The organism is Flavobacterium sp. AC267 (assembly GCF_979258715.1).
This window is the reverse complement of the sequence record NZ_OZ409875.1, coordinates 3,283,550-4,206,295: the sequence shown is the minus strand read 5'-3', so window position 1 is coordinate 4,206,295 and position 922,746 is coordinate 3,283,550. Positions and strand designations below refer to the sequence as shown.

Below are 922,746 nucleotides of genomic sequence, written 5' to 3'. Positions count from 1 at the left end.
ATATGATCATTTTTGGCTGGTCTGGAATGCGGGGCGTGGTTTCGATGGTACGCGGCTTTGGCTTTGCCGTTAATGTTGAATAAGACAGAAGGATTTCCGCTTCGTAATTTGATCATTTATTTGGTTTTTTGTGTAATACTTTCCACTTTAGTTATTCAAGGGCTTACGCTTCCGTGGCTGATTAAAAAGCTAAAAATCGAACGATATTCTATTTTAGCAGAAGAATATGATGTTCGGAATATAATAGTTTCTGAAACGATTGCTCATATCGAGGATAATTTTTCATTATTAGATGATGAATTACTTCACAATATTAAAAGTAAATACGAAGTAAAATTTAACCGACTGCAAAAGACAGAGCTTCCCGCTAACTTTTTTGGAAATGGAAAAGTACTAGACGGACAAATTTTTAATGAGTTTACGCGAGTTCAAATTGATCTTTTGAATGTAGAACGAAACAAACTCGAAAGTATGCATAAAAAGGGTGCTGTAAACGAAGAAATTTTTCGCAAAATAGAAAAGGAACTTGATTTGGAGGAAACGCGTTTATGGATGGAAATGTATGAAGAATAAAGTTTTTAATTATCAAATTCCAAATTCCAAATTCCAAATATTGCTTTGTCAAAGTTCTGAACTTTGACAAAGCTTTTTTCTTTTTACGATTCTTTAACTCGGAATTTTTACATCGCTAACCGCTAAATTGGCACTGGCCTGCGCCATAATCTTAGAAGTATTTTTATTGATAACTTCTGCTTTTATATTGATAATAGTTTTGCCTAATTTTTCCACTTTAGTTTTTACTATAACCATGTGTGATTCGAATGCGGGATTAAAATAATCAATGTATAAATTTATCGTCGGATAGAATTTTTCTAATCCCAAAACCATAAAATTTACGCCGATACAATCGTCAATCATTCCAGCAGTTACACCTCCATGAAGCATTCCCACAGGATTTGTCATTTCTTTTCTAACGTCGAATTCAAATTCAACTCCTTTTTCTTCAACCGCAATTACCTTTCCATTGAGCCAATGTGCAAAAGGAGAGGGACTTTCTGTAAAATGTTTTCCAATAAAACTTTGAAGAAATTGTAATCTTTTGTTTTCCATTTTATACTATTTAAGCGGATAATTTTGTATTGTTTTTAGCCGGGTTAATTAATTTATAAGCTGTTTTTGGGAAAAATCGACTTAGGAAATAAACAATTTTTGTGTCGCCTACGCGAATGGTAAAGTTGTTTTTGTGAATACCATCAATTAATGCTTTTACTAATTTTTCTGGCGTAATTGTTTTAGCGTCAATTCCTTTCGCCATATCTGTTGCTACTAACGGAGGTAATAATTCAAAAACTTTGATATTGCTTTTAGCTATTTCTAAATGATTTCTAAGTGATGCTGTATAAAAACGTAACGCGGCTTTTGTTGCTGAATAGGTTGGAGCTCCATTAGAAGGAACATAACTCAAGATAGAAGTCGTATTGATGATGGCACTTTCTGGTCGGCTTTCAAGCATTTTAAGAAATAAATTATTCAATCTTATGACACCCAAATAGTTTATATTCATTTCGTAAGTCACCAGATCTGTAATTTGATCGTTTGTTTTAGCTAAATTATTTGGCGGATTTATAACGCCTGCATTGTTGTACAGAATATCGATTCCGCCCAGACTTTCTATTTGATGATATAATTTTAAAGCATCATCTGGATTCGCAACGTCATTCTGAATAGCTGTTACCTGCGGATAAAGTTTTTTGGCTAAATCTAATTTCTCCTGATTTCTTCCTGTAATAATTACTTTGGCTCCATTTGCCAAAAATTGTTTAGCAGATTCTAGGCCAATACCTGAAGCACCGCCTGTAATTAATATTGTTTTTCCTTTTAAGTTCATTTTTTCTGATTTTAGAAGTGTATAATTTGTTTCGTTTAAGAATATTAAATAAATTTGCTTGCATTTTGCAAGTACAAATATATTAATTACTTGCAAAACGCAAGTGAATTTTTAATTTATTTTTATGGCGACTTCAAAAAAAAGGTCAAAATGTCCAATAAGTACTTCTCTGGAAATATGGGGAGATAAATGGTCTTTGTTGATTATTAGGGATTTGATGTTTAAAAAACAATGTACTTATGGAGATTTTTTAAAGTCAGAAGAAAAAATTGCTACCAATATTTTGGCAAGCAGACTTCTCGTTTTAGAAGAAAATGATTTAATTGTAAAATTGGAACATCCCGAAAGTAAAGCCAAAGTACTGTATCAACTAACCGAAAAAGGAATAGAGTTATTCCCGGTTGTATTAGAAATCAGTTTATGGGCCGAGAAATACTATGAAATCCCAGAAGAAAGAAAAGTTATACTAGAAAAAGCAAAACAAAACAAAACAGATTTTATAGAAAAATCTGTAAAGAAGATGAGAGAGAAGTGTTGATGGTTAATTGTTAATGGTTGATAGTTGATAGTTGATAGTTTATAGATGATGGTTTATAGTTGATGGTTAATACTTAATTGTTGATTAATGATGGTCAGAGATTTTATTTTCATGTTGTCTTTCTGAGCGAAGTCTAAGAATAAGCACCAAGTACGACTCAACTATCCATAATCAATTATCAATTTAGCGATCAACAATTAACAATTAACAATTAACAATTAACAATTAACCATTAAATAACCCCCATTTTCTGCATTAAAAAAGTTGCACTTTTATTTTTACAGATTCCGTTTCTGAGTTTATAATCGAAGTGTAATTCGTTATTTTGAATCTCAACTTCGAAACATTGATTGGTTAAAACTTCTGGATATTCGTTTGTTGTTAAGCAGACTTCTATATCGTGTGTAGCGATTGCACCGACGGCTTTTTTAGAAATTATTTTCTTAACAACCTCAATAGTTCCATTTCTTTTGTCATCAGAATTTGTACCTCTTAAAATCTCATCCAATAAAACAAAAGCAGGCTGATTTTCAAGCGCATCCATGATCTGTTTTAAACGTTTAATTTCAGCAAAAAAGTAAGATTCACTATCCGATAAAGAATCTGATAAACGCATTGAAACCAATACTGGAAGTGGATGTATTTTAGCTTCTGCGACACAAACAACTGAACCAATTCCGCCCAATACCATATTGATTCCTAAACTCCTTAAAAAAGTACTTTTTCCCGACATATTAGAACCTGTCAAAATCACAAAAGAAAGCGGGTAAAAATTAGTGTCATTTCCTATTCGAGTTGCAGGATTCAATAACGGATGACTAAGGTTTTTAAATTCAATTTTATATTCTGAATTGATTTCAGGAAAAACAAAATCAGAATTGTTGTAGGCTAAATTGGCAAGACTATTTAAAGTTTCAATTTCGCCAATAGTAGAAATCCAGTGATCAAGTTCAGAAGCGTAATTGTCTTTCCATTTCAAAAGCGCTTTTAAAACGTGCAGATTAAATAAAAATGTGCCGTTGAACAAAGTTGCAGTTACAAAATTACTTATGGTATCCATTCTCGAAAACAATTCTGAAAGCTGTTTTAAATGCTGGCTGGCTTTTGCATTTTTAAAATGAAGCTGTTCCTGTAATCGTATTAATTTTTTGGACTGGAAAGATTCGTTTTCGATTTTCTCCATCAATAAACTATACTGTTTTATGATTTTATCAACGTTATCTGCTTTCGCTATTTCTGACTGGATTCTTTTTACAGATCTTCCTAAAACAATTAAATTCGCAATAAAAACATACGTCAAATACGATAGTAAAATAGTTTTTGAAGTAAATAAATATGCGACTAAAAGTCCAAAAAATAATGTTGGAAGAAGTATTGAAAGTGCAATTAAAACTTTAGGTAAGGAATTATTTTTAAAAGAAATCCAATGTTTTATTGCTTCGTAAGATGCTTTAGAATCTTCGCTTATTATGGCTAAAGCTTGAAATTCCTGTCTCCAGTCAACTTTAGTTTTCAATTCGTTTACAGCTTCTTGATTTTCTAAAATGGCGACTTCAGGAAGTGTATGCAATAAAAGGTCTGCGAGTGTTTTTTTTCCGATAAAAGAGGCTGTTCGGTTTATATTTTGAAATAAAGAATGTTCTCCAAAAATATCTAAATCGTAAGCATACGGATGATGAAAATCGATAAATTCAGCTCCGTTTTCAAATGATGTTTTTTCTCTTTTTAAGAAAGAAATTTCATTTTGATTGATTTTGAGAAGTGTTTCGGCCAATAATTTCTCAAAAGACAATCGCGAATGGATTCTCATTAAAATGATAAAACCAGCAAAAGACAGAACAGCTAAAATGACATAAAGTATTTCGCTTGTTTTGATGTAATAAAACATGAAAAACAGTAAAAGAAAAATACTCAATAACCTCAAAAGGCTTATGCTGTTATATTTTTTGTTGGTTTTATTATAAAGTTCTGAATACGTGCTGACTTTGTCTTGATATGCTTTCATTAGAATAATTTACTGAAATACAAATATAACTTTTAAGTGACAAAATCATCAGATATTAGAATTAATCTTCATGCATAACTAATACAGGAATTGGAACTTCTTTTGAAATCTTTTTAGTAAAACTGGAGTCAAATAGACTTTCAAAGAAAGATCTTTTGTGTGTAATAGTTGTTAATATATCAATGTCTTTGTACAAAATAAAGTCTAGAATTGTTTCTTTAACTTCGTCGCTCGGCAAAACTAAAAACTCCACATTTTCTTCAGCAAATTCTCTTTCCCATTCTTTTACTGTTACATCAGAAACATCAGAATCGGATGTTTTCACATATAGACTTTTAACTTTTGCATCTGTTTTCTTTGCTATTTTCAGGATTTTCTTAAGCTCTTTTTTATCTTTTTCACGATAACGTGTTGTAAAACCAATCGTTTTGATTTTTTTGAATTTAGCTTCAAGAGGAACACATAAAACCGGAACTTCAACTCCCGAGATAACAGAGTTTGTATTAGACCCCGTAAAGAATTTTGTCCAGTCCGATTCGCTGTTTGTTCCCATTATTACAAAATCGATTTGATCTTCTTCAACCGCGTTTTTGAGATTGTATAAAAGATCGCCGTCCATTAAACGGTGTTTGATTACAATATCGTCTAATTTACGTTCGGCGACAATAGTTCTTAATTTTGGAATTTCATCTTTGAACATTTCAAATTTGGCTAATTCGATTGAACTGTATATAGAAGCATAATTCTCTGGGAAGAACTGGCTGTCGTAAACTGGAATTTCAAATGTATGAAGCAAGATTAATTCGGCTTTCACAATTTTAGCAAATTCTAAAGCATGTACAAATGCATTTGTCGATGCATCAGAGAAATCGGTAGGGAATAATATCTTTTTCATTTTATTAGGATTATGGTTTGTCTCTCAAATTTACTCATTCTAAGAGGAAAACAACCTGATAATTATCAGTATTTTAACACTTAATGATTTGTTAATACCTATTAATTTTAAGATTTAAGATAGGATTTCAATTCAAAAGAAATTATTCCTTTTTTTATACCTTTGCGACATGATAAATCAAGATTCTATAGTCGCTTTGGCCACACCATCTGGAGCTGGAGCTATCGCCATAATTCGAATTTCAGGATCCGAGGCCATTACGATTGGTAATTCGGTTTTTAAATCTATCAAAAACAAAGATTTAACCAAACAGAAAACACATACACTTCATTTAGGACATATTGTAGACGGAAGCAAAACGCTTGATGAAGTTTTGGTTTCGGTATTTAAAGGTCCGAATTCATATACAGGAGAAGATACGATTGAAATTTCGTGCCACGGATCAACTTATATTCAACAGCAGATTATTCAGTTATTACTTCGAAATGGCTGTAGAATGGCCGATGCAGGTGAATTTACTCTTCGTTCTTTCTTAAACGGAAAACTAGATTTATCACAGGCAGAAGCCGTTGCCGATTTGATTTCGTCTGATAACGAAGCTTCGCACCAAATTGCCATGCGACAAATGCGAGGCGGATTTAGTAATGAAATTGCTAAACTTCGTGAAGAACTTTTAAATTTTGCTTCTTTAATCGAATTAGAATTAGACTTTGCAGAAGAAGATGTAGAATTTGCAGATAGAACTCAGTTTCATGAATTATTAAACCGAATTGAATTTGTTTTAAAGCGTTTGATCGATTCGTTTGCGGTTGGAAACGTCATTAAAAACGGAATTCCAGTTGCTATTGTCGGCGAGCCCAATGTTGGAAAATCGACTTTGCTGAATGCTTTATTGAATGAAGAAAGAGCAATTGTTTCGGATATTGCAGGAACAACCCGCGACACAATCGAAGATGAACTAGTAATTGGAGGTATCGGATTCAGATTTATTGATACTGCCGGAATTCGTGATACCAAAGATGTTGTAGAAAGTATTGGAATAAAGAAAACTTTCGAAAAAATAGAACAGGCACAAGTGGTAATTTATTTATTTGACGGATTGAAATTTCAAACGTCAAGTTCTGATTTTGTTTCTGAAATTGAACAAATCAAAAATAAATATCCCTTAAAGCCATTGCTTATTGTAGTGAATAAAAAAGATGTTTTATCTGCAGATGAAGTTCAAAACATCACCACTAAACTTGAAAATTTAAACGCCAAACTTTTATTAATTTCTGCGAAAGAAAAAGTAGGTGTAGAGGATTTGAAGAATGAATTATTATCTTTTGTAAATACTGGGGCACTTCGTAATAACGAAACGATTGTAACTAATACAAGACATTATGATTCCTTATTAAAAGCTTTGGATGAAATACAGAAAGTAAAATTTGGTTTAGAAACAGGTCTTTCAAGTGATCTTATGGCGCTGGATATCCGAGAAGCTTTGTACCAATTTGGACTGATTACAGGTCAGGTCTCAAATGACGAATTGCTTGGGAATATCTTCGCAAATTTCTGCATCGGCAAATAAAAGGCGCAAAGAAACGCAAAATAAAAACAAGCAAAAGAGCTAAAATGGTGGTAATTAACATTTTAGCTCTTTTTTTATTCAATTGTTTTTTGGAATATTTGATGGTTGTTTTGCTCAGATTTGTACCCCAGTTGTACCTCGAATTTCGAGGTACAAATATTTGTACCTCAAAGGACAAATTATGACACTCAATGGCACACAGTGGCGCATAAACGCACCTTGCGGCACGTTAAGGCACAAAAGAACGGACAAAGTAGGACACATAACTTAAAAATGTAAGAAAATTATGAGTTCAAACATTCGGATTAACAAAATCTGCGAATTTTGCGGTAATGAATTTATCGCGCAGACAATTAAAACACGCTTCTGCTCCCATAAATGCGGGAGTAAGAGCTACAAGGTTAGAAAAAGACAAATAACTAATGATGTTCCGGAAGAGACATCTGAAGGCATGAGAAGCTATGATTTGGAGGTGCTGAAAAAGCAGGATTTTTTTACCATCGTACAGTGCGGCCAGATTTTTGGAATCAGCAGAAGGACAATATTCAGAATGATTGCCAGAAATGATTTAGATATTGTAAAACTTGGAAGAAGAACCCTGATATGTAAACACAGCATAAGCAATTTATTTACTGTTCAGAAACCTGAGGCTGAAGGTAGTGACAACAATACAATTGATTTTGATATGGATGACTGCTATACCATTACCCAGGCACAGGCGGCTTATAACATTAGCCAGAGCGGCTTGTATTTTATTATTAAAAAGTATGATATAAAAAAAATTACTTCAGGTAAATATACATACGTGCAGAAAAAGGATTTAGATGTTTATTTAAAAGGTATTGATCATGAGTAAAAGTATTATTACACTAAGAAAGAAAGTTATTTCTGGAGGAAGGTTATCTCTTTATCTAGATTATTACCCTCCATTTTGGGATTCAAAAACCAACAGTTTCTCAAGACGCGAATTTTTGAAACTCTATCTTTACCAGAAGCCTGCCGATCAGTATGAGAAAATGAGTAATACCGAAAACCTTCATACTGCTGAACTCATTCGGGCAAGAAAACAGAATGAAATTAATAAAAGTGAAATTTATTCCTCATTTGAAAAAGAACAGCTTCAGATACAAGCAGTAGGAAAAGAATCTTTTCTTCAATATTATAAAAATTTAGGAAATAAGAAGGTAGGTAACAATTTATCAATCTGGGCCAGTGCTATTATTCATTTTGAAGCTTTTTTAAAAGGGAGGGACCTGCTATTTAAGGACGTGACTGTTACTTTAATTGAAGATTACAGGGATTATCTTTTAAAAGCTAAAAGTTTAAGAAAGAATAAAAAACAGTTGTCTCGAAATACGGCTCTTTCTTACTATAATAAAATAAAAACAACCCTGAAAGCGACCTACAAAGAAGATAAACTGAAAACGGATGTAAATGCAAAGATAGGATCGATAAAGGAAATGGAATCCCAAAGAAATTTCATGACCCTTGAAGAAACCCGCAGGCTCTTTGCAACGCCCTGTCCTAATTTGATTGTCCGTAAGATTTCTATGTTTTCTGTTCTTACGGGGGTTAGGTATTCGGATATTTCCAAGCTGATCTGGTCCGAACTGCATCACATTGAAAATGATGGGCATTACATTATTTTCAGGCAGAAAAAAACCGAAGGTACAGCTTCAATACCAATTTCTGATGAAGCTTTTGAACTGCTGGGAAAGAGAAAAGGGGAAAATGAAAAGGTATTTAAAGATTTAAATAAATGGGATGTTGACCGTACGCTTCCTGTGTGGGTAGCATTATCGGGTATTAAGAAACATATTACCTTTCACTGTTTCAGACATACTTATGCAACTTTACAGCTGACAGCAGGAACTGATATTTTTACTATTTCCAAAATGCTCGGACACAAGAGTGTAAAAACTACTCAGATCTATGCAAAAGTGATTGACCAGAAGAAAAGGGATGCTTGCTAACAGAATTTCTTTGGAGTAAGGCTCAGTATTTTTTATGTGTTAGAAATTTAAATGCACCTCATTATTTAATGGGGTGTTTTAATTTAATGCGGTGTCTTATTTGGTCTGTTAATATGATGAAATTAAATACTATAAGTATATCTCAATGGATTTATTCGTCCACAAATAGTAGAACATTTAGTAAATACGCTATACCCTGATTTTTTAATCGTGCAAGCGCCACTTGCATAAATTACCAGATATAAAATTAAATCAGCAGTTGAGCGGTAATTAGGATTACAGGTATTGTGCATCTACATAACAATATTAAGTATAAAAATGCAAGCATCTAAGCTATAGTCGCGAGTGGCATACTATTAAAGTATTAGCGTAAAAAGAATCTGGAAAATTATTTGAAGCGCTGAGAAGCAGTACGATTTAGCTTCGGACTGTTACTACTTTTTCAAACCTTCCGTGATGGCTTATAGAAACATCCTGCGACCTGTTTTGTGAAGAAACTGCGAGATAAGGAATTCCTTGTTTATCTTTTAGAATTGCTTTTTTTTCAATTTCTATTACTTGGTTTAGATCCTCTAAAACAGTGACCGCTATTGTATGGATACTGTCTTTTGAAAGAATGGTTTGGGTGTGGTACGTATTTTCCAGGCAGGTAACTTTCCCACTTATAGAATTTTGTTTTTGTGATATTATAGTGCGACTTAATTTCTTAGGGATGTATTGCCTTATTTTCGTTTTACGATTGTAAACTTTGTACGTCTGCCTCCTTCATACTCCAAAGTATCCAAACCATGATTTCTGGATCTGAAGATTTTTTGATGAGCAATTGTTCCTCATCGGTAAATAGTTTTGCTGTAAAACCCCTGCAGCGCCAATTACTTTCCCTGCGGCTCTGCAGTATATCGATGACATCATTGCCGATCACTTTTCGGACAGTTTGGTTTCTATGATTTCTACAGCCGTTCTAACGTCCAGCATTCGCTCCATATCGGAGTTGTCAATCACCACATCAAAAGTTTCTTCCATGTCAAGGATTATGTCTACCAGATTAGCTGAATTGATGTTTAGATCATTTATAAAATCAGTATTTTCGGTAAGGTTGTCATACGCTTGGGTATTTGTTGCGTAAGGTTTAATGATTACTTTTAGTCTTGCGATAACTTCTTCTTTGTTCATATACTTATTTTTGAAATTTTTTAAATATTACACAGGCATTTACATCACCAAAACCAAAACTTGCTTTGGCAATTATCCTAGAGTCGCTATAAACTGTTTGTAGAGGTATTTTTGTAGCGCTTATAAGCGAACTAATTTCAGGATGAAGATCTTCACAATTCGTATTTCCAAAAACAAAACCTTCATCAAGCTGTAATACCGTCGCGATACTTTCTATACTGCCCGTCGCGCTTAAGCAGTGTCCGGTCATGCCTTTTAAGGAATTGATGTACGGGAAATCAGTTCCTTTTCGACCTAGCGCTTTTGTCCAGTTTTCAATTTCCAGACTGTCCTTTGCAGTTGCGGTAAGATGCCCGTTTATGGCATCAATATCCTCGGCGCAATACCTGCATGTTGAATTGCATTTTTGATGCATCGCTGTACGGCAGTGCTGTTAGGTGCTGTCATGCTTCCATTGTCGCGCTGTCCGCCAGAGTTTACATGGCCCCCCAATATTTCGGCGTATATAACTGCACCGCGTTGTAAGGCACTTTCCAGATCTTCGATCACCAACGCTCCAGCGCTACTTCCGGGGACAAATCCTGCGAGCAGTAACACTCATGGGCCGTGAACCCTTTTCGGGTTTATCATTGTATTTTGAACTGCAGACACGTAAAGCATCAAATCCAGCCCAAATGTAAGGTCCGCTGTCGCTTGTACTTCCTGCCAATATGCGTTTAGCCTGTCCGGAATGTATGCGGTCAAAAGCCATCAGTATAGCTTCTGTTCCTGTTGCGCAGGCAGATGAATTGGTGGTAATCTGGTTTCCGAGTCCCAATTTCCCGCCGAGATAAGCGCTGATACCGCTGTTCATAGTTTGTGCCACAACAGTACTTCCCAGTCTTCGAGTTTGTAATTCATCTATTTTATAAATGCTTTCGCGGAATTTATCGATACCGGAAGTTCCAGATCCAAAAACAGTACCGCTCTCCCAATCCGGCTCTTCATTATTTTCTACTGGCAGTCCGGCATTTTCCCAAGCTTCCATTCCTGCAATAACACCGTATAAAATACCCGTACTGTTAAAACCTCGAAGTTCAAGTTCTGTAAAATATTTTGATTTGAGTCCTTCGGATATTTCGGGTTTACCCGCTATCTGACAGGAAAACTGAAGTTCCTGCAGTGCTTGTCATGGCGGATTCCGGATAGTCCATTTTTTACAGCGTGGCTGAACGCGACAATTCCAACCCCGTTGGGAAGCGCTACACCCAGACCTGTTATGACCACTCTTCTACTCATAATTTATTGGTAATCATGCCAGACAAAATGCCTTTGCAGACTTCCTGTCCAGCTTGGTTTTTCATAATGACATCACACTTTAATTTTCCAAACCTGAAAAATAATTTTTGAGAAGTTACTGTTACTTTTTCATTTGGGTAGACGGGTTTTAAAAACTGCGTTTCAGCAGAGGTGAATGCAATTACAGTATCTTTATTAAAAGCATCGCCCAATAGATAAATACCCAGGCAGACCATTCCAATCTGTGCCATAGTTTCGGTCAGGATTACACCTGGAGTTACAGGATTGTCTTTAAAATGCCCTTTATAAAAATCAAGATCTTTGGTAAAAGTATAAGTTCCGGTCACACCATTTTCATCCACATCAAGCGGCTCATCCACAAACAAAAAAGGCTTACTGTAGAGGCGTTGCGCTAAAATATCAGTTGGTTTCATCATATTTTTATTCTATTAATTTTCATCATTCATCATTCACCATTAAATTATTACCACTGTAATAAAACCCTTTGTGCCGAAAATCCAGGACCAAAACTAAGCATGAGTCCTTTTTCTCCTGCTTTGGGCTTCCCGTCCATAATGCGTTCTAAAACATATAATACAGTGGCGCTTGACATATTGCCATAGTACTTGAGTACTTCTTTTGTATCATCTATATTCTTTCCCAAACCTGCAAAAAGCGATTCAACGGTCGTGACAATCTTTTTCCGCCGGGATGGAATATCATGTGGTCTATATCTTTGATTTCTAAATTGTTCTTTTGAAGGAACGGATGAATAATGCCGCCAAAATGTGATGCAATGGTATCAGGAACTTCAATGTCTAAAACCATCTGTAAACCAGTATTGGTTAGTCGGAATCCCATCATATGTTCGGCTTCATAAAAATGATACATTTCTTCGTCTAGAATTTCAGGACCATAGTCGTCTTCATAAGAAGAAAGTAAACAGCAGGTCGCTCCATCTCCAAAAATTGCGGCACTGACAATATTAGGCATCGAAAAATCATCAAGCTGAAATGTTGCCGTTGGTGATTCCACAGCGATGACCGTCGCACGTTTTCCGGGATTGGCTTTTAGAAAATTTTTGGCATATATAATACCCGATATCCCAGCGAGCACAACCCATTTCTGTAACAGGAAGACGTACAATATCCTGTCTCAATTTCATTTTATTGATCAGGTAAGCATCTAAGGAGGGAATCATAATACCGGTACAGCTTACGGTAATGATATAATCCAGCGTTTTTGGCTCCCAATCTGCTTTTTGAAGAGCTTTTTGCAGTACCTGTTCGCCTAAAATAATTGCTTCCCGCGTATAAATGTCATTTTTTTGCTCAAACGAACTGGCAGTAAAAACTTCCTGCGGATCCATTATAGAATAACGTTTATCAACAGCGGCACCTTCAAATATTTTTTTTACTTTTTTTATAAAACGTTCATCCTGCCCATCAAGCCAGCCTTCCAGCATTGGAAGTATATCTTTGGTTTCGCGTGAATATTGCGTGGCTGTTTGGCGGCGGTAACTATTTTTACACTCATTTGTTTGTAATTATCCACTGGTAGCGAAAAGCCCATTTCCAGTTTATCGTATAGTTTTTTAAATTAGTTTTTTTAGAGAATTCTTCGAGTTCTTTTTTCTTAAATCCTCTTAAAATGGATACCAGTCCATCTTCACGCGACATGCTTTTTAGATTAAAAATAGAACAGATCAGTTCAAAAAGCCGGTAGGCTGTTTTACTGCGATGCAGGTCATTAATAATGATTCCAGCCCGGGCATTCTTCTTAAAGATAGTAATTATATTTAATATTTCATTATCTCTAAAATGGTGCAGGGTAAGAGTGCATAAAACGATATCATACTTAAGAAGTTTAAAGTCCGCACTAAAAATATCCATGCACTCATATTCAATATTGGGATATTCTTTAGACAATACCTTCGCATAATTTACAGTGAATTCGTTGGCATCTATACCAATAAGCTTGAATGTGTACTTATTTTTTTGACCGAATGCGGCCAGCATGCGAAGCATATCTCCATTACCGCATCCAATATCTGCTATTGTGATTGTTTTGGTGTGTTCGAGTTTTTTTATTAATCTTTTTACGCCGTGAAGCGTAACTTTATTGCCTCCGAGTAATTGGTTAATACGGGCAATCTGGTCAAGTGCTTCTTTTAAATCTTCTCCCTGAAGAGAAAAATCATCCATTATTTCAGATTCCTGTGTTCTATATTGGGTGTTTATTGACATTTAATGAATTGCTATAGGTTTTCCGTGCGTTTGTTTAATGATTGCTTGCTAAAAGTCTGGGAAATGACGTCGCTATGGTAATCAATAGGTTGGTAATTGTTCTATGGGTTAGGATACGCGAGAGAATTCGTCCGATCACTATTCTCTTACCAAAGTGTTTTTTCCATTCTTTGGTATATTTTTTTTCTAATAGTTCGCGGGACATTGTATGATTTGAAAAAAATTCCAAAATTAATTCCGATGCAATTTTTGCGCTGTGAATCGCCATCGCCATTCCGTTTCCGCAAAGCGGATGAATAAGCCCTGCGGTATCTCCAATCATTATAATATGGTTTTCTACGGCTTTTTTCTTCTCAAAAGAAATCTGGCTTATCGTAAGTGGTTTTTCAAAAAGAAGCGTGCTGTTTTCAAAAACAGCTTTAAGATGTTTGTTTTTATATAGTACCTCGTCGCTGGTATTGCTCAATGTTTTTATATTGTTTGAAAGTGGCATAATCAGCCAGGTAACAAATATTTATGATATCGTTTTCTACCTTGGAAACCCCGCAGTAGCCGCCTTTAAAGTTGTGCAGTGCTACAAGATCATTATCCAGGTTACCAGAATAATGCGCTTTTACAGCCAGCCAGGGTGATTTTTTATGGAAGAAGCAGCGATCTAAAACCTGATCTATAGTAGAACGTTTGCCAAATGCGCCCAAAACAATTTTGGCCTTTAAAATTTGATTTGAAGTTGTAACAGTCAATACTTCATTATCGAAAGAAACAGCAGTCACATTTTCCTTAATTACGCAACATTGGCTCGTTAATACTTTTTGATATAAGAAATCGTCGAGTGCATATCTGCTGATGCCAAATCCTCCCAAAGGAAGTTTTGCTTTTGCCTTTTTTCCATTATTTGCAGTAAATTCAAATTTAGTAATGTTTGTGGGATGAAGTTCTGTCACATCCGCGCCTAGCCATTTTAAATAAGGTAAAATTTCATTGGAAATATATTCACCGCAGACCTTATGTCTGGGGAAATTAGATTTTTCAATAAGTATTACTTTTAGATTTTTTTGAGACAGGTGTAGAGCCGCTGTTAAACCAGCCAGCCCGTCGCCAATAATTAGTACATCTGAAGTTGTCTGCATATCACCAATTTAGCAAAAAAAAATCATATAATATAATTTTCCGCTTCAATAATTGATACGGTACTGTCGTAATAAGCTATGTCTATCAATATGCTGAAAATAGCATACTTGCAGTATATGTAAATTTAAACGCGACGTATAGTAAAATAAAAGTAATTTAAAAATCTGGCTATAAATCTTCATTACAAAATGCTTGCACTGGACTAAAAAATAGGTGTTATTTTTATAAGTACGGTTTTGAATTATATAAAAATATTTTTACTACGACCGCTAGATTTAAAATGTATAAATATCTCTTAAAGAATCTGCATGAATCAGTGTATCGAGGTATTTTTTTTAAAACTATTTATACATCATAAAGGCGCAAATGATGACGGTAAAATTTAAAATTGTAAAAAAGATTCTAAACACACTTGCTCAAAATACGGATAAGAGTTACAGTCTCGAAGAAGTAAGCGGCATTGCTATTCCGTTGACCGAACTGCGTAACCCGACAATGAATGTGACAGCTTTGCGATGCCGGCAGGCAGAAGTACTTGAGGCACTACTGCTTGCTGGAAGATGTTGGATTAATTATTTTAATTCCAGATCAATGCACCGTCTGCTGGAATGATGATGCAAAATATGCAGATTATAAGTTGCTTTTCTGACAGCATTGCTGTAAGTCAGCGGCGCTGTAAAAACTTCAAGTAAAGATTTATTTGCTAAATTTTGTGTGTTTCTTTCTATCTAGGCTTGCCGAGTAATATTATTAATATTATTATTTGACGGCTTCCATCGGAAGCCGTCAATGCAACTATAAAGGTAAATACAGATAAAATGTAGTTCCTTTATCAACCTTACTTTTTACAGTCATAAAACCTTCATGATTGGACACAATCTTTCTGCATAATGTCAGGCCCATTCCAGTCGCCGGAATACTGCTCAGAGTTGTGCAGTCGGTAAAAAGGTTCAAATATTTTGGAGGCAAATACCTGGTCAAATCCAATTCCATTATCGCTGACACAGATTTTTACATACTGCAGTTCTTCATTAAGGCCTATTTGCTGTACATCTGCGACAGAAGGCTGTCTGCTCTCAATTTTAATTTGTGGTGTAACCCCATCTTTTGCATACTTAATAGCATTCAAAATTAAATTTGAAAAGAGCTGCGCATCTGATGTGGAATGACTTGCAGTAAGGGCAGAGGCATTACGGTGATAACAGCATTTGTCTGCTGTATCAGGTCTCTTAAATCCGAGGTAGTTTTCTTTAAAATTAAATTCAGATCTGTTTTTTTAAATTCTTTCTCTGTAAAATTGATTCGGGAATAGTCAATAAGATCCGTAACGAGCTGGATCATGTGATGTGCCGAAAAAAGCATTCGCTCTACATTGTGACGGCTGGATTCGGAAATCTCAGGGTCTTTGTCTAATATTCTTCTGCCGAACATTTGTATTCTGCGCTGGCGGCTCCTGCAGATCATGGCTTGCTGAAGAGGTAAAGGTCTCCAGTCTGCTCATTATAGGTATGAAGCTTTTCATTTTTAAGGGTCAGTCTGCTCGTTGGCGGCAGTTATATCCGTTATATCTTCAAGTGCCAGCAGGATCATGCCCGCTGGTTTGGCATTGAGAATGCGGCGGGCATTGACCATCATGATTTTTTTGCCGATTCCTTTGCACACAGTATCCACTTTAAAATCTTCAATAGCCGTTTTATCGTCCAGCATTTTAAAAATCAGCTCTTTAAATTCCGGAATATCCCATTGGCAGTCGCCGATTGCAAATAAAGACTGTCCTTCTGTTTCTTTCTCAGTGGTTTGAAAATATTTATAAAAAGAAGGATTGGCACTTTTGACAAAAAAATCCTTATCAATAATCAAAAGCGGCTCGCGGATCGTTTTAAAAATGGATTCGGAATAATTACGCAGGGAGATGAGCTGTTCCTGGCGGTCCATGAGTTCGTCATTCACGCACATCAGCTCTTCATTATTGGATTGAAGTTCCTCTGTTGAGGTTTCTAATTCTTCATTCATCGCTTGAAGTTCTTCAGCTGCCGCTGAGCGGCTCTTCATTGGTGGTCTGCAGTTCTTCAAAGGCAGTCTGCTTGCTCTTCCGTGACGCGTTTAATATCTTCTCTAAGCTGGCTTAATTCATTTTCAAGCTCATTGAAACGGATCTGATCCGATACTTTTCTTTCCGAATGACCTCCCGAGTCAATTTCGAGCGTGACTTTTTGTGAAAAAGCACCATGAGGTGTTCTGGATCGTTTGGGATTAGAACTATTTCAAAGGATACCAGGTAAGGCTGGTCCTTAACTCGTATATTTTCTTTGATAATGTTTTGACGTTCGGTCTTTGCTTTTAAAATAGCATTGCGCAGTTCAAAGCTCGTCGCCTTCACGGGCCATTTTTAGAATATTGAAATTAGGTTTTCCTGGAGATGGCAGTAAATAATAGCTGGTATCTCCATGAAAATGTACAATTTCCTGGTGCTCATTTATAATGACACTGGCCGGAGTGTATTTTTGAAATAAAATATCGGAGGCAATTTTTCTAAAATCAGTCTGTGGAAAAGCTTTTTTTCCTGGGTATCCGCCTTGTCGCGTATATGAAGTGTGGACGGTTTAAAAGCTTCGGGAACATACCGGCCCGCGCATACTTGCGGACATATACTTTTTCGTTTTTTCCTAATGGTTCAAATAAATTTTGCGCAGAGACTGTTGTCTCGGATTTCCCCAGAAATAAAAGTCCTTTTTCTTTTAAGGAATAGTGAAAAGAGCTTAGTACTTTATGCTGTAGGAATGGATCGAAATAAATCAGTACATTGCGGCAAGAGACCAGATCTATACGGGCAAATGGGGGGTCTTTAATAAAATTGTGTACGGCAAAAATACACATATCGCGTATGACTTTATTGATATGGTAATGCCCGTCGCGTTTGGTAAAATACTTTTGGAGACGCGACGCAGAAACATGTCGCACGTCCTGCGCGGTATACATAGCGACCCTGGCTTTTGTGATGCATTTCTCTGAAAGATCCGAAGCAAAAATCTGGACCTTTAGGTCTTTGTTATTTTTTAGAACCAGGTATTCGTGGATGATGACAGCCAGTGAATAGGCTTCCTCGCCACTGGAACATCCCGCGACCCAGATCCGCAGAGTATTATTTACCGTGTTTTGAATTAAGTGCGGCAGGGCAGTTTCTCGCAAGGATTCAAAAAATGCAGTATCCCGGAAAAAATAGGTAACCGAAATTAGTAAATCAGTAAACAAAAGATCCTGTTCAGATTTATTATTTTTAAGCAGATTAAAATAATCTTCCAGGGATTCCCTGCGTACACTGACCATTCTTCGGGCAATACGTCTTCTGATAGTCGGCTGTTTATAGTGGCTGAAATCGTTACCCGTTTTTAAAAGAATGACATTAAGAATCTGCTTGCAGGATTTCCTCTTCATCTTTTGGTATATGCTCCTCTTCGCTGTAGGCGTGGTTGACGGCATAACTTTTTTGTATTTCTACCAATTGGCCGGCAATGTGTTCAGGAGCGGCAATATGATCAATTACCTCAGCCTCAATGGCGCTCTGCGGCATGCCTTTAAAAGTCGCCGTATCGGGATCCTGTGCAATGGTGACACCTCCGGATTCCTTGATTTTTTTTAAGCCGTAAGTTCCGTCAAAAGCAGTGCCGGAAAGAATTACCCCAATGGCGAAACTTTGATAAACAGCGGCAAGGGATTCAAAGAAAATGTCAATGCAGTTGTTTTTTCTATCACCTCTTGTTCTATGGTGTAATTTTAAAACGTCGCCTTCAGCGATGAGATTATTATTCTCAGGAATAATATAAATATGATTCGGAGCCAGATGGATGTCGTTAATAATTTCATGAACCGGAATTTCGGTGCATTGAGACAATATATCGGTTAAACTGCTTGGGTGATCGGGTGATAAATGCTTGCACGATCACGTAAGCCATTCCAGAATCTTTTGGTATGGTTTTGAGTATTTTTTTAAATGCGTCTAACCCTCCTGCAGAGGCGCCGATGCCCACGACAGGGAAATTTTGTGTTGTTTTTTCTGGTTTATTTATATTGGGAAAGTTCATGCGTCGCTATTTATAGTCAAATATAAGAAGTCTTTTATTATTATATATAAGAAGTCTTTTATTATTATAATGATGTTTTTTATTTTGGGAAATAATCCAAAATGGATCCATACAATCCAGCAATTGTTCCTGCGAAACAATTACTGTATTTTTTACGGAATGTTCTGCCGGTCAGTATTTTTTATAAACTCTTGGAAGCCTGACGGCGTTAGGAGTTTTGTTATACAATATGGCTTAAAAGTTTTTTAAGGACACAGAAATCACTTGGTTTGATTAAAGAGTCAAGCACTCCCAGGCTTGCTGCTTTATTTTTCACTTCCGTTGTAATTGAAGTGGAGAAAAGGATTATAGGGATGTCCAGCAGTACTTTCGCTTTTTTGATTTCGCCCAGCAGTTCAATACCATTCATGGCAGGCATGTTAAAATCAAGAAAAATGATATCAGGACAGATTTCCCTGCTGATGAGTTTCTCCAGGGCGAGCAGGGGATTATGGATTGCGGTGTATTGGGCATCTGAGATCTCCTCCAAAGCTTCTGAAAAGAAACTGCAGTCATCGATATCATCGTCAATTTGTAGTATGTTTTTATATTTCATCTTTTTAGTGTTTAGGATCACGATACAGAGCATGAATTATAAATAACAAATGTTTTTGGGTGTAAATGGCGTACAGAGTAAGTGAATTTAGCGGGCTGTTATTTAATGTTATAGATTTTAATTTTGGTATACCGGCATTAAAAGCCGGAAGACCAATCAAGGTGCGGCAGAGAAATCTGAAGAATCCCGCTTTACGGTCGCCGGTTTTTTTGGTCACGCGTGTAGTCTTCATCATCGCAGTGCGGCGCACAATTAATATGTAAGAGTATGATACAGAAAGTAATCAAAAAAGTTTTGTAATTTAATATTCTCATAGTACTTATCTTATAGATTGTTAGAATCATTTTGGTAAAAATAAAAGCGGGGATAATTTTGAATTTTCATAATTTTAGGATTTTGTTACATAATTCCCATGTATTAAAAAATAAGAGATCAGTTAAAAACTTAAAAAAGCCTTTTAAACTGATCTCATTTTATATCCTATACGATATTAATTACTGCGCAGTGCTTGCATTAATTCCTGTTTACTCATTTTGGATCTGCCTGCAATACCTGCCTTTTTGGCTTCCTGATACAGATCATCCTTCGTTCTTTTTTCATAGTCAGCTCGTTGGCCTCCTCTTTTTTCAGCTCCTTTGCTGTTTGCAATACGTGCTGATTTCTCCTTGCTGTATCCTTTATCTCGCGGCGCTTCGTATTGGTCCTTATCTTTTATCTGCGAACCTAGACTTTTTCCCGGCATAATCAATTAATTTAAATTATACATAATTTATAAAGATGTACTCGTATGTCTCTTATAATTTTTCATTTTCATCATAGTCATCATCATCATCTTCATCATCATCATCGTCATCGTCAAAGTCATCATCGTCACTTTGATCCATATCATTTGAATCATCATCTTCATTATAGTGACTATCTGGTTGATCCAAATCATTTAGATCTTCATCATTTTCTAAATCGTCATCATCTGTATATCGGGGATTGTCCGAGGTGACGGCATTATATTCATCTAGGGTTCTTCTGTCAGGATCATTTTTGTCTTTCAACTCTTCGTCTAGATCCTGCGCAATACTGCTGTTCTTTTGAAAGTTGGGATCAATATCATCATTGTCATCCACCATTTCTCTGTTGGATTTAGTGTCATCCTTAATCTGATTGTACTGATCTCGATCACTGGGCTGGTTGCTTTGATGCTGATTAATTGCCGCATCTTTGGTTTCCATGGTTTCAGATTTAATTGATTCATTATCTGATCGGCTCTTTCGTTGATTTGAAGTACTCATAATACTTAATTTTTATAGTTAATATTCGCAAATCTAAAAATGCTTGTAATGAATTATTTATATTTTTTTGTTTTGTAATTGTATTATTATCAGTTGTTTGTCAAGTTATAAGGAAGCTTTAAACCTTTGCTTGAAATGGGTATTTTGTAATACCTGAGGTAAAAGAAGAAAAAATTCAGCTTTATTTTTTTGTTTCTTCCTCACTCAGAATTTATTGATAACTTAAAAATTGAAAAATTATGAAAATACCTAAAGAATTCAGCAACGGATTTTATATTTTTCTCGGAGTAGCGGCTTTTTTTGTCTTGCTGGAGGTTTTAAATCTTTCGCATTTATTTTACCTGCGCCTTTTAAACGTACTTTTTATTTTTTATGGTGTTAATCGAACCCTTAAGATGAATCTTGCCGAAGGAAATAACAGCTTTGTGCCTAATGCCGTGGCGACCATGGTGACTTCATTCACAGGCGTTGTACTGAGTATTGTTGCCCTTATAGTATATAGTTATGCCAAGGGAGGGGATAAGTATGTAACATCATTGTCCCAGGCATTTATGTTTGGAGGTGAACCCTCAGTGCCTGCCTATTGTCTCTCACTGTTTTTTGAAGGGTCTGCGTCCTGTATCATTGTTACACTGCTCGCTGATGCTGTATTGGAATAACAAGTATAAGGCCGATTAGGGTGCTTGCCGCATAATTTAAAGAGATTAAAAAACCGCTTTGATTGGGAAAGCGGTTTTTTTGTGACTAGAAGTGATGAGCGCAAAGATCTTTAAATTTTGTTGTGTTAGCAGTGCTGACCTGTAGCATTTGAATCGTCTCCTTTTGCCCACGCCATTGCCTCATCAAGTCGCTCTTTTTTAAAACCCCTGCATTCTCCCGGAGCAACAAAGCTGTATCTGTTGGTAAAAGAAACGGCATTTTCGCAGTCCGTTACAATCGCTGTCCTAGTGCATTTTCCTAATATTTTTAAACCCAGTACGGCATCTTCGATCAAGGTCGCTTGCATCCAAATTTTGAATCGCTTGATCTATTATAAGTAAAAAATTAATTTCATTGATTTGCTTTACGAGCTTTTTTACCGCTGGGACAACTACAGTGTAGTAATCTTCCTTGGTTAGTTCTGCTGATACTCGAAAAGCAGCAACATTTGCAGGTGCATCCAATATAGTAATCATAAAAAAATAAATAAAATTAAAATTATAAACGGTTCATAAATACTTGCCCTTTATTAAAACCCTTGGAAATTACCATTTTTGCGACAGTATGCAATTATACTATTGCGGGATGCCTTTATAAAATATTAAGATGAGAACCGATATGCTGATTTTGTAAAATGGGAATTGTTTTTCTGTAAGTATTTGATAATGAGTGCTACTATTTTTACGCTGTATATGTACTATTTTTTCAAAAAGAAATAATATGAAAGCAGATAAAACAAAAACAGCATCTAGCCTGGGCGACTATACTGATGAAAATGGGAGCCCTGCTCCAAAATCCAGATTGGAAAATATGGTTCCAGAAGCTAGAGATGCGGCAAAGGATCTCAGAGATCTCTTTATTGATGCGCTGCAGGAGATTTATGGGGCGGCAAAAGCAGACAGCAGTGCACTGCCTCGAACTATTGCAAATGCTTCTTCACAAAATCTAATCAATATATTAAATGATCAACAGAGAATTAGTAAGCTTCAGATCAGCAGGCTCCAAGAAGTATTTGTGCTTCTAGGGGAAGAGGCGACCGAAAAAAAAATGCGAAGCTGTTCAAGTACTGCTCGACGAAACACAAAGCATTATAAAACATACCCAGCAGGGAGCTGTTCGGGATGCCGCGATAATCAGCACAGCACAGAAAAAGGTGCATTATCAGATTGCCTGTTATGGTACGCTGGTCGCTTTTGCGCGCACACTCCAAGAGCACCAGGCATTAGACCTGATTACGCAGAATCTGGCAGAAGAAAAACGAGCAGATAAACTTTTAACTAAGGTCGCCGGTCATAATATTAATTTTGAAGCTTCTGACCAGCAGTTAGACCAGCAGTGATTTTTAATCCCACAAGATTGTGCAAATGAATTGTGGACAGCAAATATTCTTGAGTGCAACAACCAAGTGTTTAAGTGTAACGATTTAAGATAATTGTGTAAAATCTTTGTAAAGGATTAATTTATATTTAAAAATATGAACTTTTAAATCATTGAGTATGAAATTACTATTCAAAACCAAAGTCGCCTTGCTTATCTTGGTCACGGGACTTGCTTTTGCATGTAAAAAAAATGACACTATTCCTGCTGGTACTTATGCAGACAGTACAGAAACTGCTGTAGATACGATTGCGGCTCCTATGGATACTACAACTGTCCGCACAGATAGTGCCGGGCCTGTAAGAACGGATTCGGTATCTGTTCCACAACCGTAAAATGCTTTAAATACAAACACCTGTGATAGCTTTTATTACAGGTGTTTTTTGTTTGAGTCCGGCTTACTTTTTGGTCATAACTTTACCTGCTATTTGATACGGATTTTTTTAAGATCCTGCTGTGCAGGCCCGTTCATGACCGTCCCGTCAGAAGAAAAGCGCGAACCATGGCAGGGGCAGTCGAAGGATTTTTCATCGGCATTCCAGTTCACTATGCAGTTTAAATGTGGACACACGGCGGAAAACGCCTTTAGGCTGTTGTCGTAATCGCGGTAAACGGCTATTTTTTTTAGTCCTGCCGTCAGGATACCACCGTCTCCCGGCGCCAAGTCTGCTGTATTTTTTACATCAGATTCCAGGATCCAGTCCAGGTACTGCGAAGCCATATTGGAAGTTTCCTTTGCAAAATCAACAGCAATTTTAAGGGTAATGCGCGACGGGCTGTATAAGTCTTTCCAAGGATTGGCAATACCCATAATGCTGTCGGTGATAATCATAGCGCCGATCGTTGCGTGGGTCATCCCATTTCCGGAGTCACCCGTTATGATATACAGATTGTCATCACCAGGATTTTTGCCCATAAAGCCTAAAGAATCGACCGGTTCCATGACTTGTCCGGACCATCTGTATGAAAGGTCGTCTTCAAGCATTGGGAAATATTCCCTAGTCCACACTTCCAGTCTTTCGTACCTTTCGGCTTCTGGGATTCCTTCTTCGTCTGCCTGTCCAGTTTTGTGATCTTCCCCGCCTGAGATAAGCAGATCGTATTGCTCATCGTAGCTTTCGAGTCTTACATAATGATAGGGCTGTGAGGTCCATTTCGACTTTTGGTCTCCTGTGTCCCACCAAAGGGAATAGGGGAGCTGTCCCTTGGGAATTTTACCTGCAATAACATAGGTTCTGTAAGCATGCTGTTTGGTATGGATCGTTAAAATATCATTTACCGGTGTATTGGTTGCAATAACGATTTGCTCAGCACGGATAGTGCGACCGTTGACCTGTGCGCCTTTCTTGGTAATATTTTCGGCATGGGCTTCGGTATAAATAATCCCTCCCATAGCCACAACAGCCTTGGTAAGTCCTTTTAGATACTGCAGGATATGAAACTGCGCCTGACCGCTGAATTTTAAGCACTTTTTTTGCTCGTCGCCTGCCAGCCCGGGAATGCCTTCCTGCGGCGTAATAGGAAGCCTTGCTTTTTGGCAGGCCTCATATTCTTTTGCTAAATTTTCGTCCTTATCAGAAGGATGTGAAAATAAATAGCCGTCTACTCTTTTAAAAGAGCAGTCGATTTGCTGTTGGTGAATTATTCTTTCAATTTCATCAATAGCCGCACTGTGGCTTTCACCAGCCAGTCTGGCGGCTTCTTCACCGAATATTTTCTCTAGGAAATAATAGCGGTCGTCAAGCGCGCAGGTCAAGTGTGCTGTGGTACGACCGGTTTCACCACTCCCTATAAAACCGTCTTCTGCCAGTATGATTTTTTTTCCCGCCTCCAGCAGTTTGTAAGCTGTAGTAAGCCCGGCGATACCGCCTCCGATGATAAGCACATCGGTGCTGGTGTCTTCACTAATTTTACTGCCGGCAATAATCTCTGTGGAATCAATCCAGTAGGATACATTTTCCCCAGAGCTTATACTGGAACTTTTTAAATTGTTTTCCGATTTATTCATCACTGTAACTATTTAATTAATGGTAAGTACTTGTTTAAAAGTTGGTTATGGAGCTGATTATTCAAAGCTAATAAGGTAAGGAATCACAAGCTTATAATTTAAGTAGGAAATTTTATAAGATTGCCAGTTCGTAAAGGTTTCATAATGGCAGTCCATTTTACCTCCCTTTATGCCACTCCAGATAAAAAAAACAAAGCCGATGCTATGGAGTTAATCGATTCAAAAAAGTTTTCGCTAGCCTAATAATCATCAGAGTGGCTCCAAAGACGCGACTGTTCAACAATTGTTAAAGTTGTTTAATGTTTTTAAGAATTTTTTAAACAATTCGTATATTTAACGTTCTAGTCCCAATAAAGTCGTAAAATGGAAAAATATATCATACTAATTGATTCTCAGCACCACTGTGTCGATTTATGCTGTGCGTTTTCTATGGCCAATAATGTATGGACAGTTGAGATTACGGATCCCTATGGTAATGCTTTTTTCATTGTGCAAAAAGAGCGGCTGTCAAAGCTATGCCCAAGCGGCGAAATACATACTTGATCAAGGGGTTGTTATTACAATTGCACCAATTAATGCAAAAAATTCAATTAATTATTTTCGCTGACTATATTAGAATGGAACAGGTGAGCAGGCATTTAGCGGTGATGCGTGGAAATCTTTGAATTCGTATTTTTACCCAGGTTTTTAATTTCAGCTGGAATGCGTCATTGGCATGTAAATGTTTATGCTGGTACCCGCATTGATAGTGCTGGTCGCTTTTACAAAGCCGTGATGGTCTTCCACTATTTTTTTTACCAAAGTTAGTCCCAGTCCGTCGCCACTGTAATGGCCGCTAGGATGGAGCCTGAAAAAGGGATCAAAAAATCCGAGATTCGTACTGATTCTCAAAACCAATTCCATTATCGGTGATGCTGATTTTAACGAAATTCTTTTCTGAACTGCTCTAGCGACCAATTTTATGGCATCCAGCACATATAGTATGGTACAGGGCTGTAAAAAGAGTCGCATTTTATATTTGGTATTGTGTTAGTGAATGATTTAGAACATCACTTTATTCAAATACATTATTAGTATGTTTTAAATTTATAAACCTCTTCAAATTCATTTATAGGTATTAAATTCAAATGTAATGAACCTCAATATTTCGTTTTTATAGAATTTTACTTAGTTGTATAATTATCAGTTCTGTTTTTTCAATATATGTTTTAAATGTAACACTCCAAGTAAATAATATAAGTGTAAATAGCTTTATTTTAGTTGATTACGGTATAGTTACTTAATAGTGATACTCTGAACGTAACTGAACACGCTGCAGTTTTAGGCATTAATTACTGCACTAAAATAGATATACATACTAATAGGAAATTTATGAGTCAAGTTAGAAATCTTATCGTAATAGGAGCGTCTGCCGGAGGAATCAAGGCAATTGTAAAAGTAATCGAAGGTCTACCTGTGCCTATGAATGCGGCCATTTTAATTGTCCTGCATGTCTCAAGGAATTCCAGTGCCGAAAATATTATATCGATATTCCAAAGGCATACCGCTTTAAAATGTAATGTTGCATCCAATGAAAGGACAATTGAAGCGGGCAATATTTATCTGGCACCGCCGGAGAATCATCTACTGGTGAGCGGACGGGTTAATGCTTTTAAATCAAGGCCCCGAAGAAAATAAACATCGTCCGTCAATTGATGCCCTTTTCCGTTCTGCGACCGTTCATTTCAGAAATAAAGTAATTGGAATTGTACTTACCGGTATGCTCAATGACGGTACATCGGGTATGTATGCTATTAAAAGCCGCGGAGGGCGCTGTCTGGTACAGAATCCTTCACAAGCTGAATTTGCAGATATCTCGCTGAATGTCCTGCGCAAAATAGAAGTAGACCATATGGCAGATCTGGAAGAAATGCCTGGTCTTATTAATGATTTGTCGCATCAGCCGCTTCCTCCAGTACTTGCTGTGCCTGAGGAAGTAAAAGTGGAGGCAGACCTAACCGAAAAACTTATGAGTGACATTAACCAGCTTAAGAAAATTGCTGATCGCAGTGATTTTGTTTGCCCGGACTGCGGAGGCGGTTTGTGGGCGATAAAAAATGATCCTGTTCATCGCTATCGCCGCCACACCGGACATGTGTACACCGAGAAATTACTGCAGGATCTCCAAGATTTAAAAATTGAAGAATCGATTTGGGTTTCGATTCGAATATTAGAAGAGAAACGCAGTATGCTTGCACCTCTTAATTTCAAGAAAAAGTCAAGCTAAGGTAAGTGAAAACAATGCTGTTACCGCTCTTGAAAATAGGGCTCAGGAATTGGACCAGCACATAAGGCGCCTCAAATCAGTGGTTGTAAAACTGGCCGATAGTGCTTGCTGATGAAAGTCAGAGCGCCTGATCATTTTTTTAAGGCTCCGTGCGGTCCAGATACGTCAGATTTGATTTTGCCCTTCACACCAGCGACCAGCCTGCTCGCGACTAAAAGGATTCCGAAAAAAAGAAATCCGTAATTCCATATTTCTTGTTGGGACGTGATTTCTTTCACATTATGGAGTTGCACTATATGATGGTTAGTGACTCCTTCAATTACATTAAAAATTCCCGAAATTTTAAACTTTACGAGGATGAGGAAAATATTAATTTTTATAGCAGTTTCCATAACAGGTATTATTGCCCTTATTGTTTTCATTGCCCTTAAATTTGGTTTTTCCAAAGATAATACCATAGCATTGCTGGGATATTTTTCCATTTTTTCCTCTGCATTCCTGCTGTATTTCTCTCTCGATGTAAACTTGAAATATAACAAACGAAAGGCCGCAATGGAGTTCCTGCTCGATAGAGCCCAAAAAGAAATGATGCTCAGCTCTACAATGAGCTGAAAGGGATTATTAATAAAGACTTTTTTTTTGGAATCATCTGGTAAATCTTTTAACGAGTATCTGGAGCAGGAAATCTATAGTGATAAAAAAAACAAAGCCATGGAACTGGCCGATCAGATGCTGGCTTTTTACGAGCGTATGGCTCTTGGTATATTTAAAGAAGTATATGACCAGGACATTTGTTTTGATGATAGTGCCTTTGCCATGATTCATTTTTACGACTGGACCAAAACCTATCTGCAGACGCCGCAGGAGAACTATAATAGGAGGTCTTTTGTCAATTTCAGCCATCTGGCTGAAAAATGGCGTAAACGTTTTGAAGAACAGCAGAAAATCCTCGAGAAAAAGAATAATATTAATGATCAGACCGTAGCCAATAAAAAGATTTAGATTCTTAAAAGTGTAAAGGTGCAGCAAAAGGTAATCCTTATAAAACCTGCGATTCACTATAAAACAAACTGTCTGCAGATTGTCTGCAGACGGTTTGTCCTTGAGGATGATTATAGGGCTCTAGTATTAGGAATTTCCTTCCCCATGCCGCTGGAGCCGTAAATCTGCCCCGTTGCATAGCTGGTATCAGGAGATGCGAGCTGAACATAAATCGAAGCAAGTTCAACGGGCTGGCCTGGTCTTTCCATTGGCGTTTGGGAGCCGAACTGTTTTAATTTTTCCATGGTCGCGCCTCCGCTTACCTGAAGCGGGGTCCATACAGGTCCTGGTGCTACACCGTTCACCCTTATGCCTTTTGGAGCAAGCTGTTTGGCCAGGGATTTAATATAATTGGTGGTAGCGGCTTTAGTCTGCGCATAATCATATAAATCTTCTGTCGGGACATAGACCTGCACGGAACTGGTTCCGATGATGGATGATCCAGGTTTTAGATGGGGCGGCTGCGGCTTTTCTGCCTTCGGCTTTGATGAGCTGGATCACTTACTTAGCATCTTCTTCCTCCGTAGGGTAGTAATTGATGGCAACATCTGCACCTTCCCTGGCATAAGCAATTACGGTCGCTCTTCCCATGCCCGAATCACCTCCCGTGATCAGTGCTTTCATTCCTTTTAACCGCCCGGAGCCTTTATAACTTTTCTCCGCGTGATCCGGGCGGGGATCCATTTTGCTTACCAGTCCCGTATGATCTAGGGAATCAGTAAAACACTGCACGAAGAAACTATTTTGGACAATCAGTTTGGGAAATACATGAACACCAATTTTGCCGAGTATCATATACCAGTTCATGCCGATATTCACGATCTAGATGTTATTTTTGTTAAGGAAGAAGATAATTTTGTCAATGACCTCGGTGTGAAAGGTGTGGGAGAAATCGGGGTGGTCGGAATGCCTCCGGCTATTGCAAATGCAATATTTCATGCGACAGGAAAGCGTATAAATGAGCTCCCGATTCATTTTGATAAACTTTTGTAAATAAATAATTTAATTAACTGATGAACTTCTTGATTGATTGATTGATTGATTGATTGATTGATTGATTGATTGATTGATTGATTGATTGATTGATTGATTGATTGTTGGACTGCCTAAAGAGCCGCATTATAAAAATGCGGATTTTTTATTGCGATTATTTTGCTATTTGTGTCCTAGAAGCAATCATACGAAACAGCGGTTCATATTTTTGGATATGTAGATCGAGATTTTGACTGCTTTCAACAGGTCCGATGCTTCCCTGGATACAATATAATTTGTGCTTCTCAGTGAACATAAACTGCGAGCATTCGCACTTTGGCTTTTTTATCCAAGGTTTCCTCCACGTCAATCATTATCGCTGGTCTGCCGTCAATTGTCACGGATTCGGTTCGAATGAGCTTCGCCTGAGGGGGCAGGAGTTCAGCGACTGAGTTTTTGTTAAGTACAAACGGTTCATCGGCAGGAAGATCATATATGACCAGCAGTATTTTTTCATTGCCTCTGCCATGAAAGCTAGTGAACTGCTGTACCGTTTCGGGCATTGTCGCTTCCTGGGCCAGCCAGCTTTTTGGAACAGGGATCCGAAGATTTGAATCAGTCTGCTTTTGGATGACTTTTTGTGTTAAAATTCCTGATATGTCCATCAACAACTTCCTGATGGGGTTTGTCCTGATAGGCGAATGAAATAATGCCTTTTGTCAACACTGTATCCTTTAGAGAATGCGGCCGGTCTTTTACAATTTCCAGAAAATCCCTTGCATCTCGCTCTTTTTCGATTGGAACGCTGAACTGTCTGCGAAGCATTGAATCGATACGGTTTTGCAGTGCAGTGAAATCCTGCTGACGTAGTTCCTGTTTTAAAAACTGTGTAATATTCTGCTCTGCACGAGAAAGTAAAAAGGAAGATTTTTTTTCTACTGCTTTTATATTACTCTTAAGCGCTGGGAACTGCTGGGCAATATGCTCCAGTGCCGCATTCTGGCCCTTGAGAAAGGCATAGGTTTCCACGGCGAGAGTGACTTTCGGGGAATACTGTTGCTGTGAAAAGCAGATTACAGGATATAGACAATACAAAAACAGCAGTATTCTGCCTGGGTATAAGTTTACTTTAAAAGACATTTTAAGTTTCTTAAATGAGTTAACTGTAAACTTTTCAATGCACTTTTAGTGCTGAGTGCCATTTTTTTAGTAGAGAAGCAAATAAATCTGCGGCTCAAATTAAAGCAATGCGTTATAGAAAAGCTAAAACAAAGGCCAAAAATCTGTATACAGTAGAATACCTGCTTATATAATTTTAGCGGAATATTATATAATTTCCATCTTTTGTGGTATAAAACAGCGGGACTATATTATCTCGCAATGAAGCTTTACAACATCGCCCGAGGTTTGGAGATCGATTAGGAGTGCAGAAAGGTGATAACTGCTGTATGCAGTTGCTCACGGATGGCACCAATGAGGTAAGGTTTGGTAATAAAGGCGATATTGCTCCATGTGAGGCTGCAAAGGTTTTATCTGCGTCACTGGAAGAAGTGGAGTAAATGATAACGGGAATATTCTGAAGAGCCTCATCCTGTTTAATGGCTTTTAAAAATGCTCTGCCGTCCATAACCGGCATGTTAAGATCCAGAAAAATGATATCCGGCTTTTGAAATCCGTCCGATTTTAATTTTTCAAAGGCTTCTTTTCCATTTTCGGCTTCTTGGTATTTCACAGCCCTTTGGAGTGATCCTAAACATTCCTGAAAGATCTCGCGGTCATCGCAGTCGTCATCAATTAAAAAAACTACCTTCATTTGATATAAACTATTTAAGAGCAAATATAGTGTTTTTGCATTAGAATTCTCAAACCCGCAACAGTCTCAGCTGGTGTTGGGACTGTCATATTGATCTTAAGATTTGAATGTTTTTTTATGTATTTCGAGGAATTATTATAATGTGGTATATGGAAAATAGTAAAACTATAAGCAGGCAAAAAAATCAGCGCCGGCCCCAGCTGGCGGTAATTAAATTATAGACAGTATGGTTCAAGTTTCTAGTGGGCAGGTCGCCATAAGTTTTATAAAAATAATTCGTAAACCACATAGGCCGTTACCGCAAAAATCACATGTACCACAAACAGCTGAATATAATATCCTTTGTAGTCAATATTGGGTTTTTGAGCACTGATTCTAAATAAAACCACCCAGCCGCTTATTCCAATAATACCACTTACAATACCCAATATCAGGCTTGACGTAAAAGTAAAGTCCAGTATGTTTGATGACCATATAATATGGTATCCAATGACGAAAAACAATCCAATAAGGTAATGCAGTACCCAGCCCAGGACCAGTTTCAGCTTTGGGCTTATCTGCTGATGAAGCTTTGAAAGAACGTACGTGAGCGGCAGGGGCTCTTTGTAAATTTCCCTAGCGGCGGCAGAAACAGCATAGCCGCATAATGTCATTACAGAAGTGGCGACCACTGCAGCTGGTTAAGATTTGAAGAGTAGTTTGAAAATCCATATTCTTTTTTTTTACTATTTTACTTGTTAGTAGTTTTACGTCTTTTTATGAGCCGTGGTTTAACAGTATCCGTATATATTTACTTGTTACTATTAATTAAGTAAGGGTGCTCGACAAAAAACTGGAGTCAAATTAAAAAAGTGCAGTCGCAATATTTTACATTTTTAATAGAAATATTTACAAAATTGCCAGAATAGCTGTAAAAAAACAAGCTCTCAAACGGCAGGAAATCTAAATAAAGTTTTTTTCTTATCATATGATCCCTTTATGCACGGCAGAACTTGTTCCTTTTTGGCACAATGTAGAGTGCGTTTTTTCTGCTTGATAGGGTGTCGTAAAATATAATTACACCAGTAAATTATGTAATACTATTTATTTTCAGTCCTTTAAATTTGAAATTACTTTATTAACGGTGTTTATACACTGGGCTGATTATTTAATGTTAGTAAACCTGCGGCAGTACTTGTGGCAGGTTTATTTATCTTATCAAATTATTTTTTATGAAAGCGATTATACTTTTAGGCACACTCAAAAAAAGGGAATATCAAATACCGAAACTCTTGTTGAATTTTTAGGAACTTATCTTGAAAAACAAGAAATTACGTATGAAGTAATAAAACTCGCAGACTATCATATTCTCTCCGGAACGTATACGAAAATGGACCAGCCTGATGACTGGCCGGCGGTATATCAGAAGATTTTAAAGGCTGATATACTGCTTTTTGCCACCCCAATATGGTGGAACAGTCATTCTTCTGAACTCCAGAGGTGTATAGAAAGACTCGATGAAGTATATGATAAAATCCTTGCAGGAGAAGACTCGCCTCTGGAAGGTAAAATAGGAGGAGTAATTATTACCGGGGATTCTGACGGTGTAGAGCATGTTACAGGAAGCATTGCAAATTTTTTCTGCAGTTTAGGCGTGACAATGCCTGCTTATTCATCTCTGGGTGTAATCTGGGAAGGGCATGGCAAGGAAGTTAAGAAAACCAAAAAACAGTCAGCCGCAGTACTACCAGCGTAATTATGCAAAGGATGCGGCGGCAATGGCCTTATCGCTGGCTAAAGCATCCAGCTAATTTAGTATGTTTTTCTGTCGCTTTTTTTCTTACTGTTAAAACTGTTGGATAGGAATAATCACAACAGTCCTGATCGCATTTTGAAGCTGTCACATTTCGAGTCTGGCGCCTTTTCTGCTGGGGTATTTAACTTTCACCTGCACTTTGGTTGTCCCTCCCGACTCAATTAGGAAAACTTAATTCCAAGCAGAATTAATTCCTCAGTGAGCGTGGATATTGCTGTTGTGCCATTCTGTGCTTTTTAAAAAGAGGCGCTGTATAATCAGATAGATTACTACAGTCTGCATTTTACACGTACAGGCTTATTTCCTGTCATTATATATTAAAATAACAAACCAATAATTTATTTCTTGGATTTTATTTTTTCTATGATTAATGATCTTTGCCCGATCGGCGACCTGCTGTATGATCTGCTCCGGACTGCCGAAGAAAATCTCCCGGTGGTCTATAGTGCCTACAGGAGTGATTATTGACAAAAAGATTGTGCCTACAGGCTTCTCCGCTGTTTCGCTTCCACCAGCAGTGGTAAGACCTGTAAGGGCTACAGTAATCTGGGAATCAAAGATAAAGGCTGTGCGTTCTGCAAGAGCGCGGGTTACCTCAGCGGATTCCGGAGTGTACTGCTCTATAAGATCGTGTGATACCTGGAGTATATTTTCTTTTACAAACACTTCATAACATACTATACCGCCCCTTAGAATTTTTCCTGATAAGGGTGTTAGGGAAAACGAAGTGCTTAATTTTCCAGCTGATGCGCTTTCTGCAAAAGCAATTTTCCAGCCTTTCTCTGCAATGGCTTCACTACATTGTATTATGATATCTGATGTCATTGTTTATTTTATTTATATTCTACTATTTATATTCTATTCTATTCTATTGTATTCTATTGTATTCTATTCTATTTCTTTCTATTTAAGTACATTATCCTCCCGTTTGATTTCTAATGGTATTAACAGGTAATAGAGCGTAGGCGAAGATCTGACACAACGGCAAAAAGAGAAAGAAATTGCTGTGTTAATTTGTACTGGTTCAAACCAGAATAGTGATTTAAGACCGACATATACTCGCTCATTTTCTATCTTTGGCTGTTGAAGCAAGTAGTACTGAATAAATGAAAAGGCATCAAAAACAGAGAGGTAAATTTCACCAAACTGCAGGACCGTTTGTTATATCTTTTGGTACAGAATTTATAAAAATTCAATCCTACATTAACAGTTTGGCATATAAAATAAAGGATAAAAGAGTCTTACAGAACCATCGCTTTATTGAATGCCAGCCGTCAAATACTTCTTTTATAAATTCTTTATCATAAATTTTAAAGACAATGAGCTGTAAATTTTATAATGTTGAGTATAAGATACTGTAAATTGTTTGTTGCGTAGTTTAATAGATTTGAACTGATTTTCAATTTATTAAACAGCTATTGAGCATTCAATTAAACAGCTTATGAAAACAAAATATACCTCTGCAGTTCTGCTTGTCTGGATCACTTTTCTCTCGTACAGCCAGAAGGGAATTCCTCCCGTCGAAGATACCAAGAAAGTGACCATTACCAATTTTCCAGCCCATCTTGAATATAGCACTGCGCTGGCTTCAGGCCTTAAAACAGTCGCGGGATGGCAGGTTACCCCTGTGGCATCAGGACTTGGAAAACCGCGCATGCTGTACCTTGGCCGAAAGGGCCAGCTCTATGTGACACGTCGTGATGCTGGGGATGTATTGATGCTGACCGATACCGATAAGGACGGCAGATTTGATGACATGACACGAGTAGCTGATTTCCCCGGAGTACACGGTATTACAGCCAAAGGCGATTACATGTACCTCTGTAATAACAACAAAGTTCTGCGGTATGCGCTGAACGCTGACGGTACACTGGGCAAAGCGGCCGATACCCTTATTAATGATCTTCCAAGCGGCGGACAGCATGCCAACCGTACAATGGATTTTGGACCTGATGGTAAATTATATATCTCTGTAGGAAGTGTGTGCAACGACTGCAAGGAAAGCGATAAGGAAACTGCCGCGATGCCGCAGGTTGACCCTAAGACTTGGAAAAGAACACTGTATGCTTCAGGACTGCGCAATACCATAGGTTTTGACTGGCGACCACAGACCAAAGAAATGTGGGGTGTCGATAATGGAGGAGATACGAAAGGGGACGACTGGTCGCCTGAAGAATTAAATAAAATAATTATGGGAGGTAATTACGGATTTCCTTTTGCCTACGGCAAGAAGATAGTGGATGAGAGCAGGGAAGATCCTGTTGGCAATACAAAGGAAGGATGGGTGAAACCCACCCAAGGTTCGGTATTGGAATTCCCTGCCCATAGTGCGCCTATTGCTTTTGCATTTTTTGACAGCGGAAAAAATAAGGGAGATGCGCTTGTTTGCTGGCACGGCTCGTGGAACAGGCAGGATCCGAGCGGATACAAGGTCGAGCGTATTAACTTTGACAGCAAGGGTAATCCAAGTGGTTCTGAAGATTTCTTAACAGGATTTCTTATTGGTAATGAAAGATTTGGAAGACCTGCAGGAATCGCCATTGGTGCTGATGTGGTTTATGTATCCGATGATGCAAATGGTATTATTTACGCTCTTAAACAAAAATAAAGATGAAAAAGTATATTATAGTGTTGTTGCTGGCTCAATTATGCTGGGCTCAGGGACCAACTAAGCGTATTGAATTTGAAGCGCCTGAAAGCTATCCAGAAGGAGTAGCTTTTGACAAGGCTTCTAAAGTGTTTTATGTTTCATCGGCACGACTAGGAACCATTGGGAAAGTGACCAAAGATGGAAAGTATTCGGAATTATATGCTGATAAAACCCTCAAATCGACCTATGGACTTAAGGTACATCCCGACGGGAAAAGGCTTTTTGTGTGCGCAGGCGATGCCAATTACAGCAAATTCAGCACACCTGATACGAAAAAAACAATGGCCAGACTTCTTATCATTGACGTGAAAACCGGTAAAAAATTAAATGACATTAATTTAGCGGGGCTGGTTCCCGGCGAGCACTTTCCCAATGACCTGGCTTTTGATAAAGACGGTAATGCTTATATTACAGACAGTTATGCGTATGCTTTATATAAAGTAGATGCAAGAGGAACTGCTTCGGTTTTTAGTAAAAACGAACTGCTTAAAACAGCTGGAGTTGGGCCTAACGGAATTGTATTTCATCCGGAAGGTTTTCTGCTGGTCGCAAACAATGGCACCGGAGCCCTTATAAAACTGCCGATGTCCAGTCCTAATACTGCTGAAAAGGTAAAAATAGAGCAGTTTTTTCCCGGTGCAGATGGTTTGTTTTTAAATGATGATGGAACTTTGACTCTCGTGCAGAATGGAGGGGTAAACAAGATCTTTAAAATCAAAAGCACTGATAACTGGACTTCCGCGCGGGTAACAGAATCCACATTGATGGAAGACCGTTTTGCCTATCCCTCAACAGCAAACTGTTTCAGGTAATGAGACTTGGATCATGAATGCCAATTTCAGTGAACTGTCCGAAGGAAACAACGTCCCATCGAAAAAGTTCTCCCTGCGAACAGGCGGTATTCCGTCCTGTAAAATAATGCAGGTTCCAATGCTTTATGATACATGAAGTTTTATTTTGCTGGGCAGAGGAAAATATCCTAAGACCTAATATTACCTCTTGAAAATCCTTCTATAAAGCTTTAGTAGTTATAAAAATCATATATTGTTAAGGCTGAAATTAAATCAAAAAGCACTGGCTTGACTTTCAGTAAGTTACCATTTTGTGTTGTATTGTGTTATTAAATCCAATTAGAATCACAGCTAAAGATAAAAGTTATGAAAGCATTGCTGATAGGAGCTACGGGCTCTACTGGAAAATTTCTCCTCGATGAACTGATACAGGATGATGATTATACTTCAGTAACTATTTTTGTAAGACGTCCCACAGGAAGGTCTCATCCTAAGCTGTCGGAGCATGTTATTGATTTTTCCAACCTAGAGCAGTATAAAGAGCACATTACGGGAGATGTGCTGTTTTCCTGTTTGGGAACCACTTTGAAAGATGCGGGTTCGCAGAAAAAACAGTTTGAAATCGATTTTGAAATTCCCGTTGCATTTGCCAGTTATGCCAGACAGAATAGGGTAAATTCAATCGTTTTGGTTTCGTCCTCTAATGCCTCGCCAAACAGCGACATCTTCTATTTCAGAATGAAAGGAGAACTGGAAACGGCAGTTACAGAACTTGATTTTGGGCAGTATATAATATTCAGACCAGGCCCTCTTCTGCGCAAAGAAACCGATAGGGCTGGAGAAAAAGTACTAGTGCAGGCGCTCGGCTTTTTGAACTGCATTGGAATCATGCGAAAGTACAAGCCTCTTCCGACTGAAATTTTGGCAATGAAACTCGCCAAGGCACCTTGGAAACTGCTGCAGGGAACTTCTATGTTAAAACTTCAGGAAATTGAAGCTTTCTAAAAACATCATAAGAAAAGAATTACTGGAAGATATATGAAGTGTTAAAATATGGATGAATTAATTGCATACTTTGAAAAAGATCTAAAAGCGCATTTGGAAAAAACATTTGCATCTTCCATCGAGCAGGATCTCATTAAAAAATTAAACGAAACCGAAAAAGCGGTTTTTGCGTATACTGATAATTATCTTTTAGATTCACCGCTTATTGCAAAAGATGTGGAGCCTTCTGTCCAGCGGATTTTAGATGCATTTTTAAAATCGAAAATCTAATAAAATAGTACTTTAGTTACATCAGTGACATCAATTGCTGATCATCACTACTTTTATAATGGAAATAAAAAAGGGAAACAAAGCTGACAGGTATCTCGATAGAAACTATAGGAAATCTTAAATTTATATAAGCTCAACGTCATCCAAAGAACTTAATCCTTCTTTTTCTGATTTCAGCACCACTGTAATCTCGCCATTGAGTTCCATCACAACAGCTTTCACATCTTCAATCTGGTCTATGCCCGATTTTCTGATGGTAGAATATATCTCGTCTTTGGTGACCGCTTCCCTTGCCATGGCCCTTTCAATAAACTCCCCATTGTAAAATATAAGAATGGGCACTGAATTTAGGAGTTTCTCCACTTTCTTTGAAGAGCGCGCTGTCAGCGCAAATAAGTACTGTAATGCAATAATTAGAAAAAGCACAACACCGCCCTCTGCGAGAGGAACCATAGCCAGCATCATGTACGATAAAGTGGATCCCAGTGCTACTGTAACCACAAAATCAAAGGCATTGAGTTTGGACAAGGTGCGCTTACCTGAGATCCTCAAGAAAAAAAACAGCGTGACAAATGCTATGATGGTAGCCAGGACAATATGTCCGATTCTTGTCCAATCCTTAAAAAATACTTCTTCCATATCATACTGTTTTAAAAACTATTATGCATTTTGCAAGTACCGCCGCTGGTCAGCATGTCTTTGCTCAATCAGGTGCTGTATAATTTTTCTCCCCGTTCGGGTGCTTAGCGGGGCCCCGTGTCGCAGTGCATCTTTAAAAATACAATAACGGTCGCGGCTTATTTTATATAATTCACTGCAGGGCTTGTTGAATTTTCATTAGGATGGTTTGGTGATAAGGGAATCGCTGACTTGAAGCGCAGTCAAATGAAGGCGCAGTAAGCAGAACAGCTGTTGTTTGAGATTCTGTGCTATAATTAGTACCTTAGCGCTCCAAGCAAAACCAGCACGGCAAATTAATCCTTTTTTATAACCTTATGGGATCCGACCAGTATATCAGGCTTTCACAGCTTAATGACAAAATCCAGGACACGATCAACGACCGCTTTAGGGGGCAGACGTACTGGGTGGCGGCGGATATTACCAATCATTCTTTTAAGGCCGATAAGAAAATCCATTACTTTGAACTGGTGGAAAAAGCAGTTTCCGGAAATGCCATAACAGCTAAGATACTGGGCAAGTCATGGGGAGCAGGTGCACTGCGGATCCTTGATTTTGAAATAACCACAGGACAGCGCTTCACCAACAATCTGCATGTGCTGGTGCTTGCTCAGCGTGGATTACCATCCGCTGTATGGGCTTTCGGTTAATCTTCTGGATATCGACAGTAATTTTATGCTCGGGATTCTCGAACAGCAGCGTAATGCTACACTGGAGAGACTGGTAAGGGAAAATGATTTTATCCAAAAACTGGCAGATGGATATTCCACCTTCAACAGCAGACTCCCCCTTCCAGCGGTCATCCAAAGGGTGGCGGTAATCTCCTCGAGCAGTTCGGCAGGAAATGAGGATTTCCGCCATACCATGCGGCACAATGATTTTGGATATGTTTTCCAAATTGATGATTATCATACCGTGGTTCAGGGAGATAACAATGCCAGGCTCTTTTTAAATAAACTCATTGAGGTGTACACGAGCGGTATACCCTATGATGCGGTTGTCATCACAAGGGGAGGCGGGGCACAGTCCGATTTTCTGATTTTTGACAATTACAATATAGCCAGGGCAGCGACCAAGTTTCCCATTCCGGTGATCACAGGTATCGGGCATCAGAAAAATATCAGTCTTACCGATATGATGGCCCATACCCATACCAAGACCCCGACTAAGGCGGCTGAATTTATCATAGCGCATAACCGCAGTTTTGAGCAGGGAATCCTCTCACTGCAGGGGACTATTGCACTAAAGTCACAGCAGCTTTTCCTTAAGCATTACAAGGAGCTCAATGAACTCAAAAGCAGTATTTCCCATAATGCAGCAGAGCTTCTTTCAGGTCATAAACAGCGGCTGATGGAGATCCGGCAGGATGTGGCGCATAACAGCAGAAAGGTGCTTTCCAATGCGCAGGGCAGACTGCTTTATACCGCCCAGCAGACCCTGCGGCATACCGCAGTATATCATGCGGCAGAAAAGAAATGAGTCGCAGTATATCGCGGCAAATCTGAAGACTGTCGCCAATCAGTATCTCCGCGCCCAAAACCAAAATCTGCGACATTACCAGCAGAGCATAAAACTAATGTCTCCTGAGAATATACTTCGTAAAGGATATGCCATTATACGATCACGTAATAAAATTGTCAATGGGGCCTCGGAAATACACGAAGGGGAAGATATAGAAATACTATTAAAAGATGCAGTGCTGAAAAGCACGGTCAAAGAAAAAATACAATACGATGGAAACCACACTGACTTATGAGACCGCGGCAGACGGAACTAACGGCTATTGCCAAAGAAATAGAAAATGAAACGATCTCGGTGGATGAGCTTGCCGCTAAGGTAAAAAAGAGCTTCGCTGACTTATTGCTTTCTGCCAGGCCAAACTCAAATCTACCGAAGAAGAGGTGGGCAAAATCATCAGCAGTATGGAAAATCCTGCAGGCTGATTGGTCATTTTTATACTAAAACGGGGTTTTACTGCGTTATACTGATATATAAGCCTGTAAAGAGAATACCTGAATGAAGTGCAGGTATTTGTACAGTCCAAGCCGAAATTGTAAAACCCCATTTTTCCTTTGAATAATGGGGTTTTACATATAAAGAATTATTGTACTGGGAGTACCTGCCAAAAGCCGCACTGCTAGTTCCAGGGCTTCCACCATTTTTTTTCCTCAGTGCCGCTCTCAGCAGTGCTTTGATCCGTTTTTTGGGTATCTGGAAAAACATTTGGATCAGGGTCTGGTGTTCTGTCGCTCAAAGGGATTTGGTGCGGCGGTCAAGTGCTCCTGCAGGTCCTGTGCGGTAAAAGCGACTGTCTGACCCAGATCATCTGCAGGTCTCAGGCCCCTAAAGCCGAAATCGATCGGTTTTTGTTTTCCTATTTCAAAAAAATCCACGATATACTGTTTTTTTTCTGTCTCCACCGCTGTTACTTTTCCCTTGTTCCAAACTGGATGCGACGACCAGATCGCCTTCTTTGAAGGCAGTGTCATTATCAGGCTGGTTATTGTTTGGTTGTACTTTACTGTTTTGAATGATTTCAGGGGAGAGTTTTCCTTTTCGAATATAAAATTCTTCACTGATCTCAAAAAGAAAGCGCGAAGGGTATTTGTTAAGCCCTGTCGTAAAATTAAAGCCTTCCGAATCGGTCATGTAAAACCTTTTCTCAGCGCGGGTAACCGCTACATACATCAGTCTCCTTTCTTCCTCGATGGCGCGTTTTCTTCTTTCCTTAATGGAAAGTGCGCTGGAGCGACACCCCTTCGGAAAAACCACAGAGAAAAACATAAGGAAATTCCAGTCCTTTGGAAATATGGATGGTCATTAGTTTTACCTTATCCTGCTTGCTGGTTCTCGGCATCCAAATCGGTATACAAGGCAATTTCCTGCAGGTATTCTGAAATATTGACCGGCGCGTTATTTTCCTTTTCAAGCAGTAGCATGGAATTGACCAGCTCCTTAATATTCTCCAAACGGTCCTGGTCACCATCTTTTCGGTAGAGTTCCGAAAGACCGCTTTTATCAAGAATGATTTTGACCAGATCCGATATGGATTTGGTTTTAGCATCTTCTTTGAGCTCGGTAATCAGTTTTACGAAATCCAGCGCCCCTTTTTTGGCAAGTTCCTTATCGCCCGTATTACGCTCCAGTGCCTGAAGAAGGGAAAGGTTCTGCTCCCCGGCCAGAAGACTGAGCCTTTCGAGAAATTTTTTGCCAAGACCCCGCGAGGGCTGGTTATGCATGCGCAGAAAGGAGAAGTTATCGCCCTGCACTATCAGGCGCGGCATCGAGAGTACATCCTTTATTTCTTTTCTTTCAAAAAAGCGGATACCTCCGAAAATAGTATACGGAATGTTTTGTTTAATAAGTGCCTGTTCAATATTTCTCGAGAGATGATTCGAACGGTACAGGATGGTGACATCTGAATAGGAAGCGTTTTCTGTCTGTAGGATGTCCTTGATTTCAGAGGCTATCCAGAGGCTTTCCTCAAAATCATTTTTTCCATGGAAATGCACCACTTCAAATCCTTCGGGTTTGTCGGTGATCATATCCTTGTCCACCCTTACCGTATTGTTTTTAATGATATGATTGCCTACTTTGAGTATGTTAGGGGTGGAGCGGTAATTGCGGTTCATGATAATGGTCTGGGTATCGGGGAACATCGTGTCAAATTCAACCAGATACTCCGGTTTGGCACCGCGCCATTCGTATATAGTCTGGTCAGGATCCCCGACCAGAAAAAGGTTTTGATTGACACGCGAAAGCATTTCTACCAGATGGAACTGGCTTTCTGAGCTGTCCTGCGCCTCATCGACCTGAATATAATGCAGGTTCTGCTTGCCATTTTAAAAGCACGTCGGCATTGTGGTCTAATATAAAGGCAGTAAAATGGATCAGGTCATCAAAATCAAGAGCGTAGTTGCGTTTTTGTTTGTCGAGGTAAATCTGGAACACACTGCTCGATAAAGAGTCGCTTTCATCGGGCTCAAAGCTTTTATTTTCTAGTATATACGAGAGGTAATTTGAAGTGCTTTTCTGCTTGGAAATAAAACGGAGCACCTGTTTGAAGGTCAGATGCTTGGAATTGATCTGAAGTTCGGTGAAAACATCCCTGAGGATGCTTTTTTGATCCTCGGCATCCAGTATGATGAAATTTCTGGGGTAGTGTATTTTATTGATTTCCTCGCGCAGGAACCTTACGCAGAAGCCGTGATAAGTGGTGATCAAACTTACATCATACGTATCTCCGATTAGTGCCTTAACACGCTTTTTCATTTCCTGTGCGACCTTATTGGTAAAGGTTACACAGAGAATATTGGAGGAATTAATACCAAGCCTGTCCACGATGTAGGCAAACCTGGAGGTCAATGCCTTGGTTTTTCCTGATCCTGCTCCCGCAATAACACGCACGTAGCCTTCTGTGGTTTTTACGGCCTGCGACTGGCTGGAATTAAGGTTTTCTAAAATCGGATCGTTCATTGTAAAGCAGTAATTGTTGTGGGTCTTACGTATTAGTTTGGCTGTGATTATGCTCCACGGGCAGACCAGGGAACCCTTATACAAATTTACTAATTTATTGCAAGCCGCAGTACACCGAGCAAAGAATCACATTTGAATTCAAAATAAAATCTTGAAGAGAATTCTTTAGTATAGTAAAAAATTCTCTTCAAGATCTCTGCTTGGCCGAATGCTTTTTTTTAAAGTAGACTGTTTAATCTTCCTCATCATCGTCTTCAACAGCTTTTTCCTCATCAAGTGTTCTTCTATCGGCGTCCGGGTCACGGTCATCAGGATCAGTATGATCATGATTTTCGTAAGTATCCTTGTGAATACCAGTGGTGTCATTTTCATGCTGGTTGACTGCTGGATCTTTTTTCTCCAGTAGTTCAGAATTTATGGAATCATCCGCCGCGTGATAAGTACGTTCATCCTGATCGTAGTTATCGTAATTTTCATTTGACATCATTTTTTTATTTATTTAGTGTTACCTCTTTAATTTTATCTGTAATAAAGCCTTTATAATTGTGAGAGTTTAGAAGGGTCGGTTGCCTCTTCAATGCTCTTTCCTTCGGGCTTGTACTGTTTTTCTGTTTCTTGTTTATCGTGCCAGGGACCTTCTTTCAGGCGTACTTTTTCAGAGGCGCTTTCTCTTGAAGAGCTATCGTGCGTAGTATCTGATTCCCTTTCAATGCGATGCTCTTCGTGCTGGCTGTCCTTGTTTTTATAGCTCGCTGTTTTCCATGATTTTCCGTTTTATGGTTTTTCTCTTTGTGATTTGTCAATAGTTCGCGTGCCTGTTTAAGACCCGTTGCTATTGCTCGTCTGCTTCATCTGCGCCGTCCTGCAAGGCAGTGCGCTGGCTATTTCCACTGCTTTCTCTCTAAGGGCCGCCGGCTGGTTCTTGTAAGATGGGGGATAGTCCCCTTTATACCAAGGCATGCGATCAGCTTTTCTGCTCCAGGTTTTCGGTGAAATCTTCCACACAGGTCCCGGTCGCCCTTACGGCATTTTTTAATACTTCCTCAGGCACATTGAGTTTTTCAGACCAGTACTGCACCTCTAGTGGTTCGCCTATATGGATAGAAGAATCCTCTTTTGCTATGTTCGATTTGTCGTCCATGATTTTTAAATTTTAGAATTTATCCAAAGTTAGCATCAGGGCTAACAAATCTGTTATATTATAAAAGGTGATTTTTACAGGATTGTAATGATTTACAGTGTGTTAAGTTTTGGTGGTGACGTGCAGGAACTTAAGTTTCTCTAACTTGGCGGAAGGTGAGATTGATTCGGGGCAGTACCTGTCGGGCTGTTTTGGGCACCTGGTGCTCCCAGTAGGTGTTAGTGCTTCCGGCCATAAGCAGAAAACTGCCGTGGTGCAGGGGAATCTCTATCGGAGGGAGGTGTTTGAGAAATTTATGACGCAGGCGGAACAATCGGGTTTCTCCGAAAGTCACCGAGGCGATGTTCATGTTTTTGTTGCTACTGGTGGTTTTATCACTATGCCATCCTACACCGTCACTACCATCCCTGTAAAGATTAAGCAGTACGGCATTAAAAGCAATCTGGGTTTCTTGCTCCACACGCTCCCTGATTTGCGGCAGTTCGCGGGGCCACAGGGGATTTGATTGTCGCTCCACACGGCTGGTCTGTCCATACCAAGAGATCATTCTCGGTGCTGTTACCACCTTGTCATACATCGGCATTTCATATTCCCGCCACTGGGTGCCGTGGTATAACACCTTATAATAATGGTCCGACTGTCGCTTATTAAAGAAATTATCAATTAAAAGAAGGTCTGCATCAGGAACGTCAAACAGGCGTCTGCCGCCGTTTCCACAGCAAAAAATTTCGGTTTCATCAAATAGCATCATAATCTTGATTTTAAGAATCCATACTAGTAAACTTCAAAGCTGAAAAAAGGTTAAGGGCTTATTTATCTCTAGGCAGGTTAATTTAATGCTCTTGCGTCGAAAAACTTGTCCATTTGAATAGCTGGATTTTTACCCTGCCCATGATCTTCTATATGGTACAAATCAAAATTAATACACATTGGAACAATTTTTAAAGTTTTTTCCGTTATAAATAATAACAAAATACAAACTCCAAATACGCTGTGCTATTCGCTAAGCTGGTAAAAGATCATATGATAGCTTATTTGAGAATTGGGTGCGTGAAAACTTACAGGTATCGTTTTTATCTTTATCAAGGAATGCGACTCTGAGTTAGTGAAACTCTTTTGTGTTTTTTTTATGATTTTATTAGTATATTTCTGGTTGTTATTAAGAATACTTTACAGATAAAATGCTTATATTTATAGCTATTGTATTTCAAATTTAATTCTATCCTGAGACATTGACCGCATCTTTTGATTAGGTCCAGTGCAAGTTTAAATTTGAAACGGCGTTAAAATCATAAAAATTATGTTAGAACAACAGAATCCACAAAGAGTTATTTATTTAGCAGACGATGACGAAGATGACAGAATGTTATTTTTTGAAGCTGTGCTGGATTTGAAACTGCCGGCTGTAGTTAAAGCGTCTGAAGATGGAAAACAGCTTCTTGAAAGACTTTACACGAGTTTAAACTGCCTGCCTGAGATTATCTTTTTGGATATTAATATGCCGGGCATAAATGGTCTGGATTGTCTCAAAGAAATCCGTAGTGCAAAAAATAAGCTGAACAAAATCAAAATTGTAATGCTTTCCACAAGCAGGAGTGCCGAGAATATTGATCTGTCGTATGAACTCGGAGCAGATTTGTATGCGGTCAAACCAGACAGTTTTCAGGGATTGAAGGAGCTTGTGAAAAGGGTACTGGATTATGACTGGAGCACTGGAAAGAAAGATATAAAAAAATTTCTGCTGGCTTGATGCTTTCCAGAATTAAGCCAATGCGCTATATCATTTACTACTACTTTAGTGCTGACGGCTTTTGGGAAGTGCTGTATATGGACAAGACTGGTTGAATTGATAAAATTAAAATGCCGTCCCATACTTTAAATAATTGTTCTTGTAGATCTTTAATTAATAGATCAATCGGTCTGGTTTTGAACGTTCTTGCTCAAAAATGCATTTTCTAATGGCATACCTTATCGTTTATTTAGTAACAGCAATTCTAAAAATTGTGCTTTGCGATAAACTTTATAATTTCTACTCGTTTTTTCCGTTAATTGGCAGTTAGCGAGCAACAAGACGCAGACACGTTAGCGATATACTTTTTGCGCGCAGCAGAAGGAAATAAAAAGGATTTCTCTATATAATATGTTAGCAATTATAAACCCTTCTGTATTCACTTGATTTGCAATACACTTTTCATTAAGAGCATATACTAACAGTTTTAGTTTCGTCATGAATAATAAAAATTTACTGCTGGTGTGAAAATCTTCGCCAAAATTTTAAAATATGAAATTTAAGATAAAAAGTTTTTAATTTTCTTCTGAGCTTTACGTGCTAAAAATTGAATTTATAAACTGCAGGGTACTTTATCGAATTTCAAATCGTATAAATAACACTTTTTTTAAACTAAATGACACTTTTGTATTTTAGGTTGAAAAACGCAGTACCTTTAATTTTTATAAAGAGTGAATTTTTCATACCCGATAAGGGCATTTGCAATGTTTAATCTAGCGGCGCTTAAAAATTCTGGTGCCTTTTTTATTTCAGTTAATAAGGGATGCAGAGTGCACTGTACGATTTGCTGTGCTTTTCAAAGTTTTTTTTGAACAGACATTCCTCGGTAATACCTGTACAATCACCTGTAGTTTTAAAAAATAACAAAAACAGATAGAAGCATACATTTGGAAGATTATGTTTTTATGGACAGCCGTCTTGTATTTGATACAGGGCGGTTTTTTGATTTCTGCGTTTAATAGCATTGTTTATTGTGTACGCTTTTCTTTGGTGTCTGGCTCAGAAGCTGTTTTTTTAATATGGAGGTAAAAATCCCTAAGATGCCACCATGCGGGGCATCTTTCCAAAGGACCATTAAAATTTTTAATTCCTATGTAGCGACTTTTTAAAAAAACCTGCGTATTGGTAATTTTAGCCCAGGGCTTCCAATCCACTTCTACTGGCGGTGGATGCTTTCAAAATAGCGTTGTATTTCTTCGTGATTCATACTGCAAAAATAGCTCATAGGAGCATAAAAGGCAACACCCGCGAGGGATTAGGTCTTGTTTTTGCTATGGATTTTTTTTTAATTTTTTTTCACTGTTCTGACTTCCAGAGCTATGCAGTTTGGATTTTTTTTTATGGCCTGTCAAAGCTTTTTTACACAGGTTTTCAAGGGTATGTCCACAGTACTTTCAGCCTGCGGTTAAGGCGCATCGCCTGGGGATCTAAATACCGTTAATTCCATCACAAAGGTCGGGCAGAGCGGTGCGGTTCGCCGCAAAAAATTCCCCCATAAATGCAGGACATCCGTCCTGCTTTATTGCGTTGCTTTCTGCGCTCGCTTCGCGTCGCCCGGCAGAGGTGCTAAAATTAATCTTAAATATTTAGCATCATGAAAACTACAGCAGACAACAACTGGAAAATCGTTTCAGAAATCGAATTGATTTATAAATCAAAAGTAAAAAGTTCAGACAGACCTCATATCAGCTCCTCCAGATGTGCCTACACGATTCTGAAAGACTGCTGGGATCCCTGCAAAATTGAATTTCTAGAGCAGTTCAAAGTACTTCTTTTGAGCCAGTCCAATACCGTTCTGGGCCTTTATGAAGCTTCCTCAGGAGGAATGTCAGGAACAGTGGTGGATATAAGAGTTTTATTTACCGCGACGACTTAAAGCCCGCGCGACGAGGAATCATTATTGCCCACAATCATCCTTCAGGAGGAACAGTTCCTTCACAGCCCGATATAATGATCACCAGAAAGATTGCTCAGGCAGGAACGATTTTGGATATTAAACTGCTCGACCACCTGATCCTAACAGCTGAAAGCTACTATTCCTTTGCAGATGAAGGCGCTTTATAGCGCCTTTTCTTTAATTGTATTAAAAGAAAAATAGAATGAAAAAATAGAAGTTACAGCCTTATTATTTTCTGGTTTTTTGGTTTACGAAAGCCAGCTCAATCTAATTTCCCATTCGAGTACAGCGAAAAGACAAAGCAGTTCACCTCAAATTGTTACAGGGCTTTTAACCTGACAGCTTTTATTAAGGTTTAGTATAGGATATATTTTTGCTGTTTCCATACTTTTTATATATGTGATAAGCGGCAAATCCAAATGGCAGACTAATTAATAAGATGAAATTATTTTCGATCCCAAACAATAGCAAGGTACTGGTAATTATTAGAAAAATAAACAAGGCCGGCAGTAATTTTTGAAGGTCGCTTAATTCTTTTTCTGTTTGTTCTAAAGTCAAAAAAGGTAAAGTCCTGGAAACAAATCCAAGCATCATTTTGTTGCTAAAAAATAGGAGCTCAAATGACTTTAATTTAGTTTCAATAGTAAGGTGTTCACTCCGGTCATTGAAATTTATTTTCAAGATCTCTTCTGTATTTATTACAATGAGATTCTTATCGCTAGCGACTGTCATTTTTAAAATGCTCCATAGAAAAATATTTCCTTTTGGATAAATAAATATGATTTTCTATTATCAAAAGGGTTTCGTAATTTTCTAAAAAATAGATATCATCCAATTCAAAACTCATTCTTTTTGATTTTAGTTAGGCCGGCGACGAGTTTAGTTCCTGACGCCATATTTGGTTTACTATAACTTTTTAAAAGCGTTTTCCCCAGCGAATATCAGATATTCTCTGTCATTATAAAACAGTACAGTTATTGTATTTGCAGGACAGGTAAACAGCTTTGAAAAAGATGCTCGCTAGCATTTCCCTTGATTTTGTTTTGACACGGTTTGATCATCTTATAAAAAAAAAAAGAACACAGCCTTTTTTTAAGGTCGCGTCCGATTCATTTTTACTGCTTTTTGTCTGCTCCAAGACCCGAGAGTTTTTCATTGAGTTGCGTCAGTCCGGCCCGTCGCAGGCATTCTTCTGCAAGCCGCTGGAGCTCGGCTGTGTTTTCCTTTGGAATGCTTTGCAGCAGCACCGAGGAGCCTGCTTCATTTTGGTTCAGGCCGAGCCGCATTACATGATGGAGCAGCGAAGACATTTTTTCGTGAAATCTTCAAATCCATTCTTACCATTTCATTCATTGCGGGGATACTCAAAATGGTATCAAAAACCCGCACCACATCATTTTCTGTCAGCATAATTTCCACGTTTTAAATTCATAATATTCTCTCTTCAAAGATAGTCAGAAGCTTTAAAAACAGCCCGTTCAAAATATGGCCGGGATGGGCAGGATCCTCTGCTGTTTTCTAATTTCGCTAATGATGTTTTGAAAAAGAGCTTTGGAGATGCGGCTGTTTTTATGTGCTGGAAAGACTGCCTCGTTCCTGCAGTCGGCCAGATGTCCGTTTGTTTAACAAACGATCTGGTCGCCTTTTGCTCGGAACTCGCAGGCAGAGATTTATAAAGGTAAACTGCCCCAAAGAGCAGGGCTGGTGAACCCAGAAGCATATTGTAATGCACCCCAAGGAACGAGCACCAGGTTAGGAAATAACGGAGAAAACGAATTATAAAGGAGAAATGATGATGGAGAAAAAAAATGTAAAAAGAACCCGTATAGCGGCTGTTAGGTTTACCGCCGCAGAGTTTACGGCGATCGAGAAAAAATTTAAAGGCACTACCTGCCGTCAGATGAGCGAGTATATGCGCGACTGTCTTTTGAATAAACCCATAACAACCAGGTACCGAAATGAATCCCTGGATGAATTTATGCTTGAAATGATCCGCTTGAGAAAGGAGTTCAGTGCCGTGGCAAACAACTTTAACCAGTCGGTTAAAAAACTCCATACCCTGAGACAGATTCCAGAATTCAGGTACTGGATCAGCAAGCACCGAGGCCCAGCGCAGTGAACTGCTTGAAAGACTTGAAGTGATTCAAAAATGGATGGATAAAACAGCCGTCAGATGGTTGCAGTAATAAAGACCAGTCGCTCGGTTCGCGCCGTTTTATCATACAATGAAAATAAGGTCAAAACAGCACAGGCAGAGTGCATCGGGGAGGGGAATTATCCAATGGCTGTGGAGCGCATGAATTTTTCCATGAAACTCCAAAGACTGCTCGGGCAGACTGCCCTGAATGAGAATGTGAAGCGCGCCGGGGTGCACATCTCTTTGAACTTTCATCCCTCGGAGAATTACACCAGGGAAAAGCTTCTGGAAATCGCGGACAGTTACATGGAAAAAATAGGTTTTGGAAGCCAGCCTTATCTGGTTTATGAGCATCAGGATGCCGGGCATCCGCACATTCATCTGGTCTCGATTAAAATAAGGGCCGACGGATCGAGAATCGACATGCAGAACATTGGAAAAAATCAGTCGGAGAAAGCCCGAAAGGAAATTGAAAAAGCGTTTGGTCTGGTCAAGGCGCAGGGCAGAAATTCCAAGCAGGTTTCACTTATCAAAAAACCTGCCGCAGTGAAGGTTTGTTATGGTAAAATGGAATCTAAAAAAGCGCTGTCCAATGTGCTGGGCGCTGTGCTGTACAGCTACAGTTATACCTCGTTGGCGACCCTTAATGCCGTTTTGCAATTGTACGGGGTAAAGGCCGACAGGGGCAGTGAAGACTCGCGGATTTTTACCTCCGGGGGACTGGTATACCGCATATTGGACCCAGACGGAAAGCCGGCTGGTGTACCTATAAAAGCCAGTGATTTTTCCATTCGCCCAACCCTTGCTTTTCTGGAGCGCCGTTTCGAGCTAAACAGCACCGAGAAAAGCTTTGAAAAAAAGAGAATCCGTACTGCTGTGGACACCGCCTTACTGGGCGGGGAAACGCATTTTCAGAAGCTTATTTTAATGTCGCGCGCCCAAGGAATTGATACGGTTTTAAGGAAGAGCGACGACTGGCAGTTTATACGGTATCACCTATGTGGATCATGCAACCAAAAGCGTTTTTAACGGCAGTGAGCTGGGCAGGAATTACAGCGCCAAAGCCGTGCTGGAACGCTGTGAAAAAACAGTTGAATACAGGGCTGTTATCATACAGAAGGATGTGCTCGAAATGGACGGTCAGGATAAGCAGCAGACAGTATGCCGGTGCTGGTGTAAGCGAGGTATTTGCCAGCGGGATCCAGGAGCCGCTAAAAGCCGAGTGGCAGGCCGATTATGTTTCTGGAAAGTTTAAGGTTAGGAGCAGGAAAAAAAGAAGAAAAGGGCCTTCGAATAGGAATTAGTTAAAGAAAGAAATCATCTAAATTGGAAGGTTATGCAGACAGGGGAAAACGAACAGGCACTGAGAAAAATACTCGATATGACAAGGCTGATGAGCATTATGCTTTTGTCTGCTGCATTTTTATTATTACTGTTACAGCGCTTTTGCTCTGTGGGATTTTACAAGTCCTGTCGGAGATAAAATCCTAAGGTCGGTTTACAACACAGGTCTCTTTGGAAATTTTTATATTTCCAAGCTCGCGACGCTGGGACTGCTTTTGATTTCACTGCTGGGGGCAAAGGGGCGTAAAGACGAAAAACTGCAGTTTAAAACCGCACTATATTATATCGTTTCAGGGTCGCTTATTTATTTGGCAGGCGGTGTTATTTTAAGGCTGTCGTTTTCGGTTATCACTGTCTTGCTTGTCTTTATATTTTACTTACTATTCTGGGATTTCTGCTGGTGCTTTCCGGCGGGACACTGCTCTCGCGTACGCTTCAAAACAGGCTGTCTGCCGTAGATATTTTTAACAGTGAAAATGAAACCTTTCCGCAGGAAGAACGCCTTTTGGAAAATGAATATTCCATCAACCTGCCGGCCCAGTATTATTTAAAAAACAAACGAAGAAAAAGCTGGATTAATATCATTAATCCATTTCGCGGGATGCTGGTATTGGGCACCCCGGGCTCGGGCAAATCCTATTTTGTGATCCGTCATGTCATCACCCAGCACATTGCCAAAGGTTTCAGCATGTTTGTATATGATTTTAAATACGATGATCTTTCCAAAATTGTCTACAATACCTTTGAAAAATACAAGCATGTGTACGCAGTCATGCCTAAATGCTACTTTATTAATTTTGATAACATCATGCACCGGTGCAATCCTTTAGACCCTCAGAGCATGGAAGATATTACCGATGCCTCGGAGTCAGCCAGGACTATTCTGATGGGACTCAACCGCGAATGGATCAAACGTCAGGGAGACTTTTTTGTGGAGTCGCCGATCAACTTCTTATCAGCGGTGATCTGGTATCTCAGACGCTATAAGGACGGGGAATTCTGCACCCTGCCGCATGTCATCGAACTCATGCAGGCAGAATATGACAGTCTCTTTACCTGCTGCGCACCGATAAGGAAATCGAGGTGCTCATTAACCCTTTTATTAATGCCTATCTCAATGATGCCATGGACCAGCTCGAAGGGCAGATCGCATCGGCTAAAATAGCCATGGCCAGGCTTTCTTCTCCCCAGTTGTATTACGTGCTTTCTGGAAATGATTTTACATTGGATATTAATAATCCACTGGAGCCCAAGATTGTCTGCATGGGAAACAATCCGCAGAAAATACAGATTTACGGTGCCGTATTATCGCTGTATGTAAACCGTCTGGTCAAACTGGTCAATAAAAAAGGAAAGCTCAAATCGAGCCTTATTTTTGATGAGTTCCCAACCATTTATCTCAATAATATGGACAGCCTTATTGCCACGGCCAGGAGCAATAAGGTAAGTACCTGCCTGGGGGTGCAGGACTTCAGCCAGTCGCGAAAAGATTACGGCAGGGAGCAGGCCGATGTGATTTTAAACATCACGGGAAATATTATCTCGGGACAGGTAACCGGCGATACGGCAAAGCAGTTATCAGAGCGTTTTGGCAAGATCATGCAGGACAGGGAAAGCATATCGATCAACAGCTCCGATACTTCGGTCAGCCGTTCCAGACAGCTCGAAGCGGCCGTGCCGCCTTCCAAGATTTCTTCTTTGAGTTCAGGGGAATTTGTTGGGATGACCGCTGATAATCCAGACTGTAAAATGGAACTGAAGACCTTTCACTCCCAGATTGTAAACGATCATGAAGCTTTACGAAAAGAGGAGTTGGGCTACAAGGAAATACCGCCGGTGAGAAAACTGGACAGCGGGATGATCCAGCAGAATTACAGCCAGATCAAGCGCGATGTGCAGGAGATTATTTATACCGAGATGGACAGGCTTTTGAATGATCCCGCACTTTCTTATTTGATCATTAAGAAATAACTCTTGGGTTTGCAGTTTGTGGCCTGCCAGTTTCACAAATGACGCAGTACCTGCAGTTTGTATGCCTAACTAAACTAAGAGGTACTTAGAATAGTTTACCAAAAGTATGTTGCAGATAAAGGTCGGTTTTGGTCGCGAAATCCCAACCATCTTTTCATGTAGGTCGCAAATTGCAGGTAATAAGGTTTCGAAAGAAGCATTTAATATTTAAAAAAGGGTGCTCATACATATAAATTTTGAAAAATTCAGTAGGGAAAACTATAAGGATTTGTTGATTGAGCAAAGTAATTTTAGCCAGATTCGATAATTTAAAAGTGATTAAAATGAAAACAAATGAAACAAAAAGTAAGATACGAGGACTAAAGTATGCACAGAAATCCTTAAAGAGAAAAAGCAGGATCATCAATATTATAGTTTTTTCAATAGTGTTTTTTATTGTAATACTGCTGTTTTCTAAAATAAGCTAAGTTCCTTTTGCAGCAACTACTTACAGCGACTCAAGCTTTTGATTTTATTTCTTAAAAATTCCGTACAAAAAAGCTGTTTGACTTGTGATACAAATACATTTGTTTCAAATGCCGCCTCTGATGCTTCTTGAATCGTACAGCTATTGAGCTTACCAATACTTGTCTGGCTTTTTTATTTTCAACCCTGCTATTTAAAGATTCATTTCATACTACTTAGTGTTTTTACGTTAGTGAAAAAATGACCTCTTTTTTATTTGTATCTTCCTTTAGAGCTTTGTATTTAGATGTAGCTGTCTTATTGAAGTACCAATCGTGGTGCTTCGCACTATAAAAAAAGAAGCTTAAAATGACATTTTTTCGTCGCAAAACTGAAATAATGTCATTTTTTTGATCTGGCATAATTTTGGTTTTTTTTAAGTTTGACATTTCACAGTGTCATGTTCAAAAAATATTGTATAACAATTAAAAGTAAAATGTTATGAATCTTATCAAGAGAAATGTAAACCAGCACACTGGTTTATCGCGTACGTTTTTTGATGATGTTTTTGGCCGAGAGCTTTTCAATTGGGAAAACAAAAATTTTTCTACAACAAGCACCACAGTCGCCATCAGTAAACATCAAGGAAACTGCAGACCATTATGAAGTCGAAGTTGTCGCTCCGGGACTCGAGAAGAATGATTTTAAAGTAACTCTTGACGGTAATCTGCTGACAATTTCTTCAGAAAAGCAAAATCAGCACACAAGCCAGCAGGAGAATTTTACCCGCAGGGAATTCAGTTATCAATCTTTCCAGAGAAGTTTTGAACTTCCTAAAAATGTGGTAGACGAAGAGAAGATCAGTGCCCGTTATGTAAATGGTCTTCTGCGGCTGTCGATACCAAAAAAAGAGCAGGCAAAGCAAAAGCCTCCAAGGATGATTGAAATTGCTTAATTTTTGATCCCTTATTTTCCCATTTTAAGCTGTCCGTGAGGACAGCTTTTTATCATTATTAAATATTGATTTATGTCTTCACAATTATTCTCTGCGATAGCTGTGCTGTCCTGTGTAGTCTTATTTTTCATATTGTTGCTCGCGCCGTTTTAAACAGCCTTATTTTATAGCATATATTATAGCAGGTGTGCTGATGGGCCCGGAGCTTTTGAATGTAATCCCTGCTCCTGAAGTGGCATCGGAATTAGGTGAAATAGGCATTGTGCTTGCTTATGTTTTCAATTGGCACTGATATAGACCTGGACCATTTCAGGCAGAATTTTTATCAACCCTTTGTAATTGCTTTGGTTCAGATTCTATTGAGTTTTGTCGCAGTTTATTTTATAGGCCTGAATTTGGGCTGGACGTTCAACAGCATTATACTATTGTCTTTTATAATAAGTCTCAGCGACTCTGCAATCGTATTTCAGTATCTGGAACGCACAGGACAAATTAAAAGCCGACTTGGTATAATAACTTGTGGCGTACTTTTGATGCAGGACATACTTGTTGTACCAATGATCTTATCTTTAAACTTTATCTACGGAAGTGCGATATCTTTTTTTGAACTCGTAAAAGTTTGTATAGGAGGCATCCTCATACTTCTATTTTTACGGGCGACCATCACTAAAAGGATTTTTCATATTCCCATGCGAAAGGAAATTACTGCTGACCACGATCTCCAGGTGTTTATTGGCTTCTGCATATGTTTCGGAATGGCAGGGATAAGTTCCTGGTTTGGCCTATCACCCGCATTTGGTGCCTTTGCGGCCGGAATAATAATAGGCCGGGACAAAGCAACGCGCTGGCTGGGGAAATCACTGATCCCCTTTAAAGTCTTCTTTATGGCTTTCTTTTTTCTTGCCGTAGGTCTACGTCTTGATGCTTGCATTTTTTGTGGCAAACGCTGGTACTATTTTCATGGTAGCGGTCAGTGTTCTCATAATTAACAGTCTTATCAATTCCATACTCTTTAAGATTACTGGAAATAACTGGAGGGAAAGTATATATGCTGGAGGTCTGTTATCTCAAATCGGAGAATTCAGTTTTGTACTCCTTACGCTCAGCCGCGTCGATGGGACTGGTTGGAAATTATATACATCAAATCACGCTTGCCGTTATAACACTAACAATGCTTGTATCTAGCATATGGCTGACCGTAATCCAGCGTACTGCTCTATAAGTCGCCACTGCAAAAGCAATAATCTGACAAACTCATTTCCTATTTTTAAATATGGATTTGATTGATAAATCAGTCATTGTAAGTTTTGCAATGTGAGACTGCTGATTTAGTTAAAATGGAAAAAATCACCTTGATTGTTTAAACAGGCTAGTTTACTTACTGCATCACTTAAATCTCATTGGTGTTATTTTGTTTACTGACTATAGAAACGCAGGTGCTGTTTGATCTAGTAAAGGAGAAGGTTATAAAATGTAGAATATTTTTTCCTTGATCACAGTTTATCAATTCTTATCTTATAAACATTGTCAGCCAGTCTATTTGGACGTAATACAGTAACGAACAACACAAAATAATATTTTGAAACTGCGCAGAAAAATCGTAACTTGATTTTCAATTCGTTACAATACAGCTGTTCTAGGAACAGCTGTATTTGCTGAAAAAATAAGGATATGAAAAAATACAAAATAGGCATAATTGGCTATGGTGGATTCGGAAAATTTCTTTACCACTGGTGGAATAAAATGGAGCAGGCTCAGGTAGCCGCTGTGGCAGATTCCAGAGGTCATTTCCAGCAGACCCAAGACTGTATTTGGTATGAGAACTGGGAAGATCTTCTATCAGATCCAGAAATTGAAATTGTAAGTATCGTAACTCCGCCGGGTATTCATGCCGAAATGGCCTGCGCGACCATGCGGGCAGGAAAGCATGTGCTTTTGGAAAAACCCGCGGCAGTTACTGTGCAGGATGCCCAGAGAATACTTCAGGTACAGAAACAAACCGGAAAAATCATTACAGTAAATCATATGATCCGTTACAATCCCATCATACAGGCTTTGATGACCTTAGGGGAAAGCGGTGTTTTGGGTACGATCCGCCATGCAGTGGTCAATAATTATGCACAGGACCAGACCCTGCCTGCAGACCACTGGTTCTGGGACGAGAAACTTTCAGGCGGGATTATGGTGGAGCATGGCGTACATTTTTTTGATATTATCAATGCCCTTGGCAGACAGCATTATACTAAGATATATGGTCGCTGGGACAATCGAAATGAGTACCAGCGCGACCGCGTGTCGGCAATGGTGCTCTACGATCAAGGACTTATTGCCAGTTATTATCATGCCTTTTCAGGTCCCGGTTTTTTTGAGCAGACGACCATTAATCTGGCTTATGATCTGGCACAGGTTCAAATTGAAGGCTGGATTCCGATGAAAGGAACAATGAAGATTATGGTAAATGCCCAGAACAGGGAAAGACTTAAGGAACTTCCAGGCTGGTCAGAGACCTCTCTTGCGATTTTTGGAGATGTCACAGACCATTCAAGACCAGAGGGCTGGGGAGTCGTCGCTGAAGATTCTTCTGGAAGTCGAGACTTGGTTTATACAGCAGGCAGGGCTTACAAAGCAGATACCATGGTGTCGGGTACATTTGAAATTCCCAGTACAAAAGGAGATGTGTATGGGAAAAGCGTACAGTCTGCTCGTATTGGATCTCATTCAAAAGATAGAAAACCCTGAGCATCAGCTTGCCGTGACCCTTGAAGATGCTGTTGAAGCATTACAAACTGCGGTGCTGGCTTCCAGCTCAGGTATTGATGCTTGCAGAAGTGTGAAGCGATACGAAATCTGGCTAATGAGAGGGAAAAGTGCAGGCGAATCTTTCACTGTTTTAAAAGTACACTCGACAAGAGACTGTATGATACACACAGTAATGTGAAAATATTTTCTATATTAATAATGCCAGTGGACAGTGTTTAAAAAAAAGAGCTTTTTAGTACAGGCGCCAATGCGTTTCCTAGCCAGCTTAGATATATTTAAAACTCGAGTGTATTTAAAATAAAGCCTTCAAGCTCCTTATCAATGGCATTATTACGGGTTGACGATGTTAGAATTTTGCTGTAGAAGGTAATGTTGTTTACACTGCTGAATTCATCCAGATCTGCCAGGCACAGCACAAAGGAGCTTTGTACGGTCTGCCATAGCAGTTTGTTGTGCGATGTACTGTCACTAAGCATAACAGTGTATAGTTTTGATTGGTTCTTTTGATCAGTTGGAGCTCGCTGCAGTGATAAGCAGTTCAAAATCGTTGTCCACATCATTGTAGGAACCGGTGAGAAAGTAAGTGGTAGTCATAATGTTTAATTTAATATGGTCAAAGATTTATGATATAAGATTTAAGTTCGTTGCAGATAAATCGTCTGATAGTAACTTGTGTGATGATTGGTCTGGAGCTATATGATCTTAAAGCTTGTCCATCTCTTCGGCGACTTTCGGCAGTTCCTTCACCTCCTGACTTTTCATTGGTTCCCTTTTCAAATTTATCCGGCTCATAGCGTTTGGGATCAGTTCCCGTTTCATCGAGTTTCCCTGAATTGATATGGCTGGTTTTTTGATCACGCCTGTTTTTGGAAGTACGGCTTTGCAAAGGATTTTTCTCGCCGTCTTGGTCGCTGGTAGTAGATAGGTTTTTCATCACTTTATTGTTATGTTCGTAAGTAGTGGAAAGAGATTTTAACGTTAATTATACAATGACACGTAAGTAGTGTTATACTTTGTGCTCTATGTTTATGCAGAAGCTCCAAGTTGGATCCAAAAAGTCTGTCTGCGGTAGGCAGGCAATCAAAGAACAGTGCACCTATGTTTTTATTTCTCTAGTGGGTTTGGAAATTGTAAGCAGTGCTGCACCGATTTCGATAATGCCCAGAACCAGATGAGGTTTGTGAGATGTGCCAGCAAATCCTAACAGCCACGGTGAGGAAGCTAGTAGAATTCCCGACAGCATATCCAGAGCCAATGAACTTTCATAGGAATTATTTTAACGAGTCCTAATTCATAATTTGTCAGCAGGGAGTAGATAAATGCGGCCACTCCTGCAATATAAAATACGAGGCTTTCCACAGCGCTTAAATTTAAGCTGAATAAGGAAGGCGAGGCTAAAAGAAATATTCCCATGATATAATCCATATATCCATGAGTTTTAGTATCAATAATTTTCATTTTTTTTATTTTGATCATTAAAATAAGCAGTGGTTACCACTGGTATTACTTTGACTATAAAAGCATAGTATGAGTATAAATAAAATTGGTGTATACAATTAGATTTTTAGTATAGTGATCAAATTTCAAATATCTTTTGGAGTCATGCTTATATAATATGCTTTAAAAATTACAAAATTTACTGAGCAAGCAAGTGATTTAGATTTTGAATAAATTCTTTCAAGATGTTTTTTACTATTTATAAAATGAAGTAAGAAGGTTATTTTTTATTCAGTAAATCTTCCGGGTTGAATTACTTAATTCTGATGTAGACCACTAAAAAAAACTGGATCTAGGTAGATTGAGATTTCAGTTAGGAAGCTTGATCAACCAGCTGTACTTTTATTTTATAAGTAAAAAAATTATCTTTGAGAAGGTGTTCGCTAACAGTAGTGATATTTGATTTAAATTTTAAGTATTTTTAAGACATGAATGATCGTGATAAAAATTCAATTCCTGTAGATAAATACTACTTTCTGGCCAATGAAAGTGAAATGAGCAGAGCAGTTCGTAACGTGGACTGGTCCGCGCACATTTTAGGTTCTCCTGAAAACTGGTCTATAAGCTTGCGAAATACGCTGGGAATGGTATTGGAATCCAAATTTCCAATGCTTTTCTGGTGGGGTGGTGAAATGATTCAATTCTGTAATGATGCCTGTCTGCCCATTCTGTCTGGGATCGGAAAAATTCCTGGCATCGGAAAGCGGGCTGAAGAAGTCTGGTCGCATACCTGGCATTTAACCGGTCCAATAATACAAAAAGTGATGCAGAGCCGAAAAGCACTTTATTTTGAGGACGAGCAGTTAGGAGTGGATATGTCAGGAAAAGAAAATCGTTTTTACAGCTTCTCTTACAGCCCGGTATTTGGAGATTCGGGAGAAGTGGCAGGAGTGCTGGGTGTTTGCACAGATACAAGTGAAAGAGTGATTTCAAAAAAGAGAATTGAGCAGTCTGACAAGCGTTTTGAGATTCTTATCGAGCAGGTCGCAATAGGAATAATAGTGCTGGATGGAAAGGACGCTGTAGTTTCTATTGTCAACAAGGCATGCCTGAATCTAGTGGGATGCTCTTATGATACATTGATTCACAAACCTCTCTTTGAGGTACTTCCCGAAAGTGAACCCTTCTTCAAGTCCATCATTGAAAAGGTACGTACCAGCGGTGAGCCTTATTATCTTAATGAATATCCTTACTATAAAGTTGATGACGCTGGCGGCAGTGAGCCTGCGTTTTTAAATCTCGTGTACCAGGCCCATCAAGCTCCGGGCAGTACTAATGCAGGAGTAATGGTGTTGTGCAGTGAGGTAAGCGAGCTGGTGGTATCGCGACGGAAATTAAAACATAGTGAACAGCAGGTACGTGCCTTAGTGGCGGTATGCTCCGTTTCCCATTGGGGTTTATCAAGGAGATGAAATGCGTATTACGATGGCCAATCAGGCCATTATCGACTTATGGGACAAAGGAAATGATATTGTTGGCAAAACATACTTTGAAGTGCTCCCCGAATTGGAAAATCAGGATATTTATCCTAAACTCCTTGCTGTATTTCAAGAAGGCAGGCCTTATGATGCGTGCAATCAGCGTGTGGACCTGAAGGTGCACGGACAACTGCGTACTTTTTATTTCAATTATAGTTTCACTCCCTTGTTTGACCACTCAGGTCGTGTATATGGTGTGCTGAATACGGCGGCAGATGTTACAGATCTTAATGTGGCGAAAATTTATGAAGAGCAGACCCAGCAGAACTTTCGCAATTTAATCCTGCAGGCTCCTGTGTGCATGTGTCTGCTGTTGGGGCCGTCGCATGTAGTGGAGGTCGCCAATGAGTTTATGATTAACCTCTGGGGAAAAAACGAAAGCGAAGTAATGAATAAACCTATTTTTGATGCCCTGCCCGACGCTCGTCAGCAAGGGCTTGAGGAACTTTTGGATCATGTATTTAAGACCGGCGAAACCTATACAGCCAATGAGATGCCTGTGCATTTAATACGTTTTGGCATTCCAGATGTGGTGTACCAGAATTTTATTTACGAACCTTACAGAGATGGAAGCGGTCAAATCCTTGGCGTGATAGCAATCTCAAATAATGTGACCCAGCAGGTTTTGGCGCTCCGACGCATCGAAGAGATTGTCAATCTTAGAACCGAGGAGCTTGAGTCTGCCAATGAAAACTTGCGACGCTCGAATTCCGAACTGGCACAATTCGCTTATATTGCTTCTCATGATCTTCAGGAACCACTGCGGAAAATTAGTGTGTTTTCGCAGATGCTCGATGAGAGAGCAGGCCCTTCATTAGATGAAAAATCACTTGGCCAGCTCAGGAAAATTACTGATTCTTCTCGCAGGATGCAGGCACTAGTGAGGGATGTGCTCGCTTATTCACAGCTGAGCAATGATGAAGGGGAGTTTGTTTCTGTGGACCTTAACGAAATAGTTCCGGCTATTTTATCTGATATGGAACTGCTTATTGAACAGAAAGCTCGCTCATGTTTCTATTGGTGAGCTTCCCATCGTGCCAGGGCATCCGCTTCAGTTAACGCATGCTGCTGAGTAACCTTATTGGTAATTCTCTTAAGTTTCACAGGCCTGACGCACCGCCTGTTTTAAACATAGAAGCATTTCAGGTTTCAGATAAGGACAATGAAGTTTTAGGGCTTAATCCAGATATAAATTATGTTAACATTATGGTGAGCGACCAAGGTGTCGGATTTAATGAAGAACAGGCTGAAAAGATTTTTGGTCTCTTTCAAAGGTCGCATACGAAATCTGAATATGAAGGCACGGGAATAGGCTTGTCAATCTGTGCAAAAATTGTGGAAAACCATAAGGGACTCATCAATGCCAGAGGCGACTCGCACAAAGGAGCAAAATTCAATATTTATCTGCCCCTGAGATGACCGCAATGAAGCAATATGAGAGTCTTTAGCGCGATGCTCATAAAGAAATTACTCTGCTTAAGCCGCAGTTTAACGATACAGCTAATTTCCGATACCGCTCTTTTGTTTATATTTGGAAAAGGAATGGAACAGAAAGGCGCAGTTTCAAAAAACACTCAGCCTGGCTTATGAAAAAAAACCTAGTTAACATTTGTATCGGTGTACTGCTAATCATTTTAGGTCACGGGCTGTACCATATGGGTAGTAAATTTTGGAGCTATACCGGGGTATTTTGTATTACATACGGTTTTTTTGTTGTTCTTTTTAAGCTTCTAAAACTGATTTGTTCAGCTGATCTTGAGAATGAACAGCTCAACACTTATGAACAGGTAAAAAGATTAATTATACCGGATTATATTCGCAGTATATTGGAATTTCAATTAAACACTAATAAGAAGGTTGAATTTGAAATCCCCAGCTTCGGTACCTTTCATGTTCTGGATTATAACCAAAAAGGAAATGATTTAAAGGATCCTTACTTCATTGCTGAAGAAATAGAGGCGCATATTATACGTTACCTTTTTCCAGTACTGCAATATGCTGAGATAATCCCTTTTGCCGGTACTGATGATTATAAGTTTTTATTTGTCGAGGAGCAAAACAATGACATTATTTTAATTGATCTGGATGCTTCGGACTATAGGCCTTTAATTCTAAAAGGTGCAGTAGACCGCTATATAAATATTAAGGAACTGCAGTTAAGTAATGGAAAATACTCTTACAACGGCCTTAAAAAAATAGAGGAGCTGATAGATGAAAATGATTATTTTTTCGATGTGCCGGACTGTATTTCAAAAGTCGCTGATTATCTAGAATTGTATACTAAAAGTTTTAATTTACTGTGTCATAAACCAGATTTTTCTTTTTCAGCTGTCGAGAATGCAGCACAGAGATACGTTATTGCCTTACAAGTAAAGGGGCGGTTTAAGGAGATAATACTGCGTAAATACAGTGATTATGTCGATACGGAATATTTCATAGAAAGTTTAAACGAAGTCCTGTCGCTAGTGGGATACAGCCAAAAAAAGTACTATTTGATCTCCACAACCGTATGCGATTTTGGAGTGGTGCTGGCAGATCAGAAAATGCGACAAATTTTATCAGATAATGGTTGTTTGGAACATGGCGGGAAATTAATCAAATTGACTTCCTTGGAGCTGAAAAAGATCAGGACATATAACAACCTGATTGAAGAGATCGATAATATTGAGTTTCATCTGAAAATTATAAAGAAACATAATGAGTTCCCCTCAGCAGAGGTCTGCAGTTTCTTATATCAAACAAAATATAAATTTGATGCCTGTGGCATTGACGAGCTCCAAAGACGGTTGAAAGTGCATATAAAAAAAACCGACGATGGATATGCTGTGTATTTTGTAAACTAAAAGTCTCAATACTGCCCAAGTGGAATGCTTTTGAAGTATGCCACAAAAATTTCGTTAAGTTATGGAATGAGTCGCAAGTAGCGACTTATATTCCAGCACCAGGAGACTTGAGACATTTTTCATGTGATGATCTGGATATTTAAATGCCTGAGGAACAAAAAGCCAGTCTGAAAAAAATTAAGGGCGTAAAGATGTGCTGGTTGTCAAAAGCGTTCCAGCAGATCAAAAAGCAATTAAGAGAGTTTTTTGTATTTTATTTTATTTTATTGTTTTTGAAATAATGTTTTAAAAGTCACGGGTAAACAGCATACTTCCCATGCCCTAGTTTATGTCCTTTAACACCTCTTGATCGAAAAATTAATGATATTGTCGCTGAAGATCTTTTATTATTTCACTGATACTGCAATTGATTATTTCTAGACTGTCTGCTGTTTCGGCTGTGAATTTCTTTTGGATTGCTTCACGCTCAATGTTTGCTAAATGCGTGCTGAGGTTTTCAAGAACAAAAAGGTGCATCCAGATTTGGAGCTGTTCTGCGGTTTGCAGTACCGTTTGGAAATCAGCATGCTTAACGGCATTTTCAAATTCTTTCAACTCCAGGGGTGCCTTTTCTATAAACTGAGAGGTCACTTCTTTTTTCCAGCCTGGTTTCATACGGTCACTAAAATTTTAACGGTACAGCTCAAAAAATGTAAAAGCCATATGTGATACAGATTTTTAGTAAAGAGAAGATTGTGTACTATTTTTAACAGCAAAAGTAAATAGGTAGTGGTGCCGCCCAAAAGATGGCGTGCACCTCTTTGCGACTCTATTCTTTTGATTTAGGATTTGAAAACCTTGGTGTTTATCAACAGTTTCTTCACTGAGTAAAGGCTAAGGTTCATCTCTGTTTAGGCTGAGAATTGCTAAGTGTGTAATTGGTGTAGTAATGTAAATTCGCACACGTACACAATTATTGTACTGCGAATTATACGCATTTTTTTTAAAACCAATGTACCAATTTCCATAATAAAACTAAATACTGAATAATTTCCCAAAAAAGACCTCAAGGTTTAAAAATAGTAGTTGCAGTTTAAACTGTAAACTGTAAACTCATACACATAATCCTCATGGCTTTAAAAGATTTAAATCTGATACGATGAATCCCTTTATAGTGATACAGCATTCGTTATTTGAAGCATTTAAAACTATTAGACCTCTTTTTTCTAAAAATAATAATGCATCCAAAACTTTTGACTGGTTATTTTTATTATGAAATGCTTTGTCACAGGAATCAATTTTATTGTCAACAGCAGGAATCGCGATTTCTGTTAACTCTTCCAATGTGTAATCCTTTCTATAATCTGCAAGCAAGAATTTGAAGTATGTACTTGCTAAATCAAAATTTATATTTTGCATAATCGTAATTTTTCAGCTATATGATAAATAAAGGGATTGCTTTTCTTCTAACTCTAAAGGAGTGACATTCGTCTTTAAAATCAAATTTGAGCATTTGGCAAATTCAAATTTTATATAATGTTATGAAAAAATTACAGAATATAAATGAGCGAAATAATTTTTGCACTAGTTGGGTGTCGGTGCACTTGTTATATGTACAAATGATAATGATTATTATTTCTAGATGAATTTGCCGTAAAAAAAAGCAGTTTAAAAGAAATATCCTTACTAATAGACACAATAGAAAATTGAAAGAAGATAACTTTTGATAAAAATTTTTTCAATTCGTTAACTTGCAAGCATAAATTAGGTGTGGTCAACAGTCGTTTACTAGTATAGTGGACGTTACACTAGTATTCAAATGAAATGATTTTTTTGTGTTTTAGTTCTTATGATTTAATGAAATGATAGGAAAACTATTAAAAGAAGCTTGTTCTATTACTATGGATTGAGGGAGAATTAAAATACCCAGATAGGAAGCATTTATAAGGCTGTAACGGACTAACATAAATTTGCAACAAAAGAATTGCTATGCCGTAAAAGAAAGTTTACGCAATGGCAGTTTCAAAGCATTTAAATCTGCCTGGAGGCAGTCAAATTTTTAAAATGATCAAAAAATACAAATCCAATAAGATATATTATCAAAGTACAATAGCACTTGCAGGGCCTGTTGTGATTTCTCAGCTTGGCCATACACTGGTACAGACTCTTGATACAGTTATTATAGGGCATTATGCAGGAACTATCTCATTGGCGACAGTCTCTTTAGTTCATTCTGTTTTTATGGTAGTTTTAGTCATTGGATTAGGGATTGTCTATGGACTAACACCCTTAATTGCACAAGAGAATGGAAAATCAAATTTTAAGCATGTACATCACTTCTATCAAATAGTTTATGGCTCAATGCCACAACTGCAATTTCACTTTTTTTATTATTGTACTACGGGTCCATGTTTGCCATACAGCATACAGATCAGAATCCATTGGTGGTCAAAATAGCAAAACCTTATTTACTTATATTAAGTTTGTCAATCCTGCCTTTAAGGATTTTTCAAACTTTTAAGCAGTTTGCAGAAGGACTCTGGTTTTACCAAGCAAGCGATGTCGATAACGATATGGGGAAATGTACTTAACGTAATTATCGCAGTAATTCTGGTAAAGGGAATGTTTGGGATTGAGCCAATGGGCGTTAAGGGGGTGGGAATTGCAACATTGATAGATCGTGTTTTAATGATGGTCGTTATGATGTTATATGTGCTTCGATCAAAGAACTTTAGAGTTTATATAAAGCATTTCTCCGTTAAGTTTGTTGATTTTAAAAAAATTGCAAAATTGATAAAAATTGGCAATTTAGTATGTCTTTGAAATTGGAGTATTTGCAGTGGCGGCTTTGATGGCCGGTCACATAGGAGCGATGGAACAGGCGACGCATCAGACGGCAATAACTTTGGTCGCGATGACTTATATGATGGCAGGAGGAATTGCATCTGCGGCAACTATTAAAGTCGAAAATAACTTTGGAAATCAGAACTACAAAAGACTCCAGCGGTTTGCTTATGCATCCTATCACTTAGTAATCATTTTCATGATGTTTTTTGCTGTGATTTTTACACTTTTTAGTCCATATTTACCCTACCTAATAACAAATGATAAAGGGGTAGTAGCGCTCGCTTCGCAATTATTAATAATCGCGGCAGTATTCCAGCTCTTTGATGGTACCCAAGTGGTTGGACTAGGAAGATTAAGAGGAATGGGAGATGCAAATATTCCTACTTTTATAACCTTTTTTGCTTACTGGCTTATTGGTCTGCCGTCTGCTTATATTTTAGGAATTTGTTTTGCTGGCGGTGTAAAGGGAATCTGGTATGGACTCACACTAGGATTGTTAACATCGTCTGTTTTACTGTATTTAAGATTTGGATATGTAATGAATAAAAGATTGCAAAATATTCTGTAGTGAACAAAAGTATCTCGGCTCTTTTTATTGCCGAATTACTGAAAGCGCCGCAGGAAATTCAATTGGAGTAGTACAGGCAGTTACAATATCCGAAATTTTATATGACTGTTTCCAGCAGTATGCCAGTCTGCTTTTAATACATCAAGAAGAAATGATTTGAGCAGGTTATAGCTGTTGGGCTTTACTGCATAAAAGTCTGCGCCAAGCAACAAAGCTCGTTCAATATTGTCAGGATCAGAGCTTGTAGAAAACATAATAATTTTTATATCTTTTAATGCTCCTTCCGCTTTACGGATTTGTTCCAAACATTGGAATCCGTCCATTTTGGGCATATTGATATCTAGGAAAATTATATCAGGCGGCGGTGCTGAAAGATCTGTAAGAATATCCAGTAAATGACAGCCGTCTAAGGCTTCTTTTAGCCGCACTGTCGGATCGATTTCTAGAATAGCGTCACTAAGAAAACATCTATCGTCCTCGTCATCATCTGCTATGTATACGTACTTCAATGAGGTACTACCATTAAATGTCATAATTAACATATTTTATATTTCACAATACAAGACAAAAAGGTACCTCTGCAATTATGGTATAAAATATATAAGTGCTTCGTAAATCGAAAGATTTGAAAAAAGATTTTTTTTGGAAGACAAAATTACGTAAAAAATTCTAACAGTTCATATTATTTATATTTTTTCTAAATCAGTTCGTTACGTCGTAAGTTTTTAATGAAGACCTGAAGGATGCTGGGAGAAAATCTAAAAAAATACTCCTTTTGCTCTCAGGGCTTTGGTCAAATATTTTCTAGCCAACCAAGTCGTCGCATTAGTTACTATATTGCAAATCAATGTAAAATGATCAAAAAAAAACATTGATATTTTATTGATTTTTATTCTAAAAGGTTGAATTAGTAAGATTTTGCATTACTTGTAAAAAATAAGAACTTGCAGACAGTTCTTTGTACGCAACACTAATCCAATGTTCAAAGAATGCTTCCGGTATCATTACACACATTATATTGTAGTAAAACCTTGGCTCATTTATTCGGGATTCAAGAAAATCAAACTTTCGCTGTTTACGCACCATTACAAGTATGCAGTGCAGGAAATGGGTAGCATAAAAAAAACAGATTAATTATTATGAGCACATTTTCGCAAGCAAATGCCAAAAGGAAACATTTTTGAGCGCGTTGGTTTTGAAACAAAATTCTTTGACTATCGCATGGATGGCCATTAGCCAGAGGCCGAATTAGAGTGAGGTTTGGTGTCAATTATTTTCTGGCTCAAAGTAAGAAACCTCTTTATTTGTCCAAATAGCGTATGCTATGTAGAGCTGATGACAAATCTCCATCTTCAAGGTATATCATAAAAGATCTTTGCTTTGATTTCGAATTGAAGTTCTTTCCCATTTTACAATCTGTTTTCTTGGAATACAATTAAATAAGTAAAAGGAGACAGCGCCCAAAAAATAAAGTAACACATCAATTAAATCGGTAGTATAACGGTCGTTGTGCTCAGGCAGGTAGTATTCAAAGTAAAAGGAATAATATGCGACCATAGCTAGCGAAAAAAACAATGAAAATTTATAGTCGCTTTTTCCTGTAAACCATCGGAAAAACAGCTGTTCAAGTCCCAGAACAATTGGAAGACATAAGAAATCATTCATGTAATTGTTTATCCACAATGGAAGCAGGACTCCCAAAAATTGAAGTATGTATACCAAACCGGCAAGTCCACATAATACTAAAAATAGTATGTTAGGTAAATTATACATTATTAGTACTTTTATTTTATTTACTCAGCCTGCTGCTTCGCAATTACTGCTCGCAATAAGGGCCCCCAGAACCAGCGCAAGAAAAGTCCATAATGAATAAATGGCATTGCTCGCCCACCTGATAAAACTATTAGGATGCTCAAGTCCTCTTTCAATAATTTTAGTTAGCTTATCCGGAGTTTTGTACGCTTCGATCTGTTTTCTTTTCTCGATTTTCTGTTCGCTTTCCATTCTGCGCTTGAGTACAACATTGATTAGTGCACCGCACTGAATGCAGTAGTCACTATCTTGATTTTTTGTACCACATTCAGTGCAGGTGATGTAAGATTTTACTATCATGACCTGTTTTTATTATAAATAAAAATCTATTTATATGCAAGTTACAAATACTAGCTCAGACGTCCAATTTATAAATATGCGTGCTGATAATTTTTTACACCGTATATTCTCTTTTTTAGTCTTTCATAAAAGTTATCACTACAGACTATAAAATACTCTTTGAATTAATTCCTTGAAATATTTATATGAAGGCATCAAGAACAGGAGGTAAAATATCTGCCATTAAGAATTACTGCAACTTATGTATGTATAAGGCTTCTGGAAAGCTGATGATGTGCTTTGTCTATTCGGTATCAATGGGTAGTAAATCATAGGGCAAGGCTTACTTTGATCCCAAGCCCAGCCGCAGATCATAACGGTTTGGGCACATTTGAATTAAAAAAAAAAAGACATACGGATCCCTTTCCAATTTCCTTGACGACTGGCATTTTTGTGTTTTCTTAGTTACTTTTTTTCCACATAGTATGATAGTTGAAGTAACACTTTTAGCTTTTCTATGCAATTTTAATCAGTTCTATTCAATGGACTTATTTGTTTTGGTCAGGTCAAAATTTAAGTTGGTATTCAATATTATTCCATTATTGTTTTGAAAAACACTTTTTTCATCTATTTGTCTTCCCAGCTGTACGGCTTGATTGAGATAACCTCCTTCAATACGTATATTTTTATTAAACCTGTAGCCTAATAAAAGTCCAATCCTGTTTTGATCAAAAACGTTCATATTCACATTTTTTTCCAAAGCCAATAAAAATTTCGTCATAAAAAGCCAAATAGGGTGTTTTGTCCTTAATCTCATTTCCTTTTAAAGGCACCTGAACTCTTATCATATATCGAATCCTGTTTAATAACGGAAATTCGTCTTCTTTTGTCTCATTTAGTGAACTGTAACGTCCTACAAATCTTTGTTCTAACATAAATCTGTGCGAAAAATCAACACTTCCTTCTTTATGATTCAGCTGTACCATTTCAAAAATTCTATGTTCTGTAAAATCTCTTCCCATACCATTTAGGGGAATTTCTCCATACGGATAGGTTTCAATCCAGCCATAACCAACCCGGAATTGAACTCTTGCATTTAAGTTATAATTTAAGCCAGCTCTTAGTAAACTTTGTCGCCATTGGGTAATTATTTCATTTCTTCTCCATTGGTATTCAGTATGTATTCCAAATTTTTCTGAGATCTTAAATGTTCCAAAAAAATTATACCATCCAATGTTGTTGTTTGTAGTAATACGATTATGCTGTCCGACTACCGCTTGTAAACCGCTAATAAAAAAAAGGTATGCCAATAAATAATTTTTCATGCTTATTATTTTAAAAATTCAAGTGTTCCGTCTGTCAAATTATAAAATACACCTACAATTTTTATTTCTACTTTATCTTCCATTTCTTTAGGAATTGGGCTCTTTTTGAGAATTTGATCCCAAATATAAAGCATATTGTTTTCCAACACGTATTTTACAAATTTATCATTTTTTGAGGATTATAATCGAATATATATATAATTAAATCGGTTAAAGGTTTGCGAGTTAAACTATTTTGCAAAATAAATATAATCTAATGATTTAGACTATAAGTTATTCATTAGCATTTTGTCGCAAAAAAGTTGTTCAATGCACATGTTATTCTATTGGGATAACTATATAAAGATTTTAGGATACCTTAAGTATTATTAATCAGATGACTATTGTTTACGAGTATTTAAATGGCAAAATAAGGTAAGATAAATCTAAGAAGGCACACAAGTATCTACAGATTGAACCTGATTGTCTGGATTATTGTATATTGCAAACTTGAAATATACGTCTTATAGTTTCAATTCCTTGGATATGTGTATTTTAGAATCAAAAAAAACTGTTTTACATCACTACTTTGCTATATTTGTTTCTGTTCAATGTAGTCTTTTTAAAGACTGATGTTTTGCGTCAGTTTCTAGAAACATAATGAGTTCAACAATCTATTTATGAAAAAAATAATTTATTTAGTAGTTTTAATCTCTTTATTTAAATCTTATTCAAAACAGATTACACCAATTTCAAATCAAGAATTTGATCAAGCTTCTTTTAATAAATTACATTTCTTAAAAGAAGAGTTGAAGGATGTTAAAATTGTGGGTTTAGGAGAAGCTTCCCATTTAATGGGGCAAACATATACAGCAAAAGTAAAATTAATAAAGTATCTGCACGAAAATTGTGGCTTTGACATCATTGCTTTTGAATCGCCAATGTACAGTTTATACAAAATAAGCGACACGATTACAATTGGAAAATATCCAAAAGAGGAAATTTTCAATAATTTATCTAGTATTTGGTATACTAAAGAATTAGACGAGCTTTTTGATTATGTAATTACGACAAGAAAAACAACCCGGCCGTTGATTTGCACGGGATTTGATATGCGTACTTTTCCAAATCAAACAGATTTTTTAGTTACTGATTATTGTAATTTTATTAAAAAATTAAATATTCAATCGAATTCTAATGTAGAGATCGATAGTTCTTTTATAAAAATAATCACTACAAATGTGAGAAACTCTTTTTCGGAAGAAAAAATACCTCCTCAAGACACTTTGGTTTTGTTCCATAAATTTAGTGAGATAAAAAATATTTTAAAAAAGTAGAAAATAAAAATGACGCCGCTTACTATTCCTTTTGGAATCTAATGACCGAGAATTTGGAAGCTTTATACAGGACAAGCTATGTAAACTATAATGTTAGGGATAAGCAAATGGCAAAAAATGTAAGTTTTTTTACCAATAATTTGTATAAAGATAAAAAGGTAATTTTATGGGTCGCAACGCTTCACTTGCACGACAAACCAGAATTAATTGAGCATAAAAGTAAAAATTTATATAATGACCAATTTATGGGGCAGTACTTAAGGAGTGAATTTCAAGAAAGCTATTACACAATTGCCTTTACACCCTTTAGTGGAACAATTGGAATAAAAGGATATTTAGGATTGGGCAAACATAAGATAAGAAGTAAAGAAGGAAGTTTAGAAAAGTTTGTAAATGACACTTACCATTGTCATTACGCATATATCCCGTTGAGAAACTTAGAAGTTCCAAAAATCATCACTGAAAACAAGCTGGATAAATCAAATATAATTGGTTCAAAATCTTTTATAATGGATTTAACAAAGGTAGTTGATGCTTATTTTTATATCAAAGAGGAGCATTTAATTACAGAAAGAAATAGTGAAAATTGATACTTAACCTTTTTACAAAAAAAAGATACATATAACGATTAAAACTGGGCGCAAAGCAAGCGCTTATGAGATTTTAGGATTGTTATAAAAAAACTTCCTATTTGGAAACAAATATTGCCTGATACTTAGTACACCTAGTGACCACAATTTAGGTTACTTGGTGGTTTTGCCACAAACACTTATGTTTATCGCTGTTATTTCAAAAAAATAGATATGATGAAAATTAAAGTTACAATAGCATTTATTTTAATTACAATTACTTTTCACGCTCAAAAAATTTCAGGAAAAATCTTAGATGAAAATAGTAATCCAATCTCTGCAGTTAGAGTCGGAATTGAAAACGAAGAGATTGGTAATATAACAGATACAAATGGAAATTATACTATAGACTTAACTAACATTGACCAAAACAAAAACATAAAAGTCATAGGTGTCGCATATGATCCCTTTAAAATTATGATTTCTGATTTTATCAAATCTCAAAATTATACTATTATATTAAAGAAAAAGATTATAAATCTAGAGCCGGTAGTAATCAACCCAAAAAAATATGTCCTTAAGAATATCGGTACTTCCAATTCAAAAAGGTCATATTGGGGTTTTGATTCAAATGACCCAAATGATGTAAATAGTGAACATGCAATAAAAATTAAAAACAAAAAAAGACTCCAGGTAAAAAACATAAATATTAATATTGTTGATTACAAATTTAAAAAAGCTGTTACTTTTATTTTTGACATACAAGGAGAAAAAAATGGTTTTCCAGATGATGCACAGTCTTTAATAAATGAACCTTTAACGTTGACAGTAACCGAAAGTGATTTAAAAGACAAGAAAATATCTTTAAATTTATCTGATAAAAATATTTGGAGTGATAAAGATTTTTTTATTTTAGTGCGTATAGCAGAAGATTTTAAAGGAAGACTCTCCTTTGGCGGTAATATTTTTGCCTTTTCAAAAGATACTTATTACAGAAAATATTTAGGGGAATGGAAAAAATTTTCAGGAGGAGAGCCTTCAATTAATGTTGATGTAATGATAGAAAAATAAAAAATGACAGTTATAAGTAAGAATGATGCGTACCAATAGGATAAGGGGTAAATGGTTTTTGTCTTGTTAAATATGACAGGGTCTTGCGAGCAAAAAGGCTAACGCAAGTTTGAAATTTTCTTCTGGCTAGTGAAGAGCCGCAGATTCAAAGCTAACTGCTGGATCCGCTACTATAATTCGTTTTCTATTTTTACAATATTGGTACACCGCGATTCTGACACGAAACTTCAACTGGTAAATTATCCTAGAAAACCGCCCTAACTATTTGTGGCACTAAAGGTATTCATTCCACTACAGCTGTACCATGATTTTTCCCCAAAAATAACCTATCGTTTTATTCCATTTTTACTTAAGTCAAAAGCGGTGTATGGGGTGTGATGACAAAATGCAGAGGAATACAGTTATTTGTTTAGTATCACTTTTCATTCCAAACGGCTAAAAAGGGAAGCCAAGATAGCGCCATTGCTTCTGCCGCGTGCGCATAACGGACTTCATTTCCTTTGTCCGCCCTTCGGAACTTATAGCACTGCGCGTACCGCTTTTAACGCTTGATCTGGGCTTTCTTTTTTTCGTTTTTTCTTTGGAAAGCATTTTTTTTTAAATGGATCGAAGCATAAGTGAAGTGAAGGATAAGTGATGTGGTTGAAGTAATGAGTCTTTCTTTCTTTCTTTCTTTCTTTCTTTCTTTCTTTCTTTTCTTAGTTAGTTTTGGATTGTGTTCTTTCTGGATTGAGTTCTCTTCAGTTTCCCTTAGATTTTTTTTTAATTATGGCCGATGATGGTGACGCCTATTGAGTTGGAGGTTATTAAATGAAAAGTTGAGGAAGAACAAACCTAATTTCTATTTCTAAAATTTTTGCCTTAAATTGTATCTTCATAATTATTCCAATAACAAATAAAATTTTCACTACAATCCATGAATGAAGAAACAAAATTATACCGTGACGCTAAAAAAACGAGAAATTTACTTTTTTATGCCAGTTCTGTCAGCCTTATATTAATTATAGTATTATTATATGGCATAGGGATTTTTGATGGTATATTAAAAATAAAGGCGACCATTTTTTCAGGTGTCGCTTTTTTAATTATGGTTTTCCTTATGTTTAAAAGTATTGCAGGAGTAAGGGATAAAACCCCATTGATTCAATTTGATCCAACTGGTTTTTATGGAAAAACAACTCCTTTATCCAAAGCATTTGGCAGAGTAGAATGGTCAGATGTAACTGATATCCAATTACAGAAAACAGGAGGTGATACTTTAGTGATTACTACCGTTGGGAATACTGATAAATATGTGGGGCGTATTTCAAAATTTATGTGGAAAATGGCTTACGACGAACAAAATTCACAATTGAATTTAATGTACTCTGCTTCAGAAATAGATATTGACGCAAAACAACTATATGATCTGTTTTTTAAATACTGGAAAAAATAATATTATATTTTTTTATTAAAGTATATAAATTGAAAAGCCTTAAAATCTCATGATTTTGAGGCTTTTTTGGTTGATAAGAAATATTTAGTTGAACATAATTTAAGTCTGTCTGGTTATACACAAGTATTAATATTATGTCTAGAAGAAGAATAAGAAGCACTTTTGCATTTTCTATAGCCGCATTTATCTTTAGTTTGTCATATATAATTGCTGAGTCTGCTAAAAGGAGCTAACTATCGATTCCTGCAGAATAATTCGTTGTCATCATGCGATGGAAAATGGTACTAATTATCGTGATAATTGTTATGCAGTGTTTTTTCTTCTTCAGCTTGCAAATGTTCTACAGCTGTGCAATAACTTATACTTTAAAATTTTATTGAAGAGAGTTTCTAAATAATTAGTCACTCTCTTTTAACTGTTACTCCGTTACTTTTAACTGCTGAATTTTTCCATTATCAATATTAAAATGAAATTTCAGCGTGATAGGGTCGCTGGGAAACGTGCCGGAAACATTTGCTGTCAGGACGCCTTTTGTCGCAGATTGCTCATAATTTATTGGTTCCAGCACAGATTTATACTCCTCCATTGCATGCGTGATCCACTGTTGAATTTCTTCTTTGCCATTATGGGTTTTTCCCTCGTCATGAACGATGGCAGATTCGGTGAAACATGCCGCGAAGGCCTTGCTGTCGAAAATGTGTCGCGTTTCAATGAAACGCTCTACTACTTGTGGTAATTCCATGATCTTTATTTATTTATTTATTTATTTATTTATTTTTTAAATTGTTGGTACCGTTCCGCCGTCAATGACAAAATTTGTCCCTGTTAAGTAACTGGCTCTAGGTGAAACCAAAAAGCCAACCAATTCGGCTACTTCTTCCGGCTGGGCAGGCCTGCCATAAGGTATTCCGCCCAATGCGTCCATGACACCCTGTCAGCGCTTCTTCTACAGTGCTGTTTGAATTTCTTGCGATCTCGCCCAGCCAGGCTGTCGATGCTGTTGTATTTATCCATCCTGGCGAAACAGTCAGCACGCGGACACCTTTTGGCGTAACTTCTTTCGATAAACTTTTACTGTAATTGATCAATCCTGCTTTCGAAGTCGCGTAGGGCAGAGTAGAGTCGTATAGCAGCAGTATGCCCTGGATGGAAGCGATGTGAATAATAACACCATTTTTACGCTCGATCATCTGCGGTAAAAATCCCCTGTCAAGCCTTACAGGGGCAAGTAAATTAGCCTGCAGGGTTGATATCCAATCTTCATCAGTTAACGCACTGAAACCGCCAGCGGGTGTTGTTGAAGAACCAAGATTGTTGACAAGAATGTCCAGTCTCCCATAAGTAGACAAAACTTCACCAACTACTTTTTCTGCTCCTTTTGCGGTACTTAGATCAGAAGAAATAAAATGCAGTTTGTTGTTTTCTTTTTCTGCGTCGTTTCTGGCAGTAATAATTACTGTGGCGCCCGCTTGCAGGAGTCTTTCTGCAATTGCCCTTCCAGCTCCTTTTGTACCTCCCGTTACTAAGGCAATCTTGCCTGATAATTCATTTTGATAATCCATCGTATAGCGTATTTTAAATTTCTTTGTACAAATCTCGGAAGTACGTTAGTTCCTCACAAGTACGGAGTTACGATTCATATAGGGATAAATTTTTCCCCTATTGTACAAATTAGGATATATGTTAATTTTGCAATATGTATGAAAGAAAAACAATACCGAACTTAAACTGTGGTCTTGATCTAATAGGTGAAGTACTTTACGGTAAATGGAAGATACGCTTGCTTTGGTTTATCGATCAGGGACATAAAAGACCAAGTGAGCCTGCAGCGTAAAATACCTGATGCTTCACGCAGGGTTTTAAATATGCGACTGAAGGAATTAGAGGAACATGAACTAGTGTCAAAAGTTATTTATCCTGTTGTGCCTCCCAAAGTTGAATACAGTCTCACAGATTTTGGTAAAACGCTAATCCCTGTAATTTCAGCTATAGGAAATTGGGGAGATGAGCATGAGCGACTGTTTACGCGACCTAATTTTGAAACGTTTGGAATGATTTCATTTTTAAACAGAAGAATTAAGGTAGCTTTCCATTACACGATGAAAAACATATTGGAGAAATAAATACGATAATTGAAATGCAACTGGAAGATAATAGAAAAAGAAGAACTGTAAACAGCGAAGGGATTAATGAATTGGAGATTGCTGATGATAGAAAACCAAGGCGTGCACAAACGGAAATTTGCAACTGGATAGCCGAAACCCATGCATCTTAAACTAATTTTAAAAGTTTGAGTATCTAAGATTTTTAGTAAAGTATAATTGATTTTGTTTTGAATTGTTTTTCTTCTGTTTAAGGTTTTAATCCACAAGAATGTATATGTTGTAAGACATATCGGAATGTTGGATTTAATTTTGCATTTTATTAATATATAAAAAAATTAAGAGATCAGAGTGAGCTGAATTTATTGGTTTTCTTTATGATTCATTGATGCAGGTATGATGTTGTTTTAAATAAGTACTGCAGTTGATTAGTTGTATAATGTTTTTCATTCCAAACTGCTAAAAAGGGCGGCTAAGATAGCGCCATTGCGTCTGTTGCGTGCGCATAACGGACTTCATTTCCTTTGTCCGCCCTTCGGGACTTATAGCACTTTTCATCCGCTTTAACGCTTGATCTGGGCTTTCTTTTTTTTCGTTTTTTCTTTTGGAAACAATTTATAGTATAGGGTGGAGGGTGGTTTATGAAAGAGAATGGAGAAAGCAGTTCTTTCTTTCTTTCTTTCTTTCTTTAGTTAGTTAGTTAGTTAGTTAGTTAGTTAGTTAGTTAGTTAGTTAGTTAGTTAGTTAGTTAGTTAGTTAGTTAGTTAGTTAGTTAGTTAGTTTTAGATTGTGGTATTTCTTTTTCCTTCATTTTTTGCTTTTAATTTTTACAGATTTCTTTAATTGATTTTGGCCGGTGAAGGGGAGATGGATGGGAAGTTAAGAATAAATTAATATGAAAATTTATAATATTGTCGTCTGCCTGCAGATTGTAAATGCATTTGGCTGGCAAACTAAAAGTGTAAATAACGAATACTAAAAATGTAATTTATTATCTTTGTAATAATGGATAAAAATCTTTATATTATAGCTGGCTGTAATGGTGCTGGTAAAACTACTGCTTCATTTACAATACTTCCCGAAATACTGAATTGTAAGGAGTTTGTAAATGCGGACGAAATTGCCAAAGGTCTTTCTCCTTTCCAGCCTGAAAAGGTCGCCTTTGAAGCGGGAAGGATAATGCTTCACAGAATAAATGAATTATTAGCCCATAACGAGATCTTTGCTTTCGAAACTACATTAGCGACAAAAAGCTATAAACAGAAAGTGATTGCGACTCAGGAAAAAGGCTATAAAGTTGTGCTTCTATTTTTTTGGCTGGATAGTGTCGACTTGGCTATCGAGAGGGTTAAGACAAGAGTTCAGGAAGGAGGGCATAACATTGAAACCGATGTTATTAAACGAAGGTATAAAAACGGCATAAATAATTTATTTGATATATATCTGCCAATAGTCAATGAGGCATTGATTTTTGACAATACAGCCGTAAAAGCTGAATTGATAGCGCAAAAAACATTAGGTAATCCTATTGAGATTATAAATAAAATCAAGTTAGATAAAATCAAAAATAACAGATGATGGGAGAATATAAAACAACAACGACGCCGACTCAGAAGAAGATTATAGAGGCAATGGATAAGGTTTCTGAAAAATTAATTGAGTTTAAAAAGAAAAATAACAGCGATTTAGTGGTTATGAAGGATGGGGAAATCGTAAGAATAAAGGCCAGCTCTTTATAAAAACAGTATTTCAATAAAACTCGAAAGCTCTCAGAAATGAGAGCTTTCTTTCTTTTAAGATGTTCTCTAATTATGATTTTGACCGGTGACGGTAAAATTGATCAGGTTAGGGAATCTGTTTAAAAGGACAGGCTGTTAAAAAGTTAGTTAGTTAGTTAGTTAGTTAGTTAGTTAGTTAGTTAGTTAGTTAGTTAGTTAGTTAGTTTTAGATTTTTTCTTTTCTTTTTTTAATGATTATTTTTAGTTGTTGAAGATTTATTTAGTTTGATTTTGGCCGGTGAAGGAGAAGTAGGTGGAGGAATGGAGCTTTTTGTAATTTTTCACTAATAGATGGGTAATGATGATACTGAATCTAAAATAGTATTTTAGCTGTTGGGAATTTGAAGGGGGAGTATAATGAACCGGTCTTAGATTTATCGGGGAATAAAAACACAAAAAATAACAAGCTGATGACTTTTGAATTGTTTATATTTGATAATGCATAAAAAAGGTAAAATACCTTTGAAAGTATTTTACCTTTTTTGACCTCGGCGGTAAAAATTCCCAGACAATTTATGGAAGATCTACTTTGTTTTCCTATCTAACTTTAAGGCAGGTCGTAGATTGATGTTCGCTCAAAAAATAGACAATTCTAAAATTTATAACAGGAATGCTCACTTCCACGATTTTGAGCCACGTTTCCCGACAGCGTTCGTAAGTTTACTGATTCGTCAAGTGGCCTAGGTTTTTACATAATAGCCTTATTTTCAGAAATAATCAAGTTTTTAAAATTTGATATAACCGTTTTTATTCTACATAGTAGAAAAAACAGTGATCCGATCACCCCAGCTGTCAAACCAAGCCATAATCCTGTAATTCCGCTAGTTTTGGCTAGAATAAATGACAGAGGAATAGCAAAAATGAGGTAGCAAGTGAAGGTTATAAAAAATGGTTTAAAGGTGTCTTTTGTTCCTTTGAGTGTACCTAAAATTATTGTTTCAAGACTATCTACGACCTGAAATAACGATAAAAACAGAAATGTATTCGTCGCTGTAAAGATAATTGACTTGTCATCTATATAAAAAGCGGGTATTATATTCTTGTAAATTTGAATAATTATGGTAAAGATGACAGAGCTCGTAATGGATAGAATAAAAAATGACTGAATGGATTTTTTAAAATTGAAAATATTTTTTTGTGCTAAAAATTTGCTTGACTGTATTGCCGATGCTGTTCCTAAACTGAAAGGAACGGCAAACATCAGTGATGAAATACTTAAAATTATTTGATTGGAGGCTTGGGCAGTGGCATTTAATTTTCCCGATATGATAACACTTGATGTTAATAGAGCAATTTTGAAGAAAACCTGAAAACTTGAATAGGAACCTAAACTAATTATTTGTTTTGCGACGACCTAATTTAAATTTTTGGCTAGACAAATTTTGGAAAAAAATCTTGGTGTCGTCATTCTTCAGTAAGCAAAATAAGAACAGCACAAATAGGAACGTTCTAGATATCAATGTACCTACTGCGGAGCCTAATAAACCAAGTCTGGGTAAACCGATCTTGCCAAAAATCAGAAAATAATTAAGCGAGATGTTTAAAATAACGGAGGCTAAGATACAATACATCGCTGTTTTTGTTTTACTGAGACCGTCTGAAAATTGTTTTAATGCTTGAAACAAAAAAGCAGGTACAAAGGAATATAACAAAATTGAGTAATAGGGTTTTGCCGTTTTTACTACCTCTTGTGATTGGCCCAGATTGGAAAGATTGCTAAATACTATTTTGAGTATGATAAAGAGTATTATGCCCCAGATTGTATAAATCACTAAGCCGTGAAAAAAAATACTCTTACATTCCCTAATGTCGCTGACATTATATTTTTCTGAAATAAGAGGGGTGAACATCAGAGTAAAGCCGATATTTAGTGCAAAAGCCAAAAATATAATATGATTGCTTAATGAAAAGGCAGATAGTGATGTGACCCCTAGCCTGCCTATCATGATATTGTCAATAAAACTTATAAAGGTAAAGGCCAGCTGGCCTGTGAAAATTGGAAATGCAAGTTTTATGTTTTGCTTTAGGAGTGATAACATAATTTACAACATATCGGTTTTAATAACCTCACCGCTTTTGATGATTTTATTACTGCCTATCCTTAAATAGTCAGCAATAATTGCCTTATCTTCAATAACTGTATTGGAGCCAATAATACAAGCTTTACCTATTCTTACATTATTGCCGATTTTAACGTAGCTGTCGATAAAGGATTTTCCCAAAACTACCGAATTGTCTCCGATAGTGACATTGTTGTTCAACGTCACAAAGGAGTCTATTTTACATTCGGTTCCTGTTTTTACACCGCAAGCAACAGAACAAAATGCACCTACTATATTATTGTTTCCAATGCAAATTTTTTCAAGAACCAATCTTCCAGAGCGGATTATGTGACCACTCAGTATTGTATTGATACCGATAAATGTAAATTTACCTATATGAACCCTATCAGGATCCAGTATTCGCACATCATTTGCCAAAATGATAAGACTCTTGTTAGGCATTCCAATGATGGAATAAAAAACATATCTTATCGGTTTTATTCTGATAACCAGGTTGTTTAAAAAGCCTGACGTCACAACCGTCTCATGGATCAAATCTTTGAAAAGCCATATGTAATAGTGTTTTGTAAAAAAATTATGTTTTCCATTTGGGACATTTGGAAGCAATTTGAACACCAGTGCTATCAGCAGTATTGTTATTAAGGGGAACAGTAAAAGGGACATGGAGATGCTGATAAAAAAAGATATATCTGATAATTTTTTTTCAAAAATTATGGATACTGCCAAGGGGATGGAAGCAACAATAAAAATAATTGGTTTTATGATTGTCAAGGATAGTTGTACTAATAATTCTGTGTATACGAATTCTTTTTTCATTTAAGGTTTACTGTTTTGTTTAAGAAATGATATATGCCGTTATCTTCATTTGATCTGGTTATATACTTTGAAACTTTTTTAATTTCACAATGAGCATTTTCCATTGCCACTCCAATCCCACAGTGCTTGATCAGCTCATAATCATTCAAATCATCCCCAAATGACAACACATTTTCCATGGACACATCCATACCCTTGATCAATTCTAAAATCCCCATCAGCTTAGAAGCCATTTTAGGCATTATCTGAATGTATTTATTATTATCTGTAACCAATAGTTTCGCATTTACAGGCAAGAATGATCTGAGAGTCTGCAGGCAAATTGTTTCCACACCTTCATCAATGATAAGGAATTTTGTAATGCTTTTCTTTTCAATGTCTTTCTCGCTTATTTGTTGCGCAAAATACTGTGAACATTTTTCCAGGTTCTGATAGCTTGAAAAAATTTCATTGTTAGATTCTATCGAAAAAAAAGTTTTTTGGTATAATGTCGCAAATGATTGAGCTAGATTTTTAACACTCTCGGATTCTATTAGATTCTCAAATATTTTAATGCCGGATTTTACACAGAATCCTCCATTTGAAAGGATCCAATAATCATCATAAAACTCCTCGTACAATTTTTCTGGCAGTAGCTTAAGAGGTCTGGAAGTGTTGAATACTATTATTACATTGTTTTTTTTTTGATGCCTGATGGCCTGGATACACTTGGTACTGACAGATAAGTCATTCTTAAGTAAGGTGCCGTCTAAATCAATGGAAATTAATTTGATATTGAACATGTTGTCAGCGGAGAAGTTATTTCTAAAATTTTTTCATGAATTTCTGTTAGTGCATAATACGTATTAACCATACTCTTTAGATTTGTTTCAAACGGTACATTTTCCTTGTATGATTTCAGAAAACCGGTTACCTCATTACTGTATCCAGCAGAACTGTAACCGGACTTCAAAGGACTTTTGTGGCTTATGATGTTGCACTTATTCCCCTTCATATTAAAAGGTAGGTCGATATTCTTGGTGGTAATTTCAACTCTAGAGAGATCATCAACATTGATAATATTTCCATTCTCGCTGGTAATTTCAATTTGATGCTTAAATCTTGGATAAAACGAACCGCTCTTTATATGTCCTACTATTCCATTTTCAAATTCAATAACAAGACTCAGAAAAAAGGGTTGGATGTTCTTTGAACAGAAGACGTTTAATTTGCTGTAGTTTCCACCCATTCGCAACAGATAATCTAGTGGGTGTATCAATTGGGCCAGCAGGAAGGATTCTATGATCGAATCAAAATTCCAAAACGGTTCGAGGGGTTTACTGGATAAGTGCTCAATGGTTATTGACGACAGCTTTCCGAAGTCCTTGTCACTTATCAATTCCGTTATCGAGTTGTGCGAGTCCGAGTAACTAAAATTCATTCCGACTCCGATAAGAACGTCCTGCTCATTACGTTCGAGAACGTCTTTTAGCTCGAGAATATTTCTGACAGGTGGCTTCTCTATAAATACGGCAATTCTTTTGGCGATACATAATTTGATGACGTTATAATGCACTTCAGGAGTAGAGGCTACAAAAACAATATCAAGGTCTTGAGCCATTATCATCTCTGTGTAGTCGGAGTACAAGTTTTCAACGTTTAATTTCTCTCCGATTTCCCTTAAAGCTAATTCACTTATGTCGCATAACGAGACTATGTTACATTTGTTGGTCAATAAAATTGAGGGCAACAGGTTATCGAGCATCTGCTCCCCTAGACCAATTAAACCCACTTTGATTTTGTTATCCTTTCTGCTCATATAATATTTTTTCTTTTTTGTTAAACTTTAGTATTAGTTCCTCGATTATTTTCCGGGTACCTTCGAAGAGATTTAAGTTGATGGAATCAGTTAAGCTCACCCACCTAATATCTTTTGTCTCCCTGGTGTTGAAGATGAATTCCGATTGGACGGCAAAGGACAAGTACGCAAAATCCAAGTGATAGTGTTCGCTTTCTTTGATGGAACCGGGTATTAATTGCTGATAAAAAAATTCTGGGGGTAAAAGCCACTCCGAATCGCTTACTTTTTTTTCCTTATGAATAAAGGAGAAAAGTTTTATATCTAAACCAGTCTCCTCCTTAGCCTCCCTGATTACTCCCTCTATCTGATTTTCAAAAGGCTCGATATGTCCTCCAGGAACCATCCATCGACTAAACTTTTTGTGATTAATCAGTAAAATTTTTAATTCATTTTCGTGCTTATTGATGATAAACACACTGGTGGTAAATTGTTTAAGCATAGTACTTTTTTATAATTTCAATCATGCTGTCCAGATCTTTCCTTTCCAGACCTTCATGCGTAGGCAGTGTGAATATCTGATTAATGAGATTCTCAGAATTGTAGCAGTCCTTATTTGTACCGGAAACAATCGGCAGATCATATAGCGGACAATATTTGTATCTCAACGGATCTGAAATGATGTTCTGCCGCATCAACAAATTCTCTATTTCGCTCTTATCATTTTCAGCGACCAACAACGCTAGGGAGTAATAATTGTTGACCGAATTATCCAGAGTTCTTATTTCAGAAATTCGAGGGGTAAGTGGCAATATATTGGCTTTTAGGTAGTTCGCGTTTTCAGTTCTTTTTTTGATTTTGTACTCTAATTTATCTAATTGTGTGATACCTATCGCAGAATTTATAGAACTGAGTTTAAAGTTAAGTCCTAGAAACAAACCGTAACCGCCGTACTGCAGGTCAGTACTCTCAATTGAGTAGGCTTCACCGAAAGATCTGATTTCCTTCAGCTTCAAATAGTCCGTTTCGCTTTTAATTAATAGAAATCCGCCTTCCCCGGTTGTAACCAGCTTTCTTTCATGTGTACTGAAAACCGAATAATCACCGAAACCGCCTAAGTAAGTGTCTTTCAGTTTGCTCCCATGGCAATGCGAGTTGTCTTCCAGGACCTTAACTCCCTGGTCACTGCAAATTTTTGCAATCTCATCGATGTTATTTGCGTATCCCCACATAGGTACATTTATCAATAATTTGGTTTTGTTTGTAATTTTTTTGCTAAGGTCCTTGATGCACAGGTTAAATGAGTTTTCCTCATTATCAACAAATACAGGTTTTGCTTTTAAGGAAATCAAGGGTAGCACGGACATTATCGGTGCGGTCGCCGGCAACAGTACTTCGTCACCTTCTTTAATTTCCAGAAGCATTAGGATCATCAATATGCCTAGAGTGGCATTTGAACAAGTCAAGGAATGATCAGTACCAAAGTAAGAAGCCAGCTTGTCTTCAAATAAAGGCGTGTAGGGACCCTTTCCAGAAATCATTTGGTCTTTCATACTGGCATTTATAAACTCAATATCAGCGACAGTGATATTTACATAACAGTTATCCAATTTTTTTCATATCCGATTTCATATTCATTTATTATAGCTTTTATTTTCTTTTCCAGTAATTCGTTATTTGCGAAATTATATTTCTGTATAATCTGATGACTTAATTTTTGATACAAACCGATTGAAATTACGACTGATTCATACGCGTTTTTCTGGTTATCAAAAGCAAAAATTTTTGCTAATTCATTCTTAATATCCTCATTTGCCCAGTTTTGTACATTTTTGCCTTTATAATGAAGATTATTCTTATTCTCAAAAGAATATGTGTACCATTCTATTAATTCTATGAGTCGGGTTTTTAGAATGTTGTCGTAGATTGTGATTCCATAGTACAATTCGTTCCTTACAATCATTCCTATCGTCTTAAAAGCTAACTGCCAAAATTCGTTGTAGTTTTGCTTAAACTTTTCTTCATTTACCTGGTATAGGAATTCGCAATGTTCCTCGGCATTAAAATGAGTATGAATCTTATCGACTATTGATTTTACATTTCCCTTATCATATATTACGGCATGTTCGTTTCTTATGTAATGATAGAAAGTTCGCAGGTTTTCATCTATGCCTATTTTTGTCTTTCCGGGAATAATCGAGGTAAGATTATATTTGTGGAGCGTAAAGTATAAATCTGCTTTTTTAAATTCCGAGTAGTCGACCGGAATAATATCCAAAGTCATATAATTATCTAACATTACTCTAGATATCATGATGTTTTCTATGGGATTGATGATATCGAGTTTAGAAATTGGTGTGCCAATTTCTGAGAGCCAGCTTGAATCTCCGGTTAAGTATTTCTTTGGTTTCTTTGTAAAGAAGAAGACATCTATATCCGAGAATACATCCTTTGCCCTTATCGATCCAAATACAATTGTTGAGTAGATATCCTTATTGGTTCTACTTAAAATTTTTAGTTTTTCAATTATCTCTTCTTTCATTTATTATCTGACTTTCTGTTCATATACCATCACTGTATGGAATCTTAATAATCCGTTTAAAATTTGAAAGCGCAAACCTATAAATTAAAATAGTAAGTATTGCTGTACATTTTGTGCCTTTTTCTCAGTTTTTTAGTATAAAAAAGCCCCTTAAAAAAGGGGGCTGGATTTTATGTTAAGGTATTGATCATATTATGCCGATCTTTTTGGATTCTTTTACAATATCTTCGTCATCGCCATGCTCTATATGCGGCAGTTGCTTTATTTTTGATTTTCTTTTGTTTACAGCGCTCAAGGTCATCGAAAGATGATTTGGAAGGTTTTTTGTCTTCACCCCTTGAGAAAGAAGGGAGATGATTTGTTTGTTCAGGGTGTCGAATTTAGTATCGTTGAGTATGTTTGATTGTATTCTTTTTTCTATCATTTCACTTTTGTAGGATTTATTTCTTGTGATTTTATCGACAGCGTCCAAAAGATACTCAGAATTGGTTATATCAATTTTTTCGATTAATCCTTCAGGGGAAAATGTTTCAGTAATCCGCTCGATCTGTACTGAAGAGAATAAGGAGGATATGACGACAATTTTGACTTTAGGGAATTTCAGGCGAATTAGTTTTCCTAAATCTTCGCCGTTAGCTATATTTTCTTCGCGGTAAGGGGGCATGCTCAAATCTAAAATTATGACGTCTATCGTCTGCAACCGACTTTTAGTAAAAATAAATTTGTAGGCGACTTCCAATGTATTTGCGGTGGTGATTTTGGTGTTGACTTTAAGACCGCTCAGCGTCATTTTATAAAAATCTGTAATTATGATATGGTCGTCGACCAGAAGAACATTGAGATGCATAAATTAAATTTTTGAAAATTTTATTTTAATGATTGGTTTTGGTTGTATAAGGGGAAATTATGCTAAGGTGCCTGAAATTGCTTAGGGTTTATTGATATAAATATTAATATTTTCCCAAACCTCTGCTTGTTTGGGATTGTATTTTGAGAAGCCAAACTTACAAAAGAGATTTGTTTCTTTTTTACGGTTTCCCATAATTAATAGGAATAGTTTGCAAATTAATTCCTTTAAAATTTAAAAGACTACAGTATAAACACCTATTTTTTAAATTTAATTACTGCGAAAAAAAGTATGGGATTATATTTGGTACGACTAGATTTGTGCAGGTGGATGAGGTGTAAAATCCGATTTGTTTTCTTTAGCCGATGAGTAGCATTGCAAAGGTTGTGTCGGCAGGCTTTTAGATCTTTCTGATCTCGCGGAAGTTAGTTAGAGAGTAGTGCACAGATCTGCCGACTATAAACAGGTTGAAGAAAAAAGACATTCGCTGTTGGCTGAAGTGAAAGAAAAAATAGACAGGAAATACCTTCCTGAAAAATCGGAACAGGATTCTATCGATGTAGGTAATGTGTCAGATGTGTTGGTGGTTAATTATTGCATAAACATTTACAGATATATGCGAAAAAACTCTTAGATGAAAAATTGACTCTTGCGACTATGGATTTTATTTACAGATTAATATCTAAAAAAGGCAGGAGATTGAAAAGCTAATTGTAGAAAGAGATGAAAAGCTGGCATCATTGGGTAAATTTCCATGGTTCTTTCCCACTTGGAAGAAAGTCAATAGAAGAAAGTTTTTTCATGATATGTACTGCAACAAAAACAGATAAAACTATTTTACTGAATTCATTTGCATTAAATGCTAATAGTGATGCATCAGCAGTTCAAATAGAAGTCATTACTGATAACATGTGGTCTTTCAGGGTTTCTTTCGGCAGTGTTCTTTCTATCTCAAAGGACAATGATGCGGCTGATACTGCCGAGGAAACTCCTGCCGAGCAGACTAAAAAACAAACAGAAGAAGAAGCTTTCAGCCGTTTAATAAATGGCGGAGGTAATTTTTACCTGAATATTATTCTGCCTGTATTTACAACCAACCAGAATAATGGAGATCAGATTACATTTTATGGGTACGCTAATTTAAGAGGTGCCATGGATTTAGAAGGCTTCAGCAGTAATGTAAATACTTCGACAGGAAATGGAACATTCGGACTGAATGCCTATTTGGGTATTTCTTCAGATAATAAAAAATTCAATTTTTTTCTTCAAGGTAATGCAACTTACACGGTAGGAACCAATGAGTTTTATAGTAATCTTGGCCTCTATAAACAAAAGCCTTTTGTAAATGGGAAATTAATTGCTGGTGTTACCATATTAAACCAGTTTCGACTCTCAGCAATTGTAAATGCTTTTGGAAGTGATGAAAAAATAAGAAGTAATAAAGTGGTCGTTGGTATTCAGGTAATGCCTGGATTGTAAGCTGGGACTAGATTTTGTAGTGCGTTTTAATAAAGGCAGATATAGTGTAAGTTAAGATTTTAATATTGACTGTAGGACTTAATTAATTTGCTGAGAGAAAGTGAAGGTTCTCTTAGTGGGTATTATATTGGTTTGTATGGAATATTATATATGCTCTAATCTGCCTTTGGTAAGAAATCTAAGCCTGTTTTTTTATTAGATCTCTTAGTAATCACTATCGTAACATGCGCGCCAGCGTGAATTTTTAGACAATAGGAATTCCTATCCAATAAAGTACAAACATTGTTAGAATTGTTATTGCAATACTGCACAAAGTAAGTACACGCCAATACGTGGATCTTCCATATCCATATCTCCAGATTCTTTCCCCTGTTTCGTTTCTGTAAGACTTTAAGGTGAATTTAGAAATTAAATAAGTGGAAACAGCAAAAATCAAAATTGTAATGGACCAAAATTTAATCATAATTGATTGTTTTTTAAATGCTTTTAAATTTAATGATTTTTTTAGTTAGTTGTTTCTCTTTAGATTTTTTTATTTGTGATTTTCTCTGTTTATTTTTTCAGATTGTTTTTAATCGGTGAGATCATTAGCGACTGGACGTTGGGTTTATAGTGTAGTTTATGAGATGGTTGCTAATATAGTTTCGAATCTAAATTCGTCAGGTGTTGATTTTATCGTTTTCTATTTTTAAACTACAGCTGTGCTATGATTCTGCCACAAAAATAACCTATCGTCCTATTTAATTCTTACTTAAGTCAAAGGCGGTGCCTGCTGTTTGATAACACAAAGCAGATGGATTGCAGTTGGTTGTTTAGCACCAGTTTTTATTCCAAACGGCTAAAAAGGGCGACCAAGATAGTGCCATTGCGTCTGCTTGCGTGCGCATAACGGACTTCGTTTCCTTTGTCCGCCCTTCGGGACTTATAGCACTGCGCATCTGCTATAACGCTTGATCTGGCCTTTCTTTTTTTTCGTTTTTTCTTTTGGAAATAATTTATAGTATAGGGTGGAGGGTGGTTTAGGAAAGAGATTGAAGAAACCAGTATTTTCTTTCTTTAGTTATAGGCATTTTTTACTTTTTCATATTTTTTTTTTTTGATTTTAACCAGTTATGGAGAGATGGCTGGGAGAGGTTTGTTAATTTGAGAGGGAGGAAGATTTAATCGTCATTTGATTTTCTAATGAATTGATGAGTGGTAAAATGCATGTTAGAGTCATGACTCAAATTAAAAGTTATTTTGAAAATTTGCGGTGAAAAAAAAGATATATTTGAAAATAAATAATGTGTGAAATTTATCGCACATCGTCGCTCAAATTTGGATGGCTTTGTGTGGTTTTGTAACATATATAAATAAGTTATGTGTAACCTTACAGACGGACTATGGGATTAGAAGCATATCTTTTCAATATTGAATTCAAAGAGCCTCTTTTGGAGCAAGACATTGTTAGGGTGTTTGACAAAATTGGAATGACTCATTTGATTGAAAAATTTGAAAAGCGAACAGATAAAAATTATGGATCTTACTACTTTGAGTTACGTACTGAAAATGGTTTGACTGAGGGACATTGCATTTTAGCTCCGACAGACACAGAACTATCAGATTTTAGTTTGCGGTTTTCTGTGGTTAGTCCAAAAACTGTTATCGACCAAACATTTGGCCTACTAAAAAAACTGAATGACCTTAAACCAATAAATGTTTATGATACTGAAATAAAAAATCACGTTTACAGACAATTACGCAAAGACAAAAAAGTTGATGATTGGTTCAACGGACTTGAAGGAACTGACGAAGAAGAGAAAATTGAAAAGTCATGCTACATCGAAATTGACGTTGAAAATTTCAAACTAAATCAACTTGGAATAATGAAACGACAAATCGTTACTAATAACGACAAAGGTGAAGTTATTGAAAGTGGTTCGACGACAATTGACCACATTGAAAAGAAAGGACTATTTGACCGCTTTATTGGTTGGGTAAAAAACGAACTATAATGACGGAAGAAAGAAAGACTACACATAACAGCCTACAACGGATTTAGGCATTTTGCTTAATGGAAAGATGGTTTGTATTTGTGATGATTGGCTTCGCCGGTTCGCTATCGCTCGGATGTCAAATAAGAAAAATAGGCTTAATTTAGTCCCAAACCCCCTGAATAGTAACAGAACGTTTGTATGCCATATTCAGAACAAGCGGTATAAATCTAAAACCAAAAAACAGATAGAATTTAATTGATGGCTGACTACATAAAAAAAGCAATAACCGAGAATCCTAAAAGCATATCTATATGTTTCTTTACTGAACAATACATAGTTATAGAAATGGGAAAAAAATTAAGAAAAGTGTAAGTAACACTTTTGGAAAAATGGTAACTTTATTATTTCCAAATGTAGCGCTTATGAACGGTAATGATTGGGACGCCTTTATAAATTATTATCTCCAAAAAAATCATCCAGATGTTTTGCCGAATATGGAAACAGATCCGGAAGCTGGAATGTATATTGCTTTTTATAGTTATAGTACAGAAAATGAAGAAAAAGCAAACAAATTAATCGATATAATAATAGAATTAATGGAAAATGAATCTGCGCTGTTAGAGAAAATAAAAACTGACGGAAAACTAATTAAGTGGAATCAAGACCTAAAATAATACGGCGCACAGCGCCTACAACGGATTTGGGCAATTAGCTTAACGGAAAGTCAGTTTTGTATTTGAATGATCGGCTTCGCCTGTTCGCTATCGCTCGGGTGGCAAATCGAAATAATGGGCTTAATTTATCCAAAAAAAGAAGTTACAACTGAAATACTGTATCAGAAAGTATTTTAAAATTCTGCAGTGCGTTACACCAGTATTAAACTATAAATTGTTATGTATGAATTTAGATGACGGGATAGAAAGATTTGTGCGGGCACAGTGGGATGTTTACCAGCATGCCTTAGAAGAAATCAAAAACGGAAAGAAGCAGAGTCATTGGATGTGGTATATTTTTCCTCAGATCAGAGGTTTGGGATTTACGGACTATAATGTGTATTATGGAATAAAAGACATCCATGAAGCTTCGGAATATTTGAATGATCCAATATTGGGGAAACGCCTGGTTGAAATTTCAGAAGCGGTTTTCCGCCAGCAGGGAAAAACAGCCTTAGAGATTTTTGGTAAACCTGACGATAGAAAACTTAAATCCTGTATGACGCTCTTCAGCCAGATCCAAAATACAGATCCTATATTTCAAAAAGTTTTGGAAAAATATTATACGGGATTCCCTGATGATAAAACCATAGCAATACTTACAGAGCAGAAAAGTAAGTCATAATGCTTTAAATCAATTACGGGCGAATCATTTACAATTTTAAATTTTCAAATTTAATTGTTCGGATCACATACAATTTTCATCAGGCTTTTAATGAAAATGCTGTACAGCAATAGGTTTGTTGAAATTAGGGGCGAAAATTAATCTATAATCCACAGTAACGAAGATTTGAAGATTTCAGAAATTTTATCTAACCATCTGTTTAGGCACTGCATAGCATTCACTGTGAAGATTTGCTTTGATATTCTATAAATTGATAAAATTAAGTTTTACTTTTTCTAAATACTCATCAATCACCTCATCCAGCAGGGGTGCAAGCTCGTTCATTTTAGCATCTACAATGTCATTGCGCTGGTCTTGCTCCAAGGCAAGCCTCTGAGTTCTTTCTTCAGGGGTCTCTTCGGGTGCCGGATCAATTTCAATCGGGGCGGCTTTCTGCTTGCTCGCTTCTATCTTGTAATTCTAGTTCTTGATTTTGCGGCGCAAGCCGTCTTTCATAATTCGCACTTTCATAGGTACTATAGAGATATTCAAATAGAATTACTTCACATCTGTTTAAATGATCCAAAGGCCTTGGATCTTCCTCAATGAATTCGTGCGGATAGGTGTATAGTGTGATTTCCATTCTAGAATACAAATCCTCTTTATAGTAATCAATAAAATCCTGATTACTGACTCCATTAAAATAATCAATCTGGTTCATAATTAATGTTTTTATACTGGAAACGCCACAAGGTTTCCCTGATACGGAAATGCAAAATCTTCAATTTTAACGGACTGGTCCAGCCATGCTGCTTCATCCTGCCTTTTAAGCATTATGGGCATCCGCATTTTATGGTTGTGGACATAGCGCATTAATTCATTGGCTTGTGTCGTAACCATAGTGTAGGTGTTTTTAACTTCATCTGAAACGGGATTTGTCCATGAGGAGTATAATCCTGCAAAGGTGAAAATTTCATCATCCTGTGAGTTAATCTGGTATTTGTCTTTACTTTTTCCTTTCTCATCATTCCAGTGCCATTCGTAATAGGCAGATGCTATGATAAGGCACCTGTTATGGGTTATGTTTTGGAAGGATGCTTTCTCATCAATGGATTCAATTCTGGCATTGAGTGTATTTTTCCTGAATTCGATATCCTTAGCCCATCCCGGGAGCAGTCCCCAAGTATAATCTGTCGTAATTAAATGCGGCGTGGAATTCAGGATTATAGGGATATTGGGATGCGCAAAGCCATTGATGAAATCGGACTGAAGATAGGTTTCTTCGTTATCGATCTCTGCATTAAATCGTCTTCTAAGATGTTCAATGGATGCGGACTGCTGGGTATAATAACACATAATTTTCTGGTTTTTATAGTTATACAAACACCTGGTCTTACTAATAATTAAACTTTTACGGGCAGTTTTTGGAAATGTCCCTTCATGGATTTGGACTGGTGCATTGTATCAATGAGCCGGTACGCTTTGATGTAAGGCATATCGAAAAACTTCCCAAGGAAAATGCACAAACAAGATAACCTGCGAAGGACAGCAGTGACAAGCCAGCTGATACTTTGGATTATTTTCTTTGTTTAGTTTTCACTCTCTATCAAATTTAATTCATAATTAGGACTTTACATAACATATACGTCAAAATTTCATGCGATGGCGCTGCAGGTTAATTTCATGTTCCTGCGGATAAGGCTTTCGTTCCGTGCCTGCTGATGTCCTGTTTGATATTGTGCTGTGTGCTAAACCTTTTATCAGAGTCCGAATATCTGGGATCAGGAATGAAGGGCATCTTGGCCATTTTAGCAATGGTAATGGTCGGAAAATGGTAATCAATTTCGACAGTTCCTAAAAGCAGATAGCATCCGCCTCCCTGAAAGGGATAATTAACCAGGCTGTCTGGAAAATGCGCCGTATCAAAATAGGCGCCCTGCACGTCAATCCATGTTCCGAAATACATATTTCCCCTTTTGGTCGGAACCTGCTTGGTTGAGATCAGGTAGGCGAGCATCCTGACCTGCTTTTTATGGTTTCGGAGCAGGTCTTTAACCAGAACATCACCCCGGTATTTGGTCTGCGGCAGATCAAATACACTGCACGATACAGGAAAACTCAGCAGTTCGATCTCATCAAAAGCATCTTCAAAAAGGGAACGTTCCAGTACGGGAAGTTTGAATTCCTTTGCGGGTTCCTGCAGCAGCATCAGACTGCGGTTTTCAGGTTTGTAATTATTTAAAAGCAGGCTTACCAGCACCAGCGGCTGGTTTTGGTTTTCCCGGTAAATCGGAAAGCCCCGATAAAGATCAGTGTCTTGATGTTTTCAATTCCCATCGGCACCCTGTTGATGAAGTCCTCAAGGGATAAAAAGTTCCCGTTTCGGGTACGCTCCATTGCAATAAAGTGCGAGAGTTTGGAATCGATATTCAAAAGATGCATAAAACCAAGATAAATATCTGTACCGTATAAAACGGTTTCATAGTCACTTTTATTCACGCAGGGATTATGCACCACAGCGCCGGCCATTCTGGCTTCATGGATGTATATTTCGGTTCTGTAAAACCCGCCCTGATTGTTGATTACCGCTACCATAAATTCAACAGGGTAGTGCACTTTTAAATAGAGACTCTGGTAGCTCTCCACGGCATAGGAGGCCGAATGGGCCTTGCAGAAAGAGTAACCGGCAAAGGATTCAATCTGGCGGTAGATTTCCTGGCTCAGTCCCAGTGGATGTCCTTTAACTTCGCAGGATTTAAAGAAATCGTCTTTTACTTTCTGAAGGGCGACTTTAGATCGTCCTTTACCCGACATAGCCCGTCTGAGGATGTCGCCGTCAGTCGCAGAAAGTCCGCCGAAATGCAGTGCAATTTTGATCACATCTTCCTGATAGACCATAATGCCGTAAGTTTCACCGAGCTGCCGCTCAAAAACGGGATGGAAGTATTCAAACTTAGACGGGTTATTGTGTCTGAAAATATATTCCTTCATCATTCCGGACTGGGCAACGCCGGGACGGATGATCGAGGAAGCGACGACCAGGGTCTTGTAATTGTCACATTTTAAACGGCGCAGGAGTCCCCGCATTGCAGGACTTTCAATATAAAAGCACCCGATTGTCCTGCCTTCAGCCAGATAGGTATTGGCTGCAGCTTCGTTTTTTGACAAGCGGGTGTCCCTGATATTGATGCGCAGGCCTCTGTTTTTCTCAATGAGTTTTACCGTATCATCAATATGTCCGATGCCTCTCTGGCTCAGGATATCAAATTTTTCAAACCCGATGTCCTCCGCGGTATGCATATCAAAAAGTACAATTGGAAAACCTTTAGGAGGCATTTCCAGCGGGGTGTAGTTGGTCAGCGGTTCCTCAGAAATTAAGATACCGCACGAGTGCATGCTTCTCATGTTGGGATATTTCTCGAGCATCATGCCGTACTCGTCGCACCAGTTTGACTATGGAATTGGTCTGGTGTAATTTCATTGGATTTTTTGCCAGCTGGTCCAGTTCGTCTTTGGGCGACCCGAATACTTTTCCGACTTCGCGGAATATCGATCTGTATTTAAATTCCACATTAGTGCCGCAGAATGCCACGTTCTCATAGCCGTAGCGGTCAAAGATGTATTTCAATATGACATCGCGCTCTTTCCAAGACCAGTCAATATCAAAGTCAGGAGGGCTTTTGCGGTTTTCATTTAGAAACCGTTCAAAGTATAAATCCAGTTCCAAGGGGCAGATATCGGTAATGCCCAGGCAGTAAGCAATTATACTGTTGGCGCTGCTTCCTCTGCCGATATGCAGAAATCCTCTGCTGTTACTGTAGCGGATGATATCCCAGGTAATAAGGAAATAGCCGCTGAATTCAAGCTCATTAATTACTTTGAGCTCTTTTTCAACCCTTGCTTTTGCGAGCTGGATTACTGTCGCCGTACCGCCACACCAGACCTTCCTCGGCCAGCGTGGTCAGTAGATTGATATCGCCTTTTTTATTTTGGGTATAGAACTTTTTATTCTTGGGACTCTCAAAGTCATAGTTAAAATTACAGCTGTCAATTATTTTTTCGGTGTTCTGGATGATCACAGGATAATCTTTATAATAAGCCATAAAGCTGCTCCAGCGACAGACATCAGGTCTGTTTTTTTGCAGAAATCTGCTCGCTGTTAATTTGGATAAAAGCTCATTTAGATCCACTGCGCGAAGGATCCTGTGCAGGTTGTATTCCCTTTTAGTCCTGAATACAACGGGCCGCAGGATGACCATTTTGGCTGTTTTTTCTTTAAGGCTTGGAGTATAAAGCCTGCTGAGCTGGTCGGGCTGTATGCCGATAAATTCATTTGCGCTTAAGTTTGCGGGTTCATTTCCAAGAGGATAAATAAAATAAACTGATTCCAGTGAAGGAGCAGACTCGGGCAGGGGCTGTCCGCTGAAATTGTGCTCGGTTAGAAAACGGTTCATGCCGGCAAGGCCGTCTGCATTTTCAGCCAGCCCGATATAGCGCAGTTTATGGTCGCATCTAAATTCTATTCCTACAAGCGGTTTTATGCCTGCGGCAGTACAGCGTTTAAGGAATTCATAAATTCCAGTTACGGTATTAATATCGGTCAGCGCCATGGCTTTGACGCCGCAAGAAACCGCCTGCTTGCAGGAGATCTTCAACTGGAATGGTGCCGTAACGGAGCGAGTGGAAAGAGTGGCAGTTGAGAAACATGGAATCAGGGTTTGCGTTTTAAAATTTCATTTTTATTGTTGGGTTTCATGGAGGCCCCGGCGCACCGCATCACCGCATCAAAACCGTAGCGTGTTTTCATTCGGTCCATGGCCTGATAGAGTGCGAGCATTTCCTCGGTATCAGTAAAAAGATCAATTTGGCAGGTGCCCCTGACCAGTCCGCTGAACCGCGACCCGATAAGACGCAGTCTCATTCTTCTCTGGTAGAGTTTATCGAATAACTCCGTAACGGTTTTGGTCAGAATATGATCCGCCGCGGTATACTGCACGCGGCACTGTTTGGTTTCAGTGTCAAAATTGGCATATCGGATTTTAACCGTTACCGTAGAGGCCAGCCAATGCTCGGAGCGGAGCTGATAGGCGAGTTTCTCCACCATGCCGAGCGACGACCCTGTTCAGTTTGGGCATATCGATGGTGTCTTGGGAGAAAGTATGTTCGGTAGAAATGGACTTTCTTTCGGTGTAAGGTTCAACAGGATTATTGTCAATGCCGTTGGCTTTTTTCCAGAGTTCGATGCCGTTTTTTCCGATCAGCTCGCCGCAGGGCTTCAGCCGGCATTTCAGAAAGGGTCTGAATGGTGCGGATGCCGATGCGCGAGAGCGACTCAAAGGTTTTTTGTCCCACCATTGGAATTTTTTGAATGGACAGCGGATTTAAAAAAGGCCGCACCAGATGCTCTGGTATCTCAAGGTTCTGTTGCTGTTTTCCTTCCCCGGTGCCGATTTTGGAAACTGTTTTGTTGACCGAAAGCGCAAAGGTGAGGGGAAGCCCTGTCTGCTTGGTAATGCGCTGCGCGAGTTCATCAGTCCATTTGTAACTGCCGTAGAATTTATCCATTCCCGTTATGTCCAGATAAAACTCGTCAATGCTGGCTTTTTCCACTACGGGCGCTTTCTCCTGAATGATTTCAGTAATATCATGCGATAGTCTGGAATAGAGTTCCATATCGCCTTTCATGATTTTAGCCTGCGGGCAGAGCTTCACGGCCATATGTATCGGCATGGCCGAGCGCACGCCGAATCTTCGCGCTTCATAGGAACACGAAGCGACCACACCTCTTTCCCCGCCGCCAATAATTAAAGGAATTCCGTTAAGCTGTGAATTGGTTAGTCTTTCGCAGGAAACGAAAAACGTGTTCATGTCAATGTGTACAATAGCCCTGCTCATATTCTTTTCATTTTATACTTGTCAAAATTAGCACAGACAGCGACAAAAAATAAAATATAGTTGTTATTAATAATAACAAAATTGAAAAGTCCTTATTTTAGGATGGGTTGCAAAACAGGGGGAGTAGTGTTATTTTGGCTTTATTCAGAAATTACGGAAGATTGATAGAAGCTTTGTTGGTGCTTTTTTATATTTTTATATTTTATATATTTTTTTTTATTTTCTTTATTATGACCGGTAAAAGGGAGATCGATGGAGTGGGGGATTATTTTTAGTGGGTAGTATTTGATAGTTGATTGATATGTATTATTTAGAGATTTAAGATTTAAAGGGTGTAGGGTAGAGGTCTGTATCCGCGAGTAAGATACCGCTGTAAATGAATATGATTTATTGCTATCAAGATTTTCTATCAGTATTCCTTAACTATTCTGTTTCCTTATTAAGTAGCGGGAAGTATTCAATTATCTAAAAGATTATCTCGAATTATTACAATGTTTTAGAATACTCGTCTTACTACTTTTTCTGCTTTTTGTTTTGTATAGTTACTCATGTAAGTACCAAATAGTATCAATCAAATTAAAAGTCCATTTGATAGTTTATGAAATAAAAATCCTATTTTTGAAAATAAATAACACTGACAGTTGTCAGACATAGCCACCCAATTTAGGGTGCATAAGTCGGACGTTGTCAGACATATATACAAGTTACCTGTCATTGAAGAAACCAAACGCAAAAAAAACTATATAGAATTATGAATTCAAAATTGACAATAATAATCCTTCTTTTTATTATTCAAATTTCGACGGTAAGCTGTCAAAAAAAAGAATATAATAAACCAGTAAAAACTCATGAGTATATTAACTTAACATCTTCTGATAAAAGTGGAAAGATAATGGAAGAAAATAAGTTTTGGGAATTAATTGAAGTTTCAAGAATTCAATCTAAAGATAATTATGAGCTTCAAATAAACATATTAAAAACTGAACTTCTAAAACTTGAACCTAAAGAAATTGAAAAATTTGACAATACATTTTCTGCTCTTTTAGCAGGCTCATATAATTGGAATCTTTGGGGTGCTTCTTATGTTATAAACGGAGGTTGTTCGGATGATTGTTTTGATTATTTCAGACAATATTTAATTGCTCATGGTAGAGAAAAATTTTATGAAACAATTGCAAACCCTGATGATTGTGCATATTGGATTAAATCCGAAAGTGAAGAATTATGGGAAGGACTTCAATATTCGGCTTACGATGCTTATAAAGAGAAAACAGGAAAGGATCTTCCAAAAACATATCATCCTGATTGGACGCTCAAAGGAAAAAAATTTGACGAAAACACAGTACAAGAAAAATATCCAAAACTTGCGGAAAAAATTCCACTGAATAAGATCAACGACAGGTAACAGCCACTACAACGGATTTGGGCATTGGGCTTAATGGAAAGATGGTCTTGTATTTGGGATGATTTGGCAAATCCGAAAGATAACGCTGATTTAATCCCAAACTGCTTGTAGCGCGAGAACGTTATGAGCTAGCTTTAAACACCAACAACTTAAATGAGAAACAAACAAAGACATGGATGCTTAACAGCTTGGTTAATATATTTAATAATTTCATATTCAATAGTTTCATTAGGTTTATTTTACAATATAGACAGTATAGTCCAAAGATTTAAGTATATTACATCAGAAAATTTGTTGCTAATTGTTGCTTCAATTGAAATCTTAAATGTCTTATTTTCATTTATGCTTCTTAAATGGTTTAAACTTGGCTTTTGGGGATTCTTATCTACAAGTACATTATTATTTATCATTCAAATAATGAATACTAACAACATTCTTACGCCAATTATCACAGTCATTGTAATGCTAATTATGTATGGATTATTAAAACTTAAAAAAAGAAATGTTTCTGGTTGGGATAATTTAGACTAGAAAACCTACTGTAGTATCCGACGTTCTGAGCAAACTTCAATACAACCGTTTAAAACAAACATGGAAAAGGAATCCGAAAATAATTGGCCTGAATTTGATATAAGAAACTGGAAAGATATTCCAGTAATTTCTCGCCGAATTGCAACCGAAGAAGAAGCCCGAAAAGGTATTGCGGTTTTCTGCTTACAAAATGCCGGCGGAGAACATAAATTTTTTGAAATTGAGTTGCCTAAAATGGCTTACTTAATAGAGGAAGAAACAAACGAAAAAGAATTAATTGTGGCAATTCAAGCGGAAGAATCAAAACATGGAATTGTGATTGGTTATAGAAATCCGAAAGGTGGCAATGGAGCATGTCTCCTTAATGAATTGGATTTTCTAAATGATGTAGAAGCAGAAAATATAACTAAAAAAGCCAGCTCATAACAGCTACTACAACGGATTTGGCAATTGGCTTAATGGAAAGTTGGTTTTGTATTTGGAATGACTTGTCAAATCCGAAAATAGGGATTAATTTAGTCCCAAACCTGCTGTAGTACCAGAACGTTGGCAGTAATTGTTCCACAACTAAATCTTAAACGAGAATGAAACTTCTAAAAGGCTGTTTAATAACATTAATATTATTTATTGTCGTTTGTGTAATTGGATGGCTTTTTCTCGAAAATAATGTTAGTGGAAACTTATCAAGTTTAAATCAGAATGTAGAAAAGAATTGGGAAAATTATGTTGCGAACTTAAAAGAAAGAAATGCAGAATTTACTCAACAGAAAATTAAAAATGATAGTTTGAAATATTACTCAGAAAGTTCAAAAAAAATTATTGATTCTAAAGATTATCTAAAAGAACTTGAATTGATTGAATACAAATTAAATAAAATTGCAATGTCAAATAGCTTTAAGTCAAATTTAAATGACAAGCTCAATTCCAACTTAGACAATTATAACCAAGCAGTTAGAGAATATAATGTTTACAGAATCCGATTTCCAAATTCTATAATTGCTCGAAGAATGAATTTTCGTAAATCGTACAAGTATTTTGACATTAGATATGGAGTTGAAAATGAAAAAGTTATGGCAAGAAAAAAAGAAATGGAAAATTGGGTTAAAAATGGGGGCGAATATCCACAATAACAACTACTGGTAACAGCCGTTTGGCGAAATTGGGGTTTTAGGCTGAATTTAAAGATGGTTTTGTGTTTGAAAAAGTTGTGTTTTAACCGAAAAATCCCCCATCTTTATTCCCCTACCTCACCAAGCGCCAGAACGTTAGCGGTCAGTTTAAGAAGCCGAAGGAAAAACGACAAAATATGAAGATCGAAAGAAAACAGTTAATAGAATTATGCGACAAGTTTCTTAAAGATGAAATTCAAAAAAATGATTTGTCAAATTTTGCTTGGAATTGTATAGCTTCCGAAGAAATAGATTGGGATGAAAATGACGAAATAATTTCTGAGACAATTTTTGATTGGGATAACGAAGAAATAAACTTTCCCATCAATAAAGTTAATATGAAACTATGGAAAAATAGACTTGAAAACGATGTGGACGAATTAATGGTTTATAACAATTGGAATATTCATATTGAAAAGCAGAAATCAATTTGTGAAAAATATGGCTCAAATTGGAGACCCATCAATAAAACTCTTAAAATTGGCATTTCAGAAAATTTAGATTTAGAGAAATTAAATGGATTAAGACACAGAACTAAAAAAGACGAAGTTTGTTGGTTCATTTGGAGCGGAGAATATTCGGAAGACGACAATTTTTTTCAACCAATTTGTGCTGAACATTTATTGCAAAGAAAACCAAAACTGATTGACTATTTGGGACTTGACGAAGGATTTAGATTTCTAATAACCGAAAATGGCTATGAAGATGTTTGGTTTGACGAAAAACTGTTGGAAATAGAAAAACCGAACCGCTAGCGACCGTTACACGAGATTTGGGCATTAGGTTTAATTAAAATATAGTTTTGTACTTGGGAAATTTGTGCTTAACCGAAAAACCTCACATCTTTAATCCCAAACCTCGTGTAGCGCCAAGACGTTATGTGGCATTTTAAAGACCGAAACTACGAATGATAATTGAAGCAGAAATAATAAGTCAACCATATTCAGGAGAATACACCGAAAGAATTTACGACAACGAAAGTGCGTGGAATTCTCAAAGTTGGACATTTATAAAGTTCATAAATGATGATTATTCAGAATGGTGTGGACAGTTTCGTGGGTTTCCAAAGAAAGTTACTATTTCGACAATTCAAGATATTATTTTGGTCTTGACTTCCGACTATTTATTTCAACTTGACAGAGAAACAGGAAATTTGACAAATTGGGAAGATCAACCACAATATCAAAATCTGACAGTCGCACCGAATGGAGATTTTATTCTTGCTGACTATTACAACTTTGAAAAAGTTACCACAAGTATAAAACAGAAAGAACCTATTGAAAGCCCAATTCAAATGGACATAATTGAGTTTAAAGATTGGGAGAAATCAAAGCTTGAATTTACTTGTGATGAATTCTTAAATTGGGACAGACATTTAACAATGATATACGACAGCGAAACGAAAAAAAATTGAAATTGTAAATGGCTAAATTGAAAATACGATTTATTGATGTTATCTATGGAATTACAATTATCGTGATAGACCTATTCGTGTTTATTCTATTGGGAGTTTTACTTATGGGCTATGACGATAATTATGACAGTTTAGAGGGCGAATATTGGAGTCTTGCAAGTATGAACACATCAGAGAAAATAATATATATTTGTTACAATTCTTGGATTATTTTAAACATAATCGGACTTGCATACTTCTTTTGGAAAATATACGAGAGAACAAAGAAAAACGCCATAGATGCTACAACGGATTTGGGTATTTGACTTAATTGAAAGATGGTTTTGTATCTGGGATGATTTGGCAAATCCGAAAATAGGGCTTAATTTAGTCCCAAACCCGCTGTAGTGACAGAACGTTATAGCGCATTTCCAACATGACACAAAACAACACTAGAATATTTAAATCTATTTGGTTCATACTTGGACTAATAGTTCTGTTACTAAATGATTTTATTTTAAAAGAACTGTATGGAAATTGGTTTACTGGGAAACTATCAGATTTTGCTGGACTCTTTGTATTTCCTCTATTTTGGATCGCATTTTTTCCTAACCACAAGAACAAGATTTTCATTTTCACAGCATTCACATTTGTGTACTGGAAATCGCCGTATAGTCAAACATTAATAAATTTATGGAATAATTTAGGGTTTTGGAATATTTACAGAACTGTCGATTATTCAGACTTAATTGCATTGACAATTCTTCCTTTAGCATATCATATTGAAGCTTTAAAAGAAAAAACAATCATAATTCGCATTACTCCATATATTCCACTAATTATTTGTTTCTACGCTTTTATAGCCACTTCTCGACCGAGATCCAATACTTGTTTTGATGACAACACTGCTGTTTATCATATAAAGCATTACTCTCGTGAAAGTTTTATGACTGAACTAAAAAGTATTGGACTTGACGTTACTTCATCAAAGTATAACAACACAAAATATGACGATGAGCATACAGAAATAGATAATCCAAATGATTCAATAAATAATTTAGTTATTCTCATTGGTGATTTCAATAAGTCGAATCATACAGTAGAAGTTTCTCTAGGATGGTGGACATATATCAATAATCCAAATCGTATGCTTGGCGCTGAAGAATTAGAAAATCAAAGAGCTTATGTAAAATCAGTTTTTGAGCAGAAAGTAGTCAACAAATTATGCAAATAAAACGCGCTATAACAGCTTGGCTAGATTGGGGTTTTAGACTTAATTCAAAGTTGCTCTTGATTTTAAAATTTTGTGCTTAACCAAAATATTAATCTTAATTTAGTCCCCAACCTCGCCATGCGGCGGGACGTTATGTGTAATGCCACAGAAAACCGAAAAATGAGAAATATTAAATCAATTTTTACTTTTATCTTAGTTCTGACTTTTGCAAATATTTATGCACATAAAGACCGAATTGAAAAACCACAATCATTTAAATTTACTTTTGAGAATAAGGAAGTTGTGAAGTTTAATTCATCAGATCCAAAATTAAAAATATTTTGTAATGAAATAGTTAGTCGAAAAAGAAAGCTCGTTGAAGCGCAATTGACATACAAAACTGGAGAAATTATAACGGTAAAATATGACGGTAAAAATTGGACTTCCATAAAAATATCCAATAAAACTGAAGATATATTTATCCCGAAAAATGTTTTGAAAAAAATTACTGAGATTCATTTCTCAACTTTAAGTCTATTATGGTCGGGAGATAATGAATCTGCATTTAATTCATCCTATTTTTATATTACGTTTGAAATTGGGACTATTAAATATTTTAACGAATTACCAAGTTTGAGTATATTTTTTGAAGACCCGATTTTTTTTGGAGATAAGAAATTTTCAAAGTGTACAATAGAAAAGCAAGTCGAAGAAAATTCGACTCAATCATTTAACTTTTAATATAACGAAAGGCACTACACATAACATAGATGCTACAACGGATTTGGGCATTATGCTTAATGGAAAAATGGTCTTGTATTTGGGATGATTTGCTTCGCCTGTTCGCTATCGCTCGGGTGGCAAATCCGAAGAATGGTCTTAATTTAGTCCCAAACCCGCTGTAGTGCCAGAACGTTAGCGGTCAGGCTAAAACGACACCGTACAGTAAACAGAAACTATGACAGACGTAAACATATACAAAGGCGAGTTTTGCATTTCAACCGACAAGGCAAAATTAGACATTGACGCCATTCACGAATTTTTATCAACCAAAGCGTATTGGTGCATAAATATTCCGAAAGACAAGGTGCAAACTGCTATTGAAAATTCATTCTGCTTTGGTGTTTACCAAGACGAAAAACAAATTGGCCTTGCAAGAATCATTACCGATTTTTCAACGATTGCCTATTTGGGCGACGTATATATTTTAGAAGAATACAGAGGATTGGGGCTTTCTAAATGGTTAATGGAAACGGTTATGGACTATCCGAGTCTACAAGGTTTAAGACGTTGGATTTTACTCACAGGAGACGCACACGATCTATATCGTAAATTTGGGTGGATAGACATTGCAGACCCAACCAAATGGATGGAACTTCATGATAAAAACGTTTATTCAAAGTAGCAATGACAGGACAAAAAACAGCCCGAAATAAGCCCGAACCGATAACAGACGCTACAAGTAATTTGGGTTTTAGCCTTAATTTGAAATTGGTTTGTATTTGGAAGATTTACTTCGTCTGTTCGCTATCGCTCGGGTGGCAAATCCGAAGAATGGGCTTAATTTAGTCCCAAACTGCGTGTAGCTCCAATACTTTGTCTTATTCGCAGACAGAAGGTTGATTAATGGAGCTACCTGGCATTTTTTTAAAAGTCCAGTAACAGGATTGCAAGGAGCATCCCAGCCTTTGATAAAAGCGCTTGAAAGCAACGGAATTACAATAATTAATCATTAAAATATGTATAAGATAATTAATAATTTACCAATCGATTACCATTTCAGTTCTAAAACCAAAGACGAGTTAAAATCTTATGGTGATTGGTTCTTTGAGGGTAAAAATTTAAGGATAGAAGCTTTAATTGATATTGTCAGATCAACTCCGAAATTTGATAATTGGGAAGCAGATTTTACTGTTGACTCATTGAAAGATTTGGGAAAATGGCTGACAACTGCAATTGAAACAGAAAAAATCCCTATAGATGAATACATTCAAAAAAGGGCAAATGTTCTGGATTATATAACTATTAAGGATTGGGATTTAACAACAAAAACACGTTCCATTTTAGTTGATACAGCAATATATTTTGGAGAAACATTTATTAACGAAAATAAAGGACTTAAATGGCAACAATATTTTTCAAAAAATAAAAAAGATGTTAATCATGGACATGTTGTCATAAAATTAAAGAATAAGGAACTTAATCCTGTTTGGTTGTTGTATATTCTTGGAGGTAAATTAGTTGAGAAGGAAAAAGGTAATTATGATGCCATTTATGATTTATTTAAAATATGGGAAAAATTTATTTAAATTAATTTTCTATCAATTTTAGATTTTGTCCCCGCTAGCGCTTTCGTCCCGCTCGTGAACGCAAATAAATAAAGCAAAAGCCATTCTACTACGGGATGGCTTTACTTTTTTAAATCTTTTTTTGTCAGCGTATGTATTATTTAGAAAGTATTAAATCAAAAAAAGCTTCAGATTTCTATAAAGTTTTACTTAGCGACGGGAACAGGATTCGAACCTGTTAACAATAAAAACAACTAAAATAAAAATAATGTAATACAATTTCAAACCTAACTTATAACAGTATTTTGCTGTGGTTTTACTTTTTCAAAATGAAATGTACCACTATTAAATAACATGTCGTCTTATTCTATTCTAACTCAAGTAAAAGGCGGTGCCTGCTGTTTGATAACACAAAGCAGATGGATTGCAGTTGGTTGTTTAGCACCAGTTTTCATTCCAAACGGCTAAAAAGGGCGCCAAGATAGCGTCATTGCGTCTGCCGCGTGCGCATAACGGACTTCGTTTCCTTTGTCCGCCCTTCGGGACTTATAGCACTGCGCATCTGCTATAACGCTTGATCTGGGCTTTCTTTTTTTTCGTTTTTTCTTTTGGAAACAATTTATAGTATAGGGTGGAGGGTGGTTTAGGAAAGAGAATGGAGAAATTAGTTCTTCTTTCTTTCTTTCTTTCTTTCTTTCTTTCTTTCTTTCTTTCTTTCTTTCTAAAGATGTTTTCTAATTATGATTTTGTACGGTGATGGTAAAATTGATTAGGTTAGCGAATTTGTTTAAATGAATAGACTATTTAAAAGTTAGTTAATTAGTTAGTTAGTTAGTTAGTTAGTTAGTTAGTTAGTTAGTTAGGTTTTTCCTTTTATTTTTTGCAGATATTTTAATTTGATTTTGGCCAGTGAAGGAGGAGGCTGGTTGGGGTGGGAAGTTGATTTCGATCCGAGAATTTTTATTTATTTTTTAAAGAATTTATATTAGAGAGCAATAATTAAATGAGATAAAAAAGGATAACACGGGAAAGTAATTGGGCGAATTATTTTTAATATTAATTGAACTTAATGCTTTAATGGTTTAGTTTGCCGTGTTTTAATTTTTGGACACGGGCTTAACTGCTTAAAAATTCTATAATTAAATTTGTTCAGCAGTTTAAATCAATAACTTAATGTTTCGTAATTAACTTGCTTTGATCCCTAAATTCGCTTGGTGTAAAGCCCATTTTACGCTTAAAAGTCCGATTGAAATTGGAAATATTATTAAATCCACTGTCATAGCAGATTTCTTTTATAGATTGTTCCGATTCAAATAACAATCGTGCGACAAGACCCAGACGCAAATCAGTAATATAATCGGAAAAAGAACTATTGGTACATTTTTTAAAATAATGGCTAAAAGCCGATTCTGACATATTTACTAGATCTGCGACTTCCTTTAATTGTATTTTATTCTGCAGATTTTCTTTAATAAAATCATTTACTTTTTCTATTCTCTGGCTTTCAGGAAAACTGTAATAGTCAACATACGAATGAGAAGCAAGATTTTTGGTATTCTTTGCAATAGCCAAGTCATGTAAAATGGAAAGAAAGTTTAATAATGAATCAAAATCTTGAGAATCTGAAAGCTGTACTATCTTTGGTTTCAGTGCTTCAATAGTTTCTTTAGAAAAGGCAATACCTCTTTTGGATCGTTCCAATAATTCTCTAATAGGAAGCGCCAGTTTTCGGTTTAAAGTTTTTTGAGAAAATAAATCTTCATGAAACTGAATCGTAACCACATGCGCGTCATTATTGTCTTTTATTCCAGTCCACAAATGCGGCGTATTCGGACCAATGAGCGCCAAATCACAATCTGTATATTCTACAACTGAATCGCCGATAATTCTTTTTCCAGATGAATTTAGAACCAGATTCAATTCGATTTCTGGATGAAAATGCGACGGAAAATCAAATTTAGCGTGCATATGATTGAGTACGATAAAAAAGTCATCGTCTGAAATTGGTACTAATTCTCTTAAGATATTGCGTTTTTCGTTCATAATAGTATTATTATATTTCATCATAAGATAATAAACTTGTCCAAAAATAGATATTTTTTTTCTGTTATACGTAATTATTTAAGGTTTAAAAAATAATTTATTCATATAAAGACTATAATTTTAAATTAAAGTACTATTTGTTATTCATTAAAGTATTATCATTTGATCGTATTTACAAAATCAATACGAAAACGAAGTAGTTAATTTGTCCTGAAACTAATAACTAATCTTTAACCGATCAACAAATGAAAAAAAAATGGACAAAAAGCTTACTTTTTTGTATTCTGTTTGCTAGCACATTTGCGACTTACAGTCAGAATATAATAAAAGGTACCGTGGCAGACGAAACCGGTCTGACAATACCTGGAGTAAACATTACAGTAGAAGGTTCTACTAAAAGCGCTTCTACAGATTTTGATGGAAAATTTGAAATCAATGCTCCTGCAAATGCAGTTTTATCTTTTTCTTTTATGGGTTTTGATACCCAAAAGATTGTCGCTTCAGGTAAAAATACATTAAATGTCGTTTTAAGAGCATCATCGCAAAACCTAAAAGAAGTAGTCGTAATTGGATACGGCTCTGTTAAAAAAGCAGATCTTACCGGTTCTGTAAGTACAATTAAAACTAAAGTATTAGAAGATATTCCTTCCAACTCAGTCGAGCAGGTTCTACAGGGGCGAGTTGCTGGTTTACAGGTAACAACTTCGCAAGATCCAGGTTCAACATCCACCGTTAGAATCAGAGGAGGAAGTTCTCTTAGAGGTTCAAAATGCGCCGCTTGTGGTTTTAGACGGTTTTCCGCTTGGAGATGCTGGCGATTTAAAACAAGTTAACGTTGCTGATATCGAAAAAGTCGATGTATTAAAAGATGCTTCAGCTTCAGCAATATATGGTTCTAGAGGAGCAAATGGAGTTATTATTATAACCACTAAATCGGCTAAAAAAGGAAAAACACAAATTTTAGTACAGCAACAGTCTACTGTTTCTGAGTTTAATTCAAAACTGAATTTATGGAGAGATCCTGTTTTAATGGCGCAGTTAAGCAATGAAGGCAGAATTAATGGCGGACAAACACCGCTTTATGTTGGCGCGAATAATTCTAACGGCGTGTATTATCCTTCTATTCAAGAATTACAGTCTGGATCTTGGCCCTATTTTACCAAATGGGACGATGTGACTTTTAGAAATATGCCTCTTGGCAATAATACTATCGTGAGTGTTAACAGCGGTACAGATAAGACAAGCTTCAATTTAAGCGGAAATTATTACAGCGAACAAGGTGTTTTTGTAAAGGACGGTTACAGCAAAGGAGGCTATAATCTTAGAATCAAACATGATGTTTTTGACAATTTCACAGTTCGATTCTCAAACATTGTGAGCAAAGGAAAAAGAAATTCGAACGGCGGTTTAGCGTATTGGAGAAATCCTATTTTCCCAATTTATGATGCCAATGGCGATTATTATATGATTGGCCAAAACGATTATACACATCCGGTTGCGATTACGAATCTTCGTCAAAATGAAACCAAAACGATAGATGTAATCAGTTCTGCTTCTTTAGAATGGCAGATCATTCCTTCTTTAAGATTGACTTCAAGACTAAATTACAAATATGGATCGTCGGTTAATGACCAATATTATCCAAGTAAATATACTGAAACGGGAGATTTTAATAATGGAGCAGGATATATCAACAACTGGGAAGGACAGAATTTTGTTTCAGAAACTTTTGCAAACTATAACAAGACTTTCGGTAAACATGATTTAGGTATTACAGGAGGTTATACTTACGAAAGTTATGTATCTAGAAGTTCAGGACTTGGTGCATTTGATTTTGTGAATGAAACACTTGGAAACGAAAATATGGGTGCTGGAAATCCAGAACGCAACACCGTTTCGAATGGTAAAACAGAAACAAAATTGGTATCAGGAATTTTCAGATTGAATTATGGTTATGCAGATAAATATTTGGCAACAATTACAGCCCGTGCAGATGGTTCTTCCAAATTTGGTAAAAACAATCAGTGGGCGTATTTCCCATCGGGAGCTTTAAGCTGGAAAGCACACAATGAAGAATTTATTAAAAGTTTAAAAGTTTTTGATGAATTGAAATTCCGTGCTAGTTATGGTATTTCAGGAAATCAAGGAATCAATCCGTATCAGACTTTAAGCCGTTATGGTGTAAGTCAGTATTACGATAACGGAAGCTGGGTTTCGGCAATCGGACCTGGATATGTTGTGGGAACAACAGGACAAGATGGAATCGAAAAACTTTGGGGCGGAATTCCAAACCCAGATTTAAAATGGGAAACAACAGCGCAAAGTGATTTTGGTGTTGATATGTCGATTTTGAATAATCGTCTTCATATTGTTTTTGATTATTACAACAAACAAACCAAAGATCTTTTGAGAGAAAGAATCCTAACGCCTTCATCTGGTTATGACAGAATCTGGGTAAACGATGGAGAATTAACCAACAAAGGATTTGAACTTTCGCTTGACGGAGAAATTTATAAAAATCAAGATTGGACAATTAGTGCTCAAGCGGTGTATTCTAAAAACAAAAATGAAATTGTAAGCCTTGGATCAGTAGAACAATCAGGTTTAAATGTTGATCCGAATACAGGAATGCAGTATGAGTATTCTGGAAACAGTTTAGAACAGTTCAGACAATTTCCAAATTTATTAGCGATTGGACAGCCGGTAAATGTTTTCTACGGTTACAAAACCAACGGAATTGTTCAGAATTTACAAGAAGGTATCAACGCAGGTTTAGACGGACAACTGGCACAGGCTGGAGAATTTAAATATGTAGATATTAATGGAGATGGTGTTGTAGATACAAAAGACCAGACTATAATTGGAAACCCAAATCCTGATTTTATGGCGAGTTTAAATTTAAGCGTAAAATACAAACAGCTTGATTTCAGCGTGTTTTTGAATGGTGTTTTCGGACAGGATGTTTTAGATACACAGGCTTTCAATCAGCCTAGCAATGCACCTTTGCGCTGGACATTAGACAATCCAACAAATGATTATCCGAGTTTAAGAGACGGAAGAACTTTGAAATTTTCAGACTGGTGGGTTAAAGACGGTTCTTTTGTGAGAATTCAAAATGTGACTTTAGGATATACTTTAAAACCTGTAAAAAGTGCTTTTCAAAGTGTGAGATTGTATCTAAATGCAAGCAACTTGTACACGTTTACCAAATTTGACGGTTACGATCCTGAAGTAGGAACAGACGGAATTTACTGGGGCGGTTACCCTAGATTGAGCAGATGGACTTTCGGATTAGACTTAACTTTTTAAAACAGTATCAAAATGAAATCAAGATATAAAATAGTAACAATGGCTCTTATTATGAGCGCCTTTGCTTGTGACTTAAACGAAGAACCTTACGGATTTTACTCGGAAGAGAATTTCTATAAAACCGCTTCTGATGCCGAATCCGCAGTAGATTATGCTTATGATGCTTTGACTTTCTTAGAATATTCAAGAGCGATATTTTATGTAGGCGATCTTCCAACTGAAGAATGCGGACCAAAAGGCGATGAAACTGCCGATAATCAGAACTTAGATAAATGGCAGGTTGGGACTTTTAATACCAACAGAATGCTGGGGAATTATTTTAAATACGCCTATATCGCTATTAATAGAGCAAATGCCGTAATTAAAAATGTTCCAGAAGGAAAGTTTGAACAAGAATTAAAGGATAAATTTCTTGGAGAAGCATATTTTTTAAGAGCTTGGAATTATTTCAATCTCGTTAAAAACTTTGGTCGTGTGCCAATGCATACTTCTGTTGTAGAAACCGTAAATCAGACCGTCAGCGCCAATGGCTAAAAATTTGGATGAAGTGTATGATTTTATTATTGCAGATTCCGAAAAAGCAATCGAATTATTAAAAATAAATCAAGCTTTAGGTCGTGCCGATAAAGTAGCAGCTGCAGGCATTATTGGCAAAAGTGTATTTGTACATCGCCTCTTCAAAAGAACATAATGTGCCTCAATATGCAGAAATGACTAAAGATGTTGCGGCAATGTACCAACAGGCGACAGAAATACTCAAACGACGTGATTACAGGACAAAGCGTTTATGGTTTCGAAAATAACCTTCTAAGCATTTATGATGTTGAAAAACCTTTAGGAAAAGAAAATATCTTCTTGCTTTCAATGGACAGAACAGGAGCGACAGAAGGTGATTATTCTAAAATTTCAAAATTGTTTATTCCGTATATCGATGGTGCGACAATTTATTTGAAAAATCCAGATAATACCTATACAAAATCACATGATGGCTGGAGTGTTTTTCAAACTTTGATAAGCTTTTACAACAGTTTTGATAATGCTGATAAAAGAAAAACAGACTTATTTGTTGCCACAACCTATGATGCTTCGGGGGTAGTTTCGGCGCAGTATCCAGGGAAAATTGTGTATCCGTTTACACGAAAATATATTGATCCAAACTTCATTGGAGACAAGACAAGTACAAAACCATTTTTAATCCGCTTTAGCGAAGTGGCTTTAACTTACGCCGAAGCCGCAGGACCTACTACAGAAGGGTATGCGATAATCAATCAAATTAGAAATAGAGCGGGTCTAGGAAATCTGGCTCCAGGTTTAAGTCTAGAAAATTTCAGATTAGCAGTTTGGAACGAACGAGCATTGGAACTGGCTTTTGAAGGAAACCGTTTGTATGATTTACGTCGTTTCAATAAAGTTTCTCAAGTTGTTCCTGCAATGGCTGGAATTACCGCAGAACAAGCCGCATTTTACCCAATACCGCAGACAGAAATAGATTTAAACACAGGTTTATAATTCTTAAAAATAAGTAGTATGAAAAAAATTATATATGTCTTGTTTGTCGCTATGGCATTGATGCAGACAAGCTGTCAAAATGATCCTTTAGAAGATATTGACGAAGGAAACTGGAACAATGAACGCAATGTTCTCGAAATTAAATTTGAAAATCAGGTTGGTAATGCGCAGGTTGTTCGCGTAGACGATCAAACGGGAACAATTAACTTGGCTATTAATGTAGATGCAGTTCCAAATTTGAGCAACATTGTAGTGAAAGAAATTGTATTGTCTTACGGTGCAAAATCTTCTGTAAAAGAAGGCGAAGCGCTGAATTTTGAAAATGCGCAGAACAGTGCAGAGCTTACAGTAACTTCTCCAACAGGAAAATCAAGAAAATACACCGTTACAGCAAGTTCATTTAGAGAATCACTTATCGGAACATATGATATTGATAATTTGATAGTTTACGGAGGAACTGGCCCAGAATATGGCGGAGGAGCTGTTTTAGCTATGAAAGACAAGCCTTGGATTTGGTCTGCAAGCAGAAGGACCAGATAAAGAATTAGACAATCAGCTGGTTTTTAAAATGACGGGAATTACCGAAGACGGAAATACCTACGGAAAAATTACAAATACAGCCGGTGCCGATGGCAAATATGCCGACTTTGTATTTGTTGGAACACCTGTAACTGATGTGAAAAAATTCTACAGACAAATTCCAGTTGGAGAAGGGAAATGGCTGAGAAATTATGCGACAGGAACCATCACTTTCACTTTTGCTGACGGAACTACGAAAGTAGGAACTTTTGAAAATGCTGGAACGGAAAATCTTGGAAACGGAAGTACCAAAACTATTGCACACAATGCTTTTGCTTTCAATTTAAACGGAACAGATGATTGGAGTAAAATTTATACCGATTACGATAAGTTCGTTAAAAAGCCAAAACGTTTCTGGATAGACGTAACAAAAGTAGAATAAAATATAAATGTCATAAAACCTTTTATGAGACAAACAGTTTCTAAAATTATAGTATCATTTTGGTTAGTGACAACAGTAATCAGTTGCTCGGCTGTGTCCGATGCAACTGTTGCTGTTGAAAGCACAGCCATTGTAAACCCAAATTATATTGGTAACGGCGTCCAGTGGGATCCTTACCAGTTAGATTATGGAGAAAAGCAATTAAAAATTTCTTCGGAAGACTGGCAGAAATTATACTCTCGTCTTGATTTTATGAAACCCCAATTTATAAGAGTCATGATGAACACTACGTCTGTAATAGAAAACGGCGTATTGAATGAGATGAAAAATTACGAAAACATTGCCCCGATTTTGGAATACTGCCAATCCCGAAATGTAAAAGTTGTATTGGGAGATTGGGGAGACAGAATGGTAAATAGTAAAACCAATATAATCTCCGAAAACAATCTAAAATTAGCGACAAAATATCTTGATTTTCTGGTAAATAAAAAAGGCTTTTCGTGTATACATTATTACAATATGATCAATGAACCGAATGGATTTTGGTCTTCAACAGATGAAAATTATGAGCTTTGGAAAAATGCGGCAGGTTATTTTTGGTCAGAAGTAAAAGCTTTAAATCTAGATCAAAAAGTGTCTTTGTTAGGACCAGATATTGCCATTTGGAAAGCCGATAAAGTAGATTGGATTACCAAGTCCGCTAAAGATCTGGATCACGCCATTGGCGTTTACGATATTCATACGTATCCATCTAAAATCACGGTTAATTCTGGTCAATATACTTCCATTTTAAAAGCGTATAAAGATGCCGTTCCAGCAGGAAAACCTATCGTAATGGGCGAAATCGGATTCAAGTTTGTCGAAAAAGAAGATGAAGCTTTACTAAATGAAAATATCGCAAGAGCAAAAGCAAAACCGTATGCTTCGCTGGAAGATTCTCAAATGTTTGTTTACGATTATGTCTATGGTTCTGATATGGCAGACGCTTTAATCCAAACCATAAATGCGGGTTATTCTGGATCGGTCGCTTGGATGTTAGATGATGCCATGCACGGCAAAGAAGAAAAAAACAAACTGAAAGTATGGGGATTTTGGAACATTTTAGGAGACGAATATTTTGGAGCAGAGGAAGAGAAAGTTCGCCCTTGGTTTTACTCTTGGTCTTTGCTCACGAAATATATGCCTTCGGGATCTCAAATTCATAAAGTTTCAGTTGAAGGAAATCCAAACCTAAAAGCGATTTCAGTTTCAAAAGATGGAAAAAATATGATTGCTATTGTCAATGTTTCTTCAAAAGCTTTACAAATAAACCTGACTTCAAAAGATCTGCCTGTTTTAAATCAAATTAAAAAGTTTGTGTATGCGAAAGACAAATTAAAATTTGAAGGCGATCACAATCTTCTTCCAAATCAATCCAATCTCACTTTGGATTTAAACAAAAAAATAACCGAAACAATTCCCGCCGAAGGACTTTTGGTTTTAACCAATTTCGATTATTAACCTAAAAAAGAAAACGATGAAAGCATTATATACAATTTTGGTTGCCCTGAGTTTGTCCTGTATCGGATGTTCTTCTGATGATAAAAAAGATTCAGACGGAAACGAACCCGAAGTGCCGACAGCAATAGAATTGAAACTGAGCGATCCAAATGCAACTGCCGAAACCAAAGCGCTGTATTCGAATTTATGGAGAATTCAGGAAAAAGGAACCATGTTTGGTCATCACGACGATTTATTGTACGGAAGAAACTGGATGACACAAGCCGGACGTTCTGATATTAAAGATGTCTGCGGAGATTATCCAGCCGTTTTCAGCGTTGATTTTGCTGAAATTATGGATGACAGAAGCACAACTTCAACATTAAATAATGACCGAGCGAGAGTGATAAAAGAAGCTCGCGAAAGAGGGGAAGTCATTACGGCATGTTGTCATTTAAATAATCCGTTAACGGGTGGTGACTCTTGGGATAATTCAAAAAATACAGTTGCAAAAGAAATCTTAACGGAAGGAAGTGCGACTAATGTAAAATTCAATTCTTGGCTGGATAAATTAGCTGTTTTTGCCAATAATTTAAAAGACAATAACGGAAAAGTAATTCCAATTGTTTTTCGTCCATTTCACGAACATACACAAGCTTGGTCTTGGTGGGGTTCAAGTGCTACAACTCAGGAAGAATTCATTAATTTATGGAAATACACCATTGATTATCTGAAAAATAAAAAACAAGTTCACAGCTTTATTTATGCCATTTCGCCTCAGTTAGATAGTCAAGGAACTGTTGATAGTTTTTTGTTCAGATGGCCGGGAGACAATTATGTTGACTTTTTAGGATGGGACAGTTATCACGGAACTAATACAGCCGCTTTCAGTACCAATCTTCGAAATCTGGCAACACTTTCGCGAGCAAAAACTAAAACCTTGCGGCGTAACAGAAACAGGAGTAGAAGGCATAGTGAAAAACGGCGCGCCGTATGACACCTATTGGACAAACGAAATTTCGGTTCCTCTTACGGGAAAAAAAGTAAGCATGGTCGTAATGTGGCGTAACAAATACGATCCGCTTCACGAAGGAACTCATTTTTATGCACCTTTTGAAGGACATAGTTCTGCGGCCAATTTTAAACTGCTTTATGCAGGTCCGAATATGATCTTCAGTAAAAAACTGCCTGATATGTATACGATGGCGACCAACACAACAGTAAAATAAAAAACAAAAACACAATAATCAAAATGAAATTAAGTAAGTGCACCCAAAATCCAGTTTTAAGTCCAAACCCAAATAATTATTGGGAAAACCTAGTGGTTTGTAATCCGGGCGTATGGTATGAAAACGGAACTTTTTATATGCTTTACAGAGCGACAGGAGATGATGTAGATCATTTAATCCGAGTTGGTTTGGCAACGAGTACAGATGGTATTAATTTTAAAAGAGAATCAGACGAACCTGTTTTTGGACCGAGCAGTAACGGACCCGATATGGGCGGAGTGGAAGATCCTAGAATTATCAAATTCGGAAACGAATATTATGTAACGTACGCTTACAGACCTTATCCTCCAGGGCGTTATTGGACATTTGCGCACGATGTAATAAATCTTCCAGAAACTGGTCCAGATGCACCGGCAGTGTACAAACATAATATTGCGAATTCTGGATTAGCTGTTACAACCGATTTTAAAAATTTTAGAAGATTAGGGCGCATCACAACGTCAAATCTGGATGATCGCGATGTGATTTTATTTCCTGAAAAAATCAACGGAAAATATGCGATGCTTGCACCGTCCAAAACAATGGGTTGGAGCAGAATATGGCTGTGATTATCCTGCAATTTGGATTCGTTATTCTGATGATTTAATGGTTTGGGAAGAAAAAAGCACCTTACTTTTAAGCGGAAGAAATGGAACTTGGGAAGAAAAAATTGGAGGCAGTACACCGCCTTTACGCACTGAAGATGGCTGGTTGTTAATTTATCACGGAGTAGAAAATGGCGGAAACGGATATTACAGAGTAGGCGTAGCTTTATTAGATTTGGAAGATCCAACAAAAGTAACTGCGCGTTTAGAAGACTGGATAATGGAACCCGAACATGACTACGAAATTGAAGGTTTTTACAAAGGCTGTGTTTTTCCTACAGGGAATATGATTGTCGATAATATTTTATATGTTTATTACGGCGCGACTGATAAATACGTTGGTTTAGCAACCTGCGACATTAATGACTTACTAAAAACCTTAAAAGATTCCCAAAATGAAAATTCAAAATAGCATTGCACTGTTGTGTGTATTACTTGGTTTTTCCGCACAAAGCCAAAATTCGATTCCTATAATTTCTATTAATCCAGATGAGGTTATTTCAAATGAATTTATTGGAAGCGGAATTGAATTTTCTGCCTATCCGCATGCCGATACTGAAGATTCTGAATGGGGAAAATTAATGACAGAAGAAAAAATGGCAGTTGGTTTTTGACCGTGTTTCTTTCATTAAACCAAAAATTGCCAGAGTAATGGATCAGGCCAATTGGAGGTATTTGAAAGGTTTTGATGCATCTGGAAATCCGATAATTGATTTTGAAAGCGATCAAATGAGAGCATTATACAAACTGTTGGATTATTGCGAAAAAAACAAAATTGCTGTCATTTTAGGCGAATGGGGACAGCCATATAAAGTTCATGATACCCATTTAAAACTGCAAAATAGCTTTACAGGTGCGAACGACCCAAAATGGATTGAATTGATTGTTAAAAATCTGAATCATTTAATCAAAGTTAAAAAATACAGCTGTATCAAATATTACAATCTCGTAAACGAACCCAACGGAGACTGGGCAACAACCGACGGCGATTTTGAGCAATGGAAAGAAGGAATTCAATTACTTCATAAAGCCATCAAAAAAGCAGGATTAGACAAACATATTTCGATTATCGGACCTGATGCGACTTCTTTTAATAATCCAAAATCCAAATACAAAGGTTTAGACTGGGCAAGACAAACAGCCTTGCAGATTCCTGATTTAGTATCTTCTTATGATGTGCATGATTATCCCTCAAAAGAAAGTATTCGTTCGGGAGAATTTCAAAAAACGTTTAGCGAATTAGTTCGTTTTACCGATTCGGTTCATAAAAAGCCTTTTATTTTGGGAGAATTAGGTCTTAAAGGCGATCCTTCGTCAAAAGAACATTTGGGCGATAAATTTACAAGTGTCGACAGTCAGCTTTCAGTTTACGATTATGATTACGGAGTCGATATGGCCGATGCTTTAATTCAGTCTATAAACAGCGGCTCGATGCTGTAATTGCTTGGGATCTAGACGATGCTATGCACACCAAAGATGACAAAGGCGATAAATATAAATTGAAACGCTGGGGAATGTTCAACAGCTTAGGAAAGGAACTGACAGATAATAAAGCAGATGAAGAGTCGCGTCCGTGGTTTTATACGTGGTCAATTATGACACGTTATTTTACAGGCGATATGAAAATTGTAAAAAACAGCAATTTAAACATTGATAAAGTTCGTGCCTTAACAGGAATAACAAAAAGTGGAAATATTACCATTGCCATTGTAAACAACAGCGATAATGAAGCGAATTTTACAATTGATACCAAAAAACTAAAGCTAAAATCGGCGTTGAATAAATATTTATACAGCGAAAACAAACGACCTGTTGATGCCAAAGGATTTCCTGTTCCGTTAGAAAAAATTACTATAAAAAACAATGCGATTCAAGTTTCAATTCCCGCAAAAAGCGTAATTCTTTATACTTCATACCAGCCATAATCATGATAAATTTAAATATAATTGACTTAGTTGTACTCGTATTATACATCATCTTTATTATTTGGTGGGGATTAAAAAATAGTAAATCAAGCGATTCAGATGCTTATTTTCTGGCCGGACGCGATTTAAAATGGCCAATGGTGGGTTTGTCACTTTTTGCAGCCAGTATTTCGAGTTCGACTTTAATGGGGAATTCTGGAGAAGGGTTTATTAATGGAATTGCCGTTTTCAATTACAACTGGATTTCGATTCTTGTAATGGTTTTCTTCGCCATCTTTTTTCTTCCGTTTTACATTAAATCGGGAATTTTTACCATGCCTGAGTTTTTAGAAAGACGATTCGATGTGAGATCACGAACTTACTTTTCTTTCATTACCATTGTTGGAAATATCTTTTTAGATGCATTTGCCACTTTGTACGCAGGAGCTTTAATCATTAATATGATTTTTCCAAACGTTGATATGATGCTGATAATTATCGGAATGGCTGTTGTAGCAGGAAGTTATACCATTATTGGAGGACTTTCTTCTGTAATTAATACCGAAGTAATTCAAGCCTTTATCTTGATAATTGGCTCAACATTATTAGCCTTTTTTGCAATGGATAGCATTGGTGGCTGGGATGCATTTTACACACAGTTTCAAGATGGAGTTTGGCTAAAACTCACACGATCTATGGATGATCCGACAGTTCCTTGGTTGGGAATGTGGGTTGGAATCCCGATTCTTGGTTTTTATTTCTGGGGAAATAATCAGGTTATGGTGCAGAGAGTTTTGTCTGCAAAATCAATAGATCACGGTCGAAAAGGCGTTTTGCTGGTTGGATTTCTGTATTTATTTACACTTTTCATTTTTATTTTTCCAGGTGTAATTGCAAGGGGAATTAATTTGTTTGGAGTGGAAAATCTGCCTCATGAAATCATCAGCGGAAGCGAACTAAAATCAAAATACGGAATCAATACCGATCAGGTTTATCCAAGATTAATCAATAAAGTACTTCCAGTTGGTTTAATTGGAATTATCTTATCAGCAATGATTTCGGCTTTAACATCCGCTTTAAGCGCGACTTTAAATTCGGTTTCAACCTTATTTACAATGGATTTTTACAGCAAATTCGATAAAAATGCATCAAGTGAAAAAAAGGTAAAAGTCGGAAAAATTACAGCAGTTGTTACTTTGATTATTGCCATTTTATGGGCGCCTTACATTGGTAAATTCGATTCGTTAATTGCCTATTACCAAGAGATACTTTCTTATTTAGCGCGCCAGTTGTGGGAACTTTTTTCTTAGGATTATTTTGGAAACGTTCCAATGCCATCGGAGCTTTCAGCGGACTGATGTCTGGACTTTTTATTGCCATGATTATTATGCTCGCTAAATATGTTCTTGGTTTTGAAATTGGGCTTCATTTTCTATTATTAGCGCCAATTATTTTGGTTTTAAGTCTTTTGGTAAATGTTGCTGTAAGTTTATCTACTGATCCGCCATTAGAAGAAAAAGTAAAAGAAAACACTTGGACAAAAGCCATTTGGATTGAAGAAAGCATCGCGTTGAAAAATGTAGTTTGGTATAAAAACTTCCGTTTACAAGCCTTGTTACTTGTGGTTGCTTGTTTTGTAATGTATGCTTTGTTTTACTAATTGAATTAAAAAATTAAGTAATGAAAAAAGGTTACTTTTTAGCGCTGTTTTTAATCATTTTAGGATTAAAAACAAGCGCTCAGACTTCCAATGCTTCCATCGAAAAAAAGATTGATCTTCTTTTAAAGAAAATGACTTTAAAAGAAAAAATCGGTCAGATGAATCAATTGTCTGCAGATGATATGGAAACCAATTTTAAGGTGATTCAGCAGGGAATGGCAGGTTCAGTTTTGAGTATCACCAATCCCGAAATTGCGAATAAAGCACAGAAAATTGCAGTAGAACAAACCAGATTAGGTATTCCGCTTATTTTTGGACGCGATGTGATTCATGGTTTCAAAACGATATTTCCAATTCCGTTAGGCCAAGCATCCAGTTTTAATCCAGATTTAGTCGAGAAAGCGGCTCGTGTTGCGGCTATTGAAGCTTCGGAAACTGGAATTAGATGGACTTTTGCCCCAATGATCGATATTGCAAGAGATCCACGCTGGGGAAGAATTGCCGAAAGCTGTGGCGAAGATCCGTATTTAACTTCGGTAATGGGAGTTGCCATGATTAACGGATTCCAAGGTAAAGATTTATCAGATCCAAGTTCGATTGCGGCCTGTGCCAAACATTTTGCAGGATATGGCGCGGCAGAAGGAGGCCGAGACTATAATACAACGGCTATTACCGAAAGACAGTTTAGAAATGTCTATTTAGTTCCGTTTGAAGAAGCAGTGAAAAAAGCAAATCTGGCAACTATTATGACAGCTTTTAATGCGAATGACGGAATCCCTTCTTCTGGAAATGAATTTTTATTAAAGCAGATTCTTCGCAAAGAATGGAATTTTAAAGGTTTTGTAGTTTCAGACTGGGCTTCGATTACCGAAATGGTCGATCACGGTTTTAGCGCAGACAATAAAAAAGCGGCAGAAAAAGCAATAAACGCTGGAGTTGACATGGAAATGGTCAGCGGAACTTATGTGGCTTATATCGAAACGTTATTACAGGAAAAGAAAATTACAATTGAAACCATTAACGAGGAAGTACTCAATATTTTAAGAGTAAAATTCAAATTAGGACTTTTTGAAAATCCGTATGTAAAAGGCAATTTAAAAGGAGTTTTTTATAAAGAAGAACATTTAAAACTGGCAGAAAAAGCGACAGAAGAATCAATAGTTTTATTGAAAAATGAAGCTCAGATTTTACCGCTGAAAAAACCAAAAACAATTGCCGTTTTAGGTCCGCTTGCCGATGCGCCGCACGATCAGATGGGAACCTGGGTTTTTGATGGAGAAATAAATCATACCGTAACACCGCTTGCCGCATTAAAAGAACAATACGGAAAAGATATTAATATAGTGTATGAACCTGTTTTAAAGTACTCAAGAGACAAAGATTCGACAGCATTTTCAAAAGCCAGACAAATTGCCAAAGATGCAGATATTGTTTTATTATTTCTAGGCGAAGAATCGATACTTTCTGGTGAAGCCCACAGTCTTTCTGATTTGAATTTGCAAGGCATTCAGTCGGAACTTTTAGCGGCTTTAGTGAAAACCAGAACACCAATCGTAACCGTAATTTTAGCAGGAAGACCATTGATGATTGAGAAAGAAATACAACTTTCAAATGCTGTTTTATACGCTTGGCATCCGGGAACAATGGGAGGTTCTGCCATTGCGAATATTTTGTTTGGAAAAGCAAATCCGTCAGCCAAACTTCCGATCACTTTTCCTAGAAATGTCGGGCAGATTCCGATGTATTACAATCATTTAAATACAGGTCGTCCGGCAAACGGAAGCGAATTAAATTTAAATAATATTCCAGTTGAAGCTTCTCAAACTTCACTCGGAAATAAATCTTATTATCTTGACAGCGGTACTGATCCATTGTTTCCTTTTGGTTTCGGATTATCTTATACGAGTTTTGATTATGGCAGAATAAATCTCTCTAAAAATGTTTTGAAAAAAGAAGATATTTTAGAAATATCATTCACTTTAAAAAACACAGGAAAATATAAAGGAACCGAAATTGTTCAATTGTATATCAGGGATATTGCGGCTTCGATTGCACTTCCAGTAAAAGAACTTAAAGGTTTTCAAAGAATTGAATTAGAGTCTAATGAAGAGGAAAAGGTTACATTTAAACTGCCAATTTCCGATTTAGCATTCTACGGAATCGATATGAAAAAGAAAGTCGAAGCTGGAAAATTTGATTTATGGATAGGAAGCGGCAGCGCAAAAGGTGAAAAAGTATCATTTGAAGTTCAATAAAAAAGGGAAATGAAAAAAAATATATACGTTTTAGTTGTAATACTATTTCAGCTTATGTCAAACGCACAGAGTTTTATAAAGGTAGAAAAGGGAATCCTGATAAAAGATGGAAAACCCTATCATTATGTGGGAACCAATTTTTGGTACGGAATGAATTTAGCTGTTTCTGATAAAGATAGATTAATAAGGGAATTAGACCGCTTAAATAATCTCGGCGTAAAAAACCTTAGAATTATGGCAGGTTCAGAAGGAAGTTTAGGTACACCTTGGTCCGTTCAACCAACCCTGCAGAAAGAACCTGGAATTTATAACGAAGAACTTTGGGCAGGATTGGATTTTTTATTAGCAGAAATGAAGCGACGCGGAATGACAGCTGTTGTTTGTTTGAATAATTTCTGGCCTTGGTCTGGAGGTTTTGCGCAATATGTTTCATGGGCAAATAAAAACGAAACGATTCCGTATCCGTCGCCAGCAGACAACGGCGATTGGAGAAAATATCAGCAGTATTCGGCACGTTTTTACAGCAATAAAACGGCTAAAAAATGGTTTGAAAATCATATTGAGAAAGTCGTTAATCGAGTAAATTCAATTACTAAAATTCCATACAAAAAAGATCCTGCAATCATGGCTTGGCGACTGGCTAATGAACCCGAAGGAAGTAATAACGTTGAAGATTATCGAAAATGGATTCACGAAACGGCGCAATATATTAAGAAGTTAGATTCTAATCATTTGGTTTCTATTGGATCAGAAGGCAACACACCTTCTCCCGCAAACGGAACTAATTTTGAAAAAGACCATCAAAGCCAATATATTGATTATTGTACTTTTCATCTTTGGGTTCAGAATTGGGGCTGGTATGATCCGCTTAAAGCGAAAGAAACCTACGATTTTGCTGTGCAAAAAGCCAATAGTTATATTGACGAACATGTTAAAATTGCTCAGAAATTGAATAAACCAATTGTACTGGAAGAATTCGGAATTTCGAGAGATGAAAATAGTTATGATGCCAACTCAACGGTTAAAGTTAGAGACGAATATTATAAAATGATTTTTGATAAAATATATACCTTAAGTAAAACAAATCCTCAGGTCGCTGGAGTAAATTTTTGGGCTTGGGGAGGCGAGGGAAGACCAAGAACGCCAATGAGCATCTGGAAATTGGGAGATGATTTAATTGGAGATCCTCCGCATGAATACCAAGGATGGTATTCGGTCTACAATACTGATCTGAGTACTCAGGAAATTATCAGTGATTATGCGTTTAAATGCCATTCATTAAAATAGCTAATAAATTTACTGTTGAAAAATAAACCGGTTTCCATGCAGAATATAGCTGACCAGCTGAAGATTTCTATTTCTACGGTGTCATTTGTACTGAATGGAAAAGCCAAGGAAAAGCATATCTCTGCGGCTCTCACTCAAAAAGTGCTGGCTTACGCAAAATCTGTAAATTACCGGCCCAATAAGATTGCGCAGAGTCTTCGAACCGGAAAATCAAATCTTCTAGTTTTTATGGTTGAGGATATCTCCGACGCCTGCTTTTCTAAACTGGCGAGTGTATTTGAAGGTCTTGCTTACAATGAAGGATATAAAGTTATTTTCTGCGGCAACGAAAATGACGATGATAAGGCAATGGAACTCATTAATTTTTTTTGTCACTGGCAGGCAGACGGTTTTATACTTGCTTCATCACCTGGCATACATGGTGCTGTCAAAAATCTATTAAAGAAAAATCTGCCTGTCATTTTATTAAATAGGCGTTTTGAAAATATTGAGCGGCTGCGAGCATAACTATTGAAAGAGCGGAACTTTCATTCGGATCATCTCAATCTTTGCAAATATTAAGCACGCAATTGATGGATTTGATGCTGTGGTTATTAAATAAGGAGAATAGTAAATGAGAGGATTAAAGCTTTTACAGCAGAAAAGGTGTTACCTCTGTTAGTTAGTTAGTTAGTTAGTTAGTTAGTTAGTTAGTTAGTTAGTTAGTTAGTTAGTTAGTTAGTTAGTTAGTTAGTTAGTTAGTTAGTTAGTTAGTTAGTTAGTTAGTTAGTTAGTTAGTTAGTTAGTTAGTTAGTTAGTTAGTTAGTTAGTTAGTTAGTTAGTTAGTTAGTTAGTTAGTTAGTTAGTTAGTTAGTTAGTTTTTGCTTGTGTTCTTTTTTATTTATTTTCTTTTTAGATTGTTTTTAATTTTCGAAGATTTTTTTATTTTGATTTTGGCCGGTGAAGGGGAAGATGGTTAAAGTGGGGTATTTTTTTGAATTGTTTGAAGATTAAATTTTGTTTTAATTTTAGGGATTGAAATGAGCCTAAAATATAACGGGTTCGAGTTCTGTTTCCCTAGAAATAAATATATGAAAAGTTTTTTTGATCATAGTAATTAAAGCAAAATAGGTTGCATCTAGTAGTGAAAACGTGACAATTTTCGAACCATTTTGTAGGTGATTTAAAAAGAATTAATGTTTATTGAATATAAGTTTTTTAGGTTCAAATATCACCATGACTAATATTTAAACTAAAAAAGCTCTAGCGAGGATCGGGGCTGAACGCGTGAGCTCAGGGTTATGAAAAATGTTTTATTGATTTTTTATTTTTTTTAAACGCTGATTTATAGTCGTTTGTTTTTTTTGTAGAGATTCGGTTTTATGTTGTTTTTTTGGGTTTTTCTCAGTGAAGTTCCTCACTTGAGTATTTAAGCAATTTCGATTATTTTTTAACCCTTGTGATAAATGGCTTTAATTAACATGAGATTTGTAACGTGTTAACTTTTTCGACTTTTTCTAACATGAGAATTTAACGTATTAATATTTTTAAATAACATTAATATAAGACTAAATGTATTTAAAAAAATATAAAAAACTCTACCTAAACTTCTAGTCAAGTAGTTAGTTTTGTTGGAAGGAAAAGAGTTTTACATTTTAACTGGCTATCACTTTTAATCATCACATTTAAAAAGTGTTATTGATTTTAGTATTGTAAAACATCAATATAAATTAGTTGTTCATAATTTGTTTAGAATAATATTGACCATCAATGTAATATGAAACTTTAAATTTATCTGGTCTACCACTTTTTCCAGTAAATTTTGGAGAGACTGTATAATCTTTGATGATCTTGCCTTCTGAGAGGGCTTTGGATATTTTATTTTCAATTGCCTTAAAGTGAATTTTATTGGCATCATTAGTCATTGGAAGTACATTTATTTGTTCCGAAATACCTCCGTGAGTATTTGCCAAAAGATGCCCTCCATCATCACTATATCTATAATATCCTGCTTTAACCTTAATCGGATTTCCAAATTCATCTAAGATAATTCTTCCATCTTTAAGTTTTTTTGGAAAGACCTTGCTCAATACTACTTCTTGCTACTTTGGTTTCATTAGACATTAATGGATAAACCATTTTTTCAACTCTTCCAAAAGCATCACTATAAGTAGAATTATTTCCAATCTTATAATGCGTAGAAGGCATTAAAGGATGAATGTTTAATAATGGATTTAATTTATTTCCTCCTTCTCCAGCAATGGCTGTAATTCTATCTTTTTCAAATGTGCCTAATAATTTATTGGTTTTCGAGTCTATAAGCTCTACGCTGTGGCCTATTTTTTTTAAAGAATACTTCTCTTGATCTATAGCGCTATTAATCCAACGTATTTGATTTGGATTTGAAGCAAAGTTAGTTTCAGAAAAGGTTTTCCAAGTATTTATAAAAGCAGGATTACTTTTTGCATATGTTAAAAAATTTTTGTTTTCAGAAGCGAGTTTTAAAAATTGTTTAGTTAAATTATCATCAAAATTTTTAGCTACAAATTCAGTAACTTCTTTTGATAAACCTAATTCAGCTAATTCTTTTGCTGAATTTTTAGTTATTTTTTCAATAAGTTCTGTGCTAACTTCTTTTAAAGCTGTTTTTTCAAGAATTTCAGTAGAAGTTTTTCTGCAAGATGAAATTAAAAGTATAAGCGATAGTAAGAATATCAGTTTAGTGCTATTTATTAGTTTCATAATTTATTTTTTGAAATTGAGAATAATAATCAATTGTGTTTTTATTGAGTTGGTCTAAATAATCTATTTTAGTGCTGTTTAGTGTGTTATAACATTCTGTTTTTAAAACTTCTTTCATTTCATTTTGACGGGCATGCGATCTCCAGATAAAAAAGATTGCCAAAATAATAGTTATTATTATAGAAGGTAAACAACCTAAACTTTTTGTTGCCCATAATCCGCAGAAGTACAGTAATAAAGCTATTATTTCAGGAATAATTCCTAAAGCAATATCAGCTAGTTGATCATTAATTTCGTCATTAATTTTACGGATAATCTTTTCAACAGTTTCATTTTTAGCTTTGAAAGAATTTGCTTGAATAATAGATAGATTTAAATCAGAAGTATGTTTTATATTCAATATTTTAGAAATTCCATTTTTTCGCTGATTGTTTACTCCGTCAGTATAAATAGTAACTTCATTTCTGATAAATGTTAAAAATGCAGTAGTTCGAAAATATTGTTCGATTTTTAATTTCCAAAGTGTTTTCCTTTCGTTTTCAGATTTAAAAGCTTTATTATATAATTCACAAAGTAAACTTAAAGGGCCAGTCTCTTCATCAACAAAGTTATCTATAACTTTATCATAATATTCTTTTGATTTTCTTTGTAAATCCTGTTGAAAAATTTCATTGTGTTTTAATTCAAATTCTTGAGAACTCTCAATGAAATTTTCTACTTCTTCCAAATTTATAGTGTTTTTTGTATGAAGAGAGTTTTTTATTGTCTCTAATGTTTTTTGTTTGCAAGAAAACACAATGGTTAAGATGACCAAAATTAAAAAGATCTTCTTCATTTTATTTTAACTGCTCCCAAATAGGATCAAAAGCATTTACGAACAAATCGTTGTAAATAGTTTCAGGGGAGAACCAACCAATTATTGCCAAGATGAAATAAACTAAAAGTATTGTTATTATTGCTAAAATTCCTAAGCCAGTTAAGGGATAAGATTTATCATCATGATCAATGCCAAATCCGAGTGCTGTTTTATCCGTTGATGTTGATGGAAAAATGGATCCAATTATGATAAGACCTAAACATATTAACCCAATTTTAATGTAATTTTGTTCTATTAATCTTTTTATTTTAAATTTTAAAGGTTTGTATTTAGGATCTAATTCATCCAAAGTTTTGTCCTTTGTTATTAAAGTTTGATTTAGTACATTTTTAAATTGGTTTTTAGCTTCAGAAGTTGCAAATGTTTCACTTTCTAATATTCTTTTTAAAGAACTCGGAGAACATTCAAATATTCTTGCTAATTGATTAATATCATTGTCGTTTTTAATTAATAATTCTCGCAACATTTCTTTGCTCGACATTGTTTCTAGTTTGTCTTCTATTAATGATTCTGTGCCACTTTCTTTTGAACAAGAAGTCAATGTTAAGAAAAGAATTACAGTTAATAGTGAGGAATAGATTTTTTTTGTCATCTTGAATTTTTTAAGTTTCAAATTTACTATTTTTAAAGAAGTATTTGATAATTAATAATTCTCAAATGCCTTTTTATGTTCTTCTTTAATCTCCTTCGCCAACCATTTAGGCTTTAGTATATTAACCAAACTCCCATACTTCAAAACCTGTTGTTTAAACTCAAAATTAGGATGAATGTATAATTCAATAGCAAAACAATTTTCGTTATCGGTATTGATTTCCTTTTGCGAGTGATGTAAAGGAAGTGAAACTATATAAGGTTTTTGTGAAATATGAAAGGACAGTTGTATTTTTTCGATATTATGATCAACATAATTTAAACCAATTACATTTCTAAATTTATCAATGGCTTCTTCTGTTTTTTGCTTAAATTTTTTAGTTCCGATTGTTATATCCTTCAATCGATCAATCCCAAAAGTGCGATAGCCTTTTTCAGTTTCTCCAATTACATACCATCGATTTTGGTACTGTTTCAAAAAATAAGGCTTTAGAGTATATTTTTCCTCCTTTAAGTGATAAAAGCTAAAGTGTTCAAAACTAATTGGCAATGCTTGATGAATAGCTTCTAAAATCGTCTTGAAATTTGGAGTAGCAGAAATTGTAGATTTATTTTCGAATTCAACATACGCTAAGGCATTAGTAGTCTCATTAAAATTAGACCTGATTAATTCTGCAGTCGCAAGAATTTCGATGTGACTTAGAAAAGAATCAATCGTAGCAGATTTCTCATCATCTAAGGAATAATTCAATGTGTTTTTGTTAAGCTTAATAATAATACCATAGTTTTCATTTAACGATTTTATATATCTCTGTAAAGTTCGTACCGTTATATTTGAAGTTTCCTTTGCGCAGATCTCTTTTATCAATGCATCACGATGTACTGACAAGTATTTTTTTAAAGTCTCTACTAAAATTTTGGTACGATAAACCTGCGTTGAATTTAAATGTGTTTGATTGTCTTTTTTCATATTCCAAAAGTATAAATCCAAAACGACAGTATGTGTCGCTAATATTTTTTTTTCAATTAAAAAAGAGCTACAAGAATTGTCGTGATTGACGAAATACTTTAGCAATTAAATTTTAAAACCGTATTATGAAAAAATTATTCAAAAAATCAAAATCAGAACTTGACTTCAGTAATCTAAGTTCTATTCTGAACACTAGTGTTGCAACTGGAGTAGCTATTGCAAATTATTCAAATAAAAATCCAAAAACCTTTGGAATGATTACAGCGAGACTATCTTTATTAGCAACCGGACTCATAATTGCTTCCGACGATAATGCTGATAATAGGTAGACAAAGTAAAACAATATTTTAAATTTTTAACTCGACTTACGTCATAAATCCAAACATTATGTTATTTCAAATTTTATTAAAGATTATAGCATTTCTTATAAAATGCATAGCCTGGATAATTGTAGCATTTTTGGCAATTCCATTTGGGGTTTATTATTTTCTCATGAGTTACTTTCTAGAATTTACATTAGCTTATGATTTTTCTTTTTGGGCAGTATTTTCAATATTATCAATTATTGGTTTTGTAATATTATGGAAACCTATTATTTGGACTTTTGGGATTATTCAAACTTTAGGAGCGGGAGCATAGCAATTATTTAAGGTTTCAGTTTTTAAAGCTGAAACCTTTTTTATATTTAACTTACCAGATTTTAGTCTAAAGAATTACATATTCCCGATTGTTTTGGCTGTTGAGAGGGAGGTTGGTTAGAAAGAGGTGTTTTTTGAAATTTTACGAATTATTAACTACTGTTTTCATTTCTCAGAATTAAATAGATTTTAGAACATGCTGGTTAGAGTCATGTTCCCGCTAGAAAAAAAATATATGAAAAAGTTTTTGGATCATAGTAATTAAAGCAAAATAGGTTGCATCTAGTAGCGGGAAGCATTCAATTATCTAACCAGATTATCTTAGATTATTATAATATTTTAAAATTCGCTTCTTAATATTTTCTCTTGTTTTTGTTTGCATAGCCACTCGTATTGATGCCAAATAGCGTCGATAAAAGATCTTTTGATAATATTTATGAAAGTAAATAATGTGTAAATTTGTCACATATATCTACCCCAATTTGAATCGCTTTGTGTAATTTTCTCATATATAAACAAGTTGGAGGCAATGTTCCCTTAGAAAAAAATGAAATCATAAATATGAAAAACCAATTTGAAATTAAATTTGAAATAACAAATTTTGAGTTAGAGGAAATTGAAAATTGGTTAAAAGAAGAATTACTAACTTCAAAAAATGGGTTTTATCATAATAATTAAAAGATTCGAAGTTGTTATCGCCCATCATTTTATTATTATTTTTGGTGGTCCTTAAAAACGTGTTTACGAATCATTTTCTACAAGATTTAAAGAAACTCACCGCATTTAAATGACTTGCTGAGAAGAATTAAATATTTTTAAAATTTTTTCTAAGATTAGTAATTTAAGTATCAATTAAAGATAAATTTAATCAATCGTTTAAATAAAGGTATTTATATCGATAAAACTTAAGATCAAGTATTAATTTTTAATAATTGATAATTGTTTTGTGTGCTAGAACTGTTCGACTAATATCAGTTAGTTTTTGTTTTTTGAACTCGATATATTTATTTTCGGTCATGCTATTTTTTTATTTCTGCACACTATATATAAGCGGTATAACTAATTTCTGTATATTCAGAGCCTTTCATATACTATTTATTCAAAATAAACTCTAAGGTCATTCATGGATTCATCAGCAAATATTATTTTTTTTATATCATAGATAGAAAATTTATTAGGTAGCTTTTCTGTAACGATTTCTAAATAAGGTTTTACTCTTTGATAAGGAATTCCATATTCAAATAATTTATTGATAATTATTAATGATTCATTTTTAGGGTTATCAATACCAATAAATTTAGAATAAAATTGAGCTTTCTTTTTGTTTGCTTCTTTAATTACATCATCTGATAATAAATTTATACCATTATATTCATTATACAAATCATTGATGTCAATGGTGAAATTTATCAAGGGTATAATCTTAAATGGTATAATATTATAAATCATTTCTATTAGAGAAGATATAATTTGAGATATATCTATATTCTTTTTTTTAGGTGCTAATTCATCAACCATTGCTGTAAAAGTTGAAAACCTAGAGTTTAGAACAATATTAAAACAATCTGTATCAATTCCATGTTCAATCTTTCCAATGATTCCAAGAAAATACTTGGGCTTTGTCTGAACATAATCAAGAAATATTTTTAATTGATTTACAGTGAAACCATGTTTGTTCAACAATTTACTTACCTCAATTTGAGGCACATTTTCATAATTAGAATGTTCTAAATAGGGTTTTGGTGTACTCGGGTTTTCATTAGATGAATCTTTACTTATGTCTAATGCTTTATCAAATGAATCTTCCCTATTAATTTCAATAATTTCAGCGCTATTCTCTAGTACAAATACTATATCAATTTGTTCATAAGGAATATTGGCTTTTTCAAATTGCTCTTTATGTTTTGTATCATAATATATATATCCAACTTTGTGCTGACCTAATCTTCCAGCTCTTCCTATTAAATTTTTATACTTAACTAAATTTTTATTCCCAAGTATATCTTTAGATGATACGATATAAATACTTTCTGTTGGAGTATTTACTCCTTCAATAATAGAACTTGTAGAAAGTAAGTTTTTAATTAATGAGTTATTGAATAAATCAATTACCTTTTTTTGAATAAATTTTGGCATAGGACCGTAATGTACACCTATACCAATTTTTAACGCTTGAATTGGTAGCCAATCAGGATGAAAATCATCTTCAACTCTTTTTTACCCATATATCTGTAATTTCAATTGGTAATTCAATTTCTTTTAAATTTTTAATATAGAAATCCTCTAATTTTTTTGGTGAACTAAAATATATAAGATTATTTTTTCTACATTTTGTATATCTTCTTTTATCCTCTGATCTAAGTGTTCAATTGAATTAAAATATTTAGCTACAGGAGCATAATCTGATTTTAAAATATTAAACTTTAATTGCTCTAATCCATTGATAGAATTGACCAAAGGCATTAATAAGATAATTTGTTTAGAAATATTAATTGTATCAATAAAAACACGATTTAGTATAACTTCTCTACTTCCTTTTATTTGATCAGACAGCTTATAAGCTTCATCAATTACAAACAAGTCTATTTTATCAATGTAATACTCTAGTATTTTATAATACTTCTCTTGCGTGCCTATAAAAATGCTTTTATTACTTACTGTTTCAACTTTTTTTATAGAGTCAAAAATAGTATATCCTAAATCAGAGAATAAGGTTGTGAAATCTTCCAGCAACTCATCCGCTAATGAATTAGTTGGCACAATAAAAACTATAATATTGGGCTGATGATTAAAAATATACTCCTTAACGAGCATCGTTTTACCAAAACTTGTTGGAGCAGAAATTATAGTTCTATTATTCTCAACTATTCCATTATAAATTCTAATTTGTTCAGATGTAAATGAAATTTTTTTATTATGACTTAATTCATTTTTTTCTTGTATAAATTCAAGTTGTTTAGAAAAGAAAAGACTCATCTTTCTTTTCATTATAATAAGGAGATAAGTCAAACATGAACAAATCCTCTAATGTTACACTTTCATCTGAGTTATCTAAAAGTTTGATAACTTCTTCTCTATCTTTTGATTTATCATAACCCTTTCAATTTAATTATTAAATCTAGAGCTTTTCTTTGAGCTTTAAAGATTAATTCATTTTTAGATTCTATTGGTAAATGATATAGATGAACATTATAATGAGCTTCTAGTTCTTTAATTTTAATCTTTTCTACCAGATTATATGACTTGTCATAATTACTAACAGGATCTTCTTTTGTATGTAAAACAAATCCAGATAAAATCAAAGATATTTTTTTTATTTCCTCAACAGTTTTTATACAAATATTCCCATCAATACCTTTTAAAATTATCTCTTTATCAGATCCTATTACTTTTGAAATATAATCCTCTAATTTACTAAGAAATGATGTGTCTTTTATAATTTTATCAACCCCACCATATAGTTCTCCATAAAATTTAGCTTCACCAAGTACTAGTTTGTCGTCATTAAACATACATACATCTGCACCTGTTCCAACAACCTTCAAATTATCACCAACATTAATAACTCCAATTATTAATTTGGAATCTAAAAATTGAATATTCAATCTAGCAAGTAATGCTTCTGCGAAAAAAGAGTAATATGATTGAATTTTATTGTCATCAATAAACTTTATAATTTCAACATCCTTAATTTCATGTTCTTTATTTTTAAAACTATTTTCAATAAATCTTTGTAGTTGTTTTATTCGATCATTACTGCTTAGTGGTTTATCGACCTGAAATAAATAATTAAGGTTTGTTTCGTCATATAAAACATCAAGAATGTAAGTATCTAAATCAGCTAATGATAATGTGTGTTCATAAATACTAAATTCATATTTAGTACATTTACTCTTAGATTTATTGGTTATAGTTAAAGACATTTATGTTTTCTAGTAGTTTATATTAGTTTATAGTTTCAATTCTGTAACTTCAATAGCCATTATAAAAAAAGTTTGAACTCGATGTGTTTATTTTTGGCCATCTTTGTATTACAATTACTTCCGGAATTGTATATTATGACTAAAAAACTTAATATTAATTATCCCCTTTTTCTTTAGCTTTTTTTCTAATATCCATCAATTTAGCTAATTCTTCAATTGACTCATCATTTTCTCTCTTCTCGTTGATAGTATTTCTAAAACCTTCTTTCTCAGTATTTGCCTTCTGATATAATTCTTTTATATCACTTGAACTGTTAATTAGTAGTTTAACAAAATTATTATCAGACAAAAACTCATTTTTAATTATTAATCTAAAAACATCATTCTTTCCGTTTAGTAAATTATATTTTATAAAATACGGTAAGATTACTACAGCAATGCTTGATGCAAGTGAAATATTTGAATTTAAATACTGATCTCTAATATTCTTTAATGTGTTTATTATTGATAAAGCAGTGTTATTAGAATCGTAAACTTCAAGGGCTATCTTCAAATTTCCTTGAAGTATATTAGTAGTTAAGTTTTCTAAGATTTTCTTCTCGAAGATATCTAGTGAAATCTGCGTTAATGAATCTAAACTCAACTTTTGGAAATATTTGGAATGAATATTTGAATAATTATCAAAAACTTCTTTACAACCTTCTTCATCAAGATTTTTGAATTCTCCATTAAATTTTTCAATAAAATATTTTGAAATTTTTAAATCTTTATTAGTAAAACAATCAGTTATAAAATTATCATCTAACTCATTAATATCTAATTTTGATTTATCCAATTCCCATCTATTAAATTCCTCTAACAATGAAGAATCTGCAATTTTTAAACTTGATTTAATTATATGGTAATTTTTAATTAATTCTGTAATATTTGCACTCTTTGTAAAATTTGTTTTTACAAACATTTTAAGAATAATTTTTCGGAATAAGGGAGAACTACTAAAATCTTTGGCCTTAAGTAATAAAGCACCATAATCTACATAGTAAAGAATTAAAGAAGCTAATTTATCTACTTTATTCTCATCCTCTGAATTTAATATAGCTTCAAAATGAGAAGAATAAGAAGTGTTAAAGGCACTACCCTTTGCAATTCTCATCGCTATCAAATCATCAATTATTACTAATTTCGAAGAAACATTATTAACATATAAAGAGTAAACTTTTTGATCATCCAAAATCTCTTTTAAATCACCGCTCTTTTTTGCATTTTCTTTAATCTTAATTAATGTATCATTAATTGCTTGAAAATTATTCGCATTTGCAAAATTTTTTAAATTGCTTTTTAAATATTTGTTGTAATTATCTAAATTAAATTTTTTTGCTAAAACTTTTGTTTGCTTTAATTCAAGGATATTTTGAATATCCATTCCTGAAAGATGTGTATCTAACTCACTCTGCTTGCCATTTAATTTATAATTCGAGTAATTTTCACCTTTATCTTCAACCAATTTTAAAAATGCAACTGCATCAACCGATTTTTCATTTAACAAATCTAAAACGCGATTATTTCCTAATTCTTTTTCAATGGAATCAATCAATTTCGAATAATCTAAGATGTTTTCATCATTTATTAATTTTAAGTATCCTTTAAGTAGTCTATTTAAATAACTGTTATCTGGAATATTTTGTAATAATTTCAGTTGCCATACTTCAATTTTAAGTTTTTCAATATTTAAATTCGAAGCTGAAACTTTTTGATAAAATATTTTCCAAGCTTGATCTACATATAATTTTGAAAGATTTGTATCCTCCTCTAACTCTGCCAATGTTTTTATTGGATTTTCTAAAATCTCTATATCTGCTATTGCTGAGTTAAAAATATCATCAACAAATTCAGATTGGCAAATAATATTAAATTGCTCAACATCATTTTTAATGAGGGAATCTTTTAGCTCTTGAGTATAAACAAGTTCTAAAGCATTTTCTACATCAATATGGTAAATAATCGCTGTTAGTTGTTTTGAAAAATCATTATCGTTTTCATATAAAGATTTTAACCCTTTTAAATATTCAAGATTTGTAATTGCTTGAAGTGGAGCATTTAAAATTTCATGCTTTTTTAATACAAAAATTGCAATGTATCTTTCTTTAAAATTAGCATCTAATAATTTGACAGTTAGAATTTCATTGATAAATGAAATAATTTCTCTAGGTGTAATTCTTCTGTTTAAAAATTCATAAACTTGAATGACCAATTTTAATTCATCCTCATCGGCATTTACAAAAGCTTTTCTCCATTGTTCAGTAAAAAACTTTTTCCAATTTGACATAATTGGCAAGGTGATTCTAAAAATAATGTCAAATGTTTTATTTACATAGTCATCTCCAAATTTACTATCTATTCCATTTAATTCTTTAAAAGCATTTTGAACATGTTCCCGATCAAAAGGTATGATAACTTTTATATTAGAATATTTTTTTTCGGCAAAGAAAATATGAATGGAAGACCAAATGTTCAGTATGTGTTTTTTAGGTAACCTATCAAAATTATCAAATACTATTACTAGTTTTTTTTCTAAATCGTTATTAATATCTTCCATCCATTTCTGAAAATCCCTTACCGAAGGCTGATCTTCTGAAATGGTCTCAATTTTTGTTTCTTCTTTTTGTTTATTAGTGTATACTTGAAAAGTTTCTTCAGATGAACGTCGAAATGATTTCCAAAAACCTTTCTTATTACACCAATTATTAATCAAATTCCAGATATAGATCCCCAAAACAATAAAGATCGGAAAGACAACTAATACCAATTTCCAAAACCATGATTCTATTTCAAAAAAGTCTTTAAGGGAATCTTTAAAAACATTTACGGTTGGCACATAAATGATTGAAAACAGACTAAAAATAAAACCAACACTTAAATATGGTTGATTAATTGTTGTTGTCTCTTTTGACTTAGCTAATAAAATTTTTAAATTATTATCCCAAACTTTTTTATTGCCTTTCTTTAGTAAGTCATCTTCTTGTTTAATAAACTCTGTTAATTCAACCAAAATAGATTTTCTCTGTTCATCTTCCTGATGTCCCCAAACATCATAGACAAAAAATTTATGTGTGTTTTCAAGTTTTTTTTCTACTAATCTAATTAGATTACTTTTTCCAGAACCCCATTCACCATCTATACCAATAATTTTAAATTCAGGATCATTAATTATTTTCTCACTGATTACATCTGCAATCTTGTCTTGTGATTTGTTTTCAAATAAATCTTCGCCTAATGGTTGATTATTGAGGAAATTATATGTTTTTTTTAATTCAGCTGTAGATTTATCTGCCATACTATTTAGTTTTCCTATTTTTTTGATTATTTAGTACAAGTTAATTTAGTAAAGTTTCGTTTTTATATTTCCGTTATCCTAAGCAATCATCCCCTTAACAAAAACCTCAACAAACTCTTTCATTTTTGTAATAATTCGATCTCCAATTGCACGTGCTTGCAGAATACTTGGTCTATTGTCCAAACATTGAAAAACTTCATCTTTAATAGGTTCTCTTCCACTATAAATATAAGCATCTATTAAAGATTTAAATTGTAATTTATCTAAATGTTCTTCATCACATAGTTTCTCTAACGCTAAAACTTTTTGATCCTGCCAAAATTTTTCAAATTCATCTTCAATCGAATCTCCATCTTTAATATTAGGCATATTCTCATCAATGAATTTCTGAATTAACTCTCTTTTACTTCTTAATTGAATGTCTCCTCCCAATAAATCGATAATAACTTTTTTTGAGCGTACTGTAGTAGGAGTTTTAGCTCCTTTCAATTGAGCCAATAATTTCAAAATGTAAGCAACATTGATTTGATCTCTATGAATTAATTCTAATTCAAAATCGATATCGTCTAGTATTGAAGTTTTTTGTTTCTGATTGTCTTGTTTTACTTTTTCGTACAAGTCTAGATATTTGCTTTTGTAATCTTCAAATTCTTGCTCAGCAATCAGTAAATCTTCCCAATCAAAATCGGCATAAGATTGCAACACGTTCATAGCTCGCATCAATTTTCTGAAAGCTTGCACAAATTGTGCTTCGTCTTCTTCGCTTTCCAAATCAGCTACACTTTGATAAGTTGGTGTAATTTCTCTTAACAATTTTAATGCTTCATCAAACTTCTCTGCTATCTTTTCATAATCAGGCATCGTAACAACTTCTATTGCTTCTTTATTCGAAAATAAAGTAATTGCATCATCTGTTGCTTTTTTTAAGATTTCTGAAAGACAAAATGTTTCCTTGCGACTTCTGTTCCCCTAAAATTCTATTTGTTCTTGAATACGCTTGTATTAAGCCATGTTGTTTCAGGTTTTTATCGACATAAAGTGTATTCACTTTTTTGGCGTCAAAGCCAGTAAGCATCATATTGACAACAATTACAATGTCCAAGCGATCTTGCTCACTGTTGAAATTTTCTTTTTCACGATTTTTTAATCGCTTACTAATGTTTTGAAAATACTTTTCAAATGATGAACTGTCTTTGTTTGTAAAACTGGTACCGTACATTGTATTATAATGTCCAATATACTTTTCTAATTTATCTCTAGTATGACTCGATTGATAGGAAGTTCTCGGCTCTGCCAGAACATCAAAATCTACTTCATCAGAAGGGAGAAAATCTTGTGCTTCGTCTGAATCTTCATTGGTACCATATGTAAAAATAGTAGCAATACGCAAATCATGTTCTCCTGATTCTTTCTTCTGCTGAAAAAGATCGTAGTATTTAATCACATTGTCAATACTACTAACGGCCAAAAGTGCCGAATAATCCCTGCTAAAGGTTTTTGATTATGATAAGCAATAATATAATCAACGATTTTATTAATTCGTTTGTGGGAATCTAGAACTTCTTGCTTATCTATATCTTCAACTTCTATATCAATAAAAGTATTGCTCTTATTTTTGTATTTACCTACATATTCAATTCCAAAACGCAATACGTTTTGGTCTCTAATGGCATCTGTAATAACATATTTATGTAAACAGTTGCCGAACAAATCTTTGGTAGTTCGTTTTCCTAAATCATTTTTAGAAGCGTTTTCTGCAAATATGGGTGTTCCTGTAAAACCAATTAATTGACTTTTCTCAAAGAATTTTGTAATGCGTTCGTGGGTTTCTCCAAACTGAGAACGATGACATTCATCAAAAATAAAAACGATTTTCTTATGTCGTAAAGGCTCAATATTTCCTTTAAAACGTTCTGAAACTGCATTATTTAATTTCTGAATCGTAGTTAATACCAATTTTGTATTATCTGTTAATTGTCTGATTAGAGATTGTGTATTATCAGTAACATCAACACTGTCTTTTTTGAAAGCGTTGAATTCATTCATCGTTTGGTAATCTAGATCTTTTCTGTCAACTACAAAAACAACTTTATAAACGTCTGGCAATTCCATCAAAATTTGACTTGCCTTAAAAGAAGTTAAGGTTTTACCTGATCCTGTTGTATGCCAAATGTAGGCGTTGTCATTTGAATTTTTAACTTGGTGAATAATCGCTTCCGTGGCAAAATATTGATACGGTCGCAACACCATCATCACTTTATGAGTTTCGTTTATAACAATATAATGCGCTATCATTTTACCCAAATGAATTGGGTTTAAGAAAGCTGATGTAAAACTGCTTAACTTGGTAACATTCTTATTATTAACATCTGCCCAAAAGAAAGTTTGCTTGACCGATTGCAATTTGTTGTTGGCTAAATATTTGGTGTTAACACCATTGCTAATTACAAACAATTGCACGTATTGAAACAACCCATAATTGCTCCAAAAAGAGTGCATTTGGTAGCGATTGATTTGGTTGAAAGCTTCTTTGATTTCGATACCGGAACGTTTCAATTCTATTTGCACCAAAGGTAAACCGTTGACTAATAACGTTACATCAAAACGATTTTTATAACTTCCTTCTAAACTTATTTGATTGCTAACCTGATATAAATTTTGACTCGAATCTTCTGTATTAAAAAACCGAACATAAAACGAAGTACCATCTTCTTTGGTCAATTGAAAACGATCACGAAGCGTTTTGGCTTTTTCAAAAACATTTCCTTTAGCTAAATGATTCAAAATTGCATCAAACTCTTTTGTAGTAAAAGTAGTTTCATTAAATACTTCTAATTGATTTTTTAAATTAGAAACCAAAGCATCTCCATCTTGAATTTTTACAGATGAATATTTTAAATCAAGCAATTGCTTGATTAAGTTGTTTTCTAAGACTGCTTCAGATTGATGGCTCATTTAATTTTCAGTTTTTACCCTTCTTTCAAAATACTTTAATTCAAATTCAGCAATAGTTGGAAATTCATTATTTTTTTCTCTTACAAAATCTATAATCCTCATATAATCAATGGAATCTTCAAAGCGAGTCCAGGAAACAATCGGTCTGAAACCAATATTTTCTTGGATTCTTCTATCAACTGGAAAATGTGGTGGTTCGCTAATTTTATTATGACACCATAAATACTTTAAATAGAGATTCAATATTTTTTGGCTTACTCCAAAATTTAACTTTCCACTCTGGAGAATATCCTTAAATTGTATTGTAAATTCACCTAAATTAAGAATGTTTTCAATGTGAATTTCATCACTTACTTTATTTTCATAATAATGTTTTATCAATGAATTCTCAATAAACTCTCTTGTTTTTATTTTGAAATCACTTTTCTGTTTATCAGAAACATTTTCTTTATATACATTCGCTCGCTGGAAAGCACCACCAAATGTTAATGTCCAAAATTCGTTATTTAAAAATTTATCCCTCATACAAACATTTGCTGTAACAACCCTTTTTTAAATTTTTGTGTTTGGGTAATTTGTTTATTGGTACTTGCTATTTTTGTATCGATACTTGATAAAAAATTGGCTATTTTTTGTTGTTCTTCAATAGAAGGTAATTCAATTTCCATTTTTTTCATATCAGAACCATAAAGATGATAAACAGTTGAACCAGATACTAATTTCATTACTTTTTGACGGTTGTTCGTTACATAATACGAAAAAAAGATACCATCAAAAAACTTTGCTTTTTGCCGAATGACCAGCACATCTCCGCCAATAATTATATTATTTTCATTAATGCAACTTGCAGTAGCTAAACCATTTGGAGTTACATCTGAAGTAGGCATTAATACATCATTTTTAGATGATAAAAATGGTTTGTCATAAATATTAGTGCTACTAATTATATTAGAAATCGATTCTTTATATTTAGTAAATAATTCCCCATAATGTAAGCATTTATATTTGCCTTTTTCAACAATATTAATTTTAGGCAATCCTTTTCCTTTGTAAAAATCAGCAACCTCTCCCAACTTCTTCTCCTCCCACTCCGGATATTCCTCACCGTTTTCATCTTTAAACCTCAATTTACCTGAAAACAATTGTTGCATTACGCCTTTTTTATATTGTTCTAACAATTCTTTTTTGCGTGAAAGTTGCTGTATTTTTTCATCGACAGCCCTTAAAAAAGAAGCTATTTTTTGTTGTTCCGGAAATGAAGGTACCGTTATTTTTAATTTTTTAAAATAAGGCAAACCGATTGTTTTTATAGTGTTCCCAATTGCAATCCTTTCAAATTCAGGCTTTAATATTTGCAAAACATTATATAAAAACCAATTACAGGAGAAATTTTCTTTTGTAATCCATACAAGAAAATGCTGGCTTACTGCCATAGCATGTTTCATTATAGCACTTTTTCCAACACCTGCATCTCTTGATAATAAAACTGTGCCTGGTGGATGTAATACTGCTGAAGAATTATCAAGTCCTAATTGAGTTATTTTTGTGTTTGTAGATTCAATGTAACCATTATCAAGTTTTTTTGAATCTGCTAATGAAATCCAATTAATATCTCCGCTGTAATATTCAGGATGACTTTTATTAGGTGTGTGCCCAGAGCCTCTTTTCGCAAAATCTTCCAGTAAAATTTCCTTCCATTCATCATTATCAAACTCCTGAAACCTTAATTTCGGAACAAGTAGTTTCTTCTTTTCTAGACCTAAAGTTACTGTACTCATTAAAATGGTGTTTCAATTCCTAACTCATCACAAAAATCAGCAATAGTTTTATTGGTACTTTTACCAAGTAATGCCAATTCCCGCAATTCGTTTGTGATGTTTTTTAGATCTATTGTATCTTCTTCTTCACACGTGTCAACATAACGAGGAATATTTAGATTATAATCATTAATATCTAGCTCACTTAAAAGCGCAACATAGCTATATTTGTTTTCAGACTTACGGTTTTTATACGCATTAATAATTTTGTTAATATTATCACTTCGCAATACGTTTTGATTTTTTACCTTTTCGAAATCCTGACTGGCATCAATAAACAAAACATTATTTGGGTTTTCTCTTTTTTTCTTTAAAACCAAAATACAAGTCGGAATACTAGTTCCGTAAAAAATATTCGCTGGTAAACCTATTACAGCATCCAGATAATTTTTTTCTTTTATCAAATATTCACGTATATGTCCTTCGGCGCCACCACGAAATAAAACTCCATGAGGGAGAACAATAGCCATCGTACCGTTATCATCCAACTGATGAACCATGTGTTGTACAAAAGCAAAATCGGCTTTACTGCTTGGTGCCAATTTTCCATAAGCAGAAAAGCGTTCGTCATTCATAAATAAAGGACTTGCACTCCAATTAGCAGAAAATGGAGGATTGGCAACAATCGCTTCAAAACGCATGTCGTAATGTTGAGGGCGTTCTAAAGTATCTTCGTTTTTAATATCAAAACGTTTGTAATGCACATCGTGCATTATCATGTTCATACGACATAAGTTGTACGTCGTCGGGTTCATCTCTTGTCCGTAAAAAGCGTTAACCGTTTTTACTTCTTTAGCTACACGCAATAACAAGGAACCAGAACCACAAGTTGGGTCATAAACACTTTTAAGCTTGTTTTTACCAACCGTTACCAATTGTGCTAAAATACTGCTTACTTGTTGTGGCGTATAAAATTCGCCAGCTTTTTTTCCAGCTCCACTGGCAAATTTTCCAATTAAATATTCGTAGGCATCTCCTAGAACATCGCTGTCTACATTTTCTAAATCAAAATCAATTTCATCTAAATGCACAAGCACTTTTACGATCAATTCATTTTTATCTGATTCAGATTTTCCTAGTTTATGAGAAGTTAAATCTAAGTCAGAAAATAAATTTCCAAAATCTTCTTCACTTTCAGAGCCCATCGTACTTTGCTCAATATGAGTCAATACTTTGGCTAAATCTCCAAGAATAAAATTATTTTTTCCTCCTGCGTTTCCTCTTCTTGCTAATTCAGAAAATAATTCAGATGGTTCTAAGAAAAAGCCAAGTTTGTCAATCGCTAATGATTTTAATTCCTGCATTAATAGAGCTTCATTTGGATGTCCTTCAATTTCCTGAAAAGTCAGTCCATCTGGTTTCAGAATTTCATTAGCATACAAATCCATTTTTTGTACTCAAATATTTGTAGAAAATAAAACCTAATATGTAATCTCTGAAATCATCGGCATCCATTTTTCCACGAAGGGTGTTAGCGATATTCCAGAGTTGTTGTTCTAATTTTTGTTTTTGTTCAGTCGCCATTAAGCAATTATTATTTTGAATTTATTATGAGTGCTAAAGTAATCAATTATATATTGAAGCGTAAAAAGGAAAACCGTAAAGTGATTAAAAATATATTAAACTCATCTTATTATATAAAGAAGGATGTAAATTCACAATCATAAGCTGTTTACTATCAACTTTAATTTATAAATCTTTTTTGTGTTTGAGGTTTCGATGTCACACCAAAAAAAACGAAGATAAAATTAAGAGGTAATATATTCTTTTGATTTTTAAATTCCTCTTCGTAACCTTCTTTTTTTTCTTTGTTTAAGTTGTTTTGGTACAAAATCGATAGTATTTTCACTACGTAGTAATATTTGAATTGGGTTAGTTTTTAAGTACTCATTCGACTCCAAATTTTGGTTATTTTCAGAAGAAAATGAAAATGATTTCTTTTGATGTTTTTCATAATAAGAAATACTTGGTTCGCATCTTTCCAAAATTCCCTTTGCGCTATACTGTTTTCCCAAACTGCTTCCATTGAATACAGAATGAGTTTTATGATCGACGTAAGTTATTCCATAAAGCTGTCCATCCTTGCTTTTTCTTAAAGCCACATGGATACCTTCGCTTTTCAGTCTGTCAGCTAACTTTTCAGGAGATTTAATCGTTTCATGTATAAAGGTCTCTCTTATAATATTTCTTACATGGTTTTTATGTGTTTCTTTTTTTACATCATTAATCTTAAACCTTTCTTCTAAAAATTTCAAAGTCGGCTTAATGTAAAAATCACTTGCCTTGATTGGCACTCCAACTGGTTTTGAATTCTGGTCAAGTATCTTGTAAAGAAGTCCGTTTTTTTTAAAAACTCTAGATTCTTCAGTTCCTCTGTCAGCATGAACATTATAGAGGTTTAACACGGCATTTAGTTCTGGCAGGCTTGAATATTTATAGTCAAACAAAACCTTGTTTAAAACTGAATTGATCGCCTTTCTAGACTCTGCTTTTCCGTATTGGATTCTGCCGACATTTATTGTTTTTAAAGAGAAATTTTCTTTCTGTTTTCTTCCTTCTGCTTTTACCAGCCCGAAAAGCTCTTCAATTTCTTTTCTTGCAGGTTCTGATTTTTTAACTCCTATTAGATGCAGATCAATTCTTTTTCCGTCTCTCTGAATGTTATTTGTAATCAGATGCAGATGCGGATGCCCCGCATCGTGGTGTTGATAGACTAAATAAGGCTGTTTTCCAAAACCTATCTTCTCCATATAAGCGTCTGCAATTTCAATCAGCTTTTCTTTGGAATGATTTTCCGATGGGTCAAAATTAAGCGAGATATGAACGCTGTTTCGTTTTGTGTTTTCATTAAGCGAAGACAGTTTTATAAAACGGTTCAGTTTTTGGTTAAAGCTTAATTTCTCTAATTGCAGGGGATAATTTACAGCACTAATACATTCAGCCACTCCTTCCTTAACTTTGTTTTCGTTATAGTTCAGAATGCTGTTTATTGAACGGCTTGTTTTTATCACTGCAACCATCGCTCAGATATTTTCTGGGTATGGCTTGTAACTTCTTCCATTTTTTCAAAAAGCTTTTTTCTCTGCACTTCAAAAAGATAAAGATGTCCCTTAAAATCTGGAATCATTTTCAGCGTATTTATTTTTCTGGCAATCTGGTTGATGTTGTTTCCAATTGAACGGAGCTCTGAAGAAAGCACGACGGTTTCTTCCATAAGCTCGTCTAATGACTGGTTGCGGTATGTGCTTGTGATTGGTCTGTCAAATAAGTGTTTTCGAATAAAATCACTTAGCTTTCTGCAGGTGCTTGTCTTGAACTGGTTTTCAATTTTTGCATACTCTTTCTCTGTCAGGCGCAGGGTTATCCTGCGTGATCTGTTTGAATTTTCTTTTTCCATCATTTTTTCCTTTTCATCGTTTTCAAACTCTTTTCTTTTAAGTTTCTCCACCGCCGAGTTCCGAGGCAAATAGGTGGCAAGATAGGCGGTTGTCAGACAACCGTACATCTTGCCGTTAGCTTTGAGGCTGATTTCAATTTTATTGCTCTTTTTTTTCTTTGTAAAGTTTTAAGAGATTGTTCACTACATCTCTACTTACTAAGCTTGAAAGAAGAAACTAGAAGTATAGATTAGTTTTCATTCAAAACGGCTAAAAAGGGCGACCAAGATAGCGCCAGCGGTCTGCTGCATGCGCATAACAGACTCCAGTTCCTTTCGTCAGCCCTTCGGGACTTATAGCACTCCGCATCCTTTAACTGGTGCTTGATCTGTGCTTTCTTTTTTTTCGTTTTTTCTTTTGAAAACAATTTTTTTTAAAGGGGCGGAGCGGGAGTAAGGGGAGCAACGGATCAATCGTTACTGAATATTTTTATGTGTTTGATAAACTATTTATAGGTATCGATAGGTGTTTAATTATTTATTCATTTTTAAATTTTAAGGTTATGGAAATTACAGGAAGAGTTACAGCAGATGCGGTAGTGCGCAAAGTGGGAGAAAAAGAAGTTTTGAGTTTCAGCATAGCGGTTAATGACCGTTATAAGACAGCAGGAGATTCAGAATTTAAACAGGTGACGACTTTTATTAACTGCTCCTATTGGATTACTGTGAAAGCGGGGCAGTGGATTAAAAAAGGGGCGGTGGTGCTTCTAAATGGAAGACTTGGTATGCATGTGTATATCAACAGTGAAGGCAATCCGATCGGCGACATTGATTTTCATGTTAATGTAATTAATATTCTTGCTTTTGCAAAAAGAAGCAGTGATAAAGCACATGTTGATGCTGATTCTGATTCTGATGAAAGCGCGGTTAAAGTGCAGAAGGGAAACAGCAGAACTGCTGTTAAGAAGGGAAATAATAAGGCTGGAGAAGAAGTGCCTTTTTAATGGATGTTTAACTTAAAAATCAGAAATCATGGCACATCATATTTATTTTAATGATCAGACAGGGAGACACAGTTTTTTCAGCGTGAAGGAAAAACCATGGCACAATCTTGGGCAGTTAGTGGAAGAGTACCCGACAAGCGCCGAAGCAATAGCGCATGCAGGATTGAATTTTGAAGTGGAGAAAAGAAGGCTTTTTACGCCTTCTGCTCCAATTGTAACGCAGGACTTTATTACTGCAGGGAGGCTTGATATACCAGATTACTGCAGTACGGTACGCACTGATAATGATACGGTGCTGGGTGTGGTGGGAAAAGATTACCATATCGTGCAGAACAGGGATGCTTTTTCTTTTTTTGACAGCATAGTGGGCGGTGACGGGATTTTATACGAAACCGCTGGTGCTTTAGGGAACGGCGAAAAAATCTTTATCACAGCAAAACTGCCTGACTATATCCGCGTAGGAAAGGATGATCTGATTGAAAAGTATCTTTTCCTTACCACCTCACATGACGGAAGCGGGAGCATTACGGCGACTTTTACGCCGATTAGAATTGTATGCGCCAACACACTTAACGCTGCTATGCAGTCGAAAACCAATACGGTGCGTATTCGCCATACTTCCAATGCAAAAGACAGGTTGGAGCAGGCGCATAAAGTAATGGGTATTTGTGATACAATGGCTGGCAGTATTGAAGCGGTTTTTAATTACTGGACAAGAACCCGAATAGCAGATAAAGAAGTTAAAAAACTTATCCAGTATGCGATGGCACCCAGCAGGGAAGTATTGAAAAAACTGCAAGAAGGGAGAAACGAGGAATTATCGGCTTGCTTTAATAATATGGTAGATAATGCTTTTGAATATTCTATGAGCCATCCCACACAGCAGACAGTTACGACAAAAGGGACTGTCTTTGGTGCTTATAATGCCGTGACGGGATATTTTCAGAATGTAAGGAAATATAAAGATGATGAGGCAAAACTATCTTCCATCCTTATGGGCGGAACTGCTCAGTCGCGCGGACAGGCGAGCATTTAATTTATGTCTTGATTTTGCTGTTAAAGGGTTTAGTTCTTACGTAGTGCAGAATTGAATTTACTTTTTTTAGATTTAATACAGGCAGTTTAACTGCCTGTGTTTTTTTATGCCGGATGCGTCGCAAATCTTGCGATTTACAGCGCGTTTTTACTTTAAGAGATATTTAGTGCATTATATCTGTTTTGGAAGAATTTTTATCGAATTTGGATAAGTTTTATCTGAAAGTGCTGGTTTACATTTGTTTATGCTTTTTTATTTATAAGAAAGTTAATCAATTTCATAAAGTAAACATTGTATTATGAAGATTAAAATCCCACGTAAAGAATTATTTGTCGAAATCAGCTGTATTCTTTTTATTTCACTGTTTGTTTACGCAGTATTGCGACTAAAATGCTGGACTTTGAAAACTTTAAAATTCAACTTGGTCAGTCACCGTTATTGAGTGCGTTTGCAGGTTGGGCGACCATCATAGTTCCTGCTGTAGAACTGTTTACGGCGACTTTATTGATAACTTCAAAATACAGATTGGCCGGGCTATATAGTTCATTTATTCTTATGGTGATGTTTACATCTTATATTTTTATCATACTTAATTTCAGCTCTTTCGTGCCCTGCTCCTGTGGAGGCATACTTGAAAAAATGGGATGGAAAACGCATTTTATTTTTAATATGTTTTTTGTTGTTTTGGGAGGTATTGCAGTAGTTTTTCAGGGTAATTTACAGCAGTCAAAAAAAGTTATAAATGCAGGAACAGGGATAGGTTTTTCACTGCTGTTGGGAATTGTTTTTGTACTTGTTTTATTTTTATGTTCTGACGAAATCATGCGGCACAGCAATCCTTTTCTGAGGAGATACCACAAACGAGCAATCTTGTACAGAAGGGCGCTGGATTTAAAATATAATTCGTATTATTTTGCTGGTTACCGCGACGACCTGCTGTACTTGGGAAATTATACAGTTCCTCTGCAGATTTCTGCCGTGGATACATCTGCCGGATCAATCAAAACTTATAAAGTAGATTTTAAGGACAGATCCGTGCCATTTAGGTCTGTTAGAAATACAGTGCAGGGAAACTATTTTTATATGGCAGACGGAACGGTGCCCTGTGTTTTCTATGGAAGAGTAGCTGATTGGATGATTACTAAACGTTTTGACTCCGTTCCCCGCTTTACCATTTTTCGACCAGTGGATACAGCATCCTTTATTCTAAGAAACAACAGCGGAAAGGCTTCAGCGCATATTCTTGGTATATACAGAAATCAGGATGCTGTGAAAATGACGTATCTTTGCAGATTTGCTGCAGATGCAGTCTAATGGTATTTTCGATACAGACGGCATGCTTAGTTACGATGCTTATAACCAAAGAATGGCTTATGTATACTATTACCGTAACGAGTTTTTTACGGCCGATTGGGATACAGGACAACTGAAAAGAGGAAATACAATAGACACAGTTTCGAAAGCTAAAATTAAAGTTGCTACCCTTAATAACGGCAATAGACAAAAAATGGTCAGCTCCTCCAGCTGCTGGTTAATGCACAAAGCATGTTGCGGAACAATCTTCTTTTTATAGAATCCAGAATTAAAGGTAAGAATGAAGATATGGCAATGTGGAAGCATGCTTCTGTAATTGATGTTTATGACATTGAAAAGAATGCCTATATTTTAAGTTTTCCTGTATTTGGCATTAATGAAGACAAACCAAGATCTTTTTATGTTACAGATACTCATTTCTATGTAATGGTCGGAAATAAACTTATAATTTACAGTCTGCAGGGTATTTTAAAAGAAAAAATAAAACAAAACCACTAACTAAGATATACCGGCGCCGGTATCAGGACAGAGATCGAAAACCTGTAGAAAAAAGTAGATCAAGTTAACCTTAATACTTATTTATTATGAAAACTAATTTTTTTAAAACCACGCCCCTTGCACTTGCCGCAGTTTTAGGTCTTTCAGGTGCATTTTTAACAACTTCTATGCAGAGTGCGGCCAAAGATGACGCGTACAAGCAGGGATGGATTGACAGTGATTTGCAACCTTGTGACGTCCCTGTGGACTGTCAGACTGATGCCAACGGGTTCATTTGTGAAGCTGACGGGCAGACTGCACATGGAAAGGATAATAACTGTTTAGAAACTTTATACAGATATATTCCTTAAATGTTTTTAGATTTAAATGAAGAGCAGTTCCACAATGGAACTGCTCTGTTGTTTTACGCATTTTCTTTGGCGTCAGTCGCCGATCCAAGGAGCTGCGTTTTTATTTTTTAAATAATATTCAAACCATTCATGAATATGCCTGCTCAGATCTTTTTGGTTCGAACGCTGAATAATGATATGTTTTTCGTTTGGATACAAAAGCATCGTTCCTGTTTTGCCAAGCCTTCTGAGTGCCATGTAAAATTCTATACTCTGGTTCCAGTTGACATGCCAGTCCGCTTTTCCTGCCCAGATTAATATTGGGGTTTTGATTCTAGCGGCATGAGTTATGGGTGAATTTACGGTGTAAAGGGCAGGATTGTCAAACAGACTGGTGCCCATCCGCCACTGGTCGCTTTCAAATCGAGTCATATCAGATATATTTAAATCCCAGCCGATGTTAAGATAAAAGTCGCCAAGGTCAGAAACTCCGGCTCCAGATACTGCTGCGACAGAAAAGATCTGTCTGCGTTATAATGTAGTTGGACTCGTACGCGCCGAAGGAATGGCCAATCAGACCTATTTTATCAGGTAGTACAAGACCTCGCTCAATAACCTGCTTTACTGCTGAAATGGTGAAATCAAGTGCTTTTTCTCCCACCTTTCCAGTTTCTTGCTCAATGTCCGGACATAATACAAAGTACCCTTTTGAAGAAAATACTGCGGCATTATATCCTCCCGGCATGTAAAGAGTGGGAACAATAAAATGATTATAGCTGGATGACTGCTTTTCATAAATATGCACAATCATAGGATATTTTTTCCCTGCTTTGTAATCTGAAGGATAATAAAGTATTCCTTTAAAATTTTTTCCCTTTGAGTTGGTGAAAGTAACAAGTTCTGACGTGCCCCAATAATATTGCTTGCTGATTCGGGTTGCTTTTAAAAATAAACTGATTTGATGTGTTTTTTTCTTCGCTACAATACTTGGGGGCATCTCATAACGCCGCTGGCGGAAAAAAAACAATTTCTTTTCAGCTATATACTCAATTTTATCAATAAACTGGTCTTCATAAACAACAGGTGCGACTCCAGAGTTTCTGTTCCATAAATAAAATCCTGTTTTGCCGTCTTGGCCCTGTGCCTGAAGAATCAAGCCATCGCTTAAGTTAATCATATTGCTTTTAAATCCATCATAGTTACGCGTAAGAAGATCATAGCTCCCTTTCGAATTTATTCTGAATCTTATCTTCGGTTTTTCGCCGTCAGTCATTTTTTTGAAACTGTTTCCATCAGGTGTTATCAGCCATATGTCAAATTGATCATAAACAATTATATATTTTTCACCTTCACTCCAACCTGCAGTTCCATAGGCGGTGTTTTTGTTCTCATTTCTGCTTTTCATTGAAAAAGAACCATCGATACTTTTGGTTATATTAACATCCTTTTTCAGATATATATCATATATCCACCAGTTTTTATCTTTAAAGGATGCAATGTAGCGGCCGGATGGAGAAGGGATAAGATCGCCATAATAAACACTGTGCTTTTTGGAAAGGATTTCTGTTTTTCCGCTTTTAAGATTCATCAGATAAAAATCTGTTGATCCATTTTCTTCGAACTGTGGTTCATATTCTCGCGGATTAGAGAGAACGGCATAAGATTTATCACCATTCAGCATTACTTTGGGAAGTTGTGCAGAGGTAATCTGAACGACACTGCCATCAAATGGTCGCCAGACTGCCAGAGCAGACTTTTTGAGAAAATCGGCCTGCTGACTGTTCCAGAGGATGTATCCATTTATCATTTGTTTTCCATATTTCAACACTGTCCTTATTTTTTAATGCTTCGGCTTTCTTTGGTCGCAGGCTGAAGAAGACTCGTCGCAGATCAGGGGAAACCTCCAAAGGGTAAGTGAAATTTTTATCAAAAATTCTGCCCGAAGGAAAAGCCGGACTGCTGGATTTAAGTGCGTGCAGTCTTTTTGATTTCAGAATATATAAATAAAGGCAGGCATCTTTGGGATCTTTTTCAGAGAAACTGCAGAATGATACAGAACCACTCAGTTCATCCCATTTTAGACCGTTGAATGGTTGGTCACTGTCCTGAATCAACCACTTTAAAGGTGTAGTCGCTTTTAGAGTTACATAACCAATAGCATATTTTTTATTGTCAGCGGCGGACAGCAGTATCATCCGGCCGGATGGACTTAGTTCGAAGTCTGTTATTCTCTGGAATGTCTCTGTTTTGCTTGATTTTAAATCAAGCGTACGCAGGCTCTGTTGTTCTCTCAAAAGTATCGTAATGATATTGGATGCCGAGGCATATTCAATCTTTGTTTTTAAGGGGTAAACACTGCGTTCACCGCTTTCAAGATTTTGTATATAGCGCTGTTTGGAATCTTTACAGATTATAAAGCTGTTTCCTGCAAACAAAGGAAATGTGCCCTGCGGAAAATTATACGTTTTTAAGGTCGTAGTGTTTCTGACAAACAGTGTATCCACTCCATTGTCGTATGACATTCTATAGCTGATCCATTTTCCATCTGTTGAAGTCTTCTCGATCAGAAGCTCGCCAAATAATGCATAATCGGATTCGGACAGCTGTTTCTTCTGCATTGCCTGTCCCCAGAGAGGACAGGCTACTAACTGCAAAATAAATAATAAAACTAAAAGTGAATTTAGATTTATACTGTCTGCATTCTTTTCTGAATGCGTTCTAAAAAATAATAAATGACCTATCATAATATTAATAACCTTTATTCTGAGGTAACAGGTTTGGGTTAGCACTTAGTTCATTCTGCGGTATGGGAAATAAGGCATCTTCAGGATTCCATCCATTTTTAAAGGCAGAAAGCACAGCGTCAATTGTTCTGGTGCGCTTAAGATCAAAGAAACGATGGCCATGCTCCGTGAAAAGTTCCCATCTTCTTTCCTGCAGAGACAGCATCAAGAATTTCATCTTTTAAAACGGCATTAGTATCAGCCAAACCTGCACGTTTACGAATTTTGTTAAGGTCTTCTTTGGCACCTATAAAATCGCCAGCCTGGGCTCTTGCTTCCGCGCGGATTAAATACATCTCTGCTATGCGAAATACTTTAGAGTATTCCAGCGATGAAGCTGTGTTGTTAAATTCTTTGTATTTGTATGCAAAATACCACGTGCTGGAACCATTTGACACGGATCCGATCCAGCTTTTTTTTCTCTGGTCGCCAGCAGTAAATGAGTTGACAAATGCGGCGGACAATGCAGTTGCGACTGGAGGACCGCTGGATAGAATAAAAATAGAAGCTTCATCGGTGTTCTTTCCTGCAATAGAGGGTTGCAGTCGCCAGATGGTCTCTTTAGAATTTTTTAAAAATACGGAAGAGAGGCTACTTTCAAGTGTAAAGAGACCGTTTGCATTTAGAACTGCAGATGCGGCATTTGAAGCTTCATCCCACTGCATGTGATACAAATAGACTCTTGCCAGCATTGCCTTAACTGTCAGCTGATTTGGACGGATTCTATCCACGTTTTTATACTGTGCGTCAAGAAGCTCTGCGGCAGTTTCCAGATCTTTGATAATCAAAGGATATATTGCTTTTTCTGGCAATTTTTTTATGATGCTATTTTTTTTATAATCTGTTTCTGTGACATATGGGAGATCTCCAAAGAGATTTACCAGATAAAAGTGGATCATACCCCTTACAAACAGTGCTTCTCCTTGAAAGGTTTTTTTCTCCTGCTGGGTAAGACTGATACTTTTTTCTGTTCCTTCGATAACAGCATTGGCGACATAAATCTGATTATAAGCGTTGTTCCATAAATTGGTTACAGCAGTATTAGCGACTAGCGGCGTATTGTCATAAAAAGGAAGTACAGGATTAGTACCAGCGAGCATAAGAAGTAAGCTCATCACCGTAATGGCCCAGAAGATTAGATAATCCCAGAGAAGTACCGCTGATCATGCCGTTATCTCTCATTTTGATATAAATGTCGGCCATTGCGGCGTTGGCGACTTGATAATCATTAAAAACTGCTGTACTTGCCAGCTGGGATTCAGGCAGGTCGACATCAGCAAAAGAGTCGCATGATATAGCTGTAAAAACAATTATAACGTTAAATAGCAGAATCATATATTCCGCTGTGATCTTATTTAAGAATTTTGTTTTCATAATCAGGATATTAAAATGAAAGCTGTATTCCAGCTGTTATGATCTTTAATGGTGGTAGGGTAAGTCGCATTTATTGATTCTGGGTCTCCATCTTGATAGGATGAGTAAGTGAGAAGATTCTGGCCCTGAATAAAAATACGACAGCCTGTATTTTTGATTGCGATAGGCAGTTCATATGTAAGAGAAAGGTTTTTTAAACGTATAAAAGATGCATCTGTAACAGCACCAGTACTCTGGCTATACTGAAAATCAGCAGTTACTGCTGCGCTATTGGTACCAGTTGTGTAAATCTGGTAATTAGGGTTTTCTCCTGAATTTGGCAAGCTTTCGGCAAATCTTTCGGGCTGGTTAAGCATCTGTCCTGCATATCCAATATAATAATCAAGTGCATTTTGTTTTACAAACTGGAATAGAAAGTCAAGTTTTAATCTTTTATAGGATAACTGGTTTTGAATTCCGCCGTAATATTTTGGGTTAAGATTGATGACCGTCTGCCTGTCATCAGGAAAGGTAATCCTGCCGTCATTATTAAGATCCTTATAAGTGAAAAGTCCGGTTTGAGAATTAATTCCTGTAAATTCATAGCCAAGCATTATATTAAGCGGCTCTCCAATCCTGTATTTCTGATTATATGCAGAAGTGGCTAATTCAGGATATTGAAGCGACTTATTTTCAGCAAACGTAATATTCAGGCTGGAGGTCCAATTAAATTGAGTTTTTTGAATGTTCACAGTTCTCAGCGTAAATTCCCAGCCTCTATTCTGAACTTGTGCCTCTAAATTTGCCTGTATCGAAGTAAAGCCTGTCGTGCCGGGAAGAGGAATACCAACAAGCTGATTAGAAGAACGGTTTTGATACCAGGTACGCAGTCAGAAATATCCTATCTTGGAAAAAGCCTGTTTCTAATGCTGTTTCCATTTTTTTATTTATCTCCCAGCTGAAATTAGGATTGAACAGTCTTGAAGGCCTCGATCCAGTGTTCGAATCATAGGATAGTCCTGAAGAACTGTAGGTATCTAAAAATTGGTAATCGCCGATCTGGTCATTTCCAGTCGTTCCGTAACTTGCTCGAAGTTTACCAAAACTCAGCCATGAAGCATTACTAAGAAATTTTTCTTTTGTAAAGAGCCATGCAAATCCTCTTGCTCCAAAAGTCGCAAACTGGTTTCCAGGCCCAAAACGGCTTGACCCATCCCGTCTTCCTGTAAGGTTAAAAATATAACGGTCTTTCCAGCTGTAGTTCATTCTTCCAAAGAATGCCTGATATTTGTAGAGCGTTTTATCACTGAACAGAATACGAACAGATGTCGCTGAAGCAAGGTCATAAATTAAGTCATTAGAACTGAATCCTGTTCCAAATTGATATAGCTTCGTAGTAGTCTGATTCTGAAATGTGGCTCCTGTTAGTATGCCAAATTTACCAAAGGAAAATTCTTTATCCCAGCTCAGTCGCGGTTCAATTATCCAAGACTGACGATTGGTATCATTGTAGTAAATACTGGAATTTGCACTAGTAAGATTAAATGCGGGATTGTTTACTGTATGAGGATTGGTGCGGGTTTCTCGATGTTTTAGATCCGTGAATCCGAAGTTGCTTTTGAAATTTAGTGATGGAACTATTTCATAGGAAAGTATTGTGCTTGCTGTGAGATCATTCGACTTAGCATTAAAATCTGCAGGCAGATAGCGCAGGGGGTTCAGCCAGGTCCCATTGGCCCAGTTTAAATTTCCTGATGAATCATATAGTGCCGGCGCATTTGGAGGCAGGCTTCTAGAATTAGAAGTGAGATCATACGCTGGCTGATTGTTGTCCTGTATATTATAGCCAGCCGAGAAAATCAGCTTAAATTTATTGTCTTCAGATTTATGACTGATACTAAATTGTAGCCCTCCTTTTTTATAAAGAAAGTCACCAGGAAAGACGGTGGACTCAGTATGAAAACTACTGTTTAATACAAACTGAGTGCGATCTGAACCACCAGTTAAGCCTGCCTGCAGATCTGTGAACAGGGAAGTGCCACCTATAAATTCTTTTTGCCAGTCTGTATGACGGTTTTGATCCCAAGTGCCGTTTATATCGTAGGCACGGACTGGGTAGTTTTGAATACCATCATTAACAAAAGCCTGCCTGCGCATTTTCAGATATTGTTCTGTGTTCATTAATTTCATGAATTTTGTGACAGTTCCCGAGCCGGTTGAAGCTTTTATATTAAAACTGGTTCTGCCTTCTTTTCCTTTTTTTGTAGTGATAAGTACTACTCCGTTAGCGCCGCGTGAACCGTAAATAGCAGTGGCGTCGGCATCTTTTAAAATTTCAATACTTTCAATTGTATCGGGATTGATATTATTTATAGGGCTAGTGAGTGCAGGAAATGCTGTAGCGGTCTGGTTATATCCTACAGGATCCGAAGAATATGGTACACCGTCTATAATATACAGAGGTGAGTTGGCATCTGTTCGCAGACTGTTCTGTCCTCGGATTTTTATATCAAATCCACTGCCAGGCATACCGGAAGTCTGGGTTATTGAAACTCCCGCCATTCGTCCCTGCATTGTTGCAAGTACATTGGTAACCGGCTGTACCTCTATATCTTTGGAAGTAATACGCGCTATGCTACCTGTACGTTCACTTTCTTTCACGGAATAATAACCTGCATTGATTTTTACTTCTTGCAGAGTTGTAGTATCGTAGTTGAGGGATATATGGATTTTAATTCTTCCTGCTACAGGTACAACAGCTTTTTTAAATCCAATAAAGGATACAATAAGAGTATCGATCGAAGATGCATTAATTGAAAACTGACCGTTGTAATCAGATATGGCGGATAAGTTTGTTCTGCCTTTAACTGAAATTGAAACACCAGGGAGGGGGATAGATCCATCATTGATTGTGCCTTGAACCTGATCTTGCAGTTGATAGTAAATATTGGAATGCCTTTTAAAAGTATTGGCAAATGAAGATGAAAAAGTCAATAGAATGCCAGTAAAAATTAGGCAATAAAGAGCTTTTCCATCCTTGTAAAATGAAAAATTATTCATAATATTGGGATTGGTTAGTTAAATATGATTTGATTAGCTAAGGTCCTCTATGGTTGTTTGGCGACGAAATAGAGGGCCATTTTTTATGCATTAAGTAAACTGCTTAATAAACATAATTAAAAGAAGTTATTTATACCATACTCATAAATATTTTAAAGATTTAACTTCAAGAAGCAAAACTTAAAAACAGAAAGTAATCACTAAGAATAAATTAAGAGAGTTTTGAAGATAAAAAAGGCGTGAAACTCAACTTACTGCCTTTGAGGTACTGGTATACCGGGGAACAATAAGCGAGCCCACGCCATAGGACGTGAGCATCTTACTTATCATCTCGTCCCCGTTAAAAATTACCAGTTTTCAAAAGCGAGATTCAAAGCGAATGCTTCAAATGTTTTTATATGAAGAATCGCAAAATTATAAAATTAATCTAAGATTAATAGATAATAGATTGCAAAGATACAAATATTAATCGGTACGCCAAAACGTACCGATTAATATTTTTTTTTATTTTTAATTGCAAGGGTGAAAGATGAAAACCAAAATATTACTAAAATCAAAGTTGCAATAAGTCTGAATAAGCTTTTAAATAAAAGTAAAAGTAATTCAGTAGTACAAAGTCATGAAGAATATTTAGGTGACAGTTATAACAAGATTGCGTCTATAGTTGATGTTAGAAAAGCCACCGTTTCTGATATTTTTAACGCTAGGACCAGCGCAAATTCTTTTACTTTGTTTGGAATAATTAATGCAATGGGTTTCAAGATTAAAGATTTCGCTACATTTTTTGACGAAATAGAAGATAAAGAAATTTTAGATTTTAAATCCAATTTTAAGAATTAATTTCAAGTATAATAAAGTAGCCTTTTTTTAAAACTTTTTTTAATTGATATATTTAAAAACTTACAAGGTATTATTTAAATAAAATCCCATTTCAAATGGGATTTTATAGTTTTAAATATCTTATTTTTTGGATTCCTCAATAGAAACTTTTCTAAACTCTTTTAAAAGTTTTTCAATTTCTAAAGAAGATTTACGTGCTCTTGCTCCAGCGACTTTAACTCCTTTTTCTGATAATGATTCAGATTCTGTTTTGAAGGTTTCAATTTCGGCATTGATTTTTACGATTAAATCTTTCATGGTTTTCTGTTTTTTTAAATTACGGCGCAAAAGTAAAAAGTTAAAAATCAAATCCTAGTGTTATTTTGAAGAAAGGAATTATGCCTTTTCTTTTTTAAGCTTATTGATGAGGTAGGAGGGAGAGAATCCCATTTTGGCTAAAAATGCTTTTTTAAATCGTTCCGTGGTGCTGAAGCCGGCTTCATTTGCCAGTGCTTCGTAAGTGTAATGTTTGAATTTGGATTCTGTCTGAAGAAGATTAACGATATAGTCAATGCGAAGTCCATGTATATATTCATTTATGCCTTTGGTTCTGAAATTCTCCAGCATGATGGAGACATACTTTGGGTTTGTGTTAAAGGCTGAAGATAAGTCTGCTGAGATTCCAGTCTTTTTCTAAGAACATTTTATTCTTTTCGAAATTTTCAAAATGTTTTAAAAGTAGAGCAACGGTTTCAGAATTTATATTTTCGATGGGAACTTTCTCTATTGCGACTTTTGAGTTATCTTTATCTTTATGATTTTGTTCCTTATGCAATTGATAATTCTTTTTATATTTTTTCCGAATTTTCTGGTAGTGGTAGGTTACTGCAAAGAATGCAGTAAACAGCAGTAAAATAACCCCTGAAAATATCCAGTCATAATTTCTCTCCCAGTGCAGTTGTGCCGTCATTTTCTCATTATCCAGTTTAATTCTTTCCTTTTCTAAAAGAAGCTCTTTGGTATCATACTGCTTGTGGATTTTTCCTATGATGTATTTATTGGTTTCTGTCAGCAGGGTATCCGCCTTAAGAAGCTGATCGACATAGTACAGGTGCTTATTTGAATCTTTTTTTGTTTTATAGTAATTGATCAGTAATTCAAAAGCCTGTCTTAAATCGGGTCTGAGTATTTTTTTCTCATTGAAAATTTTATCTACCAGCTGGAAATAGGGAATTGCTTTCTCTTTCTGATTAAGTGACCAGTAGCTTCTGCCGATATAAAAATATCCGATTTCTTCATTGGCGTGGTCATTATTTTCTTTAATAGCATCAATGGAAGATTCAATATTTTTGATGGATGCTCCGTAATTCTTTTTAAAATATTCATTGATGCCTTCTGAGTGAATGAAATAAGGAATCATTTCTTGAATTTTCAGCCGTATGCTTTCTGATATTCCAAGTGCGTTTATTTCCGAACATCTGCCGTAATTGCCAAGTTTGTTGTAACAGAGTCCAAGGGAGTGCGGCGAATTCAGATAAGGCCTCGGGTTTTGTTCTTTGTAATATTCGATACACTCCTGCAGAAGCGATACAGCCTCATCGTAAAAGCCGATATAGAATTTAGTCTGGGCAATGCTGTATTTTACTTTATGAATTAAGTATTGATTGCTGGTTTTTGAGATATAGCTGTTTGCGGTGAGATAATTATCCATTGCCTGGTGATTAATTCTCTGATGGTAATACACAATTCCCTTACTGAGATAGGAACTTCCGATAAGTTCATTATCATTTGATTTTTTAGCGGCATAGATCATGCTGTCGGCATATGCAATACGAAGCTTTTGCGGGGATAAATGCGACAGGTTTTGATAGCCGTTTATAATTTCCTTCCAGTTCAGCTCTGATTTGGCTTTGTGAAGAAGGGCATATGCATATACGGATGCCTGAATGCTGTCTTTTCTGAAATCATAAATTTTATCATCCAGATATTCGTAGTTCTTTTTCTTTAGTGAATCTGGTATCTTATAATTGTTTTTTTGCGAAGAGGCCGAATAAGAAAACAGCAGAAGTAATAAAAGTAGATTCTTTCTATTCATTGGTATGGCATTAATGGAAGTTTACACTGGGAACTTCTAATTTAAAGCTGTATGAATTGTTTTACTTTAAATTAATATAAAAATAACATAAACGATTGGATAATAAATGATTATTGACAGAAAAAGTACTATGGATTTCTCGAAAATCCATACTATAAATCTCGAAAATCCGCAGATATAAGGTTGCGGGAGATTTTGAAACGGAATAGTTTTGAATTGAATTCAAAAGCAAAATGTCCGGCAGGGTGCCGGATAAAAGTTCTGCTTATCCGGATGAAATGAACTGGGAAGATATTCCTATTCACCTTCAAACCATTCCAATCATGAAAACCATTTTATTATGCATTATCAATTCTGTTTTTTTTGTTTCGTGTTCTATTGAGGAAGATTTTAAAACTGCGACTAATCTTTCTGCTGAAAGAGGTATCAAGGAAGTTCAGTATCCAGCTAATACTTCTAATCCCTTTGATTCCAAAGGAAAAGAAATTTATGAAGAGTCGCATTTTTATTATCAAGATCATCAGACCCCAAATTCCGTGTCGGAGCTTTCGGATCAGATCAGGTATCTTTCTGAAAAGATATTTAATAAAGTAAACCAGACTGGTCGGTTAATACCATTTTCCGACGAAATCGTAGAATCCATAATGGAAGATCCTGATAACAGCATGATCTCAATTGTCCAGAATAGTGTACTGCAGGTCTATGCAAAGAATAACCTGATCAGCTTTCTGCAGGCATCTTACAGTTAAGAGGCAGGACGAATTCCGCATAACTTATGACTACATAACGGATTATGAGCAGGAAGTACTGAATGATAACGCTTTTTCATCTGAAGAAATGGAGACGATCCTCACGGTAGCATCTATTTCAAGATATTCACTTTATTCTGCTGATGAACGTAAAGACAGGGATTGGGAAACCAATGTTGGAGGCAAGACTGTAAAGCCTTTCTTTGAAACCAATGAAATGCCGATTGTCTCAATAATTGCGGCTGCTGTACAAGATTATTTAAAAATTATAATAATGATAGTTTAAATGAAACTGCCGACTGTTTTATATGTCTTGCTGGTATTTTTTAATCTGTTTAGTCTGGTTTTTATTGTAGCTCTTTTCATATTTGAGGGAAGTGCTGACACTATGCTAAACATACATGCCAGGTTTACCTTTTATCTGCTTTATATAACAATGCTCCTTAATCTTTATGGACTGTTCTATATTGCCGTAAAAAACAGGTTTAACAATTAACAGACGCAGTTTCTTTTAGGCTGTCTATCAATTAGACGAATCTATGCTGAAAGATTTGATTAACAACGAGGTGAATAAGCTTTCTTTTTTGGGAGCCGCAGTTTACAGGGTTAAAAAGTACATTGCTACAACTCCTGCAGATGAAAAGTTTAATCTTTATCATCCTGCGAGCACTGCTGATGAGGTCTGGAAGATTTAAAATACAGCTTGGTGAAAGTGTTCTTGATATGGAGCCTTATGATTTAGTAATGTCGCCTGAAAAATTAGTCTGCAAGCTGATAGAAGCAGGAGATAAGCTCCAGTTCTTTTTAATTACATTTCCCTCTGCTAAAGAAATTCACGGATCTAGACACAATAAGTTGAGTGACTTAATCTCTCTCTATGGAAATAAGCCTGTAAAAATCAGTCTTGATTCCATTGATTATCAGGTACTGTCTTTAATCTGCAGGTCGCTATATGCTGAAGGGCAGAACCGTCTGGCAGGTGATTTTGAGTTGGAACTGCGACGATTAAGTTCTGATCTGCTGTATTTTGAACTCAAATATATTTATTCCAGATATATTACTTCATCGGGGCTGTATGTATCAAAAGCTGAGGCAGTGACTGCGCAGTTTTTAACTGTTTTATCTATTCACTGCCGCAAACATCATAATGTGAAATTTTATGCTGGGGCACTTTATATTGCACCGGAATATTTGAACAGAGCGGTGAAGGAAGCACTGGGAAAGACTGCCAAAAAGATGATAAGTGAAGCAGTCCTTGCTGAAGCGTTGCAAATGCTGGAAGATTCTAATTACAGCATTTCTGAAATTGCAGAAGATCTTGAGTTCAGTAGTCCCACCGCCTTCGGCATCTTTTTAAAAAAGCTATGTCCTGCACCCCCTCGGAGTATCGTTCGAAAACTGCCCAGAGATTTAAGAATCGTTAGCCTCGGTTATTAACTACCATGAAAATATGAAAATGATGATGAGAAAAACCTATCCTTTAGAATGGCTGGATAATTTGATATTGGAGCATCTTAATCCCAATAGAACAGCTATCAGCCGATTGTCAGAAACTGATCTGGCAGTTATTTCAGAAAATGCAGTGAAGGAATCCGGGAGGATTCAGATTCGAATTAAAAATGAAATATTCTCCCTTCGAAAGAAAAGGGAGATCCGTCTTCTGATTCGAAAGTACCATTCCTCTTTAATTTTTCTATTGGATGCGCTAGTGGATAACCGTAAAACTGCCGCATTTGAGGCCGCAGGTCTGCCAGAGACTGCTGAACTCATTATCAGCTGTCTGGACGAACTGCTGTCTTTTTTGGAGAATCGTTATTCTAACTATTTAAGTCTTGACGAAAGGGTTCCGATAACCTATCTGATGGTGTCTCGAAATGAGCTTGAACTGAAGCTGAAAAAATTAAAAAAAAGCAAATGTGAGAGTGAGCAGGACCAGATTGTTTTAGGGATTGTAATTGAGGAGCTATCTAATGCAGGGCTTTGTGATACCAACAGCAGGGTAACTTTCCGCCAGCTTGGGTATGAGAGAATGCTTTTGAAAAGTGTGCTGAGTCTGGAACATTCAGAAAATGCTCCAGCTGTGTTTTCAGCTTTTGACCGTTTGCTGATCAGTTTGAATTTTAACAGCGCTCTGTATGTAAACCTGCTTAAAGAAAGGCTGATTAGTAAGCTTGATGTAGCAGAGGGAGTGGAGCAGAAATTCAATACGTTGTCTTATTACTCTAAAGAACTGGGACAGATTGATTCCAATTATACGATCACTTTTAATCCTGCGGCACAGCATCTTAAATTGGTGCTTGAGCAGTGGCTTAAATATGAGATGCTGTATCTGGAAAAGAAAATGGAACGCAGTGACGCTTTAGCTTCTAAAGGGACAGTGGAAAATAAACTCGAGTGTGATTTGTCGGCCGATCAGATCGGAATTATCCTAAGGGCGACCGATGAGGCGCGCGTGGTGAAATCCAGATCGATGAGTCTTGTTTTCCAAAGGATAGTACCTCATCTGTCCACTGCTTTTAAAAGGGATTTGTCGTATCAGTCGGTGAGGAGCAAATCCTATAATGCGGAGGAAACAGACAAGAACACGGCTATATTGACCTTGGAGAAAATGATTAAAAAAATAAGGTCGTATTGAACTTTGTATAATTTTTTTTGATTTGGATTGAAACAAAAACACTGGAGGATAGTCTAATATTTAAAGTGCTGGAATTAAAACTTTAGTGAATGGCAAACTATCCAGCTGTTTCTGGTGCGATCACTGGATAACGATAAACTATAAATAAAGAAGTATGATGACTCTTATTGCAATATTTTTCCCTTCTCTGTCTTTTCTTTTAAGAGGAAAGATATTAACAGCCCTGCTGTGTCTGATCCTGCAGGCCACACTTATCGGCTGGATACCTGTCGCCATCTGGGCTGTGGTGTCCCTTCAGAATTCCCGAGCGGACAGGCGTAATTCACGCTTGATTAAAGCAATGCGGACAAGATAAAAACAATTTTATATTTTTTAATTTTATAAAGCTCCTAAAAGTATTTCGACTTTCAGGAGCTTTTTAATTTATAGTTTTATTACATGATGATCTTAATTTATAATAAAGTAAGATGTTCAATTGAATACTGATATTGCTTCAAACTCATTTCTAGTTTTTTTTAATTTTTTAATAATTCAAAATGAGGAAACCCGTAAAAGAAATTATTATTTTTTTTGTTTATTTGGCCTCGAAATTTTTAACTAAGCTTTAATAGTTGCTTGCTAAAATTAAGAAATATTAATTGATTTGATAATCAGTTAACTGTGATTCTTTTCATCTTATTTATTCAATAAATGATAATAGTTTCAGCAACATTTTTTACGTTTTGATTGGGAGGTTTTGCATGGGATATGTTTCCTAGAATGATGGAGCAGACAGATAGTCCTATTTTTGTTTTAAAAGATAAAATAATATCTAAAAATGGCATGCCTGCACTTGGTGAAACAATTCCATATCTTAATAGCGATGGAGGAGTTCGTGCAAGCAATATAAACATAAGCAGAAGTGCTCTTCGTAATTGGCATACTTTAGCAAGCAACAATATGACATGAATTAAATCACTATTATTATTATTATTATTATTATTATTATTATTATTTTAATTCTGGTGCATATGACAGATGGGAAAAACATTACGACCCTATTCGAGCTACTGCAATCGCCGAATATAAATCCCACTATTGGGAAATGCAATGGGGAGGATCACCAAGTTACGAGGAAATGGAAAGTAGTATCAGAACATACAGAAACAAGTAGATAATGTTAAAAACAGTAAAATTATTAATATCAGTTATAATCTTAAATCTTGCCCTGAGCTGTCACACCTCAGGGCAAGATAATATTTCGTTAAGAATACGTCCTTACAGAGATAAAGACTCTGTTTTAAACGTAATGATCAAAAATAATACTGATACGGATTATTTCCTCACACTAGATACCAGTAGAGTCTACGGTTATTCGTTTGGAAACTATAAGCTGAATAAAAGCGTTTTAATATCATGTAAAATATATGAAGATGATAAATTAATTCAGCCAAAATTGGATGGCGGAATTTACAAAAAAGAGTTTTTTGATAGAAAGGAAGAACAATGGAATCAAAATGAAATTACTGTTGCTAATAATTTTCTGGCAGATTATATTTTGTTAAAAAACAAAATTATAATAAAAAAAGGGGAAATTAAATTTCTAAAAATTCCTTTCAGTTTACTATATCCATATAATTATAATTTAAGCAATAAATACATTCTAGAAAAAGGAAAAAAATATGAATTGCAAATTGAATATCAAATGCAAAAAAATATAACAGAAAAATTAATAGAAAAAACAAAACTGGATTCTATTATAAAACTAGGTTATCTGCCTTATTATGACAAGATCACATCAAATAAAGTTCCAATAATTACTACAAAATGATCTGGCCAATCTTAAAGATAATTCAGTAATTGTAAGGAAAAGAATTGAGGCACTCAAAAAAAAGAACTATAAGGTCTTTACAGGAACCATTGAATCAACTAAAATTCCGATAGTTTTGATAAATAGTTGTGTGATATATTTGCTGTTTTTCTAGAATGAAAATTCGCAATTTAAATATTTTTACTTGACAATACCAGAGGAAATGTAGTATAACATCGGCAAATTGCCAAGAATTATCAAAGGAGGTTTAAAATTTTTTAATCCTCCTTTTTTTATGATCTAAAGTCTGATATATCGAAACTATTTGGAAGGTATCTTTAATCCTTACCTCTAGATTTTTTCTGTACGCTTCCGGCTTTAATCAACGCAAAATATAAAGTAGTATCTAACAAATAAATTATTTATGAGTAGGCACTATAATTTAAGGTCGTGGTTTTATAGTATTCAGCTCTGTGGTACAAGCTTCAAGGATATTATCTCTGACAGATGATGTATGCACACAGGAAAGAAAAACAGGGCAATAAGTTACAGTGTCTTTTAATAACATCATACAGATTGAAGGCGCAGGAGTAGAAAAAAATCAGTTCAATCAAAAATGAGTAATTACAGAAGTTTTTATTTTTCAAGAAAGTTGAGATTGTCAAATTTTTAAGAGTTTCGAGTATACATAATTTAGCAGTTACGATAGAAATAAAAAAATAATGGGGCGCCAAGAGAAGTTGAATTATGACTGCTTAGTTTGTTATAGTTACAGTGATTGGATTTATTAAAGAATGCATTACAAAACCATTTAGCGTATTAGGGATTATAAAATTTTGAATACAAATCTACACTTTATGGCAAGGAGGTACAGAAAGGTACAGCATAAGTTGTACTTGTAGCAGGAATGTATCTGCTGTTTCTTTGTGGTGTAATAAAATCATAATGTATTTATGATTTAGATCTGGTGTTTAATCTTTAAACAAATAATTATGCTTTCAACTATTTCATGGAGCAGTTACCTGACTGCTTTAGGGCTTTTCGTTTTGGTGTGGTACGGTTTTCTTATTTTTAAATACTACAGGAAAAATGTGCAGGATCTTTTTAAAAGGAAGATCGGAACTTCTTCTGGGGAAGAGCAGTTTTCCTCAGGTCCGTTTTCTGAATTCAAGGAATCTTTCAGTACACTGGAAGACGCAGAGGAATTGTATGATAAGCTTTTAACGGTATTTACTGAAAGTGATGCTGGAGGATTATCCAAGGCAGACATTCAAGAATTACATCCGCTTTATCCTTTTGGAATATCCGTTTGTGAAGCAGTCTGCGCTTCGCGGGAAAATCAATTCACTTGTGGTTTTGGAAAGTGCAAAATATCCTGAACTGCTGTTGACTTTATCGGAGATGGACAGTTTGTGGGAGGAAGAAGATTAAAAAAATAAGCAGAGGAATATCCCCTGTTCAGTCTAGTGCGGTATGGCGGAAGTGACAAGGAGATAGAGTTTGAAACAGCGGTATTTCTCTGCTTTTATTCAAGTAACAATTTAATAAAAATAATGGAAATGAAAAAATGGAATTGGAAATTAAAGAGTTTTTGGAGAAGGATAAAGCGAGTAGGTGCTTCGTTAGTGCTGGGTTTGTTTTTTAGTACTGCTCTTTACAGTCAGGATGGTGTGGCCGGGATTAATGAAGCCAATCAGAAGGTTCGAAGTTATTTTGATGCGGGAACTGAACTGATGTATGCCGTGGGAGCTATTCTGGGGCTTATCGGGGCTGTGAAAGTATACCAGAAATGGAATGCAGGGGATCCCGATACAGGTAAAGTAGCGGCGACCTGGTTTGGAAGCTGTGTGTTTTTAGTAGTGGTGGCTACGGTGATTAAATCGTTCTTCGGCGTATAATGGTAAGTGTTTACTCGATTAATAAAGGTATTAATCAAAGCATTGAATTCAAGGGGTTAAAAGCGCAGTATATCTGGTATTTAGGCGGCGGTGTTGTAGGGCTTTTAATTCTGTTTGCCGTGCTCTATATCATTGGTCTGCCGTCGCTTTTGTGTGTATTTGTAATTGGAGTTTCGGGAGGTTTTCTGGTATTTAAAATATATCGAATGAGCAATCAGTATGGTGAGCATGGTATGATGAAAGCGCTTGCGTTCAAGCGACTTCCAAAATGCATTAAGGTGAACAGCAGGGCTGTATTTGTAAAGATATAGCTGTAGGTCGTTATTTAGTAAAAAAAGGGAGATGGAGAAGAGGATGGAAGATGTACTGCCGATTATGGCAGTGGAGCATAATTGTATAGTGTCAAAGCAGGGAGATATAACCGTGGTATTTAAGGCAGAGTCGCCGGAGATTTTTACCTTGTCGGATCAGGATTATGAAGCTTTTCACCAGTGCTGGATTAAGGCTTTAAAAGTGCTTCCCAAACATTGTGTATTTCACAAGCAGGACTGGTTTTTAGAAAAAGGGTATAAGGCAGATTTTTCAAGTGCTGACAGCAGTTTTTTAACGCGGAGCAGTGAGCGGTTTTTTAATGAGAGGCCATTTCTGGAGCATTCCTGTTATATCATGCTGACCAAGAAACCTTCGGGCAGGAAAAATTCCAGCTCGCTGTTTTCCAGCCTTATTAGAAGTAATCTGGTGCCTGAACAGACTTTAAAAGTAAATTTAGTGCAGGACTTTATAGACTGTACGGGGCAGTTTAAAAGAATCATGGAAGACAGCGGTTTTGTGAAGCTTTCCAGGGTGCCGGGCAGTCAGCTTTCCAGTGAGAGCCGAAGTATGGGGCTGATTGAAAAGTACTGCTTTCTTTCCGAGCAGGACGAATCCTTTGTTTTTAAGGATATCAAATTTGACGAAGGACTTTCGGTAGGTGATAAACACTGCCAGCTTTATACTTTGGGAGATGCGGCGGATCTGCCTGCTTTGTGCGGTTCCAGGATTAATTATGACCGCTACTGCACCTATAAGACCAAATTCAGTGTGGGTTTTGCTTCCACACTCGGACAGCTCTTATCGTGTAGCCATATTTACAATCAGTATATTTTTATAGAAGATGCGCGGAAGACCATTCAGAAGCTCGAGAGCAAAAGGCTCCGCCTGCAGTCCTTGTCTGCGTACAGCAGGGCCAATATGACCGCCAGGGATGCAACAAATGATTTTCTCAATGAAGCGGTGTCCCAGCGGCGCCTTCCCGTTAAGGCGCATTTCAATGTGCTGGCCTGGAGCGACTGTAAGGAAGAATTGAAGGATATCAAGAACAAAGTATCCTCGGCACTCGCGCAGATGGATGCGGCAGGGAAACAGGAAACGGTCGGGGCGCCCCAGATCTATTGGGCTGGAATGCCGGGTAATGCCGCTGATTTTCCAATGAATGATACTTTTGATACGTTTGTGGAGCAGGCGGTCTGTTTTTTGAATATGGAGACGGGCTACCGTTCTTCTTTGAGTCCTGTAGGGATTCGTCTGGGAGACCGTTTGACGGGAAAACCCGTTCATGTGGATATCAGTGATGAGCCGGTAAAGATGGGGATCTGCACCAACCGCAATAAGTTTATACTAGGTCCTTCTGGAAGCGGTAAGTCTTTTTTTACCAATCATATGGTCAGAAGTTATTACGAGCAGGGAACCCATATCGTTCTGGTAGATGTCGGCCACAGTTACAAAGGTTTATGCGATATGGTTAAGGGGTATTACTTTACCTATGATGAAAAGAACCCGATCCGGTTTAATCCTTTTTATATCTCAGAAGGGGATACGCTGGATACCGAGAAAAAAGAAAGTATTAAGACCCTTCTTTTAGCACTGTGGAAAAAAGATGATGAAACTTTTAACAGGAGTGAATACGTGGCGTTGTCCAATGCGGCTGCAGTTATACTTTGAAAAGCTGGATATTGACCGTGCTATTTTTCCATGTTTTGACAGTTTTTATGAATTCTTGAAAGAGGACTTTGTATCGATTTTATCGGATGATAAAGTAAAGGAGAAGGACTTTGATATGAGCAACTTTCTTTATGTACTGCGTCCGTATTACAAAGGAGGGGAATTTGACTACCTGCTGAATGCCACGGAAAATCTGGATCTGCTTGCAGGAAAGGTTTATTGTGTTTGAGCTTGATAATATCAAAGACCATCCAATTCTTTTTCCAGTGGTGACCATTATCATCATGGAGGTGTTTATCAGCAAGATGAGAAAGCTCAAGGGCATTCGTAAAATGATTTTAATTGAAGAGGCTTGGAAGGCTATTGCTAAGGAGGGTATGTCCGATTATATTAAGTATTTATTTAAGACCGTGCGTAAGTTCTTTGGGGAGGCTATAGTAGTAACCCAGGAGGTGGAAGATATTATTTCTTCCCCTGTAGTCAAGCAGGCTATCATCAATAACAGCGACTGCAAGATCCTTCTGGATCAGAGCAAATACCAGAATAAGTTTGACCAGATCCAGGAACTATTGGGGCTTACCGAGAAAGAAAAAGCATTGGTATTATCGGTTAACAAAGCCAATGATCCCGATAAGAAATACAAGGAAGTATTTATTTCGTTGGGCAGTATGTTATCCAAAGTTTACCGTGTTGAAGTGTCGCTCGAAGAATATCTGGTTTATACCACTGAGGAAAGCGAGAAAGTGAAGATGAATGCCTATGCCGCGAAGTTTGGCGGTGATATTAAAAAAGGCATCGCAAGCACTGGCTGATGAGATAAGAAATGGTAAGTAAGGAGTTTTTTTTAAAAAAAAGAAGTGAATATGAAAAGGAAAATTGTTATCAGTTTGGTCTGTCTGTCGCTGGCTGGTACGCCGGCAAGACCAGCCAATAGTAAGGCAGTGATTCCCATTTTGGAAATCGTAAAAACGGTAACCAAAAAAGTAATCAAGGCTATTGATCTCCGGATTCAGAAACTGCAGAATAAAACCATCTGGCTTCAGAATGCACAGAAGCAGGTAGAGAATGTGCTCTCGAAATTAAAGCTTGATGAAATCTCAGACTGGACCCAGAAGCAGAAAGAATTGTACAGGGGCTATTATGAAGAGCTTTCGAAAGTAAAATCAATTATAACCTACTACCAGAGGATAAAAGAAATTACCCGGAAGCAGACCCGGCTGGTTGCCCAGTACGAGAGAGCCTGGAAGCTTTTTCAGCAGGATCCTCACTTTAGCGGTAATGAGATTCAGTATATGGAAAAGGTGTATTCGGGCATACTGGAAGAAAGCCTGAAGAATATTGATCAGATCTTTTTGATACTGGATTCTTTTACCACCCAGATGAGTGATCTGAAAAGGCTGGAGATTATAAACAAAGCGACAGATCAGATTGATTCGAATTACGATGATTTGATTTTGTTCAACCAGCGAGCATGTACTGCTGAGCCTGCAAAGGGCAAAGACTGTCGCTGATGTAAATCAGGTCAAACAATTTTACGGAATTCCATAATACAGGGAAATAGCATGAAAAAAGTGATTTTAGTTTTGATGGTACTGCTGTTTTTTCAGCAGGCCGTTTTATCGCAGGCCAAGCGACGAAAGGAGCTCCTGCTTCAGATTGGGGCGCTTCAGGTGTATATGGATTATGCCAGGAAAGGATACTCGGCGGTATCCAAAGGCCTGCATTTTATTGGAGATGCCAAGAGAGGGGAAGTGAAACTGCACGGAGATTATTTTACTTCTCTTATGAAGATTAATCCTAAAGTTCAGAAGTATTGGAAGACAGGTGAGATTATTGCTTTGCAGTTTCAGATTATGAAAGCCTGCAGAAAGACCTACACCGATCTTAAGGGCAGTGACCTGTTTCACGGCAGTGAACTGGATTACATAGCGCGGTCATTTGAAAGACTGCTTGAGAATTGCAAACAGGACCCTTGATGAACTGCTGGTCATGACAAGCGATTCCAAAGTGGAACTTAAGGATAATGAGCGTATAGCGCGTATTGATGCGCTTCATGAAATGATGCTTACGGATTATAATTTCTGTATGGCTTTTAGTAAGGAAGCCAGGTCGCTTTGGATTTCAAAAGCAGGAGAGAGAAAAGATTCCAGGGATTTGAATGGTATTTACGGATTATAAAGGGAAAGAGATGAAAAAGATAGTGATGATTATAATGCTTATTGGTTTTGGATGTTTTACCAGCAAGGCAGGGGCACAGTCCGCGGAGATCCAGCAGTTGCTTTTAAACATTGAAAAGCTGTCCCAGTTTAAGAAGATTTTAAGTGATATGAAAAAGGGCTATGATCTGCTCTCGGGAGGATACAAAGCCGTTAAGGATATGTCCGAAGGTAATTTCAGTCTGCATAAAACTTTTTTAGATGCCCTGATGCAGGTCAGCCCTGCGGTGAAGAATTATAAAAGAGTGGCGGAGATAGCAGATTTTCAGATCCAATTGGTCAGGGAAAGTAAAAGTGGACTCAGGCGTTTTAAGTCAGGGAGTTTTTCAGTGCAGGAGATCAGTTATTTTGAGAGGGTGTATGCGAATCTTTTAAGCCAGAGCCTGCGCAATCTTGATGAGCTTCTGATGGTGGTCACCGCCGACAAGCTCAGGATGTCTGATGATGAACGGCTCCAGGCCGTGGATAACATTTATCTGCAGATGCAGGACAAACTGTTATTCCTTCGCACTTTCAATCGGGAATCCAGCGTGCTGGTGCTCCAGAGAGCCAAGGAGACAGCAGAGGTATATGCTTCGAGATCTTTTCAGGAATTAAAAGACTAAAAGGATGGATCGTTATACGTTTTTAAAGAGATTTTTGTTCCTGCTTGTCTTATTGATGGTGCCTTGTCTGATGCGGGGGCAGGGACTTGGGGAGGAGATACAGAGCCTGCACTCGGTTTTAGACCAGCTGTATGACGAGATGATGCCTTTATGCAGTAACCTTATTGCAGTGGGGCAGGGTATAGCGGGATTTGGAACGATATGGTATATCGCTTCTCGGGTCTGGCGTCATATTGCCAATGCAGAGCCGATAGATTTTTATCCCTTGTTCCGTCCTTTTGTAATCGGGTTCTGTATCCTGATTTTTCCTTCTGTGCTGGCTTTGATTAACGGGGTGATGAAACCCACTGTAACGGCAACTGGTGCTATGGTGGCGGGATCCAATAATGCAGTGGCGGTGCTTTTGAAAGAAAAGGAAAAGGCCGTCAAGCAGACCGATCCGTGGAAAATGTATGTAGGGGTCACCGGAACAGGAGATCGCGACAGGTGGTACAAATATACCCATGATGAGGATCCATCGGACGAAAGTATGCTGGCAGGAATAGGGAATGATGTGAAGTTTGCGATGGAAAAAGCTTCTTATAATTTTAGAAATTCCGTTAAGGAATGGCTAAGTGAGGTGCTTCGGGTTTTGTTCGAAGCGGCGACCTTGTGTATTGATACGCTTCGGACATTCCAGCTTGTGGTGCTTTCTATTTTGGGACCGCTGGTATTTGGACTGGCGGTATTTGACGGCTTTCAGCACACCCTTACCGTATGGCTTGCCCGGTATATCAATATTTACCTCTGGCTTCCCGTGGCCAATATCTTTGGAAGCATTATTGGAAAGATTCAGGAGCTCATGCTCAAACTGGATTTATCACAGGTGCAGAGCACGGGTGATACTTTTTTCAGCAGGACCGATACTGCATTTTTGATTTTTATGATAATCGGCATTATAGGATACTTCACAGTGCCTTCGGTAGCCAATTACATAGTGCATGCTGGAGGAGGCAGTGCACTGGGTCAGAAAGTAACCACTTTGTTTGCCGGTTCGGCCGCATCGATGGTTTCTAAAACCGCGCAGGGTGCCGGAATGGTTAAAGATATGATGGGAGATGCTGATGCGAGGATGACGCAAAGCATGGCCTCAACAGCTGGAAGCAGTCCTTATTTTAAGGAGCAGGGAGATTATAAAAGCGATAAGCTCAGGGGCAACTCCAAATAAATTCAATTTTAAAAAACACGGCTCATGTTTACCAAAATGAAAAATATAGATACTGCTTTTAGATATATCAGGGGCTTTACCCTGCTGATGATTGTGGGATGCGTTGTGATCTGCTGTTTTACGCTTTATAAAAGTTTTGAATCGGTAACCCTGATGCAGGATAAGGTGTATATACTGGCCAATGGCAAAGCGCTTGAAGCGTATGGTTCAGAGCGGAAAGATAATGTAGCGGTGGAAGCGCGCGATCATGTGAAAACCTTTCACAAACTTTTTTTCAGTCTTGATCCTGATGACAAGGTCATTAAAACCAATGTAACCAAAGCCCTTTATCTGGCAGATGACAGCGCTAAGCGGGTGTATGATGATCTGAAAGAAAACGGTTTTTATTCGGGAATCATTTCAGGGAATATCAGCCAGACGGTTCAAATTGACAGTGTGGCGGTTGATATCGGGGAATATCCGTACCGTTTCAGCTGTTATGCCCGCCAGCATATTATTCGAACCACCAGCATTTTAAAAAGAAGCCTGATCACGCAGGGAAGTCTGCGTAATGTATCAAGAAGCGATAATAACCCGCACGGGTTTTTAATTGAGCGCTGGACGACTTTGGAGAACAAGGATTTAGGGGTGGAGAATAGAAAATAAAATGATAAGATATGAACTCAATGTTTAACAAGCAGGAAGAGCGAAAGGCTGTGGTTAATTTTTCCTGGTATCGTCATTGCCCAAAAAAGAGGAGCAGGACAATTGAGCAGGAGGACAGACGGGTTATCCAGAAGGACACTGCTTTGGTCGCTGGTTTTGTTTGTAGTGCTGTCTGGGAGTTTCTTTCTCTGTACTGTTTACATATCGTTCTGTGAAGCTGGTTCTTCAGGCGGTCATAAAACGGTTATTTCAACAATTAAATCGATTAATTCAAAATAATACTATCATGGAAAAAACAATTTCTATACAGGAAGCCAGAAAGCGTAAACTGCTTTTGGTGCTTCCCGTGATTACACTGCCTTTTATTACTTTTTTATTTTATATACTCGGAGGAGGCAGGGCAGAGGCGCAGTTTGATGAAAAGCAGTGCAAGGCGGCTTCAATTTTAAGCTTCCCATTCCCAAGTTTCAGGAAGATGCTTGCGCTGGATAAAATGAGTTATTACGATCAGGCGACAGTGGATTCCATTAAGCGCCAGGAACAGATTAAAAAAGATCCCAATTATTTACGGGCGGGGCTTGTTGATTCTTTGGACTTTACGTCTGTTGATTTGCAGGCGCGTCGTTTTGGTACTGGGACTTCAGGTCTTAATCCAATAGCTCTTCAGGACAGAAAGGAACAGAAGGTGTATGCTAAACTGCACGCGCTTCAAAAGGCAATAAGTGCGCCTGCTTCAGGAAATAGTTATGGGCAGGATATGCGGGAGTTTGAACATTACAGCTCTGAGAGTGCAGAGATCAAGAACTTGGAAAAGATGATGTCTTCTCTGGGTTCGGTGCAGGAACCTGATCCCGAACTGCGGCAGCTTGGAGGCATGCTGGAGAATATACTGGACATTCAGCATCCTTCCCGGGTAGAGCAAAGGCTCAAGCAATCTTCAGAGAATAGGAAAGGAAAGATATACTCGGTCCAGAAAAACAAACAGGAGCATACGGTCAGCTCACTTCAGGAGCATGCTAACACTGTCCATTCTTTAAAGTCAAATGCCTTTTATGCGCTGGATGAAGCGCCATCTTCTGAAGAAATGCAGAATGCTCTTGAGGCGGTCGTTCATCAGACCCAGACCCTTGTTAACGGATCGGTGGTGAAATTAAGACTGACCCATGATATTGTACTGCAGGGAACTGTAATCCCGAAAAACACTTTTCTTTTTGGGACTGCCTCATTAAAAGGGGAAAGACTTGAGGTTAAAATTGCTAACATCCAATTCAGGAATTCCATTTTTCCTGTTGCCCTTGCCCTTTATGATAGGGACGGCATTAATGGGATTTACATTCCAGGAGCTTTGGGCAGGGATGTGGCCAAAGCGTCTGCTGACCGCTCGATACAGTCGATGGGGCTTTCCGGGATTTCAGATTCCTGGGGAGCGCAGGCGACGGGAATGGGAATCGAAGCGGCCAAGAGTCTGATGAGTAAAAAGGTAAAACTCATTAAAGTGGTGGTTAAAGCAGGTTACCAGGTGCTTTTATACGATGAAAAACAAAAGAATTAAATTTTTAAAAATCTTAAAAAGAGCTGTTATGGAATTATTGAAAAGAATGAATCATTTGTTTGTGTGGGTTGTACTGCTGGTTTTTGTGTCAGCTAGCCCGCAGGCAGGCGCCAGGGAGGGTGTTTTTAATGAACACCAATACCAAAACCTCCAGATTGGATATTCTAAGACGACCAGCATCGTTTTTCCTTATCCAATTAAAAGTATCGATAAGGGAAGTGCCGATGTGCTGGTGCAGAAAGCGGGCGGAGTGGAGAACATACTGCTGGTTAAAGCCGCTGAAGCAGTATTTTTTGCAGACCAATCTCACGGTTGTAACCGCAGACGCCAAATTATATGTCTTTTTGCTGAACTATAATGAAGACTGCCCCGATTTAAATATAAAGGCAGTAAATGCACTGGCGACGAGTAAAGAGGTATTGTTTTCCTTGGAGAACGAGAATCAAAAGCAGATAGAACAGCTGGCTTCCCTTGCGGTATTGAAAAAGAAAAAGACCAGCGGTTTAAAAAAGGCAAAGTATCAGATCAGCCTGGAGGTCAACGGTATTTTTATTAATGGGGATGTACTATATCTGCGGGTTGTATTGGAGAATAAATCCAAAATTAACTACGATATTGATCAGTTTCGTTTTTTTATCAGGGACCAGAGAAAATCAAAACGCACCGCCTCGCAGGAAATTGAACTGGAGCCGCTGTACGGCAGTTCATCTGATTTGGTGATTCCTTATGAGTCTAAAGTCATTAAAGTTTATGCACTGGAGAAATTTACCATTCCGGAGAATAAGTATTTGACACTGCGACTTATTGAAAAGAACGGCGGTCGTCATTTGGAGCTCAATGTTAGTAATAGTCTGACCGATAAAGTTATTCCTATAGGGGAATTCAGCCCAGAGTCTTTTTAGTTCTATCATGATTGTAAATAGTAGTGACTTAGAAATACTGGCGGCTATTGCCGCAGACAAGCAGACCATAGGGTATCAGTATACCGTTTTTCCGCCGCATCAGATATCGGATTTTGGGACTCTTGAGTTTTTTGAAACCCCATTAAAAGCAAGAGAATGCTGTTTGGAGAAGTCGAATGCTGTGGAGCAGTATCAATGGATGCCCATTGCTTCTATGAGAAGTGATTTAAAGATAGTTATGGAAAGCGGTATTACCACCTCCAATGAGGTATTGGTGTTGGATCTTACGTCCTATGCAAGGCTTCTGCGGGACAGCAAAGAAATAGTAGAAAACAACTTAAATACAAACGTTATGAATCAGAAAAATTTAGAATTTTTAGCCGATCAGATTAAATACACCGGCTTTGGAGAAACACTGCAGGGGGTATTGAAAGAGAAAATGGAAAAGGGGGAAAAGGAATTTACCATCCCGCATGAAGCGAAGTTTGACAGCGGGACACTGTCTTCTGAGCTGTCTTTTAAAAAGTCAGACCAGAGTGATTTGTATTTCTTTAATTCCTATAAGGCCGTACTGCAGAAAGAAGGGGCAAGACATGCACCCGAGCAGATTTTTTATGTCAGCAGGGACAATACCTTTACCATGAAAGAAGCCTTTAACCTTTTGGATGGAAGAGCGGTGAACAAAGATCTCAAAAATAAGGAGGGAGAGGTGTATAATTCCTATGTTCAATTGGATTTTAAGGATGCTGAGCCTAATGGAAACTTCAAGATGAACCATTACCACCAGAATTATGGATTTGATTTAGAAGCCGCACTTTCTAAACATTCAATCAAAGAGCTGGAGACCCCGAAATTCAAGGAAGATCTTTTAAATTCGTTGAAAAAAGGAAACCTGCAGTCCGTGACCTTTGTGGTGTCTGGTGTGGAAAGTAAACACTATGTGGAAGCCAATCCGCGTTTTAAAACCCTTAATGTGTATGATACAAACCTGCGACCGCATTAACCATCGTGAAAGCAAAGAGGAGAAGCGAGCAGCAGGGGCAGGAGCAGTCTGCATACAAAAAGCAGGCGAAAGATCTGGACGGTGAGCCTGAAGCCGCTGGGCAGAAGGAAAGTAAAAAAAGAAAGGTGAAATCCCAATCCATGTAACACTTATGGAAAGCATAAAACCCTTATCGGATTTCTTTTCGGTGATTGAAAAGGATTTTCGGATCAGCAAGCACCCATATTGCCATTTATGCGGCACTGCTTCGGTATCGATCCCTTAAGGGTTTTATCAATCCTATTGAAGTATTCCGGCAGGAACTCGCACCTATTGCCAAGATATCCTCCAAATACACCTACCATAAATGCATGCATGAACTGCATGAATACGGCTACCTGCGTTATGAGCCTTCTTTTAAAAAGACAAGAGGCGACCGGATTTATTTTTTTGATTTTGAACTGCGTAATATTGAACTGTTATGAAACCCTTTACCTTTGAAGATCTTCCCAATATCCTGGGGACACTTTCCATGCGGATGGAGAATGTGGAGCGAATGCTTAAAGAGATACAGCAAAAACAAAGCGCTGAGCCTGCAGATGCAGGGCTTATGAGTATTATCGAGGCTTCCAAACTATTGAAGCTTTCCGTAGCGACCATTTACTCCAAGGTATGCAGAAATGAGATTCCGGTCAGCAAGCAGGGCAAGAAGCTGTATTTTCTCCGATCTGAATTGCTGGACTGGATTAAGGCAGGGCGGATCAAGACCATAAATGAGATGCGGCAGGAGGCGGATAAGAGATTTAAATCACAATTTTAGGTTTAGTGTACGTAAAATGGAATTAAAAACAAAATTAATACGGTATAGTTCTTTAATAATACGTACTTTAGTAATCTTTAATGATCTTCTTTTATGAAAAGAGCCAATTGTTTTTTTAGCAACTGGCTCTTTTTTTATTATTTTCAAATTTCACTATTCTGTAATTTAAAATAGCTCAATTATGGTCCAATTTGACACCCCTGATGCAGATGATTCCTCTGATAAATTTAAGGAACAGCATAATGATTTGGTATTCTCGTACCTTTTATGTATTAAATTGTCAAGGAGTTTAGTTTTTATAAATTAGTTTGTGCCACGACTGTGCCGCAAAACTCAGAACTTCGACATTGAGATAGTAAGAAACTTGAAAGTTTTTTTATATCAAAAAAGTATCAGAACGATTATCACTATCACCACTTTTAGCAATGCTATACTTTGTAATTTGGACTATCGATTTATAATTTTATGCCTATGTTTTCTCCCTCAATCTGCAAGTTCCTTAATAATCGGCTCCAAAGTATGTCCATATTGGGTTAGTTCATAGGATAAGGGCATCACTGGGACTTATTTTAGGAGTTGCATTAACGACACTGCTATTTAAAGTAATGATAACTTAAGTGGTAATCACTATAGTATTTAAAATCCGATTATGTGGCAACTTATCCATTTTGGCTATTTTTTATTCCATTTTGGCTACTTTTCGACAACAGAATAATCTGAATTTTGCATTGTACAATTAAATAAAGAAAATATGCAAAAGACAATTTTTATTACAGGCGCTTCAAGCGGGCTGGGAAAAGCAGCGACTAAATTATTTCAGAGTAAGGGATGGAATGTTATCGCTACTATGCGAAACCCCGAAAAAGAATCAGAATTAAATCAATTGGAAAATATTACCTTACTGCCTTTAGATGTAACGGATTTAAAGCAAGTTAAAACTACGATTTCGAAATTATTGGCCACACAATCTGTGGATGTCGTACTAAATAATGCAGGTTTCGGATTAGTTGGGCCATTAGAGGCTTTTAGTGAAGAACAGATTAATACGCAGATTCAGACTAATCTATTTGGCGTTATCAATGTGACAAGGGCTTTTTTATCTAATTTTAGAGAAAAAAGAAGCGGTACTTTCATAAATATAACCTCTACTTTTGGGCTGATGAGTTTTCCAACATGCTCAGTGTACAGTGCGACAAAATTTGGAGTCGATGGATTCTCAGAAGGCCTTTTATATGAATTAGCTCAGTTTGGAATAAAGGTGAAGATCGTAGCTCCAGGTGGTATGCAGACCGATTTCGCTGGACGCTCACTGCAAGGCGGCATGCATGATGCCTATAACTTACTTGCCGCTAAAGTAAGTGAAGGATACAGTGAAGAACAGATTGCCAATTATACAAGGCCTGAAGAAGTTGCACAGGTTATTTTTGATGTCGCTACAGATAATAAGAATCAATTCAGATATATAGCAGGAAGAGATGCTGTGGCATTATATTCTGAACGATTAGAGCTGGGGGCTGAGCGAGCAAGTGCAAAAAATAAAGTCTCAATTTTTATTTTAGTCTTATTGTAGTCCTTGTCAGTTTCAGAAATGGACCAATCAGGGACTTCATAAATATAATTTTTTAAATTTGTTGTCAATGAAAAGCAATCCCATAATATTCAATTCTCTTTCGCAGACTTCACAAAGCAATGGGACAAAGTGCTCCCAATCATCCACTGATCAGTATTTTGAATTATGGAGAAGCGACTGTTTGATCCTAAGGATTATGAACAGGGGATAATACTCAATTTTTACAAAATTTCCTTTAAAACCAGTTTTACAGGACGGCTGAAGTATGGGCAGGGATTTTATGATTTCGAAGAAGGCGGTATGTCTTTTGTTGCGCCCGGACAATTACTAAAAATGCAGGATGAAGAGGCTGACTACAGCGGAATGTCATTGCACATACATCCTGATTTTCTTAGACCCTATTCCCTAAATTCCAATATTAAACAATTCGGATTTTTCAGTTATTCAGTCGCTGAGGCACTTTACCTTTCTGAAAGGGAAAAAGCAACAATTCTGAGTGTTTATAAATTTATTGAGGAAGAATTGAGGGAACGAATAGATAAATTCAGCCAGGATGTAATTATATCACAGATTGAATTACTGCTTAATTACGCAAATCGCTTTTATGATCGTCAGTTTATTACCCGAAAAGTAATCAATAATGATGTATTAAGCCAATTAGAAACCTATCTTGACAGCTACTTTAATGATGAAAAGGCGTTAACTGACGGCCTGCCTTCAGTTAGTGCGCAGACTGAAGCCTTAAATCTGACACCACGATATTTAAGTGATTTACTTCGTCATTTGGTTGGTCTGAGTACACAGCAGTTTATTCACGAGAAAGTAATCGAAAAAGCAAAAGAATATTTGGCAAAAGATGTATTAAATATAGCGGAGATAGCGTATTACTTAGGTTTTGAACATCCACAATCCTTTACCAAGTTATTTAAGAATAAAACCAATCTTACACCCCTTAAATTTAAAGCATTAATTTTTAAAAATTAAAATAATATTTAATTTGAAACGATTGTTTCAAAATTTTTTTATCTTTGCTCCCGATATGCCGAAAAATGTAAAATTTGATGAACAATTAGCAATTTCAAAAGCTATGGATGTCTTTTGGAAGAAAGGCTACAGCGGTGCGTCTATGCGCGACCTTACCGAAGCAATGGGAATCAACAGCGATGACCTTTACAATACAATTGGCGATAAACATCAATTATTTGTGAAGTGTATTAAAAACTATACTGAAACCAGAATGATCGCCGCAACCAAAATGCTTCAAAATATTTCAAGCCCAATCAAAGCAATAGAAAAGTTTATTGATGCTTCTGTATACAGTATTACGCATGAAAGCAATAGTTGCCTTGCCATTAAAACAACTTTTGAGCTGGCTATTGATGATACGGAAGTTCAAAAAATAATCAAGGCTGACAGTAACTTTACGTATAATTTAATTTTAAGTTTAGTTGAAAAGGCAATTGATAAAAAGGAAATAAAAATTACTGATGATGCAAAAATGCTGACCGATTATATTATTAATAATTTTACTGGCTGGCACGAATCTTTTATTATTTATAATGACAAGAAAAGAATAGAAAAAATGGCGCTGTTTCTATTAAGCCAGATTACAGCATAATTTTTTTTAACCTAATTTAAAACAAACGTTTCAAATAAAACATGATTACAAATAAAAACGAGTACAGCAATTACTTTTCAGCAAATGAATTTCCTGAAATAGTAAAATTTGCAGGAGCAGACTTATATATCAATAATTGGTCATGGTTATCCTGGTTCATCAATTTTTTATCAAAAGAAAAAAGCGCTATCAGATTTTTGTATAGAATTGAGGAGCAGTCTTTTGAATAGTTCGAAAGCTTTCGAGAATGATATTATTGAGATATTTTATTGGTTCGATGAGTCATCAACTGGTCCTGTTGATATAGGGAGTTTCTATACAACAGTGGATTTAGAGTCGCTTAATTATAGGATCGCTATAAAGATACCAGAAACAATTTCTGATGATGATATTAAGTTAGTTTCTAAATCAGTTCAAAATAGTGCTTTTGCTGAAATGTTTGAGCTTTATTATTACACAGCTGGTGATTGTGTGCAAGTTTTGCATGAGGGCCCTTTTGCTGGAGAACTTGAAACGTTACCGATTTTACAAAAATTTGCAGATGATAATCAGTTCGTTAAAATAGGGATGCACCATGAAATTCATCTGGTACACTTTGAAAGGGGACAAAACCAGGATAACTTAAAAACGATACTTAGGGATCAGGTTAAAAAAAAATAAAAAATTTTACAAACATTTGAAACAATTGTTTCAAACTAATCATTATATATATTATGAAAAAAACTGAAAAGGAATTACAAGGCAAAATAGCTTTGATAACTGGTGGAACCAAAGGAATAGGAAAGGCCATCGCGGATGAATTGGCCCATCTGGGCGCAACGGTAATAGTTTCAGCCAGAAGCTTACATGACAGTAATTTGGAGCACGAATTTATTGCCGCAGATTTAAGTCAGTCTGAAGATATTAAACAGTTAGCGAATAAAATTATAGAACAATACGGAACTCTCGATATCTTAATAAATAATGTAGGGGGAACATCTGCACCTGCGGGCGGTTTCAGTGTGCTTTCGGATGAGGACTGGGAAAAAGATTTACAATTGAATCTATTAGCGACTATCAAACTCGATAAAGCACTGGTTCCATCAATGATTGAGCGAAGCACAGGTGTAGTTATTCATATTTCTTCACTTAACGGAAAATTACCACTTTATGCTTCCAATTTTTCTTATGGAGTTACCAAGGTCGCGCTTAACAATTACAGCAAGGCATTGGCAGATGAAGTGGCTTCAAAAGGGGTAAGGGTGATAACCGTTTCACCCGGTATGGTTAAAACCACAGCTATGGAAACCTTTTTGAACAGCTATGGTGCTTCTATAGGGAAAAATATGGAAGAAACGGCTCAACTGGTTATGGACAGTCTGGGAGGTGTACCAATGAATAGGCTCGCACAGCCACAAGAAATAGCGAATCTGATAGGTTTTCTGGTTTCATCCAAAGCATCTTACATAACTGGAACTAATTACGTAATAGATGGTGGTACAATACCGACTACCATCTAAAAAAAAAAATGAATCTGAAAACAATATAATAGCATCAATAATGGAAAAATTAGCACAAGAGCTAGCAGGTAAAGTTGCCTTAGTAACTGGTGGAACGAAAGGTATTGGAAAAGCAATCGCCGACAGGTTATTAGAAGCTGGAGCAAAAGTTATCGTAACGGCTAGAAGTCATCCCGGAGAAGAGAAATTAAAACATCATTTCATTGCGACTGATTTAACTATTGCAAGTGACACCGTTAAGATAGCAAGCAGAAATTACTAAACAATTTGGAGCAGTTGATATTCTGGTCAACAATATGGGGGGATCTACCAGTCCTTCGGGAGGATTTGGAGCTTTAAGTGATCAGGATTGGGAAAATGATCTGCAATTAAATCTACAATCATCCGTTCGGATGGACAGAGCAATCCTACCCCAAATGGTTGAGAAAAAAAGCGGTGTCATTATCCATATTTCATCATTGACTGGTGTACTCCCTGTTTATGAATCGCTGGGTGCTTATGCCGTCGCTAAAGCCGCATTGAACAATTATAGTAAGAGTCTCTCAAAAGAGTTTTCACCTCAAGGCATACGTATTGTGGCGGTTTCTCCAGGGATGGTAAAAACTGAGACAATGGATTCTTACTTACACTCATTGTCTGATACATCAGGTTTCAGTGTGGAAGAGGTTACGCAGAATCTGATCAACAGTTTGGGCGGGATTCCGATGGGTAGAATGGCTAATCCTGAAGAAATAGCAGAGTTGGTCGGCTTTCTGGTTTCCCCGAGAGCATCATACATAACTGGCGTGAACTACATTATTGATGGAGGAACAAATCCATCGTTGTAAAATGGCCCGTAAAAATAATATAAACAGCTTAGAATAATATACCTCATTTGTTTACTGATTTCGGGTTGTGACCTAAAGGTGTGGTAGCAATAGAAGGATTATTCTAGTGTTTTATGTCTTTACTGCAGTTGGAATATCCTGTTAAAGGAAACAATATAATTGTAAAAAATTAAAAATGAATACTATAAAAAAGAAACTCCTTATTTATGGAGCCGCAGGTTATACAGGAAAAATAATAGCGGCGCGTGCAAAAGAACTAAATCTTGATTTTGAGATTGCGACCCGTGAAGAATATAAAATAAAAGTTTTGGCTAAGGAGTTAAATGTTCCGTTTCATGTTTTTAATGTAGAGGATGAAGACGGCTGGAAAAATGCCCTTGCAGATAAACATGTTTTGATTAATGCGGCGGGTCCATTTGAATTCACTGCAAAGCAGGCTATGAATGCCTGCCTAAGAGCAGGTGTTCATTATCTTGATATTAGTGCTGAATTACAAACGTATCAATTAGCAGAATCATTAGACGATCAAGCCAAAGAAGCGGGAATACAATTGATGTCAGGCGCCGGTCTTTTTGTAAGTTATGATGCCTTAGCAGTTCATCTATCGAAACTAGTTGCAGAACCACAGGAATTAAAAGTAGGTTTCAGGCATTATGGAGGATTTTCAAAAGGTTCGGTATTAAGCAGTAAAAATATTGCTGACTTAGGTATTTTGATAAGAAAGAATGGAGAAGTAGTAAAAAATGCAAATCCACAGTCCAAAGTTTTTTCTTTTGGTGAGGAGGCAGTTGAATGTATTCCAACCCCTTTGGGAGGAATTCTCCTGAGCTATAAATCAACAGGAATTCCTAATATAGAAGAGTACTTTTCATTAAAACTTCCGGCTGTGGATTTGCCTGATTTAGCAGTAGGAAATTTGCCAGATGGCCCATCGGAAGAAGAACGCGCTTCAGGAAGAAACGGGCTTGCAGCTGAAATGACCGGGAAAGATGGAAAAGTTGTTAAGGCTTATATAGATGCTCCATCAGGTTATGCATTAACACCGCTTTCTGTTGTGGCAGTTGCAAACCGGATTTTGAATAGTGATTTTAAAATCGGTTATCAATCGCCGGGATCTGCGTATGGGGAAGAGATTTTAAAGGATATTCCGGATCTTTATTTATATGATATCTAAAAAGAATACCAATCTAATATTGTCAAAATGGCTACAAGCAGAGGCATTTTGGCGAATTAGATTAAAGCATTTTTGAGCACTTTTGCAACAGTATTAATTTGAAATATAAAATATGAGTTACTGTAATTATATCCCAATGATGAAAGAGCCCAGCCGATCTCTTCATCAAAATTATCACGATTTCCACTATGGTTTTCCTATTCACGATGATAATGAATTGTTTGGAAGATTAATTTTAGAAATTAATCAGGCAGGATTGAGCTGGGAAACTATTTTGAAAAAAGAGGCAGGTTTTCGCAGTGCCTATGACAATTTCAATATTCAAAAAATTGCACATTATACCCAAACAGATCGTGAACGATTACTTAACGATGCCGGAATTATCCGCAATAAACTCAAGGTTAATGCCGCGATTGAAAATGCCAAAATGGTACTGCAGTGCAGGATGAGTTTGGCAGTTTTGAAAAATGGCTGGAGCATCATCATCCCAAGACCAGAGAAGAGTGGGTAAAACTATTCAAAAAGACCTTTAAGTTTACCGGAGGCGAAATTGTAAATGAGTTTCTGATGAGTATTGGTTATCTTAGAGGAGCTCATTCAGAGAGTTGTAAAATACACCAGCAGATTTTAGAAACCAGTCCAATGTGGCTACAAATATAATACTAATGGATACAAAGACTTTTATCAATGACTGGATTGAAGCCGGTAATACTTTTGATACCACAAAATACCTAAGCTTTTATTTGACAGATGCTGTTTTAGACGATCCGTCCGTGGGTAAGAAGTTTTTAGGACCTGAAGAAATAGAAGACTATTTTAGCGACTATTTTATTGGTTATAAAACACAGACAGAAATTGTTGAATTTGATATCTTAGACGAACATCTAGTGTATTTGAAAGTAAAATTTACAGGCGATTTTCCGGAGGGAGAAATTGGCGGGACTTTTGAAATTACTTTTAAAAACAATAAGATTTCATATTTAAAAGCAGATTTAATTCACTAAAAAAAGAAAAATGAGCCATAATAATTTTGACGAAATAATTAGCCGTTCCTTGGAACTAAGAAAAAAATACCACGAGCTGGAATTACAGCATCATGGGAGCAAATGGAGTCTTGAAGAAGATGCTTTAGCCTATCTGACTGATGCCGGTCTGGTAGGTAGAAATATTATGTCTGAGCAAAAGCGCTGGCCAAAGGCAGATTCTCAGGCTGAACTAAAGCATAAATTGGGTGAGAATATCTGGTGGCTGATTGTTCTGGCTGAAAGATCTGAAATAGACATCAGAGAAGCAGTCGGCAGTTTTTTAAATAAAACAGAAAAACTCTTTTGAAATGACCTTGTTCGCTTAATGCCCTAATGTGATTTTATGTATTCAATTTAGTTTTATCTTGAGGAGAAGTAGTTGCGCAAACAAGATTTTTCCTAAAAATACTTGGGGTAATACCAGTACTTTTCTTAAAAAATTTGATGAAATGGGAAAGATCTTCAAAGCTTAGTGACCATGCTATTTCCATAATATTCCATTCTGTATCCTGAAGCAGTATTTTTGCCTCTTTTATTATGCGTTCCCTTATGAGTTGGGTTGTAGTTTTATCGGTAACCTTTTTTAGGGATCGGTTAAGATGGTTTACGTGTACCAATAATGTGTCGGCAAATTCAAGCGGGTGCCGCAAAATCATCCTGCAGGAGGGATCTACTATTGGGAACTGCCCCTCAAGTAATTCCTTAAAATAAGCTGTAATACGAAAGGAACTGTTGGATTCCCTGATTAGCAACTGCGGAGCGGGCAGAAGCTTTAGAGCATTAAGGATTAGCTGTAAAACCCGATTTCGAAGCAGATCATATTTATAACTAAAATCAACGGTCATTTCCTGTTCCATCTCTTGAAAAATCTGTGTAAAAGACTTCATTTGATCTGCATTGATTTCCAAAAGTGGTGCTACTTCGGGGTCGAAAATTGGATAATTGGTAATGTTTACAAACTGGTCAAAGAAATCATTGGCAAACACGCATAAATAACCGGTCGCTGCTGGCCAAACTGTTCAAAGCGGTATACCATATTTGGCCTTGAGAATAGAATGGCGCGTTCTTTAAACTCAAGTACCTTATCAGCATAATAAATACGGTTATGTCCATGATGAAGACTGATCTTATAAATTCCCTTTGTATTGTATGGGTGGCATGTAAAAGGCTGGTCAGTTGCAGGTACCTTTACTACGGTAAAAGGAGTGGTCGCTTTCGTGTCACTTATAGGGTGGATAGTATTCTGTTGCATTGATTGAATTTACAATATCTTTGAGTTTGAAAGAACTGTTTAAAATTACATAAAAAAAAAGCATTTTAAAGAAATTACCGAAGACCAGTTTTAAAACGGTAAAAACAATTTAAATTCAGGAAGAGAAAAATAAAGTTTTAGTAATTTACAGCCAAAATGCGGCGGTGTATTACAGTCGCATTTTTGAATGTAAAATCTAATTGTTGTTTTTGAAATAAAATTATTTTTAGATTTCTGAAAGGATGGTTGGATCGCCAGTTCTCCAGACATTGTCAATTATGACGTGCTGAATGACCCAAAGATCGCCTTGTCTGCTCATCTCCACATCGTATCTGTTTTTCATAAGGTAATGACGCGAGTGGTCGTTTGATGGTAAATGTCGCGCTTCTACCAAAACATCTACTTTTGCTATGTTTTCATAAATACTTACCCTTGGATTACTTATAGAATGTGTAGTGTCTATATTACTAAGAGAACCCCTTAGTGCCCCAACTATAGTATCACGGCCCTGTAATACCGGGTACTCAAAGCCTGCTTTTTTTCCAGCAGGCCTAAAATCGGATATGGCATCTTCTGCAAAGGCAGAAGCAAGAAGATCTTTGTCTCGCAGATCAAGGCCTGCGGCGAATCTGTACAATGTTTCCATTACAGCAAGCTTATCTGTGTTTTCCGGAATAGTTTTCATGTGATTTTCCATTAGATTATATTGTAAAATTAACTTCACAAATTTCCGTAACTTCACATCGCAAAAATGGTTATTTTCAAATCAATAGTAGGCAAAATCAAACAGCCCAGATATTAACTTTCCATTGGAAAATGACTGTAAATGAGTTTTATTTCAAAACTGTCTGCAGTGTATAGTGAGAAAACTCTTTTTTAAACACCACGAATCTTCTTTAAACATTTCAATAAAAGGTTAACATTAGGTAAACTCACATAAATAATGCTTTTACTACGATTTTGCCTTAAAACTCAAAGAGTAATTTTTTGTGTTCAGTAATCATTTATGAATTTGTAACTTATTTGTATCTCACATTTACTTTATATCGCTTAATAATCTAAAACTAATTTCTGGAAGTGAAATTAACTTTTTGGACTAAATTGATATTTTATTGGGCAGTCTCAAACTTCTCCAATAAGAGGTCATTCATGAAGTGTGCTTCAGAAAATTGATGATAGATTTACTTGGGAAATCAATCTCTAAAAGTTTAGAACCTAAGCTTCTTAGACGACATTTTTGCAAGATTCCTAGTTTTCAACAATATCATGTGCCACGATTCTGCCACAAAACTTAAACTTACGCAGTATTTTTAGAAAAAGCCTTAGTTTTTGTGGCAGAATTTATATTAAATCCAGCGACAGTGTACTAAGTTTCTGCAACAAAACTTCTATTTTGTTGTATTTTGACGGCGACTCCAGTTTAATGTTTAATGTGTTATAATTAAATGCTTTCTACTGTTTGTTGTATTGGTAAAGTCACTGTAAATACGGCACCATTGTCTTTTTCACCAGAAGCGGTTATGGTTCCGTGATGTCTCTTTACAATTTTTCGGCATAGGGATAAGCCCAGGCCGTTGCCCTCATACTGGTCCTTGGAATTTAGCCTTTCAAATGCTGTAAAGATTTTTTCAGAGAACGCGGGATCCATGCCAATTCCGTTATCTTTGATTATAATCTGTACGGCATTCTCACCATTAATTTCAGATTTGCTGCAGACTTATAATGACTCTTGGAGGCTGGTCTGCCTTGGAGAATTTAAGTGCATTTTGAAGCAGGTTATAAAACAGCTGGGTAATGAGAATGGGGGCACCTTGTATTTCAGGCAGATCATTAGCAATCAGCAGGGCGCCTTTCTCTTTGATAATGAGTTCCAAATCTGTTTTTATGCTCTCAATTATTGCATTGAGATCAATATTCTGGATGGACGTTTTGCTTTTATCAATAGTAGAATAACTCAGGATGCCTTCAATGATATTGTTCATTCTAAGGCTGGCATGATCGATTTTATTGAGATAATTTATGCTTTTATCGTTAAAATGGGTGTTTTTTTCATTACGAAGCAGGGTGTTGAAAATTTTAATCTTTCGTACAGGTTCTCTAAGATCATGGCTTACTACACTGGCAAAGTGAAGTAAATCATCATTAGAGCGTTTGAGCTCCTCAGTGCTGTGAGCGACCTGTCTTTGTAATTCCTGCTGAAATTGTCGTCGCTCGCTGATATCTTGGATGATTCCAATTATAGTGCTGGGAATGTCTTGTTCATTTTTAATGATTTTACCATCTATTTTAATCCAGCTTATTGATTGATCTTCATTGACAATTCGGGCTTCGTAGCTTATTTTTCCAGTGATTTCTGCTTCTTGATGCGCTTTTTCTCGAATTGGAAGGTCCTCAGGATGAAGTCTGGCAATTAGTTCTTGGTGCGCGATATCAGAATCAATGGAGCAGATGGAATTAAAATTTCTGCACGTTATGATTTTTTTTGATTCAAGGTCTATTTCATAGGTTCCTATTCCCGATGATTCTATCGCAATCTGCAGTCTTTCTTTTGCACATTGCACCTGCTGTTTGGCTGTATGAAGTTCTGTCACGTCCGTGCCGGTATTCATAACCCCGTAGACAGTTCCCTGCTGGTCTTTCAGGGGTATGAAACTATAATTAAAATAATATGTTTTTAAAATACCGTCCACCACTAGATCGACCTTTTTATTGTGTCCATGAAACGGAATACCGGTTTTCAATACTGTGAGTACCTGCTGAAAAAAAACATCATCTTTAATTTCAGGCGACACTTCCAAATACTGTTTTCCAATTATATTAGGACCTTTACCCCAAGTATTTATCATGGCAGTATTTGCCATTTCTATGGTAAGGTTATCCCCGGAGTAAACTGCAATGGGCAGAGGGGTGTTTTCTACGATATCTTGTAAGAGCCTAATATCATACTGCATGGCGATTTGATTTTAGATTGTGCTGTGCGAAGCTAACTTGTTTTTAAGGTTAAAGAGTTATATAACAATGTAAATGAGTTTCACTATTACTATGTAGTTGCGTTACATCAGAGTTGTGAAAAAGAGTTACGTATCATATTTAAACTAAGTTAAAAAATAATTCTTTAATTTGTTTAATGATTTTTCTGAAATATTGAACAAATTATAATTTTTAACAATTTATTGCGCAGTATATTGATATATAAAGGAAAGTAATGCACTGTTGATTAAAATTTAGTACTTAAAATCTGAACCAGCATAGCTGGTAAAGATAGAAGATTAAAAAGGTACTACTGCTGTTGTGAAGTATGGTTGTGCCGGTCTATCACGTAAATGCTGGACTATTGCTTATAAATCCTGAATCGGCAGGAGGCTGACTAGCACTGGGCTGTGGTGTGTATTTATTAGTATCGGTCGCGATAGATTCGGAATACGTTATATCGTGGCATAAATTCACTTTGCTTACTAAAGTTATGTAAGCTGATTTAAGCGCGTTCTAAGCAAAATCTATTGCGGCTGTTATGTTGATCTCAAAAAGAATTGATAGTTCGTTCTTAATACTGATTCTGCTTTAAAATCTACGGATGGATCTTATTTATTATAGTGTCAAAACAGGAATGCCATGCACCGATTGCGTTTAATAACTGCTAATACTGCACATTCCAATTTGAATTGATAACTGTACTTGACTTCACTTTCCATGAAAATGCCCACAAATAGGGGCTGACTTTTTGGGGCGCAGACCTACTGTTTTTCTTTTTTATTTACTGGTAAACATTTCATTTGATTCCTCTGCAGTAATGTCAAGAAATCTTTCGTAATGTTTTAAAACATCACTGATAAGTTCATTTTTGGTAAAGTACTGCACGTCGTATCCAGGGCGCGTATCACCAAAATAAGTTTGGGGATAGTAAGTCTCGCTGTTCTGGAATTCAGGCAGATTCTGTTCCTCTACCAGAAAACCTGAGACTTTTTTGGATTGGACTTTAACTCCGTATATAAAATTGTGCATCCTGTCATGTGGAATTTGAAGCGCTACACTAAAAGGATCTGAGGCTGATTGGACCGAGGCCTGGATTCCTCTCTGGGCAAATTCCTCCTGTAGTTCCAGAAAAGCCTGTTCTGCTTTGATAATTATAAATGCTTCCGCTGACCTGCGGTCTTTGAGCGTCACAATCTGTTTTAAGCGCTGTTTCCATAATCTACCGGACCAGGGAACTGTTGAGACTGCAAAGCTCCGCTGGTAGTAGCTGTAATCGATCACCAGGCCTTTCATTAAAGCCGCGCCATAAAGAGCATGATTACAGCAAACGGCGCTACGGTAATGAGTGTCATGGTCTGAAGTGCCTTCAGGCCGCCTGCCTGCGACAATAATAGGGAGAGTACAGCGAGGAGCACACCCCAGAAAATTTTCTGCCAGGTGGGTGATACCTGCGAGTTTTTCGTTGCAATGCTGTCCATGACCAGGATTCCAGAATCTGCCGAGGTCATAAAAAATATAATTACAATAAGGATTACCACTGCCTTGGAAATAGAAGCAAAGGGCAGGTATTCCAGAAATGTGAACATTAACGTCTCAGGATTATCCGCAAGAATGCTTAAGGCTCCATCTGCAATATGAAAATCCGTCCAGATCGCACTGCTTCCAAAAACCGACATCCAGATCAAATTAAAGAGTGTCGGAAGCGACAGTACGGCGGCGATAAAAGATTTTATGGTGCGCCCTTTGGAAATACGCGCGATAAACAGCCCCACAAACGGAGCCCATGATATCCACCAGGCCCAGTATAAGATGGTCCAGTTGTAGAACCACGGCAGGGATTTTTCATCGTATACATGGGTATTGAAAGATATGGTAAAAAAACTGCTGATGTAGTTTCCCACACCTTGTGTAAAACTGCCTATGATATAGACCGTTGGACCTGCAATAAGTACAAATAGCATTAGTAGGACAGTCGCCGAGATATTAATGTTGCTTAAGATTTTGATTCCTTTACTGACTCCAGATATGGCCGAGAAAACAGCCAGCGTAACGAGCACCACTACAATACCTGTCTGAGTGGCAAAATCCGCCTGCGGGATGATATTTAAGGCCTTGAGACCTGAATTAATCTGCACTACACCAAAACCCAGTGTGGTAGTAATACCGAAAAAGGTCGTCGCAGAGCGCAAAAACATCCACAGCATTTCCCCAGCCCCCGTTAATTTTTTCTTTTAAAAGCGGATACAGACAGCTTCTCAGAGATAGCGGTGACCGATAGCGGTAGGTAAAATAAGCTAAACAAAGCCCTACCAGCCCATACACGGCCCAGGCATGTATGCCCCAGTGAAAAAACGTATACAGCTGGGCATTTTCTGCCTGATTGTTATAATGGTTACCGGCAAAACCCTCACCAGCATAATGGGACATCGGTTCTGCCACAGCAAAGTACATCAGCCCGATTCCCATACCTGCGGCTGAAAAGCATCGCTATCCAGGAAAAGAAAGAATGTTCCGGTTCGCTGTCGTTACTGCCTAGTTTGATGTTCCCATATTTGCCGCACATCAGGTACACTAGGAAAATTACAAATAAGGTGACTGACCAGACATAGACCCAGTTCAGGTTTACAAAAATGAAGTTTTTGACACTTTCCAGCACGGCCTCTGTTGGGACTGGAAACAAGACTGTAAAGGCGCAGATGCCTAGTATAAAGAGCGACCCGGGAATGACTACGCCTTTGTCAAAGGTGGTGTTTTGTATAGTTTTTTTCATATAGGCAGTTTTTTCAAAATACGATTCAATAGAGTACAGTGTTAAGCATGAGACAGCCCTGATAATTAAAGAATACTACAGCGGATAAAAAAACATGCGACGGCTGGGGATAGTATGCATCAATGTGTTTTTGCCGCATACTGCTTAAGGGATACCGGCTTAGAGAGAAGCCGCGGCATAAAACTATCAGGGCGGCAATTGTACAGGCCTAACGAATTTACACAACTGCTGTTTTAAAGTGTTCGTATCAATAATTTCTATCTTCAAAGTTAACCATATAAAAACAGATTGCAAGGAAAATACGAAATAGTTCGATATTTTGCTCTGTACTTTATAGCTGATTTGGATGTGCCTTTTCAGTTTTTTAATCTTTAATTGCGTAAAATAACAATACTTAGGCGGCATTATCTGCCAGGAGATAGGGTTTATAAACAGTTTTTCCACTATTGATATTCCAGTACAATTAAAAAGCGCCTGGTTAGGATGCTTTTTTGTTTTGAACCTGCTGGTATTTTTAAGGGTTAATCACTATTTTTGTTAGATGGCAAAACTGATCAATCTTAAAATTTTTACGCATTTTTTCCAATCTTCCTCAGCAGGTGGTATCCTTCTTCTAATATGTGTGCTGGTTTCTCTTATAATAGCTAATACAGGACTCGGAGTACATTTTAATGATTTTTTGGCGTATCGGCTGGGATTTGAGACAGCTGGTCTGCACTGCGGTATCCGGTGTCGCTGTGGATCAATGATGGCTTGATGGCTGTTTTTTTTCTGCTGGTAGGCCTTGAAATTAAAAGGGAAGTGATAGAAGGAGAGCTTTCCTCTCTTCGCCATGCGGCCCTGCCGGTGCTGGCGACTGTAGGAGGGGTTATGGTTCCCGCCTTGATTTACTTTCTTTTCAACGGACAAAGTCCTGATACTGCCAAAGGATGGGGAATCCCAATGGCAACCGATATCGCCTTTGCGCTTGGGATACTTTCCGTTCTTGGAGATAAGGTTCCCTCAGGGCTTAAAATTTTTCTTGCGGCGCTGGCCATAGTGGATGATCTGATTGCCATTTTGGTCATTGCGATTTTTTATTCCTCCGAACTTCATTTTCTGTATCTGGGTTATGCAGGGGGTATATTTGTACTGCTTATGGTTTTTAACCGTTTGGGAGTAAAGAACTTGGTTTTTTACCTGGTGCCCGGTGTGGTGATGTGGTATTTTATCCATCATTCAGGCATTCATGCCACTATAGCTGGAGTGCTTGTGGCATTAACGCCGCCTACTAATGAAGGAGACACGGACTCTCCCTTGGAAAAGCTGGAACATGCTTTGACTCGTCCGGTAAATTTTATGATCATGCCTGTTTTTGCACTGGCCAATACTAACATTGCTTTTGAATCCGAAATGCTCGCAGGGACTAACGGGGAATCTTGGACTTGGAATTATCCTGGGTCTTCTGCTGGGCAAACCCGTTGGTATTTTTCTAATGTCATGGTTCTCGGTGAAAATCAGGGCGACTGATCTGCCTGCCCAGACGACATGGACTCATGTACTTGGACTGGGGCTTTTAGGCGGAATCGGCTTTACCATGTCCATCTTTATAGCGCTGTTGTCTTTTCAGGAGCAGGCCTATCAGAATGAGGCGAAATTTGCGATACTTACTGCTTCTATACTGGCTGGGGTATCAGGTTTTGTATTGCTGAGCTGGTATCATAAAAAGAAACAGCAGCTGTAGTTTTTGTTGATTCATTTTAAGGGCTTACTGTCTTTTAAACAATGCGGCATCTTTCACTAAAAGACGTTCATTGAGCCATTTGGTGAGTTTTTCACTATCTTCTGCTGTTAGGTTTTTTGAGGCATCGTAGATCACAGCGGTAATCGTTGTGGTGCTGTCTTTATAATTTACTAAAGTGTTTTTGGCAATGGAAAGCGAATGGACATCAGGAAATAAGGTTCTTATTTCTTTTAAGAGCTGTTTGTTGTCAAATTTGTTTTTTTCCAGCTCTTTTTCCAGCTGGATTATTTTAACATCCTTTACGTTCATTTCATTCTCGCCGCTCTTGATCTGATTTAAGATATCGCCTTTTATGTCGTTAAAGCGGTCGGTGCTGTCCTGTCTGATGCGAAGGCTGGTGCCGGCAAGGTACTTATTGCTGTTGAGCCTGCTTTTAAGGCTCTGAATCTCCTTATCGGAAAATCGTTTCGATAAGAAAGCAAGTTCGAGTTTTTTCTGCTTCGCGTTAAAATCCGTCTTTTTATAAACCACCGTATAACCCTTGCCGCTGAACTCATTTTCAACAAAAAGCTCTACATTTTTTTTAAACTGCTGTTCCCTGTATAGAGAGTAGGCGAGATAACTGCTGGGAACGAGCATGGCAGTAATGAGAAAAGCAATAATATACTTAACTTTTTGTCGTCGCTTTTCATCCACCTGTTTAACAGCGACATAATTCAGGTATTTAATAATTAGAAAAGTAGCGATACCGATAAAAACGCAGTTGATGCAATACAGGTAGAAAGCTCCTAGAAAAAAGCTCCACTGGGCAGTTGCAATCCCATATCCTGCGGTGCATAAAGGCGGCATCAATGCCGTTGCAATAGCTACTCCGGGAATAGGATTTCCTTTCTCTGACCGCGTAACGGCAATGACCCCGACAACACCTCCAAAAAAAGCGATAAGAATATCGTAAATGTTCGGGGAGGTTCTCGCCAGTAGCTCCGACTGCACATCCTTGAAAGGGCTCAGGTAAAAATAAAGCGTGGAAACTACCAGACTCACAACTGTTGCATTGAGCAGGTTTTTGAGTGATTTTTTAAGCAGTGAAAAGTCATAAATGCCCAGGGCAAAACCAGCCCCTACGATAGGCCCCATGAGAGGGGATATCAGCATCGCACCAATGATAACAGCTGTAGAGTTTACATTGAGACCCACCGAGGCCACAATTATGGCGCAGGCCAGTATCCAAAGATTGGCTCCTTTAAAGGAAATGTTTTTTTTAACGGTCTCCAGTGTTTTTTCCCTGTCGTCTTCGCCTTCTCTAAGATTCAGAATATCAGTAATTTTTCTCATGAGCTGTCTAAGTTAGTGTGAGCGCTGTGATATTGCATTGCTGTATTTAAAGATAGGATTTATTTTAATAACAGGGATGGAGTTCAAACAGATTCATTACTACCCCGGCTGGTTTATTATCCATTGATTTTATCTTTGTGGTATTGTTTGAGCCATTTTTTCATTTTTTGCAAAAGCTGAATTTCCTCTGGATCACCTGCTGGATCTAAAAGGCCGATGATTGTTCTGTCGTAATTGAATTTCTTATCTTCAAAAATACAGCTGAATTTGGGTACTTCGTTGTGAGATACAAGCCATTTTCCGTGCTCTGTTTTTTTAATTTGAAATTTTTTCATAGGAGTTTAAATTTGTCTGAGTGCGTTAATTATAGTACTATTATAATGGGCAGGCACCGAACTATTGTAAACGGCTGACAGCAGGCAGTATTGTTCATGTAGATTAATTCTTTTCAAAGCGGCAGGATCTTGGAGCTTTCGGTATTATATAAAATTAATTCACAGCCTTATAACCGATACAGAATAATGTTTCGCCTTCGTTTACCGGAAGTCTTCCTGCCTTATAGAGAATTGTGCCGCTTTGGGGCGCTGTGATTATTTTCACATTACGTCCGAAAACATCTGTGATATAGCCAATTTCCTCTTCTTTTATAACTTTGCTTCCAGCTTTAAAACTGCTGTAAAATAATCCCTGGCCGGGTCCTGAAACATAGGCCTGTCGGTTGTATTTGTTTTTTGCAGGAGCGACCGGTATCACTTTTTTGCTTTCATACATTTGCGGCTCTTTGAGCATGCGGTAAACGGCATTTTTAGTAAAGGAAACATCTGACTTCTCGCAGTTGCCAAGCTTTCCAATTTCAATGCTGAGTGCCGGGATGCCCAGCCTTACGGCCTGCTTAAAGGCATACATCGCCGGCTGGCCTTCGGCAATTACATAGGGGTAACTCACAATGGTGGAAAAACCGCTGTTTTCACTAAGACGGGAAACCAGCTGGGTCTGCTCTTTGAATTCCTTGTTATCGTAATAACAGATAAAGGGTATTAGATCTTCATTGACATCCCCGCCATGCAGATCCAGAAATACGTCCGTGGCGTCAAAAACCTGAGTGGTGATAAAATTGGCAATTACCTCGGTGATACTTCCTGTTCTGTCGCCTGGAAAAACACGGTTTAAGTTCAGGTTGTCCGAAGGGTTTACAAAAGGAGTTCTTTGGTAGAAGGACTGCAGGTTCATGATGGGAATAATGATTAAATTTCCTTTAAGTTTTTGAGGATTTATTTCCCTGCGAAGTCTGCGACGAAAGAGGCTATAGCGGGATATTCCATTCCGTGAATACCTGCCGTTATTGTAAAAGTGGGACCGCTCTGGTCGCCTTTGATTAGAGTTGCGGGAAGATCTGCCGTAATGGAATCCAGGGTGCTTAAATGAAATATGGTGTCTTTAACACCTGGCTGAAGCTGGGTTAGAAACTTTTTTAGAGACTTATTTTGAGAATGTGCTGTTTGAACTATTAGTAAAGAAAATAAAAAAAAGAGTAAGTTTTTCATGCGTTACGGTAAAGCAGGTGCTAGTTTGCTTTTAGTGTTATGTTGTTTTAATGTATTGTCTGCTGTTTTATATTATAATCCATTACTTTAAGTTTTTATTTAAGTTTAAAATAATGCAATTTTGGATCTTTTGTATTTATAAAGCAGTTATTCAAAGGTCATGGATCTGAGTCTGTTTCGGTAGGATTCTAAAATATCTGATTTAGTAATAAAACCATAGTACTTCCCGTTTTTTTCCACAGGAAGAAAAATTTTATTGCTTTTCTCAAATTTATTCATAACGGTTTCCATGCTGTCAAAGAGGTGAATGGTTTGAACCGGCGGGGTCATGAGATCTTTTACAATGGCGTTTTTAATTTGAGAGGCATCAAAAATGATTTCTCTGATGTCATTAAAATAAAGTAACCCTTCGAGCTCATTCTCCGAGCTTACCACTCCAAAAACAACCTGGTCGGAATGTGCCAGAAGATCTGATACTTTTTCAAGATCTTGTTCTGCTGTAAGGGTTAGATAATCTTTTTGTACCAGATCCTCAATGTTGAGGTCGCAGAGAATATTGCTGTCTTTATTGCTGGTGAAAGCATTTCCTTTTCTGGCAAGGTTTTTTACATCCAATGAATGTTTCTCAAAACGTTTTGAAACAGCAAAGCTCACTGAAGCCACTATCATAAGAGGAATCATCAGATCATAGCCTCCGGTTATTTCTGCAATAAGGAAGATCGCTGTCAGCGGGGCATGAAACAGCCCGCTGAGAATTCCGGCCATCCCTACAAGGGTAAAATTGCTTATCGGGAGATCCGTTAAACCGATTAGATTTAAAAGTTTGGAGAAAAAATATCCGGCATAGGAGCCAAGAAATAAGGAAGGGGCAAAGTTTCCGCCGTTCCCGTCGCTTCCTAGTGTTATCCCTGAAGCATAAGCTTTAAGAAACATGGAAAATCCGACAAAAGCCAGCGAGCACCCAGCTGTTGTTATAGGATTCAAACAGTGTGTTCTTTAAAAGCACGCCTGGGTTCTTATCGGCCAGGATTTTAATGCTCTCATAGCCCTCACCGAAAAGAGTGGGGAAAATAAAAATAAGAATTCCCAATACCGCTCCTCCAATTAAGGCTTTTTTATAGGGACCGAATTTTAAGTGCGCAAAAAAATGTTCGGTTTTTAAAAACTTTCTGGCGTAAAAAACGGCAGTGAAACCTGTAAAGAGGCCCAGCATCACGTAAAATGGAATATTGTGGTAATCAAAGGTCTGCTTTTCTCTAAACCCCAGCAGTATATTTTCGTTCAGCACCACTGCTGAAACCAGTGCACCTGTTGCTGCTTGCAATCATAATAGGGGTAAAGGCCGCAATGGTCACATCTACCAGCGACACCTCGATAGCAAAAAGCACACCGGCTATAGGCGCGTTGAAAGCCGTCGCTATACCGGTCGCCACCCCGCATCCTATCAGTAAAGTGCGCTCCTGATAGCTTAATTTAAACTGCTGGGCAAAATTGGAACCAAATGTTGCCCCGGTGATGACAATCGGGCTTTCCAGCCCAGCCGATCCCCCCTAGTCCCACGGTAAGGGAACTGGTCATGATCTGGGCATACATTTGTTTTTTAGGCAGGATGCTGGCTTTACGTGCCACTACATACAGGATTTGTGAGGTGCCCTTTTCCAGGTCGCCCCCTAGGAACCTCTTAACTATAAAGGCTGTCAATACGATTCCGATAACCGGAAGCACGCTGTTGATAAAGCTTAATTTTACTATGCCGTTAATGTAGGTCGCAAATGAGAAGACCCCGTGGGCAAAGGCTTTTAAAAAGATGACGGCGAAAGCGGCAATAATTCCAATTAGGATGCTTGACAGAAAAATAAACTGTTTGCGGGTTAATTTTTTCTGTCCTTCGATAAGGAGCTGTTTTATTTTCAGGAGTCTGTCGCGGGACTGTTTTCATTTTGATTTAGGCAGAGCCTAAGGTCAGCTGCGGGATTTAAAGTTTTTACCATAAGCTTGCAGGCATTTGGTGCTGTGCCTATTTGCCTACGATAAAATCAAGCAGTATAATTTTTAGAACCAAACCCGAAGACTGGCTTTTAGCAGAGAGCTGACAAAGATTGTTTTTACAAACAGAATAAGTCAAGCTTCCGTATTACCAGTAGGTTATACTTCACTGCGCGGGATGCCGTCAGATGAAGGTATTTACACTGCATTTATAATATGTTTTTTATTTAGGTATTTACTGGATACTGGCTGGTGTCTGCTGTTAGAGCAGTAAAAAAAGCGACATTTTGATATAAAGAAGCGGTATGGGTATTAGAAAAGCTGGTAGAGGTGCAGGTAATTATGGCGCTGAATGTGGTAAATAACTTCAATGCCGTAAATTAAGCTGTTTCTGAAGGTTGTAAAAAGTGCTGATTTAGTGCTGTAAGGAATATTTAAAGCATCGCTTTCCGAAGCAGTTGCACGGTTTTTTATCTTGCTTTTAAATTTGAAATGAACATCCAGCTCTTTATATTTCATGGAAAATAAAGAAGAGACTAAAGTATTGTCCAAAGCTATAAAGTCTGTTTTTAAAAGCACAGCTTTTAAGTGGTCAGCTTTTATGTACGTAACAAAAGAGCTTTCAGGTGATTTACCTGAAACGGCGCTCGTTGTGAAGATAAGCAGTAAGAGTAAAAAAACAGATAGTAACTTTAAATACTTCATTAGTGGATCTGCATCAATTGTATTTTTCTAAAGAGAAAGCATGACAATACAGCTTATGCAAATATAATGATTTGAAAAGTTAAATTAGTTTAATCACGTAAAAGCTTCAATTTTTTAAAAGCACGGACCTAAGTATTACTATCTAAGATCAAAAAAATCCTGCATAATTTTACTTTTGCAGGATTGTATTTTTTATTTCAAACTTAGAAAATGGAGTGCAATCATTTTAATTGTACTTTTTAATCCAGTTTGCAATGTCATTAATATTTTGGGTTTCCATTTGCGGCGAATTTATTCCAACATGATGGCCGAACCCCCTCTAATTATTAAATAGTGAGTCTATAGTGGGTGTATATTTTTCTTTTATTTCTTCTATTTTAAATGTACTGCTATAGCGTGTTTTATTTACAGCACGGCACAATATTGCTTTTTTTATCTAAGGTTCATCAAACATTCGGGTCAGATTTTGTGTCAGCTGGTTTTTGCTGGTTGTCCATCATGGAAGCAACTGCAGTGTCGGGCATGATATTGCTCAGACCGATCATAGCCTTATTTTTAAAGCCCGAAATAATTTTATCTTTGCCCGACATTAAGGCCTCATAGCCGTCTTTTGCCACGTCGGCTGGATCAGCCAGTGAAGATTTGTCCTGAACAATTTTGCTTTGAAGCATAGAAGCCTTATTAAAAAAATCAGTGTCTGTAGCGCCTGGTAAAAGCGCGGTAACAGTAATATTATTTTCTTTAAGTTCATATCTTATAGCTTCGGAGAAGGAGTACACAAAAGCTTTAGTAGCATGATAAACGGACTGCCAGGGACCTGGGGTTTTGCTTGCTATTGAAGCGAGATTTAATATTTTGCCATAGCCGCGGGCGGTCATCTGTTTTGCAAAATGTTTTGTCAGTATGATAGTCGAGGCAATGTTCAGCTCCACAATGTCCAGTTCGCGCTGGATGTCAGTATCCTTGAAAAGTCCGTATTCCCCTTGTCCAGCGTTATTTACAAGCACGTCGATCTGTATATTTTTGGATTGGACTTCGTCACACAAGGCAAAGGCGTTCTCTCTTTTAAAGAGGTCTTTTGCTATGGCAATAACCTCGACACCCTGTTGGCTGAGTTCGGCGACCCTGTTTTTTAAATCGTCAATATGCCTTGCCACAATAACAAGGTTATAACCGTCTTTTGCAAATAGCTTGGCAAGCTCGTAACCAATCCCCTCACTAGCTCCCGTAATAAGCGCATAATTTTTATTCTCTTTCATGATATTTGGTATTAAAAAGTGGAATGTTTAGTAGTCAGCATAAAGACTTGTCTTTTGCTGTGGCATAAATTTAATTTGTTAATGAGTCTTATTTTTACAAAATTGTAATGTGATTTTATACAATTTCTTTGGGGAGTACGACTCGGAAAAGGTAATGATGCTAATTGATTAAAATGCATCTTAGTGCTATCAACAACTGTATTGTAAGCTGGAAATAAAGCGAACAAAGAGCAATTAATACGTGAGCTGTCGAGTGCTTTTTACACATAATCGTGCAAGAAAGTAAGCTCCAGGAGGACAGCAATTTTTTTAATAAATGGAAGGTTTTTAATATAATAGGCAGTAAAGAGGCGTGTTATGCATTGATTTAAAAGGATAAAAAAAGCATCTGTTTTAAGCAGATGCTTTTTTTAGCTCCATTTTTTTTATTTTTCACTAACACAAAATTTGCAAGATTTTAATTTTCAGCAATAGATTGCCTTACCTAGTTTTGCTAGTTTCTGGTGTAACAATAAGCGCCGCTGGTAAATAGAAAACAAAAGTATTACGCCAAGAAAGCCTTTCCAATGCGTACGCTAATTATAACTTTCGATATTTTAGCCGGTGATAAAAGGTTCTTGGTCATCATTTTTATTTCCAATGTCTTCGTTATCCAGATTTGCAGTATCTATCTCATCAGTACCCAGCTCATCAAAATCCTGAGTATCCGATTGGTTATTGTCAAGCTCATCATTGTCGAGGTTTTCCTGATCAAATTCCTCGTTTGCAAGATTGTCCCCATCAAATTCTTTGTTTGCTGGCCCCTGATTTACCAGATCTTCGCCGTAATCCGGTTCGGCGTTTTCTGTAAAGGAATGGTCAGGGGTCAGTTTGGTATCCGTATTTTGAAAATCCGCGTCTTGCTGACGGAAATTTTCTTCTGTCTTTGTTTTCATAATAAATGTTTTTAATTAATTTTTAATTCTCAAGTAACTATTTTTGGTGCAGTTTTATTGTCGCGGTACTTGCGTACTGATAAAATTGGTTCTCGTATGCGGAAAAATAAATAGGGGTAATATTCTTGCTTTGCTTTTTATCTCGGTATATTAGTAAGCTCTGTAATTTTTTCTTTACGCCATTTGCTTTGGAAACTATCACCTGCGATACAAAGCATTTTAAGACATGCAGTGTAAAATACAACAAGCATTACAAGTACTATTTCTATCAAGATGTTATAGGAACGTAGGCCTATTGGTAAAATTAAAAAGTGCCAATCGCTTTTATTTATACTCTTTATGCATTTTCTTATATAATTTTTACTCTTTACAGCTAAACAATCCATCGCACTGTTGATTTTTAATGCAGTTAAGATTATGACCTGGGTGCAATTTTGTAAGCTTTTATATAGTACTTTTGGAACTGTAAACTGCTTTAAAATGATAAATTCAGAAAATCCTCTTGGAACTGCTAAAGACTTAAATTCAAATGAAGTCGAGCCACTAAAAATTATACTGGCCGAGGACGATAAAGATGATCAGGATTTGTTTGTTGAAGCTCTGACCGCGACAAATGTTCCTTCTGAAATTACGACGGTAGAAAACGGAGAGCAGTTGATCAGCGTCTTAAAAGATGAGGATGAGCCAAAACCGGATCTTATTTTCATAGATATTAATATGCCTGTTAAAGGTGGTAAGGAGACACTGGCAGAAATAAAGAGCGATAGTGAACTCAAGGATATCCCAGCCGTTATGCTTTCCACGTCCAATCATCCTGGAGATATTGAAGATACTTTTAACAAAGGGGCAGATCTTTATATACAAAAACCAAATTCTTTCGCTGGTTTTATTCTAATACTTAAGAAAGTATTTCTGCCGCACTGGACAAAAGTTTTATTGAATCCGGTTAAGAACCTATTTTTTGTTTCTGAAAAAAATATATCTCAGGATTAATTAAGTCGCAATTGAACTTTTCTCGTGCTGAGCTGGCGTACTATAATTACACTATTTTCTATTTAATTTGGGTGGTTTGTAGAACCATTTTCGTAAAAATTAGTGTCATGTTATAAAGATGTACGCCTATTGACTGTCGCTTATTTTTGAGCTGGCAAATTGGTCCATCACATTTTGAATGGGACCTTCCACATCCTTTGCGATCAGTGCTGATTCGAGAAGATAACCATCCACAAAATCAAAAACTGTTTTTTCGGCCTGATCCAGCCTTCTAACTGCATCGGGCTCCAAAGAAGCATTAAATACCCTTTCCAGATGGGCTTTTAAGTCTTGTTCGAATTGTCTTATTAGATCTTCCATTTATTTTTTTTTGTTGTTGAAAATGATTTCGCACTTTATTTAAATGTATATCGACTGCTATTGTTATTATTACTGCCTCATAAAAATTGCAGGTATACTAATCTGAATCAATTTTGATTTATCTAGGGTCGTGTCTCTTGTTTTTTCCCAGCTCGTCTATGGCGTCTGTAGTGGCGCACTTTAATTTGTATAAGGTTATACATTATCATTATTAATCAATTTAAACTGATTTAAGGTGCTTAAAATTAATATCTTAATTCTTTTTGTTTTTATAGGAAAAGGAATAATTCTTACGTAATTTACATTACAATCCTGCGCAAAATTGAGCATGAACTCAAACAAAATTCTTTAACTGACTGGAAATATCTTGGAATAATTTTTATATTTGATAATCAGAACTAAAAGCATATTATTTAAAATTATTGGCAATGGAAAAGGAGATGAAGCTAAAAGTTCGTAAGGAACTAAACGGCAGGCGACAGTCGAATATTATTAAATTAAAAGGCAGTTTAATTTCAAAGGGTTACACGGAAATCATTCACATCTTGGATCATGATGAAGAATTTCATATCAATTCTTTTGACATTGAGACCGAAGCAGATAGTGAAGTTCGTGAGTTTATTACCGCGTTTATAGCCAGAGAGCGACTTGAAGACAGCATTTCTATTTTCAAATAATCTGCCGGCTCTCTTACACAGCCTATGAAAAAAATAGTACAAAAAGAGCGTCTCTTCTCAAAGAGGCGCTTTTTGACTTTGTATGGGCATCAATTAAATGACAAACACCCATACTTGGCAGGCCTGCTTTTAAAGCTGTGCTAGGATGCTGAACTTCCAGCTCTTTATCCTGGGGATTAAATAGTCATCCTTTTCAAGATCACTTCCTTAATTGCATTTCAAGCATTTTATCGGCAATAGGTGCTGAACATTTACGCTAACCTCCTGTTTGAAAGAATGGGAGAGTACTAACTAAACTCCCCCAGGTATGGGAGCTCGAATTTTTTTAAAAGCGGCCGGTTAATCTGTCCGGTTTCCTTTTTAATTTTTAAGTTATAGGAAGTGGTGGGAAAGACATTGATAAACGAGCAACTATATTCGCAACTGTTTTGAGATATAAGGAGTGGGGCAGTATTTTAATGGTAAGGTATTGATATTGTGTTTTTTATATTATGTAATGTTGTAAGCTTTGATGGAAATTATGTAAGAATGGCGTGCGCTGGAGGTTTAATTTTCCAATTATTAATTTTAAATAAAACGTATTATGGTACTGGAAAATCAAAACACAGAAGGTGCAACGGCAAAAGCTATTGAGGAGCAAACTTCAAAACTGCCGTCAGATTTATTTTTATATGCCTCATTGGTCGCAATGGGAACATCACTAACGCTAAAATGTCTGGGTAAAAGTCACAATGCATTATTTGTAGGGCAGTGGGCGACTCCTTTTTTACTGCTTGGAATATACAACAAGCTTGTCAAATTGGAAGGTCACGATGCCGAGGATAAAAACGAAAATTCATAAGTTATGGAAAATCAAAAAAAAGATCAGACAGCTAATGAAGAATTTAAGGATACTGATCAGGGATTTAATGCGAGAAACCAATACAGCGGCTCTGGAGATTTCAGCCCTGATCAGCAGGAAGAATCCGAGGAAAGAGCTGAAGAAAATTCAGAATCGTTATTAAATTCAGATGAGACGCCTGAATCTCCTACGGATTTGCGAGCAGGATCAATCCGGCACCTTAAAATCAAACAATTGAGTAATGCTTACCGCATTAAAAAATAAAGTCGCCCTAGGCGGCTTTATTCTTTTTATTCTTTATTTTCTTTTTAATTTTTTTTCAGCTGGATATGCATTTTATGTTTCGTCACTCCCGGCAAGTAACCAGTAATTACTGTCAGGAGAAAGCATGAAATTATCTGGCTGTTAAATTAAGTGAAATGGTCTGCATATTGCCACTTCCATCGTAGCGCTCGGCCCAGATCTCAATATAGTCCTCTTTTTTTAGCTGTACGGTGCCGATGATGGGAAGTGCTAAAATACCAGCTGTTGTTAAAAAGCCTGTGGTTCCTTTACCATAAACTTTCGTTTCGGTTAAAACAACCCCATTGCGGGCGATATAAAGAATAATGGTTAAATCAGAATTTCCTTGATAAGAAACCGAGCCCGCTACTTGGAAATAACGGGTTTTATTTCCTTTATATATAATTTTATTATCACCGTCTTTTACAAAGCGGAATAGATTATTGGAGGTAGTAGTTCCTACAATTTTTCTTCTGGTACCCGAGCCCGTACCACTTGGGAATGTGGTTGTGGCACCGGTCCCGACTACTGCATCCAGATTGATATCACCTGTGGCTTCACCATCTGCCTCGCGGGAAAGCCCCGGGGCATCAACAGTCCAGGCAGTACTGAAGCTGTAACCCGGATAGGTAGATGCGGCGGGATACCCCTTGACGTAACCAGACACTGCGGTGGTCGTTCCCGAAAAAACAGTTCCCAGTAATATACCCGTTCCTACTGAAAGCCCAGCAACACTTACATCCAGCGCTGTATCACTGCCGTTAACCGAACTGAAACCGCTGTTTTTTTGTATGAGCCCAAAGCCGCCGGTAAAAGTTTCAAATGTTCCATTATTGCTGTTTAGCCATGCCTGATTGCTTAGGAGCAGATTGCCGATATTGGAATAGGTAATTCCATTGGCATTATTGACAAATTGGACAATACTGCCAAAGAATAATCCGAGCCCCGAAATAGTACCTACACTTGCAGTCATGCCGTCTATTACCGTGTTTTGCACCAACAGGGAGGTATTTGTTGCGGCGCCCGGTCCTGTAATGTTAAAAGCTCGGGTCCCTTTTAAGGTAAGATTTCTGATACTTCCCCCTGTATTTCCTTGGAAGATGACTCCCGAAGAGCTTATAATATCCTCATTGGAATCCAATCCCGAAATATAAGCGTCATTTAAATTGATAGGATTTGCTAGGGTAATGGTACCATTAATTTCATAAAACGTATTGGAAGCCAGAAGGTAAACCGAGCCCCCGCCAGCGGCAAGTTCCGGAGCTAAATCCGATGCCGATTTTACGAGTTTATAATTATTTCTCGTGGTACTTTCATTGCTCAGCTTGACCCAGGATGATGTAAGGGTATTATAGTAATAAAAGGATTTTACTGTAGTGTCAAATACCAGTAAGCTTTCCGCCGGGCTGGCAATGGCGGCTGAGCCGCGCGGAGCTCATACGGGGCGCTAACATGCCTTGGGAGGCAGATGAAATATCTAAAACAGCACTTGCATCCGGGCTAACAGTACCAATGCCGATCTGCGCAGTGCTGGAAATTGATAAAAAAAATAAAACCAGCAGTAATGCTCGCTCTTTGCTCGCAGTGTAAATGTTTTTGCCATAATTCCTTGATTGAAGATTTTTTAAACAGTTTGATATTTGTAAAGATTCTATGGCTGGTCGCCAGAATTTGTAACAATGATTTTTTGCGTCATTTTTGTATCGCCGGCAGTGGTAAATACGGCTATATAAACACCGGAACTTACTGACGCAGTTGAAAAAAGAAGCTCTTCTGCTTCCAGATTATGTTTAGAAAGCACGACTCTTCCCAGCATATCATACAAGGTAAATGATGCGATATTCTCCTGGTCGGGATTCATGGCTTTTAAAACTTGGTTCCTGTTATCCTGAATAATAAAAAAGCGGTTCTTTTGAGGAGTATTTGTACCTAATGTACCCTTGGTAAATGCGATTTTAAAGCGGTCATCAAAAGTTCCTGGAACTAAAGAGACCTCATGCTGGCCGTTTCTGATATCGTGATAGGACTGGTCAAGGGCATCATAGAGGAAAACCGGCTGGGACTGATCAAAATCAATGGTTTCAGAAATGTAGAATTTTACAGTTGTTGCCTGCGTCGCTTTTACCGAAAGGGGAATTTTTTGGAGGCATCAAAATTAACCCCTTCAATTACATAGTTCTCCTGTTCAATTAGAAAGGAGACATCATTGGGAAGGTCGTCATCCATGTTTTTGGCATCAATGCCTCGATCTACCCCATCAGTGGCCTGAGGTAAAAAGGCCAATGCAAGCTGTCTGGTAAACTCATTGTTGAGAATTACATTAAGCTTAAAGTAGGGAATTACCTCTGGAGGTACAGTACTTTTAGCTGTCACAGGGTCAAGAGCATTTTTAGCGCTTAAATTTCCAGCAGGTTTTTCAAATTGCGATAATGCGTTTTGTTCTTTCACAAACACACGGTGCGCGTTTCTAAAAGTCACCAGGCCGTTGGAATTGCCATTGATGAGAAAGCCCTGGCCGATTGGCAGGTATTTTCGCGCTACAACAGCACTGGTGCCTGTTGGAGGATTATTGTTCAGTGTTCCATCACTGTTATAGGATCTAAACGCTACTGCAGTGTAAATCCCATTTGATCCCAGACTCACTGGGGAATAGGCGGCATACCCGCCCCGATAGGCGGAGAGATAATGTGAATCCACCGTTTTGTCCTGTCGCCAAAAATAGGCAATACCGGTAGCGGCATTGTTATCCGGATCCAAAAGAAAAGCATTTAAATCTAAGGCAGACGGATACGGGTTTCCTGTCAAGGTGGTCGCATTATCCGAACCAACGCTGACTGTTATGTTTCCATTATTGGGTTTTCCTCTAAAGTCATAGCGCTGGGCTCCAGTGCCCGGGTTATTAACTATACCAGTTCCTTCCGGGTCGGTGCTGTCTGAACCGCTGGTGCCTTTCATTGTAAATCCTTCGCCGGGAGCTATAGTGGTGGCGGTGCCTACCTCGCCGCCACTGCGAATAACTATTGGCAGTGGTCAATTTATAAATCCAATGTGAGGCGATTGTCAATGGATTGGCAGCTCCGTTATAACTTCCAATAGGAAGCAGTACAGCGGTATTGGACAAGGTAGCAGTTACGGGCTGGTAAAGCAGGCTGATGCCAAAATTACTATTGCCCGTTGATACAGCAGTGGTTCCCACTGGAGAGCACCAGTAATTGTAATCGAAATTATCTGCGGTTCCTTCCTGGTATACCGAGAGGATACCAGTGCCAGTATTGGCTGATAGGCCTGTTGTACCCTGAAGCAACTGAGAATTGTTTCTTAAAAAAAGCGTGGCATCAGCATTAAGATTAATGTTTCCCCCAACAAACAGCACCTGGTTTTTGACGTACAGCGGTGTACCGGCACTCACTGAAAGCTGTGAGAAGCATTCCAAAGAAAGTAAGATAGACAGCAGGAGTAAAGTTTTTTTCATATTCTTTTTGTTTTTAGCTGGAAGAAATAAATGCTTTCATTTATTTCTTTTTTAATATCGTATAGCCAGCCAGCACCATTGCGGCTATACCTAACAGAAAAATATTGGAATCAATCGGCATGGGCACTGGTTCATCGGGCAGGCCTGGCGGAGGGGGATGAGTCGCAAGAGCGACTATTGGAATAAGAAGAAATACTAAAGAGGTTTTTATTTTCATTACTACGCAGTGGTTACTTTGTAAATAGCAGATAGTGGGAACAGTGAGAATTGTCGCAAAATAACTGCGGACCCCTTCAAATAAAAAAGCATAAGTAATAACTGAGGACTACAGGGTATAAGTGGAAGCGGGATTGGGTTGTAATACTGCTGTGCGCCAGCCCTTAAGCCAAGGTGGCATTTGAGACGGCCTTTACAGCGTTAGATTCTTTAAAGATAGACTAATGCCTTGATCGGCAATAGTGGAAATGTTCTGCATTCCTGGTCGGTTTGCAAAAATAAGAGGCACATCAGTATAAACTAGTGGAGAGGTTTGTCGCACGAGTCAATTGGGTGGTTTAGATCTGCCTGGCTAAATATAAGGCTCTAGTATATAGCGTCTGCCTTGGCAAGTGCCAATGGATAAGTAAGGATAATTGACAGCATTGATGCTGGGTAGGCTGATGGTTGAGCTGGACATTGCCGCGCCTTTAAACGATACGATCCAGAAATTCTTTAGTAATTGGCTTGATATGAAAAGATACAACATTGGAATTACCGCGGGATCTGGCAATATCGTCGCTGTCTATAGTGGAGGAAATCACGTAGGCCCTGCAGTGATTTTTTAAATCTGCTGACAGCTTATCAAATGCGTCCAAGAATTCAAATCCTGACATCAAAGGCATATAGATATCTACAAATACGATCTGGGGCAGTTTGGTTACATCGTACTGATTGGCCTGTAGATAAGCTATGGCCTCGTCGCGCGTCGGTATAATGGAGCACATTTCTGCCAAAATTATTTTTAGTAATCATACGCGAGATAATATAAGAATCGATCATGTTGTCATCAATGATCATTACGGTATCAAATTTTGGGGCATCTTGTGCTATCATGGTTTTAAATTTTTTAGAGTAATAGTAAAGGCGGTGCCATCTCCTTTTTCGGACTGGATTTCTATGGTACCTTCGAGTATTTCTATGGCATTCTTGGCAATATATAGACCAATGCCTGATCCATCGCGACCGGAAAGCCGGAAAAACATTTCATATATTCTCTGGTGATAGGCCGGATCTATGCCGATTCCATTATCAATTACTTTTAAATGCAGTTTTGCAAGCATCTGAATATCCTTGTATCTTTATATATCTGTCACTTTGGTCCTCCTTATGATGTTTTAAGGCGTTTGATATCAGATTCTCCAGTATGGTTTTCAAACGCGACCTGTCCGTGTAAAAAGGCTGTAGTTCTTCTATTGCAATTTCACAGCGGATTCCTCTGGCTTCTTTCATGCACAGGAGCGAGTCTGTAATCTCATGGGCCATTGCATTTAACGAAATTTTCTCCACCTCAATACCTGTGCGGCTTGTTACGCGAATAGTTTAAAATGTTTTTAATGAATTCATCCAGACGATTGACACTGTCGCGGATCAATCCTGCGTGATGCAGTGTATCGGCTTCGAGACTTTCCGACTCAATGAAGGAGAGAAGGCCTAGAATAGAGGTCAGCGGAGAGCGAAGATCATGTGAAACGCTGTATACAAAACGATCCAGCTCAGAATTTGTTTTAATGAGTTCCTTGTTTCGCTTCTCGAGATTGACTTCCGCTTTTTGGCGTTCAGAGATGTCATTGGACAGGATTAACCTTGCCGGCACGCCATCCGATAGTATATCATGGGCAATGATTTCTACTGGGATGACAGAGCCGTCTTTTTTTAGATGATTCCATTTTCCCCTGTTGTAATTGGTGCTGTTAATTTGGGAAGCATCACTTGATTTTATAAAAAGATTTCTCTCCTCTTGGGGTCTAATATCCAAGGCAGTCATCGAAAGAAACTCCTCACGGCTGTATCCATACTGGTGGATGGCCATTTTATTTACATCAAGGAACTGAAAGCTTACTAAATCAATTACCCACATAGGCATGGGATTGTTATCAAAAAGATACCTGTATTTTTTCTCACTTTTCTTAAGTGCCTTCTGTGCCTGTTTCATTTCAGTGATATCAGCAAGTACTGTAATGGTACCCGTAATATGGCCCTGTGTATCGCGAATCGGAACAGGATAAGGCAGTACCTTTCGTTTATCACCTTCAGGACGCTCTATGCTGATTTCCCTGCCTGGATTTGGTTTATCTGGATCCAAAACCTTTGGGTGTGCATCATAGGATGCGGGCTTGCTATTGCCGGCTTTGATCTCTGGAATATCATACCACAAGGCACTGCCTATTTGGGGCTGTCTGCCCCATAAAGCGGCTACTGCTTCATTGTATATCAATAGTTTTCCTTCATTGTCACAGAGATAAGCCGCAACAGGGAGTTTATGAAGCAGATCACTGTACATTTTTTTCCCTTTCTTCAATTTTTTTCTCGACAAGACCTGTTCGGTGACGTCATTTGCAAAGAAAAGAATACCCTCGATTTTATTATCAGCATCCCGGTAGGCCTGGTATATGAAATTTAAATATACATCCACAAGCTGACCGTTGTCATGCCGGTCCACTTGTATCAGCATCTCATTAGCAGAGAAGGTTTCGCCAGTACTGTACACGCGGTCTAAAATTTCAAAAATACCCTGCGCTTGCAGTTCCGGCGAGCACCTCCTTTACGGTTTTGCCAATAATATCCTTTTTATGAATCAGATGCAGGTACAAATCGTTTGCCAGGGTATAGATATGTTCGGGACCTTTTAAAATGCCCATGCAGGAAGGGGCCTGTGCGTATAAATTGTAAAATCGCGACCGTTCTATTTCAAAAGCCTTTTCTATTTTTATTTTCTCTGTCACATCTCTGCCGATACAGTAACACAATTTTTTTGCCTCATCCCACACAGCAGACCATTGCAGATAAACAATATTGCCATTTTTGTGTACAACTTTTTTTTCGAAGATAGCATGCTCAAAGACATATCTGATATCAAGATCTTCGGAATCCGGATACTGCTCTTGAATGATAAACTCAGTATATTTCCTTCCTGTTAATTCGTTAAGCGTATAGCCTAAAATACGCTCCGATGCTTTATTGACCCACACAAATCTTCCTTCCTCATCACAGGAAAAGATCAGATCCAGTGAAAAATCCAAGATCTTGCCAAGATCATGGAGTCGCTCTGGAACATTTTGGCTTTGACCGGTTCTATCTTTAGTGTTCTTATCCTGCATTTTTGTTCTGTTTTTTAATGGACTGCTTTTTTCTTTTTAATTTTCAGCGTGCGGCGATCGCATCGGGCATTTATTCCTTTAGTTTAATGAATTTGTTAAAGTCATCCTGACGCCGTTTGGCAACTGGAAGAATCGTGCCGTTGGACAGCTCGCAGAAGTACCCGTCTTTTTTTGAGATCTTAATAATATGGCGCAGATTGACAATATAAGAGTGGTGTATCCTGAAAAAATAACTGCTGTCCAAGATAGTACTGTACTCGCCAAGATTTCTGCTGGACATGATCCTGTCGCCATTTGATAGGACAAAGACGGTGTATTTCCCGTCTGCCTTGCAAAAAATAATGTCGGTCATCGGGATGAGTTCGATTTTTTCCACTGAGGCTACTGCTACATACTCATTGGTCTGATTGGCGGCGTTTAAAATGTTTATGGCGTTGATAGTCTGGTTCTGATAAGAACGCTCCATTTCTCTGCGTTTAATTACTTTATAAACCGCTATGATTATAGCATTGAAATCAAGTGGTTTTAATAGAAAATCAATTGCATTGTGTTTGAAAGCCTGTATTGCGCACTCCTTATTGCCTGATACAAGTATAAGTTTAGGCATGCTGAACTCCAGCTTCTCGAACATATCAAAAAAATCATTATCCTTCATCACAATATCCAGCAGTATGAGATCGGGTCGCATTGTTTTAACCAATACCGAAGCGTCAATGATGCAGTCTGCCTCACCTATAATTTTAATAATCATAGTATTCTCCTGCTCAAATTTTTTTAAAATGGACAGGGTATCTTTTTCCTTTGATATGATTATGGCATTTACGGGTGTCATGATATTATTTTTTCAATCAATGATTATTTAATTCGCGTTATACTGCTGTGGCGGCAATTTTGTTTTTAGCGGGTTTAAAAATTATAAATTAAAGAAACATTAGAAGATTATGGCTGTCTTTTTGCAAGGCACTACTTTTGTAATTAATAAGTGTTTGTATATTTAGAATAGGTGGAGCTATAAGGGCATATCTATTTTGAACGGTAGAATTTTTAAAGCTCAAAAAAAATGTTTTTAAATTTAAAAGAATTACACATTGTATTTTTATATTATTTTTCATATAGTTTATATCATTATACACTCTAATATTTTCTGGAGCTAAATGCGGAAAGGGTCCCTTTTATCAGTGCTTATCCAGAATTCCGTATGCCCTAATAGCTGAAAGGCCCAATAGAAAAGAGAATAGTGATGCAGTCGGAATGAAGCAGAATGCAGTAAGTAGATAATTTAGGAAACTGACGGCTCGAACATTAAATATAATTAATCAATTTTTTTTAAAGTATTACTGCTAATTATAGTTTATAAATTATTGTATTCTAATATTTTATAGGTTTGTTTTGTGAGGCCCCAGGTTTTGAGTTTACTAAAAGTTATTCCTGTAAAAGGAATAGCATTTTAATTATACTAATCGAATTTTGATGCTGTCAAATTTTTCAGTGCAGTTGTTTATTTTTGTACTAGTTAATAATAATTGAGATCCAATGAAAACCTTGAGAAGAAAAGAGAAAAGTGAAATTAAGAAGGTGCGGCAGTACATTAAGATTAAAAGCAGGATTATCAATACCATGGTATTCTCCATTATGTATTTTATTGCCATTCTGTCGCTTTGTAATATAGTAGAGTCGCTTTCTTAGAATTTGTACATCCACCGTATTAGTCGGATACTTATCAAACAGACTTAATCAGGTCTGTTTTTTTATTTTATAATGATACAGTTGCTATTGTACCCTTAACTTTTGCTGAAATTGCTATAACTAATCTCAGAGCATATTTGTGATGTACTGGTTTTAAAGATCGTCTGTTAATATTGGTATTAGCATACTTTTACATAGAAGTGGAATAATTTTTTACATAAAGTTCTTAATTGACCAGAAGCAATGATTGTAAATTACCGAATGGGGCTTACGGAATTCAAAGTTTTATAATAATAATTTCTATAAATTTAATTTCACTGTATTAATTCGAGCAATATGATAAAAGTGGATCATTCGCCTGTTTAAGTACAAATGATAATATTCTATAAGGTAAATTTGCATCAGGGAAAAACAGTAATCTGACTATTAATTTATGATTTTTAATAGAAGTCTTTACTGATTTAGTCTGCAGGAAATGAATTCCTGCAAATATGTCGCTAATTTGAATTACACTTGGCGAATCCTTACAAAGGGCGTCTCATTAACTTAAAGAATATCCATGCCAATTATTTCCAATAAAAAAAAAAAGGGAATCAGAAAATAGCGACCTTGCTGGCCTTTGCTCTTATACCTCTTTCTGGTTTTGCTACAGACATTTACCTTCCTTCAATGCCTTCCATGGGAACAGCTCTTAAAATCACTAGTCTAGAGGTGCGACTGACACTTACTATATTTCTGATAAGTTATGGTGTAGCGCAATTATTTATTGGGAGTATTGTAGATAGTTTTGGCTGCTACAATATCAGTCTCACTGCGATGGTGCTTTTTATTATATCTTGTCTCATAATAGCCAATACCAAAAACATTTATCTTATCTATGCAATGAGGCTCATTCATGGAATAACAGTAGCTGGTATTGTAGTTTCTAAAAGAGCCTACTTTGTTGATGTCTTTGAAGGGGAACAGCTGAAAGTTTATTTGAGCATCTTTACAATAATCTGGTCTACAGGCCCCATAATTGCGCCCTTTATAGGAGGGTATCTGCAGGATGTATTCGGCTGGGAATCTAATTTTTATTTTTTGGCTTTCATTGCATTTGTGATATTTCTACTTGAGATAATATACAGCGACGAAACCATAAAAACTCCGATGGAATTTAATCTAAAGAAAATTGCTGGAGTTTATTTGGAAATGCTCAGTACTCCAAGTTTTGTAATGGGAATTCTCATGCTTGGACTGGCCTATTCCATGGTGATGGTCTATAATATGTCGGGGCCTTTTATTATTGAGCACGAACTGCTCTGCTCACTCCTGTTACGGCAGGATACTGTTCCCTGATTTTAGGATTTGCCTGGATGACAGGTGGTTTTATCGGTAAAGCCACAATTCAATTCCCCTTCTATAAAAAAATGGCAGTGAATATTCTCGTTGTGACTTATTTTCTTGTTTGCAATGATTTTTACTCTTGGCTTCTATGTGAATATTTTTACACTGGTGTTTTTTGCCTTTTTAATTCATGTGTGCTCAGGTTATACCTATAATAATTATTTTATATTCAGCCTAAGCAGGTTTCCTAAGAATGCAGGTATAGCAGGAGGACTTACCGGGGGAATCGTCTATATTCTGGTATCTTTTCTAAGTTATATCATTATTGCCGTCCTTCCGGCAAAAGACCAGTATAATCTCAGTTACAGCTATTTTATTTTAGCACTGCCGTCTGGTCTTTTAATGTTTATTATCGCTCGCTATATCAGGGAAAGCCCTCAACTTTCAAAACGAGGTTAAAAGCTGGCAGGACTGCTTGTACGAGAGACATAGGGAATTGAATGGTCAAAAATGCTGTTCTCGTTTTGGGTTTTATTGATAGCGTTTTGGTGAATCTTTATTTTACTTTTGCAATGATTTGATCAATAGCTATAGCAAATACCGCATCTTTAATTTCTTGATCAGCGGGAAGTCCAAATGACATCATGCCGATAATTTTATCATTACAAATTAAAGGACCACCGGACATTCCAATATTTCCTTTAAATGAAGACTTAATTACTTTTATATCAGTTAATTTAATGTCATTGGCATTAACGGACATGTTTTGTATTTCAACAATATGACCAGAGGCATCGGATTTACTGGTCTCTAGATTGTAATCATCAATAATCAGACTATTAGTATCCCAATGGGCAGTCGTTATCGGCATAGTAAGTAAATGCCCATAATTTTTGACACTATCATTTTGTTTTGCATTTGTTTCAGACAGCAGTACATTACTTTTTACAGTAACAGGTAATTTAATGACCACAGCTTCTATTTCCGGCATGGATTCTAAGTAGTCTACTGAAAGCGGTATAATCATTTTTGTGCCCCTCTTTAGAAGCCAGAATTGTACAAACCTGTAGCCGGGGTTTGGTTTGAAATTATTTGGATTAAGCACGTGATGTGCAATAAGAACAGCGGAGTCTTTTATTAAAAAACCCGTACCGCAGATACCGCCTATGACAGGGGTTTCTTCCGGTGTATTGTATGAAATCTTAACAACTGCAAAGACTGAATTTTCTATTTGTGCCTTGGCACTTTGCATAGAAAAGAGTAGTACAATAATTGATATTATCTGCTTTTTCATTGCTGGATATAAATTAATACATATTTAAGTTTTCTAACGAAAATAAGAAGTTCCCTTTTTCAGGATTTATTTTCCGATAACCTGATATGTTTGAGTATAACTTTCTAAACACTAATGTAGTGCATTTATTTTTATGAAACTTCTGTAAAACTATGTAAGTCTCTTCAATAAAATATTCTTTTTGCTAGGACTATCTATTTGAACCATCAGCTTAACTGTGAAACGGAATAGATAGTGCGAGGAGTCTGAAATAAAAAGCAGGATGATCAATACAATGGTGTTTTCTGCTGTATCTTTTACAGTCATGCTTCTGTTCTGTAAAATTATATAAATACTGGTATATTCACGTAATTATCCTATAAAGGAATTTATAAATTATGTAAACTGATTGAAAATCAGTTTTTTAATTTTGAGTGTACAATTTTATAAACTTAAATGAACGGAAGATGAAAACACTTTTGAAAATTAAAATCGTAATGCTGTTTTTAATCACAGCTTTTATATTCTCCTGTAAAAAGAATGAAAATAATGATGTAAATCCTATTGGAGTTAAGTCCGACACAATGGACATGTCTGCTGATACAATAGGTCCGGCGCTGGATTCCTCTGCGACATTAAATCCCGAGCAGAACGGACAGCATGGAACTACAGGAGCAACAGGTGAAGGGGCGACTGGCTCAGGTACAGCTGGTTCAACACAAAAAGGGAATCAGAATATAAGAACGGACTCTATTTAAAGATTTTCTTTAATTAAAATATAAATCTCTCAACAGTGTTGAGAGATTTTTTTATTTATAAAAAGCAGACCGTAGTGGAAAGTCTAATCAGGATGTTTAAATTTTTGGTATCCTGCTGACATATTTATTGTTTTTGATGAAAAAGCGCCAGGGCAAGAGTGCGTGATCTCCTGCATAGTCAACCCCGACTCTCGGTACAGCGGCTATTTGATCATCATCATAACGAAAGCCATGGTCTTCAACCCAGATTTCATCTCCAGCGAGTTCTTTTTTATTAAATCCACTGTCAATTCCCAAAGCTTTTGCGGCAGATCCAGGCCCAGATGTAATGCGGGAATTTCCAGCTTTAAGGTCGCGTCTGCTTTCGATGACATCTATTCCTTTGAAAGGTTCCACGGCACGGATTAAAACTGCATGAGGTTCTCCTTCACAGGCAGTAACAATATTGAATAAATAATGAATACCGTAACATAAGTACACATAAGATATGCCGCCATGCTGGTAAAGCGTTTCAGTTCTGGAAGTTCTTCTTCCTCCATATGCGTGGGAAGCTTTGTCAGCAATTCCCATATAGGCCTCTGTTTCTACTATAATCCCGGCAGTTATCTTTCCGTTAACCTGTGTGAAGAGCACTTTTCCCAGCAGGTCTTCGGCAAGAAAGAGAACATCAGGATTCTGATAATAAGAATAGGGGAGTTTAAAAGGTGTTACAGCATTTATTTTCATATAATTTTTATAAAAAAAAGGTAATTTTCAAAGCAGTGCTAGTCTTGCTGAAAAATTTTCTTCTTGTGGTTTAATCCCCAGTCCTTCATTGCATAGATAATGGGCGTTAAGGTATCCGCATAAGGTTCCAAGATGTAGGATATTTTGACTGGATAATCGTTTGTTATAATTCTTTTGACCAGCTGGTGCTGTTCGAGTTCCTTAAGTTCTTTAGAGAGAACTTTTGGAGTTAGTCCAGGAATGCTCTCCTGGATTTCTGTAAATCGGCTGTTGCCAACACCAACTGAAATAATGATCGATAGTTTCCACTTTCCATTAATTACTTCAAGTGTGTCCCGTACAGGCTTAACGGTATTCAAACACTCACAGTAAGGTTTCTTTTTCGACATAATAAAATTTTTATTTTGCTTTCCTTTGGGAAAGGACTATACAAAGGAAAGTAATTTTGATTTAATTTTGTAAAATAATCTCATTAAAATTCGCATTATGGCAGAAGATAAGAAGATGCTGATAGGTCTTCACCTTGGAAATGGATATGGTTCCCAATCGGGAGCTTGGCGCATGCCGGGAGTTGACCCCAAAAGCTATACGAGTTTTGATGCCCGTGTAAAGCAGGCTCAGGCGACTGAGCGGGGCAAATTTCAATTTATATTTCTGCCGGACGGTCCCGGTGCTGTGATGACAGATATAGCGACTGAATCTCCGGCTTTTAATCTTGATGTGATGATGACCCTGGGCGCAGTAGCCCGAGAAACAGAGTATATTGGATTGGTCGCCACGGGATCAACCACTTTTAATGAGCCTTTCAACCTGGCCAGACAATTTAAGGCATTGGATGTTATGAGCCATGGCAGGGCTGGCTGGAACGCCGTTACCTCGAGCGGTGAAGATGTTGCGGCTAACTACGGAAAAAGAATTCCGTCGAGCGAAGACCGCTATAGTCGTGCTCACGAAACTGTTCAACTCATTCAGGCGCTTTGGGGGAGCTGGGGAAAAGATGCCTGGATACATAACCAACAGAGTGGACAGTTTGCAGAAAAAGATCAGATTCTTCCAATTAACCTGCAGGGTAAATATGTCGGTTCAAGAGGTCCTCTTTATATTCCACCATCCGAGCAAGGGCGACCTATTATCTTCCACGCAGGCGGGAGTCCCAATGCACATGAATTGGCAGGGCGTTTTGCCAACGTGGTAATAGAGGCGACATTTACCATTGAAGATGCAAGAGCGCGGCGTAATGCATTTAGAGCGTACGCAAAAAGATACGGTCGTGATCCGGATGAAATCAAATACATTGCCGGACTGATGACCACCATTACCAAAGACAGACGAACCGCACTGGATCGAAGAATACAATTAGGAGGAGACTCACTTATGCGGCGTGTTGGCTATCTGGAAAGAATGCTGGGTATTTCCCTTGATCCGTCCCTCATCGATGAGCCGCTTTCAGAAATGCGACTGGCCAAAGCTTTTCCATCCCGTTATGATCCTCGTTCTGCTAATGCATTGAAAATTGCTAAAGAGGGCTGGAGTGTTCGTGATACTCTTGCGCACGGTGTGATCGATTATCATCCTGTAATTGTAGGTCCCGGTCTAGAAGCGACTGATCATATGCAGGCATGGTTTGAAGCGGCGGCAATCGATGGGTTCTGGATTTCACCAGATGTTAATGCAGATGGAATTGATGCCTTTGTAGATCAGGTAGTTCCGATTTTGCAGGACCGTGGGCTTTTTCACAAAGAGTATGAAGGCAAAACTTTACGGGACCACGTTGGAGCCCCAAATCAGTACGGTATTGATCCACAAGTTTAAATTGATTATAACAAAATAAAATCTAGATAAAATGAATATAGGAATAATAGGTACCGGCGCAATCGGCGGTACGATTGCAAAAAAAATGGCGGCAACGGGTCACAATGTGAAGATTAGTAATTCAGATCAGGGTGATAAACTAAAGGCCCGCGCTTTGGAATTAGGAGTATCACCTGCGGCTATAACAGATGTTGTACAAGACGTTGATGTTATCATTCTATCAGTGCCGACAATGGCAATTCCAACTTTGCCCAAAGATTTATTGGCAGAGGTTAAGGAGAATGTAATTGTGGTTGATACCTCCAATTACTATCCTTTCCGTGATGCCGATATTGAAGAGATCAAAAACGGAAAAGTAGAAAGTGTCTGGGTTTCTGAGCAGTTGGGAAGGCCTGTTATAAAAGCCTTCAATAACTTATTAGCGGAAACATTGGCAAACGGAGGAAAGCGACCCGGTGCTCCAGACAGAATAGCAATGGCTGTGGCGGGTGCTGACACAGAGGCAAAAAAAACAATTACAGGATTAATTAACGATGCTGGTTTTGATGCAGTGGACTCAGGTGAGCTTTCTCAATCGTGGAGACACCAGCCGGGAACACCTGCTTACTGCACGGAACTTAATGCAGAGGAATTAAAACAGGCATTTTCTGATGGTGTAAAAGAGCAGGCCCCTTTCTTAAGAGATAAGGCTATTGCCGATCTTTCTTCTCTGCCATCATACCCATCGCATCCAGATGTGGTAAAGTATAACAGAGGACTGTTTCAAAAAAATCCTAAATCTGTCTAAAACAAATTCATTATAAAATAGATCTTTCCATTTTGATCAGGGAAGATCTATTTTAAATAATAGCTGGTGCGTTAAATTTAAAAGCAATCAGTAACGAATACCATGAAGATTATTTTATTAGTGTTACACTATTGGGTCGAACGAGGAGCAAATCGTAAAAACGTTTCATTATTGCCTACTTTTGTATCACAATAGTGCTTGCTGATTAGCAGAACTTTGTCCTTATAATTATTAAAAAAAAATTATGGCAAAGACAATTTTCATAACGGGTGCATCCCGCGGATTCGGGAGAATTTGGACAGAGGCATTTTTAAAACGCGGCGATAATGTAGTGGCGGCTGTTCGCAGTCCTGAAACATTAACCCAGCTAAACAAGGAATTTTCATCCACTCTATTGGTGGTAAAACTTGATGTTACAGATAGATCCGCAAGTTTTCAGGCAATGGAAACTGCAAAAAAGCACTTCGGTACCATCGACATAATGATAAATAATGCCGGATTTGGACACATTGGGGCAGTAGAGGAACTCAAAGAGCAGGATGTAAGAGCGCAGTTTGAAACCAATGTACTGGGTTCACTATGGGCCATTCAGGCTGTTCTGCCAATTATGCGTGAACAAAATTCCGGGCACATCATTCAGCTTTCAAGTGCCTTGGGATTAAATACCGTATCATTAATGGGGCTCTACAGCGCGACCAAGTTTGCCGTAGAAGGGCTCACTGAAACCCTGGCTGGTGAAGTAAGATCTTTTGGCATTAAAGTTACAATACTAGAACCGGGAGGCTTTTCTACAGATTTTTTCGGTAACACTTCTCTTGCACTCAGCGAATCAATACCAGATTACGACGATATAAGAAAAGAATTTTATAAGCATGCAAATGAACAGGATTCCGGTAACCCTGCGGCAACTGCCAAAGCTCTTTTTAAATTGGTAGACTCAGAAAATCCGCCGTTAAGAGTCGCTACTGGGTAAAACTGCTTTTCCATGGACCAAACACACTTACGAAGAACGCCTGAGAACATGGGAGTCATGGCAGGATGTTTCTGCAGCGACACATGGTTAATAGAAGTTGAAATTAACAGAATCTGAATTTTCCCGATTCTTTTTTTAAAATTAAGAACAATGAAACATTTCAAAAAAATCAACGATCTGCATGAAGCTCTTGGTGTAAAAGCTCCTGAAAATCCACTTTTTAGTGCGGCATATGGGGAACACGGCACCTGTGACGGTAATACTATTCTGGAATTTTCTTCAGATTTTTACATCATCGGATTTAAAAAATTAAAATCCGGCGACATGCATTACGGAAAAACAAAATACGACCATGATCTTGGTTCAATGTCATTTGTAAAGCCCCGGCAGAAAGTGGTTTTTAAAAATGTGGAACTAGAAGAAAAGGGATTTCTAATCATTATTCATGAAGACTTTTTGCCGGGAACAGCTCTTTACAACGAAATCAGGAAATACAGTTATTTTGATTACCAGGTTAATGAGGCACTGCATCTTTCACCTGCAGAAGAGGATATTATCTGGAATTTGTATTTCAGCATTGAAAAAGAATACCATAATAATACTGACGAATTAAGCAAGGCTATTATAGTAAGCCATTTGGATTCGATGCTTAAATATGCGCGGCGCTTTTACAAAAGACAGTTCATAAACCGCAAAGAACTAACGGGTTCTACAGTCACAAAATTTAATGCGGTGCTGGTCGCTAATTTTGAAGAGAGAAAAACAACAAACATTGGACTGCCAACGGTATCTCTGATGGCAGAGAAGCTTAATATATCTTCGCGCTATTTAACCGATCTACTAAAGCAGGAAACAGGAAAGACGGCACTGGAGCTGATTCATCTTTTTTTAATCGGTGAAGCAAAAAATTTATTAACAGAAGGAGAACTTAATATATCAGAAATATCGCATTTACTTGGTTTTGAAAATACTACCTATTTTTCGAGACTGTTTAAAAAAGAAGCAGGCACTACACCAAACGAATTCAGGGCAGACAAATTAAATTAATCAGTTGTAAATCTGATACGGCAGTAACAAGCAAGCCGATTTGCAATTATTTTAAAAGCAGAGCGGTATAATTAACAAAAAGCCTGGACTGAGGTTTGAATAACGAATTAATTAAAAAAAGTCATAAAAATTAAACATATAAGCAATGTCAAATAATCAAAATAAAATAGCATTAGTAACAGGCGCAAGCTGCGGACTTAGTAAAGATTCGGCTTTGCAATTAGCAAAAAAAGGATTTGATATCATTCTTACTTATCAAACCAAAAAAGAATTTGCAGACAAGGTGGTAAAAGAAATTGAAACGATTGGAAAAAAAGCGTTTGCACTGCCTTTGGACATTTCTACAACAGCAGGTTTTGACCAATTTGTAATTGAAGTAAAAGAGGTTTTAGATTCTCAGTTTTCTAATTCAAAATTAGATGCACTGGTAAACAACGCAGGTATCGGAATCAACGAAAGTTTTGAAACCACAACCGAAGAAATTTTGGACGCAATGACAAATATCCATTTCAAGGGGCCTTATTTCCTAACACAAAAATTACTACCATTGCTAAATGACGGAAGCGACATCGTGAACACATCTTCTGGTTTGGCAAGATTTTCTTTTACTGGATATTCCGCTTATGGCGCAATGAAGGCGACAGTCGATTCCTTAGCAAGATACCAGGCGCTGGAACTGGGCGACAGAAAAATAAGAGTAAATTCTATTGCTCCGGGTGCTATTGAAACTGATTTTGGAGGCGGGGTAGTCCGTGATATTTCAGATTTAAATAAACACTTAGCTTCAGAAACAGCTTTAGGAAGGGTAGGTCTGCCGGATGATATCGGAAGTGCAGTAGCATTTCTTTCTTCGCGATGATTCTAAATGGATTAATGCACAGCGAATAGAAGTTTCCGGCGGATACAGGATATAAAGAGAATTCTGAACAAAACAAAAAACCATTCGATTAGTTTTGAATGTTTTTTTTTAGTCTTTCCCACTGCTGATTTTAAGGAGATTGCAACATCCTTTGGCTGTCATTCTAGTAATGTCTGCGTTCCAAATCTCACCTTGTGAATTTTGAGCTGGGGCATTTTGTGACCCAGCTAAGAGTGAAATGTTCTGAAGGAAAGCATTTGCGCAATATTAGAAGTGAGTTTATGATTGCAAGCGTTTTAGTATAAATTTTAAGAAACCCGAAAAGAAGAGAAAACTTTTCGGTTTTTTTATTAAATGTGTTCGTTATCTTTTACGGCTATTGCGTAATATTTTTTAGGTTGAAGTATTTTTTTGATTTCTGACTGCCAGGGTATTTTTCTTAATTGAAACATATAAACCTAATTCTCTCATATGTTTTAGTACTGTCGTGTGACAGACAAAATAACCCGATTTTTGAAGTTCTGTCGCAATACGATAACATCCATAAGTCTCTTTGGAAATAGAAAAAATGGAACTGATTTCTTTTTTTAGGTTTATACGCCATTTTTGTGTTTCTGTAAGCGACCCCCGTTTCCATGTTCGATACGTTCCTCTGTTTACATCCAATGCCCTGCACAATAACCTTATGGAATACTTTTTTTCATTTTCTGCCATAAATTGAAAAATAAAAGGCATTCCCAGGCAGATATATTTTCTGGCCTGCTTGCATGATTTCAAACTTTAAATCGGTGTCTTTAATTTTTTTTTTCGAGATGGTAAATCTTTTTTTCCTCAGAAGTTAAAATTAAGTTGCCATAGCCTGGAAAACATCCAGTTCCGTATTTTTTAAACTCTTTTCTCCAAAGAAAAAGAAGATTTTTATCTATTTGTAAATCTCTGGCTGTTTGAGCAAGACTGCCCATTTCATAGCTTAACAGCACAGCTTTTAATTTGAAATCACGATCATATGTTTTTCTGCTGTTTTTCATAAAGCTCCACTGTTGAACTCATCGATTGTCTGGTAATTAAGACTGGAATGTATTCTTTTTTTATTATACCAGTTTTCTATATATTCAAATAGTTCTTTTTTCATTTCATCTGCTGTCAGCAATCTAGTCTGTCTGTAAATCAATTCTCTTTTTAGTGTATTGAAAAAACTTTCTACAGCGAGCATTATCATATTTGTCCCCCTTGCGACTCATACTGCGCGTGCAGTTTAATTCATCCAATTTACTAGTAAATATTTTGTTAGCATATTGTATGCCTCGATCAGAATGAAATATCAGCCCGTCTGAAACAGGACGATTAATTACGGCTTTTTCAAAGGCAGGCAGAGTAGTAACCTTTGTTGAAAGTCCGTCGCTCAAATGCCAGCCTATTATTTTTCTGTCATATAAGTCCATAACGACAGTTAAATATGCAAACCTTTTATCTATATGGATATAGGTAATGTCTGAAACCCATACCTTAGCTGGTTTATCGATTTTAAACTGCCGGTTTAATACATTTGGAGCAGTGCATAGATTATGTTTTGAATCTGTTGTGGCTGTAAATTTCTTTTTAACGATACGGTGCAGACCAAGCTGTTTCATATAAAATGAAACCTGAGTATCGGAAATTTGAAAGCCCCGGCTGTGAAGTTCTCTTGTAATTAATATAGTGCCCTTATGCTGTTTGAATTCAAAAAAAATAGATTTTATTTCTTTTTTAAGCAAATAGACACGAGTTTCTCTTTTTGAAAAAGGTCGCTTTGTCCACAAATCGTAAGTAGAGTGAGAAGCTCCTAAGACCTCAAACATTTTGTATAAAGGATATTTATCTCTGTTCTGGTGTATAAAATGACAAAGGACGTGTTTGCCCTGATGCATGTATGTAATTCCTTTCTCGAGTATTTCAAGCCGGAGCCGGGATGCTTGCCAGCTTCTTTTCTAATTCGTAGATTTTCTTATTTTCATAATAGACTCTTTTACGGCCCTCACCAGGAAAACTTCCCTTCCCATATTTTTCATAAACTTTACGCCATTTACAAAGTCGCTTGGGATCAATATCGAGTTCCGCCGCAGTTTCTGCAAGTGTATTCCTTCTATAGGTTAGAAGAACAGCGTTCTCTTTGAAAAGAGGCGGGTAATGTCTAATATTTTCTGTCATATGTAAGACAATTAATATTATTCAATAAGATACGCTAAGTTACGAAAATTTCAGAAGAATTTCTGTTTCAATTCTTTCTCATTTTCTTGAGAACACTTTAAAAGAGCCTAAAAGGTATTTCATTATGTTAAAAGTTTAGGATAGAAAATAACGAAGAAAAAATCGGGCGACACGATAAATGAGAGCACGTGATTTTTACCTATTTGAAAATCTGCAGTCGTATTTATTTTAGTTTCGCAATGATTTGATCAATAGCTATAGCAAATACTGCCTCTTTAATTTCTTGATCAGCGGGAAGTCCAAATGACATCATGCCGATAACTTTATCATTACAAATTAAAGGACCGCCGGACATTCCAATATTTCCTTTAAATGAAGGCTTAATTACTTTTATATCAGTTAATTTAATGTCATTGGCATTAACGGACATGTTTTGTATTTCAACAATATGACCAGAGGCATCAGATTTACTGGTCTCTAGATTGTAATCATCAATAATCAGACTATAAGTATCCCAATGGGCAGTCGTTATCGGCATAGTAAGTAAATGCCCATAATTTTTGACACTATCATTTTGTTTTGCATTTGTTTCAGACAGCAGTACATTACTTTTTACAGTAACAGGTAATTTAATGACCACAGCTTCTATTTCCGGCATGGATTCTAAGTAGTCTACTGAAAGCGGTATAATCATTTTTGTACCCCTCTTTAGCGACCAGAATTGTACAAACCTGTAGCCGGGGTTTGGTTTGAAATTATTTGGATTAAGCACGTGATGTGCAATAAGAACAGCGGAGTCTTTTACTAAAAAACCCGTACCGCAGATACCGCCTATGACAGGGGTTTCTCCCGGTGTATTGTATGAAATCTTAACAACTGCAAAGACTGAATTTTCTATTTGTGCCTCGGCATATGGTATAAAAAAATAAAATAAAATTATGGATACTAAATGCTTTTTCATTTTCTAGAATATTTTCCTGTTATCGCCGTTATTAGCAGTATAGAGTCCTAATTCTTTCATATGTTTTCCAACTGCCTTAATAGATAATTGATAGCCCAAATTTTGAAGCGTAATTTTAATTCTCTGCTTTCCATAACTTTGTTTAGTCGCAAAGAATATTGCAGTTATTTCTTTTTGTACTGCCTCTTTTCTTTTTTGTTCTGTATCATAATTATTCTTCCATCTTCTGTAGGTGTTTCTGTTAATGCCCAAAACTTTACACATATTTCTTATGGAATATCTTTTTTCATTGTCCTTCATAAATTCAAAAATTCTTGGTTTTCCATCTTTGAGATGTTCTCCCGCTTCTTGTAAAAGTTCAAAATCTAATTCTGATTTTTTTATCTTTTTTTCAAACTGAGATTCTTTATGATTTTCCTTATTCTTTTTTAAGGAATTATTTTTGGAAAAGCCCTCTGGACCGTATTTTTTATATACTTTGCGCCAGCTGGTCATTGCACCCTCATATAGTCCGAGCTCCTGTTCGAGTTTCGTTAAATTATTTCTTTTGTAACTCACCAGGACGGCATTCACCTTAAAATAGGGATCGTACACGTTATTTACTCTTTTCATATTAATCATGATTAGATATTTGAACCCTGTTCTTCACCAGCATTGAACTGCTCGATAGTTTTATAATTCAATGTTGAATGAATCCTTTTTTTATTGTACCAGTTTTCTATATAGTCAGCTATTTCCTCTTTTAATTCTGGTTCATTCAGCAGGTCGGTCTTTTGATAGATTAGTTCCCTTTTAAACGAACTGAAAAAACTTTCAGCAACTGCATTGTCCAAGTGACTGCCTTTTCGGCTCATGCTTCTTACACATTGATAAGAATTAAGCCGTGCTTGCAAAAGCCCTATTGGCATACTGCACACCTCTGTCAGAATGAAATATCAGTCCATTTATGACTTTACGTTTAGCCACAGCCATTTCCCAAGCCGGCAAAATGGTAGTTTTAGTATGAAGACTGCCGCTCAGACTCCAGCCGATTATTTTCCGGTCATACAGATCCATAATGATTGTCAGGTAAAGAAATCTTGACTTTGTCTGAATATAAGTGATATCGGAAACCCATGCCTGAGAGGAGGAATCTGGTTTAAACTGCTGGTTTAAAATATTAGGGGCTGTATAATAATTATGCTTGGAATCTGTAGTGGCTTTAAATTTTCTTTTTGATCTCTTGCGTAATCCCAGCAGTACGCATGTAATTAGATACCATTCTTGGAGCTATCTTAAATCCCCGCTTGTTAAGTTCTTTAGTTATCTTGTCCCTGCCATATTCTTTTTTCGAACTTAAAAAGATACCGGTTATTTCTTCTTTTAGCTGTGCCACGTAAAGATGCTTTTTTGGTATTCCAGTTTTTTTCCATTTGAAATATATCCGTTTGCATATTCCAAGGATCTCGCACATCAGTTTAATTGTGTACTTGTCTTCGTTATCTTTTATGAATGCATACAGCGCCGGTTTCCCTTGAAAAAGGTACGGTGTTCCTTTTTTTAAGATTTCCAGCCTAAGATCTGATTTTTTACTTCTTTTTTCAAGCTCGAAGAGCTTTTTATTGTCTGGATGCACTCTCGGGTAACCAATGCCTGGAAAGCTTCCTGTACCAAATTTTTTGTACTCCCTGCGCCATCTTGACAATACATTTTGATCTATGTCAAGTTCCACAGCAAAGTCTTTTAAACATTTTTTTTCATAACTTAACCTTACAACATTCACTTTAAAAGCGACATCAAATTTTCGGTACTCTTTAGGCATAAGTTTGCATTTTTATGTAAAACTTTTCAAGACTAAGGTACTGTATTTTTTGTACACTTATATATTGCTTTGTAAACCAGTTTTATAGATTAAGACAATGCTGTTTCTTTAGATATTAAAACTTCAAAAGTTTAACTGTGATAATAAATAGTTCAATAATTTTAGCTTGTAGAATAGAGATAAAGATTAATTATGGCTGAAGCAAAAGTTAATTTCTTTTACCATTAGGGAGGTTTGTAAACTGTAAATAGAGCCTGTGCGTTGCATCAGACAGAGGCAGTGTAATGCTCATCATATTACGATATGCGAGACAGTCCGTTTAAAAAGAGTATTAACATACAATGAATTTTCTAGTCATGTACTGGTATTCTGCTTGTAGTGTAAAATTATATAAATAGTGCTATATCGTAATAATTATCCTATAAAGGATTTCAGGAATTATATAAACCCGTTGCAGATCAGTTTTTTAATTTTGAGTGTACAATTTTATGAACTTAAATGAACAGAAGATGAAAACACTTTTGAAAATTAAAATCATAATGCTGTTTTTAATCACAGCTTTTATATTCTCCTGTAAAAAGAATGAAAATAATGATGTAAATCCTACTGGAATTAAGTCCGACACAATGGACATGTCTGCTGATACAATAGGTCCGGCGCTGGATTCCTCTGCGACATTAAATCCCGAGCAGAACGGACAGCATGGAACTACAGGAGCAACAGGCGAAGGGGCGACTGGCTCAGGTACAGCCGGTTCAACACAAAAAGGGAATCAGAATATAAGAACGGACTCTATTTAAAGATTTTCTTTAATTAAATAATAAATCTCTCAACACTGTTGAGAGATTTATTATTTATAAAAAGCAGGCCGTAGTGGAAAGTCTAATCAGGATGTTTAAATTTTTGGTATCCTGCTGACATATTTATTGTTTTTGATGAAAAAGCGCCATGGCAAGAGTGCGTGATCTCCTGCATAGTCAACCCCGATTCTCGGTACAGCGGCTATCTGATCATCATCATAACGAAAGCCATGGTCTTCAACCCAGATTTCATCTCCAGCCAGTTATTTTTTATTAAATCCACTGTCAATTCCCAAAGCTTTTGCGGCAGATCCTGGCCCGGAGGTAATGCGGGAATTTCCAGCTTTAAGGCCGCATCTGCTTTCGATGTGATCTATTCCTTTGAAAGGCTCCACGGCACGGATTAAAACTGCATGGGGTTCGCCTTCGCAGGCAGTGACAATATTGAATAAATAATGAATACCGTAACATAAGTACACATAAGATATGTCACCATGCTGGTAAAGCGTTTCAGTTCTGGCAGTTCTTCTTCCTCCATATGCATGGGAAGCTTTGTCAGCAATGCCCATATAGGCCTCTGTTTCAACTATAATCCCGGCAGTTATCTTTCCGTCAACCTGTGTGGAGAGCACTTTTCCAAGCAGGTCTTTAGCCAGAAAGAGAACATCAGGATTCTGATAATAAGAATAGAGGAGCTTAAAAGGGATTGAAGGATTTTTTTTCATATTATTTATCAGGGAAATAAGATATGTTTCAAAGCAAATATGTATTGTAAAATTACTACTCCTTTAATAATTTTATAATAGTGTTTGTATTATAATGTTTTTAGTAATGTAGGAATCTTTAATTATATTAGTTTGTTCCACTAGTAATTTTATTTTTATAAGCTAGTTTTAATTTAAGGTAAAAAAGAAATATGCATGATTATAGATTAGCATTAATTTTTATATATTTACCCAACTACTATATTAAAACGTTCTATTGAAAACTAGATTATCTGCCAGATTACGAATGATGTTTTTGTAAGATTTTGTTTTGTAAAATTTGTACCTTATTTGTACCTTCAGATTGCTTAACCCGTATGAGATAAGGAAAGTTAATTTCTGCATCGGGAAATAAAAGGCGCAAAGAAACATAAAAGAAAAATAAGTAAAGGAGCTGAAATATTAGTAGTTAATATTTTGGCTCTTTTTTTTGTTGAAATATTGGCTCTTATTAAAAATACATTTTCTTAATAAATGCTTGAATTATTCGGTAAAACTGTTAAAATGTTTAATTTAAGATAATATAGTATTGGGTTAGGATAAAATAAAGTTGGATTAATCTGCCTATTGCTTATAATTTTACAATTGTTAAATGTTGGAAGAGCGAGCAATTATTGGCTATTTTTGATAAATGTGTATTTTACACGAATAACCTATTTTTATCATAAAGTATAATCTCTTGGCTTAAAGCATTTTGTAATCTATTTAAATTAGAAATTGATTTTACTGGAAAACAATTTTGATTCTCAATTTTACAAGCGCATAATGATATCTTAGCGATGCGTAACGAAACAAGAAATTAATGTTCAATTTTAAAAAGGTGTATCTATTCTTGAGAATCGCATTTTTTATTATAAGTTGAGAATTAAAAAACGAAATATTAAATTTTTTTAAATATGAAAATATCTGGACTATTACTATTTACAATGTTGAGTTTTGGTTCTATGAACACAACATCTTTATGGGCACAAAGCGGTGATCAGATTCTGGATGGCATTGGCGAAACAGGATTGATTGCGCGTTACGTGTTTGATGGTGATGTAAAAGATTGGTCTCGAAATAATCTGCATGGTATTATGTCAGATTCAAAAATAAAATTCGAAAATGATGCCCAGTTTGGAAAAGTACTTTCTTTGTCTGCCAATACGAATGCTTATGTTGCCATTCCAGGAAATACATTTGCAGATGAAGAATCGCTTAGTATTTCTGGATGGATATATTTACTTTCTGACCAGCGAAATCAGCATTTTTTTGATTTTGGAAAAAGTAATAAAGCTCATTTTTTTGTCGCCCCAACAGGAAACAAGGAAAAAAGAAACTATCAGACAGAAATTACAACTTCAGCAGGAGAAAAATATAAGACAGAGGGACCAATTTTACAAATAAACAAATGGGTTCATTTAGTGGTTGTAATTGATATTCCATCACAATCTTTAAATACGTATGTAAATGGAGTTTTAACAAGTTCGACTAAGAATGTAAAATTGAAATTAAATCAGTTGTTTGATGCTGATTCAGGTAAAAATAATATATTGAATATAGGTAAATCAATTTCGCCTCAAGATCCTTATTTACAGGCAAAATTACATGATTTTAGAATTTATCGAATTCCCTTAACTGAAAAACAGATAGGAAAAATTTACCATAATTCTTTAAAAAAGGAAGAAGCTGAAGAAGAGGAACCAGAACAGCCAGTAGGAGATTTACCAAAATATCCTGCGACAACTCCTCAGCTGTTTAACCAATATTTAACCAGTATTTCAGATGTAAAAGTACAGACTGTGGTTGGTGATCTTCCTCGGTTACCAAGTTATATAAAAGGTGTCTACAGAGATGGAGTGGAAGGTCCTGACGTTCGAGTAATCTGGCCGGCACCAACGGACAACAGCTCTGTTCTAAAAGCGGGACAATATACTGTAACTGGAATAGTTTCTGGTACAGATTTTAAGCCTAAAGCAGTTGTTACGGTAAAAGTCGCGAAAGAAGGCGCAACACCAGAACTTAAGTTAAAAACTTTCAATCTGGATGAAGTAGCATTAAACTTAGATTCTCATGAACATGACACAAAATTTATTGAAAATAGAGAGAAGTTCATAAAAACGCTTGCAGAAACAAATCCTGATTCTTTTTTGTATATGTTTCGCAATGCTTTTGGACAAAAACAGCCAGAAGATGCTGAAGCGTTGGGGGTTTGGGATACTCAGGATACTAAATTACGCGGTCATGCAACGGGACATTATTTAACTGCAATAGCACAGGCTTATGAAAGTACGGGATATGACAGCACGTTGCACGAAAATTTTGCAAAAAAAATGGATTATATGGTCAATACGCTTTATGAGCTGGCCAAAATGTCTGGACAGCCTCGCGAAACTGGCGGAATCTATGTATCAGATCCCGCCGCAGTTCCTTTTGGTCCAGTCAAAACAGCTTATGATTCTGATTTAAGTACAGAAGGTATTCGTACCGACTATTGGAATTGGGGTAAAGGTTTCATCAGTGCTTATCCGCCAGATCAATTTATAATGCTGGAAAAAGGGGCAAATTATGGAGGACAAAAAACTCAAATATGGGCACCATATTATACTTTACACAAAATTCTCGCTGGTCTGCTGGATGTTTATGAAGTAAGCGGCAACGAGAAAGCCCTTGCAATAGCTGAAGGTATGGGAGACTGGGTTTATGCAAGAATGAAAAAACTGCCTAATGAAACTCTTATCAGTATGTGGAATAGATATATTGCTGGAGAATTTGGAGGAATGAATGAAGTTATGGCACGTCTTTATAGAATAACAAATGAGAAACGTTATCTGGAAGTGGCGCGACTATTTGATAATATCAAAGTATTTTATGGTGATGCAAAACATTCAAATGGATTAGCTAAAAATGTTGACACATTTCGAGGATTACACGCCAATCAGCATATCCCTCAAATTGTGGGTGCGCTTGAAATGTATCAGGATTCTAAGACTCCAGATTATTATCGTATTGCAGATAATTTCTGGTATAAAACGACGAATGATTATATGTACAGTATTGGAGGCTTTGCCGGGGCAAGTAATCCCGCAAATGCAGAATGTTTTATCAGTCAGCCTTCAACAATTTATGAGAACGGGTTTTCTGCCGGCGGGCAAAATGAAACTTGTGCAACTTATAATATGCTGAAGCTGACCAGTAATTTATTTCTATATGAACAGCGTGCTCGCATATATGGATTATTATGAACGTGGTTTATACAATCATATACTTGCTTCAGTAGCAGAAAAAACACCTGCAAATACCTATCACGTTCCTTTACGACCTGGTTCTATAAAACAGTTTGGTAATCCAAAAATGGAAGGCTTTACCTGTTGTAATGGTACAGCTTTGGAAAGCGACACTAAATTGCAAAATTCAATTTATTTCAAAAGTATTGATAATAAGTCTCTATATGTTAATCTTTATATTCCATCAACAGTAAAATGGAAAGAAAAAAATGTAACAATAGAGCAGAAAACTTCTTTTCCAAATGAAGATCATACTCAATTAACCATTAAAGGAGAAGGAAAGTTTGATATAAATGTTCGCGTACCGCATTAGGCGACAAAAGGATTTTTTGTAAAAATAAATGGCAGAGAGGAAAAAGTAAAAGCGGTTCCTGGAAGCTATCTTACTTTAAGCCGTAAATGGAAAGACGGAGATACGATTGAACTGCGTATGCCTTTTCAATTTCATTTAGATCCCGTAATGGATCAGCAAAATATCGCAAGTTTATTTTACGGTCCAGTTTTATTGGTAAGCTCAGGAATCTGAACCACTTAAAGAGTGGCGTAAAGTAACATTAGATGCTAAAGATTTGAATAAATCAATAAAAGGAGATACCGAGAAATTGGAGTTTGTTATTGATGGAGTACAATTTAAACCTTTTTACAATACATACGGGCGCCATTCGGTTTATCTGGATGTTACTTTAAAATAAGCTGGATAAAGGGAAAACAAAACAAAAAACAAAATTAAACAAGCATAAAACAAAGATGGGAAATAAAAAATACAGACTTGGTTTATTATTATTTTTAGGATGTACAATCACTATCCAGGCTCAAGATTATTGGAGTAAAATTGAACAAAAAGAACCTTCTTTGGGTATTGCAGAAGTTTATCAAAAAATAAATACGCCCGCTTTTCAATTAAAGCTGGTAAAAGCATCGCAGACAGTAGCGGGTTTAAGGCCAATTAAAAATCTAAATTTTGATTTTACGCCTAGTGACCGACTTGAAATTAGAGATAAAGATGGACTTTATCATCTGGGAGATATTAATTTAAAAATTAAAGAAGGAAATGGTGATTGGCAGAGCTTTTCGACAGCGACAAAACGCCAAGCAGTTACGCCTTTAGAAACTTCAGCAAAAGTATTGGCGTACGCAGATTTGGCTAATACGCCGCCAAATAATATTCCAGTAACAGTTAAACGTTTTTATGAAATTGACGGCGGTGAATTGGTAATGAGATTTGAGATTACAAATAAATCAGCTGGTACGATTGAGATTGGTGCATTGGGTATTCCTATGGTTTTCAATAATATTTTAGAAGGTAAATCGCTAAATGAAACTCATGCCCAAAATGTATTTTTTGATCCTTATATCGGAATGGATGCGGGATATTTGGAAGTAAAAAGATTAAGTGGTGAAGGACCTGCATTACTAGTGCTTCCAAAAGAAAATATGGCATTTGAGGCATACCGTCCTTTATTGGATGATCCAACGCCGCGAAGTATTGTTTTTGAAGGTTTTCATGAATGGATGGTGTACAGTAAAGCTTACGCAGAAAATGAATGGAAAAATGCACAACAGTGGAATGTACCAACTTCATTACTATTGAAACCAAAAGAGTCTAAAAGTATTGCATTTAAACTAGTACTTTCTGAAGGAATTGAAGACATACAAAATACGCTTGTAAAAGAAGAACTTCCTGTTGCAACAAGTATACCTGGATATGTCTTGCCACAAGATATTCAGTCACAGTTATTTTTGAATTATAAAGAGGATGTGAGCTCATTTGAAATTGAACCTAAAGGAGCTCTTCAAATAAAAGAAAACGGAAAAACGCCAAAAGGGTTAAAAAAATATACGGTTCATGGCATAAAATGGGGACGTGCGAGATTAACCATCAATTATAAAAATGGTGTCAAACAAACCATTAATTATAAAATCATTAAACCTGAAAATGAGGTTATTAAAGATTTTGGCCACTTCTTAACAACCGAGCAGTGGTTTGATCAGCCAGATCCAATTTTCAAAAGAAATCCTTCGATAATTAGTTACGATTACGAAACCAAAAAGCGACTTACTCAAGACAGCAGGGCTTGGGTTGCTGGTTTAAGTGACGAAGGCGGCTGCAGGAGGCTGGCTGGTCGCAATTATGAAGCGACATATTCAGCCTGATAAAGAAGAAATTAAAAAGTTAGAACAATTTGTTGATAAAACCCTGTGGGGCAATATTCAATACAGCGAGGGCAAAAATAAATACGGTGTTAAAAAAAGCGTTTTTTATTATGAACCAGATTCCTTGCCAAAAGGGACTTACAGCAAAGATGTAAATTATAACAGCTGGGCGACCTGGAAACATAAAGAAGCAAATGATCCCGGAAGATCTTATAACTATCCTCACGTAGCGCGACCTATTGGACGATGTACAGATTGGCGCGCTATAATAAAGATTTAGTAGAAAATAGGACATGGGACTGGTATTTAAAACAAGCTTATTATACCTCAATCGCAATGACAGAACTTGCTCCTTATTATGCTCAGTTTGGTCAAATGGAAGGTTCGGTATTTTTACTGATTTTAGAAGATTTGAAAAATGAAAATCTTACAGAAATGGCTTCCAATTTAGAAGCAAAAATGAAAGACAGAGCCAATCATTGGAAAGCGCTTGATTATCCTTTTGGAAGCGAAATGCCATGGGACTCGACAGGTCAGGAAGAAGTGTATATGTGGTCCGATTATTTTGGTTATGATGAAAAAGCAGATGTAACCTTAAACGCAATCTTAGCTTACATGCCAACAATGCCTCACTGGGCGTATAATGGTAATGCACGCAGATACTGGGATTTCTTGTACGGAGGAAAATTATCAAGAGTAGAACGTCAAATTCATCATTATGGATCTTCTTTAAATGCGATTCCGGTTTTGAAACAATACAGAAAAAAATCAGATGATTTGTATTTATTAAAAGTGGGTTACGGCGGACTTTTAGGTGGAATTTCGAACATTACTGAAGACGGATTTGGTTCTGCGACTTTTCATTCTTATCCGACAGAGTTACGAATTGATTATTTGTCTGGTGATTATGGTTCTGGATTTTATGGTTACGCTGTAAATACAGCAACTTATATTGCGAAAGATAATGATTTAGGCTGGCTGGCTTTTGGAGGTAATATTACTGTAAAAGGTGATTTAGTTCAGGTAAAATTAACTACTGCTCGCAAAATCTAAAGTATTTATTACGCCAAAACAATTGTGGCTGACATTAGATGCAGGAACTTTTGATACGATTACTTATAATACCAAAACGGATGAAGTTGAAATTACTTTAAGCAGTCAAAATGAATTTACTCCAAATGCTTATTTAAGAATTAACAAAGATATACAGCTTGCTTATCCAAAGGTTAGAGGTGCGTATGAAATAGCTTTGAAAAATAAAACTGTCAAAATTAAATTATAACGATAAATGAATATAAGATCAAAAAAAAACTTTTTCGAGAGATTTTTGCTGGGATTGTTTTTAATAATGATCAGTTTAAATGCTTGCGACCCAAAATTTTGAAAAATTTTTCCCAAAGAAAGATCTAACTACCGTTGGTGTATATTATTATCCCGAACACTGGGACCAGAGCCAATGGGACCGAGATTTGAAAAAGATTTCAGAAATGGGCTTTGAGTTTACTCATTTTGGTGAATTCGCCTGGGCACAATTAGAACCTGAGGAAGGTGTTTATGATTTTAAATGGCTGGATAAAGCGGTAGAAATTGCAGTTAAATATAAACTGAAAATTGTAATGTGTACCTCGACCGCTACACCTCCTGTGTGGCTGGTTCGGAAACATCCAGATATACTGGCAACTTACGAAGATGGCACCAAAACAGATCATGGTTCAAGGCGACATGCTTCTTTTTCAAGTAATTATTATAGAACCTATTCTTTAAAGATGATTGAACAATTAGCAAAAAGATATGGTAATAATAAAAACATTATGGGCTGGCAGGTAGATAATGAACCAGCACGCTTTCTGGATTATGGTACCGATGCGCAACAGCGTTATCGAAATTGGCTAAAAAACAAATACAAATCTATTAATGCTTTAAATACCGCATGGGGAAATAATTTCTGGAGTGGAACGTATACTGATTTTGAACAAATTAATATTCCGCTCCATAAAGAATGGGGAATGAATTTACATTCGCAGTTAGATCATTATCGATTTGCGGATGAAGAAACAGCCACTTTTCTGGATTCACAGGCCATTACCATACGCAAATTTGCAAGTAAAGACCAATGGATAACTTCTAACTACAGATCCAATTATAATGAAAGTTTTGTTGGAATGAGTAAAGAACTGGATTTCGATTGTTACACACGATATTTGGTTTACGGAGGAAGTTTAGGAATTGGTTCACAAGGTTATCGTTTAGGAGATTATACTAGTATTGGTATGTCAAATGACTTTTTTCGTCCTTTAAAAGGAATGTATGGCTGTATGGAATTGCGACCAGGACAAGTAAACTGGGGAAGTATAAATCCGCGACCAATGCCGGGAAGCGTTCGAATGTGGTTATGGCATGTTTTTGCAGGTGGAAGTAAATTTGCCTGTACCTATCGTTTTCGTGCGCCGCTCTACGGTTATGAGCAATATCATTACGGAATTGTTGGTACAGATGGGGTAACACCAACACCAGGCGGTTTAGAATTTAATCAGTTTATTAAAGAAATAGGTACACTGCGTAAAATGTATGATGCTAAAGCGGCATTGCCAGATTACTATTTAAAACGCAAAACTGGAATTTTGTTTAATGCTGATAATGTTATGGGGATCGAATTAAACAAACAGACAAAAGAATGGAACACCATTGGCCATTTTTTAAAATACTATAAGGCAGTTAAATCATTTGGCGCACCGGTTGATTTTGTTCGGGATACTACCGATTTTTCTAATTATCCATTTTTGGTTGTTCCTGCCTATCAAATGATTGACCAAAAAATGATTGACCAGTTGACTTTATATGCAAAAAATGGCGGGAACTTGGTATTGAGCTGTCGATCAGGAATTCAAAATCGTCAGGGGCATCTTTGGGAAGCTAAATTTTACGAACCAATGTGGAATTTAATCGGATCAGAAATAGAATCTTATGATTTGTTAATGCCTCAGTCTCCAGGCGTCATAAAGTTTAATAATCAGGAGTTTGCATGGACAAGCTGGGGAGATTTATTAAAACCTAATAAAGAAACAGACGTTTGGGCAATTTATGGAAGTGAGTTTTATGCAGGAAAAGCGACAGTAATTTCTAGAAGTCTAGGTAAAGGAACAGTAACCTACATTGGTGTAGATTCTAAAAATGGCGACCTTGAAAAACAAGTATTGCGAAAATTATATCAAAAGGAAAATGTGGCAATAGAAAATTATCCTGAGGGTGTAATGGTAGAATATCGTGATGGTTTTGGTATTGCAGTCAATTATTCGGATAAAAACTATGAAATCAGTTTACCAAAAAATGCGACTACAATTATTGGAAACAAAACTATCAAAACTTCCGATGTACTTGTCTGGAAATATTGATATCATTTAAAGCTCTTCAAATTAATTTATTAGCCATGTTAGAAAAAAAATAATTTACAGCCTTATTGTACTTGTTTTTACATTACAGGGTATTGGTCAAAACAAAGTTGAGACAGCTGTTTCTTCGGCTGGAAATCCAATTCTGCCAGGCTATTATGCAGATCCTACAATTAAAAAGTTTGGAGATATTTATTACATCTACGCTACCACTGATAATGAAATGCTGGCATCTGGAGCTCCAACTGTGTGGTATAGTAAAGATTTAAAAAACTGGTATAATTATACTATGGAAATACCGTCTTTTACAGCAAAACCAATTACCAATTTTTGGGCGCCAGATATTGTGGTTGGAAATGATGGTAAATACTACTTGTATTTTGGAAATTGTGAAATTGGCTGTAACATCTACGGTTACGTTTCTGATACACCAGTTGGACCTTGGAAAAAACTTAATGAAAATGATGAACCCGTTATTTCTAATGGCTATCCAAGAGAAGGTTTTCCGTCATTAGATGCACAATTTTTTAGAGACAGCGATGGTAAAATATATGGTTATTGGGGAACTTGGGTACATTATAATGGAGGATATGCAGTAGGAGAGTTGAACAATTCTACGATGAAAGATATGATAAATTCCAAAAATATTCCATTAAGTCAGACTCCTGAACCCTTTGAAGTCGCGTACATGATGAAAAAAGGAAATAAATACATTTTAATGTATTCTGGAGCTTCCTGTCATGATGAAACTTATAATGTGAGATATTCTTATTCTGATTCTCCTTACGGACCTTTTAAAGAAGGACTTAATAACCCAATTTTGAGTACAAGCGAAGACAAAACGACGCACGGGCCGGGACATCATTCGGTATTAGAAGATGGAAAGGATTATTATATAGTTTATCATAAACATGATTATCCAATGACACGTGGAGGTCTGGCAAGGCAAGTTTGTATCGATAAAATGATTTTTGAAAATGATTCGACCATTAGAAAAGTAATTCCTACTTCAATCGGTATTGAAAAAACTGTACAAACAAATGTTCCAGAAAACATAGCACTCAATGCCCAGACAGCGACATCATCTTTTTATCATTTGCAATCGCTAGAATACGATTACGAATACAAACCAGATTTTGCGGCAGATGATAATAATGCTACAATGTGGAAAGCTGGCAGTAATGCTCTTCCGCAGGATTTAACGATTGATTTAGGCAGTGTGAAACAAATTAAGAGGGTAACGACTCAATTTGAGTTTGCAAGTTATTATTATCAATACAAATTAGAATTTTCTAAAGATGGAAAAAACTGGCGGCTATATGCCGATAAATCGAAAAATAGTACTTCTGGAAGTCCAATGATTGATGATAATAATGTGACCGCTCGTTTCTTAAAACTAACCGTTTTAGGTACAGAAAAAGCAGGACTTTATGCGGCAGTTTGGAACATAAAAGTCTACAGCGAATTATTTGAGCTCCCACTGCAATTACAAAACAAAAAATCGAATACAGCACCCGCGACTTTAAGTTCTCATAAAATGCTGTTAGATCTAGATGTTATTAATGAAAAATACGGTAGTTCATTTAGCAGTTTACCTAATAAAGGTTCTTTAGGAGGTGTTTTTACGAAAACTGGAGATGTGGACATCTCTTGGGATAAAGAAGATAAAATTAAGGCTCTTAATTTTGTAAAAGGCTCTTTGAAACTTGATAAAGCAGTTCCTGAAAATCTGGCGTGGAATGGTTCTTACTCTGTTGCTGTGTGGGTAAAAAATCAAGAAGTATCCAAAGAAGGAGAAATTCTGGCCTCTTGGTGTGATCGTACCGAATATAATCTGGCAAATTCTTTTAATGCAATGGCTTATAATAGCGGGCACTATGGTGCTGCATATGCATTTAGATGGTCATTTTGATATGAAATACAACAAAGTGCCTGAACAAAATAAATGGCATCATATTGTTTTGACTTTTGATGGTGTGGTAGAGAAAATTTATGTAGACGGCGTACTTGATAATGCTCAAAATATGATGTTGTCATCGGCGATAAAAAAAGCTAAAATTATAATTGGTGCATCAGATATTGGAGAAAATTATTCTGGTTTTATGGCATCGTTGAAAATGTACGATTATGGTTTAAGTAAAGATGAGGTTGTAAACCTGATGAAACAAACTACTCCTAAAGTAACGAAAGGACCTTCTAAAAAATAGTTTAAAAATAATAGCATTCAAAAATGAAAAAAAGAGTACTTATTTTATGCGGTTTACTGCTATGTGCATTAAAAGCTTCTTCTCAAACTTATGAGGTTAAATCTCCTGATGGACGAATTCAAATAGAAGTGGTTAATTCTGACAAAATCTATTGGTCAGTTTTATTAAATGGAAATTTAATTATTGAGAATGCAGAAGCAGGAATGACCTTTTCATCTAAAACAAATTTTGGATTTAATTCGAAGGTTAAAAAACAGACCGTTAAAAATGTGTCTCAAAATATCCATGCAATAATACCAATCAAAGATGCTGAGATCAAAGACGAATATACTGAGCTTTCTATTGCGTATCAGGGAAATTACAAGCTTAATTTCCGTGTCTATAATGACGGAGTGGCTTATCAGTTTATAGATGAAGCTAAAGAAAAACGAAATGTAGTTTCAGAGAAAGTTTCCCTATCATTTCCTGAAGGATCGCGTTCTTTATTTCCGCAGGAGGAATCGATGTATTCTCATAATGAGCGCTTGTATTTAGATAAATCTTTAAAAGATCTTGCTTCAAAAGATTTTTGCAGTCTCCCTGTTTTGTTTACTACTCCTAAAGCTAAAGTTTTATTTACAGAAACGGCACTTCATGATTATCCTGGTCTGTTTTTAAAGGGTAACGGAAACACAACTTTAGATGCTGTATTTCCAAAATATGTTTTAGAAGCAGTGGATAAGAACGGAAAATCAGATCGTATACAAACGATTACAAAAGAAGCAGATTATATTGCCAAAACAAGCGGAAGCAGAGCTTTCCCTTGGCGCGTATTTATTATAAGTGATGACGATCGCACTTTTGTACAAAGTAATTTATCTTACCAGCTGGCGGTACCCAACGTGCTTAAAAATACAGATTGGATTAAGCCAGGAAAAGTAGCTTGGGATTGGTATAATGACAATAATATTTACGGTGTCGATTTCAAAGCAGGTTTAAATACAGAAACGTATAAATATTTTATAGATTTCAGCTGCAGCGAATAAAGTAGAATATGTAATTCTGGATGAAGGCTGGACAAAATCGACTACTGAAATTCTTGACTTTAATCCCGCAATGGATGTAAAAGAATTGATTAGATATGGAAAAGAAAAAGGAGTCGGAATAATTCTTTGGGTGCTTTGGAAACCGTTAGATCAAAACTTACTACAAATTCTAGAAACTTATAAAAACTGGGGAGCAAAGGGAATAAAAATTGATTACATGCGGCGTAACGATCAATATATGGTAAACTCTTATGAGCAGATTGCCAGAGAATGCGCCAAACGTGAATTATTAGTAGATTTTCATGGTGCATTTAAGCCTTCCGGTTTACACCGAATGTATCCCAATGTATTGAATTACGAAGGTGTAAGAGGAAATGAAAACAACAAATGGAGTGATGAAATTACGCCGGAACATACCGTAACGATTCCGTTTATTAGAATGGCGGCAGGACCTATGGATTTTACACCAGGTTCGATGATTAATAAACAGCCTAAAAACTTTGCCATAAGTTTTAATAATCCAATGACTATGGGAACACGCGCGCATCAAGTGGCGATGTATGTCGTTTATGAAGCGCCTTTGCAAATGATGTGCGAATCGCCGTCGACTTATTACAAAGAACAAGAAACTGTTGATTTTATTACTCAAATTCCAACAGTTTGGGATAAGACCGTTGTGCTTCATGGTTCTGTTGGAAATTATATTGTAGTGGCAAGAAAAAAAGGAGATAAGTGGTTTATTGGAGGAATGACAGATGCAGATGCGAGGGAATTACCAATTGATCTTTCTTTCCTTGGTGAGGGAAATTTTTCAATGGAAGTATTTTCAGACGGTATTAATGCAGAAACATTTGCACAAGATTATAAAAAAGAAATAACAGCCGTTACTAAAAACACGAAGGTAAATGCCAAAATGGCTTCTGGCGGAGGCTGGTCTGCAATTATTACAAAAAAGTAATAACGAAGTGAATATGATACATTTGTCGCTCCGCTGGAGCTTTTTTCATTTGTTTTATTGAAATTCTATAAATATTTTACCCCGCTGGGGTCTTTGCTGTTACAATGATTTTTATGGATGTTCCGTTTTAGTTTAAGGAGCGATTTAAAAGGGGATAGTTTTTTTTTGGAAGCTTTGCAGAAGCGAAATATTTATAGCAAAGAATATATTTCTACAATATAAAGTTTCGAAGGGGTGACATTTTTTATAATCTGTAATATGTTGCTCCGCTGTAGCTTTTTTCATTTGTTTTATTGAAATTCTATAAATATTTTACCCCGATGGAGTCTTTGCTGTGACAATGATTTTTATGGATGTTTCTTTTTAGTTTAAAGAGCGATTTAAAAGGGGATAGTTTTTTTAGAAGCTTCGGAGAAGCGAAATATTTATAGAAAAGAATATATTTCTACAATATATAAAAAGCTCCGGAGGAGTGACATTTTTATAATCTATAATATGTAGCTCCGCTGGAGCTTTTTTTATTTTTTTATTGAAATTCTATAAATATTTTACCCCGCTGGGGTCTTTGCTTTTACAATGATTTCTATGGATGTTTCTTTTTAGTTTAAAGAGTGATTTAAAAGGGGATAGTTTTTTTTGGAAGTTTCGGAGAAGCGAAATATGTATAGCAAAGAATATATTTCTACAATATAAAGTTTCGAAGGGGTGACATTTTTTATAATCTGTAATATGTTGCTCCGCTGGAGCTTTTTTTATTTTTTTTATTGAAATTCTATAAATATTTTACCCCGCTGGGGTCTTTGCTGTTACAATGATTTCTATGGATGTTTCTTTTTAGTTTAAAGAGTGATTTAAAAGGGGATAGTTTTTTTTGGAAGTTTCGGAGAAGCGAAATATGTATAGAAAAGAATATATTTCTACAATATAAAAAGCTCCAGCGGAGTGACATTTTTATAATCTATAATATGTCACTCCGCTGGAGCTTTTTTTTATTTTTTTTATTGAAATTCTATAAATATTTTACCGCGCTGGGGTCCTTGCTGTTACAATGATTTTTATGGATGTTCCTTTTTATTTTAAAGAGCGATTTAAAAGGGGATAGTTTTTTTAGAAGCTTCGGAGAAGCGAAATATTTATAGCAAAGAAGATATTTCTACAATATAAAAAGCTCCGGAAGAGTGACATTTTTAAAATCTATAATATGTCACTCCGCTGGAGTTTTTTCATTTGTTTTATTGAAATTCTATAAATATTTTACCCTGATGGAGTCTTTGCTGTGACAATGATTTGTATGGATGTTTCTTTTTAGTTTAAAGAGCGATTTAAAAGGGGATAGTTTTTTTTGGAAGCTTCGGAGAAGCGAAATATGTATGTCAAAGAATATATTTCTACAATATAAAAAGCTCCGGAAGAGTGACATTTTTAAAATCTATAATATGTCACTCCGCTGGAGTTTTTTCATTTGTTTCTTTTTAGTTTAAAGAGCGATTTAAAAGGGGATAGTTTTTTTAGAAGCTTCGGAGAAGCGAAATATGTATAGCAAAGAATATATTTCTACAATATAAAAAGCTCCGGAGGAGTGACATTTTTATAATCTATAATATGTCGCTCCGCTGGAGTTTTTTTATTTTATGAAAATGACAAAAAAAACTGCACCTTCCAATTGAAAAGTGCAGTAAAATATTAAACTAATTTATTTCGCCAGCACTATTATTTTACAATAATCTTTTTAGTCTCTTTAAAATTTTGAGATTGAATAGTTACAAAATAGATACCTTTTGACAAATTACCAGTATGGTATTGTTCTTCTAGATTGTAGTTTTTATTTTCAAATACTACTTGACCGTCGCTGTTAGTTATTACTAAATTATAGGTTGCGAGCACTTTCATTTGATAATTTAATATTAAGTAAAGAAGCAGTATTAGTTGGATTTGGATAGACCAAAAAGTTGGAAGAAGAATTTGAAAAATCGGTAACGGCAAGATTATCGGTTATAACAGCTTTCCAATCCCACCAATTTTTATCTACGCTGGCAGTACTTACAGCGCCTTCTTCCAGTTTAATTTTATAGTTAAACTTCTTTTTACGAGTATCATTATTTTCAAAAATATAATCTGAATTACAAATTACGGCAAATATAACGCCATTTGCAGGAACACCTTGAGCGAAAGAAATCGTACAATCTCCCGCATAAACTGGTCGCGTATAAACAGTCTTTCCTTCTTTGGTACGATAACATAATTGAATCGACATATTTTCGCCTAATGGCTCAAAAAATACGGCGACTTGATTTCCCTGAACATGAATAGGAATAAAATTAGCGCCAGACCATCCAGGAAGGGTCTTTTCTTGTGGAATTAAGTATCCGTCCTCATCTGTAGTAGTTACAGCATAAGGCGTCGCTTTCCATTTTTCCACATTAATTAGAGCCGGTTGTTCAGGACCTAATTCGCGTCCCATATTATTCCGATACAAACTTAAAATTGGCTGTTCGAATTTTCCGAAATCAGATAATGCCAATCGCGCTCTATATTCTTGAACCATCTTACGTGTTTTAGCATCTCCTAAACCGTTAACAACACCATTACCATTTGCAATGCCTTCTAATACACGTCCTTCACAATAATTCCAAACCCACGGCAAACTTTTTTCATCCACAATTTCTCCTAAAAAGGTTGGAAACACAGAGCTGTACTGCACTCCTCCAATGATATCTCTAGTTAATCTTAAAGTTACTCCCTCCGAATTTTGAACTCCAGAATCTACACCCTCGGCAGAAGGCCCTCCAAATGAACCATCTTGAAGCCAACCGCTATAGCATTCTATAGGAATAAAAGGCGCGATAACAGAACCAGCACTTAACCATCCTAAATCGACATTACTATAGTCTGTACTTCCTGTTTTTTTGATGTCTAAAACCGTTTGAAGCCAAACATTTGAGCCTTCGTGAAACCACGCTGATTTTCTGCATCCAGGAAGGGAAGCATAAATTGCATGTATGCCTTCATGAACACAAGCCCCAGTTTGATACTGTGCATCTGGGAAAGTGGTATTAGGATCGAAACTGGCAACTGGATAATAAGATAAAAGAACCATTGGCCAGCTCTCTCCATCTGGAGTGCCGACGCCGCTCTGCCATCCTCCTAAATCTGTATTTGAAGCTGTGTCAGTACAGAGACCAGATCCAAATAAATACACAGAACTGCGATATCCTGCTCTATACAACTTGTCTGGAGGCCAGCCCATATTATCTCTTAGAAAAGTAAAGTCGCTGTCTAGACGTTTTAGCATTAAATCGACAGCCGTATCTGTGACTAAAGTGTTAGCATTTGGTCCTTGTACAAAAGTCCATGAACCCACATTAGTAGATTTAACGCCATTACAACCATTATAATTTGGATAATCCTCTTCTAAATTTTTTGTAGGTTTTGGAAAATCAGGATAGTCGCTTTTAAAATCATAATGAAGCGTTGTATCGTAACTTGGCCATGTACTGAAATCACTATTGTCTTCTTTTACAGTTAAATAAAAAGATAGAGTACTTTCGGTACCGCATTCATTAATATATACAAAACGATAGGTTCCAGAATTTTCTATTTGTAAATTAGATAAAGTAATGTTTTGGTCGTTCGATACAAAATTATTTGGACCGGTCCATTTCATTTTACCGCCCGTTGGATTGTTTGCAATTGAAGCTAAAAATTGTACACTTTCTGTTGGGGAAACAACAGCATAATTAAGCGGTTTTTGGCTTCCGTTATTTACTTCAACAGCGGCTGTCAGTCCTGTTGGATCACATTGGGTTGTTTCTACACCAAAAACTTGAAATTCAACTATACCAGTCGCTGTCTTGCTCTTAAAATAAACCCTTAATTTCTTAGTTTTAAAATTTAAATTTCCAATAGCATTAAATTGGTTTAAAGCTAATCCTACGTTGCCAACATTGATCCACTCAAGACCGTCCCAGTAGGTAATATAAGCATCTGTAGGTCGCGCAATACCTCCAAAATCAGTAAACCAATATAAGGAGACATTGTTTATTTCATGGGCAAAATCCCAATCATATTGGATCCAATTATAGGTGTTGTAGGTCGCTTCACCGTCCCAATTTCCATAAACTGGATTTGTTCTGTCATCAGAACTAATAGGGGGAAACCATCATTTACGGCACTGAGACTTTCCCATGGCGAAACATGAGATGTAGTAACTTTTGTTGAACTTAGCATTGCTAAATTCGTCTGAGCATTTAAATTTTCTGCTGTTAACACAAAGAGGCCAAGAAGTAGAAAAGATAAAAATCGGGGTAATTTTCTTTCTTTCATAGGATAAATTTTGGTTGTTAATTGTTTGTAAAAAAATATGCGGCATTATAGAATTGTACTTTTTTTAATAAGTTTACTTGATTCAAAATAATTCTTATTCTTTTGAATACTAAGTTAAGACTAGTCTTAATAAAATTATATGTACTTAATTATCTGATAATTAGTAAAAGTTAACCAGTATTTACTTTTAGATGAATTCCAAAAAAAAACCGTCTCATAATTTGAGACGGTTTTTTGAATTTTTATGTGAATGTTATAAAGGACTATTTCATAAATCTAATAATTCCTTAATGCTTCAATATCTTCTGCTGTTTTAGCGAGAGGCTTTCCTAAAAGTTTATGAGACTCTTTTGTAATGAGAAAATCTTCTTCTATACGAATACCTCCAAAATTTCTGTAGTCTTGAACTTTATCATAATTTATAAATTCACTGTGTTTTTTTTCTGCCTGCCATTGATCTATTAGTTCAGGTATAAAATAAATTCCGGGTTCTACGGTTAGGACAAATCCCTCTTCAAGTTCTTTTGCCAGACGCAGGGATTTTAACCCAAATTCAGTACTCTTTTTTAAAGTATCTGTGTATCCTATATATTCTTCGCCTATATTTTCCATGTCATGAACATCCATTCCCATCATATGACCTAAACCGCATTGAAAGAATAGAGTATGGGCACCTGCGGCTACGGCTTCATCCAAATCTCCTTTTACCAAACCAAGAGACTTCAATCCAGTTAAAATTTCTTTGCATGCGGTGAGATGTGAGTCTCTAAAGAAAGTTCTAGGTTTTAGAGTGGCTATTGCGACTTCTTCGGCTTGCAAAACAATATTATATATTTCTTTCTGCTTCGCTGTAAAAGTATTTGAAACAGGAAAAGTTCTTGTCATATCTCCCGCATAGTGCATGTTGTTTTCTGCTCCAGAATCACATAAAACTAATTGCCCTTCTTGCAAAATAGTATTGCCAGCATGATTGTGAAGGTATTGTCCGTTGACGGTTAGAATTATCGGAAAAGCAAGCTGACCGCCCAGACTAATTGCTGTGCCTTCAACTTGTCCTGCAATTTCATATTCGGTCATTCCCGGACGCGCGCTTTGTATTGCTTTTAAATGCATTCGTTGCAGTTATATCTACGGCTTTTTCAATCTCAATTAGTTCTTCGTTTGTTTTATAAGAACGCTGTGCAATTATGGCCTTTGATAATGCAATGGATGATTTTTTTGCTATATCATTAGGATGAATAGCTAACCATGAACTTAATTTTAAAGTAATTGCTCGCACGATAAGGAGCAAGAAAATGGATTGTACGTTTTTGCTGTAAAGCATCTTTTAGTACAGCTTCTACAAAAGAAAAAGGCTGTACGGTTGTAATTCCAGATTTTTCTGCATCACTATTTAGTGAGTCTTGTGGTCCAACCCAAACGGTTTGTTCGATTGTCAAATTATCACCAAATAATATTTCGATATCGGCATCAACATCGATTATTAAAAATAAAGAAGGACGATCTATCCCCGCATAATATAAAAAACTGCTGTCTTGTCTAAAATGATATATATTATCCTTGTAGTTCATTCCAACTTCTTCATTTCCGGGAAGAATAATTAGACCTGAACCAATTGCTTTTTTTAAGACTTGTCTTCTATTTATATAAGTTTCTCTACTAAACATATTTTTTTAACTTTTGTATTAAATGATATTATCTGCCTCCGCCAGGGCAGTGTTCTTTTAAGTATTGTGTAAATAATTGAGATAGATGTGCTGTTGTTCCTTCGCCCTCATCTATACTGTGCGTACGATTAGGATAAGTCATCATTTGAAATTGTTTTCCATTTTTTACCAATTCGTTAATAAGCATTTCCGCTCCCTGATAATGCACATTATCATCGCCAGTACCATGGATCAGTAATAAATTACCTTGAAGTTTATTGGCATAAGTAATAGGAGAGCCTTTTATAAAAGGTTCTTTATTTTCTTGAGGTAATCCCATGTAACGTTCCTGATAAATATTATCATATAATAATTGGTTCGGAACGGTCGCAATAGCAATTCCTGTTTTATAAATTTCAGGATATTGAAATAAAAGGTTCAATGTAGTAGAGCCTCCGCCGCTCCATCCCCATACAGCAATTCGATCTTTATCTACAAATGGCCATTTAAGTATTTCTTTAGCGACCATCGCCTGATCTCTTGTGTTTATAATGCCTACGTTTTGGTAGATCGATTTTCTCCATTCTGTACCTTTTGGAACTGGAGTTCCTCTTCCGTCTAAACTTATTTGGATGTATCCATCTGCTTGCAATATCGCCATTATATAAAAAAGTCTCAGCATAACCAGCGGCATCTTTTACAGTTGCACCTGCAGGTTCTGTGTAAACATAAAACAAAACGGGATATTTTTTCGAAGCATCAAACGGAGTTGGTTTGATCATCCATCCGTCAAGGGTAACATTATCAGCTGTTGTAATCTGAATCATTTCTACATTACCGCTCCCAGTCATGTTACGGTCATTTTCTTTTATTGTCTTTTGAGTAGAAATATTAATCCATTCTGATATTTTTTGGTTTTTATGGTTAGAAAAACGATGTTCAGCATATTTTGCATCAGGAGATAGGCGGTAAGTGTGCGTGCCGATTTCAGCGACTGGAGATACTTTTATGAGTTTTCCTTTTCCGTTTAATGCCGTTTTGTACAAATATTGCTGTGTAGCATTTTCTGGCGAAGCCAAAAAGTAAACAAAACCACTTTTTTCATCTACCGCTTTAATATCTATAACATCATATTTTCCATTGGTAACCAGAGTTTCTATTTTACCGTTTTTACTGATTCGGTACAAATGTTTCCAGCCATCTTTCTCGGATAATGAAAGAAATTCTTTTCCATTATTAATCCATTTCCAGCCTTCGTTTTCAGTTGTTAATACATCGATCCATGAATTGTTTTTTTCAGAATAAATCTGATTTACTTCGCCATTTTTGGGATCACATAAAAAGAGTTTAGCTTCGTTTTGTTTGCGATTTAATTGTTCCAGCAATATAGAAGAACCGTCAGGAATCCATTGCATTAACGGAATATAATGTTGTTTGGAGTCACCTGGAACTTTCATCCAAGTTGTCTGCTGTGTCGCGATATTTACCACGCCAACTTTACACGCCGAAGGATCTTCTCCAGCTTTTGGATATTCAACAGGAATTGTATAAGAATATATAGAATCTGTATTGTTGATCATTAAGAAGTTTTTGATTTTGGTAGCGTCAATCTGCCAGAATGCAATACTTTTTCCGTCAGGACTCCAGCGGAAACCATCTCTGCAATTAAATTCTTCTTCGTAAGCCCAATCAAAAGTTCCATTAATTAATCGGTCAGTTCCATCCACAGTTAGAGCTGTTTCTTTGCCGGAACTAAGATCTTCAACATATAAATTATGCTTGCTCACATAAGCGATAGAATTGTTGTCTGGTGACAGTTTAGCAAACATTAACGACGATTCCGGCCTGCTTTTTCCAATCTGATGCAATTCATTTGTTTCTCTGTTAAAAAGCCAATAATCCCCTCGCGTTTCCAGTCTCCATACTTTTTTCGAATTGGTGTAAATCAAAATTAATTTTTCATTATTGCTAAACTCAAAGTCTTTAATCTCCAGAGCGTTATTGCTTCCTTTTGCAGTAAGCTGTTTGGCATCAGTAATTTTAGTTCGAGTAAAGTTGGGTAATTCATACTGTATTATTTCTCCTTTTTCTACGGTGTAATAACTGTTGTTATTAGTCGCCCATTTTAGTTTTTGAGCATCGGCTTTTAGAAAAAGAAGAGTTAGAATTAAACAGAAAAAAAGAGTGATTGTTTTTTTCATTGTGTGGAAATAGACTTTAGTTAAGGATTGAATTTTTATTTTATGTTTGTTTCAAAGATAGGATTTATGTAATACATTTTTGTAATTGAAGCGGCATCAAATAGAGACAATTGATCTTTTGATATTACAGCATTCTGCCATTGATCTGTAGGTATTATTTTGATTTTTTCTTTCTCATTTTTTAATGTAAGCGGTAAATTAAAACCGCTTACACAGTTACTATAGCGGTAATACACTTTGGTTTTGTCTTTATTAAAATAGAATTCAAAACTAGGAATTTGTGTTGTTTTAAGATATTGGTCATAAACTTTACTGTAATTAAAATGAAGCTTTTCAGAAATATAATTTTCGATCTGTTTTGAATCTACAGTCTGATGATAAAATTCTTTTCCTAAGCCTCTGATTACTTCTCGAAATAAGGTGTCATTATCTACTCCATGTCGAATTGCATGAAGCATATTTCCTGCTTTAGGGTACATATCGTCGCTTCCTTGTGCATTGACATTATAATCGGGTATAATTGGTCTGTCGTTTTTTATTCCTTGACGAGTTCCTGCATTATATTCATTACCCGCTTGTCTGCCAAAGATATAATCGACAAAAAGAGTTTCGCTGTAATTAGTAAACCCTTCATGCACCCACATGTCGGCTAGGTCATTTGTTGTTATATTATTGCCAAACCATTCATGTCCGCTTTCATGAATAATAATAAAATCCCATTTCATTCCCCATCCAGTTCCAGAACCGTCATTTCCTCGATATCCTGGTTTATAGTGATTGCCGTAAGAAACAGCACTTTGATGTTCCATTCCTGTATGTGATGTTTCTATCAGCTGATAACCGTCTTCGTAAAAAGGATATGGTCCCATCCAATATTCAAATGCATTTAACATATTATGCACTTCTTTTGGCATATAGTTTTTTGCTTTTTCTAAATTATAGTCCAAAACCCAATAGTTTAGGTCTAAGTCAGCCTTTTTCACCTTTGTAAGTTTCTTTAAAGTTGACATATTTTCCAATGTATGGAATGATGCAGTAATTACTTATTGGACTTACGACAGCCCACTTATAAGCGGTTGTTCCATCATTATTTTTTTTCTTAAACTCTAATCGGCCATTAGCGATTGCGGTTAATGTATCGGGAACAATCATTGTTAAACTGGCGCCTTTATCAGGTTCGTCACTTTGGTGGTCTTTACAGGGATACCATACAGATGCACCCAAACCTTGACAAGCGACCGTCATCCACGGACGGCCCAGGGAATCTTTAGTCCAGATCCAGTCGCCATCCCAAGGAGCTCGTACTGCTTCATGAACTTTTCCGTGATAGAATATAGAAAGTTTATTAGTGGTTCTAATTTTAGATTTAGGCGTTTTAATATACCAAACACCATTTTCTTTTGCGAAACTTAATTTGTTTCCAGATTGAATTACACTGTCAATAACCAAAGGAAGTCGCAGGTCGATCTGCATTTTAGTACTGCTTTTTTTCCTGAACGGTTTTGTACGTTATACTGTTACTGCCAGATATTAATTTATTGTCGTAATCGGGTTTTACAACTATATCATAACGTAACACGTCCCACCATTGTCTTTCGGGAGTCAAACTGCCTCTTAATGTATCTGAAAGCGTATACGTTTTCGTTTTTTGTGCAAAAGAAATTAAATTAAAACACAAAAAAACAAGAGTGAAATATTTTCTAATCATGGTATTTTAAGATTGATATGTTTAAAAATTTAGTCACATGTCGCAAAACTTTTTGTTACAAGAAAAAAGTGTAGATTTTCAAAAGTATGCAGATTTAGTTGATTGAAGCTAGACTTTTATTATCAATATATAATAGAATATTACTTAAAAAATACCGAAAGCTATTAGGATTTAATAAGGGAGTTTTTAAACTCAAAAGGGGTTTTCTTTTTGATTTCTTTAAATTTTCTGTTGAAATTTGAAATGTTATTAAAACCGCTTAATTCAGAAATTTCGATTATCGATAATTCTTTGTTTTTTATAAGAAGCTTTGCGAGCATGTTCGATTCTTATTTCTATCAAAAATTGAAAAAAAGTCTTTTTAGTACGTGTTTTGAAATATTTGCAAAAAGCATTTTTTGTCATGTTTGCAATCTGGGCAATTTCATCCAAGGTGATGTTTTTTTGATAATGTGTCATTACAAAATCAAAAACCATCTGCATTCGTTTCCCCTCAGCGTCGGTAAAGGGTTTATTAAAAACATAATTAGAAAGATGTTTTTTGTCTGACTGGCTAAAAGATTTCAGCATAGACATTAGAAGAATAAAGCGGTCATACTTATCAACTTCTTTAAACTTTTTAAATTTCCTTATAATAGATGGTTTTGCATCTCTAATTTGTATTCCATTTTTAATAGCGGTAAAAAAAGGCTCTACTATATTTAATTCTGGTAAATTGAAAAACCCTTTACCAAAACCATTTTCGGTAAAGAAAACAGTGTACATAACAGACATTCCTTTACTTTCAGTAATATCACTTTTAAAAACATGTGGTAAATTGCTTCCTAATATAATAATGTCTCCTTTTTGATATTCGGTAATCATATCACCAACTAAAATTTTACCTTCTCCTTTTTTTATATAGCTAATTTGAATTTCTTCGTGCTGATGGTATTTATCATAAAAAATAGTTTCGCAGTCTTCTTGATAAATAAATGCTTCTTCACTTGATTTCGGGATTTTAAATGGAAAAACTTTCATTGCGTAATTATTTTTTATATTTTACGGAAAGATATAAAAATTAATAAAAGATGGATTAAAATTAATCTAGTTTTTGTTAAAATCTTATAAATGAGATAATATTGTATAGGTTTTTGATAATATTCTTAGATGAAATTTTTAGTACCCCTCGATACCTTTGAAATAAATAAAAATAGAAAAATTATGAATATTCAATGGAAAGGGGTAATGCCAGCTGTTACCACAAATTTTACAGCTGAAGACACTTTAGATTTTAAAATGTTTGAAAAAAATCTTACTTATCAATTAGATGCTGGAGTAGAGGGCGTTATTCTTGGAGGAACTTTAGGTGAAGCAAGTACACTTTTAGAAGAAGAAAAACAAGCTTTAATTCTGGAAACTGTCCGCATAGTTGATGGTAAGGTTCCTGTGATAATGAATATTGCAGAACAAACAACACGCAGCGCTATTGAAGCGGCAAACAAAGCCGAAGCTAATGGAGCAAGAGGTTTAATGATGCTTGCCTCCAATGCGTTATAAAGCTACAGATTACGAAACTGTTGAATATTTTACACAAGTAGCGAAAAATACTTCTTTACCTATTATGATCTATAATAATCCAGTTGATTATAAGATTGAGGTAACCTTAGACATGTTTGAAGAACTTCTAAAATTAGATAATATTCAAGCTGTTAAAGAATCTACAAGAGACATTTCAAATGTAACAAGAATAATCAATCGATTTGGAAGCAGGCTGAAAGTCCTTACAGGAGTTGACACATTAGGTCTTGAAAGTTTACTAATGGGCGCCGACGGATGGGTTGGAGGGCTTGTAGATGCATTTCCAGAAGAAACAGTTGCAATTTATAAATTAGCGAAGGCAGGAAGAATTCAAGAAGCTTTGACTATTTACCGTTGGTTTTTGCCTCTATTAGAACTTGATATTAATGCACAGTTAGTGCAGAATATTAAGCTGGCTGAGGTAGGAACAGAATTAGGAACGGAATATGTTCGTGCGCCAAGATTACCACTAATGGGAGATGAGAGAAAACGTGTTTTGGCTATCATAGAAAATTCATTAAAAAATAGACCTGTACTGCCAGAATATAAAAGCCTGTAGTCAAACTGATTTTTTTCAATTTTAGAATTACTTAACCCTATAATAACGAATACATGATTACTGGAAAAAATTACATAGGAAGTCAGCTGTCAGCCAGTGGCGATAAAACATTCAAAACGTTTAATCCGCAGGAAAACAGAGATAATCCTTGGCAGTTCACCGAAGCAAGTAATGAAGAAATAGAATTGGCGGCAACTCTTGCTGATAAAGCATTTTTAACATTTCAGAAATGTACTGGTAAACAAAAAGCGCTCTTCCTAAGAGCAATTGCCGAGGAAATAACAGCTTTAGGAGACAGCTTGTTAGATGTATATTGTCAGGAATCTGGTCTGCCTAGAGGACGCGCTGAAGGCGAAAGAGGAAGAACTATCGGACAGTTAAATGCTTTTGCTGATTTAGCGACTGAGGGTTCGTGGGTAGAGGCGACAATCGATACCGCTATTCCTGACAGAGTACCATTGCCTAGGGTCGATCTGCGTAAAATGATGCGTCCTTTAGGAACGGTAGTTGTTTTTGGATCCAGTAATTTTCCATTCGCTTATTCTACTGCTGGCGGCGATACAGCATCTGCATTGGTCGCTGGATGTCCGGTTATTGTCAAAAGTCATCCGATGCATGCAGGTACTGGAGAACTAGTGGCCTCGGCAGTTATTAGAGCTACTCAAAAAACGAATATGCCAGAAGGAGTTTTTTCTAATTTAAATAGCGACGGTATTGAAATAGGAGTCAAATTGGTAAAGCATCCTTTGGTTAAGGCAGTCGGATTTACAGGAAGTATAAAAGGAGGTCGTTCTTTATATGATTTGGTCGCACAGCGTGAGGAGCCAATTCCGGTTTTTGCAGAAATGGGAAGTATAAATCCTGTTGTAATCCTGCCGGAGGCCTTGAAGCATAATTCTGAAAAATGGGCAGTGCAAGTGCGGGTTCCATTACATTAGGAGCAGGACAGTTTTGTACTAACCCTGGATTGATACTCGGAATAAAAAGTGATTATTTAAAAACATTTGCAGATCAGCTTTCGGCTGAAATTTTAAAAATTTCTCCAAGCTGTATGTTAAACCCGTCTATTTATAAAAATTATCAGTCCAATAATCAGCTGTTGAGTTCGCAAAATGGAATTGAAGTTGTGGCAGAATATTCTCAAACAGAAAATCCGAATTATGCTTCGCAAAAAATACTGACCGTTTCAGGCAAAACCTTTTTAGAAAATCCAGTTTTGCACAAAGAGGTTTTCGGACCTTTTTCAATACTAGTGCAATGTCAAGACGAAATTGAACTGGTAACGATAATAGAAAAATTAGAAGGCCAGCTGACTGGTACTATTTTGGCCGAAGAAAATGAGATTGAAAATTATGAAGAAGTTATAGATGCCTTAGGGAACCGTGTTGGGCGAATAATTTTTAACGGACTGCCAACAGGGGTTGAGGTTTGTCCGGCAATGGTGCATGGCGGGCCTTATCCTTCTTCTTCAGATTCTAGGTTTACTGCCGTTGGAATTGACTCAATTAAGCGATGGGTGAGACCTTTTAGTTATCAAAATTGGCCAAACAATAAGCTTCCTGAGGCACTTCAAAATGAAAATCCGCTTGGAATTTCCAGATTAGTTAATAATGTTCAAACAAGAGATTTAATTTAATTATGGCTAAAAAAACTTTTTTTGTGTAGATGCACATACCTGCGGAAATCCTGTTAGAGTTGTTGCTGGCGGCGGTCCAAACTTAATAGGGGCGAACATGAGCGAGAAAAGACAGCATTTTTTAAGCCAATATGACTGGATTCGCAAAGGATTAATGTTTGAACCTCGCGGACATGATATGATGAGCGGGAGTATTTTATTTCCGCCAAGTAATCCTGAAAACGATTTTGGTATTCTGTTTATCGAAACATCGGGCTGTCTGCCTATGTGCGGACATGGTACAATTGGTACAATTACGATTGCCATCGAGGAAGGATTAATAAGTCCAAAAATTCCAGGAAAAATCAATATGGAAGCTCCTGCGGGACTTGTCAAAATTGAATATAAAGAGGTTAATAAAAAAGTAGAATGGGTTAAATTAACGAATGTAAAATCGTATTTAGCGACTGAAAATTTAACCATAGACTGCCCAGAATTAGGGGAGTTAATTTTTGATGTTGCTTATGGCGGGAATTATTATGCAATTGTAGATCCGCGACAAAACTTTTCAGGAATTCAGGATTTTACAGCCAGTAAGATTGTTCAATACAGTCAGGTTGTGAGAGCAAGGATTAACGAAAAATATCCTAATCTGTTTATTCATCCTGAAAATGATACCATAAGAGATGTGAGTCATATGTTGTGGACAGGCACACCATTGGATCCGACTTCATCAGGAAGAAATGCTGTTTTTTATGGAGATAAAGCGATAGACAGGTCACCTTGCGGTACAGGTACATCGGCAAGGATGGCGCAATTGCATGCGAAAGGGTCGCTTAAAAAAGGAGACGAATTTATACATGAAAGTTATATCGGAAGTAAATTTGTCGGCAGAATTGAAGAAGAAACTTCGATAGGCGATCTTAAGGCAATTGTTCCCAGCATTCAAGGATGGGCCAAAGTATATGGTTACAACACCATCATAATTGATGAGGAAGATGATCCATACGCACATGGATTTCAGGTTTTGTAATTCAATTTCCTGAATTAACAGTTTTTTATTTTCTACAATTTGTTTACGTATTGCGAATAGGCTTATAGTCTGCTTTCTGGCGACCTTGTTCTATTCGCAGACAGATTTTGTTTCTATAATTATAAATAGGGAAGTCTCCTTGTATTTGGATAACTATGAAAAATAAAATAAGCATTCTTGCCTTTTTAGGATTGTTTTTGGGCTGTAACTTATATGCGCAAAATAAAGAAACGACGGAATATCGCCCCTCTAAAACCGAAATTTTAGAACGTTATAAAAAAGCTTTACAACTGGATGCGACAGTTAAAAATACTGTTTTTAAGACTAGTATAAAACCACAATGGCAAAGTGATGGAAAATCGTTTTGGTATGTGAATGTTCTAAAAGATAGTGTTACTGAATATATCTTGGTCGATGCAGAAAAAGGAGTAAAAAGTACCTTGTTTGATGAACCAAAGTTGAAAAAAACTTTAAGTTTTATAACAGAAATAAAAGCTCCGAAAAAAGCCTACTTCTAGACAGTATAAATTACGATGCGAAAACAAAATCAATAGCGTTAAAATATGATAAAAACTATTATCAGGTTAAGCTTTCAGATTACAGCATTCAAAAAATCACCTCTCTTCCTAAAGATGTTACTAAGTATCCTAGTTTAAATCATCAGTGGCAAAGATGGAATTCCTTTCGTACAGACAGCATTTCACCCAATAAAAAATGGCTCGCTTTTATAAAAGATAATAATGTATTTATTAAACCAGTTGCTGGAGGAGATCCAATGCAATTTACCAAAGATGGAACAAAAGAAAAACCATACGGCTCTCTAGCATGGGCTCCAGACAGTAAATATATTGTGGGATATCATATTACTCCCGTTGTCGATTTACCAGTTCATTATGTTTTAACATCGGTTGCCAATACTACTCGCGGAGAATTGCATTCACAGCCCTATAAACAGCCGGGAGATCCTTTTACAACTTATGAAATGTATTTGTTTCATGTTGAAAATCAAAAAACAGCAAAAGTAAACGCACCGATAATTGATTTTTTTGATGCTCCAGAATTACATTGGCGAAAAGATAATCCTAGTTATTTCACTTTCGAAAAAGTAGATCGAGGCCATCAAAGATTTAGAATTTTTGAAGTTAGTGCTCAAACTGCCGAAAGCCATTCTGTAATCGATGAAAAAGCAAATTCTTTTATTTACGAATCAAGATTGTTTACGCACTATCTTAAAGAGAGTAATGAAATTGTGCTGTCATCAGAGAAAGACGGCTGGAGACATCTTTATCTTGTTGATGTTATAACGGGTAAAGAAAAAAAACAAATTACAAAAGGCGAATGGGTTGTTCGAAGCATAGACAGCATCGACGAAAAAAAGAGAGAAATATGGTTTTCGGCAAGCGGAATGAATCCGAATGAAGATCCTTACTATGTTCACTATTACCGTATAGGTTTTGATGGAAAAAAATTAGTAAATCTTACCCCTTCAAAAGGGAACCATATTGTTACTTTTTCGAACAATAAACAATATTACATAGATTCTTACTCAGAGTCTAATGTAGCGACGAGCATTGAATTTCATCGTACTTCAGATGGAAAAAAAATAATAGATCTAGAAAAATCAGATGCTTGCGGCTTATCTAGCTACAGGAATGTCTCTGCCAGAACCTTTTCATGCAAAAGGCAGAGATGGTGTTACAGATATTTGGGGTATAATATGCCGTCCAGCAGATTTTGATCCCAATAAAAAATATCCTGTTATCGAAAGTATTTACGCAGGTCCGCAGGATTCTTTTGTTCCAAAAAATTTTATGGATAGATACACTACAGAAATGCAGAGTTTAGCGCAGTTAGGATTTATAGTGGTGCAAATTGATGGCATGGGTACGGCAAATAGATCAAAAGCTTTTCATGACGTCTGCTGGAAGAATTTAAAAGATGCTGGTTTTGAAGATCGAATTTTATGGATCAAAGCTCTGGCAAAAAAATATTCGTATGTCGATGATTCTAGAGTAGGGTTGTATGGTACTTCTGCTGGAGGGCAAAATGCTTTAGGAGGTTTATTGTTTCATCCAGAATTTTACAAAGCTGGAGTGGCGGCACTGCGGCTGTCATGATAATCGGGTTGATAAACAATGGTGGAACGAACAATGGATGGGATATCCTGTTGGAGAGCATTATCAAGAACAGTCTAATGTTACCAATGCGGGCAAACTTACAGGAAATTTACTGTTAGTAATTGGAGAAGCCGATGAAAATGTGCCTCCAGAATCTACTTATCGCGTTGCCGATGCCTTGATAAAAGCGGGAAAAACGTTCGAATTTCTGCCTCTTCCAAGTGTTGGTCATAGTGATGGCGGACCTTATGGAAGACAAAGAAAACGTGATTTTTTTGTAAAGCATTTATTAGGAGTAGATCCTCCTAGTCGAAATAATAATGAATTAAATCAGTAATCGCTTTCAATCATTTAATTATACCAAACCAACCATGATTAAAACCAAAAAAAATAGAATTCGTTTTTCTCTTGTATTGTTTTTAATTGTCTTATGGCCTGCATTATTTTTTGGACAGAATTTCAGTTCAGATTTGTATTTGCAAACCAGCGAAGTAAACAATACAATGGTGCATTATGAAGCCGATAAAGGAAGCATAATGCGGTTTTATCTTGCCAATAGTAATGCTGATACTTTTGGAATACCATACGATGAGAATAATTATAATACTCCCGAACGAAGAACCCGACGTTTACAATTAATTTCAGATTATAAAAAAGTACTGGAGGGATTAAATTTCGACGCTATGAATATCAATGGCAAAGTAGATTATATTTTATTTAGCAGAAATTTAAGTAATGAAGAATATGAGCTAGTACAACAGCAAAAATTATACAACAAGATAAAAAGCTATTTTCCGTTTGACGAAAAAATTTATGCCTTAGAAAAACCACGCCGAAGAGGAATTAAAGTTAATGGAGAAATAGGCGCAAAAGAATTAGAAGATTTACGCAAAGCAATCAATGAACAAATCAAAAGTGCGGCAAAAATAGAAGGTCTGGATAAAGCTTCTTCAGAATTTGCTGTTTTAAATGCGAAAGGTTTACAGGAAATTTTGAAAAACTATTTTGACTTTTATAATGGTTACGATCCCTTGTTCTCTTGGTGGGTTCCTAAAACGTATACTGAAGTTGATGCGGCTTTGGCAGAATATGCAATTCTGTTAAAATCAAAAAGAAAAGATACTAGTACGCAAAAAGAGGATGGAAGCGGTATAGTTGGAAATCCCATAGGAAGAGAAGAATTAATTCGTCAGTCGCAAACAGAATTTATACCTTATTCACCAGAAGAACTGGTAGCTATTGCCAATAAAGAATTTGCCTGGTGTGATGCGGAGTTATTAAAAGCTTCCCGCGAAATGGGCTTTGGGGATAATTGGAAAGCGGCGCAGGAGAAAGTTAAAAATTCTTTTGTTACGCCCGGAGATCAAGCCGCAGGCAATGCTTGATTTGTACAATCAGTCTGTAGATTTTTTAAAACTCCATAATCTTTTAACAATACCGCCAATTGCAGAAGAAAGCTGGCGAATGTATATGATGTCGCCCGAAGCGCAGAAAATAAATCCATTTTTTCTAGGCGGTGAATCTCTTATCATCTCTTACCCTACAAGCACTATGTCTTACAGCGAGAAAATGATGAGTATGAGAGGCAATAATCCAAATTTTTCTAGAGCTACCATTCATCACGAATTAATTGCAGGTCATCATTTGCGGCAATTTATGAGAGATCGATACAAAGCCTATCGCCATTTTGATACTCCATTTTGGGTTGAAGGAAACTCATTATATTGGGAAATGCTGTTATGGGATTTGAAATTTCCTCAGACACCGCAGGATAAAATTGGAATGCTGTTTTGGAGAATGCATCGATGTGCACGAATTATTTTTTCTTTAAACTATCATTTAGGAAAATGGAGCCCGCGACAATGCATCGATTTTTTAGTAGACCGAGTGGGACACGAACGCGCCAATGCGGAGGGAGAAGTGCGCCGGTCATTTGTTGGCGGTTATAGTCCATTATATCAAATTGCCTATATGTTGGGAGGATTGCAGTTTACTGCATTAAAAGAAGAATTAGTCACAAGCGGAAAAATGACTTATCAGCAATATCATGATGCTATTTTGAGAGAAAATGCAATGCCAATAGAATTGTTAAGAGCACTATTAACCAATCAGTCCTTGCAGAGAGATTTTAAAACCAGTTGGAAATTTTACAAACTTTAGATATAAGCACATTTATGAAACATGTAATAGTAATAGGCGGAGGAATTATAGGACTTAGCTCGGCATTTTATTTACAGCAAAGCGGCTGTAAGGTTACCGTTATAGATAAAGACAATTTCGAAAACAATTGTTCCTATGGTAATTTAGGATACGTTTGTCCGAGTCATTTTATACCATTGGCGACACCCGGAATAGTGTGGCAGGGATTCAAATGGATGTTTAATTCTAAAAGTCCTTTTTATGTCAAGCCTTCATTGAATAAAGCAGTCGCTAGATTGGGGAATTAATTTTGTAAAAAGTGCTACAGAAACAAATGTCAGCAAATCGGCTGTTCCGCTTCGAGATATATCGTTATTGAGTCAGAATGAATTTTTAGAATGGAAAAAAATTCCAGGATTTGAATTTGCATATGAACACAAAGGAATGCTGGAAGTTTTTCAGACAGAAGGAGTTGCTAAACACGCTGAGCATACTGTTTCAAAAGCAAAAGAATTAGGTCTCGATGTAAACTTATTGGACTATTCCGCCTTGCAGGCATTAGAGCCCCAGACAAAAATAAATGCAATAGGAGCTGTCCAGTTTAATTGTGATGCGCATGTTTATCCAAATAAATTAATGAAAGTTTTAAAAGAGCATTTACTAGCAAATGGTGTTGATTTCAAATATGGAGAAACTGTTGTTTCTTTTGAAAAGGAAAATAGTGCTGTTAAAAAAGTAATTACTAACGAGCAATCTTATGAAGCAGATGAAATTGTGATTGCAACGGGAGCATGGACCAAAGAAATTGCCGCCTTAGTAAATACTAAAATATCGCTTATGCCGGGAAGAGGTTATTCTATAACATTAGAAGATTCGATTTATAAAGTCAATCATCCGATGATTCTTGCAGAAGGGAGAGTAGCAATAGCACCAATGGATGGTAATAAAATTAGATTTGGAGGTACAATGGAGGTGGTGCCTACAACCGAAAAACCTCAATATGAGCGTATTAACGGCGTGTTGAATGCCGTTAAAGATTTCCTGCCAGAATTTGATATTCAGAAACCAGCAGATGAGAATATCTGGTATGGTTACAGACCTTGTTCGGCAGATGGACTCCCTTACATTGGGCGAATAAAAAAATACAATAATGTTATTGTTGCAACTGGACATTCCATGATGGGACTGAGTCTTGGTCCAGGTACAGGAAAATTGGTTTCAGAATTAGTGCATAGAAAAGCCACCAGTATTAATGTAGATGCTTTTGAAGTGGAAAGATTTGGGTAGATAAAACTTTTTTAACAGATTTTCATTCAATATAAAAACAAAAAATATGGAATCAACAACAAAAAAAAATAATTTCAAAAGATCATTAGGATTATTAGATGCTACTATGATCGTTGCTGGTTCCATGATTGGGTCAGGAATCTTCATCGTTAGTGCAGACATAATTCGGAATGTAGGCTCAGCAGGTGCTTTATTATTAATTTGGCTGTTTACTGGTTTTCTTACAATAGCTGCAGCTTTAAGTTATGGCGAATTAAGCAGTATGTTTCCTAAGGCTGGAGGGCAGTATGTTTATTTAAAAGAATCTTTCAATTCACTTACAGGTTTTTTATACGGCTGGAGTTTTTTTGCAGTTATACAAACAGGTTCAATCGCGAGCAGTTGGTGTTGCTTTTAGCAAATTTGCGGCGTATGTTTTTCCTTCATTAAGCGAAAACAATATTATTATAAACTTAAATTTTCTACAAATATCCACGACACAATTAACTTCTATAATTCTTGTTGTTTTTCTTACCTATATCAATACAAGAGGAGTTCAAGAAGGAAAAATAATTCAGACCATTTTCACCATGGTAAAATTAATTGCGTTATTCGGACTTATCATTTTTGGTTTTATACTCGTCGCAAAAGCAGATATCTGGAAAGCAAATTGGAGTACAGGTTTTTCTATAAATAAATTAGAAGGAAATACGCTGGTTCCTTACTCCGGATTTGCTGTTATGGGAGCCTTAGCGGCAAGTCTTGTGGGCAGTTTATTTAGCAGTGATTCATGGAATAATGTTACGTTTATTGCTGGCGAAATAAAAAATCCTTCTAAAAATATTGGGAGAAGTCTTTTCCTAGGCACATTGATTGTTACCATAATTTACATTGCGACCAATATGATGTATTTGTCGGTTCTTTCTATAAACGAAATTGCACATGCCGAAAACGATCGTGTGGGTGTAGCGACATCACAGCAAATTTTTGGAAGTTCAGGAACTTATATTATCGCGATATTATTAATGGTATCCACTTTTGGATGTAATAATGGTTTAATACTCTCAGGCGCACGTGTTTATCATACTATGGCTAAAGATGGGTTGTTTTTTAGAAAAATAGCACAGTTGAATAAAAATGGAGTGCCGGAAAAAGCATTATGGATGCAGTGTATTTGGGCATCAGTACTTTGTTTAAGCGGGAAATATAATGAACTTTTGGAGTATGTAATTTTTGTTGTTTTAATATTTTACATTTTAACTATAGCAGGAATTTTTAGACTTCGTAAGACAAAACCAGATTTAGCGCGCCCATACAAAGCAATTGGGTATCCAGTACTGCCTTTTATTTATATAATTTCGGCTTTAACTATTTGTATTATGCTGTTAATCTATAAATACAATTCTTCAATTCCAGGATTAGCTATTGTACTTTTAGGAATACCTATTTATTACTATTTTGTAAATAAAGACAATAAATAGTATTACTGCTTTATAAAGAAATAAAAGCTTTTAATTCTTTATAAAAAAAGGGATTCATTTGTATTCGTTTTTTTTCTTAACGGTTACTTATTAAAATACCAAACTGCCCATCTCAATTAATAGTTATTAATTAGGATGGGCTTTAATTTTGCCAATATCTCATTTTTTTTGAATAAATTTTATTATTTGATTATTTTAGGTGTTTTGTATTATGGTTTATTTAGTGAATTGAATAATTTGGTGTTATTTAATCTGTAGAATTAACATCTTTTTTTTAAATAATATTTTTTTATTCTGTTTTGATTAGAAAAATGCAATAAGAGGATAATATAATACAGCTTTCGGATAAATTGTTGGCTTTCTTGAGATTGGTTATCATATAACTTTACAAGTGTTTAAAATACACAATTGAATATTTTGTGTATTGAAAAGAAGAATATTTTAACTAAACAAAAACCAAAAAACCAAAAAGCTATGAATTTTACTAACCATTCAGTATTGCAAAGTTTTGGAAATAAACTGTTAGAGAAAAAACTGGGATTTACCATTTTTTTTCTTTTAATGTTTTTGAATTCCATTGCACAAACAAAGATTCAAGGTTCTATAAAAGATATTAATGGGGGACCTATTTCCGGGGTATCAATTATAGAAAAGAATACATCTAATAATGCTGTATTATCAGATTTTGATGGTAATTTCCAAATAACACTTCAAAAACTAAATTCTAAATTGGTTGTTTCCTATGTGGGTTTTATATCTCAAGAAGTTACCGTTACAAATAATAAGGTAGAGATAGTGCTGCGCGAAAGTGTAGAGCGACTATCTGATGTTGTTGTAGTCGGTTACGGTACCCAGAAAAAATCAAGAGTTACAAGTGCTATTGCCAGTATCAAAGAAAAAGATTTTACGCGAGGCGCAATTAGGGATGCTTCGGATCTTATAAAAGGAAAAGTTGCCGGTTTAACAATTAGCGGCGGTTCTGGAGATCCTTCAGTCGCACCAAATATTTCATTACGTGGTATATCTTCTTTAAAAAGCGGATCTGCTCCTTTGGTTTTAATTAATGGTGTGCCTGGCGGCATCGATACTGTTTCTCCAAATGAAATTGCTTCAATTGAGGTATTAAAAGATGCCTCAGCCACTGCAATTTACGGAACACGAGGAGCTAATGGAGTAATTTTAATTACTACAAAAACGGTTAATAAAGAGATGCGACCTACGATTACCTATTCTACCTTTACTACAGTATCTAATTTTGCTAAGAAAGCAGATTTTTTAGATGCGGCAGGGGTTAAGAAGTTTGATTTCACAAGGCGTTAAAGTTCCTTTTACAGATGAGGGCGCAACTACAGATTGGCTGGATCAAATTTCAAGAAGCAGTTTTGCTCAAAATCATAACCTAGATCTTAAAGGAGGAACTGCAAAAACAAACTATGCAGTAAATTTAAATTATGTAGATCAAACAGGGGTTTTTAATGGTACATTTAATAAAGAATATAGATTCTCATTTGATGTTAATCATAGAATGTTCAATGATAAATTAAAAATTAATTTGAACTTATTGAATGGAACACAAAAAATGGGAATACATCCTGATGTAGCAGGTTATGCTTACAGACAGGCTATGATTCGAAACCCTACTGCTCCTGTGTATAAACCCGATGGTACTTATGCAGAAACCAATAGATTTCAGTATTATAATCCAGTTGCAATCTTAAATGAAACAGATCAAGACAGACAAAGTACTTGGCAGAGGTTTACAGCTAACTTAACTTTAGATTTATTGCCGGGTTGGGACGTAAGCGCTTTGCTTGCCAAAAATAAAAATTCAGGTTTAGATGGATATTCTGAAAGCAAAAAACACTACTCTAATACAATAAACGGAAGAAATGGAGTAGCTTCAAGAAATACTGGGCAGACAGACAGGGATTTCGTGGAATTCACTTCTAAGTATAATAAAAAATTCGATAAGCACGAGTTTACATTACTTGGCGGTTACAGTTATCAATATACTGTTAATGAAGGTTTTTCTGCTTCTAATTTTGATTTTCCTACAGATGCCTTTTCTTATAATAATTTAGGAGCGGGTAATGCTCTTTCTGACGGAAAAGCATCTATGGGCAGTTATAAAAATGATGATAAATTAATTGGTTTCTTCGGAAGAGTTAATTATAATTTTAATAATAAATACGATCTTTTGTTTAGTATTAGAAGAGAGGGATCTTCTAAGTTTGGTCAAAATCATAAATGGGGTAATTTCCCTGCCGTTTCTGCAGGATGGAGTATTAATAAAGAGTCTTTTCTAAGCGATGTTTCTGCTGTAAACAACTTAAAATTAAGAGCAGGTTATGGTGTAACAGGAGTAATACCTACAGATTCTTATTTATCTCAAACTTTGTACAATTACGACGGCTATTTCTTTAATGACGGAAAATGGGTAAAAGGATTAGTACCGGCAAGTAATCCGAATCCTGATTTACGCTGGGAGAAAACAGCTGAGGTAAATGTGGGTATTGATTTTGGTTTTCTAAATAATAGAATCAGCGGAAGTTTTGATGTCTACAGCAAAAAAACAAGCGATATGTTATGGGATTATAGTGTGCCGACACCTCCCTATTTATATTCTAGTATTACTGCAAATGTTGGAAAAATGGAGAATAAAGGTTTTGAGGTTCTGCTAAATATAATTCCAGTTAAGAGCGAAAATTTTATGTGGAATTCGTCTATGACTTTTTCTCATAATAAAAATAAATTAACAAGTCTTTCAAATGATTTGTATAGTATTGATAGAAACTTTATTAATACGGGAGATACTGGAGATCCAATCTCATTTACTACACATAGATTAGAAGTGGGGCAGGCTATTGGAAATTATTGGGGATTGAAATCAGTTGATATTACCGATGATGGAAAATGGATTATTGAAACCGCAGATGGTACAAGAAAAACATTGACACCAGATTTGTACAATGATTCTAATAAACAGTATTTAGGTAATGGAATACCAAATTATGTTGCAGGCTGGACTAATACATTTACTTACAAAAAATTTGATTTAAGTATTGTAATGACTGGAGCTTTTGATTTTCAAATATTGAATTCTCAGCGTATGTTCTATGAAAATCCGACGATAAATTACAACATGTTAAGTTCTGCATTTGATAAAGTATATGATAAAGCGGTTTTAAACTATAACCAAACATACGTTAGTTACTATCTGGAGCAGGGAGATTACGTAAAAGTGGATAATGTTACATTGAGTTATAATTTTGATGTTAAGCCTTACACATTTATCAGCGGAATGCGTGTATATGCATCAGCAAATAATTTAGCTGTTATTACAAAGTATAAAGGTCTGGATCCTGAAATTGCCAGAGATAATGTTTTGTCGCAAGGTTTAGACAACAGAGATAAATATCCCACTACAAGAGGTTTTACTTTAGGTTTAAATGTAACTTTTTAAAAAAAAATAAAGATGAAAAATCAAAATATAGTATATAAAATCCTTATTTCTGGCTTACTTCTTTTAGCGACTGGATGTACAAATTTGGACGAGACAGTTTATGATAAAATAACTGCAGAAGGCACAGTATTAACTGAAGAAGATTTAGCGAGTATTGTTGCGCCGGCTTATACCTCATTTAGAGGGATTTTCTGGAATTGGGATGGTTTGCATGATTTGTATGAAGAGTCATCTGATTTGTTGGTAACCCCATGACGCAATGGTATTGGCTGGGGAGATTATTACATTACAATGCATCAGCATACATGGGGATCTACTCTTCCTCATGCAGAGGGTAACTGGTCGTATATGTACACAGGAGTAAACAGTGTAAATAGAGCAATATATCAAATAGAACAAATTGAAGGCATTACAAATAAAGACAAAGTAATTCAGGAGTTGAAAGCCTTACGAGCTATTTATTACTATTTCTTGCTGGATAATTTTAGAAATGTTCCAATTGTAACTTCTTTTATTAATCCTCAAGGATATCTGCCTGTGCAGAATACAGGAAAGGAAGTGTATGATTTTGTTGAAAGTGAATTAAAAACTGCTATGCCATTTTTAAGTGAAGAAAATAATACAGATACGTATGGAAAAGTTACCAAATGGGCAGTTAAAATGACTTTGGCAAAATTATATTTAAATGCACAAGTTTACACAGGTACTCCTAAATGGAATGAAGCTTTAAGCGAGGTTAATGACATTATAAACAGTGGTAAGTTTAGTTTGGCGACTAATTATGCTGATAATTTTAAAATTAAAAACGAGGGCTCTCCAGAAGAAATATTATCAATTCCTTTTGATCAAGTAAAAACAGGAGGAAGTTATTGGCCGTTTAAATCTTTAGCGGCACCTAGTCAGGCAACGTTCGAAATGAGCGGCGGTCCTTGGAACGGAACAGGAGGTATCCCGCAATTTATTGATACTTATGACTCAGATGATCAAAGATTAAAGGACTGCTGGTTAGGAGGGAAGCAGTTTACAAGCAAAGGCGAACCAATTATGGTAGACGGTGTACAATTTGAGTACATTAATTATATGACAAATGTAAATAGTCGCGAACCTAATGAAGGCTATAGATTAGTTAAATATGAAATAGGCACTGGAGATATGGGACAGACAAGTAATGATGTTCCTTTTTACAGATACACAGATGCTCTTATGATCAAAGCAGAATGTTTATTAAGATCAGGAGATGCCGACGGAGCGACTTTAATAGTTTCTCAGGTCAGACAAAGAGATTTTAAAAACACAAATCCAGGTAAAGCGACAGTTTCAGGAGCTAAACTTAACGGAGGAAGTGTTTATAAATACGGAACTTATGCTTCTGGTGTTATTACCAATTTAGAAGGAGGAGCAGATATTCAGTATGGAGGTTTCTTAGATGAGCTTGCTTGGGAGTTTATTGGAGAAGCACATAGAAAACAAGACTTAATTCGTTTTGGAGTTTTTACTAAAAAATCATGGTTTTCTCATACACCAAATGGTGATTTTAAAAGTATTCTACCAATACCGCAATCGGAGATGGATACAAATAGTAATTTAAAACAAAACCCAGGTTATAATTAAAGGAATATAAAATAATTTGAATTTGTAGTTTCGATAGGGAGTAAATTAATTTTTGCTTCCTATCTTTTTACTGTAATTTAAAGAATATTTTTCCTTGAATTATAATTTTTGTGATAAGAGTTTTTCGCAGTATAAAAGGGAAAAATAAATCTAATTACGTTATTGCTTAGACATATTTTTTTATCTTTAGATTTCAAGGATCAGCCGAATGGCAATATTCAAAAACAAGTTGATTTAGGTTGTAGAGTTCGAAAATATTTTTGGTTCAAATATTAAATTACTATTTGATTATGGAAATTAAAGTTCACAATTTGCACAACGGTCAAGTAAGAGTCAATAGATTTCTTCCTTCCAATGAAAATAATAATTTTCACACTTTCTCTTACAGTGGAATTGTAAAACCAGTTAAATGTAAGATCTGGCTTCCGGTATCAAGTTATTTGATAGAACACCCAAAAGGAGTGGTTTTAATTGACCAAATGTGTCAAGCAGATTTGCATCAAATTAAAGGAGATAAAAAGGAAATCAGTTTTTTTCAAAATCTTATCAATAGACCTGTTACAGAGCTTGGGGATATTATTAACGACAAGCTGGCGAAAGCAGGTTACAAATCCAATGATATAGATTATCTAATACCAAGTGATCTTCCGTCTGATTATTCAAAAGGACTGACTTATTTAAAGAATGCAAAAAAAGTCATGATCAGTGATCTTCAATGGAATGCTGAAGCGGCAGAAAAACCCATTAGTTTAATAGCGGAAAAGTGGAATGATTTAAATGTTCAAAAATATAGTTTTGCAAAAACGGGAATAGGTCCGCAAGGCTTATCTTATGATTTGTTTGGTGACAATACAATCGTTTTAGTAAGTACTCCCGAATATAGTTCAGGAGCAGTAACTGTAATTACTAACTGCTAAAGTAAGATTAAATCGTCATTAACTTCTCCATGATTCTGTCATAAATCTGAAAACTTCTGCAATTTGGTAAATACTATCTAAGCTCTTTAAATTTATGACTTAAAATTGCAGACAGCTTCAGTATAAAAAAAGCACATGTACCTTATTGGCATTAAGCATTTTTCAGAGCAGTTTGTATTCGCTCAATTTGTTTTAAATGCCTAATAATGTGATTGATGAAAAATTGAAAAGTGTCGCCTAGTCTCAGCTTAATGAAACTTGAAATTGAAGTCTTTATCTTGACTTTGTTTAAACTCACCTTTCTGGATTGATTCAGCAGATCTAAAAGTTTTATTTGTTGGTTTATAAATCTGTCAATTACCGATTTGTCAAGTTTGGCATTCAATGGATTCTTGTCCTTGAAAGTTTTCATTTTATTTAGTTTTTCTTTGGGAAGAATACTTTTTGCAAAGTAATTTCCTAAAAATCCACTGTGAAATTCAATATCAGTTGCACTTGTAGAATTTTTTATTTCGTTTTCCATTTGTAGCAGATAAAAATCACCATATAAATTCAAATGCTCTAAACACTCCAGAATACTCCAAGAAATTTCGTTTTCCTTCCATGTTAAGGTATTCAGATCATAACTTTGTAATTTTTCTGCTTGGTTTATAATTTTGTCTAGACTGCTCAAAAAGCGTATGGATTAATTTCTCTGATTGCATAATTTAAAATTTTCATTCAAAATTGTAAAAAATATTTTCCATTAATCTTGATTGAAATCAAGATTTTTTTAGTCGTGATAAAGTCTCGGCGCTCATTCTTAAATAATTGGCAATATACCTGTTTGGTATTTCCTGAAAAAGTTTGCGGACTTCTTTTTAAAACTCTTTGATATCTTTCCTTTGGCGAATTTGTCAGAATGTCAATTTCACGTTCCATTTGTTGAATCACCAAATTTTCTAAAATTTTCATCCATAGAGCTCTATTGCTCTCTGTTTCTAAAAATTTGTCTATTTGTTGTTTTTTTACAACTTTTATGACCGTTTTTTTGATCGCTTGAATAAATAAGTCAGATGGTTTGCTTGTCAAAAAAGAATCTAGTGAAACAATTAAATTCTCTTTATAGCCAAATCTGATTATTTGTTCTTCATATTCGTCTAAAACAAAAATCCTCAGACTTCCACTTTCTATGTAATACAAGTTTGTATCAATACTGCCTTTCACTTTTAGAAATTCGTTTCTATTGATGGTTATTGTATTATCCGAAAGTTCAATAATTTCTTTCATTTATTATCTTTTGTTGCTTTTAAATTTGTTTATAATTGTAAGCAGTTGTTCTATAATGACGGATGTGTTTTTGTTTAAGGAAACAACAAGTTTCTTCAGAATAAAAACAAAATTAGTGTATTTTTGCATTTATAAACAAATTGACATTCTTGAAAAAGTATATTATCATGTTACTTTAGGGTCTTATTTTTCTGCCTTCTCTAGGCAGTATTTTTGTTTATGGAAATACATATCCGGCAGAAGTCTGCGGATTGACTATTACGCATATTTATTAAATGTGAGCAGGATTACGATTAATACTTGTGTGAAAAAATAGTTTAATGTTACCGCGACAGAGCTCTTAAAACAGAGACTTCTTTTTGAGATAAAAAATGATTTGATACATTCAGGAAAGACTATTGCTGAGATTGCCTATGATCTTCATTTTTCAGAACCCGGACATTTGATGCGGTTTTTTAAAACCCAGACAGGAATACCCAGCGACCAGTTCCTTTCAGATTATCAAAATGGTATATTTTCATTGCATTTTATAAGGCTGTTATAGAATAACATAAATTTACAACAAAAGAATTGCTATGCCTTAAATGAAAGTTTACGGAATGGTAGTTTCAAAACATTTAAATCTGCCTGGAGGCAGTAAATTTTTAATATGATCAAAAAATACAAATCCAATAAGATATATTATCAAAGTACAATAGCCCTTGCAGGGCCTGTTGTGATTTCTCAGCTTGGGCATACACTGGTACAGACTCTTGATACAGTTATTATAGGGCATTATGCAGGAACTATCTCATTGGCGGCAGTCTCTTTAGTTCATTCTGTTTTTATGGTAGTTTTAGTCATTGGATTAGGGATTGCCTATGGACTAACACCTTTAATTGCACAAGAAAATGGAAAATCAAATTTTAAGGAATGCGCCGAGCTTCTCTCAAACAGCTTATGGCTAAATGTCAGCATTTGCAATTTTACTTTTTTTAATAGTGTACTTTGGTTCTATGTTTGCCATGCGGCATGCAGATCAGGATCCTCAGGTGGTAGAAACAGCAAAACCTTATTTACTAATTTTAAGTTTATCTATTGTGCCTTTAATGGTATTTCAAACATTCAAACAGTTTGCAGAAGGACTGGGTTTCACAAAGCAGGCAATGTCCATAACAATATGGGGAAATGTGCTCAACGTAATTATCGCAGTAATTCTGGTAAAGGGAATGTTTGGAATTGAGCCAATGGGAGTTAAGGGAGTAGGAATTGCAACATTGATAGATCGTGTTTTAATGATGCTGGTTATGATGTGGTATGTACTTCGATCAAAGAATTTCAGGTCTTATATAGACCATTTCTCCGTTAAGTTTGTTGATTTTTCAAAAATTTTAAAAGTGGTAAAAATAGGATTACCTGTGGCGATGCAGTATGTCTTTGAAATTGGCGCATTTGTCGGCTATGCTTTAATGGCCGGTCACATTGGCGCAATTGAACAGGCGACGCATCAAACAGCAATAACCCTTGCCGCAATGACCTACATGATGGCGGGAGGAATTGCATCTGCGACAACTATTAAAGTCGGAAATAACTTTGGAAATCAGAACTACAAAAGACTTCAGAGATTTGCTTATGCATCGTATCATTTAGTTATCATTTTCATGATGTTTTTTGCTGTGATTTTTACACTCTTTAATCAATATCTACCTTACTTAATAACAAATGATGTAAATGTTGTAGCATTGGTAGCGCAATTGTTGATTATTGTCGCACTATTCCAGCTCTTTGATGGTACTCAAGTGGTTGGACTAGGAACATTAAGAGGAATGGGAGATGTAAATATTCCCACTTTTATAACCTTTATTGCTTATTGGCTTATTGGTCTGCCTGTGGCCTATGTTTTAGGAATTCATTTCGATGCAGGAGTAAAGGGAATTTGGTATGGTTTAACTCTGGGATTGTTAACATCATCTGCCTTATTGTATTTAAGATTCCGATATGTAATGAATAAAGCCTTGGAAAATAATCGATAAGTCTAGAATTGATTTTATTAAAATAGAAATTAAGGATATTAAAAAAGCGGTCTTTATAAATCCAATTCATATCTGTTGGATCGTATTTTAAGTATTCAGAATATAAGATTTGCATGAAATCAGCTCCATCCATTGCGTCGCCTGGATGGAGCTGATTTGGCTTTTTTTAACCATTGAAACTGCTGAAGCTCTTATATTAGCTAATGGATTTTTAAATAAGAGAAAAGGAAAGTTTTTAAAAGTGTTCTATATTTAAGATATTAGTAACTGTTATTTTTCAATTTGAATAATTTGAGAGGCTGTATTATTCTTTATCTGTTGTTTTTCATCAGGCTGACATCCTCCAATTGAAACTTTAATTTTACCTTCATATTGTTTTAAAGTGCCTTCTGATGTAACATAAGAAAGATCTTCAGGAGAAAGATTAAAGGTAATTACCTTGCTTTCACCAGCTTTTAAATTAAATCGTTCAAATCCTTTAAGGCTTTTTAGAGGTGCCTTTATTGTAGAATCCTGATTGATTACGTACAGCTGGGTCACTTCTTCTCCTTCTATCTTTCCAGAATTTGTCACTTTAACAGAAATGGAAACTGACTGCCCTTTTTTTATTTTGGAAGGAGCTTTTAGATCACTGTATTTAAATGAAGTATAACTCAGTCCATATCCAAACCCATATAATGGAGTTCCTTTAAAGTAGCGGTAGGTTTTATTATCCATACTATAATCAACAAAAGAAGGCAAATCTGAGTCGCCTTTGTAAAAAGTAACAGGCAGTCTTCCTGCAGGATTATAATCGCCAAAAATAACATCAGCATTCGTGCGGTACCTGCAGATTGCCCGCCATACCAGATGTTAAGTATTGCTGGAATATTTTCTGCTTCCCACGGAATAGCTATTGCGCTTCCTGTCATCATGGCAAAAATCACTGGTTTTCCCGAAGATTGAAGCGCTTTTAAAAGTTTGGTCTGTACATCAGGAAGTAAGATAGAAGTGCGGTCTCCTCCTTTAAATCCAGGAAAATCTACAGGCATTTCTTCTCCTTCGAGCTGTGGTGAAATACCGCCGGCAAAAATAAAAGCATCTGCATTTTTATGACGTTCAATTAAATCTGCAAAATTAGTTTTTACAAAATTGCCTGTCTGCGACGATACTTCTGCTTTTCCTTCTCCCTGCCAATATTCAAGTACTATTTTATAAACCGTATTTTTTTTCGTTTCCAGTTTAAAAGTTTTTTCTCCCCAGCGATTCTTCTTCCAAGCGTTTACAACTTCTTTTCCATTTATTAGAAAGCGATAACCGTCATCTGCTTTAAGTTCAAAAGTAACAGAACCATCCTGATCTGCTGTATAATTTGTAGTGTAACGGGCAGAGAAGTGATTTGCTTTAATATTTTTAATAACAACTTCTCCTTCCTGCCAGAAATTATTTATTTCCGACTCGCTTCTAATTGCTTCAGGTTTTCCTGTAAGACTTATATTGTTGAAATATTCTGCCTGAAATCCTTGTTTTCCTTCATAAGAATAGTGTTTTTTTAGATCTCTATAGACTAATAATGTATCATTTGTAAAGTTGATGGCTTTCTCATAAATCACCTCTGTATCAGGACTCACTTTTTCTTTTATACCTTGTAAAACTGTCGTTAGCTTAGATGGAGTACCATTATAATTTCCTAATATAGAAATAGCATTATCGGCGTTAGGACCCAGCACTACAATCTTCTTCAGTTTTTTGCTTAGTGGAAGAATGTTGTTTTCATTTTTAAGCATCACGATCGATTGTCTGGCCATTTTTAAAGCATGCTTTTGATGCTCCTCACTTTCTAAAACGGAAGATGGAGTCTGAGCATATTTAACCATTTGTACAGGATCAAACATTCCAAGTCTGAAGCGGATCATAAAAAGACGTTTTACAGAAATGTCAATCTGTTTTTCGCTTATTTGACCATTTTTAACCGCTTGCACGAGTGCTTTATAAGCATCAGTTCCACAGTCAATATCCGTTCCATGCGGCACAGCGTCCATGCCGCCGAGATGCAAGCATCAGGATGTGTTTTGTGATTCTTAAAAAAATCATCAATCGCCCAACAGTCTGATGTAACATAACCGTCAAATTTCCATTCTTTTCTTAAAATATCATTCATTAAAATATCACTCGCACAACAAGGTCGCGTTCTAAAAGCATTGTAGGCACACATAACTCCAGCTACTTTAGATTCTGTTATTAATTTTCTAAAGGCGGGAAGATAAGTGTCCCAAAGCTCATATGGTGTTACGTCAACATCAAAAGTATGTCTCAAAGATTCCGGGCCGCTGTGTACGGCATAATGTTTTGCGCAAGTCACGCTTTTAGGTATTTTGGATCATCTCCCTGCAGGCCTTTTACAAAAGAATCGCCTAAAACAGCCGTTAAGTAAGGATCTTCGCCATACGTTTCCTGTCCGCGTCCCCAGCGAGGATCCCTGAAAATATTAATGTTTGGAGTCCAGTAAGTCAGTCCCAAGTAGCGTTCGTTGGTTCTGTTAAGTTCAACTGCTTTATTGTAGATCGCCCTGCCTTCAAGAGCAGAATAATCAGCCATTTTAAAAAGAGAATTTTTATCAAAAGTTGCCGCCATTGCTATAGCCTGTGGAAAGACAGTCGTTTTAAAAGGGGTTCTTGCGACACCATGAAGCGTTTCGTTCCACCAGTCATAAGCAGGAATTCCCAGTCGAGGTATTGCAGGAGCGAGCATTTAACATTTGTGCTACTTTTTCTTCTAAAGTTAGCTGGCTTACTAAATTTTCCACTCGTTCTTTAAAAGTGAGGTCGGTATTCTGAAATGGAAATTTTGCTATTTTGTTTTGTGCCGAACACCAAAAAGAGAGCAGTATGAGAATTTGATATTTGATATTTTTTATTTTCATAAGAGTACTTTTTTAATAATATCAAGGAATGTTAGTGGTCAAAATTTACTTAAAAACAAATACAACCGATTGCGTAAAGAAAAGAAAAATTACTTTAACTTGAAATTTTTAATTAAAAAAAACAGATTATAATGTTTTATTGCTATTTTTTTATGATAAATATCGACATTTATATTGTGAGTGAATTAATTTTCAGAGAAAAAAAGAAATAGTATCCCTAGTTGTACTGTTCTTTTGTTCTTAAATTATGTATATATTTACGACTAATTATATAGTAATGGAAGAACATAGACATGTAACGATATATGATATTGCGGAAAGACTCAATCTCGCCACATCTACGATTTCACGCGCTTTAAAAGACCATCATAGTATCAGTGATAAGACTATTAAGAAGGTAAAAAAGACAGCCGAGGAAATGGGTTTTGTTCCAAATACGCTGGCGGCAGGATTAAGAGGTAATAAATCTAAAACCATTGGTGTATTAATTCCAACGATTACCCAGCCTTTTTTATCATCATTAATTAGTGGTATTGAAGTAACTGCCAGAAAATCTGATTACTCCGTAATTATTATGCAGTCGCATGATTCCTATGAAGAGGAAGTTAACATGGCGAAATCGCTTTATAGCGACAGAGTAAGCGGTGTCATTTGTTCTTTGGCAATGGAGACAAAAGATACTTCTCACTTTGAGCAGTTTTCAAATAATAATATTCCGCTAGTATTTGTTGATCGTGTTCCAAAGGGTTACAATACTTTTAGGGTTGTAATTGATAATTACACAGCAGGTTATAAAGCAACAAAACATCTTATTGATCAAGGATGCAAAAGAATAGCGCATATGACTACAAGCGCAGAATTTGGTAATCTTTATAATGAAAGAAAAAGAGGTTATATAGATGCTTTGGCAGAGCATGGACTGCCATTGAAAGAAGAGTTTATTATAAATCTGAAAGCAATGACGTATGATGAGGGAGTTAAGGCTTCTAACAAACTTTTTGGTTTGAAACCTCCACCTGATGGACTTTTTGCTCCAGGAGACATTCTTGCAGTAAGTGCTGTACAAACAGCAAAAAAGAGAGGGATTAAAGTACCGCAAGATTTTGCTGTAATTGGTTTTAATAATGATCCTATTTCAGAGATTATAGAGCCTAATATTTCTACTATAACACATCCTGCAGAGAAAATGGGAAAAGTACGGCTAATATTGTTATTGATACTATAAAATCTGCTAAAGAGGAGGAAGCAAAAGAAATAACGTTTCTTAATACAGAGGTGCTTATTCGGGAATCTTCAAAAAAATATAATTCTTTTACTTTAAAGAAAACTGTCTGCGCATTATATGTAACAGCAGTTTTTTTGTGCTCAATCAAATCTAACGGCAATTTTACACCTCTTATTTTAAGAGTAAAACTAAAAAATAAACCCATTGTTTTTTTAAATCAAAATTCTTTGTACTTTAGCACAACCGATTGTTTTGTGTTTTAATTTTTAATAATGTATTTTTTTAATAAATAAATTGATAATTATTCTATTTAAAATACGTATACATGATTTTTGTGTAATCTAAAAATAGAAATCATTTAGAAGATGGTTCAGTTGTAATTAAGAGATGTTTTAATTTATTTTCTATGAGAAAAGAAGAATCAGAAAAGGGAAAATTCTGCAATTCGTATTATGAAAGCAAGATAGAAATTGACTGTGTTGTATTTCGATTTGAAGAGAAAAGCCTAAAAGTTTTGCTAGTCAAAAAAGAAAATGATTTCGGAAATGTTGAGTGGAGACTGCCTAATTGTACTATGGAACAGGGCGACACGATAGGTACAACTGCACAAAAAGTTTTAAAAAAATATATTTCTGAAGATAATTTCTTTCTAGACCAGTTAAAAGCCTTTGATTATAATACAGCATTATCATCTAAGGAAAAGATTTCAATTGGATATTATGCAATGGTTTGTAAAAAAGCTATGGAAGATCAAGAGTCAAATTCAGATATAATGTGGATTGATGTTCATAACACAACCTGCCTAGTAGAGAAATATAAGATGATTTTAGACTTTAGTATGATAGAACTAAAAAAGAATATCTGCTGTAGTGCAGTAGGTTTTAATCTTCTGCCTGAAAAATTTACTTTACTTCAGGTTTTTAATTTGTATGAGGAAATATTAGGTGTGACAATCAATAAAACTAATTTTAGAAGAAAGATTTTGCAGAGAAAATTGGTACGAGGCTTAGATGAAAAAGAACGGGGAGTGTCAAACAGAGCTGCTGAGTTTTATATTTTAACTGTACCAAAGGATGAAATATTTTGGAATGCCAAATTTAATTTTAATATTTAAAAAGGTTTTTTATAAAAACCTGCTACTGCTGTAATTTTATATTTTAAGGGAAACTTCTATAGTAATAAAAAACCAAGTACTGCCATTTTGATATTTATTGATTTTAATTGTAAAAAGGTTATCGTAAAAATAGATTTGCATTTTTATCTTTTAATTTTGTTGATAGCCTAAGAACGTTATAACTCTAAAAGCAATTAATATTTTCGGAGTTGATATCTTTAAATTTTTATTCTAATATAATGTAGAATATTGACTTAAAATGTTTTAATACTATTTTCACTACTACTTATTATTTAATTCTATTTTATAACTCCTTTCACTCCTTATTAAAAGTTTTTTTTTGAACAATCGATTGTTAAAAATAAAATTTTGATATTTAACTGTTAGATTTTCAGTGATTTATTTTAAATGTACGATTTTACTGGGAATCTAGTACTGTCTTCTGATTTACGACTGATTGAAACTATGGATATTTAAAAACTTATAAAATAAAATATTAAATTTTATCTTTTTTATGTTTTCTTTAAGATTATCGACTAAACATAATATTTTTAGCAAGTTTTACTACAACGTTGTAGTTAAAATTATCATATTACTATTATTTTTGGTTTAATTATGTGATAACTGTTTTTTTTAAAGCTATTTTTTTTATAATTTATAATTAAAAATTACACAACCGATTGTGTTTGAAATATTTTTTTTTATATTTGTGGTATGTACACTTATAAAAATCCACATTTTTGACTTTAAAGTGTATAAAAGAAAGCTTACTAACAAAAACCAATTTTAATAATTAAATCCATTTTTATGACTAATTTTTTTATTACAAGTAAATCGAAGCACTTAAAAGGCTTCGGTTTTTTGATCCTGCTGTTTTTGCTCTCCCTTCAAATGAAAGCGCAGATAACAGTTACAGGAGCAGTTTCGGATGCAAATGGTCCAATTCCTGGCGTGAATGTCAATTTAAAAGGAACAAAAACAGGAGTAAGCACCAGTTTCGATGGGAACTATAGCATAAATGCTCCTTCAAATGGTGTCCTTGTTTTCAGTTTTATAGGTTTCAAAAGCAAGGAAGTCGCTGTTAATGGACAAACTAAAATCAATGTGGTTTTAGAAGAAGACTCAAATAATTTGAAAGAAGTGGTAGTAATTGGATATGGAACTCAAATTAAAGAGGCTGTTACAGGATCAGTTGCTTCACTAAGTGGAAAAGAATTAAATGAAGTGCCCGTCGCTAATATTACGCAGGCTTTACAAGGGAGACTTCCCGGGGTCGAAATGACACAGACTTCCTCAAAACCTGGTCGTCGCCATGCAGATAAGAATACGCGGAACAAGATCACTTACAGGAAGTAATGATCCTTTAGTGGTACTAGACGGTGTTCCGTTTGCGGGTTCGATAGGAGATATTAATCCTGCTGATATTAAGTCGGTAGATATTTTGAAAGATGCTTCGGCTACAGCTATCTACGGTTCTCGTGGAGCTAATGGTGTAATCTTAGTTACTACTTTAAAAGGAAAAAAAATCAGAAAGCCACCTTTACATATAATGGTTTTAGTGGAATCAAACAGGTTTTTTCAAAGTATCCTATGATGGATGCATCAAAATTTGCGACCCTTCGTGACTACTCAGGTTTATATGTGGATGGTGTCGGCGAGTCAAGAAATGTAAACACGGACTGGCAGAATTTACTATACGGTTCGGGAGAAATGATCAGCCATGATGTAAGCGTTTCAGGAGGGACTGAAACAGGAGCTTATAATGCTGGTTTAGGATATTATAAAGAGGAATCAGTTTTACCTGGTCAAAGTTATGAGCGCTTTAGTCTTAGAGCAGGACTTGATCAGCAGATAAATAGATCAATCCGCATTGGTTTTAATACAAACAGTAATTACACAGCTTCGAGAGGAGATAATATTGGGACTGGAAATATTTTAGCAACCTCGCCCCTCGCAGATCCATATAATCCTGATGGAACTTTAAAAAGAACAGTCAGCATGGCGACTGATGATCAATGGGTTTATACCAGAAAATCCATAGAAAATCTAGGAGATTCGTATGTTAATCTAACAAGAGCTTTTAGTTCTTACAATAACATATTTGCAGAAGTTAAAATTCCGGGGATAGAGGGACTAAAATATAGACTTAATACGGGATTGAATTTACGTACATCCAATTCAGGTTACTATGAAGGACAAGGTGTGTTTGATGTAAATCCAGCGACTTTATCAAATGCGACTATCAGCAACGCATGGTCAACACAATGGCTTCTTGAAAATTTGATTACGTATGATAAAACTTTTGCTCAAAAACATACTGTAAATTTTGTGGGGCTTTATTCAAATGAGCAATATACTGGAAATAGTTCTAGAGTAACCAGAAATGGAATTACTTCTGATGCATTTCAATTCTATAATTTAGGACAGAGTGAAGAAGAAGCAGTTATAAATCCTGCAGATCAGGATTATACGCAATGGGGATTAACTTCTTATATGGCTAGGTTAATGTATTCTTATGACAACCGTTATTTTATATCTGGAACAGTTCGTTCTGATGGTTCTTCAAGGCTTTCGCCGGGTAATAAATGGGTGACTTATCCTGCGGTTTCTGCTGGATGGACTATTTCAAATGAATCATTTTTAAAAGACAGCAAAAAAATTAATTTATTAAAATTACGTGCTGGTTATGGTGAAACCTCAAATCAAGCAGTTGCTCCTTATGCTACATTAGGAGCGTTAAGTACCAGACCTTACAATTTTGGAAATACGAACTCAACTGGTGTATATGTGACAGAGCTTCCAAATCCAAATTTAGGCTGGGAGTTTTCTACAACATGGAATTATGGTTTGGATTTCGGGTTTTTTAATAATCGCTTATCAGGTACAATTGAGTACTACAAAACAAATACAAAAGATTTATTGCAAAGAGTTGGACTGCCGGCTACCTCTGGTGTCAGCGGTTATGTGGCAAATGTGGGAGAGACCGAGAATAAAGGTTATGAAATTTCTTTAAACGGTGTTATTCTTGACAATCCTAACGGATTGAGCTGGACAGTAGGGGTTAACTTTTATAAAAATGAAAATAAGCTGGTAGCCTTAGCTTCGGGAGCAAGTCGTGACGAAGGTAACAATTGGTTTGTTGGTTATAATATTAATTCTATTTATGACTATGAAAAGACAGGAATCTGGCAGGAAGGAGATCCTTATATGTCTATTTTGGAACCAGGACCTACAGGCATTAACCAGCAGGGAACAGTTGTTGGGTCAATAAAAGTAAAATATACAGGAGAGTATAACGCAGATGGTTCGCCAACACGTGCAATCAATGCTAGTGATAGACAGATTATTGAAACTGATCCAGATTTTCAGGGTGGATTTAATACTAATTTAACTTATAAAGGTTTTGATTTTTCTGCAGTAGGTGCATTTAAAAGTGGAGGTGTCTTAATTAGTACACTTTACGGAGGTGCCAGTTATCTTAATTTATTGAATGGAAGAAGAAGTAATGTCGATGTTGATTATTGGACTCCAGATAATAGAGATGCGGAGTTCCCTAATCCGAGAGGTATTAGAAGCGGTGATAATCCGAAGTATATATCAACAATGGGTTATTTTGATGCATCTTATGTAAAAATAAGAGCGCTGACATTAGGATATACTTTAGATAAAGACTTTACAAGAAATTTAGGGATTGATAATTTGAGACTTTATTTTACTGCACAAAATCCGTTTGTGCTTTTCTCTCCTTATCATGACAAATCGGGAATGGATCCAGAGACCAATTCATTTGGAGACGAAAATCAAGCTGTAGCTTCCTACCAGAGAAGATTTTTGGTTATTGGTACTAATACTCCTACGACTAGAAATTATTTATTTGGACTCAATTTAACCTTTTAATCAAACATTCACATGAAACGCTATATTATAAAAAACTTAATTATAGGAGTCGCAGTTGTACTATCCTTATCAGGCTGTTCTGATATATTGGAAGAAAAGCCGCATGATTTTTATGAACCAAATTATTTTAAAACAGAACAAGGGGTTATACAAGGACTGACATCCCATTATGCCCATTTGCGATGGATTTACGGACAAGCTTACTTTTACAATGCATGTCAGACAGGAACAGATGAAGCTACTTATGCACAGAGTGCCGACGGTAATTTTAAAGATCATGATTTGTCTGGCGTAGGAATTATAAATCCAAATTCAAGCCGTTCAGATGTTTTGTGGAACAATTCCTATTATGATATTAATACGGCAAGCGGTATTATTGAAAACGGGGTCGCAGTTGGTATTGCGCCTAATCTTATTGCCGAATCAAAATTTTTTAGAGGTTTTGATTATTTTTTATTGGTACAGACATTTGGAGGTGTGCCTTTGGATTTGGGAGCAGGAGAGTTAAAATTTAACAGCAAACCTTCAAGAAGCTCAAAAACGTAATACAGTTCCAGAAGTATATACAAAAGCAGTTTTTCCAGATTTAACAGCGGCAGTAAATGAATTACCTGATGCTCCTAGATTAACAGGTACTGCAACAAAAACGCTGGCTCGTTTAATTTTGGCCAAAGCTTATTTGACATATGCTTGGTGGTTAGAAAATCCAAACAATATACCTACTTATCCAGATGCTCCTAGAACCGATCCTGATGGTCATAATGCTCAATGGTATTTTCAGCAAGCTTATGATTTAGCATTACAAGGAATTAATAATCCAGGACCTTATGGATTATTAGAATCTTTTTATGATGTAAATACAGGTTCAAATGATCGAAATAAAGAAGTAATGCTTTATGCAGATCGTACGCAGGATAGTGAATATTACAATGGATCGAGTTTAACTTATGGAAACGGCGGTGCTCCGGATAACTTTGCAGGCTGGATGGTGACTTGGAATTATACTGCTATTAGAAGTAAGAATGGAAGTGCTAGCAGTTTCATCTGTACAGCGTGAAGCGAATCAATTTTTAGGACGTCCATGGACAAGAATGGTACCGCCTATTGAAGTTTTTACAAAAACCTTTGCAGATAAAACTAATGATTCCAGATACGATGGAACTTTTGCGACCGTATTTCGCGGGAATTGGAATTTACAGGGTACAGGCTTAACAAATGTTGCAACTTTAACAAATGCTAATGGATTAACTATAAAACCTGGAGATGCCGTTTTAACCTTCTTAAATGAAGAACCGACAGCACCGATAGCTTATCCTTCTGGACAGGGAGACAGCGGTGTTGGAGCCGGAGTACTGCCAGGGAGAGCTGATTATGTAATTTCTCCAAATGGAATAAGCAGAATTGTTTATCCTGGTTTTTGGAAATTAGGACCATATCGTACAGATAACGCTGGAGGATTAGGACAGCCAAATGCGGCAAGTACGAGACCATTTCCAGTAGCAAAATTTTCTGAACTTTATTTTGTTGCGGCAGAAGCGGCAGTAAAAGGTGCAACAGGAACTCTAAGTGCAAGAACACTTATAAATGTTATTAGAGCAAGAGCTGGAAAATGGCGCTGGGATAATAATGGAAACACAGCCAAAGTGGTAGATAACAGTGCGGCAATGACCGCCGCAACTCCTGCAGTTATTGATATAAATTACATACTAGCCGAACGCTCTCGCGAACTTTTTGGTGAGGGATACCGCTGGTACGACTTGGTGAGAACACAAAAATGGAATGAGCTTGCCGGGGAATATTCTATAGGAGGATCCAATTATGGACAGCATACGCCGGAAAAGGTTACCAGAACTATTGATGCTTATCATTACCTGAGACCAATACCTCAAGGCCAGCTGGATGGTATGGAAATGTCTCCAGCCGAAAAAGCAACATATCAAAACCCTGGTTACTAAGTTAAGTTGAGTTAGTTGAAAGCCGAGAGTAATTCTCTCGGCTTTTTAATAATTCTTTCAATTGATTAAAATAAATAATAAACAATGATTACAAGAAAAATACTTTTTTTGTTCACAATAGGATTTTTATGTTTTTTCTCTTTAACAGCGCAGACGAGAAAAATTCAAAGAAAAAAGCAGACAGACAATTTCCTGTATTTTCCAATGTCGTATATCAGGGAGATGATGAAATTTACAAAAAAGAATCCGTTAAATGCTGATGAATTTTATTCTCCAATTCTTCAGGGATGTTATCCAGATCCAGCTATCACCAGAAAACGAGACGATTATTACATGGTTTGCTCTTCGTTTGCCATGTTTCCGGGAGTACCAATTTTTCATTCCAAAGATTTAGTAAATTGGACTGATTTAGGAGGAGTTTTAAATAATGTTTCAGAATTTAATCCGCATGACACTGGTATCAGCGCAGGGGTGTACGCACCAGGAATTACCTACAATCCTCACAATGATACATTTTATATGATCGTAACAGCATTTACTGGTAATATGGGAAACATCATTGTAAAAACAAAAGATCCTAAAAAAGGATGGGGAAGCCCAATTAAACTAGCTTTTAACGGAATAGATCCTTCTATTTTCTTTGATGATAATGGAAAAGGTTATGTGGTACACAATGATGCTCCTGATAAAGGAAAAGAATTATACAACGGACATCGTGTGATTAAAGTTTGGGACTACGATTTAGAAAAAGATCAAGTTATTCCAGGGACAGACAAAATTATAGTAGACGGCGGTGTTGACCTTTCTAAAAAACCAATATGGATAGAAGCTCCGCATTTGTATAAAAAAGACAATCTTTATTACTTAATGTGTGCCGAAGGAGGTACAGGAGGAAATCATAGTGAGGTTGTTTTTAGTAGTAATAGTCCAAAAGGACCTTTTAAGCCGTCATCAAATAATCCGATTCTTACTCAAAGATACTTCCCTCAAAACAGAGCCAACAAAGTAGATTGGACAGGACACGCCGATTTGGTTCTTGGCCCGGATAATAAATATTATGGCGTATTTTTAGGAATTCGTCCAAACGAAAAAGACAGGGTAAATGCAGGACGCGAAACATTTATACTGCCGGTAGACTGGTCAGGTACTTTTCCTGTTTTCGAAAATGGCTTAGTACCAATGGAACCAAAATTAAAAATGCCAGCTGGTGTAGTAAACAAAACTGGCACAGATGGTTTTTTTCCTAACGGCAATTTTACATTTAAAGAGAATTTTACTTCAGAAAAATTAGATTATAGATGGATAGGATTAAGAGGGTCGCGAGAGCATTTTATTTCTATTGTTAAAAATGGTTTACAGATTAATCCATTTCCAGTAAATATCAAAGAATTAAAACCAACTTCTACATTATTTTATAGACAACAGCACAATACTTTTTCTTTCTCGACCACATTATGGTATAAACCAGAATCGGAAAAAGATCTGGCAGGGATTGTATGTCTGCAGAATGAACGCTTTAATTATGTTTTTGGAATAACTAAAAAAGGAAAAGATACTTATATATTGTTGGAAAGAACAGAAAATGGAAATTCACAAATTATAGCAAGTGCAAAAATAGACATTAAGGAGACAGTACGTCTAGAAGTTAAAGCTTCGGGAGACAAATATCAGTTTACTTATGCATTAAATGGAGTTGATTTTCAAAATTTAGGAAACGCTGTCTCAGGTGATATTCTTTCCACAAATGCCGCAGGAGGATTTACAGGAGCTTTGGTAGGTTTGTATGCAACTTCATCCAATAATGCAGTGCCTAAATAGAAAATAAAAAACAGCAAATGCTCAATATTTTGGTTTGAATCATAATTTAGGAGAACGGGCTTTTTTTTAAGCATTAATTCGCAGAAGCTTTTTTGGTTTTTGAAAAAAATAGAATGTTTTAAATTTTAAAATATAAATATGATCATAAGATATTTAATATATATATTGTTTGTACAGTTTTTCGTTTTAGTAATGGGATGCAAAACCAATCAGACATTGGTAAAATCTTCTAAAAAATCAACAAATGTAAACTGGGTTGGATCATGGGCCTGCGCACAAATGCTAGTAGAACCAAATAATATGCCCCCCGCTCCTGGCTTGGCCGAAAACACCCTTCGTCAAATTATAAAAGTTTCGATAGGGGGAGATAATATCCGACTGCGTTTTTCAAATTTATTTAGTGATCAGCCTACAGTATTAAAAAAGATCAGCATTGCCAATGTAATTAATGCTCCGGCAATTGATAAAAACACGCAACAAATTCTCAGTTTTAATGGAAATCAAGAGATAACTTTAAATCCAGGGCAGGAAGTATTTTCAGATGTAGTAAATTTTCAATTAAAACCAGGTCAGTTGCTTGCAATAACAATTTATTATGGCGCAGACATCACAAAAAACATCAGGACATCCCGGATCTAGAACAACATCTTATATTTTAACTGGTGACAATGTCAATAATGCCGCTTTTTCAGATGCTGTGAAAACAGACCATTGGTATTCAATTATGGGACTGGATGTAATGGCATCAAAAGAAACATCTAATATTGTTTGTTTAGGAAACTCAATTACAGATGGACGCGGCTCTGGAACAAACAAACAAAATCGCTGGACAGATATTTTAGCGGCTCGACTGGCGGCAGACAATACAACCAAGCATATTGGAGTCTTGAATTTAGGAATAGGAGGGAATTGTGTTGTAAAAGGCGGACTTGGACCTACTGCATTAGACCGTTTTGACCGTGATGTACTGTCGCAGGCAGGTACAAAATGGCTCGTGATTTTAGAAGGAATAAATGATATAGGAGGAATTAAACAGGCAGAAGATGCTCCTGTAAAAGCACAGGAAATTATAGACGCTTATAAAGGTATGATAGAAAAAGCACACGCCAGAGACATAAAAGTTTATGGCTGTACTATTCTCCCTTTTAAAAAATCATTTTACGACGCACCTTTTAAGCAGGATGCAAGAGATATAGTAAATGCATGGATTCGAAACAACTTTGATGCAGTAATAGATTTTGACAAAGAAATGGCTTCTGAAGCAGATCCTAAAACCATTTTATCTCATATGCATGATGGTGATTTTTTGCATCCTAATGAGTTGGGATACAAAAGAATGGGTGAAGTGGTAGATCTAAATTTATTTAAGTAAACAGATTTCAATTCCATTCATTTAAAAGATATAGGAGCCAGCTTTTTGGCAGTAAAATAAATTTAATAAGATATTATGAAATCAATAATTAGATTTTTCGTAGTTACAATTCTTTTTTTCATAGCTCAGAAAGGACATTCTCAGGATCCAAATTTTCATGTCTATTTAAGTTTTGGTCAGTCTAATATGGAAGGTGCACCCCATAGAAGCTGAGGACAAGATAAATGTAGATCCTCGTTTTCAGGTTTTGCAAGCAGTAAGTTGTCCCGATTTAGAACGTGAGATGGGCAAATGGTACACAGCTATACCACCATTGTGCCGATGTAAAACTGGACTGACACTGACAGATTATTTCGGAAGAACAATGACTGCCAATCTTCCTAAAAACATAAAAATAGGAGTTATAAATGTTGCGGTGGGAGGATGTAGAATAGAACTTTTTGATAAAGATAATTTTGAAAATTACATAAAAACAGCACCAGATTGGATGCTGGGAATGATCAAAGAATACAATGGAAGTCCGTATGCAAGACTTGTAGAAATGGCAAAAATTGCGCAAAAGAAAGGAGTTATAAAAGGAATTTTACTGCATCAGGGAGAATCTAACACGGGCGATACACTATGGCCCAAAAAGGTCAAAATAGTGTATGAAAATTTGATGAAAGATCTGAACTTAGATCCTAAAAAAGTGCCTTTACTTTCTGGAGAAACGGTTAATGAAGACCAAAACGGTAAATGTGCAAGTATGAATAAAATCATTGCAACATTGCCTCAGACAATTCCGACGTCTTATGTAATTTCATCAAAAGGCTGTATCGTCGCCTCAGACTTACTGCATTTTACTGCAACTGGATACAAAGAATTAGGAAAGCGCTACGCAGAAAAAATGATTTCATTATTAGGTTATAAATCTGACAATCCAAATGAACCTTTTATAGTTCAGGCACCAGTAGGTTTTGATCAGTTAGACACAGCAGTTCCAGCTGGAAAAATAGAAACGGTAAGTTATGATTCAAAAACAATTGGAACAGTTAGAAAAGCAACTGTTTATACACCGCCGGGATTTAATAAAAATACAAAATACCCTGTTTTATACCTTTTGCATGGAATTGGAGGAGATGAAAAAGAATGGTTGAACGGAGGAAGTCCGCAGATTATATTGGACAACCTTTATGCGACAGGAAAATTACAGCCGATGATTGTTGTAATGCCAAACGGAAGAGCAATGAAAGATGACAGCGCTTCGGGAAATATTATGGCACCTGATAAAGTACAGGCATTCACAGATTTTGAAAAAGATTTATTGAAGGATTTAATTCCTTTTATTGAAAAAAAATACAATGCTTTTAAAGACAGGGAACATCGTGCTATTGCCGGATTATCTATGGGAGGAGGACAGTCGCTTAATTTCGGTTTAGGCAACTTAGATAAATTTGCCTGGATAGGAGGATTTTCATCGGCTCCAAATACGAAGAAAACAGAAGAACTGGTTCCTAATCCACAAGAAACAAAAAAAGCTGAAACTCCTTTGGATTTCCTGCGGTGATAATGATTGGCTGATTGAAAATAGCAAACGCACCCACGATTATTTATTTAAAAATAATGTGCCTCATATTTATTATATCGAACCTGGAGTTCATGATTTCAAAGTATGGAAAAATAGTTTATATATGTTTTCGCAGTTACTTTTTAAACCTGTTGACGAATCAAGTTTCGCAAAATATACCATTTTAGGAACTACAGATTAATCGAACATACATAATACCAAATAGCCTTAAATAATAGCTGCCAAATGAAAAATTATTCTAAATTTATAATTACCATAATTATTATTTTACTGAGTACTATCTCAAAGGCTTCCCAGCCCTTTATAACAGAAGACAGAAGCAACAGCGTTATGGTGCTGAAAGAAAAGGCAGTGTCACTTTCTTTTTTTGTAAACTCAGGTTTGGATTCAGGAATTTTACGTGCCGTGAATAATCTTCAATCTGATTTTGAAAAAGTTACGGGTCAGCGTCCTGTCGTTTTAAATCAAAATCCAAATAATTCATCACCGCTCATTATAATTGGAATGATAGGATCTAATTCCGTTATCGACGATTTAGTAAAACAGAAAAAAATAGAAGGAAAAGAACTCAAGGGTAAAAATGAAAAATTTATTATACAACATGTTAAAAATCCGTTTCAAGGTGTACAAGAAGCGCTCGTAATAGCAGGAAGCGATAAACGAGGAACTATTTATGGAATTTATGAATTATCCAGACAGATTGGTGTGTCGCCTTGGTACTACTGGGCAGATGTGCCAGTAAAGCATAAAAATAATATTTACTTCATTAAGGGAGTTTACACAGAAGGAGAACCAGCTGTAAAGTACAGAGGAATTTTTCTTAATGATGAAGCACCCGCTTTAAGCGGATGGGCAAAGGCTTCGTTTGGTGGTTTTAACAGTCGTTTTTATGAGAAAGTTTTTGAATTAATACTTAGACTTAAAGCCAATTACATCTGGCCGGCAATGTGGGGAAATGCATTTTATGACGATGATGCAGACTAGCGGGCCTCTGGCAAATGAAATGGGAATAGTTATAGGAACTTCTCATCATGAGCCGATGGCTTTGGCACAAACAGACTGGCGCCGCTACATTAAAAAAAATAATCTGCCCAATATTTGGGATTACTCCAAAAATAAGACGGTTTTAGACGAGTTCTGGAAAAGCGGAATTCAGAGAAGTAAAAATTGGGAAAAACTGGTAACTATCGGAATGCGAGGCGATGGAGATGAAGCAATGAGTGAAGGTACAAACATAAGTCTGCTGGAAAATATAGTAAAACAGCAACGCAAGCATTATAGAGAATGAAACTGGTAAAAGTGCAGACAAAACACCTCAGGTATGGGCTTTATATAAAGAGGTTCAGGATTATTATGATCAGGGAATGCGTGTTCCTGATGATGTAATTCTTTTGTTTTGCGATGATAATTGGGGGAATGTCCGCAAACTTCCAGATCTTTCCAAACCCTTGCATAAAGGCGGATACGGAATGTATTATCATTTTGATTATGTCGGCGGGCCAAGAAATTCAAAATGGATTAACATAAGTCCAATTCAAAGAGTTTGGGAACAGATGAATCTCAGTTACGAAAACGGGGTTGATAAAGTATGGATTGTAAATGTAGGTGACTTAAAGCCAATGGAATTTCCAATTAGTTTCTTCTTAGACATGGCTTGGAACCCTAAAAAATTTAACTCACAGAATCTTTTCCAATATACAGAAAGCTGGGCATCGGAACAGTTTGGGAACAAATTTTCTAAAGAAATTGCCAGATTATTAAATACATATCCAAAATTTAATCGTCGTGTCACACCAGAGATGTTGGACAGTAAAACATATTCTTTAGAAAATTATAATGAATTTGAAACCGTTGTTAATGACTATAAAAATTTAGCACTCGACGCATACAGAATTTATAACGAACTTCCCAATGAATATAAAGATGCTTATTTTCAGTTGGTTTTATATCCAATTGATGCCTGCTGTAACCTTTATGAAATGTATTTTGCACAAGCAAAAAATAGTAAACTGGCGGAAGAAAAAAATAGTCTTGCCAATTATTATGCAGATCAGGTCAAAGCTAAATTTGAAAGAGATTCTATTCTTCAAAATAAATACAATAATGAAATTGCAAGCAGGCAAATGGACTCATATGATGGATCAGATGCGAATAGGGTATAAAGCTTGGCACGATACTCCAAAAAATATCCTTCCAGATGTAAAGTATTTATCAGATAGTGAAATTGTTGTGCCAAAAGTATTTAAGGAAAAAGATGGTTATGCAATTATTGACGCAGAGCATTTTTCGAAAATGAATAATTCAAAAAATACACATTGGGAAATAATTCCAAATTTTGGAAAAACATTAAGCGGTATTACCACATTTCCGCAAAATAGTTATCTTGGTACAGAAGATAATGTCTTTGTAGAATATGAAATTAATTTTGCTTTTACGGGAGAATTTACTGTAGAACTTTTGCTGGCTCCAACACTTAATTTTAACAGTAATAAAGGACTTCGATATGAAATATCTTTTGACGGAGAAAAACCGCGACTTGTAAATTTTAATGGACATTATAAGGGAGAATTAGGAAAGTGGCAGGCCGAACATATAATTCATTCGGCAACAAAACATAAGATTCTGAAATCAGGAAAACATACACTTCGATTCAGAGTTTTAGATCCTGGAATCGTACTTCAAAAGATATTGATCGATACAGGCGGGTTAAAACCTTCTTATTTAGGAGCTCCAGAAAGTGAAAGAATTACCCAATAAATCTGCAGAATCATACTTTAGGTATTACTTTTTTCTAGAAGAAAGAATATTGAAAATGAATAAAAAAACGAAAAAACAGGTATTAAATCTGTCGCTTTTCTTTGGAATTTTAATATTCACTCAAAAGAAATTGGATTTAAAGCTTTGGGAAAACGCATCATCAATAGGAAATTGGACATATACTTTTTATATTAAATAATTTCAAAACTAAAATCTTACAATGAAAACTAAAATTTTGTTTTATCTATTCGCCTTATTGATGTGGGTCGAAGTGTCGGCTCAAATGCAGTTGTTCAGTTTAAACGAAGTAAGATTAAAAGACAGCCCATTCAAAAATGCTCAAGATGTAGATCTTAAGTATATTTTGGCTTTAGATCCAGGTAGACTTTTAGCGCCCTATTTATTAGAATCTGGTCTTCCAACAAAATCTGACCGTTATGGTAATTGGGAAAGTATAGGGCTTGACGGTCATATAGGTGGACATTATCTTTCAGCTTTATCTATGATGTATGAATCTACAGGAAATAAAGAGCTTAAAGACAGATTAGATTATATGCTGTTAGAATTGGCACGCTGTCAGGATAAAAATGGTAATGGCTACGTAGGAGGGATTCCACAAGGTAAAGTTTTCTGGGATCGAATTCATAAAGGAGATATTGACGGAAGCAGTTTCGGATTAAACAATACTTGGGTGCCTATCTACAACATACATAAACTTTTTGCAGGTCTAACCGATGCTTATCAATATACTGGCAGTGAAAAAGCAAAAGAGATTTTAATAAAACTAGGAGATTGGTTTATCGAATTAATTCGTCCGCTTTCAGATGAGCAGATTCAGAAAGTTTTGGCAACAGAGCATGGAGGTATAAATGAATCTTTTGCCGATTTGTATCGTATTACTAAAGATAAAAAATACCTTCAAACTGCTGAAAAGTTATCACATCAGGCTTTCCTAAATCCGCTATTAAATAAAGAAGATAAACTAACAGGTTTACATGCCAATACACAAATACCTAAAGTCGTTGGTTTCGAGAAAATTGCTGTTCTTACTGATAATAAAGAATGGTCAGATGCTGTACAGTATTTTTGGCAGAATGTAACTCAAAAGCGAACTGTTGCATTTGGAGGAAACAGCGTTGCAGAACATTTTAATCCCGTAGACGATTTCAGCGGAATGGTAAAGTCAAATGAGGGACCTGAAACCTGTAATTCGTATAATATGGAGCGTCTTGCAAAAGCTTTGTTTCTAGATAAAAATGATGTGCATTATCTGGATTTTTACGAACGTACACTTTACAATCATATTCTTTCCAGCCAGCATCCAGAAAAAGGAGGGTTTGTTTATTTCACGCCTATCCGCCCAAATCATTACCGTGTTTACTCTCAGCCCCAAACAAGCATGTGGTGTTGTGTAGGAACCGGACTTGAAAATCATACCAAGTATGGAGAATTAATTTACAGTCATTCTCAAAATGATCTCTTCGTAAATCTCTTTATTCCTTCGGTTTTAAAATGGGAAGAAAAAGGAATAGAGCTGGAACAAACCACAAAATTTCCATATGAGAATCATACAGAATTAGTCCTAAAACTAAAAAAAACAAAAACCTTTGCATTGAATATCCGTTGTCCAAAATGGGCAGAAAATTTTGAAATACTAATTAATGGAGAAAAACAGCTGATAGTCGCTAAACCATCACAATACGTCGCGATTTCAAGAAAGTGGAAATCGGGAGATAAGGTAACAATCAGATTTAAAACAACCACACACTTAGAAAATCTGCCGGATGGTTCGAATTGGAGTGCTTTTGTAAACGGACCAATTGTATTGGTCGCCAAAACTTCAACAGAGGGATTAGATGGTCTATTTGCAGATGACAGCCGCATGGGTCACGTCGCAAAAGGAAAATATATGCCGCTTGATAAAGCTTATGCACTGGTTGGAGAAAAAGCAGATTATACTTCAAAACTTAAAGATTTAGGAAACTTAAGATTCCGATTAGATTCTTTAGAATTACAACCTTTTTTTGAAATACACGATGCCCGTTATCAAATGTATTTTCAAACTTACTCGAAAGAAAATTATAAGGAAAAGCAGGAATTACAACAAAAACAGGAGGCCGAAGCTCTGGCATTAGAAGCCAATACAATAGATAAAATAAATTGTGGAGAGCAAGCGACCAGAAGTAGATCATTTGTATAAAGGTGAAAAAAGTAATTCAGGTTATGAAGACGGAAAGTTCTGGAGGAATACCAACTCCTATATTTCTTATCAAATGCTGAACAAAAATAGTCTTGGACAATTTTTACATATCAGCGTTTTGGATGAATTCAAAAACGATAACATAACTATTTTGATTAATGAAAAACCAGCTGTAATAGCTTCTAGAGATAAAAAAAATATCAAAATAAAAATAGACAGCAAGGAAGTACTGAACATTAAAATTTTAGCAAAAGACGGAAAGATAAGTCCAAAATTCTATCAGCTTAGAATTACAGCGAAATAGTGATAGATAACATTTCAGCTTCATATTTTAAGAAAAACCAAAAAGAAAAACGGGATGAAAGCGAGTAGAAATTTTATTTATGCTGTTCTGGCAATTGCATTAACTATTTTGACAATTCAGGCTCAAAAAGGAAAAGCTCAGAACCCTATTGTTTTTGCAGATGTTCCTGATTTATCTATAATTAGGGTTAAGGATGTCTATTATATGAGCAAGCACAACAATGCACATGAATCCTGGCGTGCCTATTATGAAATCTAAAGATTTAGTGAATTGGCATCTGGTAAATTATGCGTACCAAACTTTAGAAGATAATGATGACCGCCTAAATTTAGATCACGGTAAAAATGACTACGGCAGAGGTTCATGGGCGAGCAGTCTGCGTTTTCATAATGGTGTATATTATGTAAGCACTTTTTCTGGAACTACTGGTAAAACCTATATTTTTTCTACAACAGATATTGAAAAAGGGTCTTGGAAAAGAATTGTTTTAAACAATTCCTATCACGATCATTCCCTTTTCTTTGATGATAATGGAAAAGTTTACCTTGTCTGGGGCGTAGCAAACTTCAAATTATAGAGTTAAAAGAGGATTTATCAGAAGTTAAAGAAGAAACCAAAAGAGTTTTAATTGAAAATGCCAATGCACCTGCGAAAAGCAATATAATGTCGCCAGCAGAAGGATCACAGCTTTTTAAAATTAAAGGGAAATATTATTTGTTCAATATTTGCTGGCCAAAAAACGGCATGCGGACAGTAATTATACACAGAGCTGATTCGATCACAGGTTCTTGGGAAGGGAAAATTGGACTTCAGGATTTAGGCGTTGCACAGGGCGGACTTATTGATACTCCAGACGGCAGGTGGTTTTCGTACTTATTTAGAGATGCAGGAGGTGTAGGTCGTATTCCTTATCTGGTTCCCGTAAAATGGGAAAATGACTGGCCAATATTGGGAGATAATGGTAAAGTACCAGAAAATTTAAACCTTCCAGCTAATAAAAGTCTTATTCCCGGAATTGTCAATTCAGATGAATTTATGCGAAAAAATGGAGAAAGTGATCTGCCGCTGGTCTGGCAGTGGAATCATAATCCTGATAATTCGCATTGGTCTGTCAAAGAGCGAAAAGGTTATTTAAGATTAAAAACATCCAGAATTGATACCATTTTTACGCAGGTAAAAAACATTCTAACCCAGAGAACTTTTGGTCCTGTATGTTCAGGATCTACTATGCTGGAGCTTTCAAATATGAAAGAAGGAGATTTTGCAGGACTTTCGGCTGCTGCAAAAAGATTTTGGTCTTGTCGGAGTAAAAGTTGATAATGGCAGTAAAAGAATTATCATGGTAAATACAGAGAATGGTAATCCAAAAGAGATAGAAAGTGTTGTACTAAATCAGGATAAAATCTATTTTAAAGCCGAATGTAATTTTAAAAACCAAGCAGACCAAGGAAGATTTTATTACAGTTTAGACGGAAAAAAATGGACAAGTATAGGAAAACCTATAAAGTTACCGTATACAATTCCTCATTTTATGGGCTATCGATTTGGGTTGTTTAATTATGCTTGCGAAAGCAACAGGCGGTTATGTTGATTTTGATTATTTCCGTATTGATGATAAAATTTCAGAAACGAATTAATTCCATCTAAAGGTTTCGAGTACAATTTAAAAATATAAGAAATTTGAATTTAACGTTTTTCAAATAAAGAGCTTTAAGCATTTTAAAATCCTTAGTAAAAGATAAATCCACAAAAAATCATGAATCTTAAAATTTTTATATTCTTATGTTTAGTAAGTTTTTTTAAACTAAACGCCCAGTCAACAGTGAAAAGTCCAGATGGAAAACTTACAGTATCAGTCTCTGTAAATAATGGAATGCTCGCTGTACAGTGTTACATATAATGAAAAAACGTTTATCGAGAAATCTCCTCTTGGCTTAAAAACCAGCGCTGGTGATTTTAGTTCTGGATTAACTTTAGAAACAAATGTTACTCAGAGTAAAATTGACGATGTTTATCAGCCGCAAAATATCAAACAAAGCAGTGTCCATTATAAGGCTAATGAAGCTGTTTTTTCATTCACAAAAGAAGGAAAATCTGCTATTGATGTGATTTTTAGAGTGAGTAATAATAATGCGAGCATTTAAATACAAATTATATCCACAAAAAGAAACACTTTCCTGCGTTGTTCAAGAAGAGGTTTCAGGTTTTTTACTGCCAAAAGGAACCACTTCATTTCTTTGTCCGCAAAGTAATCCAATGACCGGATTTGCCAGAACAGCTCCCAGTTATGAAACCTCATACACGCTGGATGATGTTCTTGGAAAAAATGGCTTAGGAAATGGTTATACATTTCCATGTCTGTTTAAAGTAAACGATAATGGATGGGTTTTAATTTCAGAAACCGGTGTAGACAGCGGTTATTGTGCCAGCAGGTTAATAGGCCATGAGAAAGGCTTATATACCATTGGATTTCCGATGAACGGAGAAAATAACGGAAATGGGACAAGTGAACCAGGGATGTCGCTTACGGGAGAAACGCCATGGCGTACTATTACAATTGGAGAAACACTTGCGCCAATTGTGGAGACTACCATTCCATTCGATTTAGTTAAACCTAAATATGAAGCCTCAAAAGAATATCAATATACAAAAGGCACTTGGAGCTGGATTATGAAAATGGATAACAACACCATTTTTTCAGTACAAAAGGAATATATTGATTTTAGTGCTTCGATGGGATATAAAACCATTTTGATTGATGCACTTTGGGACACACAGATTGGCCGTGAAAAGATAAATGAATTAGCAGTTTACGGTGAAAAAAAGGGGTAGGGCTCTATTTGTGGTACAACTCTAATGGATATTGGAATGATGCTCCACAGGGACCAAAAGGATTAATGGATAATACAGCAGTCCGACGCAGAGAAATGGCATGGATGAAAAGCATTGGGATAAAAGGAATTAAGGTTGATTTTTTTGGCGGTGATAAACAGATCACCATGAAATTATACGAAGATATTTTAACAGACGCCAATGATTTTGGAATACTGGTTATTTTTCATGGTTGTACTTTACCACGCGGATGGGAACGTATGTATCCAAATTTTGCTTCTAGTGAAGCTGTTTTGGCCAGCGAAAATTTACATTTTGGACAGCAAAGCTGTGATAACGAAGCGGTAAGTGCGAGCAACACATACTTTTATTAGAAATACAGTAGGAAGTATGGATTTTGGAGGAAGCGCTTTAAATAAATTCTATAATAGTGATAACATTGCGAACAAAGGTTCCAAAAGAATGACCTCTGATGTATTTGCTTTAGCAGACTTCGGTTCTTTTTCAAAGCGGTGTACAGCATTTTGCCTTAGCACCAAATAATCTTTACGATGCCCCAGACTGGGCTGTAAAATTCATGAAAGAAGTACCAGTAGTTTGGGATGAGGTTCGCTTTTTAGACGGATATCCAGGCAGGTATGCAATACTAGCTCGAAGAAAAGGAACAAAGTGGTATATAGCTGGAATAAATGCTGAGAATAAAATATTGAAGACAAAATTAAAATTAGAAATGTTTACTTCTGGGACGACAGTCAATTATTATACCGATGATGATCAGTTAAACGGTAAAGTAAGTGCTTTGAAAATAAATAAAAACAAGGAAATTGAAATAAAAATACCTCATAATGGAGGGATGTTACTAACGAATTAAATTGATTTTTTATAGCGTATAAAAAGAGAATTGAAGTATTTCATTTAGATAAAAAAGCCAGCTTTAAATTTTAAAGCTGGCTTTTTTGTATAAATGCAGGAAACATTTAAATTCTAGTACTTTCTATAAAATTGAATAGTAATATTCTTTCTTTTAAATTTTTGAAATATTTGATCTTCATTTTTTTATATTTTTAGCAACCGATTGTTGTTTTTTATTTTATAATCTAGAAAGACGTAAGATAAATTACAACAAAACAGTGATTTAACTTTTTTTAACAAGTTTTTACATCATTTATATATTAATTCCATCCGTTTAAGATGATTTTTATTATTGTATTTTTTTTATAAAATCTATCAATTGACTACTGAATTATTATTTTTCATTTTAAATTAATTTTTAAAATAAATTATTCTTATTTTTTTGCTTATAAAAATATTTTAAATGTTTTTATAAGCTTATTTTTTTATTTATAATTTAAAAATAATATAATGCAACCGATTGTTTTTATTATTGTTTTTTTATATTTGTTAGCGATATCACTTCCATATTTTTCAATTTATGATTGAATAAAAAACTATAAACCCTTAGTAGAATTAGAAGAATTAAACCATTAACTATTTAAACCAAACTAAAACAAACTAAAATGAAGTTAAAACTTAAAATTGCACTAATTGGGTCGCTTATAGCAGGCAGTCAAAGCATATTGGCACAATCAAAGACCATTCATGGCGTGATTAGCGACCCCTCAGGATTTCCATTGCCGGGTGCCAGTATTAATGTAGAAGGTACGCAGAATAGCGCATCAACAGATTTTGACGGTAAGTACTCCTTAAGTGGAGTTAGTCCTACCGATAAAATAACGTATTCCTTTGTTGGATTAATTTCACAAACTATTACAGTAGGCGAAAGAAATTCAATTAATGTTACTCTAATTCAATCCACACAAAATTTAAATGAAGTCGTAGTTGCCTATGGTACTCAAAAAAGAACAAAAATTACAGGAGCAGTGTCAACTGTGAGTTCTAAAGATATTGTCGCCGTACCGCTTACAAATGCTGAATCAGCTTTACAAGGACGCGCCGCAGGGGTAACCGTTGTAAATGGTGCGCCGGGTTCCAATCCTACGGTTAATATTCGTGGTCTGGCAACTATGGGAAACAGTGCTCCCTTGTATGTAATTGATGGGGTTTTAACTGGCAACCTTTCTGGGCTGAGTCCCAATGATATCGAGAGTATATCTGTTTTGAAAGATGCCTCTACTACAGCCTTATACGGTTCTAAAGCCTTTAACGGTGTTATTGTCGTTACCACTAAAAAAGGAAAAAAAGGTCCAGGACAACTTACCTTTAGTACTTATGTTGGGGGACAAGAAGTAACAAAAAGATTTAATGTTTTAAATACCCAGCAATATCTTCAATATGCTAAAGATCTGGGAAGTGATTTAACGGCAAGAGCGACTGAATTTGGGAACATAAACACCAATTGGCAGGATCAGATTTTTCAAACCGGAATTATGCAGGATTACAATTTGAGTTTTTCAAATGGTACAGAGAATTCTACAAGCCGTTACTCTGCAGAATATTTAAAACAAGAAGGAGCTATTGTTAATACAGGTTTTGAACGTTATTCTTTTAGAGCAAATAATACACAGGACATTGGTAAATTAAAAGTAGGAAGCAACATTGGAGTGTCATTCAGTACTATTAATCCAGAACGTACTTCTGGAGGAAGAACATTATTAGAGCACGCTATAAAAATGGCGCCCTATTTCCCAATTTATAATGAAAATAATTTAGGCGGTTATCAAGGCCCTAGCGCTATTGATGGAAATGATGCAGAAAATCCTGTTCGTGTGGCTAATTTGGGATATCAGAAAATTAATAACTTATCTGTAATTGGAAATATCTTCGCCGAATTAGAAATTTATAAGGGATTGAAATTCAGATCACAAGTTTCTTTAGATTACTACACAAGCAAAGATCATACTTTTGTTCCGAGTTTTCAGGACGGTTCTTATCACAAGCAGGCATTTTCTGCAACAAATGAAACAAATTCTCAAGGACAGACTATCGTTTTTGATAATAGTTTAACATATAAAACTACTATTGCAAACAAACACAATCTGGAAGTTTTAGGAGTTATTACTAAAATTGATGGAAAATCACAAAATCTCGCGACCGGAAGCCGTTATTATATTTCAGACGAAATAGATCAGCCGCGTTATAACGAAGGAAGTCTAGGATCTGCCAATTTTGAAGAAAAAAACATCGGATATATTGCCCGTATTAACTACGATTATGAAGATAAATATATTCTAGCTGTATCAGGAAGAAGAGATGCTTCTTCTCGTTTTGGGGCTAATAATCGCTGGGGGAATTTTTATTCTGTTGCCGCAGGCTGGAATATAGCTAAGGAAAGTTTTATGCATAATTCTGTTTTCAGCACATTAAAACTGAGAGCTAGTACTGGAACAACAGGAAACGATAGAATAGACAATTACCAATACAGCGCTACTTTACTGGCAAATTATAATTATCCAATTGGAGGACAAAATGCACCAGGGGTTTCTTTGGGAGTTGCGACTAATCCAAACTTAAAATGGGAGTCAAAACTAGACAGAAATATAGGTGTAGATTTTGGTTTTTTTGATGAAAAACTAACGGGTTCATTTGAATATTTCAACAATAAAAGCAGTGACATTCTTTTTGCAGTTCCACTAGCGGCTTCTGTTGGGTCTGCTGGCGGTGGAACTCAAATTCAAAATATTGCAGATGTAAAAGTAAGCGGTTATGAAATCTCACTTGGTTTCAACGACAGAAAAGGAGACTTTACGTGGTCGGCTGTAGCGAATTTGGGAACAAGTAAAAATGAAGTGGTGAGTTTAGCGCCGGGAGTAACAAGTGTATTAGGAGGTCCTTCTGCCAGAGCAGGTTTAGAGAATTTCTCCAGATTAGAGGTAGGTCAGCCATTATTTTACTTTTACGGATATCAGACTAATGGAATTTACCAAAATCAAGCAGAAGTAGACGCTGTTTTTGGACCAGGTCAAACTACTATAAAACCTGGTGATATTAAAATTGTGGACCGTGATGGTAATAGAGTGATCAATTCAGATGATAAAACAAACATCGGAAATCCCTATCCTGATTTTACTTACGGTTTAAACCTTAATGCCGCATATAAAAATTTCGATTTCAATTGCTTCATATCAGGAGTTCATGGAAACGATATTTATAATGCGAATACTTTTGATCTAAAAGGAATGAACCGCTTATTTAATGCCAGCACCGATGTTTTAGACAGAGCAATTGTTGTAGATGGTGTTGTTACAAATCCTTCAGCAACATTACCAAGAGCTCAGGGAGCAGATATCAACTGGTCTTCGGCAAATCAGCGTTACATTGAAGATGGTTCTTATACAAGATTAAAAAATATTGCCTTAGGATATACATTATCAGGAGACTCATTTAAAAGTTATTTTTCAAAAGCAAGATTCTATGTAAGCGGGCAGAACCTTATTACCATTACAAATTACTCAGGTTTAGATCCTGAAATAGCACGTGCCGACGCAAATGCAAATTCTGCTGGTATTGATTTAGGAAGATATCCACAGCCAAAATCGGTAATTTTTGGAATTGATGTTACATTTTAATATTTAAAAAAAGATGATGAAAAAAATTAAATATATACTTATAGTACTGTCTGGAGTTTTAACTATAACTTCATGTGAAACCAGCGAATTAGAATTAACTAATCCTAATACTTTATCGCCTGATACTTTCTTTAAAACCGAAGCACAGGTGCAGTCTGCCGTAAATGCTTCATATGCAAATCTTCAGACAAGAGGACTTTATGGCAGAAATCTTTTCTTCGCCATGGATCTTATGGGACATGATGCTCTAGGAAACCCGCAATTAGAAGGAAACAAGAAACCTTTCCAAGATTTTTCTTTTAACGGAGGAAATGATATTATTCAATATTATTGGGAAGCTTGTTATATAGGAATATCGAGAGCTAATTTTGTACTCGATAATGAGCAGAAAATCAATGCTCTTCCAATTTCTGTTTTATCTCAGGAAAAAAAGAACAAATATTTAGGAGAAGCTCATTTTTTAAGAGCATACTATTATTTTCTATTAGTAAGACGTTTTGGTGATTTACCAATTTATAAATCAGGTACTATTATAGGAAACGCAAGAAGCCCTAAAGCAGAGGTATATGCTTTGATTGAAGAAGATCTTGTATTTGCGTCACAAAATCTGCTCGCCAAAAGCATCAGAAGTATCAGGAAGAGCAAATAAAGAAGTACTTATGCACATTTGGGTAAGGTATTGTTATATCAAAAGAAATATAATGAAGCTTTAGCGACGCTTAATAATGTGACAAGTTACAGCCTAGAAGACAAAGGTAATTTCTACAACAACTTTATGGAAGAAACGGAACATGGGAAAGAATCAATTTTTGAGATAGAATTTGACGAAAAAAATGGAACTGGAGATCAATGGGGAGCTGTTGGTGACAGCGGTGGAACGGGCTTTGAGGAGTCTACGCTTAGAGGACAGGAATATGGAAATCTCAGCTGGTACAATGTATATCCATCAGATGACCTTTTAGATTCATATGAAGCAGGTGATAACCGTTTTGGAGATACTTTTTATGTGCCAGGATCATCTTATTTAAAAGGAACGAAGGTAATGGTAGCAAGTAATTTTACTACCTCTGCAGGTATTAGAATAGCGGGCTGGAAAAAATATCAAAACTATTACACAAGAGAAGATGAAGCAACACGATCAAGCATTAATTTTAAAGTTATGCGTTATGCAGATGTATTGCTTATGAAAGCAGAATGTGAAAACCAAAGAGACGGAGGTTCCCAGACAGCGACGATAGCTTATATCAAAGAAGTTCGTGACAGAGCAAACTTAACAACTACTATCGCATCGGCAAAAGAAGCTGTTTTTGCCGCTATTGTTCACGAACGTCAAGTAGAATTTGCAGGAGAACAATCACGTTTTGATGATATTATAAGATGGGGTATAGCAAGTACTGTTTTGCAGGGAACAGGTTTTACTGCAGGGAAAAGCGAATTATGGCCAATACCAAACAGGGAAACATCTTCTAATCCTAAAATAAAACCAAGTGATAACAATCCTGGTTATTAAGATAATTTAAATTTTGGTTAGTTTAAGTTAAGTTAGTTTTTTTTGATAAACAGCGCATTTAACTGCGCTGTTTATTGTTTACACCAAGACGGTTGAAAATCAAATTACATTTTCGAATTATTTTAATTAAATCAAAAAATGAAAAATTCAAGTAAAATTTTGTTTGTGTTCTTTTGTTATTTATTTACGCTAAATACAGAAGCGCAAAATCCTATTATCAAAGACATCTTTACTGCAGATCCCGCTCCTCTCGTTTATAAAGGAATCTTGTATTTATATACAGGACATGATGTAGCAACGCAGGAAGATACCAATTATAAAATGGCCGACTGGAATGTTTTTTCTACAACAAATATGAAAGACTGGAAAGACCACGGTGCAGCCGCTTTCACCCGGCACATTTTCTTGGGCAACAGGAGATGCTTATGCGGCGCAGTGTATTGAGAGAGATGGAAAGTTTTATTGGTTTGTTTCTACATTTCATAAAAAAGGCGAAGTAAGTCAAGGCGGAGCAGACAATAGGTGTAGCGGTTTCAGACAGCCCTACAGGTCCTTTTAAAGATGCAATTGGAAAAGCGCTTATAATAAATGAAATGACAACAGATATGAAATACGCTTGGGACGATATAGATCCAACTGTTTTTGTTGATGATGATGGACAAGCTTATATGTTTTGGGGTAACGGAAGCTGTAAATGGGTAAAGCTTAAAAAGAACATGATAGAGGTAGATGGGGCAATTACCACTTTTAAACCTAAAAATTATATTGAAGGACCTTGGGTGTATAAAAGAAAAGGACTTTACTACTTAGTATATGCGAGCGAAGGGACAAAGCCAGAAATGATAGAATACTGCACCGCAAAAAATGTAGCAGGACCTTGGGTCTATCAGGGAATTATTCAGGAAAATGTAGAGAATAGTTTTACCACACATCCCGGCATTATTGACTATAAAGGAAAATCATACTTTTTTTACCACAACGGGAGTTTGCCAACTGGAGGCAGTTACAGGCGATCAATTTGTGTTGACTATATGCATTATAATAAAGACGGTACTATTCAAAAAATAGTACAGACTACCGAAGGTGTAAGTAAGATAAAGTAAAAAAGCAGATTTAATTTTTCTAATTAAACGAAAGATACCAAAGTGCACATTTTTTTTAATTAACTAGTAAAATAATAAACATGGTTATAGCTAAAGATTTTACATATAAATACCTAATTAGAACTCGACTTCTGCTATTGATTTTTGTATTGATTATTCCGCTTTTGGTCATTAGTCAAAATAAAAAGAAAGCAGACAAATCAGAATTTAAAAGACCTCAATACCGTAATCTTTTTAAAGAAGCAGGTTACAGTCAAATTGATATCGACAAAAAATTAGCTAAAGCTTATTATGATATTTTTGAAGGTCCAGATAAAGTTTATTTTAAAGAAGGAGATTCGTTAGGATATGTTTCGGATGTTAAAAATAAAGATGCTCGTACCGAAGGAATGTCATACGGAATGATGATCGCCGTTCAACTCAATAAAAAAGATGTTTTTGATCGTCTCTGGAGATGGTCGGTTAAATATATGCAACATCAGGATGGTCCAAGAGAAGGTTATTTTGCCTGGAGTGTAAATCCGCTGACCAAAAAACAGAATTCTCCTGGTTCTGCTTCAGATGGAGAATTGTATTATATAACCAGCCTGCTTTTTGCTTCCAATAAATGGGGAAATAATACAGGAATTGATTATTACAAAGAAGCTAGAAAGATCTTAGATGCCATGTGGAAAAAAGATGGTACAGGGAATGTTCATAATATTATTAATACCGAACATAAGCAGATTTCTTTTGTGCCAGAGGGCAGTGGGTACAATTGGACAGATCCTTCTTATCATGTTCGTGCATTTTACGAAATATGGGCATTATATGCCAAAGACGGACATGAACAGTTTTATAAAGAATGCGCCGATGTTTCTCGTAATTTTTTACATAAAGCCTGTCATCCTGTAACAGGTTTAAATTCAGATTACACCGAGTTTAGCGATGAACCGCATCCAACTCCTTGGATGCCGCCAGCATTTCGATACGATTCCTGGCGCGTTCCTATGAATGTTGTGATGGATTATACTTGGTACGGACAAGATAAAAAATGGCAGGAAGAGTATGCGGCAAAATTTCAAAATTTCCTGCGATCAAAAGGGTTAGATACTTATGAAGATCAATTTAATCTAGATGGTTCTGCTCCTGATTTTATTCTCCAGGCTGGTCCTGTTAAAAAACTAAGACATTCCATTGGTTTAGTAGCAACAGCGGCTACAGTATCATTGGTAAACAAAGATAAAGCAAGTATAGATTTTGTTCACGCTGTTTGGAACGCCAGACTTGAACCTTACGAAGATGGTTATTTTGATCCTTATTATGACGGATTAATGTATCTCTTCAGTTTGATGCATCTAAGCGGAAATTACCAAATTATAACTCCAAAAGGTTAAAGTGGAAGCAGAGCTATTGCAGGTCTCTCGATGGGAGCCAATCAAACCTGATGAATCATATTTGGATCCTTTTTGGTACGAATCGCCAGAAACAGCTCGTAAATAACTTACAGGACGCAGATGTTTGTAACAGTTCAAATCTAAGCTGTTCAAATTTTTTAAAGAATATTTGGTTGTGACGTGCTGTTTATTTATTAAAGTGGATGAGAAGCAGGTTCAAACTGCCCATAAATATTGTTTTTCATTTAAACCATTTTTCCTTTTGCTCTTTTTACAGAAAACTAATAAAGTTAATGGAGATGCTCTTATGATTTCTTTTCGCGATGAAACATTATACCGTTCTTAAACTGGAGTTAATTATATAAGACCTTATCATTTATTTTAATAAGACCTTTTATTGTTATTGTAGTTATGTCAGCATCCGAATTTAAAAAGATAAGTCCTTCATCATTTAAAAATAGTAAAGCTTCTAATACTCTTGCTTGGTTTTGCTTTTCAGTCGATGTATTATGTGTTGATGTTCTCGAAATATTATAGATTGGATTAAGAAGACTAGTGAGTTCTTCTAAAGTGCAGGTCATGCCGTATTTTCCGGCGAGTATCTGTAGAATTTTCATAAGGAATGTGAGTGAGCTTTCCATGATTGCTACTTTAAGGATATGTATAAGTAGATTTACGAAAATTTACTCTTAATAGATTTGTTAAAACGTAAATTATATTCTATTCTATGTTTTTTGAATATTTGGTTTTAGAAATCTCGGATAATAGTGTAGATGTATTTATTAATTTGGTAAAACCAGTGTTTTTTTAAATGTTGTTTTGACTTGAAATACTAAAAAATAAGAAAATTCTTTAGTATTTATAAAAAATATCAATGTATAACTTTTGTATTATCAGAAAGTTAAGAAAAAGTTTTAAAAAAGATTGAAAAAAAAATCAATAAAAAGTATTGTAAATGTCAATAAACTGACTACTTTTGCACCCGCTTTGCAACACAAGGGAAACAAAAAAAGAAACACGTTCGTAGACATATTGAATTGACAGCCGTCTCGTCGCAGGATGAGACAAAAGAATAAGAGTAATAGAATCGAGAGATTCGATAGGAACCGATAGAGAAAACATCGCATAATAATTAGTCTTGATTTATTTAAGACACACAATATACGATGAAGAGTTTGATCCTGGCTCAGGATGAACGCTAGCGGCAGGCTTAACACATGCAAGTCGAGGGGTATATTTCTTCGGAGATAGAGACCGGCGCACGGGTGCGTAACGCGTATGCAATCTGCCTTTCACAGAGGGATAGCCCAGAGAAATTTGGATTAATACCTCATAGCATTATAGGATGGCATCATTTTATAATTAAAGTCACAACGGTGAAAGATGAGCATGCGTCCCATTAGCTTGTTGGTAAGGTAACGGCTTACCAAGGCAACGATGGGTAGGGGTCCTGAGAGGGAGATCCCCCACACTGGTACTGAGACACGGACCAGACTCCTACGGGAGGCGACAGTGAGGAATATTGGACAATGGGCGCAAGCCTGATCCAGCCATGCCGCGTGCAGGATGACGGTCCTATGGATTGTAAACTGCTTTTGTACGAGAAGAAACACTGATTCGTGAATCAGCTTGACGGTATCGTAAGAATAAGGATCGGCTAACTCCGTGCCAGCAATACGCGGTAATACGGAGGATCCAAGCGTTATCCGGAATCATTGGGTTTAAAGGGTCCGTAGGCGGTTTAGTAAGTCAGTGGTGAAAGCCCATCGCTCAACGGTGGAACGGCCATTGATACTGCTGAACTTGAATTATTAGGAAGTAACTAGAATATGTAGTGTAGCGGTGAAATGCTTAGAGATTACATGGAATACCAATTGCGAAGGCAGGTTACTACTAATTGATTGACGCTGATGGACGAAAGCGTGGGTAGCGAACAGGATTAGATACCCTGGTAGTCCACGCCGTAAACGATGGATACTAGCTGTTGGAAGCAATTTCAGTGGCTAAGCGAAAGTGATAAGTATCCCACCTGGGGAGTACGTTCGCAAGAATGAAACTCAAAGGAATTGACGGGGGCCCGCACAAGCGGTGGAGCATGTGGTTTAATTCGATGATACGCGAGGAACCTTACCAAGGCTTAAATGTAGATTGACCGGTTTGGAAACAGACTTTTCGCAAGACAATTTACAAGGTGCTTGCATGGTTGTCGTCAGCTCGTGCCGTGAGGTGTCAGGTTAAGTCCTATAACGAGCGCAACCCCTGTTGTTAGTTGCCAGCGAGTCAAGTCGGGAACTCTAACAAGACTGCCAGTGCAAACTGTGAGGAAGGTGGGGATGACGTCAAATCATCACGGCCCTTACGCCTTGGGCTACACACGTGCTACAATGGCCGGTACAGAGAGCGACCACTGGGCGACCAGGAGCGAATCTATAAAACCGGTCACAGTTCGGATCGGAGTCTGCAACTCGACTCCGTGAAGCTGGAATCGCTAGTAATCGGATATCAGCCATGATCCGGTGAATACGTTCCCGGGCCTTGTACACACCGCCCGTCAAGCCATGGAAGCTGGGGGTGCCTGAAGTCGGTGACCGCAAGGAGTCGCCTAGGGTAAAACTGGTAACTAGGGCTAAGTCGTAACAAGGTAGCCGTACCGGAAGGTGCGGCTGGAACACCTCCTTTCTAGAGCCCCATTTGTTAGCATTATTGCACGATGGGGAAAAAAAGATGTCTATCTAAAGGAACTGAATCACAAGATTCAATTACTCTTGCTGTTAATTTAAAAAAAAATGAAAATTAAGTAAAACAGAGTCTCGTAGCTCAGCTGGTTAGAGTACTACACTGATAATGTAGGGGTCGGCAGTTCGAGTCTGCCCGGGACTACTATTTAACTTAAAAAAGGAAATTCTGGAAGTTGGGATTCGCCAAAAGAAATTAGAGAAGAATTAAGAAATCTAAAATCTGAATTCTACAATCTAAGATTGAAAAATGGGGGATTAGCTCAGCTGGCTAGAGCGCCTGCCTTGCACGCAGGAGGTCAACGGTTCGACTCCGTTATTCTCCACTATTCAAGTGAATAGTAAAGAGTAAAAGTAATTAGTCAAAAGCTGATCACTAATTACTAAGGACTAATCACTAGAAAAAAGTTCATTGACATATTGAGATAAGAAAATAATAAAAAGTAGAAAGCGTTTTTTGTTATAGTAGCAATACAACTAACAAAAGACAAAAAAAAACGGTCTTGATTAATTTTAAGGCTGGTACAATAAGCAAAATAAGGGCGTATGGGGGATGCCTAGGCTCTCAGAGGCGAAGAAAGGCGTGATAAGTCGCGAAAAGTCTGCGGGGACGGGCACACACCGATTGATCCGCAGATACCTGAATGGGGCAACCCACTATGTTGAAGACATAGTACACCGATAGGTGGGCAAACCCGCTGAACTGAAACATCTAAGTAGGCGGAGGAGAAGAAAACAAAAGTGATTCCGTAAGTAGTGGCGAGCGAACGCGGATTAGCCCAAACCAGTGCTGTTACGGCAGTGCTGGGGTTGTAGGACCACGACATTTTATGCATGCAGAACCGGAAGTTACTGGAAAGTGACGCCATAGAGGGTGACAGCCCCGTACGGGTAATAAATGTAATAGATAGTGGTATCCTGAGTAGGGCGGGGCACGTGAAACCCTGTCTGAATTTGGCGGGACCATCCGCTAAGGCTAAATACTCCTGAGAGACCGATAGTGAACCAGTACCGTGAGGGAAAGGTGAAAAGAACCGTGAATAACGGAGTGAAATAGATCCTGAAACCATACGCTTACAAGCGGTCGGAGCCCTTTTGTGGGGTGACGGCGTGCCTTTTGCATAATGAGCCTACGAGTTAACGTTGCTGGCAAGGTTAAGTGGTTAAGCCACGGATCCGCGGCGAAAGCGAGTCTGAATAGGGCGCTTTAGTCAGTAGTGTTAGACGCGAAACCGTGTGATCTACCCATGGGCAGGTTGAAGCTGTGGTAACACACAGTGGAGGACCGAACCGGTTGACGTTGAAAAGTCTTCGGATGACCTGTGGGTAGGGGTGAAAGGCCAATCAAACTCGGAAATAGCTCGTACTCCCCGAAATGCATTTAGGTGCGGCGTTAGTTATAAAGTTATACAGAGGTAGAGCTACTGATTGGATGCGGGGGCTTCACCGCCTACCAATTCCTGACAAACTCCGAATGCTGTATAATGTTCACTAACAGTGAGGGCTTGGGTGCTAAGGTCCAAGTCCGAGAGGGAAAGAACCCAGACCATCAGCTAAGGTCCCCAAATATATGCTAAGTTGAAAGAACGAGGTTTGTCTGCCCAGACAGCTAGGATGTTGGCTTGGAAGCGACCATTCATTTAAAGAGTGCGTAACAGCTCACTAGTCGAGCGGACGAGCATGGATAATAATCGGGCATAAGCATATTACCGAAGCTATGGATTTAGAGATTACTCTAAGTGGTAGGGGAGCATTCTAACAGGGCAGAAGGTGTATCGTAAGGTATGCTGGACCGGTTAGAAAAGAAAATGTAGGCATAAGTAACGATAATGCGGGCGAGAAACCCGCACACCGAAAAACTAAGGTTTCCACAGCTATGCTAATCAGCTGTGGGTTAGTCTGGTCCTAAGGCGAACCCGAAAGGGACAGTCGATGGCTAACGGGTTAATATTCCCGTACTACTAATTACTGTGATGGGGTGACGGAGTGATGAAAGCGCCGCGAACTGACGGAATAGTTCGTTGAAGTACCTACCTATAAGATCTGCAGGCAAATCCACAGATTTTGGGGAAATACGATAGTACTCGGAGTCTTCGGACAAAGAGATAGTGCGCCTAAGGGCTTCCAAGAAAAACCTCTAAACTTCAGGTAATTAGTACCAGTACCGTAAACCGACACAGGTAGTTGAGGAGAGAATCCTAAGGTGCTCGAGAGATTCATGGCTAAGGAATTAGGCAAAATAGACCTGTAACTTCGGGAGAAAGGTCGCCCACAGTAATGTGGGCCGCAGTGAAGAGGTCCAGGCGACTGTTTATCAAAAACACAGGGCTCTGCAAAATCGTAAGATGAAGTATAGGGCCTGACACCTGCCCGGTGCTGGAAGGTTAAGAGGAGATGTTATCTTCGGAGAAGCATTGAATTGAAGCCCCAGTAAACGGCGGCCGTAACTATAACGGTCCTAAGGTAGCGAAATTCCTTGTCGGGTAAGTTCCGACCTGCACGAATGGTGTAACGATCTGGACACTGTCTCAGCCATGAGCTCGGTGAAATTGTAGTAACGGTGAAGATGCCGTTTACCCGCAGTGGGACGAAAAGACCCTGTGCACCTTTACTATAGCTTAGTATTGACTTTGGATAAATGATGTGTAGGATAGGTTGGAGACTATGAAGCGGCGTCGCCAGGCGTTGTGGAGTCATTGTTGAAATACAACCCTTTGTTTATCTGAAGCCTAACCCCGTTTAGCGGGGGACATTGCTTGGTGGGTAGTTTGACTGGGGTGGTCGCCTCCAAAAGAGTAACGGAGGCTTCTAAAGGTTCCCTCAGTACGCTTGGTAACCGTGCGTAGAGTGCAATGGCATAAGGGAGCTTGACTGAGAGACATACAGGTCGATCAGGTACGAAAGTAGAGCATAGTGATCCGGTGGTTCCGCATGGAAGGGCCATCGCTCAAAGGATAAAAGGTACGCCGGGGATAACAGGCTGATCTCCCCCAAGAGCTCATATCGACGGGGGGTTTGGCACCTCGATGTCGGCTCGTCACATCCTGGGGCTGGAGAAGGTCCCAAGGGTTGGGCTGTTCGCCCATTAAAGTGGCACGCGAGCTGGGTTCAGAACGTCGTGAGACAGTTCGGTCTCTATCTACTGCGGGCGTTAGAAATTTGAGTGGATCTGATTCTAGTACGAGAGGACCGAATTGGACAAACCTCTAGTGTATCTGTTGTCCCGCCAGGGGCACCGCAGAGTAGCTACGTTTGGAAGGGATAAGCGCTGAAAGCATATAAGCGCGAAACCCACCACAAGATGAGATTTCTTTTAAGGATCGTGGAAGATGACCACGTTGATAGGCTATAGATGTAAAGGCAGTAATGTCATAGTCGAGTAGTACTAATAATCCGTAAGCTTATGTACACCCTTTTCCAGCCCCTAACCCCCGAAGGGGGAACAAAGGGGGCTGGGAGAAACTTTCTAAAACTAAAATACTTTTCTTTATCTCAGTATGTTAAGATATTTGCCTGTCGCGGGCAGTCTTTAAGTCGAAAGATTAAAGTCAAAAGTCGAAAGACTTTACAACTTTAAGACTTGTGACTTTAGACTAAAAACCTTAAGGTGGTTATTGCGGCGGGGCTCACCTCTTCCCATCCCGAACAGAGTAGTTAAGCCCGCCTGCGCAGATGGTACTGCAGTTATGTGGGAGAGTATGTCGTCGCCTTTCTTTGAAAAACCCTATCCAAAACGGATAGGGTTTTTTGCTTTTATATGGGTTTTTATTCTACATTTATTATAATCGTATTTTTGGGGATCAACACGAAAATCTGTGGAGCGACAAAAATTAAGCATAAATATTGGTTAGTCTAAAGAGGAAGAATTCTACATTTCTAACACCTCTGAATTTGGATCTAAAAGCTTTTATTTTAGCATTGAAAGATTCTGCAGACGCATTGGTACTTCTGTTGTCAAAATAATTCAATATCGTTTGATAGTGATTTATAATTGTACGAGAGATTGTACCGAAAGACTTAAACCCAGATTGATTTACTTTTTCGTGCCATTTGGCTAGTTTGGCAAAGCCTATGATTTTATCTTTTGTATTCTCGAAGATTGCGCGAAGCTGTTGAGTTAGATTGTATCCTTTTTGAATATCAGGATACAATTCAAATAATAATATAGCACGTTCTAATTGGTTTTTAGTCCATTTTGACTTGGTTTTATATAAGAAGTAACGGCTTCTTGCTAGTAACTGTTTAAGGGTGTCTCCGTTAGAGAGTATTTTAGGTTTAAAATTCACATTTGACTTTTTGGCTTTTTCCATTGCCTCATTTTCCAGATCTATAGCTTGCCATCGGTATTTGATTCTGATTTCCTGTAGTGCTTCTGTCGCTAACTTTTGAACATGAAAGCGATCTGTAACACGGGTTGCATTAGTAAAACATTTCTTTGCAATTAATCCCATATTACCGGCCATATCCAAAGTAATTTCTTTAACTAGATTTCGTTCTTTAAGCGGGATTTTTTCAATAACCGAAATAACATCTTCTGCTTTAGTTCCTGCAACCATTGCTACTATAGTTCCTTTTCTGCCTTTTCCAGATTTGTTGGTTAAAATAGTATAGAGCTCACCATTAGAAAGAGAAGTTTCGTCTATTGATAAGCATTTTCCAATATTTTTTGGAAAAAGAAGCCATTTTTTCGCATGTGAGATTTGATCCCAAACTTTAAAATCACTTAAGAAATCTTTGTATTGGCATTGCAGATTCCTGCCGGAGACTCCGTAAAAAGAAGCAATGGCAGAACAATCACTTGGACTGGAATCTATTGATCTCTTTTAAAAAAGACGCAAACTCCTGAGTTACACGAGTTCCGTCTGCTACTAAATTCCAATCTCTAAAAACTATTTTTCCCGTATCTTCATTTAGCCATCTTCTGCGAGTGATGTGAAGATATACCTGATGTCCACGAATAGGAAAATCCTGAACGGTTATCTCTTCAAAGAATCCTTTTGAACTTAATTTAGATTCTCTGTGTTCTTTTGGTATCGAATTAATTTCTTTTAGATAAAGATGAAGTGTTTCATCTTCCTTTTTATAAGTGGTAAGTTCAAAATAATCTACTATTATTTCAGGAAGTAATAACTTTAGGATCTCGGTAAAAGAATCTTGCATTAGGGAATAATTTGGAAATGCAAATATCTAGATTTTAATATTTCCCCACAACAATATGTATTGATCCATTTTTGGATCATTTACAAAAAGTATTTTAGTACTTTCTTCGAACTGCTTTTTTTATGACTTTATAATTTTCAGCTTATTTCTACCATTTTAAGTACAGAAATAATTCTGAATTTATCGAAAAAATAGTTGCATTATCTTTTTTATGAGATGCTTTATAATATTATGTATATTTATCTGCGCATATCGTTGTAAATGAATAAGATATGTAAAAATGAAACAGCTTAATTTGTAGGTGTAATTAACGGTTTGAAACCGAACCAATAATGTAATCTCTGAAAAGAAGAAGTTTTGTTTCAGTTGCGCCTATGTCTCCGATTTTTTCTTGATACACAAGATGGTTAGAGCCCCAACGTTTTAGGTAATTTAATAGGTATTGCTATTGATGAGTCTGTCAAAAAGCTAAAATTTTAAAGTGATACAAAGTAGAATCTTAACATGGTAAAAAAATGAGAAAATTTATTCTTCTGGCTTCCGTAGCTTTTGCGAGCGGTATCCTTTTTGTAAACATATTCAATTCAATAGTAAATGCTGTTGCTTATGAAAGTAATATTCCTGATTCAATAATTGCTACGAGGCAGTTTTTTAAAACGGTAAATCCAGGTACTTTTTTTCAAATATTTTCTCCAGCTACTCAAGTATTGGCTTTGTTAGCACTTATAATATATTGGAAAAAAGTTCCAGTGTCGAGATCATATCTAGGAATTGCTTTTTTATTTTATTTGGCGGCTGATATATTTACTTTTATCTATTTTCACCCAAGAAACGATATTATGTTTCTTTCCGAACCTTTGCCAGATACACAAATTTTAAAAAGATTAGCATCTGAATGGAGTTCGATGAACTGGGTTAGATCACTTGTGGTTTTTATGGGACTAGTTTTCTCATTTGTCGGTGTTGATAAAATATATACTTTTAGAAATCCGATTCGATAAAAAAATAGTTTATAAAGTTGTTTGTTTTTAAATTATTGATTTTCAGTATTTTTTAATTGTAATATTCTTTTAACTCAAAAGCATATTTTTCTTGATCCCATTTTAGCTCGTTAACTAAAAAGTATCTGTGGTAAAAGCCGATTAATACAACAATTTTTTTATCTGGATATTTATTTTTCCATTTTAGGATATTGGCGGTTACGGTTCGATTTCTCAGTTCCTCGAAATAACAATACCTTTTATATAATTCTTTTAATGAAATGGGATCTTTTGATGCAGGGTTTAATTTTGCAAATTCCTTATTTTCATCTACAATTTCTTTTAATTTTTGATATTGATAAAATTGTCTTTCCTTAACTAAATTGTCTGTAGAGATTGAATTGAGTTCTTTTAAGGAATTATTATCTAATTCATTTAAAGAATTTGATAATTCAATAAATCTATTCCATATTTTTTTATGTTTTTCGGATAGAATGTTAAGGGAATCGAGAACATTTATTTCATTTAAAACTATATCTGGATTTTGAATTCCATTTTGAATTCGGTAATTATTTCTTCCTTCAAATTCTATTGGTCTAAATAAAGTGTTTTTATGGGTGTTTCTATATTTTACAACGGCATTCCATTCATTTTCATTATACGTTTTTTTAAAAGTATAATCTGAATTAAAATTTGTCATATCTGATTCCATGAGGATAATATCCGGTTTAAGATTTTCTAGAACCGAATAAATGGTGTCACTATTTATTTGTTTTGTTGGGAAATGCACCGTTCCAATAATTATCAATTCTGATTTCTTTTTGTTTGTATTAATCTGGGCGTTGCAAAGCAGGAAGGTTAGGCAAAACGAAATAAATAAAATTTTTTTCATGAAAATGTGTTTTAAATTTTATGTGCTTTTTTGGAATGAAATTCTTTTCTGGTGATATGTATAAGTAAGCTATTTATATATTTTGTTACATTATAAGCGCTAATAAATGGTTTGTATCCAATAACTTTTTTAATTTGGGTAATTGCAGACTTGTAAATCTTATTACAAAAAACAATAGTATCAGTTTACTGTTGTATTTTTAGTAAACTTCTTATAGAGTCGAAAGTATTAAAGTATCAAACGAGTTCTACAAGAGTTAAAGTTTAAGAAGCTTTTTGCTGTTCAAAACATTTTGAACAAAAAAAAACTCCACTATTTTGTGAAGTTTTCTTGTTTAATAAGATATCGAGCTGACATTAATTAAAAAAATCAATTAATAAAAGCCGAATTAAATTCTTTATCTATCCATGCTAGACGCTGTTGTTTTTCCCATTTGCAATCTGAAATCTGGTCTTTTAGAATTGAATGTATCAACAAATGTTTCTTTAGTATCTGTTTGAGAAGAAACATTCGAAAACATGCTGTTGCTGTACCAGCGCGCTAATTCTTCGTTGTTGCTGTTGTTATTCTCTGTAAGGACATTTCCAGTACACAGATTAAAGTACATTTCTTCAAATTTGATCTTTTTAAGATTGTTTGTATTAACTTCTGTATTTGCATCTAATAATACCGCAGGATTAAATCCAGAGATCACACTTCTTTTTAACTCCAGAGAAGTATTTTGAGCAATATAAACAGCTTCTTTAATCAAACCTGACTGGATGTCTGCTTTAATGTTTTCACTGTCATTGAGCATTGTAATATTAGAAGCTGTAACAAAAGTCTCTTTTTTAGTAAAATCGGTGTCGTTTTTATTTTCGTATAATTTTACTTCTATAGAGCGTGATCCGTCTTTGTTACTTGAAAGATAAGAAGATCTTACAGCTAATGAATTATACAAACGACATTGAACTCCCTGTGTGAATTTATAATCGTCATTGATTGATTTATAAGAAACAAATTTGGCAAGCATTTACATCGCCCCCATAAAAAGCAAATGAGTTTCCTGCAGAATAACTCACCATGATATTCTCTAAAATAGTCTGGTCGCCGACACCTGCAATTGTTAAGCCGTTGAATGTTCCAGCACCTTTAACAATTTTTCCTGCAAATTCGATTCTCACATACCTTAAAATACCAGAGTTTGATGTAGTATTATCGCCTCCATAAGTAGTAAGCGCGGGATCAAGATCTAAATTGTACGAACCAACATTTCCAAGTTTATTAATGGGAGCTTCTCCTAAAACTACAATGCCGCCCCAGTCTCCAGCTTTTTTCTGGTCGCGGTTAGACGTAAATACAATTGGGTCGGTTTCTAAACCGTCTGCCATAATTTTGGCACCTTTTGTAACAACCAATGTTCCCTTTGTTTGAAAGTCGCCAAGAATTAAAGTTCCAGGCTCAATTGTTAAAACGGCATTGTTTGTAACATAAACGTTTCCTTGCAGGATATAAACATTTCTTTTAAGGAGTTTAGTATCAGAAGAAATGTTTCCCACTAGAATCTGATTAGCTTCTCCATATTCAACTTTCTGAGGTTTAAATTCTGACCAGTTATTTAACCAGTTTGTATAGCCGATAATTCCTTTTTCCTGCTGTGCATTTATGCTTGTGATAATGAAAAATGCGCAGATTAGTTGTGTAATTTTTTTCATGACTTGGGGGATTATAGTTATGATTATTTTCAGGCTGTGTCGCTGACACTGCTAAAAAAAAGTATTATTTAAATGATTCTACTTTTATTAATCAAGTATCTCACGTTAATCTTAGAGAAAGATACTAAATAACATTTTAGAATTGGTGTATTGGATGTATTTTTTTGTGGATTTACTAAAGCCTATTTGTATGTTTTCTTTTTTTTTGAAAATATAACAGAATGACTATAGAAATTTCTGAATTAAAAAAGACCGTTGAATTAGAAAAGCTGGTAGAGATGCAGATAGTTATGGCGCTGAATTTGGTAAGTTGTTGCAATGCCGTATATCAGCTGGGTTTTAAAAATCTTAAAATTTTCTGATTTAGCAATGTAAGGTGTCCGTAGTGCACTTTTTTCAGTAACAGTCGCGCGGTGCTTGATTTTCTTCTTGGGTGTAAGCGGAACATCAAGGTCGTCAAGATTATTATGTTTTAATGTAAAAGACGATGAAAATGAAGAGGTATTTAAATCCGTAAAATCTTGCCCAATCAGGTATGATGCAGACCCTGTCGAATATTTATTCGATGCTCCTCTCTTGCTTGAAAAAGCAGACAGGAATACTAAAATAAAAGCTATTAACTTCAATTGTTTCATCAGCAGACAAGGGGGATTGTAAATTTTCTGAAAAAGACAGTTTTTGATACGCCTCAAATATAATGATTTTAGACAGTAAAAATTGTTAAAATTTAAAAAAATGGTTTTCCTTCTTTAGTATTTATAAGGTTATTATTCTTTTAATAATACAAATTAGCTCAAAAAGTAAATTTATGTTTGTTTAATAATTGGTAAAAATGTTTAAACAAAATTGTACCTTTAACAGTAGGATCACATTCTTATAATTAATAGCAAGGTAAGAAGGATGGTAGTAGTTTTAAATTCTATACAAAAGCATTACTGATTAACTCAAAAACTGTTTAGAACTTTAACATCGGAACAAATGAAAAAAATTATCATTATTGGAGGAAGCAAAGGAATTGGCAGTGCGATTTTACTGCGACGACTCGAGCATAATGTAGTATACAATATAAGCCGTACTGCTCCAGATATTGCACATCCTAACCTGGTTCATTTTAAAGCTGATGTACTGCATGATCCTCTGCCTGAAATAGAAAGTATTGATGCCTTAATTTATTGCCCAGGATCTATAAACCTAAAGCCTATTTTAAGCTTAAGTGTTGAAGATTTCAGGAATGATTTTGAAATTAATGTCATTGGCGCGGTAAAAGTAATTCAGAATTATCTGCCGGTTTTAAAACAGGGAGACGATCCTTCGATTGTTCTTTTCAGTAGTGTTGCTTGCAAAATTAGGAATGCCTTTTCACGCTAGTATAGTCGCTTCAAAGTGTGCAGTCGAAGGTTTAGTAAAATCGCTGGGTGCGGAACTGGCCTCAGTAGTTCGCATCAATGCAATAGCTCCGACAATTACCGAAACTTCATTGTCGGCTTCCATTCTCAGAAATGACCGTATGAAAGAAAACATGATCGAGCGTCATCCCATGAAAAACTATTTAAAGCCTCAGGAAGTTGCACAGATGGCAGATTTTCTTATTTCTGATAAAGCGACCTCAATATCCGGACAAGTTTTTCAGCTTGATTATGGGCTGGTGAGTTTTAAATTATAATGAAAAGTCTATGAAAATTCTTTTAACTGGTGCAACAGGTTATATAGGAAAGAGGCTCCTGCCAATGCTTATCCATGAAGGGCATGATGTCGTGTGCTGTGTACGGGATAAAAATAGGTTTTACTACCCTGAAAATTTGGAGAAAAAAATAGAAGTAATTGAAGTTGATTTCCTAGATGCACAAAGTGTGGAAAACATACCCTGCGATATTGATGCCGCATATTACCTAATTCATTCCATGTCTGGTTCTGTTGCTAATTATGACGAACTCGAAAGTATGGCGACACATTATTTCGTCGACAGAATGAATAAAACAAATGCAAAGCAGATTATTTACCTGAGCGGGATTGTAAATGATAATTCGTTATCGAAACATCTAACTTCAAGAAAAGCGGTAGAAGATATTTTAAACACAGGAACTATTCCAACGACAACTTTAAGAGCTGGAATTATTGTGGGATCTGGAAGTGCTTCATTTGAGATCATACGAGATTTGGTAGACAAACTTCCAGTTATGATTACGCCAAAATGGCTCAATACCAAATGCCAGCCTATTGCAATTGCCGATGTGCTTGAGTTTTTTGATCCGATCGTCGCTTAATCCAAAAACCTACAGTCAAAGTTTTGATATAGGCGGACCAGATATACTAACCTATAAAGAGATGCTTGCAAGGTTTTGCCAAAGCAAAAAATCTTAAAAGATATATTTTTACTGTGCCGGTAATGACCCCGAAACTCTCTTCTTACTGGCTGTATTTTGTAACTTCTACTTCTTTTAAACTTGCTTCGGCTTTGGTCAGCAGTATGAAAGTGGAAGTAATTTGCAGTGATAACCGCATAAATACTCTATTAGGCGTAGAACCAATCAGCTACGAGCAGGCACTTAAAAGGGCTTTGATAAAAATAAATGAAGATGCAGTGGTTTCGAGCTGGAAAGATTCTCAGATCAGCGGGCAGTTTAAGGGTAATGTTGCGAGATATCTCAAAGTTCCAAAAAAAGACTGTTTTATCGACCGAAGAAAAAGAGAAATTATAAATAGGGAATATACCATTGAAAGAATTTGGGCAATTGGCGGTCAAACGGGCTGGTATTACGCAGACTGGCTTTGGGATATTCGTGGATTTATAGATAAAGTTTTTGGAGGCGTCGGCACCAGAAGAGGACGAACTCATAAAAAAGAAATACATGCAGGTGATGTTTTGGATTTCTGGCGAGTGGTATATGCAGGAAAGGCTGAAGGAAAACTTATTTTATATGCCGAAATGAAACTGCCTGGGGAAGCTTGGCTGGAATTTAAGATCATTAATAATACTTTGTATCAGGTCTGCCACTTTTAAGCCTAGAGGAATATGGGGCAAATTATATTGGTACTCTGTACTGCCTTTTCATGGTTTTATATTCAATGGGATGATTAATAAATTGATTTTGTAATGGAAGTCAGAAATTCATACGGCGGAAGAAAGAAGAGAAAGTGAAAGTGTAATTATATTTTTTTTTGTAAATTAACAACTCGGTTGTAAGATTATAGTTTAGTTTTTAAGTTTTTTGAAGTTTTATTATGATCTTTTTTTTAACTATTATTGATTGTTTTACCTGTGTTATTAATATATCAGCTTATAAATAAAATGTATTTGCTGTATTAATTGTATAAAATGTTCCGATATCTGATATTAAATTACACAGCGACTTTGGCCAGAGAGGAGGGAATCCTGAATAAAGCCAGAATAAAATTATTTACGATAATATTAATTTTATTTATTTTCCAGCGTATCATTTCACTTTGCTTACTCATTGGTGAGGCGGAGAGTTTTTATATTTGGCGAAGTGCTTTAGTATTGGCATTTTTAACGATAACACTTATTTTACTGCTCTTGGGGGTTTCATGGAGAATACTCGGACATTTCTACATATTTACTATCAGTTTTATTATTTGGTCTGCCATTGTAACTTTAAGGCAGGGTGTAAATTTGGTGACACTGCAGTACATTTTGGTTATTATCTCCGTTGCTTATTATATTTTAGGAACTCGCTGGGGAATTATTTATTCTCTTTTAAATATACTTCCTATAACCGCTATGGTGTTTTTAACGGATTACACAGGGATTGATTTCATGCAGGTCAATCAGCACTTAAATATCAAAACTTTCAACTTCTTATTTGTCTATAATTTTTTTAGTCTGCTCTTTGTTCATTATTATTTTTTTAATGCTTTTAAAAGAACTAACCAAAGAGAGAGGTCGCTTAGTCTAAGTCTTAAGCAATCACTAAAAGATGCTCAGGATATTGCATCGGCCAAAACGAATTTTCTTTCCACAATGTCTCATGAGTGCGTACTCCTTTAAATGCTGTTGTAGGAATGGCAGAAATGCTGTTAATGGATGACTTGAAACCCGGACAAAAAGAAAACCTTGAAGTACTGCGGTTTTCTGCAGAAAATCTAATGTTTATTATCAATGATATTTTAGATTTTAATAAAATAGATGCTGATAAAGTAGTTTTGGAAAAGGATCCATTTCGATTGGATCTCGTCTGCCGCAGAATATTTACAAATCATTTATTCCAGAAACGACAGCTAAAATGATCGAGTTTAATTTTAAATGCGATCCCGAACTTGAAAATATAAAATTATTAGGAGATAAAGACAGGCTTTCGCAAATCTTATTTAATATAGTGGGAAATGCAGTTAAATTTACGGCTAAAGGCAGTGTTAAGATGGAAACAGTAATTTCTCGAAGAAATGAAGAGAAGATTACGGTTTTATTTATCGTTAAGGATACTGGTATAGGTATTTCGCCCGAACAGCAAAGTCAGATCCTTGATCCTTATGTGCAGAAAAGCCGAAAATCAAACAGACAGTTTTATGGTACAGGTTTAGGTCTTACTATTGCCAGCAGATTAATTAATCTTAAAGGCGGCAATTTGAAAATTCTAAGCAGTGAAGGGCAGGGAACGCAATTGAGTTTCTCGTTAACTTTTAAAGAGATCAAAAAACCTGAGTTTGTTGACGTTGCCGCTGAATCTTCCACTGAAAAAGAAATCGGTTCACTGCGGGTTTTAGTGGCAGAAGACAATGCAATAAATATTCTGGTGATTAAAAAACTGCTTAATAAGTGGGATATTGAACCTGTTATTGCCAATAATGGAAAAGAAGCTTTAGATGCCGTTATTTCAAATGATTATGATGTTGTACTGATGGATATAAACATGCCGTTGATGGACGGATTCGAGGCATCAAAAATGATAAGAAGTCTTCCTGATAAAAGAAAAGCATCGATTCCAATTATAGCCTTAACGGCATCGATTAATTTTAGTATTGAAGAGCATGTAGGATATGAGTATTTAAATGATTACATCCTAAAACCTTTTTCTGTTTGCGTTGCTAAAAGATAAATTGGATAAAGTAAAGAATTCCAATAATTAAAATCCACTACACTAATTTTTTTCCTCAATTAAACCTTTTTATAATAAAAGTGGCTTATTCGAGCGAATATGTCTATGCTTTTGATTGATAAATCCATCTTAAACAACAGTAATAACTATAATTTTATTTTCAGTTCTACATCCCATTATTTAGTTCTGAATTTAATAAATAAGATTGTTAATTAGTAATACATTTTTTTGTTAGGTTTTATTTGATAGGGAGATTAATTAGTATTTAATCTCCCTTTTTTTTGTCAGGCTGAGTAAATTAATACCATTAATAAATACATGATTTATATGAAAAGTGAGAATTTTAAAATTAAAAAACACCATTCTTTAAAATTGGCTGTATCCGTTTTTATGCTGTTATTTTTTTGTGCGTTTAAAGGATATTCTAAAAACGATGAAAAAACAAAAAGCGCATTTGAAGCAATAGAAAGATTAATAGGAAATCGTGCCAGCGAGTTTGAATTAAGTATTATTGAAAACAAAGACAATAAATCAGATTGGTTTGAAATTGAAACAACAAACAATCGAGTAAAAATAACGGGTTCAAATAATACTGCCATTTGTTATGCCGCTTATAATTTTCTGAGAGATATAGGTGCCGTTTTAGTAAGTTGGGAAGGAAATAGAGTTGATTTACCCAAAACTTGGCCTAAATATTCAAAGAAAGTAAATACACCATTTGAATACAGGGAATATTTAAATGCGTGTACTTTTGGCTACACAACTCCATGGTGGGACTGGAAACGCTGGGAACAGGAAATCGATTGGATGGCTATGCACGGAATCAATCTTCCAACCGCTATGGAAGGACAGGAAGCAGTTTGGCAGGAATTATGGAAAGAATATGGTTTGACTAACACTCAATTAGAATCGCATTTTGCAGGTCCGGCCTTTTTTGCCATGGCAGCGTATGGGAAATATCAATAGTCTTGAAGGGCCTTTGCCACAAGAATGGTTTACTAAAAAAGAGGAGCTTCAAAAGAAAATATTGGAACGAATGAGAGCTTTAGATATGCATCCTGTCGTACCGGCATTTAGCGGTTATGTTCCTAAAGCTTTCGCAGAAAAACATCCAGAGGCTAAAAATAACCGAATTGAAGTCGTGGTCGGGAGGTGGTTTTGCGAGTACTTTTCTATTAGATTCCAAAGATCCTTTATTTAAAAAAATAGGAAAACGCTTTATTGAAATTTACACTAAAATGTACGGAAAGTCCAATTTTTATCTGGCTGATTCTTTTAACGAGATTGAGCCTCCAGTTTCGGAACATAATAAATATGAAGAACTTTCAAACTATGGAAGTGCGATTTATGAAACTATTAATGAAGTTGCGCCGGGTGCAGTGTGGGTTATGCAGGGATGGCTTTTGGAGATAACAAAGAATTCTGGACAAAAGAAGCTACAAGTGCATTTCTTAGTAAAGTGCCAAATGATAGATTGATGGTTCAGGATTATGCCAACGACAGATATAAAGTATGGGAAAATCAGGAAGCTTTTTATGGTAAGCAATGGACGTATGGTTATGTACATAATTATGGAGGATCGAATCCTGTATATGGAGATTTGAATTTCTATAAAAATGAATTGACTAGTTTACTAAAAAATCCGAATAGAGGAAATGTGGTGGGTTATGGGGCAATGCCGGAAGGCTTAAATAATAATTCAATTGTTTACGAATATATTTATGATCTTCCTTGGAATAAAGGAGAACAGCCTATAAACGACTGGCTGACCAAATATTTAAATGCGAGATACGGACAAACAACTTCAAAATCTGTTTTTCAGGCATGGGAATTATTGTTAGAATCAGTTTATAATGTCAAGTACTGGGAAACACGCTGGTGGAATGATAGGGCTGGAGCGTATTTGTTATTTAAACGTCCGACTGCATCAATTACAGACTTTAAAGGAAATCTTGGAGATAAGAAAAAACTAAAAGAAGCTTTGGATATTTTAACCAAAGAAGCCAAAAAATTTGATAAAAAGAATTTCATTTATTACGATTTAATTGATGCTTCAAGACATTATTATTCACTTTGTATTGATGAAGATTTGATGGAATGTGTAAAAGCCTATCAACAAAAAGATATTTCAAAGGGAGATCAGCTCTTTAAAAAGATAGAAAAACAAGCTTTGGATATTGATAAAATGATGTCGGCACAGCCATTAAATAGTTTGGATCAATGGGTAAAATCGGCTTCAGATTATGGCAGTTCTGTCGCAGTGTCTGATTTATACGTAAAAAATGCCAAAACGCTAATTACGCTTTGGGGCGGAGAAGGTCATTTGAATGATTATGCTTCCAGATCTTGGCAGGGAATGTATAAAGGATTTTACTGGCCGAGATGGAAAATGTTTTTAGAAGCGCTAAAGAAATCTACCGTAAATAATACTCCTATTGATGAAACCAAAGAAAGAGAATTAATTAAAAATTGGGAAATCAAATGGTCAGAAAATAAATAAAAAAATTACTTAGAGCGTAATTTATACGTATGTAAATAAAATATAACTTAAACTTTTAACTATTACCTTAAACTCTACTAAATATATGACCTGAAATTTTTACGAAATCGATTAATTAATAAGTTTTTGACTATATAATTTTAGAAATAAAACTTTGAAAAGCCTTACCACTATTGACTTTAAAGAAATTATCCATGTTTATGAATAACTTGTCCATTTGTTAACATTTCTTTACCATTAATTTCGTCAATACTATTTAACCAATTAACCAATATTACAATGGAAAAACTTAAACTTTTATTATTAGCCTTCTTCTTTGGCTTCTCAATTAATACCTGGGCACAAAAAACAGAAGTGTCTGGTGTTGTATTAGATGACAAAGGCATTCCTCTGCCAGCCGCCAATGTACTTGAAAAAGGTACAACGAATACTGTAACAACAGATTTTGATGGGAAATTTAAAATTTCTGTTTCAAACAAAAACACAACACTTGTATTTTCTTTTATTGGATTTGAGGATCAGCCTGTAAAATTAGACGGGACAAAAACAAATTATTCGATTAAATTACAATCTACAACCACCAACTTAGAGCAAGTTGTAGTAGTAGGTTATGGAAAAGGATCTCGTAAAAACCTGACGACCGCTGTAACTTCTGTTAAGGCAGAAGATTTGAACAGAGGAGCAATTAGTGATGTTGGACAGCTTTTGCAGGGTAAAGTTTCTGGTTTGAATATTTCATCCAGCGGCGACCCTACAAAAACGGCATCTGTAGTTTTGCGTGGAGCATCGACATTAAATAGTTCTCAAGGTCCGTTTTATGTAATTGATGGAATTCCAGGAGTAGATATCTCCGTAATTTCACCAGATGATATTGCGACAATAGACGTACTTAAAGATGCTAGCGCAACGGCAATTTATGGTAACCGTCGTCGCCAATGGAGTTATCATGGTAACAACAAAAAAAGGAAGTAAGGGCAGAACGCAGATTGCTTACAATGGTTATGCGGGCTGGGAAGAAGTTTCAAATAATCTGGACATGATGAACGCCGATCAGCTGAGAGACTTTACCACTAGAAATAATTTGAACTTTACTCCAGAAAATGATAAAGGAGCGAATACAAACTGGCAAAAAGCAATTTTAAGATCAGGACGTGTCATGCGTCAAGCAGTCATAACTTGTCTATGAGCGATGCGACGATCATGGAAACTACACTGCAAGTATTACTTCTCTTAATAAAGAAGGGGTAATGTTAAAAAGTTACTTTTCTCGTATCATTGCACGTTTATCTGTTGAACAATTTGCTTTTGATGATAAGGTTAAATTTGGTTTAAATGTTACTAATTCTAGTACAAAATATAAAAATGTACCACAGCGAAATACAGCTCTTTTGCAGGCGACTAGTTATCTTCCTGTTTCTCCTGTAAGAAATGATGATGGAAGTTTTTATGAAAACTTTACGAGCCCAGGATATTTTAATCCAGTAGCTTTAATTGAACATGGTACTGATGAAACTAAAACGGATAACCTTGTAGGTAACCTTACTGCAGAAGTTAAACTTCCGTTTGGTTTTACGTATAATTTGAATTTAGCGCACCAAAGATTAACATCTGCTCACGGTGAATTTTATGATAGTTATTACTCACAATACAATAGTGCCAACTTTTACAACAACCCAGATCCACCTTTGACAAAAACATTGGTTAATTTTGGTGTAAATGGTTCTGCATTGAGAAATTCTTACGAAACCAGAAATAATATTATTGAAAGTTTCCTTACTTGGGATAAAGCAATAGGAGAACATAAAATAAAAGCTGTAGCAGGTTACTCCTGGCAGGAAAATACATTGGGAGACGGTTTTCAGGCTACAACAACAAACTTTCCTGTAGACAATGTTGGGTATAATAACTTAGCTTTAAGTAATTATACTTCAGTTAATGGTTATGTAGTGAATTTTGGAGATAGTAAAGCGTATCAAAAAACGCGTTTAATAGCTTATTTTGGACGTGTTAATTACAATTACAAAGACAAATATCTTTTACAAGGATCAATCAGAAGAGATGGCGGGTCTATGTTTGGAGCAAATAACCAATGGGGATATTTTCCTTCTGTAGGTGGTGCTTGGAGAGTTGACAAAGAAAGCTTCATGCAGAATCAGAACTTTTTAGTGATTTAAAATTCCGTGGAAGCTGGGGTGTAACAGGAAATTCATCTGGATTTAATGCTTACACAGCTCAGTTTATTTCTGGAAGTTTAGGGACTTTCTATTATAACGGACAGCAAATTGGAGCTTATGGACCAAACCAAGCGGCAAACCCTGATTTGAAATGGGAAAAAACAGCTACAGCAAATATTGGAGTTGACTTCTCTATCTTAAAAGGAAAAGTAACTGGATCTGTTGATGTATATGACAAAAAAACAACAGATATGATCTTTAACTACAATGTGAATCCTGTTCTTGTACCAGTAGGATCAATTGTAGCAAATGGAGGAACAATGTCTAATAAAGGTATTGAGGTTAGTTTAAGTACAACTCCAATAAAAACGGCAGATTTCAGCTGGACAACTAATTTAAATTTGGCTCATAACAAAAATGAGATCGTAAAATTAACTAGTCCATTCTTTGTTGGAGGAGATTCGATTCGTCGCGTACAGCCAGATGGAGGCGGACAAACAGGAAGTACTTTACAGATTTTTAAAGAAGGAAAACCTCTAGGGCAGTTCTTTACCTTAAAATATGCAGGAAAAAATGCTGATGGAGTTTCACAATATTATGATAAAGATGGTGATTTAACTACAACACCTTTAAATGGAGTAGATTACCATTATGTAGGAAGTGCACAGCCAAAATTATTAGTAGGATGGGCAAATAACTTTCAATACAAAAAATTTGATTTAAGTATTTTCTTCAGAGGAGTTTTTGGTAATAAAATTTTCAATGCAACCCGTGCCGATTTATTCAGGCCAAGTACAGCAATGACCAATAATATCCTAGTAGACGCAGGTAATGAGTCACCAAATGACTTAAACTCTTATAAATATTCGTCTCGATTTATAGAAGACGGAAGTTATGTAAGATTAGACAACATGACTTTGGGTTATAATTTTGGAAAAGTAGGCAGGTATATTAGCAGTGTACGTATTTATCAAACCATAAATAACGTATTTGTAATTACCAAGTACACAGGAATTGATCCAGAAGTTGAACAAGGAGGAACCGCTCCTGGTGTAGATTCTAATAATTTCTATCCAAAAACCAGAACATATATGTTTGGTGTGAATGTGATCTTCTAAAAATTAAATGCTAAAAATTATGAAAAATATATTAAAATATATAGGGTTTCCAGTACTTATGGCTGGTTTAATCTGGTCTTGTGATGATCTAGAAGTGCCTATTACGACACAATTGACGCCTGAAGTTTTTCCACAAAATCCAACACAATACATTCAAACTACAGGTCCAGTTTATCTCGCTTTCAGAGGAGAATTTTCATTTGCCTGGTGGTGGTCACAGTCTTTATCTACAGACGAAGCTATTCTGCCTGCAAGAGGAGGAAACTGGTTTGACAATAGAAACTATATCGCGATGCATTATCACGATTGGAATGCAGATAATGGTATCATAGGAAGTCTTTGGGACTGGTCGTCTAAAGTTATCGGAACAAGCAATCAGGCAATTTCTATTTTAAGACAAACAATGCCTGAAGGTGCAGATAAAAAAACGTTGATTTCTGAGTTGAAAACCATGCGTGCTATTTCCTATTATATGTTAATGGACAGCTATGGAGATGTGCCTTTGGATACTTTATATGGAGATTTTACTTCTCATGCCAAAACGCCTAGAAGAGAAGTTTTCAATTTTATTGAGAGCGAATTAAAAAGCGCTGTTCCTAACTTGAATCCTGTCGCAGGAGTTACAACTTACGGAAGACCAAACAGACAGACAGCTAATGCAATGTTAGCCAAATTGTATTTGAATGCAGAGATATATACAGGAACACAACGTTATAACGATTGTATCGCGACCTGCGATCAGGTAATTAATTCTGGTTTGTATGCTGTTGAACCAAGAGCAACTTATCTTCAAATGTTTTATCCGAACAACGGACCACAAATGAAAGAGTTTATTTTTGCAGTTCCTTATGATCCAGCAAAGCAGTTACAGTTGGTTTCAACGGACAAATGTATCACGCCCGTTATGATGTACCGCGTTCAGAAAGAGCCAAATTCGGTCTTCCTTATACGCCGAGTGCGCCAAGAAGTACGCTGCCTGAATTTTATGCTTATTTCAATGATCCAAATGATATTCGTAATAGACAATGGCTTACAGGTCTTCAGTTTATGAATGATGGCGTTACTCCAGTAATGGTTACTACAACCAAAAAAGGATACGATCAATTCTATACAGGGTCAGATGGTAGTGCACCATATACCTATCAGGTAAATTTAACGCCAAATATCATACCTCGCCAAAGTGTACCATTATTTGATCTTGGAAATGATGAAATTGCTTGGAACATGGGATACAGAAATATTAAATTCTATCCAGATGCAACTTCAACAAATCGTAATCAAAACAACGACGTTCCTTTCCTGCGTTATTCCGATGTACTTTTAATGAAAGCCGAATCAATTCTTCGTGGAGGCGGTGTAACATTAGGACAAAGTGCAGAAGCATTAGTAAATTTGGTTCGTTCGAATCGTACAACTTCAGCAAGCATTAAGCGGTGTAACTTTAGAAGAATTGTATGCAGAAAGAAGCCGTGAGTTTGCTCAGGAAGCTTGGCATAGAAACGATATGATCCGTTTTGGAAAATATGAAGGACAATGGGGCTACAAAACCAATACAGATCTATATCGTCGCGTTTTCCCAATTCCAACTACAGCAATGGTTTTAAACCCAGCTCTGACTCAGAATGATGGTTATTAAAAATAAGATTAGTTAAGTACGCATTTGTAACCCAATTTTAATTTTGAAAGGAGAAGAGCGTCAAAATTCTTCTCCTTTTTTACTAAAAGAAAACTGATTTGTTCAGTTGCTCGTGATAATCAGTTTAGTTTTATTTTTTGAATGAAGACAAAGCTTAATCGAATGCAGTTTCGGAAAATCAACGAAAGATTAAGCTTTGTAACATTCATTGAACTTATGTTTTGAGAATACATTATAATCCCGTAATTCTCAGTTAAATCCTGATAAAAATCCTGTATAAACCTATATTACCCAACAATACAAGCAGAATAAATGGAACTAAAAAAAATCTATAAAATAGGACGCATTGGAATAGGTTTAACCCTTATTTTTTTAGTGTCATGCAATGCTCAGAAAACTATAGCTTTAAAAAAGAAACAGTTATCAGACATGGTTTATCCGTTGTTGGACACCGAAAATTCTAGATGGTTTTACTTTTCATCAGCAAGCCGTCCGTTTGGTATGGTAAACTTAAATCCAGATACCGAAATTAAAGGCGATTGGGGAGGCGGTTATAAATATACTACAGATACAGTTAAGGGTTTCAGTCACGTTCACGAATGGCAGATGTCTGGCGTATCGGTTATGCCCGTTACAATAGCATCAGAAAACAAACAGACAATTTTTAAAGATTTTTATTCTAAGTTCAGTCATCAAAACGAAATTATAACGCCAGGATATCATTCCATAAAATTGGAGAGATATCAAATAACGGCAGAATTAACCAGCACGCCAAGAGTTGGTTTTCATAAATATACTTTTCCGACAAAGGCACAAAAAGCAGTTCTTTTTAATTTGAACACTATTTTAGGACCTTGTGAAAACACCAATGGAAAATTAGAAAAAAATAACGATTTTGAACTTTCAGGATCATTAGTTTTAAGTACCAATTTCAGACGTCCAAAACCATTAACCGTATTTTTTAAAATTAAAACAAACGAGCCGATTACTTCCATAGAAAGAGATAATCTGACAGGAAATTATTTAGTCAATTTTAATAAAACGAAAGAACAAATACTAATGAAAGTTGGTATTTCGTATACTTCAATCGAAAATGCCAATAACAATATCGAAACCGAATTACCACATTGGGATTTTAATAAAACAGTTGACGATTCCAGAAAAGTATGGAGCGATTTATTGGGAAGAATAAAAATAGAAGGAGGAACCCAAACCGACCAAAGAAGATTTTATACTGATCTTTGGCATGCGCTTCAAGGCAGAAAAATGATTAGTGATGCAAATGGCGCATATCCTGATAATACAGGAGAAAAATTCAGGATAGGACAATTGCCTTTAAATGCTGACGGAAAACCAAAATTCAATCATTACAATTCAGATGCTTTTTGGGGTGCCCAATGGACAATTAATAATCTTTGGGGATTGGTATATCCAGAAATTATGGAAGAATTTGTTTATTCGTTAATGCAGTATTACAAAGACGGCGCATGATTCCGCGTGGACCTTCAGGAGGAAATGATACTTATGTAATGACCGGAGCTTCGGCAACACCTTTTATCGTTAGCGCTGTTCAAAAAGGAATTGTAAAAGAAGATTTAGAAGAGATTTATACCGCCCTCAAAAAAAATCATATGCCGGGAGGTATTATGGAAAAAGCAGGATATGAACACAATACGAATATTGGCGGTGGATTAAAATATTATTTAGAAAAAGGATATGTGCCTTATCCGCTTCCCGAAGGCAACTTCGGAAGCCATGAAGACGGTACAAGCCAGACTTTAGAATATGCATATCAGGATTGGACTTTGGCACAATTGGCTAAAAAACTAAATCATGAAGAAGATTATAATTATTTCATCAAAAGAGCTAAAAACTATCAAAATGTTTTTGATGTAAAAATAGGCTGGATGCGTCCGAAAAACGTTGAAGGAAAATGGCGTGAAAATTATGATCCATACCAATATGAAAATGGATTTATAGAATCAAATGGCGCACAATCAACATGGTTTGTACCGCATGATATTGAAGGTTTAGCCACTTTAATGGGAGGAAAAGAAAAAGCTGTCGAAAAATTGAATATGCAGTTTGAAACGGCCAAAAAACAAAAGTATACTTCCGGCACATCGCATGATGCAGAATTACATCCGGAATTTAGCAGAATTCCTGTAAATTTTGGAAATCAGCCTTCTATACAAACATCCAACATTTTTACAGTATTAGGAAGACCGGATCTAGCACAATATTGGACCAGAAATGTAGTAAAAGAAACTTTCAGCGGATTATCTCCGGCAACTGGTTATAACGGCGATGAAGACCAGGGATTAATGGGAAGTCTAAATGTGTTGCTTAAATTAGGTTTATTTCAAATGAACGGCGGAACAGATAAAGATGCCGTTTATCAAATTGGAAGTCCAATATTCAATAAAATCACGATAGATTTAAATCCGAAATATTATTCAGGCAAAACATTCACCATCAAAGCCAATAATAACAACGCTGAAAATGTGTATATAAAGGATATTAAATTCAATCAGAAAGCAGTGCCAAAATTCAGTCTTTCACATCAGGAGATTACTAATGGAGGTGAGCTGATTTTAGAAATGTCAGATCATCCAAAGCTAGAAAAACAGTAAAGATAACGTTGGGTTAAACCCCTATTAACGCATAAAAATATATAAATATAGTTATTTGAGAAATATTAAAAATAATTAAAAACACAAACAAAAACAAAGAAATAACCACAATGAAAATATCATCCAAGTTTATCTTTTTTTAGGAATATCATTTCTTATTACAATTACAAGTAACGCTCAGAAAACCGTTCATCAATACGTCGACCCAATGATTGGATCAGAAGGAGTCGGCAGGGTTTTTATAGGCCCGTCGTGTCCATACGGAATGGTAAAACCAAGTCCAGATTGTACCTCGAGTCCGAATAGTGGCTGGCTTCCAATACCTAAAGAAGTAACCGGTTTTAGCCAAGTACACGTAAGCGGAACAGGCGGAGGACCCAAATATGGGAACATTCAGATTATGCCATTTTCAGGTGCTTTGGATAAAATGGATCAGACTTCGTTTAGAGCAGAAGAAAATGTAAAACTGGGTTACTACGAAACTATTTTCAAAGAAAATAAAATTAAAACCGAAATCACGACAGGCGAAAAAGTATCATTTTACCGTATCACTTATCCAAAAAATACATCAAAAGAATTAAAAATAGATCCGGGATTTTTTCTTGGAGAAGAAAAGATTCCTGATGCCAGAGAAGCACAGCAGTTTGTAGGATCGCAGATCGAAATTGTTTCGGATACCGAAGTGCGAGGATACAGCAGAATAAGAGGAGGCTGGAATAATGGACGCGCTTATACCGTTTATTTTTGGGCTGTTTTCGATCAGCCAATTGCAAAATATGTAACTTTTAAAGACGGAAAATTTTACAACAATCAAAAAGCACAATTTGATTCCGGAAAAAAACAGTCGCTTTACTCTCTTTCGGAAACGGGGTAAAAGAAGAACTGAATATCAAAATCGGAATCTCATTTTTAAGTGAATTAAAAGCCAAAAACAATATAGAAGTAGAAATTCCGCATTGGGATTTTAATACCGTTTTGTCTGTATTAGAAAATAAATGGGAAAACTTATTAAGCCGAATTTCATTATCTGAAGATACATCAGACGAATATAAAAAAATGTTCTACACGGGTTTGTATCACACGATGATTATGCCCGTTGATAGAACTGGAGAAAATCCGTTATGGACAAATGATGAACCGTATTACGATGATTTTTATACGATTTGGGATACTTTTAGAACTTCAAGCCCTTTAATTACATTGATCGATTCTAAACGTAAAGTTGAAATCATCAACGCCATGCTCAATATTTACAAACGCGAAGGTTTTTTACCAGAAGGAAGAAGCGGTAATGACAACGGAAGAACGCAAGGAGGTTCAAATGCTGAGGTTGTTCTGGCCGATGCTTTTGTAAAAAACTTAAAAGGAATTGATTACAAACTAGCGCTTGAAGCAATGCTCAAAGACGCAACCGTTCCGCCGGGAGGAAATGAAGAAAAAGAAGGAAGAGGCGGATTAATAGATTATCTCAAATTAGGATACGTTCCCTACGGCACAGATCGCGCAGGAAACCGAACAATCGATTATGCCTACAACGATTATAATATTGCCATTGTAGCCAAAGGATTAGGCAGAACCGATTTGTACAATCAATACATTAAACAAGCCGACAGCTGGCAGAATTTATGGCGTTCTGATTATGAAAATAACGGAGCCAAAGGTTTTATTATGCCAAAAGACAAAGACGGAAAATGGCTGGATGATGTTGTTTTTGGAGAATCAAAAATCCAGAAACCTACTTTTAAATATACGCCCGTAATTATAGAATCGCCTTGGTATGTCTGCCATTGGTGTGTGTTTTTCTACGAAGGAAATTCATGGGAATATTCCTTTAGTATTCCGCATGATATTCCCGAAGTGGTTCGTAAGTCGGGAGGAGAAAAAGCTTTTGAAGAAAGACTGAATACATTTTTTAATTCCGAATTGTATAATGTGGCCAATGAACCTTCGTTTTTAACGCCTTGTCTGTATCACTGGATCGGGAAACCGTATTTGAGCAGTGACCGAATCAGAACGATTATCAAAAATAATTTCAACACTTCAAGAGAAGGACTTCCGGGCAATGATGATTCTGGTGCAATGTCTTCGTGGCTTGCTTTTCACATGATGGGATTATATCCAAATGCAGGACAGCCTTATTATCTGATTAATACGCCCTTGGTAAAAGAAACGACCATGCAATTAGAAAATGGTAAAAAGTTTACTATTTCGGCAAAAAAAATGAGCGATAAAAACAAATACATAAAAGCTGCTTTTTTAAACGGAAAACCATACAACAAAGCTTGGATTTTACACGATGATATTAATAACGGAGGAGAATTAGTTTTAGAAATGGACTCTAAACCTTCGGCTTGGGGAACTACTATTTTACCACCAGCTAAATAAAATGATAAGCAAGATGAAAAATATATTTTTAATGATTCTTTTTTGTATCGTTTATCAAAAAGGAATAGCGCAGAATTACATCCCGACACTAAAAAACAATACAGAACTAAATTATGTCTGTAAACTGCACGGACAGACCAGAACTTTATCACTTATAGCTCAAACGGCAGGTGACGGACTAGCTTTTAAATTGGAAACAAGAGGCGTAAAAAGCAGTATTGTGATGCTTCCTGAAGCAGTAAAAAATGGAAATGCTTTAAGTTTCAATCAGGGAGAATACGCGCCGGTTTTAAACTTAAAACCAACAGAAACCTTTTTTATGATTTCAAGATCGGCATATCAGGATTTAGTAAAAAACAGCTCTTTTGTGTACAATAATACCACTTATGTCCTAGACAAGAATGGAGATAAAAACGGTGTTTCTATTGATGGAAAATTAATTGACGCATTGCATGTAATTGCACAAATTGACGAAACCGAAATGTGGATTATCAAAAATCCAGAATATCCATTAATCTGTAAAATAGCTAAAAATCCTTTAGGAATAAACTTTACTTTAGTGAAAGTAGCAGATAAATAATATAACCCGTTGGGTGTAATTAAAAAAGAATCCAACACATAGAAACATAGTTTAGTTGTGTAGAAAAGACGACAAAAAGAAACTTACTTTCTCACACATAGTCCCGATCCCGAAACTTCGGGACGGGATTTGTTAATGCAAGTGAAACGTCTCTTAACAAGCATCAAAATCTATGTTTCTATGTGTTTAAAATAATTATGCGTAAAGTAGATTTATAAATTGAGTTTTATGCTCTAGCATTTACTCCTTTTTTATAACAAAATGATTATTTATTGAGAAATCGTTTGCGTAATAGTGAAAGTATTGAAATGTTAGTTTAAATTTACGAAAATTAAATTTTAAACTATTAATAATTGAAATTATGAGATTATCAATCTTAACCACTTTACTTTTTGCTTGCATTTGTTTTGGACAAAATAATACAGATACAAGTTTGTATATGAAGTCTGATAAAATTACCTATCTGACAGATATTGGTTCAGAAACGGGAGATTTATATAAAACAATTGGACATCACGGGCCTGCGGTGGAAAATGAATGGATGGCTTTGCGAATTTATTTTAGCGATAAAGTAGCGATTGATGTTTATTCTAAAGCTAAACCAGGTTTAGAGTTGAAAAAAGCAAATTGGTACCCAACGCCGGAACAGCAAAAAGAAGGCTGGGGAGCAGATTATTATAAAGTGGCATCAACTGTAGGTTTGGGAGGTGTAAAACTTTGGGACGGAGAAAAAGTGGTGCCTTTAAATCCGGTAACAAATCGTTTGGCACGTGTGGGGAAAACAGATACGACTTCGTGGATGGAAATGATTTCAAGAGGAGTTCCTTACAAAGGAAAAAAAGTTGATATTTTAGTTCGTGTTACGGTGTTTTCCGGTAAAAGAGAAGCAAAAGTAGAAGCTGTTTCTTTAAGCGGAGAAAAAGTACAATTTGCTACAGGAATCAATTATTTCAAAGATTTTGGAACTAAAAAAGGAACCAATTATATTGCAGTTTGGGGAAAACATCCGGAAGATGTTGCGGCAGAAATCGTAGAGATTGGAGCGACAATTATTTATAATCCAAAAGATTATGAAAAAACTACAGATGACGGAACACAATATTTGTTAATCTCAAAACCTGCAAAAACATTAGAAACAAAAATCATTTCTTCGAGCGCGAGAGAAACAGAATTGAACACTTTAGATAAATTGGAAGCATATATTAAAAAGTAATAGAATTATCCTTTAAGTAAGAACGCGGATTGAACGGATTTACTTCGTAAAGACGCGGGTTAAAACGGATAATCTATTTGTATTTTTTAAAAGATTAATAAAAATCCGTTTTAATCCGCGTCTTCGCGTTAGCGAATCTGTTTAATCCGCGTCTAATTTTAAGGACATTTCATGGATATATAATCGGTATAATCTAAAAAAAAAATACAAGTAACAGATAATTATTAAAAATTAGAATACAAAATAAATGTTTAGAATATCGGCTATACTAGTACTATTACTTTCTTTATATTCCTGCAAATCACAGCAGACCGCTAAAAAAGAAGTTAAAATTGCTTTTATAGCCGATGTTCATTTACAAGATATTTTTGCAAAATTTGACGATAACAATTATCGGGGAATCAAAAATCCGGTTACAGGCGAATATGCCAATATTAGGACGATGAATGCTCAATTGCATTCTACCAGAATTTTCAATGAAAATTATTTTGCCTTTTTAGAAGCCTTAAATAATATTGTCAAAAGAGGCATTAAACAAGTAGTACTTCCGGGTGATTTCAGCGACGACGGACAGCCCGTTCACGTTCGCGGATTGAAGAAAATACTCAACGAATATTCTCAAAAATACGGTCTTTCCTTTTATGTTACAACAGGAAATCATGATGTTGTACGACCATTTTCGCAAGACGCGGCTAAAACTGATTTTTTAGGTAAAGACGGAAAAGAGCAGATTATCAGCAGTTCAAAAAATAATTTCAATAAAAGTAAAAGCGAACTCGAACCCATTATTACTGTCGCTATTAAAAACTGGGGTTACAAGGAAACTATTCAGGAAATGCGGGACTTTGGTTTTTTTCCTAAAACGACCGATCTGTATTGGGAAACGCCTTTTTCCAACTATATTTATGAGCATTATAATTTTGAAGAAGCTCAAAAAGAATCTGTTTTAGAAAATAGAACGTATCTAATTAAAAACACAAATCTGTTTCTGCCGGATGCCAGTTATCTTGTTGAACCCATTAAAGGAATCTGGCTTTTGGCTATAGATGCCAATGCGTATGTTCCAAACGAGAAATTATCCGGTAAACAAGATGATCCGCACGATTTTTCGGGAGCCAATACAGGTTACAATAACGTTCTGATTTATAAAAGTCACTTATTAAACTGGGTAAAAAAAGTTTCCGCGGAAGCGAAACAAAAAGGAAAAATATTGATTGCTTTTAGTCATTACCCGATGGTGGAATTTAATGACAATGCATCGCCGGAATTAAAACAACTTTTTGGTGCCGATAAAATGCAGTTACATAGAGTTCCAGACGAAGAAGTTGCACAGCAGTTTGCAGATGCAGGAATTCAGATTCACTTTGGCGGACACATGCACATTAACGATACGGGCGTAAGAACATCCGCAAACGGAAATACATTGTTTAATATTCAAACGCCTTCGCTTGCTCGCGTATATGCCGGCGTATAAAATACTAACGATTCATTCAGATTCTGAATTTGAAGTCGAAACGGTTGTAATTGGTAAAGTGCCTAAATTCAATAGTTTATTTCCTTTTTATGAAGAAGAATATGCTCATTTACAAAATTGTAAAAGTGATAAAATTTGGAACAAAGAAATTTTAAAAGCCAAAGATTATGCGGCATTTACAAACTGGCATTTAAAAGAATTAGTTCGGTTGAGATTTCTGCCAGAAGATTTCCCAGCTGATTTTTTAAAATCGATTTTAAATCTTTCAGGAAGAGAGTTATTGGAAATAAATAAAAATCCCTCAGAAATTGATAAAGATTTGGAATCAAATTCTCTAAATATTTCCGATTTTGACTGGAATGGTTTTGATATGATTTTCGATTTTTACCGTTTAAAAAGTGCTGATGAATTGGCCTTTTCTGAAATTGGAAACAAGAGATTAAAGCAATATGAATTGGTTTGCAGACAGTTAAAAAAAGCTAGTGATCCTAAACTGATTTTATGGGCAGAAATTTTTTCCAAAACCATGAATGGCGAGCCTTCCGATCATTTTAAGATTGATATAAAAAATAACAAGATTGATAATTTATCTGTTAAATAATTTTGATATTTATTAAATCAAAAACATTAAATTGCGTTTATAATTTATTTCGATGAAACCAAAATCCTTTATACTATTCTTATTTTTTGCTGTTTTTTATCATTCTTATTCACAGAATATAAAATTTGCGCATTATAATGATAATAACGGATTGTCTCATAATTCGGTGCGCCATATTGTACAGGATAAAAAAGGTTTCATGTGGTTTGGAACTTTCTCAGGATTAAATCGTTTCGACGGTTATCAGTTCAAAAATTACATGAGTTCGACGCTGGGAAAAAATAAATTGTATAATGATGACATTACAGCTCTGGAGCTGGATGAAACTTCAAATCATTTATGGATTGGTACCCGAAAAGGATTGACACTTTTTCAAATGGATACGCATGTTTTTACCACCTTTTTTCATAAAAAAGAGGATCCAAACAGCCTTCCCGATGATGAAGTCAGATCTGTTTATGTAGATAAATTTAAAAGAGTCTGGGTGGGTACCAAAACAAAAGGTATGTATCTGTTCTTTTTGAAAGAAAACCGATTTGAAAAAATTAAGCTTAAAGGTTTCGATTATGTAAAAGAAATTTTTGAAGACAAAAAAGGTAATATCTGGGTTGGAAGTTATGAAAAATCGGGTGTCGCAAAAATAACAATGGATGCCAAGGGAGCAATCGTGCGAATTAATAATTACACACTTTCTGTTCCGTATTCCAACATAAAAAATCCATACATTAACTTCATTTACGAAGATGCCAAATCCAATATTTTTGTGGGAACCCGCGAAGGTTTATATAAGTTGGATAAATCTACCGATCAATTTGTCAATTTATATATAGAAAACAAACAGATTAGGGGCGCTTTAGGACCTTATTTTTTATCCGTTGCGCAAGCTCCCGACGGAAAATACTGGGTAGGAACTTTAGGTGGATTATTAGTTTGTGATCAATTAGACGATATTCAAAAAGGGAATTACAAATGGTATTATTCTATTTTATCTGATGATACTTCGCTGGTAGATAATTTAATTTCATCACTTTATTTCGATAAATCCGGCGTCTTATGGATTGGCACGGAAGATGGTTTAGACAAATATGACCCCTATGAAAATCAGTTTACCTTAAACAAAGATATTTCGCGTTCAATTGGCAACCAGGCACCACGTATAAGAGGTTTTGCTAAAACGTACGATGAAAAAATCATTGTGGCTACGTATCACAACGGACTTTTTATTTCGAATACAAAAGGCTCAACACCTTTACACAATACGGGAAAAGATATTGCCAGCATTTACTCTGATGATGGAAAAATCTTTTATTGCGGGCTTTGGGACGGAAACATATTAGTTTACAACTACATCACAAATTCTTCCAGAGAAATAAAGGCAGGATTCGAAAAATCGCCCGTTTTTGCTTTTAGAAAGATTACAGATGATTCGATTATTGTAGGTTCTTTTGGTGAAGGAGCCGTAATTTTAAATACTAAAACGCTTCTGGTACAAACTTCCAGCAAACTTCTGCCGGATTTTCAGATTAATGCCATTGAAAGAGATGCCAAAAATAACGTTTGGTTTGCCACAGAAACGGGAGTTGTAAAATACAATATCAACTCTGGAAAAATTGAAACCTATTCGTCGCTTTTTATCAAAGAAAAAGGAGTGCCCCATGATGAAAATGTAAGCGATGTTTTGGTGGATACAAAAGGTAAAATATGGGCTTCAACACGTTTTGGACTATGTTTGTTCAATCCAAAAAAGAACGAATTTGAACCCGTAAAAAATCTTAAAGAACTTTCGGGCAAATGGATTACCGATATTTTGTCAGATGCACAAGGGAATTTGTGGCTGAATATCAATAACAATAATATTGCTTTTGTTAAATCTAATTTAAAGGATATCAGCATTTATCACGTAAACAGCGGTAACAGATTGGATGTTTTTAGTTCAAGCGGTTTCTTTTATTTTAATAATTCTAATATTTTTCTGGGTGGCAAAAATGGAATTATTTCTTTTTCACCGCCTGCAATGAAAAGAAATAATTGGTCGCCTTTACCAGTTATTTCCGAATTTAAAATTCAGAATGAAGAAGTTTTTCCAGAAATGGAAATTAATGGAGAAATTCCGCTTTCCAAAGATTTAAACTATGGAAAAGAAATAGAATTGAGCCATAAAAACCGCAATTTTTCGCTTCAGTTTTCTGCTCCTTCATTTGCAAACGAAAAGCTGAATAAGTTTCAATATATGCTGGAAGGATTTGATAAACATTGGATTACTGCAAATAGTACTTCGAGAATTGTTCAATATACCAACCTTTATCCAGGGAATTATGTCTTTAAAATAAGATCAAGCAACAGCGATGGATTTTGGAGTAAAACAGTTTCTTATAAAATAAAAATCCTGCCGCCTTTTTGGTTAACCCCAACTTCTTTTTTACTGTTTTTGGCACTTTTATTTGGTGTGTTTTATTTTATCAGAAAAGAAATCAAAAACCGAATTCGTTTAAAACAAGAACTCCTTACCGAGAAAGTAAACAGAGAACACGACATTAAATTGAATAATGAGAAATTACGTTTCTTCACCAATATTTCGCATGAATTAAGAACGCCGTTAACGCTTATTTTAGGTCCGGCGAAACAGCTTTTAGATGAAAGCGAGCAATGCAACTGATTATGAAAAAGCAGGTACAATTTAATTTATCAAAATGCCAGCAGATTACTGAATTTGGTGAATCAGGTTTTGGATTTTAGAAAAGCACAATCTGGCGAATTGAAACTGAAAGTAACAAAAACGGATGTGTTGGTTTACTCTAAAAATATTTTCGATTCCTTTAAGGAAATGGCTTATAATAAAAAGATCAAACTCAATTTTGTTTCTGAAGATGATGAAATAAACGGCTGGCTGGACAATGATAAATATGACAAAATTCTATACAATTTATTGTCGAACGCCCTAAAGTTTACCAATAAAAATGGAAATGTCGATTTGTATATCAGACTTAAGGATACAGTTGAAGATATTTTAGTGATCGAAGTAACCGATGATGGAATTGGGATTCCGTTAAAAAGTCAGGAGAAAATTTTCAAACGATTTTATCAGGCAACCAATAGTAAGGCCAATAATACGGGATCTGGTATTGGTTTATCATTGGTAAAATCTTTAGTAGCGATTCATAAAGGAACTATTACTGTCGAAAGTACTCCCGGAAAAGGAAGTGCTTTTAGAGTTGAAATTCCGATTGACCGCGATTCGTACGAGCATAAAGAGGTGTTTGAATATGCACTTAAAAATGATAATCTAAGTATGCTTATTCCAGAAAAAGCGACTAAGAAGATCATTCAGAACACAGATCTAAAAGAAAAAATATTGGTGATCGAAGACAATAGTGAACTTAGAAAATATTTGGTGGACTATTTATCGGATTATTATAAAGTTTATGACGCAGAAAATGGACTAGAAGGTTTAAAAATCTGCCGACAAATTAAACCAATCTTATGCGTTACCGATGTCATGATGCCTGTTATGGACGGATTGGAATTTTGCCGTGAACTTAAAAATGATGAATTTATCAGTCATATTCCAGTTGTAATGCTTACCGCACTTTCTGAAAATATGGATAAAGTAAAAGGCTATGACATGGGTGCAGACGGTTATTTAGTGAAACCTTTTGAGCCATTATTATTGAAAACGGTTATAGAAAATATGATCAAATCAAGATTAGAGCTAAAACAAAAATTCTCAGGCGAAGTAGAAGGCAAGGTCAGTATGCTGACTCATTCTCCAATTGACGAAGAATTTATGGTAAAAGTCACGAATCTGATCAATGATAATTTAAGCGAAGTGGATCTTTCTACAGATTTCTTGTGCGATAAATTGGGAGTAAGCTCTTCTAAATTATATAGAAAAATTAAAGAACTGACCGATCTGGCACCAAACGAATTTATTAGAACTATTCGTTTAAAAAAATCGGCTGAACTGCTTAAATCTAAAAAATACAATGTTTCAGAAGTGACTAATTTGGTAGGTTTTAATGATCCTCTATATTTCAGCCGATGTTTTAAAAAGCAGTTTGGTTTCCCACCTAGCAAGCTGATTAATTAATGTTTGTATTTTCTATTAAGAGCAACATAGCCCGTGGTTTCAACCACGGGAACGCAATGTACATCCACAATCTAATTTCGCCCAATACGTCTCCCGTGGTTGAAACCACGGGCTATATTTGAAATTCTATTGCGCAATTTTTTTTTATTTCAATATTAAAAACATAGCCCGTGGTTTCAACCACGGGAACGCAATGTATATCCGCAATCTAATTTCTTCCCATACGTCTCCCGTGGTTGAAACCACGGGCTATATTTGAAATTCTATTCCGTAATTTTTTTTATTTCAATATTAAAAACATAGCCTATGGTTTCAACCACGGGAACGCGATCTATATCTACAATCTAATTTCTTCCCATACGTCTCCCGTGGTTGAAACCCCGGGCTATATTTGAAATTCTATTGCGTAATTTTTTTATTTCAATATTAAAAACATAGCCTGTGGTTTCAACCACGGGAACGCAATATGAAATGACCAACAAGAACGTGAAACACATGTTTTTCATAGAAATAATATATAAAATCCTACAGAAACAAGAATTATCCATGTTTTTGATGTATTAATCCATTTTCAACGGTAGATGTAATTCTATTTTTGTCTTATAACTTATAACTTTTAGACCATGAAAAAGAATATAGACACAGACAATCCGTTGAATAATTTAGATGAATGGGAAGATGATTTGTTACTGCGATATCCAGATCCTTCTGAAAGTGCTCCTGAAAAGCAAAAAGAAGAATTTAGAAATTATGTAGATTCAGAAAGAGTAGAAACCGTTAAGGAATTTTATAGAATAAATCATACCTACCAAACCTATGATTTTGTTTGTAATAAAGAAGCAGAATTTCTACAATTCAATAAAAAAGAAATGTCAATCTGGGAAGCTGTTGAGTTTTTAAACACACTTGTAGACGACAGCGACCCAGATATTGACCTAGACCAAACACAACACCTTTTACAGACTTCTGAAGCCATTAGAGCAGACGGTCACCCAGATTGGTTTGTACTAACAGGTTTTATTCATGATTTGGGTAAAATTTTATGTTTGTTCGGAGAACCGCAGTGGGCAGTTGTGGGCGATACATTTCCAGTTGGATGTGCGTACTCGGACAAAATTGTTTACTCAGAATTTTTCAAAGAAAACCCCGATTATACAGACGAAAGATTCAATACCAAATTTGGTGTGTATACCCAGAACTGCGGATTGGAAAAGGTAAAAATGAGCTGGGGTCATGACGAATATTTGTATCAGATTATGAAAGATTACCTTCCAGATCCGGCTTTATACATGATTCGTTATCATTCTTTTTATTCACAGCACAAAGAAAACGCTTATGCCCATTTAATGAATGAAAAAGACATAGAAATGTTTGACTGGGTAAGAAAGTTCAATCCGTACGATTTATACACTAAAGCTCCTGTTAAACCAGATGTAAAAGCATTACTTCCATATTATAAAGAATTAGTTGCTAAATATTTACCTGAAAAATTGAATTTCTAGAAATATCAGAAATTTCATTTGAAAGCTATCTAAAACCACAATAATGCATAAAATCAAAACCAAAATACTTTTATTAAGCCTGCTTGTACTTTGCGGAAATTTTGTTTCTGCTCAGGAACAAGATCGCAACGATTGGGAAAATCCGCAAGTATTTCAAATTAACAGAGAACCGGCTCGCGTCGCCTTTCTTCCCTATGCAGACGAAACTTCTGCAATAAGCGATAAATATGAAAACTCTCCATGGTATTTTTCTCTAAACGGTCAATGGAAATTTGCGTGGTCGCCGACACCAGATCAGCGCCCAAAGGATTTTTATAAAACAGATTTCAGTACATTACATTGGAAGGAACTTCAGGTGCCCTCCAACTGGGAACTGAATGGTTACGGCGTACCAATTTACACCAACATAACCTATCCTTTCGAAAAAAATCCGCCGTTTATCAATCATTGGGATAACCCGGTTGGGTCTTATAAAAAAGATTTTGTACTGCCGGAAAACTGGAAAGACCGACATGTTTTTCTTCATTTTGAGGCAGGAACGGCGACGATGTATATTTGGGTAAATGGTGAAAAAGTAGGCTATACAGAAAACACCAAAAGTCCGGCAGAATTTGATATTTCTAAATATTTAAAACCAGGAAAAAATGATCTTGCTGTCGAAGTTTACAGATGGAGTGACGGTTCGTATCTGGAAGATCAGGATATGTGGAGACTGTCGGGAATTGATAGAAATGTGTATTTGTATAGTACAGATAATGTTCGAATTTCAGATTTTTTTGCCAAACCAGATTTAGATGCGAAATACAAAAACGGAAATTTGAATGTAGAAGTAAACTTAAAAAACCTTACTTCGACTGCTGTTAACAATCAAAAATTGACGGCGAAACTGGTAGATGCTTCAGGTAAAAATGTATTTACAAAAGAATTGAATGTCAATTTTGAAGCATCGAAAATTCAGACAATCAATTTTGCTCAGAATGTTTCCAATCCAAAATTATGGAGCAGTGAAACGCCAAATTTATACACGTTGCTTTTGACTTTAAGAAATACAAAAGGAGATCTTATAGAAACTGTTTCGACTCAAATAGGATTTAGAAAAGTAGAATTAAAAGGCGGACAATTATTGGTAAACGGAGTTCGATTAATGGTTCATGGTGTAAATATTCACGAACACAATCCAGAAACGGGACATTATCAGGACGAAGCGACGATGATGAAAGACATCAAAATGATGAAACAGCTGAACATTAATTCAGTACGGCGCAGTCATTATCCAAATAATATTTTATGGGTAAAACTATGTAATAAATACGGTTTGTTTTTGGTTGATGAAGCGAATATCGAAAGCCATGGAATGGGAGTAGAGGGACAGCCTTTAATTTGGATGAACCCAAAAACGAATCCGGGTTTTCTTCCAGAATGGAAAGAAGCACATTTGGATAGAATCTATAGTCTTGTTGAAAGAGATAAAAATATGCCATCCGTAATTATTTGGTCATTAGGTAATGAAAGTGCTAATGGGCCTGTATTTCACGAAGCCTACAAATGGATTAAAAAAAGAGATAATACAAGATTGGTTCAGTTTGAGCAGGCAAAAGAAAACGAAAATACCGATATCGTTTGCCCAATGTACCCGACAATAGAATACATGAAAGAATATGCGGCACGTAAAGAAGTTACACGCCCTTATATCATGTGTGAGTATTCGCATGCGATGGGAAACAGCGGCGGTAATTTTCAGGAATACTGGGATATCATTCGCGGAAGCAAAAATATGCAGGGCGGTTTCATCTGGGACTGGGTAGATCAGGGTTATAAAAGAAAAGATGAAGCTGGCAGAGAATATTGGGCTTATGGCGGCGATATGGGAAGCCAGAATTATTTAAATGATGAAAATTTCTGTCACAACGGATTAGTTTACGCTGACAGAACACCGCATCCCGGTGCATTTGAAGTAAAAAAAGTATATCAGGATATTTTATTTAATGCTGTAGATATCAAAAACGGAGTGATCGAAATTGTAAACGATTTTGGTTTTGCAAATTTGAATAAATACAACTTTAAATATGAGGTTTTAGAAAACGGAAAAGTAATTAAAGAAGGAACAATTAATGTTGCTTTAGATCCTAAAACAAAAAAACAGTTTAAGCTTGATTTACCAAAATTACAATCAAAAGAAGGGACAGAATATTTATTGAATGTCTTTGCATACACGAAAACAAGTTCTGAATTACTGCCACAGCATTTTGAAATTGCCAAAGAACAGTTTGTTATAGAAGACGCCAACTATTTTGTAAAATCAGAAAAAGTAAATGGGGCTAAAATTCAGGACGAAAAAGAGCAGTTTGTGTTGACATCAGAGAATGTTGTGGTGAAAATCAGCAAAAAAACGGGATTAATTTCTTTCTATAGTTTAAAAGGGAAGGAATATTTTAAACAATATCCTGAGCCAAATTTCTGGAGAGCACCAACGGATAATGATATTGGAAATAAAATGCAGATTAGAACGAATGTCTGGAGAACAGCGGGTAAAAATACCAGTCTAGAAAGTATTCAGCAAATAGAGGAAAACGGAAAGCAATATATCGTCGCCAAATTAAAACTGAATGATGTCGCTTCTGATTATACCATTAAATACTCATTAGGAAATGACGGTGCTTTAGAAGTACAAGCATCTTATAAAAAAGGCAATAATCCAGTGCCGGAAATCCCGCGTTTCGGAATGATATTCACTTTAAAAAATGAATTAGAAAACTTGGATTATTACGGAAGAGGACCTTTAGAAAATTATTCAGATAGAAAAACAGCGGCATTAAAAGGAATTTATTACAGTAAAGTTGCAGACCAATATGTGCCTTATACACGCCCACAAGAAAATGGATACAAGACGGATATACGCTGGTTTAAGTTGTCAAGCAATAAAGGAAATGGCTTGGAGATAAAAGGTCTGCGACCTTTAAGTATGAGTACTTTAAATAATTATCCGAGTGATTTTGACGGAGGAATTTCTAAGAAAAATATTCATTCCAGCGATATTACTCCAAGAGAAGAAGTAGTAGTTTGTGTTGATTTAAGCCAACGCGGCTTAGGAGGAGACAACAGCTGGGGATTACCATACGCACGAACAATATGTATTAACCCAAAGCGAATACAGCTACGGATTTGTTATAAAACCTATTTTTTAAAGTATTCATTTTTTAGTCTCAGTCTCAGTTTTCAGTTTTCAGTTTCAGTCGCAGTTTGCGCTGAACACTACGACCGAAAACTGCAACTGAAAACTGAAAACTGAACACTGCGACTGAACACTGCGACCGAAAACTGAAAACCGAGACTGAACACTGAAAACTGAGACTGAACACTGCGACCGAAAACTGAAAACTGAGACTGAGACTGAAAACTGAATACTTTAAAAAATGAGTAACACTACAAAAGGAAGATTAATTTCTTTAGATGCAGTCGCGCGGATTTGTTATGTTTTGGATTATGAGCGGAGAACACATAATTCATGCTTTGGCCAAAGCGCCCCAATTCCCGTTTTTATCTGGATGTCATCGCAATTGCATCATGCAGAATGGAATGGAATTACGTTTTATGATATGATTTTTCCTGTTTTTCTGTTTGTGGCAGGAGTTTCAATGCCGTACTCTTTTGAAAAGAAAATGGAACTCGCTGGTGTAAAAACGCCGCAAGAATTACCAAGCAACGAAAAGAAGAAAATTTACTTATCAATGCTCAGAAGAACCTGTATTTTACTGATTTTAGGATTTGTGGTAAATGGATTATTGCGATTCGATGGTTTTGATCATACCCGTTTTGCAAGCGTTTTAGGAAGAATTGGTCTGGCTTGGTTTTTTGCAGGAATTATTTATTTGAATTTTGACATTAAAAAACAATTAATTTGGTTTTTCGCTATTTTGATTGGCTATTATGCGGCAATGAAATGGATTCCTGTTCCTGAGTTTGGCACAGGGGTTTTAACTAAAGAAGGCTCATTAGAAGGATATATTGATCGTTTATTTTTACCCGGCAGACTGCATAGTACGGTTTATGATCCGGAAGGAATATTTTCTACCATACCTGCTATTGCTACAGCATTGTTAGGTGTTTTTGTTGGAACATTTTTAAAAGCAAAATACTCTTTTTCTATAAAAGTGAAATTGCTTTTAATGACTCTTACGGCGATTGTTCTAATTATTATAGGATTAGTTTGGGATATTAATTTCCCAATCAATAAACATTTATGGACGAGTTCATTTGTATGTTTTGTCGGCGGATTCAGTATTTTGTTTTTTGTTTTTTTCTATTTAATAATCGACTTGTTTGGATTCCATAAATGGGCATTCCCTTTAATTTTAATCGGTTCAAATTCTATTTTGATTTACATCATCGCAGAAGGTTTAGTTGATTTTAAACATACGGCAGATTATGTTTTTGGCGACCTTATCAATTTTACGCCACTTGTATGGCGACCTTTTTTTGCGACTTTATCCGTCACAATAATACAACTTCTTTTACTATACTTTTTATACAAAAGAAAATGGTTTCTAAAAATTTGAGAGACATTCAAATTTAAATACATCTTACTATCTAACCACACAATAACCACACTATTATGAATGTATTACAAACCGCAGATTACATTGTTTTCTTTATTTACTTTGTCATAGTCACGGCATATGGAATGTATATTTACAGAAGCAAGAAAACCGCGACAACCAGTTCCAACGAATATTTTTTAGCAGAGGGATCACTTACCTGGTGGGCAATTGGAGCTTCATTGATTGCATCTAATATTTCAGCAGAACATTTTATTGGGATGAGCGGTTCTGGTTTCGCTATTGGACTTGCCATTGCTTCTTACGAATGGATGTCTGTCGCTACATTAATTATCGTAGCGATGTTTATTTTACCAGTTTACCTTAAAAACAAGATATTTACCATGCCGCAGTTTCTGGCCAAAAGATACAGCGGAACAGTAAGTACCATTATGGCTATTATCTGGCTGTTAATCTATGTGTTTGTAAACCTTACTTCTATAATTTATTTAGGTGCTTTGGCCATTTCATCTATTGCTCCTGTAAGTTTTCAGTTTTGTGTTATTGCGCTGAGTTTATTCTCTGTGATTGTAACTTTAGGCGGGATGAAAGTAATAGGATATACCGATATGTTTCAGGTTATCGTTTTAATTCTTGGAGGATTAGTAACCACTTATTTAGCATTGACTTTACTTTCGGATCAGTTTGGTTTTGGAAAAGATATTCTAAAAGGACTGGCAATTATTGCTGATGAAGCGCCGGGACATTTGCACATGATTTTAGACGAATCAAATCCGCATTATACTGAATTACCGGGAATGTCTGTTTTGGTCGGTGGTATGTTAATCAATAATCTGGCGTATTGGGGATGCAATCAATATATTGTGCGGCCGCGCTTTAGGAGCCGATTTAAAAACAGCCCGAAAAGGAATTTTATTTGTCGCCTTTTTAAAATTATTAGTTCCAATTATTGCTGTTCTACCTGGTATTGCGATGTTCGTAATGCATTCTAACGGAATGTTTCAGCAGGAAATGGTAGATGCAGCAGGAGTTTTAAAACCAGATCAGGCTTATCCAACTTTAATGAATTTACTTCCAGCAGGATTAAAAGGCGTGGCTCTTGTCGCTTTAACGGCGGCAATCGTAGCTTCTTTAGCAGGAAAAGCAAATAGTATTTCGACTATATTTTCTTTAGATATTTATAAAAAATATTTCAATTCGCAGGCAACAGAAAAAAAGCTCGTACGTACCGGAAGATGGTGTGTAGTTGTTTGTATGATCATTGCTCGCCATTGTAGCACCGGCATTAAAATCATTAGATCAGGCCTATCAATTTATACAAGAATATGTTGGGTTCTTTTCACCTGGAGTTTTAGCAGTTTTTTTATTGGGAATGTTTTGGAAAAAAACAACGCCAACAGCTGGACTTGCTGGTGCATTGTTAACAGTGCCGCTCAGTCGCCATATTGAAATTCCTGCCTATGTGGACAGAAGGCGCTTTTCCAGATTATCCTTTCTTAGACCGAATGACTATTGTTTTCTTTTTAATTGTGTTTATAATGGTTGGTCTTAGTCTGGCAAATCCAGTATCGGAAGAAGAAGGCGCAATTCATAAAATAGAAGTCGATAATTCGATGTTTAAAGTGTCATCAGAGTTTATTGTCGGCTCGTTTATTATCTGCGGAATATTAGTGGCTTTATATACCGTTTTTTGGTAATTTTTATTTTGCCACAAAGGCTCGAAGGCGCAAAGTTTTTTTCACGCAGATTTAAAAAAGATTTAAGCAGATTTTGCAGATTTTTTTTAATCTAATTTAATCTGGTAAAATCTGTAGAATCTACGTGAAACAAAAAAAGCAGCGACTTTGCGAGATTAAAAAAATAAACCAAAAACTTTGCGTAAACTATATTAAACAAGGTTTTTAATATATAAAAACAAATGAAAAAGAAATCTATAATTGCGATCCTAATTTTCTGTATTTCCTTAACCGTTTCGGCGCAAAAGATATTTGACATTAAAAAATATGGCGCTGTAGGAGATGGTAAAACTTTAAATACAAAAGCCATTCAAAAAGCGATTGATGCGGCTAACAGAAATAAAGGCGGAAGAGTTGTTTTTTCTAAAGGTGAATTTCTATCAGGAAGTATAGTATTAAAAAGTGGCGTGGAACTATTTTTTGAAGAAGGAGCCATTTTGTTAGGAAGCATCAATCCAGATGATTATCCTAAATATGAAGGAATAAGAGCTTTGATTATAGCCAATGAAGCAAAAAATATTGCAGTAAATGGAAAAGGAATTATAGACGGACAGGGAAGAGAACTGGCATTAGCAATTGATAGTCTCCATCATACAGGAGTTCGAATTGATCCCAAATACAATTACAGAAGAATGCGTCCTGAAGATGGAAGAGGAAAACTGATTTCGTTTGTAAAATGCGATTCTATAACTATGATCAATATCACATTAAAAAACAGTCCGGGCTGGGTACAATGTTTTACAAATTGTAAAAACATTGTAATCGATGCTATGACAGTCAATAGTACCGCTTACTGGAATAATGACGGAATCGACGTTGACGGATGTGAAAATGTTCGAATAACAAACTGCAATGTAAATGCTGCAGATGATGGAATTTGTTTAAAATCGGAGTCACCGGGATTGCAGAACAATAATATTTACATTGCAAACTGCAAGATTAGATCGAGTGCCAATGCCGTTAAATTTGGTACAGGTTCTTACGGCAGTTTCAAAAATGTGACTATCGAGAACATCGAGGTCTATGATACTTTCAGATCGGCAATCGCAATTGAATCTGTGGATGGAGCCGAGATTGAGAATATTAAGGTTTCAAATATTACAGCCGTAAATACAGGAAATGCGATATTGATTCGTTTAGGCCACAGAAATGGAGATAAACCGGGTTATATCAAAAATGTATCGATTAAAAATGTAAAAGTGCAGGTTCCTTTTGGTCGTCCGGATATTGATTATGATTTGCACGGACCAGAAGTTGATTTTTTCCATAATCCGTTTCCGGCTTCTATTGTGGGAATTCCGGGGCATTTGATAGAAAATGTGACTTTAGAAAATATTGAAATTACGTATCCAGGAAGAGCCTCAAAAGGAATGGCGTATCATCCTTTAAGCCGATTAAAAGATGTAAAAGAAAACATAAACGGTTATCCTGAATTTACCATGTTTGGAGAATTGCCTTCTTGGGGATTTTATGTGCGTCACGTAAACGGAATCGAAATGAAGAATATAAAACTGATTTTGGAGAAAGAAGATTTTCGTCCAGCTTTTGTTTTTGATGATGTAAAAAATCTTACGATGAAAGCTATTGATATTCCTTCAGACAAAACTAACCAGATTATTTTTAAAGATGTTTCATCAAGCAACCTGGACAGTGAATCTTTAAAACGAAAAATAGAACCAGAACAAAATAAATTTGAATTGCCTGCAAGGTAAATTTAAAATATGTATACTTTTTGGGAGTTTTGTCATCCTGAGGAACGAAGGATCACAATCGAAACTCGACAAAGATTGGTGAAGTATTGAGCGGAGCTTCTTGTGTGATCCTTCGTTCCTCAGGATGACAAATACTGCGTTTAATGTATGTGTTTGAAACAAAAAACTTTGCGGCTCTGCGACTTTGCGAGATTAAAAAAATAAACCAAAAACTTTGCGTAGACTATCTTAAACAAGGTTTTTAATAAATAAAATGAAATGAAAAAGAAATCTATAATTGCGATCCTAATTTTTTGTCTTTCGTTAACCGTTGCGGCACAGAATGTTTACGACATTAAAAAATACGGAGCAAAAGGAGACGGAAAAACTAATGATGCAGCGACGATTCAAAAAGCAATTGATGCCTGCACTAAAACGGGCGGAAGAGTTTTAATTCCCGCACCTTTTACCTTTTTGGCAGGACCAATTGATGTAAAATCCAAAGTGGATCTTCATATCGAAGCCGGGGCAAAATTATTGGCAAGTCCGGATGAAAAATTATATACCAAAAGCGCTTTCAGAACCAATCCGGGAGAAGGGACAATTTGGATTGGAGGAGAAAATATAGAGGATTTTACCATTAGCGGAAGCGGCAAAATAGATGGCAACGGGATTTCTTTTATGGGTGAAGAACTCGAAGATTCGTATGTTTTAAAACCTTTCAATGTGCTTGATCCGAGACCGCACGTATTGACCATTATTGGAGGAAAAAATATCAGGATCAAAGATGTTCATATCGGTAATTCGGCATATTGGACCATTCATTTAGTTGGATGTAATGACGTTGTAATCAGCGGTATTACTTTGTTAAACAGTCTAAAAGTGCGTAATAGTGACGGTATCGATTTGGATCATTCTAAAAACGTGAGAATCAGCGATTGTTATATCGAAAGCGGTGACGATTGTATTTGTTTAAAAAACAGAAGAGAATTTGAAGAATTTGGAGCCTGCGAAAACATTACGGTTACCAATTGCACGATGACCAGCGGCAGTAGCGCCATTAAAATTGGTTCAGAAAACATGGACGCAATCAGACAAGTGGTTTTCAATAATTGTATCATCAAAAACAGCAATCGCGCATTGGGAATTCAGAATCGAGATGAAGGAACAGTAAGCGATGTTATTTTTTCTAATATCATTATCGAAGGTAAGTTAACAACAGATACCTGGTGGGGAAAAGCAGAACCCATTTATGTAACGGCTTTCAGCAGAGCAAAAGGAAATCATAAAGATGCCAACTGGCGTTTTCCAAAAGGAGCAACAGAAGGAAAAGTAGGCGAAATAAAGAATATTTATTTCTCCAATATTCAATGTACAGGAGAAAACGGTGTGTTTGTAAGCGGAGAATCAAAAGATAAAATCAAGAATATTATTTTTGACAATGTGAGTGTTTTTATTGATAAAACAACTTCTTTTCCTGGCGGCGTATACGACAGACGCCCTTCTAATGTAGAAGGTTTTGTAAAAGGAAGTACTTCGGGATTCTATTTTGATTCGGCAGAACGTATTAAAGTGCAGAATTGTACAGTGCAATGGGGAAAAAACAGACCGGACTATTTTAAATACGCAGTCGAAAGTAAAAATGTAGATGAATTAATCGTAACAAATTTAGACGGAAAATCAGCTTTTCCTGCTAAATTAGAGGCAGTAAAAAAATAATTTCTTCCATTCCAAAACTTATGAAAAATAATATCCTTACCAGATTTACGATTTCTTGTCTTATACTAAGCAGTTTTTATGTGAATGCTCAAAAAACAACTTTAGAAGTTGATGCGGCGAAATCCATCACCAAAATTCAGCCAACGATGTTCGGTTTGTTTTTTGAAGATATCAATTTTGTCGCAGATGGAGGACTATATGCCGAATTGATTAAAAACAGGTCTTTCGAATTTGATAAACCTTTGATGGGATGGGAACAGCCTAATACAAAAAGATCCTCTTTGAATAAAGAATCGGGAAGTGCGGCGCCAGTCAAAATCGAGGCAAATAATACGGTTTTTTGCAGAGTAGAAATCAATAATGCAAAAGGATATGTTTTAATAAATGAAGGCTTCAGAGGAATGGGAGTCAAAAAGGATGCAAAATATAATCTTTCATTAAAAGCGACCAATCACAATTCGGCAATCCAAAAGATTATCATTCAGCTTATTGATAAAGACCAAAAAGTAATTGGAGAAACCAGCATTGTTCCCAAATCAGAGCAATGGACAAATTATACGTCATCAATTACAGCGACTCAAACCGAAGCAAAAGCAAAGCTGAAAATAACTTTTGAAGGAACAGGAACAATCGATTTAGATATGATTTCGCTTTTCCCAGAAGATACTTGGAAGAACAGAAAAAACGGACTTCGTAAAGATTTGGTACAACTTTTATATGATATGAAACCTGGTTTTTTACGTTTTCCAGGAGGCTGTATTGTTGAAGGCAGAACATTGTCTGATCGATACCAATGGAAAAAATCGGTTGGGAATGTAGACAATAGAGAGACAAAGATGAACCGTTGGAATGTAGAATTCAACCACAAACAAACACCCGATTATTTTCAAAGTTTTGGTTTAGGTTTTTTTGAATATTTCCAGCTTTCAGAAGACATTGGTGCAGAACCATTGCCAATTTTAAGTCGCGGAATGGCCTGCCAGTACAATACAGGAGAATTAGCTCCTTTAGACGAACTCGATCCGTATGTGAAGGATGCTTTAGATTTAATTGAATTTGCCAATGGTGCCGTTACGACCAATTGGGGGAAAATGCGTTCGGATATGGGACATCCAAAACCATTTAATTTAAAATATATTGGAGTTGGAAACGAGCAATGGGGACCAGATTACATTGACAGATATAAGGTTTTTGAAAAAGCAATTAAAGCAAAATATCCCAATATCATAATTGTTTCAGGAAGCGGGCCTTCACCTGCAGGCGAACATTTTGATTTTGCTATGGAAGAGCTTAAAAAACTAAATGCAGAATTGGTAGACGAGCATTATTACGAAAGCCCAAAATGGTTTAGAGAAAACGCAGGACGTTATGATAACTACGACAGAAAAGGCCCAAAAATATTTGCAGGAGAATATGCCGCTCAAAGTGTTTCAGGTGCCAATCCGAATAACAGAAATAATTGGGAATGTGCTTTTTCTGAAGCCGCTTTTATGACTGGTTTGGAAAGAAATGCAGAAGTAGTTCATTTGACTTCTTACGCACCTTTAATGGCACACGAAGATGCCTGGCAGTGGACTCCAGATATGATTTGGTTCAATAATTTACAATCTTACGGTTCAGCAAACTATTATGTACAGCAGTTATTTTCAACTAATAAAGGAACAGATTTGTTAAGTATTACCAAAGATGGAAAAGCTTTAACGGGGCAAAATAGTTTATATGCTTCTGCAGTAAAAGATGCAAACAGCAAAGAAATAATTGTGAAATTGGTAAATACAGCAAGCATCAGCACAAGATGTTAGTCTTGATTTAAAAGGAGCAAAATTAGGATCAAAAGGAACAATCATTAGACTTGAAAGTTCAAATACACAGGATGAAAATACTTTTGCAGATCCGAAAAAGATAACGCCAAAACAAAGTGAATACAAAATAACAAAAGGAAATCAGCAATTAAATCTTCCGGCTTATTCGGTAACAGTTTTAAAACTTAAAATGAGTTAATTATCAATTGTTTTAGAGTGTTATTTAAATTAGTTAAGAAGAAAAATTAATAAAAAACGAAATAAAGTGCATACAAATAAAATCTTACTGCCCGTATTTCTCTTCTCGTGTTTATCGGCTTTCAGCCAGATTTCGTTTGGAGATTCAAACAAAATTAATGACAATTGGAAATTTAATCTTCAGGACGTTTCTGATGCTAAAAATGTTTCATTTGACGACAGTAAATGGAAACAAGTAAATGTACCGCATGACTGGAGTGTAAAAGGACAATTGAGTCCGACTTTAGCAAGCTCCACAGGATATTTACCGGGAGGAATTGCGTGGTATAGAAAAGCGATAACTATTCCGCAAAGCAAAGCAGGGGAGAAAGTTTATTTGTATTTTGAAGGAGTTTACAATAGAAGTGAAGTATTCATCAACGGTCATTCGTTAGGAAAACGTCCAAATGGATATATTTCTTTTGCATATGAAGCTACAGAATTTGTAAAATATGGAGGAGAAAACATTCTTTCTGTTCGCGTAGATCACAGTCAGAGTGCCGATTCCAGATGGTACAGCGGTTCTGGAATTTACAGAAATGTCTGGATAGTTTACGCAAACCCGGTTCATATTGCACAATGGGGAGTTTATGCATATCCTGAAGTGAAAAAAGGAAGCGGCATTTTGAATATTGAAGTTGATCTCGAGAATAGTTCAAAAACAAATGCAGGTCTGACCATTGTAAATGAGCTTTTTTCTAAGGATGGAAAATCTGTTGCAAAAGTTTCCTCTAAAGTTCAGGTTGCGGCAAATCAGAAAGGAAAGATAGCGGCAAAAATCAATTTAAGAAATCCACAATTATGGGATTTAGAAAACCCAAATTTATACGAACTTAAAACCACAGTTTTACAAGACGGAAAAGAAATCGATAAAACCGTAACACAAACAGGTTTTAGAACTTTTGAATTTGACCCTAATAATGGTTTTGCCCTCAATGGGAAATGGATGAAAATGAAGGGAGTCTGTCTGCATCATGATGCTGGAGTTTTAGGTTCTGCCGTTCCAAGAGAAGTTTGGAAAACCAGATTACAAACGCTGAAAGAAATTGGAGTAAATGCCATTCGTACAAGTCATAATCCGCAGGCACCAGACTTCTACGAACTTTGCGACGAATTGGGTTTATTGGTTTTGAATGAAGCCTATGACGAATGGGAATTTCCAAAACGTAAATGGCTCGAAGGCTGGAATTATGGCAAGCCAGGTTTTGAAGGTTCGTTTGATATTTTTGCAGATTGGGCAGAAAGAGATCTGGAAGATTTTGTACGACGTGACAGAAATCATCTTTCGGTGTTCGCATGGAGCATCGGTAACGAAGTAGATTATCCAAACGACCCTTATTCGCATCCAGTTTTAGATAAAGGAACCAATGGTTTCGGTCAGGCGGCTTACGGCGGTTATAAAAAAGAGGCTCCAGATGCCATGCGTCTTGGCGCTATTGCAAAACGTCTGGTTGCGGCAGTTAAAAAATACGATAAATCCCGTCCAACAACTGCCGGTTTGGCTGGAGTTGCAATGTCTAACGAAACAGAATATCCAGGTGCATTAGACATTACGGGATATAATTATACAGAAAGCAAATACCAATCTGACCACGAAAAATATCCTAAAAGAGTAATTTACGGAAGTGAAAATACACATAATATGGAACCTTGGCTGGCAGTAAAAAACAACAAATATATTTTTGGACAGTTTCTCTGGACAGGAATTGATTATTTGGGAGAATCGGGAAGATGGCCTTCAAGAGGATTTTATTCAGGTTTAGTCGATTTTGCGGGAGTTATCAAACCCCGAGGCTATTTCCGTCAATCATTATGGTCAGATAAACCAATGACTTACTTAGGAACTTATGTATGGACAAATGATAAAGATATTTCTAAAGATGCATGGGCGATATGGAATTACGACGAAGGACAAAAAATACGCGTTGTCTGCTATACCAATGCTGCAAAAGCCCGCTTAGAATTGAACGGAAAATTGGTTGGCGAAACTAAATTTTATGATGATAAAACAGGAATTATCTATTGGGATATTCCGTTTTCTTCGGGAAATTAGAAGCAGTTGGTTTAGATAAAAACGATAAAGAAGTAAGTCGTTATGCAATTCATACAACACAGCGACCAGTTGAATTAACGATCGACAACAAAAATAGCGACATTAGTAAAGACAAAGGAGTTGCTAAAATTATGGTTCAGGTTAAAGATCAGAATGGTTTTCCTGTAATGCTTTCAGACAATGAAATAACGTGTACAATAAGCGGTAACGGAACACTTTTAGGACTTGAAGCAGGAAATAATACTGATATGACAGATTATACAGATAATGTACAACGAGTTTTTCACGGGCACATTGCGGCGTATATTCAGGCAAATGGAACGGCAGAACCTATCAAAGTAAAATTTACAAGTCAGTGGTTAAAACCGGTTGAAGTAACTATAAATGTGGAATAATTTAAATTCTCCATTTGATTAACTGACGATAGAAAAATCAATATTCAAATTAATTGAAATAGATGAAGACAAAAAATAGAATGTTACTGTTATTAGGAGTTGTTTTGTTTTCGATTTCATCGAATGCTCAAAACAAAACCTTTCAAAAAGAAGAATTCAAACAATGGGCACAAACAGCCGCCAATGGGCTGGAACAGCTGGGATTGTTATGGGCCAACTGTAAAGGAAGATGAGGTAAAAGCAAATGCCGATTATATGGCAGATAAGCTAAAGAAATTTGGCTGGGAATATGTTGTAGTTGATATAAGATGGTTTGTTGAAAACGACAAAGCAGGCGGTTACAATCAAACGGATCCGCGCTATGTTATGGATGAGTACGGAAGATATCAGCCTGCCGTTAATCGATTTCCTTCAGCGAAAGGCGGACAAGGTTTTAAACCTCTAGCGGATTATATTCATAAAAAAGGACTGAAATTCGGAATACATATTATGCGTGGAATTCCGAAAAAAGCGGTTGAAGAAAAACTGCCAATTAAAGGAACAAAAGGAATAACGGCAGATCAAATTTATACCACTGCGCTTCAGTGTGAATGGTTAAAAGATAATTATACTATTTTGGCAGACAAACCAGGTGCACAAGAATATTATGATTCCATTTTTGAATTGTATGCACAATGGGGAGTCGATTTTATTAAAATTGATGATTTATCAAGACCTTATCATGAAGCAGAAATCAATTTAATTCGAAACGCAATTGATAAATGCGGCCGTAAAATTGTCTTAAGTACTTCGCCCGGAGAAACACCAATTGAAGCGGCACCGCATGTAAGTACGCATGCCAATATGTGGCGTATGGTAGATGATGTTTGGGATACTTGGCCTCATATTACACATTTAATGGATGTAGCTCAAAAATGGTATCCACACATTGCACCCGGAACTTGGCCAGACTGCGATATGATTCCGTTAGGGCGAATTTCCATAAGAGGAGAACGTGGCGAAGACAGAATGACCCGATTAACAAAAGTCGAGCAATATACTCTGATTACATTTTTTAATATTTTAAAATCACCATTGTTTTTTGGGGGAGACCTGCCAAGTAATGACGCTTTTACATTATCATTATTGACGAATAAAAATGTTGTAAAAATGCATAATGAAAGTACGGCAGTAAAACAGCTTTTTCAAAAAGAAGGAAAAATTGCTGTGACTTCAAAAAATGCAAAAGACGGAAGCGTTTATCTCGCTTTGTTTAATATTTCAGATAAGGCTTCGCAAAACGTTTCTGTAAATCTTGCAGATCTTGGAATTTCAGGCTCTGCTGAAATTCTAAATATGTGGACAGGCGAAAAAACAAAAATAACTTCAAAAGAAATAGGAGCAGATTTAAAACCGCACAGTTCTGTTTTGTATCAGTTAAATACTAAAATATAGCTTAGCTTTAAAATTAAAAATTAGTAATTAAAAATTAAATGGCATATTAGTTTTAAATACTGTTTTTGTTGGGTTATCTGCTGTGGTTTTTTCTAATTAAAATTAAAATACATGTTTTACAATTCTCTTCAAATAAATCTTTTGATGCTGTTTTTAATTACAGGATTTTCTTCATATGCACAGCAGGATTTAAAACTTCAATACAAGCGACCTGCTGTTGAATGGACCGAAGCTTTGCCTGTGGGAAACGGTACACTTGGTGCAATGGTTTTTGGGAGAGTAGATTCTGAATTAATCCAGTTGAATGAGGCTACTTTGTGGAGCGGCGGACCAGTACAAAAAAATGTGAATCCAGATGCATTTAAAAATCTGGCACTAATTAGAGAAGCGCTTACAAATGAAGATTTCGAAAAAGCCTATGATTTAACCAAAAAAATGCAGGGTGCTTACAGTGAGAGTTTTATGCCGTTGGGAGATCTTATTTTGAAACAGGATTTTGGCACACAAAAAATAGATTCCTATAACAGAAGCCTTGATTTACAAACGGGATTGGCATTGACAAAATTTAATGCTGATGGGGTAAATTATAAAAGAGAAATTTTTGTTTCGGCACCCGCAAAGTGCATAATTATAAAGCTTTCGGCAGATCAGCTGAAAAAACTTTCTGTGACAATTGATGCCTCAAGTCTTTTAAGAAATCAAAAATCAGTACAAAATAAATCATTAGTTTTAAAAGGAAAAGCGCCTTCACATGCTGACCCGAATTATATTGATTACAATAAAGAACCTATTGATTATGAAGATGCGGCGGGCTGTAGAGGAATGCGTTTTGAATTGATTATTAAACCAGTTATTAAGGATGGAGAAATAAGTTCTGACGGAGATAAACTGATTATTAAAAATGCCTCTGAAATACTACTTTTTGTTTCGGCGGCGACTAGTTTCAACGGCTTTGATAAATGTCCTGATAGTCAGGGAAAAGACGAGCATCAATTAGTAGAAAGTTTCATTAAAAAAGCTTCTGCAAAAAAATACAATAACTTATTACAAGAGCATATTTCAGATTTTCAACATTTCTTTAATAGAGTTTCCTTAAAACTTAATGAAAAAGAAACCAACAAATCCAATCTGCCAACAGATCTAAGATTAGAGCAGTATGCAAAAGGAGAAAAAGATGCCGGACTTGAAGCTTTATTTTTTCAATATGGACGTTATTTGTTGATTTCTTCATCACGTACACACAATGCACCGGCCAATTTACAAGGAATATGGAACAATAAACTCCGCGCTCCCTGGAGCAGTAATTATACAACCAATATTAATTTACAGATGAATTACTGGCCAGTTGAATCGGGAAGTTTGTCTGAATTATTTTTTCCGCTTGACGAATTCATTAAAAACGTTTCTGTAACCGGAGCAGAAACGGCCAAAAGTTATTATCATGCGAATGGCTGGGTATTGCATCATAATTCAGATATATGGGCGATGACCAATCCTGTAGGCGATTTTGGAAAAGGAGACCCTATGTGGGCCAATTGGTATATGGGAGCCAACTGGCTCAGCAGGCATTTATGGGAACATTACGAATATACAGGCGACAAGGATTATCTAAAAAAAGTATATCCGATAATAAAAGGGCGACAGAGTTTAGTTTAGACTGGCTTCAAAAAGATAAAGATGGTTATTTGGTAACCATGCCTTCAACTTCACCCGAAAACAAATATTATTATGATGGAAAGAAACAAGGAACAGTAACCACTGCTTCAACGATGGATATTGGCATCATAAAAGATGTATTCGAAAATACCATAGCGAGCATCTGCAGTTTTAAATATTGATTCAGAATTCAGACAGACCGTAAACAAAGCGGCAGATCAACTATTGCCTTTTAAAATAGGAAGCAAAGGGCGACTTTTAGAATGGTATAAAGATTTTGAAGAAGAAGATCCGCATCACAGACATACTTCGCATCTTTACGCATTGCATCCTGCCAATTTAATTTCACCACTTAATACACCAGATTTGGCGGCTACGCAAAGAAAACATTAGAACTTCGCGGAGACGATGGTACAGGCTGGAGCCTTGCTTGGAAAGTAAATATGTGGGCGAGACTTTTGGATGGAAATCACGCTTATAAATTGTTCAAAAATCAATTGAGGCTGACAAAAGATAACGATCCAAAATACAAACGACAAGGAGGATGTTACCCGAATCTTTTTGATGCGCATCCGCCTTTTCAAATTGATGGAAATTTTGCTGGAGTCGCTGGCGTTATTGAGATGTTAATGCAAAGCCAGAATAAAGAAATTCATTTCGTCGCCAGCTCTTCCAGACGAATGGACAGATGGTGAAATAAAAGGTATTACGGCAAAAGGTAATTTTACCGTAGATATAAAATGGAATGATGGCAAAATAAGTCAGGCAAAAATAGTTTCTAATAAAGGAGGTAAGTGTGCAGTAAGAGCTTCGGTACCATTTACAATTGAAAATATTAACATCAAAAGCGAAAAATCGTCTATTGGTTATACTGCTGTATTTGAAACTAAAAAAGGAACTTCATACCGTCTGATCTCATCAAAATAGATTTTCCTAAATTTAAAATTAAAGTCAATACAATAAACTGAAACCTCGATTGATTTCAACTGCTTTTTAGTATTAATGCTATTCAATTATACTCTAATTTCAATTCGTAAAGAATAAAATACCAATAATACCGTTTTTTAAATAAAACGATATTATGAGTTTATTTGATTTTATGATAGTGGAAATTGCAATGGATTTGGGAACAGCAAATACTTTGATAATTTATGATGGAAAAATTGTTGTAGATAGTCCCTCAATTGTGGCAAGAGATATAAGAAACGGAAAAATTATTGCTGTCGGTAAAGAAGCAAGTTTAATGCAGGGGAAAACACACGAGAATATTAAAACAATACGTCCGCTTAAAGATGGAGTTATAGCCGATTTTGATGCTTCGGAGAAAATGATTAGCTGGTTTATAAAGAATATTCCCGAATTAAAGAAAAACTTTTTACTCCTGCACTCCGAATGGTAGTTTGTATTCCAAGTGGAATTACAGAAGTTGAAATGAGAGCCGTAAAAGAGTCCTGCGAAAGAGTAAATGGAAAAGAAGTTTTTTTAATTCATGAACCTATGGCGTACGCTATAGGAATGGGATTAGATGTCATGCTTCCTAAAGGAAATATGGTCGTTGATATTGGAGGAGGTACTACAGAAATTGCCGTAATTGCGCTTGGCGGAATTATTTGTGATAAATCCATAAAAATTGCTGGCGATGTATTTACGGGCGATATACTGTATTATATGAGAACACATCATAATCTATATATTGGTGAAGCTACAGCGGAGCAGATAAAAATCGAGGTAGGCGCTTCAATCGAAACACTGGAAGATGCCCCAGAAGACATGATGGTTCGCGGAAGAGACTTGCTTACTGGTAAACCCAAAGAGGTAAGGATTACTTCGAGAGAAATCGCAAGAGCTTTAGATAAATCGGTGCTCGCGAATTGAAGACGCCATAATGGTAACACTTTCGGTCACACCGCCCGAACTTGCGACTGATATTTATAATACCGGTTTGTATCTGGCTGGAGGAGGCGCAATGCTTCGTGGTCTGGATAAAAGGATTTCGCAGAAAACAGATCTGCCAGTCTACATTGCAGAGGATCCTTTAAGAGCAGTAGTAAGAGGAACTGGAACCGTTTTAAAAAATATAGCGAAATATAAAAGTGTACTACTAAAATAGAACTTACTTACTAAAAAAGTTAGGAGTTAGAAAAAAACATTTTGGCAATCGCTAAAATGTTTTTTTCTTTTATAAGAACCTATGGTCGAAACGGAATACAATATTATCTTTGAAAAGGTAAAAACAACCTATGGAAAAACTTAGAAAACATATTGAAGAAATTATACCCATCAGCGATGAAGAGTTTGAATCTATCAAGCCCTTTTTTACGATAAGAAAGGTATTGAAAAATCAATATCTTATTCAACAAGGTGACGACGCAAAATATGAATACATTATTATGAGCGGCATTTTCAGGGTTTTTTATCTTGATGAAGAAGGAAAAGAGCACATCGTACAATTTGCTACAGAAAATTGGTGGATGTCAGATTATATTTCCTACTTCAATCAAAAGACGGCGAATATGTATGTCGTCTGCATGGAGCCGGGAGAAGTTTTATGTCTCACACTCGAAGGCAGAGAACAGCTCTCTGTTACGCTTCATAAAATGGAACACTTTTTCAGGGTAAAATTAACCAAAGGTTATATGGCGCCGCAACAAAGAATAATATCGTTACTGTCCAGTAATCCGCAGCGAGCGATATAAAGAATTTGCAGAACTTTATCCAAATCTAATGCAAAAAATTCCCAAAAAATATATTGCAGAATATCTGGGTGTAAGTCGCGAAACCCTTAGCAGGCTTTACTCCAGCAACAAATAACATTGCTATTTCTTCTCAAAGTGTGATTTTCGTCACACTTTTTTTGTGACTTTCATCCTCGTATTGAGGAGGGGAGCTGGTATAAATTTGCCTTATAAATAATTCAGTACCAATTTAAAAATTACCAACATGAAAAAGATTCTGATTCTATCAGCGGCAATTGCCTTTTTTTCTTCAAATGCACAAAATCAAAAAGAGAACACAGTAGTAAAACAAAAAACAACCCTTAAAAAAGAAACCAAAATGGAAAAGAAAATTTTAATTATCGTATCAAATGCCAATGCAATTGGACCAAATAACAGAAGAACAGGAACTTTCCTTCCTGAAGTAGCACACCCTTATGCTGAATTTGACAAAGCAGATTATGCAATTGATTTTGCCAGTTTAACGGGCGATACACCATATTTAGATGCCCTTAATTTGGCTAATGATCCAGACAATCTTGCATTTCTAACAGGAAAAGGATGGGAAGCTATGCAGAAAGCCGTAAAACTTTCAAATGTTGATGTAAGTAAATACGATGCCGTTTTTGTACCAGGCGGATTAGCACCAATGGTGGATATGCCGGAGAATGAACTTTTGAAAAAAGTAATTAAAGAAACATACGAGCGAAATGCCGTTGTTGGAGCAGTTTGTCACGGTCCAGTATCTTTATTAAATGTAAAACTAAGCAATGGAACTTATCTTGTAAATGGTAAAAATATCACCTCGTTTACAGATGAAGAGGAAAGAGGTTACGCTATTGCGGATGTGCCTTTCTTACTTGAAACTGCATTAACCAAACAAGGAGCAAAATTTCACGGCTGCGACGAATTGGTCGGCACATAGTATTGCAGATGGTAATTTGGTTACGGGACAAAATCCTGCTTCTGCAAAAGGTGTAGCCGAAAAAATGATTGTTATCTTAGAAGCTTCTAAAAAGTGATCTTCTAATTATATTGACCTTCTTCAAATTCTGGATGAAGGTCAGTATAATTTCATTATTAAAACTGAAAAAGTAATTATAAAAGAAATCAAAATGGAAAATCAAAATCCAGTTCATGTTTTCGCAACATGGAAAGTAAAAGAAGGTCAGGTAGAAAAAGTTTTACAATTATTAAAAACGGTACATGACGAAAGTATCAAAGAAGAAGGGAATTTGTTTTACAAAATTCATCAAAGTATTTCAGATCAAAATACAATTCTATTATTTGAAGGCTACACTACAGAATCTGCAATTACCGAACATAGAAATGCGGCGTATTTTCAGGATATAGTAATCGGAAAAATTGTGCCTTTATTAGAAAATAGAGAAATTGTTTTAGCAAAACCTTTAGCATATTAATTTCAATTATTGTGGATTAAACCATTGTAATCCTTCACAAATTGATTAAATTTAAGGTGCATATCATGAAATTGTAAGATTCATGTACAAAAAAATAATTATGGAAAAGACCACGAAAATTATATTCCCATACGATCTAAGTCTGGTAAAAGAGTTACCAGTCGCTAGATAAAAGTGAAGTTGATACTATTTTGAATACAGCACAGAGTTTATTTAAGGATCAATCGAATTGGATTCCTGCTTTTAAAAGAATTGAAATATTAGAAAAAGCAGTAGCAATAATGAATGATAGAAGCGAAGAACTGATACATTTGGCAATCAGCGAAGGCGGAAAACCTTATAAAGACTCCAAAGCAGAAATTCTAAGAGCGATCAAAGGAGTAAAACTGGTCGCGGAACACATAGCGCAAATTAAAGGCGAGCAGATTCCGATGGGACTTACAGAAGCTTCTGTCAATAGAATTGCTTTTACAACAAAAGAACCTATTGGTGTTGTTGCGGCGGTTAGTGCGTTTAATCATCCGCTAAATCTGGCGGTACATCAAATTGCCACAGCTGTTGCGGCAGGCTGTCCTGTCATATTTAAACCATCAAGTAATACGCCGTTGTCAGGTCTTGCGTTGGCCGATATTTTGAAAGAAGCTGGTTTACCCGATGGATGGTCGCAAGTCGTTTTATGTGATAATGAAACAGCAGAATTAATAGTAACCGACTCGAGAATTCATTTTTTAACTTTCATAGGCTCTGCGAAAGTGGGATGGTCTCTAAAAAGCAAATTGCCGCCAGGAACGAGATGTGCCTTAGAACACGGAGGAGCGACGCCTGTAATTGTAGAAAGCGATGCCGATTTTAGCGAAATGATTCCAGATTTGGTAAAAGGCGGTTTTTATCATGCAGGACAAGTTTGTGTTTCGGTTCAGAAAATTTATGTGAATCAGGAAATTTGTGATCGCTTTGTGGAAGAGTTTTTTCAAGTCGCAAATAAATTGATTGTTGGAAACCCGTTTGATGAAAAGACAGATGTTGGACCGCTTATTACGACAAAAGAAGTAAATAGAGTTGAAGAATGGGTTAACGAAGCGATTGAAGAAGGTGCCAAATTAATTGCAGGCGGAAAGCGTATTTCTGATACTTGTTTTGAACCAACCATTTTATTCAATCCTTCAGAAAATTCAAAAGTTTCTACCAACGAGATTTTTGGTCCTGTTGTTTGTATTTATCCATTTACAAATAGGGATGAAGCTATTCAAAAAGCAAATGCATTGGAAGTTCACTTTCAAGCGGCAGTTTTTACAAAAAACATTGATATGGCATTAGACACGGCTAAAAAATTAAACGCAACGGCTGTTATGATCAATGACAATACAGCGTTTAGAGTAGACTGGATGCCGTTTGGCGGCAGAGATTCTTCGGGATTAGGTATGGGCGGAATCTCCTATACAATAGAGGATATGACTAGAGAAAAACTAACTGTTTTTAAAAGTAAATTTCTTTAGTTTTTAAAAGAGGATCTACATCAATGTCCAAAAAACATTTTTAACACTAAAAAATCAATCCTTCCAAATCATTTAATTTTGGAGGGGTTGATTTAAATTATTATTATGAAAGATTTTAACCCAGATGAATTTCCCAGAAATTTAAGCAATGATGAAATTGAAACATTAGCGCAGTTAGTGATTAAAAATCCAATATCAGATTTATGGAAACAGATTGCAGTTAGACTAACTTCTGAGCAGAAATTGATTATTAATAAAAAGATTGAGGCTAAAAAATATTCTGATTCCGAAAAACTGCCTTCTTTTCAAAAAAAAGCAATGAGTGATGAAGAATGGAATAGGTTAATAAAACAAAGAGAAGCTCAAAAATTCTACAGTAATATGGGCGAGCCCCAGAATGCATTTGAATTCAAAAGCAGATATGGAATATGGCCGAATGAGTTTGATGAAAAAGGGGATACAAACGACTAACTGTTTTTCGTGTTTTTCATAATTATTTTATTTGAATTGAGTTCGAAGAAAGTTTTAGTAATATTTTAAAGAGGTGTCGCTTTTTCGTACTCCAGCGTTTCTGCCGCATTTTCAGAAATTAAAACCAGTTTTACAGCTGTAAGTTCTTTGATTTTAGATTTCTTGTTCTCATTGGGAAATGTGATCGATAAAGTATTGTCTGTTCTTTGAAAAGTTCCTTCGACAGTGGTAATTGTGCAAGGTGCATTAACTTTTTCTTCAGTTTTCACCATTATAATAGAATTATCTTCAAATGCTACACCTTCATAAAGACGGCATTCACTTAAAGACTGTCTAACTCCTGAGACATATACTGCTTTTAACTGCCATGAGCCATGAATATCACCAGATGTATCGTCGGGAATGATATCATTATCGTTTGAGCAAGAAATTAAGATGCTTAAAAAAAGTGACAATAGTAATATTTTTTTCATAATCTTTAGATAGGACTCATTTAGCTTTACAGGATTCTAAGAATTTGAATTCTTGAAATCAAATATAAGATTAATCTTGTAATTCTTAGATTATTAGAATGTTAAGTTTAGTGTTGAATTTTTAAGCTAATGATACCAATAAAAAAACCGCCTAAATCTAGGCGGCTTCCTTTTTAAAGAGTATATCAACTATTCTTTATCATAAGTGTTTGTTTCCTCTTCAATATCATCATCTTCTGAATCCTCATCGTCATCTTCAAGATCATCGTCTTCATCGTCCTCAAGATCATTTTCTAAATCATCATCTTCCTCTTCAAGTTCATCTCTATTAGAAACGAGATCAGTATTGTAGTCTGGTTCTGCATTTTCTGTTATCGTATGATCAGGTGGTGAATCAATATCAGGATCGTCATATTGTTTTCTGTCATTTTGAAAAAACTGGTCTTCCTGACCGTAATTTTCTTTTTCATCTAAACTCATAAATAATTACTTTTTAGTTGTGGTTGTTCCTTTTTTTGTATCAGCGACAGATTTTGAATCATTCTTTGAATCATTCTTAGAATCGCTTTTTGATGCACTTTCTTTTTTATCAGTTTTTTTATCTGATGCCTTAGCACTATCAGTGCTTTTTTTTGCGTTTGAAGTATTCATAATATTTATATTTAAATTGTTAATAATGGTAAATGTACAGTTGTGGCATATTACATATTTATATTTAAGGGTGGTATTAATTGTATAATTAACAGTAGTTTATGGAATTTGTAATTGCATTTCTGCCCGCTGATTATTTTAATCTTCCTTTATCTAAAAAGGTCCATGAAATGATGAATTTTATATTTCTTTTTCTTAAAACTTATTTGTGCTTTTACAAGAGCGTCAATATATTCCTGATAGGGAATTCGATTAAAATTTTCGTCCAAATCCCAAATCCCGCACTGGCAATAATTCGATAAATCGTCCCAGTCTGGACGGTCTGTGACAGGATAAATACAGATTCCCTGTAAATCCACTCCATTTTTTTAGCCAATACACATTCGGCTGTTATTTCTTCAAGCCATTCTACACGAAGATTTCCAAAGTGTCCCGTTTCAGTAAGAATTATTGGTTTTTTATAACGGTCGTATGCGGTTCGTAATACTTCAGAAAATGGAACTCTTTTATGTTGATAATCGGGCCAGTTAAAAGGCTCTCCATTTCCTTTCCATTGGCCATTCCAATAATAATTAAAGCCGAGAATCTCAAGTAAATCTTCAGAACCTCCCAGTTCAGGGCACATTCTTCCAGCAATAATATCCATAGCCTGAAACTGAGGTTCGTTTAATAGATTGACATCATCGTAAATTTCTGAGGCATGAATTTTTACCAGCGGTTCAACCAAAATAACAGTGCAGTTCGGATCTGTTTTTTTGAGCATTTTTATACCCAAAATGGTCGCTTTACACAAATGGTATTTAATATCCCATCCGCTGTTTGTTGCAAATGGCACCGTTCCTCGTACATCGCCGGAATGCCAAGACAAAAAGCTGATTTCATTTATTGGAACAACAAATAATTTTTGCTTTGAATTCTCTTTATAGAAAGTTGCAAAAGCCTGGCATAATTGCTCAAAACGCTTACAGAAAAGAGGATGCGTAGGAGATAAATCGTCTGGATACCCAAAATGAACTAAATCCCAGATCTGCTGAATTCCATATTTCTCTGTCGCTCTGATTCTAACTAGAACATTTGAAAAATTAAAGAAAGAAGAATTAGTGTCTACCGAACTCCAGCAGATACCTTCACGAACGGTCTTTATTCCTATAGGCTGCTAGATTTTCGTAATCTTCGTAACAGCGAATATCGTGCTGGGTTTCTTTTAAAAGATTCACCCTCTTTGCCCGAACGGTTAATATGGTCGGCGCATTCAAAACCTCCCATAAAAAAAGTGTTGAAAATTTCCATTATACAGCAGTTTTAAATAATGGTTCATTTTCTTTTTCAAGTAAATCAAAAAGATCCAAGGCATTTTTAAAAGCTTGGTCCATATTGAAATATTTATAATTTGCCAGCCTTCCCACAAAATGAACATCAATCAGTTTATCGGCTTCTGTTTTATATCGGGCGTAAATTTCCTGATTTCGCGGATTTGGAACTGGATAAAAAGGTTCGCCTTCGTCTACCGTAAATTCTTTGACAACAGTGGTTTTTTCTGAAATCTGGTTTCCAAAGTGTTTGTATTCTATAATTCGGGTAAAATCAACTTCTGTTCCCGGATAATTTACAACGGAATTTTCCTGATAGAATTCGGCATCGACCGTCTCACTAACAAAATTAATGGAGCGGTATTCCAGTTTTTCCAGCAGGCTGTGTTTGAATTCGAAGAAACGATCAACTGGTCCTGTATAAAACAATTTCTCATAATTAACATATTCATCTTTTACATCAAAATAATCGGTTTCTAAAAGGACTTGGATATTCGGGTTGTCTAATATATTTTCGAATAACTGCGTGTAACCTCCTTTTGGCAAAGCCTGATGAATATCAGAAAAATAACGATCATCATAATTGGTTCTTACCGGAATTCGGTCCAAAACAGAAGCATCAAGTTCAGCAGGATATTTGTCCCATTGTTTTTTGGTATAATGTTTAAACATTTTCTCATACAAAATAGGACCAACCCGATTTAAAACAGCTTCTTCGCCGTTTGCTGGTTTTTCTAAAGGTGTCCGATTTTCTTCCAGCCAGTTTTTCATTTCGTCTTCGGTGGAAATATTCGTATTAAACAATTCGTTGACCGTTGTAATATTTACTGGAATTGGAACCATTTTGTCATCAACCCTTGCAATTACCTTATGTTCCCAAAAATACCAGTCAGAAAACTGATTGACATATTCCCAAACCGACTCTTCGTTGGTGTGAAATAAATGCGCTCCATATTTAGAAACTAATATTTTGTTCTCATCTATGTAATCGTAGCAGTTGCCCGCAATATGGTTTCGTTTTTCAATAATCAAAACTTTTTTTCCAATTGAGGCATAGCGCTCTGCCAATACAGCTCCTGAGATACCTGCGCCTATGATTAAAATGTCGATGTTTTTCATTTTGCGAAGCTTTTAACGATTAAATTCATTTTTTCAACGGTACTGTCCCAAGATGTTTTCTTTAGGATTTTATAATATTCTAATTCCATTGAAAGACGATCTGTTTTATTCAATAGAAAATTAATTTCTTCACAAAAATCGGTCGCGGTTTCAATTAAGCTTACACAGATGCTGTAATCGCGAATGACATCAATAATTTTAGTAGAAATAATGGGCTTTCCTGCGACCATATATTCTAAAGTCTTCGTTGGACTTATATATTTGGTTGCATCGTTAAGCGCAAAAGGCATCATGGCAATATCAAACGCTTTTAAATAATGCGGCAGTTCGTTATAAGATTTCATTCCGAGATAATGAATATTCGTTTCTTTAGGGAGATCAGTTTCGTCGATTTTGGCTAATGGTCCAATCATTACAAAAGAAACATTTGGAAGCCTTTTGGCAGTTTCATGAAGCAGTTCTAAATCGATTCGCTCGTCGATCACGCCGTAATAACCAACAATTGGATGCTGAATATCCGAAATATCATCTGCAATGGCGATTCCGTTTAGAGCCTGCGCAAAATGCAGTTCGTCTACAGAACTTGGAAAACAATGTACCGTGGAATTAAATTGTTTTTTAGATTCGTATAATGATTTACCACCGGTAAAAATAATATCGGCATTAGCCATTAAATATTTTTCCTGATCAATCAAGTGAGCAGGAGCTTGTTTAAACAACGAAAGTTCATCCATACAATCGTAAACTATGGTGTCAAAATCAAAAGAACCTAACAAAGGAGAAAAAGAGGGTGAGTAAAACCATCCAACAGTTACATTTCTATTTTTCACATAATTTGAAATAATTCCTGTAATTGATTCTATGTCTTTAGTATTAGGTTGTAATACATGAAGCATTTCATTAACTATAATTAGGTTTCCCGAACTTTTAAGCGAGTCATTATATAGAGGTTCTTCAATAAATAAAACCTTCATAGTTTGAGCCATTCGGCTGATAATATCTTGCGGGCGCTGATATACAAACTCCCATCTTAAATGACAAAAAACAATCATATCATAATATTGGGCTTTTTGCTCTAAATGATGTTTTTCTATATCATTATTTTTTTTTGCTTTCTTTAAATTATTTGTCATCTGATTTGAATTAAGTAAGTCATATTTTCATGACTCGTTAGTATTGTGTACGGAGGGACAAAAAAGGAATGAGGCAAATGTATTGGCGAAGTACGAACGTTATTTACATACAGAATCATGAGGGTTACATAATTCACAGTCAGTTATTTATGTTTTAATTAAAGCATAAAAAAAACACCTGTACAGCGTACAGATGTTTTTATGATAATAGAAGTGATTATTAAGATTTGAAAAATCTTATTCAGTCGCTACAATATTTACAGCATTTAAAGCAACGTCATTTAATACGCAGTCGGCTTCTTTTTCTTCGGCAAGAGTTTGCGTTAAAAGTTTTGCGAGCATTGTTTTCACCCAATGTTTTCGCGAAAGCGACTAAGGTTCCGTATGTTGCAATTTCATAATGTTCAATTTTTTGAGATGCGGCAATTATTCCAGCATCTCTAACGGCTCCAGGAGCAGTTTCTAAAAGAATACTGTCTCCTTCCTTCAAAAGTCCAGCCATTGCTTCACATTTTTTTCCTTCGGCTTTTTCGCCTAAAAGTTCAAAAACCTCTTCTAATCTCTTAACTTGATTTTGGGTTACGTCAAGATGTTCTATAATTGCGCTTGAAAGTGCTTGCAGAAGTAGCATTATCCGCCATTTTTGGCAAAGCGCCCACTAATGCATTTTCTGCCCAGTAAATATCTTTAAGACTGTCAATAAAAAGTTCTTTCAATTCTGTTGCGGCGTCTGATGCCGGCTCAACAAAATTGTTTTTCATGTTGTTTTTAACTCCTTTGTTTTCTATGTTTTTTTCTGAATTTTTCATGGTTGTTTTTTTTTGTTTTTAATTGTATAAGTTTGGTTCACGTCGCCAAAAACGGTGCAGTGTCATTGCGGCGATAAAATCCTGTGCAAATCCTTGAGCGGCGATGTCGCTTGTCAAAATAATTCCAGCATCGTCATTTGTGATTTTTGATGCGAAAGGAGCGCCGCTTATAATTTCTGAAGCTTCGCCATCTGCACCAATTACTTTACAGTGTTTGTAAGCATCATTAAGGAACTCGAATAAATCATCATTTTCAGCCAATGCATTCAATCCTAAACCGTGTGGAATGTAAACAGCATCAAATAATACGGATGATGCAGTTAAAAAACTAAATTCGGCTGGAATTGCACCATCTGCATCTGTTACTATAGATCCAAGATGAGGTGCGATAATGCATCCTTTGGCATCTTCTTTTTTTAGTGCACTTTTCATATTCAATACAGCGACTTCAGAAACGCCGTCTGAACAAATAATAGCTACTTTTCTTGAAGCAATTGTTGGTGAGTTGGTTGGATTTTTAATCATACTCAATGCTTCTGACGAAGAAACAGACGATTCTACTGTTTGTGGTTCCTGAGATCCTCCTTCGTTTTCTGGAGATACACCTTTGTTAATTGGCGTTTCCAAAATTGGCGGAACGGTCGCACCAAGTCCAAGAGCCACTTTTTCAGCAAGATTGCTGTCGATTTGAGAAAGCAGACCTAAAACTCTTACGCGTATAGCGGTTGTTTCAACTTTTCCAAGTTCAAAACGCAGTGCTTTTACAATATGACTTTTTTCTTCTGGCGTCTGGCTGTTAAAGAATAATTTGGCTTGTCCGAAGTGATCATTAAAACTTTCACTTCTTTCTCTCACTTTGTGTGCGTCAACTCTTTCATTAAAACTTGCAAAACCGCCTTCTTCGATTTTTGCCTGATAAGGACAGCCTCCGCCAAGTGAATTGGGATGATAACTTACACGGCCTTTATTGATTTCCTGACGCATATGTCCGTCACGCTGATTGTTGTGAACCGGAGCAATACTTCTGTTAATCGGGATTTCATGAAAATTTGGACTTCCTAATCTAGAAAGCTGTGTATCGGTATAAGAAAATAATCTTCCTTGTAAAAGTGGATCATTACTAAAATCGATTCCGGGCACAATATGACCTGGATGAAAAGCAATCTGTTCTGTTTCTGCGAAGAAATTGTCAGGATTTTTGTTTAAGACCATTCGCCCGACGATAGTAACAGGCACCAATTCTTCGGGCACCAATTTTGTTGGATCCAGAAGATCAAATTCGTACTTGTTTTCATCTTCAGCAGGAATTACCTGAACGCCTAATTCCCATTCTGGGAAATTACCCATTTCAATTGCTTCCCATAAATCTTGTCTGTGAAAATCTGGATTTTTTCCTGAAATTTTCTGAGCTTCATCCCAAGCAACTGCGTGCGTTCCTAATTTTGGTTTCCAGTGAAATTTCACAAAAACAGATTCTTCTCTTTCGTTGATTAGTCTAAAAGTATGAACACCAAAACCTTCCATCATTCTATAACTTCTCGGAATGGCACGATCAGACATTACCCACATAATCATGTGCATTGATTCTGGCATTAAGGAAATAAAATCCCAAAAAGTATCGTGTGCAGATGCTCGCCTGTGGTATTTCATTGTGAGGTTCTGGTTTTACAGCGTGAATGAGATCTGGAAATTTCGCGGCATCTTGTATAAAGAACACTGGAATGTTATTGGCAACTAAGTCATAAATACCTTCTTGAGTATAAAATTTAACTGCAAATCCTCTGGCATCTCTCGCAAGATCTGTAGAACCTCTTGAGCCTGCAACAGTCGAAAACCGCGTAAAAACGGGCGTTTTAAGACCTTTTTCTTTTAAGAAACCAGCTTTGGTTAATTCTGGAATTGGATTTGTTACTTCGAAAAATCCATGAGCTCCTGATCCGCGCGCGTGAACAATCCTTTCTGGAATTCTTTCGTGGTCAAAATGCGTTATTTTTTCCCTCAAAATAAAATCCTCGAGTAGAGAAGGTCCTCTTTCACCGGCTTTCAGCGAATTATTATCATCATTAATTCGAAGGCCCTGATCTGTAGTCAGGAATTTGTTAGTGCCATCTGATTTGTTGACTGATAAATCGCGTTGTTTTTCGTCTTGAAAATTTTTCATAAAATATCATATTAGTTAAATACATTTAAATTGTAGAAAAATCATAACTCTTGCCTGTAGTAACTAGTTAGAGTTATGATTTTTCTTTCAATCCAAAATTAAATTATACTAAAGTGACGTTTTTATATTATTACGATATATAGTTCTACAATTACCAGTAATTCAGTTAAATAAGAAAATATTAGTAGTTGAATATTAAAATTTCATCTGTTTATATTGCCTGTAAGGGAAGAAAAATATTTACAGTTGTTCCTATTGATGGCTGGCTGGAAACTTTTATAAAACCTTTATGATTCGCCGCAATTTTTTCTACCAAAGTTAATCCGAGTCCGCTTCCGTATTGCAGATCATTGCTGTCAAGTTTATAGAAAGGTGTAAAAATCAACTTTTCAAAATCTTTATTAAAACCAATTCCGTTATCGCTTACATAAATTTTGATATAATTTATTTCTGGATCGGCACCTAAATCTGCCATTGCTTCCGTTGATGGATAATCTATACCGATTTTAATTTCAGGTGTCGTGCCTTGTTTGGTGTATTTAATAGCGTTTGAAATTAAATGGAAAAAAAGCAATTGCATTTGCGGCGCTATAACCCTAAGAGTCGGAAGAGGATCATTTGTTATAACAGCTTTGTAAGCGCTGATTGCAGTTTTTAAGTCGCTGAGTGTTTTTTTGAGTACTATATTGAGATCTGTTTTTTTGAATTCTTTTTTTGAAAAATTTATTTTTGAATAATCAATAAGGTCTTCAATAAGCTGATTCATATTTACTGCCGAACTTAATAATCTTTTTGCATTATGCCTGCCAGATTCGGTTAAATTAGCTTCATTGTCCAGAATTTTTTTACCGAACATATATATTTTTCTTATGGGTTCGAGGAGGTTATTGCTGGCGAGCATCAGTAAAAGATTCTAATTGTTTGCTGTATCCCAAAAGCTCCATGTTTTTACTTTTTAAAGATTCGTCGCTGTGTTCCAGTTCAGTAACATCTTCTAAAGCTATAAGAATCATGCCTTCAGGAATTGAGTTTAAAATAGGAGAGGCATTAAGAATCAATATGTGTCGCTCACCTGTTGGAGTACGAAATTCTATTTTAAAGTTTTCGACGATATTGTTTTGAGCTAATTTCTTTAAAACAGTTTCTTTAAATTGTGGAATATTCCACTGCGCGTCTGCAATTTCAAAAATTGAAAATCCTTCTGTTTTTTCCTGCTGGGTTTTAAAATATTTGTAAAAAGAAGGATTTGCATTTTTAACGATATAATTTTTATCAATAATAATTAAAGGCTCTCTAATTGTATTGACTATCGATTCGTAAAAATTACGCATCGAGGCTAGTTCATCACGGCCATCCTGAAGCTCATCATTGATACAGGATAATTCTTTGTTATTAGACTGGAGTTCTTCTGCCGAAGTTTCAAGTTCCTCATTTATAAGCTGTAATTCATCGGTGCCGCTTAATAATTCTTCATTAGTAGTCTGCAGTTCTTCAAAATAAATCTCGTCGCTCTTCGGTAACCCTTTTAAAATCTCCGCGAAGTCTGCAGTAATTCTCGTTCTAATTCTTCGGTTCGATTTTCGCCTGAATTATTTTGTTCTTGGGGTAAAATGTTTTTTTTACAAAAAATAATCAATAGTAATTCGATATTAGAAGGAAGAAATATAACTTCAAAAGAGGTTATAAAAGAAAGTTTTTTGACGGCAATACTTTCTCCAGAAAAATTCTTTTTCTCATTTCTGGCTTTTAAAACAGCATTTCTTAACTCGAAACCAATTTCATCGTTAACCATATTTAAAATATTGAAACTTGGTTTTCCGGGAGGAGGCTGTAAAAACGGACTGGTATCTCCATGAAAATGTACAATTTCCAAATCTTCATTAATTATGACGGCTACCGGAGAATATTGTTCTAAAAGAATATCAGTGGCAATTTTTCTATAATCGATTTCATTATTTGTGATAGAACTAATATTTTTTATTTTGCTTGTCGCGATATTAAAATCTGGATGAAAAATTTTGTGTTTTATTGCAAGCATCTTTGCGAATGTATATTTTTTCCTGTTTTTCTATTAAAGTAAACAAGTTCTGGACATTATTTGCCGATTCTGCTTTTCCTAAAAATAAAATTCCCTTATTTCTAAGTGCATAATGAAAGGATTCAAAGATTTGATTTTGCAGATTCGGATCAAAGTAAATAAGAACATTTCGGCAGGATACAAAGTCAATTTTGGCGAAAGGTGCATCTTTCGTTAAATCATGAATGGCAAAAATACATTTGTCACGAATGTTTTTATTGACATGATAGCCACTGTCTTTTTTAGTAAAATACTGTTCGATTCTTTCTTCACTTATATTTTTCAAATCTTGCAAGCGTATATACACCAGTACGCGCTTTCGCAATGTTTTTTTCAGATAAATCAGAAGCGAAAATTTGGATTTTTATATCGGTATTGTTCGTTTTATTGAGATATTCATCTATACAAATAGCAAGAGAATAAGCTTCTTCACCAGTGGAACAGCCAGCCGACCAGATTCGGATATTCTTATTGCTTACATTTTCAATTAGTGAAGGAAACGCAGTCATCGCCAGATTATCAAAATACGATTGATCTCTAAAAAAATAAGTTACAGGAATTAGAAAATCATAAAATAAAAGATCCTGTTCCTTTGTATTGTCTTTAAGTAATTTTAAATATTTTTCGAGGGTATCCTGTTTGGTATTTACCATTCTTTTGGCGATACGTCTTGAAGGGTTTGGTATTTATAACGATGAAAATCGGTTCCTGTTTTAACAGATACAATGGAAACAATTTCGTTAAAAAGTTCTTGTTCATTAGCGACTATTTCTCCCTCAAAGTAAGCATGAGTTAATAAGTAACTATTTTGTATATCTAGTAGCTTAGAAACAATTCTCTCAGGTTCAGCATAATAATCTATAAATTCTGCTGTATAGTTATTTTGATTTTTATTCGATAAAACTGAAATTGTTGCCCCGCCAAATTCCTTCAGTTTTTTTAGTCCCAGCCGCACCATCTAACGGATTTGAAGATAGAATTACTCCTAAGGCATAAGTACTATAAACCGTGGCAAGAGATTCGAAAAAAACATCAAGACAGTTGTTAACCCTGTCGCTTCGTGTTCTCGGTTTAAGTTTTAAAATTCCGTTTTCTAAAACCAAAAAATTGTTTTCGGGAACAATATAGATATGATCAGGATGTAATTCTATTTCATTTATAATTTCGACAACAGGAATTTTAGAATATGCCGTAAGCTGTTCTGCCAGCTTTTCTGATTGCGGAAAATATAAATTTTCAATAATCAGATAACTCATACCTGATGATGCAGGAATTTCAAAAATTATTTTTTTTAGTATTTCAATTTCTGCGACTGTTACGCCGATACCAACAACTGGAAATAGGGGAGAAGTTATCTTGTCTTCAATTTCTTTAGGCTTGTTCATGCATTTTTAAGTTTTAAATGAAATGATTCATTATGCTTAAAATTTTCTACTAAAATTCCTCAGAAATCCAGTAGTTTATTGATAGGACATAACCTCTAAATGTAATTAGTTTTTAAGTTTTGAATTTGTATTATTAAAGATAATAATTCTATAATTGCCATACTTTTAGATTGTTATCTTAAGCTTCAACATACAATATTTATGATTTCTTTCCCATCAACATTAAAGCGACTCCAAAACCTAATCCTGCAAATAATGCCAAGCTTAAGTTTTTTGCTGTTTTTGTTGGTGGATTTCCATAGACACGCAATGGTTCTTTAGAATGCTTGCAAAACATTTCCTGGATTATCCTGTTTATCATTATTAAGTTTCATTTTTAGACGAACAGTCGCAGATGTGGTATTACTTATGGTCTTTGGAAATAATCGGTACATGTTTGTGATGGCTCCGGAACGGAAATCTGGAAACGAATCTTTTTTGGGATGTTTAGCCAATTCAACCATTTTAGCGGCGGTATCACGCGGATCAGATGCCATAAAAGGAATTTTCATATCGAAGCCAGAGTATTTCGCTGAATGCAGATTTCCTGTTGAATTTTGTAATTGTGGATAGACATTACAAATATGAATATGTTTACGACTGGATATTTCGCCCTGAAGACATTCCATCATACCCCTGATTCCGAATTTTGAAGCAGAATATACAGCACTGTAAGGCGCAGGCATATACCCGCCAATAGAGATATTATTGATTAAAATGCCTTCGTTTTGGTCTTTAAAAACTTTGATGGCATTGTAAGCGCCATGCATGTACCCAAATAAATTGGTTTTAATAACCTGATGGTGAATTTCTAAAGGAATTTCTTCAAATTTTCCACTCGCCATGACTCCGGCATTATTAACCCAAATATCAATTTTTCCGCCTATAGACAAGGCATCTTTGGTTACCCTTTCCACATCTTCAGCGATTGACATATCTGCAGATACGCCAACAGCCAAAACATTTAACCGACGACAATAGTCGACCACCTCATCTATACCTTTTTGACCTCTGGCAACTGCCACTATATTACATCCCTGATTTGCAAAAGCCTCGACTGCGACTAGTACCTACACCGCCGCTTGCACCAGTAATAACTACAATTTTTCCTTTAAGGCTGTTTTCGTCTGTTTTTATATCTTCCATGTTTAGTATTTTAAGTAGCGAATAATTATATCTAATAATCTGTATATAAGGTACTAAAAATAATTGCTCAGGAAGTGAGGTTTAAGAAAACTTTAATTTACAGCGTATTAAAATAGAAACATGAACCAAGCTTTTCAATAAGTTTTTCTTTTGAATGGTTTTTTTTCAGCAGATAATTGGTACGAAATTTATCTGATGCTTTTAATTTGTTGAAAATCAATTTGTTATTGTGGTAATGATGTAAGGTTGTTTTTATAAATATGTAAAAAAATGTTCTTTTTCTTTCTAATATTTGTTTCAATCAATAGATGATAATTTCTGTTGTTCATTATTAACGTATTAAAAATCAATATTATGAGAAATTTAATTTTAAGCTGTGCACTATTAATTTTTGCTGGAGCGACAAGCGCACAGCAGACGCCGACAACAAAAACAAAAACGAAAACCACAGCAGATTCTACGATGCAGAAAAGCAGAACGCAGAAAACGGATACATTGAAAAGCCAGCATAAAAATAAAGCTGGAAAAAAATCAAAAAGTACAGCTCCTGCCACAACTACAAATCGTAAGGATACTGTTTCGGGTTCTAAAACAACCCCTAAAAATCCTTAAATTGAATGGACTGTGATTAGAATTGAACATTAAAAAGCCTATTTAATAGGCTTTTTTTATATTTTGAATCAAGCGCAAAATAAATTTTATTTTGGGCTCCAAAAATTAATAATCCTAAATAAAACAACAATGAAAACACTTTTCAAAACTAAAATCATAATACTGTTTTTAATAACAGTATTCGTATTTTCATGTAAAAAGAATGGAGATACTAACAATGTAAATTCTAATGAGATGAAATCTGACACAATGGATATGTCTGTAGATACGATTGCTCCGGCGGTAGATTCATCTGCAACCTTAAAATCTGATGAAAATGGAAAAAACGGAACTACAGGGGCAACTGGAGAAGGATCGACAGGTTCTGGTACAGAAGGTTCGAAACAGAAGGGAAATCAAAATGTAAAAACAGACTCTATTTAAAAAATGCTCTTCTTTCAGAAAAACAAAAAACTCTCAACATAATTGAGAGTTTTTTTATGTGAAGATAAAAGCATTTTTAAGAACGCGGTTTAGCCAGATTTCGGTCGTACATTATGATAGTTCCCGCCACGGCTACATTTAAACTTTTTACAGATTTAAATTTTACTAAATGATGGCATTTGTCCATGACTTTTTTGGACAAACCATGATCTTCTGCACCCAATATATAAACGCGACTGTCTTGGGTGTTCAAATGTTTCTAAATCGGTCGCGTTTTCAGATAATTCTACTCCGACTAATCGCGCACCTTTAGGCAGGTTTTCAAAAAATGCTTCAAAAGTTTCATAATGAAAGTAAGGAATAGCTTTTACAGCATCATGAGTATCGCAGGCTTGTTTCGCATATCGGTTACCAATGGTAAATATAAATGTAGCGCCTAAGTTTTGAGCAGACCGCCACAAAACACCTAAGTTTTCGGGTGTTTTACCATTTTGTATTCCTATGCCAAAATATTCGTTTACAAAGTTATCATTCATAAGGGCAAAAGTACAAACTCAAAATACATAAGTCAATTTTTATTGAGGTACAATCGGGATTCAATTGGAATTATTTAAAAATAGTCTCGATATTTCGACAGCTTCAATTTCATTTCTATTAGGAAGTTATTCTAAATGATGGATAATACTTTAAAAAATTAAGTAAGCTGAAATTTTGTACATTACAAACTTAAAAACGAACATCAATAAATTAAAATACTGCCTATGACTGCTTATAAAAATATTTTTTTGCTGGCCTTTCTTACCTTGTTTTTTAATGGCTGTAAAAAGGAGAATACCTTAGAAAAGGAAACGGCAACTGCTGGTAATTATTTCACTGATACTACTTCTGGAATAAAAACAGGTGGTGTAAAGATTGTGCAAATCAGCACGCCAAAAGGAAAGTTTAATGTTTGGACGAAGAGAATTGGGAATAATCCAAAAATTAAATTACTGCTTCTTAACGGCGGTCCAGGAGCAACTCATGAATATTTTGAGTGCATGGAAAGTTTTTTACCTGCAGAAGGAATTGAGTTTATTTACTACGATCAATTAGGAACGGGAAATTCTGATAATCCAGATGATACAGCCCTTTGGGATCTGCCTCGTTTTGTAGAAGAAGTAGAGCAGGTGCGTCAGGCGTTAAAACTAGACAAAGACAATTTTTATTTATTAGGGCATTCTTGGGGAGGAATTTTAGCGGCACAATATGCGCTTAAGTATCAGCAGAATCTTAAAGGACTCATTATTTCAAATATGATGATGAGTGCGATAGAATATGATAAATATGCAGATGAGGTATTAGCAAAACAGATGGATCCAAAAGTTCTGGCCAAAATTAGGGAAATCGAAGAAAAGAAAGATTTTGAAAATCCAGAATACATGAAATTGCTTGTTCCTAATTTTTATTCAAAACATATCTTACGTTTAGATCCAAGTCTTTGGCCAGAGCCTGTTAATCGATCATTTGGTAAAATTAATCAGTCATTGTATGTAACAATGCAGGGGCCAAGCGAATTCGGCTTGTCAGGTAAACTTGAAAAATGGGATGTTACAAAAGAACTTCCAAAAATTACAGTACCAACATTATCTATTGGAGCAAAATATGATACAATGGATCCGGAACACATGAAATGGATAGCGACGCAAGTTAAAAACGGAACGTATTTGTATTGTGAGAAAGGAAGTCATATGGCGATGTATGATGATCAGCAGACTTATATGACAGGTCTTATTAAATTTTTAAAAGATACGTCAAAGTAAAATATGCTTTTGGAGTAAGTAATTGCTTCCAACAATTAAAGATTTTAAATTATAAAGAAGCCTTCATATTTTGAAGGCTTCTGTCATTTTTATTACTTTTTGCGAAATACAATAAATGAAAATATATTGCTTATAAATGCGGCTATAAACCATGAACGCATCCAGAAAAATAAAAATTCAGATTTATCTTGGCAATTAATACAGGCTAATGATAAGGTGACAAAAAAAGCTGTAATTATATTTTTCCAAAACTTTATGGAAGTTTTTCCTATGGAGAAAAAGGCAGTCATTTTTAATTAAGATTTATCAGCTGTGGGCCAAATTCTTCATAGAATATATTTTCCTGCTTTACATTCAAACCGATTAAGGAATCGTACTGCGCTTTGATAAACATTTCAGGACCGCATATATAATATTTCGCCTGATACAGTAATACAGCATCTTTGCATTTGTTCAAATCTACTCGTCCTTGTATTATTTTATCGGTATCATGATGACTTTCTACAGTATCATAAAATGTAAAGGTTTCAAGCCATTTTGCTTCGTTCTTCAATGCATCGATTTGATTTTTAAAAGCATGTACCGATTCATTTCTACAGCCGTGAATCCATACTGTTTTTTTATTTTGAAGAGAGTTAAGATTGGTTTCCAGCATGCTCAACATAGGAGTAAAACCGACTCCGCCGCTTATCAATACAAGAGGATTTTCGGAATCTTTTTCGAGATGAAAAATTCCAGCAGGAGCTGAAAGTGAAATTACATCACCTTCTGATTTTCCGTGCAGTGTATTGGAAACTAAACCTGAAGGATTAGATCCAATTCCAGTTTCTTTTTTAACTGAAATTCTGTAATATTCAGGGTTAAACGCGCTCGAAAGGCTGTACTGTCTTGGCTGTAATAGTCCAAGCTCTTCAACAAAAACCTGAACGCTTACAAACTGCCCAGAATGGAAATCAGTAATTGCGTTGCCATCTTCTGGATAGAGATAAAAAGATTTTATTTCCGCAGACTCTTCGACAATTTTTTTGATAATGAATTTTCTCCATCCGCTCCAGCTTCCTGGTTTTGTCGCATTTTCAGCATACAATCCTTTTTCGATGTCAATCATTATCTGTGCAAGCTGGTAAAAAGCTGTTGTCCATGCGTCTAGAATTTCGGGTGTTGCCGCATCTCCCACCACTTCTCCTATAGAGGCAATGAGATGAGTTCCAACTATTTTGTATTGATCAGGCTGAATGTTAAGACTTCTGTGTTTGGTGCCAATTCCTTTAAGAACTCCTATAAGTACTTCTGGATTATCAATGTTTTCGGCATACGCAAGTACCGCATTTGCCAAGGCAGATTTTTGTCTTCCATTTGCCTGATTTCCCATATTAAACATATTTCTCAATTCGGGATGATGTGTAAACATTCTGGCATAGAAATAATTAGTCAGGTCCTCGTCGCTAGATCTTAAAATTGGAATAGTAGCTTTGATGAGTTCTTTTTGATGTGCTTTCATGGTGTGATATTTAGGATTTTATATTTTAAATATTGCATTTAGTGGAATTAATTTTCCTCTCCTGCAAATTTAAGTAGACACCAATGCCGCGTTTTATGATTGAAATCATAAGAGCACAAAAAATAAAAAGCAATAGAATATAAAAGACTTGTTAATCCGCAGTTTTTAAATTGTCTCCATCTTTGAAATGAAGTCTTCTAAAAACCACTCCAGACAATATTGTCAGCGAACCCACCACTAAAAAGGTGTAACGGAAAGCATTGTGAATTTCGTTATGGATGAGTTTTACATCACCTTGAAAAATTTTAAGAACCAATAATCCTAAAGCAATTCCAAAACCAATTGCGAGCTGTTGATTTACAGAGACCAGAGAATTACCGTCGCTGGTATGATACACTCTTAAATCTGCGATAGAAATAGAATTCATCGCGGTAAACTGTATCGAGTTAAAAAATCCTAAAATACAGATAATAGGAATGTACCAGTAGATAGAAGTATGAATATTAGGTATGGCAAGTGCACAGATTACGACCCCAATTATAAAAGTATTTACCATTAGGGTTTTTCGATATCCGTAAGTATTTAAGATTTTAATGACAGCCGATTTTCCAAAAATCGCCGTTAGAGCCATTGGCGCAACAATCCATCCTGAAACAACTGCTGACTTTCCGTAAGCAATCTGAATCATCATTGGAAGCAAAAGCGGAATAGAACTGTAACCAAGTCGGGTTGCTATATTGCCAATTATACCCACACGAAAAGTTCGTACTTGAAAAAGATTTAAAGGAAAAATAGGATTATTGTCTGTTATTGCATGACGATAATACCAGTAAAGCATTAGAAACCCAGACATTAGAATAAGTAAAACAGGCGACAAATGCACAGTATTACCGAACAATTCTAAAGAAATGGACAAAAGGAGGGAAGCTGCGCAAAAATCAAGAAACCTTTTAAATCAAAATCGATTATTGGAGATTTATAATCTGGCATGTATTTTAAACTTAGAATAATACCAATTAATCCGAAAGGGATATTGATTAGAAAAATCCAATGCCAAGACAAATAATCTACCATATAGCCGCCCACTAAAGGCCCTAAAACCGGACCAATCAAAGCTGGTATAATGGCAAAATTCATCGCCTTTAGCAATTCTCTTTTTGGAAATGTTCTAATCAGCGCCAGTTTGCCAACAGGAGTCATTAAACTTCCTCCGATACCCTGAACCACACGTGCAAAAACCAAATGGGTTAAAGACTGCGAAAGAGCGCAGAGCAAAGAGCCGATACTAAATAACAGCAATGCACAAATAAAGACTTTCCTTGTTCCAAATTTGTCAGACAGAAACCCACTTACAGGCATAAAAAGTGCCAGTGTTAATACGTAACTGATAATTGCATTCTGCATTTCCAAAGGTGATTCGTGCAGATCTCGGGCAATAGCAGTTATTGAAGTATTAAGAATAGTAGAATCCAGCATCTGCATAAAAATGGAAGTTGCCAAGATAATAGGAAGTACTTTTTTGATAGATTCATTAGTTTGCGCCCCAATAATTTCTTTCATATTATATTTTTTATGGCATTCCAAATTTTAAGATACTAACAAAGATAATAAACGTCTTTTAGTTTCTGCTAATTACTATTTATATTCTAAATTCCGAATTTCAAATTTCAAATTTCAAATTCCAAATTCCAAATTCCGAATTCCAAATTCCAAATTTCACTCTTTACTCTTCACTCTTTACCCTTTACTCTTTACTCTTTACTCTTTACTCTTTACTCTTTACTCTTTACTCTTTACTCTTTACTCTTTACTCTTTACTCTTTACTCTTTACTCTTTACTCTTTACTCTTTACTCTTTACTCTTTACTCTTTACTCTTTACTCTTTACTCTTTACTCTTTCCTCTTTCCTCTTCACTCTTCACTCTTCACTCTTCACTCTTTACTCTTCACTCTTTACTCTTTACTCTTCACTCTTCACTCTTCACTCTTCACTTTCTCCTTACCATCATCATATTTCGGATTATCCGGCGTGACTGCATTATATTCATCCAAGGTTCTTCTATTTGGATCATTATTGTTTTTTAACTCTTCATCCAGTTCGTGGTTCAGTTGAGTGTTTTCTTCAAAGTTTGGATTAATATCATCATTATCGTCAATCGTTTCTCTGTTAGATATGTTTTTATCTTTAATGTGATTGTACTGGTCTTTATCAGCATTTTCATCATTTTGATGCTTGCTTAACTGCTGTATCTTTTGTTGTTTCCATAGCTTCAGGAGTAATAGATTCTTTATCTGATTTGTTGTTTTTATTTGAAGTATTCATGATAATAAATTTTTAAATTAATATCCATAAAATTAAAGACTATTTAATGAGATTGATTATAATTTTTTGGTTTGTAATTGTATTATTATCAGTTGTTTAAGTATGGGTATTTTATAATATTGATTATAGAATAATACAACAGATTACTTTTAATTTTTTAGTTACTTATGTTAAATTTTTTTATGGAATTATTAAATTTTAAATCGAGAAAATCATGAAAGTATCTAATGAAATAATTAACGGATTCTATATTTTTTTATTAATAGCAGTTTTTTTTGTACTACTGGAAGTTTTAGGACTGTCCCACATATTTTATCTACGCTTATTAAACGTATTTTTCATTTTTTATGGCGTAAACAGAACCTTGCAGATGAATCGTAAAGATGGTAACAATAATTTTATTCTGAATGCTGTATCTGCATTGCTTACAGCTTTTACAGGTGTGATGCTAAGTATTGTTGCATTGGTTATTTATAGTTATGCTAGAGGTGGAGATGCGTATGTAAAATCATTGTCGCAGGCATTTATGTTTGGAGGAGATCCATCGGTGCCAACTTATTGTCTCTCACTTTTATTTGAAGGAAGTGCTTCCTGTGTAATTGTTACTTTAATGCTGATGTTGTATTGGAATAATAAATACAAAGCTGATTGATAATTGAACATGAAAGATCAACAAACAGTCTAAAAAACTCATAAAAGTGCTATTGTTAAGCTTAATTTTCTCTTAGAGGATTTTATTTATCTTTTATAATTTCTTATTTTTAGTAGATAAACTGCTGAAAAATAAATAAGATTATGGTTTTAAATGTTAAGCGTTTACTTTTTTATATGCTTCTGGCTCTGTTGTTACAACCCTATGGAGTGACAGCACAATTGTTAGGTTCTGGTAAATCTCCAGTTGAAGAACCTCTAAAAGAGCCGGAAGATTCTCTGGGAAGAAGAACTCCGCAGGGAACTGTTAACGGATTTATTAAGGCAATTGGCGATCAGAATTATATACGTGCGAGCCAGTATTTTGTTTTAAGCAAACGATCTTACCGTCGAACTCCTGAAAGAATAAAAATAGCCGAGACTTTTCAGCAAGCTTTTGGACAAGGGAGGAAATCTTTCCCCATCTTCCATTATCAGCAATAAAGAAACGGGACGCACAGATGACGATCTGGCGGCGGGAGTTGATCTTGTTGGAACTATAACAACAGGTAAAACAGCCATAAGACTTTATGTAGAAAACCAGTCCGATGATAGTCAGCCGCCTTTATGGCTTTTTTCAGCTGAAACTGTAGAATCAATTGTTTCGGCTGACGTTTCGGGAGAAAAAGACTTTTTTAGACCGCGTACTGCCGACAGTTTTAAAAGAACGAAAATTAGGAAATGTTCCAATAGGCCATTGGGCAGTGGTAGTCATTATGACTGTCGTATCGTATTTACTTTCCAGATTATTACTTTTTGTAGCAGTTTATGTGATACAAAAAGTATGGAAGAAAGTCGCCAGTGAAAAAGGTACAGCGGTTATAGAAGCTTTCTCACTTCCCGTTCTTATGTACACAACGGTAATTTTGTTTGTCGCATTAACCCAGCGAATGGGAATTTCTATCATTGTACGCCAGCGTTTCAGTATTATTATAATTACTATAGGAATTGTTGCTTTTCTAATATTGCTTTGGAGGTTAACTGATTTTGTAAGCATGTATACGCGAAGCAGAATGAACAGGCGAGGCCGAATTTCTGCTGTATCGGCGATATTATTTTTAAGCCGTACGACAAAAGTAGCTATCGTTTTTATTGGAATTATAGCGATACTAGGAATTATTGGTGTAGATGTAACAGCGGGACTTGCGCCGCTGGGTATTGGAGGTATTGCCTTGGCACTTGGAGCACAAAAAACTATAGAAAACTTTGTAGGAAGTGTGAGTCTTATTGCTGATCAGCCGTTGCGAGTAGGTGATTACTGCCGCGTAGATGATATTAAAGGAACTGTCGAATCTATCGGAATGCGTTCTACCATGCTTCGCACTTCTGCGCGCACCATTGTTACTATTCCGAACGGGCAGTTATCAGCCAGTAAAATAGAAAATTTTGCACATCGGGATCGTTTTATCTTTAATCCGATATTTAATTTCAGAATGGATACAGCGCCAGATCAGATGCGCTATTTATTGGTAGAACTTAAGTCTTTACTATATGCTCATCCTGCAGTACTGAATTCATCTCCCGTGGTACGCTTTACAGGAATTACAACCGATGCCTTAAAAGTTGAAATCACAGCTTATATTGAAGCGGTTAATTTTGAAAAGTCTCAGGAAGTTCAGGAGGATTTACTATTACGAATGATGGATATAATTGAAAGCGCCGGTACATCGCTGGCATATCCATCTCAGACACTTTATATGGCTCGTGACACTACGGTATCAATTGAAAAAGCGGCAAAAGTTTCAGAAACAGTTAAAAAGTGGAAAGAAAACAACGAACTCCATATCCCTGAATTTGATCCGAAACGCATCGAAGAATTAAAAGGGACTATAAAATATCCAGATGAAGGAAGTTTTAAACGAGATGAAGAGTAAAAAAGAATGCCGTCTCAAATATTAATTTGAGACGGCTATATTTCACAATAAAAGTTTTTTATTTTTTGATGCAACAAGTGAGAATATATCGCAATTATCAAGAAAGAAATTTGGTTATTGCCTTTTCCAATTCTTCTCGAATAGCGACAATAGAATAAGGTTTCGTAATAAACTGCGTCGCTTCATGCTTTGTGGCAAACATTTTATCCTCAACACTTGAAGAAGTCGAATAAATAATAACTGGAATGTTTTTAAGAGCATCGTCTTGTTTAATGTTTTTCAAAAATTCTCTGCCGTCCATCACCGGCATATTAAGATCGAGAAAAATCAAATCAGGTTTTTGAAAGCCTTCGGCATTTAATTTCTCAAATGCTTCTTTGCCATGTCCTGCTTCTTCATATCTCACAGAGGTTTCAAGCGACAATAATGACTCCTGAAATATCTCGCGGTCATCGGAGTCGTCGTCAATTAAAAAGACTACTTTCATTTATTTTAATTTAAGTAAAAACAAAGATACAACTTCTTTCCTCATAAATTTTAACATTGGGCTTTATGAATGTTTAATTGGTATTACAATGGTAAATGTAGTTCCAAGACCTTCCTTAGATTCGGCGGTAATCTGTCCATTGTGGTTCTGCATAATTTTGCGACAAATAGCAAGACCTATTCCTGTTCCTGCGAACTCATCTTTTCCGTGGAGACGCTGAAAAATATTAAAAATCTGCTCCGCATAGTTTTGACTGAATCCGATTCCGTTATCAATTATTTCAATTTTGACATATTCAGATGTGCTGTCCAAGGAAAGTTCTTTTATAGCCGAATCTGAAAGAATTTCCGATGTAATTGTGATATTCGGGGCAACTCCATTTTTACTGTATTTAAGTGCATTTGAAATCAGATTACCAAAAAGCTGTGACATTTGCGGCGGAATGGCTTCTACTATGGGAAGCTTTGCAACTGATATAGAAGCATTTTTCTGCTCGATAGTTAAATCAAAATCAGTAATGATATCTTCTACAATCTGATTAAGGTCAGTATATTCGAATATTTTGGAGGTATTTGATAGTTGCGAATATCCCAATACATCTTTGATGAGGTTTTCCATTCTTTTTGTAGAACTGGTAATCTTGTTCAGATAGGTACTTACTTTATTTGGATCTTTTTCCAGATTCTCTTTTAGCATTTCTGTAAAAACACTAATCTTTCGAACAGGTTCTTGAAGATCGTGGGAGGCGATGTAAGCAAACTGCTGTAGTTCTTGATTATTGATTTCCAGTTCTGCATTGGCGACATGGAGTTCAGCAGTACGTTCTTTTACTTTAAATTTAAGTTCTTCTTGTAATTCACGTTCCTTAGTGACATCCTGTGCTGTTCCGCTTAGGCATTCCGGAATGCCGTCTTTATCATATATAAGCTGGGCGTTTGCATGTATAATGCGAACCTGTCCTGTTACACTATTTATAATGGGAAACTCAGAATCATAAAAATCAGATGATTCTGGTTTAATAGTTTCTTCTATGGAATGGATTACTTTCTGTCTGTGAGTTTCTGCAATCAGACTGAAAAGATCTTCCTTGTTTGTGCTGTGATGCTTGCAGGCCCAGCCAATGTTTAAAACGTGTAGAACATACAAAAGTATTGCTGGGCAGATCTAGTTTCCAAGTTGCTAGTTCTGCAAGCTCTACAGCACCGGCAAGTGCCATTCTTGTTTCTTCGAGTTTTTTGTTCGCTATAACCTGATCTGTAACATCAATTGCAATATCCATAATGCCATAAATTTCACCTTGTGCATTTCGTATAGGAGTATAGGTAAAATCAAAGTAAAATGTTTTTAGAGCGCCATTCATTTTAAGTGTTGCCGGCATGGCACTGCCGTAATAAGTTTCACCAGTACGGTATATATTCTCAAGAATTTCCATAAAAGGCTGGCCTTTGAGTTCTGGAACGCCTATTTCCATTGGCTGTCCAATGACCGATTTGTCCTTTCCCCAATAGCCGATCATAATATCATTGGCAATTTCAATTTTCATGTTACTGCCTGTAAAAAGGCAAATAGCAACCGGAGACTGCTCAATCATAAGACTTATGCGTTGTTCGCTTTCCGCTAAGGCTTTTCTTCCCGTAATAATTTCGTCCATATCCATACAGAAACCAGCATAGCCGGCATAATTTCCGTCGGCGTCATAAAAAGGATCACCGGCGACCCTGCACCACATAATATCTCCGTTATTTTTCTTAGCTCTGAATAGTACATCAAAATGTTTTCTAGATGATGTCGCTTCTATATACGATTGTATTGAAGTTTTTAAATCTTCTTCCAGAATAACCGATGTCCACGCTCCATCTTTAAGAGCATCGATGCTAAGACCTGTAAACTCGATCAATGTTTTGTTGAAATAAGTCAGTTTTCCTTCTTTGTTAGAAAGCCAAAGACCAGTAGGAGAGCTGTCTGTTACATTTTGAAAGAGTCTTTCGGCTTCCTGTTTTGTCTGAATCAAAAGAGATTCAGCTTCCTGTAAAGTAACACGGTTTTGCTCGCGCTCTGTTATATCGGCAATTGTACCAGAAAAAGCAGCAGTTTTGCCTTCAGAATTGATCATTCTTGTCGCTGAAACTGCAATAGTATGTACACTGCCGTCATCCCAAACTACTCTTGGGGTATAATAAAAAGTTCCTGTTTCGATGCCTCTTTCTATAGCTTCAGAACGGAGATAAAGATCATCAGGATGTACATATTTTAAAAAATCCCTGCGGGTTAAATTGTCTTGTATTTTTCCTGAAAGCAACATTGAAAATTCAGGGGTATAGTCAATACTGTTATCTGTAAAGTCAACATTGAAAAGTCCCAGTCCCATACTTTTAATGGTAAGGTCTGTAAGTTGTCGGGATTTCAATAGTTCAGAAGCGACTTTCCTATGTGCTGTTATATCCTGCGACTGTTCCGTTAAAACGGTAGGCATTTTTTGTATCATCAAACCATGCTTTTCCCAAGGCGTGCACCGTTCTTGGTACCTTAGTGCTTGGATGTATAATGGTATATTCGATATCATATTTACCGCCAGAATCATATTGCAGCCGCATTAGAAATTGCATCAATAACACGTTGTCTGTCGTATTCTGCAATGGCGACCGTGGCATTACTAAGTAATATTTCATCATCAGCTTTTAATCCAAACCATTCTTTCAGTCTTGGATTAGCAGAAAATTTGCGTGAAGCGGGATTTAGGTCAAAAGTTCCAAATTCAGCCGCATTAATAGCAAATTCAAGTTCATCTTTACTCTCTTTTAATTTTTGGTTGTAAAATACCTTTTCAGTTGTTTCATTACACACCACTAAAACTCCTTTTATCTGTCGGTCATCATCACGGATAGGGCTGTAACTGAAAGTCCAATAAACATCCTCAAGTCTTCCGTTGCGATAGATGGGAAGTAATAAGTCATCGTACCAGATGCTTTCTCCAGTGGTCAATACTTTTGTAATAAGGGGATAGATAAAATACCATATTTCAGGCCAGCAGTCAACAGCTTTCTGTCCCATAGCTTTGGGGTGCTTTCCTTCGTTCCCCAAGCTCGGACGATACGAATCATTATAGAATTGTACCAAATCTTCTCCCCACCATAGAAACATGGGAAATTTTGATGATAAAATAGTAGCAAGGGTATTTTTTAAACTTTCAGGCCATTGATCTGGTGTTCCAATGGAAGTCTCGGACCAGTTTATATTTCGGATAATTTCGGAGGATTGTCCGCCGTTTTGAAGAAAAAAAAGATCGCCTGCTCAAATTATCGGTGTCCAAGTTTGTTATTTTTTTAAGACAAAAAATATAAGATTTAATGTCTGCACGTTAGGGGAAATTTAGATAATTCTTATTTAAAACTGTTTAAATTAATTACTTAGAAACAGCTAAATCTTAAATTAATCCAGATTAAAAATACTGTTTTCGTAACAGATGATTTTATATAATTTTTGAAATTAGTTATTGAATTTTAATCTGCGTAAAAAAGATTATCTGATTTAGTCCAATTTTTTCTTATGAATTACTCTTATGAACTTCTATGTTTTTGAAAGTGTTTTCTTAAGAAAAAATGTTTAACTTTATAGTTAGGTTTATTTTTTTATTGATTTGTTTCCTAACAGAAATACAAATTATGAAACACAAGATTTCTTTTAATCGTAATAATCAAATTAAAAGCCATGCCGCAACAAAACTCTGAGAGAATTATTTATTTAGCTGACGATGACGAGGATGACAGAATACTGTTTTTGGAAGCAGTAGAGGATCTCAATATCCCAGTTAGTGTTGAGTTGGCGGTCGATGGAAAAGAATTGATAAATGCGCTTACTAATTTAGAGCGTCTTCCTGAAATAATATTCCTTGATATTAATATGCCATGCAAGAACGGTTTTGAGTGTCTGAAAGAAATTCGAAGTAAAAACGGCGCTCTGCAAAAAGTAAAAATAGTTATACTTTCGACCAGCAAGCAGTTCGTTGCATATTACTCTTGCCTATAAGCTTGGTGCCGATTTTTATGCTGTAAAACCAGGCAGTATTCAAGGATTAAGAGATCTTTTGAAAAAAGTACTGGATCATGAATGGAAAAATGAAAAACGAGACATGAAAAAATTTCTTCTGACTTAATACCTTGATAATGCGCTTCTATAATAATGTAGTTACTTTCTATAATAATGTAATTACTTTCCAATCGAGAACCTGACATTAAAAAATTGTAATCTTGCCGGAATATTTTGTAAAAACTTTATTCTTCCATTCAAGTAACTTTGTCTCTGCTGTACTAAACAACAGAAGAATCTAATACGGAAACGAAACTGAAAAGACAGGGGGTCGGCGGAATTGTCTGCAGGATCCGGACAGTGATTTAGTTAGTTACGGCATACCTCAGGCATCCGCCGAGTCGCCGAAAACTCCTTAAAAACTTTAAGGAGTTTTTTTTGTTTATTACTATTGGATAATTGATATGCATTAGAAAAAAATAATCCAGCTCTAAAATCAGTACTAAACTTCATAAATACTTTCCAAGCAAGGTTGTGGCTTCCCTCAATAATGATGCGTATATTTGGGAATGTAAATAACAATAATGCTATCTATGAAGAAAATAGGATTTTTATCATTTGGGCACTGGGCAGACCATCCTTCCTATAAATCTCGTACGGCGACCGATACTTTGCTCCAGTCCATCGATTTGGCTGTTGCGGCAGAGGAAATTGGTTTAGATGGAGCTTATTTTCGTGTTCATCATTTTGCGCGACAACTTGCATCGCCTTTTCCTTTACTTTCGGCTATTGGTGCTAAAACAAACAAAATAGAGATTGGAACGGGAGTGATCGACATGCGGTATGAAAATCCACTGTATATGGTGGAAGATGCCAGTCTTGCTGACTTAATTTCAGGAGGACGCTTACAACTAGGAATCAGCAGGGGATCACCGGAACAAGTTGTTGACGGCTGGCGTTCTTTTGGTTATGAACCAAAGGAAGGAGAAACAGATGCTGATATGGGACGTAATAAAGCTTTGGAATTTTTGGATAAGCTGAGCGGTCAAGGATTTGCAGAGCCAAATCCGTATCCAATGTTTCCAAATCCTCCTGGTTTACTCCGCCTTGAACCTCATTCAGAAGGATTACGAGATCGTATCTGGTGGGGAGTCGCATCCAACGCTACTGCTGTTTGGGCGACCGAAAACGGAATGCATCTGCAGAGTTCTACCTTGAAATACGATGAAAATGGGAAACCTTTTCACATCCAGCAGGCTGAGCAGATCAGGATATATAAAGAAGCTTGGAAGAAAGCGGGACATCAGCACGAGCCTCGAGTTTCTGTAAGCCGTTCTATTTTTGCACTGGTTAATGATCAGGACAGATATTATTTTGGCGATCAGGGTAAAGGATCTGATAGCTTTGGTAATATCGAAAGAGATAAACGAGCAATATTCGGAAAGAGTTACGCTGCAGAACCGGATAAACTTATTGCTGAACTGGCTCAAGACGAAGCTATCCAGGAAGCCGATACAGTACTGTTGACCATACCAAATACATTAGGTGTTGATTATAATGTGCACATACTGTCGGCCATACTAGAACACGTTGCTCCAGAATTGGGATGGCGTTAGATTTTTAAAACAATTAAAAAGCCCCTGCTTATTATAAGAGGGGCTTTTGTATGAAATATAGCGAAGAGTATATTATTTTTTTGCTGTGTTTACATCGATACCAATCTCGATATCTTTACTAATCATCCATTCTGCAGGATCTGTCTCAGTTGTTCCAAATTTAATATCCCAGTCTGTACGGTTAACAGTAAACTTAGCTTGTATAGATGCATTTCCGTCCGCGATTGTAACTTTTGCAGGGAAAGAGACATTAAGCGCTTTTCCTTTTAAAGTCAGGTTACCGCTTACCGTTTTATTAGCACCTTCTATAGCTCCTTTTGCGGCGGGATCTAATGCGGCAACTTTAGTGATTTTAAAATCGGCAGTTGGATTTTTCTCCACATCAAAGAAATCGTCGCTTTTTAAGTGAGCTTCCAATTCAGAATATTTTTTATCTTTTTCCGTTACTGATGCAGGATCTACTTTAATTGACTTCATATCAATTACAAATTCACCAGCTGTAAGTTCTTCCCCTTCAACTGATACTTCCCCAGACACAAGTGTGAGTGTTCCCCAGCGAGGTGCAAAACCTCCTTTATGAAATGCTTTCCAGTCTACTTTAGATGTTTCTAAATTTACTGGTAATACATCTCCCGTTTTTTCTGCTACTTGTTGTTCCTCTGTAGTGGTTGTTTCAGTAGAAGATTTTTTTCCGCAGGAAGTTAAAAATAAAGTAACTGCTTGCTAATGTGAATACGCTTAATTTTTTCATTTGCTATGTATTTAATTATTAAATAAGTTTAAAAGGTTTAAATTATGAAAATTTTCCCACTATATCTAGTGAGCAATTTATTTTTTATTGTGAATTGCTTCAATTTAAAAAGCTGCTAGATCTCCATTGCAGAAAATCCCTAAAATAAAATTCAGAATCAGGTTTAACTTAATGTAGTTTAAGAAGCAGTATTAAACTAGTTTAAGACTATTTCTTAAACCTGTTTATAGGCAGTACATAAAGTTTTGCTTCAACTTTGTAAACAAGTTTTGCCAGTCAAGACAACGAGTATTAATACAGTATAAATTTAAAGCAAAAAAAAGATGCTGCACGTAATTGTAAAGTTGTATCCTGGAACTTCTGAGGAACAAAAAGAAAAAATCGCACAAGAAATCACCAGTATAATTATGAACCATACCGAAAAACCCGAAGCGAGCAGTTTCTATTGAAATAACAGAAGTAGCTGAAGAGGTTTGGATGGATCAAGTATACGACAAGGAAATAAAGCCTAATATGGAGAAGCTTTATAAAAAGCCAGGTTATTAATAATCAATTATTCTTAGGTAATTAAAAATAATGATATGAATTACACAAAAGAAAAACAAGCGATTAGTACATTACTGGACAATTTTGCCCAAGTATTAAACAGCGCGCAGACTAAGGCAATTCCAGATTTTTTTGATCAGGATGCTATTTTCATTCCTGAAGGGATGGGAAAATTTATTGGAATTGATACATTAGGAAAAACAGACGAGGGTTTTCTTAAGCGTGCTAATTTTAAAATCAGTTATACGATAAAAGATATTACTGTAGAAAATAATTATGCGTTTGTAGAAGCTTTTGCTTCTACAGTAGAAAATCGTATTTCTGATCTAAATTCTGTAAAAAAGAGCAGTATGGATTTCTTCGTTCTTAAAAATGTGGATGATAATTGGAAGATTTACCGATACATTTTTAATAATGTAAAAGAACTTGAAGTAATTTAAAACAAACTTAATCATGAAAGCGACAGTTTTAAGAAGAGCAGGCGGTGCAGAAAATTTTTCTTTCGAAGAACTACCTATTCCAGTACCGCTAAAAGGTAAGGTTCTGATAAAAGTAAAAGCCTTTGGACTTAATAGATCCGAACTCATGACACGCAAGGGATTATCTCCAGATGTAATTTTCCCAAGAGTACTAGGGATTGAATGCGTCGGCGAAGTAGAAAATGATCCAGAAGGTATCTGGGGAAAAGGACAGAAAGTTGCGAGCATTCATGGGTGGAATGGGACGTGATTTTGACGGAAGTTACGCCGAATACACTGTTCTTCCTCGAGAGATTATTATGCCTTTTGAAAGCACGCTTCCTTGGGAAACCTTAGGTACCTTGCCAGAAATGTTCCAAACCGCATACGGATCACTGCATCGTTCACTTAAAATTGCAAAAGGCGAAACCTTACTAATACGAGGCGGTACCTCTTCTGTTGGATTACTCGTCGCACAATTGGCCAAACAAGCGGGACTTTTTGTAATTGCCACAACTAGAAATGACAATAAAAAAGAGCTTTTATTAGCTAATGGAGCAAATGCAGTTCTTATTGATAATGGAAATTTGGCAGAAGTAATCAAAAGAGAAAACAGATTGAAGATTGATAAGGTGTTGGAGCTTGTGGGCACCACGACACTAAAAGATTCTCTTAAATTAGTTGATAATGGCGGAAGTGTCTGCATGACTGGAATGCTGTCTGAAGAATGGTCGATTGTCGCATTTGCCCCAATGGAGTTTATTCCTGCAACGGTTAATCTTACTGTTTATGACAGTGGTCAAATCCGAATTGAAGGAAAATATTTCCAGAAATTTGTTAATGAAATTGAAAATAATATGCTAAAACCAGCTATAAAACGTATCTTTAGTTTAGATGATATCGCAGAAGCGCATCATTTTATGGAAAACAATTCCGGCGGGGGAAAAATTGTTGTTCTGCCTTAAAAAGGAATTTCTAAAAAACAAAACCTTATGATATTGCAATCTTACAAAACCACACATAAGACCACTCAAACTAAAGATAATTCTGAAGATCAATTTCGCTTCGATGTTCTTGAAGGTCTGGGAAGCAAACCCAAAAAACTGCATTCTAAATATTTTTATGATAAAATAGGAGATCGTCTTTTCCAGCAGATTATGGCAATGCCAGAATATTATCTGACGAATTGCGAAATGGATATATTTCAAAATAAAACTTCAGATCTGGCTAAAATAATTCTGGAAAATGATTCGGCATTTGATTTAATAGAACTCGGTGCTGGGGACGGTACTAAATCGGCTTTTTTGCTTAAGCATCTTTTAGAGCAAAAAGCAGATTTTAATTATATGCCAATCGATATATCGGCCAATATATTAACGGTGTTGGAGCAAAAACTAAATACTGAACTGCCACAACTTACTATTACTTCTTTGGAAGGGGAATATTTTAAGATGCTTGAAAAAGCCGCTCATTTATCTTCAAGAAGAAAAGTAGTTCTTTTTTTAGGAAGTAATATTGGTAATATGGAAAAGGACGAAGCTTCTGCATTTTGCAAAGGTCTCAACGACTATCTTTCTCCAGGAGATATTGTACTAATGGGCTTTGACCTGAAAAAAAATCCGCAGATTATACTTGATGCCTATAATGACAAAACGGGAATTACCGCGTCATTTAATCTTAATTTGCTTACCCGTATTAACAACGAACTAAATGCTGATTTTGTTCTGGAAAAATTTGAACACTATCAAACATACGACCCACTTAGCGGTGCCTGCAGAAGTTATCTGGTAAGTTTAGAAAATCAGACCATCACGATAGACGGACAGCCGATAAATTTTGAAAAAGACGAGCTGGTTTACATGGAACTTTCGCAGAAATATTCATTGGAAGAAAGTGATGATTTAGCCGCTAATTCTGGATTTGTGACTATTAATCACATCATGGATTCAAAATCATGGTTCACGGATGCATTGTGGCAGGTTGTTTAATTTTAAAAGATAATGAAGATGCAGGAAAAACAAGCAGTAATAAATCAGGAACGGTTACTAGATAAATATAATAGCGTCAGATCGCATTCTGAAAATATATGCAAACCACTAGAAATAGAAGATTATGTGGTACAGCCAGTAGTAGATGTGAGTCCGCCGAAATGGCATCTTGGTCATACAACTTGGTTTTTTGAAACTTTTATCTTAAAACCTTATAATAAAGGCTACAAAGTATTTAATGATCAATATGACTTTGTTTTTAATAGTTATTATGAAAGTGTTGGCGCAAGAGTAGTACGCACAGATCGTGGTAATTTGAGCCGTCCATCGGTTACAGATGTTTATCAGTATCGGGCTTATGTTGACGAGCAGATGGAAATTTTTCTTCAAAATGAAATACTTTCTTCTGAATTAGCGGAAGTACTAGAACTCGGACTTAACCATGAACAACAGCATCAGGAATTACTGTTTAGTGATATAAAATATATCTTGGGGCATAATCCGCTTTTTCCAGTTTATAGTTCAGATAAAATTTTTGACCAACAGACTTCACAAGACAATGAATTTGTAAAAGTAGAAGCTGGCATTTATGAAATTGGATATAAAGGTGAAGATTTTTGTTTTGACAACGAACTCGGACGCCACAAAGAATATCTGGATCGTTTTGAAATAGCAAAATATCCTGTAACAAATGCTCAATATCTTGAATTTATTGCTGACGGAGGTTATACCAATTTTAAATACTGGCATTCTGAAGGTTGGGAATGGGTAAAAGAAAACGCAGTAAAATCACCACTCTACTGGCATTATATCGATCAGAAGTGGATGAATTATACTTTTGCTGGTTTACAGGAAATAGACCTGAATGAACCAGTTTGTCATGTCAATTTTTACGAAGCATCGGCATTTGCATCTTGGAAAGGAATGCGTCTGCCTACGGAAGCGGAATGGGAAACAGCATCACCAGAATTAAACTGGGGGCGCGCTGGGAATGGACAGACAGTGCATATTTGCCTTATCCTGGATTTCAAAAAGCACCAGGAGCAATAGGAGAATATAACGGAAAATTTATGGTAAGCCAAATGGTTCTACGCGGGGCATCTGTGGCAACACCAAAAGGGCACAGCCGTGCTACGTATCGCAATTTTTTTCATCCTCGTCATCAGTGGCAGTTTATGGGAATACGATTGGTAAAATAAGCCGAATCATCAGAAATAAGAATAAACAAAGCTTCTTGATTATGGATTATAATTTTGATGAGGTTATCTCACGCAGAAACAGCAGTTCTATTAAATGGGATGATGCTCCTTTTGAAGATGTCTTGCCCATGTGGATTGCAGATATGGATTTTAAATCGCCTCCTGCTGTTTTAAATGCTTTGCAGAAAAGGGTAGAGCACGGCATTTTTGGCTATACTTCAATACCTGAAACGTTTTATAATGCCATATTAAACTGGTGGAAAAAGAGATACGGCATTACACTTGAAAAAGAATGGCTCGTGCCAGTTTCGGGAGTTATCCCTGCATTGTCTGCGACGATACAAGCGCTCAGCAATAAAGGAGATAAAGTTATTATTCAGCCTCCTGTTTACAATCATTTTCAGACCAGTATTATCAATTCGGAACGAAATGTTGTCGAAAATAATCTGCTGTATGATAACGGTCAATACGCTATTGATTTTGATTTACTATTAAAACAAACCGCTGACCCTAAAGTTAAACTCTTAATTTTAAGTAATCCGCATAATCCTGTTGGAAGAGTATGGACCAAAGAAGAGTCGCAAAGAATTGGAGATAGTCGCATTAAAAATAATGTAATTGTAATTTCAGATGAAATACATGCCGATTTGGTCTTCAAAGATTATAATCACATTCCGTTTGCTTCACTTGGGGAACCCTACAGCTTGAATTCTATAACGTTGAGTTCGCCTACCAAAAGTTTTAATCTGGCAGGATTACAGGTTGGATATTTCTTTAGCCAAAATAACGAGTCGCGAAAAGCAGTCCAGTCTTCATTTAAAGTGATGGGAATAGAATTATTGAGTTTATTTGGTATCACAGCTCTTATTGCTTGCTTACGAAGAATCGGAACATTGGCTTGAAGCCCTTAAAGAATATCTTTATGAAAATTATCTTTTTCTTGTATCATTTATAGAATTGAATCTTCCTCAAATCAAAGTTACAACTCTACAAGCAACCTATTTAGTTTGGCTCGATTGTACTGCTTTAAAAATTGCATCAGATAATTTAACTCATAATCTCTTAGAAAAACAAAAGCTATGGATCAATTCAGGATCTACGTATGGAGAAATTGGCGAGGGATTTTTGAGAATTAATATCGCGACTCCACGAGCACTATTAGAAATGGGACTAGAAAGGTTGAAAGAAGGACTTTTGTAGATTAGCAGGTTTAAATTTATTGTTATTCTTCAGCAACGATCTTCTTCCGAATTTTACTCAGAAATTCAGGTGTAATACCCAGATAAGAAGCTATTTGCGTATTTGGTATTCGGTTAAATAAATCAGGATACTGCTTTATGAAACTTACATAACGCTCCTCAGCAGTTGAGCTGATATTTTGAAGGATTCGATTTTGAAAATCAATATATTTTCTTTCTGTAATAATCCTGAAATTGCGATCAAATTTGTGGTAATTTACAAAAAGGTATAAAAGATCATCATGATTTATTTGTAAAACTACAGCTGGTTCTATTGCTTCAATATATAACCGACTTGGTATTTGTTCGTAAAAGCTATGAAGGTCACTTATCCAGTCATTTTCAACAGAAAATTGCAAATTGTGCTCTTTTCCTGCGGGATCAACTGCAAACATTTTAAAACAGCCTGAAACGATAAAGTAATAATGGCGGCAGATATCTCCTTGCCGCAATAAGTATCCTCTGCGTCTTATATTTCGAATCGAAAATAGTTTTGCAATTTCTTCTTTTTCGATAGTATTCAGCGGAAAATAAAGATTAAAGAAATTAATCAATTGAATAATAGCTTGATCGGAATTTTGCTGTGGTAAGTTATTGCTCATTTCGTAGTATAAAGAGTAAATATACTAAAAAATGAAACTTTTTTCTAATGTAAATATTGGGTTACTTTAGAACTCTTTTATGTTTTTAAAAGAATTTATAAATTATTCTTTTCTATTCTCGAGCTCCACCTTGAATTTTCCAAAATACGGATTGTCAGCCATAAGTGAATGTCCGATTACTAAAATATGATTTCCTTTTTGGTTGAGGTTAATTTTTAAATCCATTCCAAAAGGCCCGTCCGAAGAATTGTCAGGAAAAATAATTTGATTGAAACGGATATTTCCTTTACCTGTAGCAGGAATAATTTTCGCAGTTAATTCACCCAACTCATCATTTTTAAATTTAATATAAACTTTCGAATTAAGAGAATCTATAGAGCCTTCTGCAAGCAAATAAACCTTTGTCATTTTTTACATTCATTAGAATAGTGTCCCCAATCTGTTTGTTTTCTTTTTTGTTTTTCTTAACCGCAACAGGCTCAGAAACTTCAACTGGAGTTTTCGGGTTTTCTTTATTTTCTTTTTGCTGGCATGAAAATAAGAATATTGATAGTGAAAGAGTTATAAAGAATTTCATAATAGTATTTTTTTAAAGTCTCTCAAATTTAGTTCTCTTTTGAAAATGTTTTGTTACATCGCCACATTCTGATTTTGTAGAATTTAGATGATTGTAAATCAGTAACATCTTATTTCTATAAAAGCAGAAAGGGACAATTTGTCCCTTTTCAATTACTGCTAGTTAGTATACTTAAATTTTTTGAGATAAATATTGAGCAACTTCTGCAAGTCTATTGGCAAATCCCCACTCGTTATCATACCATGCGGCTACAGAAAGCAGATTTCCTTGTTTCGTAGTAAGAGGAAGATCGATTATAGAAGAATGCGGATCTGCAACAATTCTAGCAGAACTCCATTGTTCTTCTAAAACATCTAAAACGCCTTTTAACTGTCCTTCTTTTGCCGCTTTTCTAAAAGCATCATTAACTTCTTCTACAGAACAATCTTTGGTAGTAACCAAATTCAATTCGGCGATACTTCCCGTTTTTGTTGGAACCCTGTATGCTTTTCCTGTAATCTTCAAATCACTCCAGATAAACTGCAGGGCTTTTGCGAGCACCAGATGATGACGGAATTATATTTTCGGCGTGACCCAAGAATCACGTCTGTCTTTCATCGGCTGATCTGTCAATGATTGCGTATTAGTGTAAGAGTGAACCGTAGAGAAAAGACCATATTCAATTCCGAAGTTTTCTTTGATCACTTTTACAACCGTCGCCAATGCATTTGTGGTACAGCTTCCCATACTTATGATTTTATGGTTCTGAGCATCAAATTCATCCAGATTAATTCCTTTCAACAGCACAGCATCGCAGTCTGCTAGTGATTTACTCGGCGCACTTACCAAAACGTATTTGGCACCGTTGTCAATATGTTTTTGGGCATTGTCTCTGGTAGTGGCACGTCCTGTACAATCCACAACTAAATCAACTCCCAGTTCTTTCCAATTCGGAATTTCCTTGCTCGAATTCTTGTACGCAATTTGTCGGCCTCCAATAGTAAAACTGCTGTCGGCTGTTTTTACTTCTTCGTGCCATCTTCCATAATTACTGTCAACACTAAAAAGTGCTCCCAGCAATTCTATATCCTGAATGTCTGCAATGACTTCTGGAACAAAAAGATCGTTTTGCAAAGCCACACGAAGAAACTGTCTTCCAATGCGGCCAAATCCGTATAATGCTATTTTTGCCATAATAAATTTGTATTAAAATTAAAACGTTAGATTATTAGATAAAAAAAACATAGTCCCGAGCGCTGTCGAGACTATGTATTATTTTAGAATTAATTAATTTTTACCAAATGCGCTTCAATAGCGACTCTGTCTGATTCGTATTGTATTGGAAGTTTTAAGTTTTGACCTAATTCTTCTACGCTTTCATCTACCATAAAACCTGGGTTATCGGTAGCGATTTCAAATAAAACACCGCCCGGTTCTCTAAAATAAAGAGAGTGGAAATAATTTCTGTCAATCTGTGGTGTAATAGACAATCCGTATGCTTCGATTTTTTCACGGAAGTGCATTAAAATTTCATCATTTTGAACTCTAAAAGCCACGTGGTGTACAGATCCGTTGGCTACATGACCGCGTTTTTCTTCAGCAAGCTCAACTAAGTCAACAATTGCGGCGTTCTCTACAGCATCTGTTGCATAACGGTAACGATTTACATCCTGCTCAATTAATTTATAGCCAAATATTTCAGTTAAGATTGCGGCAGTTGCTTTTATACTATTTAAAGTTAAAGTGATGTTATGAAAACCTCTTGTTGCAACGTCAGCTTTTACTTCATTGGTTTCCCAAGGTTTTCTGTTATCGTCTGTTTTAGATTCTATTAACTCTAATTTTAATCCGTCTGGATCAAGAAAAGTCAAATATTTTTCTCCGAATTTTTCAGCAGGTTTGTTGTAAATAACATTATGTTCTTCAAAACGTTTCTGCCAAAAATCAAGACTTCCTTTTGGAACAGAATATCCAATTTCAGTTGCCATTCCTGATCCTTTTCTGCCTTGTTGGATTCCTTCTCCCCAAGGGAAAAAAGTTAAGATAGTTCCAGCACTTCCTACTTCATCACCAAAGTAAAAATGGTAAGTTCCCGGATCGTCAAAATTTACTGTTTTTTTGATAAAACGTAATCCTAGTATGTTTGAATAAAAGTTGAAGTTGCGTTTAGCGTCACCTGCAATTGCAGTAATATGGTGTAAGCCTAAAATTTTATTTTCCATGGTTTTTATATGTATTAAATTGTTATTGATTTTCTTTTACAAATTTACTGCTGTTATAGCGTCGCATCGATTAACCTAGATTAAGAAATATAAAGCCGTGCCATTTTCATTTGTTCAATTAATAACCAAATAATATTCCAAGTGTGTTAAGTTGTTGTAAGTTAGTGATTTAATTGTGTTTTCGGGTTTTTAATCCTACGATATATCGTAATTTTATGAATTGAAGCTGTTTTATTTAGAAAATCGGTAGCAATTTAGTTGAAGCTATTTCTTAAATTTACCCTGTTACCGCACAAAATACCACAAGAATTATTGTTTATGGAAAAGCCGACAGATCAAACTGCAGTTATAATGAACCGATTGCAGGAAAGAGAACGAGAACAAATGTTGATTTTGTCTATTTGCGGTTCGCTTGCTCAGGCTTTGTCAAAAGCAGAATTTGACACCGTTGTAAGCACTATTCTTAAAGAGAAGCTTTCTTTTGATGATTTTATTCTGGCTTCTGCCGATGAAAATGAAACAGAATATCATGTTTTCTATCAATTTTTACAGAAAAATATGCCGTTAAAAAAGCTGGCCGTAAATGATGGTTTTTTTGATGTTTGCATGGATTCTGCCGACACTATTATTTTTGACTTAAAAACACTGAGCGAGAAAAAGAATAATTTCCCTCCCTATATTTCTACAGTAAATACGAAAGGTTTTAAAAACGGAATTGGAATCTGCCTTCCCTACATTAAAGGAAACAGAAATGTTCTTTTTCTTTTCTTTAAAAACCCTTCAGCTTTCAACAGAGAATCCAGCCGAATTCTTAGAGGAATTGGGACACAGCTTTCTATTACGGTAAAAAATATTATGCTGACTCAGGAATATGAAAGCAAAATCAGTGAACTTAAAATACAAAATCGAAATTTTTCTGAAAAAGAAGAAAAACCAATTTTAATAAAAAACGAGGGTTTTCATGGAATTGTAGGAAACAGCGATGCCATGCAAAAAGTATACGAACTCATTTCGCAGGTTGCCTCTTCGCAATCGACTGTTTTAATATTTGGTGAAACAGGAACGGGAAAAGAACTTGTAGCTGGTGCAATCCATAATTTATCATCGGTTTCAAACAAAAAAATGATCAAAGTGAATTGTGCTTCCATTCCAGAAAACCTGATCGAAAGTGAATTATTCGGACATGAAAAAGGAGCTTTTACGGGCGCTTTGGAAACCAGAATTGGTAAGTTTGAACAAGCCGAAAACAGTACCATTTTTTTAGATGAAATAGGAGAGATGCCTTTAGAACTGCAAGGAAAACTACTTCGTGTGCTTCAGGAAAAAGAAATTGAGAGAATTGGCGGTAAAAATACCATTAAAGTAAATGTTCGCGTAATTGCGAGCAACCAATAGAATATTAGAAAAAGAAGTTGAAGAAGGCCGTTTTAGAAGTGATTTGTACTATCGCCTAAATGTTTTTCCAATTCAATTACCTTCTTTAAGAGACCGCCCAGAAGATATTGAGGTATTAGGTAATTTTTTCTTAGAAAAACACGCGACAAAAAACGGTAAAAAGATAAAAGGTTTTTCTAAAAAAGTATTGAATAGCATGACTGCAAACACATGGCAGGGAAATGTACGCGAATTAGAAAATATGGTCGAAAGAAGTATTTTATTTGCAAAGGATGAAGTGATAAAAGAAATGAGTTTTACGGAGCTTTTTAAAACCGAAACTTCGACTGTGGAAAATGAATTTTATACCAAAACTTTGCAGGAAGTAGAGAAGGAGCATATTTTAAAGGTAGTTAAAAAATGCAGAGGCAGAATATCTGGACCGCAGGGCGCGGCCGTTTTATTAGGTCTGCCTGGAACAACTTTGATTTCGAGAATGCAGAAATTAGGGATTAAAAAAGAACATTTTACAGATTGATTTATTCCTGAATCATTTTTATTTTCCCTGAAGAAACAGCCCAGAAAATCAATAACGTCATACTGATTACCAAAGCAAATGCCGGATATTGAAATGAAACTGCAAAAGCGATTAAATACGTAGGAAGTCCATATAAATAATTGTTTCGGATTTTTTTATGGCCGAATTTGTAATTTCAGGACGCAAGCAATTTCTTGTTACTGCTCGCCGTGTACCACAACAGATTGTACGAAAGATTGATAAGCACAAATATTCCGGTATAGATTGCCACCGCAATATTAGATGCTTCCCCTTCAAAAAAACGCGCTAATAAAGCGGTAGGATAAGAAACCGCTGTTACCAGAAAAAGAATTAATCCGTTAGCGAACATTATGGCTGTATTACGGCTGTAAATTTGTTTGAAAATCTTATGATGATTGACCCACATAATAAAAATACTGAAAAAAGAAAGTGTAAAAGCAAGATACGATGTCCATTCTCCTTTTAAAAAAGTAAGTAACTGAGTTCCGTTTTTTATAGCAGATGTATCTGGCGCATGAAGATCCAGCACCAAAAGGGTGATGGCAATCGCAAATACGGCATCGCTGAAATTTTCTATTCTTACGGTTTCTTTTTCCATTTTTTTAATTTTTATTTTAACCGCAAAGAGCGCAAAGATTTACGCAAGGTTCGCAAAGTTTTTAGACAAAGCTTTGCGAACTTTATATTTACAAACACAATAAATCAATATGAGAAAACTTTTGCGTGCTTTGCGGTTAAATTTTTTCTCGATCTAAAATTTTTTCTTGTGTTTAAATCATAATTTTATAAATATTGACTTTCGCAGTTTGGGTTCAATATTTTTTGTTTTGTGTCCTTTTCCTGTGGTGTCTTCAACTAGTAAAATTGATCCTGTTTCGAAGGTTCTTTTTTCTCCTAATGAAGTTTCGATTTCTACGCCGCCTTCCAGTAAAACAATATACTGACGGTCTGGCGCATTATGAAAATCATAATCATAAGAAGGGCTGACTTCCCTGAAGACAATTGATTTCACAGGTTCATCATCAGATAAAAATCCGATATCGCCATTATTTTTTAATGGAACTTCAAAGTCTTCAAAATGACTTTCGCCATTATCATCGCTGTAAACTCTAGTAATCTGAATCATTATTTTTTGGAAAAAATAAGTTCGTTCGCCAGATCTACTTCATCCTGACTAATGGTATGTCCCATATTGTCATAGATTTTTTTAGTTACAGAAGCGCCCATTTTTTCTAAAAGTGCGACAGTTTCGTTTACTCTTTCAACAGGAACATGGAAATCAGGATCGCTTGTTCCGATGAAAATTGGTGTATTTTCAAAATTTCCTGAATAATGATTTTCATAAACTTTATCGCCAATAAGTCCGCCTGTAAAAGCGACAACGCCTCCGTATTTTGCTCCATTTCTAGCTGTAAATTCTAAAGCAAGACAAGCACCTTGCGAAAATCCGAGGAAATAAATATTTTCTTTTTCAATTCCGTTTTGCTGAATGGCAACAACAACTTGATGAATAGCCTCTAATGATTTTGAAAATGAAGGTTCGTTTTCTTCAATTGGCACTAAAAACGAATACGGATACCAAGTTCTATTTTCTGCTTCTGGCGCAACCAATGCAAATTTATCGACCTTAAGATGTTTTGCAATTGAAAGAATATCGTGAGCGCCTGCACCGCGTCCGTGAATCATGATCAAAGCTTTTTTAGCCTGGTCTAAAGGCACACCATCTGTTAAAATTTCGGTATTCATAATTTTATTTTTTTAGTATTGTTGTCTATAATTATTGCACGCATACTTAGGAGATTTTTTTAATCCTTTATTATAGTGCTTGCTTGAGTCAAATAAAGTATTTCCACATGCTTGTCATTTCTCCCTTCGGTCGAAATAACAAACTATGGCGACAAACTTTGATGACAACTTTATCAAGAATTATTTATTTCTTCCAAATATCCTGATATTCATCTGGATGTCTTTTAAATTGTGCGTGTACGTAGGGACAAAGTGGTAAAACCATCATATTATTGGCACGTACGTAAGAAGTCATTTCTTCCAAAAGTTTTTTAGCGTAACCTTTTCCTTCTGCTTCTGGCTCAACTCCTGTATGGTAAACGGTTAAGACATCGTCTTTTAAACTTACGGTCATTTCTCCTAGTTTTTTGTCCTCAACATAAAGATTAAAAGCGCCGTGTTTTTTTTCGTCTAATTCTAGTTTTATTGTTTCCATATTTATTTTTTTATGTCTTGGTTTACAAATACAAAGTTCGTTAAACTAGCAGTTAAGTATGCTTAATCTAGATTAATTATATCCTTGTTTTATGCCTAATTTTTTCATTTTTGAATACAATGTCTCGTGTATGCATTTTCAGCAGTTCTGCCGCACCGCCTGGGCCAGAAACTTTACCGTCACAAATTTGTAATGCGCTTAAAATATGGTCCTTTTCCATTTCTTCCATCGACTTCATTTTTCCAAAACCTGCTTCTAGCGGATTTGAATTATTTACCGGAAGATCAAATTTTTCGATTTCGTTTGTTTTGGCCAGCAGTACATTTCGCTCTATTAAATGCTCTAATTCTCGAATATTTCCCGGCCAGTCGTATTGCATTAATTGCTGTAAAGCCGGCGCACTAATACTGCCGACATTTTTGCGGGAACTTGTCGCATATTTTTTTAAAAAGAAATTGGCTAGGTCTTCAATATCTTCTTTTCTGTCTTTTAAAGGAGGTAATTGAATAGGAAAAACATTCAATCTGTAATATAAATCCAATCTAAAGCGTCCCTCTGCAACTTCTTTTTCCAATGATCTATTGGTTGCGGCAACAATTCTGACATTGATTTTAATCGTTTTATTTCCTCCAAGTCTCTGGATTTCTTTTTCTTGTAAAACACGTAATAATTTTACCTGAGAGTCAAGAGGTAATTCGCCAATTTCGTCAAGAAAAATAGTTCCATTATCTGCTTGTTCAAACTTTCCAATCCGTAAAGTATTTGCTCCAGTAAAAGCACCTTTCTCGTGTCCAAAAAGCTCCGATTCTATTAGGGAATGCGGTAATGCCGCACAATTGACAATTACAATCGCATTCGATTTATGTGCCGAAAGATCATGAATAGAATGTGCAACTCTTTCTTTTCCGGTACCGCTTTCACCCAGAATTAATACTGAAGTTTCGGCTGGCGCCACAATTTTTATTTTTTCAATAACTTCTCTTAAAAGACTGCTCTTTCCAATAATCCCCTCAATTTCCTGATTTTCGTTATCGAGCGGAATCTCTGCCAATGTTCCTTTTTCCTGATCGAATCTATATTTGGCAATGTCAAGCATTACAATAAGGTCTCTTTCGCGAAACGGTTTCACCATAAATCCATACGGATGAGTAGCTTTTACGGCTTCAAGCGTCGATTGGTTGGTGTTGGCAGAAATATATAAAAAAGGCAATTGTATCTCGCGTAGTTCCCACGCCAGATCAATTCCAGTAAGATCGCCTTTTAGCATAATATCAAGCAAAACCCAGTCAGGCCTTTTATCCGCAATCAGTTTTCGAGCCTGAACCACAGAAGAAGCTATACCAGTTATTTGATAACCCGCTTTTAACAGCATGATTTTTAAATCATTTGCTACTATAAATTCATCCTCGACAATTAGAATTTTCTCCTTCATTATATTATTTAAATAATTTCAGAATTTTCGGCTGTGGCTTCAAATTCTGTTTTTCTTGTAAATGTAATTGTGATTTTTAAACCTTTATCATTATTCATTTCAAAAGTTCCGTCAATCTGGTCCGTTAATCCCATCATTAAATTCATACCCAGCGAATTTCTTTCGGTTTCTTCAAAATCATTAGGAAGTCCGACACCGTTATCAGCCACCAAAAGTTTATAATCACTGTTTCCGATGTTTTTCAGACTGATTAATACTTCTCCTTTTTTATCTAAAGGGAAAGCATATTTTATAGCATTATTTATAGCTTCGTTTATAATTAAACCAAGTGGAACTGCTTGAGCAACATCAAGATACACTTTTTCTGTGTCTAGAACAAAATTGATTTTCGGATCAGTATCAAAACATTCCCTCATATAGCTGATCAATTCATAAATATACCACGACATATCTATATTGGCCAGATTATCAGATTGATATAATTTTTGATGGATCAGCGACATGGCGTGCATTCTGTGCTGGCTGTTTTGTATGGCCATCAATGCATCTTCATTATCCAAATAAGCCGACTGTGTGTTTAATAAACTGATAACGATTTGCAGATTATTTTTTACACGATGGTGAATTTCCTTTAAAAGCCATTCTTTTTCAATCAGCATTTTTTTGTTCAGTTCGTTCTGCTCATTAATTTTTTGACGTTTGATTTCTAATTCCTCGTTTTTTTTCTTTTTTAACCTAAATCCGTTATACAACAACGCCAGAAATAGTATAAGAACAACGACACTTCCTATAAAGACAGATCTGACTACCGTATCTTTCTGAATTTGGATTTGCTGTACTTTTGCCTGCTCGCTGGAGCAGATCTATATTTTTATCTTTTTTTTCGCTTTCAAATTCAATTTGAAGACTATTAATCTGTTTGCTTTTTTCTCCTTTAAAAACAGAATCTGAAAGCTGTTTGTAAAGTTGATAATGCTTGATGGCATTAATATAATCACCTCGCGAAGAATCTGCTTTAAACCAGATTAAGTAACTTTCAGAACGGATCAGGTTATTACCTGCGCCGGCGGCAAGTGAATCTAAATGTTTTATCGTTCGATAGAAATCATCATATTTTTTTATTTGATAGTGATAAGAGGCAAAACTTCTTAAAATAGCAATACTGTTTCCATTTTTATCAGCATTTTCACCGTAATAATTAACCAGTTTTCTATAGTAAATGCCAGCAGTTGCATTATCATTCAAAATCCTGTAAATATTGAACAGCAGATAATTCTCTTTCATCAGCCTCTCGACATGAGGAGTTGGAAATTGCTGCTGCATTTCTTTTATAAGTTTAAGAGCGTCTTTTTCTTTTTTTTGTCGAATAAGCGACGAACAAAGATTTTCTCCAATGGTTCTCACGTATTCCGTATCCTTATGATTTTTGGCAATTTCAATTGCTTTGTACCAATATTCCTCTGCATCGTCATTTTGGCGCAGGTAATAATAAACAAGTCCAACATGATTGTAAATAGAACTTAATTGTAATGAATTGTCATTTACCGCAAGTGCCGTTTTTTCTGCTAAAAGAGCGTATTTTAATGATTCAGGATAATTTCCTTTTTGGGTGTTTACTTCAGAAAGCAAATTATAAACTCCTTGTAAACTTTTAAATTTTATTGACTTATAAATGGCAAGTGATTCCTTTAAAAATGGTTCCGCTTTATCAGGCTGTTCACTTATACTGTATAGTTCTGCCAATTCTTTTAAAGTAGTGGCCTGTTTTTCTTTCGCTCCCGATTTTTGAAACAGCTGAATCGCTAATTTTTTATATTTAACTTTTTGATCCAGATCTGCATCATAAACCGAAAGTTCTCCATAACTGGAGGCCTGTAATTCTATAAGATTATTATTTTTGGAATAAGAAATGGCATTTTTTGTTTTTTCTAATGCATTTTCAGTATCTCCTTTTTCCCTGTAAATCTGAGCTCCTAAAAGAATTGATTTCCCTTTTCCGAGCTTGTACTTTAAATGTTCACTTAGCAGTCTTGCCTGCGTATTGATCAAATCTGCATTATCCAGATCTGTTTTAATTTCGCCAGTTTTATTTAAATAATAGCCGCTTAAAGCAAGAAGTAATTCGACTTTTTTTGTATCATTTCCTGCATCGGCTATTTTCTGTTTTAATTCATCTGGATTTTCTATAGACTGCGCATAACTGTGTATGTTTGCCAGAAACAAAAATGCTGTAATAAATAAAAAACATACGTGATTTTTCAAGTGGCTCAGGGGATTATAATTCATTTTTTAAAGATACTATATTATCAGAAATTTACAATCTTAAATCCATGTTTGACCTAGTTTTCGCGGTGGTACATATAGCAGATTATCATGGCACGCACCAGGTAAAATTAAAGTCCCTAATCCGAAAAACTTTCCTGCAACCGCTCCTAAAAAACAACCCACAAGAAACCCGATTATGGTAACTAATTGCTTCTTAAAACTTAAAAGCACGTCGACATCTTTTAATCCGTTTTTTAAGAGATTACCCAAATCAAGTGAAGCCTGAGTTACATTACCCGTCATCATGGTTGTTGGCCCGTGTGTTTCTTTAGCATACAATTTTCCAAAAGCATTCTGAAGACCCATTGCAAATACAGTAGTCATAGCAACTGCGTACATTGTCCATTGTGAAAAAATTTCCAAATAGCCAAAAACGTAAGAAGCAATGCCGCTTAAAACCAATATCAGCCCTTCCCAAAATAGAATAGTGTAACGATTGGTTACTTTTAAAGCAATTCTTCCTCCAACAATTACGGCGATTATAAAAATAGGAAAAGTCAATAGTTTTACCCAAGCATGCAAATCTGAACCTTTGATGATTTGATAAGCGAAGACAATAAAGTTACCTGTAACGTGCGCCGAAAAGATAGAATCTGCGACGACAAAAGTTACGGTGTCACAATACCCTGCTATCATTGTAAGAAGCAGGGTAACATACCAAATATTTCTTTGTAATTCCATAATGTTATTTTAAGTGAGCGCGAAGCATCCACGCCATTTTTTCGTGATTTTCTAATAGGCCTGTAATGTAATCGCTGGTTCCAGCGTCGTGAAGTTCTGCGACAAAATTATTGATGTTTTCACGTAAGTGAATCAAAATACTTTCATGATCAAAAAGCAGTTCTTTGATATAACCAGTGCTGTCGTTTTTTTCTCTTGATTCTTCTGAAAGATGTGTTAGTGCCAAATACTCCTTTAAAGTTCCCGGCGCATAATGACCTAAAGTTCTAATTCTTTCTGCAACAGCATCTACAATTTCGTCCAATGCCTCATACTGCTGTTCGAAGAAAAGGTGTTTGTTGTAAAAATCTGGACCTTCGACATTCCAGTGTGCTTTTTTTGTTTTGGTATAAAGTACAAATTCGTCAGCGAGAACTTTTGTTAGTACATCTACAACTTTTGAGATGCTTTCTTGTTTAATTCCGATGTTTGCTTTCATTTTAAATTAGGTTTAATGAATAATATTTTATAAACACATAGAGACATAGATTTACTTTGACTTTGAAAAAGGATATCGAAAGAAACTAGTTTCTAACAGATAGTTCTTTGCGAGAACTTTGTCAAAGTTTTAAACTTTGACAAAGTAGACACTACTATATCTACAAAATCTATGTGTTTGAATTAATTGTTTATTAATGTTAATAGATAATAATCTAGTGAATATTTTCCTGCTCCAAGGGCGAGAATTAATAATAAGGATAAGGTGTACATATAAGGAACGTCACGTACTTCGAGTGAATCTTTTCTATGAACTACAAAATATCCTATGGCTGTAACGCCAATAGTTGGCAGAACAACAAGTCGGGTGCCGATGCCCAGAATAATTAGAAATGGAACTACAGTATCAGAAAAAGTCTGCGACCAAACCGTTTAGTTTTTCAGGCAGATGAAGTGGATTTGGAACGTGCTCCCTTTGTCCATTCTCAACTCTGAATTTCTTCATTCCATGAACTCTAAATAGTTCTACTGCAAGTAATACTCTAAATACTGCAAACGCGACATTGTTGAATGATGTTCCTAAATCTGAATACAAGATTTGTTTTATAATTTCAATCATTTCTTTAAATTTAAAAAGCAAAGCAAGAACACCCAAGTGCGCCCCAAAATGCGTTATAATTATTTACTGGTACATTGCTCATTCTCGCAATATCATGGCTGTGAGCATGAACATCGCGACTTCCAGAGCAACTGTGTATTTGAGAAGTCAGGCTTGGCTTAGCATCAGCTTTGGTGTTTTTTTCGATCGCATTCTGCAAATTACTTCTAACGGGATAACCGTTGTAAATCGCTGTTGGCGACCAGTCTGGTAAAATCGGAATATGCGGTGGAGAAAAGGATGAAAAATCGCCGTTAGCATATACAATTTTCCCATCGACTATAGTCAAATCTGCTTCTATTTTTTTAATGTCTTCGTCATGAATTGTAAAATAATCACGGTCCAGAACCACTAAATCAGCAAACATTCCAGTTCTAATATCTCCTTTTTTAGCTTGTTCCTGAGAGAACCAAGCGCTTCCTCTGGTGTACAATTCTAAAGCTGTTTCTCTGCTTAATCTCGTTTCATTGTACAATTGCAAACCTCCGACTGTTTTTCCAACTGTCATCCAATACATGGAAACCCACGGATTGTAACTGCTGACTCTCGTTGCATCAGAACCTGCGCCAACTGGAACTTCCATTTCGAGCATTTTTTTAATTGGCGGTGTGTTTTCTGTCGCTTTTGCTCCGTATCGATCTGTGAAATATTCACCTTGATACGCCATTCTGCTTTGTACAGCGATACCGCCTCCTAAATTTTTTACACGTTCAATATTGCGTTCGTCAATAGTTTCGGCGTGGTCAAAGATCCAAGGCAGTCCGTTAAACGGAATTTCCTGATTTATTTTCTCAAATACATTCAAGAACCTTGTAATGCTTTCGTTATAAGTTGCGTGAAGACGAAACGGCCAGCGGTTTTCTACCAAAAGGCGAACTACTTTTTCTAGTTCTGCTTCCATGTTTTCAGGAAGATCAGGTCTTGGTCGCAAGAAATCTTCAAAATCGGCGACAGAAAAGACTAACATTTCGCCCGCACCATTATGACGGTACATGTCGTCTCCCTGATATAATTTTACGGTATCGATCCAATCTTCAAAATCTTCAAATTCGTGTTTTGGTTTTTGAGTAAAAAGATTGTAGGCAATTCTAACCGTTAATTGTTTCTTCTCATTCAGTTCATTTACGACTTTATAATCGTCTGGAAAATTCTGAAATCCACCGCCTGCATCAATAACACTTGTGATTCCGAAACGGTTCAACTCTTTCATGAAGTGACGGGTCGAATTGATTTGATGCTCATAAGAAAGCGTTGGACCTTTTGCTAAAGTCGAATACAAAATCATGGCGTTTGGCGTAGCAATAATAAGTCCGGTTGGTTCTCCTTTAGAATCTCTTTCGATTTGTCCTCCTGGAGGCGCCGGTGTATTTTTAGTATACCCCACAGCTTTTAATGCTTGCTCTGTTCATAATAGCTCTGTCGTACAAATGCAGAATAAAAACAGGAGTTTCTGGTGCAATGGCATTTATTTCTTCTAATGTTGGCATTCTGCGTTCAGCAAACTGAAATTCAGACCAGTCGCCAACCACACGAACCCATTGCGGATTTGGGGTTCTGTCAACTTGTTCTTTCAGCATTCGCAGTGCATCGGCTAAAGAAGGAACGCCATCCCAGCGCAATTCTAAATTGTAATTTAAACCGCCTCGAATAAGGTGAATATGCGAATCGTTGATTCCAGGAACTACTCTTTTATTTTGAAGGTCGATTATTTTGGTTTCCTCAGATGCAAATTCCATTACATTACTGTCATTTCCAACCGCAATAAATTTTCCGTCTTTGATCGCTACAGCCGTAACATTTGGTGTTTCGGCATTGAAACTATGAATTTTACCGTTGAATAAAATTAGATCTGCTTTCATGATTGGATTATTTAGCGTTAAGTTTTGCAATAGCTTCTTTAATTCCTTCGCCCGCAACAGTGTAAAAAGCAGGTCCAGCAAGAAGAATAATTTTAGTTAAAGGCTTGTAATCGGCTAATTTTTTATCTTTTAAATACGTCTGCGTTCTATAAGCTTGAAAAGAACCTAAAACTACATTTGTTGCTACTAAAGCCGTTGGAGAATCAATTCCCGCATCTTTAATATCGCTGGCAAAAGAATAATTAGAAACTCCTAAACGTAAAGCTTCGCGCATAGCAGTGCTTCCAACGCTGATCATTAAATCCGGCGTAAATTTATTACGGTCGCCAAGACCAATAAGCAATAATTGTTTTGAAGCCAAAGTTCCTTTTGGAGGCGTAATTAATAAAGTTTCAAGGGAATGACCGGTAAATTTTCCGCTTTTGCGTAACTCCGTGATAATACCTTTTAAAGCATCGTCTAAATGCACCATTCCGTTTAGGTTTGCAGGAAGGGCAGGAGGGTTAAAAATGTCGCCCTCTGTATATTCAAAAACGCAGGCAATTTGTAAATCTGCTTCAGTCGCAGACGGTCCTTGAACCAATCCGTTTACCGCAACTCCGTCTACTTTACCCCAAGTTGTGGTAGAACCAAGTGAAGCAGTTTGAGCCAAAGCACTATTTGCAAATATTGTAATAAAAAGAATTAGAGCGGTGTATCTAAGTCTGTATGCTGAGAAAAGTGTTGTGTTTTTCATTGTTATTAGTTTTTAGTTGTGATTTTTTTTAAACACATAGAGACATAGATTTTGAATTCTGAAGGAATAAAAGAATACAAAAAGAAACTAGTTTCTCACACATAGATATAGACAGCGCTATGTGGTTTGATGCAAGTGCAATGCCTTTTTGATGAATAAAATCTATGTTTCTATGTGTTTGAATGGTATTTGTTTAATTTTTTTTATTAAAACTTAAATCCAAGTCGGGCATTAAAGAAAACGCCGTCTTTAGAATTGGGTATGATATCGTCTATAAAGGCACCGGTTTTAAAATACTGAATACCGCTTACGACTGAAATATATTTGTTTACGCTGTAAGTAAAATTTGCAAGATAAGCTGTTCCGATATATCTTTCTGTTGAAGAACTTCCCTGAAGATTCAAGGTTCCGCTTGGTCTATAAACGCCGTCTTGCAAGGAATATCTCCAGTTAAAAACCACATCGACCTGCATCTTTAGCTGTGGCAGTAAATCCATTGTGGCATACGGATGAATGTCGATAAGGTTTACGGGACCAACCTGCGGACTAAAACCAAAATAGCCTCCTTTTGGATATAACGGATTGAAAGTTTGCAGATTTCCGTCGCCGTCTTTTTTATCACCAGAAATATAATCATTTCGAAGATTTATTGTTGGTTTAAATTTCACGTTTTCAAAGGAATAACCTATGTCTATAGATCCTGTCCAAGCATTGATGTTTCCGGAGCCAAAAGTTCCAAATTGGTACGTCGCTTCCAGATTATAAATAAAACCGCCGCCATATTTCCAAAGTCTTGTGCCAATAGTATGTCGTTTTTCAGGAGCAATTCCTTCTTCAAAAAGAGATTCATCTCTTCTGATTCCAAGATAATACAAATCCAGATTTCCTGCTTTTGGGAATATTATTTTAGAATAAGCACCCCAAAGATTCAGTTGTTTGGACATTTTATTATCAAAAACGCCAGCGTAAATAGTGTCGGCCATCATGGCAAATCCGTCAATGGAGAATCGGGAAGAAGTATACATTATTTTTCCTCCTGTAAAATAAAGTCTTGCATTTGGACCCTCCCTTACTGAAATCAATCTTCCTGAACCATAATCCAATTCTTGTCTTCCAGCTCGAACTGTGAGTTTTTTGTCTTCTTTCTGATATACATTCACATCTAAAAAAAGATTCTGCACATTCAGCTGATCTTCATCGATACCGCGCGGACCGTTGACTCTTCCGTCTTGCAGGGCACTTCTTAATTGTGCAAATACTCTAAAGTTTTTTCCTAAATGAACATCGGCATGAAGATCGTAGCGCTGTAGTAAAAAGTTGTTGTGGCCTATATTTAATCTTCCCCAATCTTCATTGTTGAAATCGACATATTCATATCGAGCTTCACCTCCAAGAGACATATAAAAATCTTTCTCTTTATTTAAAGGAACGAATTTTAAATTCTCATAGAAGTTTCTCGTAGAGTCTTTTAAGAATTCGTAGTTTTCATCGTAGCGCAAAAGTTTAAAATTTTGTGCCGATGCGATGCTTCCCATTAAAAGAAAACAAAGAACGATGATTCCGAAGTTCTTATTTTTTTGCGATATGGATTTTGATGATTCCAACATAATGAAGGGGGTTATGGTTTGTTTAGTTTCAGGTTTCAAATTTCAAGTTGAAATAAAAATTGAATTAGTGTTTCAGCATGTTATGTGCATAATGAATACCTAAACCGTAAGATCCACCGTGTTTTTTCATTAAGTTAGTTACAGGAACATACGTTTCCTGACGTGCCCAGTCTCTTTGTAATTCTAATATATATTGAATAGAAGTTACTGGTTTTGCGCCAACTTGGATCATTCTTTGAATCGCACGTTCGTGAGCTTCGTCGCTTACATCGCCGCAGGCATCTGTAATAACATACACTTCGTAACCTTCTTCGATTGCCGATAATGCTGGGCCAACGATGCATACTCCTGTCCATAATCCGGCAAAAACTAATTTTTGTTTATTTGTTCCGGTAATTGCTTTATAAGCATTTTCATCTTCCCAAGTATTCATTGTTGTACGATCAATGTATCCTGAAGTAGCAATTGGATAATATTCTTCAATTTCAGGAAAAACAGGTCCTGCAAAGCTTTCTTCAAATACTGTTGTTACAATGGTTGGCACATTGAAGATTTTTGATGCACCGCAAATAATAGCAACATTATTACGTAATTCGCTTAATGCAATGCTCGATGTAGCAAATGCCATTTGTCCTTCAAAGTCAATTAATACTAATGCGTGATTATCTGGTGATAATAAGTTTACTGATGGTTTCATAGGATATTTATTTAATAGTTTTAGTAATGCCAACAAAATGCCAAACTGTCAATGTGTTGGTATATTGGGTTTTATGTATTATGTTGATAATTTTTTGTTACGATATTTCGTAAATTTATTAACGTGTTATGAAAAACACTAAGAATGTATAATTCGACATACATATATTAAACACAAGAAACATAGGCTTATATTCTAGAAATAAATGATAAGAATATAAAAAGAAACTAGTTTCTCACATATAGTCCCGAGACTTCGGGATGCATTAATACAATTGAAACGCCTTTTTTTTAGTTACAAATCCTATTTTTCTATGTGTTCAAAATTATAGACAACTTTCAGGAATGTGTTGAAAGTTTTTTGATCATTTCTGTTGAAACAGAATCAGCGTAGATTCCAAATGCGCTGGTTAAAACTCCCTTTAGATTATAGATTTCAGATGTAATTCCGTAAACAATATCTTCATCTCCAGGATCCGTATCTCCTTCAAAACGAAATAGATATTCAATTTTAAATTCTTCTGGAGACATGGTTTGTGTATTATTATTGTAACGGATACAATTTTCATCAAGATTAAAGTTTTCTGTAAAACCTTGCAGATTCAGCCATTGTAAAGCCTCGGTCACCGTATCAAAAGCGGGTTGTTGAAATGTGCTCATAATTTTGGAGTTTAACTGCCCGTAAAAATTACAGGCAGTTTGGATTACTTTTTAGGACTATCTGCTTATGATTTAATAAAGTCTAAAATGTCTTTATTGATTGTGTCAGCTTCTGTAGTTGGCATACCATGAGGAAATCCTGGATACGAAATTAGTTTTCCGTTTTTCAAAAGTTTGGTCGCTCTTGGTGCCTGACCAAAAGGAACAATTTGATCATCTTCTCCGTGTAAAACCAAAACTGGAATATCTAAACTCTTAAGATCTTCTGTAAAATCAGATTCAGAGAACGCTTTAATTCCTTCATAATGAGCTAAAACAGAACCCATCATTCCTTGACGCCACCAGTTGTGTTTAATTCCTTCCTTAACGGTTTGTCCCTCACGGTTCCATCCGTAAAAAGGAATCGGAAAATCATAAAAATACTGTGCTCTGTTAAATCCAGTTCCTTGTCTTATTTCGTCAAAAACAGATAATGGCACACCTTCAGGATTAGATTCATTTTGGATCATAATTGGTGTTACAGCACTAATTATAACTGCTTTTGCAACACGCAATTTTCCGTATTTTGCGGCATAACGAATTACTTCACCACCTCCAGTTGAGTGACCAACGTGGATAGCATCTTTTAGATCAAGTGCTTGCAGTTAATTCTGCAATGTCGGAAGCATAAGTTTCCATATTGTTTCCTTCTGAAGTTTGACTAGAACGTCCGTGCCCGCGTCTGTCATGTGCAATAACTCTGTATCCTTGTTGTAAGAAAAACATCATTTGTGCATCCCAGTCATCACTAGATAACGGCCATCCGTGGTGAAAAACTATTGGTTGTCCTGTTCCAAAATCTTTGTAAAAAATTTCTGTTCCGTCTTGTGTTTTAAATGTGCTCATTTTTTTATGGTTTTAGATTATTAAATTTTATTATAATGTGAAAAATTAGTATCGTGATGAAATCTACTTTTTGATGTAATTGTTGTTGTTAATTTCTTTTACAAACTTAGAGTAAGTGCGAGAGGCGGTCGGTTAATGTAGATTAAGAAAAAAATAATCTTGTTTTATTGCTCTTAAATAGGGCTTCAGAGTAAAAGAAGTTCTTATTTTTCTTTTGAAATGCTGTTTTCATATTGTTGATCTTTATAATAGATGCGAGACAATAGCCAAATAATATGCCCTAACTTATAAAGCCAGTAAAACCAAAGGCTTATACTTTACAGCTCTTATTATTGTTTACGATATTTCGTAAATTTATTAGCGTGTTTTATTTTTTATAGGAGGTTTAAGTTCGTTTCGACAAGTGAATAATAAATTTTTTCTATCCTTTAAGAATTATTTATTATTTATCACAATAGTTTTCTCTGCATTTACTTTGTAAATTAGTATAAAAAATAAAATTTGAATTATGGACAATCAATCTAATGACATTAGCAAATGCCCTTTTCATAATGGAAGCAGGGATAATGAAGCGACTACAGGCACAAAAAATCGTGACTGGTGGCCAAAGCAGTTAAAGGTGAATATCCTGAGACAAAATTCATCATTATCAAATCCGTTGGATAAAAATTTTAACTACGCAGAAGCTTTTAAAACTCTTGATCTTGAAGCGGTAAAAAAAGATTTACACGATCTTATGACCGATTCTCAAGAGTGGTGGCCTGCAGATTTTGGTCATTATGGAGGTCTTTTTATCCGAATGGCTTGGCATAGTGCAGGAACATACCGCGTACATGACGGACGTGGTGGAGCAGGAGCGGGACAACAGCGTTTTGCACCCCTTAACAGCTGGCCGGATAATGTGAGTCTTGATAAAGCCAGAAGATTACTTTGGCCCATAAAACAAAAAATATGGTCAAAAAATTTCTTGGGCAGATCTTATGATCTTAACTGGAAATGTTGCTTTGGAATCTATGGGTTTTAAAACGTTTGGTTTTGCAGGAGGAAGAGCCGATGTTTGGGAACCAGATGAATCTGTATACTGGGGTTCTGAAACCACATGGCTTGGAGGTGATGAACGTTATAACGATGGTTCTGAAGGTGTGCCAAAAGATCACGGCGTTGTATCTTCCGATGATGATGCAGATGGCCATGTTCACAGCAGAAATCTAGAAAAACCTCTTGCGGCAGTACAAATGGGACTTATATATGTAAACCCTGAAGGACCTGATGGAAATCCTGATCCAATTCTCGCCGCAAAAGATATCAGAGATACTTTTGGACGTATGGCAATGAATGACGAAGAAACAGTCGCTTTAATAGCAGGCGGACATACTTTTGGTAAAACTCACGGAGCGGCTTCTTCTGATCATGTGGAGGAAGAACCTGAAGCGACTGACTTAGGTCTTCAAGGTTTTGGATGGAAAAATAGTTTTGGTTCTGGTAAAGGTGCAGATGCTATTACAAGCGGACTTGAAGTAACTTGGACAAAAACGCCAACACAATGGAGCAATAACTTCTTTGAAAATTTATTTGCTTTTGAATGGGAACTTTCAAAAAGTCCTGCAGGTGCGCACCAATGGGTGGCTAAAAATGCCGAAGCAATTATTCCAGATGCATTTGATGCTAATAAGAAACATCTCCCAACCATGCTTACTACTGATTTATCTTTAAGATTAGATCCAGAATATGAGAAAATTTCACGTCGCTTTTTGGAGAATCCAGATCAGTTTGCAGATGCTTTTTCTCGTGCATGGTTTAAGTTGACACATCGTGATATGGGGCCTCGTGCACGTTACCTCGGACCAGATGTTCCTCAGGAAGAATTGTTGTGGCAGGATCCTATTCCGGAGGTAAACCACAAATTGATTGATGAGAATGATATAGCACAGCTAAAAGAAAAAATAGTAAATTCAGGATTAAGCATATCTCAATTGGTTGCTATTGCCTGGGCATCGGCTTCTACTTTTAGAGGATCTGATAAACGCGGTGGTGCAAACGGTTCACGCATAAGACTGGCACCGCAAAAAGACTGGGAGATCAATAATCCGGCACAACTGAAACAGGTTTTAGACAAACTAGATGCTATTCGAACAGACTTTGACGCTGTACAAAATGATGGAAAGAAAGTTTCGCTGGCAGATTTAATAGTTTTAGCAGGATCTGCTCGCAGTAGAGAAAGCGGCAAAAGACGCAGGAAGCGCAGTTACAGTTCCGTTTACGCCTGGCCGTATGGATGCATCTGCAGAACAAACAGATGTGGAATCATTTGAATATTTGGAACCAAAAGCAGATGGTTTTAGAAATTATAGAAAAACAAAATCATCAGTTTCAACGGAGGAACTTCTTATTGATAGAGCCAACTTATTAACGCTAACAGCTCCTGAGTTAACAGTTCTTTTGGGTGGATTACGTGTTTTGGATATTAATGCTGATGGTTCTAAAAATGGTGTTTTTACTCATACCCCAGGAAAACTAACTAATGATTTCTTTAAAAATCTGCTTGATATGAATACGCAGTGGCAGGTGGTATCAAATGATAAAGAGCTTTACGCAGGAAATGACCGTACTACAGGCCAGCCAAAATGGATTGCAACACGTGCCGATCTTGTTTTTGGTTCTAATTCAGAATTAAGAGCGATTGCAGAAGTTTATGCAAGTACCGATGCACAAGAAAAATTTGTACATGATTTCTGTCGCTGTATGGAGTAAGGTAATGAATTTAGATAGATTTGATTTGGATATTAAGTAATTTTAGTGCTTAGTAATTAGTCCTTAGTAATTAGTAATTAGTTCTTAGTAATTAGTTCTTAGTAATTAGTTCTTAGTAATTAGTTCTTAGTATTTAGTTCTTAGTATTTAGTTCTTAGTATTTAGTTCTTAGTATTTAGTTCTTAGTATTTAGTTCTTAGTATTTAGTTCTTAGTATTTAGTTCTTAGTATTTAGTTCTTAGTATATAGTACTTAATACTTAACTTAATTCATAATTCTTTGTACTTAATTCTTATTATTAGCGAAGTAACTTATAAGACGCCGATTTTTATACGGCGTCTTTTTTGTTTTTTGATGTAAATTTTTTTGTAATTATAGCTTTAGAAATTGAAGATAATTAAAAATCTTTCTTTAGTATTTACAGAAATTATAATAATCCTAGTTTTTCCGCTTTTTCAATTAGATCTTTATCACTTCCTTTCCTTTGAAAAAGTGTTGGAATTAGAACCTACAAATCAAAACGCGAAAGGAATGCTTTTGAAAATTAATGATTTAGTAAAGAAATAAACCGAAGCGATTTTAGTTTATAACAGGGAAGAAAAATTTACAATAATTTTATTAGACAATAATTATAACAGAAAATTTTCTTAAATATCAGATGCAATTACAGCAATATTAAAAGACCAGAAATTCAGCCTTCCTAGAAATAACTGAAAACAAAATAGAAGCATAACAGCTATCCAAAAACTGTTTTGTCTGACACTAAAAACCATTTAGAAAAACCATTTAGAAAAACCATCAAAAATGAAATTGAAACTAATCACTTTTTTATTACTTAGTTTAAGCAATTTGGTTTCGCAAGAAATCAATAAAGAAAAAATAGACCACTACATAAATTACATCGAAAATAATAATGGAGGAATTGGCAGTTTATCAATTTATAAAAATGGAAAAGAAGTTTATAATAGAAGTTTTGGGCAAGAAAAATTGACCAATGTAAGTTATAATAAAGATACTAAATATCAGATTGCTTCTGTCACTAAAATGATTACGGCAATTTTAGCTTTCAAATTAATTGAAAAAGGAAGCTTAAAACTAGATGCCAAATTATCTGAATTTTACCCTGAAATAGCAAATTCAGAAAAAATAACTATTAAAAATTTATTAGAGCATACAAGCGGATTAGGGAATTTTGCCATTAAAAACGGTGCCATTTGGGTAACCGAAAAAGTAACGGAAAAAGAAATTTTCAACGAAATAAAAAAACAAGGCGTAAGTTTTGAACCCAATGAAAAGGTTGCTTATTCAAATTCAGCCTATATATTGTCGCGAATGATTATTGAAAAAAAATATAAAAAAGAGTATTATAAAATAGTCGAACAAGAAATAGTGAAACCGCTTAATCTCAAGAATTTTGCTTCTATAAAATCAAATCCAGCCAACACATTTAAGTCTTATAAATTCGTACAAAACTGGAGTGAGATTAAAGAAATTGAATATTCAAATGTAATAGGCGTTGGTGATATAGCAAGTACAACCAGGGATATGAATATTATTATTACCAGTTTGTTCCAATACAAGATTGTAAAAAAAGAAACTTTAGAACTAATGAAACCTACTATAGGCAAGGAGGATTGGGGAAGAGGATTGGCATTATTTCCATATGGAGAAAATTTCTTTTTTGGGCATAGCGGTGATGTGCTTGGCTCTCATTCCAGACTTATATACAATCCAAAAGATAAATTATCTATTTCGTATGCAACAAATGGAGAAAGAATTCCTGCCAATATTTTTATAGAAGATATAGTAAGTATTATTTACAAAAAAAGAGTTCAAACTGCCTGAAATAAAATAATTTTAGAACCATAAATTCATAAAGTTTACCGCAATAGGCGTTAAACTTCATATTACTATAGAATGGGAATTCATACACAGCATTGACATCAGATTTTTGAGATTTTCTAAAGACTGCACAGACAAGAATCCTTTGAAAGTTCGAGAATTGTAGCCAACCATCAAGGATTCCTGCTTGCAGACATCAGAACTTGGAAAAGGATCTACCTTTCATGTTTATATTCCATTACAAGAAGTTTATTAATCCTTTTGTAAAAACTGTCTTAAAACATATTGTAGTATTCCGTCATTTCTATAATATTCAATTTCTATTTTTGAATCTAGTCTGGCTATAGCCGTAAAATTTAATTGCTCACCATTTTCTTTTACTGCCGTTATCTGCAGTTCTTTTAATGGTTTAATGTCTTGCGCTATTCCAGAAATTGTAAAAGATTCTCTTCCATTCAAGCCAAGACTTAGAGCATTTTCTCCATCTTTATATTGCAGAGGCAGTACGCCCATACCTACTAAATTGCTTCTATGAATTCGTTCATAACTTTCTGCAAGAACAGCTTTTACGCCCAATAAAAAAGTTCCTTTTGTCGCCCAGTCTCTGGAAGAACCGCTTCCGTATTCTTTTCCGGCAAGAATAATCAAAGGTGTTTCAGAAGCTTTATATTGTAATGAAGCATCGTATACACTCATTTCTTCTCCCGTTGGAAGATATTTTGTATAACCACCTTCCTTATCTGCTAAAGCATTTTTTATACGGACATTGGCAAAAGTACCTCTAATCATTACTTCATCATGTCCGCGTCGTGATCCGTAAGAATTAAAATCGGGTTTTTCTACACCACGGCTTATTAAATATTTTCCAGTTGCTGAATTCTCGTTAAATGATCCGGCAGGAGAAATATGATCTGTCGTAATACTGTCACCAAGCATTAATAAAGTTCGGGCATTTTGAATATCCTTTAATGGTTTTGGGTGCTCAGGCAGATCTTTAAAAAATGGTGCTTCTTTAATATAAGTAGAATCATTATCCCAAGCATATATTTTTTCTTCTGGTATTTTTAATTCGTCGCCATGTTTCATTTCCATCAAAAATAGTTTCGTAACTTTTAGAAAACTGTTTAGGAGATAAAACATTATTTAAAACTTCATTGATTTCATCATTTGAAGGCCAGATATCTTTTAAATAAACAGGAAGCTGGTTTGAGTCATAACTTACAGGTTCATTAAATAAATCTATATCAACACGTCCGGCAAGTGCAAAAACAACAACAAGCATAGGCGACATCAGGAAATTCATTTTAATCTGTGGATGAATTCGGGCTTCAAAATTTCTGTTTCCAGATAAAACAGATGCTAAAACAAGATCATGTTCTTCTACAGCTTTAGCAATATGAACAGGAAGAGGCCCAGAATTTCCTATACATGAGGTGCGACCGTAACCAACAACATGAAATTTTAAAGACTCAAGATCTCCAAGCAAATCTGCTTTTTCTAGATAATCGGTAACTACTTTAGAACCTGGTGCGAGAGAAGTTTTGACCCACGGTTTTACATTAAGTCCGCGTTCTCTGGCTTTTTTTGCAACAAGCCCAGCTCCAATCATCACAAACGGATTGGAAGTGTTGGTGCAAGAAGTAATTGCCGCTATGGCCACCGCACCATCAGAAAGCATAAACTGTTCATTGCCTAATGTAACTGCAACGGTTTTAATACCATTTTCTATTTTTTCTTCAATTTTTGCGTTGTCAGGAACTACAGCTTCACCTTGTATGGGTCGCGAACCACCTTCGCTAGACCAGCGCGCATCTTGTTTAGGTGCCAGATTTTTTTCTTCCAAACGTTTTGTCTAGTAAGTCAATAAGTTTGGGCTGTAAATTTTTAAGCAGAATTTTATCCTGAGGTCTTTTTGGTCCGGCAATAGTTGGCTCAATTGTAGAAAGATCAAGTTCAAGAATATCTGTATAGGTAATGTTTTCGTCGCCTGTACGCCATAGTAAATTGGCTTTGCAGTATTGTTCAACCAAATCGATCTGTTCTTCAGAACGGTTGCTCAGGCGCATATATTCTAGTGTTTTTTCATCTATAGGGAAGTAGGTAACCGTACAGCCAAATTCTGGTGACATGTTTCCAATTGTGGCGCGGTCTGGCACGCTTAAACTATCTAATCCTGGACCAAATACTTCGACAAATTTACCAACAACTCCGTATTTCCTAAGAAGCTCGGCAATAGTAAGCACCATATCTGTGGCAGTAGATCCAAGCGGAATTTCTCCAGATAATTTAAGTCCAATAACTTCGGGCATAATAAAATAAATAGGCTGTCCCAAAATCGCGACTTCTGCCTCAATACCGCCCACACCCCAAGCGATAACACCAATTCCATTAACCATTGGGGTATGACTATCTGTCCCCACTAAAGTATCAGGAAAAATCTCTCCATTTCTTTCAATTACACCTTTTGACAAATACTCTAAATTAACCTGATGGCAGATTCCCATTCCCGGCGGAACTACGCTGAAGTTACTAAAAGACTGCTGTGCCCATTTAAGAAATTCGTATCGCTCTGTATTCCGTTTGTATTCTTCTTCCATATTTCTCAGATAGGAATATTCCGTTCCAAAATAATCAACCTGTACAGAATGGTCGATGACTAAATCAACGGGAATTAACGGGTTGATCATATCTGGATTTTTTCCTTTTTTAGCGACTTCAGCTCGAAGCGATGCAATATCGACAACAGCTGGAACTCCCGTAAAATCCTGCATTAACACACGAGCTGGTTTAAAAGGAATATCTTTATCCGAAGCTTCAGGTTTCCAGTTTAACAGCGTTTCAATATTTTCTTTTGTAATAGCGAAATCATCATAATTACGAAGTACATTTTCTAACAGAATACGAATTGAAAAAGGCATTTTTTTAATATTAAAGCCCTGATTTTCCATCTCGGTCAGACTGTAGTAGGAAAAGGTTCTGTTTTTTGTGGTTAATAACCGTTTAATTTGGTAAATGTCGTTTTGCATATTTAAAAGTATTTAATTGAAATGTTGTGTCACAATTAGAAATTCATGAAATACTGCTGTAAAAGTTTTTTCGTAACTTTAAAAACAGTAATTTAAATCTTCATTTACAAAAAACCTGCCTTATAGGTAAATTAATGATATTCAGTGTTTTGAATGTTTTGTTGATTTCAAATACTTTCGAAATATCGTTATATTATGATGAAATTTGTTGAAATTTTAGAAAACAGAATTGTAGTTTGTTTTTTAATTTTGCTAGTGTAATTTTTTTGGATAGAAATATAACTGCTTTATGCTGACTAAAAGTAAAGTTACATAAAATATGTAATGGATGCATATAATGCTGGTTACGAAACGTTTATTTAAAATAATTACAAATATCGAGGGTACTATTTTTGCAGTGAGAATATTAAAAATTAAAAAAATTATGGAAAACTTAAAAAAGGCATATATAGCCGGAGGCTGTTTTTGGGGTATGGAAGATTTGTTTCGTGTGCGCCCTGGAGTAAAAGATACGGAAGTGGGATATATTGGCGGAATAAACGACAACCCAACTTATCAGAATCATCCGGGACATGCTGAAGGCATGGAAATTACGTATGATGCAAATGAAACATCTTATAAAGAACTACTGGATTACTTTTTTAGAATGCACGATCCAACAACTACAGACCGACAAGGTAATGATATTGGATCAAGCTACAGATCGGCTCTTTTTATTCAAAATGATGAAGAAAAGCAAATTGCTTGCTGAAGTGATTAAAATTGTAGATGAGTCTGAAAAATGGCATGGTAAAGTGGTTACTACACTTGAACCTTTTACTAAATTCTGGCCAGCCGAAGAAAGCCACCAAGATTATCTGATCAAACATCCAAATGGATATACCTGCCATTTTGAAAGGTTTGATAGTTTTTTATAATATTTCAAACTTCAATTTTAAAAGGATAGAACTTTGATTTTAAATGAATTTACATTTAAAATCAAAGTTTTTCTTTTTTGTTATAAGGTGTTTTTCTTTTCCTAGTGGGCAATCTTTTTTTATATATCACTAGAACACTATTTATTTGCGAAATATCACTAACGATAAAAGTATTTTTGTTTGTATTTATTTGATATACAATAATTTACTATTTTAGCATAGTTCTTGTCTTTCCTCAATATGCTGTATATTAATTAGCACGGCTCCTTTATTTATTCTAAAATTTAAATATGAAACCGATTCATGTTATACGATGGTGTTTTTAGAATTAACAGGTTAAATGCGTTTATGAATTATTTAAAACCTTTAAATACTCACTAAATATTTTTATTATGACAAAATCAAAATCCATAATACTCATACATGGAAACTTTGTAAACGACTTAAGCTGGGCAAAGTGGAAAGACCATTATGAAAAGAAAGGTTATACCGTGTACACTCCGGCTAATCCAGGTCATGAAGGAAATCCTGCTGATTTAAGAAATAAAGTGCATCCTGATCTTGTAAAAACTGGATTTATAGACGTCGTTAACAATATTGTAAAGCTAATCGACAGTCTTCCAGAAAAGCCATTAATTATTGGACATTCAATGGCAGGAATGGCGGCAATGAAACTGCTTGAATTAGGAAAAGCATCTGCGGCGGTAAGCATTGACGGTGCGCCTCCTAAAAACGTTTTCCCACCACTTCAAACACTGAAATCGGTAATTCCTGCATTTGGTTTTTTTTCTGGTAAAAAATATTTTATGGGAAGCCGCGAATGGTATGACAAATGTTTTTTTAATACACTTCCGTTGAATGAAAGAGCAAATGCCTTTCGCCGCAATTGCAGTGCCTGAAAGTTTCAAGGTAAGTCGTGAACTGGTTTTGAATTCTTTTTCGAATATCGATTTTAAAAAATCACATGAACCTATTTTATTTATTGGCGGTGGCAGTGATGCTATTTTTCCTGCTGAACTCACCAAAACCTTGGCGCATAAATACAAACATAGCGGCGACCGTGTTGATCTAAAAATTTTTCAAGGCAAAAGCCATTTCATCTGTGGGGAAGACGGATGGGAAATTGTAGCCGACTATATTTTAGACTGGTATGAAAATTTATAAGGCTTAAAAAAGATTTTAACCATTTAGAAATGAAAACTTTAGTATCGGCATTTGATTTGAATCTATTAATAACCACTTAAAAAAAAACTACAATGAGCACGATTTCATTAAAAGACGGAACGGAGATTTATTACAAAGACTGGGGAACAGGACAGCCCATTTTTTTTCATCATGGATGGCCTCTTTCTGCAGACGACTGGGATACACAAATGCATTTTTTTCTCGATAAAGGATTTAGAGTTGTGGCCTATGACAGACGAGGACACGGAAGATCAACACAGACGTATAAAGGAAATGAAATGGATACTTATGCGGCTGATGTAGCAGAATTGACAGCATTTTTAGATTTAAAAGATGCCATTCATATCGGTCATTCAACAGGAGGAGGAGAAGCAATACGATACGCCGCAAAATATGGAAAAGAGAGAGTTGCCAAAGTGGTGCTTATAAGTGCGGTAACGCCTTATATGATTTTAGACGAAAATAATCCAGATGGTGTTCCTTTAGCGGTTTTTGATGATATTCGTTTTAATACGGCCAATAACAGGCGGCAGTTTTATCAGGATATAACGTTCCCATTTTATGGCTACAATAGGGAAGGGGCTGTTGTAAAAAAGGGAATTCAGGATAATTGGTGGCGTCAGGGAATGATGGGAGGAATTAAGGCACATTATGACTGTATAAAAGCATTTTCTGAGACTGATTTTACCGAAGATTTGAAAAGCGTAGATGTACCGGTTCTGATTCTTCATGGAGAAGATGACCAAATTGTGCCGCATGTGCCTACTGCATTAAGAGTCGCCAAGCTAGTGAAAAATGGAAAATTGATTACTTATCCTGGTTTATGTCACGGAATCCCGACGACTGATGCAGATACGGTTAATGCAGATATTCTGGCATTCATTCAATCGTAAAAAAAAATGGAGGATTGATTTATAAAACTAAACCGCAGGACTATTAATGAAAATTTAGGACTGCGGTTATATTTTTTTTAAGCTTTAAATCAATGCATTCCTCCCAGTTTTTATTTTCTTTTCGGAAATAGCATTTTCCAGTAATTAAGGTGTTTTTCATTTTACTGTTTGATATTTTAGGGCGAATGTTTTATTTAATAAAATTATTAAGGACAATTTTAAAAACTTCCGTATCAGCTTTTTCAAGCCATTCAAATGCCAGCATATCTTTTGTAATGATTTCGGCGCCGTTTTGCCTCATTCTTTCAACAGCCTTTATTTTGTCATCTGGATTTCGTGTTCCAACAGCTGACTCTAGAATAAAAACTTCATAATCGAGTTCCAATAAGTCCAGTACTGTTTGTTGTACGCAAATGTGAGCTTCAGTTCCAACTACAATAATTTGTTTTCTTTCTTTTTGCAAAAGATTGAGCAGATTTCCTTCGCGGACAGCAGAAAAATAAGACTTAGAAACAATTTCGTTTTCTTCAAATTTTTCTCTTAATACAGCAGGTGTTGTTCCAATTTTATCTGGACAATGTTCTGTCAGAAGGATTGGAATACCAATTATATTAGCTAAATCTACAGACCAGATAACATCTTTAAGAATAGCTTCGCCACTGTGAATTTTAGGAAGCAGTCTTTCCTGAATATCGATAACCAGCAAAGTAGAATTGATTGGAAGGATCTTCATATGATTTTATTAAATGTTAGAAAAAATCAGCAAAGGGGAGTATATCAAATTTAGTAAAAAAAGGTGATTTTATTAACGAAATCAGTTACTTAAAATAAGTGTCAATTCAGTTTTTTAGAAATTTAAGTATGATAAAACTGGACTATTCATTTATATAGAATCTGTACCAGATTGCATGGGAAGTTATTTGCTAAATTTATTCCTTCAAAATATATAAGAAAGAATTGTGTAAAGCATTAGTAAAAATTATTAGCACAAAAGTTAGCAAGTAAAAATTATAATCAATTATTTAAAATATGAATATTTATTTTGTACAGCATGAAGTTTTTGAAGCGCCTGGAGCATATCTACAATGGGCTCAAAACCGAAGTCATAAAATCAGTTTTTCAAAAGTATATAATTATGAGCCTTTGCCAGAGACAGCCACAGATATTGATTTACTTGTAATTATGGGAGGACCTCAAAGTCCAGATTCTTCCAAAAAAGAGTATCCATATTTTGATTCACAAGCGGAAATAAATTTAATACAAAAATGCATCAATACAGGAAAAGCCGTAGTTGGAGTATGTCTGGGAGCCCAGCTAATTGGTGAAGCATTAGGAGCAAAATTTGAATCAAGTTCTGAAAAAGAAATAGGAGTTTTTCCTATTGAACTTACACAAGCTGGATTAAATGATGATAAAATATCGCATTTTGGCTCACGACTTTCTGTAGGACACTGGCATAATGATATGCCAGGAATAACAGAAAGCGACAGGATATTAGCGTTTAGCGAAGGCTGTCCGCGGCAAATTATAGCGTATTCAGCTTTGGTCTATGGATTTCAATGCCATATGGAACTTAATAAGGAAGTAATTAAGCTCCTGATCGAATCTGACGAAGATTTCTTAATCAAAAATTCCATTCACAGATATGTACAAAAACCAGATGAAATTCGCAGTTTCGATTATAACTTAATGAATAATAAATTGTTTAAGTTTCTTGACAAACTTCAACATGAATACGAAAATAGCTACTGTGTTTAGAAAGAGTTTTCCTTTTACATTATGAAAGTTTCTGGGTCGCCCTCAGTATTTTCATCTTCTTCCGAAAGATCATCTTCCTCTTCTTCCCAGTCATTTTCATCATATTCCGATTCTAAATCTTCTTCAAGAAATTCGTCTAGATCGCCAAGTTCCAAGTTGTAGTGATTTTGCGCTTTTACTGAGCTTGTAAAACCGCTTTCCAAGTAATCATCATAATTTAAAAGAAGCTGTTCTTCGTATGATGTCATGTCGCCTGAAGAGTCATCACTGTAAAAGTAGTTTTCGGATTTCATATAATTTAAGTTTTAATTTGAAGATTATTTAATGCCTATTTTTCCTTTTAGACATTCTTAAAAGTACATTCTTTTAATCTCGAAGATTTTATATAATTTTCGAGAAGTATTGTTTAATTTTAATCCTGCGACTATTTAATATTGAAAAGGCAATAAAAAAAATCCCATTTTAAATGGGATTTCTTATGTTTTATCTTTTAAGAATTTTTAGTCTATTTTAAAACTATCATCGGTAAAAGTTTCAGGTTCAACTTCACGATCATTTTCGTCATAATCTTCTACAAGATCATCATCCAGATCATCTGGGTCAAGTTCTTCTTCATCTTCTTCGTCCCAATCATCTTCTTCCAGATCACTTTCATCAATATCTTGTTCAAGATCTTCTTGATCGTCTCTTTCCAAAGCATTAGAAAATTCATTGTCAAGATAGTTGTTTTCTCCAGCTCCAGGATAAGAATCTAGAAGTTGTTCCTCCTGTTTGTCTTCATCTTCAATTTGTTCGTTTTGTTCGCGATAATATTGATTTGTTTCGTTTTGAATGTCTTGAGGGAAATTATTTTCGTTTTGATCATAATTTCTGTTGCTGTCTGTGATCATAGTGCTGTTAAATTAAGTTTTAATAAATATTAACTGTTAGTCAGCTGCGCTTCCAGTGCTTCCTGCACCGCCAGAATTATTATTTCCTTTTTCTTCTTCGTAACGATTTGGATCTGTGCCATCTTCATCACGTTCATCTTCCCAGTCTCCGGTATTAACATGTTCATCTGGATTTTTATCATTACTCATACTGTTTAGCTGTGCATGATATGGACATTTTTGAAGATCTTCGCTGTTGTAGTTATTTGTATTTTCCATGACTATATTTTTTTTGATTTTTTATTATCCTAAAATTAGATTGTAGTCCAAGGTTTTTCTTTACAAGAATAATTTCATTTGTTATCAAATTAACATGCAGATCTTCAAAGTATTACTTATAAGCCTTTCACTCTTCCAATTTATTGCCCAAAATCCCATTATTTAGGGCTTGAAAATAAAAAAAAGCAACATAAGTAGCGTAATGTCAAATATTTATAATATATTTAACACATCAAACATGGGAATTGTATAAAAAATGTACATAATTTTGCAACAACAAAAAACTGATAAAGTTTTTTGTCACGAGATCCCAAATCTTCTGTTTAACTTAATATAATGCCCTGCTTATGAGATTATTTTTTATGGCACTGCTTTTTTCCTTAAGTTCCTTTACAACCTACAATGTAACGGACAGGAAAGAAATATTAACCGAAGTAGAGTTTGCAAGACTTACAGACCATGTAGGCGAGATAAAATCTTTTACTTCATCAAACCGCGGTTACAGCAATAAAATTGCTTTTCTGGTAGATATGAAAATCAAATCTGGAAAAAATCGTTTTTTTGTATATGATCTTCAGAACAACAAAATACTAGATCAAGGTCTTGTAGCACATGGTTCAGGATCTGAAACAGGAATAAAAGGCGATATTTTGCAATTCAGTAATACCCCAAATTCAAACTGTTCATCCCTTGGCCGTTATTCTATCGAGAAGTCTTATAATGGAGTTTTTGGAAAAGCTTTCAGACTTAACGGACTAGACGAAAGTAACAGCAACGCGATGAAAAGAGCAATTGTATTACACCGTTACAGAGAAGTTCCTGACGAAGAAAAAGAATATTACATTATCAACAGCCACGGATGCCCGATGGTAAGCGATATTTTCTTTAAAAGACTTGAAAAAGTTATAGAAGGTTCTGATTCTAAGATAATGCTTTACGTTTATTATTAAAAGAGAGAAATAACATTTTACCTAAATACGTTTAAAGACAAACAAAATGATTCGTAAAGATTTTTGTTTGTTTTTATTACGTATTTTTTTTGCGTTAATTTGTGCTCACAAAGGCGCGAAGCCTTTTTAGAACAAATGTTAATTTCTGCATTATAAAATGACTTTACAAGATTTAGTGGGTACATTTTCCATTTCTGGAAGCAATCAAGATGAGACTAATGAGATTAGTTATAAAGGTGTTTTAACTTTAGACTTAGATAAAAATAACCGAGTAATTGCGCATTGGCTTATCAACAATTCACAAATACAAAAAGGGCATGGCTTTTTTAAAGACAATGTTTTGGTTATTAATTTTAGTTATAAAGGAGACGATAATAAAACCTATAAAGGAGTTGCTGTTTACCGCTGTATCACTAAAGATGTGCTTGACGGATTTTGGTCAGAAAAACATGGAGATCCGCTTTATTTAGGAACAGAACATTGTTTAAGAATTGAAACTACTGAAAGATTAAATTAAATAAAAATAAAAAATGCGTAAAGTTAGTTACTTCACGCATTTTTTATTGGTGTATTTCTATTCAAGAAGCCAATTTAAGTTTTATAGGTTAAAATAAAAACATTTATGTTAACCAAATCTATTTCAAACAAGGCAATTGCAAAACATTAGCATTTAAAGGCTGTTCTATTTTTTCTTTCCAGTTTATCATTACTTACAGTAATATAAATTTCCATAGAACCTGTTCCAACTTTCAGCCCCAAAATATGACCTCCATATGCATCAAATTTATCATCGGTTGCTACGCCGTGCATGTGGATAGAAGGTTTGTTTTCGCTCCAAGCGATAGATCCTGTAATGCTTCCCATTTCAACTTTATTAAAAGTTTTGGGATGAAATTTCTTTTTCTCCAAAATCATAAAAACCAAATGTAGCATCTTGTGCAAAACCAATTCCAGTGAAATTTGCCGATGGAATTTTTTGTTCTTTTGCCAGATTTTCTATTAACTCCAAAACATTATCGCCTTCGCGAAGAACCATTAAATACCCATAATTTGTTTTGGTGTAACGACATTTTTGAGCATCATTGTTTTGCGCATGAGATATCGTGAAAGCCAGACAAAAAAGCAGTACGGCTATAATTTTATTGATTTGAATATTCATAATGAAAAATTTAATTAATGTTTGTACGAGTGTCTAACTGCATAATCTTATTATAATCATCATTATATTTTTCAGGATCTGAAGTCGCATATTCATTTTCTGGTTCTGGAATTACGTGAATTCTGGAGTCACTAATCGAAATAACAGCCGAGCAGACATAGATTCCAACTTTGCCTTCATTGTATTTAAAATCTAATAAAGTCAGTTTCACAATATCATTGATCGAAAGTTCGTAGTAATTTCCGTAGCGGATAATTTTAAAAGAAATCTGTTTTTCTTCTCCAATTTCAAATTGATTGGTTTGGATATTTTCGAAGATAAAATTGTTTTTCACATCTTTTTCATTAAATCCCCAAGCTCTAAACTGGACAAAACCATTCATAAAATCAATTGAAATATAATAACCTGTTCCTTCTTTATCACATTCAATTACAAAACCAGTTTTTCCCATTCCTTCAACAGAAAGCGTTCCTTCCCAAACAAAGTCAGATGAAGGTTTTTCGAAACCGTAAATTTCATAACCGCTTCGACAGCCAAAACGCCATTTGTTTTCATTTTCTAAAACAAATTCAGCTGTTGGATTTCCTAGAATAGGCATGGGTTGCGGCAGGTCTTTTTGAAGAATAGTTTTCTGATACAGTTTTTCCCAGTAATAATAGGTTTTCAATAACAGTCTGCCGCTTTTATCTGTCGATAATTCTTTTGGAGGCGGAATAACACGGTGTGTATTCACATTTCCATCAGCGAAATAGAAATTATAAACCAGAAAATGTTTTCCGTCTTTTACAACTCTCGCAAGCATAATTCCCTTGTGGCAGTAACACATTATTATGAAAAGCAGAATATTCACCTCTAAATTCAGATGCCGACCAATAACGGACTTTAATATCCTCTCTAATTGATCCTAATAAATAATAATTTCCTTTAATTTCAAAAACACACGGACATTCAACATCATCATAAACGTAAGGAATATGAAGTGGTTTTTGCAGTACATATCCATCTTCTTCTCTTTTTGCAACACCAATACAGCCTCGGCGATAAATAGGACCAGAGGCACTTCTTGCACAAATTAGCAGATAATCTTCGCCTTTATATTGATATTTAAACGGATCACGAAAACTAATCCATTCCCTTGGATTATTCTTTTTCCCTTCGTAATGCGGTGCTTCGCTTTGAAAAGGAAGTCCGTATAGATTCTCTTTTTTCCAAGTAAGCAAATCATTTGAAACAGCTCGCCCTACTTTCTGTTCAATTCCTTTGTCCTGACGTTTAAGTCCGGTATAATACATTTCATAACCATCACCTTCGGATTTTTTGCTGACATGCATTGTCCACAACATATCGTCATCCCATTCTCCTGGATCACCAACAAAAAGGGCGTTTTTTACTCGTTTCCACGAAAGACCATCTTTTGATACTGCATGCGCTATATAATCGTGATTTGGGATAATTAAATGAAATAAATGATGAACTCCTTTTTCATCTATAAATACATCAACATCTCCAATTTCCCAATTACTAAATCCTGAACCTGAATACATTTTATTACTATTTAATCTGTTAGTATAATTTTTTGAGACACACAATCCCAATAGCCAGCTAAAGGAATTATGTGTTTATTTTTTACACCCAACGGGTTATTTAATTATTTTATAATGTTTTAATCCTTCTAGAATTCCTTCAGAAGCTGAAGATTTGGCAACATAAATGCTTTTAGTTGTTTCGTAATCTGCCAGCTCGGCACTTCTATTGCCAACAATTATTCCTTTTACGGGACCTCTAAACATATCGACATCATTTCCAGAATCACCAGTCGCAATAACATGAGATAACGGAATAGCCCATTTGCGACACAAAAATTTGATCGCATTTCCCTTAGAAGCTCTTTTCGGAATAAAATCCAAAAACTGGCCGTGACTCGGAATAATATTCACTTTATACCAGCCTGTTCCCAAAGCCGAAATTAATTCTTCGTGATTGTATTTTTCTTTTTCATAATAGTAAGAGATTTTATAAGGATTCTGCGCTTCTTCTTCCTGTAGTTTGATCCATTTAACGGTTTTCAATCTACTTACTATATCGTCTCTTTTCCATCTTCCTGCTAAAAATTTAGCCCAGCCTTTGTCTAAAATATAATCAGTTCCGTTTGTATAATAAATTTCAGTTCCAACAGAGCAAATGATGAAGTCGGGGAGAGGAAATTCTTCTTCGTTAATTACTTTTTTACCAATTCCAGATTTCTTCCCGAAGCCATTGCAAAAGCCATTTTTTCGGTACGGTTGACAAGATGTGCTTTTAGTTCTTTTAATCCAGGATTAGCCAATTTGGGTTCAATTAGTGTCCCGTCAATATCAGAAACCAATAAATGATCTATTTTTCGTTTTAATCGGCTGATATTGATGTTTGGATAATGTTGTTTTTTGATTCCTGCTCCAGAAGAAAGCGATAAGTTTTCATTCACCAAATCAACATATTGATTAACGTGGCTCAGCCAGCTGTAATGTTTCTGAATATTAATTGCCCCATTATTAGAATAATATTTCCATTGATTTTCATCAGTCAGAATATTGCGTAAAGCCTTTTTAATCTGACTCTCTTCCTGCGGATCTACTAATTCTCCATTTTGACAGACTGGAATAATTTCTGAAGGTCCGCCATTTTTTGTAACCACAACAGGAAGTCCAGAACTAGCAGATTCGATTACGGTCAAGCCGAAATTTTCATGCAACGCAAGATTCACAAAAACACCTCTTTTTTCTGCGACATATCGGTATATAATAGAAACCTCGTTTTCGACATCATGTTTTTTAGGAATCGCCATTTTTCCGTACAAATCATATTTGTCCATTAACAGAAGTAGATCGGTCAAAACGTTTTTTTCAGATTCGGGCATTTTGGCAATGTCTTTACGAATACCAGCAAAAATTACTAGATTGGCAATGCTTTGCAGTTCCTTATCCTTACCGTAAACTTCAATTAAAGTGTTCAAGTTTTTATGGCGGTCAGGTCTCGAAAGTGCCAGAATTATAGGCTTATGCGGATTTGTTAAAAATTTCGAAATAGTTTCTGAAACCCAATATTTTCTTTGGATTTCTTCCATATTTTTTTCAGGATCGACTTCCTGATGGTAATAGGGAACAAATTTTCGGGTGTCAATTCCAGGCGAAATAGCGTGGTATTTTCCTAATTCAAAATTTTTATAAGCTTTATAAGTTTCAATTTCTTGTTCTGTAGAAGTAACAATAAATTCAGAAAGTTCAAGTGTTCGTTCTTCGGCGAATTCTTGCTTTAAATTTGAATTTCTTTTCAAGATCTTCTTCATTTTCTCCGCCTTCAAGTAATTTTTTCTTTTTATAAAAACCTAACGAATGTCCCGTATGGGCGAAAGGAATATTTAAAATGGCAGATAATTCGGTCGATGACATATCCAGCGTCAGCATAATGCGAATGAATCCAGTCGGGAAAAATGTTATGTTCCTTAATATGTTGTACAACACCGTTGACAAATGTATCAAGACCTTCCCAAAGTTGTTCTTTTGCTTTATATTTTTTTCCTAGAAAAGGAATTCGCCTGATGTCTAACTTATCATTTATTATTTCAACAGGCACTGCGTATTCTGGTGAAACAGAAGGATCATCAATCAATCGGGTAAAAAGATGTACATGTTCCACATCTTCATGTTGTGATAAAAATTCTGCTAATTCGTAAATATATTTTGTCTGGTACGCCGTTATCAGCATCTTTTCCTATCTCAAGACCAGAACCTTTTAAAAGTCCGTGAATGTTTATAAGTGAAATTCGTAATTTTTTTCATCATTCTTCAATATTATTTTGAGAGCCCAAGTTACTGCGCTCACGTTGATTTGGAAGAAATAATTACAGTTTTAATTTACATAGTTCCCATGTTTTACAGATGTTTTCCATGTAATAACTATAAAAAAAGCCTGACTTTTTTTGTCAGGCTTTTGGGTTTATTTCTAATTTCTATTTATTAAATCATCAATTTCTTCTAATTCAATTGTGGGATTTGCACCAGCAGATCCCGCAACCAAAGCACCTGTTGCACAGGCAAAATTTAAAGCCTGCTGTGGTTCTTCTCCAGTTAAAAGTGATGTGACTAAAGCGCCCAAGAAAGAATCTCCTGCACCCACAGTATCTTCAACTGTAATGCTGTAACCCGCATTTGAATAAAGATGTTTATCCCATAACAATAGAGCTCCATATTTTCCTTTTGTAACACAAATGGCTTTTGCATTGGTCAAAGAACAGATAAAATTCATGTTCTCTTCTAAAGTAGTAAACGGAGAATCGAAGGCCTGACTAATTTCGGTTATTTCTTCATCATTAAATTTTATAAAATCTGCAGACTGCATTAACTCCTGCAGAATTTCGTAGGTATAATGAGGCTTTCTTAAATTAACATCAAAAACTTTATACGCATTAGTGTGCAATAATTCTTCAAGCGCTTGTCTTGAAACCTCATCTCTGCAAACCAAACTTCCATAAATTAAAACATCTGCATTTAGAACCGATTTTCGAGCCGTTTCATTCGGAATAATTTTGTCCCAAGCCGATGGATAAAGAATTTCGTAAGTAGCAGATTTACTTTCGTCCAAAGTTACATTTACCAATCCAGTTGGAAAATCGTCTGATTTTAAGATTGTTTCTGTATCTAAACCTAATCTTTTTACCTCTGCAATAATTGCTTCTCCATCAAGATCGTCACCAACGCGACTTATCATATTTACATCGGCGCCTAAAGCTTTCATGCGAAGAGCCACATTAAGCGGTGCGCTGCCAATCTTTTTTCATTTCCAAAAATATCCCACAGTACTTCTCCGAAAGCGACAGCTTTAAGTTTATTGTTGTTAATCATTTAATTTCTCTTTTGTAATTATTCAGGCTGTGTGAATCGCCCTATTTTTATAAAAATAAGAAAGATTACTGGTTTGTGCAAACCATAGTTGGTTTGGAGTGGTTAATTCATGAGAGTTCAATAGTATATTAAGGTAGAGCAGAAACTTATTAAAATAGAATTTAAAAACGGCATCAAATTAAATAGAAGTTTATATAATAACTTAATATACTGGGAATTGTGTAACATCCACCTGAAATTAAATACGTCACAGTCTATTCTCGTTTGTACCTTTAAGATTAGATTAAAACTATTCTATAATCAAAAAATAAATAAGTTATGGCAGAAATTAAAATTGAGAAAAAAAGCCGGTATGGCCGTGGATTGTTGTGGTTTTGTTAATCGCGAGCACTTATATACTACATCTTTTTAAAAGATCATGAAACTACAACTGATAACAGTGTTGAAATCGAAAACACTACACCTGCAGAGTAGAAAATCAATTTAATATTATAAAGAATTATGGAAAATAAAGATAGAAATTTATACAGATTAGACGAACTTTCAGATTATAAGATTGCTTCAAATTATTCTGATGTAAGAGGATGGAAAATAGTAGATGCCGATAACCGAACTATCGGTAAAATCGACAATCTTTGGGTTAATAAAGATATGCGACGCGTTGTTTATTTAGATGTAAATGTAGATAAATCGTTAATAGATGACCGCCACAATGAGGTGCACGACGCTATAGCAAACGACAATGGAAAGGAATTTATCTATAAGGATGGAGACAGTCATATTATCATACCGATTGGGTCTGTAAGTATAAATAAAGACACTAAAATTGTGATGGCCAATACTATTGGATATGATACTTTTAGAAATACAAGCAGATATAACAGGGTGAACAATTTTGACAGGAATTATGAAAAAAGAGTAATGAATTCCTATTATCCTGAGGATGAAATTGGCTACGATAGTGAAGATGATACTTTTTACAATCGCAGGGAATTTGATAATAGATAATACAATTTATTGCGACTCCTCAAAAGGATAACCATCATATTATAAAATTGAATTAAAGATCAAACATTTAAATGTTTGATCTTTTTTTTTAAGTCATTGGGATCTTAATTTCCAGTTATTAATAACACAGAAAAAATATGTTCATAAACTGTTGATAAATAATAGGTTGTACCCTGTGTTAAAATATTATATCCATTCATTAATTATTATAAATTTATAATTGAATGACAGCTAATTACTGTGAAAATTATTTATATATGGGAAAAGCTATACAATTGCAGGTGCGTAAAGAGCTGAATGGAAAACAACAGTTCAATATTATTAAATTAAAAGGCAGTTTGATCTCAAAAGGATATACTGAAATTATACATATCAGCGATCAGGATGATGAATTTCATATTAATTCATTTGAAACAAAAATGGAAGCTAGAGGTGAAGTTCAAGAATTCATTAAGGATTTTATTATGAAAGAAGATTTAGCAAATACAATAAGTGTTTTAAGATAACCTTCCGCTGTTTAAATAGTCGGTGTAAATTTAATTTTGTAACTATTTTAAATGAAAATTGAATTAAAGTTATTATTAAAATAGTAGCCAATATTTATTTGATATTATTTGTTTTGAGATTTTAAAATAATAAAAATTGATACTGATTTATTTGAAGCAAAATGACTTCATCTATATAATCGCTTTCAAAAATAAAAGAGGTCTGCTCGCGACACAGCGACGCGTTACCAGCACGCGCACTCCAACCAACGCAGTATTTGGTAGACAATCCAAATCTTGGATATGTATGCCGCCATTCCTATGAGCAGAACCTTCTTTCATTTTATTTGTTTCCTTTTTATTGATATTTTTTGTTTTAAAAGATTCTTTCACATTTTTAAATCTTTTTTTTTTTTTTTTTACAATTAGAACAGCGACAGGTTAGTGGTTATCATTTTTGTAATGCTTTTGAACATCTAATTTAATAAAGTAAATGTATTATCATCATTTATTTCAAAACATGATACTAATCATTTAGTTACATATTTATTTTTTTATGTGGCGTGAAAGGTCTTTGAATGCACTATTTAGGATAAACGATAAATAAAAAAAGCCGCAACCCTAAAGGAGTTGCGACTTTTTAAATAATCAGAATGTTTCTTTGTTAGTTCTAACTAGAAAAATTCAAGCCTTTATTTTTAAAACTAGTATAAAGTTCTTGTCTTGCAGAGCTTATCGTTTCTTCTGTTCTGTAAATACTACACCAGAATTTGATCAGTACTTTATACTTTCCGTCAGAAATAGCACTGTAATAAATCTGTGATGGTTTTGAATTATTTACCATTGGCAGATTGGCGAGTGTTTCGTTTACCGTTAAATTAATTTCTTCAGGAATGGTTTCGCCTACGATTTCAAAAGTAACTTCTACTAATTTAAAATTATCCGTATATGTCCAGTTTGTAATATTTTGAGATAATAAATTACCATTCGGAATAATGATTTCGGCTCCATTTGGCGCATTAATTTTGGTTGTACGAAGTCCCATCGATTTTACACGACCTGATTCTGAACTAATCTCCACAACGTCACCAATCTGAATTGGTTTATCAAAAATCAATATAATTCCCGATACAAAATTGTTTACTACATTTTGAAGTCCAAGTCCGACACCGACACCTAAAGCTCCTAAAAGAATACTCAGTTTGTCTAACGGCATTCCAGAAGCGACAACGGCAAGAAGGTAACCGCTGATTAAAACTACTAATCGGGTAATCAATAATTTTGAATGCTGTCTTTTGTTGATGTTTTCTTCGTTTTCATCGTCAATTTCACCAAAGAAATAAGCAACATAATTTTGCAATAAATGGGCAACCCAGATAATGATAAAGAATAAAACAATATTACCAAGTGTAAAAGTGATGCTTCCAATTGTATTAGGATGACTTAATATCTTTTGAAAAGAAGCACGAAGCGATTCCCAAATATTCAGATTTGATGCGATTACAATAATCCACATATAGCTGATTACAATAATAAAAGGTTTCTTTAAAGTATCTGATAAACTTTCGTAATCAAACATTTTTTCTATTCCTCTTTTAACTCTAGTGGTGTAAATCTGCAAAAGGATTATCTCTAAAATTATCTTCAAAACTACACTTAAAGCAACGATTTGAGTAAGAGAAATAAATGCTGTAATACTTAACATGTTAGAAAGTGAAACTCTGCCAAATAAATTGTAGAGAATCGACAAGCCATTTAAGCCAATAAAGATTATACTTGCCCACTTAAAAAAGCCTTTTATATAAAGTTCTTCTTTAAGTGTTTTAATTTGAACTAAACCGTATCGAATACCCAAAAGATTGATGGCTACAAATGCAAAACGCTGTAATAATCCGATTGTAATAAACAAATCCAAAAAGCAAAGTGCAAAGAATAGTCCTAAAAGGAAAAGCCAGTTTCGCATGGAAACTCCCGACCATTGATTTTTGAAAAGTACGGTTAAAACTGCAAGCAGAATAAGCTGTAATAATTCTAAAAATAATGCCGGTGCATATAAATTGGTAACAACGGCAATGTTTAAAGCAATAACCAAAACCGGCAGTAAAACACCGCGATTTAGATATTTGAAGTTTAAAAGTAAAAGACTTTCAGAATAACCATTTGCTTTTAGGTATTTTACGTTTCGAGAAATGTACCAAAACAAAAGTCCCATGAAGAAACATAAAGTAATCAATCCGCCTGCTTTGTAACTAAGATAATAAGCGGCAACATTTTCTTCAATTATAATTTTGGCTTTAATGTTATGCGTTACTTTTTTAGCAATAGCAGAATCGCTGATCTGCCATAGGGAAGGGTACTCTTTATTAAAAATACTTATTCCTGATTTTTCAAGTTTGCTTTCAACATTTACCAGAGCGCTCGACACAGCAATTTTTCGCTGTACGGTTAATCTTTTCTTATTGTTCAAAACAGTTTGGTTTTTAGTCATCAGACTATCTGTACCAACATATCTCTTTTTAAGATCGGCAAATTCTTTCTTGAATTGCTTGCGCTTAATAGTATCTCTAAGTAAAGTGATTAGGGTTTTGTCTTTTCGAAGATCAATTACACGACTTTTAATCTTTTCCAGATTAAGGTTTCTCTCGTTTATAGATTTATTCTGCTCTTCTAATTCCTGTTCTATTTCCTGTAGAACAATACGATACATCTGCTGGTTACGCACATTTGGGTTGGCTCCTTTTAGACTGGCTAGAATAAGGTTCAGTTTGCTTTCTGTACGTTTCATTTCGCCAAAAAGATGATGAGTATCACCTTGGAAATCGATGTCGTTGTAAGCAGATTCCAACACTTCTCCGGCTTTTTCAATCGCCATTAAATAATCGCTGTCTGTGGCCGTTGTGTCATTAAACAATCTGCCGGCGTTTTCTTTTTTGACAGGTTTTTGTTCTTGCGAATAACTTAACGCGGAATAGAAAAGAAATAAAAACAGCGTTAAAAAATAAAAAGTTCTTTTTTGAAAAATCATAATGTATATGGCTTATTTAGGGAGATCAAATTTAATTTTTTTTGCAAAACTTTTCGTAAAGAAAAAATTAAATTAGACATTCCGCCATATTTAATCGTCAGATTGCGATTTTGAGTCTTTCAAAGTGGTTTATTTTTTATTTTTTGAAATGAATTTGAATCCAAAATTGTAATCATAATCAAATGAAAAAAGTAAAATTAACAAGATAATATATTAAAATAGAAAAGCAATAATCAATAATAGTAACGCAGTGACAATTAATAGAATATAAATTATTAATTCCACAGTTTTCTGCTTTTTTTAATAAATCCTCGATGGTTATTTCACTAGGTTTCTTTGTTTTCATTTTATATTTTTACATTAAATATTTCCGCAAAATTTAATTAAAAAACATTCCAAAACAAGAGGTCAAGTTTTTTTGACTACACAATAAAATATGGAAGAAATAGAAACTTGTCCAGCACAAAGGCTTTTAAAAATATTATCGGGTAAATGGAAAGCTGAAATTTTTCGTTTGGCTGTAGAATCTCCGTTGCGATTTAATGGTTTACTGCGACAAATTCAGGGATCAAATAAACAATCTTTGGCTACTGCTTTAAAGGAACTGGAAGAAGAAGGACTTTTAGAAAAAAACAACCATTAAATTGAAGCCTTTGCACATTGAATATAATTTGACTGAAAAAGGAAAAGCTTTAATTCCTGTTTTTCAGCAGTTAGAAGGATTGTCATAGTTAATACACAAGTAAACAGTGGTAATGAATTTCGAAGGAAAATCTATTCTATTTTAAATTAGAAAGATAAACTCTCTTTCTATTTTAAAATAGCTGAAGATGAAACTTTGTTCTTTGGAAGATAAATCCAAAAAATAGTTCCTTCATCTGGTGTACTGTTAAAATTAATTATACCATTATGGTTTTCAATAATTCTTCTGCAAAGCGCTAGTCCAATTCCGTTGCCTCCATATTGATCTCGCTCATGCAGACGTTGAAACATATCAAATATGCGGGCAGAATATTTATTATCCATACCAATTCCGTTGTCAGCAATAGAAATTACTTCATAATTTTCGGGATTAGCGACGAAATGTTCATCTTTCGGAACATCTCCGTATGAAATTGTTACCGTAGGCTGGGCAGTATTAAACTTAAGTGCATTATTGATTAAATTGTAAAATAGCTGACCTAACTGTGTATCCAGACCCAAAACTTTTGGAAGCGGGTTCACGTTTATTATGGCATTTTTTTCTTCAATAACCATACTCAAGTCGGCCTGAACTTGAAGCAGTACATTATTAAGATCTACTTGTTCAAAATATTTTTCTTTATTATCAATTCGCGAATAGTTAAGTACATCTGCAATTAAATTAGATAATCTTCCGAGTTGCGAGCGTAATTCGATCAAAATAATACTGCTTTCTCTGATCTTCGCTTAAGTGTTCTCCTGCCCGAGAAAGCATAATCATGATTTTTCTAAGCGGTTCTTGTAAATCATGACTGGCTATATACGCAAATTGCTCCAATTCTTTGTTTTTGAAAAGAAGTTTTGAATTTGCACTTTCCAGTTCATGCTGAATTATCTTTAGTTCACTATTGTCTTTTAGTGTTTCAACAATCATTTTTTGAGCGCTGATATCAACAAAATAAACGAGCCAGTTATTAAAAGTTCCGTCCTCTGCTTTATTTGGTGTTATTGAAACCAAATGCCATGTGTAGTCTGAGGAATTTTTAATTCTGGTTTCTCCAAAAAACACAGAATGATTTCTTTTTGCTTTGCTCCATCCGTCTAATATTATATCAATATCATCGGGATGAATAAAATTATGAAGTGATTTTTTATCGAAATTAAGAAGTGGCTTTAGTAGAAATTTTTCTAAAGATTCGTTTACCAATAAAACATTATTACGTTCATTTATAACACAAATAAGAATTGGCAGTGTATTAGCGAGCTGTTTGTATTTGTTTTCGCTTTCTGTCAGTTTTTCTGAAAGAGCAATAAGTTCGATATTTTTCTTTCTAATCTCATCGTAAGGAGATAGTGGAGGCTCATATTTAAAATAGTCAATAAGACTTTTTATTTTGGTTTCTGAAAGTAATCCAGGAGAAGATATAGGCAGACTTATTCTAGTAATCGATTGATTATTAGAATAACTATATTCCATATCATTAGAAATTTTAGAGGCATAAATAAATGCTTCTGGATTGCAGTTTTTTAAATCAACAGAGTCTGTGATAATTGCGACAATTTCCTTTTGGGTGCTTTTAATAATATTCACACCCAAAACAAGCAGAGAATCCTTACCCTTAGCAATAGAGCATCTGGCAATTTCAGAAACAGCCGTTGCAAATCTTGTTTGAAAAGAAGATGCCATACCACACATTTCTGCAATTTTCATGCATCGCTTATGGGCTAGTATTAAGTCCATTTCGTTATCAAGATTAATTTTTATGATCTCTTTCATGGGGCTTAATTTATTTTACCAACAAGTATTGTAGCATCGTCTGTACCTCTCACATTTTCTTTGAATAGTGCTGACGCAATTATGGATGAACTCTGCTTAAGAATAGAAGTCATATCATTAAGATTCCATCTGGTACGTAATCCATCACTATGCATAACAATAATTTGATGTCTTTTGTAAGGAACTATTGTGCTGTTTAAAGTACGCGGAATGTTATGTCCTATAATTCCATTATAGGGTGTATAGGTTTTATTTTCTAATCCGTTATAAATTCTCGTATTAATATTGCCTATGCCGCAAATATTCCAAGTTTCCGATTTATAATCGACTGAAGCTATTGTTCCAACTAATCCTCTGGTTTTTTTACCCTAGAATGTATATCCCGCAGTATAGCTGAAGGTTCTGTCTCAGCAGATTGCTTAAAGATTTTTATTGCGGCTTGTATAGCTTCTCCAGCGCTTTCTCCATGACCTAATCCGTCACCAACAAAGATTTGAAAACCTCTAGTAGAATATTTTATATGGTATCCGTCTCCGCAAATTTTTTCACCGGGATAATTAACTGCAATTGCGGCATGACTGATTCCAGTTTGAAGAGCAGGTAATTCTAGATTGGCTTTTTCGCAGATTCTAACATATTGAACGCAACCCCAGTTTTTCATGGAGTAAATTTGAAAATCATTACTTAATCTTTTAATCGAGCCCAATCCATGGCCAAGAGTATTAGAAGAAGAATATCCGTCGTTCATTATCTTGGCAACATTTTCAAATCCTACACCTTTATCAAGACAATAAATCTCAATTTCATTGTATCCATTTTCCAAATGTGCTCTATAAAGTAATTCCCCTCCATTAGCATATTTGATAAGATTTGAAGTTAGTTCTGCAACAATAATATCTGTTTCAGCGACCCTGTGAGGTGTAAATCCCAGTTGAAGGGCCAGATTATGTATTTCTCTTTTTATAAAAGCAATAAGGCTTCGATCGTCTATTTTATAAGTGGAAAACGTATTATCCATTTTTCCATTTTGTTATAGTAACGGTAGTTCCGTTTCCTAGTTCTGATTTAATTTCAAATTCATTAACAAGTCTTTTTGTTCCTGGCAGACCCAAGCCGAGGCTTTTTCCTGTACTGTATCCATCCTTCATAGCCAGTGTTATATCGGCTATACCGGGACCTTGATCAATAAAGGTTACACGTACACCATTATCTCGGCCATTGCTGACAGATTCTATGATGACTTTGCCGCCACCGCCATATTTTAGCAGGTTACGGACAAGTTCGCTTGTGGCTGTAATCAATTTGGTTTGATTTAATATGCTCATACCAATTTTTACGCCATACTCTTTTACACGATTGCGCAATGGTACCACATCTTGTTCCCTTACAATAAGAGACTCTTCTTTACTATTCGTTATCGTTGTCATCTAAGTGCTCTTCATTATAGCTGTTTTGCATTTTTGAGCGTAGTAGATCCATACCTTTTTCAACATTTAAGGCGCTTATGACTCCGTTTAAAGATAATCCTAATTCAACAAGTGTAATAGCAACTGCAGGTCGCATTCCTACAACCACAGTTTGTGCATCCATTATTTTTGACATAACGGCAATATTCCCTAAAATTCGGCCCATAAAAGAGTCAATTATAGAAACTGCAGAAATATCAATTAATACACCTTTAGAGCTATGTTTACTTATAGTATTAATTAAATCTGATTCGAGGTTTTCTGCCAGTTGATCGTACAAATCTACTTGTATGGTAACAAGCAGAAAATCCCCCATTTTTAGTATTGGAATTCTTTCCATATGAATAATAAAATCTTATCTACAATTTATTTCTTTTAACAACAGAAAGCTGTAACATGTCAAATGCAGTTTTAAGTGCACTTGCAAGAGATGCTTTTGTAATGATTCCAGTAAGATCGATTCCTAAATGAACAACAGTCTGAGCTATTTCTGGACGAATTCCACTAATAATACATTCTGCACCCATTAAACGTGTTGCACTAACTGTTTTAATAAGATGCTGTGCAACAAGAGAATCTACTGCAGGAACACCTGAAATATCAAGAATTGCAATAGAACTTCCTGTGTCTACGATCTCTTGCAGAAGATTTTCCATAACCACCTGAGTTCTGGAGCTGTCTAATGTACCAATGATTGGTAAAGCAACAATACCTTCCCAAACCGTAATAACTGGAGTCGAAATTTCACTTATTTCATCAACTTGTCTTGAGATAACATCTTCTCTTCCTCTCATGAAGGCTTCAAAAGTTAAAATAGTCAAATTGTCTAAAACGGAATTCAATTTTAAATTGGCTTCGTAAAGTTTCGAAGAATCTGATATTAATTCCGAAAGAATTTTAGAAGTAGCTTCTTTAAAAGAGGTCAAATATTGAGCGTTTTCTCTTGGGGAATAACCACGCTTTCCTCGTGAAGTTGAAATTCCAATTATAAGATCTTCTACTTTTTCTAACTCGCGTGCATCTTCATTAGATAAGGCTGTTAAAAACACAGAAGCGAACTCTTTTGACTCTTCTTCTTCCATAGCGCCATCACTAGCTCCAATATCAGAAAGAATTTGTGACCATACAGTTAATAATTTGTTTTCGTGCTCTTTTAGGACACCTAGGATATTGTTTTGCATTTGCTTTAATTTTGGTATTTTCTCTAACAAATATATGACATTTAAACATACTTTAAGAAAAGATTTGTTAAAACCCAGATAAAATGTAAAATTCAGTTTAACTGTTAAAAGTGTAATAATTTATTAAGTTAGAATTTATTTTACTTAATATTTAGTAATTATTTCGTTGTTCTTCTATTCAATTTATATGGAGAATATTTTATGGTGGACACACATCCTAATAATTTAGACTTTACTATTCGATAACAATAAGAAATATAATTTTTTAAAATCAAAAAGCTCAAAATAACTATTTAAGAAAAACTTTATATGAGCATAATTAATACCTTAAAAAAAAATAAATTAGAATGGTTAAGTATAGTTTCAAATATTATAGATAATTATTTATTTCTTATTAATTAAAATCACTTCATTTCCAGCGATAGCATATATAATGTGGTCTAAATTTGGCTTTAATAAATGCTTTCCAGTGAATTCACCAAATGCAGGCAAAATCATTTGGTTATCTTGCCTGAAAAAACAACGTAATTTTAAGCTTTGAAGTCCTAAACCTCTCAATATTATTCCCGGATGAATATGTCCAGAAAAATTAAATAAGTTTTCTTTTTCGGTTGGATGATGGGTAAAGAAAAATGTATTGATTTCTAACATTTCCACTACAACAACTCCGATTTTTTTATAATGACTTTCATCAATAATATCGTGATTTCCCGTAATTAAATAGGTTTCGTAATTATTGTCTAAAACCCAATTTTCAAATAAATCCCATTCTGCATTTTTGGTGCTGTGAAATAGATCTCCTAAAAAGATAATTTTTTCAGGAACGAAATAATCTAAAACCTCTGTAATTTTTCTAAAATTTTCTGAAACAGCACTTTGTGGAATAGCAATTCCGTGTTTTCTAAAATGTGTTACTTTGCCCAAATGAAGATCAGAAATAATGACTGTTTTTTTGCTTTCCCAATAAAGGGCGCCAGTAGGATGAAGCTCGAATACTTCGTTATTAATTTCAATTTTCATAAATTATTATTTCATGTAAGAAGCAGTCATTTTCTGAATTCTTTCTGCTAAAGTTTCACTTGATAATTTTTCTCTCAGACGGTCTGTAATGATAGGGAAGCTAAATGGAGTTGGCTTAAGACATTGTTTCCAGACGATTTGCTGGTTTGCAATTCGTTCCAAAGCCAAAATCAAACGCCCTTCTTCCAATTGATGTTCAAATGTTTCGCGGTACGCCTGATGCAGTAATAAATTGTCCGGCTCATAATCCCTAAAAACTTCAAACAGTAATTGAGAACCACTTTGTAAATGTTTCGTTTTGACCATTTTCCCAGGAAAACCAGTAAAAACCAATCCAGCGATTACAGCAATATCACGAAACTTTCTTCTTGCCATTTCGGTCGAATTTAAGCTTTTCTGTAAATCATGATGTACATATTCTGTTGAAAAAAGATTATTGTCTAATACTGCTTCAATATCAATTTCCTGATCAGAAAGTAATTCAAATCCGTAGTCATTATATGCCAGAGAAAAACTAATGGATTGTAACAAACTGATTCGGTATGCCAATAAACTGGCTAATGCTTCATGCACAAAGCGTCCTTCAAACGGATAAAATATCGCATGATATCCTTCTCTGGTTTTAAAAGTTTCTATTAAAAATTCATTGGTATCAGGAACAATAGATTCTTTTCGCTGTCTTTTAAACAAAGGTCGCAAAGCTTTCAGTTCAGGTGAAAGATCATCTGTGTTGGCACGATACAATTCCTGACGAAGTAACTCACTCATTTGAGAAGACAGTGCCAAACGGCCTCCCATCCAGCTGGCAATTTTAGATTCTTTTTTCGCACTTGCTTTTTTGACCAAAACCTGCATATTTCGAATACGGAACAATTCAAGTTTTTTTCCCGCAAAAATAAAAGTGTCGCCCGGTTTTAATTTCGAAATAAACCATTCTTCAATTGTTCCGATATAGTAACCGCTCATGAACTTAACATTTAAAACGGCATCGCCTACAATAGTTCCAATCTGCATTCTGTGGTGCATGGCGATCATTCGGCTATTGATTTTATAACGGCCGTCTTCTTCAATTTCTACTTTTTTGAATTCGTCGTAAGCCTGTAAACTTTGACTTCCGTTGGTAATGAAATTTAAAATCCAATTCCAATTTTCTTTAGTCATGGTTTGATAGCTGAAAGTTCCCTGTACTTCCTTAAAAATTTCATCAGGAAAGAAACCATCAGAAACCGCTAAAGTGTTAAGATATTGAACCAAAACATCCCAGCTGTTCAAATACGGGACACGGTCTTCTATTACGCTGTTTTCTACGGCTTTTTTTAAGGCAGATGCTTCAATCAATTCAATGGCATGGGTGGCAAGAAAGTAGATTACACTTTCTTTTCCCGGCTGATGACCGCTTCGTCCAGCTCAGCTGCATAAATCGCGCAACACCTTTTGGACCGCCAACCTGAATAATTGATTCAACTGGAGCAAAATCAACACCTAAATCTAGACTTGAAGTACAAACAACCACTTTTAATTCTTCATTACGAATGGCTTGTTCTACCCAAAGTCGGGTTTCTCGATCAATGCTACCATGATGCATCGCCATTTCTCCGGCAAATTCGGGATATTTTTCTAATAATCGCTGATACCAAATTTCGCATGCCGAACGAACATTCGTAAAAATCAATGTCGTTTTACTGGCTTTGACAATTTTCGCGACTTCATCAATCAGATGTAATCCCATATGGCCACGCCAGGGATAAGTGTCCATTTTGTCTGGAATAATCGAGACGACTTTTATTTTTTTATTAATTACAGCTTTAATTAAAACAGAATTATGGTACGCCTCAGAATCAATTCCAAGCAAAACTTCCTGCGCTTGCTGTAAGTTGCCAATAGTTGCAGAAATGCCCCAAATACGAATATTTTTTGCTATAGTTTTAAGTCTGGATAAGCCTAATTCTACCTGTACACCGCGTTTTGTTCCAAGTAATTCGTGCCATTCATCTATAACTATCGAACTGCAGTTTTTAAAAACAGTTTCAAATCCTTTTGATGCTAAAAGCAATTGTAGACTTTCTGGAGTAGTAATGAGCAGATCTGGCATTTTTCCTTTTTGTTTCGCTCTTTCTGATGCTGAAGTATCTCCAGAACGAATTCCAACAGTCATTTTTATGTCTAAATCATTTAAAACTCTTTCTGCGGCTTGTTTTATTTCTACAGACAAAGAACGGAGCGGAGTAATCCAAATAGCTTTTAAGCCTGAAGTATGCTTGGCTTGGTAATTCGGATTTTCTTTAATGTAGTTTAAAATAATGGGAAGCCATAGTGCATAAGTTTTTCCGCTTCCTGTTGGAGCGTTTAGTAAACCATTTTTTCCCTGCAAAAAAGCAGTCCAAGTTTGAGTCTGAAATGGAAAAGGTTTCCATCCCTGATTTTCAAACCAATCGCTGGCAATCTTAAATAACTGCTCTCTATTCATTTATAATATCATATTTTTTAAATCTTCTATAGAATTGGCTTCATCGATTTTTTTATCGTGACGCCATCTTAAAATTCTTGGAAAACGGGTTGCAACACCGCTTTTATGTCTTTTTGAAAGTGCAATTCCTTCAAAACCAATTTCGAATACCAATTGGGGCGTCACACTTCTTACGGGGCCAAATCGTTCCAATGTGTTTTTCTTGATCCAGTCATCGACCATTCTAAATTCGGCATCGGTTAGGCCAGAATAGGCTTTCGCGAAAGTGACGAGTTCACGTTCTTTACTTTCATTTTCCTGCCAAAGAGCAAAAGTGTAATCGGTAAATAAATTAGAGCGTCTTCCATGGCCTCGCATAGCGTAGGTGAGGACCGCATCTATTACCAATGGTTCAATCTTCCATTTCCACCAATCGCCTTTTTTTCGTCCAACTAAATATGGAGAATCTTTTCGTTTCAGCATTAAACCTTCGCTTTTCATTTCTCGGGATTTAAGTCGTTCTTCTGTCACGTCTTCCCAATTTGAAAAATTAAATCTTTCGGAAAAGTCGCAACGGAATATCTTTTCCAATTAAAGTCGTAAATAATTGCTCTAATAAAGTACGGCGTTCTTCGTAAGGCAGATTTCGAATATCATTTCCCTGCCATTCTAATAAATCATATGCTTTTATAATAACGGGCGAATTTTTTTAAAACAGAAGCCGATACATTTTTTCGCCCAATTCGGGTTTGCAGATCATTAAATGTACCAATTTGATTTTCAATGAAAGGAAGAATTTCACCGTCTATTACAGTTCCGTTTGGAATTATTCCGATGAAAGAATTAAATTCTGGATATTTGTCGGTTACCAATTCTTCGCCTCGGCTCCAAACATAAATTTCATTTTCACGAATAATAGTCTGCGAACGTATTCCGTCCCATTTATGTTCGGCACTCCAATCTTCTGGATTTCCTAAATTTGAAAGTTCACCTTCAATCGGATAAGCCAGATAAAACGGATATGGTTTTGATAAATAATCAGTCGCTTCTTTCGTCTAAAATCAATTCTTTAAAAGTAATCGTATTCGGATTCCAGTCGCCCATTAGTTTATAGGCAAGAGTATCTTCGTCAATATTTTCAGCTTTAGAAAGTGCACGAGTCATTAATTTCTGACTTAAACCAATTCGGAAACTTCCTGTAATTAACTTCGTAAAAACGAAACGTTCGTAATAATTTAAGTTTAGCCAATTCGTCTGCAAGTATTCTTTTTTTCAGGATCTGTTTTCTTTTTTAAAGCGATAATCTCTTGTAAAAATTCGGTCAGACTTTTATCAGAATGTTCCTTTGTAGTCGGAATAACCAATGCGATCGTTTCAGCCAAATCGCCGACAATATGGTAACTTTCTTCAAATAACCAAAGTGGAATATTAGCCAATTCATTTGCCCATATTCGTAATAAAGTTGTATTAACTGGTCGGGGAGGACGGCGATGCGAAAGAATGGCAATCGTCCAGACTTTGTCTTCGTCGCTTGCTTTTTGAAAATAATTCGTCAAAGCATCAACTTTAACCGATGTTTTATTAGAACTATCTAAGGTTTTTATAAGCTCGGCAAAGTTTTTCATTTAATTTTGAGTTATGAGTTATGAGTTGGGCATTAACAATTCACCATTAACAATTTACAATTAATTTCACAATTCATCATTAGTTACGTCGTTTGTTTCTCCTTCATATTGCGTATTCGCAGTTCTGGCATCATAGCCTAATTCTCGGAGATATTTTGAAAATATATCAGAATAACCGTGTGTGCAGATTACTTTTTCGGCACCAGTTGCCTGAATACTTTCTAGTAATCCTGTCCAGTCGCAGTGGTCGCTTAAAACAAAGCCACGATCAACGGCTCGTCTGCGTCTTGCGCCGCTGAAAAGCCATCCAGCCGCTTGCTGAGCCCGTTACAAATGGAGTCATTTTTCTGATCCAAGTACTGCCATGCGCACTTGGCGGTGCAATAACTATGCTTCCTAATAAATCTTCTTTTTTGGTTTCTGGGGTTACTCTTATCGTTGCGGGTAAATCAATTAACGGACGAACAATTTCGGTCATGTTTTCAATCGCGCCATGCGTGTAAATGCGACCAATGTTGGGGTCAAGATTTTTTAATAAACGTTGTGCTTTTCCTAAAGAATAACCAAAAAGTACAGAGGTTTTTCCCTCTGCACGATTTTCTGCCCACCAATTATTAATGTCAGTCATAACTTCCGCCTGTGGTTCCCATTTAAAGGCTGGGAGTCCGAATGTGCATTCTGTTATAAAAGAATGGCATTTTACGACTTCATAAGGAACGGAAATTCCGTCGTCTTCTGTTTTATAATCACCTGTAAAAACCCAAATTTCGCCTTTGTATTCAACTCTTATCTGCGCAGAGCCAATAATATGTCCTGCGGGATGAAAAGAGAATTTGACGCCGTTTATAGTAAAAGTTTCATTCCAATTTTTTCCTGTAACATTAATTTCGCCCAAGCGATGTTTAATGATGGCTACATTGGAATAATGTGTGATATAATTTTGATGTCCCCATCTCGCATGATCAGAATGACCGTGTGTGATAATAGCATTAGTTACCGGACGCCAGGGATCAAGATAAACATCCGCCTGTTGACAGTAAATGCCTTTATCGTTAAATTGTAAAAGTGGTACATTCATTTATTTTTCAATTAGCTTAGAAGATTTAATTTGTTGCTGCAATAATTAAATAAGCAATTAAGGAAATACTCAAAACAAAAAGCATCATTGTAATAAAGGTAAGCATAGCGGTTGAATACTGGTACTTTCCTTCTTTTAACAATTTGACTGTTTTAGTATATCTTAAATAGGACAGGAGGATCGTTAAAGCGCCTGCGATCAATAATCCAATTCCTAAGTAAATCGTGAAATTACTGTTGGGTGCAATAGTTTCGGCCAAATATTTAGCAGGAAGCTGTTTTAAAAACAGTGAAAATTTTACAGCTACAAATCCAAAAACCATTATCCCAATTCCAGTACGAAGCCACGCCAATAAAGTTCTTTCATTAGAGAGGTATTCATTCATAATTTCCTGATCATTTTTAGGCGACATGTCTAGCTGTATTTTTTAATTTTCAAATTTATTATAAGGCGGGTTTGAGTATTTTTCATCTTCGTGATCCAAATTGTAACTATCATAAGGATTTGACCAGTCATAAGTTGAAAAAGGGGTGTTGTCTTCAGCTGTATTTAATCCGCTTTCTATAATTTCATAAGAGTCATCAGAAAAGTCATCACACTGATTTTTATAAGTAGTATCAGGATTTTGTCCCGATGTAAATTCTGCATCCAGAGCTTCATTTTCATGAGCTGTATCAATATGATCCGGTTTACTGCATTTAAAATTTGCTGTTTCAGCAGTATATCTAATGTGATTATTTGTTTTCATAGCTGTTACTTTAAATGAATAAATTTCAACTTTTGGATATATACAAATTTGAAAATTAGATGATTAAAAAAATTATAGGATTTGGTTTTAATCTTACATTATTGTCTGCTCTTTATTTTATAAAATTGTATTTTAATTCTATAAAAAATACTTCCAGCCATTTTGCAACTTTGTATATCAATAATTTAAAAAATTATACATCATGGAAACTTCAAGAAAAGATTCGAAATCTGGAATGAAAGATTCTGGAAAAACTCAAAAATCAACTTCTGGTTCTAGAGGAAAAAGCTCAACTACAAAATCAACAGATTCAAAAGGTAAAGCTGGGCATTAATTTTTAGTTTATTGTAGAACTAAATAATAAAAGCGTGCTGTCTAGTTGTAGACAGCACGCTTTTAAATTTTCATAAGAGTAAAGTTTATTTTAAAACTTCTTGAATTGTTTGAACAAAAGCATCGACTGGCTGTGCTCCGGAAACAGCATATTTACGGTCGAACACAAAAAACGGAACGCCTTGAACTCCAATTTCTCCAGCTTCTTTAATATCCGATTGTACTTCTTTTACAAATAAATCATCGCTTTCCAGTACTTCTCTAATTTCGTTTTCTTCCAGACCGGCTTTTGTTCCTAATTTTATTAAAGTAAGACCATTATTTAAATCTTCACCGTCAGTAAAATAAGCTTTAAAGAAAACCTCTTCCATTTCATCGCCTAAATTTTTAGTTTTCGCCAGCTGAATGATTCTATGCGCATTTAATGAATTGGATATAATAGCTTTATCAAAGTTATAATCTAAACCAACACTTTTAGCTCTTTCTGAGACGCCTTTGTGCATTTCTTTAGATTGTTCGATCGACATACCTTTTCTTTCTGCTAAAAACGTATAAACGTCTTTATCTGGTTCAGAAGTGATGGTTGGATCCAGCTGAAAGCTTTTCCATTCAATTTCAAAATCATTATTTGGAAAAGATTCTAAGGCACTTTCCAACTGTCTTTTTCCGATATAACAAAAAGGACACATAATGTCCGACCAAATTTCTATTTTCATATTACAAAGTTAAAGAAAAAAATTTGTTTCAGGTTTCAAGTTTTAGGTTTCAAGTTGATATGCTTTGTGTTTTTCTAACCGCAAAGTGCGCTAAGATTTTACGCAAAGATCACAAAGTTTTCTTCTCTAAAGTAAAGAGTATAAGTACACAAAGCTTTGCGTTCTTTAGCATTCTAAAACAATCCGAAGCAAAATCTTAGCGAACTTTGCGTAAACCTTTGTGAACTTTGCGGTAAAAATTATACGCACAGTATATCAACCTGAAACCTGAAACTAAAAATAAACCTAAATAAAAAACCGCAACTCTTTATAGGAATTGCGGTTTCTAGGTATAAAAAATGGTTGGTTAATAGCGATATCTTTTTTTTTACAATGATATATCTTTAATTTGAAACTAAAAAATATCTCTGTAACAGAAAGAAACTTTAATGTTAACTATTTAACATTACAGGCATTACAAGCATAGTAACTGTTTCTCCTTCTTCTAAACCGTCGACAGGAGTTAAAATTCCTGCTCTATTTGGTAATGACATTTCAAGCATAATCATGTCAGACTGCAAGTTAGTTAACATCTCTGTTAAAAAACGAGAGTTGAAACCAATTTGTAAATCATCTCCTTGATAATCACAAGTCAATCTTTCTTCTGCTTTGTTTGAGTAATCAATGTCTTCTGCAGAAACATTTAATTCAGCTCCAGCAATTTTTAAACGAATCTGGTGCGTAGTTTTGTTAGAGAAAATCGCAACACGCTTAACTGAACTTAAAAATAAAGAACGGTCAATCATTAATTTGTTTGGATTTTCTTTTGGAATTACCGCTTCGTAGTTTGGATATTTTCCATCGATTAAACGGCACATTAAGATATAATTGTCAAATGAGAAAGTTGCATTTGAATCGTTGTATTCAATTTTTACTTCAGCATCAGAAGTACCTAAAATACTTTTCAAGATATTTAAAGGTTTCTTTGGCATAATAAAATCTGCTACTTGAGAAGCTTTTACATCTGTACGAGCGTATTTTACTAATTTGTGAGCATCTGTTGCTACGAAAATCAATCCTTCTGGTGAGAACTGGAAGAAAACTCCAGACATTACCGGACGTAAATCATCGTTTCCAGCAACAAAAATAGTTTTGCTTACAGCAGTTGCTAAAACTTCAGCAGGAACAAGTGTTACAGATGGGTCTTCAAGACTTACCGCTTTTGGAAATTCTTCTCCTGCGGCATAAGCCAAAGCATATTTACCAGAATTTGAACTGATTTCTACTGTATTGTTATCCTCAACAGTAAAAGTTAACGGCTGTTCTGGAAAAGTTTTTAAAATTTCAAGCAAAAGTTTAGCTGGTACAGCTACGCTTCCTTTACTTGTAGAATCGATTGATAATGTAGCAGACATTGTCGTTTCAAGATCTGAAGCCGAAACTGTCAAGGCATTATTGTCTAGTTCAAATAAAAAGTTATCTAAAATAGGAAGTGTATTGTTGCTGTTAATAACACTGCCTAAAACTTGTAATTGTTTTAATAAGTACGAACTCGATACTATAAATTTCATCGTCTTTTGTTTTATTTTTTTGCTCTTTTTCTCAGTTTTTCTTCAACTAAGTAAGGTTTTACAAATATATCGTAAACATTCTTAGTTTCGCAATTTTTTTATTAACATCTATTTACTGTACTTTCTTTTTCTAATAAAGGTAAATACAAGTCCAAACACTAATAAAATTAGAATTGGAACTCCGATAGTTATGAATTGGTTAATACTATAGCTTTCGTAAACTTTTTCTTTATCTAATAAAGGCAGTTCTACATCTTTGCTTCTAATGTTAATAAGTCCAGTATCATCAAGAAGGTAATTGATACAATTCATGATAAAGTCTTTGTTGTCGTATAAATTTCCAGTTCTTTGATCGTAACCCAATTCAACTGGCATTCTATTTTTGTCTAGTTGATTTCTGGCCAAATCTCCATCTGCAATAACAATCATTTTATTTGGTTTTCCTTTTGCTTGCAAAAGTATTGTCTTTAAATGGTAATACTCTGTTTTCAAAAGCAGAATGGAATGATCCTTCTAATAAAACAGCTAGCGGCAGATTTCCTTTATTTAAGTACTCTTCTGGAGTCGATTTTTCTGTTACCATATTCAGACTGATTTCTGCTGGCGCTCCAATAGTTTTTGAATACTGTGAAGATTGCAATAAAACCGTCTTTTTAATTCCGTTTTTCAAAGTATCAATTGGACTGGTAAAATCAAATTTAATCCCTCCAAGATTTTTTACAATTGGATGTTCGCTTGTTGGGTAAACCTGCGGTGCAAATTTCCAAACAAAATCCTGATATTGTGTTGCGCTTCCTTGTTCACCAGTCGCCAGCTTTATAGGAGTTCCTTGCTCGTCTTTTACCAAGTCCGGATTAATTCTGAATCCGTATTTGAAGAACATATCATTAAGATTTAAATCTCTAGGATAAGCTAAGGTCGCCTTGATCATTGTATAAACTGTCCATATCGGCGGCAACCTGATCAATTAACCAAAGCGTTTTTCCGCCATTCATAATAAACTGATCCAGAACTTCTTTTTCCTCGTCAGTAAATTTTTCAGTTGGTTTTGAAATAATGGCTAAATCATACTTTTTAAGTGCATTTAAAGTTCCATTTGGATCTGTTGCAACAGAATCTAACGTAAACGGTCCAATGTAGTAACTTTCTTTAATCTGCACCAGCATTTTGGCAATATGAATTTCTTTCAATTCGCCATTACCTCTTATAATCGCAACTTTTTTCTGCTTGTCTTTGGTAATTTTATTAATGGCATCAGCAATTGAATATTCTAAATGCTGAATAGATCCAATTACTTTTTGCGTAGTCGATGCTCCCATTATATTTTTCAATAATGGAATATTTACTTCTTTATTATTGTAAACCGCCACTGCCCAAGGAAAAACCATTGCTTGAGATTGTTTTCCTTTGTCGTCAACTGTAATGTTTACAGGAGTTAATCCTTTTTTGAAAAGTGATTTTGTCAGTTCGTCGCTTTCGTCTTCATTTTCTAAAGGATCAACAAATTCAAAAACTATATTTTTGTTATATGCCTGAAATTCTTCTAATAACTGTTTCGTTTCTTGTTGTAATCTTTTAAAATCTGCTGGAAGATCTCCTGCCATGTAAATTTTTACAGAAAGCGGATTTTGAACTTGTTTTATAATTCCTAATGAAGTTGGCGATAAAGTATAGCGTTTGTCTTTTGTTAAATCAATACGTTGAAAAAATAAGGTTCCAAGTACATTTAAAACAACTAAAATAAAAATAGTGATGCCTAATGTTTTTAGATTTTGCTTTGTAGATGCTTTCATTACGCTTTAAAAGATTTTAGTTGATAAACAGTAAAAGATAGAAAAGCGATTGTAATGCTTAGAAAGTAAATAACATCGCGTGTGTCAATTACACCACGGCTCATACTTTTAAAGTGATTCTGCATTCCTAAAACAGCTACAAAATTATTCGAACCCTGAATTAAAGAAGCTAAGCCTTCAAAACCAAAATAAAAGAAAAAACATAAGAAAACAGCAATAATAAAAGCTACGATCTGATTTTCTGAAAGGGTAGAAGTGAAGATGCCAATTGCTGAATAAGAAGCAATTAAAAACAATAATCCGAAGTAAGAACCAATTGTGCTTCCCATATCAATATTACCTTCGGGCGCACCCAAATCTGAAATTACTTTTACGTAAATCAATGTTGGAATAATAGCTAAAATGATCAATAAAAAAGAACCGAAAAATTTTCCGTTTACGATTTCCCAAATCGATAAAGGCTTGGTTAATAGTAATTCTAATGTTCCTTGTTTTTTTTCGTCAGAGAAACTTCTCATCGTTACGGCTGGAATTAAGAAAATTAAAATCCAAGGCGCCAAAGTAAAAAATGGAGTCAAATCGGCATAACCAGAATTTAGAATATTGTAATCTCCTTCAAAAACCCATAAAAAAGAGTCCGCCGCTGATTAAGAAAATCGCAATGACTAAATAGCCAATAGGAGAGCCAAAAAAGGATTTTATTTCTCTTAGAATTATAGACTTCATATATTTTGTTTCAATTTTTATTTTCTAACCGCAAAGAACGCAAAGTTTTACGCAATGTTCGCAAAGTTATTAGTCAAAGCTTTGCGAACTTTAGCGTTTTACAAAGTTTCATAAGAAAAAAACTTGCGTTCTTTGCGGTTAAATCGTTTTAATTTAAGCTGACCAATTTATCAACGCTCCACGCTTCTGGTTTTGCATTAAATAATTTCTTTGTAAAATTCCAAACCGTATTAAATAATTCAGAATTTCTGTAATTTTCTAAATCTTCTTCGGTTTCCCAGTAACTGTAAGTGAAAAAGATGCATTTGTCATTTTTATCCTGATACAATTCTAAAAAACGATTTCCGTCGGCATTTCGTATTTTCTCTTTCACAGATTCAAAATTCTCCAGAAAATCAGGGATTTTTTCTTCATGAAAACTCATTTTTACTATTCTGACAAACATATTGTTATTTTAGATTGCTGATTTTAGATTTTATGAAAATCTAATTCTTACAGGTGCGCAAAAATACCAAAATTGATTGTTGTTTTTAGAAAAAAATTAAAATATTATAAAGTATAATTTTAAGCACAGGATTGTCATTTCAACGAAGGAGAAATCTCATGCGTGATTCTAAAAAGATTGGCGACATATTATACGGAGTTTCCAGTGTGATTTCTCCTTAGCCGAAATGACAAAAAATGAGAATAAAACCCGTGTAAATCTGTATAAATCAGTTAAATCCGAGAGCCATTAAATCTAAAATCTAAAGTCTAAAATCTACAATTAAGAAAACTGAATCGTAATCACATCACGATAATTCAATCCCAATAAACTATTGGCAGAACCAACTTTAGAAGGATTGCTCCTAAAAATAGCAATTTCAAGAAAACCAGCTTCATTAAAAATAGCTAGTTTTTCCCCTTCATATGTTTTTATCGGGTATTTGTCTGAAGTTGCAATAGCCGAATAATTAGGCAGAATCGTTTTGATACTTTTAGGTTTCATCACAATCTCATACGGACGGTAGCGCGAAACTTCTAAGAATTGTTTTTTAGAAATATTGGTCACAACATTTCCAAAATGATCAATGTAAATTACATATCCTTTTATCGAATTTCCGTCATCAGGTACAATAGCCTGTAATTCCGTAGCTTCTTTTATAGCAGTAATTTCCTTGCCAATTACATTCAATAGACCGCCTTTTGCCAAATGAGAAGCAACTTGGATAAATATGTCCAAATCTGTTGACTCAATTGGGAAACGATCGTGAATATTTATAGCGACAATTTTCTGTGGTACAATTTTCTGCGTAAGCATACTTAGTATTCCGTTATCGGCACAAATAAAATAGTGATCATTCCACTGCATTGCAATATGCTGATTCTCTTTATTACGCTCAATGTCAACACCAATAAGGTGAACTGTTCCTTTTGGAAAGCTAAAATAAGAGGCACCAATAATATAACTAGCCTCCGCAGTATTAAAGGGATCAATGTCGTGAGAAATGTCAATTATTTGAACCTCTGAATTTTCAGAAAGTATTTTACCCTTCAGCGACCCCACAAAGTGATCTTTTAAGCCGTAGTCTGTAGTAAGGGTAATTATTGACATCATTTTGTTTATAACTATTGATAGTATTTAAATCTAATTTTCATTAAATTTGAGAAATGCAAAGCTAATAATAGTAAATACAAATTGAAAGAAAGAAAAGATAAATTGTGTTTTTAAAAATTAAGTTTGCTGATATAGAAGTCTCAGTTCTCAGTTTCAGTCCCAGTTTTCTTCTTTGTAAAGAAAATTAAATTTATTATAAAGAATATTCTGAAAACTGCCACCGAAAACTGTGACTAATAAAAAAGACCCGACAACCACTAAATAAAAAAAGGAATTATCTAATTTAAAACTACTTCATTTGAACGAAAGAATAATCGAGCTAGTAGATATTGCTCCAAAAGAATTTTGGGGCGCTCAGGACAGCCATTTAGAAATCATTAAAAAGTATTACCCGAAGCTTAAAATCGTAGCGCGAGGGACAACTTTAAAAGCATTTGGCGAAAAAGATGTTTTAGATGAATTCGAAAAAGATTTCAAAGATTAATGCTTCATTTTACCCGTTACAATAATATTGATGATAATGTAATTGAACGTGTAATTATGAGTGATGGTCAAGAAGATAAAAGATCTTATGATCATGATAAAATCTTAGTTCATGGTGTTGGCGGTAAAATTATCAAAGCGATGACGCCCAATCAGCAATTGCTGGTTGATACCATTAAGAAAAATGATATGGTCTTTGCAATTGGTCCTGCTGGAACCGGAAAAACGTACACCGGTGTCGCTATGGCGGTTAAAATGTTAAAAGATAAAGAAGTTAAAAGGATTATTTTGACACGTCCTGCAGTTGAAGCCGGAGAAAATCTCGGATTTCTGCCTGGGGATATGAAAGAAAAACTAGATCCTTACATGCGGTAAGCTCTACGATGCGCTGCGTGATATGCTTCCGAACGAAAAAACTCGAAGATTACATCTTAAAAGGAATTATTCAAATTGCACCGCTTGCTTTTATGCGTGGGCGAACGCTTGATAATGCCTTTGTAATCCTTGATGAAGCACAGAACACTACGCACTCACAAATGAAAATGTTTTTAACTCGTATGGGAAAAAACGCGAAGTTTATGATTACGGGTGATCCTGGACAGGTCGATTTACCACGAAGAACTATTTCTGGTCTTAAAGAAGCAATTTTGGTTCTAAAAGACATTGACGGAATCGGAATTATTTATCTAGATGATAAAGATATCGTTCGTCATAGATTGGTTAAAAAGGTAATTGACGCTTATAAACAAATTGAGAATCACGACTAATTTTAATTTTAATAAAATGTTAGATGTAAATCGTGAATTGTGTTTTAACATTTATTGATATTCGTTTTGTATGTTTTCTTTTGAAAATTACAAAACGAATATTTTTTTTTGAATTAGAAATTAATTAAATGAGATTTAAATGAAAATTAGAATATCGATTTTGATATTATTTATTGGTTTGTTTTCATGTCAAAAAAAAGAAATCCCCAAAAATAAGTTTGTTGGCATTTGGTACGATACGGAGTATATAGTGCCAGGAAAGTCAAGTATTAAAATAAATGCTGACAGTACTTTTGATTATAGAGGTGCAGGCTGTGATTGGACAGTGTTTTCGAAAGGAAAGTGGAAAATTATAGGTGATTCTATCGAATTGAGCGACACAAAAATAGATACTTGTTATGTGATTTCTCCTTTTGTGGATTGTACTTTCTTTGACAGAAAAGGTAAAGCCCCTTTGCCATTATTAACAATGCCAAATTGTGAACCAGATCAAGGAAAAAGTTTTTGTCTTTTTACAAAAGAAATTTTTTATATCAAAAATGACTCATTGTTTTACAAAATAAAACCTGAATCAAAATGCTCTGACACTTTGAAAATTATGTTTGCCAAAACTAAAAAAATCAGAAGATGAAAGAACTAGATGATTTCTACCAAAACCAAGAAGAACCTATAAAATGAACATTTCTTGCCATGAGAGATATTATCTTAAAACAAGACAAAGACATTACGCATGTGCTAAAATACGCAATGCCATCTTTCTGTTATAAAGGAAAAATGTTTTGCTATTTATGGATTCATAAAAAACTCAAACAACCTTGCATCGGAATTGTAGAAGGAAAATATTTTGATGAAACTTTTCTCATTCAAGAAAAACGTTTACGAATGAAGATTATGATGTTTGATGTTAATGAAGATTTGCCTTTAGAACAAATTGAATTTGTAATTCAGAAAGCAATAAATTTATACAAATCTAGAATTGTTAAGATTTAATTATCTAAAAAGTATTATTTAACCGAATAGTTAAATAAATAATAAACTTGCCTCAATTTTGACTTTCATAGCTTGTAATCTTTGTCTAAACGAGCTTAAAACCTTAAATTTGCATATCATCGATATTTGATAAATATGACAAAACTTAAAAATATAAAAGTTGTAGTAAGTGACCTTGACGGAACTTTACTCAACCCTCAACACCGAATTTCAGATTATACTAAATCCATTTTTCAAGAACTTCACAATCAAAGTTATTTAATTGTTGTGGCTACAGGACGTCATCATCTTGATGCGATGGCAATTATTGAAACACTTGAAATTCCCGTTTATTTGGTAAGTTCTAACGGAGCAAGAATTCATTCACCAAATAAAGAACAGCTTTTTGCTTTTAACTTAGACAGCGATATAGTTAAAGCGACTCTAAATGTTGAAATTGATCCTGCCATTACAGTGGTTTTATTTAAAGAGAATGTTTGGCAGACCAATAAATGGAATGAAAGATTGAACTCTTTTCAAGCAGAATTAAAATATCGTCCAGAATTGGTAGACTATAAAAACTTAGAAGATTTTGGTGCGATTAAAATTTTCTTTTCATGTGATGATCACGAGAAACTAGTAAAATTAAAAGATGATGTTTTAGCTAATTCTTCAGAACATTTACATCATGCTTTTAGTCTGCCGACTTGTTTGGAATTTATGGATAAATCTATAGATAAAGCAGTTGCAATCGAACAAGTGCTTGAAAAAGAAGGTTATACTTTAGAACAAGCCGTTTCTTTTGGAGACGGATTTAATGATGTTCAAATGTTAGTCGCATCTGGAAAAGGCTTAATTATGGGGAATGCTCCAGCGGTTTTAAAAGAAACTTTACCTGATTTAGAAGTTATTAAAACGAATGCAGAAGATGGAGTTGCTAAATATATCGCCTCTAGAATTTTAGATAAAGAACTAGTATAATTTTTTTGCCACGAATTACACCAATTTCCACAAATTATTTATTTGAAATTTATAAAAGAAAATAGATTAATCTATTTTCTCTTTCCTTTAAAAATTCGCGAAAATTGGTGTAATTCGTGGCAATTTTTTTTGTTTATTTTCCTAAGAAATAAAATTTATAATTTATCTCTATCTTTTGATGATGAAACTCTGTGAAATAATTTTAAATTTGCATTCATAAAAAACAACACAACGAGATAATGAGCAATACAATCACAACTACAAATTTTAATTTCCCGAATCAGAAATCAGTTTACCGCGGAAAAGTTAGAGAAGTTTACAATATTAACGACGAACTTTTGGTAATGGTAGCAACCGATAGACTTTCGGCTTTTGATGTAGTTTTGCCAAAAGGAATTCCATACAAAGGACAAATCCTAAATCAGATTGCAACTAAATTCATGGAATTAACGGAGGATATTGTTCCAAACTGGTTAATTGCTACTCCAGATCCAAACGTTGCTGTTGGACATTTATGTGATCCTTTTAAAGTAGAAATGGTAATTCGTGGTTATTTGTCAGGACACGCGGCTCGTGAATATGCGGCAGGAAGAAAACAAATCTGTGGCGTTGCGATGGCAGAAGGTTTAAAAGAAAATGATAAATTTCCTGAGCCAATTATTACACCAACTACAAAGGCAGATAATGGTTCTCATGATGAAGATATTTCTCGTGAAGATATTTTAGCTAAAGGAATTGTTTCTGAAGAAGATTATTTAGTTTTAGAAAAATATACTCGTGCTCTATTTCAAAGAGGAACTGAAATTGTCGCTTCTCGCGGTTTAATTTTAGTCGATACAAAATATGAATTCGGAAAAACAAAAGACGGTGTTATAGTTTTAATTGACGAAATTCATACACCAGATTCTTCTCGTTATTTCTATGCTGACGGATATGCTGAAAGACAAGAAAAAGGAGAGGAGCAAAAACAATTGTCTAAAGAATTTGTGCGTCGCTGGTTGATCGAAAATGGTTTTCAAGGACAGGAAGGACAGCAGATTCCAGATATGTCTGATGAATATATTGAATCTGTTTCTGAAAGATACATCGAATTGTACGAGAATATCTTAGGCGAAAAATTTGTAAAAGCAGACATTGACAATATTGACCAACGTATTGATAAAAACGTATTACAATACCTATGTTCTAAATAGTAATTTCGGGTTTAAACTAATTATTTAAACCATGAATTTTATAACCAAAAAAAATGCCCTGCTTTTTGTATGTCTTACAGCAGGGCATTTTCTTTTTGCAGCGACTAGATAAAAATGCGACAAAAGAAACAAAAAATCTTTACAAGAATTTAAAAACGATTTCCGAAAATCATATTCTTTTTGGACACCAGCACGCTTTAGAATATGGACACGGATGGAGTAATGAACCTAATAGATCAGATGTAAAATCCGTAACAGGTTCGCATCCCGCTGTTGTTGGAATTGATTTTAGTGATTTTTCAGGTTATTCAAAAGAACAAGCAGAAAAAGCAAAAGATGCTCTGAGGAAAATTGTAGTTGATACTTACGAGAGAGGAGGAATTACTACGGTTTCATGGCATTTTAACAATCCAGCTTCTGAAGGCGGATTTTACTGGAAAGACGGCATTTCTAAAGCATCAATGGCTTTAATAAAACCAGGAGGATTTCATCATGAGCAATACAAAGAGATTTTAAAAACAATAGCCGATTTTGCAAATTCTGTACAAGCAAAAGACGGCAAACTTTCTCCAATGATTTTTCGACCTTTTCACGAGTTTGATGGAAACTGGTTTTGGTGGGGAAAACCACAGACAGCTCGCGAAGATTTTATCGCAGTCTGGCAGTTTACTGTTTCGTATTTAAAAAATACTTTGGGAGTTCATAATTTTATTTACGCCTTTTCTCCAGATAATCGATTTAATTCTGAAGAAGAATATTTAGAACGCTATCCAGGCGATAATTATGTTGATTTATTAGGAATGGACGATTACGGCGATTTTGGACGTGACGGGAAATATGATTTAGATGCAGGTTTTAAAAAGCTTAAAATATTTTCTGATTTAGCCGTTAAAAAGAAAAAATTAGCCGCTTTTTACGGAGACTGGTTTAGAATCTATTCCTAACGAAAAAATGGTGGACTGAAGTTTTACTCAAAACAGTAAAGACTAAAGATTTAAAATTATGCTATGTTTTGGTTTGGCGAAATGATATGACGAGTCCAACGCATTTTTATGCTCCATTTCCCGGGCAAATAAGTGCGCCAGATTTTATAGCGTTTTATAATGATCCATTTACTTTGTTTGAAGATGATTTGAAAAATATTTACAGCAAAAGATTCAAGCTTTAATTTTTATTTAAAATAGGAAAGCGTAGTTCGGTAAATCTGAATTGCACTTTTTTTTTGAAAAAAAATGATTTTTAATGCAACCTAATTGTTCTTTAAGTCGTCTAAAGATTAAATCATCATCAATCAAAAAATCATCATCATGAAAAAAGCAGTAATTATTGCAGGGGCAGTCTTTGTTTTTGCAAATCCATCATTCGCATTCAATCCAGAATTAAGTACTAAAAACGTAGTTGAATTTTCTACTAATCCAAACGGCGCAATGCATCTTGCTATAAGCAAAGGAGATATTGGAACCGTTAAGAAACTTATTGAATACGGTTTTGATGTCAATAAAGTTTTAAAAGATATGACACCTTTAATGGTAGCGGCAAGGTATAATGAATTTGAAATCATTAAAATCTTATTGACACATGGCGCGAAACCTTTGGAGAAAAATGAAAACGATTTTACAGCTTTGCGTTATGCACAATATTACAAAGCAACAGAATCTATAGCTATTTTAAAAGATTTGAAATAATCTATGTGCTATTAATTTTAAAAGTAAAGCTGAAAGTAAAATAACCTGTTTTTCAACTGGTAGTAAAAAAATGCTATGTACATTATTTTTTTTTCAGATTTATTGTAACATTTTCTGTTTTCTGTAGTCTATTATATAGAAATCAAGAATTTGGTAATGTTCTAGTCTCTAAATTATGGTTTTATTAAGTAAATGTTAAGAATTGGTTAAAACATAGTACTTTGTAATGCATAATACAATTAAATAATTACCTTTGAATAGAAATTAAAATCATCATCAATCAATTTAACAAACAATCAATCATTATGAAAAAATCAGTTATTTATTTAGGATTAGCTTTAGTAACATTAGGAAATGTAGCTATGGCTTCAAATGGAGTTTCATCTGTAAAAAATCAAGTTGAATTAGGAAGCTACGCTGTAAACCCATTGAATGTTGCAATCAGCAAAGGTGACATTGACACAGTTAAGAAATTTATCGAATATGGTGCAGATGTAAACGAAATGTCAGATGACGATCTTACACCATTAATGATTGCTCGCACGTTACAATAAACATGAAATCATAAAACTTTTATTGTCTAATGGTGCACGTCCAACGGAAAAAAATGAAAAAGGATATACTGCATTAAAATATGCACAATTATCAAATGCTTCAGAATCAATTGCATTACTGAAAGATTTGAAATAAAATTTTAAAAAGTTTTGAGTTAGTATTTAAAAGACCTTTCTGAGCAAAAGGTCTTTTTTTTTGTTTTCAACTTTTTCAAAATAAAAAAAATATAGCGGAGAACGCGCAGTTTTTCTAATATTTGAGTTTATTAAAAAACAAAAAGTTCACAAAGCATTTAGGATTTAAATTTTGTAAACAAGTATTCAAATCTTCGTAAACTCTGCGAAAAAACGTTGTGTTCTCTGCGTTAAAAATTTTTAGTCGTATAATGTTTTTCCACAACATTTTGAGTTGAAACCAAAAAAGCATCATTACAAGAATGATGCTTTCTCTTTTTAAATCCAACAAATTGATTTAAACTAAAAAACTATTAAAACTATTATTCAATTGGTACATGTTTTTTTCTGTTGAAAATCCAGAATAAAATAGGGAATACCAATAAAGTAAGGACAGTTGCTGTCATAAGACCGCCAATAATTACAATGGCAAGCGGTTTTTGTGATTCAGAACCAATTCCTGTAGAAATTGCGGCTGGTAACAATCCGATTGAGGCCATTAACGCAGTCATAACTACGGCTCTTGTTCTCGCCTTAACTCCCATGAAAATGGATTCTTCGAGTGTAAATTTGGCTTTTAAATTATGATGGAATTCTGATATCAGAATAACTCCATTTTGAATACAAATTCCTAAAAGGGCAATAAAACCAACTCCTGCAGAGATTCCGAAATTCATTCCTGTAATATGCAGGGCAATAATTCCACCAATAATTGCAAATGGAACATTGGCCAGTACAAGCAAAGAATCTTTAAAGTTTCCGAACAAAATAAACAGCAATACAAAAATTCCAATTAAACTGATAGGCACCACTTGCGCCAGACGCGCACTCGCACGAACCTGATTTTCAAATTCTCCAGTCCATCCAGTTGTGTAACCTTTAGGAAGTTTTAATTTGTTTACTTTCGCTTGCGCTTCGGCAATTGTACTTCCCAAATCTCGATCACGAACAGAGAATTTAACTCCAATAAAACGTTTTGTATTATCTCTGTAAATAAATGCTGGTCCAGTGATAGTTTTGATATCGCATATTTCTTTCAGAGGAATTTTAATACCGCTGATTGTTGGAACTTTAATTTCTTCCAAATCTTTTTCATCTTTTCTGTATTCTTGTGAAAAACGAACACGCACATCAAATTTCTTTTCATCTTCGTATTTTTCAGTCGCAGTTTTTCCTCCAAAAGCAAGTTCTAAAACAGCTTGAGCATCGCTTAATGTTACGCCGTAAGTTCGCCATCTTTTCACGATCTAAGATTACACTGATTTCCGAGTCGCCCGACGTTTCTTAAAATTCCCGCATCCTTTATACCTGGAATATCTTTAATTTCTGCCAGTACTTCATTGGCAAGCTGGTCTAATTTATTTAAATCATCTCCATAAATTTTTACTGCATTCGAAGCTTTAAATCCCGCAACAGATTCAGCAACGTTATCAATTACGGTCGCGAATAATTATACGTAATTCCTTGATGTACTTTCAATTTATTATCCATTTCATTGATCAGCTCATCCATAGAAATTTTTCGCGTCCATTCGCCTTTCGGTTTTAAATCAACTTGAAGCTGAATAAATCCAAAACCATTAGGATCTGTTCCGTCATTGCTTCGTCCTGTTTGCGACAGCACTTTTTTAACTTCTGGAAAACTTTCTAAGTCTTTTCTAATCATTGCCGCCGTTTTAACACTTTCAGGCAGTGATGTGCTCATTGGTAATTCTGCTGTAACCCATAAAGCACCTTCATTTAATTGTGGTAAAAACTCTGTTCCTAAGAAACCTGCAGAAAAGAACACGCCAGCCATTAATCCGATAGAAGCAATTAAAGTTTGTACTTTGTGCTTAAATGTCCATGCAAAACCTTTGGTCACGATTCGATCCCAGAAATTTACAAAAGGATTATTTTTCTCTCTTACATTTTTATTTAATAAAATATGTGAAAGAACAGGAACCAACGTCAACGTAAAAATAAGTGCTCCCAGTAATGCAAAACCTAAGGTGAAGGCTAGGGGAGAGAACATTTTTCCTTCTACTTTCTGGAAAGAGAAAATAGGAAGTAAAGCTGTAATGATAATCAATTTAGAAAAGAAAATAGCTTTACCCATTTCTGTTCCTGTTTTCTTGATTAGGCTTCCTTTTGCTATTTTATTAAATTTCTCCATTCCTAATTGATGCGCTCGATGATCCAAGACCACAAATAATCCTTCGACCATAACCACCGCACCATCAATAATAATTCCGAAATCGACTGCACCTAAACTCAATAAGTTGGCGCTCATTCCCATCATTTTAAGACATAAAAATGCAAATAATAAGGAAAGCGGAATTACAATAGAAACTGTAAAAGTAGTTCGCCAGTCGGCCATAAAAAGGAACACCACACAAGTAACCAAAATAATTCCTTCGAATAAATTGTGCATTACCGTTTCGGTCGTGAAGTTCATTAAATTATCACGATCATAAAAAGTCTCAATTTTAATGTCTTTAGGAAGAACATTTTCATTCAAGTCTTTTATTTTATCTTTTATTAAGGCAAGAGTTTCCTGCGGATTTTCTCCTTTTCGCATTACTACGATTCCTTCTACAGCATCATCATTATTTCCAATACCAGTTTGTCCAACTCTCGGCATCGAACTTTCGTATACTTCTGCTAGGTTTTTAACCAAAATTGGATTTCCAGCAGCATCATCAACGATAATATTTCCAATATCTTCTTTAGATTGTAATAAACCGACTCCACGAACCACAAATGCTTGTCCATTTTTTTCGATCACATCACCACCAACATTTATATTTCCTGAATTTACAGCGTTGTAAACTTGTAAAGGAGTGATATTATATTTTGCAAGTTTGATTGGATCAACACCAATTTCATAAGTTTTAGTTTGACCTCCAAAAACATTTAAATCTGCCACACCAGGAAGAGAACGAAGTTGTTTGTCGATTACCCAGTTTTGGTAAGTTAACAATTCCTGCTGTCTCTGCTGTCACTTTTTACAATGTATCTAAAAATTTCACCTGTTGGTCCGTAAGGAGGTCGCACATCTGGTTCGACATCATCTGGAAGCGAAACATTTTTAAGTAAATTGTTGACCTGAAAACGTGCAAATGTATCGTCGACACCATCATCAAAAATAATTTTGATAACAGATAATCCGAACATTGTAATGCTTCGAACACTCGTTTTCTTCTGAACAGAGTTCATCGAGATTTCGATAGGAGAAGTAACAAAACGTTCTACTTCTTCAGCACTTTTACCATTCCATTGCGTAATGATAATAATTTGCGTATTGGTAACATCTGGAAAAGCATCAATAGGCATATTTTTAAACGAAATAAACCCAGCAACAGCCAATAACCCGACCCAAAAGAAGGTAAATGCTTTATTCTTTAGAGAAAAAGCAATAATATTTTTAATGAATTTGTTCATGTCTTAATTATTTAAAGCACCATAAATAAACAGCTGGTTGTTGGTGATTACTTTTTCGTTTTCTTTTAAACCACTTGAGATATAAGTAGTATCTCCCACAACTCTATATACTTCTACTTGTCTTGTCTCTATATTATTTCGATCTTTAAATACAACTACAAAGTTTTTACTTTTATCAAACACAATGGCTTTACTAGGCACAGCAATTAAAGATTGGTTTTCGTTGAAATACAATTTTATATTAGCATTCATATCAGGCTTAAGCATATAATCAGAGTTGTTCAATTTAATTCTGGCTTGCATTGCTTTCGTTTCAGGGTCAATTACATTGTAAATTTTGTCTACTTTACCATGAAATGTTTTATCCGGATAACTTAAAGTTGTCACCGCCGCACTTGTTCCCAGTTTTACTTTATTAATATCAATTTCATTGATATTTGCCATTGCCCAAACTTCGCTGATTTCTGCTATATCAAAAATATTTTCGGAACGATCATTACGTAAAAGCATGTCTTGATTAATACTTTTTTGAATAATAAAACCGCTGATTGGAGCAGTTACTTCATAGATTGATCCTGCTTTAATATTATATATTTTATACGTTTCCTGAACTTTACTCAATTGAGATTGTGCTTTGTTAACTTCAGATTTTGCCTGCAGAACATCACTTTCCGAATTCAATTTACCATCAAATAATTCCTGAGCAACTTTTAAATTATTTTTAGCAACAAGTAAATCACTTTTAGCATCTATAGATTGTTTTTCAAAATCGGCAACATCGGTACTTTTTATAGTTGCCAAAACTTGTCCTTTTTTAACATAGTCACCAAGCTCAACGTTAACTTTCATTACGTTTCCGCCAACTAAAGGATAAACGTCTATCATTTTATTATTATCAGCCGTAATTTTTCCGTAAAAACTAAGTTCATTTTTTACTGGCTGTGTTTCGGCTGTTGCAGTTGTAGTCGTTTTTAGCATCGCATCGCTTAAAACAAATGAAGTATTTGTTTCTGGATTTTCAACTTCTTTTTCGTGACTTGTAAGAGATAAACTTGCAACTGCAATTCCTATGAATAATATATGTTTCATTTCTTTAGTTTTTTAAAATAAATCTTTGTTGATGGTACTATTTAATTCTTCTCCTGCGATCACTACTTTTTTCTTTAATTCATTTAATTGAATTATGGCCTGATTGTAACTTTCCATAAAATCTGTAAATTCTAAAAGACTTACATTTCGTTTTTGAAAGTTGGTCAGCATACCGTTGTAAACTGCTTCAAAATCCGCATTTACAGTAGGTTTGATGACAATGTAGGTTTGTCTTGATTCATCCCATTTATTCCATGCAGAAGTAATTTCGGTTTGCGTACTGCAGTTCAAAATTTTGTTTTTCAATTTTAGATTGTTCTAAGATGGTTTGGGCATATTTTATATTACCCTTGTTTTTATTCCAAAGAGGCAGAGGAATTCCAACGCTAACATTAGCTTCTCTATTAAATGCACCGCTTCGCTGATCGTAATTCGCTCCTAAAGTAATATCTGGAACAGACAGCGACTTTTGCCATTTAACATTAAGTTCGTTCGCATCGATTTCTTTTTGTTTAGCTAAATAGTCCGGTCGATTAGCAATTGCTTGATCTTCGAAGCTTTTAAGATCAAAATCAATTATTTTTAAATATTTATTCGAATCGTCTTTACTTACTACAGGAACTACATTTTGAGTTTCATTTAATAGTAATTTTAAGTTTGCCTGTTCTTCTATATTATCACTGACCACTTCCATTCTTTCATTCTTAAAATTAAGATACAGGGATTGCAAACGAACAACATCTTTTAAAGGAATATTGCCTTTTTGAGCTTGAACGGAATACGAATTAATTAGATTTTCTATGTTTACTATTTGCTTGTCAGTATTTTCAAGATTTTTAGTATTGTAATACACAGTGTAAAAACTCTTGCGCATCAGCAGTTTTAGGGTGCGCAATAAGTCATTAAACTGAAGTTCAGCTAATTTCTCATTGGCTTGAGCCAGTTTTACTTCGTTACGTTTTTTACCGCCAAGATAAATGAGCTGTTCAATAGCAAATACTTTCTGACCCTCTTTACCAATATCAAAGTACTTGTCTCGTTCTGGATTATACGCATTCAATTCTGCCGAAATGGTTGGATTATCCCAAATGCGAGCCTGAATAGTAAGTGCTTTTGAGGCATCAATGTTGTATTGAGATGCCAGTAAAAAAAGATTCTTTTTTAAGAATTGGCTTTCACATTCTTCAAGAGTGACTGTTTTTTGAGCCATAACTACTTGATGGAGTAATGCAAATACTAAGAAGGTAAATAGTTTTTTCATTGTACAAATTTATTTTGTACAAAGATGCTATCGAGAGACTTTAAGACACCTTAAAATCAACCTTAAAAATAGCTTAAAAATGAATTTATTTGCGAAAAACGATACAAAATAAATTAATGTTTTCGCTTGGAATACTGTAAGTTATGTATGAATTGTGAAGTGTGAGAATGCGGTTGACAATTCGAAGTCCCAATCCAAAGCCTGTAGTTCCTTTGGCATTTTCGCATGCGCATAAAAGGCTGAAAAAGATTCTTCTGTTCAAATTCAGTTAATGTACGTCCTGAATTGGAAATCGATATCAATAACAGATCATTTTCGGTACTGATTTTAACTTTGGCTTGTTTATTATCCGAATAAACATAGGCGTTTTTTAAAACATTGGTAATAGCAATTTCAAGAAGATTTTTGTTTCCATCAATTTCTAAAGCCGTATCAAGATCGTCGCTTTCTTCCATTTCAAAAAGAATAACAAAATCTGGAAAAGTTTTATTTATTTTTTCAATAGAGGAAAATAGAATTTCATCTAATCGCTGTATTTCGTGATTTTCAGTTTTTCGATTATCAATTTTGGAAAGAATTAATAACGAATTAATTAATTCACCTAAATGATTAACATCTGTCAATATAGCATTTAAGAAAGATTTACTTTTAGGCTTAATATCAGGATCGGCTACAGCATTTTCGATCTGCGATGTCATTCGCGAAAGCGGCGTTCTCAGTTCGTGCGAAGCATTTGCGGTAAATTCTTTCTGTCTTTGATAAGAGATTTCAATTCGATCCATCATAAAATTAAATTCATCAGCAATCAGATCAATTTCATCTTTACTGCTTTTAGATTCAATTCTGGTATCGAGGTTATTTTCGTTTATATTTTTTATTTTTTGATGAAAAGCATTCAGCGGGCTCATAGCTTTTCGAACCATAAAAGAAGTTAATAACCAGCATATTGTGGTAAAAAAGATATAAGAAATAACTAGAGTATATCTTAAGAAGAGTAATTTTCTGTTTCCGTAATCATCAGTTGCAGAAATTAAGGCATAGAAATCTTTATCATTAGTATCATAAAAAACACCGTATACCTCATAATCACCTTGCTGTTTAAAAAGGTTTTGTTCTTTTTTAAATACTTCAAATCGTCTACAGACCAATTAATTTTAGCGTCGTCAATACTGCTGTAGATCAATTTATAATTAGAATCAAAAACTAATGTTTTTTCATCGTATAATTTATTAATAGAGTTTTGATCTATTATTTTTAAAAGCTGATTGTCTATTTGTTTGACATTAACTAATAACTTTATATTAGACAATGCTTTCACTTCTAATCGATCACGAAATTCTTCTTTTCTATAATTAGAATATAAAATGAATATCACCGTAGATGCCAGTCCAAAAAGGATGGTAAACAGTAAACTGACTAAAAGTGATATTCGATTTTTTAATGTCATTCCTGATCGCTTAGATAATATCCGTAACCAACTTTGGTACGAATAAGTTTTACTTCATGGTCTTTGTCTATTTTTTTTCTCAAAAAGTTAATATAAACCTCAATAGTATTCTGATTGGTTTCAATATGATAATCCCAAAGCTTCTCGGCAATAAATTGTTTAGACAAAACTTTTCCTTTCGCATGCGCCAGAATAAGGATTAATTTAAACTCTTTTGGAGTAAGTTTAATTTCTTCTCCAGATCTGAAAACTTTCATATCATCTTCAAAAATTTCGAGATCCTTTATAAGGATTTTATCTTCTACTTGTCGCGGAACTTCTTTTCGTCTTAAAAGTGACTGTACTCTGGCATACAATTCGTCAAAATGAAATGGTTTAACCAAATAATCATCTGCGCCATTATCGAACGAAGATAATTTATCTTCAATTTCGCTAAAAGCCGTCAGCATAATAATAGGAGTCTTTTTTGTCAATTTCCCGAATCCCTTTGCAAACATCGATTCCGTTTGTTCCAGGAACATTAATGTCAAGAATAATCAAATCATATTCGTACGGAAAGTATTTTTTTAGCAGTAAAGAACCATCATAATAAGCAAAACACTCGAAATCCTTTGAAGTAAAGAATGCTGAGATTTCTTTTGATAAAGTAAAGTCGTCTTCGAGTAGTAATATTTTCATGTGAATTTATTATTTGTAAATCCAGTCAAAAAATTAAACTGGATTTACATTAAAGATACATTTTATTTAAAATAAGAAAAAGTTTCGTTGTTCTCAATTTTCAAAAGAGACTCATAGATTAACTGAATGACATTTTCAACATCATCTCTATGAACCATTTCTACGGTCGTATGCATATAACGCAAAGGAAGCGAAATTAATGCAGACGGAACACCGCCGTTACTGTAAGCAAAAGCATCAGTATCTGTTCCTGTAGATCTAGATGTAGCATGACGCTGAAACGGAATTTTATTCTCTTCAGCAGTATCAACAATCAAATCACGTAGATTATTTTGTACAGCTGGAGAGTAGGCGATAACTGGACCTTTACCCATTTTTAAATCACCTTCCACTTTTTTGTCGATCATTGGGGTAGTAGTATCGTGGCAGACATCAGTAACAATAGCAACGTTTGGTTTTATTCTGTGTGCAATCATTTCTGCACCGCGCAGACCAATTTCCTCCTGAACAGAATTTACAATATAAAGACCAAAAGGAAGTGTTTTCTTGTTTTCGTGCAATAAACGCGCAACTTCAGCAATCATAAAACCGCCCATTCGGTTATCGATAGCACGACAGACAAATTTATTCTCATTCAGAATCATAAATTCGTCAGGATAAGTAATCACACATCCAACATGAACGCCTAAAGCTTCAACCTGTTCTTTATTCTCACAACCTAAATCAATAAAAATATTACTGGTCTTAGGTACTTCTTCTTTGTCACGTAACCTCGTATGAATTGCCGGCCATCCAAAGACACCATTTACTATACCTTTTTTAGTATGAATGTGAACACGTTTAGAAGGAGCAATTTGATGATCAGAACCACCGTTTCTAACCACATAAAGCAATCCGTCCTCCGTAATGTAGTTTACATACCAAGAAATTTCATCAGCATGACCTTCAATAACAACCTTATAAGGAGCATCTGGATTAATTACTCCAACAGCCGTTCCGTAAGTATCAGTAATAAAAGTATCAACATAAGGTTTTAAATAATTCATCCAAAGTTTCTGGCCTTCACTTTCGTAACCAGTAGGAGAAGCATTATTTAGGTAGCTTTCTAAGAATGCTATAGAGGTATCTTTTAAGATAGAATTTGTGCTCATAAAAATATTTTTCCGCTAAAATATAAATTTGGTATTAGAGTTGTGTATAAATATATAATTTTACATTTAAATTATGATTCGATGAGATTTACCAGTTTTATTTTGTTTTTACTATTTGTTTCCTTTTCATGTCACGCCCAAGTTACTCCAAAAGAGAACGAGCAAATGGGATATATACTAACAGAGCAAGATTCTATTTTAAATGATACCATCCAATTACCTGAGATAATTATTTCAAAAGGGGAGAAGATGAATCCAGAAGAATTGAAGCAATTTCAAATTCTTCAAAACAGAGTATATAAAGTTTATCCTTATGCTAAATTAGCTTCGGACAGATTAACAGCGCTAAATAGCGGAATGGCTCGTTTGAAAACCAATCGCGAAAAGAAAAAATACTTTAAAATCGTAGAAGATTATCTAAATAACGAATTCGAAGAAAAACTTAAAAAGCTTTCAAGAAAACAAGGTCAGATTCTCGTGAAATTAATTCATCGTCAAACCGGAATTACAACATACGAACTAATCAAAACCTTAAAAAGCGGATTCAAAGCCTTTGTATCAAATACAACCGCAAACCTTTTTGATATTAGTCTAAAGACAGAGTACAAACCTTACGATGTAAACGAAGACTATTTAATAGAAACAATCTTAGTCCGAGCTTTTGAGTCAGGCAGGTTAGTAAATCAAAAACCAGCCAATCCCGTAAACTATGATGAACTATCCGCCAAATGGCAGGAAAGAGCAAAAGAGTTAAATAAGAAATAACTACTTATACTATAATATGTAACCCGACAGGTTTTCAAAACCTGTCGGGTTTATTTTTTGTACATATATATATATGTACAAAATCACACTATAATATATATGTATAAAATTAATTAAAATCCAATTTTCCGTAGAGACGCACAGCAGTGTGTCTTATGCGTAACGCAGGAGTTATTAAAAATCCGATTTGTTAATCAAAATCAATGTCAGGCTGAGCGAAGTCGAAGCCCGCGTCCCATATCCCACAATCCAGACAAATGGAGTTTGGATTTTAAAAAATTGGAATTTAATTTTAATAAGGAGCTGTTTCCCGCTAGGGCAGTAGTTTTCAAAAGAAACAGAGTGTAATAACAGAAACAAAACGAATATAAAAGAAAAACATAAGTCTTTTGGTCTCTGCGTGATTATAAAACGACAGAAAAACAAAACTTTGTGCCATTGTGCCTTCGCGACAAAACGAACCAAATCCCTGTAAAACCTATAAATCCTGCAAAAACCACCTTTTGAAAACGCTGAAAATGCAGAAATAACAGCGTGATGAAGAAAAAACTGACAATGATTCAAAAAACTTTAAAATGTAAATAAGCAGTTATCAGAGTGTTAAGAAAAAAAGCGTTTAAAACATGGAAAAAATATAAAAAAAAGGCTTGTAAATGTAAATAAAGGTGGTACTTTTGCACCCGCAACAACGACAAACGTTCACTGAAACACTGACAGGCATTGAATTTTAAACTGAAAAGTTTTTTCAAAAAAAAGATTCAAAAAAGCTTGTGAGATTTGAAAACGGATGTTACATTTGCACCCCGCAAAACACGGAAAGTTCATTGAAAGATTGGTAAGGTTTAGAAGGAAAAAAGGAAAAGAAATTTTCTAAAAAAAACTTCAAAAAACATTTGCCGGTTTAAAATAAGTTTTCTACTTTTGCACCCGCTTTGCAACACAAGGGAAACAAAAAAGAAACACGTTCGTAGACATATTGAATTGACAGCCGTCTCGTCGCAGGATGAGACAAAAGAATAAGAGTAATAGAATCGAGAGATTCGATAGGAACCGATAGAGAAAACATCGCATAATAATTAGTCTTGATTTATTTAAGACACACAATATACGATGAAGAGTTTGATCCTGGCTCAGGATGAACGCTAGCGGCAGGCTTAACACATGCAAGTCGAGGGGTATATTTCTTCGGAGATAGAGACCGGCGCACGGGTGCGTAACGCGTATGCAATCTGCCTTTCACAGAGGGATAGCCCAGAGAAATTTGGATTAATACCTCATAGCATTATAGGATGGCATCATTTTATAATTAAAGTCACAACGGTGAAAGATGAGCATGCGTCCCATTAGCTTGTTGGTAAGGTAACGGCTTACCAAGGCAACGATGGGTAGGGGTCCTGAGAGGGAGATCCCCCACACTGGTACTGAGACACGGACCAGACTCCTACGGGAGGCGACGAGTGAGGAATATTGGACAATGGGCGCAAGCCTGATCCAGCCATGCCGCGTGCAGGATGACGGTCCTATGGATTGTAAACTGCTTTTGTACGAGAAGAAACACTGATTCGTGAATCAGCTTGACGGTATCGTAAGAATAAGGATCGGCTAACTCCGTGCCAGCAGTACGCGGTAATACGGAGGATCCAAGCGTTATCCGGAATCATTGGGTTTAAAGGGTCCGTAGGCGGTTTAGTAAGTCAGTGGTGAAAGCCCATCGCTCAACGGTGGAACGGCCATTGATACTGCTGAACTTGAATTATTAGGAAGTAACTAGAATATGTAGTGTAGCGGTGAAATGCTTAGAGATTACATGGAATACCAATTGCGAAGGCAGGTTACTACTAATTGATTGACGCTGATGGACGAAAGCGTGGGTAGCGAACAGGATTAGATACCCTGGTAGTCCACGCCGTAAACGATGGATACTAGCTGTTGGAAGCAATTTCAGTGGCTAAGCGAAAGTGATAAGTATCCCACCTGGGGAGTACGTTCGCAAGAATGAAACTCAAAGGAATTGACGGGGGCCCGCACAAGCGGTGGAGCATGTGGTTTAATTCGATGATACGCGAGGAACCTTACCAAGGCTTAAATGTAGATTGACCGGTTTGGAAACAGACTTTTCGCAAGACAATTTACAAGGTCTCGCATGGTTGTCGTCAGCTCGTGCCGTGAGGTGTCAGGTTAAGTCCTATAACGAGCGCAACCCCTGTTGTTAGTTGCCAGCGAGTCAAGTCGGGAACTCTAACAAGACTGCCAGTGCAAACTGTGAGGAAGGTGGGGATGACGTCAAATCATCACGGCCCTTACGCCTTGGGCTACACACGTGCTACAATGGCCGGTACAGAGAGCGACCACTGGGCGACCAGGAGCGAATCTATAAAACCGGTCACAGTTCGGATCGGAGTCTGCAACTCGACTCCGTGAAGCTGGAATCGCTAGTAATCGGATATCAGCCATGATCCGGTGAATACGTTCCCGGGCCTTGTACACACCGCCCGTCAAGCCATGGAAGCTGGGGGTGCCTGAAGTCGGTGACCGCAAGGAGTCGCCTAGGGTAAAACTGGTAACTAGGGCTAAGTCGTAACAAGGTAGCCGTACCGGAAGGTGCGGCTGGAACACCTCCTTTCTAGAGCCCCATTTGTTAGCATTATTGCACGATGGGGAAAAAAAGATGTCTATCTAAAGGAACTGAATCACAAGATTCAATTACTCTTGCTGTTAATTTAAAAAAAAATGAAAATTAAGTAAAACAGAGTCTCGTAGCTCAGCTGGTTAGAGTACTACACTGATAATGTAGGGGTCGGCAGTTCGAGTCTGCCCGGGACTACTATTTAACTTAAAAAAGGAAATTCTGGAAGTTGGGATTCGCCAAAAGAAATTAGAGAAGAATTAAGAAATCTAAAATCTGAATTCTACAATCTAAGATTGAAAAATGGGGGATTAGCTCAGCTGGCTAGAGCGCCTGCCTTGCACGCAGGAGGTCAACGGTTCGACTCCGTTATTCTCCACTATTCAAGTGAATAGTAAAGAGTAAAAGTAATTAGTCAAAAGCTGATCACTAATTACTAAGGACTAATCACTAGAAAAAAGTTCATTGACATATTGAGATAAGAAAATAATAAAAAGTAGAAAGCGTTTTTTGTTATAGTAGCAATACAACTAACAAAAGACAAAAAAAAACGGTCTTGATTAATTTTAAGGCTGGTACAATAAGCAAAATAAGGGCGTATGGGGGATGCCTAGGCTCTCAGAGGCGAAGAAAGGCGTGATAAGTCGCGAAAAGTCGCGGGGACGGGCACACACCGATTGATCCGCAGATACCTGAATGGGGCAACCCACTATGTTGAAGACATAGTACACCGATAGGTGGGCAAACCCGCTGAACTGAAACATCTAAGTAGGCGGAGGAGAAGAAAACAAAAGTGATTCCGTAAGTAGTGGCGAGCGAACGCGGATTAGCCCAAACCAGTGCTGTTACGGCAGTGCTGGGGTTGTAGGACCACGACATTTTATGCATGCAGAACCGGAAGTTACTGGAAAGTGACGCCATAGAGGGTGACAGCCCCGTACGGGTAATAAATGTAATAGATAGTGGTATCCTGAGTAGGGCGGGGCACGTGAAACCCTGTCTGAATTTGGCGGGACCATCCGCTAAGGCTAAATACTCCTGAGAGACCGATAGTGAACCAGTACCGTGAGGGAAAGGTGAAAAGAACCGTGAATAACGGAGTGAAATAGATCCTGAAACCATACGCTTACAAGCGGTCGGAGCCCTTTTGTGGGGTGACGGCGTGCCTTTTGCATAATGAGCCTACGAGTTAACGTTGCTGGCAAGGTTAAGTGGTTAAGCCACGGATCCGCGGCGAAAGCGAGTCTGAATAGGGCGCTTTAGTCAGTAGTGTTAGACGCGAAACCGTGTGATCTACCCATGGGCAGGTTGAAGCTGTGGTAACACACAGTGGAGGACCGAACCGGTTGACGTTGAAAAGTCTTCGGATGACCTGTGGGTAGGGGTGAAAGGCCAATCAAACTCGGAAATAGCTCGTACTCCCCGAAATGCATTTAGGTGCGGCGTTAGTTATAAAGTTATACAGAGGTAGAGCTACTGATTGGATGCGGGGGCTTCACCGCCTACCAATTCCTGACAAACTCCGAATGCTGTATAATGTTCACTAACAGTGAGGGCTTGGGTGCTAAGGTCCAAGTCCGAGAGGGAAAGAACCCAGACCATCAGCTAAGGTCCCCAAATATATGCTAAGTTGAAAGAACGAGGTTTGTCTGCCCAGACAGCTAGGATGTTGGCTTGGAAGCGACCATTCATTTAAAGAGTGCGTAACAGCTCACTAGTCGAGCGGACGAGCATGGATAATAATCGGGCATAAGCATATTACCGAAGCTATGGATTTAGAGATTACTCTAAGTGGTAGGGGAGCATTCTAACAGGGCAGAAGGTGTATCGTAAGGTATGCTGGACCGGTTAGAAAAGAAAATGTAGGCATAAGTAACGATAATGCGGGCGAGAAACCCGCACACCGAAAAACTAAGGTTTCCACAGCTATGCTAATCAGCTGTGGGTTAGTCTGGTCCTAAGGCGAACCCGAAAGGGACAGTCGATGGCTAACGGGTTAATATTCCCGTACTACTAATTACTGTGATGGGGTGACGGAGTGATGAAAGCGCCGCTGAACTGACGGAATAGTTCGTTGAAGTACCTACCTATAAGATCTGCAGGCAAATCCACAGATTTTGGGGAAATACGATAGTACTCGGAGTCTTCGGACAAAGAGATAGTGCGCCTAAGGGCTTCCAAGAAAAACCTCTAAACTTCAGGTAATTAGTACCAGTACCGTAAACCGACACAGGTAGTTGAGGAGAGAATCCTAAGGTGCTCGAGAGATTCATGGCTAAGGAATTAGGCAAAATAGACCTGTAACTTCGGGAGAAAGGTCGCCCCGAGCAATCGGGGCCGCAGTGAAGAGGTCCAGGCGACTGTTTATCAAAAACACAGGGCTCTGCAAAATCGTAAGATGAAGTATAGGGCCTGACACCTGCCCGGTGCTGGAAGGTTAAGAGGAGATGTTATCTTCGGAGAAGCATTGAATTGAAGCCCCAGTAAACGGCGGCCGTAACTATAACGGTCCTAAGGTAGCGAAATTCCTTGTCGGGTAAGTTCCGACCTGCACGAATGGTGTAACGATCTGGACACTGTCTCAGCCATGAGCTCGGTGAAATTGTAGTAACGGTGAAGATGCCGTTTACCCGCAGTGGGACGAAAAGACCCTGTGCACCTTTACTATAGCTTAGTATTGACTTTGGATAAATGATGTGTAGGATAGGTTGGAGACTATGAAGCGGCGTCGCCAGGCGTTGTGGAGTCATTGTTGAAATACAACCCTTTGTTTATCTGAAGCCTAACCCCGTTTAGCGGGGGACATTGCTTGGTGGGTAGTTTGACTGGGGTGGTCGCCTCCAAAAGAGTAACGGAGGCTTCTAAAGGTTCCCTCAGTACGCTTGGTAACCGTGCGTAGAGTGCAATGGCATAAGGGAGCTTGACTGAGAGACATACAGGTCGATCAGGTACGAAAGTAGAGCATAGTGATCCGGTGGTTCCGCATGGAAGGGCCATCGCTCAAAGGATAAAAGGTACGCCGGGGATAACAGGCTGATCTCCCCCAAGAGCTCATATCGACGGGGGGGTTTGGCACCTCGATGTCGGCTCGTCACATCCTGGGGCTGGAGAAGGTCCCAAGGGTTGGGCTGTTCGCCCATTAAAGTGGCACGCGAGCTGGGTTCAGAACGTCGTGAGACAGTTCGGTCTCTATCTACTGCGGGCGTTAGAAATTTGAGTGGATCTGATTCTAGTACGAGAGGACCGAATTGGACAAACCTCTAGTGTATCTGTTGTCCCGCCAGGGGCACCGCAGAGTAGCTACGTTTGGAAGGGATAAGCGCTGAAAGCATATAAGCGCGAAACCCACCACAAGATGAGATTTCTTTTAAGGATCGTGGAAGATGACCACGTTGATAGGCTATAGATGTAAAGGCAGTAATGTCATAGTCGAGTAGTACTAATAATCCGTAAGCTTATGTACACCCTTTTCCCCCGATGCAAATCGGGGGGAGAAACTTTCTAAAACTAAAATACTTTTCTTTATCTCAGTATGTTAAGATATTTGCCTGTCGCGGGCAGTCTTTAAGTCGAAAGATTAAAGTCAAAAGTCGAAAGACTTTACAACTTTAAGACTTGTGGCTTTAGACTAAAAACCTTAAGGTGGTTATTGCGGCGGGGCTCACCTCTTCCCATCCCGAACAGAGTAGTTAAGCCCGCCTGCGCAGATGGTACTGCAGTTATGTGGGAGAGTATGTCGTCGCCTTTCTTTGAAAAATCCTACTTTGTAAGAAGTAGGATTTTTTATTCTTTATTTGCATAATTTATGTAAATATAAGGTACCTTAGCTCAGATGGTAGAGCAATGGACTGAAAATCCATGTGTCCCTGGTTCGATCCCTGGAGGTACCACATAATGCTCGGATGGTGAAATTGGTAGACACGCTGGACTTAAAATCCAGTGAACAGCAATGTTCGTGCGGGTTCAAGTCCCGCTCTGAGTACTAAAAACTTCAATTGGCTTTGCTAATTGAAGTTTTTTTTTTGAATAAATGCAAAGATTGTTCGGATCAACACGAAAATCTGTGGAGCGGCAAAAATTAAGCATAAATATTGGTTAGTCTAAAGAGGAAGAATTCTACATTTCTAACACCTCTGAATTTGGATCTAAAAGCTTTTATTTTAGCATTGAAAGATTCTGCAGACGCATTGGTGCTTCTGTTGTCAAAATAATTCAATATCGTTTGATAGTGATTTATAATTGTACGAGAGATTGTACCGAAAGACTTAAACCCAGATTGATTTACTTTTTCGTGCCATTTGGCTAGTTTGGCAAAGCCTATGATTTTATCTTTTGTATTCTCGAAGATTGCGCGAAGCTCTTGAGTTAGATTGTATCCTTTTTGAATATCAGGATACAATTCAAATAATAATATAGCACGTTCTAATTGGTTTTTAGTCCATTTTGACTTGGTTTTATATAAGAAGTAACGGCTTCTTGCTAGTAACTGTTTAAGGGTGTCTCCGTTAGAGAGTATTTTAGGTTTAAAATTCACATTTGACTTTTTGGCTTTTTCCATTGCCTCATTTTCCAGATCTATAGCTTGCCATCGGTATTTGATTCTGATTTCCTGTAGTGCTTCTGTCGCTAACTTTTGAACATGAAAGCGATCTGTAACGCGGGTTGCATTAGTAAAACATTTCTTTGCAATTAATCCCATATTACCGGCCATATCCAAAGTAATTTCTTTAACTAGATTTCGTTCTTTAAGCGGGATTTTTTCAATAACCGAAATAACATCTTCTGCTTTAGTTCCTGCGGCCATTGCTACTATAGTTCCTTTTCTGCCTTTTCCAGATTTGTTGGTTAAAATAGTATAGAGCTCACCATTAGAAAGAGAAGTTTCGTCTATTGATAAGCGTTTTCCAATATTTTTTGGAAAAAGAAGCCATTTTTTCGCATGTGAGATTTGATCCCAAACTTTAAAATCACTTAAGAAATCTTTGTATTGGCATTGCAGATTCCTGCCGGAGACTCCGTAAAAAGAAGCAATGGTAGAACAATCACTTGGACTGGAATCTATTGATCTCTTTTAAAAAAGACGCAAACTCCTGAGTTACACGAGTTCCGTCTGCTACTAAATTCCAATCTCTAAAAACTATTTTTCCCGTATCTTCATTTAGCCATCTTCTGCGAGTGATGTGAAGATATACCTGATGTCCACGAATAGGAAAATCCTGAACGGTTATCTCTTCAAAGAATCCTTTTGAACTTAATTTATCCCGAAGCTTCGGGATCTGTGTTCTTTTGGTATCGAATTAATTTCTTTTAGATAAAGATGAAGTGTTTCATCTTCCTTTTTATAAGTGGTAAGTTCAAAATAATCTACTATTATCTCAGGAAGTAATAACTTTAGGATCTCGATAAAAGAATCTTGCATTAGGGAATAATTTGGAAATGCAAATATCTAGATTTTAATATTTCCCCACAACAATATGTATTGATCCCGCATTGGTACTTCTGTTGTCAAAATAATTCAATATCGTTTGATAGTGATCTATAATTGTACGAGAGATTGTACCGAAAGACTTAAACCCAGATTGATTTACTTTTTCGTGCCATTTGGCTAGTTTGGCAAAGCCTATGATTTTATCTTTTGTATTCTCGAAGATTGCGCGAAGCTGTTGAGTTAGATTGTATCCTTTTTGAATATCAGGATACAATTCAAATAATAATATAGCACGTTCTAATTGGTTTTTAGTCCATTTTGACTTGGTTTTATATAAGAAGTATCGACTTCTTGCTAGTAACTGTTTAAGGGTGTCTCCGTTAGAGAGTATTTTAGGTTTAAAATTCACATTTGACTTTTTGGCTTTTTCCATTGCCTCATTTTCCAGATCTATAGCTTGCCATCGGTATTTGATTCTGATTTCCTGTAGTGCTTCTGTCGCTAACTTTTGAACATGAAAGCGATCTGTAACGCGGGTTGCATTAGTAAAACATTTCTTTGCAATTAATCCCATGTTACCGGCCATATCCAAAGTAATTTCTTTAACTAGATTTCGTTCTTTAAGCGGGATTTTTTCAATAACCGAAATAACATCTTCTGCTTTAGTTCCTGCAACCATTGCTACTATAGTTCCTTTTCTGCCTTTTCCAGATTTGTTGGTTAGAATAGTATAGAGCTCACCATTAGAAAGAGAAGTTTCGTCTATTGATAAGCGTTTTCCAATATTTTTTGGAAAAAGAAGCCATTTTTTCGCATGTGAGATTTGATCCCAAACTTTAAAATCACTTAAGAAATCTTTGTATTGGCATTGCAGATTCCTGCCGGAAACTCCGTAAAAAGAAGCAATGGTAGAACAATCACTTGGACTGGAATCTATTGATCTCTTTTAAAAAAGACGCAAACTCCTGAGTTACACGAGTTCCGTCTGCTACTAAATTCCAATCTCTAAAAACTATTTTTCCCGTATCTTCATTTAGCCATCTTCTGCGAGTGATGTGAAGATATACCTGATGTCCACGAATAGGAAAATCCTGAACGGTTATCTCTTCAAAGAATCCTTTTGAACTTAATTTATCCCGAAGCTTCGGGATCTGTGTTCTTTTGGTATCGAATTAATTTCTTTTAGATAAAGATGAAGTGTTTCATCTTCCTTTTTATAAGTGGTAAGTTCAAAATAATCTACTATTATCTCAGGAAGTAATAACTTTAGGATCTCGGTAAAAGAATCTTGCATTAGGGAATAATTTGGAAATGCAAATATCTAGATTTTAATATTTCCCCACAACAATATGTATTGATCCGAGACAATAGCTCATGTTTGGCTCCGTATTGATTTTATATCAATGATAAATTAAGCCATGTTGGAGTAAACGCTTTAACGTTATTCAAAGAAAATAATTCCTGTGAAATTATTTATCTGATTGATACTCGAAGAAAATAGTTTAGTTTTTGAGAATTACTGTGTTGTAATACAGGCAGATATCAGTTAAAAGACACTCTTCACATTTAGGTTTTGGTCTGCATATTTCTCGGCCTAAAAAAGATATTGCCATTCCTATTTCTGACCAGATATTTTTTGGTAAAACCTGCATTAAATCTTTTTCAATTTTGTTTCCGTCTTTGTTTTCTTTTACTATTCCAATCCGGGGAGCAACTCTAATTACATGTAAATCTGCAATAATTCCTTCTGCGGGTTTATGACTTTCTCTTAGAATTACATTGGCTGATTTTCTTCCAACACCTTTTAAAGCAGTTAATCCTTCCATTGTTAATGGAATATCTTTGTCATTTTTAATTGTTTTAGCAATTTCCAAAAGCCAATTTGCTTTAGTACCATGATTTCGTACTTTGCTAATATATGGTAAAAAAGTATCTAGGTCAGTTTTTGACAGACTATTTAACGTGGGATATTTGTCAAATAAAGCTAGTGAAATAGTATTAATATTGGCATCAGAATCTTGAGCGGAGAGAACTACCATTACCAATAATTGATATATATTATGATAATCCAAAGGATGCTTTTTTCCTTTGTACTTTTTTAAAATGGGTTTTAGTTTAGTTTCCCAATTTTCTGTTTCGCCAAATAAATTCATTATTATTTCCTTTTGTGTTGATATGTAGTTACTTATATAAAGTTAATTGATTTTAATGAATTCTAATATCCTTTTGATAACATTTTGATTTCCAAGTATTTTACGATGACCTAAGCCATCGGTTATAAATAAGATTCCATTTTCTAGATTTTGATGAATATGAATTCCAGCTTTTACAGGAACTTCTGGATCGTCATTATCATGTATGACTAAAATTGGTATTTTAATTTTTTGTCTTGCTTCTATATGCTGAAAAATCATCCATTTTTAATTGATATTTTTCTTCAAAAAGCTCTCTTAAATGAGAACTCATTTCTTTATCTAAACCTAATTTAATAATAAATTCATCTAAGATATCCTGTACAATATCACCGCTTCCAATTATAACAGCTTTATCGACATTTAGGCCATCTTTAATTGCATTTAAAACAGACATTCCTCCTAAAGAATGCCCAATTGCTATTTCAAAAGGACCAAGTTGTTTTTCAATTTCAAGTATTGAAGCTATAAATTCAGACATTATAGTTGTTTTTCCTTCAGATTTTCCATGTGCTGGGGCATCAAAACTTATAGTTGAATATCCGTTTACTAAAAGCTCATCAGCTATTTTAAATAATTGTGTGCCACGTCCTGACCAGCCATGAACCAATAATATTTTACGAGTACTACTGCCAAATTCGTATGTAACGATAGTTTTATCAATTGCCGGAACGTATATTTTTTTCTGCATACTTTTCTGATCCATTTCAAATTCGCGTTTTGGAATTTTGTGCTTTATTGGCGTAGTAAATATCCTCGCGACAAATTGGGTAACCAATTTTTTAGATATTAAAGCGCAAAATTTGGCAGATAGTATAATTATCTGAGGAATTTTTAATGATTTAGTGGGATTGATTGCCTTTTTTGCCATTTCAATAAAACTTATTTGAGAGCAGAACTTTGCTTATTTTTTTGCTAAATTTAGAAAACATAAAAATAGCATTTAAAAAAATCTCTCGTAAAAAATAATCGCAAATTAATTTCTTAATGGAAATATTTCATATTAGTGCAGAATGTTATCCAATGGCAAAGGTTGGCGGCTTGGCGGATGTAGTTGGCGCTTTACCAAAATATCAAAACAATGCTGGACATGAGGTTAGGGTTGTCGTTCCAGCTTATGATACAAAATTTAAAAAGGAAAACATTTTTGATTGTGTTCATTGGGGAACGGTTAAATTAGGAAATTTTGATTTTCCATTTAGTGTTTTAAAAGAAACAACAGACAAACTAGGATACGAATTGTATTTAATAGAAATCAATGAATTATTTAACCGTCCAAATGTTTATGGTTATGAAGATGATATCGAGCGATTTTTATCTTTTCAAATTGCGACTTTAGATTGGATTATAGCTCGTAATAATGTCCCAGATATTATTAATTGCCACGATCATCATACTGGATTAATTCCGTTTTTGACACAGTTTGCTTATAAATATGATACTCTAAAAGATGTAAAGTCGGTTATAACAATTCACAATGGTTTGTATCAAGGCTGGTTTGGTTTTGATAAATTACATTATCTCCCAGAATTTGATTTAAAACACGTTGGTTTCTTAGAATGGAATAATTCTATTAATTCTTTGGCTGTTGCCGTAAAATGCGCTCAAGCAGTTACAACGGTTTCTCCAAGTTATTTAGATGAAATTAATTATTACGCAAATGGACTGGAATCTTTGTTTAATTCTGTCCGAAACAAATCAAAAGGAATTTTAAACGGAATTGATATTGAAGTTTGGAATCCGTTAAACGATCCAATGATCGCTGAAAATTATTCGATAGAGAATTTCGAAATTGGAAAACAAAGAAATAAGGCGAAATTATGCGAGCAGTTTGATTTAGATCCTTCAAAGCCTTTGTTTAGTTTTATAGGGAGGTTGTTTGAAGAAAAAGGCGGGGATTTATTGCCTCAGGCTTCTGCTTTAGCATTATCTGAAAATTTTGAGAAGATAAATATTTTAATTCTGGGTTCCGGAAATTCGGAAATTGAGTCGCAATTAACTCAATTGCGTAATGATTACAAAGGAAATTACAATGTTTTTATTGGTTATAATGAAGAATTAGCGCATTTGATTTATGCAGGTTCAGATTATATTTTAATGCCTTCCAGAGTAGAACCCTGCGGATTAAATCAGATGTATGCCATGCGGTATGGAACTATTCCGATTGTTAGGAGAACTGGAGGTCTTAGAGATACTGTTACCGATTTTGGAGATGAAGGAAATGGAGTCTGCCATGATCAGGCTTCGGTTGGAGATATTTGTTATTCCATAAATCGTGCTGTCAAATTACACGATGACAAAATAAATTTCAATAAAGTTTTAAAAAGAGGAATGACTGCTGATCATTCCTGGGAAAGTGTTTGCCAAGAATATATAGAGATATACAACCTAATAATTGAGAAAAATGAAATTTAAAAAGAAAAATGTAGTTGCTATTATTTTAGGAGGAGGACAGGGATCACGTTTGTTTCCATTAACAGAAACGAGATCAAAACCAGCTGTTCCAATTGGAGGAAAATACCGTTTAGTAGATATTCCAATTTCTAATTGTATCAATTCGGATATTTTTAAAATATTTGTTTTGACACAATTTAACTCTGCATCTTTAAATGCGCATATTAAAAACACTTTTAATTTTAGTATTTTCAGCCAATCCTTTGTTGATATTTTAGTCGCAGAACAAACTCCAGATAATCCGACTTGGTTTCAAGGAACGGCAGATGCTGTTAGACAATGTATGTCACATTTCTTAAAACACGATTTTGATCATGCTTTAATTTTATCGGGAGATCAGTTGTACCAAATGGATTTTAATGAAATGCTTGAAGCGCACATAGCGACCGATGCAGAAATTTCTATTGCAACTTTACCTGTAAATGCTAAAGATGCACCAGAATTCGGAATTCTTAAAACCGACCACGAAAATAATATTCATGCTTTTATTGAAAAGCCACATGCATCGTTACTGCCAGAATGGGAATCTGAAGTGAGCGAACATATGCAGGAAAAAGGTAAAAAATATCTTGCTTCAATGGGGATTTATATTTTTAATAAACCATTGTTAGTCGAGTTGATGGGAGATCAGGATACAAAAGATTTCGGTAAAGAAATTATTCCACAGGCCGTTGGAAAACATAAAATATTAAGTTATCAATATGAGGGTTATTGGACGGATATTGGAAATATTGAATCGTTTTTTGAAGCTAATATTGGTTTAACAGCTGATATTCCCGAGTTTAATTTATTTGATAATGAGAATAAAATTTTTACCAGACCAAGATTATTGCCGCCTTCTAAATTTAGAAATTCAATTATCAATCAATCCTTAATTTCTGAAGGATGTATTATTAATGCCAAAGAAATAAAAAGCTCTGTAATTGGTATTCGTTCCAGAATTGGTGTAGGGACGGTACTTGAAAATTGCTATGTAATGGGGAATGATTTCTATCAGGATCTTGATGAATTAAATTATGAAAGCGGAATTAATAAAATTCATGTTGGTATTGGTGAAAATTGCTTTATCAACAATGCATTGATAGACAAGAATGTACGAATTGGAAATAATGTTCACATTAACGGCGGAAAGCATCTGGATAATTTTACCAATGAATTGTACAGTATTAAGGATGGAATTGTTGTGATAAAAAAAGGAGTTACTTTATCAGATAACTTTAGAATAGAATAAAAGAAAAAACAATAGAAAAATTCCAAATTCCCAAAAAAATAAATTATTGCCTTAAAAACCAAATATGACTAAAGTAATCACATATTCTCTATTTACTGATTTTGATATTGATTTATTCAAAGCTGGAAAACACTTCAAATTATATGAAAAATTAGGAGCACATTTAATTGAAGTTAATGGAGTTAAAGGTGTTTACTTTGCCGTTTGGGCACCGACAGCACATTCAGTTTCTGTTGTAGGCGATTTTAATTATTGGTCAGGAAGCGAACATCTTTTAAATGTCCGTTGGGATTCTTCGGGAATTTGGGAAGGATTTATTCCAGATGTTTCGAAGGGAGCACTTTATAAATATAAAATTCAATCTCACATAGACGGAGTCGTAACTGAAAAAGCAGATCCCTTTGCTTTATACTGTGAAATACCACCTCACACTGCTTCGGTAGTTTGGGATTTAGATTATAAATGGAAAGACGAAAGCTGGATGAAGAATCGGCAAGAGAATAATGCTTTAGATAAACCTTATTCTGTTTACGAAGTTCATTTAGGATCTTGGAAAAGAGCGGAACATAACAGATTTTTAAGTTATTTAGAACTGGCAGATGATTTGGTTCAATATGTAAAAGAAACTGGTTTTACGCATGTAGAGTTCATGCCAATTATGGAATATCCTTATGATCCTTCTTGGGGATATCAGTTGACAGGATATTTTGCGCCCACTTCGCGTTTTGGAAAACCACAGGATTTTATGGTTTTGGTTGATCGATTGCATCAGGAAGGAATTGGCGTAATTCTAGACTGGGTTCCATCACATTTCCCTGACGATGCACATGGTTTAGGTTATTTTGACGGTTCACATTTGTACGAACATCCGGATCGCAGGAAAGGATATCATCCTGATTGGAAGAGTTTGATTTTTAATTATGGTAGAAATGAAGTTCGTGCTTTTTTAATCAGCAATGCTGTATTTTGGCTTCAGAATTATCACGTCGATGGATTAAGAGTTGATGCTGTTGCTTCTATGTTATATTTAGATTATTCAAGAGAAGAAGGCGAGTGGGAAGCTAATATTTTTGGTGGAAGAGAAAATTTGGACAGCATTAGTTTTCTTAAAGAATTTAATGAAGTAATCTATGCTAATTTTGATGGCGTTCAAACTATTGCCGAAGAAAGCACTTCTTTTCCGATGGTTTCGAGACCAACGTTTACGGGTGGTTTAGGTTTTGGAATGAAATGGATGATGGGCTGGATGCACGATACTTTAAAATACTTCCAAAAAGAAACAGTTTATCGCAAATACCATCAAAACGATTTGACGTTTTCGATGACTTATGCTTTTACCGAAAATTTCATGCTTCCGTTTTCTCATGATGAAGTTGTTTATGGTAAAAAATCTCTTATCTATAAAATGCCCGGCGACGAATGGCGGCGATTTGCGAATTTGAGATTATTATACGGATATATGTTTACGCATCCTGGAACCAAATTATTATTTATGGGTTCCGAATTTGGCCAAACAGGCGAATGGAATTTTGAACAAAGTTTAGACTGGCACTTATTGCAGTACGATTTTCATTCGGGAATAAAACAATTAATAACAGATTTAAATCAGTTATATAAAACACGTCCCGCACTTTACGAAAAACAATTTACAGGCGAAGGTTTCGAATGGATTAATTATTCAGATCATCAAAATGCGGTTTTATCTTATATCCGAAAAGGAAATAATTCAGACGAAAATCTAATTGTAGTTTGCAATTTCACCCAAGTAGTTAGGGAAAATTATAGAATTGGAATTCCTAAGAAAGGAAAGTTAGAAGAGATATTTAATAGCGATGCTTTGATCTATCAAGGAAGCGGAATAGGGAATGGAAAATCGCTAAAAATAGAATCCATTCCATATGATGGCAGGAATTTTTCTGTTGAATTAATTTTACCGCCTTTAAGTGTGACCGTATATTCTTTCGTTTAAAAAATCTTACATTCATTTTCCGAAGTACAATTTTATTATTTTATCGTGCTTAAATTATCGATTTTTCGATTTTTTGGGCTTTAATTCAATTCTCAATCAGAAAAAACGTTTTCGTGAATAAACCTTTTATTCATAGCCCTTTACTAACTTTTTTTGTATGTTTGGAATAGAGATTAGCGTTTTATAATTAATTCATTTGCGATATGATTACAAACACATCATTAGAATACAAGGGAGATTTATATCCGTCAAAAATTGTTTCGTACGAGCAAGAAGGAGATTCGATTTTTTTTAATACGGATAATAAAGTAATCTTAAAAGTAACTATTCTTAGAGATAGTTTGATTCGATTTCGCTTTACTACAAAAGGTTATTTCAGTAATGACTTTTCCTACGCGATAGATAAAACACAACTCCATGGTTACAATTTTCTTGAACTTACAGAAGAAGAAACGCACTTCGAGATCAGAACCAGCAAAGTAGTATGTAAAATACAAAAAGCAGATCTTCGCCTTTCTGTCTACGATTTAAATAATTTTTTAATTCTTGAAGATGAACTTGGTTTTCATTGGGAGGAAAGCTACGAATACGGTGGAAATATCGTAAAAATGAGTAAGTTTTCTAAAGATGGGGAATGTTATTATGGTCTTGGAGATAAAGCAACTCAAATGAACCTGAAAGGTAAAAGAGTTGAAAATTTTGCGACAGATCAATATGCTTATCAAAAAGATCAAGATCCGCTGTATAAAGTTGTTCCGTTTTATATTGGTTTACACAATAAACAATCATACGGTATTTTCTTTGATAATACATTTAGAACTTTCTTTGATTTTTGTCAGGAAAGAAGAAATGTAACCAGTTTTTGGGCAGAAGGCGGCGAAATGAATTATTATTTCATTTACGGTCCGCAAATGCAGGACGTAGTTACGACTTATACCGATTTGACTGGAAAACCAGAATTACCATCGCTTTGGGTTTTAGGATATCACCAATGTAAATGGAGTTATTATCCAGAAAGTAAAGTAAAAGAAATTACTTCAAAATTCCGAGAACTTAAAATTCCGTGTGACGCCATTTATCTGGATATTGATTATATGGAGGGATTTCGATGTTTTACATGGAATAAAAATTATTTCCCTGATCCTAAAAAAATGGTCGCTGAATTAGCCGAAGACGGTTTTAAAACCGTTGTTATTATAGATCCGGGAATTAAAATAGATAAAGATTATTGGGTTTATAAAGAAGCTTTAGAAAAAGATTATTTCTGTAAAAGAGCTGATGGACCTTATATGAAAGGGAAAGTCTGGCCAGGAGAATGTAATTTTCCAGATTATACAAATCCCGCAGTTAGAGAATGGTGGGCGGGATTATTTAAAGAATTAATTGCAGATATTGGAGTAAAAGGTGTTTGGAATGATATGAATGAACCTGCCGTTATGGAGGTTCCAAATAAAACTTTCCCAATGGATGTACGTCATTTTTATGATGGAAATCCATGCAGTCATAGAAAAGCCCATAATATTTACGGAACGCAAATGGCTAGGGCAACTTATCACGGAGTAAAACGATTTGTTTATCCAAAACGACCATTTGTAATTACCAGATCGGCATATTCTGGAGCACAGCGTTATACCTCTTCTTGGACGGGAGATAACGTTGCGACTTGGGAACATTTATGGCTTGCGAATATTCAGGTTCAAAGAATGTCAATTTCAGGAATGGGATTTACAGGTTCTGACATTGGAGGGTTTGCAGAACAGCCAACGGGCGAGTTATACGCACGCTGGATTCAGCTTGGAGTTTTTCATCCGTTTTGTAGAACGCATTCTTCTGGAGATCATGGAAATCAGGAACCTTGGGCTTTTGATGAAGAAGTTATCAATATTACCCGAAAATTTGTCAGTCTTCGTTATCAATTATTACCTTATTTATATACCATGTTTTGGCAGTATATTGAAGAGGGGCTTCCAATGTTGAAACCATTAGTTTATTACGATCAAGACGATACTCAGACACATTATCGCAATGACGAATTTATCTTTGGAAATCAAATTTTAGTGTGTCCAATTCTTGAGCCTAATGCTGTAGGTCGCCGTATGTATATTCCAAGAGGTGAGTGGTATAACTATTGGACCAATGAGCTTTTTACTGGAGGAAAAGAAATCTGGATTGATACCAAATTTGATGAGATCCCAGTTTTTGTAAAAGCAGGAGCTATTATTCCAAAATATCCGGTGCAAGCAATATGTTGGAGAACTTGAATTTGACGAATTGACGCTCGATATTTACTTTAAAAACGGAAAAGAAAATTCTGTTGTGTATGAAGATGCGCAAGACGGTTATGATTATAAAAAAGGGCGTTACAGCTTTTTGTCTTTCAGAAGTATTGGTAAAGAAAAAGAACTTATAATTCAGCTTCATAAAGATGGAAAGTATGATACACCATACAGTAAATACAAAATCAATTTAATTGGTCTTCCATTTAAAGTTTCTGAAATTGAAATTGACAATGAAAAAATTGAGTTTGATAAAATAAATTTTGAGCAAAATAATTTCTTACTAATTGATAAAGAGTTTAATGAACTTCATATCATTGGAGAGTAATTATAATTCTGATATTTTTTTAGTTAATTGTATAAAGTATTAATTCATAATAATAGTATTTTTGAATATAAAAAGCTCGAATTATGAAAAAAATATTGTTTTTAGGAATTTTTGGTGCAATGGTAATGGCTTGCGCGACAAATCCAATAACAGGAAAACAAAATCTAAATTTTGTTTCTAATAGTGAATTATTTCCATCTTCTTTCCAACAATACAGTCAGTTTTTATCTGAGAACAAAGTTGTTACAGGAACTTCAGATGCAAAATTGGTAGAAACAGTTGGATATAAAATTAAATTAGCGACCGAAAAATATTTAACTTATTTAGGACAATCGCAATATTTAAAAGACTATCGATGGGAATATAAACTTGTTGATAATAAAGAGGTTAATGCTTGGTGTATGCCTGGCGGAAAAATTGTAGTGTATTCTGGAATTTTACCAATTACACAAAACGAAGCTGGTTTAGCAACTGTAATGGGCCACGAAGTTTCGCACGCGCTTGCAAACCACGGTGCACAAAGAATGTCTGCGACTCAGTTACAGCAAATAGGTGGTGTTGCATTAGATGCGACTACTAGTGGTAAATCTGAATCTACCAGACAAATATTTTCACAGGCGTATGGACTTGGTTCAGAAGTGGGAGTTATGCTTCCATTTAGCCGAAGCAATGAAAGTGAAGCCGATAAAATTGGTTTGACATTAATGGCAATTGCGGGTTACAATCCAGATGATGCTATTGCATTCTGGACTAGAATGTCTTCAAAATCGGGAGGAGCTGGAACACCAGAATTCATGAGTACACACCCTTCTGATGCTACAAGGATTGCTAATATTAAATCTTTAATTCCCGAAGCAAGAGCAACGGCACTTAAAGTTGGAACTATAAAATAAGATAAAATTATTTATCATATAATTTCTAAAAGCTATTCATTTTTGAGTAGCTTTTTTCTTTTTAGTAAAGTTGATAATTTAATAATGCATGAATTGAAAAAATTCTATTTGATTATAATAAAAATTGGATAAATTCGTAGTGTATTAACAAAATCATTTCTATGAAAAACCTACAAAAAGGAGATAAGAAGCTGTTGAATGCCTGGGCGTTTTATGATTGGGCAAATTCGGTCTATACATTGACGATTGCATCTGCAGTATTTCCAATTTTTTACGAAGCTTTATTTAGTGACAGAGATCACTATATAGATGTTTTCGGACTTCATTTAAAAAATTCAGCATTAATCAGTTTTATTACGGCTTTTGCATTTTTGGTAGTTTCTTTTATTTCTCCATTACTTTCCGGAATTGCGGATTATGTGGGAAATAAAAAATCCTTCATGAAATTTTTCTGTTATTTAGGAGCATTATCTTGTATGGGATTGTATTGGTTTGACCTCGAAAATATTTATATCGGATTAGCATTTTATTTCCTAGGATTATTAGGATACTGGGGAAGTTTGGTCTTCTATAATTCCTATCTTCCAGATATCGCTTTTGAAGAGCAAGCAAGACAGAATTAGCGCTAAAGGATATTCGTTAGGATATATTGGAAGTGTGATTTTGCTGATTGTCAATTTAGCGATGATAATGAAACCAAAGCTTTTTGGGATTTCAGGTACAGATGGCGAAGCCGCAATGAAAGCAATGCGTTATTCTTTTATAATGGTTGGAGTTTGGTGGGTTTTATTTAGCCAATACACTTATTATTATTTACCAAAAGGAAGCAAAGAAACAGGTCAAAAACTGACGAAATCTGTTGTGTTTAATGGATTTAAAGAATTAAAGAAAGTTTGGGCTTTACTGCAGGAAAATATTCCGCTGAAACGCTATTTAGGAGGTTTCTTCGTTTCGAGTATGGCTGTACAAACGGTAATGCTTGTAGCGACTTATTTTGGAGCACAAGAAATTCAATGGTCATCAAAAGAAGAAAGTACAATTGGTTTAATCGTTTGTATTTTAATAATCCAATTGGTAGCAGTTGTTGGTGCGGTTTTAACCTCTAAAGCTTCTGCAAAATGGGGAAATATTCCAACATTAATTGTAATTAATATTATTTGGGCCATATTCTGCGCACTTGCCTTTTTTATCACATTACCAATGCATTTTTATGTTATGGCAACCGTTGCAGGATTTGTAATGGGAGGAATTCAGGCATTGTCTAGATCTACGTATTCAAAATTATTACCAGAAACAGAAGATACTGCTTCATTTTTTAGTTTTTATGATGTTGCAGAAAAAATCGGAATTGTAATTGGAATGTGCGTTTACGGAATTATAGATCAAATTACAGGTAGTCCGCGTGCGGCGATTGTTATTTTAGGAGTATTTTTTGTTACAGCAATATTTCTTTTAAGAAGAGTACATAAAAAAGACGTTTCAAATTAATGAAACGTCTTTAATAGTACCATATCACGAATTGCGATAATTATTGATTGATGATAGTTTTGTAATTCGTGATATTTTTTGAATAATTAACCCTTAGAGATACTGCCTGAACCAGAAACTTTTACATCTCTTTTTTCAGGATTTCCCAAATATTTAATGTTTCCTGAGCCGGAAACTCTTCCTGTTAGGCTTGTTTCGCAGTTTACAATGCTATTTCCAGATCCAGAAACATTTGCTTCTACGTTTTTAGATTTTAGATTAGAAGCATTTACATTTCCAGAACCTGATATTTTACTTGTAAAAGAATCAGCTTTTCCTTTTAATTTAACATCACCAGAACCGCTTAAAGCTAAATCAAGATTTTTTGAATCGATATCTAAATCAAAGTTTCCTGATCCTGATAGTTTAGCAGATAAGTTATCGCTCTTAATTGGATTTTTTGTTCTAATATCTCCCGATCCTGATAGAGTAAGAGCCGAAATTTTTTCAAACGGAACAATAACTTCAATTTTCTTTCCTATGCTTGAACGGATTTGAGTTCCTTTTTCAACATATATTTTTAACTCGTTTCCTTCAACTTCAACTTTTATCGTCGCCAACAAATTTTCTTCACCCTTCATTGTTATTTTTCCTTCTTTACCAGCAACTAAATTAACGTCAAAAGATCCCGCTATTTTGATTCCGTCATAATCTCCAGTCGTTCTTGTCTGAGTAATGACTTTACCATTGCCGCTTATTTTGTTGTTTGATGACCATTGTGCTTTAGCATTGTTGTTTATTAAGAACACTGCTAAAACTAAAAGTAAAATTGATTTTTTCATTGTTTTGATTTTTAGATAATTAATTTTTTATTAATGAAATATTTCCATAATTCGAACTGATATTGACCTTGTTTTGACCTTTTTTCTTGTAGAAACCAGCAATTCTTTTACTGTTGCTTTTGGTTTCAGAAACAGAAATATCTAGTGTATTGTCATGCTTAATACTAGAATATCTCGCAGAGATATCAAAATCAAAAGCATAATTTGGTGCGTAACCAAGAGAAATATCAGTGTAACCTGAATTAATCGTTACGTTTCCTGCTTTTTCATTCATAGTGTCAATATTAATTTTGCTGTAATTAGTATCAAAGCTAAAGTTACTTGAAATTTCACCAATACTAATCGTTAGATAATTTCCGGATCCGCTTAGAGAATTTATTTTTTGGAATTTGAAAGTACCGTAATTACAGCTGTATTTAATATTTTGAGCTTCATTAAGATTTACATCTGTATAATTGGCTTCAAGATTTATATTTCCAGAATTATTTATTTTCAGACCAGAATATCTTGCATTGATGTTTCCTGATTTCACATAATCAATACTTGAATTTTGACAATAAGCGATTTCGATTTGGTTATTCGTTCCATTCAGTTTTCCTAAAGTCACTTTTCCATATTTACAGTTTATATCAGTAGATGATTCTGCGTTTGAAACTAAAATATTTCCATATTTGTTAACCAGTTTGATAGAACCATTTTTTGGAATTTTAATAACATAATTTATCTCAAAACTATTATTGCTTCCTTTGCTCTTAAGGTTAGAACTTCCTAATGTAGTCACGGCAGAAACCATTCCTTTAAGAGCTGTAATATCAACATCAATGCTGTTTAAACGTTCGTTTACCCAGTTTTCATTAGGGCCATTTACCTTAATAGTAATATCAAGATCTATTTTGTCTTCATCCCAAGTAGAGACAGTGATATTTCCGTATTTATTGTCGATATCAATTCCTGCATTGGAGTTTACGATATATGTTTTTTTAATTGTTTTTTGTTTAGTAATAAAAGTGTCATCATTTGAGAATCCTAAAAAAGGAATCAAAAGCAATAAGATTAGGAAGTTATAATGTTTCTTCATTTGATGTGTTTTTTAATTTTTCGTTGTCTTCAATTCGTTGTAAAACCGTTTGTAAAAAAGAAATACGCGTTTGCAGGTTGCTGATCATAGCGTAAATAATCTGCTTGTTTTCACCGTTCTTTTGCAGTTCGTGAATGATTTTTTGATAATCGGCATCAAAAGTTTTCATTTGTTTTAATGCATCATTGATAATCTGTTCATTTTCCGGCGAGCTTTTCTCTTTTAATTTAACCAGTTCATTATCTATAAGGATATTAAAAATCGAATCGGTTCGTTTAGTTTCTTTAGAAGCAAATTTGAATTCTTTTGGCTTTTCATTTTTATAGAAAATAGAGACTCCAAGCATCAATACAATCGAAGCTGCAATAGCTGTTACAAACCAGTATTTTTTCTTAGGCTCTTTTTTATTTAATTTTTGCATAAATTCCATTTGATGATCAGAGTTTAATTCCTGAACATCCCATTGGTTTTCTAATCTGCTGAATAATTTGTCTAAACTGTCTTTTTCATTTTTCATATTCCAATTCATTTTATATTTCTTCTAATTTTTTTTCTCAAACTATCTTTAGCTCTGCTCAAGGTTGTTCTGCAGTTTGCATTTGTAATATTTAAAATTTCGCAGATTTCTTCTTGATCATAACCTTCAATGTAAAACAGAGTCAATACCATTCTGTAATTGTCTTTAAGTCGCAGTATCGTGTCGAGAACCTGTTTTAGCTTTAGATTGTTTAAGTCAATGTTTTCAGAAATTATTCCATCATTTTCTTCGACTTTATAAAGTTGTTTACTTATATCTTCTACTTGAAAAGCATTATTCTTTTTATAAAAATCGATACTATAATTGATGATTATTCTTTTTAACCATGCACCGAAAGCCACTTCCTGTTTATAGTCGTTAATTTTTGTAAAAGCCTTTAAAAAACCTTCCTGCATGACGTCTTGTGCAAAATGTTCGTCTTTTACAATGCGATATGCAACATTATACATCGCCTTGCAATAGCGATTGTAAATTTCAAACTGCGCTTTTTGATTGTTGTTTTTGCAAAGCGCAATTAATTCTTCGATATTTTGGTTATTCTGACTCAAGTAGTGGCTTTTGGTTTTTAATAAGGACTTTGCTTTTTTTGGTTTGTTACAGTTTTGGCGAAATTAATTTTTATTTTTTTTCTGTAATAATTTAAAAATATAATAAAAAACTTAAAATATAGTGATTAAAATACTGATTTTTAATTACTTATATTTTAAATAAATTAAGAATTATTTTGTTAAAAATATGTAAAATATTTCAATCATTTTTTTACTTTTGATCAACCAAAACAAATATTAAACTATGAAAAATCTAAAGAGCCTTGCGCTTATGACGCTATTCGTGTCAGCATTATCATTTACATCATGTTCAAGCGATTCTGGAAGTGAAGATACAGAATCTTCAAAGGAAGACTATTGGCCGACAGCAGTTGGAAATCAATGGGTTTTAAATCAAAATGGTTCTGAAACAAGTATGAAAATCATCAGTTCAGAGAAAGTAAAGGAAGATACTTATTATAAATTTGATAAGCTTTTTGTAACGTCGTCAAGTCCAGTTTCGGGTACTGCGTCAGCTTATTTAAAAAAGGTAAATGGAGACTACTATGTAAAACTTGATGAATTTAAAATTATTGCTAATGGTTTTTCTGGAACAATGAGCGGATATGAATTTATTTTCTTTAAAGATTACTTAGAGGCAAATAAAACGTGGACAGGAACTTATCTCCAAGAAACTACTTATACAGGAATAGGAACTATTAAAATGACAACAAAATATACAGGAACTATTGTAGAAAAAGGAGCAACCGTAACTGTAAAAGGTAATACTTATACAGATGTTATCAGGTTTAAATTAAAATTAGAGACTTCTATGGAAGGAGAATCTGCGGGTCGCACTGAAGTGGAGTACTGGATTGCTAAGGGTGTAGGTGTTATTAAATTTGTTATGGACGATATATCTTCTGAATTAGTATCTTATAAATTGAATTAAAATATTTACTAAATAAAATTCTAAAAGCCGAAATTAGTTTCGGCTTTTTTTATGTTCTGTTTTTCTGAATGAAAGTCAAAAACTTATTTTAGAACTGACTTCTTTTGCATTTGGCATAATGATTGTCTATTTTTATGCCCTATCTTATAATTGAAAAACGAAACACGTTTTCGGTAAAACTTCTTTAAGCAGTATTCTTTTTACAGATAGCCTAAAAAATTTAATGACAAAACGACTTATATATTATTATGTCAAACCATAAAATACTTACTATTGACAATCTGTCACTTCAGGAATTTGACTCAGAGGCAGAATTAATTCCATTATTGACGCCGGAAGACGAAGAGGAAATGAATAATGAAGAACTTCCTGTTTCGGCCGCCAATTTTACCTTTACGCAATACTGTTCTTTTCCCTGGAGTTGTAATTCCAATTTCTGCAGGAAGAGATAAATCTATTAAATTGATTAATGATGCGAATGCCGGCGGAAAAATTATTGGAGTTGTATCTCAAATTAATGAAGAAGACGAAGATCCGTCAAAAGAGGATATTCATAAAATAGGAACTGTAGCTCGTATTTTACGTGTTCTAAAAATGCCTGACGGAAACGTTACAGTTATTCTGCAAGGAAAAAAACGCTTTGAAATTGAAGAAGTTGTTTTAGAAGAACCTTACATGACGGCTACTATCAAAGAAGTTGTAGAAGAGCGTCCTGAAGAAAATGATTCTGAGTTTACAGCAATTTTAGATTCTGTAAAAGAATTAGCTATTCAAATTATAAAAGAAAGTCCAAACATTCCTTCTGAAGCTACATTTGCAATTAAAAACATTGAAAGCCAGTCGTTTTTAATCAATTTTGTTTCTTCTAACATGAATTTATCTGTAAAAGAAAAACAAGGTCTTTTATCTATAAATGGATTGAAGGAACGCGCTCTAGAGACTTTACGTTATATGAATGTTGAACTTCAAAAATTAGAATTGAAGAACGATATTCAGTCAAAAGTTCGTTTCGATTTAGACCAGCAAGAAAGAGAATATTTCCTTCATCAGCAAATGAAAACCATTCAAGAAGAATTGGGAGGCGTTTCGCAAGAAGAGGAAATGGACGAAATGGGACTGAAAGCTAAAACCAAAAAATGGGATGAAAAAAACGCAGAAACATTTCGAAAAAGAATTGTCTAAAATGCGTCGCATGAATCCGCAGTCACCAGATTTTGGAATTCAAAGAAATTATTTAGAGTTGTTTTTAGAACTGCCTTGGGGCGAATATTCGAAAGATAAATTCGATTTGAAATTTGCACAGAAAGTTTTAGATAAAGATCATTTTGGACTTGAAGAAGTTAAGAAAAGAATGATTGAGCATTTGGCAGTTTTAAAACTGCGAAATGATATGAAATCACCAATTATATGTTTAACAGGGCCTCCAGGAGTTGGTAAAACTTCAATTGGTCGTTCCGTTGCAGAAGCTTTAGGCCGTGAATATGTACGTATTTCATTAGGTGGTTTACGTGATGAAGCGGAAATTCGCGGACACAGAAAAACTTACATTGGTGCAATGCCCGGAAGAATCATTCAAAGTTTGAAGAAAGCTGGAACATCTAATCCGGTTTTCATTTTAGATGAAATTGATAAATTATCGAGCGGAAACAGCGGCTGATCCTTCTTCTGCTTTACTAGAAGTTTTAGATCCAGAGCAAAACAGTTCTTTTTATGATAATTTCCTAGAAATGGGATATGATTTATCTAAAGTGATGTTTATCGCGACATCAAACAATATGGCGCCGATTCAGCCAGCATTGCGTGATAGAATGGAAGTAATCAAAATGTCTGGTTATACTATTGAAGAAAAAGTTGAAATTGCCAAAAGACACCTTTTTCCAAAACAATTAGAAGCGCACGGTTTAACGTCAAAAGATTTAACTATCGGTAAAAAACAATTAGAAAAGATTGTTGAAGGATATACTAGAGAATCTGGTGTTCGTAATTTAGAAACTAAAATTGCTCAAGTTATCAGAAACGCCGCAAAATCTGTGGCGATGGAAGAGGAATACAATAAAAAAGTTACTGACGAAGATATCGTTGCTATTTTGGGAGTTCCGAGATTAGAGCGCGATAAATACGAAAACAATGATGTTGCTGGAGTGGTTACAGGGTTAGCTTGGACAAGCGTTGGCGGTGATATTTTATTTATTGAATCATTGATTTCTGAAGGAAAAGGCGCTCTGACAATTACAGGAAATCTTGGAACTGTAATGAAAGAATCTGCTACTATTGCATTGGAGTATATTAAGGCAAATGCTAAAAAGTTAGGTTTAGGAATCGAGTTGTTTCAAAAATATAATATCCACTTGCACGTTCCAGAAGGAGCGACTCCAAAAGACGGACCAAGTGCAGGTATAGCAATGCTTACATCTTTAGTGTCGTTATTAACGCAAAAGAAAGTAAAGAAAAGTCTTGCTATGACAGGAGAAATCACTTTGCGTGGAAAAGTTTTACCTGTTGGCGGGATTAAAGAAAAAATCCTAGTCGCAAAAAGAGCAGGAATTAAAGAAATTATTCTTTGTCATGAAAATAAAAGTGACATCGATGAAATTAAAGCAGAATATTTAGAAGGACTTACTTTTCATTATGTAAAAGAAATGAGTGAAGTTTTAGCTTTAGCTTTGACAGATCAAAATGTAAAAAACGCTAAAACATTCAAATAAGATATTTATTTAAATTCCAATCCCGAAGCCTCGGATAAATTCCAAATTCCAAACTTTACTTCAAGATTGGAATTTGGATTTTTTTTGACCTCAATTCAGTCAAAACTTCTTTTTCATTGGAATTTGAAATTTAATTTTTGGAATTTAAAAGATTGGAATTTCTCGATCAATTGGAATTTGGAATTTAATTTTTCAAATTTCCCCATTTGTTGGGATTTGGAATTTAATTTTCAAATTTCCCTATTTGTTGGAATTTGGAATTTAAAAGATTGGAATTTCTCGATCAATTGGAATTTGGAATTTAATTTTTCAAATTTCCCCATTTGTTGGGATTTGGAATTTAATTTTCAAATTTCCCTATTTGTTGGAATTTGGAATTTCTAAAGATTGGAATTTTCCTATTTGTTGGAATTTGGAATTTAAAAGATTGGAATTTCTTTTTATTAAAATATATTTACGGTTTAATCTTATTTTTGCTGTTATATAATTTTATCTTTGCCTTTACGTTATTCCCATATAGGAACGTTCCAAAAACATGTTAAAACATATCGTTTTATTTTTAATGATACTGATTTGCTCGGCTTCTTTCGGGCAGGTTGGAGGGCGTTACACCTATCAATTTTTAAATTTAACAACTTCGCCAAGGCAGGCAGCTGTTAGGAGGAGATATTATTACGATATATGATGAAGATGTTAATCAAGCCATGTCTAATCCTGCACTTATAAACCCCGACATGGACAATCATCTGGCAATGAACTACGGGAGTTATTATGGAGAAGCGTCTTACGGCACGGCTTCCTATGCATATACTTACGACAGGCATTTGCAGACTTTTTATGCTGGCGTGAGTTACGTAAACTACGGATCATTTGAAGGTTATGATGAAAACGGACAGGCAACATCAAGTTTTACAGGAAGTGAAGGAGCACTTACAGTAGGATATTCGTACAACGTACCCTTTACTGATTTATATATTGGAGCAAATGCTAAGCTAATAACTTCTTCTCTTGAAAGTTATAATTCTATAGGTGGTGCGCTTGATTTAGGACTTTTATATTTAGATGAAAAAAATGATCTAAATTTTGCCTTAGTATTTCGCAATCTAGGAACACAGTTTACAACATATTCAGGAATAAAAGAAAATTTACCTTTTGAAATCGTCGCAGGAGTTTCCCAGGAATTAGAACACGTACCCATTCGCTGGCATCTTACTTTAGAAAATTTACAGCAGTGGAATATTTCTTTTTCAAATCCTAACAGAGGCGAAACTAATATTGACGGATCAACGAATCCAGAGAAAGTTTCTTTTGTAAATAATGCACTGAGACACGTCACTTTTGGTGTAGAGCTTTTTCCAAAAAGAGCATTCAATCTTCGTGTTGGATATAATTTTAGAAGAGGAGAAGAATTAAGAGTAGATGAACAGCGCAATTTTTCAGGTGTTTCCTTAGGTTTTGGTTTAAAGATGAATAAGTTAAAATTTAATTATTCGTATTCTAGATATACATTGGCGACTAATACAAGTCTTTTTGGTCTAATTCTTAATTTTCAATAGATAAATGAAGCTATTCTATTTGTTTTTATTTGTAACTCTAAGTTTTTTTACGGGTTCAAAACTTTCTTTTAAAGAAGAAAATGCCATTTCTACTATCGAAATGGAAAGAATTAACAGCAGAATTGTTAATCTAAAAAACATGATTAACATTGAGCATAAATACAATCAAAAAATTGCTTTTTTGGTTGATATGAAAGTTCCATCTGGAAAAAATCGCTTTTTTGTTTACGATTTAGAAAAAGACCAAGTTATAGATCAAGGTCTTGTTGCTCACGGTTCTGGTTCTGAAACTGGAATAAAAGGAATGCTTAAATTTAGTAATATGCCAAATTCAAATTGCACCGCATTAGGAAGATATGCAATTGGTAAAACCTATAAAGGTATTTTTGGAAAGGCTTATCGATTGGCCGGCTTGGAAGAAAGTAACAGCAATGCTTTAAAAAGAGCGATTGTACTTCATCATTATTCTGCAGTTCCTTTAGAAGAACAGGATTATTACATTAGCAATAGCCACGGATGCCCAATGGTTAATGAGCAATTCTTTAAAAGAATAGAAAAAATAATCGATGGTTCTAAGTCAAATATCTTGATGGATATTTATTATTAATTAGAATTTTTATTTGAATAAATAAATTAAGAGAAAACTTTTTATTGTTGAAAATCGATTCGATTTTCGATAGTGAAAAGTTTTTTTTGCGACAGTTTTATTATGAAGAAAATACTATTTATTTGCCTTTTTATTATTGTGGCTTATATAGCCTTCATAATTATTTCGGATCAAAGGAATGATGATTTATCTGTCAGCCGATAATAAAAGGATTGAAAATCAAGTATTAGAAATTAAAAAGATACTGGCTAAAAGTTCCAGATACAATGATAAAATTGCCTTTTTTATTGATATGAAAATCCCGTCGGGTAAAAATCGCTTTTTTGTTTACGATTTAAAAACGGATAAAATTATAGATAAAGGATTGGTCGCTCATGGCTCTGGTTCTGAAAGTGGAGTAAAAGGAAAGCTTCAATTTAGCAATGTCCCAAATTCGTTAAGTACTTCATTAGGAAGATATTCAATTGGAAATCATTACAGAGGAAAGTTTGGAAAAGCTTATAAATTATATGGATTGGATTCTACTAATAATAATGCCTTTAAACGAGATATTGTTTTTCATTATTACTATGATGTTCCATATAAAGAGAAAGATGGTTACATTTGCAACAGTTATGGCTGTCCAATGGTAAATAAAAAATATTTTGAAAGAATCGCCAAAATAATTGACCGTTCTGAGTCGGATATTTTAATGAGTATTTACTATTGAGATTCGGCAGTTATTAAAAGAATAAAATTAAAAAATAAGAAATTGAAAAAAATTACTATCGCTATCGATGGATTTTCATCTACAGGTAAAAGCACCTTAGCAAAACAATTGGCAAAAGAACTTGAATATGTGTATGTAGATACTGGAGCAATGTATCGCGCTGTTGCTTATTTTGCAATGCAAGACAATATTATTGGCGCTGATTTTTTTGATAAAAAAGCTTTGATTGATGCTTTACCAACTATTCAGTTAGAATTTAGATTTAATTCGGATATGGGTTTTGCGGAAATGTATTTGAATGGTGAAAATGTTGAAAAACCAATTAGAACTATTGAAGTGTCTAATTTTGTAAGCAAAGTAGCTGAAGTTTCTGAAGTTCGTTCTAAATTGGTAGAACAACAACAGGAAATGGGAACCAACAAAGCTATAGTGATGGATGGCAGAGATATAGGAACTGTAGTTTTTCCAAATGCTGAACTTAAAATATTTATGACTTCAAGTGCAGAAACCCGCGCACAAAGACGCTTTGACGAATTACAGCAAAAAGGAGACAATGTATCGTATGAAGATGTTTTGAAAAATGTAGTTGAAAGAGATTATATTGATACGCACCGTGAAGATTCTCCTTTAGTGATTGCAGATGATGCAATAGAAATTGATAATTCTTACTTAAATAAAGAAGAACAGTTTGCAGCAGTTTTAGAATTAGTAAATGATGTTGTTAAAACGATATAATTTTTTGTAGATATTATTTTTAATGGTAGTTTTACCGCTTCATTTTTACTAAAGACAATTTCGTATATGGGAATTAAAAACAGGTTAATCGTAATGAGCTTTCTTCAGTTTTTTGTTTGGGGAGCGTGGCTTATTACAATTGGAAATTATTGGTTTGGCACAAAAAACTGGGAGGGAACTCAGTTTGGGCTAGTTTTTGGAACCATGGGAATTGCGTCTCTTTTTATGCCTACTCTTACCGGTATCATTGCTGACAGATGGGTAAATGCCGAAAAATTATATGGTGGTCTCCATATTCTTTATGCAGTTGTTTTATTTGTAATAGCTCAGGTAACTACGCCAGATACATTTATTGCAGTTATGCTTGTCGCAATGTGCTTTTATATGCCAACAATTGCTTTAAGTAATTCTATTTCTTATACCTCATTAAAACTTAACAATAAAAATATAGTAAAAGATTTTCCGCCTATTCGTGTTTGGGGGACAATTGGTTTTATTGTAGCCATGTGGATTACCAATTTAAGCGGTAGTAAAGCAACGGAATATCAGTTTTATATTGCTGGGGTTGGTGCCTTAATTCTTGGAATCTATGCTTTTACATTACCAAAATGTGAGCCGCAACGTTTGATTAAAGAAAATGCAACCTGGATAGAAACTCTTGGCTTAGAGTCTTTTAAATTATTCGGAAATTATAAGATGGCTTTGTTTTTTGTTTTTTCTATGTTTTTAGGAGGAGCGCTTCAGTTAACAAATGCTTATGGAGATGTATTTTTGGATGAATTTAAACATTTTCCAAAATATGCAGATTCTTTTGTAATTAAATATTCGACGATTATTATGTCGATTTCTCAGGTTTCTGAGACTTTATTTATTTTGGCAATTCCGTTTTTCTTGAGACGTTTTGGAATCAAGCAAGTAATGCTGATTAGTATGCTGGCTTGGGTATTGCGTTTCGGATTATTTGCTTTTGGAGATCCGGTAGAAGGTTTATGGATGATTATTCTTTCTTGTATTGTATACGGAATGGCATTTGATTTCTTTAATATTTCTGGTTCGTTATTCGTAGAAAGTAATACCGATTCTAAAATTCGTTCTTCAGCACAGGGATTGTTTATGATGATGACCAACGGAGTAGGAGCAGTTTTAGGAAGTTTGACTTCTGGCTGGGCTATTGATCGTTTCTTTACTAAGTCATTTAGTACTACAACAGAATTAGCTGAATTTTTACAGACAGATGCGTCAAATGTACAAATGACAGAATTTGTTACAAAACAAGGAAATTCAATTTCTGCTGATGGTATTTTTGCAAATCCAGTTTTGATGAAAGACTGGCATACTATCTGGTTGTCATTTGCTATTTATGCTTTGGTTATTGCAATTGCATTTGCTGTTTTGTTTAAGCATAAGCATGATCCGAAGGAGATAGAGAGTTTGAGTCATTAAGATTATAAATTTTTATCAAAGTTTCGAACTTTGACAAAGATCATTACACATAGTAAACCCGACAGGTTTTAAAAACCTGTCGGGTTTTGTTGTATAGAACAAATCAGAAAACCATTAGAGTTTTTGGAAGATTAACTAGATACCTACAAGGTTTTGGAAACCTTGCAGGAGTTCGACGGATTTCAAATTAGATGAAAGTATTTATTTAAAGTTAAGCTTCCTGCAAGGTTTCCAAAACCTTGTAGGTTTGAATAGAGAAATGACGATTTAGATTTTTTTAATCATATTATAAACTCGACAGGTTTTTAAAACCTGTCGGGTTTGTTGTATAGAACAAATCGGAAAACCATTAAAGTTTTTGCGAGATTAATTAGATACCTATAAGGTTTTGGAAACCTTGCAGGAGAATTATGAGATTTCTTAAGAACTCAAAATTTCTAATCTAGCCCCGATAGAAGTGGAAATCCTTTTGTGTCTCGTTTTTGAACGAGACACAAAAGATTGGAGCGAATAGCGGGACTTAAGGTGTTGAAAAACCTAAAAAGTACTGCTCCTCAATACTTCACTCATAATCAACTTGAAATTGTTTTGCTATTCCAATTATTTGTAGTAATTTTGCAAACCTTTTGGCAGAGAAGAGTTTCCATTAGGTATCAACCATTTATGTAAAACAACTTCTGTATTTTCTATCGCATGGAGAAACTCGAGAAAAACAGAATACAAATTTTTTATCAGCATGTCTGAACAATTAAAATCACAAGAAGAGTTTTTAGCAAATTTTAACTGGCATAACTTCCAAGAAGGAATTGATGCAGTAGATGAGAAAAACTTACAAGAGTTTGAAGAACTAGTATCAAAAACTTTCATCGCTACAGATCAAGAAGAAGTAGTTGAAGGAGTTGTTGTTAGAATTACAGATAGAGACGTTATCGTTGATATCAATGCTAAATCTGAAGGTGTTATTTCTTTAAACGAATTCCGTTACAACCCAAACTTAAAAGTAGGTGACAAAGTAGAAGTATTAATTGACATCCGTGAGGACAAAACAGGTCAATTAGTATTATCTCACAGAAAAGCACGTACTATCAAATCTTGGGATAGAGTTATTGCTGACTAATGAAACTGGAGAAATCGTTAACGGTTTTGTTAAATGTAGAACTAAAGGAGGTATGATCGTTGACGTATTCGGAATCGAGGCGTTCTTACCAGGATCTCAAATTGACGTTAAGCCAATTAGAGACTACGATGTATATGTAAACAAAATGATGGAATTCAAAGTGGTAAAAATTAACCACGAATTCAAAAACGTTGTTGTATCTCATAAAGCACTTATCGAGGCTGATATTGAAGTACAGAAAAAAGAAATCATCGGTCAATTACAAAAAGGACAAGTATTAGAAGGTGTTGTTAAAAACATTACTTCTTATGGTGTGTTCATTGACTTAGGTGGTGTTGACGGATTAATTCACATTACTGACCTTTCTTGGAGCAGAATCAACCACCCAAGTGAAGTTCTTGAATTAGACCAAAAATTAAACGTTGTAATCCTTGATTTCGATGATGAGAAAACAAGAATTCAATTAGGATTGAAACAATTAAACGCTCACCCATGGGATGCTTTAGATGCTAACTTAACTGTTGGTGATAAAGTTAAAGGTAAAGTAGTTGTAATCGCTGATTACGGTGCTTTCATCGAAGTTGCTGAAGGTGTTGAAGGTTTAATCCACGTTTCTGAAATGTCATGGTCAACTCATTTACGTTCTGCTCAAGATTTCGTAAAAGTTGGAGATGTTGTTGAAGCTGTTATCTTAACTTTAGATAGAGATGACCGTAAAATGTCATTAGGTATCAAACAATTGTCTCAAGATCCATGGACTGACATTACTTCTAAATACCCAGTAGGTTCTAAACATACAGGTATCGTTAGAAACTTTACAAACTTTGGTATTTTCGTAGAATTAGAAGAAGGAATTGATGGATTAATTTACATCTCTGACTTATCTTGGACTAAGAAAATCAAACACCCATCTGAATTTGTAAATGTTGGTGAAAAACTTGATGTAGTTGTATTAGAATTAGATGTTGAAGGACGTAAATTATCTTTAGGTCACAAACAAACTACTGCTAATCCTTGGGATCAATACGAAGATTCTTTCGCTGTAGGAACTATCCACAATGGTGAGATTTCTGAAATCGTTGACAAAGGAGCTACTGTAGAATTCGGAGATGATATCGTTGCTTTCATTCCTACTCGTCACCTTGAAAAAGAAGACGGAAAGAAATTGAAAAAAGGTGATACTGCTGATTTCAAAGTAATCGAATTCAACAAAGAATTCAAAAGAGTAGTTGCTTCTCACACTGCTATCTTCCGTGAAGAAGAAGAGAAAAACGTGAAAGCCGCAACTGAAAATACTTCATCTAACTCTTCTACTAATGCACCAGCCGCAACTTTAGGAGATAACAATGATGTGTTAGCCGCATTAAAAGCTAAAATGGAAAAAACTGAGAAAAAATAATTCTTAGTTTCCTCTAAATAGAAAGTCCCACAGCAATGTGGGACTTTTTTTTTGTTTCTACATATATTTAGCTCCCTTCATCTTACCTAATTCATTGCTTCTTAAAATTATAATTTTAGAAGTTATATGTGCTTAGGAGAAACAAAACTTATTATATATTTTTCTCTACTACACTTTATTAAAATTTATACGCCCTTTATATATACCGTTTTTATTTTTTACTGATATTAAAATTCATTTGTTAAAATATTTTTTTGAGGAAATAATTACTACTATAAAATGTCTTAAAGTATTAAAATAAAAACTTTTAGAGGGACAATAAAATGCAATTAATAGGAAATTTGTATTCACAAATCTATAGTTTATCAAAATAATTAAAAGGAAATAATCTATTGATAATCAATAATTTGTAATGTATATGTAATTTTTATAAATGCCAATTAAATTAAATTCTAATGAAAAATAAATTACTTCCAATAGTTTTTGTATTAAGTTTTTATTCAGCTTATTCGCAAGTAATTATAGGAAAAAAAGAACCAAATCTTTCAAGTCAATTAGAGGTCTTCGCAGAAGATAAAGGAGTTTTATTTCCCAGAGTCGCATTAACAAGTTTAACTGATACAAATACGATTGCAGAAGGAAATGTAAACAGTCTTTTTGTTTTTAATACAACAACTGCGACAGACTTAAAACCCGGATATTACTATTGGTATATCGACAAATGGAATAAAATTAGTACTTCAGATGACATACCTGTTAATACAACGGCTGATAAGGGAGTACCAGGTGATAAAGGGCAACCAGGTTATCCCGGTTCTGATGTAATGATTTACACCGATACAGAAACAGTAACTGTTTATATTCAACAACCTGATGGTACTTGGATTAAAATAAATGGAAAGAATGGAAAAGATGGAAGTGATGGAAAAAGTATCAATTCTGCGTTAATTGATGAAAATGGAGATTTAGTTTTAAAATACACTGATGGAACTACTAATAATGCTGGTAAAGTAAAAGGAGATGCGGGAAGTAATGGTGATAAAGGTTTAGATGGAAAAGGTGGTGAGACTCAGGGGAGTAATACTATAAAAGTTGATGGTATAGGAACTACGGAAAAACCTTATGTCGTATCAGCAATTACTAAGGAGTTATCAACAGATAATACGAGTGATATTCTTAAGATTGTTCAAGGTGCAGGAGCTACTCTGGTTGATGCTAAAATTAATTTAGTTAAAGGTCCAATTAATACATATTTAGCCACTGATGAAAAAGGAGTGCTAAAATGGAATAATAATCCATGGTTGACAAGAGGTAATTTAGGAACAAGCGCGACAACAGATTTTATCGGAACCAAAGATGACAATGACTTGGTTTTTAAACGTAATAATGTGCGAAGTGGTTTATTGAATGCGCAAAATACTTCATTTGGCGTTTATGCTCTTAACCCAGCATCTACAGGTGTTAATAATGCGGCATTTGGTTCGAATGCATTGAAAGCTAACACTAGCGGAACACTAAACACTGCCTTTGGAGCAGATGCACTAAGAAATAATACAACAGGGCAATGGAATACTGCAATTGGCTATGGCGTATTATGTTTTAATAACGTTGGGGAGCAAAATACAGCTATTGGAACAAAAGTTCTGTTTAATAATAGTTCAGGTTCATTTAACATTGGTATTGGTATAAATACAATGAATGGTAATGTTTCCGGAAATGATAATATTGGTGTTGGAAATTATGCAACAAATTTGAACAAAAGCGGGAGTGGCAACATAGCATTTGGAACTAATGCTTTAAGATATTCTGATGTTGGAAACGACAACATTGCAATTGGAAAGTACAGCGGAACACATGTTGGTGCAACTGGTGGTACTCTTGCAACTTTGGTAGATAATTCTATTTTTATTGGTGTAGATACAAGAGTAGCAAGACTTGGAGATACTAATCAAATTGTGATAGGGAATAATGCAGTGGGTAAAGGTAGTAATACGATTCAACTAGGAAACACTCAGGTAACTGGTGTATATACAAGTGGTTCTATGACTGCTACTCAATTTTTCAGTGGCTCAGACAAACGTTTACAGACAAACATAACTGATAGTTCTTATGGTTTAAATTTTATAACCAAATTGCGTCCAGTAACCTATTTTATGAAAAATGAAACTAATAATTTGAAGTCTGGTTTTATTGCTCAGGAAGTAAAAGCTGTGGCAAATAGTTTAAATTATGAATTTAGCGGTGTTTCTGAACCTACTAATACAGAAGTTTTTTATAGCCTAAATTATGCAACTTTTGTAGTACCTTTAGTAAAAGCAGTTCAAGAGCAACAAAATATAATCGAAGATTTATATAAAAAAAATAATGATTTAGAGGCTAGATTAAAACGACTAGAAACATTATTGGATAAATAATTAAGATCAATAAATTTTGAATGGTTCTAAAATGCATAAAATTTAAAACAAGAAAGAGGAAGTTTAACTTCCTCTTTTTTTATAATCATTTTGAAGCTATTAATTTGGATTCCTCGGAAGTAAAATTGTTAGAAATAGTGTAAGTTCCAATTTTAGCAATAGTCATTTCGTCTAAAATATCAATAAGGTTTTGTAAATTACTCTGTTCACTTGGTTTAATAACTACGACAGCTCCTCTGCCAGACTGTCCTAATTTGGCTGATTTTTGTAATATTTCGGTATTAATTTTCTGTAACTCTTTTCTAATTCCATTTTTTCCATAATTAGTTTTTATAACATTTTGTGAAGATGAAAAAAAAGGTCTGTATATGAGTAATTTATCTTTATGAAGTGAAATGTAGATGACATTTTGTTCAGGAAAAAGTATACCATTTTCATCAGTAAAAATTCCGTTTTTCTGCGTCACAATACAATTGGTTGAGTAAATTCTATCAGCGCAATTTGAAAAATAATATGCAATACTATTTGGTTTTAGTAATTCAGTAATAAATACAAAAAATATTAGCATTAAGTATGTTACATTAATTATTGCTAATGATTCGGATTTGATAGTAATACCTTTTTTATTTATACTTTTTCTCATTTCAAAGAGATTAATTTTTAAATAGTAAAAGTATTACAATAAAATGTGTTTTAAATATATTTTTTAGTGAATTTTATTTAAGTAAAAACTATTTTGAAGCTAATAATTTTGACTCTTCAGGAGTATATTCATTCACAATTGCATAAGTATCAATTCCAACAATTGCCATTTCATCTAATATGTCAACCAAGTTTTTAAAATTTGACTTTTTACTTGGTTTTATTATAACTATCGGGTCGTATTTTGGTTTTCCAATAGTCGCTCCACGTTCTAAGATCGTTTTTTTTCTATTGAAAAGTTCTTGACGGATTCCATTCTTACCATAATTTAGATTTTTTGGATTTTCAAGGGGAGCAAATAAAAGACCTGAATATGAAATTATTTTATCATTATCATCTAATAAAATAGTTATAATACGACGCACATCAGTGCCACAACTGATAACGCAATCCATTTCATCGGAGTACCTTTCTGGCAAACTCAAATCAACAGCTTTTGGTTTTCTTAACTCGGTTGCTACCATAAAAAATATAATCAGCAAAAAAGAAACGCTGACCATTGCAGTTAAATCGACTCTAGAACTTAACTTTTTACTTCTTACTTTTTTAGGTAGATTTTGCATAATGAATAAGTTTTAAAACTAATTTAAGAATAAAACTAAAACGAAAATCATTTAGTTGGAGAAAAATATAAAAAAATAATTTTTACGTACAACATCTTGTTTTACAGTGTGTTTTGAGAATAATTCAAAGTTTTTTAAAATTATTTTTAGTTTTCATAAAACCAAAACAAATATTACGGCGTAAATGAGCTTATAACTTAAAATATTAATTATGAAAACTAGAAAATTTTTAGCCACAGCAATTTTAGCATTAGCATTCGGATTTACATCTTTCGCTCAAAAATCAGTAATGGTTGGCATGCGCAGCAATGTATCCTAATAAAAACATTATCGAAAATGCCGTTAACTCAAAAGATCACACCACATTGGTTGCGGCAGTAAAAGCGACTGATTTAGTTGAGACTTTAAAAGGTGCAGGACCATTTACCGTTTTTGCTCCAACAAATGCGAACTTTTGACAAATTACCGAAAGGAACTGTTGAATCATTATTAAAACCTGAAAACAAAAAAATGCTTCAAACGATCTTGACCTATCATGTTGTTTCTGGAAAATGGAATTCGGCTGATATTGCAAAAGCAATAAAAGATGGAAAAGGGAAAGCGGTTATTAAAACTGTAAGCGGTGGAACTATTACGGCATGGATGAAAGGTAAAGATCTTTACATTACAGATGAAAATGGTAACAAATCTAAAGTTACAATTGCAGATGTTAACCAATCAAATGGTGTAATTCATGTAGTTGATGCCGTGTTGTCGCCAAAAAAGTAATAGATTAGAAAATTCCAAAATAAAAATTCCAAATTCCAAGCTTAAAATTGGAATTTGGAATTTTTATTTTAAGATTTTTAAAACTATTTTTTCGCAGTCAAAGTACTTCCAGCAGACGCCGCAACGACACAAACCACCGCCAAAATCTCATAAAAACTTAAGTTTTCCTGTAGAAAAATAAATGCACAAATAGATGCAATTGCAGGTTCTAAACTCATTAAAATACTAAAGGTACGAGGAGGAAGCTGACCTAAGGCTTTCATTTCTAAAGTAAATGGAATTGCGCTGGATAAAAGCGCAAGTGCAACACCCATTCCAAAGAGTTTTGGAGTTAGATTAGCTAATCCGTTTTCTAAAAATCCGAAGGGTAAAATTAAAATTGCTAGCAAATAACATTCCCGTTGAAACGGCTTGGTCGCCGTTCATTATTTTAGAAATTTTTCCTCCTAAAACTATATAAGCAGTCCAAAATGCTCCAGCCAAAAGTGCAAATAAAATACCTAGCGGATCGAGACGATCATTTGTCCACGGTGCAATTAATAAAATCCCTATTGCCGCCAGCAAAACCCAGCAATAATCAATTAAGCGTTTGGAACCTAAAATAGCCAATAATAAAGGCCCAACAAATTCTAAGGTAACGGCTAAACCAATTGGAATTCGTTCTATAGCAAAATAGAAAATTAAATTCATGGCGCCCAAAGACAATCCGTATGGAATAACGATTTTCCATTGGTCTGAGGTAATTGCTTTTAGATTTGGTCGGTAAGCTAATAACAGAATTAAAGCAGAGATACCAATACGCAACGATGCGGTTCCTGCGACTCCAATTGTAGGGAAAAGTGTTTTGGCGATTGTCGCACCACACTGAACACTAATAATTGCCAATAATACAGCGGGAACAGGAGGAAGGTTGATTTCTTTATTTTTCATTAAAAAATGGTAATGGACTGCAAAACTACGAAATAAGTTTTGCCGAAACCACTTCTCTTTTTAAATAAAGCCGCTATACAAATAAGTTTATAATAAAAACGATTTTTTTAGACTATTCTAATGCACGTTTTGTAACATAAGCGCGATAACCAATAATAGCCATTTGCCATTTTTTTGCTTTTGCAATATCTAAGCCTTGTTTGGTAAAACTTGGCAATAATATTTTATTTAATTTGGCTAAGAATTTATACATAGTAGATTTGTTTTTTCAAAGATATAAAAAAAGACTTTGTGATTGAAGCAAAGTCTTTTAAGGTGTAAATTATGTAAATAGAAAAACCAGTGTTTTAAGCACTGGTTTTTCTATTAATGAATAAAGCAAATTAAGCTTTTTTGTTTTCTTTTTCCCAAGCTTTCATGTCTCTTACGTGTCGCTTCATATCTTTATCATGTTGCTTCATATCTTTTGCATGTTGTTTCATGTCTTTTTCATGCCGCTTCATATCAAGCTCCAACTGTTTCATATCCTGCTCATATTGCTTCGTATTTCCATATTCTGCATCATTTCCAAATTTAAACTTAAAGTCATAATTGAATTTGTCCATATTAACATTGAATTTCTCCATTGCTAATTCATACTTAGCCATTTCTTTTTCATAAACAGCTTCTCTTTGAGACATTACGATTTCAATTTGTCTTTGGTAAGCTTCTAATTGAGGTTCAATAATTTCCATTTGCTTTTCAAAAGCTTCCATTTCTTTTTCGAACTTACTCACTGCGACTTTATCATTCATGTTTTTTGGAGCTACAGGCGGTTTTGGCATTTTTGACATATCAAATGCCGGAGCAAGCAGGCATTGGTCCTGATGGAAAAGCTGGTGGTGAAGGTGGTGTAGGAGGTAACACATCAGAATCTCCGTAGTGGCGAACAATAACTTTGTCGTTTTTAACCATTACAGGAACCGAAAAATTTCCATCTGTAATAATATTGATAGATTTTTGTCCGTCTTCGTCAGTTCCAATTGCAAATTCGCAGTCTTTTATAGCTTCATCTCCGTCTATTACAATAGATTGCTTTTTACCAGATTCTGATTTTACTTTGATTTGAATTGCTGTTAATTCTTTTTTTAGAATTTCTTTTTACGTCCGAAATTTCGATTTCAAGATTATGACTTGCTTTTAATTTTCCTGGCATTTCTTTTAATTCCTGATCGCTCGTATTTTTAGTGATTTTGAATGTTTCCTCAGTGGTTTTGATTGTATCTTTTGAAATTGCAAGTAGTTCGTTTTGTTTCTTTTCCTGTGCAATTGTTTCTATTTGAAATAAAAGAACAAAAGCCCCAAGTGCAGGAATTACGGCATAATACTTCCAATAGTTTGTCTTGTTTGATTGATTTTTGTTTAACATGACGATTCGTTTTTTGATTAATGATTGATAAAAATGATTGGTGATTGCAACACAGTTTTCATGTGTTGTGATTTTTAAAAGTGTGTATTGATACGCTTTTTTGTCGCTGATTTTTTTAGAAGCCTCACTGTCAGCAATAAACTCAAGATTTTGCAGAATAGCTTTTTTGTACAGCCACACAATTGGATTGAACCAAAATAGAATACAGAAGATTCTCGAAATCAAAACATCTACAGTATGATTTTGATCACTGTGTACTTTTTCGTGTTCCAAAATACTTTCTAATTCCGCCGGAGTATATAGTGATGAGTTATATACAATATAATCGAAATAAGAGAAGGGAGCAATGTTTTCATTTATATCAATAAATTTGAAATCTTCCTGCTGTTGTATTTCTTTTCCTTTTAAAACTGTGTTCAGGCTATAAAAATCAAGTCCAAATTTGACCATGAAAGCTGTAAATCCTAAACCATAAACCGCAATTAAAATTAAATCCCAATTGATTTCAATTGATTCTTCTTCAACTGTCGCTTCTGGATTGTACTGCGGTTTATAAGCAACAGTACTATTGTTAGAAACAGTAGCAGTAGAAAAGTTTTCAATCGCTCTATCTACAGTTATTGGAGCCGCTGGTTTTTCAACCCAGATCACTTTAGTGTAAACTACAAAAGGCAGTATTACAGAAGTTATCAATCCCGCAATTAAAAAAAAGTACTGCTGTTAAAAAAAGTTTCTTTGCGAAGTAACAAAATATAAGCAAAATAAAACATTGCTAGTAACCCGCTTGATTTTAGGATAAAAATGAAAAGTGCTTCCATAGTGTTTGATTATTTACCTTCTTTTGGATTTTCGATCATATCTAATATTTCTCTTAATTCGGTCGCAGAAATTTTTTCTTCTTTAGCAAAAAAAGAAACCATACTTTTATATGAACTGTTGAAATAGTTGTCAATTGCTGTACTCATAAAACCTTGTCGGTAATCTTCGATACTTACAATTGGGTAATATTGATGTGTGTTTCCAAAAGCATTATGCGCAACATATCCTTTCTCTTCCAGATTACGAACAATAGTCGATAAAGTGTTGTAATGCGCATTGATCTTCTAAAATCTCTGCTTGAATTTCTTTCACAAAAGCTTTTTTGAGCTTCCATAAAATATGCATGATTTCTTCTTCCTTATTGGTTAGCTTTTGCATTTTAGTTTATTTGCGGGTTTCGATTTCAATTACGCCATCTGATCCTTTTTCGCCATATTTTGAAAGTGCGTTAGTTCCTTTAAAAACGGACATACTTTTAATATCTTCAGGTTTGATTTCGTCAAGATCAAAACCGTGTGGCATTTCTGTTCCATCAACAATTATAAGAGGTACACCTTGTACTTTAGATTTTGAAGAACCGCTCGTTACCGCAACATTTGTTTTTCCATTAGAAGTAGTAATTTTAGTAACTACATTGTTGTCATCATTATCTGTGGTTACAATAGTGTTGCTATTTGAATTAGTATTGCTGTTAGTTTTTGTACTAGTATTAGAATTAACGTTGACATTGGTTTGGTTTTTAGAGTTTTGGTTTTGAGTAATAATAATATTTGAATGTGGAGATGTTGAATTATCATCATTATCTTTATTTACATTCACAGTTGCGCCGCCTTTACTTAGTGCAGTTTTTGATTCTTTATTTGAATCGTTTATAGTTTGAATTCCGATCTTTTTTGTCACCATTATTATAAGTTATAATAACTACTCCAAATTCATTTATAGCTTGATTGCTAGAGTTTTGAATGGATTTAGCACGTTGCTTTCCTTTTTTGATATCAACTACAATAGATGTTAATTGATTAGAATCATTTCTCTTAATTTCAGAAATCTCAAATTTTACATTGTGATCTTTCAGCAAATTACTTTTGATTTCATTCAATTCTGCATCTGTAGAGTTTTTTCGGATTTTATAAACATCTACAGATTTGATGTTTGATTCATTTTCCTGTATAATTTGCGGTTTTTCCTTTGCAATTACTTCAACTTGAAATAATAAAACAAAAGCCGCAAGTGCAGGAATTACAGTGTAGTACTTCCAAGAATTCTTCTTTTTTGATTGATTTTTGTTTAACATGACGATTCGTTTTTTGATTAATGATTGATAAAAATGATTGGTGATTGCAACACAATTTTCTTGTGTTGTTATTTTTAAAAGTGTGTATTGATATGATTTTTTATCTTGTATTTTTTTTGTCGCTTCGCTGTCGGCAATAAATTCAAGATTTTGCATAATAGCCTTTTTGTAAAGCCAAATAATAGGATTGAACCAAAATAAAATACAGAAGATTCTAGAAATCAATACATCTACAGTATGATTTTGATCGCTGTGTACTTTTTCATGTTCAAGAATATTCTCTAATTCGCTTGGAGTGTACAATGATGAGTTGTAAATGATATATTCGAAATAGGAGAAAGGAGCAATGTTTTCGTTAATATCAATGAATTTAAAATCGGCTTGTCGCTGAATTTTTTTCCTTTGATAATAGCATTCAGACTGTAAAAGTCAATGGCTAGTTTTAATATAAAAACTAAAAATCCAAGTCCATAAATTGTTAGTAGAATAGTACTCCAGCTAAAATCAACAGATTCTTTTTCAGAGTGATCACCAAAAGTTGATTGAATAGCAGTATCTACATATGGGTCAGCATCTATCCAAATAATCTTTGTATAACTTAATAGTGGTAAAAAAGTCGCGACAATTAAACCAGATATTAAAAACCATCTGTTGCTGTTAAAGAATGTTTCTTTGCGTAATAAAAAATAATAAACACAATAGAAAAACAACATTAAACTGCATGATTTGGCGATATATATAAAAAGTGCTTCCATAAGTCGCCTATTTTTTTCGTTTTTATTTTCGATCATTGATAAAATTTCGCGCAGTTCATCTGCAGAAATTTTTTCTTCTTTAGCAAAAAAGGAAACCATACTTTTATACGAGCTGTTGAAATAATTGTCAATCGCCGTTTTCATAAATCCTTTTCTGTAATCTTCAATGGCAACAATAGGAAAGTATTGATGCGTGTTACCAAACGCATTATGGCCAACATATCCTTTTTCTTCCAAATTACGAACAATGGTTGACAGCGTGTTATAATGTGGCTGGTCTTCAGTAATTTCTGCTTGGATTTCTTTTACAAAAGCTTTCTTTAGCTTCCATAAAATCATCATAATTTCTTCTTCTTTGTTTGTTAACTTCTGCATCTTCTCTAATTTTAATTCAAACCTACAACTATTTTTTTAGTTACGCAACTATAAATATAGTTATTTAACTAAAAATCAAGTTTGAATTGACTTTTGAGCGCAGAAATATGATTCAAATTTAATGGTATTAATTTGAATTTCAGTTATTTATGTAATTTAAATTTGTTTAAGAAATTTTCTCTGCGACCAAGGCATTTTTAATCCAAATACAACATCCAGTTGCAATTACACCTATGCAAGCCATAAACAACCAGTTAATTTGGTAGCCCAATCGGGTAATAATTTCAAAGCCCACTTTAGAACTAATAATATGAGCAAGGCTAAAACTCATGGTATAAAGTGCCATATAACGGCCTTCTTGTCCGCGTGGTGCTCGGCTCAAAGCAAAAGCATTGGAAAATGGAAAAGTCAAAACTTCTCCAATAGAAATACAAACCATGCTGACTACTAATATTCCTGCCCACATATTAATGAGAAGGATAAAGAAACTTAAGGCCATAACAAATGAACCAACAATAATAATTCTGATTTTAGGAAATGCTTTTCTTTCTAGAAAACCAACAGTAGGCATTTCTAAAGAAAAAATCAAAAGTCCGTTGAGTGTCATTAATAATCCTGTTTGTAATTCGCTCAATCCAAATTTCTCATTATGATATAAAGGTAAAGTGGTAAAAAGCTGAAAGAAGATCATTGCAGTAATAAAACTCACAAATAAGAAAACCCAGAAAATTTTATCATGAAAAACAGATTTTACGTCAGAAGCGCTTTCGGTTTTATCATCATGAATAGCTTTTTTCTTTTCTTTTACCAATAAAGCAAAAATAGAGATCGAAATGATACAAGAAGCTCCATCAACCCAGAAAAGACCAGAATAACCCATTCCCATAATAATTAAACCACCAAGAGCAGGTCCGGCGGCAAAACCTAAATTTACAGCAAGACGAACCAGGGTTAAGGCGCGCGTTCTATTTTCTGGTTTTGCGTAAGCTCCTAAAGAAACAAACATCGCCGGCCTAAACATATCTGCAATGGTCATTAATAAAAACATCGCAACGCAAAGCGCCCAAAAAGTAGTAATATATTGAACAAAGAAAAGCGAAACGCCACTGGTAAATAAACTAAAAATCATGATTTTATAAAACCCTATTTTATCTGAAAGTTTACCTCCAAGCCAAGATCCCAGCATAGAACCAAAACCAAACGCCACCATAATCCATCCAACTTGATTGTAGGTAAAATGAAGATCTTCTTTTAAATATTTAGATAAAAAAGGAAGTACCATTGTTCCAGCACGATTGATAAATGTGACAACGGCCAGAATCCAAATTTCTCTTGTAAATCCTCTAAAATTGTTAATGTAATGGGTAAAAGCGGTTTTAAGCATTTTGCATGATATATTATCGTTACAAAGTTAGGAAACTTTGTCTCGTTAAGTGGTTGTTGTTTTGTTACTTTTGAACTATTTTTGCATAAAATTTCTAAGATGAAAACTATAAACGCCCTAGTTTTATTGTTGGTTTTTAATTTTGGCTTCGGTCAAAAAAAATTTAGTAAAAGCGATGCCGAAAAATTTCAAAAGAAACTTAATTCGGAATATGCTGATCCTAAGACAAGTCCGTTAATGGCAGAAGATTTAAAAACATTTAAAAGCTTAGATTTTTATCCTATTTCCGCGACCTATTTTGTGAATGCTACTTTGGTAAAAGCAAAAGGAGGAAAGGTTTTTGAAATGAAAACTTCAGGAAATTATACTCCAAAGTATATTAAATATGGCACTTTAAACTTTAAAATAAACGGAAAAGCTTTTAAACTGGCCGTTTATCAAAGTTTAGATCTTATAGTACAGGAAAAATATAAAAATCATTTGTTTTTACCTTTTTCAGATTTAACTAGCGGCAAACAAAGTTATATTGGAGGGCGTTATATCGATTTAGAAATTCCAAAAGGAAATACAATAGCAATCGATTTTAATCAAGCTTATAATCCGTATTGCGCATATAATTACAAATATTCTTGTCCGCTGGTACCGTTGGAAAATGATTTAAAAATTGAAATTAAAGCAGGAGTCAAGACCTTTCATTAATGGAATATTTTAATTTTCATACCCATCAATTTACCAATCAATCTGATGTTTTAGAATTGGTTAATCAATATCCAAAAGAATTTGATGCCTCGATTGCATTTTATTCTATTGGCATTCATCCGTGGTATATTGATGAAAATACGATAGATGCCGATTTAAAAATTATAGAAGAAAAATTGCAGACTGAAAATTGCCTGGCAATAGGAGAGTGCGACTTGGATAAAAGAATTGAAGTTCCTTTTGATTTACAGATTTCAGTTTTTGAAAAGCAATTAGCTTTGGCACAAAAATTCAAAAAACCAGTCGTGATACATTGTGTTGCCGCTTTTCAGGAAGTAATTGAAATTAAGAAAAGATTGAAAATCACGGTTCCGATGATTATTCATGGTTTTTCGAAAAACAAACAAGTTGCAGAACAATTAATTACAGCAGAATTTTATCTTTCATTTGGAAAATATTTATTGAAAAATCCCGATTTAAAAACGGTTTTTGAGTATGTACCAAACGATCGTTTTTTTCTGGAAACAGATACAATGGAAGAATCAATTGAGCAGGTTTATGAATTAGCTTCTCAATATAAAGATGTAAATATAAAAGAATTAAAGACTATTATTTCGAGTAATTATAAAAGTGTATTTAGCAAGTAGATAAAATATAAGTTTTAGGATTTCACCCTGAGCGAAGTCGAAGGGAATTACAAAAAAGCACGAGGGCTTCGACTTCGCCCAGCCTGACAAATGCAAAACCTGAAACCTGAAACAAATAAAACTAAAAAAACAAAATATAATATATGGCAGAGTGGACAGAAAGAGCTGAGCTTTTATTTACGAAAGAGGGATTAGAAAATTTACAAAAATCTAATGTTTTAGTCGTTGGATTAGGAGGAGTTGGATCTTTTGCGACTGAATTTTTAGCAAGAGCAGGAGTAGGAAACATGACAATTGTAGATGGCGATGTTGTAGATATAACCAATATCAACCGCCAGTTACCAGCATTGCATTCAACAGTAGGGCGACCAAAGATTACAATTGTGGGCGATCGTTTGATGGATATTAATCCAGAATTAAACCTTACTCGCGTACAGGAATTTCTTTCTCCAGAGCGTGCTTTCGAAATTGTTTCTCCAGAATTTGATTATGTTTTAGACTGTATCGACAGTATTACTCCAAAACTAAATTTGATTATAGTCGCAAAAAGAAAAAGAGTAAAAATCATCAGCAGTATGGGCGCAGGCGGAAAAATGCTGGCTTCTAAAGTAAAAGTTACAGATATTTCTAAAACGGTAAACTGTTATTTTTCTAAAACAATCCGTAAGCGTTTGAGAGAAGTAAAAATCAATAAATTAAAAGTGGTTTTTTCTTCTGAAATTCAAGACGAAAAAAGCTTAAAATTAACCGACGGAAAAAACTTTAAAAAGTCTTTTTACGGAACAAACAGCTATATGCCAGGGTTATTTGGTCTGCATGTCGCTGAAACAGTGATTAGACATTTGCTTACGAAATAAGCAGTCACGTTTACAGTTTTCAGTGTAAAAGTAAAAACCTTTGAACCTTTGTTCCTTAGAACCTTAAAAAAAATGATTAAAACAGTAATTTTTGACATGGACGGTGTAATTGTAGATACAGAACCTGTTCACCGTTATGCTTATTATCTACAATTTTCGGAGTTGAATATTGAAGTTCCTGAAGAAATGTATACTTCGTTTACGGGATTTTCTACTCGAAATACATTTCAAACTTTAAAAAGCTATTTTCCTTCTGTAGAACAGGAAGTTGAAGATTTGATTCAGAGAAAACGCAGTATTTTTAATGATGCATTTGATACAAAAGAAGATTTATATCTTTTGGATGGCGTTGAAGATTTAATTAAAGACTTATACAACAGCGGAATACAATTAATCCTTGCTTCATCAGCTTCAAAAGTAACTATTGATCGTGTTTTTACAAGATTCAATCTGCATCAGTATTTTACTGATATTGTTAGTGGAGAAGATTTTCCACAGTCAAAACCAAATCCGGCGATTTTTATTCATGTCGCGTCATTATCTATTGCGCCAAAAGAAGAATGTATCATTATTGAAGACAGCACTAACGGTATAAAAGCCGCTAAAGCTCGCCGGAATATACTGTATAGGATACAAAAGTGAACATTCAAAGCCGCAGGATTTAGATCAAGCAGATTTGATTATTGATCATTTCAATGAATTAAATGCCGAAAAAAATATCACAGCTAAAAGCTTGAATTATATAAAATTTAACATTTGTTCGGTAATTGAATTTGTAAATTTGAACAAACAAAAAAACTCACAAGAATGAAAAAACTACTTATTGCATTAGCCCTGATCTTAGCGCCATTAGCATCAGAAGCGCAAGTAAAAACGCCGCAATCAAGTCCAAAAGGATATATAAAACAAACTGTAGGTTTAACAGATGTTGAAGTTACGTACTCAAGACCAGGTGCAAGAGGTAGAGCTGTTTTCGGAAACTTAGTTCCATTTGGAAAATTATGGAGAACTGGTGCTAATGAAAATACTATTATCAACTTCAGCGACGATGTAATTATTGACGGAAAAACGTTGAAAAAAGGGAAATATGCAATTTATACAGTTCCAAGAATTGAAAGCTGGGACGTAATTTTTTATCTTTCTACAGACAATTGGGGATTGCCAGAAAATTGGAGTGATGCTTATGTAGCTTTAAAAACTACTGTAAAAGAAGATGCTTTACCAACTCCTGTTGAGACATTTACAATCGGAATTAACGGTTTAGATCCAAATTTCGGCTATTTAGAAATGGCTTGGGAAAATTCTCATGTAGCTTTAAAATTTGAAGTTCCAACGGCGAAAACGGCTGTAGCAAGCATCGAAAAAACTTTGGCTGGTCCAACTTGGAATGATTACTACGGTGCCGCCCAATATTTATTTCAATCAAACGGAAATATCGAAACAGCAAGAACGTATGTAGACAAAGCGCTTGATATGAGTACAGATAAACCGTATTACGTATCAAGATTGAAATCACAGATTCAAGCAAAACAAGGTGATAAAAAGGGAGCAATCGAAACAGCAAAAGCTTCTTTAGCATCTGCTGAAGCCGCAAACAACGCAGATTACGTAAAATTAAATAAAGACAGTATCGCAGAGTGGAGCAGATAATAATTTTTACAAATTATAAATTTCAATTATAAAATTCCAAATTCCAAAACTTTCGGGTTTTGGAATTTTTTTTGCTTTGTTTTTAACCGTAAAGAGCGTAAAGATTTACGCAAAGTTCGAAAAGTTTATTCCCAAAACTTTGCGAACTTTGCATTATTAGTAAACGTCGCCTTTAAAAAAACCTTGCGGTCTTTGCGGTTAAATCTCCTGATTAAATTAGGAAGCAAGTTCTTTGTTGGAATTTAGAAAAAGTTAATTCAAACTTGGCGGTTCCGGAATTTTAATCGTTTTCTTTATTTTCTTAATCAAAAGATAAAAAGTTATACCACCTAATATTATGAGAAGAGCAATTTGCAATTGCCCCAGACTGTTGTTTTTGTTGTACATCGCATTAGCAGCGACAAGTTTAGATTTTCCTTCTTCAATTTGAATTTGCGACAGAGATTCTAATGTTTTTAAAGCTTGTGTGCTGGAACTAGCAATTTTCCCCCAATTTTTATTTTCGACCTGTTTATTAATTTCTTTGCAGGAACTTAAAAAAACGTCAAAATGCTGTTTTTCTTTATTTGTCAAAACGGTTTTAGCATACAAATCGTCAATTCCGTGAATGATATCCAGCGTATGAATAATTTCGTTTTTTTTGATATTATCACTTAGATTTAGTTTTTCGGCTTCGGCTTTTATAAAATGAAGCTGTTTCGAATACTGAAAAATATAATGTGCAACCACGAGTCGGTCTTTATAAATCGCATTGATATTATCATTTACGTTTTTAGAATTTCGCAGTGTATTAAAATTGCCTAATAAAATTAGCAAGATCACTAGTAATAGAATAAAAGCGACTTTGGTTTTATTGCTGTATTTTTTTAAATCTTTCATAATGATGGTTGTTGAAAATTAAAATTACTTAGGGAATCATTTTATTTTTAGTCAAGTCTATATTTTTTATAGAGGCCAACGGAGTAATTTTTACCGTTTTATCTCCTTTTACTAAATAAAAGTAATAAAGGCTGTTATTTCCTAAAATAAAAACGTCTTTAGATTCGCCTTCATTAAAATCGATTTTATAATCATATTCTAATGTATTATTATGTAATTTTTTCTTGTTGAAATAACCGCCCGCAAATCCGTAGCCAAGAAAAAACGATAATAAGAAAAGTATTAGAGATTTTATCGCAATGCCGTTGTAATAGCTTTTTGTTTCTTCGGCTGATAATTGATCTGTGGGTTTTAATTCAAAAGCCTTTTGTACAAAACGTATATCTTTCTTTTTATCTAAAAATGAAGGCAGATGAAAGTGTAATACAAACAGTAAAATTATGGCAATTAAAATTATGGGATTAGAAGTAAACTCTGCAATCGGACTAATTAAAACATCCATTATCGTGGAGTATCTTAAAATATTTATTCCAAATTGATAATAATAAATACTGTCCTTCAATATTCCCATCAAAATCAGGAAAAGATAACCGAAAGGAAGCAATTTTTCTAAATCGTCTGAAATTTTCATTTACAATTTTGGCTTAGGATTAAGATTGTTTTTGGTTAATCCTTTGAGGATTAATTTAGAAGAACTAAAATAGTACTTTTTACTTACAATTTAGAAGAATTATTTTATTCTAACTTATGTAATGGCGAAGTATACTTTTTAGGAGCTGTTTCCTGCTGTCCGCTGTATCTTTTGTGCCTCCCGAAGCTTCGGGACCGGCACAAAAGGATGACGCTTCCATCAGGGCTAGGGCAGTAGGAGAAAAGAAAAAGTTTTTTTTATTTGATAAAATTGGCCTACAATCGAAATTTTCTACCTTCTTTATAATTTATTGGAAAATTTGGACCTTTAACTCCAAATGGACCAGAACCGTTTTTATTGTAATAATATTCATTTTTATCATCTGTATATTTTCCTGAGCACAACAGATTAAAAGTAGTGCTTTTTCTACTTGATTTTAAAACATTTATATCAATCCAAACTGGAATTTTGTTATTTCTATATAATAACTCAACAACCTCAATATCTGTAAGGTCAAGTTTTATAACATCATTATCTTCGGGATATATTTCAAATTTATTTGATCCAATAATATTACTTCCTACAGTAAGAATTACATTGTATTTAAAATCATTTACTAACTTATCTTTAACGAATCGCTCCGCAAATTTTAGGGCAACAAAACTAGCACCATTTAAATGAAATAAGAATTCTTGCTTTGTCATTGTTGATTTTTTTAAATTATTCCAAAATCATTTCTTCATCGTTTTTCCCTTTAAAAAACAAAAACTGCAGTAATAAGGCTAATACAATTGTCAAAATTGCACCAATAAAATTAAGCCATAAATAGCCTAGTTTTTCCTGGGTGTAAATCATAAAATAATAGATTACAAAAATCGTCAATTGACTTATAATGGCACTTATAAACATTGGTTTTGCCTGAACTCTTTTTAAGTAAAAACCAACCAAAAATATTCCTAAAACCGTTCCGTAGAAAATAGATCCAATAATATTTACGAGCTGAATTAAGTTTTCAAACAAAGTACCAACGCAGGCAAAAAGTATGGCTACAACACCCCAGAAAAGAGTAAAGAATTTTGTCGCATTCAAATAATGCTTTTCTGATTTTTCGCTTTTGAGATTTCGTTTATAAATATCGATTGCCGTTGTCGAAGCGAGCGCGGTAAGTCCAGAAGCCGTCGACGACATTGCAACCGAAAGAATAACGGCCAATAACAATCCGATTAAACCTTTTGGTAGATAATGCAAAATGAAGTGAAAAAAGACGTAATCTTTATCATTTGTTTCAGTATTACTATCTGCTCTCGAAATAATTTCTTTCGCTTTATCTCTTAAATCTTTTTCTTTATTAGATAATGCAACTAGTTCTTTACGCAAAATCGGATTGTCATAATCTTGATTTAACTGATCGATATACAACAAATTGATTACTTTTTTGTCTTCAGAAAGTTTCTCTAATTTTTTTTCTAAAACGCTGTATTCTGCCTTAAACGGCGATTTTTCAATAGCAATTTTATTATTTGGGTTAAAGTTTAATGGAACAGGATTGAATTGAAAAAATACAAAAACCATAACTCCTGTCAAAAGAATAAAGAACTGCATCGGAACTTTTAAAAGTCCGTTCATAATTAATCCCATCTGACTTTCACGAACTGATTTTCCTGATAAGTAACGCCCAACCTGAGATTGGTCTGTACCAAAATAGGCGAGTGCCAGAAAGAAACCTCCCGTAATACCGCTCCAAAAAGTGTATTTTTCTTCGGGATTAAAAGAGAAATCGACAATATTCATTTTATCATTTGCTCCAGCAATATGAAGCGCACTGGTAAAAGTCATATCATTTGGCAGATAATGCAGAATCAGGAAAAAAGTAATAAACATTCCAGACATAATCACAAACATCTGCTGTTTCTGAGTAACGTTTACCGCTTTTGTTCCGCCGGAAAAAGTATAAATAATTACCAAAACTCCAATCATGATATTCATCAAGGTTAGGTTCCAGCCTAAAAGCGCCGACAAAATAATTGCGGGTGCATAGATTGTTAATCCAGTTCCTAAACCTCTTTGTACTAAAAATAAAATAGCAACGAAGCGAACGGGTTTTAACGTCAAATCTTTTTTCTAAAAATTCGTAAGCAGTAAAAACTTTGCTTTTATGGTAAAGCGGAATAAAAGTCACACAAATAACAATCATGGCAATTGGCAGACCAAAATAAAACTGCACAAAACCCATTCCGTCATGATAGGCTTGTCCTGGAGTAGACAAGAAAGTAATAGCGCTGGCTTGTGTTGCCATAACAGAAAGTCCAACAGTATACCAAGGTGTTTCGTTGTTTCCTAAAATGAAATCTTCAACATTTTTACTGCCTTTGGTTTTCCATGAGCCATATCCAACAATAAATAATAATGTTACAATAAGTACGATCCAGTCAAATAGCCGCATAGGTTATGAGTATAATTGCATGATTAAGAAAAAGATAGCAATGTAAATTGCATTAGCGACCAAAACATAGGTGTAGCTTTTTTTCCATTTTTTTGTTTTTTTCGCTTCCATAATTATTGCTTTATGTCTTTTTTAGGAGCTTCAATTGGTTGTTTCAGCGAAATAATATTCGATAATAATCGATAAGCGCCAGAAACACCTTCAGGTAATTCTCTGAAGAAACTCAAACCTGTGTAAATATAGTATCCTTTTCCGTATGGAGCCACTAATAAAGCACCATTTTTAGCAGACTCACCTTTGTCATGTGACGAAATAATAGGAGTAAAGGCAGGATCATATTCATTTGGATAATACAAACCTTGCTCTTGTGTCCAGCCTTCAAAATCTTTTGCTGTTATTTTATTTGGTGTATTTAAAACAGGGTGATTCGGTGCAAGAAAAGTGATTTTTGCATTCTCTTCAGTCACACGATCATTTGATAATTTTAACGGATATGGCGCAATTTTATCGGTTACTAGTTTTCCGTTTGTATTGTATTGTACAATCATATTCTTACCGCTTTTTACGAAATTGAAAAGAATACTTTGCTTGTTTGCTAAAGCATTTACGGTATTGTACGCACGAATTCCAGTAATAACTGTGCTGAAAGAATCTAATTTTTCGGGTGTAATTTCTTCTGGTTTTAGAATAGAAACTTTGTAACCCATTTGTGCTAAACTTTCAGGTACTTCGTCGCCAGCGCCCATAATGTAAGCAATTGCGTCTCCAGAAGTTTTTAAATCGATTCTAATACATTTTGATTCAGCTGGTTTTAAAACCATTTGTTTTGTAATATGACTAAAATCTATAATGGTCTGATCTTTATCAAAACGCTTGTTGTCTACAACAGCAATACTTTTTGCGGTAACTTCTTCTGGATTAACTGGCGGCGTAACTTCAAAATAAAATAGTTGTTCGCTTCCTTTTTTGTCTAAGGCAAACGGAATCTCTTTTGGAGAAACATTCCAGCTTTTTGGTAAATCCAATTGTAAATTTCCTTTTACATCGTCTTTTCCTGCACGTACTTTTACAGGAATCATTTTAGTTTTAGTATCTCTAAAAATCAATACTTTTTCTAAAATTGAAGTAGTAACTTCTGGTACGATATCAAGGAAATTATACATTTCTCCTTTTACACCGTCGTTGTATTTATAAACAACAGTTCGTTCAAACGGAATTTCTACACCATTTATTTTTACATTAAAAACGACTTTTACATTTCTAATAATATCTGGAATCCCAATATTCTCTTGATTAGAAACTGTGTACATTCCAACTGTTGCTTTTTCCTTTAACCAATACGGCTGTGTATATTCGATATTGCTTGGAAGCTGTAACGAAAGATTGATTCTTTGATCGTTATTATTTTTTAAAACGCTGTTTTGAACTGTAGTTTTATTATCTGGCAATGTGGTTATACTTGCCAATTGCATATCGACAGAACATCTGTTGATAGCTTCAAGGCTAAGTCTAATTGTGCTCCCTGGAGTTGCTTCTTGTTCATTTGCAACAGCTTCAAGATATAAGCCTGAACAAGAGGCAATGATGTTTTTTGTAGCCGCAGCTTTAATGGTTTTCCAATGCGTATCCTCTAAAGCTTCAATCATTGAATAGGCTTTCACTAAATCTGGAATACTTGCAGATGGATTACTGAAATCGTATTTCGAAATAATTGATGTAATTAAATCTCCAACTGGTTTTCCGTTTTTTACACGGTTCCAGCTTGTGTCAATTCCATCAAATAAATTATCTCTTTCTTTTGGAGTTTCCCCATTTATCAGTTCTAAATATTCGGTTTCTTCTCCACGAACACCCGTACTTCCAAAACCTTGCGATTGATGACGGCTTCTGCTTAAAGCGACAATTTCCTGATTCGATTTTCCAATTCCAGTGTAATAAACACCAGTTTCTAACTTGCTGAATTTAGACTTATTGGTCGCGTCAAATTTTTCCTGGCTTCCGTAAAACCACCAAGACGGATTAAAAAATTGTCTTTTTACCTGCCAAGGTTTTACATATTGCAATTGCTCTGGATAAACTTTAGGATCGTTTGTCAATTTAAAACTGTCAACGCTCAACATTGCAGAAGAAGTATGGTGACCGTGTGTTGTTCCTGGCGAACGATGATCAAATCTATTGATGATAATATCCGGCTGAAATTTTCTGATTGTCCAAACTACATCAGCTAGTACTTTGTTTTTATCCCAAATATCTAAAGTTTCATCTGGATTTTTGGAAAAACCAAAATCATTTGCACGGGAGAAAAACTGTTCACCACCGTCAATTTTTCTAGCTTCAATTAATTCTTGCGTTCTTATAACTCCCAGTAATTCGCGCAATTGAGGTCCAATTAAGTTTTGACCTCCATCACCACGTGTTAATGATAAATAACCAGTTCTGGCATTCATATCATTTGCCAAATACGAAATCATTCGGGTATTTTCGTCATCAGGATGCGTCGCAACATATAAAACAGAACCTAAAAAATTTAATTTTTTGATTTGATTATAAATTTCAACCGAATTTAGTTTTTGCGACTGTTGTGCAAATGAAGTTTGAAAACCTATAAAAAATAGAAGAATGATCTGGATCTGTATTTTTCGCATGGTAAGAGTGAGATGTTTTTGAAATTGTCCCAAAAATACTAATTATTTTATGGAAGATTATTTAAATGAAATGTTAACGCACAATAATTGTACCTTAATTAAGGGGAGCGAAAATAAAAAAAGCCGCCAGATTAGTTCTGACAGCTTTTAAAATATATGTTTTGAAATTTAACTATTGTTTATTTCAATTTGTTTTCTGTGTCTTTGTAAGTACCTGTAATAGTAACGTTGCTTCCTTTTGTAACTTTTCCGTAGATTGTAATAGAAGAATCGTTTCCAATGAAATTAATTTTAGCACCACTGTTTAATCTTAAATCTCCCCAGATTACAACTGAACCTTCAACCTGCAATACTGCATTGTTGTTTATGATAAGTTCTGTTGATTGTAGAAATTTACCTTGAGACAAACTTCCTCTCATATTAAAAGTACCACCGCTGTTTAAAGTTAAATTACTTAAAACAGATATTGCACCACAATGTGTTAATACAGCACCAGAATTTACAATAGCTGAATTAATTGCTGTTGCTCCTTGGTATGATTTAATTTCGTTTGAATTTAAAATTAAATCTCTTCCTTGGTTGTATAAGCCATAAGATAAACAACTTGCAAATGTAGTATTTGGTTTTTCCATTTTAATGATTTTCAAACCGCCTGTTCCGCTGGCAACATAAATATAATTACCGCTAGATTTTACATAGTTTGAAGAACCCGCAATTCCCACAGAACCTAACAAACTAAGTTGTGTTCCAGATTGGTAAACATTAAGACCTAACGCACCATTTGCTAAAAATGCATAACCATCGTTTACAGAAACAGCATTAGTAACATTATCTTCGCCAGCGACAGTAATGCCAATAGTTTGTAATTTAGAACCGCTGTTGATATCGTAAACACCAAGACCGTTTGGACCTTCAGAAACTAAAAGTTTTGTTCCGTCGATATCCATTGTTCTTTTTGCACCGCTTATATCTGTAGATGTTGTAAAGCTTTTTTGCAGAGCAAGTGTCGATTGATTGTAAATATTAACACCTTTAGTTCCGCTTAGAGTTACTACTTTATCAGAAGTTAAGGCAATCGAACGTAAATCTGCCATTGCAGCTTTGCCTGTAATTGCTTTTGTAGAAGTACTCATTTTAAACAAACTTCCGTTGTCTCCTGTTACAGCAAAATAATTTGTAGAATTAGCGGCAACGTCTGTTGTTACTCTGCTTTCTAAATAATTAGTAGTTACTTTATCTGTAAGAAGTCCTGAACTTAAAGGCATATTAAAAAGAACCGCAGGATTATTAGCAAGCAAAGGATCTTTATCGATATCTTTTGTCGCTCCAATAATTAAATTTCCGTTAGCGTAAGTAAGAGAGGTAATATCTGTATTTGGAATTAAAGCAGATGTAACCAATTTTGGTTTATATGGATCTGAAACATCAATCACGTCGATTGCTCCAGAATATACATCACCTCTAGTGATATAAGAAACATAAGCATAGTTCCCGTTTACAGTAACATGACTTGCTTGTAATGTTTTTCCGTTGGCGTCAACTGGTGGTTTTACTTCAGCAATCTGAACTAAAGGGAAAGTTGTAATCGTACTTTCAGCAGATTTCCCTGTCAATGAAGTGTTTTCAACAGAGATTACTCCAGAATTGGTATAATCAAGCCTTTGGCTCAAAGCATTCTGATCTGAAGTAATGGTAATGTTATTCAACGATTGGTTGTCGTTTTTGTTATCATCATTATTGTCACATCCTATTAATAGTGACATTGCTAAAAATGAAAGTAAATAAACATTCTTTTTCATAAATTCTTTTTTGGATTTTAAAATTCGCCGCAAATATAGAATAGAATCTCATTAAACAAAGGTTAATTTTTTAAAACTCTTTGTTTTTCAGTGATTTATATTCAAATTACAATAAATTAACAAAACTTCAAAGTTAAATGATCAAAAAAAAGAGAGTATCGTTTTATTTGATACTCTCTTGTGTTGAATGCTAGATATTTAGCATTATCTTCTTCCAGGTCCACGTCCACGGTCGTCATGACGATCATCGTGTCTATCATGTCTGTCATGTTTGTTGTGATGTTTATCGTGTTTGTCATAATGTTTGTGATCATTACGGCGGTCATTGTAACCATAAACAGGTCTTGGTTTGTATGGTCTTTGCGACGCTCCATGATATCCTCTATAATATTTTACTTTATGACGGTCAAAGTAAGTATAAGGTGTTCTACCATGATAATCTGTTAGAACTACTTTGTAACCTCCATATAAATCATAATTTCTATATTGTCTTGGTAAGTAAGTTGTTCTAACCCATTTACCTCTTCCGAAATAGATAAATTGTGCGGCACGTACGTCATAATAGGCTTCAATATCTGGAAGATAATAGTATTCCATTTCGCTGTATCCTGCAGGTCCCCATGCTGGTGGATTTCCTATATTAACGTTAATCGATACTTGGGCTTGCGTGGCGTTTGCAACCAGTAGAAATAATCCGGCGATTGCTAATTTTATCGTTTTCATCTTATTTTATTTTTTAATTGTTACTCTTGTTTTGTGATATTCACATACTGTGCCAAAAAAATAAATCAGATGTAATTTGTCGGATAAAAAAGCATTTCAACGAGAAGATTTAAATGGGTATTATTTCTAATATATTGGTAATTAAATATTTTGTGAGTTTTTTGATTGTAGAAAAAAAAATAAAATTTATTTATAATCGACCACTCTTGGTTTTGCCAGTTCGAAACTTTGCATTTTGTAGTCAGTAGTTTCAAAAGTATTTGTTTTAAATACATTATCTCCCTGCATCGGAATACTTGGATAGTAGGAAAGTGAAAGCTGGAAGGAGCTGAAAACCAAGTAATCATTACTAATCAACAAACCTATAGTAAGTTTAGAATAAGGCTTACTTTTAGTCATGGTCGCTTCTGGACTTCCTAAAACCGCAATCGAATAATTGAAGAAAGGATTTAAACGGAAACCCCATAATGCATGCGGTGAATAGGTTTGAGTTTGAAGTGATAAAACAGCTTTACTTGTTCCAAACAATGCTGTTCTATATCCTGCAATTCCATTTTGCTCATTTATATCAAGCTGATCGCCAATAACATCATCACGATTGATTCCAATTACCAATTTCGGATTTACGAATTGTCTAAGTTTCCAATTTCCAATACTGTACAACTTTGTAAAATAATTCGATTCAAATAAAAAAGCCGTTCGATAAGTTTTAGATTGATGAAAGAAGGTTCCCGCTTCAAAATTCATACTCAAAAAACCTAACCGATAGTAGTTTCCAAACGAAAACTGCGCACCAACATAAGGCCTCCAAAAGGTATTTTTGTATTGATAGCCAAAAGTTAAACCATAAATTCTTCCCGTCGCAACGTCTTCTGTTTGCCCGTTCCTAAAAATATACCGGTCTTGAATAAATTTTCGTGTATTTAATCCGATACCGCTCAGAATAAATTTCTCACTAGAATAAAAATTATCAGGATCATAAAGTTCTGTCGGCGATTCGGTGTAGTTAACGTTTAAAAATCTTGCAGTCGTAATAAGGTTGGTTATGGCATCATGATTGTCTTTAAAAAGATTAAAAGCGCGTCCAACCCATAGATCCTGCGACTTATATTTTATTGGCTGATAGGCATAGGAGAGATCCGGTGCTTGTAATGTGTCTCTCCTATAAAATTCATCCACATAAACACCGCCGGCCCATTTAGTTAAAGGAGAATAGAAATCACGTTCTACATCAATACTTTTGATGTAGTTTCGATCCAAATCCATTTTATAATGAAGAATGGTGCTGATGTATGTATTTTTAATATTTGGAACCGTGTAAGTGGCTTCGTTACCATTTCGGCCGTCATCAAAACGATTGGTAAAACGGTATTCTAATTGCTGTCCAGAACCAAAAAAATCTTTTTCCTTAAAACCAACAGCCACTTGATTACTTGAAATAGAAAATCTCGGAATGGTGCTCCAGGAATCCAAAACACGGATCGTAACATCAACAGAATCCGACGCCTGTCCAACTGTCTGATTGGAAATACGAACAGCCGTTACATAACGCTGTGCACGTATCAAACGCTCCGATTCTAAAACTTTATACGTGTTATAAGGAGAATTTCTTTTAAAAAGCAATAAATTATAAATCGCTATTTTTTTAGTCTTTAAATGGAGTTTGTTTCCCGTTCTTTCACCCCAGTTTTTTGGCGCTTGAGCAGTGTCGGCAACAGAATATCCAAAAGGATCTAATGTGATTATATTTATTTTACGAATAATTTTTCCCTCGTAATTTGTGGAATCTATTTTTACAAGAAGTTCTTCTTTTTTCTTTGATTTTTTAGATCTGAAAAATATTTTATGCATCGTCTGCGTAAACTTATTTTTCTTAGAATAATTTCGAATCTTAGTATAAATCTCCGTGCTGTCTTTCTTAGGTTTAGGCTCTTTTTGAGCTTTATCTACCTGAGCATTTACGCCTTGTAAACAAAAGCATAAAAAAATAAAAATTAATATTTTTTTGTATAAAGACATTCGGTAATTTTTCTTCTAATAGTTTTTAGTGTTTAAGAATATATTGGATAAAGTATGTTTTTAATTATCAACGGCAGTTTTTCTTGTTCTCCATCTAAATTTCCGCAGCACATGATTCCCCATTAAATAACCCCAAGGAGCAAGTGATTCAATTCTATCAAATATTATTTTTAGAATAGCTAGAAGGGGAATGGCTAAAAACATTCCGGCAATTCCAGCATGGCGCCTCCGACAATGATTCCCATGATGGAAACAAATGCATTGATTTCTACTTTAGAATTAATAATTAAAGGCACAAGCAGATTATTATCAATAAACTGAACAATTATATTTACAATCAGAATTCCTAAAATTACCGATGTATCTGCAGATCCGGTTAAAGATGCCAAAACGGTAATAATTCCAGCGATTAAAATTCCGATATATGGAATCAGATTTAAAATACCAGTAATCAATCCCAATAAAATAAAATATTTAATGCCGATAATCCATAAACCTATACTGGTTAGCACGGAAACGACAATCATTTCAATAATTAAACTTACGATATATTTATTTACAGAAACTTTTATCTGCGAAAGGATATCTTTTAAAACTGGATGATTTTTTGGGCTTATCAGCTTTGCTAAAAACAGTTTAAAATGTTCTTTATAAATCAAAAATAGAAACGTATAAATAATGATAATCGTACTATCCAAAAGAACATCGCTAATTGATATTAGGGAAGAAACAATTGTGGCCTGACCATTTTTAACGGAATCTTTAGTAACCGTATCTATATATTTCTTTTGTTCTCCGATACTTACCTGAAAGTTTTCCCTAATAAATTTATGTATTTCTATAATAAAAGAATTAGCGTTTTTCTTTATCGTATCAAAATCATTGGCCATATAGGTAACCTGATAGGAAATGAAAACCAGAATTCCGACAATAAAAGATAAGAAAATCAGTAGGCAGACTATTGCTCGCAAGGTGTCTGGGAAATTTAAATTTTGTGTTTAGAAAAGTAAATATTGGCAGTAATAAAACGGCAAATAAAAAGGCCAGTAAAACTGGTGTAAAAATATCTTTTCCGGTACAAAAAATAAATGCAAAACAAATTAAAGTAACAAGAATAAAGCACAGTTTTGCATAAAAAGGTAAAGTAATAGACCGAGTCATTTTGTAAAGATTTAGCTGAATTTATAAAACAAATATTACACTTTATCTGCTATTTTTTGTTCCAGCTTTTCTTTTCGGCGTTATACAATTCCCATTATTTTTTTAATCAAAAAATTCTCTTTCCTCATATCTGGCCGGAATTATAGAAATTCCTTTTTGCAATAATAAATTGTTTGGAAAAATAATTTTCTCGCCTTCTTTGGTTTTTAAACTTACATGAAAGGTGTTTATATCTTCTATTTCCGCTTCAATCGGGAAATCTTTATCGTGTATTTTTATGGTGTCTCCAATTCTAAACGGAAAGGAAAAGAATAAAATCATTCCCGAAGTAATGTTGCTTAAAATAGACCATTGCGCAAACATCGCAACTCCAATTACGGTCGCAATAGAAGAAATAGTAATAAATATATCCTGCGTTTCAACTCCCCAAACGACGATTAAACTTGTTGTAACCAATATATTCATTAGAATATTAATATACTTGATTACCAAATTGGTTCGATGTTCAAACAAGTGACTTGTAGAAGCAAATTGCTTGATTAATTTGGCAATAATCATTCTAAGAACAACAAGAACAAGAATAAGAATTATGGTGGCTAATATTTCGCGTACTGTACTCTTTAACGGAAAACATAAATTATTTTTTACACTAAAGTACTCAAAAAATCGTAAACTTTGGCTGTCGGAAGTCCCATAACATTCGTATAAGAACCTTCTACTTTTGCAACTGCCATAAAACCAAACCATTCCTGAATACCATATGCTCCAGCTTTATCATAAGGTTTGTAATTTTCGATGTAGTATAAAATAGCTTCGTCTGATAAATCATTAAATGTAACTTTCGTGATGTCGTGCAACGAGGGTAGAACCTTCATTAGTTTTAAAGCACACAGATGTAATTACTTCATGAGTCGTGTTAGACATCGATTTAATCATTTCAAAAGCTTCTTCGGCGTTTTTCGGTTTTCCCAGCGCTTTATTTTGATGCCATACAATCGTATCGCTGGTCACTAAAATCTCATTTTCGATTAGTTCACCATCAAAGGCTTTGGCTTTTAGTTCTGCCAAATAATCGGTGATTGCAGCAGACTTTTAATTCTGGCGGATAAATTTCTTCGACATCTTTTAAGCGAATTTCAAAATCAAGATCTAAATCCTTAAAAACTGCTGTCTTCTTGGAGAACCAGAAGCTAAAATGATTTTGTATTTTTTTAGTTTTTCTTTAAGCATTGTATTTGATATTTAAGGCAATAACCAGGATTGATAAAATTCCGAAGAACAAAATAAGTTTTAAGATCGTACTCAAATGATGAAAATCTTTTTGAGATTTTGCAGTGAATATTTTTACGATAAAATATAATAGAGGTGCTAAAACCGTAACAAAAGAATAAAAAACAGCTATATAAAGCTTATTTTCCATGAAATAAATATTGCAGTAAAGTGCAGATAATATAAAGGCAATAACAGCAAATCCTAAAGCGATTTTTGCGACTCTATTAATTCCAATAGCAATCGGTAAAGTATTCATTCCTTGATTATAATCTCCATTTACATCTTCAATATCTTTAACAATTTCACGGATAAAATTAATCATGAAAGCAAACAAAGCATAATCTGTCAATATGGAAAATAAACTAGCCATTTGTGCTTGATTTTGACCGTTCGTTGCGGGAAAAAGATCAAAAACACCAATAATTAAAACACTAACAGCAAGAAGCAGAGCGACTACAAAATTGCCCAGAATCATGATTTGCTTTAAAGTTGTCGCGTAAAAATATAAAAGCGAGGCAATAAGAATAAAAAGTGAAGCAAATGTAGGCCTCAAAATAATATTCGATAAAATAAAACCAATAGCAACACCAGAAATATTTAAACCAATATAAATGTTGTAGGTCGCTGTTTCGCTTATTCCTTTGCCAACCACAACATCATTTGGTTTATTGATGCTGTCGGTTGCAATATCATAAATATTATTAATAACATACCCCGCCGCTGCTAGTAAAACGGTGCTTAAAACTAATAATCCGTACTGCCAGTCAGACAAAGCCAAAGGAATGTCCTGCTGTTTTAAAAAGCATAACGAAAGAGAAACTGCATAAAAGCAAGCATCAACAGGTTTTTATAACGAATAAGTTTTAGAAATTTCATTTTTTTTAGGTTCTGAGGGGCTAAGGTTCTAAGGTTCTGAGGTTTTTATTTACTGAAAACTGCGACTGAAAACTTTAATCGTGTTTCCCATTAAAATACTCCATCCATTTTCCTTGTACTTTCATAACTTGTTCTATTACATCTCTTACCGCGTCGCGTCCGCCCTTTACATGCGAAATATAACGGGAGATATTTTTAATTTCTGGACTCGCATCTTGCGGGCAGGTTGGAAGTCCAACTAATTTCATAACATGAAAATCGGGAATATCATCTCCCATATACAACACATTTTCAGGTTTAATATCATAAAGATCAGTATATGACGCAAAAGTTTTAACTTTATCAGGAGTTGCTAAATGAATGTCTTTGATGCCTAAGTTTTGAAGTCGAATGCGAACGCCTTCATTCGCCGCCAGAAATAACGCATACATGGTAACCGCTTTCAATTGTCGCTTTCATTGCAAAACCATCACGAATATTCATTGTTCTTAACATTTCACCTTCGTTGGTTACAAAAACAGAACTGTCTGTAAGTACGCCGTCTACATCAAAAACAAAGGTTGTGATGTCATTCATTATTTCTTTATAACTTTTTGCCATTATGCTGTATAGATTGTGTTAGAATTTTATAGATATTTTTTTTGTTTTCATTTTGTAAAAAAGCCAAATGCGAATCGATTGTAACCGTATCATTGCGTTTAGCAGGTCCTGTCTGCGCATCAGCTGGATTAAGCGTATTGATTTTATCTGCTGTTTCCTGAATTAAAGGTTTTAAAATAGCAAAAGGAACTTGATTTTCTTCACAGATTTCTTCTCCAATCTGGTATAAATGATTGGTGAAATTATTCACAAAAACAGCCGCAACATGAAGTGCTTTTCGCTGTTCTGAGTTTATCAAATAAACAGCGGTAGAGATACTTTTAGTCGCCGTATCCAAAAGATTAAAGTCGGCTGTGTTTTCTGCTTCCAGACAAAATGGAATAATCGAATAATCAACGTTTTTATTCTTAGAAAAAGTCTGAAGCGGATAGAAAACACCACGTCGATTTTTTTCATCTAAAACATCGATTGAAGATGTTCCAGAAGTATGTACCACAAATTGATTGTTGAAGGGAAGCTGTTTTGAAACTTCAGAAATTGCATTATCTGAAACTGCAATTATATGCAGGTCAGCGGGTTGTAATTCATTCAAGTCAGTAACAATCTTTTCGTAATCAACTAGGTGAAGCAAAGCTTCTTTATTTCTCGAAAAAACCTGTTTAATTTCTACAGTTTTACTTGCTCCAAAAGCTTTTATCAAATGTTGTGCAACATTTCCGGAACCGATTATTGTTATCTGAATCATAAGAGCAAAATTAGTATTATTTTTTATAAAGATAATTTGTAACGAAAAGTTTTGTCGCAGATTATAACGTTTCAAATAATTTTTATTTGAAGTTCTGTTTTGTAATTATCAAAGCTAAAGTACAATAATCTTATTTTGGTATTTTTAGTAAATAGCAAATAAAAAAACCAGAGAAACTATTGATTGGTATTTTTGTAAGTATAAAACTATATTTTTGAGAATTTCATCAATTTTTGTATTATATATTTGGTTTTTATTAACAAAATACACCTGCTTCAAATCAACATTTTTAAGTACTTTTGTGCCACTTTTATACAATGTAATTCCTTAAAAATGGATAAAAAAATATTCTCTTTTTTGTTTTCTACACGATTAATGGCCGTTCTTTTTTTAACATTCGCAATTGCAATGGGTGTTGGAACTTTTATCGAAAGTAAATACAATACCGATACAGCCAGAATACTTATTTACAATACTTGGTGGTTTGAGGCGATAATGTTCGTTTTTATGATCAATTTCTTCGGAAACATTAAACGTTATCAATTGCTAAAAAAAGAAAAATGGGCGACCTTATTACTCCATTTGTCTTTTATTTTTATTCTTTTAGGAGCTTTTATTACACGATATATTAGTTATGAAGGAATGATGCCTATTCGCGAAGGCGCGGCAGAAAATCAGGTTTATTCAGATAAAACTTTTTTAACCATTTTTGTTGATGGTGAATATAAAGGGGAAATGAAGAGAAGGGTTTTTGAAAAAAGTCTTTTATTTTCTCCTGTTACTAATAATGATTTCAATATTTCTGGAAAGTTTGACGAAACTCCATTCGAAGTAACGTACTCTAATTATATAATGGGAGCGAAGGAAGTGGTTAAACCAGATCCAAACGGAACTTTATATCTTAAATTAGTTGAAGCTGGTTCAGGCGGACGTGAAGAACATTACTTAAAAGAAGGTGAAGTTCAGAACATTCATAATGTTTTATTTGCTTTGAATAAACCAACTGACGGAGCAATTAACATCAATACAACTGGAGAAAAATATACGATCCAAACTCCTTTTGAAGGTGAATTTATGCGAATGGCAGATCAATTTAAAGGAAAAGTATCGAAAGATAATGTACAGCCTTTAATGATGCGTTCTTTATATAGTATCGGTGATATCCGTATCGTATTCCCTGATCCTGCAATGAAAGGAAAAGTAGAATACGAATCAAATAATGATTATAAGTCTAAATCTCATACAGATGCTTTGGTAGTGAAAGTTAAAGCAGAAGGACAAGAAAAAGAAGTGATGTTGATGGGTTCTAAAGGTCAGGTTGGAGAAGCTAAAACTGTAAAAATTGGCAATATTGAATATTCGTTGTTCTACGGAAGTAAAGCTTATATTTTACCATTTAAAGTAAAATTGAACGATTTTATAGCTGAAAAATATCCTGGAACAGAAAAAAGTTATTCTTCGTATAAAAGTAAAGTAACAGTTCAGGATTCTACTGAAACTTTTGATGCAGATATTTTTATGAATCACGTTTTAGATCATAAAGGATACCGTTTCTTTCAATCTTCATTTGATCCAGATGAAAAAGGAACTGTATTATCTGTAAACCATGATTTCTGGGGAACTTCTTTAACTTATTTTGGATACTTTATGCTTTATATAGGTTTAATGGCAATTATGTTTACCAAACATTCTCGTTTTGGTGACTTGAAAAAGAAACTTGACGGCGTTAAAAAGAAGAAAGAAAAACTAATTACAATTTTAGTTTTAATGTTGAGTTTGAGTGGTTTTGCACAGCAATCACCACATGTTCATTCTCATGACCATGATCACGATCATGTCGCTGATCCAAATGATCACGCTAATCACGTTACTGCACCGCCAAGCAAGAAACAATTAGATTCTTTACTAAATATCTATAAAGCGCCAGAAGCTCATGCAAGAAAATTTGGACGTTTGATTATTCAGGATGCGGGCGGAAGAATGAAACCTATTAATACATTTTCTTCTGAATTACTTCGTAAAGTAAGCCACGACGACAAATACAACGGAATGAATTCTGATCAGGTATTCTTGTCTATGACACAATACGCTCAGGTTTGGATTCAAATTCCTTTGATTTATATTAAATCTGGAAATGATAGTATTCGTAAAATAATCGGTATTGATTCAAAAGATAAATATGCTCCATTTGTAAAATTCTTTGATGAGCAGGGAAATTACAAGTTATCACCTTATTTAGATGCCGCATATAAAGCCGCAAATCCAAATCAGTTTGAGAAAGATTATATCGAAACAGATAAAAAAGTAAACTTGATGGAGTCTGCTTTAAGTGGTAGTATTTTAAGAATATTTCCAGTTCCAAATGATCCAAATCACAAATGGGTTTCTTATTTAGAGCGCAATAATAATGGTTTTAAAGGAATGGATTCTACTTATGTAAATCAAATTCTGCCTTTATATTTTAGTGCGTTAAACAATGGTTCAATTGCCAAAAACTTTGACACAGCCGATAATTTAGTAGAAAGTATCAATGGCTTTCAAAAGAAATTCGGAGGAAAAGTAAGGCCAAGCGAACAAAAAATTGATGCAGAGATTGCCTATAACAAATACGACGTTTTTCAAAAATTACCGTATTGGTATATTACGGTAGCAAGCTTTATGTTCATTTTTATTATTGTAAACATCTTCTTTGAGAAAAAAGTGGCTTCGTATTACGATAAATGCATTCCATATTATGGTTGGATTGCTATTTGCGGTTCATACCGTAGGATTAATTGCACGCTGGTATATTTCTGGCCACGCGCCTTGGAGTAATGCTTATGAAGCAATCGTTTATGTAGCTTGGTCAACAATGTTCTTCGGATTGGCTTTTGACAGAAAATCAAAATTAACAGTGGCATCATCTGCTTTTGTTACTGCTATGATTTTAATGGCCGCTTACATGAACTGGATTGATCCTGAAATTGCAAACTTACAGCCAGTTCTTAATTCGTATTGGTTAATGATTCACGTTGCAGTTATTGTAGGTAGTTATGGTCCAACTGCATTAGGGTTTATTTTAGGTTTTGTTGCATTACTATTGATTTTCTTTACAACTGAGAAAAATAAAGCCAAAATGGAACTTAATTTAAAAGAGATTACCTATATCAACGAAATGGCTGTAACTATTGGTTTGATCATGCTGACTATTGGAAACTTCTTAGGAGGACAATGGGCAAACGAAAGCTGGGGACGTTACTGGGGCTGGGATCCAAAAGAAACTTGGGCTCTAATCTCGATTATGATTTATGCTTTTGTAATTCACGCTCGTTTTGTTCCTGCTTTAAGAGGAAAATGGTTTTTTAACTTAATGACGATGTTTGCATTTGTTTCAATTCTATTTACTTATTATGGAGTAAATTTCCACTTAGTTGGTTTACACTCTTACGCAAGCGGAGAGGCGCATTCATTAAGCTGGGTTTATTATTGTTTGATCTCAATTTCTGTAATTGGAGCAGTTACTTATCCAAAATATAGAAAATACTATAAAACTAAAAAAGTAAAAAAATAGATAATTAAATTAATTATTGATTCAGATGAAGAAGGTTCGACATAACGTTGAACCTTTTTTTGTTTAATTTCTATATCAACTTAATCTGAAAATTTACCCGTAAGAAGCAAGATTATACCTGTAATGAAAAAAATACAAATCAAAAAAATAATATGGCTTAATATAGATAAAAAGAAAGCTTTTGTTTTGGATAGTTTGTTGAAAAACTGAATGTTTGTCCAAAATATTAATATCATACCAATCAAATAAGTTAGAAACGAGAACTGCTGTAAGTGATTGGTATTGTTGAGATAAAATAATATAGGAAAAGTTATTATTTGAACAAAAAGTCTTTGTGATGCTTTAAAAGTATTCAATACAAAAAGCTCAACAAAATTATATCCCTGATTTCGGAAAACAATAAATGTTCCGATAGTATATAAAGGTATTGTAGCAATAGTTACCCAAGAAAAATGTGTTGCCGTCCATTCATTTATAGTTTTGTAATCCAGCGTATCATCTTGTGGTTCATTTATAAAATAATTGATATGAAAATAGTGATACAGAAAACCATAAAGTGTACCCAAAAGAACAACTAAAGACAGCGGTTTGAAATGCCTGACTCTTTTGCCTTCAATAAATTCGCGTATAGAATTTCCAGGTCTTGTAAATAATTGCCCTAAAGAATATAGGATCCCTTTATCAAAATGCAGTAAACCATGCTGTATATCATGCCATAAAAAATGAGAATTTATTTTATGGGTATCTGCGGGCTGACCGCAGTTATTACAGTAATGACCATTAAAAACCTGATGGCAATTTTTACATACAATTTCCATTACAATTAGATTTATAGTTATAAATTACTGACTTACATGTTATTAAAAATAGTAAAAAAAAAACGCATATTAAATTTAATATGCGTTTTTCGTTTTTATAAAAGATTAGGTTTAAACTTTTCCTAAAGTATAAAGTTGTTCCATTGTAGGAGTTAAACTTCCTCCAGCAGGTTCCAGTGTAATTCCGAAAGCTTCTGCAGAATCGGTTTGACTTACAGCAAATATTTTTTGTGTATTTCCTTCAAAATTATCCAGTAAACCAATACTCGTTGGTGTAAGAACAGGACTCAATTTTAAAGACCAAACTTGGTAAACCATTCCTTTTGGAGGCGCCGGCAGACCGGCCGCATCAATATAAGTCGTTTTTGTTTCTTTGTTCCAATATACTTTTGCAAAAGAGGAAGGAGAAACAGCCTGACCGCCCAGAGTTACACCAGTATTTTTAATATCTCTTACGATACTTAGGTTTTTCTCAGTTTGTTTATTCTGCTGATCTAAGTACGCAAATTCTCTTTGAATTTTATTTTTTTCATTTCCAACAGTAGAGATTGCGTCTTGAGTTTTGTTTAATTCTAAGGTTTGGTAACCTAAACCTAGCAATAACAATACAGTCACTGCCCAGCCCACATATTGAGACCAGTTTGAAGCGGGTTTCATGTCGACTACTTTACCGTGTTTAAGTTCTAAACGAGCTTTTATTTTCTCAAAATTCTCCACAGAATGGAAAGGAGAGAAGCTCGATGATAAAGCAATAATGGCCTTTTCGATCGAAATAATCTCCTGATCAACATTAGGATTATTTTTTGCCAGTTCAGCTATTTCTAGGTTTTCTTTTTCGCTCAATAAGCCATAAACGTACAACTCTAGAATTCCTGATTCTATATATTCTTGTGCTTCCATTATATTTTTAAATAATTACGTAAATCGTTAATACAGTTTCTGTTTTGGGTCTTGATAGTTCCCAGCGGAATCGCCAATTCTTCTGAAGCTTCTTGCTGGGTATATCCTTTAAAGAATAACAAATTGATGATTTCGATACATTTTGGTTTTAGTTTCTTTACGAACTCCTGAATCCCAATGGCATCAAGTTTATTAGCTAATTTATTACTGTCATCTAACAGATTTACGAAATTATCTGAGGAAAGGTTTTTTTGGCTGTTATTAAAGTTTTTAGAACGAAGCTTGTCGATCGAAGTATTGCGTGCAATATTAAGGATCCAAGTATAAAATCGGCCTTTACTTTCATTATAAGAATCGATGTTTTTCCAGATTTTGACAAAAACGTCCTGAAGAACATCTTCTGCTTCTTCTCGATTTTTGATTAAAACATGAATGACAGAAAATAAGCTTTTTGAGTACATGTCGTACAAATGCGTAAAAGCTTTTTCATCTTTTTTGTAAATTAAAACTAATAATTCTTCTTGACTCATAGATTTGGATTTAAGTTTAAATATATAAAGTTAGATGCAAGTTGGTTACCAGTTATAAAGATAATTTATTTTTTTTGGATTTTTTTTAATTTTTTTTGTAGTCCAAAGCCTAGGAAAATAAAGGGTTTTGAAAAAAATGTGATTTTTTTTACTTTTTTTAAAAACCAAAAACAATCCCGTTACGTAAATGTATTTAGAAGTAAGAGAAAGATCATAATAAATTAATGACGATTCAAAAACAGTATTATGAATATCGGAGATGTAATTAAAATATTAATTATCGGATTAACAACTGTTCTTGCATTAAGTGTTTTGAATAAAGATGATTTTAGAAAAGAAGCTGTTCATTATTATAAATTAAAAAGCTAACATTATGAATTTTATAAAAATAGTTGTGTCGCTGGTTTTTGTCTGTGTGTTTATAAAGCTTTATAAACAATAACAAACAAATGAAGTTCTTTAAAATTTAAAAATAAAAAAAGCTAACATATAGTATAGTTGATGCACTCGGACTTCCAATCGAAGATTTTTTTAATGGTCATTTCGAATTATATAAGAAGTTAAAAATTTTACAACATACAAGCCATTTGACAACATTTTGAAAGTTCGTTTTGACCGTGGGGGTTAAGAAAGTTTTCACTATAACCGAGTCATCAACTATAATTTAAATAAAAATATATTTTATATAAAAAGATTGCATAATAATTAATTCATGGTTTGATTTGTTTGTATGGGGGAAGCCTAACGTCTGATTAACGTTAGGCTTCATTTTTTTATTTAACTTTTGATTAATATAATTTAACGAAGCAAAACAGTTTTTGATAAGCGTATTTTAGCTAATTTTATAAAAAATTATACGATGAAAAATATAGCAATTTTAGTTTGCAGTGCATTATTTATGATAGCCTCGCAAATTCAGGCTCAAACAAGCCATAAACCTAAAACAGAAGTTATGACAAAAGAAAACATTTATCAATTTAAAGTTGAAGATTTATCAGGAGATACTTTTGATTTTTCAACTTTAAAAGGCAAAAAAATTATGATTGTCAATACAGCTTCAAAATGCGGTTTGACACCTCAGTACAAAGATTTAGAGGCTATTTACAAAGAATATAAAGATAAAGGTTTTGTAATTGTAGGTTTTCCAGCAAACAATTTTGCTTCTCAGGAACCTGGAACAGCCAAAGAAATTGAGTCTTTCTGCCAGCAGAATTATGGTGTAACTTTCCCAATGATGAACAAAGTTTCGGTTAAAGGAAAAGATATGTCTGAGGTTTATAAATTCCTGACTCAGAAATCTAAAAATGGTTTACAAGATTCTGAAGTAGAATGGAATTTTCAAAAATACTTAATTAATGAAAAAGGAGAATTGGTAAAAGTAATCAAACCAAAAACTTTACCAACAGATCCAGAAGTTATCAATTGGATTAAAAGTTAACAGCGTAACTATCTAAACCAAAAAATCCTCAAACTTAATTTTAAGCTTGAGGATTTTTTTTTAGGTTCAAAGGTTCAAAGAAACAGAGGTTTAAAGGAACAGAGATTGATTAAACTTTGCGGACTTTGCGTAAATCTTAGTGCCCTTGCGGTTAAAACTTACTTCAAAATTAACTGCATAAAAACCAAATCCAGCCAGTGGTCAAACTTGTAGCCAACTTCCCGAATTGTTCCTGTTGCTACAAAACCAAATCTTTCGTGAAAAGCGATACTTCCTGCATTAGCAAGATCAATTGCACCAATCATAACATGATACCCTTGCTCTTTGGCCAATCGAATTAATTCTGTCAAAAGTTTAGAACCAATTCCTTTTCCGATAACATGATCTACCACATAAACCGAATGTTCTACCGTAAATTGATAGCCTATTTTTTCTCGGAACTGTCCATAACTGCCAAAACCAACCACCTCACCATCTAGATCGGCTACTACAATCGGAAGGTTTTTAGCTGTTTTATCTTCAAACCATTTTTTCTGAACTTCTAATGTCTGAATTTCATAGCTGTAATTCGCCGTTGTGTGTAAAATAGAATGGTTGACGATTTCTAATATTTTTTGCAAATCATCTGCGACTGCTGGCCTTAAAACGATGTTCATATATTTTTTTGCTTATTTTTTGTTTAGTTCTACTAGAAGAGCGTCTGCGTCTTTAGAATCCCAGCCCATTTCTTTTGCAACAGCTTTGGCTTCTTTGGCAAATTCTAAAGCTTTCTTTTTATCTTTTATTTTATGATAAAGTTTCGCTTGAAGTAAATTACCATCATAAGAATCATTTAATTCTAAAGAATGATTAACCCAGAAAATCGCCTTCTTCAAACTTTCAGTATCGTTAATATGTTTTAAATATGTATTTCCAATTTCTTTTAGAAAACTGGCATCATTCCAAACTAATTTTTGAGTGTCCTCAAGTGTAACTTTTTTATAAAAATCCCATTTCTCTGTTCTTTCCGCCAAAGTTAAATCATATTTAAAAACCAGCGAATCAGTTTTTTGCAATCGAATCGATTTGGCAACTTCTCTTTGTTTGTAATAGTTTATAGTGTCTAAATTATCAACCAACGGACGAAGTAGTTCATTTACAATACTTTCAATTTTACGATCCACACGATTTTGAGAAGCTACAGTTGCAAATTCTTTTTGATGATTTAAAACATACTGAAATTCTCTCGATTTAATATCTGTAACACCATTTGCAATAACACGCCAATTTAACTCGCTCACCAATTGCGCATCAGATTGTGTATTAAGATACGCATGAGTTGCTGGAGACAATTCGGTTCTATCTTTTCCTTTTTTTAAGATATTTAAGTAGGTAAAGAACTTATCAGAATTACTCGGATCTGCCATAAATTCCTTTTCTAAATAAGGCAATTGCATTTTTGGATTCAAAGCATAACGAAGCTCATTTAGAAATTCTGCCTTTTTCATTTCGCCCTTTAAAGCATAAATCAGAGTTTCATTAGCATCTAAAAATAAAAAAGTAGGAAGCGATTTGGTTTTGAATTTATTCTTTAAAGCAATTCCTTCTTCTTTTTCAATGTTTTTATAGGTGCAGACATAATTTTTGTTCAGAAAATCAATAACTGCAGGATCACTTAAAACTTCTGTTTTCATTAAATTACAATGTGGACACCAATCGGCATAGAGCATTATAAAAAGAGGTTTTCCTTCTTTTTTAGCATTTTCCAAAGCTGTTTTATATGGAACATCAACGGGAACAAATTGATTTTGAGAATTTACAGCTTGAAAAGTAACAGTAAAAAAAAGTATAAGTAAGAAACGCATAGTATGTCTGGCTTTTATTAATTATTCGATTTTACAAATATATTTCCTTTTTTGAGAAAGAGACTTAATATATTCCTAATTATAATTTAAATCAACTGCGAAGTTTGTAACTTTGTAAGCAAGATAAAGAAAAATCAAATTGAGGATTTTCTTTAAAAAAAAGTAATACGCGATCAGAATGATTTACCCCAAAATTGCGCTTGCACAAAGCATTATCGAAATTTTATCTGCCAAAGGCATTATTAATATTATAATTTCTCCCGGATCAAGAAACGCACCATTAACGATTGGTTTTGCTCAAAATCCTAATTTCAAATGTTACAGTATTGCAGACGAACGCCGCAGCCGCTTTTTTTGCTTTAGGAATAGCACAGCAAACCAAACAGCCAACAGCGGTTGTTTGTACTTCTGGATCTGCTTTATTAAACTACTATCCCGCTTTTGCGGAAGCATTTTACAGCCAGATTCCTTTAATTGTAATCTCTGCAGATCGTCCGCAGAGTAAAATTGATATTGGTGACGGACAAACAATTCGTCAGGAAAATGTTTTTCTTAATCATTCTGTTTTTAATGCAAATCTAACAGAAGAAGCTTCAGAAAAAAATGATTTGAAAATCAATCTCGCGATAGAAACTGCGATACAGAAAAAGGACCAGTTCATATTAATGCACCTTTTGAAGAGCCTTTATATGAAACTACAGAAGTACTTTCTGTGCATCCAAAAATTACAAATTCGAAGCCAGAAAATAACGTAAGTACGATTGAAAATAGTGCCGAATTTGCATCCGTTTGGAACAATGCAAAGCGAAAATTAATCTTAGTTGGTGTAAATGAAGCAAACGTTTTGGATCAAGCAATAATAGAAAATTTAGCTTCAGATCCGTCAGTTGTAGTGCTTACAGAAACTACTTCGAACCTGCATCATCCAAGTTTTATTAATAGTATTGATACTTTAATTACACCATTTGACGATTCTGATTTTAAAGAATTTAACCCTGAAGTTTTAGTGACTTTTGGCGGCATGGTGGTTTCAAAAAGAATCAAAGGATTTTTACGAAAGTATAAACCGCAAGATCATTGGCATATTGACACTTTACGTGCTTATGACACCTTTGGCGCATTGACAAAACATTTTGAAATGCAACCAAATGATTTTTTCAAAGATTTGCTCTCCAAAACATCTTTTGCAGTAAGTGACTATTTTAGAGATATAGATGCTATTTATAAAATTAGATTAGTAAAAAGACAAGAATATTTAGAACAAATTAATTTTTCAGACTTTAAAGTTTTTGAGAAAGTAATTGGATCGCTTCCAAAAAACAGCATTCTGCAGATTAGTAATAGTTCTGCCATTCGTTATGCTCAATTAATTGATATTGACAAATCAATCGAAGTTTTCTGCAACCGCGGTACAAGCGGTATCGACGGAAGTACGTCAACAGCAGTTGGAGCGACGGTTGGAAATGGTAAACAGACTGTATTTATTACGGGAGACATTAGTTTTTTATATGACAGCAATGCCTTATGGAATTCTTATATACCCAAAAATTTTAAAATAATATTGGTTAATAATGGAGGAGGAGGAATTTTCAGGATTCTGCCAGGACATGAAGAAAAGCCTGTTTTCAATACGTATTTCGAAACGTCTCACCATTTAACTGCTGAACATTTAGCTAAAATGTATCATTGCAATTACTTTACCGCCAATGATTTGGAATCATTAAATAACAGTTTAGAATTACTTTACGATACAAACGATGCGCCTGCGATATTGGAAATCTTTACGCCGACAGCAGAAAATGATGTTATTTTAAAGCAATACTTCAAAAAATTGATTTAATTATTGTAAGTTAATTTTTGTTAAAAATTAGTTTTATTTCATAATAGTTTTTAGTTTTGGTTTTATAAATAATAACCAATACATAACATTATGAGCAAAAGAGAAGAATTAACTTTGAAGTATGCTTCAGATTTAAAAGAAAAATGCGGAGTAACTCCAAATATGGATTTATTGACTAAAGTAACAATTGGCTGTGGACCATCCATTTACAATGATGATGCTTCGACAGTTGCAGGTGACCAGCAGTCTGAATTAGATACAGTTAAAAATAATTTTTTAATTAAAAAATTAGGATTAGCAGACAGTCCAGCGTTGTTGGAAGCTATTCATTCTGTATTAGAAAAATACGGAAAATCGAACAAACACAAATACAGAGCAGTTGTGTATTATTTATTGACTGTACACTTTAAAAAAGAAAGTGTTTATAAATAGTCATTTAAAGTCAAAATGAAAGCGCCTTATTAAGGGCGCTTTTTGTTTTTAGTATTTTATCTCAAACATTTTCTATTTCCATTTTCAAACTTCGTACCTTTGCAACTCATAAACTTAGTTGCTTATCAACTTAGAACGTTAGAAAAATGCTTGAAATAGGAAAATACAATACACTTACTATATTACGTGATACCAAAGTTGGTTTATTTTTAGGAGATCCTGAAAATGATCCAGAAGGAATTCACGATGTTTTACTGCCAAATAAATATGTTCCAAAAGAATTCGAAATTGGAGAAGAATTAATCGTTTTCGTTTATCTGGATCATGAACAACGACCTGTATCTACGACTTTAGTTCCCTATATTTTATTGAACGAATTTGCTCTTTTGAGAGTAAACTATATCAATAATGTGGGCGCTTTTATGGATTGGGGAATGGAAAAAGATATTCTTGTTCCATTTAAAGAACAAGCGCGTCCGATGGAAAAAGGAAAGCGTTATTTGGTTTATTTATATATGGATAAGCAAACCAATCGTTTGGTAGCATCTAGTAAAACAAACCAATTCTTGAATAATGACCAGTTAACGGTTGAAAAAGGAGAAGAAGTAGATTTAATTGTTTCTCATATTACAGATATGGGAATTAATGTAATTATAAATGAGCAAGATAAAGGTCTTTTATACAAAGACGAAGTTTATGATGATTCTATTAGAACTGGCGACAGAATGCGCGGTTACATTAAAAATATCCGACCTGACAATAAAATTGATGTTGCCTTACAAGTACAAGGCGCTGAAAGTATTGAACCAAATGCAGAAAAGGTTTTAAGTGAATTAAGAGCCAGCAGAGGTTTTCTTCGTTTAAACGACGATTCGCATCCAGAAGACATTAAAACGGTTTTAAAGATGAGTAAAAAATCGTTTAAAAAAGCAATTGGTTCTTTATACAAAGAGAAACTAATTGAAATTAAGGAAGATGGAATTTATCTTGTAAACTAAAGAGTTTTTAAAATTCCAATTTTAAAATTCCAAAATCCAATGTGGGATTTTATAATTTAGATTTTAAGTACAATTCTAAAATATTGGAATTTGGAATTTAAAAAATATTGGAATTTAAAGTTGAAATTTGGAATTTAATAAAAATTGGAATTTTAAAAATAAATATAACACAAAAGGTCGCTCAATTAGAGCGACCTTTCGCTTTTTATTCTAGTTTTAAAAAAAATTGTAATTAAAAAAAAACAGAAATAAAATAATTCGAATCCATCTCAGAATAATGGCTTTAAAAATTTTAGAAATTACTCCATTGATGGTATGTCTTTTAAACAATTGATGTAAATATCTTAAAAGCAAAAAGAGAATTTCACGGCTTAATCCATTGGTTTATAAATAACTTTTAGAAAGTGTGAATTAGTACTTTTTCGTCTTTTTCGTTATCATTCATATACTAATTATAGATACAATTCTAACATTTAACCTTAGGTGTTACTTTTTTCTTTTCGAAGTTTCGACAAACACATAAATCATTTGCTCATTAATTGGTCTGTTACTAAAAACCGTAAAAAAATGAGCGACAAATTTTTTAAATTTTCTCAAAAAAATCATTTTTTAGGTTAATAAATCAGTGAAAGAAAATCATTCTGAAATCATAGAAATAAAATGTATCTCATTGATTTCTAGAGTGTAAAATTAATTATTATTTTTCTAAACTAATGTTAAAAAATGTTATTTTTTGGACGCATGACCCAATTGTTAACATTCAGCGTAATTTTCGTTAAGACTTAACCCGAATTGAGTAGGTAAAATTATAAAAATGCCTTATTTTTACCCTATAATTGTTTAAATAAAATAAATCAAAATGGATTGGATTACAGCCAGAGAGTTTGAAGATATAACCTATAAAAAATGTAATGGAGTAGCAAGAATCGCTTTTAACAGACCAAATGTTAGAAATGCATTCCGTCCTAAAACGACTTCAGAATTATACCAGGCCTTTTATGATGCGCAGGAAGATACTTCAATTGGAGTAGTTTTACTTTCTGCAGAAGGACCTTCGACAAAAGACGGCGTTTATTCTTTTTGCGGCGGAGGCGATCAAAATGCGCGCGGACATCAAGGATATGTTGGAGAAGATGGGCAAGCATCGTTTAAATATTCTTGAAGTACAGCGTTTAATTCGTTTTATGCCAAAAGTAGTAATTGCTGTTGTTCCAGGTTGGGCTGTAGGCGACGGACATAGTTTACACGTAGTATGCGATATGACTCTTGCGAGTAAAGAACATGCTATTTTTAAACAGACAGATGCAGATGTAACAAGCTTTGACGGCGGTTACGGATCAGCTTATTTGGCTAAAATGGTGGGACAGAAAAAAGCTCGTGAAATTTTCTTTTTAGGTAGAAACTATTCTGCTCAGGACGCTTTTGAAATGGGAATGGTAAATGCCGTAATTCCTCATGACGAACTTGAAGATACAGCTTACGAATGGGCTCAGGAAATCCTTCAAAAATCACCAACTTCTATAAAAATGCTGAAATTTGCAATGAACTTAACTGACGACGGAATGGTTGGGCGGCAAGTTTTTGCTGGAGAAGCAACTCGTCTGGCTTACATGACAGAAGAAGCCAAAGAAGGTAGAAATGCTTTCTTAGAAAAAAGAAAACCAAATTTCGGTGAAAATAAGTGGTTACCGTAAATAATTGTAGATTTCTGATTTTAGTCCCGAAGCGTCGGGATAGATTTTTTTAATCTATAATTCTTAGTCAGCGCATAATAATCTAAAATCTACACTCTAAAATCTAAAATAACAAATAATGAAACATTGGATTGAAGCCGCAAGACTGCGCACCTTACCTTTATCAGTTTCCGGAATTATAGTTGGAAGTATTTATGCATTATCAAATCCAACAGAAACTATTAATACGCCAACAGAAGTATTCAGCTGGAAAGTATTTGGTTTTGCACTTTTAACAACATTAGGATTGCAGGTTTTATCAAATTTTGCAAATGATTACGGCGATGGTGTAAAAGGTACCGATAATGCAGATCGGGTAGGGCCAATGCGCGCTATTCAGAGCGGTGTTATTACGCCTCAGGCAATGAAAAAAGCGATCATAATTACCTCAATACTGACTCTTTTGTCAGCTATGATATTAATTTATTTCGCTTTTGGAAAAGACAATTTCGGATATTCTATCTTTTTTCTACTACTAGGAATTGCTTGCAATCGCGTCTGCGATTCGATATACAGTAGGTAATTCTGCTTATGGCTACAGAGGATTTGGAGATATCTTCGTTTTTGTTTTCTTCGGACTTGTAAGTACATTAGGTGTAAACTTTTTATATGCAAAAGAAATTGATCCGCTTTTAATTCTTCCAGCAGTTTCAATAGGATTATTGAGCGTTGGAGTTTTAAATTTGAACAATATGCGTGATCAGGAATCAGATAAAAAAGCTGGTAAAAACACAATTGTAGTGCAGATTGGCGCAGACAAAAGCAAAGTTTTACCATTATTTTCTAATTGGTACTGCAATGCTTTTGGTAGTTGTTTTTGCCATTTTAAGCGATTATAATTTCGATCAATATCTTTTCTTACTGGCTTTTATTCCTTTGACTAAACATTTAATAACTGTTTACAAGAATCAAAACCCTAAATTATTAGATCCAGAATTAAAAAAACTGGCATTAAGCACATTTCTTCTTTCGATACTCCTTACAATTTGTATGATTTCATTGATTTCAGACATTATTGTAAACTTATTTTTAGGAGGAAGATAAAAACAAACGTTAAACTTTAAACTTAACAAAATGAAAATTACATTTTACGGACACGCTTCTTTAGCGATTGAAGTGGGAGGGAAAAATATTATTGTGGATCCTTTTATTACGGGAAATCCGCAAGTCTGCAGCAATTGATATTAATACACTAAAAGCAGATTATATCTTGTTGACACATGCACATAGTGATCACGTTTTGGATGTTGAAGCTATTGCAAAAAACACCAATGCGGTTATTGTTTCAAATGCTGAAATTACAAGTTATTATGCCAACAAAGGATTCAATTCACACCCAATGAATCACGGCGGAAGCTGGAATTTTGATTTCGGAAAAGTGAAATATGTAAATGCTATTCACTCCAGCAGTTTTCCTGATGGTACTTACGGCGGAAATCCTGGTGGATTTGTGATCGAAGGCGAACATAAAAATATTTATATCGCCGGAGATACTGCATTAACGTACGATATGAAATTAATTCCGCTTCGTACAAAATTGGATTTAGCAATTCTTCCAATCGGAAATAATTTTACAATGGATGTAGAAGATGCTATCATCGCTTCAGATTTTGTAGAATGTGATAAAATTTTAGGTTACCACTTTGACACTTTTGGTTATATCGAAATCAATCACGAAGAATCAATCCGTAAATTTTTCGATAAAGGAAAAGATTTAATGCTTTTACAAATCGGAGAATCTATAGAATTATAATTGGCATCCTGAGGATAGTCGAAAGAAGGAGCTAATCCTGCTTTCGGCTATATCTTTTAAGGCAAAGAAAAATTGCCTCAAACGAAGTTCACTAAACTCCAATTAAAATAAAATTTGGTGAAGTAATCGGGGCTAGGCAATCGTTTCCATAAGAAAGTTATTTGGCATAATCTATGTTATTATATAATGAAGTTTTTTTAAGTAAAAATCATTTTAATCTGTGAAATCTGTGGCAATTAAAGCATCATCACGAAATACAACTTTCAAAAAAATAATCCTATCGCTGTTTATTACAGTTTCCTTTACTGCTTTCGCACAGAAAGACGGTTATTGGGACAAAGAGCGAGCAACTACAAAAGAAATTATGGTTCCCGCACGCGATAGAATTTATATTGCGACAGAAGATCTTCCAGTTGGAACCACAGAAATCGTTTATCGCATTACACTTTTAGACAAAAATCAGGAACTGACCAATAGTTTGGTTTCTTTACTAAAAGCTATTCCAGATCCAACAGGCGTTAGTCAGGGATCCGCAGGAGCTGTTTTTTTGATGTCTAAAATTTCTGGAGATGACGAATGCACCTATTCGATTTTTACATCAAATGAAAATGCAAAAAAATATGTTGCAGACGGTAAAATTGATAAAGCTTGTTTTTCTCAGGCCGAACCTGTAAGCAAAGACGCAAAACGTTTATCGCTTGATAAATCTTCCTGCTTAAAACAAAATACCGGAACAATTTGGTTTGGTTTTGAAAGTAAAAATTGGATTCTAAGTCAGAAAGTAGTTTTAGAAGTTGTGCCTTGGGTCGATTCTAAATTAAACCGCGACTGGAACCAAGACAATAAAAACGAAATCATAAGTTTGTGTAAAACTTCTACAATGGCACAAAAAATGGCAAATTCAGATGATTTTTGTGTCTGCATTTTGAATAAAATCATGAAACAATATCGTTATGATGAATTCCAAAAATTATTAGCCGTCGAAAAAACAAAAGTGTATAAAGATTTTGGAAACGCCTGTTACAAAGATGCCGACATTTCTAAAAATGTATTCAACGACTTACGAACGCAGGCATCTTCATTAATAAAACTGCAAAAATACAATGAAGCCATTCCAAAAGCTGAACACTATAATAAGTGAAGGTAAAGCAACGGCTTTAGATTATAGTTCATTAGGATATTGCTACATTTTAACCAAGCAATATGCAAAAGCATTAAAAGCACTTCAAGAAGGCGAAAAGCTGGATGATACAGAATTAATGGTGAAGTTAAATTTAGCTCACACTTATTTAATTACTAACGATTACAGCGAAGCAAAAGCAATTTATAAAAAATATCAAACTCAAAATGTAACTGATAGTTTGAGCTGGGTTGCCAAAACAAAATTGGATTTTGCGACTTTTGAAAAAGCCGGACTTCCATCTAAGGATTTTGAAAAAGTGCTTAAACTTTATAATTAAAATAAACATTCATTGAAAGCTTCTTACCAAAAATATTTATTAAAATTTAAACGCCCTTCAGGAACTTCGAGAGGTATAATGACCGAAAAAGAAACCTGGTTTATCACTTTGGAAGAAAATGAAAAAAAAGGAATAGGCGAGTGCGGGATATTACGCGGCTTAAGCGCAGACGATCGTGACGATTATGAAGAAAAACTGCAATGGGCTTGTAATAATATTCATTTAGGCGAAAAAGCACTGTGGGAGGCCTTACTAGAATTTCCATCAATACAATTCGGAATAGAAATGGCTTTTCAATCCTTAAAAAGCGAAAATTCATATATTTTATTTCCGTCAGATTTTACTACAAACAAAAGTTCTATTGCAATAAACGGCTTAGTTTGGATGGGAGAATCTTCTTTCATGAAACAGCAAATAGAAGAAAAACTAGCCGATGGATTTAACTGTATCAAACTTAAAATTGGTGCAATAGATTTTGAAAAAGAATTAGAATTACTTCAATTTATTAGAAGTCATTTTTCACCAGAAGAAATCGAAATTCGAGTAGATGCAAATGGCGCTTTTGCTTCTGCAGAAGCTTTAGATAAACTTCATCAATTAAAACAATTTGAACTTCATAGCATAGAACAGCCTATAAAAAAAGGTAATGTAAAAGAAATGGCACAGCTTTGTAAAGAAACGCCATTTCCTATAGCTTTAGACGAAGAACTTATTGGTGTCTTTTCATTAGAAGAAAAAGAAAAGTTACTTCAGGAAATAAAACCACAGTATATTATTTTGAAGCCAAGTTTTATTGGCGGTTTCAGAGGCACCCAAGAGTGGATTTCGTTGGCAGACAAATATAATATCGGCTGGTGGATTACATCGGCTTTAGAAAGTAATATTGGTCTTAACGCCATTGCTCAATGGACATTCCTTCAAAATTCAAAAATGCCCCAAGGTTTAGGAACCGGAGCATTATATACTAATAATATAGATTGTCCTTTAGAAGTTAAAAATGGTAAGCTTTGGTACAATACCTCAAAAGGTTGGGGATTGTAGGTTCAGAGTTACAAAGGGAAAAAGGTACAGAGGGACAAAGGTTCAAAGGAGCAAAGATACAGAGCGAAAACTTTGCGCCTTTGTTCCTTTGCCACTCTGAACCTTTGTTTAAACCTTTGTCCCTTTGAACCTCTGAACCTATTTCCTTACTCTTTCCCGCCTAAAAGATTTTGTCGCCAATCTTTTAATTCCTGCCATTTTCCTTGATAGGCAAATAAAGCTTGTTTAGCCCAGGTACTTGGATTATGTATGGAGTAATTTTCGCCGCCTGCATCAAGTATAGATTGTAGTTTTTCAGTTGATGCTTGAGAAAGATCATACCATGTTGTAATGCCCGCATTATTTAATAATGCTTCTATTTTCGGACCAATTCCTTCTACAATTTTCAAATCATTATCTTTTATTTTTTTGCCTAGAACTGTTGCTCGCTAATGCGCTGTCAAAAGGAACTAATGTTGGTGCCGTGGCGGTAAATGACTGAGGTGCTATTTTAGGTTTCGCGACTAAATCTGCTTCTAATGTCGCTATTCGGGCATTTAAATTTCTAGTATTCGCTTTACAGGCATCCAAATCAGCTTGAAGGGATAATGCAAGCGAATCATCATTTTTCGAGTTCATTTTTCCAAGCAGGTAACCTAAAATCCCACAGATTAATCCCACTAGCACAGGTATTAAGATACAAGGTATATTCATGATCGTATGTTTTGATTAGTTATTTAATTGTAATTACTGTTCTTCTGTTTGACGCTTTTCCTTCTGAAGTGTTATTATCACCAATGGGTTCATCTGGGCCTTTAGACTGGGTTTCGATCCTAGTTTGTTCTATTCCGTTTTTAGAAAGATAACTTTTAGAAAATTCAGCTCTTTTTTGTCCTAAAACAATATTTGAATCACGGTTTCCAACATTATCAGAATGTCCAACAGCTAAAACAACAGCATCTTTTACATGTTCTGTATACTTAATAATATCGGCCACTTTTTGTTTTTCTACACTGCTTAAAGTTTGGCTGGACTGATTTGTGTTAAAGTGAAGAAGCGACGGATCTGCGTTTATCTTGTCTTTTAAAGCGCTCCATTCGTCGTTTGTAACGGCAGTAGAATCAATAGTTCCAAAGGTATAATCTGCAGGTCCTAAAAGAGTATCTGCACTCGTTTTCCAATTGTCTATTATTTCACCTTTGGTAATAAACTGTTTTTCAGTTAATCCTTCTGATACAAAGTAGTTCTTAACATCATTTGCCCTTGCCAGACCCAGGCTCTCAAAAGATGTAGTATTTTTTTCATCTGACAAAGCGTAACCAGTTATTGTTACTTGTCGCTTTGGATTTGAAGCCAAGAATGTCTTTAATTTCTGAATTCCAGTTATAATAGAATCACTTACAGGCATTATTAAAATAGCGCTGTTTTTAAGGAACTTGAAATTATCATTTGTACGATATTCAATTCCCGAACCATTCAATTCAAACGGAACAAAATTAGGCTCTTGAACAGCAGTTGAAGCTGTTTTGGGAGTATCATCCGTTGGTGTTTTCTCATTGCAGTTGCGACAAAATTTCAGATACAGATAAGTACCCAAAATAATGGTTATTGCAATGCCTAATACATAAAGTGCTTTTTTAGACATAGATGATAAAGTTTAGATTCTATCAAATTTAACTAAAAAAATAACACGTAATGTATTAATAATCAGTTATTTTAATGTTCTTGATTTACGTCTTTAAAATTGAATTAACATTTTTTTGCTTTTCTATATTTTCAACAGCTTGATTAAAATGAGTAACTTGCATAAAAAAATAACGCACATTTAAAATGGTCGAAATAGAAAGAAAATTTCTTGTGAAATCTGAAGACTTCAAGAAACAAGCTTTTGCTCAAAATAAAATTGCTCAGGGTTACCTTAGTTCTGTTCCAGAACGAACTGTCAGGGTTAGAATTAAGGGAAATAAAGGGTTTATAACTATAAAAGGAATAAGCCACAGCGGTGGTATGTCACGTTTTGAATGGGAAAATGAAATTCCGCTCGACGAAGCGACTGAACTTTTGAAATTATGCGAAAAAGGCAAAATAGAAAAGACCCGTTTTGAAATAAAATCCGGAATTCATGTTTATGAAGTTGATGAGTTTTATGGAGAAAACGAAGGTTTAGTTATGGCAGAAATTGAATTAAACTCTGAAACAGAAGCTTTTGAAAAACCAGATTGGCTTGGAGAAGAAGTTACGAACGACGAAAGATATTATAACGCCTATTTGAGTAAAAATCCATTTAAAGAATGGCAGAAATAAAATGACAGAAGCAACGATACGACCTTATTATAGTAGGAGGAGGCCCAATTGGTCTTGCCTGCGCAATCGAAGCCCAAAAGAAAAAATTAAAATATTTAATAATTGAAAAAGGAGCAATTGTAAATAGTATTTTCAATTATCCGCTTTATATGACCTTTTTCTCTACTGCAGAGAGATTGGAAATTGGTGATATTCCGTTCAATTGCTTAGCGCCAAAACCTGGGCGTCAAGAAGCTTTAGAATACTACAGAAACATTCATCGTTATTTTAAATTCAATATTAATTTATTTGAAAAAGTAATCAGCGTTCAAAAAGAAAATAACAAGATTTTCAAAATAACCACCGACAAACAAAATTACGAATCGAGTAATGTTATAATTGCTACAGGTTTTTATGATATTCCGATAGAAATGAATATTTCTGGAGAAAATCTCCCAAAAGTGCGCCACTATTATAAAGAAGCACACGAATATGCATTTAGAAAAGTTCTAGTAGTGGGTGCCAATAATTCTTCTGTAGACGCGACTTTGGAATGCTGGAGAAAAAGGCGCCGATGTAACTATGGTGATTCGTAAAAATGAAATTAACAACAGAGTAAAATATTGGGTAAAACCTGATATTGAAAATCGGATTGAAGAGGGAAGTATTAAAGCGTATTTTGAATCGAATATTGCTGAAATCCGAGAAAATGAAGTTGAAATTGAAACTCCGAATGGAAAGGTTATAATTGAAAATGATTTTGTTTTGGCCTTAACCGGTTATAAACCAGATTTGAATTTCCTAGAAAAAATGGGAATTCAGCTTTCTGACGACGAATTAAAAATTCCGATTTATAATCCTGAAACAATGGAAACAAATGTAGAAGGATTATTTCTTGCAGGCGTTGTCTGCGGCGGTATGCAGACACATAAATGGTTTATTGAAAACTCGCGCGTTCACGCCAGTATGATTGTGAATTATATTACTTCGACATAGGTTTGCCCCGAATTTCACGAATTTTCGCGGATTTTTTTATTGAATTTAAATTGTCACATCGAGCAAAGTCGGGACGTGCGCAAATTATTTAAGATTTATATTCTAATAAATATTTATATAAAAAAATAGCAAAAATTCGTGAAATTAGTAGCAAAAAAAAATTAAGAACTACAAGAAAGCATTGAACAGCCCACTTTAGATCTTGCCCAATCTGGTCGTTTCGCAAACCATTTTTCAGCTTCTAACTGTTCGTCGTATGGATTTTTCAACAGCTGAAATAACTCGTCAACTAAATCATAATTTCCTTTGTCCGCTTCATCTATAGCTAATTGTGCCATATAATTTCTCAGTACATATTTCGGATTTATCAAATTCATTTTCACAGCGCGTTCCTCATCTGACAGCTCTTCACTACTTAAACGTTTAAGATAAACCGACAACCATTTTTGCCAAGAATCTAGAATTTCGCCTTTTATTTCTTCTGGCAAATAAAATGCATATTCGATTTTTTCGAATGCCTGTTCTACAGAATCCTCTTTTTTGATTTGACTTAAATTTCTAAAAAAGATAGTCATATCGGTCTCAGATAATTGGAGAATTTCTTCAATTCCCTGAATTATTTTATCATCAGTATTACTTGAAGTGAAAATACCTAATTTGCTTAAAAACATATTTTTATAATCTTCTTCAAATTCAACTATAAAAGACTCTAGTATTTTTTCTAATGGTTCAGCTTCATTAATTAATGGATACAGCGCATTGGCGAGTTGATATAAATTCCATTGTGCAATTTGAGGCTGATTTCCGAAACGGTATCTTCTATTTTGACTGTCAGTAGTATTTGGAGTCCAGTTTGGATCATAGTTTTCCAGCCATCCGTAAGGGCCGTAATCAATTGTGATTCCGTGTATAGACATATTATCGGTATTCATTACACCATGAACAAATCCGACACGCTGCCAATGTAGAATCATTTCGCGTGTTGTATTTGCAACTTTTTTAAAGAATTGTAGATACTGCTCTTTCGGTTCACCAGTAATTTCCGGGAAATAATGCTTGATTGTAAATTCTACAAACTCTTTCAGATTTTTAAGTTCATTTCTCGCTGTTAGCATTTCAAAACTTCCAAAACGAATAAATGATGGTGCAACACGGCAGACCACTGCGCCTTTTTCGTAAGCAGGGTTTCCATTGTATAAAATGTCTCTTAAAACCTGATCACCAGAGAGAATCAACGAAAGGGATCGAGTAGTGGGAACTCCCAAATAATACATCGCTTCTGCACATAGATATTCTCTGATCGAAGAACGTAAAACGGCCAAACCATCTGCGGTTCTCGAGTATGGTGTTTTTCCGGCACCTTTTAACTGCGGCGTATAAAATTGATTATTGTGTTCAACTTCCGTTAAATTAATAGCACGTCCATCGCCCAATTGTCCTGCCCAATTTCCAAATTGATGTCCGGCGTAACACATAGCATATGGCTGTGTATCAGGAAGAATGTCTTTTCCAGAAAAAGCATTTAAAAACTCTTCAGATTGAATCTCTTCTTTTGAAATTCCGACTAAATCGGCAACTTCTTCAGAGGCGTGAATCAATTTCGGATTAGCTGGTTTTGTTGGATTTACATAAGAAAATAACGTATTTTTTACCTGGCGAATTTCATTGCTCAATTCTGGATCCGCTGGTAATTCGGCTGTAAATCGATTGTTTATTTTTAGATTTTTCATTTTGTTTCTTTCTTTTTTATTTTGTCACAGATTACGCAGATTAGAAGGATTTTATTTGCCTCTAATCTTTGACAAAACTTTAAATTTAACCAATTAATTTATCGGCGTACATTTTATTTAGTTTCTGAATTTTTGGATCAATTACGACCTGACAATATCTCGCATCTCGATTTTCATTATAATAATTTTGATGATCATCTTCAGCTTGGTAAAAAACTTCAAAAGGTTTTAATTCCGTAACAATCGGGTCAGAATATGCGGGTTGTACTTCCTGAAAAACTTTTTCCGCTGTTTCCTTTTGTTTTTCATCATGATACAAAACAATAGAGCGATACTGCGTTCCGTTGTCACCGCCTTGACGATTTAAAGTTGTTGGATCATGACTTGTCATAAATATAGAAATAAGGTCACGATATGAAATTATGTCAGGATTGAAGGCGACTTGAATCACTTCTGCGTGTCCCGTTCGTCCTGTACAAACTTCGCGGTAAGGTGGATTTTTTATAAACCCGCCGGAGAAACCCGATTGTATTGATTTTACACCTCTTAAACGCTGAATCAGAGCTTCAATACACCAAAAACAACCGCCTCCAAATGTAGCTATTGCTGAATTTTCCATAAATAATGCTTTCTTTTAGTTGAATGCCTATTAATTCGATAGGATATTGTGATAATTTATTAAAAAAAAGATCTTTTGACTAAAGATATCCAACAGGAATGTAATGTTTGAAGTTTACCATTGATAAATTCGCAATTTTATAAAAAAGCGATATATTTGCAGTCAAACACAAGGCACAACTAATGGATAGCAAAAATAGTACCATCACTCTAGAAACTTATTTTCAGGAATTTAGACAAAATATTGTCGGTATAAACCAAGAATTTACGTCACCTTATGGCAGAAAATCAATTATTTATACTGATTGGACTGCCAGTGGAAGGTTATACCGCCCGATTGAGGAAAAATTATTAAATGAATTTGGACCTTTTGTTGCCAATACACATACTGAAACTACGGTATCTGGTACCGCTATGACAAAAGCGTATCATCATGCAAGACATATTATTAAACGTCATGCAAATGCCAGTAATGATGACGTTTTAATTACAGATGGAACTGGAATGACGGGAGTTATCAATAAATTCCAGCGTATTTTAGGATTGAAAATTCCAGAGAATTTGAAAAGCTTCACGAATATTCCGGCAGAAAAGAAACCAATTGTTTTTATTTCGCACATGGAGCATCATTCCAATCAAACTTCTTGGCTGGAAACTATTGCAGATGTTGAGATTATTCCGTCTTGCGAGAAAGGACTTTTTAATTTAGAAAATCTTGAATCTTTACTACAAAAATACAGTGACAGAACAATAAAAATTGCTTCTATTACTGCTTGTTCAAATGTTACAGGTTTGAGAACTCCTTTTCATGAAGCGACAAAATTGATGCACCAGCATAATGGTGTTTGTTTTGTGGATTTTGCCTGCTCTGGTCCTTATGTAGAAGTGGATATGCATCCTGCAGATCCAGAATCTTATTTGGATGCTGTATTTATGTCACCTCATAAATTTTTGGGTGGACCTGGAACTTCGGGTGTTTTAATTTTCAATAAAAAATTATACAAAAATATGATTCCTGATTGTCCTGGCGGCGGAACGGTAAGCTGGACAAATCCTTGGGGAGAACATAAATATATTGATAATATAGAAGATCGTGAAGATGGCGGAACGCCTGGTTTTCTTCAAGTTATAAAAACAGCACTTGCAATCGAGCTGAAAGAAGAAATGGGAATCGAAAACATTATGCGGCGTGAGCATGAAATTGTAGATTACGTTTTTAGTGAATTGGATCCTATTTCGAATATCAAAATTTTAGCAGGACAACATAAAGAGCGTCTTGGTGTAATTTCGTTTTTTATAGATGATCTTCATTTTAATTTAGGTGTAAAACTTCTAAATGATCGTTTTGGAATTCAGACGAGAGGTGGATGCGACTGTGCGGGAACGTACGGACATTATTTACTGCATGTTGATCAGGAAACTTCTAATAAGCTGGTTAATGAAATCACGATTGGTGATCTGATCAAAAAACCGGGATGGATTAGAATGTCTATTCACCCAACAACAACAGATAAAGAGATTGCTTTTGTATGTGAAAGTATAAAAGAAATGGTCGCAAATCATAAAACTTGGGCTTTAGATTATTCTTACGATAGAGATAGAAACGAGTTTATCCATAAAAATGCAACTTCTTTTGAAGATGAATTGGTAGCGAGCTGGTTTAAATCTTAGTTTTTTTAACGTAGAGAACGCAAGGATTAAAAAATATTAAAGCCGACAGTTTTTTAAAACCTGTCGGTTTTTTTATGATATGACGGGTTTGTTAATAGAAAACTCAAACGTGTCATCCTGAGGAACGAAGGTTCACACACGGAATTCTACAACGATTAATAAACTTCTGTGCGGAGTTTATAGTGTGATCCTTCGTTCCTCAAGGATGACAAAAAAGCTCTGAAAAACAATAAGATTTACATTTTTTTAGTTGGATTTTGAGATTTCATGAATAAGTGTTTATTTAATAGCCCCGATAGAAGTGAAAATCCTTTTGTGCTGATCCCGAAGCTTCGGGAAGAACAAAAGATTGTAACGGATAGCGGGACTTTAGTTCTTCAAAAAACGTATATTTCTGCTTCTTAAACATTACATTATCAAACGTACGCCGCCTAGATCTGAAACGCGGTAAGAGAATTTATTTCCTGGAGATCCGATGAACATAAAGTTTTTGGGAATTTTCCATTTTTGGGAAAGTTCGTCAATTATTTCTGGTCCAAAAACGCCATCTATTTCAATATATTCGATATCAAGTCCGTCGTAGGCGCGGTCCAAAACTTCAAGGTCTTTTTTTAGAGATTCGTTATCTACGGCCTCACTTTTAACATGGACGATTTTTAGTTTTTTGGTGGTCTCATTATCTTCCACATATTGCAAGACTTTGTTGAGAATTGTAATATCGTCACCTTTCGTAAAAAATACAAATTCCTGTGAATTGATTTTTACACTTAAATTTTGAAGATACCGATTGCTCACAACCACCATTTTTCGAAGCGGCTGATAGAAATATTCTAAGGCTTCAATAAGCAGACGAATTAAATTGACGCGGTTTAGCATGATTCCGATAAAAATCAGGGATGGGATCATGTATTGCAAAAAGGTATAAAACGAGTTGATATTCAGACGCATATTACCAATAAAAGCGACAATAATAAAAGTTACCGCGGCTACAACGGCAATACCGCGCGCGCGTTCCGGTCTTGGAAGCTTTTTTCGTTTGTATTTTAAAAGTAAATTACCAATTCCGAATAATGCCATTACGGCTAAAAATGAAAAAGTATAAACCCCAGCCAGTGATTCTAAATGCCCGCTTGTAGCAAAAAGTACTGAAATGCAAAGGATTAAAAAGCTGATGACAATTCTGTAATGCGAACCTCTGTTGTTTTGTTTCAGGAAATAATTTGGCAGAATTCTGTCTAATGTCATTCTGTTTAAAAGGCCGGAAACTCCAACAAAAGAGGTTAAAACCGCTCCGCAGAGCACCATAACAGCATCGATGGAAATTAGCCAGGCCAGCCACGAACCGCCGGTTGTCTGTCCTAAATGCGCCAAAAGGGATTCTTTATTTTCTCCAACTTCAGTTAACGGAATTACACTAACTAATAATATAGCAATCACCGGATTAAAGAAACTTACAATCGCCCACATATTGCGAAGTGTTTTTGGAAAAACTCCGTGCTCTTGTTCTTCCACAAAATTAGCAGAACTTTCGAAACCAGAAATTCCGAGCATTGCCGCCGAAAAACCAAGAAAAAGCGCTGTTTTAATATTATCGTAAGCAATAGGAGTCGCCCAATTGACATGAAAGGTTTCTAATCCGTTGGTCATTACAAACCACATGGAAGCTAAAACCAGCAAAGTTAAAGTTGCAATGTGGGTCAGAAAAATGATAACAGCCGCAAATGCAGATTCTCCAATTCCTAAAATGGCTAGTCCTGTAAATAAAACTAGAACTACGACGGTTGCAATTGTAACATTTAGCCCTTCAAAAATTCCGTGCAAATAGTGCATGCCTTCAGACGCCGAAATTACTGCGGTTGCCATGTAGGATAAAACGGTTAAAGTAGCGACTAAAGAAGCCAATCGTTTGGTTGAAGTGTTTAGTAAAACATTGTAAGCTCCTCCGTTTAGTGGAATTGCCCCAACCACTTCTCCGTAAATTTTTCGGAATAGAAATAATACAACAGCAACAATTAAAAGAGAAATCCAAGCATATTGCCCAGCATATAAAATGGTTAATGCGGAAACATAAAGGCAGGAAGAACTAATATCATTCCCACAAATTGCAGTTGCCTGTAATTGATTTAATTTTTTGTGTACGATTTCTTTCATCAGTATTTAGGATTAACACTTTTAGTAAAAAACAATAAGTAACAAATAAATTATAATCGGGGGCAAAGGCAGTTTGAGTTTTGAATTCAAAAAATTATTTTACCTCTTGAAATTTTTGTAATGATAATAAAGCCTGCTTTTGTACTTTTTTCTGAAAAAAACCAGTCCATCCTAATAAATAACCTGTAGTGCCGAAAGCTTGTTTTGACCATTTCCAGACATCAAAACTATCGGTATGTTTAATAATTAAGCCGTCTTTAAAAACAAATTCGGCGTAAATTTTATTATTAACTTTTCTGTTTGTTTTGCTAAAATTGTATGTAGCGACCCAATTGGCAGAACCTGTAGAGTCGTCAGCTTTTACATTAGAAAACTCAATTTTTAAATTCCCTTTACTTTTTAAAAGCAAGATCTCCCACATTTTAGAAACCTGATCTTCTTTTAGTAAACCAAAGGCCGGATCAATAAAGTGTACCTTTGGATGGTAGCATTCACTCATTGTTTTGGCATCTGCATTTGCAAAAGCGGTATAGAATTTTGTAATTAAGGTTTCATTTGCATTCATACTGAAATTTTTAATGTTAAATATAAGATTTATTAGATTAAAAAATCATTATAAAACACTAATTTCTTTCGCAGTATCGTATGTTTTTTTTGATTTGTCGAATGCAGTCGAAAAATAGTTCATTTTATTGTAAGCTGTAAAATATCCGGTTTGATTACCAAAAGTTGTTGGACCGCCGGCAATTATAAACCTAACAGCATAAATATCATTCTTTTTAAGTTTCAGCCATTCTGCAGGAGTAAAATAATAATAAGAAGTTGTTTTACCGTCTGTAGATTCTTTTACATTTTTGTCCGTGCAGGCAATAACATCGGCATTTGAAAGATCTACATATAGACCTCCAGCAATTCTTGCCTTGTCGTTTGCCGTTGCGACTGTAATTTTTAAAATACCACCTTTATCCGTTTTTGCTATTTGAATATTAACTTCGCCAGTATAAGCGTATTTTTTCGCAGATAAAAGTGTAATCCTGTGTTGCAGGAAAAGGAGCAGAGCCCTTTACACTTATAGTTTGCTGTGCGATGGCAAAAGTTGAAACAAATAGTAATAGAAAAAACGGTAATTTAAAATTCATAATTTATATGTTTTATTGATCGGCTAATTTGGCGTCAAATTTTTCATCCCAATCCATTGATTTTATGGCTGAAATAAGGTTTTCATCATTTACAAACACTCGCGACTCTTTATTTGCTACTTTCTTTGAGTATAGCGCATGGTAGCGGTAAATGACTTCATTTTTGGTTTTGTAAACTCCATCTAATTTTAAATCAATAAAACTTCCGTAATATTGTCTAAATCTTTGGCAGGTTTTGGTCAAACGTTCTTCTGTCGTGTTTTCCAAAACCGATTTAGTTACTTCCGTTTCATTAAAAGGTTTAAATTTTGAGGTATTACAAGTTTCTAAAACTCTTTTTCCTAAATCATACGCTTTTTGTCGCTGATTTGCACTTATGTCGGCTCCAGAAACTTTTTTAATTTTTAAATCTTCTGTATCTCTGCTTACTGTTTTCGATTTACATCCAATTAATAATAACAAACATATAATCAATCCTGCTTTCTTCATAACTATTTAAGTAATTTTTAATAATAAGTTAGGGTCGGGACAATTTTCTATATAAAAGTTCAGGTCTTTTGTGTTGCAGACACCTGGATAATCTCCCCAGTAATCTTCAATTTTATGAATGATTTGAAAATGGACATGCGGGGCATAATCACCATTTACTGAGGCATTTCCTAAAGTGGCAATTTTTTCGCCCTTCTTAAATTGTTCTCCGATATTTAATTTTTCTATACTTTCTAACGACAAATGACCGTATAAAGTATAAAATTTTTCATTTTCTATTTGATGTTCTAATATTATGGTAGGGCCGTAATCGCCTAAACCAATATTATTTTTAAAACTATGGACTTTACCGTCTAATGCGACAAGAACAGCAGTTCCAGCCTCTGCCCATAAATCTAAACCAATATGAATATTTCGCTCAGGCTTAGATTCGTTTAAAAATATAGAGTCGCGCTGGTACAAAAAGCGACCTTCGATATAACCGCCAAAAGCAACTTTAGCATTATTTTCTTTTAGATAACTTAAAATGTATTTTTCAAAATCCTCAGACGTATCTAACTTCTCTTCCATTAAATCTTTATTCGAAACCGATAAATTTAACGGCGTATATTCTGAAATTTTAATTGATTCATCAATAACTTTAGTAGGTGGTAAGGCGTTTAAAATAGAGGCAAGGGGTTTCATAAATTTAAGCAACTTTTTTTATAATTATTAATTCATTGTGTACTTCTATTCGGGGCGCATTTTTGTTGTAAACAATTTTGGATTTACTTCAGAAATATATTTTCTATTTCTAACATTGTGGGCTTCATCGAGAATCATCGTATTAAATAAAACATAACCATTGTCTTTTAAAAGAGTACAAATTCTGTCTACAAAAAATTTTTCAAATAAAAAGTTCGGCATATTAGTATCTTCAAAAATGTCAATTATAATAAGATTGTACCTGTCTTTGGTTTTTAAAACAAATTCAAAAGCATCATCAATTACCACTTCTAGTTGTTTGATTTGATTAAGATTAAAATATTCGTTGGCAATCTGAATCATATCTGGATCAATTTCAACGCCAGTTATTTTATGCTTATAATCAATTTCATCTACCAATGTTTTAACAACACTGTCGCCGGCCACTCCTAATAATAAAATATGATCCATTTTTAAAATGGTTTCATAGCCAATATTTCGAAGACCGTAACGCAAAATACGCTGCAGGCTTCCGTAAGAATAATTTGTGTTTTCAGAATCTAATACTAATTCACCATTTGCCCAAGTCACTTCAATAATTTTACTTCTGGCAGATTTCTTTTTAAAGATTTTAATAGGAATTATATAACTGAAAAATTTTCGAATCATTTTTGAATGCTTTTACTCAAATTTAGTATTAAATCTTTTATTTTGCACCAAATAATATGTCTTTAATGAAAAAACTATTGTACAAATTCCTATTTTTTAAGCTAATGGGCTGGAAAATAGTAGGAATAAAAAATGCCGAAATCAAAAAATGTATACTAATGGTAATGCCTCATACGAGTAATCACGATTTTTATATAGGACTTTTCACGCGTGGTATATCAGGATTACAGATGAATTGGGTAGGAAAGAAGGAATTGTTTAAGTTTCCTTTCGGCTATTATTTCAGAAATGTTGGAGGAGAACCTTTGGACCGATCCGGCGGCTTAAATAAGGTAGATTCAATTGCCGCCATTTTTGATCGAAAAGAAATCTTCCGATTGGCTGTTGCTCCAGAAGGAACTCGAAAAGAGGTAAAAGAAATTAAAACAGGATTTTACTATATCGCGCTTAAAGCGAATGTGCCAATTGTTGCTGTAGCTTTTAATTGGGGCAAAAAAGAAGTTAGTTTTGGTGAAGCATTTTATCCAACTGGAAATTATGAGGCTGATTTTGAAATTTTGAAAAAGCACTATCAAGGCGTTTCAGGAAAAATTCCAGAAAATGGATTTCCACTATAATTTTTAAAGATTTTTTCAAATGCGTGAGAATCGCGTAAATAAAAAAAATATTTACCTGTGCCCAAATATGCGATTATTTTAAATTAGGAAGAATACGTTTTAAAAGTTCCATTTTTGTAAAAGAATACAATTTTTTCAATTTCGCTTTCTTCCGAGTTTAAATTTGGACTTTTTAATTCTGACGGAAATTTTGTTTCCGTTTTTTTATTTTCATTTACTTCAATTGTAGAAAATAAATCTTCGCCAGAATTTTGAATTGAAATAGGTAAGGGAGGTGAAATTTTTTCCTCGTCATTTTTCGGGAAATTTCCTCTTCCAATTAAAATCCAATAAAGATCTACATCTGGAAAAACTTCCAAAATTTTCATGACAAAATCTAAACTTGGTTTGTTTCTGCCAGATAATAGGTGAGACATACTCGAACGTCGCACACCAATTTTATCAGCAAATGCAGAGGCATTTAGTCCATAATAGTCTAATACAATCTCAAGTCTTTTTACAAAATCATCTATGTTTACCATTGTAAATTTTAGTTTTAGAAATGCATATTTACAAATGTAAACAAAAAGAATAACTATAACAATATTACAGTTGTAAATCTTCTATATAATGAATAATAACTTAAATATATACTTTAATAAAATCACATAAGTAATTGAAAAACAAAGTAATGAGCTTTAATTTTATGATTTATAACATTTGTTAATTCATATCGCTGAACCAATAGGGTATTGGGGTAATTAACTGTTTACATTTCTAAATTATTAACATTTTAAATAGTTTACAATTGTAAAAATAAAGATGTTTACTTTTGTAAACTAATCAAAACACAATGAATTTAGAAGTACTTTTTACAGAATACAAAGAAGAAAGCATATCTGGAAGATATTTGACTTTAGATCATATTAAACCACTTTTAGATAAATTAAATACAAATAATCAAGTACAGATTATTGGAACATCAGTTTTAGGTGAACCTATATATAGTTACCAATTTGGGACAGGACAAACACGTGTTTATTTATGGTCGCAAATGCACGGAAACGAAAGCACAACCACAAAAGCGCTATTCGATTTTATTAATCTGCTAAATGGTGAAACAGATTTTGCAAAGAGAATGCTCAATACTTTTACCTTTTATAGTATTCCTATATTAAATCCAGATGGCGCAAGATTGTACACACGTGCAAATGCTGTTGATGTAGATTTAAATCGCGACTCTCAAGACTTGACACAACCAGAAAGCAGGGTTCTAAGAGAAGCATTTGAAAGTTTCAAACCGCATTATTGTTTTAATCTACATGATCAGCGTACTATTTTTGGCGCAGGAACTACTGGGAAGCCCGCAACGGTGTCTTTTTTGGCACCCTCTTATAATGAAGAGAGAGAAGTGAATGAGAATCGATTAAAAGCCATAAATATTATTGCAGGAATCAATCATGAACTTCAGAAATATATATCAGGACAAGTCGGCCGTTTCGATGATTCTTTTAATATTAATTGTATAGGAGATACTTTTCAATTTCTAGGTGTTCCTACTATATTATTTGAAGCAGGGCATTACCCAGGCGACTATGAAAGGGAAATCACACGTAAATACATATTTTTCTCGTTAATTTTGAGCTTTAAATTGATTTCCGAAAACGTTTTAGTTGATAATCGATTTGGCGAATATTTGAATATTTCACAAAATAACGTGGTTTTTTATGATTTTATGTATAAAAATGTCAAAATAAATTATGATGGTATCGAAATTATTACGAATTTTGTCGCACAATACAAAGAGGAATTAATCGAAAATAAGATTCAATTTAATGCTTACATAGTTGAAGTAGGCGAATTGGAAAATTATTTTGGTCACTACGAATACGATGCAAAAGAGCAGGAATATTCGGATGATTTCACAAATTTTCCCAAATTGGGTCAGAAAGCAAATTTTTATTTAAATAAAAATGTTAAATTTGTTAACGGATTAATAAAAAGTTAATTTTTTTGTGAATTTGTTGTTTTTTATATATAATTTTATACTTTGTAATAGCAATTAGTAATATTAATTAAACAATTATGAGTAAATTTCGTTTAGATGAAGTAGATCACCAGATTTTAGATATGTTAATAGACAATACGAGAGTTCCGTTTACTGACATTGCAAAAAAATTATTGATATCTGCTGGAACAGTACATGTTAGAGTAAAAAAGATGGAAGACGCAGGTATAATAATGGGTTCTTCTTTAGCCTTAGATTACGATAAATTAGGGTATTCATTTATTGCTTATGTAGGTGTATTTCTGAATAATACGTCTCAAACAAAATTTGTATTAGAGCGAATTAACCAAATTCCATTCGTTACCGTAGCTTCTGTAACTACAGGAAAATTCAATATTTTTTGCAAAATTAGAGCAAAAGATACTAAGCACGCGAAAGAAGTTATCTTTATGATTGACGATATCGAGGGTGTTTACAGAACTGAAACAATGATTTCATTAGAAGAAAGTATAAACGATAAGAAGCGTTTGATGCATACTATTTTCAAAAATATGTAAGAACTTTTCTTGAATGCTATATTAAAATATAACCTCAAGTTTATTCTTGGGGTTTTTTTATGACTAATTAACCAACCAACTATAACACGATTATGTATACGTTGCCAAAAATTGAACGTTTTAATCAAGACGTTCTCTCAAAATACCACATCTATAATAGTGTTTTTATAACATTACCATTTGATTCTATAGATAATACTGGAGTTTTACTTCCTTTATTTACAGAGACTTGCGAAACGGGCTTTAAAAAACAAGAAACCCCAAAGGAAATTTTTAATTTCTTTTCTGACAGATTTCTTAACAATGCTTCAGAAACTGAAAAAATCGATTTAATGTTTCGATTTATTCAATATATAGAACGCCAAATTGTATTGTTTGATGCTATTGAAGATGCTCGCTTTTCCAGAAGTGAACAACATGGAAGGACGCGGTTCTTTGCGTGATATCAAAGAAAAATCAGATGCGAAAGAAAAAGACGGTGAACTAATTGAGTTTTTAGAAAACTTTAATGTTCGTACTGTTCTAACTGCGCATCCAACTCAATTTTATCCTGGGCCAGTTTTAGGAATTATAAATGATTTGACTGAAGCAATTCGTCAAAATGATTTATTACAGATCAAACAATTACTGGCGCAGTTAGGAAAAACACCTTTCATTCAAAATGAAAAACCAAATCCGTATGATGAAGCAGTCAGCTTGATTTGGTATTTGGAAAATGTGTTTTACGCAACTGCTGGTGAAATTGTACATTACCTTCAAAAAAACATAAAAGAGGGAGAACCAATTCACAATCAATTAATCAAACTTGGTTTCTGGCCGGGAGGTGATCGTGACGGAAATCCTTTTGTTACAACAGAAATTACACTTAAAGTTGCAGATCGTTTACGTACCTCAATTTTAAAGTGTTACTATGTCGAAATGAGAAATCTAAAACGTAAGTTAACTTTCTCTGGTGTAGACACTTTGGTATCTGAACTTGAACATAAGCTTTATCGTTCTGTTTTCTATTCTAAAGGTGAAATTTTTATCACTTTAGAAGAATTATTGACGCAGTTAAATAAAATTAGAGCTATAATTATTGAAAAACATCAATCTTTATACTTAGATGAACTAGAAGCGTTTTTAGTAAAAATCAATTTATTTGGATTTCATTTTGCAACTTTAGATATTCGTCAAAATAGTAAAATTCATAATGTTGTATTTAAAGATGTTGTGAACTATTATTTGAATTCTGGATCTGATATTTTTCCGAAGAACTATTTTGAATTAACAGAAGAGCAAAAAATCAATGTTTTATCAAAAATTAAAGGAAATTTAAATCCTGCTGATTTTGAAGATGAAATTACGAGATACACATTAGAATCTGTTCAGGCGATTAAAACCATTCAAGCAAATAATGGTGAAGAAGGAGCCAATCGTTATATTATTAGTAATAACGAAAGTGCGCTGAATGTAATGGAAACTTTCGCTATGATTCGTTTGAATAATTGGGAAAATCCTACGGTTGATATTATTCCGCTTTTTGAATCTGTAGATGATTTACAAAATGCACATTCTATAATGGAGCAATTGTACACCAATCCAGAATATTCTAAACATTTAAAAGAAAGAGGAAATAAACAAACAATTATGCTTGGTTTCTCTGACGGAACTAAAGATGGTGGTTATTTAATGGCAAACTGGAGTATTTATCAGGCAAAAATTTCATTGACCGAGATTTCTAGAAAATATGGTATTAAAGTAATTTTCTTTGACGGACGCGGTGGGCCTCCAGCTCGTGGCGGCGGAAAAACACACAAATTCTATGCTTCTTTAGGACCAAAAATCGAAAATAACGAAATTCAAATTACGGTTCAAGGTCAGACTATAAGCTCTAATTTTGGAACTTTAGATTCTTGTCGTTACAATATTGAGAACTTATTAAGTGCTGGAGTAACGAATCAAGTTTTTAGTAAAGGAAAAAATGAACTTACTGCGGATGAGACTGAAATCTTGACGCAATTGGCTAATTTAGGATATGATAAATATTTGAGTTTTAAGAATCACCCAAAATTTATTCCTTATCTGGAAAAAATGAGTACGCTGAAATATTATTCTAAAACTAATATCGGCGACCGTCCTTCTAAAAGAAGTAAATCTGAATCTTTAGATTTTGCTGATTTAAGAGCAATTCCATTTGTGGGATCTTGGAGTCAGTTAAAACAAAATGTACCTGGATTCTTTGGAGTTGGTTCAGCTTTAAAACATTTTGAAGAAAGCGGGCAATGGGATAAAGTAAGCGATTTATATCATAACTCATTATTTTTCAAAACTTTACTAGAAAATAGTATGATGTCATTGGCAAAATCATTTTTACCATTAACAGCATATATGAGAAAAGATCCTGAATTCGGTGAATTCTGGCAGATTATTTACGATGAATTCTCAGAAACAAAGAGACTTTTATTAAAAATTGCTGATCATAAAACCTTAATGGAAAATTATCCCGATGGTATTGCTTCAATCCAAATAAGAGAGCGTATTGTTTTACCATTATTGACAATTCAGCAATATGCTTTATTGAGAATCAATGAGTTGAACAAAGAAGAGTCTCCAAATGAAGAATTGATTAAAGTTTATGAAAAAGTAGTAACGAGATCTCTCTTTGGAAATACTAATGCAAGTAGAAATTCAGCTTAAAACTGAATCTTACACTATAATTTATATAAAATGAAAGTAAGCGATATAGCAGAGAATGAATTTTCCGGCCATTTTGGTACATATTTAAAACAAGCCGGAGATGGATTATTGATTGAGGAATTAGAAATTTCTCTTCATGAATTTATACGATTTGTTCAAAATATTCCTATGGATAAATTTGATTACCGTTATGCAGAAGGTAAATGGACGATCAAAGATATTATCCAACATGTTATGGATACAGAACGTATTTTTGCTTATCGTGCTCTACGTTTTTCAAGAAATGATCAAACGCCTTTGCCAAGCTTTGAAGAGGATGATTATGCGAATAGCACCAATTCAAATGGAAGAAGTATTCAAGATTTGCTAACTGAACTGTCAGCGCTAAGGCATTCAACTTTATTGTTTTACAAAAGCTTATCTGAAGAACAACTTAAAAGAATTGGAACAGCTTCTGGTAATCAAATTTCTGTTCGTGCTTTAGGCTTTGTCATAATCGGACATCAAAAACACCATCAAAAAGTTTTTGAAGAAAGGTATTTGTAGAAAGGTAAACTTCTTTATAAAAAAATCCTGTGAAGCAATTCGCAGGATTTTTTTATTTAAATAATATTTTCACAGCCTGCCATTTCGACAAAGGAGAAATCACACTAAAAATTGAATAAATTCTTTGCAGATTCTCGCATTAGATTTCCCCTTCGTTGAAATGACAAAAATGAGTATTTATTGAATAGTTTGATTTTTTCTTTCTAAAAACGCCAAACCAAATCTAATTTTATCATAAGACATTTTCTCTTCAAAATAATCAAAATAAGGTCTCAAAGCGTTTGGATTTTCTAAAACTGTTTTTGCTTTTTCGATTTCAGCAATTTCTGTATCAGAAATAAATGGATTCAAATCGAGATCGTGACCGTCAACATATAATTTAGCCAAATGCGAAACAATTGTTGTTCTGCCTAAACTTCTTCTTTCGGCAATTTCATCTACAGAAATACCGCTTTCATATAATTCTAAAGTTTTTTTATAGGTGTTTTCTTTTTTATCTTTCTTAACAACCGATTTGTTTTTGTAAAATTCAATTATAGCATTGATAAACTCGGAACCATATTTTTCAAGTTTAGCTTTTCCAACTCCTTCAACAGCAAGAAAATCTTCATCTGTCATTGGTCTTAAAATTTCCATTTGCCTTAAAGAGGCATCACTGAAAATTACATACGCAGGAACTTCTTCTTCTTGAGCAATTTCGTAGCGTAATTTTCGAAGTGTTTCAAAAAGAGAATTTTTAGCTGTTTTAGTTTTCGCTTCTTTAATTTCAGATTTATCGATTACTTTCTTAACAACTGTTGTCAATTTTACTTTTTCACCTTCAAATAAAACTTTCTTTGCAAAAGGGGTAAGGAGAATTTTGTTATGTTGATGAAAGGCAATTTCACAATATCCCAAATTTATAAGCTGAATAAGGTATTGATTCCAGTCGTACCAAGAAATATCATCGCCAATTCCGTAGGTTTTTAGCGTTTGATAATTTTTTTCGTAGATATACGCGTTTCTCGAGCCTCTTAAAAAATCTACAATTACTGCCAGTGGCTCAGATTCTTTCAAACGTGTAATTGCAGATAATGCTTTTTGCGCTAAAACTGTTCCGTCGAAAAAAGTTGGCGGATTTTTGCAGATATCACAATTACCGCAATTTTCTGTAACCAATTCACCAAAATAAGAAAGCAGAATTTTTTCTACGGCGCACTAACGGCATCAGCGTATTGTTTCATACGATCTAATTTCGCAAGCTGAATGTCTGCATTTAATCCGTCCGAAGCAAATTTCTGAAGCTGAATCACATCTGCGTAACTTTCGAACAAAACTGTTTCGGCTGGTAAACCGTCACGTCCCGCACGTCCAATTTCTTGATAATAACCTTCTATGTTTTTTGGAAGATTATAATGAATTACCCAGCGAACATTCGATTTGTCAATCCCCATTCCGAAAGCAATCGTTGCGCAAACTACCTGACAATCGTCGTTTATAAATTGATCCTGAGTTTTCGCACGCGTATCGTTATCTAAACCAGCATGATACGCTTTTGCTGTAATTCCGTTTTTCTTTAATTTTTCGGCTAATTCCTCTGTGGTTTTACGGCTTAAGCAATAAATAATTCCTGATTCATTGGGTTTATTTTCAACAAAATCAATGATCTGTTTTACACGATCCAATGCTGGACGTACTTCTAAACTTAAATTTGCACGATCAAAAGAGGCAATAAAAGTTTTTGGCTTTATTAAATTAAGCTGTTTTGTAATATCTGTTCGCGTTGCTTTATCAGCTGTAGCGGTCAGCGCTAAAACTGGAGTAGAAGGGAAGCGGCTTTTTAAATATCCCAAATTAGTATAAGCAGGTCTGAAATCATGACCCCAAGACGAAATACAATGCGCTTCGTCAATTGCTATTAGACTAATAGTTAGTTCATTAAAAGCAACATCTAGATAAGAAAGACTTTCTGGAGCAATATATACCAGCTTAAAAGTATTAGATTTTAAGTTTTCTATATAATACTGCTGTTCTTGTGCAGACTGTGAGCTGTTTATATAGCAGGCAGATATTCCGTTTGTTTTTAAGCTGTCAACCTGATCTTTCATTAAGGCGATCAGTGGAGAAATCACTATTGTAATTCCGGGTAAAATTAAAGCAGGAAGTTGGAAACATATTGATTTTCCGCCTCCGGTAGGCATAATAGCTAGAGCATCTTGCCCCGCTAATATAGTATTTATAATTGTTTCTTGATTTGGTCTGAATTTTTCAAAACCAAAATTTTCTTTTAATGCCGCATGTAATATTTCTGAAGTCATAGGGCGTATAATCTTTAATAAAAGATTAAAATTAAAAATAATCTTACAAAAATATAAAATTTGTTTAATTATTATGGTATAAAAAAAGGAACTCGAATAGAGTTCCTCTTATTTTATTTCAAAGAAATGAATTAATCTTCATCTTCTTCTTCATCCTCGTCATAATCAGTATCTGCTTTGTCGTCGTCATCTTCATCATCTTCGTCGCCGCCTTCAACATCAGGTTTGTCTTGATTATCATCTTCATCATCGTCGTCGATATCATCATCAAGATCCATTCCTTTAACTGGAACGATTGTATCTACATCAACATCAATATCATCATCTTCATCGTAGTTTTCAATTCTATCAGCAAGTTTAGTACTAATTTTTACTAAATAGATAGTGTCTTCTGTGCGAACTTCCACAGCTTCAACTAATTCGTTTTTAGCATTTCTAAAACGGATTACATCCGAATCATCATAACCATCAGGAAATTTTTCAACCAAAAGGTTTAAAATTTCATTGGTAAGTTTAGCGTAGTCTACTATAACTCTTTTCATAAATTATTTTATAAATCTAATAAATATGCAAAAATTAACGGAGCAACAATTGTAGCATCCGACTCAATAATAAATTTAGGGGTTTTGATATCTAATTTACCCCAAGTGATTTTTTCATTTGGAACTGCTCCAGAATAAGAACCGTAACTAGTTGTTGAATCTGAAATTTGGCAGAAATAGCTCCAAAATGGAACATCATGCATTTCCATATCTTGGTACAACATTGGTACAACACAGATAGGAAAATCACCAGCGATACCACCACCGATTTGGAAGAATCCAATTCCTTTAGAGCTGTTTTTTGAATACCAGTCTGCTAGGAATGTCATGTATTCAATTCCAGATTTCATAGTAGATGCTTTCAGCTCTCCTTTAATTACGTATGATGCAAAGATATTTCCCATTGTACTATCTTCCCATCCTGGTACAATAATAGGCAGGTTTTTCTCTGCAGTCGCATACATCCAGCTATCTTTTAAATCAATTTCGTAATATTCTTCTAAAACGCCCGACAACAACATTTTATACATAAATTCATGCGGAAAATAACGTTCTCCTTTATCATCTGCATCCTTCCAAATTTTGTAAATATGTTTTTGTAAACGACGGAAAGCTTCATGCTCAGGAATACATGTGTCTGTAACACGGTTTAATCCTCTTTCTAGCAATGCCCACTCATCTTCTGGTGTTAAATCACGGTAATTTGGTACTCTTTCATAATGAGAATGAGCTACTAAATTCATGATATCTTCTTCAAGATTTGCACCTGTACATGAAATAATATGTACTTTGTCTTGTCTGATTACTTCTGCAAAAATTTTACCAATTTCTGCTGTACTCATTGCGCCAGCCATACTTACAAGCATTTTTGCACCATCTGCTAACTGCTGTTCATATGCTTTTGCAAGCATCTACTAATGAAGCAGAATTAAAATGCAAATAATGTTTTTCAATAAACTGACTGATTGGTCCTTTCATTTTTTTTGTTTTTTTTTTGAATTAAAAAGTTTAACCTTTTTGGATGTTAATGCAAATTAAGAATTTTCTAAATATTTATCTTACTTAATCTGCCGTTTTTTTACAACTTTTTTTGTAGCCTAAAATCTTCAATACATCATCTGAAGTTTGCTGTTCTGAAAAAACTTCTGTCGCCAGAATACCATTTTCGTCACGATCTATCAAAATGTGTTTAGGTCGCGGAATCAAACAGTGGTGAAGACCGCCATATCCTCCAATTGTTTCTTGATATGCGCCAGTATTAAAGAAACCAATATATAATGGCTTTTCTTTATTGTACTTTGGCAGATAAATTGCGTTCATGTTTTGCTCAGAATTGTAATAGTCGTCACTATCGCAAGTCAGACCTCCCAACAAGACCCGCTCGTAAGTATCATTCCAACGGTTTACCGCCAGCATGATAAAACGTTTGTTTATAGCCCAAGTATCTGGTAAAGTGGTAATAAAAGAGGAATCAATCATATTCCATTTTTCTCTATCATTTTGTTGTTTTTGATACAAAATCTGATAGATTGCACCACCGCTTTCGCCTACAGTAAACGATCCAAATTCCGTAAAAATATTTGGAACATCAACTTCAGCTTCATCACAAGCAATTTTAATTTGATTGATAATTTCATCAATCATATATTGATAATCATAGTCAAAAGCTAATGAATTCTTAATTGGAAAACCACCTCCAATGTTCAAGCCATCTAGGGTAGGGCATTCTTTTTTAAGAGCAATGTATACTTTAATACATTTTACAAGCTCATTCCAATAATATGATGTATCGTTTATTCCGGTATTGATAAAAAAGTGAAGCATTTTAAGCTCTAATCTATCATTTTCCTGAATTTGTTTTTTATAAAAAGAAACTATGTTTTTATAACCAATTCCTAATCTTGATGTATAAAATTCGAATTTAGGTTCTTCCTCAGCGACAATACGGATTCCAATTTTGAATTTTCCTTTAATTTCTGCTTGAAGTAAATCTAATTCTTCATAATTGTCAATAATCGGAATAGTATTCTTATGTCCGTTATTAATCAATCTTGCAATATTACTAATGTATTCGTCTCTTTTAAAACCGTTACAAATTACATAAGTACTCTTATTGATTTTTCCGTTTTCTAATAAATTCTCCACAATATTAACATCAAATGCGGATGATGTTTCAATATGAATGTTATTCTTGAAAGCTTCATTCATAATGTATTCAAAATGAGAACTTTTTGTACAATAACAATAATAGTATTTTGCTTCGTATTTATTTTTTTCCATTGATTTTCTGAACCAGGCTTTTGCCTTATTGATGTTTTCAGAAATCTGAGGCAGATAAGTAAATTTTAATGGCGTACCATATTGTTCAACCAATTTCATCAAATCGATATTGTGAAACAATAGGTTGTCTTTATTTAATTTAAATTCTGTTTGTGGAAAATAGTATGTTTGATTTATTAGATCAGAATATTTTGTATTCATTTATGTGTCAATGTTTAGAGATTGTAATTTTATTTAAATTTAGGTTTTTTTTGGAACTAAATCTTAAATTCAAACTCTAATATTGGCAAATATAATAGGCAGTTTTTCGTGCTCCGCTTTTGAACATTGGAAAACATCTGGGCAAAACGGACTCTTGCTATTATAAAACCGATCTAACATTCTTAATAAAGAACTGCTGAGACGGTTTCTATAAGAACTAAAGTGTCTTTGTTTCCTGTTTGTTTTCATGGTGGCAAATGTAAAAAATAATATATACCTAACGCAATGCTTTTGATTAAAAAAAGTTTAAGATTTATAATCTTGAAACGCGTCTAGAATCAATTTATTTTCAACGGATTGGTTAATTTTTATCTTTCCTATTCCTTCAATTAATGCGAATTGAATTAAGCCGTATTCATTTTTTTTGTCGTGAATAAGCAATTCTAAGATTGGATCGATGTCATTTTCTTCAAAAATTACATCGTCGTAAATGCCTTTTATGACAGTTTTGATTTCTCTGTAGTCTTCATCTGAAATTAGATTCTTGTGAAGAGAGATATAACTTTCCAGAATCATTCCAACAGCAATTGCTTCTCCGTGAAGTAAAGTAGTTTTGGTTTCACTTTCTAAAAAATAACTTTCAATAGCGTGACCCAAAGTATGCCCAAAATTCAAGGCTTTACGAATGTTTTTTTCTGTTGGATCCTGAATAACTATTTCATTTTTGATTTCAACAGAACGATAAATTAATTGATCTAAATCGTCGAAAATAATCGATTTTAGATCAGAGAACTGTCTCCAGTATGGTGCATCATAAATTAAACCATGTTTTAGCATTTCGGCTAAACCAGAACGCATTTCACTTTGCGATAAAGTTTCAAGATATTGTGTATCTATTAAAACCATCTGCGGTACATTAATAACTCCGATCTGATTTTTAAGATTTCCTAAATCGACACCGGTTTTTCCGCCAACAGAAGCATCTACCATAGATAATAATGTTGTAGGAATATTGATAAAATCAACTCCTCTTTTAAAGGTAGAAGCAACAAAACCTCCTAAATCTGTAACGACACCGCACGCCCAGATTAATTACAAGTGATTTTCTATCGCCTCCAAGTTCTGTTAAGATATTCCAGATTTCAATGCAGGTTTCGATATTCTTATTAGCTTCTCCAGCTTCAAATTCAATAATTTCAATTGTCAGATCTGTTTCTAAAAGCGGTATAAATTTTGGCAAACAAAACTCATTGGTTTGATCATCAACAATTATAAATATGTTAGAGTATTTAGTTTCTCTTAAATGTTTATTTAAAGCTTCGTATGCATTGTGGTTAAAATGTACGAAATAATTATTGGCTTGAATTGACTGCATGATTCTTTAGTTAATTTGAACCGCAAAATAAGGCAATTTTAAGGAAATAATATTCAAAATTTGGTTCTAATTTGTTTAAAAACGAATCATTCTAAATTAAAGAGTCAATTAAAATCAAGAGCAATTAGATTTTATTTCATACAGTTTTCATTAATCGCTTGTTGAGCCCTGGCATAGTTTTTATTTTTAGCTATATTAAAATATTTACATGCGTTAGATTTATCGTTTTCATTTAAATAACAAATTGCTAAGAAATATTCTGTCTTTCCATCGTTTAAGCCTGGATATTTCAATGCATTCAATAAAAAGCTTATTCCTTTTTTATACTCTCCAGTCTTAAGATAATAAAAACCAATATTCTGGGCAGCATATATACTTTTTGAGTCAATTTTTAGAGCCTTTTCGTAAGATAAAAGAGCTTGATCCATTTTTCTCTGTTCTTCAAATTCTTGACCTTCTGTAATATAACTTGCAATCATTAGATCGTTTTTTCGTTTTTTTAATGTCTGCTTCTTCAGTTCCATTTGCAATATTAGAGTTAGATTCTTTGGCTGGAAGGTAATTTTTGTTTTTTGATAATTCAAAATACTTATTAGCATTTATATTATCATTTAGGTTTAAATAACAAATTCCAATATAATATTCTATTCTTCCGTTATCTGATCCAGGATATTCTAGTGTTTTTTTGAAGAACTTAATTGCTAGATCATTTTTTCCTGTATTGTAATAACAAAAACCTACATTTTGAAGTGCATATATATTTTCTGGATCAATTTTTAAAGCTTTTTGGTAACTTTCCATTTCTTTAGCTCTATTTCCTTGACCTCCATATTCCTGACCTTCAACAAGATAACGTGTTAGTAAAAAACTGCTTTTTTGTTTTATAAGTGTGCTGTCATTTGGTAAAGTCTTTAATCCTTCATCGATGAAATTTGATAATCGCTTATAATCTGCCCCAGAACTCTGTAAACCAAGGCCTGCAAGATTCCATGCCAAAGGTTCGTTTCTAAATTTAGTGTATAGTTTATGTATTTTTAACACTTCGACAGAATCTCTGTTTCTTGTTGCATAACTCATTGCGGCTTGAAATAAAGTTATATTTCTAGGACGCAGATAGAAGGCTTTTTTTGCATAAATATAAGCGCTGTCAACATTTCCTTTTTGAGCACAAATTATTTGTTTATAAAAATCAATTCTTCCAGAATAGGGGTTAATTTTGCTTGCTTTAGAAAAGCACTTTAAGGCCTTTTCATAATTTTTCTCACGTATGTAATAGATTGTCGCATATTCATAAAATGACTCAGAGCTATTAAATGTATTGGGATATTTAGGCATTCTTTTTACTACTTCATCACCTGTAAGTTGTCCTTTATCATTCATATTAATATTATCAGAGGCAATCAAATATTCAAGATTTGAAGCTTTAAATATTATATATGCAGAATAACTTGTTGCTATAGATACTACAATTAAAACGGCAGAAATAGTTTTAACGATTTTAGTACTGCTTGCTAAATTCTTATGATTGAATTTATTTACTACCGTAAGTGCAAGCATCAAACTAAAAAATATAGACATTGTTGGTCTGTACATCGGAAAATTAAAAAATGAATCGACACCGTAAACAATAACTACTAATAGAGTTAAAAGTGCAACTGTCCTTGCATTGGAATCTTCTGATTTGACTGCATTTTTTAAATTAACAATAAACAGGAAAACAAAAAGTGCAAAATATATTAAACCATTTATAACTCCTGTCTCAGCAAATATTTCAAGAAAATCATTGTGCACATGTAGTGAAACAGTAGAATCATTTTCAACAGTTCTTTCATAAGGAATAGATTCTACTTGATAATTACCAAAACCAATTCCTGAAATTGGATTTTTTTTAGTCATTTCGATTGCATTTTTCCAGTAAAATAACCTCGACTGTGATGAACCATCGTTGGTATTAATCTGACTGACTCTATTTTCTAATGATTGATACCGGCCTTTATCTTTAGATTTTTCAAAAATTGAATTTGCAAATAATATAGATATAAAAACAGGAATTATTAAATAGAGAATTTTTATAAAACTAGATTTAGTAAAGGAATTTTTTAAAAGATATATACTATATATAAGATATAATAAAAAGAGATTAATCAATGGCGTTCTTGCTCCTGTTAAGAAAATAACTGTAGTTACTGAAAATAGAACAGCTAAAAGAAAAAACTTTTTATAACCTGAAAAATATGTAATTCCAAGTAGTAAAAAAGGAACTTTAATGGTAAGACTTGCTTGCAAGTATATTTATATTTCCCGTATTTCCTTTCATTGTATTCAAAAGATCAATTATGGAAGCATTTTTAGGAATAATAATAAAATTGTATAATTGCTTGCCACGCCTGAATGAATGCACTTATACCAACTACCAAAATAATTTTATAGAGTATATATAATTTGTCTTTCAATACTATTGTAAGGTTTATAAATAAACAAAATACAATTACAATTTCTGTGACTTTGGTATATACTAAAGGAGGATTTTTGGTCGCAAAAACAGATACACAGCAAAGTAGTATAAAAGCACAATAAAGGTTAAAAATAATGCTACGTTTTAATAATGGAAAAACAGCTGCTGAAGTGATATCTGAATTAAAATAAAAATACAATCCCAGAATTACATTGACAATAGATAAATAAAGAAACTGTGGATTAATAATTTCATAAGTTTTGAAGTAAGGGAAAAAATCAATTATAAGCAGTGAACTAATAACTGCAAGCACAACAAAATTCGATACTATTTTTTTTCTTTTAGTTTCGTTGATGATCGTATCAATACTATTCGCATTCATAATATGATTTTTTGCAAAAATACAAATAATTATGTAATTTCCTACTTTTTGCAATTGAATTCTATTTCAGTTTGGATTATTTAGAAAGTTGTACACTACTTCAATTGAGAAAATTGAAAAATTTGACCTCATTTAGTAAATAATATTCAAAACACTCTATATCTTTGCACAAAAACTAAACTTAATGGAAAAAATATTCGACAACACACAGGTTGCATTTTCGTTAAAAAGTGATACAGAACTTGATAGAGCTTATTTTCTTTTTAAAATGATTGACAGCGAACCATTAGTGCGTATTGGGACAGCAGTAACTAATTTTGCTATCAAAGCACATCTTCCAGTTGAAGGATTAATACGCGCAACTGTTTTTGATCATTTTTGTGGCGGGGTTAACGAAAATGACTGTTTAACTGTAGTTGATAAAATGTTTACTAAAGGTGTTTCATCTGTATTAGATTATTCAGTTGAAGGAAAAGAAGAAGAAGCACAATTTGATCTCGCTTTGGAAATGACCTTAAAAACTATTGAATTTGCAAAGGAGCGTTTAGCGATTCCGTTTGCAGTATTTAAACCAACTGGTTTAGGCCGTTTTGAATTGTATGAAAAATTAGGAGAAAAGCAAACCTTATCTCCAGCTGAACAGGAGGAATGGAATAGAGTAGTAGCTCGTTTTGATCAAGTTTGCAGTGAAGCACATAAAAAAGATGTTGCTTTATTAATTGATGGTGAAGAAAGCTGGATGCAAGATGCTTGCTGATGATCTTGTTACCGATATGATGCGCAAATACAATAAGGAAAAAGCCATTGTATTTAATACTTTACAAATGTACCGTTGGGATCGTTTGGATTATTTGAAAAAATTGCATGATATTGCAAAAGCGGAAGGTTTCTACATCGGAATGAAATTAGTTCGCGACGCGTACATGGAAAAAGAAAACAAACGTGCGGAAGAAAAAGGATATGTTTCTCCAATTTGTGTTTCTAAACAAGCAACAGATGATAATTATGATGCCGCTGTAAACTATATGCTGGACCATTTAGAAACAATGGCGATTTTTGCAGGAACACATAATGAATTGAGTTCATACAAATTGATGGAAATGATGGCTCAAAAAGGAATTGCTAAAAACGATAATAGAATCTGGTTTGGACAATTATACGGAATGAGCGATAATATTAGTTATAACTTGGCTGAAAATGGTTATAATGTAGCTAAATATCTCCCTTTTGGCCCAGTTAGAGATGTTATGCCGTACTTGATTCGTCGTGCCGAAGAAAACACTTCTGTTGCCGGACAAACAAGCCGCGAATTATCTATGATTAAAGCTGAACGCAAACGTAGAAAAGGGAAATAATTTTCAGTTTTCAGTCTCGGTTTACAGTTTACATATTAAAAAGGTTCCAATTTTTGTTGGAACCTTTTTCGTTTGTTGTAGACGTACGTGCGATTTTAGATTTTAGTCCCGAAGCCTCGGGATTAGATTTTAGATTTTACAAAAAAAATCCATTTGCAAAGCAAATGGATTTTTTTTGTATTGGAATTTGGAATTTTAAAAATTGGAATTTTATCTAATAGTTACTAAACTGAAGATTACTTAAGTTCTTATAGATTCCGTTTTCTAAATTAATTAATTCCTGGTGTGTTCCTTCTTCTGAGATTTTTCCGTTATCTAGAACTAGGATTTTATCTGCATTTCTAATAGTCGAAAGTCTGTGAGCGATAATGATGCTTGTTCTTCCTTCCATTAGGACTTCTAAAGCTTCCTGAACTAGTTTTTCGCTTTCACTGTCTAAAGATGAAGTTGCTTCATCTAATATTAAAATACTCGGGTTTTTAAGCGCCGCTCTTGCAATTGCAATACGCTGGCGTTGTCCGCCTGATAACTTAACCCCGCGTTCTCCAACTAACGTTTCAAATTTTTCTGGGAAACCTTCTATAAAATTAAAAGCATTAGCCTGTTTTGCTTGCCAGTACAATTTCTTCGTCAGAAGCGTCTGGTTTTCCGTAGGCAATATTTTCTCTGATTGTTCCTCCAAATAAAATAACATCTTGCGGCACAATACTCATGTTGTCGCGAAGATCTTCTAAATCATAATCGTAAATATTTTTTCCATCTATGGTTATTTCTCCAGAAGTAATATCGTAGAATCTCAATAAAAGAGAAGAAATAGTCGATTTCCCAGCACCGCTAGGTCCAACAATTGCTATTTTTTGTCCAAACTCGGCTTTGAAATTTACGTTTTTTAAAACCTGTATTTCCTGACGTGTCGGGTAACTAAAAGCAACATTATTGAAGGTTACATTTCCTTTAATTTTTTCTTTTTTTCTATTAACATCAGAATTGATTTTCTCCGGATTTTCGTCTAATAATTCGAAAACCCTTTCGGTTGCTCCAATTGCTTTTTGGATCTGTGCATATAATTCGGCGATTCCACCAAATGAAGCTCCGACGAAAGTAGAATACAAAACAAAAGAGATTAATTGTCCCACGCTCATTTCGCCCGCAATACTCAACCGTACACCAAACCAAACTACCGCTACAATGGCGCCAAATAAACAGAAGATAATAAATGAAGCAAAATAACCTCGATATTTACCACCTTTAATAGCCAGTTTTACAACATCGCTGATTTTACCTTTATAACGTGCAATTTCGTACCATTCGTTAGCAAAAGCTTTAACAATGCTGATTCCCTGCATCGTTTCTTCAACTATAACCTGACTTTCTGCAACCTGATCTTGAACTTTTTTTAGAATATTTTCTAATAAACCTTCCAAAAACAACTGCTGCAATTGCCACTAACGGTACTACTGAAAGCATTAATAAAGTTAATTTCAAGCTTTCAGTCGCTAATAAAATAACACCTCCAATAATTAATATAAACTGACGTAAAAACTCAGCAATTGTAGTAGTTAAAGTATCTTGGATTTGTGTAATATCCGCACTGATACGACTGTTTAATTCTCCAACTCTTTTTTGAGAGAAGAAAGTCATTGGCAGTTTTACTAAATTGGTATACAAAGCCAAACGGAGATTTGCCAATGTATTTTCGGTAAAGTTTACAAATAAAGACAATCTGAAAAAGGAGAAAAATGATTGTAAAAACAAGATAGCAATTAATCCTAAAGCGATTGTATTAGCTTGGTCGTTGTCTTTATTTTTTACACAGTCAACAAGCATTCCCATTAATTTTGGAAAGGCTAGGGCAGTAGCTCCCGTTAAAAGCAGAAAAATTAATCCGATGAAGAATTTCCATTTGTGATTTCCTGCGTATGTAAATATTGTTTTTGCTTTGGTAAGTGAAGTAGCAGTTATTTTAGATTTTGGTAAATCATTTTCTTTAAATCTTGCCATTAGAATTTACTATTTTTAGGTATACAAATGTATGACTATAGGAAATGAATACAAAGTAATATTACGAATTAGAGTTCCATATTCTGCTTTTTTAACGAAAATATAAGAAAACACAATTTTTTGTTCATTTTTTAACAGACTGAAAAATAGAGAGCTAAATAAAAACATCAAAAATAATTTCATTTTTTTTCTATTTATGCTTGCAAATACAAAATCTAGCTGTATATTTGCACTCGCAATCACGAAATGATAGCGACCCTAGTAAAATAGGGCGATTAGCTCAGCTGGTTCAGAGCACCTCGTTTACACCGAGGGGGTCGGGGGTTCGAACCCCTCATCGCCCACAGAAAAACTCCTTAAGAAATTAAGGAGTTTTTTATTTAAGTACACTTTTTTTTTCGTTAAGAAATAATTCAAAAATTACTACACCTTTTTATAAATACGCTGAAAATATTTATAAAAATCTTCGTTTTAAATAGTCGACTGCAAAGACACTTTTTGCCTGCCTTAGAACAATTTCCCCTGTATTTTAATTAACAAAATAATTAATTAAAAAATGATCAAATTAATCAACACATTCATAATTACAGGTGGTCCTGGAGTTGGAAAAACAACTATTATTCAAGAATTAGAACGAAGAGGATATAATTGTATCGATGAAGCGACACGTCAAATTATCAAAGAACAAGTAATAAATAATGGAGATGCACTTCCGTGGGCAAATCAGGAAAGATATACTTATTTAATGCTTGAAAGGTCTATAGATGATTTTCTGAAAAACAAGGACGATTCTTCAATTACCTTTTTCGATAGGGGTATTCCTGACACTATAGCATATGCAAATCTAATTAAATTGGAAATATCCAATGAATTAGCTGAAACTGTTCGAAAATACAGGTATAATCATATTGTATTTATATTACCGCCTTGGGAAGAAATTTATCAAACAGATTCTGAGCGTAAGCAAACTTTTACAGAAGCAATTGAAGTTTATGACACATTAAAAAGAACTTATTATGATTATGGGTATCGACTTATAGAAGTTCCAAAACTAAAAATAAGAGAAAGAGTTGATTTTATTCTTTCTACAATTGAACCAAATAATTAGTATCACATACACTAAAACTCCTTAATTACTTAAGGAGTTTTTTTTATGGCTATACTTCCACAATGTATTTCTTTACCATTAATTGTATAAGTTAGATTTCCCTTGTTTAGACTAAGTCCTGTTCGTAAAGTTCCTTTAGCACCTTCAACCACGCAGAGCATTACAACATAAAAGCCAGTTGATTCTTTCGAATTAATGATTCTTTCTAATGAAGCTGCTTTATAAATATCAGTATCTAAAAAAGATTCTAAATCTGTTAAGCCATAATTAAACAAGGACATTTTCTCAGGAACCATCGTATCAGGAGGTATCACTATTTTAAAGTATTTGCCAGGTAAAGAGGGTACTTCATATGAATTTATAGGAAACTCAATTTTCAATTCCAGAATATTATCCGTTTCGTTTATTATTCTAGTCCAAAAAACGGCATAACGATAAACTTCGCCATTAGGAGCAGTATATTTCATTCCGCCTCTCGGGAAGCTGTTTTGTATTATTAGACTTGCGCTTTTAGAATCATTATACTCATATTTAGTATAAATGTCTTTGTTATTAATAATATTCAAATCTTTTTCAGCAAGGCCATTTTTTACCAAATGAAACGTTTCAGCCTCAGCTTTATCTTTCATGGATTCATTCCCTTCTTTACAGGAAAAAAGTAGAGCCATCAAAATCAATATTAATATATTTTTTTCACTTTTTTAATGTACTTTTTTATACCAATTCTTTACCAGTATTTTACAATTAATCAATCTCAGTCGCTTTTAAATTATATTTTGTTCAATTTCAATATTATTATAGGCGGCCCAGCGTTTTAAGTTACCTACAAATCGTTTTAGATGATCCTCGTTTAGAAATATATTTGTCCAATATTCAAATCTATCACATTGAATACTGATGTAATAATTCATAATGGCCAGGCAGAGGTATGGAAGTATTCTTTTTCTTCTTCAGATATTTCAGTCACATTTTCATATCCTTTTAAAAAGCTCTCGGCTTTAATTAAATAGTCATTCTCATTGAGGTTGGTCGAAAAAAGCTGAAACAAGAAATAAGAAATATCAAGACATAACCAGCCATTACCGCAAAAATCAAAATCAAAAAAAGTTACTTTATTTTCTTCATCGATATGCATATTATCAAACCAAACATCAAGATGAACTGCTCCAGATCTTATTTGTTTTTCATCAACATTATCAAACTTAATTTTTAGAAAGCTCGATAAAGCGTCTAAAAATAAAATTTCATCTGATGATTTGTTGAAAAAAAGCTTTGTTCTTGTAAGTGATTCATCAAGTAAAGTCTGCGTATTGTAGGTTATCCTTTCCAAACTGAACATTTCTGCGGCTTTATGAACTTCGGCTAGTCCTTTACCTATGAAAAAACTCGCATCAGCTGAAAATTTTGCTGTTTTTGAACCCTTTGCGTACGAAAAAAGCACGCCATACCTTTTCCCTTCAGGAGCATTAAATTCCTGAACCAGCTCATTCGATATGTCCTCTATTGGATAGGACACGGATGTATTGCTATTTTTCAGATGCAATAAAAGTTTTAATTCTTCGTCTATTTCTACTCGAGTTCTCCAATTGAAGGTGTAGACTCTAAAAACAAACTTTTCATCACCATCCAACACAATATACAAATGGTTCATTGCGGCTCTAAAAAGTTTACATTCTGCAGTTTCACTTAGACCATATTTAGCTATAATGAATTCTCTGATTTTATCTGCCGAAAGAATACTATGTGTAACTGAAAATTCTTGTGCCATTTTTTGTTTTTATTTTAATTCTGAAGAGGGCAAATGTATACTATTTCTCATCAACTTTAAATTTGATCCCGTTTAGGCTAAATTTTAAGCGATTTCGAAAGTAGGAAATTTATATTTAATTTAACTTCGCACACAGATATTATTAACATCTAATGAAACAGATTATTATATGTTTGACGTGAACAATCAAACTAAAATTTATGAAGAAAAAGTACTTAATTATTGTAATGTTATTTTCGATTTTTGCAGTTAATGCCCAAAATGACAACTCAGTCCATGAGAAAAAAAATGAAGTCAAAGTAAATGTTTTTTTGCCTTTATTAGGTGTCTTTGAAGGAACTTATGAGAGAAATTTAAACAAAAAATCATCAATAGGTGTTTCTCTTTTTACCGTATTCAATAACGAAAAATCAGAAGATGATTTAAATTATTCTATTTCTCCGTATTATAGAAGATACTTTGGAAAGAAATATGCCTCTGGATTTTTTGCGGAAGGATTTGGAATGTTAAGCTCAATTGATGGGAAAAAAATATATGATGTAAATGATAGTTCAATATTTACTGAAGGCTCTGATGTAATCGATTTTTCGCTAGGTTTAGGCTTGGGAAGTAAATGGGTTACTAAAAGTGGAATTATATTTGAAATTAATGCTGGCTGGGGAAAGTTATTGTTTAATGCCGATAAAACGGATCATACTCAAGTTGTAAGATTTGGTGTTCAGTTAGGTTATAGGTTTTAAGATAATAATAATATGGTAAAAGCTTTTTAAAGACTTTTTATTTCATATTCTGATGCGATAATAGAGATACTTAAATACGATTTATAAATTTATTCAAAATAATAAATACCAAATAATTACATGAATTTACATATGGCAAATCTTATCCTCAATTTCCGAAACATTTTTTCAAAAAAACCATTGTTGCATTTAATACTTTTAACCATAATTTTTACTTCCAGTTCTATGTCTGCTCAAAAAAAAGAGATGATGGTTCGTATTTCGGAAATTGAAATTTTTCCGGAATTTTTATCAGAATACAAGACTATACTTAAAGAAGAATCTGTTGCATCAGTAAAATTAGAACCTGGAGTTTTAGCAATTTTTCCTATGTATCAAAAAAATGATTCAACGCAAATAAGAATTTTAGAAATGTATAAGGATCAAGATTCTTATCAATCCCATTTAAGAACGCCTCATTTTCTAAAATATAAAACAACAACGATCAAAATGGTTAAAGCACTCAAATTGGTCGATATGAATACAATTGATTCTGAATCAATGAAATTGTTGTTTAGAAAATTGAATGAATAGTATTTTTGAAAGCTAAGCAACATTTTACTAATCAAAAAAGAAAAATTCAAAATCACTTGTTTATTGTTGTCGCGGATACTATATTTGCGACAACAATTTAAATATAGTAAAAATGAGAGAATTAACTTTTGCATCAGTGCAAGTAAAAAATCTAGAAGCATCAAAAAACTTCTATGAGAAAAAATTAGGATTCGAGATTGGAAATACTAATCCTCAAGCCTGTATTTTTAAGTATAATGAAGGGCAGGCAAGTTTTGCTATTCGTACACCGCTCGAACCTATAGAAGGAAAAGAATTAGGAACAGGAGTAGCGCTTTGGTTTGCAGTAAACGAAAATGTAGATGATTTGAAAGAAAAATTCATCGCAAATGAAGTAACTACTGCTGGCCCAATTATTGAAACTCCTTTTGGAAGAGCATTTCATGTTAAAGATCTTGACGGTTATAAACTTACTTTTCTAGAAACAAAATAAATGTAATTATTTACTAATTTTAGAAAGAAATTCTGGAAGAAAAACAACTGTTTCAATATCATTTTATGTCTAAAGAAATTAATTTTCATTTTAAAAGTCCAAAAGATAGTCCAGGTTATTTGCTGGGACAACTGACAATGCTTTGGCGAGCGTAAACTAAAAAAAGTATTAGATCCGTTAGATTTAACCCAGACGCAATTTGTATTGTTGGTCGCATTAGGCTGGCTTTCAAAAAAAAGTGATTCTGTAACACAAATTGACATTGCCAACCAAAGTAATGCCGACAGAATGATGGTATCTAAAGTATTGCGAACGCTGGAAGAAAAAGCTTTCATAACGCGACATGAACATCAAACGGATACAAGGGCAAAAACAATTCGGCTCACAAATACTGGAGAAAGCGTTTTGCAAAAAGCAATTATTGAAGTTGAAAATGCTGACATTGAATTCTTTTCTATTTTAAATGAAAATCTTCCATCTTTCAATTCTAACATGGTAAAACTTATTGCTATTAATAAGACCGAATAGAAGAAGTGTATATGTTATAATGGCCAAAAGCATCGTAAAACCGACTTTGATATAAAAAAACTCCTTAATTTTTTAAGGAGTTTTTTTGTACTTGTTAAAAAGCATCTTCATCAAAATACTCATATCCAGAACCAGTCATATTTGCAATTGTTTTTAATTCTACATAAAAGTTTTAGACTTAATATTTTGTCCATCAAATCGTAATGTTTTGATGTAATTACAATCCAAAAAATATTCAATCCATATCGAATCTCCGATCTGGATTTTTTCATAATATTTTTGATTTATCCAAATGCTTTTATGTTTTTCTTCAACTGCTGAATAAATTTTTATTTGGTGCGAAGTACTATCAGACTCGTGTCCTTCAATCGTAACAATTTCTTTTTCTAAAACTATTGTATCGCCCTCAATTTTAGTCTGCGATAGTAAATTCTGCTGTTCTTTTATTGTGTCTAATATTCCCCTAATCGTAAGGTAAATCCAAAGTCCGAAAATAATTAGAACTATTAAAATTAGAAATCCTTTATCCTCTAACTCATCATTAGTGATGATGGCATAAATACAAAAAGCAGGAAAAACAACCGAAAATAGAGAGAAAATCAACCAGCCTAAGTAGCTCTTCTTGAGTTTTGTTTTCAGGAATTTTATATCCTCATTATTGAGAACTGTAATTTTTAAAGTTTTGGGCATACATTACTATTTGTTCGGCTAATATAAACATATCGCGTTAATTCAAAATATTTCTGTGTTATTGATTTTAGTAAAAAAAAGTAAAACCTTCAACTGAATTATTGCAGATCTCCAAAAAAAGCAATAAATTACATTAAATCTAAAAAATCAATATGCAAAATATAGAACAACAAAAAGACTGGTCAATAGATGAAATTCAGAATGTTTGGCAATTGGTTTCAAAATTGCATGAAGGGCAAAAATATGGTGGTGTTAATGAAGGAGAAAGGGTAGAATACATCAATCATATCGGAAGCGTTGTTTTTGAAGTTCTAAATGCCGTTCGTTTAACAGAAAATATGAATTCTGATTTAGCTGTTAAATGTGCGATGCTCCATGATACCATAGAAGATACAGCATTTGACTATGAAAAAGTAAATGATTTATTTGGAGGTCAGGTTGCGTCGGGAGTTTTGGCATTAACCAAAAATGAAAACATTGCGGATTCGTTTGAAAAAATGCGTGATAGTTTGAGCAGAATAAAACAACAGCCGATAGAAGTCTGGGCTGTAAAAATGGCCGATAGAATATCAAATTTGTATGAACCTCCATATTATTGGAATGACGAAAAAAAACTGAAATACATCGAAGAAGCCGAAATTATATTACATGAGTTTGCAAGACGGCAACAAATATTTGGCAGAAAGATTAAAAAATAAAATTAAAGAGTATTATCGTTTTTTAAGTTCTTCTAACTAAAAAAATAACCTCCAAATGGCTTCATTTTGGAGGTTGTTTTTTATAAACTATTTCAATACGGTATCATAAATCTGATTCACTAGTTCTTGTCTCATTTTTGAATTTCTTTGATCCAGCAGTATAATAATTCCCCAATTTTGAGCTCTGTTATAACAGATAATAGAGGACTGTCCCATAGAGTCGCCTGATTTAGAATAGATGGTATTCTTATCATCTGTCATGATACCTAAGCCTAATCCCATTTCCCTTTTTTCGTCTTTGTAAAAGATTTTTTTCTGTAATTAAAGTCGCTTTACCAACCGCATTATCTTTATTTAAAACAGCCTTTAAATAAGTAACCATATCAGATGTATTTGATTTTACTAATCCTGCGGGCGCTGTAATATTCCAATTAAAGAATTCTTGAATACCTCCTTCAGGATTATGACTTGTTGTGATATTCTTTACATTAAAATCTGTAGTAAAAGTATTTTTCAACTTTAAGGGAATAATTATTTTCTCTCTTATAATTTCATCGTAACTTTTATGATACACTTTTTCAAGTATTTGACCAAGTAAAGTATAACCAATAGTTGAATAGCGATATTTACCATAATCTTTTAGTTCTGTACAATTATTAACTAGAGCAGTCAGCGTTTCTTGGGTAACAATGCTTACAGGTCGCTGTGGATTCAATTCTATCAGCTTTGCAAAATCTATATCAGGTAAGCCGGATTGATGAGATGCCAAGTCTGAAATTTTTATTTTGTTTTTAAGGTTTGGATGCAGTACATACTCTTTGGGAATAAAATTATCTATATAATCATCTGTTTTAATTTTATTCTCATTTACTGCCTGTGCAATTAAATTAGAAGTTAAAATTTTAGTAATAGACGCAATTTCGAAGATTGAGTTTTTATCAATTTTAGTTTGAGTTTCTGCGTTCAAATTACCGTAGGAAGTATAGTACTCTTTATTATTTTGAACTAAACCAACACTGATTCCCACGTTGGGATTTTTTTGATAATTATCCTTTATTATAGAATCAATTTTTTTGGTAATATCTTGTCCAAAAGAAATGTTACTCATTATTAAAAGCCCTGCTAAAATTTTTACTGAAGTTTTCATAGTATCGTTTTTTGTGTTAGAAATTTATTTCGATACAAATGTGAAAAGAAACTAGTCTTACGCGACCGACTAAAAAAAGTCGAACGCTTTTCTTTAAAAAATAATAGTACGACTTTTTACAAAAATAGAAAACACTAATTTCAATACCTTAATTTTCAGCGATATAAAAAAAAACTCCTTAAATATATTAAAGGAGTTTTCAGCAATTCATTTTTCATTAATTTGAAAACTATTTTTTATTTTTAGAAGTTGAAATGATTTTTTTCTGCGACACTTGATCATAATTTGTATTAATTAAATCTGCTACAATTCCAGAATTGTTATGATTTAACAAAATCACCAAACCCCAATCTGCCTTTTTATTATAAGCCAGAATCGAAGAACAAGCCATTGTATTTCCTGTTTTATATAAATAAACATCATCATTTGTTCGCTCCATTTGAAGTCCTAAGCCAATTTCTCTCAGTGTATTTTTATAAAAGGTATTTTCGCTTATTGTCGGCGCTTTTGAAATTTCAGTTTTATTAGATAAAATACTCTTAACCAATTTCGTTAAATCTGATGTATTAGATTTAAGCAGACCTGCCGGCGCAACTACTGTATTCCAATTGAAAAAATCTTGCTGAACGCCTTTATAATCGTAGCCTGTTACCATATTTTCAACAGTATAAGAAGAAGTGAACGTGTTTTCCATTTTTGTTGGAGTGAGAATCTTTTCTTTTATTAAAGTCTCATAATCTTTTCCATATACCTTTTCTAGTATGGCGCCAAGCAAGATAAAACTCATATTAGAGTAGCGATAATTGCCATAATCAATTAATTCTGTTTTCTCATTGATAATAGAATGAACCAATTCTTTACTTATATCTAAAGGCTGTTTCGGATTTAGTTCTGTCAATTTTTTGAAATCTAAATCGGGCAGACCAGATTGATGAGAAGCTAAATCTGAAATTTTTATTTTGTTTTGAAGTTCTTTTGATAACTTATAATCTGGCAGATATCCATCTATAAAATCATCAACTTTTAATTTACCTTCATTGCTGGCTTGTGCTATTAAATTTCCCGTAAAAAGTTTAGTGATAGAACCAATTTCATAAATTGTTTTTTCATTTACTGCCTGCTTACTTTCTTTGCTTATTTTTCCATAATTAAAAAAGTATTCTTTACCATTATCAAGAAATCCAACACTGATTCCAACTTCTGGATTTTTCTTTGAAATTGACTGGCAAATCGAATCAATTTTCTTTGCGGCAGTTTGTCCATAAGCGACTTGACATATTATTAATAAGATTAAGATTCTTGAAAATATTTTCATTGGTTAAAGGTTTGGTGTTTAGTTATTTTTTGATTTGTTGTATTTTAAAGGAAGTATTTTGAGTTGATTTTTATTTCGAATCCACTTTTCTAAGCTCATTGAGCATATCATCTAAAAAAGCCTGCTTCGCTCTTTGTCATCTTTAAAATAACGTTGATACTGTACGCTTGCAGCTTTCAATATCAGCAATATTTACTTTATTAAAAGACCAATCGTCGATTTCTTTGACAGTGATGCTTAAACCGTCGGTACAGCCTTGCCATATTTTAGCAAATTTCGTTTTTTTATCTTCACTCAATTTGCTGAAATCAGCATAAACAGTATAACCGCGCATTTCAGAATTGAAAAATTTTTCAATCCAATAAATAGGAATACCGCCCCAATTTAGGGTTTGTCCTTCGGGTAATTTTATACTCGTTAAGCGCTTTTCGCTCATAGTATGGTCTTGTTTTCCTTTTACAAAAAAGTGTTCATCGTATGTTAATCTTGTTCCTTTAGGCACTAAAATTTTCTTCACTATTATTGGTTCGGTAGTAATAAAATAAGGATAATCTACAGAAGAATTACCGCCATTTGGACTCAAGTTTCCAATACATCCAGTAAGTATCAAAAGTAATAAGGAGGAAAAAGGTTTTATAAATTTCATAGTTCTTTGTCTATTAAGCTAAGATAGAAAAAAACTTACAGAGGCAGTCTATAAATTAGAATTGTTTTCTTAAATCTAGCATAATTTAATTAACTTAGTGTAAATCAATTTAATAAAATCAAAGTTTATGAAAACGAAAATGATATGGGGAAATTTGGTTTCATCTGATTTGCAAAAAACAATTCAGTTTTACACAAATCTAGGTTTCGTACAAAACGGAAAAGAAACAGAAGAATTGGTGAGTTTCTCTTTTGGAGACAGCAATTTTATAATTAACTTTTTCACTTCCAAGAGATTTAAAAATGCTCTAAAAGGCAATATAACGAATACTAAATCTGAAAATGAAATCATATTTTCTTTATCGGTCGTAAGTAGGGAAGAAGTAGAGCTTTGGCACGAAAAAGTCAAAAAAAATTGGCGGAACTATATTTTCAGAACCAGAAAATTTTGAACAAGGTTATACTTTCGGTTTTTCGGATCCGGACGGGCATAAATTTAATTTTCTGTATTGGCCGGGAATGTGATTCAATCTCAATTTATTGTGAATCTTTAAGTTGAATTACTATGCCGCCAAATCTTGCCTCTTGTGCAAAAAACAATTTACCATCAATTATACAATCACAAAATTGGTCGGTATCATTTTCTTTGATAATTTCTCCTTCCTTATTTTTTGTAATTGCCTTGAAACCGCCTGACATTCCGAGGTTTGAAAACTCAAGTACATTTCCATCTGCATCGTATGCGTCTTTAGAAGCACATTCTTGACAAATATACTTTGGATAGCGTCCATTATAATTCACTGGTTTAAAACAATTAGAACACCACTGTTTTATTTCTTTCTTTTTATACTCGTCACTCCAAACTATTCCCTGCCATTCATTAATTTTTTCATATTCTTTAAATGAAGGTTTTTGTTCCTCACGCAATTCATTCAAATATTCCGTTACTTGTTTTGCCAAGACCAATGGTTTATGATCAAATCCGTAATGTACGCTATACTTTAAATACCATTTTTCATCTTTACTAAATTCTTTCCAAAATTCATCTATAGTAGAGTAAACAGCGATTTCATCATAGTGTAATGATTGCCAATCTTCTTGTTTTGAAGGAAATATATCTCCTTTAGATAAAACAAATTCATCATTTAAGAAAGTAAGTTTAAATGTATCAAGAGCATCATAATAATAAATTATAACATCTTGATCTTTTAACTGATTAATCTGAATCGTATAGAATGCGACTAAATTCGGTTTGGCATTATATATTCTTATTCGCTCTTCTAATTCCCTTTCCGAACGATATTTATTTTCTAATAAATTTTCATATTTATCTTCACGAAAAGCAATGGAACGGCTTGAACTTATAAGATCGCCAGAAACATTATCAAATAATTCTTCAATGATTGAATCATTATTGTTTTCTGGTTTAAAAACCCTTTGAGTGATCAATTTGTACTTTTTATCGTCACTAATTATTTCAATTTTATTGTAATTGAAATACTCTTTCCACTCTTCAAATTCTAAAATACGAAGCGTATTCAAATCAATTTTATATTGTTTGGTTGGAATCACGGTGCCATTATAACCCAGATTTTCCCATTTGGTTTTATCTACAATACTTAGAGATACTATTAAAAGTTTAGATTCATAATCAATGAATGTCTGCGAAAATTCCCAGCCCTCATCGGGTATTATTTCAAAATTGCCGTACTCACATTTCCTAGGCTTGAAAAAACTGCTTTTTATAATTTTCATTTCTCTTATAAAGATTGTTACCGTAAATAAACCAATGCAAAGTAAGAATAATGCCGAAGACGGACTAAAATTTATTGAAAATTCAGCTTTTCAGAATACTATTTTTTTGCCATATGACAAATTTCCATTAAAAACTTATACTTAACTTTCGTGCATGAAAGAATTAGTAGAATACTTATTACAGTTTGGTAATTTAAATCAGCGGCAAATTGATTTAATTTTGACCAAAGCTAAAGAACGAGCCATTCCTAAAGATGCTTATTTTTCAGAAGCTGGTAAAATCGCTGTAGAAGTTGGTTTTATTGTAGACGGAATAATGAGGGTTTGTTACTATAATAACAAAGGCGAAGAAATAACGAAATACTTTATAGACGAAAATAATCTTGTTGTCGACCTCGAAAGTTTTCAAAATAGTATTTGTTCCTCAGCTTACGTACAAGCCGTTACAGATTGCAAGATGATTGTTTTTTCTAAAAAAGATTGGGAAGAACTGCTGATCACCATTATTGGCTGGGATACTATTGTACACAAAATTATCTCAAAAGCTTTAATTCAGAAAGTAGCCCGAAGAAGTCCGTTGGTTTCAGAAGATGCTACAACTCGTTATTTATCTTTTATGGAAATGTTTCCAAAAGTTATTAATCGCGTACCGCTTTCGTATTTGGCTTCTTATCTCGGAATTACACAATCTTCTTTAAGCAGAATACGAAAAAATATTCGCTAAAATCGCTTTTTGCCATATGGCAAATGTTTTTGTTTTTTATCGACGCAGACTTTGTACTCAATAATTTAAAAAGATAAAAAAATGGATTCAGTATTAATTACAGGCGCAAACAGAAGCATTGGTTTAGAAACCGCTAAACAGCTTTCAGAAAAAGGATTATTTGTTTATTTAGGAAGCCGTGATCTTGCAAAAGGCGAGGAAGTGGTAAAAGAACTAACACAGCAAGGTTTTAGAAACATTAAAGCGATTCAAATTGATGTTACAAACGACGAAAGTGTTTTAAAAGCACAAGAAATTGTAGAAAAGGAGCAGGGAAAATTAGATATTCTAATCAATAATGCTGGAGTTTTAGGAGATACACCGCAAGATCCTTCGACAACTGCTGTAGAAAAGATCCAGAGTACTTTTGATACTAACTTTTTTGGCGTAATTAGAGTTACACAAGCGTTTATTGAATTGCTTAAAAAGTCTAAGAATCCGATAATTAGCAATATCACTTCGGGTCTTGGTTCACTTACGTTGCATAGCGATCCTTCTTGGAAATATTACGCTATTAAAGCCGTTTCTTATGTTTCATCCAAAGCAACTTTAAACGCTTTTACTGTTACTTTGGCTTACGAATTAAAAGATTTAGGTTTCAAAGTAAATTCAATCGACCCAGGTTATACCGCTACAGATTTTAATCATTTCAGCGGGCCGGGAAGTGTAGAAAGCGCTGACAACTTTCATTATAAAACACACGCTGACTAATGAAAACGGGCCAACTGGAAAATTCTTCAGCAATGATATTGAAGACGAAAGCGAAGAAAGTCCTTGGTAAAATAAAAAAATGGTAGTTTTGTGAAATATTCAATTGAATAACTTTAAAGAAAGAACTATGTCAATTACAACAGAAGCAGAATTAGCAGGAATGAAAAAAGCAAGTGAAGCAGTTGCATTCACCTTAAAAGAAATGAGAAAGTTTGCAAAAGCCGGCATGTCGACCAAAGAATTGGATGATTATGGCGGACAAATACTAAACGATCTCGGCGCTAAATCTGCACCATATTTGACTTATGGTTTTCCTGGATGGACTTGTATCAGCGTTGGAAATGAATTCTGTCACGGAATCCCTTCAGAAAATAGAATTCTTCAAGAAGGCGATTTAATCAATATAGATGTTTCTGCCGAGTTAGATGGTTTTTGGTCAGATAACGGAGGCTCGTTTGTAATTGGTTCCGATGTAAACGAACATCAAAAACTGGTTGAAGCTTCCAAACAGATTTTGCATAAAGCGATTCACAATATAAAAGGAGGCGTTCGTATTTCTGATATTGGTTTTTTAATTGAAACAGAAGCTAAAAAAAGAGGTTATAAAGTCATTAAAAACTTAACGGGACATGGAGTAGGGAGAAACCTTCACGAAGCACCGCACGAAATAGCCAATTATAGAGACCGATTCAATTTGACAAGATTCAAAAAGAATTCTGTAGTTGCGATAGAAACGTTTATTTCCACAACTTCTACTTATGCTGAAACTTTGCAGGATGGATGGACAATGGTTGGTAACAAAGGCGGCTTTATGGCGCAAGACGAACATACGATTGTTGTGACAGAAGGCAAACCAATTATTTTGACAGAAATGAATGAAATCTGGAATTAAAATTAGATAAAAAAACGAAAGCTCCATTAGAAAATAATGGAGCTTTTTTTATATGTTTTTTTTCAATCAATCTAAAACAACTATTAACTATTAACTATTAACTATCAACCATTAACAATTAATAATTAATAATTAATAATTAATAATTAATAATTAATTTAAATTGGTTCCCAAAGTTCTATTTTATTGCCTTCGGTATCCATAATGTGGACAAATTTCCCATAATCGTACGTTTCAATATCATCCAGAATAGTTACTCCGTTTTGTTTGAGTTTTTCTAATAGACCTTCAATATTTTGAACACGGTAATTCACCATAAAATCCTTTTTGGATGGAGAAAAATATTCATCACCCGTTTTAAATGGACACCATTGAGTCGATTCTATTTGATCTGGTTTCTCAAGATTTCGCGATTCAAAACTCGCAGAACCCCAATCATTAATTTCTAATCCTAAATTTTTGGCATACCAATCTTTAGTCTCTTTTGGATTATCAAGAAAAAAGAAAATACCGCCTATTCCTGTAACTTTTGGTGTGTTGTCGTTTGAATTATTCTCGTTTTCCATAAAAATAGTTTTTAGATTACTGATTGAACTGTTAAAACTAAATCTAAGGTATAAAATAATTTATTCCGTTGCCGTTTTTTAAGTTTTGAATTATATTTACACTACAGCATAATTGATCTAAAAAAAGAGTAAAATGAAAAACGATAGAGTATATAAAATACTATTTTCAAGCGTCTATCCTTTATACATTCAAAAAGCAGAAAAGAAAGGCAGAACCAAAGAAGAAGTAGATATCGTAACCAAATGGTTAACAGGATACAGCGACGAAGAACTTAAAGCTCAAATTGAGAAAAAGGCCGACATTGAAACCTTCTTTGCTGAAGCACCAAAATTGAATCCGAATGTATCTAAAATTACAGGCGTTATCTGTGGTTATCGTGTAGAAGAAATCGAAGATCCGCTGATGCAGAAAATTCGTTATTTGGATAAATTGGTAGACGAATTGGCAAAAGGAAAAAGATGGAAAAGATTTTAAGAGAGTAAATAGAGAACCTCCAAAATGAAATCTTTCGGAGGCTTTTGCTATTTTTAAACTCGCAGTAAACCGCGAAAACCTCTTGCGGCATAATACGATTCTGCGCCATTATGATATACAAAAACGGTATTGTATCTAAAGTCAGAGAAAATTGCACCGCCTAATTTTCGTATTTCCGGCGACTGTCAAAATCCAGCTCGATGTTTTAGTATCAAACTTCTCTAACTTCTGTAATTCTTTGTATTGTTCTTCGTTTAAAATTTCAATTCCCATTTCAGCGACCATATTTACAGCGCTGTTATTAGGTTTGTTTTCTTTTCTTTTTTCGAGTGCTTCATGATCGTAACAAATACTTCTGCGTCCCTTTGGACTTTCAGCAGAGCAATCGGCAAAAAGATATTCATCTGTTTTTTTATCGTAACCAATAACATCTGGTTCTCCTTCAGTTCTTTCCATTTCTTCAAGCGACCATAACTTTTCAGGATTGGATTTTAATTTTGCTTCAATTTTTGTCCAATCTAAATCTTTATGCCGATTTAAATTCTTCTCAAAACGTTTTTCAAGCGTACTTAAAATCTCATCCTGCTCGTTTGTAGTTAATACTTTTTTCATCTGATTCTTTTTTTAATTTACAAAACACTTTCTCTCTGCAGGCCTGTAATACCAAGAGAAAATAGTCAAAACAATTAATAATAGCGGGCCAAAAAGTTCTTTGGCACCATCTCCGCATGCTAAATGAGAAATTACCGCACCAGACATAGCAAAGAAAAAACCTGCGTAAGCCCATTCTTTCAGTAAACCAAATTTAGGAATAAGTATTGCAATTACACCTAATAATTTCCAAACACCTAAAAGCGTTAAAAAATAAAGCGGATATCCTAAATGGGTCATCATTTCGGTTTCTTCTTTCATCTTAATGAGCTGTACAATTCCCGTAGAAGTCATTCCTAAAGCCAGCCAAATCGTGGCAATCCAGTAAATAAATTTATTTCGTTTAGACATACTATTTTATTTTAGGTTCGTTACAATTTCTTCCAATCTGTTATGCGCCATATTTAAACCTTGCGCAAAGGGCAATTTTAACTGCTGTTCTCTATGTTCAATTGATTTATAAATAATCTGCATCGTTAATATACTGGTTTTGTCGGTCAGCTTTTCAAATTCTAAAAACTCCAATTGAGGGGCGAAATTTGCATTATCCATTTCAAAAGTTCTCGTTATTTTTTCATTGGGCACAAAATCATGAATAGCGCCATTAGCACTAAATACCACGTTTCCGTTGGGATCGCTTGTTTCAAAATGCCAGCCGCCATGTTTTTTATTTTCCAATTTCAAAACTTTTGTTCCCATCCATTGTTCTACAATTTCAGGTTCGATATAAGCTTTAAATAATAATTCAACTGGAATATCAAATTCTCTTGTGATTACAAGATCTTGTCTGCCGTTTTCTGCTTCAATTTTCGTTTTTCTTTCCATGTTTTTATTTTTTATAATTTTTCATGATTGCTTCCAACTTATTAAAACGATCGTCCCACATTTTTCTAAAGGGTTCAATAAAGCTGTCGATTTCTTTCATTTTTTGAGGATTTAAATGATAATAAATTTCCCTGCCATTTTGTATTTGGTGCAGTAATTCACATTCATTTAATATTTTAATGTGTTTCGAAATGGTCTGTCTCGACGAATCAAAATTATCTGCAATTGCCCCAGGTGTCATTGCTTGTATAGCGACTAAACTTAAAATAGCTCTTCGCGTAGGATCGGCTATAGCTTGAAAAACATCTCTTCTAATTTCCATTATGCAGTTATTTGACTGCAAATATAATGAAGTCATTTGACTGCGCAATATAATCTGATGATTATTTTTAATAAAAAACCTTCAAACTTTTAAATTTGAAGGTTTTACATATCATTTTCCATCTATTTTAATCCAATCCAGCAAACTGAAAAGGTTTAAATTCCTTAAAATTCAACAACGATTCACCAGAATAATTTTCGTTATTAGCCAGACTCAATTTTTTAATTTTTCCTTTTTCACTAAAATCAATTTTACTGAATTCGACCCAAATCACATTCGGATTTAAAACATTATCAAAATAATAAACTAGATTTTTTTGGTCGGCAACAGTTCTCCAGCGGGTAGAGGAGATGTTAGGTTCTGTTTCTGATGCAATTCCCAAGGGAACAGAACAATTTCTTATAACGCCAAATACACTTGCCAAAGCTTTTCTCGTATCATCTGTTTTCGGAATAGCATCAATATAATATGAAGCTCTCACAAAACGATCTGCGACTCTATTAGTTCCGGGAAGCATAACGGTGCCAGGAATACTTTTCCAATAGGTATTGATCGCCAATTGTTCATCAAAAATAGGCGAGTTCGTCATGGTAACATATTTTCTATCGTGATGAATGACCAGTTTTCCATTGACATATTCGAAAATAGCATTATCACCGCTGGCGTCAGAAATTGCTAGATGTACTGTTGCAAAAATATCGGTTCCGGGAATATGGGAAGATGCAATAACAAAATCTTTTTTTTCTAACGCATTTACAGCTTCAGAAACAGTCGAAAAATTATCCAGAACATATTGCGACCAAAGCGAAACGGCCAGACCTTTTACTTTTCCGTTTTTCTCAAATTTCGGATATTGAGATTCTACCAGCCATAACAGATTACCGACAAGTCCTTTTTCGTTCATACCATCAGAAGACGCAATATCCCAAGAACTCGTAATTACGCTTCCATATTTAGATTTCCATTTAATAGAACTCGTTCCTGCTTCTCCAAAACGTTCAATTCCCCGTGGAAAAATCCATAAATTAGCTGGAATTTCTCCTTTCCAGTCCATTGACCTTGCCGTTATTATCGTGCCATTTAAGCCTTCGTAGACAACTCTTGTGCAGGGAAACGCAATTTCAGAAATAAGAGTAAAGGCAAGTAAAAGTGCAAAAAATCTGTTTCGTGATTTCATAGTTTTTAATTTTGATTAAGCGTATACTTTGCAGACAACTAATTTGTAAATAAAACCTCTCTATGCAATTTACGTCTTTTTTGTATTGATTTGAATTTCAATTCAATAGTTATAGAAAATCTTTTTTTAAGATACTTCGGTTTTTAATCAATATTATCTGGAATAATTATAAATAATATTGTGGTTTGAATAGAATTAAAGTATTTTTGGAACAAACGATATTTACACGCCAAAACAACTTTAAAATGATAAAAAAGATTTTCAAAGGTTTCAAAATAGTGATATTAATTCTGCTGGCGTTAATTGCAATCGGATTTTTGTTTGAACATATTTCAAGAGTCTATTACAACAGCAAACGACCGCAGGATTCGGAATTTGTTGAAGTTGAGGGCCGAAAAATTCATTACAAGAAAGAAGGAAAAGGTTCCTGCACCATCATTTTTGAATCTGGTTTGGGCGGAGATTATCTGCATTGGCAGGAAATTCAGAAGAAACTTTCTCAAAAATATACCACCATTTCGTATGATAAAGCAGGAATTTTATGGAGTGAGCCAGCAAAAAATATATCATTAAGAAGATATGCCGATGATTTAAAACAGCTTTTAGAGAAAACAAAATGCCCAAAACCTTATATTTTGGTCGGACATTCTTTTGGAGGTATTACGCCAAGATTATTTATTAAAGAAAACACAAAAGATCTGGCAGGAATTGTATTTGTTGATGTTTCCCATCCAAAGCAATTAGAAAAATCTTCTGAAGCTTTAAAAAAATTCCGTACAGTCGCCTCCAAAAAGTTTTTAAGTTTCTTAAACGAAATTGGTGTGATCAGGATTTTGTACAGCAACGTTTCTTTTACAACCGCAGTTCCAGAGAAACATTGGTTCAATCAGAATGTGAAAACCTATTTTTACCGCATTTTTGACGGAATGATGGCTGAACTGGAAAATGATGAAAAATTAATGAATGAAGCGTCGCGAATTACTAATTTTGGCGCTGTTCCGTTAACCATAATTACAGCTAAATATCCAGATGGAGTAGAAGGCGCGAAAGATAAAAACTTAGAAAAAGAATATTTATCGGTTCACAATGCTTTACAAGTTGATCTTCTGAATTTGTCATCTCACAGCAAACAGATTTTTGCGCAGAAAAGCGGTCATTATATAACGCTTCAGCAACCTGATTTAATTTGTAGTGAAATCTATAAATTAGCGCCAAATTAGTTTTCGGCGCTAATTATTTTATTTAAAGCAGAATTTGTTTTTCAATATTGATTTGTTCCAAAAAAAACTGATCGTGCGAAACAACTATCAAAGTTCCCTGATATTCATTAATCGTCGCCGTTAGAATTTCGATATTTTGAATATCCAGATTATTAGTCGGTTCATCCAAAATAATAATATCGGGCGACTCATTACTTATTGTCAAACAGCAAAGCATCAGGCGCATTCTTTCTCCGTCGCTCAAAGCACCGCAGGGTTTGTCCCAATCATTTTGTGAAAATAAAAAGCGATTGAGCCTCATTTTTATTTCATGTTCTTCTAAACCTGAATCGTTAAAAACTTGAGCTTGCTGATACACATTTAAGTTGTTGTCGAGCAGGGAATAATCCTGATCGATATAAATTGCCTTTTTATTTAAGGATTGAATATTTCCAAGCTTTGGATTTAATTCTCCCAAAATTATTTTTATTAAAGTAGTTTTTCCAGAGCCGTTTGAACCTTTTAAAACCAAACGGTCTCCTGAAAGAATTTCAAAACTCAGGTTTTCTTTCCAAAGCAATTGATTTTCATAGCTGTAATTGATTTCATCTGCTTTAAAAAGTATTTTGCCTTTATGAAATGCAGTAGCATTAAAACCAAATTTCATCTGATCAATCGCTGGAAGCGACGATCGCAACTGTCGCAGATCATCAGAAATACTGCCGATTTTTTCTGCGTGAACATCTTTTATTTTCGAACTGCTGTTTTCTGCTTTATTTCGGAGCGTATTCATCATAATGCGTGCAACACCCGATTTTTCCTGTTTCTTTTTCCCTCTTGAATCTAATTTGTTTTGACGTTCAATCGTTTCACGTTCCTTTTCTTTTGCTTTTCGCAAGGCTTTTTCTTTACTCTGTACATCTTGTTCTAAGGCATTATTTTCAATCTTTTTCTGTTCGCTGTAAAAATCATAATTGCCGCCATAAACAGAAATCCCATTTTTACTCATTTCTAAAGTCTTATTAAGAATATTAAGCAATGTTCTGTCGTGACTTACAATTAATAACGAACTTGAAGTAAATTTAATAAAATCATATAATAACGTTCTTCCTTCAAAATCCAAATGATTGCTCGGTTCATCCAACAAAACCAACTCGGGTTCATGGATCATAATTCCAGCCAGGAAAACTTTCGTTTTCTGTCCGTCGCTCAGCGTTTCCATTTTCAGGTTCAGATCCAAATTTTGAAGTTTCCAATACGATAAAGCTTCTTGACATCGCTCTTCAATTGTCCAGTCATCATTTAATAATTCTAGATTTTCTTCACTTACATCACCTTCAAGTATTGCTTTAAGTGATTTTAGTTTGTTCTCTATATGTAAAGCTTCAGCTATTGTCAGATCATTAAACTGACCAAACAATTGCGGTACAAAATAAGGTTTAGCATTTAGATTTAGTCGCCTAGAAAAAGGCAGTAGTTCACCAGCAATAATTTTCAATACCGTAGATTTTCCAACACCGTTATTTCCAACCAATGCGGCTTTATCGTGATTGTTTATAGTAAAACTAATGTTTTGAAACAGCAGATTTTTATTCTCGTGCTGATACGAGATATTTTGAAGAATAAGCATAGTTCCTTTCTTTTAAGATAAATAATTAAGCGACCGTAAAATTACGGTTGCTTACTAAAATTTTCGAAAGAAATTATTTTTCACATACGTCAATGCTTAATTTGAAGAGTACAAAGATATTTATTTTAGTTGTAAAAATCAAAAAACCATTCTTTACAATCGTAGAGAATGGTTTTTGTATAAAGTTTAAGCTACTGCTTAATTTAAATTTTATCTAATGTTATTTTAGCTTCTTTAGCATCTAAAATTAGTTTATCCTCTGTAATTGTGCTTACACAAGGATAAGGTGTTCCAACTTCATCTTTAATAACAAGACTAGTTCCTTTCTTAGTTAAAGCGTAAGTCCCGTCTGTTATTTCTCGAAGCAAATATCCTGTCACGTGTCCATCTTCTGTAAAAGTGAGCGTACCATTTGTTAAAATAGCATTTTTTGTAGAATCATTCATTTCTATTTTTGGTTCTACAGCACTAACTTTCCATGAATTTACAAGTTTGTCTCTTTTACTATGGCATGATACCATTAATAATACAGCAATTGCAATTACGAGGGTAAATAATTTAGAGTTTCTCATGATTATTGGGTTAAAAGTTAAACAGGAAAAAGTTACAAAAAAAACAACATTATATTATTCATAATCAAATATTTATAAAGTTTTTTTTCTTCATAAAAAACACTGATTTTTTATCTAATCAAGAAAGACTAAAAGAAAAGGGGATTTTAATTAAGAGTTAAGGCTCCTAATATTTCTTCGTACATGAACGGACCGCCTGGATAAGTTGCCGTATAATCAAGGTTCATCCATACTTGACCGCGCTCGTCAATATGGTAATGCAATTTTTTACCGTAGCTTTCTTTAGTAAAAAGAACGTTCTTTATTAAGTAATTGACTTTCTCCAAATCAATCGTAGAACCAATTAAAATTTCTGGATAAATATGTCCTTTGGTGTGAATAAGTCGGGGAGTACCGCCAATAGATCTAATCGTTAGCCGCCATCAAAATAGAGTGATCATCGCAATCGCCAGAGAAATAATCTAAAGATTCGCTCGCGGTTGCAATATAATCACCTTCTTTGGGATCATTCACATAATTCCATCGGCCGTTTATTTCCTTAAAAACGGCAAAACATTGAATAATTGTTCTATAATCTGAATAACCTCTAATACCTTTAAAGTGCTTGGTTGTTGCCATAATAGCAAAATTTCGCACTCTCGGATTCTGATATTCTATTGCATTAATAATTTTTGATTTATTTGGAAATGGAAGCAGTTTTGCCACAATTATATCTTGCGGATACGGATTATCAGACATCGTATAAATCATCGAATTATAATCTTCTGAGATTTCGCTGAAACCATAATTTCCTATAACTGTTCCGTAAAACAACACCAATAAATAAACGGCAATGCACAATATAATTATTGTTCTGAGATACATTAGAAGGAAAAATATTGCTCGCAAAGACAAAAATAAAGATAAAAACACGATCTAGATTGAATGCCCACTCCAAATCGATAAGATTTTGATGCAGTATGATGAAAATCGGAATGGTAATAAAAAGACTTAAAAGCATAATAATAATCCTGTCCCACGGTGATTTCACCTGTAGTTTGGATTTTAATTGCGGAAAGTCAATTTTAGGGAATTTCATCATACGAATCAAAAAAGCAGTATTATAGTGCTTTTACGGTTTCTACAAAAATACTTTTTTTATCAATAATTCCCAGATCAAATAACTGATTTTGAATTTTATTAAAAGCTTTCTCTGTTAGGTTTTTCTGTGACCATTGTGTTAATTTCAGCCACTCTTTAATATCTTCTGCTTTTTGATTAAAAAGTTTAGATAATTTTTTGTCAATTTCGGGAATTTCTTTGAAATCAACCGTTGTTTTATTGATAATTTCAAGGATTTTTTCAACAACTTTTGGATTCTTTTTCAAGAATTCTTCGCGTACCGCAATTATAAAAGAAGGCCAAGGAGTAGGGCAGTCGTCAATACGTCTAAATATTCCTTGGTCTACAAGAGGTTTTGTCATAAAACGTTCCCACATAAAATAGTCTGCTTTTTTATTGGTCAAAGCATCAACTGCGCCATCAATTGTATTTACAATTTCAAACTCCAGATCGTCCATCTGCCAGCCTTGCTCATTTGCATTTACATAGGCCATTAACTGCGATCCAGAACCAACTCTCGAAATGGCGGCTTTCTTGTTTTTAAGATCTTTAAGGGTTTGAAAATCAGATTTTGCATCAACGTGAATTCCCCAAATTAAAGGCGACTGCACATAAATCTGAATAATTTTACTGGGATTTCCAGTTCGCAATGTCTTTTAGAATTCCTTCAGTTAAAATAACAGCTAGATCTGTTTCTCCATCACGGAGCATTTGACACATTTTTCCGGTTCCTTCGGGAATATTTCTCCATTGTAAGTCGATGTTCTCAGCTTCAAATTCGCCATTTTCTATACATAGATGCCATGGCAAATTGAAGTGTTCCGGAACACCCGCAATTTTGACAGTTTTCATTTCTTTTAAGTTTAAGTTAAGTTAAGTTGCTTGGTATGCGTAATCTAGTTTTTCTTTTTTTTAGTTTTTTAATAAATCGGCTCTGTGTTTCTCTGAAAGACAAGGTTCTGCAAATTCGATAATTTCCTTTGACTCATAATCAGTCAAAAGGCTTCTTACCAATGTGTAATCTACATCTTTCGCAATTTCTCTTTGCAAAAAAAGTTTCGTTTAATCCTTCCGACAAGCAATTTATTGCCTTTAATTGTTCGCGGATGATTTCTTTGTCAAAATCTTTTTCTAAAACAGCTATTTGTATAATTGAGTTTCCTGAATTTTGTATTGTTTTTCTATGCATGAAACGTTGTTCTGTCTCATCAAATTCTGCATAAAAAATGTCATCTGTTGCAATTAATGGGCCAAAAAATGGAATATTATCCAATTTAAAAAGACCTTTTTCCAAATCTATAATTTCTGCCCACATGGTTTCAGAAACTACTTCATCCAAATAATCGCTGTAATATTTAAATAATATTTTTTTATGAGTTTCCGACATTATTCTATTTCGTTTATTATGGCTTTTAATGATGACACAACTATGCGGTAACCGTCCGGATCCTGAATCATTTTTCCGTTTTCATTCCAATACGGATTAACCGCTTGTATCATTTCAATATTATTTTGTGTAATCGTATGTATTAAGTCGTTGTAATTTGACATTGTTTTTGGATAAAGCACGATAATATCATCTTCATCAAAAGTATGTTTGGCTTCAATTTCAGACATTGTAAATTCAAAATGCCAGTCTAAACCTGGTTTTCCTATAAAAACTCCGTCATAATTATTATGATGCTGGAATCCGCCTAATCTTTCAAAACCAAGAATATTGATATAAAAATTTTCAATTTTCTCTAAATTGTTAGTATGTCGCGCAACTCTCAAAAACATAATGCTATTTTTATAATTATCAAATTATCACATTTCTAATTATCTCATTATTTCCCCGCTAATTTACCCAAAGTGTAAGTGATCAATTCGTCTACAGCTTTGTATGGATCTTCGCTAAATGTTCCAGAAGCGCGATTAGCAATAATGGCATTAAGCGACAACGCATTATGTCCCAAAAGAGCAGAAAGTCCGTAGATTCTTGCCGTTTCCATCTCTAAATTAGTGATTTTAGTTTCATTAAAAATGAAATTATCCATTTTATTATTCAATTCTTCATCTTGAATATTTAAACGTAAAACTCTTCCCTGCGGACCGTAAAATCCACCCGCAGTTGCTGTAATTCCTTTAAATATTCTATTGGATTCAATTAGTTTTTCTAATTCCTCAGAACATTGTGTTACGTATGGTTTTCCTTTTTTAGGATCCCAATTAGTATGTTTTACAAAAGCGTCTTCCATTTCAGTAATCGAAACATCATCAATTAAATAGGAGCGGAGCATATTGTCTAATCCTAAACCAAATTTTGACATTACGAAACTGTCTACTGGAATATCTTCTTGCAAAGAACCAGAAGTTCCAATTCGGATAATATTTAGTGAAGTTAGCGTTTCTTTTGGTTCACGAGTCTTTAAGTCGATATTAACTAAGGCGTCTAATTCATTTAAAACGATATCAATATTATCTGGGCCAATTCCTGTAGAAATTACAGAAATTCTCTTGCCTTTGTAAATTCCGGTCTGGGTTTTAAATTCTCTTTTTTGAGTGGAATATTCAATTGAATCAAAAAATTGGGTAATTTTCTCCACTCTATTTTGGTCACCAACAAAAATAATGTCGTGTGCAATATGTTCAGGACGCAGGTTTAAATGATAAACACTTCCGTCTGGATTTAGTATTAATTCTGATGATTGGATCATTTTTTTTTAAGTTGCTAAGGTTCTGAGGTACTAAGATTCTAAGTTTTTTTACTTGGAATTTGGAATTTAAAAATTGGAATTTAATTTATTCTATCCACCTACACGTTTGGTTTTAAATCCTTTTTCTTTTAAAATTGCCATAATTTTATCACGGTAATCCCCTTGAATAATAATGGAATCATCTTTAAAAGTGCCTCCAACGCTTAATTTATTTTTGATTTCTTTGGCTAAGATTTTAAAATCTTCGTCGGAGCCTTCATAACCTTCAATAATTGTGGTTGCTTTTCCTTTTCTTTTTTCAAATTTACAGATCATTGGTTCTTTTTGAACATACAGGACATGTTCTTGTTCTTCAACTTGTTCTGGTTCATTTGATTCAACATGATCTGGAAATAAATTCTTTAATTGATCTTTAAAATCCATAATTTTTATTCTCTAAATAATTACAATAAATATAGTTTATAAAAATCAAATTCCAAACTCCAATGAAGATTGGAATTTGGAATTTTTATCCCGAAGCCTCGGGAGAAATTTATTTAAGTTTTATTTTTTAATTAAACCTAATTCTACTAAACGTTCGTGCAAGAACTCACCCGCAGAAATATCTTCGAATTTCTTTGGATTTTCTTCATCAATACAATTTTCAAGACAATCCAAACGCATATCGCTTACCGGATGCATAAAAAACGGAATTGAATAACGTGAAGTTCCCCACAATTCTCTCGGCGGATTTACCACTTGGTGAATCGTAGATTTTAATTTGTTATTGGTGTGTCTTGACAACATATCTCCAACATTAATTACCAATTCATCATCTTGTGCAATGGCATCAATCCATTCACCATTATGATTTTGAACTTGCAATCCTTTACCTTGAGCTCCCATTAACAAAGTGATCAAATTGATATCACCGTGAGTTGCAGCACGAATGGCATTTTCTGGTTCAGAAGTAATTGGAGGATAGTGGATTGGTCTTAAAATTGAGTTTCCTTCTTTTGCATATTCATCAAAATAAAACTCGTCAAGACCTAAATGTAAAGCCAAAGCCCTTAAAACATAAACGCCGGTTTTTTCTAATTTTTGATATGCTTCTTTACCAACCACATTAAAACGAGGTAACTCAGTAACTTCCACATTATCTGGATATTCTGAAGCCCATCTTGAATTTTCGTCAACGTATTGACCAAAATGCCAAAATTCTTTTAAATCTCCTTCTTTGCGTCCTTTAGCATGTTCTTTTCCAAAAGAAACATAACCTCTTTGTCCGCCGATTCCAGGAATTTCATAATTATGCTTAGTTTCTATTGGCAAGGCGAAAAAGTTTCTAATTTCACCATAAAGTTCGTTGACCAATTGATCATCAAGAAAATGACCTTTTAAGGCTACGAAGCCAATGTTTTCAAATGCACTGCCGATTTCATTTACAAATTTTTGTTTACGTTTCGGGTCGTCCGAAAGGAAATCACGTAAGTCTACACTAGGAATGTTTTGCATACTTTACATTTTATATTTAAGAACAAAAGGTGTCATAAGCACCTTTCGTTAACAAAGGTATAGAATATTTTAGAAAATAATCTTAAGCTCAGACATTAAAAGCTGATTTCTGATTAAAAAAATATTTCAGAATCTTATAAAATTGGCGCAAATTGTTATATTTGAAACACTAAAAAACAAAAAATAAATGATTTTTTACCGACAAAACTTAACCGACGCTCAATTATTAGATTTATATAAAAAGATATTAAAACCAAGATTAATCGAAGAAAAGATGCTCATCTTGATTCGACAAGGAAAGGTTTCTAAATGGTTTTCTGGAATCGGGCAAGAAGCTATTGCTGTTGGTGTTACCGCTGTTTTAGATCAATCGGAATATATTCTTCCAATGCACCGAAATCTTGGTGTTTTTACTACGAGAGAAATTCCGCTTCACCGCTTATTTTCGCAATGGCAGGGAAAAGCTAATGGTTTTACAAAAGGTCGCGACAGAAGTTTTCACTTTGGAACTCAGGAATACAATATTATCGGAATGATTTCGCATCTTGGCCCGCAATTAGGAATCGCTGACGGAATCGCTTTAGCCGATAAACTTCAAAATAATAAAAAAATAACTGCCGTTTTTACTGGTGAAGGCGCAACAAGTGAAGGAGATTTTCACGAAGCTTTGAATATTGCCGCGGTTTGGAATCTGCCGGTTATGTTTATTATTGAAAATAATGGTTACGGACTTTCAACGCCGACAAACGAACAATATGCCTGCGAAAACCTTGCTGATAAAGGAATTGGCTACGGAATTGAAAGTTGGATTATTGACGGAAATAATATTGTTGAAGTTTACAACAAATTATCTCAGTTAAAGAAAGAAATGCAGGAGAATCCGCATCCCGTTTTATTAGAATTTAAAACGTTCAGGATGCGCGGACATGAAGAGGCGAGCGGTACTAAATATGTGCCGCAGGAATTAATGAAAGAATGGGAGCAAAGAGATCCCGTCGCAAATTACAGAAATTACCTGACTGAAATAGGCATTCTTACTGCTGAAATAGACGAACAATTTCACGCCGAAATAAAACAAGAAATTGACGAAAATTGGGCGATGGCAAATGCCGAACCTGAAATAGAAGCAACTTACAGCGGAGAATTAGATGATGTTTACAAACCATATCTATTTGAAGAAGTTAACACAGAAGCAGAAACTGAAAATATTCGTTTTATTGATGCAATTCGAAATGGTTTAAACGAATCGATGCAACGCCATAGAAACCTTGTTATAATGGGTCAGGATATTGCCGAATATGGCGGAGCTTTTAAAATTACAGACGGCTTTGTAGAGTTTTTTGGAAAAGACCGCGTTCGCAATACTCCAATCTGCGAAAGTGCTGTTGTTTCTGCCGCAATGGGATTATCAATCAATAATTACAAAGCAATTGTAGAAATGCAGTTCGCCGATTTCGTTTCAACTGGATTTAATCCGATTGTGAATTTATTGGCAAAATCACATTACCGCTGGGGTGAAAAAGCCGATGTTGTTATACGTATGCCTTGTGGCGGCGGTACTCAGGCGGGACCATTTCACTCGCAGACAAACGAAGCTTGGTTTACCAAAACTCCAGGTTTAAAGGTCGTTTATCCAGCATTTCCGTATGACGCAAAAGGACTTTTAAATACCGCTATAAATGATCCGAATCCGGTTTTGTTTTTTGAGCATAAATTATTATACCGCAGTATTTATCAAGAAGTTCCTAAAGATTATTACACGATTCCGTTAGGAAAAGCGGCTTTATTAAAAGAAGGAAATGCGGTTACAATTATCACTTTTGGTGCGCCAGTACATTGGGCTTTAGAAACTTTGGCACAAAACCCAGAAATCGAAGCCGATTTAATTGACTTAAGAACAGCCGCAACCTTTAGATACTGAAACGATTTTTGCTTCGGTTAAAAAAACAGGAAAAGCGATAATTTATCAAGAAGACACTATGTTTGGCGGGATTGCCAGCGACATTTCGGCTTTAATTATGGAGAATTGTTTTGAATATTTGGATGCTCCAGTAAAAAGAGTGGCAAGTTTAGATTCGCCAATTCCGTTTACAAAAGCGCTTGAAGATCAGTTTTTACCAAGAAATAGATTTGAAGAGGTTTTGAAAGAATTATTGAAATATTAAACTTTTGGACTTTATACTAAACACATAGTTACATAGATTTTTATTCTGAGAAGAGATAATAAAAAGAAACTAGTTCCTCACACATAGCAAATGTGTTTAAATGAGTAAAACTTTTTTTGATTCTAAAACCTATGCAACTATGTGTTTAAAAAATTAAATCAAAACAACTAATCTTTTTCCATCACTAACTTCGGCATTCCAATTTTTTTCGATATCAGAGAGATTCACTTTTTCAATATTTACTTTTAGTATATTTTTAGAAGCCAAAAGAAACATTTCAGGAAGTATTTCTAAAAATAGCAATTTTACTTCTTCTTTTGTCCAGCTTCCTAAACCTGATCCAGACAATTGTAAATCGACGCTTCTTAAAATCTGGGCTGATAATTGAATTGTATCTCCAGACATAGAACCAATTGAGACATATCTTGTTTTGGGAGTAAAATTTCCATTTCCTTTTAAAACAGAAAGAATAAGTTCTGCAGAACGTCCCCACAAATAATCAATTACAATATCAATTGGAGTATTTTGATGAATTTGTTTGAGCTGAGAAATAATTAATTCTTCGCTTTGCTTTAGGGGAACTATTTCATCAGCACCCAATTCTACAAGACTTTGAAGTACTTTTTCATTTCTTCCCGTAACGATTATTTTCTTTGCTCCATAATGTCTGGCAATCTGAATCGCCATTTGCCCCGTAAATCCTGTTGCTCCATTTATTAAAACGGTTTCTCCAAGTTTTATTCCAGCTCTAAATCGAAGCGCCATTGCCGAACCTGCAACTGCATTTGGCATTGCTCTGCTGCCGTTGCGTCATCAATTCCGACAGGCAAAACAACCATTCTGTTTTTCTCTACCAAAGCTTTTTCAGCCATTGTTCCAGAAATCCCGCGGGCATAAACGCTTGTTCCGTTTTCTAAAATTCCAACGCAATCACTGCCGACAATAAATCCATTTTGATGTTCATTTTCCGAAGAATAATGTTGTCCGCTCGCAATTCCTTTATCGAAATTTGTAATCGAAACGGCTTTAACAGAGAGTAAAACTTCGTTCTCATTTGACGCAATTGATTCTGGAAATTCTGCATATTGTGGCAATTCGCCTTTTTTATAAACTACTGCTTGCTTTCATAATTATTAAATTTTATAAAGCAAAATTAGACAGCTGTTTGCAGGAAGACGATAACATTTGTTATCAAATAAAATACACTATTTGTTTTGAACCAATTTACTTTTAATACGGCTTAAGTGAACCGTACTCACACCCAAATAAGATGCAATATAATGTTGCGGTACTCTTTGAACAATTTGAGGCTTTTCTTCAATTAAATTGAGATAACGCTGAGCAGGGGAGTCTTTTATGAAAGAAAAAAAGTGTTTCATATAATCAAATGTCCTTTGAAAAAGCATGTCAATTAATCGGTCCCTTAATTCTGGAATTTCCTTAATTTCTTCGATGATTTTATCTAGATCATTTTTAGAGATCCACCATAAAACTGAAGGTTCAATCGTTTCAACAAAAACCGGACTTGGGAATTTTTTCATGAAACTTTCGATAGAAGCCACACTTTGATTTTCGAAAAAGAATTGAGAAGTCAAATCTTTTCCATTGTGATTGGACCAAACCCGAATACAGCCTTTTTCGATTATAAAAAGCTTTTTCGAAATTTCACCTTCTTCTAGAAGAGTCGTTTTTGCAGGAACTTCGATTCTATTGAAATAGCAGATGTATTCGTTCCACTTTTCGTCGGTCAAGGGGAATTTATTTCGGAATTTGTTGAACATTTAAAATAAATTATTAATCTGAACTAGAATTATATCCAGTTTTTGTTGATAAAATATGAATAATAATGAAATTTAAAAAGCTTAAAAAATTTTCATCTATATTCAAAATTATCTTTTGTTGTGATTCCCATAACTTTTGCTTTATTTCAGCAACTTTAGTTCCATTATACAAATAGACTGAATTTCTATTAAAAGTCAAAAAATCACTTTTTATGTTCTTCAAGATTTTATCTTCATCAAAACTAAGAAAGTCATTTGTAATATTTTCAATCTTTATATTTTGAAATAAAATTTTATATTCCGTAGATCTAAAGGGAGTTACATGACTTTGAAGTTCTAAAATAAGCTCATTGTTAGAATCAAAAATTTTAATCAAATTCTTTTTCAGCCAATTAAATTTTATAGTAGAATAAAACAATAATTCATCTGATTTATAAACATATAAACTTTGCTTCTTATTTTCAACAATTTCTATTTCCACTTCAAAAATTACTTAGAATCAGATTCCACTTCAAACAACTGCACCTGATTTTTCAAGCGGTCAATCAACAAATTCATCATTCGTTTGTTTAAGCTGGAAGAATTCTGAATATAAGTATCGTATTCTTGAATGGTGAAAAGTGCCATTACAATTCCTTTAAGGGAATTTCTGAACTTAATATCTTTTTGAATGGAATTTTCGATTGTCTGCAGTTTCTTGTCGACAGAATACGAATAAAAGTCAGGTTTGTTTTTATTGACATAATTAATGAAAACCGCTACAAATAAGTCATTTTGCAGTTTTAAAATAGGTCGAATGGTTTGATTTTGAAAGATCTCATCTAGAGAAGATTGAGCACTTACAGTTCCTAAAGTTTCGCCTCTGAATTCTTTTAAAAAAGTGTCTCTATCTGCCATGTTTTTTCTTTAAAGTTAAATAAATAATCCCACAGTAAAAACCTATTTTTGTTTTTTATAAAATAAAAATATGCGATTATTTCTATTTCTCTGCCTGCTCATAGTTTCTTGTAATTCAAAAGTAGATAAAGACAAATACAATCATGCTTTCTATCGAGCTGTAAATAATAAAGATACTGCCGTTTTCGATATTCATATGAACTACAAACGTTTTTATGGCCGTTACGAAATCTCACGTTATGGCTACGGAAAAGATTCTGGAGACGTAAGAGGTGATTTAAGAGGCGACACGCTTCGAGGCGATTATCACTATATTTCTTTTGGCGGAAGCTGGAAGAGAGTACCGATAGCGCTCTTAAAGAAAGACAATAAACTTTTTTCTTGGGAAAGGAGTTATTGGAACGTATTTCAATCTTCCGTGTTTTGTTCCTGGCGTACCAATTGAATATACTAATTCAGAATTTGTTTTTGAGAAAATAGAGGAGTAGGAGGAGGTTTAAAATTTTGTTTTGTTTCAGGTTTCAGGTTTCAGGTTTCAGGTTTCAGGTTTGACTTAAAGTGCGTTTATTTTTTACCGCAGTGCGTCTACATCCAGCATATCAACAACAAAATGTTATAAATTGAAATCATAAACAATTTCCGTATTTTAACAAAATCGTATATCGTAGAGGCGCACAGCAGTGCATCTACATGCAGTATATCGACAACGAAATGTGACAAATTAGAATCAGAAACAAATTCCGTATTTTTAACAAAACCGTATATCGTAGAGACGCACTGCTGTGCGTCTGCGTCCAGCATATCGACAACAGAATGTGATAAATTGGAATCAGAAACAAATTTCGAATTTTTAACAAAACAGTATATCGTAGAGACGCACAGCAGTGCGTCTACATTCAGTATATCGACAACAAAATGTGACAAATCTTTGTCGAAAAACGTTGCGGAGAGGCACTGCAGTGCCTCTCTACAGAGCCAATCTGGCGACACATCGGAATCAGAAACAAATTATGAATTTCTAAAAAAACCGTAGACCGTGGACACAGCACGCAAGGTTTCCTTTAAAAGCAGATTCAAAAAAAGTTCGCAAAGCTTTTCTAAATTTAGAATTCTCTAAATCATAAAAAAGCTTTGCGAACTTTACGGTGAAGTTAAGGTTTAAACCAAAAATTATTTTATTCCAATTTCCCAATTGTAGACGGAAGTTCAAATATTTCTAAACCAAAATAAGCTACAGAAGCCATAACGTGATCAAAAATATCGGCCATTATATATTCGTAGTTTGCCCAGCGTTTATCACTCGAGAAAACATAAATTTCTAACGGAACTCCATGCGCTGTAGATTGTAATTGTCGGCACATAATATGCATGTTTTTGTTCAATCCCGGATGATCCGTCAAATACTGCATGATATATTTTCGAAACAAACCTAAATTGGTCATATTACGGCCATTTAGCGAAAGTGTTTTATCAACACCTCTTAGATCGTTGTATTTTTCAATTTCTGCTTGCCTGCTGTCAATATAGGCAGTGATAAGCTGTACTTTTCGCAATTGCCGCAAATCATCATCATTTAGAAAACGAATCGTACTGCTTTTTATTAAAACATGTCTTTTAATACGTCTTCCGTCTGATTTCTGCATACCGCGCCAGTTCTGAAAAGAATCTGAACTCAAGGCATACGTAGGAATGGTGGTAATGGTATTATCAAAATTTCGGACTTTTACAGTAGTTAAGTTGATTTCGATCACATCTCCATCAGCACCAAATTTATCCATTGTAATCCAGTCTCCAATACGCACCATGTCGTTTATCGCAACTTGAACGCTGGAAACGAATCCAAGAATAGTATCTCTGAAAATCAAAATGATAATAGCCGAAAGTGTTCCAAGAATCGTTAAAAGTTCTCCCTTTTTGACTCCGAATAAAGTCGAAATAATAAGCGCAACTCCAAAAATCCAAAGCACAATCATAATGACCTGAACGAAACTATCAATTGGTTTATCGCTGTATTCTGGTTTTTGTTTTAAATAATCGCGTAATGAATTAAATACCGTTCGAACGATCCATAATCCAAGCAATACAATATAAACGCCGACTATTTTTCCGAACATTAATTCCCAATATTCGTATTTATCCAAAATAATTGGAACGGCTTTATAAATAAAGAAAAACGGAATTAAATAAGCGGTATATCTAGTGGTTTTGTTTTGGATTAAATAATCGTCAAACTTGGTTTTGGTCCGCTGTGCAAAAACTGCCGTCAGCGTTACCAGTAAAAATTTGGTCGCATAATAAATTATGTATGCCAGTGCTATTAAAATAACGATATTAAAGATTAGGCTAATATAAGACGCAAAATTGCGGCTCATTCCCCAATCTCTAAAAACGGGATATAAAAAATTGAAAATTTTATCCAAAAGCTTATGCATTTGCTAAGTATTTCTTTTCAATGTAAAAAGTTCCAAACGGAATAAGGGAAGCAATCAGGATGATTCCGAAAGTTTTTAAATCCCAGTTTTGAGATTTTTTCAATAAAAAAGCCAAAATAATATATCCAATAAACAAAACACCATGTGTCATTCCTAACGGACGCAGTAAAGTGTGGTAAAGTTCAGGATTATTGTTTTTGATAATCAACATATTAGCAAATAAAACTAAATAAGAGATTCCTTCTAAAATTGCAGTAACTTTGAAAATCTTGAGCATGTATGAAATTTTTAAGTTTTTAAACCCGCAAAATTAAGTAATATCGTTGGTTTTTGAAGTATTTATAAAGAAAGTAATTTATTTTTGTAATCATAAGTTTTGATAATGAGTAAAAGAGATTTAAAAAAATATTTAGGAGGTTTAACAAAAGAGCAGTTAGAGGAACAGCTTATTGAACTCTATGAAAAATTTAGTCCCGTAAAAGTCTATTATGACTTTGTTTTTAATCCCAAAGAAGACAAATTGCTTCAGGATGCAAAAGTTAAAATTTCGCATGAATATTTCCCAATTAAGAAACCTGGGGCAAAATGGCGTCCAAAAGCCAAAATGCGAAGATCTGTTGCTCAAAAACTAATCAAACATTTTATTATGCTTGGGGTAGATTCGTTTATTGTGGCCGATATTATGTTGTATAATATTGAAATTGCACAGACCTATTCTTCACAAAATTTCATTAAGACAGAATTGTTTTACAAAAGTGTCTTTAATTCGTTCGAGCAGGCAGTGAATTTTATAGTTTCGAATGGTATTTTTAACGAATTTAAATTGCGAATTAATGCTGTTCAGCAAGAAACTGTTGACCAAAAATGGAAAAATAAGTACGATTTTGTCGCCATTTTGGAGAAAATCGACTATTAAAACCCTCTCTCATAAAAAATCTTAGTTTAAAAAAAACATTTATTTTAGGTTAAATTAAGATGAATAACTGTTTTTTCGGTGTATTTTTGCAAAAATCCAAAAATAAACAATGTCTCAAAACACTTTAGAAATAGAAAGAGAAGAGAAAAAAGAACTGTATGCATATCAGAAAGGTGATATAGATGCCATTTTTGAACGCTTAGATAATGCTCCTTCAAAACACCACTTATTGTATCAACTTCCAACAGGAGGAGGAAAGACAGTAATATTTTCTGAAATCGTTCGCCGCTATTTATCTCATAATGATAAAAAAGTGGTTGTTTTAACGCACCGTATCGAACTTTGTAAACAAACTTCAAAGATGTTGACAGGTTTTGGTGTTACAAACAAAATTATCAATAGTAAAGTAAAAGAACTGCCAGATCAGAATGAGTTTTCTTGTTTCGTGGCAATGGTTGAAACTTTAAAAAACCGTATTAATGATGAAAAACTTCATCTGGATAATATTGGTTTGGTAATTATTGATGAGGCGCATTACAATTCATTTCGTAAATTATTAAACTCATTTAAAAATGCTTTTATTCTTGGAGTAACAGCAACGCCTTTGAGTTCTAATATAAAATTACCAATGCACCAAAGTTATAACGAACTTATTGTTGGTGATACAATTGGATCTTTAATTGACAAAGGATTTTTGGCAAGAGCAACTACTTATAGTTATGATGTTGGTTTAACTTCATTAAAAGTAGGTATTAATGGTGATTATACAGTAAAATCATCAGATGATTTGTATACGAATACTTTGATGCAGGAAAAACTGCTTCATGCGTATACAGAGCGTTCTTTAGGAAAGAAAACGTTGATTTTCAATAATGGTATTCATACTTCTTTATATGTTTATGAAACGTTTAGAGAAGCAGGTTACGATATTAGACACCTTGATAACACCAGCAGTTCTGAAGAACGTAAAGACATTTTACAATGGTTTAAAAAGACTCCAGATGCTATTTTGACTTCTGTCGGAATTTTGACAACTGGTTTTGATGAGCCTACTGTAGAAACGATTATTTTGAACAGAGCAACGAAATCTTTGACGCTTTATTTCCAAATGATCGGACGCGGTTCTCGTAAACTTCCTGGAAAAGATGATTTTACGGTTATTGATTTAGGAAATAATGCCGCACGTTTTGGTCTATGGAGCGATCCTGTAAATTGGCGACGATATTTTTAAATCTCCAGAATTTTATCTTGAAAACCTGCGTGATGATCACGAAATCGAGTTGTATTTCAAATACAGTATGCCTCCAGAATTGCGTGCGAAATTCAGCAAAACTGCCGATGTTAGTTTTGATGTTGATGAAGAACACAAATTAATCATCAAACAAAATCTTCGTTCAAAAGTAGTTTTAGACAAATCGCTTGAGCAAGACATTCGAGCATGTGTGTAGATAACACAGAAACGCCGCAAGAAGCAAAATCACTGGCAAAAGAACTTGATGATGATATTGAAGATCGTATTAAACGTTATTCTAAATGTTTGAGCCAATGTAGTAAAAATTACCGCGAATGGCTTGTAGACGATTATAAATTAAGATTAACGTTATTAATCGGTAAAAAATATCGTGAGAAAATCATGAATGAACCGGATTGATTCTGAGATTCCAGCAAGGTTTTCAAAATCTTGTAGGTATGAATTTAAATATAAATACTCAAAAATAGACCTACAAGGTTTTGAAAACCTTGCAGGAATAGAAATAAAAAAACAATCTTTGTCAAAGTTTTATACTTTGACAAAGATTTTTAGTTTCAATTTGTCTTCTCGAGGACTGACAAATAAAACTACTAAATAGAAATAAAAGAAGGTTTCAAAAAAATCATTTAAATCTGAGTCTGCAAAGAAATTTAAAATCAGAACTCTAAAATCTAAAATAACTTATGTCTAAACAATTCTCAACATTAGGACTTTCAGCGCCAATTTTAAAAGCTTTAGGCGAATTAAATATTGTTGAACCAACTGAAATTCAACAAAAAACAATTCCGCTTTTATTGTCTGAAAGCCACGATGTGGTGGGTTTAGCAAAAACAGGAACAGGAAAAACTGTCGCTTTTGGATTACCATTATTACAATTGGTCAATCCAGAATCAACTGCAGTTCAGGCTGTAATTTTAGTTCCGACAAGAGAACTTGGACAGCAGATTTTTAGAAATTTAGAAGATTTCTCAAAATATATTCCTAGTATATCTATTGCGTCAGTTTGCGGTGGAACTCCAATAAAACCTCAAATTGAAAGACTTAAAGAAGGTGCTCAAATTGTCGTGGCAACTCCAGGACGTTTAATCGATTTGATGCGCCGTAAAGCCGTTGATCTAAAACAGACTGAATATTTAGTTTTGGATGAAGCCGATGAAATGGTTGCCATTCTTAAAGAAAGTTTAGACGAAATTGTTGCTGAATTACCGAAAAAGCATCGCACTTTATTATTTTCTGCAACACTGCCAGGAACCGTCAAACAACTGATTCAGAATTATTTGAAAAAAAATGTAGTTCAGGTAAGTGCCAATATGGAAACTGTTGGTAACGAAGGAATTGATCACGAATTTATTGTTGTTGATCCGATTGAGAAATTAGAAGTTTTGATGCATTTCTTAAATTCAAGAGATGGAGAACGCGGTATTATTTTCTGTAAAACAAAAGCCGCAGTTAATAAACTGGCTAAAAATTTAGCTATAAATAAGTTTTCTTCTGGAGCACTTCATGGAAGTTTATCACAAGGAATTCGTGATAGAATTATGGAGCAATTCCGCGAAGGACACATCAATATTCTGGTTGCTACCGATTTGGTCACGAGAGGAATAGACGTAAAAGAAATATCGTATGTCGTTAATTATCACCTTCCTGATACTTATGAAAATTACGTTCACCGAAGCGGAAGAACCGCAAGGGCAGGAGCAAAGGGACTTTCTTTAACCGTATTACAACAAGAAGAAGCCGCTGAAATTGCTGATTTCGAAAAAGAATTAGGAATTAAATTTTTAGAGTTTAAAAAACCTTCTGCAAGCAAGTCTTGAAGAAAATAATATGCTTTTGTGGGCCAAACAAATCTTCAAAACGAAACCAAATCATGAAATTACTTCCGAATTAAAAACAAAAGTAAAGACAGTTTTTCATCACTTAACAAAAGAAGAACTAATCGAGAAATTAATGGCCAATTATATTTTGCAGAACAAAATCGATATAGTTGAAAAACCTGTTAAAAAATTCAAAAAGTAATAAATATGACTTTTGTCATTGTATATTAAAGTTGTACATTTATAAGGAATTATTTTATAATCCTACTTAATTAACAACATATATGAAGATCGTCATTATAGGAGGTGGATTTGCAGGAATCAATCTGGCAAAAGAGCTTGTAAACCATCCTCAATTACAAGTAACACTTGTAGACAAGAATAATTATAACTTTTTTCCACCACTTATATATCAAGTTGCTACGGCTTTTTTAGAGCCTTCGAGCATTAGTTATCCGTTTAGAAAGTTTTTTGCAGGTAAAAAAAAATCTGCAGTTTCGTTTAGGCGAATTACTATCTGTTGTTCCTTCTGAAAATAAAATTGTTTTAAACAACGGCGAATTGACTTACGATCATTTAGTTTTTGCAACCGGAGCTGAAACCAGCTATTTTGGTATGGAAAACGTAATGAAAAACGCCATTCCGATGAAAACCTTAAATGATGCCATCGAAATGCGTAATACATTGCTTAAAAATCTTGAAAAAGCGACGATTTGTAAAGATATGCGTAAAAGACGTAAATTATTAACAATCGTAGTTGCTGGAGGAGGACCAACAGGAGTTGAAGTTTCTGGAATGTTTGCAGAAATGCGAAAAAACATTCTTTTAAAAGAATATCCAGAATTAGATACATCTGCTAGTAATGTTTATTTAGTCGATGGAGGAGATGCTTTACTTGCTCCAATGAGTAAAGATTCTCAAAAAGATACTTTAGAAGCATTGACCAAATTGGGTGTTGTCGTAAAATTAAACACTAAAGTTGTAGATTATGTAGATGATACGGTGTTTTTTGAAAGTGGCGAAACTATTAAAACTAAAAATTTAATCTGGGTCGCCGGAGTATCTGCAAAGATTTTTGAAGGAATTCCGAAAGAAAGTTACGGTCGCGTACCGACGTATGGCAACGGACCAATATAATAAAGTAAACGGATTAGAAAATATTTATGCTATTGGTGACACAGCCATTTTAGCAGGCGATAAAAATTTCCCTGACGGACATCCGCAAGTAGCACAAGTTGCTATTCAGCAAGGATTAAACTTAGCTAAAAACTTTAAAGCTCTGACTCAGAACAAACCTTTAAAACCTTTTACGTACAATGACAAAGGTTCTATCGCAATTATTGGAAAAAATAAAGCTGTAGTTGATTTACCAAGTCCAAAATGGCATTTTAAAGGATTTTTTGCCTGGGTCATTTGGTTGTTTATTCACTTAATTTCGCTTATAACATACAGAAACAGATTAAATACATTTTGGAACTGGATGGTTGCGTATTTCGCAAAAGATCAATCTCTCAGAATGATTATTCGACCTGAGAAAAGGCGACAAAGTTAAAAAGTTAAATTCCAAATTTTTTAAATTCCAAATTCCAACGGATGCTGGATGTATACTATAAAAAAAGCCAAAATCTAAAGATTTTGGCTTTTTTTATTGGAATTTGGAATTTTAAAAATTGGAATTTCAATCACCTAGTGACCAATCATAACATCATCGCTATCAGAAAGCTCTACTTTGTTTTTTATAAAGCGTTTCCCGATATTTAAGATAATAAAAGCTGTAATTGTCGTAGTTGTCATAATTGCCACCATTGGAGCAACAGAATCTTTTACGAAAACACCAATTGCAAAAGAAGCCAAAGCCCCTAATCCTAATTGAATTGCTCCCATTAAAGCAGATGCGCTTCCTGTGTTTTTAGCGAAAGGAGCAAGCGTTAGTCCTGCTGTATTTGGATTTGAGATTCCTAAACAGGCTAGGAATAAAAATAACATTCCAATCGTTTCATATAATCCTAAAAGATCATTTAAAGCTAATATCAAAAATATTATACTGATAAAAGATTGTGAAATTAAAGCACCAAAAATCATTTGTTCGCTGGAAAATCTTTTTAATAACATCGAATTCAACTGACTAGAACCAATGAAACTTACTGACATTAAAGCAAAAATCCATCCGTAGGTTTTGGCGTCAACTTTGTAAATATCCATAAATACGATTGGCGAAGCCGCAACGTACGAAAATAATCCCGAAAAGGCTATTGCACCTGTAAACGCGTAGGTATAGAATTGAGGTTCTTTTAAAACCGCTAAGAAATTAGTAATAATTGGTTTGGGTTTTAACGAAATTGAAGTATCTGGTTTATACGTATTTGGAAGTCCAATTTGTGAAGCAATTAAAATTACAACTCCCATACACATTAATATAAAGAATACGGCGTGCCAGCCCAAATCTTCAGTAACATAACCGCCAATTGTTGGCGCCAGCATTGGCGAAAGTCCGACAACAAGCATTAAAAGTGAAAATACTTTTGGAATATCTTTTACAGGAAATAAATCACGAACCATTGCTACAGAAGCTACAGTTGCGAGACAGCTTCCAACAGCCTGAACAAAGCGAAGCAAAATAAAGGAATCAATATCACCCACATAAATACAGCCTAAAGAAGCTAATATGTAGACTAATAAACCAATAAAGAGAGGTTTTTTACGTCCGAAACGATCTAATAAAGGTCCGTAAAGTAACTGTCCAGCTGAAATTCCGATAAAATAGCTGGATAAACTCATAGAAACTTTTGCCACAGTTGTATTTAAATCTTTAGCAATTCCAGAGAAACCAGGCAGATACATGTCAATAGAAAAAGGACCTAGAGCGGTTAAGGATCCTAAAATAAGGATAAGCTGAATATATTTTTTTGTTGTCATTATCTTAAAAAAAGGCTTTTAATTTCGTGCAAAGGTAAAGATTTCATACCTTGTTGTATAACTTCAAGGAGTTTATAACAATAAATTAAAGTTATTGCCAAAACAATTTGGCGTAACTATTTATTAATCTTTAATTTAAAAAAATATGAAAAAGTATCTTTTACTATTAGCAGTTTTATTTACATCTCTTTCTTTTGCTCAAACTATCACCTCAAAACAAGAAGAGGCTAGTACTGGACAATACGAGCTCTTAAAAAAAGTAAATCAGTATTATCCTGATATTACTTTGAGTAAGTCTGTAACCAACTTCTATGCAGACGGCAACGTTATTGACTCACAGCAAGATTTTGATTTAAGAGGAACAAAATTTTCGAGTTACAAACTAGGAATCGAACCTGGTAACAAAAAAGTAGTATTTGATTACGTTTCAACAGAAGCTGGCCACGTATACGGCGACGTTACAATATTTAACGGAAATGCTCTGAGAACAACTTTTAATGAAAAAACAAATCAAATTGAAGTTTCATTAAACGGAAAATCAGTTTATTTGAAAAAATTATAATTTTTATCAAACTTAGAAAAAGCATCATAATTTATGATGCTTTTTTGCTTTATATTTGGCTCAAATTTAAATAAAACAATTTATAATGAAAAAATTTCTATTGCTGGCAATTTTAATCTCTTTAAAATCCTATTCACAGTCCAATAGATTTTCTGGAACTTGGAGCAACGAAAACTGCAAGAACTGCAAAAAGGAATATATTTTCACCATTACAATCGCACAGTCAAATTATGCGATTTTTGGAACCGCAGAAGTTACAAGTGAACACAAAGAATTAAATTCTGGAATTCTAGAAGTTTCCGGATATGTTTATCCGCTTGGCGACAGAGCTCAAATCAAATTAAAAGATAAAGACGGAATTTCTTCAAGTGCCGTTTTAATTACAAACGAAGGCGTTTTACAATTTAACAAACGCGGCGGTGGTGATTTGGTTCCTAAAGAAGTTATTTTGAATAAGTTGTATGAATAACTCTATTTAGAGCAGATATAATTTGACCTATGTTAGACTGTGTTGTAATTTAATAAAGCGCCTAATTAAGAAAAAATTCGATATTTAAAAAAAATAAAATTATTTTTTGAAATACGAGAATTATGAAGCTTTGAATATTTACATTAGTTTTAATAATATCTGATATCGGAATCATTTTTGGTTTAATATACGAATCCTGGATCAAGGATCGAAAATCCGATATTTGGAAAAAATAAATTTTATTTCTGAAATACGGAAAATATCAGACTTAGAATATGAATATAATTTTTGAAATCATTCTCAATACAGATGGGTGAACATCTATTATTTGAACATAGTAAAATTATTTTTTCAAATATGCAAAACATTAAGCACACAGTACAGGATAAGAATCTGGTTAAACGTTTACAAATGAATATTGCCTCTATTTTCTATAAATACTTTTGAACTATAATTTATAGTATGGTTTGCAGTATGTCCAAGAAGATGTTAACAACTTTATTAACAGTATTTATAACCCCTATTTTTAAGGTAATCTAAAGATATAAAAAAATATGGACATAAAAAAAACCCCGTTTTATTGGGGCTTATTTATTGTTTTTTAATTTAATCCTTGATAGGGATTATCACTATATACTTCTTTACCGTTCTTATATAATTGAAAAAAGTATTTACTTTTTCCTTTAAGAACTGTATCTACCTTATATACATCTGAACCAACAATATAAATCGAACCCTTTGCACTTGCACTGCCATTTCCAATAGAGTATTTAAACTCATAATCTAAACGTGTATTATCAGACTGTACTGTAATTAAATATTCATCACAATTATTAGGTGGTTTCGGATACTCAATATAACTTTCTGCAATTTGTTTATCTGAATCATAAATATTAAGAATCTTTGTAGGTAATGTAAATTCAGGATAATAGCGATTTACTAAAACAATTAACGCAGATTGCTCCGAGTTTAAAGATTCCGATTTAGAAATGAATGTTTTTTTCTCCTGTGAATAGGCAGAAAAACAAAACAATAATATAAGTAATAAAGTATTTTTTTTCATGTACTTTTGTTTGTGAGTTTATATTTACTAAAGATTTCCAAATATAGTGCCAATAATTTAATTTCACTTTGTCAATTGCTATAAAAGAATAAATAATTATACCTTTTAAAAACACTGGGTATTTTAAGAATTTTTACGAGTAACAAAAGTACTTGCTAATTCATTTTAACTCCTTAAGTTTGTTTCACAACAGCCTATTAACCAATCAACTATAACCCAATGAAAGAAAAAACATTTACACTATTAGACGGAATATTAAAGTATGTTTATGATAATCAAGACAAAAAGATTATAATTAACGACGTAAGAGGAAAGTTTTCTAATATCAATGAAGATGAGTTTTACGAAGCTCTCAAACATCTAAAACAAGATGATTTAATTGATTATGTACAAACTAAATCTCAAGAATACAACTCAATTTCTTTAACAACGAAAGGAAAAATAGAATGTGAATATAATGGCTTTCAAAAAAAGCATACAAGAAATTTAATCGATAGACGTATTGTCATTGCTTCATTTATTATATCAGTTATATCACTCATAGTTTCAGTAATAGCATTATGTTAAGATTAAAGCCTTTGTAAATTAATACAAAGGCTTATCTATTATATAATCATTACAGTACTGCCGAGAAATATAATTACCAGTTTTTCGGTTGTAAATATTAATGTAGTGATAATCAAATCCAACATTTTTACACCAATTATGCAGATAAAAGATTGATTTACAAAACTCGATTTTTATCGGTCTTATAGATTTATCTTTATTAAAGATTGTACAGCTGTAAGGCGTTGGAGTAGTATTAGCCATAAATATTACTAATTTGAATCTCTACTTCATGGAGCAGGTTTTTAATCTTAAAACCACCGTTCACACAAACAAAGGTTGACATATCAAATTCACCCTTTTTTATGATACTTGTGCCAACTTCTATATAATTGACTAATACCCAAAATTCATTAGTTCGAATATCTGTAAAAATCCAAACTGCCAAGCCATAAGGATATGAGGTTTTTGTAGTAGTCATTTTTATGTAATAATCGCCAAACTGAACAATACCACCATTATTCTGAACAGGAAAAGAACTAACTAAATCATAGCCATTTCTAATATAATTTGGACTTTCTCCCTGAAAGTCCACGCTATCCAAATGAGTCGAGTTTCTATAAGTGTCAATTCCTAGAGTGTAAAATTTATTATCTCCCTGAATTGTTCCCAATCTCATAAATGAGTAAACCCTTGTATCTACCTGATAACCTGAACCCGCAGTAAAACGACCATCCAAACGAAATTGAGGTAATTTATATTCTTTAACGTATCTTAATGGCTTTTTTTGAAAATCACTAAAGTTTGAAATTTCGACACTACTTGAACCATTTGAATAAGGAACGCTTAAATAAATTTCCGTAAATGCAGTAGCAAAATAATTTTCTGGAATTACATTTAAATCGACATTCCCTAAATCATTAATCACCGAAAGCATAGGCAAACTATCGTAATTTATAAAATCAACACCCTGAACACGTTTATTATCAATAAATACTGATAATATAAAAAATGGCGTTTGTATGCCTCTTACAGAATATCCCTCAAATGCTTCAAGTTCTTTGACTTTAACTGCATAAGTATCATCTATATATTGAATAAAGTTCATATCTGATTAATTAAATAACGGAACTTTTTTTAATTCCGAGGTTGATAAATATTTTTTTAAATCAGCCTTTAAATCACGTCTTGTAATAACATAATAACAGCCGATTACTAAAGGAACAGTTGTAACTTGTTTTACTTTCAATAACTCGTTAATTGTTTCCTTTTCATTTTCGAAATTAGAAAACGGCTCAGTTATCCAAGTGTACCAAGGTGAATCTTTCGTTTGCTTATTTGTTCCCAACCATACTGCCAAAGATTCTGCTATGTCATGAACTTCTTTACGAGGTGTAATTTTGTTCAATTCAATTTCTTTTGTCATTGGATTAGAAACCGCAATTTTTAAATCTTTTTCTGCATCTTCCAAAGCTTTTTCCTCAGCATCTTGTGTGAATTTAGCATACCATTTTTTTAATAATGGATAACAAACAATTATACCAACGCATAAAAGCCAGTATTTTTGCAGAAAATCAAAGAGCCAAACAGTATTGGCTTGGCTCTTTGTTCTATTAACTATCTCTCTTTGAGCCATAATTATTTTTTCTTAAATAATTTATAAGCTAAAAGTCCTGCTACAGCAACTAATACAACATTTGCAATAGTTTTATTATTTGCATAAAAAAGTTTGATTTTATCTAACATCTTGTTTAAATTTTGAATTAATAATTTTTATCTTTTTGGGCGTTTGTTTAGACTGTAACGCTGTAAACAGTATAAAAAAAGCAGTACAGGAATAATCAAATAATTGAATTTGAATTTCTTTTTTAGCCGTTACCGTAACGGTTGCAAGATTGTAATCTCCCATAATGTCAATAGCATCTTGAATGTCCGAATCGTAAATCAAATTATGATCAGGCGAGCATTCATGTTTAATAATTGCCCTTGCAATGACTAAGTAAAACTTTGCATCTACAATTTTGATTGTTTGGTCAGGGTCTAAGCCTACAGCTTTTGAAATAACCTCAATGTACTTTTGCGTATCATTTTCAAATGGAGGTGCATATTCAGTTATAAGCTTTCTTACTGTATTCTTTCCTTTATCAATGTCATTTGTCAAATCTCGTAACATGGCACGAATACCAAATTTCACTTCTGTAAACTGTTCAAAATGTTTATCGGTATTTTGAGCATTTGGAATTTTACCCTGCCAAGCAATATTGGTCAAAACCAAGTTACCCGGATTATTATTTCGAATACCTCGAGTTAATTCTTTTCTGCCTAAATAATTACTCATTTTCTTCTGTAATTAAAGGTTTAGCAGGTGTTTGCGGTTCATCTTTTCCGAAATCAAGTTTGCCCAATTCGTCAGAAACTACCTGAATACCTTTTAAAATAGCTGTTACAACAGCACCATATTTAACGATAATACCAATTATCGAAACAATTCCTTTCAAATTTTTCATTACTTATTTTGTTTTAATTGTTTTCTTTTTTCTAAATACTCTTTGAGTAAATCCACCCCCTCATGGAGTATAAGAGGGAGGAATTTTAATATGACCTTAAACATTAGTTCGAGCGAATAAATGTACCTGCATAACCTCCGTTTTTTGCACGTGGGTTGATGACAAACGCCATGCTGTCAATTACCACTTTACCGCCATTTTTCTGCATTGTACCCCAATGGAAAGATTGAACACCTGTCTTAGTATTAGTAAAAGTGCATGCTACAGAACCAAACCAACCTTTTTCTGAAAGATTTGATTTAGTAGTTGTTACACATTTGATTGCAATCAATTCTCCTTTAGACAATCTCCAACCAGTTGTTAAATGCTGTTCAACACCTTTATTTGGTCCCGAAACAGGCATATAAGTAGTGGACTTAGCACCTGAATGTTTTACTTTTTGTTGGTTATTATTGTTATTATAATTCTGATTATTAGAATTATAATTCTTTTTATTTTGTGCCATTACTTTATAATGTGTTTAATTAATAATATGATTTCAGCCAGTTTTTTGACTATGATTACCGCCGAATCTATCAGAAATACAATAAGATAGATTCGATAGTAATTTTTCGGTTTGTTATCTTTTTCGAGCAACTCTTCTGCCTGAATTATTGCGGTCACGTCTTAAAAACCAAATCAATGCAATAAGACCAGCGACAGCACCTAAAACAATTTTCCAGTTTCTTTGAAACCAAACCTTAATAGTTGAACTTACTACAGTAGCACCAACCTGACCGCTTCCCTGAACAAATCCAGTACTTAAACCGTCATTAATCCCAGTTGTTACGGCTTTTGCGAAAATCTGAGAACCTGCATTTGCTACAGCACCAGCCGTTTGACTTGCTACAGCTAAAGCTTGCTGATTATTATATTCAGCTTGCGCCGCATTGTTTGCTTTCTTTGCTTCGTGAGCATCTTGCAAATTCTGCGAGATGTTTTGAACCGCTCCACCAACGAAAGGTATTGCGCCCATAATAGGAGTAGCGACCTTTACCAAATTTTTGAACGAAACATTTTTCTTAATCGCTGTTCCAATTTTTTTGAAAAATCCCATAGCTTACACAGTTTTTAAACATCTTACGACGAAATTAATAATTGAGCCTTGTGACTTATTGATTTCAATACCAACCACAGCCACTAAAGGCAACGTTAATCTATCAGTTAAGCCTTGTAAAACTTTTCCATCTGATAAAACAGCTTGGATTGGGTCAATATCACGGCTTAAGGTTTGCAATTCGAATGGTAGATATTTTACAACCTGACCATTTGAGTACTGATAAGACAAATCACTAACTGAATCGTCAACAGTCATAACAGCCAAATCAAATCCCTGAACATCAATTTTTTTGTTGAACTCCTCTGATGCAACAGATTTTTGTTCGAAGAAAAATAAATTGTTGGTTTGTTGTGGCTCTTCAATACCGTGTAAATCGTAACGTTTATCTGCAATTAAATCTTCAAGGGTAATTTTAATACTCTCTTTATCTGCAAGATAAATTGAACCTTCGTCTGCCAATTCACATAATGCAATCAGGGCATTATCAGCATCGGATTGAGTGTTTTCAGTTCCGTAGGTACTTGCTAAAATGAAATCTTTAAGCAACACTTTGTTTGCTAAAATGACATTCGAACCGTTTCCACGCTCAATGTAAATACTAATTTTTTCAGTTGTTAAGGCTGATAAAGCCAAATCACTTGAAAGAATTAAAGCACCGATTGCTTTTGTTACTTGTAATTCTGGCGATTTTGTAACGCCTGTAATAGTTGCAATTTTCATTTGTTATAAATTTTATTTGTTTAATTTCTTTCACAAAGGTTATTGCATGTTTAACATTAGGTTACCTATTTTTGCCGATTTCTGCCTATTTTTACCTACTTTTACCCTAATAATTCTTATTAAAAACAAAAAAATGCTAAACATTAAACAATTAAAAGAGGACTTAGCTCAGCTACGTTTGAAAGTAGCTGAATTGAAAATAGCTAAGCCTGATGAAGTTACTAGCATTGAATATCAAATTTCAGAATTGAAAAAGGATATTGTTTCTAATCATTCCTTATTGAATTATGACAAAAGGATTAAATCTGAAATGCATAAAACACAATTATTTATAACAGATTTAGAAAGAATAATCATTACCGAATCTTAAGTTAAAATTCCATAGTCTATTAAATCTTTAATAGTTAAATATTTCCTAGTTAAAGCAAGACTATCTAAAATTATTTGATATTCTTTTCGAGCTGTTTTATAGCTAACTTCTAAAATAAATTGAAGTTGAACTTTATTGACTTTTTGGCTTAAATTTCTTGTTTTCATGGCTTATAAAAATAAAAGTTGGTGTTCGTGGAATAATTCAGAATCAAAATCGTTTACCAATTTCTCCTTTGTTCTAAATTCGTGTAGATAGAAATGTAATTTGTTTTGAAACCAATTCATAAGTGGTTTTTCTGTAATCATATCTAAATCTTCAAGTAAAAGATTTAGAGCAACGATATAAGATATATCCTGATTGTTTGCGTAATATTCTCTAAATAGAGATTTTGCAAGACGTTTTTTAATTGTTGTCGAAGAAAGAACAACCTTTTTTAAACGTTTGATTATAGGATTAAATTTTGTTATTTGGGATTGTAAAAAATCAAAATCAAACAAAACAATAAGCTTTTCCTTATTGATTTGACTTTTACCAGTATTCTCACGAAGTTCAAAAAAGCCTTTATTTGCAATCTTTAATAATTCATAAAGGTTTGCTTTATCAAAAATACCCCAAGTCATTGTCTGACTGATATTTAAATCTAATTTTGAATATTCATTTAAACCTCTAAAAAACGCTGAATTTAACTGATATTCAAAACGCCAAACATTGTCATTTTTCAAACCATTATTTGCGTAATATTCGTTTATATATGGTTTCTCAGTCAGTTGCAACGACAGCGTTTTGTTATAGCATCGTATTATTTTGTCAGATGTTCTTTTTCCAATTTGGAAACTGTTAAGTATTGATTTTCCTTTATAGGTTTCAAAATAGCTTTGTAAATTTTTAGGACGCCCCGAAATAAGGTAGTTACCTGCAACAACATTACTATATAAATTACGGTAAGAATTGTTGATATCAGACTTATCAAGGCAGATATCCAGTCTATTAACAGACTTAAATATGTAGTTTGTTTCATCGCAAAAAGCATTTATGACACCTCTTAAGGCATCGTTAGACAATGTGTAAAATAGATTGTTTTCGAATTGTAGTTGTGCAAATTGTTCGCTCATAATTGCCGAGCGTGGTATTGCTGTATAAATTCCAATTTTTAAATCTTCATAATATAAATCTGCTCTAAGCTCAAAAATCTTAGTTCCGTATTCATAAGGTTTTAGGCGAAACTTTGAATGCTCGGGAAATTCTCCAAACGGCTGACCCTCTAGATTGATAATTAGGTAGTCTATATTTATAAGAGTAGGTTTTAAATTATTGTTTTTGAATTTAGTTTGGGCTTGATGCCTTTCTTTATATGAAATCATTGTTTTTTAGTAGGTTTGAGTGAGTTAGTTGCCGTTATACCCTACGGCAACAATTGAAAAATCGAAAGGGAGTAGCAAAAAATTAATTTTCCGAATCCTGCCAAAGTGAATAATGATTTTTAGGTAAATCGTTTATTGTAAATTCTTTCTTTGATATAGCTTCGGTTATTTTCTTTTCAACTTCACAAAATTTGTTTTTATAGTTTGAAATCTCAGAATTAAAAAAAACATTTATCTGCTGACCAATTTTTTTAATTTCTCTAATCGTAAAATCATGCTGATGTTTAAGACCAAGTAAGTCGACAGTTTCTACAGGATATTTTGAATACTCGTTTAAATCATGATTTAAACCAGCTAATTCCAAGAGTAAATCTTCTCGTTTTTGAATTAAAAGTATAATTGTTGACATATATTAAGGTGTTAAAAGATTATGTTTAAGAAGTTTTGTAATAAGCGTTTTCTGAGAATTGCAGTAAAAAATAAATTCATGAACACAAAAAGATTGTGTTACTATAAAGCAATCCGTACAAACTTTAATTGTAATTCCTATATTTGAACCACGGATTCTTAGAAATAATGTTTTAAACTTTAAATGAGAGGTTTTGCAAAATGGGCGCATTTTTTTTAAAAATGTTTTTGCATTGAAATTTGTGTGACGCATCTTGTTTAATTCTACAAGCAATAGAGTGTAATTCTCTAATGAAGATCGTTTTAAAGCCATTTGGTATAGTTAATAAGTTATACCACAAATGAACTATAATTTATATTATGTAAAATAGAATATTTAAGAAACCCATCTAGTATTGTTTTTGAATCATTCTATTTTTCTTATCTCAACAAATCGAAACTCTTCTCTTTTGAATATTCAATTCTAAAAAAATTAAACAGATATACTACCGATTTAAATTTCATTTTTAAATCAAAAGATTAAAATTTCGAACTAAAAAAACATTTTTAAGTCCTTAAATCAGTAATGTTTAACATTTCCTTAATATTATTTATATTCTCGCCAAGATGCTTTCATTGTAAGACTTTATTTTATTATTTTTACATTCGATACTTTAAAAATAAATTATCAAACATATGAATACAGTTGCTGAGCATATTGCAGATTTTTTGAAAGAATACAAACCATTTGATAATTTAACTTTTCAGGAATTATCAGATATTGCTACGAATATTCGTGTCATAAATTTAGAAAAACATGCGGTATTATTTCAAAATAACGACGCACTTCATGATAGTTTTTATGTCGTTGCTTCTGGTGTAATCAACCTTACAACTATTGCAGACGCTGAAGAAACCATTATAAATAAATGCCACGAAGGAGATATTTTTGGCTTGCGTCCGTTTTTTGCCAAAAATAATTACATGATGACCGCTAAAGCTCGTGAAGAAAGCATTATTTATGCTATTCCAATCGCTGTATTTAGACCTTTTGTTGCTAATAATTCTGATGTTTTAAACTTTTTATTGGAGAGTTTTGCTGTAAATTCAAGACATACAAAAGATAGTGTCAGCTCTAATGGCAAACTGATTTCTGATACTGATTTCCTAGATCAGCAGACGGAAATGCAATATATTCAATCACTTAACTATAATAATTCGCCATTAACTACGCAATCTAATCACATTATTAAAGATGTTGCGATTTTAATGACAGATTCTATGGTGGATAATATTATAATCTGCGAAAAAAATCACCCTATTGGTATTGTAACTAATGCCGATTTATCTTCTAAGATTGCAACAGGACGCTATCCTATTACTGAAACTATTGACAAAATTATGTCATCGCCGGTGGTAACTGTTTTAGAAAATGTTTCTTTAGCCGAAGCTCAATTGTTGATGTTAAAACATAACGTAACCCATTTATGCGTTACAAAAGACGGAACAAGTAAATCTGTTGTAAAAGGAATTATTTCTGAACATGATCTTATTGTCGCTCAAGCCAGCAACCCTGGTGTTTTAATTAAAGAAATTAAACGTTCTCAGCTGCCAAAAGATCTAAAACAGATTCGTGATCGTCTGTCAGATTTGATTCAGAATTCAATTCAAAAGAATATTCCAATTTCGCATGTTAGTAATATTGCGAGCGAAATTAATCTTGCAATCATTAAACGCGCTGTCGAGCTGTCAATTTTAGATTTAGGCTCCCCTCCTGCACGTTTTGCTTGGTTAAGTATTGGAAGTCAAGGACGTAAAGAACAACTTTTACTTACAGATCAGGATAGTATTTTAATTTTTGAAGATGTTACACCAGAAAAATATAGAGAAGTAAAAGATTATTTTTTAAGATTAGCAAAAAGAACTACTTCTGTACTAGAAAAAGTTGGTTACGAATATTGTCCAAATGGGCATATGGGAAGCAATATGCTGTGGTGTAAATCATTGAGTGACTGGACAAAACAATACAACAGCTGGATGAATACTCCAGGTGAAAACAGTAATGATTTGAGCAGTATTTTCTTTGATTATGAAATTGTTTTTGGTGAACCAAAAATCGAAGAAGCTATTGAAAATGTCATTTTCAAAAATGCAGTTAACAATACTTTGTTTTTTGACTTTTTAGGAAATGATGCTTTAAAAAGAAATTCTCCTTTAAGTTTCTTTAAAAAATTCATCATTGAAGAAGAAGGCCCGCATAAAGGTAAATTTGATATAAAAACCCGTGCATTAATGCCATTAATTGATGGTGCACGTTTATTGATATTAAATGCCAACATAAAAGGAATTCAAAATACTTATTTAAGATTCAAACAATTAGCAATTACAGATTCTAAAAATGCTGAAATTTATTTAAGTTGTGCTGAAGCATTTTTGGCACTTTCAAAATTTAGAACTGTTGAAGGACTAAAAAATGACGACTCTGGCCAATTTATTAATTTAAGAGAAATGTCAAAAACTGACAAAGAGAAATTAAAAAATGCTTTAGCCCCTATGAAAGACCTGGAGGAACTGATTAAGAGTAAATTTCAATTGACACAATTCTCATAATATGCTAGACTGGCTAAAAAATATTAATAAAGACTATCCAGAATTCTGGAAAGATTATTTAACTAAATTCGAAACCAAACCTAATAAGTTCGTTGTTTTATCAACTGAAACATCAGGATTGAATCCGGATAAGGATGTTATATTGTCTCTTGGTGCATTTTCGGTTATCGATGACAGCATTGTTATAAAAGAAAGTTTTGAAACTGTTTTACTGCAATACAAGTATCTGCAAGACAACGGACTTTCAAATGAATTTATCATTGAAAGCAAAATGATGAAAATGCCGGAACCAGATGCGCTTGAGGCTTTGGTTAATTTTATCGGAAATTCAGTTTTAGTTGGTCATCATATTAATTTTGATGTCGAAATGCTGAATGCAGCCGCTGGAACGTCTAGACTGCAGTACCGATTAAAAAATGAGGCACTTGATGTCGATGTGATGTACAGAAAACTAACTGATATAAATGACAAACAGTTTTCTTTAGACGATTTATGCGAAATTTATAAAATTCCAAAAAGTGATAGAAATTCTTCTTCCGAAGATGCGTACAGAATCGGACTTTTATTTCTTAAATTAAAATCTCGATTGGGGATAAAATAATAATTTTAAATTCCAAAATTGAAATTCCAAATTCCAAAAATATTTTAGTAAACAAAAATGCCTCTTAAATTTAAGAGGCATTTTTTATTGATCTATGTTTTAATTACGAAATTCTTTCATTCATAATTTGTTCTACAACTTCTGGATTTAATAATGTTGACGTATCTCCAAAATTAGAAAAATCTCCTTCGGCTATTTTACGTAAAATTCTACGCATAATTTTTCCAGAGCGAGTTTTTGGAAGTCCAGAAACAAACTGAATTTTATCCAATTTAGCAATTGGTCCAATGTGATCTGCAATATATTGATTGATCTCTTTTGACAAATTCTCTTTATTTCTAACTTCTCCAGTTTCTTTTAGAATAACATAACCATATAAAGCGTTTCCTTTAATATCATGAGGAACTCCAACAATAGCAGATTCTGCAACTGCAGGATGCTCATTGATCGCATCTTCAATTGGCGCTGTTCCTAAATTATGACCTGAAACAATTACAACGTCATCTACTCTACCCGTAATTCTGTAGTATCCAACTTCATCTCTTAATGCTCCGTCTCCTGTAAAATATTTTCCTGGGAAAGCAGAGAAATAAGTTTCTTTGTAACGATCGTGATTTCCCCAGATTGTTCTGGCAATTCCCGGCCATGGAAATTTAATACATAAACTTCCAACAACTTGGTTTCCTTCAATTTCGTTGCGTTTTTCATCCATCAAAACGGGCTGAATTCCAGGCAATGGTAAAGTTGCATAAGTTGGTTTTGTTGGGGTTACAAAAGCAATTGGCGAAATCATAATTCCACCTGTTTCTGTCTGCCACCATGTATCTACAACCGGACATCTCTTATCTCCTACGTGGTCATTGAACCAGTGCCAAGCTTCTTCGTTAATTGGCTCTCCAACAGATCCAATAACTTTAAGAGATTTTAGGGGATATTTTTGAATATAATCTAAACTTTCTTTTGCTAACGAACGAATTGCAGTTGGTGCTGTATAGAATTGTGTAATTTTATGTTTTTCGATAATTTCCCAAAAACGGCTGAAATCTGGGTAAGAAGGAACACCTTCAAAAATAACAGTTGTACCTCCATTTAATAATGGTCCGTATAAAATGTACGAGTGTCCAGTAATCCATCCAATATCTGCAGTACACCAGAAAATATCATTTTCTTCGTGGCTAAAAACATTTTTAAATGTGTATGCCGTATAAACCATATAACCAGCAGTAGTATGCACCATTCCTTTTGGTTTTCCTGTTGATCCTGAAGTATATAAAATAAACAACGGATCTTCTGCGTCCATAATTTCAGCAACACTATTGTCTAAAGCCGCATCTAATAAAGGCTGTAACCATTCGTCACGACCTTCTTTCATTTTCACTTCAGTCTTAGTTCTTTTCGCTACTAAAACTTTTGTAACAGATGGGCAAGTTTCTAAAGCTTCATCAACAATTCCTTTTAAGTCAATTGTTTTGTTTCCTCTATAACCTCCATCAGATGTGATAACCATTTTACATTCGCAGTCATTAATTCTTGCTGAAACTGCTGATGCAGAAAATCCAGCAAAAATAACAGAATGTATTGCTCCAATTCTAGCACAAGCCAAAACAGCAACGGCTAACTCAGGAATCATTGGCAGATAAATACAAACCCTATCTCCTTTGCGAACACCTTGCTCGCGAAGAACGTTTGCCATTTTTGAAACTCTTTCGTATAATTCGTTATACGTTATATGTAAAGCTTCTTCAGAAGGATCGTTCGGTTCAAAAATAATTGCCGTTTTATCGCCTCTTTTGCTTAAATGTCTATCAATACAATTTTTGGTAATGTTAACTTTAGCTTCTGTAAACCATTTTACTTCAGCTTCAGCCATATTAAAATCAACTACTTTTTCCCATTGTTGGTACCATGTGAAATTTTCCTCAGCTATCTTTCCCCAAAACTTTCTTGGCTCTCTTATTGATTTATTATAATGTTTAAAATATTGTTCTAAATTTTCAATTTTGTAATAGCTCATCGTTTGTTGAATTTTTTTATAAATGTATTAAATCTGAATGTATTCTAGAAATAATTTAATTCATAAATTTTATTAAAAAAAAACATTTATTTAATAAAACATGATTATTATTTGCATTTGGTATATTTTTTTACTTTTTAAACCAAATTAGAAAGGGCAAAAAAGGCATAATAAATAGATATTATGCCTTTTTTAATTTAACAAATTTCAATAACAATTAATTTTTTAAAACTGCTTTTAACATACTTTTCTCTATTTTGAAAATAGCAAGATCTTTATTAATTAAAACAGAAATTTCAACAAGTATATTTTATCAAATATACCCCATTATAAGGGATTAGCTTCACTTAACTTAACCTTGCAGAAGTTAAGTGAATGCAATATGCATCTATATCTATTTTCTTAATAAGTGCTTACTAATTCAAAATATTACAAATCATTGATACAGTGCAAATCCCGCAAAATCCAATTTTGCGGGAATTCCCATTTTAATTATCCAATTTTTTTCATAGCTGTCATAGACTCTCTCAACCATGCTCCTACTTCTTCGATAGGGTGCTGGCGAATTTCTTTATTTACAGCAATTAATACCGCGTTGTCTACTGCATTTGAAGTAGAAAATGGTTTACCAATAATATTAGTTTCTACATTTTTCATGAATTCAGTCAATAAAGGCTTACATGCATGATCAAACAAATAACAACCATATTCTGCAGTGTCAGAAATTACACGGTTCATTTCGAATAATTTCTTTTCTTGCGATTGTGTTTGCAATTAATGGCAATTCGTGTAATGACTCATAGTAAGCAGATTCTTCGATGATACCAGCTTCTGTCATTGTTTCAAAGCTAATTCAACACCCGCTTTAACCATTGCAATCATTAATACTCCATTATCAAAATATTCCTGCTCAGAAATTGGAGCTTCCTGCGGTGCAGTTTTTTCGAAGTTAGTTTCTCCTGTTGCGACTCTCCATTTTAATAAATTAACATCATCATTAGCCCAGTCAGCCATCATAGTTCTTGAAAATTCTCCAGAAATAATATCATCTTGGTGTTTTTGGAATAACGGACGCATGATGTCTTTTAATTCTTCAGCTAATTCATACGCTTCTATTTTTGCAGGGTTTGATAGACGGTCCATCATGTTTGTGATACCTCCGTGTTTCAAAGCCTCAGTAATAGTTTCCCATCCGTATTGAATTAATTTTGAAGCATAAGCAAGATCGATTCCTTTTTCAACCATTTTATCAAAACATAAAATAGATCCAGTTTGCAATAAACCACAAAGGATAGTCTGCTCACCCATTAAATCTGATTTTACTTCAGCTACGAAAGATGATCTTAAAACCCCTGCTCTATGTCCTCCAGTTCCTACTGCATAAGCTTTTGCCTGATCTAAGCCTAAACCGTTTGGATCATTCTCTGGGTGAACTGCAATAAGTGTTGGAACTCCAAAACCTCTTTTGTATTCTTCACGAACCTCAGAACCTGGACATTTAGGTGCGCACATAATTACTGTAATATCTTTACGAATCTGCATTCCTTCTTCTACGATGTTGAATCCGTGAGAATAAGCCAAAGTAGAATCTTTTTTCATTAATGGCATAATAGCAGTTACCACAGCTGTATGTCGCTTGTCTGGTGTAAGATTACAAACTAAATCTGCTGTTGGAATCAATTCTTCATAAGTTCCTACAGTGAAACCATTTTCAGTAGCATTTTTATAAGAAGCTCTTTTTTCAGCTATTGCATCTGCACGTAATGCATAAGAAATATCTAAACCAGAATCTCTCATATTTAATCCTTGATTCAAACCTTGTGCTCCACAGCCTACAATTACAACTTTTTTTCCTGCCAATGCAAGCAATACCGTCTGCAAATTCAGACTGCTCCATAAATTCGCAAACTCCTAATTGTTCTAATTGTAATCTAAGTGGTAATGTATTGAAATAATTTGCCATTTTTGTTTTAATATTTAATGAAATGATATTTAATAATTTTATAATTTGGGTAACTAAAATTTTTATTTGTAAGATTCTAATAATGATGAAATTTCCATTTTTTCTTTAGAAACTGAAATTCTTCCAGAACGTACAAACTGCATTATGCCGTATGGTTTGAATTTTTTGTATAATTCTTCAATTTCAGAGCGTCTCCCCGATTTTGAAATCACAAAGAAATCCCTTGAAACCGTAACAATCGTAGACTGGCTGTCTTTGATAATATTCTGAATTTGTTTTTCATCAAACAATAAATTTGAAGCGATTTTAAATAATGCATTTTCTAAATATATAGTTTCTTCATCTGTGTGATAAAATGCTTTTATAACTTCAATTTGTTTTTCAATCTGACCAACAATATTCTGAACCCATTTTTCTGTTGTTTCTACAACAATGATAAATCTAGAAACATTCTCTATTTCTGATTCAGAAACATTTAGACTTAATATATTAATGTGACGCTTTAAGAATATACCTGATATTCTATTTAATAAACCCACGTTATTTTCTGAGTATACCGATATGGTAAATGTTTTATCTTCCATTTTGTTTTTTAGTTTATTTTGTTTCAAGTTTCAGGTTTCACGTTCTCAACAGAACCTGAAACCTGAAACTTGAAACCTGAAACTTTTCCTAGCTTAATCTAATTTCTGAAACACATGCTCCTGTTGGAATCATTGGGAAAACGTTGTTTTCTTTTTCCACCATGACCTCTAAGAAATAAGATTCTTTTGAAGCCAGCATTTCTGCTACTGCTTCATCTAAATCTTCTCTTTGTGATACTTTTTTAGATTTAATATGGTATCCTTCAGCAATTGCAACAAAATTTGGATTAATCATTTTTGTTGATGCATATCGGTTATCAAAGAACAATTCCTGCCATTGACGCACCATTCCTAAAAATTCATTATTTAAAATGACAATTTTTACAGGAACCTTAGTCTGAAAAATAGTTCCCAATTCCTGAATTGTCATCTGGAAACCTCCATCACCAATAATAGCAACTACTTCACGATCTGGTCTTCCCATTTTAGCTCCAATTGCGACTGGCAAAGCAAATCCCATTGTTCCTAATCCGCCTGAAGTAATATTACTTTTTGTTGAATTAAATTTAGCATAACGACAAGCAAACATTTGGTGCTGACCAACATCTGAAACGATAATAGCATCACCTTTTGAGTGTTTGTTAATCATTTCAATAGTTTCTCCCATTGAAATTCCTTTATTGTTCGTTGGATTTAATTCTTCATTAATAACCGTTTCAACCTCTATCTTTTGTAATTCTTTGAATTCATTGTGCCAAGATTCATGAGAATTGTTTTCGATTAAAGGCAGTAAAGCATTTAAAGCTTCTCTGACATCTCCTAAAACAGCAACTTCTGTTTTTACGTTTTTATCGATTTCTGCAGGATCAATTTCAAAGTGAATCACTTTTGCCTGTTTTGCATACGTTTTTAAACTTCCCGTAACACGGTCATCAAAACGCATTCCTAATGCAATAAGCACATCACATTGATTAGTAAGCATATTTGGTCCATAATTTCCATGCATTCCCAGCATTCCAACATTTAAAGGATGATCTGTTGGAAGAGCCGAAAGACCTAAAATAGTCCAACCAGCTGGAATTCCCGATTTTTCAATTAAAGCTTTTAACTGCTCTTCGGCTTGACCGAGAATAATACCTTGTCCAAAAACAATAAAAGGCTTTTTGGCACTATTAATTAAGGTCGCAGACTTCGGCAACTTTATCTAATTTTAATTTTGGAACCGGAACATAACTTCTAATTCCAGTACATTTTTCATAACTAAAATCAAACTCATCAAACTGAGCATTTTTAGTAATATCAATTAATACAGGTCCTGGACGTCCAGAACGAGCGATATAAAAAGCTCTTGCTATAATTTCAGGAATTTCAGAAGCCTCCGTTACCTGATAATTCCATTTTGTAACCGGAGTAGAAATTCCGATAATATCTGTTTCCTGAAAAGCATCAGAACCCAATAAATGTTTTCCAACTTGTCCCGTGATACAAACCATTGGTGTTGAATCGATTTGAGCATCTGCAATTCCAGTTACAAGATTAGTTGCTCCCGGCCCAGAAGTAGCAATTGCCACTCCTACTTTTCCTGTAGCTCTTGCATATCCTTGAGCCGCATGCGTTGCACCTTGTTCGTGACGTACTAAAACGTGGTGTAATTGATCTTGAAATTTATATAATTCGTCATAAACCGGCATGATTGCTCCTCCTGGATAACCATAAACCAAGTCTACTCCCTCTGCTAATAAACATCTTATAACGGCTTCTGCCCCTGATATTTTCATAGTATATTTTGTTTTATCAATGTCAATTTCAAAAATCAATATCAAAAAATTCAATGGCAATGTCAAAATCAATTTTAATGAAAAATTCTAAATTGATTTTTTTTTTGCTATTTGATTTTTGATGTTGTTATTGTCATTGCTATTGATTTTTGATATTGTTATTTAATTAGTTATCGGTAACGCGACTTGTTGAAGCGCTTGACACCGATCTTGCATATTTAAGTAAAACTCCTTTTGTCACTTTTAACGGCGGTTGTACCCAAGCCGCTTTTCTAGCCGCAAATTCTTCGTCGGAAATCTTCAGGTCAATAGTATTTTTTACAGCATCGATCGCAATTAAATCGCCATCTTTTACTAGAGCAATACCACCACCATCATAAGCTTCTGGTGTTACGTGTCCTACCACGAATCCATGCGAACCTCCAGAGAACCTTCCATCTGTAATAAGAGCACAGCCGCTTCCTAATCCAGCACCAATAATCGCAGATGTAGGTTTCAGCATTTCAGGCATCCCTGGACCACCTTTTGGCCCGCAATACCTGATGACGACTACATTACCTGGTTTTATTTTTCCGGCCTGAAGACCTGGGATTACTTCAAATTCTCCTTCAAAAACTACAGCTGGTCCTTCAAAATATTCTCCTTCTTTACCACTGATTTTTGCAACAGCACCTTCAGAAGCAAGATTTCCGTATAAAACCTGAATATTTCCTGTAGGTTTTAATGCTTTTTGAATTTCATGGATTACTTGCTGTCCGTCTTGTAAATCTGGAATACTTGCTAAGTTTTCTGCAACCGTTTTTCCAGTTACAGTTAAACAATCTCCATGAATTAATCCTTCTTTCAGTAAATATTTCATTACTGAAGGAATACCTCCAACTTCATGAATATCTTCCATCATATATTTACCACTTGGCTTCATGTCAGCCAAAACTGGTGTTTTGTCATTAATTGCTTGGAAATCATCCAAAGTAATTTTGATATCAACAGCGTGAGCCATTGCAATTAAGTGCATAACTGCATTTGTAGAACCTCCTAAAACTGCTACAATTGTAATAGCATTTTCGAAAGCTTTGCGAGTCATAATATCTCTTGGCTTAATATCTTTTTCTAATAAAACTTTAATAGCAACACCTGCAGCAAGACATTCATCTCTTTTTTCCTGACTTAAAGCAGGGTTTGAAGAACTGTATGGCAAACTCATTCCTAATGCCTCAATTGCAGAAGACATTGTATTTGCAGTATACATACCACCACACGCACCAGCACCAGGACAGGCATTTTGAATAACACCTTTAAAGTCTTCTGGTGTAATTTCATTTTTTACTTTTTTACCTAAAGCTTCAAAAGCAGAAACAATATTAAGTGATTCTCCTTTCCATTTTCCAGAGTGGATTGATCCTCCGTAAACCATCATCGATGGACGGTTTAATCTTCCCATTGCGATTAATGCTCCAGGCATATTTTTATCACAGCCAGGAATTGCAATTACACCATCATACCATTGTCCACCTACAACTGTTTCAATAGAATCTGCAATTACATCACGAGAAACCAATGAAAAACGCATTCCTTCCGTTCCATTAGAAATTCCGTCACTGACACCAATGGTATTAAAAATAAGTCCGACAAGATCTACATCCCAAACACCTTTTTTAACATCTTTTGCTAAATCATTTAAGTGCATATTACAAGTGTTACCATCGTAACCCATGCTCACAATACCAACTTGTGCTTTTTTTAAATCTTCTTCAGTTAAACCAATTCCGTACAACATTGCTTGCGCCGCAGGCTGTGTTTGATCTTGAGTGATGGTCTTGCTGTACTTATTTAATTCCATTATTGTTTTATTTTATTTTAATTTTTATTCCAAAAAAAAACCTTCCAGTATTTGGAAGGTTTGTAATATAGTTTTTCAATTATATTTATAACATTCCCGATGCAGATGTGTGAATCACATTGACAACAACGACAGAAATAATAATAATTGAGATTTGCATCATTTACTTTTTAGTGTCACAAAAGTAGCTAAACTTATGGAACTAAAAAAATAAAATCTCAACATTTCAAATACTTCTTGTGATTATCTTCACTTTTTAACAAAAAATATTAAACAATTGTAGATTGCCCAATACTTACATTATCATTATTAAAATACAGTAAATCATCTTTACTGAAAATAAAATTAGAAACGAACTCTCCTACTTCATTTGTTCCAAATTTTGAATCTGGTTTTAAGTCAACTGTTACAACTTTGTACTCAATTGCTTTTTCAACGGCTTTATAGATTACATTAGCTTCTTTAGTTAATCCAAAATGCTCTAGCAAAAGTGCAATTGCTAAAATCGAAGCAATCGGATTAGCAATATTTTTTCCTTTTGCCTGCGGATATGATCCGTGAATTGGCTCAAACAAAGCATTTTTTTCGCCTAAAGATACTGATGGCAATAAACCAATTGATCCTGTAATTACACTAGCTTCATCAGATAAAATATCTCCAAACAAGTTCTCGGTTAAAATCACATCAAATTGTTTTGGATTTAAGATTAACTGCATTGCCGCATTGTCAACAAATAAGAAATCTAAAGCGACGTCTGGATAATCTGAGCTCACTTTCTGAACTACTTTTCTCCACAATCTTGAAGTTTCCAAAACATTAGCTTTGTCTACCATTGTTAACTTCTTACGACGTTTTTGTGCCGATTTAAAAGCTAAATGTGCAATTCTAGTGATTTCTTCTTCTGTATATTCACATAAATCAGAAGCGTGCGTTCCTTCTTCGTTTAATGTTTTAGCTCCAAAATAAGCACCTCCTGTTAATTCTCTGAAAATTGTAAAATCTGCTCCTTCAATAATTTCTCTTTTTAAAGGAGAAGCATCAATTAACGCTTTATAAGGTTTTATTGGACGGATATTTGCAAACAAGCCCAATTCTTTACGAAGCTTTAACAATCCTTGTTCTGGACGAACTTTTGCATTTGGGTTGTTATCATATTTTGGATCACCAATAGCCCCAAGCAAAACTGCATCTGTATTTAAACACAAATTAAGCGTTTGTTCCGGCAAAGGATTTCCTGTTTTATCAATTGCAACTGCTCCCATGAGCGCATCTTCAAAAACAAATTCATGATTGTAAACTTCAGCAATAGCGTACAACGCTTTTTTTGCTTGTAAAATAACCTCAGGTCCAATTCCATCTCCTGGCAAAACTGCAATTTTCAAATTCATAACGTCTCGTTCTTTATGTATTTAAATCCTTATATTATTTTTTCTCTTTCTTCTTCGCTCTATTTTCTATTCTCTTCTTAACTAGCTTCTAATTAATTCACCTTCAATTTTAGAAGCTTCGATAATCTGATGAATATCAGCATCTACTACTTCTTTTTTGATATCAGCAAATTTCAAAAACTCAATGTATACAATATCCAACTGTATTTTTGTAAGCTCGTAACCCACTTTTTTAGCTCTATAAGCCAAAGTCGCCCTTCCGCTTCTTGCTGTCAAAATAATTGAAGATTCGTTTACACCAACTTCAAGCGGATCCATGATCTCATAAGTTGCTCTGTTTTTGATAACACCATCTTGGTGAATACCAGAACTATGGGCAAAAGCATTTGCTCCCACAATCGCTTTATTTGGCTGTACAATCATTCCCATACTTTCAGAGACCAAACGACTCATTTCGTTCAATTCTCTTGTATTAATGTTTGTATCTAAATTTAGGTAAGGATGTTGTTTAAAAATCATTACCACTTCTTCAAGTGCTGTATTTCCAGCTCTTTCTCCAATACCATTAATTGTACATTCTATTTGTCTTGCTCCATTTATAGCACCTGAAATTGAATTTGCAGTTGCCATTCCTAAATCATTATGACAGTGACATGAAAGGATTACGTTTTCGATTCCTTTTACGTTTTCTTTTAAATACTTAATTTTTGCTCCGTATTCTTCTGGAAGACAATATCCAGTAGTATCAGGAATATTCAATACTGTTGCTCCAGATTTAATCACTTCTTCACAAACCTTTGCCAAGAAAGCATTATCTGTTCTACCTGCATCTTCTGCGTAGAATTCAACATCTTCTACATAAGACTTTGCATGTGCCACAGCGTATTTTGCTCTTGCAATAATATCTTCTGGAGTAGTATTTAATTTGTGGAGGATATGAGATTCTGAAGTTCCGATTCCAGTATGGATTCTAGGTCTCTTAGCGTGCTTTAAAGCAATTGCGAGCAACATCAATGTCATTTTTTACGGCTCTTGTTAGTCCGCAGACCGTTGCATTTTCTACAATTTTACAAATCTCAGAGACGGATAAAAAATCGCCTGGACTTGATACAGGAAAGCCTGCTTCGATAATGTCAACTCCCATTTTGTCAAGTCGTTCTGCGATAACTAATTTTTGCTTAGTATCTAACTTACATCCTGGAACTTGTTCACCATCTCGCAAAGTGGTGTCAAAAATTTGAACTTTCTCTCTATTCATATTCATTTATTTAATGTAATTTCACATCTTGATAACAAATATATATTGTACTACCGCAGTACCAAATTCATTTTAATGAAATTATACTGTTCATAAAACGATTTATACCTTATTAATTACTTTAATATCAATAAGTTACATTATTATTTTTTACAATGGCTAACCATCAAAAAGATTTCTTATTTGTTTTAATCAAATCACTTTCGAAATCAGAAAAAAGGCAGTTTAAAATTTTTGCAAGCCGATTAGAGACGAGTTCAAACACAAAATTTATCGAGTTATTCAACATTCTTGATAAATCTGAGGTTTACGATGAAAAGCTGATTCTGAAAAGCGGTATTATTCAGAAGGTACAGCTATCTAATTTAAAATCATACTTGTACAAACAAATCCTAGTAAGTATCCGATTGAATATTCCGAGCCAGAATATTCGTTATCAGCTTCGTGAACAAATGGATTTTGCTGTTATTCTTTATAATAAAGGATTGTATAAACAGAGTTTGAAAATTTTAGATAAAACAAAACAGCAGGCACTTGAGAATGATGAAAAATATATGGCCTATGAAATTGTTGAGTTTGAAAAACTAATCGAATCACAATACATTACCCGAAGTATTCAAGGTCGCGCTGACGAACTGGTTGTTCAGGCTAAAGAATTGAATTATCGTAATACTATTTCGAGTAAATTATCCAATTTATCGCCGCAGTTATACGGAATAATGCTTAAAACGGGTTACGTAAAAAGTGATACGGAATACAAATATATTGACGATTATTTTCATAGACATATTGCAAAGTTGGATGAAAGTAAATTCGGATTCCGTGAGAAATATTGGTTTTACAATGCTAATTTATGGAGAAGTTTTCTAGTTCAGGATTTCTTGGCTAGTTATAAATATGCCTATAAATGGGTACAGCTTTTCTACGATAATCCTAGTATGATTTATTTGAATCCGGTGTTTTTCTTAAAAGGAAATCATTATTTCTTAGAATCGCTTTATATGTTAAAGTATAAATCTAATTTCAAGAAATACTTGAATCTTTTGGAAGAAACTATCACAGATCCAAAATTCCCCGCAAATGATAATATTGCCTCACTTTCATTTTTATATGTATATAATAATAAATTAAATCTGCATATTTTAGAAGGAACTTTTGCCGAAAGTGAATATCTAATTCCAGAGATTCTCACTAAACTTAAAGTCCACAGTGAGCATCTTGATGAACACCACGAAATGTTGTTTTTCTATAAGATTGCTTCTATTTACTTTGGAGTTGAAAAATACAACGAATGCATTAATTATTTAGATAAAATCATAAATAACAAGAACTTAACGATGCGCGAAGATTTGATGTGCTTTGCGAGACTTTTATCTCTAATTGCACATTATGAACTTGGGAAAGATTATTATTTAGAAAATCATCTTAAAAGCACTTATAAGTTTTTATTGAAAATGAATGATTTACATGAAGTTCAAAAAGAAATCATCAAATTCCTTAGAAATTTAAACAACTTTTACCCTGCTGATATTAAGAAAGAATTCAAAAAAATGCACGCTCGTTTTGTAGAGTTGGAAAAGAACACTTACGAAAAAAGAGCGTTCTTGTATCTAGATATTATTTCCTGGCTGGAAAGTAAAATTGAAAACCGAAAAATTGCTCGCTATTATTAGGGAAAAAGCGAAGTTGAATAATCGATAAGTTTTTTAAATTCCAATTCTCTAAATTCTAAATTCCAATAACAAAAGCGCTAAAAAAACTTACTTTTTTAGCGCTTTTTTTGTCATCCTGAGGAACGAAGGATCACACTCGTAAATCAACAAAGATTGGAAAATTACTATTCGATAGTTTCTAGTGTGATCCTTCGTTCCTCAGGATGGCAAATTTTACGCAAAAACAAACCCGACAGGTTTTAAAAACCTGTCGGGTTTAGTATTAATAAATTCCAATTTTGGAATTTGGGATTTTTGTATTGGAATTTTTAAAATTTATTCCACAATATTAGAAGTCGTTACATAGAAATTTTTATCTACTTCAAGCTTTCTATCTTCGTTTGTTGTTTTTACCGACTGCCATTCTGTTGTTGGTTTTAGCAAAGTTTCTACTCCGTTAATTTTAACCTTAACAGGCATATCAAACTTGGAAACACAATTTGTCCAGTGGTAACCCAGCGTTCCATTTTTAAACAGATATTCAAAAACTGGAATTTGAGTCGTAGTTAAATATTGCGCATAAACTCTGTTGAAATTAATTCCAGACTGGTCATTTATATAATCTTCAATTTGTTTTGAAGTCACCGTTTGGTGGTAAAAAGTTTTATTTAAACCTCTTAAAATCGATTTCCATTTAGCATCATCATTAATAATCTGGCGGATGGTATGCGGCATGTTCGCCCCTTTCGGATACATATCACCAGAACCTTCATTATTTACATCATAATGACCAATAATAGGCGTATCATTCTGAATGTTTTTTCTGCGACCAATTACATATTCAGCCCCAGCTTCTTTTCCATAGTAATACTCAACAAAAAGACTTTCTGAATAATTAGTAAAACTTTCATGGATCCACATGTCAGCGATATCTTTGTAGGTAATATTATTAGCAAACCATTCGTGACCCGATTCATGAATAATAATAAAGTCGAATTTTAATCCCCAGCCCGTTCCGCTTAAATCGCGCCCTAAGTAACCTTGTTTGTATTGATTTCCATAAGTTACAGAACTTTGGTGTTCCATTCCTAAATAAGGAACTTCTACCAATTTATAACTATCTTCATAAAACGGATAAGGTCCAAACCAGCTTTCAAAAGCTTTAAGCATCTTTGGAGCATCTTTAAAATGTTCTTTTGCTAAAGCCAAATTATCTTTTAAAACATAATAATTACAGTCTAAATCACCTTTTTCTCCCTTGAATACTTCAGAAAAATTTACGTAATCACCAATATTAATATTTACTCCGTAATTGTTTATCGGGTTTGAAACGTACCAGTTAAATGTTTTTGTTCCGTCTTTTTCTTTTTTAACACTTTGCAGTCTTCCATTAGAAACTTCCGTTAAATCTCCAGGTACATTTACACTAATTAACATGTTTTCAACTTCATCATACATATGGTCTTTACATGGCCACCAAACACTTGCACCTAAACCCTGACAAGATGTAGCGATAAAATCTTTTCCATTTTTATCTTTTTTCCAAGAAAATCCTCCATCCCATGGTGCTCTAACCGCTTCTTTTGGTTTTCCACTATAGGAGATTACAATTTCTTTTGTATCTCCAACTTTCTGTTTCTCCGTTAAAGTAATGAAGAAAGCATTCCCGTCTCTTTCAAACTTTAAATCTTTTCCATTCTGAGTCACCTTTGTAATATTCATTGGTTCCTGCAGATCAATCTGCATCCTGTTGTTTTCGGTTAAAACTGTGTAACGAACAGTGTTAGAACCTGAAATTGATTTTTCAGAAGGATTTACCTTTACATTCAAATGATAGTATTTTAAATCCCACCAAGCTCTTTCCTTTGTAATGCTGCAGCGTAAAGTATCTTGATGTGTAAAAACCGTTTCTGACTTATTTAAAAGTCCTTGAGCATTAGCGCTGAAACCAATTAAAAAAGCAGTTAAAATGCTTCCAAAGTATTTTTTCATTAGTTAGAAATATAAAATAAATAAGTATATATCCCGAAACTTCGGGAATTAATCTACAGCAAATGTAAACATTCGAATTAAGTTTTTTAAAATTTTATGATTTCTATTCGAGTGATGCTACATCAAAAATCATTATTCTTCTCTATTTTAGCATAATAAAATTACCGTCACTCTTATGAAATTTTATTTATTCCTTTTTTCAATCATCGTGGTCTCTGTTAACCGAATTTATTCGCAGACTATTCCAGTCTATAAGGTTAATGAAGAAATAACTGTAGACGGTGATTTGTCAGACTGGAAAAATACTTTTCTAGGTCCGTTTGTAATTCATAATTCTGGTGAAAAAGCGACTCAAAATACTTTTGTTTCACTTTCGTGGAATGATGAAAACTTATATATCGCTTACAAATGCACCGATTCTAAAATTATTGGAAAAGCGCAAAAGAAAGATTCCCAGATTTTTTATACCGATGATTTGGTAGAAATTTTTATTGATCCTGATGGAGACGGTCAAAATTATATTGAGATTGGAGTCAATGCATTTTCAACTAACTATGACCTACTTTTAAAATGTATTTCTCCTGAATGCGCATGGATGGAAGACCTCAATGCAATTTGATATTAAAGGAATGGAATCTGTCAGCAAAATTAATCCAGAAGGCTATACTATAGAAATTAAAATTCCGTTTTCTAGTCTTGAAAAAATTAAAAACGGTAATTTTTCAAAACCAATAAAAGGTACAAAATGGAAAGCAAATACTTTTAGAATTGATTACGGTAACACGATTGAATACCTTGCATTACAACCGTATAAGAGTTTAAAATTTGGCTTTCATCAGCCACAGGAATTTGCTGTTTTTGAGTTTGTGGAGTGATTTGATTTATTTGTTTCAGGTTTCAGGTTTTAGGTTATCGCGCGTAACTCGAAACCTGAAGCCTGACACCTGAAACAAAACTTTACTTCTGACGTTTCTTCAAAACTTCCACCACATCATTCAACTGAAATCCTTTTGCTTGCAATAAAATTAAATAGTGAAAAAGTAAATCAGCGCTTTCGCTAAGAAACAAATCATCATTATCATCTTTTGCTTCAATAACCACTTCTACAGCTTCTTCACCAACTTTTTGAGCAATTTTATTGATTCCCTTTTCGAATAAAGAGGCAACATAACTCTTATCAGAATCAGCATTTTCCCTGCGTGTTTTGATTGTGTTTTCTAATTGAGAAATAAAACCGTAGTTCGCAGTATTCGGTTCCTGCCAGCAAGTATCTGCGCCTGTGTGACAAGTTGGACCGACAGGTTTTGCCTGAATTAAAAGTGTATCGCCGTCACAGTCATTTTTAATATCTACAAGCTCTAAAAAATTTCCACTCTCCTCGCCTTTTGTCCAAAGTCTTTGTTTGGATCGGCTGAAAAATGTTACTTTCTTCGTTTCTATTGTTTTCTGCAATGATTCTTCATTCATATACCCCAGCATCAGAACATTTTTTGTCTCTGAATCCTGAATTATTGCTGGAATCAATCCGTGTGCGCTTTTTATATCTACGTTCATTGTATTTTTAGATTTTAGTCCCGATAGCTATCGGGAAGATTTTAGATTTCTTGGCTCTATGATTATTTTAATTTTTGTAATTTAAAAATTGATATTGCAATTGGAATTTGGAATTTAAAAAAATTTGTAATTTCTAAATCCTTACTTCAATATCATTCTTCCTAAGCTCCTCTTTCAAAGCTTTAATTTCGATTTCTTTAAAATGAAAAACGCTCGTGACCAAAGCGAGCATCTGCTTTTCCCTCTTTAAACGAATCTACAAAATGCTGTATATTTCCAGCACCGCCAGATGCAATAATCGGAATATTAATTAAAGTTGACAATTTTGCCAGAGCCTCATTTGCAAAACCATTTTTCGTTCCATCATTGTCCATTGATGTGAAGAGAATTTCTCCGGCGCCGCGTTCTGCAACTTCTACCGCCCAGTCGAACAAATTTAATTCGGTTGGTACTTTTCCGCCAACTAAATGTACGATCCATTGTCCGTCAATTTGTTTGGCGTCGATGGCAACGACAACGCATTGGCTTCCAAATTTCTGAGCTAAATCGTTAATCAATTGCGGATTTTTTACTGCCGATGAATTGATTGAAACTTTATCTGCACCGTTATTCAGCAGAATTTCAACATCTTCTACAGAAGAAATACCGTCGCCAACCGTAAACGGAATATTAATTTTCTCCGCTACACTTCGTACCATATTTACCAAAGTCTTCCGACGTTCTTCTGTAGCCGAAATATCCAGAAAAACCAATTCATCTGCACCTTCAGCAGAGTAAATCTCCGCCAGCTCGACAGGATCTCCCGCATCACGCAAGTCAACGAAATTAACGCCTTTTACAGTTCTTCCGTTTTTTATATCTAAGCAAGGTATTATTCTTTTTGCTAACATTTTTCTTTTTGTTAATTGTTAGATGTAAGGTGTAAAATGTTGTTCTCCACAGCGTATAACATTCATTCTACAATTCACTTTTTACATTTTACCAATAATATAATTCTCTAATTGTTTAAGCGAAATTCTTCCCTCGTAAATTGCTTTTCCAATGATGGTTCCTTCACAACCCAATTCAGCTAATTTTGGAAGTTCGTCGAAAGTAGAAATTCCACCCGAAGCGATTAATTTCACTCCTTTTGCTTCTTCTAAAATTTTTCCATACAAATCAAAACTTGGTCCTTCAAGCATTCCGTCTTTTGCAATATCAGTACAGATAACGTACTGAATTCCTTTTGATTGATAATCCTGAATAAACGGTACTAAATCTTCATTCGAATCTTCCAACCATCCTGAAACTGCTATTTTCTCGTCTTTTGCATCGGCACCTAAAATGATTTTATCAGAACCGTATTCTGAAATCCATTTTTCGAAAATTGCTCTGTTTTTAACCGCAATACTACCTCCAGTTATTTGATTTGCACCGCTTTCAAAAGCGATTCTCAAATCATCATCAGATTTTAATCCGCCGCCAAAATCGATCTTTAAACCAGTTTGCGTGGCAATTTGTTCCAAAATCTTATAATTAACAATTTTACTCGATTTTGCACCGTCAAGATCTACTAAATGCAGATATTCGATTCCGTGTGCTTCAAATGATTTCGCCACTTCAAGCGGATTTTCATTGTAAATTATTTTGGTATCATAATCGCCTTTTGACAAACGAACACATTTTCCGTCAATGATATCTATGGCTGGTATTATTCTCATTTTTTGATATTTTAGATTTCTGATTTAGAGTTTAGATTCTAAAAATTGAAATTGATTTTTGATATTGTTTTTTTTCGATTGGAATTTGGAATTTTAAACTTTGGAATTTAATTTAAGGAAATTTCCAAGTATTTTCTCTCCAACAGCGCCGCTTTTCTCTGGATGAAACTGAGTTCCATAAAAATTATCTTTTTGCAAAGCCGATGCATATTCCAGTTCATAATTCGTTGTGGCAATGGCTTCATCGCAATTTAGCGCGTAAAAACTGTGTACCAAATACATAAATTCATTTTCTGGAATGTCTTTAAATAAATCTGATTTCAAATCATAAATCTGATTCCATCCCATTTGCGAGCACTTTTACCTGATTTGAAAATTTGACAACATCTACATCAAAAATACCTAAACCCTTGGTATTTCCTTCCTCAGACGAATTACACATTAACTGCATTCCGAGACAAATTCCTAAAACGGGCTGTTTCAAATTCGGAATCAAACTATCCAAACCACTTTCACGAAGTTTAGCCATTGCCGAACTCGCCTCGCCCACGCCAGGAAAAATCACTTTATCTGCCGACTGAATTTCCTCAGGATTATTACTCAAAACGGCTTTAAATCCCAATCTTTCAATAGCAAACATAATGCTCTGAATATTTCCTGCTCCGTAATTTATGATTACTATTTTCATTTATTTAAGTCTAAAAGTCCAAAGTCTAAAGTCTTAAAGTTGCTTTTTGATATCCATAATTTTGGAATCTTTTGACTTTAAGACTTTCCACTTTTGACTTAATTAAAGCATTCCTTTCGTCGAAGGCAAAATCATTTTTTCTGTATCTCTTTTCACAGCTACTTTTATTGCTTTCGCGAAAGCTTTAAAAATTGCTTCGATTTTGTGGTGTTCGTTAATTCCTTCTGCTTTAATGTTTAAGTTCGCTTTTGCACCGTCTGTAAACGATTTAAAGAAGTGATAAAACATTTCAGTCGGCATTTTACCTACCATTTCACGTTTAAACTCAGTTTCCCAAATCAGCCAGTTTCTTCCTCCAAAATCAATTGCGACCTGCGCTAGGCAATCATCCATTGGAAGACAGAATCCGTAACGCTCAATTCCTAGTTTATTCCCCAATGCTTTTGCGAATACTTCGCCTAATGCAATTGCAGTATCTTCGATGGTGTGGTGCTCGTCTACTTCTAAATCACCTTTTACCAAAATCTCCAAATCCATTTGACCGTGACGTGAAATTTGGTCTAACATATGGTCGAAAAACGCAATTCCAGTATCGATTTTACTCTTTCCAGTTCCATCCAGATTTAGATTGATATAAATATCCGTTTCGTTTGTTTTACGGGTAATTGATGCTGAACGCGCCTCTAATTTTAAAAATTCATAAATCGTCTTCCAATCCATCGATTGCAAAACAATAGTTTCGTCCAATTCCTCACGTTTTGATGAAATCTCATTACTTCCTGCCCCATCTTTATCATTCATAAAAATGGCTTTTGCGCCAAGATTTTTAGCCAATTCAACATCTGTTAAACGATCGCCCAAAACAAACGAATTTTCTAAATCATATTCAGGATTGTTTAAATATTTAGTCAGCATTCCCGTTCTAGGCTTGCGTGTCGGCGCATTATCTTCTGGAAAAGATCGGTCTACAAAAATCTCATCAAACAAAACCCCTTCATTTTCAAAAGCTCTTAAAATGAAATTCTGCGTTGGCCAAAACGTATCTTCAGGAAAACTATCAGTCCCTAATCCGTCCTGATTGGTTACCATTGCCAATTCGTAATCTAATTCACTGGCAATTTTAGCCAAATATTGAAAGGCTTTTGGATAAAATTCTAATTTATCTAAGCTGTCTAATTGTAAATTTTCTGGTTCTAAAACAATCGTTCCGTCACGATCGATAAAAAGTACTTTTTTCATGTTTTATTTTTTGAGAATATAGAAGATAGAGTAAAGAGAATAGATTTTTCATTCTATTTTAAAGTTCTTACCTTTTTTTTCTTACTCTATATTCTTTACTCTATATTCTTTACTCTATATTCTTTACTCTATATTCTTTACTCTATATTCTTTACTCTATATTCTTTACTCTATATTCTTTACTCTATATTCTTTACTCTATATTCTTTACTCTATATTCTTTACTCTATATTCTTTACTCTATATTCTTTACTCTATATTCTTTACTCTATATTCTTTACTCTATTTTTTCTATCTCAACAATTTCAATTCTTTAATCAAAACAGCGTTTTCTTCTTCGGTTCCAATTGTAAAACGAAGACAGTTTTCGCATAAAGGCTGTGTAGTTCGGTTACGAATTACAATTCCTTTCTCGATTAATTGATCGTATCTTTTATTAGCATCATCTACTTTTACCAAGACAAAATTAGCTTCTGTTGGATAAATTTTTTCCACAAAATTAACTTCAAGCAAAACTTTAAGTAATTCTTCCCTTTGCTTTATTATAGAAGTTATTTCTTGTTTTATTTTATCAGAATCCTTTAAACGTTCAATTGCTCTTTGTTGTGTCAATTCGTTTACATTGTAAGGAGGTTTTATCTTGTTTAGAACCGAAATGACAACTTCCGATGCATAACAAATTCCCAAACGAATTCCTGCTAAACCGTAAGCTTTTGAAAGTGTCTGAGTAATAACCAAATTCGGATATTCATCGATTTCTGTAAGCCAGCTTTCTTTTTCTGAAAAGTCAATGTACGCTTCATCAATTACAATTAAACCTTTAAAGTTTTGAAGTAATTTCACAATGCTTTCGTCTGAAAAGAATTCCCAGTCGGGTTGTTTGGCGAACACAAAAAGATGATCTTCGTATTTTCATCCACAGCTTCCAAAATCTTTTCTACTTGAGGCTGAAAGTCATTTGTAAGCAGGATTTCTCTATTTTCTACCGCATTGATATTTGCCAAAACACTGTACATTCCGTATGTTGGCGGCAATGTGATAACATTATCTGTTTTTGGTTCGCAGAAAGCCCTGAAGATCAAATCTAAAACTTCGTCGCTTCCGTTTCCTAACAAAATCTGACTCTGCTTTGTATTGTTATTTTTGGCTAAAATTGCTTTAACCGAATTCTGTCGCGGATCTGGATAACGATTAACACCATTTTGGTACGGATTTTCATTAGCATCCAAAAAAATCATTTCAGCAGTATCAAAATCTTCAAATTCATCTCTTGCAGAAGAATATGGTTTTAAAGATTTTACGTTTTCACGTGTTATTGTATTTATATCAAAAGTGCTCATTTTTTTATTTTTTTTTAAGAGGCAAGAATCAAGATAAAAGACTTTATAAAAATCTTAAATCTGCTCATTCTTATATTGTTTTACTTCTTGAATCTTACTTCTATTCTCTTTATTCTAAACTCTTCAATCTTAACGTAACAGCATTTTTATGCGCCTGTAAACCTTCCGCGTCTGCCATAAGCTCAATCGCTTTACCAATGTTTTGGATACCGCTTTCAGTTATTTTTTGAAACGTCATAGATTTCATAAAACTATCTAGATTTACACCGCTGTAATTCTTTGCGTATCCGTTTGTTGGAAGTGTATGATTTGTTCCAGAAGCATAATCTCCAGCACTTTCCGGCGTATAATTTCCAATAAAAACAGAGCCTGCGTTTACGATTCCGTTACAATAAAAATCGTCATATTCAGAACAGATTATAAAGTGTTCCGGCCCATATTCATTGATTAAATCTAAAGCGATTTGATCATTTTCAACATAAATTAATTTTGAATTTTCAATTGCTTTTTCTGCAATTGCTTTTCTTGGAAGAACTTCTATTTGAGACTGAATTTCCTTTTCTACTTCATCAATAAGTTTTTTTGAAGTCGAAACTAAAATAACCTGACTATCCGTTCCGTGTTCTGCCTGCGACAATAAATCTGATGCTACAAAAGCAGGAACTGCAGTATCATCGGCAACAATTAGTAATTCTGATGGACCAGCAGGCATATCAATCGCAACTCCAAATTGTGTTGCCAATTGTTTTGCTACCGTCACAAACTGATTTCCTGGTCCAAAAATCTTATACACTTTTGGAATAGATTGTGTTCCGAATGTCATTCCTGCAATTGCTTGAATACCGCCAACTTTTAAAATTTTTGTTACTCCGCATAAATTTGCCGCATATAGAATCGCTGGATTTATTTTTCCTGTTTTATCTGGAGGCGAACACAATACGATTTCTTTACACCCAGCAATTTCAGCAGGAACAGCCAGCATTAAAACCGTTGAAAACAGAGGCGCTGTTCCGCCTGGAATATACAAACCAATTTTTTGAATCGGTCTTTTTTTCCTGCCAGCGACTTACACCTTCGATTGTTTCAAGCTCAACACGAGTTGTTTTCTGCGCTTTGTGAAATTTATAAATGTTATTTTTTGCTAATTCTATAGCTTCTTTTAACTCACTGGGAATCAAATTAACTGCTTCATTAATTTCTTCTTTCGAAACTTCATAATTATCCAGAGAAATGCCGTCAAAAATTGAAGTGTATTTTGCAACAGCTTCATCGCCTTTTTTCTGTACTTCTTTAAAAATTTCTTTTACCGTAACCTCAATATCATCAATAGTTTGAGTTGGTCTCTTTAATATATCTGACCAGCTCTCTGGTTTTGGATTGTTTATTTTATTCATTTTTTTTTCTTGCTTTATGCTTTAAGCTGTAAGCTTTAAGCTTTCTTAACTTTGTCTATTTTGGCTTAAAGCTTACAGCCTAAAGCGGGCAAAGCCCTAAAGAACCATTTTCTCAATTGGACAAACCAAAATTCCTTCTGCCCCAACCTCTTTTAATTGATCGATTACGTCCCAAAAAGTATCTTTATCAATTACCGAGTGTACACTGCTCCAGCCTTCTTGAGCTAATGGCAGAACGGTTAAACTTCTTAATACGGGAAGAATTTTCCCAACAGCATCAATTTTGTCATTTGGAACGTTCATTAAAATGTATTTTGAATTTCTAGCTCTTAAAACAGCTTGAATTCTGAATTTTAAAGTGTCAATGTGTTTTTGAATTTCTGGTGAAACTTTTGGAGAAACGGCTAAAACCGCTTCACTTTTCAGAATCACTTCTACTTCTTTTAGGTTGTTTTTGAATAAAGTGCTGCACGCTAGAAACAATATCTACAATAGCATCGGCAAGACCAATGTTTGGCGCGATTTCTACAGAACCAGAAATTTGGTGAATATCTACACTTAAACCAAAAGAATTGAAATATTCGTTTACTGTATTTGGATACGAAGTTGCGATTCTTAAACCTGCTAAATCCTGAATTGAATTGTATTCTAAGGTTTTAGGAACTGCAACAGAAACTTTGCATTTTGAAAAACCTAATTTTTGAACTACCTCAATTCCTTTTCCCTTTTCTACCAAAAGGTTGTCGCCAACAATTGCCAGATCTACTACTCCATCCATTAAATACTGTGGAATATCTGAATTTCTTAGATATAAAACTTCAAGAGGAAAATTAGAAGCTTCGGCTTTTAGCTGGTCGATTCCGTTGTTGATCGAAATACCGCAGTCTTTTAAGATTTGAATGCTGTCTTCGTTTAAACGTCCCGATTTTTGAATTGCAATTTTTAAAGTACTCATTTTTTTTAGTTGTTTGTTGGTTATAGCTTGAGTACAAAGAGTTAGAAATAAAAAACCCGTTTGATGTACTCAAACGGGTTTTAAAATATGATGATTTACATGCATACCATTAACACATCGCTTGAGAGCAATAATGTAAATGATGATGATGTAATTGAATTGAAATCATGATTTGTTTTGTGTTTTACTTCTTTGATTCGGTTGCAAATATAATAGATAAATTAATTAAAAAGCAATTTTTATTTTAACTTAACGATAGTTTATTGTTAAAAAACGTTTGAGACGACTTTATATACAATAATTTTAAAATTACTTTAAAGAATTCTTATATTCATCAAAAACCAATAAAACTCTTGTTCCTTTACCAATTTCACTTTCTATTTTAAATTTAATTTGCAGTAGATCTGTCATTCTTTTTACAATAAACAAACCTAAGCCTGTTCCTTTAATTTCCGCATGGTTTAAAGAATCTGATCTAAAAAATGGATTCAAAATAGAATCTAAATCCTCTTTTGCAATTCCGATTCCTTGATCTGATATAATGCAATTAATTTTGTTTTTTTCTCTTGATAACGAAATCTTGATTTCGCTGTTAGAATTGGAATATTTTACCGCATTCGAAATTATATTCCGAAGAATCGTAACCACTAAATAATTATCAGAATAAACATAAAATTCTTCTGGAGCATCTAATATTATATTGATATTTCCAGATTTAATTTTCTCTGCATTTAAAGTGAGAACATCTAAAATTACTGCATTTAAATAGATGTTTTCTTTATTAATATTCTGTTTCTGATTTTCAAAACGAGCCATTAAAAGCAGTTGATCAACCAATGAATTTAGATGATCTACTTCATTAATGCAATAGTTAATTTTTTCTTCGTATTCCTTGCTTTCTCTAGGTTTACGTATTAAAACTTCAAGTGTTCCTTTAATAACTGTTAAAGGAGTTCTCAGCTCATGTGAAGCATCAGATGTAAATTGTTTTTCACGCTCGATTGCATCTTCAATACGATTTAATAAATTGTTGATGGTTTTGGACAATGTAAACAATTCGTCTCGTGTTTTAGGAAGCGGCATTCTTGTTTTTAAATTGTCTTTTGTAATAATTCTAGAAGTATCAATAATATCGTTTATTGGTTTGATACTTCGTCCAGCAAAAAATCGAGCAAGAAAGAATAGCAATAAAAGAATTATAGGAAATGTAATCATCAAAGTATCCAGCAAGTTCTTTAAGACTTTTGAAGAATCTGAAAGTGACATCGCAATAATCAAATAACCAATTTTCTTTGTTTTTATTTGAAGCGGAACCTGAATCTGGCGAATTTTATTTCCTAATAAATGAGTATCAAAAAGCTGAAAATGCGCTTTGTTTTCATGAAAAATTAGTTTTTCATTTTTTAAATTAGGCGACTTTTCGATAATTTTTTTATTCAGATCTAAAAACTGGACAAATACAGGGTTTACATCTACTGAGTTATGCTCCCGTTCTTCCCATTCTTCAGTATCCATCAAAATTACTTTTTTGTTTTCAATTTTGATTTCTCTTAAATGATCTTGAATTTCAATGTTTAAATTTTCATCAATATGATTGTAAACGGTAAGTTTTACAATAAAATAAATAGCCGAAAAAGCAACGAGAACCAAAAGTCCTGTTGTCAAAATGTAATTTAATGCAATTCTATTTTTAAAGGATAATGAAGTCATTTGTTAATCATTGGCGATATACCCAATGCCGCGAATAGTTTTTATATAATCTTCTTCAATTTTAAGATTCAGTTTTTTGCGAATGGCATTCATAAAAACATCAATTACACCGGTATCATATTCAAAATTGATATCCCAAACATCTTTTAAAATATCGTTTCTTGTACAGACTTTTCCTTTATGCTCAATTAAGTACTTTAGTAATTCGAACTCTCTTTGGGTTAAAGAAATCTCTTCTTCTCCATTTAAAACAATATGCTTTGATAAATCAATAGTTATGGCTCCGAGAGTCAATCTTTCGTCTTGTTTTTTATTTCTAAAATGAATTTTAATACGTTCTACTAATTCCTCAAAACTAAATGGCTTTTTAATGTAATCGTTTGCCCCCGCTTTTAACCCTTCGATTGTTTCCTGAACGGTGTCTTTTGCAGTTAAAAAGATGATCGGAGTAGTTTGGTCTTTCACCCTAATCGCTTTACAAAGATCAAGTCCGTTAATTTTTGGCGACATCCAATCTAAAAGAATCAAATCAAATTTTTGATTCTGAAGCAGTTCAAAACCTTTAGATCCATCATTTGCAGTAGTTACTTGGTAACCTTCTTCTTGCAGACCTTGTTTTAAAAACTGAACAATACCTAATTCGTCTTCAACTATTAAAATATGCATTTATCGTATTTGATTAAGATTCGCATTTCTTTTTTGTACTCCAAAGATAGGATATTTTGAAATCGGAAAATGATTCAGAACTTAAGTACAGAAAGAAAATCAGCATCTTAAGCAAACTTTAAGATAACACTAAGCAAGGTAAAAGTCTAACTTAATCTACCATTAATGATTCGAAATTAATTTTGTAAAAAAATAATGAGATGACTTTTTCTAAAAAATTTTCGCCTTTTTACAATCTAGCCTTATTGTACTTTATTGTAAGTTTCATACTTAGAATTGTTCTTTTGTTTCATCCAATTACACAAAGTTCTTTTACAATTGCTGAAAGCTTGAAAATCTTTGCATTAGGTTTGATTTCAGACTTTTTTGTATTTGTTACAGCTTCAATTTTCCTTTGGCTTTATCTTATTTTTATTTCAAATTCAAAATATAATAAACCATCTGGATATCTTATACTTGCTGTGTTTATTGCTCTTTTAATTTATATCGCTTCTGGTAAAAGCATTTTTGATGAGTACGGAGGCGCTTTACCAAAAATCGTTTTGATTTTTGTTTCAATAAAAACGCTCTTCTTTGGACTCTTTCTTTTTTTACCAAAATATCGCACCAAAATCAGATTCTGGCTTTTTACTTTTGTTATTTTTCTTTATGTTTTATCGATTCTTCAAAATGCAATAAGTGAGTTTTTCTTTTGGAACGAATTTGGTGTAAAATACAATTTCATAGCTGTTAATTATTTAATTTATACCAATGAAGTAATTGGCAATATTATGCAGTCTTATCCTGTTGTTCCTATATTTTCAGCTCTTTTTATAGTTACGGGAATTATCACTTTCTTTATTATAAAAAACTCTAGAAATTATATAGAGGAGATTCCTAATTTCAACGAAAAACTTAAAATTACTGCCGTTTACGGATTATTATTTACAGCTTCTTTACTAGCAATTCCGAGTTTGGCCAAAACAGAAAATTCAAAAAACATATTTGTAAATGAATTACAGTCCAATGGGATTTATAAGTTCTATCTGGCTTTCCAGAATAATAAATTAGATTATTTTAAATTCTATAAAACGATTCCAAACCGAAAAGCATTTGCACTTTTAAAACAACAATTTCCAGCAATATCAGGTCAAAACACTTCGAGAGAAATAAATAATGATTCACTTGAAAAACATAAAAATGTAGTTTTAATTACAGTTGAAAGTTTAAGTGCAGATTTCATGAAAATGTACGGAAATAAGCAGAATATTACACCTTTTTTAGATAGTCTGGCTGAAAAAAGCTTGTTATTTACCAATATTTATGCGGCAGGAAACAGAACTGTACGCGGTCTTGAAGCGGTAACTTTATGCCTGCCTCCTACCGCTGGAGAAAGTGTGGTTAAAAGAGAAGACAATAAAAACAAATTTTCTACTGGTTCTGTTTTTCTTGAAAAAGGTTATACTGTAAAATTCATGTACGGCGGAGATGCCTTTTTTGATAATATGCAGGATTTCTATTCTGGAAACGGTTATGAGATTATTGACAAATCAAGTTTCGCCGCAAACGAAATTACATTTTCGAATGTCTGGGGAGTTTGTGATGAAGATATGTATAATAAAGCAATAAAGGTGATGAATACTGAAGCACAGCAAAACAAACCGTTTTTTAATCATATCATGACGGTAAGTAATCATAGACCATTTACATATCCTAACAATAAAATTGATATTCCCGGAAATAGTAAATCTCGTGACGGCGGTGTAAAATATACCGATTATGCACTTCGTCAGTTTTTTAATAAAGCGGAGAAACAGCCTTGGTTTAAAAATACTGTCTTTGTAATTGTTGCCGATCATTGCGCTTCATCTGCAGGAAAAACACAACTTCCTTTGGATAAATATAGAATTCCTGCTTTGATTTATTCTCCAGATTTAAAACCTGAAAAATATACTAAATTGATGTCGCAAATTGATATTATGCCAACATTATTTGGATTACTTAACTTTGACTATAAAAGCAAGTTTTTTGGACAGGATGTTTTAAACTCCGATTATCAGCCTAGAGCATTTATAGCAACTTACCAAGATTTAGGTTTAATAAAGGATAACGTTTTGACTATTTTATCTCCAAAACAACAGATTAAACAATTTCAATTAAAAACCAATAATAAAGCGGGAATTAAATCTGAATTTCAGATATATTATGATGAAATTCCTCTAAAGGTCGCTAATAAAAATTTGATAGACGAAACTATTTCCTATTATCAATCTGCCTCTTATGTATTAAAAGAGAAAGAATATCAAATAAAAGATTTAGGCCAAACCATAAAGAACAGAAAGTTATACGCAAAGGTTCGCTAAGAGTAATAAAAAAAGCCTCAAGTTTATATACTTGAGGCTTTTTTAAGTTTCAAAGTTCACCTAAAACTTGAAAAAAAATCTAATCATTCTGATTTCTCAATCCGAATAAATCTCCTTTTTGAAAAAGATCCCAGTCTTCTTTCAGCGCTTTACTATTTCTTTTTGTTACTTCTGGAGAATCTAAATCACTTAAATCAGGTTTTCCAGCATCGACCCAAGCAGTATACCAGAAACTTGCCGTTGCTGTGATTGCTTTTTTCATCTGGCTTTCAACCATTCCATTTAGTCGCTCATGTAGTTTTTTAGCATACTCATCAGAAAAAAGAGCTGTATTATATTTACTTTTCATCACTTTTCCGTCAGCATCCATTTTAAAAACTTGGTTTTCTGGCGTAGCCGTTCTTAGTTTTTTATCGATATCCAATAAAGGCTGTGCTAAACTGTGTGTATCATTTATCATATCCCAAATTGCTTTGTGAACATCATCATAATGATGAGCATAAGGAACATTTAATTTGTAATTTTTAGCAAATAACTCCGGAAGTCTGCTCTCCCAAAGAGAATGAATTCCTTTTTGATCGCTTAATTGCCCGTCGTGATTTGCAGATGTATGCAATGGCATGTGTGCATCACCAATGTAATGCCCTAAATCTGCCGCCAAAAATAAGATCTCTGCTCTATTTTTATCTTTAAAAGCTTTAGTCAATTTTGCCATCATATCTTCAATATACCAAGGTAAAATTCCGTTATCGCTTAAAAATTTAGCATCATATTTTTTCTTTGCTTCTTCTAACGTTTTTGGATAAGTATCAGCAGAACCAAAGTTTTCCATATCGAAATAATGTCTTGGACCTTCCTCTTTATAACTTAAGGCATATTTACGAATGTCTGGAACAGAAGCTTCCTGTGTAATAAAATCAATGTGATTGTAAAAGAAAGTCTGAAGTGGATGTGGTAATGCCATTACAGTCGCCTTGTTGATTCTTTCATGACCTACAATTCCCCATGAAAGAGTTAAAAAACCAATACCTAATACAAGAAAGCCGATTAGTTTTGGTCTCATTTTGAATTTTTTCATTTTTGTTTTTTTAATTGAGGTGCAAATTTACCTTATTTACAGATAATTTAAAAGACAACGCTCTAAGATTATTTTAATTTAATTTTTAAAGGTATTTAAGCTATAAAACTGTTATTCGTTTATTCTAATCATTTTCTTTCGTATGTTTGTTAATGTATTAAATCCTAGAAATATGCGTCTTCCATTTTTACATATCCTCTTTTTTCTGTCCTCTATTTGTTTCGCCCAAGAAATTGATGTACAACCAAAAAATGTCAGCGATAGTATTTTAAATTCTACCAGAACGATCCGATTTTCGGAACCTTTTAACCCAGAAAGAGTAATGCAAAAATTGTTTCCTGGAAAATTATACCATCTCGCTAACAAAAATACTTTTGTTAGCTGGAGCTGTAAAACTTGTAAGCCTGCTCCTTTCGTAGATGTAAACGGCGTAGAAGGAGATCAAATGTTTCCGTATGAAAATGGCGTTGCCACACGAATTCTTGCTAATATTGATTTCTCAGATTCAAAGGGCAATGAGTTTAAAATAATGGCTTTCAATCATTCAACACATGATGAAGACGGTTTACAAACTGGTCGTTTCTCTGGCGGACTATTAGGCTTAGCCAAGTTTGCCAAAAAGGGTAAAGTTTGGGAAATGAAATTTTTTCAGCCGGCAGTTGCCGCTTTCGGCGCTTTTGCACAATGTCCGACTCCTAAACTTGTACAAATTGGAGAAGACCAATTTGCTTTTACTTTATCACATATTAACGGCGGTGCGGGCGGTCCTTATGAGGGTTATCTCTATCTAGTAGCTGGTTTAGATGGTAAATACCAGCCTATTATGGAAGTTCCTAATTACCATTTGGCCAATGTTGCGAGTATAACATGGTCGGGATCTTATACTGTTGTCGATGATGCCGCTAAAAAACATTTTAGAGATTTTATCATTACAACTACTGGCTCTTTTAATAAAAATGCAAAAGCTGAAGATGAATTTGAAGCGACACTGCCAGAAGAAATAACGGAAATGGCAAAAACTAAAACTCAATTTGATTTTGCGATCGAAAGACGTTTCTCCTTTAAAGGAAAATTTTATAAAATGATCGGTAAACCAACTGTGAAATTTTCAAATGTAAAATAAAGTATTAACTCATATAAATAATTGATAATAAAGCTAAAACAGCAATAAATATCCAAAGCAAAACTCCCTGAAGCAACGGCCTTACTCCTACCGCTTTTAAAGTGGTAAAGTTTAAAGTTGCACCAATTAAAAACAAAGTAATCGTTAAACCAATTTTGGCAATATTTACAATAGGTGTTGTAAAAGCACCAATTGCGGGTATGTAGGTATTTACTAACATTGCCACAATAAATAAACCTATAAAATAAGGAATCTTAATTCTTGCCCCGACACTTCGGGATGTATTATTAAAAAGAAAAGCCGTTAAAAGTGATATTGGAATTATCCATAAAGCTCTCGCTAATTTTACTGTTGTCGCTACCTGCAAAGCCTCTGCTCCATATTTATTAGCCGCTCCAACAACCGAACTGGTGTCATGAATTGCAATGGCGCACCACAAACCAAAGTCTTTTTGAGATAAATCCAATTGATGACCGATAAACGGAAACACAAACAATGCAATAGAGTTTAGAATAAAAATCACCCCCAAAGCAATTGAAGTCTGATTTTCATCTGATTTGATGACTGGGGCGATAGCCGCGATGGCACTTCCGCCACAAATTGCTGTTCCGCAAGAAATTAAATGCGATGTTTTTTTATCTGTCTGCGACCATTTTCCAAGTAATAAACCAAAGATTAAAGTGCTAAAAATTGAAAAAACGGTTAATATAAAACCTTCTTTTCCAGCTGAAACTGCACTATGAGCATTCATCCCAAATCCTAAACCAATCACTGAAAACTGCAGTAAAAACGTAATGGCTTTGTGATTGAATGCGACAAATGGATTTCCGAAAACATTCACTAATACAACTCCAAGTAAAAGTGCAATTGGAGGAGAAATAATCGAAAACAAGCACAATAAAATTACCGAAGCAAAAATTGCCTGTTGCAATAAATGATTGATTTCAAATAATTGTGAAGCGGAATGTTGTTTAGTATTCAAAATAAAGGTAATTGATATTTACTCTGCAAAGTTCCGCAGTTTAAACAACAATTACCAATTGTAATTCGCGATAGACTATAACTTCAGGTTATAATGAGATGCTAAATTCTGAATAAACAATTCTGATAATGAATCTGATTTTCCTACCAGCGTAATAATATAAAACGATCTTTCTATTGCTAATTTCTCCACATCTAAAACGATCAATTCTTTGTTTTTCAATTCTTTATTCACAGCATGTATGGACATAAAAGCAAAACAATCTGAATTAAGCAAGTAGGACTTTATACTTTCGGTACTTCCCAACTGCATTTCGATCTGCGACTCTGAAAATTTTAAACCTGCTTTTTTCAAAGCAAATTCTATAACTTCAAGTGTTCCTGATCCGCGTTCTCGGGTAATGAATTTCATTGATTTTAAATCGTTTAATGAAATTTCATTTTGTTTTACAAACGGATTTTTGTTACTGCAGACTAAAACCAATTCGTCTTTTAAAAACGGAATATACTTAATGGATTGATTTTTAGATTGCCCTTCAACAATTCCAATCTCGATTTCTTTATTAATTAACGCATTTTCGATTTGTTCTGTATTTCCATTCAGCAAATTGACTTTTATGTCTTTTTGTTTTTGATGAAAATGAGCTAAAACTGGAGAAATAATATATTGCGAAATTGTTGTACTTGCCCCAAGTCTCAATAAACCTTGGCGTTCTTTATTAAACGAACTCATTTCAAAATCTATTTCGCGATAAATATCAAAAATACATTTAGTATATTTTAGTAGAATTTTACCCGCTGGTGTCAACGCAATTTTAGAACCATTTCGTTCAAAAAGCTTGGTTTTATAGGTTTCTTCGAGTTCCTGAATATGCTTGGAAACCGCGGGTCGCGTAATATACAATTCTGTTGCCGCTTTAGTAAAATTAAGGCGGAGCGCAACAGTGTAGAAAACTTTTAGCCTGAAGTCCATTTTTTTGTTCTTTTTGTTTTTGTTTCAGGTTTTAAGTTTCAAGTTCAAGCAAGCCTTTGAACCTTTGCAACTGTGAACCTTTGCAACTATTTAAAGCAACCCATTATACTTTCTTACAAACCATTCTGTAGTCAATAAAACAGCGATCAAAATCAATAACCAAACCCAGTCAATGATTGGAGTTTTAGCCGTTATATTTTTCTCGATCGATCTGTATTCTTTATTTTCTAAAAGTGTGTTGATCAAATTATCTGTTTGATCTTCAAAAAAGGCTTTTCCACCAGTTTGTTGTGCTAATTGCTGTAATTTTAGAACATCTGGATTTACGAATTGTTTTTCGATATCAAAATCCAGAATTTCAAAATGACTGGCATAAGTAGTATTTGAATTTAACTCTTTTACTGTAAAATTATATTTTCCTGCTGGAAGTCCTTCTAAATTAGCTGAAAAAGAATTACTTCCTTTTAATAAATCATAATTTTTGGTTTGTTTGGTCGCAAGCATTTACAACGCTTATGGTAAGTCGGGCTTTTTCATCAAACTCGTAATTTTTATTGAAATATTGCGCGTTGATAATAATTTCTTCTCCAGAATTATAGAAGCTTTCATGCGTTACTACTAAAGATTTTTTAGAAGTGGTTGATGCTAAATATTGAATAATCTTATCAATAAAAATATCATACTTTTCAAAAGATTGATTATCTATATGACTTTGCAAACGCCATTTCCAGCTGTTTTCTCCTAAAAGAAAAGCGGTTCTTTTTCCTTGATTTTCGGCGAAAGCCAATAATGGAGCATTTGTCGCCACGTTTCTAATTTTTGAAGAAAGTAAAACCGATACATTTCCGTTTGTGCTGATACTTCCGAACAAATTCTGTAAAGGAGGGAAATTTTCAAAACCAATATTTTCAATTGCAAATTGATTAAAATCAGAATGGAATTCAGAAAGAAAATCTTCTCGCTGATTGCTCATTTTAAATATCAAATTATTTTGTCGCTGGTTTAAGAAATTGAAATCAGTGTTATTTCCTGTTATGATAAAGGTATTTGTCCCTGCTAATTTATTGTTATCAAAAATAGCTTTAAAAGCTGTTGTTGGCTGATATAGAACTAAAACAGAAACATCTTGTAAATCATTAATTTGATTTGGTTTAACTAATATTACTTTACGTTGTGCATTAACTTCTATAGAACGTTTTAAAGCCGCAATATCAGGATGATTGATAGCGGATACAATCGCAATAGTTGACTTTTGATCGATTATTTCAACAGCAAAGTTTTTGATATTGTTGTAGCTGTTTTTTTCTTTTGATGAAGATTGAATGCTCGCTTTATAAATTTGTAAACCCACTTTATCTGCCGGTAAAAGCAAGTTTAATGAAGCTGTTTTTTTTGAAGCTGAAAATGAGATCTTTTCTTTTGCTACAATTGTATTTCCCTGCGAAATGGTAAATTCGGCATTAGCTGTTTTAGTACCGGCATATTGCAGAAAAACTTCAACAGGAAATTTATTTTTATGAAAGGTGTATTTATTTACGTTAAGCTGATTGATTTTTAAATCAAAAAAAGTGGTTGTATCTCCCACAACCAAAGGATAAACTTTATTGACAGGATCAAAACGATATACATAGTCGTTTCCTGTAGTTTGATTTCCGTCAGTAATGATAACTGTTGGGAAAATCAGGTTTTTATTGATACTTTTTAAGTTTTTGGTCGCTTCATCGAGATTGGTTTGATTGCCTCTAAAATCAAATTTATCTGAAGTTTTAAAATCGTTATCAAATTGATAGGACTGAATATCGAATTTTTCCTTTAATGCAGGATTCGAAATTAGTTTTTGGTACAATTCCACTGCTTTTTTATCTGATTTTAAAGCGACGAATAGAACTTGAATTATCGACAACAATTGCCAAAGGTGTTTTTGTAATTTCTAGTGAACTCTTAGAAATGATGGGATTTATCAATAAAACCAATAATCCGAAGATGGCCAGAAAACGTAAAAAAGCCAAAAGTATCATCACATTGGATTTACTTTTGGCTTTAAAAAATATTGAAAGTACGATAAACCACCAGCGATTACTAAAGAAAGCAATAATAAAAGAATCGTGTTTGTCGTCATAATTTATTTAGTATTCAGTAAGCAGTTTTTTAGTGATCAGATTTAAGAAGTCAATATTGACTTAAAGTGTTCAGCTTTATCCTAGAATCAGAATAAACTGAATACTAAAAAACCTTTGAACCTTTACAACTTAGAATCTCAGTAGCTTAGGTTAGCATTCCTCCGCAAACATTAAGAACTTGTCCTGTAATGTAAGCGCTCATGTCTGAAGCTAAAAAAAGACAAGCATTTGCTACATCTTCTGTAGTTCCGCCGCGTTTCAACGGAATACCTTCTCTCCATCCTTTAACTACATCTTCAGATAGTTTTGCAGTCATTTCAGTTTCGATAAAACCTGGAGCGATTGCGTTGCGCCGAATATTACGAGAACCTAATTCTAAAGCTACAGATTTAGTAAAACCAATTGCACCCGCTTTAGAAGCCGCATAATTTGTTTGACCTGCATTTCCAGAAACTCCAACAACAGAACTAATGTTGATAATTGAACCTGCTCTTTGTTTTAAGAAAGTTTTCTGAATCGCTTTTGTCATATTAAAAACCGATTTCAAGTTTACATCAATTACTTGGTCAAAATCTGCCTCAGACATACGCATTAACAAGTTGTCTTTTGTGATTCCGGCATTGTTGATTAAGATATCTACAGTTCCAAAATCTGCTAAAACAGCATCAACAAAAGTTTGTGCTTCGTTAAAATCTGCGAGCATTTGATTGGTAACCTTTTGCTTTTACTCCTAAAGCGTTTAATTCAGCTTCTAAAGCTTCTGCAGATGCTTGCAGATGAGCTGTATGTAAAAGCAACGTTTGCTCCATGTTTAGCAAAAACTTCAGCAATTCCTTTTCCGATTCCACGGCTTGCACCAGTAATAATTGCAACTTTTCCTTCTAGTAATTTCATATTAAGGTATTCGTTTTTATTTTTTGAAATACAAATATAGAGTATTTGGGCGTTTAATAAAATTTGTGCTATAAAAATTGATATGGAATTTACTGATTTATAAATCAAAAAACAATACCAAATAAATTACTTAAGACTATAAAGTTTAAAATATTGCATAAAAAAAAGCCCTACTAAATTTAGTAAGACTTAAAATTTTATTCTATCGAAAAAATACTAGAATGCTACATTCCATCTAGGCAATTTAGTGCTTTGATCTAAAAAGTTCTGCAAAACTTCTCCTTCAACAGCTGTTGGAATTGCTTTTACATCTGCGTTAAAAGTCTCATACCAAACTACTTCAAGAGATTCTATATTTTCTAATTTCATTTGCGCCGGCCAAGAATATTTTCTTCCTGTTTTTGCAAATTGGTGACCGTTTACGATTTTATCATAAAGTCCGCCATTCTTGCTTTTTAAAGTTCCGTCATTTTGTACAGTTCCAGTAGAACCAACCATAATTAATTCTTTTTCGTCTGCTCGCAACAGCATAAACGATAAAAATTCCTGCACTCCCCTCTGGAGCATTGCAAACTTCTTCTAAACTATCATTTACAGTAAAAGTAAAACTATTACTTACTTTAAATTTTTCTAATCCTTTACTCATCTTTCTATTTTTAAGCTTCTTAATGTTTTATCCCGATAGCTATCGGGACTAAGTCGCTAAGTTTTTAAATTATATTCCAATCATTTTAAAAATGTAAAAAAGTCTCAACAAAATATTGAGACTTTTTTTGGAATTTATTTTTTTTGTCACGTCCCGAAGTTCCGGGATCGGGATTGGATATTATCCAATTACTTCTTTTACTTTTTTACCAATTTCAGCTGGTGAATCAACAACGTGAATTCCGTTGTCTCTCATAATTTGTTTTTTAGTCGCAGCAGTATCATCAGAACCTCCAACGATAGCACCTGCGTGACCCATTGTTCTACCAGCAGGAGCAGTTTCTCCAGCGATAAAACCAATAACTGGTTTACGGTTACCATCAGCTTTTACCCATCTAGCGACATCAGCTTCTAATTGACCTCCAATTTCACCAATCATAATGATCACTTCAGTTTCTGGATCATTCATTAATAATTCTACAGCTTCTTTTGTAGTAGTTCCAATAATTGGATCTCCACCAATACCAATTGCTGTAGTGATTCCTAGACCTTGTTTTACAACTTGGTCAGCGACTTCGTAAGTTAAAGTTCCAGATTTAGAAACGATACCAACAGTTCCTTTTTTGAAAACGAAACCTGGCATAATACCAACTTTAGCTTCACCTGGAGTAATAACTCCTGGACAGTTTGGACCAATTAATCTTGAATTTCTTTCTTTAACATAATTATTTGCTTTAATCATATCTGCTACAGGAATTCCTTCTGTAATAGCAATAATTACTTTAATTCCAGCATCAGCAGACTTCCATAATTGCATCAGCGACAAAAGCTGGCGGAACAAAAATGATAGAAGTATCAGCTCCAGCTTGATCAACAGCATCTTTTACTGTATTAAAAACCGGACGTTCTAAATGGCTGGTTCCACCTTTACCTGGAGTTACACCTCCAACAACATTAGTACCATACTCAATCATTTGAGAAGCATGGAAAGTTCCTTCGCTTCCTGTAAATCCCTGAACAATTATTTTGGAATCTTTATTAACTAAAACACTCATGATATATATTTTATGTAGTTTTTAAATTTGTGTTGCAAAAATAAGGTTTTGTAATGTATTTTGCCTCTTTTATTGTCAAAAAAATATTAAGAAAATTGACTCATTTGATAACCTCTGTAAAGTTTATCATCTTTGATCTGCCAAATCGTAGAAAAATGTGCTAAAAGCATTTCTTCTCTTGGATTTTCTATCGTTTTTACAAAATGAGAATAACGTACTGATACTAAGTCATCTTCACTAATAATATGACTAATCCTTACTTTAGAACGCACATAAGCACGGCTAAGTTCATTGGCCATTTCCAGTATCGAATCATAATCCATTTGAATAAAACCTTTACTGCTGTTCCATTCAAGTACAACATCAGGATGCAGATATGTTTTTAAAATTTCGCTATCAATTAAGGCATCGGACTTGTAAAATTTCTGAACAAATTCTTTAATAGACATATTACTTCAATTTACTTAAAATTTCAGGAATCTTCTTAATATTGGCAAGTTGTTTCAATTTTTCTCTAGATTCTTCAATTGGAGTACCAAAATACGATTTTCCTCCTTCAACTGATTTTGTAACACCGGTTTGTCCCATAACAACAGCTTTTGTACCAATTGTAATACCGCTCGTTGTTCCTACCTGACCCCACATTGTCACTTCATCTTCAATAATCACACAGCCGGCAATACCAGTTTGTGATGCAATCAAACATTTTTTTCCAATAACCGTATCATGTCCAACATGCACTTGATTATCTAATTTTGTTCCTGCACCAATTGTAGTATCACCCGTAACCCCTTTGTCAATTGTACAAAGTGCGCCAATACCAACATTATCTTCTATAACTACTCTTCCGCCAGAAACTAATTGATCAAAACCATCGGGACGCTTTTTGTAATAAAAAGCATCTGCGCCTAAAATAGTTCCAGCATGAATAATTACGTTATCACCAATTATAGTATGATCGTAAATAGATACATTAGAATGAATTAAGCAGTTTTTTCCAATTTTAACATGGTTACCCACAAAACTATTGGGCTGAATTATAGTGCCTTCTCCTATTTCTGCTGATGGTGCAATCGCCACATTCGCAAACTGGAAAGGTTTAAAATGTTTGGTTAGAATATTAAAATCTCTAAATGGATCATCAGAAATTAAAAGTGCCTTACCTTCTGGACATTCCACTTCTTTGTTTATCAAAACAATTGTAGCTGCCGATTGTAAAGCTTTATCGTAATATTTTGGATGGTCAACAAAAACTATATCACCAGGTTCTACAACATGAATCTCGTTCATGCCTAAAACTTGAAAGTCTTTATCACCAATGAATTTGCAGTTAAGCAAATTTGCAATTTCTTGTAAAGAATGACTCTTTGGAAATTTCATATATTATAATTAGAAAATTTGTCAATTAGAAAATGAGTCAATTAGAATATGAATATACAAAAATTATGTCCATTCACAAATTATCTAATTGACTCATTGTCAAATTATCTTAATTAAGAAACTACTCTTTTACACGCTCCATGTAATTCCCTGAAGCTGTATCGATTTTAATTTTATCACCTTCGTTGATGAACAACGGAACGTTTACAGATGCACCAGTTTCTACCGTAGCAGATTTTGTAGCATTTGTAGCTGTATTTCCTTTTACTCCCGGCTCAGCGTATGTAACTTCAAGAATTACAGAAGATGGCATATCTACAGATAAAGGCAAATCAGTTTCAGTATTTACCTGAACCATTACACTTGTTCCTTCTTTCAATAATCCTGGAGCATCCAGAATATTTTTATTTAAAGAAATTTGCTCAAAAGATTCAGTATTCATAAAATGAAATTCATCTCCTTCAGCATATAAAAATTGATAATTATGCGTTTCTACACGCACATCGTCTATTTTGTGACCTGCAGAAAACGTATTATCCAATACTCTTCCTGTAGTTAAACTTCTCAATTTTGTTCTTACGAAAGCAGGACCTTTTCCAGGTTTTACGTGAAGAAATTCAACGATTTTATAAATATCGTGATTGAATTTAATACACAATCCGTTTCTAATATCTGATGTAGATGCCATTTGTTTTTTATTTTAGATTTTAGAATGTAGATTTTAGATTCTAAATAGAGAATCAATCTATCATTTCATTTTTTTGATAATTTTATTTTTTAATGTTTAGGTTAGAAATCTAAAATCAGAAATCTAAACTCTAAAAATTAATAATTCCCTGAATAACCTTTCATAATTCCTCGTGATGAATTTCTGATAAAATCCAAAATTTCATCTCTCTCAGGAGTAGCTTCCATTTCGGCTTCAATAATACTTAAAGCCTGTGTTGTATTGTAGTTTTTTTGGTATAAAATTCTATAGATTTCCTGAATTTCTCTAATTTTTTCAGTACTGAAACCTCTTCTTCTTAAACCAACTGAGTTTATCCCAACATAAGATAATGGCTCTTTTGCCGCTTTTGTAAACGGCGGAACGTCTTTTCTAACCAAAGATCCACCAGAAATCATGGCGTGATCTCCAATATGAATAAATTGATGAATAGCGACTAAACCTCCAATAACAGCATGATTACCAACAACTACGTGACCTGCTAAAGCAACACCATTAACAATGATTGCATTGTTTCCGATCTCACAGTCGTGAGCAATATGCGCATAAGCCATTACTAAACAATTGTTTCCAATCACCGTTTGACCAGATGCGATTGTTCCTCTATTTATAGTTACACATTCTCTAATAGTACAATTATCACCGATAATAGCAAGAGAATCTTCACCTCCAAATTTTAAATCTTGCGGCACTGCAGAAATAACAGCTCCTGGAAAAATATTACAATTTTTACCAATTCGAGCGCCTTCCATAATGGTCACATTTGAACCAATCCAAGTACCATCACCAATAACAACATTATTGTGAATTGTTGTAAATGGCTCTATTACAACGTTTTTAGCGATTTTCGCGCCAGGATGAACATATGCTAATGGTTGATTCATCTGTATGTTTTATATTTTTAATTAAAATATTCTAATTTCAGGCAACAAACCTAAACAATAAATTTGATAATTTATTATTGTTTTCTTGCTATTTGTGCCATTAATTCTGCCTCAGTTACTAATTTACCATTTGCATAAGCGTTTGCCTGCATATGACAAATTCCTCTTCTGATTGGAGAAATCAACTCACATTTAAATATTAAAGTGTCTCCTGGCAATACTTTATGTTTGAACTTTACATTGTCAATTTTCATAAAATAAGTTAAGTAATTTTCCGGATCTGGAACTGTACTTAAAACCAAAATACCTCCTGTTTGTGCCATTGCTTCAACAATTAAAACACCTGGCATTACTGGTGCTTCAGGGAAATGCCCTACGAAGAAATTTTCATTCATAGTTACATTTTTCAAACCAACAACATGACGATCAGACATTTCAATAATTCTGTCAATCAACAAAAATGGTGGTCTGTGAGGAAGCATTGCCATGATTTTATGAATATCCATCAAGGGTTCTTGATTTAAATCATAAGTAGGAACATGATTTCTCTGCTCTATTTTAATAATTTTAGCCAATTTTTTAGCAAACTGAGTGTTTACAAAGTGACCTGGTTTATTTGCAATAATTTTCCCTTGAATACGAACTCCAATAAGAGACAAATCTCCAATGACATCAAGTAATTTATGTCTTGTTCGCCTCATTTGGGTAATGTAATGTCAAGTTATCTAAAACTCCATTTGGTTTTACAGAAATTTCCTCTTTACCAAATGCTTTCTTTAAGTTCTCCATTGTAGACTCAGAAATCTCTTTATCTACATAAACAATTGCATTATTTAAATCACCACCTTTAATAAGTCCGTTTTCTAACAATGACTCTAATTCATGTAAAAAACTAAAAGTTCTTGAACTAGCGATTTCTTGTTTAAAATCTGAAAGACTTTTAAGCGTAGCATTTTGAGTACCTAAAACTTTTGTGCCAAAATCTACCATTGTAGTAACTTGATATTCGTCGCTTGGCATAACAAGAATTTCGCTTCCGGTTGCTTCGTCTGTAAATGAGATAACCTCTTTTACAACATAAACATTACGGCTTGCATCTTGTTCTTCAATTCCAGCTTTTTCAATTGCTTCAACAAAATATTTTGATGAACCATCCATAATAGGAAGTTCAGAGGCATTCAATTCAATAATGATATTATCCAAATCGCATCCAACTACAGCGACTAAAACGTGCTCTGGTGTTTGAATTTTCACTCCTAATTTTTCAAGATTTGTACCTCTTTGAGTATTAACAACATAATTAGCATCAGCCTCAATTACTGGCTGGCCTTGCAAATCTACTCTTACAAAAGTGAAACCATTATTAACGGGAGCAGGTTTAAAAGTCATTGTAACTTCTTTTCCAGTATGTAATCCAACTCCTGTTAGTGAAATTTCATTCTTGATGGTCTTCTGTTTAACCATTATTTCCATTTTTTGGGTTTATTATTTGTTTTTTTAATTCTTCAACTTCAGACACAATTTTAGGCAGATTTTTAAAGTGAACATACGACTTATTAAAATCTGTATATCCAAGAGATGGAGTTCCTTGCAGAATTTCATCATCTTTAATATTCCTTGCAACTCCAGACTGTGCCTGAAGTCTCACATTATTACCTATAATTAAATGTCCTGCAATACCTACCTGCCCGCCAATCATACATCCTTCTCCAATTTTAGTAGAACCCGCAACGTCGCTCTGTCGCCGCAATTACAGTATTTCTTCCTATTTCTACATTGTGAGCAATTTGAATCTGATTGTCTAATTTTACTCCTTGTCTAATTATTGTAGAACCAAGAGTAGCTCTGTCTATTGTAGTATTTGCACCAATATCAACGTTATCTTCAATAATAACATTTCCAATTTGTGGTACTTTACTATAAACACCTTCTTCATTTGGTACAAAACCAAAACCATCTGCACCTATTATAGTTCCAGAATGAATGGTACAATTATTACCAATTACGGTTTCTGAATAAATTTTGGCACCAGCAAAAATGAAGACATTATCGCCAATAACAACGTTATCGCCAATAAAGCTGTTTGGATAAATTTTTACATTATCTCCCAAAACAACATTCTGCCCTACATAACTGAAACTTCCTAAATACAGATTTTCTCCATGTTTAGTCCCTTCAGACATAAAAGACTGCGGTTCGATGCCTGTTTTGTTTAATTTAACCTGATTATAAAAATGCAAAAGCTTAGAAAACGTCGCGTAAGCATCTTCTACTTTTATTAGAGTAGTAGTAATTTCCTGTTCAGGAACAAAGCTGTCGTTAACGATTGTAACTGTCGCTTTTGTTGTATATATATAGTTGATATACTTTGGATTAGCCAAAAAAGTAAGCGATCCTTCCTCGCCCTCTTCTATCTTAGAAAGCTTAGAAACTTCTGCATTGGGATTCCCAACAACTTCTCCTTCTAAAATTCCTGCTATTTGTTCTGCTGTAAATTTCATCGCGACAAAAATATAAAAAATAGATTTTAAATGTTAATTTTAGATAAGTTGTTTTGGGAAACAGATATAATATTTTGTTACCAATTTAGATAACGATTTCAAATTCAGCTGATCAGAAGCTTCAACAACATCCTCAATTGTTTTATCTTTTTTCAAAATTCGAATGGGTTCTGCTTCTTTACTATAGGCTTGGTTTTTAATTTTTCCTCTAAAAATAAAATAACCGGCTTCTAATTGTGTAATATGGTGCAAGTTGGCAAACTGTTCTTTCAACGATTGGGATTCCTCCATTGAAATTTTCTCTGCACTTAACTTTATTTTCAATAAATCTCTGTTAATGATCATTTTGCTCAATGTACTTAAAACAAAATCGTCTTGTTTCTGCCAAGCTTTCAAAGCACTAATAATATCAAAATCATCAAGTTGCGAAAACAAATCAAGTTTTGCGAGCATCAAAATCATCCAAAGTGACCTTATTATGCATAAAATACGAAAGCGGTTCACTGCAAGGTAAGTTAATTCCCTTCAAAGTCAATTCTTTAGCTCTCTTTAATGTTTTCATTAAAATTAATTCGGCAACCAAACTTGTTTTATGCAAGTAAGCCTGCCAATACATTAATCGACGTGAAAGCAGAAATTTTTCTACAGAATAAATTCCTTTCTCTTCAATAACCAAAACATCATTTTCAACATTCATCATCTGAATCAATCGTTCAGAATTCACATTTCCTTCTGCAACTCCAGTATAAAAACTGTCACGTTTCAGATAATCCATTCGATCCATATCCAACTGACTTGAAATCAATTGCGGCATGAATTTTCTGTGATATTCTCCTTTAAAAACCTGAATTGCCAAACTCAATCGACCTCCAAACTCTTCATTCAGCTGATTCATAAATAATAATGATATGGCTTCATGATGAACATCTTCCACAATACTTCTTTCCATTGCGTGAGAAAATGGCCCATGTCCAATGTCATGAAGTAAAATGGCTATTAATAAAGCATTTTCTTCTTCTGGAGAAATCACAACATCTTTAAAACGAAGCGTATCAATTGCTTTCTGCATTAAATGCATACAACCTAATGCATGATGAAAACGTGTGTGATTCGCGCCTGGATAGACCAAATACGACAATCCCATTTGAGAGATACGGCGAAGACGCTGAAAGTATGGATGTTGGATTAAATCGTAAATCAGCTCGTTCGGAATCGTGATAAAGCCATATATAGGATCGTTGAATATTTTTAATTTGTTGATCTGAGTCACTATCGGGTTATTTTTTTGGTCAACAAATATAAGTAAATAAGAATAAAGAGTTTGGAGTTTTTTATTTAAAAATCAATAGCATGATTATAATGACTGTCAATATACTAGATTTAAAAATGTAAAAAATCACCATAAAATCATAGTTGAACTTTCAGAACTTTATACTATTTTTAATACTTTTTAAGTTCTATAACTTTAAATTGCATTAAAAATAAAATTTGTTTATGGATAAGATAAAAATACTTTGGGTCGATGATGAAATCGATCTTTTAAAGCCCCATATATTATTTCTAGAAAAAAAGAATTACGAAGTTACAACGTGCAATAACGGACTTGACGCTATTACATTATTTGAAGAAGATAATTTCGATATTGTTTTTTTGGATGAAAACATGCCCGGAATGAGCGGACTGGAAACACTTTCTGAAATGAAAGAGAAAAAATCAGCTATTCCTATGATTATGATTACCAAAAGTGAAGAGGAATATATAATGGAAGAAGCCATTGGTTCTAAAATCGCTGATTATTTGATTAAACCAGTAAATCCAAATCAGATTTTATTGAGTTTGAAGAAAAATTTAGATCATTCTCGACTGATTTCTGAAAAAACAACTTTGGATTATCAGAAGGAATTCCGAAAAATCGCAATGGAATTAGCAATGGTTAATTCTTATGAAGACTGGGTTGAATTGTATAAAAAATTACTTTTTTGGGAGTTAGAGCTTGAAAATATTAATGATCAGGCGATGATCGAAATTCTGGAATCTCAAAAAGTAGAAGCAAACTCGCAATTCGGAAAATATATCGAGAGAAACTACGAAGATTGGTTCGAACCAAAAGCAGATAAACCAATTCAATCTCATACTTTATTTAAGGAATTAGTTGTTCCAGAATTAAAAAAGAAAGACAAACCTGTTTTATTTGTTGTAATTGATAATCTTCGTTACGACCAATGGAAATCTTTTGAAACAGTAATTTCGAATTATTACAAACTGGAAAAAGAAGTTCCTTATTATTCTATTCTTCCAACTGCGACTCAGTATGCTAGAAATGCTATTTTCTCAGGTTTGATGCCTTTAGAAATGGAAAAAAAATTCCCTGAATATTGGAAAAATGATGTGGAAGACGGCGGAAAAAATCTCTATGAAGCAGAGTTTTTATCAGCTCAATTAAAACGTTTAGGATTGAATCTTAAAGAAGATTATTTTAAAATCACCAATTATGCTTGCTGGTAAAAAGCTTGCAGAAAACTTCAAAGCTTTAAAAGGAAACGACTTAGTAACTGTGGTTTACAATTTTGTAGATATGCTTTCGCATGCCAAAACCGAAATGGAAGTCGTAAAGGAATTAGCTTCTGACGACAAGGCATATCGTTCTTTAACCTTAAGCTGGTTTAAAAATTCACCTTTATTAGAAATAATTCAGCAGGCGCAAGTTTTAGGATTCAAATTAATCCTAACAACAGATCACGGAACAATTAATGTAAAAAATCCGTCGAAAGTTGTGGGAGATAAAAATACAAGTCTAAATTTGCGTTACAAAACTGGACGTAGTTTAACGTATGAACAAAAAGATGTTTATGTCGTAAAAGAGCCAAAAACAATTGGTTTACCTGCAATAAACATGAGTAGTTCGTTTATTTTTGCCAAAAATGATTTTTTTCTGGCTTATGTAAACAACTACAATCATTATGTGAGTTATTACAAAAACACGTATCAGCACGGCGGAATTTCATTAGAAGAAATGATTATTCCGTTCTTGGTTTTTAACCCTAAATAAAAAAGTTTTCAGTCTCAGTCGCAGTATCCGTTTTCAGTGTTTAACTGAGATTGTAAACTGCGACTGAGACTTAAATAAAATAAAAATAATAATGAACATCGTTTTTTCTTTAGATCAAATTCAACAAACTGCCCAGCAGATTTTAGATTCAAAACCTAAAAAAATCATTCTTTTTAATGGAGAAATGGGCGTGGGAAAAACTACTTTAATTAAGCAGTTATGTAAAAGTTTAGGAGTTCAGGATGCAACAAGCAGTCCAACTTTTTCTTTGGTTAACGAATATTATACTACTGACAATCAGATCGTTTATCATTTTGATTTTTACAGATTAAATAAAGAAACCGAAGCACTCGATATGGGTGTTGACGATTATTTATATTCTGGAAATTGGTGTTTTATCGAATGGTCTGAGAAAATTAAAAATCTGCTTCCCGAAGAAACTTCGACGATTACAATTGAATTGCTAGAAGACGGTCAAAGAAATTTAAATTTAGTTTAAAACCTTGTAAAGATTTCTTAACATTCTCATCTTATAGTATTAGCAGAATTTTTGCATTAAATTTAAATCTTTTTACGTAATTTGTACTCTTAATTTTTTGTGCCACCCATGTCAATCACGTTAACTCCATTTACAAAACAACAATTAATACCGCAAGAAGAAAAACTTGAGGTTGGTCGTTTTAAAAGAGAACTTTTTATTGGAATCCCTAAAGAGACAAGCTATCAGGAACGTCGGATCTGTCTAACTCCCGATGCTGTAAACTCTCTGACTTATGCAGGTCATCGTGTTATGATTGAGTCTGGAGCTGGAGAAAGTTCTAGCTATACCGACAAAGAATATTCTGATGCGGGTGCAGAAATTACAAAAGACACAAAAAGAGTTTTTGGCTGTCCGTTTCTATTAAAAGTAGAACCGCCGACTTTAGCCGAAATTGAAATGATTAATCCTGAGACGGTTATTATTTCAGCTATTCAGCTCAAAACTAAAAAGAAAGCTTACTTTGAAGCTTTAGCGCAAAAGAAAATCACAGCATTAGCTTTTGAATATATTAAAGACGAAGACGGTTCTTATCCAGCTGTAAAATCATTGAGCGAAATCGCTGGAACAGCTTCTATCCTTATCGCGGCTGAACTAATGATTACAAATGAATTTGGAAAAGGACTTTTATTCGGCAATATTACCGGCGTCCCTCCTACTGAAGTTGTTATTTTAGGCGCTGGAACAGTTGGAGAATTTGTTGCAAAAACCGCAATTGGTTTGGGCGCAAATGTCAAAGTTTTTGATAATTCAATCACAAAATTACGTCGTTTACAAAATAATTTAAGCCAAAGAATTTTCACTTCAACCATTCAGCAAAAAGCCTTATTAAAAGCTTTAAGACGTTGTGATGTGGCTATTGGCGCCATGCGCGGAAAAGAACGTCGCCCGATTGTTGTTACAGAAACTATGGTAGAGCACATGAAAAAAGGTGCCGTTATTGTTGATGTAAGCATTGATACAGGTGGTTGTTTTGAAACTTCAGAAGTTACAACTCACGAAAAACCGACATTTATAAAAAGCAATGTTTTACACTATTGTGTGCCAAATATACCTTCAAGATATTCTAAAACTGCTTCATTATCAATTAGTAACATCTTAACACCTTATCTGCATCAGATAGCCGAAGATGGTGGTTTAGAAAGTGCAATTCGATGCAATAAAGGTCTTAAAAACGGTATTTATCTTTATCACGGAATCCTAACAAACAAAGCCATTGGCGAATGGTTTGATTTACCAGATAACGATATTAATTTACTTGTATTCTAAAGGAACTTTAATGTACCTTTGCAAAAATTTTATTTCATGAAGTTCGTACACCGTTTTGCATATTACCTAATTGGCCTTATTATGGGCTGTTTTTTTGTAGCTCTTGTTTTTAGTGGAAAAGATACCCGTTGTAATTATTTCCCAAATGCCCGAGTTCTAAATAATCTTCGAACAAAACCTTTTCAATATTCAGAAAAAGCAATTCAGACTTTAAACGAAAAATGGGTTGATACAGCCGATATCAAAAATACTTTGACTTACGGAGATGTTGACTTTGATCAAAGTAATGTACCAATGAATAAAGGAAAACTTTATATCATAGAAGGTAAAACCGTAAAAAATCAAGAAATTATTCTAAAAGTGGTGAATTATGAAAATAAAGCTGTTTTAGAAGAAATCATCAAAAAATAACAGCAAGATTTGTCATTTCGACTAAAAGGAGAAATCACACTAGAAGCTCTACAAAGAATGAATTTTACTTTGCGGGAATTCTAGTGTGATTTCTCGTTCCTATAAATAGCAACAAGATTAAATTTAATCCTATTTCACTAAAATATTCCTAAAAGCCACAAAAATTCAAAGTTTTCCCTTTGCACCTTTGTCACTTTGAAACTTTGTCTCTTTTAACAAATTACCATTCAATTTCCTTCAATCCTTTTGATTTTAAGAATTCATTTGTCTGGCTAAAATGTTTATTTCCAAACCAAAATCCTCTATTAGCGCTTAATGGCGAAGGATGTCCCGATTTTAAAATGTGATGTTTTGAGGCATCAATCAAAGTCGCTTTCTTTTGAGCGAAACCACCCCAAAGTAAAAAGACAACATTTTCTCTTTCAGCAGAAATTTGTTTGATAACAGCATCCGTGAATTTTTCCCAGCCTTTTCCTTGGTGACTTCCTGCTTCCGATTGTCGAACTGTCAAAGTAGCATTTAATAAAAAAACACCTTGATCTGCCCAGCGTTCTAAATTTCCAGTATTCGGCAACGGTATATTAAAATCCGTTTGAATTTCTTTGAATATATTTTGAAGTGATGGTGGAAACGGGATTCCATCGTTTACAGAAAAACACAAACCATTGGCCTGATTAGGTCCGTGATAAGGATCTTGACCTATGATCACCACTTTTACTTCATCAAAATGACAGTGATCAAAAGCTGAAAAAATCTGATTCCCTTTAGGATAACAAACTTTAGCAAGCATATTCAGATTTTACAAAATCAATTAATGTATTGAAATATGGTTTTTCGAATTCTTCATTCAAAACTGGTTTCCAAGAAGAATGCATTTTTACGTCCATAATTTTTTTATGCTAATTTCAGAAATTATTACTTAAAATCATATTTACAAGATCATAAATTTAGCTGTCAACTAGTAGATTTCAATCATAATGTTTTCGTACTTTTGCTGTTACTTTCATAAAGAAATTAAATGATCAGTATTACCGATAAAACATTACAAGACTTACAATTTCCAACAGTTCTAGAAACCATTTCAGATGGATGCAACACCGACATTGGAAAAGAAAAGGCTTTACAGATAAAACCATTTAGAGATAAAGAAGAATTGATGCAGTCTTTAATGCAGACATCAGAATATGTTTCTTCTTTTCAAAATAATAACGCCATTCCGAATCACGGATTTGACGCCATCACGCACGAAATTAAGTTTTTAGCAATTGAAGATAGTTTCCTGGAAGTAGGAAGTTTTAGAAAAATTGCTAATCTTTCTGCAACCGCAAATGTATTATTGAGTTTCTTAAAAAAATTCGATGATTATTATCCAAATCTTAATGCAAGAGCTTCGCGTGTCGAATTGACCAAAGATATAATTTCGGCTATTGACGCAATCGTCGATAAATATGGCGAAATAAAAGATAACGCTTCACCCGCTTTATTAAGTATTCGCCAAAATATGAACTTGATCCGCGGAAAAGTAAACCAAAGTTTTGGTGTTGCCTTAACTCAGTATAATGGCTTAGGATATCTGGATGACATTAAAGAAAGTTTTGTTCAAAACCGTCGTGTTTTAGCAGTTCTTGCCATGTATCGTCGTAAGGTAAAAGGCTCAATTTTAGGAAGTTCTAAAACTGGAAGTATTGCATATATCGAACCTGAAGCTACTTTAAAATATTCTCGTGAGTTAGCCAATCTTGAATATGAGGAGAAAGAAGAAATTACTAGAATTCTAAAGAATTTATCGAATGTAATTCGTCCATATCTTCCTTTACTAATTGAATATCAAGACTTTTTGAGTGATATTGATGTTGTTGCCGGGAAAGCAAAATATGCTAATCGCATTAACGGAATTTTACCAACAATTACAGAAGACAGAAGATTATTTTTTAGAGAAGCGTATCATCCTATTTTGTATTTGAATAACAAACAAAAAAAAGAAATTACACATCCGCAGACAATTGAACTAAAACAAGAAAATAGAATTATTGTAATTTCTGGGCCAAATGCCGGAGGAAAAACCATTTCCTTAAAAACGGTTGGTTTATTACAATTGATGCTTGCAATCTGGAATTTTAATTCCGGTTCACGAAAGGAGTGAAACTTTCTTGTTCGATAGAATCTTAACAGATATTGGTGATAATCAATCTATTGAAAACCACTTAAGCACGTATAGTTATAGACTAAAAAACATGAATTATTTCTTAAAGAAATGCAACAAGAAAACCATGTTTTTAATTGACGAATTTGGTACTGGTTCTGATCCTGAATTGGGTGGCGCTTTAGCAGAAATTTTCTTGGAAGAATTTTACCATCGTGAAGCATTCGGAATTATTACAACGCATTATTCCAATTTAAAAATTTTGGCTAACGAATTGCCATACGCAACAAATGCGAATATGATGTTTGACGAAAAATCATTAGAACCCATGTACAAATTAGCTTTGGGTCAGGCTGGAAGTTCATTTACATTTGAGGTTGCTCAGAAAAATGGAATTCCGTTTGGATTGATCAATCGTGCAAAAAAGAAAATTGAAGTTGGAAAAGTTCGTTTCGATAAAACTATTGCAACACTTCAGAAAGAAAGATCAAAACTTGAAAAAACTTCTTTGAATTTAAAAGAAGAAGAAACTCGTGCTCGTGAAGAAAGTAAAAAGATGGAAAACATCAATACGAGAATCCAGCAAAAATTAGAAAGCTATCAAGAATTGTACGACAGCAATCAGAAGATTATATATATAGGACAAAAAGTTGATGATATCGCTGAAAAATATTTCAATAATAAAAACAAAAAGGAACTTATTGGCGAATTATTGAAAATTGTTGAAATCGAAAATTCAAAACGAAAAAAAGCAACTCCGAAAGAAGTTAAAGCAAAAGTTGAAAAGCAAAAAGAAATTATTGCTGAAGTTTCTGTAAAGGTTGAAGAAATACGAAAAGAGAAAAAAGAGAAGAAACTTAAACCGGTAATAGAAAAACCAAGACCAATTTTGAAAATTGGTGACCGAGTAAGAATGCTCGACGGAAGATCTGTTGGAAGTATTGATTCGATCGAAAAAAATAAGGCAACTGTAAATTATGGCATTTTTACATCTAAAGTAAGTTTGGATGAATTGGAATTGGTTGAAGCGGCGAAAAAATAAAGTTTTCAGTCACAGTCACGTTTTTCAGATCTTAAAAGTGTTAATTTTTGAATAAAATTGAAATAAAGCCATTTAAGAAGCGTTTTTAAATATTACAACAAAAGAGGTCGATATTTTTTAAAAATCAATTATAAATATTTTATTAAAGCCAATTTTAATCTATTAAATTTATTAAAAAAGACAATTCAATAGAATTATCAAATAGTACTGTAAAAAACAAGAAAAACACAATATCGTTAATTTTCTACGTTTGAGAGTATAGTACAAAACTTTACATTCCATAATGGAAAACCTTCCAACAAATAAAAAAATAATTCTATTCGACGGAGTTTGTAATCTCTGCAACTCTGCCGTACAATTTATTATCAAAAAAGACAAAAAAGATATATTCAGATTTGTGGCATTGCAGTCAGAATTAGGAATTTCGATTTGTAAACATTTAGGAATTAGCTTTTCAAAAATGGACAGTATAATTTTGTACGATCCTGGCACAGCTTATTTTTATAAATCTTCGGCGACCATTGAAATAGCAAAAAACTTTGGAGGCTTTTGGAAATTAATTCCAATTTTTAGAATTGTGCCAATTTTTATCAGTGACTTTATTTACGATTATATTGCCAAAAACAGGTACAACTGGTATGGAAAAAAAGAAAGCTGTATGATTCCGACACCAGAGTTGAAAAGTAAGTTTCTTTAAAAAATTCCAACAACAAAACTCATATTCCCGCATTATTGTCATTTCGACGAAGGAGAAATCTCCACGAGAAACTCGACAAAGCTTAAAGAATTTCTCTATGGACTTTCTATTATGATTCTTCGTTCCTCAAGAATGACAAAAAAATAAAAAATCCCAAACTCCAATAATTTGGAATTTGGGATTTTAAAAATTGAAAATTAACTAAAAGTTATCTAATTAACTTTCTGTATTTCAAACGTTTCGGAGTTAAATCACCACCAAGACGTTTCTTTTTATTTTCTTCATAATCAGAGAAACTTCCTTCGAAGAAATATACTTCAGAATCTCCTTCGAAAGCTAAGATGTGTGTACAAATTCTATCTAAGAACCATCTGTCGTGAGAAATAATTACAGCACAACCTGCAAAATTTTCCAAACCTTCTTCCAATGCACGAAGTGTGTTCACATCAAGATCATTCGTAGGCTCATCCAGTAAAAGTACGTTACCTTCTTCTTTTAATGTCATTGCTAAGTGTAAACGGTTACGCTCTCCACCAGATAACATAGAAACTTTTTTGTTTTGCTCACCGCCTCCAAAGTTGAAACGAGATAAATAAGCTCTTGAGTTCACTTGCTTTCCTCCCATCATAACCAATTCTTGGCCATCTGCAAAATTTTCCCAGATAGATTTATTTGGATCAATATTAGAGTGCGACTGATCTACGTAAGCAATTTTCACTGTTTCACCAACTGAAAATTCTCCGCTGTCAGTAGCTTGTTCTCCCATAATCATTTTGAAAATAGTAGATTTACCAGCACCATTTGGTCCAATAATTCCAACAATACCAGCTTGTGGCAAAGTAAAATTTAAATTATCATATAATAATTTCTCTCCAAAAGCTTTGGCAACATTTTTAGCTTCAATAACATTTGTTCCTAAACGAGGTCCGTTCGGGATATAGATTTCTAGATTTTCATCTAATTGTTTTTGATCTTCATTCAACAATTTGTCGTAGTTCTGTAAACGCGCTTTTTGTTTTGTCTGACGACCTTTTGCACCTTGGCGAACCCATTCCAACTCACGCTCTAAAGTTTTTCTACGTTTAGAAGCTACTTTTTCTTCTTGAGCCATACGGCTTGACTTTTGATCTAACCATGAAGAATAGTTCCCTTTCCACGGAATACCTTCACCTCTATCTAACTCCAAAATCCAACCGGCAACGTTATCTAAGAAATAACGGTCGTGCGTTACAGCAATTACAGTTCCTGCATATTGCGCTAAGTGCTTCGCTCTAACCAAAGAACTGACTCAGCATCAAGGTGGTTAGTAGGCTCATCAAGTAACAATACATCTGGTTGCTTGCAATAACAAACGACATAAAGCTACACGACGACGCTCACCTCCTGAAAGGTTTTTAATAGGCGTATCTCCTTCTGGAGTACGCAAAGCATCCATTGCAATTTCTAATTTTGTATCGATTTCCCAAGCACCAAGAGCATCAATTTTATCTTGTAATGTCGCCTGGCGATCCATCAACTTATCCATTTTATCTGGATCTGAGTAATTTTCTTCAAGACCAAATAAATCATTAATCTGATTGTATTCTTCTAAAACTGCCATAGTCTCAGTTGCTCCTTCTCGAACAATTTCGATAACCGTTTTAGAATCATCAAGAATTGGCTCTTGCTCTAAATATCCAACAGTGTAACCTGGCTGGAAAACAACATCCCCTTGATAGTTCTTATCTACTCCAGCAATAATCTTTAAAAGTGAAGATTTTCCAGAACCATTAAGTCCCAAAATACCAATTTTTGCTCCGTAAAAGAAACTCAAGTAAATATTTTTAAGAACAGGTTTGTCTGCTCCTTGATAGGTTTTACTCAATTTCTGCATTGAGAAAATTACTTTCTTATCGTCTGACATTTTTATATTTTTATTTATTATTCTTAATTATTATTCTTAATTATTATTGAAATTTGCTATTGTAATTGTAGTTGATTTTTCTAAACCCTTCCTTTCAAAGCATTGAAAACCCAAGCATTGGCAAAAAAACCAACTCCAACAGCAACAAATCCCCAGCCTGAAACATCACTGTATCTAAAAATACCAAGACCTATAAGTAACAATCCCATAAGTACCATTATAAAAGTAGCCCATCCTAAAACGGTATTTTTATTCATTCCCATAATTGTGTAATTATTTTTAAGTAATAAAATTTTTAGAAAGGCAAATATCGTGAATTTTAACGGCTTAATTAAATATTTTATACAGCATTTCTTTTAACAAATCTGATTGTGGTAAAGCATTGGCTCCTACACCTTTACTTTTAACATCAATGTCACGCAAAGCTCCAACAATCTGACTAACCTTTCTCATTGGATAATTTTTTACGGCCAAATCATATTCTTTCAAGAAATACGGATTTACACCAATTGCCGTCACAACATTCTTTGGATTTTTATCTTTTAAACCATGATATTTTAAAAGTTGTATAAAAAATCCAAACACTAGTCCTGTTGTCATCACCAATGGATATTCTTTCGGGTTATGAGCAAAATTTTCAGCAATCTTATAGGCTTTTAGCTGATTGCGTTCGCCTATTGCTTTTCGAAGTTCAAAAACATTATAATCTTTACTAAAACCAATATTTTCCTCTATATGCTCAGGCATAATCATAGTCCCTTTTGGTAAAATAATCTGTAGTTTTTCAAGTTCATTATTAATTTTACTTAAATCTGTTCCTAAAAATTCCACCAGCATAGCATTCGCTTTGGGATCAATTGTATATTTTTTTCCTGCTAAAACACGTTTTATCCAGTCTCCTACTTGATTTTCATATAACTTTTTACTTTCGTAAACAACACCTTTCTGCGCTAATAGTTTAGTAACTTTTTTACGTTTATCTAGTGTTTTGTATTTGTAACAAAAAACCAAAACCGTAGTTTCCATCGGATTGTCTACATACGATTCTATCTTATCAATTGTACGAGATAAATCTTGAGCTTCTTTAACAATAACAACCTGACGATCAGCCATCATAGGATAGCGCTTGGCCGTTGAAACAATATCATCAATAGAAACATCTCTTCCGTACAAAACTGTCTGATTAAATCCTTTTTCTTCTTCAGCTAAAACATTCTGCTCAATATATTCGGATAACTTATCTATATAATAAGGTTCTTCACCCATTAAAAAATAAATTGGTTTAATATTTCCGGCTTTTATATCGTTAACAATTTTTACTACTTCGTCCATCTACTTTTGTTTCAATTTCAGGTTTTAGGTTCGAATTTCAATAACTTGAAACTTTATCCCGAGACTTCGGGAGAAACCTGAAACTATTTTATATTTTTGCTTTATGTTAAAACTTAATTTCCCTGCTTATACTTTCCGATTCAAAAATAGCGAAAATAAAGTGTCTATTTTTGATGAAATCAGGAAAAAATTTATAATTCTTACGCCTGAAGAATGGGTTCGCCAGCACGTTGTTCATTATTTAATGCATGAAAAAAAATACCCAAAGTCACTTATAAACGTAGAGAAAGTTTTAACCGTCAACGGATTACGAAAACGTTACGATGTTGTAGTATTCAATTCAGACGGCACTATACATATATTAGTAGAGTGTAAAGCGCCAGAAGTTAAAATATCTCAGGCAACTTTTGATCAAATTGCCCGTTATAATATGACAATGCAGGCACGGTTTTTGAATGTCACAAACGGACTAAACCATTTTTATTGTCAAATGGATTTTGAAAACGAAAAATATGAGTTTTTAAGAAACCTGCCTGACTATAAAGAAAACCATTAAAAATAAATAATTAATATACTTTTGGATAAAATAGCAGTTGTCATTTTAAATTGGAACGGGGTAAAATTGCTGGAGCAGTTTTTACCGTCTGTTATTCAGTTTTCAGAAGGAGCATCTATATATGTTGCTGATAACGATTCTACAGATAATTCTGTTGAATTTGTTACAGAAAATTTCCCTACCGTTAAGATTGTAAAAAACACAGGAAATCATGGCTTTGCAAAAGGTTATAATGATGCCTTAAAACATATTGATGCAGAAATTTATGCATTGGTCAATTCGGATATTGAGGTAACAGAAAACTGGCTGAAACCAATTCTTGAGACTTTTGATAATGAAAAACAAACCGCAATTATTCAGCCTAAAATCCTTGATTTTAAAAACAAAGAATATTTCGAATATGCTGGTGCGAGCAGGCGGTTTTATAGATAAATTTGGTTATCCTTTCTGTCGAGGCAGAATCTTCGAAACAATCGAAAAAGATAATGGACAATACGATAATAATTGCGAATTGTTCTGGGCTTCGGGTGCTTGCTTTTTCATCAGAAAAAATGTTTTTCATGAACTTGGAGGTTTCGACGAAAGCTTTTTTGCGCATCAGGAAGAAATAGACTTATGCTGGCGTGCTTCTAACGAAGGGCATATTATTAAATACAATTATCACTCAGTGGTTTACCATGTTGGAGGAGCAACATTACAACAGGGAAATCCCAAAAAGACCTATCTGAATTTTCGAAATTCATTATTAATGATGGTCAAAAATCTGCCGAGAAGAAGATTATTTTTTGTGATTTTCTTTCGTATGATTTTGGATGGTATTGCAGGTATGCGTTTTCTTACACAAGGAAAATTTGGACATACTTTTGCCGTTTTAAAGGCACATTTTTCATTTTATTGTTTATCTTTAAAATATATCGGAAAAAGAAAAGATTTTCAGATACAGCAATACTATATGGTAAAAAGCATCGTTTTCCTTTATTATATAAGGAAACTGACTTTATTTAAAGAAATCTTTAACAGTATTCAAAATATTAAAAACTAAATTTGTAATCAAGTCTAATTAAAATTAAATTTATGAGAAAAATAGTTATCGCACTATCAGTATTAATGGCACTAACATCATGTGTTTCTAAAAAGAAATATGCTGAGTTAGAAGCTAAGAACAAGGAGACTCAAGATTTGTTAAACTCTTGTACTGTAAAATTAAACACGTGCTTAGAAGAAAAAGCTGGATTGGTCGCTACAGCGGACAGCTACAAACAACATAACAAAGATTTAATCAGCGACTCTAAAGATTTAACTATCTTAACAACGAAAGGTGCTGAGAATCTTGAAAAATCTCTTGAAAGTTTAAAAGAAAAAGATTTAAAAATCTCTAGACTTCAAGATGCTTTAACTAAAAAAGACAGTGTTACTTTAGCATTAGTTACAAGCTTAAAAGGAGCAGTTGGAATCAACGATCCAGACATCGAAATCAATGTTGAAAAAGGAGTTGTATTTATCTCTATCGCTGATAAATTATTATTTAAAAGCGGAAGCTACGACGTAACTGATGCAGCAAAAGGTGTATTAGCAAAAGTTGCAAAAGTAGTTAACGACAAACCAGATTTCGAATGTATGGTTGAAGGACACACTGATAATGTTCCTTACAAAAGCAACGGAATTATCTTAGACAACTGGGATTTAAGTGTGAAACGTTCTACTTCTATCGTTCGTGTATTAACAAACGATCTTGGTGTTAACCCAGCTAAATTAATTGCTTGCAGGTAGAAGTTCTTACGTACCATTAGTTGCTAATGATACTGCTGAAAACAAAGCACGTAACAGAAGAACTCGTATCGTAGTTATGCCAAAAATCGATCAATTCTATGATATGATTGAAAAAGAAATGAAAAAACAAGCAAAATAATCCTTGTTTTAAATTCTATAAAAACAGAAAAAGCAGGTCAATTGACCTGCTTTTTTGTATTCTTAATTTCTGTAAATAAAGAATAACATTATTTTAAATAACTAACTAAATTTTAACTTTAATAAAGTTAGGTATTATTTTTAAACTTTTATACAATTAAAGTATTTATTTACAAAATATCAATATCGCCTTTTCCTTCTCTTACAATAACCGGCTCATGCTCAGAAAGATCAATAATTGTAGAAGCAATATTATCTCCGTAGCCGCCATCGATTACTAGATCTACAAGATTCTGCCATTTCTCAAAAATCAATTCTGGATCTGTAGTATATTCAATCACATCATCTTCATCACGTATAGATGTAGAAACAACTGGATTTCCTAACTGGCGTACAATTTCTAAGATTATATTATTATCTGGAACACGAATACCAACCGTAGTTTTCTTTTTAAACTCTTTTGGAAGATTATTATTTCCAGGCAAAATAAAAGTATAAGGCCCAGGTAAAGCTCTTTTTAATATTTTAAAAGTCGAAGTATCAATCTGACGTACATAATCTGACAGATTACTCAAATCGTGACAGATAAACGAGAAATTAGCTTTCTCTAGTTTAACTCCTTTTATTTTTGCAATTTTTTCCAACGCTCTCGAATTGGTAATATCACAACCCAAACCGTAAACAGTATCCGTTGGATAAATTACCAATCCCCCATTCTGAAGCACTTTTACAACTTTTGCGATTGCCGCTTCACTAGGTTTATCAGGATATATTTTTATAAATTCAGCCATTTTTTTATTTAGAATAAAGATGTTAGATAATAGAATAAAGATTTCTCTTAAATTCCTTTAAAATTTTGCAAACAAATAACAACATTGCAATAGCTAGTAAATTTAACTTTAAATGAAAAATACTTTCACTTTCTCGAAATGCTAATAAAAATTGAGAGAATTGAAAATCAAAACCAGCGAATATATCATTAGTTAAATCTAAAGTAAAATTTACTGCAATTCCATTTACTGATGTATAATAGATACCATAAATTTCAAAAGCAATTATTTGTAAAATTAAAGAAATGATAACTAAATTTAATCCTCTCAAGTATTTTTTCTTATTTAATACCCATGCGGAATAAATACAAAAAGCAAAAAATAAAAATGGTATAATAAGCTGAATATAAAAAGGTCCTCTATATTCAATAACATTAGTAGTAAAAATTAAATATGTCATAAACAGTATCCCTACAATGCCTCCAAAAAACTGATAAATTTCAATAAAATTAAGTTTCTTTAAGAGCGTCTTATCAATCATTTTTAATTTTTAATTTCCTACCCTACCACATCAAGTTTAGCAAATCTCAAAAGTAATTTCTTAATTCCACCTACTTCAAATTTGATTTCTGCTTTTTTATCAGCGCCAACACCTTCTAGATTAACAACTTCTCCTTTTCCAAAACGCTCGTGCATTACGATATTTCCAACAGTCAATTTACTGTCAAACAAATTTGGCGCACTCGCATTCTGATTCGTTCCTACAGGTTTTAACTTTCTGATATTTAGATCCGGCTTCGGATTATTATCTGTAACATGTTTTGGAGGCGTTCCTCCAACTGGTTTTGCTAATCGCAGTTTAGATTTGTCAACATCACCAAAAATATCACCATCGATTGGCGATTTATAACGGTAATTAGTTTCTGCCGGAGTTAGATATTCTAGAAACTGTCCGTCAATTTCTTCAATAAAACGAGATGGCTCACTGTCTGTCAATTTTCCCCAGCGATAACGAGACTGAGCGTAAGTCAAATACGCCTGATGTTCAGCACGCGTTAGCGCTACATAGAACAAACGACGTTCCTCTTCCAATTCACTTCTCGTACTCATACTCATCGCACTCGGAAACAAATCTTCTTCCATGCCCACCACAAAAACGTGCGGGAATTCCAGTCCTTTTGCTAAGTGAATCGTCATTAAAGCGACACGATCATCATCATTCGTATCTTTATCTAAGTCTGTTGCCAAGGCCACATCTTCCATAAATTCAGAAAGCGCGCCTCTTGCTCCGTCAATTTCTCTTTGTCCTTCAGTAAAATCTTTAATACCGTTTAAAAGTTCTTCGATATTCTGAATTTTTGCCATTCCTTCCGGCGTAGCATCTTTCTTTAATTCCTGAACCAAACCAGTTTTCTTTGCAACGTGATCTGTAATGTAAAAAGCATCCTGATTCTGATCAATAACCTGAAAACTCTGAATCATCGTTACAAAATCTTTCAGTTTATTTTTTGTTCCGGTATTTAGTTTCAAATCAATTTTATCGATATTCACCATTACTTCCCAAATCGAACGCTTGTAATGATTTGCCGCAATCGTCAATTTCTCTACCGTTGTGTCGCCAATTCCACGAGCTGGATAATTAATAACACGAATCAATGCCTCTTCATCTTTTGGATTTAAAACCAAACGTAAGTAACACAAAACATCCTTAATTTCTTTACGCTGGTAAAACGATAATCCACCGTAAATTCTATACGGAATATCACGCTTTCTTAATGCATCCTCCATTGCGCGCGACTGCGCATTCGTACGATATAAAATCGCAAAAGATCCATTATGAAGCTGATTTTGCATTTTCTGCTCAAAAATCGTACTCGCTACAAAACGACCTTCTTCAGCATCTGTCAAACTCCTGTGAACTTTAATTTTTGGTCCAAATTCGTTCGCAGTCCAAACCACTTTATCCAGTTTGGTTTTATTATGCTCCATAACCGTATTTGCCGCTTCCACAATATTTCGCGTCGAACGATAATTCTGTTCCAAACGAAACATTATTACGCCCTCATAATCCTTTTGGAAATTCAAAATATTATTAATATTCGCACCACGGAACGCATAAATACTCTGCGCATCATCTCCAACCACACAAATATTCTGAAACCTGTCAGATAAAGCCCTAACAATCAAATACTGAGAGTGATTTGTATCTTGGTACTCATCCACCAAAATATATCTAAAGCGATTCTGATACTTCGCCAAAACCTCCGGAAAACGAGTCAGCAATTCATTTGTTTTCAACAACAAATCATCAAAATCCATTGCACCCGCCTTAAAACAGCGGTCAACATATTGCTGATATATTTCTCCCAACCTTGGTCTTTTCGCCATTGCGTCGGCTTCAACCAATTCTGGATTATTAAAATACGCTTTAACCGTAATCAAGCTGTTTTTATAACTCGATATACGTCCTAAAATTTGTTTTGGTTTATAAATATCACGATCCAGTCGCATTTCCTTAATAATCGAAGAAATCAATCTAGCCGAATCCTGAGAATCATAAATAGTAAAATTGGAAGGATAACCCAAATGATCCGATTCTGCACGCAGGATACGCGCAAAAATAGAGTGAAAAGTTCCCATCCAAAGATTTTTTGCCTCACTCGCACCCACAATATCCGAAATCCTGTGTTTCATCTCGCGGGTCGCTTTATTGGTAAAAGTCAGCGACAAAATATTGAAAGCATCAACACCCTGAGCCATCAAATAAGCAATTCTAATTGTCAAAACACGGGTCTTTCCCGAACCTGCACCAGCAATAATAATCATTGGCCCGTCTTTTTTTAAAACAGGCGCCCTCTGCGCTTCGTTGAGCTGGTCAATATATTTCTGCATGTAATTTTCTCCTTTTAGGCAAAATTAAGAATTAATACTTTAAATAGCTACTAAGATTCTGAGGTTCTGAGATGCTAAGTTTTTTAATTTTTGAAGCCTAACAATCGGCATTTTATCTAACATGGTTTCCCGCTTTCGGCTTTATCTCTTCGTTTCACTACAAGGATAACGCCTCAATCGGGGCTAGACTCAAACAATTGGCTTCTTTTAAATATTCAAAAAAAATTAAACATTATACCTTTTTTTCAATTTCTCTTTAAACTCTGAAAAAGAAATAACTCTGCCAGTTTTAATATCCTCAAGACTCTTTTGAAGTTCTTCGTTTAGAGTTTCATCAGAAAAACTTTTATAAAGATCTTCAAAGTTCTCTATAATTTCATTCATTTTTATACTATTTATACTTTCCATAATTTTAAAAGTTCAATTCTCCGTTAAAAAAAAATTACACAAAACTCTTAAAATGAATAGCTGTTGGTTTTAACCAACGGTTGGCTGGGTAATGCATTCAAGGCTTCATCCAAAATGATGAAGTTAGTTGAAGCCTTGCCTATTTAATTTTCAAAGATACGTTTGTCAAACGCAACGGCAACTCAAAAAATCTTAGCATCTTAGTCCCGAAGCTTCAGGATAGAACCATAGCTCCTTACCTAAAAAACACATCGTAAGCAAAGCGTATCAAAGTTCCTACGACCACAACCAAGAAGAAAATTCGAATAAAACCATTTCCTTTATTAATCGCTAATTTTGCGCCCAGCCAGCCTCCAAGTCCGTTGCTTACTGCCATCGGAATTGCGATTGACCAAATGATTTTTCCTTTAATCATAAACAAACAAATGGAACCAAAATTTGTTGCCAAGTTGACCATTTTCGCATTAGCAGAAGCGTGAAGAAAATCAAAACCCAAAAGCGCAATAAATGCAACTACAAAAAAACTTCCAGTTCCTGGTCCAATAAATCCGTCGTAAAAACCAACGATAATACTAATAACAACCGCATAAATTATTTGTGTCGTCGCAGAATGATCTTTTGCAACATGCTGTCCGAAGTTTTTCTTTGCGTAGGTATATATAAAAAGCGCCGACAAAACCACAAGCAAAAGCGGTTTCATAAAATCGTTACTTACCATTGTTAATATCGTAGAACCTAAAAATGCCGAGGGAACTGCCAGACACATCATTATGATCAACAATTTCCATTGAATAACCACTTTCTTCAAATATTGAAAAGTCGCAAAAGCCGTTCCACTGAAAGCTGGAATCTTCAATGTTCCTACAACTGTCGAAACGGGAAGATTGGGTAATAAAATTAATCCCATTGGAGTCTGGATTAGTCCGCCGCCACCAACAATCGCGTCAATAAAACCTGCAGTAAAAGCCGCTAAACAAAGAAAAAATATGATATAGGAATCCATCAAAACCGTATTTCAGTTGTATTAAAAAGCAAGCCGCAAAAATACAGTTTCCTTTTTGTTTATTACCACAAATTTAAAGTGGATTTTTCGTCAAAAAGTATATTTTTGCTTAAAAATTATTCAAATGGATTTCAACAAAATAATAGAACTTGCGAGTTATACTTTACCAGCCTTAGTTACTGGAGTTGTAGCATATCGTTTTTTCGAACTGCACATTAAAAACAATGACAGAAAACGTGCTTTTTTGCTAAACAAACAAGCTCATAAAGAATCGCTTCCGATACGTTTACAAGCATACGAGCGTATGACTTTATTTTTAGAACGTATTAATTTGACAAAATTATTAATCCGCATTTCTCCAATTTCTCAAAATAAACATGATTACGAAAATTTTGTGATCGAACAAATCGAGCAAGAATTTGAACATAATCTGACACAACAGATATATATGTCAGACGAATGCTGGACGATTATTGCAACAGCAAAAAACGCAACCATTCAAATGATTCGTAAAGCGACAATGAGCGATAAAGTGGACAATGCAGATAAATTGCGTGAAGTAATTTTGAATGATTTACTAGAAAAACAATCTCCAAGCAATGTCGCTTTAGGATATATAAAAAGTGAAGTTGCAGAAATGTGGTAGAAAAAATATTTTAGAATTCAGATTTTAGATTTTAGATTATGAGAAATCAAGCTAAAATCTAAAATCGACAATCTAAAATCACTTATTATCACTCATAACTTCCGACTTATTCTGAGCATACTCATAACCTTGCTCCCACCATTCTTTCATAACATCTTTATTAAAAATTAAAGCGTTATCTGTCAATTTTATAGGTGTGTAATATAAGTTAAGCTTTACATCCTTATTGTTTGCCATAAGTTTTCCTATAGCAATATCATGTTTTTCGACTTGGTCTAAAGCGATTCGGAACAAATCAATCATCAATGAAAATGGATTTTTACCAATAACAGTTTTGGTTGTATTGACTTCTGTTTCTAATACAATTACATCTATTTCTGTTGCGCCTCGGTTAATCGCTTCACGTATCGGAACTAAACTTGAAAATCCTCCGTCGCCATATTCGAAATTATTCTTCTCTACCAAACTCATAAAAGGAACATAATTACTCGAAATCCAAGACCATTCGCAAAATTCTTCATACGTACAATCTTTAACAGATTTATATTCTGATTCATTTGTAGTAAAATTGGTAACCGTAACAATAACATCTGTCTTAAGTTTTTTCAGATTATTAAAATCTGATAAAGAAAAGTTATTCTTAATATATTTTTTCAAACCTTTACTTTCTCCAAAAGTTCGTTTGCCTTTAAAAAACTGGCGTATAACATTGAAGTGATTAATGGTCACAATATCTACTCCATCTTTATTTTTTACCACAAACGGACAAATATTAAAAATACTTGCCATAGTAACATTAGTATACACAGAGTGAATTTTTTTAATATGACCGAGAGCTAAATGCGGGATTAACAAACTTCCTGTTGAAGTTCCTAAAAACAAATCGTATTCGTGTCTTTTTTCTTCTATTAAATACTGTGCAACACCGCCGGCAAACGCGCCTTTACTGCCACCACCAGAAATAACCAATGCTCTCATAAATTGTAATGTAGGTTTTTTATTTAGAGAATAGAAAAAAGAATAAAGAGCAAAGACTTTCTATTGGTTTAATCTTTACTCGCTCCTTTGGACTATTTTCTATATTCTGTATTCTATATTCTATATTCTATTATCTATATTCTATTCCCTTCAATCTTTTCTCTTGCTTCTTTCCTCTAATTCTCCAAATTACTCTTTCAACAAACGATTCAATTGGAACTGTTCATCGGGGGTCAAATTAGGCAAAATTCTATTAAATGAAGCACGCATTTCGGGATTTTTTAAAAGAACACGAATTGTATCTCTTCCAAACTTAGAAAACTGCCACATATGATGCGTAGTTGCACCAACTAAATTACTCAAAACCTGATCGTTGATTATTTTAAAAGCAATTAACTTTTCTAAAGCATTTTGCCTGGTTGTAGCTTCATATTTAGTTGATGAAAACGAAACCAATTCAGTAATTAAAGATTCTTGTTCACTACTGTAATTTGGCGTTGATAAAACCAGTGAAAGCCATAAGGTACGGAGGTTATAATCGTTAAAGCCAATCCAGTTTTTAGATTTATCCAAATACTCTGTTCTATGGTCTGGGAAATTTCTCCAGAGCCAATACAGAGCTATTTCCTGCGTCTGATAGGATTTATCATCTAAAAGTGTTTCGTAATTCAACCTAAAATCTTCTGGAATTTTCGTTAACGTTTGAGCTACATTTTGACGAACCTGAATATTATTTGTTTGCATCGCTAAAAGCAAGCAATGCTTTCTTTGACTCATACTTTTCATTTTCCAATTGACCAACAACCGCTTCTTTTACAGATGGATAAACATCAGATTCTAATGTTTTAGTTAAAATATCTATTTTCTCTGCCAAAGGTGTGTTTTTCAACTTATCAATTTCCAATCGTATCTGAATGGTTTTATTTTTACTCAACAAAGCATTTGCTTGCAGGCGTATCAAAAGCAGTCGATTCCAGCCAGGTTTTCTGAAATTTATCCACGTCAAAATCAGATACTTTTTTAATTTCGTCAAAGAAATTTTGAGTATTTACAGTTTGATACGCATATTTATTCAGGTAACTTTTAACAGCTTTTTTAAATGCTTTGTCGCCAATGGATTCATGAAGCACAAACAATGTCCAAGCTCCCTTTTCGTAAAATGTCAACGAACTAGCTTTAGCATTTAAAACTGGAATTGTGTCGGTTCGAGAAGCAAATTTTATTTGTTGACCAGTATCGTACAATTTTGAATAAAAATAATCATCTCCGTAAATTTCTTTTTCTGCGAGCAACGCAAAATAAGTCGCAAATCCTTCTTGAAGCCAATGATGCGTACTACTTTCGGCAGTAATTAAATCTCCAAACCAATGATGCGCCAATTCGTGTGCATCGACGTTGGTATAATTTCGATCACAAAATCCTATCGAATCTACCACATATCGGGTTGCAAATAGTGTCGCCGTAGTATTTTCCATTCCTGCATACAAGAAATCTCGAACAGGAATCTGTCTGTTAATCTGCCATGGATATTTTACACCAATTTCTTTTTCAAGGAAATCAAAAATTCGTTTGGAATAACGATATGTTGGTTCAAAACGATCTGAATCTTTTGGCTCATAATAATATTCCAACGGTATTTTACTCTTAGATTTGAATTCTTTTTTGTCAAATTTTCCAATCGCCAGCATTAACAAATACGAGCTCATTGGTTTTTGCATTTGGAACTGCCAATGATTTTGATTTCCATTTGCTGTTTTTTCTTTTAAAACACCATTCGAAACGACTTGATATGCCGCGTCATAAGTAATTCCTAAATTAAAAATCAACTTTTCGTTCACATCATCAAAACTCGGAAACCAATTACTGGTATATCTTCCCTGCCCTTGCGTCCAAATTTGCACTTCTTCATTTTCTATATCAACAAAATATAAGGCTTGCTTTGGCTTTACTATGTAACTAAAAGTCAAATGATTCTGACTTTTAGTAAAAGGAAAAATCAATTTTAACTGTTTCGTTGTATTTATAAATTTAACCTCTTTATCATTGATTTTGACATTCGAAAATTCCATGTTTTTGGCGTCAAGCGAAATTGTATCACAATCCTTTAAAACATCGAATTGGAAATCAACCGAACCAGAGACTGTTTTTTCTTTTGAATTTAGTAACAATTGTGCAGAAACAGATTTAAAATCAACATTTTGAGTTTGCTGTGCAAAAATAAATCCGGTAAATAATAGAAAGATGTATTTCATTGAAAATTTTATTTTAAAGAATCTGTTTCCCAAGATCTTTTCTAACAATATGATCATTAAAATTTGCTTGCCATATTGATTCTGAACCGTTTATTTCTTTTGTTGTAACCGATTTGAAAATTGCAACAAATGATGAAATTGAATTGGATTTTCGGAAAAATTTTGATTCAGATTGGTTCTGTAGAGAGGCACTGCAGTGCCTCTCCGCAACGTTTGTCGACAAAGATTTGTCAAATTCCTTTGTGGATGTGCTGGACGTAGACGCACTGCTGTGCGTCTCTACGATATACGGTCCGGGTGAGGATTCAAAATCTGTTTCAGATTCCGATTTATCACATTCTGTTGTGGATATGCTGGACGTAGACGCACTGCTGTGCGTCTCTACGATATACGGTTCGGGTGAGGATTCAAAATCTGTTTCTGATTCTGATTTACCGCCAGATTGGTTCTGTAGAGAGGCACTGCAGTGCCTCTCCGCAACGTTTGTCGACAAAGATTTGTCACATTCCTTTGTGGATGTGCTGGACGTAGACGCACTGCTGTGCGTCTCTACGATATACGGTTTTGTTAAAAATACGGAATTTGTTTCTGATTCCGATTTATCATATTTCGTTGTCGATATACTGGACGTAGACGCACTGCTGTGCGTCTCTACAGTAGAAACGCTCGTTGATTGTATTTCAACTAATAAATGAATATGATTTGGCATAATAATACAATTATGGAAAAACCAATTTTTACGAATCTTTATAGATTTTAAAAGTTCAGTCTCAATAATCTTTCCATTTTCGTTTAAAATCATTTTTCCTTCTTCAATAGTTCCAAAAAGACATTCTCTATTTTTTGTAACTATCGTAATAAAATAAACTGCTTCACTAGAATAATCCCAGTTATTCAGTCTATTAGAATCGGTTTTAAACTTTTCTTTATATAATGTCATTATTGCGGCATGTAAATTCCCAAAGTTACAAACCTTTCACAAACAAATAGAATGAAATTTGTATGTTTACAGTATAAAATACCAAATCGTGTCTGTACCTCAAAAAGCCATATTTAATTGGAGCAACGGAAAAGATTCTGCTCTTGCCTTATACAAAATACTTCAAAATCCTGATTTTAAAATTGAATATCTATTAACGAGCCTAAACCAGCAATACCAGCGTATTTCCATGCATGGCGTTCGGGTTGAATTATTAGAAGCACAAGCCAAAAGCATTGGTTTACCTTTAAAAATAATTCAGATTCCTGAGATGCCAACGATGGAAGTTTATGATACTATCATGCTTGAAACCCTGACAGATCTAAAAAATCAAGGCATTACACATTCTATTTTTGGTGATATTTTCTTGGAAGATCTGCGTAAATATCGCGAGGATCAATTGACTAAAGCAGGTTTTAAAGGCGTTTTTCCACTTTGGAAAATTGAAACAAAAGATTTAATTCAGGAATTTATTGCTTTAGGTTTTAAAACAATTGTAGTTTGTGTGAATGAACGCTATTTAGATAAAAGTTTCGTCGGCCGCATTATCGATCAGGATTTCATCAATGATTTACCAGAAAATGTTGATGTCTGCGGCATGAAAAACGGCGAATTTCACACCTTTACATTTGACGGACCTATTTTTTCAGAACCAATTGATTTTGAAATTGGTGAAATTGTGTATAGAAAATACGAAAGACCTAAAACCGAAGATTCTTCAAATACTGCCTGTGATACCAGTACTAGCGACGCTTTCGATTTTGGATTTTGGTATTGTGATTTGATAAAGAAATAAGATATTAAGTCGACATATCAACCCAGGTTTTTAAATACCACAAACCTTTCTTTTGAATAAAAATATATTCTACGAAAATTCCGTTATCCTTGCCTCGTTGCTTTATAATAACGGTACTATTTTTCGGAACATTTTTTTGTTCATAGTCGCTTCCCTTATCATCAAGTTTGATCATTTTATAATCATTTTTAGCAATTATATAATCAACCAGTTCAAAATCGTCATTATTCATTTTTACAGTTAGAGGAAAATTAATTCTGCTCAATTGAAAATCTTTACTTTCTTTAAATTTCTTTAAAAAAGAACTAAAAACCTCTTCTTTAATAACAGCTTTATTTTGAGCTGTTACTGAATTATTTAAAAGAAACACGCAAAAAATAATTAGTAGTTTTTTCATTATTCTGAATACATATTTAAAAGATTAGTAACTGTGTTCCAGTTTCTAATTGTGGCTGTTACATTTAATTTTTTCTCGATATATTTTTGATCAAAACGGGTTTTTCCTGCGCCAACAGCGTATTTTATAAAAATTTTATTTTCATCAATACTAGCTTCGTCAGGTTTAAACTGACTGATTTTTAGATCGTTTATATTTTCTTTCTTTAAAGCTGTCGAAACAAAAGCAACATATAGTTTTTTAGTATCTATATCTTTCTCTTTCAAAAACGGATTATTAGCAAAACAAGATTCCAAATCAGCTTTTGTAATTACAACCACAGGAACTTCATGTCCAAAAACTTTAAATATTTCCTGTTTAATCATAAAACCTACTTTCGAAGCATCTTCTTCGCTGTCAATAAACACATTTCCAGATTGTAAATACGTTCGGACATTTTGAAAACCAATATTTTCCAGCATTGTTTTCAAAGCTTCCATTTTCATCATGTTGTGCCCCGAAACGTTGATTCCGCGTAAAAGTGCTAAATGTGTTGTCATTATCATTTTTTTAAAAGAAAAAAGTATTCAATTTTAAAATCGAATACTTTTAAATACCAAAAACAAACTTACGTTTTTTATTTTTCTTTTTTATATGTTAATTGGTAATCGCACATTTTCGCCGAATTTTCTAAATGGCCATCTAAAATATATAAAAGTTCACTTTTACCTCCAAAACCACTAGAACAACTGTAGATCAAATTTGAAGATTCCGAATACGTTAATTGAAAATTAGGTTTGTCTTCACGGTTAAACATTTCAAAAGTTCCTGATAGATTTGTAGTTACTCCATTAACTGTTTTTACTCTCGTAAAAGTATTGTTTTTATTAAAGACATAATGGTCGCTCCAGCCTTCTGCAGTATCATCAATACTTACCCATTTTCCATAGTAATCAGTTCCTGTATATCTCGTATTTTCATCAGAACGATCGTCACTTGAGCAAGCAACCACAGAAATAAGCGCTAAAATTAAAAGTCCAATTTTTTTCATTTTTATAGTTTTTAAGGTTTAACTATTATTAAGATATTACTTGATAACTATGGTTGCGTCTGCTTTAAGCAATTTAATGATAAGTTAATATTGGACTTGAAATTATAATTCATTTTCAAATTTCCTAATTAAGATTTATCTTCGCTTTCAAATTAAATTCCAATCTAAAAATTCCAAATACCAATTTTTTCCCAATCTAAAATCTAAAATCAACCATCTAAAATATTTTAATGTCTAATAATCTTCTTGAAACTCCAATTGAATACTTAAAAGGTGTTGGCCCAAGCCGTGGTCAATTACTGCGTAAGGAATTGGGCATTCATAAATATGGAGATTTAGTCAATTTTTTTCCGAATCGCTATATCGATCGTACGCGATATTATAAGATTAACGAATTGCAGAATACAGGTTCTGAAGTTCAGATTATTGGAAAAATAATTAATATTAAAACGGTCGAATTTGCCAAAAACAAAAAACGTCTTGTTGCCACTTTCGTGGATGACACAGGGCAGATTGACTTAAACTGGTTTCAAGGTCATAAATGGATTCGCGAAAGCTTAAAGCTTAATGAACCGCTGGTTATTTTTGGAAAATGCTCTTTATATGGAAGCCAATTTAGTATGGCGCATCCTGAAATTGAATTGCTGGCAGAACATGAAAGAAGTCTGCGTTCTGCAATGCGACCTGTTTATCCTTCAACAGAAGCCTTGACGAATAAAGGAATTTCAAATCGTACCATTAACAAACTGATGGAACAGCTTTTTTTGGAAACCCAGGCTTTATTTACCGAAACTTTTCCGCCTTATTTGATTGAAGAATTACAATTGATTCCGAAAAGAGCAGCTTTATTTAATATTCATTTTCCAAAGAGCGTCGATATTTTAGCGAAAGCGCAATTCAGATTAAAATTTGAGGAATTATTTTTTATTCAGCTTCAATTAATTACCAAAAATCTTATTCGGAAACATAAAATTAAAGGTCATCCTTTTGACAAAGTTGGAGAATTATTTAATGACTTTTATAAAAATCATCTTCCTTTTGATTTGACTAATGCTCAAAAGAGAGTAATTAAGGAAATCCGAACAGACATGGGAAGCAATGCCCAAATGAATCGCCTGCTTCAGGGTGATGTTGGTTCGGGAAAAACAATTGTTGCTTTTATGAGCATGCTTCTTGCGATGGATAACGGTTTTCAAGCTTGTCTAATGGCTCCGACTGAGATTCTGGCCAATCAGCATTTTCTTGGTTTGTCTGAATTTGCAAATACTTTAAATATCAACATCAGAATATTAACGGGTTCTACTAAAACTTCTGAAAGAAGAATTATTCATGAAGAACTTGAAAACGGTACATTGAAAATTTTAATTGGAACACACGCTTTATTAGAAGATAAAGTAAAATTCCAAAACTTAGGTTTAGCCGTAATTGATGAACAGCATCGTTTTGGTGTAGAACAGCGCTCTAAATTGTGGAAAAAAAATGAAATTCCACCTCATGTTTTAGTAATGACTGCAACGCCAATTCCGAGAACTTTGGCAATGAGTTTATATGGTGATTTAGATATTTCTGTAATTGATGAATTACCGCCAGGAAGAAAACCAATTCAAACCGTACATCGTTTTGATTCGAATCGTTTGAAGGTGTGGAAATTTCTTCGAGATGAAATCGCAAAAGGAAGACAAATTTATATTGTATATCCGCTTATTCAAGAATCTGAAAAAATGGATTATAAGGATTTAATGGACGGTTACGAAAGTATTTCGCGTGATTTTCCGTTGCCGCAATATGCTATTTCAATTCTGCACGGAAAAATGAAACCTGCCGATAAAGATGCCGAAATGAAACGTTTCTCGGAAGGAAAAACCAATATTATGGTTGCCACAACGGTAATTGAAGTTGGTGTAAATGTGCCGAATGCCAGCGTTATGATTATAGAAAGTGCCGAAAGATTCGGACTCTCGCAATTGCATCAGCTTCGTGGACGCGTTGGTCGTGGCGCTGAACAAAGTTATTGCATCTTAATGACTAGTCATAAATTAAGTTCTGACAGTAAAACCCGAATGGAAACTATGGTTCAGACTAATGACGGTTTCGAAATCGCAGAAGTAGATCTAAAACTTCGCGGTCCCGGTGACTTAATGGGTACACAGCAAAGTGGTGTATTGAATCTTCAAATTGCAGATATTGTAAGAGACAGAGACATTTTATCTGTGGCTCGAAATTATGCAATGAAAATCTTAAAAGAAGATTCGGCATTACAAAAACCAGAGCACGCTGTACTTAAAGCTATTTTCATCGAATTGACCAAAAAGAAAAATATTTGGAATTATATTTCTTAGGGAGTGAACTAAGGTTCTGAGATGCTAAGTTACTGAGGTACTAAGATTCTGAAATTCTGAAGTTCTGAGGTATTATAATATAACTTATTACTTGATTGTCATTCTGAGCGAAGTCGAAGACTAATGAAAACAAAAAAACTTAGCCCCTTAGCAACTCAGTCCCGAAGCTTCGGGATAGAACCTTAAAAAAAAACATACTTCACTGTATCTGCCTTAAATCCATAAGTTTTAAATATTCAGGTGATTTAGATTTGTTGGGGTGCAAATTTTTATTGAATATCCGAATTGATACAATGAAGCATATTTATGTTTTTAAATTATTTTTTGGGCGGACTTTTAGCAAACAATCCGCTCAATAAACCTTTGCTTATCTTATTTTTATCATCTTTTCCAGTAGCAATCAAATGATCGATATACTCCATGTAGGTTTTCTTTCGTTCTTCGAGAAAACCAACCAAATATTCTTCAGAAGCTTGTAAACCACTGGTTTCTTCAATCTGTAAAAGTTTTTTATATAAAGGTTCGATAAATTTGACGATAATTTCATTTGGAACAGATTTTTCTTGTTCCAAAGAAACCTACAATTTCTCCGTCAGTATCTGAGATAATTTTAAAATTGGTTACAACCCAATAAAAACGACCGGTTTTAGCCATGTTTTTTATAATAACATGAATATTTTCGCTCGATTTAATGCTGTCCCATAAGAATTTAAAAATCACTTTTGGCATATCAGGATGGCGAATTATATTGTGAGGCTGACCAACAAGCTCAAATTCATCATAACCAGAAACATCTATAAAGTCTTCATTGGCATATAAAATTGTCCCTTTTTTGTCGGTCTTACTCAGCAGTACTTTATTCTTGTTCCAATCTACTTCTCGATCTGAAGGTGCTGGACGATTAAATCTGGTATCCATAAATTTTACATTTAAATTAATTTACAATTCAATAGTTATTAAATGAATCTTTAAAATTTTTAATTTAATTCGATTTCTAAAACAAGCAGAATATTTCTGATTTTATAAAAAACCATTTCTAATTCGCTTTCAAGCCATTCTGGAATCTCATTATTCACCGCCAGATTTAGATTGTGAATATCTGTAATAATCTGAATTAGTTTTCTATATTGAAAATCAAGATTATAAACTTGAGAATTATCTCTATATCCTTTTAAAATCTCCTTAACTTCTGCTTCAAATTCAGATGCAGCGCCAATCTTATCGATGGAATTTAGTGTTATACTATCACTTAAAAAATGATCAATAGTTTTTTTCAAATTATGCGGCTGTTGGAACTGCAGTTGGAAAATCATGCTTAAACATTGCAAGGCAGGTTTAAAAAATTAATATGTAGTTGGAAGTTGGTTTTTAAAAATCTAACTCCTGCTGTTTGTTGATTTCACATGAATATCATTCACTAAATCATCAATTTTCTTGGCGCTTTCTCTCATCATTTCAAGGTAAGTAAGCAATTTATCATTATCGGTATGTCCTTTTGAAACATCAATTAGTTTTAAAACTGAGTTTACAGGCAGTTTCAAATCCAATGTTGTTCTATGAATAAAATCATTATAATCTTTTGTAGCCGACATAGAACTGTATTTAGCAGAAGCCAGTTTCATGTTTTCCAATTCATATTCGTCTGAAATTTTAGAAATATGATTCTCACTGTGTTCCTTAAAATAATAGGCCCAATATCCATTCATAAAAAACACAACAGCGACCAAAATGGTATGAATAAGAAGTGTTTCTATATCAAAATTTACTTGTGAAAAATAAACTTGGAGACCGTTTGCGTCATTGTAAACGAAGTTTTGCAAATATGCCAATCCTGCGTGATGCATCACAACCAGAAGAGTCAGCGGTATTTGAAGTTTCCAGTTTTGATAAATAATTAAAATTGTACTGGCTATAAATACCGTAAAATGCATTTCAAACATTCCATGCATCTGATAAATATACTGAGCCATAAAAATCGCTAGAACAACCGATAAAACATATTGGTAAAACTTAGAATTCTTCATAAAAAATTTAGCCGAGTAATAAGCCAAAAGATTTAGCGTTCCCACTCCTACTCCAATTTCGAAAGTGTCATATTTAAAAGATAATCCTATTCCGAGAAGAAAATAAACGGCAAGCACATAATTAATAATTGTATCCGATTTCTGCGTCATTGTTGACATAAAACTGTGCAGATAATCTTGTTCATTTAAACTAGCTTTTGTTTTCATAGGTTTCAGTTTTTTGATTTAGGTGAGATTTATTTAGTACAATTTGGTAACGAACATCCGTATGCCCTCAGGGCAAAAGCATTAAACGAAGGTTTGTAATTTTTATGTAACAGAGAATCAATTGCCATTTGTGCATAATTACTTTTAGCATCAGTGCAATATCTCGTTTTGTTGTAATTACCTCTATAATATAAAGTATGCGAAGAATCTAGTAAAACCGCTTGTGGAGTCGAAAAAACACCGCATTTCTTTGCAATTGCTTCATCAAAATAAACAGGAATTTGAGCATCAAACTTTTTTTGAATTTCATCAATTGTAAAATGTTTCTTTTTGTTTAACACTACAATTTTAAAATTAATCTGACTGCCGTATTTTTTAATTAACTCACTAACATGTGGCACATTAAAGCGCGAACACGGGCAGTCTGGATTAAAGAAATGTATAAAAACAGGCTTAGTGTCAAATGCGCGACAAGGTCCTAATACAACTTTAGACCCCATTGCAATAGGGTGATAATTTTGCGGTAGTGGCGTAGGAAGACTGTATTTGAACTCATTCTGCCAAAACAAATAACCAATGGAAAGAAGTAAAAATGTAAACCATAAACATAGAAGTAATTTTTTTCTTCATAAATCATTTTTTCGTATTATTTAACCCAAAAAAAATAAACAGTTGTTAATATAAATATTAACTATATTCTGTAAAAAACTCAATAAACAACTCCTAAAAACATATTTTAACAAAAAAATTTTTATAACGATCAATATTACCGTACAAATTGATTATTTTGTTTAACATATCAATGTTACAAATAAAATCGTTAAAGTGCAAAAAAAATCAGACAAAATACTTAAATTTTATCTTAGCGTAGAAAAAGTCTGACCTCACACAATTTTAACTTATGATTCTCTTCAAAACTAAATTATCCTGTGGATTCTAGCTTTTAATTAAAAAAATATAATCTTTTATTAAACCTTTTACTTCGTTTGTAGTCTAAATGCAAACCTTTGTAGATACAAGTGTTAAATAAAAGCTAACATCTTTCGATTTCACAACAAAAAGTTAAATTTGCTACTTACTAAAAACGCAGACCTAAAACCATATTCACTTCAATTTTTATGAAAGTAAAACACCTCATTTACACCCTTTTAATAGTAGCCATAGGAGGCTTTATTGCTTATAGAGTGGTATCTAACAAGAGTAAAAACGACGATAATAAAAAATCTGGCGATAAAAACACTCCAACAACTGTTAACGGAATCGTAATAAAAACGGATACTTTTGATAATAATTTATCACTTTCAGGATCTATTGAAGCAAATGAACAGGTAGAAATTCACAGTGAGGTTTCAGGAATTGTAGAAGGAATATTTTTTAGTGAAGGCACCAACGTAACCAAAGGACAAGTTTTACTAAAAGTAAATGATATAGAATTAAGAGCGCAGTTACGACAAGCTGTAACCAGAGAAGGTTTGACTGCAGAAAATGAAAGAAGAGCAAAACTTTTACTTCAAAAAGAAGCTATAAGCCAAGAAGAGGCAGACATTGCAAAAGCAGATCTTGCTTCTGCACAAGCGCAAAGCCAGTTAATCCGTGCGCAAATATCTAAGACATCTGTAAGAGCGCCTTTTTCAGGAAAAATTGGTTTAAGAAATATTTCACCTGGAACGTACATTACTCCAACTGTTTTGGTTGCAAAGTTGGTTAATACTGGAAAATTAAAAATCACATTTTCTATACCAGAGAAATACGCGGCGCAGGTAAAATCTGGAACAACAATCGATTTTACTGTTTCGGGATCTACTAAAATATATAATGCCAAAATTTATGCTATCGAACCTGAAGTTGCCGTTGCGACACGTACACTTCAAATTCGTGCAATTGCAGACAATACCGACGGAAAACTTTTCCCAGGAACTTTTGCTGAAGTAAAACTGCCTTTAAATACAATTAAAGATGCAATTGTAGTTCCTTCGCAGGCAATAGTACCAATTCAGGATGGTAAAAAAGTATTTGTAGCCAATATGGGAAAAGCCAAAGAAGTTATGGTTGATGCTACCACAAGAACTGATTCTTCCATTTTGATTTTGTCAGGATTAAAAGCAGGTGATACTTTAATTACAAGCGGCGTAATGTCATTAAAAGACGAAGCACCGATTAAAGTTAAAGTAAAATAGTTAAAGCTAAAAGTCGTAATTCAAAAGACTTGAACATAGATTAAAGATACTGGTAAGATTTAGCAATAAATCTGAAATCTAAAATCAATCCCGAGGCTTCGGGACTAAAATCTAAAACCATAAATGAGTTTATCAACTACAAGCATAAAAAGACCTGTTTTAACCATAGTACTGAATCTATTAATCATATTATTCGGTTTTATTGGTTATACCTTTTTAGGTGTCAGAGAATTTCCTTCTATTGACCCTGCGCAGGTTTCTATTCGTACCAATTATACTGGTGCGAATTCTGATATTATTGAATCGCAAATTACAGAACCTCTTGAAAAAGCGGTAAATGCAATTGACGGAATTCGAAACATCACTTCTTCTAGTAATCAAGGAAGCAAGCAATATCACTATAGAGTTTAATCTTGACAAGGATCTAGAAGAAGGCGCAAACGACGTTCGTGATAAAGTTTCGCAGGCAATCAGGAATTTGCCACAGGATATTGATGCACCGCCGGTTGTTTCTAAAGCAGATGCTGATAGTGAATCTATCATCTCAATGACGGTTCAAAGTGATACCAGAAGCTCATTAGAATTAAGTGATTATGCAGAAAACGTTATTTCACAGCGTTTAGAGACTATTCCAGGAGTAAGTGCCGTACAAATTTGGGGGCAAAAAAGGTACGCAATGCGTTTATGGATCGATCCATCAAAACTTGCTCGCTTACGGTTGTACCGTTGCTGAAGTTCGTGCCGCACTTAACGCTCAAAATGTAGAATTACCATCTGGAAAATTAACTGGAAACAATACTGAATTAACGGTAAAAACAATTGGAAACTTATCCAAACCAGAAGAATTCAATAATATTATCATTCGTACAGACGGTGATAAAATTGTTCGTTTAAGTGATGTCGGCGGTGCAGAATTAGGACCAGAAAATATCGAAACTGGATTAACCTCTTCTGGAATGCCAATGATTGGATTAGCAATTGTACCAATGCCAGGAGCCAATTATTTGGATATTTCGTCTGAGTTTTATAAAAAATATGAAGCTCTAAAAAATGATTTACCTAAAGATATCAAACTTAATATTGCGCTTGACAATACACAATTCGTTAAAAAATCTGTACTAGAGGTTGTCGAAACATTAGGAATTTCGATACTTCTGGTAATTATAATTATTTACTTATTCTTTAGAGACTGGGCAATTGCGTTCAGACCTTTAATTGATATTCCTGTATCGTTAATTGCTACATTCTTTGTTATGTGGCTTTTAGGATTCTCCATAAATGTATTAACACTTTTAGCTATTGTTTTGGCTACAGGTTTGGTGGTCGATGACGGAATTGTAGTTACCGAAAATATCTTCAAAAAAGTCGAAGAAGGAATGTCTCCTATTGAAGCTGCTATTAAAGGTTCTAATGAAATTTTCTATGCTGTAATTTCCATTTCGGTTACACTTGCGTCAGTATTTTTACCTGTAATTTTCTTAGAAGGTTTTGTTGGCCGACTCTTTAGGGAATTTGGAGTTGTAATTGGTGCGGCCGTATTGATTTCTGCCTTTGTATCCTTGACATTAACGCCAATGCTGAATGCTTATTTAATGAAAGGCGGCGAACAGAAAAAATCAAAATTCTACATTAAAACAGAACCATTTTTTGAAAAAATGAACAGCGGTTATGCCGAAGCTCTTTCTAAATTTATGGAAAAGAAATGGATCAGTTTTCCCATTCTAATTGTTTGTTTTGGAATTATCTATTTATTTTTCACCATTCTTCCAAAAGAAACTGCTCCGTATGATGATCGTAGTTCTGTAACCATGCGTATGACTACTCCTGAAGGTTCTTCTTATGATTATACCAATCGTTTTATGCAGGAAATATCACAGCTGGTTGACGATTCTATTCCAGAAAAGAAAGTAAGTCTTGTTATAACAGCTCCTGGATCGGGAGGTTCTGCGGCGAATTCTGGTTTTATCAGACTTTCATTAAAGAATCCAGAAGAAAGAGAACGATCTCAAAAAGAAATTGCTGATCAATTATCAAAATGGACTAAAAGATATCCTGATGCCAAAACATCAGTAATTCAACAGCCTACAATTGCTGTAAACAGACGTGGAGGTCTTCCTATTCAATATATTATCCAAGCTCCAACTTTTGATAAATTAAGAGAGAAAATTCCCCTTTTTATGAACGAAGTGGGAAAAAGTGATGTTTTTTCTACTACTGATGTGAATTTAAAATTTAACAAACCCGAAATCAATGTTTCAATCGATCGTGCAAAAGCAGAAAGTTTAGGGATCTCGATTATTGATATTGCACAGACTTTACAGCTTTCGTTAAGCGGTCAGCGTTTTGGATATTTCATTAAAAATGGAAAACAATATCAAGTAATTGGTCAGTTTGATCAAAAAGACAGATCAAAACCTTTGGATTTAACTTCGATGTTTGTGAAAAACAAAAACGGAGAATTAATTCAAATGGATAACGTTGTAAAAGTTTACGAGCAGAGTAATCCACCGCAATTGTACCACAACAATCGTTATATGTCGGCAACTGTTGCTGCAGGTTTGGCTCCAGGAAAAAGTATGGGAGATGGAATTAAAGAAATGGACCGAATTAAAGCTAAAGTTTTAGACGAAACTTTTACAACCGATTTAAGTGGAGAATCTCGAGATTTCGTAGAAAGCGACTTCGAATACTTCTTTTGCTTTCGGATTGGCTTTATTGCTTATTTTCTTAATTCTTGTCGCACAATTTGAAAGTTTTATTGATCCGTTTATTATCATTCTAACTGTTCCAATGGCGGTTGCAGGAGCTTTATTTTCCCTTTGGTTATTCAATCAGAGTTGGAATATCTTCAGCCAGATCGGTACCGTAATGTTAATTGGTCTGGTAACCAAAAATGGTATTTTGATAGTTGAATTTGCGAACCAGTTACGCGAACAAGGGAAACCAAAATTAGAAGCTATTTTAGAAGCTTCAGAAGCGCGTTTACGTCCAATTTTAATGACCAGTTTGGCAATTGCTTTGGGAGCGCTTCCAATTGCAATGTCACTTGGAGTCGCGTCAACTAGTAGAATTGGTATGGGAGTTGTAATTGTCGGAGGAACTATTTTTTCATTGGCTTTAACGCTTTTTGTAATTCCAGCTATTTATTTAATGTGGTCTAGAGCTAGAAAACATTATCCAGAATTTGATCATATTGACGAATACGAAAAAGAAAGTATAAAATAGAAACCAAAAAATCACGAATTTTATACTGCAAAATCGTGATGAGCTGGTAAAAGAAAATAAAAATGAATATCAAAAATATATACTGCACTTTACTAATTCTGTTCGCCTGCATTATTGAGGCGAATGCGCAGGAAGTTCTGACTATTGAACAGGCTATGACTATAGCTTTGGAAAATAATTTTGAAATTAAAATAGCCAAAAATAATTCCAAAATAAGCGAGACAAATGTTACGATAGGAAATGCCGGAATGTCGCCAACTGCCACGGCTTCTGTTGTTGATAATAACAATCTTACGAATTCAACACAAGTTCGTCAGGATGGTACATCGACCACATTAAACAATGCTAAAAACAATAGTTTAAATTACGGCGTAAGCTTAGGCTGGACCGTTTTTGACGGAATGAAAATGTTCGCCAGATTTGACCAATTACAAGAACTTCAGAAACTTGGCGATGCCGAACTGAAGAGAACTATCTTAGTTAAAATAGGTCAGGTAAACTCTGCTTATTATGATTTGGTACAACAGCAAGCATCAATTATCGGCTTTGGATACTACAATTGTAATTTCTAAACAAAGATTGACTTTAGCCCAAAACAGATTCAGCATTGGAAAAGCTTCTAAACTTGAAGTTTTAAACGCGCAAGTGGATTTAAATTCAGATCAAGTTGCTTTATTGAGACAAAAAGAATCGTACGCAAATGCAAAAATATTATTGAATCAATATTTAGCCAGAGATCCTCAGATTAATTTTAGAGTTACTAATGAGGTTGTAGTTGATAATAAATTGGTTTTGGTTGATTTGATGGAACTAGCCCAAAAACAAAATCCAGCGCTTGAATCGCAAATAATAAATAAACGTATTGCTGAATTGCGAGCTCAAACAAATAAAGGCAGACCGCTACCCCATTTTGCGACTAACTACAGGTTATAATTTTTCTGAAAGCGAATCCAGTTTAGGTTTTACCAGCGAAAACACTTCAAAAGGTTTAAACTACGGTTTTAATGCGACTATGAATATTTTTGATGGGTTTAATCAGCATCGAAATGAGAAAGTTGCCAAAATGCAGATTGAAAATACGCAGATTGCGATCGAACAGCAAGGCCTGATTTTAAATACACAATTAAGCACCGCTTTTCAAACTTATATGACCAATCTTGAGTTAATTGAACTAGAAGAAAATAACGAAGCTATTGCAAAACAAAATCTAGACATTACGCTTGATAAATTTAAAATTGGAACTATTACAACTTTAGATTTCAGAACCGCTCAGCTGAATTATGTCAATGCAAAAGTGCGCTACAGCAATGCACAATATGAAGCTAAATTATCTGAAATTGCCCTAAAAGAATTAGCAGGAAACATTACTTTTTAACTTGTTTTCTTTATTAATTTCAAAGTATAAAAAAATAAACGAAAGCTTTATAAAAGGCGTTTCACTAATTTGAATACATATCGCTATGTGTGTTTAAATTAGTGAAACGCCTTTTTTATACGCAACGAAAAACTATGATTCTATGTGTTAAGAATATTTTTTCTATTTTAACCAAATAGTTAATTTTTAATTTAAATTTGTTTCAAAACAAACTTAAATGATTTCGTATAATACCAAAGACTGGTTTACTTTTATTTTTCATTTTCATAAGTCTGATACCGTTCGTAAACTGTTTCCGATTATTATTGCCATCGGAATATATGCGGCAGTTGTTGGTTATCTTGAAGTCGAATATTTTAAAGTAACGAAAAACGATTACATTCACAATATTCCTATTATGCACGGAATGCTGGGTTTTGTAATCTCGCTTTTGCTTGTTTTTAGAACCAATACAGCCTATGACCGCTGGTGGGAAGGACGTAAACTTTGGGGACAGCTTGTAAATAACAGCCGTAATTTTGCCATAAAACTTTCGGCAATTTTAAAAGATGAAAACGACAGGAAGTTTTTTCGAAAATACATTCCAATGTATGCCGATGTTTTGCATAAACACCTGAAAGATGATGAAACCAGCAAACAGCTTTTTGAAGATGTCGATTTGGATATTGATCATCACAAACACAAACCCAATCAATTGAAAAGAATAATGTATCATAAAATTAATGATTTGTATGATGCAAAAAAGATTACAGGCGATCAGCTGATTACTTTAGATGACGAATTAACTGCTTTTACCGATATTTGCGGTGCTTGTGAGCGCATCAAAAACACCCCTATTCCCTACTCTTACAGTGCTTTTATAAAAAAATTCATTTTCTTTTATACCATGACACTGCCATTTGGGTATTCGGTAAGTTTGGGTTATTTTGTGGCTCCGGTTGTGGTTTTTATCTTTTATGTTTTAGCCAGTTTAGAACTTATTGCAGAGGAAATCGAAGATCCGTTTGGAGACGACGAGAATGATCTTCCAACAAAAAAGATTTCAGAAAATATCAAAAAACACGTTGAAGAGCTGATTTAATAAAACGTTAAAGCTGTTATTTATATTCTTATTTTGCTTAAATTTAGGTCTTTCACCAAAAAATTAAGTTTAATGAACAATCAACGATTTTTAGTCAACCCGCTTCAGTTATCACAAGAAAAATCGTTGAAGACTCTTGTTGAAAATAGAACTATTTACAATCTTAACCATTGTGAGTTAAATTTATTTGAAACGTATGAATCGACTAAAATGGTTCCGTTAAAATTCAATGATTTGGTGGTTACCAGTATGCTTCGAGGCAAAAAAGTAATGCATCTTTTTGATGACCCGGAATTTGAGTATCTGCCGGGTGAAACTGTTATTGTTCCTTCAAACGTAGAAATGAAAATTGATTTCCCAGAAGCATCCAAAAACAATCCTACACAATGTCTGGCCTTAGCAATTGATCAGGAAAAAATTTCTGAGATTTTAAACTTCTTAAACGAGCAGTATCCAAAAGAGGGAAATAATATGTTTTGGCAGTTAAACTATCAGAATTATTTCTTTTACAATAATGTCGAAATGGCGACAACCATCAATAAACTGATTAAGGAATGTATGAGTACCTCGATCACCAAAGATATTTTAGCCGATTTGACCCTAAAAGAATTGTTGATTCGAATTATTCAAACGCAGACCGTAAAATCCTTAGACGAAGGAACATTTATTGAATCTAATAATCCAATTACAGAAGTGACGGAATATATCAAGCAGAATTTGAAGGAAAATATGAATTTGAAAACGCTCAGCGAAAAAGCCTGTATGAGCACAACTTCTTTCTACCGTTTCTTTAAACGCGAACTCGGAATGAGTCCGATTGAATATATTCTGAATGAAAAGATAAAATGTGCCAAAAATCTATTGAAGAATCCGACACTTCAAATCAACGAAGTCTGTTATTTAGCGGGTTTTGAAGATGCGAATTATTTTATCAGATTATTTAAAAAATACGAAGGAATTACACCGAAACAGTATCAGTTACTATTTATTAATTAATAAAGGTACTGAGGTTCTGAGATGCTGAGCGTCTAAGGTTTTCAACTTGAAACTTGAAACTTGAAACTCGAAACTCCAAACCACAACTCACTCAATCCTCGTTACCGGTTCTAAATCTTTTTCTTCTTCTGGAGTAAAAATTCTATATTCTATTTGAAATGTTTTCTTTAAAGGCGTTTCCAGCGAAAAACCTCCAACACCAAAAGCATCGATTACCGTTAATGTAAAATGGGCATGTTTCCAATATTCAAATAAATCCTTGTCTACCCAAAATTCGGTATCTTCAATCACACCAATACAAACGTCTCCCATTCGCTGATAATAACCTCCTTTTTCAAAACATTGCGGTTGTGTGCCTTCACAACATCCTCCTGCTTGATAGAACATCAAATCGCCATGTTTTTCCTTTAGAATATTTATCAGATCAACGGCTTTTTCTGTGGCATCAATTCGTTTAATCATAACTTTAAAATTTAAAAAACAGCAAGCTTTTTTTAGGAGCTTACTGTTTTAACATAACCAACTATTTAAGTTCTCATTTCAATCAAACACTAATTCGATTGGAGTTAAATCAAAATTGCCTGGAGTAAGTTCATGCAATGCCATTAAGATTTACAGCTTAACGCCCCATACATTACATTTCATTTCCTAAGAATCCTCCAGGATTTTGATATTTTATTTTAGAAGAATCCTAGTTTCTTTTTATCGTAAGAAATCAGCATATTTTTAGTCTGACGGTATTGACTCAACATCATTTTGTGGTTTTCACGACCAATTCCAGATTGTTTGTAACCTCCAAATGGCGCGCCCGCAGGATAAGAATGGTATTGGTTAATCCAAACACGACCTGACTGAATCGCTCTTGGAACCTGATAGATTTCGTGTGCATCTCTCGTCCAAACTCCCGCACCTAAGCCGTACATAGTATCGTTTGCAATTTCAATTGCTTCTTCTGTAGTTTTAAATGTCGTAACAGCCAAAACGGGTCCGAAAATTTCTTCCTGAAAAATTCGCATTTTATTATGTCCTTTAAACAACGTTGGTTTAATGTAATAACCGCCTTCTAATTCGCCTCCCAATTTATTTTCGTCACCTCCAGTTAAAAGTTCTGCACCTTCTTCTTTACCCAATTTAATGTACGACATGATTTTTTCTTTCTGCACAATTGAAGTCTGCGCACCAATCATAGTCGATTTATCTAAAGGATTTCCAGCTACGATTGCTTCGGTTCTTTCGATAACTTTTTTAATAAACTTGTCGTAAATATCTTCATGAATTAATAATCTGGATGGACATGTACAAATTTCACCTTGATTTAAAGCAAACAATACCGCACCTTCAACTGCTTTATCAAAGAAATCATCATCATGATCTGCAACAGACGGGAAGAAAATATTTGGAGATTTCCCTCCTAATTCCAAAGTAACCGGAATAATATTTTCGGTTGCGTACTGCATTACCAAACGTCCTGTAGTTGTTGAACCTGTAAATGCTGCTTTAGCCACTTTTTTGTTGGTTACTAACGGACGTCCCAATTCTGCCCCGAAACCATTTACAATATTCAGCACTCCCGGTGGAAGAAGATCTCCAATTAATTCCATTAAAATGATAATAGAAACTGGTGTGCTTTCTGCCGGTTTCAAAACGATTGTATTTCCTGCTTGCAAGCGCTGGAGCGATTTTCCAAACCGCCATTAAAATTGGGAAATTCCACGGAATAATCTGCGCAACAACACCTAGAGGTTCGCTTAATGCGATGGAAACGGTTTGAGAATCCAGCTCGGCAATCGAACTTTCTTCGGCGCGGATTACGCCGGCAAAATATCTAAAATGATCTATCGCAAGCGGAATATCAGTCGCAAGTGTTTCGCGAATTGGTTTTCCGTTATCAATAGTTTCAACTGTTGCGATATACTCTAAATTGTCTTCAATTTTTTGTGCAATCTTATTTAGTATAATACTTCTTTCTGTAACAGAAGTTTTTCCCCACGTTTGAAATGCTTCATAAGCTTTATCTACAGCCAATTCTAAATCTTCTTTACTAGAATGTCTTGCTTTTGTAAATAATTTTCCATCTATTGGAGAAACAACGTCAAAATATTCTCCTTTAATTGGTGCTGTAAATTTTCCACCAATATAATTATCGTATTTTGCCTTAAATTCAGGTCTTTTTGCTTTGCGGTGCTCATAATATTCTTTTTTTGATTTACTCCAAATTTACCTTCATAAAAAGAAACAGAATAGCACTTTTCGTTCATCTTGTAGCACAAAAATTACACATTCGATTTTTTTAGTCTTTTATAATAATTTATTAATAAAATTTTAATACATAAATTATCAAAAACTCAGTATAGAACGTTTTTTCACAGATAAAAAACAGCAAGAAAAAACCAAACATTTTTTTCTTACTCCAAAGCGCAATCCTTATATTTGTAACCTTACTTAAGAATAAAAAAGTTACAATGAAAATATCTTACAACTGGTTAAAACAATTTATTAAAACAGATTGGACATCTGAGCAGACTTCAGAATTACTTACAGATCTTGGTTTGGAAGTTGAAGTTGTCGAAAAATACCAATCTATAAAAGGAGGATTAGAAGGAGTTGTTGTTGGACACGTTCTTACTTGCGAAAAACATCCTGATGCCGATAGATTGAATGTTACTACAGTTAATATTGGTTTAGAAGCTCCTGTACAAATTGTATGCGGCATACGCAAACGTAGCTGCAGGACAAAAAGTACCAGTTGCTACAATAGGAACTATTTTGTACGATAAAGAGGGTGCAGAATTTACCATTAAAAAAGGAAAAATCCGCGGACAGGAAAGCCACGGAATGATCTGTGCTGAAGATGAACTAGGATTAGGAAATGGTCATGACGGAATTATGGTTCTTGCTGATGATCTTGTTCCCGGAACTCCTGCTTCTGAAGTATTTCAAATTGCAAATGACGAAGTTTTTGAAATCGGATTGACACCAAACCGTGCCGATGCGATGAGTCATTATGGAACTGCTCGTGATTTAAGAGCTGGAATGCTCGCAGACGTGGTGTAAACATAGAATTGATTACGCCTTCTGTAAGCAATTTTAGAGTAGATATGCGAACGCTTAAAATTGATGTAAATGTTGAAGATACTCATTTAGCACCAAGATACTGCGGTGTAACTATTTCTGGAATTTCTGTTCATGAATCTCCAAGCTGGTCGCAAGATCGTTTAAAAGCTATTGGATTAACTCCAAAAAACAATATTGTTGACGTTACGAATTATGTTCTACATGAATTAGGACAGCCTCTACATGCTTTCGACGTCTGCAAAAATCAACGGAAAAATCATTGTAAAAACAGTTGAAGAAGGAACTAAATTTGTTACTCTTGATGATGTCGAAAGAACATTACACAAAGAAGACTTAATGATTTGCGACGAAAAAGGACCGCTTTGTATTGCGGGCGTTTTTGGAGGTAAAAAATCTGGAGTTTCTGAAGGCACTACAACTATTTTCTTAGAAAGTGCTTATTTTGATCCCGTAAGTATTCGTAAAACAGCAAAAAGACATCAATTAAGTACAGATGCATCTTTTAGATTTGAAAGAGGAATTGACCCAACGATTACAGAATATGCTTTAAAACGTGCCGCTCTTTTGATTCAAGAAGTGGCGGGCGGAAAAATTACTTCTGATGTTGTGGAAGTTTATCCTAAAAAAGTTGAAGATTTTTCTGTTTTATTGAATTTCAGCCATGTATCTAAAATTATCGGGCAGGAAATTTCGAAAGATACTATTAAAAAGATTTTAGTTTCTTTAGACATTAAAGTAAACAGCGTTTCTGATTCTGGTTTAGGTTTAACGATTCCAGCTTACCGCGTTGATGTACAGCGTGAAATTGATGTAATCGAAGAAATCTTAAGAGTTTATGGCTACAACAACATTAATTTCTCAAAAGAAATTCAATGCAACTGTAGCTAATTCTCCAAGAACTGAAGATTATAAAGTACAAAATACAATTGCTTCTCAATTGAATTCTCAAGGTTTCCACGAAATGATGGCGAATTCATTGACAACGGTCGCTTACGCGAAATTATCGACTTCATTAAAAGAAGAACATAATGTTTCGATGTTGAATCCGTTGAGCAGTGATTTAGCAACACTTCGCCAGTCTTTATTGTTTTCTGGGTTAGAAGCCGTTTCTTATAACATTAATAGAAGAAATTCAGATTTGAAATTGTTCGAATTTGGAAAAACCTATCATAAATACTTAAACGGATTTGAAGAACACAAACACCTTTCATTATTGATTTCTGGAAACAGAAATAAAGAAAGCTGGGCAAGTCCGCAAAAAACAACAGATTTCTTCTTATTGAAAGGATATGTAAAGGCAATTTTATCTCGTTTAGGAATTGAAAAGATTTCGAATGCGCCAGTTCAGTCTGATATTTTCTCTGAAGGAACAGCGATTACGTATAACAATGATATTTTGGTTGAAATGGGTGTTGTTAAAAAACCTATTTTGAAGCATTTCGGCATCAAACAAGATGTTTACTACGCTGATTTTAACTGGGATTTGGTTTTAAAAATCATTACTGGAAAAATCAAGTATACCGAAATTCCTAAATACCCAGAAGTTCGCAGGGATTTAGCTTTATTAATTGACGAAAAAACTACCTACGAAAGTATTTTTAATTTGGCAAAACAAACAGAAAAAGCACTTTTAAAAGACATTAATTTATTTGATGTTTACCAAGGTGATAAATTACCAGAAGGTAAAAAATCATACGCTTTAAGTTTTACCATTCAAGATAACAGTAAAACGCTGACCGATTCTCAAATTGATAAAATCATGTCTAAATTACAACAGACTTTTGAAACTGAGCTTGGAGCTACTTTGAGATAATATTTTTTTTAACCGCAAAGAACACGAAGGTTTACGCAAAGTTCGCAAAGTTTTTTTACAAAGCTTTGCGGACTTTGCGCTTATATACAATCTTAATTTAAAAAAAACTTGCGTACTTTGCGTTAAAAAAAAGTTTCATAACACATAAATCATAACCTATAATTATCTCGAATATTTCTGATACGCTTTCATTAGCTTTTCATCATATTTATTGGTTTTGTAGGCTGGGCCATTATATTTTAAAGCAAAAGAAGCCCAGTTTTTATTTCTAAGAAGCGATATCAGATTGTTTTTTTCAAGGAATAAACCGAAAGCTTTAAGATGTTCACCTTCGTTCTGATTCATTTTTTCTACAAATTCGTCGATACTTTTATAACCAATAGAAAGCGCATTAAACCCCATAATTTGAAACAATCCCCACGAAGCAGAACTATTTGCCGCATCTTTTATTTTTTTATCCTGACCCAGATTTCTCGCTTTTTCCAAACGAGTATATTCTGCTGTTCCGCCGACGTAATGCTTTTTAGTATAGTTTTCGAATAAAATATCCTGATTATTTGAATTCATAAATGATCTTGGATTGAAGCCTCTTTTCTCCAGTTCACGCCAAAAAATATGTCCTTCAAACAAAATCTTCGGGCGTCCATCAATTAGAAAACCTTTTCCGTTGCTTTCTACTTCGTTTACCGCTTTTACAACCGCCAATTCTAGATTAAATTGATTAGAAAAATCAATCAAATCTTGTTCTGAAAGTAATTTAGTATTAGATGAAAAACCATTTTTACTTTTCTCCAAAAGTGACGACCAGGTTTTTAATCCCACTACACCATCGACAACGAGATTATTCTTAGATTGAAAATCCTTAATTGCTTTATCTGTTGCTGTTCCGAAATAATCGGAAACAATTACACTGTATTTTAATTTTGCCAAAAGCTCATTTAAATAATAAACTTCTGGAGATTTTACGCCTGCTTTTATTGTTCTCATGATTTTTTATTTATGGTGATTATGGATGCTTTTGAGAAATCAAAAACTTCATTTTTACTTCCAATTAGATTATCATTTTTATCAAAATAATTTACTTTATAAGAGATCAAAGTAGTATTGTTCGATGTGTTTTTTATAATAAAATTGAACAATATAGGAGTCGAAAATTCAGATTTTAAACGTTCAACAGCAAATTTGCTTCCCGTATCCTGAACCGTTAATTCAATTGTAATTCTGCTTGTAGAAGCTGTTTGGCCTTTTATCTGAACTTGTATGTATCTGTTGTAGGCTGTGGACTGTGAAACGACCTGACTAAACTCGGAACTAATGTTTTCTATGTTTTCAAAATCAAAAAAAACAGTCTTTAACTCGCCGGGAGTATTTGGGTTAACTGCCGAAAAATCTAAAAGTTTAGTATCATTACTAATAAGTCACGGATAATTTTTAAAGAAAATACTATTCAAATATACTGCATTTTTACTGTAAACCAGCAAAATAGAATTGAGTTTACAATTTGAAATCGATTGGTTATTGATTTGTATTTTGTTTGTACTATTATCAATTAACGTTTCGAGAATTTCACCGATAGTCTGCTCGATATTCAGTTCTATAATACTCGAATCTTTTATTTCCTTGTGTTTAAAATTGATATTGGCAAATTGGGTAATCGTATTATTTAAAGCATTAATCATAATACTGGCTTCAGACAAATTTTCGGTTGAAAGATTGAATAAAAAGTGCTTTCCGTCCGTCGTAATATCCGATTGCTGTAGAAAATAATTCCCGCTTACTTCATATTCGGCTGAAATATCATTTGGGAACAAAAACTGCACTTTATCAAAATAATCTTCTGCCTCTCCATCAATAAAATTATTTTGCAGTAAAGCGATTTTCAATTTGGCCAAATCAAAATCGGAAAGGTTTGGACCAATCGCAAACTGAAAACTAATTTTTGAGATTTCTTCGGCAGTTCCCGCGCCTTCTTCATACGCATGAAAAATGGTCGAAATACAAGGCTTCATCGTATTCAAATCTTTAGACAAACTGTAAACTTTTGCAATAAGCAGAAAAGTATTTGGCTGTACCATCGATTTATAAATCGAAAGTTTATTAAAATTAAAGCCCGTAACAAAAATCTGTTTGAACTGAGAAAAATCTTCATTTAGATTGAAAGGAATATTTACAAATCCGCCTCCAATAGTTTTGTACAAACTAATTGTTGGATCGGTACCAATTGGATAACTTAGTGTTTTATTGATTTTGAGCAGAAAAGTACTTTTTACATATTCTTCCTGAACATCAGTTTTAATGCTATTTTCCAGCTGAATTCCCGATATAACGGTTTTAGTCGGTACTTTTAAACCTAAACCAGCTCTTACCATTAATGGACTGTTTATAAGCTTTGTTTTGGGCTGTAAAATGGTTTTGGGCGAAGTCAGATCCTTTTTGATAATATCCTGGCTTCTTAAAATTGAAATATCTCTGGCAAAAAGAAAATTCTTCTTGATTTTAGAATATCCCTTAAAATCAAAAAAAGGTCAATATTGCATTTCAAATCATTTAGGTTTGAAACTAAATTTAAGAATGCAATTTTTACAGCTTCGTCAATCAAATCAAACTGAATTTCTTGTCTCGCTGTGTTTACGATTCCGTTTACTTTGACAAAATCCCGATTTACTTTTAGATTTAAAACTGCTTCCCTGAGATTTAAAGTAATACTTTTTTGATTGGACTGTAAAAGCTTGTTTTTGAGACTGTATCTCAAAGTTACTTTTCCAAGAAGTCCTCCTTTATTTCCTGACCTATCTGGAACATTTTCATAATAAAAAACAGTTCCATTATTCGGTTCCAGTTCCACGTCTGGAAAAAATAAAGTGATTTCATTTTTAAAATAATCCTTAAAGGAATCATTCTCCGTGACAGCATTATTCCCTTCTATTAGAGGAAAATAATTCTCTAACGGAAAAGTTACTAAGATTGGTTTTATATCAATAGAATGAATTATGGGATGCTCAATTACCCTAAATTCATTTTCCCTTTTAACTGTTGTCTGCGGTAAAAACCGTACTTGGTTTGGCGGGCTCGAGATTAAATCGGTTTATAGGAACTAATTTGGTTCCTTCGAGTTTAAATGTATTTAAATCTGGCATGGTGTTTTGGTTTAATGATTACTGACTTATGAAACAAAAGGGACACTACGTCCCTTTTGTAAAATGTCTCAAAAAAATTATTCCATAAATGGAGCTCTGATTTTCTCGATATCCGCATTTTGAGCGTCTGTTCCTGTCGGAATTTCAAATAAAACATCTCCTTCTTGATAATCAATTTTGATATAATCTGTTGAAATAGAAACCTTTTTAGATTTCTTGCCAATTTTGCCGCAAGTATATTTCACTTTATACTCGGTAGGTTTAATGGTGTAATCCAACTCATACCACGCTCTGTACGGAATGGCATCTTCGAAATTATCAACGGTAAACTTGAATTTTTTAGAAGGCATTTTATCGACTTTTAACGTTACTTCAAGTGTGTCGCAATCGTAAAGTTCTTCTGTAGACAAAGTGTAATTGATCATATTTTGAATAGGAAGCGGCACGAATATTTTTGTTCCTTCAAATTCAAACTCTCTTGTGGTATCTTTTAGCTTGATTCTCTTATCTTTCTCGTACATTACTTCCTGACGAACTTTAATTTTGGTTGAACCATTATTTTTGACAAAATCAAATACAAAAGCATTCTTTTCTTTTGATTTATCATTCCAGGTTGCAGGAAAAATCGCATCGATTTCTTTTACCCGATCTGCTGGTGTTTTTTACATAAGGAGTTCCTTCTGGAGCAATCATTCTACCAGAACTTTTCCAGATTAACTTGCCTTTAGAATCTGGATATCCAACTTCTATAGAAACCTGACTTACCGGACTGTCATTGACAATATCGCTGTCTTTATCCAGTTTAATCAAACCACCATTTAAAGATGCGACCACCTGAACTTTAGAAAAATCTTCATCCAACTGAATTTCAGTAATATAATTTTTCAAATCGGCTTTTGCTTCTGCACCAGACTTTAAAGTCAAAGGCGTAAGATTCCCGCTGATTTTTGAATCTAAAACCTGAATGGCTGAGAATTTAATTTCATCAGTAAATTTGACCGCACGAATCTGACTTCCAGACTTCAGATTCATTCCTACGCTTCCAAGTCCCATAAACAATCTAAAAAATCCATTTGGTTTTTCAGGAGACGATACTGGCGTAAATTGTTTTTCAGGCGCATCAAATATTTGTTTTTTAACCATTTCAAAAGCAAATTCTCTCTGTTTTTGCGCTAGCCGAATCTTCAACCTTTTTCTTTTCTTCGTTTGAGAATTGTTCATCTGTAATTACTTCACTGGTAATCCCACCTTCCGTAAGTATTTTTTCGTATTCGTGTTCCCAGTTTAAATCCACAAATGACCAGCTTACGCTTGTTTTAGCAGAAAAGTAAGTATGTACTTTTTTAACGTCAATTGTTGTTTTAATAATGGTACTTGGCATATAAGCTTTGTACTTAATATTGTTTTCTACAACAAGATTGTTGCTTCCAATTTCTAGTGCATTTTTTACCAGTGAAGCGCTGTTTCTTCCCATTAATACAGAAAGCGCATTATCTCCTAATCCGAAAGTTGTTCCCGCTCCTTCGCCCTGAATATTAAACGTCCAAGGATTTGCGCCGCCAAAAGGATTATTTGGTGATTTTTCGCCCACAACGTGCATGGCAATATTATTCTGTGTTAATTGAATTGGTCGAACATTAGTCGAATTAAAATCTTTATCAACACCAATTAAGAAAGAAAACAAACCAAAAAGTGTTGATTTTCTGTGGTTTTTGTAATCACTGTTGAGTCTTACCTTTAACTTATCAATAGCTTTTTTCAATAAAGCTTCAGGCAGATCTATGGTACTAGTTAAAGTCGTATACGCTCCTGCTTCTTCTTCCAGACCTTCGGCACCAATTACGGTTGAAGAATCTCCTTCTGATTTAAAAACCTGCATGGCAAATTTAAATCTTCCATCAGGGTGTTTTGAAAGTCTTGGGTACTTTGGATAATAATAAAACTGCATTGGCGACCCACCATCTCTTAATAAAATATTGTTAGGATCTGGTGAAAAAAGAACTGCGAAATCTGCTCCATCTTCTTTTTCTAAAAGAATTTCTACTGTTCCGGCTCCTGCATGAGGATAACCTAGGGGTGTTGGTTGTGACATAATTTAAAAATTTTAGTTAATTACTTAATGAGGTTTACATTTTTGAACGCCCGTTTTGACATGAAAACTGACGATGTAAAATTCAATTTTTATAAATTATTATGTAACAGCACTTTAACCCATTTTTTTAAATAAATTTACCTAATCAAAAAAGGGTGAATTTCCCCTTGTTCAAACTTGAGGTTTGAGATAATTTTGTCTTCAACAGAATTCAAAATACTGTTAACTAAACCCTTAACCAATAAATCAATAATAATCATGAAAAATCCTCCTGCAAAACCGAGTCAGTTAATTACAAAAGAATTTGCTAGACAATTAAATGTGAACTACAACAACAACAAAAAAGCTTCACTTACAGCAAGAAAATCACAAAAAGAAGATGCTAATGCCATTTGGTATTCTTTGGAAGAATTAGAAAACTATATTCATTATATCAAAACTAATGGAGCAAAAGATGGTTATAACGTAGACGGAATACGTTTTTATTTTGGAGTTTATCCCGACGATGAAAAACATGGAGAAAAAGCTGGATTAACGACTTTATTTTTAGTTCCGACAGGAAAAAAAATAGAAAATAATACGGCAAAAATTCAAAGTTTCGCTTTAGTACAAGAAGCAGTTTCTTCAGACATACAGAGTTTAGATCCAATGAATTACGGAAACATCGGAAGACCTCCAAGCTTATTATATTAAAAACTATGTTTGAATTTTTAAGATCTTATATCATTTATCTGGCTTTATTATCAGGAATTGTTGGCTTATTTTCGTTACCAAAACTTCCTGGCAATAAAGCTAAATTTTTAGTACTTTTAATCTGGTTTTCAATCATTACCGAAATTGTAGGCTATTATTTTACCCAGTGGACGGGTTTGCTGAACTTTTACGTTTACAATTTTTATATGTTCGCCAGTTTTTCTGCCTATATTTTACTTTTAAGAGCCTTATTGACCAAAATTAATCATCGCGTTTCGGCGACTATTTTTCTTGTCTTGTTTATCGTTTCTTTTTTCTTGAATTATTTATTTTTCAAAGAAGACATGAACCGTTCATTTACCTATAGTTTTGCCATTGGCGTTTTATTAGTACTGATATTATCCTGCTTGTATTTGATAGAGATTTTTAATTCAGAAAAGATATTAAACTTTAAAAAATCGGTCTTTTTCTGGTATATTTTAGGAATATTGGTTTTCCATGTTCCTTTTACTCCTTTTATGCTGGCTATCAATTGGTTCTTAATTAAACAAGACGAATCGATATTTAGTCTAGTATTGTTTATATTAAATTTTCTGGCACACAGCTGTTTTATAATCGGATTTATATGGAGCGAAAAGAAATACAATTATTAGTGATTTCTCTGGGTATTGTTTTCTTTACCCTGCTTGTCGTTATAGTTATTATTTTCTTTTATTTTTTGAAGAAAAAAAACAACTTTGTGGTAGAGAAAATGGAAGCTGACTTGTATTTCCAATCGGAATTGGTGAAAACCAGAATTGAAATAAAAGACCAGACATTATCTGAAATTAGTAAAGAATTGCATGATAATATCGGCCAGATTATTTCCGTCGCCATTATGCGGCTGAATATTTCAATCAGCAATAAAAATGTTCAGATTAGTGAACTCAAAGACATGAAAGCTGTTTTGGCTAAGTCTTTAGACGAATTAAGGATTCTCTCCCGCATTATAAACAAAGATAACTTACTTCAAAACAACTTTTTAGAAGCTATTCAGCAAGATTTGGAAAGAATTAAAAAGCTAAAAAAGATCAAATGCAATTTCAATTTAATCGGAACAGTTCCAGAAATAAATAAAGAACACGAATTAATTATTTACAGGATTTTTCAAGAAGCACTTCATAACAGTTTAAAACATTCCAGAAGTGATTTATTTGATGTTCATATTGAAACAACTGATTCCATTTTCAGGCTAAAATTAAAAGATTTTGGAATTGGATATGATCTCAAAAAATCAAATTCGGGATTAGGATTGAATAACATGAAATTAAGAGCCAAATTAATTGGAGCTAACTTAATTATGAATTCTGACGAAACAGGAACGAGCGTAACAATCGAATATCCTTTAACACAAGACCATGAAAACTAATTCAAAAAATAAAGTCATAATTGTAGATGATCATTTACTTTTTTCCCAGTCTCTTGAACTGCTCGCTTAAAAGTTTTGGTGAATACGAAGTCATAGAACGTTTTGAAAACGGAAAAGTCTTTATTGATTACATAGAAGAAAATACGCCGCCTCAAATTGATCTTGTTTTACTTGATGTAAATATGCCGGTTTTGGACGGATTAAGTACGATGAAATGGCTAAAAGACAACAGGCCAGATCTAAAGGTAATTGCTTTGTCTGTCAACGACGACGACGAAATTATCATTAAAATGATTACCAACGGCGCCAAAGGTTATTTACTAAAAGACACGTCTCCTGAAATATTTAAAGAGGCTATAGAATGTGTAATCGAAAAAGGTTTTTATTTCACAGAATTAGTCTCAGGAATGCTTATAAACAAAGTGAATAGCGACAATAAAAAAATCAATTTAAAAGAAAAAGAAATTGTTTTTATCAAACACGCCTGCACGGAAATGACCTATAAGGAAATCGCATCACAAATGTGTTTAAGTCCAAAAACTATAGATGGTTATCGCGAAATACTCTTTGACAAACTTGAAATAAAAACCCGAATCGGACTTGTACTTTATGCTATTAAGCACAAAATTGTTTTAGTTTAAGTCGCCATTAATTAAATTCTATTAATTTATCATTTCCTAAATCGTACTCATACAATTTTCTATTTTCATTGTCTAAATACAGCCATTGAATAATACTAGTTCTATTTTCAAACTCATTAGAAATACCTAAGATGGTATAAGAACGTCCGTTTTTTTCTCCATCTTCTATTGAATAAGTTAAACTTGTATCAGGGCTTTCAATAGTAGATTTTACCAATTCTTTTTTTGAATTTGCCAGATAGTATTCTACTAAAGTATACAAATAGTCCTTGTAATCAACCGTGTATTGCTCTTCTCCGCTCCAATAATATTTAATAGGCTTTTTGTATTTTTTTCTAAATAAACTTACCGATCCCTCTTTTACTTTTTCAGCACTTACAAACCATTCCGTAAATTCAAGTTTTTCACCTTCACCAGCGATATAAACACTGTCTATTTTCCACTTTACATCAAAAATATCTCCTCTGGTGTAAGAAGAGCCCTCTCGTTCATTTGTAGTTAAGGCAATTGTTTTATGATCTTTTTTAATAACAACATACGAATAATCTCCGCCGTCATTAAATTCTACAAATTCAGCACGATCCGAATATACCTGCTCGAGTTTTAATTTTTCATTAGGCCGTAAATCGCTTTTGTAATCATCAGCAGATTTAAGAATCGTATCTGAAACTTCTTTTTCTGTTTGAGAAATAACATCAGTCTTATCGTTATCCGTTTTATTTTTTTCTGTACAAGAAGATAATAAAGCGACGATCGCAATAGAATATAATAATTTCATGTAGGTATTTAATAGGTTAATGCGGCGAATATAGGATAATCATTAATTTTTTCTCTTCCATTAAGGAAAGTCAACTCCATTAAAAAATTACATTGTACAATTTCGCCTCCTAATTTTTCAACCAATTCACAAACGGCCTTTGCTGTTCCGCCGGTTGCCAAAACATCATCGTGAATTAAAACACGATCACCTTTTTGAATAGCATCGGTATGCATTTCTAAACTATCAGAACCATATTCTAATTCGTAAGAAGCTGAAATTGTTTCGTATGGAAGTTTTTTAGGTTTTCTGACAGGGATAAATCCAGCATTTAATTCTTGCGCCAATAACATTCCGAAGAAAAAACCACGAGATTCTGCACCTACAACCTTATCAATTTTTTGTCCGTTTAGAGAATCCAGCAGAATTTTAAGGCAATTTGTGCGTGCTTCAGGGTTAATTAGTAATGGAGTGATGTCTTTAAATAAAATTCCTTCTTTAGGAAACCCCTGAATATCACGTATATAATTTTCAATCTTCATTTTTTTTTATTTTTCTGTTATTTTTTGCTTGTTTATCTCACATTTATGCCTATCTTTGCACCCGCAATAAGCAATCAACAAAGTTACGAAAAATAGCTGAATTGAAAACAAAAAAGGCCTCGTGGCGCAACTGAATAGCGCATCTGATTACGGCTCAGAAGGTTACTGGTTTGAATCCAGTCGAGGTCACTACTCGGGACAAAAGAAAAATATCATCTTTTGTCCCGTTTTTTTTTGCCCGTAATCTATTGTTTACCAAATAGATACAGTTGACCATCTCATTGATCCTAGCGGTTTGGATTTTATTTTCTCGAAATGTAAAATTTTCAGGAAAAATTAAACCAATTATCTCCCTCGAATCTGCTAAACTCGCATTATCAAAGGCATCCCCGAGTTTTAAAAGGTTTTCCAATCCTGAGTTCGTTAAGTACTCTATATTCCCTTTGTCGTCCTCTACATTTCCCATCTCTTTTTCAAGATTACTGATAATTTCATTGTATTCAGTTTTCATGAGATTATAATCCTCAGCATCAATTTTCTCGCTCACTAATAGATTTCTGGCAACGGATAATTTCTTTTCGTAAGCTGCAATTTGTTCAAGTGCTTTCTTTTTTTCATTAGCGACTACCGCAGTATGTTCCCGATACCCTTCAAGCAGAACTGTCGCATATAATTTCTTAACCTCCGGTATCGGCTTGAATTTATTTAAATGGTCTTGAAAGATCTTATTAGCTATCTCAGAGTTTACTCTCCACTTGCAATCTTTATGACAATGATAATAGTAGTAATATTTATTGCGTCCTTTACATTTCGTTGCCTGTTAGCTTCTGCGTGCACTTTGGACAAAGAAGAAAACCACGCAAAGGAAAATTCTCAATAGTCTTAATTTTTGGTCGGTAAGTTCGCGCTTTACTATCAAGAACATCCTGTACCCGATAAAATAATCCCTCACTGATGATTGGTTCATGCTGACCATTGACCCACCTCTCCTCTTCATCTCTATACTTAGGAACAACTATTTTTCCGCAGTAAAGTGGATTTCTAAGAATTACCCACACGTTGCTCTTAGATAAAACAAGCCCTTTATCTTTAGCCATTTGATAAATAGATTCGGTACTAAAAACATTTCTTGCAACCTGTTCGAATATCCAAATAAGTTTTACGGCTTTCTCTGGTACAATGGCAATATATTTTTTTCCATCTTCTGTAACTTTATTGGCATAACCATAAGGAGCCATTCCCATATGCCTGCCCTCTTTCTTACCTCGTCTAAGTCCCTGAAAGGTATTTAGTGCTCTTCGGTCGTTTTCAACCTCGGGAGCGACCAGGTAAAATGCAAGCATCATTTTATTTTCCGGGACACTCAGATCAAGCGGCTGTTCTATAGCCTGTGGCTCTACACCAAGCTTCCTTAATACATTGATCATTTGGTAAGCATCACCTGCATTACGGCTGAACCTGTCCCACTTCATAAAAAGAACAAGATTAATTTTATTTTTATGTTTCTTTACATCAACTAGAAATTTTTTCCATTGCGGCCTGTTAAAAGTCTTAGCTGAATGATCCTCATAAATTACATTGCGTATCTGTATTTGGTTTATGCCGCAATATTTTCTTAGCATTTCCTCCTGATTACGTTGGGAGAAGCCTTTCTCCGCCTGCTCATCGGTGCTTACTCGGATATATAAGTCTGCTATATTGCTCATTTTGTTTTATTTAAATGTTTCAAAACAGCGATATTAGCAATTATTCTTAAGAAATACAAGATTTCCTCTGCTTGTTCAAGAGTGATATTCATACCTTCAGAGTTTAACATACGCATAGCCTTCTCCGGAGTAATTTTTCTTTCAACATTTTCCATCTCTTTCATCGTCAATATATATTAAAAAATAAAAGCCCTTACGGGCTTTCTTATACTTTTAATGGACCTTCTTTAGCATCAATTCACTGGCCCTTTTACTATTAACAAATAAACAATTATTTCAGATTTGTAAAAAGTACAATTTTTATTGTACCCCTGAATGCATGCACTATTAGTAGAATTTTTTACGGAAAAAAATACTTCTAAGATCATAATCTACTTACATTAAGCTATAAATGAAGTTCTATCTATCAAAAAACATCAAAGACTTCAATAGATTTTTAGGGGTTGCAAAATCATTAATGTCTCCTCAATGATTAGCTATGTTGAAAATTATTTATTCCGACTGATAGGAACGACTCAAATTACCGATGCAGAAATTAACTTTCCTTATTTCATAAGGATTAAGCAATCTCGAGGTACAAATAAGGCTTAAATTTTACCAAACAAAATCTTACAAAATAAAACATTCGTAATCTGTCCAATAATTTGGCCAGATAATCAACTTTTCAAGAGAACATTTCCTGCTAGTTGCACCATATATAAAAAAATATATGTTTAAAATTTAATATAAATCTTTTGAGCTAATTAAAATAAAACGCAAAGTGAAGAGAGAAAAATGTCGCTTAGGAAGTTTATATTCAAAAGAGAAAATTCTTAGAAATAATTTAGTACTTTTTACATCTCTATTTTATTTAATTTAAAATAACTTATGCCTAAAGAATACCGAAAATTTGATCTTGCTTTTAAAGTGAATGTTGTAAGGTTAAGTTATGAAAAAAAATGTTTGAAAGACTTTGTCGCGGAACTTGATATAGACCAAACTGTACTCTCAAGATGGCGCAGGGAGTACAAAAAATTTGGTACAGGAAGCTTTCCAGGCATTGGTTACCCGAGAGTGCATCCAGACAATAAAAAGCTCTTCGAGCTTGAAAAAAGAAGTAAAAAATCAGATCTTAGGCTGGAAATCTTAAAAAAAGGAACACCGTACCTTTTTCAAGGGAAACCGGCGCTCTATGCATTCATAAAAGATAACGAAGATAAGTACACAATTAATCTAATGTGTGAGATCCTTGGAATATGCAAACGCATATATTTCAAATGGAAAAAAACTGGAATACCAAAAAAACATCTTCACGTGGCACTGCTAAAGGAAGAAATAACCGCTATCTTTTTAAGTTCCAAAAAAGAGTATGGCAGGGACAAGATAGCTAAAGAACTTAACAGGCGGGGATTTAAGATAGCTCCAAGAATGGTATCTAATTACATGCAGCTTGCTGGGACTACGCGACAGATCAAAAAGAAAATTTAAAGCCACTACAGATTCCAAGCATAATTATTATACAGCCCCAAATATTTTAAACCAGCAGTTTAAACCAGATTTCCCCTCTCAGGCATGGGTTTCCGATATCACTTATATTCAGACTAAGTCAAGATTTCTGTACCTGACAATCATTATGGATCTTTATGACCGGAAAATAGTCGGCTGGAGTCTGAGCGGCAGTCTTCACACTAAAACTACCATTTTGCCGGCTTGGGAAATGGCTGTGGCTAGACGTAAAGTCTTGGATGGACTGATATTTCATTCTGACAGAGGTGTGCAGTATGCCAATAGGGCTTTTGCGAGCACGGCTTAATTCTTATCAATGTGTAAGAAGCATGAGCCGAAAAGGCAGTCACTTGGACAATGCAGTTGCTGAAAGTTTTTTCAGTTCATTTAAAAGGGAACTAATCTATCAAAAGACCGACCTGCTGAATGAACCAGAATTAAAAGAGGAAATAGCTGACTATATAGAAAACTGGTACAATAAAAAAAGGATTCATTCAACATTGAATTATAAAACTATCGAGCAGTTCAATGCTGGTGAAAGCAGGGTTCAAATATCTCATCATGATTAATATGAAAAGAGTAAATAACGTATACGATCCCTATTTTAAGGTAAATGCTGTCCTGGTGAGTTACAAAAGAAATAATTTAACGAAACTCGAACAGGAGCTCGGACTATATGAGGGTGCAATGACCAGCTGGCGCAAAGTATATAAAAAATACGGTCCAGAGGGCTTTTCCAAAAATAATTCTTTAAAGAAGAATAAGGAAAATCATAAAGAATCTCAGTTTGAAAAAAAGATAAAAAAGTCAGAATTAGATTTTGAACTTTTACAAGAAGCGGGAGAACATCTCAAAGATGGAAAACCAAGAATTTTTCAATTTATGAAGGATAATGAAAAAAGATATTCCATAAGAAATATGTGTAAAGTTTTGGGCATTAACAGAAACACCTACAGAAGATGGAAGAATAATTATGATACAGAACAAAAAAGAAAAGAGGCAGTACAAAAAGAAATAACTGCAATATTCTTTGAAGCCAAACAAAGGTATGGAAAGCAGAGAATTAAAATTGCACTTCAAAATTCCGGCTATCACTTAGCTGTTAAAACAGTTGGAAAATATATGAGAGAGCTGGGGCTCCACTGCAAGTAAAAAGACAACAGTACTAATTTTAAAGAAATGAAAAAGCATTTAGCGACCATAATTTTATTTTATTTTTTTATGCCATATGCCAAGGCACAAATAGAAAATTCAGTCTTTGCAGTTGTTAAGATTTCATATAATATTCCAGGAGAAACCCCTGTCATAGGCGGCATATGCGGTACTGGTTTTTTAATAAAAGACTCCACCGTTCTTATTGCTCATCACGTGCTTAATACAAATAATTTCAAACCAAACCCCGGCTACAGGTTTGTACAGTTCTGGTCGCTAAAGAGGGGCACAAAAATGATTATACCGCTTTCAGTAGACTACTTAGAATCCATTCCGGAAATAGAAGCTGTGGTCATTAAACTACCTGTTACTGTAAAAAGTAATGTACTGCTGTCTGAAACAAATGCAAAACAAAATGATAGTGTCAAAAATTATGGGCATTTACTTACTATGCCGATAACGACTGCCCATTGGGATACTAATAGTCTGATCATTGATGATTACAATCTAGAGACCAGTAAATCCGATGCCTCTGGTCATATTGTTGAAATACAAAACATGTCCGTTAATGCCAATGACATTAAATTAACTGATATAAAAGTAATTAAGCCTTCATTTAAAGGAAATATTGGAATGTCCGGCGGTCCTTTAATTTGTAATGATAAAGTTATCGGCATGATGTCATTTGGACTTCCCGCTGATCAAGAAATTAAAGAGGCAGTATTTGCTATAGCTATTGATCAAATCATTGCAAAACTAAAATAAATACTACTGCAGACTTTCAAATAGGTAAAAATCACGTACTCTCATTTATCGTACTGCCCGATTTTTTCTTCGTTATTTTCTATCCTAAACTTTTAACATAATGAAATACCTTTTAGGCTCTTTTAAAGTGTTCTCAAGAAAATGAGAAAGAATTGAAACAGAAATTCTTCTGAAATTTTCGTAACTTAGCGTATCTTATTGAATAATATTAATTGTCTTACATATGACAGAAAATATTAAACATTACCCGCCTCTTTTCAAAGAGAACGCTGTTCTTCTAACCTATAGAAGAAATACACTTGCAGAAACTGCGACGGAACTCGATATTGATCCCAAGCAGACTTTGTAAATGGCGTAAAGTTTATGAAAAATATGGGAAGGGAAGTTTTCCTGGTGAGGGCCGTAAAAGAGTCTATTATGAGAATAAGAAAATCTACGAATTAGAAAAGAAGCTGGCAAGCATCCCGGCTCCGGCTTGAAATACTGGAGAAAGGAATTAAATACATGCATCAAGGCAAACACGTCCTTTGTAATTTTATACACCATAACAGAGATAAATATCCTTTATACAAAATGTTTGAGGTCTTAGGAGCTTCTCACTCTACCTACGATTTGTGGACAAAGCGGCCTTTTTCAAAAAGAGAAACTCGTGTCTATTTGCTTAAAAAAGAAATAAAATCTATTTTTTTTGAATTCAAACAGCATAAGGGCACTATATTAATTACAAGAGAACTTCACAGCCGGGGCTTTCAAATTTCCGATACTCAGGTTTCATTTTATATGAAACAGCTTGGTCTGCACCGTATCGTAAAAAAGAAATTTACAGCCACAACAGATTCAAAACATAATCTATGCACTGCTCCAAATGTATTAAACCGACAATTTAAAATCGATAAACCAGCTAAGGTATGGGTTTCAGACATTACCTATATCCATATTGATAAAAGGTTTTCATATTTAACTGTCGTTATGGACTTATATGACAGAAAAATAATAGGCTGGCATTTGAGTCGCGGACTTTCGACAAAAGTTACTACCCTGCCTGCCTTTGAAAAAGCCGTAATTAATCGTCCTGTTTCAGACGGGCTGATATTTCATTCTGATCGAGGCATACAATATGCTAACAAAATATTTACCAGTAAATTGGACCAATTAAACTGCACGCGCAGTATGAGCCGCAAAGGGGACAAATATGATAATGCTTAGCTGTAGAAAGTTTTTTTAATACACTAAAAAGAGAATTGATTTACAGACAGACTAGATTGCTGACAGCAGATGAAATGAAAAAAGAACTATTTGAATATATAGAAAACTGGTATAATAAAAAAAGAATACATTCCAGTCTTAATTACCAGACAATCGATGAGTTCAACAGTGGAGCTTTATGAAAAACAGCAGAAAAACATATGATCGTGATTTCAAATTAAAAGCTGTCCTGTTAAGTTATGAAATGGGCAGTCTTGCTCAAACAGCCAGAGATTTACAAATAGATAAAAACCTTCTTTTTCTTTGGAGAAAAGAGTTTAAAAAATACGGAACTGGATGTTTTCCAGGCTATGGCGACTTAATTTTAACTTCTGAGGAAAAAAAGATTTACCATCTCGAAAAAAAAATTAAAGACACCGATTTAAAGTTTGAAATCATGCAAGCAGGCCAGAAAATATATCTGCCTGGGAATGCCTTTTATTTTTCAATTTATGGCAGAAAATGAAAAAAAGTATTCCATAAGGTTATTGTGCAGGGCATTGAATGTAAACAGAGGAACGTATCGAACATGGAAACGGGGGTCGCTTACAGAAACACAAAAATGGCGTATAAACCTAAAAAAAAAGAAATCAGTTCCATTTTTTCTATTTCCAAAGAGACTTATGGATGTTATCGTATCATGACAGAACTTCAAAAATCGGGTTATTTTGTCTGTCACACGACAGTACTAAAACATATGAGAGAATTAGGTTTATATGTTTCTATTAAAAAAAATACCCTGGCAGACCAGAAATCAACGAAATAATCCATCTAGAAAGGATTAGCAATTTCTGAAGCTCTTCAGTGTACTTCAGAATCACTCTGTTTTTATTTCTATTATCACTTAAACTTTATTAGATTTATACCCCGGGTAATAAATGAGCTTCTTACCAAACAACTTTATATCATATGGAAAAGATAAAGGCCTATTTTCAAACCAGACTGCAATTAACAGCGGAGTACTGGGAGCTTTTTTCAGACAGCCTGGAAGAAAAAAATATCCTAAAAAATCACTGCTCACAACTGCCGGCACTACAGAGAAATATCTTTCCTTTATTGATAAAGGAATTGTTCGGCTTTATATCCCGGGAGAAACAGATGATCTTACTTTTGGTTTTGCCTTTGAAGGTCATTTTATTAGTGCTTATGATTCTTTCCTCACCCAGACACCCTGCACTTACTCCATCGAAGCTTTGGTCAATACAAAGGTATGGCAGATCTCTTATGATAACCTGCAGCGTATTTACGAAATATCCAGAGAAGGGAATTTTATGGGAAGACTTGCCGGGGAATCTCTTTTTTTACAAAAGTCCCGAAGAGAAATTTCATTTTTAAAAGATTCGGCAGAACAGCGTTATTTACAACTGTTTACGCGATGAACCTGAATTAATAAAATTTATTCCCTTAAAGTATATTGCTTCCTACATTGGCATTACACCGCAGGCACTAAGCAGGATCAGAAAGCGAATTACTTAACCTGGGTTCATTAGTGCAGCTGTGCTGTCTTTTGCAATTTTGCTTCAAATATAAAAAGACAGCACTTATGAAACTAACGGTTAATTTTATTATCAATACCCATAAAATATTGGTAATTCCTTTTGTACTTTTCTTAATGTGGTATTATGATAACTGGAGTGCCGGTGCATTCCTTTATTTAGGCCTGCACGGCACCTACTGCTTATTGTGGCTTCTGAAACAGGAATTATACCCCGATAAAAGATTTGAACAAAAAATTCCATTGTGGATTGGACTTCTTACTCCATTTTTACCACTTGCCGCTTATTACACGGCGCCTTTTCTTTTAATCTCCAGAAATGTTATACTGCCCGCTTGGATTTTCGCAGTAGCGCCGGCTGTATATACTTTAGGGATTTTTATGCATTATGTCAGTGATGCCCAAAAGCATTATACACTTCGTCTTCAAAAAGGTATAATAGATGACGGCTTATTTGCACGCACCCGCAATCCTAATTATCTGGGTGAGATCTTAATTTATGCCTCCTATGCCCTTTTATCCTGGCACTGGCTTCCTTTTGTAATATTAGGTCGCTGGACTGCTTACTTCTTTCGCAATATGCGCAGTAAAGACCGTTCCATGTCCAGGCATGTCGCTTTTACTGCCTATAAAAAAAGAACTGGAATGTTGTTTCCAAAACTGCGACGACAATAAAGTAATTACTTTACACGGAACAACTAAATTGTTACATTAATAAAAAATGGCATAACTGGAGTGAATAAAACTTTTTTGCCACAAAACTTAGTGCGGTTTTTTAGAAATATTTCGCCTTTATAAGTCTTGTGGTAGAATCGTGGCACTTTGTATTTGGAGTGTATACCTTTTTTGCCACAAAAACTTGAGGTGTTTTTTAAAGATATTTACCAATCTAAGTTGTGTGGCAGAATCGTGGCACAAGGCACTTTGAAGAACGAAAATCTCAGCAAAATCAATGTCTGCCTAGCTTAAGTTCGAATCTGCAACTGATGGATAGTATTGGAATACCACTATCATTTACTCCTTTTTTCTAGATGATTGTGAACAACAATAAATATATTACATAAATGACAGGACGATAGCCTACTTCAAATAATTACCCGTAAATCTTTAATATTATAAAAATTTGTTATCTACAGTAAAGCAAGATCCAGTCTATGCTCATATTTCCCATGTTCTCTTAATACCATATCCATAATTCGTAGACTTTCAAGAAACTGGGGTTCTTTAAATCTAAAAGATGGCCCTGAAACACACAGCACTGCAATGGGTCTGTTTTTATAGAAAATAGGAATGGCAACACAATTAAGATCCGGGTCATAAGCTTCTACATCCAATGCATAACCCGTATTGCGAATCGTAACAACTTCCTTTTCCATCATTGCAAAATCTTCTTTTTCATATTGTTTACCAAGGCTTCCCAATAAATGCTCTGAGTGGGCAAGGAAACATTTCCCAATTGCAGTAGTCGTCATTTCGTAATCTTTGCCCATATTAAGGGAGATTTTTACAGCTCTGTTAGGTTCACATTTCAGTTCATGCCTGTAGTACGATCCCATTTGAACGGCTAAATAAGAAGACTCCTTTGTAATATTGGATATTTTTTTCCAGCATAGGGCGAAGTTCCTGTTTAAGTTCATTTAGTGAAAATGACGGTACATACAAACTTTCGATCTTTGGGCTTATTTTATATCTGGGGCTAATATCATCTTGTTCTAAATATCCTAATTGCTTTAGTGTATCTAAAAAACCATGAGCAGTATTCTTTTTTAGTTCCAATGCACGAGCCACATCGTTAAGCCTGACAAAATTCCCATTGGATGCGATATACTCCAGTATTTGAAATGTTTTTTTTACAGATTGGTTCATAAGTTCGTGTATAATGAACAAATTTACATTTTAATCTTCTAAAGTGATAATAAGTTCGACAAATATATACATTTGGTATCTAATAAAGCGACAACTTTTTTAGATTACAACTAACTGGGTTCTGAAAATTAGGGAATCACAAACAGATTATATGAAAAATTCAATTACAAATGTACTGGTTACCGGTGCAAGCAATGGCATAGGACTTGGCCTGACCAAAAAATTATTACAAGAAGGTTCGGCAGTAATTGCCATAACACGATCAGGAGAAATTGAAGATTTTTCACACCCCAATCTGACTATTATCCAAGGCGATATAAGCAATGAAGATAGTATTAGAAATGCTGTTGAAAAGTTTAAAAAACTTGAAATCAAATTAGACTGCATAGTTAACAATGCAGGAGTTGGTTTGGATTTAGGAGATGAAATTCCTACGGCGACACTTATGAATGCAACATTCGCAACCAATACAACCGGAACTGTATTATTTACAGAAGCGTTTTTAGAATATGTTAAAGACGGCGGTCAGATTGTGTTTTTATCAACAGCAATGGCTTTAATTCGCAACATTGCTCCAAATGCTCCTGCATACCGAATGTCAAAAGTCGCTATAAACATTTACGCAGTTATGTTAAGCCAAAGGCTTGCAGAAAAGAATATAAATGTTACGCCATTGCATCCAGGATGGGTACAAACCAGAATGGGCAGTGACACGGCTCCTGTAACTCTTGATACATCTGTAAATGGAATTTACAAAGCCATTACTGAAAATACCCATACAGCCAAATTTTGGAATGTGGAAATAGGCGCTGTTGAGGAATTTTAAGGTATAATTTAACAAATGATATCCTTGTACTTTAACTAATAGTATTAAAACCCGAATTAATTACTGTTTAAAATTTAATTTTTTAGTTGAATTAGCAAGCAGTAACTTTCCAAACATACTCTTTCTATGATTTTCAATAGGCGGTTTTAAAATATTTTTGCTTAATGTATCGATTTACTAGTTTATAGTGGAAATGTTTGTCGTTAAAAAATCTCATCTTTTAAAGGATTTACTCATTTGTTCGCCATTTTCGAATTATTAAACATGTTAACAAATTATTTACAGTTCATTGCTTATCAAGATAATAAATTTGAAATAAGTCTGGCGCGCATGATAAGTACGTAATTGCTTTAACCCTTATAAGCTAATAAAAAAAATTGTAAGCGCACAACTCCCAGAAATAATTATTCACCACGCATTACTATTACCATTTAGTAATGGCGGGAACAATATTAAAAGATTTAACAACAGCCTACTTAGTAGGCATTAATTACTCAACAACATGAAAATGAATTACAGAAATTTAGTATTAGCATTACTAGTTACCATTGCATTTCAGATCAGTGCTCAGGCACAAGAATACAGATCCGCAACTAAATATGGTGAACCTGGAAAAGCTCCAGGAATGAAAGTCAGGTTATTAAGTACAGTGGGAGATGTGAAAACATACATTATTATTTTAGCCAAAGGGGATGAGGCCGTATCTGGCCTTACAGAATTTGCACAAAAATATAATGTAAAAAGTGCACACTATCAAGCAATAGGAGATGCATTGAGCCTAGAGGTAGGCTGGTTCGATTATGAGCGTAAGCAGTTTCTAGTATTACCTATTAAAGAAGCCGAGGTTACATCATTTACTGGAGACATAGCATGGTATCATAATAAACCGGTTGCCCACACCCATGTAACCGCATCAGTTAAAGATGGTTCTGTAAAAGGCGGACACTTATTACAATTAATTGTAGGACCAACTCTTGAGATTATCGTAACAGTGGAACCTACCCAGCTGTTTAAAAAATTAAATGAAGAATTTCAAGCAGGGCTAATTGACCCAGACATTAAAGAATAATAGCATGCAAGAAGAACAATTTAGATTTAGAAGTACATCTGAACCTGTAATACTGGGCAAAGCACCAGCTATGAAGGTGAAATTATTAAGCAATGTGGGTGGTGTAAAAACCTATATGGTTATTTTTTCAAAAGAAGATGAGGTTATATCCGGATTAACAGATTTCGCCTTAACTTATGATATCAAAAGTGCCTATTTTAATGGAATTGGAAGTGCATTCGGACTTGAACTGGGCTGGTTTGATTTTGACCGCCTAAAATATCAAGTGATTCCAATTGGGATAGCTGAAGTAACTTCATTTACTGGTAATATCACCTGGATGGATACCACACCAGTTGTACACGCGCACGCGACAGCTGCATTACGAGGTGGATCAGTAAAAGGTGGACATGTACTTTCTATCAACATAGGCCCGACTTTTGAGGTAATTGTTGTCGCACAGCCAACAGCTCTTTATAAAAAACTTGACCAGGAATTTCAGGCAGGAATGATTATTTAAATTTGGAAGCATTTCAATGGCATCGCAATCCTAATTTTATTAGAGAATTTAAAACCCGAGATATTTTATTCTCGGGTTTTAATATTTTTAAACTTTTCAAAGAATAAACTAAAGGAATTACAATACTTAATTCTCCCCAGGCAGATTGTTAAACTAATTAATCCCGCCGAAAGCGCAATTTTTGTAAATATGCATTTTCAAATTATATTTACTTGATAGTAATGGTGTCAAAAAGGTTTTCCTGATCAATAAAAGCTGTAATGTACTGCTGGACTTCATTACGCTTCTCCAATGCTGTTTCAAAAGTATTAAGATGAAAGTCTTCATCCTGATCCAGAATATGGATAATATCGGTATATCCTTTTGATATAAGGTCGCCTTTTAATTTAATTACAGTGAGTCGCTGGTGTGCATCCAAATCTTTTCTCACTTTTAATTGTATAGCTTTTTCCATTCTGAAAGATCTGCAGGTTGTAGATTGATTAATAGATAATCAAATGTAGCAATTTAGACCTTAGCCCGCATTATCTCTTTTGTTAAAAAACTAGAGGTTTTGAATATAAATAGTTCAAAAAACTAACCATTAAATAGGTCTGTAAATCTTGATAATTACCTTTCTTTTTCATGCGTCTTTTCACCTGGTCGCTTGGACTCCAGCTGTTTTATATTGAAGAATCGTAACCAAAATCAATGTCCTGATATATTTTTAGCATGGACCGCAAATTTAAGCTTCTTGGAGCAGTAGAACCCAAATAATAAAATATATAAATAACAAAAAACAGGGATAATAAATGATTTCTGCACACCAAAGTCAGAATCGGCAAGAACACCTTGAATCAGCGGAACCAAAGCTCCTCCTAAAATCGCCATAACTAGAAGAGACGAACCCTGACTGGTGTATTTCCCCAGCCCCGCAATACTCAAAGTATAAATGTTGGAAAACATAATGGAGTTAAAAATCCCGATTCCCAATATACTGTACATCGCAATTTTTCCAGCAGTCAAAATACTTACAAGCAGTAGAACCACATTAATACCTGCAAATATTGTCAATGTTCTTGCCGGTGCAGATTTTCCAATCATAAACGCAAAAAAGTTTAAAACCAGAAACACAAGAAAGAAACTCATCTGGTTAAAAGTAAGATTTACTATAAAATAAATAAGCAGAAAAACAGACCCTGCAGTTACTAGCATAAATATACTCTTCTTTGCCGCATTTATACTCTGATTTAAAGAAATAGCTCCAAGAAACCTTCCAATCATTGCACCGCCCCAATACATCGCAAGATAATTTTTGCTGACAGTTTCGCTTAAACCACCCACACTATCTAGTTCCAGAAAACTAATGATAAAACTTCCAACTGCTACCTCTGCCCCTACATAACAGAAAATACCAAAAATTCCCAAACGCAGATGCAGAAAATTCAAAGCTCCCAGCCCTCTGTGCTCCGTTTCTCCAGTTTGAAAGGAAGGCAGTTTTACGTTGTATATTAAAAGGGTCGCTAAAATTAAAATTCCCGCAAATACAAGGTAAGGTATTCGGGTTGCCTCAGCTGTAATATTATGATCGCCCCCATGCCCAAATACCAGGTAACCGCCAAGTATAGGGGCAATTGTAGTTCCGAAAGCATTAAAAGCCTGTGTCATATTCAATCTTCCCGAAGCGCTTTCCTCCGGACCTAAAAGTGCAACATACGCATTTGCCGTAATCTGCAGAATTGTAAAACCTAATCCAAGTACAAATAAGGCTCCCAGAAACAAGCCATATACCGAGCAAGTGGTCGCAGGATAAAATAGAACACATCCTGCGACCGAAAGAAGAATTCCCGAAAGAATTCCTTTTTTATAACCTACTTTATTAATTGGATCACCTTTGTAATGAGAAAACACAAAGTAAGTCAGTGAACCCAGAAAGTAAGCACCAAAAAAACAAAACTGAACCAGCATCGATTCTACAAAACTAAGATTAAATAATTTCTTTAAATAAGGAATCAAAATATCATTCATACAGGTAATAAATCCCCACATGAAAAACAATAGTGTAATAGTAATTAACGGAACTGTATAATTGGGACGTGGTTGAGTGGAGGTGTTTTTAGTATTCATAAATAAAATTTAATTTTTAACATATACAGGCACTAATTAAAAGCCAAAAAAAAGCCAGACGCTTTGAGATAAAAGAATAATAAAAAGACAGGTCTTTTAGTTACGAAAGCTTATCTGGGAAGAAATAAAAAAGTATTAACAGCAGTAAAGGCTAAATGAGTAAAAAAATTTTCTTTCTACTAAAATTTCATCGACGACAACCACTCCATCCATCGGTCTTCCCAGTGATCAACAGGAAGACCCTGGGTTTTACTTGCGAATCCGTGACGCCCTTTAGTGTAGATGTGAAGTTCTGCAGGACCTTTTGTCGCTTTCCACTTTTCGTAGAATTTAGCTGAATTGCTGTCAAAGCCGAAATCATCATCCTGTGCGACGGAAATAAATAAAGGTGATGGATCAGCTGGAACCGTAGTTTTCATTACAGGTCCTAAATAAGGATATATGGGTGCACTGAATAAAGGACGAACTTCCTTATCCAAAGCTATTGCGTACGCAATCGTTCCTCCAGCAGAAAAACCAATCACACCTATTTTGTCTTTATTAAAACCTAAAGTCGCCGCATTTGTTTTCAGGTATTTCATCGCTTCTTTACCATCTGCAATAGCTAAAGGTACTACAGGAGCCATTAGCGATTCTAAAACGGCGAAGTTATTGGCATTCTGCATTAATTTCCCAAAAGGATCCAGACCTTCTAATTTTACCAGTCTGTATTTCAATACTGTCGCCGTGTATCCCTTTGCTGTTAGAGATTTTGCTATCTTCACGCCTTCGTCATCATATGCAAGAATGTGAAATGCACCCCCGGGAATTATCAATATTCCTATCCCATTAGACGCGACCTTCAGGTTTATAAACGGCAAGACTTGGCACTGTTACATTATAAACAATACGGCTCTCTGATTTTGGATCCATTTTTAAGACTTTTTCCTCCTTACCTGTATCTTTATTTATTTTTCCGTTGATCGGTAAAATAATATTTTCCTGAGTCGCTAATAAATTTTGGACCATCAGAAGTAATAAAACAAATTTTATTTTTTTCATATCATTTATTTTTAAAACAGTAAAACCTGCACAAGGTGTCAAATCAGGTAACAGGATCTCATCTGTTATAGTTATTTAAATCTCTATAAGATGAACGCTGTTTTTCTTTGGTTTAAGACAGAAAAACACAACGTCAATACATGAGGCAGTTACTTGATATGCGGCTTTACAAGAATGCAATAATTCTTTAAAACTGTTTTGGAAAGTTTCTACCAATAAAGCAGTTATAAAATTGCAATTGAAACTGAAAAGCCGGATCGCAAATTTGTCGCAGGCAATCCTAACCAATAACGCAAATACTGAATTCCAGCAAATTTATAATGATAAAAGATCAAAGGCAATGTCCAAATCGCAGAATAATATATCTAAAAGATTGAAATTAAAAATAATTACGACCGATACATTTTTTCGTTAGTAAGGATCTTGCGACTTTAAAGCATGAGCTGTCTAACCGAATATTTTAATCATACTTAATGTAGTTTAAGATTAATTCTTAAACTAGGTCATTCCGGTAAAAAGTAAAAAAGTGTACTTTTGTCCCTTCCTTTCTGTAATTAGGTTTTGAAGTATTTATTTCTTCAAAACCAATATCTGTAAATATCAGTTCAGCATACCTTATCATTATATATTGTGAGCTGTTGATTGATTTTGGAACTTAATAACAAAAATTTAATATGGATTTAGTACGGTTAGAGATCAAGAAAAATATACAAAAAACAGAAGATACCAATTTATCATTTCGTGTTTTTGACTTAACTGCAAGCAAATATTGAACATTATTTACAGCCGCATAAAAAGGATCATTTCTGTATTATTTTAGTGGAATCTGGAAATATCAACATGCATATAGAGGACAAAATATATGCATTAAATTCGAGAAAAATAGCTATTGTTTTCCCAGAGCAAATTCACTTTCTATCAAGTCCCGGTAACGATCTCTCTGGTAAAATTATTTTGTTTGAAGAAGTACTGTTCTGCTCCGACATATTAAAAAATGAACTCAGCGCCTATAATGTAAACCTTGCAACAAACCTTAACTGCACAGCACTTTCAAAACCTGAATTTGACGAGGCGCTTCCAATTATCAAAAACATTCAGGATATTTACAACGCCCCCAGCCTTGTTAAAAAAGAACAGGCACGTTTTTATATCAAAGTTTTTCTGCTTGGGCTCATAGAATCCATACACGGCCAGCATCCTGTTATCTACCACGAAAATCCAAGAGCAAATCAACAGGTTTACATCTCATTCAAAAAATTATTAAATCAGCATTATAAAAGTGAACGTACTGTACAGTATTACGCCCACCAGCTGGCTACAAGTGCTAAAAAGCTCAATGAGATCACCAAAAAACATTGTGGTGAAACTGCCATTAATGCCATTCATAACAGAATCTTGACCGAAATTAAAAGACAGTTATTGTTTTCGCATCTCTCGCACAAAGAAATCGCATTTGACCTAGGATTCAGTTCTCCCTCTGCGCTAAACAAATTCGTAAAGGCAAAACTAAAAGAAACACCAACGGACCTTCAAAACGAATTGGCGCAAATTTATACCGCGTAGTCTTGTTTGTATAACATCCTCCCCTCTCCCCTGGTTTATCTTTGCATCAGTAAATAGTACTATTCAACGATGTACCAATTATTATTGCTCTAAACAAACTGCGGGTCAATTTCAGTTTTAATTCTATTGATCAGGAATTAAAATTATAATCCACCCGTCCATTTAATCGGGCAGTATCCATCAGCACATAATAAAATTAAATATCATTCTTATTCGTCATTTCTAAATGGTGCAATAGGAATGTATTACAGACTTATCCGCTTATTTAAAAAATAAAACTATGAATATCAATAATTTAATAACTAAAAACCTGCATACCATTTTAGAGGAAAACCTAAAGTTGGCAGATCAGATCAATCCAAAAGAAGTTGAGACATTGATTCACGAAATTAAAACAGCCAAGCGAATTTTTGTAATGGTCGCCGGCAGAAGCGGACTTGCATTAAAAATGGTCGCAATGCGCTTTATGCATTTGGGCTATACGGTATATGTGGTTGGAGAAACTGTTACTCCTGCCATCCTCGAAGGAGATCTTCTCCTTGTGGCATCAGGATCAGGTACTACGACTACGGTTTTATCTGCCGTTGAAAAAGCAAAAAAACAAAATGCCAAAGTTGCGGCCATTACAGCTGATTCGAAAAGCAGGCTGGCAGAATTGGCAGAGAATACAGTACTGATCAATGCCGCAACAAAAACAGACTTCGGAGTAACAGTTTCTGAACAATATGCAGGAAGCCTTTTTGAACAATTTACATTATTAATACTCGAAAGCGTTTTTATGACCCTATGGCAGGAATCAGGTTTAACGAAAGAAAACCTGTGGCCCAAACACGCTAACCTGGAATAACATTTTATTTTACAATTAATTTTTTTAAACATTTTAGACATGACAAAATTACAAGTCGCAATTGATTTACTTACTACAGAAGCGAGCATTAGAACTTGCGAGCAAAAGTAGCACCTTACGTAGATATTATAGAATTGGGTACGCCCCTTATTAAAGCAGAAGGCCTTAGTGTAGTAACGGCTATGAAAGCAGCTTTCCCCGACAAATTAGTTTTTGCTGACATGAAAACGGCTGATACCGGAGCTTTGGAAGCAGAGATGGCATTTAAAGCAGGTGCTGATCTGGTAACGGTTATGGGTGCTGTAGATGATGCTACCATAAAAGGCGCTGTAGAAGCCGCAAAAAAATATGGAAGAAAAGTAGTAGTAGATACTATTGGAGTAAAGGATAGAGTACAGAGAGCAAAAGAGGTAACTGCTTTTGGAGTTGCTTTTGTTGAATTACACGCTGGTCTTGACGAGCAGGCATTGCCTGGTTACTCAGTTCAAACACTTATCAGTGAAGGAAGAGAAGCTAAAGTACCTTTTTCTGTGGCAGGTGGAGTAAACATTGATACAATAAAGGATGTTGTAGCCGCAGGTGCAGATGTTGCCGTAGCGGGTGGAGCCATCTATGGTGCTAAAGATCCAGTCAGCTGCGCCAAAGCGTTAAGAGATGCTATCATCAGTGCTACTGTATAGTAAATTATTCATCAAGGCTGGACTTTATTAGCAGGTTCCAGTCTTGATTTTTTTTTTGCAATAATAAATTTAGAAACTATCACCATTATGAAAAATACATTCGATTTTGGTATTGTTGGCCTTGGGGTAATGGGACGTAACCTGCTATTAAATATGGCCGATCAAAAATTTGCTGTCGCAGGCCTTGACTTAGAGGAGCAAAAAGTTTCGTCACTTATCGACCAGGCTACTGAACAGCAAATCATTAAGGCAACAAAAGAAGTAAAGGAATTTGTAGCACTTATCAAGCGACCAAGGGCGATCATGATGCTGGTACCGGCAGGAAAACCAGTGGATAACGCAATCAAAAACCTGTTACCTTTTCTGGATAAAGGCGATATTCTGATCGACGGCGGAAATACCTACTTCACCGATACCGATCGCAGATTCGCCGAATTATCAGCCAAAGGCATTCATTTTTTTGGGATGGGTATTTCCGGAGGCGAAAAAGGAGCACGATTTGCTCCTAGCCTTATGCCAGGCGGCATGACAAACAGGCTTATGAAAGGCTTCGTCCGATATTTGAAGCCATAGCGAGCAAAAGTGGACGAAGAGCCTTGTGTTGCTTATCTAGGCAATGGATCGGCAGGAAACTACGTAAAAATGGCCCACAACGGCATAGAATACGGAATTATGCGACTTATCTCAGAGGTTTATAATCTGATGAAACGTGCCTACAACATGGACGATGACACCATACAAAGAACATTTGAAAACTGGAATGAAACAGAACTTCAATCCTATCTTATTGAGATAACAGGGCAAATTCTTAAAAAAAAGATACTGACGGAAAGAAGCTTATCAATGTTATATCCGACTGGGCAAAATCGAAAGGAACCGGAAAATGGACCTCACAGAATGCCATGGATTTACAGGTACCGCCGCCAACCATAGATGCTTGCAGTTGCTATGCGTGATATGTCCAAAAACAAACCTGAAAGAATTACCGCTTCCAAAAAATTGGTTTGGAATACATCCCAAAGCAGTAGTGAGTCGCCTTTGGCGATTGAGGAACTTAAGGGAGCTTTACAGTTTTCCATATTAGTTACCTATGCACAAGGACTGGCCTTGCTAACCAAGGCTTCGGAAGAGTACAATTACGGGCTAAACCTTGAAACAGTGACAAAAATCTGGCGTGGAGGCTGTATAATTCGTGCCGCAGTATTGGAAGACTTCAGGATCGCATATTCAGGAAACCCGAACCTGCAAAATATTCTCCTTGATGACAGGATTGCAAAAGCGCTAAATGATAATCAAAAGAATATACGAAACACCATACAGGTCGCGGTTCAACAAGGTATTCCTGTGGCCGGACTTATGAACTCCCTGGCTTATTTTGACTCATACAGATCTGAACATCTGCCTACCAGCCTCATACAGGCACAGCGTGATTACTTTGGGGCACATACTTACGAACGTACTGATGCTCAGGGCTTATTCCACACAGAGTGGAATGACTAAAATTTAAATGGAACAAAATGAATAACGTCAATACTGTAAAGCCAGCAATTATTATTGTTTTTGGGGCGACGGGTGATCTGGCAAAAAGAAAGCTATTCCCGGCCTTTTACAATCTTTACCTTGATGGCCGTATGCCTGAAAAGTTTCAGATCATGGCATTGGGCAGGGCCAAAAGCGACAACGAGCAATTTCGCACCTATGTGAGTGAAAACCTTAGCTCCTTTTCCAGAAATAAAATAGATTCTGCAGAAACCTACCACCAGTTTGCTTCGCATATTAGTTATCTGCAGAATGATATCGACCAGGAAGAATCCTATGATGCGTTGAAACGTGATTTAGATGCCGCCGATCTCTCTTTTGGAGAACGTGCCAACAGACTTTTTTACCTCTCCATTGCACCATCTTTCATTGCTACAATCTCTGGCAATATCAACAGGTTAGACCTTGCGAGCAAATCCCGATCAGGACCGGATTATTATTGAAAAACCATTCGGTTACAATAAAAGTTCAGCTGTAACGCTGAACAAACTACTATCACAGACCTTCAAGGAAGAACAGATATACCGTATTGACCACTATCTGGGTAAGGAAACGGTACAGAATATCCTAGCCTTCCGCTTCGGAAATTCAATGTTTGAACCGCTTTGGAACCGTAACTTTATTGATTCGGTACAAATTACCGTTGCAGAAGAAGTTGGGGTTGAAGATCGCGGCTGGATTTTACGAGGATGCCGGTGCATTAAAAGATATGATACAAAACCACCTGATGCAGATTTTGACCATGGTGGCCATGGAAGCCCCTACATCACTGCAGGCAGATGAAATAAGAAACCGCAAGGCAGATGTTTTAAAATCCATACGCCGTATAACTCCTCAGGAAGTAGAACATTACACCGTAAGAGGCCAGTATGATAAAGGTTCCCTAAAAGGAAAAAACGTAAAGGGATACCTTGGTGAGAATGGAGTCGCTAGTAATTCTACTACTGAAACATTTGTTGCCATGAAATTTTATCTGGATAACTGGAGATGGCAGGGCGTGCCGTTCTATGTCCGAACCGGCAAAAGAATGCAGGAAAAGCAATCCTCTATAGTAATCCAGTTCAGGCCGGTCCCGCATTCTACATTTTCTTTTGGAAAGGAAGGAATGATGCCCAACCGCTTAATTATAAACATTCAGCCTGCGATGGATATAAGACTGCAGTTTATGACCAAAAAACCCGGACTTTCCTTATCGCTGAAACCAGCTGAAATGGTTTTCGATTATTTCTCATGCTCTACCAAATCACCTGAAGCCTACGAAACGCTCATACTGGATGCCCTGCTTGGAGATCCTACACTATTTATGCGTTCGGATCAGGTTGAAGAAGCATGGGATGTTGTAACCACCATTCAGGAAGCCTGGGAAAATGATAAATTTTTAAACCTGCATAAATATCAGGCCGGAACCTGGGGACCTGAGGCAAGCAGATGCCTTACTTGCCCGTCAGGGCCATCAATGGATATCAAACACCTATAACAAAGTAAAAGAAATAGCAAAAAGTATTTCAAACAAAAAAGAGATCATTACGAATTAATCCAAAATTAAAAGTTACCCAGTATATTGTGAAAATATTGTTTCAACTCTGTATATACTACTTCTTTATCCCTGAGTCCTGACTGTCGCCAATCAAGAAGATCGGTAATAAAAGGACTACCTGAAAAAATGCGGGGTACAAAGGCAATAATATTGAGTGTAACAAGATCTACATTTACGTTTTTAAACGTACCCTCTGCAATACCTTCAAGAATAATGTTTTTGATCAGTTCATAATTCTTACGGGTTGCATCTGTGATTACTTCCTTAATTACAGCGTGATGTAAAAGTGTTATTTCCCTACTCAGTAAGCGGTGAAAATCACGGTGGCTGTCAATAAAATCACCGTAAATCATAAGAAAGGAATCTAACTTTTTAGCCGCCCCTGTTTACTGTCCATTTTAGAGAGCGCTAACTGGTAGGCTGAAAACCTTCTTTTAAAAATGGTAAGATATAAATTTTCCTTCGAGCCAAAATGGTAATTTATAAGGGCGAGATTAACTGCTTCTTGCTGTTGCAATATGCCTCATAGATGTATCACTATATCCCCGAGCTGAAAACAAAGACTCTGCAGTTTTGAGCAGTGTTTTTTTTATACCAGTAATTTTGTGTATTTCCATATGATGATTATTCGTGCTACTGCAAATTTATCTTTTTTTACAAACAGATCAGCTTAACCTAGTTTAAGTCATAATCTTAAAATAGTTTAAGTCCCAATTATTTTCCATTGCTTACTTTTGAAGCATTAAAAAAGTAATATCTAATTTTGCCTTTTAAATTTGTGACAGAAGGATAAAATCCGCCTTACTTAACATCAAGATCTAAAAAGCATATTTAGACTATAATAAACCTTATAAGTAAATTAAAATGAACCCTAAAGAAAATATTGTGATTATTGGAGGAGGTTTTGCGGGTGTAAATGCGGCTAAAAAATTACTTCAGATCAATACAAACAGCACTGTCACTTTAGTAGACAGGAACAATTATAACTTTTTTCCACCTCTTCTTTATCAAGTGGCAACAGGCTTTTTGGATGTTTCTAACATCAGTTATCCTTATCGAAAATATTTTAGAGGATATCCAAATTTTAGGTTTTTCATGGGAGAACTTCTGGAGATTCAACCCCAGGATAATACGGTGTTACTTTCAACGGGTCAGTCGCAGTACGACCGTTTGATTATCGCCACTGGTACTACGAGTAACTTTTTTGGAAATGAGAATATACGTCGCAATGCTCTTCCTATGAAAACAATAGCTGACGCACTCCTTCTGAAAAACACACTGCTGGAACGTTTCGAGATCGCTTCAAGAATTACCGATCATAATGAAATCAAAAAGTTAACTACAATTGTAATTGCCGGCGGAGGCCCTACAGGTGTAGAAATCGCAGGAATGCTGGCTGGTCTTAGAAAAAATGTAATTGCAAAAGATTATCCAAGTTTAAAAGACCTTCCCTTTGCTATTTATGTCCTTGACGGGCTTCCAACCCTCCTTGCCCCTATGTCTAAGGCTTCGCAAGACTATACTTTTAAGTCTTTGCAGGAGATGGGGGTGATAATTAAACTTAACCAGCTGGTTAAAGATTTTACCAATGATACCGTTTTACTTGGTGACGGCACGACAATTCAAACCAAAAACCTACTATGGACAGCTGGCGTTACAGCACAAATTTTCAATGGATTGCCACAAGAATATTATGGAAAAGGAAAGAGACTCATAGTAGATGGCTACAATAAGGTTATAGGAACGACAAACATCTATGCCATTGGAGATACCTGTATTCAAACTGCAGATCAAGCCTTTCCAATAGGACACCCGCAAGCTTGGCACAAGTTGCCATTCAGCAGGGTACACTTCTGGCCGAAAATATACAGGCCGAAAGACTTCAGAAAAAAAGGAAACGCTTTGCTTACAATGATAAAGGCTCTATGGCTATAATAGGCCGTAATAAGGCGGTAGCAGAACTCGCCAGACCAAAACTACATTTCAGCGGCTTTATAGCATGGATGATGTGGCTTTTAGTTCACCTGCTTTCCCTGATACATTTCAAAAATAAAATAAAGACCTGTTTAAGCTGGATTTCTGCATACAGTTCTAAGGATCAATATCTGCGAATGATTATTAAACCGGAAAAAAAAGACTCTTAAACTTGTATGGAAAGATTATGGAATTATAGTTTTTTTTTCAGTATCTCTCAAGAAAAAAGAACACTCCACACTCTTAAACTAGTTTAAGGTTTTTTATTAAAGTATGTTATTGTTCACATAGTCTTTTGAGTACGAAATTTGCATAATATTTATTAAATCAATTTATGAAAAATTTATTCCTATCCGCAGTTATACTTATTTCTGCGTCTTTATACGCCCAGCAACCAAAACCAATGCGTTATGCGCTTCAGTCAATTACTGCCCCTCAAAGCACTGTTCCATACGGCAATAATGTGGCAGACTGGTCATTACGTAACATCGGACGATGCAAAGATTTATTATGAAGTATATGGTAAGGGAGCCCCGGTTTTGGTACTGCATGGAGGTATCTTCGGTTCTACTTTTGAGATGTACCATTTCATTGACAGCTTAAAGGTAAATCATCAGGTGATAGCTGTCTCTACAAGAGGTCATGGAAAATCAGAACTCGGAAATCAGCCTCATACTTACCAGCTGAAAGCCAAAGATGCGACCACTGTATTAAATGCAGTAACAAAAGACAGTGCGACTGTTATCGGTTTTAGCGATGGAGGCTATACAGGTTTTATGCTTGCGAGCCTTTATCCTGCTAAAGTTAAAAAATTAGTGGTAATTGGAGCTGGTGAAAGGCATCCTGGAGACCAGCCCAATGCTGTTACTGTCAAGCAGGCACTTGAACTGGATAGGCCGTTTTGGGAGCAAGCAGCTTTCCTTAATGCCAGATCCTAAAAGACTTCCTGAACTCTTTTCTCGTGTGCAGGAAGAATTCAACACCAAACTTACAGCCGATCAAAAACTATTCAGCACCATTAAGTGTCCTGTACTGGTGATGGTTGGGGATCATGATAATTTTATTTCTGTCGAACATGCCAGTCATGCTTCAAATTTTATTCTAAAGGGGCGACTGAGTGTTATTCCGGGTGCTGGTCATGGAGCCTTTCTCGAAAAAATGGAGTGTTGCATGGCCTGCGGTACACTATTTTTTACAACATTAAATCAAATACTCTAACATGATCAAGATGAAACATTTTTCTCAATTTATCATTCTTCTGTTGCTATTCACCCCCTGCATTATTTTTGGGCAGAAGATCAATCTTACCCAAGATAATCTCACGGCAGTGGGAAGTTACGTTTCCCAGAGTAAGGCAATGGGCAGTAAAGCCCTAAGGGTCGTTAAAGATTCCACTATAATTTTAGATGATGAAGCTACGTATGCCAGAATTAACAATGTGAATTTTTCGCAGGGAGTTATTGAAGTTAAGGTCTTGAGCAAAATTCTGAAAAATGCGCCTTCACATGCACGCGACTTCATTGGTTTAGCTTTTCACATCAACGATGATAATTCTAGATTTGAAGCAATATACATAAGACCTGCAAATGCCATGGCAGATGATCAGCTCCGAAGAAACAGATCAACACAATATTTTGCTTATCCTGATTTTAAATTTAATGAAAGCAGAAAAACTGCCCCGGGAGTTTATGAATCATATGAGGATATGGAACTTAACAAATGGATATCCGTTAAAATTGTGATAAAAGAGCGAGCAGGCAAAACTATATTTGGATGGACGCAGAGCGCCTTCTTTGATTGTAAATGATCTTAAACTGGGTAAAGTCGCCAATGGTGCACTCGGCCTCTTTGTAGATATCGGAACCGAGGGTTTCTTTAAAGATCTTATTATTCGAAAAGAGTAATGCGGGTCAATCAGAAAAAAATAATGTCTGCGTCACATTTTTTTTCTGATTTTACTAAGAAACTCAGGCGTTATCCCTAAATAAGATGCTATCTGCGTATTGGGTATCCTGTTGAGCAGTGCCGGGTACTGCTGTGTGAAACTGCGATAACGCTCTTCTGCCGTAGAACTGATATTCTGCAGGATCCGGTTTTGAAAATTAATATACTTACGTTCTGTAATAATCCTGAAGTTACGGTCAAATTTGTGATAATTTATAAATAAGTACAAGAGGTCATCATGGTCAATATGCGAGACTACAGAAGGCTCCAATGCCTCTATGTACATACGGCTTGGCTCTTGGGAATAAAAGCTGTGCAGGTCACTTATCCATTCATTTTCAGTCGCAAACTGAATATTATGCTCTTTACCAGATGGGTCTGCTTGCAAACATTTTAAAACAGCCGGAAATGATAAAAAAATAATGACGGCACACATCGCCTTCCTGCAGAAGGTATCCCTTTCTCCTGATATTTCTCTGAGAAAATAATCTAACTATTTCGTCACATTCCTTTTGATCAAGGGCGAAGTACCCATTAAAAAAACGAATTAACTGCTCAACGGGAGTTTCTTTTTCCGATAATGCTGTACTGGTATCCATGGTATCAATTAAGAAGTAAATATAAGAAATGTCATCCGTATTAAAAAGGTTAATAGGATTCGGTCGCTGACGGAAATTCTATACTCTTCACATCGGTAACATATCCTGCAACTGCCTCTGTTATAATAGTATGCAAATCTGCATATTTCCGTACAAATTTCGGACAAAAATCCTGATTCATCCCCAGCATATCATGAACAACCAGAACCTGGCCATCCACGCCGTCGCCCGCTCCAATACCAATAATTGGTATAGAAAGTGACAATGCTATCTCTCGCGCAAGGGTCGCTGGTAATTTCTCCAAAGTTATGGCAAAACACCCTGCGTCTTTGCGGCAGTAAAGCATCACGCTTAATCTTTTCTGCCTCGGTTTCTGACTGGGCGCGCAATCCAAAACCGCCATACTGGTGTACCGACTGCGGCATGAGCCCCAAATGCCCCATCACTGGAATTCCAGCATCTATGATCTTTTTTATATCAGGCAGTAACTCTTCACCGCCTTCTATTTTTAGTGCTTCTGCTCCTGTAGCTTTCATTATCGAAACTGCATTTTTCAGGGAGTCCATAGGATTACCGCGCTGGCTTCCAAAAGGCATATCAACTACAAGAAGCGCACGTTTTACTCCACGTCGCACACTTGTCGCGTGATAAATAATCTGTTCCATTGTAACGGGCAGTGTTGTATTGTAACCAGCCATAACATTGCCCGCAGAATCCCCAACCAGAACAGCATCTACACCTCCCTTATCTAAAAGGGCCGCCATAGTAAAATCATAAGCAGTCAGCATACTGATTTTCTCTCCTGCCGCCTTCATTTTTCGTATTACCTCAACGGTAACCTTTTTACTTTTATATTCTGTGGTTACTGACATGTATTTTTAAATTTAAAAATACAAATTTGGTTCATTGGATTGGTTGCTCGCAATATCTAAAAGAAGCAATAACATATCTAAAAGTGCTGTCCATAAAAAAACGTCTGGCAAGATATTTTTCTGCCACATATACATTTATTACAATATACGAATCAATTTTACCCCGCTATGCTTTAAAAAATTATTACAGAAGAACCAAATATATCTAAAAGTAATTTCGCTAAATATAATTAACTTTGCTTTTCTACCTTGGGAATCTGAGATTAAACTATTAATTAGAAACCCTAAAAAAATTATAAAAATAGTACGTAAAGGTTTTACAACAAACAGCCATACCTAATTTATGGACCAGAATACAAAAAAAGCATACATAAATAGAGATATTTCCTCTATCAGACAAGATATTGGTTTGGATAACTCGTGACCTGATTTCTTGATTTATGACTCAAAACATCATCGTAATGATTTCATACAGGAAAAACCATTTCGGTCAGGCCATTTCTCCATAATACTTATTGTTAAAGGCAGTATGAAAATAAAAGTAAATTTATTTGAATATGAGATGTCAGCTAAAGAAGTATTAATTATTCCCCCTATGCAATTCGTGAAATGATAATGGAAGATCAAGGTGTACATTTCATTTCGCTTCTCTTCACAACAGAATTTCTGGAACAATCAAGAATATTGGGGAAATATTTTAATGTAGCGGGCTTCCTCAAAGAAGGTCAGGCTTCATTAAATAAAGTAAGCCAAACTGATTACGTGGTGCTGACAGAACTGACAAGAATAATAGCCGCTCTTTTAAACAATGACTTGTACACTGGTAAAGATGATGAAGTAATACGAAATCTTTTCAGGGCAGTACTTTTAAAAATTAATCAATATTATGATGAAATTCCAGCGGAAAACCAGTTGTCATCGGATCTCATCTATAGATTTATAAAATTGCTTTCCCAACATTACCTCTCACAGCGTGAAGTAGGTTTTTATGCTGAAAAACTGCATGTGAATGAAAAATATTTAACCCAGATGCTAAAACGCAAATCTGGTAAAACAGCCAGGCAGTTTATTACTGAAATTGTAATCCTGGAGGCAAAAGTACTGCTTAGTGAGAATTTACTCTCCGTAAAAGAGATTGCCGGAAAACTTCATTTTGAGAATCAATTTCATTTCAGCCGTTTCTTTAAACAATATGCTGGAATAACGCCTACTAACTACAGAAAAAGTTAAAAATAAGCGGGACATTTTCTGTCAAAACAGTAAATGTCCCGCATTACTTACTGATAGCGGCAGGCTCTAAGTATAAATACTATTTCTTATTTTGTTCAAACCAAACTATAAAGGAGTCAACAGCTTTTTGAATAAAGTCTTTAGCTGAACCTGCTTTAATGACACCGCTTTCATCAAAAGCCTCATTTATTTTAGCAAGATAGACTTCTGGTCAGTGCATTACGGGAATATTCAAAAATACAAGACTTTGTCTTAAGTGATGGTTCGCACCAAAACCTCCTACAGCTCCAGGAGAATTACTAAAAACGGCACCCGGCTTTCCATCCCAAACACTTTTACCATAAGGACGTGAGCCTACATCAAGCGCATTTTTAAGTACAGCCGGTACGGATCTGTTGTATTCTGGTGTAATAAAAATAAAACCGTCAAGTCTGCTTTACTTCATCTCTAAAAGCTGTATAAGCTGGCGGCACTTCATTGTCATCGTCAAAATCCTGATTATATACGGGCAGATCATCCAGTCTGATTATTTTAAAATCAAAACCTGCAGGTGCCATAGCTTGCACCGCTTTTGCTGTTTTTTTTGAAAACGATTCTTTACGCAGACTTCCTGCGATTATACCAATTACTTTACTCATGATTTTATATTTTTATTATTATTTTGTAGTAACTCTGCTCTACAGCAGACTGATTTACTATCTAATTTACAAAAAAAATGCCGGTCACCCGGCGGCTTTTTTCGCTTATTAACCTTTATAATCCCCTATTAAAAGAACCGATTTAATAGTTTTTCCTTTTTCTGAATCTTCAACCGCCTGGTTGATATCTTCAAACGCATATGTTTTAATAAGCTTATCAAAAGGAAACTGGCCGTGCTGATACATTTTTATCAGTTTGGGAATAAATTCCTGAGGTACACTGTCACCCTGATTTACAAATTTAATTTTGTAACCTTTTGTTAAAAATATATTGGTTTCAAGCTGTAGTGGTTTTGTAGCTACACCAATTACAGCAATTTCGCCCACAGGAGCTAATACAGCCAGAGAATTATTAATAACTTCATTTCGTCCAGTAGTATCTACTGCATACTGCACGCCATTAGGCAGTATTTCCTTAATACGTTCCTGAACATTTTCGTTAAGGCTGTTTATGGTATGGGTAGCACCAAGTTCTTTAGAGAATTCTAGTCTCTCATCATTAATATCCACAGCAATAATAGTTGTTGCAGAAGAAGCTTTTGCGACCATAACCGCAGAAAGCCCCACTGCACCTGTACCGGAAATAACAACTGAACTTCCTACCTTAACTTTAAGGGTATTGATTATTGCTCCTGAACCTGTTTGTATCCCGCATCCCAATGGTCCTAAAATTTCTAAAGGTGCATCTTTGGGTACTGCAATTACATTATTTTTATGAGCAATAGAATAAGTGGCAAAAGACGACTGCGAAAAGAAATTATCATTAATTGGCTTATGGTTATGGTCGTGATGGCTGTGTGTGCCGTCAACTCGCGCACCTGAAAAATTCCTTTGAAAAAATTCATAACAATAGGCCGGTGTCCCGCTTCGGCAGATCTCGCATTCTCCGCAATAGCCATACGTAAGTACAACATGATCCCCTACTTTTAGGTGATGTACATCGTGGCCAATCTTTTCTATAATTCCTGCACCTTCATGTCCCAGTATAACCGGAAAATTTGGAGACCCCATAATAAAATCACGTGCTACCATATCTGTATGACAGATGCCGGTTGCCACTATTTTCACTAAAACTTCTTCAGAGCCAGGCTCATCAAGAAGAACTTTGCTAAGCTCAAAATCACTGCCTTTTGCACCAACGACTGTCGCTGTAATTTCCATAAATTTAAATTTTAAAGTTCTTAAATCTGGTACTTTTATTTGATACCAGTAAATTGTAATTAATTAGGTAGAGCGTCGCTTGATAATAAAAGAAGATCCGAATTATTATTTATAATAACAGTGCGACTATAATTAGATTAAAAGATATAGATGATAAATACATCTGTAACCCTTCTATCAAATTTCAGAATAAATAATAACCTATACCCTTAAACTATTTTAAGAAATACTCTTAAAGTAGTTTAAGCAAAACACCTACAAAATTAAAACAAACAGAACACAATGAATTGATTATCAAATCAAAAAAAAAGAAAAAAAAAGAAAAAGTATCTCCTTAAAAGTAATTTGTTCATACTGTTTGATACAGGCATTCATTCGTAGGGTTTTAAGGTTAATACTAAATGATTATAGTATTATCTTCCCGAATTTTAGATACGTTTTTTTATTTCTTCCTTAAAATGTAACTCAATTTCCGATTAGTATAACTCTGTCTTTTTTTATTAAATGAACTTTGCATTACATAAGACATAGTAATTAAAAATCTTTTTAAACGTAAACAAATGAAAAAAATTAGTGTATTAACATTAGCCGCTGTTACATTATTCTTAACAGCATGTGGTAAAAAAGCATCAAGTGAAACAACAACAAGCGAAGAAAAGCAGGTCGCCGAAAAAAAGGGAGAAGTATTAGCGGTAAACCTTGATATCTCTAAAGTAGACTGGAAAGCTTTTCATAAAGGAGGTTTTGCACCACGCTGGGGAACTCTTGCTATTAAGTCAGGTGAGGTTTCAGTTGAAGCTGATGAATTAACTGCAGGTGATTTCGTAATTGACATGCAGTCTCTTAAAGTAGATCCAGCTTCCGTAACTGAAAAAGACAAAAAATATTCAGAATTAGAAGGCCACCTAAAAAGTGCTGACTTTTTTGATGTTGAAAAAAATCCAACGGCTGGCTTTAAAATTACAAGTGTGACTGACTTACCTGCTCCTGCAAAAGATGCTGTTGAAGGCGCTAATAAAACAGTAAGCGGTAATTTAACCCTTAAGGGAAAAGCTTTGAATGTTACTTTCCCGGCAAAAGTTACAGTAGCAGAAGGAACTGCATCTATAGAAGCTAAGTTCACTGTTAACCGTACAGACTGGGATATCAAATTTGGGTCTTCTGAGGGCACAAAACCTATTCCCAATTCTTCACGTAAATCTAAAACGCCATTTTTCTCTACGCTTCGTTCCATAAATGAATATTCTGTCTGGATAGCAGAAACAGGCTGTACAGAATGTGCTTTGCGAATAGTTGCAGTATTAGCTTCCGATAAACCAAAATGCAATACTTTACCTGCCGCAATCAAGTCTTTTACCGCGCCTGCAACATCTTCAATTGGTACATTAGGATCAACACGGTGTTGATATAAAAGGTCGATTCTATCTGTTTTGAGTCTAGTTAATGATTCTTCAACCACTTTCTTAATATGTTCCGGTCTGCTGTTTAAAGTGATATTTGGCGCACCGATTTCAAAACCAAATTTAGTAGCAATAGCCACTTTATTTCTAAATGGAGCTAATGCTTCTCCCACTAATTTCTCGTTTGTATAAGGGCCGTAAACTTCAGCAGTATCAAAAAAGGTAACGCCGCTTTCATACGCTTTGCGGATGGTTTTAATGCCCTCTTCAATCTTTGCAGGCGCACCATAATTGGCACTAATGCTCATACAGCCTGCTCCCAAAGCAGAAACTTTTAACTTTCCAAGATTTCTTGTAGTCATTTTATTTTCTTTATCCTTGCTTTGTTCATTAATTTCAATATTGCTGGATGAAGCTGTGATCAAGCTTGGTGTAAGCATTAAGCCTGCTCCGGCTATTGCTGTTTGCTGAAAGAATTTTCGTCTCGAATTTTCGTCCTTGTTACTGGTATTATCGTGTTTCATTTTAAGATATTTTAAATTGCTTAGCAAATTTACCATTGAAAAAAACAATCGACAGAAACAGATTACCTATAAAAAAGATACAAATTACTGAAAATGAAAAAAACGCCTCTTGGGAGGCGTTTTGATTTTTTTAATTTCTACTGATGGCTTGCGACCGGTATTCTTTTGGAGTGAGATGAACCTGCTTTTTGAAGAATTTTGAAAAGTAATTGGGATATTCAAAACCTAGTTCGTAGGCAACTTCAGCCGTATTTAATTTTTGATTTTGAACCAACAATTCTTTTTGCTCTTTTAATAATAAAATCGTGGATATTCTCCAAAGCCGATTTTTGGGTAAAGTGTTTAATGATATCGCCCAGGTAATTCGCTGTCAATCCTAATTGATCTGCAAAATACTGGACGTTTGGAAGTCGCTTTACAGGCTCGTTATAATAGTCGATCAAACTTTGTTGAAAATCTGTTACAACACGGTTGTACTGTTTAGGGTCAGTAGAAAATTGCCTTTTGTAAAATGCTTCTACCAAAGATACAAGTACATTTACATAAGAAAGTAAAACTCCAAAATGTTTTATTTCACTTTCATAGTATTTAATCATTAATTTAAAGACTGCTGACACTTCTTCAACCTCATCATCGGTTAAATATAAGGCTTCGTGCTGTCCGTAATCTAAGTAAGTTTTGAATAAAAACCTGTTTTCTTCGATGATTTTTTTTGAAAGCTGGAGATACATTCCGGTATAAGTAGGTTCGGCATCCCAGCCTGGCTCAATAATTAAATCTGGTGTATTAAAAAACACCGCAGAAACAGGCGCAACATCCGGAGTAGATTTTCTTTTATATTTTATTTTGATTGAAATTCTATAAAAATCTACAACAACAGGCTCAGAATTCAGAATTATTTTTAAAGGATCATAATAACCTACGTCAATATCGTTATCCAGAGGTATTTCCATACCCATAAACTGATTATATGATTTAAAATCCGTGAATGTTTTCATATAGGTAAAATTGAAAATTTAGACAACAAGAAATTGAAAATTATAAAATAAAAACATTTTTATTCTAAGTCTTAATTTTTTTGAATAATCTTGAAAGACAAATTTATAATTTTTAAAATTGATTATTTATGTATAAATATATTTTTAGTAATTAAAATGATATAATAAACTGAAAGTATGCAAGGCTACCGAAACTCTTATTCCCAAAGAAACCTACTTTTGACTACAAGGTTACGACTTTTGACTACATTCAATTTCTGATTACCGCTGACCTTTGCAGTATTAATTGATATTTAATTATCAGAAAAATGAATTTAAAAGATAGCACAATCCTCATTACAGGAGGAACAAGCGGAATTGGTTTAGATTTCGTAAAACAACTGACCGAACTAGGAGCAAATATTATCGTTACAGGACGAAAGCTTTACTCATTGAACAAAACAAAAAATGCGTTTGCAAACGTACACACTTTTCAAAGTGATGTGAGCAATCCAAAAGACATTGAAATGTTATTCAAAGAGGTAACACAAAAGTTTCCAGACTTGAATATCATCATAAACAATGCAGGATTGATGCGACTGATTGATTTGCAGGACACTTCTTTGGATTTAGAAAATATCAACCGTGAAATTGCCACCAATCTTTCAGGAACTATTCAAATGGTGCATCAATTTTTACCACATTTGGCAACTAAAAAAATCGGTCGCGATTGTAAATGTTTCATCTGGTATTGCATTTATGTGTTACTCTGTTGCGCCCATTTACAGTGCTTTGCAAAAGCTGGCGTTAGAGCCTATACACAGGCATTGCGTTTGCAATTAGAAAATACTAATATAAAAATATTTGAAATGATACCCCCGGGAGTGAAAACCAATTTACAAAATGAATGGGTAAAACAACCCAATGAAAAAAGGATGATGACTGCCGAGACGATCTTATCTATTGCCCAAATTCGTTGCAGCAGTTAGCGACTGTTTTTTTTATTTCGAATTATTGGCTGATATTTTTCAATTCTTTTTACAGGCTCTTAATTCTAATACTATTTGTTTTATTAGATAAATAATCGTCGCTGTAAAAATTCCAATAAATAATACTGTCGCGGTACTAGACCCACTAAATGTACTTTCACTTAAAAATAAAAAGAGGTTTTTTAAGGAGTAATATAAACCAGCTGTTAAAAATGCTCGCTGTAAAAAGTCCAGTGGTAAATTTCAGCTTATACTTTTGGACAGAAATTCGAGGAAATAGTACTAATAGAACAATACTAATTACAGCAGATAGAACTATTAAATAATGGTAGTATTTAAAAGCCGCTTTATGTCCATCACTTGCTTTACTAAGGATATACATAAAAAAGATAGAGAATAGCACTATTCCGCTGTATATTACAAAACTAATCTTATAACCTTTCTGCATTTTTGTTAGATTTCTTACTGCGTAATTTCTGCGAAACTTCTCACCAACGTTTTGGGACTACCTTTAGTGGGTTTGGTGCTAGATGAAGCCATTCTTCGGATTTGCCGCCCGAGTAATGGCGAACAGGGGAAGCAGAGAATCTAAATGCAAAACCATTTTTCCATTACACCAATTGCCCAAATCCAAAGAAGTGGTCGCTGCAGGCAGTATTTTTAATTTTTATTTTATAATTTTTGGAGTATAAATAAAATTCCCTGTTTGATCAATGTAGCAATATTTGCCATCATATTTGACGTTTGCTATTCCGTCCCTGAAATCATCTGCATAATCAAAATGAGCCTTGATCACTATTTGGCCTGTTTTATCAATATAACCGTATTTATCACCATACTTAATACGTGCAAAACCGGCACAAAAATCGCGCGCATTTTCATATTGAGGATCGACAATTATTTTTCCTGTCTTATCAATGTAGCCGTGTTTATTATTCATTATAATTCTAGCCATTCCATCATTGAATGAATAAGCAAAATCAAATGAGGGGTTAATAACTATTTCCCCGGTCTTGTTAATGTAACCATATTTACCATTAATACTAACAGGAGCTATTCCTTCTTTAAATTCATGTGCTATCCCAAACTGGGGGCTGATTACTACTTCTCCCGTTTTATTGATATAACCAGATTTACCGTTAAGGATCACCAGGGCCATTCCGTCACTAAACTTATCTGCATAATCAAATTGAGCTTTGATCACTATTTGTCCTGTTTTATCGACATAGCCATATTTGTCGTCATATTTAATACATGCAAGTCCTTCCTGAAAATCATTAGCCCAGCTAAATTGTGGTGTGATGACTATTTTTCCTGCTTTGTTAACGAAGCCAAATTTTTCTTTGATACTTATTAATCCAAGTCCTTCGCTAAACCTATCTGCATAATCAAATTGAGGTATAATGGCTGTTTTGCCTGAAAGATCTATATAACCAAATTTACCGTTAGTACTTTTAATCACTGCAAATTCTTCGTTAAAATAGGTGGCTACATAAAATTGGGGCTTTATTACAATTTTTCCTTTTTTGTCAATGTAACCGAATATATCATTAACAGTAATCGGATAAAGTTCATTGAAGACTTTTTTGTTCTGTGCCGTGCTTTCTTTGCGACTAAGCATAGTTACAATTATTGTTAAAGTTAGTATTAAATTTTTCATAGTAAATATAAAGGTGTTTCTTATAAAATTAATTTTTCATGTATTTTTTTCAAGAGGTCTACAGCTACTCTTATATAACCTGCAACGTTCTGGTACTACAGCGGGTTTGGGGTTAAATTAAAAACCATCTTCGGATTTACTACCCGAGCGGGAGCCAACAAGCGAAGCAAATCATCCCAAAGACATAAACAACTTTCAATTAAGCCAATTGCCCAAATTCATCTGTCACCAGCAGTGTTCTTTTTTAGTTTTTAATAATTGATTCTATCTTAAAGTCTTTTGTCCAATATTATTAAAAATTGTTTCTATTTGAACAGTGAAGAAATTATTTAAGGATTGCCAGCTACTAACATTTATCCCATAATTTCCATTTTTATCAATATTATTCACAATGTTTAAATTTCCGATTTTTAAGACATTGTCACGAAATTTCAAAAAGTCTTTTCTCCAAATAATAAGATTATAACTACCGATTAAAAAAAGGTTTTATTTCAGGATGGAAAGCCCACATTTTTTCTTGCTCTTCTAATGAATAATTAAAATAATCAGCTTTTGAAGTTCCACAACCCCAAAAAGATTCTTTTCTTATCTCCGTTTCATTTGGGCATTTTGAATCATCATAAGTTAAAGCTATAAACGTAAAATTTCGAGGACTTTTTTATTAGTTTCTGTACAAATTATGACTTTATAATTTCCATCAACATTTTTAAAAGCTAATAAATCGCCTTGCTCAATGCTCTTAATTTTTTCCATTCGACTATCTAAAACAGTTCATTTTTTTTGAGTTTTTTTTGGCTCATTGCTGGTAACCTATTGATATGTGTTACAAAACCACACAAAGCCGTCCAAATTTGAGCGCCTATGTGTGATAAATTTCACACATTATTTATTTTCAAATATATCTTTTTTTTCACTGCAAATTTTCAAAATGTCTTTTAATTTGAGTGATGACTCTAACCTGCATTGTACAACTCCTCAATTCCATTAGAAAACCAAATGACGATTAAATAATCCTACCTCTTAAATTAACAAAACTTCTCCCATCCAGAAAAAACGAAAAAAAAGAAAGCACAGAACAAGTGTCAGAGCGATGCGCAGTGCTATAAATCCCGAAGGGCGGACAAAGGAAATGAAGTCCGTTATGCGCACGCAAGCAGACGCAATGGCGCTATCTTGACTGCCCTTTTTAGTCGTTTGGAAAACATTCTCTAACTAGCCAACTGAAGTAACTGCAGATCCGTTAACTCATACAAAAACCTCCAAGCTTAAACACTTGAAGGTTTCATGATTTTAATTTATTTAATTAATCAGGTTAAAAATTTAATAAAGGTGGTTTTTTTTGAAGTTCAGAAAGCAGTTTCCGGTTTCCTTTGTTTACAGCTGTCCGCACTCTTATTTTCTTTCCTTCATATTCTTTAATACATTTTTCGAGTTCGCCGTACAGCCTGTTGTATTTCTCGTACAGCTTTTCAAGTGATTCCATGCCTTCCCGAATAGCAGTATCTTGCGATTCCTCTAATACATAAGAAAATACCGAAGACATCGCTTCAAATTTATCAAAGGCCGAAGCAATAATCCGGTGCTCTCTGGAATTTATTCCATTCATTATTAAATCTTCTTATTAAATTAATTATCAAAAAACGTTTTTTATAAAGCTAATTTTTGCAGTACTTTTTCAGGATAGTCTGCAATAATGCCGTCTACCTCAAGCTGGATCATATTATCAATTGCTTGATCCTCATTAACAGTCCACGGTATAATTTTAATCTTCATTAATCGAAGTGAATCCACTTCTGTTTTGTTTAATAATTTATAATGCGGACTGTAAATTTCTGGTTTAAAATTAAGTAAAGAGAGATTTTTGGCTATGCCACCTTCTCCAACCAAATATGCAATTTTTGTTTTTGAATATCTTTTATGCATAACATTTAAAACTGTCGGGTCAAAAGACTGAATATTGATCTTTTTTTCAATACCTTTTTCTTTAATAATTTTCATCACCAAATCAGCAAAAACTTCCGGTTCTGGCTGTCTTTTACCATAATCCGATTTTTCAGATTTGATTTCGATATTGTAGCGAACGGGTTTTAAATTGTTTTTGGCAATATACTGCTCCACACTGTCAATCATTTCTGAAAGCAGGGGTTTATATGTTTTTTGTTTCTGCTGCATCGGGAAAGCTGTATTTCCTTTTGAACCGCCATCAAACTTTCGGATACTGTCATAAGTCATTTCATAAAGATTATAGCTCTTTTCTTTGTCCTTTGTAATTGGCTTTCCTTCTGTATCGAGCATATATTGCGAAGACATAAAAGGTTCATGAGAAACAACTACTTTCTGGTCTTTGGAAATCACAACATCCAATTCTACCACGGCGACTCCTTTTTTTACAGCGCTTATAAATGCTGGAATGGAATTCTCAGGAAAATTGCCGCGATCGCCTCTATGTCCCTGCACTTCGATAATTCTTTTTGATGTTATTGCCTTTTGGTCGCCGCAGGGATATATGGCTGATACCACTGTTAAAACGCAGATTATCTTTTTGAATTTCAGCATCTTATTTTTAAATTATTTTATTTTATCTATTCTGTAGTCGCTGTTTGCTGTATGTGTTTTACCAAACATATCTGTAGCTTTGATTTCAATTGCATGTTCTCCAACGGCAAGATCAGATGGAATATTTCCTCTCCAGACATGGGTGCTTTTTTCAGGATCTGAGGAACGTTTTCCGGGCATAAGAACTTCAGAAAGTTCCCATTCATAAACCAGTTCAACATAAGACGGATCCTGTACTTCTACATACTCCATTTCTTTCCATTCGCCTTGATCTACACGATAAAGCACTTTGTCTTTTTTGCTTCCCATGAAAAAATTAGCAAATACACCCGATTTTGTGCGTTTTCCTTTGGCTACCACTTTTGGAGCAAAAACTTTCATTTGATAATTATCTGGCTTACCTGCTGTTTTATAATCTACAGTATATTTATTTCCATTGAAATGAATAAAAGCATATCCTTTTGGGGTGCCGTCTCTCATAACCGATATTGGAATTCCTTTCTCATCCAATTTCCCAGAATACCAATCTCCTGAAGTGGTCCCGATATTATAGTGGTGATGCGGTTTTTCCTGAAGCCATCCGTCTTTCTTTTCCAAAAAGTCCTGACAGCCGCATATGAGTATGCGCAGAAAGTGAAAGTGTATGGGGAAAATCCTTTAAAAGTTCAAATAACTTCAGGCGGTCTTCATCCCTGAAAGAATCATCTTTAGGGTCCGGCTCACTGATCGGAATGTGAAAAGCCAGTACGATTAAATTATCTTTGGGAACTATTTTTAGATCATTTTCTATAAACTGCATTGCTCTTCTGTAAAACCGCCCCAATACCCTTCATTATCTCTTGGGTCTGGATATAAAACATCATCAAGTACAATAAAATGCACTTTACCATAATTAAAAGCATAATTAGCAGGTCCGAAATGAGCTTCATAGGTTTCATCGGCAAGATTATCTGCTTTGGCATCAAAATTTAGATCGTGGTTTCCTAAAAGATTGTACCATGGAATCCCGATTTTTTTTACTGCCTGAATATAGGGATTAAATAAACTTAGGTCATTTCCAACCAAATCTCCCATACTTAATCCAAAGGGAATATTTTTGATGCCTTCGACCTCAGCAACAATTCCTCTTGCAAAAAAATCAACTTCTTCCAAATTATAAGGTCGCGGATCTCCAAAAATAAGCGCAGTAAAATCTGCTCCTTCTTTTTGGGGAATCAATCCAAAATCAACTGATTCAGGAAGTTTTCCACTCGGAGCAACTCCTTCAAACTTACCTTTAGGAGAACCAGCTGGTTTATGATTATAGAAAAACTGAGGCAGATTGTCTTTATTAACCTGAATCTTATAACCAGAGGGTTTGATTACAGCGATAATAGCATCACTCTGCGGCTGAACTCGTAGTTTCCTTTTTTATCTGTCAAGACTACGTCCCGGCCGTTAGTTACCGCGACATTTGCAATGCCTTTTTCTTTTTTCTCCTTTTTTCCGTTCTGATTTAAATCTTCAAATACGATTCCTTTAACTGTTGTCTGTGCGGATAAAAAACCGCAGAACAATAATGAGCTTACTATATATATCTTTTTCATCTTTTATATTTATTTATCCCACCATACTTTGGTATTGATATTATCACCTCCAACCATCTGAACTGCTTCTAAATAATTTTGATTGTTTTTAATCTGCTGATTGTCCGGATAGGTAAATCTTGAGGGCACTACTGCACCATTCAGCATTGCTTGCGGTTGTCGGCAGTACTGGAAATCCTGTCCTGCGGTATTCAAACCACTGCTGATAATCTGTAAAATATAAAGCATAATATTTCTGCGGCATGATTCTTTCTAAAGTGCCGTCGTACTGCGCTTCTGGTTTATTAAAATAGATGCTGGGAACCGTTGCTTTTACTTGTTCTATTGCTTGCTCTTACCCCTTTTTCGTAGTGTCCTTGTGCATCTGCAATCAGACCTTTCTGCGCTAATTCTGCCTTGATAAACTCAACTTCGGCATAGGTTAAAAGAAAGATCTGCATTGGGTTTTGTGCCTGCACATTCAAAAGTGTCGAAGCATTGTATTTGAACTGCGAATCCGAACCGGCATAAGCACTTGTAATTCCTTTAAATCCAATTGGCGCATTGGTAACCAAAGCTGTAGCTCCTGTTGCAATTACAGCTCTTCGGGGATCTTCAAGCGTATTTAAATTATCTATAAAGAAAGAAGCCATTTTAATATTCAGATTAAAATCCTGCGGTCTTCCCCATGGAGAAACATTAGGGGCAACTCCTGTAATTTTTAAAATAGCACCTTCGGCAGTATTAGTAAAAACAGGATAAACTTCAGGATGGTCTGCCATATAGGCTAGTTTTGCAAAAGCGCCGGTTTCTGTTCTGTTAGAAACCCTTAAAAGCAGTCTCATTAATAAAGAATTGGTAAACTTCTTCCATTTCAGAACATTGTTTTGAAACAATATATCTTCAGTATAAATCATCGGTTTACTAACATCATACAGGGTATTGGCCCTTTCCAAATCAGCTAAAAGTGTCTGGTAAATAAACTCCTGTTTATCGTATTTTGGATACAGAATCCCATCTTCCCCGCGTCTTGCTTCTGTCATTGGAACAGGGCCAAAAAGATCCGTTAAATTGGCATAAACCAACGCATTCAGAGTCAAGGTCGCTGCTTCATAATTGCCATCACCTGCTTTTACTGCCGCCATGCGCATTTCTCTGATATTGTTGAGCCATTTGTAATAATTATTCCATGCCGAGTTACCAATATTGTTGCTCACATCATAACGATGCAGACCTCCGGTAATACTTGGAAAAGGAAGTGAAACCTGCATCAAATTAAAAGTAACATCTACACTCTGCGAAGCATTCTGCGAAGCAATTCCATAAATAATGGGGTTAATTAAGGTGCCTGGGCTTATCTCTGTAATAAGGTTAGGATTCTCGTTAAGCTCCTCGTAACTTCCTGTGCAGGAAATAGAAAATGCTGTTAGCAATAGGATTACTGCTGTAATTTTTATCTTTTTCATTGTCTTATTATAAAGTCAAACTTAAATTAAAACCATAAGTAGCTGGTGATGGCATCTGCCCCATTTCTATACCAGGCAGAATTGTATCTCCGTTCAGGGTCGCCGTTTCAGGATCGTATATTGGAAAATCTGAAATAGTAGCCAAATCTCTTCCAAAAATTGAAAACTGCAGGGACTGAAGTCCTGTATTTTTCAGCCATCTTTTAGGCAGGTTATATTGAAGGCTGACTTCGCGGAGTTTTGCAAAAGACGCATCAAAAGAATTGGATTCGATATTCGCTCTTCGGTAATAACGAACATACCAGTCTGCAGTTGCCACTTGTTTCGTATTTGGAGAAAAAGACCCGTCTGCATTCTGTACGACACCATCTCCAATGATAAAGCCGTCTTTTCTTCCCATTTCATTAGAATTTAATTTCCCCTGCTCTGCAAGTTTATGGTGTGTCTGAGAATAAATAATTCCACCGTATTGACCGTCAATAGTTACATTCATGGTAAAATTACCTATTGAAAAACTATTGGTTAGACCTGCTTTCCAATCCGGACTTGCATCACCTATATATTGAATTTCTTCAGGATATGCAGGAAGTCCTGCATTATCGTAAACAATTTGTCCGTCTGGAGATCTCACAAATCCGAATCCATAAATAGCACTTGTTGTCCCGCCGACTTTTGCAATAATAGATGCCGTTCCGCCGGTGCCGATAATCTGCTGTCCGTCGATTCCATCGGGCAGTTCCATTACTTTATTCCAATTGCGCGACCAGTTCAGCGTTGAATTCCATTTAAACTTCTCACCATCAATAATCTTCCCTCCAAGTGTAAGCTCAATACCGCGGTTTCTTACTTTTCCACCATTTAAAACCGTCGCACTGTAACCCGTTGAGAAATCCATCGGAATATCAATAATTTGATTTTTAGTCACACTTTCATAAACTGTAGCATCTGCTGTAAGTCGGTTTTTAAGCATTCTAATTTCGAAACCTGTCTCAAAACTAGTTGTGATTTCAGGCTTAAAATGATCATTATATAAAACCGTTAAAGTCTGGGCAGAACTTGGAAAAGCACTCTGTCCATAATATTTCTGTGTTTTATACGGTTCTGTATCATTTCCTACCTGAGCAAAAGAAAGTCGGTATTTTAGAAAATCAATTGCTTTTGGAAGAGTAACCATTTCAGAAATAATGGCACTTGTATTTATTGACGGATAAAAAAATGAATTGTTTTCCACAGGAAGTGTGCTGGTCCAATCGTTTCTTCCCGTAATATCAACAAATAGCATTTCTCCGTAAGACATAGAAACCAAACCATATAAACTGCTCATTTTTTTATAAGCATCACCCAAAGTCAGAATTGGTGCGCTTGAACCATTTGAAAGTTTGTAAACTCCCGGAACAACAAGACCAGTTACCTCGGCTTCTGTTCTTCTGTATTTGTAACTCATGGCGTTTCCTCCTGCCGAAGTCGCAAGGGAAAATTTACTTCCAAAGTCTTTTTTATAAGAAAGCAGAAAGTCGGAATTGATTTCCTGTTTAAAAACATCCTGTCTTTCATAAAATCCTTTAGCATATCTATTGATGCTGTACGGTCTTTTCTGTTCTCTGGTCTGATTGTACGTATTCATTGAAGAACGAAGCATCAAGTCCAGATTTGACGATAAAGTTATGTTGGCAAAAATATTACCCACAATTTGATCACTGTCCAATGTATTAGTTGCCTCATAAGCAATTAAATATGGATTGTCTATAAAAGAACTGAAAGGATGTAACTGCTGAGTCTGCTCTTTGCCTTTTTCCCAAATTGGGCGGTACCAGTCCAAATCAATATTAGGTCGCTGAAAAATCATAAAATAAGCAATTGATCCATTATTGTACCCTGTAGAAGGCAGATTATCACTGTTTCTGGTATTGTAATTTATTGCAGTACCCAATTTAATTCTGTCCGATACCTGATAGTTGGCATTAACCGCGGCGGTAACCCTGTCAAAACCAGTATTGGGCATAATCCATTCGTTCTTTTGATTTCCCACAGAAAGACGCATCGATCCCTTACTGTCGCCTCCCTGAATAGAAACATTATTATTTAAAGTAGCACCTGTTCTCCAGAAATCTTTACGATTATCCCTGTAAGACTGCCAAGGAAGTCTTTCTGCCGACTGTCCTTGTAAAATAGGATCATACTGGTAGAAATTTTGTCCGGTAAAAGCCGGTCCCCACGCTGCTGCTGGTACCGCTGGTAGAAGTTCCGTCTGCAGAATTTCCATAGGAATAATATTGGTTTCCTGATGCATCTGGCGAATTCCCAGTTCCCTGCCCATAGCTGTACTGATAATCAGGCCATCTCTGGATTACATCAAATGTCGCTCCTGTATTGAAGGAAATTCCCAACCCTTTATTTTTCTTTCCTGATTTTGTGGTAATAATTAATGCTCCGTTGGTACGCACGACTTCCGTAAAGAGCAGTTGCACCTGCACCTTTAAGCACCGTTACTGCATCAATATCATCTAGATTAAGATCTGAAATTCCATTACCATAATCAATTGGAGAATCTTCTCCCATGTAAGCGCTCGTTGAACCCGATGTTGTCATCTCCGCATTTACAGGAACACCGTCTACAACAATAAGCGCATAATTCCCTTTTGGGCTTAGTGACCTATTCCCTCTAAGTGTAATCTGCTTGCGAATTTAATGGTCCTGAACCAGTGGATGTGATGCTTAATCCTGCTACTTTACCTTTCAGTCCAGACGACCAGTTATTAGGCCTTCCCTGCGAAAGGTTTTCAGATTTTATGGTCTGCTGTGAAAATCCTAAACGCTTTTCTTCTCTTTTGATTCCAAGGGCAGTCACTACAACTTCATTAAGCTCACTTGTGCTTAATTTCAGTACAACGGTAATTGGGTTGCTTGCTTGCAGAGACCTCCTGCGAAATATACCCCATATAAGAAATGACAAGTACCGCTGACGAATTAACTGCAAAGCTGAAATTTCCTTCCATGTCTGTCATTGTACTGGTTCTAGTTCCTTTTTCTAGGATGGTCACTCCAGGAATCGGCATGCCGCTCTGGTCTAACACTTTTCCGCGAACATTCATCTGCGCTCGAAGACTGCGCGTTACAGTAATCGTATTATTAAGTTTTCTAAAAGATAATCCTGTTTTTTGCCGCTATTTTAGTCAGCACTGCATCAAGGCTTTCTTTTTCCGCATAGATTGAAATGCGGCGCGATGTTCCAGTTATCTTTTCATCAAATACAAATGTAAAAGTGGTTTTCTGCTCCACTGCCTTGAAAAATTCCGTAATTGCGGCATCTTTTAGATTAAGGCTTATTTGTACATCTTTAGCAGACTGCCCAGAGGCAAACCCATTAAAGGAAAAAATTAATAAAATCATTAAGTAAAGATTTTTCATCTTTATATACTTATTGAAAAAAAATTGTAGTTTCGTGTTCATTACTATTAGGCTATAAATTTTATTTTTAGTCTGTTTTAAAATGCCCGTTTCCGTTGCACCGGAGGCGGGTTTCTTTTTCTGTTTTTATAGGGTCTTTTTTCTTATAGTGATTTGGTTTTTAGTTGTATAATTTATTTGCGACTGTTTCAAATAGGCAATACTTTCCAGTACATTCTCCAGTTTTTCATCTTTAAACTTTCCTGAGATTGTAAAATCATTAAGTTCCTGATCTTCAATTACAATATTCACATTGTACCAGTTTTCTATAATTTTAACTGTTTCAGAAAGCTTAGTGTTTTTAAGAATAATGGTATTGCTGATCCAGGCAATTTTATCCTCACTTTTTTCTGTTGAAATATGTAAATCAGAATTTTTTATCAAGTCCGCCTGCTGATCTTTAGTAATCTGCACCTTTTTGCCCGTTGGGGAGGTGACTTCAACTTTCCCGGTAATAACACTTACTTTAGTATCATGATGATTATAAGAATCGATATCAAATGAAGTTCCGAGCACCCTCACCTTTACATCATGAGTCTGCACAATAAAAGGCCGTTTTACGTCCCTAAAAACTTTAAAATAAGCCTGTCCTTCAAGTTTAATATTTCTTGTGGTTTCAAATTCTTCAGGATACGTAATACTGCTGTTAGAGTTTAATACCACAACACTGCCGTCTTCAAGAAAAATCTCTTTCTTTTCTCCTTTGGCAGTGACTTGGGTAATTCTTGCTGGCTTGAAAACAAACTCGGTCGCTGAAAATGCAATTGTAAGTCCGATAACTAAAACCATGCGGCTTTAAGCACTTTTCGGATTGTATATCTTTTTGGTTTAACCTGTAATTCCAACAAAATCTTATTTAGAATTACATCACCTTTCTTATCAGATAGTTCTTTTTCTAAATCTGATGACTGATCTTGCATCTTATCAAAAAAAGCTTCAACGGCTGTTTTTTCATCAGGTGTGCAGGTACCTTGTTCGTATTTTTTTGCTAATTGCAAAAAGATTTCTTTTTTCAAAATATGTGCTTTTATAAGCAAGTCACATTTTTTGAATCGAACAAGTAGTTAAAAATACAGGCTTAACGTTTTCTTAAAACCAGTGCTTTTTAGTTAACACAAAAGAAAGTCGCCCAGTAAAAAAGAAGATAATTATAAGAAGCGTTATTTAAACGAAGCTGTTTAAGAGCATTGCTGATATGTTTTTCTACGGTATGAATCGAAAGATTAAGTTTTGCCGCAATTTCAGCATTTGTAAAATGATCTATACGGCTCAATAGAAAGACCTCTCTGCATTTTGGGGTTAATTTATTGATCTGATCACTTATATTTTTTTCAAAATCAATATATTCCAAATCATGTATAGTCAGATTTGGATCTGGAATAGTATCCAAAACTTCGATATGCTTGCTGATCAAATTTTAAGTTTCTAATTTGATTGGCAATTTTATATTTTACAGCTCTAAATAGATAAGCTTCAAGATTTAAGATCACGGTGCTTGAGGCATTTTTCCAAAAGCTTATAAAGATTTCCTGCACTATATCTTCGCAGACTGCTTCATCTTTATATATTTTGAAAGCATAAGCATACAACCTTTTCCAATACCGATTAAAAATAATTGAAAACGCGACATCATTTCCTTCAAAAATTAATTTCTGAAGTTCTTCGTCCGGCATTTTCAAAAGATCTCTTTCCATGATAGATTAAAAAGACAAATGAAAAACAACAGACAAAAAATACCTAAGAAGTTAATTTAACTTTGTGTTAAATTAACCGCAAATAAAAAATTCTTTTTAAAGCAGGTTAAAAAGCTTAGTAGAAAATAGTACGTTTTGAGGCAAAACCAAGACCTGACAAGTTTAGACTCGAAACTTTGTAAATCTGCATTCTCTCATGGGTATCTTGTAAATTAGAAATCCAGCAAAACGAAAGTCAAGCGAATTTAGGGTTCAAAACTTTTAGAGCCATTTCTTAACTGCATTATTTCAGGACGTTTATTTTATAAACAAATTTTAGTTGTTTGGGGTTAAATAGATTAATCGTTTTTTTAAGGTTTTAAAATTACATCAGACAGTGCAATTAGTTCATTTTGCGTGCCTTGATCTGCTTCATTTGAGAGTAAGACAATACCCGAATTTAAATCAGGATAAAATATCATATAACTGCTAAATCCCAAGTCACCGCCTGTATGTGAGATACCTCTGATATTATTTATTTTTTTCAATTTCCAGTTAAGGGCAATTCCATTATCTTCAATCTTTCCAAAAGTCAGCTCGTGACTCAGCTTTACAACAACATCTTTTTCATTCAGTTGAAATGCCATGTACTTTAACATATCGGAACTCGATGATACTATACTTGCCGCTACTTGTAAATCTTCCCAATTAATAATCGGCATAATACGCCCCTTACCATCATAGCCTTTTGCCATTTTTACAGGTGTCTTTCCTGGTTTCAGCAAGAATGTATTTTTCATTTTGAGAGGTTCTGCGAAATACATTTTCAAAAGGTTTTCATAGGAATCATTGTAAACCCCTTCCATTATATATCCAAGCAATTGAGCGACGGTATTACAATGGCGGGAAACGGTTCCTGGTACTGTCTGTAGTTTTACATTATGAAGATCCCGGTAAAAATCTTGTCTGCTGTATTTTCTATGAACGGAATCTAAAATATGAGCAATGTCATCAGGATCTGCTTTCCCAAAGAGATCTTTATCTGGCATCCAATTAGGTAGTCCAGATGTGAGATTAGCCAGATTTAGTAAGGTGATGGGGGTTCCATTACTCTCCAAATTTGGATATTTTTCTTTAAGATACCTGCGTATATCATCATTTAAATTTACCTTATTTTCCAGAACAGCTCTCGCAAGCAGAGTTGAAGCAAATGTTTTTGAAATAGAGGCAAGCTCATAAACTGTACTGCCAGTTGGTAATTCCGGTTTTTCTCTTTGAGTTGAGCCATAATTATAGATAAATTGCTTTCCGTTTTTTATAATACCTATCGATATGCCTACTCTGGAACTATTATTCATAAATGTGAAAACAGACTGATGAACTATTGAATCTAATTTAGTTTTCAATTTGTTATCTGTGGGTATATTTATTTTATTTATCTGAGCAGAGCAGATTAACGTATATGCAAGAAAAGCTAGAAGGAAGAATACTTTTTTCATATATTTTCTGGGTTTATCAGTAAGGACTAGAAGAAGATCAAAACGTTACACTTTTAGGATAAAGAAATACATTTAGGCCTAATTTGTTTCTACCATAAATTGACACCATTTTTAGTTCATGGCAGATCGTAACACTAGAAATTTTGAAGTGGATACATTTTTGCAGACAAAAAGTCAATACAGTTTTAAAGATATTTTACCATTATTTTGTTCAAAGTTTCTTTCGTTTTATTTTCTAAATTATGCCGGCAGACTGATTATCTGATAGCTACTTTATAAATGGAAATCATTATTCTGTAAAAAAAAGTACTACTATCCTTTTTATATTTGACAAAGGACAAACGCAGACAGGCACGGCAATACCGGCAAAGTTGTCACAGACTCCTTAAAAAAAGATGATAGTAAAAATTTAATAAAAAAATAAAATGATGAATTCAGATACACCAGAAAATTACGCTCAGAATGACAAGAATTTTCAAAACGCAGACACTGACCCACAAAGAAACAATCCAGACAACAATCCTTATGATTCCGAGAATCTTGACAATGAATCGGAAAGTGAATCGAAAGATATAACGGAACAGGACATTGAAAAGGATCTTATAAATAATGATCCATCTGAAGGTTTTGAAACCGAAATTGATACGACTGAGAGTGATAAGCCTGAAAGTGAACCCTTTAAAACCATTGAACCAGATCAGGATAATCCTGTGAACAAGGAATTCGAAATAGGGGAACTTGGCAATGAGGAGCTTAAAAATGATGAACTCATCAGGGATGAGACAGATCATAGTGCACCGCGCAATACTAAACCTTCTCAGCGAAAATTTTAACGCAAGGAGATTTGATAAATAATTAAAATCATTTTCAAAATATTTTGAACGTATATCAGTTAAACCCCGCCCTGAACTTTAAAGGCGTCTGGCTGGTCTTGCTTTTAAATAACTTACTAAAACTCTGAAGATGCTCAAAGCCCAGTTCATAAGCAATCTGGGAAACTGATAAATCAGTATTGGAAAGCTTTTCTTTGGCTTTTTCAATCAGTTTGTCGTGAATATCTTGCTGTGCATTTTGTCCAGTCAAAGTTCGCGACATATCACTGAGATAACCCGGAGATATCGCTAGGCTGTCAGCCAGATACTGCACTGTGGGAATGCCTTTATCACACTGCCTTTCATCCCCAAAATGATCTTCCAATAACTGTTCAAACTTCTCAAGCAGTGTATTGTTTATTGTTTTACGCGTAATAAACTGACGCTTATAGAATCGTTGCGCATAATTGAGCGACAACTCAATCTGGGCCAAAACTACATCCTGGCTCAGCTCGTCGATTCTGTTTTCTAATTCCTCTTCAATATTTCTGATAAGACCTAAAATAATTTGTTTTTCCTTATCAGATAAATGCAAAGCTTCATTGACAGCATACGAGAAGAATTGATATCTTTTGATTTTTGCAGCCAAAGGAGAATGCATTAAAAAATCAGGATGCATCAAAATCACCGCTTCCCTGCCGCGCATCCCGGCTCTTTTGACTGATTTTCGTCCGGGGCCAGGATCTGATTGGGAGATGCAAAAAAAAGACCGCCTTCATTATAATCAAAATGGGTCTGTCCATAACGCAACAAACCTCCAATATTGGGACGAAAAGCTATCTTATAATAACTTAAGACATGGCTTTCTTCCGGGGGATTAAACTCTACGCTGGAATCTATCCCATTGAGCACCGTAATTAAAGGATGCTTGCGGGGGCGGTCCGCCGAAAGCTTTTAGCCCTTCAGCCAGAGATGCAAATTTACGTGGAGTGGTATTTTTTTTTGCCATGATATTTTTTTGATACTGCAAATTAAGAAAATAAAAAAGCAACAGAACCCGTCTGTCGCTTAAATTTAACTGATTAACCCTGCGCGACAACGGCTACGTCCTGCCATGCTTCCCAGACTTTAATGCGATCGGAATAAACCTGACGAATTTCTTCCAGGTTGTGACTGCCTAAAAACATCCTCAGTGGCGGGTTCTTGGTATCCACCAACTGCAAGACCGCTTTCGCAGTAGCGTCCGGGTTGCCCCGCCGCATTTTGCCCATATTCTCAAAAACCATATTTCGGACTGCTTCATATTCAGGAAGATTTTCTGAAAATTGGAGTGAATTTTCGCTTCCAAATTCTGTTGCGTAAGCTCCAGGTTCAATAATGGAAACATGGATTCCAAAAGATTTAACCTCCACAGCCAAACTTTCGTATATAGCTTCAAATGCCCATTTCGAAGAGCAGTAATAACCTATTAAAGGCACTGTATAATGCCCCAAACTGCTTGAAGTTCCTAAAATATGCCCAAAACCCTGCGCGCGCATAATAGGTAAAACTGCCTGAATAACAGAAACCGGCCCCAGCACATTGGTCTTATACATAGCTAGAATATCATCTGCTTTGGCTTCTTCCACTGTACCTACTAATGAATAGCCAGCATTGTTAATTACAACGTCCAATCTTCCAAAATACTCATGTGCCGCTTTTACTGCTTTTTGCACCTGCTCTCCATTGGTAACATCAAGGGGCAGAATCAAAACATTGTCGCCGTATTTATCCTTGAAATCTGCAATGCTGTCAATATTCCTTGCAGTAGCCGCTACCTTATCTCCCCGCTGGAGTGCCGCTTCAGTCCAAACTCTTCCAAACCCTCTTGAGTCGCCCGTTACAAACCATATTTTTGGCCCGTTTATCTTTACGTTTTCCATAATATTTTTTTAAAAATTAACTAGGACAAAATTGCCAAATCCCGGCTGGAAAATTTTAGCCATAATGGGGGATTTTGTAACCTAAACGAGGTGATCTAACACAAATCTTATGTGGATTTTGTCCTTTTGATTAATAAATCGTAATACTGTGTATATACATTAATGGAGACTTTTTATTCTTTTGACAATATAAAAATCAAAAACTTTTTTTCTCTGACCCTGTAATATATTTTCCTAACTCCACAAGACAGCTCCATCATTCTGCAAAAGTTTTTTGAGAAGTCTCTGCTCCAGCACTTCTATTTTCGATTGATTTTGCTTTTTCCATTGTCTATAAACAGCATAAAACTGACACAGAACCGCGGAGGGAAAACCGTTCAGGAAAGAATCAAGCACAATTGGTGGCGTCAGGCAATGATGGATTCTGTTTTAGCGCATTAAGAAAGAATCAAAGCGTTCTCTGAATCAGATTTTAGAGAAGATCTTAAGAGTTTAGATATTACGGTTTTGGTTCTCCATGGAGAAGACGATCAAATTGTTCCTTTTGACCAGGCACCAAGGGCGACAGAAACTTTTGAAAAACGGAAAACTAATATCGTATCCGGGATTTCCTCATGGAATGCCTACTACAGAAGTACAAACAATAAGTAACTACATTCTAGAATTTATTAAATCTTAAAATAATAAATTCCTTTCCAGCAAAAAGCCTGAAAAATCTAGATTTTTCAGGCTTTTTGTCTTGGTTCTATAAAATTTACTTGATTACCTTGGAATTCCACAATTATAAATTCAGTCCTTCTATTTAGCTGATGATCTGTCTCAGAACAATTAACGCCGTTTGAACATTTATTTACTAATTCTGTTTCACCAAAACCTTGTGCTTTGATTCTAGAAGGATCAATTCCTTGACTTACAATCCAATCTTTAGAAGATTTTGCTCTTCTGTCAGACAACTTTGACTGTTTGAAGTAAACAATCTAAAAGTGGCTTTATTTGAGATTTAATCGGAGCTAAACGATGTTTCGAAGTCCACAAAAGCTAACGCGAATTTCAAATAAATAAGCCATCGCGGAACTATCCATACATATTTTTTATCTCCGACATAACAAAGGTACTTTGGGTACTCCCTATACTTTCAACTGATCCCAATTTATTAAACACAAAATCCTGATAATGCTTCATGTCTTTGGCAGAAACTTTCATTAAAAAATCGTAATCACCTGAAATATTATAACATTCCACAACTTCTTCTATTTTCATAATATCACTAACAAATTGATTCCCGATGTTGCGATCGTGCTGTTTAAGTTTGATATTACAAAAAACAATGAAACCCCTGTTTAGTTTTTCTGCATCCAGCAGGGCTATATACTTCTTAATGTAACCGCTGTTTTCCAATCTTTTAATCCGCTCAAAAACAGGCGATGCCGAAAGATTTACCTTTTTAGCAAGCTCTTTTACAGTATATTTAGAATTATCGTGAAGTATATTTAATAACTGAAGATCAATATCGTCTATTTGTTCCATAGAATGTTTACTTTAAACAGGTTTAATTTATTTTTTTTAAAACAGAATAAAATTCTTCAAATATAACCAAAAACAACACAAAAATCTTATTTTTCACAAGTTAAAAACATAACATACTGCAATGTTTATCTTCACAGTATAAAAATCTAAAAGGCATTATTTTATAGCAGGGAGCGTTATCCTTGGTGCCCTTTATCGAAAAAAGATAAAGGGCCACGTCATAAATAAAATTATATTTCTTTTCGTCGAGCCATACCCTGAGCGATGATACTAGCGGCAATCAATTGCAAGGCATGATAAAGCATGAGCAGCGAGCAATACGATACCGCTGATGGTACTGTGCTGAAAAAGTACTTTTGACATAACGGTGCCGTGTACCAATGACTTTTTAGACCCGCAGAACAAGACAGTAATACGGTCTTCATCTGAAAAACCAAGCAGGCGACTGAATAGTCCGACACAAAAGAATACGGCGAAAAACAACGCCATCATCCCTGCGACGAGTCCAGCAAGTTCAAGGGCGGTGAAGCCTTCAAAAAGATGTTCGGAAAATGACTTGCAAAACGACGTGTAAATAATCGTTAGAATAACTGTCTGATCGAAATATTTGAGCTGTTTCTTATATTTTTCGGCAATGGCCCCTAAACGCGAATTGAGGCTTATGCCAATGATGACAGGCGACAAGACTTGAAGAATCAACTTTATGACGATTTGAGTGACATCAAAATCGCCTGTTGCAGAAGCTATAAACAGCCCAACCCAGAGAGGCGTAACGACTACTCCGATCAAACTGGAAATACTCGCATTGAAAATGGTCGCGGGAATGTTTCCCTTGGCGATGGAAACCATGACCACGGAAGAGGATACTGTAGAAGGTAAAGCCGCCAGAAAAAATACACCCAGCCAAAGCGACTCGTAGCCGTTATTGACAAACAACGGGCGAAATGCCAAAACAATGAGCGGAAAAAATAAAAAGGTGGTCAACTGGACCACAATGTGCATTTTCCAGTTGGAAAGTCCGGCTTTTAGTTTCTCAACACTCAGTCGCATGCCATAAAACAAGAAAATCAAGGAAACGCCAGCATTGGCAATCTCCTCCAGCGAAACAGGTTCTTTGACCATGCCTGGCTTTGGCAAAAAATAAGCCATCAGAATCATGGTGGCTATCATTAACAGGAAACCGTCGAAACCTGCTTTTTTTAATACTTCTAATAATTTCTTCAATGTGTTTTAAATATTATTCCTCCGTGGAGGCACGGATTTCATTATCAATATATTGAGACTAAATCCCAAGTTCTTTGCGTATAATTTCTGCTCCTGCGCTTAAAGCACTTAACTTGCCTCTGGCTACATCTCTAGATAACGGTGCCATACCGCAATTTGTAGAAGGGTAAAGATTTTCGGCATCTACAAACTCAAGAGCTTTACGCAGAGTAGCGACTACTTCTTCTGGTGTTTCGATAGTGTTGGTTGCCACATCAATCGCACCGACCATTACTTTTTTACCGCGAACAAGTTCCATTAAATTTAAAGGCACATTAGAGTTGTGACATTCTAAAGACACCACATCAATTTTAGATTTTTGAATTTTCGGAAAAATTTCTTCATATTGTCGCCACTCTGAACCTAATGTCTTTTTCCAATCAGTATTTGCCTGTATTCCATAACCATAACAAATATGAACCGCAGTTTGACAATGTAAACCTTCAATGGCTCTTTCTAATGCCGCCATTCCCCAATCGTTTACTTCATCAAAGAACACATTAAATGCAGGTTCATCAAACTGGATAATATCTACCCCTGCGTCTTGAAGTTCTCTTGCTTCTTCATTGAGTGCTTTCGCAAATTCCCACGCCAATTTTTCGCGGCTTTTATAATGGTCGTCGTACAAGGTATCTACCATTGTCAGCGGGCCTGGCAGTGCCCATTTTATAGGCTTGTTAGTCTGTTTACGTAAAAATTTAGCATCTTCAACAAAAACTGCTTTTTGACGTGCAACCGCACCTACAACCACTGGAACACTCGCGTCATAACGGTTACGGATTTTTACTGTTTTACGATTTTCAAAATCTACACCGCTTAAATGCTCGATAAAAGTCGTTACAAAATGCTGGCGTGTCTGCTCACCGTCGCAAATGATATCCAGATCTGCCAATTGTTGTTCTTGCAGAGAAATGCGTAAAGCATCTTGTTTCCCTTCAAGCAACTGATCGCCTTCTAATTTCCATGGTGACCAAAGTTTTTCGGGTGGTGCAAGCCAGGCAGGTTTAGGTAAACTGCCAACAATAGAGGTGGGTAATAATAATTTCTTCATAGTAATATAATTTTAATGCGTTGTAATCAATTAAAGGGTAAAATTACCAGACCATTGTTCCAGGAGACTTTTGTAAGGCTTAATGAAATGCTCTTCTGCATATTTACCCTGTTCAACAGCCAATCGGTCGCGCTCTTCGCGGTCATAATCCACACGAGTCAGTGAATAATCTTCGTGTTTAAGATTAGGTTGATAGATTTTCCCAGCCACTGAATTTGCATTGTAAATTTCTGGACGATAAATCTTCTGGAAAGTCTCCATTGTGCTGATTGAGCTGATTAATCCAAGATCAGTATAATCAGTAAGCAGATCTCCGGAATGATAAAAAGCCATCGGTGCCACACTATTCGCAGGCATGAAAAAACGAACTTTTAAGCCCATTTTAGAGAAATATTCATCAGTGATAGAATACTGATCCTGCAGATACTCAAAACCAAGAACCGGATGCTGATATTCAGTGCGAGTATAAATTCTGTTGCCCGATACACTTAGACAAATGATCGGCGACATCTTAAAGTGCTCTTTATAAGTGGCTGAACTCACAAAGCATTTATAAAGTTTTCCGTGCAAATCACCAAAATTTTCAGGAATACAAAAATTAGATTTATTTTTATTGTGCTCGATCAATAAAATACTGAAATCATAATCACGAACATAAGAAGAAAAATTATTTCCAGCGATACCTTCGATACGCTGACTAGTCTTGCGGTCAAAAATATTCGTTTTTAAAACTTCAATTAAAGGCAGATTGTTAATACCATTCTTATCATCAATACTCATCGTTACTGTGATGATTTCAAGTTCTACAAGGTAACGATCCGCTTTTGGATTATCCAAATGAGCCAATGCATTGAATCGATTGTTAATCATATTTAATGCATTACGTAAGTTTTGCTGGCGATTACCTCCTCTGGCTAGGTTTGCAAAATTGGTTGTTAAACGCGTTTCACTTGAGGGGTGATAGTTTTCATCTAAACAAGTGCTCTTTAGTGTGAATGCAAAATCATTCTGGATTGTATTCTGGGTATTTTCAATATTCTGCTTTTCGTTTTTCCCCCTATCTTCTTGTATTTTCGCTTTCATCTGATGATACTATTTAGTTTTTTTACCCTGCAAATTTGAAAATAAAAGATTTAATATTTTTATTAATACTTAAAATCAGATAAATATTCTTTTTATAGATAATTTTAAAGATTATTAATCTTTAAACGAATATAGTAATGAACGAAAACAGATAAATATTCTTTAGTGGCCTAAGATTATTGGCTGGGAGTTTCTCAGAGCACTTCAAAAACTCGAAAAAGAAAACAATATCATTTATATTTGTCAAAATTTAAGATAGACATAGCAATGAATTTGATAGAAAATTTAAAATGGCGCTACGCCACAAAAGCTTACAGTAACATTAAAGTAACAGAAGATAAGATCGATCAGATCTTAGAGGCTATAAATCTTTCAGCATCTTCTTGCGGTCTGCAATCTTACCGTGTTTTTGTTGTAAGCAATCCGGAAATTCAAAAAAATTAGGTGCTGATTCGTATAATGGACAAATTAGCTCTTGCTCTCATTTGCTGGTTTTTGCGGCACTCACTGACATGTCTTCGACTTACATTGACGATTACATGGCAATGACAGAAAAACAAAGAGGTCTTGATGCCGGTGCCTTATCAGGATTTAGAAATGGACTGCATTCCTATTTCAACACTATTAACGCAGAACAAAAAGCCGTTTGGGCAACCAAACAGGCTTATATTGCACTAGGTACTGCACTTATTGCGCTGGCAGAATTGAAAGTGGATGCCACTCCTATCGAAGGATTTAACGCCGCCACTATCGATGAGGTTTTGGGTTTGAAAGAAAAAGGGTCGCATTCTACAGTTATCCTCGCTTTAGGATATCGGGATTCCGAAAAAGATTATATGGCAATTGCGAAAAAAGTTCGTTTGCCTATAGATGAAATGATAACGAAAGTTTATTAATTTTATAAGAATGCATATATCTTAATATTTTTGAACATTTAACCTTGATAGGACATACAAACCGTTTACTAATAAAAATTTAGTATAATTATCCTGCAAATCAACTTGAAAGTACGCTAATTTCTTTAAATCATTTATAAATGATTCGTAAATTGTTCAGTTACGGTCACAAAATTAAAATCCCATTTCTAACGAAATGGGATTTTTTTACGCTTTTTCTTGCTATTTGACCTGTTTGTAATGGATCAATCCTAAAATCTGTGGATATAGAAAAAATTACCACGGAGAACGCAAAGTTTTTTAAATATACCAAGTTTAGAAAAAAACGCATCCCGAAGCCTCGGGACACAAAGCTTTGTGGACTTTGATGGTGTAAACACTACATAAATCTAGTGAACTTTGCGAATCCCGATAGCTATCGGGATTGCGTTCTCTGCGTTAAAAATAATTAGGGAATATAAAATTTTCAATGTTTCTCCACAACATTCAGTGTTGATACCTTGTAATTTTATAAAATTCTTAAAAGATCCCAGAAACTTCCCAATAAATTTTATTGGAAAGTAAAAGTAAAGTTTTAATTGAAAAAATTACTTCTTTTAAATTATCAGTAATTTCAATTTTTAAATAGTACCTTACTATACCCTTTCAATTTTACAAATAAAACAACAGGCTTCTGAATTTCTTGCGTGAAGATATTCAACATCGCTTTTTGTTTCAAAGATTTCAGCAATTAGTAAATCGATATCATCATCGCCAACTAATTTAGTAAAAATCATTTTTTGTTCTTTGCTATAGCCGATTAGCGATAAAGGGAAATTTTCTTTATCTGCTTTTAATTCTGTGGGGAAATTGTAAATATTCGAATATTGCTCCACTTCATTTTTGTGAATAAATATTGGCCCGGATTGATTAAAAGCATTGTTTTCTGAAAACGGACTATAAGCAAAAACCAAACGAATATCCTGACCAACATTAAATGGTTTCAACGAAATTCGACATGGCCCTTTTCCTGTTGCTAATTGCTCGTAAACTTCATTACCAAAATTATCAATATTTGTTTTCCGAATTTGGCTTACAAAATCTTTAGACAAAGGAACAATTTTGAATTTTTTCATATTTTCTATATTTTAAATCAAAACAAATTTATATTCTGTTCCTTTTATTAAAAATCCGTTTCTTGCTCAATTTTCCTCCGATCCACGACAGGACATCCAAACCAAAATGTTGATGCCAATAAAAGACAGAGCCTAAATGTAGTAAGCCAATCTCTTCAAATTTTGTACACAGTATAGCAATAAGTACTTCCCATAACTTAGCAAGGCTATTCTATCTAACAATCAATGCGATACTGGTTTTAGCATACTGGTTAATTGCAATTTTCACCTCATCAAAATTAGGTGCTGAGAGTTTGGGTTTATAATTTTTAGAAAATCCAAATCCTTCTGTTGGATAACCAATCATATTTCTATCACATTTTCCGTTATTATTCAAGTCTTGATAAACAGCAACAGCATAATCGCCATTCGGCAGGTTTTTGAACGTGTAGACCACTTTATTTTCTGCGACTTTTACTTTTGCGGTGGCAATCTGTGACTCACTATCAAGAAAGCCTTTCTCTTTATCGTACAATCCAAAAAAAACAGATCCTTTGCCAGGTTCTACGCCAGATACTTCAACGCTGAAATTATGTTGTGCAAACAGTGCTGAATTAACAGCTACAAGTACTATCAAGCTTATCATTTTAATTTTCATAAGTAATATTTTTAGGATTTATAATAGAACCTTTTCTAACTTATCTCTAATTGGTTAAAAAAGTGATTCATTTTTTTTACATTCCCTTTTTTAAAGGCCTGATAGGGTTCTGATTGTGAGATCAGCCATTTTTTTATCATACTTTTAAAAATGAAGGTGATCTTTTTTTGGAGAGGATGAATTTTCTGGCGGACCATCCCGAAATAATCGTTCAAATTTTGCTGTCTAAAACCTAGAATATTATCTAAATCTTTACCATCTTTTAAAATCCCGCAGTGAAAATTTTTTTCTGCAAAAGCCTTTTGTGGAAAATCAGCTTCGCCTAAGCCAAATTCAGCAAACATTTTGTCTAGAAAAGATCCATAAGTAATAACACAATCCTCTCCCCCTCCCAAATTGAATATTTGCTTCTCTAGTTTTTTTTGGTTTTCAATTGCTTTAGCAAAAGCTCTACCTGTATCTTTTGGCGTGCAGATTTCCATTGGTGTATCCAGCGGCATATGAAACATCAATTTGGATATCTTATGGTTTCCCATAATTGCAACCAGACGAAAAATACTCCATGATAATTTGGATTTCGCAATTAAAGACTCACACAATACCTTTGTTTCTCCATATTGATCACCGGGACTGGGTCGCAAAATATCAGTGATACTTATCTGGGGATTCTTCATCCGATCGCCATAAACTGAAATACTGGAACTAAAAATCAAATAACAATCCGGTGAATTCTTCTCTAATGCGTAAATAAGATTTTCTGTCCCTCTCACATTGACACTGTAAGCCATCTCTGGATCTATATCTGCAAGAGGTGGAATAACTGTCTGCCAAATGGATCGTCGCATCTTTATTTTGGGTAACTTTTAACACCTCTTCCCTATTACTGATGTCGCCATATATAATCTCTACACGAGATCGAAAGGGAGCCAGTTTTTTTACCGAATTTTGGGTTTTTAAGTCAAAAACCGTTATTTCATAATCCGTATGCTGAACCAGATGCTGTAAAGTTTCAAATCCTACAGTTCCAGATGCACCGGTCAGAAGTATTTTTTTTCGTGATATCTTATTTTCCATTTTTTTTAATTTAACATTAGTCCTTTTCAATCCGATTAAATTTTGATTAAAAAGCTATATTTGTTATACAATATGTTCAATATTGAACTTTATGTTCTTTTTGATTACTACGTAAAACTATTAAAGAAGAAAGTATTTGCTGTTTCAAAAAAGGATACTACTGTACATTAGCGAACAAAGACTAATGTTTTTGTAGCGTATGTAAAATAATTTGTGATGGATTTAAGAAAAGACAGAAGGGTTCAGTATACTAAAAAAATATTGCGTGAGGCATTATTTAGTTTACTGGAAGATAGAGAATTAAGCGAAATTACCATAACCGAACTGTGTAAAACAGCCGATGTTAACCGCAATACATTTTATCGGCATTATAATATTCCGCTGGATATACTGCTTGAAATAGAAGATGATGTTTTTGAAAAACTCTCAACGGTTTTGCGTAAAAGCACCAATATGGATGATGTGATACTGCTCAGTCGCCAGTTACTTGAAAGCGATAAGCAGATGAGTAAAATTGTGTTTACCAAAGCGGATGGAAGCGGAATTCTGTCGCGAATCCTGAGAAGTGTTCGAAATAATTTTCCAGTTGAAAATCAAATAGAACTTACTGACGAAGTAAAGCCTTTTGCTGAAATGGCATACCAATTTGGCGAAAAAGGAAGTATTGCTGTCATCAAAAATTGGATCGAAAATGATTTCTCTATTCCTGCTGAAAGTATTGCACAAATGATAAGTTATCTGGTAAATAAACTCAATAAATTATAGCAATTTTTACAACCCATCAATTTCTAATCGAATCGCTCAAAGTAAAGTAAACACGTATCATGGATTTTAAAACGAATTGGTTGATCTTGCCTTAACGAATAACCTGAAATTACTGTTTTATTCTGGAATGGAAACTCTGCCTGAACTCCAGCGGAGAGATCTTTAATCTTTTTTTAAATAATTTATTAAAAGACTGCGGGTATTCAAAACCTAACCGATAAGCAATTTCGGCAACCGATAAATTTGTCAGCGAAAGATATTCTTTTGCCTTTTCAATCAGTTTATCCTGAATATACTGCTGTGCAATCTGGCCTGTAAGTGAGTGTAACATATCACTTAAATAATAGGATGACAAATTCAGCTTTTCTTGTAATGAACTGTCTCTCATAAAAACGATTGCTGTAATTTAATAACAAATCGATTTGAGAAAGAATAATATCTTGTGTGTTTATCGATGAATTGGTATTCAGCATCAATTTTTTCAATAATTTTAACGATATTTTTTTCTTCTCTTTCTGAAAATTGGATATAAAAACGCATCGGTACTGCTAGATTAAACAAACCAGTAACAGGTAAAAAACAATTCTTTCTGTCGCTGGGTTTGAATTCGTATATTCGGCCTTTATTTTGAAAAAAGAGAATGATTGCAAAATTGAATGAAAAAAAATCCTATCCATGGATTGTTGTCGGCCTGCTGTGGTTTGTTGCTTTATTGAATTATTTAGATAGGCAGTTGCTCTCTACTATGAAAGCCGCGATGATGGTTGACATTCCTGAATTGGCTAAAGCTGAAAATTTCGGACTTTTAATGGCTGTTTTCCTTTGGATTTATGCCCTTATGAGCCCCATTTCCGGAATTATAGCCGATCGGTTTAATCGCAAAAGAATCATCATAGGAAGTCTTTTTATCTGGTCAGGGGTGACTATGGCGATGGGTTATCGCCGCAACTTTCAATCAGATTTATATCCTGCGGGGCATCATGGGTTTCAGTGAAGCCTTTTATATTCCGGTCGCCTTATCCTTAATTGCAGATTACCATCAGGAAAAAACACGCTCATTTGCCATTGCGATTCACACCACTGGAATTTATTTAGGACAGGCACTCGGTGGTTTTGGAGCCACTATTTCTAAGCATTTTTCTTGGCATTTTAGCTTTCACTCCGTTGGTTTACTGGGTGTTTTTTATAGTTTAATACTACTGTTTTTTATACAAGAAAAGAAAACGTACTTCTTTGATACCGCCAAAAAGTCCTCTCTCGCCAATGAATTCAAACAGCTGTACAAAGGATTAGGAATGTTACTGGGCAATATCTCCTTTTGGGTTTTGCTCTTTTATTTCTCTGCACCAAGTTTACCGGGCTGGGCGGCCAAAAACTGGTTACCCACCTTATTTACTGAAACTTTACATTTAGATATGTCCCTTGCCGGCCCCATTGCAACGGTAACCATTTCGATGTCTTCCTTTTTTGGCGTATTGATTGGAGGCGCCGTTTCAGACAGATGGGTAATGAAACATCTTAAAGGAAGGATTTACACCAGTGCAATTGGATTGTCTCTTACCATCCCGGCATTGTTTTTATTTGGCTATTGCTGTAATACAGCCGCTATTGTTTTTGGTGCTGTCCTTTTTGGACTTGGATTTGGAATATACGACACCAACAATATGCCTATTCTCTGCCAGTTTGTTGCTCCGCGCTACAGGGCTACGGGATATGGAATTATGAATTTTGCAGGTATTTCGGCCGGAGCTGTTATCACGGAGTTTTTAGGAAAAGCCGCTGACAATGGAGGTATGAGACACGTTTTTGTATTGCTCTTATTCGTAGTTTTGACTGCAATCGTTTTACAACTGGTAAGCCTGCATCCAAAAACTATTGATATGATTGATGACAATTAGGTCTACGGCGTTTCCATCTAAAAAAGACACAAATTTGGATATTAAATGAAATAAAAATGCCTAATATATAAACTGTCTACCCCCAACTTATCCTTGTATTTTCAAGGTGCAATTTACCAAAAAACAGCAGGGTCGCTCTAAGCGCTTTTACAGGACAGGCTTATTTTTTATCATGTTTTCTATTTTCCATAAAAGTTACTAAATTCGTTACGGAGCATGGAGAGAAAAACTTTTTATTTGAATCTGGATCAACTGTCCCATTTGAGACAATCCCAACAAGTAAACCACTTTCATCTACTAATGGAGCCCCGCTGAGTCCTCCGAATTTCTCCGGCACAAGAATATCTTTTACTAAAATGCGATTTGAAATTGTTTTATAATATTCAAATTCATATACCCTTTGAGGGCCACTTTCCATCGTTCTTGTCCAGCCTGCAACATATAATTTTTCTCCCTGAATTAAAGGAGTGCTTCTTATTTCCAAAGGTGTAATACTGGAAGAATTTTGTTTTATCGAAAATACCAGCCAGTCATTGTCATAAGTTGACTTGGCTTCCAATAACTCAGACTTGTCTTCATTTAATAATTTATCACAAACTACAATTTCGGACGTATTGTTTAATGGGTATAATACCCAATTTTTAATATGGCTTTCCAATGACAGGGTTGTCATACTTTCGGGCTTAATAATTTTAAGTATATGTTTTGCTGTTACAGCAAATGTTTCATTATTATATTTTATGAGAAAGTCGCATGACTAAATTTTGGCTGGTCATATTTCGGGTTTATAAATTCGATCTTGTTTACCAGAGCTATTTCTTTAAATACTTTATTTGAAGAAATCTTCTGTCCGCTGACAAGCCACTGTCCACAAAATCACAATAGCAGAAAAAAGGTTAAATTTCATAATACTGCCAAAATTAGAGGTTACTATCAGCCAATGCAAAAACTTCCATTTCGTTTTTGCTATTCAAATATAGAAAAACAATTTTTAAAAGACATAAGAGATGCGCACATATACAATACTAATTTCCAGTAGATTATAATCCGTTCTTTACGTATTTACCGTTCTCAAAACTTGAACTTCTGTAAAATCAACTACTGACTAGTTTAGTTCGAAACTTTTGGACCACATTTTAATTTAGTTATTTTTTCGAATGTTCGAATCCCTTTCCCGCTAAAACGATAAAAGCTTCAGATTTGTCTGAAGCTTTTTTTTGTTTTAGTTGAATTCGTTAACGTCTTGTCGCATTCACGAGCGAGAAGCTTGTGTCAGCAAGGGGCAAACGGCGGTTACGTTGTTACTCTATCGAGATATTTTTACTTTCAGTTACTTTAGGAATATAAATAAGATAATCATAACCCTTTATAACTCTCGATAAGTATATATCATCTAATTTTAGCTTATTTTGTAAAATAGATTTCTTTAAAGGTCTTAAGTCAAAACAGTACCATTGTTCATCTTTTACTAAATTTAGAAAAGATTTAAAACTACTGTTGTCATTTTCGTCTTCTCCTTTTCCTACAACCATTATATGTAACGATTTCCTAAAATTTGCCTCTTCAATATTAGAAATTAAGTCGCCTATATCATATATATCAGTTTTTGTTAATATGGTTTCCCCTTTTGGCATATGGTTCGCACCAAATTTGAAAAGATTTTTTTTGTTATTCCAATCAGGCATTTGGGTCAGCAGGATGTTTTTCATCAATTGAATCCTTAAGGGATGACTTCTTTTAGTATAAATCTCTCTGCTTAACTTAAATGCTTCAATTTGTTTTCGCTCTTTGTCAGAAAGTTTTAACTGCAGGAGCAGATCTAATTTTTGAAGACAATCCTCAGAAAGCATATAGTATTTTTCCAAACCTTCTTTAGATGCGGCTAGTTTCGAATTATGAAGCATTTGGTCATATATCGCAATCGCTTTTTTATTTTTCGAAGTTTCTTTTAAATTTGAAATTATCATTTGATCTGCAGAAACGCTCATTTGTTCTACACCATATATTTTGGTGCCTCGTTTAACTAAATTCTTAAACAACGCAAATTCGGGTTCATACTCCAAAAAAGAGAAGTTTGTATAATATTCTTTAACAAAAGAATTAAGCTGTTCAGTAGACAGCGATTTAATTTTTGTTTCGATTAAATCTACAGAATAAGGATCAACCTCAAGAAAATAGTTGTCAAACTTAACCTCATTGATAATTGCATTTGTGAAATAAGGAATTTCGTTTGTAAAATGAATTTCTCCCAACAAAACAGAATTAGATTGCTTTATTTCGTTTAGCAAAACATCCCATCCTTTTCCCTGAAAGGAAATATTTTTATCAACTTGGAAAGGAAAACCATTCTTTTGAACTAAACTGTCAAGAACTTTGTTTTGAGCATTGTTAAAATTTGTAATGAATAATGTAAGAAGTAATAAGGTTATTTTTTTCATTTTGTATTTATAGAAGTTATATAGTAATAAGGCAAAATCTATTTAATATGTATGATAAAAACCAACAGAAAGCGACCCAAATTTGGGTAGATATGTGTGATAAGTATTACACTTTATTTATTTTTCAAATATATACTTTTTCAATTATAAATCACCATAAGGATTTTTTAAGATGCACATTATAAAATATTCTACTATTCTAAAATAATTTGATAAAATAATTGAATGCTTCCCGCAGATAATACTACGTCTAGTACTTTTAACTATATTTAAAACTTGCGAATTAAGTTTTTTGGCAGAAGCAGGCAATTTCTGTAATTTGTCTTTTTCTAAAACTCTTTAGCAACATAAAATCCTTATATTTACCCGCTGGCTAACCAAATTTCGCTGTATTGTTAATCAATTTAGCATCGTCAGGTCAATTAATTTTAAGCAGTCAAGATGGAAAAACATACTGTAACAGCGAGCATCGTTACCTGTAAATGATCATACACTATCTAATATTCAAATAAAGGAAGCCAATTTGTTACCAGATCTGCAATCGCGGCTGGATTCTATGGAAATGAAAGAAAAACCGATAATGGATTCTTCCATTCCTTACAGGGACCTTACAGATACAGCAAGTAAAAAAGAGAGTATTGCCAGAATAATTGATAAACTGGACGTGGAAACGAGTCTTAGATATCAAAGAACTGTAGAAGACACGTATTGCAATGTATACTCTTATGATTACTGCTATTTCGCCAAAGTATATCTTCCAACCGTTTGGTGGACTCCCGAATCCCTTGACAAAATTATACAGGGACAAGATGTAGAAGCTGTTTTTGGAAAAACTGTAGAACGTATCTATTCCAGTGCCATACACGACTGGTTTTTAGAATGGGGGCCAAATTTTGGATGGGAAAAAATGTTCACAGCGGAAGAAATCCAGCAGAAGGTAAATATCAACGGAGGCATTGGAATAATCTGTGCCAAAAGAAAAGAAAAAGGTCTCTCTGGACACATTGTTCCCGTGGTTCCTGAAACAGAGCTCCATAAAGCCTACCGCGAAAATGGTGTTATCCTGTATCCGTCGCAGTCACAGGCAGGAAAAGTGAATTACAATTACTTTTCGGAGGTTAGAAAAGACTGGTGGAATGACGATTTGTATTCCTCCTATGTGTTTTATTATCACGAATAAAAACGCAATTCGCTATACCGTTAGACATTGAAAAGAAATATTGATTACCAACAAGTTAACTACTTGGAAATACGATAATAAAAAACTACTTTTGCAACTTAGAAAAAACAAGAACAGCAAAAATTGTGATTTAGCTATTCTCTTGCCTAAATTATTGATACAAAAGTGATTAATAACGAAAGTAATTTTATAACCCTACTATAAAATTTTACTTCTAAATTGATGTTTCAGTCGATAAATTGCAAAAAATCTAAAATATAAATTCCTATATTTTTAAAAGTAAACGAAAACTTTTATAATGGAGGCAACAATGTGCTTAATCCGTTATAGGTTTCTTGTCTCTGGTTTTAACAGATTGAATTTGTATTCCTGAATAAAAATGACTTTATAAATTAAAATAACCTTAAAAAAGAAAGTAAGTATAAATGAAAGACAATCAGACAAAAAAATATTATTGGGGAATAGGATTGGAAAACGAAACCTACATGCAGTTTGAAGAACCCCTAATAGTTTCTGGTGAATTTATACAAGAAAAAATCGGCTTTGAAAAATATAGTATTGATTACAGAAAATGCTATAAACCCGAAAGCCTGGCTCCTATGCTGAAAAAAGCTTTTAACCTGACTGATAGCTATAAAGTAAGCCGAATGATGAACAGTCATTCGCTGGAAAAGCTCGATATCAATTATCAGCACAAGACATTATCGCCAGTAAAAGCAGTAATCGATACGGAAGTAGGTGAGACGATCGCAGAACCGATTCAAAATCCGGAATATCTGGGCAAATCAATCATGGAACTTTTCCTTGAAGATCAGCCATACAATATTCAGAGTATGATTACCCAAAGAAACAAAACGATGGGATCTGTACATTTTGATGGTGATTCTATTGAATTTGTAACCAAATATTTTGAAAACAGAACAATTACTGATTCTTGCAAAGAATTGAAAGCGACCAAAAAACTATTTTTGGATAAAATCAACGAATCTTCTGTATTAAACGGAAAATTAAATTTTCCGGATTACAACAACGGCCTTAATATGTTTATGACCAATCAGGAAAACCTGGTTTTGTTCAATAACGGAACCTACCATTTTCATATCACCTTACCGTCATTAACAGAAGACAGCAGAATTGTGGATTACAATGATTTTGAAAAAACACATGCTAACGCCATTTATCTATTACAGTGGTTTGAGCCTTTTTTCATATCCACACTCGGAAGTCCTGATATTATGGGCGTGATCAGTGATAAATACAGCTTAGACAAAAAATTCACTTTGGGTTCAATGCGAAATGCCATGTCCCGTTACATTGGTGTTGGGACCTATAACAAAGCAATGCCAAAAGGTAAAATTCTAACCTATAAGGTTGACAATTTTAGAAAACTGCTGAAGTTTACAAAAGAGGAAAACATCTGGTGGCGCGATCAGATTGAAGCCGACATGGAATATGAAATGCTTTCGGAAGTGGGGCTTGATTTTAATCAGGAAAAAATGTACCAGAGCGGTTTCGAATTCAGAAGTTTTGACGAATTCCCGGCGGAGTATTTAAATGATGTTCTTTTTTCTATTATTCTAATTTGCGAACATTCCCTAAACCTGCCTGATGTGCAATGGGGACATGACAGCAAATCCTGGAATAACCTGGTATTTAAAACCTTAAAAACGGGTTATGCCACTGAAATCAATGAAGAAGAAAAGAAAGAGCTTTTAAATTTACTGCAGCTATTAAATCCTTCAGATTCTAATTACAGCACACTAAAATCAGAATTTGAAGCCATCATCATGCTGGATGAATTTTTCTTTAAAATTTTGGCTGTTTTACATGACAAATATAAGGACAACAACATTTGCCTGGATGCTATGTATGGACAAAAAACAAGTACCGCTCCAAAATGGGACAACTTTAATAAATACCAAACCGAAAGGCATTTAAAACAAATTGGTTCATTCTGCGATAATTAAAAAAAGTATATTTAAATACAAAACGTGTGCAATTTTGGTAAAAGAACCATTTATCGACTGCCTATCCATTTTACAATTTCGGGATCGCGATGATCAAAGATATTCAGTTGAAATTAATTAACTTAGCCAAAGAACGCATTTTCGATACCGCTAAATCTGTCAGTCAGATAGCATTTGAACTAGGTTTTAAATACCCGCGACATTTCAATGTTTAAAAAGAATACAGGTTTTACACCTATTGAATATAGAAACTTAAACTAAGTTTTACATTATAAAACAAAAAAAGAATGCTTGAGAATTTTCCTTTTTATCTAGGCATATTAATCGTTATTTTATTGCTCATTATGGTTGCTAATAGAATAAAAGTTGCATATCCCGTACTGCTAGTTTTAGCAGGATTGGCTATAAGTTTTATTCCTGGAGTACCTGTTGTAAACATTGAACCTGAACTTATATTTTTTATTTTCCTGCCTCCATTATTGTATGAAGCGGCTTGGAAAATATCATGGAAAGAAATGTGGCGCTGGCGGCTATTATTACCAGCTTTGCTTTTGTAGTTGTTTTTCTCTCCGCACTTTCAGTAGCATTAGTGGCTAATTATATTATCCCTGGTTTTTCACTGGCATTAGGTTTTTTATTAGGCGGCATTGTGTCGCCGCCAGATGCTGTAAGTGCTGGCGCTATTTTGAAGTTTGTTAAAGTACCTAGAACAATTTCATCTATATTAGAAGGAGAGAGTTTATTGAATGACGCCTCTTCTTTAATTATTTTCAGGTTTGCAATGATTGCCGTTGCCACCCAGCAGTTTGTTTTTTACAAAGCCGCACTAAGTTTCAGCTGGATGATTTTTGGTGGTGTCACAATTGGCTTATTGATAGGATGGCTCTTTATGAAAGCCCATAAGTATTTACCTACTGATGCTAATGCAGACATCGTTTTATCGTCGCTTACCCCCTATATCATATACCTCGTCGCCGAAGAGGTACATAGTTCAGGTGTTTTAGCTGTAGTAAGCGGTGGTTTACTGTTGTCTAATAACAGGCATCGTTTTCTTAGCAGTAAATCTCGTCTGCAGGGAATAAATGTATGGGAAAGTTTATGCTTTATATTGAACGGATTAGTTTTTATGCTAATCGGACTAGATCTGCCCCAAATTACAAGGGGGCTTGAGGAAGTTACTATTGCAACAGCAATTGGGTATGGTATTTTAATTACATTTGTTTTGATAATTAGCCGTATATTATCTTCATATGGCGCCGTAATTGTTACTCTAATTGCCCGTAATTTTATTACTGTTGCCGATAGTAGAAATCCTGGTTTTAAAGCACCTTTTATATTGGGATGGACTGGAATGAGAGGTGTTGTTTCATTGGTCAGCGGCATTATCTATACCAGTTTATTTAAATAATGGTAATGGATTTCCACAGCGTAACCTTATACTATTTATCACATTTATTGTTATTCTTTTGACTTTATTAATTCAGGGGTTGACACTTCCTTATTTCATCAAAAAAATTAAATTTACAATTGATGATGATTTACCCCGTGATCTTGCTTCTAATCTATTGCGAAAAGAATTGGCAGAACACGCTTCCGATTATTTAAGGGTTAATTACAGTGATCAGATTCAAAACAATCCCTCATTACAACAGTTAATTCAAAAATGGGAGCAAGCATAGTAATGGAATTGATGATGAATCCATTGGAACGGAGCTTAAAGATATCTATCTTGATTTATTAAACCAGCAGAGAAAATGGTTAATAAATAAAAATAAAGAAGATCAGACTTTAGATGAAGCTGTCATAAGAAGGCAAATGCATTATCTGGATATTGAAGAAGAAAAACTGCGGTTCATTTAAACATTATGGAAAAAATATATTCTTGTATGGCATATATTTTTTTCAAGATGCCTGATCAACTGAAAGCCTTATTACTTTTGCGATCCTTCCCTATCTCCCCTTTACATTACTGCTTAGAAGCCAGTACCGCAGTTTTCAATGCTTCAACAGCATCTTCAAGGGTCACGGCAAGCTGATGCTCAGGATTTTCTATCTTTTGAATAAGATCCAAAACTAGCGACTGTACGCTTTTTCCGTACACTTCTCCTTTTGTACTGGGAATTTCAAATGTACCGGAAACCATCGTATCTGCTTTATAAGCCCTGCCTGCTGTATAAACCAATTCTTTATCAGCACCGGCTTCATCAGTGCTTCCCCAGCCCTCAGGTCTTGAAAGGTCTGTTACATCTCCAAAAATCTCTGCGGCAGTCTCTGACCAGCCCGGTAACACGTTCAGTCGCTCCCTGCTCTGGGCATTCACGAGAATCTTGAGTGTTCCTTTCATGGGAATCCAGCCTTCAATTTGAACCTGTGCCAGATCATAAGCCAGATTGATGGTGGTCTGTTCAAAAAAACCTGGCCCCGAAAAGGCGTGATAGTAACTCGCAATAAGTCCTTGATCGTACAGCACCATTGCCGATACGCGGTCGCGCTGCCTTGCTCATTTCGATTGTCCCAGCAACCATAGACCTTAGTATAATGCTGTTTGCTAAGGGCATTGATGATATCAAAAAAATGCACACCGTGTTCTACCATAATTCCGCCTGAAAGTGCTTCATCCCAGAACCAGTGGTCTGCAGGCAGGGTCTGGTCCTGGGCATAATTATTGACTACTGCATGCCGGATAGTGCCCAAAGCACCACTTTCCCCCAGTCTCATCAAAGCCTGTATGATGGGATTGTAGCGGATCATATGATTTACCGTAATGATTTTTCCGGTTTCTTTCTGTACCAGAAGTATTCTCTCAGCATCCTGCACAGTAACTGCGGCAGGTTTTTCCAAAAGAACATGTTTTCCAGCCCGCATGGTCGCGCAGGCCATTTCGGCATGAAGACCCGGCGGGGTTACAATACTGACGATTTCTATTTCAGGGTCCTCAAGAAGCTCCTGCCAGTTCTCATACCAGTCGCAATCTCGGGTCTGCTGGAAATGACCTCCTGAATCCGCCACAGCGACCACCTGCGCCTGATCCATTTTATTCCACCAGTGGTAAAGAAATTTTCCAAATCCACCGTAACCTATTATGCCTATTTTGTATTTTTTCATATCCTTATTTTTAAACAAGTACTGCTGTTACTAGAATAGCTGTATTGTAACGAATTGAAAATCAAGTTACGATTATTCTGTGCAGTTTCAAAATAATATTTTACGGCACCCTTACAGAAGAACGAAACCAGCCAATTAATTACGTTTACAACAAGCAGAAAAAATAATCCATATGAATTTATTGAACAGTATTCAGGAGCTTATAAGAGATCCGGAATCATTCGAATATCACCAACACATCTAATACATTGCCAAATATTTTACAAATATTCCTTAAAAAATGAACGCTGTTCAAAAAATATACATACATTTGCACCATGAGCACATCAGAAAGAAAAGCACGTGAAAAAGAAGCCTTAAAAATGCTGATTCTAAAAGGAGCCAAAAAGCTCTTCTTAGAGAGAGGTATTGAACAGACTACGATTCGAAATATCGCTGATGAAATTGATTACAGCGTAGGAACTGTGTATGTTTACTTTAAGGATAAGAATGCTATTCTTCACGACCTCCACTCTATTGGTTTTCAGGAACTAGGCGGATATTTTACCGAATTGTTCGCTATTAAAGATCCAATGGAACGTCTTCGAAAAATGGGATTTACGTATTTGAAATTTGCCATGGAAAATTCAGAAATGTACGATCTGATGTTCATCGTAAAAGCGCCGATGGAATTTATTGAAAGTACTGAAAAAGAAGCATGGAATGAAGGAGCTGAAACTTTTGGTGCTTTAAAGAAAACCGTGGAAGAATGTATGAAAGAAGGGCATTTTGAAGGACATTCACTAGAAGCATTATCTTTTATGATTTGGAGTTTAGTACACGGAATGTGCTGTCTGGAAATACGCCAGAGAACAAAAGGTGTAAAATTTTCTAGTCCTGATACGATCCTCTCTGAAGGATACAATGAATATTTAAAAATGATAAAGAAACTTTAAACTTTTTTTTGATCAAAAAAATGAACAATGTTCAATTTAAAAACAATGTACAATAAAATGAAAAAAGCAATTACATTAACCATCATTTGTTTTGGAATTATAGGATATTCCCAAAGCAAACTTGATAATTACATCCAGATTGGATTAAAAAGCAACGAGGTAATCAAACAGCACAACTTCGACATTAATAAAAGTATGTATGCCCTGCAGGAAGCCCGTTCCCTGTTCTACCCCACTGTTTCTTTTAATGCCAATTATACTAAGGCCGACGGCGGAAGAACAATTGATATTCCAATTGGTGATATGCTGAATCCTGTATACAGCACACTCAATCAAATAACCAATTCGAATGCTTTCCCTTCTCTGCAGAACCAGTCGGTTTTAATTAATCCCGATAATTTTTATGATGCTAAAATTCACACGACAATGCCATTACTGAACTATGAAATCATTTATAACAAAAGAATCAAAAACCAGCAGACTTCTTTACAAAAAATAGAACTGGAAATCTATCAAAGGGAACTGGTTAAAGAAATAAAAACAGCATACTACAAATATCTCCAGTCAATTGAAGGAATTAATATTTATCAGGACGCTTTAGCATTGGTAAAAGAAAATCAAAGGGTTAATCAATCCTTATTTAAAAATGACAAGATAAACCGTACAGCAGTTCTTAGAAGCGATAACGAAGTAATTCGTATTGAGGCAAATTTGGAAACAGCAAAACAAGTCAGCAACAATGCTAAAACATATTTTAATTTTCTAATTAATCAAAAACTGGACAGCGAAATTGAGATTGATCTAGATAAAGAAAGCCTTCCAAGCGCACTAGTACAAGAAAACACCTCAAGCAGGGAAGAACTCTCTAAGCTTACCATGGCAAAAGATATAAATGAAAATGTAAGTAAGCTTACCCAATCGTATTGGTACCCAAAATTGAGTGGTTTTGCAGATTTCGGATTTCAGGACTTTGATTTCGAAGTAAATAAACAATCACGATACTATTTTGCCGGTGCTTCTTTAGAATGGACTATTTTCTCAGGCAATAAAAACAAATACAAGCTTAAACAGGTTGAGGAAGACAGTAAGAAAATAAGCTCTCAGACAGACAATGTAAAACAGCAATTGCTGCTTCAATTTCAGGTAACTCGAAATAATCTGACATCTGCTTTAGAACAATTCAATGCTGACAAAAATCAAAAAGCGCTGACCAAAAAATACAATGAGGACATTACCAAATTATATAAGGAAGGTCAGGCCATTTACATTGAACTTCTGGATGCGCAGAATCAGTGGGTAAATGCACAGCTTAATACTAACATATCTCTTTATAATTCCTGGATTGCCTATACAGAATTAGAAAGAGCCAATGCCACTTTTACTTTAAATTAATCAAAAACATTACTTATGAAATCAAAGTTTACTTCATCCGTCCGCCTCTCGGGCTCGGGTCACGAATACCTAAAAAATATTTTTACACTTTTGAGTAAAAAATCAATAGTTCTATGTCTTCTTGCCTTTCCCCTTTTTTATGCCTGTAAAGAAGAAAAAAAGAGCCTAATCAATTTGAAAATGCAGATGTTGTATCTATTAAAACAGCACCAGCCGGATCTTTATCTCTTACAAGCAATATCAGTGCTTCTGGTTTGGTTACAACAGAAAATGCTGCACATTACAGTTTTAAAATCGGCGGTATAGTACGACACATTTACGTAGAAGAAGGTCATTTTTTTAAAAAAGGACAGCTTTTAGCCGCATTGGATGAAACCGAAATCAGTGCGGGTTTGAACCAAACCGATTTAAATGTAAAAAAATATGAGAGGGATTATACCCGTGCCAAAAATCTCTACCAAGACAGCGTATATACTTTAGAGCGACTTCAAAACACAAAAACAGGTCTTGACATCGCCAGAAAACAAAAAGACGCCGTTGCTTTTAATGCGCGTTATGCCAAAATATATGCCGCGAAGCAGATGGTTTTGTATCTCAAAAAATAGCCAGCGAGGGCGAAGTTGTAGGACCTGGTTCTCCTGTTATAGCCATTAATGAAACATCACACAACAATAATTACCTGTTAAAAATTGGACTGACAGATAAAGAATGGGCATCGGTTAAAATCGGCCAAAAAGCATCGGTTACCCTTGATGGTTATCCTGATCAAAATTTTGATGCCATGGTTTTTAGAAAATCACAGTCTGCAGATGTCGCTTTGGGATCTTTTCAGGTAGAATTAAAACTGGACATGAAAAACAGTAAACCTGCCGTGGGTATGTTTGGGAAAGCCGAAATACATGCTGATAATGCACAGAATTTAATCACAATCCCTTACGACGCACTTATTGAAGCAGACGGAAATAAGGCTTTTGTTTTTTTAGTAGAAAATAACAAAGTGAGAAGACAGCCTGTGACTATTTACAAATTTGAAAACAAAATCGTGTACATCAAAGACGGCCTTAAAAAAACAGATCAGATAGTGATTTCGAACAGCGCTTATCTAAACGAAGAATCAAAGATTAAGATCATTAAATAATAAACACTATGAAGATTACAAACTTTGCCGTTAAAAACTATCAGTTCACGCTGATTATATTTCTTCTCGTGTCTGTTGTTGGGTATCTGACCCTGTTTTCAATGCCGCGATCAGAAGATCCATCTACTCACCCGCCTCAATATCTTATTACGGTAATTTATCCCGGAACCAGTCCAAAGGATATGGAGGAACAGGTAGTAAAACCGATCGAAAATAAAATTTACGGACTGGAGAATATCGATAAAATCCTTACTACTGTCGAAGATGGCGTGGTCGCCTTTCAGGTAAAATTTAAATATGGTGTTGATGTAGATAATAAGTACCAAGAAATTTCTACGGAAATGAATGCACTTCAAAACAGTGAACTTCCCAAGGATATTTACCTCATCAAAACTGAGAAAATAGCTTCTTCAGATGTTAAGATTCTTCAGGTGGCCTTAATTTCAGAAAATGCATCGGATAAAAAACTGCGAGATGCCGCAGATGAACTCAAGACAAGACTGGAAAAAATTACCAATCTGAAAGACGTAAAATATGCAGGAATCCCAGAACAGGAAATTAGAATTGACCTGCGACTGGATAAACTCGCACAGTTAAAAATCCCCTTAAATGTAGTCATGGGAAGTCTTCAGAGTGAAGGCGCCGATATTCCCGGAGGAAGCATCAATCTTGACAGTAAAGTCTTTAATGTAAAAACAAGCGGTAAATTTAAAAATGCCGATGATGTGGCTAATACTGTTATATACAATGCAAATGGTAAAATAATTTATATGAAGGATGTCGCCGAAGTAGGTTACAAATCCGAAACAGTAGATCATATTACCCGCATAAACGGACATCGCTGTGTTTTAGTTACCGTTGGTATGAAAGATAACGTAAACATAACCGATGTTCAAAAAGAATTTTTACCAATAATAGAGGAATTCTCTAAAGACCTGCCTCAAAATATAAAGCTGGTTAAAAACTTTGATCAGGCCAACATGGTATCGCAGCGTCTTGGCCATTTGGGTTTTGATTTTACCCTTGCAATCGTTTTGGTTATTATAACACTTTTACCATTAGGATCAAGAGCTTCCTTAATTGTTATGATATCCATACCTCTTTCATTGGCTTTAGGGCTAATTGTAATGAATGCATTTGGCTATTCCTTAAATCAATTAAGTATTGTAGGTTTAGTGGTGGCTTTAGGACTTTTGGTAGATGACAGTATTGTGGTGGTCGAAAACATCGAGCGCTGGCTTCGTGAAGGCCATTCTAAAATGGATGCCGTTTTAAAAGGCACCAAACAAATAGGTCTTGCTGTTGTAGGCTGTACAGCCACTCTTGTTATTGCTTTTTTACCGCTGGCATTTCTTCCTGATGTGTCTGGTGAGTTTATAAGAAGTCTTCCTATGGCAATTATTACAAGTGTTCTGGCGTCAATGATTGTGGCCATGACATTGGTTCCATTTCTGGGAAGCCGATTTTTAAAAACGCATGAACATGGTGAAGGAAATGTTTTTCTTCAATACCTGCAAAAATTCCTGACACGATCTTACAGCAGAATTATGCCTAAGGCACTGCAATTTCCCAAAACAACAATTGCTATATCCATAGCATTGAGCATAACTGCATTTGGACTTTTTAAGGCTACCGGATTTAAGTTATTCCCAACCTCTGAGAAACCAATGTTTCTTATTAATATCAAAATGCCGCTTCAAGCCAATCTGACAGAAAGTGACAGGGTAACAAAACTGGTCGAAGCTGAATTAAAAAACCATAAAGAAATTGTATTTTATACAGCCAATGTCGGAAAGGGAAACCCGCAAATCTATTACAATGTGCACCCGCAGGACAGAAAACCAGATTTTGCACAGATTTTTGTGCGACTGGAGGATGAAGCAAAACCTACCGAAAAAACAGCTTTGATTGAAAGGCTTCGTGAAAAATTCAAAACAATGCCTTATGCTAAAATTGAAGTTAAAGATTTTGAGCAGGGAACGCCTCTGGAGGCCAATATTGTAGTGAGGCTCTTTGGAGAAGATCCGGCTGTTCTCCGTAAGCTTTCTTCTCAAGTTGAAACTATATTGCGAAATCAGAAAGGAACAGTTTATATCAACAATGAACTAAACACTTACAAAACAGATGTCAAAGTAAAAATTAATAAAGAAAAAGCACGAACACTTGGTGTGATGACAAGTGAAGCAGATAAAGTAATACGTCTTGCTGTAGCCGGATTAACTGTTGGAGATTACATCGATGATAGAGGTGATGCCAGAAATGTTACCCTTACACTGCCCAGAAATAAATTTTCTAATCTGGATGCTTTGAAAAATCTATATGTAAATAACATACAGGGAATGCCAATTGCATTGAACCAAATTGCAGAGATCTCTTTTGAAACTTCTCCAACAGCGATAAATCATTTCAATAAATCTCGTTTTGCAAAGGTTACAGCATTATCAGACAAAGGTTATTATGCTAATGATTTATTAACAGAGATTATTCCAAAACTGGATAAACTTAAACTGCCAAAAGGTTATTACTATAAATTATCAGGAGAAAAAGAGTCTGAAGGTGATACACTAGGAGGAAATTTCCTTTCGGTAATTATTTTAAGCACATTCCTTTTCATTGGCGTACTGTTATTGCAGTTCAAAACATTCAAAGGAATCATCATTGTACTTTCTATCATTCCATTGGGAATTTTAGGAGGGGTTGTGTTATTACTTATTAATGGAAGTCCAATGTCGCTGGTGGCCATTATCGGCTTTATTGGTCTATCGGGTATTCAAGTTAAAAATTCACTGTCGCTTGTAGATTTTACCAATCAGCTCAGACAAGAAGGACACTCCATAGATGAGGCAATTGCTATTGCTGGAGAAACACGGTTTTTACCAGTAGTGCTTACCTCTATAACAGCAATATGCGGTCTTATTCCCCTAGCTTTGAATTCGAATCCTTTAATTGCACCATTGGCTATTGTTCTTATAGGCGGACTGGTAAGCTCCACTATTCTATCGAGAATTGTAACCCCTGTAATGTACAAGCTAATGCCTCCAAGTATCGAAATTGATAAAAAAGAACCAGTTCAGTAAATTCAGGAAGCAATCTATGTTTAGCTTTGCTCAATTCAGTATGGATAATGTTTTTCCATTTCATTGGTCGAATTTGAAACTGAAATAGATACATTTAAAAATAAGATGCAATTTTCAATAAATCCCAACAGGACTAAAACAAATTCATAAAGACAATGAAAGACAGAAGCTAAATGTAGTATGTCAATCTCTTCAAATCGTCTAAAAATTTTATAGAAATTTACCCTGTTCCTTTCATTACTCGGGACAAAAGAAAAATATCATCTTTTGTCCCGTTTTTTTTGTGTCGCAATTCTTTATAAGTTTCCCGACAAAAAGCAAATTAATAAACTAACTAAGTTAATCAATCTTCTATTTACTAAACTAATCGGTCGATCTGGCCTCCCTTGATAAAATCATCCTAAAACACATCAGGCAGACCCCTGCATTGCAACAGCATTTACCTGCTCCATTTCCAGACCTAGATTATTTTTCTTATATTTAAGAAACATTAAATTTAAAAATGATGAATACAGCAAAAATAGTGGGTATTGTACTTATAGCGATCAGTCTAGTCGCAGGCTATGTGGGATTAAACCGAGTGGCAGACAGCACTAAAGAAATTAATTTTTTAGGCCTTAAAATTGACGCATCAAACGAATCGGGTCAAATGCAGGGTTTTCTTTATCTCGGAGTAGCAGCGACTCTTTTGGCAGGCGGACTGTATACTTTAAAGAAGTCAAGCTGATACACCTAAATAGTAAAATATAAAGCCTGCGAGCATAAAAATACTGCAGGCTTTTTGAATAAGTAAATTGTTTTTTTGGAATAGTTGAAGGCACAGATACGCTTGTTTTTACTTTGGTCTATAGAAAAACTATCTTGCTAAATAGATATTATCCCAATTCTAATCGTATTAAATTTTGCGATAAAATAATCGGCGTACACTGCATTATTCTTCTATTGCTTTTGAATTCTTTTTAGGTACAGTAGTCGTGTCTAAGTTTGTTGCCGTGGAGTCAAGACTTTTTCCGTCACTGCCAACTCCCGCACTTATATTATTTTTACATGAAAATAGAAATTGAGTAAACAACAGCAGTACTATAACTTTTGAATTTAAGTGCGTTTTCATAATTTAAATTATTTAGATAATTTGAAAATAATCCCTTTAAATGTTAATTTGATTTAAAGTTAGTGAAATATTTGGTTCTTAACAACGAATCCTGACTCATTAAACTTTAACTTTTCAAGAGAATAATACAAAATATAATCTTGTTATCGTATTTTTATAAAACGCCTTCTTTAAAAACAAAGCATAGATCAACTTCAAGCCTACAGACAATAAAAAAACTTAAACAAATCTTATAAAAATGCAGAACATAGAAAACAAAATAGCTTATATAACCGGCGCCGCAAAAGGCATCGGTTTCGGTATTGCAGAAGCACTGGTGAAAAACGGAGTAAAAGCGACCATTTCAGGTAGAGATAAGCAGGCGCTTGAAAAGGCGCAGACAGGTACTAGGAGAACAGAATGTTCTGGTGCTTGAGTCTGATGTCAGAAATTTTGATAACGAAGTAAAAGCCGTCCAGCAGATTGTATCTAAATTTGGAAAACTCGATATTGTGATTGCTAATGCAGGAGTGGGGAAATTTGCACCCATAGACGAAATGTCACTGGAGGACTGGAACACGATGATTGACACCAATCTGACAGGGGCTTTCCATACCCTGAAAGCGACCGCAAGCACAACTCAAAGAGAACAAAGGGTATTACATATCCATAGCTTCGCTGGCTGGAGCCAATTTCTTTGCTAAAGGCGCCGCGTACAATGCGTCAAAATTCGGACTGGTTGGTTTTACCCAGGCGGCCATGCTGGATCTGCGTGATTATGATGTCAAGTGCACCACTATTATGCCAGGATCGGTTGCTTCCAACTTTAACGGCCATACTCCAAGCGAAGATGATAAGTGGAAAATTCAGCCCTCGGATATCGGGCAGATGATCGTAGACCTACTGAAAATGAATCCAAATGTACTGCCAAGCAAAATAGAAGTCCGTCCCACAAAAACCAAATAATTTCAATTTTCTTTCGATTAAAAATAATAAAAAAGCTTGAGATTTCTCTCAAGCTTTTTTTATTGATGCGCGTTTAACTCAAAATACGAAATCTCTTTTAATGGATTCTGAGGATTTTGGTTTAAAAAAAAAAGCGTCTGCACGGAGCAGACGCTTTTTTAATAAATTTTATAGTATAATTATGCTAACACTACGTTTACTGCGTTTGGACCTTTACGGCCTTCTTCAACATCATATCTTACTTCATCATTTTGACTGATATTTTCTGATAGACCTGAAACATGAACAAAAATTTCGCTTCCTCCGTTACTTGGAGTTATGAATCCGAATCCTTTTTCTTCATTGAAAAATTTTACTGTACCTTCTTGCATTTTAATATATTTAATTCCTCAAATGTAATGCTTTAAAATGACAACCAACCGAATTAATGACTTTTATTTTAAAGTTTACAAAATTCGGTGTATTTAAACCTTTTATTTGGAGTGAATTGTGATGTGTTCAGCTTACTTTATTTCCATTAATGTCAAGCATTGGGTACTATTTATTATTTTTATAGTCTATAGATAATGGAATCATTAACTTATTTAATTCTCATTTCAGATGACAGGAATCAAAACTAATATCAAACCTTTTCTTATAGTAAATAATGCTGTTAAAGCAGTTGAATTTTATACTAATGCTTTTGGGGCTGTTGAATCAAACAGATATACGCTTGAAAATAATAAAATATCATCAGTAATTACAATTGAAGGTGCTCGCATTTTATCTAAGCGACGAAGAACCCTGTGATGGTAGTCAAACTATCAGCCAACCATTCAATTCGCCGATTAGAATAGTTTTAGAGAGTGAAAATGCAGATAAAATATTTGAAAAAGCAGTAAAATACGGTTCTGCAGTAATTTGTCCCATAACAACAGAAGAAGACTGGAGAATAGGAAAGCTAAAAGATCCTTTTGGTCATATCTGGGAAATTGGTTATCCCTTATGAAGGAATTTAATTTACTTCTTTCTTCTCTGATCCTGTTTTACCGTGTTTTACAAAAACATTCTTTTTAAAAAACAGTATAATACAATACAGATACAAAAAACTAAAAGGAAGCACCATAATGATTAACAGACTACTGATTCCATTGAGGAGCTCATTGGTACCCAGACTTGTAAGTCCCAGAGCTGTAGCTGTAATTATAATGCCCCAGATAATTTTGTGGCTTTTAGAAGGATCCTCCTTACCCTCATCACTAATCATTCCCAAAACAAAAATGGCAGAATCAACTGAATTAATAATAGAAATCGCTACCAAAAGTCCTGCAAGAAAAAATGTAACTTGATGAAGCGGCAGATGTTCCAAGAAAACAAATAAAGAGGTAAATACGTTGTCAAATTCTGTACTGCTTCCTCCATGTATAATTTCAAAAGCCGAAGAGGCAAATACCGAAAACCATATCATTGTTGCTAAGGCCGGTACTAGGATTGTAGCAATCAAAAATTCCTTAATGGTTCTGCCTTTGGAAATTCGGGCAATGAAAATTCCGGTAAAAGGAACCCAGGCCAACCAGAAAGCCCAGTAAAAAACCGTCCAGTCCTGCGTAAAGTTTCCTTTGGCAGTGTATGATCCTGCGGCAAGGCTCATTTCAAAAAAATGGATTACATACTGATAAAAGGCAGAGAAGCTCTGGGTGATCAAAACGTTGAATTTAACAAAAAACGCCACGAAAAGCATTAAAATAATGGAAAAAACAAAATCAAAATCAGCTAAAAATTTAATCATTCTGGTGATTCCCGTCGATGCTGAATAAGTTGCAAAAGATCCCATTACCAATACGTCGCATAATAAAAACCAAGTATCAAGTCCAGTATCAAAAGTATAATTAAGTCCGCCGATAAGCTGTGCTGTTCCCAATCCTAATGAAGCAATTACCCCTGTAATAGTAATCAGTACAATAAAAAGTACAGCGCCGAATTGCAGGAGACGATTATTCAGACTAGGAACTATGGCGTGCAGTAAATTAGGTGCTTTTTTTATATACAGATTATGAGCCACCAGCAAGCCAAACAAACTGTACATAGCCCAAGGGGTAAAGCCCCAGTGAAAAAAGGTATATTGAAGCGCCGTTTGTGCTCGCATTTGCGGTGCTGACAGGACTATTGTTAAAGTAATAAACAGGTTCCTGCACCGCTCGAAGTAATAAACCCGAACCCATTCCCGTACTATACAATAAGGCAATCCAGCTGAAATAGGAATAAGAAGGCTTCCCTGCTCCTAATTTTTTACCGCCAATAGGAGAAAATAAAATCACTACGCAGGCAAGCACTATAAAAAGTCCAAGCACTAAATAATAGGTACTAAAAACCGAAAGCAGTTGCTTGTTTATTTCATTTAAAACAGCCAGTAAAGAATCTGGTGCCAGCATACCGCTGATAAAGAAGACTGCTCCAAAAAGCGACCCGTAAAAGAGTATATTATTTGCCCGAAAATGGCTGGATAATTTTGAAATCAAAATACTTCTTATTTAGCAATGGGTTTTAAATCCTGTAACATCGTGGGGATAAGTTCACTCACCGTAGGATGAATATGTACTGAATCCCGCAGAACGGTATACGGCTTTTTAGCATACATTAAGTTGGTAATGCCATTGATAATTTCATCTCCGCCGGTTCCTAAAACACAGGCTCCTAAAAATTTATTGGTTTTGGCATCAATTACCGCTTCCATAAAACCTGCCGTTTCCGCTTTTTCTTTAGCGCGATTTACTTTTGTCATGGGGCGGTATCCCACCAGAATTTCGTATCCTTTTTCCAGAGCTTCTTTCTTGGTCATGCCTATTCTGCCTAGCGGCGGATCTATAAACAATCCATAGGTTGTAATTCTATCGCTGATTTTTCTCTTTTTGTCCTTGAAAAGAAAACTCTCTACGATTTGAAAATCATTATACGAAGAATGGGTAAAAGCCCCTTTCCCGTTACAGTCGCCGATGGCAAAAATTCCATCAACACTGGTCTGGCAGTAGTTATTGACTTTTATATAATTATTCTTATCCAATTTGACCGCTGTATTCTCCAATTTTAAGGTATCGGAATTTGGAGTGCGTCCAATGGCAAGCAGTAAATGTGATCCACTTATTTTCTTACTGCCAATTGTTATTGTTACAACTCCTTTAGTGTCTTCTTCAGCTGTAATCTCCTTAGCATTAAAAACAAGATTGATGCCCTCCGATTTCATAATTGCGACCACTGCATCACTTACCGTTTCATCTTCCCTGCTTATGAATTGTCCGTTGCGCTCCACAATGGTAACCTCACAGCCAAACCTTCTAAAAATCTGGGCAAATTCTAAACCAATATAACTTCCCCCAATGATTATTAAATGCTTTGGCAGATCGGTGATTTCCATAATATTTTCATTGGTGTAAAAGGTAATGTGATGATATTCTTTTGGAACAACTGCCCTTGCCCCTGCATTTATAAATATCTTTTTTGCTGTAAGAATTATTTCTCCTGCCTTAACTTCGAAATTGCTTAAAAAATGAGCTTCCCCTTTAAATAAAGTAATGTTTTTATCTCTCTTAATTGCTTCTTCTATATTGGAACGCGATTCGGCAACCAGCTCATCTTTACGCGCCTTAATTTTTTTGAGATTAGCTTTTGTACCCTCAGGAATTTCAATACCCAGATCATCACCATGAAAAGCGTCCCAAGCTCTTCGCGCACTGGCCACATACGCTTTGGTCGGAATACAGCCGTTATTAACGCATGTTCCTCCCACAAAGCTTTTTTCAACAATAGCCACCTTTCCATGTTTGGATAAACTAAATGCTAATGGAATCCCAGCTTGGTCGCTTCCGATAATGATATAATCAAATTCTTTCATACTTCTTAGTTCTTTATTACCGTCTTACAATATGTCTGCCTGCATTTCATAATAAGCTAACCCAGCAGATTTCAGCAGTTTTTTCATGAATTTTAAAAAACGTATCGCCTTATAATTTAAGTCCTGCTGTTTTACTTATACTGTAAGTTACTAATTAAAAGTACAATAATTTATATACAATAAAAAATAGTGGTAAGCTTATGACATCCTTTAGAATGCATTCGCCACAGGGAGCCGGGCTGGAAAAAAAGAAGCCATCGCCTAAAAAGTAATCGTAAAAAGTCGGGAGACTTTTGTCAGGTTTAGTATTTATAAGAGACAAAAAAAAAGCGCAAAGTCAGAGACATTTGCACAGCTTTTTATTAGAACACTTTGTAGAGCGGGGAAAGTCGGGAGACTTCACATCAGGATAAATACTCATCATTTTTAAGCGAAATTTATTCAATAAATACTGATTATAAAAACCTTTTAATTGTAAAGAATAAAAACTACACGATTGATACACTGCCAATATTAGCTTTTAGCCACTACAAAAAAATTATTTTTTTAAATAAGACTCCCTGCTTGGCATTGGCCCTTTAGATACTGAATTCGTATCAATTTTAATTTTAAAATATTCGATTGTTTTTTTAATTTTTAAATAATCTTCATATTTTTTTGGCTTACCATAAAAAAATAAAGCAATTGTATCATTTGAAAAACGAACATCTTTTATATTTGTTGAATTAACAATTGTGTCACTTTTACCATTTATCGCATCATAGAGTAAAACATAATCAGTACTAGTTGAACTAACATCTGAATAATAGAACCATTCTATAACCTTATTTTTTGTTTTTATTTCTTTCAAATACAGGCGATCTACTTGTAATTTATTTACGCAACCTAAAACGATAAAAGGTATAAAGATTAAAAATTTTCTCATTGTTTGTAAAATTGTTTATAATATCCCGCTCCCCGAAGAGTTCTTATGAAAAGCTTTGCGAATGTCTCCTGACTTCGCACCAATATAGAGAAAACAAAGAGAAGTTTGTAAAAGTGATTGCAACTTTATAGAATGTTGGAACGATTACGAAGTCGGGAGACACTCGCACAGCAGGAGCAATACAAAATAGCTATCTCATTTCAACAACATTCTTTCCGTAATTATTTTATTTGAGGAAACATCAATTCCGGTAACTTCGGCATACTTTACATTTGGTAACCAAAAAGAACCTCCTTCAATGCGCACAAATATTTTTTCTACTTGTATTTTTTTCTGATTTACACTTACAAAAACATGATATTTCTGATCTGAATCTATCTTTTTCAAGGTTAAGGGTAACTTTTTATACGATACAAATTGTAGTTCAAACTCCTCATTATTTAAGATTTTACTATCTATTCCGTAAGCAAATTTGCGCCGCATATAAGTAAAATCTTTTTTTCTCCTTTCTCCGCATATCGAATCCAATAGGCTTTTATAGGATTGCTTTTGTCTATTTTTCCATTTTCCTGATAGTTTATGGCATAAATAGCAGTGTTTATATTTGGGTCTCGCTGAATATAAAACAGCATATTATCTATATTTTTAGGCGTTGGGAAATGTAATAGTGATGGATTTTTGGATTGCGCTAATACATTTCCGGAAATTATATTTACTAAGATCGTGATAACGATTAGTGATTTTGTAAAATTAAATGGCAATTTATCCATAAACGAAATTTTTATAGTAACCTAGCGTGAAATTATTTTAACACATAGTCCCAAAGCTCAATATCATTTAAGTTAAGAAAAACCGATAATGTTATGCCGAATAAATCTCTGGCACAATCGCAAAGATTTGTGTTTAAACTTTGCGTCTTAGCGACTTTGCGTGATTAATTTTATTTTCTAAAAAGCTCACCTTAATAATATTCGGCTTCTGGATTATGTGTTGAATAGAAAAACCACCAATTGCATATTGATTTATTTAATTAAATTCTCTTTTTCGTTTACCCTAAAAACCCAATATTTAATCAGTGGATAATTAAATCCATAAGAAACAAAACTATCCGTAATCAATCTTCCGATTCTATAATCGATTTGAAATACTTTTTGCAAAAAAAACGTACCAAATGATTTTAAGGAAATACTTCCCAACACCACCAACGCAAATTTAAAAAGCTGACTGTTGATAGGGCTGTTATAACCAGATTGATTTTTAAACACCCAAAATCTATTGATGCTGAAATTGACAATGGAACCAACGGTTCCAGATATTAGAATAGAAAAAGTAAAATGCAATTGAAACAACTCTGTCAATAAAATCATTAATCCATAATCAGTAATGCCACCTAAAAATGCCGCAACTTGTGCTTGTAGAAAGGTGAAAATGGATTTTTTACTGAACATATCAGTCTTGGTTTTTATCTTTTAAATCGCCCAACTTCAAAAGTTTTAAGCTGTCTATAACATTAATTATAAGTAACATAATAGTGATTAAGCCAGCCAAATAGGTAATTGATCCGGGAAATAAAACTTCGATAATTAAAATGAAAACAATAATAAACCGAAGTTCTGTTGGACCGACAAAGCCAGAATCTATACTGTATTCATTTGTAATTTTGTAGCGCAACTGACTGATAATGATCGACCAGCCATACAGTGCAACAAAAGCAAAGGCTACTATTTGTGTGCCGTCTTCAGCATAAATATAATAGCCAAAGCCTATAAGTACAATACCGATCCAATCGGCAATAATATCGAGTGCAAAACCATACCAACGGCGTGGAATATTTCTGTAATAAGCCAATCTTCCGTCTAAAGAATCGCCTAACCAATTTATACCCAAACCAATAATACCCAAAAGCAAGTACCAATTTGTAAAATAAGTACCTAAAACAAAAGCTAAAAAAACCAATCCCGAACCAAGTGTACCAATTAAGGTAAGTAAATTTGGCGAAATGAATTGAGGCACCTTTGGAAGCAAAAATACAATCGTTAACTGTTCTGCCCTTTTTAAAATATTAGTTCGCTTACGGTCTGCAAATGTTCTTTGGGCAATTTCACTATAAGCTTCAATATGTGTTTCTTTTCCCATTAATAACCCAATATTTATAAACTTATAGTATATCCAATTCCAGTTTGGTAATTTTTAATTTTATTTTTCTTTGCGTGTTTTTAAAGAAATCGGTGGTTCTTTTTAGCTTACCTGATCTAACCAGATAACTAAATGCGAGGACAATCAGCATATTATTTAACAATTCCTGCAAAACGTTGATAGAAAACTGTTGGACTGTTCTCATCTTTAGGAGCGTATTTTCCTGCTATTATTGGAACATAAATAACTCTCCTTCTGCTCTCTTCGCCACGGATAGTTGATTCTGCCACTCTATGCCACAAACGGCCATCGTGAATGGTTAAATCTCCAGCTTCTGGATTGATAGATACTTCCTGTGGATCAGGTTTATTATCTAAAAAGTACTTTTTACGAAAAAGCATTTGATAAATACTTTGTTTGTGAGTACCCGGAATGATTTTAAGGCCGCCGTTTTCGGGTTGTAAAGTGCTCAAGTGAATACCCACATTTAACATCGGATTTAATTTCCCACCATAAAAAATATCTCGCAAACCATCTGTGTGCCAGCCCATTTTTGTAAACTTACTTTCTGGCCCATTGATGTAATGATTGAAAACCATTCCGTCTTTTTCCTCAGTACCTAATCTTGCTCCCTCACCTGCCAATGGTAATAAACTATTGAATCTTGGATCAAGTAAAAGACCGCTCAAGGCTTGATGATGTTGATTGATAAAAGCAAAACGTCGCACAATAGGAGAACCATCTAAATCTTTTCCGTATTTGATTGGAACACCATTAACTTTTTGAAGGTCATTGTCAATCCATTTTTGCTCTACTTGTTTCGAGGCATCAATGATAGATGAAACCGTTTCTGGATTTATAAATTTTTTGAAATGGATAAAACCATATTCGTTAAAAAAGTTGATTTGCTCAGCAGTTAATTACTCAGTAAGGGTAAAAGTTTTATAAGAAGACACCATGATACTATATATTTAATAAATGAAATAATAATGTTTGAAATTTTATCTAAGAGATTTGCAACAGCAACAACAGCAACACATTCGCATGTTTGCGTGCATTCGGTTTCCAGATAAATTAAACATATTTCTTTTATTAGACATACTCTATGGAATTAGTAGACATTTATGCAAATGTAATATAATTTCTCATTTGCAAAGATTTTTTTTTATTTTTTTTGAAAAAATTAAATTTTATAAATTCCAGTCTGCAGTTTTTTCTATAAATGCCTTTGGTAGTATACGGTTGGCATAAACCGAAATGATATTGGTAAAACCCGGAATAACTTCTGATTTTTTATTAAACATGGCTTTTACAGCCATTTTTGCAACTTCATCAGGTCGCATATTGAACTTTTCAGCCATTTTGCTAAAAGCATCTAAACCAGCTCTCGAAGCAAAACCAGTATCAACTGGACCTGGACTAAAACAAGTTACTGAAATGGAAGTTTTGGCAAGTTCGAAACGTAAGGCACGTGTAAACGATAAGACAAAAGCTTTAGTAGCCGAATAAACAGCCAGCGTAGGCACAGCTTGATACGCGACAGTACTTGATATATTTAAAATGTAAGCTTGTTTTTCTTGTAAAAGTATAGGCACTAATAAATGTGAAAGTTCTACTACTACATTCATGTTAAGTCGCATCATGCCAAGCTGATCGGTTAGAGCAGACTGGCTGAAATCGCCCCACACACCATAACCCGCATTGTTAACTAAGATACCTAATGGATAATTATTCATTTTTATCCAATCGGTTACTTTTAGCGATGCACCATTTATCGAAAGATCAACTGATAAAACAAACGCGTTGATGCCATATTTAGCTTGAAGATCATCAGATAGTACTTTTAGCTCCTCTTCACTTCTTGCAACAAGCAATAATGGATAACCCTGTTTAGCCAATTCGTAAGCAATAGCTTTTCCAATGCCTTTGCTGGCGCCAGTAATTAAGGCATACGGTTTAGTTTTTTCGCTCATTATAGTATTTTAATAATCAAATATAAAGATTAATTCTAAACCGTTGGTTGTGACTTATTATTAAATATAAGCGATAAATGAAGTTCTGTTTATCACATACAAATCAAGATGAGTTACATAACCTACAAAGGAAGTGGTTATGTAATTTTACAAATCAGCAGAATTGCAATAAATGACACAATAGAGAAAACCATCGTATTGATAATTCTGTTTTTTATTTTAAACGATTGCTGTGCCTGATCTATTTTGCTCTTTTCTTTTAAACGTTTTCATTCTATTATTAATTTTGCATTACTTACTGCCGCAAAATTAAAACAGCTTATCGAAAAACTTTTACATGATCGAAATCCAATTTATCATAATTAAAACATCATACTCCTTTTATAAAAAAGAAGTGTTAAAATATTTTTAAACTTTAAAATGAGTCAAAAAGCGAAATAGTTATTCTAATATGAAAATTAATAAATACGTTATTCATTAATCTTCAAATGCCCACATTATTTCACGTGTCACTATTAAAAAGATAACAGTTCACTTACTAAGTCAGGTTTAAATACTGCTTTTTTCTTCTTCAAGATCGGGAAGAAAGATATGAAAAGTACTGCCTTTACCCTCTTCAGATTCTGCATACAATACACCGTGGTGGTTTAGAACAATTCTTCTGCACAATGCCAGACCAATACCGCTTCCTGGAAAAATAGTCTGCCCATGAAGTCTTTTAAAAATTTCGAAAATCTTGTTACGATGATCATTCTGAAATCCAATTCCGTTATCAGTAAACGAGATATGATGGTAATTCCCTGGTATTAAAGGAGAATCGGTGAACTGCGCGAGCATAGTCATGGGATACCAAAACCGAACTTATTTGTATACGAGGCGATTTATTCGGATCGGTAAATTTTAAAGCATTACTCATCAGATTATAAAAAAGCTGATTCATCTGCAGGCCGACTGCTTGGACTACAGGAAGATTTTCAACTACTATCTCAGCATTTTTCTCAGCAGTCACCAGTTCAAAATCATCACGAACACTTTTAAGCACAGCGGTCAAATCAACCGAATGTAACCTTTTCTCAGGCTCGATAAGACGTGAGAAACTAAGCAGATCGGAAATCAGCTGGCTCATACGTGCCGCAGATAAAGCAATTTTTTCCACCATTATTTTGGGATCTCTGCTGGATTTTCCTTCCTGCAATAATCCGGCAAAAATTTGAATTTTACGCGACGGTTCCTGAAGATCATGACTCGCTACATAGGCAAACTGTGCTAGTTCCTCATTAGAATGTTTTAAAGCATAATTAGATTGTTCAAGATCTGTATTGGATGCCTGCAGATCCTGCAGTACCATAGCGAGCTCTTTTGTTCTTAGCTGAACCTCACTCTCCAGTTCGAGCTGTAATTCCCTGTGAATTGTAATATCCTGAGCCGTTCCGCTGATCATTACAGGTTTTCCCTCCAGATCAAAATAGGTCTGCCCAACGGCATGAATAACCTTTTCCTGTCCCGTAATTCCATGAATTATTCTGTATTCTGCTTCATATTTTCCATTGGAACCCGTCTTTTGGGCCGCAAAAAAAGCTTCCATTACCCTGTTGTGATCAGAAGACTTTATCAAATCTCGTACCTTTTGTGATGGCAGTGTTGTAGCTGTGAGTCCAAACATAGCCGCATGACGATGTGAAACCGTAGTAATTTGCGTAGCTACATCCATTGACCAAGTTCCGAGTCGCGCCACTTCAACAGCAGATCGAAGTGCGACTTCGGCCTGTTCTATTTTTTTCATTGCATTTATTTCGGCTGTCACATCCGAGCTTACATGAAGCACTGCATACACTTTTCCGTCACTGTCCAATAAAGGTGTGAGACTGATGTTGTGATAATGAGGCTCTGTTTCCGTGGTATGTATACCTGCTGTCCCACTAGCACTGAAACTAACTCCCGACTGGTAAACATTCTGAACGGCTTTTATATATTGTTGCGAACTTTCCTGTAATAAAACATCCATAAGAGACTTTCCATCTATGGCAAGACCCTTACTTACATTTTTTATAAAAGGTTCATTTGCATTCTCAATAATAAGATCATCCCCTACAAATAAACTAATAGAAACTGGAGCCGCTTCCAATACCGAGCGAAGTTTAGATTCGCTTTCCCGAAGTGCAATTTCCGTTAACTTGCTCTGTGTTACATCCATCGCATGTACAATCATTCCAATTACGGTTCCCTCATTATTTTTATGTGGTGTATACACAATGCTCAGCCATCTTCTTTCACCCATTCTGGAGGGCGCAAACATCTCATATTTCTCCTGCTTCCCGCTATAAGCTATATCGAGATGAGTACGTGTTTTTTCATAGGTCGCATCCCCAAGGAATTCTTTAACTGTCTTACCAATGGCTTCGTTTTCCCCGACGGAGAACCAGTCCATAAAAACACTGTTATAGCTTTGATACCTTTCTCGCTGATCCAGATAAAAAATCATAGCAGGAACGGTGTCTTTCAATAATTGTAAATGGGCTTCACTCTCTTCCATTGCCTTTTGTGCCAAAACCTGTGGGGTCACGTCAATAGCAATGTCTAAAATGGCATAAATTTCTCCTGATTTGTTACGAATAGGTGTATAAGAAATATTATAATAGTTATTATTCAACACCCCGTTCTGCACTATTTTAACCAATGAGGCAGGCGAGATAAAAGGAACTCCTGTTGTAAAAATATCATCTAGTATCTTAAGGTAAGCCTGCCCTTCGGTAATGAGTTCCGGCATGGCTTCCCTTAAAGGCAGTCCGTTAATTCCAGGGCCCTTCCCTACAATATCTATAAAAGTCTGGTTGGGATATTCTATAATAAGATCACGGCCGACAAACAAACCGATTCCCGCAGGAAGCGTACGCAATCAAATTCTGTAATCTGGTTTCACTTTCCTCGACCTCACGACGGTTCAGCACCTGCTGGGTAACATCAACCGCTACCACTAAAACACTATTGGCTTCTCCCGATGCATTTCGGTGAATTTGATACGTAAGATCCACATAGATGTTTGCAAGCTGTCCTTCGCGCTTCAGTTCTACTTCAACTTCTTTGGCCGTGTATGCATTACCTGAGCGTATGACCTCGCGGAGCAACTCATCAAAACCTTGTCCCTTTAGTTCAGGAAGCGCCTCGAGCAACGGTTTTCCAATTAGCGAATCTGCTTCACGTCCTACCAATTCGCCATAAAAAGTGTTGGCACTTTGAAATACCAAATCCTTGTCTATGCTGATTGTGGCAATACCTACAGGTGACTGTTCAAATATAGCCGCAAGTTCGTTCTGCTTCGCGGTGATATCCTGCTGTGCCTTTATGGAAGCAGTAACATCAAAGGACATCACTAAAACGGCATAAACAGAACCCGTTTGGTTCACTAATGGTGTAAGGGAGTAATCTAAATACTGTTCACTACCCAATCCTGTCTGGATTTCGTAGCCGCTAATTTTATATTCTTTTCCTGTATTATAGACTTCACTAATTATTTTATAAAATTCCTCATTGGAAGGCTTCTCAAATACAGCTGTTAATTTCTCACCGATGATCTGTTTGTCTTTACCCCAGTAATCCAGCATAACATCATTAGCCAGATCAATACAAAATTCACTTCCTTTTAATAACGCTGTACCTACCGGCGCTTTATTAATAAGGGTTTTAAAACGCTGTTCACTAGCTGTCAGTTGCTCTTCTTTTTCTTTTTCAGCAGTAATATCAATAGCAATGGCTGTTATATATTTTTTGCCTTCAGAATCTGATACTACCGAAATACTATTACTCACCCAGAGTTGCGAACCATCACGGCAGACATAACGCTTGGTAATTGTAAAATCTTTTCCATTTGAAATACAATCCTGCAAAAGTATTTGATTACGCTGATAATCATAAGGGTGCGTAAGCTGTCCTATGTTCATCTGCAGTATTTCTTCGCGACTGTATCCCAGCATTTCACAGTAATGATCATTCACTTCTATAACACGTCCAGTACTATCGGCCTGAGCAATTCCAGCATTGGACTGCATCAGTATACTATTGAGCTGTGAGCGTACTGATCCTGACGCTACTATATTAGGGATAACTGCTGAATTCTCGATACAAGTCACTAAAACTCCTTCGGCAGTGTGATTTTGACTAAAAACAGCACTGTAAGAGGCTGTAAGATACACCTCTTTGCAACACATTATTCCTGTTCACATTCACAGTAATATTGGATTCTGGTATAACCTCATCCTGATCTAGTACAGCTTTCACTGCGCCAACAGCTATCTTCCACTCAGGAGTTAAGACTTCCGTTAAAACCTTACCTAATACATTATGCTGTTTAGTGCCCAGAAAAGGGCGGAATGAATCATTATAAAAAAAAGTTTTTTCACTTCCCCACACCAAAAACATAGGGATACTGGAACGCGACATAATTCCGAGTGATGTACGGAGGCTTTCAGGCCAGAGGTCTATATTTCCTAAAGAAGATTCCTTCCATTCCATTTCCCTCACAAGGGCTCCCGCTTCTCCTCCATTCTTTAAAAATAGAAATTCAGATTCTCTTTTATTTAGCCCCACTTCGAAATTTTTTTTGTTTAAAGTGGAAAGATAAAGTTTTTTTAATTTTTTACCTAGTACTAATCTTGCATCTCATCATATTTTTATTTCTGCAATTCATTTAAACTTTACCAGATTTATACCGTTCGATAATCTTACTGCTTGTAAAAAAAGAACTGGAATTTTGTTTCCAAAATTTTTACGATAACAAAATACAATACGTAATTTCATGGTTATTTACTGTAAAATATACTATTTATGTATTTCCTGAATATATTTAGTGAACCACTATGCTTGCTGTTAATTATATAATCTGTCTTTTCAATTCTGTAAATCAAAAATACCGCTATACCTGTAATTTTAAATAAAAAGAAAACGTACAATTATTAATACTAGCTATTTATGGAAAACTTAATAAATCAGGAAAATCTGGAGGAAATCAGAACATTTATAGAAAATAAAATTGCTGATGTTCCCGGAGAATTAATTCTTCTTGGGGCAGTAGGAAGTTTGCTTCTATCATCTTACCTCAATAAAAATGGCAATACTAAGGCAGCGTCAATGATTGGATCGCTGGCTGTGCCTATTGTGGGTATAGGGCTTGCAAAGTACAAAGATGTTTTAAAATCCCAGATGGAAAGCTTACAGCAATCCAAAGAGGAAATTGCCTGATTAAATCTGCAAAGAATTACAAAAGATCTAAAAACAAAAAAAGCACCTGTCACAAGAGAGGTGCTTTTTAATTTTTTACAATTGAAAATTACGCTACCACAACGTTTATTGCATTAGGTCCTTTTTTACCATCCGCAATATCATAGCGAACTTCATCGTTTTCGCGGATAGTCTCCGACAAACCTGTAGCGTGAACAAAGATTTCACTCCCGCCATTTTTTGGTGTTATAAATCCAAAACCTTTTTCTTCATTAAAGAATTTTACTGTACCTTCTTGCATCTTATTAATAATTACTGTTTCGAAAATAAATGTAGGATATTTAATTGTAAACCAAAGATTTAAAAACCTTTTTTATTTGCTTTATGGGAATTATATAACAATAGAGAAAAATTACATAAAACATAAACAGGCATTTATTAAGATTAACTTCCATTACTTACTTGTAATTATAACTGACTAAGACTCAAAAAGTAATTGCATAATTAATTATATAACGCCACAGCAAAATTGTATAAATTAAAAAGCTGAGTCATCTGCTAATTTTGAAAAAAAATAAATTTATAACAATCACCATTTAATTAAATTATGAAATTATCAGCAACTAACAGTTCAGTTATCCAATCAGTTAAAAAAATTGAAGTTCAATCAGAGACGAATTTCTCATTGCGGACCTGAAACACAGTTCGAGAATCTTTTAACAGACTTATATCAAAAATATGATGATGAGCCAGACTTTGACTGTGAGTTTTTGTGGGCTTCCAATGACCAAAGCGAAAACGAAAGTACAATTGATCCAGAATCTGAAGATGACCTTACAGATCAATTTAATGATAATCAGTGGGATGTGGCTATCTATGACCCGTACTTAGAATCAACTTATTATTAAACAATAGTTCTCAAGGGACTTGTTTGAGGTTGTCCTTTCACGGCAACCAGAAAGATAGATTTAAACCTTAAATAATTTACCGAAGCGTAAGAACCAAAGCTTACTAAAATTTGAAAAATTATTGTTTGAATTATTTCCGTGCAGTATTGTCTGCTTGTCAAAATATTTGTCATCGTTAACTACTCCCAGCATTTTTTTCTCCTAATATTTTAGGATAATGAGTTTTTATAGTTCATTATAGTACTATCATAAAAATCTTCTTTTCTGTTCTTCCACTGACTGAATACTGTCAGATATATTCATGGCTAAAAAACCCTCTGCATTATCATCTTGACTGAAATTCAATATCTCAATTTCCATTACAGATTACAGTCCTGTTTCAGCGACTTCAAATTGATTTGTCGCTTTGAGATTTAATTTAACTACACAATATTTATTTTTTTTCTAAAAATAAATTATTAACTGAAACATTTTGAAAATAAAGCGTCAAATAGAATGTTAATCCTATTCGATTACTTCATCTTATTTGGTGTCAGACCTAATGTAGATTACGTAAAATCCGTTTTAAAAATCTTTTCGTATTCTCTGAAGATAGAAGCTAACGCCAGTCATGGAGTTCCAATTCAAATTTTTAATCTAAAAATCAATACTAATGACAAAGACAATGTTTTTTAAATCGGGAATTAAACAAGGAATTATAATGGGACTCTGCTTCTGTCTCTACACTTCTTTAATGTGGCTCACAAAATTAGATACGACGTATTTAAATATTGGGCAGTATTTTGACATCGCTATAATCCTACTACCTGTATTTATGATTTTTTGGATAATAAAAAAACATACTGATTACTATAGGATAACTATTTTTCAAAGAATTGCACTTGCTGTTTTGGTCGGTTTTGTTTCTTATTTAATTTACGATCCTTTCTTGTATATTTATCATCATCACATTAATCCAGACTGGTATAATGCCGTGGTTAATTTAAAAGAAGCAGATTTAATGGCTGTTCATACGCCGCAAAATAAAATAACAGCAGTTTTGAAAGAAATGAAAACCTCGCCTATAGCTCAGGCAGATTTATTTAGACTTTCAGCGACAATTCCTTCTGTAATTATTTTACCAGTTTTAATAGCTTTAATTTCTCTTATTTTTATACGAAACAAAACTAAAAATACTACTGCAAATCACGAAAGCCTATTAGCTGTAATGTGAAAAATACGCCAGAGTGCTATTGTTAATCTAAATCCGAAAAGCATATACCTAATTTTACTCGACTTGACGAATATCATGTATCAAACCTGAGTGCTGTTGAATTCCATTTCTATATGGCTCACCTTATAGAGCAGTGAAGGCAGTTGCCTGCCTCCTAATGTTCCCCATATATGATTCAATTCTTCAAATTCAGGTGTATAAAGTGTCACAGTAAATCTAAAACTTTTAATGTTTTTCATTACATCATTTGCATTGCTGTAAAGCGTATTTGCTTGCGTGAAAAGACTTTTTTCTTGGAAAAAGGTATTAATTTTTGAAATTTCATTTAGTGAATTAACATAAGCGTTTCTATTGGCACTGAAAAGCAGATAGAGAATAATGCTTTGATCATTGCTTTTGTACAATGTTTTTGAACTTTCAGCTACATAATTAGGTATGTTTTTGAGCGCCTTATCTTCCTCTATTCGAATCAGGGTCAATAATGTTTTGTCTTCTAAAGCGGCTGAGGTATTTTTTTGGACTTCTGCCCATGCAATATTTCCAGCTACTACGCTCTTTTCAAGTCCGTTTTGATCGAAATAATTATTTACCTGCTCTGTAATTATTTGAATTATTTCATAAATCATTGCTGAAGACGTTTAAAGATTTATATTTATTTGATAGTGTTGTGTTTTTATTTATAACAAACTAGTATTTAATTAGTTGACAAATAACACTATCAAATATAAACAAAAAAACTACAGCCTTTAAAATGTATTAATCCCAAACTTGTATGTAATAAAAAAAAATCAGTCCAGCATTTCTTCTAGTTTCATTTTTAAAACATCCTCACTTTGATGACCAAAATACTGCGCAAGGATTTCATATTTATCATCAAAAATAATAAATGAAGGAGTGCCCTGCGACTGATTTAGCGTGAATGTTTCTGCCAACAAGGGTATCTGCAAATAGTAGGATTTAATTTTCATTATTAAAAGCTCTTTTTCCCTTTCAGAAAAACTGGAAATGTTAGGAACAGTGTTCAATAGTAATTGTATCGTACCTGAATTAATAAATGATTCGGCAGTTGTCATACGATCAAAAGCGACAGGAAATTTCGGAATATCCAAATAGGAAGAACGCTGGTAATTTGTTTGGTAATACTTTTTGGTTTCTCCAACCAGTTCACCGCTTTCTAATAATAATTTTAAGTTTGCTTCATTATTATATTCAAAGTCTTCAAAAGCAGTAGCTACACCAATAAAGCCCACTCTGTCTTTGAAGGATTCGTAAAGCTGATTCATAATAGGAATGCCATATATAAAACAGCCCGGACAATTTACTTGAAATACAAAGGCTACATTTACCTTACGGGCTGTGAATTCGCCCTGAACTAACTGCTTGCGTGTGAAGATGAAATTTTGACATCGCTCAAATTGATTAAAATTGCAGTACAAAGTTAGTCGGCAACCATAGCTTTTGAATGGTCCAGTTTTTACAATATTCATCAGTATCTGGTTTCTAAATCTCTTTACAGATAAGTGTACTCGAGGCACATCAGATGTGATTTAGGAAGCAGTAAATTATAAAACAGTCAGTTCCACTCAGCGGAATTAAATTTTACAATTTATACCCTGAAAGATATAACAAAACGGTGTAAGTGTTTCTGAAATTTGCTTAGTTAAATATCAAAAGCCATGAAAACATTCCTTCGTAATAACGGACTCTCAATCGTATTTTTTCTTCTATTTATCTTTACGCTTATAGGCCAGATTATATTTGGCTTCAAAGAACATAATAAGGAGCTTCTTGAACAAGGCGGTGGCGCTGTCACACTTGCAGGCTATTTCAGCACGGGACATTTTCTAGAATCAACTTTTGAGAATTGGGAAAGTGAATTTCTGCAAATGGCGCTTTTTGTGATCCTTACCATTTTTTTGCGGCAGAAAGGCTCATCGGAATCGAAGGATTTTGACAAGCAGGAAGAAGTCGACAGGGAACCTTCTTCTCGTAGGAAGGGTGCGCCTTGGCCAGTCAAAAAAGGTGGATGGCTGTTGGCTGTCTATAAACACTCACTTACCATTTCTCTTTTACTACTTTTCTTCATTTCATTCGGAATTCATTTCTACGGAAGTCTTAAAGATGAAAACCAACAGCTTTCCCTTAAAGGGCTCCCGTTGGAAAGTCTTGCGAGCATATATCGGTGATTCGCGATTTTGGTTTGAATCTTTTCAGAACTGGCAGAGCGAATTCCTTTCGGTATTTGCCATCGTAATGTTGTCAATTTACCTGCGCCAGATTGGTTCTCCGCAATCCAAACCAGTTGATGCTCCAAATAGCGAAACGGGAGAATAATATGCAAACGTCCTTACAATGAACTATTTAGAAATTATAAATCTTTTCAAAGTGCAAGATTTGCTATAAGATAATTTTGAAGAAAAATAGAAAACCTGCACCATCATAAAGAAGGTACAGGTTTTCCGACAATCAAGATTACTACTGAGTAGTTCCTATTTCTGATCTTCGTTGTCTGCGTCGAAGTTAATTGTATTATAAGCGGCTTCAGTTAGTGTCACATCGGCCTGCTTTTCTTCAGAAAGCGTTTTTTCCAAAAGAAGTACAGCATCATCCTCTCCCAAAGTCGTTGCAAAGGCGACAAGTGTTCCATAAGTGGCAATTTCGTAATGCTCAATTTTTTGTGAGGTCGCAATAATTCCTGCGTCTCTTACAGGTCCTGGCTGTGTTTCCTCCATAATACTTTCGCCTTCTTTGATAAGACCTTCCATGGCATCACATTTTTTAGCTGTCGCTTTCTCTCCTACTGATTTAAAAACCTCTTCCAGTCTGGCTACCTGCTCTTGCGTTACGGCAAGGTGCTCGTTGATGGCAGTAATTAGATTTTCAGATGTGGCATTTTTGGCCATTTTTGGAAGCGCTTTTACCAGTGCTTTTTCAGCCCAGTAAATATCTTTAAGCGAATCCACAAATAATTCTCTTAATCCATCAGTCGCAGAAGGTTTCGCTTTTACTGATGCTTTTGATGCTTGCAGATTTTCCTGCAGTGCTGGTTTTGCTTTTAACGGTAGCTGTTTTTTTTATGGCAGTTTTCATAATATGATGTTTTATAGTTAATAAGCCAAATTTACAAATCACATATACTGCTTTTTTACAGTTTTACATTTAAAACTTACAGCATTTAAATATTGAATACCAATACTTTAATGTATTTAAATCTTAAGTTTTTTTTTATTTTCTAAAAACACCTTACTACCATAAAAACAAATCCTGCCTCAAGTTCATCAATATTTGTATTACGTAAAAGACTTTAATTAAGGTATACTAATTAGTAATCTTCGAAGGTTGGAAAAATATTATAAAAAAATCAAAAAATTATATAAAGAAACAAAAAGAGATATTGCGGAAATTTACTCTGAATCAATATTATAGGAGCGTATTTAGTCAACTTTATTTACTAATACATAAAAAACGAATAATGGAAAAATTGACAAATTACTTTGGACAAAATATCAAAGACAAAAGAATTGTAGTGACTGGTGGAACAACCGGAATAGGAAAAGCAATTGCCGATGTGCTCGTGTCCCTTGGCGGACGTGTTCTTATTTTTGGAAGAGATCCTAAAGATTTCAAAAATGCCGTGGCGGATATAAAAAAACAATTTCCAGACAGTGAGGTTTATGGAACTCCGGCGGATGTCACTAAGAAAAAAGACATTGACAAAATCTTAAAAATAGCAGATACTGAACTCGGAGGTATTGACATTTTAATCAACAATGCCGCATTGGGAGCACCCGGAATTGCTGGTGAAACTTATGAGGACTATAAATATGTTGTAGATACTAACATTACTGGCTATCTAGCCTTCGCCCAGGAAGTCGCATCAAGAATGAAAAAACAGAAATCAGGACATATTATCAATATTGGCTCAATGAGCGCCGAAAGCCGAACTGGCCAAAGCACCATTTATGTGGCTACAAAATCTGCTATTCGAGGTTTCAGCACCTCGCTTCGCAAGGAGTTAAATCCGCTTGGAATTAAAGTTTCACTTATTGAGCCTGGAGCAGTAACCAGCGATATGCAGACCGATCCAAAAAAAGTACAAAAGCAAAAGGTAGAAAAATTGGAAATGCTCGAAGCTTACGATATTGCAATGAGCACACTGTTCTGTTTGTCCCAGCCAAAAAGATGCGATATTGTCACCATGCAGATACGTCCGCATCTGCGGCTTATCTAATTTTATATAATAAAGTCAGCCAAATATACACAAACACCTGCATCTACGCAGGTGTTTTTAGTTAGAATATAGCTGAGAAATTCGGTATAAAAAATACAACAGCATCAATTTTATTTTTAATATTAGATCTCATATTGCATTACAACCCTACAATAAAGAATCCAGTATAACAATAAGTTCTTTGTAACTGGTGGGCTTACTGATGTATTTTATAATTTTTTCACTGCGCACCAGTTCATCTGCAAAATTTTCAGAAGGAGTTGAAATCAAAATTACAGGAATATTGGCAAGGCGCTTTTCTGCTTTAAGCTTTTCGAGCGACTCAAGACCATTCATACGGGGCATATTGTAATCCAAAAAAATAAGATCCGGAAGATTCTCTGTCACAAGCAGATGTTCAAATTCTGCCGCAGGGTTAAAAGCCCATCGCAGGCAGACTCCTTTGTTCAATGTATCAGCGACTTCCATGAACAGCTCTGCATCTTCCCGATCATCATCGATCAATAAAATATTTTTATAAGCCATAACATAATTTTAAATAATGCCTTTATACAGACATATGCACTAAGTTACGAATTTAAAATTGTTTAGGTTTGGGATTTCAAGAGTTTAATCAAAAAACTACTAAAAATACCAGTTTACACAAATCCTTTTTGTTGGTGCTAATATACTGTTGAAACTAAGACGCTATTCTTATAGGATAAAGTGCCAGCACTGGAGTTTTTCAAGAACGCAACACTGCTTTAAAAAGTTTAGTTCATTTTTCAACAGAGTGAAATTTAAACTATCCTCAATACTGGCTTCCTAACCTCATTAGATGTTTTTTCATTTGTTCTTGATGAAGTTATTTTGAATATTTTTTTCTTGGTAGATGTTCTAGCGCTGTCAGCGACATTTGTATTGTGATATATAATATACATGGTAATATTTTTTTAAAATTATTATACAAATTTAAAATTGGATCAAACAGTAAACTTATACTTTGCGTGCTATTAATTACATTATTATAAGCAGTTTACACTGAATGTATGAGTCCATAAACAAACTTATACTGGCAATCTTATAAAATTCGGACTTCAAGTTATAACCTTATAGATGAATGACTTACTAGATTTGAAAATTAATTAACTGCAGAACACTTTTAAAACTAATTAAAGACTTTTTAAAGTAAAGTTATGATGATGGATAAAGTAGGAAAACAGTCTAAAAAGGTACCGCATCAGTTATTGATAAAACTTATTACAAATTATTTTAAAAATTTAAAATTATGGAAACAACAGCATCATTACCGAAACTTAAAACCAATGTTTCAGCATTGGAGAGAATATTAATGGTTACCAGTGGGGCTTATCTTTTATATAAAGGATTGTCACAGCAAGACAGAAGTATTACAAAGGCAGGAACCGGAGGCGCTATGCTTCTGCGAGGGATTTCGGGCTATTGTCCTGTTTACGACGCAGTGGATCATCTCAAAAATGATAAGGCTTCCAATGTGAATATCAGGATCAACAGCGTAATTAATAAACCCGTCAGCGAGGTATATAACTTCTGGCGTGATCTGCAAAACCTGCCAAAATTCATGAACCATCTTGAATCTGTGGAAACAATAAGTCCAAGCACATCCAAATGGACTGCAAAAGGTCCGGCGGGAATAGGAAGTATCTCATGGAACGCTTCGATTGTGAAAGATGAACAAGACCGACTGATCAGCTGGCAGTCTGAGGCAGATTCCTCTATTAAGAATGCAGGAAAAGTTACTTTCCAACCAAAAGGAAATGCAACGGAAATTGATGTTACTATATCCTATCACGCACCGCTGGGAACTATTGGGGAGAGCACTGCAAAGCTTTTAAATCCGTATTTTGAAAAACTCGTAAAGGACGATATTAATAATTTTAAGGCTTATATAGAATCTATTTAGATCCTCTTTATAACAAAATCTTAAAATTTTAATTTCAAAATTGAAAAAAACCTGTAATAGCTTATTATTACAGGTTTTTTTTATTCTTACTTAAACACTTCTAAAAACAAGCGCTAAAGATCTAAGATGATTCATTATTCAGTTTTTCTAATAAATTAATTTATAGATCGATACTTTACTTTTTTAAAGTAATCCAAACTTTTGTTTGTAGATCTGAAGTTCTCGGTCCGTATTACCGAGAAGCTTCTCTAAAAGTATGATTTTATCCTCATAAAGTCTTTTAACCAACTCTAATCGACTGTCGGTTTTAAGGCTCTGCTCTTTTTCACTTTTGCTGTTTGGATTAAAATAGTTCTGGCTTTCAAAATTAATAATATATTCCAGTGGCAAATCTAGAATTAAAGACAGTTTTTGAAGTTTCTCAAAACTTACACTTGTCTTACCTTTCTCAATTTTACTGTAACCAGCTTGTGTTATTCCTAATTGATCTGCCATATATTCCTGAGTATAGTTTTTTAATTCCCTGATACTTTTTATCTTATTACCTATTGACATTCCATGTTTTTTTTAATGATTGATACGGGCTGATACTTAAAAAATCCAAAAGAAAACTGTTGCATTTTCAATTAATTTATATACCTGCAAAATTAAGTTTCAAGAAAAAAAGTGCAATAACATATGTTAACATTTGTCCCTACTTTAATCAGCATCATACTTAAGACGGCTTAAATGAACGGGACTTATGTTAAGATAAGATGCAATGTAATGCTGAGGAACGCGCAGGAGTATTTTTGGAAAATTAGCGTTCATACTGTTATATCGCTGAAGAGGTGTCTCCGTATAAAGGGCTTTGATTTTACTGTTCATTAAGAAAAAATAATCCTCTGCGATGAGTCTTCCTAATTTTTCTCCATTGCGAAGATTTTTATAAAGCATTAGCAAGCATTTCAAATGTAATGACAATGACTGTGGTATTTTCAAGAGCCTGAATGTAAAAATCTGCTGAAGTCTCTTTTAAAAAACTTTGGTAATCTGTGGCGAAAGTATTTTCTAATGCAAAATGAAATGTTTTTTCATCATCATTGTGGTCCATAAAATAAATGCGAAGCAGGCCCTTTTCGACAAAATATATATTGCGACAGATTTCTCCTCGGAACAAAATTATTTCCTTTTTCTTGATCTGCTTGACAGTAAACATAGCACTGCACATCTTCCATTCCAGATCATCTATCTCAGTATAATGCAGTATCAGTTTACGTATGCTTTCAAAATTATTGTTCATTTTCTCGACCTTATTTTTCTCTACGTTATAGCGACTGTTGACAAATATAACGCTAAGAAAAGCTTCCTTATTTTAATATGATATAAATATGGAGAGGTTGTAAAAATTAAAAGTCGCTTATTTTTTTAAGTTCCTTTTGAGAAAAGTATTTTACATAAAAAATTAGAATGGCTCGATCAGAAATATTTAACGATACTCTATTGAAGTTAGCTTAAGAAAAACAAAACTTACGTTGGAACAAGCAAATAAATTTTAAGCGAAAAATCCTTATACTAATTTCTCGCTTTCCTGTAAATCTCTCCATACGCTTCAGTCTTTTATAAAAATAAGTAATAATAGGGACATTAGCAATCTACCCACTCCCACTTTACTACCTTTGTTTTATTTATTATTCTTTTTAAAACAATATTGAAAAGCCGCTAGTGTATTTTGTAAATAAATCGATTGCAATCAGAATAATCAGAAATAAAACAAAAACTAATAAATACGTAATTACTTGGGCTTTTTTATTGACTTCAAAAGTGGCGGGATTTATAAAATAATCAGCATAGACAGCCTGAGAAATTTTTAAATGGGGTGAAAATAAAGTAACGCCTTGTAGAAAATGACCAATTAGATAATATTTGTTTTTTGGGATATAAGTGAGTCCATTTTCAGGTTTAGAAAAATGAATGGGAATTTGTTTGCCTTCTTTAAAACCGAAAATATATCCTGGAGAATATTTTGTTCCAATGCTTCTATCGATATCACTAACATAAGTTTCAGAACTGTGTTCTAGATCCTTATACAAAATACTCTGAACAATGCCATCGTATTGGTGATGATGTAAGCCATTTCTATCTACAGATATAAGGATAACTTTTTTAAGTTTTTGACGCCTATAATTTTTGTAGAAAGCCCAAATCCCCCAAAGCACAATAGGAAAATAAATTAGGTTAAAGATGATCTCATTGGTAGATAATTGACTATTGTGTTCCAACTGCATACTTAACGGAATTCCAATTAATAAAGCAAGCATTGCGATGCACAAAAGTCCAAACAGCACATACACCAATACGGTAGTCGCCAAATTACGTTGAGAAGCTATTTTAGGGAAATTTTCTTTGTTATAAATCATTAAGTGCTTATTAATTCAAATTCGGCATTATCGGTAAGAGATTCAATTCTCAAATAACACATAAAACATTTTGCCGCCTCAGTAAAATTAAAATAGAATACGATATAACAAAAAAAAGCATTGAAATATTTTTGTTCCTTTACGTCTTTCCTCATTTTGTTTCCATTTTTAATAGATACTTTAGCAGTTTTTTACGCAAAAATATTACATTGTAAATAACGAAAAGTTGATAGTCTTGAATAACAGTAAGTTCAAACCATTAAGAATCTTAAAAATAAAAGGAAATCCCAATGAAAAAGAAGTAATAAACTAAAAAAATGGTTTGATTTTTTTTTAAAACAGTACTAAAAAATCAATTTTTAGTACTGTTTTAAATTTAGAACCAAAAGAATTAAATTTTTCGTTTTGTTTCGACAATTCCAGTGCTTGCCCCAAATATATTCGCTTGATTTTCTGAAATCATGTTGTGAGGATAGCCTAGATCAAAATCGCTGAGTGTATTGAGAAGTTCAATTTCTGATTGAGAAAGTGTTACGGCTAATGAATTTAAATTATCTGCAAGCTGTTGTTCATTACGCGTGCCCTAAAATTGTAACTGTAGAAAGTCCAGTATTATCATGTTTTTGTCTAAGCCATGCTAACGCAATGTCTAATATTTTAGCTTGTTTTTCATTTGCCATGCTTTCCAGTGCGTTTAAAATTTCTGTTTCCCTGTTTCCTGTTTCGCCTTTTAATAATGCACCGCCCCACGCCTGTTGTCTTGATGGTTCATTTTGAACGTTGGAACGGTACTTCCCAGTAAGGGTTCCACCTGCAAGAGGTGACCAGAAAGTCGCTCCGAGACCCAATGATTCTGCCATAGGAAGTAATTCACGGTCAGCTCCTCTTTCTATAAGGTTATATTCTATTTGTATTCCAGCTACTGGAGCCCAGCCTCTAAGGTCAGCCAAAAGTGCTTGCATTGGCAATCTTCCACGCTGGGAAATTTGAAAATCCGGTATACAAAATTTTACCCTGACGTACTAAATCATCCATGGCTCTCATGATCTCCTCAATTGGAGTTTGTCCATCTGCAATATGAGCCCAATAAATATCCAAATAATCGGTATCTAGTCGTTTTAAGCTTTGTTCTACAGAATGAATAATATTCTTTCTACTGTTTCCAGTAGTCAGCAGTGTCGAACCTCCAGTTGAGAATTTAGAAGAAAGTATTAAATCATGGCGTTTGTCTTTAATTAAATTTCCCAGAATTTCTTCTGACTGCCCTAGCTGATAACCATCTGCCGTATCAATAAAATTACCTCCCGCTTCAACGTATGTATTAAAAATATTTTTAGAGGTTTCCTCGTCAGAACCATGTCCCCAGCGTGTTCCAAAGTTTCCAGTTCCTAATGCCAGTTCCGAAACTCTAAGTCCGGTTTTCTGTCCAAAAATTTTGTATTTCATAATGCAAAAGTTTAAATTTATTTTGTACCAATTAGTACAAAATTGATTAAAAAAAGTTTATTCGATTATTTCAAAATTAAATTTTATAAGAGCCGCCAATGAAGCATCATCCATGTTCATTCGTTTGGTAACATTTATTCCATTCCATAAATTAAGCAGATGGCTTCCTATAAGTTCAGCACTTTTATCTGTTTTGATAATACCTTTATTTTTACTGGTTTGAATAACATCAGTAAATATACTTTCAAGTTCAAAGAGCTGTCTGGTAATTACCTCTTGGGCATATTGATCTTTCGTGTACCATTTCTACCAAAGCATTTCCCATGAAACAGCCTTTCGCTTTGTCTTTATTATTACTGTCTGAGAGTTTCAGAAAAGTAGATTTTAAATATTCAAATGGATTTTCACTTTCGGCAATTTCTTTTCGTAATGTTGAAAGCAAATTACCCGCAAACTGATGCAGTGATTTTTCATAAAGTTCTTTTTTACCTCCTTTAAAAAAAAGGTAGAAACTTCCTTTTCCAATTCCCATAGCTTTTAAAAGTTCTTCGGCAGATGCGACTTCGTAACCCTTTTCCCAAAAGATTTGAGAGGCTTTGGAAATTACTTCCTGTTCGTCGAATATTTTTGGTCTTCCAGCCATTTTAAATTATTTATAGAGCAAAGATATAATTTTGTACCGTTCAGTACATAATTAAATTATTACTTTAACAAAAAATTAACTATCGCAAAAAACAGCTGTATTTAAATATGCTAAAAACTTAGTAATGAAATTAGTAGTTATCGTTCTCGCGCTACAAGCAGTTTGGGACTAAATCAACGTTATCTTTCGGATTCGCCAAATCTTCCAAATACAAACCAATTTTTCCATTAAGCTAAATGACCAAATTGCTTGTAGCGTGTGTTGGCAGGCGTTTATTTTTCTTTATTGATTTTGAATTTCGTTTTTTGTTCTTGTTCTAAATTCGCCCATTTTTTCAATTTAGCGTCAAGATTTTTCCAACCAAATGTATTTGCAAAAATCCCCAGAGGCATTCCTATTATTGTTCTAATATATTCTTTTGGATTTCTTTTATAATCTTGGTAAAATCCAAAATAGAAATAGACTCCTATAAAAGTTATAATAAAAAAAAGAAAAATAATTTTTGTCATTTAGAAAGAATTTTATTTTATAGTGAAAGCGATAAGAATTCGAACAACATGCATTCCAATCACATAATATTTCCAATTCGGTCTTTTTATCCAAATACAGACATAAATCGGAATTTCAATTATTGCTAATATTAGTGCCAGAATTCCAATAATATCTTGCAGTTCGGAAATTATCATTGTGTAAGGATAAAATATTCTTGCAGGCAAGTATGTCCCGTGTCCGCCACCAGCCAACATTACCGTTATAAAAGTAATAAAATTGTGATTATTATTGTTTTCGTTTTCATGTTTAAATGTATGCCAACTATTCTATAAATAACTCCGCAACATAACATAAAAAAGATGTTGTCACGAAGTCTCTATAATTATCTATCTTATTTATGGAATAATTTGCTCGTTTCTTAACAAAGAAAACAAATCAAAAAAGGAATCTTTTGTGCTTTTATATACCGAAAATCCAAGTTCCCGGCTTTTGGACATGTCGGTCATAACCTCTAAAGGGCGTCCAAGATCAAGATCTGTATGCCATGCCGATGCTAGCTTATTTAAATCGTTTTCTCCCAAATTATGCTGGTTTACAATTTCAGTCCAAATTGGTCGCTTTTTACTTAATAATGTTTCAAGCGGTCTAATTGTATCACTGTAACCTTCAAAATCTATCTCAAACCATTCAGCAATTTTGGGCCATAACCATTTCCAGCGAAAAACATCTCCATTAGTAATATTGAAAGCTTCATTATGAGCTTCATTTGTTGTTGTCGCCCAAATGATTTGTTCTGCCAAAATTTTAGCATCCGTAACATCCGATAGTCCGTTCCATTGTGCTTCAGATCCTGGCCAGATCAAAGGAAGACCTTCTTTTTTACAGATACTGGCATAAACTGCCAATGTTGTCCCCATATTCATGGCGTTGCCAATAGTTTTACCAATTACGGTATGTGGTCTGTGTACGTTCCATGTAAATCCATCTCGTAACGCGACCTTATAAACTTCATCCTCTTGGGCGTAGTAAAAATTAGGCAGATCCAATCTCGGCATTTCTTCTCTTAGTGGTGTTTCTGGCAGTGTTCCTGCTTTTGCATAGGCATCAAACGGACCTAGATAATGCTTTAAACCTGTCACTAAAGAAACATGCTGAACGGTTTTTTTAAAAGATAAAACCTGCAAGCAGATTTCGGATCATAGCACTGTTAATCCTGATGTTTTCTTCTTCGGTGTCATTTCGCATCCAGGTAGTAAAAAAAACATGCGTTGGCGAAACATCCTTTAGTGCAGTTTCCAAAGACTTTTCATCGAGCAGATCCGCAACAATTGGAAGTAATCCTTCAATATCATTTTTTTGATTGCGTGAAAGTCCAAAAACAGTCCATTGTTTTTTCTATAAGTTTTAAAGCCAGATTGCTTCCTGTAATTCCTGTTGCTCCTACAACTAAAGCGATATTGCCAGTTGTATTAGATTTTAATTGTTGAGAATCCATATTTTACTATTATTTTCTACAAAATTAAATCTAAACCCGCATTCATAAAGATGACATAAAACAAGAAAATGACTTGATCTAAATCAATTATTTCTCACCAAGATTCACATTCTTTTTAAGACGACTGAGGGTTTCTGCAGAAAGACCAAGGTAAGATGCCAGTAAATTCTGGGGAACACGTTTTATTAAATCGGGGTTGTTTTTTAAAATGTGCTGGTACTTCTCTTCGGCATTATGAGTATTGGAACTTATTAATCTTCGTTCTTTTGTAATTAAACTATTCTGAAAAAGCAGTCTAAAATAGCGGTCCATAATGGGAATCTGTAAAGTTAAGTTTTCAAAATCTTTACTGCTGATCACAAGAAGATCCGAATCTTCCATGGCATCAATACTGTAAAAAGAAACTTCTCCGCTAAAAAAACTATTCATATCTGAAGTCCACCAGCCTTCAGGCGCAAACTGGTTGATATGCTCATTCCCTTTTTCATCAACATTATAGGCTTTTAAAAGACCTTTTGACACGAATGTCATATAAGTACAATGATGACCTTCGAAAACTAAGAATTGTCTTTTCTTTAGCTTTTTAGGCAGAAAGAAAGTCTTTATTAGTTCCTTTTCAGATTCCTGTAACGGAATCTTTTTTTCAAGATGTTTGAAAAATATATCGTACATATCCAGTATTTCTTTTTAAAAGTCGCAAACAAAGGTACCGTATTTTGGCATTTATCTCTTTATCGCTGTGTAAAGTTAGATTTCCAGAATTGCCTGCCAAATCAAAAAAATTAGTGTAAAAAGAAATTAATGTTGTTATCGCCTCATTACAGATACCCAAACCTTATCAAAAAATGAATCTAACAGTATTAGTACTTTACTGCAGATCCGTTTTATCCTTTAAGATTAGAGCATCAATATTTACAAAGTTCACAGATTATTATAATACTATATTATAACAATTCATTCAGTATCTCTGTAAGTTCTTCGATACTGGTTGGTTTACTTATATATTTTACTGGTGTATTGTTTCTGTCCAGCCAAGGCACCATTACTTCTTCAGGAGGAGTAGAAAGTACAATAACCTCAATATGCTTTAAGCGCTCTATTGTCTGCATGCGCTTTATAAATTCCAGTCCGGTTACCATAGGCATATTATAATCTAAAAATATAATATCTGGCAGTTCCTCTAAAGCCTGTAACTCATTCCACGCTTTAGCTGGATTAAGCATGGTTTGGCATTTGACATCTTTCTTTAAGGCATCGACAGCCTCAATGAAAAAAAAGAGTATCATCGCTGTCATCATCAATAAGTAGTATATTCTTGTGTGGCATATATATTTTTTTCTCGGGATTCGTTATTCAGGGCAAGAATCACAATGTCGCGCTAAAATATTAAAAATTGACGATAATTACTACTGAAAACTATATTTATATTCAATAGTTTTTCTCCTCTTCTCGTTTGTTTTGAAAATTTAGTAAGCAGTAATTGCATTCAACAAAAAACTCCAAAATTAAGTGATTTTGGAGTTTTTTCATTTTGTTGATCATTATCTATTTATAATTTCCATTAGCCCCTATTTTAGAAGGAGCAATCCATTCGTCTGAAGTTATATAGTTGAATAGTGTTGTAACAGTTATAATTTTTTCACATTATAATCCCAAACTGCTTTTGTAATAGTCGCAATTATTTTTTCAGTGTCTTCCATTTCTTCCGTGATATTTTTTAGATAAATAGAAAGTATAAAATGTTTCCCATTTGGAAGTTTTGCAATTCCTATATCATTCATTGCAACTCGCAGATCTTCATCATTGGTTCCAGAAACTCCTGTTCTGTGCGCCAATTCGGTATTTGGAGGAAGTCCCGCTTTCATCCACGTCTTTCCTCTTGATGTTTCTACCATTAATTGATACAGGTATTTTGTGGTCGCTTTTTTCAGAATTTGTCCTTTGTAGAATTTCTCAAGCAGTTCTGTTGTTGCCAGCGGTGTGGTCGTATTTAAATAAAGATTTTCCCAAATTGACATTTCTTGTTCATTAACTTTTATCACAAAGTCTGTAATGCCTTGTTTGTTTATAAATTTCTGAACAGTTTGGGTTCCTCCAATAATTCTTAAAAGAATATCACAGCCGTTATTATCACTATGTGAAACAGTATATCTTAATAACTGATCTAAAGTAAAGTCTCTATTCCCATCTGGAAATTCCTCCCTCATTGGACTCCAGGTATCTGGAAGCAACTCTTCTTTTTTAATGAAAAATTTCTGGTCTAATTTCAAAATTCCGTTATCGACCTGATTTAAAACCGTCAATGCAATGTGAAATTTAAAAACACTCATCATCGGTGCATTTAAACTGCCATTGATACTCAATGTGTCTTTATCTTCAATTCCTTTCATGGAAACTCCCACAGTTGCATTTTTTGAAGCAATTATCTGCTCTATTTTTTTTCTAAGATCTCCTGAAGTTTGAGAGAACGCTTGAAGCGAAAAAAGATAAATGCATAACAGAAATAGATTTTTTTTCATGTCTAATTTTGTTTTAAAAGCTGACTGTTTCTAATAATTTTTCTAATTTGCTGTTCAAAATAATAAGCAATATCAAAATTTTCATTCGCCTGATTCTCCATAACAATAACGCTCGTATTTGATTTAGGATAATATAAATTGACGGCAGTAAATCCTTCATTTGGATGAAAACCCGTGTGTCCAATTTCTAATACGCTGTCTTTATCATTTATTCGCAATCCGTATCCATAACCAATTGGTTTTTCACTAAAAAGTATATGCGCATTGGTGATCGTATAGCTTGTCATCATTTTATAAGCGGCTGGTTTTAGCAGTTTACCGTTGTGTAAACATTCATTCCATTTTGCCAAATCGGGTGCGGTAACAATTAAATGACTTCCCCAATAATGATCAGGTGTAAAGCTGATTTTTTCAAACTGCTTTATCGTTCCATCTTTTTTTACTAAGTGTCCCTTCGTCAAAAATTTGTCTGCTTGTTTCGCTCGGATAATAACTGTTATTCATTTTACATTTTTTGAATAAGGCAGTTACTAATTCTTCAAAACTTTTACCGCTTTGCTTTTCCAGAACCTGTCCTGCTACATAGTAACCCATATTGGAATAACTGAAAGCTGTTCCCGGAGCCAATTTTAAAGGTTTGTCTACATCCTCACTGGTTAATCCAGAGGTATTGTTAAGCAGTTGGTGAACCGTTACCGTGTCTGCCCACGAATATTTAAAATCGGGTAAATATTTACGAATAGGTGCTTGTAAATCTATCGTTCCTTTTTCTACTTGCTCGCAAAATAAGTACAGACGTAAATTGTTTTGCGATCGACATGGTAGAGAATTTATCGTCGATTTGCATGGCGTTTTTTTATTGAAATCATTAAATCCATATGCTTTTGCATATTTCAATTTTCCGTTTTGCTGAATGTAAACTACTCCGTTAAAATCTCTTGGATTTTTGGCTTTTAGTAAGCTGTCAATTTTTGCTGTGTAATTATCTTTTTGCTGTGCCCATACGTCCATGACTTGTAAATACAATGATGATTGTAAGAAATGCAAGTTTAAAAATTTGTTTCATTTATTTTTCTCTAATAAGATTTAAAATATAGGTTTATATTAAAATTAACTATCCGCGATTGGTCAAAAATTCGACTTTACCTGTTTTCATATTGTAAACGCCTCCACAGATTATTATTTCTCCTTTTTGTTCCATTTCTTTTAAAATTGGGCTTTTCTCTCGAATATGTTTTATGGAATTATAAACGTTTTCATCACAAACAACTTCAACAAATTCTTCGTTTTCAACAGTTGCGGCTCCTTTATAGTTATTTTGAGCAATTCTTACAGCTGGCTGAATTTTATCTAATAATACTGTAATATTTCCCAGTTTTACATCTTTAATTGCCGATTTAATGGCACCGCAGTATTCATGACCTAAAACCAAAACAACTTTGGCACCAGAGACTTTACAAGAATACTCCAAACTCCCTAAAATATCATCGTTCACTATATTTCCTGCTACTCTTGCCACAAAAAGATTTCCTAAACCACTATGGAAAATGTCCTCAACAGGAACGCGTGAATCCAAGCAGGATAGAACTACTGCTTTAGGATATTGTCCTAATGATGCATTTCTGACACGCTGGGTTGTATTTCTTATCGTTAAATTATCTTCGACAAAATCCTTATTTCCACTTTTCAAACGTTCAATTACCGCTACTGGTTTAAGATTAGACTGTCTTGCTCTGCATTAAATGGCTCAGATACCAAAATATCTTCTTTTTTAATGGATACTTCTCCACTGGCATTATTTTGTTCTGGTGTTAAAGCCTGATCCGTTCTGCAGGATATTATTGTAAGAAATAAAATGATTACTATCTTTTGTCTCATTTTAATCACATTTAAGAGTTAAATTCAAATGTAAATTTATAATAAAAATACTATAGTTAAATTTTATTTTGAGACTAAAAAAAACAAAACAGGAAATAATAATAAATCCTGTTTTCTCTTAAGTGTTATGATATTATAAATATAGTCTTTACCCCATTTTCCTCCTTTTTTTCGGAAGAATTATTGCAATAAACCTTTTGACTGAGCCAAGGTATCCAGATTATTATTAGTTTTAGTCCAATCTGTTTTTTGTGTTGGATCGATACCATTAAAGTATTTTTCAATATTTGTATAACCATCACCATTTAAATCTTTATTCGCATCAGAAGCGTCTTTTGGATTTAAACCGTATTTTTTCTCCCAAACATCAGAAATACCATCATTATCTGAATCTTTGTAGGCAGTCCCTTTATAATCAGGGTAACCTCCCACTTGATTTGGATTGGTTATAATTCCTTTTTTATACGAGTCAGCAGGTAATCTTCTTTTTATGAATTCTGAACCGATTGTATTTTCTAAACCATCCTTCGCCTCAATTTTTCCAGTGCGGACTTGTTTGATTACACGATCGTCTACAGCATCCCTTTTGGGAAGGGTTGCTCCCACATTGTTTAATACAAACTCATATGCTTCTTCTGCCTTCATAATTGTAATATGAGGCATTGAAAATGGTTTTGTCTGTTTAATATAATCTAGGTAATCTTTAGAATCTTCAAATGAAAAATCTTCCAATTGAATTCCGCCATTCCAATTATCAGCAGTTACTTCTGGAGACCCTACTATATAATTCCCATTAACATACGCTTTGCCAAAAATTTTCGGTTCCATGTTACGCGATTCTGGTTTTAAGATTCTATAACGAATAGGCTGGTCTGTTGGAGTTATCGGACCTGGTTTAAAATAATTATTAATAATATTGAATAAAGAGCGGTGGTCTCCGCCATCCAGCGATCGATTCCACCAATTGAATACCACATTATTTACAAAATTAAAGTCGCCATACATCCCGATTGAAGCATTTCTAGAAATATTATCTGCCCATAAATTTCTTAGAAAGGTACTGTTTAATCCTCCAATTGTACTTCCAAAAGCATGATTGTAAACATCTAAGCCTTCAGCCGAAATTGTATTTTGAATAGTAACATTACAGGTTGGTAATTTTTCTACTGCTGTTTTATCATTGACCTGAAAAAGGTGTCTGTAAAGCGAAATATTTTCATCCAGCCCCCAGCTTACCGAGCAGTGGTCTATGATAATATTTCCTATGGCATTTCCTCCAAGAGCATCATCTCTTCGAGTAACATCTGTTGCTCCACGTCTAAAACGCATGTGCCTGATGATAACATCATGAGTATTTATTTCTAAAGTTTCTCCCGCTATGCATATTCCGTCGCCAGGAGCTGTCTGCCCGGCAATGGTAACATAAGGCGCACGCATACTGAGAGGCTTTTTTTAACTTAATTATTCCCGACACATTAAATACGATGGTTCTCGCTCCTACTGCTTCACAAGCTTCTCTAAAAGTTCCTTTACCGCTATCTTCCAAACTGGTCACGACAAATATTTTACCGCCTCGGCCTCCTTGTGTAAAAGCACCGTCGCCTTCTGCTCCCGGAAAAGCTGGAATAGTCGCCTGTACCAAATCTTTTGGATAAGCTGCCCACGGAATATAAGGCCTGCCCTGTTTTGCTTCTTCTTTTATAATGTGGTAATTAGCATTCCATATTTCATTTAATCTTTTTTCTTCGCCCGCTAAAACAGCATCTGTTTTATCTTGAAGCGGTTTAGGAATTTCAGGATATTGTGCGTATGCTGATGAAACAACGAAACAAAAGCAGACAGCTGTGATGGTTCGCTTAAAAATGATATTGTTCAAAATATTTTGCATGTATGTTATTTTTTAATAGTGTATTTATTACCCAATTAAGGCAATATCTATTTGTTTTCTATTTAGTGTTTTCTCGTATTCTTCAATACATTTATACCTTTCGGCAAATGTTTGTTTAAGTAAGATTGTTTGGATTTTGCAGAGATAAGGAAGTTGTTGAATTAAAGTATACTATTTTTAGAATCGCTCTGCTTGCTCAAAATTTTGCAAAAGAAAAAGCATACATAAACCCACATACTCAATTATGAGTATATGGGCATTATGCAACAAAAACTAACTTAACAACCTAACTATTTTAATATGCTGGATTTTGAGCATATTCTCCAGAATCCAGTGCTATTGCAGATAATGGAATTGGACGCAGTATTTTAAAATTCCCACCTTTTCCTAAAAATGGATCAATTCCTGTATCATAAAGTGCTTTAATATCTGGATTTCTCACCTTAGTATATTCCATAAGTTTTCCGGTACGTTTCAAATCAAGCCATCTAAAACCTTCACCTGCCAATTCTCTGGCTCTTTCCTCTAAAATAAAATCTAAATCCACACTTGCTATTATAGAAGCACCAGCTCTAAGTCTTACAGTGTTAATACGTGCCACAGCATTTCCTAAATTTCCTGCTTTAAAATAAGCCTCAGCGACAATCAAATAGGTTTCTCCCAATCTTGCCAGATACAAATCATGAGTATACTGAATGGATGGAGTTGATGTTTGTACGCGATCGTATTTTTTCAGTGCAGGATAATCCGTAGTATTTAAACGATCCCACCAATGGTCAGAAAGTGGAGAAATAATAGTTTTTGTGCGGTTAACAGGATCTGCGGCTCTCCAAGCTTCCACACCCGCAATTTGTTCTGCGGTCCTTGGATAATAATAACTTATAGGGCTATTTGCTGGATTTAATCTCCAGCCAGAATAAGGGTTAGTTTTGATGTTTAAAAACGTTCCTTCAAATCTGGTATCAGTATCTTCAAACAATGTCAGTAAATATTTGGTTGGATGCAGTGTACTTTTCTTGACCACTCCATCATTAGCTCCCTGAACTAATGGTCCCCATGGATAGTCCCAATTATGAGACAATCCGTCGCTTTGAGTAGATCCTGGTGCATACTGAATTGACCATAAAATCTCTTCGTTTTTATCTTTGTTGTATTCGAATAATTTATCAAAGGTTAAATTAAGAGATTGACCAGCTATAGCGAGCATCTGCAAGAGCTGCAGCATCACTAAAATCTGTAGGAGCCGCAAATGATTCATAGTCGCGCGTTAAATATACCTTAGCAAGTATATGCTGGGTCGCACGTTGAGTTACTCGTCCAAAATCACCTTGAGCCGGAGGTAAATCGACGATAGCCTGATTTAGTTCATCAATAATAAACTGATACACATCTTTGGCAGGAGTACGCTCAAAATGTGTTATAGGTTGATTTATCATATCCTTAACCAAAGTTACATCGCCGAAATTCTGCACTAAAAGAAAATAATAATATGCTCTGATTGTTTTAAGCTCAGCAATTCTAGTCTTTAGCGCAGAGAAATCTTCTGTTATTGCGGCGTATGCCAATCCTAGGTTAGTTTTCTGAATACTTTGGTACAAAGTGCTAAAAAACACATCCACTTCTGCAGTTCCAGGAGTAAGATTCTGATAAGAAGCAAGTCCTGCGGGAACCTCTTCATGTGAGTTAAAAAACAGATCGGTACCTGCGCAAAACATATATGGCGTGGGCTGATAAACATTACGTAAAGATGCATATGATGCGTTTACCAATTCTTCATATCCGTCTTCTGTAGTATAATATTTTTCTGCAGTTGTATTACCAAGATTTTCTTCCTCTAAATATCCTGAGCACCCTGAGAATATAATTGCTAAAAGAACAATAGCTGTTTTTATATTTTTTATCTTTTTTATCTTTTTTATCTTTTTCATCTTTTTAAAATTTAACGTTAACACCAAGCTGATAGACTATATAAGCTGTATTTGTGGCATCTACACCAGACATCTCTGCACCAGCCCATTCAGGATCAAATCCATCATATTTAGTAAACGTGAACGGATTTAATACATTGGCATATAAACGCATGGACGATAATCCCATTTTAGACAAGGCATTAGAAGTAAAGTTATATCCTAATGTTATATTCTGAATTCGAACAAATGAGGCATCTTTATTAAATCCTGGATACCCATATGCCTCGGCACTTTCTCCCCAATATTGACCTGTAAAAGTAGCCTGAGGATAAGTATTTGAATTTCTGGCTGGTGTTATTGGATTTTCTCTTACATAATAAGGCACGTCCAAAATCACTTTACTATTAAAATCTGTAAATTCTTTATGAAATGGGCTAAAAACGTAGGAACCCTGTTTGGTAAATACCGAACCAGTAAGATCCCAGTTTTTGTAGGTAAATGTTGTGGTAAATGTTCCGATCCAATCTGGTGAAGGAGAACCTAAAACCTTCATGTCATTATCAATATCAATTTTACCATCATTATTTAAATCTTTTACTTTAGCTGTTCCTTCCAAAGCCCGTTGATCAGCTGGTGCTAGCTCATCTTTCTGCCAGATACCGTCAAAAACCATTGCATAAACAACATTTACAGGTCGCCCAATAAACCATCTGTTGGCAACATCGTCCTTTTTTGCACCATAAAGTTCAACAATTTCGTTTTTGTTGGTAGAAAATATAAAATTGGTTTCCCATTTAAAATCAGTACTTTCAATATTTACCGTTTTGATTTGAATTTCAACACCTTTGTTGCTTACTGAACCAACATTGTCAATCATATTCGCCCATCCTGTAGGTGTTGCTAACTTACGGTTCATTAATAAATCTTTAGAAAGTCGGTCATAATAGTTAATCTCGCCGGTAATTCTATTTCCAAAAAAACCAAAGTCAACCCCAAAATTCCATTCTCTTGTGCGCTCCCATGTTAATTTCGAATTAGAAAGTGCACTTGGCAGAAAACCATTTGCTGGTGTGCCGTCCCAATCGTAATAAGTTTGCGAATTTAAAGCAGATTGCGAAGAGTATGGCGCAATATTATTGTTTCCTGTATATCCAAAACTTAAACGTAATTTCAAATTATCTATTTGAGAAACATCTTTTAAGAATGATTCCTCTTTGATTTTCCATCCTGCGTATTGCTGACGGAAATGAAGCCCATTTATTTCCTGGAGAAAGTTTAGAAGATCCATCCCATCTAATGGTAGCAGTTAATAGATATTTGTCATTGAATGAATAATTAAATCTATTGGTAAATGAAAGTAATGTGCTTTTGCTAAATCCTGAAGTAGCGTCTCTTTGCGGTGCGCTCTGGACATTATACCAAAGAGACTCAAAAGGCACATCCCTGCCAAATACATATGAAGAAACCAAACGGTCAAATTGAGATGATTGGATGAAATCGTATGAAATAGAGTGCCTGCCAATTTCTTTATTAATATTCAACTGATTGTCCCATATATAAGACAATCTGTTATCGTTCCACATCCTTGCCACCGATATAGAGCGTGATGCAAATCTGTCTAAATATTCTCCTGTTCTTTGAAAAACAGCACTTGGAGAAAAAGTTGATTTTAAACTAATCCATTTTGCAGGCTTATATCCTAAATAAAAATTAGATAAAATATTAAACTGCTCTACATTATATTGAGAATTCGATTCTAAAAAGGCATATGGATTGACATTATTTGAAATTCCAATCATAGGAGATTGAATCGTATTTCCTGCAGCATCTTTTGCAGGCGCATAAGTTGGCATTCTAAATAATTGCTGTGTATATCCTTGTCTTGAAACCAGTTCGCGGTCAGTATATGCTAAATTTATGTTGGCTCCAATGGAAAATTTTTCATTGGGACTAGCATCTATACTCGCTTTAAAATTATATTTTTCATACGACTGTCCTTTAGCATTTCCGTTGTCACCTTGATATCCAAATCCAATTACATAACTTGTGCTTTCACTACTGCCATTAGCCGAAATAAAATGATTTTGCTGTATACTTGATTTAAGAAATTCATCCAGCCAGTTTGTTCCTCTTCTATTAGCTAAAGCCTCTTGCCAGTAATTCTCACCGTCAGTGCCTATTACGTTTGGGAATCCGTATGTAGGCGAGTTTACAATAGTATTTGCTTGAACCAAATCCCTTGCTACTTGTCTGTCTCTTGTCCAAGCTATACTTTCATCATAACTATTAAGAAAGTCCGGCATGTTAGTAATATCACGAACCCCAACATAACCAGCATAGGTTATACTAGATTTTTTATTTTTCATACCCTCTCCAGAATGTGTGGTCACTATTACAACTCCATTAGAACCTCGGGAACCATAAATAGCTGTTGACGAAGCATCTTTAAGAATATCTATTCGCTGAATATCGTTTGGATTTAAAAAATTGATATTATCTGTCATAATACCATCAACAACATAAAGTGGCGTTCCTCCAGTAAGTGAATTGGCGCCACGAATTTGAATGTTAAAATCACTTCCTACAGAACCTGATTTTTGCGATACATTTACTCCTCTTTGCGTTTGCCTGTAATGCCTGCATCGGGCTTGTGGCTCCAACTCTATTCAATTCTTTATTGCCTATAGTAGATACAGCACCAGTAACATCTTTCTTTTTAACAGCACCATATCCTACCAAAACTACTTCATTTAACTGAGCAATATCTTCCAATAAAGTTACATTGATTGTGGCATTATTTTTTATCGCTACTTCCTGAGTAATAAATCCTAAATAAGAAAATACCAAAATGCCATTTCCTTCCGATACTTTAATAGTAAACTTTCCGTCTAAATCTGTTTGAGTGCCAATGGTTGTGCCTTTCACAAGGACATTTACTCCTGGAAGCGGTATCTTGTTTTGGTCTGAAACAATTCCGCTGATCTCAAAAATCGGGTCTGTTTTTATAATTAAAGCTTTCGATTCTTTATTTACAGCAGGAGCTCTTGGTTTTACCGTTAATAATATCTGACGATCGTTTATTTTATACAATACATCTGTTCCCTTGAAGAGTATTTGTAAAACCTCAGAAATGTTTTTTTTAGTTACATCTAAAGCAATTTTTCTATTTAAATCTATTTTATCACTTTCATATAAAAATCTAAATTCAGAAGTAGTTTCTATTTTATTAAAAATCTGTCCGATAGCGACATTTTTCATATGTAATGTAATCTCGGTATTTTGAGAGTAAGTGCTGGCTTGAATTTTTAATAAGGAAACCAATATTAAGATGGTCGAGAGCTTCATTTTTAAACTAATTTTAGGAAAATATGGGCATGCAAAGTTCTTCAGAATTATTTTTTTCATAATTTTGCTTTGAGTTGTTTTTGAATGATTAATTTCTATGCGTCGTTTGATTCACTTATAAATCGGGAAATACTGATCCTATTTTCCGGTTTTTTAAAAAGTTTCGTCAGTTTATTTCACTTTTATATCATAGGTACGCCTTTAGTTATTATTATTGATTTGTCCTCCTTTATTTTGTAGTTAAATGATCGAACGGTGCTGATTGCGTTCATTACCGAGTTTATGTTTTCTACATTTTTGTTAAAAGAGGCATTAATTTCGATATTGTTTAATTCATCATACTGATTTACAATCTTCACATTATAGGTTCGCTCTAATTTTTTTATGATTGATGAGAAAGTTTGCATTTTTAAATACTAATTCACCTTTCATCCAATTGGTATAAAGACCTGTATCTACTTTTTCTAATAAAATCTTGTCACTCGCTTTACTCCAAGCACCTTTGTATCCTGGAGTTAGCATTGTTTTTTCGTCTGGCTTCGCATCGTTATGCAGGCTTACTGAACCTTCTACCAATACAGTACTTACTTCTTTGTCTTCTGGATAAGAAGAAACATTAAACTTTGTTCCTAAAACTTTGACATTAATTGCATTAGCATTTACAATAAAAGGATGCAATTTGTCTTTGCTTACATCAAAAAAAGCTTCTCCTTCGAGGTATACTTCCCTTTTCATCCCTTTAATAAAATTTACAGGGAATCTCAATGCACTTCCTGAATTAAGATAAACGTGCGTCCCGTCTGACAAGGTTAAATTAAATGTCTTTCCGTATGGAATTTTTATCTCATTGTATACTGTCTTTTGAATTCCGTTAAGCCGCATTATATTTTAATTCAGTTCCTTTTTGAGAACCTACAACCTGACCGCTTTTCGATACAATTTCACCCGATCCGTCTTCCTTAAGAATTTGGACGTCTCCGTTTTCTAAAACTAATTGTATACGGTCGTCTGATAATTTTATTTCAGGGTTACTGACATTACGGCGCCGCACTATAAAAAAGATTCCAATTAGAACAATTAAAACAGCCGCGTACTTTAATGTCTTTTTCCATAATGGTATAACCGGTTTAGCGTCTTGCTGTCTAAGTATAGCTTGTAATTCTTCCCAATTTTTATCTACGTCTATTGAATCGACAAAACTCAATGCTTCATCAATCAATCCATCTTCAAATAATTTGTTGACGAGATCTTGTTCTTCAAGACTTAATTCCTTGAATTTTTCAACATCTACATTTCCTTTAGAACTTATTTTTCGAAGAACTGTAATTACGTTTGGTGAAATCCCCATATTATTTTATATTTTTTTGATAATTACTCAGTGGTTATAGGTATGTTATCAAAAAAATAAATTAGGGTGACAGTATTTTAAAATATTTTTTTCTAAAAGTATTTTTTTTAATGCATTTTTTACTAACTATGCAATATTATAGTAGGTTTAATAACAATATAAGAATTGTTATCTGTGGGACAATTGAAAGATATAGAGAATTTATACAAAGAAAATTTTGCTTTTTTATGCTTGGTTTCTTTCCAAATAACAAAGGATAGAGAAGGCGCGAAGGATATTGTTCAGGATTTTTTATTTACTTTTGGAACAAACAGCAGACCACAACCATCAATACATCATTTAGGGCTTATGGAGCTAAGGCCGTAAAAAATTTAAGCCTTCAATACGTTGAAAAAATAAAAAAAATTGATGTAGAAAAAAACGACTTACCTATTGCTGAATATGAAGATATCGTCAATTTTGAAAAAAAAGACGATACCAAAATTCGTTGCAGTACTTAAATTACTAGACTTACTTCCAGAAGCCCGAAGAAATATTTTTATTTCCCATGTCGTTAATGATCTCAGTTATTCTGAAATAGCCGAAACCTATAATATATCTATCAATACGGTAAAAACTCAGATGAAAAGATCTTATGCTTTCATCCGTGAAAAAACTAACGGCAATGTCTTATTTGTATTACTAGTTTTATTATTCAATAAAAGTTAGCAAAGGCTGTAAATGTGACTGCTAATGCATTTGTTGATAACAGCATTGGGTATCAGAAATATGATAATCCTACTTTTAATCCTAGAGCAAGTGCTAAAGATGCACAAAGAGAAAATTTCTTTGCAGAAACCTATATTGAAGGAGAAAGATGGAATGAGTGAGGCTTGAAAATATATAAATATTTCTCGTCCATATTTACAAAAACTAAATTCAAAATAATTATTTAAAAATTCTCCAAATATTAAATACCTTTGGAAATTTCTGAATTTTATAACCCTTTTACTAAATTTTTTTTTGACAAAATTTAAAGAAATTTCGCTAAAATAATTTTACCTTCCCTTTTACCACGAAGTTAGTTATCGCAAAGATATTTCTTATATTCGTCTCATAAGAAACTAATTTTTGGCACAAGACATAATTTTTTCAGCATAAAAATTTAATGTTTATAAACAACTGATCTGAAGTTTTCATCAGAATCAAAAAAAAACTCAAATGAGACTTTTTACAGATTTCAAATCATACAATGATTACATTGGTTTAGACAAACCTTTGGACAACGACATTGACGTTGGATATTACGACCCGCCAAACATGCTATTGAAATCAGAAGCTGTAATGGTTGATTTTTACAGAATTTCAATTAAAATAAATTTCAAAAGTAAAATTACACCTACAGAGAAACCTATTAATGCTGTATTTTTCAATAGTCCCGAGTTAGTTTTGGAAACAGGCTGGGATGTTGAACCAACCTATACTGGAATGTATTTACAGCTTTCCAAAAAAATAATTGAGGAAAACCGTTTTTTATTTAAGACCTATTTAGACTATGGACAACACGAGGCATTATATTTAACAGAAGAAGAAATACAAGAAATTAGTCTGGTTTTTCAATTAATGATAAAATATTATGAAAGCGATAAAAAACATTTTGCCGTTTTACTTTCTTATGTAAATGTATTGGTTTCTTTAGTTGAAGCATATTATAAAAGACAGTTTGCAACCGATCCGAAACAATATAATCACATCATATCCGAATTTCAACAAAGTCTAATTGATTATTACAACCAACCTGTTTCTCAAATTCCGAATGTTCAATATTTTGCCGATAAATTAGGATTAACCGCTAATTATCTAGGCGATATTGTAAAACATTTTACTCAAAAATCTACACTTGAAACTATTCATGAATTTGTTATTAAGAAAGCAAAAGATCTTTTAGAACAAAATCCTAAAATGAAAACCGCAGAAGTAGCTTATGAATTAGGCTTTGAATATCCCAATTATTTTTCAAAATTCTTCAAAAAGCAAGTCAATCTCACACCGAAAGAATACCGATTGCAACTTGTGCAAATCAATAATAAAACGCCTTCTTAAGAAGGCGTTTTTTGTTATCAGTAATTTGTTTCCTTTTTATTAGTGATCCGTTTCCTTTGCTTCACTGTGCTACATCTAAATTTGTATCATAAAAATTAAAAGATGAAAGACGAAGGAAATTCAAGAAGGAAATTTATTCAACAAACGGCGCTTGCTGGTGCTGGTCTGTTGCTTACACCAAATTTATTGTCTGCGACAAATAATTCATTACATCCAAGACAAATTAACGATAATAAAATAAACAATATGAAAACAAGAAAACTTGGGACTCTGGAAGTTTCTGAAATCGGTCTTGGATGCATGAATATGGTAGGAAACTACAACCCGCCTGCAAATCATCAACAATCTATTAAGACAATACGGACCGCATTTGAAAATGGAGTAAGATTCTTTGATACAGCAGAAGTATATGGACCTTATAACGATGAAAAACTTGTTGGCGAAGCGCTGGCGCCTTTTCGTAATGAAGTCAAAATTGCTACAAAATTTGGGTTTGCAATCGATGGTACTGTTGGATTAGACAGCAGACCAGAGCGAATCAAGAAAGTTGTTGAAGAATCACTTACGCGCCTGAGAACCGATCATATTGATCTATATTATCAACACCGAGTTGATCCAAATGTACCAATCGAAGAAGTTGCAGGAAGTATCAAGGAGCTTATTCAACAAGGTAAAGTTTTACATTTTGGACTTTCCGAAGCAAGTGCAAAAACAATTCAGCGCGCACATGCCGTCCAAACAGTAAGCGCTGTTCAATCAGAATATTCATTATGGACACGTAATGTCGAGTTAAATGGAGTGCTTAAAACCTGTGAAGATTTAGGAATCGGATTCGTGCCTTGGTCACCTGTAGGTGCCGGATTTTTGACTGGCAAATACGATACAACTACTAAATTTGATAAAGAATTTGATTTTCGCACGGGCTTTCCTCGTTTTTCAAAAGAATATTTGCCATTGAACATGCCTATGATAGAGTGGCTAAAGGATTATGCTATAAAAAAGAACGCAACACCTGCTCAAATTGCTCTGGCTTGGTTACTAGCTAAAAGTCCGAATATAGTTCCAATTCCTGGCACTCGCACTGAGGAACATTTATTGGAAAACCTTGGCGCATCAAAAATTCATTTGACAAAGGAAGATATTCAAAGTATAGAAATCTGTTTTACAAAATTCCCTGTTTACGGCGATCGTATGGGCGAAGCACATATGAGTTCAATTGACTACACTATTTAATTAAAAAATAAAGAAATTATAATAAAGATGAAAAAGGTATTATTAATAAATACACATTTAACGTATCCTAATTGGTCGGAAGGACTATTAAACGATGCTTTCAACCAAAAAGCTAAAGATTTTTTTGAATCAAAAGATTTTCAAATTTTAGAAACAAAAGTAGAGGACGGCTATAACGCCGACGAAGAAGTAGAAAAACATCTTCAAGCTGATATAATCATTCTGCAAACACCGGTCAATTGGTTTGGTGCACCTTGGATTTATAAAAAATATGTAGATGAAGTTTTTAACAGCGGATTGCATAGTCAAAAATTTCTTTCAGGCGACGGAAGAACAAGAGACGATTTAACCAAACAATACGGAACGGGTGGGAAAATGCAAGGCAAAAAGTTTATGATTTGTGCTACTTTTAATGCACCCGCTGAAAGTTTTGACAATCCAATGCAGTCGTTAATGCAAGGAAAAGGAACTGATGATTTATTTTTAAATATTACAAGTAATTATCGTTTTTGCGGTGTAGAAATTTTACAAGGTTATAATTGTTTTGATATTTTTAAAGACGGGGATATTGCAAAAGATATAGAAAATTATCCCAAACATTTAGAAAAAATTTTATGAGTTATCGTTCTGTAAGGGTCACAAAAAATCTCATTTCTTACGAAATGGGATTTTTATGCCTTTTATGTATAATTAACAATCATTAAACATTAATTTGTCTCAACTCCATCATCCCAACAATTTCCCCTTCAACAAATCAACAACAACCGATACTCCCCTTCCTTTTCTATTGGCGCCCTATGAATACAAGGCTGTACTTGTTGTTTTGGATGATCTACGCCCAGTCGCCACAGATGTCCTAATCCTAAATTAATTGGTTCAGCATCTGCAAGTAATTGATAATGCAGATCAAAATAATTTTCCTTTAAAAAATCTTCGAATTCATCAGCTGGTCCGTCATGCAGTTCTTTTAGCTTTGCTCGAATTTCTGGAATTAAGATTTTTTGTTCTGCCTGCGAATTAGAAACAATATCGCTTGCCGCGCCGTGATAGGTGCATAAAAAAGTATCTGTTGCAATGGGCGAACGATCTACATGAAACGAATACACATCTGTCGATATGAAATCAAATTCATCATCACGATCATAACATTTCAGTAAATTAAGCGAGGGCGAAGCGCCAAAATTGGTTAATAATTGTAAATCATTTAAAATTATTTCCCTTGCCGTACTCCCCTTTTCAGATAGTTGCAGGGCGAGCAGATCTTCTCGATAAACTTCGGTTATATTTTCTTTTAAACGAAGCTGGGTTACAATCTCGTTAAAATCGCCATCCAAATTTCTGTGCCAGCAAAGCGCATTCATTTCCCCTTTAAAACTGGTCTGCACAAGCTCAGAGAAAGTAGATACGATTCCAATTTGGCTGTTGTCAGAAAATGTATTGCTCATAGTATAATATATGAAGCTATTTACTTCATGCATTGCAAAAATATATAATAGTAGTCAGTTTCATGTTTTATCACTTTAATTTTTTGCAAGGATATTTTAATTTAAAAATTTCAAAAAAAAGGCTGTTTCATATTTTATGAAACAGCCTCTGCTATTTTGTAAAGACAACGCTAATTCAACTTCTAGTATAAATAATTAAGAGCTGTAACATCGTTAGCATTAAAAGCTCCTGTTACGCTTGAACTGAAACAGGCTAACATATAAGAAGTAGAATCATATCCTGAAGGTGTTCCCGGAATTTGAATTGCTCCAACGCCAGCTGTTCCTTCGTTTGAATTTTGTCCACAACTTTGACGGCTGAACCAGTCTGTATGACGTAAACCGATACAGTGCCCAATTTCGTGCGCTGCTACGTGTGCGTTTACATTTGTTGAATAAGTATCTAATCCAGAATATAAAGTAACTGAATTATAAGGATTTCCTCCAGAAGGGAAACCTGCTACTCCACCAGCAGATCCAGTTTGTCTGCGGACAACGATGTTTGCACCAGAAGTGCTGGAACTAAAAGTTAGTGTAAAGTTAATAGACAGTCCTAAATTATTATATCTATTAATTGTCGCCTGCAGTCCATTACGCATATTGGTAGTCAGAGCTGTTGTACCAGTTCCTGACAATCCAACAACTTTAATAGTTTTTGGAGCAGATACTAAATTTGTAGTCCGGTATTGTTCTGTTGTAATACCGCCGTGAAGATCCATTGCGTTTAATTGATCTTTAGTAATAACAATATCACCTTCTATAAGGAAAGCATCTTCTGTAGTACCGTCTAATTTGGTATTTTGAATCACTTGGACATCTGTCGCATTTAGTGAAAGTGATCTTATTTTATTTAACACCTCTGGCGTTACTTTAAGAGATCCATCATTTGATTGAACTGTTTCTTCATCTTTGTTACAAGAAAACAGTATTAGGGCCATAAATGATAAGGCCAAAATTGATTTAATTTTTTTCATAATAATAGGTTTTGTTTGGTTGTTAAAAAAAGTTGGTAAATAGGGAGCTTTACAAAATATTGTAATATTTATAATCAAATTTATACAATTTTTAATCTTAAAATACTTATAAAATAACATTTTAACAAATTTAACACTTTTTGTTAAATAATTTTATACTTAATTTTTATAATAATTATCTGATTATTGTCGCGAGACCACTAAAACCAATAAGTGAATACATATCAGGTTATTACGAGTTCTATTACTATTCTAAATTTCATTTCGTCTTCTATCAACCTAAAAGAGATTTAAAATTTGTAACAAAATTGAATTAGAAACAGTTTTATATTCGAATAAAATTACTTTTCAGATTTTACTGAAACTGAAGGAAATAAAAACTCCTATTTTTTTTACAAATAATTTGATAACTTTGATTTACCTACAATTCATAAATTTTTAAAATAGAATTTATTAAGCGCAAAAGTCAGCTTTGCTTTATTTCAATAAATAGTAGCAATAGTCCATTTTTGTACCACTGAAAAGAATGTTTATAACGCCCTAACATCTACAGTAAATGAAGAAACAAATTACTTTTCTGTTTTTTATGATAACTATAGTGAGTTTCTCACAGAGTGCTGAAAAGTGGAAGCTGTACATAAAAAATGAAAACGAAAGAAAATTTGAGAAATACTATTTTACATCTTTAGAAAATGCCCATCTCAATAATTATAAGATTGTAAAAAAACTAGACAACACTTTTTGTATCGTTGAAACACAAAATGCACCATATAAGAAGTCTGTAGATAAAAATCTGCCTGTTAATAATCTATGGAAATTACCCGCCAATTTTTCAAATCATACCCAAGATAAGGAGTACATAATCGCAGACTGATACTCTAGAAGTTTTAATTTCTGATTTGAAAGCAATCCAAATTTCTGATATTAAAATACTGGATCACCATCTTGTAATGATAAAATGTGATTCTAATAAAATTATTGATGAGATTATAAATTTAAACAGCGTGTCTTCTGTTTCACAAGAATCGTCAGCGACCAAAAAGAGAATCTAAAATTATAGACCAGAATTTTACAATTAATTATATTAATAAAGCCGGTAATAACTTTCCTCTTATAACAGGCGAAAATCAGATTGTGGCTGTAAAAGATGATTTTTTTGATGTAAATGATGTTGATTTATTACATAAACATATTCCTTCGCAGACAGAATCGGTCGCCGTATCGACGCATGCAACAGCTATGGCGACTATAATTTCTGGATTAGGAAATAGCTCTGCATTAGGTAAAGGAGTCGCTCCAAAAGCTAAAATACAATCGTCTAATTTTTTGAACATTTATCCCGATGAAATAGCAACTTTACAAGGAGCTGTCACTCAAAACCATTCGTACGGTACAGTAATTGAGAATTTTTATGGTTCACTCGCCAATGCTTATGATTCTCAACTGTATTCCAATCCTGACTTGACGCACTGCTTTTCTTCAGGTAATAGCGGTCTTGAAGGCTACAAATCGATTACGGGTAATTTCAAGCAGTCCAAAAACAGCATCGTCTTGGGCTGTATTGATCAAAACGAGGTTATTATGCCGTTTTCTTCAAAAGGGCCAGCTTATGACGGGCGGATAAAACCCGAATTAGTAGCCTTTAGCACGCAAGGAACTTCAAATTCTACAGCATTGGCAACAGGAATAATTACGCTGATGAAACAGCATTATAAAACGATAAACAACAGCGCTTTGACTAATGCAATGACCAAAGCAATTTTAATTAATACAGCCAAAGACTTGGGCAATACAGGTCCGGATTTTACTTATGGTTATGGCAATATCAATGTTGCTAAATGTTTAAAAACGATTAGCGAGAATAGATTCATATCTGGTAATTTGGCATCTGGCCAGATAAATTCTCATACTATTAGCGTTCCTGCAAATGCAAAAAACTTAAAAACGACATTAGTTTGGAATGATCTTCCTGCCGCAATTAACACTAATATAAGTTTGGTGAATGATTTAGATATGGAAGTTATTTCGCCCGACAATACCACTTATCTACCTTGGATTCTTAGTCCTGATATTCCCGAACAACAAGCTGTAAGAGGAAAAGATAAAATCAATACTATAGAACAAGTGACTATTGACAAGCCCGTACAAGGATCTTATACAATTAATGTTATGGGTTCATACGTCTCCAACGCGTCTCAGGAATACAGCATCGCTTATGAATATGAACTAGAAAATCAATTTGAGTGGAATTATCCTGTTCTTAATGATAATTTTCCTTATGACGGCAAGACTATTTCGCCTTTCAAATGGAATTCTTCTTTTTTTGGTATTCTTGGGCAATTGTCTATTAGTTATAATGATGGACAGACTTGGGAAATTATCGCAAATGGTATAGATCTCGATAATGAACAATTTACTTATACTCCTTCGGAACTAAAATTTTCTAAAGCAAAATTAAAAATGACCGTTGGTAACAGCGATTATATATCTGACAGCTTTATCATTTCTTATGATTTAAATATTACAACCAGCTTAGTTTGTGACGGTACAACCGAAATAAATTGGGACAAACCCGCCAATGTTGCCTCCTTTAATATTTATCAGCTGACGGGAGATCATCTAGAATTTAAAGAACAGACAACAAATACTACTTACACCTATACGGATGGAAAAATTCACACTGTTATTCCTGTATTTGACAATAGCGAGGGAATAAAAAGTGAAGTCGCATTACAGCATGCCGAAAACTCCAATTGTTATTTCGAGCTGGCTTTGGCAGAAGTTTTTGAGGAAGACAAAGTAAAGATTGATGCGAGTCTTTTCAGCGTGTACAATATCAAAAGAATAGAGCTGGTTAAAATAAGTAATGATAGCGAAAGTATTATTAGTACAATTAATGACATTGATTCAAAAACATTTTCTTTTTTAGATGATGCCCCGACAAAAGGCAGTAATAAATATAAAATAAATATAATTTTGGAAAACGACACCGTTATAAGTTCTCTAATTCTCGATACTCATTATTTAGGAGATGAATTATTTTTTGTCCATCCGACGCTGTTAACCAGAAATGATGAATTAAATATTGAATCAAAAAAAGAAGGAAATGCTGTTTTCTATTTGTATACAATTGGCGGGCAAAATACTTTTACTTCCCCATTGCTTTATAAAGCAAATACCATTAATGTAAAAAATACGGCATCGGGAATTTATATCTATAAAATAGTAACGAGCTCTGGCGAAATACAGACAGGAAAAATTGCTGTTCTGTAAACTTTTGTCCCTTTTTAATTTTCAGTACTAAGTAATTTATTTGAAGAAATTTTATAAAAATCTTCATTCTCTATCTCTTCCCATCAGTAGTGTGAAATCTCAAATTGCAGTATTAATAAGTTTCATTTAAAGTAAAAAAATACGTAAAGTATATTTTCACCATTTGACATTCTCTTCGCTCACACCCTGCCATCCCTTTAATATCGCTCTCTAACAAAATTTACCAAAACAAAAGTGTAAGCTGATTATTACATATTAAATTTTTGGTCAAATTTTCTAAAATTAAGTTTCAATATCTACTCAATAAAAAAATTTGATCAAAACGAGCTTAATTTAAATAACTAGATACGTATAATTTATTTAATTGTATCATTTTCAACAATTTGAGATCATCAAGTTTAAGTTTTGTGATCTCCAGCGGTATCCTTTCCTGCTTAGACCAAATAAAAACAATAATTAAAAAGTGTTAAAATTACATTTAATAAAATTTTTAACTTTTTGGATTATAAATAAATTCTTAATTTAATTTTATAATTAATCGATTAAAGACATAAAAAACCGATGTAAAGCCAAAAACTTAATATATAACTGATATATTATTTATGTTGTGCCTTTACATTTAAAGCAAATTCTAAATTTATTAAAATATGAGAATTTAGTAAAGTCGGCGATAAATTATATAAAAGCGACGGTGGTGGTTATTGTACTTTTAACTTGTTCCCCCGAAAAATAAGGCGGTACACAATTTTACAAAATTAAAGCGAATTATATGACATTAAAAAACTACTTATATACCTCCGGATAAAATTACATTTTATATGTTTTCAATTATAAAAATAATAATCATATTCTTATAAAATCAAAATAATTGATCGGCTAAAAGCAAAAAAAATCGATGTAAAACTAAAATTTAAAATATACTAAAACATCATTTTTTTCTGATCAAAATCAACTAATAATAAATTATAAACTTAAAATTCATCATTAAGGAAAAAAAACTACTCTTTACTTTATCGGTATTTTTAGTTTCAGGATACTAATCTGTGTCCGTCTTTTCGCTTGATGATATTTAAAAAAAATTGAGTAACAGGGTATCAGCGTACCTCTCTATTAATATTTAAATTATCATATTATGAAAAAAATTCTACTTTCATCTTTATTGCTTTTTCCAATTCATGCAGTTGTTCAAGCAAACACTATTTCTACTTATTGCGCTGATAATACGAGAGCCATTGCCTTTCGAAACATTGAGGTTGACTCCTTAGCAAAACCCACTAGTACTTTTGAAATACAGAGGCACAGGGTGTGGCTTAATTTAACCAATACTAATGGTGTTTTTAAACAGATTTTGATCGCCTATGTAACGGGAGCAACCAACGGATGGGATCAAAACTATGATGCTGTTTCGATGGATGCTTACAAACCTGCCGATTTTTACAGTATTAATGAAAATAAAAAACTGGTAATTCAAGGACGTGCTCTGCCATTTGACCCAGCTGACACTGTTCCTTTAGGTTACAGAACCAGCTCTGAAGGAGATATGACAATTGCGATTGATCGCGTAGATGGCGATTTAATCAACCAAAATATTTTTTTACACGATAAACAAACAGGTGTTAAGCACAATTTAAAAGATGGCGGCTATACATTCTCAACTCTTACAGGTGTTTTTGCAGATCGCTTTACAGTTAGTTACAGTACAAATGATAAAAAATTAGGTGTAGATGATTTTAATACTATTCAACCAGAACTCATCGTTTCTTCAAAGGATCAAAATATCAGATTGAAATCTAACCAAGCATCTTTAAAAGAGGTTTCTGTTTTCGATATTTCAGGAAAATTACTTTTCAGCAGTCAAAAAATAGGAACATCTGAACTGGAGATTTCAAGCATCCAGTCAGGAGCTCAAATTTTATTGGTAAGAACAACTTTAGACAATGGAAGTATAATAACTAAGAAGGTGCTTTTCTAGTTTAAAAAATTGCAAAAATAAATTTAGGCCGTGCGGATATCATCAAGAGTTCGCCGGCCTTTTTTTTTGATTAGTAAATGAGAATTTAACAAACTCCTCTATGAATTATATAAAATCAGCTGTGGTTGTTATTGTATTTTTAGTTTGTCCAAATTGAAAATATGGCGCTTGATTATTTATAACTTAAATTGAATTATATGACATTCCAAAACTACTTTTATGACTCTGGAGAATTTTCAGATGACATGACCTCTTACGAAGAACAACTGCTTTTAAATTATGAAGATTACAGAGAGGCTGATTACACCGCTTCGTTATCAAGCAGTCACTATAATCTGGAACTTGGAGAGCTTGATGATAAAATTGAGGATAATTTTGATTCAGAATTTGATTGGGACGACGAAAATCTAGACGATAAGTTTGCAGGGAGAATACGATAAAAATGAAGAACACCCAGGCACTTTTCAAATGAAAAACTAAATAATGCGGTAAGTACAAATTTGCATCTCATTGCAAGTGTTAATACAGCAAATTAAAACAATAAAACATCATGGATATCAATTTTAAAAAAGGACAGGAAGTGCGTCAGGAATTTGGCGGGCCTGTAATGAAAGTAATCGACTTTGAGCCGGAACTAATTGAAAACGTCATCACCCAATGGGAAGATGAAGAAGGAACTATCATAACTGGAAAATTTATGGATTCGGTTTTGGTTCCTGCAGAAGATCAATAGAAATTAAGTTTGTCACAGAATATATAATACTCAAACAAAAAATCAACTTATTATCGGATTTTAATACGATATGAAATCTATCCGATAATTCTATTCAATACTTACAAAATTCAATGGAGACTAAAGAAATAAAAAAACGCATTGCCATTTTGGGCGGAGGTCCGAGCTACTTTTTGTCTACAAAAGACTTATAGAATCTGGAGAAAATAATTTTGTGATTGATATTTTTGAGAGAAAAGCCGAACTTGGATCAGGAATGCCGTACAGCATTGAAGGCGCCAGCGATGAGCATGTGACGAATGTATCGGATAATGAAATCCCTACCATCGTAAACCACATGGCAGAATGGATCAAAACTGCTCCAGCAGACTCTATTGGAAAGGTTTAAAATTGATCCTGAAAGGTTTAATGAATATAAAGTCGTACCTCGCCTTCTTTTTGGGCACTATCTTTCAGGTCAGTTTGAACTTCTTCAAAAAGCAGCTTCTGAAGCAGGAATTACCACAAGAATACATTTTAAAAGTACAGTTACAGATATAAGCTATAATGCTGTAAATGAAACTGTAACTATAGAAACGGTACAGCAGGAAAATAAAGAATTTGATTTTGCAGTGATTTGTACAGGTCATAACTGGCCTATACGTTATGAGGGCACTATACCAGGGTATTATGATGCGCCTTATCCTCCTCAAAAACTGGCAATGCGTCTCAACCATCCTATTGCAGTAAAAGGCTCTTCTCTTACGGCAATTGATGCCATAAGAACACTTGCACGACATAATGGAGCATTTGAAGAATCTGCTGACGGTACTCTTTATTTTGAACCTTTACCCAACAATGAAGCTTTTAAAATAATGATGCATTCTAGAAGCGGTATGCTTCCTGCGGTGCGTTTTCACTTAGAAGATTCCCATCTTTCTAATGACTCACTCCTGACAGCGGATGAAATTGATGCACACAGAAAAGAAAACGATGGATTTTTATCATTAGATTTTCTTTTTGAACGTGATTTTAAAGAAATTTTTCGAGAGAAAGATCCTGAATTTTATCAACGTATTAAAGGTCTTTCGATCGAAGGTTTTGTAGATGAAATGATGGAACTTCGCGAACGTCTTGAACCGTTTCAGCTTTTGAGGGCAGAATATACGCAGGCAGAAAAATCCATAAAAAGACAGGAGTCGGTTTACTGGAAAGAAATGCTTGCCGTGCTTAGTTTTGCAGTGAATCATCCTGCCAAATATTTATCTGCCGAAGATATGCGGCGCCTTCAGAAAGTGCTCATGCCGCTTATTTCAATTATAATTGCATTTGTTCCGCAGAAATCGTGCTCCGAACTTCTGGCACTTCATCAGGCTGGCGTATTAGATCTTGTTCCTGTAGGTTCTGAAAGTACCGTTGAACCACAAAGTGGCGGCGGAATTCTTTATAACTTTACAGATGACAATGATACGCCACAGTCTATTTATTATAAAACATTTATCGATTGTGTTGGACAACCGCATTTGTCCTACAGCGATTTTCCTTTTAAAAGTCTGCTTTCCCAAAATGCAGTTAGTCCCGCCCGTTTGAAATTTAAATCGGCAGAAGAAGGACAAAATGCTTTCAGTAAAGGAGTTCTGCCTGTTGATAAAGATGCTCAAGGAGATTATTTCATGCAGGTTTCGGGAATAGCGATTAATGATAATTTTCAGATCATTGACCAGTATGGCGCTTACAATAAAAATATCTATTTGATGGCAGTGCCTTATATGGGAGGCCTTAACCCCGATTATTCAGGTCTGGACTTTTGCGAAGCGAGCATCGCTCCGTATTGTACAGGATATTTTGCAAGCAGCGACAAAGCTGAAAAATCAATTTCTAAAAAGACACCTTGGCTAAAAAAAACATCTGCATAAAATACAGATGTCTTTTTTTTAGCTGGAAATTAGATTTTATTATTTCCAAGGATCAAGGACTACTTTTACACAGCCGTCTTCTTTTTTATTAAAGATATTATATGCATGTGAAATCTCAGATAAAGGAAGCCTGTGCGTAATAATATCATCAAGCTGTACTTTGCCTTGTACCACATATTCCAAAAGTTTGTCGATATGTTTGTGTGCCGGAGCCTGTCCCCCTTTTAGAATTATTCCCTTATCAAAAAATTGTCCGAGCGGAAAATTATCATAGTTAACAGGATAAACTCCAAGAACCGAAACAATACCGCTTCTTCTAACAGCGCTCATACACGCTTCCAACACCTTAATTGAACCTTTTTCAAAATTAATAGTTGCTTTAATTTTATCTGTAAGGCTTCTTTCGGGTTCAAATCCGACAGCATCGATACACACATCCGCACCACGTCCATTGGTCAGAGATCTAATATGCTCTACTACATCTTTTGGATCTTCCCATAAAATAGTGGTCGCTCCGGTAGAAACTCTGGCTTTATCCAAACGATATTGCAGAGTATCCACAATAATCACTTGTCTTGCTCCTCTTAGCCAGGCGCTTTTGGTCGCCATAATCCCAACTGGCCCAGAACCAAAAATAGCAACAGTCTCCCCTCCTTTAACTTCTCCCCAATCGACACCGGTATATCCTGTGGGAAAAATATCTGTCAAGAAAAGTACCTGCTCGTCGGTAAGATTGTCTGGAACTACGCGTGGTCCGTAATTGGCATACGGTACTCGGACATATTGTGCCTGACCTCCGTCATAACCGCCATAAAGATCGGTATAACCAAAAAGCGCTCCACCTTTTTCTGTCAGGATTCCTCCCTCAGGTCCGTAATGTTCTGGATTACTGTGTTCGCAGTTTCCCGGCACATCGTGATCGCAGAAAAAACAATTCCCGCAGGCCACTGGAAAAGGAACTACTACTCGATCTCCTCTTTTAAGATGAGTAACCGCCGATCCCGTCTCCTCCACTATTCCCATAAATTCGTGCCCAAGCACCATGGGAGAAGTCGGCATAGCTCCCGAATAAATATGCAGATCTGATCCGCAGATTGCCGTGGAAGTAACTTTTAAAATAATATCATCCTGTGCATTGATTTTTGGATCCTCTACTGTATCGTATTTAACGGAACCTGGTCCGTGAATAACTGCTTGCTTTCATAATACTCTTTTTAGAATTAATAGATCGCTAAGTAACTATTAATTAAAGAGTTAATTTTACAGAATAATTTAAAATACTTACAATTAAAACACACTATATCAAATCTGTTCTACATTTATCTTTTATATTTTGAATTATGTTAAAGACTCAAAAAAAAATATTATAAAAAAATCATAAAATTATATAAAACAGACACAATACTTTTTTCCGAAATTTGCTTGTAAATCAATTAGATATGAATACTTTTCTACGCATATACGGCTTATTTATTTATTTTTTACTCCTTTCATTTGGAGCAGTTGCGACTGGACTTTTAGTTTTTTAACAACATAGCTTCGTCAGTCTCGTAATTTTTTCCGCCTGAATTAAAAGATCTGCCTCTTATAACAGATTCCTTTCTAGTTTTCCATCTTAAAAAGTAATCTTTTTAACCTTCTATAATTACTTTTCGGTGTTTTAATCCCCATTCGGCAAGATCATTTATGATCGTTTTTAATGTTAACCCATACTCCGTCAGCTGATAATGAATTGTAACGGGTCGCGTGTCCAGAACTGTGCGTTTAATCAGTTTATTGATCTCTAGATCCTTTAATTCCTTGCTTAACATTTTATTCGAAATCCCATTTACATCATTTAATATATCTGTAAATCTTCTTTTATTGTGATAACAGATCGATGAAATTATAGAAATTTTCCATTTTCCATTCAATATATCCATTGTATCATGGACTGCCATTATCTCTTTTTTGTGTTCAATCTGACATTCGTTACTCATACGTTACCTTGTTACTCAAACGTTACTGTTACTTTTGGTTACAAAGTAACAATAATAAACTTGTCTGAACTAACTTTGTCCTATAATTTTAAAATACAGTAAAATGAATTTCACAAACAAAAATGTTCTCATTACAGGAGGAACTACAGGAATTGGATTAGCAACAGCAAAAGAATTTATAAAATCAGGCGCAAACGTTTGGATCACAGGAAGAAATAGTGAAAACCTTAATAATGCGGCAACCGAAATTAACAGTCCAAACTTAAAAACGATAGTTTGTGATACCGCAAACTTAGCTGATCTTTCTTTGTTGGAAAAGACTTTTGCAGAAAGCGGAAATAAATTGGACACACTTTTTCTAAATGCAGGAATAGCAAAATTTACTTCAATCGAAGAAGTAACTGAAGCCGATTTTGATGCGCAGTTTAATACTAATGTTAAAGGTCATTTCTTTACGCTTCAAAAACTACTTCCTCATTTAGCAGACAGGTTCATCTGTAATATTTACTTCATCAACAGTTGCAACGGCGACGAAATTTAGGAAGCAGTATCTATTCTGCTACAAAAGGAGCCTTAAATAAAATCGCGCAAATCGGCGCGAATGAATTAGCGGGAAGAAAAATTCGTGTCAACATCGTGAGTCCTGGCCCAGTTTCTACACCGGGACTTCATAAAGTTGTGCCAGAAGATGCTAAAGAATTCCTAGCAGGTGCTACTGCAATGCGGCGATTAGGCGACCCAGCAGAAATCGCGAAAACAGTTTTATTTCTTGCTTCAGACAATGCAAGTTTTATTACCGGAACAGAGCTGTTGGCAGATGGAGGGTATATAAATTATGCTTTAAAATAAATTGATTGCCATCTAGCATCCAAATTTTCAAAAGTAGATTCTATTAAAAGTAAAAAATGCTAAATCAATTGATTTAGCATTTTTTTTATTTACTCAAAAGAAACAAAAACTATTCTTTTAAATTGACTTCTTTTTTCTCGCCATCCTTATCTATCGTTATGCGCTTTTCAATATTAGCCTTATCGACATAAGACTGCCTTGCTGTGCCGTAATTTGTGGTAGAACCGGTATAACCCCAATAGTTATAATAATTTGTATAGCCAGATACATAAGAATAATTATAAGAGTTAGAAAAATCAAAACTGGCCATTACCACATAGGTACCTGGCATTAGATCTGCGAACTCAAAATGTCCTTCATCATCATAGACTTTCGCTTTTTTAATGGAATATCCGAAATCACGATCCAAAGGCACCTCTGGCATTTTATTCTGTTTACGGATTTTCTTGTTGACTTCGACCCATTCGTCATAATAAGCTGAACTAGGGAAAAGTGTAATCTCTGTACCCTTTGGAGCGAATTGTTTTTTAGCTGTATTAACCAATCCACCTAATTTTTTACCCGAATTTGATTTTGCATAAGCTGTCCCGATAATCACACTGTTTCCTTTAGAAATCTGTTTGGCCACTTGATCTTTGTCGAATTTGTTTTTAATAGGCTGATAATCTAGTTCCTCGTTGGTTGTAATTTCCCACATTCCTTTACCCATAGACATTTCGCTGTCGCCAAAGACGATGGTCTTTTTTGTCTATAATATAATTATAAATGGCATTTGAAGTTTCTTCCAAAACCGTAACCAGCCACGCATCGTGCTTACCAGTTCTCGGAGAGTTGTAAACAAAACTTTTGACTTCCTTAATTGTGTAGTATTCTACAAATACACCAGAATCATCGTTATAGTAAAACTGAGGGAAACGGGCTTTATAGCCTACATCTAATGGCAGTGTTCCAATTAGATGATCAGTCCAAACCCAGTCAAAAAACACTTCTTTAGGATGCAGATTTAGTTTTTTATTCTTTTTGGTTTTCTTAGAATAATAATTTCCTGTAATACTCTCACCAAAGTTGAGATCTACTTTTGTTTCCTTAGCATCACTAATGTAAGTGATCGGTTTAAGAGTTTGAGCATCTGCTACACTGGTGCGGACTGTACTAAATGAATTGTCTTTTGGAGTGTACGAATTGGTTAAACTCAATTGATTGTTCGTTAAAACAATATCATAAGTTACTAATCCCTGCTTTACCCAGCTTGTGTCTTTAACATAATATACGGTAAAAAGGGATTTTTGAGGCTTTATGTATTTGGTGTTGACAGACTTACTGCCGGGCTCAACCATCTTTTGAGAAAATGCAGTAAGTGAAAGGAGACTGAATGTTAAAATAAGTGCATATAATTTCATAGAAGTAAACTATAGTTTATGGAGAATAAATTGGTTTTGTTTGTTCAATTTAGTAACCAAATTTAATATAAAAGTTTTTATTTTCTTTGGGAAAAATAGGTTTTCCAGACTTCAATTTAGAGAACTCTTATTTATGGATTAACTATATCTAAATAAGGAAGATTAAAAGTACCTTCTGTAATTTCTATTGCTACGCCTGAATCTAAATTTCGAACTTTTCCAGAAAATGTACCTTTGATACCGCTTTTACTTATAGATTCAATTTTTACTGTAAAAATATCATCTGCTGTTCGTGTGCTGTAAAGAATAGTTCCGTCTTTTGTTTGAACAGCATATCGTGCAACCATTTCTTGATCTGTAGGTGTCGAATAAGTACCCGCAGTAATATCACCTCCCTGTTTCCATATTTCAAAATCTAATGATGGCGGTGCCAGCTCACCAGCTTTAGAGAAAGGAGCTTCATATCCTCCAATTACAATTTGTTCAAAACGATTATCGTTGCACGCCTTGAAAGTTTACGGTATAAAAGTCTATTTTTCGACCATCAAGAGTGGCTTTAAAATAATAGTCAGATTCTGCTTTATCCGATCCGCCTTCATCACTTGAACAAGCAGAAAATAGTACCGCTAAAACTGATACATACAAAATAGGCTTTACAAAAACTGCTGTTTTATTTTTTAAAAATGATGCTTTTTTTACTAAAAAAGCTTTTATACTGTTATCTCTCATTATCTCTTTTTTTGATTGATAACAAAATTAATAAGGGCAGATACGAAAAACAATACCTGATTTCATGGTTATTTTATGATAATAAATAGCATAAGTTTATACTTAGTTTGAATATTTGATTTTAAAATAACTAACTTTTAAAATGCAGGAATACTTTTAAAATAGATTTAATTTTGGATTACCAAATAAAAAAATACTTGTTTCAAAAAATAAATTTAGAAAATAAAATGTCCTACAGAGCATTTGTTATCTCAACTCAGCAATATCTCCAGACTACTTATAGGATTGAAAAAACTCATAAGCTCTTGTCTCTGCATAGGAATAAGTTGAATTTCGAAGCGGAAAAGCACAGTGTCCTCCATACTTGGGAGTTTCAAGATATACGTATGCACTATCTTGGGCTATAGCTCTAGGATAACATCTTTCTCCTAAAAAAGGATCATCCAGAGAATTAATAATTAAAACTGGAGTTGTAATATTTTTAAGGGAAAATTCTGGAGAAACCTGCTGGTAGTAATCGTCGCGACTCGCAAAGCCATGAAGCGGTGCTGTAAAATAATGATCTACTTCGTCAAAAGAAGTAATGCCGTCTATTTGATCACTGTTAATAAAATCAGGAAACTGCGCCGCTTTGTATTTCAGTTTTCGTTTAATATCAATTGTAAAATTCTTTAAATAGACTCTGTTAAAACCTTGTTTTAGTACGGTCGCACTTGTTGCAATATGAGTGGGCACCGAAATAGATACACCGGCTTTAATACGTTCATCAAGTTTTGTCCATCCAAAATAATTCAAGAGCCGCACGTCGCCCATTGAATATCCAATTAAATAAACTTCTTCAAATCCTTTTTTTAAAACAAACTGAACCACTTCGTCCAGATCATCAACTGCACCGTGATGATACAATCTCGGAAGTCGGTTCATTTCTCCTCCACAGGTGCGATTATTCCATGCGAAAACTGAAAAATCCTGCTTGCTGAAAATATGCTTGCACAGCTATTGTTATAAGTTCTGCGGGAATCACCTTCTAAACCATGACATAAAATCACTGCTTTTTTAGGATCATTTATAATAAAATCGATATTGATAAAATCTCCGTCATTCAGTTCCAGTTTTTCTCTTGTATAGCCGGGAACTTCGAACTTTTTAAATAAAGCGACATAAATAGTAGAAATATGCCTGTTCCTATGCATAATCGAAGGGAAGTTATATTCTGATTGTTCAATTACTGGCATGATGAGAAAGTTTTTGGTGCTTTATACAAATTTAACAAATCAATCAATATGTAATTTAAAACTGTCATTTTTTATTTCATTTTTATGAATGTACGCTATAAATTGATCCATTTTTATTAAAACTCGAAACTCCTTGCAAATTATCGCAGAAACTCTTTATTTTAAAATTAAAGCATTCCCTTTAAGGTTCTGCATATTGCCATTGGTCTAAATTTTAAATCACGCAGTAAAAAATTTTGCTTAATTTATAATGCCGTAAAGTTTACAGTATCTTTAGGTTAGTCTTAATTCTTTTCAAAAATTATAACATATGCAGTCTCGTAGAAAATTTATAAAAAATGCCGGGCTATTTTCAGCAGGATTATTTGCCATTCAAACCGATGCGTTTGGATTTGATTCCAATCTTTTTGAATTTCCTTTAAAAGATTTTATAACCAAAAGGCCTCCGCTTGAACAGCGAAAGTTTACCAGTAAAGCTGTTGAAGTCGCAATTGTAAAAATCAAAAAACAAATCGCAAATCCAGAATTGGCATGGCTGTTTGAAAACTGTTTCCCCAATACATTAGATACGACAGTAGAATTTGAGATCATAAACGGCAAACCTGATACCTACGTTATTACTGGAGATATAGATGCGATGTGGCTTCGAGACAGTACAGCGCAGATCTGGCCTTACATTCCTTTTGTGAAAGAAGATTCTAAACTTGCGGAATTGATAAAAGGCGTAATAAACCGTCAGACAAAATGTATATTACTGGATCCGTACGCAAATGCATTTTATAAGGACTTCAATAAAGAAAGTGAATGGAAAAATGATATAACGGAAATGAAACCTGGAATTCATGAACGAAAATGGGAAATCGACAGTTTATGTTATCCGGTGCGATTAGCTCATGGCTACTGGAAAGAAACAGGAGATATTTCTATGTTTGATGAACAATGGAAAAACGCCATGAAGCTGATTCTAAAAACGTTTAAAGAGCAACAAAGAATGGATGGAAAAGGCGGACCATACAGCTTTCAGCGTCAGACTGCATGGGCTACCGACGGAGTTCCGTTAGCTGGCTATGGATATCCTGTAAAACCATGCGGCTTAATTGTTTCTACTTTCAGACCAAGTGACGATTCTACTTTATTTGGTTATTTGATTCCGAGCAATATGTTTGCCATCGAAATATTAGGTTATTTGATTGAAATATTTTCTCTCCCAGCTTTAAAAGATAACGATTTGGTTCGTCAAGCCACAGAACTTAAAGAACAGGTTCAAAATGGATTGAAAGAACATGCAATTATTGATCATCCTAAATTTGGAAAAATTATAGCTTTTGAAGTTAATGGATACGGAAGTTTTCATATGATGGACGATGCTAATGTTCCTTCTTTATTGTCTCTGCCTTACTTGGGTGCGATTGCTCCTAACGATCCTTTATATCTTAATACAAGAAAACTGGTATTGTCAGAGAATAATCCGTTTTTCTATAAAGGCGCAACCGGAGAAGGCGTTGGAGGACCACATACAGGTGTAGACACTATCTGGCCCATGAGTATTGTATTGAGAGCGATTACCAGTATAGATGAAAATGAAATCAAGAAATGTATCAGCACTTTGATTAAAACCAATGCCGATACCGGATTCATCCATGAATCATTTCATAAAGATGATGTAACCAAATTTACTCGAAAATGGTTTGCGTGGGCCAATACATTATTTGGTGAAATGATTGTGCATACAAGTACTAATTATCCTCATATTCTGAAAGATAAAAACTTATAATCTTCCAAATTTAAGGCTTCTAAAAACAAAAAAACGGAACAAAATTACTTTTGTTCCGTTTTTTTTTAATTCTATTACTTTTTCAGTTAGTTTTCATGAGACAACTTAAAAGTATTATTCTAGTATGTCTATTTGACATCAAACCAAAGTTTGGTAGTAAGCAAGTCTTTTCCTTGAACAGCTATTGCCGCTTGGTAGCTGGTTCCATTCAATGACTGCTCTGTTCCAGGATAGAAGAAACGCGAAGGAATCTGTCCATCTAAAACTGTAGCAGGACCAGCAGTCAAAACTGGATAGTCCAATCTTCTCCACTCTGTAAAAGCATCAAGACCTTGTCCGAAAAAGGCAATCCATTTTTGTGTACCAATTGATTTAGCATAATTTGACGGATCGTATTTCACTGAAGCCTGATTAAGATAATTAGAAATAACCGCCGCATCTGTAATCCCAAATTGATTGAAAGATGCCGTAATTGCATTTTTATATAACTGTTCTGCATCTCCTGCAATATAACCGCGGGCGATGACTTCGGCAAGATTAAATAATGTTTCAGAATAAGAAGCAATAACCGCCGGCGATGTTGAATTCAAGAAATAAGTTCCTGGTTTTGAAGTTTTAGCAAAACCTTGACTATTGGCATCACTGTTTGATAATCCGTTAGCTCCTCCAACATATGTACCTACGCTTGCATCAGACGGAAGCTGCGCATATACAGGTAAACGAGGATCAGAAAACTCCTTTAATTTATCAACCATTGTTTTCGAGATACGATAATCGTCACGGGTTTCAAACCAAGCAGAAGCTGGATTTTGCTGTGGTGAACTGATATATGTAAACTTAAAAGTATCATTATTACTGCTTAATACTCCTGCCGCATCAGCTGTAGCTTCAATAGCCGTCTGTTTAGCTAAATCTGGTTCTCTATCCGAAATTCTAAGCGCTATACGCAGACGAAGTGAATTCACCAGTTTTTTCCATTTAGAAATATCTCCTTTATAAACCAAGTCACCTGTAACAGTACCGTTTGATGCATTTAATAAAGTCTGAGCTTGTTTTAAATCTTCTAACAATCCTGTATAAACTTCCTTTTGAGTATTATACGCCGGATTTACTTTTTGACCTGCTTCTTTATAAGGAATACTTCCGTAAGCATCTGTCAGTAATAAAAATGTCCATGAACGAAGCGTTAATGCAATTCCTTTATAATTTGAATTTGCCTGCGCATCTGGGAAATTTATAATTGTGTTCAAATCTGTAATCAAGGTTGCATATCCCGTATTCCACAAAGAAGTGAAAGAAGTATTCGAAACATCGTATCTATCTGGTTCAGTATATTGGATTTTTGCCCAATGCTGTACAAATAATAAAGACGAGTCAAAGTTGTTTGTGGAACCCCAATATAAATCAGCGCCCTGTTTTAATGTTCCTGTTAAGAGATAAGGTGCCAACGGTGTCTCAGTTGCATTTGGATTTTTATTAATATCATCCAGAGTATCACTGCACGAGGTCAATGTCAATGCAAATAGTGTTGTATATAATAGTTTTTTTAGCATGATTTTGTGTTTTTAAAATCTTAAATTAACATTAAGGCTGAAATTTCTGGTAGTTGGCAGAGATAAACTCTCCAAACCTTGAGCATTTCCAGTATTGAAAGCTGTTTCAGGATCAATATTTGGTGCATCTTTGTAAATAAAGAATAGGTTACGACCAACAGCTGTAATACTTGCTCCCTCTAATCCCAGTTTTTTAGCAAATGACTTATTGAAATTATAAGCTAGTTTTATTTCTCTCATTTTTACAAAAGTTGAGCTGTAGATATAAGCTTCACTAATGTTGTATGAAGCTTTGTAATATTCCTGAGCACTAATAACTTGAGTGTTTGGATTTCCATTATCATATACCCCGTTAAAAATCATTCCGTCATCATAAACCGTCGTTCCTGCTGGAGGAGTTCCTGTTACCAGAGTTTTTGTAGTGCCATTCAAATAGTAGTTTAATCCGCCATTTTCAGCACCACGTCCTGGAAGCGTACTAGCCAATACCCCTGTATAAGTACCTGTTCTATTTGTTCCAGAGAAAATTTCACCTCCTACACTTGCATCAACAAGAAGTGATAATTCAAGGTTTTTATAAGTCAATGTATTCGTTACACCTGCTAAATAGTCTGGTGTATAATGTCCTAAAACTTTCTTTGTCGGATCGGCTTTTGGTAAACCATTTGCTCCTACTACGATATTTCCGCTGGCGTCACGCAGATAAGCAGTTCCATAAAGTGCTCCGTAAGCTTGTCCTACAGAAGCTAATACATCAACACCACCTGAAGAACCTATTGTATAGTTTTGAATCTGTTTTGCATAATCCAAAATTTCCACTTTGCTTCTATTTCTAGAATAATTGGCACCTATATTCCATTTGAAGTTTTCAGTTTGAATAGGGCTTCCATCCAATTGAATTTCTATACCATTATTGTTTATTTTACCTGCATTGATTAATTGCGAGTTATAACCACTTGATGCCGTTGTTTTAATCTCTAAAATCTGATCGAAACTATTTGTATTATAATAAGCAACATCAAAATGCAGTCTGTTTTTCCAGAACGAAGCTTCCAAACCTACTTCGGTTGAGCGTGTTGTTTCAGGTTTCAAGTTCTCATTTAATTTCTTTTGTGATGAGGTTTGAATTGGATTTCCATCAAATGCTGTTTGGAAATTATAAACCGTTGCCAATTGATAAGGATCTGCATCATTACCAACTTCAGACCATCCTCCGCGTAATTTTAAGAAATCAAGCGTATTGCTTTTAAGCTTAAATGCTTCAGATAAAATGAAACTTCCATTAACAGAAGGATAGAAATAAGAACGGTTACTGCTTGGCAATGTAGATGACCAGTCATTACGAGCTGTAAGGTTTAAATATGCATAATTTTTATATCCTAATTGTGCAGAAGCATAAGCACTGTAAACTCTCAATCTTGACAAATAATTTGAAGAAGTCAATGGATCTCTAGAATTCGTTAGTGTATACAAATCTGGAACAGCCAGACGCGGTGCTTTTTGATAGTTGTTTGCGTCACTATGGTTACGGATATTGAATCCAGCAAGAGCATCTAAACTAAAATCATCATTTAGATTTTTAGTATAAGTAAAAATACCTTCTGTATTTTGCTCGTTTACAGTGTAAGCATCTTCGGCATAAGATCCGAAAGGTGTTCCATTTGTACCATATTTAATGGTGTACTTTCTACGATCATTATAATAATCAACTCCTGTACGGAATTTAAAATTAAGTCCTTCAGCCAATTTTGCATCCAAATGAATGTCACCAATTATACGGTTACGTTGCTGGCTGGTAGTATTATAATAAGCATTCCAATACGGATTACTGTAGTAGCTGTTGTTCCAGTTCACATCTCTATTGCTTTGCGACTGATTGATATCGACCTGACGCCCAAACCAAAGGAACTGCGGCATTACACCAGCAAGCACGGTTTCCAGACGGACCACCAGGTAAAGCTGGAGCATTAGTTGTAATATAGTTACCAGTTACCCCAACTTTTACATTTTTTGAGATTTGGTAATTCGTGTTGATTGTAAAGTTTGTTTTATTGACTTCACTATTAGGTACCGTTCCTAATTGTTTTTGGTTATTTACCCCTAAACGGAAATCTGATTTTTCGTCAGATCTGGCAACAGAAATACTATTATCATAAGTAACACCAGTATTAAAGAAGTCTTTTACATTATTAGGATGCGCAACAAAAGGTACCGCCTCGCCATTTGAGAAAAACTGCGGAATAAGACGTCCGTCCATTCTTGGGCCCCAGCTTTCATCAACACCGTCATTTACACCGCCTCCTTTACCATCTACAAAGCTAAATCTTCCGTTAGATCCTTGTCCAAATGTATTTTGAAAACTTGGTAATGTAGCAACTTGAGAAATTGTTATTCCAGAATTAAAAGTAATTCCCAATCCTTTTTGACTTTTTCCAGATTTAGTAGTTATCAAAACAACACCATGCGCTGCACGTGATCCGTAAAGAGCCGCATTCGGTCCTTTTAATACTGTTAAAGTTTCAATATCATTCGGATTTAAATCGGCAATTGCATTTTTAAAGTCACGAGTGGCTCCACCAACACTTCCTAACTGCGAATTATCTACAGGAACTCCATCTACTACAAATAACGGCTGGTTATTTCCTGCAATAGAAGTTTCTCCACGAATAATAATACGTGAAGATCCCATATCTCCTTGAGAATTGGTAATACGAACTCCCGCTAATTTTCCGCTAAGACTGTTTAAAAAGTTAGTTTCTTTTGTCTCTGCAATATCTTTATTTTTAAGTGCTTGAGTTGTATATCCTAAAGATTTCTTTTCTTTTGAGATACCAAGCGCAGTCACTACAACTTCTGATAATTGATTTTGTTCTTCAGTAAGTTCAATAACCACAGCATTTTTATCGACTACAACTTCTGCTTTTTTATAACCTAAATAACTAACTATTAAAGTATAAGGAAATTTTTGACCCGTTTGAAAATAAAATTTACCATCAAAATCTGTTTGAACTCCGTGCGTAGTTCCTTTTATATTAATAGAAGCGCCAATAACAGGCTCCTTAGTAACAGCATCAACTACTGTTCCTTCAAGTTTGGACTGAATTAAGGGTTTGGTTTCTTGAGCTTTAACTCCTACGGAAATCAAAAAAACACATAACCAGATATATCTATTTAATTTTTTTTTCATTATTTTATTTTAGTTTAAAAAATAAGGAGATTCCAAAATGAACTTATTCTACTTTCGATTTCCTTATAGAGATGTACAATTTCTTTAAGCTTTGCAATTTCTGCCGTAACAGAAATGTTTTATCTGCAGACACATTCGTTTTTTCATTTCTTTTTTTTTTTTGATTACTATTATTTTTGGCCTATACAATACTTCAATTCTTCAGGGCTTTTAGATTTTTTTTTCAATCATTTAGAAAGAGTAAATTATTCTAATCTCAATATTTACAATACATTTTTAAACTCTACTAATTCGATAGAACAAAAGTAAATTAAAAATTGAAGTTCCCAAATTTTAATTTAATTTTTTGAAAAAAAAATGTTAACAAAAACGTTTTAGTAATTTTAATCAATTAGAAACAAGTCAGTTAATACATTTAGAAAATCCCAGCATTCTGTAAGATTTTTTTTAATTGAATGAATAAAAATTAGAAACAAGTTCTTTAAGATTAAAAACCTATTAAACCATCAAAAGCATTTTTTTGTTTATTTTTGTACAAATACTATCAAATGAAGCGTTCTGGCACAGCTGATCTTCCACTACATTATGGACAAGTTCCATTATGGCTTTCCGAACGAATGGCTAAACTCGGCCTTGCAATTGTCGAAACTATTGCAATGGAATTTTCTACTGCTGAAGTTATAAGCAAGCTGAGTAATCCTTTTTGGTTTCAAAGTTTTGGTGCGGTAATGGGAATGGACTGGCACTCGTCTGGAATTACAACTTCTGTACTTGGAGCGTTAAAAAAATCTGTAAATCCGCATTCAAAAGAACTAGGAATCTATATTTGCGGCGGTAAGGGAAAACATTCCATGTTAACACCACAGGAACTTTTATTTGTAGGCGAAAAAACAGGACTTGATGGTACTAATTTGGCTAACTGCGACAGACTTACTGCGAAAGTAGACAATACAGCAATTCAGGATGGTTTTCAATTGTATCAGCACAGTTTTATTGTAGATAATAAAGGACAATGGGCTGTTATTCAGCAGGGAATGAACCCTAATTCTCAAACAGCCAGAAGATATCATTGGCACTCACAGGATTTAAAATCTTTTATAGAAGAACCTCATACTTTTATTTATGGCGAAAATCAAGGCAGTATCTTAAATCTTACTGCTCAGGCAGCATCAAAATCAAGAGATGGTATTTTAGAATTATGTAAAGAATCTCCAACAAAGATCATGAAAGAAATGCAGTATCTCGCAATGCCGGCGCATCATGATGTTAGAATGGAAGATGTAAATATGAAAAGACTTGGCGCAATGCTTTGGGCAACGCATGAGAATAAACCAGAAGATTTTGAAGAATTATTACTTTTAAAAGGAATGGGGCCAAGAGCTTTGCAGTCGTTAGCATTGGTAAGCGAAGTAATATACGGCACTCCTACCCGATTTGAAGATCCTGCCCGTTTTTCATTCGCTCACGGAGGAAAAGACGGACATCCATTTCCTGTGCCTGTAAAAATATACGATGAAACGATTGATACTTTACAGAGAGCTATAAATCGCGCTAAAATTGGTAATTCTGATAAAATGGATGCTATTCAAAAATTGTCTGAAATCTCAAGAAAAGCAGAACAGAATTTTACACCCAATTCTAATTTTGATGCACTGATTCAAAAAGAAAGAAATGAATCGCACTTGTATGGAGGAAAAACCATTTTTGGAGATGCTAAACCTCCTAAAAAGAAACCTATAAATCCAAATAACAATCAGCTTGAATTATTTTAAGGATTAAAACTGCAAACTTCATAAAAGCATTAAACGAAAAAAACCTCTAAAATCAGATAATCTTAGAGGTTTATAAATTTTAGTCTGCAATATTTCAAATATTACAAATCGTTGAATTCGTGTAAAGATTTTAATGTACCTTCATAAAATAAGATTGCAAGCAATAAGATTACCTTTATCAGAATACGGCATCATCTTTCTTTGAAAATCTACTGTAGTATCTAAGAAAGTTGTAGTACCAACTGCTTGGTTATCTAAAATCTTTTTATGGTCACTATCATCTGGAATACCTAAGTCTGACATTGTAACACCTGGTTTAGTAACCAAAGCGATGTAAGGTAAAGTTTTTACTAAAACTTTAATACGTTCAATGTACAATTCTAAAAGTTCTCCTTTTTGCATACCGCTTAATTCTTTTTGATCGTGGTATTTACGGATAATAGCTGTTGTACTGATAATACTTCTTGGGGCATTTTTTGCTTGTGCTGATATAGCACCAGTTGTCAAGAAGAAAAGTAAACTTAATAATAAAGTAATGTTGCTTTTCATTTTTATGTAAATTGGGTTGTTGATTAAAACAAAAATATATAAATTAAGTTAAATTACAAGTTTATTGTTTTCTTTTTTTTGAAAACTTTAACAATAAGCACTGTAGTAGTCTGTAATTGAGATTCTTAATACGACTGAACAATTTTAGGAATATTTGCCATTTCTTCTGCAGGCCTTATTATTCTAAAACGTCCCGGATATTTGATATAGATACTTTTTTTGTTGCCGTAATAATCCATAAACTCCTCACACACAAACACTGCATGTGCTTTTGACCATGCGACAACACCGCAATATTCGCTTCCAGACTCTCTTTTAATTTTTGAATTTGTTTGCCTACAGAAAAACCTAAATATTTATAAATCGTCGGAGTGTACACCGTACCGTCTTCTAAATCTTCTAAAGCTTTTTCAAAAGTTGCTTCTTTGTCAACAATCTGTTTGTATTTTGCCATAACGGCGTAGGTCAAAATAGCGTAATCGGTTATTTTTTCTGTGTCGCAATTGTCTTTAATATATACGAATCCTGCAGAAATTTTTGCGGTGTTAATTTCATCATTATTTAAATTAAATGATGCATTATTCTTTAAGGTAATTTTTAGTGAACTATCGTTTATTTTTTCGGTTGTAAAGAGATTATCCAATCCGTAAACGTTTAATGAAGCCTTAATGAAAGCAATGGATGAACAATTGGTGCGTTCGCCTTGTTTAAAGCTTTCGAATATTTTATCTGAACTTAATTGGGAATAAGAATTGGAATAGGCAAAGATTAAAAATAAAAATATCGAAGTGACAGATTTCATTGTTTTTAAATTTTATAATTGTTTCCCAAAGGATGTTTTTGGAAAATAAACATTACAAATCTATAAAAATCGTCGCATAGTTGTTTTGAACTTCTCAATTTTTATCCACAAAATGTAAAAGAAAATCCAAATAATTGAAATATGGCAAATTAAAAAGTCCCAAATAGAATTTGGGACTTTTTACAATTTATTTTTTTTCTTCGTTATTTAACTTATCGTCAAAGTCAGGTTCTTCACCTTTAAACTTCTTAGTATCAACATCATAATTTTTATCATTTGTTAAAACTTCATCATGATCTTTATATTGATGTTTTCTCATATCACTTCGATCGCTTCGATTATCAGAATTACTATTTTTAGTGATATTCTGATTTTGATTATTTGCTTTCATAATTTCTAAGTTTTAATTTTTACTAAATTACTTCACTGCCAGCACTTAACACTTATATAATCATTTTTAAAAGTTATAAAATACCACCATATCATTTGCATCAGGAATCTTTTACTTTAAATTTGCATGTATTAAAGATCAGTGCTAAAAAAGTGAAAGTGAAAAAAAATGAAATAGAAAAAACCAGCTGGACTATTTGCGAAGAATGTCAAGGAAGAGGTAAAAAAAGCCGCAGACTGAGCAAGAAAACCCGACTTGAATATCAGACAGCACTTGATAAGTTTGAAAAATCAAATGGCGAAGGAACAACTCCTATTCGTCCTAAAGCACATCTTTATACCTGTTTAAACTGTAACGGATCTGGATTAACCGCTACTGAAAGTCATCCTATCGCTGATACAGAAAATTATCCGCAAGTCGCTATTATTGGCGCTGGAATTGGAGGTGTGGCCTTGGCACTGGCCTGTCTGCATCGCGACATTCCATTTACACTTTACGAGCGTGATCTTAATTTTGTCTGCTCGATCTCAAGGCTACGGACTTACTTTACAGCAGGCAAGCAAAGCAATTGAAGGACTGGGTGTTTTTTCTTTAGAAGATAAAGTAATTTCGACAAGACATTTAGTTCACACCACAGACGGAAAAGTAATTGGAGAATGGGGAATTAGAAAGTGGCTGGAAGCTACAGCAAAGACCACTGCCAAACGCACGAATATGCATATTGCACGACAATCGGCGCGATTAGCCATGTTGGAACAGCTTGGCGGTCATGATACTGTAAAATGGGGACATCAATTAATTGATTTTAAACCAGGCGAAAATCAAAGCGTAAATCTTAATTTTGATGTAAATGGAGAAATTAAGAGTTTTAAAGCAGATCTTGTTGTTGGAGCCGATGGTATCCGCAGTTCTGTTCGCAAACTCGTGATTGGCGATGCAGTTAGTCCGGCTGCGTTATCTGGATTGCATTGTGATACTTGGAATTTGTCCTCTAAAGAATTTAGAAGGTTTAACGAGTTCTCTATTAGATTCTGCTACCGTATTTCAAACTGCAAATGGCAACGAACGAATCTATATGATGCCTTATACTTCTGACTCCATAATGTGGCGACTCAGTTTTCCGATGTCCGAAAAAGAAGCGAAAGAATTAAGTGCTCAAGGACCGCAGGCATTAAAAGAAGAAGCCTGCAGAAGAACGCAGTGGCACGATCCTATTCCGCAGATTTTGAAGGCTACCGTCGCAGATAAAATTTCTGGATATCCTGTTTATGATCGAGACTTACTTAAAGCAACATTTCTGAATAATGCGGGTCCAGTAACTTTAATTGGAGATGCGGCGCATCCAATGAGTCCGTTCAAGGGACAAGGTGCCAATCAAGCTTTACTGGATGCACTTACACTGGCACGAGGCATTTCAAAAAAATGCAAACCATTATCTCAATGGCGAAAAGCTGGAATTAGAGAAAGTGTTTTAAAGGAATTCGAAGCTGAAATGCTGGAACGCAGTGCGGTAAAAGTAAAAGATTCTGCAGATGCCAGCTCAATTCCTGCACTCTGAGATTGTACTTCATGAAGGCGATGAACCAAGAGGACGTTGTTTAAAGAAAAAAGATACTTAAAAAATAATGTTTATAAAAAAGACAAAAGCCCATTCCTATTACGGTTTGGGCTTTTGTATCTTACAACTTGATTGATTTTTTTGTACTAATTTTTAATTATTAGCAAGAGCTTTTAAGGCTATGTATTTCTCCAGGCTTTTAAAGTCATGTCCTTTTGATCGCATCGATTTAATAAAAGATGGCGTAGTTCCTGTAGCTTTTGCTCCCACCACTTCTTCTAAATCTAAATTGTCAAAACCAAGACTTTTGTATTCTTTGATTAATTCTGGAGTTATATTTTGTGATTTTAATGCAATTAGATTTTCAGCTTCAATATTCTTGTAGCCTGCATTTTGAAAACTTTTTACATATTCTGGCGTTACATTTAGCGATTTCATCGCTATAAGATCGCTGTTTGAAATATTCGTATAACCTATCTTTTTAAAGGAATCAACAAAAGCCTTATCGATATTTAAAGCTTTAAAGGCAATAATATTGTCATCATCATCATCTTCACTGTCGCTAACTGTGTTTTCTCCATTATTTTCGTTTTTGCTTTCTTTTTTAGCCGAGTGGAAATCATTAATATATTTAGCATCAATTCCCTGCGATTTTAATGCAATAATATTACTTGCAGAAACATCTTTATAACCCGAGTTTTTTATTTCTTCAATAAAAGTTTTGTCTATTCCTAATGATTTAAAAGGAACAAGATTATCCAAATCAATATCTGGAATTGCTTTTTTAATAGAGGCAATATAAGCTTCGTTCACATCTAAAGCGACAAGAGGAATAATTTGATCTTTGTCTAAATCGTTGTATCCGTTTTTCTTAAGCATTTGTACATAAGATACTTTGACATTAATCATAAAGAAAACAAGAAAATCTTCGTCATTTTTCAAATCAACGCCTTCTTTGCTCATTGTTGTTCGGTAATCTTTGTCTGCTGTAAATTTATAGGTTCCCGTGTCGCGGTCTCCTTCAAATTTCCCTGTAAAATGCATTGTTCCAGCTTCACGTTTTAAAGTAAATTCACCTTGCTTATCTCTTGGAAGATTATTAATCTCACTCAATTGAAAAGTACTCGAAGAATTGTCATTTTCATCGCTTTTAAAAGTAATTTCGATGGTATTGCCTTTGATAACAGCAAACCAGTTTCCATCTGTTTTCATTCCGTTTTCAATGGCTGTATCCTGTTTAGATTCCCCGCCAGAATTTAGGGTTTGACTCTGCGCGACCGGTTGATTAAAAAGGCAGGCAAAAAGCACCATTAGCGGCACTAGGAAAAAATATTTCCAAGTGGTGTGCACATTTGATTTTTTTGAGTTCATCATGATGATTCGTTTTTTTAATAATGATTGATTATAATTAGTTGTAAGACTCAAAGGAAATTGCGTAGCCGCAACTTTTAGTAAACTGAATTGATAACTTTCTTTTTCAACTTTATCTTGTCGCAAGCATTTGATCATCTGTTAAAAATTCAAGATTGGTATCCAATGCTTTTCGCCACTGCCACGCAAAAGGATTAAACCACTGAAAAACAAGAACAATCTCTGCCAGCAGAAGGTCAATAGTATGTTTCTGCTCAATATGAATTTTTTCGTGATCTAAAATTTGATTATACGTTTCCCACTCGTATTTTTCGGGATTGATAAAAATATTATTAGCAAAAGAACAAGGGGCTTTGTCACCCGTTATTTCTACAATACGAAATTTACCATCTTGAATTACCGATTTAGAATTGGCTCTAAAAAGCAATATAACTGCCTGCATTAAAAAATTCAGACCAAAAATTACAACTCCAAACCAGTATAAATAGACCAGACATTGTAAAAGGAACTCAACATTGATTACTTGTTTTGTTTCTTCAACAATTGTTGGCTGTGCTGGTGTTTTTTCGATTGCTTGCAGATGTATTTACTAAATTTTCAGCTGGAGTTTTATTCAGTGTTATCTCTTTTTCAGCAGTAGTTTTTCTCAAAGACAATTGCTGTGGCACAGGAACCAAAGGCAGAATAAAAGCCAGTACCATACAGGCTAGCAATATATATCTATTCAAATGAAAGAAAGTTTCTTTTTTGCAAGCAGCAGTTTATAAAATATAAAGCAGGCTGACAGAATTAGTGCTGTGTATAAAATATAAGGTATCATATCTTTTCTTTTTTAATGATGCTGACTATTTCGTCTAATTCCTTTTCTGAAAGTTTTTGTTCTTTTGCAAAAAAAGCAAGCATTCTAGGATACGAGTTATCAAAATATTGACTTACAATATCCTTCAAAGCAAATTGCTGGTATTCTTCCTTACTGATAATGGGAAAAAAGCAATGCATATTTCCAGCAGTTTCATAATTCAAAAACCCTTTTTCGGCAAGGATCTTTACAATTGTTGCTACGCTATTGTAATGTGGTTTCGGATCTGGCAGTAATGGAATTATATCTCTTATAAAGGCTTTTTCCAAATCCCAAAACACCTGCATGATTTGTTCTTCTCGTTTCGCTAATTTTATCATGGTTAAATATTTTGATGCAAGATACTACTAATTAATTAGTAGACAAACTAATTTGTTAGTTTTTTAACTAATACATTAGTAAATACCCGAAAACACTGAGAAAAAAGTTTCTCTGTTAATTCAAAAAACAAACACAAATCATTAATTTTCAGTTATATGAACAAAAAAAAGCTAAACCTCATAAGTTTAGCTTTTTCTATTTTTCCTTTTTCAGAAATCCTAATAGTGATTTATTTTTTTACAAATTCTGTATCGCTAAGAGTTTTCATAAATGCAATAAGATTCGTTTTTTCTTGATCTGTAAGTGGAATTCTTTTGCCATTATTCTTGAAAATCGGATCTAAATTTTCTGCATCCAAAACACCATTATCAAAATAATCCAAAACAGATTTTAAAGTAGCAAATTGTCCAAAACTCCCATAAGGAGCCGTGTATTCTATGTTTCTTAAAGTAGGAACACGAAAACTCATAAAGTCAGAAGGAATGCCTGTAACCCTGCTGCGTCCAGCTTCATTGGTATCCGTATTTATGGGAAATCCAATATTTCTAAAAGTTTGATCTGTAAACAATTCTGTGCCGTGGCAACTTGCGCATTTCTGTTGAAAGGTTTGATATCCCTGCAATTCGCTTTCGGTAAAAGAGGCTTCATTTCGTTTTACTTTATCATATTTGCTATTGGCAGAAATTAAAGTGTATTCAAACTGGGCAATACTTTTAAAGATTCTGTCTGGCGTAATATTTTCATCTCCAAATGCTTTTTTGAACAAATCTTTGTAAACCGCATCATCTTTGATTTTACCAATAACTTCCAAAATAGACGAATCCATTTCTTCATGTGTTATAATAGGAACGAGGGGCTGATTCTCCAATTGGAGCTTACTTCCATCCCAATTGTAAAACTTCATAAAAGCCAAATTTTGAATGGATGGCGTATTACGAAGTCCGATTCTGCCTTCAATTCCGACCGCTTGTGCATGTTGATCTGCAAAAGCATTTTCCTGAATATGACAGCTGGAGCAGGAAATGGTATTATCTGCACTAAATCGCTTTTCAGAAAAAAGCATTTCACCCAATTCTACGCCGTATTTCGTCGGTTTGTTTTGACTTACAAAAGCATTAAGCTCTGGAAATCCAGACGGAATATTCAGTGAAACTTCGGGATTATTAATAGAAATCATATCAGAATCATCGTTGTTACAAGACGTAAACAACAATAAAAGCAATACAAAGCCAGCTATTTTTTTCATTATAAATGAATTTAAAACAGAACCGCCTATTTAAATATCAGACGGTTCTGAAAATATAATTTTAGTTTTGTACGCTTGTAACAGAAAACATTCCTGTAATATCGCTTGATCCGTTCCCACCCAAATTATCCACAAATTTTACCATTTGAGCCGCTGTATGAACGTTTGGCGTCGCATTGTCATTATCGCCAGTTCCTGTAGATAAAGTAATTGTATTCACTTTTCCGCTTAACATTTTATCAAAATCTGCCTTAATTTTGATTTTTGGAGCTACACTTCCTACCACTGCATTTGTTGTCAAGTTCAACGTAATATCTCTGTAAGCATTAACACCTTGCGTGTAACTTGATGGAGTTCCGTTTTTACCTGCGACAGTGCTTCCAGTATGAATAGACATCGCTTTATTATCAGTATCATAAAAACCTTCTACCTTTGTAAAACGGTAACCGCTTCCCCATTCCCACATCATTGCAGTATCATTTGCTCCTCGCTGCAGGCATAAAAATTAGGAAATCTAACCTGATCTAAAGTATTTTGCTCTGGTTTAATCCCTAAACCAAATTTAATCTGCTTGTACGTTGCGACTGGTACATTACTCAAAACATAACTTAACGTTGCCGTTTTTGATTGATCAATTACAGTCGCTCCTTTATCTAAATCATTTACGTTGTACGGAACTTCATCTCCATTATCTTTTACAAGACGAATGTTGCTGATTACATATTTCAACTCCGAAAAATGATGAACTTGTCCTCGTTGCAGAAGTATTTACTGTAGCAGAAGTAGACGCCGCATTGCCCAAAACAATAGTTGTATTTTTAAAAGTATTATCAAATTCCAATGTTACATTGTTTGCAACTGAATTGTCATCATTACTTGAACAGGATACGAAAGCTATTGCAATTGCTTGCTGACAAAAGGTATTTTTTAAAATTTTTCATTTCTTTAATTTAATTTTTGTATTTCTATTTTATTAATTGAACGAGGTAACCAATAACAAAATAGGCGACGGTACAAAAATCTCGAGGCAAGGTTCTAATAGTTCCAGTTCCCTATAAATTAATACTTTATTAGAATTTATAAATTTTACAACAGGAATTGTAAAATCAAAATTTGAAAGCAATGCGATGTCAATCTTTTTGCCAATGCTGGTAAGTTCCAAATCGGAAGGATCAGATTTTTCTAATTCTTTCTTTAAATGGCATTTACCATGACACTGCATTTCTGGCTTTGCTTTGTTAACACAAAATTCCTGTTCAATATTTTTCTGATTGAGTTTAAAGTGCACAATAATCAATCCCTGCTGGAAAGAAACCAGCAGAAACAGCATTGTCATTGTGAAACTAAAAACTTTTTTCATTTTTATTAGAAGTTGAATTTTAAAGATGTGAAAATATTACGTCCCATTCTTGGAATATTTCCCCAGTCGGCATAAGTGCTGTAATATTCGTTTAATAAATTCTCTGCTCCAACTTGCACAACGGTTTTTACTTTATTGATTTTGAAACTATAATTGGCAGAAATATTCCAAATTGTATAGGCTGAAGTTAGATCTTCTCCATATTCTGGACTGTAATTAATCTGCTCAAAATCACCATTTACAGAAGTCTGGATTCCGAAATTTTTATGCATAAAATGAAGCGAAGTCTGATAACTCAACGGACGAATAAAAGGCAGATTTCCTCCTTTATCATCCATTCCGCGTGCGTATGTAAGCGTTCCTTTCCAATGTAAATGCGGTAAAATATCATAACTCGCATTCATCGACATATTTAAAAGTGTTGCATAATCTAATGAAGTATACCCTTTTACACCAACCGATTGATAGTTCATCGGACTTCCCATGCTCAAAATCCTTCCAATGATATAATTCTCAATGTAGAAGTAATTAATTTTTCCCTGAATACTTAATCTCTCGTTTTTAAAACCTGCGCTTGCATTTCCTTCATAAGAAATTTCATTTTTCAAATTCGGATTTCCGATATAATCGTAACGATCAAAACTATTGTAGATATAATATCCGTAACCTTCAGAAACCGAAGGCGCTCTGTGTCCGTAACCCGTTCCAACGGAAAAATTAAAATGATCAATATCAAGATTATAACCTGCGTGAAGACTCGGTAAAAATCTTGTTTTTTCCTGCGGTGCGCCGGGATGAAATATCCAGTTGAATTCTACATATTTGGAGTAATTGTAATTTACCCCCAAAGAACCTCCTAAATTCACCTGACTTTTCTCTGAAAGATCCCAGGAATTATTCATAGATAATCCTGCATAACGAGTCGTAACCCACGGCCAGCTGTAAGCAAACATGGTTCTATTGCTTCGATCCTGCGGATACATTCTCATTTCTGCAATGGACAAATTATCGTAAGCATTCAACTGTATTTCAGACGAGTAACTATTTCTTTTTGCATTTGCTTTAGAAACCAATCCGTAAGTTGTACTCCAGCCCGGCATATCCATATGAACTAGGTTTTCTGGACGAGTGGTATCATCCATATAATGCTCAATTGCATTAAAATATATTTTTGTATCGACAACTTTTATTAATCCTTCTTCAAATAATTGTTTATAAGAAGCCGATGTGATCAGCGCGCGCGAAAGCGATAAATCCATTGGTAAGGCAGGATAGCCCACATCTTTTGCCATATCAAAAATCGCATCCAGTCTTACCGCCGATAAATCACCTGTTTTATAGGCGAAACCCAATGAGGTGTTGAACTTTTTATATTGTGAATGCTTTACTTCGTCATTATTTCCATCATAATAATCGTCTGCTTTTCTATAGGAAATACTTCCATCGGCTACAAATTTTTCGCCTGAAAAAGAGACGTTTCCAAGATTGAAAAACTGTTTATTATTAAACTCAAATCCAGTTTGGTAGGCGCCGTTCCATTTTTTAGCGAGACCAAACGGCGTGCTTTTTCTTTTAAATCGATACTTCCTGCTACAGTTGCGCCGTGAAGACTTCCTTCCTGCCCCGATTTTATATCAATTGTCGAAAGATTATTACTTTCTACGTAAGACGTTATCGGATCCATTTTATCGGTACAGGCACCAAAAACGTGCATTCCGTCAATCGTAACCGTAGAGCGTTCACTGCTCATATTATTTAGCAGTGGTTCCCAAGCGTACGCGCCTCGTTTGATAAAACTGATATTATCTGATGATGACAAAAATTCATCAACCGAAACGGCCATTTTCATTTCGGTTTCTATTTTCTTTTTAGTCGCGCTTTTTACTTGTACTTCTTCTAAATTTTTAATGCTGTCGTGATGTGCATGTGTATTTTGAGCTGTTACAGACAATCCCAAAAAAAGTAACATTATTATATATTTCATGTTTTTAGAATAATGTATCAATATAAAGTTCACTTTTTACACCTTCAACTCCGGGAGTAAAATCTGTTGGAACTACTGTTCCTTTGATAATCAGTCCATTTTGATTCATCATAATTAAATTCAATGTCCAGTTTCCTGTCATCGTATAATTGACAACTCCGTGGTACAAACCATCATTTTGTCGCGTCAGGTCCTGATTGTTTGGCGAAGAATGATTTCCCATTGACGGTTCGGGCATTCTTGGATCTAATTTTAAAGTGTAACCGCTTACTTCTGAATAAGAAAATTGTGAAGGATCTGGAAAAGTTCCCGCCGCAGTGGTCGGTTTGTTGTATTTATAAATTCCTGCCGTCAATTTATTTTCTGAAACGGTTGGTTTTTGAGGGGCAATTAACGCAATACTATATTGTTCGTTATCTTTTCCAGTAAAAGTTATCATATTGAGATTTTTATTGCTCTGTTTTGCCACAGTTACTTCTTTATTAATCTCATATTTCTGATTATCAGCGGTAAAACTTAGATATAATTTCCAGCTGTCTGCTGTAACACTTTCACTAGTAAATACAGAATATCCAACGAAATATTTATTTACGGTATCGTATTCCAGATTGTATTCGTGCGGAGATGAAGTTTTACTTCCGTCAGCGACGCTCATAATAGGTAAAAAAGTAACTGCTGATGAACTTACATTTTGATTGTTTTGTGTATTGCTGATTTTCAGATGAAGTTCATTATAACCTTTATAAAAAGTACCGTTTAGCGCTTCAATGCTTATTTTGTAAGTACCGCTGGTAACTGAAACAGCTTCTTTAAACTCGTTATATTCTGGAACTTCAGAGCCAATTTCGGCTTCGTAATCTGTTTTGTCGATTGTACAGGAAGAAATCACACAAAAAAGTGCAATAACTAGAAATTTAAAAGATTTCATTTGTGATGAATGTTAAAAAAACTGTTTTAAATGCGAGCACAATGCCATCAGATTCTGAAATCTAAAACAAGCAGAAGTGCCGTGAAAATTTTAATAGAATTATTTTATTAAAAATACATTCAAAGTATATTTTTAATTAGGAGGAGGTGATCAATATTTGAAGTAAAAAAAATGTAAATCAAACAGCATTCTTAATTAGAAACTCAAGTTTTGCGGTAAATTCATATCTATACTAATATGAAAATACATTACATCCATTTGCATCATTATATAAACAACGACGTCAAATTTTTAACTAAATTAAACTGAAATATTGATCTTTTAAAAATTAGACCGGAGGATGAAAAGTAAGATTAGAAGCTCCAATTGGTTTCTTTTCAAATAAAGTAGTGGTATTATCTTGTGATTCAATTGAAAGAATGATATTAAAATCAACTTCAATGGAATTTTGAACATAAACAAGCTCAGATTTTTCTTTTACGCTGTCCTGCATTTTTCTTTCGTTATCAGAATATTTTTTGATGCTTTTTTGAAGTTCACATCGCCCGTTACAGCTGTTAAATGCCAATTTACGCTGTACGCAAATGGTTTGGGCTATTTCTTTCTGATTGATTTTGAATGAAGCATATACAAACAGGTCTGCCAAATGATGGCGATAAAATTAAAATAGAAAGTGCTATGATGATTAACCTTTTCAACTGTTTGTCGCTTTTTGAGCAAAAGTACGTACAATTTTGTATTTATTTTAACTAATTGTGCTTTTTTATTTTTAGAAAAAACTAATTGTCAACTTCCTGTTTAATATGTTAAAATGAAAATTTGACAACTATTTTGAGTTATTATATAACAAATTGATTCCGAGTCTATTTACTTTTGACATTACTTAACTTGATACCCTCACAGCCATGGAAACTACAAAAATGAATACTAGAAAAGAAGAGAAATCTCCTTGCGACACAATTTTATTTGTTGGAGAAAATGATGAATTAATATTCTTAAGATCTTATAAAGGAGATTGGGGACATTGGGACGATAAAATTGAAACGCCACCAGTTCCTGATTCAGATCCAAATGAAAATACACATCAAATTATGTAATCACATTTTTTGTTGTTGTATTTTATAAATTACTTTCTTCACAACTGAAAAGATGTCGAAAACCTTCGGTATGAAGACTTGCGATTACTTCTTTTAGTCCCTTTTGAATATTTGTAGTAATAGATCTAAGAGCGTGCTTTAAATCGTTAAAATTATTTGGTTTAACGAAATAACAAATAGCTCCTAAGCTGGTTGCTGTGTCCAAATCATTTTTGTGTGATGATGTTGAAATCATTATCACCGGTATATTTTTATAGCGATCGTCTGATTTTAAATATTTCAGACAGTCCCAGCCATTCATAATGGGCATATTTAGATCCAGAAAAATAATATCTGGAAGTTCTTTTAACTCGTTAAGCATTTTTATAGCTTCACTTCCATTTATGGCACAATGGCACATTATGCTTTCATCTACATCAGCTAATGCTTCGCAAAACATTTCTGTGTCGTCCATATCATCATCGGCTAGCAATATTGTCATTTTTTCCATAATTTAAATATCATTTTCGATCTGCTCTATCGGCAGTGTTATCACAAATACAGCTCCTTTGTCGCGCACTCCAGAAGCAGTAATACTACCGCCGTGGCGCTCTGCAATTTTTTTTACAAAGTGACAATCCTAATCCTGTTCCTTCATAACGATCTTTAGAATTCAAACGTGTAAACGTTTCAAAAATCTGTGCGGCCTGATCGTTATCAAAACCTATTCCGTTATCCTCTAAAGTTATTACAGCTGTGTTTTTTCCCTTTTGAATGATTTTTTCTGCTGTAATTTTTATTTTAGGATGCACACCATTCTTTGCAAATTTAATAGAATTATTGATCAGATTATAAAATAACTGATAAAGCAACACAGATGCTCCTTCTAACACGGGAAGATTTTGGCTGTAAATTTTTCCGCCGGTTTTCTGTAAAGATACTTCCAGATCAATTTCTATATTTTTTATAATTTCATTTAAATCTACTAAAGTCGTTTTTTGCGAGTCTGCGTTGATTTTAGAATAAGACAAAACACCGTCAATCATATTAAACATACGGTCAGATGCAACATGAATTCTATCAATATATCTCGAAGTAGATTCGTCTAACTTTCCGTTTAAATGCTCTTCAAGACGACCTACAAATGTTTTTATTTTTCTAACCGGCTCTTTTAAATCGTGAGATGCAACATGCGCAAACTGCTGTAAGTCGTCATTAGAACGCTGTAATTCTTTGGTTCTCTCTACAACCAGACTTTCTAATTTTTCTGTAATAGTCTTTTGTTCGTGAATATCTGTGCAGGTGCCAAACCATTTTGTAATAACACCTTTTTTATCTTTTATCGGCAGTGCTTTACTTAAAAACCAGCGGTACTCGCCCGTAGCTCCATTCTTCAAACGGAATTCCAACTGATACGAAATGCCGGTATTAACACTTTCGTACCATTCCTTTTGAACAAAATCAGCATCGTCTGGATGCATTTTTGGCACCCAGCTTGAATCACCGTATCCGTTTTCATCAAATCCAGTGTATTCGTACCAGCGTCTGTTGTAATAATCTACAAAACCATCTGGATTACCTGTCCAAATAATTTGAGGAACCAGATCTGCGAGTTGTCTAAATTTCTCCTCACTATCTTTAATAATTTGCTTCATGACTGTTTTTGCGAAGTAATATCACTCAGCCGCACCAAACCATTCCATTATATTGTTTTGCTCATCTAAGATAGGAACCAATCTAGAAAATGTCCAGCCAACAGCGCCATCTTTGTGAGTCGTTTTATGCTCTAGCTGAAAAATGCTTTTATCTGCAATAGATTTAGCAATCAAACTAGTTACTTTTTCGCGGTCACTATGATGAAAAAATCTTTCTAACCATTTGGAAACAGGTTCTTCAGAATCTGAAACTGAGCCTACTCCATGCATGCTTCGCATCATATTCCAATTAGCATCTACGCGGTAAACTACATCTGAAGAGGCATTAACCAAAGCTCGAAAACGGTTCTCACTTTCTTGCATTTTTTGTCGGGCCACCACCTGCTGGGTCACATCGACCGCCACTTGAATCATTCCTGTTATCTTGCCTTCTTCGATCAAAGGACGATATGCCAGGTTATAAAAATAGTTTTCTAACTGACCTGTACGATTATGCGGAACAAGAACTTCACTTTGGTTAAAGGCAATTCCTTTATAATAAACATTCTGCACCTGCTCCCAAACATATTGTCCTTCTAATTCTGGAAGAACGTCAATTAATGGCATACCAACAATTTCTTCTCCTCTGCCAATAAGTCAGCGAAGCATTTGCTTATTAATCTGTTCTATGACAAGATTATCTCCTTTTAGAATTAATGTCGCCGCTGGAGTCTGGTCAATCACAGATTTTAACCTGCTTTCGCTGTCTTCCAGTCTTTTTCTAGCCAGTACTCGATCTGTAACGTCAATAGCTACGTGTAAAACTGTGAGATTTTCTTCTATATCTTTAATACAATCGTATGAAAAATTAAAATAACGACGCTCTACATTACCATTTATTACTAAATCGACAGGCTGTTCTTCTCCTCGAAATGGAATTCCGGTTCTTTGTACATCAATTACAATTTGCAGTGCTGTCTGTCCTTTTAGTTCTGGTAAAGCATCAAGCATTGTTTTTCCTAAAACTTCATCAGTACTACTTTTATTCATGAATTTAAGCATTGGCTTATTGATGGTTTCAATAATAACCTCCTCACCTCTTGAAAGCGACATGGCGATTGGCGACTGCTCAATCATACTGCGAAAACGAGTTTCGCTTTTCTTGCAGTTTTTCTTCTGCCAGTTTTATCTCTGTAATATCGCGGGTTGTTCCAGCAATGGCTTCAACTTCTCCTTTTTCATTAAAAACGGGGGCAAAAATGTAGTCATAAACACGTTTTCCTAATTCTGCATGCGGAAAAGATACTGTTCCTCGAATTGATTTTCTTTCGGTCGCTACATAATCAATTTCTCTTTCGTGCATTAATGCATGCCATTCTTCATAGCCATTCTCGCGTAAACCAAGCCCAATAGAATCCTCAGCCGACTTGCCCCACATAGTAAGTAAGGCTTTATTAGCGTACGTAAATTTATAATTTAGGTCAAATACATAAACCAAATCGGGTGTATTGTTTATAACAGAATCGTAAAGTCGTTTTTGCTTTTCTGCAACAATAAGTGCGTTTTTTAATGCTGTTTCTGCCTGCTTTTTTTCTGTGATGTTTTTTGTTGAAATAATGAGGAGATCACCCTGCTTTACAGCGGTAAATCGAAACCAATGTTTAAATCCGATTCCTTCATACCATTGCTCAAAATTGGAAGTTTCTCCTGTTTCTGCAGTTCTAACTAACTCTTCAAAAACATTAGTTTCATTGACATTCGGGAATATATCACTATACCGTCTGCCTTCATAGTTTACATTATCGACCCATTTAAGCATATAATTATTGAGAAGCAGAATCGAAAAATCTTCTACTTTTCCTTTATCATTGTATAAAGACTTTATAACTACAATACCATTGGGTACAGAGTTAAAAACGGCTTGAAAGAGATCTGAATTATTTATTAACTCCATTGTAATGCGTAACGCCTAGACTTTTGGTTTGTAACTTTTTTAATTGTCAATTTTATCTGTATTGGTGTTAATTGGTTATTTGCATTATTTGGCAGGGAATAAATTAAGGAATATTAGTACAATTAACTATAAGTGAATTACTTAGTTCTTCCTGTTAAAGTTCCTTAATCAAATATAATAAAAACCACCGTTTTATACTACACATTTTATCAAATAAAAATAGCACTGTATTATTTAAAGATTTTTGGCATTATCTTTTTTTAAATCTTAGTTAATTTTACAATTATCCACAAGACAGCCTTTATTATTCTAGCGACTCAAAAAACATTCTTTAAAGCTTATAAAACAGCTTCAATTACTTATATTTGAATAAAACCACCTTGAGAAAAGTTTCCTAGAAATGAGCAAAATCAGCACTTACTCACTCGAACATCATAAAAGTTTGTTTACAGATGAAATCAATAACAAAGACTATTTCTATGTTCAGATTCAGGATCATCCGTATATAGATATTCCGTATCGTGCAGAAAGTTATGCTATAGAATTTCTCAAAAAAGGAAGCATTGTCATGCAGACCCGACTCCATAAAATAGTGGTTGAAGCACCTGCAATACTTGCGATTGGTCCAAACGTGATTCGGAGTTTTGCCAAAAACAGCGAAGAAATTGTAATGAATATTATCTTTTTTAAGCCTGAGTTTTTTCTTGAAAATCAAGCCAATATTTTTTTTCTTTCTCAGTATGATTTTTTCGAAAACAGCGATAAGCATATTTTTCCTTTAACGGAAAATACGAAACCCAAATTTGAACAGCTTTTTAATTTAATTGGAGAAACACTCTTAACGGAACATTTTCATCAAGCTTCTATTCTACGAAGTTATTTGTACATTTTGACATTTGAATTGGATACTATAAAAAATGCCAGTTCGAAAACTGAAATCCTAAATCCTTTATTCGAAAAATTTAAAGAAATTCTGGAAAAAGATTTTATCAAACACCGATCGCCTTCTTATTACGCCGATTGTTTAAACGTGAGTCGAAAATACCTCTCGGAAGTTATTAAAAACAACAGCAAGCAGAACCACCCGCGAATGGATTGACGATATGGTGATTCTCGAAGCCAAAGTTTTACTACACAACAAATCATTGACTATCAATCAGATCAGCGATAGTTTGAATTTTTCTAATCAATCTGTTTTTGGTAAATTTTTTAAAACTCAAACTGGAATTTCACCATTAGAATATCGAAACAATAAATAAACAAAACCGACTTTCTGACGAACATATCAGACTTTTGAACCTTTATTTGTAAAACAAATTAGCAGATTTTTGCTAGATATTCTATAAATAAAAAATCATGTCAAAAAAAGCACAATTTGTAGTTATTATAATGGAAACCGCTTCTTGGATGGAAAGTGAAGCCAAAAAATTCTATTCTAATTTATTTCCCTCTTCTGCCGATGGCGAAAAATACGTTGCCGAAAAACTTTCGATTCCACAACTTTTCAAAATACAAAATGATTTTTCTATTGAAGTTTTAATGGTTTATGAAGAGGAAACGCCATCGTCTTTTATACAATTAAATTCTTCCCGAATTTTTAATGAAAATATCGATGCCGAAAAACCTATTTGCGTAGAACATATCGTTTACACTGATGCCGAAGAAATCCTGCTGTTAATCAATCGCGCCGAAGTAATTGCCATGCAAAGAAAACATGATCTAATCTGGGTAAAACTCTTTGAATTTGATTTTATTTTACAAGAAGCTTTAGCTTCGATTGGTTATACGAATTTTGATTTTGAAGAGAATAATTCAGAGGAAAGGAATCAAAAGCAAATCTATTTGAGAAAAGAAATTAGTGGTAATAAATAGATAGTTAGATTTTTAAGATTGTAAAGAAATAGTCTCGCAAAGGCGCAGAGTCGCAAAGTTTTTTAAGCAATAGATTATCCTTCTAAAAAAGAAAGGATCACACTAGAAACTCGACAATTGCGACGTTACTTGTGTGATCCTTTCTTTGTCGCTATGACAAAAATTGTATCGAAAAATCAATACACTTATATTAATGTGCCATTACGACACTTTTTTCTGTGGTATTTTTACTTATTTTGGCAGTTTTTTCGTCACGCATAACTCCCCATTTCAAGCAGGTTGCGCCCCATGAAAATCCTGCTCCAAAAGTCGTAATCAATAAATTCTGACCTTCTTTAAAATCATTTTTGAAGTCCCATAAACATAACGGAACCGTTGCAGATGTTGTATTTCCGTATCTTTCGATATTTACTTTTACTTTTTCAGCGTCGATATTCAAACTTTCGCCCACCGCATTAATGATTCTTAAATTAGCCTGATGCGGAATTACCCAGTCAATTTCGTCTGCCTTTAATTCATTTTTAGCCAAAGCATCCTGCGAAACCTGACTCATAGAAGACACCGCTTTTTTAAATACAAAAGCACCATCTTGTTTTAAATAATGTGTTCTGTGCAAAAGACTCTGCATCGAAATTGGAGTTCTAGAACCTCCCGCAGGCACTGCAAGAGAAGAAACACCGCTTCCGTCTGTTTTCAAAATCGTTTTCATTAAACCGTTTCCAGATTCTGTTTTTTCCAACAAAACCGCTCCCGCTCCATCTCCAAAAAGAATACACGTATTACGGTCTTCATAATCTACGATCGAGCTCATTTTATCTGCCCCAACAATTATCAGTTTACTGTAACGACCGCTTTCGATCATATTTGCGCCCATTTCCAGTGCATACAAAAAACCACTGCAAGCCGCATTCATATCAATTCCGAAAGCATTTACAAGCCCGCTTTTCTCGCAGACAATACTTGCTGTTGGTGCTAAAATATGGTCTGGAGTAGCTGTAGCAACCAGCAAAGCTTCTATTTCTTCGCGGTCTACTTTATAATTTTCAAGAAGATTTTCAACTGCGCCAGCTGGCAAGATCAGATGTTGCCGTGTTATCGTCTGCAATTCTACGTTCCTTAATTCCAGTTCTTTTTACGATCCATTCGTCAGATGTATCAACAGTTTCTGAAATTTTTTTGTTTGTTAGGATTGATGATGGCACAAAGCCACCTATAGCTGTTATAACTGCATTCATTTTTTGGAATTTTAACGGTACAAAAATAACACTAAAAATTCGGAAACGATTACAAAGTCATCTCTAATCCTTATGGTATTATCCCAGTTTTACTTTTATGCGCCAAGAACAGCAAAAACCATACCTTAGTAACATGACAATTAAGATTTCTGTTTCATAATTCGCATTTTCTTTCTTAATTTCATCGCTATTCGCATTTGGCTTTAGCCGCTGTTACAAGTTTTTTACGTCTTCAAACCCATTTTCCATATCAAATTCATAAAAAATTATCTGTTGTTAATCTTTTAAATCATCTGGTTTGATCGTAAAATAGCGATTAAATAGTATCCTAGTTTTAGGGAGCTGATTCCTGCTGTCCGCTATATCTTTTGTGCCTCCCGAAGCCTCGGGACCGGCAAAAAAGGATGCCTCTGCCATCAGGGCTAGGACACTCAGTTTCATACGAAAATTACAAAATATTACTTCGATTTGAATTAGGTTTATTCTTTTTTCAATATAGTTGTTCCCAAAAATCAACTTGACGGTTTTATTTTATTTAAATTCAATGATCACCCAAATTCTTTTATCAGCTAAACTTCATTATAAAGCCTAAAACCCATAAAATTAACATTCCCTCCACCCAAAAAACCCATTTCCCATCAAAACCCAAAAATTACTGTTAAATATCAACGTTAATATTATAGTTATTTGGTAAAATTTTCTTCATTTATTCCTATTTCGAGTCAATTTTTCTTAATTTACCTTTAAAACTTCATTAAACAGCTGTTAAATCTTAGTAGGAATTCATTGTAAATCTTGCAGGAAAACGTATATTTGAGTTAATACTGAATTTTATTATCGTGCAAGAAAAAACAAAATCACATAGTTTTATATTTCCAAAAACTCCTACTGGAGTTGACGGACTAGACGAGATTACTGATGGAGGATTTCCGCAAGGGCGTCCTACTTTAATCTGCGGTGGTGCCGGCTGTGGAAAAACATTGTTGTCCATGCAGTTCCTTATTAAAGGAATTACAGATTATAACGAACCCGGGGTTTTCATGTCTTTTGAAGAACCCTCAGACGACCTTACCCTAAACGTAAAGTCGCTTGGCTTTGACTTGGAACAACTTAAAAAAGATAAAAAGCTTGTAGTAGATCATGTTCGTGTCGAAAGATCGGAAATTGAAGAAGCGGGAGAATACGATCTCGACGGCTTATTTATTCGATTAGGTCACGCCATCGATTCTATAAAAGCAACTCGTGTTGTTCTGGATACAATCGAATCTTTATTTGCTGGTCTTGACAATCAGGCCATTTTAAGAGCCGAGTTGCGAAGATTATTCCATTGGCTCAAAACTAAAGGCGTTACTGCAATTATTACGGGAGAACGCGGAGAAGCAACTTTGACACGTCAAGGATTGGAAGAATACGTTTCAGACTGTGTTATTGTGCTGGATCATCGTGTAATTGAACAGGTTTCGACCAGAAGACTTCGTATTGTAAAATACAGAGGTTCAACACACGGAACAAACGAATATCCTTTTTTAATTGACGAAGACGGAATTTCTGTACTTCCTATAACCTCTTTAAAACTGGACAATGAAGTTTCATCAGATGTAATTCCGACAGGCGTTCCGGGCTTAAACGATATGTTTCATGGCGGTGGTTTTTATCGCGGCGACAATATCTTAGTTTCTGGAACAGCAGGAACAGCCAAAACAACGGTTGCGTGTTACTTTGCCAATGAACAATGCGAAAAAAACGAAAAAACAATTTATTTTGCTTTCGAAGAATCGCCGCAGACGAATTGGTGCGTAACATGAAATCGATTGGTGTAAATCTGGAAAAACACATCAAAAAAGGTATTTTGCAAATTCATTCTTCACGTCCGTCGTTAAATGGACTTGAACTGCATTTGCTTACGCTTCGAAAATTAATTAAAGAATTTCAGCCTACTACAATCATTATTGATCCAATTAGTAACCTGATTTCGGTAGGTAGCGAACACGAAGTGCGTTCGATGCTGGTACGTTTAATTGATATGCTGAAAGCCAACAATATTACGGCCATGTTTACGTCTTTAAACAAACAGACAGACAGTTTTAGACCTGATTTGGCAGAAGAATCGGTTTCGTCTTTGGTTGACACTTGGATTACGGTGCGCGATATGGAAGGCGTTGGCGAAAGAAACCGCGGTATCTTTATTATCAAATCTAGAGGAATGGGTCACTCTAACCAAGTCAGAGAATTTGTTATCACTGGTCACGGAATAAAATTATTGGATGTAGAATTAGGTCCGCAGGGAATCCTAACGGGCGCAAGCTGAGACAATCGCATCAGTTCAAGAAAACCATTTCTGATATTAAGCTTCAAAACGAAATTAACAGAAAAGACCGTGAAATTGAGCGTAAACGCAAAGTTCTTGAAGCGAATATTGAGTCATTAAGAACAGAATTTGAATCGGCAGAAGAAGAATTAAGTATCCTGAAAGCAACAGAAGAATTACAGGCTAAATTGTCTTCTAAGAAAAAAATAAATAAAATGAAAAAAGAAGTAGCCGAATGGCAATTACTGCTGTATATAGCAGGGCAAACGCCAAAATCGATCAAGGCGCTCGAGAACATAAAAAAGTATGCCGAAGAATATCTAAAAGGAAAATACAGTATTGAAATTATCGATTTGCTGAAAAATCCGCAATTGGCAGAAGGCGATCAAATCTTGGCTGTACCTACATTGGTGAGAAAATTCCCTGAGCCTATTCGTAAAATAATAGGTGACCTTTCTAATGAAGAAAGAGTGCTTGTAGGACTGAATATCAAACCTATAAAAGCCTAATCATGGAAGATTCATCTGATGGCACAAGTACAACCAAACATAAATTTTTACTTTTTGTTTCCGGTATGTCTGTTAAATCAGGGCATGCGATCGAGAATTTGCGCAGTATCTGCGACACGTATCTCGCCAATAATTATGAATTAGAAATAATAGATATCAGCCGTGATAAAGAGCAGGCTGTGTTTCATCAGATCGTAGCAATTCCTACGCTGATCAAAACACATCCTGAACCTAAAAGAATCATTTTAGGTGATTTATCAGACAAAGAAAAAGTATTATACATACTTAATATAAGAGAATAATTTGGAGGGAAACAAAAAAAATATAGCGAGCATTATTGGCAGAAATTGAATCATTGAAGGAAGAACTTTATGAATCAAACAGCATTGTTAATGCCATAAAACAAGGTGATGTAGATGCGCTTGTAGTAACGAGTAACGGAGTTCCTGAACTTTATTCTCTAGAAACTGCAGATTACACCTATCGTCTTCTTATTGAAAAATTTGGGCAGGGCGCATTGAGTATTTCACGAAACGGATTAATACTGTACTGTAACGAACATTTTGCTAAACTGGTGGGTATTTCATCAGAAAAAATAATTGGGACGTATCTTTACGAATATTTTGAAAATCCGAAACAATTTACTGCCTTAATTGAGGCGCTTCGATATGGTATTACCACACATGAAATCGTTTTTAAATATGACAGCACAGAAATTGTCTTTCCTGCTTATATTGCCTTAACAGATCTCGAACCTTCTGTTGAAGCGATTGGAATAGTCGTTACAGATTTAACCGAGAAAAAGAAACATGAAGAAACCCTAATACGCCATCATAGAGATTTAGAAGGAAAAATAAACGAATTAAATAAAACAAATCGCAATCTAGAAGAGTTTATTCACGTAATCTCACACGATCTTAAAGAGCCGCGAAAAATCGTTATGAATACCAGTCGTATCGACGGAAGTTATTTTACTGATGCAGATACTAAAGCGATCAATGTCATGAAACTTTCGGCGCCGCGATTAAATTCACTGGTTGATGATCTAGTTCAATATTCATCGCATACCGCGCAGGAAGAACGAACAGAAATAAATCTAGAAACTGTGATTTCTGAAGTCATTGAGGATTTTGAAATTATAATCTCTGATAAACGTGCGAGCATCAAAACGGGGAAGTCTGCCGACAATAAAAGCTTCAAGGGTGCAGATGCGTCAGCTTTTTTCTAATTTGATCGCCAACGCGATTAAATACAGCAAAGCAGACACGCATCCAGTAATAGAAATTTACCAGCAGGAAAATTTAAATGGGGAAATACCAGATCAAAATAGTAAATTTGTCCACATTCTGATAAAAGATAATGGTATTGGTATGGAAACCAGCCATCTTCTTAAAATCTTTACTATTTTTCAACGCCTTCATGCCCGAAATGAATATTCAGGAAACGGTATTGGTCTTGCAATTTGTAAAAAAATCATGGAAAATCATTCTGGTAATATTACAGTTGAAAGCACATTGAACGAAGGCACAATATTTAATCTTTATTTCCCAATTCTCTAAAATGCCACAAAAGTATAATTTACATATCATAATCGCCGAAGACGACATCGACGACGCAGATGTTATTACGGAAACTTTTTCTAAAAACCCAAGTTTCAGCAAAGTAAGTCTCGTTGCCAACGGAGAGGAACTGCTGAATTATCTAAAAGATTCTTCAAACGAAAATCCCGATGTTATTCTGACCGATATCAATATGCCGCTTGTTGACGGAATCGAAGCTTTACAGGAAATTTTAAACAACTCTGATTTAAAAAATATTCCGTGCTTTGTTTATTCGACGAGTATCAATCCGTCTTACAAAGAAAAATGTGACGATCTGGGCGTAAAAGCATATCTTATTAAACCATATACTTTTGAGGCTTTCGCCGAAATTCCGAAAAAAAATTCTGAGTGTAATGGAGAATTAAATTTCAACAATAAAAACAAAACTGCATCATCAATTTAAAACTTGATAGTGCAGTTTTTTTTATTTCCACAGGATTAAAATTACATTAGAATTATACTTTTAATACCTTGTTGTCTTTATTTTTAGCAATAAAAGCCTTATATTACAAAAAACTAAAAAGCCATTTCTGATACTTTCTAGTGGCTGATAGTGCTATAAAATATTTCTAAAAAAACAACAATGAAACAATTACTTCAATGGACAATCATTATTCCTGTACTTTCCTGGGTTCTATTTTTTAGCGGACTTGTCGATAACAGCAGTATTTTTCAAATTATCGCAAGTATCCTGCTTATTCTCAGTGTCATGTCTGCCGTCCATCATTCGGAAATTATTGCAGAACGTGTTGGAGAACCCTACGGAACCATTATTTTGGCAATATCGATTACCGTTATTGAAGTTTCAATCATCATCTCATTAATGCTTTCTGAAGGTTCAGAAGTCGCTTCGCTTGCTAGAGATACTGTTTACGCCGCAACAATGCTTATTCTAAATGGAATTATCGGACTCTGTCTGCTTATTGGAAGCATCAAACATTACGAACAGAATTTCTCTACTTCTTCTGTAACAATTGGCTTGGTCTCACTGATTTCTATTATTGTATTTACTTTGGTATTTCCCACTTTTACCGAGAGCGTTCACGGTTCTTATTATTCCACGCCACAGCTTATCTTTGCTTCTATTGCCTGCCTTGTTATTTACGGCTCTTTTTTATTCGCACAAACAAAAGGCTACCGACAGTATTTTCTAACAAATGGAGGCGATGGCGAAGCTAAAACGCACCCCATTGAAATCAATAATAAAACGTTTTATACCAGTTTAGTTTTTCTATTAGTAAGTTTAGGAATTGTGGTTTTATTGGCCAAAACCCTCTCACCTACTATCGAAACGATTATTGTGGGTTACAATCTTCCAAAATCTTTAGTTGGAGTTGTCATCGCTATAATTATTTTATTACCAGAAGCAATTGCGACTATAATCGCGACCAGAAAAAACAGACTTCAAACGAGTTTAAATTTGGCTTTAGGTTCTGCCCTAGCCAGTATCGGATTAACGATTCCGAGTGTTGCGGCAGTTTGTATTGCAATGGACATGCCGATTGTCTTGGGTTTAGATATTAAATCTATTGTACTTTTAGCCTTATCTGTTTTCACCGTAATGCTTTCTTTAAGCAAAGGAAAATCAAATATCGTTTACGGAGTTGTACTTTTAGTCAATCTTTTTGCCTTTATGTTTTTAATGATTTATCCTTAAAAATTTAGTTTAATGTTATTTGGAATTGCTATGTAGCTTTCTCAAGTTTAATTAAGCACATAAAAAACATAATTTTTTTTAGATTTTTGAAAAAGTACATTAAAGAAACTAGTTTCCCGCACATAGCTTTGCGTAAGCAGGTTTAAAAAATTTTCAAAGTTAAGTTAAGAATGTTTTTAGTTCATTTCGAGGAACGAAGGATCACACGCGTTGCTCCGCAAAGTAATTCTTCAATCTTTGTCTAGCTTCTAGTGTGATTGCTTCGCCAGTTCGCTATCGCTCGTGTCTTCCTCCGCCAGGATGACAAGATTGCGGTATTTCTTTGACTTTTTCCGTCCTGAATTCAAATTGGAATTTGGATTTTATCCCGAGGCTTCGGGATTGGAATTTCCCTTACCATAATTGGGATTTGGGATTTTTTTCACTTTCAGTTTGTCATCCTCAGGGACGAAGGATCACACTAGAAACTCCGCAAAGATTGGCAAGCAACTAGAATGTGAACGCCATCTTTGTCAAAGTTCAAAACTTTGACAAAGCTTAAAAAAAAAACACATCGCTATGTTTATTAAAACAAGTGAAACGCCTTTTCAAAACCCCAAAAACTCTGTCACTATGTGTTTAAACAATTTCAAAATATATTTAAAATATACTTTAATCAACCACTCAAATCAAAAATAAACGTAAATTATACACATAAAAAGTATCACAATAAAGCCTTAAAGACGACTATTTATCGCATACTTTTTCATCATTTTTCTCTAACTTAGCGCTCTACATTTTGAAATGTAAGATTAAAATACACTTTGTTTTTCTGCAAAACATTGAATGAAAAAGAATTACCATGCTTTCTCTTACTTTTTTCTGCGAAAAACATCTTTCTAATAATTTAGTTAATTGAAAACTATGAACAAATTTGATTTTGGAATTGTAGGACTTGGTGTAATGGGCCGTAACCTACTTTTAAATATTGCCAGCAATAAATTTGCCGCAAAGCAGGTTTAGACTTAGATACCGAAAAAGTCAATTCTCTTCAACAAGAAGCTGATGCCGACCATACTATTGAAGCGACAACAGATGTAAAACATTTTGTTGAACTTATCCAGCGACCAAGAGCAATTATGTTATTGGTTCCAGCTGGAAAACCAGTAGACAGCGCAATTGCAAGTTTATTGCCTCACTTGGACAAAGGAGATATTATAATCGACGGCGGAAACACATATTTTACTGATACAGACAGAAGATTTATAGAATTATCTGAGAAAGGAATCCACTTCTTCGGAATGGGAATTTCTGGCGGTGAAAAAGGCGCTCGTTTCGGTCCTGCTATGATGCCTGGAGGAGATCAAAAAGCTTATGAAAGACTTCGTCCTATTTTTGAAGCAATTGCCGCAAAAGTTGACGGAGAACCTTGTGTAGAATATCTTGGAAATGGTTCTGCTGGAAACTACGTAAAAATGGTTCACAACGGAATTGAGTACGGAATCATGCAGTTGATTTCTGAAATTTATGACCTGATGAAAAGAGGTTATAATCTGGATGATACCACAATTCAAAAAACTTTTGACGAATGGAATCAAACTCACGATCTTAAATCGTATTTGATCGAAATTACGGGAAAAATCCTGAAACAAGAAGATACAGGCGGAGGTCTTTTAATCAATAAAATTTCGGATTGGGCTAAGTCTAAAGGAACAGGAAAATGGACTTCGCAAAACGCAATGGACTTGCAAGTTCCAGTTCCTACTATCGATGCCGCAGTTTTTATGCGCGATATGTCTAAAACCAAACCAGAAAGAATCGAAGCTTCTGAAAAAATTAGTTTGGAATAGCGAAGCAACTGATGTAAACACGAGCGAAGCAATCGCCGCTTTAAAATCGGCTTTGTATTTGTCTATCGTGGTAACTTATGCACAAGGTTTAGCGCAGCTTCATACTGCTTCTAAAGAATATAAGTACGGATTAAATTTAGAAACTGTTGCCAAAATTTGGCGTGGAGGCTGTATTATTCGTGCCAACATTTTAGAAGATTTCAGAAAAGCTTACGGTACAAAAGCGGCTTTGCCAAATTTACTTTTAGATGCCGGAATTGCTTCAAAACTAAATGAAAACCAAGCTGGAATGAGAGCTGTTATTCAGTTTGCGGTTCAAAAAGGATTACCTGTGGCAGGATTAATGAATTCACTTGCTTATTTTGATGCCTACAGATCAGCAAATCTTCCAACAAACCTAATTCAGGCACAGCGTGATTTCTTCGGAGCTCATACGTACGAACGTACCGACAAAGAAGGCGTTTTCCATACACAATGGGCTGAATAAGAAATTAAAGCAACACAACTACACACAATGACTAA

At 34.7% G+C, this 922,746-nt stretch carries 880 protein-coding genes, 8 tRNA genes, 6 rRNA genes and 141 pseudogenes (2 of these 1035 only partly in view); 483 read left to right on the top strand and 552 right to left on the bottom strand.

Annotation, left to right across the window (positions count from 1 at the left end; genetic code table 11):
• Positions 1-83, top strand: the 3' end of a protein-coding gene (locus ACZZ95_RS22370; protein WP_463470752.1) for a cation:proton antiporter. It extends 1,030 nt beyond the left edge of the window; the window shows 83 of its 1,113 coding nt (coding positions 1,031-1,113); the start codon falls outside the window, past its left edge; the stop codon is at positions 81-83.
• Positions 73-573: a hypothetical protein gene (locus ACZZ95_RS22365; protein WP_463470751.1), complete on the top strand. Its 501-nt coding sequence runs from the start codon at positions 73-75 to the stop codon at positions 571-573. Before ACZZ95_RS22370 ends, ACZZ95_RS22365 begins: the two co-directional genes overlap by 11 nt.
• Positions 574-666: 93 nt before the next feature.
• Here the strand turns inward: ACZZ95_RS22365 and ACZZ95_RS22360 are convergent, their stop codons facing one another.
• Both ACZZ95_RS22360 and ACZZ95_RS22355 read right to left on the bottom strand, forming a co-directional pair.
• The gene (locus ACZZ95_RS22360; RefSeq protein WP_463470750.1) at positions 667-1,110 is read right to left on the bottom strand and encodes a PaaI family thioesterase; all 444 of its coding nucleotides are present in this window, start codon (positions 1,108-1,110) and stop codon (positions 667-669) included.
• 10 nt (positions 1,111-1,120) lie between these two features.
• Complete coding sequence (locus ACZZ95_RS22355) at positions 1,121-1,888, bottom strand: SDR family oxidoreductase (protein WP_463470749.1); 768 nt, start codon at positions 1,886-1,888, stop codon at positions 1,121-1,123.
• 124 nt (positions 1,889-2,012) lie between these two features.
• Between ACZZ95_RS22355 and ACZZ95_RS22350 the strand changes: the two genes are divergently transcribed.
• Positions 2,013-2,426 (top strand): winged helix-turn-helix transcriptional regulator, encoded by a 414-nt coding sequence (locus ACZZ95_RS22350; RefSeq protein WP_463470748.1) that lies wholly within the window; start codon positions 2,013-2,015, stop codon positions 2,424-2,426.
• A 232-nt stretch (positions 2,427-2,658) separates the two neighbouring features.
• Here ACZZ95_RS22350 and ACZZ95_RS22345 read toward each other — a convergent pair whose 3' ends face one another.
• Together ACZZ95_RS22345 and ACZZ95_RS22340 are read right to left on the bottom strand one after the other, a co-directional pair.
• The gene (locus ACZZ95_RS22345; RefSeq protein WP_463470747.1) at positions 2,659-4,431 is read right to left on the bottom strand and encodes a MutS-related protein; all 1,773 of its coding nucleotides are present in this window, start codon (positions 4,429-4,431) and stop codon (positions 2,659-2,661) included.
• A gap of 61 nt (positions 4,432-4,492) precedes the next feature.
• Positions 4,493-5,326, bottom strand: coding sequence for a universal stress protein (locus tag ACZZ95_RS22340; protein WP_463470746.1), 834 nt, complete (start codon positions 5,324-5,326; stop codon positions 4,493-4,495).
• 169 nt (positions 5,327-5,495) lie between these two features.
• Here ACZZ95_RS22340 and mnmE point away from each other — a divergent pair, with 169 nt between their 5' ends.
• The 3 genes from mnmE to ACZZ95_RS22325 all read left to right on the top strand — a co-directional run bounded on the left by mnmE (position 5,496) and on the right by ACZZ95_RS22325 (position 8,869).
• Positions 5,496-6,896: a tRNA uridine-5-carboxymethylaminomethyl(34) synthesis GTPase MnmE gene (gene mnmE, locus ACZZ95_RS22335; RefSeq protein ID WP_463470745.1), complete on the top strand. Its 1,401-nt coding sequence runs from the start codon at positions 5,496-5,498 to the stop codon at positions 6,894-6,896.
• Between the two features lie 286 nt (positions 6,897-7,182).
• Positions 7,183-7,752, top strand: a complete 570-nt coding sequence (locus tag ACZZ95_RS22330) for a helix-turn-helix domain-containing protein (protein ID WP_463470744.1) — start codon at positions 7,183-7,185, stop codon at positions 7,750-7,752.
• The gene (locus ACZZ95_RS22325; RefSeq protein WP_463470743.1) at positions 7,745-8,869 is read left to right on the top strand and encodes a site-specific integrase; all 1,125 of its coding nucleotides are present in this window, start codon (positions 7,745-7,747) and stop codon (positions 8,867-8,869) included. Before ACZZ95_RS22330 ends, ACZZ95_RS22325 begins: the two co-directional genes overlap by 8 nt.
• A 733-nt stretch (positions 8,870-9,602) precedes the next feature.
• Here ACZZ95_RS22325 and ACZZ95_RS22320 read toward each other — a convergent pair.
• From ACZZ95_RS22320 to ACZZ95_RS22275, 10 genes and pseudogenes are all read right to left on the bottom strand, one after another.
• Positions 9,603-9,791, bottom strand: a complete 189-nt coding sequence (locus ACZZ95_RS22320; protein ID WP_463470742.1) for a 4'-phosphopantetheinyl transferase family protein — start codon at positions 9,789-9,791, stop codon at positions 9,603-9,605.
• The gene (locus tag ACZZ95_RS22315) at positions 9,788-10,042 is read right to left on the bottom strand and encodes an acyl carrier protein (RefSeq protein ID WP_463470741.1); all 255 of its coding nucleotides are present in this window, start codon (positions 10,040-10,042) and stop codon (positions 9,788-9,790) included. Before ACZZ95_RS22315 ends, ACZZ95_RS22320 begins: the two co-directional genes overlap by 4 nt.
• Before the next feature lie 4 nt (positions 10,043-10,046).
• A pseudogene (locus tag ACZZ95_RS22310) lies at positions 10,047-10,489 on the bottom strand (hypothetical protein).
• Positions 10,490-10,604: 115 nt separating this feature from the next.
• Positions 10,605-11,069 carry a beta-ketoacyl synthase N-terminal-like domain-containing protein gene (locus ACZZ95_RS22305; protein WP_463470740.1) on the bottom strand — a complete coding sequence of 155 codons (465 nt, stop codon included), beginning with the start codon at positions 11,067-11,069 and terminating at the stop codon, positions 10,605-10,607.
• A 104-nt stretch (positions 11,070-11,173) separates the two neighbouring features.
• Complete coding sequence (locus ACZZ95_RS22300) at positions 11,174-11,320, bottom strand: hypothetical protein (protein WP_463470739.1); 147 nt, start codon at positions 11,318-11,320, stop codon at positions 11,174-11,176.
• Positions 11,317-11,754 (bottom strand): 3-hydroxyacyl-ACP dehydratase FabZ family protein, encoded by a 438-nt coding sequence (locus ACZZ95_RS22295; RefSeq protein WP_463471745.1) that lies wholly within the window; start codon positions 11,752-11,754, stop codon positions 11,317-11,319. The genes ACZZ95_RS22300 and ACZZ95_RS22295 overlap by 4 nt, the downstream gene beginning before the upstream one ends.
• A 50-nt stretch (positions 11,755-11,804) precedes the next feature.
• Positions 11,805-12,856: pseudogene (locus ACZZ95_RS22290) on the bottom strand (type III polyketide synthase).
• The gene (locus ACZZ95_RS22285; protein ID WP_463470738.1) at positions 12,853-13,566 is read right to left on the bottom strand and encodes a methyltransferase domain-containing protein; all 714 of its coding nucleotides are present in this window, start codon (positions 13,564-13,566) and stop codon (positions 12,853-12,855) included. Before ACZZ95_RS22285 ends, ACZZ95_RS22290 begins: the two are co-directional and overlap by 4 nt.
• A 34-nt stretch (positions 13,567-13,600) precedes the next feature.
• Entirely contained in the window at positions 13,601-14,032 is a 432-nt protein-coding gene (locus ACZZ95_RS22280; RefSeq protein ID WP_463470737.1) for an NAD(P)/FAD-dependent oxidoreductase, read from the bottom strand.
• Positions 14,001-14,696 (bottom strand): NAD(P)/FAD-dependent oxidoreductase, encoded by a 696-nt coding sequence (locus tag ACZZ95_RS22275; protein ID WP_463470736.1) that lies wholly within the window; start codon positions 14,694-14,696, stop codon positions 14,001-14,003. The genes ACZZ95_RS22280 and ACZZ95_RS22275 overlap by 32 nt, the downstream gene beginning before the upstream one ends.
• A gap of 367 nt (positions 14,697-15,063) precedes the next feature.
• On the opposite strand from ACZZ95_RS22275, the gene ACZZ95_RS22270 reads away from it, so the two are divergent.
• Positions 15,064-15,309, top strand: a complete 246-nt coding sequence (locus tag ACZZ95_RS22270) for a hypothetical protein (protein ID WP_463470735.1) — start codon at positions 15,064-15,066, stop codon at positions 15,307-15,309.
• Between the two features lie 183 nt (positions 15,310-15,492).
• Here ACZZ95_RS22270 and ACZZ95_RS22265 read toward each other — a convergent pair whose 3' ends face one another.
• The 10 genes and pseudogenes from ACZZ95_RS22265 to ACZZ95_RS22220 all read right to left on the bottom strand — a co-directional run bounded on the left by ACZZ95_RS22265 (position 15,493) and on the right by ACZZ95_RS22220 (position 20,498).
• Positions 15,493-15,615: an ATP-binding protein gene (locus ACZZ95_RS22265; protein ID WP_463471744.1), complete on the bottom strand. Its 123-nt coding sequence runs from the start codon at positions 15,613-15,615 to the stop codon at positions 15,493-15,495.
• A complete protein-coding gene (locus ACZZ95_RS22260) occupies positions 15,560-15,826 on the bottom strand; it encodes an ATP-binding protein (RefSeq protein WP_463470734.1) in 267 nt (88 codons plus the stop codon). Before ACZZ95_RS22260 ends, ACZZ95_RS22265 begins: the two co-directional genes overlap by 56 nt.
• Positions 15,827-15,828: 2 nt before the next feature.
• Positions 15,829-16,128, bottom strand: coding sequence for a hypothetical protein (locus ACZZ95_RS22255; protein ID WP_463470733.1), 300 nt, complete (start codon positions 16,126-16,128; stop codon positions 15,829-15,831).
• Positions 16,129-16,221: 93 nt separating this feature from the next.
• Positions 16,222-16,770 carry a hypothetical protein gene (locus tag ACZZ95_RS22250; protein ID WP_463470732.1) on the bottom strand — a complete coding sequence of 183 codons (549 nt, stop codon included), beginning with the start codon at positions 16,768-16,770 and terminating at the stop codon, positions 16,222-16,224.
• 465 nt (positions 16,771-17,235) lie between these two features.
• Positions 17,236-18,132 (bottom strand): CheR family methyltransferase, encoded by an 897-nt coding sequence (locus ACZZ95_RS22245; protein WP_463470731.1) that lies wholly within the window; start codon positions 18,130-18,132, stop codon positions 17,236-17,238.
• A pseudogene (locus ACZZ95_RS22240) lies at positions 18,101-18,619 on the bottom strand (chemotaxis protein CheB); the annotation flags it as partial. The pseudogene ACZZ95_RS22240 and the gene ACZZ95_RS22245, both read right to left, overlap by 32 nt.
• Positions 18,558-18,779, bottom strand: a complete 222-nt coding sequence (locus ACZZ95_RS22235; RefSeq protein WP_463470730.1) for a chemotaxis protein CheB — start codon at positions 18,777-18,779, stop codon at positions 18,558-18,560. The gene ACZZ95_RS22235 and the pseudogene ACZZ95_RS22240, both read right to left, overlap by 62 nt.
• Positions 18,780-18,999: 220 nt before the next feature.
• Positions 19,000-19,374, bottom strand: a complete 375-nt coding sequence (locus ACZZ95_RS22230; protein WP_463470729.1) for a response regulator — start codon at positions 19,372-19,374, stop codon at positions 19,000-19,002.
• Between the two features lie 490 nt (positions 19,375-19,864).
• On the bottom strand, positions 19,865-20,116 hold the full coding sequence (locus ACZZ95_RS22225) for a Rho termination factor N-terminal domain-containing protein (RefSeq protein ID WP_463470728.1): 252 nt from the start codon (positions 20,114-20,116) through the stop codon (positions 19,865-19,867).
• A gap of 52 nt (positions 20,117-20,168) precedes the next feature.
• The gene (locus tag ACZZ95_RS22220) at positions 20,169-20,498 is read right to left on the bottom strand and encodes a hypothetical protein (protein ID WP_463470727.1); all 330 of its coding nucleotides are present in this window, start codon (positions 20,496-20,498) and stop codon (positions 20,169-20,171) included.
• 401 nt (positions 20,499-20,899) lie between these two features.
• Between ACZZ95_RS22220 and ACZZ95_RS22215 the strand changes: the two genes are divergently transcribed.
• Positions 20,900-21,319 carry a hypothetical protein gene (locus ACZZ95_RS22215; RefSeq protein ID WP_463470726.1) on the top strand — a complete coding sequence of 140 codons (420 nt, stop codon included), beginning with the start codon at positions 20,900-20,902 and terminating at the stop codon, positions 21,317-21,319.
• 125 nt (positions 21,320-21,444) lie between these two features.
• Here the strand turns inward: ACZZ95_RS22215 and ACZZ95_RS22210 are convergent, their stop codons facing one another.
• The gene (locus tag ACZZ95_RS22210) at positions 21,445-21,666 is read right to left on the bottom strand and encodes a SpoIIAA family protein (protein WP_463470725.1); all 222 of its coding nucleotides are present in this window, start codon (positions 21,664-21,666) and stop codon (positions 21,445-21,447) included.
• Between the two features lie 413 nt (positions 21,667-22,079).
• On the opposite strand from ACZZ95_RS22210, the pseudogene ACZZ95_RS22205 reads away from it, so the two are divergent.
• The 3 genes and pseudogenes from ACZZ95_RS22205 to ACZZ95_RS22195 all read left to right on the top strand — a co-directional run.
• Positions 22,080-22,409, top strand: a pseudogene (locus tag ACZZ95_RS22205) (DUF892 family protein); the annotation flags it as partial.
• Positions 22,410-22,425: 16 nt separating this feature from the next.
• Entirely contained in the window at positions 22,426-22,698 is a 273-nt protein-coding gene (locus ACZZ95_RS22200) for a YciE/YciF ferroxidase family protein (RefSeq protein ID WP_463471743.1), read from the top strand.
• Between the two features lie 157 nt (positions 22,699-22,855).
• Complete coding sequence (locus ACZZ95_RS22195) at positions 22,856-23,071, top strand: hypothetical protein (RefSeq protein WP_463470724.1); 216 nt, start codon at positions 22,856-22,858, stop codon at positions 23,069-23,071.
• Between the two features lie 89 nt (positions 23,072-23,160).
• Here the strand turns inward: ACZZ95_RS22195 and ACZZ95_RS22190 are convergent, their stop codons facing one another.
• Both ACZZ95_RS22190 and ACZZ95_RS22185 read right to left on the bottom strand, forming a co-directional pair.
• The gene (locus ACZZ95_RS22190) at positions 23,161-24,744 is read right to left on the bottom strand and encodes an FAD-dependent oxidoreductase (RefSeq protein ID WP_463470723.1); all 1,584 of its coding nucleotides are present in this window, start codon (positions 24,742-24,744) and stop codon (positions 23,161-23,163) included.
• A 693-nt stretch (positions 24,745-25,437) separates the two neighbouring features.
• Positions 25,438-25,755 carry an ATP-binding protein gene (locus ACZZ95_RS22185; RefSeq protein WP_463470722.1) on the bottom strand — a complete coding sequence of 106 codons (318 nt, stop codon included), beginning with the start codon at positions 25,753-25,755 and terminating at the stop codon, positions 25,438-25,440.
• A 360-nt stretch (positions 25,756-26,115) separates the two neighbouring features.
• On the opposite strand from ACZZ95_RS22185, the gene ACZZ95_RS22180 reads away from it, so the two are divergent.
• Positions 26,116-26,421: a chemotaxis protein CheB gene (locus tag ACZZ95_RS22180; protein ID WP_463470721.1), complete on the top strand. Its 306-nt coding sequence runs from the start codon at positions 26,116-26,118 to the stop codon at positions 26,419-26,421.
• The gene (locus ACZZ95_RS22175) at positions 26,390-27,010 is read left to right on the top strand and encodes a chemotaxis protein CheB (protein ID WP_463470720.1); all 621 of its coding nucleotides are present in this window, start codon (positions 26,390-26,392) and stop codon (positions 27,008-27,010) included. Before ACZZ95_RS22180 ends, ACZZ95_RS22175 begins: the two co-directional genes overlap by 32 nt.
• Positions 27,011-27,141: 131 nt before the next feature.
• On the opposite strand, the gene ACZZ95_RS22170 is transcribed toward ACZZ95_RS22175, so the two are convergent.
• On the bottom strand, positions 27,142-27,492 hold the full coding sequence (locus ACZZ95_RS22170) for a DUF2243 domain-containing protein (RefSeq protein ID WP_463470719.1): 351 nt from the start codon (positions 27,490-27,492) through the stop codon (positions 27,142-27,144).
• Between the two features lie 157 nt (positions 27,493-27,649).
• Between ACZZ95_RS22170 and ACZZ95_RS22165 the strand changes: the two genes are divergently transcribed.
• The gene (locus ACZZ95_RS22165; protein WP_463470718.1) at positions 27,650-28,012 is read left to right on the top strand and encodes a DUF4760 domain-containing protein; all 363 of its coding nucleotides are present in this window, start codon (positions 27,650-27,652) and stop codon (positions 28,010-28,012) included.
• Between the two features lie 110 nt (positions 28,013-28,122).
• Here the strand turns inward: ACZZ95_RS22165 and ACZZ95_RS22160 are convergent, their stop codons facing one another.
• Both ACZZ95_RS22160 and ACZZ95_RS22155 read right to left on the bottom strand, forming a co-directional pair.
• On the bottom strand, positions 28,123-28,467 hold the full coding sequence (locus tag ACZZ95_RS22160) for an SDR family oxidoreductase (RefSeq protein ID WP_463470717.1): 345 nt from the start codon (positions 28,465-28,467) through the stop codon (positions 28,123-28,125).
• A gap of 85 nt (positions 28,468-28,552) precedes the next feature.
• The gene (locus ACZZ95_RS22155; RefSeq protein ID WP_463470716.1) at positions 28,553-28,675 is read right to left on the bottom strand and encodes a hypothetical protein; all 123 of its coding nucleotides are present in this window, start codon (positions 28,673-28,675) and stop codon (positions 28,553-28,555) included.
• Positions 28,676-28,795: 120 nt separating this feature from the next.
• On the opposite strand from ACZZ95_RS22155, the gene ACZZ95_RS22150 reads away from it, so the two are divergent.
• On the top strand, positions 28,796-29,044 hold the full coding sequence (locus tag ACZZ95_RS22150) for a hypothetical protein (RefSeq protein WP_463470715.1): 249 nt from the start codon (positions 28,796-28,798) through the stop codon (positions 29,042-29,044).
• A 284-nt stretch (positions 29,045-29,328) separates the two neighbouring features.
• On the opposite strand, the gene ACZZ95_RS22145 is transcribed toward ACZZ95_RS22150, so the two are convergent.
• From ACZZ95_RS22145 to ACZZ95_RS22130, 4 genes are all read right to left on the bottom strand, one after another.
• Positions 29,329-29,688 (bottom strand): hypothetical protein, encoded by a 360-nt coding sequence (locus tag ACZZ95_RS22145; RefSeq protein ID WP_463470714.1) that lies wholly within the window; start codon positions 29,686-29,688, stop codon positions 29,329-29,331.
• On the bottom strand, positions 29,639-30,052 hold the full coding sequence (locus tag ACZZ95_RS22140; RefSeq protein WP_463470713.1) for a hypothetical protein: 414 nt from the start codon (positions 30,050-30,052) through the stop codon (positions 29,639-29,641). The genes ACZZ95_RS22145 and ACZZ95_RS22140 overlap by 50 nt, the downstream gene beginning before the upstream one ends.
• 286 nt (positions 30,053-30,338) lie before the next feature.
• Positions 30,339-30,860 (bottom strand): response regulator, encoded by a 522-nt coding sequence (locus tag ACZZ95_RS22135; protein ID WP_463470712.1) that lies wholly within the window; start codon positions 30,858-30,860, stop codon positions 30,339-30,341.
• 239 nt (positions 30,861-31,099) lie between these two features.
• Entirely contained in the window at positions 31,100-31,507 is a 408-nt protein-coding gene (locus ACZZ95_RS22130) for a hypothetical protein (RefSeq protein ID WP_463470711.1), read from the bottom strand.
• Positions 31,508-31,959: 452 nt separating this feature from the next.
• Between ACZZ95_RS22130 and ACZZ95_RS22125 the strand changes: the two genes are divergently transcribed.
• Entirely contained in the window at positions 31,960-32,571 is a 612-nt protein-coding gene (locus ACZZ95_RS22125) for a flavodoxin family protein (RefSeq protein WP_463470710.1), read from the top strand.
• Positions 32,572-32,928: 357 nt separating this feature from the next.
• Here the strand turns inward: ACZZ95_RS22125 and ACZZ95_RS22120 are convergent, their stop codons facing one another.
• Complete coding sequence (locus ACZZ95_RS22120) at positions 32,929-33,456, bottom strand: CinA family protein (protein ID WP_463470709.1); 528 nt, start codon at positions 33,454-33,456, stop codon at positions 32,929-32,931.
• A gap of 616 nt (positions 33,457-34,072) precedes the next feature.
• On the opposite strand from ACZZ95_RS22120, the gene ACZZ95_RS22115 reads away from it, so the two are divergent.
• From ACZZ95_RS22115 to ACZZ95_RS22100, 4 genes are all read left to right on the top strand, one after another.
• Positions 34,073-35,239, top strand: coding sequence for a PQQ-dependent sugar dehydrogenase (locus ACZZ95_RS22115; RefSeq protein WP_463470708.1), 1,167 nt, complete (start codon positions 34,073-34,075; stop codon positions 35,237-35,239).
• A gap of 20 nt (positions 35,240-35,259) precedes the next feature.
• A complete protein-coding gene (locus ACZZ95_RS22110; protein WP_463470707.1) occupies positions 35,260-36,093 on the top strand; it encodes a beta-propeller domain-containing protein in 834 nt (277 codons plus the stop codon).
• A gap of 345 nt (positions 36,094-36,438) precedes the next feature.
• Positions 36,439-37,077, top strand: a complete 639-nt coding sequence (locus ACZZ95_RS22105; protein WP_463470706.1) for an NAD(P)H-binding protein — start codon at positions 36,439-36,441, stop codon at positions 37,075-37,077.
• A gap of 48 nt (positions 37,078-37,125) precedes the next feature.
• Positions 37,126-37,347, top strand: coding sequence for a hypothetical protein (locus ACZZ95_RS22100; RefSeq protein ID WP_463470705.1), 222 nt, complete (start codon positions 37,126-37,128; stop codon positions 37,345-37,347).
• Between the two features lie 123 nt (positions 37,348-37,470).
• Here ACZZ95_RS22100 and ACZZ95_RS22095 read toward each other — a convergent pair whose 3' ends face one another.
• Positions 37,471-37,986 carry a DUF421 domain-containing protein gene (locus ACZZ95_RS22095; protein ID WP_463470704.1) on the bottom strand — a complete coding sequence of 172 codons (516 nt, stop codon included), beginning with the start codon at positions 37,984-37,986 and terminating at the stop codon, positions 37,471-37,473.
• Between the two features lie 356 nt (positions 37,987-38,342).
• Here ACZZ95_RS22095 and ACZZ95_RS22090 point away from each other — a divergent pair, with 356 nt between their 5' ends.
• From ACZZ95_RS22090 to ACZZ95_RS22080, 3 genes are read left to right on the top strand one after another with little or no spacing between them, the layout of a single operon-like run.
• Complete coding sequence (locus tag ACZZ95_RS22090; RefSeq protein ID WP_463470703.1) at positions 38,343-38,675, top strand: exodeoxyribonuclease VII large subunit; 333 nt, start codon at positions 38,343-38,345, stop codon at positions 38,673-38,675.
• The gene (locus tag ACZZ95_RS22085; RefSeq protein ID WP_463471742.1) at positions 38,641-39,504 is read left to right on the top strand and encodes an exodeoxyribonuclease VII large subunit; all 864 of its coding nucleotides are present in this window, start codon (positions 38,641-38,643) and stop codon (positions 39,502-39,504) included. The genes ACZZ95_RS22090 and ACZZ95_RS22085 overlap by 35 nt, the downstream gene beginning before the upstream one ends.
• The gene (locus ACZZ95_RS22080; protein ID WP_463470702.1) at positions 39,392-39,781 is read left to right on the top strand and encodes an exodeoxyribonuclease VII large subunit; all 390 of its coding nucleotides are present in this window, start codon (positions 39,392-39,394) and stop codon (positions 39,779-39,781) included. The genes ACZZ95_RS22085 and ACZZ95_RS22080 overlap by 113 nt, the downstream gene beginning before the upstream one ends.
• A gap of 623 nt (positions 39,782-40,404) precedes the next feature.
• On the opposite strand, the gene ACZZ95_RS22075 is transcribed toward ACZZ95_RS22080, so the two are convergent.
• The 7 genes from ACZZ95_RS22075 to ACZZ95_RS22045 form a co-directional block, all read right to left on the bottom strand.
• Positions 40,405-40,809 carry a 3'-5' exonuclease gene (locus ACZZ95_RS22075; protein WP_463470701.1) on the bottom strand — a complete coding sequence of 135 codons (405 nt, stop codon included), beginning with the start codon at positions 40,807-40,809 and terminating at the stop codon, positions 40,405-40,407.
• Positions 40,754-40,882, bottom strand: coding sequence for a 3'-5' exonuclease (locus ACZZ95_RS22070; protein ID WP_463470700.1), 129 nt, complete (start codon positions 40,880-40,882; stop codon positions 40,754-40,756). Before ACZZ95_RS22070 ends, ACZZ95_RS22075 begins: the two co-directional genes overlap by 56 nt.
• A complete protein-coding gene (locus tag ACZZ95_RS22065) occupies positions 40,857-41,843 on the bottom strand; it encodes an ATP-dependent helicase (RefSeq protein ID WP_463471741.1) in 987 nt (328 codons plus the stop codon). Before ACZZ95_RS22065 ends, ACZZ95_RS22070 begins: the two co-directional genes overlap by 26 nt.
• On the bottom strand, positions 41,830-42,501 hold the full coding sequence (locus ACZZ95_RS22060; RefSeq protein WP_463470699.1) for a UvrD-helicase domain-containing protein: 672 nt from the start codon (positions 42,499-42,501) through the stop codon (positions 41,830-41,832). The genes ACZZ95_RS22065 and ACZZ95_RS22060 overlap by 14 nt, the downstream gene beginning before the upstream one ends.
• Before the next feature lie 232 nt (positions 42,502-42,733).
• On the bottom strand, positions 42,734-42,988 hold the full coding sequence (locus ACZZ95_RS22055) for a hypothetical protein (protein WP_463470698.1): 255 nt from the start codon (positions 42,986-42,988) through the stop codon (positions 42,734-42,736).
• 477 nt (positions 42,989-43,465) lie between these two features.
• Entirely contained in the window at positions 43,466-43,642 is a 177-nt protein-coding gene (locus tag ACZZ95_RS22050; RefSeq protein ID WP_463470697.1) for a DUF3606 domain-containing protein, read from the bottom strand.
• 130 nt (positions 43,643-43,772) lie between these two features.
• Complete coding sequence (locus tag ACZZ95_RS22045; protein WP_463470696.1) at positions 43,773-44,393, bottom strand: alpha-ketoglutarate-dependent dioxygenase AlkB family protein; 621 nt, start codon at positions 44,391-44,393, stop codon at positions 43,773-43,775.
• Between the two features lie 549 nt (positions 44,394-44,942).
• Between ACZZ95_RS22045 and ACZZ95_RS22040 the strand changes: the two genes are divergently transcribed.
• Positions 44,943-45,392: a response regulator gene (locus ACZZ95_RS22040; protein ID WP_463470695.1), complete on the top strand. Its 450-nt coding sequence runs from the start codon at positions 44,943-44,945 to the stop codon at positions 45,390-45,392.
• Positions 45,393-46,399: 1,007 nt separating this feature from the next.
• Here ACZZ95_RS22040 and ACZZ95_RS22035 read toward each other — a convergent pair.
• Positions 46,400-46,585, bottom strand: a complete 186-nt coding sequence (locus ACZZ95_RS22035) for a DUF6965 family protein (protein WP_463470694.1) — start codon at positions 46,583-46,585, stop codon at positions 46,400-46,402.
• Positions 46,586-47,025: 440 nt separating this feature from the next.
• On the opposite strand from ACZZ95_RS22035, the pseudogene ACZZ95_RS22030 reads away from it, so the two are divergent.
• Positions 47,026-47,495, top strand: a pseudogene (locus ACZZ95_RS22030) (JAB domain-containing protein).
• 948 nt (positions 47,496-48,443) lie between these two features.
• Here ACZZ95_RS22030 and ACZZ95_RS22025 read toward each other — a convergent pair.
• The gene (locus ACZZ95_RS22025) at positions 48,444-48,638 is read right to left on the bottom strand and encodes a hypothetical protein (protein ID WP_463470693.1); all 195 of its coding nucleotides are present in this window, start codon (positions 48,636-48,638) and stop codon (positions 48,444-48,446) included.
• A gap of 479 nt (positions 48,639-49,117) precedes the next feature.
• On the opposite strand from ACZZ95_RS22025, the gene ACZZ95_RS22020 reads away from it, so the two are divergent.
• From ACZZ95_RS22020 to ACZZ95_RS21970, 11 genes are all read left to right on the top strand, one after another.
• The gene (locus ACZZ95_RS22020; protein ID WP_463470692.1) at positions 49,118-49,447 is read left to right on the top strand and encodes a plasmid mobilization protein; all 330 of its coding nucleotides are present in this window, start codon (positions 49,118-49,120) and stop codon (positions 49,445-49,447) included.
• A 54-nt stretch (positions 49,448-49,501) separates the two neighbouring features.
• Positions 49,502-50,494, top strand: coding sequence for a relaxase/mobilization nuclease domain-containing protein (locus ACZZ95_RS22015; protein WP_463470691.1), 993 nt, complete (start codon positions 49,502-49,504; stop codon positions 50,492-50,494).
• 307 nt (positions 50,495-50,801) lie between these two features.
• On the top strand, positions 50,802-50,948 hold the full coding sequence (locus tag ACZZ95_RS22010) for a YWFCY domain-containing protein (protein WP_463470690.1): 147 nt from the start codon (positions 50,802-50,804) through the stop codon (positions 50,946-50,948).
• Positions 50,878-51,267 carry a YWFCY domain-containing protein gene (locus tag ACZZ95_RS22005; RefSeq protein WP_463471740.1) on the top strand — a complete coding sequence of 130 codons (390 nt, stop codon included), beginning with the start codon at positions 50,878-50,880 and terminating at the stop codon, positions 51,265-51,267. The genes ACZZ95_RS22010 and ACZZ95_RS22005 overlap by 71 nt, the downstream gene beginning before the upstream one ends.
• Complete coding sequence (locus ACZZ95_RS22000; protein WP_463470689.1) at positions 51,210-51,974, top strand: hypothetical protein; 765 nt, start codon at positions 51,210-51,212, stop codon at positions 51,972-51,974. Before ACZZ95_RS22005 ends, ACZZ95_RS22000 begins: the two co-directional genes overlap by 58 nt.
• Positions 51,935-52,780, top strand: coding sequence for a type IV secretory system conjugative DNA transfer family protein (locus ACZZ95_RS21995; RefSeq protein ID WP_463470688.1), 846 nt, complete (start codon positions 51,935-51,937; stop codon positions 52,778-52,780). Before ACZZ95_RS22000 ends, ACZZ95_RS21995 begins: the two co-directional genes overlap by 40 nt.
• Before the next feature lie 1,003 nt (positions 52,781-53,783).
• A complete protein-coding gene (locus tag ACZZ95_RS21990) occupies positions 53,784-54,179 on the top strand; it encodes an Hsp20/alpha crystallin family protein (RefSeq protein WP_463470687.1) in 396 nt (131 codons plus the stop codon).
• A gap of 187 nt (positions 54,180-54,366) precedes the next feature.
• Entirely contained in the window at positions 54,367-54,471 is a 105-nt protein-coding gene (locus tag ACZZ95_RS21985) for a hypothetical protein (protein ID WP_463470686.1), read from the top strand.
• Positions 54,452-55,168: a cation:proton antiporter domain-containing protein gene (locus ACZZ95_RS21980; protein WP_463470685.1), complete on the top strand. Its 717-nt coding sequence runs from the start codon at positions 54,452-54,454 to the stop codon at positions 55,166-55,168. The genes ACZZ95_RS21985 and ACZZ95_RS21980 overlap by 20 nt, the downstream gene beginning before the upstream one ends.
• 682 nt (positions 55,169-55,850) lie before the next feature.
• Positions 55,851-56,918 carry a Gfo/Idh/MocA family protein gene (locus ACZZ95_RS21975; protein WP_463470684.1) on the top strand — a complete coding sequence of 356 codons (1,068 nt, stop codon included), beginning with the start codon at positions 55,851-55,853 and terminating at the stop codon, positions 56,916-56,918.
• Between the two features lie 13 nt (positions 56,919-56,931).
• Positions 56,932-57,117, top strand: a complete 186-nt coding sequence (locus tag ACZZ95_RS21970) for a hypothetical protein (protein WP_463470683.1) — start codon at positions 56,932-56,934, stop codon at positions 57,115-57,117.
• A gap of 435 nt (positions 57,118-57,552) precedes the next feature.
• On the opposite strand, the gene ACZZ95_RS21965 is transcribed toward ACZZ95_RS21970, so the two are convergent.
• A complete protein-coding gene (locus ACZZ95_RS21965) occupies positions 57,553-57,873 on the bottom strand; it encodes a hypothetical protein (protein ID WP_463470682.1) in 321 nt (106 codons plus the stop codon).
• Between the two features lie 991 nt (positions 57,874-58,864).
• Here ACZZ95_RS21965 and ACZZ95_RS21960 point away from each other — a divergent pair.
• The 4 genes from ACZZ95_RS21960 to ACZZ95_RS21945 all read left to right on the top strand — a co-directional run bounded on the left by ACZZ95_RS21960 (position 58,865) and on the right by ACZZ95_RS21945 (position 62,757).
• Complete coding sequence (locus ACZZ95_RS21960; protein WP_463470681.1) at positions 58,865-59,848, top strand: PAS domain-containing protein; 984 nt, start codon at positions 58,865-58,867, stop codon at positions 59,846-59,848.
• Between the two features lie 13 nt (positions 59,849-59,861).
• A complete protein-coding gene (locus ACZZ95_RS21955) occupies positions 59,862-60,938 on the top strand; it encodes a sensor histidine kinase (RefSeq protein ID WP_463470680.1) in 1,077 nt (358 codons plus the stop codon).
• A gap of 38 nt (positions 60,939-60,976) precedes the next feature.
• On the top strand, positions 60,977-61,333 hold the full coding sequence (locus tag ACZZ95_RS21950) for a sensor histidine kinase (protein ID WP_463470679.1): 357 nt from the start codon (positions 60,977-60,979) through the stop codon (positions 61,331-61,333).
• A gap of 167 nt (positions 61,334-61,500) precedes the next feature.
• The gene (locus tag ACZZ95_RS21945) at positions 61,501-62,757 is read left to right on the top strand and encodes a hypothetical protein (RefSeq protein ID WP_463470678.1); all 1,257 of its coding nucleotides are present in this window, start codon (positions 61,501-61,503) and stop codon (positions 62,755-62,757) included.
• Between the two features lie 357 nt (positions 62,758-63,114).
• Here ACZZ95_RS21945 and ACZZ95_RS21940 read toward each other — a convergent pair whose 3' ends face one another.
• Positions 63,115-63,411: a hypothetical protein gene (locus ACZZ95_RS21940; protein WP_463470677.1), complete on the bottom strand. Its 297-nt coding sequence runs from the start codon at positions 63,409-63,411 to the stop codon at positions 63,115-63,117.
• A 453-nt stretch (positions 63,412-63,864) separates the two neighbouring features.
• Positions 63,865-64,155, bottom strand: coding sequence for a hypothetical protein (locus tag ACZZ95_RS21935; RefSeq protein WP_463470676.1), 291 nt, complete (start codon positions 64,153-64,155; stop codon positions 63,865-63,867).
• 594 nt (positions 64,156-64,749) lie between these two features.
• Between ACZZ95_RS21935 and ACZZ95_RS21930 the strand changes: the two genes are divergently transcribed.
• The 3 genes from ACZZ95_RS21930 (at position 64,750) to ACZZ95_RS21920 (ending at position 66,151) form a co-directional block, all read left to right on the top strand.
• Positions 64,750-65,193 carry an MATE family efflux transporter gene (locus ACZZ95_RS21930; protein WP_463470675.1) on the top strand — a complete coding sequence of 148 codons (444 nt, stop codon included), beginning with the start codon at positions 64,750-64,752 and terminating at the stop codon, positions 65,191-65,193.
• Positions 65,194-65,262: 69 nt separating this feature from the next.
• Positions 65,263-65,559, top strand: coding sequence for a hypothetical protein (locus tag ACZZ95_RS21925; RefSeq protein ID WP_463470674.1), 297 nt, complete (start codon positions 65,263-65,265; stop codon positions 65,557-65,559).
• A gap of 28 nt (positions 65,560-65,587) precedes the next feature.
• Positions 65,588-66,151 (top strand): MATE family efflux transporter, encoded by a 564-nt coding sequence (locus ACZZ95_RS21920; protein WP_463470673.1) that lies wholly within the window; start codon positions 65,588-65,590, stop codon positions 66,149-66,151.
• An 80-nt stretch (positions 66,152-66,231) separates the two neighbouring features.
• On the opposite strand, the gene ACZZ95_RS21915 is transcribed toward ACZZ95_RS21920, so the two are convergent.
• The 6 genes from ACZZ95_RS21915 to ACZZ95_RS21890 form a co-directional block, all read right to left on the bottom strand.
• On the bottom strand, positions 66,232-66,660 hold the full coding sequence (locus ACZZ95_RS21915; RefSeq protein WP_463470672.1) for a response regulator: 429 nt from the start codon (positions 66,658-66,660) through the stop codon (positions 66,232-66,234).
• An 853-nt stretch (positions 66,661-67,513) separates the two neighbouring features.
• On the bottom strand, positions 67,514-67,924 hold the full coding sequence (locus tag ACZZ95_RS21910) for a hypothetical protein (protein WP_463470671.1): 411 nt from the start codon (positions 67,922-67,924) through the stop codon (positions 67,514-67,516).
• 24 nt (positions 67,925-67,948) lie between these two features.
• Complete coding sequence (locus ACZZ95_RS21905) at positions 67,949-68,263, bottom strand: hypothetical protein (RefSeq protein WP_463470670.1); 315 nt, start codon at positions 68,261-68,263, stop codon at positions 67,949-67,951.
• Positions 68,264-68,777: 514 nt separating this feature from the next.
• Positions 68,778-68,984, bottom strand: coding sequence for a DUF2490 domain-containing protein (locus ACZZ95_RS21900; protein ID WP_463470669.1), 207 nt, complete (start codon positions 68,982-68,984; stop codon positions 68,778-68,780).
• Positions 68,971-69,567 carry a DUF2490 domain-containing protein gene (locus tag ACZZ95_RS21895; RefSeq protein ID WP_463470668.1) on the bottom strand — a complete coding sequence of 199 codons (597 nt, stop codon included), beginning with the start codon at positions 69,565-69,567 and terminating at the stop codon, positions 68,971-68,973. Before ACZZ95_RS21895 ends, ACZZ95_RS21900 begins: the two co-directional genes overlap by 14 nt.
• 5 nt (positions 69,568-69,572) lie before the next feature.
• Positions 69,573-69,701, bottom strand: coding sequence for a hypothetical protein (locus ACZZ95_RS21890; protein WP_463470667.1), 129 nt, complete (start codon positions 69,699-69,701; stop codon positions 69,573-69,575).
• A gap of 525 nt (positions 69,702-70,226) precedes the next feature.
• Here ACZZ95_RS21890 and ACZZ95_RS21885 point away from each other — a divergent pair.
• The 4 genes from ACZZ95_RS21885 (at position 70,227) to ACZZ95_RS21870 (ending at position 73,958) form a co-directional block, all read left to right on the top strand.
• Positions 70,227-70,883, top strand: coding sequence for a hypothetical protein (locus ACZZ95_RS21885; RefSeq protein ID WP_463470666.1), 657 nt, complete (start codon positions 70,227-70,229; stop codon positions 70,881-70,883).
• Positions 70,884-70,924: 41 nt separating this feature from the next.
• The gene (locus ACZZ95_RS21880; protein ID WP_463470665.1) at positions 70,925-71,473 is read left to right on the top strand and encodes an erythromycin esterase family protein; all 549 of its coding nucleotides are present in this window, start codon (positions 70,925-70,927) and stop codon (positions 71,471-71,473) included.
• Between the two features lie 213 nt (positions 71,474-71,686).
• Positions 71,687-72,523, top strand: coding sequence for a carboxypeptidase-like regulatory domain-containing protein (locus ACZZ95_RS21875; RefSeq protein ID WP_463470664.1), 837 nt, complete (start codon positions 71,687-71,689; stop codon positions 72,521-72,523).
• 916 nt (positions 72,524-73,439) lie between these two features.
• Positions 73,440-73,958, top strand: a complete 519-nt coding sequence (locus ACZZ95_RS21870) for an STM3941 family protein (protein ID WP_463470663.1) — start codon at positions 73,440-73,442, stop codon at positions 73,956-73,958.
• A 418-nt stretch (positions 73,959-74,376) separates the two neighbouring features.
• Here the strand turns inward: ACZZ95_RS21870 and ACZZ95_RS21865 are convergent, their stop codons facing one another.
• Genes ACZZ95_RS21865 through ACZZ95_RS21855 form a run of 3 tightly spaced genes read right to left on the bottom strand, consistent with a single transcriptional unit; the run spans position 74,377 to position 75,520 of the window.
• On the bottom strand, positions 74,377-74,700 hold the full coding sequence (locus ACZZ95_RS21865; protein WP_463470662.1) for a nuclear transport factor 2 family protein: 324 nt from the start codon (positions 74,698-74,700) through the stop codon (positions 74,377-74,379).
• 36 nt (positions 74,701-74,736) lie between these two features.
• A complete protein-coding gene (locus ACZZ95_RS21860) occupies positions 74,737-74,823 on the bottom strand; it encodes a hypothetical protein (protein WP_463471739.1) in 87 nt (28 codons plus the stop codon).
• Positions 74,798-75,520, bottom strand: a complete 723-nt coding sequence (locus ACZZ95_RS21855) for an SDR family oxidoreductase (protein WP_463470661.1) — start codon at positions 75,518-75,520, stop codon at positions 74,798-74,800. The genes ACZZ95_RS21860 and ACZZ95_RS21855 overlap by 26 nt, the downstream gene beginning before the upstream one ends.
• Before the next feature lie 186 nt (positions 75,521-75,706).
• On the opposite strand from ACZZ95_RS21855, the gene ACZZ95_RS21850 reads away from it, so the two are divergent.
• The 3 genes from ACZZ95_RS21850 (at position 75,707) to ACZZ95_RS21840 (ending at position 77,799) form a co-directional block, all read left to right on the top strand.
• Positions 75,707-76,081 (top strand): winged helix-turn-helix transcriptional regulator, encoded by a 375-nt coding sequence (locus tag ACZZ95_RS21850; RefSeq protein ID WP_463470660.1) that lies wholly within the window; start codon positions 75,707-75,709, stop codon positions 76,079-76,081.
• 984 nt (positions 76,082-77,065) lie between these two features.
• Positions 77,066-77,638, top strand: coding sequence for a zeta toxin (locus tag ACZZ95_RS21845; protein ID WP_463470659.1), 573 nt, complete (start codon positions 77,066-77,068; stop codon positions 77,636-77,638).
• Positions 77,635-77,799: a hypothetical protein gene (locus tag ACZZ95_RS21840; RefSeq protein ID WP_463470658.1), complete on the top strand. Its 165-nt coding sequence runs from the start codon at positions 77,635-77,637 to the stop codon at positions 77,797-77,799. The genes ACZZ95_RS21845 and ACZZ95_RS21840 overlap by 4 nt, the downstream gene beginning before the upstream one ends.
• Positions 77,800-78,526: 727 nt before the next feature.
• On the opposite strand, the gene ACZZ95_RS21835 is transcribed toward ACZZ95_RS21840, so the two are convergent.
• The 9 genes from ACZZ95_RS21835 to ACZZ95_RS21795 form a co-directional block, all read right to left on the bottom strand.
• Positions 78,527-79,174 (bottom strand): MATE family efflux transporter, encoded by a 648-nt coding sequence (locus ACZZ95_RS21835; RefSeq protein WP_463471738.1) that lies wholly within the window; start codon positions 79,172-79,174, stop codon positions 78,527-78,529.
• Positions 79,170-79,877: an MATE family efflux transporter gene (locus ACZZ95_RS21830; protein WP_463470657.1), complete on the bottom strand. Its 708-nt coding sequence runs from the start codon at positions 79,875-79,877 to the stop codon at positions 79,170-79,172. Before ACZZ95_RS21830 ends, ACZZ95_RS21835 begins: the two co-directional genes overlap by 5 nt.
• Positions 79,878-79,880: 3 nt before the next feature.
• Complete coding sequence (locus ACZZ95_RS21825) at positions 79,881-80,717, bottom strand: hypothetical protein (RefSeq protein WP_463470656.1); 837 nt, start codon at positions 80,715-80,717, stop codon at positions 79,881-79,883.
• Positions 80,714-81,499, bottom strand: coding sequence for an HAD-IIB family hydrolase (locus tag ACZZ95_RS21820; RefSeq protein WP_463470655.1), 786 nt, complete (start codon positions 81,497-81,499; stop codon positions 80,714-80,716). The genes ACZZ95_RS21825 and ACZZ95_RS21820 overlap by 4 nt, the downstream gene beginning before the upstream one ends.
• Positions 81,481-82,515, bottom strand: a complete 1,035-nt coding sequence (locus ACZZ95_RS21815) for a Gfo/Idh/MocA family protein (protein WP_463470654.1) — start codon at positions 82,513-82,515, stop codon at positions 81,481-81,483. Before ACZZ95_RS21815 ends, ACZZ95_RS21820 begins: the two co-directional genes overlap by 19 nt.
• Positions 82,499-82,996 carry an NUDIX hydrolase gene (locus ACZZ95_RS21810; protein ID WP_463470653.1) on the bottom strand — a complete coding sequence of 166 codons (498 nt, stop codon included), beginning with the start codon at positions 82,994-82,996 and terminating at the stop codon, positions 82,499-82,501. Before ACZZ95_RS21810 ends, ACZZ95_RS21815 begins: the two co-directional genes overlap by 17 nt.
• The gene (locus ACZZ95_RS21805) at positions 82,989-84,104 is read right to left on the bottom strand and encodes a DegT/DnrJ/EryC1/StrS family aminotransferase (protein ID WP_463470652.1); all 1,116 of its coding nucleotides are present in this window, start codon (positions 84,102-84,104) and stop codon (positions 82,989-82,991) included. Before ACZZ95_RS21805 ends, ACZZ95_RS21810 begins: the two co-directional genes overlap by 8 nt.
• Positions 84,086-85,036 carry an aminoglycoside 6-adenylyltransferase gene (locus ACZZ95_RS21800; protein ID WP_463470651.1) on the bottom strand — a complete coding sequence of 317 codons (951 nt, stop codon included), beginning with the start codon at positions 85,034-85,036 and terminating at the stop codon, positions 84,086-84,088. The genes ACZZ95_RS21805 and ACZZ95_RS21800 overlap by 19 nt, the downstream gene beginning before the upstream one ends.
• A 187-nt stretch (positions 85,037-85,223) precedes the next feature.
• A complete protein-coding gene (locus tag ACZZ95_RS21795; protein WP_463470650.1) occupies positions 85,224-85,826 on the bottom strand; it encodes a response regulator in 603 nt (200 codons plus the stop codon).
• Between the two features lie 780 nt (positions 85,827-86,606).
• On the opposite strand from ACZZ95_RS21795, the gene ACZZ95_RS21790 reads away from it, so the two are divergent.
• Entirely contained in the window at positions 86,607-87,362 is a 756-nt protein-coding gene (locus ACZZ95_RS21790; protein WP_463470649.1) for a hypothetical protein, read from the top strand.
• A 244-nt stretch (positions 87,363-87,606) separates the two neighbouring features.
• Here ACZZ95_RS21790 and ACZZ95_RS21785 read toward each other — a convergent pair whose 3' ends face one another.
• A complete protein-coding gene (locus ACZZ95_RS21785; RefSeq protein ID WP_463470648.1) occupies positions 87,607-87,825 on the bottom strand; it encodes a hypothetical protein in 219 nt (72 codons plus the stop codon).
• Positions 87,826-88,744: 919 nt separating this feature from the next.
• Here ACZZ95_RS21785 and ACZZ95_RS21780 point away from each other — a divergent pair.
• From ACZZ95_RS21780 to ACZZ95_RS21770, 3 genes are all read left to right on the top strand, one after another.
• Positions 88,745-89,356, top strand: coding sequence for a hypothetical protein (locus ACZZ95_RS21780; RefSeq protein WP_095954650.1), 612 nt, complete (start codon positions 88,745-88,747; stop codon positions 89,354-89,356).
• Between the two features lie 371 nt (positions 89,357-89,727).
• Positions 89,728-90,012 carry an Imm51 family immunity protein gene (locus ACZZ95_RS21775; RefSeq protein ID WP_463470647.1) on the top strand — a complete coding sequence of 95 codons (285 nt, stop codon included), beginning with the start codon at positions 89,728-89,730 and terminating at the stop codon, positions 90,010-90,012.
• 223 nt (positions 90,013-90,235) lie between these two features.
• Positions 90,236-90,676, top strand: coding sequence for a DUF1810 domain-containing protein (locus ACZZ95_RS21770; RefSeq protein ID WP_463470646.1), 441 nt, complete (start codon positions 90,236-90,238; stop codon positions 90,674-90,676).
• A 415-nt stretch (positions 90,677-91,091) separates the two neighbouring features.
• Here the strand turns inward: ACZZ95_RS21770 and ACZZ95_RS21765 are convergent, their stop codons facing one another.
• The 4 genes and pseudogenes from ACZZ95_RS21765 to dinB all read right to left on the bottom strand — a co-directional run bounded on the left by ACZZ95_RS21765 (position 91,092) and on the right by dinB (position 96,550).
• Positions 91,092-91,376 (bottom strand): hypothetical protein, encoded by a 285-nt coding sequence (locus ACZZ95_RS21765; RefSeq protein WP_463470645.1) that lies wholly within the window; start codon positions 91,374-91,376, stop codon positions 91,092-91,094.
• An 11-nt stretch (positions 91,377-91,387) separates the two neighbouring features.
• Positions 91,388-92,011, bottom strand: a complete 624-nt coding sequence (locus tag ACZZ95_RS21760; RefSeq protein ID WP_463470644.1) for an SOS response-associated peptidase — start codon at positions 92,009-92,011, stop codon at positions 91,388-91,390.
• A 291-nt stretch (positions 92,012-92,302) separates the two neighbouring features.
• Positions 92,303-95,362: pseudogene (locus tag ACZZ95_RS21755) on the bottom strand (DNA polymerase III subunit alpha).
• Positions 95,363-95,366: 4 nt separating this feature from the next.
• Positions 95,367-96,550 (bottom strand): annotated as a pseudogene (gene dinB / locus ACZZ95_RS21750) (DNA polymerase IV).
• A 763-nt stretch (positions 96,551-97,313) separates the two neighbouring features.
• On the opposite strand from dinB, the gene ACZZ95_RS21745 reads away from it, so the two are divergent.
• The 11 genes from ACZZ95_RS21745 to ACZZ95_RS21695 all read left to right on the top strand — a co-directional run bounded on the left by ACZZ95_RS21745 (position 97,314) and on the right by ACZZ95_RS21695 (position 104,570).
• Positions 97,314-97,955: a DUF4240 domain-containing protein gene (locus ACZZ95_RS21745; RefSeq protein ID WP_463470643.1), complete on the top strand. Its 642-nt coding sequence runs from the start codon at positions 97,314-97,316 to the stop codon at positions 97,953-97,955.
• A gap of 153 nt (positions 97,956-98,108) precedes the next feature.
• On the top strand, positions 98,109-98,486 hold the full coding sequence (locus tag ACZZ95_RS21740; protein ID WP_463470642.1) for a hypothetical protein: 378 nt from the start codon (positions 98,109-98,111) through the stop codon (positions 98,484-98,486).
• Positions 98,487-98,546: 60 nt separating this feature from the next.
• Positions 98,547-98,912: a hypothetical protein gene (locus ACZZ95_RS21735; RefSeq protein ID WP_463470641.1), complete on the top strand. Its 366-nt coding sequence runs from the start codon at positions 98,547-98,549 to the stop codon at positions 98,910-98,912.
• A gap of 158 nt (positions 98,913-99,070) precedes the next feature.
• On the top strand, positions 99,071-99,616 hold the full coding sequence (locus ACZZ95_RS21730) for a LemA family protein (protein WP_463469349.1): 546 nt from the start codon (positions 99,071-99,073) through the stop codon (positions 99,614-99,616).
• A gap of 176 nt (positions 99,617-99,792) precedes the next feature.
• On the top strand, positions 99,793-100,410 hold the full coding sequence (locus tag ACZZ95_RS21725; RefSeq protein WP_463470640.1) for an immunity protein Imm33 domain-containing protein: 618 nt from the start codon (positions 99,793-99,795) through the stop codon (positions 100,408-100,410).
• Positions 100,411-100,562: 152 nt separating this feature from the next.
• On the top strand, positions 100,563-101,069 hold the full coding sequence (locus ACZZ95_RS21720) for a hypothetical protein (RefSeq protein WP_463470639.1): 507 nt from the start codon (positions 100,563-100,565) through the stop codon (positions 101,067-101,069).
• Positions 101,070-101,077: 8 nt separating this feature from the next.
• Complete coding sequence (locus ACZZ95_RS21715) at positions 101,078-101,374, top strand: hypothetical protein (RefSeq protein WP_463470638.1); 297 nt, start codon at positions 101,078-101,080, stop codon at positions 101,372-101,374.
• 326 nt (positions 101,375-101,700) lie between these two features.
• On the top strand, positions 101,701-102,282 hold the full coding sequence (locus ACZZ95_RS21710; RefSeq protein ID WP_463470637.1) for a hypothetical protein: 582 nt from the start codon (positions 101,701-101,703) through the stop codon (positions 102,280-102,282).
• A 159-nt stretch (positions 102,283-102,441) separates the two neighbouring features.
• Positions 102,442-103,002 carry a hypothetical protein gene (locus ACZZ95_RS21705; RefSeq protein ID WP_463470636.1) on the top strand — a complete coding sequence of 187 codons (561 nt, stop codon included), beginning with the start codon at positions 102,442-102,444 and terminating at the stop codon, positions 103,000-103,002.
• Positions 103,003-103,219: 217 nt separating this feature from the next.
• A complete protein-coding gene (locus tag ACZZ95_RS21700) occupies positions 103,220-103,666 on the top strand; it encodes a GNAT family N-acetyltransferase (RefSeq protein ID WP_463470635.1) in 447 nt (148 codons plus the stop codon).
• A gap of 334 nt (positions 103,667-104,000) precedes the next feature.
• The gene (locus tag ACZZ95_RS21695; RefSeq protein ID WP_463470634.1) at positions 104,001-104,570 is read left to right on the top strand and encodes a hypothetical protein; all 570 of its coding nucleotides are present in this window, start codon (positions 104,001-104,003) and stop codon (positions 104,568-104,570) included.
• 1,149 nt (positions 104,571-105,719) lie between these two features.
• On the opposite strand, the gene ACZZ95_RS21690 is transcribed toward ACZZ95_RS21695, so the two are convergent.
• A complete protein-coding gene (locus ACZZ95_RS21690; protein WP_463470633.1) occupies positions 105,720-106,616 on the bottom strand; it encodes an AraC family transcriptional regulator in 897 nt (298 codons plus the stop codon).
• A gap of 221 nt (positions 106,617-106,837) precedes the next feature.
• Here ACZZ95_RS21690 and ACZZ95_RS21685 point away from each other — a divergent pair, with 221 nt between their 5' ends.
• From ACZZ95_RS21685 to ACZZ95_RS21590, 20 genes are read left to right on the top strand one after another with little or no spacing between them, the layout of a single operon-like run.
• Positions 106,838-107,425, top strand: coding sequence for a carboxypeptidase-like regulatory domain-containing protein (locus ACZZ95_RS21685; RefSeq protein WP_463470632.1), 588 nt, complete (start codon positions 106,838-106,840; stop codon positions 107,423-107,425).
• Complete coding sequence (locus ACZZ95_RS21680; RefSeq protein ID WP_463470631.1) at positions 107,373-109,901, top strand: SusC/RagA family TonB-linked outer membrane protein; 2,529 nt, start codon at positions 107,373-107,375, stop codon at positions 109,899-109,901. The genes ACZZ95_RS21685 and ACZZ95_RS21680 overlap by 53 nt, the downstream gene beginning before the upstream one ends.
• A 12-nt stretch (positions 109,902-109,913) precedes the next feature.
• On the top strand, positions 109,914-110,435 hold the full coding sequence (locus ACZZ95_RS21675) for a RagB/SusD family nutrient uptake outer membrane protein (RefSeq protein ID WP_463470630.1): 522 nt from the start codon (positions 109,914-109,916) through the stop codon (positions 110,433-110,435).
• Entirely contained in the window at positions 110,428-110,592 is a 165-nt protein-coding gene (locus tag ACZZ95_RS21670) for a hypothetical protein (RefSeq protein ID WP_463470629.1), read from the top strand. The genes ACZZ95_RS21675 and ACZZ95_RS21670 overlap by 8 nt, the downstream gene beginning before the upstream one ends.
• Before the next feature lie 29 nt (positions 110,593-110,621).
• Positions 110,622-111,410 (top strand): RagB/SusD family nutrient uptake outer membrane protein, encoded by a 789-nt coding sequence (locus tag ACZZ95_RS21665; RefSeq protein WP_463470628.1) that lies wholly within the window; start codon positions 110,622-110,624, stop codon positions 111,408-111,410.
• 18 nt (positions 111,411-111,428) lie between these two features.
• On the top strand, positions 111,429-111,950 hold the full coding sequence (locus tag ACZZ95_RS21660; protein WP_463470627.1) for a hypothetical protein: 522 nt from the start codon (positions 111,429-111,431) through the stop codon (positions 111,948-111,950).
• A 28-nt stretch (positions 111,951-111,978) separates the two neighbouring features.
• A complete protein-coding gene (locus ACZZ95_RS21655) occupies positions 111,979-112,371 on the top strand; it encodes a hypothetical protein (RefSeq protein ID WP_463470626.1) in 393 nt (130 codons plus the stop codon).
• 24 nt (positions 112,372-112,395) lie between these two features.
• Positions 112,396-113,871, top strand: a complete 1,476-nt coding sequence (locus tag ACZZ95_RS21650) for a hypothetical protein (protein WP_463470625.1) — start codon at positions 112,396-112,398, stop codon at positions 113,869-113,871.
• 16 nt (positions 113,872-113,887) lie between these two features.
• Positions 113,888-114,847: a glycosyl hydrolase gene (locus ACZZ95_RS21645; protein ID WP_463470624.1), complete on the top strand. Its 960-nt coding sequence runs from the start codon at positions 113,888-113,890 to the stop codon at positions 114,845-114,847.
• Positions 114,825-115,079, top strand: coding sequence for a hypothetical protein (locus tag ACZZ95_RS21640; RefSeq protein WP_463470623.1), 255 nt, complete (start codon positions 114,825-114,827; stop codon positions 115,077-115,079). Before ACZZ95_RS21645 ends, ACZZ95_RS21640 begins: the two co-directional genes overlap by 23 nt.
• Before the next feature lie 23 nt (positions 115,080-115,102).
• On the top strand, positions 115,103-115,687 hold the full coding sequence (locus ACZZ95_RS21635; protein WP_463470622.1) for a glycoside hydrolase family 130 protein: 585 nt from the start codon (positions 115,103-115,105) through the stop codon (positions 115,685-115,687).
• Positions 115,644-116,135: a glycoside hydrolase family 130 protein gene (locus ACZZ95_RS21630; RefSeq protein WP_463470621.1), complete on the top strand. Its 492-nt coding sequence runs from the start codon at positions 115,644-115,646 to the stop codon at positions 116,133-116,135. The genes ACZZ95_RS21635 and ACZZ95_RS21630 overlap by 44 nt, the downstream gene beginning before the upstream one ends.
• Positions 116,119-116,337, top strand: coding sequence for a hypothetical protein (locus tag ACZZ95_RS21625; RefSeq protein WP_463470620.1), 219 nt, complete (start codon positions 116,119-116,121; stop codon positions 116,335-116,337). The genes ACZZ95_RS21630 and ACZZ95_RS21625 overlap by 17 nt, the downstream gene beginning before the upstream one ends.
• Positions 116,327-117,163: a cellulase family glycosylhydrolase gene (locus ACZZ95_RS21620; protein ID WP_463470619.1), complete on the top strand. Its 837-nt coding sequence runs from the start codon at positions 116,327-116,329 to the stop codon at positions 117,161-117,163. Before ACZZ95_RS21625 ends, ACZZ95_RS21620 begins: the two co-directional genes overlap by 11 nt.
• 23 nt (positions 117,164-117,186) lie before the next feature.
• On the top strand, positions 117,187-117,648 hold the full coding sequence (locus tag ACZZ95_RS21615; RefSeq protein WP_463470618.1) for a hypothetical protein: 462 nt from the start codon (positions 117,187-117,189) through the stop codon (positions 117,646-117,648).
• Positions 117,649-117,650: 2 nt separating this feature from the next.
• Entirely contained in the window at positions 117,651-118,937 is a 1,287-nt protein-coding gene (locus ACZZ95_RS21610; RefSeq protein WP_463470617.1) for a sodium:solute symporter family transporter, read from the top strand.
• On the top strand, positions 118,919-119,287 hold the full coding sequence (locus ACZZ95_RS21605) for a hypothetical protein (protein ID WP_463470616.1): 369 nt from the start codon (positions 118,919-118,921) through the stop codon (positions 119,285-119,287). Before ACZZ95_RS21610 ends, ACZZ95_RS21605 begins: the two co-directional genes overlap by 19 nt.
• Before the next feature lie 20 nt (positions 119,288-119,307).
• Entirely contained in the window at positions 119,308-121,542 is a 2,235-nt protein-coding gene (bglX, locus tag ACZZ95_RS21600; RefSeq protein WP_463470615.1) for a beta-glucosidase BglX, read from the top strand.
• Between the two features lie 9 nt (positions 121,543-121,551).
• Complete coding sequence (locus ACZZ95_RS21595) at positions 121,552-122,829, top strand: glycoside hydrolase 5 family protein (protein ID WP_463470614.1); 1,278 nt, start codon at positions 121,552-121,554, stop codon at positions 122,827-122,829.
• 15 nt (positions 122,830-122,844) lie between these two features.
• A complete protein-coding gene (locus ACZZ95_RS21590; RefSeq protein WP_463470613.1) occupies positions 122,845-123,336 on the top strand; it encodes a LacI family DNA-binding transcriptional regulator in 492 nt (163 codons plus the stop codon).
• 1,202 nt (positions 123,337-124,538) lie between these two features.
• On the opposite strand, the gene ACZZ95_RS21585 is transcribed toward ACZZ95_RS21590, so the two are convergent.
• The 5 genes from ACZZ95_RS21585 to ACZZ95_RS21565 are packed head-to-tail and all read right to left on the bottom strand — an operon-like array spanning position 124,539 to position 127,988.
• A complete protein-coding gene (locus tag ACZZ95_RS21585; RefSeq protein WP_463470612.1) occupies positions 124,539-124,898 on the bottom strand; it encodes a DNA/RNA non-specific endonuclease in 360 nt (119 codons plus the stop codon).
• A complete protein-coding gene (locus ACZZ95_RS21580) occupies positions 124,870-125,550 on the bottom strand; it encodes a hypothetical protein (protein ID WP_463470611.1) in 681 nt (226 codons plus the stop codon). Before ACZZ95_RS21580 ends, ACZZ95_RS21585 begins: the two co-directional genes overlap by 29 nt.
• The gene (locus ACZZ95_RS21575; protein ID WP_463470610.1) at positions 125,534-126,385 is read right to left on the bottom strand and encodes a hypothetical protein; all 852 of its coding nucleotides are present in this window, start codon (positions 126,383-126,385) and stop codon (positions 125,534-125,536) included. Before ACZZ95_RS21575 ends, ACZZ95_RS21580 begins: the two co-directional genes overlap by 17 nt.
• Position 126,386: 1 nt before the next feature.
• Positions 126,387-127,019, bottom strand: coding sequence for a hypothetical protein (locus ACZZ95_RS21570; protein WP_463470609.1), 633 nt, complete (start codon positions 127,017-127,019; stop codon positions 126,387-126,389).
• A 51-nt stretch (positions 127,020-127,070) separates the two neighbouring features.
• The gene (locus tag ACZZ95_RS21565; RefSeq protein ID WP_463470608.1) at positions 127,071-127,988 is read right to left on the bottom strand and encodes a WYL domain-containing protein; all 918 of its coding nucleotides are present in this window, start codon (positions 127,986-127,988) and stop codon (positions 127,071-127,073) included.
• Between the two features lie 125 nt (positions 127,989-128,113).
• Between ACZZ95_RS21565 and ACZZ95_RS21560 the strand changes: the two genes are divergently transcribed.
• Positions 128,114-128,317 carry a hypothetical protein gene (locus ACZZ95_RS21560; RefSeq protein ID WP_463470607.1) on the top strand — a complete coding sequence of 68 codons (204 nt, stop codon included), beginning with the start codon at positions 128,114-128,116 and terminating at the stop codon, positions 128,315-128,317.
• A gap of 58 nt (positions 128,318-128,375) precedes the next feature.
• On the top strand, positions 128,376-128,627 hold the full coding sequence (locus tag ACZZ95_RS21555) for a hypothetical protein (protein WP_463470606.1): 252 nt from the start codon (positions 128,376-128,378) through the stop codon (positions 128,625-128,627).
• 1,094 nt (positions 128,628-129,721) lie between these two features.
• On the opposite strand, the gene ACZZ95_RS21550 is transcribed toward ACZZ95_RS21555, so the two are convergent.
• The 10 genes and pseudogenes from ACZZ95_RS21550 to ACZZ95_RS21505 all read right to left on the bottom strand — a co-directional run bounded on the left by ACZZ95_RS21550 (position 129,722) and on the right by ACZZ95_RS21505 (position 144,055).
• Complete coding sequence (locus tag ACZZ95_RS21550; RefSeq protein ID WP_463471737.1) at positions 129,722-130,783, bottom strand: helicase-related protein; 1,062 nt, start codon at positions 130,781-130,783, stop codon at positions 129,722-129,724.
• 126 nt (positions 130,784-130,909) lie between these two features.
• Positions 130,910-131,614 (bottom strand): DEAD/DEAH box helicase, encoded by a 705-nt coding sequence (locus ACZZ95_RS21545; RefSeq protein ID WP_463470605.1) that lies wholly within the window; start codon positions 131,612-131,614, stop codon positions 130,910-130,912.
• Positions 131,615-131,715: 101 nt separating this feature from the next.
• Positions 131,716-132,549, bottom strand: a complete 834-nt coding sequence (locus ACZZ95_RS21540) for a hypothetical protein (protein WP_463470604.1) — start codon at positions 132,547-132,549, stop codon at positions 131,716-131,718.
• 154 nt (positions 132,550-132,703) lie between these two features.
• Positions 132,704-135,883, bottom strand: a complete 3,180-nt coding sequence (locus tag ACZZ95_RS21535) for a P-loop NTPase fold protein (protein ID WP_463470603.1) — start codon at positions 135,881-135,883, stop codon at positions 132,704-132,706.
• Positions 135,884-135,961: 78 nt separating this feature from the next.
• Positions 135,962-138,838: pseudogene (locus ACZZ95_RS21530) on the bottom strand (type I restriction endonuclease subunit R).
• The gene (locus tag ACZZ95_RS21525) at positions 138,839-139,363 is read right to left on the bottom strand and encodes a hypothetical protein (RefSeq protein ID WP_463470602.1); all 525 of its coding nucleotides are present in this window, start codon (positions 139,361-139,363) and stop codon (positions 138,839-138,841) included.
• On the bottom strand, positions 139,360-140,616 hold the full coding sequence (locus ACZZ95_RS21520; protein ID WP_463470601.1) for a restriction endonuclease subunit S: 1,257 nt from the start codon (positions 140,614-140,616) through the stop codon (positions 139,360-139,362). Before ACZZ95_RS21520 ends, ACZZ95_RS21525 begins: the two co-directional genes overlap by 4 nt.
• Positions 140,616-142,179 (bottom strand): annotated as a pseudogene (locus tag ACZZ95_RS21515) (type I restriction-modification system subunit M). The gene ACZZ95_RS21520 and the pseudogene ACZZ95_RS21515 overlap by 1 nt, the downstream one beginning before the upstream one ends.
• Positions 142,180-142,430: 251 nt before the next feature.
• Positions 142,431-143,675 carry a relaxase/mobilization nuclease domain-containing protein gene (locus tag ACZZ95_RS21510; RefSeq protein ID WP_463470600.1) on the bottom strand — a complete coding sequence of 415 codons (1,245 nt, stop codon included), beginning with the start codon at positions 143,673-143,675 and terminating at the stop codon, positions 142,431-142,433.
• Positions 143,663-144,055: a plasmid mobilization protein gene (locus tag ACZZ95_RS21505; protein ID WP_463470599.1), complete on the bottom strand. Its 393-nt coding sequence runs from the start codon at positions 144,053-144,055 to the stop codon at positions 143,663-143,665. Before ACZZ95_RS21505 ends, ACZZ95_RS21510 begins: the two co-directional genes overlap by 13 nt.
• 539 nt (positions 144,056-144,594) lie before the next feature.
• Between ACZZ95_RS21505 and ACZZ95_RS21500 the strand changes: the two genes are divergently transcribed.
• The 6 genes and pseudogenes from ACZZ95_RS21500 (at position 144,595) to ACZZ95_RS21475 (ending at position 148,233) form a co-directional block, all read left to right on the top strand.
• Entirely contained in the window at positions 144,595-145,035 is a 441-nt protein-coding gene (locus ACZZ95_RS21500) for a single-stranded DNA-binding protein (protein ID WP_463470598.1), read from the top strand.
• A 28-nt stretch (positions 145,036-145,063) separates the two neighbouring features.
• Positions 145,064-146,126, top strand: a pseudogene (locus tag ACZZ95_RS21495) (DUF932 domain-containing protein).
• Between the two features lie 269 nt (positions 146,127-146,395).
• Positions 146,396-147,385, top strand: coding sequence for a MauE/DoxX family redox-associated membrane protein (locus tag ACZZ95_RS21490; protein WP_463471736.1), 990 nt, complete (start codon positions 146,396-146,398; stop codon positions 147,383-147,385).
• Complete coding sequence (locus tag ACZZ95_RS21485; RefSeq protein ID WP_463470597.1) at positions 147,375-147,644, top strand: hypothetical protein; 270 nt, start codon at positions 147,375-147,377, stop codon at positions 147,642-147,644. The genes ACZZ95_RS21490 and ACZZ95_RS21485 overlap by 11 nt, the downstream gene beginning before the upstream one ends.
• Positions 147,617-147,883, top strand: a complete 267-nt coding sequence (locus ACZZ95_RS21480) for a hypothetical protein (RefSeq protein WP_463470596.1) — start codon at positions 147,617-147,619, stop codon at positions 147,881-147,883. The genes ACZZ95_RS21485 and ACZZ95_RS21480 overlap by 28 nt, the downstream gene beginning before the upstream one ends.
• An 86-nt stretch (positions 147,884-147,969) precedes the next feature.
• Complete coding sequence (locus tag ACZZ95_RS21475) at positions 147,970-148,233, top strand: hypothetical protein (protein WP_463470595.1); 264 nt, start codon at positions 147,970-147,972, stop codon at positions 148,231-148,233.
• Positions 148,234-148,305: 72 nt separating this feature from the next.
• Here the strand turns inward: ACZZ95_RS21475 and ACZZ95_RS21470 are convergent, their stop codons facing one another.
• The 7 genes from ACZZ95_RS21470 to ACZZ95_RS21440 all read right to left on the bottom strand — a co-directional run bounded on the left by ACZZ95_RS21470 (position 148,306) and on the right by ACZZ95_RS21440 (position 155,408).
• Positions 148,306-148,671, bottom strand: coding sequence for an alpha/beta hydrolase family protein (locus ACZZ95_RS21470; RefSeq protein ID WP_463471735.1), 366 nt, complete (start codon positions 148,669-148,671; stop codon positions 148,306-148,308).
• A 22-nt stretch (positions 148,672-148,693) separates the two neighbouring features.
• Entirely contained in the window at positions 148,694-150,019 is a 1,326-nt protein-coding gene (locus ACZZ95_RS21465) for a S9 family peptidase (RefSeq protein ID WP_463470594.1), read from the bottom strand.
• A complete protein-coding gene (locus tag ACZZ95_RS21460) occupies positions 149,937-150,956 on the bottom strand; it encodes a hypothetical protein (RefSeq protein WP_463470593.1) in 1,020 nt (339 codons plus the stop codon). The genes ACZZ95_RS21465 and ACZZ95_RS21460 overlap by 83 nt, the downstream gene beginning before the upstream one ends.
• A 143-nt stretch (positions 150,957-151,099) precedes the next feature.
• Complete coding sequence (locus tag ACZZ95_RS21455) at positions 151,100-152,095, bottom strand: RagB/SusD family nutrient uptake outer membrane protein (protein ID WP_463470592.1); 996 nt, start codon at positions 152,093-152,095, stop codon at positions 151,100-151,102.
• Positions 152,079-152,369: a hypothetical protein gene (locus ACZZ95_RS21450; protein WP_463470591.1), complete on the bottom strand. Its 291-nt coding sequence runs from the start codon at positions 152,367-152,369 to the stop codon at positions 152,079-152,081. Before ACZZ95_RS21450 ends, ACZZ95_RS21455 begins: the two co-directional genes overlap by 17 nt.
• 2 nt (positions 152,370-152,371) lie before the next feature.
• Complete coding sequence (locus tag ACZZ95_RS21445; RefSeq protein WP_463470590.1) at positions 152,372-153,100, bottom strand: hypothetical protein; 729 nt, start codon at positions 153,098-153,100, stop codon at positions 152,372-152,374.
• A 106-nt stretch (positions 153,101-153,206) separates the two neighbouring features.
• Positions 153,207-155,408, bottom strand: a complete 2,202-nt coding sequence (locus tag ACZZ95_RS21440) for a SusC/RagA family TonB-linked outer membrane protein (protein WP_463470589.1) — start codon at positions 155,406-155,408, stop codon at positions 153,207-153,209.
• Positions 155,409-155,930: 522 nt separating this feature from the next.
• Here ACZZ95_RS21440 and ACZZ95_RS21435 point away from each other — a divergent pair.
• Positions 155,931-156,248, top strand: coding sequence for a hypothetical protein (locus tag ACZZ95_RS21435; RefSeq protein WP_463470588.1), 318 nt, complete (start codon positions 155,931-155,933; stop codon positions 156,246-156,248).
• A 120-nt stretch (positions 156,249-156,368) separates the two neighbouring features.
• Here ACZZ95_RS21435 and ACZZ95_RS21430 read toward each other — a convergent pair whose 3' ends face one another.
• The 3 genes from ACZZ95_RS21430 to ACZZ95_RS21420 all read right to left on the bottom strand — a co-directional run bounded on the left by ACZZ95_RS21430 (position 156,369) and on the right by ACZZ95_RS21420 (position 158,322).
• Entirely contained in the window at positions 156,369-156,545 is a 177-nt protein-coding gene (locus ACZZ95_RS21430) for a histone H1 (RefSeq protein WP_463470587.1), read from the bottom strand.
• Between the two features lie 78 nt (positions 156,546-156,623).
• Positions 156,624-156,854: a hypothetical protein gene (locus tag ACZZ95_RS21425; protein WP_463470586.1), complete on the bottom strand. Its 231-nt coding sequence runs from the start codon at positions 156,852-156,854 to the stop codon at positions 156,624-156,626.
• A 25-nt stretch (positions 156,855-156,879) separates the two neighbouring features.
• Positions 156,880-158,322 carry a helix-turn-helix domain-containing protein gene (locus ACZZ95_RS21420; RefSeq protein WP_463470585.1) on the bottom strand — a complete coding sequence of 481 codons (1,443 nt, stop codon included), beginning with the start codon at positions 158,320-158,322 and terminating at the stop codon, positions 156,880-156,882.
• 245 nt (positions 158,323-158,567) lie between these two features.
• On the opposite strand from ACZZ95_RS21420, the gene ACZZ95_RS21415 reads away from it, so the two are divergent.
• The 33 genes and pseudogenes from ACZZ95_RS21415 to ACZZ95_RS21255 all read left to right on the top strand — a co-directional run bounded on the left by ACZZ95_RS21415 (position 158,568) and on the right by ACZZ95_RS21255 (position 184,322).
• On the top strand, positions 158,568-159,071 hold the full coding sequence (locus tag ACZZ95_RS21415) for a hypothetical protein (protein ID WP_463470584.1): 504 nt from the start codon (positions 158,568-158,570) through the stop codon (positions 159,069-159,071).
• Between the two features lie 88 nt (positions 159,072-159,159).
• Entirely contained in the window at positions 159,160-159,357 is a 198-nt protein-coding gene (locus ACZZ95_RS21410) for a hypothetical protein (RefSeq protein ID WP_463470583.1), read from the top strand.
• A 350-nt stretch (positions 159,358-159,707) separates the two neighbouring features.
• A complete protein-coding gene (locus ACZZ95_RS21405; protein ID WP_463470582.1) occupies positions 159,708-160,508 on the top strand; it encodes a helix-turn-helix domain-containing protein in 801 nt (266 codons plus the stop codon).
• A 19-nt stretch (positions 160,509-160,527) separates the two neighbouring features.
• The gene (locus tag ACZZ95_RS21400) at positions 160,528-161,706 is read left to right on the top strand and encodes a hypothetical protein (RefSeq protein ID WP_463470581.1); all 1,179 of its coding nucleotides are present in this window, start codon (positions 160,528-160,530) and stop codon (positions 161,704-161,706) included.
• 154 nt (positions 161,707-161,860) lie between these two features.
• Complete coding sequence (locus tag ACZZ95_RS21395) at positions 161,861-162,061, top strand: YqaE/Pmp3 family membrane protein (protein WP_463470580.1); 201 nt, start codon at positions 161,861-161,863, stop codon at positions 162,059-162,061.
• A gap of 404 nt (positions 162,062-162,465) precedes the next feature.
• Positions 162,466-162,654, top strand: coding sequence for a hypothetical protein (locus tag ACZZ95_RS21390; protein WP_463470579.1), 189 nt, complete (start codon positions 162,466-162,468; stop codon positions 162,652-162,654).
• Between the two features lie 208 nt (positions 162,655-162,862).
• The gene (locus tag ACZZ95_RS21385) at positions 162,863-163,516 is read left to right on the top strand and encodes a hypothetical protein (protein ID WP_463470578.1); all 654 of its coding nucleotides are present in this window, start codon (positions 162,863-162,865) and stop codon (positions 163,514-163,516) included.
• Between the two features lie 971 nt (positions 163,517-164,487).
• On the top strand, positions 164,488-164,874 hold the full coding sequence (locus ACZZ95_RS21380; RefSeq protein ID WP_463470577.1) for a hypothetical protein: 387 nt from the start codon (positions 164,488-164,490) through the stop codon (positions 164,872-164,874).
• 180 nt (positions 164,875-165,054) lie between these two features.
• Positions 165,055-165,393, top strand: coding sequence for a DUF4134 domain-containing protein (locus tag ACZZ95_RS21375; RefSeq protein WP_463470576.1), 339 nt, complete (start codon positions 165,055-165,057; stop codon positions 165,391-165,393).
• Entirely contained in the window at positions 165,393-165,704 is a 312-nt protein-coding gene (locus tag ACZZ95_RS21370) for a DUF4133 domain-containing protein (RefSeq protein ID WP_463470575.1), read from the top strand. The genes ACZZ95_RS21375 and ACZZ95_RS21370 overlap by 1 nt, the downstream gene beginning before the upstream one ends.
• A 31-nt stretch (positions 165,705-165,735) precedes the next feature.
• Positions 165,736-168,185: pseudogene (locus ACZZ95_RS21365) on the top strand (TraG family conjugative transposon ATPase).
• A 51-nt stretch (positions 168,186-168,236) separates the two neighbouring features.
• Positions 168,237-168,921 (top strand): annotated as a pseudogene (locus ACZZ95_RS21360) (conjugal transfer protein TraI).
• Positions 168,922-168,935: 14 nt separating this feature from the next.
• Positions 168,936-169,349: a hypothetical protein gene (locus ACZZ95_RS21355; protein ID WP_463470574.1), complete on the top strand. Its 414-nt coding sequence runs from the start codon at positions 168,936-168,938 to the stop codon at positions 169,347-169,349.
• A 13-nt stretch (positions 169,350-169,362) separates the two neighbouring features.
• On the top strand, positions 169,363-169,551 hold the full coding sequence (locus ACZZ95_RS21350; RefSeq protein WP_463470573.1) for a hypothetical protein: 189 nt from the start codon (positions 169,363-169,365) through the stop codon (positions 169,549-169,551).
• Positions 169,552-169,561: 10 nt separating this feature from the next.
• Positions 169,562-170,194 (top strand): TerB family tellurite resistance protein, encoded by a 633-nt coding sequence (locus ACZZ95_RS21345; protein ID WP_463470572.1) that lies wholly within the window; start codon positions 169,562-169,564, stop codon positions 170,192-170,194.
• Positions 170,195-170,249: 55 nt separating this feature from the next.
• Positions 170,250-171,401: a conjugative transposon protein TraJ gene (gene traJ, locus ACZZ95_RS21340; RefSeq protein ID WP_463471734.1), complete on the top strand. Its 1,152-nt coding sequence runs from the start codon at positions 170,250-170,252 to the stop codon at positions 171,399-171,401.
• Between the two features lie 36 nt (positions 171,402-171,437).
• The gene (gene traK / locus ACZZ95_RS21335; RefSeq protein ID WP_463470571.1) at positions 171,438-172,046 is read left to right on the top strand and encodes a conjugative transposon protein TraK; all 609 of its coding nucleotides are present in this window, start codon (positions 171,438-171,440) and stop codon (positions 172,044-172,046) included.
• A gap of 286 nt (positions 172,047-172,332) precedes the next feature.
• Positions 172,333-173,598: a conjugative transposon protein TraM gene (traM, locus tag ACZZ95_RS21330; RefSeq protein ID WP_463470570.1), complete on the top strand. Its 1,266-nt coding sequence runs from the start codon at positions 172,333-172,335 to the stop codon at positions 173,596-173,598.
• Positions 173,579-173,956: a DUF4138 domain-containing protein gene (locus ACZZ95_RS21325; protein ID WP_463470569.1), complete on the top strand. Its 378-nt coding sequence runs from the start codon at positions 173,579-173,581 to the stop codon at positions 173,954-173,956. The genes traM and ACZZ95_RS21325 overlap by 20 nt, the downstream gene beginning before the upstream one ends.
• Positions 173,892-174,500, top strand: coding sequence for a conjugative transposon protein TraN (gene traN / locus ACZZ95_RS21320; protein WP_463470568.1), 609 nt, complete (start codon positions 173,892-173,894; stop codon positions 174,498-174,500). Before ACZZ95_RS21325 ends, traN begins: the two co-directional genes overlap by 65 nt.
• Before the next feature lie 7 nt (positions 174,501-174,507).
• A complete protein-coding gene (locus tag ACZZ95_RS21315) occupies positions 174,508-175,503 on the top strand; it encodes a hypothetical protein (protein WP_463470567.1) in 996 nt (331 codons plus the stop codon).
• A gap of 460 nt (positions 175,504-175,963) precedes the next feature.
• The gene (locus tag ACZZ95_RS21310; RefSeq protein WP_463470566.1) at positions 175,964-176,302 is read left to right on the top strand and encodes a helix-turn-helix domain-containing protein; all 339 of its coding nucleotides are present in this window, start codon (positions 175,964-175,966) and stop codon (positions 176,300-176,302) included.
• Between the two features lie 751 nt (positions 176,303-177,053).
• Positions 177,054-177,872: an SDR family oxidoreductase gene (locus tag ACZZ95_RS21305; RefSeq protein WP_463470565.1), complete on the top strand. Its 819-nt coding sequence runs from the start codon at positions 177,054-177,056 to the stop codon at positions 177,870-177,872.
• Between the two features lie 165 nt (positions 177,873-178,037).
• Positions 178,038-178,856, top strand: coding sequence for a helix-turn-helix domain-containing protein (locus ACZZ95_RS21300; RefSeq protein ID WP_463470564.1), 819 nt, complete (start codon positions 178,038-178,040; stop codon positions 178,854-178,856).
• A 55-nt stretch (positions 178,857-178,911) separates the two neighbouring features.
• On the top strand, positions 178,912-179,490 hold the full coding sequence (locus tag ACZZ95_RS21295) for a TetR/AcrR family transcriptional regulator (RefSeq protein ID WP_463470563.1): 579 nt from the start codon (positions 178,912-178,914) through the stop codon (positions 179,488-179,490).
• Between the two features lie 108 nt (positions 179,491-179,598).
• Complete coding sequence (locus ACZZ95_RS21290) at positions 179,599-180,150, top strand: hypothetical protein (protein ID WP_463470562.1); 552 nt, start codon at positions 179,599-179,601, stop codon at positions 180,148-180,150.
• A 53-nt stretch (positions 180,151-180,203) separates the two neighbouring features.
• Positions 180,204-180,989 carry an SDR family oxidoreductase gene (locus tag ACZZ95_RS21285; RefSeq protein WP_463470561.1) on the top strand — a complete coding sequence of 262 codons (786 nt, stop codon included), beginning with the start codon at positions 180,204-180,206 and terminating at the stop codon, positions 180,987-180,989.
• Positions 180,961-181,251, top strand: a complete 291-nt coding sequence (locus ACZZ95_RS21280) for an SDR family NAD(P)-dependent oxidoreductase (protein WP_463470560.1) — start codon at positions 180,961-180,963, stop codon at positions 181,249-181,251. The genes ACZZ95_RS21285 and ACZZ95_RS21280 overlap by 29 nt, the downstream gene beginning before the upstream one ends.
• A 34-nt stretch (positions 181,252-181,285) precedes the next feature.
• Complete coding sequence (locus tag ACZZ95_RS21275; RefSeq protein ID WP_463470559.1) at positions 181,286-181,816, top strand: oxidoreductase; 531 nt, start codon at positions 181,286-181,288, stop codon at positions 181,814-181,816.
• A 175-nt stretch (positions 181,817-181,991) separates the two neighbouring features.
• Positions 181,992-182,990: a saccharopine dehydrogenase family protein gene (locus ACZZ95_RS21270; RefSeq protein WP_463470558.1), complete on the top strand. Its 999-nt coding sequence runs from the start codon at positions 181,992-181,994 to the stop codon at positions 182,988-182,990.
• Between the two features lie 112 nt (positions 182,991-183,102).
• Positions 183,103-183,650: pseudogene (locus ACZZ95_RS21265) on the top strand (DNA-3-methyladenine glycosylase I).
• A 5-nt stretch (positions 183,651-183,655) separates the two neighbouring features.
• The gene (locus tag ACZZ95_RS21260) at positions 183,656-183,994 is read left to right on the top strand and encodes a nuclear transport factor 2 family protein (protein ID WP_463470557.1); all 339 of its coding nucleotides are present in this window, start codon (positions 183,656-183,658) and stop codon (positions 183,992-183,994) included.
• 10 nt (positions 183,995-184,004) lie between these two features.
• Entirely contained in the window at positions 184,005-184,322 is a 318-nt protein-coding gene (locus ACZZ95_RS21255) for a MazG-like protein (protein ID WP_463470556.1), read from the top strand.
• 34 nt (positions 184,323-184,356) lie between these two features.
• Here ACZZ95_RS21255 and ACZZ95_RS21250 read toward each other — a convergent pair whose 3' ends face one another.
• The 9 genes from ACZZ95_RS21250 to ACZZ95_RS21210 all read right to left on the bottom strand — a co-directional run bounded on the left by ACZZ95_RS21250 (position 184,357) and on the right by ACZZ95_RS21210 (position 191,010).
• The gene (locus ACZZ95_RS21250) at positions 184,357-185,001 is read right to left on the bottom strand and encodes a helix-turn-helix domain-containing protein (protein WP_463470555.1); all 645 of its coding nucleotides are present in this window, start codon (positions 184,999-185,001) and stop codon (positions 184,357-184,359) included.
• Between the two features lie 492 nt (positions 185,002-185,493).
• On the bottom strand, positions 185,494-185,964 hold the full coding sequence (locus tag ACZZ95_RS21245) for a nuclear transport factor 2 family protein (protein ID WP_463470554.1): 471 nt from the start codon (positions 185,962-185,964) through the stop codon (positions 185,494-185,496).
• Positions 185,965-186,708: 744 nt separating this feature from the next.
• Complete coding sequence (locus ACZZ95_RS21240; RefSeq protein WP_463470553.1) at positions 186,709-186,915, bottom strand: ATP-binding protein; 207 nt, start codon at positions 186,913-186,915, stop codon at positions 186,709-186,711.
• Between the two features lie 52 nt (positions 186,916-186,967).
• Entirely contained in the window at positions 186,968-188,218 is a 1,251-nt protein-coding gene (locus ACZZ95_RS21235) for a PAS domain-containing sensor histidine kinase (protein WP_463470552.1), read from the bottom strand.
• A 364-nt stretch (positions 188,219-188,582) separates the two neighbouring features.
• A complete protein-coding gene (locus tag ACZZ95_RS21230) occupies positions 188,583-188,714 on the bottom strand; it encodes a hypothetical protein (protein WP_463470551.1) in 132 nt (43 codons plus the stop codon).
• Between the two features lie 303 nt (positions 188,715-189,017).
• On the bottom strand, positions 189,018-189,431 hold the full coding sequence (locus ACZZ95_RS21225; protein WP_463470550.1) for a hypothetical protein: 414 nt from the start codon (positions 189,429-189,431) through the stop codon (positions 189,018-189,020).
• 101 nt (positions 189,432-189,532) lie between these two features.
• Positions 189,533-190,435, bottom strand: coding sequence for a BCCT family transporter (locus ACZZ95_RS21220; protein WP_463470549.1), 903 nt, complete (start codon positions 190,433-190,435; stop codon positions 189,533-189,535).
• Positions 190,365-190,667, bottom strand: a complete 303-nt coding sequence (locus tag ACZZ95_RS21215) for a BCCT family transporter (RefSeq protein WP_463470548.1) — start codon at positions 190,665-190,667, stop codon at positions 190,365-190,367. Before ACZZ95_RS21215 ends, ACZZ95_RS21220 begins: the two co-directional genes overlap by 71 nt.
• Positions 190,648-191,010 carry a BCCT family transporter gene (locus ACZZ95_RS21210; protein WP_463470547.1) on the bottom strand — a complete coding sequence of 121 codons (363 nt, stop codon included), beginning with the start codon at positions 191,008-191,010 and terminating at the stop codon, positions 190,648-190,650. Before ACZZ95_RS21210 ends, ACZZ95_RS21215 begins: the two co-directional genes overlap by 20 nt.
• 541 nt (positions 191,011-191,551) lie before the next feature.
• Here ACZZ95_RS21210 and nhaA point away from each other — a divergent pair.
• Positions 191,552-192,733 (top strand): annotated as a pseudogene (nhaA, locus tag ACZZ95_RS21205) (Na+/H+ antiporter NhaA).
• Between the two features lie 24 nt (positions 192,734-192,757).
• Here nhaA and ACZZ95_RS21200 read toward each other — a convergent pair.
• From ACZZ95_RS21200 to ACZZ95_RS21165, 8 genes and pseudogenes are all read right to left on the bottom strand, one after another.
• Positions 192,758-194,068, bottom strand: coding sequence for a TIGR00341 family protein (locus ACZZ95_RS21200; RefSeq protein WP_463470546.1), 1,311 nt, complete (start codon positions 194,066-194,068; stop codon positions 192,758-192,760).
• A 116-nt stretch (positions 194,069-194,184) separates the two neighbouring features.
• Positions 194,185-194,403: a hypothetical protein gene (locus ACZZ95_RS21195; protein WP_463470545.1), complete on the bottom strand. Its 219-nt coding sequence runs from the start codon at positions 194,401-194,403 to the stop codon at positions 194,185-194,187.
• Positions 194,404-194,557: 154 nt separating this feature from the next.
• Positions 194,558-195,301 (bottom strand): succinylglutamate desuccinylase/aspartoacylase family protein, encoded by a 744-nt coding sequence (locus tag ACZZ95_RS21190; RefSeq protein WP_463471733.1) that lies wholly within the window; start codon positions 195,299-195,301, stop codon positions 194,558-194,560.
• A gap of 38 nt (positions 195,302-195,339) precedes the next feature.
• Positions 195,340-195,612, bottom strand: coding sequence for a hypothetical protein (locus ACZZ95_RS21185; protein ID WP_463470544.1), 273 nt, complete (start codon positions 195,610-195,612; stop codon positions 195,340-195,342).
• A gap of 147 nt (positions 195,613-195,759) precedes the next feature.
• Positions 195,760-197,526 (bottom strand): annotated as a pseudogene (locus tag ACZZ95_RS21180) (chloride channel protein).
• A gap of 384 nt (positions 197,527-197,910) precedes the next feature.
• Positions 197,911-198,177 (bottom strand): hypothetical protein, encoded by a 267-nt coding sequence (locus ACZZ95_RS21175; RefSeq protein WP_463470543.1) that lies wholly within the window; start codon positions 198,175-198,177, stop codon positions 197,911-197,913.
• Positions 198,178-198,749: 572 nt separating this feature from the next.
• Positions 198,750-199,562 carry an SDR family NAD(P)-dependent oxidoreductase gene (locus tag ACZZ95_RS21170; RefSeq protein WP_463470542.1) on the bottom strand — a complete coding sequence of 271 codons (813 nt, stop codon included), beginning with the start codon at positions 199,560-199,562 and terminating at the stop codon, positions 198,750-198,752.
• 596 nt (positions 199,563-200,158) lie between these two features.
• A complete protein-coding gene (locus ACZZ95_RS21165) occupies positions 200,159-200,497 on the bottom strand; it encodes a hypothetical protein (protein ID WP_463470541.1) in 339 nt (112 codons plus the stop codon).
• A gap of 480 nt (positions 200,498-200,977) precedes the next feature.
• On the opposite strand from ACZZ95_RS21165, the gene ACZZ95_RS21160 reads away from it, so the two are divergent.
• A complete protein-coding gene (locus ACZZ95_RS21160) occupies positions 200,978-201,490 on the top strand; it encodes a response regulator (RefSeq protein WP_463470540.1) in 513 nt (170 codons plus the stop codon).
• A gap of 126 nt (positions 201,491-201,616) precedes the next feature.
• Here ACZZ95_RS21160 and ACZZ95_RS21155 read toward each other — a convergent pair whose 3' ends face one another.
• The gene (locus ACZZ95_RS21155) at positions 201,617-201,850 is read right to left on the bottom strand and encodes a hypothetical protein (RefSeq protein ID WP_463470539.1); all 234 of its coding nucleotides are present in this window, start codon (positions 201,848-201,850) and stop codon (positions 201,617-201,619) included.
• A 428-nt stretch (positions 201,851-202,278) separates the two neighbouring features.
• On the opposite strand from ACZZ95_RS21155, the gene ACZZ95_RS21150 reads away from it, so the two are divergent.
• From ACZZ95_RS21150 to ACZZ95_RS21140, 3 genes are all read left to right on the top strand, one after another.
• On the top strand, positions 202,279-202,527 hold the full coding sequence (locus tag ACZZ95_RS21150; RefSeq protein WP_463470538.1) for a hypothetical protein: 249 nt from the start codon (positions 202,279-202,281) through the stop codon (positions 202,525-202,527).
• A 583-nt stretch (positions 202,528-203,110) separates the two neighbouring features.
• A complete protein-coding gene (locus ACZZ95_RS21145; protein WP_463470537.1) occupies positions 203,111-203,368 on the top strand; it encodes a hypothetical protein in 258 nt (85 codons plus the stop codon).
• 3 nt (positions 203,369-203,371) lie between these two features.
• Complete coding sequence (locus ACZZ95_RS21140; RefSeq protein WP_463470536.1) at positions 203,372-203,632, top strand: hypothetical protein; 261 nt, start codon at positions 203,372-203,374, stop codon at positions 203,630-203,632.
• A gap of 130 nt (positions 203,633-203,762) precedes the next feature.
• Here ACZZ95_RS21140 and ACZZ95_RS21135 read toward each other — a convergent pair whose 3' ends face one another.
• The 5 genes from ACZZ95_RS21135 to ACZZ95_RS21115 form a co-directional block, all read right to left on the bottom strand.
• Positions 203,763-204,791: a hypothetical protein gene (locus tag ACZZ95_RS21135; RefSeq protein WP_463470535.1), complete on the bottom strand. Its 1,029-nt coding sequence runs from the start codon at positions 204,789-204,791 to the stop codon at positions 203,763-203,765.
• 510 nt (positions 204,792-205,301) lie between these two features.
• The gene (locus ACZZ95_RS21130; RefSeq protein ID WP_463471732.1) at positions 205,302-205,604 is read right to left on the bottom strand and encodes a T9SS type A sorting domain-containing protein; all 303 of its coding nucleotides are present in this window, start codon (positions 205,602-205,604) and stop codon (positions 205,302-205,304) included.
• A gap of 167 nt (positions 205,605-205,771) precedes the next feature.
• Positions 205,772-206,605: a hypothetical protein gene (locus ACZZ95_RS21125; protein WP_463470534.1), complete on the bottom strand. Its 834-nt coding sequence runs from the start codon at positions 206,603-206,605 to the stop codon at positions 205,772-205,774.
• Positions 206,550-207,122 (bottom strand): hypothetical protein, encoded by a 573-nt coding sequence (locus tag ACZZ95_RS21120; protein WP_463470533.1) that lies wholly within the window; start codon positions 207,120-207,122, stop codon positions 206,550-206,552. The genes ACZZ95_RS21125 and ACZZ95_RS21120 overlap by 56 nt, the downstream gene beginning before the upstream one ends.
• 40 nt (positions 207,123-207,162) lie before the next feature.
• Positions 207,163-207,339, bottom strand: coding sequence for a hypothetical protein (locus tag ACZZ95_RS21115; RefSeq protein ID WP_463470532.1), 177 nt, complete (start codon positions 207,337-207,339; stop codon positions 207,163-207,165).
• A gap of 427 nt (positions 207,340-207,766) precedes the next feature.
• On the opposite strand from ACZZ95_RS21115, the gene ACZZ95_RS21110 reads away from it, so the two are divergent.
• The gene (locus tag ACZZ95_RS21110; protein ID WP_463470531.1) at positions 207,767-207,946 is read left to right on the top strand and encodes a hypothetical protein; all 180 of its coding nucleotides are present in this window, start codon (positions 207,767-207,769) and stop codon (positions 207,944-207,946) included.
• A gap of 34 nt (positions 207,947-207,980) precedes the next feature.
• On the opposite strand, the gene ACZZ95_RS21105 is transcribed toward ACZZ95_RS21110, so the two are convergent.
• From ACZZ95_RS21105 to ACZZ95_RS21085, 5 genes are all read right to left on the bottom strand, one after another.
• Entirely contained in the window at positions 207,981-208,214 is a 234-nt protein-coding gene (locus ACZZ95_RS21105; protein WP_463470530.1) for a hypothetical protein, read from the bottom strand.
• Positions 208,211-208,441, bottom strand: a complete 231-nt coding sequence (locus ACZZ95_RS21100; RefSeq protein WP_463470529.1) for an ATP-binding protein — start codon at positions 208,439-208,441, stop codon at positions 208,211-208,213. Before ACZZ95_RS21100 ends, ACZZ95_RS21105 begins: the two co-directional genes overlap by 4 nt.
• A 227-nt stretch (positions 208,442-208,668) precedes the next feature.
• Entirely contained in the window at positions 208,669-209,868 is a 1,200-nt protein-coding gene (locus tag ACZZ95_RS21095) for a PAS domain-containing sensor histidine kinase (protein WP_463470528.1), read from the bottom strand.
• A 13-nt stretch (positions 209,869-209,881) separates the two neighbouring features.
• Positions 209,882-210,478, bottom strand: coding sequence for a PAS domain-containing protein (locus ACZZ95_RS21090; RefSeq protein WP_463470527.1), 597 nt, complete (start codon positions 210,476-210,478; stop codon positions 209,882-209,884).
• Positions 210,479-210,548: 70 nt separating this feature from the next.
• A complete protein-coding gene (locus ACZZ95_RS21085; protein WP_463470526.1) occupies positions 210,549-211,310 on the bottom strand; it encodes a LytR/AlgR family response regulator transcription factor in 762 nt (253 codons plus the stop codon).
• Between the two features lie 1,463 nt (positions 211,311-212,773).
• Between ACZZ95_RS21085 and ACZZ95_RS21080 the strand changes: the two genes are divergently transcribed.
• A complete protein-coding gene (locus ACZZ95_RS21080; RefSeq protein WP_463470525.1) occupies positions 212,774-213,502 on the top strand; it encodes an MFS transporter in 729 nt (242 codons plus the stop codon).
• A gap of 544 nt (positions 213,503-214,046) precedes the next feature.
• On the opposite strand, the gene ACZZ95_RS21075 is transcribed toward ACZZ95_RS21080, so the two are convergent.
• On the bottom strand, positions 214,047-214,784 hold the full coding sequence (locus tag ACZZ95_RS21075) for a trypsin-like serine protease (protein ID WP_463470524.1): 738 nt from the start codon (positions 214,782-214,784) through the stop codon (positions 214,047-214,049).
• A gap of 446 nt (positions 214,785-215,230) precedes the next feature.
• On the opposite strand from ACZZ95_RS21075, the gene ACZZ95_RS21070 reads away from it, so the two are divergent.
• Entirely contained in the window at positions 215,231-215,521 is a 291-nt protein-coding gene (locus tag ACZZ95_RS21070; RefSeq protein WP_463470523.1) for a hypothetical protein, read from the top strand.
• A 96-nt stretch (positions 215,522-215,617) separates the two neighbouring features.
• Here the strand turns inward: ACZZ95_RS21070 and ACZZ95_RS21065 are convergent, their stop codons facing one another.
• Together ACZZ95_RS21065 and ACZZ95_RS21060 are read right to left on the bottom strand one after the other, a co-directional pair.
• A complete protein-coding gene (locus ACZZ95_RS21065) occupies positions 215,618-216,247 on the bottom strand; it encodes a DNA-3-methyladenine glycosylase (RefSeq protein WP_463470522.1) in 630 nt (209 codons plus the stop codon).
• A 38-nt stretch (positions 216,248-216,285) separates the two neighbouring features.
• Entirely contained in the window at positions 216,286-216,636 is a 351-nt protein-coding gene (locus ACZZ95_RS21060; RefSeq protein ID WP_463470521.1) for a winged helix-turn-helix transcriptional regulator, read from the bottom strand.
• Positions 216,637-216,733: 97 nt separating this feature from the next.
• On the opposite strand from ACZZ95_RS21060, the gene ACZZ95_RS21055 reads away from it, so the two are divergent.
• From ACZZ95_RS21055 to ACZZ95_RS21035, 5 genes and pseudogenes are all read left to right on the top strand, one after another.
• Positions 216,734-218,059 (top strand): NtaA/DmoA family FMN-dependent monooxygenase, encoded by a 1,326-nt coding sequence (locus tag ACZZ95_RS21055; RefSeq protein WP_463470520.1) that lies wholly within the window; start codon positions 216,734-216,736, stop codon positions 218,057-218,059.
• A gap of 31 nt (positions 218,060-218,090) precedes the next feature.
• Entirely contained in the window at positions 218,091-218,846 is a 756-nt protein-coding gene (locus tag ACZZ95_RS21050; protein WP_463470519.1) for an NADPH-dependent F420 reductase, read from the top strand.
• 244 nt (positions 218,847-219,090) lie between these two features.
• Complete coding sequence (locus tag ACZZ95_RS21045; protein ID WP_463470518.1) at positions 219,091-219,819, top strand: SDR family NAD(P)-dependent oxidoreductase; 729 nt, start codon at positions 219,091-219,093, stop codon at positions 219,817-219,819.
• 150 nt (positions 219,820-219,969) lie between these two features.
• On the top strand, positions 219,970-220,866 hold the full coding sequence (locus tag ACZZ95_RS21040) for a helix-turn-helix domain-containing protein (RefSeq protein WP_463470517.1): 897 nt from the start codon (positions 219,970-219,972) through the stop codon (positions 220,864-220,866).
• Between the two features lie 145 nt (positions 220,867-221,011).
• A pseudogene (locus ACZZ95_RS21035) lies at positions 221,012-221,780 on the top strand (SDR family NAD(P)-dependent oxidoreductase).
• Positions 221,781-222,118: 338 nt separating this feature from the next.
• On the opposite strand, the gene ACZZ95_RS21030 reads toward ACZZ95_RS21035, so the two are convergent.
• The 6 genes and pseudogenes from ACZZ95_RS21030 to ACZZ95_RS21005 all read right to left on the bottom strand — a co-directional run bounded on the left by ACZZ95_RS21030 (position 222,119) and on the right by ACZZ95_RS21005 (position 226,674).
• Positions 222,119-222,502, bottom strand: a complete 384-nt coding sequence (locus ACZZ95_RS21030) for an IS3 family transposase (protein ID WP_463470516.1) — start codon at positions 222,500-222,502, stop codon at positions 222,119-222,121.
• A 17-nt stretch (positions 222,503-222,519) separates the two neighbouring features.
• Entirely contained in the window at positions 222,520-222,753 is a 234-nt protein-coding gene (locus tag ACZZ95_RS21025; protein WP_463470515.1) for a transposase, read from the bottom strand.
• Positions 222,750-223,912, bottom strand: a pseudogene (locus ACZZ95_RS21020) (IS3 family transposase). The gene ACZZ95_RS21025 and the pseudogene ACZZ95_RS21020 overlap by 4 nt, the downstream one beginning before the upstream one ends.
• A gap of 223 nt (positions 223,913-224,135) precedes the next feature.
• A complete protein-coding gene (locus ACZZ95_RS21015; protein ID WP_463470514.1) occupies positions 224,136-224,873 on the bottom strand; it encodes a trypsin-like serine protease in 738 nt (245 codons plus the stop codon).
• 3 nt (positions 224,874-224,876) lie between these two features.
• Positions 224,877-225,485: an IS3 family transposase gene (locus ACZZ95_RS21010; RefSeq protein WP_463470513.1), complete on the bottom strand. Its 609-nt coding sequence runs from the start codon at positions 225,483-225,485 to the stop codon at positions 224,877-224,879.
• A gap of 11 nt (positions 225,486-225,496) precedes the next feature.
• Positions 225,497-226,674 (bottom strand): annotated as a pseudogene (locus tag ACZZ95_RS21005) (IS3 family transposase).
• 509 nt (positions 226,675-227,183) lie between these two features.
• Between ACZZ95_RS21005 and ACZZ95_RS21000 the strand changes: the two are divergent.
• Positions 227,184-227,474, top strand: coding sequence for a hypothetical protein (locus ACZZ95_RS21000; RefSeq protein ID WP_463470512.1), 291 nt, complete (start codon positions 227,184-227,186; stop codon positions 227,472-227,474).
• Between the two features lie 95 nt (positions 227,475-227,569).
• On the opposite strand, the pseudogene ACZZ95_RS20995 reads toward ACZZ95_RS21000, so the two are convergent.
• Positions 227,570-228,199: pseudogene (locus ACZZ95_RS20995) on the bottom strand (DNA-3-methyladenine glycosylase).
• 935 nt (positions 228,200-229,134) lie between these two features.
• Here ACZZ95_RS20995 and ACZZ95_RS20990 point away from each other — a divergent pair.
• The 11 genes and pseudogenes from ACZZ95_RS20990 (at position 229,135) to ACZZ95_RS20940 (ending at position 241,237) form a co-directional block, all read left to right on the top strand.
• Positions 229,135-231,462, top strand: a complete 2,328-nt coding sequence (locus tag ACZZ95_RS20990; protein WP_463470511.1) for a beta-L-arabinofuranosidase domain-containing protein — start codon at positions 229,135-229,137, stop codon at positions 231,460-231,462.
• Positions 231,428-232,030: pseudogene (locus ACZZ95_RS20985) on the top strand (beta-L-arabinofuranosidase domain-containing protein). The gene ACZZ95_RS20990 and the pseudogene ACZZ95_RS20985 overlap by 35 nt, the downstream one beginning before the upstream one ends.
• Positions 232,031-232,073: 43 nt before the next feature.
• Complete coding sequence (locus ACZZ95_RS20980; RefSeq protein WP_463470510.1) at positions 232,074-232,196, top strand: hypothetical protein; 123 nt, start codon at positions 232,074-232,076, stop codon at positions 232,194-232,196.
• Positions 232,197-232,251: 55 nt separating this feature from the next.
• A complete protein-coding gene (locus ACZZ95_RS20975; RefSeq protein ID WP_463470509.1) occupies positions 232,252-233,658 on the top strand; it encodes a DUF5695 domain-containing protein in 1,407 nt (468 codons plus the stop codon).
• A pseudogene (locus tag ACZZ95_RS20970) lies at positions 233,636-234,711 on the top strand (DUF5695 domain-containing protein). Before ACZZ95_RS20975 ends, ACZZ95_RS20970 begins: the two are co-directional and overlap by 23 nt.
• A 22-nt stretch (positions 234,712-234,733) precedes the next feature.
• Positions 234,734-234,940 carry a DUF5695 domain-containing protein gene (locus ACZZ95_RS20965; protein ID WP_463470508.1) on the top strand — a complete coding sequence of 69 codons (207 nt, stop codon included), beginning with the start codon at positions 234,734-234,736 and terminating at the stop codon, positions 234,938-234,940.
• Positions 234,941-235,019: 79 nt separating this feature from the next.
• Positions 235,020-237,050: a beta-galactosidase gene (locus ACZZ95_RS20960; RefSeq protein ID WP_463470507.1), complete on the top strand. Its 2,031-nt coding sequence runs from the start codon at positions 235,020-235,022 to the stop codon at positions 237,048-237,050.
• A 28-nt stretch (positions 237,051-237,078) separates the two neighbouring features.
• The gene (locus tag ACZZ95_RS20955; protein WP_463471731.1) at positions 237,079-238,959 is read left to right on the top strand and encodes a family 43 glycosylhydrolase; all 1,881 of its coding nucleotides are present in this window, start codon (positions 237,079-237,081) and stop codon (positions 238,957-238,959) included.
• Positions 238,925-239,254, top strand: a complete 330-nt coding sequence (locus ACZZ95_RS20950; RefSeq protein ID WP_463470506.1) for a LamG-like jellyroll fold domain-containing protein — start codon at positions 238,925-238,927, stop codon at positions 239,252-239,254. Before ACZZ95_RS20955 ends, ACZZ95_RS20950 begins: the two co-directional genes overlap by 35 nt.
• Positions 239,255-239,277: 23 nt before the next feature.
• Positions 239,278-240,279 (top strand): glycoside hydrolase family 97 N-terminal domain-containing protein, encoded by a 1,002-nt coding sequence (locus tag ACZZ95_RS20945; protein ID WP_463470505.1) that lies wholly within the window; start codon positions 239,278-239,280, stop codon positions 240,277-240,279.
• Positions 240,260-241,237, top strand: a complete 978-nt coding sequence (locus ACZZ95_RS20940; protein WP_463471730.1) for a glycoside hydrolase family 97 catalytic domain-containing protein — start codon at positions 240,260-240,262, stop codon at positions 241,235-241,237. The genes ACZZ95_RS20945 and ACZZ95_RS20940 overlap by 20 nt, the downstream gene beginning before the upstream one ends.
• A gap of 1,710 nt (positions 241,238-242,947) precedes the next feature.
• On the opposite strand, the gene ACZZ95_RS20935 is transcribed toward ACZZ95_RS20940, so the two are convergent.
• The 11 genes from ACZZ95_RS20935 to ACZZ95_RS20885 all read right to left on the bottom strand — a co-directional run bounded on the left by ACZZ95_RS20935 (position 242,948) and on the right by ACZZ95_RS20885 (position 252,135).
• Entirely contained in the window at positions 242,948-243,121 is a 174-nt protein-coding gene (locus tag ACZZ95_RS20935; RefSeq protein ID WP_463470504.1) for a T9SS type A sorting domain-containing protein, read from the bottom strand.
• A complete protein-coding gene (locus tag ACZZ95_RS20930) occupies positions 243,105-244,901 on the bottom strand; it encodes an immunoglobulin domain-containing protein (protein WP_463470503.1) in 1,797 nt (598 codons plus the stop codon). The genes ACZZ95_RS20935 and ACZZ95_RS20930 overlap by 17 nt, the downstream gene beginning before the upstream one ends.
• A 374-nt stretch (positions 244,902-245,275) precedes the next feature.
• Positions 245,276-245,560 (bottom strand): hypothetical protein, encoded by a 285-nt coding sequence (locus ACZZ95_RS20925; RefSeq protein WP_463470502.1) that lies wholly within the window; start codon positions 245,558-245,560, stop codon positions 245,276-245,278.
• A 276-nt stretch (positions 245,561-245,836) separates the two neighbouring features.
• Positions 245,837-246,673: a M24 family metallopeptidase gene (locus ACZZ95_RS20920; RefSeq protein ID WP_463470501.1), complete on the bottom strand. Its 837-nt coding sequence runs from the start codon at positions 246,671-246,673 to the stop codon at positions 245,837-245,839.
• A gap of 116 nt (positions 246,674-246,789) precedes the next feature.
• Complete coding sequence (locus ACZZ95_RS20915) at positions 246,790-247,227, bottom strand: aminopeptidase P N-terminal domain-containing protein (protein WP_463470500.1); 438 nt, start codon at positions 247,225-247,227, stop codon at positions 246,790-246,792.
• A gap of 28 nt (positions 247,228-247,255) precedes the next feature.
• Positions 247,256-247,834: an alpha/beta hydrolase family protein gene (locus ACZZ95_RS20910; protein ID WP_463471729.1), complete on the bottom strand. Its 579-nt coding sequence runs from the start codon at positions 247,832-247,834 to the stop codon at positions 247,256-247,258.
• Complete coding sequence (locus tag ACZZ95_RS20905; protein ID WP_463470499.1) at positions 247,725-249,407, bottom strand: DPP IV N-terminal domain-containing protein; 1,683 nt, start codon at positions 249,405-249,407, stop codon at positions 247,725-247,727. Before ACZZ95_RS20905 ends, ACZZ95_RS20910 begins: the two co-directional genes overlap by 110 nt.
• 35 nt (positions 249,408-249,442) lie before the next feature.
• Entirely contained in the window at positions 249,443-250,390 is a 948-nt protein-coding gene (locus tag ACZZ95_RS20900) for a M1 family aminopeptidase (RefSeq protein WP_463470498.1), read from the bottom strand.
• The gene (locus ACZZ95_RS20895; protein WP_463470497.1) at positions 250,377-250,880 is read right to left on the bottom strand and encodes a gluzincin family metallopeptidase; all 504 of its coding nucleotides are present in this window, start codon (positions 250,878-250,880) and stop codon (positions 250,377-250,379) included. The genes ACZZ95_RS20900 and ACZZ95_RS20895 overlap by 14 nt, the downstream gene beginning before the upstream one ends.
• A gap of 1 nt (position 250,881) precedes the next feature.
• Positions 250,882-251,115, bottom strand: a complete 234-nt coding sequence (locus ACZZ95_RS20890) for a hypothetical protein (RefSeq protein WP_463470496.1) — start codon at positions 251,113-251,115, stop codon at positions 250,882-250,884.
• 264 nt (positions 251,116-251,379) lie between these two features.
• Positions 251,380-252,135 carry an AraC family transcriptional regulator gene (locus ACZZ95_RS20885; protein WP_463470495.1) on the bottom strand — a complete coding sequence of 252 codons (756 nt, stop codon included), beginning with the start codon at positions 252,133-252,135 and terminating at the stop codon, positions 251,380-251,382.
• A gap of 183 nt (positions 252,136-252,318) precedes the next feature.
• Between ACZZ95_RS20885 and ACZZ95_RS20880 the strand changes: the two are divergent.
• From ACZZ95_RS20880 to ACZZ95_RS20800, 17 genes and pseudogenes are all read left to right on the top strand, one after another.
• Positions 252,319-253,234, top strand: a pseudogene (locus ACZZ95_RS20880) (dihydrodipicolinate synthase family protein).
• 53 nt (positions 253,235-253,287) lie between these two features.
• Positions 253,288-254,870, top strand: a pseudogene (locus ACZZ95_RS20875) (aldehyde dehydrogenase (NADP(+))).
• 10 nt (positions 254,871-254,880) lie between these two features.
• A pseudogene (locus ACZZ95_RS20870) lies at positions 254,881-255,882 on the top strand (4-hydroxyproline epimerase); the annotation flags it as partial.
• A gap of 155 nt (positions 255,883-256,037) precedes the next feature.
• Positions 256,038-256,400, top strand: a complete 363-nt coding sequence (locus ACZZ95_RS20865) for a hypothetical protein (protein WP_463470494.1) — start codon at positions 256,038-256,040, stop codon at positions 256,398-256,400.
• A gap of 5 nt (positions 256,401-256,405) precedes the next feature.
• Complete coding sequence (locus tag ACZZ95_RS20860; RefSeq protein ID WP_463471728.1) at positions 256,406-257,620, top strand: DPP IV N-terminal domain-containing protein; 1,215 nt, start codon at positions 256,406-256,408, stop codon at positions 257,618-257,620.
• A complete protein-coding gene (locus ACZZ95_RS20855; RefSeq protein WP_463470493.1) occupies positions 257,535-257,999 on the top strand; it encodes a prolyl oligopeptidase family serine peptidase in 465 nt (154 codons plus the stop codon). Before ACZZ95_RS20860 ends, ACZZ95_RS20855 begins: the two co-directional genes overlap by 86 nt.
• Before the next feature lie 37 nt (positions 258,000-258,036).
• The gene (locus tag ACZZ95_RS20850) at positions 258,037-258,336 is read left to right on the top strand and encodes an alpha/beta hydrolase family protein (RefSeq protein WP_463470492.1); all 300 of its coding nucleotides are present in this window, start codon (positions 258,037-258,039) and stop codon (positions 258,334-258,336) included.
• A gap of 34 nt (positions 258,337-258,370) precedes the next feature.
• A complete protein-coding gene (locus ACZZ95_RS20845) occupies positions 258,371-259,384 on the top strand; it encodes a hypothetical protein (protein WP_463470491.1) in 1,014 nt (337 codons plus the stop codon).
• Positions 259,377-260,159 (top strand): DUF885 family protein, encoded by a 783-nt coding sequence (locus ACZZ95_RS20840; protein ID WP_463470490.1) that lies wholly within the window; start codon positions 259,377-259,379, stop codon positions 260,157-260,159. The genes ACZZ95_RS20845 and ACZZ95_RS20840 overlap by 8 nt, the downstream gene beginning before the upstream one ends.
• Positions 260,160-260,173: 14 nt before the next feature.
• Positions 260,174-260,446, top strand: a complete 273-nt coding sequence (locus ACZZ95_RS20835; protein ID WP_463470489.1) for an FAD-dependent oxidoreductase — start codon at positions 260,174-260,176, stop codon at positions 260,444-260,446.
• Between the two features lie 67 nt (positions 260,447-260,513).
• Positions 260,514-261,425 (top strand): NAD(P)/FAD-dependent oxidoreductase, encoded by a 912-nt coding sequence (locus ACZZ95_RS20830; RefSeq protein WP_463470488.1) that lies wholly within the window; start codon positions 260,514-260,516, stop codon positions 261,423-261,425.
• Positions 261,426-261,471: 46 nt separating this feature from the next.
• Positions 261,472-262,885: pseudogene (locus ACZZ95_RS20825) on the top strand (APC family permease).
• Between the two features lie 474 nt (positions 262,886-263,359).
• Entirely contained in the window at positions 263,360-264,205 is an 846-nt protein-coding gene (locus tag ACZZ95_RS20820) for a TonB-dependent receptor plug domain-containing protein (RefSeq protein WP_463470487.1), read from the top strand.
• A complete protein-coding gene (locus ACZZ95_RS20815; protein ID WP_463470486.1) occupies positions 264,165-266,348 on the top strand; it encodes a SusC/RagA family TonB-linked outer membrane protein in 2,184 nt (727 codons plus the stop codon). The genes ACZZ95_RS20820 and ACZZ95_RS20815 overlap by 41 nt, the downstream gene beginning before the upstream one ends.
• 12 nt (positions 266,349-266,360) lie before the next feature.
• Positions 266,361-266,603: a hypothetical protein gene (locus ACZZ95_RS20810; protein ID WP_463470485.1), complete on the top strand. Its 243-nt coding sequence runs from the start codon at positions 266,361-266,363 to the stop codon at positions 266,601-266,603.
• A gap of 36 nt (positions 266,604-266,639) precedes the next feature.
• The gene (locus ACZZ95_RS20805) at positions 266,640-267,959 is read left to right on the top strand and encodes a RagB/SusD family nutrient uptake outer membrane protein (protein ID WP_463470484.1); all 1,320 of its coding nucleotides are present in this window, start codon (positions 266,640-266,642) and stop codon (positions 267,957-267,959) included.
• A gap of 290 nt (positions 267,960-268,249) precedes the next feature.
• Positions 268,250-268,876: an MBL fold metallo-hydrolase gene (locus ACZZ95_RS20800; RefSeq protein WP_463470483.1), complete on the top strand. Its 627-nt coding sequence runs from the start codon at positions 268,250-268,252 to the stop codon at positions 268,874-268,876.
• 151 nt (positions 268,877-269,027) lie between these two features.
• Here the strand turns inward: ACZZ95_RS20800 and ACZZ95_RS20795 are convergent, their stop codons facing one another.
• Entirely contained in the window at positions 269,028-269,549 is a 522-nt protein-coding gene (locus ACZZ95_RS20795) for a DinB family protein (protein WP_463470482.1), read from the bottom strand.
• Positions 269,550-269,637: 88 nt separating this feature from the next.
• A pseudogene (locus ACZZ95_RS20790) lies at positions 269,638-270,145 on the bottom strand (Crp/Fnr family transcriptional regulator).
• 331 nt (positions 270,146-270,476) lie between these two features.
• Here ACZZ95_RS20790 and ACZZ95_RS20785 point away from each other — a divergent pair.
• From ACZZ95_RS20785 to ACZZ95_RS20775, 3 genes and pseudogenes are all read left to right on the top strand, one after another.
• Positions 270,477-270,689, top strand: a pseudogene (locus tag ACZZ95_RS20785) (helix-turn-helix domain-containing protein); the annotation flags it as partial.
• Between the two features lie 105 nt (positions 270,690-270,794).
• Positions 270,795-271,067: pseudogene (locus tag ACZZ95_RS20780) on the top strand (MATE family efflux transporter); the annotation flags it as partial.
• A gap of 25 nt (positions 271,068-271,092) precedes the next feature.
• Positions 271,093-272,157, top strand: coding sequence for an MATE family efflux transporter (locus ACZZ95_RS20775; protein WP_463470481.1), 1,065 nt, complete (start codon positions 271,093-271,095; stop codon positions 272,155-272,157).
• Positions 272,158-272,427: 270 nt separating this feature from the next.
• Here the strand turns inward: ACZZ95_RS20775 and ACZZ95_RS20770 are convergent, their stop codons facing one another.
• From ACZZ95_RS20770 to ACZZ95_RS20755, 4 genes and pseudogenes are all read right to left on the bottom strand, one after another.
• A complete protein-coding gene (locus ACZZ95_RS20770; protein ID WP_463471727.1) occupies positions 272,428-272,931 on the bottom strand; it encodes a fibronectin type III-like domain-contianing protein in 504 nt (167 codons plus the stop codon).
• A 101-nt stretch (positions 272,932-273,032) separates the two neighbouring features.
• Positions 273,033-273,923 (bottom strand): annotated as a pseudogene (locus ACZZ95_RS20765) (glycoside hydrolase family 3 C-terminal domain-containing protein); the annotation flags it as partial.
• A 167-nt stretch (positions 273,924-274,090) separates the two neighbouring features.
• Positions 274,091-274,498: a glycoside hydrolase family 3 N-terminal domain-containing protein gene (locus tag ACZZ95_RS20760; RefSeq protein WP_463470480.1), complete on the bottom strand. Its 408-nt coding sequence runs from the start codon at positions 274,496-274,498 to the stop codon at positions 274,091-274,093.
• Positions 274,495-274,887: a glycoside hydrolase family 3 N-terminal domain-containing protein gene (locus ACZZ95_RS20755; protein ID WP_463470479.1), complete on the bottom strand. Its 393-nt coding sequence runs from the start codon at positions 274,885-274,887 to the stop codon at positions 274,495-274,497. Before ACZZ95_RS20755 ends, ACZZ95_RS20760 begins: the two co-directional genes overlap by 4 nt.
• A gap of 419 nt (positions 274,888-275,306) precedes the next feature.
• On the opposite strand from ACZZ95_RS20755, the gene ACZZ95_RS20750 reads away from it, so the two are divergent.
• From ACZZ95_RS20750 to ACZZ95_RS20600, 31 genes and pseudogenes are all read left to right on the top strand, one after another.
• Positions 275,307-276,284, top strand: a complete 978-nt coding sequence (locus ACZZ95_RS20750) for a LacI family DNA-binding transcriptional regulator (RefSeq protein ID WP_463470478.1) — start codon at positions 275,307-275,309, stop codon at positions 276,282-276,284.
• A gap of 406 nt (positions 276,285-276,690) precedes the next feature.
• Positions 276,691-277,398, top strand: a complete 708-nt coding sequence (locus ACZZ95_RS20745) for an NrtR DNA-binding winged helix domain-containing protein (RefSeq protein WP_463470477.1) — start codon at positions 276,691-276,693, stop codon at positions 277,396-277,398.
• Between the two features lie 891 nt (positions 277,399-278,289).
• Positions 278,290-278,754 carry a carboxypeptidase-like regulatory domain-containing protein gene (locus tag ACZZ95_RS20740; RefSeq protein WP_463470476.1) on the top strand — a complete coding sequence of 155 codons (465 nt, stop codon included), beginning with the start codon at positions 278,290-278,292 and terminating at the stop codon, positions 278,752-278,754.
• The gene (locus ACZZ95_RS20735; protein WP_463470475.1) at positions 278,711-278,992 is read left to right on the top strand and encodes a TonB-dependent receptor plug domain-containing protein; all 282 of its coding nucleotides are present in this window, start codon (positions 278,711-278,713) and stop codon (positions 278,990-278,992) included. The genes ACZZ95_RS20740 and ACZZ95_RS20735 overlap by 44 nt, the downstream gene beginning before the upstream one ends.
• Positions 278,962-281,295, top strand: coding sequence for a SusC/RagA family TonB-linked outer membrane protein (locus ACZZ95_RS20730; RefSeq protein ID WP_463471726.1), 2,334 nt, complete (start codon positions 278,962-278,964; stop codon positions 281,293-281,295). The genes ACZZ95_RS20735 and ACZZ95_RS20730 overlap by 31 nt, the downstream gene beginning before the upstream one ends.
• Positions 281,296-281,307: 12 nt before the next feature.
• A pseudogene (locus ACZZ95_RS20725) lies at positions 281,308-283,250 on the top strand (RagB/SusD family nutrient uptake outer membrane protein).
• A gap of 222 nt (positions 283,251-283,472) precedes the next feature.
• Positions 283,473-285,068, top strand: a complete 1,596-nt coding sequence (locus ACZZ95_RS20720) for a glycoside hydrolase family 43 protein (RefSeq protein ID WP_463470474.1) — start codon at positions 283,473-283,475, stop codon at positions 285,066-285,068.
• A gap of 138 nt (positions 285,069-285,206) precedes the next feature.
• Positions 285,207-285,707 (top strand): hypothetical protein, encoded by a 501-nt coding sequence (locus ACZZ95_RS20715; protein ID WP_463470473.1) that lies wholly within the window; start codon positions 285,207-285,209, stop codon positions 285,705-285,707.
• Complete coding sequence (locus tag ACZZ95_RS20710; RefSeq protein ID WP_463470472.1) at positions 285,664-286,440, top strand: SGNH/GDSL hydrolase family protein; 777 nt, start codon at positions 285,664-285,666, stop codon at positions 286,438-286,440. Before ACZZ95_RS20715 ends, ACZZ95_RS20710 begins: the two co-directional genes overlap by 44 nt.
• Positions 286,441-286,633: 193 nt before the next feature.
• On the top strand, positions 286,634-287,986 hold the full coding sequence (locus ACZZ95_RS20705) for a sialate O-acetylesterase (protein ID WP_463470471.1): 1,353 nt from the start codon (positions 286,634-286,636) through the stop codon (positions 287,984-287,986).
• Between the two features lie 58 nt (positions 287,987-288,044).
• Positions 288,045-288,188, top strand: a complete 144-nt coding sequence (locus ACZZ95_RS20700) for a hypothetical protein (protein WP_463470470.1) — start codon at positions 288,045-288,047, stop codon at positions 288,186-288,188.
• 44 nt (positions 288,189-288,232) lie between these two features.
• Positions 288,233-288,991 carry a glycosyl hydrolase 115 family protein gene (locus ACZZ95_RS20695; RefSeq protein ID WP_463470469.1) on the top strand — a complete coding sequence of 253 codons (759 nt, stop codon included), beginning with the start codon at positions 288,233-288,235 and terminating at the stop codon, positions 288,989-288,991.
• Positions 288,978-289,295: a glycosyl hydrolase 115 family protein gene (locus ACZZ95_RS20690; protein ID WP_463470468.1), complete on the top strand. Its 318-nt coding sequence runs from the start codon at positions 288,978-288,980 to the stop codon at positions 289,293-289,295. The genes ACZZ95_RS20695 and ACZZ95_RS20690 overlap by 14 nt, the downstream gene beginning before the upstream one ends.
• Complete coding sequence (locus ACZZ95_RS20685; RefSeq protein ID WP_463471725.1) at positions 289,282-290,169, top strand: glycosyl hydrolase 115 family protein; 888 nt, start codon at positions 289,282-289,284, stop codon at positions 290,167-290,169. The genes ACZZ95_RS20690 and ACZZ95_RS20685 overlap by 14 nt, the downstream gene beginning before the upstream one ends.
• Positions 290,111-290,764 carry a hypothetical protein gene (locus tag ACZZ95_RS20680; RefSeq protein ID WP_463470467.1) on the top strand — a complete coding sequence of 218 codons (654 nt, stop codon included), beginning with the start codon at positions 290,111-290,113 and terminating at the stop codon, positions 290,762-290,764. Before ACZZ95_RS20685 ends, ACZZ95_RS20680 begins: the two co-directional genes overlap by 59 nt.
• 220 nt (positions 290,765-290,984) lie before the next feature.
• On the top strand, positions 290,985-292,964 hold the full coding sequence (locus tag ACZZ95_RS20675) for a glycoside hydrolase family 127 protein (RefSeq protein ID WP_463470466.1): 1,980 nt from the start codon (positions 290,985-290,987) through the stop codon (positions 292,962-292,964).
• Positions 292,927-293,268: a DUF6805 domain-containing protein gene (locus ACZZ95_RS20670; protein WP_463470465.1), complete on the top strand. Its 342-nt coding sequence runs from the start codon at positions 292,927-292,929 to the stop codon at positions 293,266-293,268. The genes ACZZ95_RS20675 and ACZZ95_RS20670 overlap by 38 nt, the downstream gene beginning before the upstream one ends.
• A 54-nt stretch (positions 293,269-293,322) precedes the next feature.
• A complete protein-coding gene (locus ACZZ95_RS20665) occupies positions 293,323-293,526 on the top strand; it encodes a hypothetical protein (RefSeq protein WP_463470464.1) in 204 nt (67 codons plus the stop codon).
• Positions 293,489-293,845 carry a family 43 glycosylhydrolase gene (locus ACZZ95_RS20660; protein ID WP_463470463.1) on the top strand — a complete coding sequence of 119 codons (357 nt, stop codon included), beginning with the start codon at positions 293,489-293,491 and terminating at the stop codon, positions 293,843-293,845. Before ACZZ95_RS20665 ends, ACZZ95_RS20660 begins: the two co-directional genes overlap by 38 nt.
• Before the next feature lie 86 nt (positions 293,846-293,931).
• Positions 293,932-294,585 carry a beta-xylosidase family glycoside hydrolase gene (locus ACZZ95_RS20655; protein WP_463470462.1) on the top strand — a complete coding sequence of 218 codons (654 nt, stop codon included), beginning with the start codon at positions 293,932-293,934 and terminating at the stop codon, positions 294,583-294,585.
• Between the two features lie 22 nt (positions 294,586-294,607).
• Complete coding sequence (locus ACZZ95_RS20650; protein ID WP_463470461.1) at positions 294,608-294,859, top strand: beta-xylosidase family glycoside hydrolase; 252 nt, start codon at positions 294,608-294,610, stop codon at positions 294,857-294,859.
• A 277-nt stretch (positions 294,860-295,136) separates the two neighbouring features.
• Complete coding sequence (locus tag ACZZ95_RS20645; protein WP_463470460.1) at positions 295,137-295,412, top strand: glycoside hydrolase family 97 N-terminal domain-containing protein; 276 nt, start codon at positions 295,137-295,139, stop codon at positions 295,410-295,412.
• Positions 295,399-296,100, top strand: a complete 702-nt coding sequence (locus tag ACZZ95_RS20640) for a glycoside hydrolase family 97 N-terminal domain-containing protein (protein WP_463470459.1) — start codon at positions 295,399-295,401, stop codon at positions 296,098-296,100. Before ACZZ95_RS20645 ends, ACZZ95_RS20640 begins: the two co-directional genes overlap by 14 nt.
• A gap of 8 nt (positions 296,101-296,108) precedes the next feature.
• Positions 296,109-296,474, top strand: coding sequence for a glycoside hydrolase family 97 catalytic domain-containing protein (locus ACZZ95_RS20635; protein WP_463470458.1), 366 nt, complete (start codon positions 296,109-296,111; stop codon positions 296,472-296,474).
• Positions 296,475-296,677: 203 nt separating this feature from the next.
• Entirely contained in the window at positions 296,678-296,971 is a 294-nt protein-coding gene (locus ACZZ95_RS20630; protein ID WP_463470457.1) for a glycoside hydrolase family 97 C-terminal domain-containing protein, read from the top strand.
• 646 nt (positions 296,972-297,617) lie between these two features.
• On the top strand, positions 297,618-300,626 hold the full coding sequence (locus ACZZ95_RS20625) for a SusC/RagA family TonB-linked outer membrane protein (protein WP_463470456.1): 3,009 nt from the start codon (positions 297,618-297,620) through the stop codon (positions 300,624-300,626).
• A gap of 13 nt (positions 300,627-300,639) precedes the next feature.
• The gene (locus ACZZ95_RS20620; RefSeq protein ID WP_463470455.1) at positions 300,640-301,275 is read left to right on the top strand and encodes a RagB/SusD family nutrient uptake outer membrane protein; all 636 of its coding nucleotides are present in this window, start codon (positions 300,640-300,642) and stop codon (positions 301,273-301,275) included.
• 18 nt (positions 301,276-301,293) lie between these two features.
• Positions 301,294-302,136, top strand: a complete 843-nt coding sequence (locus ACZZ95_RS20615; protein WP_463470454.1) for a RagB/SusD family nutrient uptake outer membrane protein — start codon at positions 301,294-301,296, stop codon at positions 302,134-302,136.
• A 138-nt stretch (positions 302,137-302,274) separates the two neighbouring features.
• Positions 302,275-302,580 carry a hypothetical protein gene (locus ACZZ95_RS20610; RefSeq protein WP_463470453.1) on the top strand — a complete coding sequence of 102 codons (306 nt, stop codon included), beginning with the start codon at positions 302,275-302,277 and terminating at the stop codon, positions 302,578-302,580.
• Between the two features lie 74 nt (positions 302,581-302,654).
• Positions 302,655-303,239 carry a family 43 glycosylhydrolase gene (locus ACZZ95_RS20605; protein WP_463471724.1) on the top strand — a complete coding sequence of 195 codons (585 nt, stop codon included), beginning with the start codon at positions 302,655-302,657 and terminating at the stop codon, positions 303,237-303,239.
• Positions 303,240-303,319: 80 nt separating this feature from the next.
• Positions 303,320-304,615, top strand: coding sequence for a glycosyl hydrolase family 8 (locus ACZZ95_RS20600; protein ID WP_463470452.1), 1,296 nt, complete (start codon positions 303,320-303,322; stop codon positions 304,613-304,615).
• Between the two features lie 353 nt (positions 304,616-304,968).
• Here the strand turns inward: ACZZ95_RS20600 and ACZZ95_RS20595 are convergent, their stop codons facing one another.
• Entirely contained in the window at positions 304,969-305,232 is a 264-nt protein-coding gene (locus ACZZ95_RS20595; RefSeq protein ID WP_463470451.1) for a hypothetical protein, read from the bottom strand.
• 546 nt (positions 305,233-305,778) lie between these two features.
• Between ACZZ95_RS20595 and ACZZ95_RS20590 the strand changes: the two genes are divergently transcribed.
• The 5 genes from ACZZ95_RS20590 (at position 305,779) to rrf (ACZZ95_RS20570) (ending at position 311,063) form a co-directional block, all read left to right on the top strand.
• Positions 305,779-307,294 (top strand): 16S ribosomal RNA (locus tag ACZZ95_RS20590).
• 127 nt (positions 307,295-307,421) lie between these two features.
• Positions 307,422-307,495, top strand: a tRNA-Ile gene (locus tag ACZZ95_RS20585).
• A gap of 107 nt (positions 307,496-307,602) precedes the next feature.
• A tRNA-Ala gene (locus tag ACZZ95_RS20580) sits at positions 307,603-307,676 on the top strand.
• 199 nt (positions 307,677-307,875) lie between these two features.
• Positions 307,876-310,759: ribosomal RNA gene (locus ACZZ95_RS20575) — 23S ribosomal RNA — on the top strand.
• A 194-nt stretch (positions 310,760-310,953) separates the two neighbouring features.
• Positions 310,954-311,063 (top strand): 5S ribosomal RNA (gene rrf / locus ACZZ95_RS20570).
• Together the 16S, 23S and 5S rRNA genes with 2 tRNA genes alongside form the textbook arrangement of a ribosomal RNA operon.
• Before the next feature lie 117 nt (positions 311,064-311,180).
• On the opposite strand, the gene ACZZ95_RS20565 is transcribed toward rrf (ACZZ95_RS20570), so the two are convergent.
• Both ACZZ95_RS20565 and ACZZ95_RS20560 read right to left on the bottom strand, forming a co-directional pair.
• The gene (locus ACZZ95_RS20565) at positions 311,181-312,134 is read right to left on the bottom strand and encodes an ISAon1 family transposase (protein ID WP_463471723.1); all 954 of its coding nucleotides are present in this window, start codon (positions 312,132-312,134) and stop codon (positions 311,181-311,183) included.
• Positions 312,135-312,144: 10 nt separating this feature from the next.
• Entirely contained in the window at positions 312,145-312,510 is a 366-nt protein-coding gene (locus ACZZ95_RS20560; protein WP_463470450.1) for an ISAon1 family transposase N-terminal region protein, read from the bottom strand.
• A gap of 515 nt (positions 312,511-313,025) precedes the next feature.
• Between ACZZ95_RS20560 and ACZZ95_RS20555 the strand changes: the two genes are divergently transcribed.
• On the top strand, positions 313,026-313,511 hold the full coding sequence (locus ACZZ95_RS20555) for an anthrone oxygenase family protein (RefSeq protein ID WP_095954145.1): 486 nt from the start codon (positions 313,026-313,028) through the stop codon (positions 313,509-313,511).
• 52 nt (positions 313,512-313,563) lie between these two features.
• On the opposite strand, the gene ACZZ95_RS20550 is transcribed toward ACZZ95_RS20555, so the two are convergent.
• The 3 genes and pseudogenes from ACZZ95_RS20550 to ACZZ95_RS20540 form a co-directional block, all read right to left on the bottom strand.
• On the bottom strand, positions 313,564-314,382 hold the full coding sequence (locus tag ACZZ95_RS20550) for a hypothetical protein (protein ID WP_463470449.1): 819 nt from the start codon (positions 314,380-314,382) through the stop codon (positions 313,564-313,566).
• Positions 314,383-314,779: 397 nt separating this feature from the next.
• Positions 314,780-316,076: pseudogene (locus ACZZ95_RS20545) on the bottom strand (hypothetical protein).
• A gap of 260 nt (positions 316,077-316,336) precedes the next feature.
• Positions 316,337-316,768, bottom strand: coding sequence for a hypothetical protein (locus ACZZ95_RS20540; RefSeq protein ID WP_463470448.1), 432 nt, complete (start codon positions 316,766-316,768; stop codon positions 316,337-316,339).
• A gap of 286 nt (positions 316,769-317,054) precedes the next feature.
• On the opposite strand from ACZZ95_RS20540, the pseudogene ACZZ95_RS20535 reads away from it, so the two are divergent.
• The 44 genes and pseudogenes from ACZZ95_RS20535 to ACZZ95_RS20320 all read left to right on the top strand — a co-directional run bounded on the left by ACZZ95_RS20535 (position 317,055) and on the right by ACZZ95_RS20320 (position 366,414).
• Positions 317,055-317,739 (top strand): annotated as a pseudogene (locus ACZZ95_RS20535) (SDR family NAD(P)-dependent oxidoreductase).
• Between the two features lie 10 nt (positions 317,740-317,749).
• A pseudogene (locus ACZZ95_RS20530) lies at positions 317,750-319,171 on the top strand (SDR family oxidoreductase).
• Positions 319,172-319,392: 221 nt separating this feature from the next.
• Entirely contained in the window at positions 319,393-320,082 is a 690-nt protein-coding gene (locus tag ACZZ95_RS20525) for a hypothetical protein (protein WP_463470447.1), read from the top strand.
• Positions 320,067-320,321: a histidine kinase dimerization/phospho-acceptor domain-containing protein gene (locus tag ACZZ95_RS20520; protein WP_463470446.1), complete on the top strand. Its 255-nt coding sequence runs from the start codon at positions 320,067-320,069 to the stop codon at positions 320,319-320,321. Before ACZZ95_RS20525 ends, ACZZ95_RS20520 begins: the two co-directional genes overlap by 16 nt.
• Entirely contained in the window at positions 320,318-321,130 is an 813-nt protein-coding gene (locus ACZZ95_RS20515; RefSeq protein WP_463470445.1) for an ATP-binding protein, read from the top strand. The genes ACZZ95_RS20520 and ACZZ95_RS20515 overlap by 4 nt, the downstream gene beginning before the upstream one ends.
• A gap of 327 nt (positions 321,131-321,457) precedes the next feature.
• Positions 321,458-322,096, top strand: coding sequence for an alpha-N-acetylglucosaminidase TIM-barrel domain-containing protein (locus ACZZ95_RS20510; protein WP_463470444.1), 639 nt, complete (start codon positions 321,458-321,460; stop codon positions 322,094-322,096).
• A complete protein-coding gene (locus ACZZ95_RS20505; RefSeq protein ID WP_463470443.1) occupies positions 322,080-322,331 on the top strand; it encodes an alpha-N-acetylglucosaminidase TIM-barrel domain-containing protein in 252 nt (83 codons plus the stop codon). The genes ACZZ95_RS20510 and ACZZ95_RS20505 overlap by 17 nt, the downstream gene beginning before the upstream one ends.
• Positions 322,213-322,808: pseudogene (locus ACZZ95_RS20500) on the top strand (alpha-N-acetylglucosaminidase TIM-barrel domain-containing protein); the annotation flags it as partial. The gene ACZZ95_RS20505 and the pseudogene ACZZ95_RS20500, both read left to right, overlap by 119 nt.
• Positions 322,806-323,630, top strand: a complete 825-nt coding sequence (locus ACZZ95_RS20495) for an alpha-N-acetylglucosaminidase C-terminal domain-containing protein (RefSeq protein ID WP_463471722.1) — start codon at positions 322,806-322,808, stop codon at positions 323,628-323,630. The pseudogene ACZZ95_RS20500 and the gene ACZZ95_RS20495, both read left to right, overlap by 3 nt.
• 279 nt (positions 323,631-323,909) lie before the next feature.
• A complete protein-coding gene (locus ACZZ95_RS20490; protein WP_463470442.1) occupies positions 323,910-324,602 on the top strand; it encodes a carboxypeptidase-like regulatory domain-containing protein in 693 nt (230 codons plus the stop codon).
• Entirely contained in the window at positions 324,577-324,816 is a 240-nt protein-coding gene (locus ACZZ95_RS20485; RefSeq protein WP_463470441.1) for a hypothetical protein, read from the top strand. Before ACZZ95_RS20490 ends, ACZZ95_RS20485 begins: the two co-directional genes overlap by 26 nt.
• Before the next feature lie 61 nt (positions 324,817-324,877).
• The gene (locus tag ACZZ95_RS20480; protein ID WP_463470440.1) at positions 324,878-325,804 is read left to right on the top strand and encodes a hypothetical protein; all 927 of its coding nucleotides are present in this window, start codon (positions 324,878-324,880) and stop codon (positions 325,802-325,804) included.
• Positions 325,805-325,854: 50 nt separating this feature from the next.
• Positions 325,855-326,922: pseudogene (locus ACZZ95_RS20475) on the top strand (TonB-dependent receptor domain-containing protein); the annotation flags it as partial.
• Between the two features lie 19 nt (positions 326,923-326,941).
• Positions 326,942-327,973 carry a RagB/SusD family nutrient uptake outer membrane protein gene (locus tag ACZZ95_RS20470; RefSeq protein ID WP_463470439.1) on the top strand — a complete coding sequence of 344 codons (1,032 nt, stop codon included), beginning with the start codon at positions 326,942-326,944 and terminating at the stop codon, positions 327,971-327,973.
• A complete protein-coding gene (locus ACZZ95_RS20465; RefSeq protein ID WP_463470438.1) occupies positions 327,970-328,395 on the top strand; it encodes a RagB/SusD family nutrient uptake outer membrane protein in 426 nt (141 codons plus the stop codon). The genes ACZZ95_RS20470 and ACZZ95_RS20465 overlap by 4 nt, the downstream gene beginning before the upstream one ends.
• Complete coding sequence (locus ACZZ95_RS20460) at positions 328,373-328,558, top strand: hypothetical protein (protein WP_463470437.1); 186 nt, start codon at positions 328,373-328,375, stop codon at positions 328,556-328,558. The genes ACZZ95_RS20465 and ACZZ95_RS20460 overlap by 23 nt, the downstream gene beginning before the upstream one ends.
• A gap of 312 nt (positions 328,559-328,870) precedes the next feature.
• A pseudogene (locus ACZZ95_RS20455) lies at positions 328,871-331,191 on the top strand (GH92 family glycosyl hydrolase).
• Between the two features lie 208 nt (positions 331,192-331,399).
• On the top strand, positions 331,400-332,065 hold the full coding sequence (locus ACZZ95_RS20450) for a hypothetical protein (RefSeq protein WP_463470436.1): 666 nt from the start codon (positions 331,400-331,402) through the stop codon (positions 332,063-332,065).
• 8 nt (positions 332,066-332,073) lie between these two features.
• Positions 332,074-333,576: a glycoside hydrolase family 92 protein gene (locus ACZZ95_RS20445; protein WP_463471721.1), complete on the top strand. Its 1,503-nt coding sequence runs from the start codon at positions 332,074-332,076 to the stop codon at positions 333,574-333,576.
• A gap of 13 nt (positions 333,577-333,589) precedes the next feature.
• Entirely contained in the window at positions 333,590-334,156 is a 567-nt protein-coding gene (locus tag ACZZ95_RS20440; protein WP_463470435.1) for a hypothetical protein, read from the top strand.
• 361 nt (positions 334,157-334,517) lie between these two features.
• Positions 334,518-335,369 (top strand): DUF4861 family protein, encoded by an 852-nt coding sequence (locus tag ACZZ95_RS20435; protein ID WP_463470434.1) that lies wholly within the window; start codon positions 334,518-334,520, stop codon positions 335,367-335,369.
• A 247-nt stretch (positions 335,370-335,616) separates the two neighbouring features.
• Positions 335,617-336,843: a metallophosphoesterase gene (locus ACZZ95_RS20430; protein ID WP_463470433.1), complete on the top strand. Its 1,227-nt coding sequence runs from the start codon at positions 335,617-335,619 to the stop codon at positions 336,841-336,843.
• Positions 336,818-337,444 (top strand): hypothetical protein, encoded by a 627-nt coding sequence (locus ACZZ95_RS20425; RefSeq protein WP_463470432.1) that lies wholly within the window; start codon positions 336,818-336,820, stop codon positions 337,442-337,444. Before ACZZ95_RS20430 ends, ACZZ95_RS20425 begins: the two co-directional genes overlap by 26 nt.
• Before the next feature lie 52 nt (positions 337,445-337,496).
• Positions 337,497-340,100 (top strand): ligand-binding sensor domain-containing protein, encoded by a 2,604-nt coding sequence (locus ACZZ95_RS20420; protein WP_463470431.1) that lies wholly within the window; start codon positions 337,497-337,499, stop codon positions 340,098-340,100.
• 57 nt (positions 340,101-340,157) lie between these two features.
• On the top strand, positions 340,158-341,531 hold the full coding sequence (locus tag ACZZ95_RS20415) for a hybrid sensor histidine kinase/response regulator transcription factor (protein WP_463470430.1): 1,374 nt from the start codon (positions 340,158-340,160) through the stop codon (positions 341,529-341,531).
• Positions 341,532-342,154: 623 nt separating this feature from the next.
• Positions 342,155-343,033, top strand: a complete 879-nt coding sequence (locus ACZZ95_RS20410; RefSeq protein WP_095954131.1) for an inositol oxygenase family protein — start codon at positions 342,155-342,157, stop codon at positions 343,031-343,033.
• Positions 343,034-343,076: 43 nt separating this feature from the next.
• Positions 343,077-346,322: a beta-galactosidase, LacZ type gene (gene lacZ / locus ACZZ95_RS20405; RefSeq protein WP_463470429.1), complete on the top strand. Its 3,246-nt coding sequence runs from the start codon at positions 343,077-343,079 to the stop codon at positions 346,320-346,322.
• Positions 346,323-346,446: 124 nt separating this feature from the next.
• The gene (locus tag ACZZ95_RS20400) at positions 346,447-347,589 is read left to right on the top strand and encodes an acyltransferase family protein (protein ID WP_463470428.1); all 1,143 of its coding nucleotides are present in this window, start codon (positions 346,447-346,449) and stop codon (positions 347,587-347,589) included.
• Between the two features lie 56 nt (positions 347,590-347,645).
• Positions 347,646-349,286: pseudogene (locus ACZZ95_RS20395) on the top strand (sodium:solute symporter family transporter).
• Between the two features lie 221 nt (positions 349,287-349,507).
• Positions 349,508-351,037: a glycoside hydrolase family 28 protein gene (locus tag ACZZ95_RS20390; protein ID WP_463470427.1), complete on the top strand. Its 1,530-nt coding sequence runs from the start codon at positions 349,508-349,510 to the stop codon at positions 351,035-351,037.
• Between the two features lie 258 nt (positions 351,038-351,295).
• Positions 351,296-352,735, top strand: coding sequence for a glycoside hydrolase family 28 protein (locus tag ACZZ95_RS20385; protein ID WP_463470426.1), 1,440 nt, complete (start codon positions 351,296-351,298; stop codon positions 352,733-352,735).
• A gap of 20 nt (positions 352,736-352,755) precedes the next feature.
• Positions 352,756-354,736: pseudogene (locus ACZZ95_RS20380) on the top strand (alpha-L-arabinofuranosidase C-terminal domain-containing protein).
• 66 nt (positions 354,737-354,802) lie between these two features.
• The gene (locus tag ACZZ95_RS20375) at positions 354,803-356,827 is read left to right on the top strand and encodes a sugar-binding domain-containing protein (RefSeq protein ID WP_463470425.1); all 2,025 of its coding nucleotides are present in this window, start codon (positions 354,803-354,805) and stop codon (positions 356,825-356,827) included.
• The gene (locus ACZZ95_RS20370) at positions 356,797-357,222 is read left to right on the top strand and encodes a hypothetical protein (RefSeq protein WP_463470424.1); all 426 of its coding nucleotides are present in this window, start codon (positions 356,797-356,799) and stop codon (positions 357,220-357,222) included. The genes ACZZ95_RS20375 and ACZZ95_RS20370 overlap by 31 nt, the downstream gene beginning before the upstream one ends.
• A gap of 123 nt (positions 357,223-357,345) precedes the next feature.
• Positions 357,346-358,656 carry a glycoside hydrolase family 27 protein gene (locus ACZZ95_RS20365; protein ID WP_463470423.1) on the top strand — a complete coding sequence of 437 codons (1,311 nt, stop codon included), beginning with the start codon at positions 357,346-357,348 and terminating at the stop codon, positions 358,654-358,656.
• 111 nt (positions 358,657-358,767) lie between these two features.
• A pseudogene (locus ACZZ95_RS20360) lies at positions 358,768-360,494 on the top strand (glycoside hydrolase family 95 protein).
• Positions 360,490-361,007: pseudogene (locus ACZZ95_RS20355) on the top strand (glycosyl hydrolase family 95 catalytic domain-containing protein). Before ACZZ95_RS20360 ends, ACZZ95_RS20355 begins: the two co-directional pseudogenes overlap by 5 nt.
• A complete protein-coding gene (locus ACZZ95_RS20350) occupies positions 360,955-361,239 on the top strand; it encodes a glycoside hydrolase family 95-like protein (protein WP_463471720.1) in 285 nt (94 codons plus the stop codon). The pseudogene ACZZ95_RS20355 and the gene ACZZ95_RS20350 overlap by 53 nt, the downstream one beginning before the upstream one ends.
• 154 nt (positions 361,240-361,393) lie before the next feature.
• Positions 361,394-362,422 (top strand): annotated as a pseudogene (locus ACZZ95_RS20345) (rod shape-determining protein).
• A gap of 130 nt (positions 362,423-362,552) precedes the next feature.
• Positions 362,553-363,008 carry a Crp/Fnr family transcriptional regulator gene (locus ACZZ95_RS20340; RefSeq protein WP_463470422.1) on the top strand — a complete coding sequence of 152 codons (456 nt, stop codon included), beginning with the start codon at positions 362,553-362,555 and terminating at the stop codon, positions 363,006-363,008.
• Positions 363,009-363,252: 244 nt separating this feature from the next.
• Positions 363,253-363,951, top strand: a complete 699-nt coding sequence (locus ACZZ95_RS20335) for a type 1 glutamine amidotransferase domain-containing protein (RefSeq protein WP_463470421.1) — start codon at positions 363,253-363,255, stop codon at positions 363,949-363,951.
• A 190-nt stretch (positions 363,952-364,141) separates the two neighbouring features.
• A complete protein-coding gene (locus ACZZ95_RS20330; RefSeq protein WP_463470420.1) occupies positions 364,142-364,447 on the top strand; it encodes a putative quinol monooxygenase in 306 nt (101 codons plus the stop codon).
• A 167-nt stretch (positions 364,448-364,614) separates the two neighbouring features.
• A pseudogene (locus ACZZ95_RS20325) lies at positions 364,615-365,943 on the top strand (aldehyde dehydrogenase family protein); the annotation flags it as partial.
• 105 nt (positions 365,944-366,048) lie between these two features.
• On the top strand, positions 366,049-366,414 hold the full coding sequence (locus ACZZ95_RS20320; RefSeq protein ID WP_463470419.1) for a hypothetical protein: 366 nt from the start codon (positions 366,049-366,051) through the stop codon (positions 366,412-366,414).
• A gap of 65 nt (positions 366,415-366,479) precedes the next feature.
• On the opposite strand, the gene ACZZ95_RS20315 is transcribed toward ACZZ95_RS20320, so the two are convergent.
• The 16 genes and pseudogenes from ACZZ95_RS20315 to ACZZ95_RS20240 all read right to left on the bottom strand — a co-directional run bounded on the left by ACZZ95_RS20315 (position 366,480) and on the right by ACZZ95_RS20240 (position 378,596).
• The gene (locus tag ACZZ95_RS20315; protein ID WP_463470418.1) at positions 366,480-366,887 is read right to left on the bottom strand and encodes a lipocalin-like domain-containing protein; all 408 of its coding nucleotides are present in this window, start codon (positions 366,885-366,887) and stop codon (positions 366,480-366,482) included.
• Positions 366,888-367,076: 189 nt separating this feature from the next.
• On the bottom strand, positions 367,077-367,367 hold the full coding sequence (locus ACZZ95_RS20310) for a hypothetical protein (RefSeq protein WP_463470417.1): 291 nt from the start codon (positions 367,365-367,367) through the stop codon (positions 367,077-367,079).
• Positions 367,368-367,373: 6 nt separating this feature from the next.
• A complete protein-coding gene (locus ACZZ95_RS20305; protein WP_463470416.1) occupies positions 367,374-367,538 on the bottom strand; it encodes a hypothetical protein in 165 nt (54 codons plus the stop codon).
• A gap of 214 nt (positions 367,539-367,752) precedes the next feature.
• Positions 367,753-368,406, bottom strand: a complete 654-nt coding sequence (locus ACZZ95_RS20300) for a hypothetical protein (RefSeq protein ID WP_463470415.1) — start codon at positions 368,404-368,406, stop codon at positions 367,753-367,755.
• Positions 368,407-368,827: 421 nt separating this feature from the next.
• Positions 368,828-369,967, bottom strand: a complete 1,140-nt coding sequence (gene glf, locus ACZZ95_RS20295) for a UDP-galactopyranose mutase (RefSeq protein WP_463470414.1) — start codon at positions 369,965-369,967, stop codon at positions 368,828-368,830.
• The gene (locus ACZZ95_RS20290) at positions 369,964-371,100 is read right to left on the bottom strand and encodes a glycosyltransferase (protein ID WP_463470413.1); all 1,137 of its coding nucleotides are present in this window, start codon (positions 371,098-371,100) and stop codon (positions 369,964-369,966) included. The genes glf and ACZZ95_RS20290 overlap by 4 nt, the downstream gene beginning before the upstream one ends.
• A gap of 277 nt (positions 371,101-371,377) precedes the next feature.
• Positions 371,378-371,861 (bottom strand): annotated as a pseudogene (locus ACZZ95_RS20285) (ferritin-like domain-containing protein).
• Positions 371,862-371,927: 66 nt separating this feature from the next.
• Positions 371,928-374,070: pseudogene (locus tag ACZZ95_RS20280) on the bottom strand (catalase).
• A 211-nt stretch (positions 374,071-374,281) separates the two neighbouring features.
• A complete protein-coding gene (locus ACZZ95_RS20275) occupies positions 374,282-374,926 on the bottom strand; it encodes a sensor histidine kinase (protein WP_463470412.1) in 645 nt (214 codons plus the stop codon).
• 28 nt (positions 374,927-374,954) lie between these two features.
• On the bottom strand, positions 374,955-375,401 hold the full coding sequence (locus ACZZ95_RS20270; RefSeq protein ID WP_463470411.1) for a PAS domain-containing protein: 447 nt from the start codon (positions 375,399-375,401) through the stop codon (positions 374,955-374,957).
• 194 nt (positions 375,402-375,595) lie between these two features.
• Positions 375,596-376,108 carry a hypothetical protein gene (locus ACZZ95_RS20265; RefSeq protein ID WP_463470410.1) on the bottom strand — a complete coding sequence of 171 codons (513 nt, stop codon included), beginning with the start codon at positions 376,106-376,108 and terminating at the stop codon, positions 375,596-375,598.
• Positions 376,068-376,433: a CheR family methyltransferase gene (locus ACZZ95_RS20260; RefSeq protein WP_463470409.1), complete on the bottom strand. Its 366-nt coding sequence runs from the start codon at positions 376,431-376,433 to the stop codon at positions 376,068-376,070. Before ACZZ95_RS20260 ends, ACZZ95_RS20265 begins: the two co-directional genes overlap by 41 nt.
• Complete coding sequence (locus ACZZ95_RS20255; RefSeq protein WP_463470408.1) at positions 376,417-376,800, bottom strand: CheR family methyltransferase; 384 nt, start codon at positions 376,798-376,800, stop codon at positions 376,417-376,419. Before ACZZ95_RS20255 ends, ACZZ95_RS20260 begins: the two co-directional genes overlap by 17 nt.
• Entirely contained in the window at positions 376,794-377,105 is a 312-nt protein-coding gene (locus tag ACZZ95_RS20250; RefSeq protein ID WP_463470407.1) for a hypothetical protein, read from the bottom strand. Before ACZZ95_RS20250 ends, ACZZ95_RS20255 begins: the two co-directional genes overlap by 7 nt.
• The gene (locus ACZZ95_RS20245; protein ID WP_463470406.1) at positions 377,038-377,532 is read right to left on the bottom strand and encodes a chemotaxis protein CheB; all 495 of its coding nucleotides are present in this window, start codon (positions 377,530-377,532) and stop codon (positions 377,038-377,040) included. Before ACZZ95_RS20245 ends, ACZZ95_RS20250 begins: the two co-directional genes overlap by 68 nt.
• Positions 377,533-377,849: 317 nt before the next feature.
• Positions 377,850-378,596 (bottom strand): SDR family NAD(P)-dependent oxidoreductase, encoded by a 747-nt coding sequence (locus tag ACZZ95_RS20240; protein WP_463470405.1) that lies wholly within the window; start codon positions 378,594-378,596, stop codon positions 377,850-377,852.
• Positions 378,597-379,071: 475 nt separating this feature from the next.
• Between ACZZ95_RS20240 and ACZZ95_RS20235 the strand changes: the two genes are divergently transcribed.
• Together ACZZ95_RS20235 and ACZZ95_RS20230 are read left to right on the top strand one after the other, a co-directional pair.
• Complete coding sequence (locus ACZZ95_RS20235; protein ID WP_463470404.1) at positions 379,072-379,329, top strand: hypothetical protein; 258 nt, start codon at positions 379,072-379,074, stop codon at positions 379,327-379,329.
• A 129-nt stretch (positions 379,330-379,458) separates the two neighbouring features.
• Complete coding sequence (locus ACZZ95_RS20230) at positions 379,459-379,752, top strand: hypothetical protein (protein WP_463470403.1); 294 nt, start codon at positions 379,459-379,461, stop codon at positions 379,750-379,752.
• A gap of 76 nt (positions 379,753-379,828) precedes the next feature.
• On the opposite strand, the pseudogene ACZZ95_RS20225 reads toward ACZZ95_RS20230, so the two are convergent.
• Positions 379,829-380,288 (bottom strand): annotated as a pseudogene (locus tag ACZZ95_RS20225) (RNA methyltransferase).
• 225 nt (positions 380,289-380,513) lie between these two features.
• On the opposite strand from ACZZ95_RS20225, the gene ACZZ95_RS20220 reads away from it, so the two are divergent.
• On the top strand, positions 380,514-381,551 hold the full coding sequence (locus ACZZ95_RS20220; protein WP_463470402.1) for a proline iminopeptidase-family hydrolase: 1,038 nt from the start codon (positions 380,514-380,516) through the stop codon (positions 381,549-381,551).
• Positions 381,552-381,843: 292 nt separating this feature from the next.
• Here the strand turns inward: ACZZ95_RS20220 and hmpA are convergent, their stop codons facing one another.
• From hmpA to ACZZ95_RS20205, 3 genes are all read right to left on the bottom strand, one after another.
• The gene (gene hmpA / locus ACZZ95_RS20215; RefSeq protein WP_463470401.1) at positions 381,844-383,052 is read right to left on the bottom strand and encodes an NO-inducible flavohemoprotein; all 1,209 of its coding nucleotides are present in this window, start codon (positions 383,050-383,052) and stop codon (positions 381,844-381,846) included.
• A 151-nt stretch (positions 383,053-383,203) separates the two neighbouring features.
• Positions 383,204-383,950, bottom strand: a complete 747-nt coding sequence (locus ACZZ95_RS20210; protein ID WP_463470400.1) for an MFS transporter — start codon at positions 383,948-383,950, stop codon at positions 383,204-383,206.
• 2 nt (positions 383,951-383,952) lie between these two features.
• Positions 383,953-384,612, bottom strand: coding sequence for an MFS transporter (locus tag ACZZ95_RS20205; RefSeq protein ID WP_463470399.1), 660 nt, complete (start codon positions 384,610-384,612; stop codon positions 383,953-383,955).
• 1,134 nt (positions 384,613-385,746) lie between these two features.
• On the opposite strand from ACZZ95_RS20205, the gene ACZZ95_RS20200 reads away from it, so the two are divergent.
• The 4 genes from ACZZ95_RS20200 to ACZZ95_RS20185 all read left to right on the top strand — a co-directional run bounded on the left by ACZZ95_RS20200 (position 385,747) and on the right by ACZZ95_RS20185 (position 387,940).
• On the top strand, positions 385,747-386,028 hold the full coding sequence (locus ACZZ95_RS20200) for a hypothetical protein (RefSeq protein ID WP_463470398.1): 282 nt from the start codon (positions 385,747-385,749) through the stop codon (positions 386,026-386,028).
• A 209-nt stretch (positions 386,029-386,237) separates the two neighbouring features.
• Positions 386,238-386,510 (top strand): hypothetical protein, encoded by a 273-nt coding sequence (locus ACZZ95_RS20195; RefSeq protein ID WP_463470397.1) that lies wholly within the window; start codon positions 386,238-386,240, stop codon positions 386,508-386,510.
• On the top strand, positions 386,464-386,871 hold the full coding sequence (locus ACZZ95_RS20190) for a hypothetical protein (RefSeq protein ID WP_463470396.1): 408 nt from the start codon (positions 386,464-386,466) through the stop codon (positions 386,869-386,871). The genes ACZZ95_RS20195 and ACZZ95_RS20190 overlap by 47 nt, the downstream gene beginning before the upstream one ends.
• Positions 386,837-387,940: a mechanosensitive ion channel family protein gene (locus ACZZ95_RS20185; protein WP_463470395.1), complete on the top strand. Its 1,104-nt coding sequence runs from the start codon at positions 386,837-386,839 to the stop codon at positions 387,938-387,940. Before ACZZ95_RS20190 ends, ACZZ95_RS20185 begins: the two co-directional genes overlap by 35 nt.
• A 97-nt stretch (positions 387,941-388,037) precedes the next feature.
• On the opposite strand, the gene ACZZ95_RS20180 is transcribed toward ACZZ95_RS20185, so the two are convergent.
• From ACZZ95_RS20180 to ACZZ95_RS20160, 5 genes are all read right to left on the bottom strand, one after another.
• A complete protein-coding gene (locus ACZZ95_RS20180) occupies positions 388,038-388,427 on the bottom strand; it encodes a response regulator (RefSeq protein ID WP_463470394.1) in 390 nt (129 codons plus the stop codon).
• Between the two features lie 63 nt (positions 388,428-388,490).
• On the bottom strand, positions 388,491-389,495 hold the full coding sequence (locus tag ACZZ95_RS20175) for a sensor histidine kinase (protein WP_463471719.1): 1,005 nt from the start codon (positions 389,493-389,495) through the stop codon (positions 388,491-388,493).
• Positions 389,443-390,900 (bottom strand): PAS domain-containing protein, encoded by a 1,458-nt coding sequence (locus tag ACZZ95_RS20170; RefSeq protein ID WP_463470393.1) that lies wholly within the window; start codon positions 390,898-390,900, stop codon positions 389,443-389,445. The genes ACZZ95_RS20175 and ACZZ95_RS20170 overlap by 53 nt, the downstream gene beginning before the upstream one ends.
• Positions 390,854-391,021 carry a hypothetical protein gene (locus ACZZ95_RS20165; protein ID WP_463470392.1) on the bottom strand — a complete coding sequence of 56 codons (168 nt, stop codon included), beginning with the start codon at positions 391,019-391,021 and terminating at the stop codon, positions 390,854-390,856. Before ACZZ95_RS20165 ends, ACZZ95_RS20170 begins: the two co-directional genes overlap by 47 nt.
• Complete coding sequence (locus ACZZ95_RS20160) at positions 391,005-391,478, bottom strand: PAS domain-containing protein (protein ID WP_463470391.1); 474 nt, start codon at positions 391,476-391,478, stop codon at positions 391,005-391,007. Before ACZZ95_RS20160 ends, ACZZ95_RS20165 begins: the two co-directional genes overlap by 17 nt.
• A gap of 657 nt (positions 391,479-392,135) precedes the next feature.
• On the opposite strand from ACZZ95_RS20160, the gene ACZZ95_RS20155 reads away from it, so the two are divergent.
• Positions 392,136-392,453 (top strand): response regulator, encoded by a 318-nt coding sequence (locus ACZZ95_RS20155; protein ID WP_463470390.1) that lies wholly within the window; start codon positions 392,136-392,138, stop codon positions 392,451-392,453.
• Positions 392,454-393,046: 593 nt separating this feature from the next.
• On the top strand, positions 393,047-394,069 hold the full coding sequence (locus tag ACZZ95_RS20150) for an LLM class flavin-dependent oxidoreductase (protein ID WP_463470389.1): 1,023 nt from the start codon (positions 393,047-393,049) through the stop codon (positions 394,067-394,069).
• A gap of 72 nt (positions 394,070-394,141) precedes the next feature.
• Here the strand turns inward: ACZZ95_RS20150 and ACZZ95_RS20145 are convergent.
• Positions 394,142-394,621, bottom strand: a pseudogene (locus tag ACZZ95_RS20145) (YceI family protein); the annotation flags it as partial.
• A gap of 522 nt (positions 394,622-395,143) precedes the next feature.
• Here ACZZ95_RS20145 and ACZZ95_RS20140 point away from each other — a divergent pair.
• The 8 genes and pseudogenes from ACZZ95_RS20140 to ACZZ95_RS20105 all read left to right on the top strand — a co-directional run bounded on the left by ACZZ95_RS20140 (position 395,144) and on the right by ACZZ95_RS20105 (position 400,211).
• Complete coding sequence (locus ACZZ95_RS20140) at positions 395,144-395,269, top strand: tautomerase family protein (RefSeq protein ID WP_463470388.1); 126 nt, start codon at positions 395,144-395,146, stop codon at positions 395,267-395,269.
• Between the two features lie 132 nt (positions 395,270-395,401).
• A complete protein-coding gene (locus tag ACZZ95_RS20135) occupies positions 395,402-395,806 on the top strand; it encodes a YybH family protein (protein WP_463470387.1) in 405 nt (134 codons plus the stop codon).
• 13 nt (positions 395,807-395,819) lie between these two features.
• Positions 395,820-396,095 (top strand): alcohol dehydrogenase catalytic domain-containing protein, encoded by a 276-nt coding sequence (locus tag ACZZ95_RS20130; protein ID WP_463470386.1) that lies wholly within the window; start codon positions 395,820-395,822, stop codon positions 396,093-396,095.
• Positions 396,064-396,789, top strand: coding sequence for a zinc-binding dehydrogenase (locus ACZZ95_RS20125; RefSeq protein ID WP_463470385.1), 726 nt, complete (start codon positions 396,064-396,066; stop codon positions 396,787-396,789). Before ACZZ95_RS20130 ends, ACZZ95_RS20125 begins: the two co-directional genes overlap by 32 nt.
• 27 nt (positions 396,790-396,816) lie before the next feature.
• Complete coding sequence (egtD, locus tag ACZZ95_RS20120) at positions 396,817-397,812, top strand: L-histidine N(alpha)-methyltransferase (protein WP_463470384.1); 996 nt, start codon at positions 396,817-396,819, stop codon at positions 397,810-397,812.
• An 18-nt stretch (positions 397,813-397,830) separates the two neighbouring features.
• Positions 397,831-399,011 (top strand): annotated as a pseudogene (gene egtB / locus ACZZ95_RS20115) (ergothioneine biosynthesis protein EgtB).
• 41 nt (positions 399,012-399,052) lie between these two features.
• Positions 399,053-399,913 carry a MalY/PatB family protein gene (locus ACZZ95_RS20110; RefSeq protein ID WP_463470383.1) on the top strand — a complete coding sequence of 287 codons (861 nt, stop codon included), beginning with the start codon at positions 399,053-399,055 and terminating at the stop codon, positions 399,911-399,913.
• Complete coding sequence (locus ACZZ95_RS20105; RefSeq protein ID WP_463470382.1) at positions 399,879-400,211, top strand: aminotransferase class I/II-fold pyridoxal phosphate-dependent enzyme; 333 nt, start codon at positions 399,879-399,881, stop codon at positions 400,209-400,211. The genes ACZZ95_RS20110 and ACZZ95_RS20105 overlap by 35 nt, the downstream gene beginning before the upstream one ends.
• Before the next feature lie 22 nt (positions 400,212-400,233).
• Here the strand turns inward: ACZZ95_RS20105 and ACZZ95_RS20100 are convergent, their stop codons facing one another.
• From ACZZ95_RS20100 to ACZZ95_RS20080, 5 genes and pseudogenes are all read right to left on the bottom strand, one after another.
• Positions 400,234-400,851, bottom strand: a complete 618-nt coding sequence (locus tag ACZZ95_RS20100; RefSeq protein WP_463470381.1) for a Crp/Fnr family transcriptional regulator — start codon at positions 400,849-400,851, stop codon at positions 400,234-400,236.
• Between the two features lie 102 nt (positions 400,852-400,953).
• Positions 400,954-401,259 carry a hypothetical protein gene (locus ACZZ95_RS20095; RefSeq protein ID WP_463470380.1) on the bottom strand — a complete coding sequence of 102 codons (306 nt, stop codon included), beginning with the start codon at positions 401,257-401,259 and terminating at the stop codon, positions 400,954-400,956.
• Entirely contained in the window at positions 401,213-401,428 is a 216-nt protein-coding gene (locus ACZZ95_RS20090) for a hypothetical protein (RefSeq protein ID WP_463470379.1), read from the bottom strand. Before ACZZ95_RS20090 ends, ACZZ95_RS20095 begins: the two co-directional genes overlap by 47 nt.
• A 171-nt stretch (positions 401,429-401,599) precedes the next feature.
• Positions 401,600-402,601 (bottom strand): annotated as a pseudogene (locus tag ACZZ95_RS20085) (type I glyceraldehyde-3-phosphate dehydrogenase).
• An 89-nt stretch (positions 402,602-402,690) separates the two neighbouring features.
• Positions 402,691-403,629 carry a ring-cleaving dioxygenase gene (locus tag ACZZ95_RS20080; RefSeq protein WP_463470378.1) on the bottom strand — a complete coding sequence of 313 codons (939 nt, stop codon included), beginning with the start codon at positions 403,627-403,629 and terminating at the stop codon, positions 402,691-402,693.
• Positions 403,630-403,947: 318 nt separating this feature from the next.
• Here ACZZ95_RS20080 and ACZZ95_RS20075 point away from each other — a divergent pair, with 318 nt between their 5' ends.
• Complete coding sequence (locus ACZZ95_RS20075) at positions 403,948-405,024, top strand: sigma 54-interacting transcriptional regulator (RefSeq protein ID WP_463470377.1); 1,077 nt, start codon at positions 403,948-403,950, stop codon at positions 405,022-405,024.
• A complete protein-coding gene (locus ACZZ95_RS20070) occupies positions 405,008-405,541 on the top strand; it encodes a sigma-54-dependent Fis family transcriptional regulator (RefSeq protein WP_463470376.1) in 534 nt (177 codons plus the stop codon). Before ACZZ95_RS20075 ends, ACZZ95_RS20070 begins: the two co-directional genes overlap by 17 nt.
• Before the next feature lie 175 nt (positions 405,542-405,716).
• Here the strand turns inward: ACZZ95_RS20070 and ACZZ95_RS20065 are convergent, their stop codons facing one another.
• The 18 genes from ACZZ95_RS20065 to ACZZ95_RS19980 all read right to left on the bottom strand — a co-directional run bounded on the left by ACZZ95_RS20065 (position 405,717) and on the right by ACZZ95_RS19980 (position 419,799).
• Complete coding sequence (locus ACZZ95_RS20065) at positions 405,717-406,160, bottom strand: TMEM175 family protein (RefSeq protein WP_463470375.1); 444 nt, start codon at positions 406,158-406,160, stop codon at positions 405,717-405,719.
• 177 nt (positions 406,161-406,337) lie between these two features.
• Positions 406,338-406,688, bottom strand: coding sequence for a cupin domain-containing protein (locus ACZZ95_RS20060; RefSeq protein ID WP_463470374.1), 351 nt, complete (start codon positions 406,686-406,688; stop codon positions 406,338-406,340).
• Complete coding sequence (locus ACZZ95_RS20055; RefSeq protein WP_463470373.1) at positions 406,688-407,308, bottom strand: alpha/beta hydrolase; 621 nt, start codon at positions 407,306-407,308, stop codon at positions 406,688-406,690. The genes ACZZ95_RS20060 and ACZZ95_RS20055 overlap by 1 nt, the downstream gene beginning before the upstream one ends.
• Before the next feature lie 184 nt (positions 407,309-407,492).
• Positions 407,493-407,783: a GNAT family N-acetyltransferase gene (locus tag ACZZ95_RS20050; RefSeq protein ID WP_463470372.1), complete on the bottom strand. Its 291-nt coding sequence runs from the start codon at positions 407,781-407,783 to the stop codon at positions 407,493-407,495.
• Between the two features lie 76 nt (positions 407,784-407,859).
• Entirely contained in the window at positions 407,860-409,215 is a 1,356-nt protein-coding gene (locus ACZZ95_RS20045) for a sigma-54-dependent transcriptional regulator (RefSeq protein WP_463470371.1), read from the bottom strand.
• 8 nt (positions 409,216-409,223) lie between these two features.
• Positions 409,224-409,874, bottom strand: a complete 651-nt coding sequence (locus tag ACZZ95_RS20040; protein ID WP_463470370.1) for a sensor histidine kinase — start codon at positions 409,872-409,874, stop codon at positions 409,224-409,226.
• 85 nt (positions 409,875-409,959) lie between these two features.
• Positions 409,960-411,501 (bottom strand): tetratricopeptide repeat protein, encoded by a 1,542-nt coding sequence (locus ACZZ95_RS20035; protein WP_463470369.1) that lies wholly within the window; start codon positions 411,499-411,501, stop codon positions 409,960-409,962.
• 36 nt (positions 411,502-411,537) lie between these two features.
• Positions 411,538-412,221, bottom strand: a complete 684-nt coding sequence (locus ACZZ95_RS20030; RefSeq protein WP_463470368.1) for a YoaK family protein — start codon at positions 412,219-412,221, stop codon at positions 411,538-411,540.
• A 4-nt stretch (positions 412,222-412,225) separates the two neighbouring features.
• Positions 412,226-412,699: a Dps family protein gene (locus ACZZ95_RS20025; protein WP_463470367.1), complete on the bottom strand. Its 474-nt coding sequence runs from the start codon at positions 412,697-412,699 to the stop codon at positions 412,226-412,228.
• A 405-nt stretch (positions 412,700-413,104) separates the two neighbouring features.
• Positions 413,105-413,317 (bottom strand): hypothetical protein, encoded by a 213-nt coding sequence (locus tag ACZZ95_RS20020; protein ID WP_463470366.1) that lies wholly within the window; start codon positions 413,315-413,317, stop codon positions 413,105-413,107.
• Between the two features lie 10 nt (positions 413,318-413,327).
• Entirely contained in the window at positions 413,328-414,740 is a 1,413-nt protein-coding gene (locus tag ACZZ95_RS20015) for an amidohydrolase (protein ID WP_463470365.1), read from the bottom strand.
• Complete coding sequence (locus ACZZ95_RS20010) at positions 414,727-415,215, bottom strand: amidohydrolase family protein (protein ID WP_463470364.1); 489 nt, start codon at positions 415,213-415,215, stop codon at positions 414,727-414,729. The genes ACZZ95_RS20015 and ACZZ95_RS20010 overlap by 14 nt, the downstream gene beginning before the upstream one ends.
• Positions 415,216-415,222: 7 nt before the next feature.
• A complete protein-coding gene (locus ACZZ95_RS20005) occupies positions 415,223-415,951 on the bottom strand; it encodes a M17 family peptidase N-terminal domain-containing protein (protein ID WP_463470363.1) in 729 nt (242 codons plus the stop codon).
• A gap of 206 nt (positions 415,952-416,157) precedes the next feature.
• Entirely contained in the window at positions 416,158-417,558 is a 1,401-nt protein-coding gene (locus ACZZ95_RS20000; RefSeq protein WP_463470362.1) for an alginate export family protein, read from the bottom strand.
• Between the two features lie 64 nt (positions 417,559-417,622).
• The gene (locus tag ACZZ95_RS19995) at positions 417,623-418,255 is read right to left on the bottom strand and encodes a hydrolase (protein WP_095954059.1); all 633 of its coding nucleotides are present in this window, start codon (positions 418,253-418,255) and stop codon (positions 417,623-417,625) included.
• Between the two features lie 338 nt (positions 418,256-418,593).
• Positions 418,594-418,914 carry a phosphoribosylpyrophosphate synthetase gene (locus tag ACZZ95_RS19990; RefSeq protein WP_463470361.1) on the bottom strand — a complete coding sequence of 107 codons (321 nt, stop codon included), beginning with the start codon at positions 418,912-418,914 and terminating at the stop codon, positions 418,594-418,596.
• 65 nt (positions 418,915-418,979) lie between these two features.
• Complete coding sequence (locus ACZZ95_RS19985; RefSeq protein ID WP_463471718.1) at positions 418,980-419,531, bottom strand: alpha/beta fold hydrolase; 552 nt, start codon at positions 419,529-419,531, stop codon at positions 418,980-418,982.
• Between the two features lie 13 nt (positions 419,532-419,544).
• A complete protein-coding gene (locus ACZZ95_RS19980) occupies positions 419,545-419,799 on the bottom strand; it encodes an alpha/beta fold hydrolase (protein ID WP_463470360.1) in 255 nt (84 codons plus the stop codon).
• A 508-nt stretch (positions 419,800-420,307) separates the two neighbouring features.
• Between ACZZ95_RS19980 and katG the strand changes: the two are divergent.
• Together katG and ACZZ95_RS19970 are read left to right on the top strand one after the other, a co-directional pair.
• Positions 420,308-422,590, top strand: a pseudogene (katG, locus tag ACZZ95_RS19975) (catalase/peroxidase HPI).
• Positions 422,591-423,354: 764 nt separating this feature from the next.
• Positions 423,355-424,395: a serine hydrolase domain-containing protein gene (locus ACZZ95_RS19970; protein ID WP_463470359.1), complete on the top strand. Its 1,041-nt coding sequence runs from the start codon at positions 423,355-423,357 to the stop codon at positions 424,393-424,395.
• 249 nt (positions 424,396-424,644) lie between these two features.
• Here the strand turns inward: ACZZ95_RS19970 and acnA are convergent.
• A pseudogene (gene acnA / locus ACZZ95_RS19965) lies at positions 424,645-427,418 on the bottom strand (aconitate hydratase AcnA).
• A 424-nt stretch (positions 427,419-427,842) separates the two neighbouring features.
• On the opposite strand from acnA, the gene msrA (ACZZ95_RS19960) reads away from it, so the two are divergent.
• The 5 genes from msrA (ACZZ95_RS19960) (at position 427,843) to ACZZ95_RS19940 (ending at position 430,413) form a co-directional block, all read left to right on the top strand.
• Positions 427,843-428,169 (top strand): peptide-methionine (S)-S-oxide reductase MsrA, encoded by a 327-nt coding sequence (gene msrA / locus ACZZ95_RS19960; protein WP_463470358.1) that lies wholly within the window; start codon positions 427,843-427,845, stop codon positions 428,167-428,169.
• Entirely contained in the window at positions 428,141-428,335 is a 195-nt protein-coding gene (locus tag ACZZ95_RS19955) for a peptide-methionine (S)-S-oxide reductase (RefSeq protein ID WP_463470357.1), read from the top strand. The genes msrA (ACZZ95_RS19960) and ACZZ95_RS19955 overlap by 29 nt, the downstream gene beginning before the upstream one ends.
• 392 nt (positions 428,336-428,727) lie before the next feature.
• On the top strand, positions 428,728-429,234 hold the full coding sequence (locus tag ACZZ95_RS19950) for an alpha/beta fold hydrolase (protein ID WP_463470356.1): 507 nt from the start codon (positions 428,728-428,730) through the stop codon (positions 429,232-429,234).
• Positions 429,194-429,499: an alpha/beta hydrolase gene (locus ACZZ95_RS19945; RefSeq protein ID WP_463470355.1), complete on the top strand. Its 306-nt coding sequence runs from the start codon at positions 429,194-429,196 to the stop codon at positions 429,497-429,499. The genes ACZZ95_RS19950 and ACZZ95_RS19945 overlap by 41 nt, the downstream gene beginning before the upstream one ends.
• A gap of 92 nt (positions 429,500-429,591) precedes the next feature.
• The gene (locus ACZZ95_RS19940) at positions 429,592-430,413 is read left to right on the top strand and encodes an alpha/beta fold hydrolase (RefSeq protein ID WP_463470354.1); all 822 of its coding nucleotides are present in this window, start codon (positions 429,592-429,594) and stop codon (positions 430,411-430,413) included.
• A gap of 190 nt (positions 430,414-430,603) precedes the next feature.
• On the opposite strand, the gene ACZZ95_RS19935 is transcribed toward ACZZ95_RS19940, so the two are convergent.
• Positions 430,604-431,146 (bottom strand): isochorismatase family protein, encoded by a 543-nt coding sequence (locus ACZZ95_RS19935; RefSeq protein ID WP_463470353.1) that lies wholly within the window; start codon positions 431,144-431,146, stop codon positions 430,604-430,606.
• 296 nt (positions 431,147-431,442) lie between these two features.
• Between ACZZ95_RS19935 and ACZZ95_RS19930 the strand changes: the two genes are divergently transcribed.
• Positions 431,443-432,171: a glutamine amidotransferase-related protein gene (locus tag ACZZ95_RS19930; protein WP_463470352.1), complete on the top strand. Its 729-nt coding sequence runs from the start codon at positions 431,443-431,445 to the stop codon at positions 432,169-432,171.
• Between the two features lie 14 nt (positions 432,172-432,185).
• Here ACZZ95_RS19930 and ACZZ95_RS19925 read toward each other — a convergent pair whose 3' ends face one another.
• From ACZZ95_RS19925 to ACZZ95_RS19915, 3 genes are all read right to left on the bottom strand, one after another.
• Positions 432,186-432,464, bottom strand: coding sequence for a hypothetical protein (locus ACZZ95_RS19925; RefSeq protein ID WP_095954047.1), 279 nt, complete (start codon positions 432,462-432,464; stop codon positions 432,186-432,188).
• A 207-nt stretch (positions 432,465-432,671) separates the two neighbouring features.
• Entirely contained in the window at positions 432,672-433,061 is a 390-nt protein-coding gene (locus tag ACZZ95_RS19920; protein WP_463470351.1) for a hypothetical protein, read from the bottom strand.
• A 36-nt stretch (positions 433,062-433,097) separates the two neighbouring features.
• The gene (locus tag ACZZ95_RS19915; protein ID WP_463470350.1) at positions 433,098-433,319 is read right to left on the bottom strand and encodes a hypothetical protein; all 222 of its coding nucleotides are present in this window, start codon (positions 433,317-433,319) and stop codon (positions 433,098-433,100) included.
• Positions 433,320-433,666: 347 nt separating this feature from the next.
• Here ACZZ95_RS19915 and ACZZ95_RS19910 point away from each other — a divergent pair, with 347 nt between their 5' ends.
• Positions 433,667-434,269, top strand: coding sequence for a murein L,D-transpeptidase catalytic domain-containing protein (locus ACZZ95_RS19910; protein ID WP_095954044.1), 603 nt, complete (start codon positions 433,667-433,669; stop codon positions 434,267-434,269).
• 157 nt (positions 434,270-434,426) lie between these two features.
• Entirely contained in the window at positions 434,427-434,786 is a 360-nt protein-coding gene (locus ACZZ95_RS19905) for a hypothetical protein (RefSeq protein WP_463470349.1), read from the top strand.
• Between the two features lie 146 nt (positions 434,787-434,932).
• Here the strand turns inward: ACZZ95_RS19905 and ACZZ95_RS19900 are convergent, their stop codons facing one another.
• From ACZZ95_RS19900 to ACZZ95_RS19865, 8 genes are all read right to left on the bottom strand, one after another.
• Entirely contained in the window at positions 434,933-435,133 is a 201-nt protein-coding gene (locus ACZZ95_RS19900) for a PCC domain-containing protein (RefSeq protein ID WP_463470348.1), read from the bottom strand.
• A gap of 10 nt (positions 435,134-435,143) precedes the next feature.
• Positions 435,144-435,428 (bottom strand): PCC domain-containing protein, encoded by a 285-nt coding sequence (locus ACZZ95_RS19895; RefSeq protein ID WP_463470347.1) that lies wholly within the window; start codon positions 435,426-435,428, stop codon positions 435,144-435,146.
• A gap of 10 nt (positions 435,429-435,438) precedes the next feature.
• On the bottom strand, positions 435,439-436,230 hold the full coding sequence (locus ACZZ95_RS19890) for a hypothetical protein (RefSeq protein ID WP_463470346.1): 792 nt from the start codon (positions 436,228-436,230) through the stop codon (positions 435,439-435,441).
• Positions 436,184-436,972 (bottom strand): glycoside hydrolase family protein, encoded by a 789-nt coding sequence (locus tag ACZZ95_RS19885; protein ID WP_463470345.1) that lies wholly within the window; start codon positions 436,970-436,972, stop codon positions 436,184-436,186. Before ACZZ95_RS19885 ends, ACZZ95_RS19890 begins: the two co-directional genes overlap by 47 nt.
• 96 nt (positions 436,973-437,068) lie before the next feature.
• Entirely contained in the window at positions 437,069-437,611 is a 543-nt protein-coding gene (locus ACZZ95_RS19880) for an HAD-IIB family hydrolase (protein WP_463471717.1), read from the bottom strand.
• Between the two features lie 35 nt (positions 437,612-437,646).
• Complete coding sequence (locus ACZZ95_RS19875; protein WP_463470344.1) at positions 437,647-438,753, bottom strand: glycosyltransferase; 1,107 nt, start codon at positions 438,751-438,753, stop codon at positions 437,647-437,649.
• A gap of 29 nt (positions 438,754-438,782) precedes the next feature.
• Positions 438,783-439,172 (bottom strand): hypothetical protein, encoded by a 390-nt coding sequence (locus ACZZ95_RS19870; RefSeq protein ID WP_463470343.1) that lies wholly within the window; start codon positions 439,170-439,172, stop codon positions 438,783-438,785.
• A gap of 237 nt (positions 439,173-439,409) precedes the next feature.
• A complete protein-coding gene (locus ACZZ95_RS19865) occupies positions 439,410-440,201 on the bottom strand; it encodes a carbohydrate kinase family protein (RefSeq protein ID WP_463470342.1) in 792 nt (263 codons plus the stop codon).
• A gap of 608 nt (positions 440,202-440,809) precedes the next feature.
• Here ACZZ95_RS19865 and ACZZ95_RS19860 point away from each other — a divergent pair.
• On the top strand, positions 440,810-441,316 hold the full coding sequence (locus ACZZ95_RS19860) for a PRC-barrel domain-containing protein (protein ID WP_463470341.1): 507 nt from the start codon (positions 440,810-440,812) through the stop codon (positions 441,314-441,316).
• 257 nt (positions 441,317-441,573) lie between these two features.
• On the top strand, positions 441,574-441,822 hold the full coding sequence (locus tag ACZZ95_RS19855; RefSeq protein ID WP_095954146.1) for a hypothetical protein: 249 nt from the start codon (positions 441,574-441,576) through the stop codon (positions 441,820-441,822).
• Between the two features lie 171 nt (positions 441,823-441,993).
• Here ACZZ95_RS19855 and ACZZ95_RS19850 read toward each other — a convergent pair whose 3' ends face one another.
• Both ACZZ95_RS19850 and ACZZ95_RS19845 read right to left on the bottom strand, forming a co-directional pair.
• Complete coding sequence (locus ACZZ95_RS19850) at positions 441,994-442,194, bottom strand: hypothetical protein (protein ID WP_463470340.1); 201 nt, start codon at positions 442,192-442,194, stop codon at positions 441,994-441,996.
• A 277-nt stretch (positions 442,195-442,471) separates the two neighbouring features.
• Positions 442,472-444,826 (bottom strand): mechanosensitive ion channel family protein, encoded by a 2,355-nt coding sequence (locus ACZZ95_RS19845; protein WP_463470339.1) that lies wholly within the window; start codon positions 444,824-444,826, stop codon positions 442,472-442,474.
• A 436-nt stretch (positions 444,827-445,262) separates the two neighbouring features.
• Between ACZZ95_RS19845 and ACZZ95_RS19840 the strand changes: the two are divergent.
• Positions 445,263-445,557 (top strand): annotated as a pseudogene (locus ACZZ95_RS19840) (winged helix-turn-helix transcriptional regulator).
• Between the two features lie 79 nt (positions 445,558-445,636).
• Here the strand turns inward: ACZZ95_RS19840 and ACZZ95_RS19835 are convergent.
• From ACZZ95_RS19835 to ACZZ95_RS19775, 13 genes and pseudogenes are all read right to left on the bottom strand, one after another.
• Positions 445,637-446,227, bottom strand: coding sequence for a sensor histidine kinase (locus ACZZ95_RS19835; protein WP_463470338.1), 591 nt, complete (start codon positions 446,225-446,227; stop codon positions 445,637-445,639).
• Positions 446,190-447,284 carry a PAS domain S-box protein gene (locus tag ACZZ95_RS19830; protein WP_463470337.1) on the bottom strand — a complete coding sequence of 365 codons (1,095 nt, stop codon included), beginning with the start codon at positions 447,282-447,284 and terminating at the stop codon, positions 446,190-446,192. The genes ACZZ95_RS19835 and ACZZ95_RS19830 overlap by 38 nt, the downstream gene beginning before the upstream one ends.
• A gap of 5 nt (positions 447,285-447,289) precedes the next feature.
• Entirely contained in the window at positions 447,290-447,439 is a 150-nt protein-coding gene (locus ACZZ95_RS19825) for a hypothetical protein (RefSeq protein WP_463470336.1), read from the bottom strand.
• Positions 447,440-447,630: 191 nt separating this feature from the next.
• Entirely contained in the window at positions 447,631-448,302 is a 672-nt protein-coding gene (locus tag ACZZ95_RS19820; RefSeq protein ID WP_463470335.1) for an ATP-binding protein, read from the bottom strand.
• On the bottom strand, positions 448,295-448,657 hold the full coding sequence (locus ACZZ95_RS19815; RefSeq protein ID WP_463470334.1) for an anti-sigma regulatory factor: 363 nt from the start codon (positions 448,655-448,657) through the stop codon (positions 448,295-448,297). The genes ACZZ95_RS19820 and ACZZ95_RS19815 overlap by 8 nt, the downstream gene beginning before the upstream one ends.
• A gap of 34 nt (positions 448,658-448,691) precedes the next feature.
• Positions 448,692-449,066, bottom strand: coding sequence for an STAS domain-containing protein (locus tag ACZZ95_RS19810; RefSeq protein WP_463470333.1), 375 nt, complete (start codon positions 449,064-449,066; stop codon positions 448,692-448,694).
• Positions 449,067-449,109: 43 nt separating this feature from the next.
• On the bottom strand, positions 449,110-449,931 hold the full coding sequence (locus ACZZ95_RS19805; RefSeq protein WP_463470332.1) for an STAS domain-containing protein: 822 nt from the start codon (positions 449,929-449,931) through the stop codon (positions 449,110-449,112).
• 384 nt (positions 449,932-450,315) lie between these two features.
• A complete protein-coding gene (gene pdeM, locus ACZZ95_RS19800) occupies positions 450,316-450,951 on the bottom strand; it encodes a ligase-associated DNA damage response endonuclease PdeM (protein ID WP_463470331.1) in 636 nt (211 codons plus the stop codon).
• A gap of 6 nt (positions 450,952-450,957) precedes the next feature.
• A pseudogene (locus ACZZ95_RS19795) lies at positions 450,958-453,418 on the bottom strand (ligase-associated DNA damage response DEXH box helicase).
• Positions 453,419-455,022, bottom strand: a pseudogene (locus ACZZ95_RS19790) (ATP-dependent DNA ligase).
• A 66-nt stretch (positions 455,023-455,088) separates the two neighbouring features.
• Positions 455,089-456,100: pseudogene (locus ACZZ95_RS19785) on the bottom strand (ligase-associated DNA damage response exonuclease).
• A 25-nt stretch (positions 456,101-456,125) separates the two neighbouring features.
• On the bottom strand, positions 456,126-456,512 hold the full coding sequence (locus ACZZ95_RS19780) for a YidH family protein (RefSeq protein WP_463470330.1): 387 nt from the start codon (positions 456,510-456,512) through the stop codon (positions 456,126-456,128).
• 15 nt (positions 456,513-456,527) lie between these two features.
• Positions 456,528-456,848, bottom strand: coding sequence for a hypothetical protein (locus tag ACZZ95_RS19775; protein ID WP_463470329.1), 321 nt, complete (start codon positions 456,846-456,848; stop codon positions 456,528-456,530).
• A gap of 202 nt (positions 456,849-457,050) precedes the next feature.
• Between ACZZ95_RS19775 and ACZZ95_RS19770 the strand changes: the two genes are divergently transcribed.
• Complete coding sequence (locus ACZZ95_RS19770) at positions 457,051-457,182, top strand: hypothetical protein (RefSeq protein WP_256385383.1); 132 nt, start codon at positions 457,051-457,053, stop codon at positions 457,180-457,182.
• A gap of 85 nt (positions 457,183-457,267) precedes the next feature.
• On the opposite strand, the gene ACZZ95_RS19765 is transcribed toward ACZZ95_RS19770, so the two are convergent.
• The 6 genes and pseudogenes from ACZZ95_RS19765 to ACZZ95_RS19740 form a co-directional block, all read right to left on the bottom strand.
• The gene (locus ACZZ95_RS19765; RefSeq protein WP_463470328.1) at positions 457,268-457,897 is read right to left on the bottom strand and encodes a DsbA family oxidoreductase; all 630 of its coding nucleotides are present in this window, start codon (positions 457,895-457,897) and stop codon (positions 457,268-457,270) included.
• Between the two features lie 431 nt (positions 457,898-458,328).
• Positions 458,329-459,447 carry a DNA polymerase III subunit beta gene (dnaN, locus tag ACZZ95_RS19760; protein WP_463470327.1) on the bottom strand — a complete coding sequence of 373 codons (1,119 nt, stop codon included), beginning with the start codon at positions 459,445-459,447 and terminating at the stop codon, positions 458,329-458,331.
• Positions 459,448-459,555: 108 nt separating this feature from the next.
• Positions 459,556-461,240, bottom strand: a pseudogene (gldG, locus tag ACZZ95_RS19755) (gliding motility-associated ABC transporter substrate-binding protein GldG).
• Positions 461,240-461,966: pseudogene (gene gldF / locus ACZZ95_RS19750) on the bottom strand (gliding motility-associated ABC transporter permease subunit GldF). Before gldF ends, gldG begins: the two co-directional pseudogenes overlap by 1 nt.
• Positions 461,967-462,114: 148 nt before the next feature.
• Complete coding sequence (locus ACZZ95_RS19745) at positions 462,115-462,411, bottom strand: putative quinol monooxygenase (protein ID WP_095954017.1); 297 nt, start codon at positions 462,409-462,411, stop codon at positions 462,115-462,117.
• A gap of 321 nt (positions 462,412-462,732) precedes the next feature.
• Positions 462,733-463,560 carry an SAM hydrolase/SAM-dependent halogenase family protein gene (locus ACZZ95_RS19740; RefSeq protein WP_463471716.1) on the bottom strand — a complete coding sequence of 276 codons (828 nt, stop codon included), beginning with the start codon at positions 463,558-463,560 and terminating at the stop codon, positions 462,733-462,735.
• Between the two features lie 301 nt (positions 463,561-463,861).
• Here ACZZ95_RS19740 and ACZZ95_RS19735 point away from each other — a divergent pair.
• The 10 genes and pseudogenes from ACZZ95_RS19735 to ACZZ95_RS19690 all read left to right on the top strand — a co-directional run bounded on the left by ACZZ95_RS19735 (position 463,862) and on the right by ACZZ95_RS19690 (position 470,331).
• Positions 463,862-464,813, top strand: a pseudogene (locus ACZZ95_RS19735) (PhoH family protein).
• Positions 464,814-464,952: 139 nt separating this feature from the next.
• Complete coding sequence (locus ACZZ95_RS19730) at positions 464,953-465,444, top strand: hypothetical protein (protein ID WP_463470326.1); 492 nt, start codon at positions 464,953-464,955, stop codon at positions 465,442-465,444.
• Positions 465,445-465,503: 59 nt separating this feature from the next.
• On the top strand, positions 465,504-465,803 hold the full coding sequence (locus ACZZ95_RS19725; RefSeq protein WP_463470325.1) for a DUF1801 domain-containing protein: 300 nt from the start codon (positions 465,504-465,506) through the stop codon (positions 465,801-465,803).
• Positions 465,804-465,938: 135 nt separating this feature from the next.
• Entirely contained in the window at positions 465,939-466,763 is an 825-nt protein-coding gene (locus ACZZ95_RS19720) for a Cof-type HAD-IIB family hydrolase (protein ID WP_463470324.1), read from the top strand.
• 239 nt (positions 466,764-467,002) lie between these two features.
• Positions 467,003-467,956 (top strand): phosphoribosylaminoimidazolesuccinocarboxamide synthase, encoded by a 954-nt coding sequence (locus tag ACZZ95_RS19715; protein WP_463470323.1) that lies wholly within the window; start codon positions 467,003-467,005, stop codon positions 467,954-467,956.
• 53 nt (positions 467,957-468,009) lie between these two features.
• Positions 468,010-468,900, top strand: a complete 891-nt coding sequence (locus ACZZ95_RS19710) for a glycoside hydrolase family 26 protein (protein WP_463470322.1) — start codon at positions 468,010-468,012, stop codon at positions 468,898-468,900.
• Between the two features lie 68 nt (positions 468,901-468,968).
• Positions 468,969-469,124, top strand: a complete 156-nt coding sequence (locus ACZZ95_RS19705; protein ID WP_463470321.1) for a hypothetical protein — start codon at positions 468,969-468,971, stop codon at positions 469,122-469,124.
• A gap of 139 nt (positions 469,125-469,263) precedes the next feature.
• Positions 469,264-469,641 carry an ankyrin repeat domain-containing protein gene (locus ACZZ95_RS19700; RefSeq protein ID WP_463470320.1) on the top strand — a complete coding sequence of 126 codons (378 nt, stop codon included), beginning with the start codon at positions 469,264-469,266 and terminating at the stop codon, positions 469,639-469,641.
• 305 nt (positions 469,642-469,946) lie between these two features.
• Positions 469,947-470,195, top strand: a complete 249-nt coding sequence (locus tag ACZZ95_RS19695; protein ID WP_463470319.1) for an ankyrin repeat domain-containing protein — start codon at positions 469,947-469,949, stop codon at positions 470,193-470,195.
• A complete protein-coding gene (locus ACZZ95_RS19690; protein WP_463470318.1) occupies positions 470,176-470,331 on the top strand; it encodes an ankyrin repeat domain-containing protein in 156 nt (51 codons plus the stop codon). Before ACZZ95_RS19695 ends, ACZZ95_RS19690 begins: the two co-directional genes overlap by 20 nt.
• A gap of 361 nt (positions 470,332-470,692) precedes the next feature.
• Here ACZZ95_RS19690 and ACZZ95_RS19685 read toward each other — a convergent pair.
• The 8 genes and pseudogenes from ACZZ95_RS19685 to ACZZ95_RS19650 all read right to left on the bottom strand — a co-directional run bounded on the left by ACZZ95_RS19685 (position 470,693) and on the right by ACZZ95_RS19650 (position 479,417).
• Positions 470,693-473,791: pseudogene (locus ACZZ95_RS19685) on the bottom strand (efflux RND transporter permease subunit).
• A gap of 3 nt (positions 473,792-473,794) precedes the next feature.
• Complete coding sequence (locus tag ACZZ95_RS19680; protein ID WP_463470317.1) at positions 473,795-474,880, bottom strand: efflux RND transporter periplasmic adaptor subunit; 1,086 nt, start codon at positions 474,878-474,880, stop codon at positions 473,795-473,797.
• A gap of 12 nt (positions 474,881-474,892) precedes the next feature.
• Positions 474,893-475,171: a hypothetical protein gene (locus ACZZ95_RS19675; RefSeq protein WP_463470316.1), complete on the bottom strand. Its 279-nt coding sequence runs from the start codon at positions 475,169-475,171 to the stop codon at positions 474,893-474,895.
• A complete protein-coding gene (locus ACZZ95_RS19670) occupies positions 475,128-476,141 on the bottom strand; it encodes a TolC family protein (protein ID WP_463470315.1) in 1,014 nt (337 codons plus the stop codon). The genes ACZZ95_RS19675 and ACZZ95_RS19670 overlap by 44 nt, the downstream gene beginning before the upstream one ends.
• A 113-nt stretch (positions 476,142-476,254) precedes the next feature.
• The gene (locus ACZZ95_RS19665; protein WP_463470314.1) at positions 476,255-477,289 is read right to left on the bottom strand and encodes a sensor histidine kinase; all 1,035 of its coding nucleotides are present in this window, start codon (positions 477,287-477,289) and stop codon (positions 476,255-476,257) included.
• A gap of 295 nt (positions 477,290-477,584) precedes the next feature.
• Positions 477,585-478,037, bottom strand: a complete 453-nt coding sequence (locus ACZZ95_RS19660) for a response regulator transcription factor (RefSeq protein WP_463470313.1) — start codon at positions 478,035-478,037, stop codon at positions 477,585-477,587.
• Entirely contained in the window at positions 478,021-478,266 is a 246-nt protein-coding gene (locus tag ACZZ95_RS19655; protein WP_463470312.1) for a response regulator transcription factor, read from the bottom strand. The genes ACZZ95_RS19660 and ACZZ95_RS19655 overlap by 17 nt, the downstream gene beginning before the upstream one ends.
• Positions 478,267-478,328: 62 nt before the next feature.
• Complete coding sequence (locus tag ACZZ95_RS19650) at positions 478,329-479,417, bottom strand: M42 family metallopeptidase (RefSeq protein ID WP_463470311.1); 1,089 nt, start codon at positions 479,415-479,417, stop codon at positions 478,329-478,331.
• Positions 479,418-479,498: 81 nt separating this feature from the next.
• Between ACZZ95_RS19650 and ACZZ95_RS19645 the strand changes: the two genes are divergently transcribed.
• From ACZZ95_RS19645 to ACZZ95_RS19610, 8 genes are all read left to right on the top strand, one after another.
• Positions 479,499-480,182, top strand: a complete 684-nt coding sequence (locus tag ACZZ95_RS19645; RefSeq protein WP_463470310.1) for a DUF4294 domain-containing protein — start codon at positions 479,499-479,501, stop codon at positions 480,180-480,182.
• Between the two features lie 1,107 nt (positions 480,183-481,289).
• Positions 481,290-482,805, top strand: a 16S ribosomal RNA gene (locus ACZZ95_RS19640).
• 127 nt (positions 482,806-482,932) lie between these two features.
• Positions 482,933-483,006, top strand: a tRNA-Ile gene (locus ACZZ95_RS19635).
• 107 nt (positions 483,007-483,113) lie between these two features.
• Positions 483,114-483,187, top strand: a tRNA-Ala gene (locus ACZZ95_RS19630).
• A gap of 199 nt (positions 483,188-483,386) precedes the next feature.
• A 23S ribosomal RNA gene (locus ACZZ95_RS19625) occupies positions 483,387-486,271 on the top strand.
• A 175-nt stretch (positions 486,272-486,446) separates the two neighbouring features.
• Positions 486,447-486,556, top strand: a 5S ribosomal RNA gene (rrf, locus tag ACZZ95_RS19620).
• Positions 486,557-486,625: 69 nt separating this feature from the next.
• A tRNA-Phe gene (locus tag ACZZ95_RS19615) sits at positions 486,626-486,698 on the top strand.
• A 6-nt stretch (positions 486,699-486,704) separates the two neighbouring features.
• Positions 486,705-486,790: transfer RNA gene (locus ACZZ95_RS19610), tRNA-Leu, on the top strand.
• A gap of 96 nt (positions 486,791-486,886) precedes the next feature.
• On the opposite strand, the gene ACZZ95_RS19605 is transcribed toward ACZZ95_RS19610, so the two are convergent.
• From ACZZ95_RS19605 to ACZZ95_RS19570, 8 genes and pseudogenes are all read right to left on the bottom strand, one after another.
• Positions 486,887-487,840: an ISAon1 family transposase gene (locus ACZZ95_RS19605; RefSeq protein ID WP_463471715.1), complete on the bottom strand. Its 954-nt coding sequence runs from the start codon at positions 487,838-487,840 to the stop codon at positions 486,887-486,889.
• Between the two features lie 10 nt (positions 487,841-487,850).
• On the bottom strand, positions 487,851-488,015 hold the full coding sequence (locus tag ACZZ95_RS19600; protein ID WP_463471713.1) for an ISAon1 family transposase N-terminal region protein: 165 nt from the start codon (positions 488,013-488,015) through the stop codon (positions 487,851-487,853).
• A 44-nt stretch (positions 488,016-488,059) separates the two neighbouring features.
• Positions 488,060-488,227, bottom strand: coding sequence for a hypothetical protein (locus ACZZ95_RS19595; RefSeq protein WP_463470309.1), 168 nt, complete (start codon positions 488,225-488,227; stop codon positions 488,060-488,062).
• Positions 488,228-488,261: 34 nt separating this feature from the next.
• Positions 488,262-489,143 (bottom strand): ISAon1 family transposase, encoded by an 882-nt coding sequence (locus ACZZ95_RS19590; RefSeq protein ID WP_463471714.1) that lies wholly within the window; start codon positions 489,141-489,143, stop codon positions 488,262-488,264.
• A gap of 10 nt (positions 489,144-489,153) precedes the next feature.
• On the bottom strand, positions 489,154-489,318 hold the full coding sequence (locus tag ACZZ95_RS19585; RefSeq protein WP_463471713.1) for an ISAon1 family transposase N-terminal region protein: 165 nt from the start codon (positions 489,316-489,318) through the stop codon (positions 489,154-489,156).
• A 44-nt stretch (positions 489,319-489,362) separates the two neighbouring features.
• Positions 489,363-489,530: a hypothetical protein gene (locus ACZZ95_RS19580; RefSeq protein ID WP_463470308.1), complete on the bottom strand. Its 168-nt coding sequence runs from the start codon at positions 489,528-489,530 to the stop codon at positions 489,363-489,365.
• A 208-nt stretch (positions 489,531-489,738) separates the two neighbouring features.
• Complete coding sequence (locus tag ACZZ95_RS19575; RefSeq protein ID WP_463470307.1) at positions 489,739-490,389, bottom strand: endonuclease III domain-containing protein; 651 nt, start codon at positions 490,387-490,389, stop codon at positions 489,739-489,741.
• A 42-nt stretch (positions 490,390-490,431) separates the two neighbouring features.
• Positions 490,432-491,299, bottom strand: a pseudogene (locus ACZZ95_RS19570) (alpha/beta fold hydrolase).
• 116 nt (positions 491,300-491,415) lie between these two features.
• Here ACZZ95_RS19570 and ACZZ95_RS19565 point away from each other — a divergent pair.
• The 6 genes and pseudogenes from ACZZ95_RS19565 (at position 491,416) to ACZZ95_RS19540 (ending at position 501,067) form a co-directional block, all read left to right on the top strand.
• The gene (locus ACZZ95_RS19565; RefSeq protein ID WP_463470306.1) at positions 491,416-492,843 is read left to right on the top strand and encodes a glycogen synthase; all 1,428 of its coding nucleotides are present in this window, start codon (positions 491,416-491,418) and stop codon (positions 492,841-492,843) included.
• Complete coding sequence (locus tag ACZZ95_RS19560) at positions 492,833-494,113, top strand: glucose-1-phosphate adenylyltransferase (protein ID WP_463470305.1); 1,281 nt, start codon at positions 492,833-492,835, stop codon at positions 494,111-494,113. The genes ACZZ95_RS19565 and ACZZ95_RS19560 overlap by 11 nt, the downstream gene beginning before the upstream one ends.
• A gap of 64 nt (positions 494,114-494,177) precedes the next feature.
• Complete coding sequence (glgB, locus tag ACZZ95_RS19555; protein WP_463470304.1) at positions 494,178-496,082, top strand: 1,4-alpha-glucan branching protein GlgB; 1,905 nt, start codon at positions 494,178-494,180, stop codon at positions 496,080-496,082.
• A gap of 203 nt (positions 496,083-496,285) precedes the next feature.
• Positions 496,286-498,686, top strand: a pseudogene (locus ACZZ95_RS19550) (glycoside hydrolase family 31 protein).
• 83 nt (positions 498,687-498,769) lie between these two features.
• Positions 498,770-499,579 carry a M48 family metallopeptidase gene (locus ACZZ95_RS19545; protein ID WP_463470303.1) on the top strand — a complete coding sequence of 270 codons (810 nt, stop codon included), beginning with the start codon at positions 498,770-498,772 and terminating at the stop codon, positions 499,577-499,579.
• Between the two features lie 161 nt (positions 499,580-499,740).
• Positions 499,741-501,067, top strand: a pseudogene (locus tag ACZZ95_RS19540) (MFS transporter).
• A gap of 86 nt (positions 501,068-501,153) precedes the next feature.
• On the opposite strand, the gene ACZZ95_RS19535 reads toward ACZZ95_RS19540, so the two are convergent.
• Genes ACZZ95_RS19535 through ACZZ95_RS19520 form a run of 4 tightly spaced genes read right to left on the bottom strand, consistent with a single transcriptional unit; the run spans position 501,154 to position 504,052 of the window.
• Positions 501,154-501,888 (bottom strand): head GIN domain-containing protein, encoded by a 735-nt coding sequence (locus ACZZ95_RS19535; RefSeq protein ID WP_463470302.1) that lies wholly within the window; start codon positions 501,886-501,888, stop codon positions 501,154-501,156.
• A gap of 19 nt (positions 501,889-501,907) precedes the next feature.
• Positions 501,908-502,966, bottom strand: a complete 1,059-nt coding sequence (locus ACZZ95_RS19530) for a DUF4097 family beta strand repeat-containing protein (protein WP_463470301.1) — start codon at positions 502,964-502,966, stop codon at positions 501,908-501,910.
• Entirely contained in the window at positions 502,950-503,483 is a 534-nt protein-coding gene (locus tag ACZZ95_RS19525; protein WP_463470300.1) for an anti-sigma factor, read from the bottom strand. The genes ACZZ95_RS19530 and ACZZ95_RS19525 overlap by 17 nt, the downstream gene beginning before the upstream one ends.
• Positions 503,484-503,491: 8 nt before the next feature.
• Positions 503,492-504,052, bottom strand: coding sequence for an RNA polymerase sigma factor (locus ACZZ95_RS19520; RefSeq protein WP_463470299.1), 561 nt, complete (start codon positions 504,050-504,052; stop codon positions 503,492-503,494).
• Between the two features lie 271 nt (positions 504,053-504,323).
• Here ACZZ95_RS19520 and ACZZ95_RS19515 point away from each other — a divergent pair, with 271 nt between their 5' ends.
• The 9 genes and pseudogenes from ACZZ95_RS19515 (at position 504,324) to ACZZ95_RS19475 (ending at position 517,668) form a co-directional block, all read left to right on the top strand.
• A complete protein-coding gene (locus tag ACZZ95_RS19515) occupies positions 504,324-504,983 on the top strand; it encodes a hypothetical protein (protein WP_463470298.1) in 660 nt (219 codons plus the stop codon).
• Positions 504,984-505,231: 248 nt separating this feature from the next.
• Positions 505,232-507,688, top strand: a pseudogene (gene lon, locus ACZZ95_RS19510) (endopeptidase La).
• 535 nt (positions 507,689-508,223) lie between these two features.
• Positions 508,224-509,244: pseudogene (porQ, locus tag ACZZ95_RS19505) on the top strand (type IX secretion system protein PorQ).
• Between the two features lie 4 nt (positions 509,245-509,248).
• A complete protein-coding gene (locus tag ACZZ95_RS19500) occupies positions 509,249-509,851 on the top strand; it encodes a murein L,D-transpeptidase catalytic domain-containing protein (protein WP_463470297.1) in 603 nt (200 codons plus the stop codon).
• Positions 509,852-510,029: 178 nt separating this feature from the next.
• Positions 510,030-510,560, top strand: coding sequence for a murein L,D-transpeptidase catalytic domain-containing protein (locus tag ACZZ95_RS19495; RefSeq protein WP_463470296.1), 531 nt, complete (start codon positions 510,030-510,032; stop codon positions 510,558-510,560).
• Between the two features lie 42 nt (positions 510,561-510,602).
• The gene (gene cmk / locus ACZZ95_RS19490) at positions 510,603-511,295 is read left to right on the top strand and encodes a (d)CMP kinase (protein ID WP_463470295.1); all 693 of its coding nucleotides are present in this window, start codon (positions 510,603-510,605) and stop codon (positions 511,293-511,295) included.
• 66 nt (positions 511,296-511,361) lie between these two features.
• Positions 511,362-512,738, top strand: a complete 1,377-nt coding sequence (locus ACZZ95_RS19485; protein WP_463470294.1) for a nucleoside permease — start codon at positions 511,362-511,364, stop codon at positions 512,736-512,738.
• 736 nt (positions 512,739-513,474) lie between these two features.
• Positions 513,475-515,254, top strand: a pseudogene (rpsA, locus tag ACZZ95_RS19480) (30S ribosomal protein S1).
• Positions 515,255-515,709: 455 nt separating this feature from the next.
• On the top strand, positions 515,710-517,668 hold the full coding sequence (locus ACZZ95_RS19475; RefSeq protein WP_463470293.1) for a tail fiber domain-containing protein: 1,959 nt from the start codon (positions 515,710-515,712) through the stop codon (positions 517,666-517,668).
• An 85-nt stretch (positions 517,669-517,753) separates the two neighbouring features.
• Here ACZZ95_RS19475 and ACZZ95_RS19470 read toward each other — a convergent pair whose 3' ends face one another.
• On the bottom strand, positions 517,754-518,311 hold the full coding sequence (locus ACZZ95_RS19470; protein WP_463470292.1) for a hypothetical protein: 558 nt from the start codon (positions 518,309-518,311) through the stop codon (positions 517,754-517,756).
• A gap of 88 nt (positions 518,312-518,399) precedes the next feature.
• A complete protein-coding gene (locus ACZZ95_RS19465) occupies positions 518,400-518,933 on the bottom strand; it encodes an ExbD/TolR family protein (protein ID WP_463470291.1) in 534 nt (177 codons plus the stop codon).
• Between the two features lie 211 nt (positions 518,934-519,144).
• On the opposite strand from ACZZ95_RS19465, the pseudogene ACZZ95_RS19460 reads away from it, so the two are divergent.
• Positions 519,145-519,701: pseudogene (locus ACZZ95_RS19460) on the top strand (fasciclin domain-containing protein).
• Positions 519,702-519,784: 83 nt separating this feature from the next.
• Here the strand turns inward: ACZZ95_RS19460 and ACZZ95_RS19455 are convergent.
• The 9 genes and pseudogenes from ACZZ95_RS19455 to ACZZ95_RS19415 all read right to left on the bottom strand — a co-directional run bounded on the left by ACZZ95_RS19455 (position 519,785) and on the right by ACZZ95_RS19415 (position 526,666).
• A pseudogene (locus ACZZ95_RS19455) lies at positions 519,785-520,631 on the bottom strand (EamA family transporter).
• 112 nt (positions 520,632-520,743) lie between these two features.
• Entirely contained in the window at positions 520,744-520,884 is a 141-nt protein-coding gene (locus ACZZ95_RS19450) for an SsrA-binding protein (RefSeq protein WP_095951105.1), read from the bottom strand.
• Between the two features lie 130 nt (positions 520,885-521,014).
• Entirely contained in the window at positions 521,015-521,455 is a 441-nt protein-coding gene (locus tag ACZZ95_RS19445) for a hypothetical protein (protein ID WP_463470290.1), read from the bottom strand.
• Between the two features lie 254 nt (positions 521,456-521,709).
• Entirely contained in the window at positions 521,710-522,732 is a 1,023-nt protein-coding gene (locus ACZZ95_RS19440; protein WP_463470289.1) for a M56 family metallopeptidase, read from the bottom strand.
• A gap of 134 nt (positions 522,733-522,866) precedes the next feature.
• Positions 522,867-523,236, bottom strand: a pseudogene (locus ACZZ95_RS19435) (BlaI/MecI/CopY family transcriptional regulator).
• 6 nt (positions 523,237-523,242) lie between these two features.
• Entirely contained in the window at positions 523,243-523,761 is a 519-nt protein-coding gene (locus ACZZ95_RS19430; protein WP_463470288.1) for a hypothetical protein, read from the bottom strand.
• The gene (locus ACZZ95_RS19425) at positions 523,715-524,455 is read right to left on the bottom strand and encodes a M56 family metallopeptidase (RefSeq protein ID WP_463470287.1); all 741 of its coding nucleotides are present in this window, start codon (positions 524,453-524,455) and stop codon (positions 523,715-523,717) included. Before ACZZ95_RS19425 ends, ACZZ95_RS19430 begins: the two co-directional genes overlap by 47 nt.
• Positions 524,456-524,919: 464 nt before the next feature.
• Positions 524,920-525,282 (bottom strand): annotated as a pseudogene (locus ACZZ95_RS19420) (BlaI/MecI/CopY family transcriptional regulator); the annotation flags it as partial.
• Between the two features lie 166 nt (positions 525,283-525,448).
• Positions 525,449-526,666 (bottom strand): MDR family MFS transporter, encoded by a 1,218-nt coding sequence (locus ACZZ95_RS19415; RefSeq protein ID WP_463470286.1) that lies wholly within the window; start codon positions 526,664-526,666, stop codon positions 525,449-525,451.
• A 99-nt stretch (positions 526,667-526,765) separates the two neighbouring features.
• Here ACZZ95_RS19415 and ACZZ95_RS19410 point away from each other — a divergent pair, with 99 nt between their 5' ends.
• The 5 genes and pseudogenes from ACZZ95_RS19410 to ACZZ95_RS19390 all read left to right on the top strand — a co-directional run bounded on the left by ACZZ95_RS19410 (position 526,766) and on the right by ACZZ95_RS19390 (position 530,519).
• Positions 526,766-527,365 carry a DUF1684 domain-containing protein gene (locus ACZZ95_RS19410; protein WP_463470285.1) on the top strand — a complete coding sequence of 200 codons (600 nt, stop codon included), beginning with the start codon at positions 526,766-526,768 and terminating at the stop codon, positions 527,363-527,365.
• Complete coding sequence (locus ACZZ95_RS19405; protein ID WP_463470284.1) at positions 527,365-528,012, top strand: TatD family hydrolase; 648 nt, start codon at positions 527,365-527,367, stop codon at positions 528,010-528,012. The genes ACZZ95_RS19410 and ACZZ95_RS19405 overlap by 1 nt, the downstream gene beginning before the upstream one ends.
• A gap of 143 nt (positions 528,013-528,155) precedes the next feature.
• Positions 528,156-528,869 (top strand): tRNA threonylcarbamoyladenosine dehydratase, encoded by a 714-nt coding sequence (locus ACZZ95_RS19400; RefSeq protein WP_463470283.1) that lies wholly within the window; start codon positions 528,156-528,158, stop codon positions 528,867-528,869.
• Between the two features lie 72 nt (positions 528,870-528,941).
• A pseudogene (locus ACZZ95_RS19395) lies at positions 528,942-529,606 on the top strand (HAD family hydrolase).
• A gap of 70 nt (positions 529,607-529,676) precedes the next feature.
• Complete coding sequence (locus ACZZ95_RS19390; RefSeq protein WP_095951114.1) at positions 529,677-530,519, top strand: DUF2911 domain-containing protein; 843 nt, start codon at positions 529,677-529,679, stop codon at positions 530,517-530,519.
• Between the two features lie 252 nt (positions 530,520-530,771).
• Here the strand turns inward: ACZZ95_RS19390 and ACZZ95_RS19385 are convergent, their stop codons facing one another.
• From ACZZ95_RS19385 to ACZZ95_RS19320, 14 genes and pseudogenes are all read right to left on the bottom strand, one after another.
• Positions 530,772-531,398 (bottom strand): MCP four helix bundle domain-containing protein, encoded by a 627-nt coding sequence (locus ACZZ95_RS19385; protein WP_463470282.1) that lies wholly within the window; start codon positions 531,396-531,398, stop codon positions 530,772-530,774.
• A 28-nt stretch (positions 531,399-531,426) separates the two neighbouring features.
• A complete protein-coding gene (locus ACZZ95_RS19380) occupies positions 531,427-532,029 on the bottom strand; it encodes a hypothetical protein (protein ID WP_463470281.1) in 603 nt (200 codons plus the stop codon).
• Positions 532,030-532,304: 275 nt separating this feature from the next.
• Positions 532,305-532,733 carry a hypothetical protein gene (locus ACZZ95_RS19375; RefSeq protein ID WP_463470280.1) on the bottom strand — a complete coding sequence of 143 codons (429 nt, stop codon included), beginning with the start codon at positions 532,731-532,733 and terminating at the stop codon, positions 532,305-532,307.
• A gap of 16 nt (positions 532,734-532,749) precedes the next feature.
• Positions 532,750-534,472 (bottom strand): annotated as a pseudogene (locus ACZZ95_RS19370) (sodium:solute symporter family protein).
• A 113-nt stretch (positions 534,473-534,585) separates the two neighbouring features.
• Positions 534,586-537,117: a PIG-L family deacetylase gene (locus tag ACZZ95_RS19365; RefSeq protein ID WP_463470279.1), complete on the bottom strand. Its 2,532-nt coding sequence runs from the start codon at positions 537,115-537,117 to the stop codon at positions 534,586-534,588.
• A gap of 179 nt (positions 537,118-537,296) precedes the next feature.
• On the bottom strand, positions 537,297-538,916 hold the full coding sequence (locus ACZZ95_RS19360; protein ID WP_463470278.1) for an LVIVD repeat-containing protein: 1,620 nt from the start codon (positions 538,914-538,916) through the stop codon (positions 537,297-537,299).
• Between the two features lie 204 nt (positions 538,917-539,120).
• Complete coding sequence (locus ACZZ95_RS19355; protein WP_463470277.1) at positions 539,121-539,639, bottom strand: hypothetical protein; 519 nt, start codon at positions 539,637-539,639, stop codon at positions 539,121-539,123.
• Between the two features lie 186 nt (positions 539,640-539,825).
• Complete coding sequence (locus ACZZ95_RS19350; protein ID WP_463470276.1) at positions 539,826-541,658, bottom strand: hypothetical protein; 1,833 nt, start codon at positions 541,656-541,658, stop codon at positions 539,826-539,828.
• Positions 541,659-541,852: 194 nt separating this feature from the next.
• A complete protein-coding gene (locus ACZZ95_RS19345) occupies positions 541,853-542,629 on the bottom strand; it encodes an AI-2E family transporter (protein ID WP_463470275.1) in 777 nt (258 codons plus the stop codon).
• Positions 542,630-542,921: 292 nt separating this feature from the next.
• Positions 542,922-543,377, bottom strand: coding sequence for a mechanosensitive ion channel domain-containing protein (locus tag ACZZ95_RS19340; protein ID WP_463470274.1), 456 nt, complete (start codon positions 543,375-543,377; stop codon positions 542,922-542,924).
• A gap of 86 nt (positions 543,378-543,463) precedes the next feature.
• Positions 543,464-544,049 (bottom strand): annotated as a pseudogene (locus tag ACZZ95_RS19335) (Maf-like protein).
• Positions 544,042-544,928 (bottom strand): annotated as a pseudogene (locus ACZZ95_RS19330) (geranylgeranylglycerol-phosphate geranylgeranyltransferase). The pseudogenes ACZZ95_RS19335 and ACZZ95_RS19330 overlap by 8 nt, the downstream one beginning before the upstream one ends.
• A gap of 113 nt (positions 544,929-545,041) precedes the next feature.
• Positions 545,042-545,567, bottom strand: a pseudogene (locus ACZZ95_RS19325) (KdsC family phosphatase).
• Entirely contained in the window at positions 545,551-546,312 is a 762-nt protein-coding gene (locus ACZZ95_RS19320) for a Rossmann-like and DUF2520 domain-containing protein (protein ID WP_463470273.1), read from the bottom strand. The pseudogene ACZZ95_RS19325 and the gene ACZZ95_RS19320 overlap by 17 nt, the downstream one beginning before the upstream one ends.
• A 333-nt stretch (positions 546,313-546,645) precedes the next feature.
• Here ACZZ95_RS19320 and ACZZ95_RS19315 point away from each other — a divergent pair.
• Positions 546,646-549,862, top strand: a pseudogene (locus ACZZ95_RS19315) (cytochrome c biogenesis protein).
• An 80-nt stretch (positions 549,863-549,942) separates the two neighbouring features.
• Here ACZZ95_RS19315 and ACZZ95_RS19310 read toward each other — a convergent pair.
• The 3 genes from ACZZ95_RS19310 to ACZZ95_RS19300 all read right to left on the bottom strand — a co-directional run bounded on the left by ACZZ95_RS19310 (position 549,943) and on the right by ACZZ95_RS19300 (position 552,110).
• Entirely contained in the window at positions 549,943-550,680 is a 738-nt protein-coding gene (locus tag ACZZ95_RS19310) for a DUF3667 domain-containing protein (RefSeq protein ID WP_463470272.1), read from the bottom strand.
• A gap of 111 nt (positions 550,681-550,791) precedes the next feature.
• Entirely contained in the window at positions 550,792-551,580 is a 789-nt protein-coding gene (locus ACZZ95_RS19305) for an anti-sigma factor (protein WP_463470271.1), read from the bottom strand.
• The gene (locus ACZZ95_RS19300) at positions 551,580-552,110 is read right to left on the bottom strand and encodes an RNA polymerase sigma factor (protein WP_057117904.1); all 531 of its coding nucleotides are present in this window, start codon (positions 552,108-552,110) and stop codon (positions 551,580-551,582) included. Before ACZZ95_RS19300 ends, ACZZ95_RS19305 begins: the two co-directional genes overlap by 1 nt.
• Before the next feature lie 246 nt (positions 552,111-552,356).
• On the opposite strand from ACZZ95_RS19300, the gene ACZZ95_RS19295 reads away from it, so the two are divergent.
• Entirely contained in the window at positions 552,357-552,479 is a 123-nt protein-coding gene (locus ACZZ95_RS19295) for a hypothetical protein (protein WP_463470270.1), read from the top strand.
• Between the two features lie 490 nt (positions 552,480-552,969).
• On the top strand, positions 552,970-553,548 hold the full coding sequence (locus ACZZ95_RS19290; RefSeq protein WP_463470269.1) for a glutathione peroxidase: 579 nt from the start codon (positions 552,970-552,972) through the stop codon (positions 553,546-553,548).
• A 158-nt stretch (positions 553,549-553,706) separates the two neighbouring features.
• Here the strand turns inward: ACZZ95_RS19290 and ACZZ95_RS19285 are convergent, their stop codons facing one another.
• Together ACZZ95_RS19285 and ACZZ95_RS19280 are read right to left on the bottom strand one after the other, a co-directional pair.
• Positions 553,707-554,204, bottom strand: a complete 498-nt coding sequence (locus tag ACZZ95_RS19285) for a GNAT family N-acetyltransferase (RefSeq protein ID WP_463470268.1) — start codon at positions 554,202-554,204, stop codon at positions 553,707-553,709.
• Positions 554,205-554,216: 12 nt separating this feature from the next.
• Positions 554,217-555,392, bottom strand: a complete 1,176-nt coding sequence (locus tag ACZZ95_RS19280; RefSeq protein WP_463470267.1) for a thioredoxin family protein — start codon at positions 555,390-555,392, stop codon at positions 554,217-554,219.
• Between the two features lie 178 nt (positions 555,393-555,570).
• Here ACZZ95_RS19280 and menD point away from each other — a divergent pair.
• From menD to ACZZ95_RS19235, 9 genes and pseudogenes are all read left to right on the top strand, one after another.
• Positions 555,571-557,232 (top strand): annotated as a pseudogene (gene menD / locus ACZZ95_RS19275) (2-succinyl-5-enolpyruvyl-6-hydroxy-3-cyclohexene-1-carboxylic-acid synthase).
• 90 nt (positions 557,233-557,322) lie between these two features.
• Positions 557,323-557,664, top strand: a complete 342-nt coding sequence (locus ACZZ95_RS19270) for a DUF2853 family protein (protein ID WP_463470266.1) — start codon at positions 557,323-557,325, stop codon at positions 557,662-557,664.
• Between the two features lie 146 nt (positions 557,665-557,810).
• On the top strand, positions 557,811-558,662 hold the full coding sequence (locus tag ACZZ95_RS19265) for a CvfB family protein (protein WP_463470265.1): 852 nt from the start codon (positions 557,811-557,813) through the stop codon (positions 558,660-558,662).
• Positions 558,663-559,521: 859 nt separating this feature from the next.
• A pseudogene (locus ACZZ95_RS19260) lies at positions 559,522-560,356 on the top strand (1,4-dihydroxy-2-naphthoyl-CoA synthase).
• A 118-nt stretch (positions 560,357-560,474) separates the two neighbouring features.
• Positions 560,475-561,439: pseudogene (menA, locus tag ACZZ95_RS19255) on the top strand (1,4-dihydroxy-2-naphthoate octaprenyltransferase).
• Between the two features lie 30 nt (positions 561,440-561,469).
• Positions 561,470-562,148: pseudogene (locus ACZZ95_RS19250) on the top strand (metal-dependent hydrolase).
• 220 nt (positions 562,149-562,368) lie between these two features.
• Positions 562,369-563,289: a tetratricopeptide repeat protein gene (locus ACZZ95_RS19245; RefSeq protein ID WP_463470264.1), complete on the top strand. Its 921-nt coding sequence runs from the start codon at positions 562,369-562,371 to the stop codon at positions 563,287-563,289.
• Positions 563,252-563,608, top strand: coding sequence for a tetratricopeptide repeat protein (locus ACZZ95_RS19240; RefSeq protein ID WP_463470263.1), 357 nt, complete (start codon positions 563,252-563,254; stop codon positions 563,606-563,608). Before ACZZ95_RS19245 ends, ACZZ95_RS19240 begins: the two co-directional genes overlap by 38 nt.
• Positions 563,609-563,620: 12 nt before the next feature.
• Entirely contained in the window at positions 563,621-564,649 is a 1,029-nt protein-coding gene (locus ACZZ95_RS19235) for an o-succinylbenzoate synthase (RefSeq protein ID WP_463470262.1), read from the top strand.
• A gap of 146 nt (positions 564,650-564,795) precedes the next feature.
• On the opposite strand, the gene ACZZ95_RS19230 is transcribed toward ACZZ95_RS19235, so the two are convergent.
• From ACZZ95_RS19230 to ACZZ95_RS19220, 3 genes are read right to left on the bottom strand one after another with little or no spacing between them, the layout of a single operon-like run.
• A complete protein-coding gene (locus tag ACZZ95_RS19230) occupies positions 564,796-565,038 on the bottom strand; it encodes a hypothetical protein (RefSeq protein WP_463470261.1) in 243 nt (80 codons plus the stop codon).
• A 4-nt stretch (positions 565,039-565,042) separates the two neighbouring features.
• A complete protein-coding gene (locus tag ACZZ95_RS19225; protein ID WP_463470260.1) occupies positions 565,043-565,342 on the bottom strand; it encodes a hypothetical protein in 300 nt (99 codons plus the stop codon).
• Between the two features lie 19 nt (positions 565,343-565,361).
• The gene (locus ACZZ95_RS19220; protein ID WP_463470259.1) at positions 565,362-566,273 is read right to left on the bottom strand and encodes an OmpA family protein; all 912 of its coding nucleotides are present in this window, start codon (positions 566,271-566,273) and stop codon (positions 565,362-565,364) included.
• A gap of 185 nt (positions 566,274-566,458) precedes the next feature.
• Here ACZZ95_RS19220 and ACZZ95_RS19215 point away from each other — a divergent pair, with 185 nt between their 5' ends.
• A complete protein-coding gene (locus ACZZ95_RS19215; RefSeq protein ID WP_463470258.1) occupies positions 566,459-566,932 on the top strand; it encodes a CYTH domain-containing protein in 474 nt (157 codons plus the stop codon).
• Between the two features lie 26 nt (positions 566,933-566,958).
• Positions 566,959-567,907 (top strand): annotated as a pseudogene (locus ACZZ95_RS19210) (YpdA family putative bacillithiol disulfide reductase).
• A gap of 161 nt (positions 567,908-568,068) precedes the next feature.
• Here the strand turns inward: ACZZ95_RS19210 and ACZZ95_RS19205 are convergent.
• On the bottom strand, positions 568,069-569,637 hold the full coding sequence (locus tag ACZZ95_RS19205; RefSeq protein ID WP_463470257.1) for a protein adenylyltransferase SelO: 1,569 nt from the start codon (positions 569,635-569,637) through the stop codon (positions 568,069-568,071).
• A gap of 85 nt (positions 569,638-569,722) precedes the next feature.
• Positions 569,723-570,256, bottom strand: a complete 534-nt coding sequence (msrA, locus tag ACZZ95_RS19200) for a peptide-methionine (S)-S-oxide reductase MsrA (protein ID WP_463470256.1) — start codon at positions 570,254-570,256, stop codon at positions 569,723-569,725.
• Between the two features lie 182 nt (positions 570,257-570,438).
• On the opposite strand from msrA (ACZZ95_RS19200), the gene ACZZ95_RS19195 reads away from it, so the two are divergent.
• Positions 570,439-571,926, top strand: coding sequence for an aminotransferase class V-fold PLP-dependent enzyme (locus ACZZ95_RS19195; protein ID WP_463470255.1), 1,488 nt, complete (start codon positions 570,439-570,441; stop codon positions 571,924-571,926).
• Positions 571,927-572,334: 408 nt separating this feature from the next.
• Here the strand turns inward: ACZZ95_RS19195 and ACZZ95_RS19190 are convergent, their stop codons facing one another.
• The 5 genes and pseudogenes from ACZZ95_RS19190 to ACZZ95_RS19170 form a co-directional block, all read right to left on the bottom strand.
• Positions 572,335-574,077 carry an APC family permease gene (locus ACZZ95_RS19190; protein ID WP_463470254.1) on the bottom strand — a complete coding sequence of 581 codons (1,743 nt, stop codon included), beginning with the start codon at positions 574,075-574,077 and terminating at the stop codon, positions 572,335-572,337.
• A 94-nt stretch (positions 574,078-574,171) separates the two neighbouring features.
• Positions 574,172-574,642 (bottom strand): nuclear transport factor 2 family protein, encoded by a 471-nt coding sequence (locus tag ACZZ95_RS19185; protein ID WP_463470253.1) that lies wholly within the window; start codon positions 574,640-574,642, stop codon positions 574,172-574,174.
• Positions 574,643-575,228: 586 nt separating this feature from the next.
• Complete coding sequence (locus ACZZ95_RS19180; protein WP_463470252.1) at positions 575,229-575,705, bottom strand: hypothetical protein; 477 nt, start codon at positions 575,703-575,705, stop codon at positions 575,229-575,231.
• A 6-nt stretch (positions 575,706-575,711) separates the two neighbouring features.
• Positions 575,712-576,389 (bottom strand): peptidoglycan DD-metalloendopeptidase family protein, encoded by a 678-nt coding sequence (locus ACZZ95_RS19175; RefSeq protein WP_463470251.1) that lies wholly within the window; start codon positions 576,387-576,389, stop codon positions 575,712-575,714.
• A gap of 4 nt (positions 576,390-576,393) precedes the next feature.
• A pseudogene (locus ACZZ95_RS19170) lies at positions 576,394-577,058 on the bottom strand (spermidine synthase).
• A gap of 65 nt (positions 577,059-577,123) precedes the next feature.
• Here ACZZ95_RS19170 and ACZZ95_RS19165 point away from each other — a divergent pair.
• Positions 577,124-577,675, top strand: coding sequence for a 1-acyl-sn-glycerol-3-phosphate acyltransferase (locus ACZZ95_RS19165; protein WP_463470250.1), 552 nt, complete (start codon positions 577,124-577,126; stop codon positions 577,673-577,675).
• 83 nt (positions 577,676-577,758) lie between these two features.
• On the opposite strand, the gene ACZZ95_RS19160 is transcribed toward ACZZ95_RS19165, so the two are convergent.
• Entirely contained in the window at positions 577,759-578,196 is a 438-nt protein-coding gene (locus ACZZ95_RS19160) for a helix-turn-helix domain-containing protein (RefSeq protein ID WP_463470249.1), read from the bottom strand.
• A gap of 311 nt (positions 578,197-578,507) precedes the next feature.
• Between ACZZ95_RS19160 and ACZZ95_RS19155 the strand changes: the two genes are divergently transcribed.
• The 4 genes and pseudogenes from ACZZ95_RS19155 to ACZZ95_RS19140 all read left to right on the top strand — a co-directional run bounded on the left by ACZZ95_RS19155 (position 578,508) and on the right by ACZZ95_RS19140 (position 583,444).
• Positions 578,508-579,662: a M14 family metallopeptidase gene (locus tag ACZZ95_RS19155; RefSeq protein ID WP_463470248.1), complete on the top strand. Its 1,155-nt coding sequence runs from the start codon at positions 578,508-578,510 to the stop codon at positions 579,660-579,662.
• A gap of 77 nt (positions 579,663-579,739) precedes the next feature.
• Positions 579,740-580,219, top strand: a complete 480-nt coding sequence (locus ACZZ95_RS19150) for an Lrp/AsnC family transcriptional regulator (protein ID WP_007805990.1) — start codon at positions 579,740-579,742, stop codon at positions 580,217-580,219.
• Between the two features lie 92 nt (positions 580,220-580,311).
• Positions 580,312-582,898, top strand: a pseudogene (locus ACZZ95_RS19145) (phosphoenolpyruvate carboxylase).
• A gap of 30 nt (positions 582,899-582,928) precedes the next feature.
• Positions 582,929-583,444: a DinB family protein gene (locus ACZZ95_RS19140; RefSeq protein WP_463470247.1), complete on the top strand. Its 516-nt coding sequence runs from the start codon at positions 582,929-582,931 to the stop codon at positions 583,442-583,444.
• Between the two features lie 177 nt (positions 583,445-583,621).
• Here the strand turns inward: ACZZ95_RS19140 and recQ are convergent.
• The 8 genes and pseudogenes from recQ to ACZZ95_RS19100 form a co-directional block, all read right to left on the bottom strand.
• Positions 583,622-585,741, bottom strand: a pseudogene (recQ, locus tag ACZZ95_RS19135) (DNA helicase RecQ).
• A gap of 131 nt (positions 585,742-585,872) precedes the next feature.
• Positions 585,873-586,283, bottom strand: coding sequence for a DNA primase (locus ACZZ95_RS19130; protein WP_095951162.1), 411 nt, complete (start codon positions 586,281-586,283; stop codon positions 585,873-585,875).
• A gap of 8 nt (positions 586,284-586,291) precedes the next feature.
• Positions 586,292-587,261, bottom strand: a pseudogene (locus ACZZ95_RS19125) (deoxyhypusine synthase family protein).
• Between the two features lie 84 nt (positions 587,262-587,345).
• Entirely contained in the window at positions 587,346-588,764 is a 1,419-nt protein-coding gene (locus ACZZ95_RS19120) for a type III PLP-dependent enzyme domain-containing protein (protein WP_463470246.1), read from the bottom strand.
• Between the two features lie 306 nt (positions 588,765-589,070).
• Positions 589,071-590,139, bottom strand: a pseudogene (aroB, locus tag ACZZ95_RS19115) (3-dehydroquinate synthase).
• A 131-nt stretch (positions 590,140-590,270) separates the two neighbouring features.
• Positions 590,271-590,618, bottom strand: coding sequence for a tetratricopeptide repeat protein (locus ACZZ95_RS19110; RefSeq protein ID WP_463470245.1), 348 nt, complete (start codon positions 590,616-590,618; stop codon positions 590,271-590,273).
• A complete protein-coding gene (locus ACZZ95_RS19105) occupies positions 590,581-592,425 on the bottom strand; it encodes an O-antigen ligase family protein (protein ID WP_463470244.1) in 1,845 nt (614 codons plus the stop codon). The genes ACZZ95_RS19110 and ACZZ95_RS19105 overlap by 38 nt, the downstream gene beginning before the upstream one ends.
• Positions 592,426-592,487: 62 nt before the next feature.
• Positions 592,488-593,030 (bottom strand): hypothetical protein, encoded by a 543-nt coding sequence (locus tag ACZZ95_RS19100; RefSeq protein WP_463470243.1) that lies wholly within the window; start codon positions 593,028-593,030, stop codon positions 592,488-592,490.
• Between the two features lie 130 nt (positions 593,031-593,160).
• Between ACZZ95_RS19100 and ACZZ95_RS19095 the strand changes: the two are divergent.
• Positions 593,161-594,331: pseudogene (locus tag ACZZ95_RS19095) on the top strand (proline dehydrogenase family protein).
• Positions 594,332-594,545: 214 nt separating this feature from the next.
• Here ACZZ95_RS19095 and ACZZ95_RS19090 read toward each other — a convergent pair.
• Positions 594,546-595,755, bottom strand: a pseudogene (locus tag ACZZ95_RS19090) (ABC transporter ATP-binding protein).
• Positions 595,685-596,332 carry an ABC transporter transmembrane domain-containing protein gene (locus ACZZ95_RS19085; protein WP_463470242.1) on the bottom strand — a complete coding sequence of 216 codons (648 nt, stop codon included), beginning with the start codon at positions 596,330-596,332 and terminating at the stop codon, positions 595,685-595,687. The pseudogene ACZZ95_RS19090 and the gene ACZZ95_RS19085 overlap by 71 nt, the downstream one beginning before the upstream one ends.
• A gap of 269 nt (positions 596,333-596,601) precedes the next feature.
• Here ACZZ95_RS19085 and ACZZ95_RS19080 point away from each other — a divergent pair.
• Together ACZZ95_RS19080 and ACZZ95_RS19075 are read left to right on the top strand one after the other, a co-directional pair.
• A tRNA-Val gene (locus ACZZ95_RS19080) sits at positions 596,602-596,676 on the top strand.
• A 212-nt stretch (positions 596,677-596,888) separates the two neighbouring features.
• Positions 596,889-597,440: an AAA family ATPase gene (locus ACZZ95_RS19075; protein WP_463470241.1), complete on the top strand. Its 552-nt coding sequence runs from the start codon at positions 596,889-596,891 to the stop codon at positions 597,438-597,440.
• A gap of 29 nt (positions 597,441-597,469) precedes the next feature.
• On the opposite strand, the gene ACZZ95_RS19070 is transcribed toward ACZZ95_RS19075, so the two are convergent.
• The gene (locus ACZZ95_RS19070) at positions 597,470-598,108 is read right to left on the bottom strand and encodes a hypothetical protein (protein WP_463470240.1); all 639 of its coding nucleotides are present in this window, start codon (positions 598,106-598,108) and stop codon (positions 597,470-597,472) included.
• A gap of 239 nt (positions 598,109-598,347) precedes the next feature.
• Positions 598,348-599,208 carry a phosphotransferase gene (locus ACZZ95_RS19065; protein ID WP_463470239.1) on the bottom strand — a complete coding sequence of 287 codons (861 nt, stop codon included), beginning with the start codon at positions 599,206-599,208 and terminating at the stop codon, positions 598,348-598,350.
• A 200-nt stretch (positions 599,209-599,408) separates the two neighbouring features.
• Here ACZZ95_RS19065 and ACZZ95_RS19060 point away from each other — a divergent pair, with 200 nt between their 5' ends.
• From ACZZ95_RS19060 to ACZZ95_RS19045, 4 genes are all read left to right on the top strand, one after another.
• On the top strand, positions 599,409-599,948 hold the full coding sequence (locus ACZZ95_RS19060) for a DUF3575 domain-containing protein (protein WP_463470238.1): 540 nt from the start codon (positions 599,409-599,411) through the stop codon (positions 599,946-599,948).
• Positions 599,949-600,173: 225 nt separating this feature from the next.
• Complete coding sequence (locus tag ACZZ95_RS19055) at positions 600,174-600,521, top strand: putative quinol monooxygenase (protein ID WP_463470237.1); 348 nt, start codon at positions 600,174-600,176, stop codon at positions 600,519-600,521.
• Between the two features lie 112 nt (positions 600,522-600,633).
• The gene (locus tag ACZZ95_RS19050; protein WP_463470236.1) at positions 600,634-600,993 is read left to right on the top strand and encodes a VOC family protein; all 360 of its coding nucleotides are present in this window, start codon (positions 600,634-600,636) and stop codon (positions 600,991-600,993) included.
• Between the two features lie 204 nt (positions 600,994-601,197).
• A complete protein-coding gene (locus tag ACZZ95_RS19045; protein ID WP_463470235.1) occupies positions 601,198-601,521 on the top strand; it encodes a MarR family winged helix-turn-helix transcriptional regulator in 324 nt (107 codons plus the stop codon).
• A 159-nt stretch (positions 601,522-601,680) separates the two neighbouring features.
• On the opposite strand, the gene ACZZ95_RS19040 is transcribed toward ACZZ95_RS19045, so the two are convergent.
• Positions 601,681-602,211: a hypothetical protein gene (locus tag ACZZ95_RS19040; protein ID WP_463470234.1), complete on the bottom strand. Its 531-nt coding sequence runs from the start codon at positions 602,209-602,211 to the stop codon at positions 601,681-601,683.
• A 152-nt stretch (positions 602,212-602,363) separates the two neighbouring features.
• Here ACZZ95_RS19040 and ACZZ95_RS19035 point away from each other — a divergent pair, with 152 nt between their 5' ends.
• The gene (locus tag ACZZ95_RS19035) at positions 602,364-602,909 is read left to right on the top strand and encodes an HD domain-containing protein (protein ID WP_463470233.1); all 546 of its coding nucleotides are present in this window, start codon (positions 602,364-602,366) and stop codon (positions 602,907-602,909) included.
• Positions 602,910-602,996: 87 nt separating this feature from the next.
• Here the strand turns inward: ACZZ95_RS19035 and ACZZ95_RS19030 are convergent, their stop codons facing one another.
• The 4 genes from ACZZ95_RS19030 to ACZZ95_RS19015 all read right to left on the bottom strand — a co-directional run bounded on the left by ACZZ95_RS19030 (position 602,997) and on the right by ACZZ95_RS19015 (position 606,017).
• Positions 602,997-603,191 (bottom strand): hypothetical protein, encoded by a 195-nt coding sequence (locus ACZZ95_RS19030; RefSeq protein ID WP_463470232.1) that lies wholly within the window; start codon positions 603,189-603,191, stop codon positions 602,997-602,999.
• Entirely contained in the window at positions 603,160-604,056 is an 897-nt protein-coding gene (locus ACZZ95_RS19025) for a serine hydrolase domain-containing protein (protein ID WP_463470231.1), read from the bottom strand. The genes ACZZ95_RS19030 and ACZZ95_RS19025 overlap by 32 nt, the downstream gene beginning before the upstream one ends.
• Positions 604,057-604,285: 229 nt before the next feature.
• Positions 604,286-605,371 carry a serine hydrolase domain-containing protein gene (locus ACZZ95_RS19020; RefSeq protein ID WP_463470230.1) on the bottom strand — a complete coding sequence of 362 codons (1,086 nt, stop codon included), beginning with the start codon at positions 605,369-605,371 and terminating at the stop codon, positions 604,286-604,288.
• A 142-nt stretch (positions 605,372-605,513) separates the two neighbouring features.
• Entirely contained in the window at positions 605,514-606,017 is a 504-nt protein-coding gene (locus tag ACZZ95_RS19015) for a hypothetical protein (protein WP_463470229.1), read from the bottom strand.
• A 127-nt stretch (positions 606,018-606,144) separates the two neighbouring features.
• Between ACZZ95_RS19015 and ACZZ95_RS19010 the strand changes: the two genes are divergently transcribed.
• Positions 606,145-606,468: a VOC family protein gene (locus tag ACZZ95_RS19010; RefSeq protein WP_463470228.1), complete on the top strand. Its 324-nt coding sequence runs from the start codon at positions 606,145-606,147 to the stop codon at positions 606,466-606,468.
• Between the two features lie 85 nt (positions 606,469-606,553).
• Here the strand turns inward: ACZZ95_RS19010 and ACZZ95_RS19005 are convergent, their stop codons facing one another.
• The gene (locus ACZZ95_RS19005) at positions 606,554-607,771 is read right to left on the bottom strand and encodes a hypothetical protein (protein ID WP_463470227.1); all 1,218 of its coding nucleotides are present in this window, start codon (positions 607,769-607,771) and stop codon (positions 606,554-606,556) included.
• A 154-nt stretch (positions 607,772-607,925) separates the two neighbouring features.
• Between ACZZ95_RS19005 and ACZZ95_RS19000 the strand changes: the two genes are divergently transcribed.
• From ACZZ95_RS19000 to map, 3 genes are all read left to right on the top strand, one after another.
• Positions 607,926-608,495 carry a Crp/Fnr family transcriptional regulator gene (locus ACZZ95_RS19000; protein WP_463470226.1) on the top strand — a complete coding sequence of 190 codons (570 nt, stop codon included), beginning with the start codon at positions 607,926-607,928 and terminating at the stop codon, positions 608,493-608,495.
• A gap of 81 nt (positions 608,496-608,576) precedes the next feature.
• Positions 608,577-609,245: an SDR family NAD(P)-dependent oxidoreductase gene (locus tag ACZZ95_RS18995; protein WP_463470225.1), complete on the top strand. Its 669-nt coding sequence runs from the start codon at positions 608,577-608,579 to the stop codon at positions 609,243-609,245.
• 127 nt (positions 609,246-609,372) lie between these two features.
• Positions 609,373-610,137 (top strand): type I methionyl aminopeptidase, encoded by a 765-nt coding sequence (gene map, locus ACZZ95_RS18990; protein ID WP_463470224.1) that lies wholly within the window; start codon positions 609,373-609,375, stop codon positions 610,135-610,137.
• 158 nt (positions 610,138-610,295) lie between these two features.
• Here map and ACZZ95_RS18985 read toward each other — a convergent pair whose 3' ends face one another.
• Positions 610,296-610,703, bottom strand: coding sequence for a VOC family protein (locus tag ACZZ95_RS18985; RefSeq protein WP_463470223.1), 408 nt, complete (start codon positions 610,701-610,703; stop codon positions 610,296-610,298).
• A 133-nt stretch (positions 610,704-610,836) separates the two neighbouring features.
• Here ACZZ95_RS18985 and ACZZ95_RS18980 point away from each other — a divergent pair.
• Positions 610,837-611,186 (top strand): annotated as a pseudogene (locus ACZZ95_RS18980) (DUF2200 domain-containing protein).
• Positions 611,187-611,231: 45 nt separating this feature from the next.
• On the opposite strand, the pseudogene ACZZ95_RS18975 reads toward ACZZ95_RS18980, so the two are convergent.
• The 5 genes and pseudogenes from ACZZ95_RS18975 to ACZZ95_RS18955 all read right to left on the bottom strand — a co-directional run bounded on the left by ACZZ95_RS18975 (position 611,232) and on the right by ACZZ95_RS18955 (position 614,153).
• A pseudogene (locus ACZZ95_RS18975) lies at positions 611,232-611,790 on the bottom strand (DUF4256 domain-containing protein).
• Positions 611,791-611,802: 12 nt separating this feature from the next.
• On the bottom strand, positions 611,803-612,180 hold the full coding sequence (locus ACZZ95_RS18970; protein ID WP_463470222.1) for a DoxX family protein: 378 nt from the start codon (positions 612,178-612,180) through the stop codon (positions 611,803-611,805).
• A gap of 6 nt (positions 612,181-612,186) precedes the next feature.
• Positions 612,187-612,654, bottom strand: coding sequence for an SRPBCC domain-containing protein (locus ACZZ95_RS18965; RefSeq protein ID WP_463470221.1), 468 nt, complete (start codon positions 612,652-612,654; stop codon positions 612,187-612,189).
• Positions 612,655-612,658: 4 nt separating this feature from the next.
• Positions 612,659-612,976, bottom strand: a complete 318-nt coding sequence (locus ACZZ95_RS18960; protein WP_095951192.1) for an ArsR/SmtB family transcription factor — start codon at positions 612,974-612,976, stop codon at positions 612,659-612,661.
• A 127-nt stretch (positions 612,977-613,103) separates the two neighbouring features.
• Positions 613,104-614,153 (bottom strand): linear amide C-N hydrolase, encoded by a 1,050-nt coding sequence (locus ACZZ95_RS18955; RefSeq protein ID WP_463470220.1) that lies wholly within the window; start codon positions 614,151-614,153, stop codon positions 613,104-613,106.
• Positions 614,154-614,398: 245 nt separating this feature from the next.
• On the opposite strand from ACZZ95_RS18955, the gene ACZZ95_RS18950 reads away from it, so the two are divergent.
• Entirely contained in the window at positions 614,399-615,373 is a 975-nt protein-coding gene (locus tag ACZZ95_RS18950; RefSeq protein WP_463470219.1) for an alpha/beta fold hydrolase, read from the top strand.
• A gap of 22 nt (positions 615,374-615,395) precedes the next feature.
• On the opposite strand, the gene ACZZ95_RS18945 is transcribed toward ACZZ95_RS18950, so the two are convergent.
• The 9 genes and pseudogenes from ACZZ95_RS18945 to ACZZ95_RS18905 all read right to left on the bottom strand — a co-directional run bounded on the left by ACZZ95_RS18945 (position 615,396) and on the right by ACZZ95_RS18905 (position 622,845).
• A complete protein-coding gene (locus tag ACZZ95_RS18945) occupies positions 615,396-616,982 on the bottom strand; it encodes an ABC-F family ATP-binding cassette domain-containing protein (RefSeq protein WP_463470218.1) in 1,587 nt (528 codons plus the stop codon).
• Between the two features lie 203 nt (positions 616,983-617,185).
• Positions 617,186-617,554 (bottom strand): hypothetical protein, encoded by a 369-nt coding sequence (locus ACZZ95_RS18940; RefSeq protein ID WP_463470217.1) that lies wholly within the window; start codon positions 617,552-617,554, stop codon positions 617,186-617,188.
• Between the two features lie 146 nt (positions 617,555-617,700).
• A pseudogene (locus ACZZ95_RS18935) lies at positions 617,701-618,635 on the bottom strand (transglutaminase-like domain-containing protein).
• Between the two features lie 19 nt (positions 618,636-618,654).
• Positions 618,655-619,507: pseudogene (locus tag ACZZ95_RS18930) on the bottom strand (substrate-binding domain-containing protein).
• A 139-nt stretch (positions 619,508-619,646) separates the two neighbouring features.
• Complete coding sequence (locus ACZZ95_RS18925) at positions 619,647-619,970, bottom strand: DUF4265 domain-containing protein (RefSeq protein WP_463470216.1); 324 nt, start codon at positions 619,968-619,970, stop codon at positions 619,647-619,649.
• Between the two features lie 71 nt (positions 619,971-620,041).
• Positions 620,042-620,434 carry a VOC family protein gene (locus tag ACZZ95_RS18920; protein ID WP_463470215.1) on the bottom strand — a complete coding sequence of 131 codons (393 nt, stop codon included), beginning with the start codon at positions 620,432-620,434 and terminating at the stop codon, positions 620,042-620,044.
• Positions 620,435-620,481: 47 nt separating this feature from the next.
• Positions 620,482-621,351 (bottom strand): nucleoside phosphorylase, encoded by an 870-nt coding sequence (locus tag ACZZ95_RS18915; RefSeq protein ID WP_463470214.1) that lies wholly within the window; start codon positions 621,349-621,351, stop codon positions 620,482-620,484.
• Between the two features lie 90 nt (positions 621,352-621,441).
• Positions 621,442-621,774, bottom strand: a complete 333-nt coding sequence (locus ACZZ95_RS18910; RefSeq protein ID WP_463470213.1) for a translation initiation factor — start codon at positions 621,772-621,774, stop codon at positions 621,442-621,444.
• Between the two features lie 120 nt (positions 621,775-621,894).
• The gene (locus tag ACZZ95_RS18905) at positions 621,895-622,845 is read right to left on the bottom strand and encodes an isopenicillin N synthase family dioxygenase (protein ID WP_463470212.1); all 951 of its coding nucleotides are present in this window, start codon (positions 622,843-622,845) and stop codon (positions 621,895-621,897) included.
• Between the two features lie 187 nt (positions 622,846-623,032).
• On the opposite strand from ACZZ95_RS18905, the pseudogene ACZZ95_RS18900 reads away from it, so the two are divergent.
• Positions 623,033-625,010: pseudogene (locus ACZZ95_RS18900) on the top strand (alpha-ketoacid dehydrogenase subunit alpha/beta).
• Positions 625,011-625,163: 153 nt separating this feature from the next.
• Here ACZZ95_RS18900 and ACZZ95_RS18895 read toward each other — a convergent pair.
• The 5 genes from ACZZ95_RS18895 to ACZZ95_RS18875 form a co-directional block, all read right to left on the bottom strand.
• Positions 625,164-625,802: a zinc-binding dehydrogenase gene (locus tag ACZZ95_RS18895; protein ID WP_463470211.1), complete on the bottom strand. Its 639-nt coding sequence runs from the start codon at positions 625,800-625,802 to the stop codon at positions 625,164-625,166.
• Positions 625,748-626,104: a hypothetical protein gene (locus ACZZ95_RS18890; protein WP_463470210.1), complete on the bottom strand. Its 357-nt coding sequence runs from the start codon at positions 626,102-626,104 to the stop codon at positions 625,748-625,750. Before ACZZ95_RS18890 ends, ACZZ95_RS18895 begins: the two co-directional genes overlap by 55 nt.
• 111 nt (positions 626,105-626,215) lie before the next feature.
• Positions 626,216-626,761: a Crp/Fnr family transcriptional regulator gene (locus ACZZ95_RS18885; RefSeq protein WP_463470209.1), complete on the bottom strand. Its 546-nt coding sequence runs from the start codon at positions 626,759-626,761 to the stop codon at positions 626,216-626,218.
• Between the two features lie 43 nt (positions 626,762-626,804).
• Positions 626,805-627,272, bottom strand: a complete 468-nt coding sequence (locus ACZZ95_RS18880) for a hypothetical protein (RefSeq protein WP_463470208.1) — start codon at positions 627,270-627,272, stop codon at positions 626,805-626,807.
• A gap of 8 nt (positions 627,273-627,280) precedes the next feature.
• A complete protein-coding gene (locus tag ACZZ95_RS18875) occupies positions 627,281-627,688 on the bottom strand; it encodes a glyoxalase (protein ID WP_463470207.1) in 408 nt (135 codons plus the stop codon).
• A gap of 70 nt (positions 627,689-627,758) precedes the next feature.
• On the opposite strand from ACZZ95_RS18875, the gene ACZZ95_RS18870 reads away from it, so the two are divergent.
• Positions 627,759-628,133 (top strand): hypothetical protein, encoded by a 375-nt coding sequence (locus tag ACZZ95_RS18870; RefSeq protein ID WP_463470206.1) that lies wholly within the window; start codon positions 627,759-627,761, stop codon positions 628,131-628,133.
• A 730-nt stretch (positions 628,134-628,863) separates the two neighbouring features.
• Here the strand turns inward: ACZZ95_RS18870 and ACZZ95_RS18865 are convergent.
• The gene (locus ACZZ95_RS18865) at positions 628,864-630,120 is read right to left on the bottom strand and encodes a mechanosensitive ion channel family protein (protein WP_463470205.1); all 1,257 of its coding nucleotides are present in this window, start codon (positions 630,118-630,120) and stop codon (positions 628,864-628,866) included.
• Positions 630,113-630,397, bottom strand: a complete 285-nt coding sequence (locus tag ACZZ95_RS18860) for a DUF3817 domain-containing protein (RefSeq protein WP_095951210.1) — start codon at positions 630,395-630,397, stop codon at positions 630,113-630,115. Before ACZZ95_RS18860 ends, ACZZ95_RS18865 begins: the two co-directional genes overlap by 8 nt.
• A gap of 105 nt (positions 630,398-630,502) precedes the next feature.
• On the opposite strand from ACZZ95_RS18860, the gene ACZZ95_RS18855 reads away from it, so the two are divergent.
• From ACZZ95_RS18855 to ACZZ95_RS18840, 4 genes and pseudogenes are all read left to right on the top strand, one after another.
• On the top strand, positions 630,503-631,036 hold the full coding sequence (locus ACZZ95_RS18855) for a DUF6155 family protein (RefSeq protein WP_463470204.1): 534 nt from the start codon (positions 630,503-630,505) through the stop codon (positions 631,034-631,036).
• Positions 631,037-631,145: 109 nt separating this feature from the next.
• Positions 631,146-632,687, top strand: a pseudogene (locus tag ACZZ95_RS18850) (DEAD/DEAH box helicase).
• A 284-nt stretch (positions 632,688-632,971) separates the two neighbouring features.
• Positions 632,972-634,307 (top strand): annotated as a pseudogene (locus ACZZ95_RS18845) (DEAD/DEAH box helicase).
• An 82-nt stretch (positions 634,308-634,389) separates the two neighbouring features.
• Positions 634,390-635,657, top strand: a pseudogene (locus ACZZ95_RS18840) (NAD(P)/FAD-dependent oxidoreductase).
• Positions 635,658-635,791: 134 nt separating this feature from the next.
• Here the strand turns inward: ACZZ95_RS18840 and ACZZ95_RS18835 are convergent.
• On the bottom strand, positions 635,792-637,021 hold the full coding sequence (locus ACZZ95_RS18835) for a multidrug effflux MFS transporter (RefSeq protein WP_463470203.1): 1,230 nt from the start codon (positions 637,019-637,021) through the stop codon (positions 635,792-635,794).
• Between the two features lie 145 nt (positions 637,022-637,166).
• Here ACZZ95_RS18835 and ACZZ95_RS18830 point away from each other — a divergent pair, with 145 nt between their 5' ends.
• Positions 637,167-637,583, top strand: a complete 417-nt coding sequence (locus tag ACZZ95_RS18830; RefSeq protein WP_463470202.1) for a hypothetical protein — start codon at positions 637,167-637,169, stop codon at positions 637,581-637,583.
• Positions 637,584-637,668: 85 nt separating this feature from the next.
• Positions 637,669-638,052, top strand: a complete 384-nt coding sequence (locus ACZZ95_RS18825) for a hypothetical protein (protein ID WP_463470201.1) — start codon at positions 637,669-637,671, stop codon at positions 638,050-638,052.
• A 601-nt stretch (positions 638,053-638,653) separates the two neighbouring features.
• Here ACZZ95_RS18825 and ACZZ95_RS18820 read toward each other — a convergent pair.
• Complete coding sequence (locus ACZZ95_RS18820; protein ID WP_463470200.1) at positions 638,654-639,115, bottom strand: hypothetical protein; 462 nt, start codon at positions 639,113-639,115, stop codon at positions 638,654-638,656.
• A 219-nt stretch (positions 639,116-639,334) separates the two neighbouring features.
• Here ACZZ95_RS18820 and ACZZ95_RS18815 point away from each other — a divergent pair, with 219 nt between their 5' ends.
• Positions 639,335-639,682, top strand: a complete 348-nt coding sequence (locus ACZZ95_RS18815) for a hypothetical protein (protein WP_463470199.1) — start codon at positions 639,335-639,337, stop codon at positions 639,680-639,682.
• 235 nt (positions 639,683-639,917) lie between these two features.
• Here the strand turns inward: ACZZ95_RS18815 and ACZZ95_RS18810 are convergent, their stop codons facing one another.
• The 7 genes from ACZZ95_RS18810 to ACZZ95_RS18780 form a co-directional block, all read right to left on the bottom strand.
• Entirely contained in the window at positions 639,918-640,769 is an 852-nt protein-coding gene (locus ACZZ95_RS18810; protein WP_463470198.1) for a hypothetical protein, read from the bottom strand.
• Positions 640,770-640,775: 6 nt separating this feature from the next.
• Entirely contained in the window at positions 640,776-641,297 is a 522-nt protein-coding gene (locus ACZZ95_RS18805; RefSeq protein WP_253784424.1) for a hypothetical protein, read from the bottom strand.
• A 99-nt stretch (positions 641,298-641,396) separates the two neighbouring features.
• The gene (locus ACZZ95_RS18800) at positions 641,397-641,999 is read right to left on the bottom strand and encodes a hypothetical protein (protein ID WP_463470197.1); all 603 of its coding nucleotides are present in this window, start codon (positions 641,997-641,999) and stop codon (positions 641,397-641,399) included.
• Positions 641,992-642,168, bottom strand: coding sequence for a hypothetical protein (locus tag ACZZ95_RS18795; protein ID WP_166638404.1), 177 nt, complete (start codon positions 642,166-642,168; stop codon positions 641,992-641,994). Before ACZZ95_RS18795 ends, ACZZ95_RS18800 begins: the two co-directional genes overlap by 8 nt.
• A 103-nt stretch (positions 642,169-642,271) precedes the next feature.
• A complete protein-coding gene (locus ACZZ95_RS18790) occupies positions 642,272-642,673 on the bottom strand; it encodes a hypothetical protein (protein ID WP_065450149.1) in 402 nt (133 codons plus the stop codon).
• A gap of 114 nt (positions 642,674-642,787) precedes the next feature.
• Positions 642,788-643,264 (bottom strand): hypothetical protein, encoded by a 477-nt coding sequence (locus ACZZ95_RS18785; RefSeq protein WP_065450148.1) that lies wholly within the window; start codon positions 643,262-643,264, stop codon positions 642,788-642,790.
• A 3-nt stretch (positions 643,265-643,267) separates the two neighbouring features.
• Complete coding sequence (locus ACZZ95_RS18780; protein WP_463470196.1) at positions 643,268-643,987, bottom strand: hypothetical protein; 720 nt, start codon at positions 643,985-643,987, stop codon at positions 643,268-643,270.
• 133 nt (positions 643,988-644,120) lie between these two features.
• On the opposite strand from ACZZ95_RS18780, the gene ACZZ95_RS18775 reads away from it, so the two are divergent.
• Entirely contained in the window at positions 644,121-644,357 is a 237-nt protein-coding gene (locus ACZZ95_RS18775; RefSeq protein ID WP_463470195.1) for a hypothetical protein, read from the top strand.
• On the opposite strand, the gene ACZZ95_RS18770 is transcribed toward ACZZ95_RS18775, so the two are convergent.
• The 3 genes from ACZZ95_RS18770 to ACZZ95_RS18760 form a co-directional block, all read right to left on the bottom strand.
• Entirely contained in the window at positions 644,354-644,524 is a 171-nt protein-coding gene (locus ACZZ95_RS18770; protein WP_232678154.1) for a hypothetical protein, read from the bottom strand. The genes ACZZ95_RS18775 and ACZZ95_RS18770 overlap by 4 nt on opposite strands.
• A gap of 3 nt (positions 644,525-644,527) precedes the next feature.
• Positions 644,528-645,721, bottom strand: a complete 1,194-nt coding sequence (locus tag ACZZ95_RS18765; RefSeq protein ID WP_463470194.1) for a hypothetical protein — start codon at positions 645,719-645,721, stop codon at positions 644,528-644,530.
• 82 nt (positions 645,722-645,803) lie between these two features.
• Positions 645,804-646,130, bottom strand: a complete 327-nt coding sequence (locus ACZZ95_RS18760; protein ID WP_463470193.1) for a hypothetical protein — start codon at positions 646,128-646,130, stop codon at positions 645,804-645,806.
• Between the two features lie 674 nt (positions 646,131-646,804).
• On the opposite strand from ACZZ95_RS18760, the gene ACZZ95_RS18755 reads away from it, so the two are divergent.
• Both ACZZ95_RS18755 and ACZZ95_RS18750 read left to right on the top strand, forming a co-directional pair.
• The gene (locus ACZZ95_RS18755; RefSeq protein WP_095951218.1) at positions 646,805-648,718 is read left to right on the top strand and encodes a DUF294 nucleotidyltransferase-like domain-containing protein; all 1,914 of its coding nucleotides are present in this window, start codon (positions 646,805-646,807) and stop codon (positions 648,716-648,718) included.
• A gap of 1 nt (position 648,719) precedes the next feature.
• Positions 648,720-649,319, top strand: coding sequence for a 3'-5' exonuclease (locus tag ACZZ95_RS18750; RefSeq protein ID WP_463470192.1), 600 nt, complete (start codon positions 648,720-648,722; stop codon positions 649,317-649,319).
• Between the two features lie 103 nt (positions 649,320-649,422).
• Here ACZZ95_RS18750 and acs read toward each other — a convergent pair whose 3' ends face one another.
• The 7 genes and pseudogenes from acs to ACZZ95_RS18715 all read right to left on the bottom strand — a co-directional run bounded on the left by acs (position 649,423) and on the right by ACZZ95_RS18715 (position 660,144).
• Positions 649,423-651,333, bottom strand: coding sequence for an acetate--CoA ligase (acs, locus tag ACZZ95_RS18745; protein WP_463470191.1), 1,911 nt, complete (start codon positions 651,331-651,333; stop codon positions 649,423-649,425).
• A 492-nt stretch (positions 651,334-651,825) separates the two neighbouring features.
• Positions 651,826-653,296: pseudogene (gene ilvC / locus ACZZ95_RS18740) on the bottom strand (ketol-acid reductoisomerase).
• A 62-nt stretch (positions 653,297-653,358) separates the two neighbouring features.
• Positions 653,359-653,880: an acetolactate synthase small subunit gene (gene ilvN, locus ACZZ95_RS18735; RefSeq protein ID WP_095951222.1), complete on the bottom strand. Its 522-nt coding sequence runs from the start codon at positions 653,878-653,880 to the stop codon at positions 653,359-653,361.
• A gap of 88 nt (positions 653,881-653,968) precedes the next feature.
• Positions 653,969-655,658 (bottom strand): annotated as a pseudogene (gene ilvB, locus ACZZ95_RS18730) (biosynthetic-type acetolactate synthase large subunit).
• A 166-nt stretch (positions 655,659-655,824) separates the two neighbouring features.
• The gene (ilvD, locus tag ACZZ95_RS18725) at positions 655,825-657,498 is read right to left on the bottom strand and encodes a dihydroxy-acid dehydratase (RefSeq protein WP_463470190.1); all 1,674 of its coding nucleotides are present in this window, start codon (positions 657,496-657,498) and stop codon (positions 655,825-655,827) included.
• A 269-nt stretch (positions 657,499-657,767) separates the two neighbouring features.
• The gene (gene leuB, locus ACZZ95_RS18720; RefSeq protein WP_463470189.1) at positions 657,768-658,886 is read right to left on the bottom strand and encodes a 3-isopropylmalate dehydrogenase; all 1,119 of its coding nucleotides are present in this window, start codon (positions 658,884-658,886) and stop codon (positions 657,768-657,770) included.
• A gap of 81 nt (positions 658,887-658,967) precedes the next feature.
• Positions 658,968-660,144, bottom strand: a pseudogene (locus ACZZ95_RS18715) (2-isopropylmalate synthase).
• Positions 660,145-660,299: 155 nt separating this feature from the next.
• On the opposite strand from ACZZ95_RS18715, the pseudogene ACZZ95_RS18710 reads away from it, so the two are divergent.
• A pseudogene (locus ACZZ95_RS18710) lies at positions 660,300-661,845 on the top strand (hypothetical protein).
• A gap of 287 nt (positions 661,846-662,132) precedes the next feature.
• On the opposite strand, the gene ACZZ95_RS18705 reads toward ACZZ95_RS18710, so the two are convergent.
• Positions 662,133-663,788, bottom strand: coding sequence for a M1 family metallopeptidase (locus ACZZ95_RS18705; protein WP_463470188.1), 1,656 nt, complete (start codon positions 663,786-663,788; stop codon positions 662,133-662,135).
• 175 nt (positions 663,789-663,963) lie between these two features.
• On the opposite strand from ACZZ95_RS18705, the gene ACZZ95_RS18700 reads away from it, so the two are divergent.
• Positions 663,964-664,407 (top strand): carbohydrate-binding family 9-like protein, encoded by a 444-nt coding sequence (locus ACZZ95_RS18700; RefSeq protein ID WP_463470187.1) that lies wholly within the window; start codon positions 663,964-663,966, stop codon positions 664,405-664,407.
• Positions 664,397-664,663 carry a DOMON domain-containing protein gene (locus tag ACZZ95_RS18695; RefSeq protein ID WP_463470186.1) on the top strand — a complete coding sequence of 89 codons (267 nt, stop codon included), beginning with the start codon at positions 664,397-664,399 and terminating at the stop codon, positions 664,661-664,663. Before ACZZ95_RS18700 ends, ACZZ95_RS18695 begins: the two co-directional genes overlap by 11 nt.
• A gap of 82 nt (positions 664,664-664,745) precedes the next feature.
• Here ACZZ95_RS18695 and hisIE read toward each other — a convergent pair whose 3' ends face one another.
• From hisIE to ACZZ95_RS18645, 10 genes and pseudogenes are all read right to left on the bottom strand, one after another.
• Positions 664,746-665,342: a bifunctional phosphoribosyl-AMP cyclohydrolase/phosphoribosyl-ATP diphosphatase HisIE gene (hisIE, locus tag ACZZ95_RS18690; protein WP_463470185.1), complete on the bottom strand. Its 597-nt coding sequence runs from the start codon at positions 665,340-665,342 to the stop codon at positions 664,746-664,748.
• 133 nt (positions 665,343-665,475) lie between these two features.
• Positions 665,476-666,232, bottom strand: a pseudogene (hisF, locus tag ACZZ95_RS18685) (imidazole glycerol phosphate synthase subunit HisF).
• Positions 666,233-666,313: 81 nt separating this feature from the next.
• Positions 666,314-667,042: a 1-(5-phosphoribosyl)-5-[(5-phosphoribosylamino)methylideneamino]imidazole-4-carboxamide isomerase gene (gene hisA, locus ACZZ95_RS18680; RefSeq protein ID WP_463470184.1), complete on the bottom strand. Its 729-nt coding sequence runs from the start codon at positions 667,040-667,042 to the stop codon at positions 666,314-666,316.
• A gap of 93 nt (positions 667,043-667,135) precedes the next feature.
• Positions 667,136-667,730: pseudogene (gene hisH, locus ACZZ95_RS18675) on the bottom strand (imidazole glycerol phosphate synthase subunit HisH).
• Between the two features lie 102 nt (positions 667,731-667,832).
• Positions 667,833-668,969 carry a bifunctional histidinol-phosphatase/imidazoleglycerol-phosphate dehydratase HisB gene (gene hisB / locus ACZZ95_RS18670; RefSeq protein ID WP_463470183.1) on the bottom strand — a complete coding sequence of 379 codons (1,137 nt, stop codon included), beginning with the start codon at positions 668,967-668,969 and terminating at the stop codon, positions 667,833-667,835.
• A gap of 291 nt (positions 668,970-669,260) precedes the next feature.
• A pseudogene (hisC, locus tag ACZZ95_RS18665) lies at positions 669,261-670,309 on the bottom strand (histidinol-phosphate transaminase).
• A 109-nt stretch (positions 670,310-670,418) separates the two neighbouring features.
• Positions 670,419-671,703, bottom strand: a pseudogene (gene hisD, locus ACZZ95_RS18660) (histidinol dehydrogenase).
• Between the two features lie 96 nt (positions 671,704-671,799).
• Positions 671,800-672,658 (bottom strand): annotated as a pseudogene (gene hisG, locus ACZZ95_RS18655) (ATP phosphoribosyltransferase).
• Positions 672,659-672,967: 309 nt separating this feature from the next.
• Positions 672,968-674,368, bottom strand: a complete 1,401-nt coding sequence (locus ACZZ95_RS18650) for a sensor histidine kinase (RefSeq protein ID WP_463470182.1) — start codon at positions 674,366-674,368, stop codon at positions 672,968-672,970.
• 3 nt (positions 674,369-674,371) lie between these two features.
• A complete protein-coding gene (locus tag ACZZ95_RS18645; RefSeq protein ID WP_463470181.1) occupies positions 674,372-675,034 on the bottom strand; it encodes a response regulator transcription factor in 663 nt (220 codons plus the stop codon).
• A 200-nt stretch (positions 675,035-675,234) separates the two neighbouring features.
• Here ACZZ95_RS18645 and ACZZ95_RS18640 point away from each other — a divergent pair, with 200 nt between their 5' ends.
• A complete protein-coding gene (locus ACZZ95_RS18640) occupies positions 675,235-677,376 on the top strand; it encodes an LTA synthase family protein (RefSeq protein WP_463470180.1) in 2,142 nt (713 codons plus the stop codon).
• A 79-nt stretch (positions 677,377-677,455) separates the two neighbouring features.
• On the opposite strand, the gene ACZZ95_RS18635 is transcribed toward ACZZ95_RS18640, so the two are convergent.
• Positions 677,456-678,454: a zinc dependent phospholipase C family protein gene (locus tag ACZZ95_RS18635; RefSeq protein WP_463470179.1), complete on the bottom strand. Its 999-nt coding sequence runs from the start codon at positions 678,452-678,454 to the stop codon at positions 677,456-677,458.
• Positions 678,455-678,596: 142 nt separating this feature from the next.
• Between ACZZ95_RS18635 and ACZZ95_RS18630 the strand changes: the two genes are divergently transcribed.
• Positions 678,597-679,577, top strand: coding sequence for a glycoside hydrolase family 68 protein (locus tag ACZZ95_RS18630; protein WP_463470178.1), 981 nt, complete (start codon positions 678,597-678,599; stop codon positions 679,575-679,577).
• A gap of 4 nt (positions 679,578-679,581) precedes the next feature.
• Here ACZZ95_RS18630 and ACZZ95_RS18625 read toward each other — a convergent pair whose 3' ends face one another.
• From ACZZ95_RS18625 to ACZZ95_RS18560, 14 genes and pseudogenes are all read right to left on the bottom strand, one after another.
• Entirely contained in the window at positions 679,582-680,559 is a 978-nt protein-coding gene (locus tag ACZZ95_RS18625; RefSeq protein ID WP_463470177.1) for a YeiH family protein, read from the bottom strand.
• A gap of 75 nt (positions 680,560-680,634) precedes the next feature.
• Complete coding sequence (locus ACZZ95_RS18620; protein ID WP_463470176.1) at positions 680,635-681,531, bottom strand: LysR family transcriptional regulator; 897 nt, start codon at positions 681,529-681,531, stop codon at positions 680,635-680,637.
• A gap of 90 nt (positions 681,532-681,621) precedes the next feature.
• Positions 681,622-683,650 (bottom strand): annotated as a pseudogene (locus tag ACZZ95_RS18615) (hypothetical protein).
• A 146-nt stretch (positions 683,651-683,796) separates the two neighbouring features.
• Positions 683,797-684,545, bottom strand: a pseudogene (gene fabG / locus ACZZ95_RS18610) (3-oxoacyl-[acyl-carrier-protein] reductase).
• A gap of 216 nt (positions 684,546-684,761) precedes the next feature.
• Positions 684,762-685,043, bottom strand: a complete 282-nt coding sequence (locus ACZZ95_RS18605) for a hypothetical protein (protein WP_463470175.1) — start codon at positions 685,041-685,043, stop codon at positions 684,762-684,764.
• The gene (locus ACZZ95_RS18600) at positions 685,012-685,191 is read right to left on the bottom strand and encodes a hypothetical protein (protein ID WP_463470174.1); all 180 of its coding nucleotides are present in this window, start codon (positions 685,189-685,191) and stop codon (positions 685,012-685,014) included. Before ACZZ95_RS18600 ends, ACZZ95_RS18605 begins: the two co-directional genes overlap by 32 nt.
• A 180-nt stretch (positions 685,192-685,371) precedes the next feature.
• Positions 685,372-686,245, bottom strand: a pseudogene (gene sucD / locus ACZZ95_RS18595) (succinate--CoA ligase subunit alpha).
• A gap of 86 nt (positions 686,246-686,331) precedes the next feature.
• A complete protein-coding gene (locus ACZZ95_RS18590) occupies positions 686,332-686,694 on the bottom strand; it encodes a nuclear transport factor 2 family protein (protein WP_463470173.1) in 363 nt (120 codons plus the stop codon).
• A 1-nt stretch (position 686,695) separates the two neighbouring features.
• Positions 686,696-687,625: a UDP-3-O-(3-hydroxymyristoyl)glucosamine N-acyltransferase gene (locus ACZZ95_RS18585; RefSeq protein WP_095951250.1), complete on the bottom strand. Its 930-nt coding sequence runs from the start codon at positions 687,623-687,625 to the stop codon at positions 686,696-686,698.
• 121 nt (positions 687,626-687,746) lie between these two features.
• Positions 687,747-688,313: an elongation factor P gene (efp, locus tag ACZZ95_RS18580; RefSeq protein WP_029270178.1), complete on the bottom strand. Its 567-nt coding sequence runs from the start codon at positions 688,311-688,313 to the stop codon at positions 687,747-687,749.
• 137 nt (positions 688,314-688,450) lie between these two features.
• Complete coding sequence (gene lpxA, locus ACZZ95_RS18575) at positions 688,451-689,236, bottom strand: acyl-ACP--UDP-N-acetylglucosamine O-acyltransferase (RefSeq protein ID WP_463470172.1); 786 nt, start codon at positions 689,234-689,236, stop codon at positions 688,451-688,453.
• 74 nt (positions 689,237-689,310) lie between these two features.
• Positions 689,311-690,700: pseudogene (locus ACZZ95_RS18570) on the bottom strand (bifunctional UDP-3-O-[3-hydroxymyristoyl] N-acetylglucosamine deacetylase/3-hydroxyacyl-ACP dehydratase).
• Positions 690,693-691,737, bottom strand: a pseudogene (gene lpxD, locus ACZZ95_RS18565) (UDP-3-O-(3-hydroxymyristoyl)glucosamine N-acyltransferase). The pseudogenes ACZZ95_RS18570 and lpxD overlap by 8 nt, the downstream one beginning before the upstream one ends.
• Before the next feature lie 39 nt (positions 691,738-691,776).
• Positions 691,777-693,007 (bottom strand): annotated as a pseudogene (locus ACZZ95_RS18560) (HD domain-containing protein).
• Positions 693,008-693,231: 224 nt separating this feature from the next.
• On the opposite strand from ACZZ95_RS18560, the pseudogene porX reads away from it, so the two are divergent.
• The 4 genes and pseudogenes from porX to ACZZ95_RS18540 all read left to right on the top strand — a co-directional run bounded on the left by porX (position 693,232) and on the right by ACZZ95_RS18540 (position 697,004).
• Positions 693,232-694,786: pseudogene (gene porX / locus ACZZ95_RS18555) on the top strand (T9SS response regulator signal transducer PorX).
• A 91-nt stretch (positions 694,787-694,877) separates the two neighbouring features.
• On the top strand, positions 694,878-695,285 hold the full coding sequence (gene tsaE / locus ACZZ95_RS18550) for a tRNA (adenosine(37)-N6)-threonylcarbamoyltransferase complex ATPase subunit type 1 TsaE (protein WP_463470171.1): 408 nt from the start codon (positions 694,878-694,880) through the stop codon (positions 695,283-695,285).
• A gap of 108 nt (positions 695,286-695,393) precedes the next feature.
• Positions 695,394-696,593, top strand: a complete 1,200-nt coding sequence (locus ACZZ95_RS18545; RefSeq protein ID WP_463470170.1) for an alanine dehydrogenase — start codon at positions 695,394-695,396, stop codon at positions 696,591-696,593.
• Positions 696,594-696,629: 36 nt separating this feature from the next.
• The gene (locus tag ACZZ95_RS18540; protein ID WP_095951257.1) at positions 696,630-697,004 is read left to right on the top strand and encodes a DUF4258 domain-containing protein; all 375 of its coding nucleotides are present in this window, start codon (positions 696,630-696,632) and stop codon (positions 697,002-697,004) included.
• A gap of 220 nt (positions 697,005-697,224) precedes the next feature.
• Here ACZZ95_RS18540 and ACZZ95_RS18535 read toward each other — a convergent pair.
• Positions 697,225-697,891, bottom strand: a pseudogene (locus ACZZ95_RS18535) (uracil-DNA glycosylase).
• A gap of 131 nt (positions 697,892-698,022) precedes the next feature.
• Between ACZZ95_RS18535 and ACZZ95_RS18530 the strand changes: the two are divergent.
• Together ACZZ95_RS18530 and ACZZ95_RS18525 are read left to right on the top strand one after the other, a co-directional pair.
• Positions 698,023-700,189, top strand: a pseudogene (locus tag ACZZ95_RS18530) (endonuclease MutS2).
• Between the two features lie 283 nt (positions 700,190-700,472).
• Complete coding sequence (locus ACZZ95_RS18525; protein ID WP_463470169.1) at positions 700,473-700,886, top strand: thiol-disulfide oxidoreductase DCC family protein; 414 nt, start codon at positions 700,473-700,475, stop codon at positions 700,884-700,886.
• 208 nt (positions 700,887-701,094) lie between these two features.
• Here the strand turns inward: ACZZ95_RS18525 and ettA are convergent.
• The 3 genes and pseudogenes from ettA to holA all read right to left on the bottom strand — a co-directional run bounded on the left by ettA (position 701,095) and on the right by holA (position 704,121).
• A pseudogene (gene ettA, locus ACZZ95_RS18520) lies at positions 701,095-702,789 on the bottom strand (energy-dependent translational throttle protein EttA).
• Positions 702,790-702,869: 80 nt separating this feature from the next.
• On the bottom strand, positions 702,870-703,052 hold the full coding sequence (locus ACZZ95_RS18515; protein WP_463470168.1) for a CAL67264 family membrane protein: 183 nt from the start codon (positions 703,050-703,052) through the stop codon (positions 702,870-702,872).
• Positions 703,053-703,116: 64 nt separating this feature from the next.
• Complete coding sequence (gene holA / locus ACZZ95_RS18510; protein WP_463470167.1) at positions 703,117-704,121, bottom strand: DNA polymerase III subunit delta; 1,005 nt, start codon at positions 704,119-704,121, stop codon at positions 703,117-703,119.
• 103 nt (positions 704,122-704,224) lie between these two features.
• Between holA and ACZZ95_RS18505 the strand changes: the two genes are divergently transcribed.
• From ACZZ95_RS18505 to ACZZ95_RS18495, 3 genes and pseudogenes are all read left to right on the top strand, one after another.
• Positions 704,225-704,677, top strand: coding sequence for a type I restriction enzyme HsdR N-terminal domain-containing protein (locus ACZZ95_RS18505; protein WP_095951263.1), 453 nt, complete (start codon positions 704,225-704,227; stop codon positions 704,675-704,677).
• A gap of 21 nt (positions 704,678-704,698) precedes the next feature.
• A pseudogene (locus tag ACZZ95_RS18500) lies at positions 704,699-705,719 on the top strand (glycosyltransferase).
• Positions 705,720-705,751: 32 nt separating this feature from the next.
• Positions 705,752-706,586, top strand: a pseudogene (locus ACZZ95_RS18495) (OmpA/MotB family protein).
• Positions 706,587-706,755: 169 nt separating this feature from the next.
• Here the strand turns inward: ACZZ95_RS18495 and ACZZ95_RS18490 are convergent.
• The 5 genes from ACZZ95_RS18490 to ACZZ95_RS18470 all read right to left on the bottom strand — a co-directional run bounded on the left by ACZZ95_RS18490 (position 706,756) and on the right by ACZZ95_RS18470 (position 711,658).
• Positions 706,756-707,376, bottom strand: a complete 621-nt coding sequence (locus tag ACZZ95_RS18490; protein ID WP_463470166.1) for an L-threonylcarbamoyladenylate synthase — start codon at positions 707,374-707,376, stop codon at positions 706,756-706,758.
• Between the two features lie 22 nt (positions 707,377-707,398).
• Entirely contained in the window at positions 707,399-707,896 is a 498-nt protein-coding gene (locus ACZZ95_RS18485; RefSeq protein WP_463470165.1) for a hypothetical protein, read from the bottom strand.
• 17 nt (positions 707,897-707,913) lie between these two features.
• A complete protein-coding gene (locus ACZZ95_RS18480; RefSeq protein WP_463470164.1) occupies positions 707,914-710,247 on the bottom strand; it encodes an ATP-dependent helicase in 2,334 nt (777 codons plus the stop codon).
• Between the two features lie 225 nt (positions 710,248-710,472).
• Positions 710,473-710,655, bottom strand: coding sequence for a hypothetical protein (locus tag ACZZ95_RS18475; protein WP_463470163.1), 183 nt, complete (start codon positions 710,653-710,655; stop codon positions 710,473-710,475).
• A 235-nt stretch (positions 710,656-710,890) separates the two neighbouring features.
• Positions 710,891-711,658, bottom strand: coding sequence for a sulfite exporter TauE/SafE family protein (locus ACZZ95_RS18470; RefSeq protein WP_463470162.1), 768 nt, complete (start codon positions 711,656-711,658; stop codon positions 710,891-710,893).
• A 124-nt stretch (positions 711,659-711,782) separates the two neighbouring features.
• On the opposite strand from ACZZ95_RS18470, the gene ACZZ95_RS18465 reads away from it, so the two are divergent.
• Entirely contained in the window at positions 711,783-712,304 is a 522-nt protein-coding gene (locus ACZZ95_RS18465) for a DUF7935 family protein (protein WP_463470161.1), read from the top strand.
• 78 nt (positions 712,305-712,382) lie between these two features.
• Here the strand turns inward: ACZZ95_RS18465 and ACZZ95_RS18460 are convergent, their stop codons facing one another.
• From ACZZ95_RS18460 to ACZZ95_RS18440, 5 genes are all read right to left on the bottom strand, one after another.
• Complete coding sequence (locus tag ACZZ95_RS18460; RefSeq protein ID WP_095951271.1) at positions 712,383-713,282, bottom strand: patatin-like phospholipase family protein; 900 nt, start codon at positions 713,280-713,282, stop codon at positions 712,383-712,385.
• 189 nt (positions 713,283-713,471) lie between these two features.
• Positions 713,472-714,026: a hypothetical protein gene (locus tag ACZZ95_RS18455; protein WP_463470160.1), complete on the bottom strand. Its 555-nt coding sequence runs from the start codon at positions 714,024-714,026 to the stop codon at positions 713,472-713,474.
• Positions 714,013-714,216 carry a hypothetical protein gene (locus ACZZ95_RS18450; protein WP_463470159.1) on the bottom strand — a complete coding sequence of 68 codons (204 nt, stop codon included), beginning with the start codon at positions 714,214-714,216 and terminating at the stop codon, positions 714,013-714,015. Before ACZZ95_RS18450 ends, ACZZ95_RS18455 begins: the two co-directional genes overlap by 14 nt.
• Positions 714,209-715,534, bottom strand: coding sequence for a M1 family metallopeptidase (locus ACZZ95_RS18445; RefSeq protein ID WP_463470158.1), 1,326 nt, complete (start codon positions 715,532-715,534; stop codon positions 714,209-714,211). Before ACZZ95_RS18445 ends, ACZZ95_RS18450 begins: the two co-directional genes overlap by 8 nt.
• Before the next feature lie 13 nt (positions 715,535-715,547).
• The gene (locus ACZZ95_RS18440; protein ID WP_463470157.1) at positions 715,548-716,474 is read right to left on the bottom strand and encodes a transposase; all 927 of its coding nucleotides are present in this window, start codon (positions 716,472-716,474) and stop codon (positions 715,548-715,550) included.
• An 88-nt stretch (positions 716,475-716,562) separates the two neighbouring features.
• On the opposite strand from ACZZ95_RS18440, the gene ACZZ95_RS18435 reads away from it, so the two are divergent.
• Entirely contained in the window at positions 716,563-717,309 is a 747-nt protein-coding gene (locus ACZZ95_RS18435) for a Dph6-related ATP pyrophosphatase (protein WP_463470156.1), read from the top strand.
• A 4-nt stretch (positions 717,310-717,313) separates the two neighbouring features.
• Here the strand turns inward: ACZZ95_RS18435 and ACZZ95_RS18430 are convergent, their stop codons facing one another.
• The 3 genes from ACZZ95_RS18430 to ACZZ95_RS18420 form a co-directional block, all read right to left on the bottom strand.
• On the bottom strand, positions 717,314-717,706 hold the full coding sequence (locus tag ACZZ95_RS18430) for a hypothetical protein (RefSeq protein ID WP_463470155.1): 393 nt from the start codon (positions 717,704-717,706) through the stop codon (positions 717,314-717,316).
• A complete protein-coding gene (locus ACZZ95_RS18425) occupies positions 717,706-718,245 on the bottom strand; it encodes a DUF1697 domain-containing protein (RefSeq protein WP_463470154.1) in 540 nt (179 codons plus the stop codon). The genes ACZZ95_RS18430 and ACZZ95_RS18425 overlap by 1 nt, the downstream gene beginning before the upstream one ends.
• Before the next feature lie 77 nt (positions 718,246-718,322).
• Positions 718,323-718,736: a hypothetical protein gene (locus tag ACZZ95_RS18420; RefSeq protein ID WP_463470153.1), complete on the bottom strand. Its 414-nt coding sequence runs from the start codon at positions 718,734-718,736 to the stop codon at positions 718,323-718,325.
• Positions 718,737-718,966: 230 nt separating this feature from the next.
• Here ACZZ95_RS18420 and recG point away from each other — a divergent pair, with 230 nt between their 5' ends.
• Positions 718,967-721,075, top strand: coding sequence for an ATP-dependent DNA helicase RecG (gene recG, locus ACZZ95_RS18415; protein WP_463470152.1), 2,109 nt, complete (start codon positions 718,967-718,969; stop codon positions 721,073-721,075).
• A gap of 317 nt (positions 721,076-721,392) precedes the next feature.
• Here the strand turns inward: recG and ACZZ95_RS18410 are convergent.
• The 4 genes and pseudogenes from ACZZ95_RS18410 to ACZZ95_RS18395 all read right to left on the bottom strand — a co-directional run bounded on the left by ACZZ95_RS18410 (position 721,393) and on the right by ACZZ95_RS18395 (position 723,875).
• Positions 721,393-721,993: pseudogene (locus ACZZ95_RS18410) on the bottom strand (PAS domain-containing protein).
• A gap of 59 nt (positions 721,994-722,052) precedes the next feature.
• Complete coding sequence (locus ACZZ95_RS18405; protein WP_463470151.1) at positions 722,053-722,352, bottom strand: hypothetical protein; 300 nt, start codon at positions 722,350-722,352, stop codon at positions 722,053-722,055.
• 99 nt (positions 722,353-722,451) lie between these two features.
• Entirely contained in the window at positions 722,452-723,306 is an 855-nt protein-coding gene (locus ACZZ95_RS18400) for a hypothetical protein (RefSeq protein WP_463470150.1), read from the bottom strand.
• Positions 723,307-723,335: 29 nt separating this feature from the next.
• Entirely contained in the window at positions 723,336-723,875 is a 540-nt protein-coding gene (locus ACZZ95_RS18395) for a TlpA family protein disulfide reductase (protein WP_463470149.1), read from the bottom strand.
• Between the two features lie 549 nt (positions 723,876-724,424).
• On the opposite strand from ACZZ95_RS18395, the gene ACZZ95_RS18390 reads away from it, so the two are divergent.
• The 5 genes and pseudogenes from ACZZ95_RS18390 to ACZZ95_RS18370 all read left to right on the top strand — a co-directional run bounded on the left by ACZZ95_RS18390 (position 724,425) and on the right by ACZZ95_RS18370 (position 732,160).
• A complete protein-coding gene (locus ACZZ95_RS18390; RefSeq protein WP_095951282.1) occupies positions 724,425-725,483 on the top strand; it encodes an efflux RND transporter periplasmic adaptor subunit in 1,059 nt (352 codons plus the stop codon).
• A gap of 123 nt (positions 725,484-725,606) precedes the next feature.
• Positions 725,607-728,708: pseudogene (locus tag ACZZ95_RS18385) on the top strand (efflux RND transporter permease subunit).
• A gap of 62 nt (positions 728,709-728,770) precedes the next feature.
• Positions 728,771-730,083 (top strand): annotated as a pseudogene (locus ACZZ95_RS18380) (TolC family protein).
• Between the two features lie 217 nt (positions 730,084-730,300).
• Complete coding sequence (locus ACZZ95_RS18375) at positions 730,301-731,164, top strand: bestrophin family protein (RefSeq protein WP_463470148.1); 864 nt, start codon at positions 730,301-730,303, stop codon at positions 731,162-731,164.
• A gap of 72 nt (positions 731,165-731,236) precedes the next feature.
• The gene (locus ACZZ95_RS18370; protein WP_463470147.1) at positions 731,237-732,160 is read left to right on the top strand and encodes an AraC family transcriptional regulator; all 924 of its coding nucleotides are present in this window, start codon (positions 731,237-731,239) and stop codon (positions 732,158-732,160) included.
• 87 nt (positions 732,161-732,247) lie between these two features.
• Here ACZZ95_RS18370 and ACZZ95_RS18365 read toward each other — a convergent pair whose 3' ends face one another.
• Together ACZZ95_RS18365 and ACZZ95_RS18360 are read right to left on the bottom strand one after the other, a co-directional pair.
• Positions 732,248-732,622, bottom strand: a complete 375-nt coding sequence (locus tag ACZZ95_RS18365; RefSeq protein WP_463470146.1) for a DUF779 domain-containing protein — start codon at positions 732,620-732,622, stop codon at positions 732,248-732,250.
• Between the two features lie 218 nt (positions 732,623-732,840).
• Positions 732,841-734,377: pseudogene (locus ACZZ95_RS18360) on the bottom strand (aldehyde dehydrogenase family protein).
• 245 nt (positions 734,378-734,622) lie between these two features.
• On the opposite strand from ACZZ95_RS18360, the pseudogene pheT reads away from it, so the two are divergent.
• Positions 734,623-737,048: pseudogene (gene pheT / locus ACZZ95_RS18355) on the top strand (phenylalanine--tRNA ligase subunit beta).
• 162 nt (positions 737,049-737,210) lie between these two features.
• Here pheT and ACZZ95_RS18350 read toward each other — a convergent pair.
• The 6 genes from ACZZ95_RS18350 to ACZZ95_RS18325 all read right to left on the bottom strand — a co-directional run bounded on the left by ACZZ95_RS18350 (position 737,211) and on the right by ACZZ95_RS18325 (position 742,277).
• A complete protein-coding gene (locus tag ACZZ95_RS18350) occupies positions 737,211-738,035 on the bottom strand; it encodes an N-acetylmuramidase domain-containing protein (protein ID WP_463470145.1) in 825 nt (274 codons plus the stop codon).
• 431 nt (positions 738,036-738,466) lie between these two features.
• Positions 738,467-739,417, bottom strand: a complete 951-nt coding sequence (locus ACZZ95_RS18345) for a hypothetical protein (RefSeq protein WP_463470144.1) — start codon at positions 739,415-739,417, stop codon at positions 738,467-738,469.
• Between the two features lie 83 nt (positions 739,418-739,500).
• On the bottom strand, positions 739,501-739,893 hold the full coding sequence (locus tag ACZZ95_RS18340) for a hypothetical protein (RefSeq protein WP_463470143.1): 393 nt from the start codon (positions 739,891-739,893) through the stop codon (positions 739,501-739,503).
• A gap of 369 nt (positions 739,894-740,262) precedes the next feature.
• Entirely contained in the window at positions 740,263-740,706 is a 444-nt protein-coding gene (locus ACZZ95_RS18335) for a hypothetical protein (protein WP_463470142.1), read from the bottom strand.
• An 82-nt stretch (positions 740,707-740,788) separates the two neighbouring features.
• Complete coding sequence (locus ACZZ95_RS18330; RefSeq protein ID WP_463470141.1) at positions 740,789-741,328, bottom strand: hypothetical protein; 540 nt, start codon at positions 741,326-741,328, stop codon at positions 740,789-740,791.
• Between the two features lies 1 nt (position 741,329).
• On the bottom strand, positions 741,330-742,277 hold the full coding sequence (locus ACZZ95_RS18325; protein ID WP_463470140.1) for a hypothetical protein: 948 nt from the start codon (positions 742,275-742,277) through the stop codon (positions 741,330-741,332).
• Positions 742,278-742,535: 258 nt separating this feature from the next.
• On the opposite strand from ACZZ95_RS18325, the gene ACZZ95_RS18320 reads away from it, so the two are divergent.
• From ACZZ95_RS18320 to ACZZ95_RS18305, 4 genes are read left to right on the top strand one after another with little or no spacing between them, the layout of a single operon-like run.
• Positions 742,536-742,970: a hypothetical protein gene (locus ACZZ95_RS18320; protein WP_463470139.1), complete on the top strand. Its 435-nt coding sequence runs from the start codon at positions 742,536-742,538 to the stop codon at positions 742,968-742,970.
• Between the two features lie 5 nt (positions 742,971-742,975).
• Entirely contained in the window at positions 742,976-743,623 is a 648-nt protein-coding gene (locus tag ACZZ95_RS18315) for a hypothetical protein (protein ID WP_463470138.1), read from the top strand.
• Entirely contained in the window at positions 743,596-744,378 is a 783-nt protein-coding gene (locus tag ACZZ95_RS18310) for a sensor histidine kinase (protein WP_463470137.1), read from the top strand. The genes ACZZ95_RS18315 and ACZZ95_RS18310 overlap by 28 nt, the downstream gene beginning before the upstream one ends.
• A 26-nt stretch (positions 744,379-744,404) precedes the next feature.
• A complete protein-coding gene (locus ACZZ95_RS18305) occupies positions 744,405-745,019 on the top strand; it encodes a response regulator (RefSeq protein WP_463470136.1) in 615 nt (204 codons plus the stop codon).
• A 7-nt stretch (positions 745,020-745,026) separates the two neighbouring features.
• Here the strand turns inward: ACZZ95_RS18305 and ACZZ95_RS18300 are convergent, their stop codons facing one another.
• Positions 745,027-745,797, bottom strand: a complete 771-nt coding sequence (locus tag ACZZ95_RS18300) for a hypothetical protein (protein ID WP_463470135.1) — start codon at positions 745,795-745,797, stop codon at positions 745,027-745,029.
• 8 nt (positions 745,798-745,805) lie between these two features.
• The gene (locus ACZZ95_RS18295; RefSeq protein WP_463470134.1) at positions 745,806-746,318 is read right to left on the bottom strand and encodes an adenine phosphoribosyltransferase; all 513 of its coding nucleotides are present in this window, start codon (positions 746,316-746,318) and stop codon (positions 745,806-745,808) included.
• 115 nt (positions 746,319-746,433) lie between these two features.
• Here ACZZ95_RS18295 and ACZZ95_RS18290 point away from each other — a divergent pair.
• Positions 746,434-746,507: transfer RNA gene (locus tag ACZZ95_RS18290), tRNA-Arg, on the top strand.
• Here ACZZ95_RS18290 and ACZZ95_RS18285 read toward each other — a convergent pair.
• The 3 genes from ACZZ95_RS18285 to ACZZ95_RS18275 all read right to left on the bottom strand — a co-directional run bounded on the left by ACZZ95_RS18285 (position 746,473) and on the right by ACZZ95_RS18275 (position 748,188).
• Positions 746,473-746,865: a hypothetical protein gene (locus ACZZ95_RS18285; RefSeq protein WP_463470133.1), complete on the bottom strand. Its 393-nt coding sequence runs from the start codon at positions 746,863-746,865 to the stop codon at positions 746,473-746,475. The two genes, ACZZ95_RS18290 and ACZZ95_RS18285, sit on opposite strands and share 35 nt — an antisense overlap.
• A gap of 256 nt (positions 746,866-747,121) precedes the next feature.
• The gene (locus ACZZ95_RS18280) at positions 747,122-748,024 is read right to left on the bottom strand and encodes a recombinase family protein (protein WP_463470132.1); all 903 of its coding nucleotides are present in this window, start codon (positions 748,022-748,024) and stop codon (positions 747,122-747,124) included.
• Positions 748,021-748,188, bottom strand: a complete 168-nt coding sequence (locus tag ACZZ95_RS18275) for a hypothetical protein (RefSeq protein ID WP_463470131.1) — start codon at positions 748,186-748,188, stop codon at positions 748,021-748,023. Before ACZZ95_RS18275 ends, ACZZ95_RS18280 begins: the two co-directional genes overlap by 4 nt.
• 703 nt (positions 748,189-748,891) lie before the next feature.
• Between ACZZ95_RS18275 and ACZZ95_RS18270 the strand changes: the two are divergent.
• From ACZZ95_RS18270 to ACZZ95_RS18235, 8 genes and pseudogenes are all read left to right on the top strand, one after another.
• A pseudogene (locus tag ACZZ95_RS18270) lies at positions 748,892-750,078 on the top strand (IS3 family transposase).
• Between the two features lies 1 nt (position 750,079).
• Complete coding sequence (locus ACZZ95_RS18265) at positions 750,080-750,661, top strand: IS3 family transposase (RefSeq protein ID WP_463470130.1); 582 nt, start codon at positions 750,080-750,082, stop codon at positions 750,659-750,661.
• A 27-nt stretch (positions 750,662-750,688) separates the two neighbouring features.
• Entirely contained in the window at positions 750,689-751,426 is a 738-nt protein-coding gene (locus ACZZ95_RS18260) for a trypsin-like serine protease (RefSeq protein ID WP_463470129.1), read from the top strand.
• Between the two features lie 223 nt (positions 751,427-751,649).
• Positions 751,650-752,814: pseudogene (locus tag ACZZ95_RS18255) on the top strand (IS3 family transposase).
• Positions 752,811-753,137 carry a transposase gene (locus ACZZ95_RS18250; protein ID WP_463470128.1) on the top strand — a complete coding sequence of 109 codons (327 nt, stop codon included), beginning with the start codon at positions 752,811-752,813 and terminating at the stop codon, positions 753,135-753,137. Before ACZZ95_RS18255 ends, ACZZ95_RS18250 begins: the two are co-directional and overlap by 4 nt.
• Before the next feature lie 63 nt (positions 753,138-753,200).
• On the top strand, positions 753,201-753,437 hold the full coding sequence (locus ACZZ95_RS18245) for an IS3 family transposase (protein WP_463470127.1): 237 nt from the start codon (positions 753,201-753,203) through the stop codon (positions 753,435-753,437).
• A gap of 112 nt (positions 753,438-753,549) precedes the next feature.
• A complete protein-coding gene (locus ACZZ95_RS18240; protein WP_463470126.1) occupies positions 753,550-754,050 on the top strand; it encodes a Crp/Fnr family transcriptional regulator in 501 nt (166 codons plus the stop codon).
• Positions 754,051-754,214: 164 nt separating this feature from the next.
• A complete protein-coding gene (locus ACZZ95_RS18235) occupies positions 754,215-754,841 on the top strand; it encodes a DUF1295 domain-containing protein (protein WP_463470125.1) in 627 nt (208 codons plus the stop codon).
• Between the two features lie 455 nt (positions 754,842-755,296).
• Here the strand turns inward: ACZZ95_RS18235 and ACZZ95_RS18230 are convergent, their stop codons facing one another.
• On the bottom strand, positions 755,297-755,722 hold the full coding sequence (locus tag ACZZ95_RS18230) for an IclR family transcriptional regulator domain-containing protein (RefSeq protein WP_463470124.1): 426 nt from the start codon (positions 755,720-755,722) through the stop codon (positions 755,297-755,299).
• Complete coding sequence (locus tag ACZZ95_RS18225; RefSeq protein WP_463470123.1) at positions 755,700-756,032, bottom strand: helix-turn-helix domain-containing protein; 333 nt, start codon at positions 756,030-756,032, stop codon at positions 755,700-755,702. Before ACZZ95_RS18225 ends, ACZZ95_RS18230 begins: the two co-directional genes overlap by 23 nt.
• A 151-nt stretch (positions 756,033-756,183) precedes the next feature.
• Between ACZZ95_RS18225 and ACZZ95_RS18220 the strand changes: the two genes are divergently transcribed.
• The 3 genes from ACZZ95_RS18220 (at position 756,184) to ACZZ95_RS18210 (ending at position 758,426) form a co-directional block, all read left to right on the top strand.
• The gene (locus ACZZ95_RS18220; RefSeq protein WP_463470122.1) at positions 756,184-756,858 is read left to right on the top strand and encodes an SDR family NAD(P)-dependent oxidoreductase; all 675 of its coding nucleotides are present in this window, start codon (positions 756,184-756,186) and stop codon (positions 756,856-756,858) included.
• A 508-nt stretch (positions 756,859-757,366) separates the two neighbouring features.
• Positions 757,367-757,927, top strand: coding sequence for a PPC domain-containing DNA-binding protein (locus ACZZ95_RS18215; RefSeq protein WP_463470121.1), 561 nt, complete (start codon positions 757,367-757,369; stop codon positions 757,925-757,927).
• Positions 757,928-757,931: 4 nt separating this feature from the next.
• Complete coding sequence (locus ACZZ95_RS18210) at positions 757,932-758,426, top strand: PPC domain-containing DNA-binding protein (protein ID WP_463470120.1); 495 nt, start codon at positions 757,932-757,934, stop codon at positions 758,424-758,426.
• A gap of 208 nt (positions 758,427-758,634) precedes the next feature.
• On the opposite strand, the gene ACZZ95_RS18205 is transcribed toward ACZZ95_RS18210, so the two are convergent.
• From ACZZ95_RS18205 to ACZZ95_RS18190, 4 genes are all read right to left on the bottom strand, one after another.
• The gene (locus ACZZ95_RS18205) at positions 758,635-758,880 is read right to left on the bottom strand and encodes a hypothetical protein (protein WP_463470119.1); all 246 of its coding nucleotides are present in this window, start codon (positions 758,878-758,880) and stop codon (positions 758,635-758,637) included.
• A gap of 233 nt (positions 758,881-759,113) precedes the next feature.
• Positions 759,114-760,532, bottom strand: coding sequence for a sugar MFS transporter (locus tag ACZZ95_RS18200; RefSeq protein ID WP_463470118.1), 1,419 nt, complete (start codon positions 760,530-760,532; stop codon positions 759,114-759,116).
• Positions 760,533-760,711: 179 nt separating this feature from the next.
• Positions 760,712-761,392, bottom strand: coding sequence for an alpha/beta hydrolase (locus ACZZ95_RS18195; protein WP_463470117.1), 681 nt, complete (start codon positions 761,390-761,392; stop codon positions 760,712-760,714).
• The gene (locus ACZZ95_RS18190; RefSeq protein WP_463470116.1) at positions 761,361-761,573 is read right to left on the bottom strand and encodes a hypothetical protein; all 213 of its coding nucleotides are present in this window, start codon (positions 761,571-761,573) and stop codon (positions 761,361-761,363) included. The genes ACZZ95_RS18195 and ACZZ95_RS18190 overlap by 32 nt, the downstream gene beginning before the upstream one ends.
• Positions 761,574-762,392: 819 nt before the next feature.
• Between ACZZ95_RS18190 and ACZZ95_RS18185 the strand changes: the two genes are divergently transcribed.
• The 6 genes and pseudogenes from ACZZ95_RS18185 (at position 762,393) to zwf (ACZZ95_RS18160) (ending at position 767,737) form a co-directional block, all read left to right on the top strand.
• Positions 762,393-763,136: a helix-turn-helix domain-containing protein gene (locus ACZZ95_RS18185; protein WP_463470115.1), complete on the top strand. Its 744-nt coding sequence runs from the start codon at positions 762,393-762,395 to the stop codon at positions 763,134-763,136.
• Positions 763,137-763,416: 280 nt separating this feature from the next.
• The gene (gene hxlB / locus ACZZ95_RS18180; protein WP_463470114.1) at positions 763,417-763,983 is read left to right on the top strand and encodes a 6-phospho-3-hexuloisomerase; all 567 of its coding nucleotides are present in this window, start codon (positions 763,417-763,419) and stop codon (positions 763,981-763,983) included.
• Positions 763,984-764,078: 95 nt separating this feature from the next.
• Positions 764,079-764,663, top strand: a complete 585-nt coding sequence (gene hxlA, locus ACZZ95_RS18175) for a 3-hexulose-6-phosphate synthase (RefSeq protein WP_463470113.1) — start codon at positions 764,079-764,081, stop codon at positions 764,661-764,663.
• Positions 764,664-764,750: 87 nt separating this feature from the next.
• Positions 764,751-765,236, top strand: coding sequence for an NAD(P)-binding domain-containing protein (locus ACZZ95_RS18170; protein WP_463470112.1), 486 nt, complete (start codon positions 764,751-764,753; stop codon positions 765,234-765,236).
• 9 nt (positions 765,237-765,245) lie between these two features.
• Positions 765,246-766,163: pseudogene (locus tag ACZZ95_RS18165) on the top strand (NADP(+)-dependent, decarboxylating phosphogluconate dehydrogenase).
• 17 nt (positions 766,164-766,180) lie between these two features.
• Positions 766,181-767,737 (top strand): annotated as a pseudogene (gene zwf, locus ACZZ95_RS18160) (glucose-6-phosphate dehydrogenase).
• Positions 767,738-767,744: 7 nt separating this feature from the next.
• Here zwf (ACZZ95_RS18160) and ACZZ95_RS18155 read toward each other — a convergent pair.
• Both ACZZ95_RS18155 and ACZZ95_RS18150 read right to left on the bottom strand, forming a co-directional pair.
• Positions 767,745-768,104: pseudogene (locus tag ACZZ95_RS18155) on the bottom strand (hypothetical protein); the annotation flags it as partial.
• A gap of 129 nt (positions 768,105-768,233) precedes the next feature.
• Positions 768,234-768,356 carry a TetR family transcriptional regulator gene (locus tag ACZZ95_RS18150; protein ID WP_463470111.1) on the bottom strand — a complete coding sequence of 41 codons (123 nt, stop codon included), beginning with the start codon at positions 768,354-768,356 and terminating at the stop codon, positions 768,234-768,236.
• 247 nt (positions 768,357-768,603) lie between these two features.
• Here ACZZ95_RS18150 and ACZZ95_RS18145 point away from each other — a divergent pair, with 247 nt between their 5' ends.
• The 5 genes from ACZZ95_RS18145 (at position 768,604) to ACZZ95_RS18125 (ending at position 771,520) form a co-directional block, all read left to right on the top strand.
• Positions 768,604-769,674, top strand: coding sequence for an NAD(P)/FAD-dependent oxidoreductase (locus ACZZ95_RS18145; RefSeq protein WP_463470110.1), 1,071 nt, complete (start codon positions 768,604-768,606; stop codon positions 769,672-769,674).
• Positions 769,665-769,883 carry a hypothetical protein gene (locus ACZZ95_RS18140; protein ID WP_463470109.1) on the top strand — a complete coding sequence of 73 codons (219 nt, stop codon included), beginning with the start codon at positions 769,665-769,667 and terminating at the stop codon, positions 769,881-769,883. The genes ACZZ95_RS18145 and ACZZ95_RS18140 overlap by 10 nt, the downstream gene beginning before the upstream one ends.
• 291 nt (positions 769,884-770,174) lie before the next feature.
• Positions 770,175-770,651, top strand: coding sequence for an alpha/beta fold hydrolase (locus tag ACZZ95_RS18135; RefSeq protein WP_463470108.1), 477 nt, complete (start codon positions 770,175-770,177; stop codon positions 770,649-770,651).
• Positions 770,638-770,931: an alpha/beta fold hydrolase gene (locus tag ACZZ95_RS18130; RefSeq protein ID WP_463470107.1), complete on the top strand. Its 294-nt coding sequence runs from the start codon at positions 770,638-770,640 to the stop codon at positions 770,929-770,931. Before ACZZ95_RS18135 ends, ACZZ95_RS18130 begins: the two co-directional genes overlap by 14 nt.
• 10 nt (positions 770,932-770,941) lie before the next feature.
• Entirely contained in the window at positions 770,942-771,520 is a 579-nt protein-coding gene (locus ACZZ95_RS18125) for a hypothetical protein (RefSeq protein WP_463470106.1), read from the top strand.
• 129 nt (positions 771,521-771,649) lie between these two features.
• On the opposite strand, the gene ACZZ95_RS18120 is transcribed toward ACZZ95_RS18125, so the two are convergent.
• Positions 771,650-772,093, bottom strand: a complete 444-nt coding sequence (locus ACZZ95_RS18120) for a Crp/Fnr family transcriptional regulator (protein WP_463470105.1) — start codon at positions 772,091-772,093, stop codon at positions 771,650-771,652.
• Positions 772,094-772,305: 212 nt separating this feature from the next.
• Positions 772,306-773,128: pseudogene (panB, locus tag ACZZ95_RS18115) on the bottom strand (3-methyl-2-oxobutanoate hydroxymethyltransferase).
• A gap of 615 nt (positions 773,129-773,743) precedes the next feature.
• Between panB and ACZZ95_RS18110 the strand changes: the two are divergent.
• Complete coding sequence (locus tag ACZZ95_RS18110) at positions 773,744-774,358, top strand: helix-turn-helix domain-containing protein (RefSeq protein ID WP_463470104.1); 615 nt, start codon at positions 773,744-773,746, stop codon at positions 774,356-774,358.
• Positions 774,359-774,569: 211 nt separating this feature from the next.
• Here the strand turns inward: ACZZ95_RS18110 and ACZZ95_RS18105 are convergent, their stop codons facing one another.
• The 3 genes from ACZZ95_RS18105 to ACZZ95_RS18095 form a co-directional block, all read right to left on the bottom strand.
• Positions 774,570-774,770 carry an NADPH-dependent FMN reductase gene (locus tag ACZZ95_RS18105; protein ID WP_463471712.1) on the bottom strand — a complete coding sequence of 67 codons (201 nt, stop codon included), beginning with the start codon at positions 774,768-774,770 and terminating at the stop codon, positions 774,570-774,572.
• Between the two features lie 13 nt (positions 774,771-774,783).
• Positions 774,784-774,996, bottom strand: coding sequence for an NADPH-dependent FMN reductase (locus tag ACZZ95_RS18100; RefSeq protein ID WP_463470103.1), 213 nt, complete (start codon positions 774,994-774,996; stop codon positions 774,784-774,786).
• Positions 774,997-775,104: 108 nt separating this feature from the next.
• Complete coding sequence (locus ACZZ95_RS18095) at positions 775,105-776,217, bottom strand: NAD(P)-dependent alcohol dehydrogenase (protein ID WP_463470102.1); 1,113 nt, start codon at positions 776,215-776,217, stop codon at positions 775,105-775,107.
• A 560-nt stretch (positions 776,218-776,777) separates the two neighbouring features.
• On the opposite strand from ACZZ95_RS18095, the pseudogene ACZZ95_RS18090 reads away from it, so the two are divergent.
• Positions 776,778-777,317, top strand: a pseudogene (locus ACZZ95_RS18090) (YceI family protein); the annotation flags it as partial.
• A gap of 122 nt (positions 777,318-777,439) precedes the next feature.
• Here ACZZ95_RS18090 and ACZZ95_RS18085 read toward each other — a convergent pair.
• The 3 genes and pseudogenes from ACZZ95_RS18085 to ACZZ95_RS18075 all read right to left on the bottom strand — a co-directional run.
• Positions 777,440-777,925 (bottom strand): annotated as a pseudogene (locus ACZZ95_RS18085) (aldo/keto reductase); the annotation flags it as partial.
• 346 nt (positions 777,926-778,271) lie between these two features.
• Positions 778,272-778,415, bottom strand: a complete 144-nt coding sequence (locus tag ACZZ95_RS18080; RefSeq protein ID WP_463470101.1) for a helix-turn-helix domain-containing protein — start codon at positions 778,413-778,415, stop codon at positions 778,272-778,274.
• The gene (locus ACZZ95_RS18075) at positions 778,384-779,139 is read right to left on the bottom strand and encodes a helix-turn-helix domain-containing protein (protein ID WP_463470100.1); all 756 of its coding nucleotides are present in this window, start codon (positions 779,137-779,139) and stop codon (positions 778,384-778,386) included. Before ACZZ95_RS18075 ends, ACZZ95_RS18080 begins: the two co-directional genes overlap by 32 nt.
• Before the next feature lie 308 nt (positions 779,140-779,447).
• On the opposite strand from ACZZ95_RS18075, the gene ACZZ95_RS18070 reads away from it, so the two are divergent.
• Positions 779,448-780,107 carry an SDR family oxidoreductase gene (locus ACZZ95_RS18070; RefSeq protein WP_463470099.1) on the top strand — a complete coding sequence of 220 codons (660 nt, stop codon included), beginning with the start codon at positions 779,448-779,450 and terminating at the stop codon, positions 780,105-780,107.
• A 667-nt stretch (positions 780,108-780,774) separates the two neighbouring features.
• Here the strand turns inward: ACZZ95_RS18070 and ACZZ95_RS18065 are convergent.
• The 19 genes from ACZZ95_RS18065 to ACZZ95_RS17975 form a co-directional block, all read right to left on the bottom strand.
• A complete protein-coding gene (locus tag ACZZ95_RS18065) occupies positions 780,775-781,767 on the bottom strand; it encodes a WG repeat-containing protein (RefSeq protein WP_463470098.1) in 993 nt (330 codons plus the stop codon).
• A gap of 1,312 nt (positions 781,768-783,079) precedes the next feature.
• Positions 783,080-783,373: a hypothetical protein gene (locus ACZZ95_RS18060; RefSeq protein WP_463470097.1), complete on the bottom strand. Its 294-nt coding sequence runs from the start codon at positions 783,371-783,373 to the stop codon at positions 783,080-783,082.
• Between the two features lie 41 nt (positions 783,374-783,414).
• The gene (locus ACZZ95_RS18055) at positions 783,415-784,287 is read right to left on the bottom strand and encodes a glycerophosphodiester phosphodiesterase family protein (RefSeq protein WP_463470096.1); all 873 of its coding nucleotides are present in this window, start codon (positions 784,285-784,287) and stop codon (positions 783,415-783,417) included.
• A gap of 48 nt (positions 784,288-784,335) precedes the next feature.
• Positions 784,336-784,920: a calcineurin-like phosphoesterase C-terminal domain-containing protein gene (locus ACZZ95_RS18050; protein WP_463470095.1), complete on the bottom strand. Its 585-nt coding sequence runs from the start codon at positions 784,918-784,920 to the stop codon at positions 784,336-784,338.
• Positions 784,871-785,122, bottom strand: a complete 252-nt coding sequence (locus ACZZ95_RS18045) for a hypothetical protein (RefSeq protein WP_463470094.1) — start codon at positions 785,120-785,122, stop codon at positions 784,871-784,873. Before ACZZ95_RS18045 ends, ACZZ95_RS18050 begins: the two co-directional genes overlap by 50 nt.
• Positions 785,110-785,541, bottom strand: a complete 432-nt coding sequence (locus tag ACZZ95_RS18040) for a metallophosphoesterase family protein (protein ID WP_463470093.1) — start codon at positions 785,539-785,541, stop codon at positions 785,110-785,112. Before ACZZ95_RS18040 ends, ACZZ95_RS18045 begins: the two co-directional genes overlap by 13 nt.
• Positions 785,542-785,684: 143 nt before the next feature.
• A complete protein-coding gene (locus ACZZ95_RS18035; protein WP_463470092.1) occupies positions 785,685-785,909 on the bottom strand; it encodes a metallophosphoesterase N-terminal domain-containing protein in 225 nt (74 codons plus the stop codon).
• Between the two features lie 88 nt (positions 785,910-785,997).
• Positions 785,998-786,204: a SusD/RagB family nutrient-binding outer membrane lipoprotein gene (locus ACZZ95_RS18030; RefSeq protein ID WP_463471711.1), complete on the bottom strand. Its 207-nt coding sequence runs from the start codon at positions 786,202-786,204 to the stop codon at positions 785,998-786,000.
• Positions 786,194-787,354: a SusD/RagB family nutrient-binding outer membrane lipoprotein gene (locus ACZZ95_RS18025; RefSeq protein WP_463470091.1), complete on the bottom strand. Its 1,161-nt coding sequence runs from the start codon at positions 787,352-787,354 to the stop codon at positions 786,194-786,196. The genes ACZZ95_RS18030 and ACZZ95_RS18025 overlap by 11 nt, the downstream gene beginning before the upstream one ends.
• Positions 787,355-787,361: 7 nt before the next feature.
• Positions 787,362-789,671 (bottom strand): SusC/RagA family TonB-linked outer membrane protein, encoded by a 2,310-nt coding sequence (locus ACZZ95_RS18020; RefSeq protein ID WP_463470090.1) that lies wholly within the window; start codon positions 789,669-789,671, stop codon positions 787,362-787,364.
• A gap of 74 nt (positions 789,672-789,745) precedes the next feature.
• Positions 789,746-789,976 carry a TonB-dependent receptor plug domain-containing protein gene (locus ACZZ95_RS18015; protein ID WP_463471710.1) on the bottom strand — a complete coding sequence of 77 codons (231 nt, stop codon included), beginning with the start codon at positions 789,974-789,976 and terminating at the stop codon, positions 789,746-789,748.
• Positions 789,977-790,016: 40 nt separating this feature from the next.
• On the bottom strand, positions 790,017-790,202 hold the full coding sequence (locus tag ACZZ95_RS18010) for a hypothetical protein (protein WP_463470089.1): 186 nt from the start codon (positions 790,200-790,202) through the stop codon (positions 790,017-790,019).
• Between the two features lie 16 nt (positions 790,203-790,218).
• Positions 790,219-790,410 carry a carboxypeptidase-like regulatory domain-containing protein gene (locus tag ACZZ95_RS18005; protein WP_463470088.1) on the bottom strand — a complete coding sequence of 64 codons (192 nt, stop codon included), beginning with the start codon at positions 790,408-790,410 and terminating at the stop codon, positions 790,219-790,221.
• 82 nt (positions 790,411-790,492) lie between these two features.
• A complete protein-coding gene (locus tag ACZZ95_RS18000; RefSeq protein ID WP_463470087.1) occupies positions 790,493-790,744 on the bottom strand; it encodes a hypothetical protein in 252 nt (83 codons plus the stop codon).
• A 144-nt stretch (positions 790,745-790,888) separates the two neighbouring features.
• A complete protein-coding gene (locus tag ACZZ95_RS17995; RefSeq protein ID WP_463470086.1) occupies positions 790,889-791,590 on the bottom strand; it encodes a FecR family protein in 702 nt (233 codons plus the stop codon).
• Entirely contained in the window at positions 791,581-791,817 is a 237-nt protein-coding gene (locus ACZZ95_RS17990; protein WP_463470085.1) for a hypothetical protein, read from the bottom strand. The genes ACZZ95_RS17995 and ACZZ95_RS17990 overlap by 10 nt, the downstream gene beginning before the upstream one ends.
• 89 nt (positions 791,818-791,906) lie before the next feature.
• Complete coding sequence (locus ACZZ95_RS17985) at positions 791,907-792,074, bottom strand: sigma factor-like helix-turn-helix DNA-binding protein (RefSeq protein WP_463470084.1); 168 nt, start codon at positions 792,072-792,074, stop codon at positions 791,907-791,909.
• A gap of 79 nt (positions 792,075-792,153) precedes the next feature.
• The gene (locus ACZZ95_RS17980; protein ID WP_463470083.1) at positions 792,154-792,495 is read right to left on the bottom strand and encodes an RNA polymerase sigma factor; all 342 of its coding nucleotides are present in this window, start codon (positions 792,493-792,495) and stop codon (positions 792,154-792,156) included.
• A gap of 350 nt (positions 792,496-792,845) precedes the next feature.
• Positions 792,846-793,973: a serine hydrolase domain-containing protein gene (locus tag ACZZ95_RS17975; protein ID WP_463470082.1), complete on the bottom strand. Its 1,128-nt coding sequence runs from the start codon at positions 793,971-793,973 to the stop codon at positions 792,846-792,848.
• Positions 793,974-794,398: 425 nt separating this feature from the next.
• On the opposite strand from ACZZ95_RS17975, the gene ACZZ95_RS17970 reads away from it, so the two are divergent.
• Complete coding sequence (locus tag ACZZ95_RS17970) at positions 794,399-794,806, top strand: hypothetical protein (RefSeq protein WP_463470081.1); 408 nt, start codon at positions 794,399-794,401, stop codon at positions 794,804-794,806.
• Positions 794,807-794,861: 55 nt separating this feature from the next.
• Here ACZZ95_RS17970 and ACZZ95_RS17965 read toward each other — a convergent pair whose 3' ends face one another.
• Positions 794,862-795,491: a helix-turn-helix domain-containing protein gene (locus ACZZ95_RS17965; RefSeq protein WP_463470080.1), complete on the bottom strand. Its 630-nt coding sequence runs from the start codon at positions 795,489-795,491 to the stop codon at positions 794,862-794,864.
• Between the two features lie 376 nt (positions 795,492-795,867).
• On the bottom strand, positions 795,868-796,707 hold the full coding sequence (locus ACZZ95_RS17960; protein ID WP_463470079.1) for an SDR family NAD(P)-dependent oxidoreductase: 840 nt from the start codon (positions 796,705-796,707) through the stop codon (positions 795,868-795,870).
• Between the two features lie 315 nt (positions 796,708-797,022).
• On the opposite strand from ACZZ95_RS17960, the gene ACZZ95_RS17955 reads away from it, so the two are divergent.
• Positions 797,023-797,148, top strand: a complete 126-nt coding sequence (locus tag ACZZ95_RS17955) for a hypothetical protein (RefSeq protein WP_463470078.1) — start codon at positions 797,023-797,025, stop codon at positions 797,146-797,148.
• A gap of 284 nt (positions 797,149-797,432) precedes the next feature.
• Here ACZZ95_RS17955 and ACZZ95_RS17950 read toward each other — a convergent pair.
• The 5 genes and pseudogenes from ACZZ95_RS17950 to ACZZ95_RS17930 all read right to left on the bottom strand — a co-directional run.
• Positions 797,433-797,663, bottom strand: a pseudogene (locus tag ACZZ95_RS17950) (OmpA family protein); the annotation flags it as partial.
• 118 nt (positions 797,664-797,781) lie between these two features.
• Positions 797,782-798,234: an Lrp/AsnC family transcriptional regulator gene (locus ACZZ95_RS17945; protein ID WP_095951309.1), complete on the bottom strand. Its 453-nt coding sequence runs from the start codon at positions 798,232-798,234 to the stop codon at positions 797,782-797,784.
• A 230-nt stretch (positions 798,235-798,464) separates the two neighbouring features.
• Positions 798,465-799,404 (bottom strand): annotated as a pseudogene (locus ACZZ95_RS17940) (bile acid:sodium symporter family protein).
• 112 nt (positions 799,405-799,516) lie between these two features.
• Complete coding sequence (locus ACZZ95_RS17935; RefSeq protein ID WP_463470077.1) at positions 799,517-800,548, bottom strand: methionine synthase; 1,032 nt, start codon at positions 800,546-800,548, stop codon at positions 799,517-799,519.
• 30 nt (positions 800,549-800,578) lie between these two features.
• The gene (locus ACZZ95_RS17930; protein WP_463470076.1) at positions 800,579-801,631 is read right to left on the bottom strand and encodes a DUF1852 domain-containing protein; all 1,053 of its coding nucleotides are present in this window, start codon (positions 801,629-801,631) and stop codon (positions 800,579-800,581) included.
• Positions 801,632-801,898: 267 nt separating this feature from the next.
• Here ACZZ95_RS17930 and ACZZ95_RS17925 point away from each other — a divergent pair, with 267 nt between their 5' ends.
• Both ACZZ95_RS17925 and ACZZ95_RS17920 read left to right on the top strand, forming a co-directional pair.
• Positions 801,899-802,075 (top strand): nitroreductase family protein, encoded by a 177-nt coding sequence (locus ACZZ95_RS17925; protein ID WP_463470075.1) that lies wholly within the window; start codon positions 801,899-801,901, stop codon positions 802,073-802,075.
• Positions 802,076-802,143: 68 nt separating this feature from the next.
• Complete coding sequence (locus ACZZ95_RS17920) at positions 802,144-802,527, top strand: nitroreductase family protein (protein ID WP_463470074.1); 384 nt, start codon at positions 802,144-802,146, stop codon at positions 802,525-802,527.
• A 635-nt stretch (positions 802,528-803,162) separates the two neighbouring features.
• Here ACZZ95_RS17920 and ACZZ95_RS17915 read toward each other — a convergent pair.
• The 4 genes and pseudogenes from ACZZ95_RS17915 to ACZZ95_RS17900 form a co-directional block, all read right to left on the bottom strand.
• Positions 803,163-803,642 (bottom strand): DUF1203 domain-containing protein, encoded by a 480-nt coding sequence (locus ACZZ95_RS17915; RefSeq protein ID WP_463470073.1) that lies wholly within the window; start codon positions 803,640-803,642, stop codon positions 803,163-803,165.
• A 211-nt stretch (positions 803,643-803,853) separates the two neighbouring features.
• Positions 803,854-804,279, bottom strand: a complete 426-nt coding sequence (locus ACZZ95_RS17910; RefSeq protein WP_463470072.1) for a DUF2141 domain-containing protein — start codon at positions 804,277-804,279, stop codon at positions 803,854-803,856.
• A gap of 35 nt (positions 804,280-804,314) precedes the next feature.
• A complete protein-coding gene (locus ACZZ95_RS17905) occupies positions 804,315-805,124 on the bottom strand; it encodes an NAD-dependent epimerase/dehydratase family protein (RefSeq protein WP_463470071.1) in 810 nt (269 codons plus the stop codon).
• Positions 805,125-805,149: 25 nt separating this feature from the next.
• Positions 805,150-805,353: pseudogene (locus tag ACZZ95_RS17900) on the bottom strand (NAD-dependent epimerase/dehydratase family protein); the annotation flags it as partial.
• A gap of 216 nt (positions 805,354-805,569) precedes the next feature.
• Here ACZZ95_RS17900 and ACZZ95_RS17895 point away from each other — a divergent pair.
• The gene (locus ACZZ95_RS17895) at positions 805,570-806,118 is read left to right on the top strand and encodes a TetR/AcrR family transcriptional regulator (RefSeq protein WP_463470070.1); all 549 of its coding nucleotides are present in this window, start codon (positions 805,570-805,572) and stop codon (positions 806,116-806,118) included.
• A 109-nt stretch (positions 806,119-806,227) separates the two neighbouring features.
• On the opposite strand, the gene ACZZ95_RS17890 is transcribed toward ACZZ95_RS17895, so the two are convergent.
• Positions 806,228-806,506 (bottom strand): helix-turn-helix domain-containing protein, encoded by a 279-nt coding sequence (locus tag ACZZ95_RS17890; RefSeq protein WP_463470069.1) that lies wholly within the window; start codon positions 806,504-806,506, stop codon positions 806,228-806,230.
• 252 nt (positions 806,507-806,758) lie between these two features.
• Here ACZZ95_RS17890 and ACZZ95_RS17885 point away from each other — a divergent pair.
• Positions 806,759-808,016, top strand: a pseudogene (locus ACZZ95_RS17885) (MFS transporter).
• A gap of 160 nt (positions 808,017-808,176) precedes the next feature.
• Here the strand turns inward: ACZZ95_RS17885 and ACZZ95_RS17880 are convergent.
• Positions 808,177-808,758, bottom strand: coding sequence for a trypsin-like serine protease (locus tag ACZZ95_RS17880; protein WP_463471709.1), 582 nt, complete (start codon positions 808,756-808,758; stop codon positions 808,177-808,179).
• Positions 808,759-809,317: 559 nt separating this feature from the next.
• Positions 809,318-810,454 (bottom strand): hypothetical protein, encoded by a 1,137-nt coding sequence (locus ACZZ95_RS17875; protein ID WP_463470068.1) that lies wholly within the window; start codon positions 810,452-810,454, stop codon positions 809,318-809,320.
• Positions 810,455-811,016: 562 nt separating this feature from the next.
• Between ACZZ95_RS17875 and ACZZ95_RS17870 the strand changes: the two genes are divergently transcribed.
• From ACZZ95_RS17870 to ACZZ95_RS17855, 4 genes and pseudogenes are all read left to right on the top strand, one after another.
• Positions 811,017-811,634, top strand: a complete 618-nt coding sequence (locus ACZZ95_RS17870) for a hypothetical protein (RefSeq protein ID WP_463470067.1) — start codon at positions 811,017-811,019, stop codon at positions 811,632-811,634.
• 425 nt (positions 811,635-812,059) lie between these two features.
• Positions 812,060-813,601: a hypothetical protein gene (locus ACZZ95_RS17865; RefSeq protein WP_463470066.1), complete on the top strand. Its 1,542-nt coding sequence runs from the start codon at positions 812,060-812,062 to the stop codon at positions 813,599-813,601.
• Between the two features lie 101 nt (positions 813,602-813,702).
• Positions 813,703-813,862: pseudogene (locus ACZZ95_RS17860) on the top strand (helix-turn-helix domain-containing protein); the annotation flags it as partial.
• A 26-nt stretch (positions 813,863-813,888) separates the two neighbouring features.
• Positions 813,889-815,461, top strand: a pseudogene (locus ACZZ95_RS17855) (Na+/H+ antiporter).
• A 106-nt stretch (positions 815,462-815,567) separates the two neighbouring features.
• Here the strand turns inward: ACZZ95_RS17855 and ACZZ95_RS17850 are convergent.
• On the bottom strand, positions 815,568-815,921 hold the full coding sequence (locus ACZZ95_RS17850; protein ID WP_463470065.1) for a hypothetical protein: 354 nt from the start codon (positions 815,919-815,921) through the stop codon (positions 815,568-815,570).
• Between the two features lie 20 nt (positions 815,922-815,941).
• On the bottom strand, positions 815,942-816,706 hold the full coding sequence (locus ACZZ95_RS17845) for a Gfo/Idh/MocA family protein (RefSeq protein WP_463470064.1): 765 nt from the start codon (positions 816,704-816,706) through the stop codon (positions 815,942-815,944).
• A gap of 317 nt (positions 816,707-817,023) precedes the next feature.
• On the opposite strand from ACZZ95_RS17845, the gene ACZZ95_RS17840 reads away from it, so the two are divergent.
• The 6 genes from ACZZ95_RS17840 (at position 817,024) to ACZZ95_RS17815 (ending at position 823,975) form a co-directional block, all read left to right on the top strand.
• A complete protein-coding gene (locus ACZZ95_RS17840; RefSeq protein ID WP_463470063.1) occupies positions 817,024-817,641 on the top strand; it encodes a TetR/AcrR family transcriptional regulator in 618 nt (205 codons plus the stop codon).
• A gap of 27 nt (positions 817,642-817,668) precedes the next feature.
• A complete protein-coding gene (locus ACZZ95_RS17835) occupies positions 817,669-819,033 on the top strand; it encodes a TolC family protein (protein WP_463470062.1) in 1,365 nt (454 codons plus the stop codon).
• Positions 819,034-819,287: 254 nt separating this feature from the next.
• A complete protein-coding gene (locus ACZZ95_RS17830) occupies positions 819,288-819,638 on the top strand; it encodes a hypothetical protein (RefSeq protein ID WP_463470061.1) in 351 nt (116 codons plus the stop codon).
• Positions 819,599-820,171: an efflux RND transporter periplasmic adaptor subunit gene (locus ACZZ95_RS17825; RefSeq protein ID WP_463471708.1), complete on the top strand. Its 573-nt coding sequence runs from the start codon at positions 819,599-819,601 to the stop codon at positions 820,169-820,171. Before ACZZ95_RS17830 ends, ACZZ95_RS17825 begins: the two co-directional genes overlap by 40 nt.
• Before the next feature lie 8 nt (positions 820,172-820,179).
• Complete coding sequence (locus tag ACZZ95_RS17820; RefSeq protein WP_463470060.1) at positions 820,180-823,248, top strand: efflux RND transporter permease subunit; 3,069 nt, start codon at positions 820,180-820,182, stop codon at positions 823,246-823,248.
• A gap of 502 nt (positions 823,249-823,750) precedes the next feature.
• Positions 823,751-823,975 carry a hypothetical protein gene (locus ACZZ95_RS17815; protein WP_463470059.1) on the top strand — a complete coding sequence of 75 codons (225 nt, stop codon included), beginning with the start codon at positions 823,751-823,753 and terminating at the stop codon, positions 823,973-823,975.
• A 204-nt stretch (positions 823,976-824,179) separates the two neighbouring features.
• On the opposite strand, the gene ACZZ95_RS17810 is transcribed toward ACZZ95_RS17815, so the two are convergent.
• A complete protein-coding gene (locus tag ACZZ95_RS17810; protein WP_463470058.1) occupies positions 824,180-824,359 on the bottom strand; it encodes a hypothetical protein in 180 nt (59 codons plus the stop codon).
• A gap of 238 nt (positions 824,360-824,597) precedes the next feature.
• On the opposite strand from ACZZ95_RS17810, the pseudogene ACZZ95_RS17805 reads away from it, so the two are divergent.
• Positions 824,598-825,304 (top strand): annotated as a pseudogene (locus ACZZ95_RS17805) (SDR family oxidoreductase).
• A 179-nt stretch (positions 825,305-825,483) separates the two neighbouring features.
• Here the strand turns inward: ACZZ95_RS17805 and ACZZ95_RS17800 are convergent.
• Positions 825,484-825,675, bottom strand: coding sequence for a cold-shock protein (locus ACZZ95_RS17800; RefSeq protein ID WP_095951328.1), 192 nt, complete (start codon positions 825,673-825,675; stop codon positions 825,484-825,486).
• Positions 825,676-825,904: 229 nt separating this feature from the next.
• On the opposite strand from ACZZ95_RS17800, the gene ACZZ95_RS17795 reads away from it, so the two are divergent.
• Positions 825,905-826,093, top strand: a complete 189-nt coding sequence (locus ACZZ95_RS17795) for a VOC family protein (RefSeq protein ID WP_463470057.1) — start codon at positions 825,905-825,907, stop codon at positions 826,091-826,093.
• Positions 826,056-826,292, top strand: coding sequence for a VOC family protein (locus ACZZ95_RS17790; RefSeq protein ID WP_463470056.1), 237 nt, complete (start codon positions 826,056-826,058; stop codon positions 826,290-826,292). Before ACZZ95_RS17795 ends, ACZZ95_RS17790 begins: the two co-directional genes overlap by 38 nt.
• A 6-nt stretch (positions 826,293-826,298) precedes the next feature.
• On the opposite strand, the gene ACZZ95_RS17785 is transcribed toward ACZZ95_RS17790, so the two are convergent.
• The 13 genes and pseudogenes from ACZZ95_RS17785 to ACZZ95_RS17725 all read right to left on the bottom strand — a co-directional run bounded on the left by ACZZ95_RS17785 (position 826,299) and on the right by ACZZ95_RS17725 (position 838,790).
• A complete protein-coding gene (locus ACZZ95_RS17785; RefSeq protein WP_463470055.1) occupies positions 826,299-827,429 on the bottom strand; it encodes a BCCT family transporter in 1,131 nt (376 codons plus the stop codon).
• Positions 827,335-827,802, bottom strand: a complete 468-nt coding sequence (locus tag ACZZ95_RS17780; RefSeq protein ID WP_463470054.1) for a BCCT family transporter — start codon at positions 827,800-827,802, stop codon at positions 827,335-827,337. Before ACZZ95_RS17780 ends, ACZZ95_RS17785 begins: the two co-directional genes overlap by 95 nt.
• A gap of 8 nt (positions 827,803-827,810) precedes the next feature.
• Positions 827,811-829,172 carry a mercuric reductase gene (locus ACZZ95_RS17775; RefSeq protein WP_463470053.1) on the bottom strand — a complete coding sequence of 454 codons (1,362 nt, stop codon included), beginning with the start codon at positions 829,170-829,172 and terminating at the stop codon, positions 827,811-827,813.
• Between the two features lie 538 nt (positions 829,173-829,710).
• Complete coding sequence (locus ACZZ95_RS17770; RefSeq protein WP_463470052.1) at positions 829,711-830,097, bottom strand: hypothetical protein; 387 nt, start codon at positions 830,095-830,097, stop codon at positions 829,711-829,713.
• A 195-nt stretch (positions 830,098-830,292) separates the two neighbouring features.
• Positions 830,293-830,729: pseudogene (locus ACZZ95_RS17765) on the bottom strand (DUF4833 domain-containing protein).
• Between the two features lie 390 nt (positions 830,730-831,119).
• Entirely contained in the window at positions 831,120-831,545 is a 426-nt protein-coding gene (locus ACZZ95_RS17760) for a GtrA family protein (protein ID WP_463470051.1), read from the bottom strand.
• Position 831,546: 1 nt separating this feature from the next.
• Positions 831,547-832,233 carry a CDP-alcohol phosphatidyltransferase family protein gene (locus tag ACZZ95_RS17755; RefSeq protein WP_463470050.1) on the bottom strand — a complete coding sequence of 229 codons (687 nt, stop codon included), beginning with the start codon at positions 832,231-832,233 and terminating at the stop codon, positions 831,547-831,549.
• 152 nt (positions 832,234-832,385) lie between these two features.
• Positions 832,386-833,138, bottom strand: a complete 753-nt coding sequence (locus ACZZ95_RS17750) for a phytanoyl-CoA dioxygenase family protein (protein ID WP_463471707.1) — start codon at positions 833,136-833,138, stop codon at positions 832,386-832,388.
• A gap of 285 nt (positions 833,139-833,423) precedes the next feature.
• A complete protein-coding gene (locus ACZZ95_RS17745) occupies positions 833,424-834,206 on the bottom strand; it encodes an SDR family NAD(P)-dependent oxidoreductase (protein WP_463470049.1) in 783 nt (260 codons plus the stop codon).
• 549 nt (positions 834,207-834,755) lie between these two features.
• Positions 834,756-835,043, bottom strand: a complete 288-nt coding sequence (locus ACZZ95_RS17740; protein WP_463470048.1) for a sensor histidine kinase — start codon at positions 835,041-835,043, stop codon at positions 834,756-834,758.
• Entirely contained in the window at positions 834,979-837,102 is a 2,124-nt protein-coding gene (locus ACZZ95_RS17735; protein WP_463470047.1) for a PAS domain-containing protein, read from the bottom strand. Before ACZZ95_RS17735 ends, ACZZ95_RS17740 begins: the two co-directional genes overlap by 65 nt.
• Positions 837,059-838,396 carry a PAS domain S-box protein gene (locus ACZZ95_RS17730; RefSeq protein ID WP_463470046.1) on the bottom strand — a complete coding sequence of 446 codons (1,338 nt, stop codon included), beginning with the start codon at positions 838,394-838,396 and terminating at the stop codon, positions 837,059-837,061. Before ACZZ95_RS17730 ends, ACZZ95_RS17735 begins: the two co-directional genes overlap by 44 nt.
• A complete protein-coding gene (locus ACZZ95_RS17725) occupies positions 838,362-838,790 on the bottom strand; it encodes a hypothetical protein (RefSeq protein WP_463470045.1) in 429 nt (142 codons plus the stop codon). The genes ACZZ95_RS17730 and ACZZ95_RS17725 overlap by 35 nt, the downstream gene beginning before the upstream one ends.
• Before the next feature lie 381 nt (positions 838,791-839,171).
• Here ACZZ95_RS17725 and ACZZ95_RS17720 point away from each other — a divergent pair, with 381 nt between their 5' ends.
• A complete protein-coding gene (locus ACZZ95_RS17720; RefSeq protein ID WP_463470044.1) occupies positions 839,172-839,441 on the top strand; it encodes a hypothetical protein in 270 nt (89 codons plus the stop codon).
• 88 nt (positions 839,442-839,529) lie between these two features.
• Here ACZZ95_RS17720 and ACZZ95_RS17715 read toward each other — a convergent pair whose 3' ends face one another.
• Complete coding sequence (locus ACZZ95_RS17715; protein ID WP_095951340.1) at positions 839,530-839,721, bottom strand: cold-shock protein; 192 nt, start codon at positions 839,719-839,721, stop codon at positions 839,530-839,532.
• Positions 839,722-840,076: 355 nt separating this feature from the next.
• On the opposite strand from ACZZ95_RS17715, the gene ACZZ95_RS17710 reads away from it, so the two are divergent.
• The gene (locus ACZZ95_RS17710; RefSeq protein ID WP_463470043.1) at positions 840,077-840,328 is read left to right on the top strand and encodes a hypothetical protein; all 252 of its coding nucleotides are present in this window, start codon (positions 840,077-840,079) and stop codon (positions 840,326-840,328) included.
• Positions 840,329-840,980: 652 nt separating this feature from the next.
• On the top strand, positions 840,981-841,541 hold the full coding sequence (locus ACZZ95_RS17705) for a DUF4199 domain-containing protein (RefSeq protein ID WP_463470042.1): 561 nt from the start codon (positions 840,981-840,983) through the stop codon (positions 841,539-841,541).
• An 80-nt stretch (positions 841,542-841,621) separates the two neighbouring features.
• Here the strand turns inward: ACZZ95_RS17705 and ACZZ95_RS17700 are convergent, their stop codons facing one another.
• Together ACZZ95_RS17700 and ACZZ95_RS17695 are read right to left on the bottom strand one after the other, a co-directional pair.
• Complete coding sequence (locus ACZZ95_RS17700) at positions 841,622-842,167, bottom strand: Pvc16 family protein (protein WP_463470041.1); 546 nt, start codon at positions 842,165-842,167, stop codon at positions 841,622-841,624.
• Between the two features lie 162 nt (positions 842,168-842,329).
• A complete protein-coding gene (locus tag ACZZ95_RS17695) occupies positions 842,330-843,028 on the bottom strand; it encodes a hypothetical protein (RefSeq protein WP_463470040.1) in 699 nt (232 codons plus the stop codon).
• A gap of 189 nt (positions 843,029-843,217) precedes the next feature.
• Between ACZZ95_RS17695 and ACZZ95_RS17690 the strand changes: the two are divergent.
• Positions 843,218-843,875: pseudogene (locus ACZZ95_RS17690) on the top strand (DUF6766 family protein).
• A 155-nt stretch (positions 843,876-844,030) separates the two neighbouring features.
• Here ACZZ95_RS17690 and ACZZ95_RS17685 read toward each other — a convergent pair.
• The gene (locus ACZZ95_RS17685) at positions 844,031-844,570 is read right to left on the bottom strand and encodes a YciE/YciF ferroxidase family protein (RefSeq protein WP_463471706.1); all 540 of its coding nucleotides are present in this window, start codon (positions 844,568-844,570) and stop codon (positions 844,031-844,033) included.
• Between the two features lie 443 nt (positions 844,571-845,013).
• Here ACZZ95_RS17685 and ACZZ95_RS17680 point away from each other — a divergent pair, with 443 nt between their 5' ends.
• On the top strand, positions 845,014-845,772 hold the full coding sequence (locus ACZZ95_RS17680; protein ID WP_463470039.1) for an SDR family oxidoreductase: 759 nt from the start codon (positions 845,014-845,016) through the stop codon (positions 845,770-845,772).
• Positions 845,773-845,919: 147 nt separating this feature from the next.
• Here ACZZ95_RS17680 and ACZZ95_RS17675 read toward each other — a convergent pair whose 3' ends face one another.
• The gene (locus ACZZ95_RS17675; RefSeq protein WP_463470038.1) at positions 845,920-846,297 is read right to left on the bottom strand and encodes a response regulator; all 378 of its coding nucleotides are present in this window, start codon (positions 846,295-846,297) and stop codon (positions 845,920-845,922) included.
• Positions 846,298-847,039: 742 nt separating this feature from the next.
• Between ACZZ95_RS17675 and ACZZ95_RS17670 the strand changes: the two genes are divergently transcribed.
• On the top strand, positions 847,040-847,693 hold the full coding sequence (locus ACZZ95_RS17670) for an SRPBCC family protein (RefSeq protein ID WP_463470037.1): 654 nt from the start codon (positions 847,040-847,042) through the stop codon (positions 847,691-847,693).
• A gap of 183 nt (positions 847,694-847,876) precedes the next feature.
• Here ACZZ95_RS17670 and ACZZ95_RS17665 read toward each other — a convergent pair whose 3' ends face one another.
• The 26 genes from ACZZ95_RS17665 to ACZZ95_RS17540 form a co-directional block, all read right to left on the bottom strand.
• Positions 847,877-848,248, bottom strand: coding sequence for a helix-turn-helix domain-containing protein (locus ACZZ95_RS17665; RefSeq protein ID WP_463470036.1), 372 nt, complete (start codon positions 848,246-848,248; stop codon positions 847,877-847,879).
• 370 nt (positions 848,249-848,618) lie between these two features.
• Entirely contained in the window at positions 848,619-848,975 is a 357-nt protein-coding gene (locus ACZZ95_RS17660) for a Crp/Fnr family transcriptional regulator (protein ID WP_463470035.1), read from the bottom strand.
• A 397-nt stretch (positions 848,976-849,372) separates the two neighbouring features.
• Positions 849,373-850,092, bottom strand: coding sequence for a hypothetical protein (locus ACZZ95_RS17655; RefSeq protein ID WP_463470034.1), 720 nt, complete (start codon positions 850,090-850,092; stop codon positions 849,373-849,375).
• A 572-nt stretch (positions 850,093-850,664) separates the two neighbouring features.
• Positions 850,665-851,054, bottom strand: a complete 390-nt coding sequence (locus ACZZ95_RS17650; RefSeq protein ID WP_463470033.1) for an aldo/keto reductase — start codon at positions 851,052-851,054, stop codon at positions 850,665-850,667.
• Positions 851,035-851,538, bottom strand: a complete 504-nt coding sequence (locus tag ACZZ95_RS17645) for an aldo/keto reductase (RefSeq protein WP_463470032.1) — start codon at positions 851,536-851,538, stop codon at positions 851,035-851,037. The genes ACZZ95_RS17650 and ACZZ95_RS17645 overlap by 20 nt, the downstream gene beginning before the upstream one ends.
• Before the next feature lie 250 nt (positions 851,539-851,788).
• A complete protein-coding gene (locus tag ACZZ95_RS17640) occupies positions 851,789-852,181 on the bottom strand; it encodes a TetR/AcrR family transcriptional regulator (RefSeq protein WP_463470031.1) in 393 nt (130 codons plus the stop codon).
• A 272-nt stretch (positions 852,182-852,453) separates the two neighbouring features.
• On the bottom strand, positions 852,454-852,690 hold the full coding sequence (locus tag ACZZ95_RS17635; RefSeq protein WP_095951361.1) for a hypothetical protein: 237 nt from the start codon (positions 852,688-852,690) through the stop codon (positions 852,454-852,456).
• A gap of 378 nt (positions 852,691-853,068) precedes the next feature.
• The gene (locus tag ACZZ95_RS17630; RefSeq protein ID WP_463470030.1) at positions 853,069-853,857 is read right to left on the bottom strand and encodes a Rossmann-fold NAD(P)-binding domain-containing protein; all 789 of its coding nucleotides are present in this window, start codon (positions 853,855-853,857) and stop codon (positions 853,069-853,071) included.
• Between the two features lie 164 nt (positions 853,858-854,021).
• Positions 854,022-854,168, bottom strand: a complete 147-nt coding sequence (locus tag ACZZ95_RS17625) for a hypothetical protein (protein WP_463470029.1) — start codon at positions 854,166-854,168, stop codon at positions 854,022-854,024.
• 87 nt (positions 854,169-854,255) lie between these two features.
• On the bottom strand, positions 854,256-854,840 hold the full coding sequence (locus tag ACZZ95_RS17620) for a Crp/Fnr family transcriptional regulator (protein WP_463470028.1): 585 nt from the start codon (positions 854,838-854,840) through the stop codon (positions 854,256-854,258).
• A gap of 272 nt (positions 854,841-855,112) precedes the next feature.
• On the bottom strand, positions 855,113-855,454 hold the full coding sequence (locus tag ACZZ95_RS17615) for a response regulator (RefSeq protein WP_463471705.1): 342 nt from the start codon (positions 855,452-855,454) through the stop codon (positions 855,113-855,115).
• A gap of 342 nt (positions 855,455-855,796) precedes the next feature.
• Positions 855,797-856,687, bottom strand: coding sequence for a class A beta-lactamase, subclass A2 (gene bla, locus ACZZ95_RS17610; protein ID WP_463470027.1), 891 nt, complete (start codon positions 856,685-856,687; stop codon positions 855,797-855,799).
• Positions 856,688-856,689: 2 nt separating this feature from the next.
• On the bottom strand, positions 856,690-857,148 hold the full coding sequence (locus ACZZ95_RS17605) for a serine hydrolase (RefSeq protein WP_463470026.1): 459 nt from the start codon (positions 857,146-857,148) through the stop codon (positions 856,690-856,692).
• Entirely contained in the window at positions 857,099-857,698 is a 600-nt protein-coding gene (locus tag ACZZ95_RS17600) for a serine hydrolase domain-containing protein (protein WP_463470025.1), read from the bottom strand. Before ACZZ95_RS17600 ends, ACZZ95_RS17605 begins: the two co-directional genes overlap by 50 nt.
• A 103-nt stretch (positions 857,699-857,801) precedes the next feature.
• Positions 857,802-858,377 (bottom strand): carbonic anhydrase family protein, encoded by a 576-nt coding sequence (locus ACZZ95_RS17595; protein WP_463470024.1) that lies wholly within the window; start codon positions 858,375-858,377, stop codon positions 857,802-857,804.
• Positions 858,378-858,391: 14 nt separating this feature from the next.
• Positions 858,392-858,565: a hypothetical protein gene (locus ACZZ95_RS17590; protein WP_463470023.1), complete on the bottom strand. Its 174-nt coding sequence runs from the start codon at positions 858,563-858,565 to the stop codon at positions 858,392-858,394.
• A gap of 180 nt (positions 858,566-858,745) precedes the next feature.
• On the bottom strand, positions 858,746-860,002 hold the full coding sequence (locus tag ACZZ95_RS17585; RefSeq protein WP_463470022.1) for a polysaccharide lyase: 1,257 nt from the start codon (positions 860,000-860,002) through the stop codon (positions 858,746-858,748).
• On the bottom strand, positions 859,911-860,453 hold the full coding sequence (locus ACZZ95_RS17580) for a hypothetical protein (protein ID WP_463470021.1): 543 nt from the start codon (positions 860,451-860,453) through the stop codon (positions 859,911-859,913). Before ACZZ95_RS17580 ends, ACZZ95_RS17585 begins: the two co-directional genes overlap by 92 nt.
• 295 nt (positions 860,454-860,748) lie before the next feature.
• The gene (locus ACZZ95_RS17575; protein ID WP_463470020.1) at positions 860,749-861,660 is read right to left on the bottom strand and encodes a RagB/SusD family nutrient uptake outer membrane protein; all 912 of its coding nucleotides are present in this window, start codon (positions 861,658-861,660) and stop codon (positions 860,749-860,751) included.
• Positions 861,632-862,381 carry a RagB/SusD family nutrient uptake outer membrane protein gene (locus ACZZ95_RS17570; RefSeq protein ID WP_463470019.1) on the bottom strand — a complete coding sequence of 250 codons (750 nt, stop codon included), beginning with the start codon at positions 862,379-862,381 and terminating at the stop codon, positions 861,632-861,634. Before ACZZ95_RS17570 ends, ACZZ95_RS17575 begins: the two co-directional genes overlap by 29 nt.
• A 4-nt stretch (positions 862,382-862,385) precedes the next feature.
• On the bottom strand, positions 862,386-863,537 hold the full coding sequence (locus ACZZ95_RS17565) for a SusC/RagA family TonB-linked outer membrane protein (protein ID WP_463470018.1): 1,152 nt from the start codon (positions 863,535-863,537) through the stop codon (positions 862,386-862,388).
• Between the two features lies 1 nt (position 863,538).
• Positions 863,539-865,023 carry a TonB-dependent receptor plug domain-containing protein gene (locus ACZZ95_RS17560; protein WP_463470017.1) on the bottom strand — a complete coding sequence of 495 codons (1,485 nt, stop codon included), beginning with the start codon at positions 865,021-865,023 and terminating at the stop codon, positions 863,539-863,541.
• Entirely contained in the window at positions 864,938-865,708 is a 771-nt protein-coding gene (locus ACZZ95_RS17555; RefSeq protein ID WP_463470016.1) for an STN domain-containing protein, read from the bottom strand. The genes ACZZ95_RS17560 and ACZZ95_RS17555 overlap by 86 nt, the downstream gene beginning before the upstream one ends.
• 182 nt (positions 865,709-865,890) lie before the next feature.
• Positions 865,891-866,115, bottom strand: coding sequence for a DUF4974 domain-containing protein (locus ACZZ95_RS17550; RefSeq protein ID WP_463470015.1), 225 nt, complete (start codon positions 866,113-866,115; stop codon positions 865,891-865,893).
• A complete protein-coding gene (locus ACZZ95_RS17545; RefSeq protein WP_463470014.1) occupies positions 866,069-866,590 on the bottom strand; it encodes a FecR family protein in 522 nt (173 codons plus the stop codon). Before ACZZ95_RS17545 ends, ACZZ95_RS17550 begins: the two co-directional genes overlap by 47 nt.
• Positions 866,580-867,056 carry a hypothetical protein gene (locus ACZZ95_RS17540; RefSeq protein ID WP_463470013.1) on the bottom strand — a complete coding sequence of 159 codons (477 nt, stop codon included), beginning with the start codon at positions 867,054-867,056 and terminating at the stop codon, positions 866,580-866,582. The genes ACZZ95_RS17545 and ACZZ95_RS17540 overlap by 11 nt, the downstream gene beginning before the upstream one ends.
• A 174-nt stretch (positions 867,057-867,230) precedes the next feature.
• On the opposite strand from ACZZ95_RS17540, the gene ACZZ95_RS17535 reads away from it, so the two are divergent.
• From ACZZ95_RS17535 to ACZZ95_RS17510, 6 genes are all read left to right on the top strand, one after another.
• Positions 867,231-867,422, top strand: coding sequence for a hypothetical protein (locus ACZZ95_RS17535; RefSeq protein ID WP_463470012.1), 192 nt, complete (start codon positions 867,231-867,233; stop codon positions 867,420-867,422).
• Between the two features lie 75 nt (positions 867,423-867,497).
• Positions 867,498-867,764: an RNA polymerase sigma factor gene (locus ACZZ95_RS17530; RefSeq protein ID WP_463470011.1), complete on the top strand. Its 267-nt coding sequence runs from the start codon at positions 867,498-867,500 to the stop codon at positions 867,762-867,764.
• A gap of 14 nt (positions 867,765-867,778) precedes the next feature.
• Positions 867,779-867,925 carry a hypothetical protein gene (locus ACZZ95_RS17525; RefSeq protein ID WP_463470010.1) on the top strand — a complete coding sequence of 49 codons (147 nt, stop codon included), beginning with the start codon at positions 867,779-867,781 and terminating at the stop codon, positions 867,923-867,925.
• Positions 867,926-868,256: 331 nt separating this feature from the next.
• Positions 868,257-869,138, top strand: coding sequence for a helix-turn-helix domain-containing protein (locus ACZZ95_RS17520; RefSeq protein ID WP_463470009.1), 882 nt, complete (start codon positions 868,257-868,259; stop codon positions 869,136-869,138).
• A gap of 102 nt (positions 869,139-869,240) precedes the next feature.
• The gene (locus tag ACZZ95_RS17515; protein ID WP_463470008.1) at positions 869,241-870,371 is read left to right on the top strand and encodes an aldo/keto reductase; all 1,131 of its coding nucleotides are present in this window, start codon (positions 869,241-869,243) and stop codon (positions 870,369-870,371) included.
• A gap of 27 nt (positions 870,372-870,398) precedes the next feature.
• Positions 870,399-870,989, top strand: coding sequence for an NAD(P)H-dependent oxidoreductase (locus ACZZ95_RS17510; RefSeq protein WP_463470007.1), 591 nt, complete (start codon positions 870,399-870,401; stop codon positions 870,987-870,989).
• 128 nt (positions 870,990-871,117) lie between these two features.
• Here the strand turns inward: ACZZ95_RS17510 and ACZZ95_RS17505 are convergent, their stop codons facing one another.
• Both ACZZ95_RS17505 and ACZZ95_RS17500 read right to left on the bottom strand, forming a co-directional pair.
• A complete protein-coding gene (locus ACZZ95_RS17505; RefSeq protein ID WP_463470006.1) occupies positions 871,118-871,816 on the bottom strand; it encodes a DUF1826 domain-containing protein in 699 nt (232 codons plus the stop codon).
• Positions 871,817-871,998: 182 nt separating this feature from the next.
• The gene (locus ACZZ95_RS17500; protein WP_463470005.1) at positions 871,999-872,829 is read right to left on the bottom strand and encodes a M57 family metalloprotease; all 831 of its coding nucleotides are present in this window, start codon (positions 872,827-872,829) and stop codon (positions 871,999-872,001) included.
• Between the two features lie 556 nt (positions 872,830-873,385).
• Between ACZZ95_RS17500 and ACZZ95_RS17495 the strand changes: the two genes are divergently transcribed.
• From ACZZ95_RS17495 to ACZZ95_RS17465, 7 genes are all read left to right on the top strand, one after another.
• On the top strand, positions 873,386-873,703 hold the full coding sequence (locus ACZZ95_RS17495) for a hypothetical protein (RefSeq protein WP_463470004.1): 318 nt from the start codon (positions 873,386-873,388) through the stop codon (positions 873,701-873,703).
• A gap of 260 nt (positions 873,704-873,963) precedes the next feature.
• Positions 873,964-876,102, top strand: a complete 2,139-nt coding sequence (locus ACZZ95_RS17490) for a S8 family serine peptidase (protein ID WP_463470003.1) — start codon at positions 873,964-873,966, stop codon at positions 876,100-876,102.
• Between the two features lie 1,132 nt (positions 876,103-877,234).
• On the top strand, positions 877,235-878,074 hold the full coding sequence (locus ACZZ95_RS17485) for a T9SS sorting signal type C domain-containing protein (RefSeq protein WP_463470002.1): 840 nt from the start codon (positions 877,235-877,237) through the stop codon (positions 878,072-878,074).
• Positions 878,075-878,271: 197 nt separating this feature from the next.
• Positions 878,272-878,514, top strand: a complete 243-nt coding sequence (locus tag ACZZ95_RS17480) for a hypothetical protein (RefSeq protein WP_463470001.1) — start codon at positions 878,272-878,274, stop codon at positions 878,512-878,514.
• Positions 878,515-878,624: 110 nt separating this feature from the next.
• Positions 878,625-878,807 carry a hypothetical protein gene (locus tag ACZZ95_RS17475; protein ID WP_095951375.1) on the top strand — a complete coding sequence of 61 codons (183 nt, stop codon included), beginning with the start codon at positions 878,625-878,627 and terminating at the stop codon, positions 878,805-878,807.
• A 256-nt stretch (positions 878,808-879,063) separates the two neighbouring features.
• Complete coding sequence (locus ACZZ95_RS17470) at positions 879,064-879,195, top strand: hypothetical protein (protein ID WP_463470000.1); 132 nt, start codon at positions 879,064-879,066, stop codon at positions 879,193-879,195.
• Positions 879,182-880,702 (top strand): FAD/NAD(P)-binding protein, encoded by a 1,521-nt coding sequence (locus tag ACZZ95_RS17465; protein ID WP_463469999.1) that lies wholly within the window; start codon positions 879,182-879,184, stop codon positions 880,700-880,702. The genes ACZZ95_RS17470 and ACZZ95_RS17465 overlap by 14 nt, the downstream gene beginning before the upstream one ends.
• Before the next feature lie 39 nt (positions 880,703-880,741).
• Here the strand turns inward: ACZZ95_RS17465 and ACZZ95_RS17460 are convergent, their stop codons facing one another.
• Entirely contained in the window at positions 880,742-881,890 is a 1,149-nt protein-coding gene (locus tag ACZZ95_RS17460; RefSeq protein ID WP_463471704.1) for a zinc-dependent alcohol dehydrogenase, read from the bottom strand.
• A gap of 443 nt (positions 881,891-882,333) precedes the next feature.
• Complete coding sequence (locus tag ACZZ95_RS17455; protein WP_463469998.1) at positions 882,334-882,681, bottom strand: winged helix-turn-helix transcriptional regulator; 348 nt, start codon at positions 882,679-882,681, stop codon at positions 882,334-882,336.
• 103 nt (positions 882,682-882,784) lie between these two features.
• On the opposite strand from ACZZ95_RS17455, the gene ACZZ95_RS17450 reads away from it, so the two are divergent.
• Both ACZZ95_RS17450 and ACZZ95_RS17445 read left to right on the top strand, forming a co-directional pair.
• Entirely contained in the window at positions 882,785-883,222 is a 438-nt protein-coding gene (locus ACZZ95_RS17450; RefSeq protein WP_463469997.1) for an SDR family NAD(P)-dependent oxidoreductase, read from the top strand.
• On the top strand, positions 883,201-883,530 hold the full coding sequence (locus tag ACZZ95_RS17445; protein ID WP_463469996.1) for an SDR family oxidoreductase: 330 nt from the start codon (positions 883,201-883,203) through the stop codon (positions 883,528-883,530). The genes ACZZ95_RS17450 and ACZZ95_RS17445 overlap by 22 nt, the downstream gene beginning before the upstream one ends.
• Before the next feature lie 109 nt (positions 883,531-883,639).
• Here ACZZ95_RS17445 and ACZZ95_RS17440 read toward each other — a convergent pair whose 3' ends face one another.
• The 6 genes from ACZZ95_RS17440 to ACZZ95_RS17415 form a co-directional block, all read right to left on the bottom strand.
• Positions 883,640-884,239, bottom strand: a complete 600-nt coding sequence (locus ACZZ95_RS17440; RefSeq protein WP_463469995.1) for a hypothetical protein — start codon at positions 884,237-884,239, stop codon at positions 883,640-883,642.
• Positions 884,232-884,930, bottom strand: a complete 699-nt coding sequence (locus ACZZ95_RS17435; protein ID WP_463469994.1) for a DUF3108 domain-containing protein — start codon at positions 884,928-884,930, stop codon at positions 884,232-884,234. The genes ACZZ95_RS17440 and ACZZ95_RS17435 overlap by 8 nt, the downstream gene beginning before the upstream one ends.
• 131 nt (positions 884,931-885,061) lie before the next feature.
• The gene (locus ACZZ95_RS17430; RefSeq protein ID WP_463469993.1) at positions 885,062-885,277 is read right to left on the bottom strand and encodes a hypothetical protein; all 216 of its coding nucleotides are present in this window, start codon (positions 885,275-885,277) and stop codon (positions 885,062-885,064) included.
• 145 nt (positions 885,278-885,422) lie between these two features.
• Positions 885,423-885,659, bottom strand: coding sequence for a hypothetical protein (locus ACZZ95_RS17425; RefSeq protein ID WP_463469992.1), 237 nt, complete (start codon positions 885,657-885,659; stop codon positions 885,423-885,425).
• A 273-nt stretch (positions 885,660-885,932) separates the two neighbouring features.
• Entirely contained in the window at positions 885,933-886,583 is a 651-nt protein-coding gene (locus ACZZ95_RS17420; protein WP_463469991.1) for a YheT family hydrolase, read from the bottom strand.
• Entirely contained in the window at positions 886,580-886,894 is a 315-nt protein-coding gene (locus ACZZ95_RS17415; RefSeq protein WP_463469990.1) for a hypothetical protein, read from the bottom strand. Before ACZZ95_RS17415 ends, ACZZ95_RS17420 begins: the two co-directional genes overlap by 4 nt.
• Positions 886,895-887,204: 310 nt before the next feature.
• Here ACZZ95_RS17415 and ACZZ95_RS17410 point away from each other — a divergent pair, with 310 nt between their 5' ends.
• Positions 887,205-888,668, top strand: coding sequence for a glycoside hydrolase family 125 protein (locus ACZZ95_RS17410; protein ID WP_463469989.1), 1,464 nt, complete (start codon positions 887,205-887,207; stop codon positions 888,666-888,668).
• A 128-nt stretch (positions 888,669-888,796) separates the two neighbouring features.
• Here ACZZ95_RS17410 and ACZZ95_RS17405 read toward each other — a convergent pair whose 3' ends face one another.
• From ACZZ95_RS17405 to ACZZ95_RS17395, 3 genes are read right to left on the bottom strand one after another with little or no spacing between them, the layout of a single operon-like run.
• Entirely contained in the window at positions 888,797-890,221 is a 1,425-nt protein-coding gene (locus ACZZ95_RS17405) for a SusD/RagB family nutrient-binding outer membrane lipoprotein (protein WP_463469988.1), read from the bottom strand.
• A 12-nt stretch (positions 890,222-890,233) separates the two neighbouring features.
• Positions 890,234-892,153 carry a TonB-dependent receptor domain-containing protein gene (locus tag ACZZ95_RS17400; protein ID WP_463469987.1) on the bottom strand — a complete coding sequence of 640 codons (1,920 nt, stop codon included), beginning with the start codon at positions 892,151-892,153 and terminating at the stop codon, positions 890,234-890,236.
• A complete protein-coding gene (locus tag ACZZ95_RS17395) occupies positions 892,080-893,408 on the bottom strand; it encodes a carboxypeptidase-like regulatory domain-containing protein (protein WP_463469986.1) in 1,329 nt (442 codons plus the stop codon). The genes ACZZ95_RS17400 and ACZZ95_RS17395 overlap by 74 nt, the downstream gene beginning before the upstream one ends.
• A gap of 548 nt (positions 893,409-893,956) precedes the next feature.
• Here ACZZ95_RS17395 and ACZZ95_RS17390 point away from each other — a divergent pair.
• Positions 893,957-895,180 (top strand): DUF763 domain-containing protein, encoded by a 1,224-nt coding sequence (locus tag ACZZ95_RS17390; protein ID WP_463469985.1) that lies wholly within the window; start codon positions 893,957-893,959, stop codon positions 895,178-895,180.
• A gap of 101 nt (positions 895,181-895,281) precedes the next feature.
• On the opposite strand, the pseudogene ACZZ95_RS17385 reads toward ACZZ95_RS17390, so the two are convergent.
• The 3 genes and pseudogenes from ACZZ95_RS17385 to ACZZ95_RS17375 form a co-directional block, all read right to left on the bottom strand.
• Positions 895,282-895,729, bottom strand: a pseudogene (locus ACZZ95_RS17385) (hypothetical protein).
• A 178-nt stretch (positions 895,730-895,907) separates the two neighbouring features.
• Entirely contained in the window at positions 895,908-896,531 is a 624-nt protein-coding gene (locus tag ACZZ95_RS17380) for a hypothetical protein (protein ID WP_463469984.1), read from the bottom strand.
• 187 nt (positions 896,532-896,718) lie between these two features.
• The gene (locus ACZZ95_RS17375) at positions 896,719-896,922 is read right to left on the bottom strand and encodes a hypothetical protein (protein ID WP_463469983.1); all 204 of its coding nucleotides are present in this window, start codon (positions 896,920-896,922) and stop codon (positions 896,719-896,721) included.
• Between the two features lie 158 nt (positions 896,923-897,080).
• Between ACZZ95_RS17375 and ACZZ95_RS17370 the strand changes: the two genes are divergently transcribed.
• The 3 genes and pseudogenes from ACZZ95_RS17370 to ACZZ95_RS17360 all read left to right on the top strand — a co-directional run.
• Positions 897,081-897,494 carry a hypothetical protein gene (locus ACZZ95_RS17370; RefSeq protein ID WP_463469982.1) on the top strand — a complete coding sequence of 138 codons (414 nt, stop codon included), beginning with the start codon at positions 897,081-897,083 and terminating at the stop codon, positions 897,492-897,494.
• Positions 897,436-898,017, top strand: coding sequence for an FAD-dependent oxidoreductase (locus ACZZ95_RS17365; RefSeq protein WP_463469981.1), 582 nt, complete (start codon positions 897,436-897,438; stop codon positions 898,015-898,017). Before ACZZ95_RS17370 ends, ACZZ95_RS17365 begins: the two co-directional genes overlap by 59 nt.
• Positions 898,018-898,234: 217 nt before the next feature.
• A pseudogene (locus ACZZ95_RS17360) lies at positions 898,235-898,325 on the top strand (FAD-dependent oxidoreductase); the annotation flags it as partial.
• Between the two features lie 308 nt (positions 898,326-898,633).
• Here the strand turns inward: ACZZ95_RS17360 and ACZZ95_RS17355 are convergent.
• The 11 genes and pseudogenes from ACZZ95_RS17355 to ACZZ95_RS17305 form a co-directional block, all read right to left on the bottom strand.
• Complete coding sequence (locus tag ACZZ95_RS17355; RefSeq protein WP_463469980.1) at positions 898,634-899,977, bottom strand: hypothetical protein; 1,344 nt, start codon at positions 899,975-899,977, stop codon at positions 898,634-898,636.
• Positions 899,964-900,293, bottom strand: coding sequence for a M56 family metallopeptidase (locus ACZZ95_RS17350; RefSeq protein ID WP_463469979.1), 330 nt, complete (start codon positions 900,291-900,293; stop codon positions 899,964-899,966). Before ACZZ95_RS17350 ends, ACZZ95_RS17355 begins: the two co-directional genes overlap by 14 nt.
• Before the next feature lie 94 nt (positions 900,294-900,387).
• On the bottom strand, positions 900,388-900,564 hold the full coding sequence (locus ACZZ95_RS17345) for a hypothetical protein (protein WP_463469978.1): 177 nt from the start codon (positions 900,562-900,564) through the stop codon (positions 900,388-900,390).
• Between the two features lie 103 nt (positions 900,565-900,667).
• On the bottom strand, positions 900,668-901,030 hold the full coding sequence (locus ACZZ95_RS17340) for a BlaI/MecI/CopY family transcriptional regulator (RefSeq protein ID WP_095951407.1): 363 nt from the start codon (positions 901,028-901,030) through the stop codon (positions 900,668-900,670).
• Between the two features lie 230 nt (positions 901,031-901,260).
• The gene (locus ACZZ95_RS17335) at positions 901,261-902,277 is read right to left on the bottom strand and encodes a cytochrome-c peroxidase (RefSeq protein WP_463469977.1); all 1,017 of its coding nucleotides are present in this window, start codon (positions 902,275-902,277) and stop codon (positions 901,261-901,263) included.
• A gap of 61 nt (positions 902,278-902,338) precedes the next feature.
• Positions 902,339-902,746 carry an MbnP family protein gene (locus ACZZ95_RS17330; RefSeq protein ID WP_463469976.1) on the bottom strand — a complete coding sequence of 136 codons (408 nt, stop codon included), beginning with the start codon at positions 902,744-902,746 and terminating at the stop codon, positions 902,339-902,341.
• A complete protein-coding gene (locus tag ACZZ95_RS17325) occupies positions 902,743-903,006 on the bottom strand; it encodes an MbnP family protein (protein WP_463469975.1) in 264 nt (87 codons plus the stop codon). The genes ACZZ95_RS17330 and ACZZ95_RS17325 overlap by 4 nt, the downstream gene beginning before the upstream one ends.
• A gap of 244 nt (positions 903,007-903,250) precedes the next feature.
• Entirely contained in the window at positions 903,251-903,637 is a 387-nt protein-coding gene (locus tag ACZZ95_RS17320) for a hypothetical protein (protein ID WP_463469974.1), read from the bottom strand.
• Between the two features lie 5 nt (positions 903,638-903,642).
• Positions 903,643-905,621 (bottom strand): annotated as a pseudogene (locus ACZZ95_RS17315) (TonB-dependent receptor plug domain-containing protein).
• A gap of 4 nt (positions 905,622-905,625) precedes the next feature.
• Positions 905,626-906,549: a hypothetical protein gene (locus ACZZ95_RS17310; protein WP_463469973.1), complete on the bottom strand. Its 924-nt coding sequence runs from the start codon at positions 906,547-906,549 to the stop codon at positions 905,626-905,628.
• 328 nt (positions 906,550-906,877) lie between these two features.
• Positions 906,878-907,195 (bottom strand): hypothetical protein, encoded by a 318-nt coding sequence (locus ACZZ95_RS17305; RefSeq protein WP_463469972.1) that lies wholly within the window; start codon positions 907,193-907,195, stop codon positions 906,878-906,880.
• Positions 907,196-907,469: 274 nt separating this feature from the next.
• Here ACZZ95_RS17305 and ACZZ95_RS17300 point away from each other — a divergent pair, with 274 nt between their 5' ends.
• Positions 907,470-907,646 (top strand): hypothetical protein, encoded by a 177-nt coding sequence (locus ACZZ95_RS17300; RefSeq protein ID WP_463469971.1) that lies wholly within the window; start codon positions 907,470-907,472, stop codon positions 907,644-907,646.
• A 22-nt stretch (positions 907,647-907,668) separates the two neighbouring features.
• Here the strand turns inward: ACZZ95_RS17300 and ACZZ95_RS17295 are convergent, their stop codons facing one another.
• The 5 genes from ACZZ95_RS17295 to ACZZ95_RS17275 all read right to left on the bottom strand — a co-directional run bounded on the left by ACZZ95_RS17295 (position 907,669) and on the right by ACZZ95_RS17275 (position 911,213).
• On the bottom strand, positions 907,669-908,127 hold the full coding sequence (locus ACZZ95_RS17295) for a response regulator (protein WP_463469970.1): 459 nt from the start codon (positions 908,125-908,127) through the stop codon (positions 907,669-907,671).
• Positions 908,128-908,221: 94 nt separating this feature from the next.
• On the bottom strand, positions 908,222-909,280 hold the full coding sequence (locus ACZZ95_RS17290) for a sensor histidine kinase (protein WP_463469969.1): 1,059 nt from the start codon (positions 909,278-909,280) through the stop codon (positions 908,222-908,224).
• Between the two features lie 21 nt (positions 909,281-909,301).
• The gene (locus ACZZ95_RS17285; RefSeq protein ID WP_463469968.1) at positions 909,302-909,886 is read right to left on the bottom strand and encodes a PAS domain-containing protein; all 585 of its coding nucleotides are present in this window, start codon (positions 909,884-909,886) and stop codon (positions 909,302-909,304) included.
• Positions 909,887-909,916: 30 nt separating this feature from the next.
• Complete coding sequence (locus ACZZ95_RS17280) at positions 909,917-910,396, bottom strand: hypothetical protein (RefSeq protein WP_463469967.1); 480 nt, start codon at positions 910,394-910,396, stop codon at positions 909,917-909,919.
• Complete coding sequence (locus ACZZ95_RS17275) at positions 910,389-911,213, bottom strand: PAS domain-containing protein (protein ID WP_463469966.1); 825 nt, start codon at positions 911,211-911,213, stop codon at positions 910,389-910,391. Before ACZZ95_RS17275 ends, ACZZ95_RS17280 begins: the two co-directional genes overlap by 8 nt.
• 400 nt (positions 911,214-911,613) lie before the next feature.
• On the opposite strand from ACZZ95_RS17275, the gene ACZZ95_RS17270 reads away from it, so the two are divergent.
• The 3 genes from ACZZ95_RS17270 to ACZZ95_RS17260 all read left to right on the top strand — a co-directional run bounded on the left by ACZZ95_RS17270 (position 911,614) and on the right by ACZZ95_RS17260 (position 913,085).
• Positions 911,614-912,312 (top strand): hypothetical protein, encoded by a 699-nt coding sequence (locus ACZZ95_RS17270; protein ID WP_463469965.1) that lies wholly within the window; start codon positions 911,614-911,616, stop codon positions 912,310-912,312.
• Positions 912,308-912,472, top strand: a complete 165-nt coding sequence (locus tag ACZZ95_RS17265) for a helix-turn-helix domain-containing protein (RefSeq protein WP_463471703.1) — start codon at positions 912,308-912,310, stop codon at positions 912,470-912,472. The genes ACZZ95_RS17270 and ACZZ95_RS17265 overlap by 5 nt, the downstream gene beginning before the upstream one ends.
• Before the next feature lie 97 nt (positions 912,473-912,569).
• Complete coding sequence (locus tag ACZZ95_RS17260; RefSeq protein ID WP_463469964.1) at positions 912,570-913,085, top strand: hypothetical protein; 516 nt, start codon at positions 912,570-912,572, stop codon at positions 913,083-913,085.
• 190 nt (positions 913,086-913,275) lie between these two features.
• On the opposite strand, the gene ACZZ95_RS17255 is transcribed toward ACZZ95_RS17260, so the two are convergent.
• Positions 913,276-914,160 (bottom strand): 3-oxoacyl-ACP synthase III family protein, encoded by an 885-nt coding sequence (locus ACZZ95_RS17255; RefSeq protein WP_463469963.1) that lies wholly within the window; start codon positions 914,158-914,160, stop codon positions 913,276-913,278.
• On the bottom strand, positions 914,141-914,320 hold the full coding sequence (locus ACZZ95_RS17250; protein WP_463469962.1) for a hypothetical protein: 180 nt from the start codon (positions 914,318-914,320) through the stop codon (positions 914,141-914,143). The genes ACZZ95_RS17255 and ACZZ95_RS17250 overlap by 20 nt, the downstream gene beginning before the upstream one ends.
• An 839-nt stretch (positions 914,321-915,159) precedes the next feature.
• Between ACZZ95_RS17250 and kaiC the strand changes: the two genes are divergently transcribed.
• The 10 genes and pseudogenes from kaiC to zwf (ACZZ95_RS17200) all read left to right on the top strand — a co-directional run.
• Positions 915,160-916,125, top strand: coding sequence for a circadian clock protein KaiC (kaiC, locus tag ACZZ95_RS17245; RefSeq protein ID WP_463469961.1), 966 nt, complete (start codon positions 915,160-915,162; stop codon positions 916,123-916,125).
• Positions 916,122-916,628, top strand: a complete 507-nt coding sequence (locus ACZZ95_RS17240) for an ATPase domain-containing protein (protein ID WP_463469960.1) — start codon at positions 916,122-916,124, stop codon at positions 916,626-916,628. The genes kaiC and ACZZ95_RS17240 overlap by 4 nt, the downstream gene beginning before the upstream one ends.
• Positions 916,629-916,843: 215 nt before the next feature.
• Positions 916,844-917,137 (top strand): circadian clock KaiB family protein, encoded by a 294-nt coding sequence (locus tag ACZZ95_RS17235; RefSeq protein ID WP_095951428.1) that lies wholly within the window; start codon positions 916,844-916,846, stop codon positions 917,135-917,137.
• Positions 917,138-917,139: 2 nt separating this feature from the next.
• On the top strand, positions 917,140-917,439 hold the full coding sequence (locus ACZZ95_RS17230; RefSeq protein WP_095951429.1) for a circadian clock KaiB family protein: 300 nt from the start codon (positions 917,140-917,142) through the stop codon (positions 917,437-917,439).
• A gap of 35 nt (positions 917,440-917,474) precedes the next feature.
• Entirely contained in the window at positions 917,475-918,365 is an 891-nt protein-coding gene (locus tag ACZZ95_RS17225; RefSeq protein ID WP_463469959.1) for a PAS domain S-box protein, read from the top strand.
• Between the two features lies 1 nt (position 918,366).
• Positions 918,367-918,696 carry a sensor histidine kinase gene (locus tag ACZZ95_RS17220; RefSeq protein WP_463469958.1) on the top strand — a complete coding sequence of 110 codons (330 nt, stop codon included), beginning with the start codon at positions 918,367-918,369 and terminating at the stop codon, positions 918,694-918,696.
• Between the two features lies 1 nt (position 918,697).
• Positions 918,698-919,141 (top strand): response regulator, encoded by a 444-nt coding sequence (locus tag ACZZ95_RS17215; protein WP_463469957.1) that lies wholly within the window; start codon positions 918,698-918,700, stop codon positions 919,139-919,141.
• Between the two features lie 180 nt (positions 919,142-919,321).
• Positions 919,322-920,395 carry a calcium:cation antiporter gene (locus ACZZ95_RS17210; RefSeq protein ID WP_463469956.1) on the top strand — a complete coding sequence of 358 codons (1,074 nt, stop codon included), beginning with the start codon at positions 919,322-919,324 and terminating at the stop codon, positions 920,393-920,395.
• 903 nt (positions 920,396-921,298) lie between these two features.
• A pseudogene (gene gndA / locus ACZZ95_RS17205) lies at positions 921,299-922,711 on the top strand (NADP-dependent phosphogluconate dehydrogenase).
• 27 nt (positions 922,712-922,738) lie between these two features.
• On the top strand, positions 922,739-922,746 hold the 5' end (the start) of the coding sequence (gene zwf, locus ACZZ95_RS17200) for a glucose-6-phosphate dehydrogenase (RefSeq protein ID WP_463469955.1). The gene runs 1,531 nt beyond the window's last position; the window shows 8 of its 1,539 coding nt (coding positions 1-8); it begins with the start codon at positions 922,739-922,741; the stop codon falls past the right edge of the window.

Coding starts and splice junctions, on each gene's coding strand:
- ACZZ95_RS22365 (WP_463470751.1), top strand. CDS start 73: ATGTTGAATAAGACAGAAGGATTTCCGCTTCGTAATTTGATCATTTAT.
- ACZZ95_RS22360 (WP_463470750.1), bottom strand. CDS start 1,110: ATGGAAAACAAAAGATTACAATTTCTTCAAAGTTTTATTGGAAAACAT.
- ACZZ95_RS22355 (WP_463470749.1), bottom strand. CDS start 1,888: ATGAACTTAAAAGGAAAAACAATATTAATTACAGGCGGTGCTTCAGGT.
- ACZZ95_RS22350 (WP_463470748.1), top strand. CDS start 2,013: ATGGCGACTTCAAAAAAAAGGTCAAAATGTCCAATAAGTACTTCTCTG.
- ACZZ95_RS22345 (WP_463470747.1), bottom strand. CDS start 4,431: ATGAAAGCATATCAAGACAAAGTCAGCACGTATTCAGAACTTTATAAT.
- ACZZ95_RS22340 (WP_463470746.1), bottom strand. CDS start 5,326: ATGAAAAAGATATTATTCCCTACCGATTTCTCTGATGCATCGACAAAT.
- mnmE (WP_463470745.1), top strand. CDS start 5,496: ATGATAAATCAAGATTCTATAGTCGCTTTGGCCACACCATCTGGAGCT.
- ACZZ95_RS22330 (WP_463470744.1), top strand. CDS start 7,183: ATGAGTTCAAACATTCGGATTAACAAAATCTGCGAATTTTGCGGTAAT.
- ACZZ95_RS22325 (WP_463470743.1), top strand. CDS start 7,745: ATGAGTAAAAGTATTATTACACTAAGAAAGAAAGTTATTTCTGGAGGA.
- ACZZ95_RS22315 (WP_463470741.1), bottom strand. CDS start 10,042: ATGAACAAAGAAGAAGTTATCGCAAGACTAAAAGTAATCATTAAACCT.
- ACZZ95_RS22305 (WP_463470740.1), bottom strand. CDS start 11,069: ATGGAAGCTTGGGAAAATGCCGGACTGCCAGTAGAAAATAATGAAGAG.
- ACZZ95_RS22300 (WP_463470739.1), bottom strand. CDS start 11,320: ATGAGTAGAAGAGTGGTCATAACAGGTCTGGGTGTAGCGCTTCCCAAC.
- ACZZ95_RS22295 (WP_463471745.1), bottom strand. CDS start 11,754: ATGAAACCAACTGATATTTTAGCGCAACGCCTCTACAGTAAGCCTTTT.
- ACZZ95_RS22285 (WP_463470738.1), bottom strand. CDS start 13,566: ATGTCAATAAACACCCAATATAGAACACAGGAATCTGAAATAATGGAT.
- ACZZ95_RS22275 (WP_463470736.1), bottom strand. CDS start 14,696: ATGCAGACAACTTCAGATGTACTAATTATTGGCGACGGGCTGGCTGGT.
- ACZZ95_RS22270 (WP_463470735.1), top strand. CDS start 15,064: ATGATGACGGTAAAATTTAAAATTGTAAAAAAGATTCTAAACACACTT.
- ACZZ95_RS22255 (WP_463470733.1), bottom strand. CDS start 16,128: ATGTTCGGCAGAAGAATATTAGACAAAGACCCTGAGATTTCCGAATCC.
- ACZZ95_RS22245 (WP_463470731.1), bottom strand. CDS start 18,132: ATGAAGAGGAAATCCTGCAAGCAGATTCTTAATGTCATTCTTTTAAAA.
- ACZZ95_RS22235 (WP_463470730.1), bottom strand. CDS start 18,779: ATGAACTTTCCCAATATAAATAAACCAGAAAAAACAACACAAAATTTC.
- ACZZ95_RS22230 (WP_463470729.1), bottom strand. CDS start 19,374: ATGAAATATAAAAACATACTACAAATTGACGATGATATCGATGACTGC.
- ACZZ95_RS22225 (WP_463470728.1), bottom strand. CDS start 20,116: ATGCCGGGAAAAAGTCTAGGTTCGCAGATAAAAGATAAGGACCAATAC.
- ACZZ95_RS22220 (WP_463470727.1), bottom strand. CDS start 20,498: ATGGTGGATGACAATGATGATATTGATCCCAACTTTCAAAAGAACAGC.
- ACZZ95_RS22215 (WP_463470726.1), top strand. CDS start 20,900: ATGAAAATACCTAAAGAATTCAGCAACGGATTTTATATTTTTCTCGGA.
- ACZZ95_RS22210 (WP_463470725.1), bottom strand. CDS start 21,666: ATGCAAGCGACCTTGATCGAAGATGCCGTACTGGGTTTAAAAATATTA.
- ACZZ95_RS22195 (WP_463470724.1), top strand. CDS start 22,856: ATGAAATTACTATTCAAAACCAAAGTCGCCTTGCTTATCTTGGTCACG.
- ACZZ95_RS22190 (WP_463470723.1), bottom strand. CDS start 24,744: ATGAATAAATCGGAAAACAATTTAAAAAGTTCCAGTATAAGCTCTGGG.
- ACZZ95_RS22185 (WP_463470722.1), bottom strand. CDS start 25,755: ATGCGACTCTTTTTACAGCCCTGTACCATACTATATGTGCTGGATGCC.
- ACZZ95_RS22180 (WP_463470721.1), top strand. CDS start 26,116: ATGAGTCAAGTTAGAAATCTTATCGTAATAGGAGCGTCTGCCGGAGGA.
- ACZZ95_RS22175 (WP_463470720.1), top strand. CDS start 26,390: ATGCTTTTAAATCAAGGCCCCGAAGAAAATAAACATCGTCCGTCAATT.
- ACZZ95_RS22170 (WP_463470719.1), bottom strand. CDS start 27,492: ATGGAAAAATATCCCAGCAATGCTATGGTATTATCTTTGGAAAAACCA.
- ACZZ95_RS22155 (WP_463470716.1), bottom strand. CDS start 28,675: ATGAAAGCACTGATCACGGGAGGTGATTCGGGCATGGGAAGAGCGACC.
- ACZZ95_RS22145 (WP_463470714.1), bottom strand. CDS start 29,688: ATGGACATATCAGGAATTTTAACACAAAAAGTCATCCAAAAGCAGACT.
- ACZZ95_RS22120 (WP_463470709.1), bottom strand. CDS start 33,456: ATGACATCAGATATCATAATACAATGTAGTGAAGCCATTGCAGAGAAA.
- ACZZ95_RS22115 (WP_463470708.1), top strand. CDS start 34,073: ATGAAAACAAAATATACCTCTGCAGTTCTGCTTGTCTGGATCACTTTT.
- ACZZ95_RS22105 (WP_463470706.1), top strand. CDS start 36,439: ATGAAAGCATTGCTGATAGGAGCTACGGGCTCTACTGGAAAATTTCTC.
- ACZZ95_RS22100 (WP_463470705.1), top strand. CDS start 37,126: ATGGATGAATTAATTGCATACTTTGAAAAAGATCTAAAAGCGCATTTG.
- ACZZ95_RS22095 (WP_463470704.1), bottom strand. CDS start 37,986: ATGGAAGAAGTATTTTTTAAGGATTGGACAAGAATCGGACATATTGTC.
- ACZZ95_RS22090 (WP_463470703.1), top strand. CDS start 38,343: ATGGGATCCGACCAGTATATCAGGCTTTCACAGCTTAATGACAAAATC.
- ACZZ95_RS22080 (WP_463470702.1), top strand. CDS start 39,392: ATGTGGCGCATAACAGCAGAAAGGTGCTTTCCAATGCGCAGGGCAGAC.
- ACZZ95_RS22075 (WP_463470701.1), bottom strand. CDS start 40,809: ATGTTTTTCTCTGTGGTTTTTCCGAAGGGGTGTCGCTCCAGCGCACTT.
- ACZZ95_RS22070 (WP_463470700.1), bottom strand. CDS start 40,882: ATGCCGAGAACCAGCAAGCAGGATAAGGTAAAACTAATGACCATCCAT.
- ACZZ95_RS22060 (WP_463470699.1), bottom strand. CDS start 42,501: ATGAACGATCCGATTTTAGAAAACCTTAATTCCAGCCAGTCGCAGGCC.
- ACZZ95_RS22055 (WP_463470698.1), bottom strand. CDS start 42,988: ATGATGTCAAATGAAAATTACGATAACTACGATCAGGATGAACGTACT.
- ACZZ95_RS22050 (WP_463470697.1), bottom strand. CDS start 43,642: ATGGACGACAAATCGAACATAGCAAAAGAGGATTCTTCTATCCATATA.
- ACZZ95_RS22045 (WP_463470696.1), bottom strand. CDS start 44,393: ATGATGCTATTTGATGAAACCGAAATTTTTTGCTGTGGAAACGGCGGC.
- ACZZ95_RS22040 (WP_463470695.1), top strand. CDS start 44,943: ATGTTAGAACAACAGAATCCACAAAGAGTTATTTATTTAGCAGACGAT.
- ACZZ95_RS22025 (WP_463470693.1), bottom strand. CDS start 48,638: ATGTCTTCGCTGCTCCATCATGTAATGCGGCTCGGCCTGAACCAAAAT.
- ACZZ95_RS22020 (WP_463470692.1), top strand. CDS start 49,118: ATGATGATGGAGAAAAAAAATGTAAAAAGAACCCGTATAGCGGCTGTT.
- ACZZ95_RS22015 (WP_463470691.1), top strand. CDS start 49,502: ATGGTTGCAGTAATAAAGACCAGTCGCTCGGTTCGCGCCGTTTTATCA.
- ACZZ95_RS22010 (WP_463470690.1), top strand. CDS start 50,802: ATGCAGACAGGGGAAAACGAACAGGCACTGAGAAAAATACTCGATATG.
- ACZZ95_RS21995 (WP_463470688.1), top strand. CDS start 51,935: ATGGACCAGCTCGAAGGGCAGATCGCATCGGCTAAAATAGCCATGGCC.
- ACZZ95_RS21990 (WP_463470687.1), top strand. CDS start 53,784: ATGATGTTTTTGGCCGAGAGCTTTTCAATTGGGAAAACAAAAATTTTT.
- ACZZ95_RS21980 (WP_463470685.1), top strand. CDS start 54,452: ATGTTTTCAATTGGCACTGATATAGACCTGGACCATTTCAGGCAGAAT.
- ACZZ95_RS21975 (WP_463470684.1), top strand. CDS start 55,851: ATGAAAAAATACAAAATAGGCATAATTGGCTATGGTGGATTCGGAAAA.
- ACZZ95_RS21965 (WP_463470682.1), bottom strand. CDS start 57,873: ATGAAAAACCTATCTACTACCAGCGACCAAGACGGCGAGAAAAATCCT.
- ACZZ95_RS21960 (WP_463470681.1), top strand. CDS start 58,865: ATGAATGATCGTGATAAAAATTCAATTCCTGTAGATAAATACTACTTT.
- ACZZ95_RS21955 (WP_463470680.1), top strand. CDS start 59,862: ATGGCCAATCAGGCCATTATCGACTTATGGGACAAAGGAAATGATATT.
- ACZZ95_RS21950 (WP_463470679.1), top strand. CDS start 60,977: ATGCTGCTGAGTAACCTTATTGGTAATTCTCTTAAGTTTCACAGGCCT.
- ACZZ95_RS21945 (WP_463470678.1), top strand. CDS start 61,501: ATGAAAAAAAACCTAGTTAACATTTGTATCGGTGTACTGCTAATCATT.
- ACZZ95_RS21940 (WP_463470677.1), bottom strand. CDS start 63,411: ATGAAACCAGGCTGGAAAAAAGAAGTGACCTCTCAGTTTATAGAAAAG.
- ACZZ95_RS21935 (WP_463470676.1), bottom strand. CDS start 64,155: ATGCAAAATATAAATTTTGATTTAGCAAGTACATACTTCAAATTCTTG.
- ACZZ95_RS21930 (WP_463470675.1), top strand. CDS start 64,750: ATGGCAGTTTCAAAGCATTTAAATCTGCCTGGAGGCAGTCAAATTTTT.
- ACZZ95_RS21920 (WP_463470673.1), top strand. CDS start 65,588: ATGGCCGGTCACATAGGAGCGATGGAACAGGCGACGCATCAGACGGCA.
- ACZZ95_RS21910 (WP_463470671.1), bottom strand. CDS start 67,924: ATGTATAATTTACCTAACATACTATTTTTAGTATTATGTGGACTTGCC.
- ACZZ95_RS21905 (WP_463470670.1), bottom strand. CDS start 68,263: ATGATAGTAAAATCTTACATCACCTGCACTGAATGTGGTACAAAAAAT.
- ACZZ95_RS21900 (WP_463470669.1), bottom strand. CDS start 68,984: ATGAACGTTTTTGATCAAAACAGGATTGGACTTTTATTAGGCTACAGG.
- ACZZ95_RS21895 (WP_463470668.1), bottom strand. CDS start 69,567: ATGAAAAATTATTTATTGGCATACCTTTTTTTTATTAGCGGTTTACAA.
- ACZZ95_RS21890 (WP_463470667.1), bottom strand. CDS start 69,701: ATGCTTTATATTTGGGATCAAATTCTCAAAAAGAGCCCAATTCCTAAA.
- ACZZ95_RS21885 (WP_463470666.1), top strand. CDS start 70,227: ATGAAAAAAATAATTTATTTAGTAGTTTTAATCTCTTTATTTAAATCT.
- ACZZ95_RS21880 (WP_463470665.1), top strand. CDS start 70,925: ATGACCGAGAATTTGGAAGCTTTATACAGGACAAGCTATGTAAACTAT.
- ACZZ95_RS21875 (WP_463470664.1), top strand. CDS start 71,687: ATGATGAAAATTAAAGTTACAATAGCATTTATTTTAATTACAATTACT.
- ACZZ95_RS21870 (WP_463470663.1), top strand. CDS start 73,440: ATGAATGAAGAAACAAAATTATACCGTGACGCTAAAAAAACGAGAAAT.
- ACZZ95_RS21865 (WP_463470662.1), bottom strand. CDS start 74,700: ATGGAATTACCACAAGTAGTAGAGCGTTTCATTGAAACGCGACACATT.
- ACZZ95_RS21855 (WP_463470661.1), bottom strand. CDS start 75,520: ATGGATTATCAAAATGAATTATCAGGCAAGATTGCCTTAGTAACGGGA.
- ACZZ95_RS21845 (WP_463470659.1), top strand. CDS start 77,066: ATGGATAAAAATCTTTATATTATAGCTGGCTGTAATGGTGCTGGTAAA.
- ACZZ95_RS21840 (WP_463470658.1), top strand. CDS start 77,635: ATGATGGGAGAATATAAAACAACAACGACGCCGACTCAGAAGAAGATT.
- ACZZ95_RS21830 (WP_463470657.1), bottom strand. CDS start 79,877: ATGTTATCACTCCTAAAGCAAAACATAAAACTTGCATTTCCAATTTTC.
- ACZZ95_RS21825 (WP_463470656.1), bottom strand. CDS start 80,717: ATGAAAAAAGAATTCGTATACACAGAATTATTAGTACAACTATCCTTG.
- ACZZ95_RS21820 (WP_463470655.1), bottom strand. CDS start 81,499: ATGTTCAATATCAAATTAATTTCCATTGATTTAGACGGCACCTTACTT.
- ACZZ95_RS21815 (WP_463470654.1), bottom strand. CDS start 82,515: ATGAGCAGAAAGGATAACAAAATCAAAGTGGGTTTAATTGGTCTAGGG.
- ACZZ95_RS21810 (WP_463470653.1), bottom strand. CDS start 82,996: ATGCTTAAACAATTTACCACCAGTGTGTTTATCATCAATAAGCACGAA.
- ACZZ95_RS21800 (WP_463470651.1), bottom strand. CDS start 85,036: ATGAAAGAAGAGATAATTGAAAAACTAAAAATTTTAAGTAGAACCAAT.
- ACZZ95_RS21795 (WP_463470650.1), bottom strand. CDS start 85,826: ATGACGCTGAGCGGTCTTAAAGTCAACACCAAAATCACCACCGCAAAT.
- ACZZ95_RS21790 (WP_463470649.1), top strand. CDS start 86,607: ATGAAAAGCTGGCATCATTGGGTAAATTTCCATGGTTCTTTCCCACTT.
- ACZZ95_RS21785 (WP_463470648.1), bottom strand. CDS start 87,825: ATGATTAAATTTTGGTCCATTACAATTTTGATTTTTGCTGTTTCCACT.
- ACZZ95_RS21780 (WP_095954650.1), top strand. CDS start 88,745: ATGGGATTAGAAGCATATCTTTTCAATATTGAATTCAAAGAGCCTCTT.
- ACZZ95_RS21775 (WP_463470647.1), top strand. CDS start 89,728: ATGGTAACTTTATTATTTCCAAATGTAGCGCTTATGAACGGTAATGAT.
- ACZZ95_RS21770 (WP_463470646.1), top strand. CDS start 90,236: ATGAATTTAGATGACGGGATAGAAAGATTTGTGCGGGCACAGTGGGAT.
- ACZZ95_RS21765 (WP_463470645.1), bottom strand. CDS start 91,376: ATGAACCAGATTGATTATTTTAATGGAGTCAGTAATCAGGATTTTATT.
- ACZZ95_RS21760 (WP_463470644.1), bottom strand. CDS start 92,011: ATGTGTTATTATACCCAGCAGTCCGCATCCATTGAACATCTTAGAAGA.
- ACZZ95_RS21740 (WP_463470642.1), top strand. CDS start 98,109: ATGAGAAACAAACAAAGACATGGATGCTTAACAGCTTGGTTAATATAT.
- ACZZ95_RS21735 (WP_463470641.1), top strand. CDS start 98,547: ATGGAAAAGGAATCCGAAAATAATTGGCCTGAATTTGATATAAGAAAC.
- ACZZ95_RS21730 (WP_463469349.1), top strand. CDS start 99,071: ATGAAACTTCTAAAAGGCTGTTTAATAACATTAATATTATTTATTGTC.
- ACZZ95_RS21725 (WP_463470640.1), top strand. CDS start 99,793: ATGAAGATCGAAAGAAAACAGTTAATAGAATTATGCGACAAGTTTCTT.
- ACZZ95_RS21720 (WP_463470639.1), top strand. CDS start 100,563: ATGATAATTGAAGCAGAAATAATAAGTCAACCATATTCAGGAGAATAC.
- ACZZ95_RS21715 (WP_463470638.1), top strand. CDS start 101,078: ATGGCTAAATTGAAAATACGATTTATTGATGTTATCTATGGAATTACA.
- ACZZ95_RS21705 (WP_463470636.1), top strand. CDS start 102,442: ATGAGAAATATTAAATCAATTTTTACTTTTATCTTAGTTCTGACTTTT.
- ACZZ95_RS21700 (WP_463470635.1), top strand. CDS start 103,220: ATGACAGACGTAAACATATACAAAGGCGAGTTTTGCATTTCAACCGAC.
- ACZZ95_RS21695 (WP_463470634.1), top strand. CDS start 104,001: ATGTATAAGATAATTAATAATTTACCAATCGATTACCATTTCAGTTCT.
- ACZZ95_RS21690 (WP_463470633.1), bottom strand. CDS start 106,616: ATGATGAAATATAATAATACTATTATGAACGAAAAACGCAATATCTTA.
- ACZZ95_RS21685 (WP_463470632.1), top strand. CDS start 106,838: ATGAAAAAAAAATGGACAAAAAGCTTACTTTTTTGTATTCTGTTTGCT.
- ACZZ95_RS21675 (WP_463470630.1), top strand. CDS start 109,914: ATGAAATCAAGATATAAAATAGTAACAATGGCTCTTATTATGAGCGCC.
- ACZZ95_RS21670 (WP_463470629.1), top strand. CDS start 110,428: ATGGCTAAAAATTTGGATGAAGTGTATGATTTTATTATTGCAGATTCC.
- ACZZ95_RS21665 (WP_463470628.1), top strand. CDS start 110,622: ATGTTGCGGCAATGTACCAACAGGCGACAGAAATACTCAAACGACGTG.
- ACZZ95_RS21660 (WP_463470627.1), top strand. CDS start 111,429: ATGAAAAAAATTATATATGTCTTGTTTGTCGCTATGGCATTGATGCAG.
- ACZZ95_RS21655 (WP_463470626.1), top strand. CDS start 111,979: ATGACGGGAATTACCGAAGACGGAAATACCTACGGAAAAATTACAAAT.
- ACZZ95_RS21650 (WP_463470625.1), top strand. CDS start 112,396: ATGAGACAAACAGTTTCTAAAATTATAGTATCATTTTGGTTAGTGACA.
- ACZZ95_RS21645 (WP_463470624.1), top strand. CDS start 113,888: ATGAAAGCATTATATACAATTTTGGTTGCCCTGAGTTTGTCCTGTATC.
- ACZZ95_RS21635 (WP_463470622.1), top strand. CDS start 115,103: ATGAAATTAAGTAAGTGCACCCAAAATCCAGTTTTAAGTCCAAACCCA.
- ACZZ95_RS21625 (WP_463470620.1), top strand. CDS start 116,119: ATGAAAATTCAAAATAGCATTGCACTGTTGTGTGTATTACTTGGTTTT.
- ACZZ95_RS21615 (WP_463470618.1), top strand. CDS start 117,187: ATGCACACCAAAGATGACAAAGGCGATAAATATAAATTGAAACGCTGG.
- ACZZ95_RS21610 (WP_463470617.1), top strand. CDS start 117,651: ATGATAAATTTAAATATAATTGACTTAGTTGTACTCGTATTATACATC.
- bglX (WP_463470615.1), top strand. CDS start 119,308: ATGAAAAAAGGTTACTTTTTAGCGCTGTTTTTAATCATTTTAGGATTA.
- ACZZ95_RS21595 (WP_463470614.1), top strand. CDS start 121,552: ATGAAAAAAAATATATACGTTTTAGTTGTAATACTATTTCAGCTTATG.
- ACZZ95_RS21580 (WP_463470611.1), bottom strand. CDS start 125,550: ATGAAACTAATAAATAGCACTAAACTGATATTCTTACTATCGCTTATA.
- ACZZ95_RS21575 (WP_463470610.1), bottom strand. CDS start 126,385: ATGAAGAAGATCTTTTTAATTTTGGTCATCTTAACCATTGTGTTTTCT.
- ACZZ95_RS21570 (WP_463470609.1), bottom strand. CDS start 127,019: ATGACAAAAAAAATCTATTCCTCACTATTAACTGTAATTCTTTTCTTA.
- ACZZ95_RS21565 (WP_463470608.1), bottom strand. CDS start 127,988: ATGAAAAAAGACAATCAAACACATTTAAATTCAACGCAGGTTTATCGT.
- ACZZ95_RS21560 (WP_463470607.1), top strand. CDS start 128,114: ATGAAAAAATTATTCAAAAAATCAAAATCAGAACTTGACTTCAGTAAT.
- ACZZ95_RS21555 (WP_463470606.1), top strand. CDS start 128,376: ATGTTATTTCAAATTTTATTAAAGATTATAGCATTTCTTATAAAATGC.
- ACZZ95_RS21545 (WP_463470605.1), bottom strand. CDS start 131,614: ATGAAAAGAAAGATGAGTCTTTTCTTTTCTAAACAACTTGAATTTATA.
- ACZZ95_RS21540 (WP_463470604.1), bottom strand. CDS start 132,549: ATGTCTTTAACTATAACCAATAAATCTAAGAGTAAATGTACTAAATAT.
- ACZZ95_RS21535 (WP_463470603.1), bottom strand. CDS start 135,883: ATGGCAGATAAATCTACAGCTGAATTAAAAAAAACATATAATTTCCTC.
- ACZZ95_RS21525 (WP_463470602.1), bottom strand. CDS start 139,363: ATGAGGGATAAATTTTTAAATAACGAATTTTGGACATTAACATTTGGT.
- ACZZ95_RS21520 (WP_463470601.1), bottom strand. CDS start 140,616: ATGAGTACAGTAACTTTAGGTCTAGAAAAGAAGAAACTACTTGTTCCG.
- ACZZ95_RS21510 (WP_463470600.1), bottom strand. CDS start 143,675: ATGGTTGCAGTGATAAAAACAAGCCGTTCAATAAACAGCATTCTGAAC.
- ACZZ95_RS21505 (WP_463470599.1), bottom strand. CDS start 144,055: ATGATGGAAAAAGAAAATTCAAACAGATCACGCAGGATAACCCTGCGC.
- ACZZ95_RS21500 (WP_463470598.1), top strand. CDS start 144,595: ATGGAAATTACAGGAAGAGTTACAGCAGATGCGGTAGTGCGCAAAGTG.
- ACZZ95_RS21485 (WP_463470597.1), top strand. CDS start 147,375: ATGCAGTCTAATGGTATTTTCGATACAGACGGCATGCTTAGTTACGAT.
- ACZZ95_RS21480 (WP_463470596.1), top strand. CDS start 147,617: ATGTTGCGGAACAATCTTCTTTTTATAGAATCCAGAATTAAAGGTAAG.
- ACZZ95_RS21475 (WP_463470595.1), top strand. CDS start 147,970: ATGAAAACTAATTTTTTTAAAACCACGCCCCTTGCACTTGCCGCAGTT.
- ACZZ95_RS21465 (WP_463470594.1), bottom strand. CDS start 150,019: ATGATAAATGGATACATCCTCTGGAACAGTCAGCAGGCCGATTTTCTC.
- ACZZ95_RS21460 (WP_463470593.1), bottom strand. CDS start 150,956: ATGATAGGTCATTTATTATTTTTTAGAACGCATTCAGAAAAGAATGCA.
- ACZZ95_RS21455 (WP_463470592.1), bottom strand. CDS start 152,095: ATGCTCGCTGGTACTAATCCTGTACTTCCTTTTTATGACAATACGCCG.
- ACZZ95_RS21450 (WP_463470591.1), bottom strand. CDS start 152,369: ATGAAAACAAAATTCTTAAATAAGATCACAGCGGAATATATGATTCTG.
- ACZZ95_RS21440 (WP_463470589.1), bottom strand. CDS start 155,408: ATGAATAATTTTTCATTTTACAAGGATGGAAAAGCTCTTTATTGCCTA.
- ACZZ95_RS21430 (WP_463470587.1), bottom strand. CDS start 156,545: ATGAAAGATTTAATCGTAAAAATCAATGCCGAAATTGAAACCTTCAAA.
- ACZZ95_RS21425 (WP_463470586.1), bottom strand. CDS start 156,854: ATGCTGGAGAATTTCAGAACCAAAGGCATAAATGAATATATACATGGA.
- ACZZ95_RS21420 (WP_463470585.1), bottom strand. CDS start 158,322: ATGAATAGAAAGAATCTACTTTTATTACTTCTGCTGTTTTCTTATTCG.
- ACZZ95_RS21410 (WP_463470583.1), top strand. CDS start 159,160: ATGGAGACGATCCTCACGGTAGCATCTATTTCAAGATATTCACTTTAT.
- ACZZ95_RS21405 (WP_463470582.1), top strand. CDS start 159,708: ATGAAAAGTTTAATCTTTATCATCCTGCGAGCACTGCTGATGAGGTCT.
- ACZZ95_RS21400 (WP_463470581.1), top strand. CDS start 160,528: ATGATGATGAGAAAAACCTATCCTTTAGAATGGCTGGATAATTTGATA.
- ACZZ95_RS21395 (WP_463470580.1), top strand. CDS start 161,861: ATGATGACTCTTATTGCAATATTTTTCCCTTCTCTGTCTTTTCTTTTA.
- ACZZ95_RS21390 (WP_463470579.1), top strand. CDS start 162,466: ATGATGGAGCAGACAGATAGTCCTATTTTTGTTTTAAAAGATAAAATA.
- ACZZ95_RS21385 (WP_463470578.1), top strand. CDS start 162,863: ATGTTAAAAACAGTAAAATTATTAATATCAGTTATAATCTTAAATCTT.
- ACZZ95_RS21380 (WP_463470577.1), top strand. CDS start 164,488: ATGCTTTCAACTATTTCATGGAGCAGTTACCTGACTGCTTTAGGGCTT.
- ACZZ95_RS21375 (WP_463470576.1), top strand. CDS start 165,055: ATGAAAAAATGGAATTGGAAATTAAAGAGTTTTTGGAGAAGGATAAAG.
- ACZZ95_RS21370 (WP_463470575.1), top strand. CDS start 165,393: ATGGTAAGTGTTTACTCGATTAATAAAGGTATTAATCAAAGCATTGAA.
- ACZZ95_RS21355 (WP_463470574.1), top strand. CDS start 168,936: ATGAAAAAAGTGATTTTAGTTTTGATGGTACTGCTGTTTTTTCAGCAG.
- ACZZ95_RS21350 (WP_463470573.1), top strand. CDS start 169,363: ATGACAAGCGATTCCAAAGTGGAACTTAAGGATAATGAGCGTATAGCG.
- ACZZ95_RS21345 (WP_463470572.1), top strand. CDS start 169,562: ATGAAAAAGATAGTGATGATTATAATGCTTATTGGTTTTGGATGTTTT.
- traJ (WP_463471734.1), top strand. CDS start 170,250: ATGGTGCCTTGTCTGATGCGGGGGCAGGGACTTGGGGAGGAGATACAG.
- traK (WP_463470571.1), top strand. CDS start 171,438: ATGAAAAATATAGATACTGCTTTTAGATATATCAGGGGCTTTACCCTG.
- traM (WP_463470570.1), top strand. CDS start 172,333: ATGGAAAAAACAATTTCTATACAGGAAGCCAGAAAGCGTAAACTGCTT.
- ACZZ95_RS21325 (WP_463470569.1), top strand. CDS start 173,579: ATGAAAAACAAAAGAATTAAATTTTTAAAAATCTTAAAAAGAGCTGTT.
- ACZZ95_RS21315 (WP_463470567.1), top strand. CDS start 174,508: ATGATTGTAAATAGTAGTGACTTAGAAATACTGGCGGCTATTGCCGCA.
- ACZZ95_RS21310 (WP_463470566.1), top strand. CDS start 175,964: ATGAAACCCTTTACCTTTGAAGATCTTCCCAATATCCTGGGGACACTT.
- ACZZ95_RS21305 (WP_463470565.1), top strand. CDS start 177,054: ATGCAAAAGACAATTTTTATTACAGGCGCTTCAAGCGGGCTGGGAAAA.
- ACZZ95_RS21300 (WP_463470564.1), top strand. CDS start 178,038: ATGGAGAAGCGACTGTTTGATCCTAAGGATTATGAACAGGGGATAATA.
- ACZZ95_RS21295 (WP_463470563.1), top strand. CDS start 178,912: ATGCCGAAAAATGTAAAATTTGATGAACAATTAGCAATTTCAAAAGCT.
- ACZZ95_RS21285 (WP_463470561.1), top strand. CDS start 180,204: ATGAAAAAAACTGAAAAGGAATTACAAGGCAAAATAGCTTTGATAACT.
- ACZZ95_RS21280 (WP_463470560.1), top strand. CDS start 180,961: ATGGTGGTACAATACCGACTACCATCTAAAAAAAAAAATGAATCTGAA.
- ACZZ95_RS21275 (WP_463470559.1), top strand. CDS start 181,286: ATGGGGGGATCTACCAGTCCTTCGGGAGGATTTGGAGCTTTAAGTGAT.
- ACZZ95_RS21270 (WP_463470558.1), top strand. CDS start 181,992: ATGAATACTATAAAAAAGAAACTCCTTATTTATGGAGCCGCAGGTTAT.
- ACZZ95_RS21260 (WP_463470557.1), top strand. CDS start 183,656: ATGGATACAAAGACTTTTATCAATGACTGGATTGAAGCCGGTAATACT.
- ACZZ95_RS21255 (WP_463470556.1), top strand. CDS start 184,005: ATGAGCCATAATAATTTTGACGAAATAATTAGCCGTTCCTTGGAACTA.
- ACZZ95_RS21245 (WP_463470554.1), bottom strand. CDS start 185,964: ATGGAAAATCACATGAAAACTATTCCGGAAAACACAGATAAGCTTGCT.
- ACZZ95_RS21240 (WP_463470553.1), bottom strand. CDS start 186,915: ATGGATCCCGCGTTCTCTGAAAAAATCTTTACAGCATTTGAAAGGCTA.
- ACZZ95_RS21235 (WP_463470552.1), bottom strand. CDS start 188,218: ATGCAGTATGATATTAGGCTCTTACAAGATATCGTAGAAAACACCCCT.
- ACZZ95_RS21220 (WP_463470549.1), bottom strand. CDS start 190,435: ATGTTTTTGCGCTCTGCGACGACCTTTTTCGGTATTACTACCACACTG.
- ACZZ95_RS21215 (WP_463470548.1), bottom strand. CDS start 190,667: ATGTCCCATTATGCTGGTGAGGGTTTTGCCGGTAACCATTATAACAAT.
- ACZZ95_RS21210 (WP_463470547.1), bottom strand. CDS start 191,010: ATGAAAAAAACTATACAAAACACCACCTTTGACAAAGGCGTAGTCATT.
- ACZZ95_RS21200 (WP_463470546.1), bottom strand. CDS start 194,068: ATGAGAAAAATTACTGATATTCTGAATCTTAGAGAAGGCGAAGACGAC.
- ACZZ95_RS21195 (WP_463470545.1), bottom strand. CDS start 194,403: ATGAAAAAATTTCAAATTAAAAAAACAGAGCACGGAAAATGGCTTGTA.
- ACZZ95_RS21185 (WP_463470544.1), bottom strand. CDS start 195,612: ATGAAAAACTTACTCTTTTTTTTATTTTCTTTACTAATAGTTCAAACA.
- ACZZ95_RS21170 (WP_463470542.1), bottom strand. CDS start 199,562: ATGAAAGAGAATAAAAATTATGCGCTTATTACGGGAGCTAGTGAGGGG.
- ACZZ95_RS21165 (WP_463470541.1), bottom strand. CDS start 200,497: ATGAAAACAAAGACAGAAGAAAATTTCCGTCAGCAAGACGCGGATTTT.
- ACZZ95_RS21160 (WP_463470540.1), top strand. CDS start 200,978: ATGATAAATTCAGAAAATCCTCTTGGAACTGCTAAAGACTTAAATTCA.
- ACZZ95_RS21155 (WP_463470539.1), bottom strand. CDS start 201,850: ATGGAAGATCTAATAAGACAATTCGAACAAGACTTAAAAGCCCATCTG.
- ACZZ95_RS21150 (WP_463470538.1), top strand. CDS start 202,279: ATGGAAAAGGAGATGAAGCTAAAAGTTCGTAAGGAACTAAACGGCAGG.
- ACZZ95_RS21145 (WP_463470537.1), top strand. CDS start 203,111: ATGGTACTGGAAAATCAAAACACAGAAGGTGCAACGGCAAAAGCTATT.
- ACZZ95_RS21140 (WP_463470536.1), top strand. CDS start 203,372: ATGGAAAATCAAAAAAAAGATCAGACAGCTAATGAAGAATTTAAGGAT.
- ACZZ95_RS21125 (WP_463470534.1), bottom strand. CDS start 206,605: ATGAAAGGCACCAGCGGTTCAGACAGCACCGACCCGGAAGGAACTGGT.
- ACZZ95_RS21120 (WP_463470533.1), bottom strand. CDS start 207,122: ATGAAAAAAACTTTACTCCTGCTGTCTATCTTACTTTCTTTGGAATGC.
- ACZZ95_RS21115 (WP_463470532.1), bottom strand. CDS start 207,339: ATGAAAATAAAAACCTCTTTAGTATTTCTTCTTATTCCAATAGTCGCT.
- ACZZ95_RS21110 (WP_463470531.1), top strand. CDS start 207,767: ATGCTGGGTAGGCTGATGGTTGAGCTGGACATTGCCGCGCCTTTAAAC.
- ACZZ95_RS21105 (WP_463470530.1), bottom strand. CDS start 208,214: ATGATAGCACAAGATGCCCCAAAATTTGATACCGTAATGATCATTGAT.
- ACZZ95_RS21100 (WP_463470529.1), bottom strand. CDS start 208,441: ATGCTTGCAAAACTGCATTTAAAAGTAATTGATAATGGAATCGGCATA.
- ACZZ95_RS21090 (WP_463470527.1), bottom strand. CDS start 210,478: ATGCAGGATAAGAACACTAAAGATAGAACCGGTCAAAGCCAAAATGTT.
- ACZZ95_RS21085 (WP_463470526.1), bottom strand. CDS start 211,310: ATGACACCCGTAAATGCCATAATCATATCAAAGGAAAAAGATACCCTG.
- ACZZ95_RS21075 (WP_463470524.1), bottom strand. CDS start 214,784: ATGAAAAAGCAGATAATATCAATTATTGTACTACTCTTTTCTATGCAA.
- ACZZ95_RS21070 (WP_463470523.1), top strand. CDS start 215,231: ATGAAAACACTTTTGAAAATTAAAATCGTAATGCTGTTTTTAATCACA.
- ACZZ95_RS21065 (WP_463470522.1), bottom strand. CDS start 216,247: ATGAAAATAAATGCTGTAACACCTTTTAAACTCCCCTATTCTTATTAT.
- ACZZ95_RS21060 (WP_463470521.1), bottom strand. CDS start 216,636: ATGTCGAAAAAGAAACCTTACTGTGAGTGTTTGAATACCGTTAAGCCT.
- ACZZ95_RS21055 (WP_463470520.1), top strand. CDS start 216,734: ATGGCAGAAGATAAGAAGATGCTGATAGGTCTTCACCTTGGAAATGGA.
- ACZZ95_RS21050 (WP_463470519.1), top strand. CDS start 218,091: ATGAATATAGGAATAATAGGTACCGGCGCAATCGGCGGTACGATTGCA.
- ACZZ95_RS21045 (WP_463470518.1), top strand. CDS start 219,091: ATGGCAAAGACAATTTTCATAACGGGTGCATCCCGCGGATTCGGGAGA.
- ACZZ95_RS21040 (WP_463470517.1), top strand. CDS start 219,970: ATGAAACATTTCAAAAAAATCAACGATCTGCATGAAGCTCTTGGTGTA.
- ACZZ95_RS21025 (WP_463470515.1), bottom strand. CDS start 222,753: ATGAAAAACAGCAGAAAAACATATGATCGTGATTTCAAATTAAAAGCT.
- ACZZ95_RS21015 (WP_463470514.1), bottom strand. CDS start 224,873: ATGAAAAAGCATTTAGTATCCATAATTTTATTTTATTTTTTTATACCA.
- ACZZ95_RS21010 (WP_463470513.1), bottom strand. CDS start 225,485: ATGAAAAGAGTAAATAACGTGTACGATCCCTATTTTAAGGTGAATGCC.
- ACZZ95_RS21000 (WP_463470512.1), top strand. CDS start 227,184: ATGAAAACACTTTTGAAAATTAAAATCATAATGCTGTTTTTAATCACA.
- ACZZ95_RS20990 (WP_463470511.1), top strand. CDS start 229,135: ATGAAAATATCTGGACTATTACTATTTACAATGTTGAGTTTTGGTTCT.
- ACZZ95_RS20975 (WP_463470509.1), top strand. CDS start 232,252: ATGGGAAATAAAAAATACAGACTTGGTTTATTATTATTTTTAGGATGT.
- ACZZ95_RS20960 (WP_463470507.1), top strand. CDS start 235,020: ATGCTTGCGACCCAAAATTTTGAAAAATTTTTCCCAAAGAAAGATCTA.
- ACZZ95_RS20950 (WP_463470506.1), top strand. CDS start 238,925: ATGGTGCTGCATATGCATTTAGATGGTCATTTTGATATGAAATACAAC.
- ACZZ95_RS20945 (WP_463470505.1), top strand. CDS start 239,278: ATGAAAAAAAGAGTACTTATTTTATGCGGTTTACTGCTATGTGCATTA.
- ACZZ95_RS20930 (WP_463470503.1), bottom strand. CDS start 244,901: ATGAAATGGACCGGTCCAAATAATTTTGTATCGAACGACCAAAACATT.
- ACZZ95_RS20925 (WP_463470502.1), bottom strand. CDS start 245,560: ATGAAAGAAAGAAAATTACCCCGATTTTTATCTTTTCTACTTCTTGGC.
- ACZZ95_RS20920 (WP_463470501.1), bottom strand. CDS start 246,673: ATGCATTTAAAAGCAATACAAAGCGCGCGTCCGGGAATGACCGAATAT.
- ACZZ95_RS20915 (WP_463470500.1), bottom strand. CDS start 247,227: ATGTTTAGTAGAGAAACTTATATAAATAGAAGACAAGTCTTAAAAAAA.
- ACZZ95_RS20905 (WP_463470499.1), bottom strand. CDS start 249,407: ATGAAAAAAACAATCACTCTTTTTTTCTGTTTAATTCTAACTCTTCTT.
- ACZZ95_RS20895 (WP_463470497.1), bottom strand. CDS start 250,880: ATGCAGATCGACCTGCGACTTCCTTTGGTTATTGACAGTGTAATTCAA.
- ACZZ95_RS20890 (WP_463470496.1), bottom strand. CDS start 251,115: ATGATTAGAAAATATTTCACTCTTGTTTTTTTGTGTTTTAATTTAATT.
- ACZZ95_RS20885 (WP_463470495.1), bottom strand. CDS start 252,135: ATGAAAGTTTTTCCATTTAAAATCCCGAAATCAAGTGAAGAAGCATTT.
- ACZZ95_RS20865 (WP_463470494.1), top strand. CDS start 256,038: ATGAAAAATAAAATAAGCATTCTTGCCTTTTTAGGATTGTTTTTGGGC.
- ACZZ95_RS20855 (WP_463470493.1), top strand. CDS start 257,535: ATGTCTCTGCCAGAACCTTTTCATGCAAAAGGCAGAGATGGTGTTACA.
- ACZZ95_RS20850 (WP_463470492.1), top strand. CDS start 258,037: ATGGGATATCCTGTTGGAGAGCATTATCAAGAACAGTCTAATGTTACC.
- ACZZ95_RS20845 (WP_463470491.1), top strand. CDS start 258,371: ATGATTAAAACCAAAAAAAATAGAATTCGTTTTTCTCTTGTATTGTTT.
- ACZZ95_RS20840 (WP_463470490.1), top strand. CDS start 259,377: ATGCTTGATTTGTACAATCAGTCTGTAGATTTTTTAAAACTCCATAAT.
- ACZZ95_RS20835 (WP_463470489.1), top strand. CDS start 260,174: ATGAAACATGTAATAGTAATAGGCGGAGGAATTATAGGACTTAGCTCG.
- ACZZ95_RS20820 (WP_463470487.1), top strand. CDS start 263,360: ATGAATTTTACTAACCATTCAGTATTGCAAAGTTTTGGAAATAAACTG.
- ACZZ95_RS20815 (WP_463470486.1), top strand. CDS start 264,165: ATGCGGCAGGGGTTAAGAAGTTTGATTTCACAAGGCGTTAAAGTTCCT.
- ACZZ95_RS20810 (WP_463470485.1), top strand. CDS start 266,361: ATGAAAAATCAAAATATAGTATATAAAATCCTTATTTCTGGCTTACTT.
- ACZZ95_RS20805 (WP_463470484.1), top strand. CDS start 266,640: ATGCATCAGCATACATGGGGATCTACTCTTCCTCATGCAGAGGGTAAC.
- ACZZ95_RS20800 (WP_463470483.1), top strand. CDS start 268,250: ATGGAAATTAAAGTTCACAATTTGCACAACGGTCAAGTAAGAGTCAAT.
- ACZZ95_RS20775 (WP_463470481.1), top strand. CDS start 271,093: ATGTCAGCATTTGCAATTTTACTTTTTTTAATAGTGTACTTTGGTTCT.
- ACZZ95_RS20755 (WP_463470479.1), bottom strand. CDS start 274,887: ATGCTCGCTCCTGCAATACCTCGACTGGGAATTCCTGCTTATGACTGG.
- ACZZ95_RS20750 (WP_463470478.1), top strand. CDS start 275,307: ATGTATATATTTACGACTAATTATATAGTAATGGAAGAACATAGACAT.
- ACZZ95_RS20745 (WP_463470477.1), top strand. CDS start 276,691: ATGAGAAAAGAAGAATCAGAAAAGGGAAAATTCTGCAATTCGTATTAT.
- ACZZ95_RS20740 (WP_463470476.1), top strand. CDS start 278,290: ATGAAAGCGCAGATAACAGTTACAGGAGCAGTTTCGGATGCAAATGGT.
- ACZZ95_RS20735 (WP_463470475.1), top strand. CDS start 278,711: ATGCAGATAAGAATACGCGGAACAAGATCACTTACAGGAAGTAATGAT.
- ACZZ95_RS20720 (WP_463470474.1), top strand. CDS start 283,473: ATGATGAAATTTACAAAAAAGAATCCGTTAAATGCTGATGAATTTTAT.
- ACZZ95_RS20715 (WP_463470473.1), top strand. CDS start 285,207: ATGATCATAAGATATTTAATATATATATTGTTTGTACAGTTTTTCGTT.
- ACZZ95_RS20710 (WP_463470472.1), top strand. CDS start 285,664: ATGGCGCAGACATCACAAAAAACATCAGGACATCCCGGATCTAGAACA.
- ACZZ95_RS20695 (WP_463470469.1), top strand. CDS start 288,233: ATGAAAAATTATTCTAAATTTATAATTACCATAATTATTATTTTACTG.
- ACZZ95_RS20690 (WP_463470468.1), top strand. CDS start 288,978: ATGATGCAGACTAGCGGGCCTCTGGCAAATGAAATGGGAATAGTTATA.
- ACZZ95_RS20680 (WP_463470467.1), top strand. CDS start 290,111: ATGAAATTGCAAGCAGGCAAATGGACTCATATGATGGATCAGATGCGA.
- ACZZ95_RS20675 (WP_463470466.1), top strand. CDS start 290,985: ATGAAAACTAAAATTTTGTTTTATCTATTCGCCTTATTGATGTGGGTC.
- ACZZ95_RS20665 (WP_463470464.1), top strand. CDS start 293,323: ATGAAAGCGAGTAGAAATTTTATTTATGCTGTTCTGGCAATTGCATTA.
- ACZZ95_RS20660 (WP_463470463.1), top strand. CDS start 293,489: ATGCACATGAATCCTGGCGTGCCTATTATGAAATCTAAAGATTTAGTG.
- ACZZ95_RS20655 (WP_463470462.1), top strand. CDS start 293,932: ATGTCGCCAGCAGAAGGATCACAGCTTTTTAAAATTAAAGGGAAATAT.
- ACZZ95_RS20650 (WP_463470461.1), top strand. CDS start 294,608: ATGGTAAATACAGAGAATGGTAATCCAAAAGAGATAGAAAGTGTTGTA.
- ACZZ95_RS20645 (WP_463470460.1), top strand. CDS start 295,137: ATGGAATGCTCGCTGTACAGTGTTACATATAATGAAAAAACGTTTATC.
- ACZZ95_RS20640 (WP_463470459.1), top strand. CDS start 295,399: ATGCGAGCATTTAAATACAAATTATATCCACAAAAAGAAACACTTTCC.
- ACZZ95_RS20630 (WP_463470457.1), top strand. CDS start 296,678: ATGAAAGAAGTACCAGTAGTTTGGGATGAGGTTCGCTTTTTAGACGGA.
- ACZZ95_RS20625 (WP_463470456.1), top strand. CDS start 297,618: ATGAAGTTAAAACTTAAAATTGCACTAATTGGGTCGCTTATAGCAGGC.
- ACZZ95_RS20620 (WP_463470455.1), top strand. CDS start 300,640: ATGATGAAAAAAATTAAATATATACTTATAGTACTGTCTGGAGTTTTA.
- ACZZ95_RS20610 (WP_463470453.1), top strand. CDS start 302,275: ATGAAAAATTCAAGTAAAATTTTGTTTGTGTTCTTTTGTTATTTATTT.
- ACZZ95_RS20600 (WP_463470452.1), top strand. CDS start 303,320: ATGGTTATAGCTAAAGATTTTACATATAAATACCTAATTAGAACTCGA.
- ACZZ95_RS20595 (WP_463470451.1), bottom strand. CDS start 305,232: ATGAAAATTCTACAGATACTCGCCGGAAAATACGGCATGACCTGCACT.
- ACZZ95_RS20560 (WP_463470450.1), bottom strand. CDS start 312,510: ATGCAAGATTCTTTTACCGAGATCCTAAAGTTATTACTTCCTGAAATA.
- ACZZ95_RS20555 (WP_095954145.1), top strand. CDS start 313,026: ATGAGAAAATTTATTCTTCTGGCTTCCGTAGCTTTTGCGAGCGGTATC.
- ACZZ95_RS20550 (WP_463470449.1), bottom strand. CDS start 314,382: ATGAAAAAAATTTTATTTATTTCGTTTTGCCTAACCTTCCTGCTTTGC.
- ACZZ95_RS20525 (WP_463470447.1), top strand. CDS start 319,393: ATGTTCCGATATCTGATATTAAATTACACAGCGACTTTGGCCAGAGAG.
- ACZZ95_RS20515 (WP_463470445.1), top strand. CDS start 320,318: ATGATCGAGTTTAATTTTAAATGCGATCCCGAACTTGAAAATATAAAA.
- ACZZ95_RS20510 (WP_463470444.1), top strand. CDS start 321,458: ATGAAAAGTGAGAATTTTAAAATTAAAAAACACCATTCTTTAAAATTG.
- ACZZ95_RS20505 (WP_463470443.1), top strand. CDS start 322,080: ATGGGAAATATCAATAGTCTTGAAGGGCCTTTGCCACAAGAATGGTTT.
- ACZZ95_RS20495 (WP_463471722.1), top strand. CDS start 322,806: ATGCCGGAAGGCTTAAATAATAATTCAATTGTTTACGAATATATTTAT.
- ACZZ95_RS20490 (WP_463470442.1), top strand. CDS start 323,910: ATGGAAAAACTTAAACTTTTATTATTAGCCTTCTTCTTTGGCTTCTCA.
- ACZZ95_RS20485 (WP_463470441.1), top strand. CDS start 324,577: ATGGTAACAACAAAAAAAGGAAGTAAGGGCAGAACGCAGATTGCTTAC.
- ACZZ95_RS20480 (WP_463470440.1), top strand. CDS start 324,878: ATGTTAAAAAGTTACTTTTCTCGTATCATTGCACGTTTATCTGTTGAA.
- ACZZ95_RS20470 (WP_463470439.1), top strand. CDS start 326,942: ATGAAAAATATATTAAAATATATAGGGTTTCCAGTACTTATGGCTGGT.
- ACZZ95_RS20465 (WP_463470438.1), top strand. CDS start 327,970: ATGAATGATGGCGTTACTCCAGTAATGGTTACTACAACCAAAAAAGGA.
- ACZZ95_RS20450 (WP_463470436.1), top strand. CDS start 331,400: ATGATTGGATCAGAAGGAGTCGGCAGGGTTTTTATAGGCCCGTCGTGT.
- ACZZ95_RS20440 (WP_463470435.1), top strand. CDS start 333,590: ATGAAAAATATATTTTTAATGATTCTTTTTTGTATCGTTTATCAAAAA.
- ACZZ95_RS20435 (WP_463470434.1), top strand. CDS start 334,518: ATGAGATTATCAATCTTAACCACTTTACTTTTTGCTTGCATTTGTTTT.
- ACZZ95_RS20430 (WP_463470433.1), top strand. CDS start 335,617: ATGTTTAGAATATCGGCTATACTAGTACTATTACTTTCTTTATATTCC.
- ACZZ95_RS20420 (WP_463470431.1), top strand. CDS start 337,497: ATGAAACCAAAATCCTTTATACTATTCTTATTTTTTGCTGTTTTTTAT.
- ACZZ95_RS20410 (WP_095954131.1), top strand. CDS start 342,155: ATGAAAAAGAATATAGACACAGACAATCCGTTGAATAATTTAGATGAA.
- lacZ (WP_463470429.1), top strand. CDS start 343,077: ATGCATAAAATCAAAACCAAAATACTTTTATTAAGCCTGCTTGTACTT.
- ACZZ95_RS20400 (WP_463470428.1), top strand. CDS start 346,447: ATGAGTAACACTACAAAAGGAAGATTAATTTCTTTAGATGCAGTCGCG.
- ACZZ95_RS20390 (WP_463470427.1), top strand. CDS start 349,508: ATGAAAAAGAAATCTATAATTGCGATCCTAATTTTCTGTATTTCCTTA.
- ACZZ95_RS20385 (WP_463470426.1), top strand. CDS start 351,296: ATGAAAAAGAAATCTATAATTGCGATCCTAATTTTTTGTCTTTCGTTA.
- ACZZ95_RS20365 (WP_463470423.1), top strand. CDS start 357,346: ATGCTCAAAACAAAACCTTTCAAAAAGAAGAATTCAAACAATGGGCAC.
- ACZZ95_RS20340 (WP_463470422.1), top strand. CDS start 362,553: ATGGAAAAACTTAGAAAACATATTGAAGAAATTATACCCATCAGCGAT.
- ACZZ95_RS20335 (WP_463470421.1), top strand. CDS start 363,253: ATGAAAAAGATTCTGATTCTATCAGCGGCAATTGCCTTTTTTTCTTCA.
- ACZZ95_RS20330 (WP_463470420.1), top strand. CDS start 364,142: ATGGAAAATCAAAATCCAGTTCATGTTTTCGCAACATGGAAAGTAAAA.
- ACZZ95_RS20320 (WP_463470419.1), top strand. CDS start 366,049: ATGAAAGATTTTAACCCAGATGAATTTCCCAGAAATTTAAGCAATGAT.
- ACZZ95_RS20315 (WP_463470418.1), bottom strand. CDS start 366,887: ATGAAAAAAATATTACTATTGTCACTTTTTTTAAGCATCTTAATTTCT.
- ACZZ95_RS20310 (WP_463470417.1), bottom strand. CDS start 367,367: ATGAGTTTAGATGAAAAAGAAAATTACGGTCAGGAAGACCAGTTTTTT.
- ACZZ95_RS20305 (WP_463470416.1), bottom strand. CDS start 367,538: ATGAATACTTCAAACGCAAAAAAAAGCACTGATAGTGCTAAGGCATCA.
- glf (WP_463470414.1), bottom strand. CDS start 369,967: ATGAAAAACATCGACATTTTAATCATAGGCGCAGGTATCTCAGGAGCT.
- ACZZ95_RS20290 (WP_463470413.1), bottom strand. CDS start 371,100: ATGACAAATAATTTAAAGAAAGCAAAAAAAAATAATGATATAGAAAAA.
- ACZZ95_RS20275 (WP_463470412.1), bottom strand. CDS start 374,926: ATGTTCGGTAAAAAAATTCTGGACAATGAAGCTAATTTAACCGAATCT.
- ACZZ95_RS20270 (WP_463470411.1), bottom strand. CDS start 375,401: ATGCGTAATTTTTACGAATCGATAGTCAATACAATTAGAGAGCCTTTA.
- ACZZ95_RS20265 (WP_463470410.1), bottom strand. CDS start 376,108: ATGCTTGCAATAAAACACAAAATTTTTCATCCAGATTTTAATATCGCG.
- ACZZ95_RS20255 (WP_463470408.1), bottom strand. CDS start 376,800: ATGGTAAATACCAAACAGGATACCCTCGAAAAATATTTAAAATTACTT.
- ACZZ95_RS20250 (WP_463470407.1), bottom strand. CDS start 377,105: ATGGTGCGGCTGGGACTAAAAAAACTGAAGGAATTTGGCGGGGCAACA.
- ACZZ95_RS20245 (WP_463470406.1), bottom strand. CDS start 377,532: ATGAACAAGCCTAAAGAAATTGAAGACAAGATAACTTCTCCCCTATTT.
- ACZZ95_RS20235 (WP_463470404.1), top strand. CDS start 379,072: ATGAGAAATTTAATTTTAAGCTGTGCACTATTAATTTTTGCTGGAGCG.
- ACZZ95_RS20230 (WP_463470403.1), top strand. CDS start 379,459: ATGAAAACACTTTTCAAAACTAAAATCATAATACTGTTTTTAATAACA.
- ACZZ95_RS20220 (WP_463470402.1), top strand. CDS start 380,514: ATGACTGCTTATAAAAATATTTTTTTGCTGGCCTTTCTTACCTTGTTT.
- hmpA (WP_463470401.1), bottom strand. CDS start 383,052: ATGAAAGCACATCAAAAAGAACTCATCAAAGCTACTATTCCAATTTTA.
- ACZZ95_RS20205 (WP_463470399.1), bottom strand. CDS start 384,612: ATGAAAGAAATTATTGGGGCGCAAACTAATGAATCTATCAAAAAAGTA.
- ACZZ95_RS20200 (WP_463470398.1), top strand. CDS start 385,747: ATGAATCGTAAAGATGGTAACAATAATTTTATTCTGAATGCTGTATCT.
- ACZZ95_RS20180 (WP_463470394.1), bottom strand. CDS start 388,427: ATGAAAGTAGTCTTTTTAATTGACGACGACTCCGATGACCGCGAGATA.
- ACZZ95_RS20170 (WP_463470393.1), bottom strand. CDS start 390,900: ATGCCTACCGTTTTAACGGAACAGTCGCAGGATATAACAGCACATAGG.
- ACZZ95_RS20165 (WP_463470392.1), bottom strand. CDS start 391,021: ATGCGGCTGCAATATGATTCTGGCGGTAAATATGATATCGAATATACC.
- ACZZ95_RS20160 (WP_463470391.1), bottom strand. CDS start 391,478: ATGGGACAGAAAGCTGTTGACTGCTGGCCTGAAATATGGTATTTTATC.
- ACZZ95_RS20155 (WP_463470390.1), top strand. CDS start 392,136: ATGCCGCAACAAAACTCTGAGAGAATTATTTATTTAGCTGACGATGAC.
- ACZZ95_RS20150 (WP_463470389.1), top strand. CDS start 393,047: ATGAAGAAAATAGGATTTTTATCATTTGGGCACTGGGCAGACCATCCT.
- ACZZ95_RS20140 (WP_463470388.1), top strand. CDS start 395,144: ATGCTGCACGTAATTGTAAAGTTGTATCCTGGAACTTCTGAGGAACAA.
- ACZZ95_RS20135 (WP_463470387.1), top strand. CDS start 395,402: ATGAATTACACAAAAGAAAAACAAGCGATTAGTACATTACTGGACAAT.
- ACZZ95_RS20130 (WP_463470386.1), top strand. CDS start 395,820: ATGAAAGCGACAGTTTTAAGAAGAGCAGGCGGTGCAGAAAATTTTTCT.
- egtD (WP_463470384.1), top strand. CDS start 396,817: ATGATATTGCAATCTTACAAAACCACACATAAGACCACTCAAACTAAA.
- ACZZ95_RS20110 (WP_463470383.1), top strand. CDS start 399,053: ATGGATTATAATTTTGATGAGGTTATCTCACGCAGAAACAGCAGTTCT.
- ACZZ95_RS20100 (WP_463470381.1), bottom strand. CDS start 400,851: ATGAGCAATAACTTACCACAGCAAAATTCCGATCAAGCTATTATTCAA.
- ACZZ95_RS20095 (WP_463470380.1), bottom strand. CDS start 401,259: ATGACAAAGGTTTATTTGCTTGCAGAAGGCTCTATAGATTCTCTTAAT.
- ACZZ95_RS20090 (WP_463470379.1), bottom strand. CDS start 401,428: ATGAAATTCTTTATAACTCTTTCACTATCAATATTCTTATTTTCATGC.
- ACZZ95_RS20080 (WP_463470378.1), bottom strand. CDS start 403,629: ATGGAAAATAAAATTTTAGGCTTACACCATATTACTGCAATTGCAGGT.
- ACZZ95_RS20075 (WP_463470377.1), top strand. CDS start 403,948: ATGGAAAAGCCGACAGATCAAACTGCAGTTATAATGAACCGATTGCAG.
- ACZZ95_RS20065 (WP_463470375.1), bottom strand. CDS start 406,160: ATGGAAAAAGAAACCGTAAGAATAGAAAATTTCAGCGATGCCGTATTT.
- ACZZ95_RS20060 (WP_463470374.1), bottom strand. CDS start 406,688: ATGATTCAGATTACTAGAGTTTACAGCGATGATAATGGCGAAAGTCAT.
- ACZZ95_RS20055 (WP_463470373.1), bottom strand. CDS start 407,308: ATGAATACCGAAATTTTAACAGATGGTGTGCCTTTAGACCAGGCTAAA.
- ACZZ95_RS20050 (WP_463470372.1), bottom strand. CDS start 407,783: ATGGAAACAATAAAACTAGAATTAGACGAAAAAAAACACGGCGCTTTT.
- ACZZ95_RS20045 (WP_463470371.1), bottom strand. CDS start 409,215: ATGAAGGAGAAAATTCTAATTGTCGAGGATGAATTTATAGTAGCAAAT.
- ACZZ95_RS20040 (WP_463470370.1), bottom strand. CDS start 409,874: ATGCTGATTGAAAAAGAATGGCTTTTAAAGGAAATTCACCATCGTGTA.
- ACZZ95_RS20035 (WP_463470369.1), bottom strand. CDS start 411,501: ATGAATTATAATCCCCTGAGCCACTTGAAAAATCACGTATGTTTTTTA.
- ACZZ95_RS20030 (WP_463470368.1), bottom strand. CDS start 412,221: ATGGAATTACAAAGAAATATTTGGTATGTTACCCTGCTTCTTACAATG.
- ACZZ95_RS20025 (WP_463470367.1), bottom strand. CDS start 412,699: ATGAAAGCAAACATCGGAATTAAACAAGAAAGCATCTCAAAAGTTGTA.
- ACZZ95_RS20020 (WP_463470366.1), bottom strand. CDS start 413,317: ATGATTGAAATTATAAAACAAATCTTGTATTCAGATTTAGGAACATCA.
- ACZZ95_RS20010 (WP_463470364.1), bottom strand. CDS start 415,215: ATGAAAGCAGATCTAATTTTATTCAACGGTAAAATTCATAGTTTCAAT.
- ACZZ95_RS20005 (WP_463470363.1), bottom strand. CDS start 415,951: ATGAAAAACACAACACTTTTCTCAGCATACAGACTTAGATACACCGCT.
- ACZZ95_RS20000 (WP_463470362.1), bottom strand. CDS start 417,558: ATGTTGGAATCATCAAAATCCATATCGCAAAAAAATAAGAACTTCGGA.
- ACZZ95_RS19995 (WP_095954059.1), bottom strand. CDS start 418,255: ATGAAACCATCAGTAAACTTATTATCACCAGATAATCACGCATTAGTA.
- ACZZ95_RS19990 (WP_463470361.1), bottom strand. CDS start 418,914: ATGAGCACATTTCAACAACCCGCTTTTGATACGGTGACCGAGGCTTTA.
- ACZZ95_RS19980 (WP_463470360.1), bottom strand. CDS start 419,799: ATGAGCACATTTAAAACACAAGACGGAACAGAAATTTTTTACAAAGAT.
- ACZZ95_RS19970 (WP_463470359.1), top strand. CDS start 423,355: ATGAAATTGAAACTAATCACTTTTTTATTACTTAGTTTAAGCAATTTG.
- msrA (WP_463470358.1), top strand. CDS start 427,843: ATGGAAAACTTAAAAAAGGCATATATAGCCGGAGGCTGTTTTTGGGGT.
- ACZZ95_RS19955 (WP_463470357.1), top strand. CDS start 428,141: ATGATGAAGAAAAGCAAATTGCTTGCTGAAGTGATTAAAATTGTAGAT.
- ACZZ95_RS19950 (WP_463470356.1), top strand. CDS start 428,728: ATGACAAAATCAAAATCCATAATACTCATACATGGAAACTTTGTAAAC.
- ACZZ95_RS19945 (WP_463470355.1), top strand. CDS start 429,194: ATGAAAGAGCAAATGCCTTTCGCCGCAATTGCAGTGCCTGAAAGTTTC.
- ACZZ95_RS19940 (WP_463470354.1), top strand. CDS start 429,592: ATGAGCACGATTTCATTAAAAGACGGAACGGAGATTTATTACAAAGAC.
- ACZZ95_RS19935 (WP_463470353.1), bottom strand. CDS start 431,146: ATGAAGATCCTTCCAATCAATTCTACTTTGCTGGTTATCGATATTCAG.
- ACZZ95_RS19930 (WP_463470352.1), top strand. CDS start 431,443: ATGAATATTTATTTTGTACAGCATGAAGTTTTTGAAGCGCCTGGAGCA.
- ACZZ95_RS19925 (WP_095954047.1), bottom strand. CDS start 432,464: ATGAAATCCGAAAACTACTTTTACAGTGATGACTCTTCAGGCGACATG.
- ACZZ95_RS19920 (WP_463470351.1), bottom strand. CDS start 433,061: ATGATCACAGACAGCAACAGAAATTATGATCAAAACGAAAATAATTTC.
- ACZZ95_RS19915 (WP_463470350.1), bottom strand. CDS start 433,319: ATGGAAAATACAAATAACTACAACAGCGAAGATCTTCAAAAATGTCCA.
- ACZZ95_RS19910 (WP_095954044.1), top strand. CDS start 433,667: ATGAGATTATTTTTTATGGCACTGCTTTTTTCCTTAAGTTCCTTTACA.
- ACZZ95_RS19905 (WP_463470349.1), top strand. CDS start 434,427: ATGACTTTACAAGATTTAGTGGGTACATTTTCCATTTCTGGAAGCAAT.
- ACZZ95_RS19900 (WP_463470348.1), bottom strand. CDS start 435,133: ATGGGAAGCATTACAGGATCTATCGCTTGGAGCGAAAACAAACCTTCT.
- ACZZ95_RS19895 (WP_463470347.1), bottom strand. CDS start 435,428: ATGAATATTCAAATCAATAAAATTATAGCCGTACTGCTTTTTTGTCTG.
- ACZZ95_RS19890 (WP_463470346.1), bottom strand. CDS start 436,230: ATGCTTGCGAGAGTTGTAAAAGACGGAAAACATTTTCTGGTTTATAAT.
- ACZZ95_RS19885 (WP_463470345.1), bottom strand. CDS start 436,972: ATGTATTCAGGTTCAGGATTTAGTAATTGGGAAATTGGAGATGTTGAT.
- ACZZ95_RS19875 (WP_463470344.1), bottom strand. CDS start 438,753: ATGAAGAAGATCTTGAAAAGAAATTCAAATTTAAAGCAAGAATTCGCC.
- ACZZ95_RS19870 (WP_463470343.1), bottom strand. CDS start 439,172: ATGCTGATAACGGCGTACCAGACAAAATATATTTACGAATTAGCAGAA.
- ACZZ95_RS19865 (WP_463470342.1), bottom strand. CDS start 440,201: ATGAAAGCTTTAGGCGCCGATGTAAATATGATAAGTCGCGTTGGTGAC.
- ACZZ95_RS19860 (WP_463470341.1), top strand. CDS start 440,810: ATGGAAAATAAAGATAGAAATTTATACAGATTAGACGAACTTTCAGAT.
- ACZZ95_RS19855 (WP_095954146.1), top strand. CDS start 441,574: ATGGGAAAAGCTATACAATTGCAGGTGCGTAAAGAGCTGAATGGAAAA.
- ACZZ95_RS19845 (WP_463470339.1), bottom strand. CDS start 444,826: ATGATTTTTCAAAAAAGAACTTTTTATTTTTTAACGCTGTTTTTATTT.
- ACZZ95_RS19830 (WP_463470337.1), bottom strand. CDS start 447,284: ATGAAAGAGATCATAAAAATTAATCTTGATAACGAAATGGACTTAATA.
- ACZZ95_RS19825 (WP_463470336.1), bottom strand. CDS start 447,439: ATGCATAGTGATGGATTACGTACCAGATGGAATCTTAATGATATGACT.
- ACZZ95_RS19820 (WP_463470335.1), bottom strand. CDS start 448,302: ATGGATAATACGTTTTCCACTTATAAAATAGACGATCGAAGCCTTATT.
- ACZZ95_RS19810 (WP_463470333.1), bottom strand. CDS start 449,066: ATGGGGGATTTTCTGCTTGTTACCATACAAGTAGATTTGTACGATCAA.
- ACZZ95_RS19805 (WP_463470332.1), bottom strand. CDS start 449,931: ATGCAAAACAATATCCTAGGTGTCCTAAAAGAGCACGAAAACAAATTA.
- pdeM (WP_463470331.1), bottom strand. CDS start 450,951: ATGAAAATTGAAATTAATAACGAAGTATTCGAGCTTCATCCTACTGGC.
- ACZZ95_RS19780 (WP_463470330.1), bottom strand. CDS start 456,512: ATGTCGCCTAAAAATGATCAGGAAATTATGAATGAATACCTCTCTAAT.
- ACZZ95_RS19775 (WP_463470329.1), bottom strand. CDS start 456,848: ATGAAAACAAATAATCACATTAGATATACTGCTGAAACAGCAAATTTT.
- ACZZ95_RS19770 (WP_256385383.1), top strand. CDS start 457,051: ATGGAAACTTCAAGAAAAGATTCGAAATCTGGAATGAAAGATTCTGGA.
- ACZZ95_RS19765 (WP_463470328.1), bottom strand. CDS start 457,897: ATGAAAATAGAAATTTGGTCGGACATTATGTGTCCTTTTTGTTATATC.
- dnaN (WP_463470327.1), bottom strand. CDS start 459,447: ATGAAATTTATAGTATCGAGTTCGTACTTATTAAAACAATTACAAGTT.
- ACZZ95_RS19745 (WP_095954017.1), bottom strand. CDS start 462,411: ATGTTTGTCAGAATAGTAAAAATGAGTTTTCATGAAGAAAAAATCCCT.
- ACZZ95_RS19740 (WP_463471716.1), bottom strand. CDS start 463,560: ATGTCAATAATTACCCTTACTACAGACTACGGCTTAAAAGATCACTTT.
- ACZZ95_RS19730 (WP_463470326.1), top strand. CDS start 464,953: ATGAAAATTAGAATATCGATTTTGATATTATTTATTGGTTTGTTTTCA.
- ACZZ95_RS19725 (WP_463470325.1), top strand. CDS start 465,504: ATGAGAGATATTATCTTAAAACAAGACAAAGACATTACGCATGTGCTA.
- ACZZ95_RS19720 (WP_463470324.1), top strand. CDS start 465,939: ATGACAAAACTTAAAAATATAAAAGTTGTAGTAAGTGACCTTGACGGA.
- ACZZ95_RS19715 (WP_463470323.1), top strand. CDS start 467,003: ATGAGCAATACAATCACAACTACAAATTTTAATTTCCCGAATCAGAAA.
- ACZZ95_RS19710 (WP_463470322.1), top strand. CDS start 468,010: ATGCCCTGCTTTTTGTATGTCTTACAGCAGGGCATTTTCTTTTTGCAG.
- ACZZ95_RS19700 (WP_463470320.1), top strand. CDS start 469,264: ATGAAAAAAGCAGTAATTATTGCAGGGGCAGTCTTTGTTTTTGCAAAT.
- ACZZ95_RS19695 (WP_463470319.1), top strand. CDS start 469,947: ATGAAAAAATCAGTTATTTATTTAGGATTAGCTTTAGTAACATTAGGA.
- ACZZ95_RS19680 (WP_463470317.1), bottom strand. CDS start 474,880: ATGAAACATATATTATTCATAGGAATTGCAGTTGCAAGTTTATCTCTT.
- ACZZ95_RS19670 (WP_463470315.1), bottom strand. CDS start 476,141: ATGAAAAAACTATTTACCTTCTTAGTATTTGCATTACTCCATCAAGTA.
- ACZZ95_RS19660 (WP_463470313.1), bottom strand. CDS start 478,037: ATGCTGACGGCTTTTAGCGAAATTGAAGATAAATTATCTTCGTTCGAT.
- ACZZ95_RS19655 (WP_463470312.1), bottom strand. CDS start 478,266: ATGAAAATATTACTACTCGAAGACGACTTTACTTTATCAAAAGAAATC.
- ACZZ95_RS19650 (WP_463470311.1), bottom strand. CDS start 479,417: ATGAGCACAAATTCTATCTTAAAAGATACCTCTATAGCATTCTTAGAA.
- ACZZ95_RS19645 (WP_463470310.1), top strand. CDS start 479,499: ATGAGATTTACCAGTTTTATTTTGTTTTTACTATTTGTTTCCTTTTCA.
- ACZZ95_RS19595 (WP_463470309.1), bottom strand. CDS start 488,227: ATGCAAGATTCTTTTATCGAGATCCTAAAGTTATTACTTCCTGAGATA.
- ACZZ95_RS19580 (WP_463470308.1), bottom strand. CDS start 489,530: ATGCAAGATTCTTTTACCGAGATCCTAAAGTTATTACTTCCTGAGATA.
- ACZZ95_RS19575 (WP_463470307.1), bottom strand. CDS start 490,389: ATGAATTTATTTGGCGAAACAGAAAATTGGGAAACTAAACTAAAACCC.
- ACZZ95_RS19565 (WP_463470306.1), top strand. CDS start 491,416: ATGGAAATATTTCATATTAGTGCAGAATGTTATCCAATGGCAAAGGTT.
- ACZZ95_RS19560 (WP_463470305.1), top strand. CDS start 492,833: ATGAAATTTAAAAAGAAAAATGTAGTTGCTATTATTTTAGGAGGAGGA.
- glgB (WP_463470304.1), top strand. CDS start 494,178: ATGACTAAAGTAATCACATATTCTCTATTTACTGATTTTGATATTGAT.
- ACZZ95_RS19545 (WP_463470303.1), top strand. CDS start 498,770: ATGAAAAAAATATTGTTTTTAGGAATTTTTGGTGCAATGGTAATGGCT.
- ACZZ95_RS19535 (WP_463470302.1), bottom strand. CDS start 501,888: ATGAAAAAATCAATTTTACTTTTAGTTTTAGCAGTGTTCTTAATAAAC.
- ACZZ95_RS19530 (WP_463470301.1), bottom strand. CDS start 502,966: ATGAAGAAACATTATAACTTCCTAATCTTATTGCTTTTGATTCCTTTT.
- ACZZ95_RS19525 (WP_463470300.1), bottom strand. CDS start 503,483: ATGAAAAATGAAAAAGACAGTTTAGACAAATTATTCAGCAGATTAGAA.
- ACZZ95_RS19515 (WP_463470298.1), top strand. CDS start 504,324: ATGACGCTATTCGTGTCAGCATTATCATTTACATCATGTTCAAGCGAT.
- ACZZ95_RS19500 (WP_463470297.1), top strand. CDS start 509,249: ATGAAGCTATTCTATTTGTTTTTATTTGTAACTCTAAGTTTTTTTACG.
- ACZZ95_RS19495 (WP_463470296.1), top strand. CDS start 510,030: ATGATGATTTATCTGTCAGCCGATAATAAAAGGATTGAAAATCAAGTA.
- ACZZ95_RS19485 (WP_463470294.1), top strand. CDS start 511,362: ATGGGAATTAAAAACAGGTTAATCGTAATGAGCTTTCTTCAGTTTTTT.
- ACZZ95_RS19475 (WP_463470293.1), top strand. CDS start 515,710: ATGAAAAATAAATTACTTCCAATAGTTTTTGTATTAAGTTTTTATTCA.
- ACZZ95_RS19470 (WP_463470292.1), bottom strand. CDS start 518,311: ATGAGAAAAAGTATAAATAAAAAAGGTATTACTATCAAATCCGAATCA.
- ACZZ95_RS19465 (WP_463470291.1), bottom strand. CDS start 518,933: ATGCAAAATCTACCTAAAAAAGTAAGAAGTAAAAAGTTAAGTTCTAGA.
- ACZZ95_RS19450 (WP_095951105.1), bottom strand. CDS start 520,884: ATGTATAAATTCTTAGCCAAATTAAATAAAATATTATTGCCAAGTTTT.
- ACZZ95_RS19445 (WP_463470290.1), bottom strand. CDS start 521,455: ATGCCAAAACCGCCTGTAGCTCCAAAAAACATGAATGATAAAGTCGCA.
- ACZZ95_RS19430 (WP_463470288.1), bottom strand. CDS start 523,761: ATGGTGACAAAAAAGATCGGAATTCAAACTATAAACGATTCAAATAAA.
- ACZZ95_RS19415 (WP_463470286.1), bottom strand. CDS start 526,666: ATGCTTAAAACCGCTTTTACCCATTACATTAACAATTTTAGAGGATTT.
- ACZZ95_RS19410 (WP_463470285.1), top strand. CDS start 526,766: ATGAAAACTATAAACGCCCTAGTTTTATTGTTGGTTTTTAATTTTGGC.
- ACZZ95_RS19405 (WP_463470284.1), top strand. CDS start 527,365: ATGGAATATTTTAATTTTCATACCCATCAATTTACCAATCAATCTGAT.
- ACZZ95_RS19400 (WP_463470283.1), top strand. CDS start 528,156: ATGGCAGAGTGGACAGAAAGAGCTGAGCTTTTATTTACGAAAGAGGGA.
- ACZZ95_RS19390 (WP_095951114.1), top strand. CDS start 529,677: ATGAAAAAACTACTTATTGCATTAGCCCTGATCTTAGCGCCATTAGCA.
- ACZZ95_RS19385 (WP_463470282.1), bottom strand. CDS start 531,398: ATGAAAGATTTAAAAAAATACAGCAATAAAACCAAAGTCGCTTTTATT.
- ACZZ95_RS19380 (WP_463470281.1), bottom strand. CDS start 532,029: ATGAAAATTTCAGACGATTTAGAAAAATTGCTTCCTTTCGGTTATCTT.
- ACZZ95_RS19375 (WP_463470280.1), bottom strand. CDS start 532,733: ATGACAAAGCAAGAATTCTTATTTCATTTAAATGGTGCTAGTTTTGTT.
- ACZZ95_RS19365 (WP_463470279.1), bottom strand. CDS start 537,117: ATGCGAAAAATACAGATCCAGATCATTCTTCTATTTTTTATAGGTTTT.
- ACZZ95_RS19360 (WP_463470278.1), bottom strand. CDS start 538,916: ATGAAAAAGAATGTTTATTTACTTTCATTTTTAGCAATGTCACTATTA.
- ACZZ95_RS19355 (WP_463470277.1), bottom strand. CDS start 539,639: ATGAAAACGATAAAATTAGCAATCGCCGGATTATTTCTACTGGTTGCA.
- ACZZ95_RS19350 (WP_463470276.1), bottom strand. CDS start 541,658: ATGTCTTTATACAAAAAAATATTAATTTTTATTTTTTTATGCTTTTGT.
- ACZZ95_RS19340 (WP_463470274.1), bottom strand. CDS start 543,377: ATGATTATTGCCAAATTAATCAAGCAATTTGCTTCTACAAGTCACTTG.
- ACZZ95_RS19320 (WP_463470273.1), bottom strand. CDS start 546,312: ATGATTCAGATAACAATAATCGGTTCCGGAAATGTTGCACAACATTTG.
- ACZZ95_RS19310 (WP_463470272.1), bottom strand. CDS start 550,680: ATGGAAATTGTATGTAAAAATTGCCATCAGGTTTTTAATGGTCATTAC.
- ACZZ95_RS19305 (WP_463470271.1), bottom strand. CDS start 551,580: ATGGAAGCACAAGAATATATAGAATCAGGAATTCTAGAGTTGTACGTT.
- ACZZ95_RS19300 (WP_057117904.1), bottom strand. CDS start 552,110: ATGAGTCAAGAAGAATTATTAGTTTTAATTTACAAAAAAGATGAAAAA.
- ACZZ95_RS19295 (WP_463470270.1), top strand. CDS start 552,357: ATGAATATCGGAGATGTAATTAAAATATTAATTATCGGATTAACAACT.
- ACZZ95_RS19290 (WP_463470269.1), top strand. CDS start 552,970: ATGAAAAATATAGCAATTTTAGTTTGCAGTGCATTATTTATGATAGCC.
- ACZZ95_RS19285 (WP_463470268.1), bottom strand. CDS start 554,204: ATGAACATCGTTTTAAGGCCAGCAGTCGCAGATGATTTGCAAAAAATA.
- ACZZ95_RS19280 (WP_463470267.1), bottom strand. CDS start 555,392: ATGCGTTTCTTACTTATACTTTTTTTTACTGTTACTTTTCAAGCTGTA.
- ACZZ95_RS19270 (WP_463470266.1), top strand. CDS start 557,323: ATGAGCAAAAGAGAAGAATTAACTTTGAAGTATGCTTCAGATTTAAAA.
- ACZZ95_RS19265 (WP_463470265.1), top strand. CDS start 557,811: ATGCTTGAAATAGGAAAATACAATACACTTACTATATTACGTGATACC.
- ACZZ95_RS19240 (WP_463470263.1), top strand. CDS start 563,252: ATGAAGCCATTCCAAAAGCTGAACACTATAATAAGTGAAGGTAAAGCA.
- ACZZ95_RS19225 (WP_463470260.1), bottom strand. CDS start 565,342: ATGAATATACCTTGTATCTTAATACCTGTGCTAGTGGGATTAATCTGT.
- ACZZ95_RS19220 (WP_463470259.1), bottom strand. CDS start 566,273: ATGTCTAAAAAAGCACTTTATGTATTAGGCATTGCAATAACCATTATT.
- ACZZ95_RS19215 (WP_463470258.1), top strand. CDS start 566,459: ATGGTCGAAATAGAAAGAAAATTTCTTGTGAAATCTGAAGACTTCAAG.
- ACZZ95_RS19205 (WP_463470257.1), bottom strand. CDS start 569,637: ATGAAAAATCTAAAAATAAACAATCGATTTACAGCCGAATTACCAGCG.
- msrA (WP_463470256.1), bottom strand. CDS start 570,256: ATGGAAAATTCAGCAATAGCTACATTTGGAGGCGGTTGTTTTTGGTGT.
- ACZZ95_RS19195 (WP_463470255.1), top strand. CDS start 570,439: ATGGATAGCAAAAATAGTACCATCACTCTAGAAACTTATTTTCAGGAA.
- ACZZ95_RS19190 (WP_463470254.1), bottom strand. CDS start 574,077: ATGAAAGAAATCGTACACAAAAAATTAAATCAATTACAGGCAACTGCA.
- ACZZ95_RS19185 (WP_463470253.1), bottom strand. CDS start 574,642: ATGAATGCAAATGAAACCTTAATTACAAAATTCTATACCGCTTTTGCA.
- ACZZ95_RS19180 (WP_463470252.1), bottom strand. CDS start 575,705: ATGAAGAAAGCAGGATTGATTATATGTTTGTTATTATTAATTGGATGT.
- ACZZ95_RS19175 (WP_463470251.1), bottom strand. CDS start 576,389: ATGAAACCCCTTGCCTCTATTTTAAACGCCTTACCACCTACTAAAGTT.
- ACZZ95_RS19165 (WP_463470250.1), top strand. CDS start 577,124: ATGAAAAAACTATTGTACAAATTCCTATTTTTTAAGCTAATGGGCTGG.
- ACZZ95_RS19160 (WP_463470249.1), bottom strand. CDS start 578,196: ATGGTAAACATAGATGATTTTGTAAAAAGACTTGAGATTGTATTAGAC.
- ACZZ95_RS19155 (WP_463470248.1), top strand. CDS start 578,508: ATGAATTTAGAAGTACTTTTTACAGAATACAAAGAAGAAAGCATATCT.
- ACZZ95_RS19150 (WP_007805990.1), top strand. CDS start 579,740: ATGAGTAAATTTCGTTTAGATGAAGTAGATCACCAGATTTTAGATATG.
- ACZZ95_RS19140 (WP_463470247.1), top strand. CDS start 582,929: ATGAAAGTAAGCGATATAGCAGAGAATGAATTTTCCGGCCATTTTGGT.
- ACZZ95_RS19130 (WP_095951162.1), bottom strand. CDS start 586,283: ATGAAAAGAGTTATAGTAGACTACGCTAAACTTACCAATGAAATTTTA.
- ACZZ95_RS19120 (WP_463470246.1), bottom strand. CDS start 588,764: ATGAATACAAAATATTCTGATCTAATAAATCAAACATACTATTTTCCA.
- ACZZ95_RS19110 (WP_463470245.1), bottom strand. CDS start 590,618: ATGATTGCAAGTTATATTACAGAAGGTCAAGAATTTGAAGAACAGAGA.
- ACZZ95_RS19085 (WP_463470242.1), bottom strand. CDS start 596,332: ATGGCAAGATTTAAAGAAAATGATTTACCAAAATCTAAAATAACTGCT.
- ACZZ95_RS19075 (WP_463470241.1), top strand. CDS start 596,889: ATGATCAAATTAATCAACACATTCATAATTACAGGTGGTCCTGGAGTT.
- ACZZ95_RS19070 (WP_463470240.1), bottom strand. CDS start 598,108: ATGGCTCTACTTTTTTCCTGTAAAGAAGGGAATGAATCCATGAAAGAT.
- ACZZ95_RS19065 (WP_463470239.1), bottom strand. CDS start 599,208: ATGGCACAAGAATTTTCAGTTACACATAGTATTCTTTCGGCAGATAAA.
- ACZZ95_RS19060 (WP_463470238.1), top strand. CDS start 599,409: ATGAAGAAAAAGTACTTAATTATTGTAATGTTATTTTCGATTTTTGCA.
- ACZZ95_RS19055 (WP_463470237.1), top strand. CDS start 600,174: ATGTCTGCTCAAAAAAAAGAGATGATGGTTCGTATTTCGGAAATTGAA.
- ACZZ95_RS19050 (WP_463470236.1), top strand. CDS start 600,634: ATGAGAGAATTAACTTTTGCATCAGTGCAAGTAAAAAATCTAGAAGCA.
- ACZZ95_RS19040 (WP_463470234.1), bottom strand. CDS start 602,211: ATGCCCAAAACTTTAAAAATTACAGTTCTCAATAATGAGGATATAAAA.
- ACZZ95_RS19035 (WP_463470233.1), top strand. CDS start 602,364: ATGCAAAATATAGAACAACAAAAAGACTGGTCAATAGATGAAATTCAG.
- ACZZ95_RS19030 (WP_463470232.1), bottom strand. CDS start 603,191: ATGGGATTAGGCTTAGGTATCATGACAGATGATAAGAATACCATCTAT.
- ACZZ95_RS19025 (WP_463470231.1), bottom strand. CDS start 604,056: ATGAAAACTTCAGTAAAAATTTTAGCAGGGCTTTTAATAATGAGTAAC.
- ACZZ95_RS19020 (WP_463470230.1), bottom strand. CDS start 605,371: ATGAAAATATTTTCAAGAATCTTAATCTTATTAATAATATGTCAAGTC.
- ACZZ95_RS19015 (WP_463470229.1), bottom strand. CDS start 606,017: ATGAAATTTATAAAACCTTTTTCCTCCTTATTACTTTTGATACTTACT.
- ACZZ95_RS19010 (WP_463470228.1), top strand. CDS start 606,145: ATGAAAACGAAAATGATATGGGGAAATTTGGTTTCATCTGATTTGCAA.
- ACZZ95_RS19005 (WP_463470227.1), bottom strand. CDS start 607,771: ATGAAAATTATAAAAAGCAGTTTTTTCAAGCCTAGGAAATGTGAGTAC.
- ACZZ95_RS19000 (WP_463470226.1), top strand. CDS start 607,926: ATGAAAGAATTAGTAGAATACTTATTACAGTTTGGTAATTTAAATCAG.
- ACZZ95_RS18995 (WP_463470225.1), top strand. CDS start 608,577: ATGGATTCAGTATTAATTACAGGCGCAAACAGAAGCATTGGTTTAGAA.
- map (WP_463470224.1), top strand. CDS start 609,373: ATGTCAATTACAACAGAAGCAGAATTAGCAGGAATGAAAAAAGCAAGT.
- ACZZ95_RS18985 (WP_463470223.1), bottom strand. CDS start 610,703: ATGGAAAACGAGAATAATTCAAACGACAACACACCAAAAGTTACAGGA.
- ACZZ95_RS18970 (WP_463470222.1), bottom strand. CDS start 612,180: ATGTCTAAACGAAATAAATTTATTTACTGGATTGCCACGATTTGGCTG.
- ACZZ95_RS18965 (WP_463470221.1), bottom strand. CDS start 612,654: ATGGAAAGAAAAACGAAAATTGAAGCAGAAAACGGCAGACAAGATCTT.
- ACZZ95_RS18960 (WP_095951192.1), bottom strand. CDS start 612,976: ATGGAAATTAGAAGAGATGTTTTTCAAGCTATAGCCGATCCTACGCGA.
- ACZZ95_RS18955 (WP_463470220.1), bottom strand. CDS start 614,153: ATGAAATCACGAAACAGATTTTTTGCACTTTTACTTGCCTTTACTCTT.
- ACZZ95_RS18950 (WP_463470219.1), top strand. CDS start 614,399: ATGATAAAAAAGATTTTCAAAGGTTTCAAAATAGTGATATTAATTCTG.
- ACZZ95_RS18945 (WP_463470218.1), bottom strand. CDS start 616,982: ATGCTTATTCTTCAAAATATCTCGTATCAGCACGAGAATAAAAATCTG.
- ACZZ95_RS18940 (WP_463470217.1), bottom strand. CDS start 617,554: ATGAGAAACTCTAAATTATTTACCCTCGTAATTGCAATTGCTGTATTA.
- ACZZ95_RS18925 (WP_463470216.1), bottom strand. CDS start 619,970: ATGTGGGCAGAAATTATAGATTTGGAAAAAGGTCTTTTTAAATTGGAT.
- ACZZ95_RS18920 (WP_463470215.1), bottom strand. CDS start 620,434: ATGTTTTTGAGAGTTGCGCGACATACTAACAATTTAGAGAAAATTGAA.
- ACZZ95_RS18915 (WP_463470214.1), bottom strand. CDS start 621,351: ATGATCCAATCATCAGAATTAATACTAAATCCAGACGGAAGTGTTTAT.
- ACZZ95_RS18910 (WP_463470213.1), bottom strand. CDS start 621,774: ATGGATTTTAAAGATCAATTAAAGAATTTATTTCCAGATCATGTTGAA.
- ACZZ95_RS18905 (WP_463470212.1), bottom strand. CDS start 622,845: ATGCAAAACATTCCTAGTGTAGACTTACGTGATTTCCTTTCGGACGAC.
- ACZZ95_RS18895 (WP_463470211.1), bottom strand. CDS start 625,802: ATGCCAAATGCAGTTGCAGGTTCGGCAATGGCGCTTCGATTTAGAGCT.
- ACZZ95_RS18875 (WP_463470207.1), bottom strand. CDS start 627,688: ATGGCAGATAGAGACACTTTTTTAAAAGAATTCAGAGGCGAAACTTTA.
- ACZZ95_RS18870 (WP_463470206.1), top strand. CDS start 627,759: ATGCGATTATTTCTATTTCTCTGCCTGCTCATAGTTTCTTGTAATTCA.
- ACZZ95_RS18865 (WP_463470205.1), bottom strand. CDS start 630,120: ATGCATAAGCTTTTGGATAAAATTTTCAATTTTTTATATCCCGTTTTT.
- ACZZ95_RS18860 (WP_095951210.1), bottom strand. CDS start 630,397: ATGCTCAAGATTTTCAAAGTTACTGCAATTTTAGAAGGAATCTCTTAT.
- ACZZ95_RS18855 (WP_463470204.1), top strand. CDS start 630,503: ATGAGTAAAAGAGATTTAAAAAAATATTTAGGAGGTTTAACAAAAGAG.
- ACZZ95_RS18835 (WP_463470203.1), bottom strand. CDS start 637,021: ATGACAACAAAAAAATATATTCAGCTTATCCTTATTTTAGGATCCTTA.
- ACZZ95_RS18830 (WP_463470202.1), top strand. CDS start 637,167: ATGAAAAAGTATCTTTTACTATTAGCAGTTTTATTTACATCTCTTTCT.
- ACZZ95_RS18825 (WP_463470201.1), top strand. CDS start 637,669: ATGAAAAAATTTCTATTGCTGGCAATTTTAATCTCTTTAAAATCCTAT.
- ACZZ95_RS18820 (WP_463470200.1), bottom strand. CDS start 639,115: ATGAAAAAAAATACTTTATTACTTATATTATTGTTTTGTTTTTCTGCC.
- ACZZ95_RS18815 (WP_463470199.1), top strand. CDS start 639,335: ATGAAAGAAAAAACATTTACACTATTAGACGGAATATTAAAGTATGTT.
- ACZZ95_RS18810 (WP_463470198.1), bottom strand. CDS start 640,769: ATGAACTTTATTCAATATATAGATGATACTTATGCAGTTAAAGTCAAA.
- ACZZ95_RS18805 (WP_253784424.1), bottom strand. CDS start 641,297: ATGGCTCAAAGAGAGATAGTTAATAGAACAAAGAGCCAAGCCAATACT.
- ACZZ95_RS18800 (WP_463470197.1), bottom strand. CDS start 641,999: ATGAGTAATTATTTAGGCAGAAAAGAATTAACTCGAGGTATTCGAAAT.
- ACZZ95_RS18795 (WP_166638404.1), bottom strand. CDS start 642,168: ATGAAAAATTTGAAAGGAATTGTTTCGATAATTGGTATTATCGTTAAA.
- ACZZ95_RS18790 (WP_065450149.1), bottom strand. CDS start 642,673: ATGGCACAAAATAAAAAGAATTATAATTCTAATAATCAGAATTATAAT.
- ACZZ95_RS18785 (WP_065450148.1), bottom strand. CDS start 643,264: ATGGGATTTTTCAAAAAAATTGGAACAGCGATTAAGAAAAATGTTTCG.
- ACZZ95_RS18780 (WP_463470196.1), bottom strand. CDS start 643,987: ATGAAAATTGCAACTATTACAGGCGTTACAAAATCGCCAGAATTACAA.
- ACZZ95_RS18775 (WP_463470195.1), top strand. CDS start 644,121: ATGCTAAACATTAAACAATTAAAAGAGGACTTAGCTCAGCTACGTTTG.
- ACZZ95_RS18770 (WP_232678154.1), bottom strand. CDS start 644,524: ATGAAAACAAGAAATTTAAGCCAAAAAGTCAATAAAGTTCAACTTCAA.
- ACZZ95_RS18765 (WP_463470194.1), bottom strand. CDS start 645,721: ATGATTTCATATAAAGAAAGGCATCAAGCCCAAACTAAATTCAAAAAC.
- ACZZ95_RS18760 (WP_463470193.1), bottom strand. CDS start 646,130: ATGTCAACAATTATACTTTTAATTCAAAAACGAGAAGATTTACTCTTG.
- ACZZ95_RS18755 (WP_095951218.1), top strand. CDS start 646,805: ATGAATACAGTTGCTGAGCATATTGCAGATTTTTTGAAAGAATACAAA.
- ACZZ95_RS18750 (WP_463470192.1), top strand. CDS start 648,720: ATGCTAGACTGGCTAAAAAATATTAATAAAGACTATCCAGAATTCTGG.
- acs (WP_463470191.1), bottom strand. CDS start 651,333: ATGAGCTATTACAAAATTGAAAATTTAGAACAATATTTTAAACATTAT.
- ilvN (WP_095951222.1), bottom strand. CDS start 653,880: ATGGAAGATAAAACATTTACCATATCGGTATACTCAGAAAATAACGTG.
- ilvD (WP_463470190.1), bottom strand. CDS start 657,498: ATGGAATTAAATAAGTACAGCAAGACCATCACTCAAGATCAAACACAG.
- leuB (WP_463470189.1), bottom strand. CDS start 658,886: ATGAATTTGAAAATTGCAGTTTTGCCAGGAGATGGAATTGGACCTGAG.
- ACZZ95_RS18705 (WP_463470188.1), bottom strand. CDS start 663,788: ATGAAAAAATACTTTGGAAGCATTTTAACTGCTTTTTTAATTGGTTTC.
- ACZZ95_RS18700 (WP_463470187.1), top strand. CDS start 663,964: ATGAAATTTTATTTATTCCTTTTTTCAATCATCGTGGTCTCTGTTAAC.
- ACZZ95_RS18695 (WP_463470186.1), top strand. CDS start 664,397: ATGCAATTTGATATTAAAGGAATGGAATCTGTCAGCAAAATTAATCCA.
- hisIE (WP_463470185.1), bottom strand. CDS start 665,342: ATGAACGTAGATATAAAAAGCGCACACGGATTGATTCCAGCAATAATT.
- hisA (WP_463470184.1), bottom strand. CDS start 667,042: ATGAGAATAATACCAGCCATAGATATCATTGACGGAAAATGTGTTCGT.
- hisB (WP_463470183.1), bottom strand. CDS start 668,969: ATGAAAAAAGTACTTTTTATCGATCGTGACGGAACGATTGTTTTAGAA.
- ACZZ95_RS18650 (WP_463470182.1), bottom strand. CDS start 674,368: ATGACTTCATTATCCTTTAAAAATAGAATTGCATTAAATTACATTTTG.
- ACZZ95_RS18645 (WP_463470181.1), bottom strand. CDS start 675,034: ATGCATATTTTAATAGTTGAAGACGAATTAGGTATTGTTCAGTTTTTA.
- ACZZ95_RS18640 (WP_463470180.1), top strand. CDS start 675,235: ATGACTTTTTCTAAAAAATTTTCGCCTTTTTACAATCTAGCCTTATTG.
- ACZZ95_RS18635 (WP_463470179.1), bottom strand. CDS start 678,454: ATGAAAAAATTCAAAATGAGACCAAAACTAATCGGCTTTCTTGTATTA.
- ACZZ95_RS18630 (WP_463470178.1), top strand. CDS start 678,597: ATGTTTGTTAATGTATTAAATCCTAGAAATATGCGTCTTCCATTTTTA.
- ACZZ95_RS18620 (WP_463470176.1), bottom strand. CDS start 681,531: ATGGACTTCAGGCTAAAAGTTTTCTACACTGTTGCGCTCCGCCTTAAT.
- ACZZ95_RS18605 (WP_463470175.1), bottom strand. CDS start 685,043: ATGGTTGGTTCTACTGGAACTGTACAAAATGACGGAACTTTAAAAAGC.
- ACZZ95_RS18600 (WP_463470174.1), bottom strand. CDS start 685,191: ATGAGTAAAGGATTAGAAAAATTTAAAGTAAGTAATAGTTTTACTTTT.
- ACZZ95_RS18590 (WP_463470173.1), bottom strand. CDS start 686,694: ATGTCTATTAAAGAATTTGTTCAGAAATTTTACAAGTCCGATGCCTTA.
- ACZZ95_RS18585 (WP_095951250.1), bottom strand. CDS start 687,625: ATGAAATTTCCAAAGAGTCATTCTTTACAAGAAATTGCAAATTTGCTT.
- efp (WP_029270178.1), bottom strand. CDS start 688,313: ATGGCATCTACATCAGATATTAGAAACGGATTGTGTATTAAATTCAAT.
- lpxA (WP_463470172.1), bottom strand. CDS start 689,236: ATGAATCAACCATTAGCATATGTTCATCCTGGCGCGAAAATCGCTAAA.
- tsaE (WP_463470171.1), top strand. CDS start 694,878: ATGAACATCGTTTTTTCTTTAGATCAAATTCAACAAACTGCCCAGCAG.
- ACZZ95_RS18545 (WP_463470170.1), top strand. CDS start 695,394: ATGTCAATCACGTTAACTCCATTTACAAAACAACAATTAATACCGCAA.
- ACZZ95_RS18540 (WP_095951257.1), top strand. CDS start 696,630: ATGAAGTTCGTACACCGTTTTGCATATTACCTAATTGGCCTTATTATG.
- ACZZ95_RS18525 (WP_463470169.1), top strand. CDS start 700,473: ATGGAAAACCTTCCAACAAATAAAAAAATAATTCTATTCGACGGAGTT.
- ACZZ95_RS18515 (WP_463470168.1), bottom strand. CDS start 703,052: ATGGGAATGAATAAAAATACCGTTTTAGGATGGGCTACTTTTATAATG.
- holA (WP_463470167.1), bottom strand. CDS start 704,121: ATGGACGAAGTAGTAAAAATTGTTAACGATATAAAAGCCGGAAATATT.
- ACZZ95_RS18505 (WP_095951263.1), top strand. CDS start 704,225: ATGTTAAAACTTAATTTCCCTGCTTATACTTTCCGATTCAAAAATAGC.
- ACZZ95_RS18490 (WP_463470166.1), bottom strand. CDS start 707,376: ATGGCTGAATTTATAAAAATATATCCTGATAAACCTAGTGAAGCGGCA.
- ACZZ95_RS18485 (WP_463470165.1), bottom strand. CDS start 707,896: ATGATTGATAAGACGCTCTTAAAGAAACTTAATTTTATTGAAATTTAT.
- ACZZ95_RS18480 (WP_463470164.1), bottom strand. CDS start 710,247: ATGCAGAAATATATTGACCAGCTCAACGAAGCGCAGAGGGCGCCTGTT.
- ACZZ95_RS18475 (WP_463470163.1), bottom strand. CDS start 710,655: ATGGAAAGTATAAATAGTATAAAAATGAATGAAATTATAGAGAACTTT.
- ACZZ95_RS18470 (WP_463470162.1), bottom strand. CDS start 711,658: ATGGATTCCTATATCATATTTTTTCTTTGTTTAGCGGCTTTTACTGCA.
- ACZZ95_RS18465 (WP_463470161.1), top strand. CDS start 711,783: ATGGATTTCAACAAAATAATAGAACTTGCGAGTTATACTTTACCAGCC.
- ACZZ95_RS18460 (WP_095951271.1), bottom strand. CDS start 713,282: ATGAGAGCATTGGTTATTTCTGGTGGTGGCAGTAAAGGCGCGTTTGCC.
- ACZZ95_RS18455 (WP_463470160.1), bottom strand. CDS start 714,026: ATGCAAACAAATAATATTCAGGTTCGTCAAAATGTAGCTCAAACGTTA.
- ACZZ95_RS18445 (WP_463470158.1), bottom strand. CDS start 715,534: ATGAAATACATCTTTCTATTATTTACCGGATTTATTTTTGCACAGCAA.
- ACZZ95_RS18440 (WP_463470157.1), bottom strand. CDS start 716,474: ATGACATTATATAAAGAAAAGTTTAAAACCGATTCTAATAGACTGAAT.
- ACZZ95_RS18430 (WP_463470155.1), bottom strand. CDS start 717,706: ATGAAAAAACTACTAATTATTTTTTGCGTGTTTCTTTTAAATAATTCA.
- ACZZ95_RS18425 (WP_463470154.1), bottom strand. CDS start 718,245: ATGACAACACATTTAGCACTTTTACGCGGAATCAACGTTTCGGGGCAC.
- ACZZ95_RS18420 (WP_463470153.1), bottom strand. CDS start 718,736: ATGAAAAAAATTGGACTTTTAATTTTAGCGCTTATTTCTGTGGTTGCT.
- recG (WP_463470152.1), top strand. CDS start 718,967: ATGTCTAATAATCTTCTTGAAACTCCAATTGAATACTTAAAAGGTGTT.
- ACZZ95_RS18400 (WP_463470150.1), bottom strand. CDS start 723,306: ATGAAAACAAAAGCTAGTTTAAATGAACAAGATTATCTGCACAGTTTT.
- ACZZ95_RS18390 (WP_095951282.1), top strand. CDS start 724,425: ATGAAAGTAAAACACCTCATTTACACCCTTTTAATAGTAGCCATAGGA.
- ACZZ95_RS18375 (WP_463470148.1), top strand. CDS start 730,301: ATGATTTCGTATAATACCAAAGACTGGTTTACTTTTATTTTTCATTTT.
- ACZZ95_RS18370 (WP_463470147.1), top strand. CDS start 731,237: ATGAACAATCAACGATTTTTAGTCAACCCGCTTCAGTTATCACAAGAA.
- ACZZ95_RS18365 (WP_463470146.1), bottom strand. CDS start 732,622: ATGATTAAACGAATTGATGCCACAGAAAAAGCCGTTGATCTGATAAAT.
- ACZZ95_RS18350 (WP_463470145.1), bottom strand. CDS start 738,035: ATGAGAACAATAAAAGCAGGCGTAAAATCTCCAGAAGTTTATTATTTA.
- ACZZ95_RS18345 (WP_463470144.1), bottom strand. CDS start 739,417: ATGGTAAGAGCTGGTTTAGGTTTAAAAGTACCGACTAAAACCGTTATA.
- ACZZ95_RS18335 (WP_463470142.1), bottom strand. CDS start 740,706: ATGTACGAGAAAGATAAGAGAATCAAGCTAAAAGATACCACAAGAGAG.
- ACZZ95_RS18330 (WP_463470141.1), bottom strand. CDS start 741,328: ATGGTTAAAAAACAAATATTTGATGCGCCTGAAAAACAATTTACGCCA.
- ACZZ95_RS18325 (WP_463470140.1), bottom strand. CDS start 742,277: ATGTCACAACCAACACCCCTAGGTTATCCTCATGCAGGAGCCGGAACA.
- ACZZ95_RS18320 (WP_463470139.1), top strand. CDS start 742,536: ATGAAAAATCCTCCTGCAAAACCGAGTCAGTTAATTACAAAAGAATTT.
- ACZZ95_RS18315 (WP_463470138.1), top strand. CDS start 742,976: ATGTTTGAATTTTTAAGATCTTATATCATTTATCTGGCTTTATTATCA.
- ACZZ95_RS18310 (WP_463470137.1), top strand. CDS start 743,596: ATGGAGCGAAAAGAAATACAATTATTAGTGATTTCTCTGGGTATTGTT.
- ACZZ95_RS18305 (WP_463470136.1), top strand. CDS start 744,405: ATGATCATTTACTTTTTTCCCAGTCTCTTGAACTGCTCGCTTAAAAGT.
- ACZZ95_RS18300 (WP_463470135.1), bottom strand. CDS start 745,797: ATGAAATTATTATATTCTATTGCGATCGTCGCTTTATTATCTTCTTGT.
- ACZZ95_RS18295 (WP_463470134.1), bottom strand. CDS start 746,318: ATGAAGATTGAAAATTATATACGTGATATTCAGGGGTTTCCTAAAGAA.
- ACZZ95_RS18280 (WP_463470132.1), bottom strand. CDS start 748,024: ATGAGCAATATAGCAGACTTATATATCCGAGTAAGCACCGATGAGCAG.
- ACZZ95_RS18275 (WP_463470131.1), bottom strand. CDS start 748,188: ATGAAAGAGATGGAAAATGTTGAAAGAAAAATTACTCCGGAGAAGGCT.
- ACZZ95_RS18265 (WP_463470130.1), top strand. CDS start 750,080: ATGAAAAGAGTAAATAACGTATACGATCCCTATTTTAAGGTAAATGCT.
- ACZZ95_RS18260 (WP_463470129.1), top strand. CDS start 750,689: ATGAAAAAGCATTTAGCGACCATAATTTTATTTTATTTTTTTATGCCA.
- ACZZ95_RS18250 (WP_463470128.1), top strand. CDS start 752,811: ATGAAAAACAGCAGAAAAACATATGATCGTGATTTCAAATTAAAAGCT.
- ACZZ95_RS18245 (WP_463470127.1), top strand. CDS start 753,201: ATGGAAACGGGGGTCGCTTACAGAAACACAAAAATGGCGTATAAACCT.
- ACZZ95_RS18240 (WP_463470126.1), top strand. CDS start 753,550: ATGAGCTTCTTACCAAACAACTTTATATCATATGGAAAAGATAAAGGC.
- ACZZ95_RS18235 (WP_463470125.1), top strand. CDS start 754,215: ATGAAACTAACGGTTAATTTTATTATCAATACCCATAAAATATTGGTA.
- ACZZ95_RS18230 (WP_463470124.1), bottom strand. CDS start 755,722: ATGGGATCGTACTACAGGCATGAACTGAAATGTGAACCTAACAGAGCT.
- ACZZ95_RS18225 (WP_463470123.1), bottom strand. CDS start 756,032: ATGAACCAATCTGTAAAAAAAACATTTCAAATACTGGAGTATATCGCA.
- ACZZ95_RS18220 (WP_463470122.1), top strand. CDS start 756,184: ATGAAAAATTCAATTACAAATGTACTGGTTACCGGTGCAAGCAATGGC.
- ACZZ95_RS18215 (WP_463470121.1), top strand. CDS start 757,367: ATGAATTACAGAAATTTAGTATTAGCATTACTAGTTACCATTGCATTT.
- ACZZ95_RS18210 (WP_463470120.1), top strand. CDS start 757,932: ATGCAAGAAGAACAATTTAGATTTAGAAGTACATCTGAACCTGTAATA.
- ACZZ95_RS18205 (WP_463470119.1), bottom strand. CDS start 758,880: ATGGAAAAAGCTATACAATTAAAAGTGAGAAAAGATTTGGATGCACAC.
- ACZZ95_RS18200 (WP_463470118.1), bottom strand. CDS start 760,532: ATGAATACTAAAAACACCTCCACTCAACCACGTCCCAATTATACAGTT.
- ACZZ95_RS18190 (WP_463470116.1), bottom strand. CDS start 761,573: ATGAAAAAAATAAAATTTGTTTTATTACTTCTGATGGTCCAAAATTTA.
- hxlB (WP_463470114.1), top strand. CDS start 763,417: ATGAATATCAATAATTTAATAACTAAAAACCTGCATACCATTTTAGAG.
- ACZZ95_RS18170 (WP_463470112.1), top strand. CDS start 764,751: ATGAAAAATACATTCGATTTTGGTATTGTTGGCCTTGGGGTAATGGGA.
- ACZZ95_RS18150 (WP_463470111.1), bottom strand. CDS start 768,356: ATGGAAATACACAAAATTACTGGTATAAAAAAAACACTGCTCAAAACT.
- ACZZ95_RS18145 (WP_463470110.1), top strand. CDS start 768,604: ATGAACCCTAAAGAAAATATTGTGATTATTGGAGGAGGTTTTGCGGGT.
- ACZZ95_RS18140 (WP_463470109.1), top strand. CDS start 769,665: ATGGCTATAATAGGCCGTAATAAGGCGGTAGCAGAACTCGCCAGACCA.
- ACZZ95_RS18135 (WP_463470108.1), top strand. CDS start 770,175: ATGTGGCAGACTGGTCATTACGTAACATCGGACGATGCAAAGATTTAT.
- ACZZ95_RS18130 (WP_463470107.1), top strand. CDS start 770,638: ATGCCAGATCCTAAAAGACTTCCTGAACTCTTTTCTCGTGTGCAGGAA.
- ACZZ95_RS18125 (WP_463470106.1), top strand. CDS start 770,942: ATGAAACATTTTTCTCAATTTATCATTCTTCTGTTGCTATTCACCCCC.
- ACZZ95_RS18120 (WP_463470105.1), bottom strand. CDS start 772,093: ATGTGTGCCGTCATTATTTTTTTATCATTTCCGGCTGTTTTAAAATGT.
- ACZZ95_RS18110 (WP_463470104.1), top strand. CDS start 773,744: ATGGAAGATCAAGGTGTACATTTCATTTCGCTTCTCTTCACAACAGAA.
- ACZZ95_RS18100 (WP_463470103.1), bottom strand. CDS start 774,996: ATGAGTAAAGTAATTGGTATAATCGCAGGAAGTCTGCGTAAAGAATCG.
- ACZZ95_RS18095 (WP_463470102.1), bottom strand. CDS start 776,217: ATGGAAATTACAGCGACAGTCGTTGGTGCAAAAGGCAGTGATTTTGAG.
- ACZZ95_RS18075 (WP_463470100.1), bottom strand. CDS start 779,139: ATGAAAACATTCACGGATTTTAAATCATATAATCAGTTTATGGGTATG.
- ACZZ95_RS18070 (WP_463470099.1), top strand. CDS start 779,448: ATGAATTTAAAAGATAGCACAATCCTCATTACAGGAGGAACAAGCGGA.
- ACZZ95_RS18065 (WP_463470098.1), bottom strand. CDS start 781,767: ATGAAAAATTTAATACTAACTTTAACAATAATTGTAACTATGCTTAGT.
- ACZZ95_RS18060 (WP_463470097.1), bottom strand. CDS start 783,373: ATGAATGGAATAAATTCCAGAGAGCACCGGATTATTGCTTCGGCCTTT.
- ACZZ95_RS18045 (WP_463470094.1), bottom strand. CDS start 785,122: ATGCAGTTTATAGAAAATGATCTAAAAATAGTTCCCAAAGATAATTTA.
- ACZZ95_RS18035 (WP_463470092.1), bottom strand. CDS start 785,909: ATGAAAAAGATATATATAGTAAGCTCATTATTGTTCTGCGGTTTTTTA.
- ACZZ95_RS18025 (WP_463470091.1), bottom strand. CDS start 787,354: ATGAAAAAGATAAAAATTACAGCAGTAATCCTATTGCTAACAGCATTT.
- ACZZ95_RS18020 (WP_463470090.1), bottom strand. CDS start 789,671: ATGGGCAGGGAACTGGGAATTCGCCAGATGCATCAGGAAACCAATATT.
- ACZZ95_RS18005 (WP_463470088.1), bottom strand. CDS start 790,410: ATGCCGATTCCTGGAGTGACCATCCTAGAAAAAGGAACTAGAACCAGT.
- ACZZ95_RS18000 (WP_463470087.1), bottom strand. CDS start 790,744: ATGATTTTATTAATTTTTTCCTTTAATGGGTTTGCCTCTGGGCAGTCT.
- ACZZ95_RS17995 (WP_463470086.1), bottom strand. CDS start 791,590: ATGGTTTTAGTTATCGGACTTACAATTGCATTTTCAGCGACCGAGTTT.
- ACZZ95_RS17980 (WP_463470083.1), bottom strand. CDS start 792,495: ATGGAAAGAGATCTTTTGAAAATGCCGGACGAAGAACTTCAGAAATTA.
- ACZZ95_RS17975 (WP_463470082.1), bottom strand. CDS start 793,973: ATGAAAAAAGTATTCTTCCTTCTAGCTTTTCTTGCATATACGTTAATC.
- ACZZ95_RS17970 (WP_463470081.1), top strand. CDS start 794,399: ATGATGAATTCAGATACACCAGAAAATTACGCTCAGAATGACAAGAAT.
- ACZZ95_RS17965 (WP_463470080.1), bottom strand. CDS start 795,491: ATGCGCGGCAGGGAAGCGGTGATTTTGATGCATCCTGATTTTTTAATG.
- ACZZ95_RS17960 (WP_463470079.1), bottom strand. CDS start 796,707: ATGGAAAACGTAAAGATAAACGGGCCAAAAATATGGTTTGTAACGGGC.
- ACZZ95_RS17945 (WP_095951309.1), bottom strand. CDS start 798,234: ATGGAACAAATAGACGATATTGATCTTCAGTTATTAAATATACTTCAC.
- ACZZ95_RS17935 (WP_463470077.1), bottom strand. CDS start 800,548: ATGAAGAAATTATTATTACCCACCTCTATTGTTGGCAGTTTACCTAAA.
- ACZZ95_RS17930 (WP_463470076.1), bottom strand. CDS start 801,631: ATGAAAGCGAAAATACAAGAAGATAGGGGGAAAAACGAAAAGCAGAAT.
- ACZZ95_RS17925 (WP_463470075.1), top strand. CDS start 801,899: ATGAATTTGATAGAAAATTTAAAATGGCGCTACGCCACAAAAGCTTAC.
- ACZZ95_RS17920 (WP_463470074.1), top strand. CDS start 802,144: ATGTCTTCGACTTACATTGACGATTACATGGCAATGACAGAAAAACAA.
- ACZZ95_RS17915 (WP_463470073.1), bottom strand. CDS start 803,642: ATGAAAAAATTCAAAATTGTTCCTTTGTCTAAAGATTTTGTAAGCCAA.
- ACZZ95_RS17910 (WP_463470072.1), bottom strand. CDS start 804,279: ATGAAAATTAAAATGATAAGCTTGATAGTACTTGTAGCTGTTAATTCA.
- ACZZ95_RS17905 (WP_463470071.1), bottom strand. CDS start 805,124: ATGCGACGATCCATTTGGCAGACAGTTATTCCACCTCTTGCAGATATA.
- ACZZ95_RS17895 (WP_463470070.1), top strand. CDS start 805,570: ATGGATTTAAGAAAAGACAGAAGGGTTCAGTATACTAAAAAAATATTG.
- ACZZ95_RS17890 (WP_463470069.1), bottom strand. CDS start 806,506: ATGAGAGACAGTTCATTACAAGAAAAGCTGAATTTGTCATCCTATTAT.
- ACZZ95_RS17875 (WP_463470068.1), bottom strand. CDS start 810,454: ATGAAAAAAATAACCTTATTACTTCTTACATTATTCATTACAAATTTT.
- ACZZ95_RS17870 (WP_463470067.1), top strand. CDS start 811,017: ATGAAAGAAAAACCGATAATGGATTCTTCCATTCCTTACAGGGACCTT.
- ACZZ95_RS17865 (WP_463470066.1), top strand. CDS start 812,060: ATGAAAGACAATCAGACAAAAAAATATTATTGGGGAATAGGATTGGAA.
- ACZZ95_RS17845 (WP_463470064.1), bottom strand. CDS start 816,706: ATGAAAAAATACAAAATAGGCATAATAGGTTACGGTGGATTTGGAAAA.
- ACZZ95_RS17840 (WP_463470063.1), top strand. CDS start 817,024: ATGAGCACATCAGAAAGAAAAGCACGTGAAAAAGAAGCCTTAAAAATG.
- ACZZ95_RS17835 (WP_463470062.1), top strand. CDS start 817,669: ATGTTCAATTTAAAAACAATGTACAATAAAATGAAAAAAGCAATTACA.
- ACZZ95_RS17820 (WP_463470060.1), top strand. CDS start 820,180: ATGAAGATTACAAACTTTGCCGTTAAAAACTATCAGTTCACGCTGATT.
- ACZZ95_RS17815 (WP_463470059.1), top strand. CDS start 823,751: ATGATGAATACAGCAAAAATAGTGGGTATTGTACTTATAGCGATCAGT.
- ACZZ95_RS17810 (WP_463470058.1), bottom strand. CDS start 824,359: ATGAAAACGCACTTAAATTCAAAAGTTATAGTACTGCTGTTGTTTACT.
- ACZZ95_RS17800 (WP_095951328.1), bottom strand. CDS start 825,675: ATGCAAGAAGGTACAGTAAAATTTTTCAATGAAGAAAAAGGATTCGGA.
- ACZZ95_RS17795 (WP_463470057.1), top strand. CDS start 825,905: ATGACAGGAATCAAAACTAATATCAAACCTTTTCTTATAGTAAATAAT.
- ACZZ95_RS17785 (WP_463470055.1), bottom strand. CDS start 827,429: ATGCGAGCACAAACGGCGCTTCAATATACCTTTTTTCACTGGGGCTTT.
- ACZZ95_RS17775 (WP_463470053.1), bottom strand. CDS start 829,172: ATGAAAGAATTTGATTATATCATTATCGGAAGCGACCAAGCTGGGATT.
- ACZZ95_RS17770 (WP_463470052.1), bottom strand. CDS start 830,097: ATGAGAAAATTTTTAATCTTTATACCTTTTATCGTTTTAGGTTGCGTA.
- ACZZ95_RS17760 (WP_463470051.1), bottom strand. CDS start 831,545: ATGTTCAGTAAAAAATCCATTTTCACCTTTCTACAAGCACAAGTTGCG.
- ACZZ95_RS17755 (WP_463470050.1), bottom strand. CDS start 832,233: ATGGGAAAAGAAACACATATTGAAGCTTATAGTGAAATTGCCCAAAGA.
- ACZZ95_RS17745 (WP_463470049.1), bottom strand. CDS start 834,206: ATGAGCGAAAAAACTAAACCGTATGCCTTAATTACTGGCGCCAGCAAA.
- ACZZ95_RS17740 (WP_463470048.1), bottom strand. CDS start 835,043: ATGCTCGCGCAGTTCACCGATTCTCCTTTAATACCAGGGAATTACCAT.
- ACZZ95_RS17720 (WP_463470044.1), top strand. CDS start 839,172: ATGGAAAACTTAATAAATCAGGAAAATCTGGAGGAAATCAGAACATTT.
- ACZZ95_RS17715 (WP_095951340.1), bottom strand. CDS start 839,721: ATGCAAGAAGGTACAGTAAAATTCTTTAATGAAGAAAAAGGTTTTGGA.
- ACZZ95_RS17705 (WP_463470042.1), top strand. CDS start 840,981: ATGACAAAGACAATGTTTTTTAAATCGGGAATTAAACAAGGAATTATA.
- ACZZ95_RS17700 (WP_463470041.1), bottom strand. CDS start 842,167: ATGATTTATGAAATAATTCAAATAATTACAGAGCAGGTAAATAATTAT.
- ACZZ95_RS17695 (WP_463470040.1), bottom strand. CDS start 843,028: ATGAATATTGTAAAAACTGGACCATTCAAAAGCTATGGTTGCCGACTA.
- ACZZ95_RS17680 (WP_463470039.1), top strand. CDS start 845,014: ATGGAAAAATTGACAAATTACTTTGGACAAAATATCAAAGACAAAAGA.
- ACZZ95_RS17675 (WP_463470038.1), bottom strand. CDS start 846,297: ATGGCTTATAAAAATATTTTATTGATCGATGATGATCGGGAAGATGCA.
- ACZZ95_RS17670 (WP_463470037.1), top strand. CDS start 847,040: ATGGAAACAACAGCATCATTACCGAAACTTAAAACCAATGTTTCAGCA.
- ACZZ95_RS17665 (WP_463470036.1), bottom strand. CDS start 848,248: ATGTCAATAGGTAATAAGATAAAAAGTATCAGGGAATTAAAAAACTAT.
- ACZZ95_RS17660 (WP_463470035.1), bottom strand. CDS start 848,975: ATGAACAATAATTTTGAAAGCATACGTAAACTGATACTGCATTATACT.
- ACZZ95_RS17655 (WP_463470034.1), bottom strand. CDS start 850,092: ATGATTTATAACAAAGAAAATTTCCCTAAAATAGCTTCTCAACGTAAT.
- ACZZ95_RS17650 (WP_463470033.1), bottom strand. CDS start 851,054: ATGCAAGCACTTTTGGCTGACCTTAGAGGCTGGGCTCCAGTAGCTGGA.
- ACZZ95_RS17645 (WP_463470032.1), bottom strand. CDS start 851,538: ATGAAATACAAAATTTTTGGACAGAAAACCGGACTTAGAGTTTCGGAA.
- ACZZ95_RS17640 (WP_463470031.1), bottom strand. CDS start 852,181: ATGGCTGGAAGACCAAAAATATTCGACGAACAGGAAGTAATTTCCAAA.
- ACZZ95_RS17635 (WP_095951361.1), bottom strand. CDS start 852,690: ATGACAAAAATTATTTTTCTTTTTTTTATTATAACTTTTATAGGAGTC.
- ACZZ95_RS17625 (WP_463470029.1), bottom strand. CDS start 854,168: ATGGATTCTCAACAATTAAAATCTAATACAACTGGCAATATCGCTTTA.
- ACZZ95_RS17620 (WP_463470028.1), bottom strand. CDS start 854,840: ATGTACGATATATTTTTCAAACATCTTGAAAAAAAGATTCCGTTACAG.
- ACZZ95_RS17615 (WP_463471705.1), bottom strand. CDS start 855,454: ATGATACTCTTTTTTTTCATTGAGGCTGTCGATGCCTTAAAGAAAGAT.
- bla (WP_463470027.1), bottom strand. CDS start 856,687: ATGAAAAAAAATCTATTTCTGTTATGCATTTATCTTTTTTCGCTTCAA.
- ACZZ95_RS17600 (WP_463470025.1), bottom strand. CDS start 857,698: ATGGACGTATGGGCACAGCAAAAAGATAATTACACAGCAAAAATTGAC.
- ACZZ95_RS17590 (WP_463470023.1), bottom strand. CDS start 858,565: ATGAGACAAAAGATAGTAATCATTTTATTTCTTACAATAATATCCTGC.
- ACZZ95_RS17585 (WP_463470022.1), bottom strand. CDS start 860,002: ATGCGTGCGCCTTATGTTACCATTGCCGGGCAGACAGCTCCTGGCGAC.
- ACZZ95_RS17580 (WP_463470021.1), bottom strand. CDS start 860,453: ATGCAAAATATTTTGAACAATATCATTTTTAAGCGAACCATCACAGCT.
- ACZZ95_RS17575 (WP_463470020.1), bottom strand. CDS start 861,660: ATGCTCGCTATAGCTGGTCAATCTCTTAATTTAACCTTTGATAAATTA.
- ACZZ95_RS17570 (WP_463470019.1), bottom strand. CDS start 862,381: ATGAAAAAGATAAAAAAGATAAAAAAGATAAAAAATATAAAAACAGCT.
- ACZZ95_RS17555 (WP_463470016.1), bottom strand. CDS start 865,708: ATGAAGCTCTCGACCATCTTAATATTGGTTTCCTTATTAAAAATTCAA.
- ACZZ95_RS17550 (WP_463470015.1), bottom strand. CDS start 866,115: ATGCAAACTTTCTCATCAATCATAAAAAAATTAGAGCGAACCTATAAT.
- ACZZ95_RS17545 (WP_463470014.1), bottom strand. CDS start 866,590: ATGCGGCTTAACGGAATTCAAAAGACAGTATACAATGAGATAAAAATT.
- ACZZ95_RS17540 (WP_463470013.1), bottom strand. CDS start 867,056: ATGGGGATTTCACCAAACGTAATTACAGTTCTTCGAAAAATAAGTTCT.
- ACZZ95_RS17530 (WP_463470011.1), top strand. CDS start 867,498: ATGAAGATATCGTCAATTTTGAAAAAAAAGACGATACCAAAATTCGTT.
- ACZZ95_RS17520 (WP_463470009.1), top strand. CDS start 868,257: ATGAGACTTTTTACAGATTTCAAATCATACAATGATTACATTGGTTTA.
- ACZZ95_RS17515 (WP_463470008.1), top strand. CDS start 869,241: ATGAAAGACGAAGGAAATTCAAGAAGGAAATTTATTCAACAAACGGCG.
- ACZZ95_RS17510 (WP_463470007.1), top strand. CDS start 870,399: ATGAAAAAGGTATTATTAATAAATACACATTTAACGTATCCTAATTGG.
- ACZZ95_RS17505 (WP_463470006.1), bottom strand. CDS start 871,816: ATGAGCAATACATTTTCTGACAACAGCCAAATTGGAATCGTATCTACT.
- ACZZ95_RS17500 (WP_463470005.1), bottom strand. CDS start 872,829: ATGAAAAAAATTAAATCAATTTTGGCCTTATCATTTATGGCCCTAATA.
- ACZZ95_RS17495 (WP_463470004.1), top strand. CDS start 873,386: ATGAAGAAACAAATTACTTTTCTGTTTTTTATGATAACTATAGTGAGT.
- ACZZ95_RS17485 (WP_463470002.1), top strand. CDS start 877,235: ATGAAAAAAATTCTACTTTCATCTTTATTGCTTTTTCCAATTCATGCA.
- ACZZ95_RS17480 (WP_463470001.1), top strand. CDS start 878,272: ATGACATTCCAAAACTACTTTTATGACTCTGGAGAATTTTCAGATGAC.
- ACZZ95_RS17475 (WP_095951375.1), top strand. CDS start 878,625: ATGGATATCAATTTTAAAAAAGGACAGGAAGTGCGTCAGGAATTTGGC.
- ACZZ95_RS17470 (WP_463470000.1), top strand. CDS start 879,064: ATGCCGTACAGCATTGAAGGCGCCAGCGATGAGCATGTGACGAATGTA.
- ACZZ95_RS17455 (WP_463469998.1), bottom strand. CDS start 882,681: ATGAGTAACGAATGTCAGATTGAACACAAAAAAGAGATAATGGCAGTC.
- ACZZ95_RS17450 (WP_463469997.1), top strand. CDS start 882,785: ATGAATTTCACAAACAAAAATGTTCTCATTACAGGAGGAACTACAGGA.
- ACZZ95_RS17440 (WP_463469995.1), bottom strand. CDS start 884,239: ATGGGTAAAGGAATGTGGGAAATTACAACCAACGAGGAACTAGATTAT.
- ACZZ95_RS17435 (WP_463469994.1), bottom strand. CDS start 884,930: ATGAAATTATATGCACTTATTTTAACATTCAGTCTCCTTTCACTTACT.
- ACZZ95_RS17430 (WP_463469993.1), bottom strand. CDS start 885,277: ATGGTTGCACGATATGCTGTTCAAACAAAAGACGGAACTATTCTTTAC.
- ACZZ95_RS17425 (WP_463469992.1), bottom strand. CDS start 885,659: ATGAGAGATAACAGTATAAAAGCTTTTTTAGTAAAAAAAGCATCATTT.
- ACZZ95_RS17420 (WP_463469991.1), bottom strand. CDS start 886,583: ATGAACCGACTTCCGAGATTGTATCATCACGGTGCAGTTGATGATCTG.
- ACZZ95_RS17415 (WP_463469990.1), bottom strand. CDS start 886,894: ATGCCAGTAATTGAACAATCAGAATATAACTTCCCTTCGATTATGCAT.
- ACZZ95_RS17410 (WP_463469989.1), top strand. CDS start 887,205: ATGCAGTCTCGTAGAAAATTTATAAAAAATGCCGGGCTATTTTCAGCA.
- ACZZ95_RS17405 (WP_463469988.1), bottom strand. CDS start 890,221: ATGCTAAAAAAACTATTATATACAACACTATTTGCATTGACATTGACC.
- ACZZ95_RS17395 (WP_463469986.1), bottom strand. CDS start 893,408: ATGAAAAAAAAATTAAATAGATATATCTGGTTATGTGTTTTTTTGATT.
- ACZZ95_RS17390 (WP_463469985.1), top strand. CDS start 893,957: ATGAAGCGTTCTGGCACAGCTGATCTTCCACTACATTATGGACAAGTT.
- ACZZ95_RS17380 (WP_463469984.1), bottom strand. CDS start 896,531: ATGAAATCTGTCACTTCGATATTTTTATTTTTAATCTTTGCCTATTCC.
- ACZZ95_RS17375 (WP_463469983.1), bottom strand. CDS start 896,922: ATGAAAGCAAATAATCAAAATCAGAATATCACTAAAAATAGTAATTCT.
- ACZZ95_RS17350 (WP_463469979.1), bottom strand. CDS start 900,293: ATGCAGGCAGTTATATTGCTTTTTAGAGCCAATTCTAAATCGGTAATT.
- ACZZ95_RS17340 (WP_095951407.1), bottom strand. CDS start 901,030: ATGATAAAATTAGCGAAACGAGAAGAACAAATCATGCAGGTGTTTTGG.
- ACZZ95_RS17335 (WP_463469977.1), bottom strand. CDS start 902,277: ATGAAAAAAATAGCTGGCTTTGTATTGCTTTTATTGTTGTTTACGTCT.
- ACZZ95_RS17330 (WP_463469976.1), bottom strand. CDS start 902,746: ATGATGTGGGAATGGGGAAGCGGTTACCGTTTTACAAAGGTAGAAGGT.
- ACZZ95_RS17320 (WP_463469974.1), bottom strand. CDS start 903,637: ATGAAAAAAGTTTTTAGTTTCACAATGACAATGCTGTTTCTGCTGGTT.
- ACZZ95_RS17310 (WP_463469973.1), bottom strand. CDS start 906,549: ATGAAATCTTTTAAATTTCTAGTTATTGCACTTTTTTGTGTGATTTCT.
- ACZZ95_RS17300 (WP_463469971.1), top strand. CDS start 907,470: ATGAATACTAGAAAAGAAGAGAAATCTCCTTGCGACACAATTTTATTT.
- ACZZ95_RS17295 (WP_463469970.1), bottom strand. CDS start 908,127: ATGACAATATTGCTAGCCGATGATGATATGGACGACACAGAAATGTTT.
- ACZZ95_RS17290 (WP_463469969.1), bottom strand. CDS start 909,280: ATGAAGCAAATTATTAAAGATAGTGAGGAGAAATTTAGACAACTCGCA.
- ACZZ95_RS17285 (WP_463469968.1), bottom strand. CDS start 909,886: ATGCCATTAATTGACGTTCTTCCAGAATTAGAAGGACAATATGTTTGG.
- ACZZ95_RS17280 (WP_463469967.1), bottom strand. CDS start 910,396: ATGATTGAGCAGTCGCCAATCGCCATGTCGCTTTCAAGAGGTGAGGAG.
- ACZZ95_RS17275 (WP_463469966.1), bottom strand. CDS start 911,213: ATGGAGTTAATAAATAATTCAGATCTCTTTCAAGCCGTTTTTAACTCT.
- ACZZ95_RS17270 (WP_463469965.1), top strand. CDS start 911,614: ATGAGCAAAATCAGCACTTACTCACTCGAACATCATAAAAGTTTGTTT.
- ACZZ95_RS17260 (WP_463469964.1), top strand. CDS start 912,570: ATGTCAAAAAAAGCACAATTTGTAGTTATTATAATGGAAACCGCTTCT.
- ACZZ95_RS17250 (WP_463469962.1), bottom strand. CDS start 914,320: ATGAATGCAGTTATAACAGCTATAGGTGGCTTTGTGCCATCATCAATC.
- ACZZ95_RS17240 (WP_463469960.1), top strand. CDS start 916,122: ATGAAATCGATTGGTGTAAATCTGGAAAAACACATCAAAAAAGGTATT.
- ACZZ95_RS17235 (WP_095951428.1), top strand. CDS start 916,844: ATGAAAAAAGAAGTAGCCGAATGGCAATTACTGCTGTATATAGCAGGG.
- ACZZ95_RS17230 (WP_095951429.1), top strand. CDS start 917,140: ATGGAAGATTCATCTGATGGCACAAGTACAACCAAACATAAATTTTTA.
- ACZZ95_RS17215 (WP_463469957.1), top strand. CDS start 918,698: ATGCCACAAAAGTATAATTTACATATCATAATCGCCGAAGACGACATC.
- ACZZ95_RS17210 (WP_463469956.1), top strand. CDS start 919,322: ATGAAACAATTACTTCAATGGACAATCATTATTCCTGTACTTTCCTGG.